This is a genomic window from Bradyrhizobium macuxiense (genome assembly GCF_007993935.1).
Taxonomy (GTDB): Bacteria; Pseudomonadota; Alphaproteobacteria; order Rhizobiales; family Xanthobacteraceae; genus Bradyrhizobium; species Bradyrhizobium macuxiense_A.
The window spans coordinates 111,976-911,034 of the sequence record NZ_VITY01000001.1; the positions used below are offsets into that span (position 1 = coordinate 111,976).

The 799,059-nt window shown below is 64.7% G+C and carries 738 protein-coding genes, 4 tRNA genes and 12 pseudogenes (1 of these 754 only partly in view); 340 read left to right on the forward strand and 414 right to left on the reverse strand.

Annotated elements, in window-relative coordinates:
* On the reverse strand, window positions 1-75 hold the beginning of the coding sequence (yajC, locus tag FBZ93_RS00525; protein ID WP_021081225.1) for a preprotein translocase subunit YajC. 282 nt of this gene lie to the left of the window's left edge; the window shows 75 of its 357 coding nt (coding positions 1-75); its start codon is at window positions 73-75; the stop codon falls past the left edge of the window.
* Between the two features lie 191 nt (window positions 76-266).
* Between yajC and FBZ93_RS00530 the strand changes: the two genes are divergently transcribed.
* The 3 genes from FBZ93_RS00530 to FBZ93_RS00540 all read left to right on the forward strand — a co-directional run bounded on the left by FBZ93_RS00530 (window position 267) and on the right by FBZ93_RS00540 (window position 3,767).
* Window positions 267-1,250, forward strand: a complete 984-nt coding sequence (locus FBZ93_RS00530) for an ATP-binding protein (protein ID WP_146984043.1) — start codon at window positions 267-269, stop codon at window positions 1,248-1,250.
* A gap of 85 nt (window positions 1,251-1,335) precedes the next feature.
* Entirely contained in the window at window positions 1,336-1,791 is a 456-nt protein-coding gene (locus tag FBZ93_RS00535) for a hypothetical protein (protein ID WP_146984044.1), read from the forward strand.
* Between the two features lie 353 nt (window positions 1,792-2,144).
* Window positions 2,145-3,767, forward strand: coding sequence for a porin (locus FBZ93_RS00540; protein ID WP_167528859.1), 1,623 nt, complete (start codon window positions 2,145-2,147; stop codon window positions 3,765-3,767).
* Window positions 3,768-3,851: 84 nt separating this feature from the next.
* Here FBZ93_RS00540 and FBZ93_RS00545 read toward each other — a convergent pair whose 3' ends face one another.
* Window positions 3,852-5,228, reverse strand: a complete 1,377-nt coding sequence (locus tag FBZ93_RS00545) for a LysM peptidoglycan-binding domain-containing M23 family metallopeptidase (protein WP_146984048.1) — start codon at window positions 5,226-5,228, stop codon at window positions 3,852-3,854.
* Between the two features lie 110 nt (window positions 5,229-5,338).
* Window positions 5,339-5,995 carry a protein-L-isoaspartate(D-aspartate) O-methyltransferase gene (locus FBZ93_RS00550; RefSeq protein WP_208763942.1) on the reverse strand — a complete coding sequence of 219 codons (657 nt, stop codon included), beginning with the start codon at window positions 5,993-5,995 and terminating at the stop codon, window positions 5,339-5,341.
* A 371-nt stretch (window positions 5,996-6,366) separates the two neighbouring features.
* On the opposite strand from FBZ93_RS00550, the gene FBZ93_RS00555 reads away from it, so the two are divergent.
* Window positions 6,367-6,744: a response regulator gene (locus tag FBZ93_RS00555; RefSeq protein WP_095734447.1), complete on the forward strand. Its 378-nt coding sequence runs from the start codon at window positions 6,367-6,369 to the stop codon at window positions 6,742-6,744.
* A gap of 106 nt (window positions 6,745-6,850) precedes the next feature.
* On the opposite strand, the gene surE is transcribed toward FBZ93_RS00555, so the two are convergent.
* The 12 genes and pseudogenes from surE to FBZ93_RS00615 all read right to left on the reverse strand — a co-directional run bounded on the left by surE (window position 6,851) and on the right by FBZ93_RS00615 (window position 19,683).
* Entirely contained in the window at window positions 6,851-7,618 is a 768-nt protein-coding gene (gene surE / locus FBZ93_RS00560; RefSeq protein ID WP_146984049.1) for a 5'/3'-nucleotidase SurE, read from the reverse strand.
* A 79-nt stretch (window positions 7,619-7,697) separates the two neighbouring features.
* Window positions 7,698-8,831, reverse strand: coding sequence for a hypothetical protein (locus tag FBZ93_RS00565; protein ID WP_146984051.1), 1,134 nt, complete (start codon window positions 8,829-8,831; stop codon window positions 7,698-7,700).
* 16 nt (window positions 8,832-8,847) lie between these two features.
* Entirely contained in the window at window positions 8,848-10,179 is a 1,332-nt protein-coding gene (gene serS, locus FBZ93_RS00570; RefSeq protein WP_146984053.1) for a serine--tRNA ligase, read from the reverse strand.
* 202 nt (window positions 10,180-10,381) lie between these two features.
* Window positions 10,382-11,188 carry a twin-arginine translocase subunit TatC gene (gene tatC / locus FBZ93_RS00575; protein WP_146984055.1) on the reverse strand — a complete coding sequence of 269 codons (807 nt, stop codon included), beginning with the start codon at window positions 11,186-11,188 and terminating at the stop codon, window positions 10,382-10,384.
* The gene (gene tatB, locus FBZ93_RS00580) at window positions 11,185-11,706 is read right to left on the reverse strand and encodes a Sec-independent protein translocase protein TatB (protein WP_146984056.1); all 522 of its coding nucleotides are present in this window, start codon (window positions 11,704-11,706) and stop codon (window positions 11,185-11,187) included. Before tatB ends, tatC begins: the two co-directional genes overlap by 4 nt.
* Window positions 11,707-11,866: 160 nt before the next feature.
* Window positions 11,867-12,100 (reverse strand): twin-arginine translocase TatA/TatE family subunit, encoded by a 234-nt coding sequence (locus tag FBZ93_RS00585; protein ID WP_146984058.1) that lies wholly within the window; start codon window positions 12,098-12,100, stop codon window positions 11,867-11,869.
* Window positions 12,101-12,277: 177 nt separating this feature from the next.
* Window positions 12,278-13,168, reverse strand: a pseudogene (gene scpB / locus FBZ93_RS00590) (SMC-Scp complex subunit ScpB); the annotation flags it as partial.
* 22 nt (window positions 13,169-13,190) lie between these two features.
* Entirely contained in the window at window positions 13,191-14,012 is an 822-nt protein-coding gene (locus FBZ93_RS00595; RefSeq protein ID WP_050420355.1) for a segregation and condensation protein A, read from the reverse strand.
* The gene (gene nagZ / locus FBZ93_RS00600) at window positions 14,009-15,031 is read right to left on the reverse strand and encodes a beta-N-acetylhexosaminidase (RefSeq protein WP_146984061.1); all 1,023 of its coding nucleotides are present in this window, start codon (window positions 15,029-15,031) and stop codon (window positions 14,009-14,011) included. The genes FBZ93_RS00595 and nagZ overlap by 4 nt, the downstream gene beginning before the upstream one ends.
* 46 nt (window positions 15,032-15,077) lie before the next feature.
* Window positions 15,078-16,550 (reverse strand): SPOR domain-containing protein, encoded by a 1,473-nt coding sequence (locus FBZ93_RS00605; protein WP_146984062.1) that lies wholly within the window; start codon window positions 16,548-16,550, stop codon window positions 15,078-15,080.
* 118 nt (window positions 16,551-16,668) lie between these two features.
* Window positions 16,669-18,465 (reverse strand): arginine--tRNA ligase, encoded by a 1,797-nt coding sequence (gene argS, locus FBZ93_RS00610; protein WP_146984064.1) that lies wholly within the window; start codon window positions 18,463-18,465, stop codon window positions 16,669-16,671.
* Window positions 18,466-18,474: 9 nt separating this feature from the next.
* Complete coding sequence (locus tag FBZ93_RS00615; RefSeq protein WP_146984066.1) at window positions 18,475-19,683, reverse strand: deoxyguanosinetriphosphate triphosphohydrolase; 1,209 nt, start codon at window positions 19,681-19,683, stop codon at window positions 18,475-18,477.
* Window positions 19,684-19,820: 137 nt separating this feature from the next.
* On the opposite strand from FBZ93_RS00615, the gene erpA reads away from it, so the two are divergent.
* Complete coding sequence (erpA, locus tag FBZ93_RS00620) at window positions 19,821-20,150, forward strand: iron-sulfur cluster insertion protein ErpA (protein WP_016846874.1); 330 nt, start codon at window positions 19,821-19,823, stop codon at window positions 20,148-20,150.
* A gap of 62 nt (window positions 20,151-20,212) precedes the next feature.
* Here erpA and FBZ93_RS00625 read toward each other — a convergent pair whose 3' ends face one another.
* On the reverse strand, window positions 20,213-23,335 hold the full coding sequence (locus tag FBZ93_RS00625; RefSeq protein WP_146984067.1) for an efflux RND transporter permease subunit: 3,123 nt from the start codon (window positions 23,333-23,335) through the stop codon (window positions 20,213-20,215).
* Between the two features lie 3 nt (window positions 23,336-23,338).
* A complete protein-coding gene (locus FBZ93_RS00630; protein WP_146984069.1) occupies window positions 23,339-24,472 on the reverse strand; it encodes an efflux RND transporter periplasmic adaptor subunit in 1,134 nt (377 codons plus the stop codon).
* A 172-nt stretch (window positions 24,473-24,644) separates the two neighbouring features.
* On the opposite strand from FBZ93_RS00630, the gene FBZ93_RS00635 reads away from it, so the two are divergent.
* Together FBZ93_RS00635 and xth (FBZ93_RS00640) are read left to right on the forward strand one after the other, a co-directional pair.
* Window positions 24,645-25,070: a GNAT family N-acetyltransferase gene (locus FBZ93_RS00635; RefSeq protein ID WP_146984071.1), complete on the forward strand. Its 426-nt coding sequence runs from the start codon at window positions 24,645-24,647 to the stop codon at window positions 25,068-25,070.
* 43 nt (window positions 25,071-25,113) lie between these two features.
* Window positions 25,114-25,911 carry an exodeoxyribonuclease III gene (gene xth / locus FBZ93_RS00640; protein ID WP_146984072.1) on the forward strand — a complete coding sequence of 266 codons (798 nt, stop codon included), beginning with the start codon at window positions 25,114-25,116 and terminating at the stop codon, window positions 25,909-25,911.
* 49 nt (window positions 25,912-25,960) lie between these two features.
* On the opposite strand, the gene FBZ93_RS00645 is transcribed toward xth (FBZ93_RS00640), so the two are convergent.
* The 3 genes from FBZ93_RS00645 to FBZ93_RS00660 form a co-directional block, all read right to left on the reverse strand.
* Entirely contained in the window at window positions 25,961-26,797 is an 837-nt protein-coding gene (locus FBZ93_RS00645) for a tetratricopeptide repeat protein (RefSeq protein WP_167528861.1), read from the reverse strand.
* A complete protein-coding gene (ilvD, locus tag FBZ93_RS00650; protein ID WP_146984075.1) occupies window positions 26,784-28,508 on the reverse strand; it encodes a dihydroxy-acid dehydratase in 1,725 nt (574 codons plus the stop codon). Before ilvD ends, FBZ93_RS00645 begins: the two co-directional genes overlap by 14 nt.
* A 494-nt stretch (window positions 28,509-29,002) precedes the next feature.
* Window positions 29,003-30,628 (reverse strand): sensor domain-containing diguanylate cyclase, encoded by a 1,626-nt coding sequence (locus FBZ93_RS00660; RefSeq protein WP_146984077.1) that lies wholly within the window; start codon window positions 30,626-30,628, stop codon window positions 29,003-29,005.
* 277 nt (window positions 30,629-30,905) lie between these two features.
* Between FBZ93_RS00660 and FBZ93_RS00665 the strand changes: the two genes are divergently transcribed.
* Window positions 30,906-31,088, forward strand: coding sequence for a hypothetical protein (locus FBZ93_RS00665; RefSeq protein WP_146984079.1), 183 nt, complete (start codon window positions 30,906-30,908; stop codon window positions 31,086-31,088).
* Window positions 31,089-31,344: 256 nt separating this feature from the next.
* On the opposite strand, the gene FBZ93_RS00670 is transcribed toward FBZ93_RS00665, so the two are convergent.
* From FBZ93_RS00670 to FBZ93_RS00685, 4 genes are all read right to left on the reverse strand, one after another.
* Window positions 31,345-32,253, reverse strand: a complete 909-nt coding sequence (locus tag FBZ93_RS00670; protein ID WP_146984081.1) for a hydroxymethylglutaryl-CoA lyase — start codon at window positions 32,251-32,253, stop codon at window positions 31,345-31,347.
* Window positions 32,250-34,259 carry an acetyl/propionyl/methylcrotonyl-CoA carboxylase subunit alpha gene (locus FBZ93_RS00675; RefSeq protein ID WP_146984082.1) on the reverse strand — a complete coding sequence of 670 codons (2,010 nt, stop codon included), beginning with the start codon at window positions 34,257-34,259 and terminating at the stop codon, window positions 32,250-32,252. Before FBZ93_RS00675 ends, FBZ93_RS00670 begins: the two co-directional genes overlap by 4 nt.
* A 2-nt stretch (window positions 34,260-34,261) precedes the next feature.
* Complete coding sequence (locus FBZ93_RS00680; RefSeq protein ID WP_050420343.1) at window positions 34,262-35,866, reverse strand: carboxyl transferase domain-containing protein; 1,605 nt, start codon at window positions 35,864-35,866, stop codon at window positions 34,262-34,264.
* An 84-nt stretch (window positions 35,867-35,950) separates the two neighbouring features.
* Window positions 35,951-37,123, reverse strand: a complete 1,173-nt coding sequence (locus tag FBZ93_RS00685; protein WP_146984084.1) for an isovaleryl-CoA dehydrogenase — start codon at window positions 37,121-37,123, stop codon at window positions 35,951-35,953.
* A 193-nt stretch (window positions 37,124-37,316) separates the two neighbouring features.
* Between FBZ93_RS00685 and FBZ93_RS00690 the strand changes: the two genes are divergently transcribed.
* Together FBZ93_RS00690 and FBZ93_RS00695 are read left to right on the forward strand one after the other, a co-directional pair.
* Window positions 37,317-37,970, forward strand: a complete 654-nt coding sequence (locus FBZ93_RS00690) for a TetR/AcrR family transcriptional regulator (RefSeq protein ID WP_146984086.1) — start codon at window positions 37,317-37,319, stop codon at window positions 37,968-37,970.
* A gap of 2 nt (window positions 37,971-37,972) precedes the next feature.
* On the forward strand, window positions 37,973-38,470 hold the full coding sequence (locus FBZ93_RS00695) for an Lrp/AsnC family transcriptional regulator (RefSeq protein WP_167528862.1): 498 nt from the start codon (window positions 37,973-37,975) through the stop codon (window positions 38,468-38,470).
* Between the two features lie 53 nt (window positions 38,471-38,523).
* On the opposite strand, the gene FBZ93_RS00700 is transcribed toward FBZ93_RS00695, so the two are convergent.
* Window positions 38,524-38,829 carry an ETC complex I subunit gene (locus FBZ93_RS00700; protein WP_074126096.1) on the reverse strand — a complete coding sequence of 102 codons (306 nt, stop codon included), beginning with the start codon at window positions 38,827-38,829 and terminating at the stop codon, window positions 38,524-38,526.
* A gap of 258 nt (window positions 38,830-39,087) precedes the next feature.
* Between FBZ93_RS00700 and FBZ93_RS00705 the strand changes: the two genes are divergently transcribed.
* Window positions 39,088-40,251, forward strand: a complete 1,164-nt coding sequence (locus FBZ93_RS00705; RefSeq protein ID WP_146984090.1) for an OpgC domain-containing protein — start codon at window positions 39,088-39,090, stop codon at window positions 40,249-40,251.
* A 61-nt stretch (window positions 40,252-40,312) separates the two neighbouring features.
* On the opposite strand, the gene FBZ93_RS00710 is transcribed toward FBZ93_RS00705, so the two are convergent.
* The gene (locus tag FBZ93_RS00710) at window positions 40,313-42,133 is read right to left on the reverse strand and encodes a carbamoyltransferase family protein (RefSeq protein ID WP_146984092.1); all 1,821 of its coding nucleotides are present in this window, start codon (window positions 42,131-42,133) and stop codon (window positions 40,313-40,315) included.
* 397 nt (window positions 42,134-42,530) lie between these two features.
* Here FBZ93_RS00710 and FBZ93_RS00715 point away from each other — a divergent pair, with 397 nt between their 5' ends.
* Window positions 42,531-42,797, forward strand: a complete 267-nt coding sequence (locus tag FBZ93_RS00715) for a hypothetical protein (protein ID WP_076859943.1) — start codon at window positions 42,531-42,533, stop codon at window positions 42,795-42,797.
* Between the two features lie 372 nt (window positions 42,798-43,169).
* Here FBZ93_RS00715 and FBZ93_RS00720 read toward each other — a convergent pair whose 3' ends face one another.
* Window positions 43,170-43,946, reverse strand: a complete 777-nt coding sequence (locus FBZ93_RS00720) for a cyclase family protein (protein WP_146984094.1) — start codon at window positions 43,944-43,946, stop codon at window positions 43,170-43,172.
* A 327-nt stretch (window positions 43,947-44,273) separates the two neighbouring features.
* On the opposite strand from FBZ93_RS00720, the gene FBZ93_RS00725 reads away from it, so the two are divergent.
* The gene (locus tag FBZ93_RS00725) at window positions 44,274-44,576 is read left to right on the forward strand and encodes a DUF5076 domain-containing protein (RefSeq protein ID WP_146984095.1); all 303 of its coding nucleotides are present in this window, start codon (window positions 44,274-44,276) and stop codon (window positions 44,574-44,576) included.
* Between the two features lie 61 nt (window positions 44,577-44,637).
* Here FBZ93_RS00725 and FBZ93_RS00730 read toward each other — a convergent pair.
* The 4 genes from FBZ93_RS00730 to FBZ93_RS00745 all read right to left on the reverse strand — a co-directional run bounded on the left by FBZ93_RS00730 (window position 44,638) and on the right by FBZ93_RS00745 (window position 47,108).
* A tRNA-Pro gene (locus FBZ93_RS00730) sits at window positions 44,638-44,714 on the reverse strand.
* Between the two features lie 116 nt (window positions 44,715-44,830).
* Complete coding sequence (locus FBZ93_RS00735) at window positions 44,831-45,310, reverse strand: DUF192 domain-containing protein (RefSeq protein ID WP_146984097.1); 480 nt, start codon at window positions 45,308-45,310, stop codon at window positions 44,831-44,833.
* Window positions 45,311-45,484: 174 nt separating this feature from the next.
* Window positions 45,485-46,147, reverse strand: coding sequence for a cold-shock protein (locus tag FBZ93_RS00740; protein ID WP_074126089.1), 663 nt, complete (start codon window positions 46,145-46,147; stop codon window positions 45,485-45,487).
* Between the two features lie 199 nt (window positions 46,148-46,346).
* The gene (locus FBZ93_RS00745; RefSeq protein ID WP_167528863.1) at window positions 46,347-47,108 is read right to left on the reverse strand and encodes an SIR2 family NAD-dependent protein deacylase; all 762 of its coding nucleotides are present in this window, start codon (window positions 47,106-47,108) and stop codon (window positions 46,347-46,349) included.
* Between the two features lie 168 nt (window positions 47,109-47,276).
* Between FBZ93_RS00745 and FBZ93_RS40410 the strand changes: the two genes are divergently transcribed.
* Complete coding sequence (locus FBZ93_RS40410) at window positions 47,277-47,438, forward strand: hypothetical protein (protein WP_167351841.1); 162 nt, start codon at window positions 47,277-47,279, stop codon at window positions 47,436-47,438.
* Window positions 47,439-47,524: 86 nt separating this feature from the next.
* Here the strand turns inward: FBZ93_RS40410 and FBZ93_RS00750 are convergent, their stop codons facing one another.
* The 3 genes from FBZ93_RS00750 to FBZ93_RS00755 form a co-directional block, all read right to left on the reverse strand.
* Complete coding sequence (locus FBZ93_RS00750; RefSeq protein WP_146984099.1) at window positions 47,525-47,794, reverse strand: hypothetical protein; 270 nt, start codon at window positions 47,792-47,794, stop codon at window positions 47,525-47,527.
* Between the two features lie 305 nt (window positions 47,795-48,099).
* A complete protein-coding gene (locus FBZ93_RS40415) occupies window positions 48,100-48,276 on the reverse strand; it encodes a hypothetical protein (protein WP_167528864.1) in 177 nt (58 codons plus the stop codon).
* A gap of 244 nt (window positions 48,277-48,520) precedes the next feature.
* Entirely contained in the window at window positions 48,521-48,868 is a 348-nt protein-coding gene (locus FBZ93_RS00755; RefSeq protein ID WP_146984101.1) for a GrlR family regulatory protein, read from the reverse strand.
* A gap of 168 nt (window positions 48,869-49,036) precedes the next feature.
* Here FBZ93_RS00755 and FBZ93_RS40420 point away from each other — a divergent pair, with 168 nt between their 5' ends.
* The 4 genes from FBZ93_RS40420 (at window position 49,037) to FBZ93_RS00770 (ending at window position 51,777) form a co-directional block, all read left to right on the forward strand.
* Complete coding sequence (locus FBZ93_RS40420) at window positions 49,037-49,210, forward strand: hypothetical protein (RefSeq protein WP_157863264.1); 174 nt, start codon at window positions 49,037-49,039, stop codon at window positions 49,208-49,210.
* Between the two features lie 79 nt (window positions 49,211-49,289).
* Window positions 49,290-49,535, forward strand: coding sequence for a hypothetical protein (locus tag FBZ93_RS00760; protein WP_146984103.1), 246 nt, complete (start codon window positions 49,290-49,292; stop codon window positions 49,533-49,535).
* A 767-nt stretch (window positions 49,536-50,302) separates the two neighbouring features.
* Entirely contained in the window at window positions 50,303-50,755 is a 453-nt protein-coding gene (locus tag FBZ93_RS00765) for a VOC family protein (protein ID WP_050420326.1), read from the forward strand.
* A 380-nt stretch (window positions 50,756-51,135) separates the two neighbouring features.
* On the forward strand, window positions 51,136-51,777 hold the full coding sequence (locus FBZ93_RS00770) for a glutathione S-transferase family protein (RefSeq protein ID WP_146984694.1): 642 nt from the start codon (window positions 51,136-51,138) through the stop codon (window positions 51,775-51,777).
* A gap of 63 nt (window positions 51,778-51,840) precedes the next feature.
* Here FBZ93_RS00770 and FBZ93_RS00775 read toward each other — a convergent pair whose 3' ends face one another.
* Together FBZ93_RS00775 and FBZ93_RS00780 are read right to left on the reverse strand one after the other, a co-directional pair.
* Window positions 51,841-52,086, reverse strand: a complete 246-nt coding sequence (locus FBZ93_RS00775; RefSeq protein WP_146984105.1) for a hypothetical protein — start codon at window positions 52,084-52,086, stop codon at window positions 51,841-51,843.
* A 127-nt stretch (window positions 52,087-52,213) separates the two neighbouring features.
* Entirely contained in the window at window positions 52,214-52,471 is a 258-nt protein-coding gene (locus FBZ93_RS00780; RefSeq protein ID WP_050420322.1) for a PilZ domain-containing protein, read from the reverse strand.
* 180 nt (window positions 52,472-52,651) lie between these two features.
* Between FBZ93_RS00780 and FBZ93_RS00785 the strand changes: the two genes are divergently transcribed.
* Window positions 52,652-53,506: a class I SAM-dependent methyltransferase gene (locus tag FBZ93_RS00785; protein WP_146984107.1), complete on the forward strand. Its 855-nt coding sequence runs from the start codon at window positions 52,652-52,654 to the stop codon at window positions 53,504-53,506.
* Window positions 53,507-53,634: 128 nt separating this feature from the next.
* Here FBZ93_RS00785 and FBZ93_RS00790 read toward each other — a convergent pair.
* Both FBZ93_RS00790 and FBZ93_RS00795 read right to left on the reverse strand, forming a co-directional pair.
* A tRNA-Glu gene (locus FBZ93_RS00790) sits at window positions 53,635-53,709 on the reverse strand.
* Window positions 53,710-54,104: 395 nt separating this feature from the next.
* Window positions 54,105-54,446, reverse strand: coding sequence for a hypothetical protein (locus tag FBZ93_RS00795; RefSeq protein WP_146984109.1), 342 nt, complete (start codon window positions 54,444-54,446; stop codon window positions 54,105-54,107).
* Window positions 54,447-54,612: 166 nt separating this feature from the next.
* On the opposite strand from FBZ93_RS00795, the gene FBZ93_RS00800 reads away from it, so the two are divergent.
* Window positions 54,613-55,845 carry a Zn-dependent hydrolase gene (locus FBZ93_RS00800; protein ID WP_146984110.1) on the forward strand — a complete coding sequence of 411 codons (1,233 nt, stop codon included), beginning with the start codon at window positions 54,613-54,615 and terminating at the stop codon, window positions 55,843-55,845.
* Between the two features lie 2 nt (window positions 55,846-55,847).
* Here the strand turns inward: FBZ93_RS00800 and FBZ93_RS00805 are convergent, their stop codons facing one another.
* Window positions 55,848-56,753, reverse strand: coding sequence for a sulfite exporter TauE/SafE family protein (locus FBZ93_RS00805; RefSeq protein WP_146984112.1), 906 nt, complete (start codon window positions 56,751-56,753; stop codon window positions 55,848-55,850).
* Window positions 56,754-57,197: 444 nt separating this feature from the next.
* On the opposite strand from FBZ93_RS00805, the gene FBZ93_RS00810 reads away from it, so the two are divergent.
* From FBZ93_RS00810 to FBZ93_RS00820, 3 genes are all read left to right on the forward strand, one after another.
* Window positions 57,198-58,235, forward strand: coding sequence for a PrsW family glutamic-type intramembrane protease (locus tag FBZ93_RS00810; protein ID WP_146984114.1), 1,038 nt, complete (start codon window positions 57,198-57,200; stop codon window positions 58,233-58,235).
* Window positions 58,236-58,267: 32 nt separating this feature from the next.
* A complete protein-coding gene (locus FBZ93_RS00815; protein ID WP_146984116.1) occupies window positions 58,268-58,840 on the forward strand; it encodes an HdeD family acid-resistance protein in 573 nt (190 codons plus the stop codon).
* 236 nt (window positions 58,841-59,076) lie between these two features.
* Entirely contained in the window at window positions 59,077-60,162 is a 1,086-nt protein-coding gene (locus FBZ93_RS00820; RefSeq protein WP_146984117.1) for a 3-deoxy-7-phosphoheptulonate synthase, read from the forward strand.
* A 66-nt stretch (window positions 60,163-60,228) separates the two neighbouring features.
* Here the strand turns inward: FBZ93_RS00820 and FBZ93_RS00825 are convergent, their stop codons facing one another.
* The 3 genes from FBZ93_RS00825 to epmA form a co-directional block, all read right to left on the reverse strand.
* On the reverse strand, window positions 60,229-60,495 hold the full coding sequence (locus tag FBZ93_RS00825) for a hypothetical protein (RefSeq protein WP_146984122.1): 267 nt from the start codon (window positions 60,493-60,495) through the stop codon (window positions 60,229-60,231).
* A 242-nt stretch (window positions 60,496-60,737) separates the two neighbouring features.
* On the reverse strand, window positions 60,738-61,829 hold the full coding sequence (locus tag FBZ93_RS00835; RefSeq protein ID WP_146984123.1) for a lysine-2,3-aminomutase-like protein: 1,092 nt from the start codon (window positions 61,827-61,829) through the stop codon (window positions 60,738-60,740).
* On the reverse strand, window positions 61,826-62,878 hold the full coding sequence (gene epmA, locus FBZ93_RS00840) for an EF-P lysine aminoacylase EpmA (protein ID WP_146984124.1): 1,053 nt from the start codon (window positions 62,876-62,878) through the stop codon (window positions 61,826-61,828). The genes FBZ93_RS00835 and epmA overlap by 4 nt, the downstream gene beginning before the upstream one ends.
* 275 nt (window positions 62,879-63,153) lie before the next feature.
* Between epmA and FBZ93_RS00845 the strand changes: the two genes are divergently transcribed.
* The 3 genes from FBZ93_RS00845 to FBZ93_RS00855 all read left to right on the forward strand — a co-directional run bounded on the left by FBZ93_RS00845 (window position 63,154) and on the right by FBZ93_RS00855 (window position 66,314).
* Complete coding sequence (locus FBZ93_RS00845; RefSeq protein ID WP_146984125.1) at window positions 63,154-63,849, forward strand: hypothetical protein; 696 nt, start codon at window positions 63,154-63,156, stop codon at window positions 63,847-63,849.
* Window positions 63,850-64,012: 163 nt separating this feature from the next.
* Window positions 64,013-64,579, forward strand: coding sequence for an elongation factor P (gene efp / locus FBZ93_RS00850; RefSeq protein ID WP_106326324.1), 567 nt, complete (start codon window positions 64,013-64,015; stop codon window positions 64,577-64,579).
* Between the two features lie 157 nt (window positions 64,580-64,736).
* Window positions 64,737-66,314, forward strand: coding sequence for a M23 family peptidase (locus FBZ93_RS00855; protein ID WP_146984126.1), 1,578 nt, complete (start codon window positions 64,737-64,739; stop codon window positions 66,312-66,314).
* 17 nt (window positions 66,315-66,331) lie between these two features.
* Here the strand turns inward: FBZ93_RS00855 and FBZ93_RS00860 are convergent, their stop codons facing one another.
* The 6 genes from FBZ93_RS00860 to FBZ93_RS00885 all read right to left on the reverse strand — a co-directional run bounded on the left by FBZ93_RS00860 (window position 66,332) and on the right by FBZ93_RS00885 (window position 70,765).
* The gene (locus tag FBZ93_RS00860) at window positions 66,332-67,336 is read right to left on the reverse strand and encodes a catalase family peroxidase (RefSeq protein ID WP_146984127.1); all 1,005 of its coding nucleotides are present in this window, start codon (window positions 67,334-67,336) and stop codon (window positions 66,332-66,334) included.
* 116 nt (window positions 67,337-67,452) lie between these two features.
* The gene (locus FBZ93_RS00865; protein ID WP_146984128.1) at window positions 67,453-67,845 is read right to left on the reverse strand and encodes a tautomerase family protein; all 393 of its coding nucleotides are present in this window, start codon (window positions 67,843-67,845) and stop codon (window positions 67,453-67,455) included.
* A gap of 317 nt (window positions 67,846-68,162) precedes the next feature.
* On the reverse strand, window positions 68,163-68,585 hold the full coding sequence (locus FBZ93_RS00870; protein ID WP_208763943.1) for a chorismate mutase: 423 nt from the start codon (window positions 68,583-68,585) through the stop codon (window positions 68,163-68,165).
* Window positions 68,586-68,668: 83 nt separating this feature from the next.
* Window positions 68,669-69,562, reverse strand: coding sequence for a dihydrodipicolinate synthase family protein (locus FBZ93_RS00875; RefSeq protein ID WP_146984129.1), 894 nt, complete (start codon window positions 69,560-69,562; stop codon window positions 68,669-68,671).
* 179 nt (window positions 69,563-69,741) lie between these two features.
* Window positions 69,742-70,248 carry a cupin domain-containing protein gene (locus FBZ93_RS00880; protein WP_146984130.1) on the reverse strand — a complete coding sequence of 169 codons (507 nt, stop codon included), beginning with the start codon at window positions 70,246-70,248 and terminating at the stop codon, window positions 69,742-69,744.
* Window positions 70,249-70,285: 37 nt separating this feature from the next.
* On the reverse strand, window positions 70,286-70,765 hold the full coding sequence (locus FBZ93_RS00885) for a carboxymuconolactone decarboxylase family protein (RefSeq protein WP_074129360.1): 480 nt from the start codon (window positions 70,763-70,765) through the stop codon (window positions 70,286-70,288).
* 83 nt (window positions 70,766-70,848) lie between these two features.
* Here FBZ93_RS00885 and FBZ93_RS00890 point away from each other — a divergent pair, with 83 nt between their 5' ends.
* The 3 genes from FBZ93_RS00890 to FBZ93_RS00900 all read left to right on the forward strand — a co-directional run bounded on the left by FBZ93_RS00890 (window position 70,849) and on the right by FBZ93_RS00900 (window position 73,130).
* Window positions 70,849-71,415, forward strand: a complete 567-nt coding sequence (locus FBZ93_RS00890) for a MarR family winged helix-turn-helix transcriptional regulator (RefSeq protein ID WP_146984131.1) — start codon at window positions 70,849-70,851, stop codon at window positions 71,413-71,415.
* A gap of 112 nt (window positions 71,416-71,527) precedes the next feature.
* On the forward strand, window positions 71,528-72,763 hold the full coding sequence (locus FBZ93_RS00895; RefSeq protein ID WP_146984132.1) for a lytic murein transglycosylase: 1,236 nt from the start codon (window positions 71,528-71,530) through the stop codon (window positions 72,761-72,763).
* Between the two features lie 58 nt (window positions 72,764-72,821).
* Entirely contained in the window at window positions 72,822-73,130 is a 309-nt protein-coding gene (locus FBZ93_RS00900; RefSeq protein ID WP_146984133.1) for a hypothetical protein, read from the forward strand.
* A 171-nt stretch (window positions 73,131-73,301) separates the two neighbouring features.
* Here FBZ93_RS00900 and FBZ93_RS00905 read toward each other — a convergent pair whose 3' ends face one another.
* The 7 genes from FBZ93_RS00905 to FBZ93_RS00935 form a co-directional block, all read right to left on the reverse strand.
* The gene (locus FBZ93_RS00905) at window positions 73,302-74,114 is read right to left on the reverse strand and encodes an SDR family NAD(P)-dependent oxidoreductase (RefSeq protein WP_146984134.1); all 813 of its coding nucleotides are present in this window, start codon (window positions 74,112-74,114) and stop codon (window positions 73,302-73,304) included.
* An 18-nt stretch (window positions 74,115-74,132) separates the two neighbouring features.
* Window positions 74,133-75,974, reverse strand: a complete 1,842-nt coding sequence (gene recJ / locus FBZ93_RS00910) for a single-stranded-DNA-specific exonuclease RecJ (protein WP_146984135.1) — start codon at window positions 75,972-75,974, stop codon at window positions 74,133-74,135.
* 55 nt (window positions 75,975-76,029) lie between these two features.
* On the reverse strand, window positions 76,030-76,749 hold the full coding sequence (locus tag FBZ93_RS00915) for a haloacid dehalogenase type II (RefSeq protein WP_146984136.1): 720 nt from the start codon (window positions 76,747-76,749) through the stop codon (window positions 76,030-76,032).
* A 120-nt stretch (window positions 76,750-76,869) separates the two neighbouring features.
* The gene (gene glpX / locus FBZ93_RS00920) at window positions 76,870-77,868 is read right to left on the reverse strand and encodes a class II fructose-bisphosphatase (protein ID WP_050420275.1); all 999 of its coding nucleotides are present in this window, start codon (window positions 77,866-77,868) and stop codon (window positions 76,870-76,872) included.
* 79 nt (window positions 77,869-77,947) lie between these two features.
* Entirely contained in the window at window positions 77,948-79,267 is a 1,320-nt protein-coding gene (locus FBZ93_RS00925; protein ID WP_146984137.1) for a homoserine dehydrogenase, read from the reverse strand.
* 38 nt (window positions 79,268-79,305) lie between these two features.
* The gene (locus FBZ93_RS00930) at window positions 79,306-80,526 is read right to left on the reverse strand and encodes an LL-diaminopimelate aminotransferase (RefSeq protein ID WP_076860014.1); all 1,221 of its coding nucleotides are present in this window, start codon (window positions 80,524-80,526) and stop codon (window positions 79,306-79,308) included.
* A 217-nt stretch (window positions 80,527-80,743) separates the two neighbouring features.
* The gene (locus FBZ93_RS00935) at window positions 80,744-81,019 is read right to left on the reverse strand and encodes a hypothetical protein (RefSeq protein WP_146984138.1); all 276 of its coding nucleotides are present in this window, start codon (window positions 81,017-81,019) and stop codon (window positions 80,744-80,746) included.
* A 292-nt stretch (window positions 81,020-81,311) separates the two neighbouring features.
* Here FBZ93_RS00935 and FBZ93_RS00940 point away from each other — a divergent pair, with 292 nt between their 5' ends.
* A complete protein-coding gene (locus FBZ93_RS00940) occupies window positions 81,312-83,120 on the forward strand; it encodes a PHA/PHB synthase family protein (RefSeq protein WP_146984139.1) in 1,809 nt (602 codons plus the stop codon).
* An 89-nt stretch (window positions 83,121-83,209) separates the two neighbouring features.
* Window positions 83,210-83,608: an MAPEG family protein gene (locus FBZ93_RS00945; protein ID WP_146984140.1), complete on the forward strand. Its 399-nt coding sequence runs from the start codon at window positions 83,210-83,212 to the stop codon at window positions 83,606-83,608.
* A 50-nt stretch (window positions 83,609-83,658) separates the two neighbouring features.
* Here FBZ93_RS00945 and FBZ93_RS00950 read toward each other — a convergent pair whose 3' ends face one another.
* The 6 genes from FBZ93_RS00950 to FBZ93_RS00975 all read right to left on the reverse strand — a co-directional run bounded on the left by FBZ93_RS00950 (window position 83,659) and on the right by FBZ93_RS00975 (window position 88,971).
* Window positions 83,659-84,249, reverse strand: a complete 591-nt coding sequence (locus FBZ93_RS00950) for a class I SAM-dependent methyltransferase (protein WP_146984141.1) — start codon at window positions 84,247-84,249, stop codon at window positions 83,659-83,661.
* A 14-nt stretch (window positions 84,250-84,263) separates the two neighbouring features.
* Window positions 84,264-85,241 carry an N-acetyl-gamma-glutamyl-phosphate reductase gene (argC, locus tag FBZ93_RS00955; RefSeq protein WP_146984142.1) on the reverse strand — a complete coding sequence of 326 codons (978 nt, stop codon included), beginning with the start codon at window positions 85,239-85,241 and terminating at the stop codon, window positions 84,264-84,266.
* Between the two features lie 125 nt (window positions 85,242-85,366).
* Entirely contained in the window at window positions 85,367-86,413 is a 1,047-nt protein-coding gene (gene argC, locus FBZ93_RS00960) for an N-acetyl-gamma-glutamyl-phosphate reductase (RefSeq protein WP_146984143.1), read from the reverse strand.
* On the reverse strand, window positions 86,413-87,084 hold the full coding sequence (locus FBZ93_RS00965) for an FMN-binding negative transcriptional regulator (protein WP_146984697.1): 672 nt from the start codon (window positions 87,082-87,084) through the stop codon (window positions 86,413-86,415). The genes argC (FBZ93_RS00960) and FBZ93_RS00965 overlap by 1 nt, the downstream gene beginning before the upstream one ends.
* Window positions 87,085-87,304: 220 nt before the next feature.
* Entirely contained in the window at window positions 87,305-88,294 is a 990-nt protein-coding gene (locus tag FBZ93_RS00970) for an MBL fold metallo-hydrolase (RefSeq protein ID WP_146984144.1), read from the reverse strand.
* A gap of 146 nt (window positions 88,295-88,440) precedes the next feature.
* The gene (locus FBZ93_RS00975; RefSeq protein ID WP_146984145.1) at window positions 88,441-88,971 is read right to left on the reverse strand and encodes a DedA family protein; all 531 of its coding nucleotides are present in this window, start codon (window positions 88,969-88,971) and stop codon (window positions 88,441-88,443) included.
* A gap of 204 nt (window positions 88,972-89,175) precedes the next feature.
* Here FBZ93_RS00975 and FBZ93_RS00980 point away from each other — a divergent pair, with 204 nt between their 5' ends.
* The 4 genes from FBZ93_RS00980 to FBZ93_RS00995 all read left to right on the forward strand — a co-directional run bounded on the left by FBZ93_RS00980 (window position 89,176) and on the right by FBZ93_RS00995 (window position 93,717).
* Window positions 89,176-89,526, forward strand: a complete 351-nt coding sequence (locus FBZ93_RS00980; RefSeq protein ID WP_246667354.1) for a hypothetical protein — start codon at window positions 89,176-89,178, stop codon at window positions 89,524-89,526.
* Between the two features lie 128 nt (window positions 89,527-89,654).
* Window positions 89,655-91,715: a DNA topoisomerase IV subunit B gene (parE, locus tag FBZ93_RS00985; RefSeq protein WP_146984147.1), complete on the forward strand. Its 2,061-nt coding sequence runs from the start codon at window positions 89,655-89,657 to the stop codon at window positions 91,713-91,715.
* A 228-nt stretch (window positions 91,716-91,943) separates the two neighbouring features.
* Window positions 91,944-92,735 (forward strand): outer membrane protein, encoded by a 792-nt coding sequence (locus FBZ93_RS00990; RefSeq protein ID WP_146984148.1) that lies wholly within the window; start codon window positions 91,944-91,946, stop codon window positions 92,733-92,735.
* Window positions 92,736-92,946: 211 nt separating this feature from the next.
* Window positions 92,947-93,717, forward strand: a complete 771-nt coding sequence (locus tag FBZ93_RS00995) for a glucose 1-dehydrogenase (RefSeq protein WP_146984149.1) — start codon at window positions 92,947-92,949, stop codon at window positions 93,715-93,717.
* 74 nt (window positions 93,718-93,791) lie between these two features.
* Here FBZ93_RS00995 and FBZ93_RS01000 read toward each other — a convergent pair whose 3' ends face one another.
* The 3 genes from FBZ93_RS01000 to FBZ93_RS01010 all read right to left on the reverse strand — a co-directional run bounded on the left by FBZ93_RS01000 (window position 93,792) and on the right by FBZ93_RS01010 (window position 97,574).
* The gene (locus FBZ93_RS01000; RefSeq protein ID WP_146984150.1) at window positions 93,792-94,568 is read right to left on the reverse strand and encodes an outer membrane protein; all 777 of its coding nucleotides are present in this window, start codon (window positions 94,566-94,568) and stop codon (window positions 93,792-93,794) included.
* Between the two features lie 199 nt (window positions 94,569-94,767).
* Window positions 94,768-96,012 (reverse strand): FAD-dependent oxidoreductase, encoded by a 1,245-nt coding sequence (locus tag FBZ93_RS01005; protein WP_208763944.1) that lies wholly within the window; start codon window positions 96,010-96,012, stop codon window positions 94,768-94,770.
* A 65-nt stretch (window positions 96,013-96,077) separates the two neighbouring features.
* Window positions 96,078-97,574: a caspase family protein gene (locus FBZ93_RS01010; RefSeq protein WP_146984151.1), complete on the reverse strand. Its 1,497-nt coding sequence runs from the start codon at window positions 97,572-97,574 to the stop codon at window positions 96,078-96,080.
* Between the two features lie 231 nt (window positions 97,575-97,805).
* Here FBZ93_RS01010 and FBZ93_RS01015 point away from each other — a divergent pair, with 231 nt between their 5' ends.
* The 3 genes from FBZ93_RS01015 to FBZ93_RS01025 all read left to right on the forward strand — a co-directional run bounded on the left by FBZ93_RS01015 (window position 97,806) and on the right by FBZ93_RS01025 (window position 102,267).
* Complete coding sequence (locus FBZ93_RS01015; protein ID WP_146984152.1) at window positions 97,806-98,750, forward strand: helix-turn-helix transcriptional regulator; 945 nt, start codon at window positions 97,806-97,808, stop codon at window positions 98,748-98,750.
* 663 nt (window positions 98,751-99,413) lie between these two features.
* The gene (locus tag FBZ93_RS01020) at window positions 99,414-100,886 is read left to right on the forward strand and encodes a DEAD/DEAH box helicase (RefSeq protein ID WP_146984153.1); all 1,473 of its coding nucleotides are present in this window, start codon (window positions 99,414-99,416) and stop codon (window positions 100,884-100,886) included.
* Window positions 100,887-101,199: 313 nt separating this feature from the next.
* Window positions 101,200-102,267 carry a GGDEF domain-containing protein gene (locus FBZ93_RS01025; RefSeq protein ID WP_146984154.1) on the forward strand — a complete coding sequence of 356 codons (1,068 nt, stop codon included), beginning with the start codon at window positions 101,200-101,202 and terminating at the stop codon, window positions 102,265-102,267.
* A 167-nt stretch (window positions 102,268-102,434) separates the two neighbouring features.
* On the opposite strand, the gene FBZ93_RS01030 is transcribed toward FBZ93_RS01025, so the two are convergent.
* From FBZ93_RS01030 to FBZ93_RS01065, 8 genes are all read right to left on the reverse strand, one after another.
* Window positions 102,435-102,899: a TfoX/Sxy family protein gene (locus tag FBZ93_RS01030; RefSeq protein ID WP_146984155.1), complete on the reverse strand. Its 465-nt coding sequence runs from the start codon at window positions 102,897-102,899 to the stop codon at window positions 102,435-102,437.
* Window positions 102,900-103,047: 148 nt separating this feature from the next.
* Window positions 103,048-103,437 (reverse strand): HesB/IscA family protein, encoded by a 390-nt coding sequence (locus tag FBZ93_RS01035; RefSeq protein WP_146984699.1) that lies wholly within the window; start codon window positions 103,435-103,437, stop codon window positions 103,048-103,050.
* 74 nt (window positions 103,438-103,511) lie between these two features.
* Entirely contained in the window at window positions 103,512-103,883 is a 372-nt protein-coding gene (locus tag FBZ93_RS01040; RefSeq protein WP_021081118.1) for an SUF system Fe-S cluster assembly protein, read from the reverse strand.
* A complete protein-coding gene (locus FBZ93_RS01045; RefSeq protein ID WP_146984156.1) occupies window positions 103,880-105,127 on the reverse strand; it encodes a cysteine desulfurase in 1,248 nt (415 codons plus the stop codon). Before FBZ93_RS01045 ends, FBZ93_RS01040 begins: the two co-directional genes overlap by 4 nt.
* Window positions 105,124-106,446: a Fe-S cluster assembly protein SufD gene (sufD, locus tag FBZ93_RS01050; protein ID WP_146984157.1), complete on the reverse strand. Its 1,323-nt coding sequence runs from the start codon at window positions 106,444-106,446 to the stop codon at window positions 105,124-105,126. Before sufD ends, FBZ93_RS01045 begins: the two co-directional genes overlap by 4 nt.
* A 17-nt stretch (window positions 106,447-106,463) precedes the next feature.
* Window positions 106,464-107,216, reverse strand: a complete 753-nt coding sequence (sufC, locus tag FBZ93_RS01055; protein WP_146984158.1) for a Fe-S cluster assembly ATPase SufC — start codon at window positions 107,214-107,216, stop codon at window positions 106,464-106,466.
* A gap of 60 nt (window positions 107,217-107,276) precedes the next feature.
* Window positions 107,277-108,773 (reverse strand): Fe-S cluster assembly protein SufB, encoded by a 1,497-nt coding sequence (sufB, locus tag FBZ93_RS01060; protein ID WP_050420250.1) that lies wholly within the window; start codon window positions 108,771-108,773, stop codon window positions 107,277-107,279.
* A 94-nt stretch (window positions 108,774-108,867) separates the two neighbouring features.
* Window positions 108,868-110,025, reverse strand: coding sequence for a cysteine desulfurase family protein (locus FBZ93_RS01065; protein WP_146984159.1), 1,158 nt, complete (start codon window positions 110,023-110,025; stop codon window positions 108,868-108,870).
* A 439-nt stretch (window positions 110,026-110,464) separates the two neighbouring features.
* On the opposite strand from FBZ93_RS01065, the gene FBZ93_RS01070 reads away from it, so the two are divergent.
* Window positions 110,465-111,112, forward strand: coding sequence for an alpha/beta hydrolase (locus FBZ93_RS01070; RefSeq protein ID WP_016843213.1), 648 nt, complete (start codon window positions 110,465-110,467; stop codon window positions 111,110-111,112).
* A 214-nt stretch (window positions 111,113-111,326) separates the two neighbouring features.
* Here FBZ93_RS01070 and FBZ93_RS01075 read toward each other — a convergent pair whose 3' ends face one another.
* The 3 genes from FBZ93_RS01075 to FBZ93_RS01085 form a co-directional block, all read right to left on the reverse strand.
* The gene (locus FBZ93_RS01075) at window positions 111,327-111,656 is read right to left on the reverse strand and encodes a DMT family transporter (RefSeq protein WP_146984160.1); all 330 of its coding nucleotides are present in this window, start codon (window positions 111,654-111,656) and stop codon (window positions 111,327-111,329) included.
* Window positions 111,657-111,659: 3 nt separating this feature from the next.
* Entirely contained in the window at window positions 111,660-112,337 is a 678-nt protein-coding gene (locus FBZ93_RS01080) for a glutathione S-transferase family protein (RefSeq protein ID WP_146984161.1), read from the reverse strand.
* Window positions 112,338-112,419: 82 nt separating this feature from the next.
* Window positions 112,420-113,523 (reverse strand): anhydro-N-acetylmuramic acid kinase, encoded by a 1,104-nt coding sequence (locus FBZ93_RS01085; RefSeq protein WP_146984162.1) that lies wholly within the window; start codon window positions 113,521-113,523, stop codon window positions 112,420-112,422.
* A gap of 152 nt (window positions 113,524-113,675) precedes the next feature.
* Between FBZ93_RS01085 and tyrS the strand changes: the two genes are divergently transcribed.
* Entirely contained in the window at window positions 113,676-114,929 is a 1,254-nt protein-coding gene (gene tyrS, locus FBZ93_RS01090) for a tyrosine--tRNA ligase (RefSeq protein ID WP_146984163.1), read from the forward strand.
* A 56-nt stretch (window positions 114,930-114,985) separates the two neighbouring features.
* Window positions 114,986-116,233 carry an MFS transporter gene (locus tag FBZ93_RS01095; RefSeq protein WP_146984164.1) on the forward strand — a complete coding sequence of 416 codons (1,248 nt, stop codon included), beginning with the start codon at window positions 114,986-114,988 and terminating at the stop codon, window positions 116,231-116,233.
* 178 nt (window positions 116,234-116,411) lie between these two features.
* Here FBZ93_RS01095 and FBZ93_RS01100 read toward each other — a convergent pair whose 3' ends face one another.
* Complete coding sequence (locus FBZ93_RS01100; RefSeq protein WP_146984165.1) at window positions 116,412-117,011, reverse strand: hypothetical protein; 600 nt, start codon at window positions 117,009-117,011, stop codon at window positions 116,412-116,414.
* On the opposite strand from FBZ93_RS01100, the gene FBZ93_RS01105 reads away from it, so the two are divergent.
* The gene (locus tag FBZ93_RS01105; protein WP_146984166.1) at window positions 117,011-117,814 is read left to right on the forward strand and encodes a helix-turn-helix domain-containing protein; all 804 of its coding nucleotides are present in this window, start codon (window positions 117,011-117,013) and stop codon (window positions 117,812-117,814) included. The two genes, FBZ93_RS01100 and FBZ93_RS01105, sit on opposite strands and share 1 nt — an antisense overlap.
* A gap of 66 nt (window positions 117,815-117,880) precedes the next feature.
* Window positions 117,881-118,375, forward strand: a complete 495-nt coding sequence (locus FBZ93_RS01110) for an ester cyclase (protein ID WP_146984167.1) — start codon at window positions 117,881-117,883, stop codon at window positions 118,373-118,375.
* Here FBZ93_RS01110 and FBZ93_RS01115 read toward each other — a convergent pair.
* Window positions 118,372-122,073, reverse strand: a complete 3,702-nt coding sequence (locus FBZ93_RS01115) for a DUF3971 domain-containing protein (RefSeq protein ID WP_146984168.1) — start codon at window positions 122,071-122,073, stop codon at window positions 118,372-118,374. The genes FBZ93_RS01110 and FBZ93_RS01115 overlap by 4 nt on opposite strands.
* A gap of 228 nt (window positions 122,074-122,301) precedes the next feature.
* On the opposite strand from FBZ93_RS01115, the gene FBZ93_RS01120 reads away from it, so the two are divergent.
* Window positions 122,302-123,030 (forward strand): peroxiredoxin, encoded by a 729-nt coding sequence (locus tag FBZ93_RS01120; protein WP_167528865.1) that lies wholly within the window; start codon window positions 122,302-122,304, stop codon window positions 123,028-123,030.
* Window positions 123,031-123,130: 100 nt separating this feature from the next.
* A complete protein-coding gene (locus FBZ93_RS01125; protein ID WP_146984169.1) occupies window positions 123,131-124,495 on the forward strand; it encodes a M23 family metallopeptidase in 1,365 nt (454 codons plus the stop codon).
* Between the two features lie 70 nt (window positions 124,496-124,565).
* Here the strand turns inward: FBZ93_RS01125 and FBZ93_RS01130 are convergent, their stop codons facing one another.
* Window positions 124,566-125,819 carry a DUF5666 domain-containing protein gene (locus tag FBZ93_RS01130; protein ID WP_146984170.1) on the reverse strand — a complete coding sequence of 418 codons (1,254 nt, stop codon included), beginning with the start codon at window positions 125,817-125,819 and terminating at the stop codon, window positions 124,566-124,568.
* Window positions 125,816-126,691, reverse strand: coding sequence for a DUF6502 family protein (locus FBZ93_RS01135; RefSeq protein ID WP_146984171.1), 876 nt, complete (start codon window positions 126,689-126,691; stop codon window positions 125,816-125,818). The genes FBZ93_RS01130 and FBZ93_RS01135 overlap by 4 nt, the downstream gene beginning before the upstream one ends.
* A gap of 147 nt (window positions 126,692-126,838) precedes the next feature.
* Here FBZ93_RS01135 and FBZ93_RS40425 point away from each other — a divergent pair, with 147 nt between their 5' ends.
* The 6 genes from FBZ93_RS40425 (at window position 126,839) to FBZ93_RS01170 (ending at window position 133,102) form a co-directional block, all read left to right on the forward strand.
* Window positions 126,839-127,273 carry a hypothetical protein gene (locus tag FBZ93_RS40425; RefSeq protein ID WP_167528866.1) on the forward strand — a complete coding sequence of 145 codons (435 nt, stop codon included), beginning with the start codon at window positions 126,839-126,841 and terminating at the stop codon, window positions 127,271-127,273.
* Window positions 127,274-127,473: 200 nt separating this feature from the next.
* Entirely contained in the window at window positions 127,474-127,695 is a 222-nt protein-coding gene (locus tag FBZ93_RS01150; protein ID WP_146984174.1) for a hypothetical protein, read from the forward strand.
* Window positions 127,696-127,715: 20 nt separating this feature from the next.
* Window positions 127,716-129,656, forward strand: coding sequence for a glycosyltransferase (locus tag FBZ93_RS01155; RefSeq protein ID WP_433995376.1), 1,941 nt, complete (start codon window positions 127,716-127,718; stop codon window positions 129,654-129,656).
* 2 nt (window positions 129,657-129,658) lie between these two features.
* Window positions 129,659-130,399, forward strand: a complete 741-nt coding sequence (locus tag FBZ93_RS01160) for an ABC transporter ATP-binding protein (protein ID WP_146984176.1) — start codon at window positions 129,659-129,661, stop codon at window positions 130,397-130,399.
* Window positions 130,396-131,811: a glycosyltransferase family 4 protein gene (locus FBZ93_RS01165; RefSeq protein WP_167528867.1), complete on the forward strand. Its 1,416-nt coding sequence runs from the start codon at window positions 130,396-130,398 to the stop codon at window positions 131,809-131,811. The genes FBZ93_RS01160 and FBZ93_RS01165 overlap by 4 nt, the downstream gene beginning before the upstream one ends.
* A gap of 7 nt (window positions 131,812-131,818) precedes the next feature.
* Window positions 131,819-133,102, forward strand: a complete 1,284-nt coding sequence (locus FBZ93_RS01170) for an O-antigen ligase family protein (protein WP_146984177.1) — start codon at window positions 131,819-131,821, stop codon at window positions 133,100-133,102.
* A gap of 216 nt (window positions 133,103-133,318) precedes the next feature.
* Here the strand turns inward: FBZ93_RS01170 and FBZ93_RS01175 are convergent, their stop codons facing one another.
* Complete coding sequence (locus FBZ93_RS01175) at window positions 133,319-134,554, reverse strand: ABC transporter substrate-binding protein (RefSeq protein WP_146984178.1); 1,236 nt, start codon at window positions 134,552-134,554, stop codon at window positions 133,319-133,321.
* A gap of 159 nt (window positions 134,555-134,713) precedes the next feature.
* On the opposite strand from FBZ93_RS01175, the gene FBZ93_RS01180 reads away from it, so the two are divergent.
* Window positions 134,714-136,867 carry a carbamoyltransferase C-terminal domain-containing protein gene (locus tag FBZ93_RS01180; RefSeq protein WP_146984179.1) on the forward strand — a complete coding sequence of 718 codons (2,154 nt, stop codon included), beginning with the start codon at window positions 134,714-134,716 and terminating at the stop codon, window positions 136,865-136,867.
* Here the strand turns inward: FBZ93_RS01180 and FBZ93_RS01185 are convergent.
* The 6 genes from FBZ93_RS01185 to FBZ93_RS41690 all read right to left on the reverse strand — a co-directional run bounded on the left by FBZ93_RS01185 (window position 136,827) and on the right by FBZ93_RS41690 (window position 145,532).
* On the reverse strand, window positions 136,827-137,762 hold the full coding sequence (locus FBZ93_RS01185; RefSeq protein WP_146984180.1) for a DMT family transporter: 936 nt from the start codon (window positions 137,760-137,762) through the stop codon (window positions 136,827-136,829). The two genes, FBZ93_RS01180 and FBZ93_RS01185, sit on opposite strands and share 41 nt — an antisense overlap.
* An 84-nt stretch (window positions 137,763-137,846) precedes the next feature.
* Window positions 137,847-138,716, reverse strand: a complete 870-nt coding sequence (locus FBZ93_RS01190) for an NAD(P)-dependent oxidoreductase (RefSeq protein WP_146984181.1) — start codon at window positions 138,714-138,716, stop codon at window positions 137,847-137,849.
* A 3-nt stretch (window positions 138,717-138,719) separates the two neighbouring features.
* Window positions 138,720-139,851, reverse strand: a protein-coding gene (gene prfB, locus FBZ93_RS01195; RefSeq protein WP_106939930.1) for a peptide chain release factor 2 whose coding sequence is annotated in 2 segments (ribosomal slippage) — window positions 138,720-139,781 and window positions 139,783-139,851 — 1,131 coding nt in all. Because the reading frame shifts where the segments join, the coding sequence is not laid out codon by codon here.
* A 205-nt stretch (window positions 139,852-140,056) separates the two neighbouring features.
* On the reverse strand, window positions 140,057-142,558 hold the full coding sequence (locus FBZ93_RS01200; RefSeq protein ID WP_146984182.1) for a penicillin-binding protein 1A: 2,502 nt from the start codon (window positions 142,556-142,558) through the stop codon (window positions 140,057-140,059).
* A 265-nt stretch (window positions 142,559-142,823) separates the two neighbouring features.
* On the reverse strand, window positions 142,824-144,179 hold the full coding sequence (locus FBZ93_RS01205; RefSeq protein WP_146984183.1) for an N-acetylmuramoyl-L-alanine amidase: 1,356 nt from the start codon (window positions 144,177-144,179) through the stop codon (window positions 142,824-142,826).
* 615 nt (window positions 144,180-144,794) lie between these two features.
* Window positions 144,795-145,532: a hypothetical protein gene (locus tag FBZ93_RS41690; RefSeq protein WP_283810804.1), complete on the reverse strand. Its 738-nt coding sequence runs from the start codon at window positions 145,530-145,532 to the stop codon at window positions 144,795-144,797.
* A gap of 15 nt (window positions 145,533-145,547) precedes the next feature.
* Between FBZ93_RS41690 and FBZ93_RS01210 the strand changes: the two genes are divergently transcribed.
* The gene (locus FBZ93_RS01210) at window positions 145,548-148,073 is read left to right on the forward strand and encodes an Rne/Rng family ribonuclease (RefSeq protein WP_433995373.1); all 2,526 of its coding nucleotides are present in this window, start codon (window positions 145,548-145,550) and stop codon (window positions 148,071-148,073) included.
* Between the two features lie 97 nt (window positions 148,074-148,170).
* Complete coding sequence (locus FBZ93_RS01215; RefSeq protein WP_146984185.1) at window positions 148,171-149,403, forward strand: NAD(P)/FAD-dependent oxidoreductase; 1,233 nt, start codon at window positions 148,171-148,173, stop codon at window positions 149,401-149,403.
* 8 nt (window positions 149,404-149,411) lie between these two features.
* Here the strand turns inward: FBZ93_RS01215 and FBZ93_RS01220 are convergent, their stop codons facing one another.
* Together FBZ93_RS01220 and FBZ93_RS01225 are read right to left on the reverse strand one after the other, a co-directional pair.
* Window positions 149,412-150,746 carry a dicarboxylate/amino acid:cation symporter gene (locus FBZ93_RS01220; RefSeq protein ID WP_146984186.1) on the reverse strand — a complete coding sequence of 445 codons (1,335 nt, stop codon included), beginning with the start codon at window positions 150,744-150,746 and terminating at the stop codon, window positions 149,412-149,414.
* Window positions 150,747-150,931: 185 nt separating this feature from the next.
* Window positions 150,932-152,119, reverse strand: a complete 1,188-nt coding sequence (locus FBZ93_RS01225) for a pyridoxal phosphate-dependent aminotransferase (RefSeq protein WP_146984187.1) — start codon at window positions 152,117-152,119, stop codon at window positions 150,932-150,934.
* 240 nt (window positions 152,120-152,359) lie between these two features.
* Between FBZ93_RS01225 and FBZ93_RS01230 the strand changes: the two genes are divergently transcribed.
* From FBZ93_RS01230 to FBZ93_RS01280, 11 genes are all read left to right on the forward strand, one after another.
* Entirely contained in the window at window positions 152,360-153,781 is a 1,422-nt protein-coding gene (locus FBZ93_RS01230; protein WP_146984188.1) for a M48 family metalloprotease, read from the forward strand.
* Window positions 153,782-153,867: 86 nt separating this feature from the next.
* Window positions 153,868-154,635 (forward strand): DsbA family protein, encoded by a 768-nt coding sequence (locus tag FBZ93_RS01235; protein ID WP_146984189.1) that lies wholly within the window; start codon window positions 153,868-153,870, stop codon window positions 154,633-154,635.
* Between the two features lie 134 nt (window positions 154,636-154,769).
* Window positions 154,770-155,702 carry a hypothetical protein gene (locus FBZ93_RS01240; RefSeq protein ID WP_146984190.1) on the forward strand — a complete coding sequence of 311 codons (933 nt, stop codon included), beginning with the start codon at window positions 154,770-154,772 and terminating at the stop codon, window positions 155,700-155,702.
* A 125-nt stretch (window positions 155,703-155,827) separates the two neighbouring features.
* Complete coding sequence (locus FBZ93_RS01245) at window positions 155,828-156,649, forward strand: DUF1236 domain-containing protein (protein ID WP_146984191.1); 822 nt, start codon at window positions 155,828-155,830, stop codon at window positions 156,647-156,649.
* Window positions 156,650-156,993: 344 nt separating this feature from the next.
* Window positions 156,994-157,467, forward strand: coding sequence for a type II 3-dehydroquinate dehydratase (gene aroQ, locus FBZ93_RS01250; RefSeq protein ID WP_146984192.1), 474 nt, complete (start codon window positions 156,994-156,996; stop codon window positions 157,465-157,467).
* A gap of 52 nt (window positions 157,468-157,519) precedes the next feature.
* On the forward strand, window positions 157,520-158,023 hold the full coding sequence (accB, locus tag FBZ93_RS01255) for an acetyl-CoA carboxylase biotin carboxyl carrier protein (RefSeq protein WP_146984193.1): 504 nt from the start codon (window positions 157,520-157,522) through the stop codon (window positions 158,021-158,023).
* Window positions 158,024-158,047: 24 nt separating this feature from the next.
* Window positions 158,048-159,406, forward strand: a complete 1,359-nt coding sequence (gene accC, locus FBZ93_RS01260) for an acetyl-CoA carboxylase biotin carboxylase subunit (protein ID WP_146984194.1) — start codon at window positions 158,048-158,050, stop codon at window positions 159,404-159,406.
* Window positions 159,407-159,506: 100 nt separating this feature from the next.
* Window positions 159,507-161,036 carry a sensor histidine kinase gene (locus FBZ93_RS01265; protein ID WP_146984195.1) on the forward strand — a complete coding sequence of 510 codons (1,530 nt, stop codon included), beginning with the start codon at window positions 159,507-159,509 and terminating at the stop codon, window positions 161,034-161,036.
* Window positions 161,033-161,473, forward strand: coding sequence for a response regulator (locus FBZ93_RS01270; protein WP_146984196.1), 441 nt, complete (start codon window positions 161,033-161,035; stop codon window positions 161,471-161,473). Before FBZ93_RS01265 ends, FBZ93_RS01270 begins: the two co-directional genes overlap by 4 nt.
* Window positions 161,470-162,561 carry a sensor histidine kinase gene (locus FBZ93_RS01275; RefSeq protein WP_146984197.1) on the forward strand — a complete coding sequence of 364 codons (1,092 nt, stop codon included), beginning with the start codon at window positions 161,470-161,472 and terminating at the stop codon, window positions 162,559-162,561. The genes FBZ93_RS01270 and FBZ93_RS01275 overlap by 4 nt, the downstream gene beginning before the upstream one ends.
* 156 nt (window positions 162,562-162,717) lie before the next feature.
* A complete protein-coding gene (locus FBZ93_RS01280) occupies window positions 162,718-163,395 on the forward strand; it encodes a hypothetical protein (RefSeq protein WP_146984198.1) in 678 nt (225 codons plus the stop codon).
* Window positions 163,396-163,419: 24 nt separating this feature from the next.
* Here the strand turns inward: FBZ93_RS01280 and FBZ93_RS01285 are convergent, their stop codons facing one another.
* From FBZ93_RS01285 to FBZ93_RS01315, 7 genes are all read right to left on the reverse strand, one after another.
* Entirely contained in the window at window positions 163,420-163,758 is a 339-nt protein-coding gene (locus tag FBZ93_RS01285) for a BA14K family protein (protein ID WP_246667321.1), read from the reverse strand.
* A gap of 11 nt (window positions 163,759-163,769) precedes the next feature.
* Complete coding sequence (locus FBZ93_RS01290; protein ID WP_146984200.1) at window positions 163,770-164,078, reverse strand: hypothetical protein; 309 nt, start codon at window positions 164,076-164,078, stop codon at window positions 163,770-163,772.
* Between the two features lie 8 nt (window positions 164,079-164,086).
* Window positions 164,087-165,529 carry an efflux transporter outer membrane subunit gene (locus FBZ93_RS01295; protein WP_146984201.1) on the reverse strand — a complete coding sequence of 481 codons (1,443 nt, stop codon included), beginning with the start codon at window positions 165,527-165,529 and terminating at the stop codon, window positions 164,087-164,089.
* Window positions 165,530-165,562: 33 nt separating this feature from the next.
* Window positions 165,563-168,847 (reverse strand): efflux RND transporter permease subunit, encoded by a 3,285-nt coding sequence (locus FBZ93_RS01300; protein WP_146984202.1) that lies wholly within the window; start codon window positions 168,845-168,847, stop codon window positions 165,563-165,565.
* A gap of 3 nt (window positions 168,848-168,850) precedes the next feature.
* The gene (locus FBZ93_RS01305) at window positions 168,851-171,958 is read right to left on the reverse strand and encodes an MdtB/MuxB family multidrug efflux RND transporter permease subunit (RefSeq protein ID WP_146984203.1); all 3,108 of its coding nucleotides are present in this window, start codon (window positions 171,956-171,958) and stop codon (window positions 168,851-168,853) included.
* Complete coding sequence (locus FBZ93_RS01310) at window positions 171,955-173,193, reverse strand: MdtA/MuxA family multidrug efflux RND transporter periplasmic adaptor subunit (protein WP_246667322.1); 1,239 nt, start codon at window positions 173,191-173,193, stop codon at window positions 171,955-171,957. Before FBZ93_RS01310 ends, FBZ93_RS01305 begins: the two co-directional genes overlap by 4 nt.
* Window positions 173,194-173,463: 270 nt before the next feature.
* Window positions 173,464-174,909 carry a DASS family sodium-coupled anion symporter gene (locus tag FBZ93_RS01315; protein WP_146984204.1) on the reverse strand — a complete coding sequence of 482 codons (1,446 nt, stop codon included), beginning with the start codon at window positions 174,907-174,909 and terminating at the stop codon, window positions 173,464-173,466.
* Between the two features lie 270 nt (window positions 174,910-175,179).
* On the opposite strand from FBZ93_RS01315, the gene aat reads away from it, so the two are divergent.
* Window positions 175,180-175,860: a leucyl/phenylalanyl-tRNA--protein transferase gene (gene aat, locus FBZ93_RS01320; RefSeq protein ID WP_146984205.1), complete on the forward strand. Its 681-nt coding sequence runs from the start codon at window positions 175,180-175,182 to the stop codon at window positions 175,858-175,860.
* A 107-nt stretch (window positions 175,861-175,967) separates the two neighbouring features.
* Here aat and FBZ93_RS01325 read toward each other — a convergent pair whose 3' ends face one another.
* Entirely contained in the window at window positions 175,968-176,966 is a 999-nt protein-coding gene (locus FBZ93_RS01325) for a DUF2155 domain-containing protein (protein ID WP_167528869.1), read from the reverse strand.
* 223 nt (window positions 176,967-177,189) lie between these two features.
* Window positions 177,190-177,579 carry a nuclear transport factor 2 family protein gene (locus FBZ93_RS01330; protein WP_146984207.1) on the reverse strand — a complete coding sequence of 130 codons (390 nt, stop codon included), beginning with the start codon at window positions 177,577-177,579 and terminating at the stop codon, window positions 177,190-177,192.
* 290 nt (window positions 177,580-177,869) lie between these two features.
* On the opposite strand from FBZ93_RS01330, the gene FBZ93_RS01335 reads away from it, so the two are divergent.
* From FBZ93_RS01335 to FBZ93_RS01350, 4 genes are all read left to right on the forward strand, one after another.
* Window positions 177,870-178,649, forward strand: a complete 780-nt coding sequence (locus FBZ93_RS01335; protein WP_146984208.1) for an SDR family NAD(P)-dependent oxidoreductase — start codon at window positions 177,870-177,872, stop codon at window positions 178,647-178,649.
* A gap of 36 nt (window positions 178,650-178,685) precedes the next feature.
* Window positions 178,686-179,627, forward strand: coding sequence for an alpha/beta hydrolase (locus tag FBZ93_RS01340; RefSeq protein WP_146984209.1), 942 nt, complete (start codon window positions 178,686-178,688; stop codon window positions 179,625-179,627).
* A 167-nt stretch (window positions 179,628-179,794) separates the two neighbouring features.
* A complete protein-coding gene (locus FBZ93_RS01345; RefSeq protein WP_146984210.1) occupies window positions 179,795-181,018 on the forward strand; it encodes a citrate transporter in 1,224 nt (407 codons plus the stop codon).
* A gap of 124 nt (window positions 181,019-181,142) precedes the next feature.
* Window positions 181,143-181,577 carry a hypothetical protein gene (locus tag FBZ93_RS01350; protein WP_146984211.1) on the forward strand — a complete coding sequence of 145 codons (435 nt, stop codon included), beginning with the start codon at window positions 181,143-181,145 and terminating at the stop codon, window positions 181,575-181,577.
* 674 nt (window positions 181,578-182,251) lie between these two features.
* Here FBZ93_RS01350 and FBZ93_RS01355 read toward each other — a convergent pair.
* Window positions 182,252-183,190, reverse strand: coding sequence for a GlxA family transcriptional regulator (locus tag FBZ93_RS01355; protein WP_050420203.1), 939 nt, complete (start codon window positions 183,188-183,190; stop codon window positions 182,252-182,254).
* A gap of 111 nt (window positions 183,191-183,301) precedes the next feature.
* Here FBZ93_RS01355 and FBZ93_RS01360 point away from each other — a divergent pair, with 111 nt between their 5' ends.
* Window positions 183,302-183,988, forward strand: a complete 687-nt coding sequence (locus FBZ93_RS01360) for a DJ-1/PfpI family protein (RefSeq protein ID WP_146984212.1) — start codon at window positions 183,302-183,304, stop codon at window positions 183,986-183,988.
* Window positions 183,989-184,520: 532 nt separating this feature from the next.
* Here FBZ93_RS01360 and FBZ93_RS01365 read toward each other — a convergent pair.
* Window positions 184,521-184,931: an NADH:ubiquinone oxidoreductase subunit NDUFA12 gene (locus FBZ93_RS01365; protein ID WP_146984213.1), complete on the reverse strand. Its 411-nt coding sequence runs from the start codon at window positions 184,929-184,931 to the stop codon at window positions 184,521-184,523.
* A gap of 268 nt (window positions 184,932-185,199) precedes the next feature.
* Between FBZ93_RS01365 and FBZ93_RS01370 the strand changes: the two genes are divergently transcribed.
* Window positions 185,200-185,736: a BA14K family protein gene (locus tag FBZ93_RS01370; protein ID WP_146984214.1), complete on the forward strand. Its 537-nt coding sequence runs from the start codon at window positions 185,200-185,202 to the stop codon at window positions 185,734-185,736.
* Between the two features lie 52 nt (window positions 185,737-185,788).
* On the opposite strand, the gene FBZ93_RS01375 is transcribed toward FBZ93_RS01370, so the two are convergent.
* Window positions 185,789-186,685, reverse strand: a complete 897-nt coding sequence (locus FBZ93_RS01375; protein WP_146984215.1) for a DMT family transporter — start codon at window positions 186,683-186,685, stop codon at window positions 185,789-185,791.
* 180 nt (window positions 186,686-186,865) lie between these two features.
* On the opposite strand from FBZ93_RS01375, the gene FBZ93_RS01380 reads away from it, so the two are divergent.
* A complete protein-coding gene (locus FBZ93_RS01380; RefSeq protein WP_146984216.1) occupies window positions 186,866-187,270 on the forward strand; it encodes a response regulator in 405 nt (134 codons plus the stop codon).
* Window positions 187,271-187,289: 19 nt separating this feature from the next.
* A complete protein-coding gene (locus FBZ93_RS01385) occupies window positions 187,290-189,527 on the forward strand; it encodes a CHASE3 domain-containing protein (RefSeq protein WP_146984217.1) in 2,238 nt (745 codons plus the stop codon).
* 168 nt (window positions 189,528-189,695) lie between these two features.
* On the opposite strand, the gene FBZ93_RS01390 is transcribed toward FBZ93_RS01385, so the two are convergent.
* Complete coding sequence (locus FBZ93_RS01390; protein WP_146984218.1) at window positions 189,696-190,589, reverse strand: DMT family transporter; 894 nt, start codon at window positions 190,587-190,589, stop codon at window positions 189,696-189,698.
* An 829-nt stretch (window positions 190,590-191,418) separates the two neighbouring features.
* Between FBZ93_RS01390 and FBZ93_RS01395 the strand changes: the two genes are divergently transcribed.
* Window positions 191,419-195,198 (forward strand): vitamin B12-dependent ribonucleotide reductase, encoded by a 3,780-nt coding sequence (locus FBZ93_RS01395; protein WP_146984219.1) that lies wholly within the window; start codon window positions 191,419-191,421, stop codon window positions 195,196-195,198.
* 151 nt (window positions 195,199-195,349) lie between these two features.
* Here the strand turns inward: FBZ93_RS01395 and FBZ93_RS01400 are convergent, their stop codons facing one another.
* Window positions 195,350-195,859: a hypothetical protein gene (locus tag FBZ93_RS01400; RefSeq protein ID WP_146984220.1), complete on the reverse strand. Its 510-nt coding sequence runs from the start codon at window positions 195,857-195,859 to the stop codon at window positions 195,350-195,352.
* An 86-nt stretch (window positions 195,860-195,945) separates the two neighbouring features.
* Here FBZ93_RS01400 and FBZ93_RS01405 point away from each other — a divergent pair, with 86 nt between their 5' ends.
* Window positions 195,946-196,374 carry an AlbA family DNA-binding domain-containing protein gene (locus FBZ93_RS01405; protein ID WP_146984221.1) on the forward strand — a complete coding sequence of 143 codons (429 nt, stop codon included), beginning with the start codon at window positions 195,946-195,948 and terminating at the stop codon, window positions 196,372-196,374.
* A 416-nt stretch (window positions 196,375-196,790) separates the two neighbouring features.
* On the opposite strand, the gene FBZ93_RS01410 is transcribed toward FBZ93_RS01405, so the two are convergent.
* Together FBZ93_RS01410 and panD are read right to left on the reverse strand one after the other, a co-directional pair.
* A complete protein-coding gene (locus FBZ93_RS01410; RefSeq protein ID WP_349643248.1) occupies window positions 196,791-197,228 on the reverse strand; it encodes a lysozyme inhibitor LprI family protein in 438 nt (145 codons plus the stop codon).
* A gap of 434 nt (window positions 197,229-197,662) precedes the next feature.
* Window positions 197,663-198,052, reverse strand: coding sequence for an aspartate 1-decarboxylase (gene panD / locus FBZ93_RS01415; RefSeq protein ID WP_146984222.1), 390 nt, complete (start codon window positions 198,050-198,052; stop codon window positions 197,663-197,665).
* 417 nt (window positions 198,053-198,469) lie between these two features.
* On the opposite strand from panD, the gene FBZ93_RS01420 reads away from it, so the two are divergent.
* Window positions 198,470-198,865 carry a hypothetical protein gene (locus tag FBZ93_RS01420; protein WP_146984223.1) on the forward strand — a complete coding sequence of 132 codons (396 nt, stop codon included), beginning with the start codon at window positions 198,470-198,472 and terminating at the stop codon, window positions 198,863-198,865.
* Window positions 198,866-199,026: 161 nt separating this feature from the next.
* On the opposite strand, the gene FBZ93_RS01425 is transcribed toward FBZ93_RS01420, so the two are convergent.
* The 3 genes from FBZ93_RS01425 to FBZ93_RS40430 form a co-directional block, all read right to left on the reverse strand.
* Window positions 199,027-199,299: a DUF2312 domain-containing protein gene (locus tag FBZ93_RS01425; protein WP_146984224.1), complete on the reverse strand. Its 273-nt coding sequence runs from the start codon at window positions 199,297-199,299 to the stop codon at window positions 199,027-199,029.
* A 193-nt stretch (window positions 199,300-199,492) separates the two neighbouring features.
* Window positions 199,493-200,617, reverse strand: coding sequence for a metallophosphoesterase (locus tag FBZ93_RS01430; RefSeq protein ID WP_146984225.1), 1,125 nt, complete (start codon window positions 200,615-200,617; stop codon window positions 199,493-199,495).
* A 170-nt stretch (window positions 200,618-200,787) separates the two neighbouring features.
* On the reverse strand, window positions 200,788-201,381 hold the full coding sequence (locus tag FBZ93_RS40430; RefSeq protein WP_167528870.1) for a hypothetical protein: 594 nt from the start codon (window positions 201,379-201,381) through the stop codon (window positions 200,788-200,790).
* A gap of 326 nt (window positions 201,382-201,707) precedes the next feature.
* On the opposite strand from FBZ93_RS40430, the gene FBZ93_RS01440 reads away from it, so the two are divergent.
* Together FBZ93_RS01440 and FBZ93_RS01445 are read left to right on the forward strand one after the other, a co-directional pair.
* On the forward strand, window positions 201,708-202,466 hold the full coding sequence (locus tag FBZ93_RS01440) for an alkaline phytoceramidase (RefSeq protein ID WP_146984226.1): 759 nt from the start codon (window positions 201,708-201,710) through the stop codon (window positions 202,464-202,466).
* A 387-nt stretch (window positions 202,467-202,853) separates the two neighbouring features.
* The gene (locus tag FBZ93_RS01445) at window positions 202,854-203,843 is read left to right on the forward strand and encodes an LLM class flavin-dependent oxidoreductase (RefSeq protein WP_146984227.1); all 990 of its coding nucleotides are present in this window, start codon (window positions 202,854-202,856) and stop codon (window positions 203,841-203,843) included.
* A 15-nt stretch (window positions 203,844-203,858) separates the two neighbouring features.
* Here FBZ93_RS01445 and FBZ93_RS01450 read toward each other — a convergent pair whose 3' ends face one another.
* Complete coding sequence (locus FBZ93_RS01450) at window positions 203,859-205,040, reverse strand: S1C family serine protease (RefSeq protein ID WP_146984228.1); 1,182 nt, start codon at window positions 205,038-205,040, stop codon at window positions 203,859-203,861.
* A gap of 248 nt (window positions 205,041-205,288) precedes the next feature.
* Between FBZ93_RS01450 and FBZ93_RS01455 the strand changes: the two genes are divergently transcribed.
* Window positions 205,289-205,639, forward strand: a complete 351-nt coding sequence (locus FBZ93_RS01455) for a zinc ribbon domain-containing protein YjdM (RefSeq protein ID WP_146984229.1) — start codon at window positions 205,289-205,291, stop codon at window positions 205,637-205,639.
* Window positions 205,640-205,670: 31 nt separating this feature from the next.
* On the opposite strand, the gene FBZ93_RS01460 is transcribed toward FBZ93_RS01455, so the two are convergent.
* The 6 genes and pseudogenes from FBZ93_RS01460 to FBZ93_RS41820 form a co-directional block, all read right to left on the reverse strand.
* Window positions 205,671-205,967, reverse strand: a complete 297-nt coding sequence (locus FBZ93_RS01460; protein WP_146984230.1) for a putative quinol monooxygenase — start codon at window positions 205,965-205,967, stop codon at window positions 205,671-205,673.
* Window positions 205,968-205,994: 27 nt separating this feature from the next.
* A complete protein-coding gene (locus FBZ93_RS01465) occupies window positions 205,995-207,278 on the reverse strand; it encodes a cystathionine gamma-synthase family protein (RefSeq protein WP_146984231.1) in 1,284 nt (427 codons plus the stop codon).
* A gap of 186 nt (window positions 207,279-207,464) precedes the next feature.
* Entirely contained in the window at window positions 207,465-207,725 is a 261-nt protein-coding gene (locus FBZ93_RS01470) for a PepSY domain-containing protein (RefSeq protein ID WP_146984232.1), read from the reverse strand.
* Window positions 207,726-207,855: 130 nt separating this feature from the next.
* Complete coding sequence (locus tag FBZ93_RS01475) at window positions 207,856-208,590, reverse strand: ROK family protein (RefSeq protein WP_167528871.1); 735 nt, start codon at window positions 208,588-208,590, stop codon at window positions 207,856-207,858.
* Between the two features lie 461 nt (window positions 208,591-209,051).
* Window positions 209,052-209,774 (reverse strand): substrate-binding domain-containing protein, encoded by a 723-nt coding sequence (locus tag FBZ93_RS01480; protein ID WP_349643249.1) that lies wholly within the window; start codon window positions 209,772-209,774, stop codon window positions 209,052-209,054.
* Window positions 209,775-209,853: 79 nt separating this feature from the next.
* Window positions 209,854-209,988: pseudogene (locus tag FBZ93_RS41820) on the reverse strand (helix-turn-helix domain-containing protein); the annotation flags it as partial.
* A 110-nt stretch (window positions 209,989-210,098) separates the two neighbouring features.
* Between FBZ93_RS41820 and FBZ93_RS01485 the strand changes: the two are divergent.
* Window positions 210,099-210,899: an alpha/beta fold hydrolase gene (locus FBZ93_RS01485; RefSeq protein WP_146984233.1), complete on the forward strand. Its 801-nt coding sequence runs from the start codon at window positions 210,099-210,101 to the stop codon at window positions 210,897-210,899.
* A 164-nt stretch (window positions 210,900-211,063) separates the two neighbouring features.
* Here the strand turns inward: FBZ93_RS01485 and FBZ93_RS01490 are convergent, their stop codons facing one another.
* Together FBZ93_RS01490 and FBZ93_RS01495 are read right to left on the reverse strand one after the other, a co-directional pair.
* Window positions 211,064-211,765, reverse strand: a complete 702-nt coding sequence (locus tag FBZ93_RS01490) for an FMN-binding negative transcriptional regulator (protein WP_146984234.1) — start codon at window positions 211,763-211,765, stop codon at window positions 211,064-211,066.
* Window positions 211,766-211,850: 85 nt separating this feature from the next.
* Window positions 211,851-212,096 (reverse strand): hypothetical protein, encoded by a 246-nt coding sequence (locus tag FBZ93_RS01495; RefSeq protein WP_146984235.1) that lies wholly within the window; start codon window positions 212,094-212,096, stop codon window positions 211,851-211,853.
* A gap of 507 nt (window positions 212,097-212,603) precedes the next feature.
* Here FBZ93_RS01495 and FBZ93_RS40435 point away from each other — a divergent pair.
* The 7 genes from FBZ93_RS40435 to FBZ93_RS01520 all read left to right on the forward strand — a co-directional run bounded on the left by FBZ93_RS40435 (window position 212,604) and on the right by FBZ93_RS01520 (window position 215,763).
* Window positions 212,604-212,777, forward strand: coding sequence for a hypothetical protein (locus FBZ93_RS40435; RefSeq protein WP_016840760.1), 174 nt, complete (start codon window positions 212,604-212,606; stop codon window positions 212,775-212,777).
* 10 nt (window positions 212,778-212,787) lie between these two features.
* A complete protein-coding gene (gene pdxY, locus FBZ93_RS01500) occupies window positions 212,788-213,660 on the forward strand; it encodes a pyridoxal kinase PdxY (protein ID WP_146984236.1) in 873 nt (290 codons plus the stop codon).
* Between the two features lie 17 nt (window positions 213,661-213,677).
* Window positions 213,678-214,304, forward strand: a complete 627-nt coding sequence (locus tag FBZ93_RS01505; RefSeq protein ID WP_146984237.1) for a LysE family translocator — start codon at window positions 213,678-213,680, stop codon at window positions 214,302-214,304.
* Window positions 214,304-214,648, forward strand: a complete 345-nt coding sequence (locus FBZ93_RS01510; RefSeq protein WP_146984238.1) for a tRNA-binding protein — start codon at window positions 214,304-214,306, stop codon at window positions 214,646-214,648. The genes FBZ93_RS01505 and FBZ93_RS01510 overlap by 1 nt, the downstream gene beginning before the upstream one ends.
* Window positions 214,649-214,789: 141 nt before the next feature.
* Window positions 214,790-215,020, forward strand: coding sequence for a DUF6894 family protein (locus FBZ93_RS01515; protein WP_050422148.1), 231 nt, complete (start codon window positions 214,790-214,792; stop codon window positions 215,018-215,020).
* Window positions 215,021-215,029: 9 nt separating this feature from the next.
* Window positions 215,030-215,203 carry a hypothetical protein gene (locus FBZ93_RS40440; RefSeq protein WP_167528872.1) on the forward strand — a complete coding sequence of 58 codons (174 nt, stop codon included), beginning with the start codon at window positions 215,030-215,032 and terminating at the stop codon, window positions 215,201-215,203.
* A gap of 323 nt (window positions 215,204-215,526) precedes the next feature.
* Window positions 215,527-215,763 (forward strand): hypothetical protein, encoded by a 237-nt coding sequence (locus FBZ93_RS01520; protein ID WP_021079644.1) that lies wholly within the window; start codon window positions 215,527-215,529, stop codon window positions 215,761-215,763.
* Between the two features lie 75 nt (window positions 215,764-215,838).
* Here the strand turns inward: FBZ93_RS01520 and FBZ93_RS01525 are convergent, their stop codons facing one another.
* Window positions 215,839-216,360: a DUF1993 domain-containing protein gene (locus FBZ93_RS01525; protein ID WP_146984239.1), complete on the reverse strand. Its 522-nt coding sequence runs from the start codon at window positions 216,358-216,360 to the stop codon at window positions 215,839-215,841.
* 148 nt (window positions 216,361-216,508) lie between these two features.
* Window positions 216,509-216,694: a hypothetical protein gene (locus FBZ93_RS01530; protein WP_083632758.1), complete on the reverse strand. Its 186-nt coding sequence runs from the start codon at window positions 216,692-216,694 to the stop codon at window positions 216,509-216,511.
* A 177-nt stretch (window positions 216,695-216,871) separates the two neighbouring features.
* On the opposite strand from FBZ93_RS01530, the gene FBZ93_RS01535 reads away from it, so the two are divergent.
* Entirely contained in the window at window positions 216,872-217,600 is a 729-nt protein-coding gene (locus FBZ93_RS01535; RefSeq protein ID WP_146984240.1) for a class I SAM-dependent methyltransferase, read from the forward strand.
* Between the two features lie 108 nt (window positions 217,601-217,708).
* On the opposite strand, the gene FBZ93_RS01540 is transcribed toward FBZ93_RS01535, so the two are convergent.
* The 3 genes from FBZ93_RS01540 to FBZ93_RS01550 all read right to left on the reverse strand — a co-directional run bounded on the left by FBZ93_RS01540 (window position 217,709) and on the right by FBZ93_RS01550 (window position 220,457).
* Window positions 217,709-217,915: a hypothetical protein gene (locus FBZ93_RS01540; protein ID WP_146984241.1), complete on the reverse strand. Its 207-nt coding sequence runs from the start codon at window positions 217,913-217,915 to the stop codon at window positions 217,709-217,711.
* Window positions 217,916-218,019: 104 nt separating this feature from the next.
* Complete coding sequence (locus tag FBZ93_RS01545) at window positions 218,020-219,513, reverse strand: serine hydrolase domain-containing protein (protein ID WP_167528873.1); 1,494 nt, start codon at window positions 219,511-219,513, stop codon at window positions 218,020-218,022.
* A gap of 365 nt (window positions 219,514-219,878) precedes the next feature.
* The gene (locus FBZ93_RS01550; protein WP_146984243.1) at window positions 219,879-220,457 is read right to left on the reverse strand and encodes a septal ring lytic transglycosylase RlpA family protein; all 579 of its coding nucleotides are present in this window, start codon (window positions 220,455-220,457) and stop codon (window positions 219,879-219,881) included.
* 381 nt (window positions 220,458-220,838) lie between these two features.
* Here FBZ93_RS01550 and FBZ93_RS40445 point away from each other — a divergent pair, with 381 nt between their 5' ends.
* Window positions 220,839-221,921, forward strand: a complete 1,083-nt coding sequence (locus FBZ93_RS40445) for a hypothetical protein (protein ID WP_167528874.1) — start codon at window positions 220,839-220,841, stop codon at window positions 221,919-221,921.
* 70 nt (window positions 221,922-221,991) lie between these two features.
* Here the strand turns inward: FBZ93_RS40445 and FBZ93_RS01570 are convergent, their stop codons facing one another.
* Window positions 221,992-222,621, reverse strand: coding sequence for a L,D-transpeptidase (locus tag FBZ93_RS01570; RefSeq protein WP_433995374.1), 630 nt, complete (start codon window positions 222,619-222,621; stop codon window positions 221,992-221,994).
* A 176-nt stretch (window positions 222,622-222,797) separates the two neighbouring features.
* Here FBZ93_RS01570 and FBZ93_RS01575 point away from each other — a divergent pair, with 176 nt between their 5' ends.
* Window positions 222,798-223,181, forward strand: a complete 384-nt coding sequence (locus tag FBZ93_RS01575; protein WP_146984248.1) for a hypothetical protein — start codon at window positions 222,798-222,800, stop codon at window positions 223,179-223,181.
* Between the two features lie 13 nt (window positions 223,182-223,194).
* Here the strand turns inward: FBZ93_RS01575 and FBZ93_RS01580 are convergent, their stop codons facing one another.
* The gene (locus FBZ93_RS01580) at window positions 223,195-223,977 is read right to left on the reverse strand and encodes an SDR family NAD(P)-dependent oxidoreductase (RefSeq protein ID WP_146984249.1); all 783 of its coding nucleotides are present in this window, start codon (window positions 223,975-223,977) and stop codon (window positions 223,195-223,197) included.
* A 32-nt stretch (window positions 223,978-224,009) separates the two neighbouring features.
* A complete protein-coding gene (locus FBZ93_RS01585; RefSeq protein WP_146984250.1) occupies window positions 224,010-224,600 on the reverse strand; it encodes an NADPH-dependent FMN reductase in 591 nt (196 codons plus the stop codon).
* 177 nt (window positions 224,601-224,777) lie between these two features.
* On the opposite strand from FBZ93_RS01585, the gene FBZ93_RS01590 reads away from it, so the two are divergent.
* Both FBZ93_RS01590 and FBZ93_RS01595 read left to right on the forward strand, forming a co-directional pair.
* Window positions 224,778-225,026, forward strand: a complete 249-nt coding sequence (locus FBZ93_RS01590; protein WP_146984251.1) for a hypothetical protein — start codon at window positions 224,778-224,780, stop codon at window positions 225,024-225,026.
* Window positions 225,027-225,190: 164 nt separating this feature from the next.
* Window positions 225,191-227,272 (forward strand): methyl-accepting chemotaxis protein, encoded by a 2,082-nt coding sequence (locus FBZ93_RS01595; protein WP_146984252.1) that lies wholly within the window; start codon window positions 225,191-225,193, stop codon window positions 227,270-227,272.
* 152 nt (window positions 227,273-227,424) lie between these two features.
* Here FBZ93_RS01595 and FBZ93_RS01600 read toward each other — a convergent pair whose 3' ends face one another.
* The 3 genes from FBZ93_RS01600 to FBZ93_RS01610 all read right to left on the reverse strand — a co-directional run bounded on the left by FBZ93_RS01600 (window position 227,425) and on the right by FBZ93_RS01610 (window position 229,580).
* A complete protein-coding gene (locus FBZ93_RS01600; protein WP_146984253.1) occupies window positions 227,425-228,588 on the reverse strand; it encodes an acyl-CoA dehydrogenase family protein in 1,164 nt (387 codons plus the stop codon).
* Window positions 228,589-228,617: 29 nt separating this feature from the next.
* Window positions 228,618-228,815: a hypothetical protein gene (locus FBZ93_RS01605; RefSeq protein WP_146984254.1), complete on the reverse strand. Its 198-nt coding sequence runs from the start codon at window positions 228,813-228,815 to the stop codon at window positions 228,618-228,620.
* 87 nt (window positions 228,816-228,902) lie between these two features.
* Entirely contained in the window at window positions 228,903-229,580 is a 678-nt protein-coding gene (locus FBZ93_RS01610; protein WP_146984255.1) for a nitroreductase, read from the reverse strand.
* 151 nt (window positions 229,581-229,731) lie between these two features.
* Here FBZ93_RS01610 and FBZ93_RS01615 point away from each other — a divergent pair, with 151 nt between their 5' ends.
* On the forward strand, window positions 229,732-229,980 hold the full coding sequence (locus FBZ93_RS01615) for a hypothetical protein (protein ID WP_074126695.1): 249 nt from the start codon (window positions 229,732-229,734) through the stop codon (window positions 229,978-229,980).
* Between the two features lie 156 nt (window positions 229,981-230,136).
* On the opposite strand, the gene FBZ93_RS01620 is transcribed toward FBZ93_RS01615, so the two are convergent.
* Window positions 230,137-230,382 (reverse strand): PilZ domain-containing protein, encoded by a 246-nt coding sequence (locus FBZ93_RS01620; protein ID WP_074126694.1) that lies wholly within the window; start codon window positions 230,380-230,382, stop codon window positions 230,137-230,139.
* A 71-nt stretch (window positions 230,383-230,453) separates the two neighbouring features.
* Window positions 230,454-231,425, reverse strand: a complete 972-nt coding sequence (locus FBZ93_RS01625) for an AraC family transcriptional regulator (protein WP_246667323.1) — start codon at window positions 231,423-231,425, stop codon at window positions 230,454-230,456.
* Window positions 231,426-231,606: 181 nt separating this feature from the next.
* Here FBZ93_RS01625 and FBZ93_RS01630 point away from each other — a divergent pair, with 181 nt between their 5' ends.
* Genes FBZ93_RS01630 through FBZ93_RS01640 form a run of 3 tightly spaced genes read left to right on the forward strand, consistent with a single transcriptional unit; the run spans window position 231,607 to window position 233,042 of the window.
* Window positions 231,607-232,500 carry a DUF2336 domain-containing protein gene (locus tag FBZ93_RS01630; RefSeq protein WP_146984256.1) on the forward strand — a complete coding sequence of 298 codons (894 nt, stop codon included), beginning with the start codon at window positions 231,607-231,609 and terminating at the stop codon, window positions 232,498-232,500.
* 8 nt (window positions 232,501-232,508) lie between these two features.
* A complete protein-coding gene (locus FBZ93_RS01635) occupies window positions 232,509-232,811 on the forward strand; it encodes a PilZ domain-containing protein (protein ID WP_146984257.1) in 303 nt (100 codons plus the stop codon).
* A 36-nt stretch (window positions 232,812-232,847) separates the two neighbouring features.
* On the forward strand, window positions 232,848-233,042 hold the full coding sequence (locus FBZ93_RS01640; RefSeq protein ID WP_146984258.1) for a hypothetical protein: 195 nt from the start codon (window positions 232,848-232,850) through the stop codon (window positions 233,040-233,042).
* A 30-nt stretch (window positions 233,043-233,072) separates the two neighbouring features.
* Here FBZ93_RS01640 and FBZ93_RS01645 read toward each other — a convergent pair whose 3' ends face one another.
* A complete protein-coding gene (locus FBZ93_RS01645) occupies window positions 233,073-233,948 on the reverse strand; it encodes an MBL fold metallo-hydrolase (protein ID WP_146984259.1) in 876 nt (291 codons plus the stop codon).
* Window positions 233,949-234,050: 102 nt separating this feature from the next.
* On the opposite strand from FBZ93_RS01645, the pseudogene FBZ93_RS01650 reads away from it, so the two are divergent.
* The 3 genes and pseudogenes from FBZ93_RS01650 to FBZ93_RS01660 form a co-directional block, all read left to right on the forward strand.
* Window positions 234,051-234,230, forward strand: a pseudogene (locus tag FBZ93_RS01650) (glycerophosphodiester phosphodiesterase family protein); the annotation flags it as partial.
* Window positions 234,231-234,355: 125 nt separating this feature from the next.
* Entirely contained in the window at window positions 234,356-234,988 is a 633-nt protein-coding gene (locus FBZ93_RS01655) for a DapH/DapD/GlmU-related protein (RefSeq protein ID WP_146984260.1), read from the forward strand.
* Window positions 234,989-235,054: 66 nt separating this feature from the next.
* Window positions 235,055-235,544, forward strand: a pseudogene (locus FBZ93_RS01660) (REP-associated tyrosine transposase).
* 57 nt (window positions 235,545-235,601) lie between these two features.
* On the opposite strand, the gene FBZ93_RS01665 reads toward FBZ93_RS01660, so the two are convergent.
* Window positions 235,602-237,224: an ABC-F family ATP-binding cassette domain-containing protein gene (locus FBZ93_RS01665; protein WP_146984261.1), complete on the reverse strand. Its 1,623-nt coding sequence runs from the start codon at window positions 237,222-237,224 to the stop codon at window positions 235,602-235,604.
* Between the two features lie 160 nt (window positions 237,225-237,384).
* Between FBZ93_RS01665 and FBZ93_RS01670 the strand changes: the two genes are divergently transcribed.
* Window positions 237,385-237,828 carry a DMT family transporter gene (locus tag FBZ93_RS01670; RefSeq protein ID WP_146984262.1) on the forward strand — a complete coding sequence of 148 codons (444 nt, stop codon included), beginning with the start codon at window positions 237,385-237,387 and terminating at the stop codon, window positions 237,826-237,828.
* Between the two features lie 15 nt (window positions 237,829-237,843).
* On the opposite strand, the gene FBZ93_RS01675 is transcribed toward FBZ93_RS01670, so the two are convergent.
* Entirely contained in the window at window positions 237,844-238,548 is a 705-nt protein-coding gene (locus FBZ93_RS01675) for a GrlR family regulatory protein (protein WP_146984263.1), read from the reverse strand.
* Between the two features lie 289 nt (window positions 238,549-238,837).
* Between FBZ93_RS01675 and FBZ93_RS01680 the strand changes: the two genes are divergently transcribed.
* The 4 genes from FBZ93_RS01680 to FBZ93_RS01695 all read left to right on the forward strand — a co-directional run bounded on the left by FBZ93_RS01680 (window position 238,838) and on the right by FBZ93_RS01695 (window position 243,996).
* Window positions 238,838-239,929 carry a hypothetical protein gene (locus FBZ93_RS01680; protein WP_146984264.1) on the forward strand — a complete coding sequence of 364 codons (1,092 nt, stop codon included), beginning with the start codon at window positions 238,838-238,840 and terminating at the stop codon, window positions 239,927-239,929.
* Between the two features lie 142 nt (window positions 239,930-240,071).
* Entirely contained in the window at window positions 240,072-242,846 is a 2,775-nt protein-coding gene (locus FBZ93_RS01685) for a xanthine dehydrogenase family protein molybdopterin-binding subunit (protein ID WP_146984706.1), read from the forward strand.
* Window positions 242,843-243,367 (forward strand): (2Fe-2S)-binding protein, encoded by a 525-nt coding sequence (locus FBZ93_RS01690; RefSeq protein WP_146984265.1) that lies wholly within the window; start codon window positions 242,843-242,845, stop codon window positions 243,365-243,367. The genes FBZ93_RS01685 and FBZ93_RS01690 overlap by 4 nt, the downstream gene beginning before the upstream one ends.
* Window positions 243,368-243,378: 11 nt before the next feature.
* Complete coding sequence (locus tag FBZ93_RS01695; RefSeq protein ID WP_146984266.1) at window positions 243,379-243,996, forward strand: Isoquinoline 1-oxidoreductase subunit; 618 nt, start codon at window positions 243,379-243,381, stop codon at window positions 243,994-243,996.
* Window positions 243,997-244,081: 85 nt separating this feature from the next.
* On the opposite strand, the gene FBZ93_RS01700 is transcribed toward FBZ93_RS01695, so the two are convergent.
* The 5 genes from FBZ93_RS01700 to FBZ93_RS01720 all read right to left on the reverse strand — a co-directional run bounded on the left by FBZ93_RS01700 (window position 244,082) and on the right by FBZ93_RS01720 (window position 247,766).
* The gene (locus tag FBZ93_RS01700) at window positions 244,082-244,231 is read right to left on the reverse strand and encodes a hypothetical protein (RefSeq protein WP_016843021.1); all 150 of its coding nucleotides are present in this window, start codon (window positions 244,229-244,231) and stop codon (window positions 244,082-244,084) included.
* A 55-nt stretch (window positions 244,232-244,286) separates the two neighbouring features.
* Complete coding sequence (locus FBZ93_RS01705; RefSeq protein WP_146984267.1) at window positions 244,287-245,105, reverse strand: tetratricopeptide repeat protein; 819 nt, start codon at window positions 245,103-245,105, stop codon at window positions 244,287-244,289.
* Window positions 245,106-245,137: 32 nt separating this feature from the next.
* The gene (locus FBZ93_RS01710; RefSeq protein ID WP_146984268.1) at window positions 245,138-245,824 is read right to left on the reverse strand and encodes a substrate-binding domain-containing protein; all 687 of its coding nucleotides are present in this window, start codon (window positions 245,822-245,824) and stop codon (window positions 245,138-245,140) included.
* Window positions 245,825-245,829: 5 nt separating this feature from the next.
* Window positions 245,830-246,534 (reverse strand): hypothetical protein, encoded by a 705-nt coding sequence (locus FBZ93_RS01715; RefSeq protein WP_146984269.1) that lies wholly within the window; start codon window positions 246,532-246,534, stop codon window positions 245,830-245,832.
* A 197-nt stretch (window positions 246,535-246,731) separates the two neighbouring features.
* On the reverse strand, window positions 246,732-247,766 hold the full coding sequence (locus tag FBZ93_RS01720) for a glutamine synthetase beta-grasp domain-containing protein (protein WP_050425030.1): 1,035 nt from the start codon (window positions 247,764-247,766) through the stop codon (window positions 246,732-246,734).
* Between the two features lie 539 nt (window positions 247,767-248,305).
* Here FBZ93_RS01720 and FBZ93_RS01725 point away from each other — a divergent pair.
* Window positions 248,306-248,506 (forward strand): DUF2735 domain-containing protein, encoded by a 201-nt coding sequence (locus FBZ93_RS01725; protein WP_050425031.1) that lies wholly within the window; start codon window positions 248,306-248,308, stop codon window positions 248,504-248,506.
* Window positions 248,507-248,595: 89 nt separating this feature from the next.
* On the opposite strand, the gene FBZ93_RS01730 is transcribed toward FBZ93_RS01725, so the two are convergent.
* Window positions 248,596-248,907, reverse strand: a complete 312-nt coding sequence (locus tag FBZ93_RS01730) for an MliC family protein (protein ID WP_146984270.1) — start codon at window positions 248,905-248,907, stop codon at window positions 248,596-248,598.
* 114 nt (window positions 248,908-249,021) lie between these two features.
* Here FBZ93_RS01730 and FBZ93_RS01735 point away from each other — a divergent pair, with 114 nt between their 5' ends.
* Complete coding sequence (locus tag FBZ93_RS01735; protein ID WP_146984271.1) at window positions 249,022-249,765, forward strand: tyrosine-protein phosphatase; 744 nt, start codon at window positions 249,022-249,024, stop codon at window positions 249,763-249,765.
* Window positions 249,766-249,774: 9 nt separating this feature from the next.
* Here FBZ93_RS01735 and FBZ93_RS01740 read toward each other — a convergent pair whose 3' ends face one another.
* Complete coding sequence (locus FBZ93_RS01740; RefSeq protein WP_035634033.1) at window positions 249,775-249,981, reverse strand: hypothetical protein; 207 nt, start codon at window positions 249,979-249,981, stop codon at window positions 249,775-249,777.
* A 113-nt stretch (window positions 249,982-250,094) separates the two neighbouring features.
* Window positions 250,095-250,811, reverse strand: a complete 717-nt coding sequence (locus tag FBZ93_RS01745) for an SGNH/GDSL hydrolase family protein (protein WP_246667324.1) — start codon at window positions 250,809-250,811, stop codon at window positions 250,095-250,097.
* A 115-nt stretch (window positions 250,812-250,926) separates the two neighbouring features.
* Between FBZ93_RS01745 and fabG (FBZ93_RS01750) the strand changes: the two genes are divergently transcribed.
* Entirely contained in the window at window positions 250,927-251,607 is a 681-nt protein-coding gene (gene fabG / locus FBZ93_RS01750; protein ID WP_146984272.1) for a 3-oxoacyl-ACP reductase FabG, read from the forward strand.
* Here fabG (FBZ93_RS01750) and FBZ93_RS01755 read toward each other — a convergent pair.
* Window positions 251,604-251,948, reverse strand: coding sequence for a hypothetical protein (locus FBZ93_RS01755; protein ID WP_146984273.1), 345 nt, complete (start codon window positions 251,946-251,948; stop codon window positions 251,604-251,606). The genes fabG (FBZ93_RS01750) and FBZ93_RS01755 overlap by 4 nt on opposite strands.
* A 139-nt stretch (window positions 251,949-252,087) precedes the next feature.
* Here FBZ93_RS01755 and FBZ93_RS01760 point away from each other — a divergent pair, with 139 nt between their 5' ends.
* The 3 genes from FBZ93_RS01760 (at window position 252,088) to FBZ93_RS01770 (ending at window position 253,489) form a co-directional block, all read left to right on the forward strand.
* The gene (locus tag FBZ93_RS01760) at window positions 252,088-252,771 is read left to right on the forward strand and encodes a DUF2161 domain-containing phosphodiesterase (protein ID WP_146984274.1); all 684 of its coding nucleotides are present in this window, start codon (window positions 252,088-252,090) and stop codon (window positions 252,769-252,771) included.
* Window positions 252,772-252,791: 20 nt separating this feature from the next.
* The gene (locus FBZ93_RS01765; RefSeq protein ID WP_146984275.1) at window positions 252,792-253,091 is read left to right on the forward strand and encodes a putative quinol monooxygenase; all 300 of its coding nucleotides are present in this window, start codon (window positions 252,792-252,794) and stop codon (window positions 253,089-253,091) included.
* Window positions 253,092-253,180: 89 nt separating this feature from the next.
* A complete protein-coding gene (locus FBZ93_RS01770; RefSeq protein WP_146984276.1) occupies window positions 253,181-253,489 on the forward strand; it encodes a hypothetical protein in 309 nt (102 codons plus the stop codon).
* 81 nt (window positions 253,490-253,570) lie between these two features.
* Here FBZ93_RS01770 and FBZ93_RS01775 read toward each other — a convergent pair whose 3' ends face one another.
* Both FBZ93_RS01775 and FBZ93_RS01780 read right to left on the reverse strand, forming a co-directional pair.
* Window positions 253,571-254,209 carry a GNAT family N-acetyltransferase gene (locus tag FBZ93_RS01775; RefSeq protein ID WP_146984277.1) on the reverse strand — a complete coding sequence of 213 codons (639 nt, stop codon included), beginning with the start codon at window positions 254,207-254,209 and terminating at the stop codon, window positions 253,571-253,573.
* 140 nt (window positions 254,210-254,349) lie between these two features.
* Window positions 254,350-254,748, reverse strand: a complete 399-nt coding sequence (locus tag FBZ93_RS01780) for a PaaI family thioesterase (protein ID WP_146984278.1) — start codon at window positions 254,746-254,748, stop codon at window positions 254,350-254,352.
* A gap of 148 nt (window positions 254,749-254,896) precedes the next feature.
* Here FBZ93_RS01780 and FBZ93_RS01785 point away from each other — a divergent pair, with 148 nt between their 5' ends.
* A complete protein-coding gene (locus FBZ93_RS01785; protein ID WP_146984279.1) occupies window positions 254,897-255,685 on the forward strand; it encodes a cobalamin-binding protein in 789 nt (262 codons plus the stop codon).
* 45 nt (window positions 255,686-255,730) lie between these two features.
* On the opposite strand, the gene kynU is transcribed toward FBZ93_RS01785, so the two are convergent.
* The 5 genes from kynU to FBZ93_RS01810 form a co-directional block, all read right to left on the reverse strand.
* Window positions 255,731-256,945, reverse strand: coding sequence for a kynureninase (kynU, locus tag FBZ93_RS01790; RefSeq protein WP_146984280.1), 1,215 nt, complete (start codon window positions 256,943-256,945; stop codon window positions 255,731-255,733).
* Window positions 256,946-256,955: 10 nt separating this feature from the next.
* Entirely contained in the window at window positions 256,956-257,795 is an 840-nt protein-coding gene (gene kynA, locus FBZ93_RS01795; protein ID WP_146984281.1) for a tryptophan 2,3-dioxygenase, read from the reverse strand.
* A 27-nt stretch (window positions 257,796-257,822) separates the two neighbouring features.
* Complete coding sequence (locus FBZ93_RS01800) at window positions 257,823-258,632, reverse strand: alpha/beta hydrolase (protein ID WP_146984282.1); 810 nt, start codon at window positions 258,630-258,632, stop codon at window positions 257,823-257,825.
* Between the two features lie 161 nt (window positions 258,633-258,793).
* Window positions 258,794-260,071, reverse strand: a complete 1,278-nt coding sequence (locus FBZ93_RS01805) for an ArgE/DapE family deacylase (RefSeq protein ID WP_146984283.1) — start codon at window positions 260,069-260,071, stop codon at window positions 258,794-258,796.
* A 55-nt stretch (window positions 260,072-260,126) separates the two neighbouring features.
* Window positions 260,127-260,852: a pyridoxamine 5'-phosphate oxidase family protein gene (locus FBZ93_RS01810; protein WP_146984284.1), complete on the reverse strand. Its 726-nt coding sequence runs from the start codon at window positions 260,850-260,852 to the stop codon at window positions 260,127-260,129.
* A gap of 72 nt (window positions 260,853-260,924) precedes the next feature.
* Here FBZ93_RS01810 and FBZ93_RS01815 point away from each other — a divergent pair, with 72 nt between their 5' ends.
* Genes FBZ93_RS01815 through FBZ93_RS01820 form a run of 3 tightly spaced genes read left to right on the forward strand, consistent with a single transcriptional unit; the run spans window position 260,925 to window position 262,900 of the window.
* Window positions 260,925-262,439, forward strand: a complete 1,515-nt coding sequence (locus FBZ93_RS01815) for a PLP-dependent aminotransferase family protein (protein WP_146984285.1) — start codon at window positions 260,925-260,927, stop codon at window positions 262,437-262,439.
* Between the two features lie 54 nt (window positions 262,440-262,493).
* Window positions 262,494-262,643 carry a hypothetical protein gene (locus FBZ93_RS40450; RefSeq protein WP_021079695.1) on the forward strand — a complete coding sequence of 50 codons (150 nt, stop codon included), beginning with the start codon at window positions 262,494-262,496 and terminating at the stop codon, window positions 262,641-262,643.
* An 11-nt stretch (window positions 262,644-262,654) separates the two neighbouring features.
* The gene (locus tag FBZ93_RS01820) at window positions 262,655-262,900 is read left to right on the forward strand and encodes a DUF6719 family protein (protein ID WP_349643250.1); all 246 of its coding nucleotides are present in this window, start codon (window positions 262,655-262,657) and stop codon (window positions 262,898-262,900) included.
* A 50-nt stretch (window positions 262,901-262,950) separates the two neighbouring features.
* Here the strand turns inward: FBZ93_RS01820 and FBZ93_RS01825 are convergent, their stop codons facing one another.
* Both FBZ93_RS01825 and FBZ93_RS40455 read right to left on the reverse strand, forming a co-directional pair.
* Window positions 262,951-263,358 carry a hypothetical protein gene (locus FBZ93_RS01825; RefSeq protein ID WP_146984287.1) on the reverse strand — a complete coding sequence of 136 codons (408 nt, stop codon included), beginning with the start codon at window positions 263,356-263,358 and terminating at the stop codon, window positions 262,951-262,953.
* A 39-nt stretch (window positions 263,359-263,397) separates the two neighbouring features.
* The gene (locus FBZ93_RS40455; RefSeq protein ID WP_167528875.1) at window positions 263,398-263,556 is read right to left on the reverse strand and encodes a hypothetical protein; all 159 of its coding nucleotides are present in this window, start codon (window positions 263,554-263,556) and stop codon (window positions 263,398-263,400) included.
* Between the two features lie 452 nt (window positions 263,557-264,008).
* On the opposite strand from FBZ93_RS40455, the gene FBZ93_RS01830 reads away from it, so the two are divergent.
* The gene (locus FBZ93_RS01830) at window positions 264,009-264,236 is read left to right on the forward strand and encodes a hypothetical protein (RefSeq protein ID WP_146984708.1); all 228 of its coding nucleotides are present in this window, start codon (window positions 264,009-264,011) and stop codon (window positions 264,234-264,236) included.
* Between the two features lie 43 nt (window positions 264,237-264,279).
* Here the strand turns inward: FBZ93_RS01830 and FBZ93_RS01835 are convergent, their stop codons facing one another.
* Window positions 264,280-264,852 (reverse strand): CreA family protein, encoded by a 573-nt coding sequence (locus tag FBZ93_RS01835; protein ID WP_074126666.1) that lies wholly within the window; start codon window positions 264,850-264,852, stop codon window positions 264,280-264,282.
* Window positions 264,853-265,074: 222 nt separating this feature from the next.
* Between FBZ93_RS01835 and FBZ93_RS01840 the strand changes: the two genes are divergently transcribed.
* The 4 genes from FBZ93_RS01840 to FBZ93_RS01855 all read left to right on the forward strand — a co-directional run bounded on the left by FBZ93_RS01840 (window position 265,075) and on the right by FBZ93_RS01855 (window position 269,219).
* Window positions 265,075-266,820 (forward strand): L,D-transpeptidase family protein, encoded by a 1,746-nt coding sequence (locus tag FBZ93_RS01840; protein ID WP_146984288.1) that lies wholly within the window; start codon window positions 265,075-265,077, stop codon window positions 266,818-266,820.
* Window positions 266,821-266,901: 81 nt separating this feature from the next.
* The gene (locus FBZ93_RS01845; protein WP_146984289.1) at window positions 266,902-267,471 is read left to right on the forward strand and encodes a glutathione peroxidase; all 570 of its coding nucleotides are present in this window, start codon (window positions 266,902-266,904) and stop codon (window positions 267,469-267,471) included.
* 172 nt (window positions 267,472-267,643) lie between these two features.
* On the forward strand, window positions 267,644-268,642 hold the full coding sequence (locus FBZ93_RS01850) for a polysaccharide deacetylase family protein (protein ID WP_146984290.1): 999 nt from the start codon (window positions 267,644-267,646) through the stop codon (window positions 268,640-268,642).
* Window positions 268,643-268,661: 19 nt separating this feature from the next.
* On the forward strand, window positions 268,662-269,219 hold the full coding sequence (locus FBZ93_RS01855) for a dihydrofolate reductase (RefSeq protein ID WP_146984291.1): 558 nt from the start codon (window positions 268,662-268,664) through the stop codon (window positions 269,217-269,219).
* Window positions 269,220-269,365: 146 nt separating this feature from the next.
* Here the strand turns inward: FBZ93_RS01855 and FBZ93_RS01860 are convergent, their stop codons facing one another.
* Window positions 269,366-269,818 (reverse strand): DoxX family protein, encoded by a 453-nt coding sequence (locus tag FBZ93_RS01860; RefSeq protein ID WP_146984292.1) that lies wholly within the window; start codon window positions 269,816-269,818, stop codon window positions 269,366-269,368.
* A gap of 156 nt (window positions 269,819-269,974) precedes the next feature.
* Entirely contained in the window at window positions 269,975-272,284 is a 2,310-nt protein-coding gene (locus tag FBZ93_RS01865; protein WP_146984293.1) for an NADP-dependent malic enzyme, read from the reverse strand.
* Window positions 272,285-272,507: 223 nt separating this feature from the next.
* Here FBZ93_RS01865 and FBZ93_RS01870 point away from each other — a divergent pair, with 223 nt between their 5' ends.
* Window positions 272,508-274,502: a hypothetical protein gene (locus FBZ93_RS01870; protein WP_146984294.1), complete on the forward strand. Its 1,995-nt coding sequence runs from the start codon at window positions 272,508-272,510 to the stop codon at window positions 274,500-274,502.
* A gap of 120 nt (window positions 274,503-274,622) precedes the next feature.
* On the opposite strand, the gene aspS is transcribed toward FBZ93_RS01870, so the two are convergent.
* Complete coding sequence (gene aspS, locus FBZ93_RS01875; protein WP_146984295.1) at window positions 274,623-276,398, reverse strand: aspartate--tRNA ligase; 1,776 nt, start codon at window positions 276,396-276,398, stop codon at window positions 274,623-274,625.
* A 196-nt stretch (window positions 276,399-276,594) separates the two neighbouring features.
* Here aspS and FBZ93_RS01880 point away from each other — a divergent pair, with 196 nt between their 5' ends.
* Window positions 276,595-278,067, forward strand: a complete 1,473-nt coding sequence (locus FBZ93_RS01880; RefSeq protein ID WP_146984296.1) for a protein adenylyltransferase SelO — start codon at window positions 276,595-276,597, stop codon at window positions 278,065-278,067.
* A gap of 109 nt (window positions 278,068-278,176) precedes the next feature.
* Here the strand turns inward: FBZ93_RS01880 and FBZ93_RS01885 are convergent, their stop codons facing one another.
* On the reverse strand, window positions 278,177-279,166 hold the full coding sequence (locus FBZ93_RS01885) for a zinc-dependent alcohol dehydrogenase family protein (RefSeq protein ID WP_146984297.1): 990 nt from the start codon (window positions 279,164-279,166) through the stop codon (window positions 278,177-278,179).
* A gap of 104 nt (window positions 279,167-279,270) precedes the next feature.
* On the opposite strand from FBZ93_RS01885, the gene FBZ93_RS01890 reads away from it, so the two are divergent.
* From FBZ93_RS01890 to FBZ93_RS01915, 6 genes and pseudogenes are all read left to right on the forward strand, one after another.
* The gene (locus FBZ93_RS01890; RefSeq protein WP_146984709.1) at window positions 279,271-280,170 is read left to right on the forward strand and encodes a LysR family transcriptional regulator; all 900 of its coding nucleotides are present in this window, start codon (window positions 279,271-279,273) and stop codon (window positions 280,168-280,170) included.
* Between the two features lie 117 nt (window positions 280,171-280,287).
* Entirely contained in the window at window positions 280,288-280,500 is a 213-nt protein-coding gene (locus FBZ93_RS01895; protein ID WP_146984298.1) for a hypothetical protein, read from the forward strand.
* 53 nt (window positions 280,501-280,553) lie between these two features.
* A pseudogene (locus tag FBZ93_RS01900) lies at window positions 280,554-281,027 on the forward strand (NuoB/complex I 20 kDa subunit family protein); the annotation flags it as partial.
* Window positions 281,028-281,092: 65 nt separating this feature from the next.
* Complete coding sequence (locus tag FBZ93_RS01905) at window positions 281,093-281,587, forward strand: ferritin-like domain-containing protein (protein ID WP_146984299.1); 495 nt, start codon at window positions 281,093-281,095, stop codon at window positions 281,585-281,587.
* A 399-nt stretch (window positions 281,588-281,986) separates the two neighbouring features.
* Window positions 281,987-283,201, forward strand: a complete 1,215-nt coding sequence (chrA, locus tag FBZ93_RS01910) for a chromate efflux transporter (protein WP_146984300.1) — start codon at window positions 281,987-281,989, stop codon at window positions 283,199-283,201.
* A 68-nt stretch (window positions 283,202-283,269) separates the two neighbouring features.
* Window positions 283,270-284,400: an acyltransferase family protein gene (locus tag FBZ93_RS01915; RefSeq protein WP_246667326.1), complete on the forward strand. Its 1,131-nt coding sequence runs from the start codon at window positions 283,270-283,272 to the stop codon at window positions 284,398-284,400.
* 17 nt (window positions 284,401-284,417) lie between these two features.
* Here the strand turns inward: FBZ93_RS01915 and FBZ93_RS01920 are convergent, their stop codons facing one another.
* The 6 genes from FBZ93_RS01920 to FBZ93_RS01945 all read right to left on the reverse strand — a co-directional run bounded on the left by FBZ93_RS01920 (window position 284,418) and on the right by FBZ93_RS01945 (window position 291,589).
* Complete coding sequence (locus FBZ93_RS01920) at window positions 284,418-285,233, reverse strand: ABC transporter ATP-binding protein (protein ID WP_146984301.1); 816 nt, start codon at window positions 285,231-285,233, stop codon at window positions 284,418-284,420.
* 97 nt (window positions 285,234-285,330) lie between these two features.
* The gene (locus FBZ93_RS01925; protein ID WP_146984302.1) at window positions 285,331-286,656 is read right to left on the reverse strand and encodes an ABC transporter substrate-binding protein; all 1,326 of its coding nucleotides are present in this window, start codon (window positions 286,654-286,656) and stop codon (window positions 285,331-285,333) included.
* A 97-nt stretch (window positions 286,657-286,753) separates the two neighbouring features.
* Entirely contained in the window at window positions 286,754-287,881 is a 1,128-nt protein-coding gene (locus FBZ93_RS01930; RefSeq protein WP_146984303.1) for a branched-chain amino acid ABC transporter permease, read from the reverse strand.
* Window positions 287,882-287,897: 16 nt separating this feature from the next.
* Window positions 287,898-288,827 carry a branched-chain amino acid ABC transporter permease gene (locus FBZ93_RS01935; RefSeq protein ID WP_283810805.1) on the reverse strand — a complete coding sequence of 310 codons (930 nt, stop codon included), beginning with the start codon at window positions 288,825-288,827 and terminating at the stop codon, window positions 287,898-287,900.
* Window positions 288,828-288,836: 9 nt separating this feature from the next.
* Window positions 288,837-289,622, reverse strand: a complete 786-nt coding sequence (locus tag FBZ93_RS01940) for an ABC transporter ATP-binding protein (protein WP_146984712.1) — start codon at window positions 289,620-289,622, stop codon at window positions 288,837-288,839.
* On the reverse strand, window positions 289,619-291,589 hold the full coding sequence (locus FBZ93_RS01945; protein WP_146984304.1) for an AMP-binding protein: 1,971 nt from the start codon (window positions 291,587-291,589) through the stop codon (window positions 289,619-289,621). The genes FBZ93_RS01940 and FBZ93_RS01945 overlap by 4 nt, the downstream gene beginning before the upstream one ends.
* An 885-nt stretch (window positions 291,590-292,474) precedes the next feature.
* On the opposite strand from FBZ93_RS01945, the gene rnd reads away from it, so the two are divergent.
* On the forward strand, window positions 292,475-293,623 hold the full coding sequence (rnd, locus tag FBZ93_RS01950; RefSeq protein ID WP_146984305.1) for a ribonuclease D: 1,149 nt from the start codon (window positions 292,475-292,477) through the stop codon (window positions 293,621-293,623).
* A 328-nt stretch (window positions 293,624-293,951) separates the two neighbouring features.
* The gene (locus FBZ93_RS01955; protein ID WP_021079877.1) at window positions 293,952-294,155 is read left to right on the forward strand and encodes a cold-shock protein; all 204 of its coding nucleotides are present in this window, start codon (window positions 293,952-293,954) and stop codon (window positions 294,153-294,155) included.
* 96 nt (window positions 294,156-294,251) lie between these two features.
* On the opposite strand, the gene purN is transcribed toward FBZ93_RS01955, so the two are convergent.
* Window positions 294,252-294,902 carry a phosphoribosylglycinamide formyltransferase gene (gene purN / locus FBZ93_RS01960; RefSeq protein ID WP_146984306.1) on the reverse strand — a complete coding sequence of 217 codons (651 nt, stop codon included), beginning with the start codon at window positions 294,900-294,902 and terminating at the stop codon, window positions 294,252-294,254.
* A complete protein-coding gene (gene purM / locus FBZ93_RS01965) occupies window positions 294,899-295,972 on the reverse strand; it encodes a phosphoribosylformylglycinamidine cyclo-ligase (protein ID WP_146984307.1) in 1,074 nt (357 codons plus the stop codon). The genes purN and purM overlap by 4 nt, the downstream gene beginning before the upstream one ends.
* Before the next feature lie 160 nt (window positions 295,973-296,132).
* Here purM and FBZ93_RS01970 point away from each other — a divergent pair, with 160 nt between their 5' ends.
* The 4 genes from FBZ93_RS01970 to ppx all read left to right on the forward strand — a co-directional run bounded on the left by FBZ93_RS01970 (window position 296,133) and on the right by ppx (window position 301,292).
* Window positions 296,133-296,675 carry a CDP-alcohol phosphatidyltransferase family protein gene (locus FBZ93_RS01970; protein ID WP_092113493.1) on the forward strand — a complete coding sequence of 181 codons (543 nt, stop codon included), beginning with the start codon at window positions 296,133-296,135 and terminating at the stop codon, window positions 296,673-296,675.
* An 87-nt stretch (window positions 296,676-296,762) separates the two neighbouring features.
* Window positions 296,763-297,440, forward strand: a complete 678-nt coding sequence (locus tag FBZ93_RS01975; RefSeq protein WP_146984308.1) for a DnaA ATPase domain-containing protein — start codon at window positions 296,763-296,765, stop codon at window positions 297,438-297,440.
* A gap of 132 nt (window positions 297,441-297,572) precedes the next feature.
* A complete protein-coding gene (locus tag FBZ93_RS01980; RefSeq protein ID WP_146984309.1) occupies window positions 297,573-299,777 on the forward strand; it encodes an RNA degradosome polyphosphate kinase in 2,205 nt (734 codons plus the stop codon).
* A gap of 12 nt (window positions 299,778-299,789) precedes the next feature.
* Complete coding sequence (ppx, locus tag FBZ93_RS01985) at window positions 299,790-301,292, forward strand: exopolyphosphatase (RefSeq protein ID WP_146984310.1); 1,503 nt, start codon at window positions 299,790-299,792, stop codon at window positions 301,290-301,292.
* A 66-nt stretch (window positions 301,293-301,358) separates the two neighbouring features.
* On the opposite strand, the gene FBZ93_RS01990 is transcribed toward ppx, so the two are convergent.
* The 3 genes from FBZ93_RS01990 to FBZ93_RS40460 form a co-directional block, all read right to left on the reverse strand.
* On the reverse strand, window positions 301,359-302,198 hold the full coding sequence (locus FBZ93_RS01990; RefSeq protein WP_146984311.1) for a TerC family protein: 840 nt from the start codon (window positions 302,196-302,198) through the stop codon (window positions 301,359-301,361).
* A gap of 112 nt (window positions 302,199-302,310) precedes the next feature.
* Window positions 302,311-302,733, reverse strand: coding sequence for a nucleoside-diphosphate kinase (ndk, locus tag FBZ93_RS01995; protein ID WP_050425938.1), 423 nt, complete (start codon window positions 302,731-302,733; stop codon window positions 302,311-302,313).
* A gap of 91 nt (window positions 302,734-302,824) precedes the next feature.
* Window positions 302,825-302,965 (reverse strand): hypothetical protein, encoded by a 141-nt coding sequence (locus tag FBZ93_RS40460; protein ID WP_167528876.1) that lies wholly within the window; start codon window positions 302,963-302,965, stop codon window positions 302,825-302,827.
* A 117-nt stretch (window positions 302,966-303,082) separates the two neighbouring features.
* On the opposite strand from FBZ93_RS40460, the gene FBZ93_RS02000 reads away from it, so the two are divergent.
* From FBZ93_RS02000 to FBZ93_RS02010, 3 genes are all read left to right on the forward strand, one after another.
* Complete coding sequence (locus FBZ93_RS02000) at window positions 303,083-303,349, forward strand: hypothetical protein (RefSeq protein ID WP_050627571.1); 267 nt, start codon at window positions 303,083-303,085, stop codon at window positions 303,347-303,349.
* Window positions 303,350-303,587: 238 nt separating this feature from the next.
* Window positions 303,588-303,758 (forward strand): hypothetical protein, encoded by a 171-nt coding sequence (locus tag FBZ93_RS02005; RefSeq protein WP_167528877.1) that lies wholly within the window; start codon window positions 303,588-303,590, stop codon window positions 303,756-303,758.
* A 107-nt stretch (window positions 303,759-303,865) separates the two neighbouring features.
* Window positions 303,866-305,731, forward strand: a complete 1,866-nt coding sequence (locus FBZ93_RS02010) for an ABC-F family ATP-binding cassette domain-containing protein (RefSeq protein ID WP_146984313.1) — start codon at window positions 303,866-303,868, stop codon at window positions 305,729-305,731.
* Window positions 305,732-305,988: 257 nt separating this feature from the next.
* On the opposite strand, the gene FBZ93_RS02015 is transcribed toward FBZ93_RS02010, so the two are convergent.
* The 3 genes from FBZ93_RS02015 to FBZ93_RS02025 form a co-directional block, all read right to left on the reverse strand.
* Window positions 305,989-306,558: a hypothetical protein gene (locus tag FBZ93_RS02015; protein ID WP_128971599.1), complete on the reverse strand. Its 570-nt coding sequence runs from the start codon at window positions 306,556-306,558 to the stop codon at window positions 305,989-305,991.
* A 113-nt stretch (window positions 306,559-306,671) separates the two neighbouring features.
* Window positions 306,672-307,124: a DNA polymerase III subunit chi gene (locus FBZ93_RS02020; RefSeq protein ID WP_146984314.1), complete on the reverse strand. Its 453-nt coding sequence runs from the start codon at window positions 307,122-307,124 to the stop codon at window positions 306,672-306,674.
* 15 nt (window positions 307,125-307,139) lie between these two features.
* Window positions 307,140-308,642, reverse strand: a complete 1,503-nt coding sequence (locus tag FBZ93_RS02025; RefSeq protein ID WP_146984315.1) for a leucyl aminopeptidase — start codon at window positions 308,640-308,642, stop codon at window positions 307,140-307,142.
* Window positions 308,643-309,011: 369 nt separating this feature from the next.
* On the opposite strand from FBZ93_RS02025, the gene lptF reads away from it, so the two are divergent.
* The 9 genes from lptF to FBZ93_RS02070 all read left to right on the forward strand — a co-directional run bounded on the left by lptF (window position 309,012) and on the right by FBZ93_RS02070 (window position 320,244).
* The gene (gene lptF, locus FBZ93_RS02030; RefSeq protein ID WP_146984316.1) at window positions 309,012-310,178 is read left to right on the forward strand and encodes an LPS export ABC transporter permease LptF; all 1,167 of its coding nucleotides are present in this window, start codon (window positions 309,012-309,014) and stop codon (window positions 310,176-310,178) included.
* Window positions 310,175-311,272 (forward strand): LPS export ABC transporter permease LptG, encoded by a 1,098-nt coding sequence (lptG, locus tag FBZ93_RS02035; protein ID WP_074126175.1) that lies wholly within the window; start codon window positions 310,175-310,177, stop codon window positions 311,270-311,272. Before lptF ends, lptG begins: the two co-directional genes overlap by 4 nt.
* Before the next feature lie 77 nt (window positions 311,273-311,349).
* Window positions 311,350-313,773, forward strand: coding sequence for an LPS-assembly protein LptD (locus FBZ93_RS02040; RefSeq protein WP_146984317.1), 2,424 nt, complete (start codon window positions 311,350-311,352; stop codon window positions 313,771-313,773).
* A 78-nt stretch (window positions 313,774-313,851) separates the two neighbouring features.
* The gene (locus FBZ93_RS02045; RefSeq protein ID WP_146984318.1) at window positions 313,852-314,808 is read left to right on the forward strand and encodes a SurA N-terminal domain-containing protein; all 957 of its coding nucleotides are present in this window, start codon (window positions 313,852-313,854) and stop codon (window positions 314,806-314,808) included.
* Between the two features lie 17 nt (window positions 314,809-314,825).
* Complete coding sequence (pdxA, locus tag FBZ93_RS02050; RefSeq protein ID WP_146984319.1) at window positions 314,826-315,827, forward strand: 4-hydroxythreonine-4-phosphate dehydrogenase PdxA; 1,002 nt, start codon at window positions 314,826-314,828, stop codon at window positions 315,825-315,827.
* Window positions 315,828-316,682, forward strand: coding sequence for a 16S rRNA (adenine(1518)-N(6)/adenine(1519)-N(6))-dimethyltransferase RsmA (gene rsmA / locus FBZ93_RS02055; RefSeq protein WP_146984320.1), 855 nt, complete (start codon window positions 315,828-315,830; stop codon window positions 316,680-316,682).
* Window positions 316,683-316,701: 19 nt separating this feature from the next.
* Window positions 316,702-317,760, forward strand: coding sequence for an alcohol dehydrogenase (locus FBZ93_RS02060; protein WP_146984321.1), 1,059 nt, complete (start codon window positions 316,702-316,704; stop codon window positions 317,758-317,760).
* A gap of 48 nt (window positions 317,761-317,808) precedes the next feature.
* Window positions 317,809-319,014, forward strand: coding sequence for an ABC transporter substrate-binding protein (locus FBZ93_RS02065; RefSeq protein ID WP_146984322.1), 1,206 nt, complete (start codon window positions 317,809-317,811; stop codon window positions 319,012-319,014).
* A 180-nt stretch (window positions 319,015-319,194) separates the two neighbouring features.
* Window positions 319,195-320,244, forward strand: coding sequence for a hypothetical protein (locus tag FBZ93_RS02070; protein WP_146984323.1), 1,050 nt, complete (start codon window positions 319,195-319,197; stop codon window positions 320,242-320,244).
* A gap of 67 nt (window positions 320,245-320,311) precedes the next feature.
* Here FBZ93_RS02070 and gmk read toward each other — a convergent pair whose 3' ends face one another.
* From gmk to FBZ93_RS02115, 9 genes are all read right to left on the reverse strand, one after another.
* Complete coding sequence (gene gmk, locus FBZ93_RS02075; protein WP_208763947.1) at window positions 320,312-320,965, reverse strand: guanylate kinase; 654 nt, start codon at window positions 320,963-320,965, stop codon at window positions 320,312-320,314.
* Between the two features lie 3 nt (window positions 320,966-320,968).
* Window positions 320,969-321,856 carry a YicC/YloC family endoribonuclease gene (locus FBZ93_RS02080; protein ID WP_146984325.1) on the reverse strand — a complete coding sequence of 296 codons (888 nt, stop codon included), beginning with the start codon at window positions 321,854-321,856 and terminating at the stop codon, window positions 320,969-320,971.
* Window positions 321,857-322,050: 194 nt separating this feature from the next.
* Entirely contained in the window at window positions 322,051-323,310 is a 1,260-nt protein-coding gene (gene mltG / locus FBZ93_RS02085; protein WP_146984326.1) for an endolytic transglycosylase MltG, read from the reverse strand.
* Between the two features lie 225 nt (window positions 323,311-323,535).
* Window positions 323,536-324,801 carry a beta-ketoacyl-ACP synthase II gene (fabF, locus tag FBZ93_RS02090; protein ID WP_146984327.1) on the reverse strand — a complete coding sequence of 422 codons (1,266 nt, stop codon included), beginning with the start codon at window positions 324,799-324,801 and terminating at the stop codon, window positions 323,536-323,538.
* Between the two features lie 96 nt (window positions 324,802-324,897).
* Complete coding sequence (locus tag FBZ93_RS02095; RefSeq protein WP_002716125.1) at window positions 324,898-325,137, reverse strand: acyl carrier protein; 240 nt, start codon at window positions 325,135-325,137, stop codon at window positions 324,898-324,900.
* 289 nt (window positions 325,138-325,426) lie between these two features.
* A complete protein-coding gene (gene fabG / locus FBZ93_RS02100; protein ID WP_024581467.1) occupies window positions 325,427-326,164 on the reverse strand; it encodes a 3-oxoacyl-[acyl-carrier-protein] reductase in 738 nt (245 codons plus the stop codon).
* Window positions 326,165-326,182: 18 nt separating this feature from the next.
* Complete coding sequence (fabD, locus tag FBZ93_RS02105; RefSeq protein WP_146984328.1) at window positions 326,183-327,136, reverse strand: ACP S-malonyltransferase; 954 nt, start codon at window positions 327,134-327,136, stop codon at window positions 326,183-326,185.
* Window positions 327,137-327,356: 220 nt separating this feature from the next.
* Entirely contained in the window at window positions 327,357-328,382 is a 1,026-nt protein-coding gene (locus FBZ93_RS02110; protein WP_146984329.1) for a fatty acid desaturase family protein, read from the reverse strand.
* Entirely contained in the window at window positions 328,379-329,089 is a 711-nt protein-coding gene (locus FBZ93_RS02115; RefSeq protein WP_146984330.1) for a TetR/AcrR family transcriptional regulator C-terminal domain-containing protein, read from the reverse strand. The genes FBZ93_RS02110 and FBZ93_RS02115 overlap by 4 nt, the downstream gene beginning before the upstream one ends.
* A gap of 339 nt (window positions 329,090-329,428) precedes the next feature.
* Here FBZ93_RS02115 and rpsF point away from each other — a divergent pair, with 339 nt between their 5' ends.
* The 4 genes from rpsF to rplI all read left to right on the forward strand — a co-directional run bounded on the left by rpsF (window position 329,429) and on the right by rplI (window position 331,883).
* Window positions 329,429-329,893: a 30S ribosomal protein S6 gene (rpsF, locus tag FBZ93_RS02120; RefSeq protein WP_028335160.1), complete on the forward strand. Its 465-nt coding sequence runs from the start codon at window positions 329,429-329,431 to the stop codon at window positions 329,891-329,893.
* 6 nt (window positions 329,894-329,899) lie between these two features.
* Entirely contained in the window at window positions 329,900-330,139 is a 240-nt protein-coding gene (rpsR, locus tag FBZ93_RS02125) for a 30S ribosomal protein S18 (RefSeq protein ID WP_016844287.1), read from the forward strand.
* 127 nt (window positions 330,140-330,266) lie between these two features.
* Entirely contained in the window at window positions 330,267-331,229 is a 963-nt protein-coding gene (locus FBZ93_RS02130; RefSeq protein ID WP_146984331.1) for a DUF2232 domain-containing protein, read from the forward strand.
* A gap of 51 nt (window positions 331,230-331,280) precedes the next feature.
* Window positions 331,281-331,883 carry a 50S ribosomal protein L9 gene (rplI, locus tag FBZ93_RS02135; RefSeq protein WP_146984332.1) on the forward strand — a complete coding sequence of 201 codons (603 nt, stop codon included), beginning with the start codon at window positions 331,281-331,283 and terminating at the stop codon, window positions 331,881-331,883.
* Window positions 331,884-331,931: 48 nt separating this feature from the next.
* Here rplI and FBZ93_RS02140 read toward each other — a convergent pair whose 3' ends face one another.
* The 3 genes from FBZ93_RS02140 to FBZ93_RS02150 form a co-directional block, all read right to left on the reverse strand.
* A complete protein-coding gene (locus FBZ93_RS02140) occupies window positions 331,932-332,393 on the reverse strand; it encodes a PaaI family thioesterase (RefSeq protein WP_146984333.1) in 462 nt (153 codons plus the stop codon).
* Window positions 332,390-332,995, reverse strand: a complete 606-nt coding sequence (locus tag FBZ93_RS02145) for a TetR/AcrR family transcriptional regulator (RefSeq protein ID WP_146984334.1) — start codon at window positions 332,993-332,995, stop codon at window positions 332,390-332,392. The genes FBZ93_RS02140 and FBZ93_RS02145 overlap by 4 nt, the downstream gene beginning before the upstream one ends.
* 101 nt (window positions 332,996-333,096) lie before the next feature.
* Window positions 333,097-334,059, reverse strand: a complete 963-nt coding sequence (locus tag FBZ93_RS02150; RefSeq protein ID WP_146984335.1) for a hypothetical protein — start codon at window positions 334,057-334,059, stop codon at window positions 333,097-333,099.
* 258 nt (window positions 334,060-334,317) lie between these two features.
* Between FBZ93_RS02150 and FBZ93_RS02155 the strand changes: the two genes are divergently transcribed.
* The 13 genes from FBZ93_RS02155 to FBZ93_RS02220 all read left to right on the forward strand — a co-directional run bounded on the left by FBZ93_RS02155 (window position 334,318) and on the right by FBZ93_RS02220 (window position 350,357).
* Window positions 334,318-335,571 (forward strand): SAM-dependent methyltransferase, encoded by a 1,254-nt coding sequence (locus FBZ93_RS02155; RefSeq protein WP_146984336.1) that lies wholly within the window; start codon window positions 334,318-334,320, stop codon window positions 335,569-335,571.
* A gap of 789 nt (window positions 335,572-336,360) precedes the next feature.
* On the forward strand, window positions 336,361-337,863 hold the full coding sequence (locus FBZ93_RS02165; RefSeq protein ID WP_050425454.1) for a replicative DNA helicase: 1,503 nt from the start codon (window positions 336,361-336,363) through the stop codon (window positions 337,861-337,863).
* A gap of 51 nt (window positions 337,864-337,914) precedes the next feature.
* Entirely contained in the window at window positions 337,915-339,228 is a 1,314-nt protein-coding gene (gene alr / locus FBZ93_RS02170; protein WP_146984337.1) for an alanine racemase, read from the forward strand.
* Between the two features lie 30 nt (window positions 339,229-339,258).
* Window positions 339,259-340,029, forward strand: a complete 771-nt coding sequence (gene xth, locus FBZ93_RS02175; protein WP_146984714.1) for an exodeoxyribonuclease III — start codon at window positions 339,259-339,261, stop codon at window positions 340,027-340,029.
* 393 nt (window positions 340,030-340,422) lie between these two features.
* A complete protein-coding gene (locus FBZ93_RS02180; protein WP_146984338.1) occupies window positions 340,423-341,148 on the forward strand; it encodes a sulfite exporter TauE/SafE family protein in 726 nt (241 codons plus the stop codon).
* A gap of 359 nt (window positions 341,149-341,507) precedes the next feature.
* Window positions 341,508-341,795: a hypothetical protein gene (locus tag FBZ93_RS02185; RefSeq protein ID WP_146984339.1), complete on the forward strand. Its 288-nt coding sequence runs from the start codon at window positions 341,508-341,510 to the stop codon at window positions 341,793-341,795.
* A gap of 399 nt (window positions 341,796-342,194) precedes the next feature.
* A complete protein-coding gene (locus FBZ93_RS02190; RefSeq protein WP_246667328.1) occupies window positions 342,195-342,665 on the forward strand; it encodes a hypothetical protein in 471 nt (156 codons plus the stop codon).
* Between the two features lie 82 nt (window positions 342,666-342,747).
* Window positions 342,748-344,229, forward strand: a complete 1,482-nt coding sequence (gene radA, locus FBZ93_RS02195) for a DNA repair protein RadA (protein WP_074126199.1) — start codon at window positions 342,748-342,750, stop codon at window positions 344,227-344,229.
* 186 nt (window positions 344,230-344,415) lie between these two features.
* A complete protein-coding gene (locus tag FBZ93_RS02200) occupies window positions 344,416-345,051 on the forward strand; it encodes a CvpA family protein (protein WP_146984341.1) in 636 nt (211 codons plus the stop codon).
* Window positions 345,052-345,085: 34 nt separating this feature from the next.
* Window positions 345,086-346,627, forward strand: coding sequence for an amidophosphoribosyltransferase (purF, locus tag FBZ93_RS02205; RefSeq protein WP_433995377.1), 1,542 nt, complete (start codon window positions 345,086-345,088; stop codon window positions 346,625-346,627).
* Between the two features lie 175 nt (window positions 346,628-346,802).
* Entirely contained in the window at window positions 346,803-347,543 is a 741-nt protein-coding gene (locus FBZ93_RS02210) for an SDR family NAD(P)-dependent oxidoreductase (RefSeq protein ID WP_146984342.1), read from the forward strand.
* Between the two features lie 299 nt (window positions 347,544-347,842).
* Complete coding sequence (locus FBZ93_RS02215; RefSeq protein ID WP_146984343.1) at window positions 347,843-348,979, forward strand: hypothetical protein; 1,137 nt, start codon at window positions 347,843-347,845, stop codon at window positions 348,977-348,979.
* Between the two features lie 151 nt (window positions 348,980-349,130).
* The gene (locus FBZ93_RS02220; protein WP_146984344.1) at window positions 349,131-350,357 is read left to right on the forward strand and encodes an ABC transporter substrate-binding protein; all 1,227 of its coding nucleotides are present in this window, start codon (window positions 349,131-349,133) and stop codon (window positions 350,355-350,357) included.
* Window positions 350,358-350,491: 134 nt separating this feature from the next.
* On the opposite strand, the gene FBZ93_RS02225 is transcribed toward FBZ93_RS02220, so the two are convergent.
* The 4 genes from FBZ93_RS02225 to FBZ93_RS02240 all read right to left on the reverse strand — a co-directional run bounded on the left by FBZ93_RS02225 (window position 350,492) and on the right by FBZ93_RS02240 (window position 353,250).
* Window positions 350,492-351,055: a DUF2147 domain-containing protein gene (locus FBZ93_RS02225; protein WP_146984345.1), complete on the reverse strand. Its 564-nt coding sequence runs from the start codon at window positions 351,053-351,055 to the stop codon at window positions 350,492-350,494.
* 51 nt (window positions 351,056-351,106) lie between these two features.
* A complete protein-coding gene (locus tag FBZ93_RS02230; protein WP_146984346.1) occupies window positions 351,107-351,769 on the reverse strand; it encodes a DUF3313 domain-containing protein in 663 nt (220 codons plus the stop codon).
* Between the two features lie 393 nt (window positions 351,770-352,162).
* Window positions 352,163-352,825, reverse strand: coding sequence for a TetR/AcrR family transcriptional regulator (locus FBZ93_RS02235; RefSeq protein WP_146984347.1), 663 nt, complete (start codon window positions 352,823-352,825; stop codon window positions 352,163-352,165).
* A 146-nt stretch (window positions 352,826-352,971) separates the two neighbouring features.
* Entirely contained in the window at window positions 352,972-353,250 is a 279-nt protein-coding gene (locus FBZ93_RS02240; RefSeq protein ID WP_146984348.1) for a hypothetical protein, read from the reverse strand.
* A gap of 199 nt (window positions 353,251-353,449) precedes the next feature.
* Between FBZ93_RS02240 and FBZ93_RS02245 the strand changes: the two genes are divergently transcribed.
* Complete coding sequence (locus FBZ93_RS02245) at window positions 353,450-353,842, forward strand: YybH family protein (RefSeq protein ID WP_167528878.1); 393 nt, start codon at window positions 353,450-353,452, stop codon at window positions 353,840-353,842.
* An 85-nt stretch (window positions 353,843-353,927) separates the two neighbouring features.
* On the opposite strand, the gene FBZ93_RS02250 is transcribed toward FBZ93_RS02245, so the two are convergent.
* From FBZ93_RS02250 to FBZ93_RS02290, 9 genes are all read right to left on the reverse strand, one after another.
* Window positions 353,928-355,175, reverse strand: coding sequence for a TCR/Tet family MFS transporter (locus tag FBZ93_RS02250; protein ID WP_146984349.1), 1,248 nt, complete (start codon window positions 355,173-355,175; stop codon window positions 353,928-353,930).
* The gene (gene der / locus FBZ93_RS02255) at window positions 355,172-356,554 is read right to left on the reverse strand and encodes a ribosome biogenesis GTPase Der (protein ID WP_146984350.1); all 1,383 of its coding nucleotides are present in this window, start codon (window positions 356,552-356,554) and stop codon (window positions 355,172-355,174) included. Before der ends, FBZ93_RS02250 begins: the two co-directional genes overlap by 4 nt.
* Before the next feature lie 153 nt (window positions 356,555-356,707).
* Entirely contained in the window at window positions 356,708-357,265 is a 558-nt protein-coding gene (locus FBZ93_RS02260; RefSeq protein ID WP_146984351.1) for a hypothetical protein, read from the reverse strand.
* 49 nt (window positions 357,266-357,314) lie between these two features.
* Window positions 357,315-357,971 (reverse strand): tetratricopeptide repeat protein, encoded by a 657-nt coding sequence (locus FBZ93_RS02265; RefSeq protein ID WP_146984352.1) that lies wholly within the window; start codon window positions 357,969-357,971, stop codon window positions 357,315-357,317.
* Window positions 357,972-358,128: 157 nt separating this feature from the next.
* On the reverse strand, window positions 358,129-359,724 hold the full coding sequence (locus FBZ93_RS02270; protein WP_146984353.1) for a class I adenylate-forming enzyme family protein: 1,596 nt from the start codon (window positions 359,722-359,724) through the stop codon (window positions 358,129-358,131).
* 10 nt (window positions 359,725-359,734) lie between these two features.
* Entirely contained in the window at window positions 359,735-360,556 is an 822-nt protein-coding gene (panB, locus tag FBZ93_RS02275; protein WP_146984354.1) for a 3-methyl-2-oxobutanoate hydroxymethyltransferase, read from the reverse strand.
* Window positions 360,557-360,558: 2 nt separating this feature from the next.
* Entirely contained in the window at window positions 360,559-361,143 is a 585-nt protein-coding gene (locus FBZ93_RS02280) for an NnrU family protein (RefSeq protein ID WP_146984355.1), read from the reverse strand.
* 77 nt (window positions 361,144-361,220) lie between these two features.
* Window positions 361,221-361,832: a hypothetical protein gene (locus tag FBZ93_RS02285; RefSeq protein WP_167528879.1), complete on the reverse strand. Its 612-nt coding sequence runs from the start codon at window positions 361,830-361,832 to the stop codon at window positions 361,221-361,223.
* Window positions 361,833-362,063: 231 nt separating this feature from the next.
* Window positions 362,064-363,683 carry a peptide chain release factor 3 gene (locus FBZ93_RS02290; protein ID WP_146984356.1) on the reverse strand — a complete coding sequence of 540 codons (1,620 nt, stop codon included), beginning with the start codon at window positions 363,681-363,683 and terminating at the stop codon, window positions 362,064-362,066.
* 153 nt (window positions 363,684-363,836) lie between these two features.
* Between FBZ93_RS02290 and sugE the strand changes: the two genes are divergently transcribed.
* Entirely contained in the window at window positions 363,837-364,151 is a 315-nt protein-coding gene (sugE, locus tag FBZ93_RS02295) for a quaternary ammonium compound efflux SMR transporter SugE (protein WP_050419043.1), read from the forward strand.
* Window positions 364,152-364,211: 60 nt separating this feature from the next.
* On the opposite strand, the gene FBZ93_RS02300 is transcribed toward sugE, so the two are convergent.
* The 7 genes from FBZ93_RS02300 to FBZ93_RS02330 all read right to left on the reverse strand — a co-directional run bounded on the left by FBZ93_RS02300 (window position 364,212) and on the right by FBZ93_RS02330 (window position 370,668).
* Window positions 364,212-365,216, reverse strand: coding sequence for an inorganic phosphate transporter (locus tag FBZ93_RS02300; protein ID WP_146984357.1), 1,005 nt, complete (start codon window positions 365,214-365,216; stop codon window positions 364,212-364,214).
* 14 nt (window positions 365,217-365,230) lie between these two features.
* Window positions 365,231-365,875, reverse strand: coding sequence for a DUF47 domain-containing protein (locus tag FBZ93_RS02305; RefSeq protein ID WP_146984358.1), 645 nt, complete (start codon window positions 365,873-365,875; stop codon window positions 365,231-365,233).
* A 142-nt stretch (window positions 365,876-366,017) separates the two neighbouring features.
* The gene (locus FBZ93_RS02310; protein WP_146984359.1) at window positions 366,018-366,986 is read right to left on the reverse strand and encodes a branched-chain amino acid ABC transporter permease; all 969 of its coding nucleotides are present in this window, start codon (window positions 366,984-366,986) and stop codon (window positions 366,018-366,020) included.
* A 1-nt stretch (window position 366,987) separates the two neighbouring features.
* Window positions 366,988-367,851 (reverse strand): branched-chain amino acid ABC transporter permease, encoded by an 864-nt coding sequence (locus tag FBZ93_RS02315; protein WP_050406473.1) that lies wholly within the window; start codon window positions 367,849-367,851, stop codon window positions 366,988-366,990.
* A 64-nt stretch (window positions 367,852-367,915) separates the two neighbouring features.
* The gene (locus FBZ93_RS02320) at window positions 367,916-369,136 is read right to left on the reverse strand and encodes an ABC transporter substrate-binding protein (protein WP_146984360.1); all 1,221 of its coding nucleotides are present in this window, start codon (window positions 369,134-369,136) and stop codon (window positions 367,916-367,918) included.
* Between the two features lie 40 nt (window positions 369,137-369,176).
* The gene (locus FBZ93_RS02325) at window positions 369,177-369,920 is read right to left on the reverse strand and encodes an ABC transporter ATP-binding protein (RefSeq protein ID WP_146984361.1); all 744 of its coding nucleotides are present in this window, start codon (window positions 369,918-369,920) and stop codon (window positions 369,177-369,179) included.
* Window positions 369,913-370,668, reverse strand: a complete 756-nt coding sequence (locus tag FBZ93_RS02330) for an ABC transporter ATP-binding protein (RefSeq protein ID WP_050419084.1) — start codon at window positions 370,666-370,668, stop codon at window positions 369,913-369,915. Before FBZ93_RS02330 ends, FBZ93_RS02325 begins: the two co-directional genes overlap by 8 nt.
* 484 nt (window positions 370,669-371,152) lie before the next feature.
* On the opposite strand from FBZ93_RS02330, the gene FBZ93_RS02335 reads away from it, so the two are divergent.
* Window positions 371,153-371,743 carry a hypothetical protein gene (locus tag FBZ93_RS02335; RefSeq protein WP_246667329.1) on the forward strand — a complete coding sequence of 197 codons (591 nt, stop codon included), beginning with the start codon at window positions 371,153-371,155 and terminating at the stop codon, window positions 371,741-371,743.
* A 95-nt stretch (window positions 371,744-371,838) separates the two neighbouring features.
* On the opposite strand, the gene FBZ93_RS02340 is transcribed toward FBZ93_RS02335, so the two are convergent.
* From FBZ93_RS02340 to FBZ93_RS02355, 4 genes are all read right to left on the reverse strand, one after another.
* Window positions 371,839-372,171 (reverse strand): hypothetical protein, encoded by a 333-nt coding sequence (locus tag FBZ93_RS02340; protein ID WP_146984363.1) that lies wholly within the window; start codon window positions 372,169-372,171, stop codon window positions 371,839-371,841.
* A 294-nt stretch (window positions 372,172-372,465) separates the two neighbouring features.
* A complete protein-coding gene (locus FBZ93_RS02345; RefSeq protein ID WP_146984364.1) occupies window positions 372,466-372,834 on the reverse strand; it encodes an ArsC family reductase in 369 nt (122 codons plus the stop codon).
* Window positions 372,835-373,239: 405 nt separating this feature from the next.
* Window positions 373,240-373,749: a cytochrome P460 family protein gene (locus tag FBZ93_RS02350; RefSeq protein ID WP_146984365.1), complete on the reverse strand. Its 510-nt coding sequence runs from the start codon at window positions 373,747-373,749 to the stop codon at window positions 373,240-373,242.
* A 96-nt stretch (window positions 373,750-373,845) separates the two neighbouring features.
* Window positions 373,846-374,883: an alpha/beta fold hydrolase gene (locus tag FBZ93_RS02355; protein WP_146984366.1), complete on the reverse strand. Its 1,038-nt coding sequence runs from the start codon at window positions 374,881-374,883 to the stop codon at window positions 373,846-373,848.
* A 163-nt stretch (window positions 374,884-375,046) separates the two neighbouring features.
* Between FBZ93_RS02355 and FBZ93_RS02360 the strand changes: the two genes are divergently transcribed.
* Window positions 375,047-376,600: a winged helix-turn-helix domain-containing tetratricopeptide repeat protein gene (locus FBZ93_RS02360; RefSeq protein WP_146984367.1), complete on the forward strand. Its 1,554-nt coding sequence runs from the start codon at window positions 375,047-375,049 to the stop codon at window positions 376,598-376,600.
* Window positions 376,601-376,845: 245 nt separating this feature from the next.
* On the opposite strand, the gene FBZ93_RS02370 is transcribed toward FBZ93_RS02360, so the two are convergent.
* Window positions 376,846-377,955 (reverse strand): HlyD family secretion protein, encoded by a 1,110-nt coding sequence (locus FBZ93_RS02370; RefSeq protein ID WP_146984368.1) that lies wholly within the window; start codon window positions 377,953-377,955, stop codon window positions 376,846-376,848.
* Between the two features lie 138 nt (window positions 377,956-378,093).
* On the opposite strand from FBZ93_RS02370, the gene FBZ93_RS02375 reads away from it, so the two are divergent.
* A complete protein-coding gene (locus FBZ93_RS02375; protein ID WP_246667330.1) occupies window positions 378,094-379,608 on the forward strand; it encodes a DUF1254 domain-containing protein in 1,515 nt (504 codons plus the stop codon).
* 232 nt (window positions 379,609-379,840) lie between these two features.
* Here FBZ93_RS02375 and FBZ93_RS02380 read toward each other — a convergent pair whose 3' ends face one another.
* From FBZ93_RS02380 to FBZ93_RS02410, 7 genes are all read right to left on the reverse strand, one after another.
* Window positions 379,841-380,482: a glutathione S-transferase family protein gene (locus FBZ93_RS02380; protein ID WP_146984719.1), complete on the reverse strand. Its 642-nt coding sequence runs from the start codon at window positions 380,480-380,482 to the stop codon at window positions 379,841-379,843.
* 186 nt (window positions 380,483-380,668) lie between these two features.
* Window positions 380,669-381,670 carry an alpha/beta fold hydrolase gene (locus tag FBZ93_RS02385; RefSeq protein ID WP_167528880.1) on the reverse strand — a complete coding sequence of 334 codons (1,002 nt, stop codon included), beginning with the start codon at window positions 381,668-381,670 and terminating at the stop codon, window positions 380,669-380,671.
* Between the two features lie 151 nt (window positions 381,671-381,821).
* Window positions 381,822-383,042, reverse strand: coding sequence for an FAD binding domain-containing protein (locus FBZ93_RS02390; protein WP_146984370.1), 1,221 nt, complete (start codon window positions 383,040-383,042; stop codon window positions 381,822-381,824).
* Window positions 383,042-384,025, reverse strand: a complete 984-nt coding sequence (locus FBZ93_RS02395; protein WP_146984371.1) for a Bug family tripartite tricarboxylate transporter substrate binding protein — start codon at window positions 384,023-384,025, stop codon at window positions 383,042-383,044. Before FBZ93_RS02395 ends, FBZ93_RS02390 begins: the two co-directional genes overlap by 1 nt.
* A 168-nt stretch (window positions 384,026-384,193) precedes the next feature.
* Entirely contained in the window at window positions 384,194-385,348 is a 1,155-nt protein-coding gene (locus FBZ93_RS02400; RefSeq protein ID WP_146984372.1) for an acyltransferase family protein, read from the reverse strand.
* A gap of 117 nt (window positions 385,349-385,465) precedes the next feature.
* Window positions 385,466-386,437 (reverse strand): AraC family transcriptional regulator, encoded by a 972-nt coding sequence (locus FBZ93_RS02405; RefSeq protein ID WP_246667356.1) that lies wholly within the window; start codon window positions 386,435-386,437, stop codon window positions 385,466-385,468.
* Window positions 386,438-386,699: 262 nt separating this feature from the next.
* Window positions 386,700-388,028 (reverse strand): dicarboxylate/amino acid:cation symporter, encoded by a 1,329-nt coding sequence (locus tag FBZ93_RS02410; RefSeq protein ID WP_146984374.1) that lies wholly within the window; start codon window positions 388,026-388,028, stop codon window positions 386,700-386,702.
* 142 nt (window positions 388,029-388,170) lie between these two features.
* Between FBZ93_RS02410 and FBZ93_RS40465 the strand changes: the two genes are divergently transcribed.
* Entirely contained in the window at window positions 388,171-388,329 is a 159-nt protein-coding gene (locus tag FBZ93_RS40465; RefSeq protein ID WP_167528882.1) for a DUF5993 family protein, read from the forward strand.
* An 8-nt stretch (window positions 388,330-388,337) separates the two neighbouring features.
* Window positions 388,338-388,883, forward strand: coding sequence for a disulfide bond formation protein B (locus FBZ93_RS02415; RefSeq protein WP_146984375.1), 546 nt, complete (start codon window positions 388,338-388,340; stop codon window positions 388,881-388,883).
* Between the two features lie 5 nt (window positions 388,884-388,888).
* On the opposite strand, the gene FBZ93_RS02420 is transcribed toward FBZ93_RS02415, so the two are convergent.
* On the reverse strand, window positions 388,889-389,593 hold the full coding sequence (locus FBZ93_RS02420; RefSeq protein WP_146984376.1) for a glutathione S-transferase family protein: 705 nt from the start codon (window positions 389,591-389,593) through the stop codon (window positions 388,889-388,891).
* Window positions 389,594-389,672: 79 nt separating this feature from the next.
* On the opposite strand from FBZ93_RS02420, the gene FBZ93_RS02425 reads away from it, so the two are divergent.
* Window positions 389,673-390,554, forward strand: a complete 882-nt coding sequence (locus FBZ93_RS02425; RefSeq protein ID WP_146984377.1) for an SDR family oxidoreductase — start codon at window positions 389,673-389,675, stop codon at window positions 390,552-390,554.
* Between the two features lie 61 nt (window positions 390,555-390,615).
* Here the strand turns inward: FBZ93_RS02425 and FBZ93_RS02430 are convergent, their stop codons facing one another.
* Both FBZ93_RS02430 and FBZ93_RS02435 read right to left on the reverse strand, forming a co-directional pair.
* Window positions 390,616-390,960 carry a Lin0512 family protein gene (locus tag FBZ93_RS02430; RefSeq protein ID WP_146984378.1) on the reverse strand — a complete coding sequence of 115 codons (345 nt, stop codon included), beginning with the start codon at window positions 390,958-390,960 and terminating at the stop codon, window positions 390,616-390,618.
* 63 nt (window positions 390,961-391,023) lie between these two features.
* Entirely contained in the window at window positions 391,024-392,247 is a 1,224-nt protein-coding gene (locus tag FBZ93_RS02435) for an MFS transporter (RefSeq protein ID WP_146984379.1), read from the reverse strand.
* 98 nt (window positions 392,248-392,345) lie between these two features.
* On the opposite strand from FBZ93_RS02435, the gene FBZ93_RS02440 reads away from it, so the two are divergent.
* The 3 genes from FBZ93_RS02440 to FBZ93_RS02450 all read left to right on the forward strand — a co-directional run bounded on the left by FBZ93_RS02440 (window position 392,346) and on the right by FBZ93_RS02450 (window position 397,943).
* A complete protein-coding gene (locus FBZ93_RS02440; RefSeq protein ID WP_146984380.1) occupies window positions 392,346-393,287 on the forward strand; it encodes a LysR family transcriptional regulator in 942 nt (313 codons plus the stop codon).
* Between the two features lie 1,194 nt (window positions 393,288-394,481).
* Window positions 394,482-395,807, forward strand: coding sequence for a TROVE domain-containing protein (locus tag FBZ93_RS02445; protein WP_146984381.1), 1,326 nt, complete (start codon window positions 394,482-394,484; stop codon window positions 395,805-395,807).
* Window positions 395,808-396,029: 222 nt separating this feature from the next.
* Window positions 396,030-397,943, forward strand: a complete 1,914-nt coding sequence (locus tag FBZ93_RS02450; protein ID WP_146984382.1) for a right-handed parallel beta-helix repeat-containing protein — start codon at window positions 396,030-396,032, stop codon at window positions 397,941-397,943.
* Between the two features lie 197 nt (window positions 397,944-398,140).
* On the opposite strand, the gene FBZ93_RS02455 is transcribed toward FBZ93_RS02450, so the two are convergent.
* The 3 genes from FBZ93_RS02455 to FBZ93_RS02465 all read right to left on the reverse strand — a co-directional run bounded on the left by FBZ93_RS02455 (window position 398,141) and on the right by FBZ93_RS02465 (window position 400,316).
* Window positions 398,141-398,650 (reverse strand): SgcJ/EcaC family oxidoreductase, encoded by a 510-nt coding sequence (locus tag FBZ93_RS02455; protein WP_146984383.1) that lies wholly within the window; start codon window positions 398,648-398,650, stop codon window positions 398,141-398,143.
* Between the two features lie 158 nt (window positions 398,651-398,808).
* Window positions 398,809-399,504, reverse strand: coding sequence for a GNAT family N-acetyltransferase (locus FBZ93_RS02460; RefSeq protein WP_146984384.1), 696 nt, complete (start codon window positions 399,502-399,504; stop codon window positions 398,809-398,811).
* 194 nt (window positions 399,505-399,698) lie between these two features.
* A complete protein-coding gene (locus FBZ93_RS02465; RefSeq protein ID WP_146984720.1) occupies window positions 399,699-400,316 on the reverse strand; it encodes a PadR family transcriptional regulator in 618 nt (205 codons plus the stop codon).
* A gap of 201 nt (window positions 400,317-400,517) precedes the next feature.
* On the opposite strand from FBZ93_RS02465, the gene FBZ93_RS02470 reads away from it, so the two are divergent.
* Window positions 400,518-400,871 carry an MmcQ/YjbR family DNA-binding protein gene (locus FBZ93_RS02470; RefSeq protein WP_146984385.1) on the forward strand — a complete coding sequence of 118 codons (354 nt, stop codon included), beginning with the start codon at window positions 400,518-400,520 and terminating at the stop codon, window positions 400,869-400,871.
* Between the two features lie 152 nt (window positions 400,872-401,023).
* Here FBZ93_RS02470 and FBZ93_RS02475 read toward each other — a convergent pair whose 3' ends face one another.
* Window positions 401,024-401,590, reverse strand: a complete 567-nt coding sequence (locus FBZ93_RS02475) for a histidine phosphatase family protein (protein ID WP_146984386.1) — start codon at window positions 401,588-401,590, stop codon at window positions 401,024-401,026.
* A gap of 89 nt (window positions 401,591-401,679) precedes the next feature.
* Here FBZ93_RS02475 and FBZ93_RS02480 point away from each other — a divergent pair.
* Window positions 401,680-401,974: pseudogene (locus tag FBZ93_RS02480) on the forward strand (phosphohydrolase); the annotation flags it as partial.
* 7 nt (window positions 401,975-401,981) lie between these two features.
* On the opposite strand, the gene FBZ93_RS02485 reads toward FBZ93_RS02480, so the two are convergent.
* Window positions 401,982-402,440: an SRPBCC family protein gene (locus FBZ93_RS02485; protein ID WP_146984387.1), complete on the reverse strand. Its 459-nt coding sequence runs from the start codon at window positions 402,438-402,440 to the stop codon at window positions 401,982-401,984.
* A 77-nt stretch (window positions 402,441-402,517) separates the two neighbouring features.
* On the opposite strand from FBZ93_RS02485, the gene FBZ93_RS02490 reads away from it, so the two are divergent.
* The gene (locus tag FBZ93_RS02490; protein ID WP_146984388.1) at window positions 402,518-403,609 is read left to right on the forward strand and encodes an adenylate/guanylate cyclase domain-containing protein; all 1,092 of its coding nucleotides are present in this window, start codon (window positions 402,518-402,520) and stop codon (window positions 403,607-403,609) included.
* Window positions 403,610-403,614: 5 nt separating this feature from the next.
* Here the strand turns inward: FBZ93_RS02490 and FBZ93_RS02495 are convergent, their stop codons facing one another.
* Window positions 403,615-403,863, reverse strand: a complete 249-nt coding sequence (locus FBZ93_RS02495) for a hypothetical protein (protein WP_246667332.1) — start codon at window positions 403,861-403,863, stop codon at window positions 403,615-403,617.
* A 92-nt stretch (window positions 403,864-403,955) separates the two neighbouring features.
* Between FBZ93_RS02495 and FBZ93_RS02500 the strand changes: the two genes are divergently transcribed.
* Window positions 403,956-405,176, forward strand: coding sequence for a helix-turn-helix domain-containing protein (locus FBZ93_RS02500; protein ID WP_146984389.1), 1,221 nt, complete (start codon window positions 403,956-403,958; stop codon window positions 405,174-405,176).
* Between the two features lie 88 nt (window positions 405,177-405,264).
* On the forward strand, window positions 405,265-405,909 hold the full coding sequence (locus tag FBZ93_RS02505; RefSeq protein ID WP_146984390.1) for a Vgb family protein: 645 nt from the start codon (window positions 405,265-405,267) through the stop codon (window positions 405,907-405,909).
* Between the two features lie 33 nt (window positions 405,910-405,942).
* Here FBZ93_RS02505 and FBZ93_RS02510 read toward each other — a convergent pair whose 3' ends face one another.
* Both FBZ93_RS02510 and FBZ93_RS02515 read right to left on the reverse strand, forming a co-directional pair.
* Window positions 405,943-407,160 (reverse strand): MFS transporter, encoded by a 1,218-nt coding sequence (locus FBZ93_RS02510; RefSeq protein WP_146984391.1) that lies wholly within the window; start codon window positions 407,158-407,160, stop codon window positions 405,943-405,945.
* A 146-nt stretch (window positions 407,161-407,306) separates the two neighbouring features.
* On the reverse strand, window positions 407,307-408,473 hold the full coding sequence (locus FBZ93_RS02515; RefSeq protein ID WP_146984392.1) for a substrate-binding protein: 1,167 nt from the start codon (window positions 408,471-408,473) through the stop codon (window positions 407,307-407,309).
* A 722-nt stretch (window positions 408,474-409,195) separates the two neighbouring features.
* Between FBZ93_RS02515 and FBZ93_RS02520 the strand changes: the two are divergent.
* Window positions 409,196-410,278: pseudogene (locus FBZ93_RS02520) on the forward strand (RtcB family protein).
* Window positions 410,279-410,301: 23 nt separating this feature from the next.
* Window positions 410,302-410,374, forward strand: a tRNA-Cys gene (locus FBZ93_RS02525).
* Between the two features lie 75 nt (window positions 410,375-410,449).
* Here FBZ93_RS02525 and FBZ93_RS02530 read toward each other — a convergent pair.
* Entirely contained in the window at window positions 410,450-410,917 is a 468-nt protein-coding gene (locus FBZ93_RS02530; RefSeq protein ID WP_146984393.1) for a MarR family winged helix-turn-helix transcriptional regulator, read from the reverse strand.
* Between the two features lie 147 nt (window positions 410,918-411,064).
* On the opposite strand from FBZ93_RS02530, the gene FBZ93_RS02535 reads away from it, so the two are divergent.
* Together FBZ93_RS02535 and FBZ93_RS02540 are read left to right on the forward strand one after the other, a co-directional pair.
* Window positions 411,065-411,466 (forward strand): Ohr family peroxiredoxin, encoded by a 402-nt coding sequence (locus FBZ93_RS02535; RefSeq protein ID WP_050419009.1) that lies wholly within the window; start codon window positions 411,065-411,067, stop codon window positions 411,464-411,466.
* A gap of 94 nt (window positions 411,467-411,560) precedes the next feature.
* On the forward strand, window positions 411,561-411,965 hold the full coding sequence (locus FBZ93_RS02540) for a cupin domain-containing protein (RefSeq protein WP_167528916.1): 405 nt from the start codon (window positions 411,561-411,563) through the stop codon (window positions 411,963-411,965).
* A gap of 61 nt (window positions 411,966-412,026) precedes the next feature.
* On the opposite strand, the gene FBZ93_RS02545 is transcribed toward FBZ93_RS02540, so the two are convergent.
* Window positions 412,027-413,544 (reverse strand): MFS transporter, encoded by a 1,518-nt coding sequence (locus tag FBZ93_RS02545; protein WP_146984395.1) that lies wholly within the window; start codon window positions 413,542-413,544, stop codon window positions 412,027-412,029.
* A gap of 214 nt (window positions 413,545-413,758) precedes the next feature.
* On the opposite strand from FBZ93_RS02545, the gene FBZ93_RS02550 reads away from it, so the two are divergent.
* Window positions 413,759-414,670: a LysR family transcriptional regulator gene (locus FBZ93_RS02550; RefSeq protein ID WP_167528883.1), complete on the forward strand. Its 912-nt coding sequence runs from the start codon at window positions 413,759-413,761 to the stop codon at window positions 414,668-414,670.
* A gap of 31 nt (window positions 414,671-414,701) precedes the next feature.
* Here FBZ93_RS02550 and FBZ93_RS02555 read toward each other — a convergent pair whose 3' ends face one another.
* Window positions 414,702-415,613, reverse strand: a complete 912-nt coding sequence (locus tag FBZ93_RS02555) for a LysR family transcriptional regulator (protein WP_146984397.1) — start codon at window positions 415,611-415,613, stop codon at window positions 414,702-414,704.
* Window positions 415,614-415,718: 105 nt separating this feature from the next.
* Between FBZ93_RS02555 and FBZ93_RS02560 the strand changes: the two genes are divergently transcribed.
* Window positions 415,719-417,155, forward strand: a complete 1,437-nt coding sequence (locus FBZ93_RS02560) for an MFS transporter (protein WP_246667333.1) — start codon at window positions 415,719-415,721, stop codon at window positions 417,153-417,155.
* Between the two features lie 15 nt (window positions 417,156-417,170).
* Window positions 417,171-417,680: a DUF1993 domain-containing protein gene (locus FBZ93_RS02565; RefSeq protein ID WP_146984399.1), complete on the forward strand. Its 510-nt coding sequence runs from the start codon at window positions 417,171-417,173 to the stop codon at window positions 417,678-417,680.
* A gap of 3 nt (window positions 417,681-417,683) precedes the next feature.
* Here FBZ93_RS02565 and FBZ93_RS02570 read toward each other — a convergent pair whose 3' ends face one another.
* The 3 genes from FBZ93_RS02570 to FBZ93_RS02580 form a co-directional block, all read right to left on the reverse strand.
* Window positions 417,684-419,147 (reverse strand): M20/M25/M40 family metallo-hydrolase, encoded by a 1,464-nt coding sequence (locus FBZ93_RS02570; RefSeq protein ID WP_146984400.1) that lies wholly within the window; start codon window positions 419,145-419,147, stop codon window positions 417,684-417,686.
* Between the two features lie 71 nt (window positions 419,148-419,218).
* The gene (locus FBZ93_RS02575; protein ID WP_146984401.1) at window positions 419,219-420,397 is read right to left on the reverse strand and encodes an MFS transporter; all 1,179 of its coding nucleotides are present in this window, start codon (window positions 420,395-420,397) and stop codon (window positions 419,219-419,221) included.
* Entirely contained in the window at window positions 420,394-421,179 is a 786-nt protein-coding gene (locus tag FBZ93_RS02580; protein WP_146984402.1) for a GNAT family N-acetyltransferase, read from the reverse strand. The genes FBZ93_RS02575 and FBZ93_RS02580 overlap by 4 nt, the downstream gene beginning before the upstream one ends.
* Before the next feature lie 103 nt (window positions 421,180-421,282).
* Here FBZ93_RS02580 and FBZ93_RS02585 point away from each other — a divergent pair, with 103 nt between their 5' ends.
* Window positions 421,283-422,185, forward strand: a complete 903-nt coding sequence (locus tag FBZ93_RS02585; RefSeq protein WP_146984403.1) for a LysR family transcriptional regulator — start codon at window positions 421,283-421,285, stop codon at window positions 422,183-422,185.
* A 33-nt stretch (window positions 422,186-422,218) separates the two neighbouring features.
* On the opposite strand, the gene FBZ93_RS02590 is transcribed toward FBZ93_RS02585, so the two are convergent.
* Complete coding sequence (locus FBZ93_RS02590; protein ID WP_146984404.1) at window positions 422,219-423,016, reverse strand: DUF899 domain-containing protein; 798 nt, start codon at window positions 423,014-423,016, stop codon at window positions 422,219-422,221.
* 214 nt (window positions 423,017-423,230) lie between these two features.
* Between FBZ93_RS02590 and FBZ93_RS02595 the strand changes: the two genes are divergently transcribed.
* The 4 genes from FBZ93_RS02595 to FBZ93_RS02610 all read left to right on the forward strand — a co-directional run bounded on the left by FBZ93_RS02595 (window position 423,231) and on the right by FBZ93_RS02610 (window position 426,083).
* Window positions 423,231-423,737, forward strand: a complete 507-nt coding sequence (locus FBZ93_RS02595) for a MarR family winged helix-turn-helix transcriptional regulator (RefSeq protein WP_146984405.1) — start codon at window positions 423,231-423,233, stop codon at window positions 423,735-423,737.
* The gene (locus FBZ93_RS02600) at window positions 423,734-424,594 is read left to right on the forward strand and encodes a DMT family transporter (protein ID WP_146984406.1); all 861 of its coding nucleotides are present in this window, start codon (window positions 423,734-423,736) and stop codon (window positions 424,592-424,594) included. Before FBZ93_RS02595 ends, FBZ93_RS02600 begins: the two co-directional genes overlap by 4 nt.
* Before the next feature lie 66 nt (window positions 424,595-424,660).
* On the forward strand, window positions 424,661-425,533 hold the full coding sequence (locus FBZ93_RS02605) for a bifunctional helix-turn-helix transcriptional regulator/GNAT family N-acetyltransferase (protein WP_146984407.1): 873 nt from the start codon (window positions 424,661-424,663) through the stop codon (window positions 425,531-425,533).
* 52 nt (window positions 425,534-425,585) lie between these two features.
* Entirely contained in the window at window positions 425,586-426,083 is a 498-nt protein-coding gene (locus FBZ93_RS02610) for a peptide deformylase (RefSeq protein ID WP_146984408.1), read from the forward strand.
* Between the two features lie 8 nt (window positions 426,084-426,091).
* On the opposite strand, the gene FBZ93_RS02615 is transcribed toward FBZ93_RS02610, so the two are convergent.
* The 3 genes from FBZ93_RS02615 to FBZ93_RS02625 form a co-directional block, all read right to left on the reverse strand.
* The gene (locus FBZ93_RS02615) at window positions 426,092-427,351 is read right to left on the reverse strand and encodes a serine hydrolase domain-containing protein (RefSeq protein ID WP_146984409.1); all 1,260 of its coding nucleotides are present in this window, start codon (window positions 427,349-427,351) and stop codon (window positions 426,092-426,094) included.
* Between the two features lie 123 nt (window positions 427,352-427,474).
* Window positions 427,475-427,948: a VOC family protein gene (locus FBZ93_RS02620; RefSeq protein ID WP_146984410.1), complete on the reverse strand. Its 474-nt coding sequence runs from the start codon at window positions 427,946-427,948 to the stop codon at window positions 427,475-427,477.
* A 320-nt stretch (window positions 427,949-428,268) separates the two neighbouring features.
* Window positions 428,269-429,165, reverse strand: a complete 897-nt coding sequence (locus FBZ93_RS02625) for a LysR family transcriptional regulator (RefSeq protein ID WP_146984411.1) — start codon at window positions 429,163-429,165, stop codon at window positions 428,269-428,271.
* Between the two features lie 272 nt (window positions 429,166-429,437).
* Here FBZ93_RS02625 and FBZ93_RS02630 point away from each other — a divergent pair, with 272 nt between their 5' ends.
* Window positions 429,438-430,172: an SDR family NAD(P)-dependent oxidoreductase gene (locus FBZ93_RS02630; RefSeq protein ID WP_146984412.1), complete on the forward strand. Its 735-nt coding sequence runs from the start codon at window positions 429,438-429,440 to the stop codon at window positions 430,170-430,172.
* Between the two features lie 38 nt (window positions 430,173-430,210).
* Entirely contained in the window at window positions 430,211-430,810 is a 600-nt protein-coding gene (locus FBZ93_RS02635; RefSeq protein ID WP_246667334.1) for an NADPH-dependent F420 reductase, read from the forward strand.
* Window positions 430,811-430,930: 120 nt separating this feature from the next.
* On the opposite strand, the gene FBZ93_RS02640 is transcribed toward FBZ93_RS02635, so the two are convergent.
* Entirely contained in the window at window positions 430,931-431,617 is a 687-nt protein-coding gene (locus FBZ93_RS02640; RefSeq protein ID WP_146984414.1) for a hypothetical protein, read from the reverse strand.
* Window positions 431,618-431,855: 238 nt separating this feature from the next.
* Here FBZ93_RS02640 and FBZ93_RS02645 point away from each other — a divergent pair, with 238 nt between their 5' ends.
* Window positions 431,856-432,923, forward strand: a complete 1,068-nt coding sequence (locus FBZ93_RS02645) for an MBL fold metallo-hydrolase (protein ID WP_208763948.1) — start codon at window positions 431,856-431,858, stop codon at window positions 432,921-432,923.
* 48 nt (window positions 432,924-432,971) lie between these two features.
* Window positions 432,972-433,751, forward strand: coding sequence for an SDR family oxidoreductase (locus FBZ93_RS02650; RefSeq protein ID WP_146984415.1), 780 nt, complete (start codon window positions 432,972-432,974; stop codon window positions 433,749-433,751).
* A gap of 90 nt (window positions 433,752-433,841) precedes the next feature.
* Here FBZ93_RS02650 and FBZ93_RS02655 read toward each other — a convergent pair whose 3' ends face one another.
* A complete protein-coding gene (locus FBZ93_RS02655; protein ID WP_146984416.1) occupies window positions 433,842-434,495 on the reverse strand; it encodes a glutathione S-transferase in 654 nt (217 codons plus the stop codon).
* Between the two features lie 114 nt (window positions 434,496-434,609).
* On the opposite strand from FBZ93_RS02655, the gene FBZ93_RS02660 reads away from it, so the two are divergent.
* Complete coding sequence (locus tag FBZ93_RS02660) at window positions 434,610-435,173, forward strand: TetR/AcrR family transcriptional regulator (RefSeq protein ID WP_146984417.1); 564 nt, start codon at window positions 434,610-434,612, stop codon at window positions 435,171-435,173.
* Window positions 435,174-435,212: 39 nt separating this feature from the next.
* Here the strand turns inward: FBZ93_RS02660 and FBZ93_RS02665 are convergent, their stop codons facing one another.
* Together FBZ93_RS02665 and FBZ93_RS02670 are read right to left on the reverse strand one after the other, a co-directional pair.
* Complete coding sequence (locus tag FBZ93_RS02665; RefSeq protein WP_146984418.1) at window positions 435,213-435,527, reverse strand: hypothetical protein; 315 nt, start codon at window positions 435,525-435,527, stop codon at window positions 435,213-435,215.
* A gap of 316 nt (window positions 435,528-435,843) precedes the next feature.
* Window positions 435,844-437,016, reverse strand: a complete 1,173-nt coding sequence (locus FBZ93_RS02670; protein ID WP_167528884.1) for an aminoglycoside phosphotransferase family protein — start codon at window positions 437,014-437,016, stop codon at window positions 435,844-435,846.
* A 275-nt stretch (window positions 437,017-437,291) separates the two neighbouring features.
* On the opposite strand from FBZ93_RS02670, the gene FBZ93_RS02675 reads away from it, so the two are divergent.
* Window positions 437,292-438,488 carry an ABC transporter substrate-binding protein gene (locus FBZ93_RS02675; RefSeq protein WP_146984420.1) on the forward strand — a complete coding sequence of 399 codons (1,197 nt, stop codon included), beginning with the start codon at window positions 437,292-437,294 and terminating at the stop codon, window positions 438,486-438,488.
* Between the two features lie 78 nt (window positions 438,489-438,566).
* Here FBZ93_RS02675 and FBZ93_RS02680 read toward each other — a convergent pair whose 3' ends face one another.
* The gene (locus FBZ93_RS02680; RefSeq protein WP_146984421.1) at window positions 438,567-439,757 is read right to left on the reverse strand and encodes a CaiB/BaiF CoA transferase family protein; all 1,191 of its coding nucleotides are present in this window, start codon (window positions 439,755-439,757) and stop codon (window positions 438,567-438,569) included.
* A gap of 26 nt (window positions 439,758-439,783) precedes the next feature.
* A complete protein-coding gene (locus FBZ93_RS02685) occupies window positions 439,784-441,082 on the reverse strand; it encodes an enoyl-CoA hydratase-related protein (RefSeq protein WP_146984422.1) in 1,299 nt (432 codons plus the stop codon).
* Window positions 441,083-441,209: 127 nt separating this feature from the next.
* On the opposite strand from FBZ93_RS02685, the gene FBZ93_RS02690 reads away from it, so the two are divergent.
* The 4 genes from FBZ93_RS02690 to FBZ93_RS02705 all read left to right on the forward strand — a co-directional run bounded on the left by FBZ93_RS02690 (window position 441,210) and on the right by FBZ93_RS02705 (window position 445,186).
* A complete protein-coding gene (locus FBZ93_RS02690; RefSeq protein ID WP_146984423.1) occupies window positions 441,210-442,391 on the forward strand; it encodes an acyl-CoA dehydrogenase family protein in 1,182 nt (393 codons plus the stop codon).
* Window positions 442,392-442,463: 72 nt separating this feature from the next.
* Window positions 442,464-443,222 carry an SDR family oxidoreductase gene (locus FBZ93_RS02695; protein WP_146984424.1) on the forward strand — a complete coding sequence of 253 codons (759 nt, stop codon included), beginning with the start codon at window positions 442,464-442,466 and terminating at the stop codon, window positions 443,220-443,222.
* Between the two features lie 18 nt (window positions 443,223-443,240).
* Window positions 443,241-444,035 (forward strand): enoyl-CoA hydratase-related protein, encoded by a 795-nt coding sequence (locus FBZ93_RS02700; protein WP_146984425.1) that lies wholly within the window; start codon window positions 443,241-443,243, stop codon window positions 444,033-444,035.
* A gap of 5 nt (window positions 444,036-444,040) precedes the next feature.
* On the forward strand, window positions 444,041-445,186 hold the full coding sequence (locus FBZ93_RS02705; protein ID WP_146984426.1) for an acyl-CoA dehydrogenase family protein: 1,146 nt from the start codon (window positions 444,041-444,043) through the stop codon (window positions 445,184-445,186).
* 18 nt (window positions 445,187-445,204) lie between these two features.
* Here FBZ93_RS02705 and FBZ93_RS02710 read toward each other — a convergent pair.
* The 3 genes and pseudogenes from FBZ93_RS02710 to FBZ93_RS02720 all read right to left on the reverse strand — a co-directional run bounded on the left by FBZ93_RS02710 (window position 445,205) and on the right by FBZ93_RS02720 (window position 447,711).
* Window positions 445,205-446,388 (reverse strand): annotated as a pseudogene (locus FBZ93_RS02710) (acyl-CoA dehydrogenase family protein).
* Window positions 446,381-447,262 carry an HpcH/HpaI aldolase/citrate lyase family protein gene (locus FBZ93_RS02715; protein WP_146984427.1) on the reverse strand — a complete coding sequence of 294 codons (882 nt, stop codon included), beginning with the start codon at window positions 447,260-447,262 and terminating at the stop codon, window positions 446,381-446,383. The pseudogene FBZ93_RS02710 and the gene FBZ93_RS02715 overlap by 8 nt, the downstream one beginning before the upstream one ends.
* A complete protein-coding gene (locus FBZ93_RS02720) occupies window positions 447,259-447,711 on the reverse strand; it encodes a MaoC family dehydratase (RefSeq protein ID WP_146984428.1) in 453 nt (150 codons plus the stop codon). The genes FBZ93_RS02715 and FBZ93_RS02720 overlap by 4 nt, the downstream gene beginning before the upstream one ends.
* Before the next feature lie 127 nt (window positions 447,712-447,838).
* On the opposite strand from FBZ93_RS02720, the gene FBZ93_RS02725 reads away from it, so the two are divergent.
* Window positions 447,839-448,852 carry an NADP-dependent oxidoreductase gene (locus FBZ93_RS02725; RefSeq protein WP_146984429.1) on the forward strand — a complete coding sequence of 338 codons (1,014 nt, stop codon included), beginning with the start codon at window positions 447,839-447,841 and terminating at the stop codon, window positions 448,850-448,852.
* 8 nt (window positions 448,853-448,860) lie between these two features.
* Here the strand turns inward: FBZ93_RS02725 and FBZ93_RS02730 are convergent, their stop codons facing one another.
* Window positions 448,861-449,736 (reverse strand): SDR family oxidoreductase, encoded by an 876-nt coding sequence (locus FBZ93_RS02730; RefSeq protein WP_146984430.1) that lies wholly within the window; start codon window positions 449,734-449,736, stop codon window positions 448,861-448,863.
* Between the two features lie 132 nt (window positions 449,737-449,868).
* Here FBZ93_RS02730 and FBZ93_RS02735 point away from each other — a divergent pair, with 132 nt between their 5' ends.
* A complete protein-coding gene (locus FBZ93_RS02735) occupies window positions 449,869-450,672 on the forward strand; it encodes an enoyl-CoA hydratase/isomerase family protein (protein WP_208763949.1) in 804 nt (267 codons plus the stop codon).
* On the opposite strand, the gene FBZ93_RS02740 is transcribed toward FBZ93_RS02735, so the two are convergent.
* The 3 genes from FBZ93_RS02740 to FBZ93_RS02750 form a co-directional block, all read right to left on the reverse strand.
* Window positions 450,673-452,298: an AMP-binding protein gene (locus FBZ93_RS02740; protein ID WP_146984432.1), complete on the reverse strand. Its 1,626-nt coding sequence runs from the start codon at window positions 452,296-452,298 to the stop codon at window positions 450,673-450,675.
* Window positions 452,299-452,417: 119 nt separating this feature from the next.
* The gene (locus FBZ93_RS02745; protein WP_146984433.1) at window positions 452,418-453,224 is read right to left on the reverse strand and encodes an enoyl-CoA hydratase/isomerase family protein; all 807 of its coding nucleotides are present in this window, start codon (window positions 453,222-453,224) and stop codon (window positions 452,418-452,420) included.
* Window positions 453,225-453,249: 25 nt separating this feature from the next.
* Window positions 453,250-454,131: an SDR family oxidoreductase gene (locus FBZ93_RS02750; protein WP_146984434.1), complete on the reverse strand. Its 882-nt coding sequence runs from the start codon at window positions 454,129-454,131 to the stop codon at window positions 453,250-453,252.
* A gap of 208 nt (window positions 454,132-454,339) precedes the next feature.
* On the opposite strand from FBZ93_RS02750, the gene FBZ93_RS02755 reads away from it, so the two are divergent.
* The gene (locus FBZ93_RS02755) at window positions 454,340-454,864 is read left to right on the forward strand and encodes a MarR family winged helix-turn-helix transcriptional regulator (RefSeq protein ID WP_146984435.1); all 525 of its coding nucleotides are present in this window, start codon (window positions 454,340-454,342) and stop codon (window positions 454,862-454,864) included.
* A 123-nt stretch (window positions 454,865-454,987) separates the two neighbouring features.
* Here FBZ93_RS02755 and FBZ93_RS02760 read toward each other — a convergent pair whose 3' ends face one another.
* The 6 genes from FBZ93_RS02760 to FBZ93_RS02785 all read right to left on the reverse strand — a co-directional run bounded on the left by FBZ93_RS02760 (window position 454,988) and on the right by FBZ93_RS02785 (window position 461,029).
* Window positions 454,988-456,217, reverse strand: a complete 1,230-nt coding sequence (locus FBZ93_RS02760) for an ABC transporter substrate-binding protein (protein ID WP_146984436.1) — start codon at window positions 456,215-456,217, stop codon at window positions 454,988-454,990.
* A 76-nt stretch (window positions 456,218-456,293) separates the two neighbouring features.
* On the reverse strand, window positions 456,294-457,073 hold the full coding sequence (locus tag FBZ93_RS02765; RefSeq protein WP_146984437.1) for a 2-keto-4-pentenoate hydratase: 780 nt from the start codon (window positions 457,071-457,073) through the stop codon (window positions 456,294-456,296).
* On the reverse strand, window positions 457,070-457,879 hold the full coding sequence (locus FBZ93_RS02770; RefSeq protein ID WP_208763950.1) for an alpha/beta fold hydrolase: 810 nt from the start codon (window positions 457,877-457,879) through the stop codon (window positions 457,070-457,072). Before FBZ93_RS02770 ends, FBZ93_RS02765 begins: the two co-directional genes overlap by 4 nt.
* Window positions 457,880-457,909: 30 nt before the next feature.
* A complete protein-coding gene (locus FBZ93_RS02775; RefSeq protein WP_349643251.1) occupies window positions 457,910-459,412 on the reverse strand; it encodes an AMP-binding protein in 1,503 nt (500 codons plus the stop codon).
* 5 nt (window positions 459,413-459,417) lie between these two features.
* On the reverse strand, window positions 459,418-459,819 hold the full coding sequence (locus FBZ93_RS02780; RefSeq protein WP_146984438.1) for a hypothetical protein: 402 nt from the start codon (window positions 459,817-459,819) through the stop codon (window positions 459,418-459,420).
* Window positions 459,820-459,892: 73 nt separating this feature from the next.
* Window positions 459,893-461,029, reverse strand: coding sequence for an amidohydrolase family protein (locus tag FBZ93_RS02785; RefSeq protein WP_167528885.1), 1,137 nt, complete (start codon window positions 461,027-461,029; stop codon window positions 459,893-459,895).
* On the opposite strand from FBZ93_RS02785, the gene FBZ93_RS02790 reads away from it, so the two are divergent.
* From FBZ93_RS02790 to FBZ93_RS02830, 9 genes are all read left to right on the forward strand, one after another.
* Window positions 460,953-462,326, forward strand: coding sequence for an NAD(P)/FAD-dependent oxidoreductase (locus FBZ93_RS02790; protein ID WP_167528886.1), 1,374 nt, complete (start codon window positions 460,953-460,955; stop codon window positions 462,324-462,326). The genes FBZ93_RS02785 and FBZ93_RS02790 overlap by 77 nt on opposite strands.
* Window positions 462,327-462,342: 16 nt before the next feature.
* The gene (locus FBZ93_RS02795) at window positions 462,343-463,638 is read left to right on the forward strand and encodes an aromatic ring-hydroxylating oxygenase subunit alpha (protein WP_146984441.1); all 1,296 of its coding nucleotides are present in this window, start codon (window positions 462,343-462,345) and stop codon (window positions 463,636-463,638) included.
* A 10-nt stretch (window positions 463,639-463,648) separates the two neighbouring features.
* On the forward strand, window positions 463,649-464,134 hold the full coding sequence (locus FBZ93_RS02800) for an aromatic-ring-hydroxylating dioxygenase subunit beta (protein ID WP_146984442.1): 486 nt from the start codon (window positions 463,649-463,651) through the stop codon (window positions 464,132-464,134).
* 12 nt (window positions 464,135-464,146) lie between these two features.
* Window positions 464,147-464,908 carry an SDR family NAD(P)-dependent oxidoreductase gene (locus FBZ93_RS02805; protein ID WP_146984443.1) on the forward strand — a complete coding sequence of 254 codons (762 nt, stop codon included), beginning with the start codon at window positions 464,147-464,149 and terminating at the stop codon, window positions 464,906-464,908.
* Window positions 464,905-465,228: a non-heme iron oxygenase ferredoxin subunit gene (locus FBZ93_RS02810; protein ID WP_066511482.1), complete on the forward strand. Its 324-nt coding sequence runs from the start codon at window positions 464,905-464,907 to the stop codon at window positions 465,226-465,228. The genes FBZ93_RS02805 and FBZ93_RS02810 overlap by 4 nt, the downstream gene beginning before the upstream one ends.
* A gap of 154 nt (window positions 465,229-465,382) precedes the next feature.
* On the forward strand, window positions 465,383-465,961 hold the full coding sequence (locus FBZ93_RS02815) for a TetR/AcrR family transcriptional regulator (protein WP_167528887.1): 579 nt from the start codon (window positions 465,383-465,385) through the stop codon (window positions 465,959-465,961).
* Window positions 465,962-466,023: 62 nt separating this feature from the next.
* A complete protein-coding gene (locus FBZ93_RS02820; protein WP_167528888.1) occupies window positions 466,024-466,848 on the forward strand; it encodes a VOC family protein in 825 nt (274 codons plus the stop codon).
* A 27-nt stretch (window positions 466,849-466,875) separates the two neighbouring features.
* Window positions 466,876-467,724 carry a VOC family protein gene (locus FBZ93_RS02825; protein ID WP_146984446.1) on the forward strand — a complete coding sequence of 283 codons (849 nt, stop codon included), beginning with the start codon at window positions 466,876-466,878 and terminating at the stop codon, window positions 467,722-467,724.
* 580 nt (window positions 467,725-468,304) lie between these two features.
* Window positions 468,305-469,015 (forward strand): TetR/AcrR family transcriptional regulator, encoded by a 711-nt coding sequence (locus FBZ93_RS02830; RefSeq protein ID WP_146984447.1) that lies wholly within the window; start codon window positions 468,305-468,307, stop codon window positions 469,013-469,015.
* Window positions 469,016-469,021: 6 nt separating this feature from the next.
* Here the strand turns inward: FBZ93_RS02830 and FBZ93_RS02835 are convergent, their stop codons facing one another.
* Window positions 469,022-469,834: an enoyl-CoA hydratase/isomerase family protein gene (locus FBZ93_RS02835; RefSeq protein WP_146984448.1), complete on the reverse strand. Its 813-nt coding sequence runs from the start codon at window positions 469,832-469,834 to the stop codon at window positions 469,022-469,024.
* A gap of 70 nt (window positions 469,835-469,904) precedes the next feature.
* On the opposite strand from FBZ93_RS02835, the gene FBZ93_RS02840 reads away from it, so the two are divergent.
* Window positions 469,905-471,860 (forward strand): AMP-binding protein, encoded by a 1,956-nt coding sequence (locus FBZ93_RS02840; RefSeq protein ID WP_146984449.1) that lies wholly within the window; start codon window positions 469,905-469,907, stop codon window positions 471,858-471,860.
* Window positions 471,861-471,934: 74 nt separating this feature from the next.
* On the opposite strand, the gene FBZ93_RS02845 is transcribed toward FBZ93_RS02840, so the two are convergent.
* Complete coding sequence (locus FBZ93_RS02845; RefSeq protein WP_146984450.1) at window positions 471,935-472,744, reverse strand: enoyl-CoA hydratase/isomerase family protein; 810 nt, start codon at window positions 472,742-472,744, stop codon at window positions 471,935-471,937.
* Between the two features lie 133 nt (window positions 472,745-472,877).
* On the opposite strand from FBZ93_RS02845, the gene FBZ93_RS02850 reads away from it, so the two are divergent.
* The 7 genes from FBZ93_RS02850 to FBZ93_RS02880 all read left to right on the forward strand — a co-directional run bounded on the left by FBZ93_RS02850 (window position 472,878) and on the right by FBZ93_RS02880 (window position 481,908).
* The gene (locus FBZ93_RS02850; RefSeq protein ID WP_146984451.1) at window positions 472,878-474,419 is read left to right on the forward strand and encodes a class I adenylate-forming enzyme family protein; all 1,542 of its coding nucleotides are present in this window, start codon (window positions 472,878-472,880) and stop codon (window positions 474,417-474,419) included.
* Window positions 474,416-475,597, forward strand: coding sequence for a thiolase C-terminal domain-containing protein (locus FBZ93_RS02855; RefSeq protein WP_146984452.1), 1,182 nt, complete (start codon window positions 474,416-474,418; stop codon window positions 475,595-475,597). Before FBZ93_RS02850 ends, FBZ93_RS02855 begins: the two co-directional genes overlap by 4 nt.
* Window positions 475,597-476,016 carry a Zn-ribbon domain-containing OB-fold protein gene (locus FBZ93_RS02860; RefSeq protein WP_146984453.1) on the forward strand — a complete coding sequence of 140 codons (420 nt, stop codon included), beginning with the start codon at window positions 475,597-475,599 and terminating at the stop codon, window positions 476,014-476,016. The genes FBZ93_RS02855 and FBZ93_RS02860 overlap by 1 nt, the downstream gene beginning before the upstream one ends.
* Before the next feature lie 167 nt (window positions 476,017-476,183).
* Window positions 476,184-477,791 (forward strand): carboxyl transferase domain-containing protein, encoded by a 1,608-nt coding sequence (locus tag FBZ93_RS02865; protein WP_146984454.1) that lies wholly within the window; start codon window positions 476,184-476,186, stop codon window positions 477,789-477,791.
* Window positions 477,792-477,808: 17 nt separating this feature from the next.
* Window positions 477,809-479,809, forward strand: coding sequence for an acetyl/propionyl/methylcrotonyl-CoA carboxylase subunit alpha (locus tag FBZ93_RS02870; RefSeq protein ID WP_146984455.1), 2,001 nt, complete (start codon window positions 477,809-477,811; stop codon window positions 479,807-479,809).
* A gap of 27 nt (window positions 479,810-479,836) precedes the next feature.
* Window positions 479,837-480,607, forward strand: coding sequence for an enoyl-CoA hydratase/isomerase family protein (locus FBZ93_RS02875; protein WP_246667335.1), 771 nt, complete (start codon window positions 479,837-479,839; stop codon window positions 480,605-480,607).
* 98 nt (window positions 480,608-480,705) lie between these two features.
* The gene (locus tag FBZ93_RS02880; RefSeq protein ID WP_146984456.1) at window positions 480,706-481,908 is read left to right on the forward strand and encodes an ABC transporter substrate-binding protein; all 1,203 of its coding nucleotides are present in this window, start codon (window positions 480,706-480,708) and stop codon (window positions 481,906-481,908) included.
* A 73-nt stretch (window positions 481,909-481,981) separates the two neighbouring features.
* On the opposite strand, the gene FBZ93_RS02885 is transcribed toward FBZ93_RS02880, so the two are convergent.
* Entirely contained in the window at window positions 481,982-482,584 is a 603-nt protein-coding gene (locus FBZ93_RS02885; RefSeq protein WP_146984457.1) for a TetR/AcrR family transcriptional regulator, read from the reverse strand.
* A 244-nt stretch (window positions 482,585-482,828) separates the two neighbouring features.
* On the opposite strand from FBZ93_RS02885, the gene FBZ93_RS02890 reads away from it, so the two are divergent.
* From FBZ93_RS02890 to FBZ93_RS02900, 3 genes are all read left to right on the forward strand, one after another.
* Window positions 482,829-484,052, forward strand: a complete 1,224-nt coding sequence (locus FBZ93_RS02890) for an acyl-CoA dehydrogenase family protein (protein WP_146984458.1) — start codon at window positions 482,829-482,831, stop codon at window positions 484,050-484,052.
* Complete coding sequence (locus FBZ93_RS02895) at window positions 484,045-484,926, forward strand: SDR family oxidoreductase (protein WP_246667336.1); 882 nt, start codon at window positions 484,045-484,047, stop codon at window positions 484,924-484,926. The genes FBZ93_RS02890 and FBZ93_RS02895 overlap by 8 nt, the downstream gene beginning before the upstream one ends.
* A gap of 105 nt (window positions 484,927-485,031) precedes the next feature.
* Window positions 485,032-486,609 carry a class I adenylate-forming enzyme family protein gene (locus tag FBZ93_RS02900; protein WP_146984459.1) on the forward strand — a complete coding sequence of 526 codons (1,578 nt, stop codon included), beginning with the start codon at window positions 485,032-485,034 and terminating at the stop codon, window positions 486,607-486,609.
* 493 nt (window positions 486,610-487,102) lie between these two features.
* On the opposite strand, the gene guaA is transcribed toward FBZ93_RS02900, so the two are convergent.
* Window positions 487,103-488,701, reverse strand: coding sequence for a glutamine-hydrolyzing GMP synthase (gene guaA / locus FBZ93_RS02905; RefSeq protein ID WP_146984727.1), 1,599 nt, complete (start codon window positions 488,699-488,701; stop codon window positions 487,103-487,105).
* A 138-nt stretch (window positions 488,702-488,839) separates the two neighbouring features.
* On the opposite strand from guaA, the gene FBZ93_RS02910 reads away from it, so the two are divergent.
* Both FBZ93_RS02910 and FBZ93_RS02915 read left to right on the forward strand, forming a co-directional pair.
* A complete protein-coding gene (locus tag FBZ93_RS02910; RefSeq protein WP_146984460.1) occupies window positions 488,840-489,211 on the forward strand; it encodes a nuclear transport factor 2 family protein in 372 nt (123 codons plus the stop codon).
* 168 nt (window positions 489,212-489,379) lie between these two features.
* The gene (locus tag FBZ93_RS02915) at window positions 489,380-489,712 is read left to right on the forward strand and encodes a DHCW motif cupin fold protein (RefSeq protein ID WP_146984461.1); all 333 of its coding nucleotides are present in this window, start codon (window positions 489,380-489,382) and stop codon (window positions 489,710-489,712) included.
* 218 nt (window positions 489,713-489,930) lie between these two features.
* Here FBZ93_RS02915 and FBZ93_RS02920 read toward each other — a convergent pair whose 3' ends face one another.
* Window positions 489,931-490,383: a winged helix-turn-helix transcriptional regulator gene (locus tag FBZ93_RS02920; RefSeq protein WP_146984462.1), complete on the reverse strand. Its 453-nt coding sequence runs from the start codon at window positions 490,381-490,383 to the stop codon at window positions 489,931-489,933.
* 108 nt (window positions 490,384-490,491) lie between these two features.
* Here FBZ93_RS02920 and FBZ93_RS02925 point away from each other — a divergent pair, with 108 nt between their 5' ends.
* Entirely contained in the window at window positions 490,492-491,766 is a 1,275-nt protein-coding gene (locus tag FBZ93_RS02925; protein ID WP_246667337.1) for an MFS transporter, read from the forward strand.
* Between the two features lie 145 nt (window positions 491,767-491,911).
* Here FBZ93_RS02925 and FBZ93_RS02930 read toward each other — a convergent pair whose 3' ends face one another.
* Window positions 491,912-493,210 (reverse strand): RsmB/NOP family class I SAM-dependent RNA methyltransferase, encoded by a 1,299-nt coding sequence (locus FBZ93_RS02930; protein ID WP_146984463.1) that lies wholly within the window; start codon window positions 493,208-493,210, stop codon window positions 491,912-491,914.
* Window positions 493,211-493,232: 22 nt separating this feature from the next.
* Window positions 493,233-493,654: pseudogene (locus FBZ93_RS02935) on the reverse strand (MAPEG family protein).
* 158 nt (window positions 493,655-493,812) lie between these two features.
* Between FBZ93_RS02935 and FBZ93_RS02940 the strand changes: the two are divergent.
* Both FBZ93_RS02940 and FBZ93_RS02945 read left to right on the forward strand, forming a co-directional pair.
* A complete protein-coding gene (locus FBZ93_RS02940) occupies window positions 493,813-494,025 on the forward strand; it encodes a hypothetical protein (RefSeq protein ID WP_146984464.1) in 213 nt (70 codons plus the stop codon).
* Between the two features lie 138 nt (window positions 494,026-494,163).
* A complete protein-coding gene (locus FBZ93_RS02945; RefSeq protein WP_146984465.1) occupies window positions 494,164-495,000 on the forward strand; it encodes a metallophosphoesterase family protein in 837 nt (278 codons plus the stop codon).
* Window positions 495,001-495,146: 146 nt separating this feature from the next.
* Here the strand turns inward: FBZ93_RS02945 and FBZ93_RS02950 are convergent, their stop codons facing one another.
* Window positions 495,147-495,404, reverse strand: a complete 258-nt coding sequence (locus tag FBZ93_RS02950) for a hypothetical protein (RefSeq protein WP_146984466.1) — start codon at window positions 495,402-495,404, stop codon at window positions 495,147-495,149.
* Window positions 495,405-495,625: 221 nt separating this feature from the next.
* Window positions 495,626-496,648 (reverse strand): NADP-dependent oxidoreductase, encoded by a 1,023-nt coding sequence (locus tag FBZ93_RS02955; RefSeq protein WP_146984467.1) that lies wholly within the window; start codon window positions 496,646-496,648, stop codon window positions 495,626-495,628.
* 419 nt (window positions 496,649-497,067) lie between these two features.
* Here FBZ93_RS02955 and FBZ93_RS02960 point away from each other — a divergent pair, with 419 nt between their 5' ends.
* Both FBZ93_RS02960 and FBZ93_RS02965 read left to right on the forward strand, forming a co-directional pair.
* A complete protein-coding gene (locus FBZ93_RS02960; protein ID WP_146984468.1) occupies window positions 497,068-497,625 on the forward strand; it encodes a TetR/AcrR family transcriptional regulator in 558 nt (185 codons plus the stop codon).
* Window positions 497,626-497,630: 5 nt separating this feature from the next.
* Complete coding sequence (locus FBZ93_RS02965; RefSeq protein ID WP_146984469.1) at window positions 497,631-498,539, forward strand: oxidoreductase; 909 nt, start codon at window positions 497,631-497,633, stop codon at window positions 498,537-498,539.
* A 108-nt stretch (window positions 498,540-498,647) separates the two neighbouring features.
* Here the strand turns inward: FBZ93_RS02965 and guaB are convergent, their stop codons facing one another.
* Window positions 498,648-500,138 (reverse strand): IMP dehydrogenase, encoded by a 1,491-nt coding sequence (guaB, locus tag FBZ93_RS02970; RefSeq protein ID WP_146984470.1) that lies wholly within the window; start codon window positions 500,136-500,138, stop codon window positions 498,648-498,650.
* Window positions 500,139-500,330: 192 nt separating this feature from the next.
* Entirely contained in the window at window positions 500,331-500,576 is a 246-nt protein-coding gene (locus FBZ93_RS02975) for a hypothetical protein (RefSeq protein ID WP_146984471.1), read from the reverse strand.
* 142 nt (window positions 500,577-500,718) lie between these two features.
* Here FBZ93_RS02975 and FBZ93_RS02980 point away from each other — a divergent pair, with 142 nt between their 5' ends.
* The 3 genes from FBZ93_RS02980 to FBZ93_RS02990 all read left to right on the forward strand — a co-directional run bounded on the left by FBZ93_RS02980 (window position 500,719) and on the right by FBZ93_RS02990 (window position 503,662).
* On the forward strand, window positions 500,719-502,206 hold the full coding sequence (locus FBZ93_RS02980) for a DHA2 family efflux MFS transporter permease subunit (RefSeq protein WP_074128288.1): 1,488 nt from the start codon (window positions 500,719-500,721) through the stop codon (window positions 502,204-502,206).
* Between the two features lie 688 nt (window positions 502,207-502,894).
* Window positions 502,895-503,350, forward strand: coding sequence for a phasin family protein (locus FBZ93_RS41205; RefSeq protein ID WP_246667338.1), 456 nt, complete (start codon window positions 502,895-502,897; stop codon window positions 503,348-503,350).
* 114 nt (window positions 503,351-503,464) lie between these two features.
* Window positions 503,465-503,662, forward strand: a complete 198-nt coding sequence (locus tag FBZ93_RS02990; RefSeq protein ID WP_146984473.1) for a hypothetical protein — start codon at window positions 503,465-503,467, stop codon at window positions 503,660-503,662.
* A 25-nt stretch (window positions 503,663-503,687) separates the two neighbouring features.
* Here FBZ93_RS02990 and FBZ93_RS02995 read toward each other — a convergent pair whose 3' ends face one another.
* The 3 genes from FBZ93_RS02995 to FBZ93_RS03005 form a co-directional block, all read right to left on the reverse strand.
* Window positions 503,688-504,524: a Crp/Fnr family transcriptional regulator gene (locus FBZ93_RS02995; protein ID WP_349643253.1), complete on the reverse strand. Its 837-nt coding sequence runs from the start codon at window positions 504,522-504,524 to the stop codon at window positions 503,688-503,690.
* Between the two features lie 245 nt (window positions 504,525-504,769).
* Window positions 504,770-505,465 (reverse strand): RlmE family RNA methyltransferase, encoded by a 696-nt coding sequence (locus FBZ93_RS03000; protein ID WP_146984475.1) that lies wholly within the window; start codon window positions 505,463-505,465, stop codon window positions 504,770-504,772.
* Window positions 505,466-505,631: 166 nt separating this feature from the next.
* Window positions 505,632-506,675 carry a Ppx/GppA phosphatase family protein gene (locus tag FBZ93_RS03005; RefSeq protein ID WP_146984476.1) on the reverse strand — a complete coding sequence of 348 codons (1,044 nt, stop codon included), beginning with the start codon at window positions 506,673-506,675 and terminating at the stop codon, window positions 505,632-505,634.
* 219 nt (window positions 506,676-506,894) lie between these two features.
* Here FBZ93_RS03005 and FBZ93_RS03010 point away from each other — a divergent pair, with 219 nt between their 5' ends.
* On the forward strand, window positions 506,895-509,267 hold the full coding sequence (locus FBZ93_RS03010; RefSeq protein ID WP_146984477.1) for a xanthine dehydrogenase family protein molybdopterin-binding subunit: 2,373 nt from the start codon (window positions 506,895-506,897) through the stop codon (window positions 509,265-509,267).
* Window positions 509,268-509,426: 159 nt separating this feature from the next.
* On the opposite strand, the gene FBZ93_RS03015 is transcribed toward FBZ93_RS03010, so the two are convergent.
* Window positions 509,427-510,230 carry a hypothetical protein gene (locus FBZ93_RS03015; RefSeq protein WP_146984478.1) on the reverse strand — a complete coding sequence of 268 codons (804 nt, stop codon included), beginning with the start codon at window positions 510,228-510,230 and terminating at the stop codon, window positions 509,427-509,429.
* Between the two features lie 134 nt (window positions 510,231-510,364).
* On the opposite strand from FBZ93_RS03015, the gene FBZ93_RS03020 reads away from it, so the two are divergent.
* From FBZ93_RS03020 to FBZ93_RS03030, 3 genes are all read left to right on the forward strand, one after another.
* The gene (locus FBZ93_RS03020) at window positions 510,365-510,865 is read left to right on the forward strand and encodes a YaiI/YqxD family protein (RefSeq protein WP_146984479.1); all 501 of its coding nucleotides are present in this window, start codon (window positions 510,365-510,367) and stop codon (window positions 510,863-510,865) included.
* Between the two features lie 4 nt (window positions 510,866-510,869).
* Window positions 510,870-512,687, forward strand: coding sequence for an ABC-F family ATP-binding cassette domain-containing protein (locus FBZ93_RS03025; protein WP_146984480.1), 1,818 nt, complete (start codon window positions 510,870-510,872; stop codon window positions 512,685-512,687).
* A gap of 127 nt (window positions 512,688-512,814) precedes the next feature.
* Window positions 512,815-513,894 carry a D-TA family PLP-dependent enzyme gene (locus FBZ93_RS03030; RefSeq protein WP_146984481.1) on the forward strand — a complete coding sequence of 360 codons (1,080 nt, stop codon included), beginning with the start codon at window positions 512,815-512,817 and terminating at the stop codon, window positions 513,892-513,894.
* Window positions 513,895-513,991: 97 nt separating this feature from the next.
* Here the strand turns inward: FBZ93_RS03030 and FBZ93_RS03035 are convergent, their stop codons facing one another.
* Entirely contained in the window at window positions 513,992-514,894 is a 903-nt protein-coding gene (locus FBZ93_RS03035) for a LysR family transcriptional regulator (RefSeq protein WP_146984482.1), read from the reverse strand.
* 93 nt (window positions 514,895-514,987) lie between these two features.
* Between FBZ93_RS03035 and FBZ93_RS03040 the strand changes: the two genes are divergently transcribed.
* Complete coding sequence (locus FBZ93_RS03040) at window positions 514,988-516,205, forward strand: MFS transporter (RefSeq protein WP_146984483.1); 1,218 nt, start codon at window positions 514,988-514,990, stop codon at window positions 516,203-516,205.
* Between the two features lie 91 nt (window positions 516,206-516,296).
* On the opposite strand, the gene FBZ93_RS03045 is transcribed toward FBZ93_RS03040, so the two are convergent.
* From FBZ93_RS03045 to FBZ93_RS03085, 9 genes are all read right to left on the reverse strand, one after another.
* Window positions 516,297-517,517, reverse strand: a complete 1,221-nt coding sequence (locus tag FBZ93_RS03045) for an NAD(P)/FAD-dependent oxidoreductase (RefSeq protein ID WP_146984484.1) — start codon at window positions 517,515-517,517, stop codon at window positions 516,297-516,299.
* Between the two features lie 2 nt (window positions 517,518-517,519).
* Window positions 517,520-518,437, reverse strand: coding sequence for an SDR family NAD(P)-dependent oxidoreductase (locus FBZ93_RS03050; protein WP_146984485.1), 918 nt, complete (start codon window positions 518,435-518,437; stop codon window positions 517,520-517,522).
* 256 nt (window positions 518,438-518,693) lie between these two features.
* A complete protein-coding gene (locus FBZ93_RS03055; RefSeq protein WP_245321174.1) occupies window positions 518,694-518,840 on the reverse strand; it encodes a hypothetical protein in 147 nt (48 codons plus the stop codon).
* A gap of 140 nt (window positions 518,841-518,980) precedes the next feature.
* The gene (locus tag FBZ93_RS03060) at window positions 518,981-519,460 is read right to left on the reverse strand and encodes a MaoC family dehydratase (protein WP_146984486.1); all 480 of its coding nucleotides are present in this window, start codon (window positions 519,458-519,460) and stop codon (window positions 518,981-518,983) included.
* A gap of 11 nt (window positions 519,461-519,471) precedes the next feature.
* The gene (locus tag FBZ93_RS03065) at window positions 519,472-521,196 is read right to left on the reverse strand and encodes an AMP-binding protein (RefSeq protein ID WP_146984487.1); all 1,725 of its coding nucleotides are present in this window, start codon (window positions 521,194-521,196) and stop codon (window positions 519,472-519,474) included.
* A gap of 144 nt (window positions 521,197-521,340) precedes the next feature.
* Window positions 521,341-522,228, reverse strand: coding sequence for a 3-hydroxyisobutyrate dehydrogenase (gene mmsB / locus FBZ93_RS03070; RefSeq protein WP_146984488.1), 888 nt, complete (start codon window positions 522,226-522,228; stop codon window positions 521,341-521,343).
* 25 nt (window positions 522,229-522,253) lie between these two features.
* Window positions 522,254-523,333 carry an enoyl-CoA hydratase/isomerase family protein gene (locus FBZ93_RS03075; protein WP_146984489.1) on the reverse strand — a complete coding sequence of 360 codons (1,080 nt, stop codon included), beginning with the start codon at window positions 523,331-523,333 and terminating at the stop codon, window positions 522,254-522,256.
* Entirely contained in the window at window positions 523,330-524,475 is a 1,146-nt protein-coding gene (locus FBZ93_RS03080) for an isobutyryl-CoA dehydrogenase (RefSeq protein WP_146984490.1), read from the reverse strand. Before FBZ93_RS03080 ends, FBZ93_RS03075 begins: the two co-directional genes overlap by 4 nt.
* Window positions 524,476-524,634: 159 nt before the next feature.
* Entirely contained in the window at window positions 524,635-526,131 is a 1,497-nt protein-coding gene (locus tag FBZ93_RS03085) for a CoA-acylating methylmalonate-semialdehyde dehydrogenase (RefSeq protein ID WP_146984491.1), read from the reverse strand.
* Window positions 526,132-526,251: 120 nt separating this feature from the next.
* Between FBZ93_RS03085 and FBZ93_RS03090 the strand changes: the two genes are divergently transcribed.
* Complete coding sequence (locus tag FBZ93_RS03090; protein ID WP_146984492.1) at window positions 526,252-527,166, forward strand: LysR family transcriptional regulator; 915 nt, start codon at window positions 526,252-526,254, stop codon at window positions 527,164-527,166.
* Window positions 527,167-527,312: 146 nt separating this feature from the next.
* Here FBZ93_RS03090 and FBZ93_RS03095 read toward each other — a convergent pair whose 3' ends face one another.
* Both FBZ93_RS03095 and FBZ93_RS03100 read right to left on the reverse strand, forming a co-directional pair.
* Complete coding sequence (locus FBZ93_RS03095) at window positions 527,313-527,924, reverse strand: TetR/AcrR family transcriptional regulator (RefSeq protein ID WP_146984493.1); 612 nt, start codon at window positions 527,922-527,924, stop codon at window positions 527,313-527,315.
* Between the two features lie 60 nt (window positions 527,925-527,984).
* Window positions 527,985-528,536, reverse strand: coding sequence for a PaaI family thioesterase (locus tag FBZ93_RS03100; RefSeq protein WP_146984494.1), 552 nt, complete (start codon window positions 528,534-528,536; stop codon window positions 527,985-527,987).
* 134 nt (window positions 528,537-528,670) lie between these two features.
* Here FBZ93_RS03100 and FBZ93_RS03105 point away from each other — a divergent pair, with 134 nt between their 5' ends.
* Both FBZ93_RS03105 and FBZ93_RS03110 read left to right on the forward strand, forming a co-directional pair.
* Window positions 528,671-529,441 (forward strand): enoyl-CoA hydratase, encoded by a 771-nt coding sequence (locus FBZ93_RS03105; protein WP_146984495.1) that lies wholly within the window; start codon window positions 528,671-528,673, stop codon window positions 529,439-529,441.
* A 307-nt stretch (window positions 529,442-529,748) separates the two neighbouring features.
* Window positions 529,749-532,022: an FdhF/YdeP family oxidoreductase gene (locus tag FBZ93_RS03110; protein ID WP_146984496.1), complete on the forward strand. Its 2,274-nt coding sequence runs from the start codon at window positions 529,749-529,751 to the stop codon at window positions 532,020-532,022.
* A 309-nt stretch (window positions 532,023-532,331) separates the two neighbouring features.
* Here the strand turns inward: FBZ93_RS03110 and FBZ93_RS03115 are convergent, their stop codons facing one another.
* A complete protein-coding gene (locus FBZ93_RS03115) occupies window positions 532,332-533,591 on the reverse strand; it encodes an MFS transporter (protein WP_146984497.1) in 1,260 nt (419 codons plus the stop codon).
* A 253-nt stretch (window positions 533,592-533,844) separates the two neighbouring features.
* Here FBZ93_RS03115 and FBZ93_RS40470 point away from each other — a divergent pair, with 253 nt between their 5' ends.
* The 4 genes from FBZ93_RS40470 to FBZ93_RS03130 all read left to right on the forward strand — a co-directional run bounded on the left by FBZ93_RS40470 (window position 533,845) and on the right by FBZ93_RS03130 (window position 537,856).
* Window positions 533,845-534,012: a hypothetical protein gene (locus tag FBZ93_RS40470; RefSeq protein WP_167350138.1), complete on the forward strand. Its 168-nt coding sequence runs from the start codon at window positions 533,845-533,847 to the stop codon at window positions 534,010-534,012.
* Between the two features lie 111 nt (window positions 534,013-534,123).
* Complete coding sequence (locus FBZ93_RS03120) at window positions 534,124-534,636, forward strand: ParB N-terminal domain-containing protein (RefSeq protein WP_146984498.1); 513 nt, start codon at window positions 534,124-534,126, stop codon at window positions 534,634-534,636.
* Between the two features lie 434 nt (window positions 534,637-535,070).
* Window positions 535,071-536,267 (forward strand): acetyl-CoA C-acyltransferase, encoded by a 1,197-nt coding sequence (locus FBZ93_RS03125; RefSeq protein WP_146984499.1) that lies wholly within the window; start codon window positions 535,071-535,073, stop codon window positions 536,265-536,267.
* A 290-nt stretch (window positions 536,268-536,557) separates the two neighbouring features.
* Complete coding sequence (locus FBZ93_RS03130; RefSeq protein WP_146984730.1) at window positions 536,558-537,856, forward strand: MFS transporter; 1,299 nt, start codon at window positions 536,558-536,560, stop codon at window positions 537,854-537,856.
* Window positions 537,857-537,893: 37 nt separating this feature from the next.
* Here the strand turns inward: FBZ93_RS03130 and FBZ93_RS03135 are convergent, their stop codons facing one another.
* On the reverse strand, window positions 537,894-538,679 hold the full coding sequence (locus FBZ93_RS03135; protein ID WP_146984500.1) for an acetoacetate decarboxylase: 786 nt from the start codon (window positions 538,677-538,679) through the stop codon (window positions 537,894-537,896).
* A gap of 243 nt (window positions 538,680-538,922) precedes the next feature.
* Between FBZ93_RS03135 and FBZ93_RS03140 the strand changes: the two genes are divergently transcribed.
* Window positions 538,923-540,086, forward strand: coding sequence for a patatin-like phospholipase family protein (locus FBZ93_RS03140; protein ID WP_146984501.1), 1,164 nt, complete (start codon window positions 538,923-538,925; stop codon window positions 540,084-540,086).
* Window positions 540,087-540,232: 146 nt separating this feature from the next.
* On the opposite strand, the gene FBZ93_RS03145 is transcribed toward FBZ93_RS03140, so the two are convergent.
* Both FBZ93_RS03145 and FBZ93_RS03150 read right to left on the reverse strand, forming a co-directional pair.
* Window positions 540,233-541,792 (reverse strand): acyl-CoA carboxylase subunit beta, encoded by a 1,560-nt coding sequence (locus tag FBZ93_RS03145; RefSeq protein WP_146984502.1) that lies wholly within the window; start codon window positions 541,790-541,792, stop codon window positions 540,233-540,235.
* A complete protein-coding gene (locus FBZ93_RS03150) occupies window positions 541,722-542,696 on the reverse strand; it encodes an IclR family transcriptional regulator (protein WP_146984503.1) in 975 nt (324 codons plus the stop codon). Before FBZ93_RS03150 ends, FBZ93_RS03145 begins: the two co-directional genes overlap by 71 nt.
* 130 nt (window positions 542,697-542,826) lie before the next feature.
* Between FBZ93_RS03150 and FBZ93_RS03155 the strand changes: the two genes are divergently transcribed.
* Window positions 542,827-543,048 carry an acetyl-CoA carboxylase biotin carboxyl carrier protein subunit gene (locus tag FBZ93_RS03155; protein WP_050418842.1) on the forward strand — a complete coding sequence of 74 codons (222 nt, stop codon included), beginning with the start codon at window positions 542,827-542,829 and terminating at the stop codon, window positions 543,046-543,048.
* A 274-nt stretch (window positions 543,049-543,322) separates the two neighbouring features.
* Window positions 543,323-545,182, forward strand: coding sequence for a glutaminase A (gene glsA / locus FBZ93_RS03160; protein ID WP_146984504.1), 1,860 nt, complete (start codon window positions 543,323-543,325; stop codon window positions 545,180-545,182).
* Between the two features lie 213 nt (window positions 545,183-545,395).
* On the opposite strand, the gene FBZ93_RS03165 is transcribed toward glsA, so the two are convergent.
* The 15 genes from FBZ93_RS03165 to FBZ93_RS03235 all read right to left on the reverse strand — a co-directional run bounded on the left by FBZ93_RS03165 (window position 545,396) and on the right by FBZ93_RS03235 (window position 560,872).
* Entirely contained in the window at window positions 545,396-545,923 is a 528-nt protein-coding gene (locus tag FBZ93_RS03165; protein ID WP_050418840.1) for a carboxymuconolactone decarboxylase family protein, read from the reverse strand.
* Window positions 545,924-546,399: 476 nt separating this feature from the next.
* Window positions 546,400-546,759: a Zn-ribbon domain-containing OB-fold protein gene (locus FBZ93_RS03170; RefSeq protein ID WP_146984505.1), complete on the reverse strand. Its 360-nt coding sequence runs from the start codon at window positions 546,757-546,759 to the stop codon at window positions 546,400-546,402.
* On the reverse strand, window positions 546,756-547,892 hold the full coding sequence (locus FBZ93_RS03175; protein WP_146984506.1) for a thiolase family protein: 1,137 nt from the start codon (window positions 547,890-547,892) through the stop codon (window positions 546,756-546,758). Before FBZ93_RS03175 ends, FBZ93_RS03170 begins: the two co-directional genes overlap by 4 nt.
* 126 nt (window positions 547,893-548,018) lie before the next feature.
* Complete coding sequence (locus tag FBZ93_RS03180; RefSeq protein ID WP_028344637.1) at window positions 548,019-549,185, reverse strand: acyl-CoA dehydrogenase family protein; 1,167 nt, start codon at window positions 549,183-549,185, stop codon at window positions 548,019-548,021.
* Between the two features lie 10 nt (window positions 549,186-549,195).
* Window positions 549,196-550,395, reverse strand: coding sequence for a CaiB/BaiF CoA transferase family protein (locus tag FBZ93_RS03185; RefSeq protein ID WP_146984507.1), 1,200 nt, complete (start codon window positions 550,393-550,395; stop codon window positions 549,196-549,198).
* Between the two features lie 173 nt (window positions 550,396-550,568).
* Window positions 550,569-550,769 (reverse strand): hypothetical protein, encoded by a 201-nt coding sequence (locus FBZ93_RS03190; RefSeq protein ID WP_146984508.1) that lies wholly within the window; start codon window positions 550,767-550,769, stop codon window positions 550,569-550,571.
* Window positions 550,770-550,911: 142 nt separating this feature from the next.
* A complete protein-coding gene (locus tag FBZ93_RS03195; protein WP_146984509.1) occupies window positions 550,912-552,450 on the reverse strand; it encodes a class I adenylate-forming enzyme family protein in 1,539 nt (512 codons plus the stop codon).
* A 1-nt stretch (window position 552,451) separates the two neighbouring features.
* Window positions 552,452-553,624 (reverse strand): acetyl-CoA acetyltransferase, encoded by a 1,173-nt coding sequence (locus FBZ93_RS03200; RefSeq protein ID WP_146984510.1) that lies wholly within the window; start codon window positions 553,622-553,624, stop codon window positions 552,452-552,454.
* 44 nt (window positions 553,625-553,668) lie between these two features.
* Window positions 553,669-554,319 (reverse strand): bifunctional 4-hydroxy-2-oxoglutarate aldolase/2-dehydro-3-deoxy-phosphogluconate aldolase, encoded by a 651-nt coding sequence (gene eda / locus FBZ93_RS03205; RefSeq protein ID WP_146984511.1) that lies wholly within the window; start codon window positions 554,317-554,319, stop codon window positions 553,669-553,671.
* Window positions 554,316-555,272, reverse strand: coding sequence for a sugar kinase (locus FBZ93_RS03210; RefSeq protein WP_146984512.1), 957 nt, complete (start codon window positions 555,270-555,272; stop codon window positions 554,316-554,318). The genes eda and FBZ93_RS03210 overlap by 4 nt, the downstream gene beginning before the upstream one ends.
* Before the next feature lie 24 nt (window positions 555,273-555,296).
* The gene (gene denD, locus FBZ93_RS03215; protein ID WP_146984513.1) at window positions 555,297-556,283 is read right to left on the reverse strand and encodes a D-erythronate dehydrogenase; all 987 of its coding nucleotides are present in this window, start codon (window positions 556,281-556,283) and stop codon (window positions 555,297-555,299) included.
* Between the two features lie 65 nt (window positions 556,284-556,348).
* Complete coding sequence (locus tag FBZ93_RS03220) at window positions 556,349-557,272, reverse strand: carbohydrate ABC transporter permease (RefSeq protein ID WP_050418827.1); 924 nt, start codon at window positions 557,270-557,272, stop codon at window positions 556,349-556,351.
* A 65-nt stretch (window positions 557,273-557,337) separates the two neighbouring features.
* Window positions 557,338-558,297, reverse strand: coding sequence for a carbohydrate ABC transporter permease (locus tag FBZ93_RS03225; protein ID WP_050418826.1), 960 nt, complete (start codon window positions 558,295-558,297; stop codon window positions 557,338-557,340).
* Between the two features lie 110 nt (window positions 558,298-558,407).
* Window positions 558,408-559,727 carry an ABC transporter substrate-binding protein gene (locus tag FBZ93_RS03230; protein WP_146984514.1) on the reverse strand — a complete coding sequence of 440 codons (1,320 nt, stop codon included), beginning with the start codon at window positions 559,725-559,727 and terminating at the stop codon, window positions 558,408-558,410.
* Window positions 559,728-559,804: 77 nt separating this feature from the next.
* Window positions 559,805-560,872, reverse strand: coding sequence for an ABC transporter ATP-binding protein (locus FBZ93_RS03235; RefSeq protein ID WP_050418824.1), 1,068 nt, complete (start codon window positions 560,870-560,872; stop codon window positions 559,805-559,807).
* A gap of 206 nt (window positions 560,873-561,078) precedes the next feature.
* On the opposite strand from FBZ93_RS03235, the gene FBZ93_RS03240 reads away from it, so the two are divergent.
* The 4 genes from FBZ93_RS03240 to FBZ93_RS03255 all read left to right on the forward strand — a co-directional run bounded on the left by FBZ93_RS03240 (window position 561,079) and on the right by FBZ93_RS03255 (window position 565,782).
* On the forward strand, window positions 561,079-562,107 hold the full coding sequence (locus FBZ93_RS03240; protein WP_146984515.1) for a LacI family DNA-binding transcriptional regulator: 1,029 nt from the start codon (window positions 561,079-561,081) through the stop codon (window positions 562,105-562,107).
* 211 nt (window positions 562,108-562,318) lie between these two features.
* Complete coding sequence (locus FBZ93_RS03245) at window positions 562,319-564,157, forward strand: IlvD/Edd family dehydratase (RefSeq protein WP_146984516.1); 1,839 nt, start codon at window positions 562,319-562,321, stop codon at window positions 564,155-564,157.
* Between the two features lie 124 nt (window positions 564,158-564,281).
* Complete coding sequence (locus FBZ93_RS03250; RefSeq protein WP_146984517.1) at window positions 564,282-565,013, forward strand: SDR family oxidoreductase; 732 nt, start codon at window positions 564,282-564,284, stop codon at window positions 565,011-565,013.
* 22 nt (window positions 565,014-565,035) lie between these two features.
* Entirely contained in the window at window positions 565,036-565,782 is a 747-nt protein-coding gene (locus FBZ93_RS03255; RefSeq protein ID WP_146984518.1) for an SDR family NAD(P)-dependent oxidoreductase, read from the forward strand.
* On the opposite strand, the gene FBZ93_RS03260 is transcribed toward FBZ93_RS03255, so the two are convergent.
* Window positions 565,779-566,648, reverse strand: coding sequence for a LysR substrate-binding domain-containing protein (locus FBZ93_RS03260; RefSeq protein ID WP_146984519.1), 870 nt, complete (start codon window positions 566,646-566,648; stop codon window positions 565,779-565,781). The genes FBZ93_RS03255 and FBZ93_RS03260 overlap by 4 nt on opposite strands.
* Window positions 566,649-566,741: 93 nt before the next feature.
* Between FBZ93_RS03260 and FBZ93_RS03265 the strand changes: the two genes are divergently transcribed.
* The 4 genes from FBZ93_RS03265 to FBZ93_RS03280 all read left to right on the forward strand — a co-directional run bounded on the left by FBZ93_RS03265 (window position 566,742) and on the right by FBZ93_RS03280 (window position 570,351).
* Entirely contained in the window at window positions 566,742-567,644 is a 903-nt protein-coding gene (locus tag FBZ93_RS03265) for a DMT family transporter (RefSeq protein WP_146984520.1), read from the forward strand.
* Window positions 567,645-567,729: 85 nt separating this feature from the next.
* Complete coding sequence (locus FBZ93_RS03270; protein ID WP_146984521.1) at window positions 567,730-568,410, forward strand: site-2 protease family protein; 681 nt, start codon at window positions 567,730-567,732, stop codon at window positions 568,408-568,410.
* 102 nt (window positions 568,411-568,512) lie between these two features.
* Window positions 568,513-568,920, forward strand: coding sequence for a hypothetical protein (locus tag FBZ93_RS03275; protein ID WP_167528918.1), 408 nt, complete (start codon window positions 568,513-568,515; stop codon window positions 568,918-568,920).
* Between the two features lie 195 nt (window positions 568,921-569,115).
* A complete protein-coding gene (locus FBZ93_RS03280) occupies window positions 569,116-570,351 on the forward strand; it encodes an ABC transporter substrate-binding protein (RefSeq protein ID WP_146984523.1) in 1,236 nt (411 codons plus the stop codon).
* 172 nt (window positions 570,352-570,523) lie between these two features.
* Here the strand turns inward: FBZ93_RS03280 and FBZ93_RS03285 are convergent, their stop codons facing one another.
* The 7 genes from FBZ93_RS03285 to FBZ93_RS03315 all read right to left on the reverse strand — a co-directional run bounded on the left by FBZ93_RS03285 (window position 570,524) and on the right by FBZ93_RS03315 (window position 577,177).
* Complete coding sequence (locus FBZ93_RS03285; protein ID WP_146984524.1) at window positions 570,524-571,318, reverse strand: TonB family protein; 795 nt, start codon at window positions 571,316-571,318, stop codon at window positions 570,524-570,526.
* Window positions 571,319-571,330: 12 nt separating this feature from the next.
* Window positions 571,331-571,795 carry a TonB system transport protein ExbD gene (gene exbD, locus FBZ93_RS03290; protein WP_146984525.1) on the reverse strand — a complete coding sequence of 155 codons (465 nt, stop codon included), beginning with the start codon at window positions 571,793-571,795 and terminating at the stop codon, window positions 571,331-571,333.
* 3 nt (window positions 571,796-571,798) lie between these two features.
* Window positions 571,799-572,854, reverse strand: coding sequence for a tonB-system energizer ExbB (gene exbB, locus FBZ93_RS03295; protein ID WP_146984526.1), 1,056 nt, complete (start codon window positions 572,852-572,854; stop codon window positions 571,799-571,801).
* A 3-nt stretch (window positions 572,855-572,857) separates the two neighbouring features.
* The gene (locus FBZ93_RS03300; RefSeq protein WP_146984527.1) at window positions 572,858-573,547 is read right to left on the reverse strand and encodes a Fe2+-dependent dioxygenase; all 690 of its coding nucleotides are present in this window, start codon (window positions 573,545-573,547) and stop codon (window positions 572,858-572,860) included.
* 20 nt (window positions 573,548-573,567) lie between these two features.
* Complete coding sequence (locus FBZ93_RS03305; RefSeq protein ID WP_146984528.1) at window positions 573,568-576,132, reverse strand: TonB-dependent receptor; 2,565 nt, start codon at window positions 576,130-576,132, stop codon at window positions 573,568-573,570.
* A 215-nt stretch (window positions 576,133-576,347) separates the two neighbouring features.
* A complete protein-coding gene (locus FBZ93_RS03310; RefSeq protein ID WP_146984529.1) occupies window positions 576,348-576,587 on the reverse strand; it encodes a hypothetical protein in 240 nt (79 codons plus the stop codon).
* 128 nt (window positions 576,588-576,715) lie between these two features.
* Entirely contained in the window at window positions 576,716-577,177 is a 462-nt protein-coding gene (locus FBZ93_RS03315; RefSeq protein WP_146984530.1) for a MarR family winged helix-turn-helix transcriptional regulator, read from the reverse strand.
* A gap of 182 nt (window positions 577,178-577,359) precedes the next feature.
* Here FBZ93_RS03315 and FBZ93_RS03320 point away from each other — a divergent pair, with 182 nt between their 5' ends.
* Genes FBZ93_RS03320 through FBZ93_RS03330 form a run of 3 tightly spaced genes read left to right on the forward strand, consistent with a single transcriptional unit; the run spans window position 577,360 to window position 582,291 of the window.
* Complete coding sequence (locus tag FBZ93_RS03320) at window positions 577,360-578,532, forward strand: efflux RND transporter periplasmic adaptor subunit (protein WP_146984531.1); 1,173 nt, start codon at window positions 577,360-577,362, stop codon at window positions 578,530-578,532.
* A complete protein-coding gene (locus FBZ93_RS03325) occupies window positions 578,529-581,675 on the forward strand; it encodes an efflux RND transporter permease subunit (RefSeq protein WP_146984532.1) in 3,147 nt (1,048 codons plus the stop codon). Before FBZ93_RS03320 ends, FBZ93_RS03325 begins: the two co-directional genes overlap by 4 nt.
* A 55-nt stretch (window positions 581,676-581,730) precedes the next feature.
* Window positions 581,731-582,291, forward strand: a complete 561-nt coding sequence (locus tag FBZ93_RS03330; RefSeq protein WP_146984533.1) for an invasion associated locus B family protein — start codon at window positions 581,731-581,733, stop codon at window positions 582,289-582,291.
* Between the two features lie 7 nt (window positions 582,292-582,298).
* On the opposite strand, the gene FBZ93_RS03335 is transcribed toward FBZ93_RS03330, so the two are convergent.
* From FBZ93_RS03335 to FBZ93_RS03345, 3 genes are all read right to left on the reverse strand, one after another.
* On the reverse strand, window positions 582,299-582,706 hold the full coding sequence (locus FBZ93_RS03335; protein WP_146984534.1) for a GNAT family N-acetyltransferase: 408 nt from the start codon (window positions 582,704-582,706) through the stop codon (window positions 582,299-582,301).
* 184 nt (window positions 582,707-582,890) lie between these two features.
* A tRNA-Gln gene (locus FBZ93_RS03340) sits at window positions 582,891-582,964 on the reverse strand.
* 597 nt (window positions 582,965-583,561) lie between these two features.
* On the reverse strand, window positions 583,562-586,054 hold the full coding sequence (locus FBZ93_RS03345) for a penicillin-binding protein 1A (protein ID WP_146984535.1): 2,493 nt from the start codon (window positions 586,052-586,054) through the stop codon (window positions 583,562-583,564).
* A gap of 474 nt (window positions 586,055-586,528) precedes the next feature.
* Between FBZ93_RS03345 and FBZ93_RS03350 the strand changes: the two genes are divergently transcribed.
* A complete protein-coding gene (locus tag FBZ93_RS03350) occupies window positions 586,529-586,957 on the forward strand; it encodes a hypothetical protein (RefSeq protein ID WP_244484865.1) in 429 nt (142 codons plus the stop codon).
* A gap of 58 nt (window positions 586,958-587,015) precedes the next feature.
* On the opposite strand, the gene ggt is transcribed toward FBZ93_RS03350, so the two are convergent.
* The 10 genes and pseudogenes from ggt to FBZ93_RS03400 all read right to left on the reverse strand — a co-directional run.
* Window positions 587,016-588,752: a gamma-glutamyltransferase gene (gene ggt, locus FBZ93_RS03355; RefSeq protein ID WP_146984536.1), complete on the reverse strand. Its 1,737-nt coding sequence runs from the start codon at window positions 588,750-588,752 to the stop codon at window positions 587,016-587,018.
* Between the two features lie 86 nt (window positions 588,753-588,838).
* On the reverse strand, window positions 588,839-590,341 hold the full coding sequence (locus tag FBZ93_RS03360) for an amino acid permease (protein ID WP_246667340.1): 1,503 nt from the start codon (window positions 590,339-590,341) through the stop codon (window positions 588,839-588,841).
* Window positions 590,342-590,486: 145 nt separating this feature from the next.
* Window positions 590,487-590,795, reverse strand: a complete 309-nt coding sequence (locus tag FBZ93_RS03365; protein WP_146984537.1) for a BA14K family protein — start codon at window positions 590,793-590,795, stop codon at window positions 590,487-590,489.
* 137 nt (window positions 590,796-590,932) lie between these two features.
* Window positions 590,933-591,478 (reverse strand): c-type cytochrome, encoded by a 546-nt coding sequence (locus FBZ93_RS03370; RefSeq protein WP_146984538.1) that lies wholly within the window; start codon window positions 591,476-591,478, stop codon window positions 590,933-590,935.
* A complete protein-coding gene (gene soxC / locus FBZ93_RS03375) occupies window positions 591,465-592,742 on the reverse strand; it encodes a sulfite dehydrogenase (protein WP_146984539.1) in 1,278 nt (425 codons plus the stop codon). The genes FBZ93_RS03370 and soxC overlap by 14 nt, the downstream gene beginning before the upstream one ends.
* A 194-nt stretch (window positions 592,743-592,936) precedes the next feature.
* Window positions 592,937-594,143, reverse strand: a pseudogene (locus FBZ93_RS03380) (cytochrome P450).
* 134 nt (window positions 594,144-594,277) lie between these two features.
* Window positions 594,278-594,760: a DUF1801 domain-containing protein gene (locus tag FBZ93_RS03385; RefSeq protein WP_146984540.1), complete on the reverse strand. Its 483-nt coding sequence runs from the start codon at window positions 594,758-594,760 to the stop codon at window positions 594,278-594,280.
* Between the two features lie 153 nt (window positions 594,761-594,913).
* Entirely contained in the window at window positions 594,914-595,870 is a 957-nt protein-coding gene (locus FBZ93_RS03390) for a catechol 2,3-dioxygenase (protein ID WP_146984541.1), read from the reverse strand.
* Between the two features lie 150 nt (window positions 595,871-596,020).
* The gene (locus FBZ93_RS03395) at window positions 596,021-596,206 is read right to left on the reverse strand and encodes a hypothetical protein (protein WP_050627033.1); all 186 of its coding nucleotides are present in this window, start codon (window positions 596,204-596,206) and stop codon (window positions 596,021-596,023) included.
* A gap of 88 nt (window positions 596,207-596,294) precedes the next feature.
* Window positions 596,295-598,085 (reverse strand): annotated as a pseudogene (locus FBZ93_RS03400) (putative bifunctional diguanylate cyclase/phosphodiesterase); the annotation flags it as partial.
* Between the two features lie 498 nt (window positions 598,086-598,583).
* Here FBZ93_RS03400 and FBZ93_RS03405 point away from each other — a divergent pair.
* The 3 genes from FBZ93_RS03405 (at window position 598,584) to FBZ93_RS03415 (ending at window position 601,558) form a co-directional block, all read left to right on the forward strand.
* Window positions 598,584-600,332, forward strand: a complete 1,749-nt coding sequence (locus FBZ93_RS03405; RefSeq protein WP_146984543.1) for an ATP-binding protein — start codon at window positions 598,584-598,586, stop codon at window positions 600,330-600,332.
* Between the two features lie 109 nt (window positions 600,333-600,441).
* Window positions 600,442-601,020 carry a peroxidase-related enzyme gene (locus FBZ93_RS03410; RefSeq protein ID WP_146984544.1) on the forward strand — a complete coding sequence of 193 codons (579 nt, stop codon included), beginning with the start codon at window positions 600,442-600,444 and terminating at the stop codon, window positions 601,018-601,020.
* Between the two features lie 25 nt (window positions 601,021-601,045).
* Window positions 601,046-601,558 (forward strand): MgtC/SapB family protein, encoded by a 513-nt coding sequence (locus tag FBZ93_RS03415; RefSeq protein ID WP_146984545.1) that lies wholly within the window; start codon window positions 601,046-601,048, stop codon window positions 601,556-601,558.
* On the opposite strand, the gene FBZ93_RS03420 is transcribed toward FBZ93_RS03415, so the two are convergent.
* A complete protein-coding gene (locus FBZ93_RS03420) occupies window positions 601,519-602,145 on the reverse strand; it encodes a ParB-like protein (protein ID WP_146984546.1) in 627 nt (208 codons plus the stop codon). The genes FBZ93_RS03415 and FBZ93_RS03420 overlap by 40 nt on opposite strands.
* A gap of 111 nt (window positions 602,146-602,256) precedes the next feature.
* Here FBZ93_RS03420 and FBZ93_RS03425 point away from each other — a divergent pair, with 111 nt between their 5' ends.
* The 7 genes from FBZ93_RS03425 (at window position 602,257) to FBZ93_RS03455 (ending at window position 607,962) form a co-directional block, all read left to right on the forward strand.
* Window positions 602,257-603,114 carry an ion channel gene (locus FBZ93_RS03425; protein WP_246667341.1) on the forward strand — a complete coding sequence of 286 codons (858 nt, stop codon included), beginning with the start codon at window positions 602,257-602,259 and terminating at the stop codon, window positions 603,112-603,114.
* A gap of 87 nt (window positions 603,115-603,201) precedes the next feature.
* Window positions 603,202-603,558 (forward strand): hypothetical protein, encoded by a 357-nt coding sequence (locus tag FBZ93_RS03430; protein WP_146984732.1) that lies wholly within the window; start codon window positions 603,202-603,204, stop codon window positions 603,556-603,558.
* Between the two features lie 182 nt (window positions 603,559-603,740).
* A complete protein-coding gene (locus FBZ93_RS03435; protein ID WP_050419055.1) occupies window positions 603,741-604,040 on the forward strand; it encodes an acyl carrier protein in 300 nt (99 codons plus the stop codon).
* 9 nt (window positions 604,041-604,049) lie between these two features.
* Complete coding sequence (locus FBZ93_RS03440; RefSeq protein WP_074129845.1) at window positions 604,050-604,526, forward strand: 3-hydroxyacyl-ACP dehydratase FabZ family protein; 477 nt, start codon at window positions 604,050-604,052, stop codon at window positions 604,524-604,526.
* Complete coding sequence (locus FBZ93_RS03445) at window positions 604,519-605,703, forward strand: beta-ketoacyl-ACP synthase (protein WP_146984548.1); 1,185 nt, start codon at window positions 604,519-604,521, stop codon at window positions 605,701-605,703. The genes FBZ93_RS03440 and FBZ93_RS03445 overlap by 8 nt, the downstream gene beginning before the upstream one ends.
* Window positions 605,704-605,730: 27 nt before the next feature.
* Window positions 605,731-607,008 carry a beta-ketoacyl-ACP synthase gene (locus FBZ93_RS03450; RefSeq protein WP_146984549.1) on the forward strand — a complete coding sequence of 426 codons (1,278 nt, stop codon included), beginning with the start codon at window positions 605,731-605,733 and terminating at the stop codon, window positions 607,006-607,008.
* An 18-nt stretch (window positions 607,009-607,026) separates the two neighbouring features.
* Window positions 607,027-607,962 carry a lipid A biosynthesis lauroyl acyltransferase gene (locus FBZ93_RS03455; RefSeq protein ID WP_146984550.1) on the forward strand — a complete coding sequence of 312 codons (936 nt, stop codon included), beginning with the start codon at window positions 607,027-607,029 and terminating at the stop codon, window positions 607,960-607,962.
* A gap of 105 nt (window positions 607,963-608,067) precedes the next feature.
* Here FBZ93_RS03455 and FBZ93_RS03460 read toward each other — a convergent pair whose 3' ends face one another.
* The 7 genes from FBZ93_RS03460 to FBZ93_RS03490 form a co-directional block, all read right to left on the reverse strand.
* Window positions 608,068-609,177, reverse strand: coding sequence for a polyamine ABC transporter substrate-binding protein (locus tag FBZ93_RS03460; protein ID WP_146984551.1), 1,110 nt, complete (start codon window positions 609,175-609,177; stop codon window positions 608,068-608,070).
* Window positions 609,178-609,183: 6 nt separating this feature from the next.
* On the reverse strand, window positions 609,184-610,353 hold the full coding sequence (locus tag FBZ93_RS03465) for an aminotransferase (protein ID WP_167528890.1): 1,170 nt from the start codon (window positions 610,351-610,353) through the stop codon (window positions 609,184-609,186).
* 8 nt (window positions 610,354-610,361) lie between these two features.
* Window positions 610,362-610,691 carry a rhodanese-like domain-containing protein gene (locus FBZ93_RS03470; protein ID WP_146984553.1) on the reverse strand — a complete coding sequence of 110 codons (330 nt, stop codon included), beginning with the start codon at window positions 610,689-610,691 and terminating at the stop codon, window positions 610,362-610,364.
* Between the two features lie 138 nt (window positions 610,692-610,829).
* A complete protein-coding gene (locus FBZ93_RS03475; RefSeq protein WP_146984554.1) occupies window positions 610,830-612,755 on the reverse strand; it encodes a potassium transporter Kup in 1,926 nt (641 codons plus the stop codon).
* A 154-nt stretch (window positions 612,756-612,909) separates the two neighbouring features.
* Window positions 612,910-614,844: a potassium transporter Kup gene (locus tag FBZ93_RS03480; protein ID WP_146984555.1), complete on the reverse strand. Its 1,935-nt coding sequence runs from the start codon at window positions 614,842-614,844 to the stop codon at window positions 612,910-612,912.
* 114 nt (window positions 614,845-614,958) lie between these two features.
* The gene (locus FBZ93_RS03485) at window positions 614,959-615,789 is read right to left on the reverse strand and encodes an OmpA/MotB family protein (RefSeq protein WP_146984556.1); all 831 of its coding nucleotides are present in this window, start codon (window positions 615,787-615,789) and stop codon (window positions 614,959-614,961) included.
* Between the two features lie 28 nt (window positions 615,790-615,817).
* Window positions 615,818-616,591, reverse strand: a complete 774-nt coding sequence (locus FBZ93_RS03490; protein WP_050418782.1) for a motility protein A — start codon at window positions 616,589-616,591, stop codon at window positions 615,818-615,820.
* A 375-nt stretch (window positions 616,592-616,966) separates the two neighbouring features.
* On the opposite strand from FBZ93_RS03490, the gene FBZ93_RS03495 reads away from it, so the two are divergent.
* The 3 genes from FBZ93_RS03495 to FBZ93_RS03505 all read left to right on the forward strand — a co-directional run bounded on the left by FBZ93_RS03495 (window position 616,967) and on the right by FBZ93_RS03505 (window position 621,147).
* On the forward strand, window positions 616,967-617,944 hold the full coding sequence (locus tag FBZ93_RS03495; protein WP_146984557.1) for an NADPH:quinone oxidoreductase family protein: 978 nt from the start codon (window positions 616,967-616,969) through the stop codon (window positions 617,942-617,944).
* 907 nt (window positions 617,945-618,851) lie between these two features.
* Window positions 618,852-620,813: a hybrid sensor histidine kinase/response regulator gene (locus FBZ93_RS03500; protein ID WP_146984558.1), complete on the forward strand. Its 1,962-nt coding sequence runs from the start codon at window positions 618,852-618,854 to the stop codon at window positions 620,811-620,813.
* Window positions 620,814-620,958: 145 nt separating this feature from the next.
* A complete protein-coding gene (locus FBZ93_RS03505; protein ID WP_146984559.1) occupies window positions 620,959-621,147 on the forward strand; it encodes a hypothetical protein in 189 nt (62 codons plus the stop codon).
* Between the two features lie 6 nt (window positions 621,148-621,153).
* Here the strand turns inward: FBZ93_RS03505 and FBZ93_RS03510 are convergent, their stop codons facing one another.
* A complete protein-coding gene (locus FBZ93_RS03510) occupies window positions 621,154-621,525 on the reverse strand; it encodes an avidin/streptavidin family protein (RefSeq protein ID WP_146984560.1) in 372 nt (123 codons plus the stop codon).
* A 324-nt stretch (window positions 621,526-621,849) separates the two neighbouring features.
* On the opposite strand from FBZ93_RS03510, the gene FBZ93_RS03515 reads away from it, so the two are divergent.
* The 3 genes from FBZ93_RS03515 to FBZ93_RS03525 all read left to right on the forward strand — a co-directional run bounded on the left by FBZ93_RS03515 (window position 621,850) and on the right by FBZ93_RS03525 (window position 627,184).
* Entirely contained in the window at window positions 621,850-622,083 is a 234-nt protein-coding gene (locus FBZ93_RS03515) for a hypothetical protein (protein ID WP_146984561.1), read from the forward strand.
* A gap of 243 nt (window positions 622,084-622,326) precedes the next feature.
* The gene (locus FBZ93_RS03520) at window positions 622,327-625,701 is read left to right on the forward strand and encodes an ATP-binding protein (RefSeq protein ID WP_167528891.1); all 3,375 of its coding nucleotides are present in this window, start codon (window positions 622,327-622,329) and stop codon (window positions 625,699-625,701) included.
* 214 nt (window positions 625,702-625,915) lie between these two features.
* Window positions 625,916-627,184: a lipoprotein-releasing ABC transporter permease subunit gene (locus tag FBZ93_RS03525; RefSeq protein WP_146984563.1), complete on the forward strand. Its 1,269-nt coding sequence runs from the start codon at window positions 625,916-625,918 to the stop codon at window positions 627,182-627,184.
* Window positions 627,185-627,194: 10 nt separating this feature from the next.
* Here the strand turns inward: FBZ93_RS03525 and FBZ93_RS03530 are convergent, their stop codons facing one another.
* Window positions 627,195-628,466: an NAD(P)/FAD-dependent oxidoreductase gene (locus FBZ93_RS03530; RefSeq protein ID WP_146984564.1), complete on the reverse strand. Its 1,272-nt coding sequence runs from the start codon at window positions 628,464-628,466 to the stop codon at window positions 627,195-627,197.
* Complete coding sequence (locus FBZ93_RS03535; protein ID WP_146984565.1) at window positions 628,466-630,127, reverse strand: thiamine pyrophosphate-binding protein; 1,662 nt, start codon at window positions 630,125-630,127, stop codon at window positions 628,466-628,468. The genes FBZ93_RS03530 and FBZ93_RS03535 overlap by 1 nt, the downstream gene beginning before the upstream one ends.
* Before the next feature lie 135 nt (window positions 630,128-630,262).
* On the opposite strand from FBZ93_RS03535, the gene FBZ93_RS03540 reads away from it, so the two are divergent.
* Both FBZ93_RS03540 and FBZ93_RS03545 read left to right on the forward strand, forming a co-directional pair.
* Window positions 630,263-630,595 carry a hypothetical protein gene (locus FBZ93_RS03540; RefSeq protein WP_146984566.1) on the forward strand — a complete coding sequence of 111 codons (333 nt, stop codon included), beginning with the start codon at window positions 630,263-630,265 and terminating at the stop codon, window positions 630,593-630,595.
* Window positions 630,596-630,929: 334 nt separating this feature from the next.
* Complete coding sequence (locus tag FBZ93_RS03545; protein WP_146984567.1) at window positions 630,930-632,420, forward strand: methyl-accepting chemotaxis protein; 1,491 nt, start codon at window positions 630,930-630,932, stop codon at window positions 632,418-632,420.
* A gap of 24 nt (window positions 632,421-632,444) precedes the next feature.
* Here the strand turns inward: FBZ93_RS03545 and FBZ93_RS03550 are convergent, their stop codons facing one another.
* The 5 genes from FBZ93_RS03550 to FBZ93_RS03570 all read right to left on the reverse strand — a co-directional run bounded on the left by FBZ93_RS03550 (window position 632,445) and on the right by FBZ93_RS03570 (window position 636,626).
* Window positions 632,445-633,590: an acyl-CoA dehydrogenase family protein gene (locus FBZ93_RS03550; protein WP_146984568.1), complete on the reverse strand. Its 1,146-nt coding sequence runs from the start codon at window positions 633,588-633,590 to the stop codon at window positions 632,445-632,447.
* 172 nt (window positions 633,591-633,762) lie between these two features.
* Window positions 633,763-634,590 (reverse strand): SDR family NAD(P)-dependent oxidoreductase, encoded by an 828-nt coding sequence (locus FBZ93_RS03555; protein ID WP_146984569.1) that lies wholly within the window; start codon window positions 634,588-634,590, stop codon window positions 633,763-633,765.
* An 8-nt stretch (window positions 634,591-634,598) separates the two neighbouring features.
* Window positions 634,599-635,006: a MaoC family dehydratase gene (locus tag FBZ93_RS03560; RefSeq protein ID WP_146984570.1), complete on the reverse strand. Its 408-nt coding sequence runs from the start codon at window positions 635,004-635,006 to the stop codon at window positions 634,599-634,601.
* Window positions 635,003-635,434 (reverse strand): MaoC family dehydratase N-terminal domain-containing protein, encoded by a 432-nt coding sequence (locus tag FBZ93_RS03565; RefSeq protein WP_146984571.1) that lies wholly within the window; start codon window positions 635,432-635,434, stop codon window positions 635,003-635,005. Before FBZ93_RS03565 ends, FBZ93_RS03560 begins: the two co-directional genes overlap by 4 nt.
* Window positions 635,435-635,441: 7 nt before the next feature.
* On the reverse strand, window positions 635,442-636,626 hold the full coding sequence (locus FBZ93_RS03570; RefSeq protein WP_146984572.1) for a lipid-transfer protein: 1,185 nt from the start codon (window positions 636,624-636,626) through the stop codon (window positions 635,442-635,444).
* Between FBZ93_RS03570 and FBZ93_RS03575 the strand changes: the two genes are divergently transcribed.
* The 5 genes from FBZ93_RS03575 to FBZ93_RS03595 all read left to right on the forward strand — a co-directional run bounded on the left by FBZ93_RS03575 (window position 636,617) and on the right by FBZ93_RS03595 (window position 641,461).
* Window positions 636,617-637,534 carry a TetR/AcrR family transcriptional regulator gene (locus tag FBZ93_RS03575; RefSeq protein ID WP_349643252.1) on the forward strand — a complete coding sequence of 306 codons (918 nt, stop codon included), beginning with the start codon at window positions 636,617-636,619 and terminating at the stop codon, window positions 637,532-637,534. The genes FBZ93_RS03570 and FBZ93_RS03575 overlap by 10 nt on opposite strands.
* Entirely contained in the window at window positions 637,464-639,020 is a 1,557-nt protein-coding gene (locus tag FBZ93_RS03580; RefSeq protein WP_146984573.1) for an acyl-CoA synthetase, read from the forward strand. The genes FBZ93_RS03575 and FBZ93_RS03580 overlap by 71 nt, the downstream gene beginning before the upstream one ends.
* A gap of 191 nt (window positions 639,021-639,211) precedes the next feature.
* The gene (locus tag FBZ93_RS03585) at window positions 639,212-639,808 is read left to right on the forward strand and encodes a DUF2889 domain-containing protein (protein WP_167528892.1); all 597 of its coding nucleotides are present in this window, start codon (window positions 639,212-639,214) and stop codon (window positions 639,806-639,808) included.
* A gap of 57 nt (window positions 639,809-639,865) precedes the next feature.
* A complete protein-coding gene (locus FBZ93_RS03590) occupies window positions 639,866-640,414 on the forward strand; it encodes a GrpB family protein (RefSeq protein WP_146984575.1) in 549 nt (182 codons plus the stop codon).
* A 129-nt stretch (window positions 640,415-640,543) separates the two neighbouring features.
* A complete protein-coding gene (locus FBZ93_RS03595) occupies window positions 640,544-641,461 on the forward strand; it encodes a DMT family transporter (protein ID WP_146984576.1) in 918 nt (305 codons plus the stop codon).
* A 27-nt stretch (window positions 641,462-641,488) separates the two neighbouring features.
* On the opposite strand, the gene FBZ93_RS03600 is transcribed toward FBZ93_RS03595, so the two are convergent.
* Both FBZ93_RS03600 and FBZ93_RS03605 read right to left on the reverse strand, forming a co-directional pair.
* On the reverse strand, window positions 641,489-641,956 hold the full coding sequence (locus FBZ93_RS03600) for a carboxymuconolactone decarboxylase family protein (RefSeq protein WP_146984577.1): 468 nt from the start codon (window positions 641,954-641,956) through the stop codon (window positions 641,489-641,491).
* Complete coding sequence (locus FBZ93_RS03605) at window positions 641,953-642,372, reverse strand: cupin domain-containing protein (protein ID WP_146984578.1); 420 nt, start codon at window positions 642,370-642,372, stop codon at window positions 641,953-641,955. Before FBZ93_RS03605 ends, FBZ93_RS03600 begins: the two co-directional genes overlap by 4 nt.
* An 87-nt stretch (window positions 642,373-642,459) precedes the next feature.
* Here FBZ93_RS03605 and FBZ93_RS03610 point away from each other — a divergent pair, with 87 nt between their 5' ends.
* On the forward strand, window positions 642,460-643,926 hold the full coding sequence (locus FBZ93_RS03610) for a PLP-dependent aminotransferase family protein (protein ID WP_246667342.1): 1,467 nt from the start codon (window positions 642,460-642,462) through the stop codon (window positions 643,924-643,926).
* On the opposite strand, the gene FBZ93_RS03615 is transcribed toward FBZ93_RS03610, so the two are convergent.
* Entirely contained in the window at window positions 643,904-644,731 is an 828-nt protein-coding gene (locus tag FBZ93_RS03615) for an SDR family NAD(P)-dependent oxidoreductase (RefSeq protein ID WP_146984579.1), read from the reverse strand. The two genes, FBZ93_RS03610 and FBZ93_RS03615, sit on opposite strands and share 23 nt — an antisense overlap.
* Window positions 644,732-644,786: 55 nt before the next feature.
* On the opposite strand from FBZ93_RS03615, the gene FBZ93_RS41210 reads away from it, so the two are divergent.
* Together FBZ93_RS41210 and FBZ93_RS03625 are read left to right on the forward strand one after the other, a co-directional pair.
* Complete coding sequence (locus FBZ93_RS41210) at window positions 644,787-645,335, forward strand: hypothetical protein (protein WP_246667343.1); 549 nt, start codon at window positions 644,787-644,789, stop codon at window positions 645,333-645,335.
* Between the two features lie 177 nt (window positions 645,336-645,512).
* Window positions 645,513-646,133, forward strand: coding sequence for a TerC family protein (locus FBZ93_RS03625; RefSeq protein ID WP_146984580.1), 621 nt, complete (start codon window positions 645,513-645,515; stop codon window positions 646,131-646,133).
* Between the two features lie 55 nt (window positions 646,134-646,188).
* On the opposite strand, the gene FBZ93_RS03630 is transcribed toward FBZ93_RS03625, so the two are convergent.
* The 4 genes from FBZ93_RS03630 to FBZ93_RS03645 all read right to left on the reverse strand — a co-directional run bounded on the left by FBZ93_RS03630 (window position 646,189) and on the right by FBZ93_RS03645 (window position 650,933).
* Window positions 646,189-646,908, reverse strand: a complete 720-nt coding sequence (locus FBZ93_RS03630; protein ID WP_146984581.1) for an RraA family protein — start codon at window positions 646,906-646,908, stop codon at window positions 646,189-646,191.
* 327 nt (window positions 646,909-647,235) lie between these two features.
* Complete coding sequence (gene pssA, locus FBZ93_RS03635; protein WP_146984582.1) at window positions 647,236-648,117, reverse strand: CDP-diacylglycerol--serine O-phosphatidyltransferase; 882 nt, start codon at window positions 648,115-648,117, stop codon at window positions 647,236-647,238.
* Between the two features lie 77 nt (window positions 648,118-648,194).
* Complete coding sequence (locus FBZ93_RS03640) at window positions 648,195-648,893, reverse strand: phosphatidylserine decarboxylase (protein WP_021081990.1); 699 nt, start codon at window positions 648,891-648,893, stop codon at window positions 648,195-648,197.
* Between the two features lie 51 nt (window positions 648,894-648,944).
* The gene (locus FBZ93_RS03645) at window positions 648,945-650,933 is read right to left on the reverse strand and encodes an ABCB family ABC transporter ATP-binding protein/permease (RefSeq protein WP_167528893.1); all 1,989 of its coding nucleotides are present in this window, start codon (window positions 650,931-650,933) and stop codon (window positions 648,945-648,947) included.
* Window positions 650,934-651,146: 213 nt separating this feature from the next.
* Here FBZ93_RS03645 and FBZ93_RS03650 point away from each other — a divergent pair, with 213 nt between their 5' ends.
* Window positions 651,147-651,752: a TIGR00730 family Rossman fold protein gene (locus FBZ93_RS03650; RefSeq protein ID WP_146984583.1), complete on the forward strand. Its 606-nt coding sequence runs from the start codon at window positions 651,147-651,149 to the stop codon at window positions 651,750-651,752.
* Window positions 651,753-651,903: 151 nt separating this feature from the next.
* On the opposite strand, the gene FBZ93_RS03655 is transcribed toward FBZ93_RS03650, so the two are convergent.
* The 4 genes from FBZ93_RS03655 to cysS form a co-directional block, all read right to left on the reverse strand.
* Entirely contained in the window at window positions 651,904-652,281 is a 378-nt protein-coding gene (locus tag FBZ93_RS03655; RefSeq protein ID WP_146984584.1) for a VOC family protein, read from the reverse strand.
* A gap of 115 nt (window positions 652,282-652,396) precedes the next feature.
* Complete coding sequence (gene cimA, locus FBZ93_RS03660; RefSeq protein ID WP_146984585.1) at window positions 652,397-653,995, reverse strand: citramalate synthase; 1,599 nt, start codon at window positions 653,993-653,995, stop codon at window positions 652,397-652,399.
* On the reverse strand, window positions 653,992-654,498 hold the full coding sequence (locus FBZ93_RS03665) for a GNAT family N-acetyltransferase (protein ID WP_146984586.1): 507 nt from the start codon (window positions 654,496-654,498) through the stop codon (window positions 653,992-653,994). The genes cimA and FBZ93_RS03665 overlap by 4 nt, the downstream gene beginning before the upstream one ends.
* The gene (gene cysS / locus FBZ93_RS03670; protein ID WP_146984587.1) at window positions 654,495-655,895 is read right to left on the reverse strand and encodes a cysteine--tRNA ligase; all 1,401 of its coding nucleotides are present in this window, start codon (window positions 655,893-655,895) and stop codon (window positions 654,495-654,497) included. The genes FBZ93_RS03665 and cysS overlap by 4 nt, the downstream gene beginning before the upstream one ends.
* A gap of 295 nt (window positions 655,896-656,190) precedes the next feature.
* Here cysS and FBZ93_RS03675 point away from each other — a divergent pair, with 295 nt between their 5' ends.
* Window positions 656,191-656,514 (forward strand): hypothetical protein, encoded by a 324-nt coding sequence (locus tag FBZ93_RS03675; RefSeq protein ID WP_167528894.1) that lies wholly within the window; start codon window positions 656,191-656,193, stop codon window positions 656,512-656,514.
* 143 nt (window positions 656,515-656,657) lie between these two features.
* The gene (locus FBZ93_RS03680; RefSeq protein ID WP_167528895.1) at window positions 656,658-657,830 is read left to right on the forward strand and encodes a DUF2865 domain-containing protein; all 1,173 of its coding nucleotides are present in this window, start codon (window positions 656,658-656,660) and stop codon (window positions 657,828-657,830) included.
* Between the two features lie 3 nt (window positions 657,831-657,833).
* Here FBZ93_RS03680 and FBZ93_RS03685 read toward each other — a convergent pair whose 3' ends face one another.
* The 4 genes from FBZ93_RS03685 to FBZ93_RS03700 form a co-directional block, all read right to left on the reverse strand.
* Window positions 657,834-659,585 (reverse strand): NAD+ synthase, encoded by a 1,752-nt coding sequence (locus FBZ93_RS03685; protein ID WP_146984588.1) that lies wholly within the window; start codon window positions 659,583-659,585, stop codon window positions 657,834-657,836.
* Between the two features lie 84 nt (window positions 659,586-659,669).
* On the reverse strand, window positions 659,670-660,815 hold the full coding sequence (locus FBZ93_RS03690; protein ID WP_208763952.1) for an NAD(P)/FAD-dependent oxidoreductase: 1,146 nt from the start codon (window positions 660,813-660,815) through the stop codon (window positions 659,670-659,672).
* A gap of 2 nt (window positions 660,816-660,817) precedes the next feature.
* Window positions 660,818-661,171 carry a diacylglycerol kinase gene (locus tag FBZ93_RS03695; protein WP_146984589.1) on the reverse strand — a complete coding sequence of 118 codons (354 nt, stop codon included), beginning with the start codon at window positions 661,169-661,171 and terminating at the stop codon, window positions 660,818-660,820.
* A 28-nt stretch (window positions 661,172-661,199) separates the two neighbouring features.
* On the reverse strand, window positions 661,200-662,588 hold the full coding sequence (locus FBZ93_RS03700) for a class II 3-deoxy-7-phosphoheptulonate synthase (RefSeq protein ID WP_146984590.1): 1,389 nt from the start codon (window positions 662,586-662,588) through the stop codon (window positions 661,200-661,202).
* 152 nt (window positions 662,589-662,740) lie between these two features.
* Here FBZ93_RS03700 and FBZ93_RS03705 point away from each other — a divergent pair, with 152 nt between their 5' ends.
* Window positions 662,741-663,667, forward strand: coding sequence for an alpha/beta hydrolase family protein (locus FBZ93_RS03705; protein ID WP_146984591.1), 927 nt, complete (start codon window positions 662,741-662,743; stop codon window positions 663,665-663,667).
* A 277-nt stretch (window positions 663,668-663,944) separates the two neighbouring features.
* Here FBZ93_RS03705 and FBZ93_RS03710 read toward each other — a convergent pair whose 3' ends face one another.
* From FBZ93_RS03710 to FBZ93_RS03735, 6 genes are all read right to left on the reverse strand, one after another.
* Complete coding sequence (locus tag FBZ93_RS03710) at window positions 663,945-664,298, reverse strand: cupin domain-containing protein (protein WP_146984592.1); 354 nt, start codon at window positions 664,296-664,298, stop codon at window positions 663,945-663,947.
* Window positions 664,299-664,355: 57 nt separating this feature from the next.
* On the reverse strand, window positions 664,356-664,565 hold the full coding sequence (locus FBZ93_RS03715; RefSeq protein WP_146984593.1) for a DUF2934 domain-containing protein: 210 nt from the start codon (window positions 664,563-664,565) through the stop codon (window positions 664,356-664,358).
* Between the two features lie 659 nt (window positions 664,566-665,224).
* Window positions 665,225-666,610: a glutathione-disulfide reductase gene (gene gor / locus FBZ93_RS03720; protein ID WP_146984594.1), complete on the reverse strand. Its 1,386-nt coding sequence runs from the start codon at window positions 666,608-666,610 to the stop codon at window positions 665,225-665,227.
* Between the two features lie 86 nt (window positions 666,611-666,696).
* The gene (locus FBZ93_RS03725; protein WP_146984595.1) at window positions 666,697-667,230 is read right to left on the reverse strand and encodes a DUF2059 domain-containing protein; all 534 of its coding nucleotides are present in this window, start codon (window positions 667,228-667,230) and stop codon (window positions 666,697-666,699) included.
* A 23-nt stretch (window positions 667,231-667,253) separates the two neighbouring features.
* Window positions 667,254-667,952 carry a ribose-5-phosphate isomerase RpiA gene (rpiA, locus tag FBZ93_RS03730; RefSeq protein ID WP_146984596.1) on the reverse strand — a complete coding sequence of 233 codons (699 nt, stop codon included), beginning with the start codon at window positions 667,950-667,952 and terminating at the stop codon, window positions 667,254-667,256.
* Window positions 667,953-668,059: 107 nt separating this feature from the next.
* On the reverse strand, window positions 668,060-668,893 hold the full coding sequence (locus FBZ93_RS03735; RefSeq protein ID WP_146984597.1) for an SDR family NAD(P)-dependent oxidoreductase: 834 nt from the start codon (window positions 668,891-668,893) through the stop codon (window positions 668,060-668,062).
* Window positions 668,894-668,967: 74 nt separating this feature from the next.
* Here FBZ93_RS03735 and FBZ93_RS03740 point away from each other — a divergent pair, with 74 nt between their 5' ends.
* The 6 genes from FBZ93_RS03740 to FBZ93_RS03765 all read left to right on the forward strand — a co-directional run bounded on the left by FBZ93_RS03740 (window position 668,968) and on the right by FBZ93_RS03765 (window position 675,506).
* Entirely contained in the window at window positions 668,968-669,648 is a 681-nt protein-coding gene (locus FBZ93_RS03740; protein ID WP_146984598.1) for an HAD hydrolase-like protein, read from the forward strand.
* Between the two features lie 160 nt (window positions 669,649-669,808).
* Window positions 669,809-670,300, forward strand: coding sequence for a hypothetical protein (locus FBZ93_RS03745; protein WP_146984599.1), 492 nt, complete (start codon window positions 669,809-669,811; stop codon window positions 670,298-670,300).
* A gap of 273 nt (window positions 670,301-670,573) precedes the next feature.
* Window positions 670,574-671,608 (forward strand): GTP 3',8-cyclase MoaA, encoded by a 1,035-nt coding sequence (gene moaA / locus FBZ93_RS03750; RefSeq protein WP_146984600.1) that lies wholly within the window; start codon window positions 670,574-670,576, stop codon window positions 671,606-671,608.
* 346 nt (window positions 671,609-671,954) lie between these two features.
* Entirely contained in the window at window positions 671,955-672,494 is a 540-nt protein-coding gene (locus tag FBZ93_RS03755; RefSeq protein WP_050421808.1) for a TRAP transporter small permease subunit, read from the forward strand.
* Window positions 672,491-674,092, forward strand: a complete 1,602-nt coding sequence (locus tag FBZ93_RS03760) for a TRAP transporter large permease (protein ID WP_146984601.1) — start codon at window positions 672,491-672,493, stop codon at window positions 674,090-674,092. Before FBZ93_RS03755 ends, FBZ93_RS03760 begins: the two co-directional genes overlap by 4 nt.
* 124 nt (window positions 674,093-674,216) lie before the next feature.
* Window positions 674,217-675,506 (forward strand): M20/M25/M40 family metallo-hydrolase, encoded by a 1,290-nt coding sequence (locus FBZ93_RS03765; RefSeq protein ID WP_146984602.1) that lies wholly within the window; start codon window positions 674,217-674,219, stop codon window positions 675,504-675,506.
* A gap of 43 nt (window positions 675,507-675,549) precedes the next feature.
* Here the strand turns inward: FBZ93_RS03765 and FBZ93_RS03770 are convergent, their stop codons facing one another.
* Together FBZ93_RS03770 and FBZ93_RS03775 are read right to left on the reverse strand one after the other, a co-directional pair.
* Entirely contained in the window at window positions 675,550-676,884 is a 1,335-nt protein-coding gene (locus FBZ93_RS03770) for a sensor histidine kinase (protein ID WP_146984739.1), read from the reverse strand.
* A gap of 5 nt (window positions 676,885-676,889) precedes the next feature.
* Window positions 676,890-677,564 carry a response regulator transcription factor gene (locus tag FBZ93_RS03775; protein ID WP_050421806.1) on the reverse strand — a complete coding sequence of 225 codons (675 nt, stop codon included), beginning with the start codon at window positions 677,562-677,564 and terminating at the stop codon, window positions 676,890-676,892.
* Window positions 677,565-677,968: 404 nt separating this feature from the next.
* Between FBZ93_RS03775 and FBZ93_RS03780 the strand changes: the two genes are divergently transcribed.
* The 4 genes from FBZ93_RS03780 to FBZ93_RS03795 are packed head-to-tail and all read left to right on the forward strand — an operon-like array spanning window position 677,969 to window position 684,295.
* Window positions 677,969-679,156 (forward strand): efflux RND transporter periplasmic adaptor subunit, encoded by a 1,188-nt coding sequence (locus FBZ93_RS03780; RefSeq protein WP_246667345.1) that lies wholly within the window; start codon window positions 677,969-677,971, stop codon window positions 679,154-679,156.
* Between the two features lie 45 nt (window positions 679,157-679,201).
* Window positions 679,202-682,459: an efflux RND transporter permease subunit gene (locus FBZ93_RS03785; RefSeq protein ID WP_146984603.1), complete on the forward strand. Its 3,258-nt coding sequence runs from the start codon at window positions 679,202-679,204 to the stop codon at window positions 682,457-682,459.
* Entirely contained in the window at window positions 682,459-684,054 is a 1,596-nt protein-coding gene (locus FBZ93_RS03790; protein ID WP_146984604.1) for an efflux transporter outer membrane subunit, read from the forward strand. Before FBZ93_RS03785 ends, FBZ93_RS03790 begins: the two co-directional genes overlap by 1 nt.
* Before the next feature lie 40 nt (window positions 684,055-684,094).
* Window positions 684,095-684,295 carry a hypothetical protein gene (locus FBZ93_RS03795; RefSeq protein ID WP_050421803.1) on the forward strand — a complete coding sequence of 67 codons (201 nt, stop codon included), beginning with the start codon at window positions 684,095-684,097 and terminating at the stop codon, window positions 684,293-684,295.
* A 255-nt stretch (window positions 684,296-684,550) separates the two neighbouring features.
* Here FBZ93_RS03795 and FBZ93_RS03800 read toward each other — a convergent pair whose 3' ends face one another.
* The 6 genes from FBZ93_RS03800 to FBZ93_RS03830 all read right to left on the reverse strand — a co-directional run bounded on the left by FBZ93_RS03800 (window position 684,551) and on the right by FBZ93_RS03830 (window position 689,818).
* Window positions 684,551-684,880 (reverse strand): hypothetical protein, encoded by a 330-nt coding sequence (locus FBZ93_RS03800; protein ID WP_146984605.1) that lies wholly within the window; start codon window positions 684,878-684,880, stop codon window positions 684,551-684,553.
* 92 nt (window positions 684,881-684,972) lie between these two features.
* Window positions 684,973-686,061, reverse strand: a complete 1,089-nt coding sequence (locus FBZ93_RS03805) for a TRAP transporter substrate-binding protein (protein WP_146984606.1) — start codon at window positions 686,059-686,061, stop codon at window positions 684,973-684,975.
* A gap of 246 nt (window positions 686,062-686,307) precedes the next feature.
* Entirely contained in the window at window positions 686,308-687,396 is a 1,089-nt protein-coding gene (locus tag FBZ93_RS03810; RefSeq protein ID WP_021082298.1) for a TRAP transporter substrate-binding protein, read from the reverse strand.
* Window positions 687,397-687,707: 311 nt separating this feature from the next.
* Window positions 687,708-687,941, reverse strand: coding sequence for a hypothetical protein (locus FBZ93_RS03820; protein WP_146984608.1), 234 nt, complete (start codon window positions 687,939-687,941; stop codon window positions 687,708-687,710).
* Window positions 687,942-688,136: 195 nt separating this feature from the next.
* Complete coding sequence (locus FBZ93_RS03825; RefSeq protein ID WP_167528897.1) at window positions 688,137-689,270, reverse strand: Mrp/NBP35 family ATP-binding protein; 1,134 nt, start codon at window positions 689,268-689,270, stop codon at window positions 688,137-688,139.
* A 110-nt stretch (window positions 689,271-689,380) separates the two neighbouring features.
* Complete coding sequence (locus tag FBZ93_RS03830; RefSeq protein ID WP_074129282.1) at window positions 689,381-689,818, reverse strand: VOC family protein; 438 nt, start codon at window positions 689,816-689,818, stop codon at window positions 689,381-689,383.
* Between the two features lie 173 nt (window positions 689,819-689,991).
* On the opposite strand from FBZ93_RS03830, the gene FBZ93_RS03835 reads away from it, so the two are divergent.
* The 4 genes from FBZ93_RS03835 to FBZ93_RS03850 all read left to right on the forward strand — a co-directional run bounded on the left by FBZ93_RS03835 (window position 689,992) and on the right by FBZ93_RS03850 (window position 693,699).
* Entirely contained in the window at window positions 689,992-690,894 is a 903-nt protein-coding gene (locus tag FBZ93_RS03835; RefSeq protein WP_283810808.1) for an NAD(P)-dependent oxidoreductase, read from the forward strand.
* A 232-nt stretch (window positions 690,895-691,126) separates the two neighbouring features.
* Window positions 691,127-692,731 (forward strand): sensor histidine kinase, encoded by a 1,605-nt coding sequence (locus FBZ93_RS03840; RefSeq protein ID WP_146984610.1) that lies wholly within the window; start codon window positions 691,127-691,129, stop codon window positions 692,729-692,731.
* Window positions 692,732-692,885: 154 nt separating this feature from the next.
* The gene (locus tag FBZ93_RS03845) at window positions 692,886-693,089 is read left to right on the forward strand and encodes a DUF1289 domain-containing protein (protein WP_146984611.1); all 204 of its coding nucleotides are present in this window, start codon (window positions 692,886-692,888) and stop codon (window positions 693,087-693,089) included.
* Between the two features lie 22 nt (window positions 693,090-693,111).
* A complete protein-coding gene (locus FBZ93_RS03850) occupies window positions 693,112-693,699 on the forward strand; it encodes a TIGR02281 family clan AA aspartic protease (protein WP_146984612.1) in 588 nt (195 codons plus the stop codon).
* Window positions 693,700-693,701: 2 nt separating this feature from the next.
* Here FBZ93_RS03850 and catC read toward each other — a convergent pair whose 3' ends face one another.
* Together catC and FBZ93_RS03860 are read right to left on the reverse strand one after the other, a co-directional pair.
* The gene (gene catC, locus FBZ93_RS03855) at window positions 693,702-694,070 is read right to left on the reverse strand and encodes a muconolactone Delta-isomerase (RefSeq protein ID WP_433995375.1); all 369 of its coding nucleotides are present in this window, start codon (window positions 694,068-694,070) and stop codon (window positions 693,702-693,704) included.
* 19 nt (window positions 694,071-694,089) lie between these two features.
* Complete coding sequence (locus FBZ93_RS03860; RefSeq protein WP_146984613.1) at window positions 694,090-695,667, reverse strand: 4-hydroxyphenylacetate 3-hydroxylase N-terminal domain-containing protein; 1,578 nt, start codon at window positions 695,665-695,667, stop codon at window positions 694,090-694,092.
* A 245-nt stretch (window positions 695,668-695,912) separates the two neighbouring features.
* On the opposite strand from FBZ93_RS03860, the gene FBZ93_RS03865 reads away from it, so the two are divergent.
* The 5 genes from FBZ93_RS03865 to FBZ93_RS03885 all read left to right on the forward strand — a co-directional run bounded on the left by FBZ93_RS03865 (window position 695,913) and on the right by FBZ93_RS03885 (window position 700,321).
* A complete protein-coding gene (locus FBZ93_RS03865) occupies window positions 695,913-696,530 on the forward strand; it encodes an FAD synthetase (RefSeq protein WP_246667346.1) in 618 nt (205 codons plus the stop codon).
* Entirely contained in the window at window positions 696,527-697,051 is a 525-nt protein-coding gene (locus FBZ93_RS03870; protein WP_146984614.1) for a flavin reductase family protein, read from the forward strand. The genes FBZ93_RS03865 and FBZ93_RS03870 overlap by 4 nt, the downstream gene beginning before the upstream one ends.
* A 72-nt stretch (window positions 697,052-697,123) precedes the next feature.
* Window positions 697,124-697,993 carry an intradiol ring-cleavage dioxygenase gene (locus FBZ93_RS03875; RefSeq protein WP_146984615.1) on the forward strand — a complete coding sequence of 290 codons (870 nt, stop codon included), beginning with the start codon at window positions 697,124-697,126 and terminating at the stop codon, window positions 697,991-697,993.
* A 66-nt stretch (window positions 697,994-698,059) separates the two neighbouring features.
* Window positions 698,060-699,238: a muconate/chloromuconate family cycloisomerase gene (locus tag FBZ93_RS03880; protein ID WP_146984616.1), complete on the forward strand. Its 1,179-nt coding sequence runs from the start codon at window positions 698,060-698,062 to the stop codon at window positions 699,236-699,238.
* 165 nt (window positions 699,239-699,403) lie between these two features.
* Window positions 699,404-700,321, forward strand: coding sequence for a LysR family transcriptional regulator (locus FBZ93_RS03885; protein ID WP_246667347.1), 918 nt, complete (start codon window positions 699,404-699,406; stop codon window positions 700,319-700,321).
* A 9-nt stretch (window positions 700,322-700,330) separates the two neighbouring features.
* On the opposite strand, the gene dusA is transcribed toward FBZ93_RS03885, so the two are convergent.
* From dusA to FBZ93_RS41065, 4 genes are all read right to left on the reverse strand, one after another.
* Complete coding sequence (gene dusA, locus FBZ93_RS03890; RefSeq protein WP_167528898.1) at window positions 700,331-701,344, reverse strand: tRNA dihydrouridine(20/20a) synthase DusA; 1,014 nt, start codon at window positions 701,342-701,344, stop codon at window positions 700,331-700,333.
* A gap of 150 nt (window positions 701,345-701,494) precedes the next feature.
* Window positions 701,495-702,292: a MetQ/NlpA family ABC transporter substrate-binding protein gene (locus tag FBZ93_RS03895; protein ID WP_146984617.1), complete on the reverse strand. Its 798-nt coding sequence runs from the start codon at window positions 702,290-702,292 to the stop codon at window positions 701,495-701,497.
* A 33-nt stretch (window positions 702,293-702,325) separates the two neighbouring features.
* A complete protein-coding gene (locus FBZ93_RS03900) occupies window positions 702,326-703,648 on the reverse strand; it encodes an O-acetylhomoserine aminocarboxypropyltransferase/cysteine synthase family protein (protein ID WP_146984618.1) in 1,323 nt (440 codons plus the stop codon).
* Window positions 703,649-703,728: 80 nt separating this feature from the next.
* Entirely contained in the window at window positions 703,729-704,106 is a 378-nt protein-coding gene (locus tag FBZ93_RS41065) for a hypothetical protein (protein ID WP_146984619.1), read from the reverse strand.
* Between FBZ93_RS41065 and FBZ93_RS03910 the strand changes: the two genes are divergently transcribed.
* Complete coding sequence (locus FBZ93_RS03910) at window positions 704,066-705,469, forward strand: LLM class flavin-dependent oxidoreductase (RefSeq protein ID WP_146984620.1); 1,404 nt, start codon at window positions 704,066-704,068, stop codon at window positions 705,467-705,469. The genes FBZ93_RS41065 and FBZ93_RS03910 overlap by 41 nt on opposite strands.
* 27 nt (window positions 705,470-705,496) lie before the next feature.
* On the opposite strand, the gene FBZ93_RS03915 is transcribed toward FBZ93_RS03910, so the two are convergent.
* From FBZ93_RS03915 to FBZ93_RS03935, 5 genes are read right to left on the reverse strand one after another with little or no spacing between them, the layout of a single operon-like run.
* Complete coding sequence (locus tag FBZ93_RS03915; RefSeq protein WP_146984621.1) at window positions 705,497-706,279, reverse strand: MetQ/NlpA family ABC transporter substrate-binding protein; 783 nt, start codon at window positions 706,277-706,279, stop codon at window positions 705,497-705,499.
* Window positions 706,280-706,329: 50 nt separating this feature from the next.
* Window positions 706,330-706,995, reverse strand: a complete 666-nt coding sequence (locus FBZ93_RS03920) for a methionine ABC transporter permease (RefSeq protein WP_146984622.1) — start codon at window positions 706,993-706,995, stop codon at window positions 706,330-706,332.
* The gene (locus tag FBZ93_RS03925; protein WP_167528899.1) at window positions 706,985-708,106 is read right to left on the reverse strand and encodes a methionine ABC transporter ATP-binding protein; all 1,122 of its coding nucleotides are present in this window, start codon (window positions 708,104-708,106) and stop codon (window positions 706,985-706,987) included. The genes FBZ93_RS03920 and FBZ93_RS03925 overlap by 11 nt, the downstream gene beginning before the upstream one ends.
* Before the next feature lie 51 nt (window positions 708,107-708,157).
* Window positions 708,158-708,478 (reverse strand): 4Fe-4S dicluster domain-containing protein, encoded by a 321-nt coding sequence (locus FBZ93_RS03930; protein ID WP_146984623.1) that lies wholly within the window; start codon window positions 708,476-708,478, stop codon window positions 708,158-708,160.
* Window positions 708,475-710,103 (reverse strand): FAD-dependent oxidoreductase, encoded by a 1,629-nt coding sequence (locus FBZ93_RS03935; RefSeq protein WP_146984624.1) that lies wholly within the window; start codon window positions 710,101-710,103, stop codon window positions 708,475-708,477. The genes FBZ93_RS03930 and FBZ93_RS03935 overlap by 4 nt, the downstream gene beginning before the upstream one ends.
* Window positions 710,104-710,108: 5 nt before the next feature.
* Here FBZ93_RS03935 and FBZ93_RS03940 point away from each other — a divergent pair, with 5 nt between their 5' ends.
* From FBZ93_RS03940 to FBZ93_RS03950, 3 genes are all read left to right on the forward strand, one after another.
* A complete protein-coding gene (locus tag FBZ93_RS03940) occupies window positions 710,109-710,387 on the forward strand; it encodes a hypothetical protein (RefSeq protein WP_146984625.1) in 279 nt (92 codons plus the stop codon).
* A gap of 74 nt (window positions 710,388-710,461) precedes the next feature.
* Window positions 710,462-711,802 (forward strand): LLM class flavin-dependent oxidoreductase, encoded by a 1,341-nt coding sequence (locus tag FBZ93_RS03945; protein ID WP_146984626.1) that lies wholly within the window; start codon window positions 710,462-710,464, stop codon window positions 711,800-711,802.
* Between the two features lie 316 nt (window positions 711,803-712,118).
* A complete protein-coding gene (locus FBZ93_RS03950; protein ID WP_146984627.1) occupies window positions 712,119-712,625 on the forward strand; it encodes a MarR family winged helix-turn-helix transcriptional regulator in 507 nt (168 codons plus the stop codon).
* A 58-nt stretch (window positions 712,626-712,683) separates the two neighbouring features.
* Here the strand turns inward: FBZ93_RS03950 and FBZ93_RS03955 are convergent, their stop codons facing one another.
* From FBZ93_RS03955 to FBZ93_RS03980, 6 genes are read right to left on the reverse strand one after another with little or no spacing between them, the layout of a single operon-like run.
* The gene (locus FBZ93_RS03955; protein ID WP_167528900.1) at window positions 712,684-713,841 is read right to left on the reverse strand and encodes an ABC transporter substrate-binding protein; all 1,158 of its coding nucleotides are present in this window, start codon (window positions 713,839-713,841) and stop codon (window positions 712,684-712,686) included.
* 56 nt (window positions 713,842-713,897) lie between these two features.
* Entirely contained in the window at window positions 713,898-714,680 is a 783-nt protein-coding gene (locus FBZ93_RS03960) for a cyclase family protein (RefSeq protein WP_167528901.1), read from the reverse strand.
* A gap of 34 nt (window positions 714,681-714,714) precedes the next feature.
* The gene (locus FBZ93_RS03965) at window positions 714,715-715,956 is read right to left on the reverse strand and encodes an SDR family NAD(P)-dependent oxidoreductase (protein ID WP_146984630.1); all 1,242 of its coding nucleotides are present in this window, start codon (window positions 715,954-715,956) and stop codon (window positions 714,715-714,717) included.
* Window positions 715,953-717,131 carry a thiolase family protein gene (locus FBZ93_RS03970; protein ID WP_146984631.1) on the reverse strand — a complete coding sequence of 393 codons (1,179 nt, stop codon included), beginning with the start codon at window positions 717,129-717,131 and terminating at the stop codon, window positions 715,953-715,955. The genes FBZ93_RS03965 and FBZ93_RS03970 overlap by 4 nt, the downstream gene beginning before the upstream one ends.
* Window positions 717,132-717,155: 24 nt before the next feature.
* Entirely contained in the window at window positions 717,156-717,584 is a 429-nt protein-coding gene (locus FBZ93_RS03975) for an organic hydroperoxide resistance protein (RefSeq protein ID WP_146984632.1), read from the reverse strand.
* A 33-nt stretch (window positions 717,585-717,617) separates the two neighbouring features.
* Complete coding sequence (locus FBZ93_RS03980) at window positions 717,618-718,400, reverse strand: aspartate/glutamate racemase family protein (RefSeq protein WP_167528902.1); 783 nt, start codon at window positions 718,398-718,400, stop codon at window positions 717,618-717,620.
* A 628-nt stretch (window positions 718,401-719,028) separates the two neighbouring features.
* Here FBZ93_RS03980 and FBZ93_RS03985 point away from each other — a divergent pair.
* From FBZ93_RS03985 to FBZ93_RS04000, 4 genes are read left to right on the forward strand one after another with little or no spacing between them, the layout of a single operon-like run.
* Complete coding sequence (locus FBZ93_RS03985) at window positions 719,029-720,180, forward strand: ABC transporter substrate-binding protein (protein WP_146984634.1); 1,152 nt, start codon at window positions 719,029-719,031, stop codon at window positions 720,178-720,180.
* 41 nt (window positions 720,181-720,221) lie between these two features.
* The gene (locus FBZ93_RS03990) at window positions 720,222-721,265 is read left to right on the forward strand and encodes a branched-chain amino acid ABC transporter permease (protein ID WP_146984635.1); all 1,044 of its coding nucleotides are present in this window, start codon (window positions 720,222-720,224) and stop codon (window positions 721,263-721,265) included.
* On the forward strand, window positions 721,262-723,031 hold the full coding sequence (locus FBZ93_RS03995) for a branched-chain amino acid ABC transporter ATP-binding protein/permease (RefSeq protein ID WP_146984636.1): 1,770 nt from the start codon (window positions 721,262-721,264) through the stop codon (window positions 723,029-723,031). Before FBZ93_RS03990 ends, FBZ93_RS03995 begins: the two co-directional genes overlap by 4 nt.
* Window positions 723,028-723,741 carry an ABC transporter ATP-binding protein gene (locus tag FBZ93_RS04000; RefSeq protein WP_146984637.1) on the forward strand — a complete coding sequence of 238 codons (714 nt, stop codon included), beginning with the start codon at window positions 723,028-723,030 and terminating at the stop codon, window positions 723,739-723,741. The genes FBZ93_RS03995 and FBZ93_RS04000 overlap by 4 nt, the downstream gene beginning before the upstream one ends.
* 129 nt (window positions 723,742-723,870) lie before the next feature.
* On the opposite strand, the gene FBZ93_RS04005 is transcribed toward FBZ93_RS04000, so the two are convergent.
* A complete protein-coding gene (locus tag FBZ93_RS04005; protein WP_146984746.1) occupies window positions 723,871-724,485 on the reverse strand; it encodes a LysR family transcriptional regulator in 615 nt (204 codons plus the stop codon).
* Window positions 724,486-724,612: 127 nt separating this feature from the next.
* Here FBZ93_RS04005 and FBZ93_RS04010 point away from each other — a divergent pair, with 127 nt between their 5' ends.
* The 3 genes from FBZ93_RS04010 (at window position 724,613) to FBZ93_RS04020 (ending at window position 726,412) form a co-directional block, all read left to right on the forward strand.
* Window positions 724,613-725,005: a RidA family protein gene (locus tag FBZ93_RS04010; RefSeq protein ID WP_146984638.1), complete on the forward strand. Its 393-nt coding sequence runs from the start codon at window positions 724,613-724,615 to the stop codon at window positions 725,003-725,005.
* A gap of 47 nt (window positions 725,006-725,052) precedes the next feature.
* Entirely contained in the window at window positions 725,053-725,754 is a 702-nt protein-coding gene (locus tag FBZ93_RS04015; RefSeq protein WP_167528903.1) for an L-2-amino-thiazoline-4-carboxylic acid hydrolase, read from the forward strand.
* 169 nt (window positions 725,755-725,923) lie between these two features.
* A complete protein-coding gene (locus tag FBZ93_RS04020; RefSeq protein WP_146984640.1) occupies window positions 725,924-726,412 on the forward strand; it encodes a lipocalin-like domain-containing protein in 489 nt (162 codons plus the stop codon).
* A 131-nt stretch (window positions 726,413-726,543) separates the two neighbouring features.
* Here FBZ93_RS04020 and FBZ93_RS04025 read toward each other — a convergent pair whose 3' ends face one another.
* From FBZ93_RS04025 to FBZ93_RS04045, 5 genes are all read right to left on the reverse strand, one after another.
* Window positions 726,544-727,251, reverse strand: coding sequence for a hypothetical protein (locus FBZ93_RS04025; RefSeq protein WP_146984641.1), 708 nt, complete (start codon window positions 727,249-727,251; stop codon window positions 726,544-726,546).
* Window positions 727,248-727,679: an acyl-CoA thioesterase gene (locus tag FBZ93_RS04030; protein WP_146984642.1), complete on the reverse strand. Its 432-nt coding sequence runs from the start codon at window positions 727,677-727,679 to the stop codon at window positions 727,248-727,250. Before FBZ93_RS04030 ends, FBZ93_RS04025 begins: the two co-directional genes overlap by 4 nt.
* The gene (locus FBZ93_RS04035) at window positions 727,679-728,587 is read right to left on the reverse strand and encodes a fumarylacetoacetate hydrolase family protein (protein WP_146984643.1); all 909 of its coding nucleotides are present in this window, start codon (window positions 728,585-728,587) and stop codon (window positions 727,679-727,681) included. The genes FBZ93_RS04030 and FBZ93_RS04035 overlap by 1 nt, the downstream gene beginning before the upstream one ends.
* Before the next feature lie 44 nt (window positions 728,588-728,631).
* On the reverse strand, window positions 728,632-729,738 hold the full coding sequence (locus FBZ93_RS04040; RefSeq protein WP_146984644.1) for a cupin domain-containing protein: 1,107 nt from the start codon (window positions 729,736-729,738) through the stop codon (window positions 728,632-728,634).
* Between the two features lie 348 nt (window positions 729,739-730,086).
* Window positions 730,087-731,115: a carbon-nitrogen hydrolase family protein gene (locus FBZ93_RS04045; protein ID WP_146984645.1), complete on the reverse strand. Its 1,029-nt coding sequence runs from the start codon at window positions 731,113-731,115 to the stop codon at window positions 730,087-730,089.
* A gap of 127 nt (window positions 731,116-731,242) precedes the next feature.
* Here FBZ93_RS04045 and FBZ93_RS04050 point away from each other — a divergent pair, with 127 nt between their 5' ends.
* From FBZ93_RS04050 to FBZ93_RS04065, 4 genes are read left to right on the forward strand one after another with little or no spacing between them, the layout of a single operon-like run.
* A complete protein-coding gene (locus tag FBZ93_RS04050) occupies window positions 731,243-733,402 on the forward strand; it encodes an indolepyruvate ferredoxin oxidoreductase subunit alpha (protein ID WP_146984646.1) in 2,160 nt (719 codons plus the stop codon).
* 10 nt (window positions 733,403-733,412) lie between these two features.
* A complete protein-coding gene (locus tag FBZ93_RS04055) occupies window positions 733,413-734,978 on the forward strand; it encodes an indolepyruvate oxidoreductase subunit beta family protein (protein ID WP_146984647.1) in 1,566 nt (521 codons plus the stop codon).
* Window positions 734,975-735,472, forward strand: coding sequence for a MarR family winged helix-turn-helix transcriptional regulator (locus tag FBZ93_RS04060; protein WP_146984648.1), 498 nt, complete (start codon window positions 734,975-734,977; stop codon window positions 735,470-735,472). Before FBZ93_RS04055 ends, FBZ93_RS04060 begins: the two co-directional genes overlap by 4 nt.
* On the forward strand, window positions 735,472-735,954 hold the full coding sequence (locus tag FBZ93_RS04065; protein ID WP_074127410.1) for a MarR family winged helix-turn-helix transcriptional regulator: 483 nt from the start codon (window positions 735,472-735,474) through the stop codon (window positions 735,952-735,954). Before FBZ93_RS04060 ends, FBZ93_RS04065 begins: the two co-directional genes overlap by 1 nt.
* Window positions 735,955-735,965: 11 nt before the next feature.
* On the opposite strand, the gene FBZ93_RS04070 is transcribed toward FBZ93_RS04065, so the two are convergent.
* The 6 genes from FBZ93_RS04070 to FBZ93_RS04095 form a co-directional block, all read right to left on the reverse strand.
* Window positions 735,966-736,694, reverse strand: a complete 729-nt coding sequence (locus FBZ93_RS04070) for an SDR family NAD(P)-dependent oxidoreductase (protein ID WP_146984649.1) — start codon at window positions 736,692-736,694, stop codon at window positions 735,966-735,968.
* Window positions 736,695-736,714: 20 nt separating this feature from the next.
* Window positions 736,715-738,331 carry an ATP-dependent acyl-CoA ligase gene (locus FBZ93_RS04075; RefSeq protein WP_167528904.1) on the reverse strand — a complete coding sequence of 539 codons (1,617 nt, stop codon included), beginning with the start codon at window positions 738,329-738,331 and terminating at the stop codon, window positions 736,715-736,717.
* Window positions 738,332-738,338: 7 nt separating this feature from the next.
* Complete coding sequence (locus tag FBZ93_RS04080; protein ID WP_146984650.1) at window positions 738,339-738,815, reverse strand: aromatic-ring-hydroxylating dioxygenase subunit beta; 477 nt, start codon at window positions 738,813-738,815, stop codon at window positions 738,339-738,341.
* Window positions 738,812-740,152 (reverse strand): aromatic ring-hydroxylating dioxygenase subunit alpha, encoded by a 1,341-nt coding sequence (locus FBZ93_RS04085; protein ID WP_146984651.1) that lies wholly within the window; start codon window positions 740,150-740,152, stop codon window positions 738,812-738,814. Before FBZ93_RS04085 ends, FBZ93_RS04080 begins: the two co-directional genes overlap by 4 nt.
* Window positions 740,153-740,170: 18 nt before the next feature.
* Window positions 740,171-741,121, reverse strand: a complete 951-nt coding sequence (locus FBZ93_RS04090; RefSeq protein ID WP_146984652.1) for a PDR/VanB family oxidoreductase — start codon at window positions 741,119-741,121, stop codon at window positions 740,171-740,173.
* A 373-nt stretch (window positions 741,122-741,494) separates the two neighbouring features.
* A complete protein-coding gene (locus FBZ93_RS04095) occupies window positions 741,495-742,130 on the reverse strand; it encodes a LuxR C-terminal-related transcriptional regulator (protein ID WP_246667349.1) in 636 nt (211 codons plus the stop codon).
* Window positions 742,131-742,617: 487 nt separating this feature from the next.
* Here FBZ93_RS04095 and FBZ93_RS04100 point away from each other — a divergent pair, with 487 nt between their 5' ends.
* Both FBZ93_RS04100 and FBZ93_RS04105 read left to right on the forward strand, forming a co-directional pair.
* Window positions 742,618-743,541, forward strand: coding sequence for a LuxR C-terminal-related transcriptional regulator (locus tag FBZ93_RS04100; RefSeq protein WP_146984653.1), 924 nt, complete (start codon window positions 742,618-742,620; stop codon window positions 743,539-743,541).
* A gap of 112 nt (window positions 743,542-743,653) precedes the next feature.
* Window positions 743,654-744,409, forward strand: coding sequence for a transporter substrate-binding domain-containing protein (locus FBZ93_RS04105; protein ID WP_167528905.1), 756 nt, complete (start codon window positions 743,654-743,656; stop codon window positions 744,407-744,409).
* Window positions 744,410-744,614: 205 nt separating this feature from the next.
* Here the strand turns inward: FBZ93_RS04105 and FBZ93_RS04110 are convergent, their stop codons facing one another.
* The 7 genes from FBZ93_RS04110 to FBZ93_RS04140 all read right to left on the reverse strand — a co-directional run bounded on the left by FBZ93_RS04110 (window position 744,615) and on the right by FBZ93_RS04140 (window position 755,972).
* Window positions 744,615-746,042: an HlyD family type I secretion periplasmic adaptor subunit gene (locus FBZ93_RS04110; protein ID WP_146984655.1), complete on the reverse strand. Its 1,428-nt coding sequence runs from the start codon at window positions 746,040-746,042 to the stop codon at window positions 744,615-744,617.
* Window positions 746,029-748,701: a type I secretion system permease/ATPase gene (locus FBZ93_RS04115; RefSeq protein ID WP_146984656.1), complete on the reverse strand. Its 2,673-nt coding sequence runs from the start codon at window positions 748,699-748,701 to the stop codon at window positions 746,029-746,031. The genes FBZ93_RS04110 and FBZ93_RS04115 overlap by 14 nt, the downstream gene beginning before the upstream one ends.
* A 152-nt stretch (window positions 748,702-748,853) precedes the next feature.
* The gene (locus FBZ93_RS04120) at window positions 748,854-750,989 is read right to left on the reverse strand and encodes a glycoside hydrolase family 16 protein (RefSeq protein WP_167528906.1); all 2,136 of its coding nucleotides are present in this window, start codon (window positions 750,987-750,989) and stop codon (window positions 748,854-748,856) included.
* 407 nt (window positions 750,990-751,396) lie between these two features.
* Window positions 751,397-752,407: a UDP-glucose 4-epimerase GalE gene (gene galE / locus FBZ93_RS04125; RefSeq protein ID WP_167528923.1), complete on the reverse strand. Its 1,011-nt coding sequence runs from the start codon at window positions 752,405-752,407 to the stop codon at window positions 751,397-751,399.
* A 51-nt stretch (window positions 752,408-752,458) separates the two neighbouring features.
* A complete protein-coding gene (locus FBZ93_RS04130) occupies window positions 752,459-753,448 on the reverse strand; it encodes a glycosyltransferase family 2 protein (protein WP_167528907.1) in 990 nt (329 codons plus the stop codon).
* Between the two features lie 11 nt (window positions 753,449-753,459).
* The gene (locus tag FBZ93_RS04135; RefSeq protein ID WP_208763953.1) at window positions 753,460-754,728 is read right to left on the reverse strand and encodes a glycoside hydrolase 5 family protein; all 1,269 of its coding nucleotides are present in this window, start codon (window positions 754,726-754,728) and stop codon (window positions 753,460-753,462) included.
* A gap of 110 nt (window positions 754,729-754,838) precedes the next feature.
* Entirely contained in the window at window positions 754,839-755,972 is a 1,134-nt protein-coding gene (locus tag FBZ93_RS04140) for a GNAT family N-acetyltransferase (RefSeq protein ID WP_146984660.1), read from the reverse strand.
* Between the two features lie 205 nt (window positions 755,973-756,177).
* Here FBZ93_RS04140 and FBZ93_RS04145 point away from each other — a divergent pair, with 205 nt between their 5' ends.
* From FBZ93_RS04145 to FBZ93_RS04180, 8 genes are all read left to right on the forward strand, one after another.
* A complete protein-coding gene (locus FBZ93_RS04145; protein ID WP_146984661.1) occupies window positions 756,178-757,728 on the forward strand; it encodes a glucosamine inositolphosphorylceramide transferase family protein in 1,551 nt (516 codons plus the stop codon).
* A gap of 231 nt (window positions 757,729-757,959) precedes the next feature.
* Window positions 757,960-759,210: an NAD(P)-binding domain-containing protein gene (locus tag FBZ93_RS04150; protein ID WP_146984662.1), complete on the forward strand. Its 1,251-nt coding sequence runs from the start codon at window positions 757,960-757,962 to the stop codon at window positions 759,208-759,210.
* The gene (locus tag FBZ93_RS04155; RefSeq protein ID WP_167528908.1) at window positions 759,207-759,998 is read left to right on the forward strand and encodes a glycosyltransferase family 2 protein; all 792 of its coding nucleotides are present in this window, start codon (window positions 759,207-759,209) and stop codon (window positions 759,996-759,998) included. Before FBZ93_RS04150 ends, FBZ93_RS04155 begins: the two co-directional genes overlap by 4 nt.
* Before the next feature lie 46 nt (window positions 759,999-760,044).
* Window positions 760,045-761,199 (forward strand): glycosyltransferase family 4 protein, encoded by a 1,155-nt coding sequence (locus FBZ93_RS04160; RefSeq protein WP_146984663.1) that lies wholly within the window; start codon window positions 760,045-760,047, stop codon window positions 761,197-761,199.
* Window positions 761,196-763,166 carry an EscU/YscU/HrcU family type III secretion system export apparatus switch protein gene (locus FBZ93_RS04165; RefSeq protein ID WP_146984664.1) on the forward strand — a complete coding sequence of 657 codons (1,971 nt, stop codon included), beginning with the start codon at window positions 761,196-761,198 and terminating at the stop codon, window positions 763,164-763,166. The genes FBZ93_RS04160 and FBZ93_RS04165 overlap by 4 nt, the downstream gene beginning before the upstream one ends.
* Window positions 763,167-763,209: 43 nt before the next feature.
* A complete protein-coding gene (locus FBZ93_RS04170; protein WP_146984665.1) occupies window positions 763,210-763,911 on the forward strand; it encodes a hypothetical protein in 702 nt (233 codons plus the stop codon).
* 15 nt (window positions 763,912-763,926) lie between these two features.
* A complete protein-coding gene (locus tag FBZ93_RS04175) occupies window positions 763,927-765,204 on the forward strand; it encodes a glycosyltransferase family 4 protein (protein WP_146984666.1) in 1,278 nt (425 codons plus the stop codon).
* The gene (locus tag FBZ93_RS04180; RefSeq protein ID WP_146984667.1) at window positions 765,195-766,529 is read left to right on the forward strand and encodes a lipopolysaccharide biosynthesis protein; all 1,335 of its coding nucleotides are present in this window, start codon (window positions 765,195-765,197) and stop codon (window positions 766,527-766,529) included. The genes FBZ93_RS04175 and FBZ93_RS04180 overlap by 10 nt, the downstream gene beginning before the upstream one ends.
* Window positions 766,530-766,571: 42 nt before the next feature.
* On the opposite strand, the gene FBZ93_RS04185 is transcribed toward FBZ93_RS04180, so the two are convergent.
* From FBZ93_RS04185 to FBZ93_RS04220, 8 genes are all read right to left on the reverse strand, one after another.
* Window positions 766,572-767,864 (reverse strand): GNAT family N-acetyltransferase, encoded by a 1,293-nt coding sequence (locus FBZ93_RS04185; RefSeq protein WP_146984668.1) that lies wholly within the window; start codon window positions 767,862-767,864, stop codon window positions 766,572-766,574.
* A 203-nt stretch (window positions 767,865-768,067) separates the two neighbouring features.
* Window positions 768,068-769,786: a polysaccharide biosynthesis/export family protein gene (locus tag FBZ93_RS04190; protein ID WP_146984669.1), complete on the reverse strand. Its 1,719-nt coding sequence runs from the start codon at window positions 769,784-769,786 to the stop codon at window positions 768,068-768,070.
* Between the two features lie 265 nt (window positions 769,787-770,051).
* Entirely contained in the window at window positions 770,052-770,609 is a 558-nt protein-coding gene (locus FBZ93_RS04195) for an RNA polymerase sigma factor (protein WP_246667350.1), read from the reverse strand.
* Between the two features lie 103 nt (window positions 770,610-770,712).
* Window positions 770,713-783,408 carry a filamentous hemagglutinin family protein gene (locus tag FBZ93_RS04200; RefSeq protein WP_167528909.1) on the reverse strand — a complete coding sequence of 4,232 codons (12,696 nt, stop codon included), beginning with the start codon at window positions 783,406-783,408 and terminating at the stop codon, window positions 770,713-770,715.
* A gap of 125 nt (window positions 783,409-783,533) precedes the next feature.
* Entirely contained in the window at window positions 783,534-784,511 is a 978-nt protein-coding gene (locus FBZ93_RS04205; RefSeq protein WP_146984671.1) for a FecR family protein, read from the reverse strand.
* A 26-nt stretch (window positions 784,512-784,537) separates the two neighbouring features.
* Window positions 784,538-785,092 (reverse strand): RNA polymerase sigma factor, encoded by a 555-nt coding sequence (locus FBZ93_RS04210; protein WP_146984672.1) that lies wholly within the window; start codon window positions 785,090-785,092, stop codon window positions 784,538-784,540.
* The gene (locus tag FBZ93_RS04215; RefSeq protein ID WP_167528910.1) at window positions 785,089-785,817 is read right to left on the reverse strand and encodes a secretin and TonB N-terminal domain-containing protein; all 729 of its coding nucleotides are present in this window, start codon (window positions 785,815-785,817) and stop codon (window positions 785,089-785,091) included. Before FBZ93_RS04215 ends, FBZ93_RS04210 begins: the two co-directional genes overlap by 4 nt.
* Window positions 785,818-785,956: 139 nt before the next feature.
* Window positions 785,957-787,021, reverse strand: a complete 1,065-nt coding sequence (locus FBZ93_RS04220) for a hypothetical protein (protein ID WP_146984674.1) — start codon at window positions 787,019-787,021, stop codon at window positions 785,957-785,959.
* 250 nt (window positions 787,022-787,271) lie between these two features.
* Between FBZ93_RS04220 and FBZ93_RS04225 the strand changes: the two genes are divergently transcribed.
* A complete protein-coding gene (locus FBZ93_RS04225) occupies window positions 787,272-787,823 on the forward strand; it encodes an SGNH/GDSL hydrolase family protein (RefSeq protein ID WP_167528911.1) in 552 nt (183 codons plus the stop codon).
* 74 nt (window positions 787,824-787,897) lie between these two features.
* On the opposite strand, the gene FBZ93_RS04230 is transcribed toward FBZ93_RS04225, so the two are convergent.
* Together FBZ93_RS04230 and dinB are read right to left on the reverse strand one after the other, a co-directional pair.
* Window positions 787,898-788,107, reverse strand: coding sequence for a hypothetical protein (locus FBZ93_RS04230; protein ID WP_050424668.1), 210 nt, complete (start codon window positions 788,105-788,107; stop codon window positions 787,898-787,900).
* A gap of 114 nt (window positions 788,108-788,221) precedes the next feature.
* Window positions 788,222-789,469 (reverse strand): DNA polymerase IV, encoded by a 1,248-nt coding sequence (gene dinB, locus FBZ93_RS04235; RefSeq protein WP_146984676.1) that lies wholly within the window; start codon window positions 789,467-789,469, stop codon window positions 788,222-788,224.
* A gap of 336 nt (window positions 789,470-789,805) precedes the next feature.
* On the opposite strand from dinB, the gene FBZ93_RS04240 reads away from it, so the two are divergent.
* Window positions 789,806-790,072, forward strand: a complete 267-nt coding sequence (locus FBZ93_RS04240) for a hypothetical protein (RefSeq protein ID WP_146984677.1) — start codon at window positions 789,806-789,808, stop codon at window positions 790,070-790,072.
* Between the two features lie 239 nt (window positions 790,073-790,311).
* A complete protein-coding gene (locus FBZ93_RS04245) occupies window positions 790,312-791,472 on the forward strand; it encodes a hypothetical protein (RefSeq protein ID WP_146984678.1) in 1,161 nt (386 codons plus the stop codon).
* Window positions 791,473-791,692: 220 nt separating this feature from the next.
* Here the strand turns inward: FBZ93_RS04245 and FBZ93_RS04250 are convergent, their stop codons facing one another.
* Window positions 791,693-792,478: a hypothetical protein gene (locus FBZ93_RS04250; protein ID WP_146984679.1), complete on the reverse strand. Its 786-nt coding sequence runs from the start codon at window positions 792,476-792,478 to the stop codon at window positions 791,693-791,695.
* A gap of 725 nt (window positions 792,479-793,203) precedes the next feature.
* Here FBZ93_RS04250 and FBZ93_RS04255 point away from each other — a divergent pair.
* Complete coding sequence (locus FBZ93_RS04255; RefSeq protein ID WP_074130264.1) at window positions 793,204-793,368, forward strand: Flp family type IVb pilin; 165 nt, start codon at window positions 793,204-793,206, stop codon at window positions 793,366-793,368.
* A gap of 306 nt (window positions 793,369-793,674) precedes the next feature.
* Here the strand turns inward: FBZ93_RS04255 and FBZ93_RS04260 are convergent.
* A pseudogene (locus tag FBZ93_RS04260) lies at window positions 793,675-794,438 on the reverse strand (IS5 family transposase).
* A gap of 1,041 nt (window positions 794,439-795,479) precedes the next feature.
* Window positions 795,480-796,577: a helix-turn-helix transcriptional regulator gene (locus tag FBZ93_RS04265; RefSeq protein WP_146984680.1), complete on the reverse strand. Its 1,098-nt coding sequence runs from the start codon at window positions 796,575-796,577 to the stop codon at window positions 795,480-795,482.
* A gap of 805 nt (window positions 796,578-797,382) precedes the next feature.
* On the opposite strand from FBZ93_RS04265, the gene FBZ93_RS04270 reads away from it, so the two are divergent.
* On the forward strand, window positions 797,383-799,059 hold a 1,677-nt coding region (locus tag FBZ93_RS04270; protein ID WP_167528912.1), incomplete at its 3' end, for a beta strand repeat-containing protein.

Sequence of the window (799,059 nt, forward strand, 5' to 3'; positions counted from 1 at the left end):
TGGCAGCAGCGACATCAACATGCTGTTGGTGTCACCACTTGCTCCAGCCTGAGCAAACGCAGGAGTAATCAGCATTCGGACGATCCTCGGATAAGACGGGAAAGAACCGGCAGTGCCCTCGACCTTCGGGGCGGTATGGCGGTCCGGACAAATTCGCGCGGACTATAGCGGCCGCGGTCCCAATTGCAACGTTAACGGACCTTCATTTAGGGCGCTTGCGGGACCGCCGCCAGCCCGATAAGGCTGCGCCGACAGGAACTGGACAAATGCCGAAAAAAGCCAAAAAAACCACCAGTAAAACAACCAGCAAAACCGCCGCCAAGGCTGCCGCCAAGCGCGCCGCAAACGCCGCGACAAAACGCCCGGCAGCGGCGCTCGACGGCGCTGCCGCCGAGCGGATCGCGAGCGCCCTGGAGGCCATCGCCAGCCGGCTCGCAGCCGCCTCCCCGGCGTCCGATCCGGCTCGCTCGTTCGGCGCCGCGGACGCCTTTGTCTGGCATCCGGACGGCCGCCTTGCCCCGGTGCCGCGCGTCAGCCGCGTCGAGATCGGCCTGCTCAAGGGCGTCGACCGGATGCGCGATATCCTGATGGAGAATACCGAACGCTTCACCAACGGACTGCCCGCCAACAATGCGCTGCTCTGGGGCGCCCGCGGCATGGGCAAGTCGTCGCTGGTCAAGGCCGTGCACGCCAGCATCAATGTCGACCGCAAGCCGGCCGACCGGTTGAAGCTGATCGAGATCCATCGCGAGGACATCGAGAGCCTGCCCGGCCTGATGGAGTTGCTGCGCGGCTCCTCGTTCCGCTTCATCGTGTTCTGCGACGACCTCTCCTTCGACGGCAACGACGCCTCGTACAAGTCACTGAAGGCAGTGCTGGAGGGCGGCATCGAGGGGCGTCCCGACAACGTCATCCTCTACGCGACCTCGAATCGGCGCCATCTGCTGGCGCGCGAGATGATCGAGAACGAACGCTCGACCGCGATCAATCCGGGCGAAGCGGTCGAGGAGAAGGTGTCGCTGTCGGATCGCTTCGGCCTCTGGCTCGGCTTCCACCGCTGCAGCCAGGACGAGTACCTCGCGATGGTGAAAGGCTATTGCGACCATTACGGCATCAAGATCGCCGAGGACGAACTCGAACGCGAAGCGCTCGAATGGTCGACCACTCGCGGCTCGCGCTCGGGCCGCGTCGCCTGGCAGTACACGCAGGAGCTCGCCGGCCGGCTCGGCGTGCGACTGAGCGGCGCCTAGCGCAAGCGGCGCGTGCAGCGGATCGCGGGCCTTCTGAATTCGGCGCGGCATGGGTACACTCGGACCCATGCCGGCTGACCCAAGCATGACTGCGAGACGCTGTGGCGAGTGCACCGCTTGCTGCGATGGCTGGCTGAAGATCCGGATTCGCGATCACGACGTCTATCCCGGGCGGCCGTGCCCGTTCAGCAGCGCCGCCAAATGCTCGATCTACGCCGAGCGTCCGGTCGATCCCTGCCGGAATTTCGTCTGCGGATGGCTGGCGCCAACCAGCCCGCTGCCCGACTGGATGCGTCCGGACAGATCCGATCTCATTTTCCTTCCCGCAAGCTTCGTCTGGCGGACGATCCCGGTCGACGTCGCGGTCGCCGTCGGCGCCCGCCCGAAGGCAAAGGCGCGCGCCTGGCTCGAAGCCTTCAGCCGTGACATGCGACGGCCGCTGCTGCTGCAGTCGGACGGCGAATGGCACGCGTATGGGCCACCGCAATTCCTGCGAGAGATGGTCGAGCGGATATCAAGCGGCCTCGACCCATTGAGGTAATATAAAACCTCTTGCAAGCGCATCCTTGCCTAGACTTGGCATGCATTATCCCAATTTCACAGTGTGATGTTGCGTCGCAACCATAACTTGTCAGCCACACTGACACAGTTTGCAAACAGCAATTACATCAACGACCTCAGCCCTGAAGCAGGTAAGTCAAATTTTATTCCGAAAGCCACGGTGCGACAAATTGATGCACTGCAACAGTATTATAGTACCCTTTATGTCACACAGCGCGTTTATCATCCTCGACACGCACGGCACCCATGTATCTGGCATTTCGTATACCTTAGCATTTCCGCCCGTTTGCAGCCTCAGCACCCCGCTGAGGTGATCGGCAGATGGGGGAATGGATGAAGAAGAGACTTCTCGCAGGAACAGCATCCGCAGCGATGTGCCTGGCGCTGACGCAAGGCCCGATCCACGCGGCAACGCTCGACGACGTCATGGCGCGTCTGGACGCACTCGAACGAAACAATGCGAAACTCGCCAAGGAGAACGCCCAACTCAGGGATCGTGTCAATCACATCGCGAGCCATCCGGCTCCGCCTGTAGCGGCAGGCACGACGCCGAAGGGCAATCCGGTCCAGCACGCGGCCGTTGCGCCCTCCCCGGCACCGCCCGAGCATGCTGTCGTCAGCATCGGCGGCGCGCCGCTCTACACCAAGGCGACAGGTACCAATGCCTTCGTCGACAACACCACCGTCACGCTTTACGGCCACGTCGATCTCTCCGGCGACTTCTTCAACGCCGGCGTGTTCGATCAGGGCAACAAGTTCGGCGTTTCGAGCAACCTCACCTATTTCGGCGTTCGTGCCCGGCACAATCTCGAGCCGTACGGCTTCGCCGGATGGGCCGCCGTGGCGCAGTTCGAATCGCTGGTCGAAGTCGCGGCTGTTCCGACCGAGCGCGCAGCGTTCGGCACGCGCGACAGCTTCATCGGAATGGAAACGCCGTGGGGCGCGATCAAGGCCGGCAAGTCCGATACGCCGTACAAGAAATCAACTTCCAAGTTCGATCCGTTCTCGGCCACGCTTGGCGACTACAATTCGATCATGGGCAACACCGGCGGCGACCTGCGCGCCGAGTTCGATTGGCGCGCGGGACACGCGGTCTGGTACGAGTCGCCGATCTGGAACGGCTTCCAGGCGACCTTGATGGCCTCGCCGGGACAGAACACGGCGCGTGACAACAGCGATTTCGCGCTCGGCGACTTCAACTGTCCCGCCACGTCTTCCCGCGGCAGCGGCAGCGGCTTCCCGCTGACCTCGGCGCCTGAAGGCTGCACCGACGGCTCGTACGGCAACCTCTACAGCGCGGCACTCACCTACAACAAGGGTCCGTTCACTGCGGTTGCAGCCTATGAGATGCATGAGGGCACCAACCGCACCGGCGACGAGGCGGTGACGCCGCTCAGCAACGGCGGCGTGCTGATCGTACCGACGGGAGCCGTCGGCATCGCCAACGAATGGGCTGCGAAGCTCGGCGCCGGCTATGGCTTCAACGACGGCATCGGCAAACTGCAGCTCTACGGCATCTACGAGATCATGCGCCGCGAGCACACCGTTGCCGACTTCAACGAGCGGTCGCGTGACGGCTACTTCATCAGCGCCACGCAATCGGTCGGCGCCTGGGACGTCAGCGCATCCTGGGCTCACGCCAATGCCTCGCCGGGCTCGCCCGGGACCGGTATATTCAACAATTACACCGTCACTCCGGCGGCCGGCTCGGCGGACTTTGCGCTCAACAGCGTGGACAGCAGCGCCGATCAGTATGCTGCGGGCGTCAAGTACCACTTCAGCCCGTTCGCGACCTGGTATCTCGTCGGCAGCTATCTGCGCAACGGCCCCGGCGCACACTACTGCCTCGGTGCAAGCGGCCACGGCTACGCCATCTGCGGACGCGACGCCAACAACAACGTGGTCGCCGGCAACAAGGCCAAAGCGATCACGACCGGCATGACCTTCGACTTCTAGATCAACAAAACGGGGGAGGCTTGCGCCTCCCCCGTTGTCTTTGTTGTGAGACTTGGAAGTCCCTTGGAAGTCCCGGCGCGTAACTTATGCGCCGTTGAGGAACTGGAGCGGATCGACCGGAGACGATCCCTTGCGAATTTCGAAGTGGAGCTGCGGCGAGCCTGCTTCGCCGGTCTGGCCCGACTTGGCGATCACCTGGCCGCGCTTGATGGTGTCGCCGCGCTTCACCAGGATCTCGCTCGCATGGGCATAGGCCGTGACGTAGCCGTTGGAATGGCGCACCAGCACGAGATTGCCGTACCCCTTCAGCTCATTGCCCGAATAGGCGACGACGCCGTCTTCGGCGGCCTTCACCGGCGTGCCCTCGGGCACCGCGACGTTGATGCCGTCATTGACCTTGCCGTTGGTCTTCGAGCCGTAGGCGGTGATGACCTTGCCGCGCACCGGCCAGCGGAACGTCGGCAATGCGCCGGTGGCCTCGCTCGACTTGGTGACGACGGGCGTTTCTGCAACGGCGGCCGGCTGTTCGACGGTTGCGGTCGGCTGAACCAGCCGCGCGCTCTGCTGCGGCAGCGCCGTGGCGACGACCTTCGGGGCCGCCATGGCCGGCGCCGGAGCGACAGCGACCGGTGCGGCAGCAACAGGCTGCGCAACCGGCGCGGGAGCCGCCATCGCCGTCTTGGCGCCGGGCACCACGAGCTTCATGCCGAGGCTCAGCCGGGCCGACTGGTCGAGATTGTTGGCACGCGCGAGCTCAGCCACCGGGATGTGATGCTGGCGCGCGATGCTGTGCAGCGTGTCGCCGCGATTGACATAGTGGACGCCGGCAGGCGCGGCCGCCACCGCGACGGGCCGCGTGGCCGGTGCGGCCATTGCAGGTGCCGCGGCCACTGCCCCTGGACGCGGAATGATCAGCTGCTGGCCGGGCGACAGCGCGCGCGGTCCCTTGTAGCCGTTGGCGTGCAGGATCTCGGCGGTCGAGACGTTGTAGCGGCGCGCCAGCACTTCCAGCGTGTCGCTGGTGCCGACGATGATGGTGGTGCCGCTATGCGAAGCATGCGCGGCGGCGACCGAATGCGGCACGCTGCCGGTGGCTTCGATCTGCGGGCGCGCCGGCGGCGGGGTGTAGGACGACATCCCGCGCCCGCCTCCGGAGACGCCGGCATTGGCGACCGGATAGGACTGCGGCGCGGCAACCGGCGGCGGCAATGGCTGCGACTGGTACTGCGAATACTGCGGTTGGGTCCGCGGCCGCGCGTATTGCGGTAGCTCGCGCGGCGGCGCCTGCTGCACAGTGCCGGTCGGCTGCGGATCGAACGCAAACGGATTTTGCGAATAGGAGTTTTGCGAGAAGCGCGACGACATGTCGGCGCTGCAACCGGCAAAAGCCATGGACATCAGCGTCAGCACCGCAACCTGCGGTACGCGACGCGAGCGAAGCAACTCAACAACCCCAGACATGGTTACTCACTCGTACGCAACAAAAGACTGTTTTGAGTAAACACGTCGCGAGTAAATAACCGCTTAACCCTGCGAATAAGGCGTTGGTGCCAAGCAGCAAATCGCCGAATTTACAATTCGCGCGCGATTCCGGGCAACGCCGGCACAAAGCGGACGTCGACCAGTTCCTTGCGGTCGAAGCCGTTCTCGGTCCGCACCACGCGGACCAGGGTCTGGGTGCCCTGGTGCGGCCCGACCGGGGCGATCAGGATGCCGCCCGGATCGAGCCGCTCCAGCAGCTTCTCCGGGATCTGCTCCATCGCCGCGGTGACGATGATGCGGTCGAAATCGCCCGCCCCCGCCGGAATGTCGAATCCGTCGCCGAGCAGTACCTCGATGTTGTAATAGCCGAGCTTTTCAAGCCGTTTCCGCGCGCCGTCGGCCAGTGTCCGGTACCGTTCGATGGTCAGGACCTGTTTGCACAACCGGGACAGGACGGCCGCCTGATAGCCCGATCCGGTGCCGATCTCGAGCACACGGTGGTCTTTCTGCAGCTGCAGCTGCTCGGTCATGTAGGCCACGACGAAGGGCTGGCTGATGGTCTGCCCGCAGGCGATCGCGAGCGCGCTGTCGCGATAGGCCTCGTTGCGATCGCGCGGATCGACGAACATCTCGCGCGGCACCTCCTCCATGGTGCGCAACACCGCCTGATCGCTGACCCCTCGCCGCCGCAGGGTGAGCTGAAACATCATCTTCTCGGTCGGATCGGGCTTCAGGGCCATGTTCATCAGCGTCTCTGGGCAGCAGCGCAGAATCTTGCTCCTGCTTGATGCCATAGAAATCCGAAATACCGCGTTAAGGAAAAATTTCCCGTCACCTTTTGTTCCCGGTCAGGAACCAACACGCCGATTTCGAGTTGGCGCCAATCCGCAAGCTTCCCATATAATCGACAGCGATGCGCTGATAGCGCCGAGATGCGCGGGCGGCGGTTGAGCCGTTGCCACCCGTCGGAGTCTGGACGAATCTCGCGCAACGAGTCAGTCAGGGCGATCCGGCGACGCAGTGGCGCGCGCTGGAAACCGGCTAATTCCCAAACGTTTGCATTGCGCCTTGTAGTGTTATTTGCGAGCCTATTTCAGGGACGGGCAAGGATTCCATCATGACAGCGATACGGCCGGCGGGCTGTTCAGTTTTCCTCGTGGAGGACGAGGTCATGATCCGGATGATGGTCGCCGATATGCTGGAAGAGCTCGGCCATAGCGTCGCGGCCGAGGCCGGCGAAATCGGCGAAGCGGTCAAGCTCGCGCAATCGACCGAATTCGACCTTGCGATCCTCGACGTCAACGTCAATGGCAAGGTGATCACGCCGGTCGCCGAGCTGATCAACGCCCGCAATCGCCCCTTCATCTTCGCGACCGGCTATGGCTCGTCCGGCCTGCCGCCGGAGTATCGCGATCGTCCGGCCCTGCAAAAGCCCTTCCAGCTGGAAACTCTCGCCCAGGTGATCTCCAGCGCGATGCGGAGCGCGCCGGTTTAGATATCAGGTTGTCCGTAGCCCGGATGGAGCGTAGCGCAATCCGGGAATTCTTTCACCCGCTGAGAGCGTCCCGGATTTCGCTTCGCTTCATCCGGGCTACGAGAGATCACTTCAGCGTTTCGACCAGCGTCTCCGAAAACACCTCATCGGTGCGATCGAGCCGCAACGGGGTCACCGAGACGTAGCGCGCGGCAAGCGCGGCGAGATCGGTGCCTTCGGCCGGCGCATCCATCATCGCCGCGCGCTCGAAGCCGATCCAGAAATACGGATTGCCGCGGCCGTCGTGACGGCGATCGATCTTCAGAAAACCCTGATTGCGCTTGCCCTGCCGCGTGATGCGGATGCCCTTGACGTCATCGGGCATGCAGGAGGGGAAGTTGACGTTGATCACGGTGTTTCTCGGCACGCCTGCGTCGATCACCTTGCGGATGATGTCGGGCCCGAACTTCAGCGCGGTGTCCCACAGCGGCGCGTTGCGCGTCTCGATCGAGAATTCCTGCGACAGCGCGAATGACGGAAAACCCAGGATAGTGCCTTCCAGCGCGCCGGCGATGGTACCGGAATAGACCACGTCCTCGGCGACGTTGCGGCCCTTGTTGACGCCGCTCAGCACGAGATCGGGCAGCTTGTCGCCGAGGATGTGGCGCGCGCCCATGATGACGCAATCGGTCGGCGTGCCGCGGACCGCGAAATGGCGTGGGCTGACTTCGCGCAGACGCAGCGGATCGTTGAGCGACAGCGAATGCGAGACACCGGACTGGTCGAGTTCGGGGGCAACGATCCAGACATCGTCGGACAAGGCGCGTGCGATCTGCTCGACGACCTGCAGGCCGGGAGCGTGGATGCCGTCATCATTGGTGCAGAGAATTCGCATCCGTCAAAGTGCCCTTGGTTCCGATTCGACGCGGGTTTCTAAAGCCGCGGTTTCTTCAGTTGATTGCCGTCTTAACCGGCTAGGCCCTTGGAGGCAAACCCGACGACGGCCCACGCCAACGCGCTGATGTCACGCGCCACGGCTGCAGAAATTTGCCGCTGCCGGCGATCTTGCGGACGAAGACCGGCCAGGCCGGCCTCCGCACGACTTTGACGACGGGCACCAGCGGCGGCACTTCGAGTTTTTTGGCCGGCTCGGCCTGGCGGACTTCGTCGGGGGCTTGGGACTTGAGAGCTTCTGATCTGACGGGCTCAGGCTTCCGAGGTTCAGGCTTGGGAGCCTCCCGTTGTGCAGGTTCAGCCTTGACAGGTTCGGCGCTGGCAGGTTCGGCCTTGGAAGGTTCAGCTTTGGCAGTTTCCTTGGCAGTTTCCTTGGCAGTTTCCTTGGCAGGTTCAGCTTTGGGAGGTTCGCCCCTGCGCACCTCGGACCTGGACGGCTCGGACGTGATCGGCGCGGATTGGCGAAGCTCGGGCGGTTTCGGAAGCTCCGGTTTGAGCAATTCGGCCGCGCCGGCTTCGCTTTTGCCGGGTGCAGACGGGAGAGGATCGAGCTTGAGCGATGCAGGCTTGGCAGGCTCTGCCTTCGGGGGTTCGACCTTCCGGTATTCGGGCTTCGGCTCCGCAGGAACAACCGGCGCTGTTTCGCGAAGCTCGGGCTTTTGCTCCGATTTGGGGAGCTCTGGCCTGACAGGTTCGACCTTACGCAACTCAAGCTTCGGCGTCTCAAGCTTGGGCAATTCGGGTCTGGGCGGCTGCGGTGCGGGCACATCCGCCGCCGGCGACGGCGTCACCGATTTTGATTTCAGCCTCGCCAGCAGTTCCTCGATCGAGGGCACCGAGGCTGCGTCAAGCGGCGCGCGCGGCGCGGCCGGTGGCGTCGCCCGGACCGGAGGTGGCGGTGCCGCGATCGGCGCCGGCGGCGACAGATCGGCCGGCGCCAATTGCGCGAACTTGCCGCGCGCGATCTCCAGCGCCTTGTCGAAATCAGGCCGGTCGATCCACGCCTTCGACTGCACCTCGACCACGCGGGCTTCCCACAAGCGCGCGGCCTCGATGTCGTAGTAACCCATCTGCTTCTGGTTGATCAGTTGCAGACCATGGCCGGTGACGGCCCATTGCTTGCCAAGCCAGTGGATGTCACGGTGCAGCGGCATCGCACTGGCCCTCGCCTTACATGCCGTGCTCGATGACCTTGAGCCCGCCCATATAGGGCTGCAGCACATCGGGCACCGCGATCGAGCCATCCTGCTGCTGGTAGGTCTCCATCACCGCAATCAAGGCGCGGCCGACCGCCGTGCCGGAGCCGTTCAGCGTATGCACGAAGCGCGGCTTGCCGTCGGGGCCGCGGTAGCGCGCATCCATGCGGCGGGCCTGGAAGTCGCCGCACACCGAGCAGCTCGAGATTTCGCGATAGGCGCCGCCATCACCCTGCCCCGGCATCCACACCTCGATGTCGTAGGTCTTCTGCGCGGAGAAGCCCATGTCGCCGGCGCACAGCGTCATCACCCGATAATGCAAATCGAGCTTCTGCAGCACCTGCTCGGCGCAGGACAGCATGCGCTCGAGCTCATCCTTGCTGGCTTCAGGCGTCGTGATCGACACCAGCTCAACCTTGGTGAATTGGTGCTGCCGGATCATGCCGCGCGTGTCGCGTCCCGCCGCGCCTGCTTCGGCGCGGAAGCACGGCGTCAGTGCGGTGAGCCGCATCGGCAGCTCTTTTTCATCGAGGATGGATTCGCGCGCGAGGTTGGTCAGCGAGACTTCCGCGGTCGGAATGAGGCCGAGGCGTTCGCTGCGCAGATCGGCATTCGGGGCCGAGAGCAATTCACCCTTGATCGCCCAGAACTGGTCGTCCTCGAATTTCGGCAACTGGCCGGTGCCGAACATCACGGCGTCGCGCACCAGCAGCGGCGGGTTGATCTCGGTGTAGCCGTGCTCGCCAGTGTGCAGGTCGAGCATGAACTGCCCGATCGCACGCTCGAGCCGCGCCAACCCCTTCTTCAGCACGACGAAGCGTGCGCCGGACAGTTTCGCCGCCGCCTCGAAATCCATATAGCCGAGCGCAGTGCCGAGATCGTCATGCAGCTTCGGTTCAAAACCGTAGTCGCGCTTCTTGCCGAACACATGGTGCTGCACGTTGCCGTGCTCGTCGACACCGTCGGGCACTTCGTCGAGCGGCAGATTGGGAATCGACGACAGCTGCTTCGTCAGCTCTTCATCGGCCGACTTCGCGGCCAGCTCGAGCTCCGGCATCGTGGTCTTGAGCTCGGCGACTTCGGCCATTAGCTTGGCCGCGCGCGCCTCGTCCTTTGCCTTCTTGGCGTCACCGATCTCCTTGGAGGCCGCATTGCGCCGCGCCTGGGCCTGCTCGGACGCCAGGATCGCTGCACGCCGCTTCTCGTCGATCGCCAGCAGCGACGGCGACAGCGCCTCAAGTCCGCGGCGCTTCAGGCCGGCGTCGAAGGCAGTCGGGTTGTCGCGGATCGCTTTGATGTCGTGCATGGCAGTCGGGGTCCTAACGTCGCTCAGGCAGATAACGTTGTATGTCAACGTTTTGCGGCGTGCCTCAACTAGCACAACTGGCATCGCCCGCGAAGGCGGGCGATCCAGTATTCCAGAGGCGTCAGCGTGTCACCGAGAAGCCGCGGCGTACGGGATACCCCGCTTTCGCGGGGCATGACGCCGAGTGTGAGGCGAAATCACCCTATTCGGCCGGATTGGTCGCCGATGGCGCCCCGGACGAGGCGTTCGTGGCAGCGGCCTTTTTCTCCACCATGCGCACCGCGATGATGGCGCCCTCATAGAGCGCGAGCAGCGGGATCGCGAGCGAGGCCTGGCTCAGCACGTCGGGCGGCGTCAGCACCGCGGCGATGATGAAGGCGATCACGATGAAGTAGCGCCGCTTCTCCTTCAGCATCTTCGAGGTGACGATGCCGATGCGGCCGAGCAAGGTCAGGATCACCGGCAGCTGGAAGGCGATGCCGAACGCGAAGATCAGCGACATCATCAGCGACAGATATTCGCCGACCTTGGGCAGCAATTCGATCTGCGCGGTCTCGGAGCCGCCGGCCTGCTGCATGCTGAGCGAAAAGCGCGTGATCATCGGAAAAACGACGAAATAGACCAGCATCGCGCCGAGCACAAAGAACACCGGGGTCGCGATCAAATACGGCAGGAACGCATTGCGCTCATGCCGGTAGAGGCCGGGCGCGACGAACTTGTAGATCTGGGTCGCGACGATCGGAAACGAAATGAAGCCGGCGCCGAACAGCGCAAGCTTGAGCTGGGTGACGAAATACTCCAGCAGCGCGGTGTAGATGAACTTCGAGTTCGCCGCCCCGGCCACCCAGACATACGGCCAGACCAGGATGTTGTAGATCTGCTTGGCGAAGAAGAAGCAGATGATGAAGGCCACGCCGAAGCCGAGCAGCGCCTTGATCAGGCGCGAGCGCAGCTCGATCAGGTGATCCATCAAGGGGGCCTTGCTGGCCTCGATGTCTTCAGCGCTCATGACGCCCTCGCGTCCTTGAGCACGTCCGGCTGTGCCGGCGTGACGTCTTGCGGTGCCGGCTCGGGCTTCACCTCATTGGTGATCGCGAGCGGCTCGCCTGTGGCTGCATGCGCCTCGGCCTCGACGAAGGTTTCCGGCGTTGGCTCGGCAGGTGTCGTGGGCGTCACCGGTGCGTCGCTTGACGTCACCGGTGCGTCGATCGCCGAGGCGACCTGCGCATCGACCGGCTTGTCGATCTGCAGGGCGTCGGTGACGTCCTTCTGCAGCGAGGTCATGATGTTGCCGCTGGTGATGCCGGTTGCGGCTTCCCTGACCTCGTCGAAGCTCTTCTTGAGGTCGGCCATCTCGGCCTCGCGCATGGCTTCCTGGAACTGGCCCTGGAATTCGGCGGCCATCTTCCGGGCCTTGCCCATCCATTGCCCGACCATGCGCAGCACGCCCGGAAGTTCTTTCGGGCCGATGGCGATCAGCGCGACGACCGCGATGACGACCAGTTCACTCCACCCGATATCGAACATGAATTGTTCCGCCTAAGCGCGCCGCCATCGGCCCCATCGCTCCCAACAGGATGTGGGGCTGCCGGCGCCTTTTCTCAATCGGCGTCCATAGCGCGTCTGTGCGACGGCGTCACCGTTTCGCGCGAAGAAAAACGTCGAAATATACGTCAGTACAAGCGCGTTAGACGGCCTTGCTGCCGACGTCTTGGCGCGCGGCCGACGGCGCCGAATTGTGATCGATCGACTTGGTGGGCTCGGTCTTGTCCGCGACCTTGTCGTCGTCCTGCATGCCCTTCTTGAAGGCCTTGATGCCCTGGGCGACGTCACCCATCAGGTCCGAAATCTTGCCGCGACCGAACAGCAGCAGGACCACTGCGATCACAACGATCCAGTGCCAAATGCTAAGCGAACCCATCCTGCAACCCTCCAGAAATGGCCGGCGGACCGGCCTGAACATGGCCGGAAGTTAGGCCCGCGGGGTGTCAAAAACAAGGACCTCTGCCGCGGCAAATCGCTGTCGCGGCTACGTAATATTGCTAGGCTTAACCGGGAATATTCCGCCCTATTCGCCCTTCTCGGCGCCGTCGTGATCGTCCGCGTCGTCGGCGCGTTCGTCCGGCTCGTCGGCGTCGGGTTCGTGGGCGTCGGGCTCGGCCGCGTCAGGTTCGCCTGCCTCCACCTCACCGACCACCTCGGCTTCGGCCTCGGCTGTCGCTTCAACCTCGGCAGCGGCCTCGGTTTCGGTTTCAGTCTCAGCCTTCGGTTCCTCGGCCTCCGGCTCGACGGCCGGCGCGAGCAGCAGTTCCAGCGTATCGCCGGGCTCGAGCGGCTCCTCATCCTCGCGAAGCGTCGCATCGTCAGATGGCGACGGAACGGAGAAGCCGGTCGGCAGACGCGAGTCGAGCAGACCCGTGCCCTTCAGTTCCTCGAGCCCCGGCAGATCGCCGAGCGCTTCCAGGCTGAACTGCGACAGGAAGCCGTCGGTGGTTCCGAAGGTCAGCGGGCGGCCCGGCGTCTTGCGGCGGCCGCGCGGGCGGATCCAGCCGGTCTCAAGCAGCACGTCGATCGTTCCCTTCGACGTCACCACGCCGCGAATCTCTTCGATCTCGGCGCGGGTCACCGGCTGGTGATAAGCGACGATCGCCAGCACCTCGATCGCGGCACGCGACAGCTTCCGCGTCTCGGTGCTCTCGCGCGTCATCAGCCACGACAGATCGCCGGCGGTGCGGAACGTCCACTTGTTCGCGACCTTCACCAGGTTGACGCCACGCGGCGCATATTCCGCCTGCAACTGCGCGAGCGCCTGCTTGATGTCGACGCCGTCGGGCATCCGCTTGGCGAGCGTTGCCTGATCGATCGGCTCGGCCGATGCGAACAACAGGGCTTCCAGGAGCCGCAATTCCTCAGGACGCGCTACCGGATGATCCATAGGAGAAACCTCCTCCTCGGGCTCGTCTCTGCGCACTTCCGCCAAGCTTGCCATGGGCTTGCTCTCCTTCTTCCACTTACTCAACCGACAGGTCCGGCGCGGCCATTGCGGCCTGTGCCTGACGCTTTCGGAAATAGATCGGCGCGAACGCCTGCTTCTGGTTGATTTCCATCTCGCCTTCGCGAACCAATTCGAGGGCCGCGGCGAAGCTCGATGCGAACACCGTCGCCTTCTGGGTCGGATCGGCGACGTAGTTCATCAGGTACTCGTCGAGGCAGCTCCAGTCCTCGGCAATGCCGACCAGCCGCTCCAGCGAGGCGCGCGCTTCGGCGAGCGACCAGACGGTGCGCTTCTGCAGATGAACCGTGGTCAGCACGCGCGACTGGCGCTGCGTGGCATAGGCCGACAGCAGATCGTACAAGGTCGCGGTGAATTTCGGGTGCTTGATCTCGGCAATCGATTCCGGATTGCCGCGCGGAAAGATATCGCGCTGGAACTGCGGCCGGTTCATCAGCCGGTTCGCCGCCTCGCGGATCGCCTCCAGACGGCGCAGCCGGTTGGCAAGCGCGGTCGCCATTTCCTCGGCGCTCGGCCCCTCCGCGCTCGGCGGTTCGGGCAGCAGGAGCCGCGACTTCAGGAAGGCGAGCCAGGCTGCCATCACCAGATAGTCGGCGGCGAGTTCGAGACGGATCTTGCGGGCCGCCTCGATGAACGAGAGATATTGGTCGGCGAGCGCAAGGATCGAGATCTTCGACAGGTCGACCTTCTGCTGCCGCGCCAGCGTCAACAGCAGGTCGAGCGGGCCTTCATAGCCCTCGACGTCGACCACCAGCGCCGGTTCGCCCTCGGCGAGGTCGGCCGGCCGCCCGGTATCAAACGATAGAATTTCAGCGGTCATGCCGTCCCTACCCGATCCAACAACGCATCCAGTTCAGCCCGTGCCGCTTGCCGGTCCAGCGGCTCAGGCTGCTTCCGTGCGGCGAGCGCAGCCTTGGCGCGCTCAAGCGCCTTGCCGGTCAGTTCCGGCGTCTCCCGCGCGACCTCGCGCATTTCGTCGATATTGCCGTTGCAGTGCAGAATCATGTCGCAACCGGCGCTGACGATGGCGCGGGTCCGCTCGGCAATTGATCCGGCCAGCGCATTCATCGACACGTCATCACTCATCAACAAACCCTGAAACCCGATCAGGCCGCGAATCACCTGTTCGATGATTGTCGCAGAAGTCGTCGCCGGATGGACGGGGTCCAGCGCGCTAAACACAACATGTGCAGTCATCGCCATCGGCAGGTCCGCCAGTGGCTGGAACGCGGCAAAATCGGTCCGTTCCAGCTCGGCCTTGGCGGTATCGACCGTCGGCAGGCGGAAATGGCTGTCCGCCGTCGCCCGTCCATGGCCGGGAATATGTTTGAGAACCGGCAGCACGCCGCCCTGTTCCAGCCCCTTCGTGACCGCACGCGCGATCGCCGCGATCTTGTCAGGTTCGGTTCCATAAGCCCGGTTGCCGATGACAGCATCCGCTCCGGCCACGGGAACGTCGGCCAAGGGCAGGCAATCGACTGATATGCCGAGGTCGATCAGATCGGCCGCAATCAGCCGTGAGCTGAGCCGGGCCGCGGCCAGGCCGAGCTTCGGGTCGATGTCGTAGAGCGCGCCAAAGCTCGCGCCGGGCGGATAGACCGGCCAACGCGGCGGACCAAGCCGCTGCACCCGGCCGCCCTCCTGGTCGATCAGGACCGGCGCATCGGCCATGCCGGCCGCCGACTTGAGTTCCCCAACAAGAGCCGCGACTTGGGCCGGACTCTCGATGTTGCGCTTGAACAGGATGAAGCCCCATGGTCGCTCGGCGCGAATGAATTCGCGTTCAGCGTCGTTGAGGGTCAGCCCGGATATGCCCGTGATGAATGCGCGGTTCGTCATTCGGCCGATTAGGCCGTATGCAGCTCGCGGGTCAAGGAAACGGCCTTTAATTTCTTTGGATGAGGCACTGCGGCCCACCGGCCGACATCAGGCTCCGGCACAGCTGGTTCGCCTCTTCCGACGACGCGAACGGGCCGGCGAAGGCGCGGTAGTAGACGCCCTTCTCGCCGAGATCGACGCGTTTCACCACCAAAGGCTGCGAACCGAGCACGTTGCGATACTTACCCTGTAGCGTCCGGTACGACGCCTGCGCGTCCGCCTCGTTCTTCTGCGACGACACCTGAACCAGGTATCCGCCGCCGCCAACCGAAGCGGTCGAGGTCGACGCCACCCGGGTCGGGGGCGCAGCCGGAGCTGCCGCCGCGTCAGCTTGTCCGGGAACCAGCGACATTGGTGAGTTCACGCTGGCATTGGCTGCCGACGGATTGCCGCGCGACACCGGCGGCTTCGCCGCGGCGGGCTTGGCCGGCACGGCCGCCGTCGCCTGCGCACCATCAGGTGTGTCGCCACCCTTGACCGAGAGGGTACGGATCTTGCGCGGCTCGTTGTTCGGCAGGGTCCCGTTGGCGGTGAGCGGCGCCGGCGCGGGCTGCGCGGTCTGCACGCTGGCGGCCGGCGGCGGGTTGGCATTGGCGTTCAGCGGTGGAAACACGACGCGCGGTCCGGCGGTCTTCGAATTGACGTCGACCGGGGTCTCTTCACGCGAGACGATCTTTTCGGTGCCGTCACCCGTCGCCATGCGATCCGGCGTCTTGGCCGGTGCATCGGCCTGGGCCGGAATCACCTTGGTCGGCGTGTTGTCAGCCTTGATGATCGGAGGCTCACCGGTTCGCGGCGAGCCGACATAGTTGCGATAGGCGAGCGCACCACCGGTACCGACCACCGCAAGCACCACGACCGCGGCAACCGTCATCAGGCCACTGCTCCGCTTGCGCGGCTCGGGTTCTTCCTCGTAGGCCTCATAGGCGTAAGGATCGTCCGGATAGGACGGATCGCGCTGCAGGTCCTGCTCGCCGGCTTCTAGCTGGCCATAGAGCGCGTCGTCATAGCGCGACGGATCCTGCGCCTGATCGCCGGCCTGATAATGCGGCTCCTCATCGAAGGCCTCAGGCTGCCGGGGGGCCTCGACCGGCCGATAGGCCGCGACCGGCGCGGGCGCAGGCGGCTGCGCCTGCTGGGCCGCATAACGGTGCAACGGATGCACCGGCTTCGGCTGATAGTCCTGTTCCGGCTCTTCGTATTCGGTGTGCTGCACGGGCGGCGGCGCGGCCGCTTCCTGCCGCGCGCGCTGCATCCAGGGCGGCGGGCCCGCCGGCGGCGCCTCGTCCTCTTCCGCCTGCGGCTCATACTGTTGCGGCCGCGCATTGGCGCGCGACTGCAGCGGACGCGGCGGCGGCTTGTTGGCGGAGCCGAATGGATCCGTCTGGCCGATCAGGCGGGCCAGTTCAGCAAGCGGATCGCTCTCGGCCTTGGAGGCCGTGTCGGCGGAAAAATTTCGGTCCTGATATCGATCAGCCATTGTGATGATGCATCCCCTTCGGGACAGCGCCAAGATCGCCGGCACAGCCGGTCCGAACGAGTTGGCCCCTGCCAGATGCCCTCACAAATCCCCACTCGTGAGGGCCTAATGCCCCTGCCTACCGCATCTCGGTTGGAGCGTGGACGCCTAGAACAGCTAAGCCCGATGCCAGAACCGAGACGACGCCCTGAACCATTGCCAGTCGCGCCCTCGTGATTTCTGCATCATTATTGATAATGAAGCGTAAATAGGGCAAATCGCGCCCCTTGGTCCAAAGCGCATGAAATTCACTGGCCAAATCATATAGATAAAAAGCGATTCGGTGCGGCTCATGTGCCACCGCCGCGGCCTCGATCATCCGGGGATAAAGCGCAAGCCGCTTGAGCAGGTCGAGCTCGGCCGGGTCGGTCAACCGCTCGACCGCGGCGTTCCGCAGATAGGCCAGCCGGGCCTCGTCGGTCTCCGGCAGATCGGGAACCGCCTCCTCCCGCGCGTTGCGGAAGATCGAATGGCCGCGGGCGTGGCCGTATTGGACGTAGAAGACCGCGTTGTCCTTGGACTGCTCGATCACCTTGGCGAGGTCGAAATCGAGCACCGCATCGTTCTTGCGGAACAGCATCATGAAGCGCACGGCGTCGGAGCCGACCTCGTCGACGACTTCGCGCAGCGTGACGAATTCGCCCGAGCGCTTCGACATCTTCACAGGCTCACCGTCGCGCAGCAGCTTCACGAGCTGCACGATCTTGACGTCGAGCACGGCCTTGCCCGCGGTCACCGCCTTCACGGCCGCCTGCATGCGCTTGATGTAGCCGCCGTGGTCGGCGCCGAACACGTCGATCAGGTTGGTGAAGCCCCGCTCGAACTTGTTGCGGTGGTTGGCGATGTCGGATGCGAAATAAGTGTACGAGCCGTCCGACTTGATCAGCGGCCGATCGACGTCGTCGCCATACGCAGTGGCGCGGAACAGCGACTGCTCACGGTCCTCGTAATCCTCGACCGGCTTGCCCTTCGGCGGCGGCAAACGTCCTTCGTAGATGTCGCCCTTGGCGCGCAGGAAATCGATGGTCTCGGCGACCTTGTTATTGCCGGACGCGATCAGCGAACGCTCGGAGAAGAACACGTCGTGATGGATGTTGAGCGCGGCGAGATCGCCCTTGATCATCTCCATCATCATGGCGATCGCCTTGTCGCGCACGATCGGCAGCCACGCGCCTTCCGACATGTCGAGCAGCTTCTCGCCGTATTCCTTGGCGAGCACTTCTCCGACCGGCACGAGATAGTCGCCCGGATAGAGCCCTTCCGGGATCGCGCCGATGTCCTGCCCCAACGCCTCGCGGTAACGCAGGAACGCCGAGCGCGCGAGCACGTCGACCTGGGCACCGGCATCGTTGATGTAATATTCGCGGCAGACGTCGAAGCCCGCGAATTGCAGCAGGCTGCACAGCGCGTCGCCGAACACCGCGCCGCGGCAATGGCCGACATGCATCGGACCGGTCGGGTTGGCCGAGACGTATTCGACGTTGACCTTCTCGGCCTTGCCGATGTCGCTGCGTCCGTATGCAGAGCCGGCGGCCAGCACGGCGCGCAGCGCGTCCGCCCAGACCTGCGGCTTCAAGGTCAGGTTGATGAAGCCGGGACCTGCGACATCGACCGAAGCCACCAGCGCGTCGGCGCGCAGCCGCTCGGCGATCTTGTCGGCGAGCTCGCGCGGCTTGGCCTTGGCGTCCTTGGCGAGCACCATCGCGGCATTGGTCGCCATATCGCCATGGCTGGCATCACGCGGCGGCTCGACCACGACGCGGGACAGGTCGATGCCCGCGGGCCAATTGTCCTCGGCTCCGACCGCGGCACAGATCGCGTGCACGCGCGTCAGCATGTCGGCAAAAAGGTGTTGTGAAGCAGTGGTGTCGGCCATGGCAGGGCGCTAACGCAAATCCGGGGTCGAGTCAAAAAGCCTTTGGTGTTCGATCAGGGCGAAGCGGTCGGTCATTCCGGCAATGAAATTGCCGATCCGCCTGTTCCGCGCGCTGGCGGTCTCCTGCACGCTGCCCTCGATCCATTCCGCCGGCAGGTCGCCCGGCGATTGCCGGTAGCGCTCAAACAGGTTGCGCACCACCTGCTCGGCCTCCCGCATCACGATCATCACCCGCTGGTGGCGATACATCCGCCGGAACAGGAACGCCTTGATCGCCGCCTCCTGCTCCGCGACCTCGGGCGGAAATGCGATGAGCGGCGCATTGTGGCGGCGCACGTCCTGGGCCGATTGCGGCTGCGCGACGGCGAGGCGCCGGGTCGCCTCGTTGAAGACAGCGCTGATGAAATGCGAGATCAGCTCACGCACCAGCTCGGCGCCGCGCCGGACCTCGTCGAGCCCCGGATAATGGCGGTCGATCTCGGCGATGATCTCTGCTGTCAGCGGCATCTCCTTGAGGTCGTCAACCGCGAACAGGCCGGCGCGCAGGCCGTCGTCGATGTCGTGCGCGTCATAGGCGATGTCGTCGGCGAAGGCCGCGATCTGTGCCTCGAGCGAGGCGTAGCTCCAGAGCTCGAGGTCGTAGGTCTTGTTGTAGTCGGCGATCCCGACCGGAAGGCCGCCTTGCAGATAGCGGCCGGCCGGCGCGCCGCTGCGTTCGGTCAGCGGGCCGTTGTGCTTGACGATCCCCTCGAGCGATTCCCAGGTCAGGTTCAGGCCGCCGAATTCGGGATAGCGGTGCTCCAGCGAGGTGACGACCCGCAGCGCCTGCGCATTGTGGTCGAAGCCGCCATCGGCCTTGAGGCAATCGTCGAGCGCCCGCTCCCCGGCATGCCCGAACGGCGGATGGCCGAGGTCGTGCGCAAGCGCCAGCGTCTCGGTCAGATCCTCATCGACCCCGAGCTGGCGGGCCAGCGCGCGGGCGATCTGCGCCACCTCCAGCGAATGGGTCAGCCGGGTGCGGTAGTGATCGCCCTCATGGAAGACGAAGACCTGGGTCTTGTGCTTCAGGCGGCGGAACGCGGTGGAATGGATCACCCGGTCACAGTCGCGCCGGAACGGGCTGCGGGTCCGGCTCGGCGGCTCCGCGACAAGCCGGCCGCGGCTGCGGTCGGGGTCGCAGGCATAAGGCGCGCGGGGGGCAGCCATTCCGACCGACACAGTATTTTAGTCCTTATCCATTTGATTCCATGGTCCGACGCACTTAACTATGACTGAGGCGGCTGACCAAATGAATTGGGCATGACGCCGGGCATGATCCGATCCGACCATGCCCAGAATAGGGTTCGGAGACCGATATGACTGCTGCCATCACCGTCAGCGAACGGGCCGCCCGCCGTATCGGGCAGATCCTCAGCAAGGAAGGCGAAGGCGCCAAGCTGCGCATTTCCGTCGAGGGCGGCGGCTGCTCCGGTTTCCAGTACAAATTCGACGTCGAGCGCACCCAGGCCGATGACGACCTCGTGATCGAGCGCGACAGCGCGGTAGTGCTGATCGATCCCGCCTCGGTCCCGTTCCTGGCGGGCTCGGAAGTGGACTTCGTCGACGACCTGATCGGCGCCTCGTTCCGCGTCGTCAATCCGAACGCCACTGCCTCCTGCGGCTGCGGCACCAGCTTCTCGATCTAACGCTCTTGCACTGACGCATCTCCCCGATGCGAACCGGTATCCGGTTCGCCGGAGATGCGGCGCTACTCCGCCGCGACCGCCTGCGGACGCTCGGCATCGCCGTCCGCCTGCGGATCGAGCTTGCGGCGCAGCCTGCGGTCGATGCGGTCGAGATAGATGTAGATCACGGGCGTGATGAACAGCGTCAGCAATTGCGAGACGCAGAGGCCGCCGACCACGGCGACGCCGAGCGGCTGACGCAGCTCGGCGCCGGCGCCCGCGCCGAGCGCGATCGGCAGCGTACCGAAGATCGCCGCGAACGTCGTCATCATGATCGGACGGAAGCGCAGCAGCGCCGCCTCGCGGATCGCGTGCTCGGCGCTAAGGCCGACGCGGCGCCGCTCCAGCGCGAAGTCGACCATCATGATCGCGTTCTTCTTGACGATGCCGACCAGCATCACGATGCCGATCATCGCGATGACGGACAGCTCCATCCCGAACAACATCAACGTCAGGATCGCGCCGATACCGGCCGACGGCAGGCCCGAGATGATCGTGATCGGGTGGATGAAGCTCTCGTAGAGAATGCCGAGGATCACGAAGGCTGCGAACACCGCGGCGAGGATCAGGACGCCCTGCCCGCGCAGCGAATCCTGGAACACCTGCGCGGTGCCGGAGAAACCCGTCGCAATCGTCGGCGGCAGGTTGGCGGTCTGCTCGAGCTCGGTGATCTTGTCGACCGCGTAGCCGAGCGAATTGCCGGGCGCGAGATTGAACGAGATCGTCACCGCCGGCTGCTGGCCCTGGTGATTGATCTGCAGCGGCCCGACCGTCGGCACCAGCCGCGCCACCGCATCCAGCGGAATGGTCTGGCCGTTCGCGGTCTTCATATAGAGTTTTGACAGATCGGACGGATCGACCCGGAACTGCGGCTGCACTTCCAGGATGATCTGGTAGTCATTCGACGGCATGTAGATGGTGCCGACCTGCCGCGCGCCGTAGGCGTTGTAGAGCTGGTTGCGGACCTGATCGACGGTGACGCCGTAGACCGCCGCCTTCTCGCGGTCGATGTCGACCGTCATCTGCGGGTTCTTGATGTAGAGGTCGGTGGTGACGTCGAGGAGCCCTGCGATCTTCTCGATCTTGTCCCGCATCTCAGGCGCCAGCCGGTACAGCGCCTCGGTATCGCCGCTCTGCATCACATACTGATACTGGCTCTTGGAGATGCGGCCGCCGATGTTGAGGTTCTGGATGCTCTGGAAGAACGCCTGCATGCCCGGGATCTCGCGGGCCTTCTGGCGGAGACGACCGACCACGACGGCGGCGCTGTCGCGCATCTTCTGTGGCTTCAGCGCGATGAACAGCCGGCCGTAATTCGCGGTCGGATTCGGACCACCGGAGCCGACCGTGGAATTGATGTACTCGATCGCCGGATCGGTCCGCAGCACCTCGACCAGCGCCTGCTGACGCACCTTCATCGCCTCGAACGAGGTGTCGGTCGCGGCCTCCGTCACGCCGATCAGGAAGCCGGTGTCCTCTTGCGGGAAGAAGCCCTTCGGCACGATCATGTAGAGGTAGATGGTGCCGCCGAGCGTCGCCAGCGTCACCACCAGCATCAGCGCCTTCTTGGCCAGCACCCAGTCCAGCGCCCATTCATAGGCGCGCAGCCAGGCCTCGAACATCGCCTCGAACGCCCGCAGCACGATGTTCGGCCGCTTGGCCGCATCATGCGCGCGCAGCACGCGGGCGCACAGCATCGGCGTCAAGGTCAGCGACACGAAGCCGGAGACGATGATCGCGACCGAGATCGTGACTGCGAATTCCCGGAACACGCGGCCGACGATGCCGCCCATCAGCAGCACCGGGATGAACACGGCGATCAGCGAGAAGGTGATCGAGATGATGGTGAAGCCGATCTCGCGGGCGCCCTTCAGCGCCGCCTCGAACGGCTTCATGCCGTGCTCGATATGGCGGACGATGTTCTCCAGCATGACGATGGCATCATCGACCACGAAGCCCACCGAGAGCGTCAGCGCCAGCAGCGTCATGTTGTTGATCGAGTAATCCAGCGCGTACATCGCAGCACAAGTGCCGAACAGCGAGATCGGCACCGCCAGCGCCGGGATGAAGGTCGCCGACGCCGAGCGCAGGAACAGGAAGATCACGAGGATCACGAGCGCGATCGCGATCAGCAGGGTCTCCTCGACGTCGCTGACCGCCTGCCGGATCGAGATCGAGCGGTCCATCATGACCTGCATGGTGACCGACGGCGGGATTGCGGCGCGGAGCGACGGCAGTTTTGCGAGGACGGCGTCGACGACGGCCACGGTGTTGGCGTCGGGCTGCTTCTGGATCGCGAGCACGATCGCGCGCTCGTCGTTCATCCAGGTCGCGATCTTGTCGTTCTCGACGCTGTCATAGACCCTGGCGATGTCGTCGAGGCGGACCGGCGAGCCGTTGCGCCAGGCGACGTAGATCTGGCGGTAGTCGGCCGCCTTGTCCATCTGGCCGGAGGCCTGCAGCGCGACGTCCTGCTTCGGACCGTTCAGCGTGCCGACCGGGGTCGAGGAATTGGCGCGCGACACCGCGGCGCGGATGTCCTCCATCGAAACGCTGCGGGCGGCCGCCGCCTCCGGATCGGCCTGCACCCGGATCGCGAATTTCTGCGCGCCGTAGATCAGGACCTGCGCGACGCCCGGCAGCTGCGACAGCGCCTGCCCGATCGTGATGTCGCCGTATTCATTGACCGCCGACAGCGGCAGCGTCGCCGATCCCAGCGAGACGAACAGCACCGGGAAATCCGCCGGGTTCACTTTCCGGAAGCTCGGCGGGATCGTCATCTCGATCGGCAGCCGGCGCTGCGCGATGGTCAATGCCGTCTGCACGTCAAGCGCGGCGGCATCGATGCTGCGGTTGAGGTCGAACTGGATGGTGATGACGCTCGTGCCCTGCGAGGAGTTCGAGTTCATCGATGAGATGCCGGCAATGGTCGATAGCTGGCGCTCGATGATGCCGGCGACTGAGGCGGCCATGGTGTCGGCGCTGGCGCCGGGAAGCGTCGCGGTGACCGCGATGGTCGGGAAGTCGACCTTGGGCAGCGCCGAGACCGGCAGCAGGCGGAAGCCGAACACGCCGAATGCGATGATCGACGCCGTGATCAGCGTCGTCATGACCGGGCGGCGGATGCAGAGCTCGGAGAGCGTCATCGGTCAGGCTCCGGCCTTGCGCGCCCGCAGCTCGACCCGCGATCCTTCCGAGAGAAGCAACTGGCCGTCGACGACGACACTTTCATCGCCTGCCAGACCGTCGGAGATCACCGACGAGCCCTGGAAGGTGCGATCGACTTTGACCGGCTGGACCTTGGCGACGCCGTCCCTGACGACGAAGACGAAATTGCCGTTCTGGCTGCGCTGGACCGCGACCGTCGGCACCACGACCGCGTCCTCGCTGCGGATGATCAGCTTGGTCTGCACGATGGTGCCGGGCCACAGCGTCTCGCTGGCATTGTTCATGATGCCACGCACCGTCACCATGCCTGTGGTCGCATCGACGGCGTTCTCGACCATCGCGACCTTGCCGTTCTCGGAGCGCTGGTGGCCGGGAATGGTCGCGATCACCTTTGAATCGCCCTTCCCCATGGCGTCGCGCAGATCGACCAGCGCACGCTGCGGAATTGCGAAGGTGACGTAGACCGGCGCCATCTGGTTGATGACCGCAAGCGGCTGGGTATCGGCGGGACGCACGAAATTGCCGACCTTGACGTTGGCGGCGCTGATCCGCCCCGCGAACGGCGCGCGGATCACGGTGTAGCTCTTCTGGACGCGGAGGTTTTCCAGCGCGAACTGGTCGGCCTTGATGGTGCCGATCAGGACGTCGGACTGGGTCTTGGCGTTGTCGAGATTGACCTGGGTGGTCGCGCCCTTGCCGACAAGTTCGGTGTAGCGACGGAGGTCGCGCTGCGCGCCCTCGAGCTGGGCCTGGTCGCGGGCCAGCACGCCCTCGGCCTGCTCGATCTGGGCATCGATCTGCCGCGCGTCGAGCATGAACAGCAGGTCGCCTTCATTGACCCTGGCGCCGTCCTCGAAATGGACCGAGACGATGGTGGTCTCCAGCCGCGACTTCAGCGCCACGCTGGAGATCGGCGTGACCTGTCCGATCGCATCGACGTCAACCGGAACCGATTTGCGTTCGGCCTTGGCGAGATCCACCGAGACGACGCGTGGCCGCGGGGTCCCTTGCGCGGTGGCGGCACCGCCACCCATCCATGAAGCGCGGGTCATGTACGCCGCCCCGGCCGCAATGCCGAGAACAGCGACAGTCAGAACCAAATTGCGTCTTTTCATAAGTTTTGCACGTGCGCCGCCCGCTTCCCTTGAGGGCCGGGACGCTTCGCAACTCCCCCCGTCGGCAATTGTTACGCCTTGTTTCTGGAGAGGGTTAGCACAGCAGGGCTGCGCATGGTATGCCACCAAAGTGAAAAAGTGCGCCGCGTCGGGCGCTGCGAATCGCTGCCTTATGTCCACCTCCGTCCTGATCTGCACCTGGGAAGACGCCCGCGAACGCGCCGGCGCCATCCGCTACAATGTCTTTGTCGAAGAACAGGGCGTGCCGGTCGAACTGGAATGGGACGACATGGACGCGTCGAGCTGGCACGCGCTGGCTTTTGTCGAGGACGGCACCGCCGTGGCGACGGGCCGGCTGCTCCCCGACGGCCACATCGGCCGCATGGCCGTGCTCAAAATGGCACGCGGCACGGGCGTTGGCGCCCGGGTGCTGGACGCGCTGATGGCCAAGGCGGCCGAACTCGGCTATCCCGAACTGATCCTCAACGCGCAGACGCACGCGGAGCCGTTCTATGCGCGCGCCGGGTTCGAACGGTGCGGCGACGAGTTCGAGGAAGCCGGCATCCCACACATCGAGATGCGGAAACGCTTGGACTAGGCGGAGCGCTTGCCAACGCGCCGCGTCAAATAGAGGACTTCCGATGACTGTTCGCATCGCCACCTGGAACGTCAACTCGGTCCGGCAACGGATCGAACTGCTGGTCAGCTGGCTGAAGGAATGCTCTCCCGACATCGTCTGCCTGCAGGAGATCAAATGCGTCGACGACGCGTTTCCCCGGCTCGAGGTCGAGGCGCTCGGGTATAATGTCGTCACCCACGGCCAGAAGACGTTCAACGGCGTTGCGCTGCTCTCCAAGTTGCCGTTCGACGAGACCAAATCGGGCCTTGCCGGCGACGACGAGGACGCCCATGCCCGCTTCCTCGAAGGCGTCGTCACGCTGAAGCAGGGCGTGGTGCGGGTCGCGTGTCTCTATCTGCCCAACGGCAACCCCGCGAACACCGACAAATATCCCTACAAGCTCAAATGGATGTCGCGGCTTCTTGAGTACGCGAAGGAACGGCTTAAGGCCGAAGAGCCGCTGATCCTGGCCGGCGACTACAATGTCATCCCGGCGGCCCGCGACGTCTATAATCCGGCCGCCTGGGTCGACGACGCCCTGTTCCGGCCTCAGACCCGTGAAGCCTTCCAGTCGCTGCTCGGCCTCGGCCTGACCGATGCGCTGCGGGCGGTCAATGACGAGCCCGGCCAGTACACTTTCTGGGACTACCAAGCCGGCGCCTGGCAGAAGAACTGGGGCCTGCGCATCGACCATCTGCTGATGTCGCCGCAAGCCAGCGACCGGCTGATCGATGTCGGGATCGACAGTTATGTGCGCGCCTGGGAGAAACCGTCCGACCATGTGCCGGTGTGGGCGGATCTCGATTTCGAGACCGCCTGAGCCCCAAGCAAGCCCCGAAGGCCGCCGGCGATATCAGTCGCGGCGGACTCTAATCGCGGCGGCCCTGCACCCAATGCTCGAGCATCTGCAGCGCCATCGCACGGTCGTCTTCCGACGCCTTGGCGATCGCCCGGTTGTAGCTTTCCTTGATCCAGGCCTCGTCGGGCGTTGCGCTGTCACGCGCGAGCGTCAGCCACATCAGGCCGCGCGCCCGCTGCGGCGGCAGCCGGTCGCCGTTGAACAGCATCTGGCCAAGCAGCGCCTGCGCTTGATGCTGGCCCTTCTGCGCGGCGAGCCCGAGCCAGCGCGCGCCATAGCGGAAATCGTCCCGCGAGGCGTCCGGCGTCTTCAGGTACAGCCGGGCAAGGTCGTACTGGGCGTCGGCGTTGCCGAAATAGGACGCCGCATACGAGAACATCTCCCGCGCCCGCTCGGTGTCCGCCTTCACCTTGGAATTGGGAATGCCGCTCAGATAGTAGCGGCCGAGCGCCACGAAGGCGTTGGCCACGATCGAGGCTTGCGGTGCCGACGGGGAATCCTCGGCATGCGCATTGGCGATCCGGCTGAAATACTCGAAGGCGCGCATGTCGTCCTGGATGACGCCGTCGCCCTCGGCGTACATCTTGCCGAGCTTCCACTGCGCCACCGGGTGACCGCCCTCGGCCTGATACTGCAGCGTGCTGAACGAGGAGGTCGGCGCGGTCGCGGTCGGTGCGACCGGGCTGGCGGCCCGCTTCAGCGCGGCGGCCGTCCCCGGCTGCGGGGAAACCACCGGAAGAACGGTATCCTGGGGGCTGACCGGGGCGCCGTCGAATCCGAATCCAGGGCCCGCCACCGGAATGGCCCCTAACGCAAACGCAAAAATCGTACGCTTAAACGTCCGCATAACACTGTTTCTCGTGCGCGCCACCCGGATGGGTGACCGCGCCATCCACCGCCGGCCCCACTTGCTCGGCGTACTTCCACAGCGCACCAGATGTGTGGTTAGTCGCGCGAGGGGCCCATTTGGTCTTACGATTTGCGAGCTCGGCGTCGCTCAATTTTACGTCAAGTGTGCCGGCGACCGCATCGATCTCGATGATATCGCCGTCCTGCAATAACCCGATCGGCCCGCCGACGGCCGCTTCAGGTCCAATATGTCCGATGCAGAAGCCACGGGTGGCACCGGAGAACCGGCCGTCGGTGATCAGGGCAACCTTGCCCCCCATCCCTTGCCCGGTCAGCGCCGCCGTGGTCGCCAGCATCTCCCGCATCCCGGGACCGCCCTTCGGCCCCTCGTAGCGGATCACAATCACTTCGCCTTCCTTGTAGGTGCGCTTCTGCACCGCCTCGAAGGCGTCTTCCTCGCGGTCGAAGCACCGGGCCGGACCGGTAAACTTCAGGTTCGACATGCCCGCGACCTTCACGATCGCACCCTCCGGAGCGAGATTACCCTTCAGACCGACAACGCCACCTGTCACGGTGATAGGTTTGTCGGCCGGCCGCACCACGTCCTGGTGCGGATTCCATTTCACGCTTTTGAGGTTTTCGGCGATCGTTCGGCCAGTGACGGTCAGGCAATTCCCGTGCAGGTGGCCATTGTCGAGCAGCGTCTTCATCAGCAGCGGAATGCCACCTACTTCAAACATGTCTTTGGCAACATAACGGCCGCCCGGCTTCAAATCCGCGACGTAAGGAGTCTTTTTGAAGATTTCGGCAACGTCGAACAAATTGAATTTAATGCCGCACTCATGGGCGATCGCCGGCAGGTGCAGCGCAGCATTGGTCGAGCCGCCCGAGGCCGCAACCACTGCCGCAGCATTCTCAAGGGCTTCGCGGGTGACGATGTCGCGGGGGCGGATGTTTTTCTCGATCAGCTCCATCACCTTCTCGCCGGCGGCGGCGCAGAAGGAGTCGCGTATCTCGTAGGGCGCAGGCGCGCCGGCCGAGTACGGCAGCGCGAGGCCAATCGCCTCGGAGACGGTCGCCATGGTGTTGGCGGTGAACTGGGCGCCGCAGGCGCCGGCCGACGGGCACGCCACCCGCTCGATCTCGTCGAGGTCCTCGTCCGACATGGCGCCGACCGAGTGCTTGCCGACCGCCTCGAACATGTCCTGCACGGTAACCGGTTGCCCGCGGAAGTTGCCGGGCAGGATCGAGCCGCCATAGATGAAGATCGAGGGCACGTTGAGCCGGACCATCGCCATCATCATGCCCGGCAGCGACTTGTCGCAGCCGGCGAGCCCGACCAGCGCGTCATAGGCGTGGCCGCGGACGGTGAGCTCGACCGAATCGGCGATGCATTCACGCGACGGCAGCGACGAGCGCATGCCGTCATGGCCCATCGCGATGCCGTCGGTCACGGTGATGGTGCAGAATTCGCGCGGCGTGCCGCCGGCGGATGCCACGCCCTTCTTCACCGCCTGCGCCTGGCGCATCAGCGAAATGTTGCACGGGGCCGCTTCGTTCCAACATGAAGCAACGCCGACAAAGGGTTGATGAATCTGGGCTGTCGTCAGCCCCATGGCGTAGAGATAGGAACGGTGCGGCGCGCGCTGGGGCCCCTCCGTCACGTGACGGCTCGGCAGCCTGCTCTTGATGTTCGTCTTGACGTCCATCGCGACCCTGTTCCGACGCTCTTTTCCTGCGCTCTTTCTTGCATCAACGCCGGAACCCGAAAAAATGTCCCGACGCCGGAGCGCTGGCTATTCAGCTAGGTGAATATCCTTTCATGTGAGGGTGTGGCTAAAAAGCGGCGCGACTACGGATGGGCTGGTTTTAGGGTTAAATGTTCAGGCATCGTTGCAACAACGCAACAATCGTGGCCGCCGCGCAACCATGTATTACCAGTCCTTATGGGAACCTGACACGTGCCTGACAAAGCAGTCTTGAAGTTGCGGTTTCGCAACTAGGTTCGCTCTAGTTGCGAGCTGGGCGATGACATATGAGTATGGAATTCAGCTTCGCAGCCCTCTCCCCGCGTCATTCCGGGGCGCGCCTCTTGGCGCGAGCCCGGAATCCATTGGGCCGCACGACCCATGGATAAATGGATTCCGGGCTCTCGCTTCGCGAGCCCCGGAATGACGAGTCTGAGGGAAGCGTGACGTTTCGCCTACTCCGCTGCCAGCTTCGGTGGCACTGGGGGCGCCCAGCACTCGACACGATTTCGGCCGCGCTCCTTGGCCTGGTACAGCGCCGCATCGGCGGCCTTCATCAGGGCCTCTATCCCGGGCATGCTCGTGAAGGCCTCGGCAACGCCGATGCTCACCGTGACCGACACCGGACGATCATCCGCGCCCAAGGTCAACGCTTCCGCCCGCTTGCGAATGCGCTCGGCGACAGTGCGGGCGCGCGACAACGTCGTTTCTGGCAACAGGACGGCGAACTCCTCGCCTCCGACGCGGCCCACAACGTCAGACTTGCGTTTGCCGCGAATGCAAATCTCGGCAACGGCCTTGATCGCCTCGTCGCCGACAGCATGGCCGAACCGGTCATTGATGCTCTTGAAGTGATCGATATCGACCATCAGGACGGATACGGAACGATAGTAGCGCTGGAACCGGCTCCACTCTGCATCCAACGTCGTCAGGAAGTGCCTGCGATTGAACAGGCCAGTGAGCGGGTCGGTGGTCGCGAGCACCTCAAGCTGTTGCGCATTGCGGACGAGATCGGTGACGTCGACAAAGGTCAGCATCCGGCCGCCGTTTGCCATTGTCGAGCAATGGACCCTGATGTTGCGGCCGTCCGGTGTCTGCACGTCGCGCTTGTGATCGCCGGCCTTGATCTCCGCGATCCGCTTCGCCGGAAAGGCTTTGATCTGCTCCGCCGTCGCGCCGGTCGGGACCGCGCGGCGGTTGCGCGTGATCAGCGAGACGTAAGCCGGATGCCGCGCGACCTCCTCCTCGCTCACCTCCCAGAATTCCCGCATTCTCCGGTTGAGGAAGATCGCATTGAGATCGCGATCGAGCAGCACGACGCCGTCCTCAACATTCTCGAGCGCACCGGTCAGCACCTTCAGCTTGTCGGACGCGCGCACGATGTCGGTCACGGGCGTGTAGCTCACCATCCGTCCGCCGTCGGGCAGCGGCGTGCACTGACACCGAACCACATCGCCGTTGCTGCGCCTGAGATCGATCGGGTTTGCGTCCCCGACGCTCACAAGACGGACGCGCTCGGCAACATAGGCTTGGAGCTGCTCGGCCGGCAGCTCATAAGCCATGATCTTACAGCCGTGATGCATCAGATCGGTGAAGGTGGGATTGCGGTCGGCAACCGTGTCGGGGAGCTGCCACATGTTCCGGAATGCGCGGTTGATGAACAGCGCTTTCAGCTCCGCGTCCAGCAATAGGATGCCGACCGGGATCTGATCGAGCGCCGCCCGCAGCGCCAGCATGTGCCCGCGCAGGATATCGCCGCTGCGCCGCTCGGGAATTGCGGCCGGCGTGGGAGCAGCAGGAACTGCAGGCGCGGGCGCCGCCGTACTTGCCCGCTGCTCCTCAAAAGCAAGGCCGAGCTGCCGGTCGGATTGCCACAGCCGTTTGCACGGCCGCACCTGGTTGGTGCCGACAAGCAGCAGCTGGACGTGGTCGGGAATGCCGATCGTGGCTTCGAGTTCGACCGTCGCACCCGCGTCGGTGAGCTGCCGGACGGTGCAGTCGAATGCGGACCGACCGAAGTTGAAGACGATCTTCCCGGCCAGGAATGTTCGACCGCGAGAAGCTGACACCTGTCCGGACATGGCAAGACCACCTGGAGCAATTGCGAGCCCCCTCACCACAGCACCTTTGAGTCACCAAGCCATGAACGCTTTCGGGGGATTTTGAATCGGGAACCGGGGACGACGACTGCGCGCGCTGCACTGCAATACGGGTTCCATCCGGCCACGCCACGCAGCGATATCGGTCAAGGTCGCTGCCGGGAAGAATTTGCTTCGACCCTATAATTATGGTGGCGCTAGACGCCATCGGAGGAGTAGCGTCGCAACTCCCTCAGTAACAGTCAGGGAAGCGCCCGCCATGTCTGCTCTCCAAGCAAAGCTGGAACGTTTTGAAACCCTCGCCAACGAATGCGAGCTGATCGCGAGCAGGACGCTGGATGGGAGTAACCGCGAACTGTATCAGCGGCTGGGCGGGCATTATCGCGAGCTGGCGACCGACATGAGGACCATGATCGCGACCATCGACGCGGCGGCAGCGTAAGAAAAAGGGCCGCTCGAAACAACAAGCGGCCCAAGTCTAGGGAGGAAACGCCCTCAAGGAGGGCGGCGATAGCGCGAGGCGCTACCGCACCGTGCTCATATGGGGTGAGCGCTCGGCTTCGGCAGCCCGGACGACGCAAGCCAGGGGCGCGACTTGTGCGCCTTGAATCTGGGCGTCGCAGCGCATATGTCCAAACGCGACCGGCGGAGCCAACGAGCCCTTCGCGGGTAGCACGCAGCGATACCCACCCTACAATCTACGAAAGCCGCTTCCGCTTCGCGTTCAGCGCTGAGGTGACGCGGCTCACCGGCGGGCGGCCGAGCAAGGTGGCGACCTCGTTCGTCGTCGCCAGCAGCCTGTCCATGTCCACGCCGGTTTTCACGCCCATGCCCTCGAGCATGTAGACGACATCCTCGGTCGCGACATTGCCGGTGGCGCCGGGCGCATAGGGGCAGCCGCCGAGGCCGCCGGCGGCGGCATCGATGACGCGGACGCCCTCTTCCATGCCGGCATAGAGGTTGGCCAACGCCTGGCCATAGGTGTCGTGGAAGTGCATCGCAAGGTTCGCCACCGGAAGCTCGGCGCCGACCGCACGCAGCATCTCCCTGGCCTTGAGCGGCGTGCCGACACCGATGGTGTCGCCGAGCGAGATTTCGTAGCAGCCGAGATCCCACAGCGTCATCGCGAGGTCGGCGACCGCCTTCGGCTTGATCTCGCCGTCAAACGGGCAGCCCAGCACGCAGGAGATATAGCCGCGCACCTTGACGCCATCGGCCTTGGCGCGCGCCAGCACCGGCTTGAAGCGCTCGATCGATTCCGCGATCGAGCAGTTGATGTTGGCGCGCGAAAAACCTTCGGAGGCCGCCGCGAACACCGAGACCACCTTGGCGCCGGCCGCACGCGCGGCGTCATAGCCCTTCTCGTTCGGTACCAGCACGTGGAATTCGGCATCCTTGATATGGCCGACGCCGCGCAGCACCTGGTCGGAGCTTGCCATCTGCGGGATCGCCTTCGGCGAGACGAAGGCGCCGACTTCGACGGTGTTGAGCCCCGCGGCCACCAGCGCCTCGACGAAGACGATACGCGCCTCGACGCTGACCGGGGTCTTCTCGTTTTGCAGGCCGTCGCGCGGCCCCATCTCGACGATGCGGATCTGATCGGTCATGACGCGGCCTGCGGCTCGACTTCGGCAAGCTCGACGCCCTCGCCGACGATATCGCCGACCTTGCATTTCAGCTTCTTCAAGACACCGGCATACGGCGCGCGCAGGGTCTGCTCCATCTTCATCACCTCGAGCGTCAGGATCGGCGCACCCTTCTCGAGCGTCGCGCCCTCCTCGGCCAGCAGTGCGACCACGGTGCCCGGCAAGGGCGCGACGATCTTGTCTTCGCCGACCTGCTCCTCGCTCTCGCCGCCAAACGGATCGACCCAATGCAGGTCGAAGCGGCCGTTGCGGGTGCGCAGGTAAAGCTCGTGGCCCTCGATCACAGATGCAACGCGCGACTTGAGGCCGTTGAGCGTCAGGTCGAAGCCGTCCTCGCCGGCCGACGAGATCGCAAAGGTGAGCTCGCGCCCGCCGATCGATAGCGTCGATGGGCCGTTGCCATAGTGCAGCGTGATGGTTTGCGGCGGCTCATGGCCCTGTCGCAACGAGAACACCCGCTGGCGGCGGCCGACCGGCATCCAGCCGAACGCCTGCCAGGGTGAATTCGCCTCGCGCCTCGCCGCCTTCCGCTCGTCATTGACGATCGCAGCCACCGCCGCGCAGAGTTCGAACTCGCCGGCCGCGCCGGTGCCGGCCGTCAGGTTCTTCAGCTCGCGCTCGATGAAGCCGGTATCGATCGCATTGGTACGGGTCGCTGGATGCGTCACCAGCGCCGACAGGAACGGGATGTTGGTGACGATGCCGCGAACGTCGGTCTGCTCCAGCCCGCGATTGAGCTTCTCGATCGCGCCTTCCCGCGTCGGCGCCCAAGCGATCACCTTGGCGAGCATCGCGTCGTAGTATGGCGAGACGTTATCGCCGCTGCGATAGCCGGCATCGATGCGCAAGCCGTCGCCGTCCGGCGGCGTCCGCCAGGTCTTGATGCGGCCCACTGAAGGCATGAAGTTCTTCTGCGGATTTTCCGCGTAGACGCGCGCCTCGATGGCATGCCCGTTCAGCTTGATCTCATTCTGCTTCAGCGGCAGCGCCTCGCCGAACGCGACGCGCAGCTGCCATTCCACGAGATCGACGCCGGTGATCAGTTCGGTGACGGGATGCTCGACCTGCAAACGGGTGTTCATCTCGATGAAGAACACGTCCTTGCCGTCGGAGACGAACTCGATGGTGCCGGCACCGACATAGTTGACCGCGCCGGCCGCCTTGCGGGCGGCCTCGCAGACCGTCTCGCGCTGGGCGGCGTTGAGCGTCGGCGACGGCGCCTCCTCGATCACCTTCTGGTGCCGCCGTTGCAGCGTGCATTCGCGCTCCCACAGCGAGAGCAGATTGCCATGGCTGTCGCCGATGATCTGCACCTCGATGTGGCGCGGGTTCTGAACGTATTTCTCGATCAGCATGCGGTCGTCGCCGAACGCCGCCTTGGCCTCGCGCTTGGCGCTGGTGATCGCCGCCGCGAGTTCAGCCGCCGAGTTGACCACGCGCATGCCGCGGCCGCCACCGCCGGCCGACGCTTTCACCAGCACCGGGAAGCCGATCCGGTTGGCGGCCTCGGCCAAGATCGCTTCATCCTGGGCTTCGCCGTGATAGCCGGGCACCAGCGGCACGCCGGCCTTCTCCATCAGCGCCTTCGAGCCGGACTTCGAGCCCATCGCGGTCATCATCTCTGCGGTCGGGCCGACGAACACCAGACCGGCCTCGAGGCAGGCCTGCGCGAACTCGGCATTCTCGGACAGGAAGCCGTAGCCGGGATGCACCGCCTCCGCGCCGGTCTCCTTGGCCGCAGCGATCACGCGCTCGATGTTGAGATAGCTGTCGCGCGCTCGCGCGGGACCGAGCAACACGGCCTCGTCGGCGAGCGCGACATGCATCGCGTCGCGGTCGGCCTCGGAATAAACCGCGACGGTGCGCAGCCCCATGGCGCGCGCCGAGCGGATGACGCGGCAGGCGATCTCGCCGCGGTTGGCGATCAGAAGCGTGCGGAAACGCCGGTAGAGTTTTGAGCGGTCCATGATCACATCCTGAACAGGCCAAACTTGGTGGGCTCGATCGGCGCATTGGCGGCCGCCGACAGGCCGAGCCCGAGCACCAAACGCGTGTCGGCAGGATCGATCACGCCGTCATCCCAGAGCCGCGCCGTTGCGTAATACGGATTGCCCTGCTTCTCGTACTGCGCACGGATCGGCTCGCGGAATTTGTCTTCCTCCTCCGCCGACCAGCTCTCGCCCTTGGCCTCGATGCCGTCGCGCCGCACCTGGCTCAGCACCATCGAGGCCTGCTCGCCGCCCATCACCGAGATGCGGGCGTTCGGCCACAGCCAGAGGAAGCGCGGGCTGTAGGCGCGGCCGCACATGCCGTAATTGCCGGCGCCGTAGGAGCCGCCGATCACGACGGTGAATTTCGGCACGCCGGCGGTCGCAACCGCCGTCACCAGCTTGGCGCCGTCGCGCGCGATGCCACCGGCCTCGTATTTCTTGCCGACCATGAAGCCGGTGATGTTCTGCAGGAACACCAGGGGAATGCCGCGCTGGCAGCACAGCTCGATGAAATGCGCGCCCTTCAGCGAGCTCTCGCTGAACAGGATGCCGTTGTTGGCGATGATGCCGACCGGATAGCCCCAGATATGGGCGAAGCCGCAGATCAGCGTGGTGCCGTAGAGTTTCTTGAACTCGTCGAACTCGGAGCCATCGACGATCCGCGCAATGATGTCGTGCACGTCGAACGGCTTGCGCCCGTCGGCGGAGACCACGCCATAGATCTCCTCGGCGGGAAACAACGGCTCCTGCGGCGGGCGCATGTTGAGCTGTGCCTTCGCCGGCTGCTTCAGCGTGCCGACGATGCGGCGCGCGATCCCGATCGCATGAGCATCGTTCTGCGCGTAGTGATCGGTCACGCCCGACTGCCGCGAATGGACATCGGCGCCGCCGAGCTCTTCGGCGGTGACGACCTCGCCGGTCGCCGCCTTCACCAGCGGCGGGCCGCCGAGGAAGATGGTGCCTTGATTGCGCACGATGATGCTCTCGTCGGACATCGCCGGCACATAGGCGCCGCCCGCGGTGCAGGAGCCCATCACGATCGCGATCTGCGGGATGCCCTGCGACGACATCTGCGCCTGGTTGTAGAAGATGCGGCCGAAGTGCCGCTCGTCGGGAAAGATCTCGTCCTGCAACGGCAGGAAGGCGCCGCCGGAATCCACCATGTAAACGCAAGGCAGATTGTTCTGCCGCGCGATGTCCTGGGCGCGCAGATGCTTCTTCACCGTCATCGGGTAATAGGTGCCGCCCTTGATGGTGGCATCGTTGGCGACGATGATGCATTCACGGCCCGCGATGCGCCCGACGCCGGTGATGACGCTCGCCGAATGCACGTCGCCGCCGTAGAGGCCATTGGCGGCGAGCGGCGACAGCTCGAGGAACGCGGTTCCGGGATCGACCAGGAGATCGACGCGGTCACGCGCCAGCATCTTGCCGCGCGAGGTGTGGCGCTTGCGCGAGGTCTCGCCCCCGCCGCCGGCGACATGCTTGAGCTTGTCGCGGAGCTCCGCAACCAAGCCCCGCATCACCTCGGCGTTGCGGGCGAATTCAGAAGATGTGGGATCGATCGTCGAATGAAGCGGCATCGGTGTTGCACGTTTCGTTGGAGGAGCCGACAGGATTTTGGGGATGCGGGCCGCCGCGCCAAGGCGCGACAGCCGATGCGCAGCTCAGGCCGTCTTGGCGAACAGCTCGCGGCCGATCAGCATGCGGCGGATCTCGCTGGTGCCGGCGCCGATCTCGTAGAGCTTTGCGTCGCGCAGCAGCCGGCCGGTCGGGTAGTCGTTGATGTAGCCGTTGCCGCCGAGCAGCTGGATCGCATCCAGCGCGCATTGGGTGGCCTTCTCGGCGGCATAGAGGATCGCGCCGGCGGCGTCCTCGCGCGTGGTCTCGCCGCGGTCGCAGGCTTTCGCCACCGCGTAAACATAGGCGCGCGAGGCGTTCATCGTGGTGTACATGTCGGCGATCTTGCCCTGCACCAGCTGGAACGAGCCGATCGGCTCGCCGAACTGCTTGCGCTCATGGACATAGGGCAGCACGACGTCCATGCAGGCCTGCATGATGCCGATCGGACCGGCCGCCAGCACCGCGCGCTCATAGTCGAGGCCAGACATCAGCACGTTGACGCCGCGGCCGACCTCGCTCAGCACGTTCTCCTCCGGCACCTCGCAATCCTCGAACACCAGTTCGCAGGTGTCGGAGCCGCGCATACCGAGTTTGTCGAGCTTCTGCGCGGTGGAAAATCCCTTCATCCCCTTTTCGATGATGAAGGCGGTCATCCCGCGTGGGCCGGCGTTCGCGTCGGTTTTGGCGTAGACCACCAGCGTCTCAGCGTGCGGACCGTTGGTGATCCACATCTTGTTGCCGTTGAGGATGTAGCGGTCGCCCTTCTTATCAGCCCGGGTCTTCATCGAGACCACATCCGAGCCGGCGCCGGGCTCCGACATCGCCAGCGAGCCGACATGCTCGCCGGAGATCAGCTTCGGCAGATATTTGCGCTTCTGCGCCTCGTTGCCGTTGCGGCGGATCTGGTTGACGCAGAGGTTGGAATGCGCGCCGTAGGCCAGTCCGACCGAGGCGGATGCCCGCGAGATCTCTTCGACCGCGACGCAGTGCTCGAGATAGCCGAGGCCCGAGCCGCCATACTCCTCCTCGACCGTGATGCCGTGCAGGCCGAGCGCGCCGATCTTCGGCCAGAGGTCGCGCGGAAAGCTGTTGGAGCGATCGATCTCGGCGGCGCGCGGTGCGATCTCGTTGGCCGAGAAATCATGCACCGTCTCGCGGATCGCGTCCGCGGTCTCGCCAAGGTCGAAATTGAAGATTGCCGCCTGGTTCGAGGCCATGATCCCTCCCATGAGATTCATTCTGCAATTAAACGATCATACGTTTTTTTCTTGGCTTCGCAAGCGACTGTGCTAAGGTTGCTGCACGAAATCCGCAGTTCATTGAATTCACTGGGGTTTCATGCGATAAACATACGGTCGTTCGCTTGTTTCCTCCGTATTCTGGCAAGCCAACATCCCTCCGAGGCCCCCGATGGCACGCACGATCGGCTCACATGGCCCCACGACGCTGGAGGCGATCCGCAAGGCCGGCGTGCGTCTGATCTTCGAGCACGGCTACGAGGCGATGAGCTTGCGCCAGCTTGCCGCCGAGGTCGGCATCCAGGCGGGCTCACTCTACAATCATATCTCAACCAAGCAGGACCTGCTGTTCGATCTGGTGCAGGACCATATCAACGATTTGCTGCGCGAGCTTGATCTGGCGCTGGAGGGCAAGGCCGATCCGGTCGAGCGGCTGCGCGCCTTCGTGGCCTTCCACGTCACCTATCACATGACACGCAAGCGCGAGGTCTTCATCGCCAATTCCGAGCTGCGCAGCCTCGATGCCAAGAACTATGACGCCGTGGTGGCGTTGCGCGGCGCCTATGAGCAGCGGCTGGCGCAGATCCTCACCGACGGGATGTCGGAGGGCGTGTTCGAGGTGGTCGACATCCAGGTCGCGACCTTCGCGATCCTGGCGCTGCTGACCGGGCTGTGCACCTGGTACCGCCCCGGCGGCCGGCTGACCCGCGACGACATCATCGCAGCGCACGAGAAGCTGGTGCTGTCGGGCGTTGCGCCGCAGGCCGCCGCGGGCCAGGCGAGCCACGGCAGCAGGGGCCCGCGGACCGCGGTGGCGGGTTCGTGACCGTGACAGAGCGCCCACAGCTTGATGACATCGATCTGCGGATCCTGTCCGAGTTGCAACGCGATGGCCGGATCAGGATCAACGAGCTCGCCGAGCGGGTCGGCATCACGGCCCCGCCCTGCCTGCGAAGGGTCCGCGCCTTGCGCAGCCGCGGCGTGGTCCAGGCGATCCGCGCCACGCTCGACGAACGGCTGCTAGGCTATGAGGTGACAACCTTCGTGCTGATCCAGCTCGACAGCCAGACCCTGGTTGCAATCGAGGCATTCGAGGCCGCGGTGGCGGCGGTGCCGCGCTTCCTGCAATGCTGGCGGATCTCGGGCGATGCCGATTTCATGCTAAGATGCGTCGCGCCCAGCGTCGACGACATGCGCCAGCAGCTGCTGCAGTTCGCCGGCCTGCCGAACGTGCGTAAAATTAGAAGCTTTCCGGTGCTCGGCGTTTCCAAGGATGCGCCGCTGCCGATCCCGGGCGCCCTCGCCGCACCAAACCAGGCGGGTTGATCTGATCGCCGGCCCGGGTTGGTCGAACCAGTCGGTTCGGTCAGTGGGCCCGACTAGTGGGTCCACGGCTCCCAGCGGCGGAACGCAAAATTGTCCGCATAGGCGATCTGGCGGTGCGCCGAATCCTTCGGCTCGATCACCTGGTAGGCGATGCCCTTGCGCTCGCAATAGGCCACCGCCTCCTCCTTGGTATCGAAGTGCAGCGTGAGCTGCTGCTTCATGTCGGTCGACGAGGTCCAGCCCATCAAGGGCTCCACGGTGCGCGGCTGCTCCGGCTCGTAGTCCAGCTGCCACGCTTTGGTCTTGGCACGTCCCGATTGCATCGCGTTTTTGGCGGGCTTAAAAATGCGTGCGGTCATGGATGGTCGGCCCCGTGGGATGTGCAACATGGAAGCGATTTGAAGGAAACCGTCGGGATAGTATAGAGACACCGTTCAACGAACTGATCGGTGATTCCTCGATCTCGGAGGTCGCCTTCGCCGGACCGGTATAGTCATTCTACCGCGCTGTGACAATCTGGCCCCGGGGGCGCTCCGGAGGCTCTCCCGTGGGTCCGCGGGGCCAGATTGTCATGGCGCGGTCTTCTCGACAGCATCACCTCGAGGAAGCGGCGCCCCATGGAAATCCACGCTCATCTGCCCGAAAAAGGACGTGACCTCCGGCTCGACCTGTTCCGCGGGGTCGCGAACTGGGCGATCTACCTCGATCATATCCCCGACAACATCGTGAACTGGATCACGACGCGGAATTACGGCTTCAGCGACGCCGCGGACCTGTTCGTCTTCATCTCCGGCTACACTGCGTCCTTCGTCTATGCCCGCATGATGCTGGAGCGCGGCTTCATCGTCGGCGCCACGAGGCTGACCAAGCGGGTCTGGCAACTCTACGTCGCCCACATCATCCTGTTCGTGATCTACATCGCCTCGATCAGCTATCTGGCGCTGCGCTTCGGCGATTCCGAGATCATCAACGAGTTCAACGTCGCCGGCCTCGTCGACAACGCCACCGAGACGCTGCGCCAGGGCCTGTTCCTCAAGTTCAAGCCGGTCAATCTCGACGTGCTGCCGCTCTACATCGTGCTGATGGGCCTGTTTCCGCCGGTGCTCTGGTTCATGCTGCGGCAGCCGAACTGGACCATGCTGGCCTCGATCGCCTTGTGGCTGGTCTCGCGCCATTTCGGCTGGAACCTGCCCGCCTACCCGGCCGGCACCTGGTATTTCAATCCGTTCGCCTGGCAGGTGCTGTTCGTGTTCGGCTCGTGGTGCGCGATGGGCGGCGCACGCGCCAACATGCACATCATCAACTCGCGCTACACGCTGTGGTTCTGCGTCGCTTATTTGATCTTCGCGCTGATCATGACGATGGCCGGCCGCTTCCCGGACCTTGGCGCGATGTTCCCGGACTGGCTGTATTCGACCTTCAACCCGAACGACAAGACCAACCTCGCGCCCTACCGCTTCCTGCACTTCGTGGTGATCACGGTGCTGGTGATCCGCTTCGTCCCGAAGGACTGGTCGGCGCTGGAGTGGAAGGTGTTCGATCCCCTGATCGTGTGCGGCCAGCAGTCGCTCGCGGTGTTCTGCGTCGGCGTGTTCCTCTCCTTTGTCGGACATTTCGAGCTCTCGATGAGCTCGGGCTCGCTGTTCGCGCAGATCTTCGTCAGCATCTCCGGCATCGCGATCATGACGATCGTGGCTTATTACATCTCGTGGTCGAAGCGGCAGGACAAGCCGATCAAGCCGCCGGCGCAGAAACCCGCGGCACCGGCGAAGGCGGCTTGAGCCCGTTTTACCGGAGCATGGCCTTTTCGGAAAACCGCTTCACACTTTTCCGGGCCATGCTCTAGCTTCCGCCGCGGCTGGGATCCTGGGTCGTCGAGGAGACGATGGTGGCGACGTCGCCGAACGTCGTCATCACGGGTGTGACGACCTTGTGCATGGCGGTCTTCGACACCAGCGTGTCGTGCAGCACGAGGTTGTCGATTCCCGTGGTGAGGAAGCAGCTGACCGCATCCTGCGGCGTCTCGATGATCGGCTCACCCTTGACGTTGAACGAGGTGTTGATCAGTACCGGCACGCCGGTCAGCGCCTCGAACTCCCTGAGCAGGCGATAGAGCATCGGGTTGGTTTCCTCGCGCACGCTCTGCACCCGCGCCGAGCCGTCGACATGCACGATCGCCGGGATCTTCTCGCGCCATTCCGGCCGTACCGGCTTTGCGATCAGCATGTAGGGCGAGTCCTCCTCGCCCTCGAAGATCTCCTTCATGCGCTCGGCCAGCACGATCGGCGCGAACGGCCGGAACGCCTGGCGGTGCTTGACGCGGCTGTTGAGGATGTCCTTCATCTCGGCCTTGCGCGGATCTGCGATCAGGCTGCGGTTGCCGAGCGCGCGCGGACCGAATTCCGACGGTCCCTGAAACCAGCCGATCACACGCTGGTCGGCGAGCAGCTTTGCGGTGTCGCGGCAGATGTTGTCGCTGCGTTTGGCATCGACCTGGATGCGCACCAGGAAGCTCTGCAGCGCGGCCGCCACCTCGGCGTCGCTGTAGCGCCGGCCGACATAGGCATGGTCCATCACGAAGGAGCGGCGCTGCTTCAGAATCTCCAGCCAGCCGTAATAGGCGCAGCCGATCGCGATGCCGTCGTCGCCGGCGGCGGGCTGGATCCAGACGTTCTCGAAGCCGGCCTCGCGCGCGATCCGCCCGTTCGCTACACAGTTCAGCGCGACGCCGCCGGCGATGCAGAGGTTCTTCGCGCCGGTGCTCTCGCGCAGCCAGCGCGCCCGCGCCAGCAGCACGTTCTCGGTGTCGTCCTGCACCCGCCAGGCGATATCCTCCCAGTGCCGCATCGTCGGGCTTTTGTCCCAGCTGCCGCTGTCGAGCACGAAGGGCTGTTGGTTCTCGGCGCCCCAGAACGGCACGTGCAATCTGCCGTCCTTCATCTCGAGCAGATGGCCGACCTGCTCGTGGCGGCCATAGGGCGCGAGCCCCATCAGCTCGCCGCACTTGTTCCAGTCGCCGAACACATAGGTCGAGACCCGGCTGTAAAGCGCGCCGAGACCCGGCATGTTGTAGAACTCGTCCGACAACAGACCGCGCGCCGGCTCCATGAAGACCTTCTTCAGGCATTCGAGCCTGGTGTCGTCGAACCTGTAATAGCTCTCGGACTCGCGGGCGAGCGGCGAGGCCCCATCCTGCGGATAGGACTCCATCGCGTCGGCCTGGTAATTGCCGACGCCGTCGACGATCATCACGACGCCATCCTTGAACGGCGACACTGCGAACGCGCTGTAGGCATGCGCGAGGTGATGCGAGATCGACACCACCTTGTCGGATTTGGAACGAAACAGCGGATGCTTGATTGCCTCGTTGCGATCGGCGACCGGCAGGAAGCCCGGCATGTCCTGGTGGAGCATCCGCTCCTCCATCTCGGGCACCGGCAGGATGTAGCTGTTGCGCACCACGAGATCGACGTCGTCGAGCGTGATGCCCTCGGCCGACAGGCAGTAGTCGATGACTTCCTTGTAGAAGCCGGAGGCGTGCTTCTCGCGGGTGATGCGCTCCTTGGAGATCGCGTAGGCGATCGCACCGTCACGCAGCAGGCAGGCGCTCACATCATGGTCGTAGACGTTGAGACCAAGGACGTAGGTGTGTTGTTTCGGCATGGGCACTCTTCAGGGAGGAGTCTCAACGCTCAGAGAACATGATCGTGTCGACTTCAAGTTCTCGACGGCACTTTCCGCGCATCGCAAATCTCTGCTTCTGCGATGCACAAATCAAATCGGCGCCAAGTCGATGCCAAGTCGATGCCAAGTCGACGCAATGCAAGATGAACAGAATGAACGGCGGATGAACGACAAGATGAGCGCAGCAACCACGTCGTCCTATGCAGGCGGGACTGTAACTTGACCTTACCTGTTTGTCTCAATAGAGTCGTTAAGCTCGCAAGAACCTTAGTGAAAATATTGTCTTAGCATGCTCGAACCGAATACCGGTCTCGCGCGTCTAAGCGAGACAGCCAGCATCAGTTCAGATGTTTGGAAGTGACTGGAGATCTTCAGAATGACTAAACGCTACAATATCCTGACTCGTTGCCTTGCAGCAGTCGCTTTGTTGTTCGTCTATGTCGCAAGCACCTCTGCCATCCTGGTCGGCGCCACCACGTCTTCCGCGCAAGCTTACTGGCGCGGCGGCGGACGCGGCTATGGCTATCGCGGCGGCTGGGGTCGCGGCCGCGGATGGGGCTATGGCCGCGGCTATGGCTACGGCGGTTATGTCGGTCCCCGTTGCTGGTGGACCCCGCGTGGTGTTCGCGTTTGCCGGTGGTAACAACCACCCGGCCGACACAAGCGATATTGAAGACATCGATCAGGTGCGTCGATTTCGGCGCACCTGATTTTCTTTTGGGGCATTGTCTCTTGGGACTTGGCTCGATCTTTTGGGACTTGGCTCGCGGACGCGCGCAGCAATCTGTGGCGCAAGAAAGAGCCCCGGGAGACGCCGGGGCTCTAGTCACGGGAGAGAACGCTTCGGAAAATCGGGACGCGTGGAGAAGCCGGCGGCCCGATCACCCAATGCATCTACTGCGTGCATGAGAGCAGATTCGGCCCCCTCAGGCTGTAGCCGTGCCGCAACAACCTGCAGTAATGAACAGCCTGTCCACCGGTTCCCTCGCCGGCCGAAAACCGCCTGAGCCATGCGCTAACCGTCGAGGATGGCAACCGCCCTCGTCCACCCCGCCGACGCGCGCTCGATCTTCACCGGGAAGCACGACACCATGAATCCGGTCGACGGCAGCAGCTCGAGATTGTGCAGCTTCTCGATGTGGCAATAACCGATGTGCCGCCCGGCCTTGTGGCCTTCCCAGATCAGGCTGGCGTCCCTGGTCTCGGCATATTTCTTCGCGGTGAAGACGAACGGCGCATCCCAGCTCCAGCCGTCGATGCCGGTCAGCCGCACGCCGCGCTCGAGCAGATACATCGTCGCCTCATAGCCCATGCCGCAGCCCGAATTGACGTAGTCGGGCTGGCCGTATTTCGCGCCGGCACTGGTGTTGACGACGACGATCTCGAGCGGCGACAGCGTATGCCCGATCCGCTTCAGCTCGGCTTCGACATCGCCGGCGGTCGCAACGTAGCCGTCGGGCAGATGCCGGAAGTCGAGCTTCACGCCCGGCTGGAAGCACCATTCCAGCGGCACCTCGTCGATGGTCCATGATCGCTCGCCGCGGTTCATGGTCGGATGGAAATGCCAGGGCGCATCGAGATGCGTGCCGTTATGCGTCGAGAGCGACACCTGCTCGACGGCCCAGCCCTGCCCGTCGGGCAGATCCGCAGCCTTCAACCCATCGAAGAACTGCAGCATGCGCGGCAGCCCCTGCTGATGGTCGATGTACTGGATGGTCGGGTGGTTGCCGGGCGGATCGGCCGGAACATCGTTCTGCAGGGGAACGGAGATATCGATCAGTCTGCGCGCCATGGTGCGTCCTCGCGGATTGGTCTTGTCAGGCTCGACTACCCTGCCAGCCCGCGCGCGTGATCGGCAAGCCACATCCGCTCGGGATCGCAGCACATGATCTCGGGACTGGACTGCGGCAAGGCGGCGCAACGTTGAACCTATTTCCCGCCGGGGCGACCCATGGGCACTGGGGATTTCAGGGCCCAGTATTCGACGGCGCCGTCTGGACGAAGATATTCCGTCCGGGCGGCGTTGTTGCATCAGGCGAGACAATTTCCAATCTGGGGCTTCCGTACTGGACGAGCTCGGGGCTTACCCAAGGCGGGTCGTCAATCTGGGGGACTACAAATGAAGGAAATGTCAATTCCGGCGGCGGCGCTACGAGACCCAGAATCGGTCGAGATGCTTCGGGTCTGGATCGCGGAGAAGAGTCTTTGGTGCTCGATCAAGGTCGGGATGTATCGTGAGGCGATGAACGCTTCCGAAGAAACGGCATGGGGAACTATCCTGGCGGACGCAACGCGGCACATCGCCGACGCGCTCGCCAAAGAATACGAGGCAGATGCCTCCAACACGATCCAGCGAATCCGGCAGGCGTTCCTAGACGAGCTTGCCGATCCAACTTCCAAAGTATCTGGCGACTTCGCCTAACCCGGCGATGCCTGTCGTCGGGGATACCCCGCGTGGCGATTGCGGCTGGCGTGCGATGGGATGGTCGGGGCAGCTGGATTCGAACCAACGACCTGCAGTACCCAAAACTGCCGCGCTACCAGGCTGCGCTATACCCCGACATTTCCGAGAAGCCCCGTGGATACACGCTTCAGCCAGCGCCAGCAAGGCACCGGTGCGGGGCTTCCAGCGGCGAAATCGGCAACGGTTTCTGTCCCGAAATCGCGTCAAAAAACCTAGTGGCCGCCGAACAGCGGGTGGCCGACCCGGTCGCCGGGCTGGATGCCGTATTTCTGCGCGGTCCCGGCAATCACCTCGAGGACGCCCTTGGCGAGCCCCCGCGACGGGATGATCTTGGTCGACAGCGGTTCGGTGTTCTCGGCGATCCGCAGGATGCGCCCGTCGGCGCGGATGAAGATCATGTCGAGCGAGATGTAAGTGTTCTTCATCCACATCGACACTTCCTGTTCCGGCGTGAAGTCGAACAGCATGCCTTTGCCGTCCGCGAGCTCCTTCCGGTACATCAGGCCGGTCTCCTTCTCCTGCTCGGTGGTCGCCATTTCGACGGAGAAGACGTGCACGCCTGATTTGGTGACGATCTCGAGCGGCTGGACGCTGGCGGCCTGCGCGGCCGTGGCCAGCAGCGCGCCGAACATCATGACGAGGGAGGCCACCAGCCACGGGCGAAGCCGCCCAACCATGCGATCGAAATTCATCGACAAATACTCACACCGGGGAAGATTTTCCGGCGGACCCTAACCCGATGATTGCGGCAAATGCCAGAGCCCTGCAGGCTCGCCGCCGGCTCACGTTTCCGTCAGGGCGGATGACCGTTGTATTGGGCATGATCCTTTCGGAAAACCGCTCGGTACTTTTCCGGATCATGCCTTTTAGTGCGACGACAGTGCCGACGGACCGGTCTCCGGATGGATCTCGGCGGCCATCATGCCCTTGGAGCCGGGCCCGAACCGCACCAGCACATATTGGCCGGGGCGCAGCTCGGTCATGCCGAAGCGGCGCAGCGTCTCCATGTGCACGAAGATGTCGGGCGTGCCCTCGCCGCAGGTCACGAAGCCGAAGCCGCGCAGCCGGTTGAACCACTTGACCTGTGCACGCTCGAGCCCGCTGGTTGCGGTCACCGTGACATGGGTTCGCGGCGGCAGCATCTGCGCCGGATGGATCGCGGTCGACTCGTCCATCGAGACGATGCGGAAGGCCTGATAGCCTTTCGCGCGCTGCACGCATTCGACGACGAGGCGCGCACCTTCATAGGCGGTCTGATAGCCGTCGCGCCGCAGCACCGTCACATGCAGCAGGATGTCGGGCCAGCCATTGTCGGGGACGATGAAGCCGTATCCCTTCGAGGCGTCGAACCATTTGATGACGCCGGAGACTTCGACGAGGTTGGCCGCGGCGTCGCCGAGACCGGAGAAGGCATCCATCGCCGGATCGCGCGGCCCGCTGCCGTACTCGCCCTGTCCAATCCTGCTTTGCCCAACTCCGCCGATCGGCGGTCCGCCGAGCTTCTTGGACTCAAATCCGTCCGACCCCATGACCCCGGACCCCACACATCAAATGCAGAGCGCCGACGTTGCGGCGCACCCTGTACACGCTGCTTTCCATGACCGACTCATTTGGACGCTGCGCGAATCTCTCAACCAAAAGATAACACTCCCGCTTGCCGGGCATAGCTAAAAAACGATTCTTGCGGGAACTATGAACAGGCTTGCACAGCCGCGAATCAATCGGGCGTCAGTTGCCGACGAAAGGACCAAGCGTGTCGCCGATGTCGTGACGGATCACCAGGTCGGCGATGTCGTCCTGATCGGTCGGCTCGTTGTTGATGATCACGAGCCGCGCGCCGCGCTCCTTGGCCATCATCGGAAAGCCGGCGGCGGGCCACACCACCAGCGAAGAGCCGATCGCCAGCAGCAGGTCGCAATGACCCACGAGTTCCGTCGCGCGGTGCATCGCATCCTCGGGCATCGACTGCCCGAACGAGATCGTCGCGGTCTTCACCGGATCACCGCACTCGGCGCAGTCGGGCGCACCACCGGCCTTGTCGAACTGCAGCTTCACCCACGAAAGGTCGTAGGCCTTGCTGCAACCGATGCAGCGGGCGTAGGTGGTGTTGCCGTGCAGCTCGATGACGTCATCGGCCTTGAAGCCCGACGCCTGATGCAGATTGTCGATATTCTGGGTGATGATGCCGGGAATCTTGCCTGCCCGGTACAGCGACGCCAGCGCGCGATGCCCGCGCCCCGGCTTGGCAGCGGCAAATGTCGGTTCCATCGCGAAGCGGCGGCGCCACGACTCGTCGCGCACCTCCTGACTGGCGACGAACTCGTCGAACGGGATCGGGCGGTTGCGGGTCCACAGCCCGCCGGGCGAGCGGAAGTCGGGAATGCCGCACTCGGTGGAAATGCCCGCCCCGGTGAAAGGCACGATCGACGATGCCTCGGCAATCATGTTGCCGAGCTGCTCGACACCGTTGCGCAAGTCTTTTGCAATCACTGAAGACGATCCGGTTGACCGCCGCGACTATAGCACGGCCGGACCGATTGCGAGCTCGACCCTGCCGCCCCAGCATCATCACATTCCTGCACGGCCTGCTCCGCATTGACGCCCAATTCACCGATGCCAATGCGCGCGGGGATAGGACCACCATGACGAGGATGGGCAATGACGGATCTGGAAGAGCGCGTCGCGCGCGAGCGCGAGGAGATCGTCGCGCGCATCGCCAGCTTCAGGGCGACGCAGCGGAAGTTCGAGCGCGATCGCCAGGAGTATTACGACAACACGCTCGGCAACGTCTGGAGCGGATTTCAGCGCAAGAGCGCTTGATGTCGTCCACGCGCGCATCCCCGCGCTATCGCATCATGACGCACGAATGAGAAAGCCCGGAGCGCTGTGCTCCGGGCTCGTCGCCGTTACCAATAGTGGCGATAGTAGTGGTGCCGGTAATACGGGCGATAGTAGGCGTAACCGTCGTCGTAGTAGCCGTAGCGCGGGCCATAATAACCGTAGCCAGGCCCGTAATAGCGTGGGCCGTAATACGCACCAGCCGCGCCCGCGGCGAGCGCGCCGGCAGCCAGACCGAACGCCAGGCCAGGTCCGATATGACGCGCCTGCGCCGGCGCGCTGACCATCGTTGCGCCAACCGTCGCAACTGTCGCCAAAACTGCCAATGTCCTTTTCATGCGCAACCTCCTCACGTGGTTATGCGCACCAACGCGGGCACAATGGGATGGTTGCAGCAAAACGCCTGTTCCGGTTCCCCAGCCATGCGATAGCGCAAAGCTACCATCGGATAGCGCCGGAACAAAAACACAACCTCCGTGATTAACTGTGATGTGAGCGAGGTTGGCATCGATGCCGGCGTGGATGGAACTGCTGCTGAATGTGATGGGTTTTGCCGGCTTTATCGGCATCGCGATGTATCACAAGCACCCGAACGGGAAGCTGCCGGACTAAGCGCCGGCATTGCCCGGGAGTTTGCTGCGCCTCAGTTTGCCTTGCGTGCCGTGCGGACCAGCCGGTCCGCCTTCACGAGTACCTTGCTGCTCTCCGGCTGCGGCCGAAGCCAGAAGCTGATCACCACAAAGGCGGAACAGAACAGCAAGCCCACCACCATCACACGTCGGTGGGTCGGTCTGTCAGCGCTGTGGAACGACGGCATCATGGCTGTCACCTGCAACTATCCCTAGCGCAATCGCAGGTGGTGGCAACGCAATGCCACTCTTAACCTAACTCGGTAGGGTTAGCGATGGCCCGGTATGGCGCCGGCGGGAATGCCCTGATCGCCGGCTGCTTGTGGAATCCACAGCATATCCCGCGCTTGTCCGCAGCAAATTCACAGGGGCCGTAAGCCCGTTTCCTCAATAGACTCCGGCTCTTGCCGCGCACCCGTCCACAGCCCGCCGCGATCAGGCGTCCGCCAGACGTTTCAGGGTCGCTTGGAAGCTCAGGCTGCGGGTTCCGACCAGCACGGTCCCGAACACCTCGGCCTGGTCGCCGCTGAAGGTACCGGAGAAGCCGCTCGTCACCTCCTGCCCGGCGAACAGCGGCCGGGCGAACGGATCGGAGAACGGGGAATGCTGGTTGGTCCTGAGGTGCCCCTTCCAGGTGCCTTCGCCGGCCGTGTAGGCGCCGATCGACCAGAAATACGGCCCGCCGCCGATCAAAAGACCGTCCCGCAGGATCAGGACGCCGCTGTCGCGGCCGCGCACGCCGTCGGTCATATGGATATGGATCGAATAGAGCCCGTTCCGCATCGATCGCGCCGTCCGGTCCTGAAGGGCCGCAGTATGACGCCAAGCCTGGCGGCGCGCGAGCACGCCGATACCGCCCGGCCGCCGATTCGGGCCAAAAGCGCGGATCCGGACGCTAACAAGTCGTTAAGAAACCCCTGACAAGGTTCGGACCGCCGGAGGGAGCGAGCCATGCTCATTTACCCCGTACCTGTCGAAGTGACGCAAGCCAGGGTGCAACTCGTCGTCGATCAGACGGCGAAGGAGCAGCCGCGCATCATCAGTGCCGATGTTCTTGACGTCTTCGCCGCCAAGAACAAGGCCGACCGTGATGCCGTCGAGACCATGCTCGACATCAAGGTGTGAGCACACCGATCAGGTCGCGCGCGGACAGGAACCACTCCATCACATGCGGGTCGTCTCGGGGTGACACCAGGAGACAGCCATGGACAGGCTTATCGTCGTCAGCATCCTCGCCTTGATATGCGGCCCAACGTTCGCCCAGAACGCCGGTCCCGCCCCGCAAAGCGGCATGGAGCGGCCTGAAAACACCAATGGGGCCACACCGAAGGGATCGATGGATACCACGGGCATGGATACCAAACGGGCCAACGAATCCGAGACAAGGGGCACAGCGCGTGACGCGGCCGGTGTCTCAAAATCAGGAACCAACCGCTCAAGACCGAATTGACCGGCGGAATGGCGGTCACCATGCGTGGTGCCGACAGTTCGCCGCCCTGTCGGCTTTGAAAGACCCTGCGAATCCCCCTCGCGGGGTCTTTCTTTTGAACCATCTGCACGTCGCGACGACATAGAGACGCTGGGGGATTTCAGGGCCCAGCATCCGGCGCAGCGCTGTGGGACGAACATATTCCGTCTACGCGGCGCTGTTGCATTTTATGAATTCAACCTTAAGTTTGATCCCCAACAGTTGACGGCTCACGCCCTGAGAGATCCCCAGTCCGTCAACTGGGAAAGCCCCGCATCCAGCCTGCGGGGCTTTCTATTTCCCGGCCCGGGAACCTTCTGTCCGCCGCGACATTGTATGCCTGGTTGCCGGCACGATCTCCCCAAGGCCGGTCGGCATCAGACCTCGCGAGCCCGCTCGCGGGGTTTTGCTTTTTAGAGGACGTCCAACCTCGCGCGTCCTTGATTGGCGGTGATGAGCATTCGATGAGATAGAGGCACGTGCCTCCAAGGCTCGACCACGAAAGCCCTGTCCTGGAATTTTCCTGGGCGGGGCTTTCTCGTATCGCTTGCGGCGCATGCTTGCGGCGATGCAGCGGCGCATACTTCACGCAATCGCGATCATGAATGGCGGGAAAGCACGAACGGCAGCGGGGTAGACCCGCACGTTAGCGCTGCCCCTTGCTGCGATTTGCTGCTAGTTTTCGTCCCGGACCATTCCCGCCCAAACAAGCATCTCTGCAAGAATCTGAAGCTGCCAGGAGGACAACAATGCGCTATCTGCACACCATGCTGCGCGTCCGCAATCTCGATGTCGCGATGAAATTCTATCAGGACGCACTCGGGCTGAAGGAAGTGCGCCGCATCGACAATGACAAGGGCCGCTTCACGCTGGTGTTTCTCTGCGCCGAGGAAGACCTCCATCTGCTCAAGTCGCTGCCGCAGACCCGCGGTGCGCCGCTGGTCGAATTGACCTACAATTGGGACGAGGAGAAGTACGGCGAAGACCGCCATTTCGGCCATCTCGCCTACGAGGTCGACGACATCTACGCGACCTGCGAGAAGCTGATGAAGATGGGCGTCACCATCAATCGTCCGCCGCGCGACGGCAACATGGCGTTCGTGCGTTCGCCCGACCTGCACTCGATCGAGATCCTGCAGAAGGGCGATCCAAAGGCGCCGGCCGAACCGTGGGCCTCGATGCCCAACACCGGCCACTGGTAAAGCGCGCAAGTAAACGCCGCACCCGAGCGCACGTTCCTGTTTGCGCGTCGCCGTCGGTAACGGCGGGACAATTGCTAGGCGGGACAATCTCTAGGAACGTGTCGCAACCGTTGAAGTTGCCTCCTCATCCATTTGAATGCGAGGAGGCAACGAGATGGGAAAAGGAATTTTGCTTTGGCTGCTGGGTGTACCGATCCCGGTGATCATCGTGCTGTGGGTGTTGTTCGGTCATTGACCGCGTTTTGATGCTGCGTATGAGCGAGGCTCTGCCGCGATGCGGCGGAGCCTCTTTTTTGCTCTCGATACAATTCACCGCGCGCTTTTCCCCGGCGTTTCGGCTAAGAACGCGCGCAAAGCACAACAGCGGGAAGAATCGCGTGATGGACAGCAAGCCGCAACTGACGATCTGGGGCCGGGCCAATTCGGTCAACGTGCAGAAGGTGCTCTGGTGTCTCGCCGAGCTCGACCTCCCCTATCAGCGCATCGATGCCGGCATGCAGTTCGGCAAGAACGATCAGCCCGACTATCTCGGAATGAATCCGAACGGTCGCGTCCCGACGCTGGTCGACGGCGACTATGTGCTGTGGGAATCCAATTCGGTGATGCGCTATCTCTGCATGGCCTACGGCCAGAGCTCGCCGATCTATCCGCAGGCGCCGAAGCTGCGCGCCGGCGTCGATCGCTGGCTCGACTGGACGCTGTCGACGCTGCAGCCGGTCGACCGCCCGGTGTTCTGGGGGATCGTGCGCACGCCGCCGGATCAGCGCGACATGGTCAAGATCCAGAAGGACGCCGATGCCGAAGCCGTGGTGTGGCGCGTCGCCGAAGCGCAGCTTGCAACGCACCGCTTCATCGAGGGCGATCAGTTCACCATCGCCGACATCGCGCTCGGCGCTTTTGCGCGGCGCTGGTTCGGCGTCGAGGGCGTCACCAAACCGAAGCTGCCCAATCTCGAGCGCTGGTTCGGCGAGATCGCGCAGCGGCCGGCCTTTGTGCGCATCGTCGCGCCGCCGATGTCCTGAGCGGCAAGGCGGTTAGAGCATAGTCTTTTCGGAAAACCGCTTCGCACTTTTCCGGATCATGCTTCAACGTCCGCTGGACATCCCCGCACCAACACTGACCGCGCCACCGAGTTTCACGCAGGTGTCGGTGCCTTCGACCTTGACGAAGCCTGGTCCGTAGGACGCGCAGGGATTGCTGCGCGTCACGGATTTTGACGACAAGGCCCTGCCGGCATCGGGCGGCGTCTGGAAATTGCGGCGATCGCCGGCTTGCGCGAGCGCTGCGGCGGGAAGCAGGACGGCGATGACGGCGAAACAGGTCTTGCGCATCCGGCCTTTTATCGCGCGCGGCCAAAAGAGGCTAGGTCATGATGCGAAGAGGTAGCATCATGACCTGGCCTCTCTTTTTTGGCGTGATCTTTCCGGAAAACCGGCGTCCACTTCTCCAGATCCCGTGTCAGCGCACGAATTTGACGCCGAACGTCCTGCCCTCGCGCCAGACCACCTCGCAGGCGCGGCCGGTGCGGGCATCGCGCGAAAACGCCAGCCGCAGCTTGGCCGGCAGCGTGTTGTTGTCCTGAACCGTGATTTTTGCGCCGGTCGAGGACATGTCCTCGACCACGCAAGGCCGCGCGGCGAACCCGCCGTCGAGCGTGATCCAGCCGGACTGACGCAGCGATTTGCGCGTTTCGCGCTTCTTGGACCCTAAAGCCATCACATTATCCCCGAGCACACGCCTATCGCCGCGGGCTTACCAAAGGGTTGCGAAATCGTGGCGGATTGCAGCGATTGTGGGCTTGTCCACACCCGCGGGGACGGCGCGGCAAAGCCTCCACCCGAAAGACAATCCGTTCAATTGGCCGGATTTCCGGTTCGGCCGTAATGGCGCTCCGTAATGGAGCTCCTGGCGACGGCAACGGTGGCACGCAAATGGGGTAATCCACGCGCGCCTTTGAAACTCACTCGAACCTATGCTTTCCCCAAGGGGGGCGACGGCCGTGCACCGCCGGACGGACAAGTGGTTTTGACGGCTCGCCCTAGAGATAGAGAAAGGCTTGTGCCGATGCTGGCGCGCTCACTGGACCGCCTCTTGCCGACGCTCAAAGCGATCAACGCCGATGTTTTCGCCAAACGCGCATTCGAGTTCGCGTTTTGGATGAAACTGCGGGCTCAGCAACGAATGTCCGGCATCTATGAACCCTGCTTCACCCAATTGGTCGATCTGGACTTAGACGATTATTGCGGCAAGAGAGTGCTCGATATCGGCTGCGGCCCACTTGGTACACTAGAGTGGGCCGACATGACGATCGAACGCGTTGGCCTCGACCCGCTGGCTAACCTCTATCAAAAGCTGGGAACCGATAGCCACAAGATGACATATGTGACGGCTCATTCCGAAAGCATCCCCTATCCGGACGGCCACTTCGATATCGTTTCCTGCTTCAATGCGCTCGACCATGTCGATGATCTCGACCAAACAGTCGCGGAGATCAAGCGAGTGGTAGCAAAGGGTGGAATATTCTTGCTGGGCGTCGATACCAACCACGCGGCGACGATTGCCGAGCCGATCACAATCGACTGGAACATCGGTCAGAAATTTCACCCGGAGATGAGCATCGAAGTCGAGCGGCATTATGAACGGTCATCGAACAACTATATCGATGTGATGAATAGCAAAGCGTTTTTCGATCACGCCGATCCTCGCCCCCGCCCCGGCATCATCATTCTCAAACTTCGCAAGGTACTTTAGTCCGATCGTCGCCGCAGTGGTCGACGCGCCGTCATCCGCTTCAATGAATTGAGGAAAAACTCCCAAACCATTTTGCCGGTTGGGAAAATCGTCGGCAACCAAGGAAAATCAGGCGCTTAAGCTGCCAATGGCGCTCCCTAGCGGAATCGAACCGCTCTCTCCACCGTGAAAGGGTGGCGTCCTAACCGATAGACGAAGGGAGCAAAACTCCCGGCAAATCAATACGTTAGACGTGAGATGCGCCGGACTGGCCGCTACCGGCGAGCGGCCGCGACGGGCGAACGTATAGTGGCGATTGGCCGGACGGGCAAGCGTCGAGACACGCTTTTCCCGGATTGCCGTCGCCCGCAGGAGGTCACCTGCAGGACAATCCGGCCTCGATCGAGGTCCAGAAGCCGCAATGCGACGGCACATGCGCATGCGCCCGCGAACCGCCCACATGAATCAGGATGGCGGCCGCAAGCGCGACCACGACGCCTGGAACAATGAGTCTTCGGAACGACATTTTTCGGAACGACATGGGCCTGCGCATCGAACGACATCGTGGCCTAACTAAGGCCTGCGGGCCGGACGGCAGCAACACGCACCGCGCCAGCCGCTAGTGATTGCTGGCGACGTCCTGACGATTGGTCTGCTGCGCCGCCGCCACCGCCGGCGTCCGCTTGATGCAGGTGCTGCAGATCACGAGCTTGCGCGCCAGCCGGTCGTCCGCATCCGCTTCCGACAATTGCGTCTCCGCCACCGCCGATGACGTATTGCGCGCATGGCGCCGCGGCTGCGGAGCATTGGGATCCTGCCCGGCACCGTCCCAGGCCAGCGGCCCGGTTCCGGACGGCGGTGTGGCCATGCCGTATTGCTGCGAATATTGCGCGCAGGCGCCGAGCGCGATCGGAAGAAACAGCACAGCGGCCTTGCGGGCCCAGTTCCGGAATGCAGACATGATCACACCCACACGCTATTCGTACCGCGACCTAAGAGCAGAACCGCTAAGAAATCGTTTGCCCTGATTGTTCCGTCGCATTCAACCGCGACGGCATCAAGACGGGATTGCGGCGCCGAACAGCAAATCGAGCCGCAAATCAGAGACGCAAATCCGGAGTCCAATCATGTCAGGCATCAACGGTCGCTTCGATGGCAAGCGCGTGCTCGCCGATCTCAATGCGCTGCGCGCGATCGGCGCCTACAAGACCGGCGTGCACAAGCCGACATTCTCGGAACCGCATCTGCGCTCGCTCGACTGGCTCGCGGCGCGCCTGCCCGACGCCGGTCTTGTCGCGACGATCGATGGCATCGGCAACGTGTTCGGCGCCAGCGCGAAGGCAGGACCGAAGCTGCTCGCAGGCTCGCATCTCGAAAGCCAGAACCATGCAGGCTGGCTCGATGGGCCGCTCGGCGTCGTCTATGCGCTGGAGGCCGCGCGCGTCATCAACGCCGATCCCGGCATCAACGGCGCGGTCGAGGTCGCCGCATGGTGCGACGAGGAAGGTCATTTCGGCAGTTTCCTCGGCAGCCGCTCCTTTGCCGGCGCCGTGACCGAAGCCGATATCGATGCGGCGCGCGACCGCTCCAGCGACCGCACCATGCGACAGGCATTGCGCGATGCAGGCTTTGCCGGCCGCGCGCGCCTCAACGCCGAGCCTGGCCGCCATATCGGCTATCTCGAAGCGCATATCGAGCAAGGCGACACGCTGGAAAGCAGCGGGCTCAAGATCGGCGTCGTCACCTCCATCGTCGGCATCTGGCAGTATCGCATCAATTTCACCGGCGAGCAGAACCATGCCGGCACCACACGGATGGCAGTGCGCCGCGATGCGGGCCTGGCGCTGGCGCGGTTCTGCGTCGCGATCGACGACAGCTTCCCTGCCCTCTGCGGACCGCGTACGGTCTGGACCACCGGCCGCATCACGCTCGACCCCGGCGCACCGAGCATCATCCCCGGTGGCGCCGAGATGCTGTTCCAGATCCGCGACGACAATCCCGAGGTGATCGCACGTCTCGAGGCGCAGTTGCATCGGATGGCGGGCGAGGCCACCGCTCACGGCCGCTGCGGCGTCAGCGTCGAGCGCATCCGCACCGGCGTGCCCGCGATGATGACGCCTGCGTTCCAGGACGCGATCGAGGCCGCGAGCGCGACCTGCGCCGCAGGCAAATCAATCCGCATGCCGAGCGGCGCCGGCCACGACGCCCAGGTCCTCGCCACCCTCATGCCGGCTGCGATGCTGTTCGTGCCGTCGATCGGCGGCATCAGCCATCACTGGAGCGAGAATACCGACGACGCCGACATCGTCACGGGCGCCGAGGTGTTTGTCGAAACCTGCCGGCGACTGCTGGCCGGCTAGGATCAGGTCGGACCGCTCCTGTTGCCGGATCTCAGTGAAGCCAGCGCGTGCGAACTCTGTACCGCCCCTCTCCTCGCGGTGAAGAAGACGTACAGCAGGCAGACGTCGACCAGGATCGTGGCGGCCATGACGCCATAGGCCCATGGGCTTTCCATCAGCTTCACTTCGATCAGCACGCGTGACAGGCCAAATCCCACGACCCACGCATCAAAGCTCATGCAGATCCGGCGAAACGTCTCGGCATCCAGCCGCCGGATCAGCCAGGCACCAAGCGGTATGCCGACGACGACGCAGGGAACGAGCACGAACAAGATGCTCCGGCTCTCCTCGATGAACAGACCGAGCTTGTAGTACGCGATCGCGGTCAGGCTGGACTCCGTCACCCGGACAAGAGCGAGACCGGCCCGAAACTCATCTTTCACGAGGCCCTGATTGTTGAAGAGGATCGCAAGCGGCGGTCCCGAAATGGTCGTGACCGAATACAGGACGCCGAGCGTCGTTCCAAAGGGCAAACCGACCAGCCATTTCGATTGGATCGGCTTCCGCCAACCGGCCGCCTGCAGCAGGATCAGCGGCAGGATAATCGAGTAGGTGGCGAACTTGGTCCATCCGGGCTGAAGCGACGTCAGGGCAAAGGCTCCGACCGCGATGCCGGGCAGCATGCCGATGAGGATCGGCAATATGCGTCGCCACACGGCCGGGACGCCGCTCAGGTTGATGCAAAGAACGTAAAGGTTGACGAAGACTTCGACGATGACAATCGCGGGATTGAGAACGCGATTGGTGTAAAACACGAGCGCGACCGGCACGGTGAGCGACGAGAACCCGTACCCCAACGCACCGTTTACAAAGGCCGCAAACAGGGCGCTTACGGCAAGAACGATCACAGCAGAATCAATCGAAGGCATCTCTGGCTTTTACCGGATCAGTCACTGCCCGCTGTATTATAACCCAACGAAGGGAACGCGGTGCCCGAAACTTGCGACGGGCCTTGCGAAGCAGCCCGTGCTCGCCGCGACAGCGCACACTCCATTCGCCCAGCGAAGAGGCAGACGCCACGCCCGCGGAAGTTCACCGCAATTTGTGGATCGGTGATGCCGGCATGGCGCAGGCGGCGGTGCCGGGGCGCCCTTCCGCCATCAGGAACCGTCCGGCAGCGCTTCTCCCCTGATCTGATCGAGGCCCGTACCGGTAGGGTTCGGCCGCGCTTTCGCAGGCGCCGTGGCATATTGGACACGAGAACAGCGCCAGCCGAACCGATTCCGGCAATCGTCCATTTGCAATCCGCTGAACTTGCTGCCATTTCTTCAAAACGCATCGCTGTGGTGCCATTGAAGGGGCCCGTTCGGCTCATGTTGTTGCTCGAGTCGCTTCCGACCGTGATTGGCGCCGCTGCCATCGCACCCGCACTGCTGGTGCTGTGGCTGGTGATTGCCGCCGACGAGCGCCCCGGACCGCCGGTGCAGGTATGGCTCGCCTTCGTGCTCGGCGCGGCCAGCATCTCGCTGCTGGGCCTGGCCCGCATTCCCTTCAATGCGCTGCTGGCCATTCCCGACAATCCCTGGGCGACGCAGGCGGTGCGGGCGTTGTTCGGCGTCGCGGCGCCGGAGGAGATCGTCAAGGTCCTCGTGATCGTTGCCATCTCGACGCGGCGCCGTGCCTTCGCCGATCCGATGGATACCGTGGTGTATGGCGCGGCTGCCGGCCTCGGCTTCGCCGCCTATGAGAACCTCGCCTATCTGGTCCAGCACAAGGACATGTGGCGCGCGCTCGCGGCGTTACGCAGCGTGCTCACCGTGCCGTTCCACGGCGCGCTCGGCATCATCGCCGGCGCCTATCTTGCGATCGCGCGCTCGGGCGGCGCGCTCGGCGCCTACCGCGGTCATCGCGACTGGGCCCGCATCACTAACTGGACACTGGTGCTGGTCGCGCCGGTCCTGCTGCATGCGGCGTTTGATTTTCCGCTGCTCGCACTCCAGCGCATCCCCGATCTCAGCTCGACCGCGCACCTGCTGCTCGGTTCGGCCAGCGTGCTGATCGGCTTCTCCTCGATCGGGTTCGCAGTCCGCCTGGTGCACCGCCTCGGCAAGCATCATGCCCCGCGCACTGACGTCGCGCGCGAGCGGCTGAGCCAGCTGCGACGGATGTGGGCGCTGCTGCTGATCGGCGGCGGCACCGGCTTTGCCGGCGTCTCCTTCCTGCTCACCTCGCTGCACCACTGGTATGTCAATCCCGAGCGCAACGCCTCGTTCATCCTGATCCCGATCGGCTTCACCTCGATCCTGATTGGCCTCGCGTTGCTGATCGCGACCACCGCCGTTTACTTCCTCGGCCGCAACCGGATGCGGACCGCCTCGGAGGGCTTTCCGTCCGCGCCAGGCCAGAGCTAGGATACGCACGCGGGCAGATCTGGAGAACCGCGATGACCCTGTCCAACGACCTCAACAAGCTGCGATCGGAGATGCAGGCCGCGGTCAAGGCGCATTGGAAAGCCTTCCTGTTCGAGGGCATTCTGCTCGTGATCCTCGGCATTGCGGCGATGATCGTGCCGACATTCGCGAGCCTCGCCGTCACCATCTTCCTTGGCTGGATGTTTCTGATCTCCGGCATCGGCGGGCTGATCGTGACGTTCTGGGCGCGCAACATGCCGGGCTTCTGGTGGTCGCTGATCTCGGCGGCGCTCGCCGTGCTTGCCGGCATGGTGCTGCTGGCGCGGCCGATGCAGGGCGTGTTGACGCTGACCATCGTCATCGGCGCCTATTTCGTCGCCGAGGGTGTCGCCACCGTCATGTACGCGCTGGAGCACCGCCGCGAATTGTCAGGACGCTGGTCCTGGCTGCTGATCGCCGGCCTGATGGATATCTTGGTCGCCTTCTTCATCATCGCGGGCCTGCCGGAATCGGCGGGATGGGCGATCGGCCTCCTGGTCGGTCTCAACCTGATGTTCGGCGGGGCGACCCTGATCGGGATGGCGTTGGCGGCGCGCAACACCTGACGGCGAACCGCGGCGGGCTTGTATTTGGGGGGTGACAGCCCCAAATCCCTGGGCTATAGAGCCGCCCCATGATCACATCAGCCACCAGCTATTTTTGGTACTTTAGCTACGACAGCTCGCTGGCGGCAGGAGGATCGCGCTCAATCTGAAGAATTGCAGCAAACGTCCAAAACAAGCCGCCAGGCCTGGCGGCTTTTTTGTGCCGGCAGGTCCCGAAAAATCCAAAGGAGCCAGCCGTGTTGAGTACGACAGACGATCTTCGCATCAAGGAACTGAAGGAACTGAGTACGCCCGAAGAGGTGATGCGGGAGGTCCCGCGCACCCTGACGGCGACCCGCGTCGTGATGGGCGCCCGCAACGCCATCCACGCCATCCTCAATGGCACCGATGACCGCCTGCTGGTCGTCGTCGGCCCCTGCTCCATCCACGATCCCGCGGCGGCCGTCGATTACGCCGAGCGTCTCGCCGGCCTGCGCGAACAGCTCGCCGACCGCCTCGAGATCGTGATGCGGGTCTATTTCGAGAAGCCGCGCACCACCGTCGGCTGGAAGGGGTTGATCAACGATCCCGATCTCGACAACAGCTTCGACATCAACAAGGGGCTGCGGCTCGCCCGCAACGTGCTGTCGGCCGTGAACAATCTCGGCTTGCCGGCCGGCACCGAATTCCTCGACATGACGACGCCGCAATACATCGCCGATCTGGTCTCGTGGGCTGCGATCGGCGCCCGCACCACCGAGAGCCAGATCCATCGCGAGCTGGCGTCTGGCCTGTCCTGCCCGGTCGGCTTCAAGAACAGCACCGACGGTGGCGTGCGGATCGCGGCGGATGCGGTGAAGTCGGCGTCGCACCCCCATCATTTCATGGCGGTCACTAAGGGCGGCCGCTCGGCGATCGCCGCGACCAGCGGTAACGAGGACTGCCACGTCATCCTGCGTGGCGGGCGGGTGCCGAACTATGATGCAGCGAGTGTCGATGCCGCCGCCGCCGAGCTCGGCCGCGCCGGGGTCGCAGCGCGGCTGATGATCGACACCAGCCACGCCAACAGCAGCAAGAAGCCGGAGAACCAGCCGGCGGTTGCCGCCGACATCGCAAAGCAGGTCGCGAGCGGTGAACAGCGCATCATCGGCGTGATGATCGAGAGCAACCTTGTCGCGGGACGCCAGGACGTCGTGCCGGGCAAGCCGCTGACCTACGGCCAGAGCATCACCGACGGCTGCATCGACCTTGCGACGACGGCTGACGTGTTGAAGCAGCTCGCCGATGCCGTCGACGCAAGACGCAGCGTGCGGCGTGACGGCCTAGAGGAGCGCTCGGCCTGACGCTGCCGAACGAATTGAGCGTTGCCGGCGGGGCTGATATCGCGCTCCGCCGGTCTCTTCCGTGGCCTAGCAGCCGCGGCAGATGCTCTTGATCTTCTTGTCGAGCGCAGCGTCTTCCTTGTTGGCCTGGCTGTTCGGATCGCTGATGTTCTTTTCGCTGCCAACGTCGCCGCGGCGCGGCTGACGATGTCCGACCGGCGCTTCCGGCACCCCCGAATTCTTCTGCATCGAGGACGATCCGCCCTGTTGCTGCGCCAAGGCCAGGGACGTTCCAAGCTGGGGCGCTCCGACCGCAACAATCATCAGAGCCATCAACAAAACAGTCTTCCGCATCTCGCCTCTCCGCTTCTCAACCCTATTGCGCCCGTTCCGGCACCTCGACGCTAGCACAGTTGCGTCGTCCCTGCGCTGTGCAATCCTGAACCTTCCGTATATCGGCCATGGTGCCGAGGAGCCAGATTCCGGCGGCGACCAGCACCACAAAGAAGCCCAACGTCACAGCATTTTCGATGCTGCGGTTGCCCTCGTCCTCGGACGGCTCCTGCCGTCCGTCCCCGGCCCCGCCCACCGCCGGCTCACGATTGCGGCGGATAAGTATGAACGTCCCCGCAATAATCGACGATACGGTACCGCCGTTCCACGGAATCTTCACGATCCCGGGAAACCGGCTGCGACAAATAGGTCGGTCCGATCGGCGCCTTGCCGTAGCCGCCGGGGATGTCGAGCACATAGTTCGGCTGGCACAGTCCGGAGACGCGCCCGCGCAGCGCCCGCATCAACTCCTGCCCGGCTTCAATTGTGGTGCGCAAATGCGCGGTGCCGGGCGCAAGGTCGCCGTGGTGCAGGTAATAGGGCTTGATCCGGCACTCGACGAAGGCGCGCATCAGCGCCGTGAGCGTCGCAGCATCGTCGTTGACGCCGCGCAGCAAGACCGACTGGCTCACCAAGGGAATGCCGGCGTCGGCAAGCCGAGCACACGCCGCGCGGGCATTGGCGCCCAATTCGCGCGGATGGTTGGCATGGATGGCAATCCAGGTCGCAGCCCCCTCGACCCGCAGCGCCGCGATCATCTCGGGACTGATGCGTCCGGGATCGGCGATCGGAACACGGGTGTGGAGGCGGATGATCTTCACATGATCGATGCCGGCGAGATCGGCCATGATTTCGGTCAGCCGGCGCGGCGACAGCATCAAGGGATCGCCGCCGGTCAGGATGACCTCCCAGATCTCCGGATGGCTCCTGATGTAATCGAGCCCCGCGCGGTAGGCGTCGTCCGACAACGCCGAGGCCTTTCCCGGCCCGACCATTTCGCGCCGGAAACAGAACCGGCAATAGACCGCGCAGACATGGACCAGCTTGAACAGGACCCGGTCGGGATAGCGATGCACGATGCCTGAGACCGGCGAATGCGCATCGTCGCCGATCGGATCGGCGTTCTCGCCGGGCTGCTCCACGAGTTCGTCGGCGCTCGGGATGAACTGCCGCGCGATCGGGTCGGCTGGATCGGCCGGATCGATCAGCGCGACGAGCTCCGGCGTCACCGCAACGGCGTAACGCGCCGCCACCTGTTCGAGCTCGGCAAGCGCGTCGACCGGCGCGAGGCCGGCATCGATCAGCTCGCGCGGCTGGCGCAGCGTCGCCGCCAGTTTCGGATCGATCCTGTTCATGGCTCTCCTGCAGGCGGCATCCAGACCACCTGATCAATTCGTGGCGCGCCGCTCGCCAGCATCACCAGCCGGTCGAAGCCGAGCGCGACGCCGCTGGCTTCCGGCATCTGGCCGACCGCGGCAAGGAAATCGTCGTCGAGCGGATAACGCTCGCCGTAACGGCGGGCCTTCTCGTCCATCGCTGCGGTAAAACGATGGCGCTGCTCGGCCGCATCGGTCAACTCGCCAAAGCCGTTGGCGAGCTCGACCCCGCAGGCATAGACCTCGAAGCGCTCGGCGACGCGTGGCTCGCCCGCCTTGGTGCGCGCCAGCGCGGCCTCCGGCGACGGGTATTCGAACAGCACCGTCAGGCGGCCCTGACCCAGATTGGGCTCGACATGCTCGACCAGCACCTTGCTGAAAATGTCCGACCAGGTGTCGTCATCGGCGATCCGCACCCGCTCGCGCGCGGCTGACGCCAGCGCCTCGCGGTCGCCTTCGCCGCCCGAGATCGTCGCCAGCAGGTCGATGCCGGCGAAGCGCTCGAAGCCGCTCGCGACGGTGAGCAGCTCAGGCTCCGCAAAGGGATCGGCCATCCTGCCGCGGAATGAAAACCGCCCGATCCCGGTCGCCTGCGCCGCATGGGCGATCACGACGATGGTGTCGGCCATGATGGCGTCATAGCCGGCATTGGCGCGGTACCATTCCAGCATGGTGAATTCAGGCAGATGCAGGTCGCCGCGCTCGCGATCGCGGAACACCCGCGCGAACTCGTAGATATTCGGCTCGCCGGCGGCGAGCAGCTTCTTGCAGGCGAATTCCGGAGAGGTACGCAGATAGCGCGTTGCCTGCGAGCCATCGGCCTGCCTGAGCGCGGTCCGCGGGGCGTGCAGATGCGTCTCGTTGCCGGGCGAGATCTGCAGGATGGCGGTCTCGACCTCGGTAAATCCCTGCTCCTCGAACCAGGCCCGGAGCGCGCGCGTGATCGCAGTCCGCGCCTGCAGGAACGGCCTGCGATCGGCGTAGCGCTGCGGCGTCCACCAGGGCGAGGGCTGATCATGTGCGGTCATCGGCCGGCCGCCCCGGCGGCTGCGGATTCAACATCAACAAGCCGCCGCCTCCACTTAAGATTCGACTGCAAATGCCTGATTCCAAAAAGATACATGATCCACACGGCCTTGGCCTCCGCGCCACTTGGCGGAGCTGATCCCTTCTTGTCGAAAGATGCCGGCATTGTCCATGCGCAGCCTCGGCTGAACCTGAACGGGTGGTCCAGCGTCCCACACCCAGTTCAACTGGAACGGATCAAGCCATGTTCCGCCGATTGCAAACCGCTGGATGCACATTGCTGCTTGGGCTGGCCCTGCTCGTGCCGGCCAACGCCGACGGCCCGGGAAAGCAGTTCAAGCGCGTCGCCGATGCACCCACGTTCACCTCACCGGACGGCAAGGTTCGGCTCGAGCAATATGTGCGCGACATGGGCGACGATGGCCTGCTGTTTCAGTTCTGGACCTTCGACCCCTCGCACAAGCACGCCGTTCTCCTGAACGCGGGCGAAACCACCGATCAGGCCGGATATCAGGCCGGCTTCCGCTTCAGCCCGGACAGCCAGTGGCTGGTGCGAATGCAGAAGATCGGCTCCGGCACTCACACCCTCTACCTCTACAAGCGCAACGGCGACCGGTTCGCACCGGCAACCGCAAAGGCGCTCGGCGATGCCGCCTGGGACTTTTTCTTCACCCAGCCGGCCGCCACGGGCGTTCGGCACGATCCCGACGATCCCTATTCGCTCGACCATATGCGGGTCGGCCTGATCAAGGGGCTCGAGGACAACTATGCCTGGCTCGGCCAGCATTGGCCCGACAACCGCTATCTGGTCCTCGGCCTGTCGTTCGACATCCAGGGCGAGGAAACGCCGTTTCCCTGGGTCGAGGACTGGCGCTGCCTCTACGACTTGACGACCGGCACATTCTCGGTCCCCGAGAGCTTCGCCGAGCACAACCAGAACGCACGGAAAACGCCCGATCCGGCCCGAAAATAGCGCCTGACGGCACCGGCGGAACGGTTGGCAAACTGCCGAATTGGGCCGCAAAAGACTGGCATCTCAGGGACAAATCAGTATGTTGCAGCCCGAAATCGCCGCCACGGCCGAGGGGCTGCCGGTCCGGTTTGCGCCCCCGATTCTCAAATTCAGGAAAACACCTTTGAAAGTCATCGCCAGTTCCATCCGCAAGGGCAACGTCATCGAGCAGGACGGCAAGCTCTATGTGGTCTTGTCCGCCGAAAACATTCATCCCGGCAAGGGCACCCCGGTCAGCCAGATCGAAATGCGCCGCATCGGCGACGGCGTGAAGGTCTCGGAGCGCTACAAGACCACCGACCAGGTCGAGAAGGCCACCGTTGAGGACCACAACTACAACTACCTCTATGAAGACGGCGACGGCTTCCACTTCATGAACAACGACAATTACGACCAGGTCCAGGTCTCCAAGGAGATCGTCGGTTCGTCTGCGCCGTATTTGCAGGAGAACATGACCGTGAAGCTGTCGATGCACGATGGCAATCCGGTCGCGATCCAGCTGCCGCAGCGTGTGACGCTGGAAGTGGTGGAGACCGAGCCCGTGACCAAGGGCCAGACCGCCTCGTCGTCGTACAAGCCGGCCGTGCTGTCGAACGGCATCCGCACCGGCGTGCCGCCGCATGTCTCCACCGGCACCCGCATCGTTGTCATGACCGAGGACGGTTCCTACGTTGAACGCGCCAAGGACTGAGCGAAAGAATTGAGCGGCAACGCGCGGTGACGTTCGTCATGAACTATCGCTGTGCATCAGGTTGTTGTTTAAGCTCAAACTTTGCGGAAAACTGCTACACACTTTTCCGGAACTTGCTCTAAAATCTCTCGCGATCAGGCATGACCCGGGGGGTGCAGTGAACAGGAAGATTGTCAGCTTCGTCAGTTGCTGGCTGGCAGTCCTGCTCTTGCCTCTCCCCGGCGCCCATGCCGACGAATTCCGAACGCCTTCGATCTCGGCCATGCGGGTCGAATGGCGCGCCGTGCTCGACCAACTCCGGCAAGAGATCGCCACCCGCCCGGCCATCGCCACCAGCTTCACATTCGCCGGACAGCGCCGCGTCCCGGCCACCGATCCGCGCGCAATGCCCGCGCTGGTGCAGCTGAACGCGGTGACATCGCCGCTCTTCCCCGGCATTGCGCAGAGCCCGATCCCAGTGCTGCTGCCGTTCGACCCCGCAAGCTATCTCGATGCACGGCAAGGCGGCACAGCGGACGGCCTGCCGGTCGCACGCTACCAGGCCGATTTCCGCGCTGCCGACGCCTTCCATGCCGGCGCGTCCGGCTACGACGCGGTGTTCTCGCTGGACCCCGGCACTGGCGACGGCATGCCGCCGCGAACGTTTGCAAAACCGGTCGAGGTGCAGATCTCGGGCTCGATCCTGGTCTACGACCTCGCCGACCGGCTCGGCGGCAAGGGCGAACCGGTCAAGACGCTGGCCGCACAGTTTCCGGACCTGCGCCGCTTCATCCGCGAGGGCTATGTCCGTTACGCTTTCACCCGCTTCGGGATCCCGTATGTCGTCTCGATCCAATGCCTCGATAGTGCACCGCGGCCGAAGCGGCTGGCGTGCCGCGAGGCCTACCCGGTCGCCGAGCGCTTCCTGAAGGCGTTGCGCGTCGCCGGTGGCCAGCCGTCACGGCCGCGCAGCGACACCGCCTCCGACATCTCCGAGCGGCCGATCACGCAGTCGGCCGATTTCACCTACCGCCCGAGCGGCGACATCATCGCGGGCAGCGGCGGCCGCAGGCAGCAAGGCGGCCACGCCGACTTCGTCGTCTATTCGCAGATCCGCTTTCCGCTCGCGAAGGCGCCGGCCTTCGCACATTCGCAGTCCTTCCCGAAGCGCGGTCGGGTCGACGAGTATCCCTGGCAGGACAATTTCTGCGAGGCGCGCAGTTTCGAGGTCGGCCAATGCGCCAGCGGCTTCGGCCATCAGGGCCAGGACATCAGGCCCGGCGCGTGTCCGGCCGACGGCAAGGACGGTTGCGACCCCAGGCAGCAGGCTGTCGTCGCGGTGCGCGACAGCATCGTGATCCGCTCGGCGCAGCAGCAGGCCGTGACATTGCAGGTCAACACCCGCACCGAGCACGTTCGCTTCCGCTACATGCACATGAACCCGTCGGTGATGGATGCCGACGGCCTGCTCAACGGACGGCGCCTCAGCGAGGGCGAGAAGATCGGCGTGGTGTCGAACTATCTCGACCATCCCAACGGCACGTCGCGGCATCTGCATTTCGACGTGCAGGTGTTCACGCGCGACGGCTGGCTCTGGGTCAACCCCTACACCACGCTGGTGTCGGCCTATGAACGGCTGATCCGAGGCCGCGGCCGCGAGATCGGACCGGAGCCCGGGCCTGCGGCCGCCGTGGCGCATGCCCTGCCCGACGACGTCGTGCGTCGCATCGACACCCAGGAAGGTGGCGGCAATTAGCGCGAGAACGGCGACGGCTACTGTTGCCGGCGGCCGTAGGAGACCGGATACGCGGCCGACCGCGCATCGATCATCGGATCCTGCACCTCGATGCCGGCCGGAAGCGCATTCGGCAGGAACAGCAACTGGCGCTGGGCGGCGTCGCTGTCCTGGACAGCTTTCGTGATCGAAATCGTCCCGAGTTCGACAGTCTGGCGGGTGTCCGGCCAGGCAATTGACGGATCGTCGAGCTTGTCCTCGGCGGCCGCGACCTGGAGCAGCATCCTGAAACTGACCGGCGCTTGCGCGACCCGCGCCCGGATTTCCGTGCTCAGATAGTCAGCCGCTCGCTTGGCCGCCTCCGCACCGCTCAGGAAGTGCGCGCCCGCCACCGGCTGGAACTGATAGCGGCCGTAAGTGACCTTGCCGGCGCCGTTGACGAACTTGAACGTGTTGACGCCAAAATAAGGCAGCGTGCCATAGCTCTCCGGCGGCGGCTTCGGCGCGGTCAGGAACGCCTTCGCGACAGGGTGCGCCGCCAGATATGTGTCGAGCGGCGTCGGCTTGGCCGCGTTGGCACCACGGCTTCCCAACGCAACCAGCAAGTCGTGAAAGTCGTCCGCGGTGGGTGACGGAAAGCCGTTGAACGAGTGGGCGACGATGTCGCTGTCGCTGCCGTCAGGCAGCCTGAACTTGATCGCGAAGCCGCGCGGACTGGCCAGTTCGTGATTGTCGGGAATGTCAGGAATCCCGGCGAAGTCCGAGAAGCGCACCGTTACAGGCACTGCCGTACCCTGCAGATGCGGCGCCTTGCTGACGCCCGATGCTTGCGCCCCCGGCGTGAACGTGCCCTCCAGCACAATGCCCTTGGCATGGACCGCGCGCGCACCCGGATGCTTGCCGAACACGCCGTTCAAGGCATCGACCAGTTGCTCCGGCGTTGACGTCTGGGCAGCCGGCGCTCCGGACGGCGTCTGGGCGCCGGCGGCCCCCGCGAACCCGAGCGAAATCGCAAGCATGAAGAGCGGCAAATTGCGAGGCATGATCAGACTCCAGAGCAAATGAAACGAGATCGCCGTCTCGCGGCTTTCGTTGCCACGAGGCGAGCACATAGCGAAACACACGCAAGATCGAACGGACCGGAACGCCGCGTCCGGAGCTACTTCAGTTCGCCGGTGATGAACTGTGCGCGCCCCATGCCGAACGACCAGTCCTCATCGTCATTGATCACGAAGTTGATGACGAGGTCGCTCGGTGCAATCCCGCAGGCCGACGACAGCCGCTCGGCGAGCACGCGATAGAAATCCAGCTTCAACGCCTTGTCGCGCGGACGGCTGGTCAGCTGCAGCATCACCAGCCTATCCGTCCGGCCAATGCCCAATCCGGTGTCGAGCGCGACGACGCGTGACCGCGGATGAACATGCACGACCTGATAGCGATCGCGCTGCGGCACATGGAGGGTTTCGACCAGCACGTCGTGGGTGACATCGAGCAGCCGCTGGATCTCTGCATCGCTTCGTCCCTCGATCAAATCAAACCGCAGAAACGGCATGTTGATGGCTCCTTGCACGATCTGCCGAGGACTAAGGCTTCGGAGCAACTGCCGGCGATCAGTTGCCACCGCATAGCGGACCGGCCGGAGTGGAGCTGATCCAATCCGCGTCAGTTTCAGTGTTTCGAAATGTCATGTGTGATCGCGGCTCTCGGCTCAGCCCATCAGGCGAACCGGACCGCTCTCTTCCGACTTGCCGCATTGAAGCATGCCGCCGGATGGAGGGATAATGATTATCTGAGATGGCAGTGATCTGAATCCCAGATCACGTCTCGTCGATGCGCCGAAGTGAGCAAGCCGATGGCCGGCGCGTCCGCCTATTTCTTCCAGGGGGCATCGCCGCGTGCCGCAGCCGCAGCGAAGACGCCCTGCTCGTAGTCGATGAAGGCGCGTATCATCGCGCGGTAGGCGGCTTCCGCAACTTTGGGCGACAGCCCGTCCGCTTCCGCAAGCGCCATCGCCTTCTTCACGACGGCCTCGGCGCGCTCGGGCGCCTCGACCTGCGCCGGGTTGGCCTTGAAGCGGGCGGCCTCATGGACGTAGCGGCCGCGCTCGGCCATCAGGCGCACGATCTCGCGGTCGAGCCGATCGATGTTGCTGCGCACCTCGCCAAGCGTCTTGCAGCAGGCGCCGTTGTCGACGGTGGGACTGCCCCACAGCGCCGGCGCATTGGTTGCGGGTTCCTCGGCCCACGCCATGGCGGGAATCAGAATCGTCAACAGAACCACCGGCAATCGCATCGAACGCCTCCCAGGCAGCGCGCACACCCGGCGATTGTTATGCCGATTTTGTGCGCCGATGGAAGCCAGCTGCCTTGGAGCGATCAACCGATGTCGATTGCGGCCAACGCCTCACCCACTTTCTTCTGGGCGTCCGGAGGCAGCGGCAAGATCGGACGCGGCGGCTCGGCTGCGCATATCCCTCTGAGATTGGCGATCGCGTAGACGACGCGCAGGCTCGAGAATGTCTTGAGCAGCTGCCAGACCGGCTGCAGACGCGCATCAAGCTGCCGCGCCCTGGCGGCATCGCCACTTGCCACGGCGCGGACGATATCGAGGCAGACCTTGGGGAATATCCCTGCGAGAACGCTGTACCAGGTCTCGCCGCCCGCCAGCAGCGCCTCGGTGCAATTCCAGTCGGCGCTGTAACCCAGCGAGAAACCGCCCGGCACCACGGCCCGCAATTCAGCGACATGGCCCGCCAAGGCAGAGGCGTCCAGCGCCGGACTCTTCACCGCAATAATCCCCTCCACATGACTCAAACGACCGATCAACGCCGGTGTGAATCGGAAATGCGTGGTGCCCGGATTGTCGTAGATGCAGATCGGCAATTTGCTCTCACGCGCCACGGTTTGGAAGTGCTCGAAGACCTCGTCATCCGTCAGCGGCGTATAGGACACCGGCGCCAGCAGGCCGGCCGCCGCGCCGACATCACGCGCATCCTGCGCCAGCCGCACCGCATCGTCGGTGCGCAGCGCGCCGACGCCGACCAGGATCGGCGTCTTGCCATCCGCGAGGGCGGCAGCCGCCTGCACCGCGCGCCGCCGCTCGTCGCGGCTGAAATACGGATATGAGCCGGTGCTTCCGAGCAGCCCGATCGAATCCACCTTCGCGGCGATCAAGGGCTCCAGCAATGCGCGGAGAGCGCCCGCATCGACCTGTCCATCTCGAGACGAGGGCGTGATCGGGAAGGCGGAAAGCCCCTTGAGATTGACCATCGATTGCTCCTGTTCAGTAACCGCCGCGCGAACGGCGAAGTCGCATTCCGGCCGTTGCCGCCGCGCCATCAATCGCCGCGCGCAGTATTGCTTGCAAGGTCCAGTTTGCTGCGGACTTCGCAGCAAACTGGTCCAGTGCTCGATGGATCCCGCGGTCCGCGGAATGGCGCGGGCTGCGGTTATTCGAGCATCGTGGTCAGCTGCGCGCCTTCGTCCGCCACGAACACTGCGATCAGCTCCGCCGGCTCCGTGGTGCTCGCATTGGCCGAGACCATGTGGGTCGAGCCCGGCGGCTCGAAGAAGGACTGTCCGACCTTGAAGGTTTCGACCGGCCCGCCGCCGAGCTGGGAGCGGATCTCGCCCTTGGTGATGTAGGCCGTCACCGAGCCGGAATGACGATGCGGCGGTGTGAAGCCGCCGGGGCCGTAGAACACGCGCACCACGGTGACGCGCTTGCCCGGCACGTTCGGCAACGCATGTGAGGTGATGACCTCGACCTTGCCGAGCGGCGACGCCGCATTCGCGCTGGCGCATAGCGGCGCGATCACCGCGGAAATCGCATCCATCGGGGTCGGCAGCGCCTTGCCGATCACGAAGGCCGAAGCCAGTCCCGCAATTGCGGCCAGCAAGACCGGCCGCGGCGGCCGCACGAATGCAAGTGATGGTGTCATTGCCATCGAGGTCATCGGTCGTTCTCCCCTGTCGATTGCTCTTGAGATCGTCTCACGACGCCGCAGCGGCGACCCGCTGCCGGCGCGGCGGCGGCGTCCAGCGATAGGCGGCGCCGAACCGGTTCCAGACATTGATCGAAGCGATCGCCGAGGTCAGGTAGGTCAGCTCTTTTTCAGAGAATTCGGCGGTGGCCTCGGCATAGACCTCGTCGCTGACGCCGTTCGGCAAGGTCGTCAGCGCCTCGGTCCAGGCCAGCGCGGCGCGCTCGCGCGCCGAGAACTGCGGCACCTCGCGCCACACCACGACGAGGTTGAGCTTGTCGACGGGCACGCCGAGGCTCTCGCCCTGCAGGATGTGATACTGCACGCAGAAGGCGCAGCCATTAATCTGCGAGGCGCGCAGCTTGACCAGTTCGAGCAGCTGCTTGTCGAGACCGGCCTTCGCCGCGAACTGGCCGAGGTCACGCACGACGGCGAAGACATCGGGGGCGAGCTTCTCGAAGTCGGTATATTCCTTGCGGGCATGTGACATTGGCTTGGCCTCATGTTATCAGTGTACTGACACATTATCAGAGCTCTGATATTGAGCAAGACACAGACATTCGCGAAGGCAACATGGCGGCAATGCAGAAACGAGGGAAATCCGGCATGGCCGAGCGGCGGCCGGCGGGAAAAGCGGCGCCGGGCAAGGTCGCGATCGGGGCGGAAGCAGACGCCCTGCCCGCCTCCGCCGTCCCGCCGCCCGGCGAAGGCAAGCGCGGCGAACAGGGCTATCTCGCCTATCTGCTGCGCCAGGCGCATGCGGCCTCACGGTTGTCGATGGAGCGCCAGCTGGGGAGCCTCGGCGTCACCTCGCCGCAATTCGTGGTGCTGACCATGCTGAAGGCCTATCCGGGTCTCTCAGGCGCCGATCTGGCCCGGGTGGCGCTGCTGACGCCGCAGACGGTCAGCGTGATCATCCGCAACCTCGAACGCGACGGCGCGATCCGCAAGACGCCGCATCCGGTCCACGGCCGGGTGCTGCAGTGGACCCTGACCAGCCATGGAACCGCGCTGCTGGAGAAATGCCGTCACATCGCCCAGGCCCAGGAGCGCCGGCTCGCCGCCGGCCTCGATGCCAAGTCGGAAGCGGTGGTCCGGCAATGGCTGTCAAAAATCGCCACAGATCTGCAGGATAGCTAGAGCATGAGCCGGAAAAGCGGGAACCGGTTTTCCGACAAGGTCATGCTCTAATAATGTCTCCTGCGGCGGCGTGGCTTTTGGCTCACCCGATCGGCGCCGCTAGACTGGCCCGATGAAACAGCCTGATTCTTTGAAATCCCCTGCCCGCCGCGCCATCCTCAAGACGGCGCTCGCGGTGGGCGTGACGCTCGGCACACCGTTCGCCGCGCTGGCCGCCGCACCTGCGGGCTTCGACCAGTGGCGCGACAATTTCCGCGCCCGCGCGTTGGCAAAAGGCATCTCCGAGGCGACCTGGAATCGCTGCATGGCGCGGGTCGAGCCCGACATGAGCGTGTTCAAGCAGATGCGCAACCAGCCGGAATTCCACGAGCAGATCTGGCAGTACATCAACCGCCGGGTCTCCGACTGGCGCATCATCCACGGCCGCGAGGCGCTGAAGAAGAACGAGGCGCTGTTCGCCAGGATCGAACGCGACTTCGGCGTCGAGCGCGGCACGCTGCTCGCGCTGTGGGGCGTTGAGTCAGCCTATGGCGATCCGCTGGTGCAGCAGAACCACATGACGCCGGTGTTTCCCTCGCTCGCCGCGCTCGCCTGGAACGAGCCGCGCCGCAAGGCCTATTGGGAGACCGAGCTGATCAACGCGATGAAGATCGTGCAGCGCGGCTGGAGCACGCCGCAGGAGATGAACGGCTCGTGGGCCGGCGCGATGGGGCATTCACAGTGGATGCCGGAAGTCTGGCTCAATGTCGGCTTCGACTATGACGGCGACGGGAAGGTCTCGCCGTTCGGCCGGCCCGACGACGCGCTGGGTTCGACCGCAAAATATCTCGTCAATCGCGGCAAGTGGCACCGCGGCGAGCATTGGGGCTACGAGGTCCGCGCGGCGAGCGGCGGCGCCAGTGGCAGCCGCACCTATGCAGCCTGGGCCAGCGCCGGCGTCGTCAGGGCCGACGGCCAGCCGTTTCCGCAGCCGAACGCATCGGCGCAGCTCTGGATCCCGGTCGCCGGCGGTCCCGCGTTCCTGCTCGGCCCGAACTTCAACTCGGTGAAGAGCTACAATCCCTCGATGAACTACGCGCTCGCGATCTGCCATCTCGGCGACCGTTGTCTCGGCGGCCCACCCTTCATCCAGCCTTTCCCGGGCTCGGAGCGCGCGCTGACGCTCGCCGAAGTGCAGGAGATGCAGACGCGGCTGACCAAGGCCGGTTTCGACACCGGCGGCACCGACGGCCGCGTCGGCAACGACACCATGCAGGCGATCAAGGATTTTCAGATCAAAGCCGGCCTGCTGCCCGCCGATGGCTATGGCGGGCTCAAGGTGCTGGCGCGGTTGCGACAAGGCGGCTAGGTCATCGTCCAGCGAGCCTGAATATTCCGAGCTGGTGGAAATGACGGGAGAAACATTGATGCAGCCAGCCATCGAGCGCCTTGTCCAAATCGGGCCACTGCCGAGTTCAATTGTTGCGACTGCGCCAATATTGCAAGAGCTGGATGCTTTGCTTGCCAAAGCGCAAACACCGATCACAGATGATGAAGCAAGAGCGTTGGTACGGCTCTTTGGGCCAGACGACTGTTTTGGCCTTTCTTGGTCGCTGCTTCACGTGATCGAGACATCACCTAGCTGGCCAATTGCAGACGCGCTCCGCGGTCTAAGCGGCGAGTGGATCGATAGACTGAGAGAGCGCAACGGCAAAGCGGCTGGCCGGCCGTTATAGCGATCTGCCTATCCCAGCTGAGCGAAAGCGATACCCGGGAAAGCGTTCCCGCATGTCGCTCCGCTCATTCGGGCTACCGCTGTCATTGCGAGCGCAGCGAAGCAATCCATCGATCCGCATGCGCGGCAGCATGGATTGCTTCGTCGCTTCGCTCCTCGCAATGACGAGGACTTAATTCGGTGTCCGCACCACGCCGCCGGCATTCATGCCGCCGTCGATCACGAGCTCGCTGCCGGTGACGTAGCGCGACGCATCAGACGCGAGATAGAGCACGCCTTGGGCGATCTCGATCGCCTGGCCGGCGCGGCCCAGCGGCGTCGCGAACCTTGCGCGCTCCTCCGGATCGATCGGTGCGTTCTGGCCGGCGCCCGTCGCGCCGGTCGGAATCTTGCCCCAGATCGGCGTGTCGATGATGCCGGGATGCACGGAGTTGACGCGGATGCCGTCGCCGACCTGCGCGCATTCCATCGCGATCGACTTGGCGAACAGCCGCACCGCGCCCTTGGTCGCGCTATAGCCGGAGAGCGTCGCCGCACCACGCAGGCCGGCCAGTGACGACATCATGATGATCGAGCCGCCGCCATGCTTGCGCATCAACGGCAGCGAATGCTTCACCGACAGGAACACGCCATCGATATTGATCGCAGTCTGCCGGCGCCAGTCCGCGAGCGACATCTCGACGATCGACGGCGCCCCGATGCCGATGCCGGCGTTGGAGACCATGATATCCAGGCGGCCATGGCGCCTGCCGATATCAGCGACGACCTCGATCCAGCGCTCCTCGCTGGTGACGTCTTGCGGCAGGAAGCTCACCTTGCGCCCGGCCTTGGTGAGCCGCGCTGCGAGCTCGGGTCCCCTCAACTCGTCGATATCGGTCGCAACAACCGTCGCGCCTTCCTGCGCCAGCAATTCGACGATCGCCTCGCCGATACCCGACGCGCCGCCGGTCACCAGCGCGACCTTGCCTTCAACCTGTCCTGCCATGTCCTCTCCCAACGTTTCTTATCGGATCACCGCCGGGCCCTGGTCCGGTGCCGCGACGTCGAGGACACGGAATTGCACACGTTCGCTGCCTTGCCAACGGTCGACCGCAAGAGAGCCCGCCACGTGCAATTGCTGACCGCGATTTTGCGTCAAGGCGCTGCCGAGCTTCTGTCCGACCGAGCGGAATGCGATGCCGTTGACGATGGAACCATCGCCGGACTTGAAGCGCAGCCGCAAATGCGCCTGCCCGACCTCGTCGGCATAGACCAGCTGATGCGACGGCAGCGCGATCACCGGCTCCGGATTGGCGCTGCCGAACGGCCCCGCGCGATTGAGCGTTGCGGCGAATTCCGGCGTCACCGCACGCGCGGTCACGGCGCCATCGATGAACAGCTCGTTCTCGTGGCGCGAATTGGCGACGTCGGCCGCCAGTGCGCTTTCCATGTAGGCGCGGAATTCGGCGAGCTTCTCCTTGCGCAGTGTGACGCCGGCCGCCATCGCGTGCCCGCCGCCTTTCATCAGCAGGCCGTCATGCACCGCCTGGCGCACCGCCTTGCCGAGATCGACGCCGCCGATCGAGCGCCCCGATCCGGTGCCGATGCCACCCGGCTCGAGCGCGATCGCAAACGCAGGACGCGCGAACTTCTCCTTCAGCCGTGCCGCGACGAGCCCGACCACGCCGGGATGCCAGCCTTCCGCCGCGGTGACGATGACCGCGCCCTTGTCCTCGAGCCCGAGCGAAGCCAATGCCTCCGCTTCGGCCTGTGCTTCAGCCGCCTGCTCGATCACGCGACGTTCGTTGTTGAGGCGATCGAGCTCGGCCGCGATCCGCGCCGCCTCTGAGACGTCGCCTTCGAGCAGCAGCCGCACGCCGAGATCGGCGCGCCCGATACGGCCGCCGGCATTGATGCGCGGCCCCAGCATGAAGCCGAGATGCCAGGCCTCCGGCGGGCCATTGAGCCGCGCCACATCCATCAGCGCGGTGTGGCCGACATGGTCGCGGCGGCGCATCGCGATCAGGCCTTTTGCAACGAAGGCCCGGTTCAGCCCGATCAGCGGCGCGACGTCGGCGACGGTGCCGAGTGCGACGTGATGCAGCACGCTGAGCAGGTCCGGCTCCGGCATCTCGCGGGTCCAGAAGCCGCGCTGGCGCAGCTCGCGGTTCACCGCAACCAACGTCACCAGCACGAGCCCGACGGCGGCGAGATGACCGAGCCCGGAGAGATCGTCGGGCCGGTTCGGATTCACCAGCGCGTCGACCTCGGGCAATTCATCGCCGGTCTGGTGATGATCAATCACCACGACCGACATGCCGAGCTTCCTGGCCTCCGCCAACGGCTCGATGCTGGTGGTGCCGCAATCGACCGTGACCAGCAGCGTCGCGCCCTTGGCCGCCAGCGCGCGGACGGCGTCGACGTTCGGCCCGTAGCCTTCGAAGATGCGGTCGGGAATGTGAATCAGCGGGTCCAGCCCGCAATGGCGCAGATGCCAGGTCAGCAGTGCCGCCGAGGTCGCGCCGTCGACGTCATAGTCGCCGAAGATCGCGACCTGCTCGCCACGGACAGCGGCATCCGCGATGCGCCTAGCCGCGTGCTCCATCTCGGTGACCGTATGCGGGTCCGGCATCAGCTTGCGGATGGTCGGGTCGAGGAAGTCGGCGACCTCGTCGATTGCGACGTCGCGCCCCGCCAGCACGCGCGCCAGCATTTCCGGCAGATTGTGCCGCTGCACGATCGCGAGCGCCCGCGCCGCCCCGCGCGCATCCAGCCGGTCGCGCCAGAGTTTTCCGGTCAGCGACCGCGTCACGCCAAGGAACGCCGGCGGCGTCTCGATGGGCAGTGCGGATGCGTGCAGCGTCATGATTCCTTATCCAATCACCAGGAATCGTAGCGCTTCAGTGAATCCCAGGCCAGTTCTAGCAGCCCATCCTATCCGCGATTTCCCCGAAATCCTTGGCCACGATGTCCCATGCGCCGGTGGCCTCGAAATCGACCTTCTGCAAGGGACCGTATTCGGTCGGACGCGCGACGAAGGCAGTCTTCAGGCCGTGCTTCTGCGCGTGCTTGAGGTCGTAATTGTGGGCGGCAACCATCATCACCTGCTCCGGCGGCAGGCAGAGCAGCTTCGCGGCGCCGAGATAGGTCTCCGGATCGGGCTTGTAGTGCTCGAACAGCTCGGCCGACATCACGAGGTCCCACGGGAGCCCTGCAAACTTCGCCATGTTGGTGAGTAGCGCGACGTTGCCGTTGGAGAGCGGCGAGATGATGTACTTGGTCTTCAGCCGGGTCAGGCCGGCGACGCTGTCGGGCCACCCGTGCAGGCGATGCCAGCCCAGCGTCAGATGCTGCAGGTCGGCCTCGGTCAGCCCCTTGATGTCGAATTGCGCGACCAGCTTCTCCAGCGAGCGGCGATGCAAGACGTCGAGGATCACATAGCCGTTCTGCGGGTTCTTGCGCACCTCGTCCATCGAGGCCGCATAGACCGCGCGCCAGCCGTCGACCAGCGCGATCCAGTCGGCCTTGAAGCCGCGCTTCTCTCCCCATGTCGTGAAATCGTTGATCAGGCTGGTGCGCCAGTCGACCACGGTGCCGAACACGTCGAACACCAGCGCCTTGACCACGGACAGATCGGACATGCGCGTCTCCCGTTTTTCTTGTTGTTATTTGTCCCGTCGTTCCGGGGCGATGCGAAGCATCGAACCCGGAACCTCGAGATTCCGGGTTCGTCCTTCGGACGCCCCGGAATGACGTGTCTGTTAGTCCAGGTGGAACTTCTCCAGCTGCCGGTGCTCGGCCTTGATGTAGCGCACGGTGCCGGTGACCGAGCGCATCACGACCGTCTCGGTCTCGATCACGTCCTTCTTGAACTTCACGCCGGTCAGCAGCGAGCCGGTGGTGACGCCGGTGGCGGCGAACAGGCAGTCGCCCTTTGCCATGTCCTCGATGCCGTAAATCATCTTCGGATCGGTGACGCCCATCTTGTGGGCGCGCTCGCGCTTCTCCTCGGTGTCGAGGATCAGGCGGCACTGCATCTGGCCGCCGATGCAGCGCAGCGCGACCGCCGCCAGCACGCCCTCGGGCGCGCCGCCGGTGCCGATATACATGTCGACGCCGGTCTCATCGGGCTTGGCGCAGTGAATGACGCCGGCGACGTCGCCATCGGTGATCAGCTGCACGGCAGCGCCGGTCGAGCGCACGCTGTTGATGATGTCGGCATGGCGCGGACGGTCGAGCACCAGCACGTTGATGGCGGTCGGGTCGACGCCCTTGGCCTTGGCGAGCCGGCGCACGTTGTCGGCCGGCGGCGCGTCGAGCTCGATCACGTTCTTGGCGTAGCCCGGGCCGATCGCGATCTTCTGCATGTAGACGTCGGGCGCGTGCAGCAGCGTGCCGCCATCGGCCATCGCCATGGTGGCGATCGAGCCCGGCATGTTCTTGGCGCACAGCGTGGTGCCCTCAAGCGGGTCGACCGCGATATCGACCTTGGGACCGGCATTGAGGCCGACCTTCTCGCCGATGAACAGCATCGGCGCCTCGTCGCGCTCGCCCTCGCCGATCACGACCGTCCCCTCGATCGGCAGCTTGTTGAGCTCGCGCCGCATCGCGTCGACCGCAGCCTTGTCGGCGGCCTTCTCCTGGCCGTGGCCGCGCAGCCGCGCGGCCGACACCGCAGCGCGCTCCGTCACGCGCACGATTTCGAGCGTCAGGATGCGCTCGAGCAGCATCTGCGGCGGAACGGAAATATGGGTCGACATCGGCGTACTCCTTAAGCCTCGGGGACAGGCCAGCCTGCCCGCATCAATCGTCTCACGCCCGACCCGTTCAGGCCATGCGTTAGTTTTTCTCGATCCGGATCACCTGCGGCCTGCCGCTGATGACCTTATCGCGCTGCACTGCGGCCAGCGCACGATGCACGGCATCCTCGCTGGTCGCATAGGTAATCAGAATGACCGGAACCGGTGAAGGTTTTTTGGCCGCACCGTTCACATCGACGCCATCCGGATGCCGCTGCACGATGGATTCCAGAGATATCTTCTGTTCCGCAAGGCGGGTGGCGATTGTTGCGGCAGTGCCTGCAAGATCGCGCGCCATCAGGCGGATATAGTAGCCACCCTCGTGGCGTTCCATCGGCGCCTTGGTGGTGTCGCGCAACCGTTCCACCGGACGACCGAACGGCTTGGCGCGGATGCCGCGCGCGACGTCGGCGATGTCGGCGACCACGGCCGAGGCGGTCGCGCCGCCGCCGGCGCCCGGCCCGACCAGCGTGATCGGCGGAATGCCCTCGCCATCGATTGCGACAGCATTGGTGACACCCATCACCTGCGCGATCGAGGATGATTTCGGCACCATGGTCGGATGCACGCGCTGCTCAATGCCCTTTGCCGTGCGTACGGCAACGCCGAGCAGCTTGACCCGGTAGCCGAGTTCCGAAGCCGCCTTGAGGTCTTCCGGCGTGATCGAGGAGATGCCTTCGACGTAAACCGCGCTCTCCGCGACCTTGGTTCCGAAGGCGAGGCTCGCCAGGATCGCAAGCTTCTGCGCGGTGTCGTGACCATCGACGTCGAATGACGGATTGGCTTCGGCATAGCCGAGGCGCTGGGCGTCCTTCAGGCATTCCTCGAACGACAACCCCTCCTGCTCCATCCGGGTCAGGATGTAATTGCAGGTGCCGTTCAAGATGCCGTAGACGCGGTTGACGCTGGTGCCGGCGAGGCCCTCGCGCAGCGTCTTGATCACCGGGATCGCCGCACCGACCGCCGCCTCGAAGTTCAGCGCGCCGCCGTGCTTCTCGGCGGCTGCGGCAAGCCGCAGTCCATGCTTGGCGATCAGCGCCTTGTTGGCGGTGACGACCGACTTGCCCGTTTTCAGCGCGGTCTCGATCGCGGACAGCGCGGGATCGCCGGCGCCGCCCATCAGCTCGACGAAGCAGTCGATGTTGGGATCTTCGGCCAGCGCCTCGGGGCTCTTCGCCCAGGCGATATCGCGCAGGTCGAGGCCGCGCTTCTTGGCCTTGGAGCGCGCCGTGACGGCGACGACGCGGACGGGCCGGCCGCTGCGCTCGGCCAGCGCCCGTCCTTGCGTTTCGATGAGGCGGACGACATCGGCACCGACGGTGCCGAGCCCCGCTATGCCCACGTTCAGGGGTGCGACCATGGATTTAAGGGACCTGGAGATTAAGCAACCTGGAAGGATTAGCGTCGGTTGGCGAGAGGAACGACGTTGTGCAACGTTTCGATGCCGCTTTCAAGGAAGCGGCGCACGCCGCGCGCGGCCTGCCGGATGCGCTGCTCGTTCTCCACCATCGCGATGCGGACATAGCCCTCGCCGTGCTCGCCGAACGCGACGCCCGGCGACACCACGACGCCGGATTTCTCCACCATCAAGGTTGCGAACTGCATGCTGCCGACGGCCTCGAACGCCTTGGGCAGCGGCGCCCAGGCGAACATCGAGGCCTGCGGCGGCGGAATGTCCCAGCCGGCGCGGCCAAATGACTCAACCAGCGCATCGCGCCGCTTGCGGTAGGTGTCGCGCATCTCGCGGATGCAGTCGTCGGGACCGTTCAGCGCCGCGGTCGCCGCCACCTGGACCGGCGTGAAGGCGCCGTAATCGAGGTAGGATTTGACCCGCGCCAGCGCTGCGATGATGCGCTCATTGCCGACCGCAAAGCCCATGCGCCAGCCGGCCATCGAGAATGTCTTCGACATCGAGGTGAATTCGACGGTGACGTCGATCGCGCCGGGCACCTGCAGCACCGACGGCGGCGGCTTGTCCTCGTCGAAATAGACCTCGGCGTAGGCGAGATCGGACAGGATGAAGATGTCGTGCTTCTTGGCGAATGCGACGAGATCCTTGTAGAAGTCGAGGTCAGCGACATAGGCGGTCGGGTTCGACGGATAGCAGACGATCAGCGCGATCGGCTTCGGGATCGAATGAACGATCGCCCGCTCGACCGCCTCGAAGAATTGCGGCGTCGGCTCCGACGGCACCGAGCGGATCACGCCGCCCGCCATCAGGAAGCCGAACGCATGGATCGGGTAGCTCGGGTTCGGGCAGAGCACGACGTCGCCGGGCGCGGTGATCGCCTGTGCAACGTTGGCGAACCCCTCCTTCGAGCCGAGCGTCGCAACGACCTGGGTATCGGGGTTCAGCTTGACGCCGAAACGGCGCGCGTAATAAGCGGCCTGAGCCTTGCGCAGGCCATTGATGCCGCGCGAGGCCGAGTAGCGGTCGGTGCGCGGCTTGCCCAGCGTCTCCTTGAGCTTCTCGATGACGTGCGGCGGGGTCGGCAGGTCCGGATTGCCCATGCCCATGTCGATGATATCGGCCCCGGCGTTGCGCGCGGCCGCCTTGGCCTGGTTGACCTTTTCAAAGACGTAAGGCGGCAGACGGCGAATGCGGTAAAAATCTTCCATGGGACCCTTGCTCCGACAACCGCGACGCCAGAATCGCCTCCCTTTGCCGGCTTTTCGGAAGCCTGCACGGCCTCTTACAGAAATCGCGCCGAATCAATGACTTAGTGCGAATTCAGGGGCACGATCGGGGGGCTGCGGCCGGATCTGCGGTTGAATTGGGTTTCTTTTAGCACGGACGCCGGGCGGCGCCAGCGCTGATCGGCCGCCTGATGCGGCCTCACTTCCCGGCCTGGGCCGCCGTCGAGGCCTGGCGAGCGCGCGCCGCAATCAGCTCCTGCTCGATCTTGGCCTGATCCGCCGGCTTGATGGTCGGATCGGCCCGGTCGGGCGGCAGGTCATGGACCGGGAGGTATCCGTTGGCATCCTTTTGCCGCGCCGGCGCGTCGGCCGGCATTGCCATATCGGCGATCGTGCTCGAGCACCCGCCCAGCGCCAGCAATGACGCGAGCAGCACCGCGGCCGCGAGCCCCCTGTTCTTTCGATCGATCGGCATGCGCCGAATTGTCCCCAACAAGCTAGCGCGCACGTCGCACGGTTGCCGACACGGGTCGCACTGGTACGAGCCTTGCAGCGTCCCCGCTGCGTTAATTCTGGCTTTAGCGTTTCAAACCATTGTCGCCCGAAACGCTTAAACCGTGAACAACAAAAGCGACCCCTGAGGCTTCAATATGACGGAACAAAGATTTTTTGTCGCACCGCAACAGAGCGAAACATCTGATTTTCACTGATTTTCGTTGCCGCACCGCGCGATGACGCCCCCCAAACGACGCGATATTGTCCTTCAGATGAGCAACGTCAGCACCGACACCCAAGCCACCCCGAAATTCAACGCCGAAGCCTTCGCCATGAACATCGCACGGGCGATGGAGAGCAGCGGCCAGGCGCTGGCAGCCTATCTCAAGCCGCGCCAGACCGGCGAAGTCCGCGACAAGCCGCCGAACGAGTTCGGTGAGGTCATCAAGACCTTCAGCGTGATCGCCGAATATTGGCTGTCCGACAAGGAGCGCGCCTCGTCGCTACAGATGCAGCTCGGCAAGGATTACCTCGATCTCTGGGGCTCGGCAGTGCGCCGCATGGCTGGCGAGGCCGATGCCAAGCCCGCGATCGCGCCCGCTCCGCGCGACAAGCGCTTCCAGGATCCGGAGTGGAAGTCGAATCAGTTCTTCGACTTCATCCTCCAGCTTTATCTGCTGACCGCGAAATGGGCGCAGCAGCTGGTCAACGACGCCGACGGCATCGACCCCCACACGCGGAAGAAGGCCGAATTCTACGTCCAGCAGATCACCAACGCGCTGGCGCCGTCGAATTTCGTCTTGACCAATCCGGAAGTGCTGCGCGCCACCGTCGAGACCAACGGCGACAATCTGGTGCGCGGCATGAAGATGCTGGCCGAGGATATCGAAGCCGGCCACGGCACGCTGAAGATCCGCCAGTCCGATTCGAGCAATCTCGAGGTCGGCGTCAACATGGCGACGACGCCGGGCAAGGTGATCTACCAGAACGAGCTGATGCAGCTGATCCAGTATTCGCCGGCAACGGAGAACGTGCTGCGCACGCCGCTCTTGATCGTGCCGCCATGGATCAACAAGTTCTACATCCTCGATCTGCGCCCCGAGAAATCCTACATCAAATGGTGCGTCGACCAGGGCATCACGGTGTTCGTGATCTCCTGGGTCAATCCGGACAAGGAGCTCGGCAAGAAGACCTGGGCCGACTACATGACCGAGGGCCCGCTCACGGCGATGGACGTGATCGAGAAGGTCACCGGCGAGTTGAAGGTGCACACCGCCGGCTATTGCGTCGGCGGCACCATGCTCGCCTCGACGCTCGCCTATCTCGCCGAGAAGCGCCGCCAGCGCGTGACGTCGGCGACGTTCTTTGCCGCGCAGGTCGACTTCACCCACGCCGGCGACTTGCTGGTGTTCGTCGACGAGGACCAGATCTCGGCGCTGGAGCGCGACATGCAGGAATCCGGCGTGCTCGAAGGCAGCAAGATGGCGATGGCCTTCAACATGCTGCGCTCCAACGACCTGATCTGGTCGTATGTCGTGAACAATTATCTGAAGGGCCAGCCGCCCTCCTCGTTCGACCTGCTGCACTGGAATTCGGATGCGACGCGGATGCCGTCGTCGAACCACTCCTACTACTTGCGCAACTGCTATCTGGAGAACCGGCTGTCGACCGGCACCATGGTGCTCGACAACACGCTGCTCGATCTGTCGAAGGTGAAGGTTCCGGTCTACAACCTCGCCGCACGCGAGGATCACATCGCACCGGCGGAATCGGTACTGTACGGTTCGCAGTTCTTCGGCGGCCCGGTGAAGTATGTGCTGTCCGGCTCCGGCCATATCGCCGGCGTGGTCAACCCGCCCGCTTCAAAGAAGTACCAGTACTGGACCAACGACAACATCAAGGACATGAAGCTCGCCGACTGGCTGAAGGGCGCCGAGGAGCACAAGGGTTCGTGGTGGCCCGACTGGCGCGGCTGGCTGGAGAGCCATGATCCGGAGACGGTGCCGGCGCGCATGGTCGGCTCGAACGGGGCGTCGGTGCTCGAGGACGCTCCGGGCAGCTATGTCCGCGTCCGCGCGTAGCGCCAAGCGTTCGTAGCGCCAAGTCTCTCGCTCAGCTATAAACAGACGATCCCGACGGTCGGGAATCGAATTGACGTGAGGGGGAAACGATGACGCGCGAACTGTTCTGGCTGTCGCTGACGGTGATCCTGACCGGGCTGTTGTGGATCCCCTACATCATCAACCGCTGCCAGGTACGCGGCCTCTCCGGCGCCATGGGCAATCCCTCGCGTGGCGACAAGCCGCATGCCGAATGGGCCAACCGGCTGATGTTCGCGCATGACAATGCGGTCGAGAACCTCGTGATCTTCGCGCCGCTGGTGCTGATCCTCAACGCGGCCGACTATTCCACGAAATGGACCGTGCTGGCCTGTGCCGTCTATTTCTGGGCCCGCGTCGCGCACCTGATCGTCTACACGCTGGGCCTGCCGGTATTCCGCACGCTGGCCTTCACGGTCGGTTTCCTCGCCCAGGCGGTGCTGGCGCTCGCAGTATTCAAGATCGTCTGAACCAGATCTTTCCGCCGGTTGCGGCACCAGCCGCACCGGCGCGGCACCATCTATCCGCCCTTGCGCACGACGATATGCAGCATCGTCGCGGGCGCCTCGTCAAAACTCTTGATCTCGCTGGTGTCCGACGAGACCTCGGTCCATGCTCCTGACGCGGCGTAGGTCGCCGCCAGCCAGTCCGCCGCCGGATAATTGTAATATCGGCCGATGCTGTCGCGGCCATCGCCATGGCCGATCTTGTAGCTCGCGTAGAACACGCCGCCAGCTTTCAGCGCCCGATGGATGCGGCCGATTATGCCGGCCAGTTCGTCGCGCGGCACATGCAGCAGGCAGGCGCTCGCCCAGACGCCGTCATAAGCCTCACGATCTTCCAGCTCGTCGAACAGCATCGCCTCGACGGGATGATTGATGCGGCGTGCCGCGACTTCGGCCATCTCGGGGGAACCGTCGGTCGCGCGCAGCACGAAGCCTTCGGCGAGCATGACGGCGGCATGATTGCCGGCGCCGCAGCCGAGTTCGAGGATTGCGCCGCCCGGCGGCAACAGCTTGAGAAAGCCGATCAGCCGGGTCGACGGTGCTTTCGCCCACCCGGCATAGGCCTCGGCATTGCGCCGGTAGAATTGCAGCGTGGCGTCGTCCACGATGCGGCCTCGCGTCAGCTGTCGGAGAGCCCCAGCATCAATCGCATGTTCTGGACCGCGGCACCCGAAGCGCCCTTGCCCAGATTGTCGAGCCGGGCGACCAGCACCGCCTGGCGATGCTTGTCGCTGGCGAACACGTAGAGCTCGAGCTGGTTGGTCTCGTTGAGCGCTTCCGGCTCGATCTTGCCGCCCGCGGCGGCCTCGTTCTGCAGCGGCATCGCCGAGACGTATTTGCTGCCGGCGTACCACTTCGCCAGCACCGCCTGCAGATCGGCTCCATCAGGCTTGCCCGGCAGCGCGTCGAGCTGCAGCGGCACCGAGACCAGCATGCCCTGCCGGTAGTTGCCGACCGACGGAATGAACAGCGGCCGCCTCGTCAGATGCGAGTAGAGCTGCATCTCCGGCACGTGCTTGTGCTCGAAGCCGAGGCCGTAGAGGTGGAACGCCGGCGCCGAGCCGTCCTCGAAGCTTGAGATCATCGACTTGCCGCCGCCCGAATAGCCGCTCACCGCGTTGATGGTGACGGGATAATCGGCGGGCAGCAGGGCGGCATCGACGAGCGGCCGCAGCAGCGCGATCGCGCCGGTCGGATAGCAGCCGGGATTGGAGACCTTCGGCGCGTTGCGGATCTTGTCGGCCTGGTCGGGCGCGAGCTCGGCAAAGCCGTAGGCCCAGTCCGGCGCGACGCGATAGGCCGTCGAGGCGTCGAGCACCTTCGGCGCTGAATTGCCCATGGTGTCGATCAGCGCGACGGTCTCCTTGGCGGCCTCATCCGGCAGGCAGAGGATCACGAGATCCACCTCCTCCATCAGCGCACGCTTGGCGCCGGCATCCTTCCGCTTGTCCTCGGCGATGTGCTTGACCGCGACGTCGCCGATCGAATGCAGCCGCTCCTGGATGCCGAGACCGGTGGTGCCGGACGCGCCATCGACGAACACGGCCTTGGTCGCACCGCTCTTGGTTTTCGGCTGGTGGGTGTCGGTGAGGGTCATGGCACGTTCCTTTTCGAGCTCGTTCGTTTCGTTTGCTAACACATCTGGCCGCGCTGCGCCGCCAATCCGAGGACGGGCAATTGTCGTTGGATCGAGCGTATTCTCATCCACGACAACCACCCCCTTTATGGAAACAGCGCGATCTGCTCCAGTCCGGTGGTTTCGGGCAAGCCGAACATCAGATTCATGTTCTGGATCGCCTGTCCGGCCGAGCCCTTCACGAGATTATCGAGCGTCGAGAGCACGATGGCGCGGTTCTTGATCCGGTCGGCGACGACACCGATCTGAACGTAGTTCGAACCACGCACGTTCTGCGTCTGTGGCAATACGCCCTTCTTCGTCACATGTGCGAACGGCTCGTTGGCGTAGGCCTTTTCCAGCTCGGCGCGCAAATCGTCCGGCGTAGCCCCGTTGAGCTTGACATAGGATGTGCAGAACTCACCACGCGCCATCGGAATGAGATGCGGGGTGAAGTTCACGGTCACGGCCGAGCCCGCGGCTACGCCGATCTCCTGCTCGATCTCCGCCGAGTGTCGATGGCTTCCGATCGAATAGGGCGACAACCCTTCGCCGGCCTCACTGAACAGCGTGTTCTGTTTCAGTCCGCGTCCGGCGCCGGTGACGCCCGACTTCGCATCGATGATGATGTCGTCGACGTCGATCAGCTTTGCCTTAGCCAGCGGAACAAGCGCCAGCAGCACTGCGGTCGGATAGCAGCCGGGACAGGCCACGAGCCGCGCGGCCGTGATCTTCTCCCGGTAGAGTTCGGTCAGCCCATAGACGGCCTCGCCCTGCAATTCGAACGCCCGGTGCTCATGGCCGTACCACTGCGCGTAGCTGTCCTCGTCGCGCAGCCGGAAATCCGCCGACATGTCGAGGATCTTGATTCCGGGATTGGCCTTCAGCACCGCGGCGATGATCTCCTGCGTCGTCCCGTGCGGCAGTCCGCAGAACACGGCATCGAGCCGCGTCCAGTCGACCTTTTCCCATTCCACGAGTCTTGGCAGGTCGAGCATGAAGAAGTGAGGAAACACCTCGCTCATCGTCTTGCCGGCATGGGTGTTGGCGGTAAGCGCGGTGATCTCGGCATTCGGATGCCGCGCCAACAGGCGCACCGCGTCGGAGCCGGTGTAGCCGGACGCGCCCAAGATGCCGATTTTCTTCTTCGTCATCACGCGTCCCCTTGAAGCGTCGTCATTTCGGTTTGTGTCGTTGTGAAAGCCTCCGGCCGCACCTCGCGCATCAAAGCCGCGATCTGCCGGGCACCAGCTTCGGCCTGCGAAGCGAGCGCGTTACCGACCGCAGCAAAGTCGGGCTCGGATTTGTGCTGGTTCAGCTTGAAGCTGCCCTCCACCTCTTCCACCGTCATCTCAAGGCCCACGATCGCCTTCTTCATGGCATCGAGCCGCGCCGCTGTCATCTTGCCTGACATCCACGGCTTTTTCGGCAACAGCCAGTCCTCGAACTTGCCCGTCAGCACATCGATTTGAACCGCGAGTTCTTCACCCGACAAGGTCCGCACCGGCCCGGTCAGATGCACGGCTTGATACAGCCACGTCGGCACCTGGTCGGGCGACACATACCAGTCCGGCGAAACATAGGCGTCGGCGCCGGTGACGGCCAGCAGCCACGGGGCTCCGCCCGCCAGCTTTACCAGCGGATTGTGACGGGCAACATGAAACAGCGCCCGCGGCGTGCCGTCGGCGGCATAGCTCAGATAGAACGGCAGCGCGGACGCGATCGGCTTGCCGCCGTCCCACGCGCAGGCAAGGCCGAAGCCGCGCGCCTCCGCGAAGGCGAGGCTTGCGGCACGGTCGGGCTTGAAAGGCTGCGGCGTATACATGGTCGAACACTCCTGCTTGACGAAGGAGCCGCCAGATCGAACCGCGTGTCTTTTTGAGGAGAGCGCCGCGGGATCAGGTCCGGCGGCAGAGGCGATGGTCTTAAACGCGAGCGACCGCCCATACCGCGAGAATGCGGCGGCGGCGGGCAATGATGATGGTCGCGGCGTTGATCATGGGCGCGGCTATAAGGCCGCGCCCCTTTTGCGTCAAGGAAAACCGTCAGATCACCGGATTCCACGGCGCCGGCACGACACGGTAGCCGCTGCCGTCCTTCACCACATTGCCGAGACCGGGGAACGGATAGTGGAAGCCCTGCACCTGGAGCCGCTCCGCGACGATCATGTCGTAGACGCGGCGGCGGGTCTTCTCGGCGACGTCGGCGTCCTGGTCGAAGAACGCGTGCCAGCCGGGATTGGTCGCGAACAGATGCGGATTGTTGGTGACGTCGGACTGGATGAAGACTTTCTCCGAGCCCGAGGCCAGCACATAGGAGGTATGGCCCGGCGTATGGCCCACGGTTTCGACCGAGGTGAGGCCCGGCGCGATCTCCTTACCCCATTCATAGGGCGTGACCTTCTTCTTGAGGGCAGCCTCGAAGATGTTGCGGTTGTTCTTGAACAGGCCCTGCATGCGGCCGGCCGGCGCGCGGCTCATTTCGCCATCGTCCATCCAGAACTTCCATTCGGTCGCCGGCACCAGGATCTCGGCGTTCGGGAACGCCGGCGTGCCCTCGGCGGTGAGCAGGCCATTCACGTGATCGCCGTGGAAATGCGAGATCACGACCATGTCGACATTCTTGGGATCGAAACCGGCGGCGACGAAATTGTCGGCGAACAGGCCGTTGGCGCCCTTCGTGCTGGCCTTGGCCAGCGCACCATTGCCGGTGTCGATCACGACCAGCTTGCCCCCGGTATTGAGCACCAGCGGCGCGAACCAGATCGTCACCATGTCGCGCGGCATGAACGCCTTGTCCAGCGCCGCGTTGACATCGTCCCGCTTCGCATTCGGGATGAAGGCGTCTTCCAGCTTGAACACGTTCTTGCCGTCGGACACCACGCTGACCATGATGTCGCCGACCTTGTAGCGATAGAAGCTCGGCGCCTGCTTGTCGGCCGCGGGCGAAGCAGCATTGGCCGGGAGCGCCGGCAACAACGGTGCGGCGGCGATGCCGGCAGCGCCGGCGAGAGCGTGACGTCGTGTCAGTTCCATGTGTTGTCCTCCCAGTGAGACGGCGCCCGATAATCCATGCTTGGTGAGCGAGGTTGTAGCAACGCTTCGATGCTCGCGCGATGGTGGCAGCGCGAGCACTTGTCATCCCGCCTAACCCCTACAGGTTGGCCTTATTCCGGAACGCGTCACACGACCCGCCACATCCATTCGACGGCCTGGGCAATGACATCGCCGAACAGCAGCAGCGCCGCCGACCAGACCAGCGCGGAGACGAAATTGGCGATCTGGAATTGCCAGTACGACATTTCGAAAATGCCGGCCGCGAGCGGCACCGAGGCGCGCAGCGGGCCGAAGAAGCGGCCGATGAAGATGCTGGGCACGCCCCAGGTCTTCACGAAGGCCTCGCCACGCGGCAGGATCTCCGGATAGCGCGACAACGGCCACATCTGCGCGACCTGCTCCTTGTAGCGATAGCCGAACCAGTAGGAGACCCAGTCGCCGAGCGCAGCGCCAATGCCGCCGGCGATCCAGATCGGCCAGAAACTGATCCCGCTGACGCCGATCAAGGCGCCGATCGCAACCAGCGCGCCCCAGGCAGGCACCAGCAACGAGATGAAGGCGAGTGATTCAGCGAACGCCAGCAACATGACGATCGGAGCGGCCCAGGCCTGGTGATGGCGGACGAATTCGGCCAGGGCCCGCGCAAAGTCTTCCATCTCGTCGTGTGCCTTCCGCTCCGTTGGACCTCGAATGAACCTTTCTAACGGCACGCAGCCTAAGAACAGGTAAGCCAGCCCATTGCGTGACATCAAGTCACAAAGGCGGGGATCAAACGTGATCTCCGGTACGGCCCCTGCGGTCCAGGCTGGCTGGCATCTCCCTTACAAAAAAGGAATCACTGGATGATCGGGTCATTGATGATGTGCGTGAGCGTTCTCGTCTTGTTGTTCGGAATGCTCGCAGGCATCGCCATGGGTATCCAGCACGACTTCACGTTGGGGCCGGCACACGCGCATCTCAATCTCATTGGCGGCGTGCTGCTGTTCCTGTTCGGCCTCTACTACCGGCTGGTGCCGGCGGCCGGCAACATGCTGCTGGCCAGGATCCAGGGCTGGCTGCATATCGTCGGCGGCGTGCTGTTTCCGGCCGGGGTCGCGGCCGTGCTGCTGAGGGGTCCCGCGTTCGAGGCCGCCCCGATCGTCGGATCGCTGCTGGTGGTTGCCGCGATGGCCCTGTTCACAGTCGTTGTATTCCGCACCTCGCGGGCGTAATCGCAGGCTCCTATCTACAGGAATGGCCAGGCCTTAAGGGTGCGGCCGTCCCCCATTGGCAGCCCATCCGTGGCATAGTCAAAGCAACCGATTCGCCGCGCCATAACTGGCGCGCCACTTGAAGAAACATGGCCAAATCATTGAAGTCGAACGCCAAAAGCAAATCTGCTGACGATCTGTTCGGAGCCCCGGAACAGAAGGCACGCACCCCAGCGAAGGCCGCGTCCCGGCCCGCGGGAGGCGCCGAAGCCGGCTACACGGCGGCCGACATCGAGGTTCTGGAGGGGCTGGAACCGGTCCGCCGGCGCCCCGGCATGTATATCGGCGGCACCGACGAAAAGGCGCTGCACCACCTGTTCGCCGAGGTGATCGACAACTGCATGGATGAGGCGCTGGCCGGTCACGCCACCTTCATCGACGTCGAGCTGACCGCCGACGGCTTCCTGACCGTGACCGACAATGGCCGCGGTATTCCGGTCGACCCGCATCCGAAATTCCCGAAGAAGTCGGCACTCGAAGTCATCATGTGCACGCTGCACTCGGGCGGCAAATTCGACTCCAAGGTCTACGAGACCTCGGGCGGCCTGCACGGCGTCGGCGTCTCCGTCGTCAACGCCCTCTCCTCGCGGCTCGAGGTAGAGGTCGCGCGCAGCGGGCAGCTGCATCGCATGACCTTCGAGCGCGGCCATCCCAAGGGCAAGCTCGAGGACCTCGGCAAGGTCAACAACCGCCGCGGCACCCGGATCCGCTTCAAGCCGGACACCGACATCTTCGGCGCCAAGGCGGCGTTCAAGCCGCAGCGTCTTTTCAAGATGACGCGCTCGAAGGCGTATCTGTTCGGCGGCGTCGAGATTCGCTGGCACTGCGACCAGGAGCTGCTGAAGGGCATCGAGGACGTCCCGGCGGAAGCCAAATTCCACTTCCCCGGCGGCTTGAAGGATTATCTCGCCGCGGCGATCCACGCCGACACGCTGGTGCATCAGGATATCTTCTCCGGCAAGTCCGGCCGCAGCGGCGCGCATGGCGCCTGCGAATGGGCCGTGGCGTGGACGGCCGATGCCGACGGCTTCCTGTCGTCCTACACCAACACGGTGCCGACACCCGACGGCGGCACCCATGAATCGGGCCTGCGCAGCGCGCTGCTGCGCGGCCTGAAGGATCACGCCGAACGCGCCGGCCAAGGCAAGCGCGCCGCCGCCATCACCTCGGAAGACGTGATGGTGGGCGCAGCCGTCATGCTCTCGGTGTTCGTGCGCGAGCCTGAATTCCAGGGCCAGACGAAAGACCGCCTCGCCACCGCCGAAGCGCAGCGCATCGTCGAACAGGCGATGAAGGATCCGTTCGACCACTGGCTGTCGGGCAATCCGAACCAGGCCAACCGGCTGCTCGACTTCGTGATCGATCGCGCCGAGGAACGGCTACGCCGCCGCCAGGAAAAGGAAACCGCGCGCAAGACCGCCGGCAAGAAACTGCGCCTGCCCGGCAAGCTCGCCGACTGCTCCGACGCCGGCACCGAGGGCTCCGAACTGTTCATCGTGGAAGGCGACTCGGCCGGCGGCAGCGCCAAGCAGGCGCGCGATCGCAAGACCCAGGCCGTGCTGCCGCTGCGCGGCAAGATCCTCAACGTTGCATCCGCCGGCAAGGACAAGCTGACCGCCAACGCGCAGCTCTCCGATCTGGTGCAGGCAATCGGCTGCGGCACGCTCGCGCACTACCGCGAGGAAGATCTGCGCTATCAGCGCATCATCATCATGACCGACGCCGACGTCGACGGCGCGCATATCGCATCGCTGTTGATCACCTTTTTCTATAGGCAAATGCCGCGGCTGATCGACGAGGGACATCTCTATCTGGCGGTGCCGCCGCTCTACAAACTCAAGCACGGCACCAAGTCGATCTACGCCCGTGACGACGCGCACAAGGAAGAGCTGCTCAAGAGCGAGTTCAACGCCAACGCCAAGGTCGAGGTGAATCGCTTCAAAGGCCTCGGCGAAATGATGCCGGCGCAGCTCAAGGAGACCACGATGGATCCGGCCAAGCGCACGCTGCTGCGCGTGGTGTTGCTGGCCGACGATCGCGAGGGCACCGCCGACTCGGTCGAGCGGCTGATGGGAACCAAGGCGGAAGCCCGCTTTGCCTTCATCTCCGACAAGGCCGAATTCGCCAGCGACGATTTGCTCGACGTTTAGGGCCCCAACCGACTGATTTGAAATGATTTTCCGGCCGCCTCCAGCTCGAGGCGGCCGTTTTCGTTCGCCTTCCCGGAGAGCCCCCTCGGTTTCGTTTTCGGGCGGTTGTGTCTCACCCGCAACAGCATTTCCGGAGGAACCACGTATAGTCCCCAACATGAGTTTCGGGAATCGGTGCCAGCGCACCCCCGTCAGCGACCCGATCGAACGCTAGTCGAGGATTTGGATATGAAGAAGATTTTGCTCGCTCTGACCGCGGTTGCTGCAATGACGGGTTCCGCGTCGGCTGCCGACCTGGCCGCCCGCCCCTACACCAAGGCTCCGGCCCCGATCGCAGTGGCGCCGAGCTGGACCGGCTTCTACATCTTCGGCGGCGGCGGCGGCGGCGTCTGGGACGCTGACACCGGCGTCCAGTCGACCGTCACGGGCGCGCCGATCCTCGGCTTCAACCAGCGCCAGGGCGGCGATGGCTGGTTCGGCACCGTCGGTGCCGGTTACGACTGGCAGACCGCCAACAGCTGGGTCATCGGCGTGTTCGCCGACGGTCAGTTCGGCAGCCTGAAGGGCACCATCCAGGATCAGGGCCTCGGCATCGCCGGCAACATCAAGAACGACTACAGCTGGGCCGCTGGTGCGCGCCTCGGCTATCTGATCGCTCCGAACGTTCTGTCCTACGTCAACGCCGGTTACTCCAGCTCGCACTGGAAGGGCACCACCCTGTTCAACACCGCGACCGCTCTCCCGGTCGGTGGGCACACCAACGGCTTCGATCGCAGCGGTTGGTTCGTCGGCGGCGGCGTCGAGAACAACCTGAACATCTTCGGCATCACCGCGCCGGGCTGGTTCATGAAGACCGAGTACCGCGCTGCCTACTACGACAACAGGAACATCTCGGAACTGGCCGACGTCACCAACATCTCGAACGGCCGCGACATCACCTTCAAGCCGTTCGTCCAGACCATCAGCACCTCGCTGGTCTACCGTTTCAACTGGACCGGCCCGGTTGTCGCCAAGTACTGAGCGACGTACTGATCCCTGCTGATCTGGCAGACGAAAAGCCCCGGCATTGTCCGGGGCTTTTTTGTTGTCCTGATGTCTTCGGGAACAATCTCGCGCGCTCGCGTTCTTCGCACGTCCTTGGCGCAGGGCCGACCGGCCGCTCCCGATCTGGTCAGCGTTCCGACGATCGGGCACTCTCGCGACCAGATTCAAACCACAGCGGACAACAACAATGAGAAACGGACAGTTTGATCTCACGGGCCGGGTCGCGATCGTCACCGGAGGCAATGGCGGCATCGGGCTCGGCATGGCGCGCGGCCTGGCGGATGCCGGCGCGGCGATCGCCGTGGTCGGCCGCAACGAGACGAAATCGAAGGCCGCCGTCGAGGATCTGGGCAAGCGCGGCGTCAAGGCGATCGCGGTGGCCACCGACGTGACCGACAAGGCGGCGGTCGCGGCCATGGTCGAGCGGGTCAACGGCGAGCTCGGCCGGATCGACATCCTGGTCAACAACGCCGGCATGAGCATCCGCAAGCCGCCGCACGAGCTCGAGCTCGACGAGTGGAGCCGAGTGATCGACACCAACCTCACCAGCGCCTTCCTGTGCTCGAAGGCGGCCTATCCTGCGCTCAAGGCGTCGGGCCATGGCAAGATCATCAATATCGGCTCGATGATGTCGATCTTCGGCGCAAGCTTCGCTGCGGCCTATGCCGCGAGCAAGGGCGGCATCGTGCAGTACACCCGCGCCTGCGCCAACGCCTGGGCGGCTGACAACATCCAGGTCAACGCCATTCTTCCCGGCTGGATCGACACCGATCTGACCAAGGGCGCGCGCCAGCAGGTTGCCGGGCTGCACGAACGTGTGCTCGCGCGCACGCCGGCGGCGCGCTGGGGAGCCATCGACGACTTCGCCGGCATCGCCGTATTCCTGGCCTCGCCGGCGTCGGATTTCGTCACCGGCACCGCGATCCCCGTCGACGGCGGCTATTCGGTCATGGCCTGAGACCTGCGCGCCCCAAAACACAAGAACCCCGGCGCGCCGCCGGGGCTCTTGCATCCTGTTCGCCTCGGTAGAACTCAGTAGCGTGCGATGACCGGCGCGTCGAACTTGTAGTTCATGCGCACCACCGCCCACTGGATATCGCGCGGCTTGGCGTCGAACGTATAGGTGCCCGCGGCCGTGCCGGCGAGCTGATAGGTCTGACGCTCGAAGGCCGCGTAATTGTATTCGACGCCGATGGTCCAGTTGCGGGTGATGCCGTACTCCCAGCCCGCACCGATGGTCCAGCCGCTGGCCCAATGGGTCTGGCTGCCGGAGCCGGTTGACGGCGGAACGTTGTCGACGACGGACAGGCGGTTGTTCACGCCGGCATAGCCGCCCTTGAAATAGAGCAGATTGTTCTGGATCGCGTAGCCGGCACGACCGACGATCGTGGCCATGACATTCGAGCGCCAGCTGAATTGATCGTCGCGGCCGACGCCGAACACCGTGTTGGTGACGCGGCCGGAATTGTCGAGCCCGGAGACCGTGCCCTCGACGCCGAACACGAAGTTGTTGGCCTGCCAGTTGTAGCCGATCTGACCGCCGCCCATGAAGCCCGAGCCGCGTTGCCGAAAGCCCTGGCCGGGCGCGAGATCGCCGAACACCGTCGTGTTCGCGCTGTTGACCCACTGCTCGTTGGTCCAGGCGCCGCCGAGATGGCCGCCGATATAGAAGCCGGACCAATTGTAGAGCGTTTCGACATAGGCCGGCGCCTTGGTGTAGGGACGCGCAGCGAGATCGGCTGCCGAAGCGGCACTGAGGCCGAGCGCGCTGGTTGCAGTCAACACGGCAATGAATTTGGCACGAAACACGGCGGCACCCCCAGGTTGTCTGATGGGCACAGCATTCCCAGAGACACCCTTACCAAAAGAAAACCGCTGTAGTCGGCGGCGTGGAATCCACACACGCGCATTTCGAATCTTGTCGTGCTGTTGCTGTCGAGCAACTTTTATCGTTCGATTTAAGCGACTGTTATCCTTGATAAATTCTTAGGGCCCGACAGATGCGGCGTCAGCTCGCAGCCGGCGAGTGCACGTGCTCCGGCCGCACCCCGACCGCAACAAGTCGGGCCGTCAGCCCCTGCAGCCAGGGCATCGCCGTGATCAACCTCAGCGCGAACGGCACCGGCTGATCGCCTCCCTTCAGCGCGGCGCTGATGAGGTTGTCCTGCGCGATCACCTGCATGCGCTGCGTGACCCGCACCGGGAATTCGCGGCGCCGCCGCACCGCATCGAGCTCGTCCTCCGACGGACAGCCTTGCGCGAGCTTCGCCGCCAGGATGTTGGCGGTCGCGACCGCGTCCTGCACCGCGAGGTTGACGCCGACGCCGCCGATCGGCGACATCGCGTGCGCGGCGTCGCCGATGCAGAGCAGGCCCGGCAGGGTCCAGCGCGTCAGCCGGTTGATCGCGACCGTGAGCAGCTTGACGTCGTCGAAGCTTTTCACGTCGGCGATGCCGGCCTTCAGGATCGGCGCCAGCCGCAGCACGTCGTCGAGCAGCGCCGGCAATCCCCTCGCCTTCACCGCCTCGTATTGTCCCTTGGCGATCACATAGGCGCATTGCCAATAGTCGCCGCGATCGAACGTCACCATCATCTTGCCGTTGTCGATGCGGGCGAACAAATTCTCGGTCTCGTCCGGACGCCGTCCGACGCGAAACCACAGCACGTCCATCGGCGCGCCGATCTCCTCGACGGCAAGACCGGCGCGCTCGCGCACGATCGAATGGCGGCCGTCGCAGCCGATCACAAGATCCGCCTCGATCTCGACCGGGCCATCGGGCGTGTTCGCACGGACGCCGGCCACTGCGTCGCCGCGCCGGATCAGGTCGGTCGCCTCGGCGTTCATCAGCACCTTCAGCGAGGCAAAACGCTTGCCGCTCTCGCGCAGGAAATTCAGGAAGTCCCACTGCGGCATCATCGCGATGAAAGGATATTTGACGCTGAGGCGGCTGAGGTCGGCGATCCGCACCGAGGTGCGGCCGAACATGCCGTCGAGCGTCTGGATGTCCTGATGCGGCAGCTTCAGGAAACCGTCGATCAGGCCGAGTTCGTCCATCACCTGCAGGGTCGAGGGATGCACGGTGTCGCCGCGAAAGTCGCGGAAGAAGTCGGCGTGCTTCTCCAGCACCACGACGTCGATCCCGGCGCGTCCGAGCAGATAGCCGAGCATCATGCCGGCCGGCCCGCCGCCGACCACGCAGCAGCGCGCCTTCATCTGACGTGTGTTCGATCCTGCCGGATTGCCCGCATCCATGACGCCGTCCTTAACGTTGTCTCGCCGCTCCCCTTGTAACGCGGGTCGGACGACAAGGATGCAAACTATCGCCTGAAGGTCTTGATCTCCGACACGCTGCCGTCGCGATAGGTCAGCTCCACCGAGACCGATTTGGTCTGCGGCGCGAGCTTCAGATACGGTTGCGCGTCGGACGGGATCGCGCTCGGATCGCGCGAATTGCAGGCGGGCATCTTCAACACCTTGTCCGGCACCGCACTGTCGATGCCGATCCGTACCTCGCGGATCGCGCAGCGATACGACATCAGGTGGGTGTAGTAGACCAGCAGCCCGTTGAATTCGCGGAACGACAGCCAGCTCGTCGCGGTCATGTCGAGGATCTTGCGTTGGTCGCGGATCAGCGCGGCGTCGGGATCGAACTTGATCGGGAACGGTCCCTGCATCTCGCCCTGGGTATCGACATAGCGCAGCTCGATCGTCGCCGCCGGCGCATCCGCCGGCAGCTCGATCGATGGATTGGGCATCCGCTTGCGCGTGCGCGGATCGAGCGTGTCCATGAAGCCGGTTTCGCGGAAGTCGCCGCTATCGCCGATCCGCCAGGAAATGCCGAGCGTCGGATCGGCGATCGAGAACACGACGGTCCAGCCGCCATTGTGCCGCGAGAAGCTCGCGATCGGCGCGTTGACGGTATCCTCCTTCGGCAGCTTCGGCACCGAGACCGGCGGCAGCGCGGCCACCTGCTGCGGCGGAGCGGACGGCTTGGCCGCCTCGGCCTGCGCCTTTGCGATCCCGTTCAGGAAGACGTCATCGACCATCTGGTCGAAATAGACCGGGATCTGCTTGTGCTTCACGGTCTCGGCCATCTCGCTGACCAGGCGCCGCGTGCGCTGGGCGACCTGCACGAGGTTCTCGCCGGGCTGCAGCAACTCCTTGGCAAAGGTTCGCGTGAACACCGAATTGGGGTTGGCATCTTCGTTCGACAGCCGGTCGAGCGCGGTCTGGCGCGGCCCCGCCGAAAACACCGAGAACACGCCCTCAGGCAGCTGCGTCATCGGCGCAAGGCCGCCGCCGCCGGCAACCGCGCGCGTGCCGGCCCGCTCGAACGGATTGTTGCGGCAGGCGTCGAACACCAGGATCGAGGTGCGCGCCTTCTTGTTCTGCAGCCGCTCGATGATGCGGTCGGCGAGAACCGAGGCGTCGCGCACCAGCTCCTCCTGCCCTTCAGTCGCCGCCGGTACGTCGGTCGGCAGCAGGAAATTCTGGCCCGCGATCTCGAAGCCGTGACCGGCGTAGAAGAAGAACGCGGTATCGCCGGGCTCCACGGCGCGGTCGAAGGCGAGCAGCGTCTCGGAGAACGCCTGCCGGTTCAAATTCTCGGCCACCATGACGTTGAAACCGAGCTGCTTCAGCGTGTCGCCCATGGTGCGGGCGTCGTTGACCGCCTTCTGCAGCTTCGGCACGTTCCTGTAGTCATTGTTGCCGATCACCAGCGCGACGCGCTTTTCGGCCTGGGCAGGCGCCGCGAATGCTGCAAATGCGACCGCCAACAGGGCCGCTGAAAATCTCGAAAGCCAGCTCTTCATCCCAATTCCCGCCTGCGTCGCGCGTGCGACCGCCGCCTAATAGTCGGATCAGCCGTTTGGCCGGTTCAAGGCCGACGCCGGATGGCCGCCCGTGACCGCTCTTTTTGCGACCGTCTCGGCCACCAGAGGGGCGTCCCGTCCGTCCCTGGTCAAGTTTCTTTTTACGGCCCGCGTGATAGATTCGGGGCTTCACTCCGCCGCGAGCTCTCCACAGGTCCCAAGGGCTTTCCCGTGTACACATGGTCCACTGAGCAGGTCGATCCCCGGGATCGCTTCGACTATTGGCGCGAAGTGCGCGCCAAGGGGTTGTTCGGCGTCACCGCGGAACTCGAGCCCGAGCACCGCCGGGATTTCTTCGGCGAGTTCTCGCTGCGCCAGCTCGGCGGTGCCGGCCTGGTCGAGCTGCGGGCCTCGCCCTACCGCGTCGAGCGGCGCGCGGGCGACATCGCCGATGCGGCCAGCGACAGCCTGTGCATCTACCAGCAGCTCGGCGGCGGCGGCTGGTTCGGCGGCGCGCGGCTCGATGAATTCGCGGTGCGCGACGGCATGTTCGCGACCAGCTATTCGGATCTGCCCTATCGCACCGTCCCGCTGCGCGAGGACGGCTTCCATTTGCGCATCATCAAGATCCCCGTGACCGACATCGTCCCGCCGGGCACCGAGCTCGGCGAGCTCGTCCCCAGCCCTGTGCAGGATGAGACCGCGCTGCAGCCGCTGCTGGAATCCTGCTTCCACGACCTCGTCGACGGCAACGGTGCCGCGGCGGCGGACCCGGCCCCGATGGTGCAGGCGCTGGCCCATATCGCGCTGATCGAGCGCGGTGTCATGCGGCCGAAGAGCCGGCTCGCACAGCAGGCGCTGCGGACCGCTCATCTGTCGCTGGCCCGCCGCCTGATCCGGCGGCACCTGTCGAATGCGGCGCTGACGCCAACCCTGATTGCCGGCCTGCTCGGCATCTCGGTCCGTCACCTGCACATCCTGTTCGAGGAGACGGAGATGAGCTTCTCGGAGACCGTCACCGCGCTTCGGCTCGCGCAAAGCCGCCGCCTGCTCCGCGAGCAGCCAAGGCAGACCATCGCCGAGGTCGCCTATGCCTGCGGCTTCGAGAGCCTTGCGACGTTCTACCGCCTCTTCAATGCGTCCGAATCGATGACGCCGGGCGATTACAGGGCCTGACCGGCCTGAGCCGTCCAACCGGACGCCCAGGTGCACCGGGCTCTTGCGGGTTGCTAAAAAGCGCGTTGATGCCCGTCATCGGGATTCCCTGTACGGCTGATCGGCGCTTGCAAGCTTCGAGGGCGAATTCTAAAACGTAACCGCTCCCACGCTGGCAAGGGCGTGGTCCGCTATGCATGGTAATGCACCCTGCGGCGAGCGCGCGCCTGCGTGATTTCGGAATATTAGAAGCGTATCCTTGAGTTGCCCGACGTGTCAACTGGCCTGGTCGAGCGCCGGCCACCGCACTCCTTTGCATGGGGTTGTTTTCGATATTTCGGCAACGCGCCTCCCCCGCAAAGGCGGCGCGGGCCCCGCCGGGGACCTCGTCATCGGACCCGGGACTGGCGATTCATTTGACCGCCAAATGACGGAAATGACGGTTATTTTGGCCAAAACGTTAAGCTTTTTCGGCTATTCGGCCGGTTCCAAGATTGACTTTACCGGTTTCGCCCCTATGTTGCGGGGCAACGCGGCCCTCGGATCGAAACGCGATTCGTCAGGTTTGCCGTCCGTCAGCGTTAGTCAGAGCCCCCGAGCTTTATAGAAAAGCGAGCCGTTTCGGGGCCGAACGCGACAGCCTTTTACCTTCGATTCCGAACGGCGGTTTCGACCAGAGGCTCAATGTCTTTTTCCAATCTAGGCCTGTCCGATAAGGTCCTCGCCGCAGTTGCGGCCACCGGTTACACCAACCCCACCCCCATCCAGGAACAGGCAATCCCGCACGTTCTCGCCCGGCGCGACGTCCTCGGCATTGCCCAGACCGGCACCGGCAAGACCGCTGCCTTCGTTCTCCCGATGCTCACCATCCTCGAGAAGGGCCGCGCCCGGGCACGGATGCCGCGCACCCTGATCCTCGAGCCGACCCGCGAGCTTGCCGCGCAGGTGAAGGAGAACTTTGACAAATACGGCGCCGGCCAGAAGCTCAACGTCGCCCTCTTGATCGGCGGCGTCTCGTTCGGCGACCAAGACTCCAAGCTGATGCGCGGCGTCGACGTCCTGATCGCAACGCCCGGCCGCCTGCTCGACCACACCGAACGCGGCGGGCTGCTGCTCACCGGCGTCGAGCTGCTGGTGATCGACGAAGCCGACCGCATGCTCGACATGGGTTTCATCCCCGACATCGAGCGCATCTGCAAGCTTGTCCCGTTCACGCGGCAGACCCTGTTCTTCACCGCGACGATGCCGCCGGAAATCAGCCGCATCACCGAGGCCTTCCTGCATAACCCGGCCCGGATCGAAGTCTCCAAGCCCGCGACGACCGCGGTGACCGTGACCCAGTCCCAGGTGCCGGCCGGCCGCGAGCCGCACGAGAAGCGCGAGATCCTCCGCCGCCTGCTGCGCGACGCCAAGGACCTCAACAACGCGATTATCTTCTGCAATCGCAAGCGCGAAGTCGCCGTCCTTCACAAATCGCTGCAGAAGCACGGCTTCAGCGTCGGCGCCCTGCACGGCGACATGGACCAGAGCGCGCGCATGGCCGCGCTCGATCAATTCCGCAAGGGCGAGCTGCCCCTGCTGGTGGCCTCCGACGTCGCCGCCCGCGGCCTCGATATCCCGGCCGTCAGCCACGTCTTCAATTTCGATGTGCCGCATCATCCCGATGACTACGTCCATCGCATCGGCCGTACCGGCCGCGCCGGACGCACCGGCACCGCAATCTCCATCGTCACTCCGCTCGACAGCAAGTCGATGGCCGCGATCGAAAAGCTGATCGGCCAGCAGATCCCGCGCACCGAAGGCGACTACACCGTTCACAGCGAAGCCTCCGACGAGGACGCAGCGCCCCGCCGCTCGCGCAGCCGCGAAGGATCGCGCGACGGCGCTCGCGGCGGCCGCAAGCCGCGGCGTGAGCGCGAGGCGCGTCACGGTGAACGCGAGCCGCGTCCCGACCAGGAGCCCCGCCAGGAGCGTGCAGCCAAGCCGGAGCGCGAGCCGCGCCACGGCCGCGGCTCTTCGCCCCAGGCCGCCCCGTCGCACGTGCCGTCGATCGGACGTGCCGAGCCGCGTCGGACGCAGCGCGAGGTCGACCACGAGCCCGCCGATCATTCGCACCTGCCCGCCTTCCTGCTGCGACCTGTGCGCGCACGCGCCTAAGGCTTGCTGTGTTGCCGCCGCGCCAGCGGCGGTATTCCGGACAGTTGATGTTGCCGCCGGCCGTCGTCGCGCGCGCAGATTTCCCGCGTTTGAAACAAATGCGCATCGTTTTCGCATCGCGTTGACACGCGAGCTAAAAGCTTCGAAAGCCGCGCGCGAGTACGACGGCGTCAGGCGCACTGAACGATAGTCGCGACCGGCATCCCGTAGTTCTACTATTTACCTTGCCTTCACTCTCGTCCCGTACCCTCGCCCCCATAATTTAGTCATTGCTGCCGGGCACGACCGGCATTGGTGCATTGAGGACGTAACAGTGGTCAAACTGCTGGACGAACACGAACGTACGTTGGCCTTTGCCGAAGTCGCCCTTGGTCAGATCCGCTCGCTTCGCCAGACCGCCGTCCCCCGCAACTATGAGATCTGGTACGTCTACGCGACCGGATACAACGCGCCGCTCAACAAGGTCATCAACGAGACGCTGGCGCGCAGCGGCAAGCTCTCTGAATCCGATCTCGAGCAGATCTACGAAACCTATCTTTCGCACATCAAGACCTCGGACCGCATCGACAAGGTCGGCGCCCGCGTCATCGGCGAGATCGACGCCGTCATGAAGCTGATCACCGATGCGCTCGGTGTGTCCGCGACCTATGACGCCAGCCTCGTCGGCGCCAGCGACCGCCTCTCGACCGCGACGACCCGCGACCAGATCAAGACCATCGTCGAGGGGCTCGCCAAATCGACCCGTGAGATGCGAGAGACCAATCAGGCGCTGGAGAGCCGGCTCGCGCTGTCCAAGTCCGAGATCAACGAGTTGCAACACAGCCTCGAGGCGATCCGCGCCGAGAGCCTGACCGATCCGCTCACCGGCCTCGGCAACCGGAAATATTTCGACCGCTCGATGGAAATGGCGGTGCAGGCCGCGCTGGCCAGCGGCGAGCCGCTGTCGCTCCTGATGTTCGACATCGATCACTTCAAGTCGTTCAACGATTCCTACGGCCATCTCACCGGCGATCAGGTGCTGCGGCTGGTGGCGCAGTCGCTGAAGCAGACCATCAAGGGCCAGGACATCACCGCCCGCTACGGCGGCGAGGAATTCGCCGTGGTGCTGCCCAACACCGCGCTGCGCCAGGCACTGACGGTCGCCGACCATATCCGCCGGGCCGTGATGGCCAAGGAGCTGAAGAAGAAGTCGACCGGCGAGATCCTCGGCCGGGTCACGATCTCGGTCGGCGTCTCCATGCTGAAACCGGCCGACGACACGGATTCGCTGATCGAGCGCGCCGATGCCTGCCTCTACGCCGCCAAGCGCGCCGGCCGCAACCGCGTGATCTGCGAAGCAGATCCGGAATTCAGCGCCGAGACGCAAACGCGCGTGGCGTGATCTGATCGCTTAACTTCCGCCGTCGTCATTGCAAGCCAACGGGTCGCGCGAACGCGCGCCCGATGGATGACAGGCTCCGCGAAGCAATCCATCGAGCCGCATATGTGGAACGATGGATTGCTTCGTCGCTATCGCTCCTCGCAATGACGCGGACAGATTCGGTATCCTCAGGAAGAGGATCGCTTCTTTCCCGAGCGCTTCTTCTGAGCGGGAGATCGCTTCGCAGTCGCCTTTCGCACCGCCGACTTCTTGCCTGTGGTCTTCGTGCTCGCGACCTTCTTGACCGACGCCTTCGCCTTCCTTGGCCGCTTGCGCAGCGCGGCGCGTTGGGCGGCACCGAGCGCCGAGCGCGCCCAGACCGCGAGTTCCTCGGCATCGTCGAACAGCCGGGCCGGCAGCTGCCAGTAGGAGTTCACTGTCACCGTCTTGGAACGCGTCTGGTACTGGAATGGCCCGCAGCCTTCCGCCTCGAATAGCGGAATGGTCTCTTCGTCGGCGCGGAAGTAGAGCCCGGCACGCAGCGCGAGCGCGAAATAGGTGCCGTCAGCCGAAATGCCGTAGCCGGAGAACATCCGGCGCAGCGTGACCGGGCCGAAATCGGCGAACAAGTCGGTCAGAAATTCGCGGTCCATGCGCCCACCATTGTTCCGGTGCGGCCGAACGCGTCTGCCGCAGCCTGTTGGCGGCGCAGTATGGTCGACGACGACATCGACATGCAACGATGGTGAGTATCGGATCTATGGCGCGAGCGCGATTGCGCGCTCGCCGACGCGGCAGCGATCAGACCGTGGCCGGCTTGAGCTGCACCGATTCGCCGCAGCCGCAGGCGGAAACCTGGTTCGGGTTGTTGAAAACGAACTGGGCCTGCATCTTGTCGGCCACGTAGTCCATCTCGGTGCCGAGCAGGAACAGCACGGCCTTCGGATCGACCAGGATCTTCACGCCCTTGTCCTCGACCACTTCATCGGTCGGTCGGATCTCGTGGGCGTATTCGACGGTGTAGGACTGTCCGGCGCAGCCGCCGTTCTTGATGCCGACGCGCAGGCCGACGATCTCCGAATCGGCGCGCTTGGTCAGCTCGGTGATCCGCTCCGCCGCCGCATCGGTCAATTTCATGACCTGCGGGCGCGGCCGCTTCGGCTTGGCTGGGGTTGGTGAAACTTGCGTCATGTCACTCATGTGGTCAGTCCCAGCGGCAAATCAATTGCCGGTCTTCTTGAGCCTAAGTCTATTCCCCTAACGCATCACCACATATTGAGGACGAGGCGCGCCTCGTCCGACATCCGGTCCGGCGTCCAGGCCGGATCCCAGACCAGATTGACGTTGACGACGCCGACGCCGGGAACGCTGGCAACCGCGTTCTCGACCATGGTCGGCAGCTCGCCGGCGGCAGGGCAGTTCGGGGTGGTCAGGGTCATCAGGATGTCGACGGAACGATCGTCCTTGAGATCGACCTTGTAGATCAGGCCGAGCTCGTAGATGTCGGCCGGGATTTCCGGGTCGAACACCGTTTTCAGCGCCGCGACGATCTCGCCGCTCATGCGCTCGGTCTCCTCCGCCGGCAGTGCCGAGGTGGTTTCCATGGTGGCCGTCTTGACTTCGGCTGTATCGGTCATGCGAACAATTCCCGCGCCTTGATCAGCGCCTGCGCCAGATGGTCGACTTCTTCCCTTGTATTATACATCCCGAAGGATGCGCGGCAGGTGGCCGTGACGTTGAACCGCTCTAAAAGCGGCATCACGCAATGGGTCCCCGCACGCACGGCGATGCCCTGGCGATCGATCACGGTCGCGACATCGTGGGGATGCGCGCCCTTCATCTCGAACGAGATCACCGGGCCCTTGTTGCGGGCGGTTCCGATCACGCGCAGCGAGTTGATCTCGCGCAGGCGCTCCTGCGCGTAGGTGAGCAGCTCGTGCTCATGCGCGGCGATGCGCTCCTTGCCGATCGAATTGACGTAGTCGATGGCGGCGCCGAGCCCGATCGCCTCGACGATCGGCGGCGTCCCGGCCTCGAACTTGTGCGGCGGATCGCCATAAGTGACCCAGTCCTTGGCCACTTCGCGGATCATCTCGCCGCCGCCGTTGAACGGCCGCATCGCGACCAAGAGATCGTGCTTGGCGTAGAGCGCGCCGATGCCGGTCGGCCCGTATACCTTGTGGCCGGTAAAGGCATAGAAATCGCAATCGAGGTCCTGGACGTCGATCGGCAGATGCACCGCGCCCTGCGCGCCGTCAACCAGCACCGGAATGCCGCGGGCGTGGGCGAGCCGCACCACCTCCTTGACCGGGACCAGCGTGCCGAGCGCGTTCGACATCTGGGTGATCGCGACGATCTTGGTGCGCGGGGTGAGGAGCTTCTCGAACTCCTCGATCAGGAAATTGCCTTCGTCGTCGACCGGCGCCCACTTAATCACGGCACCCTGGCGCTCCCTGAGGAAGTGCCACGGCACGATGTTGGAGTGGTGCTCCATGATCGAGAGGACGATCTCGTCGCCCTCCTTGATGTTCTCTCCACCCCAGGACGACGCCACCAGATTGATCGCCTCGGTGACGTTGCGGGTGAAGATGATCTCCTCATTGCGGCGGGCGTTGATGAACTGCGCGACCTTGCCGCGGGCGCCCTCATAAGCCTCGGTCGCCGCATTGGCGAGGTAATGCAGGCCGCGATGCACGTTGGCGTATTCGCTCTTGTAGGCATCGGTCATGCGGTCGAGCACCGCATTCGGCTTCTGCGCGGAGGCCGCGTTGTCGAGATAGACCAGCGGCTTGCCGTAGATCTGCATGGCGAGCGCCGGGAAATCCTGCCGCACCAGCGCGACGTCGTAAGAACCGTTGGCGACCGCCTTGTGCATGCTCACGCCCTCGCTTCCAGCCAGCGCTGCGCGGTGGCGATTGCGACCTCGCGCAACGCGTCGCTGGCGATGCTCTCGATCGCCTCGCCGACGAAGGCCTGGATCAGCAGCGCCTGGGCTTCCTTCTCGGGCAGGCCGCGGGCGCGCATGTAGAACAGCAGGCTCTCGTCGAGCGCACCGGTGGTCGCACCGTGACCGCAGGTGACGTCGTCGGCGAAGATCTCGAGTTCCGGCTTGTTGTCGGCCTCGGCGTCGTCGGACAGCAGCAGCGCGCGGGTCATCATCTTGGCGTCGGTCTTCTGCGCGTCCGGGCGGACGATGATGCGGCCCTGGAACACGGAATGGGCGCGGTCGTCGACGACCGCACGGAAGATCTCGCGGCTCGCGCAGTGCGGCACCGCGTGATCCATGAACAGCGTGGTGTCGGCGTGCTGCGTGCCGTTGATCAGATTGACGCCGTTGGTCTCGACCTTGGACCCCTCGCCGGCGCAGGTCACCGTCAGCTGATAGCGGCTGACATGACCGCCCGAGGTCAGGCCGAACGTGTTCAGGTGCGCGTGCGCGCCAAGCGAAATCGTCGCCGAGGAAATATTGAACGCATCAATAGCGTCTTCGACCAGACGGACGTGATCAAGCCGCGCATTATCGCCGATCGCAACGATCAGCCCGTCATGTGCCTGATAGGCCTTGGCGCCCTCGCCGGCGAGATAGCTCTCCACCAGCGTGACATTGGTATCGCGGCCGAGCCGCAGCAGCGAGCGCGTGAACATCGAGGCCGGCGCCGTGCCGGAGGCGACATGGACGATGTGCAGCGGCTGCGCCAGCACCGTGCCGTCGGCGATCTCGATGACGACGCCATCGGTCGCCATCGCGCCGTTCAGCGCGACCATCGGATTGGAGATGTCAGTGGCAAAGGCCCGCGCCGAGAGCGCGCCATCGCCGGCGTCGAGCACCTCGCGCAGTGGGCGGATGCCGAGCCCCTTTTCGAGATTGCCGAGATCGGACAGATCAGGCGCAAACGCGCCATCGACCAGCACCAGACGGCGCACGCCGTCGATCGCCCGCAGCTTGACGGCGGCAGCAGCGCGACCCAGCGCCGCTGCATCCGGCGCAGGGGCCAGCGGCAACACCTCGCGCATCAGCGCGCGCAAATCGGTGTATTTCCAATCCTCGATCCGGCGATGCGGCAGGCCCGAGCGCTCATAGGCCTCGAACGCCTGGCGGCGCTGATCGGCGATCTTGCCCTTGCCCGGCAGGCGGTCGCGCGCGACGGCGAATGCATCGCCCAGCGCGCGCCCGGTCTCGGTCTTTGCGACAACGTTCATCTGAAAACCCGTCTTTGTCAGGCAGCGTCTTCGAACTGCGCGTAGCCGGACTCTTCCAGCTCCAGCGCCAGTTCCTTGCCACCGCTCTTCACCACCCGGCCCTTCGACATCACGTGCACGACGTCGGGCACGATGTAGTTGAGCAGCCGCTGGTAGTGGGTGATCACGACCATCGCGCGCTCCGGCGAGCGTAGCGCGTTGACGCCGTCGGCCGCGATCCGCAGCGCGTCGATGTCGAGGCCGGAATCCATTTCGTCGAGGATGCAGACGGCCGGCTCGAACAGCGCCATCTGCAGGATCTCGTTGCGCTTCTTCTCGCCGCCGGAGAAGCCGACATTGACGCCGCGCTTCAGCATGTCCTGCGGAATGTTCAGCGACTTGGCGACCTCGCGGACCTTCTTGAGGAAGGCGGGCGACGAGATCTCGTCCTCGCCGCGCGCCTTGCGCTGGGCATTGAGCGCCGCGTGCAGGAAGTTCCAGGTGGTCACGCCGGGGATCTCGACCGGATACTGGAACGCCAGGAACACGCCCTTGGCGGCGCGCTCGTTGGGCTCCATCTCTAGGAGGTCCTCGCCCCTGAACAGGATCTGGCCGCCGGTGACTTCATAGCCGAGCTTACCGGCGATGACGTGCGACAGCGTCGACTTGCCGGAGCCGTTCGGCCCCATGATCGCGTGCACCTGCCCCGGGTTCACCGTGAGCGACAGCCCGTGGAGGATCTCACGCTCCTCGACACGAACCTGCAGATCTTTCACTTCCAGCAAAGACATCTGATTTTTCCTGAGCGTCATCCGCGAGGGCGCGTCGGCCGCGCCCGCAAGCGGGATGGATTAGCCAACCGAACCTTCAAGGCTGATCGAGATCAGCTTCTGCGCTTCCACCGCGAATTCCATCGGCAGTTGCTGCAGCACGTCCTTCACGAAGCCGTTGACCACGAGGCCGACGGCTTCCTCCTGCGAGAGCCCGCGCTGGATGCAGTAGAACAGCACGTCCTCGGAAATCTTCGACGTCGTCGCTTCATGTTCGAACGTCGCCGAGGAGTTCTTGGCCTCGACATAGGGCACGGTGTGCGCGCCGCATTTGTCGCCGATCAGAAGCGAGTCGCAGGCGGTGTAGTTGCGCGCGCCGGTCGCCTTGCGATGGGCGCTGACGAGGCCGCGATAGGTGTTCTGCGACTTGCCGGCGGCGATGCCCTTGGAGATGATCCGGCTCGACGTGTTCTTGCCGAGGTGAATCATCTTGGTGCCCGAGTCGACCTGCTGGAAGCCGTTCGAGATCGCGATCGAGTAGAACTCGCCGCTCGAATTGTCGCCACGCAGGATGCAGCTCGGATACTTCCAGGTGATCGCGGAACCGGTCTCGACCTGGGTCCAGGAGATCTTGGAATTCTTGCCGCGGCAGTCGCCACGCTTGGTGACGAAATTGTAGATGCCGCCCTTGCCCTCGGAATTGCCGGGGTACCAGTTCTGCACCGTCGAATATTTGATCTCGGCGTCATCGAGCGTGACGAGCTCGACCACCGCGGCGTGCAGCTGGTTCTCGTCGCGCTGCGGCGCGGTGCAGCCTTCGAGATAGGAGACGTAGGAGCCCTTGTCGGCGATGATCAGCGTGCGCTCGAACTGGCCGGTGTTGCGCTCGTTGATGCGGAAATAGGTCGACAGCTCCATCGGGCAACGCACGCCCGGCGGCACGTAGACGAACGAGCCGTCCGAGAACACAGCTGAGTTCAACGTCGCGAAGTAATTGTCCGAGGTCGGCACCACGGTGCCGAGATATTTCTGCACCAGCTCGGGATGCTCGCGGATCGCCTCCGAGATCGGCATGAAGATCACGCCGGCGGCCTTCAGCTCCTTCTGGAAGGTGGTCGCAACCGAGACCGAATCGAACACCGCATCGACCGCGATCTTGCGGTTCGCAGACGGCGGTCCGCCCGGCGGGGGCTCGACGCCCTCGAGGATCGCAACCTCGCGCAGCGGGATGCCGAGCTTCTCATAGGTCTTGAGGATTTCCGGATCGATCTCGTCGATCGAGGACAGCGTCTTCTTCGGCTTCGGCGCCGCGTAGTAATAGATGTCCTGGTAGTCGATCTTCGGATAGTCGACGCGCGCCCAGGTCGGCTCGGTCATGGTCAGCCAGCGGCGATACGCCTCCAGGCGCCATTCCAGCATCCAGGCCGGCTCATTCTTCTTTGCTGAGATGAAGCGGACGGTGTCTTCCGACAGCCCCTTCGGGGCCTTGTCGGACTCGATCTGCGTCTCAAACCCATATCGATACTGGTCGACGTCGATGCGCCGGACGCGCTCGACCGTCTCTTGTACAGCAGGCATTCATATCCTCCGCTCGCGGTTTCAAGGACCGCGGTGGATCTCAGTTCCGAAAATCTCTTACGATGCTTTGACGACGAAATCCGCTTAGAACTGTTCAAGCTGTGTTTCGTCGTTCCCCCTTAACTAAGGTATCGGCGAGCTTTCGCCAAGCCTTGAGGGTCAAATCCACGTCTGTCTCCGTGGTAGACCAGCCAAGACTGAGCCGCACCGCTCCCTGGGACACCTCCGAACGGTACCCCATTGCCTCCAGGACATGGGACGGCTGGACCTTGCCCGACGAACAGGCGGAACCGGAGGACACAGCGATTCCCCCGAGGTCGAACCCGATCACGGCCGTTTCGGCCTTCATCCCCGGCGCGGTGAAAAGGACGGTATTCGGCAACCGTTTCACGTCGTCGGAGAACACCAGCACGTCAGGCGTCTGCCGCAGCCCGTGCTCGAGCCGGTCGCGCAGCCCCCTGACGCGGGCAGCGTCGGCCTTCAACGCCGCCATCGCGACCTTCACGGCCGCACCAAAGCCTGCGATCCCCGCGACGTTCTCGGTCCCTGCCCGCCGCCCGAACTCCTGCCCGCCGCCGCGCAGTGACGCCTCCAGTCCTTCGACAGCTTCGGCGAGCACCAGCGCGCCGGTGCCCTTCGGTCCACCGATCTTGTGCGCCGACAGCGTCACAAGATCGGCCTGGGCCGAAGCGAGGTCGAACGGGATCTTGCCGAACGCCTGGATCGCATCGACCTGCAGCAGGCCGCCGGCCGCGTGGACGATCGCGGCGACGTCGGCCACCGGCTGAATGGCGCCAGTCTCGTTGTTCGCCAGCATCACCGAGACCAGCGCGGGCGGACCATCCGCCAGCAGCGCGCGCAGATGATCGAGATCGATCACCCCGGCGCGCGTGACTTTGACGGTGCCGATCGCTTCACGCGAAAACCGCCCGCCCGCGAGGACGGACGCATGCTCGATCGCGGACACCAGGAGCCGCTCGACCGGCGCGCCCGTGCCGCGGCGCAATCCCGGGGTCAAGGCGAGCGCGTTGGCTTCGGTCCCGCCGGAGACAAATACGACGTCCTGTGGCCGGCCGCCGACCGCCTCCGCCACCGCGTTGCGCGCATCCTCGACCATCCGGCGCGCACGGCGTCCCTCGCTGTGCACCGAGGACGGGTTGCCGCTCAACTCCCACGCCGCGGCCATCGCCGCTTTCGCTTCCTGGCGAAGCGGCGTGGTGGCATTCCAGTCGAGATAGACGCGATCGGCCATCGAGCTTGTCCGCCGCAACCACCATGGTTGCGGCCTTCCACTGCGACATAACGACAGTCGGGCAGCGAGACCAGATCAGAGTCACCGGTGCCGGAGATTTTTCGCGCGCACCGAAACCTCACCTGTGTTGCCAGGCAAGACATCCGTTTGCGGCGCGCGCGATAGCAATGTGACAAACCAAAACTTCAGGTAGCCGACGAACAATTCCGCGTGTTGATCCGGATCGCACGGCGCAGCGCGGATTCACGCCGGCCAAGCGGCACAATTTCCTTGATTTTTGCCCCTTGCGTCATGCTAGAAGGCGCTCCAGCGTGCCGCCCGGCGGCGCCTGTGCCGATTTCATCATGAGCCGCCCTGTTCGCGCCCTGTCGCTGAAGATGGCTCCAACCGGTTGATTGATCGACGTCAATCAAGGGAACGCGTCAATCAAGGGAACACAATGCCTGAAGTCATTTTCACCGGCCCCGCTGGCCGTCTCGAGGGCCGCTATCATCCGGCCAAGCAGAAGAACGCGCCGATTGCGATGATCCTGCATCCGCATCCGCAGTTCCACGGCACGATGAATCACCAGATCGTCTACCAGTGCTATTATGCGTTTGCGCATCGCGGCTTCTCGGTGCTGCGCTTCAACTTCCGTGGCGTCGGCCGCAGCCAGGGCTCGTTCGATCACGGCACCGGCGAATTGTCCGATGCCGCGAGCGCGCTCGACTGGGCGCAGGCGATCAATCCCGAGGCGCGTGCCTGCTGGGTTGCGGGCTTCTCGTTCGGCGCATGGATCGGCATGCAGCTCCTGATGCGCCGGCCGGAGGTCGAGGGCTTCATCTCGATCGCGCCGCCCGCCAATCTCTACGACTTCTCGTTCCTCGCGCCCTGCCCGTCGTCGGGCCTGATCGTGCACGGCGACAAGGACGCCGTGGTGCCGCCCAAGGACGTCAACACGCTGGTCGAGAAGCTGAAGACGCAGAAGGGCATCGTGATCGACCAGCAGGTCATCCCCGGTGCCAACCATTTCTTCGACGGCAAGCTCGAGCCGCTGATGGAGACGGTGACCGGCTATCTCGACATGCGGCTGGCTAACGTCCGCTGAGCCTCTTGTAGGATGGGTGGAGCGCAGCGATACCCATCATCGCGCCACGCGGCACCAAGTCGATGGGTATCGCTTCGCTCCACCCATCCTACGAAGTACGACTCACACTGAGCGCGGATTTTGTAGCCCGGATGCAGCGAAGCGAAATCCGGGACTGCTCTCGCGGCGGATGAGAACCCGGATTGCGCTTCGCTCCATCCGGGCTACGCATCCCTTACTCCGGCGCCAGCTTCAGCGCCGCAATGCCGATCAGCACCAACGCGATCCCGGCGACCTTCATCGGATTCAGCGCCTCGTTGAACAACAGCACGCCCATGGTCAGCGTGCCGGCCGCGCCGATGCCGGTCCAGACCGTGTAGGCGACGCCGACGCCGAGCACCTGCAGCGCGCGTCCGAGCAGGAACACGAACGCGGCGAGCAGCAGCAGCGAGACCAGCGTCCAGCCGAGCCGCGTATAGCCCTCGGCATATTTCATCGAGATCGCCCAGCCGACGTCGAGAAGACCGGCGAGGACCAGCGCGATCCAGGCAATCGAATGCGACATGGCTCAGGCGGCAAGCTTCAGCATGTGCGCGCGGTGGCCGACCAGGAACGCGTGCAGCAGCGCGGGATAATCGGGTGACACGGCGCTGCGTACGCTCGGCCGCTGCGCCAGCGCGCTGCGCCACCCGCGCAGCTTCGGCGTGTGGGTGAAGACCGCGAGATCGGTCAGCTGATCGAACAGATCGAAATAGCGGAAGATCGGCGCGAACACCGCATCCACCAGACTGAACCTCTCACCTGCGAAGAACGGACCCGCGCCGAGCGCAGCCTCGACGCGCGCGAATTTCGCGGCGACCGCCTGCCGCTTGCTCTCATGGGTCGCGGCATCGGTTGCGGTCTCGAGCCCCCAGAGGTCGCCTAGAATGGCCGAGCCGAACTCCATCCAGGCGCGATGCTCGGCGCGGGCGAGCGCGTCCTGCGGATGCAGCTTCGCGCCGCCTTGCGTCTCCTCGATGTACTCGCAGATCACGTTGCTCTCGAACAGCGCGACCTCCTTGCCGTCGTCACCGGTCACGACCAGCACCGGCACCTTGCCGAGCGGCGAGATTTTCAGGAACCAGTCCGGCTTGTTGGCGAGATCGATGTCGATCCGCTCGAACGGCACGCCCTTCTCCTGCAGCGCGATCACCGCGCGTTGCACATAGGGACAGAGCTTGTGGCTGATCAGCTTCAGGGGGGCCATGACGAACCTCGCGTTCAATGCAACTGCATCCAACTAAATGCAGCGGCATGGAACTGTCAAGGTAGATGCATTTGCATCTAAATCACGGTCGCGCGATGATGCCCCCGGTCATCGGGATCGGCACCCCCGTGGTGGCGGGGTAGCTCAGCGGCAGGCCCTTCATGCCGCGTGCGGCGAGGAAGCCGAACGCCTGCGCCTCGATCGCGTCCGCCGCCCAGCCGAGCGCCTCGGCGGGCTCGACGGTCGCCGGCGCCAGCCGCTCGCGCAGCATCCGCAGCAACGTGAGGTTGGAGGCGCCGCCGCCGCAGATGATCCAGCTCTTCGGCCGCTTCGGCAGCAGTGGCACGACGCGGGCGATCGCAGCCGCGGTGAACGCGGTCAATGTCGCGGCGCCATCGGCCGGCGCCACTGCACCGAGCTTCAGGCCCGCAAAGTCGTTGCGGTCGAGCGATTTCGGCGGTGGAACCGAGAAGAACGGCAGCTTGAGCGCCTGCGCGATCCAGGCTTCGTCCGGCTTGCCGAGCGCCGCGAACTTGCCCGCGGTGTCGAACGGCTGATGCATCTGGCGGAACATGAAATCGTCGAGCAGCGCATTGCCCGGCCCGGTGTCGCAGGCGATTAGTGTGTCCAGGCCATCGATATATGTAATGTTGGAAACACCGCCGATATTGACCACGACGATCGGCCCCTCGCGGTTCAGCGACTGCGCCAATGCGCGGTGGTAGACCGGCACGAACGGCGCGCCCTGCCCGCCCGCCTCGACGTCGGCGGCACGGAAATCATGCATCACGGGAATGTGGATCGCCTTGGCAAGCGCCAGGGCGTCGCCGATCTGCACCGTCAGCCTCCGCTCGGGGCGATGCAGCACGGTCTGGCCATGGAACCCGACGATGTCGATCTCCTGGGGAGAAATCCGGTGCTGCGCCGTGAAGGCGGCGACCGCCTCCGCGTGCGCTGTCGTGACGGCCTGTTCGGCCTGCCGCAAAATCCCCGGCCGGGCGTCGCGTTGCGACAGGTGAACGGCCTCGGTCAGCGCCTGGCGCAGCAGGCTGCGCTCGCCTTCGGTATAGGGCCGATAGCCCGAGGGCCCGAAGGCCTTGATCTGGCGGCCGTCGGTCTCGATCAGTGCCACGTCGACCCCATCGAGCGAGGTCCCGCTCATCAGACCGAGTGCCGTTAACATCATCTTGGAAGCGCCCCAGCCGGGAACCCCCGGCTTGTCTCAAACAAGTACATCCTATAATGCCACTGCGCGTCCGCCTGCGGCAGCCTCAAGCATCAGGGTTCCGCAAATAGATGCAAAAACCGTAAAACAAGAATGATCTGGCTCGCCGACAAATGACTGCATTTAAATCGGATTTCCTGAACACTCTACAGGAACGCGGCTTCGTTCACCAGTGCTCCGATTTCGAGGGCCTCGACGCGCTTGCCGCGAAGGGCGAGGCCACCGCCTATGTCGGCTATGACTGCACCGCACCGTCGCTGCACATCGGCAACTTCCTCACCATGATGATGCTGTACTGGCTGCAGCAGAGCGGCAACAAGCCGATCACGCTGATGGGCGGCGGCACCACGATGGTCGGCGACCCCTCCGGCAAGGACGAGACGCGCGCGATGCGCACGGTCGCGGAGATCGAAGCCAACAAGGCCTCGATCCGCGGCGTGTTTGCCAAGGTGCTGCGCTATGGCGACGGGCATTCCGACGCCATCATGCTCGACAACGCCGAGTGGCTGACGAAATTGAACTGGATCGAGATGCTGCGCGACATCGGCCGGCACTTCTCGGTCAACCGCATGCTGACGATGGACTCGGTGCGGCTCCGGCTCGAGCGCGAGCAGGAGATGAGCTTCATCGAGTTCAACTACATGGTCTGCCAGGCCTACGACTTCGTCGAGCTGTCGCGCCGCGCCGGCTGCCGGTTGCAGATGGGCGGCTCCGACCAGTGGGGCAACATCGTCAACGGCGTCGATCTCGGCCGCCGCATGGGGACACCGCAGCTGTTCGCGCTGACCACGCCGCTGCTGACCACCGCCTCCGGCGACAAGATGGGCAAGACCGCCAAGGGCGCGGTGTGGCTCAATGCCGACCAGTTCTCGCCCTACGACTTCTGGCAGTACTGGCGCAACGTCGAGGACGCCGACGTCGTCAAGTTCCTCAAGCTGTTCACCATCCTGCCGATGGGCGAGATCAACAAGCTGGCGGCGCTGGCGGGCGGCGAGATCAACGAAGCCAAGAAGGTGCTGGCGACCGAGGCAACCGCCCTGCTCCACGGCCGCGACGCCGCCAATGAGGCTGCCGAGACCGCGCGCCGCACCTTCGAAGAAGGTGCGCTGGCCGAAACCTTGCCGACGGTGGAAATTCCGCGCGGCGAGTTTGAAGCCGGCGTCGGCGTGCTCGTCGCCTTCGTCAAGGCCGAGCTCGTCGCCTCGAACGGCGAAGCCCGCAGGCAGATCAAGGGCGGCGGACTGCGCGTCAACGACGCTGCCGTCACCGACGAGAAGATGCTGCTGACCTCGGCCAATCTCACGCCGGAAGGCGTGGTCAAGCTGTCGCTCGGCAAGAAGCGCCACGTCCTGCTGAAGCCTGCATAGGCGCATTCGCTTTTGTCGGTTGTGGGGAGTGCGGAAAGCGCGCTCCCTGCTTTTCGATGGATCAGACTACGTCTCCGAACGACACGCTCACTGCGCCGGCGAAACAGTCGCGCGTCGCACTGAACGTGCTCGCCCTCTGCTTCGTGCTATCGGTGCTCGGGCGCGGTCTCAGCGACAGCTTCACGGTCTTCCTCAAACCGATCTCGGAAAATTTCGGCTGGGACCGCGCCTCCGTCGTATCGGTCTATTCGCTGACCTGGCTTGCCAGCGGCCTGACCTCGCCGCTGGTCGGGCGGCTGTTCGACCGCTCGGGTCCGCGCGTGGTCTATGCGCTGGGTCTGGCGCTGCTCGGCTGCGCATTCCTGATCGCGTCGCGCGCGCACCAGCTCTGGCAATTCCAGCTCAGCGTCGGCCTCTGCGTCGGCTTCGGCACCGCGCTGATCGGCAACGTCTCGAACTCGATCCTGCTCGGCCGCTGGTTCGGACCGCGGCTGCCGACGGCGATGGCCGTGATGTATTCGGCGACCGGCGCCGGCCTCCTGGTGCTGCTGCCGTTGTCGCAGGTGCTGATCGACCGGATCGGCTGGCGCGAGGCCTATCAGGTGTTCGGCATCGCCGCGCTCTGCCTGCTCGTTCCGCTGGTCTTTCTGCCGTGGCGGCTGCTCGCCGGCGGATCGCCGCACATCGTCAAGAAGGTCGAGACCGGCCTGATCGACGAAGGCTGGACGCTGCTTGCCGCGATGCGCCATCATGCCTTCTGGGCGCTGTTCTCGACCTTCTTCTTCACCGCGATCGCGATGTACGCGCTGACGGCGCAGATCGTCGCCTACCTGATCGACGTCGGCTTTCCGCCGCTGCAGGCCGCCACCGCCTGGGGCTTCTCCGGCGTCGCGCTGTTCGTCGGCATGCTCGGCGTGTCCACGCTCGACGGCATCATCGGCCGCCGGCCCTCGGTGCTATTCAGCTACGGCGTCTCGATAGCAGGCATCATCCTGCTCTGGCTGCTGCAATGGTATCCGAACTACTGGCTGCTCACCGGTTTCGTGATCTGCTTCGGCAGCATGATCGGCTCGCGCGGTCCGCTGATCACGGCGACCGCGCTGAAGATCTTCCGCGGCGAGCGCGTCGGCACGATCTATGGAACGATCATGATCGGCAGCGGCCTCGGCTCCGCGCTCGGCTCCTGGGGCGGCGGCCTGATCCACGACTGGACCCACAGCTACAATCCGCTGATCGCCTTCGCGCTCGTCAACGTAGTGCTCGGCCTGATTCCGTTCCTGGTGGTGCCGGCGCTGCGGCGCTGAGTTCGGACGCGTGTGCCCGCCTCCCCTCGGAAGGCGGCGCGGAAGCCGACATGAGTGCATGTCGGCCTGGGCCAACAGGCTGCATTCGCGAAATGAAAGAGGCCGCCAACTCAAGCGGCCTTGAGTGGATGGCTCCCAATTTCTTGGTTGCGAGAGCCGATCTTCTAGTCCGGTACTATTAGTCGCAACGACGGACCCTGCGCATCGAACCGTCGTCACGCTCGATCGTGACGGTGCGGCATCCGCGATATCCGCGATCATAATCGTACGCGCGATAAGCGCGTCGATCATAGTCTCGATAGTAACGGTGCTCCGGACCCACTCTTACGCCGCCGAGCGGAGTATCGACGGCAACCTGAGCTGACGCAGGTGCAACGGAGATCGGCGTGGCCATAGCGAAACCAGCAACCGCCAGCACACCAGCCAATAACAGTGTCCTCATGAGGGCTCCTCCTGAGTTGTTGAATTGCTCTCCAACATCCCAGATGGAGCAAGGTTCCTGCGCGAACGTCATCCAGACGGCGGACGGCTTGGGGCGCCCGCCTTCGATGGTTGTGGACAGAAAACCGCCGTGCATGTTCCCGAACCAGAAACGTCTGTTGAAGGTTAAAAGCTGACGATGACCGCTTCCAATCTCCGCCTGCCTTGGAAGCAGATTTGCGGATAAGCGCAGGTCCACCGTTCTGGGCGCACGCAGCAAATTGCGCCGGGTGCCGATGAGACCGATATTGTCGCAGGTGTCGGCTCGATCTAGGCTTCCACCCGCCGAGGTCCTCAATGGATATCAAACGGGCGTTACCCCATCCGAAACTTCGCGGTGTCCTGCGCTCGTTCGAGGAAAGGCGCGTGGAATTGGGGAGCGCCGTGCTGGCCTGGCCGGTCGCCGCACGGCCGCATCAAATCCTGGATATCCACCTGGCTGAGCCATATCGCGTACGCATCGACGGCGGCGAGGCCTGCACGACGCCGGACGTGGGCGTGGTCGGACCGCAAACCTATTGCCGCGCGCATGTTTGCCTGTCGGGCTCCGTGCATGTCTTCAACATCCTGTTTCAACCGACCGGCTTGAACCGCTTGGTTGGGATCGACATGACCACCCTGGTCAATCAGGACCCGGCAGCCAGCGATGTGCTCGGCAAATCCGCCACGTCGCTTGGCGATGCCGTGCGCATGGCGCCTGATTTCGACCTGCGCGTCGCCGCGGCCGAACGCTGGGCCGAGGCCATGCTCGAGAAGCGCGGCCCGGACTGCGCAATCGCCGCCGCGTCACGCCGGATGATCAGCGTCCAGGGACGCACGCGGATCGAGGACCTCGTTGCAAATTCCGGCCTCAGCACCAGCCAGTTCCAGCGTCGTTTTGCGGCGCAGGTCGGAATGACGCCAAAACTGTTTGCGCGAACCATCCGCTTCGACCGGGCGCTGGTCGCCCGCCGCGATGCGCCGCACCGCTCCTGGACCGACATTGTCCACGAACTCGGCTATTTCGATCAGGCCCATTTTATCCGCGAATGCCACGCTTTCGCCGGCTTGCCGCCAAGCAGCCTCATCGGCGATTGGGACAACGTCTTTTTCCCCGGCTGATGACCAAAATCTACAAGCGCTTTCGATCACGCGTCCCGCAAGGTCCGGCTTTCTTGGGAGGCCAGCATGACAGCGAGAATGACGCGGCGCGAACTCGGCGGCGTCGCGTTTGGCATCGCCGTCGCCGGCCCGAGAGCTGGAGCAATGAACATGCCGACCAACCTTGAGCGCTTCAAAGCCATCGTCGAGCGCGGCTTTTCCCAGGGCGACCTCACGGTCGCGGACGAAATCTGCGCCGAGACGCTGATGGAACATGAGTATCTGTCGAAAACCGATATTCCGGGACCGCAGATCCTGAAAGCGCAGATCGAGGATGCGCGGCGCAGCATCAAGAACCTGACGCTCTCGATCGAGGCAATCGTGGAAGCCGGCGATACGGTGTGGGCGCGGAGCAAGGCAACCGGCGTTGATCCTCGTTCGGGAAAACCGGTCGCCATCGATGTCATCGACATTTGTCGATTTGCGGACGGCAAGCTGGTCGAACACTGGGGCGTGCCCGACCGGTTTGCGCTGCTTCACCAGATCGGAGCGCTGCCGCCTCCGCCGGGACCGCGACCTTAATTGTTCGTCGTCGGCAGGTCGTTCGGGCCGTACTGCTTGAATTCGAAGATCTTGCGCGTCAGGCCGGGCGCCAGCGCGGAGATCGGGTTGACGCGCAGCACCGGGGCGCTCGGTGTTCCCACCACTTCATAGGTCACGCCGATCAGGCCTTCATTGCTGCCGGCGCCGAGGAAAATCCCGAAGAACGGGATCTGGCCGAACATGTTGTTCAACCCGTACATCGGAATGAAGGTGCCGTTCATCCGCACCTGGTTGCCGATATAGTCGATGCTGCCTTCGATGGTGGCGCCGATGCTCGGTCCCTTGACCACGCCGTTGCGGATCGACAGCTGGCCGCTCTGGCGAGTGAACTCGGCGCGCAGCGCGTCGAACCCGATACCGTTCTGGGTGCTGACCGGCCCGCCGGCGACGGCGCGATCGAGCTGAGTTTCGCCTTTCACCGAGAAGCCGGTGATATTGATGAGGCCTTCCCTCGGGCCCGGCTCCGGGATCGGCGGCTCCATTGCCAGCGTGAGCTGGCCGCCGACCACCTTCGAATAGGTATCGATGAAGCGCAGGAACGCACCGGCGTCGCCGGTCTGCAGATAGATCACCTCGCGGCCCTGCTGGCGTCCGCGCATATCGACGGCGACGGGCGTATCGCGGCCGACCTTGCCACTCAGCGTGAACGCCTTGAAGAACCCGTTGCGGCGCGAGATCTTGGCATCGACGCTGCGCAGCGCCTCGCCGTTGAAGCCGGCCACCGCACCGAGTTTCAGATCGACATCGAAATCGGTGGTCTTGGTCTTGCTCTTGGGATCGCTGTCGCGGCCGGAGATCGCCGATTTCAGGAAGCCGCGGCCGTCGAACACGTCGCCGCGCATCGTCACCTTGATGACGCCGTCGGGCCCGCGATCGGCGCGCAGCGATGTCTTGTCACCTTCCGACGGCGCATAGGTCGGGAAGTTCGCATTCATGAGATCGCCGTTCTGGTCGACCTCCAGCGCGCCCTTGATCGAAACGCCGGCGCCGTCGATCGAGATATCCTCGAACCGCGTCGATTGTCCCTTCGGCACCACGTTGAACGTCGCCTTGCCGGCCCTGCCCTGCGTCTTGACCCAACCGGGCAGGATGTTGTCGAGCTTGAGCTGGGTCAGGTCGGCCTCGACGCCCATCTTGGTGGTCGGATTGTCGCCGCTGCCGATCTTGCCGCTCAGCTTGATCGGGATCGCACCCGAGACGGCAGGACCGAGATCGAGTCCGAGACGCGCGCGGCTCGCATCGTCAAGCGTTGCCTGCAGCTTGACGTCGGCATCGCCGTCGGTCGGCTTGCGATAGTCGAGCGAGGCCGCCTGCCCGTTGATCTTGACGTCACCCTTGACCTGGAAGCCGGCGTTGCTGGCAACCAGCTTCAAGGTGTTGGCCTCGAGCTTCTGGTTCATCACCAGCTTGTCGACGGCGACGCCGGTGATGTCGGCGGCGACCGAGTACATCGTATCGGCCTTGGTCAGCTCGCCCTTCACCGGCATGCCGAGATTGATCGTCGCCGTGACGTTGCCTTTGCTGGCGTTGGGATCGATCGGCGGACCGGAGAGATCGCTGAGCCGGTCGGACGCCAGGATCTCGGCGGCGGCCGGCACCGGACAGTCGACCCGGAACTTGACCTTCGATGGCGACGGCTTCGGCGCCATGTCCGGCACCTCGAAGGTGAAATCCGTCAGCGTGATCTTGCGGCCCGCCGGCGTGTCGGCGATGCCCTGGTTGATGGTCACGGTCGCGGTGCGGCCGGTCACCCTGGCCTTCAGGTCCGCATCATGCACGGCGGGCATCTGATCGACCGGGCGCACCGTGACACCAGAGGCGACGATGTTGACCGAGAGACCGTCATCCGGGATCGGCGGGCCCTTGCGCGACAGATTATGCACCGGCGAATTGACGCCGACATCGATGCGCTGGAGCGTGCCGCGGTCGATCCGCTCGAGCACCCATTCGCGCACCTCGGGCACGATGACGATCGGCCACATCCGCTTCAGCGCGGAGGCCGACATCGGCGTGCCGGCGAATCCGAGCTGCAGCCGCGGCTCGCCGGAATAGTCGATGCTGCCGGTGCCGGCGACACCGATCTCGCCATTGGAGATGTCGGCCTGGGTCAGCAGCACGCGCTTCTTCTCGGTGTCGAACCGGAAGCCGATGTTGATGCGATTGAAGATCAGCGGCGGTTCGGTCTTGTCGGCGCCGGCCAGCACGATGGTGCCGCCGGACAGTCCTGCCTGCCAGTCGGTGACATTATCGTTGGGCGGCTCAAGATGGCCGAGCAGCGTGATGCGGTTGGCGCCCGAGACGATCTTGATCGGCGCCAGCAGCACGCGCCGCCCCGAATCCCATTCGACGCTCATCTCGGCCGAATCGACCGGCATCGGGTAGTCGGGCGTGTCGGTGTCGATGATGTTGCCGGCGCCGACATTGATCTTGCCGCGGAAATAGGTCGGCAGGCCGTCGCGGCCGAGCTCGCCCTTCATCTCGCCCGACAGCGGCAGGTCGGCGGTGTAGGTGAGATCCTTGGTCCGCATCGCGAGCAGGATGTTCCGCGTGGAAACCTTATCGGCCTTGACGTCGACCGAGCGCACGCCGTTCTGCTGCGGTCCGACCAGGACGCGCACCGACCAGGGCTTGGCGCCCTCCTCGCCGAAGCTGAGCGCCACGCCGCCGCCGCTCGGGCGCCGCAGGCTCAGGCTGATATTCTCAAAGCTCCATTTGTTGCCGCGCTGCTGGTCGTCGACGACGAGATTGCCGTTCTTCAGGCCGATCTCGTTGAGGTTCTGACCGTCGAGGCCGGTCATGCTGAGGCTGTCGAGCCAGTCGAGCCCGGCAAGCAGCCCGCTCTGCGCCGAATCCGGTGCGGCCGCCGAGGGCTCGGACGCGGCCGGCGGCGCGGCCACCGGCGGCGGCGCTGTTGGCGACGGACGCGGGAATGTCGGCGGCAGGCCGGCCTCCCGCTTGGAGGCAACGCCGGTGGCGAGCGGCTTTGCGGTGTCGCCGGCGGACACGGTCACATTGCCGTCGGGCGTGATGCGCACCGATAGTTCCGCGTCGACCAGATTGAGGCTCTCCGCCCGCAACTGGCCCATCAGCAGCGCCGTCCCAGACAACCGCACTTCGGCTTTCGGCGCGCTGGCAACCACCGCATGGTCGCGGTCGCGGACGATGATGTCGCGAATCCGCACCGCGATCCTGACCCGGCCGGCGCGCTCGATCTGGGTTCCGCCGACCTCGACCGTGTTGCCGTGGCCGATATTCTCCTCGATCGCCGCGGCCAGCCACGGCGTCGCCAAGTCGAGATTGATCGGACCTGCGCCGAGCCGCCACCACAATGCGCCGAAGCAGGTTGCAAACAGCACGACCAGCACCACGAGGACCAATCCGATGCGACGGATCCAGCGTTCGCCATGTAGCCAGCGCTGCATGCCGGAGCAGAAATCGGTGAAACGATGCAGGTTGGTATTGGAACGCGACAGCAATTGCCGCGCACGGTTGCCCGCCGCCTCATCCTGCTCGTCCCACGCGGCGTCGTCTTCCCATTGCGAGAAGTCAGCTCCGGCGCGCGGATTTGGACCCTGCGGCGACGTGTTCCTTGCCATTGCCTCTCGGTGCTGACGGCGAAGCTGCTCGCCGCCATCGGGACGCCCGTCGATTCGTATCGAGCGCTCCCGTGCCGGCATCGCCGCCTATCCTCGCCTAATCATGTTACTCGCCGATGGCCCACGGAACGGACCAAACCAACCAATCAAAAGCCAATTCAGCAAGCGGACGGGTTACGCGTCGAATTCCTTGTCACCATACTCCGTGGCCATCAAACTTGCCCAGCGGCCGATGCGAATCCGGCCACCGCGAATAAGACCCGCAATACCCCAATGGTTGAACTTCGGAAAGCGACGAAAGGAAGGCGTATGTCCAAGAAAACGCGCAAGAAATCCTCCAACACAACCGGAAAGCGGGTCGCAACAAAGGTTGCGCGCGCGAGAAGCGCAAGCACTGGGAAGTCCGCGGCGAAAACCCGCACAACGGTTGCGAAAAAGCCTGCGGCCAAAACAGCAAAGGCCAAGGCGTCTACGAAAAAGACCGCAGCGGGAGTTCAAGACAAAGCCTCGCACAAGGCTGCATCAAAACCGTTAAAGCTGGAGCCGGCCGTGACCGTGACCAAGTCGTCCGACGTCACACTTGCCGAAGGCGCGTCGGCACCTGGCTTCGACCTGCCGCGCGACGGCGGGGGCAGCGTTTCGCTGAAGGATTTCGCCGGCAAGAAGCTGGTGCTGTTCTTCTATCCCCGTGCCGACACCCCCGGCTGCACCAGGGAGGCGATCGACTTCACCCGGCTCAAGGGCGAGTTCACCGCTGCTGGTACCGAGGTGGTCGGCATATCGGCCGATACGGTTAAGGCGCAGGAGTCATTTCGAAACAAACACCAGCTGTCCGTGCCGCTGGTCTCCGACGGCGCCCATCAGATGTTGGAGGCGTACGGTGCCTGGGGCGAAAAATCGATGTATGGCAGGACCTTCATGGGAATTATTCGCACCACGGTTCTGGTCGATTCCGGTGGAAAAGTCGCCCGCATCTGGCGCCACGTGAAGGTCGACGGCCATGCCGAAGCGGTATTGGAGGCCGCCCGCGCGCTCTGACCGGAGGGGTTCCGTTTCCTGAAAATTAACCATGGCGGGCTCAAATCGGCCCCGCAGATTAGCCGTACGGAGCTTGGTCCGACCGGCCGCGGGAGTACCGATGTCGAGCCGGTCCGGTCATCACCACGAACACCAGAAACACCATCATCCCCAGGACCATGGCCGGGCACCGGCGCGCCGTCCGGCCGCCCATCACGCCGCACCGGCGGCTGCGGTGGCGGCCTCCGGCGAGGGCTATACGCTGGTTCATGCCGGCAAGCAGGTCCGGTTCGGGCCGGTCGTGTTCTGGATCGCGGTCGGCACCGTGGTTCTGCTCGGCATGTGGTCGGCGGCGACCGCGACCTATTTTGCGTTCCGCGACGACGTCCTGACCCGCCTGATCGCGCGCCAGGCCGAGATGCAATACGCCTATGAGGATCGCATCTCCGAGCTGCGCGCCAAGGTCGACCGCACCACCAGCCGCCAGTTGCTCGACCAGGAGCAGTTCGACCAGAAGCTCGACCAGATCATGAAGCGGCAGTCGACGCTGGAATCGCGCGCCACCGCGCTCGGCGCGATGCCCGATGCCACCTCGACCGGATCGATCAGGCCGCAGGGCCGCGCCGAGGCGGCGCCGTCCTCCGGCACGCCAAAGCCCTCCCCGATCAGCGACACCGTGATCTTCGTGGCGCCGCCGGACCGCGAGGCGCGGCTGGAATCGCGCGCACCGCTGATCGCCAAGGCGCAGCCGAACCAGTTCGCCAAGGCCCAGGGCGTCGACAATGTCCTGGTCCGTCTGCAGACCTCGCTCGATCAGGTCGAGCGCCGCCAGGTCGCCGCGCTCTCCTCGGTCGAGGACGGCATCGAATCGCGGGTGCGCCGGATGCGCGGCGTGATAAGCGATCTCGGCCTCAACATGTCGCAGCTCGAAGCAGCCGTGCCGCGCTCCGGCATGGGCGGCCCGTTCGTGCCGGTGAAGCTCGCGCCCGACGCCGGCGCGTTCGAGCGCCAGCTCTATCGCATCAACATCAACCGCGCGCAGATGCAGCGCCTGAACCAGACGCTGGCGCTGGTGCCCTACCGCAAGCCCGTCGTCGGCGAGGTCGAATTCACCAGCGGCTTCGGCGTTCGCAGCGATCCTTTCCTCGGCCGGCCGGCGATGCACACCGGCCTCGACTTCCGCGCCGCGCAGGGCGATCCGGTGCGCGTCACCGCCAACGGCAAGGTGGTGTCGGCGGGCTGGGCCGGCGGCTATGGCCGCATGGTCGAGGTCGATCACGGCAACGGCCTCTCGACCCGCTACGGTCATCTCTCGGAGATCGGCGTCAAGGTCGGCGAATACGTCAAGATCGGCCAGGTGATCGGCGCCGTCGGTTCGACCGGCCGTTCCACGGGTCCGCATCTGCACTATGAGACCCGCATCGACGGCGAAGCGGTCGATCCGCAGAAATTCCTCCGCGCCGGCGTCCGCCTCAGCGCAGGCTAAAGTTTCCAATCACACCTTATGTCTCTGAAACCGGCGCGGGCCAAACTTGCGCCGGTTTTGCTTTGCCGGATCAGCGGCGACCGCCGCCGCCCATGCCGCCACCTGGCCCGCCGCCACCGAATCCGCCCCCGCCGAATCCGCCGCCGGGCCCGAATGGGCCGCCACCGCCACCCGGACCAAGCGGTCCGCCGGGCGAGCCGAAGCCGCCGGGGCCAGGACCCGTCGTTCCACCACTCAGCGGATCAGGCGCAGGACCGCCGCCACCGGGCGGCAGTCCGCCGGACGGACCGGACGGCCCTCCTCCGGGCCCGCCACCCGAGCCTCCGCCGGGCCCACCCCGTCCGCCGGGTCCGGATCCGCCTCCCGGCCCGGGGCCGCCCCCTGAGCCGCGGCCCGGCGTGCCGGGGCTCCTCACCGACGAGCCCGGAAATTTGGCAACCGATTGCACCGATTCGACCCGCAGCTCGCGGGTGCCCGTCAGCTGCGCGTTGACGACCACGCGCGTATCGGCCGCCGGCGAAAACCGCGAATGGTCGCGCGCGACAAAGCCCGAGCCGAGCTGCAGGTCATTGCCGACCCGCCGCACGTAGGCCTCGATCAACAGCCGCTTCGCGCCGGCAAGATCAGAAAAGTCGTCGGCGCGGCTGCGCGAGACCTGCATCACGCCCTGCGCGACATGGCCTTCGGCCTGCACGCGCTGACCAGCCAGCGCCGCGTCGACGCCGCTGAGCTTGAGTTCGCCGATCCTTAGAGTTCCGGCGCGGTCGCGCTCGAGCGGCCCGGCGACGCGCATCGCGGCGTCATGGCGCTCCTGCACGAGACTCGCGACGACGACGCCGTCGGTGCGGCGCAGCCCGAACACCGCGACATGCGCGCCGACCTTCAGCCAGCTCTCGCGGCCGCTCCAGGCGACCTTCTGGCCGAGCACCGTCAGCTCGCCCGATTTCATCTGCTCGACCGGCCCGGTCACTTCGCTCGCCACGTCGATGCGTTTGGTCGACAGCGTGCCGCCGGCATCGCGCTCCGCCACCACGCGGGCAAGCTGTCCGATCCGCAGCGCCTTGGCGCTCGCCACCTCGCCGTCGATCCGGACCGGCACGTCGGCGGCATAGGCGACGCGCTCACCATTGACATAGATCGAGCCGAATCGCTGGATCACGCCGACGATGCCGGTACCGCCGATGCCCTGGTCGGAGCCGGTGATTCCGGTGCCGCCGATGCCCTGATCGTTGCCGCGCTTTCTGACCTGCGCGCCCGCGAGCGACGTTCCGGCGAGCCAGAATGCGGCGAGCAGCGCGCGGCGCGAGATGATTGGGCCGCTCATGTCCCGCCGCCTTCGTCTGAATCGTCATCGACCGGGCCGTCCGGGCCTTCGCGATAAATGTAGATGCCGAAATTCCAGCGATAGTCGCCGCCCTTGTCTTTTGCGAGCGCGCGGTTGGCCTCGCGGTTGGCGACCTTCAACGCCTCCATTGCCAATTCGCGCGAGCGGCCCTCGAGCCGTTTGGCCAGCTTGGCCGACAGCCCGTCGTAATGCACCGCGCGTTCGAGGAAACGCGGCGTTGCCGACGACACGTTCTGCTCGGCGGCCGCGACATGGTCGTGCAGATTGCGGCCGAGATAGTGCCATTTACGGTCGTCGTCGCCATGCGGCACGAAGGCCTCCTCGACCAGCATGATCTCGTCGCGGTCATTGATGGTGACGAGCTTGCGGTCGAGCCATTCGTCCAGCACGGCGCGCGGCCGCACGTCCTTGGTGATCGATTCGACCAGCGTCTCGAACGACGGCGCGTCGCCGTCGGCGGTGCGCGGCAATGGCAGCGGATCGCCTTTCGCATCGGTGAATTCGGGCGCGGCCAGCCAGCGCGCGATGATCGCGCTGGTGCGCGACAGCGTCGCCGGCACCGCGTTGACCGGCGCGCCCGCGCCGCGCAGCCGCGCCACCTCCTTGCGGTGGATGCCCGTCAGCAGGCTGACGCGGCTGTCGGTCTGCTCCTTGCCCTCGAGCGCGAAGTCGTGCTCGGCGACGTTGACATAGAGCTCGCGCAGCAGCTGGGTCAGCGCCGGGAATGTCATGCCGCCGCGGATGCAAAGCCGCACCAGCGGGCGCAGCATCCGCGCCAGAGGCGCGTGCAGCTTCGCTGCGGCGATCGGCGCGGACGATCCCGGCTTCGACTTCGGGGCCTTGGCATTCATGCCCAACTTTTAGCCGTCCCCGGCGTGGGACACAATCCCACCTCACTTGACGTGTGACATTTTCCCACTTATGGGAAACAAAGTCACCTCCGGACACACCGCGCGCCGCCACGGTGACCTGGCACTGCCGCCAACACGGACCGCTCCATGACGTCAACCCGATTCGACCTTGCGATCGCGGAAGCCTGCCGGATCGCCCAGGTTCCCTACGAGGAGTTCGTGTCGACGGTGATGGCGGGCGGCTATCCCTGTCTGCCGGGCGTGGTGCCCGGAACGCCGCGCCGATTCGACGAAACCGACCTGCTGGCGTTGTACATTTATGGCCGCCTGCTCGCGTTCGGCTTCGGCGGCCTGCGCGCCGGCGAATATGCCAGCCGCGTGCATGCCGGCCTCACCGCCGAGCCCCGCGCGAATTCGATCTCGATCGCGCTGACGTCGGATGGCGGCAAGCGTGTCGTCATCGAGCATGATTTGCAGCGGCCGGCAGCCGCGATGCTGCCCGAGCGAATCCATTTCGACATCCCCGCCATCAGGCGCCAGTTGCAGCAGCCGACCGAACGCAGCACCGCCGAGCCGGCCTGACGCTCCGCTGGAAACTCCCGCCTTCGGCGATCGCCCGCGCCGTCGCGGGGCGATCGCGCCGTCATGCGTTCCGATCCTTCCTCCCTCAAAAAAGTTGTCCACTGCCTTACGTGGGACATAATCCCACATTTTAGTCCGACGCCATTGACGTGTGAAATTTTCCCACGTATCCAGAATCCATTCAGCAGGGAATCCGACCAATGTCTCTTCGTTCGGCCCGCGACCCCGAATCCGGTCGGTTCGCCGCCATCACCCTCCGCTTCACGCCGCAGGCGCCGTTCTGCTTCACGCCGCGGGCATTCTCGTTCACGCCGCGGGCGGCTTGCGGCCCGATCGAGCCGGTGTTTCCGGCGCTGCTGCGCTCGGCGGTGTTCTTCGCCGCGCAGGCGCTGCCGTTCGTCGTCGCCCTGTACGCAGCATGATCCGGATCGAGCCGCCCATGATGGTTCTCAACCAGCCGCCGGCCCCGCGTCCGTCGGTGCTCCACATCTTCAAGGTCTACTACCCCGACCTGTTCGGCGGCACGCTGACGGTGATCCGCGACATCTGCGCCTCCCTGAAGGACACGTTCAACGCCGCCGTGCTGGTCTGCTCGCGCTCCGGCGGCGAGCGGCAGATCGTGGTCAATGACGTCGCCGTCGAGCGCGTGCATTCATTCGGCGACGTGCTGTCGCTGCCGGCGGCGCCGACCTATCCGTGGCGGCTGTGGCGCCGCATCGCCGAGCATGATCTGCTGGCGCTGCACGCGCCCTTCCCGCTCGCCGACCTCGTGTTCGCATTCGGGCTCGGCCACACGCGTCCGCTGGTCGTGCACTGGCACGCCGACATCGTCTCGCACGCGGCACTGCGCTTCCTGGTCGAGCCGATGATGCGGCGAACCTTGCGGCGGGCGTCTGCGATCATCGTCTCCGATCCGGTGCTGGTCGAGACGACGCCGCTGCTGCAGGAGTTTTCCGACAAGTGCCACGCCGTTCCGTTCGGCGTCGATGTCGAGAAATACGACCGGCCCGCCGCGCAAGGCGACGACGTCAACGCCCGCGGCCGCCTCGTCCTCGCCTGCGGCCGGCTGGTGCCCTACAAGGGCTTCGACGTGCTGGTGCGATCGGCGCACGCACGCAATTTCGAGGTCTGGATCGTCGGCGAGGGCCGCGAGCGCGAGCATCTCGAGCAGCTGATCCGCGACTATGGCCTGCAGGACCGCGTCCGCCTGCTCGGCTCGGTGTCCGAGAGCGAACGCGTCAAGCTGATGCGCATCGCCGACGTCTTCGTGATGCCGTCGGTGACCAATGCGGAAACCTTCGGGCTGGTCCAGCTCGAGGCGATGGCGGCGAGCCGTCCGATCGTCAACACAGCGCTCGACACCGGCGTTCCCCATGTCGCCCGCCACGGCCTCGAGGCCATCACGGTGCCGCCCGGCGATCCCACTGCGCTCGCCGATGCCATCGAGACGCTGATCAACGATCCGGAGCGGCGCCGCCGCATGGGCCAGGCCGCGCGACATCGCGCGCTGACCAAATATTCGACAACAGCCTTCAAGGAGGGAGTGGAGACGGTGTACCGCAAGGTCGTGTCCGAAGAGGCCGCCGCAAAGGACGCAGGGTCACTAGCCCCAGCCCCGCGCCCCCAAACGGCCGGTCTCATTGGCGCGATCCAGATCGCCGGCGCGCTGGCCTGGTCTGACGTGCGCCATCGCTACGTCCGCTCCCTCCTTGGACCCTTCTGGATGTCGATCCAGATGGCGATCATGGTGGCCGTGCTCGGCTCGGTCATCGGCCATCTCTCCAACGCCAGCGCAGTGGCGCGGCTGCCGATGCTGGCGGCAAGCCTCACCGCCTGGACCTTCCTCAACAGCGTCGTGCTCGACGCCACCACCGCGCTGCAGGGCTCGGCGAGCCTGATCAAGGATCGCGCACTGCCGCCGGTGATCTTCCTGCTGCAATGTACCTTCCGCCAGGCGCTGTTCGCGGCCCACAACGCGGTGGTGCCGCTGGTGCTGTGGCTCGCGCTGACGCCGAGGGATATCGGCGGCGCCATCGCCGCCCTGCCCGGCCTCGTCCTGTTCGTCGTCTCCGCACTCGGCGTGAGCCTCGTGCTCGGCGCGCTGGCGACCCGCTACCGCGACATCAAGCCGATCATCGAATCCTCGCTGACGCTGGCCTTCCTGGCCTCGCCGATCATCTGGACACCCGAGATGATCGACCGCGGCTCCACCGTGATGCGGCTCAATCCGCTGACGCATCTTTTCGCGGTCTGGCGCGATCCGCTGGCCTCAGGCCATGTCGCGATGACCAGCGTGATCTACGTGCTGGCCTGCCTTGCCGCGCTCGCGGCCGCCGCGGTCGTGACCATCACTCAATTGCGCAAAGCGGCGTTCTGGATCTAGGCATGGCACGCATCGACCTCCAAGACGTCTGCCTCGATTATCCGCTGTACGGCGCCTACGACTTTTCGCTCAAGCGCCGCCTGCTCGGGCGCCTGTTCCGGCAAAGCAGCGAGATGCGCACCATCCGTGCGATCGACAGCATCTCGATCGACGCAAAGGCCGGCGCACGCATCGGCCTCGCCGGACCGAACGGCTCCGGCAAGTCGACATTGCTGCGGCTGATCGCCGGCGTCTTTCCGGCAACCAGCGGCAAGGTCGAGATATCAGGCAATATCGTGCCGTTGCTCGGCCTCGGTGCCGGCGTCAATCTCGATTTCGTCGCCGCCGACAATATCAGCCTGCTGCTGCGGATCTCGGGACGCAAGCCGACGCCGGCGATCCTGGAGGAGATCTGGGCCTTCACGGAGCTGGAAGAGCGCATGCAGCGGCTGCCGCTGCGGATGTTCTCCTCGGGCATGCTGATGCGCGTGCTGTTCGCGACCGCGACCGCCTTTCCCGCCGACATCCTGCTGCTCGACGAATGGCTCAGCGTGGTCGACGAGAATTTCTCGGCCAAGGCCGAGCAGCGGTTGCGCAAGATGGTCGAGACCGCGGCGATCGTGATCATCGCCTCGCACGACCACGCGCTGCTGCGCCGGACCTGCAACAGCATCATCAATCTCGATCACGGCCGCATCGCCAGCACCGTTGCGCTGGATGCGCCCGTCCCGCATCACCTCGAGCTCAGAGAAATCAGCGCATGACAAAGATCCTGGTCGTCAGCGAGGCGCTCGGCGAACCGAACCACAAGCGCGGCATCTTTCATTTCACGCGCGAACTAATCCGCTCGCTGGCCGGCGACGGCCACCAGCTGACGCTGCTGGTCGAGACCACGCGGCGTTATCGCAAGCTGCGCCGCCGCCAGCTGCGCACGAGGCTGCTGCCCGACGGTTCGCGGCTGATCGAGCTACTCGCGCTCTATCGCTTCCTCGACGAGGCCGACATGAATGCGCCGGTGATGCGCAGCAGCGGCGGCCTGCGCCGCACCATCGACTGGTTCCGCGGCAAGCTGCGCGCCGCGACCTCGCTGGAATTCGCGGTCAGCTTCCTGCGCGCGCTGCATCTGCTGCCGGCCGGCGTCAGCCTGATCGAGAACCATGCCGACGGCCTCGAATACATCCCGACCGATCTGCGCCATCTCAGGCTGTTCGGCGATTTCCTGCTCGAACCCGGCTTCTACAGCTATCAGGACACCTCGGCGCTGCTGCGGCTGCCGCCACCCCGCGTCGATGCGCGCGGCTACGACGTCATTCTCATCGACACGCCGACGCGGGTGGCGATCCAGCGCAAGCGCGGCGCCAAGGTGATCTGCGTCGTGCACGACCTGCTGCCGCTGACCGACCTCAAGCTCAGCGACGTCGCAACGCGGCTGTTCCTGTCGCGCCTGTTCACCAGCCTGCAACAGGCCGACGAGCTCGCCTTCGTCTCGAACTACAGCCTCGGCCGCTTCCGCGCCCTGCTGCCGCAGTTCGCGCATCTGCCGGCGCGGGTGGTCTATCCCCGCACCAAATTCGACGCCGCGGCGCTGCTGGCACCGGGTGCACCGAGCGGACGGCCCTACTTCGTCGTGATCGTCTCCGCCGAGCCGCGCAAGAACCTTGCCGCGGTCATCCGCGCTTTCCGCAAGCTGCCTCAGGCCGATCTCGTCGTGATCGGCTACACCGGCGACCCCAGCCTGACCCGCAACGCGCCGCCCAATGTCCGCTTTTCCGGCTATGTCGAGGAATACGAGAAGGCCGCGCTGATCGCCGACGCGCATGGCCTGATCATGCCGAGCCTCGCCGAGGGTTTTGGCGTGCCGATCATCGAGGCGCTGGCCGCGAACACGCCGGTGCTGTGCTCCGACATCGCGGTGTTCCGCGAGGTCGCGGGCGAGCTCGCAGACTATTTCGACCCGTTCTCGATCGAGTCCATTGCTACCTCGGTCACCCGGGTGCTGGCGCAGCAGGAGCAGTGGCGCGAGCGGATCCGCGAGCGCCGGACCGAGCTCGCCGAACGCTTCGGCCACCACACCCAGGCGCGCGACCTGCTGTCGCATCGGGTCGCCGTCGAGAGCGTGACCTCGGTGCCCGCGGCGTCTGCCGCGATGGCGGCATTCAACGGCGCCACCGTGTAGCCCGATCATGAGCACCGAGTCCCACGCGATCGGCGCTGGCGCCGCGCCTGCCATGCGCTGGCGCGACCGCGTCCGCGCCTGGTCCGGCACGGACGCCTATGTCCGCGCGACCGACATCCTGATCGTGCTGGCCGCGGCGTCGCTGCCATGGTCGACGTCGCTGCTCGCGGTCTTCATGCTGCTGTGGCTGGTCGCGGTGATCCCGAGCGTCGACTGGGAGCAGTTCATTCTCGACCTCGCGCGGCCCGCCTTTGCGCTGCCGATCGCACTGGTCGCGCTCGCGGTGATCGGCGTGACCTGGTCGGAGACCGGCTGGGCCGAACGGCTCCAGGGCATCAAGCCGCTCAGCAAGCTGCTGCTGCTGCCGTTCCTGCTCGGCTATTTCCAACGCTCGCAGCGCGGGCTCTTTGTGTTCGCAGCCTTCCTGGTGTCGTGCACGTTGTTGATGATCCTGTCCTGGATCGTGCTGGCGCTGCCGCAGCTCAAGCTCGCGCACACCGCATCCGACGGCGTGCCGGTCAAGAACTACCTCGACCAGAGCCAGGAATTCACCCTGTGCGCCTTCGCGCTGGCGCTGCCGGCGTTGACCGCGCTGCGGGCCGGGCAATGGCGCATTGCAGCCGGCGCCGTTGCGCTGATCCTGCTGTTCATCGCCAACATGCTCTACGTCGTTTCGGCGCGGACCGCGCTGGTCACCATGCCGGTGCTATTGATCCTGTTCGCCTCGCTGCATCTGTCCCGGCGCGCCACGCGGTTGCTGTTCGCCGCTGTCGCGCTGGCGAGCCTGCTGGTCTGGACCACGTCACCCTATCTGCGGCAACGCATCGCCGACGTCGGCATCGAGTATCGCGCGCAGGATACCTCAGGCATCGCCTCCACCGCGCAGCGCCTGACCTATTGGCGGAAGTCGATGAAGTTCATCGCTGCCGCGCCGTGGCTCGGGCACGGCACCGGTTCGATCAGGCACATGTTCACCCAAGACGCTATCGGACAGACTGGCCTGAACGCCGAGGTGATCAACAATCCGCACAACCAGGCCTTCAATGTCGCGATCCAGTGGGGGCTCCTGGGCATCCTGCTGCTCTACGCGATGTGGACCAGCCACATCAGCCTGTTCGCCGGCCGCGATCTCGTGAGCTGGATCGGGCTCGCGGTGGTCGCGCAGAACATCACGAGCTCGCTGCTCAATTCGCACCTGTCCGATTTTCACGAAGGCTGGATGTATGTGATCGGCGTCGGCGTCGCTGGCGGCATGGCGCTCCGCGCCCACCGACCGGAGAAGATTCTGTAAGCGTACGGCCCAGAGCCCGTGCCACGTATTCAGTGTCGTCCCTGCGAAAGCAGGGACCCATAACCACGAATGGTTATTGCTGCACGATAGCGGAACGACGAGTCCCGTTCACAACGCAGGCCGCGGAGTATGGGTCCCTGCTCCCGTGCGCAATTGCGCACTAGGCAGGGACGACAGCGGTGGGTTGGCACGAGCAATCGCCTGACGGGCGAGCAGCTACCTCGTCGCCTCGTGCCCGACCTCGCCCGTGATGACGTCGCCGAACAGCTCCCACGCCTCGCCGTTGAATCGCATCAATTGCATCTGCTCGATCGGGAAGTAGTCGTCCGGCGAGGTGTTGACCATGACGCCCGGCAGCATCAGGTCGGAGTGGAAGTTCTTCAAATTGGCGGCCTGCTTCATGACGTTCTCGCGCGTCAGATTGTCGCCGCATTGCTTCAGCACCTGCACCATGGCCTCGGCCTGCACATAGCCATAGAGGTTGTTGGCGTTGCCCTTGTCGCCGTCCGGATAGTACTTGTCCATGAACGCGCGCCATTTCACGACGGGAGGATCCTTGTCCCAGGTCGGATCAGTCGGGTCCTTCAGATAGGCCGTCGAGATGATGCCCTTGGAATATTCGAGCCCGGCCGGCTTCAAGACCGAGGCGACCGAGGTCGCGGTGTTGGCGAGGAAGAATTTCGGCTTCCAGCCGAGCTCGCCCACTTTCCGGATCGCCTGCGCCGATCCCTTCGGCGCCGCCCAGGAGAAGAAGATGTCGGCGCCGGAATCGTGCAGCGCGACGATCTGCGAATCGATCGAGGGATCGGAGACCTCGTAGGACTTGTCGGCGATGATCATGCTGACCTTGTCGCCGAGCCCGTCCTTCAGGCCCTTGAACTGATCCTTGCCGGCGTCGTCATTCTGCCAGAACACCGCGATCTTGCTGTCGGGAAACTTGTCGCGAATGTATTTCGCATAGATGCGCCCCTCGCTCTGGTAGTTGGGCTGAAATCCCATCGTCCAGGGGAAGTTTTTGGGGTCGCCGAATTTGGTGCCGCCGGACGCGACGAACAATTGCGGCACCTTCTTGGCATTCATGTATTTCATGATTGCCGAATTCGACGGGGTACCGAGCGCCTGGAAGATCAAGAGCACCTCGTCGCTCTCGACCAGCTTGCGCGCCTGCTCGATTGCCTTGGGCGGCGAATAGGCATCGTCGTAGCTGATGAAATTGATCTTGCGGCCATTGATGCCGCCCTGTTCGTTGATCATCTTGAAGAACGCGGCCTCGGTCTTGCCGATCACGCCATAGGACGACGCCGGGCCGCTATACGGCATGATGTTGCCGATCTTGATTTCGGTATCGGTCGCACCGGGATCGTATTTCTTCTGGGCGTGGGCCGAGGTCGCGAGCAGTGCCACACTTGCGAACGCCACGATTGCGCCAATATATCCAGAACGAGCCGGCATCGTTTTCTCCCGATTTTTGTCGTGGTTTTGACGGCAAGTCTCGCAAGAGACGCATGTGCTGGCAAGCGCCGGGTTTTTCCGTTGGGCGAAACGGCATTGTTGCCTGGCGCTATTTATGATTGAAGGTCGATCTGGGGATCACGAGTCGAGGCGTTCTGATTGCGTAAACCGGACATTCGTACCGGTCCGCGGCATCCGCGTATGGCGGCTGCGGGCTATGAAATCACGCGCCGCCTCAGCGAACGTGCGCTGGCTGGTCGTGGCCTGCACAAGGCCAATGGTGCGTTCGCGCAAGCCACGATCGCCGCGATCCGCGAAAGGCTGCAGCGCGGCGAGACCGTCTATATCGCGGGCCTCGCCTGCCCCGGCACGCACAACACCGGCGTCGCGCTGGTCGAGGTCACCCAGAAGGACGGCCCGCGCCTGATCGTCAACAACGAGGAAGAGCGCTTTTCCGGAAACAAACATACCAACGAGTTTCCGCAATACGCGCTCGAGGACATGCGCAAGGTGTTGCAGCGGATGGGCCGCGACATCGGCGACATCGCGGCCTTCGTCACGACATGGGACTATCCGGCGCTACTGGCGATGCTGATCCGCACCTCGCTCGAGGAAGCGCCGGCCAGTATCAAATTGCTGCGCGCGCCGATCGCGCCCGCGATCAACCTGCGACAGATGGACCAGGTGCGGCGCATCTCGCGCAGGCTCGGCAGGATGTATGGGCTCGGCGAGCAGCTGCCGCTGATCTGCATGCCGCATCACGACAATCACGCCTGGTATTCATTCACTGCCTCGCCGTTCGCCGATCTGCGCGAGCGTGTCGCGATCGCGGTGCTCGACGGCACCGGCGATGTCGGATCGATCTCGCTCTATGTCGCCGACAACGGCGAGATGAAGCAGCTCTATTGCAACGAGAGCCTGTTCGATTCGCTCGGCGCCTTCTACACCGTGATCTCGTCGAGCCAGGGCGGCTGGACCTGGCTCTCCAGCGAGGGCCGTTACATGGGCGCCGCCGCCTGGGGCGACATGAACCGCGCCACCAATCCGTATTATCAGCGGCTGAAGGCGGTGTTGCATCTCGGCCCCGATGGCAGCGTGCAGCTCAATCGCGCGATGGCCAATTGGTACGCCGATCCTGCCGACAATCCCTATCATCAGCCGCTGATCGATATTCTTGGGCCCCCGCTGCGGCCCGACCAGCTCTGGAATCCCGACGCCGTGCTGCGCGTCGAGGACATCAATCACCGCCCCGACACCAAGGACCGCGTCGACAAGGCCGCCGCGACGCAACTGGTGTTCGAGGACGCGATGATCCATGTCATCGATCATCTCCTGCGCCTCACCGGCACCGATCGCCTGGTGCTGACCGGCGGCGTGGCGCTGAACGCGCTCGGCAACATGCGGCTGCTCGAACACTTCGACGAGGCGTGGTTCGAACGCGCCCAGCAGCGCAAGACGCGGCTGCATATGTGGGTGCCGCCGGTGCCCGGCGATCCCGGCGTGCCGATCGGTGCAGCATGGCTATTCGCGCACATGGCGGGCGCGCCGCGCGGCGCGCCGCTGTCGCACGCATTCTATTGCGGCCTGCCGCCCTCGAACGCCGACATCGCCGCGGCGCTCGACGCCGACGACATAGCCTCGACGGCGATCGGCAATGTCGCGACATCAGCGGGGCGCGATGCGGTGGCCGATCTGATGGCCAGCATGGTGGCGCAAGGCGGCGTGATCGCAATCTACCATGGCGCGGCCGAGACCGGCCCGCGCGCGCTCGGCCATCGCTCGATCCTCGCCAACCCCTGCGATCCCGCGGTCCGCGAGCGGCTCAACGAGCGCGTCAAGTACCGCGAGGCGATCCGGCCGCTGGCGCCGATGGCGACGCTCGAGGCGGCGCGCGACTATTTCGAGCTGGAGGACGGCGCCTCCGACGGCGACTACAACGCCTACAACTACATGGTGCTTACGGCGCATTCGAAGCCGGAAGCGCGCGCCAGGATTCCCGCCGTGGTGCACGCCGACGGCACCGGCCGCATCCAGATCGTGCGCGAGGCCGATGATCCCCTCACCTACGCCTATCTGAAGGCGCTCGGTCGCCATATCGGCGTCGAGATGTCGGTCAACACGTCGTTCAACGTCGCAGGCCCGATCGCGCAGACGCCGGCGCAGGCGATGGACACGCTGCGCCGTTCCAAGGGGCTCGATGCCGTGGTGCTGGTCGCCGACGACGGCACCGCCTATGCCGCCTGGCATGGCGGTGAGCGCGACAGCGGACGGTTTACCGGATGGTATGCGGCGTGGAAGCAGGCGCGCGGCTGAACCAGCCCAGCACGCGCCCGTCGATCAGCAGCAGCGCGCTTGATATCACCAGCGCGCCGATGATCTCGCGCGGCGCGATCGGCTCGCCGAGGACAAGGTAGCCGAGCAGCATCGCGGTGACCGGAATCAGCAACGTCACCAGCATCACATTGGTCGCGCCGGAGCGCTGCAGGATCTGGAAGAACACGATATAGGCCAGCGCCGTCGACAGTGCCGCCAGCCCGAGCACGGCGAGCCACGTGGTCGGATGCGGCATCGGCAGCAGCCAGGGACGGTCGGTTAGGGCTGCGATCGGCGCCATCATCACGGCCGATGTCATCATCTGGAACGTCGCCGTGCCCAAGGGCGGCACGCGCTGCGGCAGCCGCCGCCCGACCAGCGCCGCGACGCCATAGCTGAACGCACCCGCGAGGCACAGCAGGATGCCGATGCCCTGGCGGCTCTCGAAGCCGAGCGCATCGCCATGCAGGATCGCGACCCCGATCAGCCCGACCACCACGCCCGCGACACGGCGCGCCTGCAACTTCTCCTCGCCGGCCGCTGCCATGATGATCACCGCGAACAGCGGCGTCGTTGCGTTGAGGATCGAGGCCAGCCCGCTCGGAATATAGGTCTGCCCGAACACGATCAGCGAGAACGGCAGCACGTTATTGAACAGCCCCATCGCGAAGAACGGCGCCCAGGCGGAGGCGCCGCGCGGCCACTCGATCTTCGCGGCGCGCAGCAGCGGCAGCAGGATGATGGTGCCGAGCACCACGCGCAGCAGCACCAGGGTCAGCGGCGGCAATTCGCGCAGGATCACGCCGTTGAAGAAGAACGAGCCGCCCCAGAGCACCGACAGCAGGCCAAGCAGGCCCCAGTCGCGGCGATCGATCCTGTTATCGGTGGAAGGCATGTCGGGCTCTCGCCAGCGCTGTCACAGGTGACTAGCGTGGCGCCGCGAATATTCCCACCCGATTTCCGTGAATGGCGGCCCTGCCTATTTCGGCCGCGACACGATCTCGATCATCTGGCCTTCGTCGCCGTCCGGCGCGTGGGCCTTGGCCTTGTCGTAGGCGGCAAGCGCGGCGCGGCTCACCGGCACCCCAGGCAACAGCGTTTCGGCCAGCCGCACGGCATATTCCGCATCCTTGTGACGCAGCGCCGCCGTGAACGACGCGCCGGAGAAATTGCGGTCGATCATTCGCCGCGAGTGCCGGATCACCTGCGGGCTGGCGATCGCGCCGGTTCCCAGCGCCTCGGCGACCAATTGCATGTCGAGACCCGCCTGCTCGGCGATCGCAACCCCTTCGGCGAGGCTCGCGATCTGCACCGCGCCGATCAAATTGTTGATCAGCTTGAACACGGTGCCGGTGCCGACCGCGCCGAAATGGCGGATCGTGCTGCTGATCGGCGTGAGGAACGGTTGCGCGCGTTCGAGATCGGCCGGATCGGCGCCCACCAGCAGCGTCAGCTTGCCGGCGGCCGCCGCTTCCGGCAGCCCGGTGACGGGACAATCGATGTAGATCAGGCCGCGGCTCTGCAGCTCGCGCGCCATATCGAGCGTGTGCTGGTAGGAGACCGTGGAGCACTCGATCGCAAGCGTGCCGGCCTTCATCGTGGCCGCAGCGCCGTCCTTGGTCAGCCAGACATCGCGCGACGCCGCATCGTCGGCGACCATGGTCACGACCGCATCGGCATCGATCGCGGCATCTTCCGGCGAGGTCGCCCAGATCGCGCCGCGCGCAATCAGATCCTCGGCCTTGGCCTTGCTCCGATTCCACACCGCGACCGTGAAGCCGGCGTCGAGGTAGCGGCCAGCCATGCCGTGGCCCATGCGTCCCAATCCGATGAAAGCGACGCGCGGCATGGGCTAATCCACATCCTCGACGGAGCCGGGCCCGGTGCCGAAGGCACGTTGCGCCAAGGTTGCCGCCATGAATTCATCGAGGTCGCCGTCGAGCACCCCCGAGGTGTCGGAGGTCTGCACGCCGGTGCGCAAATCCTTCACCATCTGATAGGGCTGCAAGACGTAAGAGCGGATCTGGTGACCCCAGCCGATATCGGTCTTGGCGGCCTGATCGGCAGCCGCCTGCTCCTCGCGCTTCTTCAGCTCGATCTCGTACAGCCGCGCGCGCAGCATGTCCCAGGCCTGCGCCCGGTTCTTGTGCTGGGAGCGGCCGGCCTGGCAGACCACCGCGATACCGGTCGGAATGTGCGTCAGACGCACCGCCGACTCGGTCTTGTTGACGTGCTGACCGCCGGCGCCACCCGACCGCATCGTATCGGTGCGGACATCGGACTCCTTGATCTCGATCTTGATGCTGTCGTCGATCACGGGGAAAATCTGCACCGACGAAAACGAGGTGTGCCGCCGCGCATTGGAGTCGAACGGCGAGATGCGCACCAGACGGTGCACGCCGGCCTCGGTCTTCAGCCAGCCATAGGCATTGTGGCCGGAGATCTGGATGGTGGCGGACTTGATGCCGGCCTCTTCGCCCTGGGACTCCTCGAGGAACTCGATCTTGAAGCCGTGCTTCTCCGCCCAGCGCGTGTACATGCGCAGCAGCATCTGCGCCCAGTCCTGGCTCTCGGTGCCGCCGGCGCCGGCATGGACCTCGAGATAGGAATCGAACTTGTCGGCCTCGCCCGAGAGCAGCGCTTCCAGCTCGCGCCGGGCAACCTCCTTCTTGAGGTCCTTCAGCGCCTTCTCGGCCTCGGCGACCACGCCGGCATCGTTCTCGGCCTCGCCGAGCTCGATCATGCCGACCTGATCCTCGAGCTCGCGCTCGACCTTACCGATGCCCGAGAGCGCGTCCTCCAACGAGGTGCGCTCCTGCATCAGCCGCTGGGCCTTCTGGGGATCGTTCCAGAGATTGGAATCTTCTGCGAGCTTGTTCAGCTCAGCGAGGCGTGCCGTCGACTGTTCGACGTCAAAGATGCCTCCTCAGCAGCCCGACTGACTGCTTGATCTCTTCAACAAGGCGTTCGATTTCCGCGCGCATGGTCTTTCAGGTGTTGGCTAAAAAGGTTCCGGGGGATGTAGCGACCGGCGCGGCAAAGCGCAATCGGCTTGGCCGTACTATCCCGGCGATTTGCGTTCGTAGGCTGCTGGAGCCGTTTCCCGGATTGCATTGGAACGGGGCTCTAGCGTTTTGTTTTGACGGCTGTTCTTCACGCGCGCCGGTGTCCGCCTCGTGCGAACACGCCCTAGTAAAGTCCCCCGGTTCCCGGCCGCATGAAGAAGCCGCCGTCGGGCTGCCCGCCACTCTGCGACGGCTGCGGGCCCGGCGCAGGGCCGCGGCCGTCGGCATCGGCGACGCCGATGACCGAGTAATTCTCCGGCGGGGCGGTGCCCGGCTTGAAGGCTTCGAGGATGGTGTTGCCGCCGTCGCCGGGGCCGGCACGCATGCCGGTCTTGGCGTCGACGCGGATGAGCTTGATCCCGGCCGGGACCTTGAACGGCGTCGGCGGCTTGTCGGCGAGCGCTAGCTTGAGGAAGTCGCGGGCAATCGGCGCGGCCACGTGACCGCCGGTGGCGGTGCGGCCGAGATTGCGCGGCTTGTCGTAGCCCATGTAGACGCCGACCGCGAGATCCGGCGAGAAGCCGACGAACCAGACGTCCTTCTCGTCGTTGGTGGTGCCGGTCTTGCCGGCGATCGGCTTGCCGACCTCCTTCACCACCGTCGCGGTGCCGCGCTGGACCACACCCTCCATCATCTCGGTGATCTGGTAGGCCGTCATCGGATCGAGCACCTGCTCGCGGCGGTCGACGAGCTGCGGCTCCGGCTGGCTCTTCCAGCCCCCGGGCGCGTCGCAGCCGCGGCATTCGCGGGTGTCGTGCTTGAAGATGGTATGGCCGTAGCGGTCCTGGATGCGATCGATCAGCGTCGGCTTCACCCGGCGGCCGCCATTGGCGAACATCGAATAGGCCGTGACCATGCGCATCACGGTGGTTTCACCGGCGCCCAGCGCATATGACAGGTAGTTCGGCAGTTCATCATAGACGCCGAAGCGTTTTGCATACTCGCCGACCAGCGGCATGCCGATGTCCTGCGCGAGGCGCACCGTCACGGTGTTGAGCGAGCGCTGCAACGCGTTGCGGAGTGTGGTCGGGCCGTAATACTTGCCGGTCGAATAGTTCTCCGGCCGCCACACGCCGGCGCCCTGCCCCTGATCGATTTCGATCGGCGCGTCGATCACCGTGGTCGACGGCGTATAGCCATTGTCCAGCGCCGACGAATACACGATCGGCTTGAACGACGAGCCGGGCTGCCGGTAGGCCTGCGTCGCGCGGTTGAACTGGCTCTGGTCGAACGAGAAGCCGCCGACCATCGCGAGCACGCGGCCGGTCCACGGATCCATCGCCACCATGGCGCCGGAGACCTCGGGCAATTGCCGCAGGCGATACTGGCCTTCGACCGCCGCGCCGTCCTTGGTCACCAGTGGATCGGCATAGATCACGTCACCGGGCTGCAGCACCTGCGATACCGCGGTCGGCGCCTTGCCCTTGGTCTTGGCCCAGCGCACGCCGTCCATCGTGATGATGCCGGTCTGCCGCTCCTTGCTGACCGCGCCGCCGAGTTCGCGGCCCGGCTGAAAGCCGATCCGCGCCGACTGATCGCTGGTCTCCAGCACGACCGCCATCCGCCAGGGCGAGATGTCGGAGAGCGATTTGACGTCGGCGAGCTTGACGCCCCAGTCGCCGGAAATGTCGAGCTTGTGCAGCGCGCCGCGCCAGCCCTGCGCCTCGTCGTAATTGACGAGACCTGCAACCATGGTCTTGCGCGCCATCACCTGGATCTTGGGATCCAGCGTGGTGCGCACCGAGAGGCCGCCCTCGTAGAGTTTCTTCTCGCCGTAGCGCTCGAAAATGTCGCGGCGGACTTCCTCGGCGAAATATTCGCCGGCGAAGATGTGCGCGCCGTTGGAGCGGCTGGTGACGTTGAGCGGATCCTTGCGCGCCTTGTCGGCGTCGGCCTGCTTGATCCAGCCGTTCTCCAGCAGGCGGTCGATCACATAGTTGCGGCGCTCGATGGCGCGGTCACGGTTGCGGACCGGATGCAGCGCGGCCGGCGCCTTCGGCAGCGAGGCGAGATAGGACGCTTCCGCGATCGTCAGCTCATTGACCGATTTGTCGAAATAGACCAGCGACGCCGCCGCGATGCCGTAGGCGCCGAGCCCGAGATAGATTTCGTTGAGATAGAGTTCGAGGATGCGGTCCTTGGAATAGGCGCGCTCGATGCGCATCGCCAGCAAGGCTTCCTTGATCTTGCGCGCGAACGAGACCTCGTTGGTCAGCAGGAAGTTCTTGGCGACCTGCTGGGTGATGGTCGAGGCGCCCTGCGGGCGGCGGTTGGAGCCGTAGTTCTGCGCGTAGAGGATCGCAGCGCGCGCCATGCCCTGGTAGTCGATGCCGCCATGCTCGTAGAAGTTCTTGTCTTCGGCGGCGAGGAACGCGTTGATCACGAGCTTAGGCACCGCCTGGATCGGCAGATAGAGCCGGCGTTCCTTGGAATATTCACCGAGCAGCGCGCCGTCGGCGGCGTGCACGCGGGTCATCACCGGAGGTTCGTAGTCCTGGAGCTGCGAGTAGTCGGGCAGATCCTTGGAGAAATGCCAGATGGCGCCGGCGACGGCGGCGACACCGACCAGGAACACGACGGTTCCAGCGGCGAACAGGAAACCCAAAAACCGCACGAGCAGGCGCATTATCGACGTTCCGTTCCTACCCTCCGGCGCTCAGTCGTCAGAAGCGCCCGTCCAAAAGTGCGAAGCCTCACACAACCAAGCCCTCACACAACGAAGGCTCACAACAAGGCCTGGCCCAGCGAGCTGCCTTGCGCATGCGAATAAACAAGAGCCGCCGGGCAATATGGTCGATTCTGCGGACCTGCGGTCCATTGTCTATACCGTCGCCGCTGTGGCCAAACTAGGGCTTCCGCGCAACGGGCGCGGGCTTTTCAGACGGCCGATTTCACTTTGCCGGTCCGGCAGTTGCCAGCCGTTTGGCGAAGAACGTGTCGATCGCCTGGACCATCGATCCGACGGCCTTATTCCGCCAGTTCTCGGACACCAGATGCTCGAGGTCGCCCTTGTTGGAGACGTAGCCGATCTCGACCAGCACCGACGGCACGTCGGGCGCCTTCAGCACCCGGAAGCCGGCAGATTTGAGCGGATGCTTGTGCATCCGCACCGTGGTCTTCATCTCGTCCATCAGCAGACGGGCGAAGCGGTTGGAGAAGGTCTTGGTTTCGCGTTGCGCGAGGTCGATCAGGATGTCGGCGACCTCGGTCGGCTCGTCGGTCAGGTTCACGCCGGCGATGGCGTCGGCCTTGTTCTCCGCTTCCGCCAGCCGTTCGGCCTCGGCGTCGGAGGCCTTGTCCGACACCGTGTAGATCGTGGCGCCCTGGGCATCGCCCTCGCGGCGCGGCAAGGCATCGGCGTGGATCGAGACAAACAGCGCCGCGGATTGCGAGCGCGCGATCTTCACCCGGTCGTTGAGCGGAATGAAGGTGTCGTCGGACCGGGTCATGACCACGCGATATTTGCCCGACTTCTCGATCCGGTCGCGCAGCGCAAGGCCAAAGCCCAGCACCAGGTTCTTCTCGGTCTGCTCGCCGGACTGGGTGCCGTTGTCGATGCCGCCGTGGCCGGGATCGATCACGATCAGCGGGCGCGCGTCGGTGCTCGCAACCGGCGGCAGCGCCGCGGTGTTGACGGCCGGAATGGTCGCTGTGGTCGATTCGGAAATCCCGGGCTTCAGCTCGGGACGGCTCTCGGGCGCAAGCGACTGCACGAAGCTGGTGCGATCGACCTGTTCGAAATCCAGCACCAGCCGCGGCGGCTGGCCGTTGGCGGCGTCGAGCACATAGGAATTGGCGATCTTCACCGGGCCCGTCATGTCGAACACGATCCGCGAGCCGCCGGGCATCACGAGGCCATAGCGGAACGCCTTCACCAATCCCCGCGCCGCCGAGCCGGTGCCGGCGGCGAGCTGGAAATTGACCTGCGGGATATCGACCACGACACGGTACGGGTCCGCGAGCGGGAAGGCGCGAAACTCGATCTTGCGGTCGAGATCGAGGATGAATCGGGTCTGCTTGTCGTCGCCCGCGAGCCTGGCGCCGGACGCGACCGGGAAATTCGGAGCACTGGCGGCCGGGGCAGCGGCGTCCGGGGCACTGGCGACCGGGGCGCCTGTGGCGGGCGCAGACTGACCGGCCTGCGGTCCTTCGGCCGCGCTCGGGGCGCTGACCAGGGCAAATACCGATGCTGCAGCGCACAACAGCCCGCATCCCAGAAAAACAAGGTGTTTTGCGCGGTTCTCCACCCGATTCGGAGCCTCCCAGCTGCTTCTTACCGCATTAGAACCACACGGTTAATCGCACCCTAATGACATCAGGGCGAAAAGAACCGAGTGTTGCGGCGGCGTGACGCTTCCCTTGCACGCGACGGGCAATCCACGTATGTACGGAGTGCTGACGGCTAGTACTCCCGGTTGTGTCGCGTTCAGCCTCTTGGTGCAACGGTGGAACCTTCCAAGTCGAAGATCCCGCCGTGTTTTTCCGGTCCCTCCCCAGCCAGCGCCGCGCGCGGCTGACACGGAGTGGCGGATTCAAGCCCGAGCGGCGTCCGGTCCCAGACACACTCCCTCGCCAGAGGGACGGTTTGAGACACGGCGTAACCGATTATCCGGTCCCTCGGGGCCTCGATATGCGATGGCCGGCAGGCGCTTCGGCGCCGGACGGGGCTTTCAGCAAAAGATACGGCGGTCAATTTCGCCGCCAACATGTTTAGACGGGCCGACGCTTAATGCGCCAGACTGTATTGCCGACCAGGATCCCCCGAATGATCGCGCTGACGCGAGGTGAAAACCTCGCCCGTCGCATCATCCCGGTGAGTTCCCGTCCGGCGCTGCGCCGCGAGACGCGTTTTGGCCTTCCCCTCACCCCCGAATCAGGTGGACCGTCGCGTCACCGGGCGGCGCAGTTTGCGCGCGCCATGATCCGCGCCCGCCGCCGTCAAGAGCTCCAAAATGCCCAACAAGATGTTGATCGATGCCACCCACCCGGAAGAGACCCGGGTCGTTGTGGTCCGTGGCAATCGCGTCGAAGAGTTTGATTTCGAGACCGCCCAGCGCAAGCAACTGCGCGGCAACATTTACCTCGCCAAGGTCACGCGCGTAGAGCCGTCGCTGCAGGCTGCCTTCATCGAGTATGGCGGCAACCGTCACGGCTTCCTGGCCTTCAGCGAAATCCATCCCGATTACTACCAGATCCCGGTCGCCGACCGTCAGGCGCTGATCGAAGCCGACGAGCGCGCCCATCGCGAGGCCGAGGAAGAGCATGAGAACCGCGGCCATCGCCGCCGGTCGCGCCATCGCAATGCCCGCCGCCGCGGCCATGGCGACCGTGTCCAGAGCGAGGTGGTCGAAGGCGCCGGCGACGCGCAGGCGCAGCCGGCGATCGAGGCTCACGAGCACCCGGTCGACGCCGAGCATCACGAGCACGGCGTGGCCGCCCATGAGGGACACGAGCATGAAGCGCATGAGCATGCGCATCATGAGGACCATGAACACCACCACGATCATGAGCATGAGCATCACCATGATCATGGTCACGACGATCATGGCCACGATGAACACGATCATGACCACCACGACCATGATCATGCGCACGATCACGACCACGCTCCCGTCGTGAGCGAGGCGCCGTCCGCCGACGCCCCGACCGACCCCGTCGTCGCGGTGGTCGAAGCCTCCATCGCGTCAGCCGCGCCGGAGACCTTCGAGCCCGCCGAGGTCAATCATGAGCCCGAGCGGGCCCATGAGGAGCAGGTCGAGGAAAACGCCGCGCATGCCGACGACGCGCCGCATGTGGCTGGCGACGAAGTCCACGCCGTGGCCGATGAGCATGCGGTCGCCGAATACGCCGCGTTCGCGGAAGTGGCCGCGCCCGAGGCCGTACCTGGCGATGAGGCCGGCGAAGATGACGACGAGGACGACGGCGAAGAAGGCGAGGAAGAGGATGTCGTCGAGTCCGTCGGCGGCGACGATGTGCTCGAGGAGGTTCCGGAGCGCCCGTTCCGTCCCCGCCGCCAGTACAAGATCCAGGAAGTGATCAAGCGCCGGCAGGTGATGCTGGTGCAGGTCGTCAAGGAAGAGCGCGGCAACAAGGGCGCCGCTCTGACCACCTATCTGTCGCTCGCCGGCCGCTACGCCGTGCTGATGCCCAACACCGCGCGTGGCGGCGGCATCAGCCGCAAGATCACCTCGGCCCAGGACCGCTCGCGGCTGAAGGAAGTGGTGCAGGATCTCGACGTGCCCGAGGGCATGGGGATCATCCTGCGCACCGCCGGCGCCTCACGCAGCAAGCCGGAGATCAAGCGCGATTTCGAATATCTGATCCGGATGTGGGAAACGGTGCGCGACCTGACGCTGAAGTCGCAGGCGCCGACCTTGGTCTACGAGGAAGGCTCGCTGATCAAGCGCTCGCTGCGCGACCTCTACAACAAGGAGATCGACGAGATCCAGGTGGCGGGCGAAGCCGGCTACCGCGAGGCGCGCGACTTCATGAAGATGCTGATGCCGGCCAATGTGCGCGCCGTGAAGCAATATCGCGACGGCCAGCCGCTGTTCTCGCGCATGGGCGTCGAAAGCCAGCTCGACGCGATGTTCTCGCCGACCGTGCAGCTGCGCTCCGGCGGCTACATCGTCATCAACCAGACCGAGGCGCTGGTCTCGATCGACGTCAACTCGGGACGGGCGACGCGCGAGCACCATATCGAGGACACCGCGCTCAAGACCAACCTGGAAGCGGCGGAAGAAGTCGCGCGACAGCTGCGCCTGCGTGACCTCGCGGGCCTGATCGTCATCGACTTCATCGACATGGACGAGAAGCGCAACAACCGCGCGGTCGAGCGCAAGCTGTCCGACTGCCTGCGACAGGACCGTGCGCGGATCCAGGTCGGCCGCATCTCGCATTTCGGCCTTTTGGAAATGTCGCGCCAGCGCATCCGCGCCAGCGTGCTGGAGAGCTCGACCGAGCCCTGCCCGCAATGCGGCGGTTCCGGTCACGTCCGTTCGGTCTCGTCGGTGGCGCTGCAGCTGCTGCGCGGCATCGAGGAAATCCTGATGAAGGGCGCGACCCACAATCTCGTGGTCCGCACCCGCACCGACGTCGCGCTCTACGTGCTCAACCACAAGCGCGGCCATCTGCGCGACCTCGAAGACTCCTTCCGCGTCTCGCTGTCGATCGTCGCCGACGCCACGGTGCACGGCCAGCAATCCTACATCATCGATCGCGGCGAGCAGGTGCATACGCTCGAAGCCGCCAAGGCGCTGCTCGCGGCGCAGGCTGCCGCCGCGCCGTCGCAGGCCGAAGAGGTCGATGACGAGGAAGAACTGTTCGAATACGAGGCCGAGGTCGAGACCGACGAGACCGAGGGCCTCGCCGATGACCGGGCGGCCGGTGAGGAATCAGGCGCCGCCGAGGGCGAAGGCGACGGCCAGCGCCGCAAGCGCCGCCGCCGTCGCCGCGGTCGCGGTGGTAGCGAGGCGCGTGACGGCGCTCAGCAGCCGCGCGAGGACGGCGATCTGATGCATGTCCTGCCCGAAGGCGCCGAGGCGGTAGCCGCCTCCGACGCCGAAGGCGATGAGGATGAGGGCGATGAAGCGCAGGGCGCAGCCCGCGACGACCAGGCCGCCAACGGCGATCGCCGTCCGCGCCGTCGTGGACGCCGTGGCGGCCGCCGCCGGCGCGGCAGCGGCGGACCGGATGACGGTCTTGCCGGATCGATTTCCGACGAGCTGAGCCCGGCGGCAGCGCCCGAGGCCAGCGATGCGGTCGCCGATTTCGACAGCCATGACACCGAGCCGGCGCCCTCGCTCGCGCAGCCCGAACTGTTCGCGCAGCCGGCGGAATGGCAGCCGGTCGAGGCCGCACCCGTCGAGGCGATCGCTGTGCCCGAGCCGGAAACCGTGGCAGCGCCTGCCGCTGAGGACACGGCCGGCGAAAGCGACCGCGCGCAGCGCCGCCGCTCTACGGTGCGCGAAAAGGTCAGCTTCGCGTCGAGCCCGCAACCCGAGGCACCGGCGCTGGTTCAGAGCCCGGCGGAGCAAACTGCGCCCGCCCCTGAACCTGCAGCTTCTGCGCCGGAGCCCGCTGCGGCCGAGGCGCCGGCCCGCAAGGGCTGGTGGTCGCGCCGCTTCGGCGGCGGCAACTAGCGCAACCCGCAAGTCAAAACGCCCGGTTCACGCCGGGCGTTTTTATTGGACAGGTATCCGTTCGTCAGGCGTACGGAGCCTGACGGAGACGGAGGCAATGCAAAGCGCGATCGTTCTAGGCGGCGGCATGGTGGGCGTCAGCACGGCGCTGCACCTGCAACGTCGCGGCTGGTCAGTGACGCTCGTCGACCGCAAGGAACCGGGCCGCGAAACCAGCTATGGCAACGCCGGGATCATTCAGAGCGAGGCGGTGCGGCCCTATCCGATGCCGCGCGATCCGGCGACGCTTGCGAGGATCGCGATGGGGCGTACCAACGACGTGCGCTATCGCCTGGCCTCGCTGCCGCGGCACGCCGGTCCGCTGCTGCGCTATTGGTGGAACTCGACGCCCGAGCGGCACCGCGAAGCCACCCTCGCCTGGGCGCGCCTGATCGCCTACGCCACCGCGGAGCACGACACGCTGATCCGCGATGCGCATGCCGACAATCTGATCCGCCGCGCCGGCTATCGCCTGCTGCATCGTGACCCGGTTGCGCTGGAGCAGGCGATCGCGGTCGCCGAGGAGAACCAGCGTGACTTCGGCGTCCAGTTTCGCGTGCTCGACGGCCGCGAGCTCGCCAAGGCGGAGCCCTTGCTGCGTGACGACTTGCCCGGCGCTATTCATTGGCTCGGGCCGTGGACCGTGTCGGACCCCGGCGGTCTCGTCTCCGCCTATGCCGGATTGTTCGAGCGTCTCGGCGGGACGCTGCTGCACGGCGATGCGCAGACGTTGGCGCAGACGTCGTCCGGTTGGTCGGTCGACACCACCGGCGGCCGGATCGATGCCGCCAATGTCGTCGTCACGCTCGGGCCGTGGTCGCCGCAATTGCTGCGCAGGTTCGGCTACCGCATCCCGCTGGTGCGCAAGCGCGGCTACCACATGCATTATCAGGGCGGCCGCTCGCTCGACCTGCCGCTGGTCGACACCGCGAATGGCTATGCGATGGCGCCGATGGCGAAGGGCATCCGCATCACCACCGGCGCGGAGCTGACCAGTCCCGATGCGCCGGCGACGCCGATCCAGCTCGGTTACGCGGAAGCTGCCGCACGCGAGCTGATCGAGATCGGCAGCCGGGTCGAGCCCGAGCCGTGGTTCGGCACCCGCCCCTGCACCACCGACATGCTGCCGGTGCTCGGGCCTGCGCCGCGCCATCGCGGGCTGTGGGTCAATTTCGGCCACGGCCATCAGGGCTTCACGCTCGGCCCCGCAACGGCGCGGGTGCTGGCCGAAACGATGAACGGCGAGGCATCCGCCGTGGACACCTCGCCGTATCGACTCGATCGCTTCTGATTTCGGATTTAATCCGTCGTCAGCGCGGTCTCCATGTCGGTCGGATCGATCTGCCTTGAGAGATTGGCGTTGAGCTTGCCGCGGTCGAGCTCGCCCTCCCACCAGGCGACGATCACACAGGCGACGCCGTTGCCGCACAGATTGGTCAGCGCGCGGCACTCGCTCATGAACTTGTCGATGCCGAGTACGATCGCCATGCCCGGCACCAGCCGCGGATCGACCACCGCAAGCGTCGCGGCCAGCGTGATGAAGCCCGCGCCGGTGATGCCGGAGGCGCCCTTCGAGGTCAGCATCGCCACGACCAGGATCGTGAGCTGCTGGCTGAACGTGAGGTCGTAGCCCAGCGCCTGCGCGATGAACAACGTCGCCAGCGTCATGTAGATGTTGGTGCCGTCGAGGTTGAACGAGTAGCCCGTGGGCACCACGAGACCGACCACGGATTTCGAGCAGCCGAGCCGTTCGAGCTTCTCCATCAATGACGGCAGCGCGCTCTCGGACGACGAGGTGCCGAGCACGATCAGGAGCTCGTCCTTGATGTAGGCCAGGAACTTGAAGATCGAGAACCCCGCGATGCGCGCGATGATGCCGAGCACCACGAACACGAACAGCGCGGCGGTCAGATAGAACGTCGCGATCAGCCCCATCAAATTGAGGATCGCGCCGGTGCCGAACTTGCCGATGGTGAACGCCATCGCGCCGAACGCGCCGATCGGCGCCGCCCGCATCACGATCGAGATCACGCCGAACACCGCATGCGCGGCATCGTCGATGAACGAGCGGATGGTGTGGCCGCGCTCGCCGAGGCCCATGATCGCGAAGCCGAACAGCACCGAGAACAGCAGCACCTGCAGGATCTCGCCCTGCGCGAAGGCGCCGACCACGGTGTCGGGAATGATATGCAGCACGAAGTCGACGCTCTTCTGTGCTTCCGCCTGCTTGGCATAATTGGCGACCGCCTGCGCATTCGCCGCCGCGCTGCCGAAGCCCGCCCCCGGCTTCACCAGATTGCCGATCAGCAATCCGATCACCAGCGCGAAGGTCGAGACCACTTCGAAATAGACCAGCGCCTTGACGCCGATGCGGCCGACTTTCTTGGCATCTTGTATATGCGCGATGCCCGAGACCACCGTGCAGAAGATGATCGGCGCGATCACCATCTTGATCAATTTGATGAAGCCGTCACCGAGCGCCTTGATCCACTCGTTGGTGGCAAGCGACGGCCAGAACGCGCCAACCAGCGCGCCGAGCACGATCGCGATCAGGACCTGGACATAGAGAATCTTGTACCACGGCTTGCTACCGGCAGGCGCCGGTGAAGCCGTGGCAACGGTTGCCGTTGCCATGTGTCACTCCCCCTCAGAAATGGCGGAAATAGCCAAGATCAACTTGGCCGTTCAAGTCAAATGGAACTGTGTGGGCCCTGCCGTTTATCCGCGGCGATCTGTCGCGTCCCGCGCCGCCGAAACACGGCCAGGCGCTTGCGAAACCAATCTAGCCGACAAGGCGGAGGGCTCTTGAAGATTGCGGGCTATTTAAGCCAATGCGCGATCCGCGCAACTGCTTCCTGCATCTCCGCCGCGGAACGCGCATAGGAAAATCGGATGAAGGCACGGCCGTGGATCGGATCGAAATCGACGCCCGGGGTCGCGGCGACATGCGCCTTCTCGAGCATCTCGCTGGCGAAGGCGAAGCTGTCGGCGGTGAAGTCTGAGACGTCGGCATAGAGATAGAATGCGCCGTCGGCCGGCAGGAACTTGGTCAGTCCGGCCTTCGGCAGGCCTTCGATCAGGATGCGGCGGTTCTCCTGATAGCCGCGCTTGATCGCCTCCATCTCCTCGCGGCCGTCGAAGGCCGCTTCGGCGGCGATCTGCGACAGGGTCGGCACCGAGATCGACAGGTTCTGCTGCAGCCGCTCGATCGGCCGCACCAGCACGTCGGGCACCACCATCCAACCGACGCGCCAGCCGGTCATGCAGAAGTATTTCGAGAACGAGTTGATCACGAGCGCATTCGGCGACAGCTCCGCCGCAGTCACCGCGGGAAACGCGTAGTCGAGCCCGTGATAGATCTCGTCGGAGATGAAGCGGATGCCCGCGCTGTCGGCGGCCGCCATCAGGCTCGACAGCGCCTCGCGCGACATCATGGTGCCGGTCGGGTTGGCGGGGCTGCCGACCAGCACGCCCTTCACCGGCGCCTTGCGATGGGCAGCCAGCAGCGCCTCGCCGGTCAGGGCATGGCGGGTGTCGCCGGAGGTCTCGATCAGCACCGGCTCGCAGCCGAGCGCCGTCAGGATGTGCCGGTACGGCGGATAGCCCGGCACGGTCACCGCGACCCGGTCGCCCGGCTCGAACATCGCAAGGAACGCCAGGATGAACCCGCCGGACGAGCCGGTCGTGACGATGATGCGCTCCGCATCGACCGCGCAGCCATACGTGTCGCGGTAGTGCCGGGCGATGCGCGCGCGCAGCGAGGGAATCCCGAGCGCCGAGGTGTAGTCGATCCGCCCGCCGGCAAGCGCGGCCTGCGCGGCCGCGATCGCCTGCTTCGGCGCGCCCTCGGCGGGCTGCCCGACCTCCATATGGATGACATGGCCGCCGGCGGCCTCGATTCGCGCCGCGGCGGCCATCACGTCCATCACCATGAACGGCGGAACATCGCTCCGCCCGGACGCTGTCAACAAGCTGTTCAGACGGTCTCTCGGTGTCGCTTCAGGCATGGATTTCTGCTATTGCACGGCCGCGGCCGGATTTGGGTTCCCGTGATCTGCGACCGCCCCAGACTGGCCGCATTCGGTGGCTCCTTATAGCGCTTTCAGGCCAAGTGAATACCCCAAGAGAATAACCGGTTCGCGTGAAGAAGAACTGCAAAAACAACAGACTGCGCCACGCGCACGATCCGGCCGGCCCCGGAACCCGCGTTTGCACGGGCGCGGCCCGTCAGCGCCGATAGATCCCCCATGCTGTTCCGCCTCACGCTGCGCCCCAGGACCATCAAGCTGACTGCCTTCAAGCTGACCGCCTTGCTGACCGCGGTCGCGCTCGCCGTTGGACCCGTCGTCCCCGCGCGGGCCCAGCAGAAGGGCCCGCCGGTGCTGCGCGACACCGAGTCCGAGCAGCTGCTGCGCGAATATACGAGGCCGATCCTGCGCGCAGCCGGTCTGGAGAAGCAGAACATCCAGATCGTGATCATCAACGACGGCTCGTTCAACGCCTTCGTCGCCGACGGCCGCCGCATCTTCGTCAATTACGGAGCGCTGCTGCAATCGGAGACGCCGAACCAGATCATCGGCGTGCTGGCGCATGAGACGGGCCATCTGGCCGGCGGCCATCTTGCCAAGATGCGCGAGCAATTGGCGCAGGCGCAGACCCAGATGATCATCGCGATGCTGCTCGGCGTCGGCGCGCTCGCCGCGGGTGCCGGCGGCCGGGGCGCCGGCGGCGGGCTTTCCAGCGCCGGCGCGGCGGCGATCTCGGCGCCGCAATCGGTCATTCAGCGCACGCTATTGTCCTATCAGCGCCAGCAGGAAGAGAACGCCGACCGCGCCGGCGTCAAGTTCCTGACTGCGACCGGACAGTCGGCCCGAGGCATGTACGAGACGTTCAAGCGCTTCACCGACGAGAGCCTGTTCGCCGCGCGCGGCGCCGACCCCTATCTGCAGTCGCATCCGATGCCGGTCGATCGCGTCTCCGCGCTGGAGGAACTGGCGCGCTCGAGCCCCTATTGGGACAAGAAGGACGATCCGGCGTTGCAGCTGCGTCACGACATGATGCGCGCCAAGATCTCGGGCTTCATGGAGCGGCAGGACACCGTCTACCGCCGCTATCCGCTGTCCAACACCAGCCTGCCGGCGCGCTATGCCCGCGCGATCACGACCTACCTGCACGGCGACCTGCGCTCGGCGATCGCGCAGATCGACGGCTTGATCCAGGTCCAGCCCAACAATCCCTATTTCTACGAATTGCGCGGCCAGGCCCTGCTTGAAGGCGGCCGTCCGGCGGAGGCCATCGCGCCGCTGCGCCGCGCGGTGCAGCTCTCCAGCAATTCGCCGCTGATCGAGATGCTGCTCGGCCAGGCGCTGGTCGCCTCCGACAACAAGGCCACCACCGACGAGGCGATCAACATGCTGCGCGCCGCGGTGGCGCGCGAGCCCGAGGCGCCGCTCGGCTACACCCAGCTCGCGATGGCCTATGGCCGCAAGGGCGACTATGCCCAGGCTGACCTCGCCTCGGCACAGGCCGCCTATCTCCGTGGCGACGCCAAGACCGCCCGCGAGCTGGCATCGCGCGCCAAGACGCGGTTCGCGATCGGCACGCCCGGCTGGGTCAAAGCTGACGACATTGTGAGCGCCAAGCCGATGCCGGGTCAGAAAAACAACTAGAAATAAACCGTAGTTCCATACAACGATCACCGAAACCGGCCCACGGCGGTGCCGTATTTCGGGCCACCTCGAACAAGGATTTTGTCATGCCAGCGCTTCGTTTTCTTGCCCCTGCCCTGCTCGCGCTCGGCATTTGCGCCGCGCCGCTGACGGCGTCCGCGCAGAGCTTCAACGACACCCAGCGCGGCGACATCGAGACCATCGTGCGCAACTACCTGATCGCGCATCCCGAGGTGCTCGAAGAGGCGATGAACGAACTCAGCAAGCGGCAGGCCGCTGCCGAGGCCGAGAAGCATGAGCAGAGCGTCGCCAAGAACGCCGACACCATCTTCAACTCGCCGCGCGGCGTCATGCTCGGCAACAAGGACGGCGACGTCACCTTCGTCGAGTTCTTCGATTACAATTGCGGCTACTGCAAGCGCGCGATGTCCGACATGCTCGACCTGATGAAGTCGGATCCGAAGCTGAAGGTGGTGCTGAAGGAATTCCCGGTGCTGAGCCAGGGCTCGGTCGAGGCCGCGCAGGTCGCGGTTGCCGTGCGCATGCAGGATCCGACCGGCAAGAAGTATCTTGAGTTTCACCAGAAGCTCTTGGGCGGCCGCGGCGCAGCCGACAAGGCGCGCGCGCTTGCGGTCGCCAAGGATGTCGGCCTCGACATGGCGAAGCTCGAGAAGGACATGGCGAGCCCCGAGGTCAAGGCGACCATCGAGGAGAATTTCCGTCTCGCCGAATCCATGGGCATGAACGGCACGCCGAGCTATGTGATCGGCAAGCAGGTCGTGATCGGCGCGGTCGGCGTCGACGGCCTCAAGGAGAAGATCGGTATTGCCCGCTGCGGCAAGGCGACCTGCTGATCCGCTTCCCGACGAAGCTCGTTCACGCAACGAAATCCGGCTGCCAGGCAGCCGGATTTTTTTATTGCGGTCACCGAACCAACTCCGCGCTGGCCGCAACCAAGGGCCGTCACCAATAATGGAAGCCGCCCGCGATGCCGCTCGCCCTGCCAACCCTTGGCTACGACCTCACGCTGCTCAAGACCGCGCCGCAGCGCGGCTCCGACGATAATCACGGCTGGTGCTACGGCCTGCCATCAGGCATTCGCAGCGAGCAATGGCCGCTCAGTCCACATGACGGCTTTCCGATGCAGCACTGCTTCACGCTGCGCGTCCCGCCGCAGTATCGCGCCAAGGGCGCCGCCTATGTCGCGCTCGCGATGTTCGCCGATCAGCAATATGACGAACCCGTCGAGATCGACGCGGTCGCGCAATATCTCGCGGCGGAGACCATCGAACGTCCGTCCGATCCGAATCTGTTGCCGTACTTCGCGTATCGACGGAACCGTCATCCGATGGAGTTCCGGATGAAGGACATCATCGACCACAATTTCGCGGCGATCTGGCTCACGGAGGCCGAGTTCGCAGGACCGCTCTGCCAACCACCTGAGCTTGCCGATAACCCGCTGCTGGAAGCCAATCCGCCGCCGCGCTGGCTCGTGAAGGGCGCGGCGCGTACGGCGTTCGACGTCAATGTTGGACGCAGTACCCGGATCGACGAGTTGGAGAAGACCTACTGGTATCGACTGTTCGGTCACGTCCCCGCGACCGGGCACCATGCGTACGGCATCGCGCTGGCGCCGCGCGACGACGACCCCAATGTCGGCAAGCCGCCACGCGATCATCTGCTGCACAAGGGCGAGCTCGGCGACTACATCGCGCCCTATAGCGAGGCCGGCACGTCGCAGGGTCTCGACCGGTTGCACGGTCGCAACCATCTCGGCGGCACGATGTTTCCCAACCAGTGGACGCCGAAATACAGCGCGACCTATCTCGAGATCGAAGAGCATTTCGGCGGCTTCAATTTCGGCGGCGGCAACGGCCAGCTCGATCTTGCGAGCATGGAGTTCGACTGGGCCTGCGGTTGAAGCGCGCGCATTCAGCGCGCATTCACATAAGATACAAAGCGCGGGGAACCGCAAATCAACAGGAACATCGCACATCCTCTCCCGTTGACGGCGCGGGCAATGCTGAAAAACGAGGAGGAATTTCGATGTCTAAACGCTTTCTGATTTCGGTCGCTGCGGCGGCTTTGCTCGCCGGCACCGGTTTCGCGAATGCACAGGGCGCCGGCGGCGCCAACAAGGAATCCGGGGCCGGCGGTGGCGCGACCACGCAGCACTCTGCACCGTCAGGTGGCGCGTCGTCGGGCACGATGCAGCACGATTCGGGTGGCATGAAGGGTTCCGAGCATTCGACGACCGGTGAGTCTTCCCAAGGCATGAAGGGCGCCGAGTCCGACAAGTCCGGCGCCGCCGCCAAGGGCGCGCAGGACACCACGCAGAAGCCGAAGGGCATGAGCTCGGAGAACGAGGCCACCAAGGGCAAGGAGAGCTCGAAGGACATGAAGGCCGAGGGCCGCGAAAAGAGCGGCAACATGAAGGCCGAGGAGCATGACAAGAGCGGCAAGATGAACAATGCCGCCGAGAGCCGCGAGAAGGGCGGCGCCACGACCAACCAGAACGCTCAGACCAAGAGCCCGACCGACACCAACCGCGCCCAGACCAACGACACCAGCCGCACCCAGACCACGACCGGCAACGCGGCGACGTCGGCCACTGCGGCTCCGCCGGCCGAGAAGCGCACCCAGATCTCGACCGCGATCAAGTCGGAGAAGGTCACCGAAACCACCAACGTGAACTTCAACGTGTCGGTGGGCACCCGCATCCCGGCTGACGTTCACTTCTATCCGCTGCCGGAGCGGGTCGTGACGATCTATCCGCAGTGGCGCGGTTATGACTTCATCCTGGTCAAGGGCCGCTACATCATCGTGCAGCCGGAGACCCACGAGATCGTCTACATCATCGAGGGCTAAGCCGGCCTCGACGCGAGGGTGCCAGACGGCTCTCGCAATCCCAACCCCGTCCCTCCAAGGGGCGGGGTTTTGCGCTCGCCCCCGATGCGCAGTCACCGGTGGATGGCGGACCCCGGGCGCCACCCGCCGCGCCTTCCGCGAAGTTTGGTTAATCAGTAATTTCCGTAGGTTACGGCAGCTATCTAACAGCCCGGGAGAAGCTGTTGAAGACGTTCCGATTCCACCTAAAGACTTCCCCTGCGGCCGGTTGTTACCTATAACCCGGCCCACTCCGCCCCTCGTCGGAACCCCTCGGACCCTTTGTCGGACCTCTTGGCCGGAACCCTTGGCAGGAATCTTTTGGAATGGCTGCTGCCGGAACGATCTATGTGCTGAACGGCCCGAACCTCAACCTGTTGGGGACGCGCGAGCCGGAGACCTATGGCCATGCCACCCTCGCCGATGTCGAGAAGCTGTGCGTGGAGACCGCGCGCCAGTTCGCCCTGACCGCCGACTGCCGGCAGTCCAATCGCGAGGGCGAACTGATCGACTTCATCCATGAGGCCCACGCCAAGAAGGCGGTCGGCATCATCATCAATGCCGGCGGTTACTCCCATACCTCGATCGCGCTGCATGACGCGCTGGTTGCGGTCAGGATTCCTGCCGTCGAGGTCCATGTCAGCAACATCCACGCCCGCGAGAGCTTCCGGGACCACTCGTTCACTGCTAAAGCCGCCTTCGCGTCACTTTGCGGCTTCGGCATCGACGGCTACCGGCTTGCGATCATCGGCCTTGCCACCAAAATCGGTGCCAAGATCGATGCAAAGGCAAAGACTTAATCGTCAATCCTGACGTTCCCCGTCACCAGACAGAGATTTCGGATCAAACAACATGGCGCGCCAGCCAGACGACAAATCAGCCGTAAAGTCCAAGAGCGAGTCGAAGAACGACGACAGCGTCCTCATTCGCGAACTCGCGCTGCTGCTTGCCGAGACCAACCTCACCGAGATCGAGATCGAGCGTTCCGGCCTGCGCGTCCGTGTCGCGCGCAACATCAGCATCGCGGCATCGGTGCCGACCGCCGTGCACGCGGTGGCCGCGCCGGCCGCCGTGGCCGTGCCGGCTGCAGCCGTTGCCGGTGCGACCGATCTGGCAAAGCACCCGGGCGCCGTTCCCTCGCCGATGGTCGGCACCGCCTATTGGGCGCCCGAGCCGGGCGCCAAGCCGTTCATTGAAGTCGGCACCAAGGTCACGGCCGGCCAGACGCTTCTGATCATCGAGGCGATGAAGACGATGAACCAGATCCCGTCGCCGCGCGCGGGCACCGTGACGCAGATCCTCGTCGAGGACGGCCAGCCCGTCGAATTCGGCGAGCCGCTCGTCATCATTGAATAGCTTCCGTCAACGGCAGGCGCTGCGATGTTCGACAAGATCCTCATAGCCAATCGCGGCGAGATCGCGCTTCGCGTGCTGCGCGCCTGCAAGGAGCTCGGCATCTCCACCGTCGCGGTGCATTCCACCGCCGACGCCGACGCCATGCATGTGCGGCTCGCCGACGAGAGCGTGTGCATCGGCCCGCCGCCGTCGAAGGATTCCTATCTCAACGTGCCGGCGCTGCTTGCCGCCTGCGAGATCACCGGCGCCGACGCCGTGCATCCCGGCTACGGCTTCCTGTCCGAGAACGCGCGCTTCGCCGAGATCCTCGCCGACCACAATCTCGGCTTCATTGGTCCGAAGGCCGAGCACATCCGCCTGATGGGCGACAAGATCGAGGCCAAGAAGACCGCCAAGCGTCTCGGCATCCCGGTGGTGCCCGGCTCGGACGGCGCGGTGACCTCGGAGGCCGATGCGCTCGCCATCGGCAAGGATATCGGCTTCCCGGTGCTGGTGAAGGCGGCAGCCGGCGGCGGCGGCCGCGGCATGAAGGTCGCCCACACCGAGGCCGACCTCGCGCTGGCGCTGTCGACCGCGGCCAACGAGGCCAAGTCGGCGTTCGGCGACGCCTCGGTCTATCTGGAGAAATACCTGCAGAAGCCGCGCCACATCGAGATCCAGATTCTCGGCGACGGCCGCGGCGGCGCGATCCATCTCGGCGAGCGCGACTGCTCGCTGCAGCGCCGTCACCAGAAGGTCTGGGAGGAAGGCCCCTCGCCCGTGCTCGCGGCAGCCGCTCGCGCCAGGATCGGCGAGACCTGCGCCAAGGCGATGCGGGATATGAAGTATCTCGGCGTCGGCACCATCGAATTTCTCTACGAGGACGGCGAGTTCTATTTCATCGAAATGAACACCCGCATCCAGGTCGAGCATCCGGTCACCGAAAGCATCACCGACATCGATCTGGTGCTGGAGCAGATCCGGATTGCCGCCGGCGGCGACCTGCCGGCCAAGCAGAACGACATCGCGATCATCGGCCACGCCATCGAGTGCCGCATCAATGCGGAGAACCCGCAGACCTTCCGTCCCTCGCCCGGACGGATCACGCAATTCCATCCGCCGGGCGGCCTCGGCGTGCGGATCGATTCCGCGGTCTATCAGGGCTACGTGATCCCGCCCTATTACGACTCGCTGGTCGGCAAGCTGATCGTGCACGGCAAGACCCGCGGCGAATGCCTAATGCGGCTGCGCCGGGCGCTCGATGAGATGGTGGTCGACGGGATCGAGACGACGCTGCCGCTGTTCCGCGCACTGGTGCGCGAGCCCGACATCATCGAGGGCGACTATCACATCCACTGGCTGGAGCAGTATCTCGCCGGCCAGCCGTCCGACGTCCCGAAATAGTTTGGAACTTGGTGGAACCCAGGACCCTGTTCAAGCGTACTAAAGGGTTATTGGCTTTCCACGGGGACGCATTGAATCCCACTCCCGCAAAGAGACCGGCGTGACGCAAGTTTCACGACGCCGATCCACGTTGCAGATCGTCCTGCTGTCGGCGGGATTTTTCGTGCTGGTTGCGGTCAGCGTGGCGTCCGTCCTGCTGGTCAACAAGGCGCGCGAGGACAACGCCCTGGTCGTCCACACGGTCGAGGTCGAGGGCCAGGTTGCCAGCCTGCTGGTCGACATCAGGCGCGCCGAAAGCGCCACCAGAGCGTATCTGCTGACGTCTGCACCACAATACCTGTCCGAGTACCAGTCGGCTGCGGCGGGACTCCCGGCCGCGCTCGGCCATCTCCAGATGATGACCGTCGATAATCCGGTGCAGGTCGCCAATGCCGCGAGGCTCAAGGCCGCGGTCGAGCAGCGGCTGGCCGAGTTCGCCCTCAGCATCGAGCGCGTTGGGAACAACGACACCGCGACCAGCGTCGACGTCCTGCGCAAGCCCACATCGACCGATGCGCTGGAGGCGATCGCCCGGATCGGCCGCGACATGCGCACCGAGGAGGATCGCCTGCTGGCGGCGCGCACCGCGACCGCGGACCGGACCCAGGTGCTGGCCTCCTCGGTCACCATCGCCGGCTCCTGCATGGTGCTCGCGCTCGCCGCCCTCTCGGTGGTGCTGCTGCGGCAATCGTCGCGGGCGCGCGACGAGGCCGAGGCCAGGCTGCGCGACAGCAACGTCAATCTCGAAACCATCGTCGACGAGCGGACCTCCGACCTGCGCGAGGCCAACGAGGAAATCCAGCGCTTCGCCTATATCGTCAGCCACGATTTGCGCTCGCCCCTGGTCAACATCATGGGCTTCACCAGCGAGCTGGAGGAGTTGCGCGGCGACATCTTCAAGCGCATCGCCACACTCAATCGCACTGCGTCGCTGGCACCGGCGATGCCGGAAGACGCGACCGACGTCGCCGAGCCCGAGCTCGAGGGCTCCGACAAGCAGCTGTCCGACGATTTCAACGAATCGCTCGGCTTCATCAAATCGTCGATCGCCAAGATGGATCGCCTGATCAGCGCGATCCTCAATCTCACCCGCGAGGGCCGCCGCGAGTTCAAGCCGGAGCGGATCGATCTCCGCGAGCTGATCGACGGCATCGTCAAGACCGTCGCGCACCAGGCAGCCGAGGCCAATGCGACCGTCGCGGTCGGCACGTTGCCGAATATCGTCAGCGACCGCCTCGCGCTGGAACAGATCTTCTCCAACCTGATCGACAACGCACTCAAGTACCTCAAGGAGGGCGTCCCCGGCGAGATCGCGATCCAGGGCCGCACCAAGCTCGGCTTTGCGATCTTCGAGGTCACGGACAACGGCCGCGGCATCGATCCGAAGGACCATCAGCGCATCTTCGATTTGTTCCGCCGCGCCGGAACCCAGGACAAGCCTGGTCAGGGCATCGGGCTTGCACATGTCCGCGCACTTGTGCGCAGACTGGGCGGCACCATGTCGGTAGCGTCGGAACTTCACAGCGGCAGCACGTTCACGATCACGCTGCCTATCAAATGGTCAGGCAGGAACCGGGACAAAGCATCATGAGCGATCCAGTCACCATCATCATGATCGAGGACGACGAGGGCCATGCCCGCCTGATTGAGCGGAATATCCGGCGCTCAGGTGTCAACAATGAGATCATTCCGTTCACCAACGGTACAGCGGCCGTGAACTACCTGTTCGGCAAGGATGGCAGCGCGGTCGAGCGCAAGGGCCATGCCCTGCTCATCCTGCTTGATCTCAATCTGCCTGACATGACCGGCATCGACATTCTGAAGCGGGTCAAGGAGAACAAGTATCTCAAGTCGACGCCGGTGGTCGTGCTGACCACGACCGACGATTCCCAGGAGATCAAGCGTTGCTACGAACTCGGTTGCAACGTCTACATCACCAAGCCGGTGAACTACGAGAGCTTTGCCAACGCCATTCGCCAGCTTGGCCTGTTCTTTTCCGTGATTCAGGTGCCGCCAGCTTCCGTATGACCAGCGCAACGCCGACACTGCTCTATATCGACGACGACGCGGCGCTGGCGCGCCTGGTCGAACGCGGGCTGACTCGCGCGGGCTACAAGGTCGTGCACGCCGCGAGCGGCCAGGACGGTCTCGACCGGCTCGCCCAGGGCGGCATCGACGTCGTCGCGCTCGACCAGTACATGCCCGGCCTCGACGGGCTGGAGACGCTGGAGCAGATCCTCACGATTCCGGACGCCCCGCCGGTGGTGTTCGTCACCGCCTCGCAGGATTCGGCGATTGCCGTCACCGCGCTGAAGGCCGGCGCCGCGGACTATCTGGTCAAGGACGTCAGGGGCGAATTCATCCCGCTGCTCCAGGTCGCAGTGAACGGCGCGGTGCGGCGGGCGGCGATCCAGAAAGCGCGCGACGAGGCCGAGGCCGAGGTGCACGCCTCGCGCGACCGGTATGCCGCGCTCGCCGCCGAGCGCGAGGTGCTGCTGCGCGAGGTCAACCACAGAGTCGGCAATTCGCTGCAGATCATCGCCTCGCTGCTGCACCTGCAGGCCAATTCAGCGAGCCAGCAGGACGTCAAGGCGGCGCTCACCAACGCGATGGGCCGCGTCGCCGCCGTCGCGCAGGTGCACCGCCGCCTCTACACCTCGCACGACTTCAAGACCGTGATGCTCAACCAGTATCTCGAAGCGCTGCTCGAGGATCTCAGGCGCTCGGCCGAGGGCAACAAGATGTCGCGGCTGACGCTGAAGGCCGCCCCGGTCGAGATCGATCCCGACCGCGCGGTCGCGATCGGCATCATCGTCAACGAACTGGTGATGAACGCCGTGAAATACGCCTATCCCGACGGCGCCGGCCCGATCCATGTCGAGCTCAAGCCGCAGGGCGACGACCTGCAGCTCGCGATCAGCGATGAAGGCGTCGGTTTCGACGACAAGGCCGATCCGCGCGGCACCGGCATGGGCCAGCGCATCGTCGCAGCGATGGCCGGCAAGCTCGACGCCAGCGTCGAGCGCGACCCCGACCACAGCGGCACCCGCTTCGTGGTGCGGTTCGCCCGCGTCACCCCGGCGCCGGCGAAATCGACCAGTGCTGCCGCCAGCTAGACCAGACGGCCGCCGCCGGATCGATCGATTTTTCGCATTCGCCTTAACGGCCGCATCACCCTGTCGTTCGATCGCGGCAAGCTGACCCGGCCGGTTAAGACAAATCTGGGCATTGTTTGCCATGCTTTTCCCCCAACTTGGCAGGAACGGCACGCGATGTTCGGGCGCAGGGTGGAGTTCGGAAAGAAGCAGGAGACCTTGGGCGGGCTCAAGGAGGCGTCACGTCCGGCGCCGGATGCCGATGGCGCGGCACCTGCTTTTCACAAGAGGCAGTGGGATGATCCGCGGATCGGATCGATGCTGCGCGATGCAGGTTTCGCGCCGGATGACGAACGCGGCAACGCGCCGACCGCCGACAATCGCCTCGCCGTATTCGCTGCGGCCAACCAGCGGCTGCAGGAGCGCACCGAAGCGTTCAATCGCGACATGAAAGCACAGCACGGCCACTGCCAGGCGGTGCCGTTCCTGGTCATCGATCACAAGATCTGGGACGGGCCGCACGGCGCGTTTCTCTACGCGCAGATGGATCTGATCGGCTACGACGAATGGAACGTGATCATGCTGGCGTCAGATCCGCAGACCACGCAGACATGCGGCCTGGCAGGCCATCCGGGCTTTCTCCCGGCGGTGACGCAAGCGATGACCGAGCATGTGATCGGCTGGAAGGCGCGGCACGACGCCCTGCTCACGGCATTCGGCATCCCTGCCGGCGGTGGCCGCAACGTCGCGCACGAGCAATATGAGATGGAAAGGGACGCCCTGCGCCAGGAGATTATCGACAAGGCCGGCTGGATGAAGCCTCGCATCATCGAAGACCTCCTCCGCAAGGGCTAACGGCGCAGGCCCTTCCCGCGCAGCTCAATCAGGCCGATCGCGCTGCCGCCGCTGATGATGCGGGCGGCAATCCCGGCACGGTGCACCGAAGATCACCTGCGACGGATACGGCCGCACCGAGTGATATGGCGTCGAGCCGAACAGACCGGCCGCGCCGAAGCCCGCGCTGAAGGGATCGGCGGCGAAGCTGCCCGGAAACGACCCATTGCTGCGGAAGTCGCGGTCGTCATTCCTGCCGTCGAAATACGCGCCGCCCGTGCTGCCGTAGCGCAGCGGCCGCTGCGGCGCGAAGTCCTGGGCCGATACGGCAGCCGTGCTGAGCGCGACGGCGGCGCAGGCGAGCAATGCCCTGCTGGCGGTCATGGCCGAGATCCTCATGGCGGATTGGTCCCCCAATCGCCCTTCCAGGCGATCAGGCGTCCCTTGCCGAATTGCAGATAGAGCCCGTCGCTGCGCCGCGACAGCACGCTGCCCCTGACATTGGGCAGCGCGACGAACAATTCATTGCCCGGCGTGCCGCGCACGTAGTTCAGGGCAACGCCGAGCGACTGGCTGGCCTGGTCGGCGCTCATGCCGAACGCCAGCGGAACGCTGTTGGGCGGCCGCTGCTGCGCGCGGGCCAAGCCAGCCGACGCGCCCAGCGTGATGAGGGCAATAGCGAATGACGTCACGAACCGCTGCATGATCGACCTCATGGCACTGCCGCCGCAAGCGTGCCGGCCGGCGTCCAGCCGCCGCCGAGCGCCTGGAACAGGCTGCTCGCCGCCAGCAGCTTATTGAGTCGCACCGTGACCAGATTGTTTTCGGCCGTGAACAGCGTCTGCTGCGCCTGCAGCACCGTGATGAGGTTGACCGTGCCGCCGCGCAGCTGTGTCTCGGCAACCTCGAACGCCTTGCGCGACGCCGCCACGACGTCGGACTGCAGACGCTCCTGCAACGTATACTTCTGCAACGCGATCAGCGCCTTCTCGACGTCGGCGAAGGCCGACAGCACCGCCTTGCGATAGGCCTGCAGGTTTTGCAATTGCTGGCCCTTGGCGAGCTTGAGCTGGCTCTCCAGCAGGAAGCCGTCGAACAGCGGCTGGGTCAGCCCGGCGGCCAGCGTGTAGTACCAGGCGCCCGGCGCGAACAGCGAGGCCAGCACCGCGCTCTGGAAGCCCGTGGTGCCGGTCAGCTGGATCTGCGGAAAGAACGCCGCGCGCGCCGCATCGACGCTGAAATTGGAAGATGCGAGCTGCGCCTCGGCCTGACGAATGTCAGGCCGCTGGTAGAGCAATTCCGACGGCATCCCGGGCGTCACGCGCGGCACCGCAATCTGCGTCGTGGAGCCGCCGCGCACCTGGAAATCGGCCGGCGCGCGCGCCACCAGCAGGGCGAGCGCGGCCATGTTCTGCCCGACCGTCACCTCGAGCGGCGGGATCGCCGCGCGCTGCGTCGCGACCAACGCCTCCTGCTGCGACAGATCGAGCTGCGAGGCGGTGCCGCCGGCGAACTGCGACTTGATCAGCGCAAGGATGCGCTCGGCCGCCGCCAGATTCCGCTTGGTGACCTTGATCTGGTCTTGCGCTGCCAGCAGCTGGAAATAGGTGTTGGCAACGGTCGCCATCGTGCTTAGCGCGACCACCTCGCGATTGTAGCGGGCGACCGTCGCGCTTTCCTCCGACGCCGACAACGTCGCGCGGTTCTTGCCCCAGAAATCCACGATATAGCTCGCGCTCAGCCCCAGGCTGTACTGCGAGAACGTCCCGCTGCTGCCGCCGAGCAACGAATTCGATCCCGTCGCTACCTTTTGACGCTCGGCATTCGCCGATCCGGAAATCGACGGCAGCAGCGCGGCGCCGGACACGCCGACCTGCGCATCGGCCTGCACGATCTGGGCGATCGCAACGGCGATATCGAGATTGTAGAGCTGCGCGGATTCCATCAGCCCGGTCAGCTCGGGCGAGCGGAAGCCGCGCCACCAGGCCAGCGCCGGAACGGCCGCGTCGGCATCGCCCTTGGCGGCGGCGCGATAGCTCGCCGGCACTTCGAGGCTGAGCTCGGGCTTCTCGACCCCGGGGACGCACCCGGACAAACCAAGGCTGAGGCCGCCGAACGCCGCCACGCGCAGAAACCGGGCCGGTTTCCGCATCATCTGAAGATTTCGCAACGCTGCACCTGTCGGCATTTACTCGCCCGGTTGAAGTGAGGAGCCCGGCATCCGCATCGCGCCGTCGTGGCGGACACGCTGGGCCCACAGGCGTAACCGGTCGAGATAGAGGTAGATGACCGGCGTCGTGTAGAGCGTCAGAACCTGGCTCAGGATCAGGCCGCCGACGATGGCGATGCCGAGCGGCTGCCGCAGCTCGCCGCCGTCGCCCATGCCGATCGCAAGCGGCACCGCGCCGAGCAGCGCGGCCATCGTCGTCATCATGATCGGACGGAAGCGCAGCAGGCAGGCCTCCCTGATCGCCTCGAGCGGCTCCAGCCCGCGCTTGCGTTCCGCCTCCAGCGCAAAGTCGATCATCATGATGGCGTTCTTCTTCACGATACCGATCAGCAGGATGACGCCAATCAGCGCCATGATACTGAACTCGGTCTTGAATGCCATCAGCGCCAGCAAGGCGCCCACACCTGCCGAGGGCAGTGTGGACAAGATGGTCAGCGGATGGACGTAGCTCTCATAAAGCACGCCGAGCACGATGTAGATCGTGACGATCGCCGCCAGGATCAGGAACGGCTGGTTGCTGAGCGAGTCCTGGAACGCCTTCGCCGAACCCTGGAAGGTGCCGCGGATCGTGGCCGGCACGCCGATCCGGTTCATGGTCGCCTCGATGCTGGCGACCGCGGTGCTCAGCGATACGTTCGGCGGCAGATTGAACGAGATGGTGTTGGCGACCAGGAGGCCCTGGTGATTGACCGCAAGCGGCGTCGCGCCCTGCCCGAACGCCGCCACCGCCGACAGCGGGATCATGGTCTCGCTATTGGTCGAGACGGCCGATCCGGTCGAGGCCACGCCCTTCCCGGTCGCGCCGATCGAATTGGTGGCCTGGTTGCGCGCGGCCTGGGCATTGGCTGAACTCGCCGCGCTCGAGCTTCCCGCCGCCACCACGGTGCCGGCCACCGCGTTGGTCGATTGCGAACCGCCGACCGATCCACCCGACGTGCTGATGTAGACGTCCTTCAGCGTCTGCGGGTTCTGCCAGTAGCGCGGCGCGACCTCCATGATGACGTGGTACTGGTTGCGCGCGACATAGATCGTCGACACCTGGCGCTGGCCGAACGCGTCATAGAGGGTGTTGTCGATCTGGCTCACCGTGATGCCGAGCCGCGCCGCGGCGTCGCGGTCGATCACGAGGTCGGATTCCAGGCCCTTGTTCTGCTGGTCGCTGTTGACGTCGGCAAGGTTCGGATCGCGCTGCAGGGCCGCCGCGATCCTCGGCGTCCAGTCGTTGAGCTCCTCCAGCGTCGAGCCCTGCAGCGTGTACTGATACTGCGCGTTCGAGGCCCTGCCCCCGACCCTGATGTCCTGCACCGCCTGCAGGAACAGGCTGGCGCCGGGCACCACCGCCATTTCACGGCGCAGCCGCGCGATCACGCCGTCGGCACCGATCTTGCGCTGGTCGAGCGGCCGCAGCGAGACGAACACGAAGCCGGAATTGGTCTGGCCGCCACCGGTGAAGCCGACCACCGTCTCGACCGCCGGATCGCGCTTGATGATGCCGACGAACTGCGCGAGCTTCTGCTGCATCAGCTGGAACGATACGCTCTGGTCGGCCTGGATCGAGCCGACCAGCCGCCCGGTGTCCTGCTGCGGGAAGAAGCCCTTCGGGATCACGTCGTAGAGATAGAAGTTGAGGCCGAACACCGCCGCCAGGATCAGCATCACCGATAGCGGATGCTGAAGCGCGGTGGTCAGCGTCCTGCGGTAGAAATTCAGCATCGCCTCGAAGAAGCGCTCGCTGGCCCAATAGAGCCGGCCGTGGCCGCCGCGGTCCGGCCTGAGCAGCACGGCACACATCATCGGCGTCGTCGCCAGCGAGATCGCGAGCGAGATCAGGATCGAGATCGAGATCGTCATCGCGAATTCGCGGAACAGCCGGCCGACGATGCCGGCCATCAGCAGGATCGGGATGAACACCGCGATCAGCGAGATGCTCATCGACAGCACGGTGAAGCCGACCTCGTTGGCGCCCTTCAGCGCCGCCTCGAGCGGGCTGAGGCCCTCCTCGATGTAGCGGGTGACGTTCTCCAGCACCACGATGGCGTCGTCGACCACGAAGCCGGTCGCGACCGTCAGCGCCATCAGCGACAGATTGTCGAGGCTGTAGCCGATCAGGTACATCGCCCCGAAGGTCGCGACCAGCGACACCGACACCGCCACCACCGGAATGAAGGTGGCGCGCAGATTGCGCAGGAACGCGAACACCACGATGATGACCAGCAGCACCGCCAGAACCAGCGTGCGTTCCACGTCGCGCAGCGAGGTGCGGATGGTGGTCGAGCGGTCGACCGCAAGGCCGATGTCGATCGCCGGCGACACCGACGCCTGCAACTGCGGCATCAGCCCCTTCACCAGGTCGACGGTCGAGATGATGTTGGCGTTCGGCTGCCGGTAGAGGATGATCAGCACCGCGGGCTTGCCGTTGGCGAGCCCGGCATTGCGCAAATTCTCGACCCCGTCGGTCACCTCGCCGACATCGGAGAGGTGAACCGGCGCGCCGTTGCGGTAGGCCACGATCAGCGACTTGTAGTCGTCGGCCTTGTTGGCCTGATCGTTGGCATAGACCTGGAAGCGCTGGTCGCCGACGTCGATGCCGCCCTTCGGACTGTGGGCGTTGGCGCTCGACAGCGCCGCGCGAACGTCTTCCAGGCCGATGCCGTATTTGTAGAGCGTCTGCGGGACCAGATCGACGCGCACGGCGGGCAGCGAGCTGCCGCCCACCACCACCTCGCCGATGCCCTCGACCTGCGACAGCTTCTGCGCCAGCACTGTGGACGCGGCATCGTAGAGATCGCCGCGGGTCAGCGTATCCGACGTCAGCGTCAGGATCAGGATCGGCGCGTCAGCCGGGTTGACCTTGCGGTAGGTCGGGTTGCTGCGCAGGCTGGTCGGCAGATCGGCGCGCGCCGCGTTGATCGCGGCCTGCACGTCCCGCGCCGCGCCGTTGATGTCGCGGTTCAGGCCGAACTGCAGGGTGATCCGGGTGGAGCCGACCGAACTCGACGACGTCATCTCCGTCACATCGGCGATCTGGCCGAGATGCCGCTCAAGCGGGCTTGCGACCGTGGTCGCGACGTCCTGCGGGCTGGCGCCGGGCAGCGTCGCCTGCACCGAGATGGTCGGAAAATCCACCTGCGGCAGCGGCGAGACCGGCAATTTGAAGAACGCGACAATGCCGGCCGCCGCGAGTCCGAAGGTCAGCAGCGTGGTTGCGACCGGCCGGCGGATGAAGGGCGTTGACGGATCCATGGCTCAACGCGACCCGCTCGCCTCGCCGACCTCGTCCGCCCGCCCGGCAAACCGCAGCGCGAGGCGATCGAACCAGAGATAGATCACCGGCGTCGTGAACAGCGTCAGCAGCTGGCTCACCAGGAGGCCGCCGACGATGGAGACGCCGAGCGGATGCCGCAGCTCGGAGCCCGCGCCGCTGCCGATCATCAGCGGCAGCGCGCCGAGCACGGCGGCCATCGTCGTCATGATGATCGGCCGGAACCGCAGCAGGCAGGCCTGGTAGATCGCCTCCCGCGGCGGCTTGCCCTCGTTGCGCTCGGCATCGAGCGCGAAGTCGATCATCATGATCGCGTTCTTCTTCACGATGCCGATCAGGAGGATGATGCCGATGATCGCGATGATGGTGAGGTCCTGCCCGGCCATCATCAACGCCAGCAGCGCGCCGATGCCGGCCGACGGCAGCGTCGAGAGGATGGTCAGCGGGTGGATGAAGCTCTCATAGAGCACGCCGAGCACGATATAGACCGTGATGATCGCGGCGAGGATCAGGAACAGCTGGTTGGACAGCGAGGACTGGAACGCCAGCGCCGCGCCCTGGAAGCTCGTGATCATGCCGAGCGGCTGGTTGATGTCGGCCTGCGCCTGCTTGATCGCCGTCACCGCGCTGCCGAGCGAGGCGCCGGGCGCGAGATTGAACGAGACGGTTGCCGACGGGAACTGGCCGAGATGCGAGACCTGCAGCGGCGCGGTCTCCACCCGCATCTTGGCCATGACCGACAGCGGCACCGGCGTCGAGCCGACCGATGACGGCAAATAGATCGACGACAGCGCGTCCAGCGAATTTTGCAGCGACGGGTCGGCCTCGAGGATGACGCGATACTGGTTTGAATTGGTGAACACGGTGGAGACGATGCGCTGGCCGTAGGAATCGTACAGCGCGTTGTCGATCGTCGCCGGCGTGATGCCGAACCGCGCGGCCTGGTCGCGGTCGATGTCCACGAACACCGAAAGCCCCTGCGCCGAGATATCGCTGGTGACGTCGCTCAATTGAGGCAATTGCCTCAGCTTGTCGACCAACTTCGGCGTCCATTCCGCGAGCTCGTTCGGATCGGCGTCCTGCAGGATGAACTGGTACTGCGTGCGGCTGACCGTGCCTTCGATGGTGAGATCCTGGACCGGCTGCATGTAGAGCGTGATGCCGGTCAGATCAGCCGTGCTGGCCTTGATCCGATCCATGATGGTCAGGACGCCGGCCTTGCGCTGCTCATGCGGCTTCAAATTGACCAGGATGCGGCCGCTGTTGAGCGTGGTGTTGGTGCCGTCGACCCCGATGAAGGACGACAGGCTCTCGACGTCAGGGTCCTTCAGGATCGCGCTGGCGAGCCGCTGCTGGCGCTCGGCCATGGCCGCGTAGGACACCGATTGCGGCGCCTCCGAGATCGCCTGGATCACGCCGGTGTCCTGCACCGGAAAGAAGCCCTTGGGGATGACGACATAGAGCAGCGCCGTCAGCCCGAATGTGGCGAGCGCGATCAGCAGCACGAACGTCTGGCGATCCAGCACCCAGTTGAGCATCCGGGCGTAGATCGCGATGACATAGTCGAAGCCTTCCCGGCTGAGCCGCTGGAAGGTGTTTTCGCGCGACATGGCCTCCGGCTTCAGCAGCTTTGCGCAGGCCATCGGCACCAGCGTCAGCGACACCACGGCGGAGATCAGGATGGTGACCGACAGCGTGATCGCGAACTCGCGGAACAGGCGGCCGACGACGTCGCCCATGAACAGCAGCGGGATCAGCACCGCGATCAGCGACACCGTCAACGAGATGATGGTGAAGCCGATCTGCTCGGAGCCGCGCAGCGCGGCTTCCAGCGGCGACTCGCCCTCCTCGATGTAGCGCGAGATGTTCTCGATCACGACGATGGCGTCGTCGACCACGAAGCCGGTCGCGATCGTCAGCGCCATCAGCGACAGATTGTTCAGGCTGAAGCCGAACAGATACATCGCACCGAGCGTACCGACCAGCGACAGCGGCACCGACAAGCTCGGGATCAGCGTGGCGCGGGTCGAGCGCAGGAACACGAAGATGACAAGCACGACCAGGACCACGGCAAGCGACAGCTCGTATTCGACGTCGCGGACCGAGGCCCGGATCGTGACGGTGCGGTCGGTCAGGATATTGAGGTCGATCGCGGCCGGCAGCGTTGCCTGCAGCTGCGGCAGCAGGTCCTTGATGCCTTGAACGACCGAGATCACGTTGGCGCCGGGCTGGCGCTGGATATTGAGGATGATCGCCGGCGTCTCGTTCATCCAGGCGCCGAGCTTGTCGTTCTGCGCGCCGTCGACGACGTTGCCGACGTCGCTGAGGCGGACCGGCGAGCCGTTCTTGTAGGCGATGATCAGCGAGCGGTAGTCGCTGGCATTGCGGATCTGGTCGTTGGCATTGATGGTATAGGCGCGCATCGCGCCGTCGAAATTGCCCTTCGGCGTATTGACGTTGGCGTTGCCGAGCGTGGTGCGGAGATCGTCGATGTTGAGGCCATAGGCCGCGAGCTTGCGGATGTCGGCCTGGATGCGCACCGCGGGCCGCTGGCCGCCGCTGATGCTGACGAGGCCGACGCCGGGTAGCTGCGAGATCTTCTGCGCCAGCCGCGTGTCGACGAAGTCCTGCACCTGGGTCAGCGGCATGGTCTTCGAGGTCAGGCCGAGGGTGAGGATCGGCGCGTCAGCCGGATTGACCTTGGCGTAGATCGGCGGCGCCGGCAGGTCCGACGGCAACAGATTGCCCGCTGCATTGATCGCGGCTTGCACCTCCTGTTCGGCAACGTCGAGCGAGATCGACAGGCCGAACTGCAGCGTGATGACAGACGAGCCGGCCGAGCTTACCGAGCTCATCTGATTCAGATTCGGCATCTGGCCGAACTGCACCTCGAGCGGCGCGGTCACCGACGAGGTCATCACGTCGGGGCTGGCGCCGGGATAGAAGGTCTGCACCTGGATGGTCGGATAGTCGACCTCCGGCAACGCCGCGACGGGCAGGAATCTGAACGCCAGCATGCCCGACAGCATGATGGCGATCATCATCAGGGTCGTCGCCACCGGCCGCAGGATGAATGGCCGCGACGGGTTCATTTGGTCTGCCCGTCCTCGGACCGCTTGTGCTGGCCGCCTCCCGCCTTGTCGGGATCGGCGCCGCCCTTGCTATCGCCCTTCGCAGCCCCGTTTGCCGCGCCCTTTGCCTCACCTTTGGCCGCACTGGCCGGGTTTGCGGCCTCGGTGGCGGAGCGCACCACCACCTTCGCGCCCTCGCGCAGCTTGTCGGCGCCGTCGATCACGATGCGATCGCCGGACGTGAGCCCCGACAGCACCTCGACGCGGTCGCCGTCGGTGACCCCGAGCTTGACCGGCCGCACCGAGACCGTGCTGTCGGCGTTGACGAGATAGACGAAGGTGCCGGGAACGCCGCGCTGGATGCCGGCGGTCGACATCGTCGTGGCATCCTTGTGGGTGTCGAGCAGCAGGCGGATGTTGACGAACTGGTTCGGATACAGCGTGCGCTTGTCGTTCTCGAACTGGGCGCGCAGCTTGATCGTGCCGGTGGTCGCGTCGATCTGGCTGTCGAAGGTCTGCAGCGATCCTTCGGCGAGCTTGTTGGCGCCGCTGCGGTCATAGGCCGCTGTCGGCAGCACCGCGCCCTCCCTCAACCGCTTCGCGACCGCCTGCAGATTGTCCTCCGGCAGCGTGAACAACACGCTGATCGGCTCGAGCTGCGTGATCACGACGAGGCCATTGGTGTCGCCCGGCGTCACATAGTTGCCGAGGTCGACCTGGCGCAGCCCGACCCGCCCGTTGATCGGCGAGACGATGCGGCAATACGCCAAATTCACCTCGGCTGATTTCACCGAGGCGCGGTCGGCTTCCACCGTGCCTTGATACTGCGCGACCAGCGCGACCTGGGTATCGAGCGTCTGATGCGGCACGGCGTTCTGGGTGGCGAGGCCCTGGTAGCGCGTGAGATCGACCTGGGCGCCCTTGAGCTGAGCCTCGTCGCGCGCAAGGGTGCCCTTGGCCTGCGCCAGCGTCGCCTCATAGGGACGCGAATCGATCTCGGCGATCAGGTCACCCTTCTTGACCTCGTCGCCCTCCTTGAAATCGATCTTCATCAGGTAGCCGCTGATCTGGCTCCTGATCGTCACGGTCGCGAGCGACGTCACGGTGCCGAGGGCGTTGAGGCTGACGCCGATATCGCCCTTGCCGACGGTCTCCGGCACGATCGACATCGGCCCGGCATTGCGCCCGCCACCGGCCTGCGGCGGCGCGGCCTGCTGCCGCGTCCACCAGACGATGCCGGCCAGGACCGCCAGCACCACACATCCCGTCAGAAACCCCGGCCAACGCGACGCTCGCCTGACTGGTCCAGGTGCGACGATCGACGGGTCTTTGATATGCTGGTCCATAAACTTGCCCACGAAGAGACACGAACGAGCTCGCGCGGCTCTATGTGTCCCCTGAAATCCGCGCGCGCCACATTCGCGGAAGCATTTTGAACGCTTCCGTCTGACAAAGCGCGTTAAGAATCGGAAAGGATGGCCCCTCCTTCCCGGTCGAGCGCTGTTTCACGCTGGATTGTGGCTATTTTACCCGATCGTCTGTAACCAGGGCAACACGATCAGCAACAATCCGGCAAAGTAGATCAAGCCGAAGATCAGCCCGAACTTCCAGAAGTCGCCTTTGCCGATATAGCCGCTGCCGTAATACATCGGCGCCGGTCCCGTGGCGTAGGGCGAGATCACGCCCATCAGCCCGAGCGAATAGACGCACAGCAGCATCAGGGTCTGCACCGACAGGCCGGGAATGCTGGAGCCGACCGCGAGCACCACCGGCAGCACGGCAGCGGTATGCGAGGTGATGCTCGAGAAGAAATAGTGGATCCAGAAAAAGAAGGTGACGAGCAGGATCATCCCGACCAGCGGCGAAGTGCCGGAGAGCGGCTTGGCATAGCCCTCGGCCACCCATTTGATGAAGCCGATCTCGTTGAGCCCCGACGACAGCGTCAGCAGTGAGGTGAAATAGAAGAACACCTCCCAGGCGCTCTTCTCCGCGACGATGTCCTCGAATGCGATCACGCCTGACAGCAGCATCAGCGAGATCACGACGAACACCACCGTGGTCGCGTTGATGAAGTTCGAGCCGAGCAGCGGCACGCTGATATTGGGATTGGAGCCGCAGATCCACAGGAACATCGCGAGCAGCACCAGCACCGCCATGATCCATTCGTGCCGCGACGGCGGCCCCATCTTGGCGAGCTCGCCCTCGCTCCAGGTCACGATCTCCGGGCTCTCCTTGATCTCCGGCCGGCAGACCACGTAACTCAAGAGCGGCACCAGCAGCAGCAAGAGGATACCGAGCGGCGCGAAGCCGATGAACCATTGCGACCAGCCGACCTCGATATTGACGAGCTTCTTGGCGATCGAGAGCGCGGCGGCGTTCGGCGCCAGCGCGGTCAGAAACAGCGAGCTGGTCACGGCGGTGGTCGCGAACGCCGTCCACATCACGAAGGTGCCGATCTTGCCTGCGGTCGGACCGGGCTCCGAGCCGTAGATGCGCGGGATGTTGCTGACGATCGGATAGATGGTGCCGCCCGATCGTGCGGTGTTGGACGGCGTCGCCGGCGCCAGCACGAGGTCGGAGAACGCCACCGCGTAGCCGAGCCCGATGGTGCGGCGGCCGAGCCCGCGCACCAGCAGCAGCGCGAGCCGGCGGCCGAGCCCGCTCTTGCGGTAGCCGATCGAGAACACGAAGGCGCCGACGATCAGCCATACCGTGCTCTCGGAAAAGCCGCCGAGCATCCAGCGCAGCGACTTGTTCGGATCGGGCTCGACATAGCCGCCTACGCCGGCGACCGTCAGGCCGATCAGGCCAACCGCGCCGACCGGCATCGATTCGAGGATCAGCCCGGTGATGACAGCGGCGAACACCGCAAAATAGTGCCACTGATTGGCGTTGAGCCCTGACGGCACCGGCACCAGATAGATCACCAGCCAGACCAGCAACGGCGCAAATGTCCGCCATGACAACTTCATGCAGCGTCCCCCTCACCTGTGTTGATTGTCGGGCGCGCAAGCCGCCAAGTCCCCGCTATGTCCCGGGCGGCGCCGCCGTCTTTGTGGCAATGTTAGCACGGCCGCACAGTCCGTCTCGGGAAACTGCGGCCGAATGGCGCGGCTTGTGGAGGAACCGGCGCGCTTCGTCAACACGTCGCGACCCGAAGGCAGGCCCCAAGGCAGATCCCAAGGCAGATGCCATGGCAGGCCCCATCGCAAGATTGCCCGCGCTTTGCTATCCTCCGTGGCATGACGTCACGCGACTCCGCCTCCTCCGAGATCACGCCCGAGGTGCTGCTGCGCGCCTATGCCTGCGGTATCTTCCCGATGGCGGAGAGTGCTGATGATCCGACCCTGTTCTGGGTCGAACCGGAATTGCGCGGCGTGATTCCGTTCGACGGCTTCCGTGTCGCCTCCCGGTTGGCGCGCACCGTGCGCTCGGATGTGTTCACCGTCACCGTCGATACCGCGTTCAAGGCCGTGATCGCCGGTTGCGCGGCGCCGCAGCCCGGCCGCGACGACACCTGGATCAACAAGCGCATCCGCGATCTCTATGTCGGGCTGCACGCATCCGGCCATTGTCACAGCGTCGAAGTCTGGCAGGACGACAATCTGGTCGGTGGCCTCTATGGCGTCAGCCTCGGCCGCGCCTTCTTCGGTGAGAGCATGTTTCACACCGTGCGTGACGCATCGAAGGTCGCGCTGGTGCATCTGGTGGCACGATTGATCGCCGGCGGATTCGAATTGCTCGACACGCAATATGTGACCGAGCATCTGAAGACGTTCGGCGCGGTCGAGATTTCGCGCCGCCGCTATCGCGCGCTGCTCGACAAGGCGATCGCTGGCGCGCCGGCGGAATTCCGCAAGCTCGACGCCACGCAACCGGTCAAGGGTGCCGACGCACTGACGATCATCGCCGGGCGCGATTGATCTTGCCGTGCAAATACCCCGGATGGAGCGAAGCGTAATCCGGGAAAATCTCTCCGCGGAGAGAAACCCGGATTTCGCTGCGCTCCATCCGGGCTACGAAGTGCCGACTAATTTCCGAACAAGCCGCCGAACAACCCGCCCGGCCGCTGCTGGGGCGGCGGAGGTGGCGGCTGCTGCTGGTATTGCGGCAGCGGTTGCGGCGGCGGACGCGGCGCAGCCTGCTTCGGCGGTGCGCGCTTCTGGGCCGGCGGCGGAGGCGGCGTCGGCGCCTTCGGCGGATCGGGCGCGGCGGTCACGATGGTCTGGTCCGGCCCTTTGCAGTCGGTCAGCCAGATGTCGTAGATCGGATGCTCGACGCCGTGCAGGCCGGGGCTCGCCGCGAACATCCAGCCGGAGAAGATCCGCTTCACCTCGCCCTGCAAGGTGATCTCGTCGACCTCGACAAAGGCGTCGGTGTTGGCGGCTTCCGTCGACGGCCTGGTGTAGCAGGCATCGGTCTTCACCCGCAGCGCGCCGAACTGCACGGTCTCGCCGATATCCTCGTCGAAATTGATGATGCGGCCGGTGATCTTGTCGAGGCCGGAGAAGCTCGCCTTCTTGTTGGTGATCTTGGTCGAGGGCGGCTCCTGCACGACCTCGTCACCCGGCTGCAACGTCGCAGGCGTCTGCTGCGGGGCGCCCTGGGGGGCACCTTGCGGCGCGCCCTTGGGACGCTGCCCCGGCGGCAGCGGGTTGGCGCCGGGCGGCGTATTGGCAACGGCGGGACCGCCGGGCTGCGGCGGCTGCACGGCGACGCCGGGCGGGGCCACCGTCGAGCCGGGCGGCGGCGCCAAGGGCTGCGACTGCACGTTGCCGGGCGGCGGCACCGCCTGCCCGGGCGGCAACGCCCGCGGCTGCGTCGGTAGCAGCCGGCCGCGCGGCAATTCCGGCACTTCCTCGTCGTCGTCGCTGGGAGGCGCCACCTGGCCGCGCGGGATCGAGCCCGGCGGACGCGGCGCGGGATCGGAGAAAATCGTTCCGATCTGCGCGCGCGCGGGCGGCGCAAGCGAGATGGTTGAGGCGGCAATCAGGGCCGCAAAGCCAGTCAGGGCAACGGTTCGAAGCATCTCGCGCGGCTTTAAAGGGCGAATCGGGCTCGCGACACTCTACCTTGATATCGGCCGCTCGCAGGCCACCGGTTAACACACCAAATAGGGCGGGAACACGACAAACAGCAATTCTGCTGCAATTTCAATGGATCCGGCGCTCCCTGTGCTTATTTCGCTACAGGCTTTTCCGCGCGCTTCCGGGACCAATTCAATACCTGGTCAAGCCCGCGCGGTGCAGCTCTCAGGACCAGAACTGATCCTCCCGCCGCTCGTCGCCTTGGTACTCGCGGAAGTCTATCGCCTTCCCATTCCTCATCCGCCAGACATGGACTTCTGGAAACGACGCGGAAAGCCCGTTGCGTTGTGCATTCACGGTGACCAACGCGACAACGAGATCGTTTTCAGCCAGCAGATTGTGCACATCGATGCCAAACGCACCGCTCGAAAGCTCCATCGTGCGCTGAAAGAAGCCGCCGATCTGATCGTGACCGACATAGTCCCCTGACAGCGGACTGTGACCGGGAACGTGCCAGGAAATGCCCGCATCGAAGATTGCAAATACCGATGGGATGTTTCCCTGCGCAAAGTCTTCGTAGGCCTTGCGAATGATCACCGAATTTGAATCGCTCATTGCGGTCTCCTAAGAGTTGACACTCCCTGCGGGACGGATCGCATTCACGGTGATGCTTGGAATGGAAAGTATAGCAGCCGATTGCCTCCCCGAAACGATCTTCCCCGGCCCTCGTCTGCATCCGTCGATGTCCAGCATCGCGCCACGGGGACGGCCTCCTGCGCCCCTCATTGGCAAGCCTCTGGTCACTGCTGGGAACACGTGTGATAGTCCTCACGCTGAAGGCGCGCGGCAACGCGTGAAAACCAGGAAAATCCGGATCGAACCGGACCAGCAAGAGGAAACCCAACATGCCCGATCGCATCAAGCTCGACGGCCGGGTTGCCGTCGTCACCGGGGCTGCCGGCGTCATCGGAACCGCCACGCTGCATCTGCTCGCCGAACGCGGGGCGCGGATTGTCGCAGTCGACCGCAAGGGGTCCGATCTTGCCGCCGCCATCGAGGACCTCCCCGCCGCGGCCGAGGCCCTTTCGATCACCGCCGACGTCACCGATGAGGACGAGGTCAAGGACTATGTCCGCGCCGCGGTGGACCGCTTCGGGACCATCGACGCCTTCTACAACAACGCCGGCATCGAGGGCGACGTCAGGCCGATCCCTGAATATTCGCTGGAGAGCTTTCGCCGCGTGCTCGACGTCAATGTCGTCGGCGTCTTCCTCGGCATGAAGCACGTGCTGCCGGTCATGCTGAAGCAGAACAAGGGCAGCATCATCAACACCGCCTCGATCGCGGGCCTGATGGGATCGCCGATGATCGCGGTCTACAGCGCCAGCAAGCACGCGGTGATCGGGCTGACCAAGAGCGCGGCCTGGGAGTGCACCGGCACCGGCGTGCGCGTCAATTGCGTCTGCCCCGGCATGATCGAGAGCCGGATGCTGAGCACCATCCTGCAGGGCCGCTCCGGTGGCAACGCGCCGCCGCCTGTCGAGAAGATCGTCGATCGCATCCCGGCGCGCCGGCTCGGACTTGCAAGCGAGGTCGCCTCCATCGTCGCGTTCCTCGCCTCCGACGAGGCGAGCTACGTCTCCGGCTCCGCCTACACCGTCGACGGCGGGCGCACCGCCGCCTGATATTTCAGTTCAGCATCACAACAAGGTTTGTCGTCCATGCCCGTCGTTCTCGATCCCGATGCCGCCGCCGTCTACAAGGCCTTCCAGGAGGCCGGCCGCCCCGCCTACGAGACGCTGACCGCGCCGGAAGCGCGCGACTATTATCGCGCCGCCCGCATCGTCTCCAATCCCGAGCCGCCCGCGCTTGAATCGAGCAAGGAGCTCGCGATCCCGGCGCCGCACGGCAGCATCCCGGCGCGCATCTACACGCCGAAGACGCTGCGCAAGACGAACGGGCTCGCGCCGTGCCTGGTGTTCTTCCACGGCGGCGGCTGGGTGATCGGCGATCTCGATACCCATGAGGTGGTCTGCCAGAAGCTCGCCCATGAGGGCGAGCTGATCGTGATCTCGGTGGATTATCGGCTCGCGCCTGAGCATCGCTTCCCCGCCGCGGTCGACGACGCCGTCACCGCGACCCGGTGGGTTGCCGCCAACGCTGGAGATCTCGGCATCGACGCCGCGCGCCTGATCGTCGGCGGCGACAGCGCCGGCGGCAACCTCGCGGCCGTCGTCGCCCTCACCGCCCGCGACGGCGGACCGAAGCTCGCCGCCCAGCTGCTGGTCTATCCCGCAACCGATTTCTCGCGGAAGCATCCCTCGCACAGCGAGCCCGAGACCAGCATCCTCCTGACGCATTCGGTGATCGGCTGGTTCGGCAATCACTATCTTGGCGACGCCGACAACAGCGACTGGCGCGCTTCGCCCGCACGCGCGACGAGCTTCGCCGGACTGCCGGCGGCCTATGTGCTGACCGCCGGCGCCGATCCCTTGCGTGATGAAGGCGACGAGTACGCGAAATTCCTGAAAGACGCCGGCGTGCCCGTGACCTACCGGCATTTCCCCGGCCAATTCCACGGCTTCTTCACCATGGGCAAGCTGCTCGATCAGGCCAATGTCGCGGTGACCGAGATCAGCACGTGGTTGAAGGGGCTTGGCTGAAGTCGCTGGGCTGAGCGATCCGATCAGGGACGACGTTGGTGGCGTCGTCCCCGATCGAAACTCGCGTGCGCACGTTGCGGCATTAGTGCGCCTTGAAGTTCCCCGCGCCGCGCGATAGTGCGGCCACGCGCACGTCACGTCGAGCACTCCAGCCAGCGAGGATCATCTTGCTCACGCCCATCCTCGTCTACGGCATCCCGTTCGACTTCATCCTGTTCGCGTTGACGCTGCTCGGCGTCGCGATCTTCCATCACCATACGCTCGCCGTGGCGTTGACGGGTCTTGCCGCGATCGTCGCCTACAAGCTGATCTTCGCCGGCTTTGCGAAATTCGGCGCGGGCCTGCCCGGTCTCGCGCACCACATGGAGCATGAGTGGGTCACGCTCGCGAACCTGTTCCTGCTGCTGATGGGATTTGCGCTGCTGTCGCGGCATTTCGAGGAAAGCCGGATTCCCGACGAGATGCCGGCGCTGCTGCCCGACGACTGGAAGGGCGGATTGATCCTGCTGATGATCGTGTTCGTGCTGTCGGCCTTCCTCGACAACATCGCGGCCGCGCTGATCGGCGGCACCGTCGCCCGTTACGTGTTCCGCGGCCGCGTCCATATCGGCTATCTCGCGGCCATCGTCGCCGCATCGAATGCGGGCGGCGCCGGCAGCGTCGTCGGCGACACCACGACGACGATGATGTGGATCGACGGCATCAGCCCGCTCACCGTCCTCGACGCCTATGTTGCCGCCATCGTCGCGATGCTGGTGTTCGCGGTGCCGGCCTCGCTACAGCAACATCGCTTCTCGCCGATCGTGAAGAACCCGCCGACCGGCCTTAGCATCGACTGGGCGCGGGTTGCGATCGTCGCGGTGATCCTGCTCGCCGCGCTGACCGCCAACGTCACGGCCAACCTGAAAATCCCCGCGCTGCTCGACGCGCTACCGGTGCTCGGGCTCGCGGTCTGGGCCGCGATCCTCGTCACCGCGCTGCTGCGGCGGCCGGACTGGTCGGTGATGCCCGAGACGCTCAAGGGCACCGTGTTCCTGCTCGCGCTGGTGACGGCGGCCTCGATGATGCCGGTGGAGAAGCTGCCGACCGCATCATGGCAGACCGCGCTCGGGCTCGGCTTCGTCTCGTCGGTGTTCGACAACATCCCGCTGACCGCGCTGGCGCTGAAGCAAGGCGGCTACGATTGGGGCTTTCTCGCCTACGCGGTCGGATTTGGCGGATCGATGGTCTGGTTCGGCTCGTCCGCCGGGGTTGCGGTCTCCAACATGTATCCGGAAGCCAAGTCGGTGGTCCGATGGATCACCCAGGGCTGGCCGATCATGGTGGCCTATGTGGTCGGCTTCTTCGTGATGCTGGCCCTGCTCGGCTGGCATCCCGACGCGCCGCATTGATGCCAATGTGGAATTTGTCGCGCTGCAGTGCACAATCCGACTTGTCATAAATTTGTGGAAAAGCGAGACAAATCCGTTGACATTGCTAAACTCCATTTGCCGTAACAACTTATGGAGCGTTCGCATGAGTGTTAGTGCAGAAGTCCTCGCCCGCGCCCCGTTGGAACAGACGGACGATGAAATCGAAACAGTGGGCTCGCATCGACCACGCGGCAATATTCGACCTCTCTCACCGATGCCGGACTACGTCGAACACCGAAATGGCGTCAATGAAGTTGGCAAGCTGTCTGCCGAGGCAGTCGTGCGCGAGTACGAAGCGGCCGTGAAAGAGATCGAGGCCCTTGGAACGGAACTGCAGTTGGCCGCCAAGAACTGCGAGGCGATGGTGGCCGGCGTCCATGACATGATCGCGGAGATCAAGGAGTTCGCTGCGGGTTACCGCGATCAGGGCAAGCGCTTTTTCCTGCAGATCGAAGCCGTCTCGTTGATGACCATGGAGGTCAGGGATACCTGCGAGACACTCAAGAAGAAGATCGCGACCGATACATTGAGCCAGTGATTTATTTCGGTTGAAGCACATTTCATGATCAGCATCCGTGGATCTCTACGATCGTGGGCTGATCCTGTATTTGGTGAATGACTGCGCTGGTCCGGCGCGGCAGAACCGTTAGTTCTATTCAAGACCAGTTTGTTCGACATCAAATCGTTCAACACCTTGCCCCGCCACGGCGGGGCATTGTGTTGTGACGCGGGTCATCTGTGCGCGCCTCGCGTGCTCGAACGAACCGGGCCTCGGTCCATGACCGGTTTAGCGCGCGTCAGCTGCACGCTCAGCTGTGTCCGCCGCCGGAGACAATGCGGATATCGGCGACCAGCGGTCGCTAAAATCCTTGGCCGGGAGCGCGTCCGCGTCGGAGACGACAACGCCCGCGGTCCGGGGCAAGTGCGACCTCACCGTCGCGGCGGTTGCAGTGACGGCCAGCAGGACGACAGCCACGAACCCGGTAATCGTTCGATGCTTTGTCATTCAGAACCTCCTCGGGTCCCCAATGCCCACTTGACGTGGGTCACGGGAACCTTCGCGAGGTTCATCAGCACAAAGAAAGAATGGATCGCGTGCAATCGGACAACGATCTTGTCCCACTCAAGGTGCCGTCACCAGCAGCGGTTTTCGCTTCTCCGTTGGAATGATCTTCGATCCAACAAGCCACCGAAAATTCCGGAGCTCACGACCTACCCCACCCGCGCGGCCCGGCGCAGCGATTGCGGCGGCTGGCCGAAGGCGCGGATGAAGGCGCGGCGCATCCGCTCAGGATCGCGGAAGCCGGTGATCTCGGCGACGCGCTCGATCGCCTCGCCCGACGACTGCACGCGCTGCCGCGCCACCTCGATCCTCAGCCGCTCCACTGCTTTCGACGGCGTGGTTCCGGTCTCGGCGATGAAGGCGCGGGTGAAATGCCGCGAGCTCATCCCGGCCTTGTCGGCGAGGTCCTCGACCGTCAGCGGCGCGTCGAGATTTTCCCGCGCCCAGGCGAGCAGCGGCCCGAACCTTCCGTTCGGCGTCTTCAATTCCAGCAGCGAGGAAAACTGCGACTGCCCGCCGCTGCGCCGGTGATACAGCACGAGCTGCCGCGCGGTGTTCTGCGCAACCTCGTCGCCATAGTCCTCGGTGATCATGGCGAGGGCGAGATCGATGCCGGCAGTGATGCCGGCCGAACTCCAGATGTTGCCGTCGCGGACGAAGATCTGGTCCGGCTCGAGCTTGATCTTCGGATAGCTCTTCACGAAATGCGGCGTGCGCTGCCAATGCGTGGTGGCGCGGCGGCCGTCGAGCAGGCCCGCCTCGGCCAGCACATAAGCGCCGGAGCAGACGCTGGCGACGCGGACGCCGCGGCCCGCCATCCGCCGCACGAAGGACAGTGTGGTCGGACAGCTCGCAGGCGTCCGCACGCCGTTGCCGCCTGCGATGATCAGCGTCGTGATCGCCGCCGACGGCTTGAGGCCGCGCGCCAGCATCTCGACGCCGGACGACGAGCGCACCGGCCCGGCCTTGACCGCAATGGTCTTGATACCGGGCGGGTTGTTGGCGAAGCGCGCCGCGATTTCGAACGCCGCGATCGGGCCGGCCGCGTCGAGCAGCTGGAAGTCGGGAAAGATCAGGATGCCGATCATCGCCAAATCCTTTGCGGCAGCGCCTCGTCCGAAAACGAGGGAAATACGCCATTCTTGACAGGAGGCCATCATGGCATCCTGGTTCCGTCAAGCGCTATTTGGAGGCCTCCGATGTCCGACCCCCTGCAGATTGGATTGCTCGTCTTCCCGAAGGTGACCCAGCTCGACCTGACCGGTCCGCTGCAGGTGTTCTCGTCGGTGCCCGGCGCCAAGGTGCATCTGATCTGGAAGCGGATCGAACCGGTTCCGAGCGATTCCGTCATGGTGCTGACGCCGACCACGACCTTTGCCGACTGCCCGCAGCTCGACGTGATCTGCGTGCCCGGCGGCTTCGGCACCGACGACATGGTCGGCGATGAGGAGATGCTCGGCTTCCTGCGCAAGCAGGCCGCGGGCGCGAAATACGTCACGTCGGTCTGCACGGGCTCACTGGTGCTCGGCGCAGCGGGCCTGCTCAAGGGCTATCGCGCCACCACGCATTGGAGCGCGATCGATTTCCTTGCGGGCTTCGGCGCCATCCCGACCAAGACCCGCGTGTGCGTCGACCGCAACCGCTTCACCGGCGGCGGCGTCACCGCCGGCATCGACTTCGCGCTGACGCTGGTGTCCGAGCTCGTCGACCGCAAGACCGCCGAAGCAATCCAGCTCCGGCTCGAATACAACCCCGCCCCGCCGTTCAATGCCGGCTCGCCCGACACCGCGCCGGCCGAGATCCTCGCCTTCATGAGGGAGCGGATGGGACCGGCGCACGCGCGCCGCGGCGAATTGATGGGCCGCGCGGCGGCGCGACTGTCCTAGCAGCAAAGCACGATGGTTGGGCTCCCTCTCCCGCTTGCGGGATCGCTTGCGGGGGAGGGTTGGGGGGGTCTATCCACGAGTTACGTCGCGGAGAGAGCCCCCGCCCGGATCACATCTTCGATGTGATCCGACCCGCAAGCGGGAGAGGTGCACGAAAATATGCGGATCGACTGCATGATGACGATCGCCCAAAGAAAAAGGCCGCCCGGTTTCCCGAGCGGCCCTTCCTGTCTCACGGTAGCCTCACATTTGCGGGCGATTTCAGGACATCTGTACCGGGGGCCTATCTCCCGGCCGCATCCAACTCGGAGGCCGCTGCTCATCGGGACAGTCGCGATCTGGAGCCCGATCCGACGCGATGGTTTCCCATCTCCGTAAGATGGCTTCATTGAGCCGCGAAGACGTCCGCAACGCAAGCGGGCAGCAGCGACCACGCAGCACCTGTCCCCGCTGTTACCGTTGTCCACAGGCAAGCGTGCAATGCACGCGCGTCGTTACGCTCGCGCACGCTCAGGACAGCGACGCATGAAGGTCAGCTTCCGGGGGTCCAGGCGTGGTAGTCGCCGGTCGCCTTCGGGCGGCGGCCGCTCGCCAGCGTCGAGCCGGACGGACGGTAGGCTTGCGCAGTGCCGGTCATGTTCGGCAGATGCGGCTTTTCCCATTCCCTCGGCGCATACTTGTCCTCGGTCGGGGGCACGTCGACCGTGTGGTGCAGCCAGCCGTGCCAGCCGGCCGGGATCCGCGAGGCTTCGGCGTAGCCGTTATAGACCACCCAGCGGCGCTCGAAATGCAGCGTCGGGTCGATCTCGCCGCCCCTGGTGCGGTAGTAGCGGTTGCCCTGCTCGTCCTCGCCGACCAGCTCGCCGAAGCGCGAGGTCCACAATTGCGTGCCAAAGGTCTGGCCGTTCCACCAGGTGAAGAATTTCAGCAGGAATTGTTTCATGCGTGGCCGGTCACGGGTTCGAGGCTGTCCGGCTCTGATGCCACCTGAATCCGCAAATGTCCAGCCGCCGCCAAGGTAGCCCGGCACTCCCGGCATGGGCCTCGATCACGGGCCCGTTTGGCGACCAAATGACGCGGTCACGGAGAGTTTTGTTCACCTGCCATACATGCGCCTCCGGCCAAACCAAGATGACGGACAATCAATGTCGCGCGCTGGAACGTCCAACCGCAGAAATGGTTAGACATTGTCCGTTTTGATGGAGTCCAAAATGATCAATATGAAGGTTCTGAGCACCGCTGCGGCGCTGGCGCTTGCGCTGCCGTTGGCTGTGGCGCCGACCGTTTCGTTCGCCCAGTCAGCCGCGCAGATGGGCGCGATGGGCGGTGGCGGTGGTGCACGCGGCGGTGGCGGTGGCGGCTTTAGCGGCGGTGGCGCTGCGATGGGCGGTGGCGGCGGTTGGCACGGCGGTGGTGGCGGCGGCCACTGGGCCGGTGGCGGCGGCGGTGGTGGTTGGCGCGGCGGTGGCGGCTGGCACGGCGACTATCATCGTGGCGGCGGCTTCTGGCCGGGCGCGGTTGCCGGTGCAGTTGTCGGCGGAGCCCTCGCCTCGGGCGCGTATTACGGCTATGGCCCCGGATACGGCTACTATGACGACAGCTACGGCTATTACGACGACAGCGCGCCTGTCGCCGTCGAGGCCGCGCCGGGCGGCGACGCGAGCTACTGCGCACAGCGCTACCGGTCCTACGATCCGGCCTCGGGTACCTATCTCGGCTTTGACGGCCTGCGGCACCCCTGCCCGTAATCACGGCCTGAATTGCTAAATTGGCGAAGGGCGGCGGCAACGCCGCCCTTTTTCATGTCCGCAACGCCACCGCGACGGCTGCGAACGTCACAACCAGCGCCGCGATATCGCTCGCGCTGAGCGGCTCGCGCAGCATGGCCGCTGCGGCCAGCACGCCGACCACGGGCACCAGCAGCGTGCCGATCGACGCGGTCGCCGCCGGCAGCCGCTCGAGCGCCGCGAACCAGCAGACATAGCAGAGGCAGAACTGGATCAGCGTCATGTAGATCATCGACGCCCAGCCGAACTGCGACAGCGCGGCGAGCTGCGGCTGCTCGATCAGGACGCCGGCGATCGCGATCGGCACGCAGCCGATCGCAAGCTGCCAGGCCGCGAGCGACAGCGGCGGCATTGCAAGCTTGAAGAATTTGGTCAGCACCGTGCCGAGCCCGACGCACAGCGCGCCTGCAAGGGCGAACAGAATGCCCGGCAACTTGCCGACGCTGGCGTCGATCCCGCCGCCGCCGATCAGCGCGGCGATCCCGGCGAGCGCTACCGCAAGCGCGAGCGCGCGTGGCAGCGACACGCGCTCGCCAAGCACTGGCCAGGCCACCAGCGCGACCCACACCGGGATCGATATGCCGAGCACGGCCGCCTCGCTGGCGCGCAGCCAGATCAGCGCCAGGCCCATCGAGGCGACCCAGCCACCGATCGACAGCGTCGATACCAGGGCAAGCCGCAACCACATCCCGTCAGGGACGCGCAGCGTCTGCCCCCGCGCGAGCGCCACCAGAGCGAGCCCGAGCGCGCCGACCACGCCGCAGAGCCCGCGCGACGACAACGGCGGCCACTCCGTCAGAAGGAATTTCATGATCGGGAAATTGAGGCCCCAACCGGTCGAGGCGACCACCAAAAATGCGAGGCCGAGCGGTGACAGCGGGGCGCGGCCGGCGACGGGAACTGCGGTCATGGACCTGTCGTAATGTGGGCGGACAAATACAAGTGATGGTATCAGGGCTAGCTGGAAATCTGCTTGTCAGCAAACCGCATATGCATTCTATGATACAGACTTTCCATCCAGGTTCCGCCTTAATTGACGGACGGGCCAAGCGAGTCGTCGGCACGCGAGGCCGCAGCAAGAGGATGCATCGTGCCGAGCGTTCTCGTGGTCGATGACGACCCGATGGTGTGCGTTGCCATCGAGGTGTGTTTGCAGCGCCAGGGCTTCGACGTCACCGTCGCGGATGGCGGTGACGCGGGCTTGCGCGCGCTGGACCAGGCCACGTTCGACGTCATGCTGGTCGACGTCTTCATGCCGCATATGCGCGGTTTCGAGGCGATCCGCATCTTCCACGAGCGCGCCCCCGGGATTCCGGTAATCGCGATGTCGGGCTATGCCTTCGCCAATGCCGACCGCGCGCCGGACTTCCTGCGGATGACGATCGAGCTCGGGGCGTCGGCCTGCCTGCGCAAGCCGTTTACCCCGCAGGCGCTGGTTGCCGCCGTTAACGAATGTCTTGCGAAGTCTGCTCCTTCCGCTCGTCTTTCGAAATAATTGCTCGTACTAATCGTCGATGGCTTCCCAGCGTCTCATCCTCGGCAGTGGCCTTGCGATCCTCCTCGTCATCAGCGCGGCTTCGATCGGGCTGGACGTCAAGTCGCGTAGCGAGATCGATTCGGTCGATCGCACGCTCCGAATCCTGAAATGTATTTCGGATGCGCGTCCGCTGCCGCGGGGCGTCGAGAGCGCGGCGCGCGGCTTCGCGCTGACCGGCGATGCATCCTTCGCCGACGAGTTCCGCGAGCAGAGCGCCGCCCTCACCGCCGCCTTCGACGAGCTGACGAACGCGGTGAAGGCGGCGCCCGAGGAGGCGCAGCTGATCGCGGGCACCAGGGGACAGGTCGAGCGCGCCATCGCGCTCGGCGCCGAGCTGATCAGGTTGCGCAAAGCGGACGACACGGCCGGCGCCGCGGCGCTGATCTCCGCCGACGAGAGCCGTTCGCTGATGGACAAGGTCGGCACCGCGCTCGACCGGCTGGTCACGGAAGAGCGCCGCCTGCTCGGGATCCGCACCGACCAGTCCAAGTCGAACGGACGGCTGCTGCTGGCCATCGACCTCGCGGGCGTCGCGATGATCCTGCTGCTCGCGGTCGCGCTGACGGTGACGGCCCGGCGCGCCAGCCGCGAACTGCAAGGCGCGCTCAGCGCGACCAAGGCGACCAATCTGTCGCTCGAGGGCAAGGTGGCCGAGCGCACCAAGGATCTCGGTGCCGCGCTCGAAGGGCTGCGCCGTTCCACCTCGGTGATGGAAACCACCTTCCGCAGCATGGCGGAAGCGGTGCTGGTGATCGACGCCGAGGGCATCGTGCTGCTGTCGAACCCGGCCGCCGAGAAGATGCTGCGCTACAAGCCGGGCATGACGGTCCGGCAGCTGCGCGCCATGAGCAACGTGTTCCAGTCCGACGGCGTCACACCGATGCAGGCCGACGACATGCCCTCGGCCAGGGCATTGCGCGGCGAGGAATTCGACGGGCTGGAATTCGTCGCCCGGCCGGTGCGCGGCGCGCCGGAGATTCACCTCGTGGTGTCGGGCCGGCCGCTGCGCGACGACGACAACACCATCACCGGCGCGGCGCTGATCTATCACGACATCACCGCCTCGCGCGAAACCGAGCACAAGCTGCAGCAGGCGCAGAAGCTCGACGCCATCGGCAAGCTGACCGGCGGCGTCGCGCACGACTTCAACAACATGCTGACGGTCATCACCGGCACCACCGAGACGCTGGTCGACAGCCTGCGCAGCCAGCCGAAGCTTGCGCAGACCGCCGAGCTGATCGACCGCGCCGCCGAGCGCTGCCGCGAGCTGATCCAGCATCTGCTCGCGTTCGCCCGCCGCCAGCCGCTGGAGCCGCGCACCGTCGACATCAATGGCACCGTGGTCGACATCTCCAAGCTGCTGCGGCCGACGCTCGGCGAGCAGATCGAGATCAACTCGGTGCTCGCGCCCGATGTCGCGAGCGTCCATATCGATCCGTCGCAGCTTGCCAATTCGCTGCTCAACATGGCGATCAACGCCCGTGACGCGATGCCGAACGGCGGCAAGCTGCTGTTCGAGACCAGCAACATCGTGCTCGACGATGCCTATGCGGCCGTTAATCCCGACATCACGCCGGGCCGCTACGTGCTGCTCGCGGTCAGCGACACCGGCACCGGCATGTCGCACGCGGTGCAGGACAAGGTGTTCGAGCCGTTCTTCACCACCAAGGAGGTCGGCAAGGGCTCCGGTCTCGGCATGAGCATGGTGTACGGCTTCGTCAAGCAGTCCGGCGGCCATATCAAGATCTACAGCGAGGAAGGCCACGGCACCACGATCAAGCTCTATCTGCCCCCTGCCCGCGGCCAGGTCGAGGTGGAAGCGCCCGCACCGGAGCCGCCGCGGCGCGGCAGCGAAGTCATCCTGGTGGTGGAAGACGATCAATTGGTGCGCAACTACGTGGTAACGCAGCTCGGCAGCCTCGGCTACAAGACCATCGCCGTGCCCGACGCCCGCGCCGCGCTGGCGCTGGTCGACAAGGGCGAGAAGTTCGACCTCTTGTTCACCGACGTCATCATGCCCGGCGGCATGAACGGCCGCCAGCTCGCCGACGAAGTCGCCAAGCGGCGGCCCGGCATCAAGGTGCTCTACACCTCGGGCTACACCGAGAACGCGATCGTGCATCACGGCCGCCTCGACGAAGGCGTGCTGTTGCTCGCAAAGCCCTACCGCAAGGCCCAGCTCGCCAGCATGCTGCAGCAGGCGCTCGGCGAGTGATGTGAGCGCTCGGTAACGCGCTTGGCGTCTCGCGCGCGAACGGCCGCTCTGCGCTCTGCCCCGTCATTGCGAGCGAAGCGAAGCAATCCATTTCGCCGCTTGTAGAGGCAATGGATTGCCGCGGCGCTGCGCGCCTCGCAATGACGCGGTGAAGTCCGCAGGTGCAGCCTACCTTGTCGCCAGCGCGACGCCGGCGAGCGTGAACAGCAGCGCTGTGATCTGGATCGGCCCGAGCGGCTCGTGCAGCGCGACTGCGGAGGCGATCACGCCGATGACAGGCACCGCCATGGTGCCGATCGCCGCCACCGAGGCCGGCAGGCGGGCAAGCGCGGCAAACCATGCGACATAGGCGACGCAGAACTGGATCAGCGTCGAATAGACCAGCAGCCACCAGCCGACCGTCGTGATGCGGTCGATATGCGTGGTCTCGATCAGGAAGCCGACGATCGCGATCGGCACGCAGCCGAGGCCGATCTGCCAGGCCGCCGCCGGGATCGGCGGCATCACCAGCGGATATTTCTTCGCCAGCACCGTGCCGAGCGCAAAGCCGAACGCGCCGCCGAGCGCCATGATGATTCCCGGCAGCTTCTCCTCGCTCGCGGAAATCCCGTTGCCGCCCATGATCGCGGCGAGCCCCGCGAACGCCATGACGAGCGCGATGGTCCGCAGCAGCGTCGGCCGCTCGCCGAGCACCGGCCAGGCCAACAGCGAGGCCCACACCGGCATGGTGTAGGCGATCAGCGCGGTCTCGCTCGCCGGCAGCCAGAGCAGCGCCAGCCCCATCAGCACCATCCAGCCGGTAACGTTGAGCGCCGCATACAGCACAAGGCGCGGCCACAGCTTGGCCTCGACATGCAGGCTCTGGGAACGGATCAGCGCCAGCACGGCGAGCAGCGCGGCGCCGATCACCCCGGTGGTGCCGCGGAGCGTCAGCGGCGGCAGCTCGCTGAGCAGGAATTTGGTGGACGGCCAGTTGAACCCCCAGCCCACCGAGGTGATGGCGAGGAACATCAGGCCGGCGGGCGCAAGGCGCGGCCGCGCGTGAGGCTTCTTGTCTGTCATGGAACCCGGCAAGGGCATGAAAAGGATGTGAGTCGGCCGCACCTTGCCCGCGATTTTGTCGCCCGACCATCACGCCTCTGACATGCCTGATCCGTAGTTTGCCCGTAGGCCTACGTGAGTCCCAAAAATTCAACCCGGGACGGCGAATAAAAACTTCGCCTGTGAACAGCGGGGCGAAACTCCAATCCACAGGTGGAGCGAATTTTTTTGGCTTGGGAATCCCTGAGGACTCACCGATAGTTGGCTCGATCACAGGCGCGGCATCGACCCCTGTTATCCCCCTCCGTCCACCATATTTAGTGTTTGATTCAGAAACTCGTACTAGTCCTTGACGGGCGTGACGGACATGGCCTAGCTTTCAACCTGTTCGGCGCGAGTGTGTTTGGGTCCCCGCCGGTCGCTCCCACAAGGGTTCCAAAATGACCACTCCGCCAGGCCTTCGGGCCGCGGGTGAAGGGCTTTTCTGCCCTGATTTTGGGCCCAGGTCTTTTGGGCCAAGTCAGAGCGACAAACGGGCCGAGAAGGACCCGGAAACAGAGGCCGTAACCGGCCCGCGAGAAGCGTACGCGTGATGTGTCGCGTGAAGCGTTTTGGGGCGTTGAATGCATGACCTGGAGGACCCGGCCAGCCGGGCACCCCCCTAGGGATTGTGCCGCCGCAGGGCCGGGCCAAACCGGCGCCGAGCGGACGAGAGAACAGGCCGGATCCACCGGCTGAGCTGCGGATGACGGGAGGCGTGCACGCGTGTTCCGAAGTCCGCGAACAGATAACATTCCGGCAACCTGCGGGGAAACGTGGGACCGGGCAGAAGAAGTGACGGGGCTCGACCATGCGAATCGAACGACGCAACACCACCAGCGGACAATCTCCCTACGCCGGGATCAATTTCCGCCTGACCACCTCAGAGATCCGCAATCCGGACGGCTCGGTCGTGTTCCGCGCCGAGAACGTCGAGGTTCCGGAGTTCTGGTCGCAGGTCGCCTCCGACGTGCTGGCGCAGAAGTATTTCCGCAAGGCCGGCGTCGCCGCACGCCTGAAGAAGGTCGAGGAAGAGACCGTGCCGTCGTGGCTGTGGCGTTCGGTGCCGGACACCGAGGCCTTGGCGTCGCTGCCCGAGAACGAGCGCATCGTCGGTGAGACCAGCGCCAAGCAGGTGTTCGATCGCCTCGCCGGCTGCTGGACCTATTGGGGCTGGAAGGGCGGCTACTTCTCTTCGGAAGAAGATGCGCTGGCCTTCTACGACGAGCTGCGCTTTCAGCTCGCCAAGCAGATGGTCGCGCCGAACTCGCCGCAGTGGTTCAACACCGGCCTGCACTGGGCCTACGGCGTCGATGGCCCCGGCCAGGGCCACTATTACGTCGACTGGAAGACCGGCAAGCTGACCAAGTCGAAGTCGGCCTATGAGCATCCGCAGCCGCATGCCTGCTTCATCCAGGGCGTCGGCGACGACCTCGTCAACGAGGGCGGCATCATGGACCTCTGGGTGCGCGAGGCGCGCCTGTTCAAGTATGGCTCCGGCACCGGCTCCAACTTCTCCAGCCTGCGCGGCGAAGGCGAAAGGCTGTCCGGCGGCGGCCGCTCGTCCGGCCTGATGAGCTTCCTCAAGATCGGCGACCGTGCCGCGGGCGCGATCAAGTCGGGCGGCACCACCCGCCGCGCCGCCAAGATGGTCGTGGTCGATGCCGATCATCCTGACATCGAGACCTATATCGACTGGAAGGTGAAGGAGGAGCAGAAGGTCGCCGCCCTCGTCACCGGCTCCAAGATCAACCAGAAGCATCTCAAGGCCGTGATGAAGGCCTGCGTGAACTGCGAAGGCTCTGGCGACGACTGCTTCGATCCCGAGAAGAACCCGGCGCTCCGCCGCGAGATCAAGCTCGCCCGCCGCGCGCTGGTGCCGGACAACTACATCAAGCGCGTCATCCAGTTCGCCAAGCAGGGCTACAAGGAGATCTCGTTCGACACCTACGACACTGACTGGGACTCGGAGGCGTATCTGACCGTCTCCGGCCAGAACTCCAACAACTCGGTGTCGCTGAAGGACGACTTCCTGCGCGCGGTGGAAACCGACGGTGACTGGAATCTGGTGGGCCGCACCACCAAGAAAGTCACAAAAACGCTGAAGGCCCGCGACCTCTGGGAGAAGATCGGCTACGCGGCCTGGGCTTCGGCCGATCCCGGCCTGCACTTCAACACCACGATGAACGACTGGCACACCTGCAAGGCGTCCGGCGACATCCGCGCGTCCAATCCGTGCTCGGAATACATGTTCCTGGACGACACGGCGTGCAACCTCGCCTCCGCCAATTTGCTGACGTTCTACAGCACGACCACCAAGCGGTTCGACATCGAGTCCTACGAGCACCTCTGCCGGCTCTGGACCATCGTGCTCGAAATCTCGGTGATGATGGCCCAGTTCCCGTCCAAGGCGATCGCCGAACTGTCCTACGAATTCCGCACCCTCGGCCTCGGTTTTGCGAATATCGGCGGCCTGCTGATGACCATGGGCCTGCCGTATGACAGCAAGGAAGGCCGTGCGCTGTGCGGCGCGCTGACCGCGGTGATGACCGGCATCTCCTACAAGACCTCGGCGGAGATGGCCGCCGAGCTCGGCACCTTCCCGGGCTACAAGAAGAACGCCGCGCACATGCTGCGCGTGATCCGCAACCACCGCCGCGCCGCCCATGGCAACGCGACCGGCTATGAAGCGCTCTCGGTCAACCCGGTGCCGCTCGATCACGCCTCCTGCCCGCAGGCCGACATCGTCGCGCATGCCAAGCTGGCGTGGGACGACGCGCTCGCGCTCGGTGAGGTCAACGGCTATCGCAACGCCCAGACCACGGTCGTGGCGCCGACCGGCACCATCGGCCTCGTGATGGATTGCGACACCACCGGCATCGAGCCCGACTTCGCGCTGGTGAAGTTCAAGAAGCTCGCCGGCGGCGGCTACTTCAAGATCATCAACCAGGCGGTGCCGTCAGCGCTGCGCGCGCTCGGCTATCGCGAGAGCGAGATCGCGGAGATCGAGGCCTACGCCGTCGGCCACGGCTCGCTGTCGAATGCGCCCGGGATCAACGCCTCGACGCTGAAGGCCAAGGGCTTCACCGATGAAGCCATCGCCAAGGTCGAGAAGGCGCTGCCGACCGCGTTCGACATCAAGTTCGCCTTCAACAAGTGGACCTTCGGCGAAGACTTCATCCGCGACCAGCTCGGCATCGGTGCGGAAGCGATCGCCGCCCCCGGCTTCGACCTGCTCCAGGCCACAGGCTTCACCAAGCGTGAGATCGAGGCCGCCAACGTGCACATCTGCGGCGCGATGACGGTGGAAGGTGCCCCGCATTTGAAGTCCGAGCACTATCCGGTGTTCGACTGCGCCAACCCCTGCGGCAAGATCGGCAAGCGCTACCTCTCGGTCGAGAGCCACATCCGGATGATGGCGGCCTCCCAGCCGTTCATCTCGGGCGCGATCTCCAAGACCATCAACATGCCGAACGACGCCACGGTGGAGGACTGCAAGTCCGCCTACCTGTTGTCGTGGAAGCTGGCGCTGAAGGCCAACGCGCTGTACCGCGACGGCTCGAAACTGTCGCAGCCGCTCAACTCGCAGCTCATCAGTGACGATGAGGACGAGGACGATGCGGTCGAGGCGCTCTACGAGAAGCCGATGGCCGCGCGTGCCACCCAGGTCTCGGAGAAGATCGTCGAGAAGCTGGTCGAGCGCATCGTCGTGATGCGCGAGCGCGAGAAGATGCCGGATCGCCGCAAGGGTTACACCCAGAAGGCAGTGGTCGGCGGCCACAAGGTGTACTTGCGCACCGGTGAATATGACGACGGAAGGCTCGGCGAGATCTTCATCGACATGCACAAGGAAGGCGCGGCGCTGCGCTCCTTCATCAACAATTTTGCGATCGCGGTGTCCCTCGGTCTGCAATACGGCGTGCCGCTGGAAGAGTATGTCGACGCCTTCACCTTCACCCGCTTCGAGCCCGCAGGCCCGGTGCAGGGCAACGACTCGATCAAGTACGCGACCTCGATCCTCGACTATGTCTTCCGCGAGCTCGCGGTGAGCTACATGGCGCGCTTCGACCTCGCCCATGTCGATCCGAACGAATCGGGCTTCGACGCGCTCGGCAAGGGCGTCGAGGAAGGCAAGGAGCCGGACGAGGCCCCCGCCCAGCACCAGGCGACAAAATACCTGTCGAAGGGCCTGACCCGGTCGCGCACCGACAACCTCGTCGTCATGCGCGGCGGCTCGACCGCAGTCACCGGCAACGCCGACAACGCCCCCGCCGGCGGCAGCCGCGTCACCGCGCTGTCGTCCCACGGCGCAACCTCGCGCGGCGCCTCCGACACCGTCGAAGGCGCAGTCGCCCTGAAGCAGGAAGTCAGCCACGACCTCTCGCCGACCGAGAAGCTCGAGGCCCTGCAACAGTGGAGCAAGCCCGGCACCGCCGCAGCCGTCGCCCCCAGCAAGGCGGAGCGCCGCGCCGAAGCGAAGGCCAAGGGCTACGAAGGCGAGATGTGCTCGGAGTGCGGCAACTTCACGCTGGTGCGGAACGGGACCTGCATGAAGTGCGATACTTGCGGCAGCACGACTGGGTGTTCGTGAGGCGGTAGACGAAGACCGGCTCAAGTCAGGACAATTTCTAAGACACACATGAAGGGTGGCCTGTCGGCCACCCTTTCTAATTTTTACCGTTCCGGCTCCTAGAGCGCGAGAAGGCCCCGCACGCGAAGGGCGCGGCGCATTTCATTTTTAGCTACACATCGCGCAGGTGACTGCGGATGTTTCGAGCCCAATCAACGACTTCCCCGTCTATCAATTGAACCACCAGGTTCATGCATGCCTTCGCTTCTTCAGTCATGTCCGTAATGTCTTGCACCTTGCCGAAATAGGCAGCCGGCTTCAGGCTCGTGCGAGATACATGAGAAGCGCCGTCGTCATCCCATGTGCCATGTACTAATCTCACTCGCGCGTCGTTAACACGAAAGCATCTACCGAATACGTCAGCAACTTCCTTTGCTATTGGCTCACTAGGCTCCAGCAGCGTATGAATGAAGGCTGACGTTACTCGACACAGAGCAGCAAAATCATATGACGCGGTCACAATGTGGAATTGATCAGGAGTTAGTTCCAAAAGATCGCTGAGCAAGTGCCGAATTGCGAACTCTAACTGAGAGAACTGATAGACAAATTTTCCGATCGCTTGGTACAGAACTGGATCATCCGAGAACTCTTTGATCTTTCCTTTCGGCTCCTTCATCGACATTGCCTTTCCACTGACCCGCATACTCCGTGCTATCATGTGCACGGAAAGCGTGCTATTGGGAAGCCTTTCAACCATGTGCCGATCCCATGTTACCGCTCAATACCGAAGCAGATCTCACGGCCTTACATGCTGGCGTCGTCAAGGAGAGCCTGCATATCGAATACAAAGCATCAGAAGCCATCGATAAGAAGGACGACAAGAAAAAACTAGAACTTGCGCGAGACGTGTCAGCATTCGCAAACGCTGATGGTGGTCAAATCATCTACGGCATGAAGGAGAATAAGGACCGAGAGCCCGACGGCTTGGACAATGGTCTTGACCCGCACGAATATCCTGAGATCTGGTTTGAGCAGGTCCTCCAACAGCACGTCACACCTTTGCTAGTTTCGGCAAAGCCGCGCCACGTTCCGTTGGCGAGCGGACGAGTGGCCGTAGTAATCGACATTCCGCCAGGGACGGCGATCCTTATCAAGTCGACGGCCGCTACTACCGGCGGCATAATTTCAACCGTCTGATCATGGAGCACTACGAAGTCCGCGAAGCGTTCAGACGTCTCACGACACCAGACTTATTTGTGACTCTGTCGTTCCACCAAGACAATCGACAGATGTTAGCCTTTCCTACAGGAGACGAATCTCGGCCGTTCAGCCTCATCGCTCGGATTGCGAATAGGTCGCCGCAGCCAGCCTTCCACGTTGTTGTCGACATCGGAATCGACACTGACTTTACAATTGCGTCCACTGGCGCCTTCCAGCGGTTTCAATCAGACGAGATGGTCGAAAGGACTCCGCTTAATTGGGTTCGGTGGACTATGGCAATCCGCCCCACGCTAGCAAAAGTTTCGACGGGTTGCGCTTCCGCCCTCGCTCCATGAGCTACGGCGGACAAGTCACTCACCCGCCGTACTCGCCGACGATCAAAACGGTCCCGCCTACCGCGATGCCTGGACGCGCTTTTCGAGAAGCAGCGTGCGGTCGGCGATGTCCTTCAATTCGAACGCCTGGGAGTCGAGGAACGCGACGGACCCGTTGTTGGGGTCCGCGGCGAGGCGATGGGTTTCGCTGAGATGATGCTTCAGCCAGGCCCGCTGCTCCGTGAGCAATTGCGCGTGCGCCTCGCCCTTCGAGCTGGCGAGAAGGGCTTGATAGGCGGTGTTGAGCCTCGCGTCCCACTTGTCGATTTCGGCCTTGCCGCAATCGAGCATCTTGGTTGACACCCCTTCTGCCTTGTCCATGCACGCATCATACTCGGCGCTTTGCTGCGCGCGGACCGATGAAGTCCCGAGCACGAGCATGGAAGCAACAATGACAAGCCTTCGCGAAAGCATCACCACGTCCAGATCACCCTGGCTGCGTCTTTCGACAACCATCGCCGCACAAAAGCGTCCGAAATGAGATCAAAGGAATGATGCACTGGCTATTTGGGGGGGACCGCTCGGCAGGCGTAGGGCAGATGAGCACTGCTCCTTCCGCGTTATTGCGAGGAGCTCGCGACAAAATTGCAGGGCAATTTTGCGCTGAAGCGACGAAGCAATCCATCTATCCGCGTTTGCGGCCCAATGGATTGCTTCGCGGAGCCTGTCATCCGGCGGCGCTTCGCGCCGACCGGGTGGCTCGCAATGACGGCTGGCAGCCTCCCAAAAGAGGGAAAGAGCGACTGTGACGCAGTAGAATTGGCCGTAAGCGTAATCCGCCGCTTCGCTCGAAACAGTCGCGGCGGGTCACCCTTCCGCCTTCGCTCAACGAGATCAGGCGGACAAGTCGCTAACCGCCCGGCGCAAATAGACGACGCGGCGAGCTCGGGCTACGCGTCCACCAACGCGGCAGCGGCCGAAACCCCGCCCGCCTCAACCCGCCGGTTATTCTCGTCAACGATCACCACGCGCGGACGAAACCGGCGCGCCTCCTCGGCGTCGAAGCCGGCATAGGCGACGATGATGACCTTGTCGCCCGCCAGCGCCAGGCGCGCGGCGGCGCCGTTGAGGCCGATGATGCCGGAACCCGCTTGCGCCTCGATCACATAGGTCGAGAACCGCGCGCCGGTGTCGATGTTGTAGATGTCGACGCGTTCGTTGATCAGGAAGCCCGCGGCATCGATCAGGTTCCGGTCGATCGAGATCGAGCCCTCGTAGTGCAAGTCCGCTTCGGTCACACGCGCGCGATGAATCTTGCCCTTCATCAAAGTCACTTGCATCGAGGCCATCCCGTATCGTTGCATCGGAATTTTCCGGGCTCGCCAATAAGGATTGCGCGGCCCGCGGTCAATACGCGTCGCGCGAAAGGCGCCTCGCGGTGTTTCCGTGCGTCGATAGGTTTATTCTGAGATCGCCGATTGCGTTGGATGGATTATGTGGCTGTTGCGACGCTTCCGAAATAATCGCGCTGCAATTCGCCTTTCAGGGAGCATGACATTATCTTGCCATTGACTGGCCGGCGGCGCGCGTGGGGCGGCTTACGGTTTAAAGGCTCGTCGGCGTAGTCCGCTATTTCGCCCAGTCGCGGCGGGTTACGCTTCCGCCTTCGCTCGAAGAGCTACGGCGGACAAGTCGCTAACCCGCCCTACTCGCTACAATGATATAAGTACCATTTGGTACAGCTTGGAGCCGAGCAAATGAAGTTGCTCAAGTGCCGATTCCTTCTGATTGCGCTGGCCTGCCTCTTGTGGATTTCAAGGTGTATGGCAGATAAACTCACGGTTACGGTCAGCACCGTGATGGCAACATATGACAAGCAAACAGGGAAGCCAGTCGTGTACGTAATCTTCCCGCAGGCTTCGTATGAACCGCTTCTCAAATGGAGCCAGAACAATGTCGGTAAGACGGTCGAACTTCTCATTAACGGCCAAGTCGTTCATCGGACGATGTTGAAAGAGCCGTTATACGACAGAAAACTTGTGTTCAGCGAACCTGACTGGACCGACCTAGCGGAGGCAAACGCCCTTAGGCGACAATTCGTCAAATCCCCGCATGGACAAGTTGAGCTCAGGTCGTCATCACAATCCAATTAGCAAGCGTAGGGCGGATTAGCGAAGCGTAATCCGCCGTTTTGCCGGCAACAGTCGCGGCGGGTTACGCTTCCGCCTTCGCTCAATGAGCTACGGCGGACAGGTCGCTAACCCGCCCTACTCGCTGGCTGCTGATGGAAGCGCACGACGCGCCTCCGCAGACCTCACGCCGCCTTCGCAGTCTTGTCTTCCGCCGGCGCCGTCTCCATGGCGCGCATGTAGAGATCGAGCAGGCTTTCTCGCTCGTCGCGCTCGTCCTGGTCCTGCTTGCGCAGCTTGATGATCTCCTTGAGGATCTTCACGTCGAAGCCTTCGCCCTTCGCCTCCGAGAAGACTTCCTTCTTCTGCTCGCTCAGTTCCTGGATCTCAGTGTCCAGGTTCTCGATCCGCTCGACGAAGGAACGAATTTTTCCGCCGGGAATGGTGATGTCGGACATGGTGCCTCCTGCTGAATGAGGTGGTGAAAATGAAAGCAAAGAGATGACCAATGTCTTAACCGTGCGGTCGCCGCGGCGTCGGTATTGTAGGATGGGTGGAGCGAAGCGATACCCATCGATTTTCGTCCGCGGCAGCAATGATGGGTTTCGCTTCGCTCTACCCATCCTACGAAGCGTATGCGCAACAAATCACTCAGGCACCGTCAGCCACACGCAACGTGATCCGCGTCAATTCGGACGGCCGGCCGAGCCGCAGGGCGAAGCCCGGCCAGAGCGCGGTGCCGTTGTTGACGTAGAGCGTCATCCCGTCGACGTCGTAGCGGCCCGAGACGAAGCCGGCATTGGCGCGCGCGGCCAGGCGGTCGATCCCCAGGATCAATCCGCCATGGGTGTGCCCGGAGAGTTGCAGGGCGACGCCAAGCCGCGCCGCCTTTCGCGCGTCGCTCGGCTGGTGGTCGAGCAGGATGACGGGCGCGCCCTTGGGGGCGCCTTCGAGCACCGCGGCAAGGTCGCGGATCGAATGCCCCCGGTGGCGCGACGCGCGATCGGTAATCCCAGCGATCACTAGGCGGCCGCCGCCGCGTTCGAGCACGATGTGCCGGTTCTCGAGCGAGCGCAGGCCCAACTCGGCGTAGTGCGCCATCCAGCCGTCATAGCCGAAAATATATTCGTGATTGCCCGAGATCACGTAGACGCCGTCGGCGGCCATCAGGTCGCCCAACGGTGCGATGTCGCTCCGCCGCGCATCGATGGTGCCGTCGATCAGATCGCCGGTGATCGCGATCAGGTCCACGCCGAGCTTGTTCGACCGCGCGACGACCTCGCGCGCCCATGACGCGGGAAACAGCCGACTGATGTGCAGATCGGTCAGGTGCAGGATGGCGTAGCCGTCGAATTCTGGCGGCAGTCCGCGGATGGCGACTTCGATATCCTTCAAGGGCGGAATGCGCATCGCCTGCTGGACGCCGATCGCAGCGGCTATGGCCGCCACGCCGGCAATCGCGTAGCGGACGCCGTCAGGCGCTCCCACGAAGCCACCGTGGATCACCGCGGCGACGATCAGCCCGGCATCGAGCGCCAGCTGCAGCAGCGCCAGCAGCATGATCGCGCCGAACGCCCAGTTGAACAGCGCGACCACCGGACGTGGAAACTCCGGCGAGAATTCCGATCCCGACGACAGCCTGTTCCAGCGGTGAAACTGCAAGGCGACCAGCACCAGCAACGCTGCGACGATCTTTGCCGGAAGCGGCCAGTCGAGCGGCCAGATGAAGCGGGCCAGGATCAAGAGGCTGGTCAGGCCGAAAATGAGTTGGGGAATAGGTCTCGCTCCGGATCGGATCGGTTAAGGCTGTGCAGGGCGAAGGTAGGGTGGATCGGCCGCAGGCGTAAGCCGCTTTCATCAGCACATTTTCGGCATGTGGCGGTTCGCTCAGACGCCCTGCGCGCAGGCCACCCCTGTATCATGGCGCAAACGCCGGAAGCGCCCCATCAGTCTTCGATATCGGCGATGCGCCTGAGCACGATCACGATGGCGAGGACCAAGCCAAGTACGCCGCCGGCAACTCCGGCCAGACCAGAGCCGAAGGCACCACTGACATCCCGGTCGGACAGAGCGAACACCACCACTTCAGCGACAAGGCCCATGCCCAGCGTCAGGGCCACGATGATTGCGACGGATTTGAAAAATTCGATCGCAAATCGAACTGCCATATCTTCCAAGGCGTCGAGCGCGCGGGTCATACGACTGTTCGGACGAGGCGCGGCCGGGCGACGCGCGCTTCGATGCGGTCCGATTGAGGCGCCGGAGGAGGCAGTGCCGATCAATCGGTTCGCGCGGGAATTGTCGTTGGGGTCATCGAGGGCTCCGATGTCCAGTTTGAGTTCTCGGCGCAGAATCAGCGTGACAAGCAGCGCAAGACATAAAAGGACGGCCAGGCCAGCCCAGATATTGAAGCTACCTGCCAACAAGACCAGAAAGACGCTGGCCCACCCCAACGCCTCGCCACAAAAGTAACCCACCGCCCATGTGACGACATCGGCGAAGGACTGTTTTCCTTTGGGGGCGAAATCCGCCGGCCTCATCGGTTGCCTTTCGACGCTCCGCTACCTGCACGATCAGCCGCTCGCTTCACCAAGATGTGGAGCGCCGGCCGCCGGGCGCAATCCTTTCGCACGCCGCACCGGCTGAGATCGCAGAGGCGGCTGCAACGAAACGGCCGTTGCTTATGGCTGAGATGAGGCCCACCTCGCCTGTCCAGGATGGTCAAAAGCCCCTACAAAATAGAACTTGAACATTGCTCATTCTTCCGACTATTATTGAACAATGTTCATTTTTATTGGAGCCGACGATGCAAACGACCTTCCGGATGGACGGATTGACCGGGTCCGCGCGGCCCGTGAAACCGTGGATGAAAGTCACCCCGGCGATCGTCACGATCGGCATCATCGCGGCATTCGCGGTGCATGGACGCATTGCGCAGCCGGCCAACTACAACGATTTCGCCGACCACTCGGCTCTCCTGGGCATCCCCCACGCAGGCGACGTGCTGTCCAACATCGGCTTCGCCCTGGTCGCGATCTGGGGCTGGCTGACGCTCTGGCCTCACCGCAACAGCGATCAGCTCCGCGCCGGATGGCCGGGCTATCGCCTGTTCCTGATCGGCCTGTTCCTGACCGTGTTCGGCTCCGCCTTCTTTCACCTCGCCCCCGGCAATGGCCGGCTGACCTGGGACATGCTGCCGATCGCGCTGGCGGGCGCGGGCCTGCTGGTCGGCGTTCGCGGTGACACGCAAAGAGGGTCGAACACCAACATCGAAGCGATCGGTCTCGCGCTCTTCGCCGCAGCCGGCGTCGTATGGTGGGTCTATACAGATCGGCATGGCGCGGGCGACCTGCGGCCGTATCTGCTGCTGCAGGTCCTCCCGCTCGTCCTGATCCCGCTCTGGCAGTCGATCCATCGCGCGCCGCGCACTGAGCGCATCGCCTTCGCCGCCGCGATGGGGCTGTACGTCCTGGCCAAGCTCGCCGAGGTGCTCGACCATCAGATCGCGAACACGCTTGGCTTCGTCAGCGGCCACACCTTGAAGCATCTGATCGCGACGGCAGCCACGGCCGCAATTGTCTGGGGTGTGACGCGACGGCTCTCGAAAGCCGAGCGTAGCTTGTAGGATGGGTGGAGCGCAGCGATACCCATCGCTTGCTCGCCAAGGTCACCGATGATGGGTTTCGCTTCCGCCTTCGCTCGTCGAGCTACGGCGGACAAGTCGCTCTACCCATCCTACGCGACCTGCACAATTTCGGAATAATGGAAAAATACCGCTGATTTGCCCGACGCGTCAAGTCGCTTGTCCGGGTGCCCGCGGCAACCGCTGCTTTGCATGGGGTTGTTTTCGATATTTTGGGGCGCGCAGCTTTGCGGTCGCATCCGGCGGATTGACCCCCACGCGGACCGTATCCATATGCAACTGCATGAACCGGCTGCCCGCGCCGTTTCGCCCCCACCTGGACACAGCCAAATACCACCGGCTCCCCGTCCCTAACGCTCCGGAGCTCTCGTGGCCGCCCTCTCCATCCTCGACCTCGTCCGCGTCACCGAAGAGACCGATGCGCGCGGCGCGCTGTACAATGCGCGCGATGTCGCCCGCCATGCCGAGGCGCTCGGCTATCGCCGCATCTGGGTGGCGGAGCACCACAACATGGCGGGGATCGCGAGTGCGGCGACCTCGGTCGTGATCGGGCATATCGCGGCGGGCACCAGCACCATCCGGGTCGGCGCCGGCGGCATCATGCTGCCGAACCACGCGCCCTACGTGATCGCCGAGCAGTTCGGCACGCTGGCGCGGCTGTTTCCGGACCGGATCGACCTCGGGCTGGGTCGCGCGCCGGGCACCGATCAGCTGACCTTGCGCGCGCTGCGCCGCACGCCTGAATCGGCCGAGAACTTTCCGCAGGACGTGCTCGAGGTGCAGGCCTTCCTCGCCGCAGCCGGTCCCAACCAGCGCATCCAGGCGGTGCCCGCCGCGGGCACCGACGTGCCGCTGTGGATTCTCGGCTCGAGCAATTTTGGCGCGATGCTGGCCGGCGAACTCGGCCTGCCCTACGCCTTCGCCTCGCACTTCGCTCCCGAGCTGTTGCTCCAGGCGCTGCAGATCTATCGCGCGCGCTTCAAGCCGTCGGAGCAGTTACAGCGTCCCTACACCATGGTCGGCGTCAACATCATCGCCGCCGACACCGATGAGGAAGCGCGGCGCCTTGCGACCACGCAGCAGATGTCGTTCACCAACATCTTCCGCGGCGCGCGCGGCCTCAGCCAGCCGCCGATCGACGACATCGAGACCTACTGGTCGCCACAGGAGAAAGTCCAGGCGATGCGGATGCTGGAGCGCTCCATCATCGGCTCGCCCGAGACGGTGCGCGCAGGCATCGACGCGCTGGTCGCCGAGACCGGCGCCGACGAATTGATGATCGTGTCCGACGTCTACGATCACCAGAAGCGGCTGCGCTCGTTCGAGCTGATCGCGAAAGCCGGCGGGATCACGCCGTAAATGTAGCCCGCACTATCACTTGGGCAGACCGGCAGGCGCCTGCGACTGCGCGAGCTTGCCCACCGTCACGTTCAACGAATTCGGCGCATTGTCGCGAACCATGGCGAGCTTGACCGAACTGCCCGGCGCCGCCGCATAGACTTTCTTGGTCAATTCGTTCGCGCTCTTGATCGGCTCGTCATTGACCGAGGTGATGACGTCGCCGCGTTTCAATCCGGCCTTCGCCGCCGGGCCGCCATTCTGGACGCCGACCACGACCGCGCCGCGCTGATTGTTCACACCCAAGCTCTCGGCAATGTCGGGGGTGACCGATTGAACCTCGGCACCCATCCAGCCGCGCGTCACCGCGCCCTTCTCCTTCAGCTGTGGCACCACGGTCTTCACGGTATCGGCGGGGATCGCAAAGGCAACACCGACCGAACCGCCCGATGGCGAGACGATCATGCTGTTCACACCGATCACCTCGCCATGCACGTTGAAGCTCGGCCCGCCGGAATCGCCGCGGTTGATCCGCGCATCGATCTGCACGAAATCCTCCGACGGACCGGTCTCGAGGTCGCGCGCACGCGCCGAGACGATGCCGGCATTGAAGGTATTTCCGAGGCCGAACGAATTGCCCGCCGCGAGCACCCAATCGCCGGCGCGCAGCGGTTGATCGGCGAATTTGACATAGGTGAAGTCGATCCGCCCATCGACCTTGAGCAGCGCCAGATCGCTGACGGAGTCCTTGCCGAGGACTTTCGCCTTGTAGACCTTGTTGTCGTTGGTGCGGACATCGGCCGTGTCGCTGCCCGCCAGCAGGTGATTGTTGGTCACCGCATAGCCGTCCGCGGAGATGAAGAAGCCCGAACCGATCGAGGTCATCTCGGTCGGCTTCGGCATATTGCCCCCGCCGCGCCGGCCGGGCCCCGGAACAACCTGGCCCGGCATGTCCTGATCGGATCCGTCCGGCCCAAGGGAGTGCCCGGGGGAATTATCGTCGTCAGCGGCAACCACCGTGGCGCTCACGCCGATCACGGCCGGCCCGACCTTCTCCACGAGGTCGGCAAACCCTGCAGGCCCGGCATCGCCACGGTCCGCACCTGAATGCACCGGCTGCGCGTGGGCGAGAGTTGCCCTCGCCAGCAGTGCTGACGAGAAGGCGGCGCTGGTGACCGACATGCGAAGCCTGACGAGAGCCGAGTTTCCGTGCATCATCTTCCGCGTCCATGGTTTGGATCAGCCGTCAGCGGGCCGCTCCCCGCAGGCGGGGGGCCGCAACGCCGAGCGACGAATGGCAACAGATAGCCGGTCCGACCGTTCCACCGGCATCTGCGCTCGGCGGCAAACTCGCCGGCCCTGCATTCGATCCGCCGTTTTTTCGCGACGAATCGCCGGGTTTTCCCTTGCGTTCCCCGTCTACGACCCTACGGTGCGCCCGGTCACGATGGAGATGATGTCGAGCAATGGACGCTGCCATGAACTGCCCGAAATGCAATTCAGAGCATGCTTATCAGGATGGCGCGCTCTGGGTTTGCCCGGAATGCGCCCATGAATGGAGCGCGGAGGCGGCTGCAACTGCCGCGACCGCGCAGGAAGCAGGCGTGCGCGATGCGCATGGCAACCCGCTGATCGACGGCGACAGTGTCATCGTCATCAAGGACCTCAAGGTCAAGGGCTCGTCGTCGGTCGTCAAGGGCGGCACCAAGGTCAGGAACATCCGCCTCACCGAAGGCAGCGACGGACACAACATCGCCTGCAAGATCGACGGCATCGGCGCGATGAACCTGAAGTCCGAGTTCGTCAAGAAAGCCTAGCACGCACCGGGCGCACCAGCCGACCACCCGCCTATTTGCTCGCGATCTCGCTCGCCGAGACCAAGATCACATCGCCATCGAGGATCGGCTTCGCCACCTCGAAGAACCGCGCCACGGCCGGCGAATTGTTGTGCCGGTCCATGGCGGCCTGATCGACGTATCGCTCATAGGTCGCGAACACGCAAGCGTCGGCGGCATCCTGCGAGACGTAATAGCCGACGGTCGATGGCTCGTTGGCCCGGACATGCGCGACGACGTCGAGCAACGCCTGCCGCATCGTGGCCTCGTGGCCCTTCTTGGCGCGGATGACCGCCGTGATCGTCAACATGCTGCGTCTCCCGCCCTACGCCTTCGCTCACACCCTGCTCAACGCCTGCGCGATGTCCGCCACGAGATCGGACGGATGCTCGATCCCGATCGACAGCCGGATCGTCGTATCGAGTACGCCGATCTTCTTCCTGATATCCGCGGGCACGCCGGAATGCGTCATCGTCGCGGGCAGGCTCGCAAGCGACTCGGTGCCACCAAGGCTCACCGCGAGCTTGAATATCTGCAGGCTGTTGAGGAATCTTTCCGCGGCCTCTTGCCCGCCGACGATGTCGAACGAGAAGGTCGAACCGGCGCCGCTGCTCTGACTGGCGAACACGCGCCCCGCCGGCGAGGCCGCGTCGTGATGGCCGAGATAATGCACCGTAGCTACCTTGGGATGGTCACGCAGATAGTCGGCGACGATCCGCGCATTGCGGTCGGCCTTTTCCATGCGCAGGCTCAGCGTCTCCAGCGAACGGCTGATCATCCAGCAGGAATGCGGATCGAGCTGGGTGCCGATCGCGCCGCGCAGCGCCTTGACGTCCTTCATCAGCTTCTTGGAGCCGAGCGCCGCACCCGCGATCAGGTCGGAATGGCCGCCGACATATTTGGTCAGCGAGTACAGCGACAGATCGGCGCCGTGCTCGATCGGGCGCTGAAACACCGGCCCGAGCAGCGTGTTGTCGCAGGCGATGATCGGGATAAAGCCCTGCGCCTTGCCGATCGTGTCGGCGACGCGCCTGGTCAGCGCGATATCGACCAGGCCGTTGGTCGGATTGGCCGGCGTCTCGATGAAGATCATCGCGACGCGGCCTTTCTTCATCGCTTCGTCGGCGGCGGCGCGCACGACGCTTTCGTCGAGGCCGTCGGCAAAGCCCACGGCGCCGATCGAGAACGCCGCCAGCGTCTTGGTGAACAGCGTCTCGGTGCCGCCATAGAGCGGTTGCGAATGCAGGATCACGTCGCCGGGCCGCGCGAAGGCAAGCACCGTGGTCGAGATCGCCGACATCCCGGAGGAAAACAGCGCGCAGCTCTCGGTGCGCTCATAGATCGCAAGCCGGTCCTCGACAATCTCGCTGTTCGGATGATTGAAGCGGGAATAGACCAGCCCCGCCCCCATGCCTTCCGGAGGCTCGCGACGGCCCGCGACGAAATCGAAGAAGTCCTTGCCGTCCTCGGCGGTCCGGAACACGAAGGTCGAGGTCAGGAATACCGGAGGCTTGACGGCGCCCTCCGACAATTGCGGATCGTAGCCGTAGTTCAGCATCTGGGTTTCCGGATGCAGCAGATGGTTGCCGATATGGGTTTTGGACGGAAACGGTTTTGTCATGGCCGGTCTCCTGTTCGCGAGACCGCCGCGCCGGCGGCGATTCCCGAAAATGATGCGACCGAGCATACCCCAGCTTTGTGCCATTCGGCCAAAGCACGGCATCACGCAGTTCTGGATAACGAACGGCCGGCGTGCACCCAGCGCCGCCGGCCGTCCGGAAATCTCACGCCGCGGTGAAGACGCGGGCTACCAGCCGCGATCCACGTTGCGCACCTCGCCGGTCCGAGAATCGACATAGACCTCCATCCAGCGCCCGGAACGGTCGCGGCCCTCGACCTGCCACTCGTCGCCGAGGAACTGGGTGTTGGATACCGTCACGACGCCGATACTGGTCGCGACGTCGAGGGCAGCCTCCATCGAAATCTGGCTGCCGGAATCATAGGCCATCGCCGGCGTCGCAGCGCCGATCGCCAACGCCGTAATGGCGGGAATAATGAAGCTTCGCATCAGTCACTCCTCATGGAACGGGATATCATGCCGCATAAAACGAGCGGCTGACCCGATCTGTTCCAGGAACAACAACGACGGAACAGCACGAAACTTCGGCAGTCGCGGCAATTTGGTGGCAGTTCCAATTTCATCGATGCGCAATCGCCTTGCGCGATGCCTTCTTCCAGATCCGGAAACCGCCCTCGAATGCGTTGGCGTTGTCACCGAACCTCACCTTGGGCGGCGGGTTGTCGACCTTGTCGGCATTGCCGCCGCCGAGCACGATGTAGTCGGGCTCCAATGCAGCCGACAGCCGCGCGATGACGTCGTCGACGCTCTTGCGCCATTTCTTCCGGCCGCGCCGCTCGAGGCCGGCGGCGCCGACATAGTCCTCGAATGTCGCGTCCTTCCGGTAGGGCAAATGACCGAGCTCCATCGGCTCATACACGCCCTCCACGATCATCGCGGAGCCGAGCCCGGTGCCGAGGCCGAGAAACAGCATCCGCCCGCCCTGATAGCTGCCGATCGCCTGCATCAGCGCATCGTTGACGACCTTCACCGGCCGGCCGAATGCGTCGTGAAAATCAAAGCCGGCCCAGCCGCGGCCGAGATTGTGCGGCTCGGCCAGCGGACGGTTGTGAACCACCGGACCGGGATAGCCGATCGAGATCACGTCAAAGGACCAGTCCCTGGTCAGCGCCTTGACCTGCCGCACCATCTCGACGGCGGACAGAGTTGGACCTGACTCGAATTCGCGCTTGATGCGCTCCCTGTCGGTCATGACCTTCACATGCGTGCCGCCGATGTCGATCGCCAGCACCGTCCGCCGCGACGCGGGCCTTTTCTCTGTCTTGCCTGTCTTCCTGCTTGTCTTCCTGGCCATCGGTCGACCTCTCTCGCGCGCACCGAGTGGAGCAGAGAAACGCATCGCGCGCCACAGCCCCGTTCTGCATCTGACTCCAATTTGTTCGCGAGGAACGAATCGGAATCGAGAAAATCGGCGCGGCTCAAGCATTAACAAGACGTGTGCGACCGCCGCGCGGAAGCAGCCGATGTTGTACCGAGATGGGATAATCACTCTCGGCGCGGAATATATCTGCGCAATTCGGGCGCGTAGCGTTGCGTCGCGTCACCAATCAAGCGACGATTCGCATCGCACCCACGTTCCCCATCCGACTCCAGTTTGTTCGCGAAGAACGAATCGGAATCGAAAAATCAGCGCGACATGATTCTTAACAACACGTTCTCAACATTGGACGTTGGCACACCTTCGCAGGGCGGATTAGCAATGTGTCATCCGCCGTATCACCGCGACACCATTGCGGTGAGTTGCGAGAAGCCTGTTCATCGCCCACGCCTTGCGCGGAGCCGTTTGCCACCTCGCCCTACGCGCGATGTCATCCGCCAGCCTTCGAGATGCAGCCAAAGCGCTTCGGTCACCGGCCCATGCGCATGCCGGCGATGGCGGATTGCCGCCAGATTCTCTTCGCGGCCCGGAAAATTCGGCCCGGCGATGCTAATCAACCTGCCGTCCCTGATCTCATCCTCGATCAGCCACGCCGGCAGATGGCCCCAGGCGAGACGATGCAGGATCAGCTCCTTCTTCATCATCTGATCCGGCACGGTGCAGCGATGGGCGCCGTCGATCAGGAAGAAGTTTTCCGACGACGATCGTCGCGCCGTATCGCGGATCACGCACTGCGTGAACGGACGCATCTGCTCCGGCATGATCCGCTTCGTCGACGCGAACGGCAGAAAACCGGGCGCAACAACCGGCACCATAGCCGTGGTTGAGAGCTTGATCTGTTCGAAGCGCGGATCCGATGGCTCCGCGCGATGAAATACGAGGTCGGCGTCACCCTCGGCGAGACGCTCGAGAGGCCCGCCAACCGCCTCATATTCGAGGTGCAGTCGCGTGTTCGGATACCCGGCAAAGAACCCCGAGAGCATTTGCAGCACCGGCGGCCGCGGGCAGAGGTCGCCAATCACCACACGCAAGACGACCTCTTCGCCGCTGACGAGTTGGTCCGCGTAGGTCTGCAGCAGGTCGAGTTCGCGCAGCGTCAACCGCGCGCTCGTGAAACGTCCGCCCCGCGTCCGTCAGCCCGACGCGATATCCGCCGCGATCGAACAGCGTGAGGCCGAGCTGCTGCTCGAGGCGGGCGACCGCCGCGAACACCGACGGGTGCGACCGATTCAGCGCCGCTCCGGCCGCCTGGAAGCTTCCCTCAGTCGCGACGGCGTCGAAGCAGCGCAAGTCGTGAAGCTTGACCCGGTCCATTGTTCATAAAACCTACAGAGATTTGTCAATCTTAGTAATTTTTGTTGCTGGGCGCGAGTCCTAATCTGGCGCGATGCGAAGCCTGTCCAACAGCAGAAGGAACGAACGACATGAGCGGCGATCAGCACTTCACGACGCGGGACGGCTGCCGAATTGCGTACCGTCTCGACGGCCCCGACAACCGGCCGGTGCTCGTGCTCTCGAATTCGATCGCCACCAACCTGCACATGTGGGATCGCTCGGCGCCGGCGCTGAGCCGCTCGTTTCGGCTGCTCCGCTACGACACCCGCGGTCACGGCGGCTCAGATGCACCGGTGGGCGCCTATTCGATGGACCGGCTCGGCCGCGACATGGTCGAATTGCTCGACGCCCTCGCGATCGATCGGGCGAATTTCCTCGGCCTGTCGCTCGGCGGCTTCATCGGGCAGTGGCTCGGCATCTTCGCACCTGAACGTATCGATCGTCTGATCCTCTCGAACACCGCATCCCATCTTGCGTCGGAGCTGCCGTTCGACGACCAGATCCGCGCCGTGCTGGCCGCCAGCGACATGGATGGAATCGCTGACGGCTTCATGCGCAACTGGTTTCCGGCGACGATGCTGGCTACGCCGAACGAGATTGTCGACGCGTTTCGCAACATGGTGCTCACTACGCCGCCGCGCGGACTCGCCGGATGTTACGCGGCGCTGCGCGATGTCGACCTTCGCCGGGCCATCTCGCTGATCGCGGCTCCCACGCTGGTGATCGGCGGCGAGAGCGACACCGTCACGCGAGCCAGTCACAGCGAGGCGATCGCCGCGACCATTGCCCATGCAAAGCTCGTTCTGCTGTCCGGCGTTCACATCCTCAATGTCGAGCAAGCGGATCGGTTTAATAGCGAGGTACTGAGCTTCCTGCAGCCCGCACCGTAAGCGTTCTCGATCCGACTCCATTTTGTTCGCAAAGAACGAATCGGAATCGAACAAATCAGCGCGAAGCGAATCTTAACAACACGTTTGCGATGTCGATATTGATCGACTTTGTAGGGCGGATTAGCCGAAGGCTAGTCCGCCGTCCATGCAGCAGATATGGCGGGTTACGCGGAGCCTGTCATCGGGCCGCCCTTCGGGCGGACCCGTTGGCTAATCCGCCCTACGCGATCCTCCGCATACGCAAGCTCCGGCCGCAGCGCGCGCATCTTCTCCGCAAGCCTGTGGCTTGCCGTCTCCTCCGCACACGCGAGGCGGTTGACGAGCGCGACATAGTCGGCATCGCTTTTGTGCTGGTTGAGTTTCGACTGCCCTTCGATCTCGTCGACCACGAGATCGATCACCCTGATCCCCGCAAGCATCGCCTCGCGCTTGCCGGGCTCCATCTGCGTGAGGTTCCAGGGCTGCTTCGGCAGGCGCGCCTCGGAGACCGCGAGCAGCGCATCGCCATGGCCGCGGTTGTCGTCGAGCGCGCGCAGATACGCGACGCCGGACAGATGCACCGCCTCGTAGAGCCAGGTCGAGACGTTGTCGCGCGAGACGTACCAGTCGTTCGAGATGTAGGCGTCGTCACCCGAGACGATCAGCAGAAAGTGCCTCGTGCCGTCGGCGAGCTTGACCAGCGGATTCTTCGCGGTGAGATGGAACTGCACGATCACGCGATCGTCGCGCCGCACGATCACGAAGGGAACATGGGACGCTCGCGGGCCGCGCGCATCGGCGGCGACGATGGCGCCGAAGCCGCGCGCCGCCGCAAAGGCCAGCGCGTGGTCGTCCTCGATGCGAAACTGGGGACGGAGGATGTGCATGGCGGCGGCGCTCGCGGCTGGAGGGAGACGACCCAGCGAAGCTAGCGCAAGTTTTGCCGGAGATCACCGCCATGCACCGTCCGGCTCAGCAGATCATGGCGTTGTCGCCGTGGTCGCAGACGCCGCCCGGCTGGTCGCGCGGCAGCGTTTCGAACTCGCCGAAACGCGGCGCCACCATGCGCGGCGGCCCACCGCCCCAGCGGCCGGTGGCCGCGGCATGTCCCTTTGCGAATGCGGAAGGGCCGGCCGCATGGACCTCGCGCGCCATGGCCGATGCCGTCAGCATGACGAGCGCAACCAGCCCCGCCTCGACGCACTTGATCGTGGTCATCGAGCTTCTCCTGTTGGATTCAACAGGATCGGACCATCTCGCCGGCCTGTCGAAGCATTTTCGCTGTAACCATGACGGGCGGCACCATCAGATTATTCCACTGCGACCCAGCCAAATTTCTTGCCCGACCGCTCCGTTCGACACATTCGGTTGATAGGAGCGTGAATGTCCGGTGCCTGCAGGATGGGTGGGCCGCAGCTATAGCCATCCGCATGCGCGGGGTGATGACACTGCCTGTTTGACATCTTGAAGCGGGAACCATCCACCGCCGTCGTCCTGGCGAAAGCCAGGACCCATTACCCCGAATCTCAATTGTTTCGCGACGCTGGGCCACAGCGCGTTTCAACAATGTAGCCCTGCGGTTATGGGTCCCTGCTTTCGCAGGGACGACGGTGCGAAGGGAGAGGCTCACTTCGATCTCAGCAGCGGCGTTCGGCCCGTTGAATTGACTGCACACGGCGGGTTACGCTGTCGCCAATCTCCCGCACTCCCGCTGGAAGGATCACCATGAACGGCAATCGGTATTACGGCGTCCGCGTCGAGGGTGCGAAATACGGCGTGGGGTTCGGCTCGGCGCTGGCGATTGCGATCTCCTACACCAAGAACCATTCGATCCTGTGGGCGATCATCCACGGTATCCTGGGCTGGCTCTACGTGATCTACGCCGCGCTGTTCGGGTGATGCGCACACCATGACCGTCATCTCGATCCAGTCACAGGTCGCCTTCGGCCACGTCGGCAACAGCGCGGCCACCTTTCCGATCCAGCTGCACGGCATCGACGTCGTCGCCGTGCCGACCACGCTGCTCAGCAACCGACCGGGCTATTCGACCATCCGCGGCCGCGTTCTCGACGTGCAGCTCGTCGCCGACCTCCTGCAAGGCATCGAGGAACGCGGCGCGGTCGAGAGCGCCCGGATGATCCTGTCAGGCTATCTCGGCTCGGCCGATATCGGCTCTGATGTCGCCGACTTCGTCGCCCGCGCGAAAGCGGCGAACCCGGCCCTGCTCTATTGCTGCGATCCGGTGCTCGGCGACCGCGACCGCGGCATGTTCGTGCGCCCGGACATCCCGCCGCTGGTGCGCGACCAGCTCTGTCCGCTGGCCGACATCATCACGCCCAATCATTTCGAGTTCGAGTTCCTCTGCGGCGCCCGCGTGACGACGATCGATGACGTCGTCGCGCGGGCCCGCGCGCTGATGGCGCGGGGTCCCGCGACCATCGTCATCACCAGCGCCGAGCTTGCCGGCACGCCCGAGGCCGAGATCGAGACGCTGGCAATCGAGCGCGCTGCATCCGAGGGCATTCGCGCATGGCGCGTACGCACCCCGCGGGTGCCGATCAGCCCGTCCGGCACCGGCGACCTGTTCGCAGGGCTGTTCACTGCCGCGCGCGTGCGCGGCCTGGCGACGCCGGACGCGCTCAGCCACGCCGCATCAGGCATCCACGGCGTGCTGGTGCGCACGGCGGAAAGAGGAACCGAGGAAATGCGCATCGTCGAAAGCGCTGGCGTGATGCTGGATCCGAAGCCGCGTTTCGCGGCGGTCGCGATCCCTGCATCCTGACATCCGGGACACGTTTCATGATCGACACCATCACCTTCCTCACCTACGCCGCCGTCGTGCTCGGCCTGTTCCTGATCCCCGGACCCGCGGTGCTGCTGGTGCTCGCACGCTCCGTGACCGGCGGCCCGCGCGTCGGTGTCGCCACCGGGTTCGGCATCGCGCTCGGCGATCTCGTCCACACCGCGATGGCGACGTTCGGCCTGTCGGCGGTGCTGATGACCTCGGCGCTGACATTCTCGATCGTCAAATACGTCGGCGTGATCTATTTGGTCGTGCTCGGCATCCGCGCGCTGTTCGAGAAGAATGACGACCTGCATCTGCCCACGGCGCAGCCGGTCGATCCCAGGCGCGCGTTCCGGCAGGCGATCTGGGCGGAAGTGCTCAATCCGAAGACCGCGCTGTTCTTCCTCGCCTTCCTGCCGCAATTCGTGCATCCCGGTCACGGCTCGGCCGTCGCACAGTTCGCGACGCTGGGCCTGATCTTCGTGGTGATGAGCGCGGCCTACACCTCGCTGCTCGCGCTCGCCGCCGGCCAGATCAGCCCGTGGATCCGCCGGCATCGCCGCATCGGGCAGTGGCAGGGCCGCGTGGTCGGCACGATCTATATCGCGCTCGGCATCCGCCTCGCATTTCAGGAGCGCTGATGTCTCCGCTCAAGCCGCAAGCCACGTATGACGACTTCGCCCACCTCGATATCCGGATCGGCAAGGTCGTCGAGGTGCAGCCGTTTCCGCGAGCCCGCAATCCCTCCTACAAGGTCGGCGTCGATGTCGGCGCCGGGCGGATCATGTGGTCGAGCGCGCAGATCACGAATTACGAGCCGGCGGCGCTGGTCGGGTCGCTGGTGGTGTGCATCTGCAATCTGGGTCCGAAGAACATCGCCGGTTTCACCTCGGAACTCTTGATCCTCGGCGCCAGGGACGCGGGCGGCCAGGTGATCGTGCTCGGCCCGCGCAGCGAGGTTGCGGTCGGCGAGCCGATCTTCTGACGGCCCGCACTCATCACGGCCGCGTGATTCAAATTGTCTGAAATCCCCGTAGTTTACCGATGGGGGATGATCCGGATTCTCGATGCCCGCGCGCGCTGCTATTCCATCGCGCGAGAATCGCTTCGGCATGGGAATCGCAAGATGTCTGCAGTTTTCTTTCACTGCTCCGACGACAAGCACGTCATCCTGGATCGCATCGGCGTCGCCATGGACCTTTCGGAAGCAAGGGTGCATGCGGAGCAACTGGCGCGCAGCTTTGTCATGACACCGAGCGCGGAGGACTGGCGCAACTGGGCGGTCCACGTCACCGACGACATCGGGACCGAGATCTTCGAGCTGCCGTTCACCGCCGTCCTCGGCGAATTGCACTGAGGGCGTGCCATGAATGCGATGGAACTCGCCCTGCAGCCCTTGCGCCGCCACCTCGCCCGCCTCGTTGCGCGCTGCGTCGCGCTGCTCGACGGCGTCGTCAACCCCTATCACCCCGAGCTGTATTACATGCGCGGGCCCGGCCCGAAATGCCGCGCCAGACGCCAGGCCGTACTGCGCGACTAGCCGAGGGCGTCCGCAAACGAGAAAAGGCCGGCGGGCGTTACGCCACCGGCCTTCTCCTGCAGCTGCCGGTTCCCGGAGTCCGGTTCCGCCGCGATCCACTTGGTCTCAAGCTTGCGCCGACAGTTTTAATCAAATCTTAACGGCATGGCGGTGAGCTGGATCAGAGACTTCTTCGCCGTGCCGCGCGTGTCTGATCGTTCGTCGTGCCTGACGCGCTGCACATCGTTTTTGTGCGGATCGCTCGACGATTGTGCGCCGTGCATCTTAGGGAACGCACGACTCAGTGTTACCCTGTGATGCAAACCGAAACGGAGAACTTCGGAATGCCGTACTACACCTTCGATCTCGTGGTGGGGGACGAGTTCCGTAATCAAGGAACGATCATCCTCGAAGACATCAGCCTCGCCTCCGATCGCGCCGATCAGCTCGCCAATGAGCTGTCGCAGGTCAAGCCGGAGCTCAAGGCGCGTGGTTGCGCCGTGCGCGTCACCGACATTGACCGGCGCGAACTCTACCGGACGCCGCTCGATCCCGTGCCGCGGTGGCGCAGGATCGGCTAGCGCCGGCAGGCCTCAGGTTCTGACGATCGCGCTTGTTGCCGCGCGCTCCTGGTTTTTGCTGCGCGCGGCGACCGGTCACTTCTTCAGGTTCAAGCGGCCGATGAAGTCGCGCTTGCCGAGCGGCGCGCCCTTGTGGCGGAGGATGTCGTAGGCCGTTGTCGAATGAAAGAAGAAGTTCGGCAGCGAGAACGACATCAGGAATCCTTCGGCCGTGAACGGCATCGACCGATCCCCGACCTTGAACGTCACTTCGCGCCCGAGCAGCGCGTTGACCGCATCCGGCGTCAGGGCCGACAATTCGCTGTGCGCGTCCTTCACCAGCGCCTGCAGTGCGGCATAATCCAGATCGGGCTTGCCGGACGGCGGCACGAACACGCCGTTCTTCGCCGCCTCCATCGCGCCGCGGGAGTGATGCGCGAGCGAGACCACCTGAAAGCGGAACGGCAGCATGTCAGGAAACAACCGGGTCTCGACGATGTCGGCCGGATCGATGCCGTTGTCCTTGAAATGCGCGAGGCTCTTCTCGAGAAAACCGGAGGCGGAGCCCAGGATCTGCAGATAGTTGGCGACGGTCGCGTCATAGAGTGAAAAGGTCATGGCGAATTCCCCCAGATAGAATTTGTCGGCTGCTTGCCCGAACAGAGTTCCCGGAATTTCCGGCCAAGGCAAGCGGCTCTGGGGGGTTCGCCAATCGAACGATCCGGCGTGCCGCGCCGGATCACTCGACCATCGTAGCTACCGGCGGTCAGCTCTGATGCGGTCCGCGCATCATCTTCAGGGCGTCCTCGATATGGCGCCAGTCGCGGGCGTCTTCGGTCTCGCCTTTGCGCTCGCAGGCCACCGCGTTCTGCGCCGCCTGCGCAATCGCCTCCGGGCCGTGCTTCAGCAGCATCTGCCGCGCGATGGTGTGGATTTGCATCTCGCCTATCATGGCGCTCTCCTCCGCTGTCGACCGCCGCCGGACGGGCGAATGCGCTTCCCGCGGCGCTGACATCAGAAACCACCGAATGCCGCGTCTGGTTCCCATGCGCGATACAATCTGCAGTTCCCACGCGCCGCGGCGGCGGTTACACAGACGAACTCCATCCCTTTCCCGAGTTGCCGTGCTATGGCGCAGAACATCTATGACGATCCCGGCTTCTTCGCCGGCTATAGCCAGCTCCCGCGGCAGGTCCGCGGGCTGCTCGGCGCGCCCGAATGGCCCGCGATCCGCGCCATGCTGCCGGATGTCGCGGGCAAGCGCGTGGTCGATCTCGGCTGCGGCTTCGGCTGGGTGGCGCGCTGGATGCGCGAGCAAGGCGCCTCCGACGTGCTCGGCGTCGACCTGTCGCAGACGATGATCGCCCGCGCCAGCGCCATGACGCAGGATCCGGCCATCACTTACGAGATCGCCGACCTCGAAACGCTGGAGCTGCCGAAGGCCACGTTCGACCTCGCCTACAGCGCTCTCACCTTCCATTACATCAGGGACTTCGATCGGCTGGCGCGGATGCTGTATCGCACACTCGTCGCGGACGGACATCTGGTCTTCACCATCGAACATCCGATCTACATGGCAGCCACCCGTCCTGACTGGAGCCAGGATCAGGACGGCCGCAAGACCTGGCCGGTCAACCGCTACTTCATCGAGGGCGAACGCCGGACCGATTGGTATGTGAAGGGCGTGCTGAAATATCACCGCACCATCGGCACCACGCTCAACGCGCTGATCGGCGCTGGCTTCACGCTGCGCCGTGTCGAGGAATTCTCCCCGACACGGGAGCAGATCAAGGCCATGCCTGAACTCGCCGACGAGCTCGAGCGGCCGATGATGCTGCTGGTGTCAGCGCAGCGCTAAAGCATGATCTGGAAGAGTGCGAAGCGGTTTTCCCTCGCGACAAACGCAACGCGCTTGCGCGGAGATCACGCTCAACCAAGGAGCCGAAGCACGCATAGCGCTTTAGCGTCAGGCCGCGAGCAGCTTGTCGAATTCCTCGGGCGGGTATGATTTTCCGTCCTTGTCGGTGATCACCACCTGCCATCCCTCGCTGGCCCAGACCCTGGCCTTGGCGATGATGATGAAGGTGCTTTCCCGCTCAATCCTGACCGTTTCGTTCTCGCGTTCTGCGATCATCTTGTAGGTCAACGCTTGTCCCTCGCCGACATAGTCCATCCGGCGCTGTGTTGGCAGCGGCTTTGGGCTGCATTTCGCTGGGAGTGTGACAATTTGGTGGAAGCCCGCAGCAAGATGCGGCAGAGCGCAATTTGTGGGCGCGGCTACGCCAGCTTGCCCATCAAGGTCGGCATATCCAGCGCCGACGAGTTGACATTGACGCTGCGCGCGAATCGCATCTGCGGTCCCTCGAAGGTGCAGGTCACGGTGTCGCGGAACGCCGATTCCACGAAGGTCCAGGTCATCACGAAGGTGCGCAGGTCGCGCCAGGTGCCGCTCGCGACCACGCGCATCACATCGGGCTGGTACTCGTGATGCAGCTTGTTGCCGGTCATCGTCGTGGTGCCTTCGCGCGGCGCGTCGAGACCGACCTCGACCTTGTGCGTGCCTCTGCCATCCTCGAGCGTGAAGGTGCAGGTCTTGTCGGCGAAGCTGAGATTGACCGATTTGATCGCGTCGGCATTGTCAGGCATCTGCCAGGTCTTGCCGGAAATCTGCGCCACGACCGGCGATGATGCCGGGACCAGTGGCGGCAGCAGCTGCAAGGCTGCGGTGCGCGCCGTCAGCTTCTCGGCATCGGCATCGTTCTTCGCCGCGGTGGCAGCGAACATTGCCGGGAAATGCCGGAACACCAGCTTGTTGAATCCACTGCGTTGCGGAATGCCGGCGGTGATCGCAAGGACCGCATTGTGCTTGGGGAAGACGAAGCTGAGCTGGTCGAACAGGCCGTCGGCGTAGAACGTCTCGGGCCCGATCCACCATTGATAGCCGTAGGTGTCCTTGACATGCGGCTGCTGCACCGCCGCCACCCAGTCGGCGGGCAGCACCTGTTTGCCGTTCCACATGCCGTTCTGCGCGTACAGAATGCCGAGCTTGAGGCAATCGACGGTCTTCCAGCTCAGGCCGTTGGCGCCGGGCGAGATGCCCTCCGGCCCGACCGGCCATTCATAGCCGGAGATTCCGAGAGGATCGAAAAATCGTGGCTTGAGATAGTCGGCCACGGTCTCGCCGGTCGCCTTGGTGACGATCGCGGACAACAGGTAGGTCGCAGCCGAGGTGTAGACCCATTTGGTGCCGGGCTGGTAGACGACCGGGATCTTGAAGAACTCGGCGACCCAGCTGGTCTTAATCGGCCGCCACGCCGAGCCCGAGGTCATCGAGGCGTGGCCGGTGCGCATGGTCAGGAGGTCTTCCACCGTCATCGCCGCGAGCTTGTCGTCGACGACCGGCGGCAGCTTGTCCTTGAAGAACGAGATCGCCTTGTCCTGCAGACCGAAGCGCTTGTCGGCCATGGCGAGCCCGACCGCGCTGACGGTGACGCTCTTGGTCAGCGAATGCATCATGTGGTTGCGATCGGCGCGATACGGCGACCACCAGCCCTCGGCGACAACCTGGCCGTTGCGCCACAGCATGAAGCTGTGCAGCTCGTAACCCTGGCGATCGACCTCGTCGAGAAAATCGAGGATCGCGGATGGCGCGATGCCCTGCTCCTCCGGCCGGCTGCGCGACAGCCCATCGGCAAAGCTGGTTTCTGCCTGCGCCGTCGTCACTGTGCCAATGCGTCCGTCAGGCGCAAGCAGCACGGCGGCGCCACCCATGAAAAGCTGCAATGCTCCACGCCGTGACGGCCGGCCCGATGCGACGCCGTCCGTTTCTTGATTGTTGTTGGGCATGGGCCGTCCTCCGGAAGCAGCACGGAGGTTATGGCTCCGGCCCGCCCTGTCAACGGATCGGGCACGCATGGCCGCAAGCAAAAAAAACCGCCTTGGCGGGACACTCCAAGGCGGGGAAAGGATCGTTGGGTAGAAATCCACGCACCTGGAAAATGCCAGCGCGGGGAAGTAGCGGCACCAATTCTATTGGGCTGGGTGGTTCGGACAACAGGATTAAAGCGCGCGCAACGCCGGGAGTTTTTCCCGATCCGGCCGACGAAAAATCCCGAACGCTGGCTGTGCAGCGCGGCTCACTGCACCACGTCGAGCCTGACATTGGCGACGCCCTTGCCGATCATGCCGAGCGACTGCGCCGCGGAATACGAGACGTCGACGATACGCCCGGGGACGTAGGGCCCGCGGTCATTGACGCGCACGGTCACCGAGCGGCCGGTCTTGACGTCGGTGACGCGCAGCTTGGTGCCGAAGGGCAACGTCGGATGCGCGGCAGTCAGTTCGTGCGCGTTGAACTTCTCGCCGCTCGCGGTCTCCTGCTCGTCGCTGTAGAAGCTCGCAACGCCCTGCGACGCGACCTTGCTGTCGGCGGTCTTGCGCGCGGCGTAGGGCGCATGCCGGTGCGCGGTTGCGACATGTGTGCGGGTCGCCGATGACGCCCGCGTCGGCTCCGCCGACGCCGGCCGGCTCGCGAGCGCCTGCGAGCGCTGGCTGACGACCGAGGACTGTGCACAGGCCGCAAGCGACGCTGCGCCGATCACCACCGCAAACAGCCGCAGCGGCTTTCGCGCTTGAGCCACCACAGCGGCGGGCACGGCACCGCGCGCACGGCCGATAACGTCGACGTACGAAATGACTGCATCGTCGCGTGACATGTTGCATCCCCAACTCGCGCCCCAGCCCAAGCCGAAAATCCAACACCCGCCTAATGAGCCGAATCCAATCGGGGCAGAACGGTGGCGGACCGCAGTCAGACCCACCGCACACTGCGCGATTTCCCCTCGGGTGTGGTGGATGTGCCACACAACCCAGGAGATTCCCCCGGAAATGCAGCCCTGGAGCTCCCTGCCCGCGCGTGGCTTCCCGCAGCCTCGGCAGCCCGCTCCGGTTCCCGAAACTCCCCAACCTCTCCACCCTCTCGCCTTGCTTTGGTCAAACCCGGCTGGAGTTGTGGGGACAGGGCCAGGGGTCGATACAGAGCGAAATTTGCCGGCCGCCCATTTGCGGTTTGACCTTGGACTGAAACGGGGACCGCCATGCAATCCACACTGAAAGACGCTGATCCGCACGATATTTTCGCGATCGAACCCAGCTTCGCTCCGGCCCGCCCGGACAATGCCGCTGCACCTGCACCTGCCGGCAAGGCAGCGCCGGGGCAGCGCGAGCCCTATTTCGGGCCGAGTCTCGCGCCCGCGTCCACGCCATCGATCGCATACGCAGCGGCGGCCGCCTCTGTGCCGCCGGCAGCGCCGATCCCGGTGACGCCGGTGCCGCCGGCCGCGCCGGAATATAGCGCCGCAAGCCATGACGGCAGGCTGGACGACATCCGGCTGGAGCGCGCACCGCGCCCCACCAACAAATGGGCGATCCGCGCCTTCTGGTTCGTGTTCGCGATCGCCGGCGCGATGGGCACCGCGGCGTGGCAGCACTACGGCCATCGCGTCAAACAGCTGGCGGCCGAGTACGTGCCGCAGGTCGAGGCCCTGACATCGCTGCTGCCAGGCAAATCGACCGCCGCTCCCGACCAGGCCAGTCCGCCGGCCGCGCAGGCGGCAACCGCCGAGCAGCCCGCTGAGGCCGCTCCGGCCGCTACGCCACAGGACGTCGCCACCTCCGCGCCAGCCGCAGCGCCGGCCGCCGCGGCGGCGGCGGTCGCACCCGCTGCGCCGGCCGCGCCAGCCGCAGCCGCAGCCGCACCTGACCAGACGCAGTTGCTGCAGTCGATGGCGCGCGATCTCGCGTCGATGGGACAGCAGATCGAGCAGCTCAAGACCAGCATCGATCAGCTCAAGGCCAGCCAGGATCAGCTGGCGCAGCGTGTTGCACGGACGACCGAGACCAGGGCCGTCGAACCACGGCCGGTCGCGCCGCGCCCGCGCGCCGCGGTCACGCCCCAGGCAGTGCCGCATGCGGCCGTTGCTCCCCCGCCGATCCGTCGGCCGGCGCAGGCCTATATCCCGCCGCCGCCTCCGTCGGCATCAGCAGCACCGCTGCCGCCCCCCGTGGCAGCCGCGCCGCAGGCTGTCGCACCGCGGCCGGTGCAACCGCAGCAACAGTCGAATATCGTCGATGCTGATGATGGCGGCCCCGTGGTTCGGCCGCCAATGCCGCTGCGCTGACGGCTAACCAACGACAAAAAAGCGGCCGCTCGCGATGACGCGACCGGCCGCTTTGCATTTTGAGCGCGAATTACGCGCTCTGTCCCGGCGGCAGCACGACCACGGTCGCGCCCGGCTTGACGTGCTGATAGAGATCGATGACGTCGGCATTGTTCATGCGAATGCAGCCCGACGAGATCGCCTGCCCGATATATTCGGGCTGGTTGGTGCCGTGGATGCGGTACAGCGTGTCCTTGTTGCCCTGGTAGAGGTAGATGCCCCGGGCACCCAGCGGATTGGCCGGTCCACCGGCGACCCGCTTCGGATATGGTCCGAGCCGCTCCTGGATATCCTGGGTCGGAACCCAATCGGGCCACTCGGCCAGACGGCCGACCGTGGCCACCCCGGAGAACGCCATCGCCTCCTCGCCGACGGCGACGCCGTAGCGGATCGCCTTGCCGCCGGGCAGCACGTAATAGAGGTAGCGCGCGTCGGTATCGACCAGGATCGACCCCGGCTGTTCCTTCCGCGTGTAAGTGACAATGTGGCGCTGGAACTGATCCGGGATCTTGGCGTCCGCATAGGGCGGATGCGCCAGCAATTGCCGATCACGCGGCGTCATCGCAGCATCCGTCACCGGCGACAGCGTCGCCTGCATGCAGCCGCCAAGTGCAAGCGAACCCACCAGCACCGCAGCAAGCCCCAACTTCGACACGATCATTCTCCCCTGCGTCAACTTGTGGCACTTGCTGCCGAAATCGTGCTGAAATCGTGGCAGCCCCGATTGGAACACGGCTGTTTGATCGGTTCCCTCGGGAAGTGTGTCCTTACGGTTGCAGTCGGTTCCCGCGGACGCTAGCCTTGCGGCAAAATGTCTAAAACCTCGGGAGGAATTCGATGCGTTACGCTCTGCTGATCGGCGGCCTGATTGTCGCGGCAACACCGGCCCACGCCGCCGATCCGCGCGCGGCCTATGTCACGATGGTGCTGCAGGCCTTTGCCGCCAAGGTCGAGTGCCCCGGCACCGATCTGGTCTATCAGGACCTCGTGCAGCGGGCGCAGGACATGCACCTGCCCGACGGCACCACCGAACAGGTGCGCAAGGCGATCGCCTACATGCACACCGGCGGCAAGATGGGCGAGAAGCAGGCCGACGATCTGATGACCGAAGTCGCGATCGCAACCCAGACCACCGACCTCGATCAGCGCCGTGCCGGCAGCATGACGACCTGGTGCCAGGACCAGAAGTCGCGGCTCGCGGGCTACATCAGGACCAAGTAATCAACTTCAGTTCTCAATCGAGCTCCGGCGGCGCGAACCAGTTGGTCAGCGACAATCCGCCGTCGACCACGATCGATGCGCCGGTGACGTAGCCGGAGAGCTTGTGCGAGAGCACGGCGAGCGCCATTGGCGCAAGATCGTCCGCCTGCCCGAGCCGGCCGAGCGGAATGTGCTTTGCCAGCGCGGGATCGGCGACGAAGCCGCCGGCAGCGATCGCGCCGGGTACCAGCGCATTGACGCGGATGCCATAGCGGCCCCAGCTCTTGGCAAGCTCCTTCACCAGCATCGCCATGCCGGCCTTCGCCGTCGAGTAATGCGGCAGGTTGCGCGGCGTGCCGGCATGCAGCGAGGTGAGCAGCAGGAAAGAGCCCGGCTTCTTCGCCGCGATCAGCTTGCGCGCCAGCTCGCGCGAAAGATGAAAGCCGGCGTCGAGATTGACCGCGTGCATCTGCCGCCAGGTCTCTTCGTCGACCGCCATCGCATGATCGGCCTCGCGGCGCGGCGGCGAGGCGCTGTGGACGAAATGGGTCACCTGCCCGACCGTGTCTTGCGCATGCGCCAGCAACGCGTCGCATGCCTTACGCTGCGCGAGATCGCCGACCCAGGGCACGGCAAGTTCGGGACGCGGGGCGGCCTTGATGGCGGCCAGGACCCGATCCTCATGCAGGTCTGCGAAGACGGTGCGCACACCTTCGCCGACCAGGGCCTGCGCGATGGCGCGGCCGATGCCGTTGCCAGCGCCGGTCACCACGGCCGCGTCGCGCGCGGGATCGAAGGGCGATGTGAAGAGGCTCATGACTCCAAACTCCCGAGCTGGTGGACGCGTGCTCAGTACGGCGGCGCCTTGCGCGCCCGCTGGGCCTTGGCGGCCTCGATCCACCAGCTGAAGTCGTCGGCAAAGCGTGGAAAGGCGCGTTCGAGCGACTTGCCGCCCTCGCCGATCGGCTTGCCCTCGGCCGACAGCGTCTGCGCGATCGGCCCCGCGCTGATCGTGCTCGAGATCACCACCATGCCCATCTCCGACAGCGTGCCGTGCCAGGCGGTCGCGGCGCGCGCGCCGGCGAACCGTCCGGCCGAATAGCTCGCGATCGCCGCCGGACGCCAGAACCATTCCTCGAGGAAATGATCAGTCAGATTCTTCAGCCCGGGCTGGATGCCCCAATTGTATTCGCCGGTGACGAACAGGAAGCCGTCGGCGTCGCGGATCTTGCCGGCGAGCGTTTCCAGCACGGCCGGCGCCTGCCCCTTGGGATGCTCCTTGTACATCCGGTCGAGCATCGGCAGGCCGACCTCCTTGGCATCGATCAACTCGACATCGTTGCCGCGTCCACGAAGGCCGTCGATGACGAAATGCGCCAGCCGGATGCCCATGCGATCCGAGCGATAGGAGCCGTAGAGAACGAGAATGCGGTGGGTCATGGCGCGATCCTACCACGGCGCTGCGACAGTCGTCCTGCGGCTGGCGTGCAGATGTTGACCGGCATTCCGGCCGGTTTTCACGAGCATTAAGCAATTGGTCGCAGGCGCCTCGCCGCGGCCCAAAATCGCCAGATTTCTTTTCTGGATATGGATTTGCTTCGAGAAGGAGAACCCGACATGCGGATCGCACTGGTTTTCGCAGGCTCGCTCGCGGCCATCGCTGCCCTGGCCACGCCGGCGCTGGCGAAGAGCGCCGAGCGGCAGAAAGCCGAAGAGAAATCCACCGCCACCACACCGGCCGGCTGCCAGGCCTACCAGCAGGCCGCCGACGGCACCTGGAACCAGCTTCCCTGCGGCGAAGCGGGCTCGGGCGGTGCCACGCAACACCGCGCCGCGACCAAGGGCACGGACGACGACGAGCACTGACCGCCACGCCCTGCCGCCCCGCGCGGCCGGCGACGCGGCCCGTCGACTTTCGGACAATACGGACGGCCGGCCCCGCCGCGGCTCCGTATCATAAACCCTAGCTTAATGCGCTCCCGGTACGGTTGAGGCCTCTCCCTCTCCCGTCAAGAAATGGCGCGCATCCCATGAAAATCGGTACTCTCCTGACGGCCGCGATCGTCTCATTGTCCGCGGTCGGCGGCGGCCTGGCGGCCTATGTCGCGGTCACCAAGTACCAAACCATGGACAAGGTCTCGACCGCGCAGAGCCGGCTCGAGATCGTCCGCGCCGTCGGCAACATCCCGCGCTACATGAACCCCGAGCGTGGCTACGCCACCAATCTGCTGCTTGGGGGAGCCACGATCGATCCGAAGCAGATCGCCGAGCTCGACCGCCAGCGTCAATTGACCGACGGCGCCCTCGCCAAAGTCAACCAGGTGCGCGCCACCCTGCCGGGCTCGCTCGACGACGGCGAGGTCGTCGCGCGCGAGATCGATGCACTGAAGGTGAAGTTTACCGGGCTGCGCGACGCCATTGCCGCTGCGATCGCCGGTCCGGCCGAGGCCCGCCGCGCCGCCGCCGGCAAGATCGTCGCCGACAATTCCGTGTTCAATGCCGGTGTCACCACGCTGCTCGACGAGCAGGTGCGCCGCCTCGCCGGCCTCGACGGCAATGCCTATCGCCAGGCCAGCTACGCCAACGTTGCCTGGATGCTGCGCGACACCGGCGGCCTCAATGCCAGCCTGCACAAGGCGCTGGTCGGCGCCAAGCGCGTCGCGACCGAGCCGGAGAAAATGGAGCTCTATCGCTCGACCGGCCGCACCGAGCAGATCCTCTCGACGTTGCAGGAGCTGCGCAACAATCCGGCGACGCCCGCAAACGTCATGACGGCGCTCGGCAAGATGCAGGCCGATTACGTCGAGCGCTTCGGCAAGGCGCTGAAGTTCGCCAAGGAAGGCGCCGTGACCGGAAAGTACGAGCAGGATCTCGACACCTACTATCCGGAATCGCAGATCGGCCTCGCCGCCATCATCACCGTGCGGGACGCGTTCTACGAGAATGCCGAGCAGGTGCTTGCCAGCGCCTATTCGGCGGCGCGCTTCAGCTTCGTGATCGCAATGATCGGGCTGCTCGCGGTCATCGCCGTCAGCGCCGGCCTCATCGTCATGGTCCGCCGCCGCATCCTCAACCCGATCGCCGCCCTCACCGGCCGGATGTCGCGTCTCGCCGCGGGCGAGGTCGCCGAGGCGATCCCGGGCGCCGCGCGCAACGACGAGATCGGCGCGATGGCCGCCGCCGTGCAGGTGTTCAAGGACAACAGGATCGAGGCCGACCGCCTCGCGACCGAGAAGGAAGCCGAGAACGACGTCAAGATGCGGCGCGCCCGGGTGCTCGACGATCTGACCCGGGCCTTCGAAGCCAAGGTCACCGAACTGGTCGGCGGATTGTCGGCCGCGTCCTCTGTCATGGAGGACACCGCGCAATCAATGTCCGCCACGGCGGCCGCCACCAACCGCCAGGCCGCGGTCGTCGCGGCGGCGTCGGACCAGACCTCGACCAACGTGCAGACGGTCGCGAGCGCGACCGAGGAACTGACCTCCTCGATCTCGGAGATCGCCCGCCAGGTCGCGACCTCGACCGAGATCGCCGCGCGTGCGGTCGACCATGCCCGCCGCACCGGCGACACCGCGCGCTCGCTGGCCGAGGGCGCGCAGAAGATCGGCGACGTCGTCACGCTGATCCAGAGCATCGCGGCACAGACCAATCTGCTCGCGCTCAACGCCACCATCGAGGCGGCCCGCGCCGGCGAGGCCGGCCGTGGCTTTGCCGTGGTCGCCTCGGAGGTGAAGTCGCTGGCCGGTCAGACCGCCAAGGCCACCACGGAGATTTCCGAGCAGATCACCGCGATCCAGACTGCGAGCGACGAGACCGTGACCGCCATTCGCAGCGTCGTCGACGTCATCACCGAGATCGACCAGATCGGCACCGCGATTGCCGCCGCGATCGAGGAACAGGGCTCGGCGACCAAGGAGATCTCGCGCAGCGTGCAGGAAGCCGCCCGCGGCACCCAGGAGGTCAATTCCAACATCTCCGGCGTGCAGCGCGCCGCCGACGACACCGGCGCCGCCGCGAACCAGGTTCTGGGCGCGGCCGAACAGCTCTCGACACAGTCCAAGGACCTCGCCGGCCAGGTCAACCGCTTCCTCTCCGACGTGCGGGCGGCGTAACGGCAGCCACGATCGCCGAGCGGCAAAGACTCTATCCGCGTCATTGCGAGCGCAAGCGAAGCAATCCATCGTTCCACAAGTGGAGAGATGGATTTGCTTCGTCGCTATCGCTCCTCGCAATGACGCGGATCGCGTAGGGGCTCCGCAGCTCCCTAGCCTCCCCGCAGGCCGAGCACGCGGCGGGCGATCGCCTGGCGATGCACCTCGCTCGGGCCCTCATAGACCCTCATCAGGCGGGCCTTCTGCCAGAGCGCGTTGAGCGGCAACTCCAGCGTCACGCCGAGCGCGCCGAGCGTCTGCATGGCGTGGTCGCAGGCGTCATAGGCCATCTCGGTCGCGAACACCTTGATCATCGAGGCCTCGTGGCGGATGTCCTCGCCGCGGTCAGTCTTGTCGGCGGCCTCGCGCACCATCAGCCGGCACGCATGCATGCGCGTGGAGATATCGGCGATCCACCACTGGATCGCCTGGCGCTCGGCGAGCCTGACGCCGAACGTCTCGCGCTGCTTGGCGTGCTCGCACATCATGTCGAGCGCGCGCTTGGTGATGCCGACGCAGGTCGATCCCATCTCGAGCCGCCGCGTGCGCAGGCGCAGCTGCATCGGCGCGTAGCCCTTGCCGACCTCGCCCAGCACCGAGTCCTTCGGGATGCGGCAGTCCTCGAACACGATCTCATAGGTCGAGCCGCCGCCGACCATCGGGATCTCGCGCTCGATGATGAAGCCCGCCGTGCCCTTTTCGACGATGAAGGAGGTGATGCCACCCTGGCGCTGGTCGTTGCCGACCCGCGCCATCACGATGATGAAGTCGGCGGCGCGCGCATTGCTGATCCAGATCTTGCGGCCGTTCAGCAACCACTGCTCGCCCTCGAGCACCGCGCGCGTCTTCATGCCGGCGGGATCGCCGCCGGCGCCGGGCTCGGAGATCGCGATCGCCGACGCCATCCGGCCCTCGATATAGGGCTGCAGATATTTCTTCTTCTGCGCGTCGGTGCCGACCGCCTGCAGCATGCGCAGGTTCGGCGAGTCCGGCGGCAGCACGAACGGCACGCAGCTGCGGCCAAGCTCTTCATGCACCGCCGCCATCGTGCGCGTCGGCAAATCGTGGCCGCCGAGATCCTCGGGCGCGTCGAGGCCCCAGAGGCCGAGCTCCTTGGAGACGTCGCGCAGCCGCTTGCGATGCTCCGCCGTGAGCTCGGGATGATCGCTGCCCGGCAGTCTCGATTTCAGATATTGCGGCTCGAGCGGGATCAGTTCGCGATCGACGAAACGCGCGACGGTCTCACGGATCATGGCTGTCTGTTCATCATCGCTCATCTGGGATTCCTCGCCTGTGCTGTTTCGCTTCACAAAACCAGTAGCGCATTTTTTATCGGCAGGAATAGCGGAAACGCGCGCTTACGCTCACTGTCGCGCGATGGTTTCATGGTGCGGAATTCAATATCCCGCAGCGCGGTCAGCGTACTCAAATGCGCGAGATGTGGCGGCGCGTCAGGCAATCGATCGCGCCGCGAGATTGTTGACGGCGAGGAAGCGATCGACAATCAGCACGCCGATCGCCGTCACTTGCTCGCGAAACGGCGTGCAGTCGCCGCTGCAAATGCAGGTGTGCGCGATCCTGACGCCCTACCCTAGTCGGCAAAGCCGACGTAACGAACGAAGTCGCCGTTGGCCTCGCGGTCCGACCGCACCGCATTGGCGGCAAAGCTGTCGTCGGGGTAGCCCATCGCTACGCAGGTCATGATCACCTGGTCTTCCGGGATGTTGGCGACCTCGCGCACGATGTCCGAGCGCATGATGCCCTGGCCGTTGATCACGCTGCCAAGGCCGCGATCCCAGGCGGCCAGCACGATGCCGTAGCAGAGCGCGCCGAGATCGAAATGGCAGACCGCGCCGGGATCGAGGATCCGGTCGTAGGCCAGCACCAGCGAGACCGGGGCGTCGAACTGGCGGAAGCCGCGCAGCACCCAATCCTGCCGCATCGGCTTGTCGTCGCGGGCAATCCCCATGGCACCGAACAGCTTCTTGGCGATGTCGACCTGACGGCCGCGGTGCACGCCCTGGTACTCGCCATGGCTGACGATGTCGCGCTTGGCCTTGGCGCCGGCGACCATCTCCTCCATGTTGCGGCGGCGCACTTCCTCCAGCGGCTCCCCGGTCAGGACGTGGACATGCCAGGGCTGGGTGTTCATCGAGGACGGCGCCCGCTTGGCCACCTCGATGATCTCCTCGACGGTCGCCCGGGACACCGGCTGCTTCTTGAACCCGCGCACGCTTTTGCGTGTCTGTACCAGCGTCTCGAATTCCATTTGCGCGTTTCCCCCATTTTGTTCCGCGCCGCACACGGAATTTTCCCGCGGCTATCCGGGTATTTTATAGACAAAATCGGCTGTGGGAACTTGATCGGGCCAAGAATTCGATATCCAATCCGGCCACTGGTTTGGTTTAGGGAGAACCCAGATGAAGCGGATTTTCTTGGCGGCCGTGATCGCGACCTTTGCCGCCGGTTCGGCATTTGCACAGGACGCCTCCTGCGAGACGAAGGCGGTCGGCAAGGACGGCAAGCCGCTGGCCGGCGCGGCCAAGACCTCGTTCATGAAGAAGTGCACGATGGACGCCTGCGAAACCAAGGCGGTCGGATCCGACGGCAAGAAGCTCGCCGGCGCGGCCAAGACCTCGTTCATGAAGAAGTGCCAGAGCGGCGCCTGAGCTCCCTCGCCGGCGCTTATCCAGCCCCCTCTATCGGGACAGACCATCGGGTCGCGCAGAGCGCGGCCCGTTGATTATTGACGGGTCGCGCAGGGCGCGGCCCGAACGGTTATTGATGGGTGGATCGCCCCTTGATCAGGGCCGCGCCTAGGGCGCTCAGAACGAGACGCCGACCCGGACGCCCTTGCTCCAGACCCGCCGGCAGCGCTTCCTGGTATTGCCGTGAAACATTTCGAAGCGCTCGGGCAGCTGGACCGGTTTTGAAAATTCCAGGCAGGCCCCGCCGGCGGAATAGTCGACCAGCCGGCACTCGATCAGCGGCGCTTTCGGTTCGAGCTGAAGCTTGACCACGCTGGACACGCATCCTGACGGACGAACACGCGCAAATCGTCGGGGATGCATTAACGCCGCCTCTGGTGGAATCGTACCAAGAGATTCACCGCCGCCCGTTAAGATTCCGTTCAGACCGACTGTTACGAATCATGTCTGGCATCTGACGGACCGGCGCGCATGACGCCAGGCCGGCGCGAGGCCGCCAGCGTCTCCGACGGCGCTTCCCCGAAGTGCGACCGGTAGCTCCGCGAGAAATCGCTGAGGTGCCAGAACCCGTAGGCCAGCGCACAGGCCTTGACGCTGGGCGCCCCGGCGAGCAGTTGCTTGCGCACCAGCCAGAGCCGGCGCAGCCGCAAATAGCGATGCAGGCTCATGCCGCGGTAGCGCTGGATCGCGTCGTGCAGCGTGCGCACGGACACGCCGATCTGCCTCGCGAGCTCGCCGCTGTAGATCGGATGAGCGACGTCGCCGGCGAGGATGGCGCGCGCGTCGTTGAAGACCTTGAACTGGCGCGTCGTGTTGGCCCGCGTCGCCCACTTGGCCGGCACGATCTCGGCGAACGCGTTGTCGATCGCCGCGAGCAGCGTCTCCTTGATCGATGCCCCCGTGGCGAACTCGGCAATCGTCACCTGGTCCGACGTCACGAGCAACACCTGCCTCACAACTTCGCGCAACCGATCCTGCGCGCGTTGAGAGATCTCGTGAATGCTGAAATGCAGACCGGAGTTCGGCCAACCGCGGTCGACAATCTCGGGCGTGAAGATCACCGAGGCATATTGGCGGGGTGTCTGTTCCACGGAGCTGTAGAACGCACCACCGCCGCCAAGCACGATCGCCGCGCGATCACGCTCGACGCCGTTGAACCGCATCGGCACGCCGTCGTCCATCGTGAAGCCGACCGCGGTGCTATGCGGCGCGAGCTGCGCGTCGACGATCCTCGGAAAGGACTGCGTGTAATTGAGCTCGCATCCCGGCAAGCTCAGGATGATCTGCTCGGCCGAAATCTTCCGCGCAAGCGGCGTGAAATCAACATCCAGATTTCGGATCGAACTCCGGAATGCATCAACATCGTCAAAACGAAAGACTCTCGGCACCAGCAATGGCGCCGTCAAATGACCGCTCCTATGAATTGCTCTTGAAATTTCTTGCACGGCGTCGCGCCGGGCGCGCCCGCCTCATCAATAATATCCATGCATCAAATGCGAATCGTCTGACGAATTCAATCAGGAAAAATGCGGGCCGTTCGTCGAACCGGACAATCGGGCAAATGATCCCTGCTGCCGAATTTCGATAGTGTTTGCCGGGATATCCACCGTTGGGACCGGCGATCCCATCAAACTCTATACCCCTATTAAAGATTCGGGGAGCAGATTGGCATTGGGAACGATGATGTTCCTCGTCGCGGAACATTTTAGGACCGCAATGACAGTCATTGCCTCGCCCGATCTCATTGCCAAGCTCGATCACGTCTTGAAAGCCGGCTCCCCCGACCTCCGCACGCGCATGCTGCAGGAGGTGGCTGGGCTGTTTCTCGAGGACGCGCATCGCCTCAGCGAGCACCACGTCGAGGTGTTCGACGACATCCTGATCCGCCTGAGCGAGAGCGTCGAGTTGCGGACCCTGACCACGCTCAGCCGCTCGCTCGCCGATTTGCACCTGGTGCCGCGCGAACTCGCTCGTCGCCTGGCCAACCATGACGACGCCGACGTCGCCGCTCCGATGCTGCGGGCCTGCGAATGCATCCCGGAGACCGATCTGATCGACATTGCCTGGATGCGCGCCGAGGGACACCTCAGCGCGATCGCAGGACGTAAGGCCGTCAGCCAGGAGCTCACGGATATTCTGCTGATGCGCGGCGACAGCAGCGTGCTTCGCGTGCTCGCGGGCAACCCCGGCGCTGATATGACCAGCGCAGGCCTTGCCATGATGGTCGATGCCGCCGAACGCGACGAGGTCATCGCCGGCGCACTGGTGTCGCGCAAGGACCTGTCTCACCGCGTGCTTGCCGACCTCGTGATGCGATCCGCGCCGCGCCAGCAGGCCCGGCTGCTCAAGATCGCAGGTCCCGACATCCAGGACGTGATCCGCGCCGCCAGCGCCGCCCGCGCCTCCGCAAACCCGCCAGCCACGATCGATCATGCGGAGGCGCGGGCCACGGTGGCTGCGAAGCCATTTCAAGCAGTATGAGCAGCGTCATGACGTATGGTGACCGCAGGGCGGAGCGCGTCAAGCTCGAGACGCGCCATCCCGTCAATCTGATGGGCGTCGACGGCACGTGGCGACGAGGCTGCATCCTGCTCGACATCTCGCAGAGCGGCGCCCGGCTTGAGGTCGACGGAACGCTCGATGTGCTGAAGGCCCAGGAGTTCTTCCTGGTGCTGTCGTCACGGGGACTGGCGTTCCGGCGCTGCGAGCTGGTTCGCGTCGACGGTAGCGAGATCGGTGTGCGATTCATCGAAGAACGAAAGCGAAAGGGACGCCCCGTCATTCCGCGATGAGGATGGCGGCAAACCGGCCCGAGGGAAGTTGACCACATGACCATCCAGAGAGCCACTAACATCGCAATATCGACCGTGTCCGCCGTGCCGCTTCGTGGAACGATCGAAATCGACTGCGCAGGGACGGTCGCGACGTTCGAGATCGATGAGGAGCTCGCCCATCGCCTGTGCGCCGATCTCGAACGCTTTCTGACTCAGGTCCCGCGCCGGGTTGGTTCGGCGCGGTTCTGACACCACCAGGCTCCCGGCTGCCGGCGCCGCCTACTCGCGCTTGAAGCGATAGTCGAAGCGGTCGCCATCGGCCTTGATCAGGCCGACGGTCGGGGCCGGAAAATGGATCGGCAGGATCAGCGTGTCGGTCCCGGCGACGGAGGCAAAGAATTTTCGCCGCGAGACCGCCGATTGCTTCGGATCCCAATCGGGCTTCGCCGACCACTCCGGCTCGCGGCACTGGATCGCATGGTGCATCAGATCGCCGGCGACCACCGCGCGCTGTCCCTTCGAGAAGATGTTGACGCAGCAGTGGCAGGGCGAATGGCCCGGCGTCGGCGTCAGCGTGACGGTGTCGTCGAGCGCATAGTCGTCGTCGACCAGAAGCGCCTGCCCGGCCTCGACGATCGGCAGGCAATTGTCGCGAAACACCGTGCCGGGCGGATTGGCGCCTTTGGCACTCTCGGCCTCCCAGGCCGCATATTCGCCCTTGTGGAAGACGTATTTCGCGTTCGGGAAGGTCGGCACCCAGCGCCCGTCGCGCAGCGTGGTGTTCCAGCCGGTGTGGTCGATATGCAGATGGGTGCAGAACACGTAGTCGATCTGCTCAAAGGAGATGCCGAGCGCGAACAGTTCGTTGCGCCAGCGCTCCTTGCCCGGGAAGTCGAACGGCGGCGGGTGGCCCTTGTCCTCGCCGGTGCAGGTGTCGACCAGGATGGTGTAGCGCGGCGTCCGCACCACGAAGGTCTGATAGGTGATCATCATCATGCCGCGCGCGGCGTCGAAGACCTCGGGCTCCATCGTCTTGAGGTGATGCTTGAACACGGCATCGTCATAGGCCGGGAAGAAATCCTGCGGCCGCCGCCACGGCCCTTCCCGCTCGATCACCGCGTCGATCGTGATGTCGCCGATCCTGATCTGTCTCATGCCGTCTCGCTCCCGCTTTTTTGCTGAAGCGTAACGAGCGGCGCCTGGCCTCACAAGCCGAGCACAGTGCAGCGTGCCATGCGGCTTTGCATCGCTGGGAACGCTGATGCCGATATCGTCGAGCTCGAAATCCATCCGACGATCGACGGCGAATTCGCCGTGTTTCACGACTGAACGGTCGATGGCCGGACCGACGGCCAGGGCGTCACCCGCGAACAGCCGATGGCGCGGTTGAAAATGCTCGACGTCGGCTATGGCTACACGGCCGATGGCGGCAAGGCGGTATCTGGACCAACGAAATCGGGAGCATCGCCCGCCTCACCGGCCGGTAGATCCGGCGCCGCCTGTCATCTGGCCGTAATAGAAATCATGCGACTGAAACGGCCCGCCGCATCGAGGACAGATTCATGACCGAACCGAAGCCGACCCGCCCCAAGCTTGCCGAAACCGTCATCGAGCCGACGGTCAAGCTGCGCGAGGTCACAGTCGGACGTTGCTGCGAAGTCCTCGGCGACACCGCGATCGAATACACGGAGCTCGGCGACTACTCCTATCTCGGCAGCGGCTGCATCGTCGCCGACGCCGTGATCGGCCGCTTCTGCGCGATCGCAGCGCAGGTGCGGATCGGCGCGCCGAACCATCCGGTCGAGCGCCCGTCGCAGCATCGTTTCACTTACTGCCCCGAATATTACTCGGCCTCCGCCGAGCGCGATCACGGCTTCTTCAGCGATCGGCGCGCGGACCGCGTCGTGATCGGCAACGACGTCTGGATCGGCCATGGCGTGATCGTGCTGCCCGGCGTCACCGTCGGAGACGGCGCGGTGCTCGCAGCCGGCGCGGTGGTCTCGCGCGATGTCGCGCCCTACACCATCGTCGGCGGCGTGCCGGCCCGGCCGATCAAGGAACGATTCAGCCGCAAGATCGCGGCCGAGCTGTCGCAGATCGCCTGGTGGAATTGGCCGGCTGAGACCATCTGGGAACGCCTGCCGGAGTTTCAGTCCGGCGACGTCGAGGCGTTTTGCGCACGGTGGCGGGCTTGATCGCGGCTTCTGTTGCAAGTCCGTAGCCCGGATGAAGCGAAGCGAAATCCGGGGTATGCTGTCCGCATGGTGCGATATCGACGCAACTTCATGCCCGGCGGCACGTTCTTCTTCACGCTTACGTTGGAAGATCGGACATCGTCTCTACTGGTTGAGCACATCGGACTGCTGCGTGCAGCGTTTCGCGCAACGCGCGCCAAGAAGCCCTTCACCGTTGACGCCATCGTTATCTTGCCTGACCACCTGCATACGGTGATGACTCTACCGTCCGGCGACGCCGACTTTTCGGATCGATGGCGGCAGATCAAGAGTCACTTCACGCGCGCCGTTGTTGCCACCGGCGCGCCGCTGTCAGCGAACGACCGCGGGGAATACCCGCTCTGGCAGAGACGATTTTGGGAACACACCATCCGCAACGAACGCGACCTTGAGCGTTGCGTCGACTACATCCATTACAATCCGGCCAAACCGATACATCCGGGAGGGAATATTGCCGGCTGATTGGGGCGGCAGCGGAGCTACGGGCAACGACGACTTTGGCGAGCGGAAGGACTGACCCGGATTTCGCTTCGCTTCATCCGGGCTACGAGGTGGGCGGGGGTTGTCGCGAACGCTAGCTCCGCAACCCCGGTGCTTCCTGGCCGGTGCGCGCGACGTATTCGGTGTAGCCGCCGCCATATTGATGGATGCCGTCCGGCGTCAGCTCCAGCACGCGGTTGGAGAGCGCGGCGAGGAAATGCCGGTCGTGCGAGACGAACAGCATGGTGCCCTCGAACTCGGCGAGCGCATTGATCAGCATCTCCTTGGTGGCGAGATCGAGATGGTTGGTCGGCTCGTCCAGCACCAGGAAGTTCGGCGGATCAAACAGCATCTTGGCCATCACCAGCCGCGCCTTCTCGCCGCCCGAGAGCACCCGGCACTTCTTCTCGACATCGTCGCCGGAGAAGCCGAAGCAGCCGGCGAGCGCGCGCAACGAGCCCTGCCCGGCCTGCGGAAACGCATCCTCCAGCGACTGGAACACGGTGCGCTCGCCGTCAAGCAAGTCCATCGCGTGCTGGGCGAAATAGCCCATCTTGACGCTGCCGCCGACCGCAACCGCGCCGTCATCCGGCTCGGTTGAGCCGGCGACCAGCTTGAGCAGCGTCGACTTGCCGGCGCCGTTGATGCCCATCACACACCAGCGCTCCTTGCGGCGGATCATGAAGTCGAGCCCGTCATAGATCCGTTTGCTGCCATAGGCCTTGTGCACGTTCTTCAGGCTGACGACGTCCTCGCCCGAGCGCGGCGCCGGCTGGAATTCGAACGCCACGGTCTGCCGTCGCCGCGGCGGCTCGACCCGCTCGATCTTGTCGAGCTTCTTCACCCGGCTCTGCACCTGCGCTGCATGCGAGGCACGTGCCTTGAAGCGCTCGATGAACTTGATCTCCTTGGCAAGCATCGCCTGCTGCCGCTCGAACTGCGCCTGCTGCTGCTTGTCGGAGAGCGCGCGCTGCTGTTCGTAGAACTCGTAATTGCCGGAATAGGTGGTGAGCTGGCCGGCGTCGATCTCGACCACCTTGTTGATGATGCGGTTGATGAACTCGCGGTCATGCGAGGTCATCAAGAGCGCGCCCTCATAGCCCTTCAGGAACTGCTCGAGCCAGATCAGGCTTTCCAAATCAAGGTGGTTGCTCGGCTCGTCGAGCAGCATGACGTCGGGCCGCATCAAGAGGATGCGGGCCAGCGCCACGCGCATCTTCCAGCCGCCGGAGAGCTTGCCGACGTCGCCGTCCATCATCTCCTGGCTGAAGCCGAGACCGGCCAGCGCCTCGCGCGCGCGGCCGTCGAGCGCATAGCCGTCGAGCTCCTCGAACTGGTGCTGCACCTCGCCATAGCGCGCGATGATGTCGTCCATCTCGTCGGCCTTGTCGGGGTCGGCCATTGCGGCCTCGAGTTCCCGGAGCTCGGCCGCCACAACGCTGACCGGTCCCGCCCCGTCCATCACCTCGGCGACCGCGCTGCGGCCGGACATTTCGCCGACATCCTGGCTGAAATAGCCGATCGAGATGCCGCGATCGAGCGAGACCTGGCCCTCATCGGGGATTTCGCGGCCCGAGATCATGCGGAACAGCGTGGTCTTGCCGGCGCCGTTGGGGCCGACAAGGCCGATCTTCTCGCCCTTCTGGAGCGCGGCTGAGGCTTCAATGAAGAGGATCTGGTGGCCGACTTGCTTGGAGACGTTATCGAGGCGGATCATTCGAATACTGGGGAACAGAGGGTTTGCGGCCTCTTATTCGATCTGGGACGTGGGTGGAAGCCCATTCCGCAGGTTTCGCGCCGTGCTCCCATGCATGCCACGGTCGTTGCCAATCGAATATGGCATGAAATAGTTCGGCGAAGCGGTTTTGGGGCGTCACATGCAAATCTGGTTTCTCTACCTCCTCGCGCTCGGCGCCGGCATCAGCGTCGCCACCCAGCAGGTCCTGAACGGCAATTTGCGGTCAGCTCTCAACTCGCCCGCCTGGGCCGGCCTCGTCAGCTATCTCGGCGGGCTCGTGACGATGGCGGTCGTGCTGGTCGCGACGCGGGAGCCGGTGCCGTCCTGGAAGCTGGTGACGACCGTGCCGTGGTGGGCCTGGAGCGGCGGCATTCTCGGCGGCGTGTTCATCCTGCTGATGATCCTGCTGCTGCCGTCGCTCGGTGCCGCGACCCTGCTGGCGCTGGTGGTCGCAGGTCAGATGATCGCGGGCATCGCGATGGACCATTTTGGCCTGTTCGGGCTGGCGCAGCATCCCGTGTCGATTTCACGACTGGCCGGGATCGCGCTGATCATCGGCGGCGTGCTCCTGATCAAGGATTGAGGAAGCTTTCCAGGTCTACGACCGGCGCATCAAGCGCAATTCGGCCGACAGGCGAAGGCTGCGCTTGCCGGCCAGCGCGATGCCTTCGAGCTCGGCGCCGTCCTCGCGGCACGAGCCGGCGAAACCGATGCCGACCTCGTAACCGCCGAACACCGGATACTCGCCCTTCGCCGGCGTGTGCTCCTGGTTGACGATCTCGCCCCGCCAGCGGCCATCCGCTGACGAATACGAGCCCAGATAATAGAAGAACGCGTCGCCGCCGAGGATGCGGCCGTCCATCAGCAGCATCACCCCGGTGAGGCCGGCATCGACACCGTCGAGCGCGCGGAGCTGGATCGCATAAAGCCCGTTGGCGATGCCGCCTGGCCCGACCTCCCCGCGCGGCGGCAAGGCCTCGTCGTCAAGCGGCGCCAAATTCGCCCAGAACACGCCGTCAGGCATGGCGTCCGCCTTACCCTCGAGCAGAATGGTCGAGCCCTCGGTTCGGCCGCGCACCTTGATGACGGCGACGTCGGCGCCCATCAGCGGCTTGAAGTTGGGATCGTCGTTGTGACGCTCGGTGATCACGTCGGCGATGATCTCGCCATTCCTCACCTGATACGTCCCGAGATGAGCGAAGGCCGAATTGCCACCCATCATCTTGCCGTCGTGCAGGCACATGATGCTGCGGCCGAATGCGCCGTTGATGCCGTACTCGACCTTGTAAAGTCCGTTGAGCACGTAAAATATCCAATAAATAAAATTGATTCTGTTCGCCACATAGCACCGGGCCGAAAACCGCACCATTGGGTGTTTTGGCGCAGGCAGGCCCGGCAATGTCCGGGTGTGGACACCGGCCGATTCGTCGCATAGCTGTAGGCATCCGCCCGCGTCGTGTTGCGTCGCGCGGGATCTACACTCCCTGTTCACTACTCTCCAGTTCATTGCGTCCAAGCATTTGCGCATTCCGCTAATGGTCGCGCGGCCACATCCGGCCGCGACGTTGGCGCGAGGCTTCGAGGAGCATCACATGATCAATCGATTTCGCCTGGCCGCCGCGCTGGCGTTGCTGCTCGGCAGCGGAAGCGCTGCGCTGGCCCAGTCGCTGCCCGACTACATGGCACCGATCTCGGGCAAGACGACGTCCACGCCGGCGGAAATCGCGACCAAGGACGTGCTCGCACTCAACACCGGCATGTTCGAGCTCTATGGCGATGCGGCACGGATCTTCCAGAAGAACGTGCTCGAGAAGCACCCGGTGATCCTCGGCCTGTTCTCCGGCGCCGGCGGCCGCCTGATCCTGTACCGGCCGGGCAAGCCGCCGACCGAGGCGCCGCAGGTGCCGGTCGTCTATCAACTGCTCAAGTCGGTCGGCCACAGCACGATGGCGCTGGCCGAGGTGGTCGGCCCCTATGTCGACAATCCCGACGACAAATCGTGGCGCGGGTCGATGCAGGCCTATCGCAGCCGGATGCAGTCGGCGCTCGACGGGCTCGATGCGACGGCGATGCAGGCCGACTGGCGCGACAACAACCGCGCCATCCTCACCAACAACATCGCCTTCATGGACGAATGCCTCGCCGCCGGCGCCATCCCGTTCGCGAAACTGGAGGCATTCGGCAAGAAGCAGGCGCCGCTGCTCGCCAGGAACGTCGCCTGGGCCGCGCAGACCCAGGTCGCGCACTGGATGACCGTCATGGCCGACTGGAAGGCGCAGCTCGGCTCCGATTGGGACAAGACCTACGGCGCGAGCAACACGATCTATGTGGCGCGGCAGAACAACGTGATCTTCAGCGTGCTGGCACAGTTCTTCGGTCCTGACGCCATCAACAGCCGCCTGATGCTGATCGAGACCATCTCCTTCACCACGACGCCGTCGGACATGCTGGAGTCGCTGACCCGGATCATCGCCGATCGCTCGGTCGGCGCGCTGTTCTTCGGCAGCTACCATTTGATGGACTATGAACTGATGGGGGGCGACGCGCGCGAGGCGATCATCGCCGAGACGAAGAAGCGCGGCATGACGCCGTTCCTGCCGCCGCTGGTGCCGTTCGGTTCCAAGCAATGGCCGACCCTGATCACGCCGGGTCCGGGACCGGCCACCATCGCCGACCTCAAGTGAGGCCAAAGCTACGAGTGAGAAGGCTACGACCTATTGCGGCATTGCCGTTGCGCTCGCTTTGCCGCAATACTTGCACGTGCATTGCACCAGCTGTTAAACCCCGGCGCGATATGCCGTCGAGGTATCGATGAAAGATCAGACCATGCGGCCTTCGCGACGTGAATTCGTGAAGTGGTTGTCGGCAGGCGGCATCTCGGTCAGCCTGTCGCATCTGGCGCTGGCGAAGGAGCCGGCTTTCGCCAGTCGCGAGACGCTTCCCGGGCGCGGCCATTTCAATCCGGCGGCCATGGGCGCCGGCCGCGTCGACGGCGTGGCCAAGGTCACCGGCGCAAAGCTCTACGCCTCCGACTTTCGTGCGGCCGACATGCCGGGCTGGCCCGCGACCACCTCGCACGCGATCCTGGTCCGCGCCAATGACGCCACGCATGTCTATGCCGGCATGGACCTCGCCCGCCTCGACGGCGCGGCGAAGCCCTCGGTCGTCGTGACCGCGGCCGACCTCGACCGGATCGGCACAAGGGTGCCGGAGTTCTACACCGGGGACCTGTTCTGTCCGGTCGGCAAGACACCGCTCTATCTCGGACAGCCGGTCGCGCTGTTGATCTTCGAGCAGTTCGACGCCTACGACCGTGCGCGCCTCGCGCTGCGCGATGTCGGCTTCGTCAAGTTCGGCGACGAGACCGGGCCGGTGATCTTGCCGGAGTTCGGCGCGTACCGCTTCACGCGCGTGGCCGGGGCGACGCCCGATGCGCCCGACGTCTATTCGCCGATCCAGGCCGGCTGGGTTTCGCCGAGCCGGGTCCAGAACGCGGCGCTGCCGGTCTGGCTGCCGCTCGCCAAGGAGACCAAGGCCGACTACGCCAAGGCCGCAATCCATGGCGAAGCGATCCGCGCCCAGCTTGCCAAGGACGATCCGTCGCAGCTAGTGCTCGACCGCGAGTTCGAGACCCAGTCGGTCGATCCGATGTTCCTCGAGCCGGAAAGCGGTCTCGCCTGGTACAGCGACAACAGTGGCAATCTCGAACTGGTGCTCGGCGTGCAGTCGCCCTATGAGGCGACCGAGTCGATCGCTTTCATGCTCGGCAAGGCTCGGCCCCCGTTCCGCCCCTCGCACATCAACGCACAGTTCGCCCATATCGGCGGCGGCTTCGGCGGCCGCGACCACACTCCGTTCGTGCTCTACGTGGCGCTGGCGGCGATGTTCTTCCCGGGACGGCCGGTGCGGCTGGCGCACGACCGCTACCAGCAATTCCAGGGCGGCATCAAACGTCACCCGATCAAGATGCGCTCCCGGATCGGGATCGATCGCGCCAGTGGCAAGATCACGGCATTCGCCGCCGATCATGTGCTCGACGGCGGCGGGCTCGCCAACTTCTCCGCCAATGTCGCTACCGTCGCTGCGACCGCCGCGATCGGGATCTACGACGTCCCGAAGGTCGACGTCACCACCGTGGCGGTGCATTCGCGCGGCGTCACCGCCGGCTCGATGCGCGGTTACGGCACGCTGCAGACCATGACCGCGCTGGAAGTCTTGATCGATGAGGCGGCGAGCGAGCTCAAGGTCGATCCGATCGCGTTCCGCCGCAACAATGCGCTGAAGCAGAACGGCCGGACCATGACCGGCAATCCCTACATCGTCTCGGTGCGCACGCCTGAGATCCTCGACAAGCTCGAGAAACATCCGATCTGGCAGCGGCGCGCCGCGTTCAAGCAACAAGCGCCGGAGGGACGGCTGGTCGGCACCGGAGTGGCCTGCGTCACCAAGGATTACGGCGCCGGCGCGGATTGCTCGCTCGGCCGGGTCGAGATCGATCAGGAGGGACGGATCGCGATTCATTGCGATCACGTCGAGATGGGCAATGGCGTCGGCACCGCGCTCGCCAACCGGGTCGCGGGCCATCTCGGCACTGTGGCCGATGAGGTCGCGGTCTCCCGGGTCGACAGCTATGACGCGCTCGGACTCGTCACCTCCGGCGATCCCTACACGATGGATCAGAAGACGCAGGATCTCGCCGAGAAGAACCCGCGCTGGGTGCCGGCGATCAGCTCGGCAACGAGCGCGTCGATCGGCGCCCATGTCGGCACGCATTCGGCGGCCGAGGCGGCGCGCGTCATCTTCCGTTTCGGCCTGTGGCCGGCCGCGCTCGAGCTCTGGCATATCGCGAAGACCGATCCCCGCGCCCGGCAGTGGGACAAAGCACGCTGGCAGGACGGCCAGCTCGTGCTCGACGACCTCGCGCCGCTGCCGTTGCCGAAGCTTGCGGCGACCGCGCATGCGCGCGGCTTCGTCACCGGCGCGGTCGCGCACAGCTTCTCGCGCTGGGCCTGGTCGCGTGCGCGCTTCCCCCTGCACGGCGAGCAGTACCGCGCTGAGATCGATGCGCTGGCGATCCGCCGTGGCCGCGGCAGGTTCGAGCGGATCGATCGCGTCAGCGTCAAGTTTCCGCCGACTGACAACAACCGGATCGGCACCGCCTACACCTCGATGTGCGGCACGCTGGTGCGCGTCGAGATCGAGCGTGCGACCGGCATCCTGCGCATCGCCAAGGCCTACAGCGTGTTCGAATGCGGCCAGGCGCTGGTGCCCGAGGTGGTGCTCGGCCAATCGCATGGCGGTTTCGCCATGGGCGTCGGCTACGCGCTGCTGGAAACCCTGCCGCCATTCGAAGGCGGGCCCGGCAACGGGCAGTGGAATCTCGGCCAGTACCTGATTGCGCGCGGCTCCGATCTGCCGCTGCACGACCTCGAGATCGAGATGCTGCCGCCGCTGACACCGGACGAGCCGCCCAAGGGCATGGCCGAGGTGGTGATGATCCCGATCGTGCCGGCGCTGCTCAACGCCATCAACGATGCCACCGGCCACCGCTTCCGGTCATTGCCGGTGACAACGAGCCTGCTCAGGGGAGCGCTTGCGTGACCACGCTCAATCTCACCATCAACGGCCAGAAGCACGGCCCGATCGAGGTCCGCGACGACCTCTCGATGAACGATTTCCTGCGCGAAATGCTCGGCATGACCGGCACCAAGTTCGGCTGCGGCGCCGCGCAGTGCCTGAGCTGCGCCGTCATCATCGATAATCCCGACGGCACGAGCTACACCACTCCGACCTGCGTGGTGCCGGCGGCGAATTTCGACGGCAAGGCAATCCGCACCGTCGAAGGCCATGCCAAGGACGGCGAGCTCTCGGCGTTGCAGCGGGCCTTCATCGACCATTTCGCGTTCCAGTGCGGCTACTGCACGGCGGGCTTCCTCAACGAGGGCCAAGTGCTGCTCGAACTCCTCGCAAGAGAGCCAGTGGCGCGGGACCAGCTCGAGACCGTCATCGCGGACGCGCTCGACGGCCATCTGTGCCGCTGCACCGGCTACATCAAATATCACCAGGCGGTGCGCGACGTGATCCTCGCCGATTCCAAGCGCTATCTGACCGCCAACAAGTGAGCCCGCGCGCGATGACATCGGACACGCGGTTTCGGATCGTGGCAGTCGTGACGGCGCTCGCGACCAGCCTGTGCGCCGGCTACGCAGCGTCGGAGAGCGCAAGCCACGCCCTCGCCTCGCCGGAAAGCTTTGCCGGCATCGAGAATGTCGAGCAGCGCTCCGCGGCGATCTTCACCGAGCTCGGCAAGGTGCTCACGCATCCGCGCTGCACCAATTGCCATCCTGCCGGCGACAGCCCGCGGCAGGGCGACATCAGCCGCATGCACCAGCCGCCGGTCACGCGCGGCGCCGATGGCCACGGCAGCAGCGCGATGCGATGCTCGATCTGCCACCAGCACGCCAATTTCGATCCCGGTCGCGTGCCGGGTCACCCGGAATGGCATCTCGCGCCGCGCGAGATGGCGTGGGCCGGGAAAAGCATCGGCGAAATCTGCGCCCAGATCCGGGACCCCGCGCGCAATGGCGGCCGCAAGGTCGAGGAGCTGATCGAGCATATCGGCAAGGACACGCTGGTGGGCTGGGCCTGGCATCCCGGCTTCGGCCGCGCGCCTGCGCCGGGCACGCAGGCGCAGGCCGGCGCGCTGGTCGAGGCCTGGGTGAAGACCGGCGCGGCCTGCCCGGCGCCGTGAGCGTCCGGGAACGCTATCGCTCTTTGGCTTTTTGTTTGAGCATGATCTTTTCGGAAAACCACTTCACACTTTTCCGGATCATGCTTTAGTGGCGCTTGAAATACTGCACGTCGCGCTCGTGCTTCTCCGCCGCGGCGCGTGACTTGAAGGTGCCGAGATTGCGGCGCTTGCCGGTCTTCGGATTGACCTTGCGGGAATACAGCCGGTACTCGCCGGAACGCAGCTTGCGGATCATGACGTCGCCTCGCCAGTGCCTTTCGCACGTCAACGACACGCGCGCGCGAGCGTTCCTAGAAGCAGAGGTTGGTCACGGCGTTGCCGCGCTTGTCCTTGATGACGTACGGACAGCGGGCACGTTCCAGCGCCTTCTTGGCGTCCTCATCGCCGAGCGCGGCGGCCCGCTCGTAATAGGCCTTGGCGGCATCGCTATCCTTCGGTCCGCCGCGGCCCGCTTGCGCGAAGGCGCCCATCCGCTCCAGCGCACCGGGATGGTTCTGCGCGGCCGCCTTCTCGAACAGCGCCCGCGCACCAGCATCGTCCTGCGCGCCGCCCTTGCCTTCGGCCAGCATCAGGCCGAGCTGGTACTGCGCCTCCGCATTGGTCTCGGCAGATTTGGCGAGCAGTTCGCGCGCGCGTGCCGGATCGGACGCCGTGCTGCCGCCGAGCGCGGCGAGATTGCTGACACCGCGCGCATTGCCGGCCTGCGCCGCGCGCTCGAACAGCTTGCGCGCCTGCGCCTCGTCCTTGGCGACGCCGGTGCCATTGCCATAGAGCACGCCGAGCTCGACCATCGCCGATGTCGAGCCCTTGTCGGCTGCCTTGCGCCAGGCGCTTGCCGCTTCCGCGGTCTGCCGGTTGGCGGCATAGGCGCGGCCGAGCTCATACATGGCGCGCCGCGACGACTTTGCTGCGACCGCGCAATACTTGATCGCGGTCGCGATATCGGCCGACGCGATGTCGCCCACGCCCTTCACGTCGGCCGGCTTGTCGGGATCGGAGGGATCGGCGGTGAGCCGGTCGCACAGCACGAGGTCGGCCGATTGCGCGTGGGCGAGCACGGGCGCGGCCAGCGTTGCGATGACGACAAGGGCCTGGAGAGATTTGGACATGGGCGGCAGGTTGCGTCGCGGTGCAGGCAAATTCAAGGCTCGAGCCCGGTCTCGCGCAGCACCGGCGCGACCTCGGGTGACGACAGATAGCGCAGCAGTTGATCGGCGGCCGCGGCACGCTGCGAGGCCGTCATGCGGCCTGCCGAGAACACCGCTGGCGTCTGCAAGCCCAAGGGAATTGGTCCGACCACCTCGATGCCGTCGACCTGCTTCAACTCACTGATCTGCTGGATCGCGAGATCGGCCTCGCCGGTGACGAGCTTTTCCGCAGTGAAACCCATGGGAATGATCACCGCGCGCGCGTTGATCGCCTCCGCGATGCCGAGCCGCGCGATCAGCTGCGCGAACAGGATGCCGCTGGCACCGAGCCGCGAATAGGCCACCGCGCGCGCCCCGAGCAAAGCCGCACGCAATGCGGCTTCGCTCGCGATGCCGGGATGCGCAGCCCCCGCCTTCACCGCGACCCCGACGTAGGAGCGCGCAAGGTCCTCAGCACTTTCCCGCGCGACGCGGCCCTCACCGATCATTTCGTCAAGACCTTCGCGGGTCAGGATCACCACATCGGCGACCTCGCCCCCGCGCAGGCGTTCGAGCAGCGCCAGCGTCGGCGCGAAATCGGCATCGATCCGGATATCGCTCGCGGCGTGGTAGGCCGCGGCAAGACGCGCGACCGCCCCCTTCAGCGCCAGCGTCGAGAGCACGCGAACCGAATGCTCCATCCCGCTTACGCCGGTCGCATCAGCTTGAGCGCGGCGGTCAGACGGAGGCTGCGCTTGCCGGCAAGCGCGGTCGCTTCGAGCACGGCGCCCTCCGCATCGCAGGTGCCGGCGAAGCCGATGCCGACCTCATGGCCGCCGAAGATCGGATTCTCGCCCATCGCCGAGGTGTGCTCCTGGTTGAGGATCTGGCCCTTCCAGCGGCCCTTCTCGGAGGTGTAGGTGCCGAGATAATAGAAGAACGCATCGCCGCCGAGGATGCGGCCGTTGTTCAGCAGCATCACGCCGGTGAGGCCGCCGTCGACCCCGTCGAGCACGCGGATGCTGATCGAATAGAGCCCGTCGACGATGCCGCCCTCGCCGACGCCGCCGGCGATCGGGACTTCGTCCCCGGTGATCGGCGTCATCACCGACTGGAACGGCACGCCGGGCAATTCCTTCAGCTCGCCCTTGAAGCGATAGAGCTCGCCATCGGGCGCACCCTTGGCAATGAGCGTCGCGTCATCGGTGCCGGCCATCGCGCGATAGCTCGGATCGGGGTTGTGGCGGACGGTCTGGATCTCGACCGCGACCTCGTCACCGTGCTTTTCGTAGGTGCCGATATGGGCGAAGGCCGAGTTGCCGCCGAGCATCTTGCCGCCGCCGACATACATCACGCTGCGGCCGACGGCGCCGCCCAGTTCGAACCGGACCTTGTAAAACCCTTCAAACAAGCGCCGTGTCCCCGGCAGCGAAGATGCAATCGTTATCTAGCGCGGTTCATAACGCAGCGAAACCGCTTTCGGCGGCAAGCTGCCCGCAAACACTTTGGCTAAAAAGCAAGGGTCCGCCAAGGCAGTCGCCCTGGCGGACCCGATTGCGGTACCGGATGGCTCCATCCGGCTCCGGAAGCCACTTAAGCCGCAGCCCTTTAAGCGGCAGCCTTGGCGCCGGTCGGAACCTCGGAGATCGTCTTCAGGATCTGCGAAGCGATCTGGTAGGGGTCGCCCTGGGAGTTCGGGCGGCGGTCTTCCAGATAGCCCTTGTAGCCATTGTTGACGAAGGAGTGCGGCACGCGGATCGACGCACCACGGTCAGCCACGCCATAGCTGAACTTGTTCCACGGCGCGGTCTCGTGCTTGCCGGTCAGACGCTTGTCGTTGTCCGGGCCGTAGACGGCGATGTGGTCCATCAGGTTCTTCTCGAAGGCGCCCATCAGCTTCTCGAAGTACTCCTTGCCGCCGACTTCGCGCATGTACTTGGTCGAGAAGTTGGCGTGCATGCCCGAGCCGTTCCAGTCGGTGTCGCCGAGCGGCTTGCAGTGGAATTCGATATCGATGCCGTAGCTCTCGGTGAGGCGCAGCATCAAATAGCGGGCCATCCACATCTGGTCAGCGGCGGTCTTGGACCCCTTGCCGAAGATCTGGAATTCCCACTGGCCCTTCGCCACTTCGGCGTTGATGCCTTCGTGGTTGATGCCGGCGGCGAGGCAGAGATTGAGATGCTCTTCCACGATCTTGCGGGCGACGCTGCCGACGTTCTTGTAGCCGACGCCGGTGTAGTACGGGCCCTGCGGAGCCGGATAGCCCTCGCCCGGGAAGCCGAGCGGACGGCCGTCCTTGTAGAAGAAGTATTCCTGCTCGAAGCCGAACCAGGCGCCGTCGTCATCCAGGATGGTGGCGCGCTTGTTGGACACGTGCGGTGTCTTGCCGTCGGGCATCATGACTTCGCACATCACCAGCACGCCGTTCTCGCGCGCAGCGTCGGGATAACAGGCGACCGGCTTCAGCACGCAGTCAGAGCTGTGGCCTTCAGCCTGCTGGGTGGACGAACCGTCAAAGCCCCACAGCGGAAGCTGTTCGAGGGTCGGGAACGACGCGAATTCCTTGATCTGCGTCTTACCGCGCAGGCTCGGCGTCGGCGTATATCCGTCGAGCCAGATATACTCGAGCTTGTACTTGGTCATTGAACCTCTCTGTTGATGATGCAAAACCGTGAGGAACCGAAAGCCAGTCGGCCGCCGCACGCGTACCCGGCCACCATCGGCCGGCTCTTACTAAGCAATTAAAATGCCAGTCGCTGCACTGCGGCACCGCCGAGCCTGCGGATGTCCACAGCGGACATCGCATTTTTAGCTGCGACAAAGCAGCGCGGCTGGCATGCGCCGCCGTCAGCCAAAATTTTCTCTCCGCCCCCTCCGCCGCCCGTTTCTGCAGCAAATTCGGCTACGGCACCATCCGCCGATTAAAGCGGCGGCAGCGCCATGTGACAGTTCGTGTCCAAACATCGGGTGCCCGGCAACCATTGCCTCGGCCCAAGCGTTGATCAGCTGCCCCCTGCCTCACAGGAAGCAAACCCGGACTTGCCCACGAATTAGACAAATCCTGACTATTTTTTGGTCACTTGCACCCTGCCGGGCTCGGACCGATGTTGAAAGCACGGTAACCGCACACGAATGAGTCGGGCGCACCATGGAGGCTCGCACCGGCCAAAGGAGACTTTGACATGATCACCACGGGCCAAAATCAGGGATCGGCAACGATCTATCAATTCCCGGCAGGAGGCCGCGCGGCTCTCGGCGGACGCCGCTATGGCGAGGCGCGGACGGCGCGCGATCTTGCCGCTGAAGTCGAGACCTCGGCATGCAGCGAGAGCTGGTATCATCAGGCCGCCATCGACGACGCCAAGCCGAGCCGCGATCACTGATGTCGATCAGGCAGAGAGGCGTGACGCATAAACGTCGGACAACAGCAGAACAGTAAGAGAGGGTCGGAACGAAGCGTTTCGGCCCTTTTTCATGCCAGCTCGCAGGCCGTCACCGGCTGCTTCGCATGCCGCAGCCTGGTCAGCCCGGCCCGCGTGATCTCGAGCGTGACGCCACCGCCTTTGTAACGCGTGCCGGTCAGCGACAACCGTTTCGTCAACGTCACCGCCTTGCCGTCGATTTGCAGATGGGCGCGCGTGTCGCCATTGAAGAACGCCGCAATGAACTGCGTGCCGTCGGCGCAACGATAATTCCGGAAGGCGGACTGCGCCGGCGCCGCCGAGGAACCCAAGAACGCGAAAAGAATTGCGCCGGTGAGAATGGCGCCCCCGCGATAAGTCATATTCTCCCCCCGAGAGGCCGGTTATAGACCTATCTGCGCCGATACTCCCGCGCCAAGACGCGCTGAATCAAGCCGTCATGAATCAAGACCGCAACAGCTGCAACAGGCCCGCCGATGTCAGAAGCCCCTGCCCGTCACCTCAATCTCGCCGGCGCCAGCAATTTCCGCGACCTCGGCGGCTACCAGACGCGTGACGGCCGGACGGTGCGCTGGCGGCAGATCTTCCGCTCCAACCATCTGGCGCACCTCACCGAGCAGGACGTCGCCGTGGTGCGCGGCCTCGGGGTCAGAAGCGCATTCGATTTCCGCGGCGTCGCCGAGCGCGCCGAGGCGCTGTGCGGCATGAGCGACGTGACCGTGCATTCGCTCCCGGTCGAGCCGACGGTGGTAGCCGCGCTGCGTGAGATCGCGAGCAACCGTCAGCTCTCGGAAGCCGACGCGATCGACGTGATGCGGGATTCCTATCGCGGCTACGTGCAGGACAACACACCGCGCTATCGCACGCTGTTTGCCCATCTGCTCGAAGACCGGGCGCCGCTGGTGATCCACTGCACCGCAGGCAAGGATCGCACCGGCTTTGCCTGCGCGCTGATCCTCCACGCGCTCGGTGTGTCCCAGCAAGTGATCGCGGACGACTATCTGCTGACCAACCAGTACTACAAGCGCGATCCGGCCCACAGCACCGAGCTGCCCGATGACGTCAAGCAGGTGCTCGGCACCGTGCGCGCGGCGTTTCTGGAAACGTCGTTCGCGGCGATCGATGCCGACTACGGCGGCCTCGACGGGTATTTCCGCGAAGGCCTCGGGCTCGGTCCGGCCGAGCGCAAGGCGCTTGAAGCCCGCTATCTGCAGGCCTGATCGGTTCGCTCAGGCCGCAGCGGCCTCGAGCTCGAGCTCCGCATCGAGATCGGCGATCACGTCCTCGAAGGCCGAGATGGCCTGCTGGATCGCGGCGATCTGCATCAATTCCCAGCTGCCCACCGGCCCCTTGCGATTCTGTAGTGCTACGACGAGATCGCGCCGCTGTTCCTTAAGCTGAACGAGCGGTAAACCGTGATCCGGAAGATTTCCCATTGCAAAACCCCTACCTTGGCTGGAGTTCCGCTTCTACGAAAAGGGTTCTGCAAACGACTTACGGAACTGCCGCAAATTTTATCCAACTGGCCTTCCCCCGTAGTCTTACGTAGTCAAGACGACGCGCTCGCGCTGCGTGCCACCGCATCGTTGATCGCACCGAGCAACGCTTGGGTGACACAATCGGTCGCCCACTCGCTCGTATGGAGACGCTCCTGCGCACCGTCGTCGAGCTCGGAGAGCGGAATTCCGGCATCGACCCATTGCTTCATCAGCGCAAAGCGGCGGAACAGGTTGACTTTCTTGCTTGCAGCGACGTCGGCGATCATCGGCATGAACTGGTTGGCGAGCTTGAGCACGTCTGGCGTACCGATGATTGCCTGGGTGTACTGCGAATCCATCACCACGACGTCCAGCGGCAGCGCGGCGAGCACATCGAGTCCTGCCTCGAATGTCGCTTGCACCTGATCGAAGTTGTAGTTCCTGTACACGGCGTTGGTGCCGACCTGCCAAATCACCATCACCGGTGCTTCGGCGATGACATCGGACTCGATGCGCGAGAACTCTTCCGGCGCCTCTTGCCCGCCGATCCCCCGGTTGATGATGTCGATCATCCGGCCGAAGGACTGCTTCTGGCTTCGCCATAGGATCTCCAGCCGCGGCGGAAATGGGAGAACTTTGTCGGCTCCCGCGGTCGATGATGATCCGAGGGCAACGATCTTGACCTTGCGTTCGCGCGCGAGCGCTTGCGCAAGATGCGGCAATCCGTAACTGAACTTGACGAGCTCGGGATGGGTTTCGCATGGCCTTGGTGTCGGCATCGCAAACATCCTTGAGGCGAATGTACTGATGAATGCGCGCAGTAGGAGATGAAATCGGCGGCATTGCAAATGAAATCCGCCTGATCATAGTGGGTGGCAGCCTGTTGCTGATACGGAGACCGCCATGAACGGAAAAGTCATCGTCATCACCGGCGCCCTTGGCGCGCTTGGCAAGGTGGTCGCCGAAGAAGCCCTCGCGCGTGGTGCGCGCGTCGCCGGCATCGATCATGCGGCCTCCCAATTCGCGGCAACGGCCGACCGTATCGAGCTCGGCGGCGTCGACCTCACCGACACCACGCATGCGACAGCTGCGATCGACAAGGCGGCGGCGCATTTCGGCCGGCTCGACGCACTGATCAACATTGCCGGCGGCTTCACCTTCGAGGCGGTCAGCGACGGCGATCCCGCGACCTGGCAGCGCATGTATGCGATGAACGTGATGACCGCGTTCAACACGTCGCGCGCCGCGATCCCGCACCTCACGAAATCGGGCGCCGGACGCATCATCAATATCGGCGCACTCGGCGCCTTGCAGGCCGCCTCCGGCATGGGCCCCTACGCTGCCTCGAAGGCTGGTGTGCACCGCCTCACCGAGTCGCTCGCCGCCGAGCTGAAGGGCAAGGTCACGGTCAACGCGGTGCTGCCCTCGATCATCGACACCGCCGCCAATCGCGCCGCGATGCCGAAGGCCGATATCTCCAAATGGGTGACACCGAAGGAACTGGCTGCGGTGATCCTGTTCCTCGCCAGCGATGCCGCAAGCGCCGTCACCGGCGCGCTGCTGCCGGTCAACGGGCGGGTTTAGTCCGCAACCAGGAGCCGCAGCTTCGACCGGAAGCGGATGCTCTGCTTGCCGGCGAGCGCCATGCCGTCGCCCTCGGCGGTTTCGTCGGTGTAGGTGCCGGTGAAGCCGATCGTCACCACCTTGCGTTCCCAGACCGGGCGTTCGCCATAGGTCGGCGAATGCTCCTCGTTGGTCACCTCGCCCTTCCACTTGCCGCCCGCCGCGGTGTAGCTGCCATAGGCGTAGAAGAACGAGTCGCCGCCGCGCATCTGCCCGTCGCGCAGCACCATGACGCCCTGGTTGCCGCCAGAGATGCCGTCGAGAAATTCGACGGTGATGTGATAGAGCCCGTTCCGGATCATGCAATTGGTCGCGCCGTTGTCCCCGGCCCAACATAACCGCTTGGCGGCGCATTGGGCAAATTCGATCCGCCTCGATGGGGGCAATTCCGCGCTATGCTGGCGCATCGAGTCGCGGCCGGATGCCGCAGGAGCCTGCCCGTTGGAAACCGCGCTTTATTTGCCCGTCAAACGCTTCCTCGAAAAGCTCGGCTTCGCGGTGAAGGGCGAGATCGGCGGCTGCGACCTCGTGGCGCTGAGCGGCGATGATCCACCGGTCGTCGTGATCGGTGAACTCAAGCTCGCATTCAATCTGGAACTGATCCTCCAGGCGGTCGATCGCGCCGGCGCCGCCGATGAGGTGTGGATCGCGGCCAAGGTCTCGGCCCGCGGCAAGGGCCGCGAGAGCGACGCGCGCTACCGCAATCTATGCCGGCGGCTCGGCTTCGGCATGCTCGGCGTCACCGACCGCGGTGACGTCGAGGTGCTGGTGCCGCCGCCGACCGCGGCACCGCGCCGCAATCCGAAGAAGCGCTCGCGCCTGATCACTGAGCATCGCAAGCGCAAAGGCGATCCTGCCATGGGCGGATCGACGCGCGCGCCGATCATGACGGCCTACCGGCAGCAGGCGCTGGCCTGCGCCTGCGCGCTCTCGGATGGGCCGCGGCGCGTCAAGGACCTGCGGGTTGAGTGCCCCGACGCCGGCAAGATCCTGCAGCATAATGTCTATGGCTGGTTCGATCGCGCCGAGCGCGGCATCTATGTGCTGACCGATGCCGGTCGTGCCGCGCTGAAGCGCTGGCCGCAGCAGCCGAATGGTGCGTCAGGGGCACAAGCAGCCCCGTAACTAACCAACTGGGGGAGATCATGATCGTCGTCACCGGCAGCGTCACCGCCCGCCCCGATTCTTTCGACGAGGTGCGGCGATTGAGCCTCGAGCATGTCCATCGCTCGCGCACCGAGCCCGGCTGCATCTCGCACGCGGTCCATGTGGACTGCGAGAATCCGCTCAGGCTGGTGTTTTTCGAGCAATGGGCCGACCGCGCCGCGCTGGCGGCGCATTTCGCGGTCCCCGCGTCGCGCGATTTCGTCCGCTCGTTGCAATCTCTGGCGGCCGCAGCGACCACCATCGAACTTTATGACGCTCACAAGATTGAGAGCCTTTAGCTGCATGGCTGGATTGCCATCTCATATTCATATTGCAATGCAACATTGGGGACCTTACGTATCTCCCGCGATTCAAAGATGAGGCGGCGATGAGCGGAGACTGGAATACCAAGTATGGCACCCGGCGCGTGCGGCATGATCCGCCGACGCTGGAGGAGGCAATCTTCGCGGCCGTCGGCATCACCGATGACGTGGAGGCCCAAGCCGAGATCGCATCGTCCCTGATGGGGTTGCCCTATGACGAGGTGCTGACCGAGGTGAAGAAGACCGCGCGCGTCAGCGCCCGCACCGGCACCGCAACCCGCGTGATCGCTGGCGAACAGGGCGCGCAGCGCTCCGTCGTGGTCGAGCGCCGCGTGGTCCGCCGTCTCGCGCCGGCCAAGCGCACCGGCACCTGAACAACGACATCCGTTAGCTCAAAGAAAAAGGGCAATCCGCTGAGCGGATTGCCCTTTTTGTATTTAAAGTGAGCTCTGAGCTCAGGCTGCCCGGCCCCAACCGGACATCTGCATCACCATTCGCCAATAGGCGCGGTTCATGTCGACGATCGCGCGCGCGGCCGCGACCGGCGTCACCGGAGCGATCGGCGCCGAAGCCGCAGCCGGCGCGTGTTCAGCCTGGTGCTGCTCGGTCAGGTCGATGCTGCCGGTGGACTCACCATGACGGAAGGTCAGCTGCGCACCGAACTTGGTGGCGAGCGCACGCATCGCGTCGTTCTGCGCGCCGGTGGTGATGCGCAGGCTGCCGTAGCCCTTGGCATGCGCCTCGGCGATCAGCTTACGGAACAGCGTGCTGCCGACGCCCTTGCGCCGCGCCGACCGCTCGACGCTGAAGGCGATCTCGGGCTGCGCATCCGGCGACTGCTCCGGCGGATGCAGCTCGGCGGCGCCGCGGACCACGCCATCCTCGAAATAGGCGATGATGACCGTGCCGTCGTTGGCGCAGCGCTCGGCATAGCGGCGGATGAAACTGTCGTCGATGAAGCCATGAAAACGATCATGACGGCTGGTACGATCCAGTCTCAGCAGATGATCGCGCAGCAGAGGAAGCTCCTCTTGCTGGCTCAACGTCCGCACGGTGCCCCGGGCAGAGATCGAACTGATGGAATCGTGGTTCATTTCATAACTCCTCTTGGTAGCCCTCGAGGAGGCGTCGACTCCCTAACCGTCCCTATATTGTGCGCCGCACCATATAATTCAAGCACTGAGATTCATTTAAGTAAACAATGATGTGATCGGCAAATCACATCATTGCCCCATTATAATACCAATTGAGTTTGCGTGACGACGGCAACGAGTTTCCCGTCCTCGGTTTCCAGCCTGGTCTGCCAGACCTGGGTGCGCCGGCCCCGGTGAACCGGCGTCGCCGTGGCGATCACAGTGCTCCCCTCCTTGGCGCCGCCGATGAAGTTGGTCTTGCTCTCCAGCGTCGTGGTGCCCTTGGCGTCCTCAGGCAGGTTGATCACGGTGGCGGCGGCGCCGACTGAGTCCGCTAAGGCCATCACTGCGCCGCCGTGGATTGTGTTCCGCAGGGTGCAGAGGTCCGGCCGCACCACCATCTTCGCGACCACGCGATCCGGGCCGGCCTCGGTGAAGGTGACGCCCTTCAGTTCCGCAAACGGCATCTTCATCGACTGGATCTTTTCGAGCGGCGTCATGGGCACTCCCTCGCTTGTGCGGTCTTCTTTGCGGTTGGTTTCGGCATGATGGATTGCCTGACCGGGCCGAGCAATGACCTCCGAGGTAATCAAGCGGATGACGTCATGGCGCCGTGACAACCCTTGGCGAGTCTGCATACCGTCTGCGATGCGCGACTTCCCTCCCCGCCGGATCGTCTGCCTGACCGAGGAGACGGTCGAGACGCTGTACCTGCTCGGCGAGCAGGACCGCATTGTCGGTGTCTCCGGCTACGCCGTGCGGCCGCCGCAGGTCCGCCGCGAGAAGCCGCGGGTGTCGGCCTTCATCTCCGCCGACATCCCGAAGATCCTGGCGCTCGATCCCGATCTGGTGCTCGCCTTCTCCGACCTGCAGGCCGATATCGTCGCCGATCTGGTGCGTGCCGGTGTCGCCGTCCATGTCTTCAATCAGCGCGATGTCGCAGGCATCCTTGCGATGATCCGCAGCCTCGGCGCGATGGTCGGCGCCGCCGATCGCGCTGAACGGCTCGCGCAAGGCCTCGAACAACGGCTGGCCGCGATCGCTGCAACGCCGCGTCCGGCGCCGCGGCCAAGGGTCTATTTCGAGGAATGGGACGATCCGCTGATCAGCGGCATCGGCTGGGTGTCCGAACTGATCGAGATCGCCGGCGGCGAGGACGCGCTGCCCCACCTGCGCGCGCACAAGGCCGCCAAGGATCGCATCGTCACGCCTGAGGCCGTGCGCGCGGCGATGCCCGACGTGATTCTGGCATCCTGGTGCGGCAAGAAGGTTGTGCCTGACCGCATCCGCAAGCGTGAGGGCTGGAGCGACATTCCGGCCGTGCGCGATGATCGCATCGTCGAGATCAAGTCGCCGATCATCTTGCAGCCCGGCCCTGCCGCGCTGACCGATGGGCTCGACGCAATCGTCAATGCGTTGTGGTCGCGGCACCTATGATTGCTCGCCGCAGTCATTATGAGGCTTCGGGATAACGCTCGTTGCTCACGTCACCGCATTCACGACCTGATATTCTGGCCGGCGCCACACCTCGCCATTGATCACCTCCTCGATGATCTCGGCAGCCTTCAGCACCTCGGCTTCGCCGATATAGAGCGGCGTGATCCCGAACCGCATGATGTCCGGCGCCCGGAAGTCACCGATCACGCCGCGGGCAATCAGCGCCTGCATGGCGGCATATCCGCCGGCGAAGGCGAACGACACTTGCGACCCGCGCTGCGCATGCGCCCGTGGCGTTACCAGCCTCAGCGACGGACAGCGTCGCGCGATCTCAGCTATCAGCAAGTCGCCGAGCGCGAGTGAACGTGCGCGGACTTCGCCCATATCGACACGATCCCAGATGTCGAGCGACGCCTCCAGCGCGGCCATCGCCAACACCGGCGGTGTGCCGACACGCATGCGCTCGACGCCACCGGCAGGTCGATAACCGAGATCGAAGGCGAACGGCTTGGCGTGCCCCATCCAGCCCGACAACGCGGCGCGCGCCTGATCGGCATGCCGCGGCGCGACGTAGAGGAAGGCCGGCGCGCCGGGGCCCGCGTTGAGATATTTATAGGTGCAGCCGGCTGCGAAATCGGCGCCGACGCCGGCAAGATCGACCGGCAGCGCGCCCGCCGAATGGGCGAGATCCCAGACCGTGACAATGCCGAGCGCACGCGCCTTCGCGGTCAGGGTCCGCATGTCGTGGCGACGGCCGGTGCGGTAGTCGACCTCCGTCAAATAGAGCACCGCGATGTCGTCCGACAGCGATGGCTCGACCTCTTCCGGGGCCACCAGCCGCAATTGATGGCCGCGCCCGAGCGTGGCGATCAGCCCTTCCGCCATATAGAGATCGGTCGGGAAATTACCGGTATCGGACAGAACGACCTTGCGCTCCTGGTTCATCTCGAGCGCGGCCGCAAGCGCCTGATAGACTTTGAGCGACAGCGTGTCGCCAATCATCACCGTGCCGGGCGCGGCGCCGATCAGGCGAGCGATGCGGTCGCCCACGCGGCGCGGCTGCACGTACCATCCGGCGCTGTTCCAGGCGCGAATGAGCTCATCGCCCCACTCGGCCGTGATGACCTGCGCAACGCGTTCGGCAACGCCCAGTGGCAGCGCACCAAGCGAGTTGCCGTCAAGATAGATGACATCTGCGGGCAGATGGAACATTGCCTTGGTGTCGTCGTAGACGCGCAGTTGAGTTTTCGCTTCGATCATGACACCTCGCCTAGAGGACGGTGCGGACACGCCACAGTTCGGGAAACAGCTCGACCTCGAGCATCCGCTTGAGATAGCTGACACCTCCGGTCCCGCCGGTGCCGCGCTTGAAGCCGATGACGCGCTCCACCGTCGTCACGTGATTGAAGCGCCAGCGACGAAAATAGTCCTCGAAGTCCACCAGTTTCTCGGCGAGCTCGTAGAGCATCCAATTGGCTTCTGGAGCTTCGTAGACGCGGCGCCAGGCCTGCATCACGCTCTCATCGAAGTGATGGGTCTCGTGGACGTCGCGGGACAGCACGGCCGCGGGCATGGTGAGCCCCTTGCGGTCGGCAAGCCGGAGCACCTCGTCATAAAGGCTCGGCGTCGCAAGCTCGGCCTTGAGCAAGGCCGTCACCTCGGGATCATGCGCGTGCGGTTTCAACATCGCGCCATTGCGATTGCCGAGCAGATACTCGATCAGCCGGTATTGATACGACTGGAGGCCCGAGGATTGTCCGAGCCGCGAGCGGAAATGGGTGTATTCGCTGGGCGTCATGGTGCGCAGCACGTCCCAGGCATTGTTCAACTGCTCGAAGATGCGGGAGACGCGCGCGAGCATCTTCATCGCCGGCGACACCTCTTCGCGGGCGATGGCGTGGCGGGCGGCCCGGAGCTCGTGGATGGCGAGCCGCATCCACAGCTCGGAGGTCTGATGCTGGATGATGAAGAGCATCTCGTCATGCGCGTCCGAAATCGGATGCTGGGCGCCGAGCAGCGCATCGAGTTGCAGATAATCGCTATACGACATTTTCCGGGCGAAATCGGTCTCGGCGCCCTCGACCGCGGGATCGTAGTCGTTGCTGCTCATGACACATCCTCTCGATCGATCCTCGCCTCAAACAAGGCCCAGAAGGCGCCTCGTGATGGCCGAGGATGGATCCTTCAGCCCATCGACAACAGTAAAATGGTTATGCCCGGGGTCGACGACGAGGTGCGTGGGCACGTCGAATCCGGTCCAGATGTTGGCCATCAGCTCTGCCTGACGGATGAACTCGGGTCGCTCGCTACCGCCGACCCAGGTGGTCAGCGGCGATTTGCCCCGTGGCAGATGCAAGGCGGCGCTTTCGAGCGCCGCCTCGCTCATGTTCATCCGGAGCGTCTGGTTCATCGCGGTCTTCAGGAGCGGTCGCAGGTCATGCAGACCGCTGATCGACAGCGTCGCCACTATCCTGTCGTAGACCTCAGGTTCGAGACGGCCGTCGTCGCACAGCATGCGCGTCACGAGATGGCCGCCTGCGGAATGGCCGGCCAATCGAATAGGCCCGGAGACCTGGGCGGCAGCCGAAGCAATCGCGACCGCGATCTCTGCCGTGATGTCTGAGATGCGTGCGGCCGGTGCCAGCGTGTAACTTGGCAGCGCCACCGTCCAGCCGTGGCTTCGCGCGCCCTCGGCGAGGTCGGTCCATGACGATTTATCGAAGCGCATCCAGTAACCGCCATGCACGAAGACGACGAGACCTTTGCTGTCGCCGTCCGGCAGGATCAGGTCGAGGCGCTGCCGCTCGCCCGATCCATAGGCAATATCCGGCTTGAATGATTTAAGTCTGGCGCGATAGGCCGCCGCCCGCTCCGCCCACCGCGCCGGCAGTTGATCCGACCCCGGCACGTGGGCCGAATTGGCGTAGGCATCATCCCAGTCGCGCATCGTGGCTCCTCGAAGACTCGCCGTCGATCGGACGCCATTTTGCCACCGGCGGGGCTGTTCGCCCAGCATTTATTTTAAACTTAAAGCATCTAGTTGACCCACGCTCGAGCCCTCCCCGGCAAACGGAGCGACAGCGCGGCGAGCCCGCAACGCAGAAAAGGCTACGCCTTCTCCACCCCGCACCACTCCGCGATGAACAGCGCCATGGCCTTGGTCGCTTGCCGCAGCGAGTCCAGCTCGACGTATTCGTTGAAGCCGTGCATCGCCGCGCCGCTGGCGCCGAAGCAGAGACTTGGGATGTCGTGGTTCAGGCCGTAAAAGCGCGTATCGGTCAGCGCGGTGAAGGCGCGGTCCTCCACCGCCCCGCCATAGACCGCCCGGTGCGCCTTGGCGAAGGCGGCTTCCGGGGCCTCCGAGTTCACCAGCTCGTAGCCTTCCGAGAGGAAACCCGACCATTCCACCTGCGGCGGGTTGTTGGAGAGGAAACGATGGTCGCGCGCCGCGGCCGCAACGCAAGCCAGGATCTCCTTCTGGCACTCGGCGATCGACCAGCCCGGCAGCACCGCGATACGGCAGTCGACGTCGCACCAGGCCGGCACGCTGGAAGCCCAGTCGCCGCCCTTGATGATGCCCGGATTGAAATTGATCGGATGATTGACGTCCTTGAAATGCTTGTCGGCCTTGGCGCGCTCGTTCCAGGCGATCTCGAGCTTCTCCAGCGCATGCACCAGATGATACGCCGCCATGATCGCGTTGGAGCCTGCGCCGGCCTCGAACACATGCACCGGGAAGCCGCGCACCTTGAGGCGGAACCAGATCACGCCGACCTGCGATCGGATCATCTTGCCGTTGGTCGGCTCCGGGATGAAGCAGGCATCGGCGCGATAGCCGCGCTGCAAGGTCGAGAGCGCGCCGACACCGGTGCTCTCCTCCTCGATCACGGACTGGAAGTGGATCCGCGCCGTCGGCCTCAATCCGGCCTTCCTGATCGCATCCAGTGCATAGAGCGCGGCGATGGTGCCGGACTTCATGTCGCAGGCGCCGCGGCCATACATCCTGCCGTCCTTGATCACAGGCGAGAACGGCGGCGTCTCCCACATCTCCAGCGGACCGGTCGGCACCACGTCGCAGTGGCCCTGCAGGATCAGCGATTTGCCGGCATTGGTCGCCGGGCGGTAGGTGCCGACCACCGTGCGCGCCTTGGAGAAATCATGCTCGATCGGGCCGAAGCCGCGCAGATCCCTGAGTTCGTCGAGATTGATATGCCAGTCGTCGACCTCGTAGCCGCGCTCGCGCAGCAGGTCGCCAATCATGTCCTGGCACGGCCCCTCGGCGCCGCGGGTCGAGGGGATCGCGACAAAGGCCTGCGTCGTCGCAAGCTGCGCATCGAATCCCTCGTCAACGGCGCTAAGGATTCGTTGTTGCGTCTCGGCAGTCATGCAGCAGCTCCATCGGGGACATCAGAAAAGGTGGGAGCCGCAGCGTAACCTGATTTCACTCCGCCGGGTATTGCGCAAAATAGGCGTCCCGCAATGCATCTTCGAGCAGGCGGCCTTCCGAATAGCCATCGAGCGTTGTCGGCCGCCTCACGCCGTCGAGCAACCGCGGACACGGCTCGGGCGCGCCGAGCACGGTGCGCACCGGAATGCGCTCGGCATAGATCGGCAACTCGTAATCCTCGTCGTCGTCGGCGACGCCCTTGGCGCGCACCTTCGCCGAGGCCTCCTCGATCTCCATCGCGATGAACGAGGTCGCCTTGATCTCCTGCTTGTTGCTGGCGCGCAGGCTCGCGGTACGCTCTGGAAAGAAGCGGTCGACCATCGCAACGATCGCCCGCTCTTTCTCTGCGGGATCGGTGACGAGGTAGGCGGAGCCGAACGCCATCACGGCGCGATAGTCGGCCGAGTGGTTGAAGCCGCAGCGTGCCAGCACCAGGCTGTCGAGATGGGCGACCGTCAGGCAAACCCGCTGCCCTTCCGACTGGTTCTCCAGCATCCGGCTCGCGCTCGAGCCGTGCCAGTAGAGCCTGGTGCCCTCGCGCCAGAAGAAGGTCGGCGTGCAATAGGGCTGCCCGTCGATCACGTAGGAGACATGGCACATCATCGAGGCGTCGAGAATCTTGTGCACGGTGGCGTGGTCGTAGAAGCCACGGTCATGGCGGCGCTTCACCCGGTTGCGGGATGACAGCGGATAGGACGGAGTGGATGCACCTTCGGTCACGGCAAGCCTCGCGGGATTTGGAACCTTTCAAGAGTTGTAGCGGCCAATTTGGTCTGCGATAGTGCCAATTCCATGCGAAAAATTCCGACCAATTCCCGCAAGCCCGCGGCGCGCAAGCCGGAGCTGCCGCTCGACCTCACCGGCCCGCATGTCACGGCCGGCGCGGCCTCGCAGCAGCAGCTCTATCAGGCGCTGTGCCACACCATCGTCGGCGGCCTGGTCAAGCCGGGCGAGCCGCTGCCGCCGTCGCGCGCGCTCGCCAAGCAGACCGGCTTCCGCCGCAACGCGGTCACCACGGCCTATGAGCGGCTGATCGCCGACGGCTTTGCGGTGGCGACAACCGGCTCCGGCACATTTGTCGCCGCGCGCATTCCGGCGCGGGCCGGCACGCCGCGACGCGCGAAGATCGCGATCGAGCCGCCGCAGCACGATGCGCTGTCGCTCGGCTGCACCCATATCGATGAGCGCGCGCTGCAGCGCTTCCGCGCCTTTGCCGGCCGCAGGCTGCGCGCCTTCGGCGCCGAGCACCTGCATTACGGCGATCCCCGCGGCAGCAGCGAGTTGCGCGCGGCGATCGCGGACCATTTGCTCTCGGCACGCGGGCTGCGCTGCGATCCCGACCAGATCATGCTGGCCTCGGGCACGCTGCACGCGCTGCGCATCGTGCTCGGGGCGATCCTCAAGCCCGGCGACCAGGTCTGGTGCGAGGATCCCGGCTATCCCGCGGCGCGCCGTGCGATCGAGCATTGCGGCTATCGGCCGGTGTCGGTGCCGGTCGACGCTTCCGGCATGCGCATCGACAAGGGGCGCGCATCCGGGTCGCAGGCGCGCGCCGCCTACGTCACGCCGTCACACCAGTTCCCGCTCGGCGTGCAGATGTCGATGCCGCGCCGGCTCGAGCTGCTCGACTGGGCAAGAGATGCCGGCGCCTTCGTGTTCGAGGACGATTACGACAGCGAGTTCCGCTACGACGGCGCGCCGCTGTTGTCGCTCGCCGGCATCGATCATCTGCGCCGTGTGATCTACATGGGCACGTTTGCGAAGACGCTGTTTCCGGGACTACGGATCGGTTACTGCGCCCTGCCCGAGGCCTTGATCGGCCCAGTGACTGAAGCGCGCGCCGCGCTCGACCGTTTTCCCGGCACATTGATGGAAGGCGCGGTCGCCGACATGCTGAACTCCGGCGCCTTCGCCGCCAATCTGCGCAAGTCGCGAAAACTCTATCGCGAGGCGCGCGACGTCCTGGCGTCGACGCTCACGAGTGCATCCGAGGGCGAGCTCACGGTTCCCGTGCCGTCGCAAGGGCTGCATCTCGTGGCGCGGCTCGATCCCGCGACTGATCCGCTGGTTGCCGCGCATGCGAAGGCAGCCGCGGGCGTCGGTGGCTGGCTGCTCGCCGAGACCTATTATCGCGCGCAGCCATTGCCCGGCTTCGTGCTGGGATTCTCCGGTCATCCGGTTCCGCAACTCGTCACGGCGGCGGAACAACTGGCGAAGACAACGCTGAGCGCGCTGCGCGCGACGCGCAAGATATCCGTCAAGGCAGCCGCCAAGCCGCCACGCTCTAGGAGAATCGCAGCCGCCTGACTAAGGTCGCCCGCGTTGAGTCGTTGAGTCAGTGTCCGCCTAAGGAGATACCGGATGCCCAATCGCAACGTCCTGTATCTCGTGATCGGCGCGCTGGTCGTGATCGCAGGCATGCTCGGTTACAATCTTTACCAGGCGAAGAAGCAGCCCGAAGGCCTGCAGATCAATGTTGGCCCCGACGGGCTCAAGATCCAGAACAAGTGAAGGAGGCCGCGATGTTGCGCATGGGACTGGTCGCACTGGTCGGCATCGCAGCACTTGGCGCGATGGTTCACTCCGCCGCCGCAGAGCAGTCCTTCATGCGCGAAGGTGACATCGTCGACCTCAGGGTCGGTCAGCGCGTCTTCGTCGATGACGGCTCGTGCCCCGCCGGGCAGATCAAGCAGGTCACAGGTTCCAAGCTGAGCGAGAACGGCGTGGTGCGCACCCGCAGCTGCGTGCCGCGCCTCGCCAAAAAATAAGCGCCCCGCTGTCGCGAGGCGCTTGCTTCATCTCTGAGTTGACGCCCTGCTCAGTTCGAAATCGGCTCGAACATGCATTGCAGCGTCGGCTTGGCGATCTTGGTGAAGGTCGGACCGATCTCGTTCTGCTTCGACGGCGGCACCCAATCGGTCTCGATGGTCGGCACGCCGGTCTCGCTGATTCCGCGCAGCAGCGCCTGGCGGAGATCGGGATCGTCCACCGTCGCAGCGGCATGATCGTGCAGGCAACCGCACACGGCCTCGGGATGGGCCCAGCGGCCGAGCATATGCGGCGCGCACTGGCGCACGAATTCGTCGCGCGGCTCAGGCACCCGGTACAGCGACCGGATCTGCATCGACTCGAGGGGGAGCTGGGATTGAGCCTGCGCGGAACCCGCCAAAGGGCCGATCAAGGCGAGGGATGCGAGCATCGCGGCGGAACAGATTCGGAGCAACATGGGGAGCCTTTACCGGCGTTTCTGTTTTTCGCGTCGCGATCAGTTGGCCTGCGCCACCACCATCGGGGCCGAGGTGACGACCGGCGAGCCGTTATAGGAGAAGGTGCCGATGCCGGGCAAACCGGTGTCCGGGGTGCCAGCCATTGACGAACCGGCCATCACGAAAGCGAAGGCGAGGATCAGGCTCATGGTCCGCATCTGACAGTCTCCGTCATTTCGGGTCGGCGCCCGGCGCCGTTCTGTTGACGGTTTGATAACGATCTGCCGTTTCGGGAGTTCTGCGGAACAAGCCAAAAATGGTTTCGTCGGGATGGGAATTGTTTCGTCAGCCGGCGATCCACGAAACATTCAGCGGAAAATCCCAATGCTTTCAATGGGTGCGGTGCGACAAGCAGGCTGCTCAAGATTTCGCGCGTTCAACGGGCTCAGCTGTGGATAGTCCGATTATGCCTGCAAATTGAGTGGTCTACCGCGCTTTCTCTCTGCTGAGATCTTAACTTTCCTCTGCTGAGACAGGAAGCAGTCCAGCAAGGGCGGCATGAACCGGGGAGACGGTCCGGCCGACTCATCTGGGCGCCGTGCAACCAACTCCGCGGTGGCACGTTGTCGTGATCCCGATCCAACGGTTGTTGAGATCAATCCAACGAAGGATGTCCGTCGTGGGCAATGGCAACATCGGTGTTGGCAATGAATCCGCGGCCCGCAAATCCGGCCAGCAGCAACAGATGACGGCCGCGATGCCGCAGCAGGGCGCTTATGTGATGGGCGACAATGAGTGCGCGCCGCAGAAGCTGGTCCGCCTCGTCGGCTGCCGCGACTCGAAGCTCAAGCCGGGCTTGAGCATCGGAGCGAAGCAGTTCGGGCAAACCAAGCGCTAGCTCGCCCGCCGCTTCAGGCGCCCGCGCCAAGCCCCTGCTCCCGCTACTGAATGAACTCACCACACTTCTGCACCGCGGTGGCATCGGCCGCGCCCCATGGCATGATCGGCACCGACGACGTCGAGTTCTTCGGCGAGCCTTCGATCAGCTTGTCCGAATAGACCATGTAGACCAGCACGTTGCGCTTGGCGTCGCAGCCACGCACGATCTGCATCTTCTTGAAGAACAGCGAGCGGCGCTGCCGGAACATGTCGTCGCCCTGGCCGAGCTTGTTCTTGAAGCGGATCGGCCCGATCTGCCGGCAAGCCAGCGAGATATCAGAGACTTCCTCGGCAAGGCCAAGCCAGCCCTTGAACCCGCCCTTCTCCGGCACAGTGAAGTGACAGGCGACGCCCTCGACCTCGGGGTCGTCGACGCCATAGGTCGCGAGCTTGTCGTTGGGGCTCACCCATTTGAACACGGTCGAGCGGCGAAAGATCAGGTCCGGCTCGTCGGCCGCCGCCGCAGGCGTTGCCTGCCCCAGGGTCGCCAATGAGGTGAGCAACATCAGCAGCGCAGCGCACCCCCATCGAGACAGCAGTCGCACGTCACACAAGCTCACAGTTCTCGATGTCATTGAGGTCTCCGCGGGGTGGGTCCCGCCCATGTAGTGCGCAAACGCCGCACAGGAAGGCGCTGACAGTTCGGTGATCAGACCGGGCGTTTAACCTCTTGTGAGGCTTTTTTGTTACTCTTTCGTCGAAAATCCGCCCCTCACGGAAGGGTTAGATCGCTTGCGCTGGTGAACGCGTTTGGCGTCTGCGACAACCAACAGATAGTTTGGACTGGGATTCGGAATATGCGCGCAAGCGGTCGTCGGATTTCGATTTTTGATTCTGCGAATGGGCGGTTCTGGCAGCTTGCAATTCTGACGGCGGCCGGCACCATCGCCGCCTCCTCACAGGCCGATGCGGCGCTGTTCTACTGGAATCGCGACTCCGCCTATTACGGCGATGTCGAGCCGATGCCGCAGCCGGTTCGGCCGAAGCCGAAGCGCAATCTCGCCAAGAAGACTCCGGCGATCGAGAAGGAGGCCGGCAGCAAGCCGCAGGGTCCCCTGATCATCTCGGTCTCGGTCGACCAGCAACGGGTCAGGATCTACGACGCCAACGGCCTCTACGCCGAGAGCCCGGTGTCGACAGGCATGAAGGGGCACTCGACCCCGATGGGTGTCTTCAGCGTCATCCAGAAGCAGAAGTACCATCAGTCCAACATCTACAGCGGCGCGCCGATGCCGTACATGCAGCGCATCACCTGGTCGGGCATCGCCATGCACGCCGGTGTGCTGCCCGGCTATCCGGCCTCGCACGGCTGCATCCGCATGCCGATGTCGTTTGCGGTCAAGATGTACAACTGGACGCGGATGGGCGCCCGCGTGTTCGTCACGCCGGGCGCGATCTCTCCGGAGAATTTCTCGCACCCGCTGCTGGTGACGCAGAAGGTCGCGCCGCAGCAGCCGGTGGCCGACGAGATTCTGAAGATGGATGCGCCGCTCGGCGTGAAGAGCGACAAGGGCGCGGACAAGCCGCAGACCGGACTCGATTTGCGCAGCAGCGTCGGCCATGCCGCCGCCGCGTCGCTGCGCGACAACACCCACACCGCCGACGCCAGCGGCGCGAGCGCGTCGGTGACGATGTCCGATGCGTCCTCCGCCGCGAGCGATCCCGTCGCCGACAAGCTTGCAGCCGACCCGTCACAGCCGACGAAGCCTGAGATCGCCGCGGCCGACAAGCCGGCCGAGACCAATTCCGCCGGCAACGGCAGCGTCGCCACTGACGACAAGTCGGCCGGCGAAACCACCGGCAGCACCGACACGCCGAAGTCGGAGGTCTCCGCGAACGACCCGGTGAAGGCCGAAGCCAAGGCCGACGAACCGAAGGCGGATACCGCCAAGCCTGATGTCGCCGAGGCGCCCAAGGTCGACGCGCCGAAGACCGATGCGGCCAAGGACGCCGCCAAGACGACGGATGCCGTCAAGGCCGTCGACAAGCCCGCCGAGGCAGCAACGGCAGCCGACGCGCCCGACGCCAGCAAGGACGTCGCCAAGGATCCGGCGCGGTTGCCGGGCATCGCCAGGATCGACGTGTCGAAGCGCGCCGGCCAGATCGCGGTATTCATCAGCCGCAAGGATTCCAAGCTCTATGTGCGGCAGAACTTTGCGCCGCTGTTCGAGGTGCCGGTGACGATCGCGGCCAGCGACCGGCCGCTCGGCACGCATGTGTTCACCGCGGAAGCCGACAAATCAGATGCCAACCTGCTGCGCTGGTCGGTGGTGACGCTGCCGACCCGCAACGCCGCCCGCATCGACGTCGAGGACCGCACCTCGCATCGTCGCAAGGTGGCGGCCGCAGCGCCGGTCGAGGTCAAGCCGCAGCCGGCGACCAACAGCCCGGCCGAAGCACTCGACCGCATCTCGATTCCCTCTGACGTGATGGCGCGGATCAACGAAGCGCTCGGCACCGGCGGATCGATCATCGTCTCCGACCTCGGCGTCAACCAGGGCGAGACCGGCGAAGGCACCGACTTCATCCTGCCGCTGCGCTAAGCCCGCTATAACGCCTTCTTGAAAGCTTGGCCCTGCCCGCTGGATTATGATGCGAGCCGCATCTGTTCCGGGGACGAGACCATGATGGACCGCAGGACACTGATCGTGGCGGCCTTCGCCGCGGCCGCAGGCTCCCGTGCGCTGCATGCGGAGCAGCCCGCGATGAGCCGGATCACCGCCTACGCCTTCTCATTCCCTGCACTCGACGGCGGCGACATCCGCCTTGCCGACTATGCCGGCCGTCCCCTGATGATCGTGAACACGGCCTCGCTCTGTGGCTTCACGCCGCAATATGCCGGCCTGCAGCAATTGTGGACCGAGTTCCGCGATCGCGGCTTCGTCATCATCGGCGTGCCGTCCAATGATTTCGGCGGCCAGGAGCCCGGCGGACCGACCGAGATCGCCGAGACCGCGCAGCATCAATACGGCGTCACGTTCCCGATCGCGGCGAAAGCGGTGGTCCGCGGCGCGAACGCCCATCCGTTTTACCGCTGGGCCGCGGAGGCACGGCCGAAGGACGTGCCGCGCTGGAACTTCCATAAATACCTGATCGGCCGTGACGGCTACATCGCGGATGTCTTCCCTGAGTCGGTCACGCCCGACGACACCCGGATCAAGACCGGGATCGCACGGGCATTGGCTGCGGCCTGAGAAGCCGCGATAATCCCCGGAATTAACTGATCCGACGAGGATTTTGGACACGCGCCTGCCACGTTCATTGCCTTGGCGTCGCGACTGCGACTAGGGTACGATCGGTTGGGGGCGAAAGCGGCCCGGTCGCGGCAAAGCCGCTACCTGGAGCGCGATCAGCAGGGAACACACCATGCGCATTGCGGCAGGTCTGATTTTCGCAGGGACCGTATCGTTGCTCGCGTCGAGCGCAGCTTGGTCGCAGACGCCGCCCGCCAAGGGCGCCACTGCTGCGCCGCCGGCAGCTCCCGCGGCCGCAGCTCCAGCGCCTGCCGCCGCGGCACAGGCGCCCGCCGCAGCCGCTGCGCCCGTGCCGCCGAAGCAACCACCGCAGCCGGCGCGCGCCGCCTGCACCAATCCGAACGCACTCGGGGTTGCCCGCACCGTCGAGATCGACACCACGGGCGGACCGGGCTTCGGCTTCGAGCATTTCAAGCAGCTCGACTTCCTGCGCGACCACGAAGTGGTGCTGACCTTCGACGACGGTCCGTGGCCGGGCAACACGCCGGCGGTGCTGAAGGCGCTCGCGGATGAATGCACCACGGGCATCTTCTTCCCGATCGGCAAGCATGCCACCTATCACCCCGAGATCCTGCGTCAGGTCTATGCCGCCGGCCACACCGTCGGCTCGCACACCTGGTCGCACGAGAACCTGAACAACAAGAAGCTGACCGAGGACCAGAAGAAGGACGAGATCGAGCGCGGCCTCGCCGCGGTCAAATGGGCGCTCGAGACCTCACCCTCGCCGTTCTTCCGCTTCCCGGCGCTGCAGCATCCGCCGGAGATGGTCACCTATCTCGGCAACCGCAACATCGCGATCTTCTCCTGCGACCTCGACTCCTTCGACTTCAAGTCGAAGAACTCGCAGCAGGTGATCGACACCGTGATGAAGAAGCTCGCCAAGCTCGGCAAGGGCATCATCCTGATGCACGACTTCCAGAAGCACACCGCGGAAGCCCTGCCGACGCTGCTGACGCAGCTCAAGGCCGGCGGCTACAAGGTGGTCGCGATGCGCGCGAAATTCCCGGCGACCGTGCTGCCGCAATACGAGCAGGAGCTCGCCAAGGACGTCAAGCTGCCGACCGTGAGCTCGCGGCCGGTCAACAGCGTCGTCACGACGGTCGATCAGTAGACGCGCCGGCAAAGTCCTGGTGTCTGCGTTGCGTATCGAGGGTTTCGTCATCGTCTCGGCCGACGGCCGGCTGGCGAATGCGCACAACGTGATGCCGGACGAGCTCAAGATCGACGGCGACAAGCGGTTCTTCACCGCAGCGCTCGATCGCGCCGATCTCGTCGTGCATGGCCGCCACTCCCAGGAAGAGCAACCGAACGCACCGAAGCGGCGTCGCCTGATCCTGACCGGCAAGGTCGCGGCCACCGCGCCCGATCCAACCAATCCGAAGGCACTGTTGTGGAATCCCGCCGGCTGCCCGTTCCAGACCGCGAGCCGCGAGGCCGGCGTGACCTCGGGCATGGTCGCCATCATCGGCGGCCCCGGCGTGTTCGGAATGTTCATGGACCGCTACGATACGTTCTGGCTCTCGGTCGCAGCGAAGGTGCGCATCCCCGACGGCGAGCCGTGCTTTCCCGGCGTCCCTGCCCGCACCCCGCAACAGGTGCTATCAGCGCACGGCCTTCACGCCGGCGAAGCGCAACTGATCGATGCCGCGCAGGACGTCAGCGTCACGCCGTGGCGGCGGGTTGGTTGAGACCGTAGATTTGTAATTCGTAGGATGGGTGGAGCGCAGCGATACCCATCGATTGCTCGGCACAAGAGACGATGGGTTTCGCGGAGTTTATCATCGGGCCGCGCTTGCGCGGACCCGTTGGCTCTACCCATCCTACGCCGTGCCGCCTACACGTCCCCATACGCCGGGTCGTCGCGGCGCGGGCCGCGGCCGTAGCCGGCGATGATGAACAGCGCGCCGACCAGCGACAGGTTCTTCAGCGCGTCGATCAAGGTCCTGAGATTGTCGGGCGCCGGCTGGTTCCAGAAATCATGGAAGTAGAAGGTGACGACGCACACATAGATGATCAGAAGCAGCGCGAAGAACCGCGCCAGCACGTTCACCGCGATCATCAGCCCGGCAAGGATCTCGAAGCCACCGACCACAATCGCCAGCAGCTGCATGAACGGCATGCCGACGACGGTTTCGATCTGCTGGGTATACGGTGCGGCGATGGCCGGGATCGTCAGCTTCGCCGCGATCACATCCGCGGTGGCCTGGATGCCGAACAGCTTGCTCGCTCCCGAATAGAGGAACAGCACGGCAAACAGAATCCGTCCGAAGGTGATGAACGCTGGCATGGGTCGGCCTCACAGGATGGCAGAAATCGGACGAAGCAGGCGCAGCGATTATGGTCGCTCCGCCTGTTTCGATCAAATCGAATCCATCTCGGCTCGCGTACGATGCGGAAAACCGCGCTGCGGTTCTCCGAACATAACGTGCCCAAACAACGCCCGTCAGCCGAACAGCGTCGGCTGCGCGCGGCCGGCACGCTCCTGGGCCTCGACCGCGGCGACCGCGGTCATGTTGAGGATGCCGCGCGCCGTCACGCCGGGGGTGAGGATGTGTGCCGGGCGCGCCGGACCGATCAGGATCGGCCCCACCGGCAACGCGTTGGCCAGCGATTTGATCATCTGATAGGCGATGTTGGCGGCGTCGAGGGTCGGCATGATCAGGATGTTGGCCTCGCCTTCCAGCCGCGATTGCGGCAGCACCAAGCGCCGCGCCGCGGCCGACAGCGCGGTATCGCCCTGCATTTCGCCGTCGGCCTCGATCTCCGGATGCTTGTCCTTCAGGAGCTGGGTGGCCCGGCGCATCTTGCGCGAGGAGTCCGTATCATAGCTGCCGAAGTCGGAATGTGACACGAACGCAACCTTCGGCTTGAAGGCGAAGCGCTGGACGTGGATCGCCGCGAGCGAGGCCACTTCCGCCAATTCCTCCGCGCTCGGATTCGGCCGCACCTGGGTATCGGCGATGAAATGGGCGCCGGTCGAGGTGATCATCAGTGCCAGCGCGGCGTAGTCGCTGACCCCCGGCAGGAAGCCGATGATCTCGCGGACATGGCGCAGATGGCTCATGTAGCGGCCCTCGACGCCGCACAGCATCGCATCGGCCTCGCCGCGCGACACCGCCAGCGCCGCGATCACGGTGTTGTTGGTGCGGACCACGGTCCGCGCCGCCTCCGGCGTCACCCCGCGGCGGCCGGCGACGTCGATATAGGACTGCACGTAGGAGCGGTAGCGCGGATCGTCCTCGGGATTAACCAGGTCGAAATCGCGGCCGGCCTTGATCGAGAGGCCGAAGCGCTTGATCCGGGTCTCCACCACCGACGGCCGGCCGACCAGGATCGGCCGCGCCAGCTTCTCCTCCAGCACCACCTGCGTCGCACGCAGCACCCGCTCATCCTCGCCTTCGGCGTAGATCACGCGCACCGGCTGGGTCTTCGCCTTGGCGAACACCGGCTTCATGGTGAGGCCGGAGCGGAACGCGAAACGCTCGAGACTTGCGGTGTACTCGTCGAAATTGGTGATCGGCCGGGTCGCGACGCCGGACTCGATCGCGGCCCTGGCCACGGCCGGCGCGATGCGCAGGATCAGGCGCGGATCGAACGGGCTTGGGATCAGCGAGCCCGGGCCGAACCCCTGGGTCTCGCCGGTCTCGAAACCATGCGCCACCGCATCCGACGGCGGATCGCGCGCGAGCTGCGCGATCGCATCCACCGCGGCGTGCTTCATCGCCTCGTTGATCGCGGTGGCGCCGACGTCGAGCGCGCCGCGGAAGATGAAGGGGAAGCACAGCACGTTGTTAACCTGGTTCGGGAAGTCCGACCGTCCTGTGCAGATCATCGCATCGGGACGCGCCAGCCGCGCCTCGTCCGGCATGATCTCGGGTACCGGATTGGCAAGCGCCATCACCAGCGGCTTGTCCCCCATCTGCTTGACCATCTCGGGCTTGAGCACGCCCGGCGCCGACAGTCCGATGAAGATGTCCGCGCCCGGAATGACGTCGGCCAGCACGCGTGCGTCGGTCTTCTGGGTATAGACCGCCTTCCAGCGATCCATCGTGGTGTTGCGGCCGTCATAAACCACACCGTCGATGTCGCAGACCCAAATGTTCTTGCGCTGCGCGCCCATCGAGACCAGCAGATTGAGGGTCGCGATGGCGGCGGCGCCGGCGCCGGAGCAGACGATCTTCACATCGCTCAGTTGCTTGCCGTTCAACAGCAGCCCGTTGACGATCGCGGCGGCGACGATGATGGCGGTGCCGTGCTGGTCGTCGTGGAATACCGGGATCTTCATGCGCTCCTTGAGCTGCGTCTCGATCTCGAAGCACTCGGGCCCGCGGATGTCCTCCAGATTGATGCCGCCGAAGGTCGGCTCCAGCGCGGCGACGGTCTCGACCACGCGCTCGATCGTGTCGGCCTTGATCTCGATGTCGAACACGTCGATGCCGGCGAACTTCTTGAACAGCACCGCCTTGCCTTCCATGACGGGCTTGGAGGCCAGCGGGCCGATATTGCCGAGGCCGAGCACCGCAGTGCCGTTCGAGACCACCGCGACGAGATTGGCGCGAGCCGTCAGCGTCGCCGCCTCGGCCGGGTTCTTGGCGATCTCGGTGCAGGCGGCGGCAACGCCCGGCGAATAGGCCAGCGCCAGGTCGCGCTGGTTGGCGAGCGGCTTGATGGCCTGGATCTCGAGCTTGCCCGGACGCGGCAGCCGGTGATAGGCGAGCGCGGCGTTATGGAGTTCTTCAGACGATGACGACATACGTGCTCCCCGCGTTTCCGGCCCAAATTTCTTGTTTCTGTGCTAATCCAGGCAAAAGTCAGTTGTCCGGCAAATCGAGCTGGATGTGAAGCATGTCCGGCCGCTTGGATGCAACATCCGATAATACCCCCGTCAACAGGCCTGGACGGCCCAGTTCGCCGATGCTGCACCGTCCGGCCGCAGCTTGGCAATTTTTTTCCCTTGATGATCCGGAGTTGACCGAATGAAGAAAATTCTGCTCGGCCTGATCGCGGTCGTCGTGATTGCGATCGGCGGCTTCTTCGGCTTCGACCTCTATACCCAGCGTCGGATCACGAGCGCCGTGGAGGCCGTATTTGACCAGGTCCGCGCCGAAGGCGGCACGGCGAGCCATGGCCGGATTTCATTCGACCTGATGCAGCGCACCCTGACCATCGGGGATATCGCCGTCGAAACCGGCACGCAGCCGCCGTTCAGGCTGAAGGCGGCCACCGTGATGGCCTATGGCGTCGACCGATCCGACACCTCGCGCTTTTCCGCCGCGAGCCTTGAGGCCCGCGACGTCGAAATCGATGCCACGATGGGCGACAGGCAGGCCGTCGCGCTCAACTACAAGGTGCCGCAGGTCACGGTGAAGGATTTCACCGGCCCGACCGGTGTTCGCCAACTTCGGAAGTCGGCATCGCTGTTCGATCTCTACGGGTTCGGCCTCGCCTATCTGGCCGGCGTCAGCGCCTCGTCGATCACGGCCCCCCGCCTGACCGGAACGGTCAAGACCGCCACGACAGGTGCCGACAGCATGAGCGGCGAATACACCTACTCGAACGTTGTGCTCGACAACATCAAAGGCGGGAAGATCGCGTCCAGCAAGACCGACGGCGCCGTCTTCACCTTCAACTCCCAACCCGGGGGCAAGCCACTCAAGACAACCGGCGAGCTCTCGAACATTGTCGCGACAGATATCGACGTCGGCGCGATGGCGGCGATATTCGATCCCGCCAAGGCCAACGACGACCGCGACTACCGGGTCCAGGGACATGTTTCGGCCGGTCCCTACATCATCAACGCCACGCCCGGCCTGAATACGCGGATCGACGGTGTGACGATCGATGACGTCAGGATCAACCCGTCACGGATGCAGCTGCCGTCGTTGTTGGCAATGATCCCGCCGCCGGGGAGTCCGCCGCCATCTCCGGCCCAGGCGCGCGAACTGCTGGATAACATCGCCGGCCTCTACGCGGGCTTCAGCATAGGAAATGCTGAGATGCACGGGCTCTCGATGGAGGCACCACAGGCACCGCAGACGCAGCTAAAGCTCTCTTCAATGCGATTCAACTTCGAACGCGGCAAGATCGGCGAGCTCGCAGTCGAGGGAATTGACGCCCATGCCCCGAACGGCCCCTTCAAGGTCGGACGCTTCGCGCTGAAGGCGCTCGATGTCGCGAGCTTCCTGCGGCTGTCGTCACAGTTCGCAGCCCAGAAGCCGTCGGCCGAACAGACGCTGGCGCTGTTTCCCCTGATCGAGGGCGTCGAGATCAAGGGTGTTACGGCGCCCTACAAGGCCACCGGCAAGCCGGTCAACATCGACGTCCTCAGCCTCGATTGGGGTCAGTTCGTCGGAACGATCCCGAGCAAGCTGCGGCTGATCGCGAAGATGGCTGCACCGCTGGATGCAACGGATCCGCAGCAGCAGGCACTCGTCGCAGCCGGCATCGACCGCATGGCCGTCGATGCCGATCTCGGCGCTGCCTGGACCGAGACGTCACGGTCGTTCGCGCTCGAGCCGGTCAAGCTTGACGTGGCGGGCCTTTTGAACGCATCGGCGAAGCTCACGCTCGGCAACGTGCCGCGCGAGGCATTTTCGGTCAGCGCCGCGGAGGCGATGGGCGCAGCCGCGCAGATCGAGGCCGGCGCGACCGAGCTTGTGGTCCACGACCTCGGCGTCATCGACTTCGCGGTCGCCCAGTTCGCCCGCACCCAGAACGTCGGCCGCGACGAGGCGCGCAGGGCCATCCTCGACAGCATCAAGGCGCAGGGCGACGCGATCGGCGGAGGCAATCCGGATGCGACAGCCCTCGTCACCGCGATCAGCCAGTTCATCGAGACGCCGGGGCAGACGCTGGTCATCAAGCTGACCCCGCGCGCGAAAGCGCCGGCGCTTCAGCTGATGCAACTGCTCAAGACCGATCCGCAATCGGCCCTGGCGCAATTCAAGATCGAGGCCTCGACGGGATTGTGAGCTTCCATTCGATCCCGTAGCCCGGATGGAGCGAAGCGCAATCCGGGGCAATCTCTCGTGCGGCGGCAGTTCCCGGATTTCGCTTCGCTCCATCCGGGCTACCGCTCTTTGCTTCGCCTGCTAGCCCTTCGCGGGCAGGTTGGTGCGGATGTGCAGCTCCTTGAGCTGCTTCGGCGTCGCTTCCGACGGTGCGCCCATCAGCAAGTCCATGGCCTGCTGGTTCATCGGGAACAGCGAGATCTCGCGCAGATTGTTGGTGCCGCAGAGCAGCATCACGATGCGGTCGAGGCCGGCCGCCATGCCGCCATGCGGCGGGGCGCCATACTGGAACGCGCGGTACATGCCGCCGAAACGGTCGATGACTTCCTGCTCGCCATAGCCGGCGATCTCGAACGCCTTCACCATCGCTTCCGGCTTGTGGTTGCGGATGCCGCCGGAGGCGATCTCGTAGCCGTTGCAGGCGATGTCGTACTGGAACGCCTTGATGGTCAGCGGGTCCTGCGACGTCAGCGCGTCGAGGCCGCCCTGAGGCATCGAGAACGGGTTGTGCGAGAAGTCGACCTTCTTGTTCTCCTCGTCATACTCGTACATCGGGAAGTCGACGATCCAGGCGAGCTCGAAGCGGTCCTTGTCGATCTGGTTCAGCTCCTCGCCGAGCTTGGTGCGCGCGAGGCCTGCGAACTTCCAGAATTTCTCGGGATCGCCGGCGACGAAGAACGCGGCATCGCCCTCCTTCAGGCCGAGCTGGTCGCGGATCGCTGCCGTCCGTTCAGGACCGATGTTGTTCGCAAGCGGACCCGCGCCCTCGCCGCCCTCGCGCCACATGATGTAACCGAGGCCGGGCTGGCCTTCGCCCTGCGCCCAGGAGTTCATGCGGTCGCAGAACGCGCGGCTACCGCCGCCAGTGCCGGGAATGGCCCAGACCTGGTTCTTCGGGTCTTCCAGCATCCGCGCGAACACCTTGAAGCCGGAGCCGCGGAAGTGTTCGGACACCTCCTGCATCACGATCTTGTTGCGCAGATCGGGCTTGTCGGAGCCGTATTTGCGCACGGCTTCCGCGAACGGAATCCGCGGCCAGTTCTTCGTCACCGGCTTGCCCTTGGCAAAGTCCTCGAACACGCCGGTGATCACGGGCTCCATCGCCGCGAACACGTCGTCCTGCGTGACAAAGCTCATCTCGACGTCGAGCTGATAGAACTCGCCGGGCAGGCGATCGGCGCGCGGGTCCTCGTCGCGGAAGCAGGGTGCGATCTGGAAGTAACGATCGAAGCCCGACATCATCAGGAGCTGCTTGTACTGCTGCGGCGCCTGCGGCAGCGCGTAGAACTTGCCGGGATGGATGCGCGAGGGCACCAGGAAGTCGCGCGCGCCTTCCGGCGAGGATGCCGTCAGGATCGGGGTTTGGAATTCGAAGAAGCCCTGCTCCTTCATCCGCTTGCGCATGGAATCGACCACCGCGCCGCGGGTCATGATGTTCTGGTGCAGCTTGTCGCGACGCAGGTCGAGGAAGCGGTACTTCAGCCTGATGTCCTCAGGATATTCCTGCTCGCCGAACACCGGCAGCGGCAGCTCGGCCGCCGGGCCAAGCACCTCGATCTCCTTGATGTAGATCTCGACCATGCCGGTCGGCAGTTCGGGATTGTCGGTGCCGGCGGGGCGACGGCGGACCTTGCCGTCGATCCGCACCACCCATTCCGAACGGAACTTCTCGACCTCGGCGAACGCCGGCGAGTCCGGATCGGCCACGCACTGGGTGATGCCGTAATGGTCGCGCAGATCGACGAACAGCACGCCGCCATGGTCGCGGACCCGGTGGACCCAGCCTGAGAGCCGGACCGTCTGGTCGATATCGCTCTCACGGAGCGCGCCGCATGTGTGTGACCGGTAGCGATGCATTTTCGTTCCAAAACTGATGTCGGAGGGTCGAATCGCGACAGGGCCAAAATGCCCTGCCCGAAGTTGCGGAGGGTTTACCCGACGAGGCCGGGTGCGGCAACCAATGGAACGACGCCTTTTCGGGCCAAACCGCAGATTTTCCGCACCGGCGGCGCCAATCGTTTGCCTATTCGGCCCGCGGGCCTATCTTCTGGTCATGACCATCCATTTCCCGTTCCAGAACACCTATTCGGCGCTGCCGGCGAACTTTTTCGCCCGCGTCGCGCCGACCCCGGTGGCGTCCCCCCGGCTGATCAAGCTGAACCGGCCGCTCGCGGTCCAGCTCGGGCTGGATCCGGACCTGCTCTCGACGCCCGAAGGCGCCGAAATCCTCGCCGGCAAGCGACTGCCGGACGGCGCCGACCCGATCGCCATGGCCTATGCCGGCCACCAGTTCGGGCACTTTGTTCCCCAGCTCGGCGACGGCCGCGCCATCCTGCTCGGCGAGGTCATCGACACGGACGGCGTCCGCCGCGACATCCAGCTCAAGGGATCAGGCCCCACCCCGTTCTCGCGCCGCGGCGACGGCCGCGCGGCGCTCGGTCCGGTCTTGCGCGAATACATCGTCAGCGAGGCGATGTTTGCGCTGGGTATCCCGACCACCCGCTCGCTCGCCGCGGTCGTGACCGGCGAGCCCGTGATGCGCGAGACCGCGCTGCCGGGCGCGGTGCTGACCCGCGTCGCCTCGAGCCACATCCGCGTCGGCACCTTCCAGTTCTTCGCCGCCCGCGGCGACACCGACGGCGTGCGCGCCCTCGCCGACCATGTCATTGCGAGGCACTATCCCGAGCTCAGTGATGCCGCCCAGCCCTATCACGCGCTGCTCGCCGGTGTCGTGGCCCGGCAGGCCGCGCTGGTCGCGCGCTGGCTCCTGGTCGGCTTCATCCACGGCGTGATGAACACCGACAACACCTCGATCTCGGGCGAGACCATCGACTACGGCCCCTGCGCCTTCCTCGATGCCTACAACCCGGCGCAGGTGTTCTCCTCGATCGACGAGATGGGCCGCTACGCCTACGCCAATCAGCCGCGCATCGCGTTGTGGAATCTGACCCGGCTCGCCGAGTGCCTGCTGCCGCTGTTCGACAGCGAGCAGGAGAAGGCCATCGAGCAGGCGCAGACGATCCTCGGCGAATTCCCGGAAAAATTCACCGCGGCCTATCAGGCCGGGCTGCGCGCCAAGGTCGGCCTGTTCACCGCGCGCGACGGCGATGAGGCACTGATCCAGGACCTGCTCGACGCGATGGCCAAGAACGCGGCCGACTTCACGCTGACCTTCCGTCATCTCGGCGACGCCGCAGCCGATGACGCCGCCGACGTCCGCGCGCAGTTCACCGATCCCGCCGCCTTCGACGAATGGGCCACGCGCTGGCGCACGCGCCTCGCGCTGGAGCCGCAGACACCGGCCGAGCGCAAGGCCGCGATGGGTGCGGTCAACCCGGCGTTCATCCCGCGCAACCACAGGATCGAAGCGGTGATCCAGGCAGCGGTTAACAACGACGACTACGCGCCGTTCGAGGAGCTGCTGACGGTGTTGGCAAAGCCCTATGAAGGCCAGCCGCAGTTCGCGGCCTATGCCGAGCCGCCGCTGCCCGAGCAGATGGTGACGCAGACGTTCTGCGGGACGTGAGGCACCGGCGTCATTGCGAGGAGCGAAGCGACGAAGCAATCCATCTATCCGCGCATGCGGGCCGATGGATTGCTTCGCTTCGCTCGCAATGACGTTGGGAGATTGCCCATCACACCGTCACGACGATCTTCCCGAACTGCGCGTTCGACTCCAGATACCGGTGCGCTTCGACGATCTCCTCGAACGGAAACGTCCGCGCGATGATCGGCTTCAGTGCGCCGTCAGCCAGCCCGTCGAGGATGAACGCCTTCGCCGCGGCAAGCCGCGCGGGATCCTGAACAATCTCGTGCACGCGGTAGCCGCGCAGGATCAGGCTCTTGCTCAGCACGGTGAACAGCGGAAACGGCGTCGGCTCGGGACTGAGCCCGCCATACTCGATCAGGATGCCGCCATGCGCCATCGCCGCTGTCAGCGGCACGAAGATGGGGCCGCCGACGGGATCGAGCACCACGCGGACGCCGTCCGGCCCCGCGACCTGCTCCAGCCTTGATTGCAGATCCTCCTCCGCGGAGGCGATCACATGCGCCGCGCCGGCGTCGCGCAGCGCCTGCGCCTTGGCCGACGTTCGCGTGACCGCGATCGGGATCGCGCCGATGCCATTGGCGATCTGGATCGCGGCGAGCCCGACGCTGCTCGATGCCGCCGTGATGACGACGAACTCCCCGCGGCCAAGCTGCGCAATATCGATCAGGGCGCCATAGGCCGTCAGGTATTGCATCCACACCGCGGCCGCCTCTTTAAACGCCAGCGCCGGCGGATGCTTGACGACGAGCTCGGCCGGGAACGTCGCGAGCTCGGCATAAGCCGGCCATCGCGCCATTGAGATCGGCGGCACGATGCTGACGGCATCCCCCGGCGCGAAATCGCCGACGCCCTCGCCGATCGTTTCGACGAGACCAGCAGCCTCGAGGCCGAGGCCGGACGGCAGCGCCGGTCGCTCGATATAGGTCCCGCTGCGCATCAGGGCCTCGGCGCGGTTCAGTCCGAGCGCCTTGATGCGGATCTGGACCTCGCCGCGCGCGGGCGGCGCGATCGCCACATCCTCGATCCGCAGCACCTCGGGACCGCCAAGCTGGTGAAAACGAACGATACGCGCCATCGGCGACACTCCAAAACAGTTGAATTGAATGGAGCTATGCCAAGGCCAATTCGGCGGATAAATCATCCCGCAGACTGAACAGTCAAAACCGGGAGTTTCGAATGATGGACCGCCTGACCAGCATGGCCGTCTTTCTCAAGGCGGTCGATCTCGGCTCCTTCGCCGCCGCTGCGGAGGCGCTCGAGATGTCCGGCCCGATGGTCGGCAAGCATGTCAGCTTCCTCGAACAGCGGCTCGGCGTTCGCCTGATCCACCGCACCACGCGGCGTCAAAGCCTGACCGAGTTCGGCCACGCCTATTACGAGCGTTGCCGCGCCGTGCTTGCCGAAGCGGACGCCGCCGACGCCATCGCGGCCGACGCGTTGTCCGAGCCGCGCGGGCGGCTGCGGGTGACCATGCCGGCGCTGCTCGGCCGGCACTGCGTGGCGCCGCTGCTGCTCAAGCTGGCGCAGAAATATCCGGCGCTGGAGCTCGATCTTTCGTTCGGCGACCCGGTCGCCGATCTGATGGAGGGCGGCTACGACCTTGCGATCAGGACCGGTGAGCTCAGCGAGCAGGCCAACGTGATCACGCGGCGCATCGCGCGCCAGCGCATGGTGGTGTGCGGCTCGCGCGCCTATCTGAAGGCCCGCGGCCGGCCGCGCACGCTTGACGAACTCGGCCAGCACCAGGCGATCGTCTATCGCCGCCTGGGCCGCGCGCGCCCGTGGTTGTTCCCGCGCGATGGTGCGCCGCCGCGCGAGGTCTGGCCGGCCGGGCGACTCAGGCTCGACGATCTCGAAGCGATCGCCGACGCCGCGGCGCGGGGCATGGGGCTGGCGTGGCTGCCCTCCTGGCTGGTGCGCGAGCGCCTCGAGCGCGGCGCGCTGGTCCAGGTTCTCGGCAACGAAGGGGAACTGCCCTACGACTGCCACGCGCTGTGGCTGCCGACGCCGCGGCTGCCGCCGAAGGTCCGGCTTGCAGTGGACGCGCTCGCCGCCGCGCTGCCGAAGCTCGTGGCGTAGCGCCACGCCCCTGATTTGTTTGCAACGATTTCACGCGCTCATCGTTTGCCGGACAGCGTGGAACGTGCGGCCCCGTTCGATCGAGGTTCCGTTCCGCAGAGATCATGGAGCGCCAGCATGGGCCAGAACGACCTGAAAGCCGACGACCTGAAAACCGCGATCGAGCGCAGCAATCCGAACGGCATCGAGCCGCCATTTTCCGAGGACGATCTGCAGCGCCAGCAGCTCGGGCCGCGCGGCGTGCCGGGAGCGCCGGATCCGGCGAAAATGACTCCGCAGCGCGCGAAGAAGACGCCGACCAATCCCGATCGCGGCGGCCATACCACGTAACGCGCGGAGGAACCGCCTTGGCGATAGCAGAATACCAGACCTGGTTCGAGGACCGCCGTTACGAGCTTGGCGACCGCGGCTATTTCGTCGCCCCGTTCGACGATCTCGTGACCTGGGCACGCTCGGGATCGATGATGTGGATGACGTTCGGGCTCGCCTGCTGTGCGATCGAGCAGATGCAGGTGTCGATGCCGCGCTACGACGTGGAACGCTTCGGTGCCGCTCCGCGCGCTTCGCCGCGGCAGTCGGACGTCATGATCGTCTCGGGGACGCTGTGCAACAAGATGGCCCCCGCCTTGCGCAAGGTCTACGACCAGATGCCGGAACCGCGCTACGTCATCTCGATGGGCTCCTGCGCCAATGGCGGCGGCTATTATCACTACTCGTACTCGGTCGTGCGTGGCTGCGACCGCATCGTGCCGGTGGATGTCTATGTCCCGGGCTGCCCGCCGACCGCGGAGGCGCTGCTGTACGGCATTCTGTTGCTCCAGAAGAAGATTCGCCGCGCCGGCACGATCGAACGATGACCCGATCCGGTGGACGGCGCCTTGAACGGCGCTCGCGCGCCGCGACAAGCGAGAAAGGTTTCAACATGAAGATCACGAGCTTCAAGGACATGTACGTCGCCGAGCTCCAGGAACTGTGCAGCGTCGAAGACCAGCTCGCCGTAGCGCTGGCGCGGATGGCGGAGATCGCCTCGCATCCATCGCTCAAGGATGCGTTCGGCCGCCATCACCGCGAGACCATCGTGCAGGGCGAGCGGCTGAAATCGCTGCTGCGCATGCATGGCGGCGATCCGCTAGAGCACACCGACCAGGCGATGCAGGCGCTGATCCGCGAGACCGCGAAAATGGTTTCGCTGCTGCCCGATGACAATCTTCGCGATGCCGGCCTCCTCGCCTCGGCGCAGAAGCTCGAGCACTACGAGATCGCCGCCTATGGCAGCGCGGCGGCCCTCGCCGGCCAGCTCAATCTGCGCGACGACCAGCGGCTGCTCCACGACAGTCTGGAAGAAGAGCGGCACTGCGACACGCTGCTGACGGCGCTCGCCAAGGGTGAGATCAACCAGGATGCGCTGGTAGCCTAAGGCGCGCATCCGCCCTCATGTGAGCGTTAACTCACCCTCCACCATGCCGGGAGGCTCGCGGCGGTAACCATAAGGCTTAACAGCGCGTCAACGCTCCCCCAACAAGTCTAACTGTTTCTGATGGGGGAGAACGGCCCGTGGACGCATTTGCATTCGAATTTATGGGATTGGCGATGATCGCGCTGTGTCTCGTCGTACTGGCGATGCCTGCGGCGCGCCGGCCGTCGAAGAAGAACATGCGGTACGAGTGAGCCGTCGCGACGGCCACCAGATGTCGGGCGCACGGCACCCGTCGATCTCGCTGTAACCAGATAATATCGCGCTCAGGCGTCACCAAATCACGATATCCTTGCCTTGATGAGTCCTGACGTGGGACGCAAGCCAGGGAATTGACGGCGCTTGAACGAGACCGACGTCCAGCACTCCAACACGACGCCCTCCGCCACGCATTCGCCGCGCGAGGTGCTGCTGATTTTCCTCAAGCTCGGCGCGACCTGCTTCGGCGGTCCGATCGCCCATATCGGCTATTTCCGCGACGAATTCGTCACCCGCCGGCGCTGGCTTGACGAGCAGGCCTATGCGGATCTGGTCGCGCTTTGCCAATTCCTGCCCGGTCCCGCCAGCAGCCAGGTCGGCTTTTCGCTCGGCCTGATGCGCGCAGGCTATCTGGGCGCGCTGGCGGCCTGGACCGGCTTCACGTTGCCGTCGGCGATCGCCCTCGTGCTGTTCGCCTTCGGCGCCGGCGGATTGAGCGGCCCGGCCGGCGCAGGGATTGTGCACGGCCTCAAGCTCGTCGCGGTGGCGATCGTGGCGCAGGCGGTCTGGGGCATGGCGCGCTCGCTCTGCCCCGACCGTGAGCGCGCGTCGATCGCGACAGTGGCGGCGCTCATCATCCTCGCCAGTTCCTCGTCGATCGCGCAGATCGGCGCCATCGTGCTCGGCGCCGTCGCCGGGCTCTGGCTCTGCCGGGCACCACAAGCTGATGGCATCACGCATATCGCGATGCCGGTGTCGCGCCGCGTTGGCGTCGGTGCGCTGATCCTGTTCCTCGCCTTGCTGGTCGGGCTGCCGCTGCTCGCCCGCGCATGGCCCGGCCTCGGCCTGTTCGAGGCCTTCTACCGCTCCGGCGCGCTGGTGTTCGGCGGCGGCCATGTCGTGCTGCCGCTGCTGCGCGAAGCGGTGGTGACACCGGGCTGGATCGGCGACGATGCGTTCCTGACCGGCTACGGCGCCGCGCAGGCCGTGCCGGGCCCGCTGTTCACCTTCGCCGCCTATCTCGGTGCCGTGATCGGCGGCGTGCCGGGCGCGGTCACAGGCCTTATCGGCATCTTCCTGCCGGGAATTCTCGTCCTGCTCGCAGCGCTGCCGTTCTGGGATCAATTCCGCAAGCGGCCGGCGGCGCAGGCGATGATGCGCGGCGTCAATGCGTCCGTGGTCGGCATCCTCGGTGCCGCGCTCTACAATCCGGTGTGGACCAGCAGCGTGCAGCGGCCGCTCGATGTCGGCATCGCGCTGGCCGGCTTTGTCCTGCTCGCGGCCTGGCGAGCCCCGCCGCTCGTCGTGGTCGTGCTCAGCGCGGGCGCCGGCGTCGCCACCGGGCTCCTGCAATCGTGAACAGCCCTCAGCCGTTTCGCCGGCCGGATTAAGGACGCCTTCACGGCTGGCGGCCAAAATACCGGCATATGCCAAATGTTTCTAAACATGCGGATCCGACCCGTGTTCCCGTGCTGGACCTGCTGCGGCTCGCCGCGGTCGGGGCCGTGATCCTGTATCACTACGGCTTCTGGGGCGTGGCATCGCACGACGCGCAAATGGTGGCATTGCCGTATCTCGCCCCGGTCGCCCAGTACGGCTTCCTCGGCGTCCCCGTGTTCTTCGCGATCTCCGGCTTCGTCATCGCCTATTCGGCGGAAGGCCGCACGCCGGTCGGTTTCGCGATCGCGCGGTTCAGCCGGATCTATCCGACCTTCGTCATCTGCATGACGCTGACCTTCCTTGCGACGCTGCTGCTCGGTCACGCCTGGTTTCAGGTGACGTGGGGACAGTGGCTGGCGAACCTGTTCATCGCAGCGCCAATGCTTGGCCAGCCCTACATGGACGATGCCTACTGGTCGCTGGTGATCGAGGTCGTGTTCTACGCCTGGGTCGCGTTGCTGCTGGCCTGGGGCATCTTCCCGCGGCGGATCGACACCATCATCGTGGCGTGGATCGCGATCACCTTCGCCAACGAGCTGACGCTCGACATTCCGCTGTTCGAGAAACTGTTCATGGCCGACGACAGCGGCTTCTTCGCCGTCGGGCTCCTGATCTATGAGCATTACCGCGGACGGCGCGACAGCAGGCTCTACAGCCTGCTGACATTGGCGATGGGGACGGCGACGTTCCAGGCCGTGCACAAGCTGGAGCGGCTCGGCGTCCACACCCATGGCAGCTTCGATCCGCGCGTCGTCACGGCGATCTGCATCGTCTCGCTCGCCATCGTGTTCGCCGCCACCCGCATCAAGTCGGTACCGCTGCCGGACAGCGTCGTCCGGGCGGTGGGCGGCATCACCTACCCGCTCTATCTGCTGCATCTGCAGCTCGGCTACGTGATCCTGCTCCTGATCACTCCAACGCCGGACGCGCCCTCGACCGCACTCGTCGTGACGGGCATGGTCGTGCTGGCGTGGTTCGTCTGGCGCTTTCTCGAAGCTCCCGCGCATTATCGCGTCAAGGACCAGCTCACGATGCTGGCCTCACGGCTCGGCTGGTCGTCGCGGATTCGCGCGAGCGACGGGCGGATTGATCGAGACGACGTCGCCCTGCCGGTCTAGGCCTGGCCGATCGCCAACTAAGCGAGCCAACGCTTGCGCCGCTTGTAGTGCTTTACATCGCGATATGATTTTCGCTTGTCGCCGGCGACGCCAAGATAGAACTCCTTGACGTCCTCGTTTGCGGTGAGCGCGCGCGCTTCGCCATCCATCACCACGCGGCCATTTTCGAGGATATAGCCGTGGCTGGCATATCTGAGCGCCATGTTGGTGTTCTGTTCGGCGAGAAGGAATGAGACGCCTTCCTTGATGTTGAGGTCCCTTACGATTTCGAAGATCTCCTCCACGACCTGCGGCGCAAGGCCCATCGAAGGTTCATCGAGCAGGATCATCTTCGGGCGCGACATCAGCGCGCGGCCGATCACACACATCTGCTGTTCGCCGCCCGATGTATATCCGGCGGTGGAGCCGCGCCGCTCTTTGAGGCGCGGGAAATAGGCGTAGACCCGTTCGAGATCCTGCGCGATGGCCGACTTGCCGTCCCTGCGCGTGAAGGCACCGGTCAGGATATTCTCCTCGACCGTCAGATGAGCGAAGGCACGCCGCCCCTCCATCACCTGAATGCAGCCGCGCCGCACCAGATCGTTTGGCGACAGGGACTTCACCTCGACGCCGTCGAACAGGATCGAGCCCTTGGTGACCGCGCCGCGCTCGGCGTGCAACAGATTGGAGACCGCCTTCAGCGTCGTGGTCTTACCGGCACCATTGGCGCCGAGAAGCGCGACAATGCCGCCCTGCGGGACCTCCAGCGACACGCCCTTCAACACGAGGATGACGTGATCATAGACAACCTCGATGTTGTTGACCGACAAAACCAGCGTCGCTTCCGTCGTCATGGCGACCCCTGCAGTTGACACGCGCAGACCTTCGAACAGCTGCACCTTCCGGGATCCGGGAGCAGGCAAACCTGCCTCCCGGATCGCTCACACGGGGTCAGGTTTCCTTCGCGCAGTCACGCGGCGTGACCTTCTTCTCCGCGGCATACTTCGCGGATACATCGGCGACAAGCGGTTCGATCAGCGATTCGTCGGCCGTGTACCAGTCGGAGATCACTTTCCAACCCTTGCCATCCCACTGCTGGACGCGCCCGTAGCGCGCGCCCTCGTGGTCGGAGCAGGAAATGCTGACCGGCTTCAACATCCCCTCGAAGCCGAGTTCCTTGATGCGTGCATCGGTGAGGATAAGGTTCTCAAGTCCCCAACGGATCTGCTCGCCCGTCAGCGGCTTCTTGCCGAACTTTTCCTGTGCCTTGCGGATCGCCTCCACGCCGAGCATGGCATTCGTGATGCCGCGGTTGTAGAGAACTTCGCCGATCTTGCCAGGCTCGGTTGAACCTTTACCCTTTGCGTAGATGTATTTCTCGATGTCGGCATGGACGGGAAACTTGCCGGCACCATGTTGCAGCATAAGCGCCTTGTAGCCGGCGGCCTGATCACCCGCCGGCGTCACATCCGGCTCCGCGCCCGACCACCAAACACCGATCATCTTGTCGCGCGGATAGGCAACAGCCGCGGCTTCCTTGATCGCCGTACTGTTCATGACGCCCCAGCCCCATACCAGCACGTAGTCCGGCCGGTGCTGGCGGATCGCCAGCCATTGGGACTTCTGCTCGACACCGGGGTGCGTGACTGGGATCGGCGTGAACTCGAAGCCGTACTTCTGCGCCAACACCTGCAGCATCGGAATCGGCTCCTTGCCATAGGGGCTATCGTGGTACAGCAGCGAAATCTTCTTGCCTTTCAGCTTGTCGAGCCCGCCAAGTTCCTTGGCGACATGCTGGATCGCAATGTCGGCCGCGGACCAGTAAGTGCCGAGCAACGGAAAGTTGTATGCGAACACCGCACCGTTCTTGGAATCGGCACGGCCGTAGCCCATCGTGACGATCGGGATCTTGTCGGTCGCGGTCTTTTCGGTCAGTGCGAAGGTGATGCCGGTCGACAGCGGATTGATAAATGCTGCCCCGGTCGGCCCCTTGCTCTTGAGGCGCTCGTAGCACTCCACGCCCTTGTCGGTCGCGTAAGCGGTTTCGCATTCCTCGAACAGAATCTTGACGCCGTTGATGCCGCCGTCACGTTCATTGATCAGGTTGTAGTAATCCACGACGCCGTTCGCGTAGGGCGCGCCGTTCACGGCGTACGGTCCGGTCCGGTAGGAAAGAATTGGGATGAACTGCTCGTTTTGCGCTGCGGCCGGCGTGCAAACGACCGCGCCAGACAGGACGGCCGCCAGTATCAATACGTTGCGTGCAATACTTGCCATGTTGATGTCCTCCTCCTTGAAGTTCCGCGGTGCAATTTCCTTCCTTCAATTTGCAGCGGCCGCCACCCGCGTTGCGATCGAGGCGCCGATCGCTCGTTCAATAGGGAAACGGCCAAAGTCTGAGCTTCTCCTTGCCGATCGATATCAGCCGGGCGAAACCGTGGGGTTCCTTGATGAGAAGATAACAGATCAGCGATCCGAAGATGATGAACTGGAGGTGCGTGATCGTTTGCGTGGACAGCGGCAGGCCGAGTTCGGTTGGAAGCACATTCAGCATGATCGGCGCGATCAGGATGAAAGCGGCTCCGATGAACGACCCCATGATCGATCCGAGCCCGCCAATGATGACCATGAACAGAAGCTCCAGCGAGCGGTCGATCGAGAACGCAAGCGGCTCCCATGAGCCGAGGTAGACGAACGCCCACAGCGCCCCCGCCACTCCAATGATGAAGGAAGAGACCGCGAAAGCTGTGAGTTTCGCGTAGAGCGGCCGGATGCCGATCAGCTCGGCGGCGATATCCATGTCGCGGATCGCCATCCACTGCCGGCCGAGATTGCCGCGAACGAGATTCTTCGCCAACATTGCCAGCAAGGTCACGAAGACGAGGCACAGCAGGTAGCGCTCGACCGGCGTGCGAACGACCAGACCGAAGAAGACCAGTTCCGGCGCATTCACCGATCCCGACGGTGCATAGTTGGTGAACCACGGGAGCCGCAGGAACGCCCAATCGAAGAAGAACTGCGCGGCAAGCGTTGCAACCGCCAGATAGAGGCCCTTGATCCGCAGACTGGGAATACCGAACAGGATTCCGGCAGCCGCCGACATGAGCCCGCCAAGCAGAATGGATGCCAGCACGGGCAACGGCGGGATCGAGATCGCAAAGCCAAGCGCGGCGAACGGGATGTGAACGCCGGTCGCCAGCTTGTAGGCGGAATATGCGCCGATGGCCATGAATGCGCCACTGCCGAGCGAGATCTGTCCGCAATAGCCGACGAGAATATTGGTCCCGATGGCGGCGAGCGCCAGGATAAGGAAAGGCAGCAAGATCGCCCACAGCAGATAGTCGCTGCCGAACGGCCAGATGCGGAAGGTAGCCAGCAGCGGCACGCCGATGAAAGCGATCCCGAGCAGGACAGCGAGCGCAATACGATCCTGACGAATCGGGAAGATCGCGATGTCCTCCGCGTAGGTCGTCTTGAACTGGCCGGTTTCGCGATAGAGCACCAACGACCTCCCTGCCTCAGATGCGTTCGATGATCCGCTCGCCGAACAGACCCTGTGGCCGCACAAGCAGCACCGCCAATGCCAGCACATAGGCAAACCAGTATTCGATACCGCCGCCGATGGATGGCCCCAGATACACCTCTGCAATCTTCTCCCCTGCCCCCACAATGAGCCCGCCGACGATGGCTCCCGGAATGGAGGTGAGGCCTCCGATGATCAAAACCGGCAGGGCCTTCAGCGCAAGGAAGGTGATGGAGAACTGCACGCCAAGCTTGGTTCCCCATACTGTCGCCGCGACCAGCGCAACGAGACCGGCAGCGAGCCAGACCACGAACCAAATCCAACTGATCGGAATCCCGACCGAGTGCGCGGCAAGATGGTCATCGGCCACGGCCCTGAGTGCGCGACCGGTCTTGGTACGCTGAAAGAAGAGCGCGAGGCCGGCGACCAGGATGCCAGCGATCAACGCGCCCCAGACATCCAGCTTGTTGACCAGAATCCCGCCCGGGAAGAGCCCTTCGAACAAGAACCAGGCGTCGGTCGGGAACAGTTGCAGGGGGTAGACGTCCGATCCGAAGATCATCTCCGCCACGCCCTCGATGACGAACGTCACGCCGATCGTGGACATGAACAGCGTGAGGGCGTCCTGGTTGACGAGAGGTCCGACCACGAACCGCTCGATGAGCCAGGCCGTTGCCGCCATGATCACGGCGGCAAAGCCGATGCCGAGCACGACCGCGACCCAAAGCGGAAAGCCGTTGGCGACCAGGAGATCGAGGGCGCGAACCAGCGCCAGCCCAGCGAGCAATACCATCGCTCCTTGCGCATAATTGAACACCCCGGATGCCTTGAAGATCAGCACGAAGCCGAGCGCGACCAGCGAATAGAGGACGCCGGACATCAATCCGCCGATCAGGACTTCGAGAAACTGCCCAAAAGCGATCAAGAGCGCTCCTCAGTGTACAATGCCAAGATAGGCGTCGATGACGGTCTGACTTCGCTTCACCTCGTCAGGCGTGCCGTCGGCGATCTTCACGCCGTGATCAAGCACCGCCACGCGATCCGATAGATCCATGACCACGGCCATATCGTGCTCGATCAGGGCGATGGTCGTGCCGAAATGATTGTTCACATCCATGATGAACCGCGACATGTCCTCCTTCTCCTCGAGGTTCATGCCCGCCATCGGCTCGTCGAGGAGAAGGAGATCGGGCTCCATCGCAAGAGCGCGACCAAGCTCGACACGCTTCTGCAAACCATACGGCAAACGCCCAACCGGGACCTTGCGGATTGCCTCGATCTCGAGGAAGTCGATGATCTCCTCAACCTTGCGCCGATGCTCGACCTCCTCCGCGAGAGCAGGGCCAAAGCGCAGCAGCTGCCAGAACACGCCGCAGCGCACCTTCAAGGTGCGGCCTGCCATGATGTTGTCGAGCGCGCTCATGCCCTTGAACAGGGCGACATTTTGAAAGGTACGCGCGATGCCGCCGCGTGCTGCCTCGAAAGGCTGCATTTTGGCCCGGGTGCGCCCCTTGAAGGTGATCGCGCCATGATTTGGACGATAGAACCCGTTGATGACGTTCAGCATCGAAGTTTTTCCGGCGCCGTTGGGGCCGATGATGGCCCGAATCTCGCCTTTCCTGATGTTGAACGAAACGTCCCTCAGCGCCTTGACGCCTCCGAAGGAGAGCGCCACGCGCTCGACCTGAAGCAGGATGTCGTCGGCGTCCGGCGCTCTCATGCTGCTCTCCCCAGAGGTTCCCCCGAACCAATGGCCTGCATGTCGCAAATCCTGACCTGTGCCGCGATCGTGCCCTTCCGGCCATCCTCAAACGTGACGTCCGTGGAAATGTCGGCGTCCCGCGCCCCGTTGTAGAGCGCCGTCACCAACGGCGCATAGCGTTCGGCAATGAAGCGGCGGCGCACCTTCTGCGTGCGGGTCAGTTCGCCGTCATCGGCGTCGAGTTCCTTGTGCAGAATGAGAAAACGGCGAATCTGGGCGCCCGCAAGCACCTTTTCCCCGGCCAGCGAGCGGTTCACCGCGGCAACGTCTTTTGCGACCATGTCGTAGACCAGCGGATGCCCGGCAAGCTCCTGATAGGATCCGTAGGCGACGTTGTTTCGTTCCGCCCAATTCGCAACGGCAACCGGGTCGATGTTGAGCATGGCGCAAACGAACTCTCGCGAGTCACCGAACGCGATCGCTTCCTTGATATTGGGATAGAACTTCAGCTTGTTCTCAAGGTACTTCGGAGAAAACATCGTGCCGTCAACCAGCCGACCGACGTCCTTCGCGCGATCGATGATCTTCAGATGCCCGGTCTGCTCGTCAAAAAAGCCCGCATCGCCGGTCCTGACGTATCCGTCGGACGTCATGGCTTCCGCGGTCTTTGCCTGATCCTTGAAATATCCGAGGAACATGCCGGGCGAGCGAAACTGCACTTCGCCCGATTCCGCGATGCGGATGTCAACGTTGGGCGCGGCCGGGCCAACCGTATCCGAGTAGATCTCGCCATCAGGCTGGCACGTTACATAAAGGAACGCCTCGGTCTGACCGTAGAGTTGTTTCAGATTTAATCCGATCGAGCGGTACAACGCGAACAGATCCGGACCGATGGCTTCGCCTCCGGTGTAGGCGACCCGCACCAGAGACAGGCCGAGCACGTTCTTGAGAGGCTCGTAGACCAGCCAGCGCCCGAGCGCATAAAGCAACCGGCCCGACAGCGGTACCGGACGTCCCGTCAAGACTTGTTCGCCATACCGGCGTGCGACGTCCAGGAAGTAATCGAACAATCGCCGCTTGAGCGGCGCGGCGTCCTCCATGCGGACCATCAGCCGTGTCAGCATGGCCTCAAAACCGCGCGGCGGGGCCAGGTAGAAGGTTGGTCCTATTTCACGCCGATCCTGTTCGATCGTGTCGCTGCTCTCGGGACACGCCATGCAGAATCCGGCCACGAGGCCTTGCACATAGCTGACGTAATGATCGCCCGCCCAGGCCAGCGGCAGATAAGCGAACACCACGTCCTTGTCGGTCAGCTTGTCGAACCGCGTGGTGTCGGTTGCAGCATCGATGCAGCCGCCCGCCGACAGCATGACACCCTTCGGCGCTCCGGTCGTTCCCGAGGTGTAGAGGATGACCGCAATGTCTGAACCGTTCCCAGCCTGAACGTATTCATCAATCCGTTGACCAAGCGCCACGTCGGCCGCAAGCGCGGCGCGGCCGTCCGCAACGATATCGTCGATTGCGATCACTCCACTGCGCTCGTAGCCGTCGAGGCCACGCGGCTCGTCGTAGACGATCTTGTTGAGTTGCGGCAGCCGGTCGGACACGGACAAGACCTTGTCGACCTGTTCCTGGTCCTGCGCTGCGACGAGCTTCGTCTCGGCGTGAGCGAGCACAAAGGCAAGCTCATCCGCCACGGCATCCGAGTAGACCGGAACGGGAATGGCGCGCAGCATCTGCGCTGCCATCATGGTCCAGTAAAGCTTCGGACGATTTGAGCCAACAATGGCGATCGTGTCGCCTTGTCGCAAGCCAAGGCGATCCAGGCCGGCGGCGTAAGCACGCACGATCTCTGCAACTTGAGCCCAGGTCCAGCTTTGCCAGATGCCGAGATTCTTGTGCCGAAACGCTGGGCGCGCGCCAAGCTGCGCGCCGTTTCGCAGCAGCAATTTGGGGAACGTGTCAAACGGTCCGCCGCCAGCCATGTCGGTCTCGGTCCCAAAAACCGGCGCGTTGGTTCGCTCCTGTTATGGTGATGCTTGCCCTTTTTGGGCAACAGCCGTGCGAGTGCCGCATGTTCCAGCTTACAACGGATCAGAAGTCCCACAAGTACCGTATTGATAGATCGCACTTCTCCGCTGTGCGGCCGGGCGCCTCATCGCGCGCAACACGTCGGGGCTGGCGCCCGCGTTAGGGATCGTGCGCGCGCCCGGATGGGGCTGACTAAAAGCCGGTCCCGAAATCGGTTGCAGTGCGAAGCGGCTGGTCGGCTCCTGCAAGGGGTAGTCCCAATGAGTTGCAGGCCGCACGGTTTGGCAATTCACTTCTCACTGGCAAAAGCCTCTCTGTTGGGAGCGCTGGACAGCGGCCTCCAATCACTCAGTTGCCCGACGGCGCAAGCCCCCGCAGCAGAGATATTTCTATTTATCCGAATCACCAAATCAGTGTACACCCGACATGAGGGGCGCTTCGCGGTCGTCACGAACGTGGGTCGAGATGCGGTGGACTTCGAGCGTGGTACTGGCGAGAGCACGCAAGGCGGACTGTGAAGTCGTGCAGGCCTGACGCCTATCTTCGTCCTGGCGAAAGCCAGGACCCGTTACCCCCAATGCCAATTGCCGCGCGAGGCCGGGGCCGCGATCGCTCGATCAACAGATTCCAGTGGTTATGGCCCCCCGCGTTCAGCCGGCTTTCGCCAGGACCACGGACGAATTCGCGGCGCGACCGGGCCGAAAACCCCCTCGAATCACGCCCGATCAATCCAAAAATGCCCCGTCCCTCACCCCATGCAGGGCCAAAATCCCTGCAAGACCCTTGACATAGCTGCCCTTTCGGCAGAACGCGTGTGGTCAAGCCGTCATGGACATTTCATGGATCTGATTAGCACGACCTCCGACCTCGCCGCCGCCTGTGATCGGCTCGCCAAACACAAGGTCATCACCGTCGACACCGAGTTCCTGCGGGAGACGACCTACTATCCCCTGCTCTGCGTTGTGCAGATGGCAAGTGCGGACGAAGCCGTCGTTGTCGACGCGCTGGCGCCCGGCATCGACCTCAAGCCGTTCTTCGAATTGATGTCGAACGAGGCCGTGCTGAAGGTTTTCCACGCCGCGCGGCAGGACATCGAAATCGTCTGGCACCTCTCCGGCACGATCCCGCATCCGATCTTCGACACCCAGGTCGCGGCCATGGTGCTCGGCTATGGCGACAGCATCGCCTATGACCAGCTGGTCGATCGCGTCACCGGCCATCGCCCCGACAAGACCCATCGCTTCACCGACTGGTCGCGCCGCCCGCTGACCGACGAGCAGCTGCATTACGCGGTCTCCGACGTCACGCATCTGCGCGAGGTGTTCGCCGCGCTCGATGCCGATTTGCGGAAGCGCGACCGCAGCGACTGGGTCAGCGAGGAGATGGAGATCCTGACCTCGCCGAAGACCTACGACTTCCATCCCGAGCGCGCCTGGGAACGGCTCAAGACCCGCGTCCGCAAGCCGCGCGAGCTCGCGGTGCTGATCGAGGTCGCCGCCTGGCGCGAGCAGGAGGCGCAAAGCCGCGACGTGCCGCGCTCGCGCGTGCTCAAGGACGATGCGGTCGGCGATATCGCCACCCATGCGCCGAACTCGCTGGAGAAGCTCGGCAACCTGCGGTCGCTGCCGAAGGGTTTCGAGCGCTCGAAATGGGGCGCCGACATCATTGCCGCCGTGCAGCGCGGGCTGGCCCGCGACCAGGCGACGCTGCCCAAGCTGGAAAAGCCCAGAAACAATTCCAACGGTGCGGCGACCGTCGAGCTGCTCAAGGTGCTGCTTCGCATGACCTCGGAGCGCCACGGCGTCGCCAGCAAGGTGATCGCCACCGTCGACGACCTCGAGCAGATCGCGGCCAGCGATCAGGCCGAGGTCGGCGCCCTGCACGGCTGGCGGCGCGAATTGTTCGGCGAAGCGGCACTCAAGCTCAAGCACGGCCAGGTCGCGCTCGCGATCGACAAGGGCCGCGTGGTGCGGGTCGATCGGGGCTAGCGCACCAGGTTCCATCCGACCGTCGGCCATTGGCCGAGCGCCTTTGGCCTGTCATTCGACCGGCACAGGCTGAGGTTGCGTCACGCAAAACCACCGCGCTTGCTAACGCGCAATTTTCGTGTTGCAATCCCTTCACAATCGGATTGCGGCCGTTCGACTGTGCGTTTCACGACGTTTCTATCCAAGGCTTCGAGAGGCGAAAACTTCGGACTTGAAGACTTTGGATCTGAAGACCCGGGAATTGAACAGACAGCGGAAAGCCCGCTTGTGGCGTGGCACGTGGAAAACGTGGCCGCGTCTTTTTTATGTCTAGACTGGGAGAGAGACGATGCCGAAGGGTACCGTCAAATGGTTCAACCCGACCAAAGGTTATGGGTTCATCAAGCCGGCCGTCGGTGACAAGGATGTGTTCGTCCACATCTCGGCGGTCGAACGCGCAGGCCTCAGCACACTGAACGAGAACCAGACCGTCGAGTACGAGCTGGTGGAGAACCGCGGCAAGGCGTCGGCAGAGAACCTCAAGGTTCACTGATCGACGCTGCTAGCGGAATTCATCCCGATGCCTCCCCCGGCCGCATCACCCCGGGGGATCCTTCTTGGGGATTTGCGTTGGCGCAGGCGACGCGCCTTAAGGCGCCGGCGCGATCAACGTGCTGTCGGTCGCGGCGCTGCCCTGCGTCCTGCAGATGTCGCCTTCGAGCTTGAGCCGGCCGCTCGCCAGCAGCCGCAGCGCCTCCGGATAGATGCGATGCTCGATTCCGATCACGCGTGCTGCGAGCGTCTCGGGCGTGTCATCGTCGGCCACGGTCACCGCGCCCTGCATCACGATCGGTCCGGCATCGGTCTCCGGAATCACGAAATGCACCGTCGCGCCGGACAGCTTGACCCCTGCACGCAACGCCTGGCCATGCGGGTCGAGGCCGGGGAAACACGGCAGCAGCGAGGGATGGATGTTGAGCATCCGCCCGTACCAGTGCCGCGCGAAGTCGGCGGTGAACAGCCGCATGAAGCCGCCGAGGCAGATCAGCTCGACCTGGTTGTCGTCGAGCGCCTTTTGCAGCACCGCCTCGAAGCCGGCGCGGTCCTTGCCGAACGGCTTGCTCGCGATGACGACGGTCGGAATGCCGCTGGCGGCGGCCTTCTCCAGCCCGGGCGCGTCGGCACGGTTGGAGATCACGACCGCAATCTCGGCCGGAAAGTCCGCAGCCTTCGCAGCCTCGATCAGCGCGGCCATGTTGGAGCCGCGGCCGGAGATCAGGATGGCTGTGCGGCGCTTCATCGCGAGAGATCGAGATGACCGTGATAGACCACGCGATGCTCGTCCTTCGCCTCGATCACCTCGCCGAGCAGCGTCACGGTCTCGCCGCCGGCGGTGAAGGCTTCGGTCACCGCATCGACCGCATCAGCCTTGACGATCGCGATCATGCCGATGCCGCAGTTGAAGGTGCGCAGCAATTCGAGCTCGGCGATGCCGCCCTGCTCGGCCAGCCATTTGAACACCGGCAGCACCGGCAGCCGCGCCAGGTCGATGCCGACGCCAAGATGCTTCGGCAGCACGCGCGGGATGTTGTCGGTGAAGCCGCCGCCGGTGATGTGGGCGAGGCCCTTCACCGCGCCGGTGTCGCGGATCGCTCGCAGGCAGGACTTCACATAGAGCCTGGTCGGCGTCAGCAGCGCCGCGCCGAGCGTCATGACCGGTGCGAACGGCGCCGGCGCGTCATAGGCAACGCCGGATTGCTCGACGATCTTGCGCACCAGCGAGTAGCCGTTGGAGTGCACGCCCGAGGACGCCAGCCCGATCACGGCGTCGCCGGCCGCGATATCCCCGGTCGGCAACAGGGTGCCGCGTTCGGCCGCGCCGACGGCGAAGCCGCCGAGGTCGTAGTCGCCGTCCTTGTAGAGGCCGGGCATCTCGGCAGTCTCGCCGCCGATCAGCGCGCAGCCGGATTCGCGGCAGCCCTCGGCAATCCCCGCGACGATCTGCGCGGTGGCCTCCGGATGCAGCTTGCCGCAGGCGAAATAGTCGAGGAAGAACAGTGGTTCCGCGCCCTGCACGACAAGGTCGTTGACCGACATCGCGACGAGGTCGATGCCGATGCCGCCATGGATGCCGGTCTCGATCGCGATCTTCAGCTTGGTGCCGACGCCATCGGTCGCGGCCACCAGGACAGGATCCTTGAAGCCCGCGGCCTTGAGGTCGAACAGCCCGCCGAATCCGCCGATTTCGGCGTCCGCGCCCGGCCGTGCGGTGGCCCGCACCATCGGCTTGATCAGATCGACCAGACGATTGCCGGCGTCGATATCGACACCCGAATCCGCGTAAGTGAGCCCGTTTTTGCGCTCGGTCATGCCCAATTCCAGATGATCAGGGGCTGGTTACGAGGAATTCCGCCCCTGCGCAATGGCTCGCGGGCAGCTCGCCGCGATACTATGTAGATAACACCCGGCCGCCGCGCAAAAGAGCCGGATATCGAGTAAAATCAGGCTTCTAGCCGGGAAGCGATTCAAGTTGAGCATTCCGAACATCATCACCCTCGGCCGCATCATCCTGGTGCCGGTGATCGTCTGGGCCATCGTGTCCAGCCAGATGGAGATCGCGTTTGCGATCTTCGTGATCGCCGGCGTCTCGGATGCGGTCGACGGTTTCCTCGCCAAGCGCTTCAACATGGCGAGCGAGCTCGGCGCCCTGCTCGACCCGCTCGCCGACAAGGCGCTCTTGGTGTCGATCTATGTCGCCCTCGGAATCTGGGGCGCGGTGCCGCGCTGGATCGTGATTCTCGTGGTGTCGCGCGACATCATGATCGTCTCCGCCGTGATTGTGTCATGGTTGTTCGACAAGCCGGTCGAGATGAAGCCGCTGATGGTGTCGAAGCTGAACACGGTGGCGCAGGTCGCATTCGCAGCCTTGGTGCTGGCCTCGCTCGGTTTCGGCTTTCAGCCGCATCCCTACGACCTGATCCTGATGGGCCTCGTCACGATCTTTACTTTGGGTTCGGTGTCCCTCTATCTCGTGGAGTGGGTGCGGCACATGAGCACGATCGAGGCTCGGTAGAGCATGATCCGCGGATCGGTTCTCGCGCGACAAACGCGAAGCGTTTGCGCTGAGATCATGCTAGAATAGAGTGGTTTGGAGACTTGTGTGGCCAGTAGCGTTCAACCTCGTCAATTGGCCTTGGCCTTGCCGCACGAGGAGAAACTGACCCGCGACGATTTCCTCGAGGGGCCGGCCAATGAAGCCGCGCTCGCGCTGATCGACAGCTGGCCCGACTGGCCGAATCGAATCATGCTGCTGGTGGGTCCCGACGGCTCCGGCAAGAGCCACCTCGCCGCGATCTGGGCCGAGAGCGCCGGCGCACGCGCGACCGCCGCGCATGCGCTGACCGCCGACACGGTGCCGGCGGCGCTCGCGACCGGCGCGCTAGTGGTCGAGGACTTGAGGCCGTCGGATTTCGACGAGCGCGCGATGTTTCATCTGATGAATCTCGCGCGCCAGGACGATGCCTACGTGCTGATCACGGCCCGCGTGCCGCCCTCGGCGTTCGAGATCGAGCTGCGCGACTTGCGGTCCCGGCTCCGCGCGGTGCCGACGGTGACGTTGCTGCCGCCTGACGACCAGCTGTTCCGCGGCCTGATCGTCAAGTTCTGCGCCGACCGCCAGATGAGCGTGGACGAGCCGCTGGTCAGCTACCTGACCAACCGGATCGAACGCTCCTATGCCGCCGTCCGCCAGGCGGTCGAGCTGCTCGATACCGAGGCGCTGCGGCTCGGCCGGCCAGTGACCCGGGCGCTGGCGGCGGAGCTGTTGCGGGACGCCTGACCGAAGCTGCGGCTTGACGGCGCGGGCGGGCGGAACATCAATGTCATCGAAACGTCATCGCAATATCACATGGTCGGTGCGGCCTTCGGTTAGACCGCTCCGGCCCCCTGCCCCGAATTGGACCAGCACTTGATGGACTCGGCACAAGCATCTGAAATCAAAGAGAAAGAGGCGGAACTCCCGTCCGTCCCCGCGATCGCAACCAGCCCCGAGCGATTCATCAACCGGGAGCTCTCCTGGCTGCACTTCAACCGGCGGGTGCTCGAGGAATCGGTCAATCTTGGCCATCCCGTGCTGGAGCGGGTCCGCTTCCTGTCGATTTCGGCGAACAATCTCGACGAGTTCTTCATGGTCCGCGTCGCCGGCATCAAGGCGCAGGTCCGCGAGGGCATCGCCGAGCGCAGCCCGGACGGCCTGCTGCCGGCCGAGCAGCTTGTGATGATCAACAAGACGGTGTCGCAACTCGCTGCCGACCAGCAGGCGATCTGGAGCGACCTGCGCGACATCCTGTCCAAGGTCGGGATCCAGCTGGTCGATGGGCGCGACGTCACCAAATCCGAGCGCGCCTGGATCGAGGATCACTTCCTCCACAACATCTTCCCGCTGCTGACGCCGCTGGCGATCGACCCGGCGCATCCGTTCCCGTTCATCCCGAACCTCGGCTTCACGGTCGCGCTGCAATTGTCGCGAATCTCCGACGGCAAGGCGATGAACGCGCTGATCCGTATGCCCGGCAAGATCGACCGCTTCATTCGCATTCCGACCACGAAGGAAGGCGCGCCGGCGCGGCTGATCACGCTCGAGCAGGCCACCGGCCTGTTCATCGGCCGCCTGTTCCCCGGCTACACCGTCAAGGGCCAGGGCGCGTTCCGCATCATCAGGGACTCCGAACTCGAAATCGAGGAAGAGGCCGAAGATCTCGTTCGCCTGTTCGAGACCGCACTGAAGCGCCGCCGGCGCGGGTCGGTGATCCGGCTCGAAATCGAGGCCTCGATGCCCGAGGAGCTGCGCGTCTTCGTGCAGCACGCCCTGTCGGCAGCGGACGACGAGGTGATCCTGGTCGACGGCGTACTCGCGATGAACGAGCTGTCGCAGCTCACCCGCCTCAATCGCCCCGACCTCGAGTTCCCGCCCTATGTGCCGCGCCATCCCGAGCGCGTGCGCGACCATGGCGGCGACATCTTCGCCGCCATCCGCCAGAAGGACCTCGTGGTCCACCACCCCTACGAATCCTTCGACGTCGTCGTCCAGTTCCTGCAACAGGCGGCGCGCGATCCCGACGTGGTCGCGATCAAGCAGACGCTGTATCGCACCTCGAACAACTCGCCGATCGTGCGCGCGCTCGCCGAAGCCGCCGAGGCCGGCAAGTCGGTGACCGCGCTGATCGAACTCAAGGCGCGGTTCGACGAGGAAGCCAATATTCGCTGGGCGCGCGACCTCGAACGCGCCGGCGTGCAGGTGGTCTACGGCTTCATCGAACTGAAGACGCATGCCAAGCTGTCGATGGTGGTGCGCCGCGAGGGCGGCAACCTCACCACCTATGTGCACACCGGCACCGGCAACTATCATCCGGTCACCGCGCGCATCTACACCGACCTCTCCTATTTCACCTCGGATCCGATCATCGGCCGCGACGTCGCGCGGGTGTTCAACTACATCACCGGCTATGCCGAGCCGAGCGACATCGAGAAGATGGCGGTGTCGCCGCTGACGCTACGCAAGCGGATCATCGAGCACATCCATGGCGAGATCGCCCACGTCAAGCACGGCCGCCCCGGCGCGGTCTGGATGAAGATGAATGCGCTGGTCGACCCCGACATCATCGACGCGCTGTATGAGGCGTCGCAGGCCGGCGTCTCGGTCGAGCTCGTGGTGCGCGGCATCTGCTGCCTGCGGCCCGGACTGCCGGGATTGTCGGAGAATATCCGCGTCAAATCGGTGATCGGCCGGTTCCTGGAACACGGCCGAATCTATTGCTTCGGCATGGGCCAGGGCCTGCCGAGCACAAAAGCTGCTGTGTATATCTCGTCCGCCGACATGATGCCGCGCAACCTCGACCGCCGCGTCGAGGTTCTCTGTCCGCTGCAAAATCCCACGGTGCATCAGCAGGTTCTCGAACAGATCATGGTCGCGAACCTGAAGGACACCGAGCAGAGCTGGCAATTGTTGCCCGACGGATCGTCAACGCGTATGAAGGCCGCGAAAGGCGAAGAGCCTTTCAACCTGCATGACTATTTTATGACAAATCCGAGTCTGTCCGGCCGTGGTAAGTCTCTCAAGGAATCTTCACCGCGCCGTCTCACGCGTCGCAACGAGCGTCAGCAGCCATCGTCTTAAGGGGGCCTTCCTGTGAAGCGGCCGCGGAAGCGCGCTTCCAGCGTCGCTGTGATCGATATCGGCTCGAACTCGGTTCGTCTCGTGGTTTACGAGTCGATGGCGCGCAGCCTCATCACCATCTTCAACGAGAAGGCGCTGTGCGGGCTCGGGCGCGAGGTGCAGAGCACCGGCCTGCTCGCAACCGATGCCGTCAACAAGGCGCTCACCGCGCTGCGGCGCTTTCGCGCGCTGTGCCGGATCCAGCAGGTCGGCCGGGTCTACGCGATCGCGACCGCCGCCTGCCGCGACGCCAAGAACGGTCCGGACTTCATCGCCAAGGCCGAGCGGATCTGCGGCGCCAAGATCGAGATTCTCACCGGACCGCGTGAAGCGAAGCTGTCGGCGCTCGGCGTCGTCTCGGGCATACACAATCCGAACGGCATCGTCGGCGATCTCGGCGGCGGCTCGCTCGAGCTGATCGACGTCAAGGGCAACCGCGTACGCAGCGGCGTGACGCTGCCGCTCGGCAGCCTCGCGTTGCAGGACCTCTCGAACAAATCGCTCAAGCGCGCCGAACGCATCGTCAAGAACGAGCTGCTCGGCGTCGCCCAGCTCAAGACCGGCCGCGGCCGCACCTTCTACGCGGTCGGCGGCACCTGGCGCGCGCTCGCGCGCATCCACATCATCCAGAGCGGCTATCCGCTCAAGGTGATGCACGGCTATTCAATTCCGGCCGTCGACGCGCTCGACTTCGCGCAGCGGCTGCGGCGGCTGGCGGCCACCAACATGCTGGCCAACATCGAATCGATCGCCGATGCGCGGCGGCCGCTGCTCGCCTATGCCGCGCTCGTGCTCGAATACATCATCCGCGTCGCGCAGCCGAAGACCATCGTGTTCTCGACCTTCGGCGTGCGCGAGGGCCTGCTCTACGAGATGCTGCCGCCGGCCGAGCGCGCCAAGGACGGGCTGGCCTGCGCCGCGCAGAACCTCAACGAATTGCTGTCGCGCTCCGCCCGCCACGCCAAGGAACTGACCGCCTGGACCGACCGCCTGGTGCGCGTCGTCAGGCTGCGCGAGACCGAGGAAGACCGCAGGCTGCGTCACGTCGCCTGCCTGCTATCCGACATCGGCTGGCGGGTGCATCCCGATCATCGCGGCGAGGAAACTCTCAGCCTGATCATGAACGGCAATTTCGGCTCGATCACGCATCAGGGGCGCGCCTTCGTCGCGCTCTCGGTGTTCTATCGCTACGCCGGCCTCAGCGAGGAGAACGAACCGCCGCCGCAGATCCGCGCGCTGGTGACGCCGGCGATGGACGAGCGCGCACGCGTGCTCGGCGCCGCGTTCCGCGTCGCGCATCTGATCACGGCGGCGCGCACCGGCGTGCTGCCGGCGACCCATTTCCGCACCCAGGGCCGCAAGCTGATGCTGGTGTTCGAGCACCGGATGGTGGATCTGGTCGCCGATCGCGTCGGCAGCCGCTTCAGGCAGTTGGCGCGGCTGGTCGGGCGTGCCGGCTCGATCGTGCGGCGCTAAAGCTGCTTTTTTGACGCGTTTTCCTAGCGCGAACCGGCGTCCACTTCGCTCGATAACGCTTTCCGCTCACGCCGCCTTGGCGGCGTGCTTGGCCTTCCTGAGCGCGTGGCGGCGCCAGAGCGACCCGATCACCAGCACCACGACGATGCCGAGCACCGCGAGCGTGATCTCGCCGCCGCTGCCGCCATGCGCGAATTGCGGCGACATCCCGATCGACGTCAGCCAGGAATCGAGCCTGGCGCCGAGCGGTCCGGCGAACAGCGCATCGAGCTTCGGATGCACGGCCGGATCGGTCGCGATGACGTCACCCGCGATCCAGCCGAGCAGCGCCGCACCGGCCCAGACCAGGATCGGCAGCTTGGTGAGCAGCGCCATGATCAGCGCCGCGCCGGCAACGATCAGGGGAACGCTGATCGCAAGGCCGAGCACCAGCAGCGGCACGCTGCCATTGGCGGCCGCCGCCACCGCGATCACATTGTCGAGGCTCATCACGATGTCGGCGACCACGACGATCTGAACCGCGGCCCACAGATGCGAGGCCGCATGCACGCTGTCCTCGTCCTCCTGCTCCGGCACCAGGAGCTTGGCGGCGATCACGATCAGCGCCAGTCCGCCGACCAGCTTGAGGTAGGGCAGCTCCATCAGGCTGGCGACGATGCCGGTGAAGATGACGCGCAGCAGCACCGCCGCGGCGGCGCCGAGAATCATGCCCCACAGACGCTGGCGCGGCGCGAGCCCGCGGCAGGCCATCGCGATCACGAGCGCGTTGTCGCCCGACAGCAGCACGTTGATCCAGATGATCTTGCCGACGGCGACCCAGAAGGTCGGCGTCGCCATCTCGTTCTTGAACTCGGTGAAGAACGCGCCGATGTACGCCGGATCAAAGATCTGCCACAGCCAGTCCACAGCGAGTCCTATTCGGCCTTGCGGCCGCCCCTGGCGGCGGTCGTCCGCCGCACCCCAGTCTATTTCGACACGGTCTCCTTAGGGAGACCGTGTCACTTTCAGTTGTACGTCGTTAGCCGACGATTTCGTTACCGGCGAAGAACTGCGCGATCTCGATCACCGCGGTCTCCGGCGCGTCCGAACCGTGCACCGAGTTCTCGCCGATCGACTTCGCATAGAGCTTGCGGATGGTGCCTTCGGCGGCCTTCGACGGATCGGTCGCGCCCATCACGTCGCGATACTTCAGGATGGCGCCCTCGCCTTCCAGCACCTGGACCACAACCGGACCGGAGGTCATGAAGTCGACCAGCTCGCCGAAGAACGGGCGCGCCTTGTGGACGGCGTAGAAGGTCTCGGCCTGGCCGCGGGTCATCTGGATGCGCTTCTGCGCCACGACCCGCAGGCCCGCCTTTTCGATCACCGCATTGACCGCGCCGGTCAGGTTGCGCTCGGTGGCATCGGGCTTGATGATCGAAAAGGTGCGTTCAATCGCCATGATTTCGTCCTTGTAAACGGTGGCTGGGAGTTGCCGGGGCTTATATCGGCGCGATGGGGTAACGGCAAGCGACCCTGTGACGCGTTAGCCTTTAGTTTTGATGGATTTTCGCGGCGAAAACCGTCGCCGAGACGGTCTTCGGACAGGCGCGGCTTGGCTGGCTTACCGCGATTTCACCTAGGTGAACCCATTCTGTCGGCGCCGTGCCGCTGCCGTTCAGCTCCAGGCGCATAGGCTCTCCACTGATCGGACGCCTTGCTGGCCCCCCATCCGCAAGCCTCACAGGACGTCTCGGGAAACGATGTCACCGCGGGCGCGCCGCGCGCGCCCATAGCTCGAGGAGACGATCATGTTACGCAAGATTTCGCTTGCCGCCATTGCCGCAATTTCGCTCGGCGCCGCCGCGCTCGCCCCGACCTCCGCCTCTGCCTGGGGCGGTTGGCATGGCGGCTGGCACGGTGGATGGCACCACGGCTGGTGGGGTGGCCCGCGCGTCATCGTCGGAGGTCCGGCCTATTACGGCGGTTACGGATATGGCTACGGCGGCTGCTATGTGCGCCGCGTGGTACCGACCCCATGGGGTCCCCGCTGGCGCCTGGTCAATCGCTGCTACTGATCCATCAACTCTATCGCCTGCTCCCCTGACTGAACTCAGCCCCGGCCTCGCGCCGGGGCTTTTTTCTGGCCGGGGAACCCAACCGGATGATGCGCCTCACCACCTCGAGGCGAGAGTAAGGCGGCGCGGAAACCAAATTCGGGGTCGCGACTTGTCATGGCAACGATCACTCGAACACGCGAGGTGGAACTCGCCAAGAAGCATTCCGAGAGACAAGAGACCTGCCATGACAATGACAATGAGCAAGATCGACAACGATCCAGATCAGATCGATCACAAGACCTGCCGATACATTTGCGATGCCGTGGGTGAACGGCTTCAGCAAAGCATGCGGCCGGAGCCCACGCTGTCGTCCCGCCTGCAGCAGCTCCTCGACGAGATGCAGCGACGGGAAAGCGATCACCATTAGATGTTTTGGGCTGACCGGCAGCCCAAATGCGTTTTCGGGGCCGTCGCCCGGACAGATTTTACCAACAGACGGGTTGCGTTTGGCAGCGGGTCCGGTGACAACGCTGCATGCTCTCCATCACTGACATTTCAATCCGGATCGCCGGACGGCTGCTGATTGATCACAGTTCTGTGCAAATTGTGCCCGGAGCCCGCGTCGGATTTGTCGGCCGCAACGGCGTCGGCAAATCGACGCTGTTTCATGCCATCCGCGGCGACCTCCCGACCGAGAGCGGCAGCATCGCGCTGCCGCCGCGCTGGCGCATCGGCAGCCTGGCGCAGGAAGCGCCCGACGGACCGGAAAGCCTGATCAATGTCGTGCTGAAGGCCGACCTCGAGCGCGACGCGCTGCTGCGCGAGGCCGAGACTGCGCACGACCCGCATCGGATCGCCGAGATCCAGACCCGGCTGGTCGACATAGACGCCCACTCCGCCCCTGCCCGCGCCGCGGCAATCCTCTCCGGCCTCGGCTTCTCGACCGCAGACCAGGCGCGGCCGTGCGCGGAATTCTCCGGCGGCTGGCGCATGCGCGTGGCGCTGGCAGCGACGCTGTTCTCCGCGCCCGACCTGCTGCTGCTGGACGAACCGACCAACTATCTCGATCTCGAAGGCACGTTGTGGCTCGAGAACCACCTCGCCAACTATCCGCGCACGGTGATCGTGATCAGCCACGACCGCGATCTGCTGGATACTTCGGTCGATCAGATCCTGCACCTCGATCGCGGCAGGTTGACGCTCTACAAGGGCACCTATTCCTCCTTCGAGGAACAACGCGCCGCGCGCGAACTGCTCGATGCCAAGCACGCCAAGCGGCAGGCCGATGAGCGCAAGCGCCTGCAGGACTTCGTCGACCGCTTCAAGGCCAAGGCCTCCAAGGCGCGGCAGGCGCAGTCGCGCGTCAAAATGCTGGAGCGGATGAAGCCGATCACCGCGCTGGTGACCCAGGACGTTCACGAGATCTCCTTTCCGGCGCCGGAGAAGTTGCTGTCGCCGCCGATCATTGCGGTCGATGACGTCTCGGTCGGCTACGAGCCGGGCAAGCCGGTGCTCAACCGCGTGACGCTGCGCGTCGATACCGACGACCGCATCGCGCTGCTCGGCTCCAACGGCAACGGCAAGTCGACACTGGTCAAGCTCTTGGCGGGCAAGCTCGCGCCGTTCTCGGGGAGGATCACCAAAGCGGACAAGCTGTCGGTCGGCTATTTCGCCCAGCACCAGGTCGACGAGCTCAATCTCGACGGCTCGCCCTATGATCACATCCGCAAGCTGATGCCCGAGGCGCCGGAGAGCAAGGTGCGCGCCCGCGTCGGCGCGATCGGCTTCTCCGGCAAGGCCGGCGACACGCTGGTGAGGAGCCTGTCGGGCGGCGAGAAGGCGCGGCTGCTGCTCGGGCTTGCGACGTTCTACGGCCCCAACATGATCATCCTGGATGAGCCGACCAACCATCTCGACATCGACAGCCGCGCGGCGCTGGCGGAGGCGATCAACGAATTCCCCGGCGCCATCATCATGGTCTCGCACGATCGCTATCTGATCGAGGCCTGCGCCGACCGGTTGTGGGTCGTGGCGAACCAGACCGTGACGGCCTATGACGGCGATCTCGACGAATATCGCCGCATGATCCTGTCGGCCAATGACGGACGCACGGCCTCGCGCGAGCGCGCCAGGGAGATCGCCGCAAAGCCCGAGCGCATCCGCAATGAAAGGCGCGTTTCACCGAGGCAGCGGATCGCGCAGGCCGAGAGCGAGATCGAGCGCATCAACGGCATCATCGCCAAGATCGACACCGCGCTCGCGCTGCCCGATATTTTCACGCGCGATCCCAAGCAGGCTGCACAGCTGACCAAGGCGCGCGCCGGCGCCGAGAGCGCGCTGCAACGCGCCGAGGAAGAATGGCTGGAAGCCAGCGCCGAACTCGACGAGGCAGCGAACTAGATTTGACCCGCCGGGCAGAGCCGCATGTTCGGTGTAGTCCCTGCGAAAGCAGGGACCCATAACCACAGATGGTCATTGTTGCGCGATCGTCGAACGACGAGTCCCGTCAACCACATCCGCCGCGGGGTATGGGTCCCTGCTCCTGTGCGCAATTGCGCACTAGGCAGGGACGACGCGTCGAGGGAGCGTGGGCTCTCATTCTTCCGATGTCATGCCCGCGCATGCAAGCATCGACCTGCCGCTGCGACAAAAACGGCTCAGCCGTTCGAGGTTGGCGCCGGCTTCTTCGGCTTCTTCTTCGCCGGCTTCGCGACCTTCGGCTCCGGCGCAGCATCGGGACCGCGTTCGACGGACGTAAGGCGCCCCCCGGAGAACGTATAGATGCCGGCGCGTGCGCCACGCGACCAGGTCACCACCGCGACGCGTTCGCCGCCAGGTCCGTTCGACAGATTCACGCTGTCGGGGGCGCCGATGCCGCGCACGACGTCGCATTCGGTATGGCCGAGTGCGACACTGCCGCCGGTCGGCTGCGGCGGCGGGGCACCGGGAGCCTGCGCGTTCGCATCGGCAGCGCCCGGCGGCGGCGCCATGCCAGGACAGCTTCCGTCGGCACTGACGAGGTCATCGTTGGTCACCGGCTTGTCCGGCGTCAGCGGCGGCGATTCGATCGAGATGTTGCGGATGAACACCCGCCCGGGCCGGGAGAACCAGTCTGCATCGCGCGAGAAAATGTCGGATGCCCCCGAGCAACCGGCAAGGCCAGGTGCAAGCACCAGCAGGGCCAGCAGCGATTTCCGACTGAATGTTCCGTCTCGCACGATCGACAAGGCTCCTAACCCCTTTACCTAAGGGCTTGTCCGAACATCACTTTGCGGCATGACCGTGACCCGCCTCAGGAAACCCAGAGAAACGTCGAATTATCATTAATTAGTCGATATCGCTATTGGCGCCGCTGCCAGCGTCCCCGCTCGTCGGTCTGCCAATAAGTGACCTCGAAGCCCCGTGCCTTGCAGGCGGTCCAGCTCGCCCTCGCCGCGGCCACCGCGTCGGGATCGTCGCCGTTGAACACCAGGACCACCCGCTCGTAGCTGTCGCAGTCGGCCGGCAGCGCCGCGTTGTCGACCAGGAATCGGACATTGGCCCGGTTCGGATTATCTTCCTCGATCGACAGGATGATGGGCTGGTCCTGCGCGTCGGCAACCCGCGCGCTCGCGTGCGGCAGGAATGAATCGTCGCTGTAGGTCCACAGATGCGCGTCGAGCGTCTCAGCGCGCTCCTGCGACGTCGATTGCACGACCACGCGCCAGCCGCGCTCGAGTGACTTCTCAAGCAGCGGCGGCAAGACGCTCTCCAGCGTCATGTTCTGCAGATGGTAGAACAGAACCTCGGTCATGCGACGGCTGACACTCTACTTCTTGGCTTCGTAATATTCGGAGACGAGCCGCTCGAGCAGCCGGACGCCGTAACCCGAACCCCAACTCTGGTTGATCTCGGTCTTCGGCGCGCCCATCGCGGTGCCGGCAATGTCGAGATGGGCCCAGGGCGTGCCGTCGACGAAGCGCTGCAGGAATTGCGCCGCCGTGATCGAACCGCCGTTGCGCCCGCCGGTGTTCTTCATGTCGGCGAATTGCGAATCGATCTGCTTGTCGTATTCGGGACCAAGCGGCATGCGCCACACCTTCTCCCCGGTCTCCAGGCCGACCTTCGCGAGGCGTTCGGCGAGCTCGTCATTGTTGGAGAACATGCCGGCGTGATCGGTGCCGAGCGCGACCATGATCGCGCCGGTCAGCGTTGCCAAATCGACCATGAACTTCGGCTTGCACTTCTTGGCGACGTACCAGAGCACGTCGGCGAGCACGAGGCGCCCTTCGGCGTCGGTGTTGATGATTTCGATGGTCTGGCCGGACATCGAGGTGACGATGTCGCCCGGACGCTGTGCATTGCCGTCGGGCATGTTCTCGACGAGGCCGATGGCGCCGACGGCGTTGACCCGGGCCTTGCGCGCCGCGAGCGCGTGCATCAGCCCGACGACGCAGGCTGCGCCGCCCATGTCACCCTTCATATCCTCCATGCCGCCGGCCGACTTGATCGAGATGCCGCCGGTGTCGAAACAGACGCCCTTGCCGACGAACGCGACCGGCGCCTCGCTCTTCTTGCCGCCGTTCCAGCGCATGATCACGGTGCGGCTCGGCCGCACCGAGCCCTGCCCGACGCCGAGCAGCGCACCCATGCCGAGCTTGGTCATCGCCTTGACGTCGAGGACCTCGACGGTGACGCCGAGCTTGCGGAGCTGGCTGGCGCGGCGCGCGAACTCCTCGGGGTACAGCACGTTCGGCGGCTCGTTGACGAGCTCACGCGCCAGATTCACGCCGTCGACGATCGACGATTCGGGTGCGAACGCCTTCTTCGCAGCAGCGACGTCGTCGACCGCGATCGAGACGTCGGCCCGCACGGCGCCGTCCTCGCCGTCCTTCTTCTTGGTCTTGTAGCGGTCGAACTTGTAGGCGCGCAGGCGGATGCCGGTGGCAATCGTGGCGGCCTGGGCAGCGGTCATTGCAGCATCGGGCAGTTCCGCGAGAACGGTCATCGCGGCGCTGCCGGCATTGAGCTTGCCGGCCACTACGCCGCCGAATTTGAGAAGATCCTTCTCCTTGAGGTCGGCCGCCTTGCCGGTGCCGATCACGATCAGCCGGTCGACCTTGATTCCCTCCGGCGCCAGGATGTCCAGGGCTGCCCCGCTCTTGCCCTTGAACTGGTTGGCGGCGGCAGCCCGCTTGACCGTGTCCGCGGCGGCTCCCAGCGCCTTCCTTGTGGCGGCTCCCAGCTTCAATTGCTCGTCGCAAAAGGCGACCAGGATGCCGCGAGCGGACGCGGAGAATGGGACAAAGCCGACCTTGACGGCGTCGGACATAGGAAAATCCTCCAGAACTCAGGGTGTTGCTCGGACCTGAGACGGTCCTTCCGGCACACGGGGCGAGCATTGCGATGGCGGTCCGGAACGCCCCGGACCGGGCTTGTGTCACACTATGACCCGCCGGTTGCGCCGCTGCCAAGCGCCGGAGTGGCCGGAAGGCCACAAAAGCGATTAATTAACCATAAATTAAGCGTGCCTTGGCCCGGCCATTTTGTTGACGGATCAAAGGGATGGTAGTGAGAGTGTGAACAGAGAGTGAGCCGGACGGGTCCGCGGCTCGACCATAGGGGAACCCGGGTTGACGGGATTGGTCGAAAGCCGTGCGTTTGGTTGCGCCATGGGGGACGTAGGGGTCGTGCGGTAGCGATGGGGTCGGTCGACAAGTACATCTTCAAAACGACGCTGGCGTCGTTTGCGCTTGTCCTGGTCAGCCTCACCGGGGTGATCTGGATTACCCAGGCGTTGCGCGGCATCGACCTGATGACCAGCCAGGGTCAGACCATCCTCACCTTCCTCGGCATCACCGGCCTCGTGATCCCTGCCCTCGTCCTGATCATCGCCCCGATCGCGCTGATGATCGCGATCTCGCACACGCTGAACAAGCTCGCGACCGATTCCGAGATCATCGTCATGAACGCGGCCGGCTTCTCGCCGTTTCGGCTGTTCTACCCATTCTTCTATGCCACCTGCGTGGTGGCGGCACTGGTCGCCTTCATCGGCGCCTATCTCGCTCCCGACGGCATGCGCCGGATCAAGCAGTGGGATGCCGAGATCACCGCCGACGTCCTGACCAACATCCTGCAGCCGGGCCGCTTCGCCCAGCTCGACCAGAACCTGACGATTCGGATCCGCGAGCGCCTGCCCGGCGGCGTGCTCGGCGGCGTTTTCGTCGACGATCGCCGCGATCCGCAGCAGCGCGTCACCATCGTCGCCGATCACGGCACCGTGCTGAAGAACGAGAGCGGCTCGTATCTCGTGCTGGAGGACGGCAATCTCGAGCGATTCGAAGTCGGCAAGCGCGATCCGACGCTGGTGGTGTTTCAGCGCTACGCGTTCGACATGTCGAAATTCTCGCAAGGGCGCGACGTCACGCTCGGAATTCGCGAGCGCTACCTCTGGGAGCTGATGTGGCCGGACGAGAACGATCAGACCTATCAGCAGCTGTCGGGCCAGTTCTTCGCGGAGCTGCATGATCGCTTCATGGCACCGATCTATCCGTTCGCGTTCGCGGCCCTCACTTTTGCGTTTCTCGGCGCGCCGCGCACCACGCGCCAGAGCCGCAATTTCTCGATCGGCGGCTCGGTGTTTGCGGTGTTCGGCCTGCGCATGGTCGGATTCGCCTGCTCGGTGATGGCGGTGAAAACGCCGATCGCAGCGCTCGTGCAGTACCTGATGCTGTTTGGCGGCATCGGCGTCGGCCTCTGGATGATCGTCGGCGGCGTGGTCGTCGAGCCGCCGCCGCGGCTGATGGAAGCCATCAACAGGAACAACGAGCGCATTGCGCGCCTCTTCCGGAGGCCGGCAACCGCATGAGCATGGTCACAAATACGCTCGGCCGCTATTTCGCCGGCCGATTCGTGATCGCGGCGGTCGGCGTGTTCGCGGGCATCTTCGTGCTGCTCGTGCTGGTCGACTATATCGAGATGGTGCGCAAGACGTCCGGCCTGGTCGGAGCCTCCGCCATCACCGTCGCCGAGACCTCGCTGTTCCGCGTGCCGCAATTGCTCGAAAAGCTGATGCCGTTCTGCGTGCTGATCGGCGCGATGACCTGTTATCTCGCATTGTCGCGACGGCTGGAGCTCGTCGTGGCGCGCGCCGCCGGCGTTTCGGCCTGGCAATTCATCTCGCCGGCGCTGGCCAGCGCGATCGTGCTCGGCATCTTTGCGACCACCGCCTACAATCCGGTGTCGGCCAATCTGCGCGAGCTCTCCAAGCGAATGGAGGCCGAACTGTTCGGCTCGGCGCCGGGCGGCGGCATTCAGGACGCATCGGGCTTCTGGCTCAACCAGATCAATGACGAGGGCCAGGCGATCATCAACGCGGCGCGCAGCGAACAGCAGGGCGTCCGGCTGACCGGCCTCACGGTGTTCCGATTCGATACGGCGTTGCAGTTCAAGGAACGAATCGAAGCCCGCGAAGCAACGCTCGAAGAGGGCCGCTGGGTGTTCACGGGAGTACGCCGATACACCCTCGACAAGGCTCCGGTGGACCAGGACACCTTCTATTTGACCACCACCCTCACCCCGGCACAGGTGCGCAACAGTTTCTCCACCCCCGAAACTGTGTCCTTTTGGCAACTGCCGAACTACATCCGCTCATCGGAGAGCTCAGGGTTCGCGACGGCTGGCTATCGCTTGCAGTATCACAAGCTCATCGCACAGCCGTTTTTGCTGGCTGCGATGGTGATGTTGGCGGCTTCTGTGAGCCTCCGCTTCTTTCGGATGGGCGGCGTGCAGAAGATGGTTTTGAGTGGCGTGGGCGCAGGCTTTCTGCTCTACGTGCTTTCGAAAGTAACTGAAGATTTGAGCAAGGCTGAGTTGATGCATCCCATCGCTGCGGCGTGGTTGCCCGTCGTCGTGGGTAGCCTCACCGGTTTCTTAGCCTTGCTGTACCAGGAGGACGGGTAGTGGCTGGTGTCGCCGCCCGCCAGTTGATGTCGCCTGCATTCGGGCGGCGCAGTGCCCTGCGCCGTCAACGGAGCCGCATGGCCGCGTTTGGCGTTTCGATTTCCGCTCTCTTCGCCGCGTTCGTCGTGGTCAGCGCGTTCGACGTCGTCACGTCGACGCCGGCTGCCGCGCAGGCGTTCACCTACAATCCGCGTCCGCCGAAGCCGGTCCGCCCGCCTGCCAAGAATGACGGGCAGATGCTCGTTCAGGCGACCGAGGTCGATTACGACTACAACAACTCGCGCATCTCGGCGGTCGGCAACGTCCAGATGTTCTACAACGGCACCAGCGTCGAGGCCGACAGGGTCATCTACGATCAGAAGACCAAGCGTCTTCATGCCGAAGGCAACATCCGCATGACCGATGCGGAAGGCAAGATCACCTACGCCAACATCTTGGATCTCAGCGACGACTACCGCGACGGGTTCGTCGATTCGCTGCGCGTCGATACTGAAGACCAGACCCGCATGGCGGCGACTCGCGCCGATCGGTCCAGCGGCAATTACACGGTGTTCGACAACGGCGTTTATACCGCCTGCGCACCCTGTAAGGATGATCCGAAGAAGCCGCCGCTCTGGCAGGTCAAGGGAGCGCGCATCATCCATAACCAGACCGAGAAGATGCTCTATTTCGAGAACGCCCAGCTCGAGTTCTTCGGCGTTCCGATGGCCTATCTGCCCTACTTCTCGACGCCCGATCCGACCGTGAAGCGCAAGAGCGGCTTCCTGATGCCGGGCTTCACCAGCTACACGGCTTTCGGCTACGGCGTCGAAATCCCCTATTATTGGGCGATCGCGCCCGACATGGACGCGACCTTCAGTCCGCGCATCACGTCCAAGCAGGGCGTGCTGATGCAGACCGAATTCCGCCAGCGCTTCGCTGACGGCTCCTATCAGATCCGGCTTTACGGCATCGACCAGCTCGACCAGAAACAGTTTACCGGCCAGCCGGGCGACCGCCAATTCCGCTGGGGCGTCGACACCAAGGGCCAGTTCGCGCTGAACGACAAATGGGTCTGGGGCTGGGACGGCGTCCTGCTGTCCGACTACTTCTTTATGTCCGACTACCGGCTCGCCCAGTACAAGGACCCGTTCGGATCGTTCCTGTCGCTGCCGACGGAAGCGATCTCGCAGCTCTATCTGACCGGGGTCGGCAACCGCAGCTTCTTCGATGCGCGCGCGATCTATTATCTCAGCTACTCGGGCAACCAGAACCAGGTCCCGGTGGTCGCGCCGGTGATCGACTACAACAACGTGATCAACCAGAATATCCTGGGCGGCGAGTTCAGCTACAAGACGAACTTCGTCAACCTGACCCGCGAAACCGCGGTGTTCGATCCGATCACGACGACGGCCAGCAACCCCCTTAACCCGTTGTGCACGACCACGTCGGCCGATCCGATGGCGCGAACGCCGTCGCAGTGCCTGCTGCGCGGCATGCCGGGCACCTACACCAGGCTGACGGCCGAGGCGCAGTGGCGTAAGTCGTACACCGATCCGTTCGGCCAGATCTGGACGCCGTTCGCGAGCGTCCGCGCCGATGCGATCAACGCCGACGTCTCGAACCAGCCGGGCGTCTCCAACTACCTGCCGGTCGGCGACACCCAGACGGTCCGCCTGATGCCGACCGTCGGCTTCGAATACCGCTACCCGTTCATCAATGTGCAGCCGTGGGGCACGACCACCGTCGAGCCGATTGCGCAGGTCATCATCCGGCCCAACGAACCCAATGCCGGCAAGCTTCCGAACGAGGACGCGCAGAGCCTGGTGTTCGATACCAGCAATCTGTTCGCAGTCGACAAGTTCTCCGGCTACGACCGCGTCGAGGGCGGCAGCCGCGCCAATGTCGGCGTGCAGGCCACCACGCAGTTCGACCACGGCGGCGCCATCAAGGGGATGTTCGGACAGTCCTACCAGATGTTCGGGCTGAACTCGTTCGCGGTCGCCGACGTCACCAACACCGGCATCGACTCCGGCCTGCAGAACCCGCGCTCGGACTACGTCGCAAGCCTCGCCTATTCGCCCAACCGCACCTACACCTTCAGCGTCCGCTCGCGGATGGATGAGGCGACCTGGAACATCAACCGGTTCGAGGCCACGGCGAGCGCGAATTTCGACCGCTGGTCGGTCGCCGTGACGTATGGCGATTACGCTGCGCAGCCGGAACTCGGCTATTTGACGCGCCGCGAGGGCATCCTCACCAGCGGTTCGATCAAGGTGGCGTCGAACTGGGTGGTTCAGGGTGCGGCGCGCTGGGATCTTGAAGCGAACAAGATCAACCAGTATGCCTTGGGCGCGGGCTATGTGGACGACTGCTTCGTGCTGGCTGCCAACTATGTCACGTCCTATACCTACCAGGCCGGTTCGCAGCCGCCCGTTCTCAGCCACGCGATCATGTTCCAGATCGGGCTGCGGACGATCGCCCAGACCTCCACGACCAGCAGTTCGGCTGGCATGCAGTAGCGAGTGAGGGGCCTATCAGGGGGGCTTGTATTGCCCGCGGGCCTGTGGCCCCGGCTTGAATTGGTTTAAACGGCTGACATGACCATACCAACAACCGCTAGCCGGCCAACGCGCCGCCACTCGCTCGTGTTGAGCTCCTTGCTGGCTCTTTTCCTCCTGCTGGGGTGCGGTGCGCGCCTGCACGCCCAGACCATCGCCGTGATGGTCAATGGCGAACCGATCACCAATTTCGACATCGAGCAGCGCGCCAAGCTGAACGCCCTGACCGGCGGCAAAAATCCCGATCGAAAGGCCATCCTCGACGAGCTGATCGACGAGAAGCTGAAGATCAAGGAAGCTAAGAAGTTCGGCGTCGATCCCACCGCCAACGACATCGAACAGTCCTATGGCGGCATGGCGCAACGGATGCGGCTGAACAACGATCAGCTGACCAAGGTGCTCGAGAGCAAGGGCATCCGCCCCGACACGCTCAAGCAGCGCATCAGGGCCGACATGGTCTGGACCAGCCTGGTCCGCGGCCGGTTCAAGGAAAGCCTGCAGGTTGGCGAAAAGGACGTCGCCACCGCGGTCAAGGAGACCGGCGAGGCCGCCGACGCGGAAGCTTTCGAGTACAGGATGCAGCCGATCGTCCTGATCGTGCCCCGCGGCTCGCCGCAATCCGAGTTCGAGAGCCGCCGCAAGGAGGCCGACTCCCTGCGCGAGCGCGTGACCAGCTGCGAGGAAGCCAACACCTTCTTCAAGTCGATGCGCAACGCCGCGATCCGCGAGATCGTCGTCAAGACGTCGGCGGACCTGCCGCAGTCGCTGCGCGACATCCTGGACAAGACCCCGGTCGGCCATCTCACCCCTCCCGAACTCACCAAGCAGGGCATCGAGATGGTCGCCCTCTGCGGCCGGAAGGCAACCACCGTGGACACGCCCAAGAAGCGTGAAATGCGGGACAAGATGTACGTGCAGAAGTACGAAGCGAAGTCGAAGGCCTACCTGCAGGAAGTCCGAAAAGCCGCGATGATCGAATATCCAGGCGGGCGGTGATCGACTATCGTTGACGCATGGCTCAACCTCTCGCACTGACATCCGGCGAGCCCGCAGGCATCGGCCCCGACATCACGCTCGCCGCATGGCTGCGCCGCCGCGAACTCGATCTGCCGCCGTTCTACCTGCTCGGCGACCCCGCGGCGCTGGCCGAGCGCGCCAAGACGCTCGGGCTTGCGGTGGAGCTTGCCGAGGTCAGCACTGAAGAGGCATCCGCGGCGTTCGAACGGGCCCTCCCCGTCGTTGCGACCGGCAAGGCGGCGACGGCGCAACCGGGCAAACCCGACGGGACGAGCGCGGACGCCGCGCTGGCGTCGATCCGTCAGGCCGTCGCCGATGTCGCCGCCGGCAAGGCCAGCGCCGTCGTCACCAATCCGATCGCCAAGAACGTGCTGTACCGCGCCGGCTTCCGTCATCCCGGCCATACCGAATTCCTCGCCGAGCTCGCCGCGCGCGGCGGGGCCGCGCCGCAGCCGGTGATGATGCTGTGGTCGCCGGCGCTCGCCGTCGTCCCGGTGACCATCCATGTGTCGGTCCGCGAGGCGCTGGCGCAATTGTCGACCGATCTGATCGTGTCGACCGCGCGGATCGTGGTCGCCGACATGAAGGCGCGGTTCGGCCTCGCCTCGCCGCGGCTTGCCGTCGCCGGCCTCAACCCGCATGCCGGCGAAGACGGCACGCTCGGCATGGAAGATGTCGAGATCGTCGCACCCGCGGTCGATATCCTGCGCCGCGACGGCATCGCCGTCCGCGGCCCGCTGCCGTCCGACACCATGTTCCACGCGGCCGCACGCAAGACCTATGACTGCGCGATCTGCATGTATCACGACCAGGCGCTGATCCCGATCAAGACCGTCGCGTTCGAGGACGCCGTCAACGTCACGCTGGGACTGCCCTTCGTCCGCACGTCGCCCGATCACGGCACTGCATTCGACATCGCCGGCACCGGCAAGGCCAACCCCTCGAGCCTGATCGCCGCGCTGCGGCTCGCCGCGCGGATGGCCGCGGCGTCAAGCTGAGTGAGTACGATCGACGATCTGCCGCCGCTGCGCGACATCATTCGCGAGCATTCGTTGTCGGCGCGCAAATCGCTCGGTCAGAACTTCCTGCTCGATCTCAATCTCACCGCGCGCATCGCGCGCGCCGCGGGCCCGCTGGAAGACTGCACCGTGATCGAGGTCGGGCCCGGCCCCGGCGGGCTGACCCGCGCGCTGCTGGCGATGGGCGCGAGGCGCGTGATCGCCATCGAGCGCGACGAACGGGCGCTTGCCGCGCTCGACTACATCGTCAAGCGCTACCCCGGCCGCATCGAGATCGTGCATGGCGACGCGCAGCATTTCGATCCCCGTCCCTTGCTCCATGGCGGCAAGGCCAAGATCGTCGCCAACCTGCCCTACAACATCGCAACCCAGCTGTTGGTCGACTGGCTGTCGGTCGAGCCGTGGCCGCCCTGGTACGACACCATGGTGCTGATGTTTCAGCGCGAGGTCGCCGAACGCATCACAGCCCATGAGGACGAGGAGGCCTATGGCCGGCTTGCGGTGCTCGCCAACTGGCGCGCCGAGACCAAGATCCTGTTCGACATTTCGCCCGCGGCCTTCGTGCCGCAACCGAAGGTCACGTCCTCGGTGGTCCGCCTGATTCCGCGCGCCGCGCCTGAGCCGTGCGACCGCCGCATGCTCGAGCAGGTCGCCGCAGCCGCGTTCGGCCAGCGCCGCAAGATGCTGCGTCAGAGCCTGAAATCGCTGTCGGTCGATCCGGCGCGGCTTGCGGCCGCAGCCGATATCGACGCGACACGCCGCGCCGAAACCATTCCGGTGGCGGGCTTTGTTGCCATGGCGCGCGAATTGGCCGATATACGGTCCACAAAATAGAACAACAGGAGAAAACGTAATGGCGCGCATGGTTCGCCAATCCCTCGTCAAATTCGATGCACCGCTGTGCGAAACCATCGTCGACACGCCGAAGCCCCAGGGACGCGAGGTGCTGGTGCGCATCGAGCGCTGCGGCCTGTGCCATTCCGATCTCCACATTCAGGACGGCTACGCCGACCTTGGCGGCGGCAAGAAGCTCGACACCACCCGCGGCATGACCCTGCCCTTCACACTCGGCCATGAGATCGCAGGCGTGGTCGACGAGGTCGGTCCCGATGCGCCGAACGATCTGGTCGGAACGAAGAAGGCCGTCTTCCCCTGGATCGGCTGCGGCCAGTGCCGCGACTGTCTCGCCGGCGACGAGAACCTCTGCGTCAAGCAGCGCTTTCTCGGAGTCTCCATCGACGGCGGCTTCGCAACCCACGTGCTGGTGCCCGACGCAAAGTACCTGCTCGACTACGATCCGCTGCCGGTCAACCAGGCCGCTACGCTGATGTGCTCCGGCGTGACCGCCTATGGCGCGCTGAAGCGCCTGGTCGATCGTCCGCGCCAGCGCAATCTGCTGCTGATCGGCCTCGGCGGCGTCGGCATGATGGGCCTGTCGTTCGCGCAGGCGATGTTCAAGCAGCCGATCACGGTTGCCGATCTCAGCCCGGCGGCGCGCGAGACCGCGCTGAAGAACGGCGCCGCGGCCGCCTACGATCCGGCGGAGCCCGACGTCGTCAAGCGCATGCTGAAGGAGAGCGACGGCGGTTTCGACGGCGTCGTCGACTTTGCCGGCAACGAGAAGTCGATGGCGTTTGCGGTCTCGACGGTGGCACGCGGCGGCAAGATCGTGGTGTCCGGCCTGATGGGCGGCCAGTTCACGCTGCCGATGGTGCAGTGGGTGTACAAGCGCATGACCATCGAAGGCTTCATGGTCGGCACACTGGCCGAAGGCCAGGAACTGATGGCGCTCGCCCGCGCCGGCAAGATCAAGCCGACGCCGATGAAGGAAGAGCCGATGGCCGACGTCCAGAAATGGATCGATGAATTGCGGGCCGGAAAAGTCGTGGGACGCATCGTACTGAAGAACTAGCAAGGACGTCCTGCCGGCCTCGCCCGACCAAAATGGGGGAGGACGCGAATGAGGAAGAAACGTTCGACGATCCAGGCCTGGGCGGCGCTCGCCCTCGCCGTGACGCCGGCCCTTGCGCAAACGCGTTACGGGCCCGGCGTCACCGACAGCGACATCAAGATCGGCACCACGACGCCCTATAGCGGCCCGGCGTCGGCCTATTCGGCCGGCGCGGTCTCGATCACCGCCTATTTCGCGATGATCAACGATCAGGGCGGCGTCAACGGCCGCAAGATCAATTTCATCAGCCTCGACGATGCCTACAGCCCGCCGAAGACGGTCGAGCAGATCCGCCGCCTGATCGAGAGCGACGAGGTGCTGTTCCTCGTCAACCCGGTCGGCACCGCGCCCAACATGGCAGTGGTCAAATACATCAACCAGAAGCAGGTGCCGCATCTCTTCGTCGGATCAGGAGCTACGATCTTCAACGATCCCGAGCATTATCCGTGGACGATGAGCTGGACGCCGCATTACGCGTCCGAGGGCGAGATCTACGCAAGGTACATCCTGTCGACGCTGCCTGACGCCAGGATCGGCATCCTCGCGCAGAACGACGATCTGGGTCGCGACTACATACTCGGCTTCAAGCGCGGGCTCGGCGACAAGGCTGCGACGATGATCGTGTCGCAGCAGGCCTACAACACCAGCGATCCCACGGTGGATTCGCAGATCGTGTCGCTGAAGGCCGCGGGCGCCAACGTGCTGTTCATCGCCGCGGTGCCGAAATTCGCGGCCCAGGCGATCCGCAAGGCCTACGATATCGACTGGCACCCGCAGGAATTCCTCTCCAGCATCGGCTCCTCGATCGCGGGCGCGATCCGTCCCGCGGGTTTCGAGGCCGCCAAGGGCGTGATCTCCGCTGCGTATCAGAAGGACCCTGCCGATCCGCAGTGGAAGGACGATCCCGCCATGCAGGCCTGGAACGTCTGGATGGACAAGTACAACCCGCATGTCGACAAGAGCGACTACTACGCACCCTACGGCTACAACATCGGCTACGCCGTGGTGCAGATCCTCAAGCAGTGCGGCAACGACCTGACGCGCGAGAACGTCATGAAGCAGGCTTCCCATCTCGATATGGAGTTGCCGCTGCTGCTGCCCGGCATCCGGCTGCGGACCTCTCCGACCGACCTGCGCCCGATCAAGCAAATGCGTCTGGTCCGCTTCAACGGCCAGCGCTACGTGCTGTTCAGCGACGTGCTCGAAAGCAACTAGTCGTCCCCCGCGCGCAACCAATAAGCCGGTTCCTCGGCCTTCGGCTTGCCGCAATTGCGACACGCCGCGAGCCCCAATTAAGCCCTACCCGTTCCGGATTTGCGGCGCATTGCGACCCAACTCTTTGCCGAGATTGGTTTCACCAGCGTTTGCGTAAAAAAAGAAATACCGGGGACGTGTATGTCAAATCGTTCAGCGAAATTCGCTGCGGCGCTTGCCGCGAGCATCTTGGGGGGCGCCGGCTTCGGCGCCATGGCGCAGACCGCCGCCAATACCGCGAGCACCAACACGGCAGCTGCCAAGACGGCGGATGCCAAGACGGCGGACACCTGTCAGGCCGCGCCGAAGGGAACCGCGCCGGCGGGAAGCCACTGGTTCTATCACCTCGACCGCAGCACTAAGAAGAAGTGCTGGTACCTCGGTGACGCCGGGAACAAGGTTGTCGCCAAGCCCGCCACCGCGCAGCAACAGCCCGCGGCGCCGGACACCGCGACCGCCGACGCGACGTCGCCACAGAGCCAGCCGGCGACCGTGGTGCCGCCGCCCGCGATGCGCAAATCGGTCGCCAATGCCCATGCCGAGTGGCCCTCGCCGCAGGCCACAGCCGCGCCAGTGGCAGGCCCCGATGCAGCCCAGGCCAGCGGCGTGGCAGCGCAGGCCGATCCGGCGGCGCCCGCCGGCGCCAACGCCCAGCCGTCGGAGGTGAACGCCAGGTGGCTGGATGCATCGAGCATGGCCGGAACCAACGGCACAAGGCACGCGGCAGATCAGCCGACCGTGGTCGCGCAGGCCGACACGACGCCGCAACAAGCGGCCGCGCCAGCACCGGCCGCTCCCGCCACGGCCGAGGCCTCCGCCGAGAAGTCTTCGTCCTCAACGCAAATGCTGCTGATCGTGATGGTCGGCGCCCTGGCGCTCGCGGGCCTCGTCAGCGCGCTGGTGTTCCGCCTGACCCGCACGCGGACGCCACCCTACCAGATCAGCGACGAGTGGCGCGCGCCCTGGGACTCTCTCCATACCGAGCCGGCACCACCGATGTCCGTCGTCGGCCGTGACCGTCCGCTGCGTCTGTCGGAAGCAGCGCCGCGCCGTGCGGAGACCCCCGTTCCGCGCCGCGCCGAGACGCCGGTTGCTCGCCGTGAGGCGACTCGTGATCCCGGGCAGACCGAGCAGGACAACAAGCAGATCGCGGCGATGCTGCAGCGGCTGGCGCGCAGCGCGGCGAACTAGTGCTGGTTCTGGAATAAGAAAATGAGACGTGATGCGATCCGTTGCGATCGTATCACGATCGCGCGGGCTATTTCTCGAGCTGACGCTGCAGGCCACGCACGAATTCGGTGAGGCCGGTGCGGCGCTCGCGCTTGAGACGTTCGGCTTTCAGGATCGACTGCACCTCGGCAAAGGCGTCGTCGACGTTCTGGTTGACGACGATGTAGTCGTATTCCGCCCAGTGGCTCAGCTCGTGACTGGCGCGGTTCATCCGTCCGCGGATGACCTCTTCCGAATCCTGCGCCCGCGTATGCAATCGCTTCTCGAGATCGGCGGCCGACGGCGGCAGGATGAACACCCGCACGACGTCGGCGCTGGCTTTCTGGTGAAGCTGTTGGGTGCCCTGCCAGTCGATGTCGAACAGCACATCCTGTCCGACCGCTAGCGCCGCCTCGACCGGAGCGCGCGGCGTGCCGTAGAGATTGTCGAACACGGTCGCCCATTCGAGCAGTTCACCCTGCTCGACCATGCTCTCGAACTTCTTCTTGTCGACGAAAAAATAGTCGCGGCCATCGACCTCGCCCGGCCGCATCGGCCGTGTCGTCGCCGACACCGACATCTTCAGTCCCGGCTCGCGCTCGAGCAGCATGCGCGACAGCGTCGTCTTGCCGGCGCCCGAGGGCGACGACAGGACGAACATCAGTCCGCGCCGCTCAACGCCGTCAAAACCCTGCGCCGTCATCATTCACTCCAGATTCTGGACCTGTTCGCGGAACTGCTCGACCACGTTCTTCATCTCGAGGCCGGTGTTGGTCAGCTCGACGTCGTTCGACTTCGAGCAGCAGGTGTTGACCTCGCGGTTGAACTCCTGGGCGAGGAAGTCGAGCCGCCGCCCGACCGGACCGCCCTTGCCGATCATCTCGCGCGCCTGGCCGATATGGGAGGCGATGCGGTCGAGCTCCTCGCGGATATCGGCCTTGGTGGCGATCAGGATCGCCTCCTGGCTCAGCCGGTCGGCATCGAAGCGATCGGAGGTCTCCAGCAGCGCTGCGATCTGCTCGGCGAGCCGGGCCTTGATCGCCTCGGGTTTGCGGCCGGGCGCCGTCTCGGCGCGCTTGGCGAGCTTCTCGATCTCGTCCATCCGCTGCATCAGGATCTGGCCCAGCGCATCGCCCTCGCGGCGGCGCATCTCGACGAGGCTCGTGAGCGCCTGCTCGAAGGCCATCGCCGCGGCTTCGCGCGCCGCCTTGTCCTCTTCCTCGTTACTCTCGGGCTCGACGACCTCGATGACGCCCTTGATACCGAGCAGGCCGTCGATGCTCGGCGCCACCGCGTCGATCCGTTGCGCCAGCGTGCCCGCGACCTTCACGACGGCGGCGAGCACGTCCTCGTTGATACGGATCGCCTGCGCCGCATCGGTGCGCTTGACGGTGAGATTGGCGTAGACCGTGCCGCGCGACAACAGTTCGCCGGCGCGCTTCTTGGCCAAGGCTTCCAATTCGTCCCAGCCCGGCGGCAGCCGCAAGCGCAGGTCAAAGCCCTTGGCGTTGACCGATTTCAGCTCCCACTCGAACGTATAGGGACCGCTTGCGCCATGGCTTCGGGCAAAGCCAGTCATGCTCGACAGCGCCATCGCGTAAAACTCTCCAACAGAAGGATATGGGACCAACCCGGAGCCTTTCGAGACTCGTGGGCAGCGTTACGACCTTAAAACGGATTCCGTGAAAGTGGAATTACGTCCACCTTCGGGAAACGCAGAGCTAGAACATGATCTTCCGAAAGATCATGCCCAAACAAGAAGCTAAAGCGCGATGATCGCATCGCGCTTTAGCGCTGCACGACCGGCGGCGAATTGGTCTGCTGGGCTGCGCCCTGGCGACCGCTGCGCGGCGGCTTCTTTTGATTGGTGGGCTTCGGCGGCGTCGTCGCCGTCGGATTGGTGTCGGCCGTCCCCGGCGCCGCGGCGGCAGGCGCCGGATCATCCGCGGGCTCGACGGTGTCGTTCTGTATCTGCTTTTCAGACGCGCGCAGCTTGGCGACGTTCTTGGCGTGCTGGTCGTAGGTTTCGGTGAAGGCGTGACCGCCGGTTCCGTCCGCAACGAAGAACAGGTCACGGGTGCGCGCCGGATTGGCCGTCGCCTCCAGCGAGGCGCGGCCGGGATTGGCGATCGGTCCGGGCGGCAGGCCGTCGATCACATAGGTGTTGTAGGGCGACGGCTGCGTGATCTCGCTGCGCTTGATCGGACGCCCCAGCGTGCCCTTACCGCCCACCAGCCCGTAGATGATGGTCGGATCGGATTGCAGCTTCATCCGCTGCCGCAGGCGGTTGACGAACACGGCGGCAACGCGGCTGCGCTCGTCGGCGCGGCCGGTTTCCTTCTCGACGATCGAGGCCAGCGTCACCAGCTGGTCCGGCGATTTCAGCGGCGTGTCGGTGTTGCGGCGCTCCCAGATCTCGGCGAGCACGCGCTTCTGCGCCTGCTGCAGGCGCTGGATCACCTGGTCGCGCGTGGTGCCGCGCGGGAATTTATAGGTCTCCGGCAGCAGCGTGCCCTCGCGCGGAATCTCGCGCACCGAGCCGGTGAAGATGTCGTTGTCGGAGAGCCGCGTCACGATCTGCTCCGAGGTCAGGCCTTCCGGAATCGTCATGGCGTGCTGCACCACCTTGCCGTCGACAATGGTGGCGATGACGTCGCGCAGGCTGGCATTCTTCTGGAACGAATATTCGCCGGGCTTGAGATCGGAGCTCGCCTTCAGCGCAAACACGCCGCCGATGAAGACCCACGGATTGACGTTGATCACGCCCTCGCGCAACAGCACGTCGGCGATGTCGCGCTTGCCTGCGCGCGCGGGGATGTTGACGATCTTGTCTTCCTGCAGCGGTCCCGGCGATTCCAGCGCCTGCTTGCCGTAGTAGTAGGTCGCTCCGGCGCCGAGCATCAGGATGATCAGGATGGTGAAGATGGCATTGCCGACGATCACGAAGGGATTGCGGGCACGATCCGAGCGCTTGGGCGGCGGCGGAACCTGTTCAGGCTCCAGCGCGGCACGTGGACTCCTTGGTGAAATGGGCGGCCTCTCACTCATCGATGCAAACCAATATCCTGCCGGTTGAATCGTGGCCGGACAAACCCCTGCCCTGCCAATAGCATACGCCCGCTATTAGGAGTCACCGCGGAATACGGCAAAACGGTGGACTAGTTCTAAAGTCCCGTTCCGACTGAATCGGAACGGGACTTTGGATTCTTGTTTTGACGCGTTTTCTTCACGCGAACCGGTACCCACTTCGCTCGAAAACGCTCTAAAGACCTACTAATTGGTCACGCGCTGCACGATCACGGAGGCGTTTGTGCCGCCGAAACCGAAGGAATTGGACAGCGCCACATTCACGTCACGCTTGCGCGACGTATGCGGCACGAGATCAATCGCGGTTTGCACCGACGGATTGTCGAGATTGATGGTCGGCGGCACCACGTTATCGCGAATCGCCAGGATCGCGAAGATCGCCTCGATCGCACCGGCCGCACCGAGCAGATGTCCGGTCGCGGACTTGGTCGACGACATCGAAACCTTCGAAGCCGCGTTGCCGAGCAGACGCTCGACCGCGCCGAGCTCGATCTCGTCGCCGACCTGCGTCGAGGTGCCGTGCGCGTTGATGTAGTCGAGATCGGACGCCGCAAGGCCGGCGCGCTTCAACGCCATGCTCATGCTGCGGAAGCCGCCATTGCCGTCCGGCGGCGGCGAGGTGATGTGGAAGGCATCGCCCGACAGGCCATAACCGGTGACCTCGGCGTAGATCTTCGCGCCACGCCGCTTGGCATGCTCGTACTCCTCGAGCACGAGAACGCCGGCGCCCTCGCCCATCACGAAGCCGTCGCGATCCTTGTCATAGGGCCGCGATGCCTTTTCCGGGGTGTCGTTGAAGCCGGTGGACAGCGCACGCGCCGCGCAGAAGCCGGCGATGCCGATGCGGGAGATCGGCGATTCGGCGCCGCCCGCAACCATCACCTCGGCATCGCCGAGCGCGATCAGCCGCGCCGCATCGCCGACCGCATGCGCGCCCGTCGAGCACGCCGTGACGACCGCATGATTGGGACCCTTCAGGCCGTGCTCGATCGAGACGTAGCCGGACGCCAGATTGATCAGGCGGCCCGGAATAAAGAACGGAGAGACCCGGCGCGGTCCACGCTCCTTTAGCAGCACCGCGGTCTCGGCAATGCCGGTGAGGCCGCCGATGCCGGAGCCGATCATCGTGCCGGTGGCGAACTGGTCCTCATCGGACTTCGGATGCCAGTTGGCATCGTCGAGCGCCTGCTTGGCCGCGCACATCGCGTAGACGATAAAGTCGTCGACCTTGCGCTGGTCCTTCGGCTCCATCCACTGATCGGGATTGAAGGTGCCGTTGGAGCCGTCGCCGCGCGGAATGTAGCAGGCGACCTGGCTCGGCAGGTCGGATACCTCGAAGGTGTCGATCTTCTTGCCGCCGCTGTCTCCGGCAAGGATGCGCGCCCAAGTTGCGTCAACGCCGCAGCCGAGCGGTGTAAGCATGCCCAGCCCCGTGACGACAACTCGTCTCATTTCCACGTCTCCGGCCAGCAATGCGCGGCTAATAGTAAGAAGCCGGGGGACCGCTCGATCGCGGTCCGTCCGGCCCCGTCAACTTCGCGATCGGCGTCAGCTCTTCGCGTTCTTCTCAAGAAACTTGGTCGCGTCGCCCACGGTCAGGATCGTCTCCGCCGCGTCGTCGGGAATCTCGCAACCGAATTCTTCTTCGAAAGCCATCACGAGCTCGACCGTGTCGAGGCTGTCGGCGCCGAGGTCATCGATGAAGCTCGCGCTATCGACCACCTTCTCGGGTTCGACACCAAGGTGCTCGACCACAATCTTCTTAACCCGCTCGCCAATCTCACTCATCGTTCAACCTCGTTGTTCCATTGGACCCGACCCCAAGACGATACGAGCCATCGTGGTCGTCTCGATTACTCAGTCGCGCATAGTCTTGATTCGGCCCGGTCGTAGCCGACTAAAGCCCCGGCGAACGGCAGGCGTCGCCACGCCAATATACAGGGTTTCAAAATCCTGCAATGGCGTTCTTCGCCCATCCACGGGGGGTTCAGCTACCATACTTCCAAAGCCTTGACTACACGCCTGAACCGGCTCCCGAAAACGGCTTTTCGCCGCATTGCGAGAACCGGCAAGTAGCTCAAATCATGGCCATCCCACCGTTGACGTGAATCGTCTGTCCGGTGACGTAGGCGGCCTCGTTGGAGGCCAGATAGACCGCTGCCGCAGCGATATCCTCGGGCGTTCCGAGCCGCGCCGCAGGAACCTTGGCCAGGATGGTTTCGCGCTGCTTGTCGTTCAGCGCATCGGTCATCGGCGTCTTGATGAAGCCCGGCGCGATGCAGTTGGCGGTCACGCCGCGCTTGGCGTATTCGGCACCCAGCGTCTTGATCAGGCCGATGATGCCGGCCTTCGACGCGGTGTAGTTGCCCTGGCCTGGATTGCCGGTGACGCCGACGATCGAGGTGATCGCGATGATGCGGCCGAAGCGCTTGCGCATCATCAATTTGGTCGCGGCGCGCGCCAGGCGGAACGTCGCGGTCAGGTTGACCGCGATGACGTCGTCCCAATCCTCGTCGCGCAACTGCACGAACAGATTGTCGCGGGTGATGCCGGCATTGGCGATCAGGATGTCGACCTGCCCCATCGCGGCTTCCGCCGCCGGCACCAGCGCCTCGACGTCGTCCTTGCTGGAGAGGTTGCACGGCAGCACGTGAACGCGCTCGCCGAGCTTGGCCGCGAAGCCGTCCAGCACCTCGCGCCGCGTTCCCGATATCGCCACCGTCGCGCCCTGCGCGTGCAGCGCCTGCGCGATCGCGCCGCCGATGCCGCCGGTTGCGCCCGTGACGAGCGCGGTCTTGCCAGTCAGATCAAACATCGAATTCCCCTCCCGGCTTTAAGCCGACGCTGCCAGCGCATCCTTGGCTGCAGCAATATCGTTCGGACCGCCGACGGACACGCCGACCGCACCATCGGCGATGCGCTTGACGAGGCCGCTCAGCACCTTGCCGGCGCCGATCTCGAAGAACCGCGTCACGCCCTGCCCTGCCATATAGGCAACCGACTCGCGCCAGCGCACGGTGCCCGTGACCTGTTCGATCAGGCGGCGGCGGATCTCGTCGGGATCGGTGATGGCCGATGCCAGCACGTTGGAGACCAGCGGCGCAGCGGGCGCCTTGATGGTGACGCCGGACAGCGCCTCTGCCATCGCATCGGCGGCCGGCTGCATCAGCTTGCAGTGGAACGGCGCCGACACCGGCAGCAGCATCGCGCGCTTGGCGCCCTTGGTCTTGGCGATCTCGACCGCGCGATCGACCGCGGCCTTGTCGCCGGAGACCACCACCTGGCCGCCGCCATTGTCGTTGGCGGCCTGGCAGACCTGTCCCTGCGCCGCCTCATTGGCGACCGCGACGGCCGCCTCGTAATCGAGGCCGAGCAGCGCGGCCATCGCACCGGCGCCGACCGGCACCGCCTTTTGCATCGCGAGCCCGCGGATGCGCAGCAGCCGCGCGGTGTCGCTGACGGTCAGGCTGCCGGCGGCGGCAAGTGCCGAATACTCGCCGAGCGAATGCCCGGCAACGAACGCCGCGTTGCGGCCGACCGAGAAGCCGGCTTCGCTCTCAAGCACCCGCAAGGTGGCGATCGAGACCGCCATCAGGGCCGGCTGGGCATTTTCGGTGAGTTGCAGCGTCTCGCCCGGACCATCCCAGATGATCGCGGTCAGCTTCTCGCCCAGCGCGGCATCGACCTCGTCGAACACCGCCTTGGCGACCGGAAAGGCGTCGGCCAGCGCCTTGCCCATGCCAACCGCCTGCGAGCCCTGCCCGGGAAACGTAAATGCTGCCGTCATCGGCGATCCCTACCTTGTTGAGCGTGATCTCCGCGCAAGCGCCGCGCCTGCCGCAGGGGAAAACGGTATCCGCGTTGCGCAAATCGCGCCACAGCGGGTCCGGGCCAACCGTTGCGCCAAGTCGTGCAACCGGCCTCAGACCGGGCCGTAAGACACCGTTGGGGGGCGCGATGTCAAGCCGCGTGGGCGGAACCCCTGGGGATGCCGAACCGGTCCGGCCCTAGAATCCGCCGGCATTCTGGTCGGCGTTAACCTTGGCGCCGGCCTGCGCCCGGCGGGCGCTGTTGACCAATTGCCCGGGACGATCCTCGTGGGCGGGCCTCGCCGTCGCCAGCCGCAGCACGGCGGCGTAGCCCGGCTGCACCTCCATCCGCTCCGCATAGCGGCTTCCGCTCAGGATGCGATGGACGCGCGGCAGGTTGTAGCAGGGCACGTAGAACAGCAGATGATGCTCGAGGTGATAGTTCACGTAGTACGGCGCGATGAACAGCCGCTCGAGGACATTGGCCCGTGTGGTGCGGGTGTTGCGCAGGGGATCGGAGCTGTCGGGCACGACCGCATGCTCGGCAATGTTGCGGATGCGCGTGATCACCATCATCCAGGTCAAGAGCGGCACCAGCCACAACAGCGGATAGGCCCACCACACGCCCGCCGCGGTAAGGCCTGCGAACAGCAGCGCGTTGGTGACGCATTGCGGCCCGAGCTTCTGCCAGAAGTTTGCGGCGCGCCGCGGCAGCGGCCACTCCTTCGGCCCGATCGCATTGAGCAGTTGCGCCTTGCGCTGCTGGTAGCCGGTCTGCCCGGTGATGTCGCGGAGGAATTTCCGGCGGTAGCTCAGCTTGGTGATCGGAAACGGCGCGGACAGCACAAGATCCGGATCATCCTCCTGCTGGGTCCGCGCATGGTGCTGCAGATGATAGCGGCGATAGCCGCGGGTTTCCGCAAAGATCGGATAGGCGCAGAACCATTGGCTCAGCGTGAGATTGGTCTTTTCGTCCGCTGAAAGGCAGCCGTGTGCGCCGTCATGCATCAGGATGGCAAGGCCGAGCTGGCGCGAGCCGATGATCGCGACCGCAAGCAGATAGGTCAGCGGATTCGGCCACCATGCCACCAGCGCAATCGCGCCCAGGATCAGCACCCAGGCGTGCACGATCAACGCGACGCCTTTCCACGTCGTGCGCTCCCGCACCGCCACCAGTTCGTCCTCGGTGAGGAAATCGCGGGCTCGCATGCGCAGTGCGGTCATGAGCTTGTCTCCCCGTCCGTTGAAGGTGAAGTATCGCGATCACCGACCAGGCGCAGCCGCGTCGCATCATTGGTCGATGTCGCCGTTGCCTGCTCGCCGAGCGCGCGCAGCAATTCGCGGCACATCTCCTCAGGCGCACGGCCCATCGCGAAACCTTCGACGATCACGCCGATCGCAATCGCCCAGAACCGCCGCGAGCTCTCTTCCGGCGCGCGCAGCGAGCTCCAGCCGTGCCGTTCGACCTGGCCCGCATAGGCGCGCGCGCCTTCGCTGTGCAGACGCTCGATGGTGCGCTCGACCAAGGGCGCGAGGTCCTGCCGGCGCCGCGTCAGGGTCAGGGCCTCGGCGAAGAAGGCGACCGTGTCGGTTGCGGTCACGGTCTCGGCCAAAGCGTGGGTGTATTCGCGCGGCGTATGCGCCTGCAGGGCGGCCTGCTCGGTCGCGCGCGCCAGATAAAGCATGTCGCGGCTGGCGGCTTCGACGAACAGCGCTTCCTTGGTGCGGAAGTAATAGGTGATCTGGCTCGGAAACGCGTCCGCGGCCGCGGCGATATCGGAGATCGAGGTGCCCGAGAGCCCGCGCTCCTTGAACAGGCGGCTGGCGGCATCGAGCAGCAGCGAGCGCATCTTGCGCCCCGCCGAGCGCGTCGCGCGGACCGCGTGCTTCGGATCGAACGCAGACATGCCGCTGGCGGTCTCCGAACCCATCGATCGTCCTCCCTGAGATATTTGTATGATATACAAACAAAGAAATCAACAGGGAACCGGGCAAAGTTGCGCCTGATGGCCTTGAGGGCTACGACCTCCCCGCAAATCCGACGGCCGAGAACCCTTGCTTTCGCGGGCAAAATCCGTATAAGCGCGCCATTCGTGGGCTCCGGCCGGGAGCTGAACGGACGGTCTCAGCAAACTCACCCGTTGATTTTGATGTGGCAGGGCCAGTCGGCCCGTCGTCCCGTGCTCCCGCCTTCTGAGCAGCTCGAGTCCTTTCCGAAGGTCTCGAAGGGCTTGTCGCCGGAACCCGCGCCAACACAGGAAAGGACAACCATGCCTCTTTATGAGCATGTTTTTCTCGCGCGTCAGGATGCGAGCACCCAGCAGGTGGATGAACTGACGGCCCAGATGACGGGCATCGTCGAACAGGGCGGCGGCAAGGTCACCAAGACCGAGAGCTGGGGCGTGCGCTCCCTCACCTACCGCATGAACAAGAACCGCAAGGCGCATTTCGTGCTGATGAACATCGACGCTCCGTCGGCTGTCGTCACCGAGATCGAGCGCCAGGAGCGGATCAACGAAGACGTCATCCGCTATCTCACCGTGCGCGTCGAAGAGCACGAGGAAGGCCCGTCCGCGATGATGCGCAAGGCCGACCGTGATCGCGAGCGCGATGACCGTGGTGGTGGCTTCCGTGGCGACCGCGAAGGCGGCTTCCGCGGCGACCGCGAGGGTGGTTTCCGTGGCGACCGTGGTCCGCGCCGTCCGCGCGACGAAGAAGCTGCGACCGAGGAGTAATGAATCATGGCTGATGCTGGTGCCCGCCGTCCGTTTTTCCGTCGTCGCAAGTCCTGCCCGTTCACGGGCGCGAATGCGCCGAAGATCGACTACAAGGATTCCAAGCTGCTGATGCGTTATGTCTCCGAGCGCGGCAAGATCGTGCCGAGCCGCATCACGGCCGTGTCCGCCAAGAAGCAGCGTGAGCTCGCCCGCGCCATCAAGCGCGCGCGCTTCCTCGGCCTGCTGCCTTACGTGATCAGGTAATCGTTTCCGGCCGGCGGCACGCGCCGCCGGCCGCTTCTTTCTCATAAGGCTTCCGGGTCGTCCGGTCGCCGATGGTTGGGGTTCTCGAAGCAGGACCCCTAACCGCTCAAAGGGGGCGGGACAGCTGATGATCGCGATATTCACTGTTGCACTTGCGGCCGGCGCGGCGTCGGCGCTGATGTTCGCCTCGATCAGTTCGGGCGCGGCAATTTCGTTGCCGCTCGCTTATTTTGCTCCGCTGCCGCTGATGGTGGTTGGACTTGGCTGGGGCCCGGTCGCCGCCGCCGTCGGCGGAATTGCCGCAACCGGCGCAATGGCGATCGTTCTCGGTTGGTCGCACAGCATCGGATTCGGGCTAGCTGTGTTCTTGCCGGCCGTGTGGCTCGGTCACCTGGCCCTGCTCGGTCGACCAGTCGCCACCACAGCACTTGTGGGCAACCCAACCGATCTGGAATGGTATCCAGTTGACCGGATCCTTGTCTGGATCGTCGTCATAGCGATTCTCCTGGCAACCGCCATCCTTCTGGTGTTTGGCACGGACGCCCAGAGCATTGCCGAGACCGTACGACAGCTGTTGCGCGAGGCCATGCGCGGAACGGACGGTAATCTGACGGCCGAGCAAATCGATCAGTTCGCGAAACTGTTCGCGTTCCTCGCCCCGGTGGCGCTGCCGGTTAACGTAATCTTCTGGCTGACGCTGAACCTTTGGCTGGCGGCGAGGGTCGCGAGGACATCCGGACGGTTTCATCGGCCCTGGCCCGATCTGCGAAGCGTCGCGCTGCCGCCGATCACGCTCGTCATCATGGCGACCGCGATCGCCTTCTGCTTTGTCGGCGGGACAGTCGCGATGTTTGCAACGGTGATCGCGATGGCATTGCTGCTCGCGTACGCGATCGTCGGCTTCGCGGTCCTGCACATCCTGACCCTGTCGGCGAGCAATCGCGTTTTCTGGCTCGCCTCCACCTACGTCCTCATGTTCCTTTTTAGCGGACTGATCCTGTTGATGACCGCGCTTGGCATCGCCGATGCCGTGTTCGGACTGCGCCAGCGCTATCTGCAAACGAGACCGCCGCCTCTGCCGGCGGAGTGAGATTCGATCCAACCACTCAAAACTGTACTTAGCATCTAAAGGAGAACGAAAATGGAAGTCATTCTGCTCGAACGCGTCGCCAAGCTTGGCCAGATGGGCGAAGTCGTGCGCGTCAAGGACGGGTTCGCTCGCAATTTCCTGCTGAAGCGCGGCAAGGCGCTGCGCGCCACCGAGGCGAACCGCGCCAAGTATGACGGCATGAAGGCCGAGCTCGAGGCCAACAACATCAAGGCCAAGGGCGAAGCCAGCGTGGTCGCCGAGAAGATCGACGGCCGCGACATCATCATCATCCGCCAGGCCTCCGAGTCCGGCCAGCTGTTCGGCTCGGTCACGGTGCGCGACATCGTCGCTGCGCTCGCCGCCGACGGCGTGACGGTTGCCCGTCCGCAGGTCTGGCTCGACTCGCCGATCAAGGTGATCGGCGCGCAGAAGGTGACGATCGCCGTTCATCCCGAGGTCGAGGCCAGCGTCACCGTGACGGTCGCCCGCTCCGCCGAGGAGGCCGAGCGTATCAAGCGCGGCGAGGACATCTCGACCCGCCAGGAAGACCAGGACGCTGCCGCCGAAGCGCTCGCCGCCGCCGGCGAATTCTTCGATCCGGAAGCCCAGCACGACGACGAAGCCGCGCCGGCTCCGGCTGCCGAAGAGAAGTAAGCTTCTCGCGATCGTCCAACCGACCACACGCGACCAAGCCCGGCCCCATCAGGCCGGGCTTTGGATTCGTGCCGCCGCGTGATCGTCGAGCATCGCGATCGATGCCAGCGCGGTCGCGGTGTGCTTCTCCTTGCCGTCGATGATGCAGAACACATCGGCTGCAACGACGGCGACCTGACGTCCGGGCTTTATCACGCGCGCGCGGCAGATCAGCCGATCGCCCGATGCCGGCGACAGCAGGTTCAATTTGTATTCCGCGGTCAGCGCCGGCTGGCCGCGCGACGTCGCCGCCGCGATCGTGGTGGCATTGTCGACCAGGAACGCCGTCACCCCGCCGTGAAACAGGCCGTGCTGCTGCAACAGTTCCGGCCGGCGATCGACCGCGAGCGTGCATGATCCGCGCGATAGCTCGGCCACTTCAGCACCGACCAGACCCATAAAACCCTGACGGCCGACATTGTCGCGGATCCGCGTTTCGATCGGCGCAAAATCCGGATCGCTCTCGTTCATGACGTCCCTCCTGTTCGCTCCGCCGCACCCGGCGCCACCACCGCGCGGATCGCGCAGGCGATCAGCGTCTCGGCCTGTTCGCGCGGATCGCCGCCCTGGCGGCCCGACAAATAGGCGCGGCAGAAGATCTGCGCCGGCCCGATGATCTGGCTGAAGAACAGCACAGCGCTCATCGGCAGCAATTCGCCGCGTGCGAGCAGCGGCGCGCGCCAGCGCTCGATGCCGTCAGTAAGCCTGGAATTCTCGGCGCGCTGCGCGCCGCGCACCTCCGCGCTCCACTCGCTGCGTGAAATCTCGAACAGGAATCGCGCCTCGCGCCTGGAGGTCACGACCCAGTCGAGATGGGCGTGGATCAGCCGCGCGACGCCCTCGCTGGCGCCGCAGGTCTCATCGACCGAGGTGATGATGGCGGCGTGATAGGCCTGCAGGATCTCCAGGAACAACGTTCCGGCGAGCTCCTTCTTCGAGGTGAAGAAGTGGAAGAAGCTGCCGTTGGACGCGCGAGCGCGGGAGCGGATCTCGGCCACCGTCGCGCCCTCGAAACCGTCTCGGTCGAACACCGCCAGTCCCGCCGCCAGCAGATCTTCGCGCGCCGTGCTCACTGCGTCTCCTCGACGTATCCTTGACTAGATCAACACTCTAGAGTGTTACTCTAGTGGCAGTCAAATGAATACGCCGGACCTCAGAGGCCCGGCGTCGGCAGTTACTTCGAGCTTGGCGCTTCCGGCGTACCGGAGCCTGACGTCGTCGGGGGCGGAGGTGGCGGAGGCGGAGGTGCGGCCGCGGTCACCGGCGCAGCGGGTGCCGGTGTGGGAGAAGCCGCAGCGGCCGGCTCGGACGAGGCCGGCGCCGGAGTGACCTGCGGAACCGGGTCGTTATGCACAGCAGAAGGCTCGCTGCTCTTCGGCGCATCGAGCTTGGCCGCGTCGGGCTGACTTGCAGGCTTGGCCGCCGGCTTCTCGGCCTCGCCCTTGTCTTCGCGCTTCACGGCCGTCTGGGCCTTGGGCTCATCGCCCGCGGACTCGCCCTTCGGCGTCTCGTCGGACTTCGGCTCCTCGACCGGCTTGCCGCGACGGCCATGCTTCTGCCGCGACGGCCTGCCCTCGCCGGCAGCCTGCGGGGTCTGGCCGTCGTCCGGCTTGGCTCCCTCCGGCGTCTCGCTCGGGCGCGCCATGCGCTTGCCGCGGTGAGCGGGACGTCCTTCGGGATTCAAACCGTCGGCGTCGGGCTTAGCCCCGTCCTTGGCCCCTTCCTTGGCCCCTTCCTGCGGCACTGCACCCTGGTGCTGCCGGCGAGACGGACGCTCGGCCGGCTGGTCCGGAGACTGGTTCGCCTCCTGGCGGCCGTCCCTCGCACCCTGCTTGGAGCCCTTGGGCTGATCCTTGGCCTGGTAACGCGGATCGTTGGCGCCGTTGGAAATCAGATAGGACGACAGCACGCCGGCCATGTCGCTCGACGTCGTGTAGTGCTGGCGCAGGAAGCCGGGCAGCGAACCGGCCGGCACCGTCTTCAGGAGGCCGCGCGGGCTCTTGTGGCAGGCTGTACAGGTGCTCCCGAAAATCTGGGAGGGGCTCTTGCCGGCCTCGAGGTTTTGCGCACGCGCCGATCCGGCCGACAGGCCAATCAGAAGCGCCACCGTCGCCAGACTGAGGGCTCGGCTCAACATTCCTTAAGTCTCCAAATTCCGGAAAAATTGCCGCCTGCGCCTCATGGATCGGCCGCGGCGGTCACCTTGTAGCCGATTATCACGCGAATGGAAGCGCGCGCATGACGCATCCACGCAATTGTCACATTTTGGAATATCGGCTTTGACGCCAACGCAGTAGCGGCCTTTAATTCCCTGCTTATCTTGAGGTTGGGGACACATTGGAGTGATCAGCTCCGGTGGTGTCGGTGTGCAGCTTGCCGTTCCGTTGGTGTTTCGATGGACCGATTGTTGCGATACTTCTTGGGGCGCTTCATCCGCCGTGGTTCGATCACGTTCACGACCGCGAGCGGCGCTCAATTCAGCTGTGGTGACGGCACGGGAGTTCCGGTCGCCGTACAATTCATGTCCAGAGCGGCCGAAATCCGCATTCTGATCGATCCCGAACTGTACCTCGGCGAAGCCTTCATGGACGGCACGTTCGTGGTGGAGCAAGGCACCATCGCCGACGTGCTGGCCGTCCTGATGGGCCAGGCAGCCATGTTGCCGAACTTTGCCAGATTACAGGCCTGGCTGCGCTTCCTCGGACGGCGCGCCCAGCAGATCAATGTGCGCGGCCGCTCCAGGAGCAACGTCGCCCGCCATTACGATCTCGACGGCCGCCTTTATTCCCTCTTCCTCGACGCGGACAAGCAATACAGCTGCGCCTATTTCGAGACGCCGGACGCGACGCTGGACGACGCCCAGCTCGCCAAGAAGCGCCACCTCGCCGCAAAGCTCCTGATCACGCCCGGCCAGCGCGTTCTCGACATCGGTTCCGGCTGGGGCGGCCTCGGGCTCTATCTCGCCGAGATGAGCGGCGCCGACGTCACCGGCGTCACGCTGTCGACCGAACAGCTGCAGATTTCCAACGCCCGGGCGGCGGAGCGGAACCTGGCGAAATCGGCCCGTTTCCTGATGCAGGATTACCGCGACATCCCCGGCCCGTTCGACCGCATCGTCTCGGTCGGCATGTTCGAGCATGTCGGGGTCGCCTACTACGAAACCTTCTTCAAGCGCTGCGCCGAGCTCTTGAGCGACGACGGCGTCATGATGCTGCACTCGATCGGCCGCTCGACCGGTCCCGACGTCACCAGCCCCTGGATCCGGAAATACATCTTCCCCGGCGGGTATATTCCGGCGCTCTCCGAGGTCATGCCGGCGATCGAGAAGGCCGGATTGCTGATCTGCGACATGGAGATCCTGCGGCTGCACTACGCGGAGACCCTGAAGGCCTGGCGCGACCGCTTCATGGCTCGGCGCGAGGAAGCCGTGCGGCTCTACGACGAGACCTTTGCCCGGATGTGGGAGTTCTACCTGGCGGCCTCGGAGATGTCGTTCCGCGTCCAGAACATGATGAACTTCCAGCTGCAGCTCACCAAGCGCCAGGGCGTCGTGCCGATGACCCGCGATTATATCGGGCGCGAGGAAGGCCGGCTGCGGCTCAGGGAAGCCGGCGCCGCAAAGCCCCGGCTGCAACTCGCCGGCGAGTAAATCCGCGACAAATGGTGCTGCTATCTGCGCAGGCTGAAAGCCGACCCGCAATGGGCGAAGCTTGGGGCCGGACGCGCCAGATGCGCGACGGCGGCGGAAACCAGCCTCGCATCGCAGGGAACATTCCGGATCTCTGGACGGGCCGCCTGCTCCATCGCTTCGACCAGCGCCGCCAGCCAGCGGCGGTCCGCACCGCCCGCTCGGCCAAGCCCTGATCGTGCTGTCTGAAACTCGTGAGCCATCGACCCCGTATCTTCCCTGAGCGAGGACAACCCGGAATCCGCCGGGTCGTTCCCGCGAAGCTGCCGCAAAGAAAATGCGGCAGATGTGATCTGCTTCACAGAGGTCCGTTCCGGGCTGTCGTAGTGGTCCGGAATGACCCGAGAAACGCATCAGACGATGTTGGACCCGCAGCGCGACCTCGTGACCGATTACGCCTTGATCGCAACTGGCGTGGCCGCCGCCTTGATCGCGCTGGCTTTCCTCATTCTGGTCTGAGCAGCCGGGGCCAGCACCAACCTCGCTGCTGATAGGGCGCGCTAACCGCAAAAAAGGTTCAGGGCGCGCCGAACTTTTGCCAACGCCATCGCGGACCGGCCGCCTTCCGCCCGACTCCGGGCAAAACCCCGTCAAGCGGAATGCATCCGGCGATCCCGGATTCCCACATCGCGTTGTGTGAATCGTGCATAAGAAACATCCGACCTTTCGCTTCGCGCCGGGCTGGCGCTTGATCGCCGCCCCACAGCCGAAAATCTCAGTAACGACGAAATCAGAAGAATAAGCTCGTCCATGGCCTTGATTGATTCGAACGTCCACAAGCTCGCGCCCGATGCCGCATCCCCGACCTATCGGAGTGCGCCGCACAACATCGAAGCTGAGCAGAGCCTTCTGGGCGCGATCCTGGTCAACAACGACGCGTTCTATCGCGTCTCGGACTTTTTGGAGCCGAAGCATTTCTTTGAGCCGCTGCACCAGACGATCTACGAGACCGCGAGCTCGCTGATCCGGATGGGCAAGGTCGCGACCCCCGTCACCCTGAAGACGTTCCTGCCGGCCGATACCGACATCGGCGGGATGACGATCAGCCAATACCTCGCCCGCCTCGCCGCCGAAGCGACCACCATCATCAACGCCCAGGATTACGGCCGTACCGTTTACGACCTGAGCCTGCGGCGCAATCTGATCCAGATCGGCGAGGACATCGTCAACGTCGCCTACGATGCGCCGGTCGATTTCGCCCCGCGCGCGCAGATCGAGGACGCCGAGCGGCAGCTCTACAGCCTGGCCGAAACCGGCCGCTACGACGGCGGCTTCCAGCGCTTTGCGCAAGCGCTGACGATCGCCGTCGACATGGCAGCCAAGGCATTCCAGCGCGACGGCAAGCTGTCCGGCATCTCGACCGGCCTGCGCGACCTCGACGCCCGCATGGGCGGCCTGCAGCCGTCCGACCTCATCATCCTCGCCGGCCGCCCCGGCATGGGCAAAACCTCGCTTGCCACCAACATCGCCTACAACATCGCCAAGGCCTATGAGGGCGAGGTCCAGCCGGACGGCACCACGAAGGCGATCCACGGTGGCTCGGTCGGCTTCTTCTCCTGCGAAATGAGCGGCGAACAGCTCGCCACCCGTATTCTCGCCGAACGCACCGGCATCCCCTCGAGCTCGATCCGCCGCGGCGGCATCTCCGAGCTTGATTTCGAGAAGATCCGCGACTGCTCGATCGAGCTGCAGTCGCTGCCGTTCTATGTCGACGAAACCGGCGGCCTTTCGATCTCGCAGCTCACCGCGCGCGCCCGCCGCCTCAAGCGGCAGAAGGGCCTCGATCTGATCGTGATCGACTACATCCAGCTGCTGCAGGGCTCGGGCAAGAAGGGCAACGACAACCGCGTCCAGGAAATCACCGAGATCACGACAAACCTGAAGGCGCTGGCGAAGGAATTGAACGTTCCGATCATCGCGCTGTCGCAGCTGTCGCGTCAGGTCGAAAACCGCGACGACAAGCGGCCGCAACTGTCCGACCTGCGTGAATCCGGTTCGATCGAGCAGGACGCCGACGTCGTGATGTTCGTGTATCGCGAGGAATACTACCTCGCGAACAAGGAACCGCGTCCCGGCACCCCCGAGCACGAGAAGTGGCAGATGGAAATGGGGCTCGCCCATGGCAAGGCCGAAGTCATCATCGGCAAGCAGCGCCACGGCCCGACCGGCACGGTCGATCTGCACTTCGAGGCCAGCGTGACGCGGTTCGGCGACCTCGCGCCCGACGGTCAGGTTCCGGATCGCGCCTATTGATGATCCCGCGGCGCGGTTGAACGGCGCAAGCCCCCCGCGTACAACTGCGCCATGAACATCGTGACCGACGCGAAATCGCAGCTGACGCCCGAAGCCAATCTGCTGGCGGCGCATCCGGCCGCCACCGGCATCCTGACCATCGACCTCGACGCCATCATCGCCAACTGGCGCAAGCTCGAGAAGACCGCGGTACCGGCGGAATGCGCCGCCGTGGTCAAGGCCAACGCCTATGGCTGCGGTGCCGAGCAGGTGTCGCGGGCGCTGGCCAAGGCCGGCTGCAAGACCTTCTTCGTCGCCACCGTCGAGGAGGCCGCCGCGGTGCGCGCGGCCGTTCCGCAGGCAACCGTGTACGCGCTCGGCGGCTTCTTCCAGCAGACCGGCGACGCCTACGCCAAAATCGACTGCAAGCCTGTGATCGGCGATCTCAACGAACTCGCCGAATGGGACGTGTTCTGCCGCCGCTCCGGCTGGTCCGGCGGCGCCGCCATTCATATCGACACCGGCATGAACCGGCTCGGGCTTACCGTGAGCGAGGCGCAGGGCATCATCCCGCGCATCAATGCCGGCGACCACGGCATCACGCTGGTCATGAGCCACCTCGCCTCCGCCGAACTCCTGAACAATCCCGCGAATGCAAAACAGCTTGCGAGCTTCCGCGAGATCGCGAGCCTGTTCACCGGCGTGCCGGCCTCGCTGGCGAATTCCTCCGGCGTGTTCCTCGGCGCCCAATTTCAGTTCGAGATGGTGCGGCCCGGCTGCGCGCTCTACGGCGTCAATCCGACGCCGGAGGCCGACAACCCGATGCAGCAGGTGGTCGACCTGAAGGCGCGCATCGTGCAGATCCGCAACATCGATCGCGGCGAGACCGTCGGCTATGGCGGCACCTGGACTGCGCGCCGGCCGACCCGGCTTGCGATCGTCGCGGCCGGCTATGCCGACGGCTATTTCCGCGCCGCCAGCGCCAATGACGGCACCCGCGGCGCCGAGGTCATGGTCGCCGGCAAGCGTTGCCCGATCGCCGGCCGCGTCTCGATGGACCTGATCGCGGTCGATGTTACCGACCTCGACAAGAACGCCGTGCGGCGCGGCCACATGGTAACGCTGATCGGCGAAGGCATCACGGTCGACGAGGTGGCGCATCATTTCGGCACCATCGGCTATGAGGTGCTGACCAGCCTCGGCCGCCGCTTCGTGCGCATCTACAAGGGCGGCGACGCGGTTGCCGTGAGCGACACCGTCGCCGAGAAGAGCGAGCCGGCCGCCGCGCAAGCGGCGCCGCCAGTCTTGCCCTCCGCAGCACCGGCCGCGCCGCCGAGCTTGCCGACAGCAACGCCAGCTGCGCCGCCGCCATTGCCGTCCGCCTGACGACATCAATCGTCGCGATCACGAATGCGCATGAAGATCGCGACCTTCAACATCAACAACGTCAACCGGCGGCTGCCGAACCTGCTGCGCTGGCTGACATCGGTCAAGCCCGACGTCGTCAGCCTGCAGGAGCTCAAGGCCAGCGACGCCGAGTTTCCGCAAGCCGCGATCGAGAAGGCCGGCTACGGCGCGGTGTGGCAGGGGCAGAAGACCTGGAACGGCGTCGCCATCCTCGCGCGCAACGCCGAGCCGGTCCTGATCCGCACCGCCCTGCCCGGCGACGCCGGCGATCATGAAGCGCGCTACATCGAGGCCGCGGTGCGCGGCATCGTCGTCACCAGCCTCTATCTGCCGAACGGCAATCCGCAGCCCGGGCCGAAATTCGATTACAAGCTGGCCTGGTTCAAGCGGCTGCGCACGCATGCCGCCAAGCTGCTCAAGCAGGACGTCCCCGTGGTGCTGGCCGGCGACTACAATGTCGCGCCGACGCCGTTCGACATCTATCCGACGCGCTCCTGGGACAAGGATGCGCTGATCCAGCCGAAGAGCCGCGCCGCGTTCAAGGCGCTGGTCGACCAGGGCTGGTGCGATGCGATCCGCACGCTGCATCCGGACCAGCAGATGTTCACCTTCTGGGACTACAAGCGCCAGCGCTGGCCGCGCGATGCGGGCCTGCGGCTCGATCATCTGCTGCTCAGCCCCGCCGTCGCGGCGCGGCTTCAGAAGGCCGGCGTCGACCGCGACATCCGCGGCGAGGAAGGCGCCAGCGATCACGCGCCGGCGTGGGTGGTGTTGAAGTGATGGACCTCCGTCGCAAATGATGCGGGTGAGTTCTGTCTCAACTTGTTCGGCGTCATCACCCGCGAAAGCGGGTGATCCAGTATTCCAGAGGCAGCCGTGCTCAAGCCGAGGGCCGCGGGCGATGACGCTGTGGCTGGGGCATGACTCCCTCCCCACGTCGTCCCTGCGAAAGCAGGGACCCATAACCACAAATGCTCATTGTTGAACGACGCCGGAACGACGAATCCCGTCCACCACATCCGCCGCGGAGTATGGGTCCCTGCTTGCGCAGGGACGACGATGAGGATGGTTCTCGATTCACCAGATCGACATGATTTGCCCGAGGCTGACGCGGGGGCTTGCGCCGTCGGGCTGCTCGGAGGTATGGGCGATCACACCTCACGGAGCGGACAGGTGGGCTTTCTCTTCGTCCTGATCGTCGGCCTGGTCGCCGGCACCATCTCGGGCATCGTCGGCACCGGCTCGTCGATCATGCTGATGCCGGTGCTGGTCTATCAGTACGGGCCCAAGCAGGCGGTGCCGATCATGGCGGTCGCCGCCGTGATGGCCAATCTCTCGCGCATCCTGGCGTGGTGGCGCGAGGTCGACTGGCGTGCCTGCCTCGCCTACTCGATCACGGGCATCCCGGCCGCAGCCCTCGGCGCGCGCACCCTGCTCGCACTGCCGTCGCGTGCGGTCGATATCGCGATCGGCGTGTTCTTGATCGCGATGGTGCCGGTGCGGCACTGGCTCGCCAAACACAAGCTCAAAGCCAATCTCTGGCACCTGATGATCGGCGGCGCGCTCATCGGCTATCTCACCGGCATCGTGGCCTCGACCGGTCCGCTCAGCGTGCCGCTGTTTCTGTTCTACGGCCTCAGCAAGGGCGCGTTCCTCGCCACCGAGGCGGCGAGTTCGCTCGGGCTCTATGTCAGCAAGTCGGTGACGTTCGAACGATTCGGCGCGCTGACGCCTGATATCGCACTGAAGGGCCTGATCGCCGGCGCCTCGCTGATGGCCGGCGCCTTCATCGCCAAACGCTTCGTGCTGCAGATGAAGCCGGAATCGTTCCGCCTGATCATGGACGGCATCATGCTGGCGGCGGGCACGGCGCTGCTGTGGTCGGCAATGGCGGCGTAGGCTCGCAGGCATGTCGTGATTTTACGGGGGTCGACGCGCACCTGGACGTCGTACTCCGAAAGAGCCCTGTTGAGCGCCAGTTCCCGGTGTTATCCGGATTGCCACCATCCAGCGACTGCGTTTATGACGATCTCATTACTTGCACTCGATCGTTTGCGGACAAGCACTTTGATCTAGCAGGCATCACGGGATTGACCGACGACCCGGATGCGAATCCCCAGGAGTCAGGCAGCACAAGGTGCGCAATCGAGCGCGCATCTCGACGTCTGATGTCGGCCTGACGGATTCGGGATCGCAAGTCGAAGCATTGGGACGAGCGGGTTGTCGGAACACGGACAGGCGAGAAAGGCAGACACGCGATGCGCAAGATGATGATCACGACCGCGGTGGCAGTGACGTTCGCTGTTGCTGGCTCGGCGTTGTGGCCGACAGCAAAGCCCGACGTCGAGCACTTCGGAGACAGCGTTTACGAAACGATCTGGGTCTGGCGCATTCCGGCCTACGCGAACAATCCGTCGTGGCGTGTGCGCTGGAGCTGGAGCGATCCGCTGCGCGCGCAGGCAAGATGCTGCCGCGCTTTGCCGACGGGCACGGTGCTGCGCGAGAATCCTCCGCTGCTGCTGTCCGGGCGAGACATCCGCGTCTAGAGCATGATCCGGAAAACTGCGAAGCGGCTTTCCGAAAAGATCATGCTTAAGCAAGAATCCAAAGCGCGACATCTCATCGCGCTTTGGACGTGGCGGCCGAGAGCAACATTCGGGTTCCGCGCGCCGGAGAGCATTTGATTCAAATTCTCGTTTTAGTTGAGCTTACTTTTTATCCTTAACCAGAAACACGATCTTTAATTTACATCTACAAGGTGTGGTTTACCTTGTCTCCGCGAACACAGCGGAGACAGGGACAACAAGATGCGTCAGCCAAGCCTTACCCTGTCGCTGATCTTCCTTCTGGCAGTACAAGGTTTTGGCGTCGCCGCGGACGATACGAAAGCTGGCCAATCGGCTGTCGGCGCTGACCGCGTCTCATGTTCCCTGCAGCCGAAAGCCGTGGAACCATCCGATCCGTCGTCGACCTCGGCGATACCTCACGTCGAAAAATTCATCGCGAAAGAGCGTTTCAAGGAAGACATCGCGTCGAGCGCTCCGGTCAAGATCTCCTGGCTGGGCGCGACCTTCGCAAAGCGCTTCGCGAACAAGGTCGAGGACGATGGCGGCGGCGCATCGTTGCAATCCTACGTCCTGAGCGCGACCTCCAGCGACAACGAGATCCTGGCCAAACTCGGTCAGGGCCACGAGAGCCGACTGGCTGATATCTGGTGCGCGTTGCAGCAGCAGCCCAACGGCAGCGGCGGCTCCCTCGAGATCAGCTCCAAGCCGAATGTGTTTTACGTCCGCGATATCGCCGGAGAGCTCGGCGCCGTCGACGTGCTCTGGGGCGGCGTCGGGTGGGAGATCGGGGCAAGCCCGGTGAGCGACAAGCCGCGATGGCCGGCCGGAACACGGGTGTTCTTTCGCTGATTGCCTGGGCACGGCTGCGTCGTTGAACCTTGGCGGCGCTTGATCCGTGCTATGGAGGGGTTACGGAATCGAGCTCTCCCCCATGGCCAAATCCACCCTCTCCTTCGTCTGCCAGAACTGCGGCGCGGCGTATAATCGCTGGCAGGGCAAATGCGACTCCTGCGGCGAGTGGAACACGCTGGCCGAGGAAGACACAACGGGCTCGGTGCCGGTCTCGATCCGCAGCAAGCGCAAGGGACGGACGTTCGCGCTGGAATCGCTGTCCGGCAAGACCCAGGACGCGCCGCGGCTGTCGTCGGGCATGACCGAGCTCGACCGCGTCACCGGCGGCGGCTTCGTCCGCGGCTCGGTGCTGCTGGTCGGCGGCGATCCCGGCATCGGCAAATCCACGCTGCTGACCCAGGCCACCTCCATGATGGCGCGCGCCGGCCACCGCGCGGTCTATATTTCAGGCGAAGAAGCGGTCGCGCAGGTGCGGCTGCGCGCCGAGCGGCTCGGGCTCGCGGATGCGCCGGTGCAGCTCGCGTCCGAGACCTCGGTCGAGGACATCGTCTCGACGCTGTCGGAAGGCGCGGTGCCGCGGCTGATCGTGATCGATTCGATCCAGACCATGTGGACCGACACGGTGGAATCCGCGCCGGGCACCGTGACCCAGGTCCGCGCCTCGGCACAGGCGCTGATTCGCTTCGCCAAGAAGACCGGTGCCGCGATCATCTTGGTCGGCCATGTCACCAAGGACGGCCAGATCGCGGGTCCCCGCGTGGTCGAGCACATGGTCGATGCGGTGCTGTCGTTCGAGGGCGAAGGTTCGCAGCAGTTCCGCATCCTTCGCTCAGTGAAGAACCGTTTTGGCGCGACCGACGAGATCGGCGTGTTCGAGATGACCGGGCTCGGCCTGCGCGAAGTCACCAACCCCTCCGAATTGTTCCTCTCCGAGCGCGAGCTCGGCAGCCCCGGCACGGCCGTGTTCGCCGGCATCGAGGGCACCCGCCCCGTGCTGGTCGAATTGCAGGCGCTGGTGGCGCCGACCTCGCTCGGCACGCCGCGGCGCGCCGTGGTCGGCTGGGACCCGAGCCGGCTGTCGATGGTGCTGGCGGTGCTGGAAGCGCATTGCGGCGTCAAATTGTCCGGACATGACGTCTATCTGAATGTCGCGGGCGGCCTGCGGATCCAGGAGCCGGCCGCGGACCTCGCCGCTGCCGCCGCGCTGGTCTCCTCGCTGGTCAATGCGCCGTTGCCGACGGATGCGGTCTATTTCGGCGAGATTTCGCTGTCGGGCGCGATCCGCCCCGTCGCACAGACCCCGGCCCGGCTCAAGGAGGCCCTCAAGCTCGGCTTCGGCCGCGCCATTCTGCCCGAATCGGCCCGCGGCGATGGTGGCGGCGATGCGGGGCTTGCCCTCAACAGCGTCGGTAATCTGACCACGCTGGTCGCGGAAATTGCGGCACGCGGGACGCCCAGAGGCGGCCGGCGCGAGCCGGGCGGCGACCAAAGCGGCTCGAGGGGCACTGATGCGGCTGAGAAAAATGCCACACCGGCCCGATTCCGTCGTGAGACGAGCTAAAGCAGGCGTGACGTCGCAGCCCCCCGCCGCTATACATCCGCCGCGCGGGACAGGTGGTGTTGCGGCCTTGCCGGATGCCCCCGATGCGCCTCAGTTAGGACGGCACCGAGACGCCGATTCGCGAGAGCCTTAACAGCGTAAGCCCTTAACAGCGTACCGAAACGTACCAGCGGACCTGACCAGCCGATGCCCATAACGATCCTCGATCTCGTCCTGCTCGGCGTGATGCTGATTTCGGGCCTGCTTGCCATGGTACGCGGCTTCATGCGCGAAATCCTGTCGATCGCGGCCTGGGGCGCCGCCGCGCTGGTCACGCTGTATGCTTTCTCCAAGCTGCTGCCGACCGCCAAAACTTACTTCAATAACGACACCGTCGCGGCCGTCGTGGTGGTGGCCGGCACCTTCATCGGCACGCTGATCGTGGTCTCGGTGATCACGGTGCGGATCTCGGACATGATCCTGGATTCCCGGATCGGCGCGCTCGACCGCACCCTCGGTTTCCTGTTCGGGCTCGCCCGCGGCCTGCTGATCGTGGTCGTGGCGTTCATGTTCTTCACCTGGCTGGTTCCGGACAAGCAGCGGCCCGATTGGGTGACCGGCGCGAAGTCCCGGGTGGTGCTGCAGGGAACCGGGGATTGGCTGATGTCGCTCTTGCCTGACGACCCCGAGAACACCATCTTAAAGAAGTTCAAGAAGAATAAGCCAGACGACGATTCTGCGGCCGATACCAACGATCAGGCGACGCCGGCGTCGGGTGATGGCTATAGCAAACCTGCGCGTGACGGCTTGAAAAAGCTGATCGAGAAACCCGCGGGCCGATAACTTATTTGGGCCCTTACGAGAGGCGATGAACGAGATGCAAACCCCTTCCGATCACGCCGACCAGATGGATCTCGACCTCGGCCCGACGGAATTGCAGGAACATCTCCGGGAAGACGATCTCCGGTACCACCCCGACCTAGATGGCGACACGCTCCGCGAGGAATGCGGCGTGTTCGGCGTCTTCGGCCACTCCGAGGCCGCCGCGATCACCGCGCTCGGCCTGCACGCTTTGCAACACCGCGGCCAGGAAGCCGCCGGCATCGTCTCTTTCGACGGCGGGCGCTTTCACAGTGAACGCCGCCTCGGCCTGGTCGGCGACGCATTCTCCCGCCGCGAAGTGATCGAGCGCCTGCCGGGCAATGCCGCGGTCGGCCATGTCCGCTACTCCACGACCGGCGGCACCATCCTGCGCAACGTGCAGCCGCTGTTCGCCGAGCTCAGCGCCGGCGGCTTTGCGGTCGGCCACAACGGCAACCTCACCAATGGCCTCACCCTGCGCCGCGAGCTGGTCAAGGGCGGCGCCATGATGCAGTCGACCACCGACACCGAGGTGATCCTGCATCTCGTCGCGCAGTCGAAGCGCACCCGCTTCATCGACCGTTTCATCGAGGCGCTGCGCACCATCGAGGGCGCCTATGCGCTGGTCGCGCTGACCAACAAGAAGCTGGTCGGCGCACGCGACCCGCTCGGCATTCGCCCGCTGGTGCTCGGCGATCTCGACGGCCATCCGATCCTGACCTCGGAGACCTGCGCGCTCGACATGATCGGCGCCAAATATGTCCGCGACATCGAGCCCGGCGAGATCATCGTGTTCGACGAGCGCGGGGCGCACAGCCACAAGCCGTTCCCGCCGAAGCCCGCCCGGCCCTGCATCTTCGAATACATCTATTTCGCCCGGCCGGATTCGATCGTCGGCGGCCGCTCGGTCTACGACGTGCGCAAGGCGTTCGGCGCCCAGCTCGCCCGCGAGAGCCATCCCGAGGTCGACGTCGTGGTGCCGGTGCCGGATTCCGGCGTGCCCGCCGCGGTCGGCTACAGCCAGTACTCCGGCGTGCCGTTCGAGCTTGGCATCATCCGCAACCACTATGTCGGCCGCACCTTCATCCAGCCGACCCAGACCGTGCGCGAGCTCGGCGTGCGCATGAAGCACTCGGCCAACCGCGCCGCGATCGAGGGCAAGCGCATCATCCTGATCGATGACAGTCTGGTGCGCGGCACCACCTCGAAGAAGATCGTGCGCATGATGCGCGACGCCGGCGCCCGCGAGGTGCATTTCCGCCTCGCCTCGCCGCCGATCCTCTATCCCGACTATTATGGCATCGACCTGCCCGATCGCGGCGGCCTGCTGGCAGCGACCCATTCGCTCGAGGAGATGCGCGACATCATCGGTGCCGACTCGCTCGCCTTCCTGTCGATCGACGGCATGTACCGCGCGATGGGCTATGAGGGACGCGATCCCGCCAGCCCGAAATTCGCCGACCATTGCTTCACCGGCGCCTATCCGACCCATCTCACCGACCAGAGCGAGACCGAGCCCTCGCCGCGCCAGCTCTCGCTGCTGGCGGAGGCGAGCTGACCACATCCTCACTGTCGTCCCTGCCTAGTGCGCAATTGCGCACGGGAGCAGGGATGCATAACCACCGGCCCTCGTTTTTTCGGGCTGCATCGGTTACGAACACTTTCGCACAACACGACCGCCGCGGCGTATGGGTCCCTGCTTTCGCAGGGACGACCACGATAGAGTTACGCTTATGACAAAACCCCTCGCCTCCCGCATTGCCCTCGTGACCGGCGCCTCGCGCGGCATCGGCTACGCGACATCGATCGCGCTCGCCAAGGCCGGCGCGCATGTCGTGGCGGTGGCGCGCACGCAAGGCGGGCTGGAAGAACTCGACGACGAGATCCGCAAGCACGGCGGCAGCGCCACGCTGGTGCCGCTCTCGCTCACCGACTACGAGGGCATCGCGCGGCTCGGGCTCGCGCTGCATGAGCGCCATGGCAAGCTCGACATCCTCGTCGGCAATGCCGGCACCGCGGGCCCGTCCTCGCCGCTCGGCCATATCGAGCTGAAGCCGTGGAACGACGTGATGGCGATCAACGTCACCGCGAACTTCCAGCTGATCCGCTGCATGGACCCGCTGCTGCGCCAGTCCGATGCCGGCCGCGCGGTGTTCGTGACCTCAGGCGTGGCGCACAAGGCCAGCGCCTATCTCGGCCCCTATGCGGCCTCGAAGGCCGCGCTGGACGCACTGGTGCGCTCCTGGGCCAATGAGACCGCCAACACGCCGCTGCGCGTCAATCTGTTCAGCCCCGGCCCGATCCGCACCCGGATGCGCGCCCAGGTGTTTCCCGGCGAAGACCCGATGACGCTGGATACGCCCGACATGGCCGCCGAATTCATCGTGCCGATGTGTGCGCCGGACTGGACCGAGACCGGCAAGCTCTACGACTACAAGGCGCGCACGCTGCGGACGTTTCAGCCGCCGGTTTAAGGGGCAGTCCTCTCTCCAGCGATCAAGACCCGTAGCCCGGATGAAGCGCAGCGAAATCCGGGGTCGGCCTCTCCGCAGTGAGACTTATCCCGGATTGCGCTGCGCTTCATCCGGGCTACGCAACTGCCCGTCATTGCGAGGAGCGCAAGCGACGAAGCAATCCATGCCTCCGTGCGAGCGGAAAGATGGATTGCTTCGCTGGGCTCGCAATGACGGCGGTACCCGTTGACTCGTCCCCCGCCCCACGATTGACTGCGCTCCCAGCGGGACGCCCGCCAAGAAGAAGCTCGGGAGGCATCATGACGCCGACGTTCAATCGCGCGCGCTCCATTCTCACTGGATTGTTTCTCTCCGCCGGCATCGCATCATCCGCCCTTTTTATTCAGCCAGCGCCCGTCAGGGCCGGTGACGTCCCGACCTTCGCGGTCGATCCGTCCTGGCCGAAGCAGCTTCCCAACAACTGGATCATCGGCCAGGTCGGCGGCATCACCGTCGACTGGCAGGGGCACATCTGGGTGGTCCACCGCCCGCGCTCGCTGACCGACGGCGAGAAGGCCGCGAGCCTAACCCCGCCGCGCGCGAAATGCTGCGTGGCGGCGCCGCCGGTGCTCGAATTCGATGTCGACGGTAATCTGCTGCGCGCCTGGGGCGGCCCCGGCGACGGCTATCAATGGGTCGGCCGCGAGCATGGCATCGAGGTCGACGAGCGCGGCTTCGTCTGGATCGGCGGCAATGCCGATGACGACAGCGAAATCCTGAAGTTCTCGCTCGACGGCAAGTATCTCGGCCAGATCGGCAAAATCGCAGCCCGCACCAACAGCAACGACACCACCCAGCTCGGCCGCCCCGCCGAGATGGCGATCGACCAGGCGGCCAACGAGCTCTACATCGCCGACGGCTACGGCAACCGACGCGTCATTGTGTTCGACGCCACCACGCTGGCCTACAAGCGGCACTGGGGCGGCTATGGCAAGCTGCCCACCGACGACAAGCAACCGCCTTATGATCCAAGCGCCGCGGTGCAGGAGCAGTTCGGCAACCCCGTGCATTGCATCAAGATCGCCAATGACGGGCTGGTCTATGTCTGCGACCGCAGCCAGGACCGCATCCAGGTGTTCCAGAAGAACGGCACCTTCGTCAGGGAATGGTTCTACGAGAAGAACACCCGCGGCGACGGCGCGGTGTTCGATCTCGCGCTGTGGCCCGATCCGAAGCAGACCTATCTGCTCAACGCAGACGGCGCCAACAACGAGATCCGCGTACTCAAGCGCGACGACGGTTCAGTGGTCGGCACCTTCGGCCATAGCGGCCGCAATGCCGGACAGTTCGCGCTGCTGCACGTCATGGCGGTCGACCAGAAGGGCAATGTCTACACCGGCGAGGTCGAGGGCAAGCGGATCCAGAAGTTCAAGCTGACCTCGGACGCGCTCAAATAAGCATGACGGCGGGATGACGCTTCGACGTAGTTCATTCGGCTTTATGCGGATTGCCGCATCCACCCGGACAGGGTAAGCGGGAACTCGAACGACCGGCACAAGGCTCCGCAAGAGGGCCGTCCGGAAATAATCACAGTGGAGGGAATGTCTGATGACGACGACGCTCGCACGGCGCCATGCCGTGCTTCTCGCTTGCGCTGCACTCGGCCTTGCTACCCCTGCCTTTGCGCAGGACAAGAACGTCAAGATCGGCGTGCTGAACGACATGTCGGGGCTCTACGCCGACATCGGCGGCCCGAACTCGGTCGCCGCGGCCAACATGGCGGTGGAAGATTCCGGCCTGCGCGCCAAGGGCTGGAAGATCGAGGTGGTCAGCGGCGATCACCAGAACAAGCCCGACGTCGGCGTCAACATCGCGCGCAACTGGATCGACAACGAGAAGGTCGACATCATCACAGACACGCCGAACTCCGGCGTTGCGCTGGCGGTGAGCAACCTCGCCAAGGAGAAGAACTCGATCGTGCTCAACTCGGGGGCTGCGACCGCCGACCTCACCGGCAAGGCCTGCAACGCCAACACGATCTCCTACACGTTCGACACCTACATGCTCGCCAACGGCACCGGCAAGGCGCTGACCAAGGCCGGCGGCGACAGCTGGTTCTTCCTCACCGCCGACTACGCCTTCGGCCATGCGCTCGAGCGCGACACCTCGGCGGTCGTCACCGCCAACGGCGGCAAGGTGCTCGGCGGCGTCAAGCACCCGCTTAACACCGCCGACTTCTCCTCGTTCCTGCTGCAGGCGCAGGCTTCCAAGGCCAAGATCATCGGCCTCGCCAATGCCGGCGGCGACACCACCAACGCGATCAAGCAGGCGTCCGAATTCGGCATCACCGCGGGCGGACAGAAGCTCGCGGCGCTGCTGCTGTTCGTCAACGACGTGCACGCGCTGGGCCTCAAGATCGCGCAGGGCCTCACCTTCACCGAGTCGTTCTACTGGGACATGAACGACCAGACCCGCGCCTGGTCGAAGCGCTTCCAGAAGGTCTCGCCGAAGGGCTCGATGCCCTCGATGACGGTGGCCGGCGTCTATGCCGGCGTGCTGCATTACCTGAAGGCGCTCGACGCGATGGGCGGCAATCCGCATGACGGCGCCAAGGTCGTCGCCAAGATGAAGGAGATCCCGACCGACGATCCGCTGTTCGGCAAGGGTCCGCTGCGGATCGACGGCCGCCGCATCATCCCGGCCTATCTGTTCGAGGTGAAGAAGCCGGAAGAGTCCAAATATCCGTGGGACTATTACAAGCTGATCGCCACCATCTCGCCGGAAGACGCCGCCAAGCCGCTCGAGGCCAGCGATTGTCCGCTGGTGAAGAAATAAGAAGCGCACCATTCCTGCGTCATTGCGAGCGAAGCGAAGCAATCCATAGCACCGCAAACGCGGCACGATGGATTGCTTCGTCGCTTCGCTCCTCGCAATGACGTCCACAGCGAGCTAACCCACCCGACGCTTCATCACTTCGCCGCCGCCTTCCGCGCCGGCGGCGGCAGCGAGGCCCATTCCCGGTCGGCGCGCGGGCCGCCGACGTCGCCGGTCAGGCCGACGAGCTGTCCGGGCTGCACGTCGAGCGTTTGCGTCCAGGTCTGGGTCTGGCACAAGAACTTCATCAGACATCCCTTCAGCTTCAGCCGGTCGGATTTGTCGCGCCACAGCGAGACCGAATAGGACTTGCCGTCCTCGGCGTTGTAGATGTCGCCGTCGAACCGGCCCTCCGGCGACAGCTTCAATCCGAGGATCAGCTGATGGCCGAGCAGCGCGCGCGTTCGCTTCTCGGGATCGGAATTGAGGCTGTCGCGGAGCGGCTGGCCGCGTGGATCGAGCGGATCCTTCATCCACACGATGAAGCCGCAGATGCGGTCGCGCGCGCTGCCGCAGCGCTCGAGGCGGATGCGGGCCTGTCCGTTTTCGGTCAGCCAGGTGCCGCTGGGATCGGCGGGGATCGTCTCGGCGCGGCCGGTCGAGCTCATCAGCAAGGCGGCGACGAGGCTGCGCAGAAACATGCGAACCAGAAAGTTCATTGTCCAGGACCTTTCAGTGTCAGATGATTTGCAGGACGTGCGCGACGCGCCTCACTTCAGTTGTGCCATGAAGGCATCGGCACCCTTGTCGATGCCGGTGGTGGCGGCGGCGAGATCGCCGACGCTGGCCTTGATGTCGTAGGCGTTGGGATACTGCTTGCTGACGTAGGCACCGAGCAGGCGTGCGGTCGAACTGTCGAACATCTCGACGGCATAGATCACCGAGCCCGTCATCGTGCCCTCGCCGTCGCGCGCGGCCTGCACGCCGTTGTAGATCGCGCCGGCCATATCGAAGCGCGACAGCGTGCCGAGCACCGGCGTGTTGGCGACCGCGCCAGTCAACGTCAGCCGCACGCGGAACGTATTGGGCCCGCGCGCATTCACCAGCGTGAAGCGGCCGCGCAATTTGTCGGCGAATCGGGTCTGCATGTAGGCGGCGAGCGTCTCCTTGTCCTTCTCGGACATGTTGCCGAACTGATGATCGGCGCCGCGATAGATCACGACCGGATCGAGCATCACCTTGTTGTAGCTCCGCCAGTCGACCGGCGGGGCATAGCGATACGGCACGCGGCCTGAGGAATCCGACGTGTCAGGCGTCATGTAGGCCGATGAGGCCACCTCCGAATAAGCCACCGGCGTGACGGCGGCACATCCTCCGGCGAGGACGCAAAGCGCCATCGCTCCCAGACCGCGCACGGCGATCGAGCTCTCCATTCCAATCTCCTCATCCGACCTTGAAGCGGAAGAGCAGCTCGGCCGCAGCCGCGTCCGGGGCTAAAGTTACGGCTGCGGCCGTCACTGCCGATCTGGCTCGCTGTGAGCGCGCCGCCAGACCTTGCCTCAGTGCGACCATCTATAAAACCGACCAGGCGGTTTGTAAAGTTGCAATCGCAGGAACCGCGACGAAAAAAATTCGGCGGTCGAAGTGTCGTGAAGACTTGTGAGGTCGCACCGCGAATGACGGCCGGGCGTTGTCACAAACCCGAGATATCTCTTGTGGTACGGCAGCAGCCGCCGGGGGATTTCAGGGGCCCGGTGCCGATCCAACGCCGCCAAGCGATCATATTCCGCTTGGGCGGCGTTGTGTTTGCGGGCAGCGCAGGCGCTTCAGCTTCGCTTGCGGGCCGATGCCGACTTTGTGGCCCGCGACGCCGATGCCCCGCGCGCCGCCGCGGCCCTGGACGGCTTTGCGGCCGCCGGCGCGCCCTGCTCCATCGCCGTCCATTTGCCGTCGTCGAGCAACCGCTCGAACAGCCGATCGCGCTCGGCATCGGTCAGCGACGACAGACCGAACAGCGAGCTCAACAGCAGTCCCCGCGCCGCCGCCCAGCGCAGCAGCGCAAGATCCGGATCGCGCGCCTCGGCCTTCATGCGCGCGACCTTCTCGATGTCGACATCGCGCGGCATGGCCATCAATTCCGGATTCTCGTTCATCGCGGCCAGCAGTGCAAACGCCCCCGACCTCGGCGTCGAGATCGCCTCACGCAGCGTTGCGATCTGCGCCGCCAGCTCCGGCTGGTCCGTGGTCTCGCGCGCCTTCTCGAGGTAGCGGTTCGAGAACGCCTCGAAATAGGCCATCTGCTGCTCGAGCAGAGCGCGCAGCACCGCCTCCTTGGTGCGGAACTGATGCATCACGCCGCCCTTGCTGAGACCGCTCTCGCGCGCGATCGCATCCAGCGTCAGGCGCCCGGGACCATCGCGCGTCACGATGGTGATCGCGGCGTCGAGCGCGGCGGTGCGGGAGCGTTCCGAGCGGGAAGGATTGTCCATGGGATGACTTACTCAGGAAGGAGTCGCGTGAGCACAGTATCTCAGCGGCCTTGGTCAATCTCAAGCGCGGCATCCGTTTCGGCCACGCAACGCGAACGATGTGCCCGAAATGCCGGCGCCGGCTTCGGGTGGTGCATGCTAGTCGCTCACGCGCAAGCGCCTTCGCTGCCGTAGACTTTCCGGAGCCGGCGGCGCAGGCCGTGCAGGAAACCGTGGGCGATCCGGCCGATCACCCGTTCCCCTCGCCCGCGCGCGCGGGCGACAGACTGCGCATCGGCATAGCTGGCGGCGACGATCGTGCCGTGCCTGCCGCCATCGAGTTTCAGGTCGGTCAGATAGACGAGGCTGCGCGCCGTCAGCAACGCCGCCTGTGCGTCGCTGAAGCACGTCAGTTCATCGCAGGTATCGGCGGCCGCGTCGTTCACCATGCTCCTCCTGGCAGAGCGGCCCCGGAGCGAGGCACGCCTCTTCAGTCGTCATCACCTATACAAACCAACCGGATGGTTTGTAAATAGGCAAAATAACGCAATCGTCATTGAAGCGGCCGTCGGGCGCGTGTCGGACAGGCGCACCCACGTTCGTCCTCGAGGCATCGATCCAGCCAACACCCGGAGCATGCGAGCGATGACACAGCAGAAACAAACGGCGGAAGCCGAAATCAGGTCACTGATCGACGCCTGGGCGGACGCCGTCCGCAGACAGGACTATCCCGGCGTTCTCGCCCATCACGATCAGGACATCGTGATGTTCGACGTACCTCCGCCGTTGCAGTCGCGCGGATTGGATGAGTACAGGAAGACGTGGGACCTGTTCTACAGCTGTTACCGTCCCTCTCACGCCTTCAATATCGAAGAGATCGCGATCACGGCCGGCGACGACGTGGCTTTCGCGGTGATGGTGATGCGTTGCGGCCCGCCCGACGCCACGTTCCAGTTCCGGCTGACGATCGGACTGCGTAAGGTCGACGGCGATTGGCGCATCACGCACGAACACCATTCGGTGCCGGCGACGGACTAGAATTGTAGGGTGGGTTAGGCGAAGCCGTAACCCGCCATTGTTTCCGCGGTAAGCAAGTCGGTGGGTTACGCTTCGCTAACCCACCCTACGCAGTCGTCTTCGCCGCCGTCGCCCGCGCGGCGATGGCGAGCGCGAGCAGCAAGAGCGCGCCGGCCAGATAGAACGGCGCGCCGGGCATCTTCAGCGGCGCGTTGTCGCCGATGAAATAGGCAAACGTCAGCGTGAACAGGAACGGGCCGATCAATTCCGACATGCTCTGCACGCTCGAGGTCGCGCCCTGCAACTGGCCCTGCTGGTCTGCGGCGACGAGCTGCGTCGTCAATGCCTGGGTCGCGGCGCCGGAAATGCCCCACAGCGCCATCACGGGAATGCCGATCCAGAACAGCTGGCCAGTCGGCGCCGCGCCGAAGATCACGAAGCCCAAGGCGCCGCAGACCAGGCCGAGGAACAGCGCGTTGCGCTCGCCGAGCAGCTTGACGATCGGGCCGATCGCCGCGCCCTGCACGACCATGCCGCAGAGCCCGACCAGCGCCAGCGTCGCGCCGACGGTGCCGGTGTCCCAGCCGTAGCGATGGGTGGCGTAGAGCACGAACACCGAGGGCAGCACGACATGCGCGAGCTGGCCGAAGAAAGTCGCGAGCGACAGGCCGGCGAGTGTCGGGTTCGAACGCAGGAATTGCAGCGCGCCGATCGGATTGGCGCTCTTCCATTTGAACGGCGCGCGCCGCTCCGCCGGCAGCGATTCCGGCAGGATGAACAGGCCGTAGAGTCCGTTGACGAAGCTCAGCCCCGCCGCCGCCCAGAACGGCAGCCGCGGATCGATCTCGCCGAGCAGGCCGCCCAGCGCCGGCCCCATGATGAAGCCTGCGCCGAACGCGACGCCGATCTTGCCGAACATCGCGGCGCGCTGCTCCGGCGCGGTGACGTCGGCGATGTAGGCGAACACGGTCGAGATGCTCGACGAGGTGATGCCGGAGATCGCCCGCCCGATGAACAGCCAGATCAGGTTCGGCGCCAGCGCCATCAGCACATAGTCGGCGGAAAGGCCGAAATTCGACAGCAGCACCACCGGCCGGCGGCCGAAGCGATCGGACAACGCGCCCAGGATCGGCGAGCAGACGAACTGCATCAATGCCCAGATCGAGCCGAACACGCCGAAGATACGCGCCGCATTGGCGGTGTCGTTGTTGACGAAGCCTTCGATCAATTTTGGGAGGATCGGGATGATGATCCCGAGCGCCAACATGTCGAGCAGCAGCGTGACGAAGATGAAGATCACCGCGCCGCTGCGCGCCGATGGCGCGGTAGCGTTAGTCCCCGCCGCTTCACTCATGACGGCCGTTTGCGCTTGTGAGCAAACGGATTTGCCTTTTCTCTCAGCGTAATACGAATGGGCGTGCCCGGCAGATCGAAGGTCTCGCGCAGCGAGTTGATGAGATAGCGCAGATAGGATCGCGGGATCGCGTCGGCGCGCGAGCAGAACAGCACGAAGCTCGGCGGCCGCGCCTTCACCTGCGTGATGTAGTTCAGCTTCAGCCGGCGTCCCGAGACCGCCGGCGGCGGGTTGGCCTGGATCGCCTGCTCGAACCAGCGATTGAGCGCCGAGGTCGGCAGGCGCCGGTTCCAGACCGCATAGGCTTCCTGGATCGCCGTCATCAACCGGTCGATGCCCTCGCCCATCAGGCCGGAGACAGCGACGATCGGCGCACCCTTGACCTGCGGCAGCCAGTGATCGGCATCGGTGCGCAGCTGCGATATCTGGTTCGGCTTGCGCTCGACGAGGTCCCATTTGTTGACCGCGAGCACGATCGCACGGCCCTCGCGCTCGATCAGGTCCGCGATCCGCAGGTCCTGCTCCTCGAACTTGTTCTGCGCGTCCATCATCATGACCACGACCTCAGCGAAGCGCACCGCGCGCAGCGCGTCGGCGACCGAGAGCTTTTCCAGCTTCTCCTCGATCCGCGAGCGGCGGCGCAGGCCGGCGGTATCGAACACCCGGAACTGGCGGCCCTGCCAGGTGATCTCGACCGCGATGGAATCGCGCGTGGTGCCGGCCTCGGGACTGGTCAGCAGCCGCTCCTCGCCGAGCAGATGATTGATCAGCGTCGACTTGCCGGCGTTGGGGCGGCCGACGATGGCGACGCGGATCGGGCGCTGCGCGGCCTCCTCCTCGGAGATGTCCTCGTCGTCCTCGATCTCGTCATCTTCATCTGACGTCTCGGGCACCAGCGCGCTCAGCGCCTCGTGGAGGTCGCCCATGCCCTCGCCATGCTCGGCCGAGATCTGCACGGGATCGCCGAGGCCGAGCGCGTAAGATTCCATCGCCCCGATCTCGCCATGCTTGCCCTCGGCCTTGTTGGCGACCAGCACCACCGGCTTGTTGGCCTTGCGGGCGAAGTCGGCGAAGGCGCGGTCGGTCGGCGTCAGGCCGACGCGGGCATCGATCACGAACATCAGGGCGTCGGCGAGCTCGATCGCGGTTTCGGTCTGCTCCTGCATCCGCGCCGTCAGCGAGCCCTTGGCGCCCTCGTCGAGCCCCGCGGTGTCGATGATGGTGAAGTCGAGGTCGTAGAGCTTGGCCTGGCCCTCGCGGCGGTCACGCGTGACGCCGGGCTCGTCATCGACCAGCGCGAGCTTCTGGCCGACCAGGCGGTTGAACAGCGTCGACTTTCCGACATTGGGCCGGCCGATAATGGCGATGGTAAAAGACATGGATGATCCCGGCGCCGCGGCACGACGCACGTCAATGAATTGAAGCAGGAGCCTAGCGCGCGACGCGATTGGGTTGAACCGTCATCGCGCTCTAGATTCTTGTTTTAGCATGATCTTTTCGGAAAACCGCTTCGCACTTTTCCGGATCATGCCTTAGCGGCTAAATCCGCCGCTCGGTAGCGGCGCGGGGAACGCGCCGCCGGATTGTTGCGTGGTCTGGGTCTGCTGCTGGGCCGGTGCCGCAGGCTGCGCCTGCTGGTCGTCGGCCGGCGGCGCCGTGGTGCGGCGGCGGACGATCTTCTTCGGCTTCGGCTCAGGCGGCACCGCGGCGGGCGCGCCCTCCTCGGTTGCGGCGTCGGGGGCGGCCGCCTGGTCCGCGGCCGGCGCGGTGCGCTTGCTGTGCTTCTTGGCGCCCTTCGGCGGCTCGGGCGGCGGAGCCGGCTGGGCGGCAGCTGCCGCCGCGGCGTTCTGCTGGTCGAGCTGCTCCTGCTGCGAGCCCTTGTACAATTCCTTCGGCACGCCCTGCTCAAGGCCGGGCACGCCTTCAGGGAAGACCGGCTTGCGGTCGCCCTGCAGTTTCTTCTTGGTGTCGAGGAAGTCGAGCAAATCGCTGGGGTCGAAATTGGCCATGCCGCCACCGCCGCAGCCGGCCAGCGCGCTGCAAAGCGCGGTCAGAACTGCGGCTGCGATCAGGCGTTGCGAGCGGCGCATGGTCGATCTCTCACTCAAACTCGGGTTTCGCGCCAATTCAGCCCTCAAGTCAGCTTTTGGCGACCGGCGGCAACAGTGCCTGCAGCGCTTCGGCGCGCGAGCGCATGCTCGGCGGCGTCTCGCCGTCATTGGCAATCTGGTCGAGCCACTTGCGCGCGGCGGTGGCATCGTTGGCGTGCCACGCCGACAGCGCCAGCAACTCGCGCGCGGAATGGCGGAACGTCGAATCCTTCGACGTCGCCATCGCCTCGAGCCGTTGCTGCATGTTCGGATAGGTCGTGGTGTCCATCACGATCTGCGCGGCACGAATCCGTGCCAGGTCCTGGTCGGGACCATTGACGCTGCGGTCGGCTGCGATCTCGTCATAGAGCTTCGCGGCGGCGGGCTGATCGCGGGTCGCGACCTCGGCGGCCATGCGCAGCCGCGCCAGATTGCGGTACCCGGACGGCGCCTTGGTGATCAGATCGGCAAAGGCGGCCTCAGCCTCGGCGTGCTTGCTTTGGTCCGACAGCTCGACGGCGCGGTCGAACGCCGCACCGGCCTCGGCGGCCTTCTTGGCCTCGAGATATTGGTAGCCGCGCCAGCCACCGACGCCGGCGACCACCAGGACCGCTAGCGCGATGATAAAGATCGAGTACTTGTCCCACAGCTTCTTGAGCTGATCGCGACGGACTTCCTCGTCTACTTCGTCAAATAATTCAGACACTTAAAGCTATCCCATCCCCTCGGGACCGCGAATCTCGGTGGAGCCTGGCCCCTACCCGATCCCCACATCGCGGCGGCGTTACCCTAACGGTGTGGCGGAGGCAAGGCAAAGCGAGGCGGATCAAAGCGTTAACCGGGGAAGTTTGTCCTTCCCCGCCTCAGGCCCCGGCCGACAGGCTCTCCCGCAGCTGGCGCTTGATCACCTTGCCATTGGCATTGCGCGGCAGCGGGTCTGATGTCAGCGCCATGGTCTCCGGCACCTTGTAATCCGACAGCCGCTCGGCGCACCAGGCGCGCAGGCTCTCCGCATTGACGTCATTACGGGTCACGATCACGGCGTGCACGCGCTCGCCGAGCACCGGGCACGGCTTTGCGATGATCGCGCTCTCGACCACGGCCGGGTGGCCCGCCAGCACGGACTCGACCTCGGCGGAATAGATCTTCAGCCCGCCGCGGTTGATCATGTCCTTCTGGCGATCGAACACGCGAACGAAATTGTCGGCGTCGATCGAACCGAGATCGCCGGAGTGCCAGAACCCGGCGGTGAAGCTCTCCGCGGTCGCCCTTGGATTGTTCCAGTAGCCCTTGATGACGGAGGCGCTGCGGATCCAGAGTTCGCCGATCTCGCCGCGCGGCACCTCGCGGCCATCGGCGCCCATCACGACGATCTCGGCGCCGGGACACGGCAGGCCGACGCTGTCGATATGGGAGGCCGTGAGTTCGCCCGGCATCAGGGTCGAGGGCGAGGTGGTTTCGGTCGCGCCGTAGCAATTGGCGAGCTTCAGTCCGGGGATCTTGGCGTCGAGCTTTTCGATGGTCGCAACCGGCATCGGCGCGCCGCCGAAACCGCCGATGCGCCAGCTCGACAGATCGTAGCTGTCGAAATCCGGCTGCATCAGGCAGAGATTGTACATCGCCGGCACCATCACCGTGTAGCTGACGCGCTCGCGCGCGGCGACCTTCAGATATTCCGACGCCTTGAACTCCGGCATGATGATCAGCGCGCCGGCGCAGCGGGCCATGGTGGTGACGTTGGCGACCGCGCCGGTGACGTGCGCGAGCGGCACCGCGGCGATCGAGCGATCGGCTTTCGTCAGCTTGAGGCAGGATGCGAACACCATCGAGGAGTGGATGATGTTGCAATGGGCGAGCATCGCGCCCTTCGGCCGGCCCGTGGTGCCTGAGGTGTAGAGGATCATCGCGGTGTCCTCTTCCCTCACCTCCGCCGGCGCCTGGGCCGGCGCATTGTCGCGCAATGCGGCGAATTGGGACGCGCTGTCGTCGCTGACGGAGATGCGATGCGCAACGGCTGGAATATCGGCGGCGTCGGGGATGCGGTCGGCAAGCGTTGACTCGTGGACCAGGCACTTGGCGCCGCAATCGTTCAGCACATAGGCGATCTCGGGCTTCTGCTGGCGCGTCGAAAGCAGCACGGTGACGAGTCCCGCATGCGCAGCGGCGAACATCGTCAGCACGAATTCGGTGCGGTTGCCGAGCAGGATCGCAACGCGGTCGCCGGGCGCAAGGCCGAGTTTTGAAAAGCCCGCCGCGACCTTCGCCGATTGCTCCGCGACCTCGCGCCAGGACAGGCGCGTCGCGCCGCAGACCAGCGCCTCGCCGTCGCCGTTCTCTGCGACGGCGTCCGCGATCATCGCCCACAGGCTGGCCGGCCGCTCGGCGAATGCCGGCACGACGCGGTCGCCGAAGCGCGGCTCGAGCCGCATGAGCGGCAGTGCGTGTTGCGACCAGTCCATGCGTGCCTCGTCAGCTCTTCTTCATCCCGTAGACGTGCTCAGGCCCCGGGAAGGCGCGGCTCTTCACATCGCGGGCATAACCCGCGACCGCCTCCTCGATCGCCGGGCCGAGATTGCCGTAGCGGCGGACGAATTTCGGCGCGCGCGGCGACAGGCCGAGCATGTCCTCCAGCACCAGCACCTGGCCGTCGCAGGCAGCACTTGCGCCGATGCCGATCGTCGGCACGGCGATCGACTGCGTGATCTTGCGCGCCAGCGGTTCGGCGACCGCCTCGACCACAATCGAGAAAGCGCCCGCTTCCGCGATCGCCTTCGCGTCGTTCTCGATCGGCGCCCAGTTCTCCTCCTCGCGGCCCTGCGCGCGGAACGAACCGAGCGTGTTGATCGATTGCGGCGTCAGGCCGATATGGCCCATCACCGGAATGCCGCGCTCCGACAGGAACGCCACCGTCTCCGCCATCCGCGCGCCGCCCTCGAGCTTGACCGCGCCGCACAGCGTTTCCTTCATGATCCGCACCGCGGACTGGAACGCCTGCTCCTTCGAGCCTTCATAGGAACCGAACGGCATGTCGACCACGACGAGCGCGGCCTGCGAGCCGCGCATGACAGCGCGGCCCTGCAGGATCATCATGTCGAGCGTGACCGGCACGGTGGTCTCGAAACCGTGCATCACGTTGCCGAGGGAATCGCCGACCAGGATGGCGTCGCAGTGCCGGTCGACCAGCGCGGCGGTGTGCGCGTGATACGAGGTCAGCATCACGATCGGCTCGCCGTTCTTGCGGGCGCGCAGATCGGGCGCGGTCTTGCGCTTGATGGCGGATTGAACAGACATAGTCAGGCTCCCATGACAGGCACGCCGATCACGACCGGGTGGAACGCAAACGCAAGCGCCAGATAGACGACGACACCGACCGCGATCGCGATCAGGTCGTTGGTCGGGCCGCCCACCGGGATCGGCGGCGCACCGGCATCGCTGCGGCGCTTCAGCGAAATGCGGTCATAGACCGCCCAAGCCAGGAACGAGCCGAACAGGATGATCGAGCCGAGGTCGCCATTGGCGAGCAGATGCGCGAACGCCCACAGCTTCACGCCCGCCAGCATCGGATGCTTCAGCGTGGTGTAGATGCGGCCGCGGATATAGGAGGCGACGACGAGGATGACGGCGGGCAGCATCAAGGCCACCGTGATGTGCTTGAAGGCGGTCGGCGGCGTCCAGATGTCGATCCAGCCGGTCGCGCGGTAGTGGCCGAAGCCCCAGATGATCAGCGCAAGGCCCGCGAACGAGACCAGCGAATAGACGCCCTTGTAGACCCCCTCGCCCATCGCCTTGACCAGGCCGGCGCGCAGATCGCGCAGGCTGGTCAGCACATGGATGCCGAGGAACAGCACGAGACCCAGGATCATGACGAGCAGTCCCACGATGTTCCTCCCCTGATTGATGCCTTCGCGTAACATCTTCGCCGGGCGGGACGCAATCCATCACGCCCGGTGACGGATCATGGATTGCCGGCCGGCTTGGCCAATTCGCGGTTGTCGACATAGCGGATCATGATCGGGCGGCCGGCGAGCGCGCCGCCCAGCCCGCCGGTGAATTTCAGCGGCAGGCAGGCATCGAGCGAGGCATTGATCGCGTTGAGGTAGGTGGTGCGGGTGTCCGCCGGGATGCCCCGCGTCGAAAACGTCAGGCGCGGCGCGCCGATCATCTCGCCTGATCGTTTGAAGCTGAAGCGTACCGACATCTGCATGCCCTCCCGCGCGTCATCGGGCGGCGGCGGCGCCCAGCAGGCGCGCAGCGCGGCGAACAAATCGCCGATGGTATCGAGATCATGATCGGGCTTGCGGTACTTCTCGGCCTGCCCCTCGGGCGGCACGGTCAGGATCGTGAGCTGGAGATTTTCACCGTACGGATAATCGATCTCGGGCAGGCACGGCCCGTGATTGAGCACGCTGCAGTAGGACGGGATGCAGGGCCCGTTGTCGAGCACGCTGCAGGGCGTGTGTGCGAACGGCACCGGGTTCGTCTGGTGCCGCTGCCGCGCGCCAGCCGTGCCCGCGAAGGCAAAGGCCAGCACAGCAAAAGCGAGGCAGATGGCAACGCGTCGGAACATGCGGTTGGACCCGGGATGCGCTCCGGGGAAAATGATACCGCGGCCGGAGCGGAGCAAGCCGGGCTGCGTTCAATTCCTTGCGCGGACGAACGGCGGCCCTCCCAACCTTCGCCGTCATCGCCAGGCTCGATCGGGCGATCCAGTATTCCAGAGACACCGGTAATTGAACGGATGAGCCGCGGCGTAGTGGGTCCCCCGGTCGAGCCGGGGGACGACACGGAGCAAGCGGACTTACGCCTTCTTCTTCACGTCCTTGACGTTGGAGAAGGTGATGCCCTCGGCGCGCTCGCGGGTGTAGCCGAGATAGAACTCGTTCTTGGCCATGAACACGGGATCGCCGTCGACGTCGTCGGCGATGCCGGAATTGTTGGCGGAGATGAAAGCGTCGAGCGCCTTGCGGTCGTCGGATGAGATCCAGCGCGCCAGCGAGAATTCGGAGACCTCGAACTCGACCGGCAGCGAGTATTCCGCATCGAGCCGCGCCTTCAGCACGTCGAGCTGCAGCGGGCCGACCACGCCGACCAGCGCCGGCGCTCCGTCGCGCGGACGGAACACCTGCACGACGCCCTCCTCCGACATCTGCTGCAGCGCTTCCTTCAGCTTCTTCGCCTTCATCGCATCCGTCAGGCGAACGCGGCGGACGATTTCCGGCGCGAAGCTCGGCACGCCGACGAAGGTCAGATCCTCGCCTTCGGTGAGCGTGTCGCCGATCCTGAGCGTGCCGTGGTTGGGAATGCCGACGACATCGCCGGCAAACGCCTCGTCCGCCACCGAGCGGTCCTGGGCGAAGAAGAATTGCGGGCTCGACAGGCTCATGTTCTTGCCGGTTCGTACCAGCTTGGCCTTCATGCCGCGGCTGAGCTTGCCCGAGCACAGCCGGGCAAAGGCGATGCGGTCGCGGTGGTTCGGATCCATGTTGGCCTGGATCTTGAACACGAACGCGCTCATGCGCGGCTCGGCCGCCTCGACCTTGCGCAGATCGGAATCCTGCGCGCGCGGCGCCGGCGCGAACTTGCCGAGACCTTCCAGCAGATCGCCGACGCCGAAATTGCGCAGCGCGCTGCCGAAATAGACCGGCGTCAGATGGCCCTCGCGGAACGCTGCGAGCTCGAACGGCTTGCAGGCTTCCGACGCCAGCGCGAGCTCATCCTTGACCTCGGCAACGTCGAGATTGGGGTTGCGCTTGCCGAGATCGGCGATGTCGATCTGCTCGGTGGCGCCGGTCTTGGCGCCGCCGCCCTCGAGCAGCCGCACGCCGCCATTGACGACGTCATAGGTGCCGAGGAAATCGCGGCCGCGGCCGACCGGCCAGGTCATCGGCGTGGTGTCGAGCGCCAGCGTCTTCTCGATCTCATCGAGCAGCTCGAACATGTCGCGGCTCTCGCGGTCCATCTTGTTGATGAAGGTGATGATCGGAATGTCGCGCAGCCGGCACACCTCGAACAGCTTTCGGGTGCGCGCCTCGATGCCCTTCGCGGCGTCGATCACCATGACGGCGGAGTCGACCGCGGTCAGCGTGCGATAGGTATCTTCCGAAAAGTCCTCGTGGCCCGGCGTGTCCAGCAGGTTGAACACGAGCTCGTTGAACTCGAAGGTCATCACCGAGGTGACGACCGAGATGCCGCGCTCACGCTCGATCTTCATCCAGTCCGACCGCGTGTTGCGCCGCTCGCCCTTGGCCTTGACCTGGCCCGCGAGGTTGATGGCGCCGCCGAACAGCAGCAGCTTTTCCGTCAGCGTGGTCTTGCCGGCGTCCGGGTGCGAGATGATCGCAAAGGTGCGCCGGCGCGCCACTTCCTCGGAAAGCGGCGAGCGGGACGGCGATTCGGCTGAAACTGAGATGTCGGACATGGCGGGGCATTTGGCAGGGAAAACGGGCGCAATCAAGGGCGTTTTGTCGCAATGCGGAACGGCCGCACCAGCCCCATATCGGGACGCGAGGGACGACCTTCTTCTCACCATACCACCCGCGGGGACGACCCTGCCTTATCTGGAGGGTTCGTGATGGCTTGGGCCATTCTGTTCACCGCTGGCCTGCTCGAGATCGGCTGGGCGATCGGGCTGAAATACACCGAGGGCTTCTCGCGGCTGGTGCCGTCGGTGCTGACGCTCGCCGCGATGGCCGGCAGCATCATCCTGCTCGGCCTCGCGCTGAAGACGCTGCCGATTGGAACCGCCTACGCGGTCTGGACCGGGATCGGCGCGGTCGGCACCGCGGCGCTCGGCATCATCCTGCTCGGCGAACCCGCGACCGCGATGCGGCTCGCCAGCATCGGGCTGATCGTGTCCGGCATCGTCGGGCTGAAGCTGGTCGGCTAGTCACTTCTTTTTTGGACGCGTTTTCTTAACGCGAACCGACTTCCACTTCGCTCGAACACGCTATTTCAATACCTGCACGACCCAATAAGTCGCGGCGGCGACCGCGGCCGACGCCGGGATCGTGATCACCCAGGCGTAGACGATCGAGCTCGCCACGTTCCAGCGCACGGCGGAGAGCCGCCGCGCGGCGCCGACGCCGACAATGGCGCCGGTGATGGTGTGGGTGGTCGATACGGGAACTCCGAGATAGGTCGCCAAGAACAGCGTCACGGCGCCGCCGGTCTCGGCGCAGAACCCCTGCATCGGCGTCAGCTTGGTGATCCGCAGCCCCATGGTGCGCACGATCCGCCAGCCGCCCATCAAGGTGCCCAGCGCCATCGCGCTCTGGCAGGCCAGCACGACCCAGAACGGGATCTCGAAAGTGTCGCCGAGATGGCCCTGCGAGTAGAGCAGCACGCCGATGATGCCCATGGTCTTCTGCGCGTCGTTGCCGCCATGGCCGAGCGAATAGAGCGAGGCCGAGGCGAATTGCAGAATGCGGAAGGCGCGATCGACCGCGAACGGCGTCGAGCGCACCGAGAGCCAGGACACGATCGCAACCAGCACCAGCGCCAAGAGGAAGCCGATCAGCGGCGACAGCACGATCGCGAGCAAGGTCTTGGTGAGCCCGCTCCACACCGCCGCCGAAATGCCCGCCTTCGCCATGCCGGCGCCGACCAGGCCGCCGATCAGCGCGTGCGAGCTCGATGACGGAATGCCCAGCGCCCAGGTGATCACGTTCCAGACGATCGCGCCGACCAGCGCGGCGAAGATCACGGTCGCATCCACCACCGACGGGTCGATGATCCCGGTGCCGATCGTGTTGGCGACGTGCAGGCCGAACACCGCGAAGGCGACGAAGTTGAAAAAGGCCGCCCAGAACACCGCGTATTGCGGCCGCAGCACGCGGGTCGAGACGATGGTCGCGATCGAATTCGCGGCGTCGTGCAGGCCGTTCAGGAAGTCGAACAGCAGCGCGACCGCGATCAGGATGGTGAGAACCGGAAGGCCCAGCGTGGCGTCCACGTATTCGCCCCGCTTTACACTTGCTCGATCACGATCGAGTTGATCTCGTTGGCGACGTCGTCGAAGCGGTCAGCCACCTTCTCGAGGTGATCGTAGATCTCCGCGCCGACGATGAAGTCCATGGTGTTGGCGTCGCGATGCTTCAGGAACAGCTCCTTGAGCCCGATATCCTGGAGATCGTCGACCCGGCCCTCGAGCTTGGTCAGCTCCTCGGTGATCTGGGTCAGCATCGAGACGTTCTGGCCGATCGCCTGCAACAGGGGCAGCGCGCGGCCGACCAGGTTGGCGCATTCAACGATCAGGCCGCCCATCTCGCGCATCGGCGGCTCGAATTCGCGCACCTCGAACAGCATCACCGCCTTTGCGGTCGCCTGCATCTGGTCGACCGCATCGTCCATCGACGTGATCAGGTTCTTGATGTCGCCGCGGTCGAACGGGGTGATGAAGGTGCGGCGAACCGCGGTCAGGACCTCGCGGGTGACGCTATCGGCGTCGTTCTCGAATTGATTGACGCGCTGGCAGAAGACCGGGGTCTCGTCCCCGCCCCTGAGCATGTCCTGCAGCGCCTTCGCGCACTGCACGGAGGTCTGGGCGTGGCGGGCGAACAGGTCGAAAAATCGCTCTTCCTTGGGCAGAAAGGCGCGAAACCAGCGCAGCATGTCTCAGTTCCATCATTCCGGGACAGCCCTTTTAGCGACTGTCACAGAACTGTCATAGAGCATCTGGCGGGGAAAAAACCTGAAACGACCGCCCGAACGGGCGGTCGTCCACCGCTAAGTCGGCTGATAATCGGGCCCTGCCCTACAGCGACCGCCGCAGCAGGTGAGCCAGCTCGCCGACCAGGCCGCGCCGGAACAGCAGCACGCAGGACACGAAGATCACGCCCTGGATCACCGTCACCCACTGGCCGAAACCGGCGAGATACTGCTGCATGGCGATGATCACGAAGGCACCGACCACCGGGCCGAAGATGGTGCCGAGGCCGCCGACCAGCGTCATCAGGACGATTTCACCGGACATCGACCAGTGCACGTCAGTGAGCGAGGCGTTCTGCGCCACGAACACCTTCAGCGAGCCGGCGAAGCCCGCCAGCGTGCCCGACAGGATGAAGGCCAGCAGCTTGTACTGGTCGGTCTTGTAGCCGAGCGAGATCGCGCGCGGCTCATTCTCGCGGATCGACTTCAGCACCTCGCCGAACGGCGAGTTGATGGTGCGGTAGATCAAGAGGAAGCCGGCGAGGAAGCCGACCAGGACGACGTAGTAAAGCACCAACGGCTTCGACAGATCGAAGATCCCGAGCAGATGGCCCTGCGGGATGCCCTGGATGCCGTCCTCGCCATGGGTGAACGGCGCCTGCAGATAAAGGAAGTAGAGCAGTTGCGACAGCGCCAGCGTGATCATCGAGAAGTAGATGCCCTGCCGCTTGATCGAGATGTAGCCGGTGGCGAGGCCGAGCAAGGCCGCCGCCGCTGTGCCGACCACGATGCCGAGCTCCGGCGACAGCCCCCACACCTTCAGCGCGTGCGCCGAGACGTAGCCGGCGGTGCCGAGGAACATGGCGTGGCCGAACGACAGCAGGCCGCCATAGCCGATCAGGAGATTGAAGGCGCAGGCGAGCAGCGCAAAGCACAGCGCCTGCATCACGAAGAACGGATAGATCCCCGTGAACGGCACCACCGCCAGCAGCGCCGCCATCACGGCGAATACGATCATCTCGTCGCGCATCGCGCGCGGCGTCATCGGAAGTGTATCGTCGGTCAATGCTGACATATCAGGCCGCCCGTCCCGTCAGTCCCGTTGGCTTCACCAGCAACACCACCACCATCAGGACAAACACCACGGTGTTGGAGGCTTCGGGATAAAAATACTTTGTCAGTCCCTCGATCACGCCGAGCGCGAAGCCGGTGATGATCGAGCCCATGATCGAGCCCATGCCGCCGATCACGACCACCGCGAACACCACGATGATGAGATCGGCGCCCATCAGCGGGCGGACCTGGTTGATCGGCGCCGACAAGACGCCGGCGAGCGCGGCAAGACCGACGCCGAGCCCGTAGGTCAGCGTGATCATGCGCGGCACGTTGATGCCGAAGGCGCGCACCAGCGTCGGATTCTCGGTGGCGGCGCGCAAGTAAGCGCCGAGCTGCGTCTTCTCGATCAGGAACCAGGTGGCAAGGCACACCACAAGGGAGAATATGACGACCCAGCCGCGATAGATGGGCAAGAACATGAAGCCGAGATTGACGCCGCCCTTGAGCTGATCCGGAATCGAATACGGCAGGCCGGAGGAGCCGAAATAGTTCTGGAACACGCCCTGCACGATCAGCGCGATGCCGAACGTCAGAAGCAGTCCATAAAGGTGGTCGAGGCCGGCCAGCCATTGCAGCATGGTGCGCTCGAGGATCATGCCGAAGATGCCGACGATGACAGGTGCGATGAGCAGCGCCCACCAGTAGTTGATGCCGCCCAGATTGAGCAGGAAATACGCCACGAAGGCGCCCATCATGTAGAGCGCGCCATGCGCGAAATTGATGATGTTGAGCATGCCGAAGATGACGGCGAGCCCCAGACTGAGCAGCGCGTAGAACGAGCCGTTGATCAGTCCCACCAGAAGCTGTGCGTAGAGAGCCTGCATCGAATGAGCTTTCGCTGGATAGATGAAGCCCGCCGGCCACGCGCGCGGCCGGCGGGCATGATCGTCACTTCTTCAGAAGCGCGCAGGTGCTCTTGTCGAGCGGCGTGAAGGCCTGGTTGCCCGGCACGGTGCCGACCAGCTTGTAGAAGTCCCACGGTCCCTTGGACTCCGAGGGCTTCTTCACCTCGAACAGATACGCGTCGTGGGTGACGCGGCCGTTGGCCTCGACCTCGCCCTTGCCGAACAGCGGATCGTCGGTCGGGATCGTCTTCATCTTCGCAACCACCTTGGCGCCGTCATGCGGATTGCCGCCGAGCGCTTCCAGCGCCTTGAAGTAATGCATCAGACCCGCATAGACGCCGGCCTGCACCATGGTCGGGGGCGCGCTGTTCTTCATCTTTTCCGAGAAGCGCTTGGAGAACGCCCGGGTGTTGTCGTTGAGGTCCCAGTAGAACGTCTCGGTGAAGTTGAGGCCCTGCGCGGTCTCGAGGCCGATCGCCTTGACGTCGGTGAGGAACAGCAAGAGCGCCGCGAGCTTCTGGCCGCCCTTGACGATACCGAACTCGGCCGCCTGCTTGATCGAGTTGGTGGTGTCGCCGCCGGCATTGGCGAGACCGATGATCTTGGCCTTGGAGGCCTGCGCCTGCAGCAGGAACGAGGAGAAGTCGGCGGTGTTGAGCGGATGCTTGACCCCACCGACCACCTTGCCGCCGTTGGCGGTGACAACCGCGGTGGTATCGCGCTCCAGCGCCGCGCCGAACGCGTAGTCCGCGGTCAGGAAGAACCAGGTGTCCCCGCCCGCCTTCACCAGCGCCTGGCCGGTGGCGTGAGCGAGCATGTAGGTGTCATAGGTCCAGTGCACCGTGTTCGGCGAGCACTGCGCGTTGGTGAGGTCCGAGGTCGCCGCACCCGAATTGATGTAGACGCCGTTCTTTTCCTTGACGACGTTGTTGACCGCGAGCGCGACGCCGGAATTCGGCACGTCGACGACGGTATCGACCTTGTCGACGTCGAACCACTGGCGGGCGATGGTGGTGCCGATATCGGGCTTATTCTGGTGATCGCCGGAGATCAGGTCGATGGTCCAGCCCTTGGCCTTGAGGCCGGAATCCTCGATCGCCATCTGGGCCGCCAGCGTCGAGCCGGGACCGGCGAGGTCGGCGTAGAGGCCGGACTGATCCGACAACACGCCGATCTTGACGACCTTGTCGTCGGCGGAGGCAACGCTCGCGACGCTGAGCGCGATCGCGGTGCCGAGCAGAAGCGCAGAAATCGTGTTCTTCATGGGGATTCCCTCAGTCCTTAAATTTTCTGGCTCGGCGGCTTCAGACGCCGAGATAGGTATGAAGCTTGTCCATGTTGGCCGACAGCTCGGAATTGGCGAAGCCGTCGATCACCTTGCCGTGCTCGACGATGTAGTAGCGGTCGGCAACCGTCGAGGCGAAACGGAAATTCTGTTCGACCAACAGGATCGTGAAGCCCTGCGACTTCAGGCGCGCAATGGTGTGCCCGATCTGCTGAATGATGACCGGCGCCAGCCCTTCGGTCGGCTCGTCCAGCATCAAGAAGCGCGCACCGGTGCGCAGGATACGCGCGATCGCCAGCATCTGCTGCTCGCCGCCCGAGAGCTTGGTCCCCTGGCTGGTGAGACGCTCCTTCAGGTTCGGAAACAGCGTGAAGATCTGGTCGAGCGGCAGGCCGCCCGGACGCACCACCGGCGGCAGCATCAGGTTCTCGCGCACGTCGAGGCTGGAGAAGATGCCGCGCTCCTCGGGGCAGAATGCGATGCCGAGCCGCGCGATGCGGTCGGAGGTGGCGCGGATGATCTCCTTGTTGTCGAAGCGGATCGAGCCGGAGCGCTTGTTGATGACGCCCATGATCGACTTCAGCGTGGTGGTCTTGCCGGCGCCGTTGCGGCCGAGCAGCGTCACCACCTCGCCGGCCTTCACGTTGAAATTGATGCCGTGAAGAATGTGCGATTCGCCGTACCAGGCCTGCAGGTCGTTGACCGTCAGCACCTCGGCGCCGGCCGCAGCCACGGGCCTCTCCGCCAGTTTTGCCTCAGCCATGACCCGCTCCCAGATAGGCTTCCTTCACGCGCTCGTCCTTGGAGAGGTCGGCGTAATTGCCCTCCGCCAGCACCTGCCCGCGCGTCAGCACGGTGATGATGTCGGAGAGGTTGGCCACCACCGAGAGGTTATGTTCGACCATCAGGATGGTGTATTTGGCCGAGATCCGCTTGATCAGCGCCGCGATCTTGTCGATGTCCTCGTGGCCCATGCCGGCCATCGGTTCGTCGAGCAGCATCATCTCGGGGTCGAGCGCGAGCGTCGTTGCAATTTCAAGTGCGCGCTTGCGGCCGTACGGCATCTCGACCGCCGGCGTGTTGGCGAATTCGCTCAAGCCGACGTCGTTCAGAAGTTCATGGGCGCGCGGATTGAAGCGGTCGAGCACGCTCTTCGAGCGCCAGAAATCGAATGACGAACCATGCTGGCGCTGCAACGCGACGCGCACGTTCTCGAGCGCGGTCAGATGCGGAAATACCGCCGAAATCTGGAACGAGCGGACCAGCCCGAGCCGCGCCACGTCGGCCGGCGGCATCGCGGTGATGTCCTGGCCCTTGTAGCGAATCTGCCCGCCCGTCGGCTTCAGGAATTTGGTCAGCAGATTGAAACAGGTCGTCTTGCCGGCGCCGTTCGGCCCGATCAACGCATGGATACTGCCGCGACGCACCTTGAGCGCGACGTCGCGAACGGCAAAGAAACCCGCGAATTCCTTGGTCAATCCGCTGGTTTCGAGGATGAACTCATCGGCCAAATAGATTCCCCCATACGCCATCGCCGCGAAGCCCCTCGCCCGCGTGGCCAGCTTTTTTCATGTTCGACAGGTTGTCCGTACGTCTTGGAAACCGTCCGGGGGCCTGTCGCCTCCGGGCCGGAATATGCCGTCATCTACGGCGGTTACGCAAGGTGGAAAGCTGTGCAGTGCGGTATCGGAACGACCGGTTCCGGTTGATCCTTAGTCGAATGGTATTTCAACGCGCTTTGCGCCTCGGAAAGTCGCCATTAAGGCTGTTTTGCTCCGGACGTTCCCTTTCATAGAATATTTCCGCCTCTCGGCGAAACTCCCGGCCATTGCATGATGAACGGCTAGAGCCTTGCATTTCGAACGCACCAATTCCTCGTTCGTCAAATCGATCCGCCACCGTGATGTCCTGAACACGTGGCTGCGGCTTTATGCCCGCGGCCAAACCATCCCGCACTTCGGCTAGCCGATGCCATTCCAGAGTGCAGATCCATCGGTGGTCAAATCGATCACGCAGCGCGTGCTGCTGAATGCCTGGCTGCGCGCGGTGCGCGCGCCCGACACTCTTCCTCTGCTGTGCGACTTCCACACCGAAGGCACTGCCGACGAACGCGCCGACATGATGGGCTTTGACGTCGAGGGCAGCGGCGACGCTGCCCGTTTCATCATCACGCAGGAAGGCGCGCGGCTGACCACGGCTTACGGTAACGAGCACGTCGATCCGCGGCTGCGCACCAACCGCTACCTCGATGACGCGATCAGCCCGGAGCGCTACGCCGGCGTGATCCTCTCGTATCGCGCCTGCCTTGCGCGCAAGCGTCCGACCTATACGGTTGCGGAGGTCACGGACGCCGACGGCAAGGACGTGTCCTATGAGCGGCTGCTGCTGCCGTTCGGCCGCGGCGATGCCGTCGAGCACATCGTCGGCTCCTACAAGGCGATCAGCATCGAGGGCGGCTTCCGGCTGCACAATCTGATGGGCGTGACGGCGAAGGCCGTCCCTGTCGTCACCGTCCGCGCGGTGATCGACCGCAGGTTCGTGCCGGCGGATCGCCCGGCGAGCCAGGATTCGGTCGAACTGATCTAGGGCGCGTACTCATCAATCCGCCATGTCGACGAAGGGCCAGAGGGCGACATCGTCGCTGAAAATCTGATCGGCGATCATGGCGCCCCCTATCCACCCTAGTCTCGATAATCGCATGCCCCTCCGGCGCGACGCTTCCAGATCATCAACCAGTTCATACGTGGAGCGTCGGGGGCTTTGATGTCTGCTTTGAGTGCCCTCCACGCGGCCAGCATAAGAATCAGTATCCCACATGAAATTGAGGCCACTCCCGCGAAGCTACTGTGGCTACGTGCGAAAAGGAACAAATAAACGCCACCCCACCCAATAACCGAAAGAACCGCCAGAGCAGTAGTCTGGAAAATGAGATCAAGAGCAACGAAAACTATCGGATTTTCCGCAGCGTCGATCGAAGACGTTTTCAGTTTGGAAACGAAATCCGCCAGCTTCATCACTTTGCCGCTTCGCTTCCCGCAAGATCAGCGACCGGATGCGTTAAGACGTGGAGCGCCGGTCGTCCTGAGCAACCCTCCCACGTGCGACGCCACCAAATCCCTTCGACTGTTAGCCCGATAGGGTACGCGAAAGTGGCTTGTTGCACCAGCCAAGCACTAAACTTTGACTAGTCACCTTTGGGTCATTCTCGACCGATTTCAACATGGCTTCGCGATATCAGCCTGTTCTCGGGAAGCGGACACCGGACCGCCGGCGCTTATGAGTACGCGCCCTGGCTCGCGCCGAACGCGTCAGCCCTTCTTGCGCGCCTTCGCCGGCACTTCCTTGGCATAGATGTCCGGCTTGAAGCCGACGACGCGCTTCGGCCCGAGGTCGAGCACCGGACGCTTGATCATCGACGGCTGCTCGGCCATCAGCGCCAGCGCCTTGCGTTCGTTCAAACCTTCCTTGTCGGCATCGGGCAGCTTCTTGAAGGTCGTGCCGGCGCGGTTGAGCAGTGTCTCCCAGCCGATCTCCTCGCTCCACTTCTTGAGCTTGTCCCTGGCGATCCCGACAGTCTTGTAGTCGTGGAAGTCGTAGGCGACGCCGTGATCGTCGAGCCAGGCGCGCGCCTTCTTCATGGTGTCGCAGTTCTTGATGCCGTAGATGGTGATGGTCAAAGCCGTTCCCCGCATGCGATTGCAGCGGCGAAACTAGCCTCGCAGCCATCGCAGCGCCAGATCGGAGCTATCAGGTCTCAACACCGATCTCGGCATCGTCCGTCCTCGACAGCGTAAGTGACGCTTCCTTACCTTCGGGCCCACACCAAGTTCCTTTCGGAACGAATGCGATGGGTATAGGTTGACCTTCATCACCGCGCGGACATCCGGGCTGATATCGGTGACAGAGAGACCAAGCGCGCTCCCGCCAAAAAGCAGGAGTGTGCCATGCTCGAACAGCCACGCCTCATATCCTATTCAGTCCCAGCACGCGTCTGCCTTGGCATTGCAGCTTTCAGCGCCGCAACGTTGATCGTGGTTTTTGTGCTTGTGGCGTTTGCGCCATAGTACCGGATATTTGCGGGCTCAGCGCGCATCATGCGTGAAGACGAAATCGTGATCGCTGGCGTGGGCCTCGTGGCAGGCGAAGCACGTCTCGTGCTGCGCGGCATCGACGGGCTTGCCGTCGATGAAGCGGCCAAAGCCCCAACCGCCGGTCGAGGCATATTTGGTGGAGTCCTTGACCATGACCTGGACGGTGGTCGCCGGCCCCGTGATGAACGCGCCATCGAGGCCTTCGACCGGCTTGCGCTTCCAGGCCAGCTTGACCAGCACGGTGCCGTCAGGGAAGCGCGCGGCGCCGTCCTGATAAGCCTTCACGGCGGTCGCGTTGCCGAGCACGCTGCGCAGTTCGTCGAGCCCGGTCTCCTCGCCGACCGCGATCAGCTTCCAGTCGCGATAGCCTTGCGGAATTTTCACGCCGAAGATCGGCGATGCCAGCGCGTTGTCGTCAGCATGCCCGACGGCAAACGGCAATGACGCGCTGATGCAGGCTGCCGCGATCGCGGCAGCTGCCCATTTCAAAACTTGATTCATGATCGGTGGTCCGCGTTCGTTATTTGAGCATGATCACCGCGCAAACGCTTCGCGTTTGTCGCAGGGAAAATCGCTTCGCACTTTTCCGGATCATGCTCAGACCTTGCTGACGTCGATGATGGCCTGGACGAACGCCTGCGGCGCTTCCTGCGGCAGATTGTGGCCGATGCCGCCGGGCAGCTGGCGATGCTCGTAATGCCCGGAGAACTTCTTGGCATAGGCCGCAGGCTCCGGATGCGGCGCGCCATTGGCGTCGCCCTCCATCGTGATGGTCGGGATCGCGATCACGGGCGCCTGGGCCAGTGTCTTCTCGAAGGCGTCGTACTTCGCCTCGCCCTCGGCGATGCCGAGCCGCCAGCGGTAATTGTGGATCACGATATCGACGTGGTCGGGGTTCTCGAAGGCACCAGCGCTGCGGTCGTAGGTCGCGTCGTCGAACTTCCACTGCGGCGAGGCGAGCTGCCAGATCAGCTTGTTGAAGTCGTGCCGGTTCTTGGCATAGCCCTCGCGGCCGCGCTCGGTCGCGAAATAGAACTGGTACCACCATTGCAGCTCGGCTTTCGGCGGCAGCGGCACCTTGCCGGCCGCCTGGCTGCCGATCAGATAGCCGCTGACCGACACCATGGCCTTGCAGCGCTCGGGCCAGAGCACCGCCATGATGTTCGCGGTGCGCGCACCCCAGTCGTAGCCGCCGAGCACGGCCTTCTCGATCTTCAGGGCATCCATCAAGGCAATGATATCGGCGGCGACCGTGACCGGCTGGCCGCTGCGCATGGTGTCGCTGGAAAGGAAACGCGTGGTGCCGTAGCCGCGCAGATGCGGCACGATCACGCGATAACCGGCCTCCGCCAGCGCCGGCGCGACGTCGGCATAGCTGTAGATGTCGTAGGGCCAGCCGTGCAGCAGGATCACGGCGGGACCGGAAGCCGGACCCATCTCGACATATCCGGTATCGAGCAGGCCGGCATTGATCTGCTTGACCGGACCGATCGTGGTGTGGCCGCCAGCCTTGACCGTGGGCAGCGCCGCGGATTGCGCGCTGGCCGATCCAATGAAGCCGAGCCTGGAAGCGGCGAGGATCCCGCCGGCGATGCCGAGGAAGCGGCGGCGTTGCTGATTGATCGATTGGGTCATGGCGGTCTCCTTAACTCTGGTGTTGAAATCAATATTGCAGAGACCACCCCCGTCCGCTTTCAGAGGACATGGATTTGTCCTTCAGACCGTCGTGATTTTGGCTCCGCCCCGCCTGTGCTAGGTTCCGCCGCGGACTCAGCCGCCGGCCGCCGGACTCTTCGATTTGACCTACCATTTCAACGACTTGACCCTCGATTCCGGGCGCCGGGAGCTGCGCCGCGGCGATGCCCTGGTGGCCGTCGAGCCGCAGGTCTTCGACCTCCTCGAATTCCTGATCCGTGCCCGCGACCGTGTGGTCAGCCGCGACGAGGTGCTGGCCGCGGTCTGGCACGGGCGGATCGTCTCGGAGGCGACGCTGAGCAGCCGGGTCAATGCGGCGCGGACCGCGATCGGCGACAATGGCGAGGAACAGCGGCTGATCCGCACCCTGCCCCGCAAAGGTCTCCGCTTCGTCGGCGATGTCAGGGAGGACACCGCACCCGCTCGTCCGGTTGCGGACGGCACGGCGCCGCCGCGGCCGAGCGAGGGCCCGTCGATCGCGGTGCTGCCCTTCACCAATATGAGCGGCGATCCCGAGCAGGATTATTTCGCCGACGGGATCGCCGAGGACATCACCACCGCGCTGGCGCGTTGCAGCCGCCTCACCGTGATCGCGCGCAACTCCGCCTTCACCTACAAGGGCAAGGCGGTCGACATCCGCCAGGTCGGTCGTGAGCTCGGCGTCGGCTATGTGCTCGAGGGCAGCGTCCGCCGCGGCGGCGATCGGCTGCGCATCACCGGACAGTTGATCGACGCCAGCTCCGGCGCGCATCTGTGGGCGGATCGCTTTGATGGCGCGGCGACCGACGTGTTCGACCTGCAGGACCGCATCACCGAGAACGTGGTCGGCGCGATCGAGCCGACGATGCTGGTCGCCGAGGCCGAGCGGGTGCGCGCAGCACCGCCCGACAAGCTCGACGCCTACGATCTGCTGCTGCGCGCCTACAGCCTGCGCTACGAGTTCACGCCCGAGAGCATGGAAGCCGCGCTCGATTGCCTCGACCAGGCGCTGGCGCTCGATCCGAACTACGCGCCGGCGCTTGCTGCATCGGCCTATTGCCACGCGATGCGCCATGTCCAGGGCTGGCTGAAGCCTGATGACGCTTACCGAGAGCGCGCGGTCGCGCAGGCCTGGCGCGCGGTCGAGCTCACGCCCGGTGATCCGCAGGTGCTGTGGATGGCGGCGTTCGCGATCTGGAACATGGCCGACGAGATCGAGCCCGCGCGCGAATTGTTCGAGCGCTCGCTTGCAATCAACCCGAACTCGGCGATGGCGCTGGTGCTCGGCGGCTGGATCGAGGCGATGCGCGGCAACCAGCAGGCCGGCCGCGCCATGATCGAGCGCGCGCAGCGGCTCAACCCGCGCGACCCACGCGGCTGGTTCGCCTCCGCGGCGCTGGCGATCTGCGCGGTGCTCGACGGAAACTTTGCCGAAGCGGTGATGTGGGCCGACAAGGCGCTGGCGCAGAACCGCCGCTTCGCAGTCGCCCTGCGCGTCCTGATCGTGGCGCTGGTCAAGACCGGCGAGACTGCGCGTGCAACCCAGATCGCGCGCGAATTGCTCAAGGTCGACCCGGAGTTTTCGATCTCCGGATTCATGTCGCGAATTCCGTTCCCGGTGCAATCGATGTCCGCGACTTATCGCGAGACGCTGAAGGCGGCCGGCGTCCCGGACTGACGCCGCTCCGAGGACGCGACGATCGTTCACCCGTGGTACGCCGCGCGGCCTGCCTGGCAGCATCGGCCTGATGGGAATCCATCCCTCGTCAATTCGTAGCGCATGATTCAGCCGCTTCGATTCAAGATTTGAATCTTTGCGCGGCAGTGAGGCTCAATGAGCCCCTACCGACGGGAGCGGTTGCTTGGAGTGCGGAGGGCCTGCCCATCTCTGGAAGCGCGGCCCTTTCCCACACCGGTCGGCGGTTATAGATAGGCCGTGTAGGAACTGACCCACACCAGGATAGAGGCGAGCAGCCCGATCACACCGGCGTTGTTGGCAAATGCGGTGGCGGTGCCGGACATGCCCAAGCGCAGCGCATCACGATTGATCCCGTCGGGGATCGATATCTCCGCCGGATACACCGTCGCACCGCCTAATGCATTGGTGCGGGCGAGCGTACCCGACACCGCGATCTGTCCCTGGCCGATACCCTTGGGAATGGCCATGATCTTCGCGTGGTAGATGCGGCCCGGCAGGTTGTCGAACACGATGTCGACCGGGGCCCCCTCCTTGATGGTCTGGAATCCGTTTTGCGAGAACATGCCGACCAGGGCGATCTCCTTCTCGACAATGAACGACATCGCCGAGCGCGCCTGCAACGCCCGGTCGCCGACCGCCAGGGCAACGACGGTGACATAGCCGTCGGCAGGTGCTCGAACGGACGTTTGCGATAATTCCCAGTTTGCGTTCTCAAGTTGCGCCTGAAGTTGCGCGACCGACGTGTTGACACCACCGATCTCGGAATCCAGCGCAAGCTTGGCGCTCTGCTGGGCCGCTCTGGCCGCGCCGAGTTGCGCCGACACAGTCTCGTACTGAACCTGCTTGTCCTGCGCCTGGAATCTCGTGTTGGCATCATCGGCGGCGAGCGCCTCAATGTCCGCGAGACGCTTTTTGTTGTAGGAGGCTTGTGCGGCAAGTCCCGCCACATTCGCCGTCGCTTGCTCGTAGTTCGATTTCAGGATTTCGGTCTGTTGTTTTGCCGCCGCAAGCGAGGCCTGCAACTGGTTGACCTTGTACTGAAACGGCGCCGGGTCGATCTCAAACAGCACGTCGTCCTTCTTCACTGGCACGTTCGGCTTGACTGGAATTGCGACAATTTGTCCCGTCACATTCGGCGTCATTTCCACGACGCGACCAGTCACCGTCAGGCGACCGGAGGGCGTGAGATAATTAAAAAGCGCGAGAAATATCGCGAGAATGAATCCGCCAATCAGTAGCGAGATCGTCCCCGACAACCAACCCCACCGCACGAGCCTGAACTTCGAGAATATCAGCCACATCGTAAGGATGTAGAGGCACAACACAATAACCATGGCTTGGCTTCCATTTTTGACCTATGCTATCTTTTCCCGTGGAGGTAGTCGAAGCATCACCATTGAAGCCTCTTAGAATGCACGTTTTCACCCTCTAATTCCAGCGACTGTCTTATCTTTCTGCAGACGTCACACAGCATGGACTCGGTGGAAGAACCGGGAGCCGTTGCCGGCTCCCAGCTTTCAACCGCGCCAAAGAAGAGAGGTGCTTTTATGTATGCGATTGATCGACGTTCTCTTCTCGCCTTGACCCTTGCCGCATTGAGTTGCTTCACAGCGACTGCACCGGCAAACGCGCAATCCGTATCGCCCGCGGAAGCGCAGCAGATCGCTACAGATGCCTACGTCTATGGCTACTCGCTGATCACAACCGAAGTAACCCGCGTGCAGATGAGCAACGTGCCGAAGGTCGAGGGGTTCACAAGTCCCACCGGTCAGTTCGTCAACGTTCCTCGCTATCCGCCTGCGGACTATCGCGGCGTTTCCGCACCTAACGCGGACACTCTGTATTCGGTTGTCTGGCTCGATCTCACCGAACCGCAAGTCTTCAGCCATCCCGACATGGGAGACCGCTTCTATCTTTTCGAGATTACTGATCTCTGGATGTCGGATTCCGAGCACTCGCCGAGCAAGCGCACGGCCAGTGGAAAGGCTGCCAACTACCTCTTCACCGGCCCGGGTTGGAAAGGCGAAGTGCCTGCGGACATGAAGCACTTCCCGATGGCAACGAATTACATGGTCATTCTGGGCCGCACCTACGCCGACGGCAGCGAAGCTGACTACAAGGCCGTTAACGCGCTGCAGGCGCAATACAAGATCACGCCGCTCTCGGCCTGGGGTAAGCCGTACACGCCAGTTACGCCGCCGGTAAATCCCAATCCGGGTTTCAGCATGACCGACAAGCCGCAGACGGTCATTCTCGCCATGGGGACGGAGGGATACTTCAACCTGATGGTCAAGCTCATGGGAGCGGCTGCGCCCGCGCCTGCGGCGGATGCACCGATGCTCGCGAGCATGGCGAAGATTGGCATCGTACCCGGCAAGCCGTTCGAGATGAACAAACTCGACCCGGCTGTACAGGCAGCGCTGAAGGACATTCCCGAGACAGCTCTGAAAAAGATCGAGGCCAACAAGGAGAACCTCGGCGGGATAGTCGATGGCTGGTCGATCACGAAAGGTCTCGGCACCTATGGACCCTCCGATTACATGAAGCGAGCGGTGGTAGCGGCCTTCGGTTGGCCCGCCAATCAGGAGCGTGATGCGGTCTACCCGAACACCGAGAAGGACTCGACGGGACAGAAACTGAGCGGTGCAAACAAGTACACGCTGACATTTGCAAAGGATGCGACACCGCCCGTCAATGGCTTCTGGTCGTTCACCATGTATATGATCGACCAGGGCTGGTGGTTCGTTCCCAATCCGCTGAACAGGTTCACCGTCAGCATGCGCGACAATCCGAAGTTCAACCCGGACGGCTCGCTGACCCTCTACTTCCAGAATGAGTCGCCGGGTGCTGACAAGGAATCGAACTGGCTGCCGGCGCCGAAGGGCGATTTTGTCCTGATGCTGCGAATGTACTGGCCGAAGGACACTCCACCTTCGATCATTAACGGGAGCTGGAAAGTGCCGCAGGTGATCAAGGTCGGCTCATAGCCACGAATAGCGATTGCCTGGCTCATTGAAAGGGCTTGGCTCGGCGGGAAGCGAGGGTAATGGCGCCGACAACTGCGCACGTCAGCTATTGGCCCTTCGGCGATCCCGCGAGCTGTCCGCTTCTCCGCCACTGTTGGGGGTTAAGCGGACCTCGGCCGCCAGCTGCTCAATGAGTACACGGCCTAGGCACTGGACTTGTAAGCGCGAAGCCACAGCCGGATTGTATCGAGCACTACAATCCCGGCGATCTCGCCGCCCAGGCCTTGGTGCCCTTGCAGCTTTCCATCGCCCTGATGTAGGCAGGGCGTGCCGTCGTGCGGGCGAGATAGTCCCGCTCGGTCGGACCGGGAACGTAGTTGCCGGTTCGCAAGCCGAGCAGAAGGGCGTAGCTCACCGAGATATCGGCGGCCGTGAACCGGTCGCCGGCGAGATAGGGGCAATCCGCGAGGCGGCGGATCACCAACCCCAGCCGGCTCTCGAAGGTCTCGAATGCCCAGCGGGTCACCCGGGCATCTCGCTCGGCTTCGGGAGCCAGTTCGCGACCGACAAAGACGGCATTCATCGGCCCGGCGAGCCCGGCCTCGCCCAAATGGAGAAATTGCAGATAGGAAGCGAAAGCCGGATCATCCGGGGCGACCGCAAGCGAAGCTGAGCCGTGACGGGCGAGCAGGTACTCAAGAATTGCGATCGATTCGACCATGATCGTCTCGCCGTCCTGCAGTGCCGGAATGAAGCCGGCTGGGTTGATCGCGAGGAAATCGCGATCATTCTCGACCGCGAGCAGATCGACCGGGCGCAGCCGATAAGCCAATCCCAATTCCTCGAGCAGCCAGACAACGCGGAAGCCACGACCTTCGCCATAGACGGTGAGCATTGTTGAGTGTTCCTGAATTGGGCTGGATGTACCGATAAACCTGGCGGCGCGATGCGAAGCAAAGTCCGCTTTGATTCTATAGCGGCCGGAGTGGTAGGGCAGCGCAAATGTCGCGATGGCCACAGGCTGACACTGGGCGATAGCTGACTCTCATGGAGGCCAACGCCAGTTCATACCTATAGCCAGTCAGACCTGGCTGCTCCTGGTCTGCACTCTTCGGCCGAAGCCTGCGTCGCGAGCGACCGCCACGGCGTGGGCACGGCTGTTTGCTCCGAGTTTGCCCAGAACAGTCGAGACATGATTGCGGACGGTCTTCGCTGATATCTTCAACTGGACCGAGATGTCGGCATTGCTGATACCCTGCGCAAGAAGTTCGAGAACATCGCGCTCCCGCGCCGTCAGTTCATCGAACGGCTCGGCTCGTGCGGAGTGAGTGGGGAGAAATTCATCGAGCTCGCGAACGAACTGCTTCCAGGCCGGCTCAGTGTCCAACACAATGTGATTGCGACTCTCAAGCGGCACAAATCGTGCGTCGGGAACCAAAGCCGCGACCTTGCGACCGTCATCAAATGGAAGCACTGCGCTCTGACGGGAATGAAACACGAGTGTTGGACAACTCAGGTCCGGCAGCAGGTCCTGCATATCACTTTCCACGAGGGTGCGAAGCAGTGCGACCCCGTTTTCGGCAGAGGTCGTCAGACGCAGCAATTCGTTGAAAGACCGAGCCTGTTCCGCGCTCGCGTCCGGAATGTGCAGAGACGTCAGGAAGGTACCGAATCCGGGAATGTCCTGCGGCCACCCCATCTCGAACGCCTTGAGCTGCACCCGCATGTTCTCGACCCGCTCAGGTGGGGCCTTCGCCGTCAACGGGCCCGTCGGCGATGTCCCGTACAGCACGAGCCGGTCGACACGATCGGGATTGCTCACCACGAAGGGCAGAACAACTCGTGCGCCGCCCGACATGGCGACGAGAGAGAAATTACGGACTCCAGACGCGCCGACGACAGCTTCAAAATCCTCAACGAGCTTCTCGAAGGTGAATTCAACACCCGAACGGTCGGATAGGCCAGTCCCGCGAAAATCGTAGCGGATGAGCGTGTGCCGCTTTGCCAGCGCCGATATCCAGGGTCGCCAGACCGGGCTGTCCCAATCGAAGTTGAGGTGGTGGACAAAATGCGCGACCCACACCAGCGGAGGTCCGTTGCCGCAAGTCTCATAGGCGATGCGTGTGCCATCGCGGCTGGCGCAAAAACGTATCTGACGCGTTGGAGGCAACACGGGTTACCTACGGCGGTGTCTGGCATCGTCGCGTGATGTTGCATCAAATTGCCATCCATGACTAGACGGTCGATGGCCATGCGCCGATGCCGCCGGGCCCGTATTCCCGCAGGAGCGTCTCAATCGGAGGCCGTGTGCCCGCGCCTGCGGGTTCGAGATGTTTGCCCAGGCGACGTCCACGAGCGACGAGCTCCCTGCCCGCTTGCTGTCGACGGCGCTCATAGGCGGCCAATGCGCCGCTCATGTCTCCTTTGGCAAGCTCGTCGGTAAGCGCCCAGGCGTCTTGTGCAGCCTTGGTGACGCTGGTGCCGACATGCGGTCGAGCCACGAATGCCGCATCGCCAACCAGCACGACACGACCGAACGTCATGCGCGTCGTTTCGAGATCAAAGATTGCAGAAAGAATCGGTTGTTCAGCACTGGCGACCAGCTCGGCGAGCTGAGGAGCCAACAATGTCCGAGCGGTCAGCTTGAGTTCGGCGATGACCTCTTTTCGGATAAGAGGCGGCGGGATCGAATCTCCGTGACAATACCCCGTCGCATCGGTGCACCACCCGCGCAGCGTGGAATCGAAGTCGGCCGGACGAAACCAGACAAACATGCATCTCCTGCCGCCAACCACATCACGATCGGCGATCGGGATGGAAAACGCGAGTTCACCGTCCGGCAGGCAGAATGCCATGTCCTGGAGTGCACTGGCGCGCCACCGCGGCGAGATCCTGTTTTCCTCGACGATGCCGCGCCACGCGACATAACCGGCATAGCGCGGCTCGATTTCGGGCAAGCACTGCCGGCGCACCGCGGAACGAATACCGTCCGCTCCAATGAGTAGATCCGCTTCGATACGCGCCCCATTTTCGAACAGGGCAACGACACTACGTTCCTTCTGTTCGCATCGGATCAGCGCCATTCCCCCTTGGTAGGGTCCGTTCGAGAACTTTTCCCTGAGAGCTCCGTAGAGCCGGTCCCACGCCGTAGTCACTTCTCGCACCGGCACCTGGCAAACCGGCTCACCGCTTCGGGCAAGGCAGACGTGCGAGCGCACCTCCGTCCACATCGTCCTGTCGACATGGATTCCGATCTGCCGCAGGACCATGAACAAGTCGGACTGCGCACCAAGTCCGGCCCCCCGCCCGGCGAGACTTCCACGCGCGCGTTCGAAAATATCGACATGCCATCCAATAGCTCGAAGCAGGTTCGCCGTGAGCAGTCCGCTCAGGGAGCCGCCGATGACCAAGGCGCGGGGTCTACTCATCTCGATGCCTCCGGCCGGACGCAGCATCAGTTGATCTTGAGACCGGTGGTGTCGATCAGCGCCTTCCACCGCGCGCTTTCGGCCTTGATGAACGTGGCGGCTTGATCCGGAGTACCTCCGACCGGAACCGCCGCGAGGTCCGCCAGACGTCCGGCAACCTCGGGGAGCGCCAGGACTTCAGCGATCGCAGCGGAAAGCTTTGCGGCGATGGCGTCCGGCGTTTTCGGCGGAGCGACGATCGCAAACCATTCCACATGGGCGAACCCGGGAACGGCCTCGGAAATCGTCGGAACCGCAGGCTCCTGCTCCAGTCGCGCCGGCGTCGTGACGGCGAGAAGCCTGAGCTTGCCCGCCTTGATGCTGCCTGCGACGTTACCGTAGAGGTCGATCATCATGTCGATATGACCGCCGATCAGATCATTCATCGCCGGCGCCATGCCTTGATAAGGCACATGAACCAACTGAATGCCGGCGGCCTTCATCAATTGCTCGGTGGCGAGATGCGGTGTGCTACCTGTTCCCGGCGATCCGAAAGTGAGCTTGCCCGGATTGGCCCTGGCGTAGGCAAGGAGCTCCTGTAGACTTGAGGCCGGTACTTTTGGGTTGACGACAAGCACCGTCGGAAGCTTGACCATCAGGCTCACCGGCACGAACGCGTCAGGATCAAAGTTCAACTTGCTCCGCAGATGACCGCTGACAACGAGCGGCCCCGGGGGTGAGGCCAGCAGCGTGTACCCGTCGGGATCCGACCTGGCCACGGCCTCAGCGCCGAGGTTCTGAGCTGCCCCGGGCCGGTTCTCGATGATCACGGCTACGCCCCATTTCGCCGACAGCCTCTCGGCAATGATCCGGGGTACGACATCCAACAATGGCCCCGGCGGTACGGGGACGACGATCTTGATTGTGCGATGGGGAAAATTCTCGGCCGCGGCCGAACCACCAACCGTGACGGCCAGCGTACAAGCAGCCGCGATGAAGCAAGTCGCGAAAGAGCGAACTAAATAATTCATTGTTTCCTCCGCGCAGCATGAAAGCCGTAGCCACCAATGGAGGGATACTCACGTCCAATTCGAACTCTGTCATGGGGTCGGTGTCCCAAGAATCATTAATGGCTCGACCGTGGCTTCCCGAAAATCGGGACAAGGCGCGTTCCTTCTCCCGCCCGCGATGCAGGAGCTTTACAGCACTGCGCGCAGCCCCGGAACGCGCCGAGCCAGCAATCCGACGACCAGAAAGCTGGCGACCACGCCGACGAGGCTTGCCAACAGGAATTTCCATTGCGGGGCAACGGTCCAATCGTGCATGACGCGGGTCACCGCGATCAGCACAGGGGCGTGCAGAACGTAAACGCCGAAGGCATTCCGACTGAGGAACCCAGTCACCGGGCCCTGCCAGTCGAACAGGTCACGATACAGCACCACCAACCCAAGGCTGAGCGAGGCGCAGGTTGCCGACCGCCAAAAGTCCATGCCTGCCGCCTGCCAATGCCAACCGCCGCCGTAGTCGGCCAGCCGACCTTCGAGGGCTCCCCCAAAGACGACGATTGCGGCCCACAGCGCGATGCTCCCGACCAGCCCGCAGACCAGCCAGCGCCGTCCTGCGCCGCTCGAAATCTGTCGCAGCCAATCGCCCCGCCACGCCGCGACTCCGGCGACGAACATGAAGGGGTACTGCGGCGCGTCGTGGATGGCGATGTTGAGGATGGTGCCGCCTTCTGGCGCCAGCAGCCCCACCGCGAACGTCACGGCGCTCATCGCCAGGACAAAGCCGAGCACAGCGGCGAGGCTCGGTATCGCCCGGGCGGAGGGCTGGCCGATCGGATGGAATCTGCAAACCAGCGCAAAGCAGCCGGAAAACAGCAACAGCACAAGGCAGAACCAGAGCGGGCCGGAGCCGTCAAGAAGTTGGCCGTTGGAGACGTGGTGCAACCAGTCCTCGGTGAAACTCCGGCGCGGCTCCGACCACCATGATCCCGCCACGTAGTACTCCGTCAGCGGTCCGATAACCCCGATATAAAGAAGCAGGGGTAAGCCGAGCCGGTACAGCCGTTCCTTCAAGAAGCCGGCGACGCCGCGGCGAGCGACCATGCTGGCGGCAAAATATCCGGCGATGCCGAACAGCAGCCCCATCGAGACCGCGTGCTGAAGCGCCTGATAGGCCGCAAAGGCCACCCGGGTGCCCAGGCCCAACGGTGGGTGTTCGCGATAGTACCAGCTTCCAAACGGCGAGTAGGTGACGGCGGCATGCATGACCACCACCATGCTGATCGCCGACCAGCGCAGATTGTCGATATAAAGGAGTCTGTGGGTGGTCGGTCGAACGGGCTGTACCATGGGCGTCTCCAATGCTGGACGCCGAACATGGTGGCGAAGACCGAGCCGGTCGCGCCGAAAGTCGCAGTTTGGGTCGCCGAAACCCGCAAAGCCTGGCCGTTTGCGACAATCGGCGCGTCAGACCGGTCCGGCCAGGGTCCGTTTGCGGAATGTGCTCGGCGTTTCTCCAGTCACCGCCTTGAACGCGCGATTGAACGGGCCGATCGACTCGAAGCCGGCATCCAGTGCAATCGTCAGGATCGGGACCCGCGCCTGGCCGGCATCGGCCAGGGCCGAGCGCGCTTCCGCCAGCCGGTAGGAGTTGACGAAGCGGGCGAAGTTGCCATAGCCGAGCCGCTGATTGATGAGCTGGCGCACGCGGTATTCCGGCGTGTCGAGCCGCTTGGCCAGGCTGGCGATGGTCATGCTGCCGTCGCGGTAGGCCCGCTCCACCTCCATGACCGTCTGCAAACGCCGATAGAGGGCCGCTTCCGCGTCGGTCATTTCAGATATTGATGGGGCCGGTTCCGATGCCGGCGCCGCTGCGGCTACCGCGGAGACCGGGCTTGCCCGATGCAAGCGGAACAAGGCGGCAGCAAGCGCGATGCCGAGCACACCGGGAAGCGCTGGTGTCATCGCGAGATTGCTTGACCCAATCAGCGTGCAGCCCACGATCGCGAGGCCCAAACCCCATGCGAACACGACCCGATCCCGGCGGCGCATCTCGATCAGGTCGTTGGATCGGCCCAGCACAACGCGACCGATCGCGATCACCACAAGCACGAGAGCGCAGACATGGGTTGCGAGCCAGGCCCATGAAGAATCGGTAACCACGGACCAGATGGCAAGCAACGCCATCACACCCACCGCTGTCCAGCCAATCCACGGCGGCCTCGCCGTGTCGTCGAATACCTCTTCGCTCCAGAGCACAAAGACGGCCGCCGCCATATTGCTCGCCAGCCGCAGGACGAGGATCCACACTGCCTGGCTGTCGTGAAATTGCGGAGCCGTCTCAATGAGAAACGCAATTCCGCACAGGTCGAAAACAAGGGTGATGCGGCCGAGCCTATTGTTGCGCGACTGCAGCAGGGCGTCGAGCGCCAGAAGCACCAGCAAAGCGAGGGCCCCACCGCGAAGACCTATATCCAGGAGCATCTTCCTCACCAAACTGGTCGACAGGCGCGCCAGCGATGTGGGCGCGGCGGGGCGAAGGTACATTCGCGCTATTTCGGAATATTAGAAATATATCCCTGAGTTGCCCGACGTGTCAAGTTGCGTGGCCGAACGCCGGCCGCCGCCGGCTGCTTTGCATGGGGTTGTTTTCGATATTTTTGGCAGCGGCCCCTGCGGCGGCCCCATGACTGATACTGCCCTACCCCGTCCCGCCCGGCTCGAGCGCCTCGCCGAGCTCGAGCGGATGCGCCATGGTCTCGTGCAGCGCGTCCTTGTCGAGCTCGCCTTCGGAGAGGCTGATCACGACGCAGGCGACGCCGTTGCCGATCAAATTGGTCAGCGCGCGGCATTCGCTCATGAACTTGTCGATGCCGACCAGGATGGCGATCGACTGGATCGGAATATCGGGCACGATCGACAGCGTCGCGGCAAGCGTGATGAAGCCGGCGCCGGTGACGCCGGAGGCGCCCTTCGAGGTGATCATGGCGATGCCGAGGATGCCGAGCTCTTGCCAGATCGTCAGATGGGTGTTGGTGGCCTGCGCCAGGAACAGCGTCGCCAGCGTCATGTAGATGTTGGTGCCGTCGAGATTGAAGCTGTAGCCGGTCGGCACCACGAGGCCGACTACCGAGCGCGAGGCGCCGAGATGCTCCATCTTCTGGATCATCTGCGGCAGCACCGTCTCCGACGACGAGGTGCCGAGCACGATCAGCAGCTCGTCCTTGATATAGGCGATGAAGCGGATGATCGAGAAACCCGAGAGCCGCGCGATCGCGCCCAGCACGATCAGCACGAACAGGATGCTGGTGAGATAGAAGGTCGCGATCAGCGCCGCCAAATTGACCAGCGAGCCGAGGCCGTAGGCACCGACCGTGAAGGCCATCGCGCCGAACGCGCCGAGCGGCGCGACGCGGACGATGATCCGAATGATGCCGAAGAACATCTTGGCCGCCGTGTCGATCGCCGCGGCAATCGGCTCGCCGACTTTGCCCATCAGCGCGATGGCGAAGCCCGAGAGGATCGAGATCAGCAGCACCTGCAGCAGGTCGCCGCGCGCGATCGCGCCGAGATAGCTGTCCGGAATGATCGCCATCAGATGGGCGACGATGCCCTGCTCCTTCGCCTGCGTGACGTAGGTGGAGACCGACTTCGGATCGATCGTGGCGGGATCGATGTTGAAGCCGCGACCGGGCTGCAGCAGTTCGCCGATCAAGAGGCCAACCGCGAGCGCGACCGTCGACACCGCCTCGAAATAGATCAGCGCCTTCAGCCCGACCCGGCCGACGCGCTTGAGATCGCCCATCGAGGAGATGCCGTGCACCACGGTGCAGAAGATCACCGGCGCGATCATCATCTTGATCAGCGCGATGAAGCCGTCGCCGAGCGGCTTCAACTGCTTGCCGAGGCCGGGATAGAAATGTCCGATCAAGACGCCCGCGAAGATCGCGATCAAGACCTGGATGTAGAGGATCTTGTACCAGGGCTGATGCTTGTGATGGACGGCGGGCTTGATCGCGTCTGTGGTCATGAGGTGCCCCGGGCTGGAAGTGAACTCAATCGGTGATGCCATCTTGGCGGAGCCGCGCGCAAGCGACAATGCCCATTCGCATAGCGGCGAGCGCACACGAATCTGTCATAGACTGCGGCCGGCTCGCACCCGGAGGCTGAGGATGGAATTCACCGCACTGTTTCTCGCCATCACCGTCGCCATGCTGGTGGCCTGGCGTGGTCCGCGTCCCCTGGCGATCGGCTTGTTCGCGGTGATCCTGGTCGCCTGCGTCGCGACCTTGCTGCACCACGCCACCGACCGTCTCACTCTGTCGTTCTGAGGCCAGCGATGACCGACACCCAGGCCGTGACCCTGAATGCCCTCGCGCTTTATGGCCTTGCGCTGCTGCTGACTGCTGCTTTTGCCGCACAGCTGCTGCTGCACGAGCTGCCCTGCCCGCTGTGTTTGTTGCAGCGCATTCTTTTCGCCCTGCTGGCGATCGGACCGATCTTGAACATCCGCTTCGGACCGCGGCCGAGCCATTATGCCTTGTCGCTGCTGACGGCCGTCCTCGGCGCCTCGGTCTCGACCCGGCAGGTGCTGCTGCACGTCCTCCCCGGCGACGCCGGCTACGGCTCGGCGCTGCTCGGCTATCATTATTATACGTGGGCGCTGATTGGATTCATCGCAGCGATCGTCCTGCTCGCCGCCATGCTGCTGTTCGACCGCCAGTTCGATCACCGTACAGCAAAAGTCACCGCGCCCGGCGGATTCGCACAGGGCGCGGTGTGGCTTGTGATCGGGCTGACGGCGCTGAACGTGCTTTCCACCCTGCTCGAATGCGGCTTTGCCGCCTGCGCCGATAATCCCGTCGTCTATGAGATGCTGAAGTAGCCTGCTCAGGGACGCTTCGGAATATTCAGCCCGCGTTCGACGGCCGGCCGCTTGAGACCGCGCTCGAGCCACGCGGCGACGTTCTTGAACCGGTCGAACTCAACAAGCTCGCGCGCGCCGTAGAAGCCGATCAGATTGCGCACCCAGCCGAGCATCGAGATGTCGGCGATGGTGTATTCATCGTCCATGAACCACTGCCGCCCGGCGAGATGTGTCTCCATCACGTCGAGCAGGCGCGCGGACTCCGCGACGTAGCGCTGCAACGGACGCTTGTCCTCATAGTCCTTGCCGGCGAATTTATTGAAGAAGCCGACCTGGCCGAACATCGGCCCGATGCCGCCGATCTGGAAATGCACCCACTGGATCGCCTGGTAGCGCCGCGCGGCGTCCGCCGGCAACAGCTTGCCGGTCTTCTCAGCGAGATATTGCAGGATGGCGCCGGACTCGAACAGCGGCAGCGGCTTGCCGCCGGGGCCGTTGGGATCGAGGATCGCCGGGATCTTGCCGTTCGGGTTCAACGACAGGAACTCAGCCGTCTTCTGGTCGTCCTTGTTGAAATCGACGAGATGGACCTCGTAGGGCAGCCCGATCTCCTCGAGCATGATCGAGACCTTCACGCCGTTCGGCGTCGGCAGCGAATAGAGTTGCAGGCGGTCCGGATGCTGGGCGGGCCAGCGCTTCGTGATGGGAAAGGCCGTGAGGTCGGTCATATCAGGCATTCTTTGCATGGTTGTTGTTGGACGGCTAATGTACGGAGCTCATTGAAAGCCGCAAGGTCTGCAACCGGCCATGGACGATCAGCAGCACGATCAACAGACAAGCGCAGCGCTCGGCCTTTCCGACGACGAACTCGCGGATCATCCGACCGTGTTCGCGGCGGATGCGCTGGCCGGCCAGGTGGTCGTCGTGTCCGGCGGCGCCGGCGGCATCGGCCGCGCCATCGCCTGGCTGTTCGCCCGGCTCGGCGCGCATGTCGTCGTCGTGGGACGCAATGCCGACAAGCTCGATGCGCTGGTCGATCGTCTCGGCCATCGCGGCGTCAAGGCATCCGCACACGTCGCCGACATCAAGGATGCCGACGCGGTCAACGCGATGTTCGATGCATTGTGGACCGCGCATGGCCGCGTCGATCATCTCGTCAACAGCGCCGGCGGTCAGTTCCCGCAGGCCGCGATCGATTTCTCGATCAAGGGCTGGAACGCGGTCATCAACACCAATCTCAACGGCACCTGGTACATGATGCAGGCCGCGGCGCAACGCTGGCGCGACCGCAAACATCAAGGCAGCATCGTCAATGTCGTCGTGGTCACGACCCACGGCCTCTACGGCATCGCGCATACGATCGCGGCGCGCTCCGGCGTGATCGGCCTGTCGCGCGCGCTCGCGGTCGAGTGGGCGCCGCTGAACATCCGCATCAACTGCATCGCGCCCGGTGCGATCGAGACCGAGGGCTGGAACGTCTACAGCGAGGCGGCGCGCGCCGCCTATCCGCGCTCCAATCCGATGATGCGCCCGGGCACGCCGTGGGACATCGCGGAAGCCGCCGTCTATCTCGCCGCGCCCTCCGGCAAGTTCATCACCGGCGAGACGCTGACTGTCGACGGCGGCGGCCAGCATTGGGGCGAGACCTGGACCACCGGCAAGCCGGACTACTTCAAGGGTGGCGATTGACCACCTCCGTCGTGCTGGCGAAAGCCGGGACGACGCGGGGTAATGGTCCGGTCGACCACGATCACTTCCCGTCGTCGAAGCTGACGATGACGGCGGCGTTCGCGATCAGGATCGGGTCGTTGCCGAGATCGGACGGAATCTCGAGCCCGCCCGCGATCGCCTTCACGGTCTTGGTGCCATAGGGCAGTTCCTTGGCGACGGCGTCGGTATCGACCGCTTCCGGATTAGGCACGGCGATCGTGACGTCGACGAACATGTCGTTGGCGGTCTTGTCGAGCATGCGGAAGAAGCCGAGGCTGGAATGACGGATCGCATCCGACACCGCCCGCTTGGCGGCCTTGGTGGCGTCGCGGCCGTGAACGTCGACGCCCATGCCCATTTCGGTGATACAGCGCACGCGTGTCATGAAACTTTCCTGTTGTCGTTGGCGTGAGAGAGCTTCACTCCTTCGCGCTCTGCGTCCGCGCCGTCAAGCCGGGTCCCTGGCCTCGCTTACGCCGTTGTGATCGCCGCGCGCGAGCAGCCATGCCGCGAGACCGGCAAGGATCGCCGCAGCAGCCACCATGACGCTGGCCGCGCCCCAGCCCCAGGCCGAGACGACGGCGCCGACCGCGATCGGTCCACAGACCTGGCCGAAATTGCTGCCCGTCATCAACAGCCCCATCATGACCGGCACCATCGCCGCAGAACGCGCCGCCGCGGGCGCGGTTGCAAGCAACGTCGCCGGGATCAGGCCGCCGATCGCCGAGAACAGCAGGCACAGAACGAATGCGCTCCACCCGCCGAGCATCGGCAGGAAGATCCCGAATGCGGACGCGCCCATGACCAATGCCGCCGCGGCCATCAACCCATTGCGGTTGACGCCGCGCGCCAGCAGATTGCCGGCGGCGAGATTGCCGACCACGTTGGCCGCTGCCGCCAACGCACTGAGCCCGCCCGCGCTCTGGCTGGAGACGCCGAGCCGCGCGGTGAGCAGGATCGGAAGGAAGCTGAACAGCGCAAAGAACATCAGGCTGTACAGCGCAAACAGCACCATCAGAAGCGCCGGCGTGCGCCGCTGCGCCAGCGCGGCGGCTTCCTGCATCAGCCCGCTGCGCGCCGGGCCGGTCCGCGATGCCACCTCGGGCACGGTGATGCCAGCGAGGACGAACAGCACGGCGCCAAAGCCGGCGCTGGCCCACCAGATCGCGCGCCACCCATCGAACATCGGGCCGGCCACCAGCGCCAGCGCGATGCCGAACGGCATCACGCAACTCCACACCGCCATGGTGACGTTGCGCGCGCTGACATCGACGACACGATCGAGCAATGCGGGCGCGGCCACCATCACCAGCAGGAAGCCGAGCCCTTCCAGCAGCCGCGACGCCAGCAACACCGCAAGCGACGGCGCGAGCGCGCCCGACGCCGCGCCGAGCGTGATGGCCGCAAGGCCGCACAGCAGCACCCTGCGCGCGCCGACCGCGGCGATCACGACGCCGGCCGGCACGCTGCCGACCAGCCCCAGCACCGCGAAGATGCCGGCGATCGTACCGACCGCGGCGAGGTCGATGCCGAGGTTCTGCTGCAGCATCGCCGCGGCGATCGGCACCTTCCCGACCTGCAACGCGGCGCCGATCCCGCAGCCCATCACGATGGCGACCGTCGCCCATCGCTTGGTCTCGCTCTGCTGCGCCACGGCCGTCTCGATCGTCATGCGTGCACTCCGCCCTAGGCTCAAGCCCCACAAATAGCGTTTCCATGCCATCGACAGGAGTGATAAGTTTTGCATCCATTTGATCGATTTCATAGATCATGCTCGATAACCTCACGCTCGATCAGATCCGCGTCTTTGTCGCCATCGCCGACAGCGGCAGCTTTCGCGCCGCCGCGACCAGGCTGGCGCGGGTGCAGTCCGCGGTCAGCCATGCCATCGCCAACCTCGAGACCGAGCTCGGCCTCGCGCTGTTCGACCGTTCCAGCCATCGCCCGGCGCTGACCGCCGAAGGCAAGGCGCTGCTCGGCAATGCGCGCGACCTCCTGCTCCGCGTCGATGCGATGCGGGCGCGGGCCCACGGCCTTGGCGACGGGGTGGAGTCGGAACTCGCTGTTGTCGTCGACACGCTGTTTCCGATCGCCGCCATCGGCGCGGCGCTGACGGAGATGCGCACGGCCTATCCATCCGTCAGCGTGCGGCTCGCGGTCGAACCGATGGGCGGTCCGATCGCAGCCCTCACCGAGCGGCGCAGCGCGCTCGCCGTCACCGTCGGCGAGGATTTTCGCGATCCCCGCCTCGCGCTCGACGCGATCTGCTCCGTGCAGATCGTCGCCGTCGCCTCGGCAAGCCATCCGCTCGCACGCCGTGGCCGCAAGAGCGTCGCCGACCTCGCCGATCATCTGCAGATCGTGCTGTCGGACCCGACGCCGCTGTCGGAAGGCCGCAGCTTCGGCGTGCTCTCGCCGCAGATTTGCCGGGTCAGCAATCAGGACACCAAGCACGCCATGATCCTGGCCGGGCTCGGCTGGGGCCGGCTGCCGCTGTGGCAGGTGGCGCGCGACTTGAACGAACGCCGCCTGGTGCGGATCGAGACCGGCGCACTTGGTCGCAACGCGGCGCTTACAATGGAGGCCTATCTCGCGCACCGGCTCGACGAGCCGATCGGCCCCGCTGCACACGCGTTTGCAGATGCGCTGACGCGGATCGCTGCGCGCGGCAGCAAACCCGCGAGCACAGCGAAGCCGCACAAGCGGCGCTGAATTTTTCCGTCGCTATCATTTCCGTTGTTGACATCGACATCGACGAGGCGTATGTCCCGCAACCTTCGCGAGCACCATCGCTCGCGATCAAACATGAGCCAGATGATGCACTACGGATTTGAAAGATTCCGCCAACTATCGAACGGCCTCCGGCCGATCGATAGCGTGTGCCCGGCTCATGGGAGCGACCTCGCATAGCGCGAGGTCGACAGTCCGCAATCAATGTGGACCCTCCCGAGCCAAGTGCTCCGGAGGGTTTTTTGTTGTCCGCAGCACGGCTCACCTGAACTGCCCGGCGCAAGCCGGAACGGGAGACCCGGATCCCGGGGCTCGCGCGGACACGCGCGTGCCCAAGCGCGCGGGGCCTGCCGGAGGGAACGAGGCGATGAGCCGGACACCGATGGCAGAGCGAACTCCGAGGAGTTCGCAATCGGCGGCGCGTCGACAGCGCCGCGACGAAACTTTTCAAAACGGTTTGCCGCGTCACCGCGGCTCAACCGACGCTGGTGGTGAAGATGTCGGATACTTCGCTCGACCGGAAAGAGCGGGTTCGAATCCCGCCTGTGACACACGCACCGGGATGCGGCCTGGCGAAGGTCCGCGTGCGGCCCGGCGCAGTCTCTCGTCCGCAAGGCGAGCGACTGTGTTGTCGTCACTGACACCGATATCGCCAGTTCCCCAGCGTACCTATCAACGGCCGGCGCAGTTGCGCCGGTCAGGCGGTGGTGAAGATGTCTGTTACTTCGTGGAAAGGCGCTACGGCGCCGAGCGGGTTCGAGGCCCGCACGCCGAAAGGCGGTTCGCCCGCAAGGGCAGCAACAGCATCGATTGTTCCCCGCCGATCCCTTCCACGCCCCGTGGTGAAGATCGCTGTTACATCGTCTGTGAAACGAGAGGTCGCGGGTTCGAATCCCGCCCGGTGTCGTGTGCGCCGGTAGCTCAGCGGATAGAGCGCTACCCGGTCGGTCTTGGCTGGCCGGGGTCTCAGCAATCGCCCGTTCCCGGGACGTGGTCCGTCAATGCCGGTGGTGAAGAGATCTGTTGCATCGGATCGCAAGGCAGAAGGTTCGATTCCTTCCGGACCAAAAGTCCGTGGCTCGATGGAAGAGCGTGCGACGCCCGCAAGGGCAGTACAGGCTCGCCTGTTCCCCGGCACCACTTTCCAACCCATACTCACCTAGAAAGGAGGCCATCATGGCCACGATCAACAAGATCATGCGCGCCTTCACCCGCGAGGGTGCGCGCGGCAAGCGCTTCACGCCCGAGATGGAGCTGCGGCGCGCGCTGCTGAACTGCCTCCTGTGGGAGAGCCAGTTCTACGAGGACGGGGTCGCGATCGCCGATCGCATCAAGGCGCTGGTGCCGCTGGTCGCGCCCGAGCGGACGGCCGAACTCGCCATCGCTGCGCGCGAGACCATGAAGCTGCGGCACGCGCCGTTGCTCGTGGTCCGCGAGATGGCGCGGCATCCGACCCATCGCGCCCTCGTCGCCGATACGCTGGCGCGGGTGATCCAGCGGCCGGACGAGATGACCGAGCTGCTTGCGATCTACTGGGCGGATGCGCTCGGCCCTCAGCAGCAGCGCAAGCGTCAGCCCGTCTCGGCGCAGATCAAGAAGGGCCTGGCGCGGGCGCTGACCAAGTTCGACGCCTACCAGCTCGCGAAGTACGATCGCGACGGCGCGGTGCGGATCAAGGACGTGCTGTTCCTGGTCCACGCCAAGCCGAAGGACGCTGCGCAGGAGAAGGTGTGGAAGCAGCTCGTCGACGGCGAGCTGGCCTCGCCCGACACCTGGGAGGTTTCGCTGTCGTCCGGCAAGGACAAGCGTGAGACCTTCGAGCGGCTGATCGCCGACAACCGGCTCGGCGGGCTGGCGCTGCTCCGCAACCTGCGCCTGATGCAGAAGGCGGAGGTGCCGCGCCGGACCATCGCGGAGGCGATCGACGCGATGCGGACCGACCGCATCCTGCCCTACCGCTTCATCACGGCGGCGCGCTATGCGCCGGACTTCGAGCCGGAGCTCGAGGCAGCGATGCTGAAGTCGGTCAAGGACTACGCGCGGCTCGATGGCCGCACGCGGCTGGTGATCGACGTGTCGGGATCGATGTTCGCGCCGCTCTCGGCCCAGTCCGAGATGACGCGGGCGGAAGCAGCCTGCGGGCTTGCGATCCTCGCCCGCGAGGTCTGCGACGAGGTGGAGATCTTCACGTTCAGCAATGATGTCGTGAAGCTGCCGCCGCGCCGCGGCTTCGCGCTGCGCGATGCGATCATCGGCTCGCAGCTGCATGGCGGGACGTATCTCGGCAAGGCCGTGACGGAGATCGACCGCGAGGCCGATCGCCTGATCGTCTTCACCGACGAGCAGAGCCACGACCAGGTGCCCGCCCCGAAGGGACGTGGCTACATGGTCAACGTGGCGTCCTACCAGCACGGCGTCGGACACGGCCCGTGGACGCGGGTCGACGGCTTTTCCGAGGCCGTCATCGCCTGGATCGCAGCGTCGGAACAGACGATGCACTGATGTTGCATCAACAACAACGAGCCCGGACGCGCCATGCGCGCCCGGGCTCAATACATTTTGGTGCAATGGACGAGCGCACCGCTGGCGCAGCGCGCGACCGGCGGCGACGTCATTCACAATGTCGCGAGCGGCTGCGCCAGCTCGACGCCGTTTGGCTCCAATTCATCTTCGCGAACCGACCATGCGCGCGACCGATCCCGGTCTTGCAAGGAGACGCGCTCCATGTCGATCAGCCGCCGGCGGGCGCTGACGCTTGCCTCGCTTTTTGTTGCGAGCCCGTTGCTCGGCACGGAAGGCCGCGCCGAACCAGTGTCGGTCCCGGGCGCGGCCAGCTTTGACATGACAACCTTCTCCGCCACGTCCGGCGGCGACGCCGACGCGGCTTTTGCCAAGGCGCTGGCCGCCGTCGCCAAGGCAGCGGCTGACGCCAGCAAGGCGGGGCCGATTCACATCGTCCTTAACCTGGAGAAGAACGCCAGCTACCGGATCAAGCGGCCGCTCGCGTTCCCGCAATTGCACGGCTTCGAGCTCAACGGCAATGGCGCGCAGCTGATCAACACCACGCGCAGCGGAACGTTGACGATCTCCGGCTGCAACCGCCTCACCGTCCGCGATCTCACCATCGACTACGACCCGCTGCCCTTCACGCAGGGGACGATCACCGCCTTCGACAAGCAAGCCGTCGAGATCACGGTGAAGATCGACCCCGGCTATCCCGATGATGCCGCGCTGCTGGCCACCCTCACGGATGGCTTCTTCAAGGTGATGGACCGTCACAACAAAGCGCTGAAGACCGGCGCCAGGGATTTTCTGTCGCCGGCCCATGCTACACGCGCCAGCGACGGGCTGATCAAGGTGCATCTGCGGTGGAGCGCCAACGATTGCTTTCCGAGCCAGCTGCCGATTGCGGTTGGTGACGTCGTCACCATTGCAAATAGCGGCGCGCACGCCATCGCAGTTGACTCCAGCGTCGCCACCAGCCTGATCGATCTCAAGCTTCTCGCCTCGCCCGGTATGGGCATCATCGAGAACGGCGGCGAAGGCTCGATGATGCTGCAAAAGGTTTCGGTCGTTCCGGGACCCCGGCCGAAGGGCGCAACGGCCGACCGCCTGATCTCGACCAATTCCGACGGCTCGCACTTCACCGCGGTCGCGCACGGTCCGACCATGGAGGACTGCAGTTTCGCCAACACCTCCGACGACGCCATCAACGTGCACGGCTTCTATTATTACGTCGTGGCGAAGAGCGCGCCGCGGCGGTTTCTGCTCAGTCCGAAATGGGACATCGGCCTCGTGGCCGGCGACGACATCGAGAGCTGCGACCATGCGACGTTTCGCTCACTCGGACGCGGCAAAGTCGCGCAATTGACCAAGCGGCACGCACCGGAGCTGAAGGCGAAGATCGCCCAGCTCTGGAAGAACCGGAGCCCGACCACCCAGCCGGACCTGATCTACGACGTGGTCCTGCAGCAGGACCTGCCGCTCAAGGTCGGCGATGCCGTCACCTCGCTAACGCATATCGGATCCGGCGCCACCGTGCTGCGCTGCAATTTCCACGCCTGCGGCCGCGTGCTGATGAAGGCGCCGAACGCCATCGTCGAGAACTGCCAGTTCACCTTCGCGACCGGCGTCGCGCTGCAGGCGGGCAGCGACATCGGCTTCTGGTCGGAGTCCGGGTTTGCCGACAACCTCGTGTTCCGCAACAACCGCTTCAGCCACTGCGTCAACGGCGCCAATGAGCTGACCGCCGGCAGCGATACGCTCGGTACGATCTATGTCGGCATGGTGGCGCCTCAGGGCGCCAAGGGATTCCAGGACAACTTCCAGAACCGGCGCGTCATCATCGAAGGCAATTACATCGACGATTCCTACATCTATGCGATCTTCGTCAGCAACGCCGACGGCGCCAAGATCGCCGGCAATGTGATCGGCCAGACTTTTCTGCGCGGCAACACGTTCGGCGCCGGCGAGTTCTTCCATATCAAGCCCGACAGCGCGATCTTCGTCGGCCGCGCCAGGAATGTCGAGATCAGCAACAACGTCGCCGCCCGCGGCCGGATCGCGACCAATGCCGTCGCGATCGATCCGAGCTGCGACAAGCGCACGGTGCATCTCGCGGGCAACAGGCTGGCGTGAACGGGATCGGTAGACTGGCGGCTCTTCGGGCTGAGGGCGTAATGCTGGGCCGTGTACCCATTAAACCGGCTGCCTACGCAACGACGCCTACGTGCGCTGTACGCTTGCAGCGACCAGATTCGTGCGGCAACGTGAGAAGTCGCGAAGGACCAATCAGCGACATTGCGCGCTCGCCGATCTCGCTGAACGCACCCTCGTCACGGTTTGGGTGCGTAAGCCGGGTTCACGGCGACATTATGAAAGGACGCGACCCACCAGCCGTCCGCCCGCCGCACCAAAACCTGTTGCAGCCGCGAGTGTAACGCACCGTCGATAAACGTAACGCCGGGGGGCGGACGCTGAACGCCCGTCACCACCGTCAAGATATCGACGATTGCAACGTCCGGCTTGACCAACGCGATGTGCTCGATCTGCAGACGATTGCTACTACCTTTGTAAATGGTCGAGAATATGCGCTCATGCTGGGCGACAAATGGCGCTTTGCCGACTGAGAACATACCAAAGATGTTGGTGAATGAAATATCGGGCAGCGCGCGATCACAGAACGCCTCCGCACTGCCCTTATCCCAGGCGGCAGCCTCGGCGGCCACAAGGGTGGCGATCTCGGATCGCGTTTCTTCGCTAACGGTTAGATATTCGGCCATGGCCGGCTCCTCGATGAAAATCACCAGCAGGAATGCGATAAGCTCCAACCAGCGTGATCGCATCGCTTGTCTCTCCGTAAGGCTCGCTCTGAGAATTGCCTAACTCCGCGACGAGTGCAATGTGAGAGGCGCTCGGTGCATCTCACCGGCAACAGGGTGCCCTCAGCGAGCGCGACGCCAGTGCCATCTATCTCTGTGGAGAGCTTCCCTTCAGCCCTGGCCTACCGCTGCTTTTGCAGCACCGTGATGTGCAGACGGCGGCGGATTTCCATGCCCTGGCGGCGATAGAGCGCGATCGCCGAGACGTTGCTGGTGAAGACGTGCAGGAACGGAATTTCGCCGCGCGCCACGATCTGCCGGCCGACCGCCGACAATAGCGCCTGCGCGTAGCCGCGGCCGCGATGATCCGGATGCACGCAGACGGCGGTCATCTCGGTATAGTTCGCCGGCTTCATCCGCTCCCCGGTCATCGCGACCAGCTCGCCGCCAACGCGAATGCCGAAAAAGTTGCCGAGCTCATGGGTCCGCGCGCTGAACGGTCCAGGCTTGGTCAGTTCCGTCAGCGCCATCATCGCGGGAACGTCGGCGGCACCGAGCGTGACGATCTCGACGCCGGGCAGAGAAAAGTCCGCCGGCGTGCCGATCATCTGCTCGCCGGTCTCGGCCAGCAGCGTCTTGAACTGCGGCGGCACGGTGACCGGATCAGGCGTGAACAGCACCGCGATGTCAGGTCCTGACAGCAGCGCGCCAAGCGCAGCAAAGCTCTCCGGCGACATATCGGCCATGTCGGCGAAGGGTGCGATCGCGACCGGAAAGCGCCGGGCGTCGGTACTGACTTCGGCAAGGCCGCGCTGTCTTGTGGTCAGCGCGCTCCAGATCGGGCGATCGAGTGGATGATTAGGCGGGACATCGGACATGCGGCGCTTCGCTCCCTGTTTTTTGAGAGCAGAGCAAGAAGCGCCGGCAAAATCCAGCATGGCGTGAAGCCATCGCGGCTCACAATCACGCCAACGGGATTTCCTGCCTGCGCGGGAACAGATCCCCGCGCCACCTTCAGGCAGAACTCGCTGCCGCCCCTAAGCGACAGCGTTACTCCTTGCCCGCGACTGCGTCACTGCTGCAGGATTTCAGCGGCAGCGCGGTCCAGGATCTTCGCGATGCGCCGTGCCTCGGCGGCGTCGCAGCCGCGCTTCTGACGCAGCGCGCTCTTCAGCGCGTGACGAGCGCGGTGCACATCGTCGGACGCGCCGCCATCGAGATCGCTGACGCCGGCGAAGGCCTCGCGCACCTCCTCCATGCGGCGACCGATCCGCGACAGCGCTTCGAGAATGGTGTCGGCGGTGGCGCGGTTCTCGGCGAGATGCGCCTTGCCCTGCTCGGTGATGCTGTAGAGCTTGCGTGCGGCGTCCTGGGTGACGCTGGCGTGCCCGATCTCCTCGAGGAAGGTCAGCGCCGGATAGATCACGCCCGGGCTCGGGGTGTAGAAGCCGTCCGACCGCTCCTCGATCTTCTTGATCAGCTCGTAACCGTGCGCCGACTGCTCGCCGAGCAGCGCCAGGATCACGAGTTGCAGGTCCTGCGACGACAGTCGCCGCGATCCCGGAAAGTCACCGCCGCCGCCCCGCCCGAAGAAGCCATGACCGCCGCGGCCAAAGCGATGGCCGCCCCTGCCGTGTCGTCCCATGAAGAAGCCAAATCCGAAGCCCTCGTGGTCCCGGTCGCGAAACATCGATCGTCTCATCTTCTTGTTCCTTACTGAAAACATATCTTACGATATGTCTAGAGATGGAATGGCGGCAACCCACGTTTTCGTGAGCCAGTGAAGACGCAGCGGGGACCGGAACGAGCGAGGGATTGCCGGCCCTCACCGGGCTTGTCGACCGTCGCGCGGCTGGATTATGGCTTTGGGCCCTCCTGACCCTTCCGATACATGCGCCCCAAATCCTTCGAAGCCCATTGCCTGCGTCTGCCCGCTGCCACCAAGGTGGTGCAGTGGGAGGGCACGTCGGTGTTCAAGGTCGGCGGCAAGATGTTCGCGCTGGCCGGCGGCTACATCGAGAGCACCGGCGGATTCATGTTCAAGACCTCGAACATGGCCTATCAGCTCTTGATCGAGCAGGGCCTGGCGCGGCCCGCGCCGTATCTGGCGCGCGCCACATGGGTGCAGCTAACGAGGAACGACGCCCTGCCCGACGCCGAGCTCAAGGCCTATCTCGATCAGGCCCATGCGCTGATCGCCGCGAAGCCGACACGCAAATCGCGCAAGGCGCTCGGGCTGGACTGACAGGCAGAGCCGCAGCGCGGCTGAGGGGTGACGGATTTATGCTCGTCATTGCGAGCGAAGCGAAGCAATCCATCGCGCGGCATACGCGGAAGCATGGATTGCTTCGTCGCTATCGCTCCTCGCAATGACGGGCTGAATAGATTTAGAGGCTCTCAGCCGCCCAGCGGCTTGTCGGAATCGCCCGACAACAATTTCGGAAACAGCTCCTTGAAGGCGAACTTGTCGTCGCCCTTGGCGCGCTCGAAGCGCAGCACGACGTCGAACCGGCTGCCCTCCCATTTGGTCGGCGGCGTGCCCTTGCTGACCGGGATCAGCGGCAGGATGTCGGAGATGATCGCCTTGTGCTCCCAGCACAGCAGCACCACGCCCTTCGACGCCAGGACCGCCTTCATCAACGCCGGCTCGTCACCCTTGCCGAACCCTTCATTCGGCGTCAGGCCGCGACGCGCTGATAGCGCCGAGATCGTCTCGGCGGGACGGCTCGACGGCGGCTGATTGGGCTCGGTTCCTGGTGTCGCGGCATAGATCGCATCAGGCTTGGCATAGTCGCCGCCGGTGAGATCGGTGCCAAATAATGCGGTCCACGCGCCGGCGCGCTGCCAGCCACGGAGCACCAGAGACTCGGTGTCGGACACACCATCCTCGGTGAAGCCGGGCCCCGGCCAGGACTCGCCCGGTTTCTCGGCATGACGGATGATGAAGAGCGTGAGCGCGTCCATGGCAGCCTCGCTGAAACGTTGCAAGATTGGAGCACAATTCGGGCAGGTTGATCGTATCCCCGATCACGCGTCCGCTTCATGAACGGCGTCACAATTTGCGAAAACTCGACCGGTACTGCGCGGGCGACACCGCCGAGCCCGACCCGCGCTTCGAGGTCGAGGGCGCCGACGCCGCGCGACTTCCTCAGGGGCTGTGGCGTGCCGGAGCGCACCATCCGCGCGGCGAACTTCAAGGAGAACATCGATCACTTCGCCAGTGGCACCATCAAGAAGCCGCTGACCACCTTCGGCAACGTCAAGGCTGACGTGCTGGCGCTGAAGGACATCAGCTACACGAGGATGAACTTCTGCTCGATCATCCTCGGCTCGAAATGGCCGACCTGACGCGATGTCACTTGCGGTTGGCCGGACCACGGTCCGGCCCGGGATCGCGGCCGGCAGCCGCGAGCGAGAGCCGGTCCATATAGTGCGCCCAGCCCCTGGCGTGGCTGGCGCACTGCTCGGCATTCGGCAGGCCACTGTGGGTCATGCGCAGCAGCGTACCGCTGTCCTTGTCGATCAGGTCGATCTCGATCAGGCTCGATCCCGGCGGCACTTCCGCGCCGCCTTCCCAGCCGAAGCTGTAGGCAAGACGATGCACCGGCACGACCTCGCGGAACGCACCGCGCGCGGCGCGTGTGCGATCGTCACCGAGGCCCTTGAGCAGATAGAGCCCGCCGGGATGCAACTCGGTTTCGGCCTCGAGCCCCATCCAGCTCACGATCTTCTGTGGATCGGTCAGGAACGCAAATACGGTGGCGGGCGGGGCTGCGATCTGGATCTCGCGTTGAACGATGAAGGCTTCAGTCATCGATCCATTCTCCATTGCCGGTGGGTCTTCGGGGATAATTCGTGACATGGGTGGCGCATCGACCCCATGATGGGGCGATGCAATTGTCCTCGACACTGAGCTGGCTGGTCGACGCCGCGGCCGAGACCGCGGGCGCCAACCGGTTGCTGGCGGACCTCGGAAGCCACCTTATCACAGATGGCCTGCCGCTTGCCGGTGGCGCCCTGACGCTGGAAGTTCCGCATCCGTTGATCGCAAGGCGCACCTGGCTGTGGCGCGCCGAGAATGGCGAGGTCATCGAAGCGCTCGGCTTCGCGCCGGAACAACCTTTTGCAATGCCCGACATGGTCGGATCCGGCGATGCCGGCCGGCGCTGGCTCGGCGCGCTCGCGCCCGGCCCGATCCACGAGGACACGATTGGAACACGGCCGGACGGCCCGACCCTTGGCTGGATCGGGACACGTACCTTCACACCTGCCGAGGCGAATCGATTGCGCGAGGCGGCGCGCTTCATGGCCGCGCCGCTCGCCGCGCTTGCCGCGCGCGCGACGTTGACCGCGGCGCTGGAGGCCTATCTCGGCCGGCGCAGCGCAGCGCGCGTGCTGGCAGCGCCATTGCGGCGCAACACCGGCGAAACCATCCGGGCGGCGCTGCTGTTTGCCGATCTGCGCGGCTTCACCGCGCTCTCCGAAAGCCATCCGCCCGCCGAGGTGATCGCAGCACTCGATGCCTGGTTCGACCGCATCGCCGGTGCGATCCACGCCTTCGGCGGCGAGGTGCTGAAGTTCATCGGCGACGGACTGCTCGCGATCTTTCCGGTCACGACCAGCGCGCGCAGCGCATGCGAGGCGGCCTTGCGCGCGGTGTCGGCGGCGCGCGTCGGCATGGCGCATCTCGATACCGAGCGGCGCAGCCGCGGTTTGCCGCCGCTGGCGTTCGGCGCGGCGCTGCATCTCGGCGAGGTGCATTGGGGCAATATCGGCGCCGCCGATCGTCTCGACTTCACCGCGATCGGCGCCGCGGTCAATCTGGTCAGCCGGCTCGAAGGCCTGTGCAAGCCGCTGGAGAAGACCGTGCTGGTTTCGGGCGCCGTCGCCGCCGAGACCGAAATGCCGCTGGTCGCGCTCGGCACCCATGAGCTGCGCGGCATCGTGCGGCCATGCGCGGTCTTTACCCTGCCGGAGCCATGAGCCGGTCATCGGAACAGGCGCAACCACGGCGCCAGGTGAAATGCGCTCATCAGCGCGTACATCGGGACCATCCCCTGCAGTGACAACGGTCCCTGCATGGCGCCGCAGATCATGTCGGCCGGCGCCAGCGCGGCCACCAGCGCCATCACAGCAAAGGTCGGCGCCGCCGCCAGCGACAGCCAGCGCGCGGCGATCGCACCGCGGCCGCCAAACCGGCCCTTCAACCAATCCTCATGTGTTTCTAAACCGGTCATCATTCGATCTCACTGGAGATGATCCATGTCGTCATGTGCTAGGTTAGGACCAGGCCTCGGAGGGCGAGAGTGACAAGTGTGTCGGGATTCGAATGGACTCGCTGATTACGGCTGCGGCGCGCGCGCTCGCGGCGGGTGATCCCCTCGGCGCACTGAAACGGGTGGCCCTGCGCGACGATGCGCCGGCGCTTGCGCTGCGCGGCATCGCGATGGCCCGGCTCGGCGATTTCACCCGCGCCAAGGAGTTGCTGCGGCGCGCGGGCCGCGCCTTCGGTCCGCGCGAGGCCATCGCGCGGTCGCGCTGCGTGGTGGCCGAGGCCGAGATCGCGCTGGTGTCGCGCGACCTGTCCTTTCCCAGCAAGAGCCTCGCTGCGGCGCGCGCAACGCTCGCGGCGCGCGGCGATGCGCTCAACGCCGCGCACGCCGGCTATCTCGAGATTCGCCGCTTGCTGTTGATCGGGAGTCTCGATGCCGCCGAGCGCATGCTTGATGGCCTCGATCCGGCGCCCTTTCCGCCGGCACTGCGCGTCGGCCACGAACTGGTCGTCGCCGGCATCGCGATGCGGCGGCTGCGGACGCAGCCGGCACGCGAGGCGCTGGCACGGGCACGGGATGCCGCACGGCGCGCCCGCATCGCCGCGCTTGCGGCCGAGGTCGAGAGCACCGCTCACCTGCTCGCGACGCCCGCGGCACGCCTGATCGCGCGCGGCAGCGAGCGGCCGCTGCTGCTCGAGGAGGTCGAGGCGCTGATGGCGTCGAAGGCACTGGTCGTCGATGCCTGCCGTTATGCCGTGCGTGATTCCCGCACGACCATCTCTCTGAACCGGCGGCCGGTGCTGTTCGCGCTCGCCCGGGCGCTGGGCGAAGCTTGGCCGCAGGATGTGTCGCGCAGCTTGCTGATCGCGCGCGCGTTTCGCGGCAAGCACGCCGATGAATCGCACCGCGCGCGGCTGCGGGTCGAGATCGGACGGCTGCGCCGGGCCCTGCAGCCGCTCGCCGATCTCAACGCGACGCCTGACGGCTTCGTGCTGGAGCCGCATGGCCGCCGCGAGGTCACCGTGCTGGCGCTGCCGGTCGAGGAAGAACACGCGGCGGTGCTGGCCTTCCTCGCCGACGGCGAGGCCTGGTCGAGCTCGGCGCTGTCGGTCGCGCTGGGGGCAAGCCAGCGTACCGTGCAGCGCGCGCTCGATGCGCTGGCGGCCACCGGCAAGGTGCAATCAGTCGGCCGCGCCCGGGCGCGGCGCTGGATGACGCCCCCGGTGCCGGGATTCACGACGACGTTGTTACTCCCTGCCCCGCTGCCGAACGGCTAGCATCGGGCCCCAATCAGAAGCGTTTTCGAGCGAAGTGGATACCGGTTCGCGTGCAGAAAACGCGTCAAACAAGAACCTGGAGCGCCGCATGAAGCAGTCCGAAGCCGAGATCATCCGGGAATATGCCTTCGAAGGCGTCGAGAGCGTCGGCGGCGTCAGCTTCGACGGCGAGCAGGTCTGGTTCGCGGCTGGTGGCCAGCTGGTCGCCTTCGATCCCGAGAGCGGCACCACCACCCGCACCCTCGACATTGCGGCCCATGCCGGCACCGCCTTCGACGGCAAGCACCTCTATCAGATCGCCGAGGACCGTATCCTGAAGATCGAGCCGAACACCGGACGCGTGGTGTCGACGATCCCCTCGCCCGGCGGCGGCCGCGATTCCGGCCTCGCCTGGGCGGAAGGCTCGCTGTGGGTCGGCCAGTATCGCGACCGCACCATCGTTCAGGTCGATCCGGAAACCGGCAAGATTATTCGCACCATCGAAAGCAACCGGTTCGTCACCGGCGTCTCCTGGGTCGATGGCGAACTCTGGCACGGCACCTGGGAAGAGGACCAGAGCGACGTCAGGCGCATCGATCCGCAGACCGGCGAAGTCATGGAACGGCTGGAGATGCCGAAGGGCACGTTCGTCTCCGGGCTCGAGTCCGACGGCAAGGACCGGTTCTACTGCGGCAGCGGCTCGACCAACAACAAGGTGCGCGCCATCCGGCGGCCGAAGCGCAGCCGCGCGTGAAGCGAGATCATTCGCTCCACGCGAGCAGCAGACTCAGGCCGGCGCGGGCACCGCGGTGGGCCGCGCTGCCGGCATCGGCCGGAAGGTCATCATGATCAGGAACGCGCCGAGGCCGACGGCCCAGGAGCCGACATAGAGCCACGTGTAGCTCGCGAAGGTGTCGTAGATCAGGCCGCCGGCCAGGGGTCCGGTCGCCATGCCGAGGCTGCCGGCCATCGCGGTGCCGCCGATCACGGTGCCCATCATCCGCAGCGGGAAATTCTCGCGGATCAGCACCGAATACAGCGGCATGGTGCCGGCGTAGATGAAGCCGAAGACCGCCGCGACCGCGTAGAACGCGGCAAGCTCACGCACGAAGACGTAGCCGAGCGCGCCGAACGCCTGCGCCAGCAACCCAAGCACGAGCACGCGCTTGGCGCCGAAACGGTCGCCGAGCAGGCCGAAGGCGATGCGGCCACCCATGCCGGCGAGCCCTTCCACGCTGTAGATCGTCACCGCGGCGACCATCGGAATGCCGCAAGTGACGGCGTAGCTGACGGTGTGGATGATCGGACCGGAATGGGTGGCGCAGCAGAAGAAATTGGTCGCGATCAGGATGATGAATTGCGGCGAGCGCAGCGCCTGCCCCAGCGACATCGCCGGCTCTCCGTTCGCGGTCGCCGCTGCGGCGTGATCACCCTGCAGCGCCGGCGGGCGGCGCACCAGGAACGAGACCGGGATCATGATCGCGCCGACGACGCCGGACACGATCAGCATCGCGGTCCGCCAGTCATGGTGGGAGATCAGCCAGGCCGCCAGCGGCGACATCGTCATCGGCGCCATGCCCATGCCCGCCGACACCAGCGAGACGGCGATGCTGCGATGCGTATCGAACCAGCCGGTGACGCAAGCCATCATCGGCGCGAAGATCGCGGCCGTGGCGGCGCCGACCAGCACGCCGAACATGAACTGAAACGCCAGCAGCGATGGCGCCTGGCTGGCCAGCGCAAGGCTCGCCGCCAGCACGACCGATCCGGTCAGCACCACCGGGAGCGGCCCGAAGCGGTCGGACAGCGTACCCCAGATCATGCTGGTGAAGGCCATCGCCAGGAAGCCGATCGTCATGGCGCTCGAGATGCCGGTCACCGACCACCCGGTCTCCCGCGCCATCGGCTGCAGGAACACCGGCAACGAAAACATGCCGCCGATCGCGACGCAGCCGAGCAGGCCACCGGCCGCGACGATCACCCAACGATAGGTCGAATTGCTCATTCCGGAACTCCCATGCTGCTCGTTCTAGCTGGAAGACGAACGGACCGGCATGGAACCGACAGCCCGCGACCGCTTCGGCTCATTTTATTTGGGAGTTATTTGGGGGCGTGGCGGCCTCCACGGCCGGCGCCGCGATAGCCGCCTCGTCAGCGACCGGCCAAACTGCATCCGGGCTGCGGCGTGATCGCGCCGAGCGGGCGGACCTGCACTAGTTCCGTACCTTGCGTCTTGGCTATGAACATGTTCATCGCCGCGTGATGATCCTGGCCGAGCGTCACCGGGCCGGTCGGCGACGGAATGGTGAGGTCCGCCATCGCGTCGATGATGGCCTCTTTGTCGAGCTTGCCGGCCTTCTCGGCGGCCGCCTTGAGCGCGATCAGGGTGTTGTAATGCGTCATCACATAGTTCGAGACCGCGACGCCCGGCTCAGCGGTGGCGCGGGCCTTCGCGACGAACGCCTTGACCGAGGGGTCATCGCTCGCCGCGACCGCCGGCACCACTGTCACCATGTTCTGGCCCTTGCCGCGGAAGATGCCGAGATCGACCTCGGACAATCCAAGGAAAGCGACCGTGACGTCCTTCAGCAAACCAGCAGCGCCGGCCTGGCGGATAAAGTCCATCCCGTCGCCCTTCAGCGCGAACAGCAGCACCTTCGCCTTGCTCGCCGCGACCTCCTTGATCAGCGGTGAGAAGTCGGTCTCCGTCCCCAGCGTGTATTTCGTCCCGACCACCTTGCCGCCGAGCTTCTCGATCAAGGGCTGCGCGATGTCGAACATCTGGTGCGGCCAGACCCGGTCGGCGCCGAGCAGGAAATACGTGTTGCCGAAGGTCTGCGTCATGTAGGGCAGCAGCTGGCCAAGCTCCTGGTTCGGCACCGCGCCGAACGAAAACAGATAACGACTGCATTTGCCGCCCTCGTAATTGGTGGCGTAGAGCAGCGGTGTCTTCGAGCCCTCGGCGAGCGGCACCAGCGCATTCAGATTGCGCGAGGTGATCGGGCCGACCACGGCCAGCACACCATCCTTTGCGACCAGCGAACGCATCGCGTCGGCGGCGGCTTCCGGTCGTGTCTTGTCGTCAGCATAGATCACCTCGACGGGCCGGCCGAGAATCCCGCCGGCAGCATTGATGTCCTTCGCGGCGAGATCGAGCCCGAGCCTGGCCTGCTGGCCGTAGAGCTCGACGCCGCCGGAGAACGGCAGCACCGCGCCGATACGGATCGGTGCGCCGGATTCGGCAGCGTGCGAAGGCTGAAGCACCGCAGCGTAGAACGCCAGCGCCAGCGTCATGCAGGAGATCGAGCGTGATGCCATATCCGTCTTCCCTTCGCGCAGATGCAACCGCGCTCGATCGACATCATCGGCGCTGCACTGAAGAATTCGTCAAGCACGCACCGCCTTGCGTCACATTCGCACAGCGACAGGCGACCCCGTCACTTGACATTCAGAGGTTGCAGGCGTATTTCGGCGACCCTCGCGAACGCCATGTTTGCGAACAAGTGCGAGCGAACCGATGACACTGAAACCGCAGCAAGGATACGAACAGATCCGCAAACCGTCAGCCAATCTACGGCCGATCGTCTGTGCATGCCCGGTTCATGGGAGCGGTCTCGCCTAAGCGCGGATCGACAATCCGTACGTTACGGACCCTCCCGAGCCAGCCGCTTCGGAGGGTTTTTTGTTGCCCACAAGCGGTCTGCTCAAGCTCCGGCAAGGACAATCCCGAATGACCGCGCGGCGTGCGCGTGGCTTGTCCAGATTCAGCAGGAACCAAGACAATGCGACGACCTGATCCCTACCAGGAACGCGCCCGCGAACTCTGCCTCGCCGCGGGCATCGATCCGGACTCCCGCGTCGGCGAAGGCCGCGGCCAGCCGGCCTGGTGCCTGTATCGCGATGCCGCCCGCAAGGAGAAGCTTGCGCGCGAGGCCGATGCGGCCTCGTCGGAGATCGCGATGCTGCGCCCGCAGGAGGAGCGATTCAAGAACGCGCCGCTGAAGGTGTTCGGCGAGCATGACGCGGCGACCATCACGCAGATGCGAAACTGCATGGCGGTCGGCAACGTCGTGTCCGGCGTGATCTGCGCGGATGGCCATCTCGGTTACGCGCAGCCGGTCGGCGGCGTGATCGCGTATGAGAAGCAGATCAGCATCTCCGGCGTCGGCTTCGACATCGGCTGCGGCAACATGGCCGCGCAGCTCGATGTGCGCTTCGACGACATCCGTGCGACCGTCCCGACCATCATCCGCGACGTTGCCAAGGTGATCTCCTTCGGCATCGGCCGGAAGAACGTCGAGAAGGTTGAGCACGCGCTGTTCGACGATAGCGACGCCTAGCGCTAGAGCGACATGGAGGCATACCGGCAGAAGGCCGTCGGCCAGCTCGGCACGGTCGGCTCCGGCAACCACTATGTCGACCTGATGCGCGACGAGGCGGGTTTCGTCTGGATCGGCGTTCACTTCGGAAGCCGCGGGCTCGGGCACACCAGCGCGACCCGCTACCTCAAGGCCGCCGGCGGCAAGGACGGGATGAATGTTCCGCCCGCCATCGTCGACGAGGATTCCGAACTCGGGCGCCGCTACATCGCCGCGATGCAGCTCGCCGGGCGCTATTCCTATGCGGGCCGCGAGTGGGTCGTGGATCGTGTCCGCCAGATCATCGGCGGCAAGGTCACCGAGTCCGTGCACAACCACCACAACTACGCCTGGCGGGAAACGCATGACGGCAAGGATTTGTGGGTGGTGCGCAAGGGCGCGACGCCGGCCTTCCCCGGACAGCGGGGCTTTGTCGGCGGGTCGATGGGCGATGATGCCGTCATCCTCGAGGGCGTCGATAGTCCGGAGGCCAAGGCCTCGCTCTACTCGACGGTGCATGGAGCCGGTCGGCTGTTCGGGCGAAATGAAGCCAAGCGCCGCTTCACGCGCGAGGAGATGGACCGCTGGCTCAACGAGCGCGGCGTCACGCTTGTCGGCGCCGATCTCGACGAGAGCCCGATGGCCTATCGGCGCCTGCCGGAGGTGCTTGCCCGGCACGCCGGAACGCTGAAGGTGCTGCACACGCTGCGGCCGTTTGCCGTGGCCATGGCGGGCGAAGGCGAGTTCGATCCGTTCAAGGACTGAAGCGAGGCGTACGCGCCTCGCTCGGGTGTGGTGGCGAAATGGGAACGCTGCGGTCTGCAAAACCGCCATGAGCCGGTTCGATTCCGGCCCATCGCGGCCCGCACGTCGCGAGCTTGCCTCCGGATGAACTGAGCTTCAGGATCGCTTGCCGCTGCCGACCGGCCGCTTCGATCAGCCCTTCTTCGAATCGCCGCGCGTATGATGCAGCAGATTGTCGCGTAGTCTGACCACGCTCTTCTGCACGACAGGAAAGTCGTCGCCGAGCCCGGTGGCCTCGACCAGCGACGCGTTGATCTCCTTGTCGAGCAAGCGCCGGCCCGCCGCCGTCAGGCTCACCCGCACTTGCCGCTCGTCGGCGGGATCGCGGGTACGGCTGATGTAGCCGCTCTGCTCCAGTTTCTTGAGGATCGGCGTCAGCGTGTTGGATTCCAGGAACAGCTTTTCGCCGAGCGCGCTCACGGTCTGCTCGTCGGCCTCCGACAGCGCGATCATGGCAATGTATTGGGTGTAGGTCAGGCCGACCGCGTCGAGGATCGGCTTGTAGGCGCGGCCGAAGGCCAGATTGGCCGAATAGACCGCAAAGCACAGAAAATTCGAGAGTTTTCGGCCTTTGGTCTCAGCCTTAGCGGGGCGGGTCACAGGCGTCTCCGGAGTTTGTGAAGTCCGGCCAATATAAATCGTATCCGATTAAATCGGAAGAGCTTGACATCGCCTGACGCGGGGTCTATTTCAACACGCATCCGATTAAATCGGATACGATTTATCTTCAATCAAAAGGAATTCGCCATGACCGCCAATGCCAAGGTTCTCGTCACCGGAAAGACCCACGTCACTGCCGGCCCGAACGGCGCCGCCCGCTCGCGCGACGGCTTCCTCGACGTCAAGCTGCCGCAGCCGCACCCGGCCGCCGAAAACCTGTTCGCCGCCGCCTGGTCGGCCTGCTACATCGGCGCAATCCAGCTCGCCGCCGGACAGCGCAAGGTCAAGCTCGCGAGCGAGCCCGAGGTCGACGCCGAGATCGACCTGAACCAGGCCGGCAGCGCCTACTTCCTGAGCGCGCGCCTCAACGTCCACGTTCCCGGCGTCGAGCGCGAGGTTGCGCAGGAGTTGATCGAAGCCGCGCACGGCATCTGCCCCTACTCCAAGGCGGTTCACGGCAACATCGACGTCACCACCACCCTGGTCTGAGACGATCACGTGATGACCTCCGACGCGGGCCGGCCACTTGCCGGCTCGCGGTCGGACAGCACAACTCCAGGAGTTCAAGATGACCAGCAAGCTGATGATGGCGACGCGCCTCCTCGCAAGGACGGCCTTGTTCGCTGCAAGTCTCCTGACGATCCCGAGCGCGCAGGCGCAGCAGCCGGGCGGCATCGCTCGAACCGATTTGCAGCGCCACGACCTCAGCGCGCCCGGACGTGAAGCCGTCCAGGTGCGCGTCGACATCGCGCCGGGCAAGGCCTTCGGCCAGCACACCCACCCTGGCGAAGAGATCATCTATGTGCTCGCCGGCACGCTCCAATACGACGTCGACGGCAGGCCGCCGGCAACGCTGAAGGCCGGCGACGTGCTGTTCATCCCGGCAGGCACCATCCACGCGGCCAAGAATGTCGGCAACGTCACCGCCAGCGAGCTTGCGACCTATATCGTCGAGAAGAACAAGCCGCTGCTGACGCTTGTGAAGTGACCGATGCCGCCTGCCCGCCCCTACGTACTTCTGATCTCGGGGCGAGCGCGGCGACATTGCGTCACTTGGTGCACTGAACCTCCGGCTGCCGCACCGTCCGCGCGTTGAAGATCAGGAAGCTGACCGCAGCCATGATCCAGACGCCGATGCCGCCATAGAGCATCACCCAGCCAAATCCGCTCGCCAGCGCCTGGTGCACGACCGGGCCGGTCAGCTCTGGCGCCGATGCGGCGTCGCCGGACGCAATCCGCTCGGCCAGGACACGGAGTTGCGCACCGTCGAGCGCCGGCAGCACCGCCTTCAGATGTGCCAGCACACCGCTCGCCAGAATAAAGCCCATCAACGCGATGTTGACCGAGAGCGAGACCATCCGCGCGCTCATGTCGATGCCGGAGGCCATGCCGGCGCGGTCGCTCGAGACCGAGCCGGTCGTCGTGTTGGTGACCGGCGTATTGGTGATGCCGAGGCCGATTCCGGCAAGCAGGCAGCCCGGCAGCATCGTCAGCCAGTCAGGCTGCGCGGCAGCGCTGCCGAACTTCATCAGCATGAATCCGGTGCCGATGGTGAACAGTCCCGCCGGGATGATCAGGCCCGGCTGGTAGCGCAGCGACAGCCGCTCCGCGAACGGCGGCATCACCAGCGTCGGCAATGTGTAGGCGAGCAGCGCGAGGCCCGCGGACACGCTGTCATAGCCGAGGCCGGCGTGAAACCAGATCGGCAGATAGATCATGAACGGCCAGTAGCTGAGGTTCATCGCCGCCGAGCCGACGATCGAACCGGAGAACGCCGGGATCCGGAACACGGAGAAGTCGAACATCGGCCGCCGGCTGATTCGCTCGGCGACGAGGAACGCAATGAAGCTCACCGCGGAGACGCCGAGGATCGCGAGCCCCTTCGGGCTGACGAAGCCGAGATCCGGCCCCTGCGTGATGTAGAACGCGAGACAGAACACCGCGAGCGACATCGTCACGATACCGGCGACGTCGAGGCTGCTCGCCTTGGGGTCCCTGGATTCATGCACGCCGCCGATCGTGAGCACGAACGCCACGGCCGCGAACAGCACGTGGACGAGGAATACCCATTCCCAGCTCAGCACCGCGACCACGGCGCCGCCGATGATCGGCCCGAAGCCGAGACCGATGCCGAAGATGACGCCCCACCAGCCCCAGGCGACGGCGCGCAGGCGGCCACCCTGGAATTCGTGCGACAGCACGGCGATCTGACAGATCAAGAGCGCGCCGCCGCTCAGGCCTTGCAGGAAGCGGGCAACGATCAGCATTTCGACGCTCGAGGCGACGCCGCAGATCAGCGAGGTGACGCCGAACGCCGCGATCGCGACCAGGAAGATGCGCTTGCGTCCGTAGCGGTCCGCCACCGTCCCGATCGCCATCAGCACCGTCGTCACCGCGATGGTGTAGGCGTTCATGATCCATTGCAGCGCCTTGAAATCGGCATGCAGCACCCGCTCCAGCGTCGGCAGGATCGCGGGGATGCTGGAGATCTCCAACCCAAACATCAGACAGGCAAGGCAAACGGCAGACAGCACGACGGCGCCGCGGCGGCTCAATTCAGTAGACATGATCAGGCCTTTTGTTGTGGCAAGCCAACGGCATACCGCACGCTGTTGCCAGGGTGCTGGCAGCAGCGTCGGTCGATCGACTCACGATGTATTGAGGCAGCAGCGGCAGGAATCGGGTGGCCGCGGCGCTTCACCACGCAAAGCTAGTCACGCCTTGAGCATTGGTGAATTGGATGACTAGATATTTCAGAGACAACAATTCCGGATGACTGACATGACCACGCTCGACATCGACGCCGTGAAGACCTTCGTGACCATCGCCGAGCTCAGGAGCTTTACCCGCGCCGCCGACGCGCTCGGCACGACGCAAGGCGCGATCAGTGTCAAGCTGAAGCGGCTGGAGCGCCAGGTCGGCCACAGGCTGATCGAGCGGACACCGCGGCTGGTGCGCCTGTCGGCCCAGGGGGCCGAGTTCCTTGCACCCGCGCGCGAACTGCTCGCCGCCCATGATCGCGCCGTCGCTGGACTGTCGTCAGCCCGCCGCCGCTTTTCCCTGGGGATCGCCACTCACGTCGGCGCCCCCGAACTTCCCACCCTGCTCGCCCGGCTCAATGCACATGATCCCATGCTCACGATCGAGGTGCGCCTCGACGACGCCCGTGATCTGCTCGACACCTTCGATCGCGGAATGATCGACGCAGTGATCATTTTTCGGGACGACGATCGCCGCGACGGCGTCGTTCTCGGCCCCGATCATTTCGGCTGGTTTGCCACGCCGGACTTTCTCCATCGCGACGGAGAGCCGTTTCGATTGGCGGCATCGTCACCCGCCTGCGGCATCCTCAACACCGCGACGCGCGCGCTCGACGCAGCGGCACTGCCATGGACGGAAACCTTCCTCGGTTGCGGCGCTTTTGCCGTCGCCGATGCGGTCTCGGCGGGCCTCGCGATCTCGGTGTTCTCACGCCGGGTGGCGCCGCCCGGCACCATCGAGGTGACGGAGAAGTTCGGCCTCCCCGCCCTGCCCCCATCCGAGATCATGCTGCTATCGACGTTGTCAGACACCCGGTCGCGTGCGGCCTTGAAGACGTTGGCAAGTGCCTTTCGCGAGCACCATCGTCCGCCGGCGAGCGCAGGCAGCATAGCGGAGAACACGCGAACCGTGGCCGTCGCTGTCGGGTCCTGAACAATCAGCGGCGCGCAACATCGCTGACCGGCTAACGCCGAGCCCGGTCGGCGCGTCTTCCCTCAAACAGCGCGCGTTCCGACGCGAGCACCTTGGCCAGAAAATCCAGCGTGGCGCGGACCCGCGCGGTGCGCCGGAGATCGTCATGCGTCAACAGCCATAGCGCCGATCGCGGCTCGGCGAGCGGCTTCGGCGTCAGGCGGCGCAGCGCAGGCGCGAGATCGCCGACATAGCACGGAAGCAGAGCCAGACCCATTCCCGCCACCGCCGCGTCGCGCAGCGCCGGAAGCGCATCGACGCGGCAGGCGACGCGCGCCGAACGCAGGTTCTTCCGCATCCAGTCGGCGATCACGGTCCCCGCCAGCGCATCGTCGAGCCCGATCCAGTCATGCGCGGACAGATCCCTGTCGTCACGCCGGGCGAGATAGGCACGCGATCCGTAGATCGCATGGGCAATGTCGGCGATGCGCCGTCCGACCAGCAATTCGGACGGCGCCGGCGTCGGCCGGATCGCGATGTCGGCCTCGCGGCGCGTCAGGTTGGCCATCGCATTCGAGACGATGATCTCGGGCCGGATCTCCGGATGCGCAGCGCGCATCGCCGGCAGATGCCGCACCAGCACCGCGCCGAGCGTGTCCGTGGTCGTGATCCGGACCGGACCCGACGGCCTGAGGTCCTGTCCCGCCAGCTTGCGCTCGAGCGCGAGCACCTCGTCCTCGAGCCGGGCCGCCGACGCTGCCGCGGTCTCGCCGGCCGGCGTCGGCGCATAGCCGTCGCGGAAGCGCTCGAACAGCCGCGTCCCGATCGCCGTTTCGATCGCGCCGAGGCGGCGAAACACCGTCGAATGCGTGACGCCCAGTCTGCGCGCCGCGCCTGAGAGGCTGCCCTCGCGCGCCACAGCGAGGACGAGCCGGAGATCATTCCAGTCGAGAGGGCTGTGCATTTTTGCAAACTCACTTGGCGGCTCTGGATAATACCTTATCACGAACGGACAGGCCATCTTCCGGATCGCTGGTGCGGCGCGCCGACGATGCAGAGGAGCTGGCAGGTGACAAGTGAGACCACCGAGACATTGCAATTGCACGACACGCGGCCGGCAACGGTCGACCCGCGGCGCTGGCTGGCCCTGCCCGTGCTGCTGGCGGGCGCCTTCCTGCCGATCCTCGACTTCAACGTCGTCAACCTCGCGCTGCCGGCCATTCGCGACGATCTCGGCGCGACGGCGAGCGAGGTGCAGTTCGTGATCTCGGCCTATGCCGCGACCTACGCGGTATTCCTGATCACGGGCGGCCGGCTCGGCGACCTGCTCGGCCGGCGGCGCATGTTCCTCACCGGTGTCGCCGGCTTCACGGTCGCATCCGTGCTGTGCGGTGTTGCGTGGTCACCCACCGTGCTGGTCGGCGGACGGATCCTGCAAGGCCTCACCGCCACCGTGATGGCGCCGCAGGTGCTCGCTTCGATCCGCGTGCTGTTCCCCGCGGCCGAACAAGGCCGCGCGCTCGGCTTCTACGGCGCGACGTTCGGTCTTGCCAACATCTGCGGCCAGGTGCTGGGCGGCGTGCTGGTGTCGGCGCATCCGTTCGGCCTCGCTTGGCAGGCGATCTTCCTGATCAACCTGCCGATCGGCCTCGTCGCGTTCGTCGGCGGCCTGCTGTACCTCGCCGACTCGCGCGCCGAGCATGCACAGCGGCTCGATATCGGCGGCGTCGTCCTGCTGTCGCTCACGCTCGGCTTGCTGGTCTATCCGCTGATCGAGGGGCGCGAATCCGGCTGGCCGGTCTGGATCATCGCGATGCTGCTGGCGTCGCCGCTGATGCTCGCCGCCTTCGTCCGCTTCGAGGCGCGGCTGTCCGCACGCGGCGGCGATCCGCTGGTTGCCCTGCATCTGCTGCGCAACAGCGACTTCGTGATCGGGCTGGTGATGGCGCTCGCCTTTTACATGCTGTCGTCGTTCTATCTGACCTTTGCGGTCTACCTGCAAAGCGGGCTGCATTTTTCACCGCTGGCGGCCGGCCTCGCCACCCTGCCCTTCGCCACCGGCTTCTTCGTGAGCTCGCTGGTGTCGCCGCTGGTGATGCAATGGCTCGGCGCGCGCACGCTGACGCTTGGCTTCGCGCTCCAGGTCATCGGCTTCGGCATCGTGATGCTGTCGGTGGGCGGAGTGCTTCCGCAGAGTGCGGAATTCGGCCTGATCTGCGGCGGGCTCGGCTTCGGCACCGTGATGCCGTCGGTGATCAAGGCCGTGATCGGCAGCATCGATCCGCGCCATGCCGGGCTGGCGTCGGGGATGATGATCTCGACCTTCCAGATCGGCGCAGCACTCGGCGTCGCCGTGATCGGCGGCGCCTTCTACAGCCTGCTCGGGGCGCATCCGCAGGCCGGCGACTACGCCCACGCCTTCACGATCGCGCTCGGCTGCAACGTCGCGCTGCTGGCGCTTGGCGGCTGGCTGTCGCTGTGGCTGCCGCGCGAGCCTTCGGCTTGAAATCAGGAGAATTCCATGACCGCACCGCTCTACGATGCATCCGTCCCGGTATTTCGGCAGATGCTCAACGCACTCGCCGATCTCCTGCGCAAGGGCGAGGCCGACGCCCGCGAACGCGGTCTCGATCCCGACGCCATGCTCGCGGCGCGGCTGGCGCCCGACATGCTGACGCTGGTCGGTCAGGTGCAGCGGGCCAGCGATCACGCCAAGGGCGCCGCCGGGCGGCTCGCCGGCCTCGAGCCACCGACCTTCGCTGACGATGAACGGAGCCTCGCCGAGGCCCACGCCCGCATCTCGCGAACGCTCGACTACATCGACACGGTCCCGGTTCAGGCATTCGACCAAGCGGCGGAACGCATCGTCACCTTGCCCTTCGGCGTCCCGCCAATGCCGGCAGCGCGCTACCTCCACGGCTTCGCGCTGCCGAGCCTGTTCTTCCACGTCGCCACCGCCTACGCCATCCTGCGTCATCGCGGCGTGCCGCTCGGCAAGCGTGACTTCCTCGGCAACTACCTCTCGAACTGATCGCTACTTCTTCGCGACCTCGCGAAGCGTGTTGTAGACCCACTCCGCGCCCTGCTTGACGGCCTCGACGCCGATCCTTTCGTCGTTGCCATGCATCCGGCTCAGGATGTCGTCGTCGAGCGGATAGGGATAGATGCCGTAAACCGGCACGTTGCGCTCGCGCCAGGCGGTGGCGTCGGTGCCCGCCTCGAACATCGTCGGCACCAGGACCGCGTCCTTCCAGACCCGCTTGGCGTTACGCTCCAGTGCGGCATAGAGCTCGGTATCGACCGGCGACGCCGGGATCTTGCTCCGCATCAGATAGGCGTCGCGCGCCGCCTGCTGCGTCAGCGAGGTCACGATGCTGACCTCAATGCCGGGATCGCCGACCACGCGCTTGATCTCGGCGATCATCTGGTCCGTCGTCGTTCCCGGCAGCAGCCGCGTGTTCACCACCGCCTTGGCGTCGCCGGGGATGACGTTGGGCTTGATGCCGGCGTCGATCATCGTGATCACCATGGTGTCACGCAGCAGGGCGTGCAGCAGCAGGCTGTCCTTGGGATTGTCGGCGACGAGTTTCTTTCCGGCCGCGTCGAGATCAGCCTGGCCCTTTACGGCCAACAGCTGCTTGATATCGGCCGCCGTCTGCTCCGAACTGATCGGCAGCAGCGCCTTGAAATAAGCCTCCGTCGCCGGCACCAGCTTGACGGCCGGATCGTGCGCCGCGAGCTTGGCCAGCGCCGCGATCAGGCGGTCGTTGGCCATCGCGCCCGCCGGAAGCGGCCGCGAGGAATGACCGGAGGGACCGGTCGCCTTCAAGGCAAAGGTCGCCGAGAGCTTTTCCGCCGTCGTGACATTGATCTGGCGCACCGTGCCGTCGCGCTCCTGCAGGACGTAGCCGCCTTCGTTCAACGCGAATTCCGCGTCGATCTTGTCCCAATGGTCCTTCGCCAGCCATACCGTGCTGTACTGCCCCTGCTCCTCGTCGGCCTCGGCCAGGAAGATCACATCGCGCGCCAGCGGCGTTTTCTCCTCAGCCAGCCGCATCACCGCACCGGCGAAGACGGCGAGCCCGCCCTTGAAATCCATCGCGCCCCGCCCGTAGACGAAACCGTCCTTCTCGACGCCGGCGAACGGCTCCACGGTCCATTTCTCGCGTTCGACCGGAACGACGTCGGCATGCGCGGCGAGCAGCACCGGCTTCTTCGAGCCGTCACCGCGCAGCCGCGCGATGAAGTGCGCGGCCTTGCCGTTCGGGGCCACGAAGATGTCGACCTCGGCGCCCAGCGGTGCGAACTGCGACTTCAGATATTCGGCGAGCGCCCGCGTATCGCCCGGGCCATTCGAAGTATCGAACGAGATCAGCTTCTTGAGCAGCGCAACCGTGCGGTCGCCCGGCTGCTCGGCGCGCGCATGTCCCGCTCCAGCACAGGACAGCAACGCGGCAAGGACCAACGCAGCGAGGCGGGTCTTGGTCGACGGCATCATGTTCTTCTTCCTCCCTTATGTGGTTTTGAAACAGGATAATCTGCGCCGCTCGCCCCAGGGAGTCCTCGAGCTCAAGAAGTTCTGGGAAACATCACCTTCAGCAAGGCGGCTGCGAGCAACGTCGTGATGGCGAGGCCGGTGGAGAGATAGAGCGCGCTCGGATCGCCGAACCGGTCGATCACGATCGCATAGACCAACGGCGCTGCCGCCGGCAGGATGAAGCTCGGAACGATGAGCCGGCCGACCAGCGTGCCGTAGCTGCGATGATCGAACAGGATCAGCGGCAGCGTTCCCCTTGTGATGGTCAGAATGCCGTTGCAGGCGCCGTAGAGCAGCGCGAAGGCGATCGCCATCTCCTTCGACGACCCGCTGAACAATCCTGCGATGAAGGAGAGCGGCATGATCAGGCAAGCCGTCAGATTGAGCGCCAACGGATCGAGCCGCGCACCGAACAGGATTTCGCAAAGGCGCGCGGCGGATTGCCCAATGCCCCGGAGCGTTGCGATCCAGACGGCCACGGTGACGGTGAGCCCGAGGCCTGAGAGCACCGCGATCATATGCGCCGACATGCCGGCATTCAGGAAGTTGGCGCCGGTCATGATCACGGCATAGAGCCCGCCCGCCGCTGCAAGCTGCCGGCGGCTGGCGGCGCGTGGTTGCTTATGTGCCGGCGCTGCGGAGCTCGGCACGCCGGCAAACCGCTTGGTCGGGATCAGCAAGTGCAGCGGGATCGTCAGCAGTGCGAGACCGGCATAGACCAGCACCGCGATGCGCCAGCCGAACTGTTCCGAGAGCGTATGGCCGAGCGGCCAGAACACGGTGGCCGCCAATCCGCCGAGCAAGGTGATGCCGGACATCGCGCGGCGCGCCTCCGGTCCGCCGATCCGGGCCAGCGCGGCGAACGCCGCATCGTACAGCGTCAACCGCATGCCGAAGCCGAGAACGATCCAGGATGCGAAGTACGTGACGATCTGATGCGAGACCGCGAGACCGGCGCAGCCGAGCGCGTTGATGACGGCGCCTGCGACCATGACCTGACGGCCACCGCTTCTGTCCACCCACCTCCCCGCAAGGGGCGATGTCACTCCCATCACCAAAAGCGCCGCGGCGAACCCGCCATAAACGATGTCGCGCCGCCAGCCGAGATCCGCTGATATCTGCTCGCCGAAGCCGCCGATCAGATAATAGGTCGCGCCCCACGAGATCAGTTGGGCCAGCCCAAGGGCCGCCACGACACGGCGAGCGATCACCGCAGCAATTCCCTCTCCGCGGGAAGCGTGGAGGCGCCCGGCCCGAGCGGCCGCTGCATCAGCACGGTGTCGACCCATTGCCCGAGCTTGAAGCCGACTGACCTGAGCGTTCCGACCATCTCGAAGCCCATGCGACGGTGCAGCGCGATCGATCCGGCATTGCCGCTGTTGCCGATCACGGCGATCATCTGCCGCCAGGGCCCCGTCTCCGATCGCTCGATCAGCGCCTGCAGCAGCGCTGCCCCGACGCGGCGGCCGCGCAGCGCTTCCGACACGTAGACCGAGTCTTCGATGGTGTTGCGATAGGCCGGCCGCGGCCGGTACGCAGTCGCGTAGGAGTAGCCGGCCACGCGTCCATCGACATCGGCAACAAGATACGGCAACCCCGCGGCCAGCACGGCGGCGCGGCGCCCGAGCATCTCGTCGAGCGTAGGCGGTTCTTCCTCGAAGGTCGCGAGCCCGTTGAGCACGTGGTGCGCGTAGATGCGCTGCACCTCAGCCATGTCGACCTCTGTGGCGTCCCGGATCACGGTGGCTTCGCTGTCTCTCATCCTTACACTCTCGTCTTGCGGCATCATGCCTGTGCTTCGACGGCGCGCCGGCGCATTCTGCACGCACCATGGGTTCAACTCGACATCGCTGCGCGACAGTCCGACATCCGCCAGCAGACGATCGTCGAGCTCGCGTAGCGCCTGCCAGCGGCGGATGCGCGAATGCGGTGAGACCGCGAGATAGCGCCCCAGCTCGACGATAACGCCGCCAATGCGCTTGAGGCCAGTCAATGCCCGCTCCCGATCTGCCGAAGCCATCGCTTGCCGGACTATGCGCTCCAGCCTTATATAAGTGAAGCTTTGATAACTTATGCGCAGCATAAGAGATACTTTGATGAAGAACCTCAACCTCGACTATCTCGAAAGCTTCGCTGTCGTGATCGACAGCGGCAGCTTCTCCGCCGCGGCCGAGCAGTTGCAGCTGACCCAGCCAGCGGTGAGCCTGCAGGTGCGCCAGCTCGAACGCAGCCTGAATGCGACCTTGATCGAGCGGGTCGGACGACGGGCGAGGCCGACGGCCGCCGGCGCCGCCTTGCTCTCGCACGCGCATCAGATCAACGCGGCGGTGAGTTCGGCGGTCGACGCGGTCGCGCAGCAGACCACGGGCACGGCGGGCCGCGTGCGGCTCGGCACCGGCGCCACTGCCTGCATCTTCCTGCTGCCGCCGATCCTCAGGGAGTTGCGGGCAGCAATGCCCTCGCTCGAGATCACGGTCACGACCGGCAACACCGCGGAGATCGCGCGGGCCGTCGAGGACAACACGATCGACATCGCGCTGGTCACGCTGCCGGTGTCGGGGCGCAGCTTCGAGGTTGCCCCGGTCATGAACGATGAGTTCGTGCTGATCGCGCCGCGCGAGATGAAACTGCCGGCGCGGATCACGCCGGAGGTGCTGGCGAGCCGGCCGGTGCTGCTGTTCGAGCCCGGCGGCAACACCAGGCGCACGGCCGATGAGTGGCTGGCGCGCGGCGGCGTGTCGTTGAAGCCGTTGATGTCGCTCGGCAGCGTCGAGGCGATCAAGGAGATGGTCCGCGCCGGCCTCGGCTGCGCAGTGCTGCCCGGCATGGCCGTCCCGGCCAAGCCCAGGCAGCATGACCTGATCGTCCGCTCGCTATCGCCAAAGCTCTACCGCCGCCTCGCGGTCGTGATCCGCCGCGACAAGCGCCTCGACCGCGGGCTGCGGCAGACGTTGGCGGCGCTGAAGGCGCTCACGGCCGCAAAGAACGATGGCCGCTAGGGAGGACGCGGCGCGTCCTCCCTGCTCCACCCCTCAAGTCGCCTTGCGTTCCTGCTCGGCGATCTTGCGGAACGCAGCTTCGCCGGCGTCGGTCACGGCCGCCCATTTCGCGTTCGGTGCGGTCTCGACCTCGTAATTGTCGTGCCAGTTCCACCATTTGTAGGTCGGGCCCTGCGGATAGCCCTTGGGCGAATCCTCCCAGAGCTCCTGGCGGCCGAACGGCGTGATGTCGAGATAGCTCCACACCGTACCCATCGACTCGTCGCCGCGGCTGTTGACGAGATAGGTGCGGAAGATCCGTTCGCCGTCGCGGATGAAGACGTTGTGGCCGTGCCACTCGGCGACGCCGAAGTCAGCGTCGAAGCTATCGGTGATCGTGTACCACGGCATCTCCCATTCCATCCGCGCCTTCAGCCGCGCGATGTCGGCCTGCGGCGCGCGTGACGCGTAGGCCAGCGTGGTGTCGCGCTGGTTGAGATGCGAGAGATGGCTGACCTGGTCGGCGCCGAGCGAACAGCCGCGGCAGCCGTGATCCGGCCAGCCGAACACACCTGGCTCGAAGAACGCGCGGTAGATGATCAGCTGCCGGCGGCCCTCGAACAGATCGAGCAGGCTCACCTTGCCGTTCGGTCCCTCGAAGACATACGGCTTCTCGACGGCCATCCAGGGCATCCGCCGCCGCTCCGCCGCAAGGGCGTCGCGCGCCCGCACATGCGCCTTTTCCTTCACCAGCATCTCCAGGCGCGCCGCCTCCCACGCCTCGCGCGACACGACAGGCGGTGTCTGCATTGCCGCCAGTCCGCCGCGATCGCTTTCAGCCGATTTGCTCATGATGATCTCCATCTCTCGAATTGGACGAACTCCGGCACCACTGCGCAGTTCCATTGCTGGCGGCCGTTCGTCATTGGCCATGCCGCAATCTGGCGCGGCGGCGGCGGCCGGTGGGAGTGACAAGTGTGTCGGGATTTTCGCGCATGCGCCCTGATCGGTTCGATCTCCTTGCATAATACTTGCACTCTGCAATCATCTGTGCGAGCCTCTTGCCATGAAACAGACCGCGCATGCTGCCGACGATGGCCTGAAACTGAGCACCTGGCTGCCCTATCGCCTGTTCCTTGTCGCGGCGCAGGTCGCCCGTCCGCTCGAGAGTTTCTACGGCGAGACGTTCGGACTGAGCCAGGCCGGCTGGCGCATCCTCGCCGTCATCGCCGAGCGGGACGCAGCCAATGCTTCCGAGATCGGCCGCGCCTGCGCGCTCGATCCGTTCGCGACCAGCCGCGGTATCGGCCAGCTCACAGAGCTCGGCTTCGCGGTGCGACGTGCCGGCAAATCCGATCGCCGCTTCGCCGCCGTCAGCATCACCCGCAGCGGCCGGACGGCCTTCAACCGGATCGCCGCACTCGGCAGTGCGATCGAGGCGCGGCTGCTGGCGCGCCTCTCGGAGAGCGAGCGAGCCACGATCGATTCCGCCCTCACCCGGCTCGAGGACGAAAGCGCGCGGATCGATGCCGGCGGCTGGCGCACGCTAATCGAGGATGCCGGCGCGTCATGACCGTCGCATTGTTCGCGTTGACCGCACTGCTCTGGGGCGGCGGCGCGCTGGCAACGGCGATGCAGGCGGGCGTTACACCGGCGCCCTGGTCGGTGGCCCTGCGCATGGTGCTCGCGGGTCTTATCCTGCTCGGCTACGGCCGGCTGCGCGGCGTGCCGCTCGCGATCCCGCGCAAGGACCGGCCGGCCGTCGCGTTGCAGGGCCTGCTGTTCTTCGCCATCGCTTTCATCGCCTTCTATGAAGCGACCGCGCGGATGCCGAGCGGGCTTGCCGCACTGGTGCTGTCGACCTCGTCACTGTTCGCCGCTGTTATCGCGCGTGGCGCGCTCGGCGTGCCGATCTCCTCCGGTTTCGTCTGGGGCGCGCTGTGCGGCATCCTCGGACTTGTGATCATCTTCCTGCCAGGCGCCAGCGCGCACGGCGCTGCATCGCTGGCGGGTTTCGCCTGGGCGCTCACCGCGGCGATTGCGACCGGTGCCGGCACGACCGTCGGCGCGCGCAACCAGCGCGCCGGGCTGCCGGTGGTCTCCGTGTTGGCGTGGGGCGCCTTCGTCGGCGCGGCGGCGAGCGCGCTGTGGGCGATCGCGACGGGCACGCCATTCGCGGCCGACGTCTCGCTCTCCTACGCAGCGAGCTTCCTCTATCTCGCGGTCGCCGCGTCCTGCGTCACCTTCATGCTCTATTTCGAACTGGTGCGCCGGCTCGGCCCCGGCCGCGCCGCCTATACGCTCGCACTGGTGCCGCTGGTCGCGCTCGTGCTGTCGGCGCTGTTCGAGCATCTTGCGCTGGGCTGGCCGGTGCTCGCCGGCGCCGCTGCCATCCTCGCCGGCAATGTGCTGGTGCTGGCACGGGCGTAGATTCAGTTTGCCTGCCTGGCCGCGTGCCAATTGACGTCGACACGATATCTGACTAAAGTCAGATATATGCTCGACCCTGTTTCCCGCGTCCGCCGCTTCAACCGTGCCGTTACCTCCGCCGTCGGCGCGCTCGACACCTCGTTCCTCGGCCGCGGCCGGCCGCTCGGCGCAGCGCGCGTGCTGAACGCGATCGGACACGGCCGCAGTGACGTGGGCGACATCAGGGATTATCTCGGGCTCGATTCCGGGCTGATGAGCCGCCTGTTGCGCAGCCTCGAGGACGAGGAGCTGATCGAGACCACGGCGCATGACGATGATGCCCGCCGTCGCATCGCGAAACTAACCCCGGCCGGCAAGCGCGAGTTCAACGCCTATGAGGCGATCTCCAACCGGCAGGCCAAGGACTTCCTCGCCCACCATTCCCAACGCGAGGCGCTGCTGGCGGCGATGGATTTGATCGCCTCGGCGCTCGGGCGCGACGCCACCGCGCTGCATGAGATGGACCCGCGCAGCGACGAGGCGCGCTACTGCCTCGGCGAATATTACGCCGAGCTGGCGCGGCGCTTCAAACAGGGGTTTGACGTCAAGCTGTCGCGCGATCCCGATGCCAAGGACATGGTGCGCCCGCGCGGCAGCTTCATCGTGGCGATGTCGGACGGCCTGCCGCTCGGCTGCGTCGGGCTGAAGGGCACGAGCGCTGAGTACGCGGAGATCAAGCGGCTCTGGGTCGCGCCCGCCGCACGCGGCCTCGGCCTCGGCCGCCGCCTGATGGACGCGGCCGAGCACGCCGCGCGCGAGCTCGGCATCGCGCTGCTGCGGCTCGACACCAACAGCGCGCTGGCCGAAGCCGGTCAGCTCTACCGAAGAAGTGGCTGGACCGAGATCCCGCGCTTCAACGACGACCCCTACCCTGACCTGTTCTTCGAGAAGCGGCTCTGAGCGGCGCGCCGCGCGGGTTGTCCAACGTCCGACGCTGGCCTAAGACGCTCGTATGACCATACGCTCCATCGTCCGTTATCCCGATCCGCGGCTTGCGCTCACTGCGCAGCCGGTCGCCATGTTCGACGACGCGCTGCGTGAGCTGGCAGCCGACCTGCTCGAGACCATGCACGCGGCGCCCGGCATCGGCATCACTGCGCCGCATATCGGCGTGTCCTTGCGCGTCGTGGTGCTCGAGCTCGATACGCGCGAGGGCCCGCGAACGTATGTCAATCCGGAGATCATCTACGCCTCGGACGAGATGATCCTGCACAAGGAAGGCAGCGTCTCGATGCCGGGCGTCAATGACGAGGTCGAGCGCCATGCGCGCGTCCGCATCCGCTACCAGGATCTCGACGGCAACATGCAGACCGAAGAATCCGATGGCCTGCGCGCGGTGTGCCATCGGCACGAGATCGACCAGCTCGACGGCCTGTTCTGGATCCGGCGGCTATCGCGCCTGAAGCGGGAGCGGCTGATCAAGCGATACGAGAAGATCTCGCGCGGCTAGCCGAAACGTCATCCTCCCGCCGTCAAATCCTTCGCCAGCGCCATATACGCCGGCAGCGTCACCGGGTCGTTGGCAGCATTACCGGCGGCGTGGTGCGAGGCGTAGCGCGCGATCACGATCTCGGCCTTCGGATCGATATAGATGCCCTGGCCGTGGACGCCGCGCGCCATGAAGGCGCCATGCGCATTGTGTGTCACCCACCACTGATTGCGGTAGGACGCGCCCGGCAGCGTGGTGTATCCGGCCGGCTTGAACTTTTCGGGGTCGCCGCCGCGCGCGATGTCCTCGACCACTTGCGACGGCACGATCTGGCGGCCGTTGAAGCGGCCGTGATTGCGGATGGTCTCGCCGAAGCGGGCGAGATCCCGCAGCGTCGTCGACAATCCGCCGCCACCGCTTTCGGTGCCGATCCGGTCGACGTGGTAGTGCGCATCCTCCTCGGCGCCCATCGGTGCCCAGATCTTCTCGGAGAGCAGATCCGACAACGTCATGCCGCTGGCACGCCGGCAGATGAAAGCCAGCACGTCGGAATTGACGGTCTTGTAGGCGAAGGCCTTGCCGTGCTCGCCCTGCTTCTGCTGCGCGCAGAGGAAATCGAAGATGTTGGTCGCGCCTTCATAGCCTGATGGAATCGGCGCCATGCCGTTGGCGCGCCGCAGCCCCCAGACGTCGGAATTCCTGTCGGTGTAGACCTCGGTGTATTTGAGGCCGGTGGTCATATCCATCGCCTCGTGCACGCGGGCATCGCCGAATGCGCTCGCCTTTAGCTCCGGCACATAGTCCGTGATCGGCGCCTGCGGATCGATCTTGCCCTCGGCGATCAGGATGCCGGCGAGCACGCCGGTGAACGACTTCGTCACGGACATCGCGATATGCGGCTTGTGCGGCTTCAAGGCACCGAAATAGCGCTCGTAGATCAGCTTGCCCCGGTGCAGCACGGCGATCCCATCGGCATAGCTGTCCTCGAGCATGCGCGCGAAGGTCTGCGGCCGGCCGTCCATCGTGACAGACGCCGACGCGCCGATGTCGTGATCCTCGCGCGGCAGCACCGACGCTGGCCCGGCCCCGCGCCAGACATTCACCGTCGGCACCAGCTGGCGGATGTTGCTCCACGCCCAGCGCAGCTCGGGAAAGCCGCGGAACGAGCCGTCCTGGAACGTGATCGTCTTGTCCTGCGGCGGCGGAAAGCCCTGCATCCAGCCGATCGTCTCGGGATCGCTCTCGGCGGCGGTGGCGGGCTGTTGTTGGTTGGCTGCTGCGACGGACATCAAGGTGAGCTCCAAGGCTGCGATACGAATTTCGTATCACGCGATGGCAAGGCGCACATCCCGCGTTTGCGCCGGGGTGATGGTCGCCGCGAGCGCTGCCGGCGCCAATTTCCGGCGCGCGGATTACCCCGCGGCTGCCCGCTCGATCGTGGCGATATCGATCTTCTTCATCGTCATCATCGCCTCCATTGCGCGCCGGCCGGTCGCGCGATCGGCCGCGTTGACCAGCTCGAGCAGCCGCCGCGGCGTGATCTGCCAGGCGAAGCCCCAGCGATCCCGGCACCAGCCGCACGGCAGTTCCGCGCCGCCGTTGGACGTCACCGCGTTCCAATAGCGGTCGGTCTCCTCCTGGCTGTCGGTCAGCACCATGAAACTGACGGCCTCGTTCGGTACGTAGTTGGAACCGCCGTTCAGGCCGACGAAGCGGCGGCCGAGCACGGTGAACTCGACCGTCAATTCGTCGCCCTGACCGATGCCCGGGATCGGCGACGCATGCCCCGCATCGACATGGCTGTCGGGAAAGGTCGCGGCGTAAAACTCCGCCGCTTCGCGCGCCTTGCCCTGGTCGAACCACAGGCATGTGACGAGATCGGTCATGTGCAGTCTCCTTGTTTGTTCGGAGGACGGTTGGCGAAGACGGCAGCCGACAGGCCGACGAAAATAATTCGCGGGAACTGCGTTCGTCGCAACACCGCCTCTACACACACCACTGTCGTCCTGGCGGAAGCCAGGACCCATAACCACCGAATTTGATGATGAACGAGATCTTGGCCCCCGCGTCGCATCACCAATTGCCATTTGGGGTAATGGGTCCTGGCTTCCGCCAGGACGACCGTGAGGATAGTTCGCGATGCAAATGTCAAACAGCGGTGTCGTCACCCGCGCATGCTCTGCTCCTTGATTTGCGTTAGGGCAACTCAGTCGCGCGATGCGGACAATCCTGCGAGAAGCGGCGCGTACGCGGCGAGCCTGCGCGATACGAACTCGGTGAAGAGCCGCACGCGCTTGGTCTTGCGTGTCTCTCCCTGGGTAAGCAGCCAGAGCGTGCCATGCATGTGCAGGTCGGTGCCCGGCACCCTCGCCAGCAGGGGGTCGGCATCTCCGACAAAGCACGGCAGTGTCGTCATCCCGAGCCCTTGCCGGACGGCAGCGATCTGCGCCTCGCCGTCCGTGGTCCTGAACGGAACCCCCGCGGTGCGAACCTCACCCTCGCTGGCCCAGTCCGGGACGCCGTGCATGCTGATGACGATCCACCTGACGGGATCAGGCGCGCCCGCGCGCCACGCGGCCAGCCGATCGCGGGAGATGTAGACGCCGCCGAACAGCTCCGGCCCCTTCAGACCGTGAAGATTGAGCGGCAGGGTCTTGCGGTCATAGACGACACGGATCGCGACGTCGGCTTCTCGATTGGTCAGATTTGCCAGCTCGCCGGACGACAGGATTTCCATCTCGATGTCCGGATGCAGACGCGCGAAATCGGCGAAGTCCGGCATCAGCAGGTGTGTCGCGAGGGTCGGTGCCAGCGTCACCCGCAGCAGCCCGCGCACGCCCTGGTCGCGCCCGAAGACGCGCGTCTCCAGCTGGTGCGACGACGCTTCCATCTGGTCCGCGAGTTCGAGGACCTCCTCCCCCGCAGCCGTCAGGCGGTAGCCCGAAGGCAGCTTTTCAAACATGTGCGCCCCGAGGCGTTCCTCGAGCTGGGCGATGCGCCGGAGCACGGTCGAGTGATTAACCCCGAGGCGCTCGGCGGCAGCCCGCACCGAGCCTCCGCGCGCGACGGCAAGAAAGTAGCGAACGTCATCCCAGTCGATCATGGTGCAATCCGGCACCGCATGGTGCGCCTTCCAAAGCCCGCGTCCAACACATCGAACAGCAATACGGGCGGCCATCATAGCCCATGCCGACGCGCGCGGCCCAATTCCGAGCCGCGGATACCAATCGTCGCGGCAGGCCGTCAGTCATCCGGCCGGATCGATTTCGCACCACCGGTGTGCGCGCTTCTGCACTCAACACCTGACGCCGGCAGACCTAGGTCGAGGTTCTCGGGGGCCCCCGAACGACCAAAGCGGAGCCTGAAGGAGAGATCATGGGAAAGCTTGAGGGTAAGGTTGCAGTCATTACGGGTGGATCGAGCGGCATGGCGCTGGCGAGCGCCAAGCGGTTCGTTGAAGAAGGCGCCTATGTTTTCATCACGGGCCGGAGGCAGGAGGCGCTCGACGCGGCCGTCAGGCTGATCGGCCGGAACGTGACCGGCGTGCGCGGCGACGCGTCCAATCTCGACGACCTCGACCGTCTGTTCGACACGGTGAAGCGGGAAAAGGGCAGGATCGACGTCCTGTACGCAAGCGCCGGCATCGGCGAAGCCGTCCCGCTCGGCGAGATCAGCGAGCAGCATTTCGATGCGGCCTTCGACCTGAATACCCGCGGCACGCTGTTCACGGTCCAGAAGGCGCTGCCGCTGTTCAACGACGGCGGATCAATCTTCATGACCGGGTCGGTTGCTTCGGTGAAGGGCTTTCCTGGCTACGGCGTGTATGCGGCAAGCAAGGCCGCGTTGCGCTCATTCGCACGCACGTGGCTCAACGAACTGAAGGGCAGGAATATCCGCGTGAACGTGCTGAGCCCGGGTCCGATCGCCACACCGATGCAGGACCAGGTCCTCACCGAAGAGGCGAAGCGGATGTTCGAATCCCTGATCCCGCGGGGAAAGATGGGTCGGCCTGAGGAAATTGCGGGGGCCGCAGTGTTCCTCGCTTCCGACGATTCCAGCTTCGTGAACGGGGTGGAGCTGTCCGTCGACGGCGGCTTCTCGGCAATCTGAGGCGGGCAATCAATACCAACACGGATCGGAGAAGCATCATGAGCTTTGCAATTATCGGCTTCGGCAAGGTCGGCCAGGCCCTCGCCCACGCCTTCGCCCGCAAGAACATCGACGTGATCGTTACGAGCCGCCGGCCGCCCGAGGCGTTGGCGCCGCAGGCCCGGGCGATCGGACCCACGGTGGTCGCCGGATCGCTGCGGGATGCGCTCGAGGCCGATACGATCATCCTGGCGGTCCCGTTCGAGGAGCATCGCGACGTTGCGAAAGCTCTGCCGGACTGGAGCGGCAAGACGGTGATCGACACGATGAACGCGTTGCTTCCCCCTGAGGAACTGGACGGTCTTCCGTCCTCCGCCTTCGCCGCGAAGGCGTTCGCCGGCGCCAGGTTCGTGAAAGGCTTCAATCACCTGATTGCGGCTACGCTCGCGGCCGATCCGGTCGTCGAGGGCGGCCACCGGGTGGTGTTTCTGTCCAGCAACGACGAGGACGCGACCGCTCCCGTGGCGGCCCTGGCCAAGCAACTCGGGTTCGCCCCCGTCAAACTCGGAAAGCTCAACGAGGGCGGCGCGCTGGTGCACGCACGCGGCCGCGTATGGGGCCCGCTCATCTTCCAGGATTTGTTCAAGAAGGAGCCGTGATCGAAGGCATATGACGCTGTTCGAAGAGCAGCTGGCCACGTGGCCCGCATGAGCGCAGTGATATGCGGGAGACCACGACACGAATGGAAGAGCCCCGCGTCCTAGTCTTGTGGCTCGGGGCTACGCCCTGTTCTGAACATCTGCAATGAGCTCGATGATCTTCGGTCGAACGACGGAGATGTGATCGAGAATCCGGCGGGGCATATCATCGACATAGGTCACGAACTTGTCCAGCACGTCGTGGGCGGCTGAAATACCGACCTCGCGAACGTGTGCGTCCACCTTTTGCTTGCCTTCCTTGAACTGACTGTAGAAGCCGCCGATCTGCTTGCACATCAGTTCGTCGATTGGATCAATCGACTGGCGCGGATGCAGGGGAAGACCGCCCATGGCCGCCTGTGTCGCCCGGTCCATCGGGAGGTAGACGATATTCCAATCGTCATAAGGCAACAGGTGCATCACCTTGACCAGCCATTGCCCGAGTTCGCCGTTCCAGACCGGCCCGGAAAGCACGAAGAACGGTCGGATCGCGTTGTGGCCATGGGCCCGCAGCATTTCCGTTTCGATCTCTGTCCGGCGCGCATCCTGCGTCGCCAGGGATTGCTTGACCCTGCGCTCGTACTCGGCCTGGTCGGGAATGATATTCGCGGCGTCGTTCAGGCCGAATCCCAGCGCCCGCAGCATGTCGCCGTGGCGTCCCGCGAACACGTCTTCGCCGAACACGCGGCGCTTGCCGTCAGAATCCATTGGAGGCAGCGGGAATGCGGAATCGCCCGGAGTCTTACGCCTGCCGAACATGCGGAACATGCGGAACTCCCCGTTGTTTTGCGCGGGAGATTAAGCGGGAGCGATTAAGAAATTGAAGGTCGCGAAAGGTAAAATTTGCCTTACGCAGGCCCAGGACACGCACACCGCAGCTCTCGCGTTTCGGAGCGCTTCGCACGCGTTAACCGCAATCGCTCTGCCATGGCCGCAATGGCGCTGGGGCACCGGAGCACCAGACTCGCTAGATGAGCACCGTGCCCACGCCAACACAGGGGAAACAATGGCCTGGCAGGTTCCAACGAATTGCTCGATTTCAAGCGTGCTGGCGATTGTGCTTGGTCTCGGGCTGGTGTCCGGGAATAACGCGTGGGCGCAATCAGCGGCAGCGCCCGGAGAAGCCGGTGCAGCCTATCACGATATGCCGGCGATCGCCCCGATCGGCGTCCGCGTGGATCGGTATCTGCCGCTCCCGAACGCCACTGCAGTGCCGCCGGTGGATCCCGCCAAAGGGTACCGCCTCCAGCAGCTGGGCCATGGTCTCTACATGGTGACCGACAATGGATACCAGTCGATGTTCCTGGTCTACGACAAGGGCGTCGTGGTGATGGATGCGCCGCCCAGCTATTCAGCACATCTGAAGCAGGCGATCGCGGAAGTGACGGATCGGCCGATCACCCATTTGATCTACAGCCATGCCCATATCGACCATATCGGCGGCGCGGCAGATCTTGGGGGACACCCCATCATCATCGCCCAGGAGGAAACAAAACGTCTGCTCGTTCGAGCAAACGATCCGAAGCGGCCCGTGCCCACGATCACGTTCAAGGACCGATACACGCTGAAGGTCGGCAGCCAGGTCCTGGAGCTCAGCTACCACGGTGTCGCCCACGAACCCGGCAACATCTTCATCTGGGCGCCGGCGCAGAAGGTGCTGATGGTGGTCGATATGGTCTTCCCGGGTTGGATGGCGTGGTCGGGCTTCGCCGACGCGCAGGATATCCCTGGCTATTTCGAGCAGGTCGCCGAGATCGACAAGATTCCGTTCGAGACCTTGGTCGGAGGGCACGTGGACCGCGTCGGCACCCACGCCGACGTGCGCGAACAGCTCGCATTCATGAATGACGTCAAGTCGGCCACCAGGACGGCGCTTCAGACCACTCCGCCGTTCGTCGGGATGGCTGATGCGGACAAGGCCAACGCCTGGGCAGTGGCTGACAACTACATCGACCGCGTGGTGGTCAAGTGCGTCAACGCGGTGACGCCCAAATGGCAGTCGCGGCTGGCGGCGTACGACGTTTTCATCTGGTCTCAGTGCTTCGCCATGCAGCAGAGCCTTCGGATCGACTGAACGCTCATCATATCGCCCGCTGACCGGGCGTTGGAAAAGGAGGATGACATGGATATCGGTTTGAAGGGACGGCAGGCAGTGGTCTGCGCGTCGAGCCAGGGGCTCGGGCGGGCCAGTGCGCTGGAGCTGGCACGAGCCGGTTGCAGTGTGGTGGTCAACGGCCGCGACCAGGCGACACTGGAGCGGACCGCCGACGAGATCCGGACCGAGACCGGCGCGGAGGTGATCGCCGTCGCCGGCGACGTCACCACCCGCGCTTGCCAGGACGCGCTGATGCAGGCCGTGCCCCGCGTCGATATCCTGGTCAACAACAATGGCGGCCCGCCGCTCCGCGACTTCCGCGAGATCGATCGCGAGGCACTGCTGGCCGGCGTGGTCGGCAACATGGCGGCGCCGATCGAGTTGGTGCAGCGGGTGATCGACGGCATGGTCGAGCGGCGCTTCGGTCGCATCGTCAACATCACCTCGGCCACGGTGAAGATGCCGATAGCAAGGCTCGACCTGTCGAGCGGCGCCCGGGCCGGGTTGACCGGCTTCCTTGCCGGCGTGGCGCGGTCGGTGGCGCATGCCAACGTCACCATCAACTTCCTGCTGCCTGGCGCCTTCGAAACCCGCCGGCGCCGCACGAACGAGCGGACAACAGCCGAACGGCGCGGTGTTGCGATCGAGACCGTGCGGCAGGAGAGCCAAGCCGAGATTCCCGCCGGACGCTACGGCGACGCCTCCGAATTCGGTGCGGCCTGCGCCTTTCTGTGCTCGGCCCAGGCCGGCTACATCACCGGGCAGAGCCTCCTGATCGATGGCGGCGCCTATCGCGGCATTTTGTAAAGTCAGCTGGCCGCGTAGCCCGCATGAGCGCAGCACTCGCCGATCCGCCCTCGCGCAGGACTCGCGAGAGCGGACGTGCGCAGTCTCCGCTCAAGATGCCCTGGCCGGTTCGGACATCGTGATCCGGTTCTTGACGCTGGGACGCTCCTGCATCCTCGCGTACCATGCCGAAAGAGCCTCGCACTCCGCCGGCACAGGCACCTTCACGAGTCCCGCGAAGATCAAGCCGCCGATGATGGTGATATCGGCCATCGTGAACGCCTCGCCGGCGACGAACGGCTGCTGCTTCAGAATGCCGTCAAAGTAGTGCATCCCTTTTAGCGCCTTGTCGCGCTGACGGAGCCCCCATTCGGGGTTCTGATAGATCTCGACATGCGGCCCAAGACCCGGCGTGGCGTGGTGGAAATAGACACTGATGGGGTCGAGCAGTTCCAGTTCGGCGCGCTTGCTCATCATGTGGACCACGCCCTTTTCGCGCGGCGTCCTGCCGGTCAGCGTTGGCGCGCCATCGAGCGCGTCGAGGTATTCGGTAATCGCCGTGCATTCGCCGATAAAGGTCCCGTCCTCGAGTTCGAGCACCGGCAGCGTGCCCGAGTAGTTCTTGGCCAGGAATTCCGGTTTCTTGTGTTCGCCCTTGTAGAGATCGACCAGGACGAACTGCACGTGCGACCGCAGGTTCTTCTCGGCCAGGGCGATGCGAACGCGGGCCGGATATGGGCCGGTCGGCCAATCGTAAATCTTCATCACAACTCCTATTTTATCTACCTGTCACTTGGTAGGTCCGATATGAATACTTCACATCTGGCCGGTCAAGCCCTACCTGTCACTTGGTAGATAACGAAGCAGTGAGAGGACGACGTGAGTTCAAGCGCTCGGGAGGCCATCTTGGCGGCAGCAAAGCGGACCGCGCAGGCGCGCGGCTATGGCGGCTTGAATTTCCGCGATCTCGCGGACGAAGTCGGGATCAAGGCCGCCAGCATCTACCACCATTTCCCGAGCAAGGCCGAACTCGGTGTCGCCGTCGCGCGGCGCTACTGGGAGGACACCGCCGCCCAGCTCGAGGCGATGCTGGCGGAAACGGCGGATCCGGTCCGCTGCCTGCGTCGATATCCCGAGGTGTTTCGCAAGGCGCTCGAGAACAACAATCGTATGTGCCTCTGCAGCTTCATGTCCGCGGAAGTCAACGACCTGCCGGACGCGGTGAAGCAGGAGGTCCAGACCTTTGCCGACGTCAACGTGGCGTGGCTGAGCAAGCTGCTGGTAGCGGCGCGCCTCGTCAGTGCAAGAAAGAGCGAACAGCGCGCCCGCGCCATCTTCGCTGCCGTCGCCGGCGCGCAGCTGATGGCCAGAAGCCGCGGCGATATTTCGCTCTACGACTCCTTGATCGACAGCTATCGCGCCGCCGGTCTGCTGCCGGCGTAGATGGTCCCTGACATCAGACCGCAGTGGAGCGGCGACGCCCTACTCCCACTCGATCATTTCGGACGACAGTACCGCGTTGATTTGCAAGCACAAACTATGAACGCTGGCGATAAGATCCCGACGGTATGCCCGCCCTAACTTTTCGGTCTTGAACTCACAGAAAAATTCGAACCCGCTCGCGATGCTGGCGATTTCGGTACCTATCGGAGTCAATCGACTAATCAGCGCCGCCTGCGCAGCCATGACTGTCTTCCCGCCCTCGCGCAGCTTAGCTTCAAATACCGTCAGAGATCCGGAAAGGGTGCGCCGGCGTTCGACGACTCTCGCGTTCGCACGCCAACCCGGGCTGGCCATGCACGCCTTCACGACCCTGCGGATGGCGGCATTTGACGGAGCAAGTTGGACCCTGACCGGTGAGCCTCTCTCTGCTGATTAAGCCGGAGTATGAGAGCCGTCCCAGACTTCACAGCATCTCAGAAGCACGCCGTGCTTCGCCCGAATGGCCGCCCCATCCAACTCGAACGGAAAGCGCATCGGGCAAGTGGATCAATGCCGATCGCTTGGAAGAAGTCCAGAGTCCCGTTTTTGGCGCTGGTAATCCGACGCCTCAATCGCAGTTGATCAGCTCAAACTGGACAAGTCTTGGATCGGCGAGACGGAGCCGCGAACATCAACTCGTTAGCGAATCCAGATCGGCCATTGCCGTTGATATCCTTTCGATCATTGTCAGAGTCGTATCCTCTGGCTGCATATTCGGCAGCAATGGCGAGTGACAGAGTGTAATCGTCCACATCAGGAGCGCATGCACGATTTGTTGCCGATAGTTGCGGAAGCTCTCCTCGAAATCCGGTTTTAAGTCGGTCAATTCGGCGAAGCACTCGAGATACCTGGCCAGCAGATCCCTCTCCCACTTGCGGCGATCCTCCGGCGTCAGTGCCGCCGTGACGGCATAGGCAACGTCTCGCGACCAGTGACCGCGCGCCAAACATTGCCAGTCGCACAGGCCCATCTTCCCCGCACCGGTCTGGTACCAGTTTCCAATGTGCACGTCGGAATGAAGCAAGCCTTGCGGCTGGCTTTCATGCACAGCCAGCGCGCGCATGGCCGCCGGCCATACCGCATCGCGCCGCGCCAGCACGTTCTGCGGAATAACGTGCGATGCTGCATCGAACGCCTTCCTTGTGTAATGCTCCAGATCCATCTTCTGCGCGCCGATGGTGAACCAGCGCGGGTAAGGGGCGACCCACCGATACTGGGTCGCGAACGCGGAATCGCCGTAGAAGCGGGCATGCAGCGCAGCGAGCAGATCGATCATGTCCTCTGCCATGGCGCGGGAGACGTATGTCCTGTGATTGCAGAAGCTGGCCGACTTCGCCGCCACCAGGTCTTCCAGCAGTAGGATCGAGGCGAGCGTGCGCGGGTCGAACGCAGCGTGATAACCGGCCGGCGCCTCGATCCCGAGCTGCGGCCGCAATTGCATGTAGAAGCGCCCCTCAGCGCGAGCGGTCCCGTTGAACCCGCCGATCATCCTGGTGACGACGCTCGGCAGCGACTTAGTGAACATCGAACCTGGCAGGCCCGCACGCCTCCCCGCTTCGTTGTAGGTCACGACCAGACGATGCCGTTCATGGGTTCCGGCGCTCGCAGGCTTGACCTCGACCTGCGTCACCATCGCCCCCGGCACCTTGTCGCATAGAACCGCCGTCAGCCACTGCGTGGTGATCGCGCCGGGCGAGCATGGCACATCGTCATGTTGCCGCGCCTTTGGCCGCACCAGCCGCTCATAGGCCACCCGCCCTCCGATCTTCAACGCGGCCAGAGCCGTCGCGCTTGACGTTCCCAAGTTCGCTCCCACGGCCTTCGACCACCGGAAGGGCTCAACGCCGCACTTCCCGATCGAAAAATTAGTACGCTTTCGTACGATCAATAGCATAGATCGGCTCGCGTTCAAGTGACTCGAGTACGCGCGGTATTTCTGAGCCTGCGCGCTGCATCGCCACACGCCCGCGGCAAATATCGCATGACGCGATCTCCGTTTTGTAGTATATCGTACACTTGCATACTTATATCGGGTGGCCGCGCCTGACGCACTTGAGAATCCGCAAAAGGAGAGGAAACATGAAAGTCTCGACCCTGGTTGCCGCCTCGGCGCTGCTGTTGGGGTGCCATGCAGTCGATGCCATCGCCGGCGAGAAGCACTACGGCCCGGGCGTTACCGACACCGAGATCAAGATCGGCCAGACCGTCCCCTACAGCGGACCGGCGTCTGCCTTTTCGAGCTATGGCCGGGTCATGACCGGCTATTTCCAGATGCTGAACGAAGCCGGCGGGATCAACGGGCGAAAAGTGAACCTGATCTCGCTCGACAACGCATACAGCCCGCCGAAAGCCATCGAGCAGACCCGCAAGCTGGTCGACGACGATGGCGTGCTCGCCGAAGTCGGAACGGTCGGCACCGTGCCCAACGTTGCCGTTCAAAAGTATCTAAACCAGAACAAGGTGCCGCAGGTCTTCATCTCGGCCGGCGGCCGCCGCTTCAACGATCCGCAGAATTTCCCGTGGACCGTCCCGTTCTATCCGCCGTTTGAGATGGAAGGCGCAACCTTCGGCAAGTTCATACTCAACAAGATGCCCAACGCAAAGATCGCGGTGCTCTATCAGAACGACGATTACGGCAAGGACTACCTCACCGGTCTCAAGACGGGACTCGGCGGAGAGAGCGCTGCAAAGATCGTGGCGGAAGCGAGCTACGAGCTCAGCTCTCCCACGGTCGATTCCGAAGTGCTCAGGCTCAAGGCGGCGGGCGCCGATACGCTGGTCTATTTCGCGACCCCGAAGTTTGCCGCACAGGCAATCAAGAAGATCAACGAGATCAACTGGAAGCCGGTCCAGTTTCTCGCCAGTCCGGTCAACTCGATCCAGGGCGTATTGATGCCGGTTGGCCTCGAAAACGTGCAGGGCGCCTACACGACCCAGTTCGCCAAGCAGGCCAGCGATCCGGCCTGGGCCGACGACAGGGAGGTGAAGGACTACATCGCCTTCATGAAGAAATGGGCACCGAACGACAGCCCGAACGATTTCGTCGCGCTGTCCGGCTACATCAATGCACAGGCCATCGCGAAGGGCTTGCAGCGATGCGGCGACAATCTGACGCGCGAGAACCTGCTCGCCCAGGCAACGAGCTTCAACAAGGACCGGGTCGGCATGCTGCTGCCGGGAATCGAGCTGACCAATTCCAAGGAGAACTATGCCCCCTACCGCGCCCTGCGGATGGCGATCTTCGAAAAGACATCCTGGAAGCTGCTCGACGAATAACGCCGACACGACGCCGACGGTGCACTGCTGCCGTTCTTCACAACGAACTAACGCAGGAGCACCGCCGCCTCACGCCAGTCAACCGACGATCTGCTCGCGACGCAATTCGGCGATGCTCGCCGCGGACAGGCCGATTTCCGTCAGGACGTCGTCAGTATGTTGTCCAAGCATCGGCGGCGGCAGGCCGGGGTTGCGTTCCTCCCCGACGAAGGTGACGGGATGGCCGACACAGTTCAGACGCCCCGCCGCGGGATGATCGTACTGCATGATCCGCTGGTCGGCCCGGGTGTGCGGATGATCCAGCAGCTGGGCCAGCGAATTGATTGGCGAACAGGGAATGCCGACCTCGTTGAGTACGGCATTCCAGTGCGCGACGCTGTTGCCGGCGATCACCGATTGCACATGCTGCAGCGTCTCGGCGCGATGCCTGACCCGATCCGCATTGGTTCGGAATCTCGGATCGTCCACGATCGCGTTCAGGCCGGCGACAGCGCAGAACTTGCGCCAGAGATTGTCGTTGGCGACGCCGATCATGATCGGACCGTCCGCCGCCTCAAAGGCCTGATAGGGGCACAGCGATTCATGGCTGGAGCCGCATTTGGCGGGCTGCGTTCCCTTTTCCCAGAAGGTCTGGAGATTATAGCCGAGAAGCCCAAGCGCGGTGTCGAACAGCGACACCTGGATCGCCGCGCCCTTGCCCGACTTCTCGCGCGCCAGCAGGCTGGCCAAGATCCCGCTGAAAGCGTGCACGCCCGTCATCTGGTCGATCGGGGAAATCGGACTGCGGATGTAACCGCCGCCCTCGTCGCCCGTCATCGACATGATGCCGCTGAAGGCCTGCAAGATCACGTCGTAGCCCGGCGAATTCTTGAGAGGACCCGTCCGGCCGAAGCCGGAGATGCTGCAATGGACCAGCCGGTCGTTGAGCGCGCAAAGACTGACGGCATCAATACCGAGCCGCTCTGCCACGCCGGTGCCGAAGCTTTCGATCGCGACGTCGGCCGACTTCGCGAGCTCATGCACGAGCTTGCGTCCCTTGCCGGACTTCATGTCGATCGCAATACTCCGCTTGTTGCGATTGGCGCTGAGGAACACGGTGCCGAGGCCGGCGGCGGGAAACGGCGGCCATCCCCGCGTCTCGTCGCCATGCCCCACCGCTTCGACCTTGATCACCTCGGCGCCGAGATCGCCGAGATATTGCGCGCAAAGCGGCCCGGCGAGCACCTTCGAAAGATCGAGAACCTTGATACCGTCAAGAGGTCTTGGCACGACGTATCTCCTTCCTGAAGCGCGAGCTAGTTCAGCCCCGCCGCGAACAAGCCGCCCAGATAGGCCGGAAAGCCGCGCTGCGTGACCAGGACGTAATCGGCAGCCCGCCGCTCCGCCTCGTTGAGCTGCCTGCGCCAGCCCGCGGCCGCTGCATCCGCATCCGCCAGCCGGGCGCGCAGCAAATCCTTGCCCCAGCTGTTCGGTTCATCCTCATGCCAGTAGACGTCGCCTGCGATGCGACCATCGAAGTCGGGCTTGCGCTGCCCGTTGATGTGAAAACCGGCCCGTGCAAACGCAACGGAGAGCTCGCTGCCACGCTCCGAACCCGCGCCAAGGACCTCCGACACCGCCGCGACAGCCTCCATGATCTTCGGATTGATCTCCTTCTTCTTGAACCGCTCGTAGTCGAGCCGGCCAAGAAACAGTGTCCTGATCATATTGCGCGGCTCCCGCCGCTGAATGAGCCTGGCAAAGATCTGCATCTCGGTGCGGATCGCCGTGTCGAAATCCTGGGGAAGTCCCTGCTCGATGCAGTCGAGAATGGCGGAAGGCGCCGGATAGTGTCCGAGCGTCTCGGCAAGCATGCTGCTGCGCGCTTCTGCGATTATGGCCGCCACGCGCGCTGCGTCTGCTGCACGCCAGTCCGGCCGATCCCAGGGTTGCCGGGCTAGCGGCTGTGACAACACCCAGCGTTCGGCGGCGGCGACCTCCTCGCCTGGCGCCACCAGTTCATGTGCGAGGCCGGTCACGATGGCGGCCTGCCCGCCGATCCGCGCACCGTCCAGCAGTACCGGCAGCGCCGCCTCGATTCCGATCAGGCGCGGCAGCCGCTGGGTTCCGCCTCCTCCCGGCAGCAAACCGACCAGCGACTCTGGCAAGCCGAACGTCGCTTGCGGGTGGTCGGCGATCACGCGGTGATGCGCGGCAAGGGCGAACTCGCAGCCGCCTCCCAAGGCAAGACCGGCGACCGCCACCGCGACCGGCTTGCCGGCCATCTCGAGCTTGCGCAGGCCGCAACTCAGCCGGAAGAAATGATCGAAGGCCAGGCGATCCCGCTCGCCGGCGGGGGCCGCCATGATCATGTCGTAGGCGGTCTCCAGTTCGGCGAGATCCGCGCCTGCGCAGAACGCCGAGGATTTTCCGGAGCGGATCACGACACCAGCCACATCGCTTTCCCTGAGCCAGTCGGCAAATCGACCGATTTCCTCGATCGCGGCATTCGAGAACACGTTCATCGAGCGGCCGGGCATGTCGAAGATGAGCTGCAGCACGCCACGGCCCGTCACCTCGATCCGAAATTGCTTCAGTTCCGGCCGGCTTGCCATCGATCTTGCTCCACTCGTAACCGTTCATTGATGTACGATCGTACTTGCATTAGTTCGGTTTCAGGTTGCGTACGCAATCCGAATACCGTACACTAGCAAACTAAATCAGACGGGACACCATTTGACAATGATCGAGCGCACGATCTTTCGCGAGGAGCATGAACTTTTCCGGCAGACGGTCCGCCGCTTCGTCGAACGCGAGATCGTGCCCTTCCACGCCAAATGGGAAGAGGATGGCATTGTGCCGCGGGAGCTGTGGTTGAAGGCCGGCGCCGCTGGCCTTTTGTGCTGCACCGTGCCCGAGGAATATGGCGGCATGGGACTGGATTACCTCTTTGACGTCGTCGTCTTCGAGGAACTCTGGCGGTCGGGCGCCAGCGGCCCCGGCTTTCTGATCCATACCGACCTGGTCGCAACCTATATCCTGTCGTTCGGGACCGAAGCGCAGAAGCGCAAATGGCTGCCCAGGATGGTCTCGGGAGAAGCGATCGGGTCGCTGGGCATGACCGAGCCTCATGCCGGCAGCGACCTCAAGGCGATCCGGACGCGCGCGATGCGCGACGGCGACGAGTTCGTCATCAACGGCCAGAAGGTCTTCATCTCCAACGGCCAGCTCTGCGACTTCGTCGTGCTCGCGACCAAAACCGACAGCCAGGCCGGCGCCAAGGGCGTGACCCTATTCATCGTCGAGAGCGATCGCGACGGCTTCAAGCGCGGCCGCAACCTGGAAAAGCTCGGCATGAAGGCGCAGGATACGTCGGAGCTGTTCTTCGACAATGTCCGGATTCCCGCCGGCAATCTGCTCGGCAAGGAGGGCAAGGGATTTGCCCAGATGATGACCAAATTGTCCCAGGAGCGGCTGGCGCAGGCGATCCGGTCGGCGACCGTCACCGAAACGGTGATCGACTGGACGCTCCAATATACCTCCGAGCGCAGCGCATTCGGCCAGAAGCTGGCCGATTTCCAGAACACCCAGTTCAAGCTCGCCGAGCTCAGGACAAAGGCGGCCGTTGCGCGCGTCTTTACCGACAAATGCATTGCGCTCTTCATGGAGGGCAAGCTCGATCCCGTCGACGCGGCGATGGCCAAGATGTTCACCTCCGAGCTGCACTGCGAAACAGTCGACGAATGCCTGCAACTGTTCGGCGGTTGGGGCTACATGTGGGAATATCCGATTGCGCGGGCCTATGCGGACGCACGGATCGTCAAGATCGCCGGTGGCTCGATCGAGATCATGAAGACGATCATCGCGCGACAGATGTATTCCCAGCGCGGGTTCGACATCCAGAAGAACGGGTCGGCCGGATAGGCCTCCCTCCTTCGGGAGGCCGAGGTCATCTGCACGAGCCCAGAGAACGACAAGCGACAAGGGAGATCGACGTTGAAAGGCCTATCAGGGAAAGTTGCCGTCGTGACCGGCGGCGGACAGGGCATCGGACGAGGACTGACGCTGCGGCTGGCGGAAGAAGGCTGCAAGGTCGCGATCTTCGACATCAATCCGCAGGGTGGCGAAGACACGGCAAGACTGGCGCCGCAGGCCACGATCAGGACCTATGCGGTCGATGTCGGTGATGCTGCCTCCGTCGAGGCCGCGGTCGCAAAGGTTGAAGCCGAGCTCGGTCCGATCTGGCTCCTGGTCAACAATGCCGGCTGGGATCGCCCGATGCCGTTCCTGAAGACCGACAAGGACCTCTGGGACAAGATCATCCGCATCAACCTCTATGGGCCGCTCAATACCCACAAGGCGATCGCACCGCTGATGGCCGAACGCGGCGGCGGCCGCATCGTCAACATTGCTTCCGATGCCGCGCGCGTCGGGACCAGCGACGAGGCGGTCTATTCCGCCTGCAAGGGCGGACTGATCTCCTTCACCAAGTCGCTGGCGCGTGAACTCGCGCGCAAGAACGTCCTGCTCAACGCAGTCTGCCCCGGCCCAACCAACACCCCGATGATGGCTGCGGTGCTCGGCGAGGGCGAGCATGCGGTGAAGTGGAAGGACGCCATGGTCAGGGGTATCCCGCTCAAGCGGATGGGCGAGCCGGAAGATTACGGCGGGATCGTCGCGATGCTGGCATCCGACGACGGCAAATTCATCACCGGACAAACCATTTCCGTCTCCGGCGGAATGAACATGATCTAACGCGCGGAAGGAAACGCCATGACCGATCCCAAGCAATTCACCGATGTCGTCTATGAGGTCCGCGATCGCGCAGCCTGGATCATCATCAATCGGCCGAAGGTCTACAACGCGTTCCGCGGCCAGACGCTCGAGGAGCTCATCGAGGCATTCCAGCTCGCCGCCAATGATCGCCAGGTGGCGAGCATCGTGCTGACCGGCGCCGGCGAGAAGGCATTCTGCACAGGCGGCGATCAGTCCGCGCATGAGGGCCAGTATGACGGTCGCGGCGTCGTCGGTCTTCCCATCGACGAGCTGCAAGGTCTGATCCGCGACGTGCCGAAGCCGGTGATTGCCCGGGTCAACGGCTTTGCCATCGGCGGCGGCAACGTGCTCGCCACGCTGTGCGATCTGACGATTGCGGCCGACACGGCACAGTTCGGCCAGGTCGGCCCCAAGGTCGGCTCGGTCGACGCCGGCTGGGGCACCGCCTTCCTCGCACGTCACGTCGGCGACAAGAAGGCGCGCGAGATCTGGTATCTCAACGAGCGATACACCGCCGAACAGGCCCGCGAGATGGGTCTCGTCAACAAGGTCGTTCCCGCCGCACAACTCGACGCCGCGGTGAAGGATTGGACCGACAAGCTCGCGCAGCGCTCGCCGACCGCGATCGCGCTCGCCAAGCGGTCGTTCAACGCCGATTCCGACAATATTCGCGGCATCAGCAATTTCGCGCTGCATGCCGTCAAGCTGTTCTACGACACGGACGAGTCCAAGGAAGGCGTCGCGGCCTTCAACGAGAAACGCGATCCGGACTTCCACAAGTTCGCCCGTTGACAGACATGCTGGCAAACCGCCCGGTCTACGACGAAGAGCACGCCCTGCTGCGCGACAGCGTTCGCCGCTTTGCCGCTGCGAACATCGCGCCGCGCTTCCAGGAATGGGAGAAGGCCGGGATCATCGATCGCGCATTGTGGCCGGCGGCCGGCGCGGCCGGCCTGCTTTGCCCCCAAGTGCCCGAGGCATCTGGCGGTATCGGCGGCGACTTCCGCCACAACGCCGTCGTGATCGAGGAGTTGGCCTATTCCGGCTTCGCGGGTCCCGCGACCGACTTCTCGGTCCACAGCGACGTCTGCTGCGGCTATCTCCTGCGCTATGGCACGGAGGAGCAGAAGAGGACGTGGCTGCCGCGGATGGTGGCCGGCGAGGCCGTTTGCGCGATTGCCATGACCGAGCCCGGGACCGGCAGCGATCTCCAGGGCATCCGTACGCGCGCGGTCCGCGAGGGCGACGAGTACGTCATCTCCGGCCAGAAGACCTTCATCTCGAACGGGCAGATGTGCGACCTCGTGATCGCGGTCGTCAGGACCAATCCCGACGGCGGCTCGCGCGGCATGAGCCTGATCCTGGTCGAGACCGACCACCCCGGCTTCCGCCACGGCCGCAACCTCGACAAGCTCGGCCACCTCTCCTCCGATACGTCGGAACTGTTCTTCGACCAGGTGCGCGTTCCCGTCGGCAATCTGCTGGGCTGCGAGGGCGGCGCCATGGCGGCGCTGATGAGCGAGCTGCCGCAGGAGCGGCTCACGATCGCGCTGCACTCGATCGCGTCGGCCCAGAAGGCGTTCGACATCACCAAGGCCTATGTCCTCGAGCGCAAGGCATTTGGCCAGGCGATCGGAACGTTCCAGAACACCCGATTCAAGCTGGCCGATCTGAAATCGGATCTCCAGGTCGGCTGGGCCTATGTCGATCAGTGCCTGGCCCAGCACATCCGCGGCGAGCTCACGACCTATGCGGCGTCGACCGCAAAACTCTGGACCACGGAGATGCACGGTCGCCTCGTCGACCAGTGCCTGCAATTCTTCGGCGGCTACGGCTTTATGCGCGAGTACGAGATTTGCCGGCTGTTCGCAGACGCGCGCGTGCTGCGCATCTATGGCGGCACGTCGGAGATCATGCGCGAGCTGATCTCGCGCAGCCTCTGACGTCGCCCGCTGCGCACGTCAGTAGCTCTTCGGCAGGTCGAGCACCTTCTCGGCGATGAAGCTCAGGATCAGTTGCTCGGTGATCGGCGCGAGCCGCGTGATCGAGACCTCGCGGAACAGCCGCTCGACGTGATATTCCTTGGCATAGCCGAAGCCGCCATGGGTCATGATCGCCTGCCAGGCCGCATCGTGCCCGGCGCGCGCGCCAAGCAGCTTGGCGCTGTTGGCCTCGGCGCCGCACGGCTTGTTCGAGTCGTAGAGCCAGGCGGCGCGCATCGCCATCAGCCAGGCTGACTCCAGATACATCCATTTCTCGGCAAGCGGATGCTGGATCGCCTGGTTCTGGCCGATCGGCCGATCGAACACACCCGCTCCCTGGCATACCGCGTCGCCCGGCGCAGCGCATCCTGCCCGATCCCGATCGCCTCGACCGCGATCAGGATACGTTCGGGATTGAGGCTGTGCAGGATGTAGGAAAAGCCCTTCCCCTCCTCGCCGATCCGGTCGGCCTCGGGAATGAACAAGCCATCGATGAAGATGGCGTTGGAATCCACCGCCTTGCGGCCCATCTTCGGAATTCGGCGCACCTCGATCTTCGCGCGGTCGAGATCGGTGTAGAAGATGGTGATGCCATCGGTCGGCCGCTTGCAATCCTCGAACTTCGTGGTCCGGGTCAGCAGCATGATCTTGTTGGCGACCTGCGCCGTCGAGGTCCAGACCTTCTGGCCGTGGACGAGATAGCCGCCCGGCACCTTCTCGGCAAAGGTCTTGATGCGCGTGGTGTTGAGCCCGGCATCCGGCTCGGTGAAGCCGAAGCAGCATTGGTCCTCGCCGGACACCAGGCGCGGCACCCAGCGCCGCTTCTGCTCGTCGGTGCCTTTCACCACGATCGGATGCGGCCCGAACAGGTTGATGTGCACGGCGGAGGCCGATGTCATGCCGCCGCCATGGCTTGCGACCTCGTGCATCATGATCGCGGCTTCGGTCACGCCCAGACCCGCGCCGCCAAATTCCTCGGGCATCGTGATGCCGAGCCAACCGGCATCCGCCATCGCGCGGTGGAATTCGCGCGGGAATTCGCCATCGTCGTCCCGGGCCAACCAATATTCATCGTCGAAGCGCGAGACGACGGCCCGAACGCCCTCGCGAATGGCGGCGTGATCCTCGGGCACGTCAAGTTGATTGGCAAAGGATCTATCCATTCGAACTGCCCTCCCCGACCGATGCCAAGGTTCGTCTTGCCGCGACCAGATGCGGAATGTCGTACATCTTGCCGTCGATCCCGACGGTACCGACATCGGGCGCGGCGGCGAAGGCAGCAACGACGCGCCGCGCGTGGGCCAGATCGTCATCCGACGGCGTGAAACAGCGGTTGATGGTTGCGACCTGATCGGGGTGGATCGCAATGCGGCCGACAAAGCCATCGCGGCGCGCGATCCTGCAGCTTTCGGCCAGCCCCTGCTGATCCCTGAAGTCAACATACAGGGTTTCGAGCGCCGCAGCATCGGCGGCCCCCGCCGCAAACAGGCACTGCGCACGTGCCACCTGGTAGGGAAAGGTCCAGCTTCCATCGGCTTCGCGCGGCGTCAGCGCGCCGAGCGCGGCACTCAGATCCTCGCCGCCCCAAGTCACTCCAACCAACCGCTTGTTCTTGCGCGAATACCCGCTGAAGCCGATCATGGCGGCCGGCGTTTCGGTCGCGACCGTCAGCAGCTTGACATGCCCGGCCGGTACGCCGCTCGCGACCTCGAGCACGTCGACATAGTGCGACACCAGATCGACGTCCTCGATGCCGTTGACCTTGGGAAGCAGCAGGCCGTCGAGGCCGGGACGAACCACCGCCGCGAGGTCCTCCAGTGTCAGCCCGGTGCCGAAGGGATTGATCCGGACCAGGAACGACCAGTTTCTCGGACCGCCGCCCAGCAAATTCTTCACGGCATCGCGCGCAAAGGCCTTGCGGCCAGGCGCCACCGAATCCTCGAGATCGAGGATCAGGGCATCGGCACCGATCCCGTCCGCCTTGGCGAATTTACGTTCACTGTCGGCGGGCACAAACAGAAGCGAGCGCAGTTTCATGCCGGCCTCCGCATCATCAGCCCGTTGCGGCGGCAATACATCACCTCTTCATTGTGCTGGTTGAAGCCGCGATGCTCGAAGGTCACGATGCCCTGCGTCGGACGGGACTTGCTCTCGCGCACGGCGACGACCTTCGTCTCGGCACGCAGCGTATCGCCGGCAAACACCGGCTTCGGAAATCGCGTGTCCTCCATGCCGAGATTGCCGACGGTGGTACCCAGCGTCGTGTCCTGCACAGACAGTCCGATGATAAGCCCAAGGGTGAAGATCGAATTCATCAGGGGCTTTCCGAACTCGGTGCCCTTGGCATACTCGTGATCGATATGCACCGCAGCAGGATTGTAGGTGAGCGACGAGAACAGGATATTGTCCATGTCAGTCACCGTGCGCCTGATCTCATGGACAAAGGCTTGTCCGACCGAAAACTGCTCGAAATAGAGCCCCGCCATGGCTTTGCCTCTTTGCGATATGTTGCAGGGTTGCGGACGGCGCTGCCGCCCGGATTTCCTTGTCTCCCGCCGGTTTTCTACCGTATAGTCATATCGTACACAAGCGTACTAATTATGGGGAGCGCTCATGTCCGTTCGCGAAAATCGACAGGTCCGGCTGACCACCCGGCCCCGTGGCATCCCGCAGCCGGAGCATTTCTCGCTTCTTACCGGGCCGGTTGCTGCCCCTGGCAAGGGCGAGATCCTGATCCAGAACCGCTATCTGTCCGTTGATCCAGCGCAGCGCGGGTGGGCGAACGATGAGGGGAACTATAGCGCGCCGGTGCCGCTCGACACGGCGATGCGCGCGCTCGCAGTTGGCGAGATCATCGAGAGCAATGTGGCGGACTATCGTGCGGGCGAGCACGTCTACGGGTGGTTCGGCTGGCAACGCTATTGCGTCACGACGCCGGACACGGTGCTGCGCCGCGTCGTGCCGTCCCGCCTGCCGCTCAGCGCCAATCTCAGCGTGCTCGGCATGAACGGCATCACCGCATTTCTCGCCTTTCACCGCCTGGGCGATCCCAAGCACGGCGAACATGTGCTGGTGTCGACCGCGGCGGGCAGCGTCGGAAGCTTCGTCGGCCAGCTCGCGAAAATTGCCGGCTGCCGTGCCGTCGGATTGACCGGTTCCGCCGCGAAGGCCGCGTTCGCGAAAACGCGCTACGGCTATGCCGACATGATCAACTATCGCGACGTGACCGATCTCGGCGCCGCGATCCGCGCGGCCTGTCCTGACGGCAACGACATCTTCTTCGACAACACCGGCGGGCCAATCGCCGATGCCGCCATTCGCACCATGCGGCTGCGTGGACGCGTGATCCAGTGCGGCACGGCGGCGAATGCCTCCTGGACTCCCGTCCCCACCGGCCCGCGCCCCGAGCGCGAGATTCTCACCCGGCGCCTGCGCTGGTCCGGCTTCATCATCTTCGATCACGCCGCCGAGTTCGAAACGGCGGCAGCGCGCCTCGCCGAACTCGCGCTTGCCGGCAAGATCGTTCATGACGAGGAAATTCTGCCGGGCCTCGCGCACGCGCCCGGCGCGATCGCCCGGCTTTACCGCGGCGAGAACCACGGCAAGCTGATCATCGCGGTGGATTGAGCGAGCGGCTACGCGCTTGCCTTGCGCTTCATCACCTCGGGCAGCTTGACGCGATGGAAGCCTTCGAACGGCACGCTGCGGCTGTGCGGCTCGAGCTGCCAGGTGGTGCGCGCATTGGGCGTTCCGCCGTCGACGCGGAGGCAGGAGCCGGTGATATAGGCCGCCGCAGGCGACAGCAGATAGACGATGGCGGCCGATATCTCCGCCTCGGTGCCAAAGCGCTGCAACGGCACGCGCTCGGTGAAGTCATGCAGCTTCTTCTGCATCTCCGGCGTGTAGGTGTCGAAGCCGCTCGACACGATGCCGCCGGGCGCGACCGCGTTGACGCGGACGCCCGAGCCCGACCATTCGCAGGCTGCCGTCTCGGTCAGGGTCAGCATGCCTCCCCGCGCCGCGGCCGAGTGGCCGAATTCCGGCCAGCCGTGCCAAATGTCGGCAATGATGTTCACGATCGCGCCGCCATTGGCCTCCATCCAGCGGTTATAGGCCTCGCGCATGAAGATGAAGCCGCCGGTCAGATTGTTGCGCACGACGGCTTCGAACCCCTTGGTCGAGATCGCCTTCAGCGGTGCGCGGAACTGGCCGCCGGCGTTGTTGACCAGGCCATCGATGCGGCCATAGCGCGCAAGCACCGCGTCGATGGCGGCAGCCACCATGGTCTCGTCACGGATGTCGCAGGCATGGCTCATCGCCTGCCCGCCATCCTCCTCGATCTCGCGCTGCACCTCGACGAGCTTCTCAATCGTCCTGCCGAGGATGGCCACGTTCGCGCCCAGCGCCGCGAGCTCATGGGCGGTGCAGCGCCCGATCCCACTGCCGCCGCCGGTCACGACGATCGTCTGGTCCCGGAACAGATCCGGCCTGAACACGGACTGGTATGGCATCGCCTCGCCTCCCTGAAGGTCGTCTCGCCGCCGGCCTCCCGATTGGCGGCCGGGATGCCCATGGTATTGCGCATGATTACCGTACACTATATTACTATCTGATCAAGGATAATGAACGATGGGAACGCACCCGTGACGCCACCGAACACCATCACTGTCGAGACCCGCGGCGCGATCGAGATCCTGACCTTGAACCGGCCGGACCAGCTCAATGCGGTCTCGCCCGAGATGATCGCGGAACTGACCGCGCACTTCTCCGCGCTCCACGAACGGCCGACGACGCGGGTCGTGATCCTGCGCGGCAACGGGCCTCAATTCTCTGCCGGGGCCGAATTGGGATCGGATGCATTCGCCGCCCCTGGCAAGGAACGGCCGCAGCGCCAGCTCAAGATGCAGCAGAACTATTCCGGCGTGATCCGCCTGATGCGATCATGCCCGCAGCCGATCATCGGGCTCGTCCACGGCGCGGCATGCGGCGCGGGTTTCTCCTTCCTGCTCGCCTGCGACGTCCGCTTCGCCACACCGGATGCGCGCATGAACGCCGCCTATATTCGTATCGGCGTCGGCGGCTGCGACATGGGCTCGGGCTATCTCCTGCCGCGGCTGGTCGGGCTCTCCGTGACCTCGGAGCTCTTGCTCACCGGACGCTTCCTCAAGGCCGAGCGCGCGAGAGCAATCGGACTTGTCAGTGATATCGCTCCGGTTGACGAGCTGCTGGCAAGGGGACTGGCGTTCGCCGACGAGATGCTGCGGGTCTCGCCGATGGGGCTGCGCATGACAAAGCAGGCGCTCAACACGCTGATCGACGCACCGAGCCTTGATGCCGCGTTGATGCTGGAAGACCGCCAGCAGGTGATCCTGCTGGAGACGCATGATCATGCGGAAGCGGTCGCCGCGTTTCGCGAGCGGCGGGATTCGACCTACTCCGACCAGTGACTATCTCGCGTCGGCAAAAGCGGCGGCGATCTCGCGCAGCTTGAACTTCTGGATCTTGCCGCTGGCCGTACGCGGAAGCTCGGCCAGGAGCTCGACACGCTCGGGCCAGAACTGCTTTGCCATTCTCGCCTCGCCCAGATAGGCCTGCACTGCCGTCAAATCGATCGTGCTCCCGGTACGGGGAACGATGAACGCACAGCCGCGCTCGCCGAGCCGGGTATCGGGGAAGCCGACGACCGCGACGGCCGAGACCGCGGGATGCTTGTAGAGCAGGTTCTCGATCTCGACGACGGGCACGTTCTCGCCGCCGCGGATCAGGATATCCTTCACGCGGCCGGAGATGCGGATGTAGCCGTCCTTGTCCATGTAGGCGAGGTCGCCGGAGTCGAACCAACCATCATTGTCGAAGGTCAGCAGCTCGGGCCGCTTGTAGTAACCCTTGAACATCTGGGCGCCACGAACCAGCAGCCGCCCGGGCTCTCCTATGGGTGCCGGCCGTCCTTCGCTATTGACGACGCTGATTTGCATTCCCTCGAGTGGCCGGCCGTCCGTGCTCGCGGATTTCTCGGCTGCGCGCGCCGGCTCGGTCAGCGTCCCCGACAGGACTTCCGTCATGCCCCAGAGCGAGCAGACCGTAAGACCGAGTTCAGCGGCCGCACGCTCGATCAGCACGGACGGGATCGGGGCGCCGCCGCACAGGAACGAACGCAAGCTATTCGGCCGCGCCGCACCCGCCTTGACGGCGTCGCAGATGTCGCTGAGGAACGGCGTCGACGCTGCCGTGTAAGTGACGCCTTCGCGCGCCATCAGGCCGGCGCCGCGTCTGGCTTCCCAGACATCCTGCAGGATCATCGTGCCACCGAGATAGACCGAGAGCAGCACAATCGCGGCATAACCCGTCATGTGCCCAACCGGCGAGGCGACCAGCAGCACATCGCTGGAATCGAGCCCGAACCGTCCCGACAGCGCCTTGCAGCAGGCGATCAGCGAATTCGACGTGTGCATGACGCCTTTGGGCTCGCCCGTGGTGCCTGACGTGAACATCAGCACGGCCATGTCGTCCGGACGCAGGCCGGAAGGCAGCTTGTCGGCCTCGGACAACAGCAGCATCGCTTCGAAGCCGGTCTCGCCCTCGCCGTCCGCAACGATCACGTGCTTGAGGTACGGCAGCTCCGCGCGCATGCCTTGCGCCATCGCGGCGTAGTCGAACCCGCGATATACGTTCGGTACGATGAAGACTTTCGCCTGGCAGAAATTCAGGATGTAGAGCAGCTCGCGCTCGCGCAGGATCGGCATCACCGGGTTCATCACCGCGCCGATCTTGCTGCACGCGAACGCGGTGACGACAAACTCCCACCAGTTGGGCAGTTGCACGGTGACGACGTCGCCGCGCCCGACACCGAGCCGCAGCAGCGCGCTCGCGGCGCGATCCGCCAGCTTCTCCAGCTCCCGATAGGTGAAACGTGTCGCCCGGTCGCGATCCGCCCGATCGGCGACGATCGCGACCTTGTCGGGCGTCTTCTCGACGGCCTCGGTGAGAAGCTGATCGACGGTCTTGTCGAGCCAGTAGCCGGCCTCGCGGAAACCGGCATGAGACGTATCCAGTTTGGCGGCTGCCACGGTCATGTGTCCCTCCTGCGCTGCTGTGTCGGTTCCGGCTTCACGGCCGGATTATTTAGTATATCAGTGTACCTTACTTTATCGTACTATATATCGCCAATGGTCCAGATTGTCGCCTTCGGAGATCACTTCCCGGCAAACACGGGCTTGCGCTTCTCGACGAAGGCCCTGACGCCTTCACGCGCGTCCGTCGTCCGCGAGATCGCGGCTAACGTCTCTGCCTCATCCTCGAGCTGGCTTTCGAACGATCGATCGTTGGTCTGGGAAAACAGCCGCTTGATCGCGCCGAACGCCTCCGTCGGGCCGGCGGCAAGTTCTCCGGCGATGCGCGCAGCCTCGGACTGCACCGCGTCAGCGGGAACGACGAAGTCGACCAGTCCCAGCGCAAGCGCCGATTTGGCGTCAAGCGTTTCGCCGAGCAGGAAAAAACGCCGGGCGCGTGCCACGCCGATCCGCCGCGTGACCGTCGTGGTCGATCCGCTGTCCGGGCTGAAGCCGATCCTGGAGAACGCCGCCGAGATTTTCGCCGTCTCCGCCATCACCACGAGGTCTGCGGCCGCCATCAGCGACACGCTGCCGCCGGCGACATTGCCGTGAACGGCGGCGACGACCGGCGCTCGCATCCGCACCATTCGGGCGATCGCGACATGAAGGTCGGCCGTCCAGGCCTTGATCGTTGCCGGCAGCGCATCGCCCTGGCTGAGCAGCGACGTCAGGTCGCCGCCGACGCTGAACAGCCTGCCGCGCGCCGACAGCAGCACCGCGCGCACATCGGCGCGCTCGCTGAGCTCCGCAATGGCCAGGCTGAATTCGCGGCAGAACTCGCCATCGATCGGATTGCCGCGCTCGGCCCGATCGAGCACGATATGGGCGAGACCATTGTCCACGGTGCACTCAATGCTCTTGGTCGCCATGGCCAGTCCCCTCGACATCTCTTTCTCCGTGACCGCAGGCGGGCTAGATCGAGCGAGCCTGCTTTTCCTTCTGCACCGAGGTCTGGATGGCCTCGCGCGCGCGCTGCCAGTCCGCGGATGACAGCTTTGAGAGCCCTGCGAAGGTGCTGGGCGCGGCCAGATGATGACCGCCATCGATGCTGATCGTGTCGCCGGTGATGTAGCTGCAACCGTCCGACATCAGGAAGATCAGGAGATTGCGCAGCTCGTCCATCTTGCCGAAACGGCGCAGCGGCACCTCGTCCGCCTGTGTCGCACCGACGCCGGTTTCGGCCAGCGGATTGAGCTTGTCCCAGGCCCCTTCGGTCGGGAACGGCCCGGGCGCGATCGCATTGACGCGGATGTTCTTCGGTCCCCACTCGACCGCAAGCGACATGGTCATGGCGTGCACGGCTGCTTTCGCCATCGCCGCCGGCACCACATAGGCCGATCCGGTCCACACCCATGTCACGAGGTTGCTGATGATGACGCCGGGCAGGCCTGCCGCGATCCACCGCTTGCCGCAGGCGAGCGAGGTGTAGAACGAGCCGTCCATCACCGTCGACCGGACCGCCTCGTAGCCGCGTGGCGACAGGCTTTCCGTCGGCGCCAGGAAGTTGGCGGCGGCATTGTTGACGAGCCCGGTGAGCGGCCCCTCGGTCCAGATGCTGGCCAGCATGGCATCGATGCTGTCGGGATCGCGCACATTGGCGAGCAGCGCCGTCGCCTGCCCGCCCGATCGCGCACGGATGTCCTGCGCGGCCTGGTCGAGCACCTCCTTGCGCCGCCCGCAGATGTAGACATGGGCACCATGGGCAGCGAACCCGACCGACATCTCCTTGCCGAGTCCGGTCCCTCCGCCCGTCACCAGGATGCGCTTTCCCTTCAGTACGGCCGCATCGAACATGGACGACTTCCTTCCCTGTGGCAGGTCGGCCGCTTCCGCGGCCTATCGACCGTTCCACAGATAATACACTAGCGTACTTCTTTTGTAAATCGATCCATGGCCCGACGGCGGGCGATTTCATCCTGGTGGCGCGACCTTCCATTTAAAATACGCTGGTGTATGGTATTGGTTGACCTCAAACCTCCGACTCGCCGCAAGGGACGTATCAATGGTTGATCAGCCCGATTGGGATCTTCGGCTTGGATATCTCATCCACGACGTATCGCGGCTCAGGAGGATGATGTTCGATCGCGCACTGGCGCCGCTCGGGATCACCCGCTCGCAATGGTGGGTGCTGGCGTTCATCTCCCGCAAGGACGGGCTTCCCCAGGTTCAGCTCGCCAACGAGCTCGATGTCGGCAAGGTCGCCGTCGGAGCCCTGATCGACCGCCTCGAATCCTCCGGCTTCGTGATCCGCCAGGCCGATCCGGTCGATCGCCGCGTCAAGCGCGTCTATGTCACCAAGCAGGCGCGCGGTTTCCTCGAGAAGCTCCGGAAGGAAACCGACAAGTTCAACGCCAAGATCGTCAACGGCATCGACCGCAAGCAGCTGGAAGACGCTTCCGACGCACTCCTCGCCATGAAGCATAACCTCCTCGCGATGTCGGACGGCACGGTCGCCAACATTAGCGACGACGAAGAGGAAGAAACGCAGCGCTCCAAAACCCGGAAGAAGCGGCGGGCGGTGGCGTAAGGCCCCACCAGCCCCGGCTGCCTCCGAGCACGAGTAATTCGTCAGCTCGCGAGACGACGTCGCGCCCTCAGATATTGGCGTCGGGCGCGGTCGCATATCAGCCCCATCACTCGAGGGCCGAGCTCACGACGCAATGCCGTCCAGATCAACCATGTTCCCGACGGGCACCCAGTTGGCGCCGTCAAAGCGGGTGATTTGAAGGTGGTGGACGGCCCGATAGTCGGTTGGAGAGTTACTGACCTTGATGCCATCCAGAAACAGCGGCGGCTGCTCGTCCTTCAGAGACGTTGCATGCTTCAGCAGATTTTCGCGCGTGAGTTCGTTGCCGCACCGCCTCAGGACCTGCTCGATCATGTAGGCGTTGTTGTAGCCGGGCGTTGCGGTGTTGTCGTCGATGCTGACTGACGGCATGTATTTCTTCATGAACTCGACATAGGCTTTGACGCGAGACTTGGACTGCTGGCGCGGATCGGTCGCTATGATTTCCCACCACGCCGAGACAAGCCCTTTCGCATTGTCGAGCCCCGCCGGCGCCAGCGTCCCTCCGATCGAGCTGCAGTTCGAATTGACGATGTGGAGCGGTTTCCAGCCCAGCGCCGCCACCTTGCGGATGCCCTGAGCCGCAAATTTGGAATAGGTCAACTGCACGAAGACATCCGCGCCCGCCCCTTTGCAGTCGGCGACCTGGTTGTCGATCGTAGGCTCCGTGATCTCGTGGCTGATTTCCTTTACGATAGCACGGCCCTTGCTGCCGAGCCCTTTCTTCAGGCCACGAAGAAAGTCCTTGCCGAGATCGTCATTGACATACTGAACCGCGATCTTCGCTTCCGGCTTCTCGCTCAGTATATGCGCACCCAGCGCGGCTCCCTGCGCAACATAGATCGGATAGAACGGAACGATCCAGGGAAATTCCTTGGGATCGTTGAAGCGCTCAGCGCCCGAGGTCAGGAACAGGTTTGGCACCTTCTTGGCGTTGAGATACTTCATCACCGCGGCATTGGCCGCCGTACCAAGGAAGCCGGCGATCGCGAACACCTCCTCCGATTCCACCAGCTTTCGGGTCTGCTCTACGGCCTTCGGCGGCGAGAACGCATTGTCAAGCGAGATCAGGTTGACCTTTCTGCCGTTGATGCCGCCATTGTCGTTGATCATCTGAAAATAGGCCGTCTGCGCCTGCCCATAGACGCCGTATCCGGATGCGGGGCCGCTGTAAGGTGCAGTGGTCCCGAGCTTGATCTCGGTATCAGTGACGCCGGGTCCGTAGTTTGCAGCGCGCGCCCCTGACGCGCTTCCGAACGCGAGCGCGCTCGCTCCCAGGCCCACAACGGCCGATCTTCGCGAAATCAACGTCATGCCCAATCCTCCCTATTATCGATTGTTGGTGATTTGAAGCTCTGAAGCGGCTCTTGATGCCTCCTGATCCGGGCGACTACGTGAAGGTCACGCTGACAGGCCCGAAACCGGAGACTCTCGCCTCGTAGACTTCGCCGACCGACACCGGCGAGACCGGGCCAAGCGCGCCCGTCAGCACGACATCGCCACCTCGCAGGGGTTGGCCGGCGCGTGCCATCGCCCTTGCGAGCCAGAGCCCGGCACGCAAGGGATGACCAAGGCAGGCCGAGCCACAGCCGACCGACACGATGGTTCCGTTGCGCGTCATCGTCATGCCGCAGGCCTCGAGGTCGACATCCGTCAATCGCCGCGGCGCTGCGCCGAGCACGTAGCGGGCGCTCGAGCCGTTATCCGCAACGGTATCGAGAATGCTGATCTTCCAGTCCCGTATCCGGCTGTCGACGATCTCGAGCGCAGCAACAGCATAGGCGGTCGATCGCATCAGTTCGCCAAGCGTGATGTCCTCGCCGGGGAGATCGCGGTCGAGAACAAGCGCGATTTCGGCCTCGACACGCGGCTGAATCAGCCGCGTGACATCGATAGCCTCGCCGGTCGAAATCTCCATGTCCGCGAACAGCGCACCATAGTCAGGCTGATCGACCCCGAGCTGCTGCTGCACGGCTTTCGACGTAAGACCGATCTTCCGGCCGACCATCCGCCTGCCATCAGCAATACCGCGCCGGGTCACCTCGGACTGCACCGCATAGGCGATCTCGAGGTTACCGTTGCCGATCTCGCCGGCGATCGGGTCGATCGGCCGCCGGGCCGATTCCGCCTCCTGGAGGCGCGCTGCGAGCCTGTCGACGAGCGTGCTCATGGCCGATCCAGGAAGGCGGCGACCAGCGCGTTGAACTCGTCGGCCTTTTCCCATTGCGCCCAGTGGCCGCACTTGGGATAGACGTGAAGCTCGGCGTTCGGCATGGTCTTCAGCAGGATGAAGGCGGAATCGAGCGGGACCACACGATCGTCGCGTCCCCAGACGATCAGCGTCTTGTGCTTCAGCGCGGCGAGATTCTCGCGCCAGATGTCGAGCGGCGGTCGCTTGAAGATGTCGATGACGTCCTTGCGCGTCGCAGCCTTCAGCCGCTCCTCGAGCAACGCATCGGTGATCGCCTTGGAATCGAACACCAGAAGCTCGATGACGCCTTTCAGCTTCTGCATCGAAGGGCCGTCGCCGCCGTGGAACATCGCCATGCGGCGCAGGCCTTCGGTCGGCATTGGCGTGAAGATAGCCTGACTGCCACCCGTGCCCATCAGCACCAGACGGTTGACCCGCTCGGGGGCGCGCAAGGCGACCATCAGCGAGGTAGCGCCACCCAGCGAGTTGCCGACGAAGCTCGCCTTCTGGACCCCGATCGCATCCATGAAGCTGCGGACGAATTCGCCCATCGCCTCGAAGATCGGCCCGTCCTGCAGCTTGCCCTCGGTCTCGCCGAACCCGGGCAGATCGACCACGATGACGCGGCGGCCGGCCGCCAGCGGCTCGACATTCTTGCGGTAATTGCTCAGGCCCGATGCGCCCGGTCCACCACCATGGATCAGGATTATTGGTTCTCCCTGCCCGACATCATGATAGCGCGTGCGGGTTCCCGTCACGTCGATGAACTTGTCACTCAGATCCACGCTTGATCTCCTGTTGATGGCAACGGTCGTTCAGGCCGGCGGAACGCCGGACTGAAGGTAGTGGTCGCGCAGCTTCCGCTTGAAAATCTTGCCGCTCGCCTCCCGCGGCAGCGCGTCGTGAAAGACGAAGCGCTTCGGCACCTTGAAGCGCGCGAAGCGCCGTTCGAGGAACGCCGTGACATCGGCCGGCGCGGGCGCTGCGTCCGGCTCCGCCTCGATCGCCGCGATCAGGCTTTCGCCGAACTCCGCATCGGGCACGCCGAACACAGCGCAGTCGCGCACGCCGGGACAATTGACCAGGACATTCTCGATCTCAGCGGGGTAGATGTTGACCCCACCCGAAATTACCATGTCGCGTTTGCGATCGCAGATGTGGAGAAAGCCGTCAGCGTCGAGATAGCCGACATCGCCGCAGGTCACGAGGCCGGCACGATCGACCTGTTCACGCTGCTCCGGACGGCCATGGTAGGTGAAGTCCGAATACGCCTCCGTGCGCAGGTAGATCTCGCCGATGCCGCCGGGCGCGACTTCCAGCCCGGCCTCGTCGTAGATCCTGAGCTCGGTGCCCGCCATCGGCCGACCGACCGTGCCGGGATGCGCGAGCCACTCCTCGGTGTTGCAGCCGACCGCAGCGCCGGTTTCCGTCGCGCCATACGTCTCGTGGATCACCGGCCCCCACCATTCGATCATCCCGCGCTTCACGTCGGGCGGACAGGCCGCACCGGTGTGCGTCACCCAGCGGATCGAGGACAAGTCGTAGCGATCGCGGACGGCGTCGCTGAGCCGCAGCAGGCGCACGAACATGGTCGGTACCATCGTCAGATGCGTGATCCGGTGCTCGGCAATGACCCGCAGCAGATCCTCCGGATCGAAGCTCTGCTGCAACACCGTGAGGTCGGCATGCTGGAAGGCCTGCCGCGCAAAAGCGCCGGGCGATGCGTGGTAGAGCGGACCGCAGACAAAGGCTCGCATGCCGGGTTCGATGCCGTAGATCTCGCGGAGCAGTGCCGCGTTTTTCTTGATCTGCTCGGGTGACATTGGCGCGCGTCGAACGCCCTTCGGATGTCCCGTGGTGCCCGAGGTGTAGATCATCGTGCCCCGCGGCGCGCGAGGCGGTTGTTTCCATTGCACAGCTCTGTCGCGAAACGCCGGCCAATCCTGCGCGTGGGACGGCGATGGCAACGACGCGGACGCATCATCGACGATTAAGGTCGGTAGATCGGCAGGAATGACACCTCCACCCGCCGCGATCAGGTCGCGATGCCCGATCAAGGCCCGCGGCGTACAATCGGCCAGAATGTAGGCGATCTCTTCGGGCTTGCTGTGCCAGTTCAGCGGCACGACATAGGCGCCGAGTAGCGCGGCTGCATGCAGCACCTCGAAATAGCAGGGATCGTTCCGGATCAGCAGCGCGATGGCATCGCCTTCGCGGACGCCAATCGACTCGAGTGCCGTGGCGGCACGGCTGCCCTGCTCAAGCAGGTCCTGGCGTGCAACGCGACGCTCGCCGATCACGATCATCTTGTCGGGCATCGCGCTCACTCCAGACAAACCGTCACCTCGGCGCGCGCCGACGGCAGCAGGACGCTGTCGAGCAGGCCGAATTCCTCGTCGGTGAGCACAAGGGCGATTGAGAACGTCAATGCATCCATGTGACCGCTGAGAACGGTCGGGTAGCGCCATTCAGCCTTCGCGATGGAGCGGCCGCGGCCGCGGAATTCGAACAGCAGCGGCTCGGGCGTGCTCGCGCCATGTCCGCTCTGATAGCCGTCCCCGATGGCATAGACCTCGCATACGAAGTCCTCCGGACCGCGGCGCTGAATTGCGATCTCTATGTCGAGCAGGCCGAAAGCGGGATCGGCCGCCGCGCCATCCTGGTAGAAATAGACGAAGGGAATGCGACCGTATTTGCTGGCTCCCCTCTCCGTGTCGGAGGGCACCTGTGCATCGCTGCGGCCCGGCGTTCGCGGCGGAACAGGACCGAGGAGGCACATCTGCGGCAATGAGCGACAATCAGCCACGGGGTGGCCCCGCGACTGCCGTGCCCCGCAGCCTCGCCACGTCGTAGCGCCGGCCGAGGAATCCGAAGGAATTTTCGGCGAGGACGGCTTCGCTGCTCAGCGCCCGGCTGGCGAATGCGCCCGGCTGCTTCTGCCGGATTGTGAAGGGATAATCGGACCCGACGACGATGCGGCTCTCGCCCACCGCGTTGCCGAGGAACGACAGCGACACCGGATCGTAGAGGATCGAGTCGTACCAGAACTGCCGCGCAAGGTTTGACGGCGCTCGCGTCATCTTGCCCCTGGCGCCGAGCGACCAGCCGAAATCCATTCGCGGCAGGATCCATGGCAGTGCCCCGCCGCCATGGCTGAGCAGGACACGCAGCCGGGGAAATCTTTCGGGCACACCGGCGGCGAGCAGTGACACCGACGCGAGCGCGGTTTCGAGCGGAAATACCGCCGTCGCGGCGAATTCCGGGCTGCCGCCGACGCGCTCCATGCCGGCCGGGTGCAGCGGATGCACGAAGATACCAAGATCGAGCGACTGGGCGGCCTCGTAGACCGGAAACAAGCCCTCACTGCCGAGCGCCACGCCGTCGATGTGTGTCCCGATCTCGATGCCGGCAAAGCCAAGCGCCTTGAGTTTATCCAGCTGCCGGATGGCGCGGGGAACATCCTGCATGCATACCATGCCGATACCGGCGAAATTGCCGGGCGCCTGCGCGATCATGCCCGCGATCTGGTCGTTCATGAGGTCCGCGAGATACTCGGCGTCATCAGGCGGCAACCAATGCGACAGCAACTCCGGCATCGGCGAGAGCACCTGCATGTCGGTGCCGTCCTCGACCATGTCCGCGAGCCGCCGTTCGACATCCCATGACCGCGTATCGATCTTCCGGAATACCTTGCCCGCGATTATCACCATCGCCTGATCGCCCGTCGAAAGCTCGACGCTCGGCCAGCGCGCGTCCCGCTTCGGGTCGGCAGCCAGCCGCGCAGGCACAATATGCGTGTGAATGTCGATCACAGTGCCCAATGCGCTCTCCCTGTCGCTCTGTTGCGAGCTTCTTGTCGTGATCGCCGCCGCGCCGCTGCGCGTCACAGAATTCACTTTACAAACAGGAATGATTGTTTTTATCTTTGCTGTCAAGACGCCTCTGAGCGTCACGGCAGCGACGAGCGGAAATGCCGCGCTGAGGGAGTCGCCAAGAGAGCGGCAGAGGGAGCGAATGACGTTGGATCCGCAGCAAGCGCGCATCGTAATCGTTGGAGCCGGACAGGCGGGCGCCCGCGCCGCCGAGGCCTTGCGCGCTGCCGGACATCGCGGCGCGGTCAGCCTGATCGGCGACGAAGAGCACCTTCCCTACGAACGCCCGCAACTGTCGAAAGCCATTTTGGTCGACCGCGCTTCCAATCCGGTGCTGGTCCTGCAGCACCAGCAGTGGAGCGACCTCGACGTCGCATTGTACACCTCGTCCCGTGCCGTCGCGGCCGATCTGCAGCGTCGTGTTGTCGGCCTCGCCAACGGACAAGAGCTCGCGTTCGACCGGCTGCTGTTCACGACCGGGACGCGTGTGCGCCGCCTGCCCGAGCTCGACAATGGCCCACTCCCCGTCCGCTACCTCCGTTGCATGAACGACGCGCTGGCGCTGCGCCAGGAGTTGCAGCCCGGTCGACGGATTGCGCTGATCGGCGGCGGGGTCGTCGGCCTCGAAGTCGCCTCCGCCGCGATCAGGCGCGGATGCCACGTCACCATCATCGAGAAGGCCGAAGGCTTGCTGTCTCAGATCGGATCCGGATCGCTCGGCCAATATCTCCATCAGCTCCATGCGTCGAAGGGCGCGAAGATTGTATGCAACGCCGTGGCGAAGCGATCGACATCGCGCGGACTGGAACTCGACGACGGCAGCTTCGTCCCGGCCGATCTCGCATTGGCCGGCGTCGGCGTCGAGCCGGTCACTGAGCTCGCCCAACAACTGGGCCTCGATTCCCAGCATGGCATCCGCGTCACCTCGAGCGGAGCCACCCATGCCGATGGCATCTTCGCCGCTGGCGATGTCGCCGAGCAATGGAGCCGGAGCCACGACCGCTGGATGCGCATCGAGAACTGGGCCAATGCGCAGAACCAGGCCATAGCCACCGCAAAATCGATGACGAACCTCGCGACCGCTTATGATGCTCCGTCCTGGTTCTGGTCCGACCAGTACGACGCCAACATCCAGGTCGTCGGAAACCCGGCCGGTGGCGAGGAGATCGTCAGGGGCGACGTCGGCGCCGGACGCTTCGTCACCATCAGCGTCCGCGACGGCGAAGTCGTCGGCGGCATCACCGTCAATTCGGCACGAGACATGGCGGTGCTGCGCCGGCTCGTCGCCTCACGCAAGCCTGTTCGAAAAAGCGAACTCGAGAATCCCGCACTCGAACTGAAGCGCTTACTCGCGGCCTAGGGAAGAGGAAACCACAATGAACGCAGAACAGCCGCAGCCCGCGCTGCTCGTCGATCCGGCCGAGCGTATTTTCAAGGTCGCGCGCCGCAATTTCGTCGACCCCGAGATCTTCAGGGCCGAAAAGGAAATGATCTTCGACCGCTCGTGGCTCTACCTCGGGCATTCGTCCGAACTCCCGAAACCCGGCGACTTCATCACCCGCAAGGTCGCTGGCCGCGGCATCCTGTTCACCCGGGACAGCAAGGGGCAACTGCGCGCCCTGCTCAACACCTGCCCGCATCGCGGCGCCCAGGTCTGCCGCGAGCGCAAGGGCAACGCCAAATCGTTCCAGTGCTTCTACCATGGCTGGGTGTTCGGCGCTGACGGCAAGCTGCGTAGCCAGCCCGGCGAGGCCTCCTACCCCGAGGGCTTCAAAGGCCGCGACACCTCGAACATGCAGCCAGTGCCGCGGTTCGAGACCTATCGCGATTTCAACTTCATCTCATTCGACAGCAACATAATGCCGCTTGTCGACTACCTCGCCGGCGCGAAGGAATACCTCGACGTGATCTGCGATCAGACCGACGCCGGAATGTCGATCGTCGCAGGCAGCCAGGAATATTCGATCCGGGCGAACTGGAAGCTGCTCACCGAAAACAGCATCGACGGCTATCATGCCGCGACCACCCACGCGACCTACTTCGACATCCTGATGAGCTCGACGGACAACCTCGCTACCGGGATGGGTGCCGGCGGCTACGGCTACGACCTCGGCAACGGTCACGCTGTGCTCGAATACGGCGCTCCCTGGGGACGACCGGTCGCGCAGTGGATCCCCGGATGGGGAGAGGCTGGCAAATCGGAGATCGGGCGGATCTACGACAACCTCGTCGCACGCCACGGCCAAGAGCGCGCCGATCGGATCGCGCGCAGGAACCGCAACCTGTTCATTTTCCCAAATCTCGTCGTCAATGACATCATGGCGCTGACCGTGCGCACCTATTTCCCGATGGCCCCCGACTACATGGTGATCAACGCCTGGGCGCTGGCGCCAAACGACGAGTCGGCGTGGGCGCGAAAGTATCGCCTCAACAATTTCCTCGAGTTTCTTGGCCCCGGCGGCTTTGCAACACCCGACGACGCCGAAGCGCTGGAGCACTGCCAGCGCGGCTTCGAGAACTCCAAGGAAGCCCTGTGGAACGACATCTCGAAGGGAATGGGCAAGGAAAAGGCCCAGCACGACGACGAGCTCCAGATGCGCGCGTTCTGGACGCAGTGGAACAAGCAGATGTTCCCTGCGCCTGCGTCGGGCATCAAGAGCGTCGCGGCCTGAGGAGGACAAGATGCAATCCGCCAACCGAACCGAAGTGGAAGACTTTCTGTTCAACGAGGCCGAGCTGCTCGATCAATGGCGCCTGCCGGAATGGCTGACGCTGTTCACCGACGATGCGAGATACGAAGTACCCTGCACCGATCTGCCAGCAGACGCCTCGTCGGATGTCAACCTGTTCTACATCGCGGACGACCGCGCGCGGCTTGGCGAACGGGTCAAGCGGCTGATGAAGCGCACGGCACACGCCGAATTCCCACATTCGAAGACGAGCCGAATCGTCGGCAACGTCCGGATTCACGCACGGCACGAGGACGAGATCGACGTCACCTCAGTGTTCCAGACGCTGCGAACCAAGGACGGCGTCACCGATCTATACTTCGGGACGAACAAGTATCGCCTGGCGCTGCGAGACGACAGCTTCCGCATCCGGGAGAAGCGCTGCCTGCTCGGCGGTGAAGGCCTGCGGCCGAGCGGTCGCATCAGCATCGTGCTCTGACGGATCAATCAGATGGGTTCTCGTTTCGACGGACAGACAGTCGTAGTGACCGGGGCCGCCAGCGGCATCGGCGCCGTCATCGCCCGCCACTTTGCCGACGCCGGCGCCAACCTCGTGGTATCCGATATTGAGGAGGGCCGCCTCGGTGCGGTTGCCGACGAGATCGCCGCAAGCGGCGCAAGGCGCCCTGTCGTGAAGGCCGGCGACCTCTCGCGGGAGGACGTTGCAGGCAGCGTCATCAAGTCGGCGGTCGACAATTTCGGTGCGCTCGATATCCTGGTCAACAACGCAGGCGGCGGGATTATCAAGCCGTTTCTGGACCACACTCCCGATACGTTGCGGACCACGATCGATCGCAATCTCTGGACCGCGCTGTGGTGCACCTGGCACGCCGTCAAGGTCATGAAGGCCCGCGGCTACGGTCGCATCGTCAATATCGGGGCGGACTCGGTACGCAACGGTCTCTGGGATCACGCCGCCTACAACGCCGCCAAGGGCGGCGTGCATGCAATGGCGACCGGACTGGCGCGTGAATTCGCCAGGGACGGCATCACCGTGAATGTCGTCGCTCCCTGCATCGTCGAAACGCCCCAGGTCAAGCAGATCACCCTCAAGGCGCCGAAGGCGTTGCAGCGCTTTGTCGACGTGGTGCCTATGGGGCGCCCGGCCGAGATGGACGAGGTGGCATCGATGGTGTGCTATCTGGCTTCGAAGGAAGCCTCGTTCGTCACGGGACAAGTCATCAGCGTCAATGGCGGAAGCACGATGCTATGACAACCACGATCAACGGCATTCTCATCGGCCCGGTCCAGGACTTTCCGGAGGGGGAGATCCGTCCCGCGACGATGCCCGACGGCACTAACCTTGCAGTCTACAATGTCGGCGGCACGATCTACGCCACGGCCGATCTCTGCACGCATGGCGAGGCTTCATTGTCCGAAGAAGGCATCCTGACCGGAAATATCGTCGAATGCCCTTGGCATTTTGGTACATTCGATGTCACCAGCGGCGCGCCGACCGGCATGCCGTGTACGGTTCCGTTGAAGACCTTCCCGGTCAAGGTGATAGAAGACAGCGTCTATGTCGAATTCTGACGAACCAAAGCCCTCCTCCCGCCGTAGCGCCCCGGCATCGCGCGGGCCCGCAACCCGACAGAAGCTGAGATCGCGCCGGGACAGCACGGCCGAGCCGAAATACGCGCCGCGACGAACCCAAGCTGAGCGGAGCGAAACCACGCGCAGGCAACTTATGGACGCCGCGGTAAAGCTCATTCGCCGCAACGGCTATGTCGGGCTGCGGACGATCGAGGTCGCCGACCTCGCTGGCGTTTCGCGCGGCGCCTTGATGCATCATTTCCCGAGCAAGCATGAGCTTGTCGTGGCCGTGCTGGCCTATGTCAATGAGATCACCTTCACCCAGAGTATGCGCCGCGCGCAGTCGGCGCGGCACGACGGCGGCGATCCGATCGACAGCATCATCAAAGACGCAGAGGACTTCTTCTTCGGCGACTATTTCTTCATCGAGCTCGCCATCGCGATGAGCGATGACAGCACTCGGCAGATCAAGCGCGAGACCCGGCAGTTCGCCCGACAGACGCGCTTTTCGATCGAGGCGACCTGGCTCGACACGCTGATTTCGTCCGGAATTCCTGAACAGCTCGCCAAGGATGTGCTCGCTTTGACGCTGAGTGTGGTCCGCGGCTTCTCGGTCAGAATGCTGATCGAGAACGATCCCGAGCACTTCTCACGGCTGCTCGGTGTCTGGCGCCAGATCGTGCGGCAGCACATCGAGAGTTCGATGCCCAAGCAGTCGAGAAAGCGGACATGACGGGTCAAAGCTCATCCGAGAGGGTGCTACAACGCTCCCTGATCGGGCTCTGCTACGTTAGATTGGCCGTCCGCGAGCCGCAACCGGCAGCGGCGTTCGCCGCCGACATTCTGGGCTTGCAACCAGTACCCGACAAACAGGCTCTACTCTTCCGATCGGACGATCGCTATCACACGCTGTCGCTGATACCGGCAACCGACCCGTCCTCAATCGGCATCGAGGTTTCCGACGAAGCGGTGCTCGAACGCGTCGAGCACGCGCTACGGAACGATGGATTCACCGCACGTCGAGGAAGTCCCGACGAGTGCAAGCAACGGTTCGTCCGAGATGCATTGATTGTGCAGGATACCACCGGCAACGAGATCGACCTGGTGCTGCGGCCCGCGCAAAGCGGACGCCGCTACTTTCCGAGCCGCGACGCCGGCATCACCGGGCTGCAAAGCGTCGGGCTGCGCAGCGTCAGGCTGACGGACGATCAGAAACTCTGGACTTCGATCCTTGGTGCCCGGATCAGCGACTGGGCCGGCGACGTCGCCTATCTCGGAATTGACCGGAAGCATCACCGCATTGCGCTCTATCCATCCGACCGGCCCGGCATCCTCTATGTCAGCTATGGCGTCGAGAGCCTGGATTCGATCATGCAGGGCCATTATTTCGTGCAGGAGCGCCAGATCAAGATCCTGCATGGCCCCGGACGCGAGCCCGCGTCCGGGCAGATCTTCCTGAGGTTCGAAGGGCCTGAAGGATACGTCTTTTCCTTTACGCACGGCCTCAACGACATCGACCCCGATCATCACCCCCGGCAGTTCTCTGCCCATCCCTCCTCGCTCTGCGAGTGGGGCAGTCAGTGCCACGGCATTCCCGAACTGCAGCAGGCCGGCGACTGACGAGTACCGAAGCAACGGAGGCGCCACATGATTGAATTGCGGGATCTCGCCTATGTGCGGCTCGGCGCCTCCAACCTCGAGGATGCGCAGAGCTTTGCCACCAGAAGTCTCGGCCTGCAGGTCGGCGAGCAGGCGAAGCAAGCGCTCTATCTGCGTTCCGACGACCGGGCGCACACGCTCTGCTATTTCGAGGGCGATCCGCGGGACCAAACCGTCGCCTTCGAAGTCGACGATGCGGACAAGCTCGACGCCGCCGGCGCAGCGCTCGATGCGCTCGGCCATGCCGTCCACGCCGGCACGCCGGATGAATGCGCGCTCCGCAAGGTCAAGGCCTTCATCGCGTTCAAGGATCCGACCGGCAACCAGATCGAGCTCGTCGTGCGGCCCGAGCGCAGTGGCAAGCGATATTTTGCCACCCGCGATGCCGGGATCACCGGCTTCAGCCATGTGGGTCTGTTCACGACCGACCCCGTACGCGACGAGCTATTCTGGACTCAGGTTTGCAACGCCCGCGTCAGCGATCGCATCGGGGACATTGCACTCATGCGGGTCAACGCGATCCATCACACCGTAGCGCTGGCCCCCGGCCGTGGACCCGGCGTGCATCACATCAACCACCAGGTCGAGAGCAACGACGACGTGCTGCGCTCGTACTATCATTTGTCGGGCCAGCGCGTTCCAATCGTCTTCGGTCCGGGTCGTCACCCAACATCCGGCGCGCGCTTTCTCTATTTTCAGGGTCCCGATGGCATGGTGTTCGAATATTCCGTCGGAGTAGACGAAATCGAGGACGAGGAAACCCATCGGCCGCGGCAGTTCGGCTTCGAACCATCTAGCCTTTGCATGTGGGGCGCGAAATCAGCACGTCCGCGTTAGCTCCTCCGGCGGCGTCTGGACGCCCCCTGCTCGCCTCTCTCGATTTTCGCCTGATACCGTCAACATTGAGAGGTGCTATCAACACGAGCTCGCTAGCTAGTTGTCGGCCGCGACGTTACGTTCGGTAGCGACCTGTTGCGCTCAGGTCCGTGACCTCGACGGCGCCGCTGACTGCGCCCCGTCTCACATCCTACGGGGCGCAAGGCCAAATTGGACCAGACTTGGCAGCCAGGTGACGCGAAGGCCCCAACCCATCAGAAGCGGCTTCCGTCGCACCCAGACCCCAAAAGCCTGCGTCGCTCCATTCGGGATCCCTCTGCTGATCAGCATCCATCGAGGTGCCGATGCCCTGCTCGAACGAATCGCCCGCGATGCTTCGAGAGTGTCGCCCTGTCGATGACGACAACGAGCCCTTGGAAAGGGCTGAGGTGCGTGCCGGTAAGGCCTGCTCGCGATCGCCCTCTAGGAATCTGTTCATCATTGAAATATGTAGACGATCTGCCAAATCTGCGTCGAGCGGCAACGGGACTTATCCGCCGACACAGGTCAGCAAACTTTCGATAACGAGCTTCAAGCAGGAATGAGGGCAATTCGGTCATCCACGCGTTCTCGTGACGGGTCCCGTCCTGGGGCGGCGGCGCGTCGCCCCAAGGCCACTCCGGTTGCGAACAAACGCAATACCGAGGCGGAGGACGCCCCGGCACAGCTGAAGTCGGAACGGTCTCGAGACCTGATTCTGAAGTCCGCGGCGCAGCTATTCCGCCGTCAGGGATTTTCAGCCACGACGCTGCGCCAGATCGCCGCGAAGGCGAAAATCAAGGCCGGAAGCATCTACTACCACTTCGAATCCAAGGAGGAGATCCTCGATGAGGTGCTGGACCGCGGCCTTCGTCACGTCTTCGAGAGCGTGAAGAACGCAGTCGAACGAGCCGGCAAGGTGTCGCACCGGCGCAGGATCGGCCTCGCGATCGAGGCTCATCTTGTCGCCCTGCTCGAGACCAGCGACTTCACCTCGGCCAACATCCGCATCTACGGGCAATTGCCGGAGCACCTGAAGAAGCCGCACCGGCCGTTGCGGCGAGCCTACGCCGAATATTGGGACCAATTGTTCATCGATGCGCGGCGCGCCGGCGAGATCCGGGCCGATATGGAGGTGGTGCCGTTGCGCATGTTCGTGATCGGTGCCCTGAACTGGACGATCGAGTGGTTCAGGCTGGAAGACAGGGACGCGGTGCTTGAATTGGCCGAACGTACGGAACTGCTGATCTTTGAAGGCGTCAGCAAGCCCTGACCCCTTCTATCTGCCTTGCCAGACCGGCTTGCGCTTCTCCGCGAACGCCTTCGGGCCTTCTATCGCATCGAGGCTGGCATAGGCCTCCACATGCAGTCGCTCGGCCTCGGCGAGGCCCCGAGCAAGCCCCAAATCCATCGCGGCAAGGACGCTGGCTTTGGCCGCCTTGACCGACAACGGCGCGCCCGCGACGATCATCCGCGCCAGTTCATTCGCACGTTCGCGGACGGCCTGTGGAGTATCCTCGAGCGAGTTGAGGAAACCATACTCCGCAAGCCGTTCGATCGGCAACGTCTCGCCGGTGAGAACCATCTCCATCAGCAGCGGCTGCGGCACCATCCACAGCAACGGGACCACCCACGGAGACCCGCGCCCCATCTTCACCTCGGTGATCCCCGCACGCGTGCCGCGCAATCCGACCCTCAGGTCGCACTTCAGCGCAAGCATCATCCCGCCGGCCATCAAAGACCCGGTCATTGCGGCAATGATCGGCTTCGAAACCTTCCGCATCGTGTGCTGCATGGGATCGCGCATTCGCGTGAGGATATCCACACCGTCCCTCGCCCGGATCTCCGCGGCCTGCTTCAGATCCAGCCCGGCGCAGAATACACCGCAGTCCGCCGACGTCAGGATAATCACCCGGACGGAAGGATCGGCTTCGGCCTTGCTCCATGCGTCGGTCAGGCCGTTCATCGCCTCGACCGAGAGTGCGTTCTTCCGTTCGGGACGGTCGATGATCACGGTCGCGATCCCGTCCTCGAGCGAATAGCGAACCTGAGGTTTTTCGGTCACGATAACTTCTTCCTTGAATTCTAACATTTGTTAGAATACATCGCCGCACGCCAAATGCAAGATGATGGCGGTAGCTCTTGAAGCAGGAGGAAGCAGCATGGCGACCTTGGAGTATCTCTGGACGCCCCCCGCAGAACTGGTGGAGAAGAGCAACCTGAGCGCATTTCTTCGCGCCACGGGGCAGCCGGACTACGACGCGCTGGCCGTCAAGGCCGACGCCGATCCGGCCTGGCTCGTGCAGGAGGTGTTCAAGTTCTGCGACGTTCGCTTCTATAGCAAGCCCGACAAGATCCTTGATCTTGCACAAGGCGAGCCGTGGGCGCGCTGGTGCGTCGGCGGGACCACGAACATCGTCCTCAATTGCATCGACAAGCATCGCGGAACCAGCACCTGGGACGGACCGCTTCTGATCTGGGAAGGCGAAGACAGACGGGAGCAGCGACGGCTGAGCTACGCCGAGTTCTCCTCCACGGTCGAACGGCTGGCCGCCGGCCTGCGCAAGCTCGGAATCGGCAAGGGAGACGTCGTCGCGATCTACATGCCAAACCTGCCTGAAACCTTCGCAGCCTTCTTCGCGATCCTGAAGATCGGCGCGATCGTGATGCCGCTGTTCTCGGGCTTTGGTCCAGATCCGATACGATCGCGGCTCAACCACGGTGAAGCGAAGGCCGTCATCACGGCGAACGGCACCTGGCGTCGCGGCACACCCGCCCCTCTGAAATCGGTTCTCGACGAGGCGCTCGAAACTACGCCGAGCGTCCAGCATGTGATCGTGGCCGACCGATGCGGGCTTGACATCGACACCCCCATGCGGGCGGGGCGCGACCACTGGTGGGACGAGATCGCCCTCGACGGGGCAGAACTTCCGACCGCCGAGATGGACGCGGAAGACCCAGCTATCCTTCTGTACACGTCGGGCACGACCGGCGAGCCGAAGGGCTGCGTGTGGACGCATATCAGCTTCATCGCCTCAATGGTCACGCGGGACATGACCATCTGCGGCGACTTCAAGCCAACGGATCTTTTTTTCTTCTTCAGCGACATGGGATGGATGGTGGGCGCGATGTGCGCCTGCATCCCGAGCTTCGCCGGAGGGAGGCTGCTGGTGGCCGAGGGCACTCCGGACTATCCCGATACAGGGCGATTCTGGCGCCTGATCGCCGAGCACAAGGTCACCTATCTCGGTGTCTCACCGACCATCGTGCGCGGCATGATGCGGTATGGCGAGGAGGTCGAGCAATACGACCTCTCGAGCCTGCGAATGACTGCGTCGGGCGGCGAGGCCTGGACAGAGACGCCCTGGCGATGGTTCTTCGAGCATGTCTGCAAGTCGAAGATTCCGATCATCAATATTTCCGGCGGCACGGAAGTCGGCGGCTGTATCTTCACCGGCACGCCGAACCATCCGATGAACCCGTGCTCGTTCTCCCGGCCGGCGCTCGGGGTCGGCGCAGACATCGTCGACATGGCCGGCAATCGTGTCCCCGACGGCGAGGTCGGCGAGCTGGTCCTGCGTCATGCATCGATCGGGCTGACCAAGAGCCTGTGGAAGGCCGACCAGCGCTATCTCGATAGCTACTGGAAAACGATCCCGGGAATCTGGGTGCATGGTGACTTTGCCATGCGCGGCAAGGACGGCCTCTACTACATTCTCGGCCGCTCCGACGACACGATCAAGATCTCGGGCAAGCGCGTCGGTCCGGCAGAGCTCGAGGGCATACTGACCGCAACCGGCAAGGTCGCGGAAGCTGCAGTCTTCAGCGTTCCCCATCCGGTGAAGGGATCCGCCATCGTGTGCGCCTGCGTGCCGAGCGCCAGCGCGCAAGATTCCCGCGTGCTGTCCGAAGAGCTGGCCCAAGCCCTGGTGCACGGAATGGGCACCTCATACCGCCCGGAAAGGGTGCTGCTGGTCGACGACCTGCCGAGGACACGCAACATGAAGATCATGCGCCGCGTGCTCCGTGCCGTCTTCGAGGACAAGGACCCCGGCGATCTGTCGGCGCTCGCCAACCCCGAGGCCATCGAGCACATCCGGCGCAAGCTCAAGGCGTAAGCGGCCCGCCCCGATTCGTCCGGGGCGTCAAAGCAACCGAGCACGTCAGTTGCCTTGACGAGGACCGATCGCTGCTAGATCGGGCAATCCTTCGGGAACGCGGGCTTGCGCTTCTCGAGGTGCGAGGCCAACCCTTCGCGCGCCTCGTTGCCGGCAAAGCCGAGGATCTCGAGCGCGGTCGACGTGTCGAACAGCGGACCGTTGACGCGAAGCCAGTTGTTCAACGCATATTTGGTCCAACGGATCGCGCTCTGTGCGCCGGTGGCGAGATCCTGCGCCGTCTCCAGTGCGATCTTCTGCAGTTCGGCATCTTCCACGCACAGCGACACAAGGCCGATCCGCTCGGCTTCCTCACCCGACAGCGGCTTGCAAGTGAGTAGATAGTACTTTGCCTTCGCCAGTCCGCAGAGCAGCGGCCAGATGATGCAGGCGACGTCGCCGGCTGCGACGCCGAGACGCGTGTGCCCGTCCACGATCCGCGCGGATTTGCCGCAAATCGACACGTCGGCGAGGATGCCAACGACGAGACCAGCTCCCACCGCAACGCCATTGATCGCCGAGATGATCGGCTTGTTGCAGTTGATGACGTTGTAGACGAGGTCCTTTGCCTCCTTCCAGGTGGCCATCCGCGCCGCCGGATTGTCGAGCAGCCCCTTGATCAGCTCGAAGTCGCCGCCGGCCGAGAATGCCTTTCCGGCCCCCGTGACGATCACGGCGTTGATATCCGGATCGTTGTCGATGTCGCGCCAGATGTGGGTGAGCTGCGTATGGGTCTCGGCGTCGACGGAATTGTAGGTTTCGGGGCGATCGAAAGTGATCCTGAGGATCCGTTCCGACGGATAGTCGAGCTTCAGCCTGGTGTAGGCGGCGTATCGATTGGACATGTTGATCTTCCCGCTGTTGGCGCCTAAGAAGCGCTACCAATTATTTCTAACAGATGTTAGAATTTGTAACCCGCCGGCGCAAGCACCCGGTTCGGGACAAGAATGTCGAAAGACAGCGCCTGAGGAAACGTCGATGGCAACCGAGTTCAACACCCAGATTGGCGCCGCATCCGGCATCGGAACCATCGGCGCGCTGTTTGAGGCCTGCGCCGAACTTCATGCCGACAGGGTCGCGATCGAGCATCGCGACCGGCGGACGAGCTATCGCGAGCTGCTCGACCGGGTCCGTCGCCTCACAGCCATGCTCACCGCGCGGGGTTTGCGCCGCGGCGATCGTCTTGGCCTCCTGTCCCGGAACCGCCCCGAATATCTCGAGATCGAGCTGGCGGCGGCCAATCTCGGGGTCATCACGGCCTGCCTTAACTGGCGATTGTCGGAGCGCGAGCTCGCCTATTGCATCGAACTGGTGTCGCCGCGACTGCTCGTGGTCGAGCCCGATCTCGTGGCAAACCTCCCGCAAGCGGCAAGCGCCCACCCGATCCTAGAGATCGGGCCGCAGTATGAAAGCGAGCTTGCGCAGCAGGACGGGCGGTCCTCCCCATCCGTGGCGCAGCCCGAGGACGGGCTCGTCATTCTCTATACGAGCGGAACGACCGGGCTGCCGAAGGGCGCCGTGATTTCCCACCGCGCCATGGCGATGCGCGCGCTGGTGTTCTCGTCCGAGCTCGGCATCGCCCCGCACGATACGTTCGTCGCATGGACGCCCCTGTTCCACATGGCATCGACCGATCACGCGCTTGCCACCCTGCTGCGTGGCGGAACAGTCGTCGTAATCGATGGATTCCAGCTGGAACCGCTGCTGAGTGCCGTATCCCGCCACGACATCGGCTGGCTGGTGCTGATCCCCGGTATGATCGAGGCCTTTGTCGAGGGCTTGAAAGCCCAACGCACCAAGGTGAAGGGGGTGCGGGTATGCGGGGCCATGGCCGACCTCGTGCCGCCGCACGCCATCGCCGCGGTCACCGAACTGCTCGGCGCCCCCTATCTCAACAGCTTCGGCTCGACCGAGACCGGCCTGCCGCCGGCGACAAGGGCGCTGATCGCGCCTGGAGAGATCCCGACCAGCCTGTCGAAGCGACAGAACGCGTTCTGCGAGATCAAGCTTGTCGATGCCTCCGACAACGAGGTCGCGCCCTGCGAGCCCGGCGAACTGGCGATCCGCAGCCCGACGCTGTTCTCGGGCTATTGGCAGGCGGACGAGACCAATGCGCACGACTTCCGCGGCGGCTGGTTTCACATGGGCGACGTGTTCAGGCGCAACGCGGACGGATCGCTCGATTTCGTTGATCGCGCCAAATACATGATCAAGTCGGGCGGCGAAAACGTCTATCCCGCCGAAATCGAGCGTGTGCTGCTGGGCGACGAACGGATCACGGAAGTCGCGGTGGTCCGCGCCGCCGACGCCAGGTGGGGCGAAGCGCCGGTCGCCTTTATCGCCTGCCGCGACGGCGCTGCAATGACCGAAGCCGAGCTCGCCGATTTGTGCCGCCGCGAATTGGCCGGCTACAAGCGGCCGCGCGAATTCCGCTTCCTCTCATTTGCGGCGTTCCCGCGCTCCACCAGCGGCAAGGTCCAGCGTCACGAACTCGAACGTCTCCTCAAAGCCTCCACATGAGCGACACCAGTCTTCGAGGCAAGGTCGCCGTCATCGGCATCGGACTATCGGCGGTTGGCAAGGTGCCGGGCCGCAGCCCGCTCTCGCTTGCCGCCGAGGCCGCCAGCAAGGCACTTGCGGACGCCGGGCTCGACAAGAGCAAGGTGGACGGCGTGCTGTCGAGCCACGCTTTCGCATCCCCGTTCCACCGCTTCAGCGTCGCCTTCAGCGAATATTTCGGAATCCGCCCGACCTTCTCCAACACGTTGCAGGTATCAGGTGCGACGGCGGCGACGATGTTTGGCATCGGCGCGGCCGCCATTCACGGCGGCCTCGCCAAGGTCGTGCTGCTGACCGCGGCCGACAGCCTCATGACCGGGCTGACGCCGGACCTCGCCTTGCGTTCGCTTACCGAAAGCCGGGATCAGCAATACGAGATGCCGTTCGGCATCCCCGTCGCCAACACCTTCGCCATGACCGCGCACCGGCACATGAAGGAGTTCGGCACCACGCCCGAACAGCTGGCGGAGGTCGCGGTGGTGCACCGGCGGCACGCAGCGCGGACCCCCGGCGCCCAGCAGACGACGCCGATCAGCAGCGCGGACGTGCTGAATTCGCCGATGGTCACCACGCCCTATCACAAGCTCGACTGTTCGCTGATATCGGACGGCGGCGCGGCGTTCGTCCTGACCTCGGCCGAGCATGCGCAGGAACTTGGGATCGAGAAGCCGGTCTACATTCTCGGTTGCGGCGAGTGCTACACCCATGAGCACATCTTCCTGATGCCGTCGCTCACCATGACCGGCGCCGTCGAATCCAGCCAGCGGGCCTACGCGATGGCCGGCTACGGACCGACCGACATGGACGTCGCCGGCATCTATGATTGCTTCACCGGCACGGTGATCATGATGCTCGAAGACCTCGGCTTCTGCCGCAAGGGCGAAGGCGGACCGTTCGTTGCCGACGGGCAGATGAGCTACGGCGGCCAGATTCCCTCCAACACCCATGGCGGCCTGCTGTCGTTCGCACATTCGGGAATGCCGGGCTCCCTGTTCCACTTCCATGAGGTGATCGCGCAGCTGCGCGGCCAATGCGGCGCGCGGCAGGTCGAGGGCGCCGAGCTCGGGCTGGTGCACAGTCTCGGCGCCGGGTTCGCCACCAATGCCACGACCGTTCTGGGCACACGGGGAGCGCTGTGATGGCGGCATCTGAGGAGTCCGCCCGAAAGCCCCTGCCCGCGCCGGATGCCGACACCGCCGCGTTCTGGCGCGGCCTGCAACACGGCAAGCTGCTGCTTCAGCACTGCGGCCGGTGCCGGCATGTGCAGTACTACCAGCAGGCCGCGTGCCGCGCGTGCGGCAGCGAAGAGCTCGAGCACCGGGCGGCCACCGGCCGCGGCAAGGTCCACTCCTTCAGCGTGGTCCACCGCGCCCCGGGCCTGGCATTCAAGGCCGACGTTCCCTACGCCGTGTTGCTCGTCGAGCTCGCGGAAGGGCCGCGCATGATCAGCACCCTTGTGGGCAGCGATCCGGCCGACGTCACCTTCGATATGGACGTCGAGCTTGTCTTCGACGAGGTCGCCAGCGACGTGACCCTGCCGCGTTTCAAGAAAAGCTGAGAGGCGCGCATGAGTTCCGCTTGCATCGCCGCGCGACTAATTCTAACAAATGTTAGATTTTGGCGGCGCATCCGCTTTGCGATGATCGCGCCGCCCGCCCATGCAACGATTCACACCGACGGCGAGCGCCTGATGGGCCTGCCGCGCAGCCGCCAGGACTACACACAATGGCAATCATGAAATCGGACGTCGTCACCTCGAGCGAGGAATACGCGCGCAACCGCGGCGCCTACACCGAGCGCGTCGCCGACCTGCGGCGGCGCCGGGCCGCGGCGGCGATCGGCGGGCCCGAACGCGCGCGCAAGCTTCACAAGGAACGCGACCAGTTGCTGCCTCGCGAACGGATCGCGGCGCTGATCGATCCCGGCTCGCCGTTCCTCGAATTCTGCCAGCTGGCCGGCGAAGGCCTGTACGACGGCGTACCGCCCGGCGGCAGCATCATCACCGGCGTCGGAATGATCTCCGATCGCCCCTGCATGATCATCGCCAACGAGCCCACCGTGAAGGGCGGCACCTATTACGGAATCACCTGCAAGAAACACGTTCGCGCCCAGCGCTTCGCCTGGCAGCACCGCCTGCCCTGCGTGACCCTGGTCCAGTCGGGCGGCGCCAACCTGCCCGACCAGCCCAACATCTTCCCCGACGACGGCCAGTTCGGCTCGATCTTTTACAACCAGGTGAGGATGTCCGCCGAAGGCATTCCGCAAATCGCTGTCGTGCACGGCCCCTCTACCGCGGGCGGTGCCTACATCCCCGCTCTGTGCGATGAGACGGTGATCATCCGAAACCAGGGCGCCATGTTCCTCGGCGGGCCGCAGCTCGTCTATGCGGCAACGCGCGAGGAGGTCGGCATGGAGGCGCTCGGCGGCGGCGAGATGCACAGCCGCGTCAGCGGTGTGACCGATCATCTCGCCGAGAACGACGCACACGCGATCGCCATCACCCGCGAGATCGTCGCCAATCTCGGCGAGATCCCGCGGCAGAGCTGGACGGTCGCACCCGTCCGCCAGCCGCTGTTCGATCCGGCCGAAATCTACGGCCTGATCTCCTCGGAGCCCCGCGTTCCCACCAACAATCGCGACATCCTCGCCCGCCTCGTCGACGGCAGCGAATTCCATGAATTCAAGCCGCTCTACGGCGATACCCTGATCACCGGCTTCGCGCGGATCATGGGCTTCGAGATCGGCATCCTCTGCAACAACGGCGTGCTGTTCTCCGAAAGCGCGCTGAAGGCGACGCACTTCATCGACCTCTGCTGCAAGCGCGACATTCCGCTGCTGTTCATGGCCGACGTGACCGGCTTCATGGTCGGCCGCGAGGCGGAGGAAGGCGGCATCACCAAGAATGGCGCGAAGATGATCACGGCGATGGCGAGCGCCAACGTGCCGAAATACACACTGATCATGGGCAATGCCTACGGCGCGGGATATCTCGCGATGTGCGGTCGCGCGTTCCGGCCGAACGCCATGATGATGTGGCCGAATGCCCGCTCCGCGATCATGGGGCCAGACCAGGCCGCGACCACGCTCGCGATGGTCCGCGACGAGGTCCACAAGCGCGAAGGCACGAGTTGGGCGGACGGAGAGCGCGAGGCCTACATGGCGCCGACCCGACGAACCTTCGAAGACTTCGCCAATGCCTACAATTTCGCCCGCAACACCTGGTGCGACATGGTGATCGATCCGCTCGAAACCCGCAGCGTGATGGCGCTGCTGCTCGATCTGGCCGGCCGGATCCCGCATCAGCACACCGACTTCGGCGTGTTGCGGATGTAGACGGCAGGAGACCCGCCATGTTCAAGAAAATCCTCATTGCCAACCGAGGCGAAATCGCCTGCCGTATCGCCCGCACCTGCCGCCGGCTCGGCGTCGCGGTGGCCGGCGTGCATTCCATCGCCGATGCCGACGCCTTGCATGTCAGGGACATCGGCGAATCGATCGAGATCGGCGGCGCGCCGGCCTCGGAAAGCTACCTGCGGATCGATGCGGTGATCGCTGCCGCAAAGTCCACCGGCGCCGAGGCCATTCATCCCGGCTTCGGCTTCCTGGCCGAAAATGCGGCCTTCGCCCGCGCGGTTGAAGCCGCAGGGCTGGTGTTCATCGGACCTGCGCCGGAAACCATCGAGCGGCTCGGCGACAAGGCATCGGCGAAACGCGAAGCCGTCGCGGCCGACGTCCCCACGGTACCCGGCAGCGAGGTGCCGAGCCAGGATCCCGTCGAAATCGAACGCAGTGTCCGCCGGCTCGACCTGCCGGTGATGCTGAAGGCTGCGGCTGGTGGTGGCGGCAAGGGCATGCGGGCGATCTCGACCCTCGACGGGCTCCGCGACGAAATCGAGTCCGCGATGCGCGAGGCGAAGAATGCCTTCGGCGACGCGGGGCTGATCGTCGAGAAGCTGATCCAGCACGGCCGGCACCTCGAAGTGCAGATCGCAGGAGACGGCGACGGCAACGTGATTCACCTGTTCGAGCGCGAATGCACGCTCCAGCGCCGCCACCAGAAGCTGATCGAGGAAGCGCCCGCTGCCAACCTGCCGCCCCAGCTTCGCCAACATATCCTTGACGACGCTGTCCGGCTCGGCCGCAGGCTCCGATATCGTGGTGTCGGCACGGTCGAATTCATCGTCAGCGGCACCGACTATTACTTCCTGGAGGTCAATCCGCGGCTCCAGGTCGAGCATCCCGTGACTGAAATGGTCACCGGCATCGACATTGTCGAGACCATGCTACGCATTGCCGCCCGCGAAGGCCTGCCGGTTGTGCAGGACAATGTGACGTGCTGGGGCCACGCGGTCGAGGCGCGCATCTGCGCCGAGGATCCGAACGACGGCTTCATGCCGTCGACCGGCGAGGTCGCCTATGTCAGGTTTCCGTCCCAGGGCATCCGCGTCGAGACCGGCATCGCGAGCGGATCGACCGTTACGCCCTACTACGACTCGATGCTGGCCAAGCTGATCGCTCACGCGGCTTCCCGCGACCAGGCACTCGATCGGCTTCACAATGCGCTCGACGAGACGTCGATCTTCGGCGTCATCACCAACAGGGAGTTCCTCCAGCGCCTGATCGCCCTGCCAGCGACCCGGGCCGCGACATTCCATACCCGCCTCATCGACGAGCAGATCGACGCGCTCACGCCGCGCGCCGATGGCCTCGCTGCCGAGGCGTTGGCGCTTGGGGCCTATTTCTGGATGATGCGCCAGCGCGCTGTCAGCTCCGACAACCCTTGGCGGTCCAGCGGGCTGACCGGCTGGCAGATGGCGCAGGGAGACGACGGCATGTCGCCGATCCCCCTCCTGCACCTCGAGAGCGCCGGCGCCAGCGCGGAAATCCGCTTTGCACCGTTGCAGCCGGACGGCACGATGCTGATCGGCGTGAACGATGCCCGGATTTCGGCGAAGCTTTCGCCGCTCGCGGACGAGAGCTTCGCTGCCATGGTGAACGCGCGCCGCGAGACCGTGCGGATTGTCCAGAAGGATCAGGCGATCTTCGTCCACGACGCGCGCGCCGCCCATACCATGACCGCGATTCCCTATCTGCGGTACATCAGCACCAGTCCCGACATCAGCGGCGAGCTACGTGCTCCGATGACCGGCGTGGTGCTCAAGGTCAATGTTGCGGTCGGCACCCGCGTCAAGGCCGGCGATGCCGCCGTCATCATGGAGTCCATGAAGATGGAACTGCGCATCGCCAGCGAAGTCGATGGCGTCGTGACCGCGGTTCATTTCAAGCCCGGCGACACGGTCGAGCGCAATGCCGTCGTCGCCGTCATCGAGCCGGACCTCGCCCTGCAATAGCCCCCTCTCGAAATACCAGGAAAGCACATGTTACGATTGGAAAGCGTGAACTATGAGGTCCGGGACAAGATCGCGATCTTGACCCTTGACGAACCGAACAAGCTGAACGCACTGACGACCGGCATCCGCGCAGGCATCCTCGAAGGCCTGAAGCGGGCCGACAACGACGATCAGGTGCGCGTCAGCATCATCACCGGCGCCGGCGGCAAGGCGTTCTGCGCCGGCGCCGATATCGGCAACTTCGATTTCGATCCGGACAAGGCCCGCGCCTTCTTCATCGGCGCCATGGAAGTGTTGTCGGCCCCGGAACGGGCGCTGAAGCCGGTGATATCGGCCGTCAACGGTATTGCCTATGGCGGCGGCTTCGAGCTTGCGATCGCGTCCGACTTCGTCTTCGCCGCCGAAAGCGCCCGCTTCGCCGTCCCCGAGATCAAGCTGGGACTGCTACCGGGCTTCGCCATCATCCGCCTGAAGGACATCGTCGGGCGCGCGAAAGCCAAGGAGATGAGCATGCTCGGCGCCCCCGTCAGCGCCACCGAGGCATGCCGGCTCGGCATCGTTTCACGCGTCGTCCCCGACGACAGGCTTCTTTCCGACGCGCTGGCGTTCGCCGAGCGCATTGCCGCGCAGCCGCGCCTTGCGGTGCAGATGGCAAAGTCGTTCTACAACCGCGGCCTCGGCGGCGACGAGATGCGCCATGCGATCGATGGCTTTCCGTTCCTGCTGACGCATGCCGACGCCCGCGAAGGCATCGGCGCATTTCGCGAGAAGCGGGAGCCGCAATTCGGCGAGCGGTAATTCGCCCTCGCCGTCATCGCAACCATCATCGCCTCGCAGAGCGCACGCCCGCGGGGCGCACGACACCACAATCAACACAAGAAAATGGGGGAGAACTTGTGAAAACGCATTTCCTGGCCCTGGCCATCCTTGCGGCGACGGCGTCGACAGCCTCCGCGCAGATTTCCAACGATGTCGTCCGGATAGGCGTGCTGACCGATCTTTCGAGCTGGGGGCGCGACAATAGCGGTCCGGGATCGGTCGAGGCGGCCAAAATGGCCGTCGAGGAGTTCGGCCCGACCGTGCTGGGCAAGCCGATCGAGATCGTCAGCGCCGATCATCAGATGAAGACCGACGTCGGCCTGCAAATCGCGCGGGACTGGTTCGACAATGGCAAGGTCGACGCCATCGCCGACATTCCGAACTCGGGGATCGCGATCGCCATCCACAACATGGTCAAGGAACGCAACAAGATCGCGCTGCTCTCGGGTCCAGGTGCAAGCTCGCTGACCGACGAACTGTGCAGCCCCAACACCGTTCACTTCGCCTACGATACCTATGCCCTTTCCAAGGTGACGGCATCGGCGATGGTCAAGGAAGGCGGCAAGTCCTGGTTCTTTGTTACCGCCGACTACGCATTCGGCCAGCAACTGGAGAAGGACGCCGTGCGCTTCATTAAGGAGCAGGACGGCAAGGTGCTCGGCAGCGTGCGGCATCCGACCAACACGGCCGATTTCTCGTCCTTTGTCTTGCAGGCGCAGAACTCCAAAGCGGATGTGGTGGCATTCGCCAACGCCGGCCAGGACACCGACAATGCGATCAAGCAGTCCGGCGAATTCGGCCTGGTGCAGGGTGGCCAGAAGCTCGTCGGCCTCTTGATGTTCGATACCGACGTGCACGCCATCGGCCTGCAATCAGCGCAAGGCACCTACATGACCACGGCCTCCTACTGGAACATGGATGAAAAGACCCGGGCGTGGTCGAAGAAGTTCTTCGCCAGAACCAAGGTGATGCCGACGATGATCCACACCGGCGTTTACGGCTCGGTGCTGCACTATCTCAAGGCGATCCAGGCGGCCGGCACAGACGATCCGGCGAAGGTGATGGCCAAGATGCGCGAACTGCCGATCGAAGACACCTTCGTGCACGGCGGCAAGCTGCGCGAGGATGGCCGGGTCATCCGCGACATGTATCTCGCCCGGGTGAAGAAGCCGTCCGAGTCGAAGGAGCCTTGGGACTACCTCGACATCGTCAAGACCGTCAAAGGCGAGGACGCCTACCGGCCGGTCTCCGAGTCGAAATGCCAGCTCCTGAAGAAGTGAGCTGATCCAGTCAGGCACCTCAGCGAATGCGACGCGCCGATGCAGTCGGCGCGCTTCGCATGCGCTCTCCTCGTTACCGGTCCACGCAGATGCCGTTGGTGAGCATCGCGGTCAGCTCACGCGCGGTCTGGGCCACCCTGAGCTGCCCCCGGCCGTTGACGTATCGCCAGGCCAGATGCTCGATCGCGCCGAACAGGACGTCGCGCAGCAGCTTTGGATTGACGTCCGACCTCACCTCCCCGGTCTTGACCGCGTCCTTGACGATTCGAACCAGCACCGAGGTATAGCGCCGGTTCATCTCCTGGATCGCCGAGCCTTCGTAGTCGCTCGCGCCCCGCACCTCCGCGATGAACAGGCGGCAGAGGTCAGTGTCGGAGACGAAGACCTCGAGATGCCGCCTGATCAGCGCTTCGAGGCGATCGCGAAAGCGATTTTTCCCGAACACCTGCGTCTCGAGATCGACCAGGATCCGCTCATAGAACTTCTGCAGCACGGCAAACAGCAGGCCCCGCTTGTTGCGGAAATATCGATAGGCAAGCCCGTCGGAAATTTGCGCGATGCGCGCGATCTCGGCGATCGAGGCCCCCTCAAAGCCCCTCTCGGCGAAGGCGCGCTTGGCCGCGTCGAGGATCGCGTCGTAACGATCCTGCATTCGCTCGGGACTTATCGCCGGCATGTCGCAACTCCGGAATGTTCCAGATCCAGGACGGCGTATCGCATCGGAACCGGCCCCGGATTCGAGGGCCAACAAAGCCCCTCTTGCGCGCGGCGAGGCGTCACATAACAATGAATACACTTCATTTTGGTTTCCATCGATGGCCCTTGGCAGTTGACACCACCCTAAACTGAATTACATTCATTATAAAGCGCGCTCAGCCAAGATCGCAGCATCCATAAAAAATGGGGAAGGAAGCCGGCGTATGACCACGTCCCAGGCCCGCTTGAGCGGCGACAATCGCGCGTCGATGTTTGCGCTCGACGAGCAGCAGCAAGCCATCCTCGATCAGGCCGACCGCTTTGCGCGCAAGGAGCTGTATCCGCTTTCCGAGCGCATGGACCGCGAGGAATGGTGGCCGGATGACGCGTTCCGCACGATCGGCGACAACGGCTTTTTCGGCGCGACCATCCCCGAGGAACATGGCGGGGCCGGCATGGACCTGGTGGCGGCCGGCCTGGTGCTCCAGGGCTTCGCGCGCTGGAACCATGCGATGGCGCTGTCCTGGGTCGCGCACGACAATTTGTGCGCCAACAACATCTATCGCAACGGCAACGAACTGCAGCGCCGCAAATATCTGCCGGACCTGTGCAAGGGCCGAACAATCGGCGCGCTCGGCCTCACCGAACCGGGGGCCGGCTCCGACGCGCTGGGCTCGATGCGCACCACCGCGCGCCGCGACGGCGATCACTACGTCCTCAACGGCGGCAAGATCTTCATCACTAACGGACCGGTCGCCGACGTCATCCTGGTCTACGCCAAGACCGATCGCGCCAAGGGCGCCCACGGCATTTCCGCCTTCATCGTCGAAAAGGGCTTTCCCGGGTTCAAGGTCGCACAGAAGCTGACCAAGATGGGCTATCGCGGCAGCCAGACCGCCGAGCTGGTGTTCGAAGACTGCCGGGTGCCCGTGGAGAATTTGGTCGGCGGCGAGAACCGCGGCGTGTCGATCGTGATGAGCGGGCTCGATCTGGAGCGCGCGATGGTCGCGCCGCTGTGTCTCGGTGTTTCGGAGCGGGCCTTGCAGCTCTCCATCGACTACGCGCAGACCCGCCAGCAATTCGGCAAGCCGATCGGCTCGTTCCAGATGGTCCAGTCCATGCTGGCGGAGATGTACGTTCAGGTCGAGACCATGCGGACTTTCACCTATCGCACGCTGGCGGAGGCCGCACCGCTTGAGATCGGCGGCGGCGGACGCGGCGATATCCACATGCTGACAGCAGCCTCTGTGATGTACGCCGCCGAGGCATGCCACGCCGTCCTCGACAGGGCCGTCCAGATTCACGGCGGCAGCGGCTACATCTGGGAGTCGGAGATCAACCGGCTGTTTCGTTCGATCAAGTTGCTGGAGATCGGCGCCGGAACGACCGAAGTCCGGAAGATGATTATCGCAGGCGAACTCCTCAAGGATGTGGCGTCCCATGGCTGACGATCACATGCCTCAGCGATCGGACAGACTCGGACTGACGGACGATGAGCTCGCGCTGCATCGAACCGTGTTCGCCTCCGACGCCCTCAAGGATATGGTCATCGTGCTATCCGGCGGCGCGGGTGGTATCGGTCGGGCGATCGCGTGGTTGTTCGCACGGCTCGGCGCGCACCTCGTCGTGGTCGGCCGCAATCAGGGCAAATTGTCAGCCTTGACATCCAATATGACGGCGAAGGGTTTGCAAGCCTCGGCATGCGCCGCCGACATCAGGGATGCCGACGCCGTTGCGAGATTGTTCGATACGGTCTGGCAGACGCATGGCCGCGTCGACGGCCTGATCAACAGCGCGGGCGGGCAATTCCCGCAACCGGCCATCGATTTTTCCGTAAAGGGCTGGAATGCCGTCATCGATACCAATCTGAACGGCACCTGGTACATGATGCAGACCGCCGCCCGACACTGGCGCGACAACAAGCAGCCCGGCAACATCGTCAACATTGTCGTCGTGACGACGCACGGCCTGTATGGCATCGCGCATTCGATTGCAGCCAGATCCGGAGTTATCGGCCTTTCGCGCAGCGTTGCCGTGGAATGGGCGCCACTCAACATCCGGGTGAATTGCGTCGCCCCCGGCGCGATCGAGACCGAAGGCTGGAACGTCTATGCGCCCGAGGCGCGCGCGGCCTACCCGCGATCAAATCCGATGATGCGGGCGGGGTCGCCGTGGAATGTCGCCGAAGCCTGCGCCTATCTCGCAAGTCCGTCCGGAGCGTTCGTCACAGGCGAGACATTGACCGTGGATGGCGGGGGCCAGCTCTGGGGGGAGACCTGGACCACCGGAAAGCCGGCCTATTTCATAGACAAGGACACGTAGATCCGTTGTTCATCGCCGCGGTGCGAATCCAGGGTGTTCACGAATGAAGATCTGCATCGAGATTTCCTCGCCCGCAATCATTCTTACAGCAGGGGTTAAGCGGCCGTGACCAATCACCTGATTCACCGTGTCAATGTTGGCGACCTCGTCACCCGAAGTGCGGCGCGCTTTCCAGAGCGAGAGATGATCTGCGACGGCGACAGGCGCTGGTCCTATCGCGACTTCGACGCCTGGACCAACCGGATCGCCCATGGTCTTTCCGCGCTCGGCCTCGAGAAGGGCGACGCCCTTGCTCTGATGTCGGGCAACCGCGCCGAGTTCCTCGCCGTCTATTTCGCCTGCGCGCGGCTTGGCCTGGTCTGCGTCCCCGTTAACCTGCTCTGGCGACAAGGCGAGCTTAGCCATGTCCTGAAGGACTCGCGCGCCCGCGCCGCCGTCGTCGAAGCCGGCCTGCTCGCGCAATTCTGCGCCGGACTCGAAGATCCGGCACAGCTGCTCGGCATCGTCGTGATCGACGGGCAGGCGGCGACCGCCCCCGACGGCATCGGTGACCTGCCGGTGCTCGCGTTCGACGCGCTCGCGGCCGGCCAGTCCTCGGACATTCCGGATATCGCGATCGAGGATCGCGCTCCCCTCTCCTATCTCTACACCAGCGGCACGACCTCGGCGCCGAAGGGCGTGATCGGCACCCATCTGGCGATCTACCTGGAATCACTGGGGACCGCGATCGACACCTGCATGACCGAGAACGATCGGCTGAGCGTGGTGCTTCCGCTCTTCCACACCGCCCAGCTCAACGCACTCTGCACGCCGGCCATCGCAGCCGGCGCCTCAATGGTGATCCAGCGCGGCTTCGACGCTACCGCTCTTCACGAAGCCATCGAGAACGAGCGCATCAGCGTGCTCTTTGCGCTGCCGATGATGATCCAGCAGCTCGTCGAACGCCAGCTCGCGCACCGACGCAATGTCTCGAGCCTGCGCCTGACGGTCTACGCGATGGCGCCGATGCCGGAAGCGGAGCTTCGCCGCGCGATCGAGACCTTCGGCTGCGACTTCAGCCTCATGTTCGGGCAAACCGAGATGAGCCCGGTCTCGACATTCTTCAAGCCGGAGCACCAGCTCAGCCATCCCGGCGCGGTCGGCACGCCGGCCGTCAACGTGCAGGTCGCCATCATGGCCCCAGGCGGCGAGCTGCTTCCGACCGGAGCGACCGGCGAGATCGTCTATCGTAGTCCCCAGACCATGGCGGGCTACCTGCACAATCCCGAGGCGACCGCAGATGCCTTCTGCCACGGCTGGTTCCACTCAGGCGATGCCGGCCATTTCGACGCTGACGGGATTCTCTGGTTCGAGGACCGCTTCAAGGATGTGATCAAGACCGGCGGCGAGAACGTCTCGTCGATCGAGGTCGAGCTCGCGGTCCGGGCCGCCTATCCCGACGTGCTTGAAGTCGCCGCGATCGGCTTGCCGCACCAGCGTTGGGGCGAAGCGATCACCGCCGTCGTCGTCACCCAAGATGGCCGATCCATCGACGCGGACACGCTGCTGTCAGCCGTGCGCGAGCGGCTGAGCCCGTTCAAATGCCCGAAGGCCGTCATCCATGTTTCGGAGCTGCCCAAGACCGCCACCGGCAAAATCGAAAAAGCCAAGCTGAGGCGCACCTATGCAGCCTACTACCAGTAAGTCGTCGTCCGCCGCAGCCGACTACAGACCGCCAGAAACTAGGCCCTGGAGGCGAAAGAGCAACCCAGCGCGGCATGTGCCAGCGTTACTCCAAAGCACACCCACGCTTGCTGACGATCGACTCATCTCGGATAAGCTACGAAACCAACGCGTTGCATGGATCCGACCTCATCATGTCCAGAATTGCCGTCTATATCTTCAAAATCGCCAATTGAGAGAGTGAGAGCGCCCTGAAGCGATCGCTGCCGCTTCCGGGCATCGCGGATCGAGCGCGAGAGGTTCTCGGCGAGGACCGGCATCCCATCAACACGGCCGCCCTGCCTATCTGCACGATTAACTGCGCCGCAATACTCCGCTAGCGAAAGCGCGGTGGAATGCCGACCCCGAGCGAGATAAGCCAAGCTCACGACTTCGGTCAGCGTCCTCAATGTGAAAGTGAAACGAGAACAACGTTATCAAACTACGCTAGGCTGCGAGATAGCCGCCAAACGCCCTACTCCCACTCGATCGTCCCCGGCGGCTTGCTGGTCACGTCGTACACCACCCTATTCACGCCCTTCACCTCGTTGATGATGCGCGTCGCGGTCTCGCCCAGGAATTTCATATCGAACTGGTAGAAGTCGGCGGTCATGCCGTCGGTCGAGGTGACGGCGCGGAGGCCCACGACGTATTCGTAGGTGCGGCCGTCGCCCATCACGCCGACGGTCTTGACCGGCAGCAGCACCGCGAAGGCCTGCCAGATCGCATCATAGAGGCTGTGCTTGCGGATCTGGTCGATGTAGACCGCATCCGCGTTGCGCAGGATGTCGAGCTTCTCCCTGGTGATGTCGCCGGGGCAGCGGATCGCAAGGCCGGGGCCCGGGAACGGGTGGCGGCCGACGAACACTTCGGGCAGGCCGAGCTCGCGGCCGAGCACGCGCACCTCGTCCTTGAACAGCTCGCGCAAGGGTTCGACCAGCTTCATGTTCATGCGATCAGGAAGGCCGCCGACATTGTGGTGCGACTTGATCGTCACCGACGGGCCGCCGGTGAAGGAGACGCTCTCGATCACGTCGGGATAGAGCGTGCCCTGCGCCAAAAATTCCGCGCCGCCGATCTTTTTCGCTTCGGCCTCGAACACGTCGATGAACAGCCGGCCGATGGTCTTGCGCTTCACCTCGGGATCGGTAACGCCTGCGAGCTCGCCCAAGAACTCCTTCGACGCGTCCACATGGACCAGCGGGATGTTGTAGTGGTTGCGGAACAGGTCGACGACGGTCTTGGCCTCGTCGAGCCGCAGCAGGCCGTGATCGACGAACACGCAGGTGAGCTGGTCGCCGATCGCCTCGTGGATCAGCACGGCCGCGACGGCGGAATCGACGCCGCCGGAGAGGCCGCAGATCACCTTGCCCTTGCCGACCTGGGCGCGGATCTTCTCGATCGCCTCCTCGCGGAAGGCGCGCATGGTCCAGTCGCCGGTCAGCCCTGCGACCTTCCGCACGAAATTGCGCAGCAGTTTGGCGCCGTCGGGCGTGTGCACCACCTCGGGGTGGAACATCAGCCCGTAATATTTGCGCTTCTCGTCCTGGATGATCGCGAACGGCGCGTTCGGCGAGGTGCCGGCGACGGAGAAGCCGGGCGGCATCCTGGTGATGCGGTCGCCATGGCTCATCCAAACCTGGTGCTTCTCGCCGTGGTTCCAGATGCCGTCGAACAGCTGGCTGTCGGTCTTCACCTCGACATCGGCGCGGCCGAATTCGCGGTGATGCCCGCCCTCGACCTCGCCGCCGAGCTGGGCCGCCAGGGTCATCTGGCCGTAACAGATGCCGAGCACGGGAACGCCGGATTCGAAGATCAGCTGCGGGGCGCGCGGCGAGCCGGTCTCGTGCACCGATTCCGGACCGCCGGAGAGGATCACCGCCTTCGGCTTCATCTCCTTGAAGGCGGCCTCCGCCTTCTGGAACGGCACGATCTCGGAATAGACGCCCATCTCGCGGACGCGGCGGGCGATCAGTTGCGTCACCTGACTGCCGAAATCGACAATCAGAATCTTGTCATGCGCCGAGGCCACCGAGGGCGTCGACGGTTCGCGGGCTGTGTGCTGGGCTGTCATGGCAAGCAGATACGCGACGGCGCCCGCCCCCGCAACCGCGGCCAGCGTGGCGCCCACATTCTTCTTTGGGCATGGACAAATCGATATAGGTCAGTATTATTGACCTAATTTTGACCATAAGCACCATGGAGGAAACCGATGCCCGATTTTCACGAGCCGTCCCGCCTCACCGCGCTCGGCCACGAGTGGATCGCCGCCTGGAACGCGCGCGACCTCGAGCGCGTGCTGGCGATGTATTCGGAGGATACCGAGATGACCTCGGACCGGATCCCGGCATTCGGCTTCGGCGCCTCCGGCACCGTGCGCGGCAAGGCGCAGCTGCGGGCCTATTGGAGCGCGGCGCTGGCGAAACTGCCCGAACTGCATTTCGAGCTGATCGACCTCTATGTCTCGCCCGACAGCGTCGTGGTGTTCTACCAGAACGAACGCGGCAAGAAGATCTGCGAGTACCTGCGGCTCGATGATCAGGGCAAGATCAGGCAGGGTTCGGCGAACCATCTGGTGCATTGAGGTTGCAACGGCATCCGGTCATCCGTCATCCTGAGGAGCGCGCTCTTGCGCGCGTCTCGAAGGGCGACGGCCCGGCTCCATCCCCATCCTTCGAGGCTCGCTTCGCTCGCACCTCAGGATGACGCCGCCGCTTGGGGTGCAGAGGCATCGAGCATAGGAATCCCGACGATGAAAATCCCGACCCTGCCCTTCACCGTCACCGACTGGAGCAACGTCGAACCGACGGTGCATCCCGGCGAGACCGGGCAAGCATTGTGGCGCACGCTGAACATCGGCGATCTTCGCGTGCGGATGGTCGAATATTCGGCCGGCTATCTCGCCGATCACTGGTGCGACCGCGGTCACGTGCTCTACGTCGTCACCGGCGAGCTCGACACCGAGCTGCGCGACGGCCGCAAATTCACGCTGAAGCCCGGCATGAGCTATCAGGTCTCCGATTTCGGCGACGCCGCGCATCGCTCGTCGACGGCGACCGGCGCGACGCTGTTCATTGTGGATTGAGCCGGTACTTAACCTCTCTCCCGTCACCCTGAGGAGGTCGCGAAGCGACCGTCTCGAAGGGCGACAGCCCGGCTCTCCCCGTCATTGCGAGCCACCCGGTCGGCGCGAAGCGCCGCCGGATGACAGGCTCCGCGAAGCAATCCATCTATCCGCATATGCGGAGCGATGGATTGCTTCGTCGCTACGCTCCTCGCAATGACGTGGATGGGGCACGGCACTCACCTTCTCCGCCCCGCAACCTTCCTCACCTTGGTATCCGCCCAGCCCAGCGGCTTGCCGCTCTTCGACGGCAGCACGAGTTGGCCGACCGCCTGCCCGGCCTGGTCCAGCAGCACCGAATGCGCCTCGCCGCGCGCGTAGAGATGCGCCTCGCCCCATTGCCGCAGGCCGACCACGATCGGGAACAGGTCGTGGCCCCGCTTCGTGAGCACGTAGTCCTGATAGGCGCTGCCGTCGGACGCCGCGACCTGCTCGAGCACGCCGAGTTCAACCAGCGTGCGTAGCCGCGTCGTCAGCATGCCCTTGGCGATGCCGAGGTTCTTCTGGAAGTCGCCGAACCGGTGCAGGCCGTCGAACGCGTCGCGCACGATCAAGAGCGACCACCAGTCGCCGATCGCATCCAGCGCGCGCGCCACCGGGCAGTCCGCCTTGGCGAATCCGGTCCGCTTCATCGCGGCCCTCCTCCTCGATCACGATTTCGAACTGGTCTTAAAATAGGACTAGACGGCGTCCAGCGCAACTGGTCTCATTATAAGACCGGATAGCAGTGGAGACTGATAATGACAAACGAGACGATGGCAGGGGTCGGGCCGGCCAGGCGGGGCGATAAGGCGGGCAATAAGCCCAAAGGCGCAGCGGAAGGCGCGCTGTCACCCGCGGTCGTGCTGCTGTTCGCCGTCGCCTGCGGGCTCAGCGTCGCCAACATCTATTTTGCGCAGCCGCTGCTCGACACCATGGCGCGGGATCTTGCCATCACGCCCGCCGTGATCGGCGTCGTCGTGACGCTCACGCAAATCGGCTACGCCTTCGGGCTGACGCTGATCGTGCCGCTCGGCGATCTCTGGGATCGCCGCAGGCTGATCGTCGGCCAGACCGCGCTGTCCGCGATCGCGCTCGCCATCGTCGGCACCGCGCCGAACGCCTTCGTGCTGCTCGCCGGCATGGTGCTGGTCGGGCTGCTTGCGGTCGTGATCCAGGTGCTGGTCGCCTATGCCGCGACGCTGGCCGCACCCGCCGACCGCGGCCGCACCATCGGCACCGTCACCAGCGGCGTGGTGTCGGGTATCCTGCTGGCACGTTTTGCCGCCGGCGCGCTGGCCGATCTCGGTGGCTGGCGCGTGGTCTATCTCACCTCCGCCGCGCTGACGCTGGTGCTGGCGGCGCTGCTGGCGCGCGCGCTGCCGCGGCATGCGCCGCAGCCGATGGCCGGATCGTCCTACGCAAAGCTGCTGCGCTCGACGGTCGCGCTGTTCGTCGAGGAACGGGTGTTGCGCGAGCGCGCGGTGTTCGCGCTGTTGATCTTCGCAAGCTTCAGCGTGTTCTGGAGCTCGGTCGTGCTGCCGCTCGCTGCCCCGCCGCTGTCGCTGTCGCACACCACCATCGGCATGCTCGGGGTCGCAGGCCTTGCCGGCGCGCTGGCGGCACGCAATTCCGGCCAGCTCGCCGATCGCGGCTGGGGCCAGCGCACCACCGGATTGTCGCTGCTCTTGATGCTCGCGGGCTGGGTGCCGATCGCCTGCCTCAACACCTCGCTCTGGCTGGTGGTGGTTGGCGTTCTCATGATCGACTTCGCGGTGCAGGCGATCCACGTCACCAACCAGAGCCTGATCGTCGCCGCGCGCCCCGAGGCCGCGAGCCGGCTGGTCGGCGGCTATATGGTGTTCTATTCGATCGGCACCGGGTTCGGCGCGATCTCTTCGACGATGGCTTATGCCGCGGCCGGCTGGATCGGCGTCTGCGTGCTGGGCGCTGCGATCAGCGCCGTCGCGCTGCTGTTCTGGGTGATCGTGGTGAGCCGGACGCCGGCGCCTGTGGGGGTGTGCTCCGAAGCGTAGGGTACTCAAGCCGTCATTGCGAGCCGCCCGGTCGGCGCGAAGCGCCGCCGGATGACAGGCTCCGCGAAGCAATCCATCGTGCCGCATATGCGGAGCCATGGATTGCTTCGTCGCTTCGCTCCTCGCAATGACGGCGGAGAAAGCGTCACGCCTTCTTCAGCACCGCGACGTAAAACCCGTCCGTGCCGGTCCGGCGCGGCGTCATCAGCAGGCCTTCCGCCGATTGCAGCGCGGCCTCTCCGAACGCCTCGGCCTTGTCCCACAGCACCGATGCGGTCTGCTCCGGCGGCTGCACCGAGAACTCAGGATGCCGCGCGGTAAAAGCCCTGACCTGCTCGCCGTTCTCCTCCGCCAGCACCGAGCAGGTGATGTAGGCGATGCGGCCGCCAGCCTTCACCAGCGGCACCGCGCGCTCCAGCACCTCGGCCTGGTCCTTCAGCCGCACCTCGAGCGCGCCGGGCCGCATCCGCCATTTGGCGTCGGGATTGCGGCGCCAGGTGCCGGTGCCGGTGCAGGGAGCGTCGATCAGCACGAGGTCAGCGGAGGCCTTGATGTCGGACAGCACCTCCTCCTCGCCGCGCGGCGTGCGCACGTCGCAATTGTGCACGCCGGCGCGCGACAGCCGTTCATGGATCGGCGCGAGCTGGCGCTTGTCGCTGTCGGTCGCGATCAGCCGGCCCTTGCCTTGCATCTGAGCTGCAATCGCCAGCGTCTTGCCGCCGGCACCGGCGCAGAGATCGATCACCTGCTCGCCGGGCTTGGCCGCCGCGAACAAGGCGGCGAGCTGCGAGCCCTCGTCCTGCACCTCGATGGCGCCCTTGATGAAATCCTCCTCGGCATGGATGCCGGGATTGCGCGCGTCGGCGCCGAGCTCGATGCGCAGGCCGAGCGGCGACCACGGCGTTTCCCTGGCACCGAGATGCGACAGCCGCGGCAGCACCTTCTCGCGCTTGCCGCGCAGTGTGTTGACGCGCAGATCGAGCGGCGCGCGGCTCGCCATCGCGGTCGCCTCCGCGGCGCGGTCGTCGCCGAACACTTTTGCCAGATGCGCATCGAGCCAGTCCGGATAGTCGCCCGCGACGTGCGCCGGCGCGTCCGTGAGCGTGCGCGTGGCCAATGCGGCCTCCTCGGTCGCGGTCAGCGGATCCGGCGCGAACCGGCCACCGTCGCACAGCGCCGAGATCGTCGGGATATCCATGCCGCGCTCGAGCTTGAGCATGCCGAGCACGCGCGACCGGGCGCTGGAATCGTCCATCAGCCAGGCCGCGGAGGATTGCCGGCGCAGCACGTCCCAGATCAGGCCGGAGATCGCAGCGCGATCGCCGGAGCCGGCATAACGGTGCGCGGTGCCCCATTCCTTCAGCGCTTTCGCCGCGGGAATGCGCTGTGCGTCGATGGTGGCGATCAGCTCGATCGCGGCGGTGAGCCGGGCAGCGGGGGTCATTGATCTCTTTCGGTTGGGCGCATCAGATCAGCAGCAGCAGTCTGAGCGCGAAATACAGCCACATCGCCGCCAGCACCAGCACGCCGGCGAACCAGGCGAGCGAGCGCGCCGCACGTCGTTGGAGGTGACGAACACCGCGGCATGGGCAAACCGCGTCACCACGAACACCCAGGACATCAGCACGATGAACAGATCGGCACGATGCAGCGGCAGCGCAATGGCGATCAGGACATAGAACAGCACCGGCAGCTCGAACTGGTTGGCAAAGCAGTTGCCGAACTTGGTGGCGCCGGCCGGCCAGTTCGGCTCGCGCAGCGCGATATCGGCCATCTTGGTCTCGCCGCTCGTCAACGTCTTTGTGCGCGCCGTCGCCATCGCGAACAACAGCGCGAAGGTGAGCCCAATCTGGATGAAGACCGGCAATAGAACCATTTGAACCGACATCGAGAATCTCCCTCAGCCGCGGGCGCCCGGCCGCCCTCTTAGCCGCCGCTCGCGCCCCTGACAATGAAGCGTGCGCGGTAACCCGTTGAACTATCCTCTGAGCCCGGCTGACCAACTCCCGGGACCAATGGCGGTTTCAGTTCCTCAGGGATGACGCGATGCGCATCAACACCCCGATCCTCGACGGCGCGGCCCTGGCGGCGGCGTCCCTCGGCGATCTCCTCAGCTCCCTGCTGAGGGTGATCGACCCCGTCATCGGCTGGTTCGACGATTCGGCGGATGGCGGGCTCGACATGGTGATGTCGGGGCTCGCCGGCGTCGCCGCGGCGACTGCCGCGCCGACGCCCTCGATCACGCAGCTTGCGATCTAGGGTCAACGGCAACGCTTCAAACGAGACTCTTCAAACAAGACATCAAACAACGCATCAAACAGGGCAGCGAATAAGACGACGAAATCGTCATCGTTCCGACTTCGCGCCGACCTATGCTCCCGGCGAAAGGAGCGATGCATGCCCCAATTTCGCCTGACCCAAATCTCCGACACCCACCTCGCGCGCCGCTTCAAGCCGCTCGTCGACAACTTTCATCGCGTCAGCGAGCACATCGATGCGACGCGTCCCGATCTCGTGCTCAACTCCGGCGACGTCTCGTTCGACGGGCCGACCAGCCGCGACGACATGGTGTTTGCCAAGGAGCTGCACAGCGCGCTGCCGGTCGATTGCCTCTATCTGCCTGGCAATCACGACATCGGCGACAATCCGACTGCGGTCGGCCCGGTTCCGGCGCAACTGCCGACCGAACAAACGCGCGGCGCCTTCACCTCCGTGATCGGCGAAGACCGCTGGCATTTCGACGCCGCCGGCTGGTGCTTCATCGGCCTCAATTCGCTGATCATGAACACCGGCCTCGACAGCGAGGCCGAGCAGTTCGACTGGCTCGCAGGCGCACTCGACAAGGCCGTCGGCAGGCCGGTGGCGCTGTTCGTGCACAAGCCGCTCTATCTCGAGGTGCCCTACGATGCCGAGCGCGTCGAGACCTCGTTCCGCTACGTGCCGCAGCCGGCGCGGCGGCGCCTGATCGAGGTGTTCGGCAAGGTCGATTGGCGCCTGGTCGGCAGCGGCCATGTGCATCAGCGCCGCGACTACACGTTCGAACATGTCCGGCATGTCTGGGCGCCTTCGACCGCCTTCATCGTCCCCGACACGCGGCAGGAGGTGATCGGCGTCAAGGAAGTGGGTCTTGTCGAATACCGCTTCCAGCCGGACAGCTTCGAGGTGCGCCACGTCAGGGCCAAGGGCCAGGTCGATGTCGACCTGGACATGCTGCTCGGCAAAGAGCCGGCCTAACGGCGAAACTCCTTGCCACCGTCATTGCGAGCGAAGCGAAGCAATCCATCGCGCCGCAAGCGGGCAAAGTGGATTGCTTCGTCGCTTTCGCTCCTCGCAATGACGGGGATAGAACGGTGCGCACCGGCTCGGCGGCCTGAGCCGCGTCAGCTCCGCGCAGCGTCGTGCAGGTCCCGCTTGATGACGGTGAGCAGCGCCTGCAGCGAGTCTTTGTTCGGTTGCGGCGCTGCCGGCGCGGGCAGCACGCGAGGCGTGGGCCGCATGAGGCGCGGCGGCTCGGCGGCCGGCTCCTCCTCGACGAATTTTCCATGCAGGACGTCATCGCGGCGGCCCATGACGAACATCGTCGCCCAATAGCCGACGGCGAGAACAATGACCCCGAAAACAATAGCTTCAAAAACCATGGCTACACCTGAAATATAGCCATATTGAATCAACTGCTCCGGGTCCCCGTCAAGCAAATGGGGGCCGAAAAGCCCCCAAAAGCCCGCCAATGTGGCGTTTTTGATACTTTGTTGCGCGGAATGGGAGCTGGAACGCCCCGTTTTGACGCGTTTTCTTGACGCGAAGCGGTACCCATCCCGGATTAAGTCCGGGACAGGCTTCGCTCGAAAACGCTATGCGCTCAGGCCTTGTCGGGCCCGACCCGGACCAGCTGCTTGCCGAAATTGGCGCCCTTGAGCAGACCCATGAAGGCCTCCGGCGCGCTGTCCAGGCCCTCGGTCACGAACTCCTTGTACTTGACCTTGCCCTCGCGCACCCACTGCGACATGTCGCGCAGGAAGTCGCCATGCATGGCGGCGAAGTCGCTGACGATGAAGCCGCGGAAGGTCAGCCGCTTGGTCAGGATCGCGAACATGATCGACGAAGCCCATTTCGGCGCCCGCGCTTCGCGATCGTTGTAGTGCGCGATCAGCCCGCATACCGGCACGCGCGCAAAAGCGTTGAGCTGCGGGTAGACCGCCTCGAACACGGCGCCGCCGACATTCTCGAAATAGACGTCAATGCCTTTCGGACAGGCCTCCTTCAGTTTCGCCGCCAGATCCGGATCGCGATGATCGAGGCAGGCGTCGAAGCCGAGTTCCTTGGTGACGTAGTCGCACTTGTCCTTGCCGCCAGCGATGCCGACCGCGCGCGCCCCCTTGATCTTCGCGATCTGGCCGACCGCCGATCCGACCGCACCGGAGGCACCGGCAACCACCACCGTCTCGCCCGCCTGCGGCTTGCCGATCTCGAGCAGGCCGGTATAGGCGGTCATGCCGGGCATGCCGAGCACACCGACCGCGGTCGAGATCGGCGCGATCTTCGGATCGATCTTGGCGAGCCCCTTGCCGTCGGACAGCGCATGGGTCTGCCAGCCCGCGCGCGACAGCACGATATCGCCCTTGGCAAAGCCGGGATTGTTGGAGGCGATCACCTCGCTCACCGTGCCGCCCTCCATCACGCCGCCGACCGGCACCGGCGCGGCGTAGGACGGGCCGTCGTTCATGCGGCCGCGCATATAGGGATCGAGCGACAGCCAGATGGTGCGGAGCAGGACCTCGCCCGCCCCCGGTGTCGGCGGCGCGTAGTCTTCGAGCCTGAAATTGGCCGGCGTGGGCTCGCCATGCGGGCGCGAGGCCAGAACGATGCGCTTTCCTTGGGACATGATTTTCCTCTTGAGGTGATTGTTCGTGGCGCACACGTAGTCATGCAATCCAGTTCCCTGCAAGGGAGATGGATTTGCTCTTTTCGCGCCGAGTTTGTTTGAAACGGTGTTTGAAATGGTGCCCGTCATATCGGGCACGATGACGCCCGGCCACCGCATCCCCCTCGTCATTTCCCGATGCGCAATTGCGCATCTGAGGGCGTGCGAAGCACGAGCCTGGAATCCATTCATCCACCGACGATGAGATTCGATGGATTCCGGGCTCGGTCCTACGGACCGCCCCGGAATGCCTTCGTGTGAGGCTTACACCCCGACCCCGCTTGCCCCCGTCCTTCTCTGGTTCGTGGCATCCATCTCGCTTCACGACTGTCACGACACACATTGACATAAAACACTTTTTTTGTCAAAGTGCGTGAGTTGTGACGAACAAGCTCACCCACGATGAAGCGGAGGCGCGCCGGCAGAAAATTCTGGCGGCAGCGCGCTGGTGTTTTCTCAACTTCGGCTTCTCGAAGACCTCGCTCGACGACATTGGAAAGCGCGCGGGGATTTCGCGCACGCTGCTCTATCGGACCTTCAAGGACAAAGAGAACATCTTCACCGCGGTCTTCGCCGATTGGCTCATCTCCCGCCATCCGGCTGCGAAGAAAGCTGCCCTCGGCGCCGGCTCGCCGGGCGAACGGCTCCTTGAAGTGTGCAAGCTCATGGTCATTGAACCCTGGGCTGACATGGTCGGAGCGCCGATGGCGGGCGAATTCTTCGACGTCTGCGCGCGCCTGGACCCGCAAATCGAGGCCCGGCACCGCAGCGTGGCCACCGAATGCGTTGCGAGGATCCTCGGCGGCGACGAAGCAGCCGCAGAGGTTTTCGTGCTCGGCCTTGATGGACTTCTCAGCGACGAGCCCACCACGGTGGTGCTGGAGCAACGAGTGCAGCTTCTCGCTGCTCGCTTCGCGCCGCCCAACAAACGAAAGTAATGAGTATGACCAAAGCATGGACGGTGAAGGACATTCCTTCACAAGTCGGAAAACGCATCATCGTGACCGGCGCCAACAGCGGCATCGGCTGGCACGCGGCACTGGAGTTGGCGCGTGCCGGAGCGGAAGTGACGATTGCCTCCCGGAACGAAATGAAGGCCGCCGACGCGGCTCGCCGGATCCTTGCCATCGTGCCGAACGCCAACGTCGACACGGGGAAACTGGATCTGTCGAATCCCAAGTCGGTAAATGCGTTTGCGGAAAGTCAGCTGTCGCTGTCCCGGCCGATCGACGTGCTGATCAACAATGCAGGCGTGATGGCGCTCCCGGATCGCCGGGAAAGCGTCGATGGCCATGAGATGCAGTTCGCGACCAACGTCTTGGGTCCATACCGCCTGACGGCCTTGCTGCTACCCGCGCTGCTGCAATCGGCTGCGCCGCGCGTCGTTACCGTAGCGTCCGGTACCCACGCGATGGGAGGTCCGGTGCCCGTCGCAGATCTCGACTCCAAGCAAAGCTACAAACCGATCAAGGCCTACGCGAAGACGAAACTCGCGAATATCCTGGTCGCAAGGGAGTTGCAGAGGCGCGCCGGAGACCGTTTGCTATCGGTCATCTGTCACCCCGGCGCGGCGAAGACGAACCTTTTTGCCGATACCAGCGCCCTCATGCTGCTCGCGGCGTTCGCCGTCTATCCGTTGGTTCAGAACGCCGCCATGGGAGCGGAGCCGACTATCATGGCTGCAACCTCGCCTGACGTGAAACCGGGCGGCTACTACGGACCCGGCGGCTTCATGAGACTGCGTGGTCATCCGACCGAAGATAAGACGTCGTCCATCGCCGAGAATACCGAGGCCGGCCGCATCCTGGTCGACGAGCTCGAGCGGATATCGGCGATAGGTTTCCCACTCTAACGTCGAAAGGCCACAGCCGCGTGGTCCCCACATCAGAAGGACCGAATCGTTATCCGGAGATTCCGGGTTCGCGTCTTCGACGCGCCCCGGAATGACAGCGGTTGGTGCTTACACCCCGCCCGGATAGTTCGGGGCTTCGCGCGTGATGGTCACGTCGTGGACGTGGCTCTCGCGCAGGCCGGCGCCGGTGATGCGGACGAACTCGGCTTTCTCGTGGAAGTCCTTGATGTCCTTGGCGCCGACATAGCCCATCGCCGCGCGCAGACCGCCGGCGAGCTGATGCATCACGTTGCCGACCGGGCCCTTGTAGGGCACCTGGCCCTCGATGCCTTCCGGCACGAGCTTGAGCGTGTCCTTGATGTCCTGCTGGAAGTAGCGGTCGGCCGAGCCGCGCGCCATCGCGCCGACCGAGCCCATGCCGCGATAGGCCTTGTAGGAGCGGCCCTGCCACAGGAAGACTTCGCCCGGCGTCTCGTCGGTGCCGGCGAGCAGCGAGCCGACCATCGCGATGTCGGCGCCGGCGGCGAGCGCCTTGGCGAGGTCGCCGGAATATTTGATGCCGCCATCGGCAATCACGGGCACGTCAGCCTTCTTCGCCGCCGCCACCGCATCCATGATCGCGGTGAGCTGCGGGACGCCCACGCCGGCGACGATGCGCGTGGTGCAAATCGAGCCCGGGCCGATGCCGACCTTGATGCAATCCGCGCCGGCATCGATCAAGGCCTGCGCGCCGCCCTCGGTGGCGACGTTGCCCGCCACGACCTGCACCGCATTGGAGAGCCGCTTGATGCGGTTGACGGCATTGAGCACATGGCGCGAGTGACCATGCGCGGTATCGACCACGACGACGTCGACGCCGGCATCGATCAGCCGCTCGGTACGCTCATAGCCGGTCTCGCCGACCGTGGTGGCCGCGGCGACGCGCAGCCGACCGTGCTCATCCTTGCAGGCCAGCGGATGCGCCACCGCCTTCTCGATGTCCTTGACGGTGATCAGGCCGACGCAGCGATACTGGTCGTCGACGACGAGCAGCTTCTCGATGCGATGCTTGTGCAGCATCCGCTTCGCCTCGTCCTGGCTGACGCCCTCGCGCACCGTGACGAGGTTCTCGTGCGTCATCAGCTCCGAGACCTTCTGCCTGGGATCGCTGGCGAAGCGCACGTCGCGGTTGGTCAGGATGCCGACCAGCTTGCCCGGCACGTTCTTGGCGGCGCCGGTGACGACCGGAATGCCGGAGATGCCGTTTTCCTTCATCAAGGTCAGCGCGTCGGCGAGCGTGGCGTCGGGGCCGATGGTCAGCGGATTGACCACCATGCCGGATTCGAACTTCTTCACCTGCCGCACCTGCGCGGCCTGGCCGTCGGGATCGAAGTTGCGGTGGATGACGCCAAGGCCGCCGGCCTGCGCCATCGCGATCGCCATCCGCGCCTCGGTGACGGTGTCCATCGCGGACGCCATGATCGGAATATTGAGCGAGATCGCGAGGGTGACACGCGAGCGAATATCGACTTCCGAGGGAAGGACGTCCGACAGACCGGGCTTCAGAAGCACATCGTCGAACGTGAAGGCTTCTCGGATCGCCGGAAATCCCGTGGCCATTGCCAACTCCTTATCTGCGGCCGCAACCGCAATGGGTCTTACGGATGAACGCCGCCTACGGCGACGCTCGCTGCGTCACCGTCGAATCGGTGCCCATCGGTGGGGTTGACGCTGGTCGATAGCATGGCGGCATGACGAATCAAAGTGTTTGCCAGCCATGCACAGGCTTTTTACGGCCCCCGGTAGCCCCGCTTAGCGATATCCCTGCGGCGGCCCGTACCGGCGGATCGCCTCGACCATCTCGCGGTGGCGCCGGTCCTCCCGCTTCATGTGGACCGCGATGACCGCATGGGCCGACGGCACCAGCAGCAAGATATGGAAAAATAGCCCGAAAATCGCGCAAAACACGATCAGGACCAGATTGAGGATGGCCGAAAACGGCTGTCCGTTCAGGAGCAGCCCGATCGGCGGCAAGAGAGCGGCAAGGACGTAGATCACGGCGGGCACCTCTAAACGCGGGCGGATGCATACCAGCGTCACGCTGGATTTAGGGCGTTTGGCCGGTTCCGCAATAGCGCCGCTCGGGGCAGGATGATATGGCCCCCTCGCCCGCCTTTTTCAGCATAGCTGTCCTATTTTGATGAACAAACAACGCCTGATCCCGCTCATCGTGGCCACTGCCCTGTTCATGGAAAACATGGACTCCACGGTGATTGCGACCTCGCTGCCGGCGATCGCCGCCGATATCGGCACCAGCCCCCTGACGCTGAAGCTTGCGATCACGTCCTACCTGCTGTCGCTCGCGGTGTTCATCCCGGCGAGTGGCTGGACCGCGGACCGCTTCGGCGCCCGCATCGTGTTTGCCGGCGCGGTCGCCGTCTTCATGCTGGGCTCGATCGGCTGCGCGCTGTCCTCCTCGGTGACCGATTTTGTGTTCGCCCGCATCCTGCAGGGCCTCGGCGGGGCGATGATGACGCCTGTTGGGCGATTGGTGCTATTGCGCTCGGTCGACAAGAGCGCGCTGGTCAACGCGATGGCCTGGGTGACGGTGCCGGCGCTGATAGGCCCGGTGATCGGGCCGCCGCTCGGCGGCTTCATCACCACCTATTTCTCCTGGCACTGGATTTTCCTGATCAACATCCCGATCGGGCTGCTCGGCATCTTCCTCGCGCTGAAATACATCGACCCGATCAAGAGCGAGGCTCCTGAGCGTTTCGATCTGATGGGACTCGTGCTGGCCGGCATCGGGCTCGCCGGCATCGCCTTCGGGCTGTCGGTCGCCGGCCTCAATCTGTTGCCGTGGCCGATCGTCGCCGGATTGGTCGGCGTCGGCACGGTGTCGATGACGCTCTATGTCATCCACGCGCGGCGCACCGGTTCGCCGGTGCTCGATTTCGGACTGCTGCGGCTGCCGACCATGCGGGCGTCGATCGTCGGCGGCTTCATGTTCCGGCTCGGCATCGGCGCGCTGCCGTTCCTGCTGCCGCTGTTGATGCAGGTCGGCTTCGGCCTGTCGCCGTTCCAGTCCGGCCTCGTGACGTTTGCATCCGCGGTCGGCGCCATGGGCATGAAAACGCTGGCGGCGCGCATCATCAAGGCGTTCGGCTTCCGCAATATGATGACGGTGAATGCGGTGGTCAGCTCGGCCTTCCTCGCCGCCTGCGCCCTGTTCACGATCTCGACCCCACTAATGCTGATCTTCACCATCCTGGTGGTCGGCGGCTTCTTCCGCTCGCTGCAGTTCACCGCGATCAACACGGTCGCCTATGCCGAAGTCGAGCCGCCGCAGATGAGCCGCGCCACCACCCTCGTCAGCGTCAACCAGCAGCTCGCGGTGTCGGCTGGCGTCGCGGTCGGCGCGTTCTCGGTCGAAACCACGCTGGCGCTGCATCACCAGACCGAACTCTCCGCCGATGTATTCGGACCGGCCTTCATCGTGGTCTCGTTGATCTCGGCTGCGTCGGCCTGGTTCTTCTGGCAGATGCCGGTCGACGCCGGCAACGAGATCGCCGGCCGCAAGGCGATCGATATCTCCAGCCGCAAGGGCGCCGAGAAGCGCGCCGCCGCCGAAGCCGTCAAGGTCGCGACCGAGGACACCCAGAACGCGCGGGATCAGCGGCTGGGGTAGTCGATCGAGCGAGCTGTTCGCGAGGCACGGTACAGGCCGCTAAGGATGGCCGGTCATTCCGGTTGTCTGTTGTCGATCCGGACGTTCAACAAGTTCGTATGTAGGAACGTGGGTCGCTTCCAGCCACGATTCCAGCGCTGCTCCGCAGACCGTGCAGATCGCGTCACCCGTGTGCGGCACCAAGAACTTCTCTTCAGTGCGTCTGTACTCGGCGCCGCAATTGCATTGAACAATTGTCGCCATTGCCAGGATATGCGCCTGGGAAGGTCGGTTTACCAGCCCTTTTTTCTTTCATCAAACGGCCCCAGTGCGCGAAACGCTACTGCACCAAGGCCGCCAACCCAGTGGGGGTTTTCTCCCGGTGGGGCTTGGGGGGCTCGGGTGCCGGGAGCAGGGATTCGACTCCGGCCGTGCTTCCAGGTTCCTTGCCGACCGCGTTGAAATGTTCGCCTGCGCGAATCCCATCTGGAACGCGCCGGGTCCTGCAAAAAAATCACCGCGAGAGTCAGAAAGCGAACGGAAGCGCCGCCGCCGCTCCTGCATAGTTCGGCTCAAGCGGGCACGCAGCGGCGCCGCATCAGCAGAAATCAATGAGGAGGAAGCGCTCCGGATTCCCTTCCGTGGCGTCCGTGCGCCACGGAAGGCCCGGTTTTCATTGATCGAGTTTCGCTTGAAAGGATCAGAGCCAGTGAGTGACGCGAATACGAACGAAGTGAACGGCAATCCGAAAGTCGGCTTTGGCCTGCCCCTGTTTGCCTTCCCCAAGGCCTTCCAGGGCATCGCCGAGCAAAATGCGACGCGGGCCAAGGAGCAGTTCGAGAAGGTCAAGGAAGCCTCGGCCGAAATCTCCCTCCTGCTCAGGGAAGCCTATTCGATCAACGCAACCGGCACCGCGGATTACGCCGCCAAGCTGGTCGAGATCTCGAACACCAACTCCAGTTCGGCCCTCGCCTTCGTGACCGATCTTGCCGGCACCAGGTCGCTGTTGGAAGCGATCCAGCTTTCGGCCGAGCATGGCCGCAGGAATTTCGAGGTCGCCACCGCGCAGAACAAGGAGCTTTGGGAGCTCACCAAGAAGGTCGCGACCGAGACCTCCGAACCGCTCAAGAAGAGCCTTGCAAGGGCGTTGAAGACAGCTTCCTGAGAGCAAGCCCCCCGCTCCCGGAGCCCCGGCTGGAACGAGCGTCTCCCACAAGAAGGGACGCCGTCCAGCCGAGGGGTGCGGATCCAGCAATACCTGACAATGGAGGAGGACGCCGTGGGCGTGATCATGATCAGATGTCCGCGGACAGGCCGCGCGATCACAACCGACAAGAAGGCCGACCGCGAGACATTTCGCTGCAGCACGGTGTTCTTTTCGCGCACCTATTGCACGATCTGCCGGGCCACCCACGAATGGTTTGCCAAGGACGCTTGGGTCGACGACCCCGGCGAGCGGATGCTCGAGGCGTCCTGACAGCCTCGCCCGCCTGACAGGTTGATCAATGGCTGCGTGATCGCGAGGCCCCCGCCACACGCGGATGTGCCTGAACCTTGTCGCCATTGGCCCATGGTTGAGCGTGCGAACGCTGCGGCCCATGCGCCGCGGCTCCGCGACCGGACGGTTTCAATCCTTCGGCCGAAACGATGCGATCGATCCTGTCTCGCATGATTTCGTAACATTCGCAGGCCGCCGCTTCGAGGCCCTGCCTGTCGACCTCGATCGAGCTGCGTCGGTTGGACCGGATCGCCCCCGATGCGCGAAGCTTCTGCACGACGTGGGTTACGGTCGTTCGCCTGACGCCCAGCAATTCCGACAGCGTCTCCTGCGTCAGCGGGAGTGCGTCCTGGCCGATCTGGTCGTGAATCTGCAGCAGCCAACGGGCCAGACGGGCTTCCACCGAGTGCAGCGCATTGCAGGCCGCCATATGCTGGAACTGCACCAGCAACGATCGCATATGGAGCTGCACCGCGTCCGCGAGCGCATGGCTTCGCACGAGCGCAGCCTGAAACCGCGCCGGCGAGATTTGCCATGCCGTGCCTGCGACGCGAACCACCGCCGTCATCGGCGAACGTATCGTCCGCAGAGTCGACAGGATGCCGGCCGCGCCCTCATTGCCGACCATCGTGGTCGCGACAGCCTGTCCGTTCGGCATGTCCATGACGAACGCGATCAATGCCGTGCACGGGAAGTAGATCTGCTCGACGGGATCGCCCGACCGCACCAGCACGAGGTCGCGTTCGAGCGATGTCTTGCGGAGATGAGGCACAAGCAGATCGATATCTGCGGGCGGCAGCGCAGCCAGAAGACGATTTCCTATGCGCGTCCTGTACTCCATCACGGGACCTCTCCCCAGACGGAGGCGCGGCTCGTTGCACAGATTCCGCGGGCGTCAGGCTGAGATACGCAACGAACAGACCGCGCCGGGAAGGTAGAATACGCCGCAGGGGAAAGAGTTCCAACAGCTTCAGCTTGGTCCGCGCCCCCTTCTTCCGAGGCTCCCCCCACGCATCGCCGGACCGCGGTCGTGCCCAGCCGGAAGGCAATCCATCCCACCGCGCATCTGGATGGATTGCTTCGTCGCTACGTTCCTCGCAACGGCTGCTGCCCGCGAAACCCGGTCGCCAGCACATAGCGCTCCGAGGAGTCCTGCCGGCTGGCCGCCGGCTTGACGTGGCGGACGGTGGCGAAATCGCGCTTCAGCTGCCCGACCAGCTCGGCATCGGCGCCGCTCTGGAACACTTTTGCCAGGAAGGTACCGCCGGGATTGAGCACCTCGCCGGCGAAATGCGCGGCGGTCTCGACCAGGCCGATAATACGCAGCTGGTCGGTCTTGCGATGGCCCGTGGTGTTGGCTGCCATGTCGGACATCACGATGTCGGCGCGGCCGCCCATCATCGCGATCAGCTTCTCCGGCGCGTCCTGGTCGAGGAAGTCGAGCTGCGCGAAGATCACGCCGGGGATCTCGCCCATTTCAAGGAGGTCGATCGCGACCACCTTGCCCTTGCCGTCGGCGGCACCGGTGCGCTTGGCCGCGATCTGGCTCCAGCCGCCGGGCGCAGCACCGAGGTCGACCACGGTCATGCCCGGCTTGAGCAAGCGATATTTGTCGTCGAGCTCGAGCAGCTTGAAGGCCGCGCGCGAGCGGTAGCCCATCGCCTTGGCCTTGGCGACATAGGGATCGTTGAGCTGGCGCTCGAGCCAGAGTTTTGACGACAGTTTTCGCTTGCCGCCGCTCTTGACCGTGACGTGCAGCCGCCCGGTGGTGTCTTTAGCCATACTGGTTCTCTGCTCCCTCGCCCCGCTCTTGCGGGGAGAGGGTTGGGGTGAGGGGCTGTTTCCGCAATGAAGGTGAGAGATGGGCTCGTGGAGAGTCCCCCTCGCCCGGATCGCATTGACATGCAATCCGGCCTCTCCCCGCAAGCGGGGCGAGGCAAGAGAAGCTCTAGCACGCCCGCAGCGCGCCGTCCTCGCGCATCATCTCGACCAGCATGCCCTCGCGCAGGCCGCGATCGGCAACCCGGAGCCGCGGCATCGGGAACGCGTTGCGGATTGCATCGAGGATCGCGCAGCCGGCGAGCACGAGGTCGGCCCGCTCGACGCTGATGCAGTTATTGTTGACGCGCGCCTCGTAGCTCATGCCGAGCAGCTTCTGGATCGTCGCTGACACGTCGCCATCGTTCATCCAGATGCCATCGATGCGGCGGCGGTCGTAGCGCGACAGATTGAGGAAGACGCCGGCGAGCGTGGTCACGGTGCCCGAGGTGCCGAGCATGTGCATGTCGCGCAGGTCCTTGCCGTGCTCGGCCGCGAACGGCGCGACATGCCGCGCGACCTCATCGATCATCTGCGCATACAAATCCCGGGTGACGTTCCTGCCGCCGAAATGCTCGGCCAGCGTCACGACGCCGAGCGGGATCGACATCCACGCCTTGATGCGCGGCGGCGCGTCGGGTGCGGCGGGATCGCGCTCGATCCGCACCAGCTCGGTCGAGCCGCCGCCGATGTCGAACAGGATGGCGCCCCGCCCCTTCGGATCGAGCAGCGGCGAGCAGCCGATCACGGCGAGCGTCGCCTCGGTCTCGCGATCGATCACCTCGAGCTCGATCCCGGTCGCGGCCGCGACGCGGGCGCGAAAGCTTTCGGCGTTGCCGGCGGCGCGGCAGGCCTCGGTGGCGATCAGCCGCAGCCGGCGAGCCTTGCGATAGCGGATCTTGTCGCTGCAAATGGCGAGCGCTGCAATGGCGCGCTCGATCGCCGCTTCGCTGATCGAGCCGGTCGCGGCGATGCCCTCGCCGAGCCGGATGATCCGCGAGAACGAGTCGACCACGCGGAACCCGTCGCCAGTGGGACAGGCTATCAACAGCCGGCAATTGTTGGTGCCAAGATCGAGTGCGGCGTAGACGCCAGTATCCGCGGCTGCCGCAACCAACCCTGACGGGGCTTCGCCGGCCGGAGGGCCGTCGCAAAGCCGCACATGGTCGTTCATCAAAACTGTCTTTCCGCAGGACCCCAAGGTGGATCCATCAGGATCCTTGGGCCCGCCGAATAATTGTCGTTCACAGAAACTTTAGCAGCGTCAAAGCCCTGCGCAAACTCCGTTCACATTGGGTCCATGCCCAATCGGGCGTTGTCGTTAAGGAGGGCGTGCGTTATCTCGTCTGCGCCCCCAAACTCCAGCAAATCCGGGCATTTCAGGTCATTTTCGATGCAAGATCACACACCGCCCGCCTCCCTCGAAAACGCTATCGCACTGCAAAAATACGGTGTCGGACAGCCCGTTCGACGAAAGGAGGACGACACCCTGGTGCGCGGCAAGGGCAAATACACCGACGATTTCTCCCTGCCCGGCCAGGCCATCTGCTGGATGGTTCGCTCCTCCCATGCCCACGGACTCATCAAGGGGATCGACACGGCGGCTGCCAAGGCGATGCCGGGCGTGCTCGGGGTGTGGACCGGCGCCGACCTCGCGGCCGCCGGCTACAAGCCGTTCACCTGCGGCCTGCCGCTGAAGAACCGCGACGGCTCGCCGCTGCTGCAGACCAACCGCCCTGCGCTGGTGACCGACAAGGTGCGCTTCGTCGGCGATCCCGTCGCCTTCGTGGTGGCGGAGACCGCAGCGCAAGCGCGCGATGCCGCCGAGGCGGTCGAGGTCGACATCGAGCCGCTGCCCGCGGTGACCGACGCCGCCGAGGCGTCGAAGCCCGGCGCGCCGCAGCTCTATGACAACATCCCGAACAACGTCGCGCTCGACTATCATTACGGCGACACCGCCAAGATCGACGCTGCTTTCGCCGCCGCCGCGCACGTCACAAAACTCGACATCGTCAACACCCGCGTCGCCGTGGTCTCGATGGAGCCGCGCGTGGCGCTCGCGCACTACGACAGAAAGACCGAGCGCTTCACGCTGCAGGTGCCGACCCAGGGCGTTTCCGGCAACAAGGCGATCCTGGCGCGGCTGCTCAACGTTCCCGCGGACAAGGTCCGCATCCTCACCGGCAATGTCGGCGGCTCGTTCGGGATGAAGAACCTCAACTATCCCGAGTACACTTGCATCGCGCATGCGGCGCGGGAGCTCGGCCGCCCCGTGAAGTGGCTGGACGAGCGCTCGACCAGCTTCCTGTCCGACAGCCAGGGCCGCGCGCAGCTGATCCATGCCGAGCTCGCGCTCGATGCCGACGGCAAGTTCTTGGCGGTGCGGCTGTCCGGCTACGGCAATCTCGGCGCCTACATCACCGGCGTCGCGCCGGGCCCGCTGTCGCTCAACACCGGCAAGAATCTCGCCAGCGTCTACCGCACGCCGCTGCTCGGCGTCGACATCAAGACGGTCCTGACCAACACCACGCTGATGGGCGCCTATCGCGGCGCCGGCCGGCCCGAGGCCAATTACTACATGGAGCGGCTGATCGATGCCGCCGCCGACGAGATGGGCATCAACCGCTTCACGCTGCGCAAGCGCAACTTCATCAAGCCGTCGCAGCTGCCGTTCCCGGCCGCCTCCGGCGTCACCTATGACAGCGGCGATTTCGCCGGCGTGTTCCAGAAGGCGCTGGAGATCTCCGACTACGACAACTTCGCCAGGCGCAAGAAGGAGAGCAAGAAGAGCGGCAAGCTGCGCGGCATCGCCGTCGGCTCCTATCTCGAGGTCACCGCGCCGCCGTCCGGCGAGCTCGGCAAGATCACCTTCGAGCCCGACGGCTCGGTGAAGCTCACCACCGGTACGCTCGACTACGGCCAGGGCCACGCCACGCCGTTCGCGCAGGTGCTGTCCGACCAGCTCGGGGTTCCCTTCGAGAAGATCACGCTCGAACAGGGCGACAGCGATCTCGTGCGGTTCGGCAACGGCACCGGCGGCTCACGCTCGATCACCGCGACCGGACAGGCGATCGTCGAGGCCTCCGCGCTCGTTGTCGAGAAGGGCAAGAAGGCCGCTGCGCACATGCTGGAGGCCTCCGAGGCCGACATCGAGTTCGGCCAGGGCCGCTTCACCATCGCCGGCACCGACCGCTCGATCGGCATCATGGAGCTCGCCGAACGGATGCGCGAGAGCAAGATGCCGGAGGGCACGCCTGACACGCTCGACGTCGACCACGCCACCAAGGAGACCGCGTCGACCTTCCCGAACGGCTGTCACGTCGCCGAGGTCGAGATCGATCCCGACACCGGTGTGACGCGGATCGTGCGCTACTCGGCGGTCAACGATTTCGGCGTCGTGGTCAATCCGATGATCGTCGCCGGCCAGCTCCACGGCGGCGTGGCGCAGGGCATCGGCCAAGCGCTGATGGAGGAGGTCAGCTACGACGCCTCCGGCCAGCCGATCACCGGCTCGTTCATGGACTACGCGCTGCCGCGCGCCGGCGACGTGCCGTCGATGCAGGTCGGCGATCACCCCTCGCCAGCGAAATCCAACCCACTCGGCACCAAGGGCTGCGGCGAAGCCGGCTGCGCCGGCAGCCTGGTCTGCATCGTCAACGCCGTGGTCGACGCGCTGTCGGAATACGGCGTCAAGCACATCAACATGCCGCTGACGCCCGAACGCGTCTGGCGCGCGATCCAGGATGCCAAGGCGAGCGCGGCGTAAGGAGCGCGCTGTCACAACGCATACAACTGTCATCACCCGCGAAAGCGGGTGATCCAGTATTCCAAAGGCAGCTGTTACTTACTGAGACGCCGCGGCGTACTGGATATCCCGCATGCGCGGGGTATGACACCCGTGAATGGGAAGCGTCGTGCCCCTTCCCTAAGCCGCCGCCTGCTCGCGCGGCTGGGTGATCGCGATGTGCCAGCAATGCGCGAGCGGGATACCGTTGCCGAGCACCAGCGCGTCGAGCTCGACGAAGCGGTGGCCCTTCTTGTCGTAATTGCCGGTCACCTTGGCGCGCGCGGTGAGTTCATCGCCGATCTTGCCCGCCGACAACAGCTGCATCCTGGTGCCGACATGGATCCAGGGCCCGAGGATCGCATTGTCGACCAGCACCTTGTTCATCACCCGCGGCAGCAGGCCGGGATGGCCAAGACCTTCGCGTAAGTAGATCGGGTCGGTCTCCCTGATATCGGCGAGATACTCCTTCGCAGCGTCGCCGGACCAGTCGCGCGGGATGACGCCGAGCCACTTGCCCTCTTCATAGGACGAGGCGCTGACCGGCTTGCGTTCGGCAACCGCGGCAACCTGCTTGTAGTCGTCGAGCACGAATGTCGGCACGGAGGACGGCAGCGACGCCGTGCCGGTGGCGCAGAGTTCGCCGCGGCTGAAGAGCTCGATCGTGAGCCCGTTGCCGGTCTCCCGGCCGGTCAACTCCGCGATCTCGCCGTCATAGACCGGCTTGACGAAACGCGCCTCGATCAGCCCGCGCGCGAGGAAATCGCGGCCCCATTTCTCGACCGGCAGATGCATCATGTAGGCCATCACATCGACGCCGGGCACCAGCCCGCCGGAAAAGCCGAACTTCCGCGCCACCGTGTCGTCGTGGATCTTGTTCTCTGACAGTTTCGAGGTGTTGTAGGCCGAGACGCGGTAGGTCTGCGCGGGCGTCGTCGAAGGCATGGGGTTTCCCCTTATTTCGGTTGTTTTTCTCAGGCAATCGTAGTCGAACCGGGCAGCGTGACAAGCCTCTCGTTTTGCTCGCAATTTTCCGCACCATGGAGTACACGCAGGCCGTGCCTGCGAACCCGGAATCGATGACTGAAACCCCCGCCCTAACCCGCGTCTATGTCGACGCCGACGCCTGTCCGGTGAAGGACGAGATCTATCGCGTCGCGATCCGGCTCGGCGTGCCCGTCAGCGTGGTCGCCGGCAATTTCATCCGCGTGCCGCAGGATCCCCTGATCGAGCGCATCGCCGCCGGTTCCGGCATGGATGCGGCCGACGACTGGATCGCCGAACGCGCGCGTGCAGGCGATGTCGTGATCACCGCGGACATTCCGCTGGCGAGCCGCTGCGTCAAGGCCGGCGCCGACGTGATCGCACCGAACGGCAAGCCGTTCACCGAACAGTCGATCGGCATGACGCTGGCGGTGCGCAATCTGATGACCGATCTGCGCTCGTCGGGTGAGATCACTGGCGGGCCGAAATCATACTCACCGCGCGACCGCTCGACCTTCCTGTCGACGCTCGACCAGACCATCCGCCGCATCCAGCGCCGCCGCGCCGAGCAGGCGGCGACGAACCAGCAGGATTAGCGCGATGGCTCCGCCTCCTCTGATCCAGCTCAAGGATATCAACCTGACCTTCGGCGGCACGCCGCTGCTGTCAGGCGTCGAGCTGTCGGTTTCCGCCGGCGAGCGCGTCTGCCTGATCGGCCGCAACGGCTCCGGCAAATCGACGCTGCTGCGGATCGCGGCCGGCCTGGTCGAGCCCGATGCCGGCAGCCGCTTCGTGCAGCCCGGCGCCACCATCCGCTATCTGCCGCAGGAGCCGGACTTCGGCGAGCACAAGACGACGCTGGCCTATGTCGAGGCCGGCCTTGGCCCCGGCGACGACCACTACCAGGCGCGCTATCTGCTCGAACAGCTCGGCCTGACCGGCGAGGAAGATCCGGCGCACGTCTCCGGCGGCGAGGCGCGCCGCGCGGCGCTGGCGCGAGTGCTGGCGCCCTCGCCCGATATCCTGCTGCTGGACGAGCCGACCAACCATCTCGACCTGCCGACCATCGAATGGCTCGAAGGCGAGCTGGAAAGCCGGCGCTGCGCGCTGGTGCTGATCAGCCATGACCGCCGCTTCCTGACCAATCTGTCGCGTACCACCGCCTGGCTCGACCGCGGCCAGATCCGGCAGATCGACCGCGGCTTCGGCGCCTTCGAGGCGTGGCGCGACGAGGTGCTGGCGGATGAAGAGCGCGAGCAGCACAAGCTCGATCGCAAGATCGTCAATGAAGAGCACTGGCTGCGCTACGGCGTCTCCGGCCGCCGCAAGCGCAACGTCAAACGGCTCGGCAATCTGCATGCGCTGCGCGACCAGCGTCGCAACTATCGCGGCGCCACCGGCAATGCCACGCTCGCCGCCGCCGAGGCCGAGAAATCCGGCCGCCTCGTGATCGAGGCGAAGAACATCACCAAGGCCTTTGGCGAGCGCAAGATCGTCGAGGGCTTCTCGAGTAGGATCCAGCGCGGCGACCGCGTCGGCATCGTAGGTCCCAACGGCGCCGGCAAGACCACGCTAGTGCATCTCTTGATCGGCAACGATCCGCCCGACTCCGGCTCTGTGCGGCTGGGCGCCAATATCGAGATGGCGACGCTCGACCAGCATCGCGAGAGCCTCGATCCGAAGCTGACGCTGGCCGAGGCCCTGACCGGCGGCCGCGGCGATCACGTCATGGTCGGCGACAAGTCGAAGCACGTGATCGGCTACATGAAGGACTTCCTGTTCGCACAGGAGCAGCGCGGCACGCCGCTGGAAGCACTCTCCGGCGGCGAGCGCGGCCGGCTGATGCTGGCGCGTGCGCTGGCCAAGCCGTCGAACCTCTTGATCCTGGACGAACCGACCAACGACCTCGACCTCGAAACCCTCGACGTGCTCGAGGACATGCTCGGCGACTACGAGGGCACGGTGATCCTGATCAGCCACGACCGCGACTTCCTCGACCGCGTGGTGACGTCGGTGATCGTGCCCGAGGGCCAGGGACGCTGGATCGAATACGCCGGCGGCTACTCCGACATGCTGGCGCAGCGCGGCGCCGACGTGAAGCGCGAAACGGTGAAGGCGGAAGCGCCAGTCGAGGAAAAGAAGGAAGCCAGGGCCGCCGCACCCGAGGCCGCACCGAGGCGCCGGCTGAGCTTCAACGAGAAGCACGCGTTGGAGACGCTGCCGAAGACGATCGACAGACTGCACGCCGAAATCACAAAGCAGCAGAAGCTGCTCGACGACCCCGATCTCTATGCGAAGGATCGCAAGAAATTCGACGCCGCCTCGGCCGCGATCGCCAAGGCGCAGGAAGAACTCGCCGCCGCCGAGGACCGCTGGCTCGAGCTAGAGGTGCTGCGCGAAGAGATCGAACAGGCATGAAGCGCATGGAAATGATCGTCATTGCGAGGAGCGAAGCGACGAAGCAATCCATGGCTCCGCAGATGCGGATGGATGGATTGCTTCGCTGCGCTCGCAATGACGGAAGCCGTGAAATGGAGTTAATCCGATGACCACGCCCCTCGCCGCCAAGATCGCCAGGGAATACGGCACGCCCTGCGCCGTGATCGACATGGACCGGGTCGAGCGCAACATCGCGCGGATCCAGAAGGCCTGCGACGAGGCCGGCGTCGCCAACCGGCCGCACATCAAGACCCACAAGAATCCGATGCTGGCGCAGCTGCAGATCAAGGCCGGCGCCAGGGGCATCACCTGCCAGAAGCTCGGCGAGGCCGAGATCATGGCGGATAGCGGCATCGACGACATCCTGATCAGCTACAATCTGCTCGGCGACGAGAAGATGGCGCGGCTCGGCGCACTGCAAGGCAAGGCCAACGTCACCGTCGCCGCCGACAATTCGGTTGTGGTCGGCGATTTGCCGAAGGCGGCCGCCGCCTCCGGCCGCCCGCTCTGCGTCGTGGTAGAATGCGACACCGGACGCAAGCGCGCCGGCGTCGAGACCCCGGCCGAAGCGATTGCGCTGGCACGCGAGATCGCGGCCTCGAAGGGCCTGAGCTTCGCAGGCTTCATGCTATACCCGACCGAGGCCGGCTGGGCCGACGCGCAGAAATTCTACGACGAGGCGCTGGCCGGCGTGCGCGCCCACGGCCTCGATGCGACCATCGTCTCGACCGGCGGCACGCCGAACCTGGTCAATCTCGGCCGGCTGAAGGGCTGCACCGAGCACCGCTTCGGCACCTACATCTACAACGACCGCATGCAGGTCGCCGCCGGCGTCGCGACCTGGGATGACTGCGCGCTGCACATCTATTCCACCGTCGTCAGCCGCGCCGGCCCCGACCGCGGCATCCTCGATGCCGGCTCCAAGACGCTGACCTCGGATACCGGCGGCCTCGAGGGCCACGGCCTGATCCTCGAACATCCCGAGGCCAAGATCGCGCGCTTCGCCGAGGAGCACGGCTTCCTCGATCTGTCCCGCAGCAACACGCGGCCCAGTGTCGGCGACGTCGTGCGGATCGTGCCCAATCACGTCTGCGTCGTCGTCAACATGATGGACGAGGTCGTGATGGTGCGCGGCGACGAGATCATCGGCGCATTGCCGGTGACGGCGCGCGGCAAGCTCCGCTAGCCGCGTTCGGTAGGATGGGTGGAGCGCAGCGATACCCATCGCTTTGGACGGCGTGGCGAGATGATGGGTATCGCTTCGCTCCACCCATCCTACGCAGCTACCCGCTGATCAGCGCCTGCAACTCGCGATCCAGCGCCGAGCGAAACACCTCGATCGGCCGCGCCAGGCGGCCGGCGGGCGGGCGGTGCACGATCCAGGCCCGCACCGCCGGGTTGAAATCCGCGATCTTCACGATCTTGAGCCGGTTGCGGATCGGGCTTCGTTTCAGCGCCACCGGCGTGACGAGGCCGATGCCGAGCCCGCGCGCCACCAGCGACAGGCGCAGCTCGCTGTCGAGCGCCTCGACCGCGATGTTGAACGGCAGATGCGCCGCATCGAAATGGCGCTTCAAGGTCTGGCGGAAGCCACAGCCATCCTGGTTGATCACCCAGCCGGTCCGCGACAGCCATTCGAGGTCGACGAACTTCGGCGTCTTCATCTCGCGCGCAACGACGAACACCACCGGCTGCGCACCGAGATCGGAGGCCTCGAGATCGTCCGGCGGCGCGGTGCCGTCGGGCAGACAGATCGCGGCGGCATCGAGCTCATTGCGGCTGACCCGCTCCATGTGATTGGGCGACCAGCCCGAGACGACGCGCAACGCAAGCGCGGGAAATTCGCCGCGCACCGCATCGAGCGGGCCGGTGAGCCCGGCCTCCGACAAGAACGGCGTCAGGCCGAGCCTGAACTCGCCGCGCACCACGCCGTCATTGGCGACGCCCGACTTGAGGTCGTCGAGCATGCGCAGCACGCGGCGGCCCTGCTCATAGGCCTCGACGCCCGCCGCCGTCGGCTTCAGCGGTTTCGACAGCCGGTCGAGCAGCTGCGCGCCCAGCATCTCCTCGAGATTCTGGATCCGCCGCGTCACGCCGGGCTGGGTCAGGTTCAACCGCGCGGAGGCCGCGACGATCGATCCGGTCTCCACCACGGCGACGAACGCCACGAGGTCATGGGTGTTCATAACAATCTCGCATATTCTTCATCATCTTATTTGAATTGTAGCATATTAGGCCGATCCCCTAAAGGGGGCCTCGCCACTTCCTCGCGAGGTCCCATGACCATTTCCGAAGCCACCGAACTCTCCCCGGCCCGCGCCGTCTCGGTGCGTCCCCTGATCTGGATCGGCGCCATCACGACCGGCACCGTCGTCACCAATCTGTTTGCCCCGCAGATCCTGGTCGGCCTGATGGGCCGCTCGCTCGGCATGACCGAGCTGCAGGCCGGCCTGATCTCGACGCTGACCCTGCTCGGCTACGCGCTCGGGCTGTTGCTGCTGGTGCCGCTGGTCGACCTCGTCGAGAACAAGCGGCTGATCCTGCGGACCCTCGCCTGTGCCATCATCGCCGCGATCGGCACCGCGCTGGCGCCGACGCCGCTGATTTTGCTGGCCGCCACCTTCATCCTCGGCGCGTCCTGCGCCGCGATCCAGATGGTGGTGCCGCTGGTGGCGTCGATGGTGCCGCCGGAGCGGCGGGGCCAGGCGATCGGCGATGTCATGAGCGGGTTGATGATCGGTATCCTGCTGTCGCGGCCGGCGGCAAGCCTGATCGCGGACAGCTGGAACTGGCGCGGCTACTATGTCACCTCGGCCGTTCTGATGACTGTGCTCGGTTGCGCGCTGGCGCGCTATCTGCCGACCTTGCAGCCTTCGGCGAAAGTCAGCTACGGGGCGCTGCTGCGCTCATTTCCCAAGCTGCTGCGCGACGAGCCGGTGCTGCGCGTGCGGTCCTGGACCGCGGCGCTGGTGATGGCGTCGTTCACCGCGTTCTGGGCAGCGGTCGCGCTGCGCCTGCCGGACGTGCCGTTCAAGCTCGACGCCAAGGGGATCGCGCTGTTCGCGCTGATCGGCGTCGCGGGGGCGGCGGCGACGCCGATCGCCGGGCGCTGGGGCGACAGGGGCTTCGCGCGGCCGTTGCTGATCGTCTCGCACCTTCTCATCGCCGGCGCGCTCGCGCTGTGCGCCTGGGCCGGCATGATCGAGTCGCGGATCGCGGCTCTCTCGTTGCTTGGCGTCGGCGCCGTGCTGCTCGATTTCGGCATCACCACTGACCAGACGCTCGGCCGCCGCGCCGTCAATCTGCTGCAGCCTGAGGCGCGCGGCCGGATCAACGGCCTGTTCGTGGCGCTGTTCTTCATCGGCGGCGCGGTCGGCGCAGCAGCCGCGTCCACGGCCTGGAGTTATGGTGGATGGACCGCGGTCTGCGCGGTCGCCGCCACGTTCGGCGTGCTCGGCTTCATCACCGACATCGGGACGAAGACCGGATCGGAATGAGTCGCATCTTGTAGGATGGGTGGAGCGCAGCGATACCCATCAACTTCTTCCAGCGCGGCACAATGATGGGTATCGCTTCGCTCTACCCATCCTACGATTTCCGCGCGAGCCATTGCAGCGCGCCCTTCCCGGCCGCGGCCCCCGTCGCAAACGACGCCTGCAACAGATAGCCGCCGGTCGGCGCCTCCCAATCGAGCATCTCGCCGGCGGCAAAGACACCGGGCAGTTTGCGCAGCATGAAATGCGGGTCGAGTTCGTTGAACGCGATCCCGCCCGCGGTCGAAATCGCGCGATCGATCGGCGCAATGCCCGTGAGCTGAACCGGAACCGCGTTGATCAGCTGCGCGAGCTCTACCGGCGAGAACGATGTCAGCGGCCGGCCGGACGCAATCGCCGCCTCCTGCATCAGGCCGATGCCGACCGGAGAGACTTGCGCCGCCTTGCGCAGGAAATTCGCGAGCGACTGCTTGCCGCGCGTCCCGGACAGGCGTGTGGTCAGCGCGGCGGCGTCGAGGTCCGGCCGCAGCGCGATCGTCAGCGTCGCCTGCCCGATACCCAGCACCGCCTCGCGTAATTCCGCCGACAGCGCGTAGATGGCGCCGCCTTCGATGCCCGTGCGGGTGACGACCGCCTCACCGCGCACCGTGTGCGGCCCGATCGTAAGGGCGACGCCCTTGAGCGGCTGCCCCTCAAACCGGTCGCGGAAGATATCTGACCACGCCACGGTGAAGCCGGAATTGGCCGGTCGCATTGGGGCAACGGCAACGTCCTTCGTCGCAAGAAACTCCGCCCAGGCGCCGTCCGATCCGAGCCGCGGCCAGCTCGCGCCGCCAAGCGCGAGCACGGTTGCATCGGCGTTGACAGTGCGCTGTCCGTCGGGCGTCTCAAACAGCAATGCGCCCTGCGCGTCCCATCCAACCCAGCGATGCCGGAATGCGAACGCGACGCCCTCGGCATCGAGCCGCCGCAGCCAGGCACGCAGCAGAGGCGAGGCCTTGAATGCCTTGGGAAACACGCGGCCGCTGCTGCCGACAAACGTCGGCTGGCCCAGCGCCGCGCACCAGGCGCGCAAGGCATCCGGCGGAAATGCCTCGACTGTGGCTTTGAGGAGCGGCATCGCCTCGCGATAGCGCGCAAGGAAATCCGGCAGCGGCTCGGAGTGGGTGAGATTGAGCCCGCCGCGGCCGGCCATCAGGAACTTGCGGCCGGCCGACGGCATCGCGTCATAGACGGTGACGGCAGCGCCACCTTGGGCGAGCACCTCCGCCGCCATCAGGCCGGCGGGGCCGGCTCCGATGACAGCGACGGTCATGCTCAGAGCTTGATCCCGGCCCGCGCCGCGGCCTGGGCGACATATTTCTGCGTCTGCTCGAACGCGCCCTGCAGCGCCTTCGCGGTCGACATGTCACTGATCGCGGCAAAATGCGCGGCGACGCCGTCCGGCGTCCACTCCGACTGCGGCAGGTTGACGCCTTCGGTCTCCAGCACGCGGATCACCGCGAACGAGCCGGCGCCGGCACCCATGATGGTGCGGGTCGGTGCGTCCTCCGAGAGCAGGAATTCGACCGCCGGCGTGATCGCTTCCGGCTTCATCAGCTGCAATGCCTGCGGCGGCAGCAGTTCCTCGGTCATGCGAGTCGCCGCAGTCGGCGAGATGGTGTTGACCTTGATGTTGTTCTTGCGGCCCTCTTCGGCGAGCACGTTCATCAGGCCAACCATGCCGGCCTTCGCCGCGCCGTAATTGCCCTGGCCGAAATTGCCGAACAGGCCGGACGAGGAGGTCGTCAGCACGATGCGGCCATAGTTGCGCTCGCGCATGCCGGCCCACACCGCCTTGCAGCAGTAGAACGTGCCGGTCAGATGCACGTCGAGCACCTTGGCCCAGTCGGCGACCTCCATCTTGGCAAACGACTTGTCGCGCAGGATGCCGGCATTGGCGCACAAGAGGTCGACGCTGCCCCATTCCTTGGTGGCGCGCTCGACCATCGCGGTGACCTGCTCGAAATTCGAGACGTCGGCGCCGTCGGCCATTGCGGTGCCGCCGGCTTTCCGGATCTCCTCGACCACGGTCTCGGCCGGCGACAGCGAGCCGCCGGTGCCGTCGCGTGCGCCGCCGAAATCGTTGACCACGACCTTGGCGCCGCGGCTGGCGAGCCCCAGCGCATGCGCCCGCCCAAGACCGTTGCCCGCGCCGGTGACGACAGCGACGCGTCCGTCAAACCTGATTGCCATGCCGTACATTCCTGTTCTTCCCTTCTCCCCGTGGGAGAAGGTGGCGCGCGCAAGCGCGCCGGATGAGGGGTTCTCTCCACGGATGAGCACGCGGAGAGAGACCCCTCACCCGGCTTCATCTCGCTCCGCTCGATTTCGCCACCCTTTCCCACTAGGGGAGCGGGTGCATGCCCGAGCGGCATGAAAAGGTTGGGGACTTTTGAGCAGCGATGGATGGCCGGGTCAAGTGCGGCACTGACCGGCCAAGGAGGGCGGGTTAGACCGCCGGGGTCATCGATCCGCAGGGCTTCAGGCTTTTCAGCAGGTGCCCGCTCCAGCACTCGTGATGCTCCTGGGCGTAGCTCATCGAGCCAATCAGAAGCAAACCGACTACGACAAGTCCGGCGACGATGTTTTGCACCATGGCTGTCACTCCCGGGACCGCACCGCCTAGAGGCGACATGATGGACACCGGGAATCAAAGCCGTCAATGCACTACTTGGACGAGGCGGGCTCGCTCTATCTCTCCTGCTTGCGCGAAAGGTGGAGTTACTCAACTATCCGTTAGCTGAAATAGATCAGCCCGAGCCAGTCGGCGACCAGCGCGGGCTTGTCCTCGCCCTCGATCTCGACCGTGACATTGGTGCGCGACAGCAGTTCCTTCGGCTTGCGCAGCGTGGCCTCCGCCAGCACGAAACGGCCACGAACGCGCTTGCCCGAGCGCACCGGCGAGATGAAGCGCAGCTTGTCGAAGCCGTAATTGACGCCCATCGCGGTGCCCTCGAGCACCGGCATCACCTCGTAGGACATGATGCTCAGCAGCGACATCGTGAGGAAGCCGTGGGCGATCGTGGTGCCGAAGGCGGTCTCTTTCTTGGCGCGCTCGGGATCGACATGGATGAACTGGTGATCCTCGATCACGTCGGCATAGGTATTGATGCGCCCCTGATCGAGCACGTGCCATGAGGACACGCCGATCTCCTTGCCGACCATGCCCTGGTAGGTTTCCAGCGACACCGGCGGCTTCTTCCAGACTTCATTCATTGGCTGACCTCCTAACCGGAAGTCCGCACCTTCTGCAGCTCCGGAAATTCTTCCTCGCGGAACTCGACCCCGCGCAACGCATCGCTTCTGACATCGTCATGTTCGAGCCGGCGCAGCTGCACCCGACGGATCTTTCCAGAAATCGTCTTCGGCAGCTCGGTGACTAGCTCGATCTTGCGGATGCGTTTAAACGGTGCGAGCCGCGTGTGCAAATGTTTGAAGATCGACAGCGCCGTCTCCGGGCTGCGCTCGACGCCGGAGACCAGCAGCACATAGGCCTTGGGGACCGCGAGCCGGATCGGGTCCGGGCTCGGCACCACCGCCGCTTCCGCCACCGCATCGTGCTCGAGCAGCACGCTCTCCAGCTCGAACGGCGAGATGCGGTAGTCGGAGGATTTGAACACGTCGTCGGTGCGGCCGACGAAGGTGAGATAGCCCTCGTCATCGGTGAACACGACGTCGCCGCTGCGATAGATCTCGCCGTCGGTGCCGATCAGTCTGCCGTCGTCGCCCTGATAGCCCTGCATCAGGCCCGCCGGCCTGTCGGCGCCGAGCAACAAGGTCACCTCGCCCTCCTTCGCGGCGTGGCCGTCACTGTCGGTGACCTGCACGCGATAGCCCGGCAGCGGCCGGCCCATCGAGCCGACCTTGACCTTCTGCCCCGGCGAGTTGCCGGCCAGCGCCGTGGTCTCGGTCTGGCCGTAGCCGTCGCGGATGGTGAGGCCCCAGGCCGATTTGACCTGGTCGATGATCTCAGGATTGAGCGGCTCGCCGGCGCCGCAGACTTCCCGCAGCGAGACCTTGAAGCTTGCGAGGTCTTCCTGGATGAACATCCGCCACACCGTCGGCGGCGCGCACAGCGTGGTGACGCGGCAGCGGCCGATGATCGAGAGCAGTCCCTTCGCCTCGAAGCGTGGCTGGTTGGCGATGAAGATCGTCGCGCCGGCATTCCACGGCGCGAAGAAGCAGCTCCAGGCATGCTTGGCCCAGCCGGGCGATGAGATGTTGAGATGGATGTCGCCGGGCTGCAGCCCGATCCAGTACATGGTCGAGAGATGACCGACCGGATAGCTGCGCTGGCTGTGCCGCACCAGTTTTGGCTTTGCCGTGGTGCCCGAGGTGAAATAGAGCAGCATCGGGTCGTCGGCGTTGGTCGGGCCGTCGGCGGTGAAAGCATCCGACGCCTTGGCCGCATCCTCGAACGGCAGCCAGCCATCCTGCGCCTGCGTCGCGCCGACCACGACGCGGACGAGACTGTCGCTGCCGAGGCCCGCGAACTTCGCAACCTGATCCTGGGTGGCGACCACCGCCTTCGCTTTGCCGCGATCGAGCCGGTCGCGCAGTTCATCCGCGGTCAATAGCGTGGTCGCGGGGATCACGACGACCCCGAGCTTCATCGCCGCCAGCATGGTCTCCCACAGCGGCACCACATTGCCGAGCAGCAGCAACAGATGATCGCCGCGCTTCAGCCCCTGCCCGCGCAGGAAGTTTGCAACTTGATTTGAACGGCGCGACAGCTCGGCGAACGACAGCTTGGTCTCGTTGCCGCTGGCGGCCTCGACGATCCACAGCGCCGGCCGGTCGCGGCTGTCAGCATTGCGCGCGAGTTCGGCGTCGAACCAGTCGAGCGCCCAGTTGAACGGCACGGGTTCCGGCCAGCGGAATCCCTTCACCGCGGCATCGTAGTCGGTGCGGTGCTTGAGCAGAAATGCGCGTGCGTCCTGAAATGTGGTCATCTTCTTCCGAGCCCGTCGATTGGCAACCAGCGTCACCGTCAAGGGTAGCCCGGATGGAGCGGAGCGCAATCCGGGGCGGTCGCGCCGATTGATAAAGCTGTTCCCGGATTTCGCTGCGCTCCATCCGGGCTACGCGAGAAGCTACTATTTCCCAGCGAGGCTGCGAACGTGCTGGATAATTCCGGAAAAGTCGACCCCGCCATGGCCCGACGCGTCGAAGGTCTTATAGAGCTCCTGCGCGTGCTTGCCGAGCGGCGTCACCGCCCCGGCCGCATTGGCGGCGTCCTGCGCCAGCGTCAGGTCCTTCACCATCAGGTTGGAGGCGAAACCGGGCTTGTAGTCGTTGTTGGCCGGCGAGGTCGGCACCGGACCGGGAACCGGGCAATAGGTCGTCAGCGACCAGCACTGCCCCGACGAGGTCGAGGCGACGTCGAACAGCGCCTGGTGCGAGAGGCCGAGCTTTTCGGCCAGCACGAAGGCCTCGCCGACCGCGATCATGGAAATGCCGAGGATCATGTTGTTGCAGATCTTGGCCGCCTGCCCTGCACCGCCGGCGCCGCAATGCACGATCTTCTTGCCCATGTTGGCCAGCATCGGCTGAGCCGCCGCGAAGGCCTGCGCCTCACCGCCGCACATGAAGGTCAGCGTCGCGCCCTTGGCGCCGCCGGTGCCGCCGGACACCGGCGCATCGACCGAAGCCATACCGTGCTTGGCGGCCAGCGCATGCGCCTGCTTGGCGCTCTCGACGTCGATGGTCGAGCAGTCGATGATCAGCGCGCCCTTGGCCATCGCAGGAAGCACTTCGTTCCAGACGCCGAGCACATGCTTGCCGGCCGGCAGCATGGTGATGACGACATCGGCGCCCTTCACCGCAGCCACGCCGCTCTCGGCGATCGCAGCGCCGTCGCTTTTCGCCTGATCGCGGGATGCCGCGACCAGATCGAACGCGGTCACCTTGTGGCCGGCCTTGACCAGATTGGCCGCCATCGGCCCGCCCATATTGCCGAGCCCGATGAATGCGACGTTTTCCATGGGAAGTCCTCCGCTTGCGACGTTTCTATTTGCCGTCAGGAAATTTCAGTTCGTCGGCGCCGATCTCGGCGAAGTAAGGCGCCAGCATCTCCGCCGTCACATCCTCGATCCTGGGCGGCGACCATTGCGGATTGCGGTCCTTGTCGATCACGGCGGCGCGCACGCCCTCGCGAAAATCGTCGCTGGCGAACACTTCGAGCGCCGCGCGATATTCCCGCACCAGGCACTCTTCCAGCGTCTCGGTCGCCCGCGCCAGCCGCAGCAGCTTCAGCGTCACCACCATGCCGCGCGGCGATTTTTCGCCGAGCGTCTTCAGCGTGGCCTGCGCCAGATCGGTACCGTCGGCCGTCAGTGCCGCAACGATCTCCTCCATCCGGCCGCGCGCGAACCAGCCGTCGATTTTGGCCTGCATCGCGGCAACTGGGCCGGCCTTCTCGCCGGTGGCAAAGCCTGCGATCAGCCGGTCGATCTCGGCCGAGCTGGTGCCTGGTGCGACCTTGGTCAGCGCCTCGCGTAGCGCGGGCAGCTTGGCGCTCGGCACCACGGCATCGGCAAACCTGGCGTAGATCGCATCGGGGCCATTCATCGTGGTGCCGGTGAGACCAAAATAGGTGCCGATCTCGCCCGGCGAGCGCGACAGCAGATAGGTGCCGCCGACATCGGGAAAGAAGCCGAGCCCGACCTCGGGCATCGCGAGTTTCGTCCGTTCGGTCACCACGCGGTGGCGGCTGTGCGCCGACAGCCCGACGCCGCCGCCCATCACGATGCCGTCCATGAACGCGACATAGGGTTTCGGGAACTTCTTGATCCGCGCGTTGAGGATGTACTCGTCGCGCCACAGGATCTTGCCGAGATCGCCCCCGACCTTGGAGCTTTCCCAGAGCGCGCGGATATCGCCGCCGGCGCACAGGCCGCGCTCGCCGGCACCTTCCAGCACGATCACGGCGACCTCGGGATCGGCCTCGAACGCGTCGAGCGCCCTGTCGACGTCGTGGAACATCTCCAGCGTCACGGCATTGATCGCCTTCGGCCGGTTGAGCCGGATGATGCCGGCCGCACCTTCCTTGCGTGCGATCAGATCGCCTTCCGCGGCAACATCGTTCATCGCGCGCCCTCGATCAATTTGCGCGACACGATCAGCCGCATGATTTCATTGGTGCCTTCGAGGATCTGGTGCACGCGCAGATCGCGCACGATCTTCTCGACACCGTATTCGCTGAGGTAGCCATAGCCGCCGTGCAGTTGCAGCGCCTGGTTGGCGACCTCGAAGCCGACATCGGTGCCGAAACGCTTGGCCATCGCGCACAGCATGGATGCGTCAGCGTCCTTGCGGTCGAGCGCGGCCGCCGCGCGCCACAGGAAGGTGCGTGCGGCCTCGAGCTCGGTCGCCATGTCGGCGATCTTGAACTGCAGCGCCTGGAATTCGTCGAGCCGCTTACCGAAGGCCTTGCGGTCCTTCATGTAGGCCAGCGCCTTGTCGAGCGCCGCCTGCGCGCCGCCAAGCGAGCACGCCGCGATGTTGAGGCGGCCGCCGTCGAGGCCGGCCATCGCGATCTTGAAGCCGATGCCCTCCTCGCCGAGCCGGTTCGCGACCGGCACGCGCGCGTTCTCGAACATCACGGCGCGGGTCGGCTGCGCGTTCCAGCCCATCTTGCGCTCGTTGTTGCCGAACGACACGCCCGGCGTCTTGCCGTCGATCACGATCGTCGAGACGCCGCCGGGACCATCGCCGCCGGTGCGCACCATCGCCACCAGAAGGTCGGTGCTGCCGGCGCCCGAGATGAATTGCTTCTGGCCATTGAGCACGTAATGATCGCCGTCGCGCACCGCACGGGTGCGCAACGCAGCCGCATCGGAGCCGGCGCCCGGCTCGGTCAGGCAGTAGCTGGCGATCAGCTCCATAGTGCAGAGCTTCGGCAGCCATGTGTGGCGCTGGGTGTCGTTGCCATAGGCATCGATCATCCAGGACGCCATGTTGTGGATCGAGATGAAGGCCGACGTGGTCGGACAGCCGGTCGCCAGCGCTTCGAAGATCAACGCCGCGTCGAAGCGCGTCATCGCCGAGCCGCCGACGTCGTCCTTGATATAAATGCCGCCGATGCCGAGGCTTGCGGCCTCGCGCATCACGTCGACCGGAAAGTGTTTCTTCTCGTCCCACTCGAGCGCATGCGGCGCGATCTTTTCCGCCGCAAACGCCCGCGCCATGTCGCGAACCGCGATCTGGTCCTCGTTGAGAGCGAACTGCATCGCGCCGCTACCCTTGAAGGCTATGTGTCGTCATTGCGAGGACCGGAGCGACGAAGCAACCATCTGTCCACACACGCGGTTAGATGGATTGCTTCGCGGAGCCTGTCATCCGGCGGCGCTGCGCGCCGACCGGGTGGCTCGCAATGACGGCTCTGGAAATCACTTCATCGTCGGGATCGAGAACTCCGCGCCGTCCTTGACGCCGGACGGCCAACGCGAGGTCACGGTCTTGGTCTTGGTGTAGAAGCGGACCGCGTCCGGACCGTGCTGATTGAGATCGCCGAAGCCCGACTTCTTCCAGCCGCCGAAGGTGTAGTAGGCGATCGGCACCGGGATCGGCACGTTGACGCCGACCATGCCGACATTGACCTTGGCCGCGAAGTCGCGCGCGGCGTCGCCGTCGCGGGTGAAGATCGCAACGCCGTTGCCGTAGTCATGGTCGGACGGCAGCGCGAGCGCCTCGTGATAGTCCTTGGCGCGCACCACCGAGAGCACCGGGCCGAAAATCTCTTCCTTGTAGATCCGCATGTCCTTGGTGACATTGTCGAACAGCGAACCGCCGAGATAGAAGCCGTTCTCGTAGCCCTGCATCTTGAAGCCGCGGCCGTCGACCGCGAGCGTTGCGCCTTCCTTGACGCCGATGTCGATGTAGCTCTTCACCTTCTCGACCGCCTCGCGGGTCACCAGCGGGCCGTAGTCGGCCGACGGATCGACCGAGGTGCCGATCTTGAGCGACTCGACGCGCGGGATCAGCTTGTCCATCAGCCGGTCGGCGGTGGTCTTGCCGACGGGAACGGCGACCGACACCGCCATGCAGCGCTCGCCGGCCGAGCCGTAGCCGGCGCCGATCAGAGCGTCGACCGCCTGGTCCATGTCGGCGTCGGGCATGATGATGGCGTGGTTCTTGGCGCCGCCGAAGCACTGGCAACGCTTGCCGGTCTGCGCGGCGCGCTCATAGATATACTGGGCAATCGGCGTCGAGCCGACGAAGCCGATCGCCTTGACGTCGGGATCGTCGAGGATGGCGTCGACCGCTTCCTTGTCGCCGTTGACGACGTTGAGGATGCCGGCCGGCAGGCCGGCTTCGATCATCAGCTCGGCGAGCTTCATCGGCACGCCGGGATCGCGCTCCGAGGGCTTCAGGATGAAGGCGTTGCCGCAGGCGATCGCCGGCGCGAACTTCCACATCGGGATCATCGCCGGGAAATTGAACGGGGTGATGCCGGCGACGACTCCCAAGGGTTGGCGCATCGAATAGATGTCGATGCCGGGGCCGGCGCCCTCGGTGTACTCGCCCTTCATCAGATGCGGAATGCCGCAGGCGAACTCGGCGACCTCGAGGCCTCGCTGGATGTCGCCCTTGGCGTCGGGAACGGTCTTGCCGTGCTCGCGCGCGAGCAACTCGGCGAGCTTGTCGTAGTCGCGCTGCACCAGTTCGACGAACCTCATCATGACGCGGGCGCGGCGCTGCGGGTTGGTGGCGGCCCATTCCGGCTGCGCGGCTTTGGCGTTCTCGACCGCCGCGCGGACTTCGGCCTTCGAGGCCAGCGCGACCTTGGCCTGGACGTCGCCGGTCATCGGCTCGAAAACGTCTGCGGTACGGCCCGAGGTGCCCTTGACCTCCTTGCCACCGATGAAATGTCCGATTGAGCGCATGGAAAACCTCCCTGAAGGACCTGAATCGCCGCTCCTCGCGGCGGGATCGCTTTACAAACCCTATTGACCCTGCATTTTATAGGATTCAAGTCCGATAAATTGCACCATAGATGTGCGGAAATGCTGGATCAAGGCGGCGGCACAATCGACTGGGACGACTTCCGCTTCGTGCTTGCCATCGTGCGCGGCGGGTCGGTTTCGGCTGCCGCCAAGCAGCTCGGCGTCGATCATGCCACAGTGATCCGCCGTGTCGACCGGCTGGAGCGCCACCTCTCCGCAAAACTGTTTGATCGGCGCAAGACCGGCTACCTGCTGACCGAAGCCGGCCAGCGTGTCGCCGACAGCGCGGAAGCGATGGAATCCACCATCGTCGCCAACCAGGAGGCGGTCGGCGGCTCGCGCGCCCATCTCACCGGCACGGTGCGGATCGGCGCGCCCGACGGCTTCGGCAGCCACTTCCTTGCCTCGCGGCTGGTCAAGTTCACCGAACGGTATCCCGATCTCGATCTGCAGCTCGTCGCCACCGCGCGGCTGTTCTCGCTGTCCAAGCGCGAGGCCGACATCGCGATCAGCCTCACCATGCCGAAGGAAGGCCGCATCGTCGGCCGCAAACTGCTCGACTACACGCTCGGGCTTTATGCCGCACCCACCTATCTGGCGCAGGCGCCCAAGATTGCCGCGCGCGCCGACCTGCCGCGGCACCGCTTCGTCGGCTACATCGAGGAGCTGCTGTTCACGCCGGAGCTGGACTATCTGCCGCAGGTCTCGCCGAAGATCTCGGCCAAATTCCGCAGCGCCAACCTGATCGCCCAGCTCAACGCCACCATCGCCGGATTCGGCATCGCCGTGCTGCCGCACTTCATGGCATCAGCCCATCCCGAGCTGCAGCCGGTGCTGCGCGACGAGGTGCGGATCTCGCGCACCTTCTGGCTTTTGATGCACGCCGACAGCAAGGACCTCGCCCGCATCCGCGCGGTGGCGGACTATATCTACGAGACGGTGGAAGCCGAGCGCGCGCTGTTCAGCGGGCCCTAATCTTTCCGTCGTCCCGGCGAACGCCGGGACCCATAACCACAGGGCTGTGTTGTTGAAGGGATCATGGCCCCAGCGAGGTTAAGCAATCAGCACTAGGGGTAATGGGTCCCGGCCTGCGCCGGGACGACGATGGGGAAGGACCTGCCCTAGTTCACCTTCGCCTTCTTCGCCGGCGCCTTCGCCGCGGCGCGTCCCAGCGCCGCCTCGCGGCCCGCGCTCAAAATCTCGTCGGACATTTCGCCGTTGCCGGCGATCCGCGACATCACGATGGTGCCCATCATGGTCGCCAGTGTCGACATCGCCTGCTTGCGCGCTGTCTTGCGCGGCACGTCCTGGATCTGGTCGGTAATCATGTCGATCATCTGGTCGAGCTTGAGCGCAAAGGCCTTGCGGGTCTTCGGGCTTTCGCGGGCGATCTCGGCGCCGAGCGCCGGCACCGCGCAGCCCTGGCCGGGATCGTCGCGATGGGCAGCCGAAAGATAGCCGTCGACGATGGTCGAAAGCCGCTTCTCCGGCGCCACCTCTGCGGTCACCTTGCGCCAGCGCTCGGTGGCGCGGTCCATCGCATAGTTGAAGGCCTCGATCACCAGCGCCTCGCGCGAGTCGAAATGCGCGTAGAAGCCGCCATGGGTGAGCCCGGCGTCCTTCATCAAATCGGCGACGCCGATGCCATGGGCGCCCTTCTCGCGCAGCCGCGTCGCGGCCTTCTTCACGATTCGCGCGTGGGTCTCCTGCTTGTGTTCTTTCGAATAGCGCATGCCGATCTCATGGAATGTTTCTAATCATATAATAGCAGATTTGCGCCGGGAATGCTGCAGTTATTTCGTCTTGTTCACCCCCTGGGGTTCCCCGCCAAGCATCGAGAATGTCGCAGTCGCGTGCACCGCAAGATTTCCCCTGCCGTCGCGGACGAAGCCCTCGGTGTAGCTGGTCTGGCGACCGAGCTTGATCACCTTGCCCTCGGCCCCGATGGTTCCGGAACGCGCCGACAGCGGGCGCAGATAGGTCAGTTTGAGGTCGAGCGTGACCGAGGTCTGGCCCGCCGGCAGCAGGGTCGAGATCGCGCAGCCCATCGCGGTGTCGAGCAGCGCCGCGGCGGTCGCGCCGTGCAGCAGGCCGATGGTGTTCTCCAGGCTCTCATGCGGCGCGAGTTCCATCGCGATCCGCCCCTCCTCGACCACGGCCACGCGGAAGCCGATCAGTTTGGCCATCGGCGGCGGCGGCAGCACGCCGTCGCGGATCGCGCGCATCGCCTCGATGCCGGACATCGGCATCGCCGCCTTCGCCACCGGCCCGGGCGCCTGCCATTCCACCACGCGCGTGCGCGTCAGCTCGGGGGAATGAAGATCTAAAGTCTCGGCGGCGGTCATGACGGCTCCATTTATATGATGCATGTAATTCTATATATCTGCATTCACCGGCGCAACCGCTGCGCGCCCATGCTTGACAGGGGCCTGCTTTGTCCGGGACATGGCGCGATCAATTCCTGCGCCGGAACCATTCCATGGACATGCTCAATCCCCACTGCGGCATCGACCGCGACGACAGAGGCGTTGTCCGCCTCACCATCTGCAACGCCGGCAAGCTGAACATCGTCAGTTCGGCTGTGATCAACGGCGTGCGCGAAGGCTTTGAGCACCTGGCCGCCGATCCGACCATCCGCGCGGTGATCCTGGCAGGCGAAAGCGAGCGCAGCATGATCGGCGGCGCCGACATCAAGGAGATGGCGACGCTTGATCAGAAATCCGCCGAAGCCTTCATCAGCCGCCTGCGCGACCTCTGCGAGGCCGTGCGCAAATTCCCGGCGCCCGTGATCGCCCGCCTGCCCGGCTGGTGCCTCGGCGGTGGCCTCGAGGTCGCGGCCGCCTGCGACGTCCGCGTCGCGGCGCATGACGCGATGTTCGGCATGCCAGAGGTCAAGGTCGGCATCCCCTCGGTGATCCATGCCGCGCTGCTGCCGCGGCTGATCGGCTGGGGCCGCGCCCGCTGGCTGATGATGACAGCGGAGAACATCGACGCGCCGACCGCGCTTGCCTGGGGCCTGGTCGACACCGTGGCAAAGCCCGGCGGCCTCGACGAGGCCGTCGAACACACCGTCAAGGCGCTGCTGGAATGCGGCCCCGAGGCGCTGCGCATCCAGAAGGACCTGCTGCGGCAATGGGAAGAGCTGCCGCTGACGGAATCGGTGAACCTCAGCGTCGGCGTGTTCGGCAAGTCGTTCCAGACCGGCGAGCCACAGCGTCTGCTGCAAGGGTTTCTGGATCGGAAGCGGTAAGCGCCTGACACTTGTAGTCCGGATGGAGCGCAGCGAAATCCGGGAGACATCATCCGCGAGACCACGGCCCCGGATTGCGCGGAGCCTGTCATCGGGCGCGCGTTCGCGACCCGTTGGCTTCATCCGCGCTACGCATTCTTGACAGACTGTTGACCGCAAGCTCAAGCCGATTAGGCTAGGCTCAATTGCGAGACGGGTGTTCCAGATCGAGAACGTCGATCGGAATACGTCGGCATCGCGGCCAAAACCAACAATCAGTTTCAGGGCAAACGCACGGGGTCACCACTCAAGAGCTGCAGGAGGACATATGGTCCAAAAGCGCGACGTTCCCGGTATCCGACCCTACGATGCTCCGGCCGGCGGCTGGGGCGCCCTCAAGGCCACCGCGGAGGCGGTTCGCAGCCAGATGGACCTGGTCGAGGCGCCGATTACGCTGCTGCGGACCAACAAGCCCGACGGTTTTGATTGTCCGGGCTGCGCCTGGCCCGACAAGGAGCACACCTCCACCTTCCAGTTCTGCGAGAACGGCGCCAAGGCCGTGACCTGGGAGGCGACCAGCAAACGTGTCACGCCGGAGTTCTTTGCCGCGCACACCGTGACCGAGCTGCTCGGCTGGACCGATTTCCATCTGGAGAACGAGGGCCGGCTGACCCAGCCCCTCGCCTATGACGCCGCGAGCGACACCTACCAGCCGATCAGCTGGGAGGACGCCTTCGCGCGGATCGGTGAGACACTGCGCAGCCTGTCCGATCCCAACATGGCCGAGTTCTACACCTCCGGCCGCGCCTCGAACGAAGCCGCTTTCCTGTTCCAGATCTTCGCGCGCGAATACGGCAGCAACAATTTCCCCGACTGCTCGAACATGTGCCACGAGGCGACCAGCGTCGGGCTGCCGCAATCGATCGGCATCGGCAAGGGCACGGTGTCGCTGGACGATTTCGACCATTGCGAGTTGATCATCGCGATGGGCCACAATCCCGGCACCAATCATCCCCGCATGATGGGCACGCTGTGGGAGGTCTCGCGCCGCGGCGTGCCGATCATCGTGTTCAATCCCTTACGCGAGCGCGCGCTGGAGCGCTTCGCCGATCCGCAGGACCCGATCGAAATGGCGACGCTCGGCTCGACCCGGATCGCCTCGACCTATTACCAGCCCAAGGTCGGCGCCGACGCCGCGGTGCTGAAGGGCGTCATGAAGGCGCTGATCGAGAAGGATGATGCGAGCCACGACGTGCTCGATCACGCCTTCATCGCCGAGCACACCAACGGCTTTGATGCGTTCGCCGCCGATCTGCGCGGCACGCCGTGGGACAAGATCGAGACCGTCTCCGGCTTCAGCCGCGCCCAGCTCGGCGAGGTCGCGGCCGCCTACGCCAAGTCCAACGCCACCATCGTGACCTACGGCATGGGCATCACCCAGCACATGCGCGGCACCGACAATGTCCAGCAGATCGCAAACCTGCTGCTCTTGAAGGGAAATTACGGCAAGCCCGGCGCCGGCATCTGCCCGCTGCGCGGCCACTCCAACGTGCAGGGCAACCGCACCGTCGGCATCACGGAGAAGCCCAACATCCCGATGTTGGAGGGTATCGAGCGGACCTTCGGCTTCAAGCCGCCGCGCCATCACGGCCACGACGCGGTCGCCGCGATGGAGGCGATCGACGACGGACGGTCGAAGGTGCTGGTCTGCCTCGGCGGCAATTTTGCCATCGCCCTGCCCGACCCCGAACGCTGCACGGCCGCGATGCGCAAGCTCGAGCTTGCCGTCCACCTCGGCACCAAGCTGAACCGCTCGCATCTGCTGGTCGGCAAGCAGTCGATCATCCTGCCGGTGCTGGGCCGCACCGAGCGCGACATCCAGGCCTCGGGCCCGCAGGTCGTAACTGTCGAGGATTCGATGTCGATGGTGCATGCCTCGCGCGGCAAGCTCACGCCCGCCTCCGAGTTCCTGCTTTCGGAATCGGCGATCATTGCCGGCATGGCAATGGCGACCCTGCCGGCGAGCAAGGTGCCGTGGGCCGAGCTGATCGCCGACTACGACCGCATCCGCGACGCCATCGAGGGCGTCTTCCCCGACTTCAAGGATTTCAATGCGCGGATCCGGATTCCCGGCGGCTTCCGCCTGCCGCTGCCGCCGACCGAGCGCAAATGGACCACCGCGTCCGGCAAAGCCGAATTCCTGATCTTCGATGGCCTCGAAGAGGATCCGGTGCTGGCGGACAAGTCAGTCCTCAAGCTCGCCACCATCCGCAGCCACGACCAGTACAACACCACGATCTACGGCTTGAACGACCGTTATCGCGGCGTGTTCGGCCGGCGCGACGTGCTGTTCGCGAACGAGGCCGACCTCACGGCGCGGGGCCTCGCCCATGGCGATCTCGTCGAGATCGAGACCGCGCTGCCACCCGGCGAGTCGCGCCGTCTGACGCTGACCGCGATCGTCTACGACATCGCCCGCGGCTCGGTTGCCGCCTACTATCCCGAGGCCAACGGCCTCGTGCCGCTCGACTACCAGGACAAGGAAAGCGGCACGCCGTCGTACAAGTCGGTGCCGGTGCACATCCGCCGGGCTGCGCAGTAACCTGTAGCCCGGATGGAGCGCAGCGCAATCCGGGGACACGTCATCCGCGGATCGAGCTGCCCCGGATTACGCTTCGCTTCATCCGGGCTACAAATGCCAAGCACTCTCTAGTGTCTGGGAGTGGCCCGCGCGCGGCAGGAACGTCACGCAAAAGGCGAGAATGGTCAGAACAAGGCTCACCCAGATGACGTACTTGATGATGTCTTGACCCGTGATCATCGCTTCACTTCGTCTGCTATTTCGTAGCTCGTAGCCCGGACGAAGCGCAGCGAAATCCGGGATTGAGTCATCCGCGGATCGAGTTCCCCTTCACCTTGCATTCGCCGGTGCGTGCACCGGCCACAGGTCAGCGCGCCAGTGCAGCGCGATCGCGAGCATGGCGATGAAACCGGCGGCAGCGAGCAGCGTGCCGGTCGCGGTGTAGCCGATCAGATCGATCAGGCTGCCGGCGGCGAGCAGGCCGAGCGGCAGGCCGTAGATCACCATCATCCGCACGCCCATCACGCGGCCGCGCAGATGCGCGCTGGCGTTGCGCATCAGCATCACCGCGGCCGAGATCATCGACATGCTCTGCGCGATGCCGGCCAGCACCAGGCAGGCCATCGCCACCGGCATGGTCCGGAGCTCGACGAACGCCAGGAGCATCGCGTACCAGGCGAGCGTCGCGCCGATCAGGAGCCGCGCAATGCGCACGCCGCCGGCCATGCTGAGCGTGATCGAGCCGATCAGCGAGCCGACCGCAAAGCTCGCGGAGAGATAGCCGAGCCCGGTCTGGTCGGTATGGAAGATGTCGCGCGCGACGTACGGCAGCAGGCCGTTGGTCAGCGGAAACGCGGTGAGATTGGCGAGGAAGGCGACGCACAGCGCGGCGCGCATCCCCGGCCCGCTCCAGGCATAGACGATGCCCTCCTTGAGGTCGCGCAGCAGTTTCGAGCCCGGCAGGTCGATATCAGACTGATCGGCTGCGACGTGCGATTTCGGCCGGCCCATGCAGAGCATCAGGACGGCGGCGATGAAATAGAAGCTGGCGATCCCTACATAGACATAGCCGATGCCGAGCGCGGCGAACAATCCCGCCCCGGTCAAGGCGCCGGCGATGCGCGCCGAGTCCTGCGTGGTGCGCGCCAGGCTGATGGCGCCGACCAGCTGCTCCGGCGGCATGATGTCGGCGAGCAGCGCGCCGCGCACGCCGAGATCCGACGGGCGGATCAGCCCCATGACCGCGACGATGATCATGACGTTCAAGGGCGCGAGATGCCCTGTCAGCGCCAGCGTCATGATGGTCCCGGCGAGCGCCGTATAGGCAAAGCGCATCACGGCGAGCAGATCGCGATGCCCCATGCGGTCGCCGATCATGCCGACGACCGGCGCGACCAGGGTGCCGACATATTGCAGCGAAGCGAGCACGGTCAGCAGCAGCACCGACCCGGTCTCGACCATGATGTACCAGCCGAGCACCAGCGTCTCGACCTCGAACGCCCAGGAGGTGAGCAGATCGGACGGCCATTGGAAGCGATAGCTGCGGATGCGAAACGGTGCGAGCGCGGAGGTCCGCGTGGTCCCGCTCACGACGCGATGACGCGTGTCACGGCGTGTCCTGCCCTTTTCTTGGTTCTTCTGGGTCTTGATTGCGGATGTTGATTCTCTTGGGAAATTCCCTGTTCCGGAGCGTAGCGCCGACGGTATCCGTGTCAATCGAAGCGACCGCATGCGGCCATGCGCGGTGGTAGCGGCGTGCTGCACTGCCCACCAGCGCGCTGCCGGACCATCCGCCCCGTGAGACGATGTGCTACAATGCCGGTCCGAGACCGCGGAGGATACCATGACAGCCTTCGAAGTTTTCGCGATCTACGTGACGCCCTTTGTGATCATCGGGATCGCAATCAAGCTGCTGATGAAGCGTTACGCCGTCGATCTGCCCGACGTGCAGAAGCAGGCGGGCTCCGCACCGAAGCGGCGATTTCTGCTCGGCGCCTGGCGGTCGGATTAGGGCACGAAGTCGAGCGCTGGAGGCCCCGCTCCGATTTACAAGGCTCCAGCCACGGCGTAGCGCTGCATCCTTGAACCTGTTTTGGATCGCCCCTGAGGAGGAAGTGACAGCGTGCCTGGCCCGGAAAGCCTTCCAATCGACCAGATCTACGTTCCCTTGAAGAAGAGGAAGAACCTTAGGCTTGAGGTCGTTCAAGAGATCGCGGCCAGCATTCTGGAAATTGGACAACAAGTCCCGATTCTCGTTCGGCCGGATGAGAGCCGGCTCGTCTTGCTCGAGGGATTGCATCGGCTCGAGGCCTGCAAAGCGCTGGGCGAGACCACGATCATCGGAGTGCTGGGTTCGGCAGAGACTGCTCACCACAAGGCGCTGCTATCCGACACCGCTGAAACCGAGGCAGAGCGGGACAAGATGGCGCGATTGAAAAAGCTGCGCCTCGAAAAGGAAGCTGCGGATAGATCGACCGCATCCGCGACGCCAATCGTGGAAACCAAGTCGGCTGAGCTTCGGTCAGCTCGTTCCGGCAAGAGCATCGGACGGCGGTCGTCGGGCGATCAAGGATCGAAAACGAAAACCCTGTCGGAATGGATCACGCAACAAAAGCGCGACGGTGGCCGCTATTGATTGCCGGCTCGTGTGTGCCGGCCATGCGCTCCAGCGTCTAGGACCCCCGCGCGCATTCAGGCAGTCCAGCCTGCCGCAGCGCGCCCTTCATCTTGTCAATGTATTCTGGCTGGAAGCAATACATGCGGTAAAAGGCCGTCAGCGTCTCACAGAGTATGCAACACATTCGGTGTCGTCCCTGCGAAAGCAGGGACCCATAACCACTAATGGTTGTTGGTGCACGATGCCGGAACGACGAGTCCGTTTAACTACACCCGCCGCGGCGTATGGGTCCCTGCTTTCGCAGGGACGACAGCGGAAATCGCGGCAAAGCATCCCGCCATCAACTCATGCGAACACGACATTTTGTCATGGGAGCCGCGGTTGCATTTTTTGCGTTGCATCATATGATGCATATAATCCAATCAGATTCCCGCATGGAACGGAGTTCCGCCATGGCAACCAGCACCGATCCCGTCGTCATCCTCTCCGCCGCCCGCACCCCGCTCGGCCGCTTCATGGGCGAGCTGACGCCGCTCGCCGCCCACAAGCTCGGCTCGCACGTGATCGGCGCGGCGCTGGAGCGCGCGAAACTCGCGCCTGAGCGGATCGACGAGGTGTTCATGGGCAATGTGCTGCCCGCCGGCCAGGGTCAGGCCCCGGCCCGCCAGGCCGCGCGCGGCGCGGGGCTGCCGGATGGCACCGGCGCCACCACCGTCAACAAGGTCTGCGGCTCCGGCATGAAGGCGACCATGCTGGCCCACGACATCATCAAGGCGGGCTCGGCCGAGATCGTGCTGTCCGGCGGCATGGAGAGCATGAGCAACGCGCCGTATCTGCTGCAGAAGGCGCGCGGCGGCTATCGCGCCGGCCACGACCGCATCATCGACCACATGATGATGGACGGGCTCGAGGACGCCTATGAGACTGGCCGCTCGATGGGCGATTTCGGCGAGGCCACCGCGGAGGCCTATCAGTTCACCCGCGCCGACCAGGACGCTTTCGCGATGGAGACGCTGAGCCGCGCCCGCAAGGCGGTCGAGAGCGGCGCCTTCAAGGCCGAAATCGCGCCGATCACGCTCACCGAGAAAGCCGGTCCGCGCATCATCGCCAATGACGAGCACCCGCTGAAGGTCGATCCGGCAAAGATCCCCGGCCTGAAGCCGGCGTTCCGCGCCAACGGCACGATCACCCCGGCCGCCTCCTCGGCCAATGCCGACGGCGCCGCGGCGCTGATCCTGGCAAAGCGCTCGCTCGCGGATCGCGACGGGTTGCCGGTGCTGGCCGAGATCAAGGGCCACGCCACCCACAGCCAGGAGCCGCAGTGGTTCACCACCGCGCCGATCCCGGCGATCCGAAAACTGCTCGACAAGGTCGGCTGGAGTGTCGGCGATGTCGACCTGTTCGAGATCAACGAGGCGTTCGCAGTCGTCGCGATGGCGGCGCAGCGCGACCTCGGCATCCCCAGAGACCGGCTCAACATCAACGGCGGCGCCTGCGCGCTCGGCCATCCGATCGGCGCCACCGGCGCGCGGCTGATCGTGACGCTGCTGCACGCGCTGGAAGCACAGAACCTGAAGCGCGGCGTCGCCGCACTGTGCATCGGCGGCGGCGAAGCCACCGCCATCGCGGTCGAGCGGGTGACGCACTGAGCAGTTGCGTCCGCGTCATTGCGAGCACAGCGACTTGTCCGCCGAAGCCTTGGCGAAGGCGGAAGCAATCCATCGATCCGCATATGCGGAGCCATGGATTGCTTCGTCGCTATCGCTCCTCGCAATGACGGAACTACGGATATTCGTCGCATCTCGAATGCCCCCAAAAGAGGCGACGACGCATCATGCCGATGTCCGAAAACGAGGGAACTTCGCCATTTTAGACATGGCCACGCCGTGCCATATTGCGCATCACGAATAGAACCTCATTGCATTTGATCTGGACCACAATGATCTCGAACTGGCTTGCTTCCGCCCTCGCCCGCCGCAACGTCCACTATGGCTGGGTGATGGTCGCCGTGACCTTCCTGGCCGCGCTGATCTCGGCCGGCACTGTCGGTGCGCCCGGCGTCTTCATCGTGCCGCTGCAGAAGGAGTTCGGCTGGTCCACCGCCGAGATCTCCTCGGCGCTGTCGATCCGCTTCATCCTGTTCGGGCTGATGGCGCCGTTCGCCGCCGCGCTGATGAACCGCTACGGCCTGCGCAACGTGACGCTGGCGGCGCAGCTGATCGTGGTCTCCGGCCTTGTCGCGTCGCTGGCGATGACGCAGGTCTGGCAGCTCATCCTGCTGTGGGGCGTTGTGATCGGGATCGGCACCGGCATGACGGCGCTGGTGCTCGGCGCGACCATTGCCACGCGCTGGTTCGTGGCGCGGCGCGGCCTCGTGATCGGCATGCTCACCGCGAGCGTCGCGACCGGGCAGCTCGCCTTCCTGCCGCTGCTCGCCACCATCACGGAGCGCTATGGCTGGCGCGTCGCGCTCGGCTTCGTCTGCGTCATGCTCGGCATCGCCGCCTTTGCGGTGCTGATGCTAATGCGCGACCGGCCGAGCGATGTCGGCCTGCGTCCGTTCGGCGACAAGGGCACCGCCCCGCTTCCCGCGCCACCGCCGGCCAACGCGCCGATCATGGCGGCCGCGCTCGGCACGCTGCGCGACTCATCGAAATCGTCGGTGTTCTGGATCCTGTTCGCGACTTTCTTCGTCTGCGGCGCCTCGACCAACGGCCTGGTCCAGGTCCATCTGATCCCGATGTGTCTCGATTTCGGCATCCCTCAGGTGCAGGCCGCGAGCCTGCTCGCCGCGATGGGCATCTTCGATTTCTTCGGCACCATCATCTCGGGCTGGCTGTCGGACCGTTACGACAACCGCTATCTCTTGTTCTGGTACTACGGCCTGCGCGGCCTGTCGCTGCTGTACCTGCCCTACTCCGATTTCACGTTCTACGGCCTGTCGCTGTTCGCGATGTTCTACGGGCTCGACTGGATCGCGACCGTGCCGCCGACGGTGCGCCTCACCGCGCAGCGCTTCGGTGCCGAGCGCGCCAATCTGGTGTTCGGCTGGATCTTCGCCGGCCACCAGCTCGGCGCCGGGGCGGCCGCGTTCGGCGCCGGCGTATCGCGCACGGTCTATTCCAGCTATCTGCCGGCATTCTTCATCGCCGGCGCGCTGTGTGTCTTCGCGGCGGTGATCACGCTCGCGATCGCGCGGCCGAAGCCGGTAGCAGAGCCGAAGCCGGCGGCGGCCTGAGGCAGCTGCCCGCGCTGGTCTGTGTCGGCGACAGCCGCTACTCCGCCGCGAGGCCGGTCGGCGCAGCCGCTTCGACTGCTTCCTTGTTGTAGTCGTGCACGACGCGGCCGAACGGCAGCGTCAGGTCGGCGATGTAGTGATGCGCGCCGACCACGCGCTTGACCGGGAAGTCGGCGACCGGCGCGTTGACGTGCGGCACGAGATGCAGGCGGCCCGGCCCGATCCACGATCCCTTGACGACGATGTCGGTCAGGTTGATCGCGACCAGCTGGCAGACCTCGAGATGACCGTCGACGCCCGGGATCATCTTCAGATTGACTTGCGTCTTCGACAGCGTGGCGCGGGTGACGTCGCCGTTGCCCGCCATGCTCTCGTGCTTGTAGCCCATCGTGCCCATCGCGACGAGCTGGCCGGCATATTCCAGCGTTCCGGTCAGGGTGTCCTTGACGATCTCGAGCTTGGGATGGGCGTACTTCTTCGGAAAGCCCCAGATCTCGCGGCCGGCCGCGATCGGCGGATCATCGTCGAGATACATCTGGCAGACGAAGTTGACCTCCTCGCCGCGCAGCCGCGCGGGGATCACCAGGCCGGACTCGGTGTAGCTGCCGAAGCCGGAGCTGTCGGGCATCTTGATCCATTCGTAATGCACGATCGCCTGCTCGATCGGCTCCAGCGGCTCAGGCAGGCCGGCGCGGATCAATTCCGGATCGGTCTCATAGGTGATGACGAGGAATTCGCGATCGATGAAGCGGTAGGGACCGGCGGGATAGCTCGGACCGGCGGCCGGCATGGACGGAAGCTTGAGCAGATCTTCCCTGCGCATCGCAATAACCCCCTGTTTGCAAAGTTTGCGCGGAGGCTAGCGGCCGAGATTGACAGCGATATGAGGGATTTCCGTCAGGGGCATGACCTCGGTTACGCTTGTGTGACCCGCTTTTGCCTGATGAGGCCAATGCTAACCGTGCAGGCAGGCATGGCGGATGCGCCGTGCGCCGGCGCGACGCTTGTCATCACCGCGTCATCGGCGCCCTGAATTCTCGCCGCGAATTTTTTTGGAGTGTCTGATATGGACGCGCGTACCCCTCATGTCGACGATATCGAGCACGCAACGCCCGGCTGGCGTCCCGCGGGATGCGATCGCGTGGCGCTGGTGCTGCAGGGCGGCGGCGCGCTCGGCGCCTATCAGGCCGGCGTCTACCAGGCGCTGCATGAGTGCAACATCGAGCCCGACTGGGTCTGCGGCGTTTCGATCGGCGCGATCAACTCGGCGATCATCGCCGGCAATCCGCCCGACAAGCGGCTGGAGCGGTTGCACACATTCTGGGATCGCATCACCAGCCGCAAGATCTGGCACTACACGCCTGACGGCGACATCTTCCGCAAGGCGCGCAACTTCACCAGCTCGTGGCTGACGACGACGCTGGGGCAGCCCGGCTTCTTCACCCCGCATCAGACCAATCCGTGGTTCAGCCCGGCCGGCGCCCGCACCGCCACCAGCTATTACGACACGACGCCCTTGCGTGAATCGCTGCTCGAACTGGTCGATTTCGACCGCATCAATTCCAAGAAGATGCGCTTTGCGGTCGGCGCGGTGAACGTGCTGTCCGGCAACTTCATCTATTTCGACAACGCCCATGACGAGATCATCCCCGAGCACATAATGGCGAGCGGCGCGCTGCCGCCGGCGCTGCCGATGGTGAAGGTCGGCACCGATCACTTCTGGGACGGCGGCATCGTCTCCAACACGCCGCTGCAGCATCTGCTCGACCAGGAAGACAACATGAATTCGCTGGTGTTCCAGGTCGATTTGTTCTCGGCGCGCGGCGCGCTGCCGCGCGACATCCAGGACGTGATGGCCCGCCACAAGGACATCATGTATTCGTCGCGCACGCGCTACAACACCGACGTCTACCGCAAGACCTACAATCTGCGCACCGCCCTGCACAACGCGCTGGGAAAGATTCCGGACGAGCAGCTCTCGGACGACGAGCGTCAGCTCAAGAAGGCCAACAGCCGGCTGCCCGGCATCACGCTGCTGCAGCTGATCTATCAGCAGAAGGCCTATGAGGGCGACGCCAAGGACCACGAATTCTCCGGCACCTCGATGCGCGAGCACTGGGCGAGCGGACACGAGGACACCAAGCGTTCGCTGAAGCGCCGCGAATGGATCAAGATGCCCGAGAACGGCATGGGCATCGTGATCCACGACGTGCATCGCGAGGCGGAGTAGGAGTGGTCGTCTCTTCCGCCGTCATTGCGAGCGAAGCGAAGCAATCCATGTCACCGCTTGCGGAGATATGGATTGCTTCGTCACTTCAGCGCAAAATTGCTTTGCAATTTTGTCGCGAGCTCCTCGCAATGACGGCTAGATGAGTCCTACGGCCGCGTCGACATGTTGCTCGGCGGCCCCACCTTGCGGATCGGCTCGGCGAGGCGTGCGAACTCGCAGAGCAGCGAGCGCGTCTTGCGCGGGTCGATCACCTCCTCGACCCAGAACTTTTCGGCCGAGCGGAACGGCGAGCGCAGCTTGTTGAGGCGATCCTCGATCTCGCGCAGCTTGGCGGCGGGATCTTCGGCCGCGTCGATCTCGGCGCGATAGGCCGCCTCGATGCCGCCCTCGAGCGGCAGCGAGCCCCAATAGGCCGACGGCCATGCATAGCGCATCGAGAAGCGGTTGGCCGGCTGATGCACCACGCCGGCAACACCAAAGGCATTGCGGATGATGATGGTGCACCAGGGCACCGTGCTCTGGTTGACCGCGGCCATCGCCCGCACGCCGTGGCGGATGGTCGCCGACTTCTCGGCCTCGAGCCCGATCATGAAGCCGGGGCAATCCATCAGATAGACCACCGGCAGATGGAAGGTCTCGGCGAAGTCGACCCAGCGCACCACCTTCTGGCAGGCGTCCGCGGTCCACGAGCCGCCATAGTGGAAGGGATCGCTGGCGAGCAGCAGTACGGCCCGGCCCTCGATCCGCGCCAGCCCGGTGATAACAGGCCGGCCGAAATTGGCGGCGACCTCGAAGAACGAGCCCTTGTCGACGACGGCCTCGATGATCGGCCGCATCTTGTAGACCTGCCGCCGGTTGCGCGGCACGGCCTTCATCAGCGATTCCTCGGCACGTTCCGGATCGTCGGTGCAGGGAATGGTCGGCGGCAAATCGTAGACCGACGACGGCAGGTAGGACAGGAAGCGCCGCGCGTAGTCGAACGCCTCCTCCTCGGTGTCGACGGCCTGGTCGATCCCGCCGGCACGGGTCTGGATGTCGGCGCCGCCGAGCTCCTGCTTGGTCAGATCCTGGCCGAGCCGCTTCACCACCGGCGGACCGGCGACGAACATCGCGGAGCTCTTGGTCATGACCGAGTAATGCGTGGCCGCCAGCCGCGCGGCACCCAGGCCCGCGACCGAGCCGAGCCCGAGGCCGACCACCGGCACCTGAGCCAGATTGGCAAGCGTGAACCAGTACGAACGGGTGCCGCCGACGCCGCCGGGCAGATTGGCGGCGCCCCTGGTCTCGATGGTCTTCACCGAGCCGCCGCCGCCGGATCCCTCGATCACGCGGATGATCGGCAGGCGGAAGTCGTGCGCCATCTCCTCCGCCATCAGCGGCTTGGCCGAAATCGAGGCATCCGCCGAGCCGCCGCGCACGGTGAAATCGTCGCCGACCACGACCACGGTGCGGCCGTCGACCCTGGCCCGGCCGAACACGCAGTTCGCCGGCGTCAGATGCTTGAGTTCGTTGCTCTCGTCGTATTCGGCGATGCCGGAGATGGCGCCGACCTCGTGAAAGCTGTTCTGGTCGACGAGCTTGTCGATGCGCTCACGAACCGTGAGCCGGCCCTGGTCGCGTTGCCGCTTGACCTTGTCAACGCCTCCCATCTCCCGCGCGAACGCTTCGCGCCGGGCGAGGTCGTCGAGTTCCGGCTTCCAGTTCATTCACTACTCCCGTTTTGATGATTTTGTTGTTGTTATGGGTGGTCACCGGAAGCGATTTGCGTTCGATCCGATTGCTGAAGATGTCGCCGTCGGCGCCTTCGAGCAGGCTGCCGAGCGCGGCGGCGAGTTCGACCATTTGCGGCGCGACCTCGCGATGCAGCCGCGCCTCGTCATACATCGCCGAGAGCAGGCCGATCGTGGTGACCACATAGGTCTGATATTGCGGCGACCACAGCGGCACCGCGACGCCGTTGATGTGCGGGCTCCACAGGCCGCAGGCGACGACATAGCCGTGCTCCTGCAGATGCCGGCGGTTGGCCGCGATGCGCGGCGTCAGCATTTTGGCACTCTCGGGCAGCTCGCCTTCCATCTCCGCGATCAGTGCATCGCCGATCGCGGGATCGAGCGCCGCGGTGTAGGCATGGCCGGCGGCGGTGGTCGCCATCGAGATGCGGCTGCCGGTCGCCTCATGCAGGCCGAGCGCATTCGCCGCGCGGGCGAACTCCAGATAGACCAGATGAAAACGGTCGGGGATGACGAAGCCCACGGTGCCGGGCAATTGGTCCGCGACATCCTGCAAGCGCAGCCGGATCAGATTGCGAAGCTGCAGCCCCTTCATCATCGTGGTGCTCATCGCGACCGCGCTCGGCCCGATGCGATATTTCTGATCGCGCGGCAGATAGACGAGCTGTCCCATCCGCGTCAGCGTGTGCGTCAAGCGCGACACCGTCGAACGCGGCAGACCGCAGCGGTTCGAGATCTCGAGATTGCCGAGCCGCGCTTCATGTCCTTCGAAGCACCGCAACACGTCGAAGGCGCGTGACACCACCTGGATCACATCGCCATCGCCAGTCTCGCTGGCGAGCATTCCCTGCCTGCTAAGCCGTTCCGAGCGCCGTCCCATTTTGTTTGGCTCCATTCCGTCATGCGGAATAAAATTCCACTTGCAGATGAAGCTACCTCAGGCAATCTGCCGCCACAACAAAAAGCCGTTCGCCGGATGAAATTTCCGCAAGACGGTATCGGAGAGTGGAATGCCAGAGATCAAGGTTGTGACCGAAGTTGCCGGGCGCGTCTGCGCGCTTCCTGTTGAAGCCGGCAGCAGCATCGGCGATGGCGACGAGATCGCGTTCGTCGAGGCGATGAAGATGGAGATACCGGTCACGTCGACGGCAGCAGGCAAAATCAAGTCGATTCTGGTGAGGATTGACGATGTCATCGCCGAAGGCCAGGCGATCGCGATCGTCGAGACCTGACGGCGGGCGCGCCGTCGCCTCGCGCGGATCAAATTCCCAGATGCCGCACCCTGGGTGGTGGTTTGCCTTGCAGCCAACGCAACGACGCACGCTGTTTCGCTTTCGAAACATTCCTGATCAATAAGTTTCGTATGACGAAACAAATGCCGAGCAACCGCTCGTTTTGTGAACATCTGTTCGAAAGTCGGCATCCTCTCGAGCCGGCCGCCTCACGGGCCGACGCCGAGGCGCGCTCGGTTGCGCGCGCCCTGATTGCGTTGCACAAGATGAGGCGATGAAACGATCGCCTCCTCCCGTCACCGCCAGCACCGTCAACTGGGCCCGCTCGCAGCCGCCGCTGCTGCGGTTTCTGCACACTTGTTACGCAAATTTCCTCGCCGAGGCCGGCGGCGCGGTTGCCGACTACATCCCCGAGCTCGGCAAGGCCGATCCTGCCCATTTTGGCATCAGCCTGGCGACGCTCGACGGCCATGTCTATGAGGTCGGCGACACCAGGGTGCCGTTCACCATCCAGTCGATGTCGAAGCCGTTCGTGTTCGCGCTGGCGCTGGACACGCTGGGCGCCGAGCGGGTGGAAAGCGTGATCGGCGTCGAACCATCCGGCGACCCCTTCAATTCGATCCGGCTCAATGCAGACAACCACCCGTTCAATGCGATGGTGAACGCCGGCGCGATCGCCTGCTCCGGCCTGCTCCATGCCGGCAAGGGCGACGGCGCGTTCGACTACATCCGCCACGCGCTCGGCCGCTTCGCCGGACGCGAGCTTGACGTCGACGAGGCGGTCTACGCCTCCGAGAGCGCCACCGGCGATCGCAACCGGGCGATCGGCTATCTCTTGCGCACCAACAGCGTGATCACCGAGAACGTGCCTGCGGTGCTCGACGTCTATTTCCGGCAATGCGCCATCCTGGTCACCGCGCGCGACACCGCCGTGATGGCGGCGACGCTGGCCAACCGCGGCATCAATCCCTTGACCGGCGAACAGGTGGTGACACCCTACGCGATCGCGCGCACGCTCTCGGTGATGACGTCGTCCGGGATGTACGACTACGCCGGCGAATGGATCTACCGTGTCGGCATCCCCGCCAAGAGCGGGGTCGGCGGCGGCATCCTGGCGGCGCTGCCGGCGCGGCTCGGGCTCGGCAGCTATTCGCCGAAACTCGACAAGCACGGCAACAGCGTGCGCGGCATCAAGGTCTGCGAGGCGCTATCGGCGCATTACGACCTCCACATGCTGAACCGCAGCGACGACGCCCGCCACAGCATCATCGCCGACTACAATATCGGCAAGAACCCGTCGCGCCGGGTGCGGCGGCCGCAGGAACAGGAGATCCTGGCAAAGCACTTCCAGGAGGTCCGCGTGATCGAACTGGTCGGCACGCTGTCGCTCTCCAATGTCGACTACGTCTCGCGCCGGCTCGCCGGCAGCCCGCGGCCGGAGTTCGTAATCTTCGACCTGCGCCGCGTCACTGCGACGACCCGCGCCGGCGCAAGGCTGGTCGCGGAGGCCTTCCAGGAACTGGCCGAGCTCGGCGTCACCGTGATCCTGTCCGGCATCAAGCGGACCTCGCGCGAATGGACCACGATCAGCGAGTGGACCAACCGGCTCGGCAATATCAGGGATTTCTATCTGCTCGACACCGCGATCGAATGGGCCGAGGACCAGATCGTCTACCGCTATGGCGGCTCGATCGACTTCCTCGAGACCACCGAGCTTTCCGAGCAGCCGCTGCTGGCCGGATTGAGCGAAGCCGAGATCGCCGACCTCGCCGCGCTCTGCACGGTCAACACTTATCAGCCGAATGAGAAGATCATCACCGCGGGCAGCGAGGCGACCTCGCTGTTCTTCCTGCGCAGCGGCGTGGTCCACGTCACCCTGCCCGACGGCATCCGGCTCGCGACCCTGACCGCCGGCATGGCGTTCGGCGAGATGGCACTGCTGGAGCCGACGCGCTCGGCGGATGTGGTGGCCGACATGTCGGCGACCACCTATGAAGTGACGATCCAGGATTTCGAGCGCTTCCGCGAGCAACATCCACGCGCCGGCGAGCGGATCATGCGCAACCTCGCGCAGATTCTCGCCGAGCGGCTGATTGTGGCGAACGCGAAGGTCGATCTGCTGACGTCGGGGTAGCTCTTTCTTCTCCCTCGCCCCGCTCTTGCGGGGTCGAGACGAGCGAAGCTCGCTCTTGGAGGGTTGGGGTGATGGGCTGCCTCCGCAAAAAAGGTGAACGTCGAACTCGCGGAGACTCCCCCTCACCCGGAGCGCATTGCGCTTCGCTGCCTGCGCTCCGGCCTCTCCCCGCAAGCGGGGCGAGGCGAAGCAGTTCACGCCCGTGGTTAGACCTCAGCTCACCACTTCCGTCACCGGCTGCATGTCGATCTCGAAGGTCTCGAGAAACTTCGACGTCATGATGTAAAAACCGACCGAGAGCTGCAGCTCGATCAACGCCGCCGGCGTCAACAGCGCCGCGATCGCCTTGAAGGTCGCGTCAGTCGGCTTCTTCAGCTTGACGATCTCGTCGGTGAAGGTGAGCGCGGCGCGCTGCACCTCGTTGAAGCAGGTCGCGGACTGCCAGTTCTCGAGCGCTGCGTTCTGCTCGTCGGTGACGCCGACATTCTTGCCGATGCGCTTGTGCGCGACGATCTCGTAAGGCGCCTCGCACAGAATGCCGGTGCGCGTGATCGCAAGCTCGCGCACGATCGGATCGAGCTCACCCTTGTGGCGGATCGCGCCGCCGAGCCGGCAGTACTGTTCAAAGTAGCTCGGCGAATGCGCCATCATGCGGAAGATGTTGGCGTTGCGGTTCTTGTCGAGGATTTCGCGGGTCCGCGGGCTTGCCTTCGCGGGATCGGAGTAGTCGATACGGGCCATTTCCTAACCTTGATCTTGCTGTCGTTTCTGTCGGGTTCGAAACAGTATCGGTCGGCCGTCGCAGGAGCAACACGCCCGAGTCAAATTGCCGCCGCATTCAAAGACAACCCTACCAAAGTCGATATTCGCTGAGTGGGGACTCGTCAAAAGCGAATGCTCGACGCGGGGTGTTCCGAGTACAAAATCTGGCCGTCGCGCGCGCAATTTGCGCAACGATGAGTCACGCCCAAGTCTAGGGGAAACGCATGAAGGAAGCCACCAAGAGGGCGGCCTCGGAAGCGCTTGCGCAAATGCTGGCGGTGACGGCGATGCTCGTCATCGCCAGCGTCATTTTTTACTGGCACTGAGGCATGGTCCCGAAAAGTGTGTAGCGGTTTTCGGAAAGATCATGCCTAAACAAGTCATCCGCAACTGGAGGGGCGAGAGCGAACCAATTCGGCCTGGTTTCGCGTTCTGACTGGATCGTTCAGCCCCTCTCATTTCGCCTTTGCGAAGTACGGAACCAACCGTCCCGCAAATTGCGTGAAGCGCGCCGAGACCTTGTCGCCGATGGCAAGGTCGTTGTCGCCATGCGCCATCATGCGGAAGCCCTCGTCGGCATCGACCAGCACGATGTTGTAGGGCACATGCGCCCGCGTCTCCGGCGTCGCGGCACGGCAGACCAGCGAGGTCGCATAGACAGTCCCTGCCCCGCTCGCGCGATGCTCGGCGAGATCAGCCGAGCCGCACGCCGCGCAGAAGCTACGGCGGAAATACTGCCGCGCGCCGCAGGCGCTGCAGGTCTGGTAGACGATGGCTTCCACGCCCTTGGTCCAGTCAGCGATCGGTCCACTCATCGCACGCGCTCCAGGAACATGCTGACATGCGACGACAGCACGCCGCCGTCGCCGTGCAGCAGCGCGACCGAGGCGTCGCGCACCTGGCGGTTTTCGGCGCGGCCGGTCATCTGCAGATGGGTCTCGACCAGATGCGCCATCGCGCCGCCGACACCGCAATGTCCATAGCTGAGCAGGCCGCCGTGGGTGTTGAGCGGCATCTCGCCATCCCCATTGAAATAGCCGGCGCGCACCCGCGCCGGCGCCTCGCCGCGCCCGGCGAGGCCGAGATCTTCCAGCAGCATCGCGAGCGTGATCGTGAAGCTGTCGTAGACTGCGGCGTAACGCACGTCCGAGATCGCGATGCCCGACGCCTGCTTCGCTTTCGCGATCGAAATCTCCGCACCGAGTTCGCTGAGCGCAGGCGCCGCCGTGACGTGCTGATGGGTGTGCGCCTGGGCGCAGCCGCGGATGCGGACCCGCCTGTCTCCGGTCGGCTCGCGGCTGATCACGCAGGCCGCACCGCCGTCGGACACCGGGCAGCAATCGAGCAGTTTTAACGGCATCGCCACCGGCTTGGAGGCCATCACGTCGGCAACCGTGATCGGCTCGTGGAACTGCGCGCCGGGATGCGTCAGCGCGTGCTTGCGCATCAGCACCGCGAACTCGGCAAGGTCCTCCTGCGTCACGCCGTACTCATGCATGTAGCGGGTCGCGACCAGGCCGTAATAGGCCGGGATCGTCGGCCCCAGCGTCACCTCGTAGTCGGGATGCCCGACTTGGGCCAGCGCCTGAATCGAGGCGTCGCGGCTCTGCCCGGTCAGCCGGTTCTCGCCGCCGACCACCAGCACGTGCTTCGCCACGCCGGCATCGACCAGGTGATGCGCCAGCATTGTCATCGCAAGGCCCGTGGCGCCGCCGACCTGCACGGCGTGGGCGTAGGACGGGCGGATGCCGAAGTGCTCGGCGAACACGGTGGCCAGCATAATGTGCGGCGAGACCGTGGAGTAGCCGCACAGGATGCCGTCGATGTCGGAGCGCTTCAGCCCGGCATCGGAGATCGCAAGCTCGGCCGCCTTGCTCATCAGGTCGAGCGAGGACAGGCCCTCATGCCTGCCGTAGGACGTGAGGCCGACGCCGGTGACGAAGCTCATGGTGTCACTACCCTCTCCATCGTCATTCCGGGGCGATGCGAAAGCATCGAACCCGGAATCTCGAGATTCCGGGTCTGGTCCTTCGGACCATCCCGGAATGACGACCATCACTAGCACTTCCCATCATCAATACGACTTCGGAAGGCCGAGCACCTTCTCGCCGATGAAACTGAGGATAAGCTGCGGGCTGATCGGCGCGATGCGCGGGATCAGCGATTCCCGCAGGTAACGCTCGACGTGGTACTCCTTGGCGTAACCGAAGCCGCCATGAGTCATCACCGCCTGCTCGCAGGCATGGAAGCCGGCTTCCGCCGCAAGATATTTCGCCGAGTTCGCGGCCGGGCCGCACGGCAGGTTCTGGTCATATTGCCAGCCGGCGCGCAGCACCATCAGCCAAGCCGCCTCGAGCTCCATCCAGCACTTCGCCAAGGGATGCTGGATCGCCTGGTTCATGCCGATCGGCCGGTTGAACACGATGCGGCCCTTGGCATATTCCGACGCCCGCTTCAGCGCGATCTGGCCGAGGCCGACGGCTTCCGCCGCGATCAGGATGCGCTCGGGGTTCATGCCGTGCAGGATGTATTCGAAGCCGCGACCTTCCTCGCCGATCCGGTCCTCGACCGGAATTTCAAAGTTCTCGAAGAACAGCTCGTTGGAGTCGACGGGCTTGCGGCCCATCTTCTCGATCTCGTGCACCGTGACGCGCTTGCGGTCGAAATCGGTGTAGAACAGGCTGAGGCCGTGGGTCGGGCTGCGCACCTCCTCCAGCGGCGTGGTGCGCGCGAGCAGCAGGATCTTGTTGGCGACCTGCGCGGTCGAGATCCACACCTTCTGGCCGTTGACGATGTATTTGTCACCCTGCCGCACCGCGCGGGTCTTGAGCTGCGTGGTGTTGAGGCCGGTGTTGGGCTCGGTCACCGCAAAGCAGGATTTGTCGCGGCCGTCGATGATCGGCGGCAGCATGCGCTGGCACTGTTCCTTGGTGCCGAACACCACGACCGGATTGAGCCCGAACACGTTCATGTGCACGGCCGATGCACCGGACATGCCGGCACCGGATTCCGAGATCGTGCGCATCATGATCGCGGCGTCGGTGATGCCGAGCCCGGAGCCGCCATACTCCTCGGGGATGCAGATGCCGAGCCAGCCGGCATCGGCGAGCGCGCGATGGAAGTCGGCCGGATAGCCGCCCTCCTTGTCCTTCTTCAGCCAATAGGCCTCGTCAAAGCGCGAGCAGATTTTTGCCACCGCGTCGCGGATCGATTCCTGGTTGGCGGAGAGTGCGAAATCCATCTGTCGTCTCCTATGCCTTCAGCGCCTTGGCCGCGCCGTCGCGCAGCATCGCCGCGATCTCCTCAGTCGAGAAACCCGCCTCGCGCAGGATTGCTTCACTGTGCTCGCCGAGCCGCGGCGCGAGCCGGTTCGGCTCGACCTTGGTCTCCGACCATCGGGCCGACGGCGTCATGCTGCGGATACGGCCCTCGGTCGGATGATCGATCACGGGGAAGACGCCGGTCGCGACCATATGCGGGTCCTCGAGCAGGCTCTCGAGATCGTGCATTGGCATCACAGGCACGTCGGCCTTCTCGAGGATCTCGTTCCATTCAGCCGTGGTCTTGGTCTGCAGGATGCGCGCGAGCTCGGCGTAGACCACATCGATGTTGGTGGCGCGGCCGGCGAAGGTCGCGAACTTCGGATCGCTGCGCAGATCGTCGCGGCCGGTCGCCTTGAAGAAGTTCTCCCACTGCTTGTCGTTGTAGACGATCACGCAGATATAGCCGTCGAGCGTCTTGTAGGGCCGCCGGTCCGGCGACAGATGCCGCGCATAGCCCCCCTTGTCGAGCGGCGGATCGTATGTGAGCCCGCCCATGTGATCGCCCATGACGAAGCCTGCCATGGTCTCGAACATCGGAATGTCGACGCGCTGGCCCTGCCCGGTGCGGTCGCGATGCACGAGGCTCGCGCAGATCGCGCCGACCGCGGTGAGGCCGACGATACGATCGACCAGCGCATTCGGCACGTAACGCGGCACGCCGTCGGAGGTCTGCGCCATCAGCGCCGGCAGCGCGGTCGCGCCCTGGATCAGATCGTCATAGGCGGGCTTCGCGGCATACGGCCCGTCCTGGCCGAAGCCGAACACGCCGGCATAGATCAGCCGCGGATTGACCTTGGCGACGACATCGTAACCGAGCTGCAGCCGCGCCATCGCCTGCGGGCGCACATTGTAGACCAGCACATCGGCCTTCGCGATCAGCCGCAGCACGGCCTCGCGCCCTGCCGGCTTCTTCAGGTCGAGGCAAACCGAACGCTTGCTGCGGTTGGTATTGAGGAACACTGGGCCCATGCCGGGATGCCGCGTCGGGCCGATCTGCCGCGTCACGTCGCCGTCAGGCGATTCCACCTTGATGACATCGGCGCCGTAGTCGCCAAGCATCTGCGTGGCGTAGGGTCCCATCAGCACGGTCGTCATGTCGACGACCTTGATACCCTGCAATGGTCCCATCGTGCTGCTCGCTCCCCGGCTGTTCTGGATTGAAGCCTAGTAACGGGAGGTCTTTGCCGAGATCAAGCGGCGCCGAGCGTATGGGCGTATGCGCGGCGGCGGCAGGATCGTTTCCGCGCGGCGGAACGCAGGGAGGCCAACCCGAGGCGTGCCTATCGCCGACTCGACGCAGGTTACTGCCCGGTCATCACCTCGCGCGCCTTCAGGAGCTTTTCCAGTTCCGCGTTCTGCTGCTCAAGCCGCTGGGCGATGCGTTCCTCGACTTCGGCGCCCGCAGCGCCTGCGGCCTGCTCGATCAGCTGCCTGATATTGTCCCGGAGGATCGCGATGCGATCGTTCACTTCCGACAGCGACAGAGACGTCTCGATTCCCATGGTCCGTTCTCCCGGTGACTGGGCGCACGCAGCTTAGCGCGACGGGAGGCGGCGGCCTATCCCCTAACCGCTTCAGTCACCCCAATCCTACTGTGCATGGGGTTGTTTTCGATGTTTCAATTCAACCCGGCCTCATCGCGCCCTAGCCCGTGCCCTTGGCCATCATCTCCCGCAGCGCGGTCTTCAGCACCTTGCCGTAGTTGTTCTTCGGCAGGGCATCGAGATAGACATAGCGCTTCGGCCGCTTGAAGCGGGCGATCGAGGCAAGGCAATGCGCGTCGAGCCTGCCGTCGTCGGGGGTGGCGCCATCCTCGAGCACGACGCAGGCGACGACGATCTCGCCCCATTCCGGATCCGGCACACCGATCGCCGAGACCTCACGGACGTCGGGATGCGTCAGCAGCGCTTCCTCGACCTCGCGCGGATAGATGTTGGTGCCGCCGGAGATGATGACGTCCTTGGAGCGGTCCGACAGCGTCAGGAAGCCGTCGGCATCGAGCCGGCCGACGTCGCCGGTCCGCAGCCAGCCGTCCCTGAGCGTCTCGGCATTGGCCTTCGGATTGTTCCAGTAGCCGAGCATCACGGTTAAGCCCTTGACCTCGATCTCGCCGGTCTCGCCTGCGGGCAGCGGCTTGCCGTCCTTGCCGGTGATGCGCACAGTGACGGCGCTCTGCGCGGTACCGACCGAGGCCAGCCGTTCCAGATAGCGCGGATGATCGCTCGCGCGGTGCCAGTCACGCGACAGCGCGGTGATCGTCATCGGCGACTCGCCCTGGCCGTAGATCTGCACGAAGCGCTGGCCCATCGTCGCCATCGCGTCCAGGATGTCGGCGGTGTACATCGGCCCGCCGCCATAGATGATGGTGCGCAGCCCCTCGCCGTTCTCGCCGCGCCTCTTCGCCGCATCGACCAGGCGGCGCACCATCGTCGGTGCCGCGAACATCACGACATTGTCGAGCTGCCGCCCGAGGTTGAGCACCTCGTCGGGATCGAAGCCGCCGGACTCCGGAACGACGTGGCGGCCGCCCATCCGGACATGCGGGAAATTGTAGAGGCCGGCGCCATGCGAGATCGGCGCCGCATAGAGCGAGGCGTCGTGCGGCGTCGCCGGATCGACGTCGGCCAAATAGCACAGCGACATCGCCAGCAGATTGCCGTGGCTGAGCATCACGCCCTTGGGACGGCCGGTCGTGCCCGACGTATAGAACAGCCAGGCGAGATCGTTGCCTTCCCGCGGCAGCGGCGCGGGCGCGCCCTCGCCGCTCCGCATCACCCTGTACACATCGCTGTCGACCGACAGCATGGTCATGCCAGCGGGGCAATCGTCCTTGGCTTCGGTCAGCGCCGCGGCCGTATCATCGGAGACGAAACCGAGCTTTGCGCCGCCATTGCCGCAGATCCACGCCGCCTCGCGGCCGTGCAGCTTGGCATTGATCGGGATCGCGGCGGCGCCGATCCACCAGATGCCGTAGAGACATTCGAGATATTGCGTGCAGTTCGACGCGAACAGCGCGACGCGGTCGCCGGCGGCAATGCCGTGATCGCGCCCCAGCGCCGCCCCGATCGAGGCGGCGCGGCGGGCAAAGGTCGCGTAATCGGCGTCGAGGTCGAAGCCGGTCAGCAGCGCCGGCGCATCGGGACGTGCCCGCGCCGTCGCCGCCAGCCATTCGGCAATGTTCAAGCTACTTCGCCGGCTCGAGGATCGAGACGTAGTTGGCGACCGCAGCGCCGCCCATGTTGAAGATGCCGCCGATCTGCGCGTTCTTGAGCTGCATGCCCTCGGGCGCCTGGCCCGTGAGCTGCATCGCGCTCATCACATGCATCGAGACGCCGGTGGCGCCGATCGGATGGCCCTTGGCCTTCAGCCCGCCGGACGGATTGACCGGCAGCTTGCCGTCCTTCTGGGTCCAGCCCTCCATGATCGCGCGCGCGCCCTGGCCCTTCGGCGTCAGGCCCATCGCTTCATATTCGATCAGCTCGGCGACCGTGAAGCAGTCGTGGGTCTCGACGAAGGAGAGATCGGAGAGCTGCAGCCCGGCCTTGTCCAGCGCGCGCTGCCAGGCGGTGGTGCAGCCTTCGAACTGCAGGATGTCGCGCTTCGACATCGGCAGGAAATCCTGCGCATGGGCGGTGGCGCGGATGTTCACGGCCTTGCCCATGGACTTGGCGGTCTCGGCATCGGTCAGCACCAGCGCGGCAGCGCCGTCGGAGACCAGCGAGCAATCGGTACGCTTCAAGGGACCGGCGACGAACGGGTTCTTCTCGCTCTCGGCGCGGCAGAACTCGAAGCCGAAATCCTTGCGCATCTGCGCATAGGGGTTGGCGACGCCGTTCTTGTGGTTCTTGGCGGCGATCATCGCCAGCGCATCCGACTGGTCGCCGTATTTCTGGAAATAGGCCTGCGCGATCTTGCCGAACACGCCGGCGAAGCCGCCGACCGTGTCGCCGTCCTCGGGCAGATACGACGCCTTCAGGAGATTCTTGCCGATCTCCGGTCCGGGCGTTTTCGTCATCTGCTCGACGCCGACGACCAGCACGATCTTGGCGGCGCCCGCCTCGATGGCGCGGATGCCCTGGTGCACGGCGGCCGATCCGGTGGCGCAGGCGTTCTCGACCCGGGTGGTCGGCTTGAAGCGCAGTGCCGGATTGGCCTGCAGCACCAGCGAGGCCGTGAAATCCTGCGGCGAGAAGCCGGCGTTGAAATGGCCGAGCATGATCTCGTCGACATCGGACGCGGCAATGCCGGCATCGGCGAGCGCCTCATTGGCGACCTTGACCACGAGACCTTCGACGGTCTCCGCGTCGAACTTTCCGAATGGCGTGTGTGCCCAACCGATGATGCTGGCTGCTGTCATGGCCGTATCTCCCTGTTCCTGTTCGGGAGTTATGTAGCGTATCTTCAGCCAGCTTTCAGCGTTTTCATCGCCTTGGCGCACATGGCGGTTATGCCGGCCCAGTTGCCGGCGCGGATATCGGCCGCCGGGCACAGCCAGGAGCCGCCGACCGCCAGCACATTCGGCTCGGCGAGCCAGGTCGCCGCGTTGGCCTCACCGATCCCGCCGGTCGGGCAGACCCTGACGTTCGGAAATGGACCGGCCAAGGCGCGCAGTGCCTTGATACCGCCGGCCTGCTCGGCGGGGAAGAATTTGACGACGTCGAAGCCGTGCGCCAGCGCCTGCATCAGCTCGGAGGCGGTCGCGATGCCCGGCGCGAAAGGCAGCCGGCTGGCGGCCACCGCCTTCAACAGCTCGGGCGTCGCGCCCGGGCTGATGCCGAACTTGGCGCCGAGCGCCTCGGCGCGGGCCAGATCGTCGGCATGGAGGATCGTGCCGATCCCGACCACGGCGTCGGGCACCTCGGCGATGATGGCTTTGGCTGCATCGACCGCGACCGCCGTGCGCAGCGTCACCTCGAGCGTCCGGACGCCGCCGGCGACCAACGCCCTGGCGAGCGGAACGGCGTCGGCGAGCCGCTCGATGGTCAGCACCGGGATCACGGTGGCTTGGCGGATCAGCTCGGCGATCTGGTCCTGCTTTGATGTCGTTGTCATTGCGAGGCCTTGCGGGATGGTGGGGGACGAGGCGTCTTCTTCGGCGGCATGGCGTAGCGCGGAATGATCGCACCGGGATAGCACACCACGACGCCGGCCAGACGATGGCCGGCGCGCGCCGCCTCCTCGGGCTCGGCGCCGCCAAGACGCGCAGCGAGATAGGCCGCGGCAAAACTGTCACCGGCCGCCGTGGTATCGACCACCGGCTTGGGCAGCGGCTCGGCCCTCACCTCGCGCGTTCCGCCAGCGGAGCGCACGATGCAGGCCGGCTCGGCAAGCTTGAGCACCACCTCGGGGCTCGAGATGCCCGCCAGCAGCGCCGTGTTGTTCTCGCCGGGATAGAGCGGTGCCAGGTCCTCGGTCGAAGCGAGCACGATATCGGCGGTCTCGAACGCGCTACTGAAGACGTTTCGCGCGATCGTCAGGTCCGGCCAGCCGCGGGCGCGGAAATTGGTGTCGAACGCAAACCGCGTACCCAATAGCCGCGCCCGCTTCAGCGCTGCCATCAGCCGCTCCCGTCCGTCCTCGCGCAGAATCGAGAGCGTAATCGCGGAGAGATAGACGAGGTCGTACGTCGCGAGCGAGTTCAGGAGATCTTCCGTATCGGGCAGGTCCATCAGCTCGCGGGCCGCAGCACTGTCGCGCCAGTGGAAGAAGCGCCGCTCGCCCTTGTCGTCGGTCTGGATCAAATAGAGCCCGGGCAGCTTGCCCGCCAATCGCGCGACATGCTTGGTCCCGATGCCTTCCGCCGCCCAGCCGGCGATCATCTCATCGCTGAGCGCATCATCGCCAAGCGCCGTGATGTAATCGATGTGGACACCGAGCCGGGACAGGTAGACCGCGGTGTTGAGCGTGTCGCCGCCATAGGATCGCGAATACAATCCACCGATCTGCCCGCCAGGGGCCTGGCGCAGCTCGATCATGCATTCGCCGATGCTGGCAACCCTGGTCATCCCAAGACCCGTGCGCCTGCGGAGCTAGGCAGCAAACTTGCCGCCCAGCTCGTCCTCGATATGGATGCGGATGATGTCGTCGAACGTCTTCTCGGCGGTGGTGAAGCCGAGCTTCAGTGCGCGGTCGGTGGCGAAATCGCGCGGCCAGCCCGCGACGATGCCAATGATGGTCGGATCGGGCACCCGCTTGATCCGCGCGGTGACGTTCTTGCCGGCGACGCGCTCCAGCGAGGCGATCTGCTCGCCGACGGTGACGGACATCCCGGGCATGCTGAGATTGCGCCGCGGCCCCATCGCATTGAGGTCCATCGTTCCGGCATGGACCAGGAATCCGACCGCCGACTTCGGCGAGGCATGCCAATGCCGGACATCCTCGGACACCGGCAGAACAGCCTCCTCGCCCGCCAGCGGCTCGCGGATGATATTGGAGAAGAAGCCGGACGCCGCCTTGTTCGGCTTGCCCGGGCGCACACAGATCGTCGGCAGGCGGATGGAGATGCCGTCGAGCAGGCCCTTGCGGGTGTAGTCGTTGATCAGGAGCTCGCAGATCGACTTCTGCGTGCCATAGCTGGTCAGCGGCGTGTGGAAGAACTCGTCACCGATCTTCTCGGGGAACGGAGCGCCGAACACCGCAATCGACGAGGTGAACACCAGCCGCGGCTTGTAGCCGCCGCCGACGTTGCGGATCGCGTCGATCAGATAGCGGGTGCCGTCGAGATTGATCCGGTAGCCCTTGTCGAACTCGGCCTCTGCCTCGCCCGAGACGATCGCGGCGAGATGGAAGATCACGTCCGGGCGCTCGGCGATCAGCGGCGCGGCAGCGCCGGCATCGGCGAAATCGGACGCGACGACACTGACCGGGATCGCGGCATTCGCAGGCTTCTGCGGCGCGACCACGTCCTGCAGGGTCATCCTGGTGATGTCCTGTTTGCCGAGGCGGCCCTCACGCAACAGACGCTCGGTCAGCTTGCGGCCGACCATGCCGGCGGCGCCCAGAATCAGAATGTGCACGACCCTGCTCTCCTCTTCTTGTCTTGTTGGCTTTGTTGTTCGAATTCAGCTGCGGGCCTTGCGCGTCATTCCTTCACGGCACCCGTCATCGCCGAGACATAATGCTCAACGAAGAAGGCGTAAAGAATAACCAGCGGCAGCGAGCCGCATAGCGCCCCTGCCATCAGGGAACCCCAGCGATAGATGTCACCGTCAACGAATTCGTTGACGATGGCGACCGGCACGGTCTTGTTCGGGGTCGATTGCAGGAACGTCAGCGCGTAGATGAACTCGTTCCAGCACAGCGTGAAGCAGAAGATGAAGGCCGAGATCAGGCCGGGAATGGCGAGCGGCAGCACGATCTTGATCAGGATCTGCCAGCGGCTGGCGCCGTCGATCAGTGCGCACTCCTCGAGCTCGAACGGGATGGTCTTGAAATAGCCCATCAGCAGCCAGGTCGAGAACGGGATCAGGATCGTCGGATAGGTCAGGATCAGCGCTAAGGGCGAGTCGAACAGACCGTACTGGAACACGACGGTGGCGAGCGGAATGAACAGGATCGACGGCGGCACCAGATAGGCCAGGAAGATCAGGCCGCCGACGACATTGGCGCCCTTGTAGCGCAACCGCACGATCGCGTAGGCCGCGAGCACGCTGGCGATGATCGACAGCACCGTGGCGCCGATCGCCACATACATCGTGTTCCAGAGCCAGTGCGGATAGTAGCTCTCGAACAGCAGCTTGTGGATGTGCTTGAAGGTCGGATTCCAGGTCCAGAACGGATTGTACCTGTCGAGGTCGAGCAGCTGGTCATCCGGCTTGATCGCCGTCAGCCCCATCCAATAGAACGGGAACAGCAGGATGATGACGATGATCGACAGCGGGATGTAGAGCGTCACGATCCGCCGCGGCACCGACTGCAAATAGCTCATGCCCTCGCTGTTATCGACGCGCGCCGGCGTCGACAGGATGGACTTGAGATCGGCCTTCTGTGCGGGGAGATCAGTCATTGTTTTCTCCCGGGCGCGCGCCGGGCTTGCCCCGTTCGCGCAAAGACACCAGCAAGCGGCAGAGATCAGTCATTGCTCTCTCCCTGTTGCCACTTCCGGCGCTGCAGGCCGAACCAGGACACCATGATCGCAGCGAGCAGGAACGGGATCATCGCGCTCGAGATCGCAGCGCCCTCGCCCAATTGCCCGGCGATGATCGCGCGCTGATAGGACAGCGTCGCCATCAGATGGGTGGCGTTGACCGGGCCGCCGCGGGTCATCGCCCAGATCAGCTGGAAGTCGGTGAACGTGAACAGCACCGAGAAGGTCATCACGACGGCGATGATCGGCGTCAGCAACGGATAGGTGATGAAGCGGAACATCTGCCAGCGCGAGGCGCCATCGAGCGTCGCCGCTTCATAGAGCGACGGCTGCACGGTTTGCAGGCCCGCCAGCAGCGTGATCGCAACGAACGGCACGCCGCGCCAGATATTGGCGAAGATCACGCAGATCCGGGCCCAGGTGCTGTCGCCGAGGAAATTGATGTTTTGCGTGATCAGGCCGAGATGCTTCAGCGACCAGGAGATGATCGAGAACTGGGAATCGAAGATCCACCAGAACGCAAGCGCCGATAGCACCGTCGGCACGATGAAGGGGATCAGCACGGCGGCGCGCAGCAGCGCCTTGAACGGCATGCGCTCGTTGAGCAGCAGCGCCAGATAGAGCCCGACCGCGAATTTGATGGCGCTGGCGATGAAGGTGTAGATCAGCGTGTTGAACACCGACAGCCAGAAGATCGAATCGTCCCACAGCCATTCATAGTTCTCGGTGCCGATGTAGTGGCCGACGCGCCCGATCCGCGCATCCGTGAACGACAGCCAGATCCCGAGCCCCAGCGGATAGGCCAGAAAGAAGATCAGGAACGCCAACGCCGGCAACATGAACCAGAAGCCGAGCCAGTTCTTGTTGTGGCGGAGCTTGTCCCAGGCGGTCGCTTCGCGGATTTCGGTCTTCGCACGTCGCGGCGCGAGCGCAATGTCAGCCATAGGCGATGTCCCGATTGCTCAAAAGACTGAGCATGACCACGCAATATTCCAGTGATGTCATTCCAAATGACGGTGCGAGCGGCGGCGATCCGCCGCCCGCGCCGATCACATCAGCGATAGATACGCTTCAATTGCCGCTCGGCTTCCACCATCGCGGCCTTGCCGTCCTTGGCACCGGTGCAGTAGTTCGCGAACATGTCGACCACGATGAAGTCGGCGATTGCGGTCGCCGCCTTCTCGCCGGGCGTGCCGATGCCGGAGGCCGGGAGCGTGCGCTTGGAGGCCTGCGCGAACACGGCGTTCTTGGGGTCCGCCGTCCACACCGGCGCCGACTCATACGCATTCAGCGTTTGCGTAAGGTAGCCCTGAGCGCCATCCAGCCACTTGTCGTACTGCTCTTTCTCCAGCATGAACGCGACGAACGCCTTTGCGGCATTCGGATATTTGGTGAAGTTGAACGCAAGGATTGGAAACGCAAGCTGCAATTCCGTCGGCTTGCCGATCGGGCCGATCGGGTGCAGCGCGTGATAGGTGTCTTCGGCAAGTTCCTTCTTGGTGGGATCGGTTTTGGCGGCCACGTAGATGGAAATGCCGTTGAGCGTGCAATAGAGCTCACCGGCCAGGAACGCCTTGTTGTTGGAGGAGTCGTTCCAGGACGCGACGCCCGGAATGAAGGTCTCCGACAGCGCCTTGGCATATTCCAGCGCCTTCATCGTCTCCGGCGAGTTGATGATGACCTTGTCGTCCTTGTCGACGGTCCAGGCGTTGTGGCCCCAGAGCAGCCAGTGCAGCCAGCCGTTGGCGTCGCCGCTGGCATGTCCCAGCGCAAAGCCGGCCGGCGTGTTGTTCGCCTTCAACGCCTTGCACATCTCGAGGAAGCCCGGAAAATCCTTCGGGAATTCCTTGAAGCCCGCCTTGTCGGTCGCCGACTTGCGATAGGTCATATACCCGCCGTTGGTGGCGACGGGGATGCCAAGCCAGTCATTGCCGAGCTTGCAGGTCTTGGCGGCCGCATCCGTCCAGCCGCCATATTTGTTGCCGAGATAATCGGCAACGTCGTTCATCTTGAGGACCTTGGTCGGAAACAGCTGCGGCAGCGTGTGCAGGCCCCAGGCGAGGTCGAGGCCCGAGCCGGTGTTGGCGGCGACCGAAGCCTTCGGCTGCACGTCTTCGAAGGACTCGCTGAATACGTTCATCTCGGTGCCGGTTGCCGCCTTGAAGGCCGCCACCATGGCATTGAACGCATCGTCTTCCGCGGGCACGAAGCGCTTCCAGCGCATCACGGTGAGCTTGGCGCCGGGCTCCGCCTTCCAGGGCGCGGTCTGCGCCCAGGCCTTGGCGAAGTCAAACAGCGCCGGCCCGGTGAGCATCCCGGCTGCGGCCAGCGCGGTGCCGCCCTGAAGTAGCGAGCGGCGAGTCAAATCGTGCATCGTCTTCCTCCCAATAAATGTGTTTTTATTGTTTTTTGATCTGGCCTGTTGGTCGGCCATTATGATCGATCAGTCCGTCAGCTATTCAGTCGTTTCCCCGTCGCATCGTCGAACAGATGAACCAGGCCCGGATCCGGCTTGAGCCGAACCTTGTCGCCGGGATTGAACAGATGGCGCTCGCGGAACACGGCGACAACCTGCTCGCCGCCGAGCTTGGCGAACACCTGGGTCTCCGAGCCGGTCGGCTCGACCACCACGATCTCGGCCTCGGCGCCGTCATCGGCGATGGTGAAATGCTCCGGCCGCACGCCGTAGACCGCAGGCTTGCCGTCGGAATTGGCCGGCGCGGATTTCAACGGCAGCTTGACGCCGTTCGGCCCCTCGAAATAGGCGGCGCCGTTCACCTTCACATTGCCCTTGAGGAAATTCATCGCTGGCGAGCCGATGAAGCCGGCGACGAACTGGTTCGCCGGCGTGTCATACAGCTCGAGCGGCGAGCCCATCTGCTCGACGATACCGTCATGCATCACCACGATCTTGTCGGCCATGGTCATCGCCTCGATCTGGTCGTGGGTGACGTAGACCGTCGTGGTCTTCAGCCGCTGGTGCAGTTCCTTGATCTCGGTGCGCATCGCCACGCGCAGCTTGGCGTCGAGGTTCGACAGCGGCTCGTCGAACAGGAACACCTGCGGATCGCGCACGATGGCGCGGCCCATCGCGACGCGCTGGCGCTGGCCGCCGGAGAGCTGGCGCGGATAGCGCTCGAGCAGCGGGGTCAAAGCGAGGATTTCCGCCGCGCGCTTGACGCCGGTCGAGATTTCGTCGGGCTTGGCGCCGCGCAGCTTGAGCGAGAAGCCCATATTGTCGGCAACCGTCATGTGCGGATAGAGCGCATAGTTCTGAAACACCATCGCAATGTCGCGCTCTTTGGGCTGGACATTGTTGACGACGCGGTCGCCGATCGAGATCGTGCCCGAGGTGATGTTCTCAAGCCCCGCCAGCATGCGCAGCAGGGTCGACTTGCCGCAGCCCGACGGGCCGACCAGAACGACGAACTCGCCGTCCTCGATCGGGATCGACACGCCGTGCAGGACTTCAAAATTGCCGAACGATTTCCGCACGTCGCGAATCTGGACCGACGACATCCACTTCCCTCCCTCAAGTTCCCGACGGCGTACGACGAGTGCCGCCACCGCTCTGTTTTGTTCCGGCCACGCTGGGCGCGCGGCTCTGTTGGACCGACGATATTGTCCGCAGTTTATCCGATTTTGGCAATCGTTCGATTAGCAATCGCTTGGTAGCGCTGTCAATATCGGTTTGTCTGCGACGAACGTCGTGATATGAGCGGCAAATGGCCCGAAAGCGCATCACGCCTGGCAAGATCCGGCTCGCCGAAGTCGCGAAGCTCGCCGGCGTCAGTCCGATTACGGCCTCGCGCTTCTTCAGGAATCCGGAGGCACTGTCGGCCGGCAAGCGCGCCCGGGTCGAGAGTGCGGCAAAAGAACTCGGTTACGTGCCCAATCTCGCGGCACGCGCGCTTGCGTCGCAGCGCACCGAGGTGATCGGTGTCCTGATCCCGTCGCTGACCAACAATGTGTTCGCCGACGTGCTGCGCGGCATCTATGACGCGCTCGACGGCCGCCGCTACAGCATTCAGCTCGCCAACACCCGCTACAGCATCCTGCAGGAAGAACGCCTGCTGCGTCTTTTTCTGGCACAGAAGCCGGCCGGGCTGATCATTACCGGCATCAACCAGACCGCCGATTCCCGCCGCATCATGGAAACGGTCGATTGCCCGATCGTGCAGATCATGGAGGTCGGCCCCGCTCCGATCGACATGATGATCGGATTCTCGCATTTTGACGCGGCCAAAGCTGCGATCGCCCATCTCCTCGCGCAGGGCTACCGGCGGATCGGCTTCCTCGGCGCGCGGATGGATCCGCGCGTGCAGCGGCGGCTGGACGGCTATCGCGCCGCGATAACCGAGGCCGCGCTGTTCGATCCGCAGCTCATCGTCACCACGGCGATACCGACCTCGGTGACGCTGGGCGGGACGCTGTTTGCCGACCTGCTCGCCAAGGCGCCCGACATCGACGCGGTGTTCTGCGTCAATGACGACCTTGCGCTCGGCGCGCTGTTCGAATGCAAGCGCCGCCACATGGCGGTGCCGGAGCAGATGGCAATCGTCGGCTTCAACGACCTCGAATTCATGGCCTCGAGCGAGCCGACGCTGAGCAGCGTCCGCACCAATCGCTACGAAATGGGCAGAAACGCTGCCATGATGGTGATCGAAACGCTGGAAGGCCGCCGGCCCGCCGAGCCCGTCGTCGATCTCGGCTTCAGTGTCATGGAACGGCAGAGCTCGGCGCGACACAACTGACATCCACCCGACACCAGCCCGTCACAAGGACGCGAAAAATGACAAAATGATAGCGCAACCAAGTGCCTTCAACTAAGGTCCAATCCATCCAGTGAAACACCTCTGCGTGATCGCCTGAGTTTGTAATGACCGACGATTTGCGCAAGGTAGAACAACGTTGAACCAGAGCCCTTGAATGGGCCCAGCAAGATTTGCATTGCGGGAGAAACCAATGACAAAACCCCACACCAACGGGCACAGTGCCGCAGGCGAGACCACAAAGGGCAAGGGCCGCAGGCTCCGCTCCCAGGAATGGTTCGACAACCCGCACAATCCGGGCATGACCGCGCTCTATCTCGAGCGCTACCTCAATTACGGCCTGACCCGCGAAGAATTGCAGTCGGGCAAGCCGATCATCGGCATCGCGCAGACCGGCAATGACCTGTCGCCCTGCAACCGGCATCACCTCGAGCTTGCCCACCGCGTCCGCGAGGGCATCCGCGCCGCCGGCGGCATCGCGATGGAGTTTCCGACTCATCCGATCCAGGAGACCGGCAAGCGCCCGACCGCAGCGCTCGACCGCAACCTCGCCTATCTCGGCCTCGTCGAAGTGCTGTTCGGCTATCCGCTCGACGGCGTGGTGCTGACCACCGGCTGCGACAAGACCACGCCGGCCTGCATGATGGCGGCTGCGACCGTGAACCTGCCGGCGATCGTGCTCTCCGGCGGCCCGATGCTGAACGGCTGGCACGAAGGCCAGCGCACCGGCTCCGGCACCGTGGTGTGGAAGGCGCGCGAGCGGCTCGCCGCGGGCGAGATCGACTATGAGCAGTTCATCGAGATCGTGGCCTCCTCGGCCCCCTCGGTCGGCCATTGCAACACCATGGGCACCGCCTCCACGATGAACTCGCTGGCGGAAGCGCTCGGCTTCTCGCTGCCGGGCTGCGCGGCGATCCCGGCACCCTATCGTGAGCGCGGCCAGATCGCCTACGAGACCGGAAAACGCATCGTCGACATGGTCTGGGAAGATTTGAAGCCGTCGGACTTCCTGACCCGCGAGGCGTTCGAGAACTGCATCGTGGTCAACTCCGCGATCGGCGGCTCGACCAACGCACCGATCCACATCAATGCGCTGGCGCGCCATGTCGGCGTCGAGCTGTCGATCGACGACTGGCAGAAATACGGTCACGACGTGCCGCTGCTGGTGAACATGCAGCCGGCCGGCTTCTATCTCGGCGAGGAATATCACCGTGCCGGCGGCGTGCCCTCGGTCGTGCGCGAGCTGATCAAGCACAAGCGCATCCATGAAGACGCCCTCACCGTCAACGGCCGCACCATGGGCGAGAACTGCAAGGAGGCGCCTGCTCCCGACGGCGACGTGATCTGGGGCTACGACAAGCCGCTGGTGAAGGACGCCGGCTTCATCGTGCTGCGCGGCAATCTGTTCGATTCGGCGATCATGAAGACCAGCGTGATCTCGAAGGAATTCCGCGACCGCTATCTGTCCAACCCGAAGGACCTCAACGCCTTCGATGGCCGCGCCGTCGTATTCGAAGGCCCGGAGGATTACCACAACCGCATCGAGGATCCCGCGCTCGACATCGACGAGCACTGCGTCCTGTTCATCCGCGGCACCGGCCCGATCGGCTATCCCGGCGGCGCCGAGGTCGTGAACATGCAGCCGCCGGCCGCACTGATCAAACGCGGCATCCTGTCCCTGCCCTGCATCGGCGACGGCAGGCAGTCCGGCACGTCGGGCTCGCCGTCGATCCTCAACGCCTCGCCGGAGGCCGCGGCCGATGGCGGGCTCGCGATCCTGAGGAGCGGCGACAAGGTGCGCATCGACCTCAACAAGGGCAGCGCCAACATCATGATCTCGGAGGATGAGCTGCGCACCCGCCGCGCCGAGCTGAAGGCCAGGGGCGGCTTCCCGCACCCGGCCAACCAGACGCCGTGGCAGGAGCTCTACCGCCAGACCGTCGGCCAGCACGCCACCGGCGCCTGCCTCGAGCTCGCGACGCGTTACCACGACATTGCCGGCAAGGTCGGCGTGGCGCGGGATAATCATTGATACCTCGACGTCATTGCGAGGAGCGCAGCGACGAAGCAATCCATAGCTCCGCAGCGGAAGAATGGATTGCTTCGCTCCGCTCGCAATGACGAAACAAAATCAAGGCGAACTCTGGGAGATACGAATGTCCAATCGACTGAAGGGAAAGCGCGCCGTTGTCACCGCCGCGGCGGCCGGCATCGGGCGCGCATGCGCGATCGCATTCGCGCGTGAAGGCGCGACCGTGATCGCCACCGACATCAACGAGAGCGGCATCGCCACGCTGGGCAAGGAAGGCATCGCCGAGACCGCCCGGCTCGACGTTCGCAGCACGGCTGACGTCAACAGCTTCGCCAAGCGCGTCGGCAAGATCGACGTCCTGCTCAATGCGGCGGGCTTCGTGCATCACGGCACCATTCTGGAGTGCTCCGACGAAGACTTCGACTTCTCGTTCGACCTCAACGTCAAATCCATGCACCGGACCATCAAGGCATTTCTGCCTGCGATGCTGGAAGGCGGAGGCGGCAGCATCGTCAACATTTCGTCCTGCGCGGCGTTGCGGCCGCCGGCCAATCGCTACGTCTACAGTGCGTCGAAAGCGGCGGTCTCGCTGCTCACGCGCGCGGTCGCGCTCGACTTCATCACCCAGGGCATCCGCTGCAACGCGATCTGTCCCGGCACCGTTGAAACGCCCTCGATGCTGGAGCGCGCAGCTGCCGCGGGTCCGGACGGACGCGAGAAGTTCGTCGCCCGCCAGAAGATGGGCCGGCTCGGCACCGCAGAAGAAATCGCGGCCATGGCGGTGTATCTTGCGAGCGACGAAGCCGCTTTCACCACCGGCGTTGACATGGTCGTCGACGGCGGCTTCATGCTCTGATGGGCACGCAAAGGCATTCAGCATGAACAAGATCGATCTCGACGGCCGCTGCGCCGTCGTCACCGGCGGCGCGCAAGGGTTCGGCCGCGCCATTACCGAGCGCTTCGTCGCATCCGGCGCCAAGGTCGCGATCTGGGATTTCGACCAGCCGCTCGCCGAAAAGACCGCGCGTGCGATCGGCGAGGACGTGATCGCGATCAAGACCGACGTCACCGATCCCGCCGCGGTCGACGCCGCGCGCGATCAGACGCTGCGGGCATTCGGCAAGATCGACATTCTCGTCAACAACGCCGGTATCACCGGCGCCAACAAGCCGGTATGGGAAACCGATCTCGACGACTGGCGCAGGGTGATGCGCATCAATCTCGAAGGTCCCTTCATCTGCTGCAAGGCGATCGTGCCGACCATGATCGGCCGGAAATACGGCCGCATCGTCAACATCGCCTCGATCGCCGGCAAGGAAGGCAATCCGAACGCCGCGCATTATTCCTCGTCGAAGGCCGGCTTGATCGCGCTCACCAAATCGCTCGGCAAGGAGCTCGCGCAGCATGACATCCTGGTCAATGCGGTGACGCCGGCGGCGGCGAAGACCGCGATCTTCGACCAGATGACGCAAGCGCATATCGACTTCATGCTGTCGAAGATTCCGAAGGCTCGCTTCGTGCAGGTCGAGGAGCTTGCCGCGATGGTGGCGTGGCTGGCCTCGGAGGACTGCGCCTTCTCGACCGGCGCGGTGTTCGACATTTCCGGCGGACGCGCGACCTACTAGCTCGCGCGCTTCGTCTGCTGTCGAAGCGCGGCGACCAGGTGATCTGCCAATAGCGATGCCGCGCGCGACAGATTTGGCGCGCGGTGCAGGCGGATTTCGGCCCGCGGCAGCCGCGGCATGCCGTCACGCGCCGTCAGGCGTCGCAGCGCCGGCGGAAAGGTGCCGGACTTGACCACGGTCACGGCGAGCCCCTGCGCCGCGATCGCCTCGACCGCAGAAAGACTATGGCTGACAAAAGCGAGCCGCCACGGCCGGTTCGCTTCGTCCAGCGCCTGCATCGCCCAGGCCCGAAACAGACAGCCCTGCGGATAGAGCGCGACCGGCAGCGGATCGAATTCTTCGACACGATGCGATGCGCTGGCGGCCCACACCGCCTGCTCGGTGCGCAGCAACTCGCCTTCGCCGCGCCCTTCGGGGTGCATCGCGATCACGAGGTCATAGGCCTCGCCGAGCCGGTCGGTCATCGACGACGTCAGCCCCGTCTCCATCTCGACATGGATCAGCGGATAGTCGGCGACAAATTCCCTGAGCAGCGGCGGCACGATCAACGTCCCGTAGTCGTCCATCACGCCAAGGCGAACCCGCCCGTCGGTGCCGTGCTCGCGCACCCGGCCGATCGCTTCAGCGTTGAGGCTGAGAATACGGCGGGCATAACCGAGCAACCCCTCACCGGCTGCGCTGAGGTCGACACTGGACGTGCTGCGGTGAAACAGCTCGGCCTTCAGCCGTTCTTCCAGCCGCTTCACCTGCATGCTGACGGCGGATTGGGTCCGGTTCAGCGCCGTGGCGGCACGGGTGAAGGAGCGATGGTCCGCCACCGCGACGAAGGCTTGCAGGAGATCCGGGTCGAGGACAGGCGCGCTCATAACAAACCGTGATTTTGTCGATCATATTTATTCCATTCCATGAATACCTCCCCGTCCCTAGATTGCGCAAGCGAAACAGAGGGATCGAACGGGATGGACGAAATCTGGGGGGTATTGGCCGCGGTGCTGTCGAGCGCGATCGGCGGAACCTCGATCGGGGCGACGCGGTTTCTGGTCGGCGCGATAGATCCATTGGCGATCGGCGCGTTCCGTTTCGGCATCGGCGTCCTGCTGCTGCTGCCGCTGGCACTGCTGCAACGTGGAAGCTGGCCGCCGCGGCGCGACTGGCTCGGCACAACCGGCCTCGGCCTGCTGTTCTTTGCGGCGTTTCCGATCCTGTTCAACGCCTCGCTGATATCAACCACCGCCGCGCGGGGCGCGCTCGCGCTTTCGACCTTGCCGCTGCTGACCATGCTGGTCGGCGCGGCGCTCGGTGCCGAGCCACTCACCGCGCGCAAGGCCACAGGCGTGCTGGTCACCATCCTGGGGGTCTCGATGGCCCTGCTCTCCGGCCTTGCCACCGCTCCGCCGGGCGCCTGGCGCGGCGATCTGTTGATGGTCGCGGCCGCGCTGTGCATGGCGCTCTACAGCATCTGGTCGAAACCCTTCATCCGACGCTCCGGCCCGATCCCCTTCACCACGCTGGCGATGGCCGCCGGCGCCATGGTCCTGATCGCGGCCTCGCTGCTGCGCGGCAGTTTTGCGCCGGTCGCGGAGTTTGGCGCGCCGCAATGGTTCGGCGCGACCTATCTCGGCGCGTTCGGCGCGGCGCTCACCTTCTATCTCTGGGCGTTCGCACTGGAGCGGACGACCCCGACCCGGGTGGCGATCTCGGTCACCGTCAATCCGATCGCGGCATCGCTGGTCGGCGCGGTCCTGCTCGGCGAGCCGCTGAGCTGGAATCTGATCGCCGGCATCGTCACCGTGTTCGCCGGCATCTGGATCGCGACCACCCAGCCGCAACGGGTACCCGTGACCGCAGCGGATACACGCTGACCCCGCGGCCACTCACCGCCAAAGCCGTCAGCAAATCCGTGCTAGCCTGAGCTCCGGTCCCAAGCGAATCCGAGGCGGCACCACATTGAACATTTCCCTCTACGGCGTCTCCGTCTGGGTGCTGCCGGTGATCATCGCCATTACCTTCCACGAGGCCGCGCACGGCTTCGTCGCGCACCGGCTCGGCGACGACACCGCCTGGAAGCTCGGCCGCGTCAGCTTCAACCCGCTGAAGCATATCGACCCGTTCGGCACGCTGATCCTGCCCGCGGTGCTGTTGTTCGCGCATTCGCCGTTCCTGTTCGGCTACGCCAAGCCGGTGCCGGTCAACTTCCGCAAGCTCAACCATCCCAAGCTCGACATGGTGTGGGTGGCGCTGGCCGGCCCGGTCACCAACATCATCCTGGCGATCGCCGCCGCGCTGGCATTCCACGCGCTGCCATGGGTTCCGGCAGATGCGGCAAAATGGACCGCGGACAATCTGAAAAACGCGTTCCTGATCAACATCGTGCTCGCGATCTTCAACATGATGCCGATCCCGCCGCTGGACGGGGGCCGGGTCGCGGTCGGGCTGCTGCCGCGGCCGCTGGCGATCCCGCTTGCCCGGCTGGAGCCCTACGGCATGCTGATCCTGATCGGGCTATTGATCCTGCTGCCCGTGATCGGCCGGCAGGTCGGCCTAAATCTTGATGTTATTTCAACGATACTGCGAACTCTGACCGGCTATGTAATCAACGCCCTTCTCCTTATTACCGGAAACACATAGCCTTGATTTGCACATGACCTGATCGGAAAATCGGTACCCAATTTTCCGGATCATGCGCAGGGACGGGAACGCTTCGAGGCCATGGTGATCAAAGCTGCCGATATGCTGATTGCACGACGCGCCGACACCCGCGCGCGGGCCGACTTTGCGACCTGGAAAATGATGGCCAAGCTGAACGGCGCTTCCGCTTTGCCGCCCGAGGCGCAGAATTTCCTGGCCATCTACAAGAGGCTGCTGGACCAGATGACCGACGCCGAGGCCAGCGAGGCGACGATCCAGGAGATGTATCGCACCTATTATGCGGAGATGGGCGGCGCCGGAAAGGCGCCCGAGGTTCCGGCGCGCACGCGCGAACCGGTCGCCGACACCGGCAACGTCACCGCGTTCCGCCGCCTGCCCGCCAAGAAGTCGACCACCTCCGATCCGAACGCCAAGCGTCCGATGCCGGTGGCGCTGATCTTCGCCTGCCTCGTCGTGGTCTACGTCGCGATCCGCTACTACTGGAAATAGCGCCGTCCGCGCTTCAACTCAGCCCGACATTCATGATCGACGCGCGAGCCCGCGGCATCGCGTCGCGCGTCATTGGCCGGCCAATCGCCGCGGCGTGGAATATCGCGCGCGCTCGGTCGAAGCGGCGCCCTAGGCGATGCGCCCGATGCCGGGCATAATGCGGAACTAAAAAAGCAAAATCATATTGGAGGGAAGATGAAGCGTTCCGTTGCAGCCCTGGTCACGACAGCCTTGGTCATGACCACGAGCCTCGTGTTCGCCGGCACCGCGTCGGCGCAGACGATGGACAAGGTCGCCAAGGTCGGCGCCCTCGGCGATCAGTCCGGTCTCTATCAGGATATCGGCGGTCCCGGCTCGACGGTGGCGGCGCAGATGGCGATCGAGGATTCCGGGCTTCTGGCCAAGGGCTGGAAGATCGACCTGATCTCGGCCGATCACCAGAACAAGCCCGATGTCGCGGTCAACATCGGCAAGCAATGGATCGATGTCGAGAAGGTCGACGTGTTCGTCGATCTCGCGGCCTCCAATGTCGGGCTCGCGATCGCCAACCTTGCCAAGGAGAAGAACGTCGTCAATTTGAACTCGGGCTCCGCCTCGTCCGACCTCACCGGCGCGCAGTGCTCGCCGAACACGGTGCACTGGGTCTACGACACCTACATGCTCGCCAACGGCACCGGCAAGGCGCTGGTGAAATCCGGCGGCGACACCTGGTTCTTCCTCACCGCGGATTATGCGTTCGGCCAGGCGCTGGAGCGTGACACCTCGAATGTCGTCACCGCGAACGGCGGCAAGGTGCTCGGCAGCGTCAAGCATCCGCTCAACAATGCGGACTTCTCGTCGTTCCTGCTGCAGGCGCAGAGCTCGAAGGCCAAGATCGTCGGCCTTGCCAATGCCGGCGGCGACACCACCAACGCCATCAAGCAGGCCGCCGAATTCGGCATCGTCTCGGGCGGCCAGCGGCTCGCCGGCATGCTGCTGTTCATCACCGACATCAACGCGCTCGGCCTCAACGTCGCGCAGGGCCTGAACTTCACCGAGACATTCTACTGGGACATGAACGACCAGACCCGCGCCTTCACCAAGCGCTTCATGGAGCGCTTCAAGAAGAACCCGCCGACCATGGTGCAGGCCGGCGTCTATTCGTCGCTGATCCACTACTTCAAGGCGCTGGAGGCGCTCGGCGGCAATCCCCATGACGGGCGCGCCGTGGTTGCCAAGATGAAGGAACTGCCGACCGACGATCCGCTGTTCGGCAAGGGCTCGATCCGCATCGACGGCCGCAAGATCCACCCCGCCTACCTGTTCGAGGTGAAGAAGCCGTCGGAGTCGAAATATCCGTGGGACTATTACAAGCTGGTCGCGACGATCCCGGCGGATGAAGCCTGGTTGCCGCTCGAGAAGAGCGTCTGCCCGCTCGTGAAGAAGAGCTGAGTACCCGTCATTCCGGGGCTCGCCAACGGGTCCGCGCCAAGCGCGGCCCGATGACAGGCTCTGCGAGAATCTGGAATCCATCGATCCACCGAGCATCCGGCACGATGGATTCCGGGCTCGCGACTTCGTCGCGCCCTCAGATGCGCAATTGCGCATCAGGGAATGACAACAACTACTTCTTCGGCTTGTTGAACGTCACGGGAAGCGTGAAGGAGAACTGGTCCTCGGTCAGTCCGGCCGGCGGCGCCGGCACCGGATCGGAGCGGTGCACCATCGAGACCGCCGCGTCGTCGAACGCGGCATCCCCGGACGTTTCCATCACGGCGACCGACAAGACCTTGCCGAGACGGTTGAGCACCAGGGCAAGCTTCACCTTGCCCTCCTTGGTCTTGGTGTTCTCCGGGAATTTCTTGTGCAGGTCGAGATAGGCGCTGATCTTCTTGCCCCATTTGGCGGTCAGCGCGAACTTGTCCTTGCCGATCCCGGGATTGGGCGCCTTCGTCGTCTCCGACTGACGCGCATCCTCCAGCTTGGTTGGCGCGGCCGCTTCTGAAGCCTGCTGCGCTTCCTGCGCATTGGTCTCGACCTTGGCGACCTTGGCCTCCTCCTCCTTCTGCTTCTTGGCGGTGTCCTCCGTCACGATGCGATCGGGATCGTCGGCCTCGACAGGCTTTTCCTGAGGCAGGTCGGTTTCCTTCACCTCGGCCTTCTGCTGCGCCATCTCCTGCACGGCCTGCTGCTCGTCTGCCGGCGCGCCGGGCGGTGCTGCTTCCTCGGGCACATCCGGAGAAGCAAGCTCGACGGCGTATTCCGCACCGGCAGCGCCAAGCCCCTCATCGCCGTCGTCGCCGCGCAAATTCGCCAGCGCCAGCGCCGCACCGCCCAGATGCAGCCCGACCGCCGTCACCGCGGCGATCACCCAGAGCCGCTTGGACGAACGCAGATCGAGATCGGGGTTGGTGGACATCGCGGTGCGCCGTCAGGGTTTGGCCGGCTCGGCCGGCGCCGCCGCAGGCGCGCCCGGCACGCCCTCGAGCGTGACCAGCTTCACATGCGTGTAGCCACCGGCGCGCAACAGCTCCATCACGCCCATCAGTTCGCCATAGGGCACCGTGCGATCGGCGCGCAGGAACACATACTTGTCCCGGCCCATGTCGGGCACCGCATCCAGCGAATTGATCAGGTCGGCTCGCTTCACCGCGTTCTCCCCGATCGCCAGCGTCAGGTCCGGCTTGATGCTGAGATAGGTCGGCTTGTCCGGCTTCTTCTGCGGCGTCGCGCTGGAGGTCGGCAGATCGATCGGCAGGTCGACGGTCGAGAGCGGCGCCGCCACCATGAAGATGATCAGCAGCACCAGCATCACGTCGATGAACGGCGTGACGTTGATCTCGTGGGATTCCGCGAAATCGTCGTCGCCGTCGTTCTCGGAGATCGAGACTGCCATCGCCTACTCCGCCGCTGCGGCGCGTCCGTGCGCGCTGCGCGGAACCTCACCATGGGTGCGATCGAGATCGCGCGACAGCAGCCGTCCCGCGGCGCCCGAGGCGCGGTTGACGAGCTCGAGATAGACCTTCGTGACGCGCGAGAAATGGTTGTAGATGATGACCGCGGGGATCGCCGCGACGAGGCCGATCGCGGTCGCGAGCAGCGCTTCCGCGATGCCCGGCGCCACCACGGCAAGGTTCGTCGTCTGCGACTTCGAAATGCCGATGAAGCTGTTCATGATGCCCCACACGGTGCCGAACAGGCCGACGAACGGCGACGTTGCGCCGATGGTTGCGAGCAGGCCCATGCCGATGCGGATCTTGCGGGCTTCGGCGCGCACGATCTCCGCGAAGCTCGACGCCGCGCGCTCCTTGATGCCGGCATCGCTGGAGATGCCAGCCGACAGACGTCCTTCACGCATCGCGGCGCCAATGAATGACGACAGCACGGTGCCCTTGGCGCCGAGCGCGAACTGCGCCTCCGCCAGCGATCGCGATTCAGCGATCTTGGCGAGCGCGCCACGCAGCTTGCTTTGCGCGACGGTCAGCTCAACCATCTTGGCGATGAACACCGTCCAGGTCACGAGCGATGCGAACGCAAGGCCGAGCATCACCGCCTTCACGATGATGTCGGCGTTCAAGAACATATTCCACGGCGACAATTCGTGCAGGCCGGTCGCGGTCGACTTCAGGGCCTTGCCATCGACGCTCGGGGGCGCGGCCGGCGACGCATCGAGTGCCGCCGGTGCCGGAGCCGCGGCAGCCGGTGCCGGCACGGCCTGTACCTGCGGCGCGGCGGGCGCCGGCTGGACCACCGGCGCGGCCTGGACAGCCGCCGGCTGGGCCGTTGCGGGCTGCACCGCCTGCGGTTGCGCCACGGGTGCGGGCTGAGGCCGGGTCACGGGCGCGGGCTGCGCGGCAGGCGCCGTTTGCTGTTGCGCCGAAGACGGCGCGGCCAGCACCAGCATCGCCAGCGAGGCGATCATGGCGGATGCAGCGGGGAACTTGAATGTCATCATCAGTTACACTTCAGCCCAGTGACGGATCAGGTTGTGATAAATCCCGGTCAATTTGACCGTTTCAGGGTCATCGCGCCCCAGCCGCTCCACTAGAGCCTGGATCGCGGTATCGAGATCAAAGATCAGGCTGCGCGCGTGGGCATCCCGTACCATGCTCTGCAGCCAGAAAAAAGACGCTACCCGCACGCCCCGCGTGACCGGCGTGACCAGATGCAAGCTGGAAGCAGGATAAACTACGAGATCGCCCGCCGGCAGCTTGATTTCATGCGATCCGTAGAGGTCTTCGATGACCAGCTCGCCGCCATCGTAGTCTTCCGGCTCGGATAAAAACAGCGTGACCGACAGGTCGGTGCGGATCCGCAAGCCGGTCAGCCTGTCACCCCGCACCGCATTGTCGACATGCAGGCCGAAATGGTGCCCGTCGCTCGCGGCATAGCGGTTGAACAGGGGTGGAAAGATCTGAAGCGGGATCGCCGCCGAGATGAAGCGCGGGCTTGCCGACAGCGCCGACAGGATCCGGTTGCCGAGCTGCCGCGCGACCTCGCTGTCGGGCGGCAACTGCTCGTTGCGTTTGACCATCGCGGATGCGGCACCGGCGGTCGAGCGGCCGTCTTCCCATTCGGCTTGCTCCATGATGCGGCGGAAGTCCGCCACATCAACCTTGCTCAATACGTTGGGAATACAGACCAGCATCTTGTGCCGCGAGGCCTCCGTCAGTAACGCGCGGATACAACCAGATACGCAGCGCGTCCCGGCGCCTCGAGCACGAACGGTGCTGCGCTCTGGTACAGCGCGTCGTAGTAACGCTTGTCGAAGATGTTGTTGACGAACAGCTTCATGGTCCAGTGCTTGTCGATCTTCGCCTCGGCAAAGGCGTCGAAGCGCCAGTAGCTCGGGATCGACGTGCCCTGGTTGGCCGCGAGCAGCGTGCCGCCATAGACCTTGGAGCGATACACCGCCTGTCCGCCGAGCTCCCACATGTCGGTGAGCTGGTACTTCGTCAGCATGCTGAACGACTGATGCGCGACGTTGGCGAGCGGCAGTCCGACGTTGCTCGAATACAGGATCGTGTTGGCCGGCGGCGCCAGCGACCTGGTCACCTCCGACTGCATCAGCACGAGGCCGCCGAAAACGCTCCACTTGTCGGTGATCTTGCCGCCGACGCCGAGATCGATACCGCGGATGCGATAGGCGGCGCCTGCCGTGATGCAGGAGACGCTGCCGGTCGTTCCGGCCGGATAGACGCATCCCGGGATCGCCGCGGCTGCGGTGGTGCTGCCGACGTTCTGCGCTTCGCGCGCGTTTTCCTTCTCGGTCTGGAACAGCGCGGCCGTCACCAGCAGATGGCGGTCGAACAGCTCCCATTTGGTGCCGACCTCGATGGCCTTGTTCTTTTCCGGCCCGAATATCTGGGTGTTGCCGCCGTTCAGCACGGGAGACAGGCCGCCATAGGCCGTGCTGGTGCCGTCGAACTCGGCGCCGACGGGGTTCGACGAGGTCGCGTAGGCCGCATAGACGCTGCCATTCGGCAACGGCTTCAATGTGAGGCCGACGTTGAAATTCGGCATGCCGAAGTCTGCCGACTGCTTGCCGAATGTGCTGACGCCGTTCACCGTGCCGTATCCGGACGTCGAGAGCTGGTAGTCGTCGTAACGGACGCCGCCATTGAGAATGACAAAATCGTTCCAGTTGGCGGTGTCCATGATGTAGCCGCTGACCGTGTCGATGCCGATCTTGGTCGCCTGTCCGGACAGCCCCGACGGAATCGGGAACGGAATGTTGGTGTATTGCGGATTGAACACGCTGACGCCGGAGAGAGATCCGCTTCCCGTGAAGGCCGATGTACCGGTCGTCACTTCGGAGCTCAGCCCGAGATATTTGTCGATCGAAGACCGCTCGTTGTCGTATTCGACACCGGCCGTCGTGGTGTGCTTGAAGCCGAGACCGTCGACCGACTTGTAGGTCGCCTCGGTCTGGTTGGCGAACACGTCGGTGACCTGGTAGCGGCTCTGCGGATTGAGACTGAGCGTCGAGGCCGAGAGCGGATTGGTCAGCACCGGCGATTCCGGCAGCGTGCCGATGTAGTTCTGGGTCGAGCGCGATTCCCGGATCTTGTTGCTGATCACGAGGTCCGGCGTGACCTGCACTTCGGCATTGATCGTGCCGATGTCCTGCCCGGTCCTGAAGAAGTCGCGGTTGACGAAGCCGTAGAAATTGTTGCGGTTGACGCCGAAGTCCGGGAACGGGCCGCCGGCCGTGCTCGCGGTGCTCGGCCGGTAGTACGGCACGCCGAAATCCGGGATGCCGGTGAGCTCGGTGTGGATGTAGTTGCCGGTGATCTTCACCGCATCGACCGGCTTCCACGTTCCGGCGACGAACGCGCCGTCGCGGTTGTCGGTGACATAGCTGCGGCCGGCGACGCCGGCATCCTGGAACAGGCCGCCGGCGCGGATCGCCAGCGTGGGGCTGATCACCTGGTTGACATCGAGCGTCACCCGCTTGGTGCGATCGGTGCCGAACGTGGTGTCCATGTTGTAGAAGCTGTTCTCCGTCGTCGCCTGCTTGGTGACGATGTTGATCGCACCGCCGGTGGTGCCGCGGCCAGCGAAGGACGAGCCCGGGCCGCGCAGGATCTCGACCTGTTCGGTGAAGAAGTTCTCACGGACGCTGACGCCGGCATCGCGCACGCCGTCGATGAAGATGTCGTTGCGGGCGTCGAAGCCGCGGATGAAGAAGCGATCGCCGAACGCGTTGCCGCCCTCGCCCGTGCCGAGCGTGACACCGGCGGTCGACAGGATCGCCGACTTGAGCGAGGTCGCATTCTTGTCCTCGAGCACGTCCTTGGTCAGCACAGTGACCGACTTCGGCGTGTTCAGGATCGGCTCGGGATACTTCCCGGATGCCTGCAGACGGTCGCCCTTGTACGGCGCGGCCGGATCCGCGTAGCGATCGCGGTCGGCGGGAAGACCGCCGGCATTGGGAAACGGCACCGGCGCCTGCTGGGCCTGCTGGTTGGCTCGGCGCGCGGCGCGGCGCAGCGCGTTGCGGGCACGGACCTGGTCCGACGTCGGCCTTGAGGAGACAGGTCGCGGGCGCGCGACCGGGGCATCGACATTCACCGGCGGCAGGTTGGTCTGCTGCGCCTCGGCCCCCGAAAACGACGCCACCGCGATCAGGCTCGCGACTGCGGAGACCTTCGCGGCGGAATAACCCGTATCGTCAACCGAACCGATCGCCGCTTCGAAGCGCAACGATCTCGGCGCCTTCACATTGCTCATTGTCTTGCACGCCCCCAAAAAGCAAGTTCGTCGCGAAATCACGTGCGACGAACTGTCTCCTCCGGTTATCGAGCGTGACCTTTTTTATCAATGCGATCAGCGCCACAGTTTGCTTGAATCGCTTCAGTTCAAAGGGATTCTAATCTGTGGTTTGAAATCGTTCTAAACTCTAGTTTTTAAGCATTCTAAAAACGGTTCTAAACTGCTGCCGACGATCACTCGGCGCTTGGCGGCTTCATCAGCGAAAACAGCTCGTCGATGGTCCGCTGCGCGACCTGCCGCACGCGGTCGCTGTTCTCGATACCGGCGATATTGACGCCGTTGACGACCGCTTTGATCTCGTCGCGGAAGTCGGTGAGAAAGCGCAGCGGATCACGCTGCTCGTTGGCGACGCGCGCGATCAATCCCGTGACCAGGATCTGGCAAGCCATCATGCGCCCGTTCAATTCATCCATCGCTGCCCTCATCCTCTCGCATGGTCGCTGCGCGATATGAACGACATCCCGCGGCGTTTCAACCGCGTCGCGCGAACCGTAACCTGATGAAGGGATCGAGTGCAGGACTGCGCGCGACAAGACGCACGCTATTTCGCGGCGATGTGCTCGGCGCCCTCGCCGAGCGCCTTGATGCGATCCTTGACCTCGCGAAGCGTGGCAAGGCCACTCTCGACATGTTTGTCCGATACGTCGCGCAGCACGTCGCCTGCGATCGCATCGCGCAGACTGTCGAGATCGTCGACCAGGCGGCGCCCGGTCCTGGTCAGGAACAGACGATTGGCGCGACGATCCCTGGGGTCGGGCCGGCGTTCGAGCAGGCCATGCTCGACAAGGCGGTCAAGCAGCCGCACCAACGAGATCGGTTGCAATTCGAGGACGTCGGCAAGGTCGACCTGGGACAGTCCTTCCTGCTCACGCAGGCGGAAGAGCACGATCCATTGGGCGCGCGTGGTGCCTCGCGCCTTGGCGCGATGATCGATATAATTGCGCAGCAGCCTGGAACTCTCGACGAGCTGCGCAATGAATTGGCGTTTGAGATCGAGCGACATAGGGGTCCTCGGTGCGTTTCCTAGCCGGAATGTTTCTGCTCGTTTCTGACCTAAACCTTTCCAAATGTTTAGGATTCTCAAGCCTTGGTGTGTTTACACATTAAGTGCACGCATATTATATCCGCAAGCTCTGTGAACCGTTTCGATCACCCTTTATTGTTACGTCGAACCCGAGAGTCCGCATGTCAAAGTCACGCACCATCGGTTGGGTTTTAGTGATCGCGGCGGTTGGCGCGGCCGGATATTTCGGCTGGCAAAAATACTCCGACAACAAGCTGGCGGCCGAGGCCGCACAGAAGCGTGCCGCCCAGCAGCGCCCGGCCGTTCCGGTCAAGATCTCGCCGGTCGAGAAGGCCGACTTCCCGGTCTACCTGACCGGTCTCGGCACGGTGCAGGCGTTCAACACCGTCCAGGTCCGCACCCGGGTCGACGGCCAGATCACCAAGATCGCCTTCAAGGAAGGCCAGTTCGTCAAGGCGGGCGACACGCTGGTTGAGATCGATCCGCGGCCCTATCAAGCAACGCTCGACCAGGCCAAGGCCAAGAAGGCCCAGGACGAGGCCACCCTCGCCAACGCCAATCTCGATCTGCAGCGCTACACCAAGCTCGGCGAGTTCGCGACGCGCCAGCAGCTCGACACCCAGCGCTCCACCGTGGCCCAGCTCACGGCGCAGATCACCGCCGACGACGCCGCCATCTTCAACGCGCAGACCCAGGTCGACTACGCCACCGTGAAGTCGCCGATCGACGGCATCGTCGGCCTGCGACTGGTCGATATCGGCAACATCGTCAACGCCTCGGCCCAGACCGGCATCGTGACGATCACCCAGATCGAGCCGATCACTGTGATCTTCACCGCGCCGGAAGACCAGCTGGCCGATATCACGGCGGCATTGGCCGTGACGCCGCCCAAGACCATTGCCCTGACCACCGACGGCAAGCGGGTGCTGTCGACCGGAACCCTGGCGCTGATCAACAATCAGGTCGACACCACAAGCGGGACTGTCCGGCTGAAGGCGGTGTTTGATAACAAGGACCATGCGCTGTGGCCCGGCCAGTCGGTCTCGACCCGGCTCCTGGTTCGGACATTGAAGGATGCCACCGTCGTGCCGGATGACGCGGTGCAGCATGGCAGCGAGGGCCTGTACGCGTATTCAGTCAATCAGGAGAACAAGGCCGAGCTTCGCAAGCTCAAGGTCAGCCAGTCGATCGACGGCAAGTCGGTGATCGAAGAAGGCCTGTCGCCGGGACAGCAGGTGATCACCGCGGGCCAGTACAAGGTCTCGCCGGGAACCCTGGTGACGACGGCGGTGGCGAGTTCGGACCAGTCCCAGTCGAAGGTTACGCAGGAATGAGCGACGGAATATCCGCACCATTCATTCGCTTCCCCATCGGCACCTCGCTGCTGATGGCCGGCATCCTGTTTGTCGGCCTCGTTGCCTACCCCCTGCTGCCGGTGGCGCCGCTGCCGCAAGTCGACTTCCCGACCATCCAGATCACCGCGACGCTGCCGGGCGGCAGCCCGGAGACCATGGCGAGTTCGGTCGCCCAGCCGCTGGAGCGCCAGTTCGCGCAGATCCCCGGCATCGCGCAGATGACCTCGACGAGCTATCTGGGCACGGCATCGGTCACGATCCAGTTCGACCTCAACCGCTCGATCGACGGCGCCGCCAACGACGTGCAGGCCGCCATCAACGCCGCCAGCGGCCAGTTGCCGAAGAACCTTCCCTCGCCGCCGACCTATCGCAAGGTCAATCCGGCGGACGCGCCGATCATGCTGCTGTCGGCGACGTCAGACACGCTGCCGCTGACGACGGTCAGCGATTCCGTCGACGCCCAGCTTGCCCAGCAGATCAGCCAGATCTCCGGCGTCGCGCAGGTGATTATCGGCGGCCAGCAGAAGCCGTCGGTCCGCGTCCAGATCGACCCGGCCAAGCTGGTCGCGAAGGGCCTGTCGCTGGAGGATGTCCGCGCCGCGATCAACATCGCAACCGTCGACAGCCCGAAGGGCAATATCGACGGCGCCACCCGCGCCTACACCATCTATGCCAACGACCAGTTGCTCACGGCGGAGCCCTGGAACGACGTCATCATTGCGTACCGCAATGGCGGGCCCTTGCGGATCCGCGACATCGGCCAGGCCGTGACCGGGCCGGAGGACGCCAAGCAGGCTGCCTGGGCCAACGGCAAGCGCGGCGTGTTCCTCGTCGTATTCAAGCAACCCGGCGCCAACGTCATCGACACCGTCGACAAGATCAAGGCGGCGCTGCCGCGGCTGGTCGCGGCCATTCCGCCGGCGGTCAAGATCGAGGTGATCTCCGACCGCACCACCACGATCCGCGCCGCGGTGGAGGACGTCCAGTTCACCCTGCTCCTGACCATCTTCCTGGTCGTGATGGTGATCTTCGCCTTCCTGCGCAGCTTCTGGGCCACCGTCATCCCGGCGGTGACGGTGCCGCTGGCGTTGCTGGGCGCCTGCGCGCTGATGTGGATCTTCGGCTATACGCTCGACAATCTGTCGCTGATGGCGCTGACGATCGCGGTCGGCTTCGTGGTCGACGACGCCATCGTGATGCTGGAGAACATCAGCCGCTACATCGAGGAAGGCGAGCGGCCGATGGCGGCCGCCTTCAAGGGTTCCAAGGAAATCGGCTTCACCATCGTCTCGATCAGCATCTCGCTGGTCGCGGTGCTGATCCCGCTGCTGCTGATGGGCGGCATCATCGGCCGCCTGTTCCGCGAATTCGCGGTGGTGCTGGCGATGACCATCTTCGTCTCGATGTTCGTGTCGCTGACGCTGACCCCGATGATGGCCTCGCGCTTCCTGCGCGCCCACAATGAGGAGCGGCACGGCCGTCTCTACAAGCTCAGTGAGCGCGGCTTCGACGCGATGCTGCGTGGTTATGAAACCGTGCTCGACATTGCCCTGCGCTGGAAGTTCACCACCCTGATGATCTTCTTCGCGACGCTCGCGCTGTCGATCTACATGTTCGTCATCATCCCGAAGGGCTTCTTCCCGCAGCAGGACGTCGGCCTGATCACCGCGACCTCGGAAGCCAACCAGGACATTTCCTTCGCTGAAATGAAGGGCAAGCAGGAGCAGCTCAGCAAGATCGTCATGCAGGATCCCGGCGTGGCGACGGTGGCGATGGCGATCGGCGGCAGCGGCCGGGCCGGCAACAACGGCAACATGTTCATCACGCTCAAGCCGCTGAATGAGCGCGATGCCAACGCGCAGCAGATCATCGCCCGGCTGCGGCCGAAGCTGGAGAAGGTGCTCGGTGCCCGGCTGTTCATGCAGGCCGCGCAGGACGTTCGCCTCGGCGGCCGCCCGACCCGCACCCAGTTCGAGTTCACGCTGCAGGATGCCAACCTTGCCGAGCTGAACGAATGGGCGCCGAAGATCCTCGGCAAGATGCAGACGCTGCCGCAGCTGCGCGACGTCGCCACCGACCAGCAGACCAACGGCACCACGGTGGAGCTGAAGATCAACCGCGACACCGCCTCGCGTTATGGCATTCAGCCGCAGCTGATCGACGACACACTCTATGACGCGTTCGGCCAGCGCCAGGTGACGCAGTACTTCACCCAGCTCAACAGCTACCACGTCATTCTGGAGGTGCTGCCGGAGCTGCAGGGCTCGATCGACACGCTGAACAACATCTACATCAAGTCGCCGCTGACCGGCGAACAGGTGCCGCTGTCGACCTTTGCGAAATGGACCACCGTCCCGGTGCGGCCGCTGTCGATCAGCCACCAGGGCCAGTTCCCGGCGATCACCATCTCGTTCAACCTGGCGCAGGGCGTCGCACTCGGCCAGGCGACCGAAGCGGTGCAGAAGGCCATGATCGACCTCGGCGCACCGCCGACCCTGAGCTCGAGCTTCCAGGGCACCGCGCAGGCGTTCCAGCAATCGCTGTCGAGCGTGCCGCTGCTGATCCTGGCGGCGCTCGTGGTCGTCTACCTGATCCTGGGTATTCTCTACGAGAGCTACATCCACCCGATCACCATTCTGTCGACGCTGCCCTCGGCCGGCGTCGGCGCGCTGGCGATCCTGATGGCCGCGGGCTTCGACTTCTCGCTGATTGCGCTGATCGGCATCATTCTCCTGATCGGCATCGTGAAGAAGAACGGCATCATGATGGTCGACTTCGCGATCGCCGCCGAGCGGGATCAGCACATGGAGCCGGTGGCAGCGATCCGTCAGGCCGCCCTGCTCCGCTTCCGCCCGATCATGATGACGACGATGGCCGCCATGCTCGGCGGCGTGCCGCTGATGCTTGGGACCGGCACCGGCTCCGAAATCCGTCAGCCGCTCGGCTACGCCATGGTCGGCGGTCTGATCGTCAGCCAGGCGCTGACGCTGTTCACGACGCCGGTCGTTTATCTCTATCTCGACAGGCTCTCCAACGCGTTTGCGAATTGGGGCCGCTCGCCGCGCGCCGACCACGACGCCGACGATGGCGAGGACCGATCGGTCAAGCAGGCCGCCGAGTGACTTGACATTTGCGGCCATACCGGCACATCCGAAAGATGTTCATTTCGGAGCTGGTATGGTGAGGATTGTCGCAAAGTCGCTTTTCGTCCTGTTCACCGTGTTCGGCGCAGCCGGCCTTGGCCAAGCCGAGACGCCCAAGGGCAAGACTGCGCCCGCACCGATTCCGGCAGCTGCTCCCGCCGCGCCTCAAAGTGATGCACCCGGCAACAATACCGGCTGGGTCGCGCGTTGCACCAGCGCGAGCCGCGACGCGCCGCTCGAATGCGCCATGGAGCAGACTGCTGTTCTCACCAAGACCGGCCAGCTCATCGTGCTGGTCAACATCCGCGTTCCCGGCGACACCCGTACGCCGGTTGCGCTGATCCAGCTTCCGCTCGGCCTGAACCTGCCGGTCGGCGCCAAGCTGCAGGTCGACGACGGCAAGGCCGTCGACGTGCCGATCCAGACCTGCGAGGCGCGCGGCTGCTACATCAACGCGCCGATCGCGCCCGATGTCCTGACCCAGCTGAAATCGGGCAAGCAGCTCAAGGTGTCGTTCCAGAATCTCGGCAAGGAAACCATCAGCATCCCGATGCCGCTCGGCGACTTCGCGACCGTCTACGACAAGATCAAGTAGCGCTGCGCTATCGCTCGCGCTTGTAGAGGAACGCATTGTCCGCCTGCGGCATGCCGATCGACTTGTAGAAGCTCATCGAGTCCGGCGCCGACAGCAACAGGCACATCGATTCAGGTCCGGCGTAGCGCCGCGTTTCCGCGATCAGGCGCTTGCCGATGCCGTGCCCCTGATACGCCCGATCGACCGCAAGGTCCGACAAATAGCAGCAGTAGGCGAAATCGGTCAGCGCGCGCGAGACGCCGACGAGCCGGTGCGCCTTGCGTGCCGTCACGATCAGGTTGGCATTGGCGATCATGCGCGCCATCCGCTCGGTATCCGCCAGCGGACGCCGCTCGCCGAGCCCCGACTGACGCAAAACCTCGATGAACTCGTCGACGCCGATCGACGCTTCGCGGGCATAAACAATCTCGTCCATCACCTTAAACCTCTGTCGCAACAGGCCGCACCACGCGCGCGAGACCATGGTGGAATACGCCGAACTAATCCACCCTGGATGCTGTGATGGCAGATGCTGTGTCGCGGCCGGCCTGCCGTCGCCGGCAGACAGCAACGGGCAATCATCAGGATTTCAAAGAATCATCGGAGCCATTGAGGCAGATTGGCTGGGGAACCTGGATTCGAACCAAGACAAACAGAGTCAGAGTCTGTTGTGCTACCGTTACACCATTCCCCAAGAATTGTCCGTGGCATCAATAGCTTAGCTGGATGACTGGACATCTCGGTGCAGCGGGTTCGCCTGCCAAATCAGCGCCCGCGCGAGAGCGACCTTCTACCCGCTTGGTCCCACGCTTGGCAAGCATTGATGGCGTTGAATGGGCGTGAAAGTTGCCGGCCGATCAGCCGTCGGCCAAAGGTGTTACATTTCGGCGAGTGCTCCAAGGAGCAGCTCAGGATGGGCTGCAAGGCTCCAACGCCAAATCCGACGGCGCCGAGCGCGATGGCACCAATCCAGCCGTGCCACCCCAATCCAAGGAGCGCGCCCATCAGGGTTGCCGCGCCAACCACGATAGCGGTCCAAATCACCCGAACGACAGCAACCAGCGCCTTGATCATTGCGATTCACGGCCCAACACGCGCCCGACGCCTTCGACGCAACGCGAACGCCGCGTTTCCTGCTTCTCCGACGGCTCAATTTTGAGTCGGCGCCGCGAGCGGCACGTTCAACTTCGGCGGCATGACGCGCCCTGACAAAGCGCCGCACCGCCGCGTTGCCACGGCGGTGCGAGAGACTGAACAGAAGGAAGTTGGCGGAGTCGCTGCCGGCCGGGCGTCAGTACAGCCCGCCCGTCCCTGACCGCATCACGGCGCGATCCGCGTCCGGCGGGATCGCCTGCTGGGTCCCGTCGATCACGTCGGTGCCGGCAACCAGCGTCGGATCATAGTACGGCGGCGCCTGCCCCGGCTTGAAGGCTTCCAGCACCACGCCCTTCTGGCCAGGCGCGGCGCGCAGGCCGGTCTTGGCATCGACAAGCACCAGGCGGATGCCGACCGGCTGCTTGAACGGAGTGGCGGGCTTGTCGGCCAGCGCAAGCTTCAGGAAGTCGCGCGCGATCGGCGCGGCGGTATGGCCGGCCTGCGCGTTGCGGCCGAGCGAGCGCGGCTTGTCGTAGCCGACATAGAGACCGACCACGAGGTCCGGCGAGAAGCCGACGAACCAGAGGTCCTTGGCCTCGTTCGAGGTGCCGGTCTTGCCGGCGAGCGGCTTGCCGACGTCCTTCAGCGCGGTGCCGGTGCCGGCCTGAATCACGCCCTCCATCAGCGAGGTGATCTGATAGGCGGACATCGCGTCGAGCACGCGCTCGCGGCGGTCGACGAGCTGCGGCTCGGGCTGGTTCTTCCAGCCTTCCGGCGCATCGCAGCCGCGGCATTCGCGCTGGTCGTGCCGGAAGATGGTGTGGCCGTAGCGGTCCTGGATGCGGTCGATCAGGGTCGGCTTCACGCGGACGCCGCCATTGGCGATCATCGAATAGGCGGTGGCCATCCGCATCACCGTGGTTTCGCCGGCGCCGAGCGAATAAGCGAGGTAATTCGGCAGCTCGTCATAGACACCATAGCGCTTGGCGTATTCGCTGATCAGCGGCATGCCGATCTCCTGCGCGAGCCGCACCGTCACCGTGTTGCGCGATAACCGCAGCGCATTACGCAGGGTCATCGGCCCCATATACTTGCCGGCATCGAAGTTTTCCGGGCGCCAGATGTTGCCCTGCCCTTGATCGATCTCGATCGGCGCATCCATCAGCACGCTCGACCCGGTGTAGCCGTTGTCGAGCGCCGTCGAATAGACGATCGGCTTGAAGGTCGAGCCGGGCTGCCGGTAGGCCTGCGTCGCGCGGTTGAACTGGCTCTGGTCGAACGAGAAGCCGCCGACCATCGCCAGCACACGGCCGGTGTGCGGATCCATCGCCACCATCGCGCCCGACAGTTCTGGAACCTGGCGCAGCCGGTACTGGCCTTCGACGGCCTTGCCGTCCTTGGTGAACAGCGGATCGGCGTAGATCACGTCGCCGGGCTGCAGCACCTGCGCCACCGATGTCGGCGTCTTGCCCTTGTACGGGCCGGACAGTGCCCGCGCCCATCGCACGCCTTCCAGCGTGACGATGCCGGTCTCGCGCTGCTTGCTGATGGCGCCGCCGAGCTCGCGACCGGGCTGGAAGCCGATCCGCGCCGACTGGTCGTTGCTCTCCAGCACCACCGCCATCCGCCATGGCGAAATGTCCGAGAGCGACTTGATCTCGGCGAGCGGGACACCCCAGTCACTGGTGAGGTCGAGCTTCTGAATCGCACCGCGATAGCCCTGCTGCTCGTCATAGTTCACGAGCCCCGCCACCATGCTTTTGCGCGCCATCACCTGGATCTTGGGATCCAGCGTGGTGCGCACCGACAGGCCGCCCTCGTAGAGCTTCTTCTCGCCATAGCGCTCGAAGATGTCGCGGCGCACTTCTTCCGAGAAATATTCGCCGGCGAAGGTGTGCGCGCCGTTGCTGCGGTTGGTCACGGTCAGCGGATCCTTGCGCGCCTTGTCGGCGTCGGCAGCGGTGATCCAGCCGTTCTCCTGCAGGCGGTCGATCACATAGTTGCGGCGCTCGACCGCGCGCGCATGGTTGCGCACCGGATGCAGGCTGGCCGGCATTTTCGGCAGCGCCGCCAGATAGGCCGCTTCGGCCACAGTCAGTTCATTGACGGACTTGTCGAAATAAACCAGCGAGGCCGCCGCGATGCCGTAGGCGCCGAGGCCGAGATAGATTTCGTTGAGATAGAGCTCGAGGATCTTGTCCTTGGAATAGGCCCGCTCGATTCGCATCGCCAGCAGGGCTTCCTTGATCTTGCGGGTGAACGACACCTCGTTGGTCAGAAGGAAGTTCTTGGCGACCTGCTGGGTGATCGTGGAAGCACCCTGCGGACGGCGGTTGGAACCGAAGTTCTGGATGTAGGCAACGCCGGCGCGCGCCATGCCGGTGTAGTCGACGCCACCGTGCTCGTAGAAATTCTTGTCCTCGGCCGCGAGGAAGGCGTTGATCACGAGCTTCGGCACGGCCTGGATCGGCAGATAGAGCCGCCGCTCCTTGGCGAACTCGCCCAGCAGCGATCCATCCGCCGCGTGCACGCGGGTCATCACCGGCGGCTCGTAGTTCTGGAGCTGCGAATAGTCGGGCAGGTCCTTGGAAAAATGCCAGAACAGCCCTGCGACCGCGGCCAGACCGGCCAGGAACAGGATGGTTCCTGCGGTGAACAGGAACCCGAAGAACCGCAACAGAAATTTCATCGACCAGATTTTCCGTGGCGAATACGTCGCTCGTTCTGAGTGCGCTGCGTGCCACTTAGGCCGCCCGGTATATCGGTCGCACCATGGACCTGCAATTCAACACAGGAGAATTAAAGCGCATCAGACGTCAAACTTATGCCATAGAGCCCGGGTCGCACGGCAGCCAAATCAGCTGTCCCGGACCCCCGGGGATGCTCCGCAGAACTGCGTCGGCCTTCCCGCCTCCGTCCCTTGATTCGCCCGCGCCATCGCCGAGCGGTGCTCCGGCCTGCAATCGCGGCGCTTGCGCGGTGGGCGCGCCGCGAAAGAAAAGCGCGGGTCCAGCCCACCGCTTCCACTACCCGGCTGCCGCTACGGGGACTGCGGCATCAGAAACCGGTGGACAGCGCCGGCCGGCCCATCCGATTAACCACCCATTAACTATAACTACCCCAAGTTGTTGGAATACACGCGACTCGCGAGGGGCTGACTTGCATGGCACTGCGCGGATTTAAACGGCCGTTTGCCGTCGACCCGAATATCGTCGGATTTCCGAAACCACCCACATCGGCGATGGGCACCGAGGCCTTGGACTTGGTCTATCAGGCGGCGGATCTGTTCCGCAGCATCGAGGACAGGGCCCGCGCCGGCGAGGCCCGCGCCGAGGCGGCCGAACAGGCGCAGCTCGAAATCATCGCCGCCACCGAGCGCAAACTGAGGGACGCCTCCCGGGCACTCGAGGAGGCCAGGCGGCGTATCGAGTCGCAGCAGGAGCAGCTCGATGCGGCGGAATTCCGCGCCCAGGCCGCCGAAGCCGAGGCACGCGAAGCCAGGCAATCGCTGGCCCTGATCGAGGATGCGATCCGCCGGCGCTTGCTGCTGACCGGCGGGCACGACGACGGCAGGTCGAGCGCCGTCGCCTGAGGCGAGATCGACCGGGCGGCGAGCCCCGCCCGGCCGCCGCGCGATCGTACAACGACAATCAGTAGCCGGCCGCCAGCCCTGAATTGCGGCGTGGGTCGTTTGCGCCATAGAAGCGGTTGTTGCCGACCGGCTCACCACCCAGCGACGGCGCGCCGACGACGATCACCGCGAGGTGGTTCGCCGGCTGCGGCGGGCCGAATTTGTGGCCCATGTCTTCCAGCATCTTTTGCGTATCCGGCGACAGCGTGTAATTCTCGAGATTGGTCGCCTCCGGTAGCCACTGCTGGTGGAAGCGCGGCATGTCGACGGCCTCCTGAGCGTTCATGCCGTAGTCGATGGCGTTGATCATCGTCAGCAGCACGGCCGTGATGATGCGGCTGCCGCCGGGCGTGCCCACCACCATGACCGGCTTGCCGTCCCTGGTGACGATGGTCGGGCTCATCGAGGACAGCGGGCGCTTGCCAGGGACGATCGAATTGGCCTCGCCCTGCACCAGGCCGTAGAGGTTCGGCACCCCCACTTTGGCGGTGAAGTCGTCCATCTCGTCGTTCAGCAGCACGCCGGTCTTGGCCGCGGTCACCTTGGCGCCGAACCAATCGTTGAGCGTGTAGGTGACCGACACCGCGTTGCCGTCCTTGTCGGCGATCGAATAATGCGTGGTGTTGCTGCCTTCGTGCGGCGACACGCCGGGCTTGATGTCCTTGGACACGCCGGCCTTGGCCGGGTCGATCGCGGCGCGGATCTTGGCGGCGTAGTTCTTGTCGAGCAGACGCTCGAGCGGATTCTTCACGAAGTCGGGGTCGCCGAGATAGCTGTTGCGATCGACGTAAGCATGGCGCATCGCCTCGATCTGGTAATGCACCGCCTGCGCGGAATGGTAGCCGAGCTCCTTCAGCGGGTAGCCCTCGAGGATGTTCAGCACCTCGCAGATCACAACGCCACCCGAGCTTGGCGGCGGCGCCGAGACCACGTGATAGCCGCGATAGTCGCATTCGACCGGCGCGAGCTCACGAACCCTGTAATTGTCGAGGTCCTCCTGGGTGAGCAGGCCCTTGCCGGCCTGGCTCGAGGCGACGATCGCCGCCCCCACCCACCCCTTGTAGAAGCCGTCGGTGCCGCGCTTGCTGATCTCGCGCAGCGTCTCGGCGAGCTCGTGCTGCGTCAGCCGCTCGCCGACCTGGAACGGCTTGCCATTGTTGAGAAAGATCGCGGCCGAGGCGGGATCGTCCTGAAAATCCTTGGTCGCGGTCTGGAACATGCTGATGTCGCCCTGGTCCAGCACGAAGCCGTCCTCGGCGAGTTGCAGCGCCGGCGCGATCACGTCCGCGCGCTTCATCGTGCCGTACTTCTCGCGCGCATATTCCATGCCGGCCACCGAGCCCGGCACGCCGACGGCGAGATGCCCCTTGGTCGACAGGCCGGCGATGACTTTGCCGTCCTTGTCGAGATACATGTTGGCGGTGGCACCCTTCGGTGCAGTTTCGCGGAAATCCAGGAAGGTCTTGCGGCCGTCGGCAAGCTGGATGGTCATGAACCCGCCACCACCGAGATTGCCGGCGGCGGGGTAGACCACCGCAAGCGCGTAACCGACGGCAACCGCCGCGTCGATTGCGTTGCCGCCGCGCTTCAACACCTCGATGCCGACCTGTGTCGCGAGATGCTGCGCGGAGACCACCATGCCGTTCTCGGCGGCGACGGGTGCGACCGAGGCTGCGCGCGCGGGAGCAGCCGACGCGATGCCGATCGAAACTATCGCGGCGACGACCCACCGCGCGCGCACCGTTGAATTTTGCATGGAAGCCTCCCGGGGACTTACGCCGACTATCGCGGCCTTATGATGCGATCTTAGCGCGCAAACCTAGCAGGCCGCTCGCGCGCGCACTATAGGCCCTCGCCGCCCACCCGCAGCCGGCTGTGGCGTCTGCCATAGGCCGTATAAATCACCAGCCCGATCACGAGCCACACCGCGAGCCTGATCCAGGTGTCGAGCGGCAGGCCGAGCATCAGGAACAGCGAGGTTCCGGCGGCAGCCGGGGCCACCAGCCAGATTGCCGGAGCCCTGAACGGGCGCGGCAATTGCGGATCGCGGATGCGCAGCACCAGCGTTCCGATCGAGACCACGGTGAATGCGAACAGCGTGCCGATCGAGACGAGCTCGCCGACCAGCCCGATCGGCAGCAGCCCGCCGAGAATGGCGGCGACGGTGCCGGCGAAGATGGTCGAGACATAGGGGGTCTGGAAGCGCGGATGGATTTTTGCGGCAAGGCCCGGCAACAGCCCGTCATGCGCCATGGCGCGGAAGATCCGCGGCTGCGCCAGCAGCATGATGAGGATCACCGACGTCAGCCCGAACAGGATGCCGAGCTTGATGAAGGGACCGAGCCAGCCGATGCCTACCGCATCGATGCCGACGGCGATCGGATCCGGCACGCTGAGCTTGTCGTATGGCACGATGCCGGTCAGCACGAAGCCGACCGCGACATAGAGCGCGGCGCAGATCACGAGCGAGCCGAGAATGCCGATCGGCATGTCGCGCTCCGGCGTCTTCGCCTCCTGCGCCGCGGTCGAGATCGCGTCGAAGCCGATATAGGCGAAGAACACCACCGCCGCGCCGCGGACCACGCCGGACCAGCCGAATGCGCCGGGACCGGCATTCGGCGGGATCAGCGCGCCCTCCGGATTGCCCGCAGTCACCCAGTTCGCCAGCGATACGGAGGAGGCTGCGGTGGCGAGAAACAATGCGATGACGACGAGCTTGACCACGACGACGAAGCCGGTGAAGCGCGCCGACTCGCGAATGCCGACCACGAGCAGCGTGGTGACGAAAGCAATGATCGCCATCGCCGGGATGTTGATGACCGCGCCGGTCGACGACCAGGCGGCGGTGTTGACGTCGTAGGCGAGCGGCGCCGAGGTGAACTGCTGCGGCAGGTTGATGCCGAAATCGCGCATGAAGCTGACGAAATAGCCGGACCATCCGACCGAGACCGCGATCGCACCGACGGCATATTCGAGGATCAGGTCCCAGCCGATGATCCAGGCGATCAATTCGCCGAGCGTGGCATATGCGTAAGTATAGGCGCTGCCGCAGATCGGCACGGTCGACGCCATCTCGGCGTAGCACAGGCCGGCGAAGGCGCAGGCGACCGCGCCGAGCATGAAGGAGAGCGTGACGGCGGGGCCGGCATTGGCGGCCGCCGCGTGCCCCGTCAGCACGAAGATGCCGGCGCCGATGATGCCGCCGATGCCGAGCGTGACCAGTTGCAGCGCCGAGAGCGAGCGTTTGAAGACCGGCGTCTCCGCGTCGCCGTCAGCGCGCGCCGCCTCGCGCAACAGCTCGGAGGCCGATTTTCGATCCCAGAAGCCGGCCAGGATGTCGGTCACGCCAAGAGCCCTCCGCCTGTCCTCCGCCGCTCGGGTCCAGCGAGACCCGCCGCGATCGGCGAATTATAACGCGGTCGACGCGCGGGCGTTCGCGCGCCAGGCAATTACCGGCGCGCTTATCCACCGCCAAGCGTGGTGCGGCGCCCTATTGGCAGGGGTGGCGTCGGCCGTCGCGGCCGAGGAAGGTCCCGGACGCCGGATCGAAGGAACGATAGCGTGCGCAGGAAGACGATGGCGCCGGCACCGGCATGGCGCCGTAGGCGTCCGACGGGTTGCCGCCGTGTTGCGCGGCCCGCTGGGCTTCACCCCATGGCGTCAAGGCGCCGCCGTTCAGCGCGCTGCGCCCGGGATATTGTGACTCGAGCAGGGCCGGCTCGGAAATCTGGGCAATGACAGGCGAGAACGTCATTCCTGCGAGCAACATGGCGGCTGCAACCGCCCTCAATCCGGACATGCGACCACTCCTATCGATCAATCAAACCAGGTCGAAGGCCGGCCGAGCCGCCCCCAAACCATATGGTGGCGGCGCCTCACCGGGCACAGGGCCCGCGGCGTCACGATGCTGCGAGCCAACCGGCTGTGGCTCGCCACTCAGTGGTTATGCACGTCGGGCCGCGGGTCCGAGACGAACCCTTCGCGGTTCGGCATCTTGACGGCGGCGAGCGACTTGGCGTCGAGCACGGCATTGGCGGGGACGACGCCGTTGAGGCTGAGGATGTAGGCGGACACCGCGTAGACGTCCTCATTGCTCAGCGACTGCGGCGCATTCTGCGGCATCGCGCGGCGGATGTAATCGAACAGGGTCGAGGCATAGGGCCAATAGCTGCCGACGGTGCGGATCGGTTTGGGGCTCGCCAGCGTGCCTTGACCGCCGACCAAGCGATCGCCGACGCCGCCCTGCCCGTTGTCGCCGTGGCATGCCGCACATTGCTCGGCGAACACGGTGCGGCCGCGCTCGACGCTGCCGCTGCCCGGCGGCAGGTTGGAGCCATCGCGGCCGATATCGATGTTCCAGCCCGCGATCTCGGCAGGCGTTGCCGGACGCCCGATGCCATAGCGATCGTCGGCCTGCGCGGCAGCGGCAAGCATCGCGATCGCACCCACGACGAACGCCGCCTTCAGGTTACGCCTGGGCATTGGTCACCTCGCCATTCGCATCGATGCGCCAGGGCCAGATCGCATTGTTGTGGTAGAACGAGTTGAGACCACGCACCTTGACCAATTCCGCCAGCGTCGGCTGCGTGTAGCCGGTCTCGTCGATGGCGCGGCTCTGGATCACTGCGGGGGTGCCGTCCCAGTGCCAGGGCAGGCGGAAGCGCGTGAGCGCGCGCGTCAGCACCGGCTCTTGCAACTCCGCCTGTTGCCAGCTCTTGCCCTCGTCGAACGATATCTCGACGCTCTTGATCTTGCCATGGCCGCTCCAGGCTATCCCGGTGATCTCGTGGAAGCCGTGCGTGGTCAGCTTCTGCCCACCCGACGGCCGCGTGATGATCGACTTGGCTTCCATGTAGAAGGTGAATTCGCGCGACGTGCCGTCCGGCATCGGGTCGGTGTACTTCGAGGTCTCCTCGCGCGAATAGGCCGGCTCGGCGGTGACCTTGAGCCGGCGCAGCCACTTCACGTTCATGTTGCCCTCGAAGCCGGGCAGCAACAGGCGCAGCGGATAGCCCTGCTGCGGACGCAGCCGTTCGCCGTTCTGGCTGTAGACCAGCATGGCGTCGTCGAGGCACTTCTCGATCGGGATCGAGCGCGTCAGCGCGGCGGCATCGGCGCCTTCGGCGACGATCCATTTGGCGCCTGGCTGCAGGCCGGCTTCATCCAGCACTGTCTTCAGCGGCACGCCGGTCCATTCGGCGCAGCTCAGGAGGCCGACGAGGTCGGAAGCCGTCTTGCCGTAGGGCTTGGTGTAGACCGGATTGCCGGAGCACTCCAGGAAGTGGATGCGCGATTGCGACGGAAAGCGGCGGATGTCCTCCATCGTGAACACCAGCGGGCGATCGACCATGCCATGCAGCATCAGCCGATGCTCGGCCGGATCGATGGTCGGCACGCCGCCATGGTGGCGCTCGTAGAACAGGCCGTTCGGCGTGATGATGCCGTCGAGCTCCTGCAACGGCGTGCGGCCCGACGCCGAGATATATTGCGGCAGCGTCTTCGAGATGTTCTTGACGACGCCCTTCTCGTGCACCGATGGCGTGCCATAGGGCTGGCTTCCCATCGGGTCGCCGGGCGCTTTCATCCATTCCGGCACGTTGGGCGGAAGATTATTCCCCTGTTCGGCGAGCGCAGGAGAACCGGCAACTCCCGCCATCGCGGAGCCTCCGGCCAGTGCCGCACCCGCCTGAAGAAATCGCCTGCGCGACGCCTCTCGCACGCGCTTGTCCGTCGTGTGTTCGCTCATCGACGTTTTCCTCTGACGTTACCGGAGCATGATCCGGAAAAGTGCCAAGCGGTTTTCCCTCGCGACAAACGCGTAGCGTTTGCGTGGAGATCATGCCGGGACAACAACCTAAAGCGCGATGACGATTCATCGTGCTTTGGTGCAGCCTACCAAACGCCCGAGGCGAGGCAATGATCGCGCGTGCAGAGCTGCCATCAACTGCCCGCGACGACGGGCAACTTGTCGATCGAGCGGATGCCGGGGCGGCCGCGCCAGTGGATGTGCTGGGGTTTCACCGCGAGCCGGAGATCGGGCCAGCGCGTGAACAGCGCTTGCAGCGCAGATGCCGCCTCGATGCGTGCCAGCTGGTGGGAGGCAGAAATGGATTCCGGTCCCGAACGAGATATGCCGGTTCGGCTTGCGTGCGAGATCCATTCGTTCGGGACGCTCATGCACCGTGGGATCGATATTGGCGGCCGCGATCATCGCCATCACCCGGTCGCCCTTCTTCAGATGAACGCCGCCGAATTCGACGTCGCGCCTGACGTAGCGCGGCTTGGTGAACTGCACCGGCGAGACGAAGCGCAGAAACTCCTCGACCGCGAGGCCGAGGCGGTTCCAGTCAGCTGTCAGCCAGTCGCGCCGCGCATGGTCCTTGAGCAGCTCGAAAACCGATCCGCTGATCAGATGTGTCGTCGTTTCCGACCCGGCACCGAGCAGCAGGAACACCATCGACACCATTTCGTCCGGTGTGATGCGACCGCCTTCCTTCTCGACCTGCACCAGTTCCGCGATCAGCCCCTCGCCGCCTCGCTCGCGCGCGAACTGCAATTGCTGCGCGAGGTACTTTCGCATCTTCGACAGCGAACCCATCATGCGCAGGAAGCTGATCGGGCCTCGTAGCTGCGTCATCGCGCTGGCCCAGGCGATGAATGTCGGCCGGTCGGCCAGCGGCAAGCCGAGCAGCTCGCAAATCACCGAGACCGGCAGGATGCGGGCATAGCGCGGGATCAGATCGGCCGGGCTTCCCGTGGCGAACAATTCGTCGGCGAGGCGATCGGCGATGCCGCGGATGTGCGGCTCCATGTCGAGCACAGCGCGGCGGCGGAATGCCTCGTCCACGATGCTGCGCAGCCTCGTGTGATCCGGCTCGTCCATCGTTAGCATGTTGTTGGCGACCGCGGTGATCGACTTCGGCATCCACCAGCGCAGGCCGGCGACCTCGCCGTCCTCCTTGCGCAACGTAAAGGTCGCGCTCTCCTTCAGCATCACTGAGGCGGCATCATAGGTCGTCGTCAGCCAGACCCGGCCGACGATCGGAAACCTGACCTCGACGACCTCGCCCTGGGCACGCAGCATCGCAATGCCGGCGGCAGGATCCCGGTTGAATGTCTCGCTGGAAAAATCCGGCTGCGATGCCATGGCGCCACCTCATGCCGCCGTTCGCGCATCCGGAACATGGTGCGAAATGCCGTGTATGCAAGGCCGGTGCGTTTGCCGCTATGGAACCAGCGGCGCAGCGTGGCCGCTGCTCGCCGATCCTTCCATGTGACGGCTCACATCCGTTCGCCGGGTAATCGACTGGCTTGCTTCACCCAGGCGGTGAATTGGGCTTCGTCGAGCTCGTCGTTCTCGTGAATGTTGAGATAGCGCGTATGCTGCTGCTTGGACTCGCCCGGCGGCACGGGACGCAGCAATGCGCCGCGAAAGAACGCCACCTTGATGTAGCGGGTGAAGACATGGATGCCGAGGAACCAGCCTTCGCCTGCGACGCCGTAGAGCGGCGAGTTCCACTTCACCGCCTTGTGCACGCCGGGGACGGTCCGCACGATGAGCGCGTCTAGCTTGCGTCCGACCTCGCTTTTCCACCCCGGCATCGCCGCGATGTAGGCTTGCACGGGCGCGTCACCAACTCCCATTGCGATCTGCGGATTGCCGCCCGCGAGCAGACGCGGCTTTGCAGCCCCGCGCGTCGCGGCTGCCTTGTTTGCGCTCTTCTTGGCGCTCTTCGCCGACTTCCTGGAGGACTTGCCAACCATTGTGCCTGTTTCCACCGGTTCACATCCCGCGCGCTGCGCAGCGTTCGCCGACCCGGATCATATGGTTGTGCGTCGATGTTGTCGTCACTGTCCGCGCCCGTATGTGGCGGCGTATCGACGCGCGCGATCGGTCCGCTTACCGCAGTCCGGCGCCTAGTCGATCACCGGCGGCGTGCCATGGGTGTGAAACGACTCGATCGTCTTCAACCCCCAGGCCTGGCCCTTCTTGCGCTCCTCCTCGGTCCACACGATCGGCTTCCAGTCCGGCGCAAGGATCAGGCGGGCGCCGGCGTTGGCGACCTCGACGCGATTGCCGCCGGGTTCATAGACATAGAGGAAGAAAGTCTGCTGGATCGCGTGTTTGTGTGGCCCGGTCTCGATATGCACCCCATGCTCGAGGAAAATATCGGCGGCCCGCAGGATCTCCTCGCGGCTGTCCAGCGCGTAGGTGACATGATGGAATCGGCCCCGCTTGCCGTAGTGGTCGCGCGTATAGGCGAAGTCGTAGCTCTTGTTCGACATCGTCATCCACATCGCCGCTTCGGTGCCGTCGTTGAGCACGATCTGCTCGGTGGTGCGGCATCCCAGGTAGTTCTCGAAGAACAGGCGATTGGCCTTGATGTCGACCGCGAGGCAGTTGAGATGGTCGAGCCGGCGGACATTGACGCCGCGGGCCGGAAAGCGCTGCGCCTGGTTCTTCAACGCAGGCTTCAGCCCGGCCGGCGCCTCGTACCATTCGGTCTCGTAATAGAGCTCGATGACATGGCCGTCGGGATCGCGGCAGCGGAATGCCGGTCCCTGCCCCATGTCGCCGTCGATCCAGCCGATGTCGAAGCCCGAGCCCTTCAGCGCGGCGACGCGGCGCTCGAGCGCCTGCGGGCTGCGCGCGCGCAGCGCCATGTGCTCCATGCCTGAGGTCTTCGATGCGGTCAGCTTCAGCGAGTAACGCTCATAGTCGTCCCAGCCGCGCAGATAGACCGATTCGCCCTGTCGGCCGCTGACCGTCATGCCCATGACGTCGACGAAGAACGTCAGGCTCTCGTCCGGCTTCGGCGTCAGCAGCTCCATGTGCCCGAGATGAGCGAGATCGAAGATCGGTTCCGGCTGCATGGGGCGGTCTCCTCGCACGACGCCACCGACGTCTTTCCGCTCGGGCGAGCGGTGCCGGGGCGATTTGTACTAGTGTACAAAGGATTAGGTCCCGTCAACAAATTATTGGCACCGGCAATCGCAGCCCTCGGGTGAGACCAGCCTCCGCGCCTAGCCCTTGGACGCCATCACCGGCGCCGCATCGTGCGGCCGGGACATGGTCGCCGACACCGTCAGCGCGACGGCAAGCGCGCACACCATGCAGAGCTTCATCCGCGCCGTGCGGCGATCGGTCATCGGCAGGAAGAAGAAGAACGCGATGGCCAGAACGAGAAGCGCATTCACGAGATAGTACATGGCGGGACCCTCTTGTTGCGTATCAACAAGATGGCCGGCGCTCGCGCGGCATTCCGTGGCCGGAATCACATAGGGAACGCCGCGGCGGTCAGGCGACCGAGACGGCATCCTCGCGATGCGAGGATAGCAGCCTGCGGATCTCGACATCCGGCACCGGCCGGCTGAACAGGTAGCCCTGCATCTCGGTACAGCCGAGGGTCCGAAGCAGACTGCGCTGCTGCTCGGTCTCGACGCCCTCGGCGGTCGTGGTCATGTCGCTCGCGGCGGCAATGTTCACGACGGCCTGGACGATCGTGGACGACGCGCCCGTCCCGGCGAGATCCTTGATGAAGGCACGGTCGATCTTGATCTTGTCGAACGGGAAGCGCTGCAGATAGCTCAGCGACGAATAGCCGGTGCCGAAATCGTCGAGCGCGATGCGCACGCCGAGCTCGCGGAGCTGATGAAGGATGTCGAGCGCGGCCTCGTCGTCGCGGATCAGCACCGCCTCGGTGATCTCGAGCTCGAGCCGCGCGGGCGCGAGCCCCGACGCCGCCAGCGCGGCGGCGACGTTCAGCGCCAGCGTCTGGCTCTTGAACTGGATCGGCGAGACGTTGACCGCGACATGGATATGATCCGGCCAGTTCACGGCTTCCCGGCACGCAGTGTTGAGCACCCAGTGTCCGAGATCGTTGATCAGGCCGGTATCCTCGGCGACCGGGATGAAATCCGCGGGCGAGATCGTGCCGCGTTCGGGATGGCGCCAGCGCAGCAGCGCCTCGCAGCAGCTGACCCGGCCGTCCCCTAGATGGAGCAACGGCTGATAATGCAGCTCGAAGCTGCCCTCGACGATGGCTTGGCGCAATTCGAGCTCCAGGCTGCGCCTCGCCTTGGCGCGCGCGTCCATGCCGGCTTCGAAGAAGCGGTAGGTGCGGCGGCCGTCGCTCTTGGCTCCATAGAGCGCGAGGTCGGCGTTGCGCAGCAATTGATCGAGGTCGAGCCCGTCGGTGGGCGCAACCGCGATACCGATGCTGGCATCGGTCGTAATCAGGTGCCCGCTGCAATCGATCGGCTGGCGGATGCTCTGGTAGATCGCGGCCAGCAGCTGCATGGTCTGGGTCTGATCGCGGACCGCGGTCTGGATCACGGCAAACTCGTCGCCGCCGAGCCGCGCCGCCACATCGGTTCCCCCGAGGCAGGAGCGCAGACGATCGGCGATTGCCCTCAGCAGCTCGTCGCCGATCTGATGGCCGAGCGCGTCGTTGACGGCTTTGAATTCGTCGATATCGATATACATGACAGCGAGCTGGTCATCCGGCCCGATCGTTCTCAGCGCCTGCTCGAGGCGCTGGCGGAACAGCACGCGATTGGGCAGGTCGGTGAGCGCATCATAATGCGCCATGTAGGCGATCTTGCTTTCGGTACGCGTCCTCTCGGTGACATCCTCGATGGTCGCCACCCACCCGCCCTCCGGCAGCGGCTTGTTGACGATCTCGATCGCCCGGCCGCCCGGTGCCTCTGTCAGCTGACGCGTCGCCTTGCCCAGCTTCACATTGCGGATGATGGCATCGCAGAACGCGTCGACGTCGCCGTCGAACGAGCCGGTCTCCTGCCGGTGCGCGATCAGCCGCTGCATGGTGCAGCCCGGCTTCGCCACGTCGGGCGAAAGCCCGAACATCTCGATGTAAGGGCCGTTGCAGATGATGATGCGCGCCGACGCATCGTAGAGCACGAGCCCCTGCGGAATGTTATTCACGGCGGTCATGAGATTGCGGCGCTCGGTGGCGAGCCGCTCGTCCGAGACCTGGTGTCGCTTCAGCAGCAGGAAGACGATCACGGCCATGATCGCAAACGCCGCCATCAGCAGGCCTTCGCGCTCGCTCCATTGCGCGGTCGCGCTTCCCAGCAGACTGCCGACAAGCAGGCCGGCACAAAACGCCAGCCCTTTGGTCGAACCGGCGTCGGCGTTTCCTGGCGATGAATTGCGGTGTTCGGTGCGCACGCTGATCTCTCCCAAGCGCGGCATCGTTACGCAGCACAGATGGAAAGGTCGTTACAACTCGCAGTTAGCAATCGGTTACGCGATACCTGGAGCCAACGTGCAACACATCGCGCCTGACCTCCGTAAAGCTACGGAGCCGCCGCTGCACTCCATCAAGATGGTGAATCCCGCATTAACGGATAAACCGTCAAACCAACGCTTCTGTGCCGGAAAGCGACGATTTCGCCGCCGATGCGCGCGACGGAGCACAATCTCACGTCACGATAGAAACAAATCGTCACCGGGAAGGTGTAGATTTAGCCGATGCCGAACCCCGGCGACTTAACGCTTTTTCCAATCCCGGGCGGGCATATTGGTCCGGACATTTAGATTTCGAGAACGAGCCAGGCTGGAACTGTGACACCTTTCGGACGTGTGATCTCTGTGCGCGGCTCGCAGGCCCGGGTGGGGCTGCTGGCGGGCGGCCAGATGCAACTTTCAGAAATGCGCGCGACCGTCGGCCGGTTCGTCAGCATCCGCTGCGCGAACTCGGTCATTGTCGCGATGATCACCGAGGTGTCGTGCGAGAACCTGCCGGCATCCGACGAATACATGGCGACCGCCTCGGTCGACCTGCTCGGCGAAATCCTCGGCGGCGACCGCCCCAAATTCCAGCGCGGCGTCACCCACTATCCGACCATCGGCGACAGCACCGATCTGATCACCAACCAGGAGCTGCGCACGGTCTATGCGCCGAGCGGCTCGGACCAGATCAATGTCGGCACGCTGCAGCAGGATCGCTCGGTCATCGCCTATGTCGATGTCGAGGAAATGCTTTCCAAGCATTTCGCGGTGCTCGGCTCGACCGGCGTCGGCAAGTCCACCGGCGTGTCGCTGCTGCTCAACGAGATCCTGAAGTCGCGGCCGAACCTGCGCATCTTCCTGCTCGACGTCCACAATGAATACGGCCGCTGCTTCGGCGAGCGCGCGCAGGTGCTCAATCCGCGCAACCTGAAGCTGCCGTTCTGGCTGTTCAACTTCGAAGAGATCGTCGACGTGCTGTTCGGCGGCCGGCCCGGCGTGCCCGAAGAGCTCGACATCCTCGCCGAAGTGATCCCGATGGCGAAGGGCATCTACACCCAGTACCAGAACTCCGATCGGGTCGGTCTCGGACTGAAGCGCATCGACCCGAAGCAGGTCGGCTATACCGTCGACACGCCGGTGCCCTATCGCCTGGTCGACCTGATCTCGCTGATCGACGAGCGCATGGGCAAGCTCGAGAACCGCTCCTCGCGCATCATCTATCACAAGCTGATCTCGCGCATCGACGCGGTGCGCAACGATCCGCGCTACGCCTTCATGTTCGACAATGCCAATGTCGGCGGCGATACCATGGCCGAGGTGATCAGCCATCTGTTCCGCCTGCCTGCCAACGGCAAGCCGATGACCATCATGCAGCTCGCGGGCTTCCCGGCCGAAGTCGTCGATTCCGTGGTCTCGGTCTTGTGCCGCATGGCGTTCGATTTCGGGCTGTGGAGCGACGGCGTCTCGCCGATGCTGTTCGTCTGCGAGGAAGCGCACCGCTACGCCTCCGCCGACCGCAATATCGGCTTCGGGCCGACCCGCAAGGCGGTGTCGCGCATCGCCAAGGAAGGCCGCAAATACGGCGTCTATCTCGGCCTGATCACCCAGCGCCCGGCCGAGCTCGACGCGACCATCATCTCCCAGTGCAACACGCTGTTCACGATGCGCCTTGCCAACGACCGCGACCAGGCGCTGCTGCGCTCCGCGGTGTCGGATGCCGCCGCCAATCTGCTGTCGTTCGTGCCCTCGCTCGGCACCCGCGAAGTGCTGGCGTTCGGCGAAGGCGTGGCGCTGCCGACCCGGCTGCGCTTCAAGGAGGTGCCGCCGCACCAGCTGCCGCGCGGCGAGGCCACCATCGCGACGGTGCCGTCGGTCACCGCCGGCCACGACATGCATTTCGTCAGCGCCGTGCTGGAGCGCTGGCGCGGCGCCACCTCGCATCGCGACAGTCCGAGCGGCGATGCCAACTTCAACGCTCCGCCGCCGGCGCGCACCATGGCGCCCGCCGAGGCGCCGATGCTGCAGCCGTCACTCGGTCTCGATCCGGATCGCTTCTCGCTGTTGAAGAAGCCGCTGCGCTAGCCGCATTTCGTCAGGATTCTGCCAAGGCGCCAATGCGCCTTGCGCCCGACCCGTCATCCTCTATGGTTTGCCGTGACGCCGCATCCATGCGGCATGCCGGAACCATCTCATGACACAGCCGACCGCCAAACGCTTCGCAACGCCCGCTCTCGACAAGCTCCCGGAGGATATCCGCACCCGCATCCTGGCGGTGCAGGAAAAATCCGGCTTCGTGCCGAACGTCTTCCTCACCCTGGCCTATCGTCCCGACGAGTTTCGCGCCTTCTTTGCCTATCACGACGCGCTGATGGAAAAGGACTCCGGCCTCTCCAAAGCCGAGCGCGAAATGATCGTGGTGGCGACGAGCGCCGCCAACCTGTGCCAATATTGCGTGATCGCCCATGGCGCGATCCTGCGCATCCGCGCCAAGAATCCGCAGATTGCGGACCAGATCGCGATCAACTACCGCAAGGCCGACATCACGCCGCGGCAGCGCGCGATGCTCGATTTCGCCATGAAAGTGAGCCGCGCCGCCGAGGAAGTCGCCGAGGCGGACTTCGCCACGCTTGCCGACCACGGCTTCAGCGACGACGATGTCTGGGATATCGCCGCGGTCGCGGCCTTCTTCGCGCTCTCCAACCGGCTCGCGAACGTCACCGGCATGCGGCCGAACGACGAGTTCTACATGCTCGGCCGGCAGCCGAAGTAGTAGTGAAGTAGTAGTAGAGGACGCCTTGGCAGACTGGAGCGAGATCATCCTGCGCCTCGGCGCGGCCACTCTGGCGGGTGGCGCGATCGGGCTTGACCGCGACCTGCGCGGCAAGCCGATCGGCCTGAAGACGCTGGGCCTCGTCAGCCTCTCGACCGCCATGGTGGTGCTGCTGGCGCTACAGTCGGTTCAGCCCGGCCAGTTCACCGATGCCGTCAGCCGCGTGATCCAGGGCGTGCTGACCGGCATCGGCTTTCTCGGCGCCGGCGTGATCATCCGGCGGGGAGACCGCTTCCAGGTTCACGGCCTGACCAGCGCCGCATGCGCGTTCTTCGCCGCGTGCGTCGGGATTGTCTGCGGCGCCGGACATTGGCCGATCGTCGTCACTGCCGTCGCGCTGGCATTCCTGCTGCTGACCGTGGGCAGACGCGCCGAGCGGTGGCTACATCACGTGCTCGGCGGCAAGGAGTATCCGCACGAGCCGGAAGCTGCGCCCGGTCAGTCGTCGGATGCTGGGCCGCACCAGCCGGGCAGATAGACCGCCCCCTGGCTGCGGCCGAGCGCCAGGCCCTTTTCCAGCGCCTTGGCGAAATTGTTCTCCACCGTCTTGCGCGGGATATGGCGGCGCAGGAAATCGGCCCACAGGAATTCGCTGAACGGCGTGGTGTCCTTGGCGAAACCGCCGGCCCGGCGCATTTCGCCGGCGAGGCTGCGGAACGGATCGTCCTTGAGGTCCTTGATCGATTTCGGAATATCCCTGAAGTGCCGGCGTTCGCCCTTGGAGTCGTAGGGATAGACCCAGCGCTTGTTGTCCATCACGCCCCAGAACACGTCACGCTCGACCATCGTGAGATCGCCGATCACCGTGACCAGGATGTCCTTGACGCCTTCCTCGTGCAGCGCCCGCGCCATGTGATGATGGTCGACCACGTAGTAGCGATCGTCGGGTCCGTGGACCACCGGGATCATGTGCTTGCCCAGAAGTTCGGCGCGCTTCTTGTCCGAGCTGTGCTCACGCCAGCGCTTCCGCTTCTCCTTCACCTCGTGCATGCCGACCGTCATCTGGGTCGGTCGCAGCGACAGGATCGGGACCGGTTTGACGTAAGGCTCGCGCGTATGGGCCATGAATTGCACTCCCGTTTGACCGGCACTCCGGAATGGGTTCCATTATGACATGATGTCTCAGGCAGACGAAAGAGCCGGTTCGGCGGAATGGCTTTGAGAGCAAGCGAACGCGTGAAGGCACGCACGGTCCGCCTCGGCAACCGCGAGGTCGTGACCGAGGGATTGGAGCTCAGTTTCTGGGCGGACATCAGTCACCGCTGCATGACGGCATCGTGGCCCGCCTTTATCGGCGGTGCAGCATTGGTGTTCATCACCTTCAACGGCGTCTTCGCGCTGCTCTACTGGCTCGGCGATCACCCGATCGCCAACGTGGCTGACGGCCAATACATCGACTACCTCTATTTCAGCATCGAGACACTCTCGACCGCCGGCTACGGCGACATGCATCCGCAGACCCATTACGGGCACTTCATCGCCGCCATCGAGCTCTTCACCGGCATCTTCTCGATGTCGCTGATGACCGGGCTGATCTTCGCCCGCTTCTCGCGGCCGAGCGCGCGCCTGCTGTTCGCCGACAACCCCGTGATCTCGGACCACGAGGGCGAACGGACGCTGATGATCCGCCTTGCCAATGAGCGGCACAACATCATCGCCAACGCCACAGCGCGACTGTGGCTGTTCAAGAACGACCTCAGCAAGGAAGGCATGGCCTATCGCCGGTTCTTCGAGCTGCCGCTCGCGCGCAGCGAAAGCCCGGCATTGGCACTGAGCTGGACCCTGTTTCATGTGATCGACAAGGACAGCCCGCTGCACGGCCTCAACGCGGAAGACCTGGAAGCCATCAATGCCGGGCTGGGCCTCATCGTGTCGGGCTATGACGACGTTGCAGCGCAAACTTTGCATGCGCGAAAATCCTACGAACATTCCGATATCCGTTTCGGACATCGCTATGCCGAAATCCTGCGCGCGACCGACGACGGCCGTCTCAGGATCGACTACAGTCGGTTCCACGAGACGATCGAAGCATGAATACCACCTCTGCGGGTACCAAGATTTTAGGTGTGAAACACGCCGAACATGCTAAACATGAGTGGCGACGCGACCGGACTGACAACAGTGAAGACGCAGCGGCCAATTTCCTCGGATGACGAGCACGTGGTGCTCAAATTCCGGCCGCGTACCTCGGCGCAGCCGCCCGGCAAGCGCGAGGACCCGGCCCGATCGACCCGCCCGACTTCCGTCGCTCCCGTTTCCGTCGCCAACGACCTCTCCCGCTACGAGAAGCCGCGCGAGGAGCCGGATGACTTCCGCCAGCGCATGCTCGCCAACATCGCCGCCTTTGCCTTCACCGTGGCGCTCACGGCGATCGGCATCTGGCTTGCCATGAGCATCGCCGATTTGCGCAAGACCCAGGATTGCGTGCTGATGGGCCGCAGGGATTGCGCGAAGATTACGGTGATGCCGCGCACCTAGGCTGGCCGGAACCGTGCCCAAAAACCGTCCTCGCCGGGCCGGCCAAGCTCCATTGAACTAACGGCCCTGCTCCGATATACGGGCACACGACTCCCGGCAGCAGCAATAGGGCATTCCGGGGCAACGCGCCCGCCTCCTCCGAGCCGACCCGGAATTACCTTCAATATATCAAAGGCTTAATGATGTCCTCCACATTCGAGCAGATCGCCAACATTATCGCGGAGACCTGCGACATCCCGCGCGATACGATCAAGCCGGAGAGCCACGCGATCGACGATCTGGGGATCGACAGCCTCGACTTCCTGGACATCGCCTTTGCCATCGACAAGGCCTTCGGGATCAAGATGCCGCTCGAGAAGTGGACCCAGGAGGTCAACGACGGCAAGGCCACGACGGAGCAGTACTTCGTGTTGCAGAATCTCGCGGACCGCATCGACGAGCTGGTCGCGGCCAAGAACGCGGGCGCGGGCTCGGCCTCGTAATCGCCAGTCATGCAGCTTGAAACTTTTCAGCTGATCGATCGGATCGTCGACCTCAACCTCGACGCAAGGACCATTGTCGTCGAGGCGGACGTCCCGCCGGACAGCCATTCGGTGTTCGCCGGGCATTTCCCGGGCTACCCGATCATGCCCGGCGTGCTGCTCACCGAAGCGATGGCGCAGAGCTCGGGCTGGCTGATCCTTGGTCTGACCAAGTTCGAGCGCATGCCCTTCCTCGCCATGGTCAAGGAAGCCAAGATGCGTGGCTTCGTCAGCCCCGGCTCGACACTGACGATCGAAGCCAAGATCGAACACGAAGGTTCAGGCTTCACCGTGACCTCGGCGAAGGTCCGCGTCGGCAAGGAGCTCAAATGCAACGCCGAGCTGACCTTCCGTCATATCCCCTTCCCCAGCCCGGACTTGCGCGTGCACATGGATGCGATGGCCACCAAGATCGGGTTTCCGCAGCAGGCAATGAGTAATGGCTGAGAAGGAAGTCTGGATCACCGGCGTCGGCCTGCTCTCGTCCCTCGGCGAGGGGCTGGATGCGCATTGGCAGGCGCTCGGTGAAAAGCGCGTCAATGCCGACGACAAGCGGCTCGCGCCATACGTGATCCATCCGATCGCCCCGGTCAGCTTCGACGCCCAGATCCCGAAGAAGGGCGATCAGCGTCAGATGGAGACGTGGCAGCGCATCGGCACCTATGCCGCCGGGCTGGCGCTTGATTCCGCTGGTGTCAAAGGCAATCAGGAAATCCTGTCGCGGATGGACATGATCATCGCTGCCGGTGGCGGCGAGCGTGACCTCAATGTCGACCTTGCGATCATGAACGCCGATGCGCAGGGCAAGCTGCCGCCCGCCCTGCTCAACGAGAAACTGATGAACGAGCTGCGTCCGACGCTGTTCCTGGCGCAGCTCTCCAACCTGCTCGCCGGCAACATCGCGATCGTTCACGGCGTCTGCGGGACGTCGCGCACCTTTATGGGCGAGGAAGCCTCGAGCATCGACGCCGCGCGGATCGCGGTCGCACGCATCGGCGCCGGACAGAGCGACATCGCGCTGGTCGGCGCGGCCCATAACGGCGATCGCGGCGACCTCTTGATGCTTTATTCGTTTGGCGACTTCGCCCTCAAGGATCAATACGCGCCGGTCTGGGCTCGCAGGAACCATCCGGGCTTCGCGATCGGCTCCGCCGGAGCCTTCCTGGTGATGGAATCGCGCGAGCACGCCGAGGCGCGCGGCGCCAAGCCGTACGCCAGGCTGACCAAGGTGGTCGCCGATCTTGCCAAGCGCAAGCAACCCGGCGCTGTGACGAAGTCGCTGCAGACGATGTGGCCGCAGCTCGGGGTCAGCAACGACAAGGCCGTGCTGATCACGGGCGCAACCGGCGCCGAGCCCGCGACTGCCGAAGAGCGCGAATTCCTCGGGCAGCATCCCGGCCTTGCCGTGCGCGCCACCGGTACGACCTTTGGGCACACCATGGAGGCCCAGTTCCCGCTCGGGCTCGCGCTGGCCGCGCTGTCGATTTCCCGCGGCGCGCTCTATCCGGCCAACGACCCGACCGGGCTGGAGGTTGAAAAGACCGACGCGCCAACCCAGATTGTCGTGTTGGGGGTCGGCCACTGGCAGGGCGAAGGCATGGCACTGGTCGAGGCCGTCAAGTAATTCGGCGCAAGCACCGACGGGGACACCATGACAGCACCACGCGATAAATTCGGCCGACCGATCGTCGTCGTGACCGGCATGGGAATCGTGACGTCGCTCGGCGGCGGCAAGACAGACAATTGGAAGCGCCTCACGGCGGGCGAGTCCGGCATCAGGACCGTGACGCGCTTCCCGCTCGACAGTCTGAAGACGACGATGGCTGGCGCCGTCGATTTCGTCACCGTCGACCCGTTCTCCTCGACCAGCCTGTCGCAACGTCTGGCGGAGATCGCGACCGAAGAGGCGCTGGAGCAATCCGGCATCGGCAATAAGGGCGACTTCCCCGGCCCGCTGTTTCTCGCGGTCGCGCCGATCGAGACCGAGTGGCCGCAGCGGCTCGAAATCGCGCGCGAGGTTCCGACCAAGGACTTTGGCATCATCGATTATCTGGCGACCTGCAGCGGCGGCAAGTTTGCGCACTTCCACCGGCGCTTCACCTTCGGTTCGGTCGCGCTCAACCTCGCCGAGACCTTCGGCACCAAGGGGTCGCCGATCTCGCTCTCGACGGCTTGTGCCTCCGGTGCGACCGCGATCCAGCTCGGCGTCGAGGCGATCCGCCGCGGCGAAACCGATGCAACGCTGTGCGTCGCGACCGACGGCTCGGTCAATCCCGAAGCCATGGTGCGCTTCTCGCTGCTCTCGGCTCTCTCGACCCAGAACAATCCGCCCCAGGGCGCCTCAAAGCCGTTCTCGAAGAACCGAGACGGCTTTGTGATGGCCGAAGGCGCCGGCGCGCTGGTGCTGGAGAGCTACGAGGCAGCGATGGCGCGCGGCGCGCGCATCCTGGGCGTCGTCGCCGGCTGCGGCGAGCTCACCGACTCCTTCCACCGCACCCGCTCTGCCCCCGACGGCAAGCCGGCGATCGGCTGCGTGCGCAAGACGCTCGCGGATGCCGGGATGGAGCCCGAGCAGATCGACCACATCAACGCGCACGGCACCTCGACGCCGGAAAACGACAAGATGGAATATCTTGCCACCTCGGCGGTGTTCGGCGAACACACCAAAAACATCCCGGTGTCGTCGAACAAATCGATGGTCGGCCACACCATCTCGGCCGCCGGCGCAGTCGAGGCGATCTTCTCGCTGCTCACGCTCGAGCATCAGCGGATCCCGCCGACGATCAATTACGAGGTGCCCGATCCCGCGATCCCGTTCGACGTGGTCGGCAACAAGGCGCGCGACGCCAAGGTGACCGCCGTGATGTCGAACTCGTTCGGATTTGGCGGACAAAACGCTTCGCTGATCCTGACGCGCGAGCCGGCTTAACTCGGCGCCCTCGCCTTGATGAAACGCCTGCTCCTTCGCACCAGGGCGCACCTGCGCGACGCCGCAAAGCCTGTGGCGAACGTTGCCATTGGCGCGTTGACGACCGGCCTCTTGCGCACCACGCGCTATTTCGATCCGGAGAAGACCGCACGATTCTTCGGCCATGCCGCGCATTTCATCGGCCGCCGGCTGCGTGAAGATCGCATCGGCCGCGAGAACCTCACGGCGGCCTTCCCGGAGAAGACACCGCAGGAGATCGAAGAGATCCTGACCGGCGTCTGGCACAACCTCGGACGCATCGGCGCTGAATTCGCGCATATCGACCGCATCTGGGACCATGATCCCCAGAATCCCGACAGACCGGGCCGCGTCGAATTCTCGGCGCGCAGCAAGCAGCTGTTCGACCAGTTGCGCGACGACGGCAAGCCGGCGCTGTTCTTCGCCGCGCATCTCGGCAACTGGGAGCTGTCTCCAATAGCCGCCGCGGCGCATGGGCTCGGCGCGACCATCCTGTTCCGACGGCCGAACATCGAGGCCGCCGACCGCGCCATCGAACGCATCCGCGCCGTCAACCTCGGCACGCTGGTCCCGGCCGGCCGCGACGCGCCGCTCAAGCTGGCGCAGGCGCTGAAGAACGGCCAGCACGTCGCGATGCTGGTCGATCAGTATCTGACCAACGGTGTTCCAGTGACCTTCTTCGGCCGCAAGACCACCGCGAACCCGCTGCTGGCGCGGCTGCGCCGGCAGATCGATTGTCCGATCCACGGTACGCGGATCATCCGCCTGCCCGACGGCCGCTTCCGCGGCGAGGTCACCGAGGAAGTGAAACCGGTGTTCGATGCATCCGGGCAGATCGATATCCAGGGCACGATGCAGGTGATCACCGACATCGTGGAGGGCTGGGTCCGCGAGTATCCGGATCAATGGCTCTGGCTGCACCGGCGCTGGCGGTAGGCCCTCACACGCGTCATTGCGAGCGAAAGCGAAGCAATCCACTTTTCCGCGCATGTGGAGCGATGGATTGCTTCGTCGCTTCGCTCCTCGCAATGACGGATAAATCTATCTCCCCGTCTTCACGCGCGTCCACAGCCGATTGATGATCCGCTGCGTCGCGGGATCGCGCGCCGTGATGACGAACAGCTTCTTCTGCATCGCCTCGTCGGGATAGATGTTCTTGTCGTTGAAGATCTTCGGATCGATCAGCTTCTGGCTCGCCAGATTGCCATTGGCGTAGGACAGGAAGTTGGAATTCTTCGCCGCGACCTCGGGACGGTAGAGGTAGTTGATCAGCTCATAGGCCTCCGTGACGTTCTTGGCATCCGCGGGGATCGCGAGATTGTCGAAGAACATCTGCGCGCCCTCCTTCGGGATCGTGTAGCCGATCTCGACGCCGGTCTTGGCCTCCGCCGCCCGGCTGCGCGCCTGCATGATGTCGCCCGACCATCCGACCACGAAGCAGATCTCGCCCGAGGCCAGCGCGCTGAGATATTCGGACGAATGGAATTTGCGCACATAGGGCCGGATCTTGATGACGAGATCCGCGGCCTTCTCGAGGTCGGCCTGCTTGGTCGAGTTCGGGTCGAGGCCGAGATAGCTCAGTGCCGCCGGCAGGATGTCGTCGGCGGAGTCCAGCATGTGGACGCCGCAATCCTTGAACTTGGCGAGGTTCTCCGGCTTGAACACCATGTCCCAGCTGTCGATCTTCGCGTCAGGACCGAGGATCTTCTCCGCCATCTTCACATTGTAGCCGATGCCGGTGGTGCCCCACATGTAGTTGGCGCCGTAATTGTTGCCGGGATCGTAGGTCGCGAGCTGACCCGTCACGACGGGCCATGCGTTGGCAAGGTTCGGCAGCTTCGACTTGTCGAGCTTGAGGAACACCTTCGCGGTGATCTGGCGCTGCAGAAAGTAGCCGGTCGGCACCACGACATCGTAGCCCGACTTGCCGGCGAGCAACCGGGTCTCCAGCGTCTCGTTGGCGTCGAACGTGTCGTAGACGACCTTGATGCCGGTTTCCTTGGTGAAGTCCTCGAGGACATCGGGCGCCATGTAGTTCGACCAGTTGTAGAAGTTGACCGTCCGCTCCTCCGCGCTGGCGGACGAAGCAAACAACAGAACCGTGGCGATCGTACCGACGAGGCCGACGAGACGACGGCTCTGCTTCTGCATTCTGGTCTACCTCTTGCGACGATGGACTGCGTCGGACAACCGCTCAAGCGCGGTGTCGAGCGTCGAGTCTTTCTTGGCGAAGCAGAAACGCACCACCGACGTCACCGCATCCTGCTCGTAGAACGCCGACACTGGAATAGCCGCAACCTTGTAGTCTTGCACAATTCGCCAGCAGAACTCCGCATCGGTCTCGTTGAGGCCGAGCGGCGACAGATCGACGGTGAGGAAGTAGGTCCCCTGCGACTTCAGCACCGGAAAGCCGATGCTCTCCAATCCCTTCGTCAGACGGTCGCGGCTGCGCGCCATGTCCTTGCGCATGTCGAAGAAGTAGTCGTCCGGCTTGCCGAGGCCGTACGCCACCGCCGCCTGCAGATTGGGCGCGGTCGTGAAGGTGAGGAACTGGTGCACCTTCGCGGCCACGCGCAGCAGCGGCGGCGCGGCGCAGACGAAACCGATCTTCCAGCCGGTCAGCGAGAAGATCTTGCCGGCGCTGCCGACCTTGATGGTGCGGTCGCGCATGCCGGGTATCGTGATCAGCGGGATGTGCTCGCGGCCGTCGAACACGACGTGCTCCCAGACCTCATCGCAGATCGCGACCACGTCGAACTCCTGGCAGAACCGCGCCAGCAGCTCGAGGTCCTCGCGCGGATAGACTACCGCCGCCGGGTTGAGCGGATTGTTGAACAGCACCGCCTTGGTCTTGTGGTTGAAGACGCTGCGCAGCATCTCCTCGTTCAGTCGCCACTCCGGGGGCTCGAGCCGCAACAGGCGCGGAATGCCGCCGGCCTGGCGGATGATCGGCAGATAGGAATCATAGACCGGCTGGAAGCACACCACCTCGTCGCCGGGCTCGACCACGGAGAGGATCGAGGAGGTCAGCGCCTCGGTGCCGCCAGAGGTGACCATCACCTCGGTCATCGGATCGAGCTTGAGCCCGTGCCAGTGGCCGTAATGCGATGCGATCGCCTGACGCAGTTCCGGAATACCCATCATCGACGGATACTGGTTGTAGCCGTTGATGGACGCGTCCGCGGCGGCGCGGCGGATATCCTCCGGTCCGGGATCGTCGGGAAAACCCTGGCCAAGATTGATGGCGTTGTTGTCGCGCGCAGCCTGCGACATCGCCTCGAAGATGGTGACGGGAAGGTCCGCGAAGACCTTGTTCATGGAGGTCATGTCAGGGATCAGCCGCCCGTCTTGGTCGGCAGTCCAGCCGACTTCCAGCCGATGATGCCGCCCGCCAGATGCTTGTCGTAAGGCAGGCCCGCGGCCTGGGCAGCCAGCGAGGCCGTCACCGAGCGCTTGCCGGAGCGGCAGGCGAACACCACCTGCTTGCCTTGCGGATCGGGAATCGCCGCCGGATCGAACGTCGACAGCGGCACCACGACGCCGTCGGGATAGGCCTCGACGGCAACCTCGTTGGGCTCGCGGACGTCGACCAGGAGATAGCGGCCTTCCGCTATGCCCTTCGACACCTCGTCCGGAAACAAATCTTCCACCTTGTGGTCCGCCACGGAAACATCCTCCCGACTATTCGATTGGCGAGCGTCGCACGGCCCGCCGGTCCGGGCCGCAAAGTCGCCCCTCACGCGGAGAAAATCAAGCGCTCGAAACGGGTTAGATGCCGCGCCGAAAACGCGGGATCGAGGCGCCTAGATGGTGACCTGCGTGCCGACCTCGACCACCCGCCCGGTCGGGATCTGGAAATAGTCGGTGGCGTCGTTCGAGGAGCGGCTCAGCGCGATGAACAGATGGTCCTGCCAGCTCGGCATGCCCGAATGCGCCGCCGGCTTCAGCGCGCGGCGGGACAGGAAGAACGAGGTCGACATGATGTCGAACTGCCAGCCGAGCTTGCGGGCAATCGCCAGCGTCTTCGGCACGTTGGGCTGCTCCATGAAGCCGAATTTCAGCGTCACCTTGGAGAAGGTCTCGGTCAGCTGCTCCATCCGCACCCGTTCGGACGGATCGATGCGCGGCGTCTGTGCGGTCTCGATGGTGAGGATGACGTTCTTCTCGTGCAGCACCTTGTAGTGCTTGAGGCTGTGCATCAGCGCGGTCGGTGCGCTGACGGGATCGCTGGTCAGGAACACCGCGGTGCCGGAGACGCGCTGCGGCGGCCGCTTCTCGAGCATCGCGACGAGGTCGGCGAGCGGGAATTCCAGCTTGCGCGACTTCTCGAACAGCAGCCGGCTGCCGCGCCGCCAGGTGTACATCACCACGATCATGGCTCCGCCGAGCGCCAGCGGCACCCAGCCGCCCTCGAACACCTTGAGGAGGTTGGCGGCCAGGAACGTGATGTCGAGGAACAGGAAGGGCGCGACCAGCGCGGCGGCGGCGACCGGCGACCATCTCCAGACGCGCCAGATCACCACAAAGCCCATCATCGCCGTCACCACCATGGTGCCGGTCACCGAGATGCCGTAGGCCGACGCGAGCGCGCTCGACGAGCGGAACATCAGCACCAGCACAATGACCGCGATGAACAGGAAGCGGTTGATGCGCGGCATGTAGATCTGGCCGGAATGGGCTTCGGAGGTGTGACGGATCTCGAACCGCGGCATCAGGCCGAGCTGGATGGCCTGTCGGGTCAGCGAATAGGCGCCGGTGATGACCGCCTGGCTCGCGATCACGGTCGCGAGCGTCGCAAGCGCGACCATCGGTATCAGCGCCCAGTCCGGGAACATCAGGAAGAACGGGTTCTCGATGCCCTGGGGATTCCCGATCAAGAGCGCGCCCTGCCCGAGATAGTTCAGCGCCAGCGACGGCAGCACGATGAACAGCCACGCGGTCTGGATCGGGCGTTTGCCGAAATGGCCGAGGTCGGCATAGAGCGCCTCCGCACCGGTCACGGCTAGGAACACCGCGCCGAGGGTGATGAAGCCGATCACGCCATGATGCAGCATGAACGACACCGCAAGGATCGGATTGAGCGCGTAGAGCACCTCGGGATGCCGCACGATCTGCGGCAGCGCCGCGATCGCGATCACGGCGAACCACACGCACATCACCGGGCCGAAGAAGGCCGCGACGCGCGCGGTGCCGCGCGACTGCACCGCGAACAGGACGACCAGGATCACCACCGTAAGCGGGACGACGTAGGGATCGAATGTCGAGGTCACGAGCTTGATGCCCTCGATCGCCGACAGCACCGAGAGCGCCGGCGTGATCACGGCATCGCCGTAGAACAGCGCGCCGCTGATGATGCCGAGCAGCACGATGGCGCCGGCGCCCTTGGTGGCCACGCGCTGCGCCAGCGCCATCAACGCCAGCGTGCCGCCCTCGCCATTGTTGTCGGCGCGCAAGAGGATCACGACGTATTTCAGCGTGACGACCACGATCAGCGCCCACAGGATCAGCGACACCACGCCGAGCACCGCATGCGCCGTCACCCCGCCCTCGCCGCCGGCCGCCGCCACGACGGCTTCGCGCAGCGCGTACAGCGGGCTGGTGCCGATGTCGCCATAGACGACGCCGATGCTGCCGAGCATCAGCGCCTTGAAGGTGGCGGTTGAATGCGCCTCGCCATGGCCGTTTGCCGCGGGCGTTTCCGCCGCGGTGATCGCACTCTCGGATGACATGGGAAGCTGCGCCTCTGTCTTCTGCCGCACTGCACAATGCCGGGTTGCAGGCCTATACTCCCGGCAGGAATGCATAGGTTAGCACGGATTCAGGCCTCCACTATGCGTAACACGCATAGATCACGGCTTTTCAACGCCGGAATTCGCTGTTGGCTCAAATAGTTACCTGGGTACCCACTTCAACCACCCGGCCGGTCGGGATCTGGAAATAGTCGGTGGCATCATTGGCGGACCGGCTCATCGCGATGAACAGATGGTCCTGCCACTGCGGCATCCCGGACTGGGCCGACGGCTTCAGCGAACGGCGCGACACGAAGAACGAGGTCGACATGATGTCGAACTGCCAGCCGAGCTTGCGCGCGACCGCCAGCGCCTTCGGCACGTTCGGCGATTCCATGTAGCCGAAGCGCAGCCGCACCGCGGTGAACTTGTCGCTGACCTTCTCCATGTAGACGCGCTCCGACAAATCGACGCGCGGCGTCGGCGCGGTCTCGATGGTCAGGATCACGTTGTGCTCGTGCAGCACCTTGTTGTGCTTGAGATTGTGCAGCAGCGCGGTCGGCACGAAGCTGGGGTCGCTGGTCAGGAACACCGCGGTGCCCTTGACGATGTGCGGCGGCCGCTTCTCCAGGCTATGGATCAGGTCGCGCAGCGGCACCTCGATGCGGCGGGTCTTGGCGATCAGGATCGCGGCGCCGCGCCGCCAGGTCCAGATCATCGTCGCCATGACAACGCCGAACAGCAGCGGCACCCAGGCGCCTTCGAACAGCTTCAAGAGATTGGCGCTGAAGAAGGTCATGTCGACGATCACGAACGGCAGGATCAATGCGGCGGCCGACGCCACGCGCCAGTTCCACAGCTTCCAGATCACGATGAAGCCCATGATGCCGTCGGCGACCATCGTGGTGGAGACGGCGATGCCGTAAGCCGAGGCGAGCCCGCTCGAGGTGCGGAACAGCAGGACCAGCAGCAGCACGCCGATCAGCAGCAGCCGGTTGACGCGCGGCAGATAGATCTGCCCGGCGTGGGTCTCCGAGGTGTAGCGGACCTCGAAGCGCGGCAACAGGCCGAGCTGCACCGCCTGGCTGATCAGCGAATAAGCGCCGGTGATGACCGCCTGGCTCGCGATCACGGTCGCGGCGGTGGCAAGCCCGATCAGCGGCAGCAGCAGCACCTCCGGCACCATGCGGTAGAACGAGTTCTCGATTGCGGCGGGATCGGACAGCACCAGCGCGCCCTGCCCGAAATAGTTCAGCAGCAGCGACGGCAGCACGAAGAACAGCCAGCCGGACTGGATCGGCTTGCGGCCGAAATGCCCGAGATCGGCGTACAGCGCCTCGCCGCCGGTCACCGCGAGAAACACCGCGCCCAAGGTCACCAGGCCGACGGTGCCGTGGGTCAGCAGGAACTGGATCGCGTAATAGGGATTGATCGCCGCCAGCACCGACGGATCGTCCATGATGTGGACGACCCCCATCACCGCGAGCGAGGCGAACCACACCACCATGACCGGCCCGAACGCGGAGGCGACGCAGGCGGTGCCGCTACGCTGCACCGCGAACAGCACGACCAGGATCAGGATCGTCAGCGGCACCACATAGTGCTCGAGATGCGGCGTCGCGAGCTTGAGGCCCTCGACCGCCGACAGCACCGAGATCGCCGGCGTGATCATGGAATCGCCGATGAACATCGAGGCGCCGACCACGCCGAGCGCAAGCAGCGGCCAACTGCGCCGTCCGATCGCGCGCTGGCCGAGCGCCATCAGCGAGAGCGTGCCGCCCTCGCCATTGTTGTCGGCGCGCAGCAGCAGCAGCACGTATTTCGCGGTGACGACGGTGAACAGCGCCCAAAGGATCAGGCTGAGCACCCCTAACACCATGATGCGCGTGACCGGCTGGCCGTGCGCGGCGCCGCCGACCGCCTCGCGGAATGCGTAGAGCGGCGAGGTTCCGATATCGCCGAACACCACCCCGATACTGCCCAGCGTCAGGGCCCAGAAACCGGAGCTGGCATGGCCTGCTCCTTGGCCTGTGCCTTGGCCCGCGCCTTGGGCTTCCTGGGCTTCGGTGGATGAGACGCTGACAGCCATGGCGAGGTTGGAACGCCCGATCGGTTGATTTTGATCCGCGCGGCTATCGACGCTTCCGCTCCGCCTGTCAACCAACCAACGCGGCTAGCCCGACGGTAGCATGGTATCTTGCGGCTACGGCTTCAAATCCGGCGGCAATGGCGGATTTTCCCGCATCAACGTGATGGTCACGCGACGGTTGGCCGGCAGCGTCGGATCGTCGGGAAACAGCGGCTGGCCGTCGGCCTTGCCGGAAACCGCGAAAATGTGCGACGGCGGCAGCCCTTCCCGCTCCAGGATCTGCCGCACCGCGTTGGCGCGGTCGGCGGACAGGTCGAAGGCGTCGTAATCGCTGCGCGCCGGCACGAAGCCTGCGGCTGTATGCCCCACGATCGCGACCCGCAGCGGCGTCGCCTTCAAGGGTGCTGCGAGCTTCTGGATCAGTCGGCGGGTGCGCTCATACGGCTCCCTGGAACCGTCGGCGAACATCGAGCGGCCGTCCTGGTCGACGATCTCGAGGTTGAGCCCCTCCTTGGTCTCCTCGAACATGATGTTCTTGGAAATCTCGGTCAGCTCCGGCATGTCCTGCAGCGCCTGCCGCAGCGAGGCGGAGGCGAGCGCGAATTCGCGGTCGATCTTCAGCCGCGCGCCGTTGATCTGGCTGCGCTCCTTCTCGTCCGGCGTCGGATTGGCCGAGGACTCCTCTGGCGAGATGTGCTCGACATTCTTCAGCTTCGGCCGGGTCGGCAGGCCGTCGGACTCGACGATGCCGGAATAGCGCACATTGGTCTGCACGCCGAAGGCGTCGCGCATCGAGCCGGCGACGATCTTCAGCTTGTTGTTATCCATGGTCGAGAACGCGACGAGCATCACGAAGAAGCTCATCATCAGGCCCATCAAGTCGGCGAAGGTCACGAACCAGCCGTGACCTCCGGTATGGGCGTCGCCGCGCTTTTTCTTGGCCATTGTCGCGTTTTCCGAGCGCGCCGGCCGGTCAGGCCGGAACCGGCTCGCCTTCCTCGTGGCGATGCTTCTCCGGCAGATAGGCCAGCAGCATCTCGCGCACCAGCGCCGGGCTCTTGGAATCGCGGATCATCAGGATGCCGTCGATGATCAGCGTGCGGTTGGTCTCCTCGTCGAGCAGCTTGCCGTGCAGCTTGTCGGCGATCGGCAGGCAAAACAGGTTGGCGACCAGCGCGCCGTACAGCGTCGCGAGCAGCGCGGTCGCCATGAACGGGCCGAGCTTGGAGGGATCGGTCATATTGGCGAACATCTGCACCATGCCGATCAGCGTGCCGATCATGCCGAAGGCCGGCGCACAGTCGCCGATCGCGCGATAGATCTTGCTGCCCTCGTCGAGGTGCATCAGGAAATTGTCGCGGTCGCGCTCCATGTTGTCGCGAATGAATTCGAGGTCGTAGCCGTCGGCGACGTAGCGGATGCCCTTGGCGAGGAACGGCTCGTCGGTTTCGACCTTCTCGAGGCCGACCGGGCCCTGCTTGCGGGCGATCTCGGCGATGCGGGCGAGCTCCTCGACGAGGTCGCGCGCGGACAGCCGGCTCATCGTGAATGCAAATTTGGCGCCGAGCGGCAGGCCATGCAACATCACGCCGAGCGGAAAGCGGATCATCGTCGCTGCAATCGAACCGCCGAAGATGATGATCATGGCATGTTCGGAAATGAACATGTGCAGGTCGCCGCCCATGAACATCATCACCGCGATGACGATGATGCCGGCCAGCAGCCCGGCGCCTGTCATGATATCCATGAAAAACTCCAACGCGAACGCAACCCGCCTGTCCTGGACGGCGCACAGCCCAAGGCGGGCCGCGTGGAAAAACCCTAACGTTAATGCCATTAAGGACGCGTTACCGAATTTAGTAGGGATAACAACGGGTAAACGGCTGCCTTTTCGCGATGTCGTTGAAGATGCTGGCTTTCCGCATGCAACGCGATCGCCGCATGCGCAAAAGACCTCCCCGTAGAACAACGGACATGAGATAGCTTGGGGCAGAGCGTTTTCGAGCGAAGTGGGTACCGGTTCGCGTGAAGAAAACGCGTCAACACAAGAATCTAGAGCCCCGTTCCGATTCAATCGGAACGGAAAAGGCTCTAGAGGAAACCAACCAGCGAGCAGGACAGAATGAAGGCGGTCGTCGTCGAGCAATATGCACCCATCGATCAGATCGGACTGAAGGAGATCGCCACCCCCGAACCCGCCGCCGGACAGATCCGCATCCGGGTCCACGCCGCGAGCATCGGCTTCGTCGATGGGCTGAAGGTCGAGGGCCGCTACCAGACCAAGGATGCGCTGCCCTTTACGCCGGGCGCGGAATTCGCCGGCGTGGTCGATGCGGTCGCAAGCGGCGTCACTGGCATCACCCCGGGCATGCGGGTGATGGGCGCGGCGCGCTCGGGCGCGCTCGCCGAGCACATCGTGGTGCCGCCTGAGGCCGTCGAGATCATGCCCGACGGATTGGCGATGGAAGCCGCCGCGGCGTTCCGCACCAACTATCTCACGGCGCTGTATGCGCTCGGCGAGCGCGGCGCGCTCAAGGCCGGCGAACAGTTGCTTGTGCTCGGTGCCGCCGGCGGCACCGGCGTCGCCGCAATCCAGGTCGGCAAGCTGCTCGGCGCGCGCGTCATTGCCGCGGCCTCGAGCGAGGAGAAGCGCAACTTCGCCGCAAGCTTCGGCGCCGATGCCGTCGTCGACTACACCAAGTCCGATTGGCGCGACGCGCTGAAGGATGCGACCGGCGGCCAGGGTCCCGATGTGATCTTCGATCCGGTCGGTGGCGAGGTCTCGCTGCAGGCGTTCCGCTCGATCGCCTGGAACGGCCGCCATGTCGTGGTCGGCTTTGCGGCCGGCAGCATTCCTGCGCTGCCGTTCAATCTGCCGCTGCTGAAGGGCGGCCTCCTGATCGGCGTCGATGCCGCCCAGATCGCGCGCCGCGAGCCCGAAGCGCAGGCGCGCGTGATGACGCAATTGTCGGCGTGGCTGAACGAGGGCCGCCTGACGCCGGTTGTCGGCAAGGTGTTTGCGTTTGACGATTTCCGTGCGGCGTTCACGACCATGCAGACCCGCGCCGCGCTCGGCAAGATGGTGGTGCGGATCGGGTAGCGGGAGAAGCATCGCCCTCGCCTCACACTCGGTGTCGTCCCTGCGAAAGCAGGGACCCATACGCCGCGGCTTGTGTTGTGATTGGGACTCGTCATTCCAGCGAAACACACTCATCAGCACTTGTGGTTATGGGTTCCTGCTTTCGCAGGGACGACACTGAATGCGTTGGACGGTCTGCGAGTCATGCACCCGCGCTCTCGCGACATCATCTGTCCGAGCCTTGCTTGTCTTCCCGCCCTCTCTTGAAGAGGGCGCAGGGAAAGCCGGGTGCCGATCGCACCCATGGGCCCCGTGCAAAAGGTAGAAAGCACGGGGGTAGCACCACAGGTGTAACCGGAGACAACCCGGCTTTCCCTGCGCGATGGGCTACGGCTTACTTCGTGCTCTCCCCGGCGAGACTGGGCTTTGTTGTCACCGTCTCCGCAACGCGCACCGCGCAATTCGAGAGACACCTGCCATTAGGGCGTCAGGACCACACGACTTCACCGTCCGCGTCACGCGCACTCGTCAGTTGCGCAATCGGCGTCCACCGCATCTCGACCCGCGTTCGTGACGACCGCGAAGCGCCCCTCGATCGGGTGAGACGGACAGACCATACACTGAGTTGCCCTTCTGATAAATCGAAATGTTTTTGCCGAGCCGGATTGACAGGTTTTGACTGAGTTGCCCGTCGTGTCGCATGGGCAACAGCGGTCCGAACAATCGAAGAATGGGTAAGCCGTCCCATTCTTCTTCGGGCAATTCCGCGCATTGATGAATTGCAGTTCATTCGGCTCGAGTGCAGAACCCTCCGATTGGTTCCTAATTTGCAGGCTATTGCGGCCGGGAACGAGTTCAATATGCTGACGTTACCGCCTACGTCATCCGATTGCATCGATGGGGCGGCTCATTTGGGTGTTGTGCGCGAATGCATTCAAACGCAACTGGCTTCACAGATAGTCAACGGCTTCAACTGCTGATCGACGCGATCGTCGACTACGCGATTTATCTGGTCGATCCTGACGGCACGATCGCGAGCTGGAATTCCGGCGCGACCCGAATGAAGGGATATACCGCCGACGAGATCATCGGGCGCCCTTTGTCGATCTTCTATACGCCCGAAGATCAAGCCGCCGGATTGCCGCTGAAGGCGTTGGCGATCGCCACCGAGCAAGGACGATTTAGCTCGGAAGGCTGGCGCGTGCGCAAGGATGGAAGCCGCTTTTGGGCGACCGTGGTGATCGAGCCTGTGCGGGATCACAAGGGGTCGCTGATCGGATTCGCCAAGGTCACACGCGACATCACCGAACGTCAGGAAGCAGGTCAGGCCCTCATAGAGAGCGAACGGCGCTATCGCCGACTGATCGAAGCGGTGGTTGACTATGCCATTTTCCAGCTTGACGCGAAGGGCTTCGTCGTCACCTGGAATCCGGGCGCTGAACGGATCAAGGGGTACACGCCGGAGGAAATCATCGGCCGGCACTTCTCGCAGTTCTACACGGAGGAGGATCGCGCAAATCGGAAGCCTCAACTCGCGCTCGAGCAAGCCGCGCAAAGCGGTCGGTTCGAAGCCGAGGGATGGCGTGTACGCAAAGACGGCTCGAAGTTCTGGGCGTCGGTCGTCATCGACCGGATCGCGGACGAAAGCGGTGCACTGATCGGGTTTGCCAAAATTACCCGCGACATCACCGAACGGCGCACCGCGCAGGAGACGTTGGCCAAGATCCAGGATCAATTGCTTGCCTCGCAAAAGCTCGAGGCTGTCGGACAGCTCAGCGGAGGCGTCGCGCACGATTTCAACAATCTGCTGATGATCGTGATCGGCAATTTGGAAACGATGGAGCGGCACGCCAGGCAGCTTGCCAGCAACGCCAACTTTCAGCGCGCCTTATCTCATGCGAAACGCGGCGCCCAGCGTGCAGCGAGCCTGACCGGCCGCCTGCTCGCCTTTTCGCGGCGCCAGGCTCTTGCCCCGAAACCGATCGAACTGAACAACTTCCTCAACGGGCTGCAGGACTTTCTGCAACGGACCCTTGGCGAGCGCGTCGAGGTTCAGACGGTCGGCAGCGCCGGGCTCTGGCAGATTGAAGCGGACCCGAACCATCTCGAATCTGCCATGCTCAACCTTGCGATCAATGCGCGCGATGCGATGCCGGACGGCGGCAAACTGACGATCGAGGCGGTCAACGTATCTGCGGACTATGAGTATTGCCTGCGAAATCCTGAACTCAATCCCGGGCAATATGTGGTGATCAGCGTAACGGACACAGGCCTTGGCATGAGCCGGGACACGCTGGACCACGCATTCGAGCCGTTCTTCACGACCAAGGAAACCGGACAGGGCACGGGTCTCGGCCTCAGTCAAGTATACGGCTTCGTGAAGCAGTCGGGTGGCCATATCAAGATCTACAGCGAGCTCGGTTACGGCACCAACATCAAGATGTACTTCCCCCGCCACCGTGGCCCTGCCGTGGAGCAGGAGGAGATCGACGAACCGGTCGCCGAGGCTGAATCGAGCAAGGTCGAGACGATCCTGGTCGTTGAAGATGACGAGGATCTTCGCACCTATGTTAGTGAGCTGCTGCGCGAGCTGAATTATCGTGTTCTGACGGCGGGGAGCGCGCAGGCCGCGCTGACCATCCTGCTGCAGGACCAGCCGCATATCGACCTCGTTCTGACCGACGTGGTGATGCCGGGCATGAACGGTCGCGAACTCGGGAAACGTGCTGCAGAGATGCGGCCGGGACTGAAGATTCTGTACATGACGGGCTATTCGCAAAACGCGGTCATCCACCACGGCAGGCTGGACCAGGGCGTCGATCTCCTGGAGAAGCCGGTCTCACAGGCCAAGCTTGCCTTGCGGGTCCGCGAGATACTCGATCGCCGGTAGTATTCGCAGGAAGCGGCGGAGCGCAGCGATACCCGTCCGACCATGGTTTGCCCGCCTGCGGTCCGGCGGCAAATTATCACAGGTTATTGTCGCGCGCTTCCGTGCCACCTTACCGTTGGTCGAGAGCCGCATTCGGGGACCGGAAATGCAGGACATGCTGACGCATCTCGAAAAACTTCGCACCGACGCCGCGGAGTGCGCCTTGATCCGTGACCTGGCAACGGATGTCCGAAAGCGCGAGCTGTTCAGCAAGCTTGCCGAGCATCTGAGTGCTCTCGCCGCGGAAGTCGAAAGCACCATTGCGGCGGCGCACAGGGAGGGCGAAGCCACCTAGTCGGCGCTACATCACCCGTTCAAAGGTATCGATGCTTGTCGTGACCGCTCGCCACCAGTTCAACGGCTTCAGTGTCGCCGGTTCGCCCTCCCCGGCTGCAACCAGCGCCTTGTCGGACACCACGAACCACGCCGTTTCCATTTTCCCGTCGCGAAGCAAACCTGCATAGGAGACGACACGATCGCCCGCCGCCGAAGACCCGACCGACGAAAAACCGATGCAATTGCCCTGGTGGACGCCGACGATCGGGACCGTCTGACCGTAAAAGCCGCTATCGGCAAGCGCGGTACGAAAGGTCCCCTCGATGCGGCCATCCGCCTCGCTGATGATCTCGACGATCGATCCATACTGGTTCTGCCACTTGCCGACCCACGTCATCTCGGCCTCCCGTTACCGCACGCTCTCGGCCCCGAAAGAGTGGACAACATATGGAGGAAATCGATGTTCCGGTGGGACGCCAACATCTGGTGCAGCAATCGGCCGATTGGAACCACCGTGGCGTCGGCGTATTGTCGTTCACCCGCCGGTTGAATGGTAATATACTGCTAGCTCCGATATGCGTGGCGAAGCGCGCCTACCCGCCGGGGACATTAGCCGGCATCTGTTGCACTTCAGGATCTTTCATTTGGCACAAATTGCATCTCCAGCATCCAGCAATGTGCCCCGGTCACGCGGGCGGACCATCGCCGCCAGAGACGCGCAATGAAGATGGACAAAGCCATCTGGTACGTCTCGTTCGCGCTGAGAGATCCCGACGCCGGACACCACCGCTTCGCGCGCCAGACCCGCACCTTCACGACCGAGCAGGATGCCAAGGCCTTCGCACGCACCCTGCTCGTTCAGACGCAGGACGTCAGCGCCGGCACGATCAATCCGCACATGCCACGGCGCGTGATCGCACCGGCGGCGATCACGTCGTGGGCCGGCGAGAGCTGAGCTCCGCGTCTCCACGCAATGCCGCGACAGCACGCCGACAAGTGTTGAGCACGAGCGTCCGGCCAAGTGCATGCACCGGTTGACCGGGGCCTCGATGCTTCGGGGTTCAGGCCGATATTAGCCAGCCGACACCTCGGGCGCCCCCTTCGGCCGTGATCCAAACCAGTCGGTCAACGAGCACTGCCCTAGACAGGCTGTATCACCTGGAGGATCATGCGGCGATGGGCGAACCGGGGCGACGCCATGGACGTCGGAGGTTGGCTGCGGAGGCTTGGCCTCGAACGATATGAGGCGGCGTTCCGCGACAATGAGATCGACGACGAGGTCCTGCCGAGCTTGACGGCGGAGGACTTGAAGGAGCTCGGTGTCTCGGCTCTCGGGCATCGCCTCAAGCTGCTCAACGCCATTGCGCTTCTGCGTGCTCAGGCGGACGGGCCAACGCCACCGCCCGAGGCCCCCTCGGCATCCGACCAGCACGCCCGCGACACCGCCGAACGCCGCCAGGTCACCGTGATGTTCTCGGATCTCGTCGGTTCGACAGCCCTCTCGACACGCATGGACGCCGAGGACCTGCGCGAGGTCATTTCAGCCTATCAGAGATGCGTCACCGATACGGTCCGCCGGTTCGGCGGGTTCGTCGCCAAATATATGGGCGACGGAGTTCTCATCTATTTCGGCTATCCAGCGGCGCATGAAGATGACGCCGAGCGCGCCGTTCGGGTCGGCCTCGCGCTGATCGATGCGGTCGCGACCCTCACGGCTCCCGAGCCCCTGCAGGTGCGCATTGGGGCTGCCACCGGGATGGTTGTGGTCGGAGACCTCGTGGGGTCCGGCGAAGCATTGGAGCGCGGCATTGTCGGCGAGACGCCGAACCTCGCGGCACGCCTTCAAGGCATTGCCGAACCAAACATGGTCGTCATCGCCGAGGACACCTCAAGGCTCCTCGGCAATCTGTTCGAGCTGCGTGACCTCGGACCAAGGGAGCTGAAGGGAATCGGCGGGAAGGTGCGAGCTTTCGCGGTGCTGCGGGCAAGTTCGGCCCAGGGCCGCTTCGAAGCCATGCATGGCGGCGAGCTCACGGCACTGGTGGGACGGGACGAACAGCTTGAACTGTTGTTGCGGCGGTGGGCGAAAGCCAAGACCGGCCAGGGCCAGTTGGTGCTGCTCTGCGGAGAGGCCGGAATCGGCAAATCCAGGCTCTCCGCCGCGCTGATGGAGAAGCTTGCGGACGAACCGCACGCGCGAATGCGCTACTTCTGCTCGCCGCAACACACGGACAGCCCGTTTTATCCAATCATCGGGCAGTTCGAACGTGCCGCCGGCTTTGCGCACGATGACACCCCGCAAGCCAGGCTCGACAAGCTGGACACGCTCCTGGCGCAGACCTCGACGCCCGGCGAGGATGCGGCATTGCTGGCCGAGATGTTGTCGCTTCCCAACGACGGCCGCTTCCCTGCCACCGAGCTTGCTCCCGAACAGCAGCGCCAGAAGACCCTGGAAGCACTCGGCGCCCAATTGGAGGTTCTGGCGCGCTCGAGCCCCGTGCTGATGATTGTCGAGGATGCGCACTGGGGCGACCCCACGAGCATGGAAGGCTTCGGTCGCATGATGGATCGGATCGCGACGCTCCCCGTGCTCATGATCGTGACATTCCGGCCCGAACTGGCGACACCTTGGGCCGGACGAGCGCATGTAACGACGCTTGCGCTCAATCGGCTGGGCCATCGCGACGTCCACGGCATGATCGACCGCGTCGTCGGCAGCCATTCCCTTCCGGCGGACATCAGGGAAGATATCGTCGAGCGTACCGACGGCATCCCGTTGTTCGTCGAGGAGATGACAAAGGCAGTGGCGGAGGCCATGGCCGAGTTGGGAGCGATGCAGACGGCAGCGGCGGTGCCCTCCCCGGCGTTGGCGGTGCCAGCGAGCTTGCATTCCTCCTTGATGGCGAGGCTCGATCGGCTGGGCGTAGAGGCGAAGGCAATCGCCCAGATCGGAGCAGCGATCGGACGAGAATTCTCGCACCTGGTATTGGTTACAGTGGCATCACGCAGCGATCGCGAGCTCAAGCCGTCTCTGGACAAACTGCTGGAAGCCGGATTGATCCTTCGACTGGGCGACCTGTCACAAGCCAATTATGTCTTCAAGCATGCGCTCGTGCGCGACGCAGCCTACGGCACATTGCTGCGCCGGCCCCGCAGGGACCTTCATGCTCGGATCGCCCGTGCTCTCGAACAGCAGAGGCCTGATATCGTCCGAGTATCTCCTGAAAGTCTGGCGCATCACTATACGGAAGCCGGCATGATCGAGCGCGCGGCAACACTGTGGGGAGCGGCCGGACGACGCTCCCACGCGCGTTCGGCGCTGGTGGAGGCCGAGGCTCAACTGAGCCGGGCACTCGGCCAGATCGAGACGTTGCCGTCGAGCCCGTCGCTGCGCCGGGAGCAGATTACGCTCCAGGTCGACCTGCTGACCGTTCTCATGCATACTAGGGGCTACGGCGCCGAACAAACCAAGGCCGCCGCGGAGCGCGCCCGCGTCCTGATCGAGCAGGCGGAGGCAATCGGGGAAGCCCCCGAGGACCCGCTGCTGCTGTTTTCGGTGATCTACGGTTTTTGGGTTGTCAACATCGCCGCGTTCAACGGCGATGCGGCCCGCGCGCTCGCGGACCAATTCATGCAGCTTGCGACAAGGCAGGCCAGCTCCGGCCCGCTCTTGCTGGCTCATCGCATGGTCGGAATGACATTGATGTCGGTCGGCAACCCCGTGGCGGGCAGAGAGCATCTCGACCAGGCGATCGCACTGTATGACGCTGCGGAGCACCGCGACCTCGCAGCGCGTTTTGGCACCGACGCCCAGGTCGCGATCCTGGAATGGCGGTCTCGGACTCACTGGCTTCTAGGTTTGCCGCAGGCAGCGCGCGATGATGTCGACCAGTCGTTCATCCGCGCCCGGGAAATCGATCATGCCGGCACCTTGATGCATGCCTTGGCGCATTCCACCGCGACCCTGATCCTCCTGGGCGATGCCGCGGAGGCAGGCGCGCGCGCCAACGAGCTGTTTGCGCTGGCCCAAAACAAGGGATCATCGTATTGGAGCGCGAATGCCTCGATGTGGCTGGGCTGCCTGATGGTGCAGGCTGACCACGCATTGGAAGCCGTTGGCAGCCTGACCTCATCCATCGAATCCTATCGTTCGACCGGCGCCACGATATATATCCCGTTCGTGATGTCATATCTTGCCGAAGCGCATTCCCGGCTTGGGCAGCATGATGAAGCGCTCGACGTGATCGACCGCGCCATCGCCATGGCACAGAGCACGAAGGAACAATGGTGCGAGGCCGAACTCTACCGGACCAAGGCCGAAGTGGTTCTGCGAAAGGGAGCGATCGCTCCGGCAGAGTCTCACTTGCAACGCGCAGTCGGGATTGCACGCCTGCAGCAGGCCAAGGGCTGGGAGCTGCGCGCGGCCATCAGCCTTGGCAGGCTGTGGGGTCATAACGGCAAACGCACCGAGGCCCGCGAGGTTCTCGCTTCGGTTTACGGCTGGTTCACCGATGGGTTTGACACATTCGACTTGAGGCAAGCCAGGGCATTGCTGGACGACCTGGCGCGATGACGGATTTGTGGCCGTGAGGGTCGGCACGGAGCGTCGGCTGCCAGCCCCTTCGCGGCGCGTGATCGCGACGGCGGCGATCACGGCGTGGGCCGGCAAGAGCTGAGGGTTGCCTCCTCTTCACGGTAACCACCTGACAGTCGCTCCGGCGCGACACGGCCGCAGGCGCCCTAGCCAATCCCGCAGCGGGCAGTCAGAATGCGCGTCCTGTCGGCCCATGAGCAAGACTGTGGCAAAGCCATCGCAAACTTCGCCGTTCGCACCGTTCGAGTGGATGCTCTCAGCGCGTTACTTGCGGGCGCGGCGCAGGGAAGGCTTCATTTCTGTCATCGCCGGGTTTTCGTTCCTCGGCATCATGCTTGGTGTCGCCACGCTGATCATCGTCATGGCGGTCATGAACGGCTTTCGTAAGGAACTGCTGGGCAAGATTCTCGGCCTCAACGGCCACATTCTGGTGCAACCCGTGGAAAGGCCGCTGACCGACTGGCAGGATGTCGCCGAGCGCATCAACCAGGTGCAGGGCATCCGACTCGTCGTACCGGTGGTTGACGGCACTGCGCTGGCATCGACGTCCGACGCGTCCGGTGTCCTCGTCCGCGGCATTCGCGCCGCCGACCTCTCGCGCCTCCCCTCCGTCAGCAACACCATCAAGGGGTCGATCGAGCATTTTGACGAGGGCCAAGGGATTGTCATCGGCCGCCGGCTTGCCGATCAACTCTCGGCGCATGTCGGCGACAGCATCACGCTCGTCGCGCAGCGTGGTGCGAGCACCCCGATGGGCGTCATGCCACGGATCAAGAAGTATCCGATATCGGCCGTGTTCGAGATCGGGATGTCCGAATATGACGCCGGCCTGGTCTTCATGCCGATCGCGGAGGCGCAGGCCTATTTCAACCGCGGCACGAACGTCACCGGGATCGAGGTCTTCACGATCGATCCGGATCACATCGACCAGTTTCGCAAGGCGGTGCTGGAAGCGGCCGGCCGCCCGGTCTTCCTGGTGGATTGGCGTCAACGCAACACGACCTTCTTTGGCCTGCTTCAGGTCCAACGCAACGTGATGTTCGTGATCCTGACCATGATCGTGCTGGTGGCAGCGCTGAACATCGTGTCGGGACTGATCATGCTCGTGAAGGACAAGGGCAGCGATATCGCAATCCTCCGGACGATGGGCGCCTCACAGGGCTCCATCATGCGGATCTTCCTGATCACCGGAGCGTCGATCGGCGTGGTGGGGACGCTGGTCGGCTTCACGGTCGGCCTTGTCGTCTGCCGCCACATCGAAGCGATCCGTCAATTCCTGTCATGGCTGACCGGCAGGCAGCTCTTCCCGCCCGAACTGTATTTCCTGTCAGAGCTGCCTGCGGAGATCGATATTGCGGAGACCGCCGCAGTCGTGATCATGGCACTGACGCTGGCGTTCCTCGCAACGCTCTATCCATCCTGGCGCGCCGCGCGGCTCGATCCGGTCGAAGCATTCCGGTAACGCGGCTCTCCTAGAGGAAGCGCGACGGCGCGAACGGCGCGAGCGGAATCTCCGGCGCCTGGCCGCTGAGCAATTGCGCGACCAGCCGGCCGGTGCGGGCCGAGCCGACCAGGCCGACATGGCCGTGGCCGAACGCATAGACCACGTCGCGCGAGGCGCGGCTATGGCCGATGCAGGGGCGTCCGTCGGGCATGCTCGGGCGATGGCCGAACCAGGTCTTGATCCGCGACGGCGGGATATCCCTCGGCAGCTTCGGGAACATGCTGAAGAGATGCTCGCGCAGGATCTCGGCGCGCTTCCAGTTCGGCTCGGCGTCGAGCCCGGCGATCTCCACCGTGCCGGCGGCGCGCAGGCCCCTGTCGGTCCAGTTGACGACCATCTTGGCGTCCGAGGCCATCATCGAATTGCGCGGTCCGGATTCCGGGCTCTCGATCATGACGTGATAGCCACGCTCGGTTTCCAGCGGCAGCCGATCGCCGATCGATGCGGTCAGTTGCTTCGAGCGCGCGCCGGCGGCGACGACCGCCGCATCGCAGGCGATCTCGCCGCTCTCGGTGACCACGGCAACGAGCCTGTCGCCCGCAAGCCTGAGGCCTGTCGCCTTGGCGGCGATACGCTCGGCGCCGTTCGCAATCGCATGCGCGGCGAGCGCCGTGACATAGGCACCGGGATCGCGGCAGCGTCCGGCCTCCTCGACCACGACGCCGAACTTGTAGCGCGGATGCAGATCGGGCTCGCGCTGACGCATCTCGTCTTCATCGAGCTCCAGCCATTCGATGCCGACGCGCTTGCGGATGCGCCAGCCGAGGTCGCGGTCGAACGGCGCGCGCGAGGGAAACACGTGCATCACCCCGCGCCGCTCGATCAGCTCGGGCACGCCGGCTTCCTCGGCGAGCCGCCGGTGCAGCAGCGGCGCGTCCTTGAGGAGATCGCGCATCGCCCGTGCGGTGGCCTCGACCTGCGCCTCGGTCCAGCTCGACAGCAGATACTTGACCAGCCACGGCAAGGCCTTCGGCAGATAGGACCAGCGGATCGCGAGCGGCCCGAGCGGGTCCATCAGATAGCCCGGCACCTTCTTCCAGGTGCCAGGTTCGGCCGGCGGGATCACCGAATGCGACGACAGCCAGCCGGCATTGCCATAGCTCGCCGCCTGCTGACCGCCGGGTTCGCCCGGATCGATCAGCGTGACGCGGTGGCCGCAACGCAGCGCCTCGATAGCCGAGATCACGCCGACCGCGCCGGCGCCGATGATCGCGACGTGACGGCCGGCTGACTCTGGCATCAGCTCGCGGCCTGCGGCTGGAAGTCCTTGCCGACCGACAGCGCGCGCTGATCGACCAGGCAGTGCAGGATCGCCGGCTTGCCGGAGGCCAGCGCCCGCTCGAAGGCCGGCGCGAAATCCTCGGTGCGCTCGACCCGCTCGCCATGGCCGCCGAACGCCTTGGCGTAAAGCGCGAAGTCCGGATTCTTGAGCTGGGTGCCGACGACGCGGCCGGGATAGTCGCGCTCCTGATGCATGCGGATGGTGCCGTATTGCGCGTTGTCGATGACGACCACGATCAGGGCTGCGTCGTACTGCACGGCGGTGGCGAACTCCTGCCCATTCATCAGGAAGCAGCCGTCGCCGGCGAACGCGACGACGACGCGATCCGGATGATGCCGCTTGGCCATCACGGCCGCCGGCACGCCATAGCCCATCGAGCCCGAGGTCGGCGCGAGCTGCGCCGCGAAGCTGTGGAAGCGATGGTGGCGATGAATCCAGCCGGCATAATTGCCGGCGCCGTTGCAGACGATCGCATCCTTCGGCAGCCGATCGCGCAGCCAGGTCACGACCTCGCCATATTGGAAATTGCCCGGCAGCTCGCGCGGCTTGTCGGTCCAGGCCAGATAATCGGCGTGCGCCTTCGCCGCCTCGCCCTTCCAGGCGGGCGCGGCTGCGGGCTTCATGGTCTCGACCGCGGCGGCGAACGCTGCCGGCGTCGCCTGGATCGCCAGCGCCGGCTGGTAGACGCGGCCGAGCTCCTCGGTGCCGGGATGGACGTGGATCAGCTTCTGGCTCGGCGTGGGAATGTCGAGCAGCGTGTAGGACGACGACGGCATTTCCGACATGCGGCCGCCGATCAGCAGGATGACGTCGGCGCCGGTGATGCGGTCTTTCAGTTTCGGGCTCGGGCCGATGCCGAGATCGCCGGCATAATGCGAGTGATCGGCGTCGATCAGCGAGGCACGACGGAACGAGGTGGCGACCGGGAGATCAAAACGCTCGGCAAAGCGCGCGATGCCCTTCGCCGCCTGTTCGGTCCAGCCCGAGCCACCGAGCACCACGATCGGCGCCTTGGCGGATGCGAGCATCGCGCCGAGCCGTTCGAGATCCGAGGGCGCCGGCCAGGTCGCCGCAGGCTCGACCTTCGGCGCGTCGGCGACGGCCGCGGTTTCAGTCAGCATGTTCTCCGGCAGCGAGATCACGACCGGGCCGGGCCGGCCCTGCAGCGCGACGCGGAACGCGCGCGCGACCAGTTCCGGAATGCGGTCGGGACGATCGATCTCGACCGCCCATTTCGCCATGGTGCCGAACACCGCCTTGTAGTCGAGCTCCTGGAACGCCTCGCGTTCGCGCATGCCGGTGTCGACCTGACCGACGAACAGGATCATCGGAGTGGAATCCTGCATCGCGATGTGCACGCCATGGGCCGCATTGGTCGAGCCCGGGCCGCGGGTGACGAAGCAGATGCCGGGACGTCCGGTGAGCTTGCCATAGGCTTCCGCCATCATTGCCGCCCCACCCTCGGCGCGACAGATCACGACGTCGATCGGGCTGTCATGCAGGGCGTCGAGCGCCGCCAGATAGCTCTCGCCCGGCACGCAGGTGACGCGCTCAACGCCTTGCGCGACCAGCTGGTCGATCAGGATCTGGCCTCCGGTGCGGGCATTGCTTTTGGTCATGAGGGCTCCCTGCGGGCATTGGCGCGCCTTGGCGTCGCGCGGAACGTGGTCCCACGGGGTATGATAGACCGAAATATGGTGCAAGGCCGAAGCCGCGTCGCGAGGCCGCAGCGGCGTCAAGCCATGCGATAGGCAATGGGCAACGTCGTTTCGTCGTCGATTTCCGCAGAGCGGACGATCGCCGGCTGGATCGCAGCGGCCCGGCCGGCGCGCAAGCCGGTCGTCATCGTCCTGCGATCGACAGACACATCGTGCGTCGCCCGGCTCAACCTGCGCGAGCTTCTTTCAACGGCTCTAGCGGCGATGCAGCAGTGTGCGAGCGAGAACGATCGGCAAGCTGCACCGTCAGAACCATTGCGCGCGACGACGGCGCGAAACGATCGACACGATGCGCTTTGCAGCGCGCGTGACCCCGGCGCGGCACAATCTGCATACACTTTCCGTCAAATGCACTCTAACAAACATTAAGTGCGCGCGCGGTTGTTTCCGTAAGACTACGGTGCGACGCGAGGTCATTTCACGACTTCTTCGCGAGATCGCGCCAATTTCACAGCAAATCGGTGCGTAGCGCGCCGATTTCGGCGGCGCTCATTGCATGCACCACGCGTGATGCCTTGCGCGATCACGCACAGCTCATTGCATGCACTTCTGGATGGAACTCGAATCGCCTACCGTTTTATGCAGTCAGAAATTGTAAATCGTGTATCGCACCTACCCGCTATGCGGCGGCGGAACATTTTCTGCTGCCGATCAGGTGCAGCGTTTTCAGTTCACCAATTGATATCAATGCTGGAGGCAATGCATGTTGGGGATGAAGAGCGTCGCAAGCGTCGTCGGCTCGGACAGTTCATATCGGCTGTTCGACGACATGCCGATCAGTGTCATGCTCTGCGAGCTGGACAATTTCAGGATCACCTACATCAACGAGTCGACGCGGCAGAATCTGAAGAAGATCGAGCACGTGCTGCCGGTGAAGGTCGACGCACTGATCGGTCAGTCGATCGATATCTTTCACAAAAACCCGCAGCATCAGCGCCGGCTGCTGTCCGATCCGAAGAACCTGCCGCACAAGGCGCGCATCACCATCGGCGGCGAGACGCTCGATCTCACCGTGACGGCGATGAGCAATTCGCGCGGCCGCTACACTGGGCCGATGCTGACCTGGGAGCTCGCGACCGAAAAGGCGCGGCTTGAAACCCAGACCGAGCGGCTGTTGCAGATGCTCGACAACATGCCGATCAACATCATGATGTGCGATACCGATTTCAACATCACCTACATCAACCAGACCAGCCTCAAGACGCTCGACACGGTGAAGCATTTGCTTCCGGTGCGGCCGGACCAGATCCTCGGCAATTCGTTCGACATCTTCCACAAGAACCCGGCGCATCAGCGCCGCATCGTCGGCGATCCCAAGAACCTGCCGCACGCCGCCAAGATCAAGCTCGGCCCGGAAACGCTCGACCTCAGGGTCTCCGGGCTGACCGACAAGCGCGGCAATTACACCGGCGCGATGTTGAGTTGGTCGGTGGTCACCGGCAACGTCAAGCTGGCCGACGATTTCGAGACGAACGTGAAGGGCCTTGCCGGGATGCTGGCATCGGCCTCGACGCAAATGCAGGGCACGGCGCGGTCGTTGACGACAACCGCCGAATTCGTCAACCAGCGCTCAGCGAGCGCGGCGTCCGCGTCCGAAGAGCTCTCCTCGTCCGTCAACGAGATCAGCCGCCAGGTTGCCGAGGCGAGCCGCATCGCCCGCATGGCGGTCGAGGAAGCGGAGAAATCCGACAAGCTGGTGGCGGGCCTTGTGACCATGGCGCAGAAGATCGGCGACGTCGTCGCGCTGATCAGCCAGATCGCCGGCCAGACCAATCTGCTTGCGCTCAACGCGACGATCGAGTCCGCGCGTGCCGGCGAGGCCGGACGCGGCTTTGCCGTGGTCGCATCCGAGGTGAAGGCGCTGGCCAACCAGACCGCCAAGGCCACCGAGGACATTTCGGCGCAGATCAACGAAATGCAGACCGCGACCGGCAACACCGCCACCGCACTGAAGGCGATCTCGCAGGTCATCGTCCAGATCAGCGAGATCTCGACAGTGATCGCCAGCGCGGTCGAGGAACAGGCCGCGGCCACCAAGGAGGTCACCGCAAACATCAACGGAACCACCAAGGCGATCGACGATGCCAGCAAAGCCGCCGAGAACGTCCTGGCGGCCTCCGGGGAGCTCGCCAGCAACGCCTCCGAACTGGAAGTTCAGGTCGACAAGTTCCTCAAGAACGTGCGCGCGATGTAGTCGCCGCCGGGATCGCGCGCTTGCCTACAGCGAGCGCGCGATCAGCACCTTCATGATCTCGTTGGTGCCGCCATAGATCTTCTGGATGCGGGAATCGATGAACATCCGCGAGATCGGATATTCCTGCATGTAGCCGTAGCCGCCATGCAGCTGCAGGCACTCGTCGGCGGTCTCGACCTGCTTCTGAGAGCACCACCATTTCGCCATCGAGGCCGTCACGGTGTCGAGGTCGCCGGCGACCAGGCGCTCGACGCACCAGTCGACGAACACGCGGGCGATCATCGCCTCGGTCTTGCGCTCGGCGAGCGTGAACGCCGTGTTCTGGAACTCGATCAGCGGCTTGCCGAACGCGGTGCGCTCCTTGGTGTATTCGGCGGTGATCTTCACCGCGCGCTCCATCGAGGCGACGGCGCCGATCGCCAGCGACAGCCGCTCCTGCGGCAATTGCTGCATCAGCTGCACGAAACCGTTGCCCTCCTCATTGCCGAGCAGGTTCTCCGGCGGCACCGTGACATTGTCGAAGAACAGCTCCGAGGTGTCCGACGCGTGCAGGCCGATCTTGTCGAGGTTGCGCCCGCGCCGGTAGCCCTCGGCGCCGGCGGTTTCAACGACGATCAACGAAATGCCCTTGGCGCCTGGCGCTCCGGTGCGTGCCACCACGATCACGAGATCTGCGGCCTGGCCGTTAGTGATGAACGTCTTCTGGCCGTTGATGACGTAGGAATTGCCCTGCTTCTTCGCCGTGGTCTTGATGCTCTGCAAATCGGAGCCGGTGCCGGGCTCGGTCATCGCGATCGCGCCGACCATCTCGCCCGACGCCATCTTCGGCAGCCAGCGCTGTTTCTGCTCCTCCGAGCCGTAGTTGAGGATGTAATGCGCGACGATCGCGCTGTGCACGGAGACGCCGGTGGTCAATTCCGGGACCGTGCTCTCGAGGTCGTCGAGCACCGCAGCGTCATATGCAAAGCTGGTCCCGAGGCCGCCATAGGCCTCCGGCACGCTCGGCAACAGCGCACCCATCTCGCCGAGCGCGCGCCAGGCGGAGCGGTCGACCAGCTTCTGCGCGCGCCATGTCTCGGCGTACGGCGCCAGGTCCTTGGCGAGGAATTTGCGGAACTGGTCGCGGAAGGTGTCCAGCTCCTCGGTCATCCAGGACGATCGGTAGTGCATCATAGCCTCTTTGTTCGTTCTATGCGTGTGCCGACGACCACGACCTATCCCCGTCATTGCGAGCGAAGCGAAGCAATCCATCTCACCGCATGCGCGGAGCGATGGATTGCTTCGTCGCTATCGCTCCTCGCAATGACGCGGAGGCACCACGACGCGTTGTGACGCAACCAGACTAGACGATCAGGCCGCCGCCGGCGACGATCACCTGACCGCTGATGTAGTTCGATTCCGGCGCGCAGAACAGGTAGACCGCGTCCGCCGCCTCCTCCGGCGTGCCGCCGCGGCCGAGCGGGATCATTCGACCCATCGCCTCCAGCATCTGCGGCTGCACGCCGATCTTGATGTCGCGGCCGGCGACATCGATGGTCTTCTGCTGGGTTTCAATCGGCTGGGTCAGGCGGGTATTGATCAGGCCGAACGCCACGCAATTGACGTTGACCTTGTAGCGGCCCCACTCCTTGCACATCGTGCGCGTCAGCCCGATCAGCGAGGCTTTCGCGGAAGAGTAGCTCGCCTGCCCGGCATTGCCGTAGAGGCCGGCGATCGAGGAGATGTTGACGACCTTGCGGAACACCTCGCGTCCCGCTTCGGCCTCCTTCTTCGCCATCACCCGGATCGGTTCCGACGCCGCGCGCATGATGCGGAACGGCGCGACCAGATGCACGTCGAGCATCGCCTGGAACTGCTCGTCGGACATCTTCTGGATCGTCGAGTCCCAGGTGTAGCCGGCATTGTTGACGATGATGTCGAGGCCGCCGAACTGCTCGATGGCGCTACCTACGAAGCGATCGGCAAACCCGGCCTCGGTCACGCTGCCATTGACCGCGATCGCCTCGCCGCCCATGGCCTTGATCTCGGCGACGACGGCGTTGCCCGGCTCGGCATCGAGATCGTTGACCACGACGCACGCGCCCTCGCTCGCAAGCTTCAGCGCAATCGCGCGCCCAATGCCGCGGCCGGAGCCAGAGACGAGCGCGACCTTTCCTTGCAGTTTCGACATGATCTCTCCTAAAGCGCGATAATGGCTTCGCCGGCGAGCTTGATCTCGCCGTTCTGGTCCTTGGTGGTGAGCGCGAGCTTTGCGCGCTGCTCGCCGCCCTGCTCGATCAACTCGGTTACCGTGCCTTCGCAGGTCAGCTTCGCGCCGAGCTGGGTGATCGCGGCAAAGCGGGTCGAGAACGAGCGGATCCGCGACGGCGCGACCGCATCCGTCAGCGCCTGGCCGAGATAGCCCATGACCAGCATGCCGTGCGCGAACACGTCGGGGAAGCCGGCCGCCTTCGCGAAGTCGATGTCGACATGGATCGGGTTGTGATCGCCGGAGGCGCCGCAATACAGCGCCAGACGATGCCGGGTGATCGGTGGAAATTCCTTGTGGACGATGACGTCGCCGACCGAGGGAACGCTGCTACTCATGACGGCCTCGCATTGCGCACCACGATGGTGCGCGAGACATCGGCGACGTGGATACCGTTCTGGTTGGTGACCGGCGTGTCGACCACGATCAGCGTCATCGCGCCACCCTTCTTGTCGGTCACGCTGGCAACGCGCGGATGGAACGTCAGGGTGTCACCGATCACGACGGGAGCGTGATAATCGAAACGCTGCTCGCCGTGCAGCACCCGGGCGAGATCGATGCCAAGTGCGGTCAGGAATTCGAACGGTACCGTTGCGTCCATCATCTCCAGGCAGAACAGATAGGTCGGCGGCACCGGCGCCGCTGCCTCATCACGATAGACCGGATTGGTCTCGCCGAGCGTATCGAGGAAGAAGCGCAGGCGTCCCGGCTCGACGCGCGCGGTCACCGGCGTGAACGCACGCCCGACAGCGGATTGATCGACCATGGCAGCCTCAGGCGCGTTCGTAGAGCGTGACGACGCAGGCGCCGCCGAGGCCGAGATTGTGCTGCAAGCCGAGCCGCGCGCCATCCACTTGCGTTGCCGCAGCGGTGCCGCGCAGCTGCCGGGTCAGCTCGTAGCACTGCGCAAGCCCGGTGGCGCCGAGCGGATGGCCCTTCGAGAGCAAGCCACCGGACGGGTTGGTCACGATCCTGCCGCCATAGCTGTTGTCGCCGTCGTCGATGAACTTCGCGGCCTCGCCCACGCCGCACAGGCCGAGCCCTTCATAGGTGATCAGCTCGTTATGGGCGAAGCAGTCGTGCAGCTCGACGACGTCGAGGTCCTTGGGGCCGATGCCGGCGGCTTCATAGACCTTGTTGGCAGCATCGCGCGCCATGTCGTAGCCGACCACCTGCATCATGTCGTCGGCGCCGAAGGTCGACGGCGTGTCCGTCGTCATCGCCTGCGCCGCGATGCGGACGCTCTTGTTGAGGCCATGCTGGTCGGCGAACTTCTCCGAGACCAGGATCGCGGCGGCGCCGCCGCAGGTCGGCGGGCACGCCATCAGCCGTGTCATCACGCCGGGCCAGATCACCTGGTCGTTCATCACGTCGTCGGCGGTCACTTCCTTGCGGAACAGCGCCAGCGGATTGTTCTTGGCGTGGCGGCTCGCCTTGGCGCGCACCTTGGCGAAGGCAGAGAGCGGCGTGCCGTATTTCTTCATGTGGCTGAGGCCGGCGCCGCCGAAATAGCGCAGCGCCAGCGGCACGCCGGGCGCGTCGACCAGCTTGTCGGCCGCGGCGTCGAAATCGTCGAACGCGCTGGGGCGGTCGGTGAACACGGCGCCGAGCGCACCGGGCTTCATCTGCTCGAAGCCGAGCGCCATCACGCAATCGGCCGCACCGGACTCGATCGCCTGCCGCGCCAGGAACAGCGCGGTCGAGCCGGTCGAGCAGTTGTTGTTGACGTTGACGATCGGGATGCCGGTCATGCCGACCGGGTAGAGCGCGCGCTGGCCGCAGGTGGAGTCGCCATAGACATAGCCGACATAGGCCTGCTGGACACGGCCGTAGTCGAGACCGGCATCAGTGAGCGCGAGCTTCGCGGCCTCGGCGCCCATCACGTGATACGGCGCGTTGGCGCCGGGCTTGACGAACGGGATCATGCCGACCCCGGCAACATAGGTGCGTGACGTCATCGCTTGTCCTCCCGAAAATTACCCACTGGACTATTTATTACCCGTGGGTAATATACGGGCCATCACGCAGAGTCAATGCGGCATCGGCCTCACGACACCGGCTTCAAGATATGGACGACGGTCAGATCCCCTCCTCCAGCCAGTCCCCCTGGCTGCCCTTCGAGAGCCGGCGCCGGGCCCGCGACGAGAAGCGCGAGGCGGTGCTGCGCACGGCCGTCGCCCTGTTTCTGGAACAGGGCTACCACGGCGCCACGCTGAACGAGGTCGCCAGGCGGCTCAACATCACCAAGCCGGCGCTCTACAATTACTTCCGCGGCAAGGACGAGATCCTCTACGAATGCTGGTCGATCGGTAATGAGCTGGTCGACGACTGCATCGCCGAGACCTCGGTAAGCACCGGCAGCGGCCTCAGCAAGCTGCGCAAGCTGATCGTCCGCTATGCCGAGCTGATGACCGAGGACTACGGCAAGAGCCTGGTTCGCTTCGACCTCCGCGATCTCAGCGAGGACAACCGCAAGATCGTGCAGACGGCCAAGCGACGTATCGACCGCGCCTTCCGCGACTATATCGCGCAGGGCGTTGAGGACGGTTCGGTGAAACCGTGCGACGCGAAGCTCGCGGCGTTCGCGATCGCAGGCTCGCTGAACTGGATCGGACACTGGTTCCAGCCCGGCGGTGAGATGACCGGGCGCGCCGTCGCCGAAGAGTTCGCGATCCGCCTCACCGAGGGGATCGCCACGACAGCAACGCGCAAGACAGCGCAGAAAGCAGCCGTTCCGGCTGCAGAGAAGGCGGACAAACCGCCTCGCAACGGAAACGCACCAAGGGAGGATGAGAGTGAACATCACACACGGGCTGCGGCGCGCGCTGCAGGTCAATCCAAACGGGCTCGCGGTCGTCTGCGGTGAGCGGCGGCGCAACTGGCGCGAGGTCGGCGACCGGGTCGCCCGCCTCGCCGCCGCCATCCGCGGACTCGGCGCCAAGGACGGCGACCGCGTCGCGATCCTGTCGCTGAATTCCGACCGCTATCTCGAACTGTACCTCGCGGTCGGTTGGGCCGGCGCCGTGATCGTGCCGCTCAACATCCGCTGGTCTCCGATCGAGAACGAGGGTGCGCTGCGCGACTGCCGCGCCACCATCCTGTTCGTCGACAAGGCGTTTGCGGCGGTCGGCGCGACCTTGGCTGGCGCGATCCCCGGCCTGAAGCTGGTCTATGCCGACGAGGGCGAGACGGCCGCCGGCATGGAAAATTACGAGACGCTGATCGCGCAGAGCGAACCTATTCTGGACGCGATGCGCACCCGCGACGATCTCGCCGGCATCTTCTACACCGGCGGCACCACCGGCCGCTCCAAGGGCGTGATGCTGAGCCACGGCAATCTGATGGCCAATGCGCTCAACGCACTCGGCGAAGGCCTGTGGCCGGGCACCTCGATCTATTTGCACGCAGCGCCGATGTTCCATCTCGCCAACGGCGCGGCAATGTACTCGGTGCTGCTGTCGGGCGGATCCAACGTCGTGATCCAGGGCTTCACGCCCGATGGCGTCGCCGCCGCCGTGCAGAAGGAGCGCATCACCGACGTGCTGCTGGTGCCGACCATGATCCAGATGTTCGTCGATCATCCGACGCTCGGCCATTACGACCTGTCGTCGCTGAAGCGCATCTCCTACGGCGCCTCCGTGATCAGCGACGCCGTGCTGATGCGCGCCATGAAGGCGCTGCCGCATGTCGAATTCACCCAGGCCTACGGCATGACCGAGCTGTCGCCGATCGCGACGCTGCTGCACTGGAAGGAGCATATCGGCGACGGGCGCGCCAAGGGCCGACATCGCGGCGCCGGTCGCGCCACCCTCGGCGCCGAAGTGAAGATCGTCGACGCCTTGGATCAGGTGGTACCAACAGGCACCGTCGGCGAGATCGCGGTGCGCGGCGATATGGTGATGATGGGCTATTGGGAGCGCCCGGAGGAGACCGCGCGCGCCGTGATCGACGGCTGGATGCACACCGGCGACGGCGGCTACATGGACGAGGACGGCTTCGTCTACGTGGTCGATCGTGTCAAGGACATGATCATCTCCGGCGGCGAGAACGTCTATTCGGCCGAGGTCGAGAACGCCCTCGCCCAGCACCCGTCGGTGGCGCAATGCGCCGTGATCGGCATCCCGAGCGAACGCTGGGGCGAGCAGGTCCACGCCGTCGTTGTGATGAAGAGCGGCGCAAGCGCTACGCCCGATGAGCTGATGGAGCACTGCAAGGCGCTGATCGCCGGCTACAAATGCCCGCGCAGCGTCGACATCACCGCGACGCCGCTGCCGCTCTCCGGCGCCGGCAAGATCCTGAAGCGCGAGCTGCGCAAACCGTATTGGGAGAACCGCGAACGGCGCGTGAGCTGATCGCGGCGCTCGGGCATATTCCGTCATTCCGGGGCGGTCCGCAGGACCGAACCCGGAATCTCGAGATTCCGGGTCTGGTGCTTTCGCACCATCCCGGAATGACGGCGCCTCATAACGCCATTCACCCGCAAGCGTTGACATCCAACCATGCGGCCGATTGGATCACTCTAGCTTCAATCCAGCGAGTTCCGATGTCCGCACCTGATACCAATGCCGACGGCAAGCCCCGCCGCCTGATGCACCGCCGCTCCGTCGAATGTCTCGGCTATCTCCGCGACGACGGGCTGTGGGAGGTCGAGGCGCGGCTGGTCGACACCAAGCCCTATGCGCGGCAGGACAAGCATCGCGGCCTGCAGCAGCCCGAGGATCCCGTGCACGACATCAGGCTGCGGCTTGCGGTCGACGACAGTTTCACGATCCGCGAGACCGGCACCAATATGGCCTCGACGCCCTACCCGTCCTGCCTCGATGTCGAGGGCATTTTGCAGCGGCTGGTTGGCGAGCGTATCGGCAAGGGCTGGCGCGAGCTCGTCCGCCGCAAGATCGGCAAGCTGGAGACCTGCACCCATCTCGCCGAGCTGCTGGGCCCTGCGGTGACGACGCTGTTCCAGACCGCAACCTCCGGCAAGGACCCGCAGGGCCGCGGCGCGCTCGATCATCAGCGCGATGTCACCGAACCGCCGTTCTTCGTCGGCGGCTGCTATTCGTGGCGGCTGGACGGACCTGTCGTCGCCGAGACCTTTCCGCAGTTCGCGAAAAAGCCTGTCGAGGTGAAGCAGGATTCGTGAGTGATGCCCGGCCACTGCCCGCGTGATAGTCTGTGAAAAGACGATCAGGAGGTGAGCGTGGAGAAATATGGCGCGGGGTCGATCGTCGTCTCCGACTATGACCCCAGCTGGCCCGCACTGTTCGCGCAGGAGCGCGTTCGGATCGCGCAGGCGCTCGGCGCATTCGCGCTGGCCATTGAGCATGTCGGCAGCACGGCCGTTCCGGGTCTCCCGTCGAAGCCGATCATCGACCTCTTGGTTGGCGTGCCGAGCCTCGAAGAGGCCAAAGAACGGAGCATCGCGCCGCTTGAGGCGCTTGGCTATATCTACATGCCGGACTACGCGTCGTGGCTCCCTGGTGAACTGTTCTTCCGCAAGGGACCTCCGGGTCCGTGGACCCACCATCTGCACGTGACGGAGCCGTCGCATCCGCGTTGGGAGGCATTGGTGGTGTTTCGCGACTATCTCCGCGCACACCCCGAGGCAGCCCGCGCCTACGCCGACATCAAGCGGGGCCTTGCAGCTTCGTCACAGGACAACATCGGGGCCTATCGAAACGGCAAAACCGTTTTCGTCCAGGAGACAACGGCGAAAGCTCTGGCGTGGCACGCAGCGGTACGAGATTAGAGCACAAGCGGTCTCCGGCACGCGGACACGCTCGTCGCCCGACATGGGTCTTCGCAGGTCGCCACTGCGCCACGCAGCCCTGCATCGCGATGGGTTGATCCGCGCTGTGAGCTCACGTAGTCGTCCGGCATGAGCGAACATACGGCCGGCGCCAAGGCCGCAGCCCTCCCAGACACCAAAACCATACTGCTTGGGGTCACAAGCGGCCTCGGCGCAGCGCTTTGCTGGGCGCTCGGCTTCGTCGCGACCCGGCACGGCCTGAAGGTCGGGTTCACGCCCGTCGACCTCTTGATGCATCGCTTCCTGTGGTCAGGCATCGTGTTCATCCCGCTCGTTCTGCGCGCCGGTCTTAAGGACCTCGGCGGCATCGGGTGGCGCCGTGGCATGGCGCTGATGGTGCTGGGCGGGCCGGTGATGTCGCTGATCAGCTATACCGGCTTCATGTTCGTGCCTCTGGGGCACGGCAGCGTGATCCAGCCCTCCTGCGCGACCCTGGGCGGACTGTTTCTTGCGGTCGTCTTGCTGAAGGAATCGATCTCACTCTCCCGGGTCGCCGGTGCCGTGGCCATCGTGGCCGGGCTTGCCGTGATCGGCAGCGAGTCGATCGGCCATATGGGATCGAGCGCCGTGATGGGCGATTTGATCTTCGTGACGACCGGACTGATGTTTGCCGGCTTCGCGACGCTGGTGCGCTATTGGCGGGTGTCTGCGTTCTCGGTGGCCACGGTCATCAGCGTGCTGTCGCTCTCGCTGCTTCCGCTGTACGCCGCTTCGGGCGGGCTGGCGCGCGATGCGGCGATCGGGCTGAACGAAAATGCGCTGCAAGCGGTTGCCCAGGGCATCCTGGCCGGCCCTGCAGCGATGTATCTGTTCGCGCTGTCGATCCAGCAGCTTGGCGTAGCCCGCGCAGCGGTCTTTCCTGCGACCGTACCGGTGCTGACCCTGCTGTTGGGGTGGCTATTGATTGGCGAGCCACCAACCACGCTGCAGGCAGCCGGGCTGGTTACCGTATTGGCCGGATTCTATCTCGCACAACGTCAAAGCTAGACGACACGCGCCGCCCGGCCGCCCCAATCACGCCGCGGCGGAATGCTCGGCCACGGCCTGCGGCGGGTTGCGGAAGCCGATCGCGATCCGGTTGTAGGTGTTCATCAGGCCGATCGCGATGGTCAGGTCGACCAGCTGCTTCTCGTTGAACACGGTGCGCGCAGCCTGGTAATCTTCGTCCGGGATCGCGGTCTCCGCGACACGCGTAACGGTTTCGGCCCAGGCCAGCGCCGCGCGCTCCTCGGTGTCGAACAGCGCCTCCGCCTCGCGCCAGACCTGCAGCAGCGCCAGCTTCTCGGTCCCGACGCCCATCTTCAGAAGCGAGCGCGTATGCATGTCGAGGCAATAGGCACAGCCATTGATCTGCGAGATCCGCAGATAGACCAGCTCGATCAGCTGCGCGGAAAGTCCACATTGCGTCAGATAGCCATAGACGCCGCCGAGCGCCTTGATGCCGGCGGGCGCGGCCTTGTTGTAGTCGATGCGCATGCTCACTGCTTGTGTCCTTCCTGTTGCGCCGCCTTGTCGTAGACGGTCAGCGCCTTGTCGTTGCTGTCGACGACGAACACCGCGAGCAGCTTCGCCGGTTCGGTGGTGCTGACGTTCCGCGCGAGCACATGATGCGTACCGGGCGGCTCGAAGAAGCTGTCGCCGGCCCGATAGGTGCGTGCCGCCTCGCCCCCGAGCTGGCTCTCGATCGCGCCCTGGACCACATAGACATAGAGAAAGCCCGACTTGGCGTGGTGGTGCGGCGCCGAGGTCTCGCCCGGCGCGAAGTTGACCTCGACCGCAACCAGCGACTTGCCGGGAATGTTTGTGATCGCCTGCTCGAACTTCGGCGTCACCGATTGCGCGTTTGCCGGGGTCGCAAGCGCGGCGCAGGCGATCAGCGTCGTCCAAATGGTCTTCATAGGTGCCTCCGTTGCTGTCAGATAGATGCGGGCACGCGGGGCTGAAAAGAAGCACCAAGAATGAACCGAATTGGTGTACCACGGGCCATGCCAAACCGGCTTCCCATCACCCTCGACCGCTCGGCCCGGACGCCGCTCTCGGAGCAGATCCGCAAGGCGATCGCGGTTGCGATCGACAATGGCGTACTGGTGCCGGGCGCGCGGCTGCCGTCCTGGCTCGACCTCGCCGCGCAGCTCGGCGTCGCGCGCGGTACGGTGCGAGCGGCCTACGACAGACTGTCGGATGCGCAGCACATCGTTTCGTCGAAGGCGAATGGCACCACCGTCGCAAGGCGGCCGCGGACGGCGGCCAAACCTGATACACCGGTTGCTCCCGGCCCGGTCGTGGAGATGTTTCAGGACCTCAACGGTCAGGGCATCTTCCAATTGGGCGTGCCGGCGCAGGACACGCTCCCGGCCAAGCTGCTGGCCCGGATCCGCGCGCGCGCCGTGCGGGCGGAGTTGAGCGACGTGACCCGCTACAGCGATCCGCGCGGCGAGCTCGCGTTGCGGCGCGAGATCGCAGCGCACCTCGCCATCGCGCGCGGGCTGCAATGCTCGCCGGCGCAGATCGTCGTCACGTCAGGCTTCACCGGTGGGCTTGGCCTCGCGCTGCGCGTACTCGGCCTCGAAGGCCGCCGCGCCTGGATGGAAGACCCGGGATTTCCATTGACCCGAAAGGGGCTCGAGCTCGCCCGGCTGGAGCTGGTGCCGATCCCCGTCGATGCCGATGGGGTTGATGTCGGCCACGGCCTCAAGCACGCCCCCGACGCGGCACTCGCGGTCGTGACGCCGGGACAGCAGGCGCCGCTCGGCCCGGCTTTGTCGGAGAAGCGCCGCGCACAGCTGCTCGACTGGGCCGCGCAAACCGGCGGCTGGATCATCGAGGACGACTATCTCGGCGAGTTGCAGCTCGATGGCCGCGCCGCGCCCGCGCTCGCCTCGCTCGATCGCGCCGGCCGCGTGATCCATCTCGGCTCCTTCAGCAAGACCATCTCGCCGACGCTACGGCTCGGCTTCCTGGTTGCGCCCGAGCCATTGGCCGCGCAGTTCGCCGATGTCGCGACCTGCCTCGTTCCTGCCCCCGGACCTGCCGTGCAGCTCTCGACCGCGGAGTTCATGCGCGATGGCCACTACATCCGCCATCTCAGGCGCACCAAGCGGGCCTATTGCAACAACCGCGACGCGTTGACATCAGCGCTACGGCCGTGGAGCAACGACGTCCGGGTTGCCGGCCTCGCCGTGATGCTGACGCTGCCGGACAAGGCCTCCGATGTCGAGATCGCGCGGCGGGTGCTGGCGCATGGGCTGGCGCCCGCCCCGCTCTCGCCCTGGTATCTCTCACCGAAACGGGCGCAGCCCGGCCTGCTGCTCGGCATTGCTACGGTGCCGGATCGCGGCGTTCCGGCCGCATGCAAGCGTCTGTTCGAGGCGATCCGCGGCCAGGGTCGTACCCAAGGTCGCACACAAGGCGCGCAGGTGACGCGCCGCGTCAGGAAGCCCGCAGGCCCGTAAGCGCAAGACTCAACGTCCGCAGCCGCTGGCGCGCCTCGGCGTCATAGGCCTGCGCATGGGCGCGGGCCTTGCGCTTGCCGTCGAAGAACAGCCCGCTTTGGCCGGCGACGTCTTCGCCCTGGATGAGACGCAGGATGGCGTCGCCGCCCTGCTCGACGGTCGAGATCGGCGTGACGCCGCTGGCGCGCACCATCGTGGTGTTCATGTAGGTCGCCGGGTGCAGCGCGTTGACGGTGACGCCAGTGCCTTCCAGCTCAGCGGCAAGGTCGATGGTGAACATGATCTGCGACAGCTTGCTCTGCGCATAGGCGCGGCCGCCGCTGTAGTTCTTCGTGATCATCACGTCGTCGAAATCGATCGGGTGCTGGCCGACCGAGGCGACATTGACGATCCGCGCCGGCGCGCTCGCCTTCAGCCGAGGCAGCAGAAGGTGCGCGAGCAGGAAGCCGGCGAGATAGTTGACGGCGAAGCGCAGCTCATGGCCGTCCTTGCTGGTCTGCCGTGCCGGCCCCTCGTTCTGCGAGCCGATGCCGGCGTTGCTGACGAAGACATCGAGGCGCTCCTGATCGTCGAGCACCAGCTGGGCGAACTCGCGGACCTCGGCGAGCGAGGAAAGATCGGCCTGATAGAACATCGGCTCGCGGCCGCTGACCCGCTTGATCTCATCGGCGAGGGTCTGCGCCCTCTGCGTATCGCGGCCATGGATCAGGACCCGGGCGCCGGCAGCCGCCAGCTTCATCGCGACGTAGCGACCGACGCCGTCGGTGGAACCGGTGATCAGCACCGTCTTGCCTGCCATGTTCATCGAAATTGCCTTTCGATCGTTCGCCCAGCGCAGCCACCAAGGATAAATACGCCGCGTGAAATTTGCCATGGCATGCCAGGGCGCCATCCGCACCAAAACCGCGTCCGAAATGACTCCGACCACAGCCCTCCTCCATGTCCACAAGGCGTACAGCTTGTCGCGCGGCCTGCGGTCGCGCGGCGCCGCGCCGCGCGTCAACGTGAGTGGATTCTGGTATCGTCGATATGAACGACAAAGTCAGGATACCGGAATGTCCTCGACCATTCCAGACGGGATCTTGCGGAAGGCTCCCTTGCTGCAGCCATTCGGCATGCTCGTGTTGTTCGGCGTGCTGACCGCGCTGCCGATCGTCCTGACGCTGCGTCTGGTTGAGCCCGCACTCGTGCTGCCCGTACTCAGCCTGTTGTTGTTCGCAGAGGCAGCCATTGCCGCGCTTGCGGCGCGCGTGGTCCACGTGCGCATGAACGTGGCAAACCTCACGCTGTGGGATTTTGCCGGTGCCTTCACCTTCATGGGGTGTGCAGCGGCGATCCTCGGCGAGCCGGATCAGGCGGCGCTGTTCTTCGAGGAACAGGCCGCGCTTCGTCCGGTGTCACGACCGTAAATCCCAGGCCGGGCCCCTCTGGCAGCCACAAGCTGCGATGTCGGACTGGAACTCAGTTGGAGTGGCCCTGCTTCGACCCGCGACGCGACACCGTCGTGGCGGATTTGCCGTCGGATGACGGTGACGGCCGGATTCGTCGAAACGGTCCACTCCCCGACCTCAAGGGGAACATGATCCATGTCCGAACTGCTCTCACTCGACGCACTCAGCGCCTTGCTGCAAGTCGTCGTCATCGACCTCGTGCTGGCCGGCGACAATGCCGTCGTGATCGGCCTTGCCGCGGCCGGCCTGCCGGCGAAGCAACGCGGCAAGGCGATCCTGATCGGCATCGGCGCCGCGACGCTGCTGCGTATCCTGTTCGCGCTTCTCACCACGCAATTGATGCAGATCGTCGGCCTGCTGCTGGCCGGCGGCATCCTCTTGCTGTGGGTGTGCTGGAAGATGTGGCGGGAGCTGCGCGCCAGCACGCACGAGACCACGGCCGTGGATGGCGCCGACGGCGCGGACGGTCAGCGCAAGACGCTGTGGCAGGCCACGACCCAGATCATTGTTGCCGACGTCTCGATGTCGCTCGACAATGTGTTGGCAGTCGCGGGCGCAGCGCGCGAGCAGCCGATCGTGCTGGTGTTCGGTCTCGCGCTTTCGATCGCGATGATGGGCGCGGCCGCCACCGTCATCGCGCGGCTATTACAGAACCACCGCTGGATCGCCTATATCGGCCTCGCCGTGATCCTCTATGTCGCGGTCGACATGACCATTCGCGGCGCCAACGAGATCGCGAAGGTCGCGCCGGTCTGACGAAAGCAAAACGGCGGGCCCTCAGGCCCGCCGTTCGGCATAACGAAGATGCGTGTCAGTGAATTTCCGCCGAGCGCTTCAGCGCGTCCTTCAGCTTCTCGAGCGAAAAGTCCTTGCTGCGCGCGATGTCGAGGATCGGGGTCTCGCGGCGGCCGCACAGTTCGGCGGCCTCCGGCAGCTTGGCCGCGACGTCATAGGGGATCACGATCGCGCCGTGGCTGTCGGCGTGGATCAGATCGTCGGAGCGCACCGTCATGCCGGCGACGCGGACCTCGCCGCCAAAACTCTCGGCATGCACCCAGGCGTGCGACGGGCCGATCGAGCCGGCCAGCGCCTGGAAGCCCGGCGCCCATTGCGGGATGTCGCGGATCGAGCCGTCGGTGATGACGCCGAGGCAGCCGAGCGCCTTGTGCACGGCGCTCTGCACCTCGCCCCAGAACGCGCCGTAGCCGACGTCGGGACCGTCGATGTCCTGGATCACGGAGATGCGCGGGCCGAAGCCGGTGCCGACATATTCGTAATAGTCGATGCGCCGCTTCGACTGCTCCTCGGCCGAGAGACCGGATTTCAGCACCGAGCGGATCGCGACCGTGCGCGCGTAGCCGACGATCGGCGGCAAGGTCGGGAACGGGCAGACCAGCGGCTTCACCGTGTAGCCGATCAGACGGCGCTCGGGCGCTACGATCTCCATCGCGTTGCAGATCGTCGGCGTGTCGTAGCGCGCCAACGCTTCAAGGACGGATGCAGGAAGCGGGGCGGAAGCGGATGTCGTCACGGCGTTTCTCTCCTGATTTTTGGCGTCAGATTTCTTTGTTTGAGCATGATCTTTTCGGAAAACCGGTTTCCACTTTTCCGGATCATGCTCAAGCGGGCCGTCCCAGCCTATAGCCGAGATCGGAGGCGAACCCAACCGAGGCACGCTCATGGCTGATATTTGCGGAAGTGAAACAACTGTTTCACCGTCATCCTGAGGTGCGAGCGGAGCGAGCCTCGAAGGATGCACGGCCCGGCTGGTGGCCGTCGATCCTTCGAGACGCGCTACGCGCTCCTCCAGCGACAAAGGCGAAGCCTTTGCGCGGGGATGACGGATTACACGGGGGCCTCAATGCAGATGCGTCGGACGATCGTCGTGGTCGCTCTCCGCGACCGGCGCTGCGTAGGGAGCCGCAGGCGAAGTCGCCGGCGACGCACTCGCTCCTTGCGTCTGCGCCGCAAGCTGGCGCTCCTGGTCGCGGTAGGACTTCCAGCCCCACGGCAGGCTGATCAGATAGGCCACCGAGCCCGCCGACAGGATGTACCAGGGATAACCGATCAACAGCGCGACGAAGAACACCACGGCCACGAACACCGGCAGCACCATCTCCGGCGGCACGCGCATCTTCACGGTCTTGCCGGAGAACACCGGCAGGCGCGACACCATCAGGAAGGCGATCAGCAGCGTGTAGAACGCCGTCAAGGTCGCCGGCGGCATCGGCACGCCGAGGAAGGCGAGATAGATCGGCAGCAGCACGGTGATCGCACCGGCCGGCGCCGGCACGCCGGTGAAATAATTGGCCGCGAAGGCCGGCTTGTTCGGGTCGTCGATCGAGGCATTGAAGCGCGCAAGGCGCAGACCGCCGGAGATCGCGAACACCATCGCGGCGATCCAGCCGCCATTGTTCAATTCATGCAGCTGCCAGAAATAGAGGATCAGTCCCGGCGCGACGCCGAAATTGACGAAGTCGGCGAGGCTGTCGAGCTCGGCGCCGAATTTCGACTGGCCCTTGATCATGCGGGCGACGCGGCCGTCGATGCCGTCGAGGATCGCGGCGAACACGATGGCGGCGACCGCAAGCTCCATCCGCCCTTCCGTCGACAGCCGGATTGCAGTCAGGCCGGCGCAGATCGCCAGCAACGTGATCATGTTCGGCACCAGCATCCGCACCGGGATCGGGCGGAACCGGCGGCGGCGCAGCTCGCTGGAATTGTTATCGAATGGGGTCATGGTGAGATAAATATAGCAAGCATGGCCCCGCTCCGCCATCGGAGCGGGAACCGGCTGATCAACCGGCTGAAACAGCGTTAATCGGCCCGGTAGGTGCGGCCCGGATCGGCGCCGCGGAAATCGGCCAGGATGGTCTCGCCGGCAACCGCGGTCTGGCCTTCAGAGACCAGCGCCTTGGTGCCCTCGGGCAGGTAGACGTCGAGCCGCGAGCCGAAGCGGATCAGGCCGAAGCGCTCGCCGGCGCCGATCGACTGGCCTTCCTTGACGAAGCAGACGATGCGGCGCGCCACGAGGCCCGCGATCTGGACCACGCCGATCCGCCCATTCGAGCTCGAGATGACCAGCGAATTACGCTCATTGTCCTCGCTCGCCTTGTCGAGTTCGGCATTGATGAACGCGCCGGGCCGGTAGGCGATGCGGTCGATGCGGCCGGCCACCGGGCTGCGGTTCACATGGCAGTTGAACACGCTCATGAACACCGAGACCCGCGGCAGCGGCTTGTCGCCGAGGCCGAGTTCGGCCGGCGGCAGCGCCTGCACCACCATGGAGACGCGGCCATCGGCCGGCGACACCACGATGCCGTCGCGCAGCGGCGTCACCCGCACTGGGTCGCGGAAGAACAGCGCGCACCACACCGTGAGCAACGTCCCGATCCAGCCCAGCGGGGTCCAGATCCAGAACAGGATCAGGCTCGCCAGAGCGAAGCCGCCGATGAAGGGATAGCCCTCGGGGTGGATCGGCGGGATCTGCGCGCGGATGGAATTGGCGATCGACATCAGAACTCGCTGTGGTACCCCGCCCCTGCGGCGGGAGATGCCCTAAATCGACTATTCCGCGGCGGTCGGCAAGGGCTTCTCACCCGCGTCAGGAGTGGAATCCTGTGAGGATTCAGTGACCACCGGCGGCAGGCGATTGGGCGCGCTGCCGTCGTCATCGACCTGGGCGAGCCGTTCGCGGGCCTCCTCGGCCTCGCGCTGCCGGTTCCACATGCTCGCATAGAGCCCGTCGGCAGCCAAAAGCCGCGCGTGGGTGCCGCGCTCGGCGATCCGGCCCTGGTCCAGCACGATGATCTCGTCGGCGCCGACGATGGTCGACAGCCGGTGCGCGATCACCAGCGAGGTGCGGTTGCGCGACACCCGCTCCAGCGCGCCCTGGATCTCGGCCTCGGTGTGGCTGTCGAGCGCCGAGGTCGCCTCGTCCAGCACCAGGATCGGCGGCGCTTTCAGCACGGTGCGCGCGATCGCGACGCGCTGCTTCTCGCCGCCGGAGAGTTTCAGGCCGCGCTCGCCGACCGGCGTCTCATAACCCTGCGGCGACATCCGGATGAAGCCGTCGATCTGGGCGAGCCGCGCTGCCTCCTCGACCTCCTCATTGCTGGCGTCCCAGCGGCCGTAGCGGATGTTGTAGCGGATGGTGTCGTTGAACAGCACGGTGTCCTGCGGGACCATGCCGATCGAGGCTCGCAGGGACGCCTGCGTCACGCTCTTGATGTCCTGGCCGTCGATCAGGATGCGGCCGCCGGAGACGTCATAGAGCCGGAACAGCAGCCGCGAGATCGTCGACTTGCCGGCGCCGGAGGGACCGACGATCGCGACCGTCTTGCCGGCCGGCACCTCGAAGCTCAGGCCTTTCAGAATCGGCCTGTCAGGCTCGTAGGAGAAACGGACGTCCTCGAAGCGCACGCTGCCGGCGGACACCGCGAGCGGCTTGGCGCCGGGCACGTCCTCCACCTCCGGATCGCGCTCCAGCACCTCGAACATCTTCTCGATGTCGATGATCGCCTGCTTGATCTCGCGATAGACCATGCCCATGAAGTTCAGCGGCACGTAGAGCTGGATCATCATCGAATTGATCAGCACGAAATCGCCGACGGTGTGGGTGCCGTTGCGGATGCCGAACGCACACATCAGCATGGTCGCGGTGAGCCCCGCGGTGAAGATCACCGCCTGCCCGGTGTTGAGCACGGCAAGCGACGTGTAGGTCTTGACACTGGCCTGCTCGTAGCGCTCCATCGAGCGGTCGTAGCGCCGCGCCTCGCGCTCCTCGGCGCCGAAATATTTCACCGTCTCGTAGTTCAGCAGCGAGTCGATCGCCTTGGTGTTCGCCTCGGTGTCGGAATCGTTCATCTTGCGGCGGATCTCGATCCGCCACTCGGTCGCGATGTAGGTGAAGTACATGAACACCACGACCGTGATCAGCACCGCCAGCACGTAGCGCCAGTCGAACTGCCACAGCAGCACGCCCGCCAGCAGCGCGACCTCGACGATGGTCGGGATCAGCTGCAGGATCACCATCCGCACGATGGTCTCGATGCCGGAGCGGCCGCGCTCCAGCACGCGGGTCAGGCCGCCGGTCTTGCGCTCGAGATGGAAGCGCAGCGACAGCTCGTGCATGTGGACGAAGGTGATGTAGGCGAGCCGCCGCACCGCGTGCATGGCGACGCGGGCGAAGATGCCGTCGCGCCATTGCGTCAGCACCGCCATGATGATGCGCACCGCGCCGTAGCTGATCGTCATCAGCACCGGCGAGGCGATCAGCCACAGCACCCAGTTCGACGGCTCGACCGGTGCCGAGCCCGCGCCGTTCAGCGCGTCGATCGCCCATTTGAAGGTGAACGGCACCGACAGCGTCGCGAGCTTGGCGAACAGCAGCAGCACCACCGACCAGATGACGCGCATCTTGAGATCGGCGCGATCGCCGGGCCAGATGTAAGGCCAGAGATGAACGAGGGTACCGAGCAGCGTACCCTTTTCGGCGGCCGGCGTGGCGGCCTTGGGCTCCGCGGCAGCGGTGATCTTCTGTTGCGGCGGCACCATCAGGAGCCCGTTCTCGCCGTCATGGCGCGGCGGTCCGCTGCCACATCTTTTCCACGATTTGCCATTGTGCCCGTCATATAGATCGTTTGAACGCGGCGTACAGGCTTATGACGAAAATTGTTCGCGATTCGCGGGAATTTACGGGATTTTTTGGCTCTCAATCCCCATATGCGAGTCTTGACCCTGTTTACGCTGCAGTGCCACAAGGATCGTATGAACCAAATCAAGACCGTCTGTGTTTATTGCGGCTCCGGCCCCGGTAACAATCCCCGCTTCGTTGAAGCTGCCGTCGCGCTCGGCAAGGCCTTTGCCGAAAACAACGTGCGCCTGGTCTATGGCGGCGGCTCGATCGGCCTGATGGGCGCGGTCGCCAAATCCACGCTCGATCATGGCGGCTCCGTCACCGGCATCATTCCCGAATTCCTGCGGGCGCGCGAGAATGCGCTGACCTCGGTTCAGGAGATGATCGTGACGCCCGACATGCATGAGCGCAAGCGGCTGATGTTCGAGCGCTCGGACGCGTTCGTCGCACTGCCCGGCGGCATCGGCACCCTGGAGGAACTGGTCGAGCAACTGACCTGGCAGCAGCTCGGCCGCCACTCCAAGCCGATCCTGCTCGCCAACATCGACAATTTCTGGGAGCCCCTGCTCTCGCTCTTGAACCACATGCGCATGACCGAGTTCATCCGCCCGACATTGCCGATCAACGTCCTGATGGCCGACCGCGTCGACGACATCCTGCCGCGGCTGCGTTCCGCGGTGGCCGGCAAACCGGCAGCCGCGAAGGAGCTGGCCCCGGAAGTGGCGCGGCGGCTCTGATCGCTCGAACGCGCTAAACTATTCCCGTCATGCTGAGGAGGCCGCGCAGCGGCCGTCTCGAAGCATCGGCGGCCCGGCTGGTGGCCGTGCATCCTTCGAGACGCGCTACGCGCTCCTCAGGATGACGGATTACAATGAGGTTCGTCCAACCTCACTCACTCGGAAACGTCACGGCTTCGATGCGGTTGCCGTCGGGGTCGAGGACGAAGGCCGCATAATAGCGCACGCGGTCGTGCGGGCGCAGGCCTGGCGGACCATCGGAGAGACCGCCGGACGCCAGCGCGGCGGCGTGGAAGGCATCGACCTCGGCGATGGTCTTCGCGCGCAGGCAGATATGGGTGCCGCTCTCATGCGCGACGTGCGCCATCGTGGCGCGCAGATTGATCCAGAATTCGGGATAGGCCTTGCCGAAGCCGATCGTCGCCGGCCGCGTGACGAGGCGGCTCAGACCAAGCGCGGCCAGCGTCGGCTCATAGAACCGCGCGGCGCGTTCGAGATCGCGGACGCCGACGGAGACGTGGTCGATCATGGAAGCCTCCTTCTCGTCATTGCGAGCGAAGCGAAGCAATCCATCGCGCCGCTCGCTGAGATTGCTTCGTCACTATCGCTGCTCGCAACGGCGACGCCTGTTTTCCTTTGGCCGACTACGCCTGCGCGCCCGACTTCACCAGCTTGTAGAATACCGAATCCATCAGCGCCTGGAACGAGGCGTCGATGATGTTGGGCGAGACGCCGACCGTGGTCCAGCTCTCGCCGGTCTCGTCTTCGCTTTCGATCAGAACGCGCGTGACCGCCTCGGTGCCACCATTGAGGATACGCACGCGGTAGTCGATCAGCTTCAGGCCATCGATGTATTTCTGGTACTTGCCGAGGTCCTTGCGCAGCGCCACGTCGAGCGCGTTGACCGGACCGTTGCCTTCTGCGGCCGAGATCAGCCGCTCGCCGTCGACATCGACCTTCACCACCGCAAGCGCCACCGTGACGCGCTGGCCGTTGGCGTTGTAGCGCTGCTCGACATTGACGTCGAACTGCTCGACCTTGAAATATTCCGGCACCTTGCCGAGCGTGCGGCGCGCCAAGAGGTCGAACGAGGCGTTGGCGGATTCATAGGCGAAGCCCGCGGCCTCGCGCTCCTTCAACTCCTCGACCAGCCGCGTCAGGCGCGGATCGCTCTTGTCATAGACGATGCCGGCACGGTCGAGCTCGGCCATCACGTTGGAGCGGCCGGCCTGATCCGAGACCAACACCTTGCGGTGGTTGCCGACCGCATCCGGCAGCACGTGCTCGTAGGTCTGCGGATCCTTCATCACGGCAGAGGCATGGATGCCGGTCTTGGTGACGAAGGCGCTCTCGCCGACATAAGGCGCGTGACGGTTCGGCGCGCGATTCAGCATGTCGTCGAGCGTGCGCGACACCTTCATCAGCGTCGCCATCTTTTCGGTGGTGACGCCGATCTCGAACTTGTCGGAAAACTCCTGCTTCAGCTTTAGGGTCGGGATTAGTGAGCAGAGATTGGCGTTGCCGCAGCGCTCGCCGAGACCGTTGAGCGTGCCCTGGATCTGCCGCGCGCCGGCGCGCACCGCGGCGAGCGAGTTGGCGACCGCCTGCTCGGTGTCGTTATGGGCGTGGATGCCGACATGGGCGCCGGGGACATGCGTGACGACATCAGCGACGATGGTCTCGATCTCATGCGGCATGGTGCCGCCATTGGTGTCGCACAGCACCACCCAGCGCGCGCCGGCCCGATAGGCGGCCTTCGCGCAGGCGAGCGCATAGTCGCTGTCCTCCTTGTAGCCGTCGAAGAAATGCTCGCAGTCGACCATCACCTCGCGGCCGAGCGCCTTGGCGGCGGCGACGCTGTCGCGGATCGAGGCGAGGTTCTCCTCATTGGTGGTCTCGAGCGCGACCCGGACCTGGTACGCGGAGGATTTCGCGACGAAGCAGATCGCGTCCGCCTTGGCCTCGAGAATGCCGGCGAGCCCGGGATCGTTCGAAGCCGAGCGGCCCGGCCGACGCGTCATGCCGAACGCGGTGAAGCGCGCGTGGTCGAAGGCGGGCTTCCTGCTGAAGAACTCGGTGTCGGTGGGATTGGCGCCGGGATAGCCGCCCTCGACATAGTCGATGCCGAGCTGGTCGAGTAGGCCTGCGATCACCTGCTTGTCCTGTAGCGTGAAGTCGACCCCATTGGTCTGCGCGCCGTCGCGCAGCGTCGTGTCGAACAGATAGAGGCGCTCGCGGCTCATGCGTGGCCTCCGGGCGTGGCAACGCCGTCGAGCGTCTTCTGCATCGTGGTGTTGGCGAGCCACTCGTCACCGATGGTGACCGAATTGCGCTGCTGCGCGACGTAGCCGCGCTTGCGGAAGAATTCGAGCGCCGTGTCGCTGACATCGACCTTCAGGGTCTTGGTGCCGCGGGCGCTTGCGATCTTTTCCAATGCATCGCACAGCGCAGCGCCGACACCCTGCCCGACCGCACTCGGATGCACGTAGAGCATGTCGATATGGTCGGCGCCCCTGAGCGAGGCGAACCCAACCGGCGCGCCCTGCAACGTCGCGATCAGCGTCAGTTGTCCGGCAAGCTTCTTGCCGAATGCTGCCTCGTCGTCGGCAGCCGCCGCCCAGGCCTCCTGTTGCGCCTCGCTGTAATCGTCGCCGGTCAGATCCATGATCGAGGCCGCGAAGATCGCCGCCAGCAGCGGCGCGTCATCAGCCAGATACGGGCGCAACGCGGGTGCGGAACGGCTCATCGCGCGATCTCCCAGGTGGTGCCTTCCTTGGAGTCCTTGATCACCACGCCCATCGCGGCGAGCTGATCGCGGATCCGGTCGGACTCCTTGAAATCCTTGCGCGCACGCGCCGCGGTTCGCTCTGCGATCAATGCCTCGACCGCCGCGGCATCGACGCCACTCGCCTGCTCCTTGCGGCCCTTCCACGCCGCCGCACTCTCCGACAGGAAGCCGAGCAGCCGCAGCGAACCGGCAAATTCCTTGCGGCCCGCCTCACTGCTCGCGGCAGCATTCCGCAGGCCGTGCAGCACGGCCATCGCCTGCGCGGTGTTGAGATCGTCGTAGAGTGCCTCGACCATCGCCGGCGACGGCGCACCGGACTCGGCGTCGGCCGCGACCGCATACCAGTCATCGAGCGTCCTAGCGGCCTCTTCCGCGCTCTTCAGCGTCCAGTCGAGCGGCGAACGGTAGTGCGTTCTCAGCATGCTGAGCCGCAGCACCTCGCCCGGCCAATCCGCCAGCAGATCGCGGATCGTGAAGAAGTTGCCGAGCGACTTCGACATCTTCTCGCTTTCGATCTGCAGGAAGCCGTTGTGCATCCAGACATTGGCCATGCGGTCGGTGTGGAACGCGCAGCATGTCTGCGCGAGCTCGTTCTCATGGTGCGGGAACACCAGGTCGATGCCACCGCCATGGATGTCAAACTTTTCGCCGAGGTGCTTCCAGGCCATCGCCGAGCACTCGATGTGCCAGCCGGGCCGGCCCTCAACCGCAATGCCTGCCGGCGACGGCCACGACGGCTCGCCCGGCTTCGACGGCTTCCACAGCACGAAGTCGGTGTTGTCGCGCTTGTAGGGCGCAACGTCGACTCGGGCGCCCGCGATCATCTCGTCGAGCGAGCGCTTCGACAGCGCGCCATAGCGCGGCAACACCGAATTGGCCGCGTTCATCGCCTGCGGCGAGAACAGCACGTGATCCTCGGCGACATAGGCAAAGCCGCCGGCGACCAGCTTCTCGATGATCGCGCGCATCTCCGGGATGTGCTCGGTCGCACGCGGCTGCACGGTCGGCGGCAAGCAGCCGAGCGCGGTGACGTCATCCTGATACTGCTGGTAGGTCTGCTCGGTGACCTTGCGGATCGCCTCGTTCAGCGGCACGCCGGGATAGTCCCGCGCGGCGCGGACATTGATCTTGTCGTCGACGTCGGTGATGTTGCGGACATAGGTCACGTGGCCGGCGCCATAGCGATGGCGCAGCGCGCGGAACAGCACGTCGAAGACAATGGCCGCACGGCCGTTGCCGATATGGGCGAAGTCGTAGACCGTCGGTCCGCAGGCATACATGCGGACGTTGTTGGCATCGAGCGGCACGAACAGCCGCTTCTCCCGGGTCAACGTGTCGTAAAGGCGCAAATCCATGGGTACCCATCCCTTGCGGCCGGGCGTCCAGTGATTCTCAGGGTGATTGAGAAAAGACGGCCTCAGCCAGCGAATCGCTAGCTCATAATCTCGCGGCAAATGCTGCAGATGGCGAGGTGGCCGTTCATGGTTCCACCATGTCTCATGGCCCCATTATCGCGTCAAGGGGCTGTTTTCGGGCGCTTTGCAACGCGCCGGGCGCCGAAATCACGCCAACGCCCTCATGGTTAATCATTATTAAGGAATTGGGCGTATCCGGACGCCTGCGGATTCCCCGCCATTTGACCGGTGCACCATGCGGCCCTTTTCAGCATTGATTGCCTGCTCGCTCTTCCTTGTCCCGTCCGCCTTTGTCCCCTCGGCCGCGCTGGCCGACAGCCGCGTTTTCATCGTCGCCAACCAGGCCGACGGCTACGGCATCGACCAGTGCCTCGCCCGTGGCGACCGTTGCGGCGCGTCCGCCGCCCGCGCCTACTGCCGCTCACGGGATTTTGCGCAGGCCACCAATTACCGCCGCGTCGATCCCGACGAGATCACCGGCGCGGTTCCGCACGCCGCCAATGAGAAATGCACCGGCAATAGCTGCGGCGAATACGTCGCCATTACCTGTCAGCGCTGAGCCAAGCTGCTGGATAAACGGGGTTATTGCCACACCGGCGCCCCGGAAACGACGTGACGCTGCCCCGAGAAAAGGCTATTGCAGCGGCCTTGCCCGCGCGCTTTGGCGTTGCTCGCCGCGCGGCGTCGTTTTAATGGCCGGATATGCTCAATAGCTCCCGTTCTCGCTTCTCCCGCTGGTTCTCGACTTGCGCCCTGTTGGCCGCAATCGCCCTGCCCGCCACGGATGCCCTGGCGCAGGTGCCGCCTGGCCCGCCCGGCCCGGCGCCCCAGGGCGGCCCGCCCAATCCGCAGGCCAATCCGATGTGCGTGCGACTCGAAGGCCAATTGGCGGCGATCGATCGCGGCGGCGGCGGCGATCCGGCCAAGGACGAGCAGATCCGCCGCTATCAGGACGCGGCAACAAGGCAGCAGGGCGAACTCGATCGCGTGACGGCGCAGGCCCGGCGCATGGGTTGCGACAGCTCCGGGTTCTTCTCGCTGTTCAATAACAATTCGGCGCAGTGCGGACCGGTCAACAACCAGATCCAGCAGATGCGCGCCAATCTCGACCAGATGACCGCCAATCTCGAACGGCTGCGCACCGGCGGGCTCGGCGGCGCCGACCGCGAGAACCAGCGCCGCTCGGTCCTGACGGCGCTGGCGCAGAACAATTGCGGCCCGCAATACGCCGCGGCGGCCGCGCGTGGCCCCGGCAATTTCATCGAGAACCTGTTCGGCGGCGGTGGCGGCGGCGCCAATCCGAATACGCCGCTGCCTCCGCCCGACGCGCAATATGGCGGGCAGTCCGGCACCTTCCGCACCGTCTGCGTGCGCACCTGCGACGGCGCCTATTTCCCGATTTCGTTCGCGACCTCGTCGGCCCGCTTTGCCGCCGACGAGCAGATCTGCAAGGCGCAGTGCCCGGCCGCGGAGGCCAGCCTGTTCGCCTACCGCAATCCCGGCGAAGACATCAACCAGGCGGTCTCGATCAGCGGCCAGTCCTACTCGTCGCTGCCGAACGCCTTCAAGTACCGCACCGAGTTCAACCCGTCGTGCTCCTGCAGGGCGGCCGGCCAGAGCTGGGCCGAGGCGTTGAAGGCGGTCGACGACCAGACGGCCGCCGCGCAGCAGGGCGACATCATCGTCACCGAGGAGAGCGCGCGGAAGATGCAGCAGCGCGCGCAGACCAAGGCCGCCGCCGGCAAGAAGGGCGCGCCGGCTGCGGCTCAACAGCAGCAGCCCGCCGCCGCTGACGCCACGGCGCCGGCTGCGCCCGCGAGCGACGGCCAGATCCGCACGGTCGGCCCGACCTTCATCCAGCAGAAGAAGCAGTAGGGTTCACCCCTCGAACGCCTCCGCCGACGCGCGCGAGGTGCGCGTCACCAGCTTCTCGTCGGGCTCCGGCAGCACCTTGCCGAAATCGCGGAAGCGGTTGGTGATGGGGTAGCGGCGGTCGCGGCCGAAATTCTTGCGCGTCACCTTCACCCCGGGCGCGGCCTGCCGGCGCTTGTATTCGGCGATGTTGAGCAGGCGGTCGACGCGCGTCACCACGTCGCGATCGAAGCCGGCCTCGATGATGGTCGCAAGCGGCTCCTCGCGCTCCACCAGCCGCTCGAGGATCGCGTCGAGCACCTCGTAGGGCGGTAGCGAATCCTGGTCGGTCTGGTTCTCGCGCAGCTCCGCGGTCGGCGGCCGGACGATGATGTTGACCGGGATCACCTCGCCCGACGGCCCGAGCGCACCGTCCGGCTTCCAGGCATTGCGCAGGCTCGACAGGCGGAACACCTCGGTCTTGTAGATGTCCTTGATCGGGTTGAAGCCGCCATTCATGTCGCCGTACAGCGTGGCGTAGCCGACCGACATTTCCGACTTGTTGCCTGTCGTCACCACCATGGCGCCGGTCTTGTTGGAGATCGCCATCAGCAGCGTGCCGCGGGCGCGGGCCTGCAAATTCTCCTCGGTGATGTCGCGCTCCATGCCAGCAAACACCGGTGCGAGGATCTTCTCGAACCCGTTCACGGCATCCGCGATCGGCAGGATCTCGTAGCGGATGCCGAGCGCGGCGGCGAGCTTGGCGGCATCGTCGAGCGACACCTGCGCGGTGTAGCGGAACGGCAGCATCACGCCGCGCACCTTGTCGGCTCCGAGCGCATCGACCGCGATCGCCGCGCACAGCGCCGAATCGATGCCGCCGGAGACGCCGAGCAGCACGCCGGGAAAGCCGTTCTTGCGGACATAGTCGCGCAGGCCGAGCACGCAGGCCGCGTAATCGGCCTTGTCGCCCTCGAGCTGCGCGGTGCTCGGCCCGTTGCAGCGCCAGCCATCCGCCGTCTTGCGCCAGGTCAGCGTCGTGATGTTCTCCTCGAATGCCGGAAGCTGCGCCGCGACGGAGAGATCGGCGTTCAGCGCGAACGAAGCGCCGTCGAAGATCAATTCGTCCTGGCCGCCAACTTCATTCAAATAGACCAGCGGCAGCCCGCTCTCGGTGACCCGCGCCACCACGATAGACAGGCGGAGATCGGCCTTGTCGCGGGCATAGGGCGAGCCGTTCGGCACCACGAGGATCTCGGCACCGGTCTCGGCGAGACATTCGACGACGTTCTCGTATTCCTCTGACTCCTCGAGCCAGATGTCCTCGCAGATCGGCACCCCGATGCGCACGCCGCGCACCGTCACCGGACCCGGCGCCGGGCCGCGCGCGAACAACCGCTTCTCGTCGAACACGCCGTAATTCGGCAGATTGGCCTTGAAGCGCAGCGCGGCGATGCGGCCACCGTCGAGCAGCGCGCAGGCATTGTAGAGCTTGCCGTCCTCGACCCAGGGCGTGCCGATCAGCATGGCCGGTCCGCCGTCTTTGGTCTCGCGCGCCAGTTCCTCGACCGCGGTGCGGCAGGCCGACTGGAATGCCGGCTTGAGCACCAGATCCTCCGGCGGATAGCCGGCGAGGAACAGCTCCGAGAGCACCACGAGATCGGCGCCGTCGGCCTTTGCTTTCTCGCGCGCGGCACGCGCTTTCGCGGCGTTGCCGGTGACGTCACCGACCGTCGGATTGAGTTGCGCCAGGGTGATCTTGATCTGTTGTTCGCTCATAGCTTTATGTTGTCCCGCACAAGGGCAAACTTCAATGGTCGTCCGGTCATGGTGCGATTGCAGAAATCGCACTGGGATCCCTGGTCAGGGTGCAAGTTCTGCCCTCACCTCGCCGAGCAGCGCCAGACCACCCAGCCGGCCCAATTCGTCCGAACATTTCGCGCTCTTGCCGTAGCAGCAGAATGCGACGGTGACCCGTTCGGACAGCCGCCCGATGCAAGGCAAGCCGGTGTCGCCAAAGGTGGTCATGCAGGGCACGACGCGGCGTTCCTCGAACTTGAGGTCACGGATGCGATCGAGGATCTGCGCTTGCAGATGATCCGCGACATCGATCGATCCGCCCGACCGGAACCAATCCTTGATGTCAGCCTCGCCCTCGAGCGGAAGATCGACCGGATCACCGCCGAGCTTCAACCAGGTCCGGCCGTCCGGATATGGGATCGGCGGCAGGATATAGGGATTGTCGCCCTTCGGCCCGAGGCAACGCATCGACGGCATTCCAGTCAGGCGCCGAACCTCCGCCGCATCAAGCCGGAACAGCGCCGCGGTCCGCGCATAGACCGTAAAGCCCAATGACCGGCCGAGCAGCGATTGGGTATGCCCGCCGGCCGCGACGAGGACACGCTCGGCCTCGACATTGCCCGATCGGGTCCGGATCGTCACACCGGAAGCGGTCTCCGAAATCCCGAGTGCGGCCTCGTCGATGATCCGCGCCCCCGCGCGCTCCGCCGCGATGGTCTGCGCCCGGACCAGGCGGCGCGGTGAGATATATCCGGCATCGCGCGGCTCGAAATAGCCCAGCATTCCGGCGGTTGATTTCAGGAATGGAAACCGCTCGGCGAGCCCCGCATCCTGATAGGCTTCACAGCAGATCGCCTCGTCGGCGCAGACCTCGCCGACCGAGGCGACGTCAGTGGTTTCGCGATGGCCGACGTGAAGCGCGCCGGCTTCACGGTAGAACGCGACTCCGCTTTCCGCCGCAATCTCGCCGTAGCGCGCAATCGCCGCGCGGTTCATCTGCCGCCAGAAGGCTTGCGGATCGTAAGTCCGCGTGATGCGGCCCTCGTCATAGTGGCTGCCGAACACGCCGTCGTGGCTCGAAAAATCGGCCGGCTCACCGGGCCCGATCAGCGCAACCTCGTGGCCCATCTTGCTGAGGTGCCGCGCGGCCGCCGCCCCGATCAGACCACGCCCGATCACCGCAAGCTTGATCGGCTTTTTGACGCTCACGGTTAGAACGCGCCCAAGCGCTCGGCGAGTGCGAACAGCCAGAACAGCCCGGCCATCACAAGCGCGACGCCGACGGCGGCGGAGCCCATGTCCTTGACCCGGCCGATCTGCGGATCGTGATCCATGGTCAGGCGGTCGGCGAGCTTCTCGATCGCGGTGTTGAGCAGCTCGATCACCAGCACCAGCACGACGGTCGCGACCAACTCGACGCGGCGCATCACGGTGGCGCCGACCAGCCAGGCCAGCGGCACCGACAGCACCAGTGCAACGACCTCCTCGCGGATCGCCTGCTCCGAGCGAATGGCGAATGCCAGCCCGTTGCGCGAGTTGATGGTGGCTCGCCAGAACCTCAGCAAGTCACTGCCCTCAAGTCACTGCCCCAAATCACAACCCCGCAGCGGCCGGCATCGGTTTGACCTTGCCGGCGCGCTCCTGCTTCAAGAGCTCGGCGATCAGGAAGGCCATGTCGATCGACTGTTCGGCGTTGAGACGGGGATCGCAGACCGTGTGATAGCGATCGTTGAGGTCCTCATCGGTGATGGCGCGCGCGCCGCCGATGCATTCGGTGACGTCCTGCCCGGTCATCTCCAGATGCACGCCGCCGGCATGGGTGCCTTCCGCCGCATGGATCTGGAAGAACGCCTTCACCTCCGACAGCACGCGGTCGAACGGCCGCGTCTTGTAGCCCGTGGTCGAGGTGATGGTGTTGCCGTGCATCGGATCGCACGACCAGACCACGACGCGGCCCTCGCGCTGCACGGCCCGGATCAGGCCGGGCAGATGGTCGCCGACCTTGTCGGCGCCGAACCGGTTGATCAGGGTCAGGCGGCCCGGCTCGTTATCGGGATTGAGGATGTCGATCAGCTTCAGCAGCTCGTCCGGCTTCAGCGACGGGCCGCATTTCAGGCCGATCGGATTCTTGATGCCGCGGAAATATTCGACATGGCCGTGGTCGAGCTGGCGGGTGCGGTCGCCGATCCAGATCATGTGGCCGGAGGTCGCGTACCAGTCGCCGGTGGTGGAATCGACCCTCGTCATCGCCTGCTCGTAACCGAGCAGCAGTGCCTCGTGGCTGGTATAGAAATCGGTGGCGCGCAGCTCCGGATGGCTCTCGAGATCGAGGCCGCAGGCGCGCATGAAGTTCAGCGCATCCGAGATGCGGTCGGCGAGCTCCTTGTAGCGGCGGGACTGCGGCGAATCCTTCAGGAAGCCGAGCATCCATTGATGCACGCTGCCGAGATTGGCGAAGCCGCCGGTGGCAAACGCGCGCAGCAGGTTCAGCGTCGCCGCGGATTGGCGGTACGCCATCAACTGGCGCTGCGGATCGGGGATGCGCGCCTCCGCGGTGAAGGCGATGTCGTTGACGATGTCGCCGCGATAGCTCGGCAGCTCGACGTCGCCCTGCTTCTCGGTCGGCGACGAGCGCGGTTTTGCAAACTGCCCGGCGATGCGGCCGACCTTCACCACCGGCAGCGCGCCGGCATAGGTCATGACCACCGCCATCTGCAGCAGCACGCGGAAGAAGTCGCGGATGTTGTTGGCGCCGTGCTCGGCAAAGCTCTCGGCGCAGTCGCCGCCCTGCAGCAGGAAAGCCTCGCCGGCCGAGACCCGGCCGAGCGCCTTCTTCAGGCTGCGCGCCTCGCCCGCGAACACCAGCGGCGGAAAGGTCGCCAGCTGGGCCTCGACATCGGCCAATGCCTTGGCATCGGGATAATCGGGCACCTGCAGCACCTTCTTGGCGCGCCAGCTATCGGGTGTCCACCGCTCGGACATGAGGTCAACTCCTGAGCAAAAACCGCGACTTAATCGCGGGCCTACGGAAAGCCCGGCTTATACACAGGGCGCCGGTCTCCCGCTAGAAGGATTCCTGCAACTCCGTCAAGCCCTTGCAAGAAAATCCGAATTCGCATTTGGTAGAGCATAGCATGAATGCCGGGGAAATCGCCGTGGCCGCCGCCGCGCTGGACGACGTTTTTAGCGACGACATCGTCGTGCCGGCCGCGGACGGCTATCCGCTCGCAGCGACGCTGTTCCTGCCCCGCGGCAAAAAGCGCCATGCCGTCCTGATCAACTCGGCGACCGCCGTGCCCCGCAAGGTCTATCGCGGCTTTGCCGGCTATCTCGCCCGCCGCGGCGCGGCGGTCTTGACCTACGACTACCGCGGCACCGGCGACTCCAGACCGATGGCGGCGACCGGCCGGAACAAGCAGAAGTCGCTGGCCGGCTTCAAGGCCACGATGGCGGATTGGGCCGCGCTCGACACCACCGCCGCCGTGCGCTGGATGCGCGAGCGCTACCGCGAGCTGCCCTTTGCCTATGTCGGCCACTCCTTCGGCGGCCAGGCGCTCGGGCTGTTGCCGAACAATGCCGAGATCCCGCGCGCGCTGCTGATCGCCTCGCAGGCCGCGCATTGGAAGCTGATGGCCTCGCCCGAGCGCTACCGCGTCGTCGCCTTCATGAACGGCATCGGGCTGCCGCTGGCGCGCACGCTCGGCTATGTGCCGGGCTGGGCCGGTCTCGGCATGGACCTGCCGCGCGGCGTGTTCGAGCAATGGCGCGGCTGGGTGATGCGCGAGCGCTATCTGCTCGACGATCCGGCACTTGCTGCGCGCGAAAATTTTCCGAACTTCAAGGGCAAGCTCCGCGCACTCACCATCACCGACGACACCTGGGCGACGCGGCCCGCGGTCGAGCTGCTGTGCTCCGCGTTCACGTCGATCACACCGGAGATCATCTCGATCCGTCCTGCGGACGCCGGCGCGAAGGCGATCGGCCATTTCGGCTTCTTCCGCAGCGAACACCGCGAGGCCCTCTGGCGCGGCGCTGCGGAGTGGCTCGAGGCGGAGGGTTAGACGCAGCACTCTCCACTGTCGTCCCTGCGAACGCAGGGACCCATACGCCGCGGATGTTGTGGACGGGACTCGTCGTTCCAGCATCACGTAGTTCCAGCATCGCGCACCAATCAGCGTTGGTGGTTATGGGTCCCTGCGTCCGCAGGGACGACACCGAGTATGTTGCGCGGCCGGTGGGCATGCCTTCGCATTCTCGCGACATGAATCGCTCGAGCTTGGCAGCATCCACCCAACTGTCGTTGATCGTAGCACAGATCGTTGGAACATCGACCCGGCCTCACACCACCTTCCGCGCCGCCGCCGTCGCCGCATCCCCCGTGTTCGGCGTCCCCGTCGGCTCGATCAGCAACAGATGCACCTCTTCCCGCGCGACGGGGCGGTGCTCGACGCCCTTCGGCACGATGTACATCTGGCCTTGCCTCAGCGTGACGGTGCGGTCGCGCAGCTCGATGTCGAGCACGCCTTTCAGCACCAGGAAGAAGTCGTCGGTGTCGTCGTGCTTGTGCCAGACGAACTCGCCCTGCACCTTCACCACCATCACGTCGCAGGCGTTGAATTGCGTCACGGTGCGCGGCGACCAGTGATCGGCGAATGTCGACAGTTTCTGCGAGAGATCGATCGCGTCGCTCATGATGCCTCCGGGTCCTGGCCGGCTTGCCGGGCTCGTTAGCTCAGCGGCGCGACGCACTCAATGCACGCCCCTCAACTTCGCCGGATACGGTGCCGGCTCGTTGTGCCCGTTGATATCGCAATGCGCTTCGCCGTTGGCGGCCTTGCGCTCCAGCAGTTCCCGTTCGGCCTTGTACCAGAGCTGATCCATCTGGCCTCGCGGCTCTCCGGCGTCCTTCCACAGCTCGTAGGCGCGGGTCCGGATCTCCTGCTCGGTGGGACCTCTCATGGGCGGCTCCCTCAATTTGAGACATCAAACTGTTTGAGAGTGGAACAGCCAGCATAGCGCATGGTTCCAAGGCGCGCGAGATGCCGCACCGCCAGCGGCACGCGCCATCTGTGCACAAGCCCATGGCACGAGCCATTCGCCGGTAACCGGACCCGATTTGAGCGGCCCAAAGAAAGGCCCCAGCAAGGGGGGCACAGGCTGAGGCCAAAGTCACTCACCAATGAAGTCGAAGCGTCACGCGATCAGCAGCCAGGCAACGCTGACGATGAGCGCGATGAACGACACCCCGGCAAAGCCGAGGAAGCCGTAGTCCAAATTGTCCATGTGATCCGGTCCGGACATGCCCGCAGCCTGAGCCCGGGCAGGCGCGGCCGCATTCACATATGCATGTCAGCAAGGGTGCCCTAATTTCTCCTGCGGCAACACGAACGGCCGCAGGGTGGCTCTCCTCAATGCGCTCCATGGTGCGGCGGCAAGCTACCCCTTCAGAGGTATGAAACCTTTGCGGCTTCACGCAGACAAACCCTCATCAGGATTTTGCCACGACCCTCCTGGGGCTAGAGACAGCGCCGCTCGCAGGTATTTTAAGCGGGCGGCGTTGGGCTGTCAGGCAGGCCTCACCCGATCGGGCACCGGGGCCAGCCTACGGACGCGCGCCCTTACTCGGCCGCCTGGCGCACGTGGCGCGCGGTCGGGGTGCGCATCGTCACCAGCTCTTCGGACGCGGTCGGATGCAGCGCGATGGTGGCGTCGAAGTCGGCTTTGGTCGCCTTCATCTTCACGGCGATCGCAACGGCCTGGGTGATCTCGGCGGCGGCATCGCCGACGATGTGGCAGCCGAGCACGCGGTCGCTCGCGCCGTCGACCACGAGCTTCATCAGCACGCGGGTGTCGCGGCCGGACATCGTCGCCTTGATCGGGCGGAAATCGGCCTTGTAGATGTCGACATGGGCAAACTGCGCCCGCGCCTCTTGCTCCGTGAGGCCGACGGTGCCGACCTCGGGCTGCGAGAACACCGCGGTCGGGATCGTCGCATGGTCAACCTGCACGGGACGCTTGCCGAACACGGTGTCGGCGAAGGCATGGCCTTCGCGGATCGCGACCGGGGTCAGATTGGTGCGGTGGGTGACGTCGCCGACCGCATAGATGTTGTCGACCGAGGTCTTCGACCAGCCGTCGACCTGGATGCCGCCATTGGCGGGATTGATGGCGACGCCCGCGGTCTCGAGTCCGAGATTGGCGACATTGGGATGCCGGCCGATCGCGAACATCACCTGGTCGGCGGCAATGCTCGAGCCGCTGGACAGATGCGCGGTGAAATCACGGCCGTGCTTGTCGACCTTGGTCACCGTGCAGCCGGTGATGATGGTGATGCCGCGCTTTTCCATCTCGGCCCGGACATGCTTGCGCACGTCCTCGTCGAAGCCGCGCAGGATGTTATCGCCGCGGTAAATCACGGACACGTCGGAGCCGAAGCCCGCGAAGATGCCGGCGAATTCCAGCGCGATGTAGCCGCCGCCCTGGATCACGATCCGCTTCGGCAGCTCCTTCAGATGAAACGCCTCGTTGGAGGAGATCACGTGCTCGATGCCGGGAACGGCCGGCCCGTGATTGGGCGCGCCGCCGGTCGCGATCAGGATGTACTTCGCCGTCACCTTCTCGCCGGTGGCGAGGCGGAGCGTGTGGGCATCCTCCAGCACCGCGCGGGTCTTGACAATCTTGGCGCCCGACTTCTCGACATTGGTGGTGTAGGCGCCCTCGAGCCGGGCGATCTCCTTGTCCTTGTTGGCGACGAGGGTAGCCCAGTCGAACGAGACCTGGCCGATGCTCCAGCCGAAGCCGGCCGCATCCTCGATCTCCTGGTGGACGTGGCTGCCGATCACGAACAGCTTCTTCGGCACGCAGCCGCGGATCACGCAGGTGCCGCCCATCCGGTACTCTTCGGCGACCATGACCTTCGCGCCGTAATTGGCGGCGATGCGGGCGGCACGGACGCCGCCCGAACCACCACCGATGACAAACAGGTCGACGTCAAACTCGGCCATGGGTACCTCTCTCTTCGACCTCGCCCCGCAAGCGGGGCGAGGTCACGCGGAGCGCATCAGTGCGCTCGAAAACGCATTGGATATCCTCAGATATCTTTGCCGCGCTTCTTCATCTCGGCCTTGAACTGGCCGTTGACGATCACGCCGAACTGCTGCGCCCATTGCTGCATATATTGCAGCGAGCCGTTGATTGCAGTGGGCTCCGCGGTCAAAAGCTTCTGGCCGAGCGGCGTCTTGTAGAACGTCACGAGGTCCTTGAGCTCCTGCTCGGTGAACTCGGCGGCGTAGATCTGCGCCATGCCGTCGCCGATCTCCTTCTCGCTGCCCGCGAACTGCTTGGCGACGATCACCGCGACCTCGTCGAGATCCTTCTGGTAGTTCAGGTACTGCTGCAGCAGGCCGGTCTTGGTCTTCTCGATGATTCCCGGAACGGCGCCGGAATACATCACGGCCACGTTCTTCATCGTCAGGATTTCCTTGGCGGCCGCAATCGCCGCGGGGGTCGACTGCTTGACCTTCGGCATGGGGGGCAATTGCTGCTGCGCCATGGCCGGCGCCGCCGCGAGCGCCAGTCCAGCCGCCAGGGCCGCTGCCGACAAAAGTCCCGAAAAACGCTTCATTCCAAGTCTCCTTGCTTGCGGCGCTATCGCCGTTCAACAACCCGAATTCCCTGCGCGCCGGCCAGAACGGCGACGCTGCCAAGCCCGATGAACAGGCCATGTTCGACCACGCCCGGAATGACGCTGAGCAAACCCGCAAGACGCGGCGGGTCGCCGATCCGGCCGAGATGCGCATCGACGATCCAGTGGCCGCCATCGGTGACAAAAACGTGACCGTCCTTGCCCTTGCGGATGATCATTTGGCCGGACACGCCGGCCTCGGCGAACGCCCGCGCCATCGCCGCCTGCGTCGCGGCGAGCCCGAACGGGATCACCTCGACCGGCAGCGGAAAGCGGCCGAGCACGTCGACCCATTTGCTGTCATCGGCGATCACGATCATGCGATCACTGGCGGCCGCAACGATCTTCTCGCGCAGCAGCGCGCCGCCGCCGCCCTTGATCAGATTGAGCGCAGGGTCGATCTCGTCGGCGCCGTCGATGGTGAGGTCGAGATGGTCGATCTCGTCCAGCGTGGTCAGCGGCACGCCGCAGCGGATCGCGTCGTCCCGGGTCGCCTCCGAGGTCGGCACGCCGATCACCTTCATGCCTGATCGGACCTTGTCGCCGAGCAGCTCGACGAAGTGCTTGGCGGTCGATCCGGTGCCGAGCCCGAGCTTCATGCCGTCGCGCACCTCTTCGAGCGCGCGCGCCGCCGCCTGGCGTTTCAGTGCATCCATGTCCACGGCCGATAGCCCCTCGGTTGTCCGTTACGGGCACGCCATCGGGCGGCCCGGCGGGCGCATATCTAGCCTCGATTCACGGACAGGAATAGCGCCATCCGTGCCCGTCTTTAGGCCGAAACGGCGTCCATCGCCGCCAAAATCGCCGCAAAACGGTCCTCGGCCTCGGCTCGCATCCCGGGGTGGGTGAAAATGTAGAACTGGTCGTCGCGGATCGCAGCCAGCACCTGGGCCGCAACCAAGGACGGGTCGAGACCGGCCTCCAGGCGGCGCGCGATCTCCGCGATGAGCGCGGCTGCAGGGCTGCCCGGAGCGTGCTGGCGCGGCGGGCCGTACCGCTCGGGGCGGTTGCGCCTGCTCTCGCCGATCCGGGTCCGCACAAAGCTCGGACAGAGCACGCTGACGCCGATCCCGAGCGGCTTGAGCTGCTGACTTAGCCCCTCCGATATCGCGACGACGGCGAACTTGGTTGCCGCATAGGGACTGAGACCGAGCCCGGCATTCATGCCGGCCATCGACGCCGTGTTGACGATATGGCCGCCCTCGCCGTGCGCGCGGATGTGCGGCAGGAAGCTCCGGATGCCATGCACCACGCCCATCAAATTGACGTCGATCACCCAGCGCCAGTCGTCGACGGAGATCCGGTCGATGCCGCCGCCACCCGCGACGCCGGCATTGTTGCAGACGACATGGACCTTGCCGAAAGCGAGGAACGAGGCCTGCGCCGCGCCGTCGACGCTGCCGGGGTCCGCGACGTCGCAAACCACGCCACGGACATCTGCGCCGCGGGCGCGCAGCGCATCGACGGCCTTGTCCAGCGCGCCGGTTTCGATGTCGGCGAGCATCACCTTCATGCCTTCGCGCGCGAACGCGGCTGCCATGGCCAGTCCGATTCCGCTGGCCGCACCGGTGACAAAAGCGGCTTTTCCCGCAAGTTCCCGCATCCGAGCCTCCCTTTTTTGCGCGACACTAGCATCTTCTCTTGCATCGTGCGGCGCTGCCCGATAGCGAGAGACAGATGTCCGCGTCCTCTCCCCCCATCATTGTGTTCGATCTCGACGGCACGCTGGTCGACACTGCGCCTGACCTGATCAGCGCGCTGAACCATGTGCTCGACCGCGAGGGTCTGCAGCCGGTGCCGCTGTCCGCGGCGCGCAACATGATCGGCGCCGGCGCGCGCAAGCTGCTCGAGCGCGGGCTCGAGGTGGACGGACGCGTGGTCAGCCTCGCTGACCTCGATCGTCTGACCAAGGATTTCGTCGACTTCTACGCCGAGCACATTGCCGACGGCTCACGTCCGTTCGACGGGCTCGAGGCCGCGCTCGACCGGCTCGCATCGAAGGGCCACCGCTTTGCGGTCTGCACCAACAAGCTGGAGTGGCTGTCGAAGCTGTTGCTCGACCGGCTAGGTTTGGCCCCGCGCTTTGCCGCGATCTGCGGCCAGGACACGTTCGGCGTCGCCAAGCCGGATCCGGCGTTCCTGCGCGAGACGGTGGCCCGCGCCGGCGGGAAGCTGCCCGGCGCCATCATGGTCGGCGATGCGGGCCCCGATATCGGGGTCGCCCGGCGCGCCAACGTCCCGGTGATCGGGGTCGATTTCGGCTATACCGACGTCCCGATGACCGAGCTGAAGCCGGACCGGCTGATCAGCCATATGCGCGATCTGCCGGACGCCATCGCCAGCCTCATCGCGGCATAAGTTTTTCGCAACATATTGATATTACTTGGTAATATTTTGCCATGCGAATTTGCCATTAACCATCCTTTAACGAACAGACCTCCCCCTGTTGCGCCTCTGTTCCGACGCTCCTATGGTCGGTGCGGGGATTGTGGCTGATTGCCGCATTAGAGTGTGGATCATGCGTCGTATCATCGTGATTGCGGCCGCCGGGCTGAACCTGGCCGGCTGCTCCTCCTTCTCATTGGATTCGTTCAAGTCAGCGCCGCCGCCAATGCCGGTGCAGCTGGATTCGAACCCGCAGGGCGCCGACGCCGTGACGTCGATCGGACCGGGCTGCAAGACGCCCTGCTCCGTGTCGATCCCGGCACCGGAGAGCAACTTCACCGTCACCTTCAACATGCCCAAGTTCCAGCCGGCGACGGTGCCGGTGACCGTGACCCGCACGCCGGGCGACTTCACCAGCCCAGCCACCACCACGCTCGATCCGAGCCCGGTGTTCGCCGAGTTGCAGCCCGCCGGTCCGCCGCCGCGCGCCCACAAGCCGCGGCCGAAGCGGAAGAAGCCGAAGCCGGCTGCTGCCGAGGCGGCGCCTGCCGGCGCGCCGGATGCTGCGTTCCCCGCCCCGGCTGCCGCGCCGCCGCCGGCCGCGGCGCCAGCGCCGACGCGCTAGAAACTGCGCGCTTTGCACTGCACAAGAACCCGGCCCAAAGCCGGATTTTTGGTTTTGGTCGAGACACATCGGCGATTGCGATCATGCATCGCGCGATATGGCTCACCTATCGCTTTGCGATTGACGTTGCATGTTGCTGATCATCGCATGCATCATCCCTTGGGACGCATTGTGACAGCCTGCCAACATGCATAGATTATGCGTGCCGCAGCCGATCGCGACGCGGCGTGCAAGGGAACTGGTTGCAGTACTTTGGTTGAAGGCCCGGGCTGAATGAACGTCTCAACGCAAGCGCATTCCGACACGCTGTTTCGTCCGATGACCGATCCGTTCGGCCGGACCATTCGTTACCTGCGCGTCTCCGTCACCGACCGCTGCGACCTGCGCTGCTTCTATTGCATGTCGGAGGACATGACCTTCCTGCCGAAGGCCGATCTGCTGACGCTGGAGGAGCTCGACCGTCTCTGCTCGGCCTTCGTCGCCAAGGGCGTGCGCAAGATCCGCCTCACCGGCGGCGAGCCGCTGGTCCGCCGCAATGTGATGGGCCTGGTGCGTTCGCTCTCGCGCCACCTTTCGACCGGCGCGCTCGACGAGTTGACGCTGACCACCAACGGCTCGCAGCTCGCACGCTTCGCGCAGGAGCTGGCCGATTGCGGCGTGCGCCGCGTCAACGTCTCGCTCGACACGCTCGACCCCGTAAAATTCCGGACCATTACCCGCTGGGGCGACATCGACAAGGTGCTGTCGGGCATCGAGGCGGCCCGATCCGCGGGACTCGCGGTCAAGATCAACGCGGTCGCGCTGAAGAACATGAACGAGGACGAGATTCCCGCGCTGATGGAATGGGCGCACGGCAAGGGCATGGGCCTGACCTTGATCGAGGTGATGCCGATGGGCGACATCGGCGAGGGCCGCATCGATCAGTATGTGCCGCTGTCGCTGCTGCGCGCGCGGCTCGAAAAGCACTACACGCTGACCGACCTCGCCGACGACACCGGCGGCCCTGCCCGCTACGTCCGGGTCGCCGAGACCGGCGGCAAGCTCGGCTTCATCACGCCGATGACCCACAATTTCTGCGAATCCTGCAACCGGGTGCGGATCACCTGCACCGGCACGCTGCACACCTGCCTCGGCCATGAGGACGCGTCCGACCTGCGCCGGCCGCTGCGCAGCTCGCCGGACAACGATCTGCTGTCGACGGCGATCGATCGGGCCATCGGGCTGAAGCCGAAGGGGCACGATTTCATCATCGACCGCCGCCACAACCGGCCGAGCGTCAGCCGCCACATGAGCGTGACCGGCGGCTAGTCTATCGCCCCCTCCCGACGCCTGCGTCGTCCGCTGATTACCAAGGCGGGACAACGGTTTGCCGTGGCGTCAATTTGCCCATTTTCCGATTGACGGCGTTCCACGGCGCTGATTTGGTGCCCCGGCTTTCACGCTTGCCAGGCCGGACAGGCCGCTGCCCCGTCGGTCGCTGCCGACGATCCGGCAGCCAAGAGCAGCTAACAACGGCGGAAGCGGATTTCGGGGGAGGACGATCGCTTGCAACTGCTCCTGAAAGTGAGCCGTGGCTCCGTGCGCATGCGCGCGGCGGCCAGATGATGCTTGAGAAGATATTCGGTGCGCAGATCGCGCGACCGCGGAGATCGTGATGCGCCCTATGTTGGCACTAAGTCAGGCCATCGACCGCCTCAATGAGAAGATCGGCTACGTCTGCAATCTGCTCGTGCTGATCGCCTGCCTGGTCAGCGCCGGCAATGCCATGATCCGCTACGCGTTCAGCTACTCCTCGAACGGCTGGCTCGAGGCGCAGTGGTACATGTTCGCGATCCTCGTGATGTTCGGCGCCTCCTACACCTTCAAGCGCAACGAGCATGTGCGCGTCGAGATCCTCTATCTGATGCTGTCCGAGCGCGGCCAGCTCTGGCTCGACATGATCGGCACATTGTTCTTCCTGATCCCGGCCTGCCTGCTGCTCGCCTATCTGTCCTGGCCGTTCTTCTACCAGGCCTATGCGGTCGGCGAGATGAGCGGCAATGCCGGCGGCCTCTTACGCTGGCCGATCAAGTTCGTTATCCCGTCCGGCTTCGTGATGCTTGCGTTGCAAGGCGTCTCAGAGGTGATCAAGCGGATCGCCGCGCTGCAGGGCTATGTGACCATCGACGCGAAGTATGAGAGGCCGACGCAATGATCACGCTGGAGATGATGCCGCCGCTGATGTTCGGCGGCCTGATCATTGCAATGCTGATCGGCTATCCGGTGGCGTTCACGCTCGCCGCGGTCGGCCTGTCGTTCGGGTTCCTCTCGATCTATCTCGGCTTCTTCGACCTCAACTTCCTGCAGGCGATCCCGGGCCGCATCTTCGGCAGCGTGCTGTCCAACGAGCTCTTGCTCGCGATCCCGTTCTTCACCTTCATGGGCGCGATATTGGAGAGATGCGGGCTCGCCGAGGACATGCTGGATTCGATGGGCCAGTTGTTCGGCCCGATCCGCGGCGGCCTCGGCTATTCCGTGATCATCGTCGGCTTCATCCTCGGCGCCATCACCGGCACGGTGGCGGCGCAGGTGATCGCCATGGCGCTGATCTCGATGCCGGTGATGATCCGCTACGGCTACAACATCCGCTACATCACGGGCGTGCTCGCCGCCTCCGGCACCATCACGCAACTTGTTCCTCCCTCTCTCGTCCTGATCGTGCTCGCCGACCAGCTCGGCAAGTCGGTCGGCGACATGTATCTCGGCGCCTGGGGCCCGTCGGTGTTCCAGATCCTGCTGTTCGCCGGCTACACCTTCCTGCTCGGCATCTTCAAACCGAGCCACGTGCCCGCGGTGCCGATCGAGGCCCGCACGCTGACCGGCTGGGCGCTGTGGAAGAAGTGCCTGCTCGGCATCATCCCCTCCGCGGTGCTGATCTTCGTGGTGCTCGGCACCATGATGATGGGCCTTGCGACCCCGACCGAAGCCGGCGCCATGGGCGCGGTCGGCGCCATCGTGCTCGCCGCCATCCACCACAAGGATTTCAGCGCGGCCGGCCGCAAGATGCTGATCATCGGCGTGATCGCCGGCGGCATCGGCACCATCGTCGCGATGCTCTACAGCGAGAACCTGATCTTCAGGCTCGCCTTCGCGATCACCTATCTCGCGGTGGTCTGGATCTGCCTCGAGGCCGTGAAGATCCCGGACCTGCGCGACCTGATCAAGCAGGGCTATGAGACCACCATGCGCATCACCTGCATGGTCACCTTCATCCTGATCGGATCGACCTGCTTCTCGGTGGTGTTCCTCGGCGTGTCCGGCGGCACCTGGCTGGAGCACCATTTGACCTCGCTGCCCGGCGGCGTCTGGGGCTTCCTGATCTTCATCAACCTGTTCATCTTCTTCCTGGCGTTCTTCCTCGACTTCTTCGAGATCGCCTTCATCATCCTGCCGATGATCGCGCCGATCGCGCAGAAGGTGCTGGCGCCCGTGGTCGGCCCCGATGCCGCGCTGATCTGGTTCGGCGTGATGCTCTGCGTCAACATGCAGACCTCGTTCCTGCATCCGCCGTTCGGCTTCGCGCTGTTCTATCTGCGCGGCGTGGCGCCGAAGGAAGTGAAGAGCTCCGACATCTATTGGGGCGCGATGCCCTGGATCGGCCTGCAGGCGATCATGGTGGCGCTGGTGATCGCGTTCCCGGTGGTCGTCACCGGCCTGCTCGACAAGCCGCTCGACGTCGACCTCAACAAGGTCAAGATCGAGGTGCCGCAGATCGAGCTGCCGCCGCTCGATTTCGGCCAACCGAAGCAATAGCAGGCATTCGGCCTCATTCAGGCATGTCTCGCGGGAGCGGGGCATGCTGCGGCTGTTGACTGCGGCCAAGCAGCCTGTGAATAGACGAGGCACGGATCGTCCTCGAACTCACAGATCGCCGCCCATGCCCCAATCGCGCCCCATCCGCTCGTTCGTTCGCCCGCTCGTCGCGTCCCTTGGCCTGGCCTTTGCCGCGACCGTCGCGAACGCGGCGCCGGCGGCCGACGTTCGCGCGCTGGCGCAACAGGAGCAGCAGCCGCTGCTCGACACCCTGCGCGACCTCGTGCAGATCGAATCCGGCAGCAAGGACATCGACGGCCTCAACCAGATCGCCGCGCGCATCGCCGGCCAGCTCAAGCAGCTCGGCGGCGCAGTTGACATTCTGCAAACCACCGACATCTATCGCCTCGATGACACGCCGGAGAAGATCGGCCCGGCCGTTCAGGCCGTCTTCAAGGGCACCGGCAGCGCGAAGATCATCCTGATCGCGCATATGGACACGGTTTATCTCAAGGGCATGCTGAAGGACCAGCCGTTCCGCATCGACGGCGACAAGGCCTATGGGCTCGGCATCGCCGACGACAAGCAGGGCATCGCTACCATCATCCACACCGTGGCGCTGCTGCAGAAACTCAACTTCAAGGATTACGGCACGCTCACGGTGCTCATCAATGGCGACGAGGAGATCTCGTCGCCCGGCTGGCGCTCAACCATCACCCGCCTCGCCGCGGAGCAGGACACCGTGTTCTCGTTCGAAGGCAGCGACGCCAACGGCACGCTCCGCCTCGCCACCAGCGGCATCGGCTCGGCCTATCTCACGGTGCATGGCAAGTCGTCGCATGCGGGGGCAAGGCCCGAGGGCGGCGTGAACGCGCTCTACGAGCTGTCGCACCAGGTGCTGCAGATGAAGGACCTGTCGAAGCCCGAGCAGGGCCTGAAGCTGAATTGGACAGTTTCCAAGTCCGGCACCAACCGCAACGTGATCCCCGCCGAAGCCACGGCGCAGGCCGATGCGCGTGCGCTCAAGGTCGCGGATTTCGACGAGCTCGAGAAGGCGCTGCAGGACAAGATCAAGAACCGCCTGCTGCCCGACTCCAAGGTGGACGTGAAGTTCGAGGTCCGCCGTCCGCCGCTCGAGGCCAACGACGCCTCGCGCAGCGTGGCCGGCCACGGCAAGGCGATCTATCAGGAACTGGGCCTGTCGATGAACGTCGCCGAAAGAGCCACGGGCGGCGGCACCGACGCAGCCTTCGCCGCCCTCAAGACCAAGGGGGCCGTGGTCGAAGGCATGGGCCTCTCGGGCTTCGGCGCGCATTCCAACGATGCCGAATACGTGCAGATCAACAGCATCGTGCCGCGCCTTTATTTGACCACCCGCATGATCATGGACCCGTCCGACGGCAAGGTGAAGTAAGCCGGCCGGGCCGCAGCACGACGGGCGTCACGGACCGGGCCTCTCAGGCGGTCGCCGGCTCCGCCTTGGCAAGGCGGAAGCTCAGCGTGAACTGGGCACCGCCGGACGGCAGGTTCTCGACCTTGATCGTCGCGTCATGATCGTCGACGACGCCGCGGACGATCGAGAGCCCGAGCCCTGCACCATCGGTGCGGTGGCGCTGACGATCACCGCGCCAGAAGCGCTGGAACACCAGGCCCTGCTCGGCGGGCGCGATGCCGGGCCCGCAGTCCCGCACCTGCACCGAACCGTCCTCATGCACCTCGACATCGACCGAGGTCGCGTCGGCGGTGTACTTGATGGCGTTCTCCGCTAGGTTGAAGATCGCGCGCTGCAGCATCTCGGCATTGCCCTTGACCCGCACCGGACCGTCGGTGCCGCGCAGGGCGATATCCTTCTGCTGCGCCAGGGCGTACGGCGCGATCGAGCCGACCACTTCGGCGCACACGGCGCGCAGGTCCGCGGTCTCGCCGGGGTCCAGCACCAGCGTATCGAGCTCGGCGATCTCGAGCAGCTGGCTGACGATACGGCTCATGCTCTCGATGTCGGCATGCAGCTCCTTGGTCCCCTTGCTGATATCCAGCGTCTCGATCCGGGTCCTCAGGATCGCGAGCGGCGTGCGCAGCTGATGCGCGGCATCGGCCGTGAACTGGCGCTGCACGTGAAATCCATCCTCCAGGCGGTCGAAGGCCTGGTTGACGGCGGTCACCAGCGGCAGGATCTCGCTCGGAATCCCGTCCGTCGGAAGGCGGATGTCGGTCCTGGCCGGCCCGATGCTCCTCGCCTCCTCCGAGGCCCGCAACAGCGGAATCACGGCGCGGCGGAAGATCAGGATATCGGTCGCAAGCAGGATCAGGAGGATCGGGATGGTGATCCAGCCGACCCGCCGGAAGAAATTGGAGACGATGTCGTCGATGATGACGTCGCGATGCGACAGGTCCTCGGCGACCTGGATGCGCAGCGTCTCGCCGCCGACGAGCTGGGTGACGCTGGCGCCGGAAATCCGGTCCACCGAAACCGGCAGCCGCGGCGCCGTGCGATGCGACGAGAACAGCAGATTGTCGTCCGCATCGTAGATGTCGTAGCGGTAGCGGCCATAGGCGTCGGAATAGAGCCCTCTCAGGCTGTCCGGCAGGTTGAGCACGACCTTGCCGGCGGAATCGACCGAGAGGTTCTGTCCGAGATCGGCGGCCTGATCGCGCATCGCTTCGCGATGCAGCTGGTTGATTTCCGAGTTCAAGAGCCACAGCAGCAGCAGCGGCAGGAAGATCGCGGCGACCGCGACCGCCACGATGTGCAGAAACACGATCCGCGAGGTCAGCGACGTGAAGCGGAACACCACCCCTATTTCTCCTCCGCCATCAGATAGCCGACGCCGCGGATGGTGTGGATCACGATCTTGGCGTCGTGCTCGCTGAGCAGCTTGCGCAGCCGCGACACGTAAACCTCGACGGCATTCGAGGCGACCTCGCCCGACAGACCGAAGATATGATCCTCGACGTTCTTCTTCGGCACCACCCGTCCCTGCCGCCGCAGCAGGATCTCGAGCACCGACGTCTCACGCGCCGAGAACACGTGCGGCGCGCCGTCGACGAACACCTGCTTGCTCTCGGTGTCGTAGACGAGATTGGCGAGCTTCAGCGACGAGCCGAGCAGCTGACCGGGCCGGCGCAGGATGGCTTCGAGCCGCGCCACCAGCTCTTCCAATGCGAACGGTTTCGCCAGATAGTCGTCCGCGCCGCTGCGCAGGCCGTTGACCCGGTCCTGCAACCCGTTGCGCGCGGTCAGCACCAGGACCGGCAGCGGGTCGCTCTTGCGGCGCAGCTCCGACAGCACCGACAGGCCATCGCCGTCGGGCAGACCGAGATCGAGGATCATGGCAGCATAGCTGACGCTGCGCAGCGCATCGCGCGCCTCGGCGACGCTGTTAACGATATCGGACTCGTATCCCGCCGCCATTAGCCCGCTGGCAAGCAGTCGCGAGAGTTCGACGTTATCCTCGACGATCAGAAGGCGCATCGCGGCATTCCTGTCTTCATTCGACCGGCCTTCTGTTTGCACACCTTGTTGCGATGCGCCAGCCAAGCGACAGATCCGCTGCAGATAGCGCGCTGGGCAAGCCCGATGTGCAAACGACACGCAGTTAAGTATAGCGCTTGAATTGCCGCTGACGGCGCTGTGTTTTGGCTACGCGGGGCCGCTCCTGTCATCATGCAAAATAGATAAACCCGCACCCGCCGCAATCAAAATTCGCCGATCCCGCCCGCCGCCGAAAAGGGCAAATGTAAGGCTGGCGTCAGCTAGCCCTGATAACTGTTCATCCGCTCTCACCGGGAGATCGACGACGGCCCACCATGCGGCAGGACCTCGTCTCCTGCACGGGCTTTCATGCAGTATTGGCTAGGCGGGCGATGTCATTTCGGATGAAGTTTGTGGGCTTTGCGGCGATGCCGGTGCTGGCGGCGCTTCTCGCCGGCGCGTGGCTCACGACGCGAGCCGATGGTGTCGTGAGCGCCAAGGCCGTGCAGGAGACCGCGCCGCAGGATGTCAATGTCGAGCAGCAATACGTTGCGTTGAACGACAAGCAGGCGGCCTCCATGAAGGTCATGGCCGCGGAGCAGCGTTCGTTCCGGACACTGAAGAACGCGGTCGGCTCGATCGACTTCAACCAGAACATGCTGGTGCAGGCGTTTACGTCAAATCCCGGCAGGATCGTCGACACGCCGCTCAACGTCGGTGACGAGGTGGCGAAGGGCGACAGGCTGTTCACCATCGACAGCCCCGATCTGTTGCAGGCCGAATCGTCGCTGCTCGCCTCGGCCGGCGTGCTCGAACTGCAGACCAGGACGCTGGCGCGGGTCAGGCAGCTGCTGAAGACCGGCGGCGGCGCGCAGAAGGACGTCGACCAGGCGACCTCGGACCAGCAGACCGCCGAGGGCAACTACAAGGCCGGCCGCGACGCGGTGCGTATCTTCGGCAAGACCGATGCCGAGATCGATCGCATCGTCGCTGACCGCAAGGTCGATTCCATCCTGGTGGTGCCGAGCCCGATCTCCGGCCGGATCATTGCCCGCAACGCCGCGCCGGGTCTCTTCGTGCAGCCCGGCAATGCGCCGGCGCCCTATTCGCTGGCCGACATCTCGACGATGTGGATGGTCGCCAATGTGATCGAGACCGATGCCCCCTCCTACCGGATCGGCCAGCCGGTCGAGGTGCGGGTGCCGGCCTATCCGAACGAGGTGTTTCGCGGCCGCGTGACGACGCTTGGCCTCAACATCGATCCGAACTCGCACCGCCAACTGGTGCGTTCGGTGATCGATGATCCCCAGCACAAGCTGCGCGCGGGCATGCTGGCGAGCTTCACCATCGAAACCGAGCCGCCGAAACTGTCGGTGAGCGTTCCGCTTGATGCCATCGTGCGTGAGGGCGACGGCACGATGACGGTGTGGGTCACGACCGACGGCCGCAAGTTCGACCGCCGCTCGGTGACGATCGGCATGGAGCAGGACGGCTGGCGGCAAATCCTCAGCGGCCTCACAGCCGGCGAGAAGGTCGCTTCCACTGGCGCGATCTTCCTCAGCAACAAGTTCGCCAACGCGGCCACCGGCTAGCCCGTGCCAGCCGCGCCCAGGTCCGCTCAAGAGTAGTGCAGCACCTTGATCAAGAGCCTCCTTCAATTCGGTCTGACCCGAAGCGCCGTCATCGTGCTCGGCCTTGCGGTGTTCTGCGCCGCCGGATTCGCCGCGTTCGCCAAGCTGAACATCGAGGCCTATCCGAACCCGGCGCCCGTCATCCTCGAGATCACGGCGCAGGCCGCCGGCCTCTCCGCCGAAGAGATGGAGAAGTACTACACGATCCCGATGGAGGTCGGGCTGTACTCGACGCCGGACGTGGTCAACATCCGCTCGACCTCGTTCTACGGCCTGTCGTTCGTCCGCGTCACCTTCAAATACGGCGTCGATTATTATTTCGCGCTCTCGCAGGCCACCAACAACCTCACGCAGAACGTCCAGCTTCCCGGCAATCAGATCCCGCAGATCCAGCAATCGAGCCTGGTCGGCGAGATCTACCGCTACCAGCTGGTTGGCCCGCCGAATTTCGGCCTGACCAATCTCAGGACGCTGCAGGACTACGTCGTCGCCCGCCGACTGATGACGATACCGGGTGTCGTGCAGATCAACTCCTGGGGCGGCACCACCAAGCAGTTCAACGTCGACGCCGATCTTGCAAAGCTCGAGGCCTATAACATCACCGTGCCGCAGCTGATCAGCGCGCTCGGCAATTCCAACGTCAATGTCGGCGGCCGCGAGATCGCGATCGGCCAGCAATCCGTCAACATCCGCGGCATCGGCCTGATCAATTCCGGCGGCAAAGACGATGTCACCAAGGGCTACAAGGTCCGGGACATCGAGAACGTCGTCCTGACGCAATCCAGCGGACTGCCGATCCAGATCAAGGACGTCGCCAAGGTTTCGGTCGGCTATGTGCCGCGGCTCGGCATCGCAGGAAAGGACAAGAGCGACGACGTCGCCGCGGCGATCGTCGTGATGGGCCGCACCCAGCATACCAACGACATCGTGCCGAAGGTCGAGGAGGAAGTCGCCAAGATCAACAGCGACGGCACCCTGCCGCCCGGCGTCAAGGTGGTCCCGTATTACGACCGCACCTCGCTGGTCAGCGTCACGACCCACACCGTGCTGCACAACCTGATGTTCGGCTGCCTGCTGGTGTTCGTGATCCAGTGGGTGTTCCTGGGCGACCTGCGCAGCGCGCTGATCGTCAGTGCCAATATCCCGTTCGCGCTGTTCTTCGCGATCATCATCCTGGTGCTGCAGGGCGAGGACGCCAACCTGCTGTCGCTCGGCGCGGTCGACTTCGGCATCATCGTCGATTCCGCCGTCATCATGATGGAGAACATCTTCCGCAACTTCCAGTCCAGCCCGGAGAACCGGCTGCGCGTGCTGCAGAACCTCGCCGAGGGCTATTGGGGAGGCGATCCGACCACACGCAACGGCCAACCCGCGCCGGGCTGGACCGAGCGGCTGCGCATGATCTTCGTCAGCGCATTGCAGGTCGACAAGGCAGTGTTCTTCACCGCGGCCATCACGGTGACCGCGTTCGTACCGCTGTTCACCATGCAAGGCGTCGAAGGCCAGATTTTCGGACCGATGGCGCGAACCTATGGCTACGCGCTCGCCGGCGCGCTGCTGGCAACCTTCACGGTGACGCCGATACTGGCATCGCTGCTGCTGCCACGGCATATCCAGGAAACCGAAACCATCATCGTGCGCTCGCTGCGCAAGGCCTACACGCCGGTGCTGCGCTGGTCGCTGACGCATCTGCGGGTCGCGGTCGCGGCCGGCATCATTTTCCTCGGGCTCAGCGGCCTTGCGGCGAGCCAGCTCGGCAGCGAATTCCTGCCTGCGCTCGAGGAAGGCAATTTCTGGATCCGCGCCTCGATGCCGCCGACCATGTCGCTCAACGCCGGCACCGAACCGACCCGCAAGATGCGCGAGATCCTGCTGCGTCACCCCGAGATCGTCACGGTGGTGTCCCAGCATGGCCGCCCCGATAATGGCAGCGACGCCTCGCCATTCTCGAACGTCGAGCTGTTCGCGCCGATCAAGCCGTTCGACCAATGGCCGCCCGGCCTGACCAAGGAGAAGCTCACCGAGGAATTGCAGAAGGAGTTCGACGAGGAACTGCCGGGCGTCACCTTCAACTTCTCGCAGTACATCCAGGACAACGTCGAAGAGGCGCTGTCGGGCGTCAAGGGCGCGAACTCGGTCAAGATCATCGGTCCGAACCTTGCCGTGCTCGAACAGCTCGCGAGCAAGGTCGCGCGGGAGATGGCCAAGATCCGCGGCGTTGCCGACCTCGGCATCTTCCATCTGGTCGGGCAACCCAACCTCAACATCAAGGTCAACCGGGAGAAGACCGCGCGCTACGGCCTCAATACAGGCGACGTCACGACCGTGGTTCAGGCTGCGCTCGGCGGCACCAGCGCGACGACGGTGCTCGAGGGCGACCGGCAGTTCGGCGTGGTGGTGCGGCTCGATCCCAAGTTCCGCCAGAGCATCGACGAGGTGCGCGAGATCAAGGTCGCCTACCAGACGCCATCCGGTACCAACGCCTACATCCCCCTGAGCGAGCTCGCCGACATCTCGCTCGATACCGGCGCCTCGTTCATCTATCGCGAGCGCAGCCAGCGCTATATCCCGATCAAGTTCAGCGTGCGCGGCCGCGATCTCGGCAGCACGGTTGCGGAGGCGCAGACGCGCGTCGCCGAGACCGTGCAGCTTCCGGCCGGTTACCGGATGATCTGGTCCGGCGAATTCGACAATCTCGAAGCCGCCAAGGCGCGCCTGATGATCGTCGTACCGGTGACGCTGCTGCTGATCTTCGTGTTGCTCTACAGCCTGTTCAACTCGCTGCGCGACAGCCTGCTGGCGCTGGCCGGCATTCCCTTCGCGGTCGGCGGCGGCCTGATCGCGCTGTTCCTCGCCGGGCTCGATTTCTCGATCTCGGCCGCGATCGGCTTCATTTCGCTGTTCGGCGTCGCGGTCATGGACGGCATCCTCAACATCACCTATTTCCGCGAATTGCGGGCCTCGGGCATGAGCATCGCAGAGGCGGTCTTCAACGGCGCCGAGCAACGCATGCGGCCGATGCTGATGACCGCGCTGTCCGCGGGCGTGGGCCTGTTCCCGGCGGCGCTGTCGCACGGCATCGGCAGCCAGGTTCAGCGGCCGCTCGCCACCGTGGTGGTCGGCGGCATGTTCATCGGACCGCTGCTGCTCCTGATCGTGGCGCCTGCCCTGCGCAAGATCTTCCTGTCGCGCGAGCCAGTCGCCTCTCCCGACCAGGCGACCGCCGCCGCGCCGCCCGAAGCGGCCCATGAAGGGGGCGCCTGATGTCCGAGATCTTCGCAAGGGTTGTTGCCACGCTCGCGCTGTGCGGAACGCGCGCCCCGCGTCCGACGCTTGGCGCCGCTACCGCCGCCCTGTTACTGACAAGCTGCGCCGTCGGCCCGAATTTCGTCGCGCCGCCAGCCCCGGACGTGGATCGCTACACGCCGGAGAAGCTGGCTTCTCCCAGCGCGAATGCCGGGGGCCCCAGCGTGCCGAAGCAGCATTTCGTCAGCGGCGAGGACGTGTCGCTGCGATGGTGGACGGCATTCCGGTCGAAGCCGCTCGACGAGTTGATCAAAATGTCGGTCGAGCACAACCCGTCCCTGCAGGCGGCTGAAGCGTCGATCAGGATCGCGCAATACAACGCGCTGGCCCAGCGCGGGCTGTTCTTCCCGCAGATCGGTGCGAACTACACGCCGTCGCAGCAGCAGATTTCCGGCGCCTCGAGCTCGGGCCCGGGCGGCCAGTCCCCTTCGGTATTCTCGCTGCATACCGCGCAATTAAACGTCAGTTTCGTGCCTGACATCTGGGGCCAGAATGTTCGCGCGGTCGAGAGTCTCGACGCGATCTCCGAGCAGCAATTGTTCCAGCTGGAAGCGGCCTACCTGACGCTGACGGCCAACGTCGTCACCGCGGCGATCCAGGAAGCGTCACTTCGGGGCCAGATTGGCGCGATCCAGCGCGTCGTGAAGATCGAACGCGGCATCCTGGAAATCGTGAAGAACCAGTTCAACGCAGGCAGCGCCGCTCAGGTCGACGTGCTGGCGCAGGAGGCCGCGCTGGCCCAGTCCGAGCAGTTGCTCCCGCCGCTGGAAAAGCAGCTCGCGGTTCAGCGCGATCTGCTGACCTCGCTGGCCGGGCAATTCTCGGCTGACGAGATCCTGCAAAAGTTTACGCTCGACCGCCTGGCGCTCCCCGCAAACCTGCCGGTGAGCCTGCCGAGCAAGATGATACGCCAGCGTCCGGACGTCAGGGCCGCGGAGGCGCTGCTGCACTCGGCGAACGCCCAACTCGGCGTGTCGATCGCGGCGCGGCTGCCCAACGTCACGATTTCAGGCAACGCCGGGGCCGCGGCCTTCAGCCTTGCCCAGTTGTTCACGCCGGGAACCAGCTTCTACGTCATTGCGGCGAGTGCGACCCAGCCGCTGTTCGATGGCCTGACGCTCTACCACAAGCAGAAGGCCGCGGAGGCCGCGGTCGACCAGGCGGACGCGCTGTATCGGCAGGCCGTCGTCACGGCGATGCAGAACGTCGCCGACGCCCTGCGCAGCCTGCAGGCCGACGCGCGCGCCCTGCAGGCTGCGGTCAAGGCCGAACTCGCCGCCAAGGCCAGCCTCGACATCATTCAGAAGCAGCTTGCCCTCGGGCAAGTCAGCCAGGTGGTCGTACTCAATGCCCAGCAGGTCTATCTGACCGCTGCGGTCGTCCACGTCCAGGCGCAGGCGACGCGCCTTTCGGACAGCGCCGCCCTGTTCATGGCGCTCGGCGGCGGATGGCCGACCAACTGCGCATGCGACGACTGGCGCAAATGCGTCCTGGAGGACGCGCCCGCCCCGGCCCCGCAGCGGGTCAGCGAAAATGGGCCTCCTGCCCGCTGACCAATGCGGCGCACGAGACACGAACTGGAGGATCCGGCGAATGAAAAACATGCTGACTTTGGCGGCAATCCTGCTCGCGATCTGGGCGGGATCCGCGGCCGCGCAGAGCGCGGTCGGCGGCCCGAAAAAGCCAAGCAATCTCGGTGGGCCGACCGTCCAGAAGAACCCGGTGGTTCCGGCTCCGCAGGCGAGCGCGCCAACGCCCCCACCATCGCCGCCAAAGCCGTTGCCGAAGAAGTAGCGGCGCAATTGAATCGGCTCCCGGGATTCACGCTGATCGGCTCGATGAGACAAACATGAAAAACGCACCGCTCGTGCCGATGACAACCACTCGGTACCCTGTCCAGCCGACGCGGCTGGACAGTATTCCGTGGCGGAAATCGTCGCCGAGACGGGGTGACACCTACCGCTTGAGGTGCGTCTCGGTCGACGGGCTCGGTTACTGACGGCTGCGCCGGCTTCGGCCGCCAATGCGCTGCGCGAGCAGCGAAGGCGTCTACCAGACGACGACCGCGCAGAGCAGCGCCAGCGGAAGCGCGGCGCCCCCGATGACGACCCACCTGCGCATCTCAGCCGGATCTCTCGAATACGTGAATATCTGAGCGGCGACGAACAGGCAGACTGCGGCGCCCAGGAGGGTGCGAACCAAATCGGACGGCGTCTCGTAGGCTGACCAGATGGTTTCGTTTTGCGGGCTTGCGACTCGTGCAGTGATGACCACCACAACGATCAGAAACAGCGTCCGAAGGAAAAGACCGAGGAAACGCATATGGCGCCCTGATTCATGCTCCTCCACAACGCTAGCATGAATCGGGCCAAAAAGCATTCATCCAGCCATTCGCCCAGCGCGCGCCGGCTCCAAACAAAAATCCCGGAGCGTTGCCCCGGGATTTCTACCTGCGTTGAAGGTGCGCGGCGTCAGACCTGAGAGTGGCGCGCCATGAAATTGTCATATCCGACTTCGGCGACCTGGAACCACTGATAGCCGTTGTTGGAGAACGACGTCAGCGAGTCATAGACCTTCTTGAAATTGGCATTGCTTGCCGCGACCTCGGCGTGCAACTCCTTGGCGGCCTTGAAGGAGGCCTCCATCACAGTGGCCGGGAACGGGCGCAGCTTGGTGCCGACCGCGAGCAGCTTCTTCAGTGCGAGCGGGTTGGCCTGGTCGTAGCGCGCCATCATCCAGTTGTTGGCGAGATGGCCGGCCTGCTCCAGCACGAACTGATAGTGCTTCGGCAGCGCATTCCATTTGTCGAGGTTGATCAGCGCCACCAGCATCGGACCGCCTTCCCACCAGCCGGGGAAGTAATAGTTCGGCGCGACCTTGTAGAAGCCGAGCTTCTCGTCGTCGTAGGGACCGACCCACTCGGCCGCATCGATGGTGCCCTTTTCCAGCGCCGGATAGATGTCGCCGCCGGCGAGTTGCTGCGGCACCGCGCCGAGCTTCTGCATCACCCTTCCGGCAAAGCCGCCGATGCGGAATTTGAGGCCCTTGAGATCGTCGACGCTGTTGATCTCCTTGCGGAACCAACCGCCCATCTGGCAACCGGTGTTGCCGGCAAGCAGCGAGGTGACGTTGTAGCTCTTGTAGAACTCGTTGAGCAGCTCCTTGCCGCCGCCCAGCATGAACCAGGCCTGGTTGAGGCGCATGTTGGGCCCGAACGGCACCGAGGAGCCGAAGGTGAAGGTCGGATCCTTGCCGAAATAGTAATAGGGCGCGGTGTGGCCCATCTCGACCGTGCCGTTCTGCACGGCGTCGAGCACCTGCAGGCCCGGCACGATCTCGCCGGCGGCAAAGGTCTGGATCTGGAACTTGTTGTCGGTGGCCTCACCGACCGCCTTCGCCATCAGCTCGGCGCCGCCGTGCAGCGTGTCGAGCGACTTCGGCCAGCTCGTGGTCAGGCGCCACTTGAGCTCCGGCATCGACTGCGCGATCGCGGGAGCTGCGACCGTTGCCGCGCCGGCGACGCCGAGGCCCGTGACCTTGATGAAATCTCTTCGCTTCATTTTTGAATCCGCCCTGTGTGATTGTGTTGTTCGAGCGTCGACTGCTTGCGATCGTCGCGCTGCTTTTCTTTGCCGTCATGACCGGTGATCGATCACGCGCCGCCTTCGTGCCGAGGCTTCGGCGCGAGCATGGAACATCCCCCCGGCGAATGCCAGACGCAAAAAACCCGGCCCCCTTGCGGGGGCCGGGCTACTTAAGTCGAAGCTTTTTGGCGCGTTCTCTTCTCGCGAACGCTCGAAGCGCTCTTAGCCGCGGGTGCGCGAGCGGATCATGAAGCTGTCGAAGGTGTACTCGGCGACCTGCCACCACAGATACTGGTCGGAGCGGTATGCCTGCATGGCGTCGATGGACTTCTTGAAGTCGGCGTTCTTGGCCGAGATTTCACCCCACAGCTCGTTGGTTGCCTTGAGGCAGGCCTCGAGCACTTCGTTGGTGAACGGACGCAGCTGCGTGCCGCTGGCAACCAGCCGCTTCAGCGCCGAGGGGTTCTGCATGTCGTAGCGCGCAGCCATCCAGCTGTTGGCGTTGGCGGTCGCGTTGGTCAGGATCGCCTGGTAGTTCTTCGGCAGCGCGTTCCACTTCTCGAGGTTGCAATAGGCGTGCACGGTCGGGCCGCCTTCCCAGAAGCCCGGGTAGTAGTAGTACTTGGCGACCTTCTGGAAGCCGAGCTTCTCGTCGTCATAGGGACCGACCCACTCGGCGGCGTCGATGGTGCCTTTTTCCAGCGCCGGATAGATGTCGCCGCCGGCGAGCTGCTGCGGCACCACGCCGACCTTCTGCAGCACCTGGCCGGCAATGCCGCCGATGCGGAATTTGAGGCCGGAGAGATCGGCGACCGTCTTGATCTCCTTCCGGAACCAGCCGCCCATCTGGGTGCCGGTGTTGCCGCAGGGGAAGCCGATCACGCCGAACTTCTTGAAGAACTCGTTGCCGAGCGCCTCACCGCCGCCTTGGTACCACCAGGAGTTCTGCATGCGGGCGTTGAGGCCGAACGGCACCGACGCGTAGATCGCAAAGGTCGGGTCCTTGCCGACATAGTAGTAGGACACGGTGTGGCACATCTCGACCGTGCCGTTCGACGTCGCGTCCAGCGCCTGCAGGCCGGGGACGATTTCACCCGCCGCGAACACCTGGATCTGGAACTTGTTGTCGGTCATTTCGGCGACGTACTTCGCCACCTGGTCGGCGCCGCCATAGATGGTGTCCAGCGACTTCGGGAAGCTCGAGGTCAGGCGCCACTTGATTTCAGGCGAGGACTGCGCGATCGCCGGCGCGGCAACCGCCGTCGCGGCAGCACCGGCCGCAGAAACTTTCAAAAAATCACGACGCTTCATCGTAAGGCTTCTCCTTGAGGGACGTTTCCCGGTGACCGCAAGCAATTCTCCGGCAGGACGGTTGCAAAGGCCTGCCGAGGCGCTCTGGGTCGGCCCTTTAACACGGAAGGCGGCCTCACGGAAACGCGACAATGGCATGACCGCGCCAATTAAACGAAAGTCTGATGATGCGGAAGATCTGCCGAAAAATACAGGCTCAGGCGGTGGCGACGACACCTTGCCGCGGCTCGCGGACCTTGCCGCCGATCGCGCGGTAAATCGCCGCGTACGGGCCCTCCGGCGGCTTTTCAACCGCCGGGTTACAACGGCGATCAGCGCCGCGTCGCCTCCCGCGATTTCTTGGCTTTATCGGCCAAATGCCGCCCGCGCCGGATCCAGCTTTGCGCGGTTGTTTTGCTGACGCCATACATCTTCGAGATCGTCGCCGCAGCTTCGCCGATCGACTCGGACTTCTTCGCAACGTTGAACGCCACCCGGGAGGCCTCTTCGCGCTTCTCCCGCGTCAGATGCTTGCGTTCTTTGTCTGCCTCGCGTGATGCTGCCATGTCGATGGTCGCCCCACGACCGTTCCCGCGGTTTCGGCTTCATCCCTTGGCCGCCTTCGATTGATCGAAGGGCATGATTCGGCCAGTCCTGCACAAACATACAGGGCGGAACCGATTCAGCAATCGCCGGCGAGCGACGGGCCTGTGAAGAAAGCCCGCCGGAGCGCCTCGGCTCGCAGAGACGACTACGCGGGCTCAGGCGGCGGCGATCACGCCTTGCAGCTGCTCACGGACCTTGCTGCCGATCGCACGGTAAATCGCCGCATGCGGGCCGTCCGGCTCGCTCTCGACCACCGGATTGCCGGAGTCGGAGGCGGTGCGGATCGCGATGTGCAGGGGGACCTCGCCGAGGAACGGCACCCCGAGCTTCTCGGCCTCGTGGCGAGCGCCGCCATGGCCAAAGATGTCCGAGCGCGTGCCGCAATGCGGGCACTGGAAATAGCTCATGTTCTCGACGATGCCGAGCACCGGCACATTGACCTTCTTGAACATCGCAAGCCCGCGCCGGGCATCGATCAGCGAGAGGTCCTGCGGCGTCGAGATGATGACGGCGCCCTTGAGCGGGACGTTCTGCGCCAGTGTGAGCTGCGCGTCGCCGGTGCCCGGCGGCATGTCGACGACCAGCACGTCGAGCGTGCCCCAGGCTACGTCGCGCAGCATCTGGGTGATCGCGGACATCACCATCGGCCCGCGCCAGATCATCGCGGTGTCCTCCTCGACCAGGAAGCCGATCGACATGATCGACAGGCCGAAGCGCACCAGCGGGACCATCTTCTTGTCGTCGTCGAGCTGCGGCTTCTCGCGAATGCCGGTCAGCCGCGGCACCGACGGGCCGTAGATATCGGCATCGAGCAATCCGACGCGCAGACCGAGGTCACGCAGGCCGAGCGCGAGGTTGAGCGCCGTGGTCGACTTGCCGACCCCGCCCTTGCCGGAGGCCACCGCGATGACAGCGGCGATGCCCGGTATCTCGGCCTGGCGCGCCATCGGCGATTGCGCGCCGGGCGGATGCGGATGGCGGTGCGCGGAGGCGGGCTGGACGCCGCCCGCCGGCCGCGGCGCGGGCGCCGCCGCGCTGCCCGCCTTACGCTCCGCGGTCAGCGCGATCATCGCGACGCTGACGCCCGGAATGGCGCGTACGGCGTTCTCGGCCTGCACACGCACGCTCTCCCACGCACGTGCTTCCGCGGCATCGACGTTGATCGAGAAGAACACCTTGCCGTCGGTGACCGTGATCGCCGACAGCACGTTGGCGTTGGTCAAGGGGACGCCGCGCGGCGACATCACCTTGGCAAGGCAATCGAGAACCTGTTGCTGCGTCACGCTCACCGCGCATCTCCTGGGCGTTTTAGTAGGCATGATCTTGTTCGGAAAACCGCTTCGCACTTTTCCGGATCGTGCCCCAAGAGACCTCCCATAGAGCGTTGCAGCGCAAAAGGCTACCGCGCTCCGACGTCGTCCCGCCGCTCGGCCGGGGCTGCCGAGCCGCCTTCCTTGGCGGCCTCGTAGTTCAGCTCGATCATGACCCCGTTGGGGTCGTTCACGAAGATCTGCCAGAGATCGCCGCCGGGAACCTGGCGCGAGTCGAATTCCATGCCCTTGGACTGAAGCCGCTTCCGCATCCCGTCAAAGCCCTGGCTGGCAAAGGCGACGTGATGGACGACGCCCGAGTCCGGCTTTTGTGCCTCGTCGGTCGCGGAAATATCGACCAGATGCACGACCGCCTTGCCCTCGCTGTACATCCACGCACCGGGGAACGCGAAGTTCGGGCGCGCGCCCTTTTCCAGGCCCAGAATGTCCTCATAGAACCGCACCGTGGCGGTGAGATTCCGGGTCCGGATATTGAAATGATCGAGCACACCGACGCTCATGCCCATGCGATACACTCCCTTTTTTTGTGAGGTTCTTAGGTAGCCCGATCCTAGCACAAAACCGGGGTCTGCCATCCAACGAAGCCGTTGCCCTCCGCTGCGCAGGGGGTATGGTGCGGCTCCTTCCATGGACGGAATGCCCTGCCCGCCGCGACGTTTTCCGGCGGTCCCAAGGGGCGATCACCACGGCAAATCACAAGGTATCAGACATGGCTAAAGTCGCTTTCCTCGGTCTCGGCGTAATGGGTTTCCCGATGGCGGGACACCTCGTGAAAAAGGGCGGCCATGAGGTCACCGTTTACAACCGGACCGCGGCGAAGGCGAAGGAATGGGCCGACAAATTCGGCGGCAAGACCGCACCGACCCCGAAGGCCGCCGCCGAAGGTCAGGACTTCGTGATGTGCTGCGTCGGCAACGACAACGACCTGCGCTCGGTCACGATCGGCCCCGATGGCGCCTTTGCCGGGATCAGGAAGGGCGCGACCTTCGTCGATCACACCACCGCTTCCGCCGAGGTCGCCCGCGAGCTCGATGCCGCCGCCACCAAGGCTGGCTTCAAGTTCGTCGACGCGCCGGTGTCGGGCGGCCAGGCCGGCGCCGAGAACGGCGTGCTGACGGTGATGTGCGGCGGCAGCGAAGACGCCTATGCGGGCGCCGAGCCGATCATCACCGGCGCCTATGCGCGGATGTGCAAGCTGCTCGGACCGGCAGGCGCCGGCCAGCTCACCAAGATGGTCAACCAGATCTGCATCGCAGGCCTCGTTCAGGGTCTGTCCGAGGGCATCCACTTCGCCAAGAAGAGCGGCCTCGACGTCGCCGCCGTGATCGAGACCATTTCCAAGGGCGCCGCGCAGTCCTGGCAGATGGAAAACCGCTACAAGACCATGAACGAAGGCAAGTACGATTTCGGCTTCGCGGTCGAGTGGATGCGCAAGGACCTCTCGATCGCGCTGGCGGAAGCCCGCCGCAACGGCGCCACCCTACCCGCGACCGCGCTGGTCGACCAGTTCTATGCCGAGGTCGAGAAGATGGGCGGCAAGCGCTGGGATACGTCGAGCCTGCTGGCGAGACTGCAGCGCTGAGATCCGGCACGGAGCGAACAGTAAGGGCGCGGCTCAGCCGCGCCCGTTTTGCAGGCGATCGAACACCCCTGCACAGCGCTGTCGGCGGTTCGTCAGGCGACGCCGCCAAAAGTTAATTTAACTCCCGGTTAACGAGTTTCTTTAGCTTCTTAAGTCATCGCTTAATGATTTGGCGTCACAGATAGACAATGCAAAAGGCCCGCGCGGTTCGCTGGCAGGATTTGTGTTGTTTATGAGTAATCCCGCAGAAAAGCCTGAAGTTGTAGCGCTTCCGGCAGGACCTCAGGTAGCGGCGCCGGTGAACAGCCGGCGTGTCGCTGCGCAGCGGGTGCGCGAGGCGCGGGATCGGTTAACGTCAACCAGTGGAACCCGCCCGGCGTTCGACGCCGAACTGCTCCGCCAATACGCCCAGACCCGGATCTCGGCGTCCTACGTCGTGATGCTGCTCGTAGTGGCAACCGGCGTGCTGTTCGGCCTCTGGATGAAGCCGGTCGTGGCCGGCGCCTGGACGGTCGGCATCCTCTGTGTCCATCTCCTGATCATCCGCAGCTGCTCCCGCTTCCTCGCCGAGCCGACCTCGGTCGCGGTGACGCGCAAGTGGCGGACCCGCTTCGTGCTGCTCGACCTGCTCTACGGCCTGTGCTGGACCGCGATCCTGATCCACCCCGCCGGGCGCGATCTCGCTTCCAACACGCTGATGATGTTCCTGATGCTGCTGGTGATCGCGGTCTCCAGCATGCTGGCGGCGAGCCTGCCGATCGCAGCACTCGCGGCAACCGTTCCGGTGACGGTGGGAATCGCGCTCGACCTCGTGCTCAACGGCGCGTTCGACAATTACGTGCTGGCGCTGCTGGCGCTCGCCGCCGAGGGCTATTTCGCGCTGCTGGCGCACCGCCTGCATTCGACCACGCTGGCGACGCTGGAAGCCCGCGCCGAAAAGGACGCGCTGATCGGCGAACTGGAACAGGCCAAGGCGATCTCCGACGAGGCGCGGCACCGCGCCGAGTCCGCCAACGTCGCCAAGTCGCGCTTTCTCGCGCAGATGAGCCACGAGCTGCGCACGCCGCTCAATGCCATCCTCGGCTTCTCCGAGGTGATGAAGAGCGAGATCTTTGGCGCGCACGCCGTGCCGGTCTACAAGGAATATTCCGCCGACATCCATAATTCCGGCGTGCATCTGCTCAACCTCATCAACGAGATCCTCGATCTGTCGCGCATCGAGGCCGGTCGCTACGAGCTGAACGAAGAGGCGGTGGCGCTGGTGCATGTCGTCGCCGACTGCCATCATTTGCTGAAGCTGCGCGCCTCCAGCCGCGGCATCACCATCCACGAAGTGTTCGAGCATGGCATGCCGAGGATCTGGGGCGACGAGCGCGCCATCCGCCAGGTCGTGCTCAATTTGCTCTCCAACTCGATCAAGTTCACGCCGCAAGGCGGCGAAATCTGGCTAAAGGTCGGCTGGACCGCGTCGGGCGGGCAATATCTGAGCGTCAAGGACACCGGAAGCGGCATCGCCGAGGACGAGATCCCGGTCGTGCTGGCCTCGTTCGGCCAGGGCTCCAACTCGATCAAGTCGGCGGAACAGGGCGCGGGCCTTGGACTGCCGATCGCGAAGAGCTTGATCGACATGCATGGCGGCACCTTCACGCTGAAATCGAAGCTGCGCATCGGTACCGAGGTGATCGTGACCTTGCCGCCGGAGCGGGTGATGAGCGCGCTGGCGCCGATGGCGGAAGAATCGCCGCCGATGCAGCCGGAGCCCGCCGAGCCCACCATGGGCGCCGACCGGAAACGTGTGCGCCGCAAGTCGATCATGAGTGCCGGCACCGGATTGTAGAACATGTCGCGGACAAACGTGACGCGGGTTTCGCTGCCAACAAACGCAAGGCGTTCGCGCCAGGACCATGCTTGCGACAAAAAGCCGGGGCGGGATGCAGCATCCCGCGCCGCTCGGCTTGCACTGGCGGTCGAAACGGTTCAACAGTTGAAGAATGAGCTCAGAAACGCCGTGTATCGCAGTCTGCATGATGGACCCCAGGACCAAGCTCTGCTTCGGCTGTGGTCGCACGCTTCCGGAGATCGCGCGCTGGCACAAGATGGACCGCACGGAGCGGCTGTCCGTGATGGCGAGTTTGCCGGCGCGCATGGCCGAAGCCGGGCTCGAGCGTATGGAGCCGCGCCCGAAACGCGCCTAGCCGCCGCGACCGGAGGCGCACTGTGACCCGCATCCTCCTTGTCATCCTGCTGCTGATGGCAACCGCCGGCGCCGTCGTCGCCTATGGCGATCCCGATCAGATCGCGCGCGCCAGGGAGAACCTGACCCAGATCTTCGGCCGCAGCACCGTCGCGTCGGCCTCAGCCCCCTCCTCTGCTCCCGCCGTGCAGATCGCGCGCAGCCAGGGCGGCGAGTTCGCATTCCGCGCCAAGATCAACGGCGTCAGCGCGCCGATGGTGATCGATACCGGCGCGACCTCGGTCGTGCTGACCTGGGAAACCGCCAAGGCGATCGGGCTGCCGACCGACATGCTGGAATACAATGTCGACCTGGAAACCGCCGGCGGTCACACCAAGGCGGCGCGGCTGACGCTCGATCGCCTCGCGGTCGGCAAGCTGGTCGAGAAATCGGTGCCAGCGCTCGTGGTGCAGCGTGGACAGATGAAGACCAATCTGCTCGGCATGAGCTTTCTCGACCGGCTCGAGAGCTGGGGCGTGCGCGCCGATACGCTGTCGCTGACCGGCTACCCCGACGTCACCGGAAGCATCACCTCAAGCCGTCACCGGCGCCCGCGCACGGTCGTCGACTAGCGCTATCTATCGTCGTCGTGGATCGACGACGGATGCCGGCACAACGGCGTGACCTTAATCTCCATGAACGGAAACAGCGGCAGGCTGGACAGCATGTCGTGCAGCTCCTGCGCGCCCGAGACGTCGAAGATGCTGATATTGGCGTAGCGTCCGGCCACGCGCCATAGATGGCGCCATGCCCCCGCGCGCTGCAGCTCCATCGCGTGCACGCGTTCCGCCTGCTTCAGCGCGTCGACCTTTTCGGCCGCGATGTCATGTGGAATCCGTACATCCATCTCGACGTGGAACAGCATGGCGTTGAACTCTTTCTGCAAGGATGAGGCGACACCGCGAAACGGCGCGGAGCCGCCGTGCGATCGCGGCGGCTCCATTTAACTGTCTAGCAGATCGTCAGCCCTGTACCAGACCGCGGCTGACGAGGTTGATATCATCGGGATTGACGAGATCCTTCGCCGTCCAACCCGAGACGTCGTAGTCGCTCATGCAGTTGCGCACGAAATCCTGCATGGCGCCGAGGTCGCCGGTCGCGCTTGCGGCCATCAGGGTCTCGACACGCAGGTTCTCGTAATTGCCAGCGTAGTTGCGCTCGTAGAGCTCGTGTCGGCCGCCAAACTCGGAGCCGACCGCATCCCATAGCAGCTTGAGCAGCTTGATCCGGTCGATCGCGGCATAGCCGTTCGAGCCGCGGACGAAGCGATCCAGATAGGGCCGGATGGCCTCGCTCTCGAGATCCGCCGAGCTCGACGGCAGGTAGATGAGACCGCTCGCGACATGGCGCTCGATCAATTCCTTGATCCGCGGATAGGCCATCGGCGCGAACACGCGATAGGCCAGCCCGTAATTCAGGTTGGGCAGATTGTAGCCGTCGGTGCCCTGCCACGCGATTGGCGATTTCACCATCGCATCGGCAATGCCGTGGAACAAATTGCGCCAGGCAATCACCTCGCCGACCGCCGTCTGCACGCCACGGAAATCCTTCGAGCCGGTCGCCTCCACCGCCATCGAGAACAGGCCGGCGATGAAGTCGAGCTTGACCGCAAGCCGGGTCACGCCGTGCAGCGTGAAGCGCGGAATGAAACCTGACGCCGGGAAGAACTGGTTGATCTTGTCGACGTCGCCGTAGATGAAGACGTTCTCCCAGGGCACCAGCACCTTGTCGAAGACGAGGATGGAGTCGTTCTCGTCGAAGCGGCTCGAGAGCGGATAGTCGAACGGCGAGCCGGTCGCGGCCGCCGTGAATTCGTAGGACGAGCGGGCAATCAGCTTGATGCCCTTGGCATCCATCGGCGCCGTGAAGATCAGCGCGAACGACTTGTCCTTGATCGGGATGCCATAGTGGGCGATGAAATTGTAGTGCGTCAGCGCCGAGCCGGTCGCGACCACCTTCGCGCCCGAGACGATCAGGCCGGCATCGGTCTCCTTCTCGACATGCATGAAGACGTCGCGCACGTCCTCGATGGCGCGATCACGATCGATCGGCGGATTGACGATGGCATGATTCCAGAAGTCGAGCCGTTCCTGGGTCCGGGCGTACCACTTCTTCGCATTACCGGCGTACTCGCCATAGAAGCCCGAATTCGCGCCCAGCGTGCCGAGGAACGCCGCCTTGTAGTCCGGTGAACGGCCCATCCAGCCGAACGCAACCTTCTGCAGTTCGGCGATCGCATCGCGGCCCTTGATCAGGTCGTCGGCGGTTCGCGAGCCGAGGAAGAACGGATGGGTGATCTGTCCCGAGCCGGTGTCGGTCAGGACACCGATCTGATCCTTCTTCTCGTGGAAGCGATCGTACCAGCGCGCCACCATCCGCGCCGAATTGCGGAATGCGGGATGCTCGGTGACATTCTTGACGCGCTCGCCGTAGATGTAGATTTCGCGGCCGTCCTGGATGCTGTCCAGGAATTCCGCGCCGGTATAGACGCTGGTGGTCGACGCAGGCGCGTCGGCACGCAAGGCAGCTGCTGTCGTCATGGGTTTCTCCTCCGCTTGTGTCGCCGGACGGGGGCTTGTCACACCGGTCCGAGCAATTCGCCACGCTCTTGGTCGGCGTGACATCGGAGGAAACGCTACGCGCTGAGGCGGAGCCGGCGAAAGGTATCACACCATACCGAGCAGCCAGGCCCGGCTCGGGCTATGACTCGATGGCACGGACCACACGGCAATGATCGTCCGACCGACGCAACGCCCGCTGACGCAGCGCGGCAAGGGAGCGAACCATGGGCAAGGGTTTTGGCAGCACCGCTGTCGCTTTCCATCGCGATGGGGAATTGGCCCTCACGGCGAGCGTCGTGACCATCGGTGCGTTTGACGGCGTCCACCGCGGCCATCAGGAACTGCTCCGGCAGACCATTGCGGCAGCGCAACGCCGCTGCGTTCCGGCCGTGGTCTACACCTTCGATCCGCCGCCGAAGGTGTATTTCGGCCAGGCCGAGGCGCTGACGTCGCTCGACGAGAAGCTCGAGCGCATCGCAACATTTGCGCCTGACCATGTCATCGTCGCGGACTTCAACCAGGTCTACATTCGCCGCACCGCGGCCGACTTTCTCGCCGAGTTGCAGCTTCTGCACCCTCGCGAAGTGATCGTCGGCGAGGACTTCCGCTTCGGGTCCTGCAAGGGCGGCACCGCGCAGCTGCTGCGGCAGCACTTCAACACGCGCATCCTGCCGCAGGTGCGCTGCGGCAATGGCGAGATCGTCTCCAGCAGCCGGATCCGCTCGCTGCGGCGATCCGGCCTTGCCGCCGCTGCGTCAGCGCTGGAAAACTGGCGAGACATCGTGACTGCGTCACCGGTCAATCGATCAAGCCTGGCCCAACTCGAGGTCATCAACCAATGACCGCCATCGATCCGCGCGAGCTGCGCAATGCCTGTGGCCAGTTCGGCACCGGCGTCACCATCATCACCACGCATTGCGAGGGACGCGACCACGGCATGACGGCGAATGCCTTCATGTCGGTGTCGCTCGATCCGCCGCTGGTCGCGATCTCGATCGCAAAAAGCGCAAAGATGCTCTGCAACATCCAGACCACCGGCCGTTTTGCGGTCAGCGTGCTCGCCGAGGGGATGGAAGATCTCGCCTGGCATTTCGCCGGCAAGCCCAAGCTCGACCTCCGCGACGTGTTCGAGCGGCGCAATGAGCTGCCGGTCATCGCCAACGCGGCGGCGTATTTCGTGACCGAACTCGCCGACGAGATCATCGCCGGAGACCATATCATCTTTCTCGGCCACGTCCGCGAGATGTCGCTGCAGCCGAGCAAGCGACCGCTACTGTTCTTCCGCGGCCGCTTCGGCAGCCTCGCCGACCCGCATCCCGCGCCCGCGATGCTGGAGAACGCCGCCTACGAATTCGTCTGGTGAAGCCACCAAATGAAATTCCCGAAACCGGGGATGCAAGTTTGATCAAAACTGCAAGAAAAGGAGGAAACGACCATGCTGAACGTCAACAAGGACACCATCACCGACCACGTGATCGCCGCGCTTTCGCCGGACATCCCGGATCGCAACCGTCAGATCATGACCAGCCTGATCCGTCACATGCACTCCTTCTGCAAGGAGGTCGACCTGACCTTCGCCGAATGGTTTGCCGCCTGCGAATTCCTGCGCCGCGCCGGCGACATCTCGGACGAGAAGCGCAACGAGTTCATCCTGATCGCGGACATTCTCGGCGTCGAGGTGCTGGTCGACATGCTCGACCATCGCGTCACCGATGGCGAGAGCGAGTCGACCGTGCTCGGGCCGTTCTACCGGGAAAACCCGCCGGTGCTGCCGAAGGGCGCTTCCATCATCAAGAAGACGTTCGACAACGCGCAGACCGTGAAGGTCAGCGGGCGCATCAGCGACACCGCGGGCCGGCCGATCGAGGGCGTCACCATCGACGTCTGGGAGGACGCGCCGAATGGGCTCTACGATCTGCAAGACCCCGAGCAGCCGGCGTACAATTTGCGCGGCCGGTTCACGACCGATGCCAACGGCGAATACGCCTTCGTGGCGCTGCGTCCCGAGCCCTACCCGATCCCCTATGACGGCGCCGGCGGCGAGCTCCTGAAGTACATGGGCCACCATCCCTGGCGTCCGGGCCACATCCACTTCATGCTATCCAAGGACGGCTATCAATCGCTGATCTCGCAGATCTACGATTCCGAGACCAAGTATCTCGACAACGACTCGGTGTTCGCCGTGAAGCAGAGCCTGATCGGCACGTTCGCCAAGGCGCCGGCCGGCGCCGACACCGATCTCGTTCTCGCCTTCGACTTCAAGCTCAAGAAGGCGGCGGTCGAGCGGCTTGTCGCGGCTGAGTAATCCGTAGCAAGCCCGCCGGACCTCGAAGGCCCGGCGGGCTCAACTTAAACCGACCTGTGAGGACTTATGAGCCGTGCCGTGATCGAAATCGCCGAGCCCGTGGAGCAAGTGCAGCCACTCGCAAAGGACACTGCGATCCGCAGTATCCGCGCCACCATCGTGGAGGCGCCGACCCGCCGGCGGCACAAGCTTTCGAACACGGAAGTCACCCATCAGGGCTACGTGCTGGTGCGCGTGCTGCTCGACAATGGCGTGACGGGGATCGGCGAAGCCTCGACGCTCGGCGGACCGCGCTGGGCCGAGGAGAGCGTGGAATCGATCAAGGCCGCGGTCACGAACTATCTGGCGCCGGCGCTGCTCGGGCAGCCCGCCCTCGCCTTCGAGGCCAACGCCTTGCGCATGAGCAAGGCCGCCACCCGCAATTTCGCGGCCAAGGGCGCGATCGAATCCGCTCTGCTCGACGCCGCCGGCAAGACGCTGGGCCTTCCCGCCAGCGCGCTGCTCGGCGGCGCCGTGCGCGAGCGCATGGAGGTGATCTGGGCGCTGGCCTCGGGCGACAGTGGCCAGGAGTTGGAGGAAGCCAAAGAGAAGCTGCGGCGCCGCGAGCACCGCCAATTCAAGATCAAGTTCGGCTTCAACCGGCCACAGGCCGATCTGAAGCGGCTGCAGGCGCTGCGCGCTGGCCTCGGCGACGAGGTGCGCCTGATCGTCGATGTCAACCAGGCCTGGACCGAGGCCGAATGCATCCGCTTCATGCCCGCGCTTGAGGAACTGGACGTTGCCCTGATCGAGCAACCGGTGTCGGCGCTGCAGCTCGAAGCCATGGCGCGCGTTGCGGCGCGCACCTCGATCCCGTTGCTGGTCGACGAGGCCGCCTTCACCAAGGAGGAAATCGCCCGCGTCGCCACGATGGGTTGCGGCAGCGTCTATTCGTTGAAGCTTGTGAAGAGCGGCGGCCTGTTTGAAATGAAACGCGCCGCCGCGGTCGCGGGCGCGCAGGGCCTCGAGCTCTACGGCGGCTGCCTGCTGGAGAGCAGCATCGGCGCGGCCGCGCATCTCGCCGCCTTCGCCACCCTGCCCAGACTCGAATGGGGCACCGAGCATTTCGGTCCGCGCATTCTCGTGGAGGATCTGGTCGTCAATCCGATCAAATTCGACGCGTTCGAGATCTGCGTCCCTGATGGTCCGGGTCTCGGCGTCGAGGCCGACGAGGACAAGATCCGTGCCTTCGCTCGCAAGGATTAGTCCGATGGCGCTGTCCCTGCGGACAATTGACAATCCGGGGACCCACGCCCAGTCTTCGCACCGAAACCACCGTCTCGAACGCGCGCTGATGACCACGCGGCACCACACCCGGCCAGCCCTTCCCGCAGCTTCCCCGGAGGCGCGCGGACAAGCGTCCGGCTGACAGTGACCGATCGCGACGACGTCATGGATCTCAGGCGGCTGGTCTATTTCGTCGCCGTCGCCGAGGAATTGCATTTCGGCCGCGCCGCATCGCGGCTCGCGATCGCGCAGCCGCCGCTGAGCCGGCAGATCGCACAGCTGGAGAGCGATCTCGGCGTCATGCTGATCGACCGCAGCCGAAGCCAGATCCGGCTGACCCAGGCCGGCAGCGTTCTCTTGGAGCGTGCGCGCGACGTACTAGAGCGGCTCGACCGCACCCACCGCGAGATCAAGCGGATCGGAGAAGGCTTTTCGGGGCACCTGCGCGTCGCCTTCGTCGGATCGGCGACCTATGGTGTGCTGCCCAACGTGATCAAGGCATTTCGTTCGGCCTATCCCGATGTCGAGCTCGCGCTGTCGGCGATGAACAATGCCGAGCAGAAGCGCGCGGTGATCCAGCGCGAGATCGATATCGCCGTCGCGCGGCCCTCGCTCGAGGACGAGGAATTGAAGTCGGAGCCGCTGCTGCAGGAGCCGCTGATCCTCGCGCTGTCGGACACCTCGCCGCTGCTCGAGCAGCAGGTCACGCGCCTGGCGGCGCTGAAAGCCGAGACGTTCGTGCTCTACCCGCGCAAGCCGCGCCCGAGCTTCGCCGACCACATCCTCAACATCTGCCTCGAAGAGGGCTTCATTCCGAAATCGCAGGTGCTGGCGCAGGACTATCAGACCGCGATCAGCCTGGTGTCGGTTGGCGTCGGGATCGCGCTGGTGCCGAAATCAGTCTCGCAGGCCGAACGCCCCGGCGTCGCCTACCGCGCCTATGAAGGGCACAATCCCGGCACCGCGCTGTCGCTGAACTACCGGCGCGACAACCGGATGCCGCACCTCTTCAACTTCCTGAAGGTCGCACAGGACGTCATGCGGCGTCAGCGCAAGCCGTAGAGCGCGCCGTCAGGCCGCGACCGCCGGCAGCGCGCGGTCGTCAACGCGTGCGATCGCGTCGCGCAGCACGTCGATGCCTGCGCCCGGCCGCACGCCATTCTCCGCAAGGTGCCTGCGGAACGCACGCGCGCCGGGGACGCCATGGAAGGCGCCGACGAAATGGCGCGTGATCGAATGCAGCCGCGTGCCTTCGGCCAATTGCCGCTCGATATAGGGCAGCATCGCCGCGAACACGTCCTTCATCGTCACATGCGGCGACGTTTCACCGAACAGCTCCGAGTCGACGGTAAGCAGCCGCCACGGCTCCTGATACGCCGCCCGCCCCAGCATCACGCCATCGACATGCGCCAGATGCTGCTTCGCTTCGGCGAGGCTCGTGATCCCGCCGTTGATGATGATAGGCACATCAGGCAGCGCCGCCTTGAGACGATAGACGCGATCGTAGTCGAGCGGCGGGATGTCGCGGTTCTCCTTCGGCGACAACCCGTTGAGCCAGGCCTTGCGCGCGTGTACGACCAGCACATCGGCGCCCGCGGCAATCACGCCGCGCGCCAGCGTATCGAGCGCGACTTCCGGATCCTGGTCGTCGATGCCGATCCGGCACTTCACCGTGACGGGAATTTTCACCGCGCGCTTCATCGCCGCAACGCCTTCGGCGACCAGCGCGGGCTCCGCCATCAGGCAGGCGCCGAAGCGGCCGTTCTGTACCCGATCGGACGGACAGCCGACATTGAGGTTGATCTCGTCATAGCCAAAATCCTCGCCGATCTGCGCAGCGGTCGCGAGATCGCGCGGATCGGAACCGCCGAGTTGCAGCGCCACCGGATGCTCGCTGGTGTCGAAGCCGAGCAGCCGCGCCCGGTCGCCGTGGATCACGGCACCGGTCGTCAGCATCTCCGTATAGAGCCGCGCCCGCCGCGACATCAGGCGATGGAAGACCCGGCAATGCCGATCCGTCCAATCCATCATCGGTGCAACGGTAAAACGATGCGACAACGCATTGATGTTATTTCGCTTTATCATCGCGCCTGAGATAGCTGACTTTTGGGCCGACACAACTGCAAATTCGGCCGTCCGGAATTTTTCCTTTTGATTCAGATGCTTACAGCACTCGCCGCCCCGGCTCGCCGAGGCGACCGGCGAGCATCGGGCCGAGCTGGAGCAAATGCAGGTCTAGCTGCTGAACCCGGCCGGAATGAATGCCGGCAGCTTTTGCTCGATGAACTGCTTGACCTCGGGCGAGTTGAACACCTGGATGAAGGCCTTCAGTCGCGGATCATCCTTCTTGTCCGGCCGTGCCGTGAAGCGCAGCACCAGGCCATCATCGACGGTACGATCGATGATCAGCGCCGATTTTGGATCACCGCCCGCCGGTACCAGATAGGTGACGTTGACGAGCGCCAGGCTGACATCATCGAGCGAGCGATAGGTCTGCGCCGGATCGAGCTCGACGATCTTCAAATTCTTTGGATTATCGACAATATCGAACCGGCTCACTGCAAAGCCCTTGCCCGGCGCCAGCTTGATCAGCCCCGCACGCTCGAGCAGGATCAGGCCGCGCGCACCGTTGAGCGGCTCATTCGGGATCGCGACGCTGTCGCCGGATTTGATCTCGTCGAGCGACTTGATCTTCTTCGAGAACAGCCCGACCGGCGCGATCACGCCGACCTTGTCGACCTGCACCAGATTGAACCCGCGTTGCTTGTTCTGCAGCGCGAGATACGTCGCATGCTGGAACAGATTGGCATCGACATCGCCGCTGTTGACGACCTCGTTGAGCGCCACCCAATCCGACAGCTCCACGAGCTTGACGTCCTGCCCCTTGTCCTTGGCAAGCTTCGCCGCGAACGCGGCCAGTTGTCCGACCGGCCCCGCGCTGGTGGCGATCTTCAGGGGCTCGTCGGCCATGGCCGCGCCGGTCAAGGCCAGCGACAGGCCGACCGCCTGCGCCAGACGCAAAAGTCTCTTCATCGTCTCAAGTCCGTTTGTTGTTGGGGTTTGCGATCAGGCCGCCTTGCGGGTGCTGACTGCATCCGCCTGCGCCAGCGCCTGGATGAGATCGGCCAGGATATCGTCGGGATGCTCAATCCCGACCGATAGCCTGACGTAGCCGGGCGTCACACCGGCGGCGAGTTGCTCCTGCGCGCTGAGCTGCTGGTGAGTGGTTGACGCCGGATGAATCGCCAGCGACCGCGCGTCACCGATATTGGCGACGTGGTAGAACAGTTTCAGCGCGTCGATGAAGCGGCGACCGGCCTCGACGCCCCCCTTGAGCTCGAAGCCGACCAGCGCGCCGTAGCCGCCCTTCAGATAGGCATCGGCGCGGCGCCGGTTCTCTCCGCTCTGCTGGCCCGGGAAGATCACCGTCGAGATCGATGGATGCCTGGCGAGGAAGTCGGCAACCTTGATCGCATTCTCGTTGTGCTGCCGAATCCGCAGCGGCAACGTCTCGATACCCTGGATGAACTGAAAGGCATTCTGCGGTGCGATCGCCGCACCGAGGTCACGCAGCAGCCTGACCCGGGCGCGCAGGATATAGGCGATCGGACCGAACGGCTTGGCCGCCTCGGTCCAGATCGCGCCATGGTATGCCTCGTCCGGCTGGGTCAGCAGCGGGAAACGCTCGGCGTGAGCCGCCCAGTCGAAATTGCCGCCGTCGATGATCGCGCCGCCGATCGAGGTGCCGTGGCCGCCGATATATTTCGTCGTCGAATAGACCACGACCGCGGCGCCGTGCTCGAACGGCCGGGCGATGATCGGGGCCGCCGTGTTGTCGAGGATCAGGGGCACGCCGAGCGATCGGCCGATGTCGGCGACCTCCTTGATCGGAAACACGTTGAGCTTCGGGTTGGGCAGCGTCTCGGCGAAATAGGCCCTGGTCTTCGCATCGGTGGCACGGCGGAAATTCTCAGGGTCGGCGGGATCGACGAAGCGGACTTCGATGCCGAACTGCTTCAGGGTCTGCGAGAGCAGCGTCCAGGTGCCGCCATAGAGGTCGGTCGAGGACACGATGTTGTCGCCGGCCCGCGCGATGTTGAAGATGGCAAAGGCCGAGGCGGTCTGGCCGGACGCAACGGCCAATGCGGCGGCGCCGCCCTCGAGCGCGGCCAGCCTCTCCTCGAACGCATCGGCGGTCGGATTCTTGATCCGCGTGTAGATCTGGCCGATCGCTTCCAGCGCGAACAGCCGCGACGCATGGTCGGCATTCTCGAACTGGAATGACGTCGTCTGGTAGATCGGCACGGCCACCGCGCCGGTCGTCGGATCCGAACGATAGGAACCGCCGTGCAAGGCGAGCGTCTCGACGTTCTTGGTTTCGACCGGCATTTTGAAATCTCCTGAAGTTCGTGATCCCAGCGTGACAAGTCGGCGAAGGATGCGCAGCCGCTCCGGCGCTGTCGAGATGTTCAGAAAAATAGCGATGAACGCGCTGTCGCAACATGATCATGCATCCGGAATCTTTCGGACGATGCGCGGGCAGCAATCGATTTGTTTTGTGCGCGGCGCGGTCGCAACCGACGCCGGCCGACCACCGATCGTCCCTGCGCGTGCGTTGTGATCCGCGATTGCCTCTTGGATTCACGCGTTGTGGATCGACGCGCAGCGAGCCATGGAAACGAAACGTTCTGCGCCTCATCAAGGGACAGCAGGATTTTCACCTGTACCCCAGGCAATTCAAAACCAAGTCGCGCCGCCGAGATGATAAGCCTGACGGACAACTCCTTACCGAAACGAACCAGGTCGATGGCCAGATCCCGCGAGCTCCGCTTCAACGCCTTCAACATGATGGCTCCGAGTCACAATTGGGCCGGGCTATGGTCGCATCCGCGCGACACGTCGCTCGACTACAATTCGCTGGACTACTGGGTGAACTATGCCAGGACGGCGGAGCGCGGCCTGCTCGACGGCATCTTCCTGGCCGACGTGTTCGGCGTCTATGACGTCTATGCCAACGGTCCCGAGACAGCGCTGCGCCACGCCGTGCAGTTGCCGAACGCCGAGCCGACCTTGCTCGTTTCGGCCATGGCGCTGGTGACCAAGCATCTCGGCTTTGGCATCACCTCCAACCTCACCCACGAGCATCCCTACCAATTCGCCCGGCGCTTCTCGACGCTCGATCACCTGACGGGCGGGCGGATCGGCTGGAACATCGTCACCGGCTATCTCGATAGCGGCGCCCGCGGCATGGGGCTCGACGCCAACCGGGCACATGACGAGCGGTACGAGGCGGCCGAGGAATTCCTCGCGGCGACCTATCAATTATGGGAAGGCAGTTGGGAGGACGGTGCCGTCCGTCGCGACCGGGCCGCGCGCATCTTCACCGACCCGGCCAGGATTCACCCCGTCCGGCACAACGGGCGTCACTACAGGGTCGACGGCATTCATCTGGCGGAGCCCTCGCCGCAGCGCACGCCGCTATTGTACCAGGCCGGCACTTCCAGGCGCGGTCGCGCCTTCGCGGCGCGGCATGCGGAGGCGATCTTCCTCAACGGCCAGACCAAGCCGATGCTCGCCCGCGCCGTTCGCGACATCAGGGACGCGGCAAAGGAGTTCGGCCGCGATCCCTACGATATCCGCCTGTTTGCAGGCGCGACTGTCATCGTCGCCCCGACGCGCGCGGAGGCCAACGATCTGCTGGCGGAGTACGCAGAGCATGTCGACCAGACCGGACAGCTCGCCCTGCTCTCCGGCTGGACCGGGATCGACTTCTCGACCTATCGGCCCGACCAGGCCGTGCAATATGTCGAGAGCAACGCGATCCAGTCGATGGTCGAGAATTTCACGGTGCGCAGCGATCGCCCGGTCAGGGTCGGCGACCTCGCCACCCTCAGCCGGATCGGTGCGCGTTCGCCCTTCGTGGTCGGCTCCCCTCAGAATGTCGCGGACGAATTGATCGCCTGGGCGGACGAAACCGACGTCGACGGCTTCAACCTGTTCCGTCTGGTCGCGCCGGAATCACTCGATGGATTTGTCGATCTGGTGGTGCCGGAGCTGCAATCGCGCGGCGTCTACAAGACCGCATATCGCGAGGGAACGCTGCGCGAAAAGCTGTTTCCCGGACGCGGGCCGCGCCTTCACGTCACGCATCCGGGCGCGGGCTATCGCCACGCGCCCGCCAATGCCGTTCAGCCCAGCGCCGCCGAATAAGGCGCATCGCCAGGATCGGCCGATCGGCTACCAGCTCGGCAACACAGCGCCCTTGAACTTGGTCAGGACGAATTCCTTGACCTCCGGCGAGTGATAGCTGTCCACCAGGGTCCTGACCCAGGGCTTGTCCTTGTCGGTGCTGCGCACCGCGATCAGATTGACGTAAGGTCCCTTCGGATCCTCACGCAGGATCGGATCCCTGACCGGATCGAGACCGGCCTGGGTCGCATAGTTGGTGTTGATCGCGGCGGCATCGACATCGTCCAGCGCGCGAGGGGCCTGGGCTGCGTCGACCTCGATGAATCTGAGCTTCTTGGGATTCTCCGTGATGTCGATGACCGACGGCTTGAAGCCGACCCCATCCTTCAGCTTGATTACGCCCTTGTCGCGCAGCAGCAACAGCACACGGCCGCCATTGGTCGGGTCGTTCGGGATCGAGACCTTGCCGCCATCGGGAATATCAGCCCAGTTCTTGTGCTTCTTCGAATAGACGCCGATCGGGAAATTGACCGTCAGCCCCACCGACTCAATCTTGTAGCCGCGATCGGCCTTCTGGTTGTCGAGATAAGGCTGGTTCTGGAACGAATTGGCCTGGATATCGCCGGCATCGAGCGCGGCATTGGGCACGACATAGTCCGAGAATTCGATGAGCTGGATGTCGAGCCCGCCCTTCGCGGCGATCGGCTTCACCGCCTCAAGGATTTGGGCATGCGGGCCCGGCGTCACGCCGATCTTGATCGTTTCGGCGGCGGCGGCCGCCGACCAGACAGCGAGGGCGCTCGCGAGCGTGACAACAGAACGAAACGACATCTTGGTCTCCGTGAAATGGGCAAAAACAGAAGGGGCGTAACGCTGATGCCTCAGCGGTGGCGGAGCCGGCGATTGACCCGGCGCGCCAGATAATCGCCGGCGGTCTGCACCGTCTGCACCAGCGCGATCAGCACCACGACGACGGCGAGCATCATCTCCGGCATGAAGCGCTGATAACCGTAGCGAATGCCGAGATCGCCGAGGCCGCCGCCGCCGACGGCGCCAACCATCGCGGAGTAGCCGAGCAGGCTGACGACCGCGAGCGTCAAGGCCAGCACCAGACCGGGCAACGCCTCCGGGATCAGCACCTTGAGCACGATCTGCAGCGGACTGGCGCCGAACGATGATGCCGTTTCGATCAGTCCGCCGTCGACCTCGCGGATCGCGCCCTCGACCAGGCGCGCAATGAACGGCGTCGCCGCGATAGTGAGCGGCACGATCGCGGCGCCCGAGCCGATCGAGGTGCCCGCGATCAGGCGCGTGAACGGAATGATGGCAACGACCAGGATGATGAATGGCGTCGAGCGGGTCGCGTTCACGACCATCCCGAGGATGCTGTTGACGGCGGGCGCTGCGAACAACTCGCCTTTGCGGCTGGTCGCCAGGAAGATCCCGATCGGCAGCCCGAAGAAGGTTGCCAGCAGTGCGGCGACCGACACCATGAACAGGCTCTCGCCGGTTGCCTGGATGATCAGATTGATGAGCTCACGCGACATAGCCAAGCCGCTCCGCCGGGAAGTTGTGCTGGGACAGATAGGTCACGGCCTGCTTGACCGCGGCCTCGCCGCCGGGAATGCCGATCGTCAGCGATCCGACGTGCTGGCCGCCGATCTCGTCGATCCGGGCCGACAGCAGCGCGACGTCGATCGACAGCTCGCGCGCGAGCCGTGCAACGACCGTATCGCCGGCATTGCTACCGCGGACCTGCAGGCGGATGACGGCCCGCCCGGCAGCGATCGGTTGCGCCACCAGGCGGCTCGCCAGCGACACCGGAACGCTGTCGCCGACCACCTCCGACAGGAAGGCCTGCGTGACCGGATGCCTGGGATGGGTGAAGATGTCGGCGACATGGCCGCGCTCGACAATCTCGCCGCCGTCGATCACCACGACCTCCTTGGCAAGCTGCCGCACCACCGACATTTCGTGGGTGATCAGGACGATCGTCACACCGAGCTCGCGGTTGATGTTGGCGAGCAGGTCCAGGATCGCACGGGTCGTCTGCGGATCGAGCGCCGAGGTCGCCTCATCCGACAGCAGCACAGTCGGCCGCGTCGCGAGCGCACGGGCGATGCCGATACGTTGCTTCTGGCCGCCGGACAATTCGGACGGATACCGGTCGTACTTGTCGGCAATGCCTACGAGCTCCAGCAGCTCCGCCACGCGGACCGCGATCTCGGCTCTCGACCAGCCCGCGATCTCGAGCGGCAACGCGATATTGTCCGCCGCCGTGCGCGACGACAGCAGGTTGAAATGCTGGAAGATCATGCCGATCGAGCGCTGCGCCAGGCGCAACTCGCGGCCGGCAAGCGCGGAGATGTCGCGGCCATCCACGACGACGCGGCCGGCCGACGGCTTCTCCAGTCCGTTGATCAACCGCACCAGGCTCGATTTGCCGGCGCCGGAACGGCCGATCACGCCGGTGATCGACCCACGCGGAATGGCAAAGTCGATGCCGGTCAGCGCCTGGACGCTCGGCTTGTCGCGGTAAGCGGGATAGATTTTCGAAACGGATTCGAACCTCACCATCGTATCGCGCTCGGTCGGAGCAGATGCGACAGGCGGCGTCTCGACGGGTTGCGCCGCCGTCAGCGATTGATGCACGTTCATTCGGTCGTCCAATTCGAATGGCTTTGGCCGGTCGGGGTCAGAACCCCGAATTCAATGGCCAAAGAGAAGGTAGCTGCGGTCATCGCCGCGGCGATCCCGCGTACCGTCGGTCCAGCCGACAGCCCGCCGATAGCTCCCCATCGCGTCGGTTTGCCTGAGCGCGATGAGGTCGATCGCCTGGGCCTGATCGGCGAAGGGCGATACATAGAGCGCATCTTCGGGACAGTAAAGCTCGCAGAGGAAGCAGGTCTGGCAGTCGCCCTGCCGGGCGATCACCGGAACGCCACTGGTCTTGTCGAACACGTTGGTCGGGCAGACGTTGACGCAGATGTCGCAGGACGTGCAGCGCGCGGAATCGATGACCTCGATCATTCCGCGGCCTCCGCATAGGCCGCGTCCGCATGCGGGCGGACCGAGGTCCAGACCTCGTCGAGGCCGCCAGCCGTCACGTAGTGCCGCTGCCGATCGTCCTGCTCGGGGAAATCGTCGCGGCGGTGCATGCCGCGGCTTTCCTGGCGCGCAAGCGCGCTGCGATACATCCATCGCGCGGTCGCAAGCATCGCCGCACCTTCGCGGGCCCGCAGCAGATCGGCCTTGGAGGCGGCATCCGCTTCGGAAACGTCGTGCCAGGCCGCATCAAGCCGTGCCAGCGCGCCCTCCAGGCGCGATGCTTCCCGGAAATAGTTCAGCTCATAGGGGAACACTTCCCGCTGGACCGCCTTCGCCAGGGCAGCCGGCTCGAATGCCCGCCGCGACCGGCTGCGATACGCGATCGTTCCGGACCGCGACAGCTTCCTCCCGCCAATCGTGCCGAGCTGCCGGGCGTAATCGGCGGCACCCTGCCCCGCCCAAGTGCCCGACGAGATCGCCCAGGCCGCGTTGTGGCTGCCGCCTCCGGTGAATCCGCCGCAGATCAATTCGCGCGTCGCCGCGTCGCCGGCCGCATAGAGCCCGGCCACGCTGGTGGCGCAGCTGTCATCCACGATACGAAGGCCGCCGGTGCCGCGGACCGTCCCTTCGAGGCGCAAGGTGATCGGAAAGCGGTCCTTGAATGGATCAATACCGGTGCGGTCGAACGGCAGGAAAAAGTTCGGCTGCGAGACGCGCATCTGCCGCTGCACCTCGTCGTCGGCCTTGTCGAGCCGGGCATAGACCGGACCCTCAAGCAACGCGCGCGCGATCGCCGACCGGCCGCCCTTCGACGCCGCACCGGGAACGACGCTGCCGTCGTCATGGGTGAAGGTGGCCCAACCGTAGAACAGCGTCTTGGTGACCGAGCCGAACGCCGCCGAGATCGCATAGGGGTTGGAAAACTCCATGCCGCTGAACTCGGCGCCGGCCTCCGCGGCCATCAGGTAGCCGTCACCGGTCAGCACGTTCGATCCCAGCGTCTTGCTCAGGAATGCGCAGCCTCCCGTTGCGATCACGACCGCCTTGGCGCGAACCGTCCAGCGATCGTCCTTCTGCCGGCGCACGCCGCTGGCACCCGCGACGGCGCCGTCATCATCCACCAGCAGTTCAAGCGCCGGGCTGTGATCGAGAATGGTGACGCCGGTCTGCTTGGTGCGCTTGCGCATCAGGCGCATATATTCCGGGCCCTGCAGCGAGTTGCGCTGTGACTTGCCGCTGTCGTCGATCGGATAGGGATAGCCGCATTCGGCCAGGCGATTGCTTTGCTGATAGGTGCGGTCGAGCACGCGCGCCATCCAGCGGCGGTCCTGCAGATGGCCGCCGAGCTTTTCACGGTTCGCCATCGCGGCCTCGCGCAGCGCTGGATTGGGGTCGACATACCAGACGCCGGTTCCGGCCGCAGCGGTCGCGCCCGACGTGCCGCAGAACCCCTTGTCGGCCAGAACCACGCGCGCCCCGCGCTCGGCAGCACAGACCGCAGCCCAAGTCCCCGCCGGGCCGCCGCCCAGCACCAGAACGTCGGCCTCGAACTCCACCGATCCAGTCGGCGCATACACCCGCTCGGCTCGGTTAGGCTGGATCGTCATGCTTCATGTCTCCGGCGGAATCGATCGCGGACCGCATCTCGGCAACATCGTTGCGCGAGCAAGCACTGCAGGCAATTTCAGATATTTGCGGAGAGTTGGACGAAGCTTTCTCCGGCATCGGCAGCCGAAGAAGATTTGTGTTGCCGCACGGCGGATGTTTCGCCTCTGGCGGGAGCGGCGACACAGGATCATGCGACGGCGAGGCGAACAGAGGCGGATATTTCTTTTTGAGCGCGCCCGGCCACCGTCCATTTCTTCCCACGCATCAGGACGATATCTCGTGAGCGAGAACACTCGAGCCCACAGCAGCCATGTCCAAACGCCAACTGATCCGATCCAACCGTCGCAAGGTCCAGCCATGAGCAAACGGCAGCTTTCCCTCAACTTCTTCATCTATCCGGACGGCCATCATGAGGCGGCCTGGCGCTACAAGGCCTCGACTCCAAACCGCCTCCTCGACGTCACCTATTATCAGGAGCTGGCGCAACGCGCCGAGGCGCACAAGTTCGACGCGGTCTTCTTCGCCGACGGCCCGGCACTGGCCGAAAATGTCCGGCATGCCGCGCGGTTTCGGCTCGAGCCGATCACTTTGCTCACCGCAATCGCGTCGGCCACCAAGCGCATCGGCCTGATCGCGACGGCATCGACGACCTATACCGAGCCATACAATCTGGCGCGGCTGTTCGCCTCGCTGGATCATCTCAGCTGCGGCCGCGCCGGCTGGAATATCGTCACGACCAGCACGCCGCAGGCGGCGCAGAACTTCGGGCTGCCCGAGCATCCGCCGCATCACGAGCGCTACGAGCGGGCGCGCGAGTATCTCGACGTCATCACGCGGCTGTGGGACAGTTGGGAAGACGATGCGCTGGTCAATGATCCCGTGTCCGGCGTCTTCGCCGACACCGCCAGGATCCACGCCATCAACCACGTCGGAAAGCACTTCCGCGTGCGCGGGCCGCTCAACGTCTCGCGGACGCCGCAGGGACGCCCGGTCTATGTGCAGGCCGGCTCCTCCGACGACGGACGCGCCTTCGCGGCGCGCTTTGCGGAGGCGATCTTCACCGCCCACCAGACACTGTCGAGCGCCCAGGAGTTCTACACCGACATCAAGCGTCAGGCCCGCGCGTTCGACCGCGGTCCCGATCAGATCAAGATCCTGCCCGGCATCAGCCCATTCATCGCCAGTTCGCAGCTCGAGGCAGATCGGCTGCAGGACGAGTTCAACGAACTGATCCAGCCGGAATATTCGCTGGCCCAGCTCCGCCAGATGATTGGCCTCGACCTGTCCGGTTTCGACCTCGACGGCCCCTTCCCGCGCCATCTGATCGACACCGACAGCGCGCGCGGCGTCGCCAGCCGGTTCAAGCTGGTGGTCGATATCGTCGATCGCGAGAAGCCGACGATTCGCCAGCTCGTGCAGCGTCTCGCCGGCGCCCGAGGCCATTGGGTGATCGCCGGTCCACCGGAGAAGATCGCCGACAACATCCAGACCTGGTTCGAGAACGGCGCGGCCGACGGCTTCAACGTCATGCCGCCCTGGCTGCCCGGCGGCTTCGATCTCTTCGCCGAGCAGGTCGTGCCGATCCTGCGCAAACGCGGCCTGTTCCGTCACGACTACGAGGGCACCACGCTGCGCGACCATTACGGCCTGGCCCGGCCGGCGAGCCTTTACTCCAACGCCATCCAGGCGATCGCCTGATTTGCCGCCCTTGAGCGGCCCGCGGCACGGCTGGCGATCACGCCCGCGCCGGGCGCAGAGCCCGGCGTCGCCGGCAGCGATGCTCGCTTTTTTATTTTAAACATAAAATATTTGCGCCACCAGGAATCGCCGCAGCACGCGTCGGGAAGCCGCCGAGATCGCCTTCCGGCAGGCCGGGCACAGCAAAATTCCGCGCACCGCAGAGCCGATCCGCGCCCCTGATCGAGCCTTGAATTTACTTTTGGCACGAACTATCTTGCAGACGACATCGAGGCCGTCACCTTCAACGGGCCCGGATGCCCCCAGGAGATTTGATTTGGCAGTCGCGAAGGCGTCCCCGCCTGTTTCGCCCAAGAACGGGGGAGATCAGGAGGCCGAGTACAGGGCTCAGACACGGCTTTGGCTTCGGCTGCTCGCCTGCACGACCCTGATCGAGGGCGAGCTACGGCGCCGGTTCCGCGAAGAATTCGATTTCACGATGCCGCGCTTCGACGTCCTGGCCCAGCTTGACCGCGAGCCGAGTGGACTGGTGCTGGGAGAGCTGCCGAAGCGGCTGATGGTCTCTGCCGGAAATCTGACACCGATCGTCGATCGGCTGGTCGAGGACGGCTTCATCACCCGCACGCCTTCAAACCTGGATCGGCGCGTGCAGATCGTCTGCATGACCGTCGAGGGCCGCAAAGCCTTCAGGCGCATGGCCAAGAGCCACGGCTCGTGGCTGGCCGAGCTGCTGGCGGGATTTCCGGCTGACCGGCTCGAAGGGTTGACCCGCGAGCTCGACGAGCTCAAGGGCGCCGTCAGGGACGCGATGCAGAAGCCGTGAGGTGACGCTGCGACCAGCGCCGCAGCCGAATGCCCTCCGACACCGTCCCGCCGCTCAATCAGGGCAGCAGCTTGTATTTCCCGTCCTCGATCTGAACCAGGATCCGTGAGCGCGCATCGACGCCATGCCGATCCGCCGGTGTGTAGGAGTAGACGCCCTGCGTCCCCGCCAGCTCCTTGGTGGTGAACAGCGCCTGGCGAAGCGCGGTGCGGAATTCCGGCGAGCCCGGCTTGGCGCCGGTCGCCATCGCGCGCTTGGCCGCATCGACGAACACCAGCCAGCCGTCGAAGGAATAGGACGAGAACGAGTCGGTCGGCGCCTCGCCGTTCGCCTTCTCGAAGGCGGCGCGGAAATCCAACGCAACCTTCTGGATCGGATTGCTGGCCGGAAGCTGCTCGGCCGCGGTCACCGGCCCAGTCGGACAGATGATTCCATTGGCAGCCTTGCCGGCGAGCCGCAGGAAATCGGCGCTGATGAGCCCGTGGTTGCCGTAGAGCGGCCCCTTGTATCCGCGTTCGGACAGAGCGATCACCGGCAGCGCACCCGGCGTCCCCGTGCCGCCGAGCATGATGGCGTCGGGCCGCGCGGCCAACGCGCGCAGCACCTGGGCCGTCACCGACGAATCCGACCGGGCGTAGCGCTCGTTGGCGATGACCTTGATGTCGGCCGCCTTGGCGCTTTGCGACAGCGACTCGTACATCAGGTCGCCGAAGGCATCCGAGAATCCGATGAACGCAACGGTCTTCAACCCGCGCGCCTTCATGTGATCGACGATGCCTTGGACGAGAAGCGGCGTCGGTTGCGGCGTCTGTACCACCCAGGGCCCGCCATCGCCTGATGGTACCGGCGCGATCGGCGACACTGCGATCATCGGAATTTTCATCTCGATCGCGGCCGTCGCCATCGCCAGCGTCTGCGGCGCGCCCGACGTGCCGATCAGGATGTCGACCTTCTCCTGCTCGACGAGCTTGCGCGCGTTGCGCGCCGACGCCGTGGGATCGGAGGCGTCGTCGAGCTGGATGACGCGAAGCTTCTCACCGCCGACTTCGCCGACATAGGCCTCACCCGCCGCGATCCCCTTTGCATTGGGAATCCCGATCGACGACACCGGCCCGCTGAGGCCGGTGACGAATCCGACGAGGACGTCGGCCTGGCCGGCCTGCGGAACGGCGACCAACAACACGGCCGAGGCCAGCAGGGTCTTCATCGAGATCATGGCACCTGTCCTTCTTGATTTGCGTTTCTTCTGTCGGGCAAGCGCCATCCGCTCGCTTAGTTCGCCGAAACCAACGCGATCACGCGCAGCGGGCTGCCGGAGCCGTTCTGGATCTTCAGGGGCGAAGCCACGATGACGGCGCCGGTGGCAGGAAGCTGATCGAGGTTGCAAAGACACTGCAGGCCATAGCGGCCGGCGCCATGCAGGAAGTGATGCGCGGGATAAGGCGGCTCAAAATGGCCGGCCTGCCCGGCGTCGGTGCCGATCGTCTCGGTGCCGAAGCCGATGATGCCGCGCTCCTCGACCAGCCATTTCATCACGGCCGGATTCGGGCCCGGCGTGTGTGCGCCGTCAGCCCTGAGATTGGCATAGTCGCGCCAGCCCTTCTTGGACCAGTCGGTGCGCAACAGCACCCAATGCCGTTCGGGAATCCGTCCGTGCTTCGCCTCCCAGGCCTCGACGAGCGGGACCGTGAGCACGAAATCCGGATCCTGCGCCGCTCCCGCCGAGCAGTCGATGACGCAGGCCGGCGCGATCATGTCCTTGGCCGGCATCGTGTCGACCGAATTGTTCGGCAGGTCCTTGCCGGTGAACCAGTGAATCGGCGCGTCGAAATGCGTGCCGGTATGCTCGCCGAACGTCACATTGTTCCAGTACCAGGCCGGACCGCGACCGTCGTAGCGCGATATCTCCTGGATCCGGACCGGCGCTGCCTGGCCAAACTCCGGCGGCAGCACGATGACCGGAAAATCCGGACTGAGCGTGAAGGTCAGATCGACGACGCGCACCGCGCCGGACGAAATCGCACCAGCCAGCTCCAGGAGATTCTTGCCTTGCATCGTTACGTCCTCCCGCTTGTTTGAAATCCTGATCTTATTTGTCGAGCTCGCGCTCGAGCGCCTTTGGATTCGCCGCAAGACGCTGCTTGATTTCCGCGGCAACGTCCCCGACATAGATCTCCTCGAGCCCGCCCTTGAGCCCGGACACGATCGCCTGCGCAACAGCACGCGGCGCGACCTTGGGCGGCGGCACGGTCTGGAACCACTCGGTGTCGACCGGCCCCGTGAACAGGTTCATCACCTTGACGCCGCCGGGCCGAAGCTCTGCGCGAAGACAATGCGACAGCGACAGGCAGGCGGCTTGCGACGCCGAGTAGGCGCCGAAAGCGGGCCAGTTCGCCAGCGCATAGACCGACAGGATATTGACCCAGGCGGCGCTGCTGTTGATGCCATCAGCCCCCCGCATCCGCATCGCGGGACCGAAGGTCTGCGCAAGGTTGATGAAGCCGAGATAGGCCTGATCGACCTCGTCGCGCGCGATGCTCGTGCCCTTGCGGTCGAGCAGCCCGCCGGGCCGCACATATTCCGTCGTGTTGACGAGGATATCGACCTTGCCGCCGATGTCAGCCGCGAGGTCAGTCGCCGACTTTTCGTCGGCCGCATCGAGCGTCACGATCTCGATCCCCGCCTGTCCGCGCAACAGCTGCTCGCCGGCGAACGGCCGCCACGGTTCGGAAACACCGACGAACACCATCTTCGCGCCCGCGGCCTTCAGCGCCGCAACAGCCTCCTGGCCGATCATGCTGCGGCCGTTGGTCACGAGCACACGGCGGAATTTCGGATCGGCCGTCATTTCCCGCCACTGCCTGTCGTCTGCCATGTTGGGAGTCTCCCCCTCGGGTCGGGCAAAGGCCACTGCCTGACCGCTCTTGTCGAGCTGAAACGACATGATGACGGGCGCGCCCTCGACACAGTCGGCATGCAGATGCGCCACCATCGTCGGACCGCAGTCCATCCTGACGAGACCGATGCGCCAGGGCGCCCGCTCGCGGAAATAAACATCGCTCGGCACCCGCGCCGTGGTTTCGGCCAGCAGCGCGCCGCGGCGCGGTGCATCGACGAAAACAAGACCGGCCGACAGACAGGCCGGGCACGCCTCGCGCGCCGGATAGGCGAAAGTGCCGCAGGCCTCACAGCGTTGCAGCATGAAGCGACCTTCGGCGGCGGCGCGCGTGAAGCCGTGCGATGTCCGGCTGCGCGGTCGCGGCGGCGACGCCGGAAGCCGCGTCCGCAGCAGCGGGTTCTTGCGCCGGGGTGGCTCAATCGGATCGATCATCGCGCAGGCCCTGCAAAGATCGCGGCACCGGAGGCCAGGCCGCGGTCATAGTTGATCATACCGAAGCCGGAGGCGAGAGCGAGCTTTGCATCCTTGACCTGCGTCGGACCAGCTTCTCCCAGGACCTGCCGCAAGCCTTCAACCAGCCCGAGATAGGCGCCGGCGGCGCCGGGCTGCCCAGCGGAGAGCTGGCCGCCCGAGGTGTTGTGCGGGAAGTCGCCCTCAATCGTCAGATCGTGCTGACGAACGAAGGCTGCGCCCTCGCCCTTGTTGCAGAAGCCGAGATCCTCGAACTGCATCATCGTGATGACCGGATAGTCGTCATAGGTCTGGACGACATCGAGATCGTCGGGCTTCACGCCGGCCATCGCGTAGAGCTCGCCGACATCCATCGCCCAGCCGCCGCGCACCTGCATCGGATCGTCGGCGAAAGCATTGTGCCGTTCGATCGTCGACAGCAATCGCGCGGCCGGCAAGCCGAGCGATGCAGCGGTCTCGTCCCGCATCACGAGGAAAGCCTCGGCCCCGGCGCACGGCATCACGCAATCGAACAGATGAATGGGATCGGAAATCGGACGGGCCGCCAGATACTGCTCGATCGTCAGCGGCGTCTTCATCAGTGCATGCGGGTTACGCAGCGCGTTGGCGCGCTGGGCGACCGCGATCCTGCCGACGTCCTCCCGCGTGACGCCATACGTCCGCATATAGTTGCGCGCGATCAGCGCGAAGCTCGCATTGGCGCCGCCTGCACCGTAGGGATAGACCGCGTCCTGGTTGAAGCGCGAGAAATTCTCGAGCGTCAGGCGGAAGGAATCGACGTGGTTGGTATCGCCGGCCACGCAGGCCACGATATCGGCATCGCGTGCCTGCACCGCGCGCGCTGCCTTCCGCAACGCCGCAATGGCACTGGCGCCGCCGAGCGGAATCGTGTCCAGCCACCTGACGCACAGCCCGAAATGCTGCGTCAGTCCAATCCCGCTGTCAGTCCCCATGGTGAAGCTGGAAACGCACAGGCCGTCGATGTCGGAGGCCTTGATGCCGGCCTTCGCGACCAGCGCGCTCAGCGCGCGACCAATCCACCATTGCGCGCTCTCGATGGAGTAGCGCGCATAGGGGATCGTGACGGGAGCCGCCATCACGATGCCGTCATACGGTGTGCGCAGCGAATTTTTCACCAGCCGCCTGCCTTGCCTGCCGCCTCAGATCACCGTCAGCTTCACGTCGATATTGCCACGCGTCGCATTCGAATAGGGGCAGCGCTCGTGCGCGCCCGCGACGATCTCCTCCGCCACCGCCTTCTCGACGCCGGGCAGGCTGACCTTCAGTTCGACCGCGAGCGCATAACCGACAGGGACCGGTCCCATCGCAACCTTCGCGATGACCGACGGCTCGGCAGCGGGCGCGATCTTCCTGGAGCGCGCCACGAGCTTGACCGCGCCAAGAAAGCACGCGGCATAGCCGGCCGCAAAGAGCTGCTCCGGGTTGGTTCCCTCGCCACCGGGTCCGCCCAGCGATTTCGGCACCGACAGCGACACCGACAGCAGGCCGTCGGCACTTGCGGCCTTGCCGTCGCGGCCCCCCATAGCGGTCACCTCGGTCTCGTAGAGGATCTTCTCGGGTCGCATCATGTGTGGCTCTCCAAAACTGCTCGGCTGTTCGCGTTAACGCTTGTTGCGCGCGAGCATCGCCCGGAAATCGTCGCGGGCGAGCGCGCTGGCGCGTTTGAAGCTCGGCCCGCGGCTCGGCTCGGTGCCATTGAGCTTCCTGAGCTGCACCCACATCTCGGCGCTCTTCAATGCCACCGCCGCGCAGTTCACGACCGGCGCGTGGCCGACCTTCAGGCCATGCTCCCGCCCGATCAAGAGGCCCGGCAGCACGCCGGCGGGGATCACCACGTCGGCTCCGCGCTCCACCAGCGGGAGGGCGCAGGCCAGAAAATCCTCGATCATCCGGGCATGGGCCGCCTGATCGCCTGCGAACGCACGTGCGAAATCCTCCGGCTTGCAGCCGAGGCCGGTCACGTGGACGACGCGATCACCGAGGCCGTAACGTTCGGCCTGCTCGTAGTGCCAGACCTCGAAGACAGGATCGAGCGTCACGAGGCCGAGGCGCCGGCCGAGTTGCGAGGCCGCCAGCAACGTCGCCTCGCCGGTCCCGATCACGGGAATGTCGAGCGTCGAGCGGAGCTCGTAAAGTCCGGGATCCTGGAAGTGGCCCATCACGAAGGCGTCGAACCCGCTCTCTTCGGCCGCGATGCCGTTGTCGATGGCCTGAACCGCGCAGCGCAGTTCGGCGAGCCGGCCGAACTCCCGATCCGGCGGCGAAATGCCCTCCACCTGAACCGTCGTGCCGGGCGCAGCGATCGTGTTGAGGTACTCCGACAGCCGCGCCATATAGGGCGCGTTCACGCTCGCATCGACGAAACTCTGCCAGAAGATGCGCATCGCCCTTCTCCTCGAACAGTGACAGGAGCATCGGCCATCGGCGTGCCGACGGAGATATTTCAACCATAAACTAATTGACGCGTCAAATGCGCGCGGCGGAGCCCGCCAAGGCGACTGCTCCATCGCAACCAGAGGGCCCAATTTTCGGGACAAAGAAATGGAGGAAAATGGCGCGCGCGGAGGAAATTGTATGCAGCAACATTTTTTTCTGACAGCCCCGTGACACGTGTTGACGGCGCCACGGATAATACTTTAGGCTTTAAGTAATCGACCACCGGCCGCTGCCGGTGGCAATGACGATGATGTTGCAGGGCACCGATTTTGAGAAACTCAATCGCGTGGACTAGCGTCGGGCCGCAATGGCCGGCAGCAGCATCGCCGGCCGCGCAGCGCGGCGGCGGCATTCGTCGTCTTTCGCTTCGACAGATGCCCGCGGGCTGCAGTCGCCCCGCCCGCTATTCGAGCGGCACGCCTCGCCATGGCCGCTGACGCCCCGGCCGAGCGAAACTTCCCCTCGCCGCGCCCGGCGTCTGGCGCTGCAGCAATGCCTTCAATCGGTTCGTTCGCGGCTCGGGCTCCCGCCCGGCTTCCAGACATTCGTACCCAGCATCAACGGAGGACAACGCAAATGCGGCAGAAGACTCTGGGGTTACTCGCACTTGTCGCCGGCGTCTTCGCGGCACCGGCGGCGCAGGCCGACATCACGATCGGCTTCGTCACCTCGCTGAGCGGCAACGGCGCATCGATCGGTATCCCCTATGGGCGCGGCATCAATGCCGCCTATGAATACAAGAAGACGATCAACGGCGAGACCATCCGCCTGATCCAGCTCGACGACGGCTCCGATCCGTCGGCCGCGACGCGCAATGCGCGCAAGCTCGTCGAGGAGGAGAAGGTCGACCTCATCATCGGCACCGCAACGACCCCCTCGACCATTGCCATGGCGGCCGTCGCCAGCGAATTGAAGGTGCCGATGATCGCGATCTCACCCCTCGGCAAACTTCCGGAATCGCCGGAGCAATGGGTCGTCGCCGTGCCGCAGCCGGCTTCGCTGCTGGTCAAGATCGTCGCGGATCGGATGAAGCGCGACGGCATGAAGAACATCGGCTATATCGGCTTCTCCGACGCGTGGGGCGACCTCGTCTATAACGGGGCCAAGGCCGCCGAGCCGACCGACGACATCAAGGTGCAGACCAACGAGCGCTATGCCCGCACCGATACCTCGGTGACCGCGCAGATACTCAAGGTCATGGCCACACGTCCCGACGCGGTGCTGATCGGCGGCTCCGGCACGCAAGGCGCGCTGCCGCTCATCACGCTTTCCGAGCGCGGCTTCAAGGGCAATACCTACGGCACCGTGGCGCTGGTCAATCCGGACTTCGTCACCGTGGGCGGCAAGGCGGCCGAGGGCATTCAGGTGTCCGCCGGCCCCGTGATCGTGGCCGAACAGCTTCCGGACGAGCACTTTGCCAAGAAAATCGCGCTCGACTTCCGCGCGGTCTACCAGAAGACCCACAACATTCCGACCACCGACGGGTTCTCGGCCTATTCCTTCGATGCCTGGCTGATCTTTGCCAACGCGGCCGAGCGGGCGTTGAAGACCGCGAAGCCCGGCACCGCGGAATTCCGCACCGCGCTGCGCGACGCCATCCTCAGCACCAAGGAACTGCCCGGCGTACATGCCGTCTACAACTTCAAGCCTGGCGCGGTAACCGGCGTCGACGAGCGCTCACTGGTCGTGGTCCGACTGACCGGCGGCGCCTGGAAGTACGCGCCATAGACGGAAGACGGCAGGCGATCAGAACGGGGAACGGCGTCTCAATGACGAGCGATATCGCGGCCATTCTTGGGATCGACGGAATCGCCACAGGCGCGGTCTACGCGCTGGTGGCGATCGGAACCGTGCTCATCTTCACGGTGACCCGGGTCATCTTCATTCCCTTCGGCGACATCGCCGCCTTCACCGCGCTGACCCTTGCGGCGCTCGATGCCAAGCGCTTTCCCGGGACCGGCGCGCTGGTCGTGGTGCTCGCATGCCTTGCGACCCTGATCGAGATCATCTCGCTCATTCGCAGCGGCGATATCCGCCTGCTGCCGCGCGCGCTGCTGTTCTATCTCGCCATTCCCTTAGCAGTGGTCGGCATCGCCTGGCTCGTCATGCGCATGGAACCGCCGCTCGCAGTCCGGCTCGTGCTCGCGCTGATGCTGATCACGCCGATCGCGCCTCTGCTGGACCGGATCGTGTTCCGCCCGATCGCCGACGGCACGGTGCTGCTGCTGCTGACGGTCTCCGTGGCGCTGCATTTCGCGCTGGTCGGCCTCGGCCTGCTGTTCTTCGGCCCAGAAGGCGTCCGGACCGAGCCGCTGACGTCATTCTCGACGGAGTTCGCCGGCGTGCTGATCTCGGGCCAGACCATGCTGATCGTGATCGCCGCGCTCGTCTTCAGCGGTCTGCTCTATCTGTTCTTTGACTTCACGCTGGTCGGCAAATCGCTGCGCGCCACCGCGGTGAACCGGACCGGCTCGCGGCTGATGGGCATCCGGCCGGCGCGAGCCGGCACCATCGCCTACCTGCTGGGCTCGCTGATGGCCGGCGTATCGGGCATCCTGATCGCGCCGGTCAATACCGTGTTCTACGATTCCGGCTTCTTGATCGGCCTCAAGGCGTTCGTCGGCGCCATCGTCGGCGGCATGACCAGCTATCCCGGCGCCGCGATCGGCGCGGTCGGGGTCGGCATCCTTGAAAGCTTCGCATCATTCCAGAGCAGCGCGCTGAAGGACGTCATCGTGTTCTCGCTGCTGATCCCGATCCTGATCTGGCGATCCCTCGCCTCGCTGCATTCCGAGGAGGAGATCGAGGAATGACGCGCCTTCATGTTCAGCTCGCCGCGGCAGCAGCGCTCGCGTGCCTCGCACTCGCACCCGTCGTCCTGAGCCCGTTCAGCATCACGCTGATGAACTATATCGGCATCTATTCGCTCGTCGCGATCGGCCTTGCGCTGCTCACCGGCGTGGGCGGCATCGTGTCGTTCGGACAGGCCGCGTTCGTCGGCATCGCGGCCTATGCGACGGCGTGGGTCTCCACCCTGAACGGGCAATCGCCCTGGCTCGGCCTGCTGTTCGGAGTGGTGCTGACCTGCGGCGTCGCAGCCATCCTCGGCGTCGTGACCTTGCGCCTGCAAGGCCACTTCCTGTCGCTCTCGACCGTCGCCTGGGGCCTTGCGATCGGCTTCCTGTTCGGCAATGTCGACGGGCTCGGCCGCTTCAACGGCATCTCGTCGATCCCGCCGATCAGCCTCGGCTCCTTCGCGCTCGTCTCCAGTGCACAGATCTATTACCTGATCTGGGGCATCGTCGCCCTGGTGCTCCTGCTCGGCTACAATCTCTTGGACTCGCGGCTCGGCCGCGCCATGCGGGCACTGCGCGGCGGCAACACGCTGGTCGAAAGCCTCGGCATCAACGCCTTCCGGATCAAGCTCGTGACATTCGTGATCGCGGCCTTCCTCGCCTCGCTCTCCGGCTGGCTTTACGCGCATATGAGCCGCTTCATCAGCCCGGGTCCGTTCGATGCCAGCATGGGCATCGAATATCTAATGATGACGATGGTCGGCGGCGCCGGCAGCCTGCTCGGCGGCGTGGTCGGCGCCGCCATCGTCACCCTGCTGAAGAACAGCGTGCAGGATTATCTGCCGCTGATCGCCAAGGGCGCATCCGGGCAGCTCGAGATCGTCGCCTTCTCCGCACTGTTCATCCTGTTTCTGCAATGGGCGCGGCGGGGCATCGTCCCTTCGATCGCGCGCTACCTGCCGAAGATCCGGCGCGAGCGGCCAAAGCCTGCGCTGCCGCTGCCGCGCCGTCCGCAGCCGACGCCGGGCGAGCTGCTTCTGAAGGTCGATGGGGCCGAGCGCCGCTTCGGCGGCCTCGTCGCGGTCAACAATGTCAGCTTCGAGGTGAGATCGGGCGAAATCCTTGCCGTGATCGGTCCGAACGGCGCCGGCAAGAGCACGATGTTCAACTGCCTGACCGGCGCGCTCCGGGTCAGCAAGGGCGACATCGTCTTCGCCGGACGCTCGATCGTGCGCGATCCGCAATCCCGCATCGCCAAGGCCGGCGTCGCCAGGACGTTCCAGCATGTCAAGCTGCGGCCGCGCATGAGCCTGCTCGAGAACGTCATGCTCGGCACCTACAGCCGAACCAGCAGCGGCCTGTTCGCCGGCGCGTTTCGCCTCAATCGGCGCGAGGAAGCCAGCGCCCGCCACGAGGCGCTGATGCAGCTCGAGCGCGTCGGGCTCGGCGACAAGCCGTTCGAGCTCGCGGGTAACCTTCCGCTCGGCAACCAGCGCATCCTGGAGATCGCGCGCGCACTCGCCGCCGATCCGGCGCTGCTGGTGCTGGACGAGCCGGCGGCCGGCCTGCGCCGCCAGGAGAAGCTGCGACTGGCGGAGCTGCTCCGCTCGCTGCGGGCGGATCACCTGACCATCCTGATCGTCGAGCACGACATGGAGTTCGTGATGTCGCTGGTCGACCGCATCGTGGTGCTCGACTTCGGCTCCAAGCTCTGCGAGGGCGTCCCGAGCGCAATCCGCAGCGACGAGCGGGTGCAAGAGGCCTATCTCGGGGGCGTCGCGTGAGCCAGATGTTGTCCATGACCGACGTCACCGTCTGCTACGACAACGTCGAGGCCGTCCGCAATGTCTCGCTCTCAGTCGACGAGGGACAGATCGTCACCGTGATCGGCCCGAACGGCGCCGGCAAGACCACGCTGCTGATGGCGGCCATCGGCCTGCTCGCATCGCGCGGCAGCATGGTGTTCCGCGGCAGCGACATCCGGAGAATGTCGGTCGAGGACCGCGTCGAGCGCAGGCTCTGTCTCGTTCCGGAGAAGCGCGAGCTGTTCTCCGACATGTCGGTTGCCGACAACCTTCTGCTCGGCTCCTACAGCCTGCGCGATCGCTCGGGCGTCCAGAAGACGCTGGACGAGGTCTATGATCGCTTTCCCCGGCTCAGGGAACGGCAACGCCAGGCCGCCGGCACGCTGTCCGGCGGCGAGCGCCAGATGCTCGCGCTGGGGCGCGCACTGATGGCAAAGCCCGCGCTGCTGATGCTCGACGAGCCGAGCCTCGGCCTCGCGCCGCTGATCGTGCGCGAGATCTTTCGCACCATCGCCTCGCTCCGCGACCTCGGCGTCTCGATCCTGCTGGTCGAGCAGAACGCCCGCGCCGCGCTCGAGACGGCCGATTACGGCTACGTGCTGGAGACCGGCGAGGTCGTCCAATCAGGCCCCGCCAAGGACCTCATCCACGATCCCCGGCTGATCACCGCTTACCTCGGCGGGCACTGACACCAAAATATCGAAAACAACCCCATGCAAAGGAGCCGGCGGGGGCCGAGCGCGAATTCGCTTTTTACGAAATCACCTTGACACGTCGGGCAAATCAGGGTGTACTGCCATCATCGCAGCGCAAGTCCGCTATCCGACCAGACGAGGTCGGTGGTTTGCGAGCGGGTTCTCGGCCTGCGCGGCGCGCAGCCATTCGCGGAAGCTGACGACCTCCGGACAATCTGCGGTGCCTTCAGGCACAATCAGCCAATCGCCCAAGCCGGATCCCTCGTTGACCCGGTCGCAGCGATGGCCCGGATGGTGACCAAGACCGCGGGCTATCAGCAGGTCGACTTTGCCCTCGGCCAACTCGTGCAAGCCGGCGGGCTGCAGCACCTGCAAACCAATCTCCAGATGCGCGCTGCGAAACTCCGCCAATTTGAGGCGGCGCAGGTCGAAGCTGCCATGCACCCCCAATTGCAGCAGCACCGCACCTGCCGGCTTCAACTGCGCGGTCGCGTCCGCGATATGGCGAAAGCCTTCGGAAACCCCGGGCAAATAGGCCTGCCCGGCCGCAGTCAGGATCAGCTGCTTATGCAGCCGCTCGAACAACTGCACGCCGAGACGCGCCTCCAGCGCTTTCACCTGCTGCCCCACGGCGGCAGGCGTCACGTGCAGCTCGTGCGCGGCCAGTTTGAAGCTGAGATGCCGCGCGGCGGCCTCGAAGGCGCGGAGCGCGTTGAGAGGTGGAAGGGCGTAGGTCATCGCGCGGGAGTTTGACACCGACAGGCCGTGGCCTTGCAATAGATTTTCTTGCGCTGAACCGCAGCAAACATGCTTTGCGCCGCGGCGGCGCCGCCGGATACGGTCAGGCCGCAATACGGAGACGCCCATGCCCCCAGCTCACATCGTCAGCCACAATCCCGCAACGGTCCACCCTCCCGCCGGCGGCTACTGCATGGGACTTGAATTGACGCAGCATCGCCGCCTGCTCTTCATCAGCGGCCAGGTGCCCGAGAGATCCGACGGCACCGTGCCCGAGGGTTTTGAGGCCCAATGCGAGCAGGCCTGGCGCAACGTCATGGAGGTGCTCGCCGCCGCAGGTCTTCGCGTCGAGCATCTGGTCAAGGTCACCACGTTCCTGACCGATCGGGATCAGGTCGTGCCCAACCGCACCATTCGTCGCAAGATGCTCGGCGAGCATCAGCCGGCGCTGACGGTCATGATCGCCGAGACCGTCGACAAAAAATGGTTGCTGGAAATCGAGGCGATCGCCGCCGCATGAAACCAGCTTCCTCGACGTCGCAACGATCCAACCGTGTCGGGTGTGCAATGACTGAGACCATCCATCCGTTTTACGAGTCGCATCGCGGCGCAATGGAGGCTGCCATGCGCCATCGCCTCGACCTTGCCGAAGCGATGTTGCGCGAGCGCGCACATCTCGCCGAGATTGATCGAGTTCGGCAGGAGGTGATGGACGAATTCCAGATCGTGCTCACCCAAATGCCCTATGTCGGAGGCGCCGCAAGTCGCATGAGCGATTTCTTCATGCGCCTCACCGGCTTCATGGCAATCAGCCGGGTGCTCCGGCGGCACGGCGTGCCGGTTTCCATGATCGGCGAAATCGAACGGGAAACCTACAAGGCGCAATTGCTCGCCGAGCCCGAGGCGGAACGCCTTGCCTCAGGGCGTCAATTCATGTCGCCTGAGAATCAGGCCTTGCTGCGCGAACAGGCGACAGAAAGCGCGACAGAGAGTCATCAGAAGGAGTTTCCGGAAGATTTCGTCTACGATTTCGTCGAACCGGGCCCGGGTGACAAGTTTGAATTCGGCATCAACTACAGGGCTTGCGGCTTTTGCAAATTCGCGGCTCGCCATGGAGACGAGGAAATCCTGCCGAACATTTGCGGGCTTGATTTCGACGCCTATGCGACGCGAGGCATTCACCTGGAAAGAACGCAAACATTGGCCGGCGGCGCGAGCCACTGCAATTTCCGATTCTCGCGGCTTCGCCCCCGTCACAATGTTCGCTAATGCTCTCAATTGCCTTCCGCTTCCGCCGGCGTAGCGGACGTGACCGGACTCGCTGCCCGCTCGCCCCAGTCGCGAATGACCCGGAACTGACATTTCAGCCGCTCAATTCCTGCGCTAGTATCAGCCCACCGAGTACCAAAAAGGGCAGAGCATTGGAGGGACACTTCTTATGTCCGCGTTAAAATGCCTTGTTGCCATCGTTGGTTGGCTTATTGCGGCGTATCCGAGCTTTGCCGATGACCGTGAGAAGGTGATCGGCATCTGGAAACTGGTTTCCCAAGAAATTGAAATTCAAGCCACCGGGCAGAAAGAACCCGTCTTCGGACGCTCCCCTACGGGATACGCAATTTTCACGGCTGAGGGCCGTGTAATGTTTGTCCTGACTGGAGAGGGGCGCAAGCCACCACAAACGGTCGAAGATCGCGCTGATCTGCTAAACAGCATGGCCGCCTACACCGGCATGTACCGTCTCGAAGGGGACAAATGGATTACGAAGGTCGATGTTGCTTGGAACCCAGAATGGGTGGGCACCGAGCAAACACGCTTTTTCAAATTAGACGGGGATCGCCTTCAAGTCACTTCGACGTGGCGAATAATGCCGAACTGGGCAGATAAGGGGATGCAGAGGAGCCTCCTTGTATTCGAAAAAACGAAATAGAAGTTTTAACAACCTACCTTCGCGAGCCGGGCGACCATGAGTGCATGCGCCGCGCGTGCATGCCCCGAACATCTTCCGTTACGTCGCATAAGTCTCTTGTCCAGCGCGGATCGCAACCAGCTTTGATCCCATCATGCGATGGGCCGCACCATCCTCGTCAGCATCGGAAAATGCTTGTTGCCGCCCACGAACGGCGGAAACCGGACGAAGTCGGCGCGCATCCGCTTGATCACGTCGGAGCCCAGCGCGCGCGAAAGCGCCTGCGGGCTGTCGAACATCAGCCTGTTGCGCTGCATGTACTCGACCCGCTGCGACGGCAGCCGGTCGACCCAATCGATGCGCGTGTAGATCTCGATCTGGCGGACATCAGGGAAGGTCCGCATGATCGACGGATGATGCTCCAGGTAGTGCAAATTCCAGGCATTCATGTCCTCGGCCGGCCCGGGATAATGCACGAGGTAGCTGCACGGCGTCACCGTGCCGTTCGCGTGCCTGGCGTCGTCGACCGGAAAGACGCGCGTCACCATCGCCTGATGCGTCACCTCCAATCCGGCAAGGCTCGGCAGTCCGCGACCTGCCGCAAGACCTGCGAGCACGCCGCCGCGATCCATCGCGGCCTCGCACGCAAACAGGTTCGGAAAACGCAGCTGGAGCGCAAACACCGGCCCGGCCCCGTCGGCCTTGTAGGGATGATCGACCGATTGCTCGAGCGGCGTGAACAGCAGGCCTTCGGCCATCCCCGGGATCGCGCCCGTCATGGCAGCCGCGGCCGCAACATCGTCCGCGCCAATTCGCCGCTCGCCTGTCGGATCGGAGAACGTCATGAACAGCGAGATCATGATGCCGCCGCCTCCTCGCCGGCCTGCAGGTGCGACATGAGCGCCTCGCGAACGTCATCGGGCCACGCAATCGCATGGTGATCAACCAGCGACGTCGCGGCGAGGATCTGGCGGGCGCGCCAGCGCAGGCCATCCGCGCCCGTGACCACGTGCGATAGATGGAGCGACGCGCGGCCGATCTTGACGATGTGCAGGCCGAATATCAGGCCGTCGCCGAACTTCGATGGCCGCGAGAAGTCGCAGGTCAAATGCACCGTCGGGGTCCCGATCTTGCGGATCGTGATCAGCTCCGGCCACGGAAAGCCGATCGACGCCCAGAACTCCTCGACCACGCCGTTGAGGATATTCAGGTAGGACGGAAAATAGGCGATCCCCGACGGATCGCAATCGCCGAACCTCAGCTCGCGATCGAACGAGAACGACGTCATCAGATCGCGACAACCGGATGGCGGATGACGCCGACGCCATCGACGCCGGCCTCGACCACGTCGCCGGGCCACAGCCATTCCTGCGGGCTCATGCCGGCGCCGACGCCTTCCGGCGTTCCGGTCGCGATGATGTCGCCCGGTTCGAGTGTCATGCCGGACGAGATGTCGGCGATCAGCGCCGGAATGTCGAAGATCATGTATTTGGTGTTGGAGTCCTGCTTCATGACGCCGTTCTTGGTCAGCCAGAGCCTGAGATCATGCGGATCGGGAATCTCGTCCGCGGTCACGATGCAGGGGCCGAACGGCGCGTAGGTATCCATGCCCTTGGAGAATATCCACTGCCCGGCGCGGCGATTGTCGCGCGCCGAAATGTCGATCATCACGGAATAGCCGAAGACGTGATCCATCGCCTTCGCGACCGGGATGCGGCTTGCGGTCTTGCCGATGATGACGGCGAGCTCGACCTCCCAATCGAGCTGCTGGGTCATGCCGGCATTGTGCTGAATTGCCGCGCCCGGCCCGATCACGGCGGTCGGCGGCTTGGAGAATACGACCGGCTGTTTCGGCAGATCCTTGTCGGTGTCGAGGCTCTTGGCGGACTCCGCGACATGCGCACGGTAGTTCAACCCGATGCCGAAGATGTTCTTGCGCGGGCGCGGGATCGGAGCCTGCAGCTTGACATCCTCGATCGGAACGGCGGCGCCGGCCGGCAGGCTCCCGTTGGCGCTGTCCAGGCACTGCCTCAACGCCGGCAGCAGCGTGACGGCGTTATCGATGAAGGACAGCATATCGCCCGGCCAGGCAATGCCGCGCGACGCGCCGAGGCGCTCGACATCGACGACCAATCCGTTGACGACGACCCCAAGGCGGGCGCCGCTGGAGCCCAAGGTGTAGGTGACGAGACGCATGAAAGCTTGATCCGGTTATTCGGGTTGAGTTCTGCGGGGCAATGTCAGGCGGCTACGGGCTGATGGCCCGCATTGTCGCCATAGGCCTCTTCCCGGTAGAAGCCGAGCCCCTCGATGACGGGCAGATCGTTGAAGCAGAACAGGCAGGCGTCCTCATTTTCGGACGCATTGCCGTGCTCATGCCAGGCCCAAGACGGGACGCAGAAAATGTCGCGCTCCTGCCACTCGAACCGCTTGCCGCCGATCACGGAATAGCCCTGCCCCTTGGCGACCTGATAGACGAAGCTACCGGTGTGCCGGTGCGACCTGGTCTTCTCGCCCGGCCGCAGCATCTGCATGCTGGCGCCGATGGTCTGCATCACATGGCCGCCGGTGATCGGATTGACGTAGTTCATGAGGATGCCGTCATAGGGCGATCCGTCAGTCGCGGCGGCATATTTCAGCAACGACTCGTAGGTCGGCTCCCACTCATATTTGAACATCGGCGAATAGCCGTTCGACCATCGCGAGTCCGCCGGCCGAAGGCCGGGATTGCCCCAGGTCTTGGTCATGTCGTCGACGGGATAGCCGGACACCTCCTGCCGGATCTTGGGGTGCACGACGAAGAAATTGGCCTCCAGCGCATTGACGAGCGGAATGTCGAGGCCGTCCTGCCAGATGCAGACCGAGCCGTTCGGCTCGACGCCATGTTCATGCCAGGTGCCGTTCGGCGTCAGCACGAAATCCCGCGCGCCGAGCGTCATCTTGTGGCCATCGACGACGGTGTAGGCGCCCGCTCCTTCCATGATGAAGCGCAGGGCCGATGCCGAGTGCGCGTGGGCGGAGGCCACTTCGCCGGGGTGCATGACCTGCAGGCCCGAATAGAGCCAGCCGACCGCGGCCGACACGTCGCGGCGGCCGGGATTGTTGAGGTAGATCACCCGCCGTCCCGCCTTCTCCGGCGAGACCAGCTCGACCGAGCGCAGCACGTGCTCACGCAGATCGCTGTAGCGCCAGAGAACGGGAACGGACGCCGACTGCGGCTGCCACGGCTCGATCTTGTTGGCGACGGTCCACAGCGCGCCGGCCTCGAACTTCTCGAGGTCCTTGTAATAGGCCTTGAGCTCCGGAGTATCCTCGACATTGGCCCGGCCGATGATGTTCTCGCCCATGCTGTCCTCCAAGTCTTATCTCGTGACGTCCTGTCTCATGCAGTTCTGTCGCCACATCCACAATCGTCGTCCTGGCGAAAGCCAGGACGACGCTGAGGAGAGTTCGCGCTTCGTGGCGTGCCATCATTCCGCCCTACCGGGAATTGATGCGATGCTCGCCGGCTTCGCCGCATTCACCACTGTCGTCCTGGCGAAAGCCAGGACCCATAACCACCGCATTCGCTGTGAAAGGGATCGTGGCCCCGGATCGCTCGACGATGACCGTTCGGGGTAATGGGTCCTGGCTTTCGCCAGGACGACGCTGAGGAGAGTTCGCGCTTCGTGGCGTCTTTGGATCGACACGTGCGATCACTCCGTCCTGCCGGGAATTGATGCGAAGTTAGGCTGCTCCACGGCCTCCGCTACGAAGCGCTCGCCTTCCGCAAGGCCGAGCGGTGCCTGCGGACGGCGATTGACCCGCAAATCGAAGATGTCGAACCGGTTGTAGTGCCCGACGATGTCGTGCATCTGCTTCGGCTGGATGCAGCGCTCGAGGTCGATGTCGGCATAGACGATGCCTTCATCGTCGATCAGCGACTCGCCGACCAGACGGCCGTCCGGCCCGATCACGCCGGAGAATGCGCTCGACTTGCGCTGCAAGCGCGCTCGCGCGTCGGGAACGACGGTCTGCATCGCCGCGATGATCTCCTCCGACACGGTCGAGCAGGACACGATCGTGAAGATCTTTCCCTCGAAGGAATGGGCGATGGCGCGCAGCTTGATCGCCTCCGCCATGTCGTAGTCCGGCGGCGCGACGGGGAGCGAGATGTAGCTCGCGACGTGAACCAGCTCGCCCTGCCCGAGCAGCGCAAAGCGCGCCAGCGTGTTGGTGTTCTCGCCGCATGCGAGCCCGCCGAGGCGCCCGATCTCGGTCTCGTAGACGCGCAGGCTCGATCCGTCGCCGCCGGTCCAGGTCAGCTTCTCTGCCCAGGTCGGCGCCAGCTTGCGGTGCTTGCCGAGCAGCGTTCCGTCCGGGCCGATGAAGACCAGCGTGTTGTAGATGGCGCCGAGCGACACCGGGCTGCGCTCGTTGACGCCAAGCACGACATAGCAGGCGGTATCGCGCGCAGCCTTGCGGACGATGTCGATCTCGGGGCCCGGCACCAGCACCGATGCCTTGACCAGCTTCTCGAACCAGGCGCTTCCGGTGACGGGATCGGTGATCCAGTTCCAATAGGGATAGCCGGGCACGAATACTTCGGGGAATGCGACCAGCCGCGCGCCGTTCGCCGCGGCCTCACGCACCAGTGAGGCGGCCTTGTCGGCGGTGGCGCTGGCATTGAGATATACAGGTGAAGCCTGGACGGCGGCGGCTCTAAAGCGCGGCAGCTTCAGCATTGGCCCTACCCTGTCGCTGGCTCATGATCGCCGTCCGGAGCAGACCATCTGCAAAGTCTGACGGCACTCGCGGCGTTGACTTACTTTACATGTAAACGTATGCTATCGCATATTTCTGGAGGGTGCAATGGCTGAACGGTCTTTTGCTCGTGAAGTCGAGGATCTCCGGCTCGGCGACGGCGACACCTTCCGCGGCGAAGGCATCCTCGCCATCACCAAGGCGCTGCTGCAATCCGGCGTCGCCTATGTCGGCGGCTATCAGGGCTCGCCGATCTCGCATCTGATGGACGTGCTGGCCGACGCCAAGGACGTGCTCGACGATCTCGGCGTCGTGTTCCAGAGCTCCGCCAATGAAGCGGCGGCAGCGGCGATGCTGTCGGCCTCGGTGATGTATCCGCTGCGCGGCGCGGTGGCGTGGAAGTCGACGGTCGGCACCAATGTCGCCTCCGACGCGCTCGCCAATCTCGCCTCCGGCGGCGTCACCGGCGGCACCATGATCATCGTCGGCGAGGATTACGGCGAAGGCTCCTCGATCATGCAGGAGCGCACCCACGCCTTTGCGATGAAATCGCAGATCTGGCTGCTCGATCCGCGCCCTGACCATGAATGCATCGTCAATCTGATCGAGAAGGGCTTTCAGCTCTCGGAAGTCTCGAACACCCCTGTCATGCTGGAGGTGCGCGTCCGCGCCTGCCACATGCACGGAAGCTTTGCCTGCAAGGACAATGTCAGGCCGGCGCACACCATCAAGGACGCCCTGAACAATCCGAAGCGCGACGTCGGCCGCATCGTGCTGCCGCCGGCGGCCTACGAGCATGAGCAGGAGAAGATCAGGACCCGGCTGCCCGCGGCCATCAACTTCGTCAGGGACAACCGGCTGAATGAGTGGATGGGGCCGAAGCAGGGCAAGGTCGGCATCATCATGCAGGGCGGGATGTACAACAACGTCATCCGCGCGCTGCAATATCTCGGGCTGTCGGATGCCTATGGCAACACGCAGGTCCCGCTCTACGTCATGAACGTCACCTACCCCGTGATCGACACCGAGGTCGCCGAGTTTTGTCTCGACAAGGACGCCGTCCTGATCGTCGAGGAAGGCCAGCCGGAATATCTGGAGCAGGCGATCAACACGGTGCTGCGCCGCCGGGATATCCAGGCCCGCGTCCACGGCAAGGACGTGCTGCCGATGGCCGGCGACTATACCGCGCAGGTGCTGCTCGGCGGCGTGCGCGAGTTCCTTGAAAAGACCGAGCCGCGGCTGCTCGGCAACCGGCCGCCGGCGCCGGATGCGAGCTCCGTGCTCAGCCATCCCGAGGTCGAGAAGCTGAAGCAGGTCGTGCCGGCGCGCCCGCCCGGGCTTTGCACCGGCTGTCCGGAGCGGCCGATCTTCGCCGCCATGAAGCTGGTCGAGAGCGAGCTCGGCGAGCACCACGTCTCCGCCGACATCGGCTGTCATTTGTTCTCGATCCTGCCGCCCTTCAATATCGGCGCCACGACGATGGGTTTCGGCCTCGGCCCGGCCTCGACCTCAGCCTTCAACGTCAAGGCCGACAAGCGCTCGATCGCCGTGATGGGTGACGGCGGCTTCTGGCACAACGGGTTGACCAGCGGCATCGGCAACGCGGTCTTCAACAAACATGACGGCGTGTTCGTCATCGTCGACAATTACTACACCTCGGCGACCGGCGGTCAGGACATCCTGTCGTCGCGTGCGATCAGCAAGCGGCGCAACACCAACAACTCGATCGTGCAGGCCGTGAAGGGCATCGGCGGGCAATGGGTCCGGCAGATCGACCGCACCTACGATGTCGGCCGGATGCGCGACACGCTGAAGGAGGCGCTGACGACCACGGAGCAAGGCCCGAAGGTCATCGTCGCCTCCTCCGAATGCATGCTGAACAAGCAGCGCCGCGTAAAGCCGCAGATCAGCCAGGCGATCAAGGACGGCGTACGCACCGTCAAGGAACGCTTCGGCGTCGACGAGGATGTCTGCACCGGCGACCACGCCTGCATCCGCCTCTCCGGCTGCCCCTCGCTCTCGGTCAAGCAGCTCGACGATCCCCTGCGCGACGATCCCGTCGCGGCGATCGACAATTCCTGCGTCGGTTGCGGCAATTGCGGCGAAGTCGCGGATGCGGCCGTGCTGTGTCCCTCGTTCTATCGCGCCGACGTCATTCACAATCCGACCGGCTGGGACAAGTTCAAGTCGAAGATCGCGATGACCGTGATCGGCTGGCTGCAACGGCGGCGCGATCGCCGGCGCCCGGCGCTCGAGGCTTTGGCATGAAAGTTTCGGCATGAGAGACGAAACGGTCAAGCTGGCGCTTCCTGCCGCGGGCGACGCGACCGAGCGGCCGATCTCGATCGCGATCGTCGCGATGGGTGGCCAGGGCGGCGGCGTCCTCACCGACTGGATCGTCCAGCTCGCCGAGAACCACGGCTGGGTCGCGCAATCGACCTCGGTGCCCGGCGTCGCCCAGCGCACCGGCGCCACGATCTACTATATCGAGGCGATGCCGCCGCTCGATGGCCGCAAGCCGATCCTGTCGCTGATGCCGACGCCCGGCGACGTCGACGTGGTGATGGCGGCGGAGTTCATGGAAGCGGGCCGCTCGATCCTGCGCGGCCTGGTGACGCCGGACCGCACCACGCTGATCGCATCCAATCACCGGACCTTTGCGATCGGCGAGAAGATCGCGCCGGGCAACGGCATTGCCGATAAGGGCGCGGTGACCGGGGCCATCGGAATTGCCGCCAAGACCGAGATCATCTTCGACATGAATGCGCTGGCGATCGCCAACGGCAGCGTGATCTCGGCCGCGATGTTCGGCGCGCTCGCAGGCGCCGGCGTGCTGAGCTTCAGCCGCGACAGCTATCTCGACGTGATCCGCGCCGGCGACAAGGGCGCGCAGGCCAGCGTCCGTGCGTTCGAGGCTGCGTTTGACCGGGTGCAGTCGAAATCCCCGGAGCCGGCAGCGCCCTCGAAACCGGAGGCGGCCAGCACGCCCTCCTCTCCGGCAATTCTGGATCCCCGCCTTGCCGGCCTCGCGGCCCGGCTGACGCAGGAATTGCCCGAGGCCGCACATGCCATCGGCCGCGCCGGGCTGAAGAAGGTGGTCGATTTCCAGGACGTCGCCTATGGCGGCGAATATCTCGACATCCTCGGCAAGCTCCACGCCGCCGATCGCAGCGCCGGTGGCGCCGAGCGGAATTTTGCCTTCACCCAGGCCGCCGCAAAATATCTCGCCAACGCCATGACCTATGATGACGTCATCCGCGTTGCCGACCTCAAGACCCGATCGGCCCGCCGCGCGCGGATCGAGGGCGAGCTCGAACTGTCCGAAAGCCAGGTGCTGCAGACCACCGAGTTCATGCATCCCCGCATGGAGGAGGTCATGGGCATGCTGCCGGCGGGATTTGGCCGCTGGCTTGGCGGAAAGCCGCGCCTGCTCGGCTGGCTCGACCGTCGCGTCAACAAGGGACGACGGGTCAAGACCTACTCGCTGCCCTGGTTCGTCGCGCTCTATGTCGTCGGCGGACTGCGCGGCATCCGCCGCCGCTCGCTGCGCCATGCCATCGAGACGGCCCATCGCGACGAATGGCTCAAGGCCGCGACGGAGGCCGTCCGAGCGAACTATCAGTTGGGCGTCGAGATCCTGCAATGCCGGCGCCTGGTCAAAGGCTATTCCGACACCCACAGCCGCGGCCTGTCGAAATTCGACAAGACGCTGGCCGCGATCAAGCTGGTCGCGCCGCGCGACGATGCCGCCGACTGGGCGCGCCGGCTGCGGGAAGCCGCGCTGAAGGACAGCGCGGGCAAGGAGCTCGACGGCGTGATCCAGACCATCAAGAGCTTCGCATGACGTCGTCAGCCCTCAAAGAGAGCACAGCCCCCGTCTTCGGCCAGATCGAAACCCGGCTGTGGCTGCAACTGCTGTCACTGCATGGCGAGCTGTTTGCCTCGCTGAATTCCATGCTGAGCTCGGAGTTCGGGTTGTCGCTGGCAAAATTCGACGTGCTGGCGCAGCTCGATCGCTACAAGGACGGCTTGGCGCTCGGGCAATTGTCGCAGAACCTGAAAGTGTCGGGCGGCAACGTCTCGGGCCTGGTGCAGCGCCTGCTGGCCGACGACCTCATCAGCAAGGAGATGTCGAGCGAGGACCGCCGCTCGTTCATCGTGCGCCTGACGCCGAAGGGCGAGGCCCTGTTCAGGAAGGCCGCCGACGTGCATAAGAAGCATCTGAGCGAACGGCTCGAAAGCATCCCCGCGCGGGAGCTGGAGACGGCCCTGTCGATGCTGCGGTCGCTCTCCTCGAAACTTGGCAGCGAAGGCAAGAAGCAGGGTCGCAGGAAGTAATGGCCAAAGACTCCAGGAGCAGATGGAAATCCGGTCCGCCGCGGACGCGGGACCAGCTGCAGAGCTACATTCCCTATCTGTTCAACCGGCTCGCCAATCGCTGGAACCTGGATCAGAACCGCGATCTCAGCGAGCACAACATCAACAACGTCGTGTTCCGGACGCTGTCGGTGCTGTTCATCTACAAGACCCTGACCGTCAACGAGATCGCCGTGCTGGCCGTCACCGAGCAATCGACCGCGAGCCGCATGGTCGAGTCGATGGTGACGTCGGGCCTCGTCAAGCGCGAGATCGCCGAAGAAGACCAGCGCCGCCGGGTCGTCGGATTGACGCCGGACGGCGAAGCCCTGCTGCGCAAGATCTGGCCGATCATGGAGAACAACTATGACCGCCTGACCGTCGGCATCGACCCCGACGAGATCGAGGTCTGCGCCCGCGTGCTGGCCAAGATGGTCGAGAACATCCGCCAGAACCAGATCTGATCTGGCTGCAATCAGGGGCTGAGGCCGGCAAGGCTGGTGCCGCCGCAGACATAGAGCACCTGCCCGGTCACGAAGTCCGAGCGCTCGTCGAGGAAGAAGCTGATCGCGTGCGCCACGTCCTCGCGCGTGCCGAGCCGCCCGACCGGAACGTTGCGTGCCATCTTGTCCTGCTGCTCGGAGCCCTTGGGGACGATGCCCCAGAAATTGTCGGTCAGGATCGGGCCTGGCGCCACCACGTTCACCGTGATGCCGCTCGGCGCCAGCTCCAGCGCCCAGGTCCGCGCCATGCCGTGTACGCCGGCCTTGGTCGCCGAATAGGCCGAGCGCGTGGCCGCGCCCATCGCAGCGCGCGAGCTCACGAACACGATCCGCCCGAACTTTCGCGACCGCATCCCTTCCATCGCCGCCTGGGTCAGCAGCATCGGGGCGCCCAGATGCAGCTGCGCCAGCGTCAGGATGTCCTCCGGCTTCGCATCGCCCAGCAGGTTGGGCAGGATCATGCCGGCATTGTGCACGAGGCAGTCGACCGCGTGATCGCGGCAGATCTCCTCGGCGATGGCCCGCGTCTCCGACGGGCTGGTCAGGTCCGCGCGATAGGCGGTGAGCAGGTCGTGCGTCCACGCCGGCGTCTCCAGCCCAACCGAGACGACCCGCTGTCCTTCGCCGACGAGCTTCTTCGCCAGCGCTTCGCCGATTCCCGAATTGCCTCCGGTGATCAGTGTGGTGCGGGTCTGGCTCATGATCGGCTCCTTGCCAATTGTCACTCCTGCCGCCGCTTGAGATCGCGACAATCGAAGAACGCGCCCTCGCGCATCAGCTTCGCGACGAAATCCTTCAAGCCGGCGCGCTGGATCTTCTCGGTCGCGGTCAGCGGCAGCTTTTCGACGAAGCAGATCCAGCCCGGCGCCTTGTAATAGGCCATCTGCTCCAGGCTCCAGCGCACGATCTCCTCGGCGAGTGCGCGGTCCGCGCCCGGCTGCTCCGCGATGATGACGGCCGCGACCTCGTCGCCGCGCATCTGATCCGGGGTAGCTGCGACCGCGGCCTGCCGGATCGCGGGGTGGCGGTTGAGGACGGATTCGACCTCGACCGCGGCGATGTTCTCGCCGGAGCGGCGGATCACGTTCTTCTTGCGGTCGACGAAATGAAGATCGCCATCGGCGTCGCGCGAGACGATATCACCGGTATGCAGCCAGCCGTCCTTCCAGGCCTCGGCGGTGGCTTCCGGGTTCTTCAGGTACTCCTTGAAGAAGCCGTAGCGGGGATCGGCCCCTGCCCGCCGCACCAGCAGCTCGCCCGGCGTTCCCGCCGCCGCATCGTTGCCGCCGTCGTCGACGATCCGAACCTCGACCTCGGGCGCCGGCCGACCGAAACAGCTGGTGCCGACCTTGCGCGGCTCGGCATTGGCGGCGATCACGCCGCCGCTGCCGGTCTCGGTCATCGCCCAGGCCTCGAGCAGCGGAAAGCCGAAGCGTTCCTCGAACGGGGCGTGCAGCAGCCTGTCGACGCCGGCGCCGAAGCCGAACCGCACACTGTGCGCGCGATCCTCATGCGACGGCGGCGCGCTCATCAGCATCGAGGGCATCACGCCGAGATAATGCAGGCAGGTCGCGCGGCTGTCGCGCACCGATGCCCACCAGCTGCGCGGATGGAAGCGGTCGAGCATGGTCAGGCTGCCGCCGACCGACATCATCGCCATCAGCGACACCGCCATCGCGTTCATGTGGAACAGCGGCAGCGGCGTGATCATGCGCTCACCGTCGAGCCTGAGATCGATCAACCCGCCGACGTCGCGATACCAGTCTCCGGAATACAGAAAGTAGGTGTTGGTCAGCACGCAGCCCTTGGGCTGGCCTGTTGTCCCCGACGTATAGAGCAGCGCGCATTCGCTTCCACCGTCGCCGGCGCTCGCCGGCCGCGCGCCGCCGAACGGGGCCGGAATCTCGCCGCTGTCGGTCACCACCGGAATCCGCCGGCCGGCCTGGCGCGCCGCGGTCTCGACCTCCTCGCGCCGCTTGGCGAGGACGAAGGCGGCATTCATCTCCGAATGCGCGATGATATATTCGAGCTCGCTGACCCGCAGATCGGGGTTGATCGGCACCACGGAGACACCGAGCGCGTTCAGCGCGAACCACAGCTCGATGAACACCGGCCTGTTCTGCAGCAGAAGCCCGACCCGATGGCCTTGGCCATAGCCTCGGCTCGCAAACGCCGCGCGCCAGCGCTCGACCCGCTCGAGCATGGCGCGGTACGAGATCTCTTCGGCCGCGATGCCGTAGGTCTCGGCCGTCTCGGGCAGCACGTTGAGAAAGCCGGCTTCCTCCCGGCGGAGCGCGGTGTCGCGGAAGCGGGCATAGACTGTGGTCGCTGTGGTCAAGACGCACTCACATGAAGAGCTGGATATTGCCGAACGGCGCGTCGAAATTCACGAGATCGATGCGCTTGAGCCTGATCTTGAGATCATCGCCGACCTGAACGAGATCGTGCGACGCCCATCCCGAAAAACGCTCCAGCGTGTCGCCGCGCGTCTCGGTGTAGATAAAGGACGTCCGCGCCTTGAAGATGCCGGCCGCCGGATCGCAGGCCACGATCTGCGGCGCCTGCAGCAGATGATGGCAGCGGCTCTTCGGCTTCTGGCTGAACGTGCGTTCGCCGGCCAGCCGCTCGATCCGCACTTTCATCAGCAGCAGGTCTTCGTACATCAGTGACGGCTGCAGCACCGGATCCTGCTGCTGCCATTCCAGCGGCATCCAGTAGCGCCCCTCCGGGTGAAACAGGTCGAGCCAGGCCTGCCACTGCATCGTGTCGAGCAGATCGGCTTCCAGATAGACGAAATCGGTGATGGTTTTTTCGCTGATCATTCCGCGGCCTCGACCGGCTCGACCATGTCCATGGTCATGAATTTGGCCCAGGCATGAAACTGGTTGCGCATCTGGCGCTCCGACGTGCCGTTGATAACAGCGGTGACGTCAGCCTCCTCGCCGCTCTCGTAGAGCCGGCGCAGATTGACCCACTGATTGCCGTTGGTTTTCAACCCTTCCTGCGCCCGCTCGTACATTTCGAGATCGTCGTGCCCGACGATCGAGGTCGGCGCGTTGATAAAGCGATTATACATCAGCGCCCGCTCGTAGAGCTTGTCGGGCGCGCCGACCAGACGATAGACCCAGCTCTCCACCAGCGTCCGGTCCACCGCGATCGGGATGAAATTGCGCAGGATCTGCACCGCGCCCTTCACCATGATGTTCGGGAAATAGACCGTGTTGTGCCGGACCTCGCCCAGGATCTCGTGCGCCCGCTTCTCGCCATAGGCCGCCACCATCTGGCCGAGATAGCCCTCAATGTCCGAATAGTTGGAATGGATGGAATTGGCGACGCCGGTGTGGCCATGGCCGTTCGGCCAGATCCGGATGCCGCTCTGCTCGTAGAACTCGTACGGGCTCATGAATGGTCCATAGAGCTGCACCGCCATCGGCGTTTCCTTGGAGTCGCCCTGCTCGCGCTGCCAGACCTTGATGGCGGTGCCGGCCGAGCTCTCATGCGCCACCATGGGATGGCAGGTGTCGGTCTGGTTCTCGACCAGCATCTTCCAATTGCAGGTGTGCATGTAGCGGATCGGCGTGGCCACGACGGCGAGCTTCCCCTCCGGCGAGCGGTCGACCATGTTGTCGATGGTCGAGAGGCTTTCGCCGAAATAATCCTCGAAGCCGACGCCGGTTTCGCTCAGCCGCGCGAAGATGAAATCCCGGTAGACGACGACGTTCCTGATCCGCGACAGCCCGTCATTCGCCTTTGTGTCGGTGAATCCGGTGCCCTCGTAGCCCTTCTTCAGCGGGATTGCGAGCAGCGAGCCGTCGGTCTTGAATGACCAGGCATGATAGGGACAGCGGAAAAACTTTCCGGTGTTGCCGCACGGCTCGGAGGCGATCTTGACGCCCTTGTGCGGACAGCGGTTGTAGAACAGGTGGATCGAGCCGTCGGTATGGCGGCTCGCCACCACCGGCTGCCGGCCGATATTGGCGGTGATGAAATCGCCGGCCTTCGCCAGCTGGCTGGCATGTCCGACATAGATCCAGCTGTTTGGAAACAGATGCTCCATCTCGAGATCGAATATCTCGGGATCGACATAGACGTCGCGATGCACCTCGGCGTCGCGCACCAGCCCGCCGATCGCGCGGGGATTCTTTCCGTATTTCACCATGGCGCCTCTTGCCTCCGCTCAGAGATCCAACACCAGCCGCTCCGACTTCGCACGCGACACGCAAATCTGCATGACCTTGTTGGACGCCTTCTCCTCATCGCTGAGAATGACGTCGCGATGATCGGGCACGCCTCCGATCACGCCGCACTGGCAGATGCCGCAGTCGCCGCGCTGACAGTCGTACAGCACGTCGAGCCCCGCCGCTTCCAGCGCCTGGATGATGCTCTGATCGGTCGCGACCGTGATGACCTGTCCCGTCGACTTGAGCTCGACCTCGAACGGCTGGTTCGGTGAAGTGGGCTGCTCCGCCTTGAACAGCTCGAAATGGATGCGGTCTGCCGGGATGCCCTTGGCGAGCGCCGCCGCCTTCACCGCGTCAATCATGCCGGCCGGCCCGCAGACATAGACGTGAGCGCCTGCGGGTGCCTCGCCAAGCACGGCTGCGATATCGAGGCGGGATTCATCGCTGTCGTAATGAACCGCCAACCCCTCCGAACAGATTGTCTGCAACTGCGGCAGGAACGCCAGCAGCCCCGGCATTCGCCCGGCATAATGCAGGCGATATTGCGCTCCCTGCGCGTTCAGCTTAGCCGCCATCGACAGGATCGGCGTAACGCCGATGCCGCCGGCAAACAGCAACGCCGGCGCGGCGCCCTCGTGAAGGCCGAAATTGTTGACCGGCGTGCTCGCCCGGATGACGTCGCCGACCTGAAGGGCATGCATGAACTGCGAACCGCCGGTCGACGCCTGCTCGCGCAGCACCCCCAGCGCAACGGCGCCCTTGGGCAGGCCCGGCAGCGCCATCAGGGAATACGGCCGGTCGCCTCCACCCGGCAGCAGCACGCGAATATGCGCGCCCGCTTGCCAGTCCGGCACGGCACCGCCCTCCACACCGAACACGACGCTGCGAATGACTGGCGTCTCCGCAACGACCGACTGCACTCTGAGCTTGAGTGGATGCGCGTCCATTCGGGCATCTCATATTATATGAATTTGCATATTTTTATACATGTAATAATTGCCTGTCAATCGTCGAAGCGATGGGACGCCGAGGCTGCCAGGAAAGGCCCGGCGCCCGGGCGACCGCAGCTCTTCTGCGGCGATCATGGCGCGCGCAATCCATTCGGCGGGCAAAACGCTTTCGATCCCTGCCTCGAGAAACCGCGAGATGCGCACGGCGCACCAGCGCCGTCACAGCGGTTGGTCGGGTTTGCAACGTCTCTGGGATTACGCAGGCAGCCCACACAGTCGACGATCGCGAGCGATCGCCATCGATGCATCACGGTTCGAGCGATCGTGACTACATGTCGGCGGTTGCTTCAGCTGCAGTTACGGAAGGCCGCTAGGTCCCGCTCGGCCCGGCATACGAGACCGCGAGCGTCGCCAGAACCGTCCGGTTGCTGATCTCGAGCTTGCGGAAGATGTGATGCAGATGAACCTTGATGGTACCGTCGGCCACTTTCAGACGGCGGCCAATCTCCTTGTTCGATAGGCCTTCCGACACCAGGTTCATGATCTGACGCTCGCGCTCCGTCAGCATCGCGAGATATTTCTCCGGCATCACGGTTTGCGTGCAGGAGATGGCCTCCTCCCCCGGGGCCGGCGGCAGCATCTTCTGGCCATCCGCGACCTGCCGCAAAGTTTGTATGAGGGTCTCAGGCTCCTCGTCATGGAGCATGACGCCGTAGACCCCCGCTGCCGCCAGCATCGCAAGATCGCGATCCTCAACGGAGGTAGCCAGAAAGACGAGCCGCACGGCAGATGTCTCGATGTCGAGCATTGCCTGCTCAAAAATGTCAGGCATCGACATGTCCAAAATGGCTATATCGGGCGCAAGACGCCGTATTGCCTCGAAACAGCTCGCACCATCATTGCAGCGAGCAACAACCTTGAAATCACGTTCTGCTTCGAGCAGGCAGTTGAGACCCAATAAAACAACAGGATATCTGCTAGCAATCACCACACGACTGAAATGCATTTAAGGCCAATCCTCAGTCCCCCAGTTCAGCTCGGCGCCCAATTGAATAATAAACTACTCCAATACGAAGCTTTTTCGTAAGGATTTGTTGTCGCGGACACCCCGTGAATTTACTGCCTGGGTGTGCCGACAGGCGCATTTCCAGCAACGGGTGATCGCAGCGCCGATCCGACTCACCCCAAGCGAGCGTCAATCAACAGGCGTCCCGGCTCGCACCCGTGACATCGCCCGCTTCTCATGGCGAGCACCATCCGAAACAATGTCTATAACCAACGGTATATAGGGATATTGGGGATTAGCATTTAAAATTCCTAAATATTTAGGAGTGGGCTCGAGGCTTTTTTCGTCCTCAGGCCTGGCTAGTTCGATCGGCCAAACCTGAGAAATGTTTTTGCTACGCGTTGTTTTTTAGCTGGGTGGATCAACAAAATGCGCCGGATTCAACCGACCCGCCCATTGTTTCATTGTAGCGTCCGGGAGAGTTTCCATGAGACGGCGATATTCCTTTGCTATTGTGCTTGTTGGTGAAAACAGTCTTCGTAAGGAAGGTCTTGCTAGAATTCTGAACTCGGAGAGTTTTCAAGTCCTGACTTCGATATCCGATGCCGATGATTTGCTCGGCGACGATGCGCCCCAGAGGACCTCAAGCAGTTCGGCATTGCTGCTCCTCATCGTTCACACCGGCGATGATTTTCGCCCGACGATCGACCAAATCGAGTCCTTCAAGCGTCGCCACGCCGATGGACGCGTAGCCGTCGTCGCAGATCAATATCGTGTGAGCGATCTGGCTGCCGCACTCCGGGCCGGTGCCACGGGGTACTTCATCGACGTGATGAATTGCGATGCGTTCATCAAGTCCATCGAACTTGTCATGATGGGTGGGACGGTGTTCCCGCCGGCGTTCCTGACGTCCACGCTCGACGCCGAAGAACGCGACACGGACGATGCTGCAACACCCACCGATGACGATCCCGCCGTCGCAGAGGCGGATGACAGGCTCGCGCGGCAGCTTTCGCCGCGGGAGATCTCGATCCTGCAGTGTCTGATCGAGGGCGATTCCAACAAGTGTATTGCCCGCAAGATCAATATTGCCGAAGCCACGGTGAAGGTTCACATCAAGGCGATCCTTCGCAAGATTCGGGTTCAGAACAGAACGCAGGCGGCGATCTGGGGCCTCAATCATCGCCCTGCGGCCTGGCCGAAAACCAATGGGTCTGCGCATCAGACCGCCGACGCCGAGCGGCCCCTGCCGCCGAAGAGAGAGCTTCCCAAGCTCGCGAGAGCGAGCCGGCCGGCGCCCCTCGGCACAATCGACCACGCGGCGAACTATTTTGAGGTGCCCCTCACCAACGGCCACGCCCGCACGGGCATGAGCTCAAAGATCGACGCGGCGATCCGGCTTCGGAAATAGCCGAAGCCGTGTTCTCTGACATCCTGCCGGGTAACCCCGGCGGGATGTTGAGCCGTGGCGCATAGACGCATGCGACTCGCGACGGTGGATGCGGGCTGGCAAGGGGGCACGAATGGCCCGGCTTCTTTTTTCATTCGCATTGCTTGTGGGCTTGTCTGGTGTCGCCTGTGGGCAGACCGCGCCCGAGATCGCGCCAAGCGGAAAGCTGCGCGTTGGCATGATTGCGATTACTGTGCTCGGTGGCGTAGCTGAGCCTGTCGCGAGGTTCATTGGACAGAAGTTCGGCGTGGCCGTCGAACCCGTGATGTATCCGAGTCCGGATGCCTATCTGCAAAGCTTCGGCAAGGATGAATGGGACATCGCGATCGGGCCGCGCGTCCTTGCTCCTGCGGACAAGGCCGATTCCACGGCGGACCTCTGGGTCATCAGCCTTGTCTACGTCGCGGCACCGGGAAAGGAATTTCCCGATATCGCCTCCGTCGACAGAACAGGTGTGAAGATCGGCACGATTCGCGGCGCCCCTTCCGAGCGTGTGTTGGCGCGGGAGATCAAGGCCGCTGAGATTGTCCGTATCCCGCTTAGCCCCACTATCGCAGCCGACGCGGCCGAGCTGCTGCGCTCTGGCAAGGCGGATGTCTTCGGGGCGGACTCTGGCGTCGGGTATCCCGCTGCTGATGCCTTGCCGGGCGCAAAGATCGTGCCGGGCGCCTTTGCGATGGTTCGCGTGGCGGCGGCGTTACCGAAAGGCCGATCAGCCGCAGCGCAGGCTGCACTTGCGACGCTCGTCGACGAAGCAAAGCAGAGCGGCGTCGTGCAGAAGGCGATCGACGCGAAGGGCCTCAAAGGTGTGAACGTCGCCACGAAGTAGCGGGACACGCGCGATCCAATGGCCAGGTTCACCCCGAGCGCATCTCGATTATCGCATGTCGCCTATTGGCCCTTCGCGGCATTTGCTGCGGTTGCACAAAGATGGTCGCTGTTGGCGCAAGCGACATCACCGACGATCCACCTCTCCCTTGGGAGAGGTGAGATGCGCGCGTGGCCAAAGCGACGCGATCCAGGTTCGTCACACCCTAGCGTTCGCGCAACGCTTCCTGCTGATGACTGGCGAGCGGCGAAAGCAAATAGCTGATGATCCTGCGCCGGCCCGTCTTGATCTCAACCGTCACCGCCATGCCGGGACCGAGCTTGACCAGCTTGTCCTCCACCTGCATCTGCGTGCGGTCGAGAGAAACGCGCGCGGCGTATTCCAGCTCCTGCCCTCGTGGCTCGCTGCCGCCCTGCCCGCCTCCCGGCGTCCGGTCATTCGACGCGCCTTGGGGTTTGTCGCGGGTAATGGCGTCCGACGATACGCTGAGAACCTCGCCATCGAGCAGCCCGTAGCGCGTAAAGTTGAACGTATCGACCTTGATCGCCGCCCGCTGTCCCGGATGAACAAATCCGATATCGCGGTTGGAGAGCATGGCTTCGATCTCGAGATGGCTATCACTCGGGACCACGACCGCCAGTGCCTGCGCGGGCGAAACCACGCCCCCCACGGTATGAACGGCAAGTTGCTGCACGACGCCATCGACCGGCGCGGTCAACTGCTGAAACTTGGTCCGCTGCTCGGCCTTCACCACCTCCTGCGCCGCACTCTTGGCCTTCTGCTCCGCCTTTGCGAGCGCGTCGTAGGTGGACCGTCGATATTCAGCATCCGCCCTGTCCCGCGTTTCCTTCAGCAAGGCCATGGCGGCGTCGGCTTCGCGCAGCCGGCTCTGCTGCACGATCAGATCCTGCTGGAGGCCGACCAGGTCCTGATACTCCGACAGATAGGTGACCTTCGAGCCGAGCGCCTTGTCGAGGAGCGTTTTCCGGATTTCGACCCGTTCCGTGAGCACGGGTATGGTGGCCTGGATCTTCGCGACATTGACCGCAATGGTCGACCGCTCCGCCTCCTTCTGGCCTTGCTGGCGTTCGATCTCGGAAAGCTTGGCTTGCTGCTCCGCGCGCTGGCTGATCAGAAACTGGCGATGCAGCTCGATATCGGCCGCAGTTGCGCCCTGCGGCGGCTGGAATGCAGCGAGCGGATCGCTGGCGAGCGCCGCCCGAAGCCGCGCCACCTCGAGCTCCGCGGCCAGCAGGTCGCTCCGGTAACGCTCCTGATCGGCGCCGGTCATCGTGGGGTCCAGCTCGATCAGGACCTCGCCGGCCTTCACGCTCTGGCCGTCGCGGACATGGATCGCACGCACGACACCCATCTCGAACGGCTGGATGAGCTTGGTGCGCCCGCCAGGCACGATCTTGCCGCTCGCCGTTGCGACGATATCGACGTGACCAAACCACGACCAGACCAGCGCGAGGCAGAATGCGGCGATAATGCTCGCCCCGATGGCGCGACCGATCGGCGACGGCGGCGATTCGGTGATTTCGAGGGCCGCAGGGAGAAATGCGATCTCGTGCTGGCGGCGGCGAACCTCGGCCTTCGGAAACGGGATGATGTTTCGGCTAGCGAGCGTCATGGAGCCCCGCCTGCAGCTGGTGCAGCCTCGCATACCGCCCATTGGAACGGATCAACTCATCATGGTTGCCGTCCTCGACGAGGCGACCGTGCTCGATCGAGATGATGCGGTTTGCGTGACGTACGGTGGAGAGCCGATGCGCGATCACGAAGACCGTGCGGCCGGCGGAAATCCGCTTCATGTTCTGCTGGATCGCGCGCTCGCTCTCGTAGTCGAGAGCGCTGGTGGCCTCGTCGAAAATCAGGATGCGCGGGTCGGTGACAAGCGCCCGGGCAATCGCGATCCGCTGGCGCTGTCCGCCGGAAAGGCTGCTACCGCGCTCGCCCACGACGGTGTCATACCCCTCGGGCAGCTCCAGGATGAAGTCGTGAGCGCCGGCGAGCGAAGCCGCCGCGATGACGCGCTCGATCGGCATCGCCGGATCGGCGAGCGCGATATTGTCACGAATCGATCGGTTAAAGAGCACGTTTTCCTGCAACACGACGCCGATCTGACGGCGCAGCCAGGCCAGATCGACCATCGCAAGATCGACGCCATCGACCAGCACGCGTCCGCTTTCCGGCACGTAGAGACGCTGGATCAGCTTCGCGATGGTGCTCTTGCCCGAGCCGGACGAGCCCACGATGCCGACCACCTGCCCGGGATCGACGCTGAACGACACGTCATGCAGCACTTCGGGACCGTCCATGCGATAGCGGAACGTCGCATGCTCGAATGTGACGTGACCGCGGATCTCCGGCAGCGCGGCCCGGCCGGGACCGGAGCTTGGCTCGGGAATGGTGTTGAGGATGTCGCCGAGACGATCGATCGACAGGCGGGCCTGATGGAAGTCCTGCCAGAGCTGCGCAAGCCGAAGCACCGGCATGCTCACGCGCGTCGCCAGCATGTTGAATGCGACGAGCTCGCCGACCGTCAGCGCACCGTCGACCACGAGGCGAGCGCCGAAGTAGAGCGTTGCCGCGGCCACCAGCTTGTTGATCATCTGGACCGACTGGCTCGCCGTGTTGTTCAGGCTCAGCACGCGGAAGCTCGCAGCCACATAGGCGGCGAGCTGCTCCTCCCAACGGCGTTGCATCTGCGGCTCGACCGCCATCGCCTTCAGCGTTTCCACGCCGGCGACGCTCTCGACCAGGAACGCCTGGTTCTCCGAGCCTCGATCGAATTTCTCGTCGAGACGCCGACGGAACAGCGGCGCAGCGCAGGCTGAGATACCGATGTAGAACGGAAATGACGCGAGCACGATGAACGTCAGCGACGTCGCGTAATAGAACATCACCGCCAGGAACACGAAGGTGAACACCAGATCGATCACCAGCGTGAGCGCCGAGCTGGTCAGGAACTGACGGATATTCTCGAGCTCGCGAACCCGCGCCACTGAGTCTCCGACGCGGCGCGTCTGGAAATAGGCGATCGGCAACGCCATCAGATGATGGAACAGCCGCGCGCCAAGCTCGACGTCGATGCGGTTGGTCGTATGCGCGAACAGATGCACACGCAGCGTGCCGAGAATGGTCTCCAGGACGGTCAATACGACAAGGCCGGTGACCAGCACGTCGAGTGTGCTCATGCCGCGGTGCACCAGCACCTTGTCGATCACCACCTGGAAGAACAGCGGCGATACCAGCGCAAATATCTGAAGGAAGAACGATGCGACCAGCACTTCGCTGAGCAGGCGCCGATACTTGTGGACCGCCCCGACGAACCAGCTGATGTCAAAGCGCCGGGAAGTATCGGTCAGCGCCGCACGACGCGTCATCAGAATGATGTCGCCGTCCCAGATGGCCTCGAGTTCGGCTTGCCCCATCATCTCGGGCTGGGGAACCAACGGGCGCTGAACAAGCAGCTTGTCGTCGACGATCTTGCCGAGAATCAGGAAGCCGCCGTCGCGCAGCACGGCGATCCCCGGGAGCGGCGTCACCGCAAGCCGGTTCCAGTCCGTTCGTTGCATCCGGGCCTTCAGCCCGAAATTCCTGGCGCAGCGTATGATGTCGGTGACGCCAAGGCGGTCGGTGCCAACCCGGTGTCGAATCTGATCCGGATCGGCGGCGATCCCGTGACACCGCAGCAAGACCGCAAGCGCCATTGCACCGGATTCATCGCCGTCGCCCTGTTGGACAGGGGTCGCCTCAGCGGCACTATCGCGGCGGCTGGACCAACGAACCGGCATCGAAAGCATGCGGACGTATCTCGTCAGCCTTTCGCGCAGATGCTGCATCACGTTGCGCCCGCGGACGCCCAAACCGGTGAAGGGATGAAGCACCCGGCGCGCGGCGTGCCGCGACTCGGTCGAGATCAGACGGCCGTCCCAGATGGCCTCGAATTCGGCGCGCGTGAGGCGCTTCGGTTGCGACGAAGCTGGATGCAGCACCAGCGCTTCGTTGCCGTCGACCTTTCCGAGCAGCAAGAATCCGCCATCCTGCAAGGCAGCAATTCCGGGCAGCCGGATCTTCGCAAGCTGGGTCCAATCCGTCGTCCACGAACCCGCCTTGAGGCCGAACTCGCCGGCGCAACGAAGCATTCCGCGGACACTGGTCGCCCTGCTCCCGCAAAGATCACGGATCTTGTCGGAATCGGCATTCACACCATGAAGTCGCAAAAACAGGGCCAGGGCTCTGAGCCCGAGCTCTGCGGCATCGGCATTTCCATTCTGGATCGCCATCAATCAACTCAACCGTTCTACGGTCACACGACCGGCTTCGACAAATTCCCTTTCATGCATTCACAAAGAACGAGACAGCCTCGTTGCCCGGCGTCGTAAAGTTCGTGCCGCGCCGCAGATCGGCGGCGCGGCACGCCGGGTGGACAGCCGCATCAATGCTGCGGCCTGGTCAGAAACGCCTCTTCGCCCCAGCGCCCTCCCTGCGCATTGGTCGCGACGAACTGCCCGCCGGTGCCGTTGTGGCCCGCCAGGTATTGATTCAGCAGCGCAAAACTCCGATCGGCCGCCGATGCCGTGTGCGTGGTCGTCGCCGGCCGAGGATCCGTCACCGTGATGCTCTGCGAGGTCGACGTCGTGACGGAGCCCGTGGTGGGGTCCTTTCCGCTCGCCGTGAACGTGAGCGTGGCGACCGGATGGCCGCCTCCCCGGTAGTTCGACTGCAACGTCAAGCCGCTGTCGACCTGCGCAGCGGTCAGCGTGATGTTACTTCCGCGGTAGGTGCGGCCATCGAGATTGTCCGTGATGGACTCGTATCTCGGCAGCCCGGTGATGTTGACGCTCACCGCGTCATTGGGATCGGCGGTCTTCACGCTGACGCCCAAGTCGACTGTCCCGCCCCTTCCGTTCACCGTCAGCGAAGTATCCGCGATCGAAAGCACCGGCGCGACTGACGGCGTCGGATTTGATGGCGTACCGCTCGTCGGATCGATCTGGAGACCGGCGAAGGTCTTCACCGCGCCGGCAAGATTGGCGGCGGCGCCGCTGGCATCGCTGATGCTCGCGCCGCTGGGAAGGTTGACCCCGGTGATCGCGAGTGCCGACGTCGCGGTATCGGTCGACGCGACCTTCGTTTGGAAGGTGAGCGTGCCGGTTCCCGAACCGCCAACATAGGTGGCGGTGTTTCCGTCATTGAGCGACAGCGTCGGCGTGCCGACGACGTTCACCGCTTCATTGAAGCCGAGCGTCAATGTGACGGTGGCGCCCAAATGCTCGGTCCCCGTCCCCGGCGAAGCGGTAACCTGGCTCACCGCCGGCTGGACCGGTGGTGTGGTCGGCTGGGTCGGTGGCGTAGGACTCGTCGGATTGATCTGGAGGCCGGCGAACGTCTTCACCGCACCGGCAAGATTTGCGGCAACGCCGCTTGCGTCACTGATGCTCGCGCCGCCCGCAAGGGTGACCCCGGTCACGGCAAGGGCCGACGTCGCCGTGTTGGTCGACGCAACGGTCGTTTTGAAGGTGAGCGTGCTGGTCCCCGAACCGCCGACATAGGCGGCGGTGCTGCCATCGTTGAGCGTCAACGTCGGCGTGCCAGCGACGTTCACGGCCTCGTTGAACCCGAGCGTCAATGTCACGGTATCGCCAACATTTTCGACGCCCGTCCCCGGCGAAGCCGCAACCTGCGTCACCGCCGGCTGGACCGGTGGTGTGGTCGGCTGGGTCGGTGGCGTCGAAGGAGTAACGTTCGCGCCAGTGACCGTGTCGCCGCCGCCGGCGGCTTGATAGAGCTGGACCTCGGCGATCTGCATCGGCATCGACGAGGGCGTCGAACTATCGAGCACAGTATGCCAGCCGGCCGCGTTAGAGTTCGCGACCTGATTGCTCATGATCAGCTGCATCGGCTCGTTCGGAATCTGGACCTGCGCGCTGGTCACGGTCGCAATCTGCTTGCCGTCGAGATACCAGGTCATCGATTGGCCTGGCACCCAATTGATGCCGTAGGTATGGAAGCCGGCCGTGAGGTCGACGCCGGTGTCGACCGTGCCGCCGACCGTCCCTGAGGGGGTGTGAAGATGCCAGGTGAAGGCCTGGTTAGCCGGCCCATTGCCGGTATATCCCCCCTCCTGGATATCGATCTCGAAATTGTCGCCGCTGTTCGAGCCGGCGCCGGGCATCAGCCACAGCGACGGCCAAGCACCGTCGCCGCTCGGCGCCTTCATGCTGATCTGAAGGTAACCGCCGTCGAATTCGAAATTGCCATAGCTGCTGACGGCGCCGGACGTGACCGGAAACGTCTGTGCGGTGCCCTGATTGATGCCGCTGACCTGCTGCCTGATCGCCGTGAGATCGAGGAGACCATTAGTCACGGCCACCTGGCTCGGCATCTCGTAATCGGCGTCGTATGCGCCGCCCGGGCCGCTGCCGCCCGATCCATTGCTATTCCACGCCCAACCGCTGGCGGCGCGGCTGGTGATGTAGTTGTGCCAATAATTGTCCAGTGTCGTCCCGGAGAAGTTCTCCTCGTAGACGAGATTGCTCGACGTGAAACCTGCTGGCGCGGCCAGGGCCATTCCATGTTCCTTCCAAAGATTGAACGAAGAATTCCACTGTCGCGAACCGCGCGACATACCACTGTCGCGAACTGCGCGACCATTCCACTGTCGCGAACCGCGCGACATACCGCATGCCCGCCGCACGCGATGGCGCGGGCACATTCCAACGCAGTGGAGATTTTGAGGTACGCCCCTTCGACTGCTGGGCGATTGGTTAATAATCAAGTATGGCGAAAAATGGCTTCGAATGAGCTTTCACACAGGCGTTTGCGGCCGTTGCGCGCCTTATTCACACAATATTTTGGCGCTGACGCCTTAGTTCGATTGGGATTTCATTCTCGACAGCGCGCGCGGCGAGATCATCGGCATCGTCGCCGCCGCCCTGAGTCGCGCTGTGCGGCGGGCGGGTCCGGCCGCGCGCGAAGCTAGACGTGACGATATCCGTCAGGGTTCATCAGCTGCCAGTGCCAATGATCGGCGCACATCTGCGCCAGCGACCGGGCTGATTTCCAATCCAGCGTCCGTTGCGCAAATGTCGGATCGGCACAGCAGATTGCGACATCGCCGGTCCGGCGTTCCGCGATCTCATACGGAATTGACCTGCCGCTCGCGGCCTCGAAGGCGCGAACGACCTCAAGAACACTGCTGCCGCTTCCCGTCCCCAGGTTGACCGTGAACACGCCGGGCTGCTCGAGGTGGCGCAACACGCTGAGATGACCGGCTGCAAGGTCGACGACATGAATGAAATCCCGGATGCCGGTGCCGTCAGGCGTATCGTAATCGTCGCCCCAGATCCTGAGCTTCGCGCGCTTGCCGATCGCGACTTGCGCAACCAGCGGCACCAGATTGTTCGGAACGCCGATCGGGTCTTCGCCGATCAGGCCGCTTTCATGCGCACCGGCCGGATTGAAATAGCGCAGGATGCCAATGCGCCAATCGTCCTCGGAGCGATGCAGGTCCTTGAGCATCTCTTCGATGAAGAGCTTGGTGCGGCCGTACGGGTTTGTCGGCGCCAGCGGATGCCGTTCGTCGAGCGGCAAATAGGCCGGCGCGCCGTAGACGGTAGCGGACGAGCTGAAGACCAGCGTCTTGACGTCAGCCCGTTTCATTGCCGACACCAGCCGCATCGTTCCCACGACGTTGTTGTCGTAGTAGGTCATCGGATGAACGTTGGAATCGCCAACGGCCTTCAGGCCCGCAAGATGGATGACCGCGGTCACGCCATAGGTGCGAAGGACATGGTAGATCGCGTCTTCATTGCGGATGTCGTCGCAGCAAAACGCGAGCGGTCGTCCGCAAATCGCTTCGACGCGCTCGAGAGCGGCGCGGTTGCTGTTACAGAGATTATCGATCACCACGACATCGAACCCCGCATCCAGCAGCGCGATGCAGACGTGGGTCCCGATGTAGCCGGCGCCTCCAGTCAGCAAGATCATGTCAGTCACCGTGTCGGTCCAACAGGCTCTTCGTGCAATGCGGTCCCCGCGCTAGGATCTCCGGATCAGGGCGCGCGACGACAGTTGCTGTGACAAGGCGTCGGCCATCCCGCCGAGCCGTGTCGTGGTGTAGGCAAACGCGGTAAGGCCAAGGCCGGCGATGATCGCCCCGGCCCGCCGCGCCGAGTCGAATTTGCCGCGCATCGCCGCCATGAGTTCGCTCGCCACGGCGCGCGGCAACACTTCGCGAACGTAGCGCTGCTCGGTCTTGAGCCCGTCGCCGGACCCCGAGATATTCCTCAACACCGCCTTGGCGGTGCCCTCGATCAGGCAGCGATGCACGAAGTACGTCCACGTGGTGCGTTGCGCCGGCACGGCATGGTGCACCCGCGCACGTTCCCGATATGCAAAGTAGCCGCCGGGGTACAGGCGCGAGGCCCGGATACACAGTTCGGTCTCTTCGCAGCTCTCGGCCTTGCCGCCAAACCTCGCGCGGCCGCTGACCGAAAATCCGGACTTGCGACGTCCGAGGTCCGATGTGAAGCCGCCGGCGCTGCGCAACACGTCGGCACGCACCGACATGTTGGCGCCGATCGGATTGCGGATGCGCCCGTCCTGCACGTCCATGCCGGCATAGGTGCAGCCGACGACCCAGCCGAACTCGGCAGGAAACCAGGAAGGCGGCGGTGCTTGCCACAGCGGCAGCACCGGTCCCCCCGCCCCCAGCACCGCTGGATCCCGGTAGGCCTCAAGCAGGTCCTCGAGCCAGCACGGGTCGGCAGCGGCATCGTCATCCAGGAAGACGATGACCGGCGCCGTCGCGTGCTCCGTTCCTGTCATGCGGCCACCGGACAGGCCCGGTTGTCCGGCATTGGCGAGAACGGTGACGCCGCCGATCTCCCGCGCGGCACGCGCGCGCAAGGCTTCGTTGTTGTCGATCACCAGGATGATTTCCTTAGGAGCGCGCGTCTGGGCGCGGACCGACGCTACTGCCCGCTGCAATTCGCCCCAGCGGTCGAGCGTGTGCGCGCAGATCACCACGGATGCATCGGTCATCGCACCGCCCGCCCGCTGTCCGAAGCCCGGTTGGTTTGCCGGGACTGCGTCGCCCGCGCTGTCGCCGCCTTGAAGACGTTCCAGATCGCGCTTCCGTCATTGCGGATATCGAACTGGTCGTGCTCGTCGGCGGGAAAGCGCCCGCTGTCCTGACGTGACACGAGGCGCCAGACCAGCCAGCCGGCACAATTGGGATCGCGCTCGAGCTTGTCGAGCCACATGGTGTAAGCTGAAGCGGAATCCGCGTTGGAGCGGGCGTAGCCGAACTCCTCGAGCAGGACGGGCTTGTTGACGCGCGCCGCGATCTGGCAGAACTCGGTGATGGTGTCGCCGAATTGCTGAGTCGTCAGATTGTAGTAGAGCGGATAACCATGCCAGGTCCCGTAATCGAGGGTGGCGATCGTCAGATCAGACAGCTTGTCGGCAACGGCGGCATTGCCGGCGTTTCCTGAACTGACGAGATGATTGGGATCGAGGAATTTGACGTAGGCCGACATCTCGGTGGTCCAGGCGAGCCGCAGGCTCTCCGGATTCGCATTGCCTTCGTTCATCAACTCCCAGGCCATGATCACCGGATCGTCGCGGTAGGCGATCCCGGTAATGGGGTTGACGCGCTGCACGACATGGCGAACCCAGCTCATGTAGTCGCGCCGCGTGCGCCGGTCGCGAAAGAAGAAGCCGGACTTGTCCTGGCTGCCATACCAGGCCCGCATCTGCTGAGCACCGCCGGTATAGTCCCAGAAGTCCAGGAACGCGATGATCAGCTTCAGGTGTCGCTTGCTGGCTTCGGCGATCAGGAAATCGACCTTCTGCATCCCGTTGATACCATCGTTGAAGGCCATCCCGCCTTCGCGATCGTCCCAATAGATCAGAAAGGTCCCCTTGACGCCGAGATCGCTGGAGTCGGCCTTCATCCGCCACTGCCAGATCGTCGCCATGCTGCCGTCAAGCGAACCGATGACGGGCTGAAGAAAGGTGCGGACCACGTTGGCGCCCATCGCCACCGCGTCGTCGAGCACGCGGGTGACTTCGGCCTCCGAGCCGAAGGTGAGATAGTGGTTGTTCACGCCGGTCACGAAGAACGGCTTGCCGCCCGCCGTGAAGCGCGTTCCCTCGGTCTTGACGAACGGCGTTGACGGCGGATTGTCTGCTGCTTGACCGTCGGCCGCGCTGACGATCGTGGGGGCACACAGCAAGGCAAACACCAGTACGCGCAGTCCAGTGTCGCGCAGCCTGTCTTTCGCCCGTTTCCATCCAACAATCATGCCCTCCACGTGACTATTGCGCGCAGCCGAGCGCAACTTCCCCGAAGGGTTACTCCCTTCGGCATCGCGCTCCGAAGGGCTCGGAGGCCGTGACGCGCTGCACCCGCGCATCACTCGGATTGCTGGATTGCATGCCACATTCGGCTACCCACGCTGCCGAATTGCAGGCAGTCGATGTGCCGCACCACCTCCATCGCGAACGCCCGTGAGCTGCACATGTGAACATCGATCAGTGCATCGACCATGGTGCGTCGGCCGGTCCACAGCTGCGCCATGATCCCATCCGCCGACGCACATGAGTCGATCGCGGCGACCTGACCTGATTCAAGCAGGGCCTCCGTGATCTTGCTGATCAGCAGCGCCCCTGGGGAAAAGCGCGCGTAGGATGCATCGAAAGCGGTCTTCCACGTATAGGCTTTGCGACCGCTGTAGATCAGGACTTGCCCAGTGATCGCAACGCCGTCGACGGACAGCAAGGCGACCGAGGCGAGATTGTGTGCGGCGAGGTTTCGGATCAGCCGGCGGGCAAACTGTGCATCGCCGGCGTCGCACAGCAGCGCTGTACCCTGCTTGCCCTTCCAGCTCGCCGCCTCGAGCGCGAGAAAGACCTCGAACGCCGCTTCCGCTTCGGGGGCCGTCCGGCCGTTCACGATCTCCACCTGTCCTGTCGCAGACAGCCGATTCCAGTCCTGGCGCAGCTTCTTGCGGGTCGCACCCGACTTCTTGATCCCTGAGCACCGATCGGCGAACGGGCGTTCGACGCGAACAAGCTCTCGGTGCTGACCCACGCCCTCGAGCTGGCGGAGCATCGCCGGATAGACGACCGGGTCGGCTTCGAAAGACCGCAACCGGATGATTTTGGGCAAGCGGATATCGTGCCTGATCACGTCAAAAAACGCGGCCATCACTTCGTCGGCACGGGCACGGTCGATCACAGCATTCGAGGTGGACGCGTAAATGGGGATGGCTTCCAGGAATGCGGGCGTCGCAGGCAAATTGCGCCTTTCGCACAGGGCCCAAAAGCCAACCGGACAGCGGGGGTTCATCCCCTCGTCCCATGCGATCAGAACGTGGATGTCGGCAAAACCGGTATCGGCGGCGGCAAGCAACGCCGCAGGATGCATGAATGCATTGCCATCGACGCGCGCAATCAACTCGTCCCACGGCCCGCAGAGTTCGGCACTCGGTGAGCACCGATACGCGGAAATCGATCCATTTCTTGACGGCTGCCAGCCCACATTCATGCGCCCAAATGACCTTGCTGACCGGCCAGGCGCAACGTCCCCGAGGGGTTACCCCGCCTGACATCACACATCCGGGCGCTGTTTGGGCATAGTTTTGCGGCCGATCGCCCTGGCGTGGCCGCGTGCCGACGGATCGATCGGCGCTGCCTTCCCGCAAAGTCCCGCGGTCACGGCGGGCAACGAACTGAACGGGCTCGGGGCGTGAATGCGCGTTTGCCTGCATCTTGATCCGTCGCGGCTGCTGCGCTGGCATCTATGGCTGGCGGAGGCGCTTGCCGAAGTGCCCGGCAACGAAGTCTCATGCACGTTCGGGTCCGATCGCCACCCGATGCCGCGGATTTGCCGCTTGCTGCTCGAACTCGAACGGCTGGTCTACGGCGTTCGCGAAGATGGCGCCACCGATTCCGTGCCGGCCGCGCTTCGGGCACTGGCGCCCTCGTCCAGCACACCGGATGTCGTCATCAATCTCAGCGGCGAGAAACCCGTTACCAATGCACGGCGCGTGCTCACACCGCATTTCAACGGAATCGCCGGCGAAATCGGGGCGATGGCCGCGCTGGCGAACGGCGAGGACCTGCTTGTCGAACTGCACGATACAACGTGCCCCTGGAGCCCGTGGGCTGCGCGCCCCGCCAGCGCAGACCGCGACGTGCTCGCGGTGACCCTTGATGGCACCCTCTCATGCGCCGTCCTCTTGATCCTCAAGGCCGTGCGCGAGGACAAGCGGTCAGTTGCATCCGAGGCCGCCCGCCCACGGACAAGCGGGCTTCCCGGCGGCTCTGCGGCCCTCAGATGGGCAGGTGGCACGATCGCATCGAAGGCCGCGCGTCTCCTGAATATCATTGCGAAGGGCGGCCGGATGTGGGGCGTCGGCTGGCGCCTCGACGAGGGGAAAAGCCTGCTCGACCGGGGCAAAGCCGTCTTCAAGATGCTCGCTGCGGATGCCGACAGCTATCTGGCCGACCCGTTTCCGTTCAGCCATCGAGGGCAGACCTTCATCTTTGTCGAGCAGTACTCCCACAGGAAAAAGCGCGGATGCATTGCCGTCGTCACGGCAAACCGCGACGGCACTGCGGGCGAGCCGCGGATCGTCCTGGAGGAAGCGCACCATCTCTCCTATCCCTTTGTGTTCGAACGTGACGGACAGATCTGGATGATCCCGGAATCCGGGGCGGCGAGAAATGTCAGCCTCTATCGTGCAATCGAATTCCCCTACCGGTGGGCCCGGGAAGCGTGCCTGATCGACCGCGTCGAGGCCTACGACTGCACGCCATTGTTTCGCGACGGCCACCCGTGGTTCTTCGTCAGCCCCAGACGGTGGCGATCCTCGTCATGGGACATGCTCGATATCTACAGCGCGGAAAGCCTGACCGGGGCCTGGGTCCCCCATGCCGCAAATCCCATCCTGATCGACGCCTCGCTCAGCCGTCCTGCAGGCGCCTTCATCGAGCACCGTGGCCAGATCCTGCGCCCGGTCCAGAATTGCTCGCGCGGTTACGGCGATGCGGTAACGCTCTGCCGGATCGATGCGCTCGGGCCATCGGAATTCGCCCAAGCCCCGGTCGGTGTCATTCGAGCCAAGGGCTTCGGCTGCCACACCTACAACCGCAGCTCCGGCCTTGAGGTGATCGACGTGTTCGGTCGCGTGGGGCAATTGCGGGAGGTCACGGCCACCTGTGAGCCGTTCTCGGCTGCGGTTTCAGCCTCTGTCGAACGGCAACCCGCCTGGTCCTCGGTATCGGCCGGTTTCGGCTAGACAGAACTCATTGCAGGGCGGCGTCGGTGATGCAGAGCCATTCCGCGGAGGCACAAAGCGAATAACTACAAAGAGCTAATCATCTATCGCGCTTCCACTGGGCAGCGGCATCAGCAATCCTCCTCATCACAGGCTAGCTGGAAGAGGGCCGCCCGGAGAGAGTTCAGCGTATTTATCTCCCGATCTCTTTTTAGTTGCGTCTTGATTTTGTCACGTGCGGGAGGTGCGCATATGGGCCGATCGAGCACATCCGTGGATGTGGCCGTGATAGGAGCCGGCCCCTACGGCTTGTCGCTTGCCGCACATTTGCGCGCGCGCGGTGTGGAGCACCGGATCTTCGGTGAGCCGATGGGCCCCTGGAAGCACAACATGCCCCGCGGCATGCTGCTGAAGTCCTATCCCTGGGCAACGTGTCTCTCCGATCCCGCATCGGAATTCACCGTGAAGTCGTTCTGCAGCGAACGCGCCCTGCCCTATCATGACGTGCTGACACCGCTGACGCTCGAGCGGTTCATCGAGTACGCCGAGGCCTTCCGGATGCGGTACGTGCCGGCGGTGGAGAGCAAGGTTCTCACCGCGTTGGAGGCCGCAGGCGACGGCCTTCGTGCCAGCTTTGACGACGGCGAGACGGTCAACGCGCGGCGCGTCGTGGTTGCAGTCGGCCTGCATCTGTTCAAGCACCTGCCGCAGGACGTCGCGCATTTCCCTGCCCAACTGTGCTCGCACAGCGGCGACTATGGCCCGCTCGACCCATTGGACGGCAAGGACGTTATCGTGGTCGGATCCGGATCGTCGGCGACGGACCTGGCCGCGCTGCTCCACGAACGCGGAATCTCGGTTTCACTCGTTGCACGCGCACAGCAGCTGCGTTTCGCCAACCGGCCCCGCAACCGCTCTTCCATCGAGCGGGTGGTCGCGCCATTGAGCGGTATCGGCCCGGGCTGGGGCCTGTCGGCCTGCGCGAAGTATCCTCGGCTCGTCCAGCTGCTGCCGGAGCAGCGTCGCATCCAGCTCGCCAACCCCAAGGCGCTGGGCCCCCTGGGCGGCGCCTTCGTGAAGGACCGCGTCGTCGGAAAGGTGCCGATGTGGCTCGGCACCTCGATCCAGGGCATCGAGATCCGCAACGGCAAGGTGCAGCTCAACGTAGTCAATGCCGGCCGGCCGGCGCTGCAGACCGACCATGTGATCTTCGCGACCGGATACAAGGCCGACCTAAGCCGGCTGGGCTTTCTGGACCAAACACTGCTGCGCCGCATCCGCCAGGTCGAGGGGGCGCCGCAGCTTTCATCGCATTACGAGACCTCGGTCCCGGGCTTGCATTTTATCGGTCCCGCCGCGGCAAACAGCTTCGGCCCGGTGTGTCGGTTCGTCTACGGGACCCATCACCCCGCTCGGACTCTCGCACAATACTTGTCAAGCATACTTGTACGCGCGCGACCTGCGCTCCAGGTCCGGCCTTTTGATCGCACGGTGTTGCCATGAACGCTCCTGTCGCCAATAGCCTGTCCTACATCACCAAAGTACCGGCACCCGACGCGATCAATCTCGCGCTGGGACGGCCGCTGATGATGCCGCGCGTGAGCTTCGTCGTCCCGACGCTCAATGAAGCGAAGAACCTCCCCTGGCTGCTGCCGCGCATCCCGACATGGGCGCATGAAGTCATCATCGTGGACGGGCGTTCGACGGACGACACGGTCGCCGTAGCGCGCGGCCTGCGCGAGGACGTGAAGGTCGTGATGGAGCCGCGCCGCGGCAAGGGCGCCGCGCTGCAGGCCGGATTCCGGGCCGCCACCGGCGACATCATCGTCATGATCGACGCCGACGGCTCGATGGTGCCGGAGGAAGCGATCGTCTTCGTCGGCGCGCTGATCGCCGGCGCGGATCTGGTCAAGGGCTCGCGCTTCCTCCAGGGCGCAGGGACCGACGACATGTCGACGTTCCGGATGCTGGGCAATTGGGGCCTCACCATGATGGTGCGCATGCTCTATGGCGGCTCGTTCTCCGACCTGTGCTACGGATACATGGCATTCTGGACCAAGCACGTCCCCACTCTCAACTGCGACTGCGACGGCTTCGAGATCGAGACCCTCATCAACGTGCGGGCGCTGAAGAACGAGCTGAACATCGTCGAAGTCGCGAGCTTCGAGGCTCCGCGCATCAGCGGCTTGAGCAATCTGCGCGCCATTCCCGACGGCTGGCGCGTCCTCAAGACGATCCTGCGCGAGAAGGTGCGTTCTCCGGTCTCGCTCGTCGCCTATGGTTATCCATAGCCGGTACGGGCGGGACGCAAGTCCACGATGACGGTGGTTGAGCCGCATGCGTATCCTGATGGTTGCCGCCCGCTGCTACCCGTTCGTCGGCGGTATCGAAACCCACATCCATGAGGTCGGTCCCCGCCTGGTGGCGCGCGGTCACTCGGTCGACGTGCTCACGACCGATCCATCGGGAAAATTGCCGGTCGCGGAGAACGTCCGCGGCATGTGCGTGCGGCGCGTGCCGGCCTGGCCGAGGGAATTGGATCTCTATGTCGCACCACAGGTCTATACGGCGATCCGGCGCGGCACATGGGATCTGATCCATTTCCAAGGCTACAGCACTTTTGTGGTGCCCATCGGACTGCTCGCGGCCGTCCGCGCCAAAGCCCCGTTCGTCCTGACCTTCCATAGCGGCGGGCATTCCTCGCGGTTGCGGAATGCCGTGCGCGGCACCCAACGCGCACTGCTCCGGCCGCTGCTGGCGAAGGCCGCGCGGCTGATCGGCGTCTCCGAATTCGAGGCCAGCTTCTTCAGCACGAAGATGGACATCCCTCGGGAGCGGTTTGTGGTCATCCCGAATGGCGCCGCGATGCCGGCCGCCAGCCCCGGCGTCAAGGTCGATCCGTGCCTGATCGTCTCGAGCGGCAGGCTGGAGCGCTACAAGGGCCATCACCGCCTGATAGCGGCGATGCCGGGCTTGATCCGCAGGATGCCGAATGCGCGCCTGCACATCGTCGGAACGGGGCCTTACGAGGGCGAACTCCGCCGTCTCGTCAGCGCGCTTGGTCTTGACGATCGGGTCACCATTGCGGGCATCCCGGGATCCGAGCGGCAGAGAATGGCCGACCTGCTGGCGAGCGCCGGCCTGTTCGTGCTGCTGAGCGACTACGAGGCCCATCCCGTCGCCGTGATGGAAGCGCTGTCGCTGCGCCGGCCGGTCCTCGTCAGCGACACGTCGGGACTGCGGGAGCTCGCAACCAACGGCCTGTGCCGCGCGCTTCCGCTCAACGCCAGCCCGGACGAGACCGCCGCCGCCATGGCCGAAGAGCTCGAGGCGCAGCGAGAAATCCCCGACCTGGCCTTGCCGGATTGGGACGCCTGCGCAGAGGCGCTGAGTGACGTTTATCGTGATGTGGCGGGCAATCCGTCGACGGTCGGTCTCCCGCACGACGGCGCACTGGGCTTGCGATCCGCCATCAGGGCACGCGGCGGATGATACGGGCCTATTTCAACACCGAAACCACGATCGCGCCGGCGCGAGCCTGGATGCATTCCATCCTTGGCATTATCGGCCCTGACCTGCGCGGTGGCGACACCGAGACCGCGCCGGATTCCGCGAACTCGAATTGGATTGCGGCGCTGTGCCTGGTCGTCGCCGTGGCCCTGCTGCTGGTTGCGGCCGGACAGGGAGCCGGTCGTCGCGGCAATGACGTGGCGCCGCTGCTGTTCTGGTCCGGTACCCTGCTGGTGGTCGTTCCGACCAGCCTTCGCATCGCTTGGCCGAATGTGGCCCGGGGCGAGCGTCTCTTCCTCCTGGTTCTCCTTGTCGGCGCCCTGTTCTTCCACAAGACCATGTATTCGCCCACGGGCTTCGCGCACCATGACGAATACCTGCATTGGATCGCGGCTGAAGATCTTACGACCGCCCGCCGGCTCTTTCTGTCCAATCCGCTCTTGCCGATCGCTTCGGTGTATCCCGCGCTCGAGATCGTGACGACGGCAATCACGAATCTCACCGGCTTGCCCATTTTTGCGACTGCGACCCTCCTGTTGGCAGTCCTGAAAGGCACCCTCATCACCGCCCTGTTTCTGTTCTACGAGAGGATCACGGGGTCTCCGCGCATCGCGGCGATCGCCTGCCTGACCTACATGGGTTGCTCGACCTTCGTGGTGTTCGAGTCGATCTTCTCCTACGAGAGCATCGCCTTCGTGCTGTGCATCTTGATTCTCGCGGTCGAGGCTGCATCGAAGGATCTGGTCGGGCGATCAAGATCGAGCGCGCTCATTCTGATCGCGCTGCTCGTGGCGAGCCTTGCGGTCGCACATCACCTTACGGCAGCCTTTGTCGCCTTCTACCTTGGCATGCTGGCGGCCCTGGAGGCCTCGCGGCGGGACGTCTCGCTCCGGGTCCAGGCGAGGATCGCCATGGGCGCCACCGCAGCACTTGCCATCGTCATCCCGCTGGTATGGGTGCTGGCGCACGGCAATCCTTTCACAGGTTACGTCGGCCCCGTGGTCGAAACCGGGTTCAAGGCACTGCTGGCGAAGCTCATGGGCACCAGCACCCCGCAATCAGAACACGTCAGCCCGCCGTCCCAGCCCATCTTGCTGCGCCTGACCACCTTGCTCGCGATCCTGCTCACTTCTGTCGGGCTGGCGACGGGCTTCTTTCGATCGCTGGCCATGACAGCACCGGTCAACCTGCGGTCAGGCTGGCGTCCGATTCAGGGCATCCTCAAACGACGCTGGCGCGACAGCCGCGTCGTGCTGCTCACCTTGCTGGCCTGCGGCTTTCCCATTTCGGTTGCATTCCGCTTGACCGTGAACGGGTGGCAAATCGGCAACCGGATGGGAACGTTCGTGTTCATCGGCGTCGGATTGGTCTTTGCAGTCGGTATCGTCCATTTCTGGCAGGGCCGCGGGGCACGCGGATGGCGCCTGATCGTACCGCCCGCAGCGATCTCGGTCATCGTCATGGGCGGGGTCACGGCAGGTTCGATCGAACCGATCCGTGGACCTTACAAGGTGTCGTCGGACGCGCAGTCCATCGAGCGCATGGGAATCGAGACGTCGCTCTGGACCAAGGAATGGCTTGGGCCAGGCAATCGCTTCACCAGCGATCGGGTCAATCGTCTGCTGCTTGCCGGCTACGGCCGGCAGGACGTGAGAAACAAGATCAACCCGGCCATCTACGCTGCTCGCGTGTTCAGGCGTGACAAGCTCGGGGCAGACGATTTCTACGCTCTCGCCAGGAGCGATCTTGATTTCCTGGTGGTGGATCTCCGTCTGACCACCGCGCCGCCAGTCCTTGGTTTCTACTTCGAGCCATGGGAACCGCAACAAGGAACGCAGCTCACGGCCGACGAGCTGCTGAAGTTCAATGACGTCAAAGGTGTCTCCCGCACTTTCGACAACGGCTATCTCATCATCTATGACTTGAGAGGACTGCATGGCGAGCCCTAGCAAGCGGGACCTGCTTGGCGCCTGCCTGTGGGCGGGAGCGACCGTGGCTGCGGTTGCGGCCAGCGACAGCATGCTCCTGCGGGTCATCCTGGGCGTGCCGACGGCCCTCCTTATTTCCGGCCATGTGGTGTTGCGCGCGATCGGCGTAAGGACCGCGTCGCTGACGGAACATCTCGTCTGTTCGATTGGCGCGAGCTTCGCTGTCACCATCGCCGGAGGCTTTGTGCTGGATGCCATGGGATTGCTCGTGCCGCTTGGCTGGGCATTCTGGTACCTGGCGGCGACCACAGCCGCGATGCTGCTCGCTCCCGGCGACGGCAACGCCTCAATCCCCAGGGCCTGGCCGGGTCCGCTGCGAATGCAGCGCTGGCAGGGCGCGGCGGTCGTGTTGGCGATGCTCGTGACGACGGGAGCTTACGCGCTCGCGATCCACGATCAGGCGGTCGAGCGGCAGTTCAACTACACCGACTTCTGGATGCTGCCGCCGGCCAAGGGCGGTCCGGGCCAACTCGTCATTGGCGTACGCAGCGCAGAAGCCCAGGCTCAGCAATACGACCTGGAAGTCACCCTCGAGGGGAAGCCGATCGCGATCATCCGCTCGTTGACGATTGCGCCAGGCGACACCTGGGTGCGGAAGGTCCCTGTGCCCATCCTGGCGGTCCAGCAGAAGGCCGAGGCCCGGCTCTACCTGCCGGCCGACGACAAGCTCTATCGCAGGGTCTCGGCGCTGGTGCCGGGTAGCTGAGGCGGAGGCTGGGCGATGCGCATCTTGCTGCTGTCCCAGTTCTATCCCCCTGTGATCGGGGGTGAGGAACGCCATGTCCGCAATCTCGGCGCCGCGCTGGCGCAGCGCGGCCATGACGTCAGCGTTGGGACATTGATGCGGCAGGGATCACCGGAGACCGAACTGGACGGCGCGGTCCGGGTCCATCGATTGCGCGGCACGCTGCAGCGCCTGACGGGGCTCCACGCCGATCCCGAGCGTCGGCACGCACCGCCCTTCCCGGATCCCGAACTGGCGCTCGGCCTGAAGCGGCTGATCGATCGCGAGAAACCGGATGTCGTCCACGCCCATAACTGGATCTATGCCTCCTTGCTGCCGCTCAGGGCGCTGACCGGAGCCCGCTTCGTGGTCACCCTGCACGACTACGGCCTGGTGTGCGCCAAGAAAAATCTCATGCATCTCGGAGCCCGGCTGTGCAGCGGACCGGCGCCGGCGAAGTGCCTGCCGTGCGCGGCCCGGCACTATGGCGCAGCGAAGGCGACCGTGACCACCGTCGGCAACTGGGCGTCGAGCTTCGCTGCCCGGCGCATCGTGGACCGCTTCATCGCCGTGAGCCATGCCGTCGCAGATCACACCGGGCTCACCCAGGGCACCGCGCCATATGAGGTGATCCCCAACTTCGTGCCCGACGATGTCGAGCTGCCCGGTCCGGAGGACGCCTGCCTGCACGAGCTGCCTGAGGAGGGCTTCATCCTGTTCGTCGGCGACATGATGCGTCTCAAGGGCATCGACGTCCTTCTGAAGGCCTATGCCGGACTGAACCGGCCGCCGCCGCTCGTCCTGATCGGACGCCGCCTCGCCGATACGCCGGCCGAATTCCCGCAGAACGTCCGCACCTTCAGCGCATGGCCGCACTCCGCCATCATGCATGCCTGGCGGCGATCCCTGTTCGGCGTGCTGCCATCGACCGGCCCCGAGGCGTGCGCCACCGTCATCATGGAGGCGATGGCGTGCGGCAAGGCCGTCGTCGCAACCGATATCGGCGGCATGCCGGATCTGGTCGATCACGGCGAGACAGGATTTCTCGTACCGCCCGGCGACGCGCCGGCGCTGGCCGACGCGATGCAGGCGCTGCTGGACGATCGCGCCTTGCCGGCGCGCCTCGGGGCGGCCAGCCTCGCCAGGGTGGGACGCCTGAAGGCCGGAACCGTCGTCTCGCGGATCGAACAGGTCTACCGGGATGTCCTGCTCGCGGCGTCGGCTGATGTCGCAAAGACCGCATACCGGGATTCGGGAGAGCCATCATGCCGATAGACTTCGTCCGGATGGCCATCACGCGACTGCGCCAGGCACTGCAAAAGAGCGCCGCCCTGGTCATGAATTCCGGCGCGCTGGCGACCGGAACGGTGGCGACGGCTGGCCTTGGCTTTGCCTATTGGTGGCTCGCAGCCCGGCTGCTTCCGCCTGATGTGATGGGGGTCGCTTCCGGTCTGTTGTCGATGATGAGCCTCGTCACCCTGTTCGGCGAGTGCGGGCTCGCGACCCTGCTCACCGGCGAACTGGTTCGGCATCCCGGCAAGGAGCCCGGGCTCGTCGCGGCAGCAGCTTCGCTTGGCGTGACGCTGTCGGTCAGTCTGGCCTTGTTGTTTGTCGTCGGGCAGACGTTCCTGATGGGGTCGACCGGGTCGATCGATGATTGGTTCGGGGGATTGGCCTTCATCGTCGGCTGCGGCCTGAACAATCTCACCGTGCTGGGCGATCAGGCATTCGTCGGCATTCTCCGCAGCAGCAGCAAGATGATCCGCCTGGTGCTGTTCTCAATCTTCAAACTGATGCTGCTTGCTGGTGTGACCGCCCTCGGCTTCACCTCCGCGACCGCGCTTCTCTGGACCTGGGTGGCCGGATTGCTGGCGTCCTGGATCGGGGTCGATCTCCTGACCAAAGGAGGCGCGCGCCGCCTCATCGGTACCCCCGATTTCAAACTGCTCCACGCGCATCGTCGCCGCGTCTTCGGGCATTACGCACTCGACGTCGCATTGCTGGCGCCGGCCATTGCCATGCCCTATCTCGTGCTGGTGCTGCTGTCGCCGACCACCAATGCCGCATTTGTGGCGGTTTGGATGCTGGTCTCCGTCGCAGCCCTGATTCCATCGGCCATGGCGATGGTGCTGTTTCCCGTCGTCAGGGCGAGCCCGAAGCAATCGAGGCACAACATCCTCGTGTCGCTCACGGTATCCCTGCTGTTCTCGCTGGTGTGCGGCGTCTTCATCTTCACCTATTCGCAGCAGATCCTGGCAGTCTTCAATCCGGCCTATCCCGGGATCGCCGGCTCGGGCCTGCGCCTGCTCGGATTCAGCCTGCTTGGATCAACCCTGAAATTCCATGCCTGCGCGCTCGCGCGGCTGACGGACAGGATGCGCAACGCAGCTCCCTGGTTTGCGCTCGGCGGGCTATTGGAGCTCTGCTTTGCCGCCCTCGGAGCGCATCTGGGTGGACTTCAGGGCCTGGTCCTGGGCTGGACGCTCGCCGTCAGTATCGAGGGCGTCTGCGCGGCGCTCTGGTTGATGTCGGCTACGAAGCTGGTTGCCGGCGCCGATCCCGTGCTCCAGGGCTCGACCTCATCGCCGTTCCAAACCTGAGAAAATCCTGCTCTTGAGACACGCTGCTTCCGGCGAGGCCGTTCATGGCCGTTGAACGGCCTCGGCCGGGCAGCCATCGTCATTTGCGGTCGCGACGGGCGCTGTCGGCCCGCTCGTTTGCCTGCGCAGAAACCGTCCCAGGACCTGCCTCGCGCGCCGAATCCGCTCCTCGATGCGGCGCTCCAGGGTGTCGGCGCCCAGCACGATCCACGTCATCGCGTGCTCGGCATTGGCAAGCTGGGACTTGTGCCGGGCAAAGCCCGCCAGGAAATCGTAGCCGCGCTCGCCGCGCGACATGCTGTCCTCGATCGACAGCACATGGCTGACCAGGCCGGGCTTCAGCCGGCCATCCGGCTCATAGAGAAAGCCGCTCTGATAATTCAGGACATGGCCCTCGTGCACGAAATTGTACAACACGCCAATCGTCTGTCCTGCGACCAGCGTCCGTGACATGCGGATGGCGCCGCTGGGAATTCCGCGTGCAATCAGATCCTCATGAAACGGACGGAAGCCCGGATTGACGAAGGATCCCTTGGATCCCCAGCGCGATTGATGAAAGCCGGCCAGCACCTCAAACGCGGCAAGCGCCTCCGATGTCGTCTCCATGACCTGAAACTCGAGCGCGCCCCGTTCGGCGTACAGCCTCATGGCACGATTGATCGCTTGCCGGGTGCTGCGGCCCAACGAGGCCCGGTAACTCCCGCTCTTGGCGTCGCTCTTGGCACCGCTCTTGGCACCGATCTTGGTGAAGTCGACCCACCGCGCAACGTCGGCCTCCCGCACGTCGGTCAAGAGCCCGCTCCTATCCGCCACGCCTGTCGCTGTGGCCTCGAGATCCGGAGCAATTCCTGACAGCACAAGCTCGTCGGAAGCGCTCAAGCTGTGCGCCAGGGCGTCGAGACATGCGGCCATGACGGGCGCCGCCAGACCCCGCTCGGCAAGGATGCCGTTATACTCGATGAACAGTCGGTCGAAGCCCGCGTCGCCGGTTTCGCCGAGCAGCCAGCGCGCCCGGCCATGCGCTCCGAGGCTCCACACCGTCCGCCGGCAGACGATCGCCAATCCGACGGTCCGCCCGGACGTCTGCGCGATCAGGACATGCGGATGCGCACCGCGCGGGAGATGGTCGAGCCACGTGCCGACCCAGAGCCATGACAGATAGAATGAATGCGTCGCGCGCGCTTCGAGCTCCGTCCAGCAGGCTTCGAGTTTCGCAATGTCCTGCAAGGGCTCGATGCGGACGTCGATGGGCGCATCATGGCGCCTGGCTTGCTCGACCGAAGCCGCGCGATCGGGTTCCGGTTCGATGACCGAGACGACGTGACCAGCTGCCATATGTCGATCCTGAAACTCCAGCGGCTATGGCGGCGATCCCGAAGCGCGGCCGGGATGGTTCCCACGGCGAAATTTTCATCTTCCAGGTGCGGGATGTGAAGGCGTTATCCCTGGCTACCCATGGCGGCGGGTTGCCCCTCAATGGGGGTAGCTCTCCGGGATATCCGGCGGGCATTCCAGACGGCACGCCGTACCGCCGGGGATCATTTTGGACCGGACGCCTGATCTGCAACCGCCCGGCCAACCTCCGGCCGGTTGGCGGCCCGTCCAACCGACGATCGATCGGCCGGTGATGTCGCCGGAGCTGGCGAATTGGCGTGGTTCGAATTGACCTCGTTCGAGTTCACCTCGGTCGCATTTGCCTGGCTCTTCGCATCGCCGTCACCCAGGATGACGTTCACGAGATCGCCTGGCTGCAGCACGGTCATCCCGCTGGATTCGATGGCAACCGGCCCGGCCGGCATTTGCCGCACCACCTGGTAAGTGATCCGGTCTGCTTCTTTCGCGAATTGCGCACGGGTCGCGGGTAGCGCGCTGAGGATCCCCTCGCTGGTATTGTACTCGCGCTCATTGTCGTTGATCTGGCGCTCGATCGTCTCGATCTCGAGCTCCAGGTCGTTCCTGACGTCGGACTGGATGCGGAATCCTTCGGCCTCAAGCGTGGCGAGGCGCTGCTTCGCCGTCGCGTACTGATTGAGGGCTTCTCGCTTACGCTGCTCGGCGTCGGTCAGCTCGCTCTGAACCTGATTCAGCACCGTTGCGCTGATCACATTACGGTCCGCGAGCGAGCGCATGCTGTTGACGCGGTCCTGGCGCAGCTTGACGAGTTCGTCGAGCGACTCCATGCGGCCATACACGACAACATCCTGCTTGGCCGCCTCCAGCGCAGTCTGAAGCGCGCGCTCACGGTTCGCGCGGGCGGTGGCGATCGCCTTGCGCCGCTCGCCCTGTTCGCGGACGAGGTTGGAGGCCTCATTCGCTCCCACCAGTTCGATCAGGCGAAGCGGAATCTTGGGCTCGGCGCCGTCGCGTTCGGCCTTCAGCACGGCTGCGCGCGCCAGCAGCTTCAGCATGGCATCGGCCGCCCCGCTCCGCTTCAGGACTTCCCGCACCGCCTCGATCTTCTGCCATGGCTCCGAGGTGCCGCGATCGAGCCCACCGGCCAGCGCCAATGCGTGCAGCACGGTCATGCCGGACACGAACTTGTACGAGCCGGGATTCTTGACGGGCCCCAGCACGTAGATGGGTGAGCGCTCGATCGATAGAATGTTGACCACTCCCTTGCGGCCGAGCAAGCGATCGAAGCTGTCCGCCAAATCGGTACGAACCTGTTGGGTTGACCGGCCGGCAACCCGAATGGAGCCAAGCAACGGCACCGAAATCGTGCCGTCCTCCTGCACGATATACGGGAGGCTCAGCTCCGGACGCTGTACGAGACCGCGCAAGGCCGAGTTCGACGAGCGTCCCCACTTGTCCTCCTCGACGTCGACGCGTTCGTAGAAGGCGATCGTCAATTTGTCGCCGACCCCGCACAAATCTGCGGCCGGCGTATCGCGCACCGGGGTGACGATCTTGGAGCGTTCAGCGATCGTGAGAACGGGAGCGTCGCTTGGCGCGACCGTCGTCATCGCCGGCGCGCTTGGCGAATCCTGCGCCGTCACCGCGGCCACTTGCACCGCGGCCGGAGACGGCTTGTCGTACCGCGTACCGAGCGCGGCAAACGCCTTCTGCGCCATCGCGCGCGAGAATATCTCGACGGCTCCCCAGTTCTTACCCGCGGCCACGGCCACCACGGCCAGACTGACGACAGCAAGGAGGGCTCTTCTTCCCCATCGAGAGCGGGGTGGCGTGGGCCGAGCGGGCTCGGACTTTTGTTCGACAACCATGCACGCGGCTTTCGCGTTCAATGCCGGCAGCCACATCGCCGAACGCGACCGTGGCGCCAAATGCAGCACTACGACAGGCAAAGACCTGGCTATGGTGACCCCTGGCAGGAGGACGCACAACTATCCCATTGTGGGCACCCCTTTTGAGGGAAAGGCGGAAAACCCTGTGCAGACGGCAATTCGGACCGGATCTCAGGTTCAGGTTCCGCTCGCCATATCGGCTTCGCCAACGGCACGCCCCGGCGGGTTGCCGACATCCCGTCGCACCTGCAGTGTCAAAGTGGACAACGCGCAGGATTGCTCACGCGCGCGGGCGCGGTCCGCCGAGGCGTTGCGGCAGCGCATAGTCGAGGCGATCAGCGCAGTGGCGCAATGCCCGCTTCAGGTCGCTCTCAACCGTTCGTACGCTGACATCGAGCTGGGCTGCAACTTGCTGCGTCGTTCGTCCCTCGAGCGAGATATGATGCAGGACCTCGCGAGGCCGCACCGGCAACTCGGCAAGCGCGCGTTTGAAGGCGGCGATTTCAGATCGCGCTTCGACAATTCGGATGGTATCGGCGGTTTCGTCGCTGATATCCAACAGCTCGGCGATATCGGACGTCCTGGCGCGGCGACGTCGCGCCCGCCAGCGATCTTTCGCGACATTGAGCGCGATGCGAAGGATGTAATCGACGGGGTTACGGATCGGGTCGGAATCCGCGATCCGGTCGAGCCGCAAGAACGTCTCGTGCAGGGCATCATGGGCGACGTCGGGCGACCCGAGCGACCGGGTCAGACTCCCGATGATGCAATCATAGTTCTCCGCCAGCTCACTGCTTAGACGCGCTCGGTTGGCACCAGTCACGACCCGAATCTCCACGACGCACTCTCAACTGCGCTCCGGGGAAGCACCTTTGCTTCCCCGAAGTTGCTCTTCGTTGCGGGATCACTGCCGCGCTGATTATCTGCGGCTGAGAGTGGCGCTACTCCGGGATGAGCTTGCGCCTTTCCTCGTCGGTCAGCGCGCGCGTGTCGGCTCCTGTGAGCGGACCGTAGCCGACCACCCTGACGGGATCGTTCGGGTTGTAGCTCTGCCTGCCGGCCGGAGGTTGCCGCCGATTTTCGTTCGGCGACGCGTCGCCTTCGCCGGAGCCACCGCCATAACCGAGCACCTCGACGATGATCACCGATGGCTGGTTATTGTTCGACGGCGGCGGCGCGGCGGTTTGCTGCGACGCGGCCGCCGTATTCGACGCGGCGGTCAGCGCGCCCACGGGCGGCCCCTGCACCGTCGGAATCCCGCTCGACGCGCCCTGAACCTGGATGTTGGCGGCATTGACGACCTGCAGCGCCGCGAGGTTGACGTTGCCGGAGACGCGAATGCCGGCCTCGCCCGCATCGATGGTGCCGAGCGGCGCGATCAGGTCGACGTTGCCGGGCGGCACCTCCGGGATCGGATTGAGCGTTGCGATGCCGGCGCCCGTCGTGGGCACGCTGGGCGACAAGCTCACCTGTCCATAATTGTCATAGACGCGCTTCGGCGGCGTGTAGACCTGGGTCGTCTTGGAGCCGCGGCCGGCGTTGATGTCACCTTCCGCCGACCAGGCGACGATGTTGCCGCCGAAGGTCGTCATGATGCGCGACAGGCCGAGCAACAGGCTGCCCTTCGAATAGGCCTCGATATCGCCCTTGCCCTGGGTGATCAGGCCCGACGAGGACGGTGGCACCACCCCCTCGACGCCGAGCAGGATCCGGCCGCCGGGTGCGAGCAGCTGGATATTGCCGCCTTCGATCGTCCGGACGCCCGCGCCGCCGAACATCGTGATGTCGCCCTGATAGGCGATGGGGGCGCCTGTGGGATCACGATCCGGGAACAGTGCCGCGATCGCCTGCCTGCCGCGCAGGTAGGATTTCGCGCGCGGACCGTTGGCGTCGTTGTATTCACGGCCGCTGTCGCGCAGCTCGTCGTAGTAGACCTGCCGCAGGAACACCGCCTGCTGCTCCGGCGGCAATGATGCGAACCGCTCGCGCGCTTCCGCATCCGATCCCTTGAAGCCGTAGTGCTCCGAGAGCCAGTCAACCAGATCCTTCTCGTAGGTCTTCACCACCTTGCCGGGCTGATCGGCGAGCGGCACGCCTGCCTTCGCCAGATTGGCGGGATCGAGGTAGCGCAGTAGCGCGCTGTAGTCCGCCGCATCCGCGCCGGCCATCATCAGCACCGAGGCACCTGGACGGTGGTCGCCGGGGACCACCGCGCCGAGGCTCGTCACCGCACCCTGGTCGGCCTGGTAGATGTTGCGCCCCGCCGTCATCATCAGGGTGCCCGGACCTGCGATCTGCTGGTTGGCGTAGATGATGTCGCGGCCCGCCGACACCAGCGAGACGTCGTTGTCGCCGGTGTGGAAGATCAGGTTGCTGGTCCGCATCCCGTTGTACGGCAAGTCCGGCGAGCCGATCGGGGTGCCGAGGCTGACAATGTCGCGCCCCGCCATCAGCTGCATCGGCTTGGCCGCGACGTACCAGGTGCCCGCCGGCTGCGGCGTCGTGCCTGTGCCGGTGTAGACCTCGCCGCTCTTGAAGCCGACGATATCGCCGGTCGCGGCATAGATCAGCGCGGGGTTCGGATCGGCGGCATGCAGATTGCTCGCCGTGTTCGGGCCGAATGCGAACAGTTCGACACCACGGGGAGACAGAGAACCAAATTGCGGGAAGACCGTTCCGGTGCCATTGACGTTGGTCGTCGTGACGTCATTGCGCTGCCATCCCGAAAACGCCGGCTGGAACGGCGTCGTCAGCCCACTCAGATCGGCGCCGGAGATGTTGATCCCATAGCCATTGGCATAGATCGAGCGGCCGGCCAGCAGTTCGAGTTGCCCAACCGGCGACGGCGCCAGCGTGAGCGGCGGCGGAATGTTGGTGGGCTGCGTGTCGTAAGCGCCATAGTAGATGCTGCCGCTGGCTGCGAGCGCCGTCAGCGTCGGCGGGTAGAGATATGTGCCGTCGGTGGGGCCATCAATGGTGTTGTTGACCGACAGATTGTTCTGGGTGGTGGGAACGAGGTTGCCACCGGCCGAGGCCAGATTGATCGCCGTCTCGTTGCGCCACAGCGAGAACCAGGTGGTGCCGCCGCCGACGTGCGGAACGCCGCCAACCGTATAGCTCGTGGTGTTCTGCAGCAGCACCCGCCCCGCATCTGCCGCGCCCGCCAGCACCAGATCGCCGCGCGCCGACAAATCGACCACGGCATCGCCGGGGATGATCAGCAGTCCGCCGAAGCCGAGGCCCTTGTTGGCGGTCGCCGGATCCGGCCAGCGCGGATCGGCGGCCAGCTTCGCGCCATAGGTCAGATTGATCCCGCCGATCGTTCCGGCCTGCACGTCGATCAGGCCGCGCAGGTTGGTCAGCACGCCGCTGGTTTCACTCGTGACCTTCGTGGTCATCAGCGTCGGTTGCAGCGGGTTGAGCTGCCCGCCGATCTTGACCTGCATGTCGCCGCCGCCGGTCAGGATCAGCTGCCCATCGGGCGTGATGCGCCCGGTCGAGCCGACCGTGATGTTCAACGCAGTTGAGCTCGTGACATTGTTGCTGCCGCTTTGCGGCGCCAGGACGCCGGCATCGCCGCCGGCCTGCACGGTGACGTTGCCGCCGCCGAGCGTGCCGAAGCCGGTGAAGCCGATAAGGGCCAGCGGGGTATTATCCGGATCGCGCGGCTGCGGAAGTGCGACGGTGCCGAAGTTGATCCACCACGCGGTCTGCTGGCCGGTGATGTTGCCGCCCTGACGCCAGAGCCAGTTGCCCGGATTGCCGTCCTGGACACTCATCGGGTTGCTCGAGATGCCGGTCAAATTGCCCTGCGCCGCCACCAGCAGATTGCCGCCGCCTTCGGGATACCAGGCGTGATAGACGCTATTGGCCTGGCCGTTGACCAGTCCCTCATACGAGGCGCCGCTATTGCCGAGCACAGGGGCGCCCAACGGCCGACCGCGCGGCAGGTCGTATGGATTCGAGCCATCCGCCGCCGGGATTGCCGACGACTGCGTACCGGCCGTGTAGATGCCGAACGATGTGCGGACCTTCAGGTCGGAACTGCTCAGCAGCTCAAGATCGCCGGTCCCCGTGCGCACCACGCTCGGCACCGGGAATTGCGTCTGGGCGGTGAGGCCACCGGCATTCCACACACAATAGTCGGGAAGCGCAGCGCAAATGTCGGGATCACCCGCCTGTCCTGGCGTGCCAAATGGATTGGTGCCATCGCCCGTATCCGACCAGACCCAGCCGGCGGGCTGGTTGGTGAACACAGCCATGATCGAAGAATCGGCGAGCACCAGGCTGCCCGCATGCGAACTGCGCGGCCGCAACGCGCGACTGTCGGCGGCGGTCACATCCGCGCCGGCCACCAAGCGCAGCGACCACGATTGCGATCCCTGCGGCAGCATTGGCGCCGCGGCCCAGATCCCGCTCGGGGTCGGGTCGTCGCGCAATTTCACGAAGCTTGCGTCGTCCGGTAGCTTGACGACCGTTGCGGACGGAATGATGGCGCCGATCGGCAGCGTCAGCGCACCGTCCAGCGTCAGGCTGCTCGGCAGCGGCACATTCTTCGGCCAGAGCATCGGGCCGACCGAGATGGCGGAGGCAAACCGGCTGCCGGCGCCGAGGATCGTGCCTACGGGCAGCATGGTGTCCTGGCGCAGCAGCGTACCCCGCGCATACATGATTGCGCCGGAGGCATCGAGCACATCCGCGCGCAGTACCGTGCCGGCCGGCAGCGTCAGCACGCTTTGCAGCGGAGCACTGGCGGGAAGAACTTTGTTCGCCGCCAACGTGAATGCCTGCACCGGCAGGTCGTAGTTCAGAACGCTCGCGGCCGGGAACAGGGTGCCGTCGGCGATCACCACGCCGGCACGCGGTATCACGACGTCACTCGCGTTCGGCTGGGTGCCCTTGACCAGAAGCCGCGCGACCTCCGGCGTCGTCTGGCCGTCGACGGCGAGCGGCAGCGGCGCTGCGCCGAAGCCGTCGCTGACATTGCCGAACACATTCAGGTTGCCGCCGGCGCGGATCACCAGGCGGCCGGGCTCGCCGGAGCCGTAGATGCCGGTCTTCGCGGTGTTCGGGTTGAGGCTGTCATAGCGATAGCGCGACAGGTCGATATCGCCTGATATCGTCAGGTCGCCGTCTGGCGTCGCACTCGAAATCTCGACGCCGGGCCGCAGATGGAATGCGTCGGCATAGGCACGCAGGCCGCCAAGACGATTCTGCAAATCACCGTTCTGCAACGCCGCCGTGATGAACGCGGTGCTGGAGATGTCCACGGTATCCATCAAGTCCTGGTTGATGATGCCGTCGGCGGGCTTGTAGGTGCGGAAGCCGTTGACCGCAATGCTGCGTGCACCGGCGATGGTCACCGGCCCTGCCGCGTCGATCGCCACGTCGTTGGCACCGTCGCCGCTGCCGCCCGCGCCGCCGAGCCGCGGCGCGCTCAACTCGATCGTGCCGCGCGCGACATTGTCCGCCGAACGCACGTCGATCCGCGCGCCGGGAGCCAGGGTCAGCCGGCCCTGCGTCGTGGTCAGTTCCACCACCGCCCGGTTCGGCGCATCGATCGGCTGGCCATAGCTGTCGACGCGGAGCACCGTGCCATGGGCGTCAAGCACGGCGGCACTGCCGAGCAACAAGCCGTCGCGCGCCGCGAGCCGAATCGTGCCGACGCGTTCGCCGCTGGCATCGATGCGGCCATTGACGGTCAGGCGGCCGCCATCGACCGACACGCTGATGCTGTTTGCCATCAGTTCGTCGCCGATGGTGAGGTCACCCTGTTTGAGCTGGAAGCTGCGCGCGCCGGTCACGCCGGCGAGCGTGAGCCGCTGGTTCAGCCCGGCGAAATCGTCGATCGTCTGCGCGCGCACGTCGATGCTGCCGGCAAGGAACGGCACCATCGTGCCACCGGCGTCGTAGTGCCCCGAGGCGCTGCCGCGGAGCGAGCCGGCCAACACCACATGTCCGGCCGCGGCATCGAGCGCCGTCACCGACAACGATCCGGCGCGATTGTTCACCGCCGAGACGTCGATGACAGATCCGGCCGCCTGGGTGATGTTGCCATGCGTGCTTTCGAACGTCACATCGCCGCCCCAGCTGTAACGCACGGCGTCGAGCAGGCTGACGGTTCGCCCTGCCATGTCGATGCGTGCCGCATCGCTGAGCGCGATGTCGCCGTTCGCGGAGACGGTCAGCTTGCCGCTCGGCAGCACGACGGCGCTGGAGATCGCGACTGTGCTGCCGGTCAGGCCGATCTCGGCGCCGAACGCCGCCGGGCCCGCTGCGGCCAGCCCGCCGGTGCCGGTCAGGTTGAGCGCACCACCGGCGGTGATGCGATTGATCGAGCCGGAGTCGCCGGTGAGCACCGGAGTGATCAGATTGAGGTTGCCGCCGCTGTAGCTGTATCCCAAGCCGGTCCGGTACGCGCCCTGGCTCTCATACACCGACAATGTATTGCGGTTGTTCGCGGTAATCCGGCCGCGCGCCGTGACGTTGACCGTCGAGAAGCCGAGTGCCAACCGGTCCAGTGTCACCTGGGTGTCCGGCCTCGCCTCGCTTGAATAACCGAACACCACCTCATCGGCGATAATATTGAGCGTGCCGTGGCCGGTGCCGGCGCCGCCCGTGATCACCGCACCGGGCAGCAGGCTGCGCGGTTCGTTTTTGCCGGTCCGGAGGACGCCATCGCTGATACCGTTCCAGACCAGTTGGCCGGTGGTCAGCGTGGCGATGTCACCGGACGAGCCGAGGCCATAGATCGCCGGCGTGTTGAGCACCAGCGAACGCAGACTGGACCGGCCGGTTGCAGGATCGATGGTCGACAGATTGAGCGAGCCGTAGAAATTGATCGACGACTGCGCCGTCAGGATCAGGCTCTCCAGCTTGGGGGCACCGATCACGGCGTTGCCGGCCAGCAGGCGGCCGAACACGTCCTGGTTCAGCACGAGACCGTCGGGCAGCACACCGGCGGTCCGCGCCGCGGCGATCGCTGCCGCATCACCGATATTTACGTTCGGCACGGCAAGCGATAGATAGCGCGCGCCGTAACGCATTCCGTCGGAGATCGCGAGCGCTCCCTTCCATACGCTGAAAGCCAGCGTGCCTTCCGTCGCAATGGTTGCGGCGCCGATCGTGATGCCGCCGGCGACACTGCCAGTCGGATATTGCGGCAGGTCGATCCAGCCGTTCGAGACGACGATCATGTTCCCGGATCCGCCAATGCTGTAGGCGAAACCGTCGCTCGACGGCATCACCGTCGCAGGGCCAGTCCCTGTCGTGTCGATGCGCGCGCCGTCCTCGATCCGAATGCCGCCGGTGCCGGCCGTGATGAACACTTCGGGCGCGCGCAGCACCGCGCCGCCGCGCACCACGACCGAGTTGGCAAAGCCGGTGGTCCCCACGTAGCCAAGATTGAGGTAGAGCTGCTGGCCGCCGCCGATCGAGATCCTGGCCGCGCCGATCGCATCGAGGTCGGCCGCTCGCACCGAGGCGAAGCCAGCCGTCGGCGTCGCGTTGACGCCGAGAATCTCCAGACGCGAAAATTGATCCGTGTCGACGCTGACCGTGCCGCCATAGCCGCCACTGCCCGGCGTGAACAACGCCTGCCCGGCAAAGGAGAACGACGGCTTGCCCGACGGCTGCGCCGCCAGAATGAGCTGCAGGACGGCAGCATCGGCAGGCAGGCTCGGGCGCGGCTGTCCGGTGCGCGCGGCGGTCGCGAGCATGAAGCTCGTATAGTCCTGCTCATTGTACTGCGAATAGCTGCGCACCGTGCTGCCGGGCGTGATCACCGCCAGATTGGGCTGGCTGGCATAGATCGAGGTGTTGGCGACACTGCCGTAGGCCGTCGTCACGTAGGAGCCGTTCGGCAGCGCGACCGTGCGACCTCCGGCCTGGGTCTGCGCGCCGAGTTCGACACGGAACGCGCCAGGCAGCAGCGCATATGAGGCCGGCATCAGCGTGTAGGTTCCCGCCGCAAGGCCGGGCACGCCGCCGCCGATCGTGATGCGCTGCCCGATCGAAGGCGCCGCACCCTGGCTGGCCGGCACGATCGGCGCATATTCTGGATTCGCGCTTGGGACGATCGCGAACACCTGGTTCTTGAGGTTGCTGTAGCTGTTACCCGGATTGGCGGCCGCCAGCGGATTGAGCAGCACATCGACCGAGCCGCCGCGGCCGCTGATGAAGCCGGCGCCGAGCAGCTGACCACCGCCGGAGAGATCGAGCAGCGCACCGCTGGCGACCGTCACCGCTGGACCGGACAGGCTGATGCCGCCCACCACCTCGCCGTACGCGCTAATGCCGTTGATGGCCTGCGTCACCGCGGCCCCGTTGTAGTTGTACACGATGCCGTCGACGGTGCCGCCGTAAGGCATCGCAAGCCCCGCGGCGCTCACCGACGTGATGCTGCCCGGCAGGAGATCGATTTGCTGCGCGCCCGTCAGATCCCTTGCTATGGCCGGGCTGCCGAGAATGAGCGTGCCAAGCGGCGCACGCACGATGCCGCCCTGCTCGATTGTCTTGCCGTAGACGGCAAGCCGGCCAAACACCGAGAACGGCAGCGCCGGCGCATCGGTCGTGGTGCGGCCGAACCGCACAAGTTCGCTCGCCGCGACGAGCACTTTGGCGTTGTTGACCGGATAGATCTGTGCCGCGTCGAGCTCGAGCGTGCGTGAGCCATATGTGTCGCCGGTGACGCGGATGTCGCCTCGGCTGACCACACGGACCTGATCGATGCCGGCAATGCTGGTCAGCACCGACGTCGAATTATCCGCCTGGATGATTGCGGTGTTGAGCGGCTCGAAAGAGCCGGCGAGATCGACGAGATCGGCATTCACCGTCAGCTGCGCAGTGCCCGTCTTGGCCGGCTGGGTGCCCCGCGTCGTACCGAAACCGGGTTGCCTGCCACCGGTCACGCTACCCGGACGGGGCTCGATCGCCCCTTCGCTCGGCGAGAAGGAGACATTGCCGAATGAGACGTAAGGCGCCGCAAGGTCGATCCGTTCGTTGCCTCCCTTGGCGACAAGGTTGCCGTAGATCCTGAGGCTCTGCGGCAATTTGAGCTGAACGTCGCCGTCGAATGCGATGGTCTCCGCGTAGAGGCGAAGGTTGCCGAAGCCGCCGCTTGCGACCTGGTCGGCTCCAACGCGGCCGTGCCCGAACTGCAAAGCCGGGTCACGCGCCCCCCACGCCAGATCCGGCGCAAGCCCGCTCGCGCCGGCCTGCGCCGCGACCTCCAGAATGCGGAACTTGCGCACCTCGTTCGGCGCCGGCCGATCGGGCGGGTTGCTGTAGCTCGGCGTCACCAGTGCCAGCGACAGCGTGCCGCCGGCAGCACCCTCGCCGCCGGCCCGTGCCGTCATGGTGCCATCGAGATAGAAGCCGCTCAGCGCGCTGATGGCGATGCTGCCGCCCGCGCCCGCCAGCGTGATCGGATGCACGGAGTTCGAACCCGCCCCAGCATCCGCCACATCGATGACTGCACTGGCGCCAGAGGCGTCGAGACGCGCGCCGGGCCGCAGAATGACAAAACCGCTACCGGCCGGTGCGACCGCGCCGGGGGCCTCGCTGTCGTCACCCAGTGTGATCCTGCCGCCGGCGTCCGCGAAGCCATAGCGACGACCGGAGCGATCGATCGCCACGGCGCTTTGCCCCGCGACGTCGAGGACGGCATTGCCGGAGAGCCAGATCGACCGTGCGCCGATATAGGGATCACCGGGACTGCCATTCTGAAGGACGTCGATCCGGCCGCCGGCGGCCGTGAGGCGGCCGTCGATATTGATCTGGCCCGGGCTTCGCAGCGTGATCGAATGTCCCGGATCGACGGTCACGCTCGCCTGCGTGCCGATCGTCAGCGATCCCCTGGTCTGGTCGAGGTTCGACTGCAACGTCAGGTCGGCGCCGCCGCGGCGGATCATGCGCCCCCCAACCGGATCCTCCTGGTAGAGCGGCGGCAGCCAGAGCGTCAGCGCCGACGACGGATCGCTACCGCTTGCCACGTTCGACGCCGTCTCGTTGAAACGATAGACAGGCATCACCGCGTTGACCGCCGCGTGATTAGCCACCATCAGGCCGAGGTGGCCGTTCACGTCGTAGCTCGCAAACCCGGTACCGAACAGCGTCGTGTCGATTTCGGTCAACGGCGCGACGGCATAGCTGCGCGATGCGACCGTGCCGACCGGGATCATCGTGCCGACGGTGAAATGCAGCGGTACCGGCGCGGCATCGCCCGCACTGAACATCACCCGCGTGCCGACCAGCGCGATGCCGTTCGGAAACACGCCGGCGTCGACCTTGAAGCCCAAGGGGACCTTGGTCGACGGATCGGTCGTCACCGGGGTGCCGGGCGAGATGTACATGCCCGGCCAATAGGTGGTGCCGGCGAAATCCGAGAATTTAAGGCCGCTGGGAACGGTCAAGCCCTTCGGCCCGATCAGGAGCGGCTTGCTGTATGTAGCATCGATTCCGATGGACGCCGGCGCCGTGTCGCCGGGCGCGAGATAGGTGATGATCTCATCATAGTTGAATGGCACGGCCGCGCCGGCCGGAATGAACAGTTCCTCCGCGAGCCGCAGATTGACTTGCGCCTTCTCGCCGGCCCCCAGCACGCCGTCGGTTGCCAGCGCCTTGCCGCCGATCACGATCGCAGGGCCGCTGCCGATCACGAGCTTGCCGCCGCCGTTCGCGCCGTAGCCGTCGATCTGCCCGTCGAGCACCAGGCGGCCGCCGACCGAGGGGCCGCCGACCGAACGATCGTCGGCGATCAGGGTCACATCGCCGCCCTTGCCGCCTCTGGTCTTGCCGTTCTGCAGAACCGCCGCACCCGACGACACGTCGATGCTGCTGCCGCTCGCCAGCGTGACGCCCTGCGTGGAGTTGAAGCTGACGCTGCCGCCGTTGACGAAAGCGAGCCCGGAGAGGTCGTTCGGCGAACTGAGCGCGTTGGTCCACAGCCCGCGTACATCGATGGTTGCGCCGGCGCGCACGGTGAGCTGCGCAAGCCCGTCCGCCGTCGTCAGCACGATCGGCGACAGCGCAGCCGAATCCGGCCTGAGAATATTGGTGACGCTGACGCTGCCCGAGCGGGCGGTGATGTCGGCCTTGATGTCGACGACGGGCGCAATGAGTTCGACCTGCGCGCCGCGCGCGAAATTCAGCGGCGCCTCGGTCGAGATCGACTGCTTCGCGGCCACGTTGAGCCCGCCCAGTCCGAAGCCGTTGATCGTCCCGGCGTCGAACCAGACGGTATTGACCCGATCGCGCGGAATCGCCGCCGCCGGATCAAGCCCCGCCGAGATCGACGCCACGCTGCCGAATTTGACGTCGGTCGTGGACGCATTGACCAGCCCGCGCGCATCGTAGAGCCCGAGCTGCAGCGCACCGGCCAGCGGCACCGTGTTCTGCGTCAGCTTGTAGCCGTCGGTGACATTGGCGGGACGCGCGGCGATTTGCCGTTGCCCATTGATCACGTCGGCAAGGATGGCTCCCTCGAACACCGAGGTCGGCGTCGACAAGGTCAGGCGGCCGGCGTCCCGGCCGACCGTGTAGCCATTCTCCCAGCGCATGTTCGATTTGCCGAACGGACTGAGATAGACCTCGACGACATTCCAGTGCGCGTGATTGACCACGAAGCCGTTTGCGAGCGTCACATAGGCTAGATCGGAGGGCGCGTCGTTGACGTTGTAGACGCGGCCGTCACGGCCGAGCAGATAGTTTTGCGGCAGATATCCGCCCTGGTACTGCACCGATCCGCCGGACACGTTGAAGATCGACCCGCGCTGCGCAACCACCTCCGGTGCGGACAGCGTGATGTCACCGCCGGCGGCAGCCCACTCGCCGATCTTGTGGCCGGTGTTGTTGAGATAGCCGCCGACTTCGAGCAGACCGCCTGCGGTGTAGTAGCGATCCGACGCGTAGCCGCCGGTGCCGGCAGGAACCAGGGTCAGATCGCGGGCATCGATCCAGACGTTCTTGCTGATGAGCACCCCGCTGTCGCGGTTCTGCGGCGAGTCGCGCAGCTCGTTGCCCTGGATGTTGACCTTGATGGCGTTGGCCGACATCGGAACCATCGCATCCCGGACACCCGACACATCGATGACGGCACCGGTCTCGGCGAACACGCGCATGCCCGCCGAGACCGCCACCTGGCCGCCCGGCGCCAGCGTCAGCGACCCGTTCTGGAAGTCGACGAGGCCGCCACTCACGATCTCCACACGGGATCGGTCCTCGCGATCCGCAACCCGCGAAAGGTTGTCGAACTGGCCGAAATTTTGCGTCGCGCGTACGGCATTTTGCGTGGCGGAGTCGGCGATCAGCGCATCGCGCTGCGAGTTCAGCGCAGTCTTGTCGGACTCAAGCTCCAGCCCAACCGTGGTGAGGCTGCCTGCGGTGAGCGTTACCTTGCCGCCGGCGTCCGAAGCGGAGTTCAGCAAATGGATGGTGCCGCGCTGATCGACCGAGGTGGTCGAGAACAGCACGCCGTCCTGGGTGATCGCATGCCCGGCGAGCGTGATGTCGCCCTGCTGGGCGAAGACAAGCCCGGTGTTGCCAACTGCACCGCTTGCGCTTCCTGCGCGGATCAGCGGCACCACTTCGCTGCCGCGGGTGGTGGAGATCTGGTTGGCGTCGGTTCCGAGACCCCGCCGCAGGATGAAGTCATCGCCCGCCGCCAGCAGCGCCTGCCCCTTCGGGGTCGTGATCGATCCGGCGTTGTCGACGGCGCTGCCAAGCAGCGCCACGAAGCCGCCGCCCGACTTCACCGAAGCCGGCGCGCTGGTGGTGATCAATGCGCCGGCTTCCACCACGATCTTGCCGCCAGCTCCGCTGAAGCTCGGCAGATAGGCCGCGCCGCTCTGGGGCGAATAGATTCCGTTTGTGAGGAATTGCTGATCGGTGATGCCGGCCGTGGATGCGATCAGCGAGCCGATATTGATCTGGCTGGCGCCGCCGAAGATGATGCCGTTCTGGTTGATGACGAGCACCTGTCCCGGCGCATTGATGCGTCCGAGAATCTGGCTTGGGCCGGTGTTGCCGACGACGCGGTTGAGCGCGGTCCAGCTGCCGGCTTGCTGGTTGAAATTGACCGTGGTCTGGCTGCCGACGTTGAAGGTCTGCCAGTTCAGGATGGCCTGCTGCGCGGTCTGATTGACGGTGACGGTGGTCTGGCCGCCAACCGCCGATTGAACCGGCAGATCAGCGCCCTTCCACAGGTTCGAGCCTGGGACTGCGCCGGGCGCAACCTGAAGCCCACCCGGCGCAAGGCCGTTCGGCACCACGACCTGAGGCAGCGTGGTCGAGCTCTGCCGCGCAGCCGCGGCGCCACGGGCCGCAGCCTGTGCCGCCTGCAAGGCCTGGATCGCCTGAGAGGCTCGCGTGAGCGCGCCCTGGCTCTGCCTCGCAGCCTCGGTGGCCTGCTGGGCGGCCGCAGTTGCCGCATCGCTGGCGATGGTCGGCGCCGACATCGTTCCTGCGTTGCTGCCGAACGGCCGTGCCGCCGCATCGCCGATGCCGGCCAGCGTCAATGCGAGCGCGCTGGTTCCAGCCAGCAATGCGCGCCTGCGTCCCTGCCCGACGAAAATCGAGCGCGAGGACGCCGTGACGGTCTTGCGGCGCGCATGGCTCTGGGCGGATTGACGATGGGGCATTCCTGGTCCTCTCGGCGATATCGATTTTTCCGATCCACCGCGAAGACGGATGCCGTTCATTGAATCTACCGGCCTGCTGCGAATATTTTTTGTGCGACAATCACGTGAAAATTCGCGCCGGGATTTCAGCCGACCAGCACGACACCACCCGGTAGCGATCGGGTCCGAATGCCCATCGCCTTCGAGATGAAATCGACGACGTCCTCGATCCGATCGATGCGAAAATTCGCGACCACCTGGCGACGACCGAGCACCGTGTCGAGCAGGATCACACGGCCGGGCCGATAGCGATTGACCTCGTCAATCACCTGCGCCAGCGGAGCGCGCCGAAACACCAGCAATCCACGCTGCCAGGCGACGACCGCGTCAGGATCGATCGACGTGACGTCGCCTGCGCCCTGCGGCCCGTAGACGACATGCTGTCCCGCGCGGATCGCAATCTCCCTGCCCTGGCAGCTCACCGTCACCATCCCGGCAACGCAACTGACGCCGACCGAGGCGCCGTCCTTGCGGATGTTGAACGATGCCTCGCGTGACGCGATGCGCCCGTTGCCGGCGATCATGACCAGCTCTCGATCCGCGCCGCCATGGGTGGACACCGCCGCCTCTCCGGTGATCAGCTCGACCCGGACGTCGCCGTCAGCGAGTGCTTGTTGGTCAAGGCTGGTGCGCGTGTTGAGTTCGATCGCGGCAAGCTTCTCGATCTCGATCTGCCGCCGCTCCCCCGTCCTGGTCCGGTAGTCGGCGGCGAGCTCTGCGACAGATGGCCACAGTTCAAGCGGCGGACGGAGCACCAGCGCACCTGCCGCCGATGCGGCAAGTGCCGCGCCACCGACCAGAAAGCCGCGCCGGACAAGCTGCCGGCCCGAACGGAGCGCCGACGGCGAACCGGCCCGGTCGCTCTCTGCCCTGCGGGCCGCATCGCCGAGAACGTTCCAGAACAGCGCGGCCTTGGCGAATTCTGCGGCATGGGCCGGGCTGCTGGTGCGCCATCGATCAAGCGCTTCCGCGTCGGCAGACGTGGCCTCGCCGCTGTTCAACCGGCGCAGCCAGTCGAGCGCTTCCGTGCGCAGCGCTGCCGGGTCTCGGTCAGGCGTCGTCATGGTTCAATCCGTCTCAAAACAAACCCTCATGTCCTAGACGGTCCTCGGCCGCCGGTTCCTCCCCCGGCATCGGTATTTTCCCAGATCTTGCTGAGTTGCTCGAGCGCGATGGCCAACTCGCGATCGACCACCCGCACCGTGACGCCCAGACGGGCGGCAATCATCTTGTATGGCAGGCCCTCCAGACGTGCGGCGACGAAAATCGCGCGGCGGCGCTCCGGCATCGCATTGATGGCGCCGGCAAGGGCGGCCAGCTCGAGGCGCGCCTCGGCAATGCGCGCCGGGTCGAGATCATCCTGCGCGCGCAGGTGAATGGCCTCGACATCGGCGGCAGCCAGCCGCGATCGCTCCGATCGCCGGCGGTCGGCCGCGATATTGAGCGCGACGCGGTAGAGATAGGATCTTGGATTCTTGACCGCGGCTGCGGACGTGCCGGCATCGGCACGCTGAAGCCGCAGCCACGCCTCATGGAGCACCTCGGTCGCGAAATCGAACGAGCCGAAGCGCCGACCAAGCCGTTCCTTCAAGCCGTGATAATCGTCGACCAGAAGCCGGCGCAGCGCCAGGAACAGCTCGCTCATCTGCGGGCCTCGCGTCCGCGGCCGGACGGATGTGGCTCCGGACAGTATCCCGTCGTGGTGCCCTCGGGCGTCACCAGCAAGGTGATCGGCTGCGGCAGATCGCCGGGCGGAGGTACTCCGACCGAAAGCTCGCGAAAGCCCGCCAGCAGCGCGGCATCACGGCGGCCATCGCCTGATGACGTCAAGAGTTGGGCGCGATCCGTCGTGCCTGATGGTCCGATCCACACCTGCGCCAGCACACGATAGGATCCGGGTGCCGTATCCCGGTCATGGCAAAGCATTCTGCGGAGTGCGCCCTGTAGCGCGGCCGAATATTCATTGAAGCGGCGCACCGACGGCGACATCTCGCTCGCCCCGGACCGCGCTCCGTCCGGCACGAGCGTAAAACCCTGCTCCCCGATCATGCGCGCCGCAAGTCCGGTACCTGCGAGCAATTGCCTGAGCGCCGCCTCGGACGTGAAGCTTCCTTTCAGCCGGTTCGCACGACGTCCGTCCGTGAGACCGGGATCGAACAGCAGTTGAACCCGGGTGATCATGCCATATGTGCTGAGCGCAGCCTCGAGCGGCTGGGCTGGAATATCGAACGCGATGACCTGTTCCGCCGCCGATGCCGGCGGCTGAACGGCGCCGGCGACCGCCGCCAGCTCGATCACGATCGGCAAGACCCAGGGACGCAGCACCCAGGAACGCAGCGCCCGCCCCGCGTGCGGGAAACGCAAAACCATCGCCATCTTCGCGGGATCCAAGATCGGGATTCGGCCCGCTAGGTAACGTTCGCATATGACAGTGAGACGACAGCGCAGGATCCAATCCCGTAGGGCGGGCTATGCGGCCCTATGCCACCCCTGTCGCGTCACGCCCTCTTCAATCCGGCATCCATCTGATGGAAGCCGGATCGGCGGGCCGCGTGGTGGTGTAGGTCACGAGGTCGTATCCTCGCTCGACGACGAGATCGGCAACTTCGACGAAGCCTTCGCCACTCTCTTCCTTCGAGCTATGAAGCGTGACATCGCTCAGGGGAACATCCTGGTTCGTCAGTGACAGCCTGACCATCCCCTGATGATCGCGGATTGGCCTGCAAACCGGAATCAGCCTCGCCTCGAAATTGGTCGGGTGATATGGCTTGAGGCGCAAGTTCTTGTAGAAGGTTCTGTCTCCCTCGATCGACAGCACGCTCTTGCAGGCTGCTGAATTCACCATGAGCCCGCGGACCGATGAATCCGACCCGATGTGGATCGGATACGTCTCTCCACGTTCCAGCCTGACACCCGAAAACGTTATCAGCCTCGACGAGTATTCAAGCGGAGTGCTCGGTATCTGATCCCTGAGCGGGACGCGTTCGTAAGCCGTGAATGCAAACGTGCGTTTGCACTTTGCGGTCGCCGCGTTTCGTATCTTAGTCAAGAAATTGCCAAGGTGCGTAGCTATCACCCCTGACAGGAACTCGGCCGGATGACTGCCGTCTGCATATAGTTCCTTCGCGTCCACGTTGTTGGACTTGACGACGGCGGCAATGACGTCCCTGACGTCAAGGTAGTACCAGTCCTGCTTCTGGCAGACTGAAATGCAGGCGGAGATGATCGTCCTGGACGCGTTGATGTCGCTTACCGGTATGCAAACGAAAACCGGCTCGCAATTGGCGCGTTTGGCAGAATGCCCAATCCACTCAACCCACTTCACAACATCGTAGTAATCGATCGCATTGGCCGAAAGGAGCGAAAAATCGATGACGCACGTGTCGACAATGCAGAACTCCGAGCCTTTGAAGAAGTCGCCCTGGGCAAAGTAAGGGCCGAGCAAGGATGGAGATGCACCGATCCTTCCCGCTGATTTCATTTCAATTGTGTCATCAGCGTCCAGAAACTTCTGGAAAAAGCCCGCCTTCAAGATGCTGTTTGACTGTCCCAGGATCGAAATGCTCAGCGACATCGGATTGACTGCCTTCAGATGGAACCGCGCAATGACATCGACAACGCCTGACGGAACGCTCCGCCACACCGCGTCAACGACATCAATCGTCTATGCCGCGGCGACGTTAGCAATGGTCGCGACACTCTGTCTACCGTCGGTGGGACGAGCGCAGAGTGCGCGAGCTGCATGCGACAAGACCGATGCGCAATTCGCCGTGACACCGGCAATGCCGGACAATGCCGATGCTCTACGCAAATATGAGCGAAATGTGTCAGGCTTAACCGGCGATGTTTCGACGGTCATGCTCGGCGACTCGCTGGTCGAGGCGTGGCCGAAGGAGTTGTCAGCCTCGCTCGGCGCCGGACCGGTGGCCAACCTCGGCGTCGGACGCGACAGGATTCAGAACACGCTCTGGTTCATCGAACACGAGCGCGAGCGATTGCGTAAGATCAAGCCGAGGTCCGTCATCGTGCTGGTCGGGACCAACAACATCTACCTCGACAAGCCGTGCGGCGTGATGGAATCCTATCAAAAGCTGTTTGAGGAGATCAGGGCGCTTTGGCCGAACGGCAAGATCTACTCGATCCAGATTCTTCCGCGAGGCGAGCAAATGAAGGGCGCGGCCGAGAACATTGGATCGGTCAATTCCGAACTCAGCCGAAGAAGCCGGGAGCTCGGAATCAGGACAATCGACGCCTCCAACATCGCATGCGGACGGACCACGCCGTGCGCCAATTACAAGAGCGATCTCCTGCACCTGACGCCATCGGGATATGAAGCCCTGACCAGGATCGCCCGGGACGGCATCGGTTCATCATAGGCGTTCAGCGCGGCTGTACGGTAACGAGCGCCAGCAACAGGACCGCGCGCGATCCTCGCGCCCGATCCGATCTCCTAGGTCAGCATCGAGATGATCGACTGCAGCTGATCGGATGCCGACGTCACGAGCCCGTCGAACGACGTCTGGCCGTGGGCGGCCGCCCGCAAGATGCATTCGGCAACGGCCGCCTTGAGACCGAACACGGATTGATCGGCCGGGACGCTTGCCATCACCGTCTCCAGCGCATCGCGCATCGTCTGGATCAGTTCGGCGCTGAACTTCATGGCTATCCTCCGCATGCGCAGGATAGACCGAGCGCGCCAGGCCACCACTCACAAGCCCGCGATTCCAAATTGCCTTTTCTTAATGCGATGACAGACCGGTGAACCGGCGCGGAGCTAGAGATCCTTCTCGGCCAGCTTGCGGAAGTCGTCGGGCACCGAGCGAACGAGCTCCAGCGCCGCCGAACCATATCCGATCGCATCCCAGCCAAAGCGATCGCGGACCTTGTCGATGGCGCGGTCCGCCGCCCAGCGCGCGATCCCCGCCGGGCTCCCGGCGCGAAGCGCTTCATCGGCCAGTCCAAGCGGAAGCTCGAGCGCAAGATCCCAATGCTCCTCGAGGTGCGACACCGAGATCGCCAGCAGCGAAATGAACTTCTCGCCGGGGTGATCGGCAAGCGCGGCGCGCACCAGGTTCTCGGCGAGCCGGGCGAGGATCACCGTCGTACAGATCGGCGCATCGAGCGTCATCGAGCGCGTCACCGACTTCAGGTCGGCGAAACGAACGCGCACCGTCACGGTTCGTCCGGGCCGGGATTTCGCCCGCAGCCGCGTGGCGACGCGATCGGCGAGATGAAGCAGCGTCGGCCGGATGACTTGCTCGATCGCTGGCTTTCGGCCAAGCGCCGATTGTGCGCCCGCCGAGCGCGCGCGCCGATGCGGCTTGAGTTGTCGCGGATCGCGATTCCAGGACAGCGCGGCAAGCTTCTCGCCCGCCGCAGGACCGAGCAACCGCGTCAGCGACCGCTCCGACAATCGAGCGAGCTGACCGATCGTCGAGACGCCGATCGCGTCCAGCCGCGTCCGGGTGACCGGTCCTACGCCCCACATCAATTCAACCGGCAATTCATGAAGGAAGCCGAGCTCGGCGTCGGGATCAACGACGACAAGTCCATCGGGCTTGGCAACCTGCGAGGCGATCTTCGCGAGGTGCTTGGTGCGGGCGACGCCGACCGAGATCGCAAGGCCGAGCTCGGTGCGCACGCGCCGCCGCATCGCCGCGGCAATTTCGGCGGGCGCTCCGAACAGATGCGTACAGCCGGCAACGTCGGCAAACGCCTCGTCGATCGAAATGCGCTCGACCAGCGGCGTGAAGTCGCCGATCACCTTGATGGCCGCGTCGCCCAGCCGTTGGTAATCGCTGAAGTGGCCGCCGACGAAGATGAGCTGCGGGCAGAGCCGGCGAGCTTCCCGTCCCGGCATGCCGCTGTGCACCCCGAAGGCCTTGGCCTCATAGGACGCTGCAAGCACAACGCCGCCCCCGACGGCGACCGGCTTGCCTTGCAGCGACGGCTCGAGCAGCTGCTCGACCGACGCGTAAAACGCATCCAGGTCCGCGTGAAGGATGGTGGCTGCGGCTGCCATCTCGGCCCGTTCATCCCTGACCTGAGCAAGACCGCCCGTCCTTGGACGCTACGACGGCCATCAGAACAAATCAAGAACATATTCAAGCCCGATTGTCAGCGGGCGTTGGCGTGCACTCCCCGTCGACGCGCATCTTGGCTCGCGCGATATCGAAGCGAGACGGCAGAAGCTGGTGATGGCGCCACCGCCAGGCGGTTGGCAGATCGCTCCGCATCCACCATGGCACGCTTGGCCGAAGACGCGCGCGACGACGCACGGCTCTCGCATCACCTGCTGCACTGGTGCGCGCGGGCCGGCATGCTTTGACGAGCGGGCTTTTTCGGGTAGACATCCCAAATGACCGACCACTCTCATCAGGTGGACTTCCAGGCCGCGGCCTACCTATACAAATGGCCTTCGCTCGGCAATTCCAGGCGAGAGGATCGCGCGCCGTATATGATCGTCAACGGAACGCTCGACCAATGCATTCGGGACTTCATGGGCAAACCCGAGAAGACCCGACATCTCTATGAGATCCGGACCCAGTCGCAGCCTCCCCTCGTCCCCGATGTGCTGTCGCCCGAGCACGTGATCGAGCTCTCCAGGCTACGGGAATTTCTCTGAGCTGCGCCGGTGGACTCGATCCCGGCAGTCGCGTTCGCAGGCGGACTTATCCATCCGTCATGCGCCTGAAGGCGGATTGTTTGCCCGCGGGGCAACCGCTACAGTCGCCTGGCTCTCCGACTGACGGGCATCCACGACGGCATGTTTGATCGGTTTCGACCTCCGCTGAGGTTCGCACGTCGCCCGCACGGGAGAGCAACGGCTGCACGACCGCTTGATGGGACATCGAGGGGCGCCACATGAGATTCAACCTGGCGATCCTGAGCGTGCTGGCCGCAAGACCCGAGCAACGGATCCCGCTCGACGAGGTCAGCCGCGAAGTCAAGCGCATGATCGCCGCGGGCGATGCCGCCACGAAGCTGAAGCGATCGTCCGAACTTGGCGACGCCGACGTGTTCCAATCCGGATGGGCATCGATCAATGAGACGGGGCTGCAGATCACGGAGCCCGGTCTCGCGCTGTGGCGCTCGCTCGAAGCGTCCCGCGTCGAACAGGAGCTCGCCGAGCAGGAGATCGCCGAGCAGAAACTCGGCGAGCAGGAGCTCGGCGAACCGCGGGTGGAGCGATCGGAGATTGCTGCGGCCGACACGCGCGATGCGATCGGCGATGCTGTGGTCGAGCAGCCCGACGATATTGCTCGCCAATTGCCGCGCCTGATGGAAGAGCTCGCCGGTCGCGCGACCTCGAACGCGAGCCGATCAACGGCAGCACCCGACCTGCCCGCACGCGCTCCGATCGTCCCCGAGCCGGCCTTTGGCTCCATTCATCCGGCGGATCGAAACGATGCTCGGCTGTCGCAACTTGCCGGATGGCTGGGCGCCAGAATGCCCAAGCTCCGGCGCGCGCGGAAACGGCGATCCGCGGACGACGGACGGGATCGACGCAGCGAAAGCCGCGGCGGAATGACGGGGCTGGCTGTTGCGTGCCTCAGCCTGATTTCGGTCGTTGCATGCGTTGCTGCAGCGATCGCGCTCGGCCAGATCTCCACGTTGAAGTCGGACAATGCCGCGCTGCGTCGGGAGCTGGTCCCGTTGAGGGACCGTCTCGCAAAGCTCGAACAGGACGCCGCGAAACGCGAAGCCGCCGAGCAGAACGCAGCGCAGGACAAGGCCGAAGCGGAAAAGGCTGCTGACGCCGCCAGCGAACAGGCAGCGCTCAACCTCTCGCGCGAAGAGATTCAGCTGATCAGGGAATACATCAAGGCCGCGCCTTCGGCCGGCGCGGGGGCGCCGGCGGTCAATGTCGGCGATCCCATCACCGGCGGAATGATCCCGCTGCCATCCGCGCTGACGCAGAAAGTTCCGCGGCTCGTCGGTGCGCGATTTGCGACCCGTAGTGGCACCATCATCATCAGCACGCGAAACAGCCGCCGGGTCGATGCCGTGCTGATGCCGAACTAGCAGAACGCGCCCAGCGCCACGCGTATCTTTGCCGAAACGAATGACATGATCAGCTGGCCGCCGACGCCTTCAAACGCGGCGCGTTGCATGATTTAGATTACAAATCATTTCAATATCTTAGTACGATTGTTTTCGCCAAAATACTCTCATTTGTTGCAGTCGAGCAGAATACAATTTTCTTAATCTCTCAATCTAAGATAGTATAGAGTCTAATCTGAGGTTAGACTGTTCGGCGGGCCTTGCCGTTAACGATCTTCGCCTTCGCTTCGCGATCGAGCTGTTTGTGCGTCTTCAGCCAAAACAAGCGACGCAATGCACGATCCATGGCAGCGTCCAAGCGCTCCTCGACCGCAACGTCCTCCATAGTATTCTCAGCGGCGAGAAACTCGGCTGCCGCCGGAAGGTATCCGTTGGGATCGGGGCGGCGCTCGCGGATCAACGGTAGTAGAACGTTGTCGATCTCCCTTTTTAAGGCGACGATCCAATGCTCTGTCGTCCCATAACTGCCTTCACGCACTTTTGCGTTGAGATGATCACTAAATTCGCTTGGCAGGAATGAAATGCCCAATCTCAAAAGTTTTGCGTCCTTGTCGCGGTGTAGGTCCGCGCTGAAGCGCAGTAGGCGCTCATAGTCGTCGCGCGGAGGGGCGCGCTTCTGCATGAGAGAATGCTTTGTAACCTCAAGCTCATTATCAAAGAGAGCCGGCGGGCTTTCTTGGAATACCCGATTCTCCACCTTTCGGAGAAGAACTGCCGTGTCCAGCTTTCGCTTTGCGCGGAGACGCTGCTTGCGCCACTGGCAGAGAAAGATAGTTTCGACGCAATCAATTTCGGACGGCCCTTCGGGGTGCCACTCCTCCCAGATTGCGCGACGAAGGTCGTCAAAAGCGCTGGGATCCTCCCAAGGCAAGAGCTCAACGGTAGAGTACGCCCCATGCTTGAGCGCGTTCGGCTTGCGTGAGCGCTTCGCCGGCACGCTCGCCTTATTCTTCCTCTCGGGCACCATCGCCGGGCGTCCTCGGTTTACTTGTGTATATTGGGCGTCCGCTGCGATTCACTTTCCGGGACCGACATAACTCAGTGCGAGGATGGAGCGCGAGAAGACAAGCCCGCCACCGAATCCGTAGATCACTCAAAACACAATGTGCCAGCGGCAAGCGGGTCTATCCACAGCCATTTCGGTCGAGCAGTGCCCCTCCGGGTCAGAGCGTTAGAGCTGTATGACGTTGTCTCTATCAGGGAAAAGCGAGCTGTGATGCGCCGGGCGTAACCCGGTCACTGCGGTTGAGAGACGTGGCGCGGCATACGTGCGAGCGCCCCGACTCGCTCCTCAACGGCGCGGAGGATCCCAGGCACTCGCCTAGCGGTTGCGGTATCCCGTTAGGCGAATAGATATGGAGCCCACAGCGTCGAGTTGTCACACAACCATCGTCGCCGCGCGATCCAGGGTGGAACCAAATCGAATTCACGTCCGTCAACAGACAGTCTCTACCCTCAAATACAAGCGATAAGGCCTTGCAATCGCCGTGATTTGGCAAACGCTCTGACCACACCTTTAGGCACGCTGGCAGCACTCCAATCCGGGCGGCAGAACTTCCGGAAAATTAGAGTCTTAATTTCATTCGATTGTCTCGCAATCCGCGCACCGGAGATTTAAACAACCTTAGGCTTTGCCACACTAGTTCGCTTCTGGACGCGACAATGGGTCTCGAAAACATGGGCAGGGCTCCAATGAAGGCCATTTTCGTTAGATTTTTGAAGAATGAATCCGGCGCGACCGCCATCGAATACGGACTGATCGCAACAGGCATCGCGATTGCGATCATCGCTGCTGTGAATGGCGTCGGCACGAACCTGAGCGGGACCTTCAGCACGATCGCCGGCTCGCTCAAGTAACTCGCACATGGCGTTCTCAGCGCCATGTGACTAGTTGAGTTGCAGCGTTCCGGGTGAGTCCTGTGTCACCCGGAGCGTTACCCAACAGGCAGCTCGATAGCTTGCCGCTACTGGCGAACACCCAGCGGGACCTCCCGCTCCTCCAAAAGAGGGCGGACCATTCTAGTGGACCAACTCCCTGCTCCAAGGTAAATCAAAGATCAGGTCGGCGAGCCGAATCCCGAGCCGCATCGCTGGATGGCACCGCTGCCAGATCTTCTCGATTCCAGACCACGGAAAGATCGACGCTCTAGGTGGTGTGGACAGTTACCGGATCGATAGGACGATAGCAGCCAGAGTGACGACGGCTCGGTAATTTCTGGCTGTCTTTTCGAAGCGTGTTGCGACCCTGCGGAACTGCTTAAGCTTACTGAAGCAGCATTCGACGAGATACCGCTGGGCATAGAGATGCTTGTCGAGCGGATGCTTGAGTGCGCGTGACGGGTTGTTGGGGATGACGGCAAGCGCGCCCTTGGCTGTGATGGCCTGACGCAAGTGATCCGCGTCATAGGCTGCATCGGCCATGACGACCTCGGCGGGTAATCCTTCGATCAATGTGGCGGCTTGCGGTGCATCGCCCTTCTGGCCCGCGATGAGCGTGAACCGCACGGGACATCCCAACCCCCGTACGGCCATATGTATCTTGGTGCTCAAGCCGCCGCGCGAGCGCCCGATAGCTTGATCTTCAGACCCCCTTTTTTCGCCCCGGCGGCGTGCTGATGCGCCCGGACGATGGTGGAATCCACGATCAGATATTAGAAGTCCGGATCCTCGGACATCGCCTCGAAGATGCGGCACCAGACACCCTTCCGGCTCCATCGACTGAAGCGCCGGAACACACTGTTCCAATCTCCAAACGCCTCCGGAAGATCACGCCAGGGAGAGCCCGTACGCACGATCCAAAGCATCCCTTCCACGAACATCCGGTTGTCGCGTCCAGTCGAGCCCTTCTGGTCAGGCCGGCCGATGATCAGCGGCGCCATCCGCCCCAAGGCCGCGTCGCTCAACACCAAACGATCCATCACACCCAAGACTGCCTCCCAAAAATGAAGCCTTAAATCTGATTTGCTCTCAAAAGGGAATCCTTAGAGTCCACACCACCTAAGCCCCGGCTAACAATCGATATCCGATCGTGAGAAAAAATACGCCGTCGGGCTCGAAATATCGTGTCCCGCCGGCGCCCTGCTACTGGGCCCCTGAAATCCCCCAGCGCGCTACGCACTACCAGTAGTCGCACCGCGCATTTGTGAACAAGTTCACACTCTGCGCCCCGTAAGACCACGGTGCATTCTGGGCTCCCAGGCAGCCGTGTCAGCAAATTCTCGTTTTCCTTGGCGTTAGCCAGCAGCGATGCGACCTTGCGCAAGTCTTCAACCGAATCCTTGGTTGAAACGCCACCCTGCCCGACACCAAACCAGATCTGTTGAAACCGCTCGGCGGTCAGGCCGGCAAATCGCGCTTTCTTTTGAAAGGTCGGCCAATTGACCGTTGACCTGGGCGAACACCGTCAAAAGGCTGCGACCAAGCCGGTGACGCCAGCGGCGGTCACGCCAAGCGACGCAAACCCGCCCAGGGTGGGGCTGGATAACAATCCGTCAAACATCAACAAAAACATACACTTAACGCAACCGTCGATCGACCGATTGTACCACCCAAATGTGCCGATGTCGACCGAGCATCGGCCGCTCAACTCGCGAGATCGGGACAAACGCTTGGTGCGGAGCTCCTGGATGGCCTCTCATCATTTGCCTTCCAGGACACGACATAGCCAGCCCCACACGGGCTTCACCCTCATGCTAGTCAAGCAGTTGAGATCAAGGGGACAAGGCCGAAAAGCGGACGGCGTGAAAGCCGAAAGCAGGAGTGGGCTCCGGTGACTCCAGACCCACAGCGGCTGCGCAATTGACAGATATGTTGCGTGGTAGCCCCGCCAGAGGAAGCGGGCGTAGGGGCGCCGAACTCGCACCGCGCTGGCTGGTGCTTCATCTGGTGATGCATCGACCGGTGAAATCGCGCCCGCAGAACCCGCGCCCTGCGACTTCGCATGATCGGCGAGCTTGCGTACGTATCCTCTAGGTGATCCGATCCAGCAGCGGTGCAAGCAACGCCACGAGCTCGGCCTGCCGGTGCACGCCGGCCTTCGCAAAGACGCTCTTGAGTTGGTTTCGACCCGTTTCCTTTGTGATGCCGAAACGCTGAGTTACCTCTTCTAGCGCTTCACCAGATGCCAGTCTTGCCGCAAGGCGAGCCTCAGCTTCGCTCAATCCAAAAGCCACCTGTAGAGTAGCGTGCGCGGGCCGTGACACGTGGTCCGGGTCAATCAAAATAACAATGGCCTGACAATCTGCGAACGCGTTGGCTGTCATGCTTGGAAGCTTTGCCGGATAAGCCAGCAGCGGTCTTCGACCAAGTCGCGGCAGGGGCACTGGCGGCAAGAAGCCACCGCGATCGCGGCGCCATAACAGATCGTGAATGGCGCGTTCTAAAGACAGATTAGCCTTCAAGTCCTTGCCGACCAATCTTCTCTTCACGATCCGAACCTCTCCTCGCAGAAGAAGTTCCGCGCAAGGATTCGCCTGGAAGATTTCTCCCATTCGATTGATCAAGACGATCGCGGTGCGGCTGATCTCGAAGGCGTCCACTGCTCCTTTCGTGGTCGCGGAGCCCATCGCGCGAGCAAGCGCTGCACCTGCGGAGAGATGGTTGGACAATTTAGCGAGTTGCTTTTTTTCTGCCTCAGAGAACGGACCTTGCTTGATCGTGCGCTGTAAGGAGAGACACCATATGTCTTCGCCGCAGGCCACCCTGACGCCTGCAAACCAGCGCAAACCGTGCGGAGCAAGGAACTCTTGGTAATAGGGATGTCGCTCTATCTTATCGAGACCCGAAATGTCGAGATCGTCAGTGACGCCTCTTTGCATCATGATGTTTATCCCGAGATTCCGCTCGTCCCGCAGATACCAACCATCGCGAAAATAGGCGTCGGCCGATTCATTCATCGATTGCGTAAAGGGCACGTTTGGTATCAGGCCGCCTTTGATGGGAAGGAGAATAGCGCCAAAGCTGTCAGTGAGGGCCGCGGCAGTGTCCAGCACCGTCTCCCACGGGCTGTAGTTGAGGGCAGCATCGGCAAAAGCTTGCTCGACAGCGCCAAGCTTCCACTTTGGCACAGTTCGCCTCCCAAAAACTGACCACGAAAAAAGGTTGGCTTCGTCAGTCCAAGAGTCGAAATCTTGGGGCGTTGACCCAAATGGGTCAAGACGGTTTAGCTTTAGGCTGCATAAATATTTGAGCCATCTCCGTATTATACCGGGGAATTTTTAGGCGAACATTTTTTAATGCGGCAGGGAGACGTTATTCGCCAACGCCGGAGCATATGCGTGAACCCGCGACGCGGCTTGGCTGAAGTCTCTCAACGATTTTATCGACACGTGTCGCAAACCGCGAAGCGTGGCGGAGATGAGTTATGTCGAAGATTGCGACCTTCCATCTCGACGCGACCTCAGAGGGCTTAAACGCTCCCGTCGCATATGCTGAGCGAGGATCTTCAATGAAGCTCGCTCTGTTCCGAAAGCTGCAGAAGCCAATCGCTGATCATCTCAGCGCGAACTCCTCAAGATCGCACTGGCTTCGCCGTCGGTGTGAGTATCCATTATGGCGCAGCGACACGGATCGGCGGAACCATTACAGCCACTTATGGCCGCAATCCTGGCGGATTGAACATTGCGGTCAAGTTTACGAACAAGGCGATGGAGCGGACGCAATCCCAGTTTCCAGCGCGACCATAATAATACGCCGTTGCGCCAGACTATCGTCTTTGATCTGGGACGTACGGTTCGTGCCGATGCGGTGACATTCGTCTGGTCAATAGTGCGCCGGTGTTTGACCTGAACGAACCGTCTCCTGGCCACGCCGATTTCGCTCGGTTGCAATAGCCTGTCTCCTTATTTCAGTAGTTTATTTGGAGGGTCGATTATGCCGCTGACCTACACCTGGATTGACGGGACGACGGGAGACTGGGGGACGGCGGCGAACTGGTCCGGCGGGGTGGTGCCGGATGGCACGACGAACGCGACGATCGCTGGCACGGGCACCGAGACGGTGACGGTGTCCAGCAATCAATCCGTCAACCTCCTGACGCTTGACGATCCCAACGCGACCCTGTCGGTGACGGGCAATGCCTACTTGTCGGCCTATGGTGGGCTATCGGCTTCGGCAGTCCACGAGATCGACGTTACCCAGGGTACGCTTCTGCTCGGCGGGGGGTCGCAGGGCATCGACAACACCACGATCAATTTGGGTGTTTGGACGCCTTCCTACCAACTAGGAATCCTGACCACCGATCCGCTTTCGCAGCTACCTGCGGTCCTGACCTTCGGTCCAAACCTCACGATCAATTCTGCCTATGGTCAGATCGTGAGCGGCAATGCGTCAGGTGACGGGATCGTCAATCACGGCACGATCAACGACACGGCAAATCTGAGTCTCAGCGGCTATGCGATCACCAATGATGGTGCGATCAGCGGCGGCAGTGGAACTACTTTATCTATCAATGGGTCCTCTTCCATCACCAATGACGCTACAGGGATCATCTCTGCGGACAATTTGAGCTTCAACAACGGCGGAGCTTTCGTCAACCAAGGGACGATCTCTGGCTATAGTTCTCTGTATTTCTCCAGCGCCTACAATGCGAGCTTCGCCAACGATGGCACGATCTCTGGCGGCTATCTGAGCTTCAACCAATACGTTGGAGCGTTCGACAATCGCGGGACCATATCGGGCACCAGCGTCGTGCTCTCCGACAGTGTTGGGGCGTTCACAAACGAGGGGGGCATCACAGCAGATAATGTAAATCTAACCGTTGCTTCGGCTGGCTTTACCAATACCGGCACGATCTCTGGCAAAAACCTCAACATCTACACAAACTACGATACGTTCGTGAACTCCGGGACGATCGCCGCCGATGTTAGCGGCGGAAGTGGAAGTCTCACCCATTATACCTTTTCTAATAGCCAATCCTTCGACAATGAAGGCACCATCGCGGTCAGCAACGACGATACCCTCTATTTGACCCTCCAGGGTGGTAGCAGCGGCGTCAACAACAACATCATCTCGGTGGGCTCAGGTGGTCACCTGATCCTCAATGGTACGCTCGGCGGCTCTGGCAGCATGGTCATCAATGATGGTGGCTTGTTGGAGGCGGCCGGCGGCAATCTCTCCGACGCCGTGAACTTCGCCGGGATCGGCACGCTGCAGCTCGACGCAGCCAACGCCTTCACGGGCACAATATCCGGTCTCACCACCGGCGATGCGATCGACTTCGCGCACGCCGCCATCACGGATGCGCAAATCAACGGCAACGTCCTCACAGTCACCTATGCCGGCGGCCAGACCACACAATTTACCCTCACAACACCAATCCCGAACGGTGATTTCGTTCAGACAACATTTGATGGATCAGGTGGCACCAAGGTTGTGGTGACTGATGTGCCATTGCCGCCACCTCCTACCTACACCTGGATTGACGGGACGACGGGAGACTGGGGGACGGCGGCGAACTGGTCCGGCGGGGTGGTGCCGGATGGCACGACGAACGCGACGATCGCTGGCACGGGCACCGAGACGGTGACGGTGTCCAGCAATCAATCCGTC

Excerpts from the sequence above, each read along its gene's own strand:
- FBZ93_RS00530 (WP_146984043.1), top strand. The coding sequence starts at position 267 with ATGCCGAAAAAAGCCAAAAAAACCACCAGTAAAACAACCAGCAAAACC.
- FBZ93_RS00535 (WP_146984044.1), top strand. The coding sequence starts at position 1,336 with ATGACTGCGAGACGCTGTGGCGAGTGCACCGCTTGCTGCGATGGCTGG.
- FBZ93_RS00540 (WP_167528859.1), top strand. The coding sequence starts at position 2,145 with ATGAAGAAGAGACTTCTCGCAGGAACAGCATCCGCAGCGATGTGCCTG.
- FBZ93_RS00545 (WP_146984048.1), bottom strand. The coding sequence starts at position 5,228 with ATGTCTGGGGTTGTTGAGTTGCTTCGCTCGCGTCGCGTACCGCAGGTT.
- FBZ93_RS00550 (WP_208763942.1), bottom strand. The coding sequence starts at position 5,995 with ATGAACATGGCCCTGAAGCCCGATCCGACCGAGAAGATGATGTTTCAG.
- FBZ93_RS00555 (WP_095734447.1), top strand. The coding sequence starts at position 6,367 with ATGACAGCGATACGGCCGGCGGGCTGTTCAGTTTTCCTCGTGGAGGAC.
- surE (WP_146984049.1), bottom strand. The coding sequence starts at position 7,618 with ATGCGAATTCTCTGCACCAATGATGACGGCATCCACGCTCCCGGCCTG.
- FBZ93_RS00565 (WP_146984051.1), bottom strand. The coding sequence starts at position 8,831 with ATGCCGCTGCACCGTGACATCCACTGGCTTGGCAAGCAATGGGCCGTC.
- serS (WP_146984053.1), bottom strand. The coding sequence starts at position 10,179 with ATGCACGACATCAAAGCGATCCGCGACAACCCGACTGCCTTCGACGCC.
- tatC (WP_146984055.1), bottom strand. The coding sequence starts at position 11,188 with ATGAGCGCTGAAGACATCGAGGCCAGCAAGGCCCCCTTGATGGATCAC.
- tatB (WP_146984056.1), bottom strand. The coding sequence starts at position 11,706 with ATGTTCGATATCGGGTGGAGTGAACTGGTCGTCATCGCGGTCGTCGCG.
- FBZ93_RS00585 (WP_146984058.1), bottom strand. The coding sequence starts at position 12,100 with ATGGGTTCGCTTAGCATTTGGCACTGGATCGTTGTGATCGCAGTGGTC.
- FBZ93_RS00595 (WP_050420355.1), bottom strand. The coding sequence starts at position 14,012 with ATGACCGCTGAAATTCTATCGTTTGATACCGGGCGGCCGGCCGACCTC.
- nagZ (WP_146984061.1), bottom strand. The coding sequence starts at position 15,031 with ATGACGAACCGCGCATTCATCACGGGCATATCCGGGCTGACCCTCAAC.
- FBZ93_RS00605 (WP_146984062.1), bottom strand. The coding sequence starts at position 16,550 with ATGGCTGATCGATATCAGGACCGAAATTTTTCCGCCGACACGGCCTCC.
- argS (WP_146984064.1), bottom strand. The coding sequence starts at position 18,465 with ATGGCCGACACCACTGCTTCACAACACCTTTTTGCCGACATGCTGACG.
- erpA (WP_016846874.1), top strand. The coding sequence starts at position 19,821 with ATGACTGCTGCCATCACCGTCAGCGAACGGGCCGCCCGCCGTATCGGG.
- FBZ93_RS00625 (WP_146984067.1), bottom strand. The coding sequence starts at position 23,335 with ATGACGCTCTCCGAGCTCTGCATCCGCCGCCCGGTCATGACGACGCTG.
- FBZ93_RS00630 (WP_146984069.1), bottom strand. The coding sequence starts at position 24,472 with ATGAAAAGACGCAATTTGGTTCTGACTGTCGCTGTTCTCGGCATTGCG.
- FBZ93_RS00635 (WP_146984071.1), top strand. The coding sequence starts at position 24,645 with ATGTCCACCTCCGTCCTGATCTGCACCTGGGAAGACGCCCGCGAACGC.
- xth (WP_146984072.1), top strand. The coding sequence starts at position 25,114 with ATGACTGTTCGCATCGCCACCTGGAACGTCAACTCGGTCCGGCAACGG.
- FBZ93_RS00645 (WP_167528861.1), bottom strand. The coding sequence starts at position 26,797 with ATGCGGACGTTTAAGCGTACGATTTTTGCGTTTGCGTTAGGGGCCATT.
- ilvD (WP_146984075.1), bottom strand. The coding sequence starts at position 28,508 with ATGGACGTCAAGACGAACATCAAGAGCAGGCTGCCGAGCCGTCACGTG.
- FBZ93_RS00660 (WP_146984077.1), bottom strand. The coding sequence starts at position 30,628 with ATGTCCGGACAGGTGTCAGCTTCTCGCGGTCGAACATTCCTGGCCGGG.
- FBZ93_RS00665 (WP_146984079.1), top strand. The coding sequence starts at position 30,906 with ATGTCTGCTCTCCAAGCAAAGCTGGAACGTTTTGAAACCCTCGCCAAC.
- FBZ93_RS00670 (WP_146984081.1), bottom strand. The coding sequence starts at position 32,253 with ATGACCGATCAGATCCGCATCGTCGAGATGGGGCCGCGCGACGGCCTG.
- FBZ93_RS00675 (WP_146984082.1), bottom strand. The coding sequence starts at position 34,259 with ATGGACCGCTCAAAACTCTACCGGCGTTTCCGCACGCTTCTGATCGCC.
- FBZ93_RS00680 (WP_050420343.1), bottom strand. The coding sequence starts at position 35,866 with ATGCCGCTTCATTCGACGATCGATCCCACATCTTCTGAATTCGCCCGC.
- FBZ93_RS00685 (WP_146984084.1), bottom strand. The coding sequence starts at position 37,123 with ATGGCCTCGAACCAGGCGGCAATCTTCAATTTCGACCTTGGCGAGACC.
- FBZ93_RS00690 (WP_146984086.1), top strand. The coding sequence starts at position 37,317 with ATGGCACGCACGATCGGCTCACATGGCCCCACGACGCTGGAGGCGATC.
- FBZ93_RS00700 (WP_074126096.1), bottom strand. The coding sequence starts at position 38,829 with ATGACCGCACGCATTTTTAAGCCCGCCAAAAACGCGATGCAATCGGGA.
- FBZ93_RS00705 (WP_146984090.1), top strand. The coding sequence starts at position 39,088 with ATGGAAATCCACGCTCATCTGCCCGAAAAAGGACGTGACCTCCGGCTC.
- FBZ93_RS00710 (WP_146984092.1), bottom strand. The coding sequence starts at position 42,133 with ATGCCGAAACAACACACCTACGTCCTTGGTCTCAACGTCTACGACCAT.
- FBZ93_RS00715 (WP_076859943.1), top strand. The coding sequence starts at position 42,531 with ATGACTAAACGCTACAATATCCTGACTCGTTGCCTTGCAGCAGTCGCT.
- FBZ93_RS00720 (WP_146984094.1), bottom strand. The coding sequence starts at position 43,946 with ATGGCGCGCAGACTGATCGATATCTCCGTTCCCCTGCAGAACGATGTT.
- FBZ93_RS00725 (WP_146984095.1), top strand. The coding sequence starts at position 44,274 with ATGAAGGAAATGTCAATTCCGGCGGCGGCGCTACGAGACCCAGAATCG.
- FBZ93_RS00735 (WP_146984097.1), bottom strand. The coding sequence starts at position 45,310 with ATGAATTTCGATCGCATGGTTGGGCGGCTTCGCCCGTGGCTGGTGGCC.
- FBZ93_RS00740 (WP_074126089.1), bottom strand. The coding sequence starts at position 46,147 with ATGGGGTCGGACGGATTTGAGTCCAAGAAGCTCGGCGGACCGCCGATC.
- FBZ93_RS40410 (WP_167351841.1), top strand. The coding sequence starts at position 47,277 with ATGACGGATCTGGAAGAGCGCGTCGCGCGCGAGCGCGAGGAGATCGTC.
- FBZ93_RS00750 (WP_146984099.1), bottom strand. The coding sequence starts at position 47,794 with ATGAAAAGGACATTGGCAGTTTTGGCGACAGTTGCGACGGTTGGCGCA.
- FBZ93_RS40415 (WP_167528864.1), bottom strand. The coding sequence starts at position 48,276 with ATGATGCCGTCGTTCCACAGCGCTGACAGACCGACCCACCGACGTGTG.
- FBZ93_RS00755 (WP_146984101.1), bottom strand. The coding sequence starts at position 48,868 with ATGCGGAACGGGCTCTATTCGATCCATATCCATATGACCGACGGCGTG.
- FBZ93_RS40420 (WP_157863264.1), top strand. The coding sequence starts at position 49,037 with ATGCTCATTTACCCCGTACCTGTCGAAGTGACGCAAGCCAGGGTGCAA.
- FBZ93_RS00760 (WP_146984103.1), top strand. The coding sequence starts at position 49,290 with ATGGACAGGCTTATCGTCGTCAGCATCCTCGCCTTGATATGCGGCCCA.
- FBZ93_RS00765 (WP_050420326.1), top strand. The coding sequence starts at position 50,303 with ATGCGCTATCTGCACACCATGCTGCGCGTCCGCAATCTCGATGTCGCG.
- FBZ93_RS00770 (WP_146984694.1), top strand. The coding sequence starts at position 51,136 with ATGGACAGCAAGCCGCAACTGACGATCTGGGGCCGGGCCAATTCGGTC.
- FBZ93_RS00775 (WP_146984105.1), bottom strand. The coding sequence starts at position 52,086 with ATGCGCAAGACCTGTTTCGCCGTCATCGCCGTCCTGCTTCCCGCCGCA.
- FBZ93_RS00780 (WP_050420322.1), bottom strand. The coding sequence starts at position 52,471 with ATGGCTTTAGGGTCCAAGAAGCGCGAAACGCGCAAATCGCTGCGTCAG.
- FBZ93_RS00785 (WP_146984107.1), top strand. The coding sequence starts at position 52,652 with ATGGAGCTCCTGGCGACGGCAACGGTGGCACGCAAATGGGGTAATCCA.
- FBZ93_RS00795 (WP_146984109.1), bottom strand. The coding sequence starts at position 54,446 with ATGTCTGCATTCCGGAACTGGGCCCGCAAGGCCGCTGTGCTGTTTCTT.
- FBZ93_RS00800 (WP_146984110.1), top strand. The coding sequence starts at position 54,613 with ATGTCAGGCATCAACGGTCGCTTCGATGGCAAGCGCGTGCTCGCCGAT.
- FBZ93_RS00805 (WP_146984112.1), bottom strand. The coding sequence starts at position 56,753 with ATGCCTTCGATTGATTCTGCTGTGATCGTTCTTGCCGTAAGCGCCCTG.
- FBZ93_RS00810 (WP_146984114.1), top strand. The coding sequence starts at position 57,198 with ATGTTGTTGCTCGAGTCGCTTCCGACCGTGATTGGCGCCGCTGCCATC.
- FBZ93_RS00815 (WP_146984116.1), top strand. The coding sequence starts at position 58,268 with ATGACCCTGTCCAACGACCTCAACAAGCTGCGATCGGAGATGCAGGCC.
- FBZ93_RS00825 (WP_146984122.1), bottom strand. The coding sequence starts at position 60,495 with ATGCGGAAGACTGTTTTGTTGATGGCTCTGATGATTGTTGCGGTCGGA.
- FBZ93_RS00835 (WP_146984123.1), bottom strand. The coding sequence starts at position 61,829 with ATGAACAGGATCGATCCGAAACTGGCGGCGACGCTGCGCCAGCCGCGC.
- epmA (WP_146984124.1), bottom strand. The coding sequence starts at position 62,878 with ATGACCGCACATGATCAGCCCTCGCCCTGGTGGACGCCGCAGCGCTAC.
- FBZ93_RS00860 (WP_146984127.1), bottom strand. The coding sequence starts at position 67,336 with ATGCCTCGCAATTTGCCGCTCTTCATGCTTGCGATTTCGCTCGGGTTC.
- FBZ93_RS00865 (WP_146984128.1), bottom strand. The coding sequence starts at position 67,845 with ATGCCGTTTCTGCGGTTTGATTTGATCGAGGGACGAAGCGATGCAGAG.
- FBZ93_RS00870 (WP_208763943.1), bottom strand. The coding sequence starts at position 68,585 with ATGCGATTGCCGGTGGTTCTGTTGACGATTCTGATTCCCGCCATGGCG.
- FBZ93_RS00875 (WP_146984129.1), bottom strand. The coding sequence starts at position 69,562 with ATGGTCAATCTCAAGGGGCTTTCCGCCTTCCCGATCACGCCCTCGTCT.
- FBZ93_RS00880 (WP_146984130.1), bottom strand. The coding sequence starts at position 70,248 with ATGACCTCGATGGCAATGACACCATCACTTGCATTCGTGCGGCCGCCG.
- FBZ93_RS00885 (WP_074129360.1), bottom strand. The coding sequence starts at position 70,765 with ATGTCACATGCCCGCAAGGAATATACCGACTTCGAGAAGCTCGCCCCC.
- FBZ93_RS00890 (WP_146984131.1), top strand. The coding sequence starts at position 70,849 with ATGGCGGCAATGCAGAAACGAGGGAAATCCGGCATGGCCGAGCGGCGG.
- FBZ93_RS00895 (WP_146984132.1), top strand. The coding sequence starts at position 71,528 with ATGAAACAGCCTGATTCTTTGAAATCCCCTGCCCGCCGCGCCATCCTC.
- FBZ93_RS00900 (WP_146984133.1), top strand. The coding sequence starts at position 72,822 with ATGCAGCCAGCCATCGAGCGCCTTGTCCAAATCGGGCCACTGCCGAGT.
- FBZ93_RS00905 (WP_146984134.1), bottom strand. The coding sequence starts at position 74,114 with ATGGCAGGACAGGTTGAAGGCAAGGTCGCGCTGGTGACCGGCGGCGCG.
- recJ (WP_146984135.1), bottom strand. The coding sequence starts at position 75,974 with ATGACGCTGCACGCATCCGCACTGCCCATCGAGACGCCGCCGGCGTTC.
- FBZ93_RS00915 (WP_146984136.1), bottom strand. The coding sequence starts at position 76,749 with ATGTCCGATCTGTCCGTGGTCAAGGCGCTGGTGTTCGACGTGTTCGGC.
- glpX (WP_050420275.1), bottom strand. The coding sequence starts at position 77,868 with ATGTCGACCCATATTTCCGTTCCGCCGCAGATGCTGCTCGAGCGCATC.
- FBZ93_RS00925 (WP_146984137.1), bottom strand. The coding sequence starts at position 79,267 with ATGGTCGCACCCCTGAACGTGGGCATAGCGGGGCTCGGCACCGTCGGT.
- FBZ93_RS00930 (WP_076860014.1), bottom strand. The coding sequence starts at position 80,526 with ATGGAAGATTTTTACCGCATTCGCCGTCTGCCGCCTTACGTCTTTGAA.
- FBZ93_RS00935 (WP_146984138.1), bottom strand. The coding sequence starts at position 81,019 with ATGCCGATCGATCGAAAGAACAGGGGGCTCGCGGCCGCGGTGCTGCTC.
- FBZ93_RS00940 (WP_146984139.1), top strand. The coding sequence starts at position 81,312 with ATGAGCAACGTCAGCACCGACACCCAAGCCACCCCGAAATTCAACGCC.
- FBZ93_RS00945 (WP_146984140.1), top strand. The coding sequence starts at position 83,210 with ATGACGCGCGAACTGTTCTGGCTGTCGCTGACGGTGATCCTGACCGGG.
- argC (WP_146984142.1), bottom strand. The coding sequence starts at position 85,241 with ATGACCCTCACCGACACCCACCAGCCGAAAACCAAGAGCGGTGCGACC.
- argC (WP_146984143.1), bottom strand. The coding sequence starts at position 86,413 with ATGACGAAGAAGAAAATCGGCATCTTGGGCGCGTCCGGCTACACCGGC.
- FBZ93_RS00965 (WP_146984697.1), bottom strand. The coding sequence starts at position 87,084 with ATGTATACGCCGCAGCCTTTCAAGCCCGACCGTGCCGCAAGCCTCGCC.
- FBZ93_RS00970 (WP_146984144.1), bottom strand. The coding sequence starts at position 88,294 with ATGGAACTGACACGACGTCACGCTCTCGCCGGCGCTGCCGGCATCGCC.
- FBZ93_RS00975 (WP_146984145.1), bottom strand. The coding sequence starts at position 88,971 with ATGGAAGACTTTGCGCGGGCCCTGGCCGAATTCGTCCGCCATCACCAG.
- FBZ93_RS00980 (WP_246667354.1), top strand. The coding sequence starts at position 89,176 with ATGTGCGTGAGCGTTCTCGTCTTGTTGTTCGGAATGCTCGCAGGCATC.
- parE (WP_146984147.1), top strand. The coding sequence starts at position 89,655 with ATGGCCAAATCATTGAAGTCGAACGCCAAAAGCAAATCTGCTGACGAT.
- FBZ93_RS00990 (WP_146984148.1), top strand. The coding sequence starts at position 91,944 with ATGAAGAAGATTTTGCTCGCTCTGACCGCGGTTGCTGCAATGACGGGT.
- FBZ93_RS00995 (WP_146984149.1), top strand. The coding sequence starts at position 92,947 with ATGAGAAACGGACAGTTTGATCTCACGGGCCGGGTCGCGATCGTCACC.
- FBZ93_RS01005 (WP_208763944.1), bottom strand. The coding sequence starts at position 96,012 with ATGGATGCGGGCAATCCGGCAGGATCGAACACACGTCAGATGAAGGCG.
- FBZ93_RS01010 (WP_146984151.1), bottom strand. The coding sequence starts at position 97,574 with ATGAAGAGCTGGCTTTCGAGATTTTCAGCGGCCCTGTTGGCGGTCGCA.
- FBZ93_RS01020 (WP_146984153.1), top strand. The coding sequence starts at position 99,414 with ATGTCTTTTTCCAATCTAGGCCTGTCCGATAAGGTCCTCGCCGCAGTT.
- FBZ93_RS01030 (WP_146984155.1), bottom strand. The coding sequence starts at position 102,899 with ATGGACCGCGAATTTCTGACCGACTTGTTCGCCGATTTCGGCCCGGTC.
- FBZ93_RS01035 (WP_146984699.1), bottom strand. The coding sequence starts at position 103,437 with ATGACGCAAGTTTCACCAACCCCAGCCAAGCCGAAGCGGCCGCGCCCG.
- FBZ93_RS01040 (WP_021081118.1), bottom strand. The coding sequence starts at position 103,883 with ATGACCGATACAGCCGAAGTCAAGACGGCCACCATGGAAACCACCTCG.
- sufD (WP_146984157.1), bottom strand. The coding sequence starts at position 106,446 with ATGAACGTTGTCGCAAAGACCGAGACCGGGCGCGCGCTGGGCGATGCA.
- sufC (WP_146984158.1), bottom strand. The coding sequence starts at position 107,216 with ATGTCTTTGCTGGAAGTGAAAGATCTGCAGGTTCGTGTCGAGGAGCGT.
- sufB (WP_050420250.1), bottom strand. The coding sequence starts at position 108,773 with ATGCCTGCTGTACAAGAGACGGTCGAGCGCGTCCGGCGCATCGACGTC.
- FBZ93_RS01065 (WP_146984159.1), bottom strand. The coding sequence starts at position 110,025 with ATGGCCGATCGCGTCTATCTCGACTGGAATGCCACCACGCCGCTTCGC.
- FBZ93_RS01070 (WP_016843213.1), top strand. The coding sequence starts at position 110,465 with ATGCCTGAAGTCATTTTCACCGGCCCCGCTGGCCGTCTCGAGGGCCGC.
- FBZ93_RS01075 (WP_146984160.1), bottom strand. The coding sequence starts at position 111,656 with ATGTCGCATTCGATTGCCTGGATCGCGCTGGTCCTCGCCGGTCTTCTC.
- FBZ93_RS01080 (WP_146984161.1), bottom strand. The coding sequence starts at position 112,337 with ATGGCCCCCCTGAAGCTGATCAGCCACAAGCTCTGTCCCTATGTGCAA.
- FBZ93_RS01085 (WP_146984162.1), bottom strand. The coding sequence starts at position 113,523 with ATGATGTTAACGGCACTCGGTCTGATGAGCGGGACCTCGCTCGATGGG.
- tyrS (WP_146984163.1), top strand. The coding sequence starts at position 113,676 with ATGACTGCATTTAAATCGGATTTCCTGAACACTCTACAGGAACGCGGC.
- FBZ93_RS01095 (WP_146984164.1), top strand. The coding sequence starts at position 114,986 with ATGGATCAGACTACGTCTCCGAACGACACGCTCACTGCGCCGGCGAAA.
- FBZ93_RS01105 (WP_146984166.1), top strand. The coding sequence starts at position 117,011 with ATGGATATCAAACGGGCGTTACCCCATCCGAAACTTCGCGGTGTCCTG.
- FBZ93_RS01110 (WP_146984167.1), top strand. The coding sequence starts at position 117,881 with ATGACAGCGAGAATGACGCGGCGCGAACTCGGCGGCGTCGCGTTTGGC.
- FBZ93_RS01115 (WP_146984168.1), bottom strand. The coding sequence starts at position 122,073 with ATGCCGGCACGGGAGCGCTCGATACGAATCGACGGGCGTCCCGATGGC.
- FBZ93_RS01120 (WP_167528865.1), top strand. The coding sequence starts at position 122,302 with ATGTCCAAGAAAACGCGCAAGAAATCCTCCAACACAACCGGAAAGCGG.
- FBZ93_RS01125 (WP_146984169.1), top strand. The coding sequence starts at position 123,131 with ATGTCGAGCCGGTCCGGTCATCACCACGAACACCAGAAACACCATCAT.
- FBZ93_RS01130 (WP_146984170.1), bottom strand. The coding sequence starts at position 125,819 with ATGAGCGGCCCAATCATCTCGCGCCGCGCGCTGCTCGCCGCATTCTGG.
- FBZ93_RS01135 (WP_146984171.1), bottom strand. The coding sequence starts at position 126,691 with ATGAATGCCAAGGCCCCGAAGTCGAAGCCGGGATCGTCCGCGCCGATC.
- FBZ93_RS40425 (WP_167528866.1), top strand. The coding sequence starts at position 126,839 with ATGACGTCAACCCGATTCGACCTTGCGATCGCGGAAGCCTGCCGGATC.
- FBZ93_RS01150 (WP_146984174.1), top strand. The coding sequence starts at position 127,474 with ATGTCTCTTCGTTCGGCCCGCGACCCCGAATCCGGTCGGTTCGCCGCC.
- FBZ93_RS01155 (WP_433995376.1), top strand. The coding sequence starts at position 127,716 with ATGGTTCTCAACCAGCCGCCGGCCCCGCGTCCGTCGGTGCTCCACATC.
- FBZ93_RS01160 (WP_146984176.1), top strand. The coding sequence starts at position 129,659 with ATGGCACGCATCGACCTCCAAGACGTCTGCCTCGATTATCCGCTGTAC.
- FBZ93_RS01165 (WP_167528867.1), top strand. The coding sequence starts at position 130,396 with ATGACAAAGATCCTGGTCGTCAGCGAGGCGCTCGGCGAACCGAACCAC.
- FBZ93_RS01170 (WP_146984177.1), top strand. The coding sequence starts at position 131,819 with ATGAGCACCGAGTCCCACGCGATCGGCGCTGGCGCCGCGCCTGCCATG.
- FBZ93_RS01175 (WP_146984178.1), bottom strand. The coding sequence starts at position 134,554 with ATGCCGGCTCGTTCTGGATATATTGGCGCAATCGTGGCGTTCGCAAGT.
- FBZ93_RS01185 (WP_146984180.1), bottom strand. The coding sequence starts at position 137,762 with ATGCCTTCCACCGATAACAGGATCGATCGCCGCGACTGGGGCCTGCTT.
- FBZ93_RS01190 (WP_146984181.1), bottom strand. The coding sequence starts at position 138,716 with ATGCCGCGCGTCGCTTTCATCGGATTGGGACGCATGGGCCACGGCATG.
- FBZ93_RS01200 (WP_146984182.1), bottom strand. The coding sequence starts at position 142,558 with ATGCGCCTGCTCGTGCGGTTTTTGGGTTTCCTGTTCGCCGCTGGAACC.
- FBZ93_RS01215 (WP_146984185.1), top strand. The coding sequence starts at position 148,171 with ATGCAAAGCGCGATCGTTCTAGGCGGCGGCATGGTGGGCGTCAGCACG.
- FBZ93_RS01220 (WP_146984186.1), bottom strand. The coding sequence starts at position 150,746 with ATGGCAACGGCAACCGTTGCCACGGCTTCACCGGCGCCTGCCGGTAGC.
- FBZ93_RS01225 (WP_146984187.1), bottom strand. The coding sequence starts at position 152,119 with ATGCCTGAAGCGACACCGAGAGACCGTCTGAACAGCTTGTTGACAGCG.
- FBZ93_RS01230 (WP_146984188.1), top strand. The coding sequence starts at position 152,360 with ATGCTGTTCCGCCTCACGCTGCGCCCCAGGACCATCAAGCTGACTGCC.
- FBZ93_RS01235 (WP_146984189.1), top strand. The coding sequence starts at position 153,868 with ATGCCAGCGCTTCGTTTTCTTGCCCCTGCCCTGCTCGCGCTCGGCATT.
- FBZ93_RS01240 (WP_146984190.1), top strand. The coding sequence starts at position 154,770 with ATGCCGCTCGCCCTGCCAACCCTTGGCTACGACCTCACGCTGCTCAAG.
- FBZ93_RS01245 (WP_146984191.1), top strand. The coding sequence starts at position 155,828 with ATGTCTAAACGCTTTCTGATTTCGGTCGCTGCGGCGGCTTTGCTCGCC.
- aroQ (WP_146984192.1), top strand. The coding sequence starts at position 156,994 with ATGGCTGCTGCCGGAACGATCTATGTGCTGAACGGCCCGAACCTCAAC.
- accB (WP_146984193.1), top strand. The coding sequence starts at position 157,520 with ATGGCGCGCCAGCCAGACGACAAATCAGCCGTAAAGTCCAAGAGCGAG.
- accC (WP_146984194.1), top strand. The coding sequence starts at position 158,048 with ATGTTCGACAAGATCCTCATAGCCAATCGCGGCGAGATCGCGCTTCGC.
- FBZ93_RS01270 (WP_146984196.1), top strand. The coding sequence starts at position 161,033 with ATGAGCGATCCAGTCACCATCATCATGATCGAGGACGACGAGGGCCAT.
- FBZ93_RS01275 (WP_146984197.1), top strand. The coding sequence starts at position 161,470 with ATGACCAGCGCAACGCCGACACTGCTCTATATCGACGACGACGCGGCG.
- FBZ93_RS01280 (WP_146984198.1), top strand. The coding sequence starts at position 162,718 with ATGTTCGGGCGCAGGGTGGAGTTCGGAAAGAAGCAGGAGACCTTGGGC.
- FBZ93_RS01285 (WP_246667321.1), bottom strand. The coding sequence starts at position 163,758 with ATGACCGCCAGCAGGGCATTGCTCGCCTGCGCCGCCGTCGCGCTCAGC.
- FBZ93_RS01290 (WP_146984200.1), bottom strand. The coding sequence starts at position 164,078 with ATGCAGCGGTTCGTGACGTCATTCGCTATTGCCCTCATCACGCTGGGC.
- FBZ93_RS01295 (WP_146984201.1), bottom strand. The coding sequence starts at position 165,529 with ATGATGCGGAAACCGGCCCGGTTTCTGCGCGTGGCGGCGTTCGGCGGC.
- FBZ93_RS01300 (WP_146984202.1), bottom strand. The coding sequence starts at position 168,847 with ATGGATCCGTCAACGCCCTTCATCCGCCGGCCGGTCGCAACCACGCTG.
- FBZ93_RS01305 (WP_146984203.1), bottom strand. The coding sequence starts at position 171,958 with ATGAACCCGTCGCGGCCATTCATCCTGCGGCCGGTGGCGACGACCCTG.
- FBZ93_RS01315 (WP_146984204.1), bottom strand. The coding sequence starts at position 174,909 with ATGAAGTTGTCATGGCGGACATTTGCGCCGTTGCTGGTCTGGCTGGTG.
- aat (WP_146984205.1), top strand. The coding sequence starts at position 175,180 with ATGACGTCACGCGACTCCGCCTCCTCCGAGATCACGCCCGAGGTGCTG.
- FBZ93_RS01325 (WP_167528869.1), bottom strand. The coding sequence starts at position 176,966 with ATGCTTCGAACCGTTGCCCTGACTGGCTTTGCGGCCCTGATTGCCGCC.
- FBZ93_RS01330 (WP_146984207.1), bottom strand. The coding sequence starts at position 177,579 with ATGAGCGATTCAAATTCGGTGATCATTCGCAAGGCCTACGAAGACTTT.
- FBZ93_RS01335 (WP_146984208.1), top strand. The coding sequence starts at position 177,870 with ATGCCCGATCGCATCAAGCTCGACGGCCGGGTTGCCGTCGTCACCGGG.
- FBZ93_RS01340 (WP_146984209.1), top strand. The coding sequence starts at position 178,686 with ATGCCCGTCGTTCTCGATCCCGATGCCGCCGCCGTCTACAAGGCCTTC.
- FBZ93_RS01350 (WP_146984211.1), top strand. The coding sequence starts at position 181,143 with ATGAGTGTTAGTGCAGAAGTCCTCGCCCGCGCCCCGTTGGAACAGACG.
- FBZ93_RS01355 (WP_050420203.1), bottom strand. The coding sequence starts at position 183,190 with ATGATCGGCATCCTGATCTTTCCCGACTTCCAGCTGCTCGACGCGGCC.
- FBZ93_RS01360 (WP_146984212.1), top strand. The coding sequence starts at position 183,302 with ATGTCCGACCCCCTGCAGATTGGATTGCTCGTCTTCCCGAAGGTGACC.
- FBZ93_RS01365 (WP_146984213.1), bottom strand. The coding sequence starts at position 184,931 with ATGAAACAATTCCTGCTGAAATTCTTCACCTGGTGGAACGGCCAGACC.
- FBZ93_RS01370 (WP_146984214.1), top strand. The coding sequence starts at position 185,200 with ATGATCAATATGAAGGTTCTGAGCACCGCTGCGGCGCTGGCGCTTGCG.
- FBZ93_RS01375 (WP_146984215.1), bottom strand. The coding sequence starts at position 186,685 with ATGACCGCAGTTCCCGTCGCCGGCCGCGCCCCGCTGTCACCGCTCGGC.
- FBZ93_RS01385 (WP_146984217.1), top strand. The coding sequence starts at position 187,290 with ATGGCTTCCCAGCGTCTCATCCTCGGCAGTGGCCTTGCGATCCTCCTC.
- FBZ93_RS01390 (WP_146984218.1), bottom strand. The coding sequence starts at position 190,589 with ATGACAGACAAGAAGCCTCACGCGCGGCCGCGCCTTGCGCCCGCCGGC.
- FBZ93_RS01395 (WP_146984219.1), top strand. The coding sequence starts at position 191,419 with ATGCGAATCGAACGACGCAACACCACCAGCGGACAATCTCCCTACGCC.
- FBZ93_RS01400 (WP_146984220.1), bottom strand. The coding sequence starts at position 195,859 with ATGTCGATGAAGGAGCCGAAAGGAAAGATCAAAGAGTTCTCGGATGAT.
- FBZ93_RS01405 (WP_146984221.1), top strand. The coding sequence starts at position 195,946 with ATGTTACCGCTCAATACCGAAGCAGATCTCACGGCCTTACATGCTGGC.
- FBZ93_RS01410 (WP_349643248.1), bottom strand. The coding sequence starts at position 197,228 with ATGGTTGTCGAAAGACGCAGCCAGGGTGATCTGGACGTGGTGATGCTT.
- panD (WP_146984222.1), bottom strand. The coding sequence starts at position 198,052 with ATGCAAGTGACTTTGATGAAGGGCAAGATTCATCGCGCGCGTGTGACC.
- FBZ93_RS01420 (WP_146984223.1), top strand. The coding sequence starts at position 198,470 with ATGAAGTTGCTCAAGTGCCGATTCCTTCTGATTGCGCTGGCCTGCCTC.
- FBZ93_RS01425 (WP_146984224.1), bottom strand. The coding sequence starts at position 199,299 with ATGTCCGACATCACCATTCCCGGCGGAAAAATTCGTTCCTTCGTCGAG.
- FBZ93_RS40430 (WP_167528870.1), bottom strand. The coding sequence starts at position 201,381 with ATGAGGCCGGCGGATTTCGCCCCCAAAGGAAAACAGTCCTTCGCCGAT.
- FBZ93_RS01440 (WP_146984226.1), top strand. The coding sequence starts at position 201,708 with ATGAAAGTCACCCCGGCGATCGTCACGATCGGCATCATCGCGGCATTC.
- FBZ93_RS01450 (WP_146984228.1), bottom strand. The coding sequence starts at position 205,040 with ATGATGCACGGAAACTCGGCTCTCGTCAGGCTTCGCATGTCGGTCACC.
- FBZ93_RS01455 (WP_146984229.1), top strand. The coding sequence starts at position 205,289 with ATGGACGCTGCCATGAACTGCCCGAAATGCAATTCAGAGCATGCTTAT.
- FBZ93_RS01460 (WP_146984230.1), bottom strand. The coding sequence starts at position 205,967 with ATGTTGACGATCACGGCGGTCATCCGCGCCAAGAAGGGCCACGAGGCC.
- FBZ93_RS01465 (WP_146984231.1), bottom strand. The coding sequence starts at position 207,278 with ATGACAAAACCGTTTCCGTCCAAAACCCATATCGGCAACCATCTGCTG.
- FBZ93_RS01470 (WP_146984232.1), bottom strand. The coding sequence starts at position 207,725 with ATGCGAAGCTTCATTATTCCCGCCATTACGGCGTTGGCGATCGGCGCT.
- FBZ93_RS01475 (WP_167528871.1), bottom strand. The coding sequence starts at position 208,590 with ATGGCCAGGAAGACAAGCAGGAAGACAGGCAAGACAGAGAAAAGGCCC.
- FBZ93_RS01485 (WP_146984233.1), top strand. The coding sequence starts at position 210,099 with ATGAGCGGCGATCAGCACTTCACGACGCGGGACGGCTGCCGAATTGCG.
- FBZ93_RS01490 (WP_146984234.1), bottom strand. The coding sequence starts at position 211,765 with ATGCACATCCTCCGTCCCCAGTTTCGCATCGAGGACGACCACGCGCTG.
- FBZ93_RS01495 (WP_146984235.1), bottom strand. The coding sequence starts at position 212,096 with ATGACCACGATCAAGTGCGTCGAGGCGGGGCTGGTTGCGCTCGTCATG.
- FBZ93_RS40435 (WP_016840760.1), top strand. The coding sequence starts at position 212,604 with ATGAACGGCAATCGGTATTACGGCGTCCGCGTCGAGGGTGCGAAATAC.
- pdxY (WP_146984236.1), top strand. The coding sequence starts at position 212,788 with ATGACCGTCATCTCGATCCAGTCACAGGTCGCCTTCGGCCACGTCGGC.
- FBZ93_RS01505 (WP_146984237.1), top strand. The coding sequence starts at position 213,678 with ATGATCGACACCATCACCTTCCTCACCTACGCCGCCGTCGTGCTCGGC.
- FBZ93_RS01510 (WP_146984238.1), top strand. The coding sequence starts at position 214,304 with ATGTCTCCGCTCAAGCCGCAAGCCACGTATGACGACTTCGCCCACCTC.
- FBZ93_RS01515 (WP_050422148.1), top strand. The coding sequence starts at position 214,790 with ATGTCTGCAGTTTTCTTTCACTGCTCCGACGACAAGCACGTCATCCTG.
- FBZ93_RS40440 (WP_167528872.1), top strand. The coding sequence starts at position 215,030 with ATGAATGCGATGGAACTCGCCCTGCAGCCCTTGCGCCGCCACCTCGCC.
- FBZ93_RS01520 (WP_021079644.1), top strand. The coding sequence starts at position 215,527 with ATGCCGTACTACACCTTCGATCTCGTGGTGGGGGACGAGTTCCGTAAT.
- FBZ93_RS01525 (WP_146984239.1), bottom strand. The coding sequence starts at position 216,360 with ATGACCTTTTCACTCTATGACGCGACCGTCGCCAACTATCTGCAGATC.
- FBZ93_RS01530 (WP_083632758.1), bottom strand. The coding sequence starts at position 216,694 with ATGATAGGCGAGATGCAAATCCACACCATCGCGCGGCAGATGCTGCTG.
- FBZ93_RS01535 (WP_146984240.1), top strand. The coding sequence starts at position 216,872 with ATGGCGCAGAACATCTATGACGATCCCGGCTTCTTCGCCGGCTATAGC.
- FBZ93_RS01540 (WP_146984241.1), bottom strand. The coding sequence starts at position 217,915 with ATGGACTATGTCGGCGAGGGACAAGCGTTGACCTACAAGATGATCGCA.
- FBZ93_RS01545 (WP_167528873.1), bottom strand. The coding sequence starts at position 219,513 with ATGGGTGGCGCCGCCGTGCTGCTTGCGCCTGACGGACGCATTGGCACA.
- FBZ93_RS01550 (WP_146984243.1), bottom strand. The coding sequence starts at position 220,457 with ATGTCACGCGACGATGCAGTCATTTCGTACGTCGACGTTATCGGCCGT.
- FBZ93_RS40445 (WP_167528874.1), top strand. The coding sequence starts at position 220,839 with ATGCAATCCACACTGAAAGACGCTGATCCGCACGATATTTTCGCGATC.
- FBZ93_RS01570 (WP_433995374.1), bottom strand. The coding sequence starts at position 222,621 with ATGATCGTGTCGAAGTTGGGGCTTGCTGCGGTGCTGGTGGGTTCGCTT.
- FBZ93_RS01575 (WP_146984248.1), top strand. The coding sequence starts at position 222,798 with ATGCGTTACGCTCTGCTGATCGGCGGCCTGATTGTCGCGGCAACACCG.
- FBZ93_RS01580 (WP_146984249.1), bottom strand. The coding sequence starts at position 223,977 with ATGAGCCTCTTCACATCGCCCTTCGATCCCGCGCGCGACGCGGCCGTG.
- FBZ93_RS01585 (WP_146984250.1), bottom strand. The coding sequence starts at position 224,600 with ATGACCCACCGCATTCTCGTTCTCTACGGCTCCTATCGCTCGGATCGC.
- FBZ93_RS01590 (WP_146984251.1), top strand. The coding sequence starts at position 224,778 with ATGCGGATCGCACTGGTTTTCGCAGGCTCGCTCGCGGCCATCGCTGCC.
- FBZ93_RS01595 (WP_146984252.1), top strand. The coding sequence starts at position 225,191 with ATGAAAATCGGTACTCTCCTGACGGCCGCGATCGTCTCATTGTCCGCG.
- FBZ93_RS01600 (WP_146984253.1), bottom strand. The coding sequence starts at position 228,588 with ATGAGCGATGATGAACAGACAGCCATGATCCGTGAGACCGTCGCGCGT.
- FBZ93_RS01610 (WP_146984255.1), bottom strand. The coding sequence starts at position 229,580 with ATGGAATTCGAGACGCTGGTACAGACACGCAAAAGCGTGCGCGGGTTC.
- FBZ93_RS01615 (WP_074126695.1), top strand. The coding sequence starts at position 229,732 with ATGAAGCGGATTTTCTTGGCGGCCGTGATCGCGACCTTTGCCGCCGGT.
- FBZ93_RS01620 (WP_074126694.1), bottom strand. The coding sequence starts at position 230,382 with ATGCATCCCCGACGATTTGCGCGTGTTCGTCCGTCAGGATGCGTGTCC.
- FBZ93_RS01635 (WP_146984257.1), top strand. The coding sequence starts at position 232,509 with ATGACGTATGGTGACCGCAGGGCGGAGCGCGTCAAGCTCGAGACGCGC.
- FBZ93_RS01640 (WP_146984258.1), top strand. The coding sequence starts at position 232,848 with ATGACCATCCAGAGAGCCACTAACATCGCAATATCGACCGTGTCCGCC.
- FBZ93_RS01645 (WP_146984259.1), bottom strand. The coding sequence starts at position 233,948 with ATGAGACAGATCAGGATCGGCGACATCACGATCGACGCGGTGATCGAG.
- FBZ93_RS01655 (WP_146984260.1), top strand. The coding sequence starts at position 234,356 with ATGACCGAACCGAAGCCGACCCGCCCCAAGCTTGCCGAAACCGTCATC.
- FBZ93_RS01665 (WP_146984261.1), bottom strand. The coding sequence starts at position 237,224 with ATGATCCGCCTCGATAACGTCTCCAAGCAAGTCGGCCACCAGATCCTC.
- FBZ93_RS01670 (WP_146984262.1), top strand. The coding sequence starts at position 237,385 with ATGCAAATCTGGTTTCTCTACCTCCTCGCGCTCGGCGCCGGCATCAGC.
- FBZ93_RS01680 (WP_146984264.1), top strand. The coding sequence starts at position 238,838 with ATGATCAATCGATTTCGCCTGGCCGCCGCGCTGGCGTTGCTGCTCGGC.
- FBZ93_RS01685 (WP_146984706.1), top strand. The coding sequence starts at position 240,072 with ATGCGGCCTTCGCGACGTGAATTCGTGAAGTGGTTGTCGGCAGGCGGC.
- FBZ93_RS01695 (WP_146984266.1), top strand. The coding sequence starts at position 243,379 with ATGACATCGGACACGCGGTTTCGGATCGTGGCAGTCGTGACGGCGCTC.
- FBZ93_RS01700 (WP_016843021.1), bottom strand. The coding sequence starts at position 244,231 with ATGATCCGCAAGCTGCGTTCCGGCGAGTACCGGCTGTATTCCCGCAAG.
- FBZ93_RS01705 (WP_146984267.1), bottom strand. The coding sequence starts at position 245,105 with ATGTCCAAATCTCTCCAGGCCCTTGTCGTCATCGCAACGCTGGCCGCG.
- FBZ93_RS01710 (WP_146984268.1), bottom strand. The coding sequence starts at position 245,824 with ATGGAGCATTCGGTTCGCGTGCTCTCGACGCTGGCGCTGAAGGGGGCG.
- FBZ93_RS01720 (WP_050425030.1), bottom strand. The coding sequence starts at position 247,766 with ATGACCAAGTACAAGCTCGAGTATATCTGGCTCGACGGATATACGCCG.
- FBZ93_RS01725 (WP_050425031.1), top strand. The coding sequence starts at position 248,306 with ATGATCACCACGGGCCAAAATCAGGGATCGGCAACGATCTATCAATTC.
- FBZ93_RS01730 (WP_146984270.1), bottom strand. The coding sequence starts at position 248,907 with ATGACTTATCGCGGGGGCGCCATTCTCACCGGCGCAATTCTTTTCGCG.
- FBZ93_RS01735 (WP_146984271.1), top strand. The coding sequence starts at position 249,022 with ATGTCAGAAGCCCCTGCCCGTCACCTCAATCTCGCCGGCGCCAGCAAT.
- FBZ93_RS01740 (WP_035634033.1), bottom strand. The coding sequence starts at position 249,981 with ATGGGAAATCTTCCGGATCACGGTTTACCGCTCGTTCAGCTTAAGGAA.
- FBZ93_RS01745 (WP_246667324.1), bottom strand. The coding sequence starts at position 250,811 with ATGTTTGCGATGCCGACACCAAGGCCATGCGAAACCCATCCCGAGCTC.
- fabG (WP_146984272.1), top strand. The coding sequence starts at position 250,927 with ATGAACGGAAAAGTCATCGTCATCACCGGCGCCCTTGGCGCGCTTGGC.
- FBZ93_RS01755 (WP_146984273.1), bottom strand. The coding sequence starts at position 251,948 with ATGATCCGGAACGGGCTCTATCACATCACCGTCGAATTTCTCGACGGC.
- FBZ93_RS01765 (WP_146984275.1), top strand. The coding sequence starts at position 252,792 with ATGATCGTCGTCACCGGCAGCGTCACCGCCCGCCCCGATTCTTTCGAC.
- FBZ93_RS01770 (WP_146984276.1), top strand. The coding sequence starts at position 253,181 with ATGAGCGGAGACTGGAATACCAAGTATGGCACCCGGCGCGTGCGGCAT.
- FBZ93_RS01775 (WP_146984277.1), bottom strand. The coding sequence starts at position 254,209 with ATGAACCACGATTCCATCAGTTCGATCTCTGCCCGGGGCACCGTGCGG.
- FBZ93_RS01780 (WP_146984278.1), bottom strand. The coding sequence starts at position 254,748 with ATGACGCCGCTCGAAAAGATCCAGTCGATGAAGATGCCGTTTGCGGAA.
- FBZ93_RS01785 (WP_146984279.1), top strand. The coding sequence starts at position 254,897 with ATGCGCGACTTCCCTCCCCGCCGGATCGTCTGCCTGACCGAGGAGACG.
- kynU (WP_146984280.1), bottom strand. The coding sequence starts at position 256,945 with ATGATCGAAGCGAAAACTCAACTGCGCGTCTACGACGACACCAAGGCA.
- kynA (WP_146984281.1), bottom strand. The coding sequence starts at position 257,795 with ATGAGCAGCAACGACTACGATCCCGCGGTCGAGGGCGCCGAGACCGAT.
- FBZ93_RS01800 (WP_146984282.1), bottom strand. The coding sequence starts at position 258,632 with ATGCGCGACTGGGATGATGCCTACGCCAATTCGGCCCACGTGCCGGGG.
- FBZ93_RS01805 (WP_146984283.1), bottom strand. The coding sequence starts at position 260,071 with ATGACTGCCGAGACGCAACAACGAATCCTTAGCGCCGTTGACGAGGGA.
- FBZ93_RS01815 (WP_146984285.1), top strand. The coding sequence starts at position 260,925 with ATGCGAAAAATTCCGACCAATTCCCGCAAGCCCGCGGCGCGCAAGCCG.
- FBZ93_RS40450 (WP_021079695.1), top strand. The coding sequence starts at position 262,494 with ATGCCCAATCGCAACGTCCTGTATCTCGTGATCGGCGCGCTGGTCGTG.
- FBZ93_RS01820 (WP_349643250.1), top strand. The coding sequence starts at position 262,655 with ATGTTGCGCATGGGACTGGTCGCACTGGTCGGCATCGCAGCACTTGGC.
- FBZ93_RS01825 (WP_146984287.1), bottom strand. The coding sequence starts at position 263,358 with ATGTTGCTCCGAATCTGTTCCGCCGCGATGCTCGCATCCCTCGCCTTG.
- FBZ93_RS40455 (WP_167528875.1), bottom strand. The coding sequence starts at position 263,556 with ATGCGGACCATGAGCCTGATCCTCGCCTTCGCTTTCGTGATGGCCGGT.
- FBZ93_RS01830 (WP_146984708.1), top strand. The coding sequence starts at position 264,009 with ATGTCCGTCGTGGGCAATGGCAACATCGGTGTTGGCAATGAATCCGCG.
- FBZ93_RS01835 (WP_074126666.1), bottom strand. The coding sequence starts at position 264,852 with ATGACATCGAGAACTGTGAGCTTGTGTGACGTGCGACTGCTGTCTCGA.
- FBZ93_RS01840 (WP_146984288.1), top strand. The coding sequence starts at position 265,075 with ATGCGCGCAAGCGGTCGTCGGATTTCGATTTTTGATTCTGCGAATGGG.
- FBZ93_RS01845 (WP_146984289.1), top strand. The coding sequence starts at position 266,902 with ATGATGGACCGCAGGACACTGATCGTGGCGGCCTTCGCCGCGGCCGCA.
- FBZ93_RS01850 (WP_146984290.1), top strand. The coding sequence starts at position 267,644 with ATGCGCATTGCGGCAGGTCTGATTTTCGCAGGGACCGTATCGTTGCTC.
- FBZ93_RS01860 (WP_146984292.1), bottom strand. The coding sequence starts at position 269,818 with ATGCCAGCGTTCATCACCTTCGGACGGATTCTGTTTGCCGTGCTGTTC.
- FBZ93_RS01865 (WP_146984293.1), bottom strand. The coding sequence starts at position 272,284 with ATGTCGTCATCGTCTGAAGAACTCCATAACGCCGCGCTCGCCTATCAC.
- FBZ93_RS01870 (WP_146984294.1), top strand. The coding sequence starts at position 272,508 with ATGAAGAAAATTCTGCTCGGCCTGATCGCGGTCGTCGTGATTGCGATC.
- aspS (WP_146984295.1), bottom strand. The coding sequence starts at position 276,398 with ATGCATCGCTACCGGTCACACACATGCGGCGCGCTCCGTGAGAGCGAT.
- FBZ93_RS01880 (WP_146984296.1), top strand. The coding sequence starts at position 276,595 with ATGACCATCCATTTCCCGTTCCAGAACACCTATTCGGCGCTGCCGGCG.
- FBZ93_RS01885 (WP_146984297.1), bottom strand. The coding sequence starts at position 279,166 with ATGGCGCGTATCGTTCGTTTTCACCAGCTTGGCGGTCCCGAGGTGCTG.
- FBZ93_RS01890 (WP_146984709.1), top strand. The coding sequence starts at position 279,271 with ATGGACCGCCTGACCAGCATGGCCGTCTTTCTCAAGGCGGTCGATCTC.
- FBZ93_RS01895 (WP_146984298.1), top strand. The coding sequence starts at position 280,288 with ATGGGCCAGAACGACCTGAAAGCCGACGACCTGAAAACCGCGATCGAG.
- FBZ93_RS01905 (WP_146984299.1), top strand. The coding sequence starts at position 281,093 with ATGAAGATCACGAGCTTCAAGGACATGTACGTCGCCGAGCTCCAGGAA.
- FBZ93_RS01915 (WP_246667326.1), top strand. The coding sequence starts at position 283,270 with ATGCCAAATGTTTCTAAACATGCGGATCCGACCCGTGTTCCCGTGCTG.
- FBZ93_RS01920 (WP_146984301.1), bottom strand. The coding sequence starts at position 285,233 with ATGACGACGGAAGCGACGCTGGTTTTGTCGGTCAACAACATCGAGGTT.
- FBZ93_RS01925 (WP_146984302.1), bottom strand. The coding sequence starts at position 286,656 with ATGGCAAGTATTGCACGCAACGTATTGATACTGGCGGCCGTCCTGTCT.
- FBZ93_RS01940 (WP_146984712.1), bottom strand. The coding sequence starts at position 289,622 with ATGAGAGCGCCGGACGCCGACGACATCCTGCTTCAGGTCGAGCGCGTG.
- FBZ93_RS01945 (WP_146984304.1), bottom strand. The coding sequence starts at position 291,589 with ATGGCTGGCGGCGGACCGTTTGACACGTTCCCCAAATTGCTGCTGCGA.
- rnd (WP_146984305.1), top strand. The coding sequence starts at position 292,475 with ATGGATCTGATTAGCACGACCTCCGACCTCGCCGCCGCCTGTGATCGG.
- FBZ93_RS01955 (WP_021079877.1), top strand. The coding sequence starts at position 293,952 with ATGCCGAAGGGTACCGTCAAATGGTTCAACCCGACCAAAGGTTATGGG.
- purN (WP_146984306.1), bottom strand. The coding sequence starts at position 294,902 with ATGAAGCGCCGCACAGCCATCCTGATCTCCGGCCGCGGCTCCAACATG.
- purM (WP_146984307.1), bottom strand. The coding sequence starts at position 295,972 with ATGACCGAGCGCAAAAACGGGCTCACTTACGCGGATTCGGGTGTCGAT.
- FBZ93_RS01980 (WP_146984309.1), top strand. The coding sequence starts at position 297,573 with ATGGACTCGGCACAAGCATCTGAAATCAAAGAGAAAGAGGCGGAACTC.
- ndk (WP_050425938.1), bottom strand. The coding sequence starts at position 302,733 with ATGGCGATTGAACGCACCTTTTCGATCATCAAGCCCGATGCCACCGAG.
- FBZ93_RS40460 (WP_167528876.1), bottom strand. The coding sequence starts at position 302,965 with ATGCGCCTGGAGCTGAACGGCAGCGGCACGGCGCCGACAGAATGGGTT.
- FBZ93_RS02000 (WP_050627571.1), top strand. The coding sequence starts at position 303,083 with ATGTTACGCAAGATTTCGCTTGCCGCCATTGCCGCAATTTCGCTCGGC.
- FBZ93_RS02005 (WP_167528877.1), top strand. The coding sequence starts at position 303,588 with ATGAGCAAGATCGACAACGATCCAGATCAGATCGATCACAAGACCTGC.
- FBZ93_RS02010 (WP_146984313.1), top strand. The coding sequence starts at position 303,866 with ATGCTCTCCATCACTGACATTTCAATCCGGATCGCCGGACGGCTGCTG.
- FBZ93_RS02020 (WP_146984314.1), bottom strand. The coding sequence starts at position 307,124 with ATGACCGAGGTTCTGTTCTACCATCTGCAGAACATGACGCTGGAGAGC.
- FBZ93_RS02025 (WP_146984315.1), bottom strand. The coding sequence starts at position 308,642 with ATGTCCGACGCCGTCAAGGTCGGCTTTGTCCCATTCTCCGCGTCCGCT.
- lptF (WP_146984316.1), top strand. The coding sequence starts at position 309,012 with ATGGGGTCGGTCGACAAGTACATCTTCAAAACGACGCTGGCGTCGTTT.
- lptG (WP_074126175.1), top strand. The coding sequence starts at position 310,175 with ATGAGCATGGTCACAAATACGCTCGGCCGCTATTTCGCCGGCCGATTC.
- FBZ93_RS02040 (WP_146984317.1), top strand. The coding sequence starts at position 311,350 with ATGGCCGCGTTTGGCGTTTCGATTTCCGCTCTCTTCGCCGCGTTCGTC.
- FBZ93_RS02045 (WP_146984318.1), top strand. The coding sequence starts at position 313,852 with ATGACCATACCAACAACCGCTAGCCGGCCAACGCGCCGCCACTCGCTC.
- pdxA (WP_146984319.1), top strand. The coding sequence starts at position 314,826 with ATGGCTCAACCTCTCGCACTGACATCCGGCGAGCCCGCAGGCATCGGC.
- FBZ93_RS02060 (WP_146984321.1), top strand. The coding sequence starts at position 316,702 with ATGGCGCGCATGGTTCGCCAATCCCTCGTCAAATTCGATGCACCGCTG.
- FBZ93_RS02065 (WP_146984322.1), top strand. The coding sequence starts at position 317,809 with ATGAGGAAGAAACGTTCGACGATCCAGGCCTGGGCGGCGCTCGCCCTC.
- FBZ93_RS02070 (WP_146984323.1), top strand. The coding sequence starts at position 319,195 with ATGTCAAATCGTTCAGCGAAATTCGCTGCGGCGCTTGCCGCGAGCATC.
- gmk (WP_208763947.1), bottom strand. The coding sequence starts at position 320,965 with ATGACGGCGCAGGGTTTTGACGGCGTTGAGCGGCGCGGACTGATGTTC.
- FBZ93_RS02080 (WP_146984325.1), bottom strand. The coding sequence starts at position 321,856 with ATGGCGCTGTCGAGCATGACTGGCTTTGCCCGAAGCCATGGCGCAAGC.
- mltG (WP_146984326.1), bottom strand. The coding sequence starts at position 323,310 with ATGAGTGAGAGGCCGCCCATTTCACCAAGGAGTCCACGTGCCGCGCTG.
- fabF (WP_146984327.1), bottom strand. The coding sequence starts at position 324,801 with ATGAGACGAGTTGTCGTCACGGGGCTGGGCATGCTTACACCGCTCGGC.
- FBZ93_RS02095 (WP_002716125.1), bottom strand. The coding sequence starts at position 325,137 with ATGAGTGAGATTGGCGAGCGGGTTAAGAAGATTGTGGTCGAGCACCTT.
- fabG (WP_024581467.1), bottom strand. The coding sequence starts at position 326,164 with ATGTTTGATCTGACTGGCAAGACCGCGCTCGTCACGGGCGCAACCGGC.
- fabD (WP_146984328.1), bottom strand. The coding sequence starts at position 327,136 with ATGACGGCAGCATTTACGTTTCCCGGGCAGGGCTCGCAGGCGGTTGGC.
- FBZ93_RS02110 (WP_146984329.1), bottom strand. The coding sequence starts at position 328,382 with ATGACCGCACTGCGCATGCGAGCCCGCGATTTCCTCACCGAGGACGAA.
- FBZ93_RS02115 (WP_146984330.1), bottom strand. The coding sequence starts at position 329,089 with ATGGGTTCGGAGACCGCCAGCGGCATGTCTGCGTTCGATCCGAAGCAC.
- rpsF (WP_028335160.1), top strand. The coding sequence starts at position 329,429 with ATGCCTCTTTATGAGCATGTTTTTCTCGCGCGTCAGGATGCGAGCACC.
- rpsR (WP_016844287.1), top strand. The coding sequence starts at position 329,900 with ATGGCTGATGCTGGTGCCCGCCGTCCGTTTTTCCGTCGTCGCAAGTCC.
- FBZ93_RS02130 (WP_146984331.1), top strand. The coding sequence starts at position 330,267 with ATGATCGCGATATTCACTGTTGCACTTGCGGCCGGCGCGGCGTCGGCG.
- rplI (WP_146984332.1), top strand. The coding sequence starts at position 331,281 with ATGGAAGTCATTCTGCTCGAACGCGTCGCCAAGCTTGGCCAGATGGGC.
- FBZ93_RS02140 (WP_146984333.1), bottom strand. The coding sequence starts at position 332,393 with ATGAACGAGAGCGATCCGGATTTTGCGCCGATCGAAACGCGGATCCGC.
- FBZ93_RS02150 (WP_146984335.1), bottom strand. The coding sequence starts at position 334,059 with ATGTTGAGCCGAGCCCTCAGTCTGGCGACGGTGGCGCTTCTGATTGGC.
- FBZ93_RS02155 (WP_146984336.1), top strand. The coding sequence starts at position 334,318 with ATGGACCGATTGTTGCGATACTTCTTGGGGCGCTTCATCCGCCGTGGT.
- FBZ93_RS02165 (WP_050425454.1), top strand. The coding sequence starts at position 336,361 with ATGGCCTTGATTGATTCGAACGTCCACAAGCTCGCGCCCGATGCCGCA.
- alr (WP_146984337.1), top strand. The coding sequence starts at position 337,915 with ATGAACATCGTGACCGACGCGAAATCGCAGCTGACGCCCGAAGCCAAT.
- xth (WP_146984714.1), top strand. The coding sequence starts at position 339,259 with ATGAAGATCGCGACCTTCAACATCAACAACGTCAACCGGCGGCTGCCG.
- FBZ93_RS02185 (WP_146984339.1), top strand. The coding sequence starts at position 341,508 with ATGCGCAAGATGATGATCACGACCGCGGTGGCAGTGACGTTCGCTGTT.
- radA (WP_074126199.1), top strand. The coding sequence starts at position 342,748 with ATGGCCAAATCCACCCTCTCCTTCGTCTGCCAGAACTGCGGCGCGGCG.
- FBZ93_RS02200 (WP_146984341.1), top strand. The coding sequence starts at position 344,416 with ATGCCCATAACGATCCTCGATCTCGTCCTGCTCGGCGTGATGCTGATT.
- purF (WP_433995377.1), top strand. The coding sequence starts at position 345,086 with ATGCAAACCCCTTCCGATCACGCCGACCAGATGGATCTCGACCTCGGC.
- FBZ93_RS02210 (WP_146984342.1), top strand. The coding sequence starts at position 346,803 with ATGACAAAACCCCTCGCCTCCCGCATTGCCCTCGTGACCGGCGCCTCG.
- FBZ93_RS02215 (WP_146984343.1), top strand. The coding sequence starts at position 347,843 with ATGACGCCGACGTTCAATCGCGCGCGCTCCATTCTCACTGGATTGTTT.
- FBZ93_RS02220 (WP_146984344.1), top strand. The coding sequence starts at position 349,131 with ATGACGACGACGCTCGCACGGCGCCATGCCGTGCTTCTCGCTTGCGCT.
- FBZ93_RS02225 (WP_146984345.1), bottom strand. The coding sequence starts at position 351,055 with ATGAACTTTCTGGTTCGCATGTTTCTGCGCAGCCTCGTCGCCGCCTTG.
- FBZ93_RS02230 (WP_146984346.1), bottom strand. The coding sequence starts at position 351,769 with ATGGAGAGCTCGATCGCCGTGCGCGGTCTGGGAGCGATGGCGCTTTGC.
- FBZ93_RS02235 (WP_146984347.1), bottom strand. The coding sequence starts at position 352,825 with ATGGACAATCCTTCCCGCTCGGAACGCTCCCGCACCGCCGCGCTCGAC.
- FBZ93_RS02245 (WP_167528878.1), top strand. The coding sequence starts at position 353,450 with ATGACACAGCAGAAACAAACGGCGGAAGCCGAAATCAGGTCACTGATC.
- FBZ93_RS02250 (WP_146984349.1), bottom strand. The coding sequence starts at position 355,175 with ATGAGTGAAGCGGCGGGGACTAACGCTACCGCGCCATCGGCGCGCAGC.
- der (WP_146984350.1), bottom strand. The coding sequence starts at position 356,554 with ATGTCTTTTACCATCGCCATTATCGGCCGGCCCAATGTCGGAAAGTCG.
- FBZ93_RS02260 (WP_146984351.1), bottom strand. The coding sequence starts at position 357,265 with ATGCGCCGCTCGCAACGCCTGATCGCAGCCGCAGTTCTGACCGCGCTT.
- FBZ93_RS02270 (WP_146984353.1), bottom strand. The coding sequence starts at position 359,724 with ATGGACTGGTCGCAACACGCACTGCCGCTCATGCGGCTCGAGCCGCGC.
- panB (WP_146984354.1), bottom strand. The coding sequence starts at position 360,556 with ATGTCTGTTCAATCCGCCATCAAGCGCAAGACCGCGCCCGATCTGCGC.
- FBZ93_RS02285 (WP_167528879.1), bottom strand. The coding sequence starts at position 361,832 with ATGTTCCGACGCGTTGCCATCTGCCTCGCTTTTGCTGTGCTGGCCTTT.
- FBZ93_RS02290 (WP_146984356.1), bottom strand. The coding sequence starts at position 363,683 with ATGTCCGACATCTCAGTTTCAGCCGAATCGCCGTCCCGCTCGCCGCTT.
- sugE (WP_050419043.1), top strand. The coding sequence starts at position 363,837 with ATGGCTTGGGCCATTCTGTTCACCGCTGGCCTGCTCGAGATCGGCTGG.
- FBZ93_RS02305 (WP_146984358.1), bottom strand. The coding sequence starts at position 365,875 with ATGCTGCGCTGGTTTCGCGCCTTTCTGCCCAAGGAAGAGCGATTTTTC.
- FBZ93_RS02310 (WP_146984359.1), bottom strand. The coding sequence starts at position 366,986 with ATGTCAGCATTGACCGACGATACACTTCCGATGACGCCGCGCGCGATG.
- FBZ93_RS02315 (WP_050406473.1), bottom strand. The coding sequence starts at position 367,851 with ATGCAGGCTCTCTACGCACAGCTTCTGGTGGGACTGATCAACGGCTCG.
- FBZ93_RS02320 (WP_146984360.1), bottom strand. The coding sequence starts at position 369,136 with ATGAAGAACACGATTTCTGCGCTTCTGCTCGGCACCGCGATCGCGCTC.
- FBZ93_RS02325 (WP_146984361.1), bottom strand. The coding sequence starts at position 369,920 with ATGGCTGAGGCAAAACTGGCGGAGAGGCCCGTGGCTGCGGCCGGCGCC.
- FBZ93_RS02340 (WP_146984363.1), bottom strand. The coding sequence starts at position 372,171 with ATGAAGCTGGCGGATTTCGTTTCCAAACTGAAAACGTCTTCGATCGAC.
- FBZ93_RS02350 (WP_146984365.1), bottom strand. The coding sequence starts at position 373,749 with ATGAATCAAGTTTTGAAATGGGCAGCTGCCGCGATCGCGGCAGCCTGC.
- FBZ93_RS02355 (WP_146984366.1), bottom strand. The coding sequence starts at position 374,883 with ATGACCCAATCGATCAATCAGCAACGCCGCCGCTTCCTCGGCATCGCC.
- FBZ93_RS02370 (WP_146984368.1), bottom strand. The coding sequence starts at position 377,955 with ATGGTTATTGTGTTGTGCCTCTACATCCTTACGATGTGGCTGATATTC.
- FBZ93_RS02375 (WP_246667330.1), top strand. The coding sequence starts at position 378,094 with ATGGACTCGGTGGAAGAACCGGGAGCCGTTGCCGGCTCCCAGCTTTCA.
- FBZ93_RS02380 (WP_146984719.1), bottom strand. The coding sequence starts at position 380,482 with ATGCTCACCGTCTATGGCGAAGGTCGTGGCTTCCGCGTTGTCTGGCTG.
- FBZ93_RS02390 (WP_146984370.1), bottom strand. The coding sequence starts at position 383,042 with ATGCTGCGTCCGGCCGGAGGCATCGAGATGAGTAGACCCCGCGCCTTG.
- FBZ93_RS02395 (WP_146984371.1), bottom strand. The coding sequence starts at position 384,025 with ATGAATTATTTAGTTCGCTCTTTCGCGACTTGCTTCATCGCGGCTGCT.
- FBZ93_RS02400 (WP_146984372.1), bottom strand. The coding sequence starts at position 385,348 with ATGGTACAGCCCGTTCGACCGACCACCCACAGACTCCTTTATATCGAC.
- FBZ93_RS02410 (WP_146984374.1), bottom strand. The coding sequence starts at position 388,028 with ATGACCACAGACGCGATCAAGCCCGCCGTCCATCACAAGCATCAGCCC.
- FBZ93_RS40465 (WP_167528882.1), top strand. The coding sequence starts at position 388,171 with ATGGAATTCACCGCACTGTTTCTCGCCATCACCGTCGCCATGCTGGTG.
- FBZ93_RS02415 (WP_146984375.1), top strand. The coding sequence starts at position 388,338 with ATGACCGACACCCAGGCCGTGACCCTGAATGCCCTCGCGCTTTATGGC.
- FBZ93_RS02420 (WP_146984376.1), bottom strand. The coding sequence starts at position 389,593 with ATGACCGACCTCACGGCCTTTCCCATCACGAAGCGCTGGCCCGCCCAG.
- FBZ93_RS02425 (WP_146984377.1), top strand. The coding sequence starts at position 389,673 with ATGGACGATCAGCAGCACGATCAACAGACAAGCGCAGCGCTCGGCCTT.
- FBZ93_RS02430 (WP_146984378.1), bottom strand. The coding sequence starts at position 390,960 with ATGACACGCGTGCGCTGTATCACCGAAATGGGCATGGGCGTCGACGTT.
- FBZ93_RS02435 (WP_146984379.1), bottom strand. The coding sequence starts at position 392,247 with ATGACGATCGAGACGGCCGTGGCGCAGCAGAGCGAGACCAAGCGATGG.
- FBZ93_RS02440 (WP_146984380.1), top strand. The coding sequence starts at position 392,346 with ATGCTCGATAACCTCACGCTCGATCAGATCCGCGTCTTTGTCGCCATC.
- FBZ93_RS02445 (WP_146984381.1), top strand. The coding sequence starts at position 394,482 with ATGGCCACGATCAACAAGATCATGCGCGCCTTCACCCGCGAGGGTGCG.
- FBZ93_RS02450 (WP_146984382.1), top strand. The coding sequence starts at position 396,030 with ATGTCGATCAGCCGCCGGCGGGCGCTGACGCTTGCCTCGCTTTTTGTT.
- FBZ93_RS02455 (WP_146984383.1), bottom strand. The coding sequence starts at position 398,650 with ATGCGATCACGCTGGTTGGAGCTTATCGCATTCCTGCTGGTGATTTTC.
- FBZ93_RS02460 (WP_146984384.1), bottom strand. The coding sequence starts at position 399,504 with ATGTCCGATGTCCCGCCTAATCATCCACTCGATCGCCCGATCTGGAGC.
- FBZ93_RS02465 (WP_146984720.1), bottom strand. The coding sequence starts at position 400,316 with ATGTTTCGCGACCGGGACCACGAGGGCTTCGGATTTGGCTTCTTCATG.
- FBZ93_RS02470 (WP_146984385.1), top strand. The coding sequence starts at position 400,518 with ATGCGCCCCAAATCCTTCGAAGCCCATTGCCTGCGTCTGCCCGCTGCC.
- FBZ93_RS02475 (WP_146984386.1), bottom strand. The coding sequence starts at position 401,590 with ATGGACGCGCTCACGCTCTTCATCATCCGTCATGCCGAGAAACCGGGC.
- FBZ93_RS02485 (WP_146984387.1), bottom strand. The coding sequence starts at position 402,440 with ATGACTGAAGCCTTCATCGTTCAACGCGAGATCCAGATCGCAGCCCCG.
- FBZ93_RS02490 (WP_146984388.1), top strand. The coding sequence starts at position 402,518 with ATGCAATTGTCCTCGACACTGAGCTGGCTGGTCGACGCCGCGGCCGAG.
- FBZ93_RS02495 (WP_246667332.1), bottom strand. The coding sequence starts at position 403,863 with ATGACCGGTTTAGAAACACATGAGGATTGGTTGAAGGGCCGGTTTGGC.
- FBZ93_RS02500 (WP_146984389.1), top strand. The coding sequence starts at position 403,956 with ATGGACTCGCTGATTACGGCTGCGGCGCGCGCGCTCGCGGCGGGTGAT.
- FBZ93_RS02505 (WP_146984390.1), top strand. The coding sequence starts at position 405,265 with ATGAAGCAGTCCGAAGCCGAGATCATCCGGGAATATGCCTTCGAAGGC.
- FBZ93_RS02510 (WP_146984391.1), bottom strand. The coding sequence starts at position 407,160 with ATGAGCAATTCGACCTATCGTTGGGTGATCGTCGCGGCCGGTGGCCTG.
- FBZ93_RS02515 (WP_146984392.1), bottom strand. The coding sequence starts at position 408,473 with ATGGCATCACGCTCGATCTCCTGCATGACGCTGGCGCTGGCGTTCTAC.
- FBZ93_RS02535 (WP_050419009.1), top strand. The coding sequence starts at position 411,065 with ATGACCGCCAATGCCAAGGTTCTCGTCACCGGAAAGACCCACGTCACT.
- FBZ93_RS02540 (WP_167528916.1), top strand. The coding sequence starts at position 411,561 with ATGATGGCGACGCGCCTCCTCGCAAGGACGGCCTTGTTCGCTGCAAGT.
- FBZ93_RS02545 (WP_146984395.1), bottom strand. The coding sequence starts at position 413,544 with ATGTCTACTGAATTGAGCCGCCGCGGCGCCGTCGTGCTGTCTGCCGTT.
- FBZ93_RS02550 (WP_167528883.1), top strand. The coding sequence starts at position 413,759 with ATGACCACGCTCGACATCGACGCCGTGAAGACCTTCGTGACCATCGCC.
- FBZ93_RS02555 (WP_146984397.1), bottom strand. The coding sequence starts at position 415,613 with ATGCACAGCCCTCTCGACTGGAATGATCTCCGGCTCGTCCTCGCTGTG.
- FBZ93_RS02565 (WP_146984399.1), top strand. The coding sequence starts at position 417,171 with ATGACCGCACCGCTCTACGATGCATCCGTCCCGGTATTTCGGCAGATG.
- FBZ93_RS02570 (WP_146984400.1), bottom strand. The coding sequence starts at position 419,147 with ATGATGCCGTCGACCAAGACCCGCCTCGCTGCGTTGGTCCTTGCCGCG.
- FBZ93_RS02585 (WP_146984403.1), top strand. The coding sequence starts at position 421,283 with ATGAAGAACCTCAACCTCGACTATCTCGAAAGCTTCGCTGTCGTGATC.
- FBZ93_RS02590 (WP_146984404.1), bottom strand. The coding sequence starts at position 423,016 with ATGAGCAAATCGGCTGAAAGCGATCGCGGCGGACTGGCGGCAATGCAG.
- FBZ93_RS02595 (WP_146984405.1), top strand. The coding sequence starts at position 423,231 with ATGAAACAGACCGCGCATGCTGCCGACGATGGCCTGAAACTGAGCACC.
- FBZ93_RS02600 (WP_146984406.1), top strand. The coding sequence starts at position 423,734 with ATGACCGTCGCATTGTTCGCGTTGACCGCACTGCTCTGGGGCGGCGGC.
- FBZ93_RS02605 (WP_146984407.1), top strand. The coding sequence starts at position 424,661 with ATGCTCGACCCTGTTTCCCGCGTCCGCCGCTTCAACCGTGCCGTTACC.
- FBZ93_RS02610 (WP_146984408.1), top strand. The coding sequence starts at position 425,586 with ATGACCATACGCTCCATCGTCCGTTATCCCGATCCGCGGCTTGCGCTC.
- FBZ93_RS02615 (WP_146984409.1), bottom strand. The coding sequence starts at position 427,351 with ATGTCCGTCGCAGCAGCCAACCAACAACAGCCCGCCACCGCCGCCGAG.
- FBZ93_RS02620 (WP_146984410.1), bottom strand. The coding sequence starts at position 427,948 with ATGACCGATCTCGTCACATGCCTGTGGTTCGACCAGGGCAAGGCGCGC.
- FBZ93_RS02625 (WP_146984411.1), bottom strand. The coding sequence starts at position 429,165 with ATGATCGACTGGGATGACGTTCGCTACTTTCTTGCCGTCGCGCGCGGA.
- FBZ93_RS02630 (WP_146984412.1), top strand. The coding sequence starts at position 429,438 with ATGGGAAAGCTTGAGGGTAAGGTTGCAGTCATTACGGGTGGATCGAGC.
- FBZ93_RS02635 (WP_246667334.1), top strand. The coding sequence starts at position 430,211 with ATGAGCTTTGCAATTATCGGCTTCGGCAAGGTCGGCCAGGCCCTCGCC.
- FBZ93_RS02640 (WP_146984414.1), bottom strand. The coding sequence starts at position 431,617 with ATGTTCCGCATGTTCGGCAGGCGTAAGACTCCGGGCGATTCCGCATTC.
- FBZ93_RS02645 (WP_208763948.1), top strand. The coding sequence starts at position 431,856 with ATGGCCTGGCAGGTTCCAACGAATTGCTCGATTTCAAGCGTGCTGGCG.
- FBZ93_RS02650 (WP_146984415.1), top strand. The coding sequence starts at position 432,972 with ATGGATATCGGTTTGAAGGGACGGCAGGCAGTGGTCTGCGCGTCGAGC.
- FBZ93_RS02655 (WP_146984416.1), bottom strand. The coding sequence starts at position 434,495 with ATGAAGATTTACGATTGGCCGACCGGCCCATATCCGGCCCGCGTTCGC.
- FBZ93_RS02665 (WP_146984418.1), bottom strand. The coding sequence starts at position 435,527 with ATGGCCAGCCCGGGTTGGCGTGCGAACGCGAGAGTCGTCGAACGCCGG.
- FBZ93_RS02675 (WP_146984420.1), top strand. The coding sequence starts at position 437,292 with ATGAAAGTCTCGACCCTGGTTGCCGCCTCGGCGCTGCTGTTGGGGTGC.
- FBZ93_RS02685 (WP_146984422.1), bottom strand. The coding sequence starts at position 441,082 with ATGGCAAGCCGGCCGGAACTGAAGCAATTTCGGATCGAGGTGACGGGC.
- FBZ93_RS02690 (WP_146984423.1), top strand. The coding sequence starts at position 441,210 with ATGATCGAGCGCACGATCTTTCGCGAGGAGCATGAACTTTTCCGGCAG.
- FBZ93_RS02700 (WP_146984425.1), top strand. The coding sequence starts at position 443,241 with ATGACCGATCCCAAGCAATTCACCGATGTCGTCTATGAGGTCCGCGAT.
- FBZ93_RS02705 (WP_146984426.1), top strand. The coding sequence starts at position 444,041 with ATGCTGGCAAACCGCCCGGTCTACGACGAAGAGCACGCCCTGCTGCGC.
- FBZ93_RS02715 (WP_146984427.1), bottom strand. The coding sequence starts at position 447,262 with ATGAAACTGCGCTCGCTTCTGTTTGTGCCCGCCGACAGTGAACGTAAA.
- FBZ93_RS02720 (WP_146984428.1), bottom strand. The coding sequence starts at position 447,711 with ATGGCGGGGCTCTATTTCGAGCAGTTTTCGGTCGGACAAGCCTTTGTC.
- FBZ93_RS02725 (WP_146984429.1), top strand. The coding sequence starts at position 447,839 with ATGTCCGTTCGCGAAAATCGACAGGTCCGGCTGACCACCCGGCCCCGT.
- FBZ93_RS02730 (WP_146984430.1), bottom strand. The coding sequence starts at position 449,736 with ATGCCATACCAGTCCGTGTTCAGGCCGGATCTGTTCCGGGACCAGACG.
- FBZ93_RS02740 (WP_146984432.1), bottom strand. The coding sequence starts at position 452,298 with ATGACCGTGGCAGCCGCCAAACTGGATACGTCTCATGCCGGTTTCCGC.
- FBZ93_RS02745 (WP_146984433.1), bottom strand. The coding sequence starts at position 453,224 with ATGTCGAGGGGACTGGCCATGGCGACCAAGAGCATTGAGTGCACCGTG.
- FBZ93_RS02750 (WP_146984434.1), bottom strand. The coding sequence starts at position 454,131 with ATGTTCGATGCGGCCGTACTGAAGGGAAAGCGCATCCTGGTGACGGGC.
- FBZ93_RS02755 (WP_146984435.1), top strand. The coding sequence starts at position 454,340 with ATGGTTGATCAGCCCGATTGGGATCTTCGGCTTGGATATCTCATCCAC.
- FBZ93_RS02760 (WP_146984436.1), bottom strand. The coding sequence starts at position 456,217 with ATGACGTTGATTTCGCGAAGATCGGCCGTTGTGGGCCTGGGAGCGAGC.
- FBZ93_RS02765 (WP_146984437.1), bottom strand. The coding sequence starts at position 457,073 with ATGAGCACGCTCGTCGACAGGCTCGCAGCGCGCCTCCAGGAGGCGGAA.
- FBZ93_RS02775 (WP_349643251.1), bottom strand. The coding sequence starts at position 459,412 with ATGCCCGACAAGATGATCGTGATCGGCGAGCGTCGCGTTGCACGCCAG.
- FBZ93_RS02795 (WP_146984441.1), top strand. The coding sequence starts at position 462,343 with ATGAACGCAGAACAGCCGCAGCCCGCGCTGCTCGTCGATCCGGCCGAG.
- FBZ93_RS02800 (WP_146984442.1), top strand. The coding sequence starts at position 463,649 with ATGCAATCCGCCAACCGAACCGAAGTGGAAGACTTTCTGTTCAACGAG.
- FBZ93_RS02805 (WP_146984443.1), top strand. The coding sequence starts at position 464,147 with ATGGGTTCTCGTTTCGACGGACAGACAGTCGTAGTGACCGGGGCCGCC.
- FBZ93_RS02810 (WP_066511482.1), top strand. The coding sequence starts at position 464,905 with ATGACAACCACGATCAACGGCATTCTCATCGGCCCGGTCCAGGACTTT.
- FBZ93_RS02815 (WP_167528887.1), top strand. The coding sequence starts at position 465,383 with ATGGACGCCGCGGTAAAGCTCATTCGCCGCAACGGCTATGTCGGGCTG.
- FBZ93_RS02825 (WP_146984446.1), top strand. The coding sequence starts at position 466,876 with ATGATTGAATTGCGGGATCTCGCCTATGTGCGGCTCGGCGCCTCCAAC.
- FBZ93_RS02830 (WP_146984447.1), top strand. The coding sequence starts at position 468,305 with ATGAGGGCAATTCGGTCATCCACGCGTTCTCGTGACGGGTCCCGTCCT.
- FBZ93_RS02835 (WP_146984448.1), bottom strand. The coding sequence starts at position 469,834 with ATGTTAGAATTCAAGGAAGAAGTTATCGTGACCGAAAAACCTCAGGTT.
- FBZ93_RS02840 (WP_146984449.1), top strand. The coding sequence starts at position 469,905 with ATGGCGACCTTGGAGTATCTCTGGACGCCCCCCGCAGAACTGGTGGAG.
- FBZ93_RS02845 (WP_146984450.1), bottom strand. The coding sequence starts at position 472,744 with ATGTCCAATCGATACGCCGCCTACACCAGGCTGAAGCTCGACTATCCG.
- FBZ93_RS02850 (WP_146984451.1), top strand. The coding sequence starts at position 472,878 with ATGGCAACCGAGTTCAACACCCAGATTGGCGCCGCATCCGGCATCGGA.
- FBZ93_RS02855 (WP_146984452.1), top strand. The coding sequence starts at position 474,416 with ATGAGCGACACCAGTCTTCGAGGCAAGGTCGCCGTCATCGGCATCGGA.
- FBZ93_RS02860 (WP_146984453.1), top strand. The coding sequence starts at position 475,597 with ATGGCGGCATCTGAGGAGTCCGCCCGAAAGCCCCTGCCCGCGCCGGAT.
- FBZ93_RS02865 (WP_146984454.1), top strand. The coding sequence starts at position 476,184 with ATGGCAATCATGAAATCGGACGTCGTCACCTCGAGCGAGGAATACGCG.
- FBZ93_RS02870 (WP_146984455.1), top strand. The coding sequence starts at position 477,809 with ATGTTCAAGAAAATCCTCATTGCCAACCGAGGCGAAATCGCCTGCCGT.
- FBZ93_RS02875 (WP_246667335.1), top strand. The coding sequence starts at position 479,837 with ATGTTACGATTGGAAAGCGTGAACTATGAGGTCCGGGACAAGATCGCG.
- FBZ93_RS02885 (WP_146984457.1), bottom strand. The coding sequence starts at position 482,584 with ATGCCGGCGATAAGTCCCGAGCGAATGCAGGATCGTTACGACGCGATC.
- FBZ93_RS02890 (WP_146984458.1), top strand. The coding sequence starts at position 482,829 with ATGACCACGTCCCAGGCCCGCTTGAGCGGCGACAATCGCGCGTCGATG.
- FBZ93_RS02895 (WP_246667336.1), top strand. The coding sequence starts at position 484,045 with ATGGCTGACGATCACATGCCTCAGCGATCGGACAGACTCGGACTGACG.
- guaA (WP_146984727.1), bottom strand. The coding sequence starts at position 488,701 with ATGACAGCCCAGCACACAGCCCGCGAACCGTCGACGCCCTCGGTGGCC.
- FBZ93_RS02910 (WP_146984460.1), top strand. The coding sequence starts at position 488,840 with ATGCCCGATTTTCACGAGCCGTCCCGCCTCACCGCGCTCGGCCACGAG.
- FBZ93_RS02915 (WP_146984461.1), top strand. The coding sequence starts at position 489,380 with ATGAAAATCCCGACCCTGCCCTTCACCGTCACCGACTGGAGCAACGTC.
- FBZ93_RS02920 (WP_146984462.1), bottom strand. The coding sequence starts at position 490,383 with ATGAAGCGGACCGGATTCGCCAAGGCGGACTGCCCGGTGGCGCGCGCG.
- FBZ93_RS02925 (WP_246667337.1), top strand. The coding sequence starts at position 490,492 with ATGACAAACGAGACGATGGCAGGGGTCGGGCCGGCCAGGCGGGGCGAT.
- FBZ93_RS02930 (WP_146984463.1), bottom strand. The coding sequence starts at position 493,210 with ATGACCCCCGCTGCCCGGCTCACCGCCGCGATCGAGCTGATCGCCACC.
- FBZ93_RS02940 (WP_146984464.1), top strand. The coding sequence starts at position 493,813 with ATGCGCATCAACACCCCGATCCTCGACGGCGCGGCCCTGGCGGCGGCG.
- FBZ93_RS02945 (WP_146984465.1), top strand. The coding sequence starts at position 494,164 with ATGCCCCAATTTCGCCTGACCCAAATCTCCGACACCCACCTCGCGCGC.
- FBZ93_RS02950 (WP_146984466.1), bottom strand. The coding sequence starts at position 495,404 with ATGGTTTTTGAAGCTATTGTTTTCGGGGTCATTGTTCTCGCCGTCGGC.
- FBZ93_RS02955 (WP_146984467.1), bottom strand. The coding sequence starts at position 496,648 with ATGTCCCAAGGAAAGCGCATCGTTCTGGCCTCGCGCCCGCATGGCGAG.
- FBZ93_RS02965 (WP_146984469.1), top strand. The coding sequence starts at position 497,631 with ATGACCAAAGCATGGACGGTGAAGGACATTCCTTCACAAGTCGGAAAA.
- guaB (WP_146984470.1), bottom strand. The coding sequence starts at position 500,138 with ATGGCCACGGGATTTCCGGCGATCCGAGAAGCCTTCACGTTCGACGAT.
- FBZ93_RS02980 (WP_074128288.1), top strand. The coding sequence starts at position 500,719 with ATGAACAAACAACGCCTGATCCCGCTCATCGTGGCCACTGCCCTGTTC.
- FBZ93_RS02995 (WP_349643253.1), bottom strand. The coding sequence starts at position 504,524 with ATGGAGTACAGGACGCGCATAGGAAATCGTCTTCTGGCTGCGCTGCCG.
- FBZ93_RS03000 (WP_146984475.1), bottom strand. The coding sequence starts at position 505,465 with ATGGCTAAAGACACCACCGGGCGGCTGCACGTCACGGTCAAGAGCGGC.
- FBZ93_RS03005 (WP_146984476.1), bottom strand. The coding sequence starts at position 506,675 with ATGAACGACCATGTGCGGCTTTGCGACGGCCCTCCGGCCGGCGAAGCC.
- FBZ93_RS03010 (WP_146984477.1), top strand. The coding sequence starts at position 506,895 with ATGCAAGATCACACACCGCCCGCCTCCCTCGAAAACGCTATCGCACTG.
- FBZ93_RS03015 (WP_146984478.1), bottom strand. The coding sequence starts at position 510,230 with ATGCCTTCGACGACGCCCGCGCAGACCTACCGCGTCTCGGCCTACAAC.
- FBZ93_RS03020 (WP_146984479.1), top strand. The coding sequence starts at position 510,365 with ATGACTGAAACCCCCGCCCTAACCCGCGTCTATGTCGACGCCGACGCC.
- FBZ93_RS03025 (WP_146984480.1), top strand. The coding sequence starts at position 510,870 with ATGGCTCCGCCTCCTCTGATCCAGCTCAAGGATATCAACCTGACCTTC.
- FBZ93_RS03030 (WP_146984481.1), top strand. The coding sequence starts at position 512,815 with ATGACCACGCCCCTCGCCGCCAAGATCGCCAGGGAATACGGCACGCCC.
- FBZ93_RS03035 (WP_146984482.1), bottom strand. The coding sequence starts at position 514,894 with ATGAACACCCATGACCTCGTGGCGTTCGTCGCCGTGGTGGAGACCGGA.
- FBZ93_RS03040 (WP_146984483.1), top strand. The coding sequence starts at position 514,988 with ATGACCATTTCCGAAGCCACCGAACTCTCCCCGGCCCGCGCCGTCTCG.
- FBZ93_RS03045 (WP_146984484.1), bottom strand. The coding sequence starts at position 517,517 with ATGACCGTCGCTGTCATCGGAGCCGGCCCCGCCGGCCTGATGGCGGCG.
- FBZ93_RS03050 (WP_146984485.1), bottom strand. The coding sequence starts at position 518,437 with ATGGCAATCAGGTTTGACGGACGCGTCGCTGTCGTCACCGGCGCGGGC.
- FBZ93_RS03055 (WP_245321174.1), bottom strand. The coding sequence starts at position 518,840 with ATGGTGCAAAACATCGTCGCCGGACTTGTCGTAGTCGGTTTGCTTCTG.
- FBZ93_RS03060 (WP_146984486.1), bottom strand. The coding sequence starts at position 519,460 with ATGAATGAAGTCTGGAAGAAGCCGCCGGTGTCGCTGGAAACCTACCAG.
- FBZ93_RS03065 (WP_146984487.1), bottom strand. The coding sequence starts at position 521,196 with ATGACCACATTTCAGGACGCACGCGCATTTCTGCTCAAGCACCGCACC.
- mmsB (WP_146984488.1), bottom strand. The coding sequence starts at position 522,228 with ATGGAAAACGTCGCATTCATCGGGCTCGGCAATATGGGCGGGCCGATG.
- FBZ93_RS03075 (WP_146984489.1), bottom strand. The coding sequence starts at position 523,333 with ATGAACGATGTTGCCGCGGAAGGCGATCTGATCGCACGCAAGGAAGGT.
- FBZ93_RS03080 (WP_146984490.1), bottom strand. The coding sequence starts at position 524,475 with ATGCAGTTCGCTCTCAACGAGGACCAGATCGCGGTTCGCGACATGGCG.
- FBZ93_RS03085 (WP_146984491.1), bottom strand. The coding sequence starts at position 526,131 with ATGCGCTCAATCGGACATTTCATCGGTGGCAAGGAGGTCAAGGGCACC.
- FBZ93_RS03090 (WP_146984492.1), top strand. The coding sequence starts at position 526,252 with ATGCTGGATCAAGGCGGCGGCACAATCGACTGGGACGACTTCCGCTTC.
- FBZ93_RS03095 (WP_146984493.1), bottom strand. The coding sequence starts at position 527,924 with ATGCGCTATTCGAAAGAACACAAGCAGGAGACCCACGCGCGAATCGTG.
- FBZ93_RS03100 (WP_146984494.1), bottom strand. The coding sequence starts at position 528,536 with ATGACCGCCGCCGAGACTTTAGATCTTCATTCCCCCGAGCTGACGCGC.
- FBZ93_RS03105 (WP_146984495.1), top strand. The coding sequence starts at position 528,671 with ATGGACATGCTCAATCCCCACTGCGGCATCGACCGCGACGACAGAGGC.
- FBZ93_RS03110 (WP_146984496.1), top strand. The coding sequence starts at position 529,749 with ATGGTCCAAAAGCGCGACGTTCCCGGTATCCGACCCTACGATGCTCCG.
- FBZ93_RS40470 (WP_167350138.1), top strand. The coding sequence starts at position 533,845 with ATGACAGCCTTCGAAGTTTTCGCGATCTACGTGACGCCCTTTGTGATC.
- FBZ93_RS03125 (WP_146984499.1), top strand. The coding sequence starts at position 535,071 with ATGGCAACCAGCACCGATCCCGTCGTCATCCTCTCCGCCGCCCGCACC.
- FBZ93_RS03130 (WP_146984730.1), top strand. The coding sequence starts at position 536,558 with ATGATCTCGAACTGGCTTGCTTCCGCCCTCGCCCGCCGCAACGTCCAC.
- FBZ93_RS03135 (WP_146984500.1), bottom strand. The coding sequence starts at position 538,679 with ATGCGCAGGGAAGATCTGCTCAAGCTTCCGTCCATGCCGGCCGCCGGT.
- FBZ93_RS03140 (WP_146984501.1), top strand. The coding sequence starts at position 538,923 with ATGGACGCGCGTACCCCTCATGTCGACGATATCGAGCACGCAACGCCC.
- FBZ93_RS03145 (WP_146984502.1), bottom strand. The coding sequence starts at position 541,792 with ATGAACTGGAAGCCGGAACTCGACGACCTCGCCCGGCGCGAAGCGTTC.
- FBZ93_RS03150 (WP_146984503.1), bottom strand. The coding sequence starts at position 542,696 with ATGGGACGGCGCTCGGAACGGCTTAGCAGGCAGGGAATGCTCGCCAGC.
- FBZ93_RS03155 (WP_050418842.1), top strand. The coding sequence starts at position 542,827 with ATGCCAGAGATCAAGGTTGTGACCGAAGTTGCCGGGCGCGTCTGCGCG.
- glsA (WP_146984504.1), top strand. The coding sequence starts at position 543,323 with ATGAAACGATCGCCTCCTCCCGTCACCGCCAGCACCGTCAACTGGGCC.
- FBZ93_RS03165 (WP_050418840.1), bottom strand. The coding sequence starts at position 545,923 with ATGGCCCGTATCGACTACTCCGATCCCGCGAAGGCAAGCCCGCGGACC.
- FBZ93_RS03170 (WP_146984505.1), bottom strand. The coding sequence starts at position 546,759 with ATGAGTGGACCGATCGCTGACTGGACCAAGGGCGTGGAAGCCATCGTC.
- FBZ93_RS03175 (WP_146984506.1), bottom strand. The coding sequence starts at position 547,892 with ATGAGCTTCGTCACCGGCGTCGGCCTCACGTCCTACGGCAGGCATGAG.
- FBZ93_RS03180 (WP_028344637.1), bottom strand. The coding sequence starts at position 549,185 with ATGGATTTCGCACTCTCCGCCAACCAGGAATCGATCCGCGACGCGGTG.
- FBZ93_RS03185 (WP_146984507.1), bottom strand. The coding sequence starts at position 550,395 with ATGGGACCATTGCAGGGTATCAAGGTCGTCGACATGACGACCGTGCTG.
- FBZ93_RS03190 (WP_146984508.1), bottom strand. The coding sequence starts at position 550,769 with ATGGGAATCGAGACGTCTCTGTCGCTGTCGGAAGTGAACGATCGCATC.
- FBZ93_RS03200 (WP_146984510.1), bottom strand. The coding sequence starts at position 553,624 with ATGACAGCAGCCAGCATCATCGGTTGGGCACACACGCCATTCGGAAAG.
- eda (WP_146984511.1), bottom strand. The coding sequence starts at position 554,319 with ATGACAACGACATCAAAGCAGGACCAGATCGCCGAGCTGATCCGCCAA.
- FBZ93_RS03210 (WP_146984512.1), bottom strand. The coding sequence starts at position 555,272 with ATGACCAGGGTTGCCAGCATCGGCGAATGCATGATCGAGCTGCGCCAG.
- FBZ93_RS03220 (WP_050418827.1), bottom strand. The coding sequence starts at position 557,272 with ATGACTGATCTCCCCGCACAGAAGGCCGATCTCAAGTCCATCCTGTCG.
- FBZ93_RS03225 (WP_050418826.1), bottom strand. The coding sequence starts at position 558,297 with ATGGCTGACATTGCGCTCGCGCCGCGACGTGCGAAGACCGAAATCCGC.
- FBZ93_RS03230 (WP_146984514.1), bottom strand. The coding sequence starts at position 559,727 with ATGCACGATTTGACTCGCCGCTCGCTACTTCAGGGCGGCACCGCGCTG.
- FBZ93_RS03235 (WP_050418824.1), bottom strand. The coding sequence starts at position 560,872 with ATGTCGTCGGTCCAGATTCGCGACGTGCGGAAATCGTTCGGCAATTTT.
- FBZ93_RS03240 (WP_146984515.1), top strand. The coding sequence starts at position 561,079 with ATGGCCCGAAAGCGCATCACGCCTGGCAAGATCCGGCTCGCCGAAGTC.
- FBZ93_RS03245 (WP_146984516.1), top strand. The coding sequence starts at position 562,319 with ATGACAAAACCCCACACCAACGGGCACAGTGCCGCAGGCGAGACCACA.
- FBZ93_RS03250 (WP_146984517.1), top strand. The coding sequence starts at position 564,282 with ATGTCCAATCGACTGAAGGGAAAGCGCGCCGTTGTCACCGCCGCGGCG.
- FBZ93_RS03255 (WP_146984518.1), top strand. The coding sequence starts at position 565,036 with ATGAACAAGATCGATCTCGACGGCCGCTGCGCCGTCGTCACCGGCGGC.
- FBZ93_RS03260 (WP_146984519.1), bottom strand. The coding sequence starts at position 566,648 with ATGAGCGCGCCTGTCCTCGACCCGGATCTCCTGCAAGCCTTCGTCGCG.
- FBZ93_RS03265 (WP_146984520.1), top strand. The coding sequence starts at position 566,742 with ATGGACGAAATCTGGGGGGTATTGGCCGCGGTGCTGTCGAGCGCGATC.
- FBZ93_RS03275 (WP_167528918.1), top strand. The coding sequence starts at position 568,513 with ATGCTGATTGCACGACGCGCCGACACCCGCGCGCGGGCCGACTTTGCG.
- FBZ93_RS03280 (WP_146984523.1), top strand. The coding sequence starts at position 569,116 with ATGAAGCGTTCCGTTGCAGCCCTGGTCACGACAGCCTTGGTCATGACC.
- FBZ93_RS03285 (WP_146984524.1), bottom strand. The coding sequence starts at position 571,318 with ATGTCCACCAACCCCGATCTCGATCTGCGTTCGTCCAAGCGGCTCTGG.
- exbD (WP_146984525.1), bottom strand. The coding sequence starts at position 571,795 with ATGGCAGTCTCGATCTCCGAGAACGACGGCGACGACGATTTCGCGGAA.
- exbB (WP_146984526.1), bottom strand. The coding sequence starts at position 572,854 with ATGATGACATTCAAGTTCCCCGCTGCATCCGCCATGATCGCCTCGCTG.
- FBZ93_RS03300 (WP_146984527.1), bottom strand. The coding sequence starts at position 573,547 with ATGCTGGTCTGTATTCCCAACGTATTGAGCAAGGTTGATGTGGCGGAC.
- FBZ93_RS03305 (WP_146984528.1), bottom strand. The coding sequence starts at position 576,132 with ATGAGCAATGTGAAGGCGCCGAGATCGTTGCGCTTCGAAGCGGCGATC.
- FBZ93_RS03310 (WP_146984529.1), bottom strand. The coding sequence starts at position 576,587 with ATGGATGAATTGAACGGGCGCATGATGGCTTGCCAGATCCTGGTCACG.
- FBZ93_RS03315 (WP_146984530.1), bottom strand. The coding sequence starts at position 577,177 with ATGTCGCTCGATCTCAAACGCCAATTCATTGCGCAGCTCGTCGAGAGT.
- FBZ93_RS03320 (WP_146984531.1), top strand. The coding sequence starts at position 577,360 with ATGTCAAAGTCACGCACCATCGGTTGGGTTTTAGTGATCGCGGCGGTT.
- FBZ93_RS03325 (WP_146984532.1), top strand. The coding sequence starts at position 578,529 with ATGAGCGACGGAATATCCGCACCATTCATTCGCTTCCCCATCGGCACC.
- FBZ93_RS03330 (WP_146984533.1), top strand. The coding sequence starts at position 581,731 with ATGGTGAGGATTGTCGCAAAGTCGCTTTTCGTCCTGTTCACCGTGTTC.
- FBZ93_RS03335 (WP_146984534.1), bottom strand. The coding sequence starts at position 582,706 with ATGGACGAGATTGTTTATGCCCGCGAAGCGTCGATCGGCGTCGACGAG.
- FBZ93_RS03345 (WP_146984535.1), bottom strand. The coding sequence starts at position 586,054 with ATGAAATTTCTGTTGCGGTTCTTCGGGTTCCTGTTCACCGCAGGAACC.
- FBZ93_RS03350 (WP_244484865.1), top strand. The coding sequence starts at position 586,529 with ATGGCACTGCGCGGATTTAAACGGCCGTTTGCCGTCGACCCGAATATC.
- ggt (WP_146984536.1), bottom strand. The coding sequence starts at position 588,752 with ATGCAAAATTCAACGGTGCGCGCGCGGTGGGTCGTCGCCGCGATAGTT.
- FBZ93_RS03365 (WP_146984537.1), bottom strand. The coding sequence starts at position 590,795 with ATGTCCGGATTGAGGGCGGTTGCAGCCGCCATGTTGCTCGCAGGAATG.
- FBZ93_RS03370 (WP_146984538.1), bottom strand. The coding sequence starts at position 591,478 with ATGCCCAGGCGTAACCTGAAGGCGGCGTTCGTCGTGGGTGCGATCGCG.
- soxC (WP_146984539.1), bottom strand. The coding sequence starts at position 592,742 with ATGAGCGAACACACGACGGACAAGCGCGTGCGAGAGGCGTCGCGCAGG.
- FBZ93_RS03385 (WP_146984540.1), bottom strand. The coding sequence starts at position 594,760 with ATGGTTGGCAAGTCCTCCAGGAAGTCGGCGAAGAGCGCCAAGAAGAGC.
- FBZ93_RS03390 (WP_146984541.1), bottom strand. The coding sequence starts at position 595,870 with ATGCAGCCGGAACCGATCTTCGATCTCGCTCATCTCGGGCACATGGAG.
- FBZ93_RS03395 (WP_050627033.1), bottom strand. The coding sequence starts at position 596,206 with ATGTACTATCTCGTGAATGCGCTTCTCGTTCTGGCCATCGCGTTCTTC.
- FBZ93_RS03410 (WP_146984544.1), top strand. The coding sequence starts at position 600,442 with ATGACACAGCCGACCGCCAAACGCTTCGCAACGCCCGCTCTCGACAAG.
- FBZ93_RS03420 (WP_146984546.1), bottom strand. The coding sequence starts at position 602,145 with ATGGCCCATACGCGCGAGCCTTACGTCAAACCGGTCCCGATCCTGTCG.
- FBZ93_RS03435 (WP_050419055.1), top strand. The coding sequence starts at position 603,741 with ATGTCCTCCACATTCGAGCAGATCGCCAACATTATCGCGGAGACCTGC.
- FBZ93_RS03440 (WP_074129845.1), top strand. The coding sequence starts at position 604,050 with ATGCAGCTTGAAACTTTTCAGCTGATCGATCGGATCGTCGACCTCAAC.
- FBZ93_RS03445 (WP_146984548.1), top strand. The coding sequence starts at position 604,519 with ATGGCTGAGAAGGAAGTCTGGATCACCGGCGTCGGCCTGCTCTCGTCC.
- FBZ93_RS03450 (WP_146984549.1), top strand. The coding sequence starts at position 605,731 with ATGACAGCACCACGCGATAAATTCGGCCGACCGATCGTCGTCGTGACC.
- FBZ93_RS03455 (WP_146984550.1), top strand. The coding sequence starts at position 607,027 with ATGAAACGCCTGCTCCTTCGCACCAGGGCGCACCTGCGCGACGCCGCA.
- FBZ93_RS03460 (WP_146984551.1), bottom strand. The coding sequence starts at position 609,177 with ATGCAGAAGCAGAGCCGTCGTCTCGTCGGCCTCGTCGGTACGATCGCC.
- FBZ93_RS03465 (WP_167528890.1), bottom strand. The coding sequence starts at position 610,353 with ATGACCTCCATGAACAAGGTCTTCGCGGACCTTCCCGTCACCATCTTC.
- FBZ93_RS03475 (WP_146984554.1), bottom strand. The coding sequence starts at position 612,755 with ATGTCATCCGAGAGTGCGATCACCGCGGCGGAAACGCCCGCGGCAAAC.
- FBZ93_RS03480 (WP_146984555.1), bottom strand. The coding sequence starts at position 614,844 with ATGGCTGTCAGCGTCTCATCCACCGAAGCCCAGGAAGCCCAAGGCGCG.
- FBZ93_RS03485 (WP_146984556.1), bottom strand. The coding sequence starts at position 615,789 with ATGGCCAAGAAAAAGCGCGGCGACGCCCATACCGGAGGTCACGGCTGG.
- FBZ93_RS03490 (WP_050418782.1), bottom strand. The coding sequence starts at position 616,591 with ATGGATATCATGACAGGCGCCGGGCTGCTGGCCGGCATCATCGTCATC.
- FBZ93_RS03495 (WP_146984557.1), top strand. The coding sequence starts at position 616,967 with ATGAAGGCGGTCGTCGTCGAGCAATATGCACCCATCGATCAGATCGGA.
- FBZ93_RS03500 (WP_146984558.1), top strand. The coding sequence starts at position 618,852 with ATGCATTCAAACGCAACTGGCTTCACAGATAGTCAACGGCTTCAACTG.
- FBZ93_RS03505 (WP_146984559.1), top strand. The coding sequence starts at position 620,959 with ATGCAGGACATGCTGACGCATCTCGAAAAACTTCGCACCGACGCCGCG.
- FBZ93_RS03510 (WP_146984560.1), bottom strand. The coding sequence starts at position 621,525 with ATGACGTGGGTCGGCAAGTGGCAGAACCAGTATGGATCGATCGTCGAG.
- FBZ93_RS03515 (WP_146984561.1), top strand. The coding sequence starts at position 621,850 with ATGAAGATGGACAAAGCCATCTGGTACGTCTCGTTCGCGCTGAGAGAT.
- FBZ93_RS03520 (WP_167528891.1), top strand. The coding sequence starts at position 622,327 with ATGGACGTCGGAGGTTGGCTGCGGAGGCTTGGCCTCGAACGATATGAG.
- FBZ93_RS03525 (WP_146984563.1), top strand. The coding sequence starts at position 625,916 with ATGAGCAAGACTGTGGCAAAGCCATCGCAAACTTCGCCGTTCGCACCG.
- FBZ93_RS03530 (WP_146984564.1), bottom strand. The coding sequence starts at position 628,466 with ATGCCAGAGTCAGCCGGCCGTCACGTCGCGATCATCGGCGCCGGCGCG.
- FBZ93_RS03535 (WP_146984565.1), bottom strand. The coding sequence starts at position 630,127 with ATGACCAAAAGCAATGCCCGCACCGGAGGCCAGATCCTGATCGACCAG.
- FBZ93_RS03540 (WP_146984566.1), top strand. The coding sequence starts at position 630,263 with ATGGGCAACGTCGTTTCGTCGTCGATTTCCGCAGAGCGGACGATCGCC.
- FBZ93_RS03545 (WP_146984567.1), top strand. The coding sequence starts at position 630,930 with ATGTTGGGGATGAAGAGCGTCGCAAGCGTCGTCGGCTCGGACAGTTCA.
- FBZ93_RS03550 (WP_146984568.1), bottom strand. The coding sequence starts at position 633,590 with ATGCACTACCGATCGTCCTGGATGACCGAGGAGCTGGACACCTTCCGC.
- FBZ93_RS03555 (WP_146984569.1), bottom strand. The coding sequence starts at position 634,590 with ATGTCGAAACTGCAAGGAAAGGTCGCGCTCGTCTCTGGCTCCGGCCGC.
- FBZ93_RS03560 (WP_146984570.1), bottom strand. The coding sequence starts at position 635,006 with ATGAGTAGCAGCGTTCCCTCGGTCGGCGACGTCATCGTCCACAAGGAA.
- FBZ93_RS03565 (WP_146984571.1), bottom strand. The coding sequence starts at position 635,434 with ATGGTCGATCAATCCGCTGTCGGGCGTGCGTTCACGCCGGTGACCGCG.
- FBZ93_RS03570 (WP_146984572.1), bottom strand. The coding sequence starts at position 636,626 with ATGACGTCACGCACCTATGTTGCCGGGGTCGGCATGATCCCGTTCGTC.
- FBZ93_RS03585 (WP_167528892.1), top strand. The coding sequence starts at position 639,212 with ATGTCCGCACCTGATACCAATGCCGACGGCAAGCCCCGCCGCCTGATG.
- FBZ93_RS03595 (WP_146984576.1), top strand. The coding sequence starts at position 640,544 with ATGAGCGAACATACGGCCGGCGCCAAGGCCGCAGCCCTCCCAGACACC.
- FBZ93_RS03605 (WP_146984578.1), bottom strand. The coding sequence starts at position 642,372 with ATGAAGACCATTTGGACGACGCTGATCGCCTGCGCCGCGCTTGCGACC.
- FBZ93_RS03610 (WP_246667342.1), top strand. The coding sequence starts at position 642,460 with ATGCCAAACCGGCTTCCCATCACCCTCGACCGCTCGGCCCGGACGCCG.
- FBZ93_RS03615 (WP_146984579.1), bottom strand. The coding sequence starts at position 644,731 with ATGAACATGGCAGGCAAGACGGTGCTGATCACCGGTTCCACCGACGGC.
- FBZ93_RS03625 (WP_146984580.1), top strand. The coding sequence starts at position 645,513 with ATGTCCGAACTGCTCTCACTCGACGCACTCAGCGCCTTGCTGCAAGTC.
- pssA (WP_146984582.1), bottom strand. The coding sequence starts at position 648,117 with ATGACCCCATTCGATAACAATTCCAGCGAGCTGCGCCGCCGCCGGTTC.
- FBZ93_RS03640 (WP_021081990.1), bottom strand. The coding sequence starts at position 648,893 with ATGTCGATCGCCAATTCCATCCGCGCGCAGATCCCGCCGATCCACCCC.
- FBZ93_RS03645 (WP_167528893.1), bottom strand. The coding sequence starts at position 650,933 with ATGGTGCCGCCGCAACAGAAGATCACCGCTGCCGCGGAGCCCAAGGCC.
- FBZ93_RS03650 (WP_146984583.1), top strand. The coding sequence starts at position 651,147 with ATGAACCAAATCAAGACCGTCTGTGTTTATTGCGGCTCCGGCCCCGGT.
- FBZ93_RS03655 (WP_146984584.1), bottom strand. The coding sequence starts at position 652,281 with ATGATCGACCACGTCTCCGTCGGCGTCCGCGATCTCGAACGCGCCGCG.
- cimA (WP_146984585.1), bottom strand. The coding sequence starts at position 653,995 with ATGAGCCGCGAGCGCCTCTATCTGTTCGACACGACGCTGCGCGACGGC.
- FBZ93_RS03665 (WP_146984586.1), bottom strand. The coding sequence starts at position 654,498 with ATGAGCCGTTCCGCACCCGCGTTGCGCCCGTATCTGGCTGATGACGCG.
- cysS (WP_146984587.1), bottom strand. The coding sequence starts at position 655,895 with ATGGATTTGCGCCTTTACGACACGTTGACCCGGGAGAAGCGGCTGTTC.
- FBZ93_RS03675 (WP_167528894.1), top strand. The coding sequence starts at position 656,191 with ATGCGGCCCTTTTCAGCATTGATTGCCTGCTCGCTCTTCCTTGTCCCG.
- FBZ93_RS03680 (WP_167528895.1), top strand. The coding sequence starts at position 656,658 with ATGCTCAATAGCTCCCGTTCTCGCTTCTCCCGCTGGTTCTCGACTTGC.
- FBZ93_RS03685 (WP_146984588.1), bottom strand. The coding sequence starts at position 659,585 with ATGAGCGAACAACAGATCAAGATCACCCTGGCGCAACTCAATCCGACG.
- FBZ93_RS03700 (WP_146984590.1), bottom strand. The coding sequence starts at position 662,588 with ATGTCCGAGCGGTGGACACCCGATAGCTGGCGCGCCAAGAAGGTGCTG.
- FBZ93_RS03705 (WP_146984591.1), top strand. The coding sequence starts at position 662,741 with ATGAATGCCGGGGAAATCGCCGTGGCCGCCGCCGCGCTGGACGACGTT.
- FBZ93_RS03710 (WP_146984592.1), bottom strand. The coding sequence starts at position 664,298 with ATGAGCGACGCGATCGATCTCTCGCAGAAACTGTCGACATTCGCCGAT.
- FBZ93_RS03715 (WP_146984593.1), bottom strand. The coding sequence starts at position 664,565 with ATGAGAGGTCCCACCGAGCAGGAGATCCGGACCCGCGCCTACGAGCTG.
- gor (WP_146984594.1), bottom strand. The coding sequence starts at position 666,610 with ATGGCCGAGTTTGACGTCGACCTGTTTGTCATCGGTGGTGGTTCGGGC.
- FBZ93_RS03725 (WP_146984595.1), bottom strand. The coding sequence starts at position 667,230 with ATGAAGCGTTTTTCGGGACTTTTGTCGGCAGCGGCCCTGGCGGCTGGA.
- FBZ93_RS03735 (WP_146984597.1), bottom strand. The coding sequence starts at position 668,893 with ATGCGGGAACTTGCGGGAAAAGCCGCTTTTGTCACCGGTGCGGCCAGC.
- FBZ93_RS03740 (WP_146984598.1), top strand. The coding sequence starts at position 668,968 with ATGTCCGCGTCCTCTCCCCCCATCATTGTGTTCGATCTCGACGGCACG.
- FBZ93_RS03745 (WP_146984599.1), top strand. The coding sequence starts at position 669,809 with ATGCGTCGTATCATCGTGATTGCGGCCGCCGGGCTGAACCTGGCCGGC.
- moaA (WP_146984600.1), top strand. The coding sequence starts at position 670,574 with ATGAACGTCTCAACGCAAGCGCATTCCGACACGCTGTTTCGTCCGATG.
- FBZ93_RS03755 (WP_050421808.1), top strand. The coding sequence starts at position 671,955 with ATGCGCCCTATGTTGGCACTAAGTCAGGCCATCGACCGCCTCAATGAG.
- FBZ93_RS03760 (WP_146984601.1), top strand. The coding sequence starts at position 672,491 with ATGATCACGCTGGAGATGATGCCGCCGCTGATGTTCGGCGGCCTGATC.
- FBZ93_RS03765 (WP_146984602.1), top strand. The coding sequence starts at position 674,217 with ATGCCCCAATCGCGCCCCATCCGCTCGTTCGTTCGCCCGCTCGTCGCG.
- FBZ93_RS03775 (WP_050421806.1), bottom strand. The coding sequence starts at position 677,564 with ATGCGCCTTCTGATCGTCGAGGATAACGTCGAACTCTCGCGACTGCTT.
- FBZ93_RS03780 (WP_246667345.1), top strand. The coding sequence starts at position 677,969 with ATGAAGTTTGTGGGCTTTGCGGCGATGCCGGTGCTGGCGGCGCTTCTC.
- FBZ93_RS03790 (WP_146984604.1), top strand. The coding sequence starts at position 682,459 with ATGTCCGAGATCTTCGCAAGGGTTGTTGCCACGCTCGCGCTGTGCGGA.
- FBZ93_RS03795 (WP_050421803.1), top strand. The coding sequence starts at position 684,095 with ATGAAAAACATGCTGACTTTGGCGGCAATCCTGCTCGCGATCTGGGCG.
- FBZ93_RS03800 (WP_146984605.1), bottom strand. The coding sequence starts at position 684,880 with ATGCTTTTTGGCCCGATTCATGCTAGCGTTGTGGAGGAGCATGAATCA.
- FBZ93_RS03805 (WP_146984606.1), bottom strand. The coding sequence starts at position 686,061 with ATGAAGCGAAGAGATTTCATCAAGGTCACGGGCCTCGGCGTCGCCGGC.
- FBZ93_RS03810 (WP_021082298.1), bottom strand. The coding sequence starts at position 687,396 with ATGAAGCGTCGTGATTTTTTGAAAGTTTCTGCGGCCGGTGCTGCCGCG.
- FBZ93_RS03820 (WP_146984608.1), bottom strand. The coding sequence starts at position 687,941 with ATGGCAGCATCACGCGAGGCAGACAAAGAACGCAAGCATCTGACGCGG.
- FBZ93_RS03830 (WP_074129282.1), bottom strand. The coding sequence starts at position 689,818 with ATGGGCATGAGCGTCGGTGTGCTCGATCATTTCAATATCCGGACCCGG.
- FBZ93_RS03840 (WP_146984610.1), top strand. The coding sequence starts at position 691,127 with ATGAGTAATCCCGCAGAAAAGCCTGAAGTTGTAGCGCTTCCGGCAGGA.
- FBZ93_RS03845 (WP_146984611.1), top strand. The coding sequence starts at position 692,886 with ATGAGCTCAGAAACGCCGTGTATCGCAGTCTGCATGATGGACCCCAGG.
- catC (WP_433995375.1), bottom strand. The coding sequence starts at position 694,070 with ATGGAGCCGCCGCGATCGCACGGCGGCTCCGCGCCGTTTCGCGGTGTC.
- FBZ93_RS03860 (WP_146984613.1), bottom strand. The coding sequence starts at position 695,667 with ATGACGACAGCAGCTGCCTTGCGTGCCGACGCGCCTGCGTCGACCACC.
- FBZ93_RS03865 (WP_246667346.1), top strand. The coding sequence starts at position 695,913 with ATGGGCAAGGGTTTTGGCAGCACCGCTGTCGCTTTCCATCGCGATGGG.
- FBZ93_RS03870 (WP_146984614.1), top strand. The coding sequence starts at position 696,527 with ATGACCGCCATCGATCCGCGCGAGCTGCGCAATGCCTGTGGCCAGTTC.
- FBZ93_RS03875 (WP_146984615.1), top strand. The coding sequence starts at position 697,124 with ATGCTGAACGTCAACAAGGACACCATCACCGACCACGTGATCGCCGCG.
- FBZ93_RS03880 (WP_146984616.1), top strand. The coding sequence starts at position 698,060 with ATGAGCCGTGCCGTGATCGAAATCGCCGAGCCCGTGGAGCAAGTGCAG.
- dusA (WP_167528898.1), bottom strand. The coding sequence starts at position 701,344 with ATGATAAAGCGAAATAACATCAATGCGTTGTCGCATCGTTTTACCGTT.
- FBZ93_RS03895 (WP_146984617.1), bottom strand. The coding sequence starts at position 702,292 with ATGAAGAGACTTTTGCGTCTGGCGCAGGCGGTCGGCCTGTCGCTGGCC.
- FBZ93_RS03900 (WP_146984618.1), bottom strand. The coding sequence starts at position 703,648 with ATGCCGGTCGAAACCAAGAACGTCGAGACGCTCGCCTTGCACGGCGGT.
- FBZ93_RS03910 (WP_146984620.1), top strand. The coding sequence starts at position 704,066 with ATGGCCAGATCCCGCGAGCTCCGCTTCAACGCCTTCAACATGATGGCT.
- FBZ93_RS41065 (WP_146984619.1), bottom strand. The coding sequence starts at position 704,106 with ATGTTGAAGGCGTTGAAGCGGAGCTCGCGGGATCTGGCCATCGACCTG.
- FBZ93_RS03915 (WP_146984621.1), bottom strand. The coding sequence starts at position 706,279 with ATGTCGTTTCGTTCTGTTGTCACGCTCGCGAGCGCCCTCGCTGTCTGG.
- FBZ93_RS03920 (WP_146984622.1), bottom strand. The coding sequence starts at position 706,995 with ATGTCGCGTGAGCTCATCAATCTGATCATCCAGGCAACCGGCGAGAGC.
- FBZ93_RS03925 (WP_167528899.1), bottom strand. The coding sequence starts at position 708,106 with ATGAACGTGCATCAATCGCTGACGGCGGCGCAACCCGTCGAGACGCCG.
- FBZ93_RS03930 (WP_146984623.1), bottom strand. The coding sequence starts at position 708,478 with ATGATCGAGGTCATCGATTCCGCGCGCTGCACGTCCTGCGACATCTGC.
- FBZ93_RS03935 (WP_146984624.1), bottom strand. The coding sequence starts at position 710,103 with ATGACGATCCAGCCTAACCGAGCCGAGCGGGTGTATGCGCCGACTGGA.
- FBZ93_RS03940 (WP_146984625.1), top strand. The coding sequence starts at position 710,109 with ATGTCTCCGGCGGAATCGATCGCGGACCGCATCTCGGCAACATCGTTG.
- FBZ93_RS03945 (WP_146984626.1), top strand. The coding sequence starts at position 710,462 with ATGAGCAAACGGCAGCTTTCCCTCAACTTCTTCATCTATCCGGACGGC.
- FBZ93_RS03955 (WP_167528900.1), bottom strand. The coding sequence starts at position 713,841 with ATGATCTCGATGAAGACCCTGCTGGCCTCGGCCGTGTTGTTGGTCGCC.
- FBZ93_RS03960 (WP_167528901.1), bottom strand. The coding sequence starts at position 714,680 with ATGCAAGGCAAGAATCTCCTGGAGCTGGCTGGTGCGATTTCGTCCGGC.
- FBZ93_RS03965 (WP_146984630.1), bottom strand. The coding sequence starts at position 715,956 with ATGATCGATCCGATTGAGCCACCCCGGCGCAAGAACCCGCTGCTGCGG.
- FBZ93_RS03975 (WP_146984632.1), bottom strand. The coding sequence starts at position 717,584 with ATGATGCGACCCGAGAAGATCCTCTACGAGACCGAGGTGACCGCTATG.
- FBZ93_RS03980 (WP_167528902.1), bottom strand. The coding sequence starts at position 718,400 with ATGCGCATCTTCTGGCAGAGTTTCGTCGATGCGAGCGTGAACGCGCCC.
- FBZ93_RS03985 (WP_146984634.1), top strand. The coding sequence starts at position 719,029 with ATGCGGCAGAAGACTCTGGGGTTACTCGCACTTGTCGCCGGCGTCTTC.
- FBZ93_RS03990 (WP_146984635.1), top strand. The coding sequence starts at position 720,222 with ATGACGAGCGATATCGCGGCCATTCTTGGGATCGACGGAATCGCCACA.
- FBZ93_RS03995 (WP_146984636.1), top strand. The coding sequence starts at position 721,262 with ATGACGCGCCTTCATGTTCAGCTCGCCGCGGCAGCAGCGCTCGCGTGC.
- FBZ93_RS04005 (WP_146984746.1), bottom strand. The coding sequence starts at position 724,485 with ATGACCTACGCCCTTCCACCTCTCAACGCGCTCCGCGCCTTCGAGGCC.
- FBZ93_RS04010 (WP_146984638.1), top strand. The coding sequence starts at position 724,613 with ATGCCCCCAGCTCACATCGTCAGCCACAATCCCGCAACGGTCCACCCT.
- FBZ93_RS04015 (WP_167528903.1), top strand. The coding sequence starts at position 725,053 with ATGACTGAGACCATCCATCCGTTTTACGAGTCGCATCGCGGCGCAATG.
- FBZ93_RS04020 (WP_146984640.1), top strand. The coding sequence starts at position 725,924 with ATGTCCGCGTTAAAATGCCTTGTTGCCATCGTTGGTTGGCTTATTGCG.
- FBZ93_RS04025 (WP_146984641.1), bottom strand. The coding sequence starts at position 727,251 with ATGATCTCGCTGTTCATGACGTTCTCCGATCCGACAGGCGAGCGGCGA.
- FBZ93_RS04030 (WP_146984642.1), bottom strand. The coding sequence starts at position 727,679 with ATGACGTCGTTCTCGTTCGATCGCGAGCTGAGGTTCGGCGATTGCGAT.
- FBZ93_RS04035 (WP_146984643.1), bottom strand. The coding sequence starts at position 728,587 with ATGCGTCTCGTCACCTACACCTTGGGCTCCAGCGGCGCCCGCCTTGGG.
- FBZ93_RS04040 (WP_146984644.1), bottom strand. The coding sequence starts at position 729,738 with ATGGGCGAGAACATCATCGGCCGGGCCAATGTCGAGGATACTCCGGAG.
- FBZ93_RS04045 (WP_146984645.1), bottom strand. The coding sequence starts at position 731,115 with ATGCTGAAGCTGCCGCGCTTTAGAGCCGCCGCCGTCCAGGCTTCACCT.
- FBZ93_RS04050 (WP_146984646.1), top strand. The coding sequence starts at position 731,243 with ATGGCTGAACGGTCTTTTGCTCGTGAAGTCGAGGATCTCCGGCTCGGC.
- FBZ93_RS04055 (WP_146984647.1), top strand. The coding sequence starts at position 733,413 with ATGAGAGACGAAACGGTCAAGCTGGCGCTTCCTGCCGCGGGCGACGCG.
- FBZ93_RS04060 (WP_146984648.1), top strand. The coding sequence starts at position 734,975 with ATGACGTCGTCAGCCCTCAAAGAGAGCACAGCCCCCGTCTTCGGCCAG.
- FBZ93_RS04065 (WP_074127410.1), top strand. The coding sequence starts at position 735,472 with ATGGCCAAAGACTCCAGGAGCAGATGGAAATCCGGTCCGCCGCGGACG.
- FBZ93_RS04070 (WP_146984649.1), bottom strand. The coding sequence starts at position 736,694 with ATGAGCCAGACCCGCACCACACTGATCACCGGAGGCAATTCGGGAATC.
- FBZ93_RS04080 (WP_146984650.1), bottom strand. The coding sequence starts at position 738,815 with ATGATCAGCGAAAAAACCATCACCGATTTCGTCTATCTGGAAGCCGAT.
- FBZ93_RS04085 (WP_146984651.1), bottom strand. The coding sequence starts at position 740,152 with ATGGTGAAATACGGAAAGAATCCCCGCGCGATCGGCGGGCTGGTGCGC.
- FBZ93_RS04090 (WP_146984652.1), bottom strand. The coding sequence starts at position 741,121 with ATGGACGCGCATCCACTCAAGCTCAGAGTGCAGTCGGTCGTTGCGGAG.
- FBZ93_RS04095 (WP_246667349.1), bottom strand. The coding sequence starts at position 742,130 with ATGCATTTCAGTCGTGTGGTGATTGCTAGCAGATATCCTGTTGTTTTA.
- FBZ93_RS04100 (WP_146984653.1), top strand. The coding sequence starts at position 742,618 with ATGAGACGGCGATATTCCTTTGCTATTGTGCTTGTTGGTGAAAACAGT.
- FBZ93_RS04105 (WP_167528905.1), top strand. The coding sequence starts at position 743,654 with ATGGCCCGGCTTCTTTTTTCATTCGCATTGCTTGTGGGCTTGTCTGGT.
- FBZ93_RS04110 (WP_146984655.1), bottom strand. The coding sequence starts at position 746,042 with ATGACGCTCGCTAGCCGAAACATCATCCCGTTTCCGAAGGCCGAGGTT.
- FBZ93_RS04115 (WP_146984656.1), bottom strand. The coding sequence starts at position 748,701 with ATGGCGATCCAGAATGGAAATGCCGATGCCGCAGAGCTCGGGCTCAGA.
- FBZ93_RS04120 (WP_167528906.1), bottom strand. The coding sequence starts at position 750,989 with ATGGCCCTGGCCGCGCCAGCAGGTTTCACGTCGAGCAATCTCGTCTAC.
- galE (WP_167528923.1), bottom strand. The coding sequence starts at position 752,407 with ATGATCTTGCTGACTGGAGGCGCCGGCTACATCGGGACCCACGTCTGC.
- FBZ93_RS04135 (WP_208763953.1), bottom strand. The coding sequence starts at position 754,728 with ATGATTGTTGGATGGAAACGGGCGAAAGACAGGCTGCGCGACACTGGA.
- FBZ93_RS04140 (WP_146984660.1), bottom strand. The coding sequence starts at position 755,972 with ATGAATGTGGGCTGGCAGCCGTCAAGAAATGGATCGATTTCCGCGTAT.
- FBZ93_RS04145 (WP_146984661.1), top strand. The coding sequence starts at position 756,178 with ATGCGCGTTTGCCTGCATCTTGATCCGTCGCGGCTGCTGCGCTGGCAT.
- FBZ93_RS04150 (WP_146984662.1), top strand. The coding sequence starts at position 757,960 with ATGGGCCGATCGAGCACATCCGTGGATGTGGCCGTGATAGGAGCCGGC.
- FBZ93_RS04155 (WP_167528908.1), top strand. The coding sequence starts at position 759,207 with ATGAACGCTCCTGTCGCCAATAGCCTGTCCTACATCACCAAAGTACCG.
- FBZ93_RS04160 (WP_146984663.1), top strand. The coding sequence starts at position 760,045 with ATGCGTATCCTGATGGTTGCCGCCCGCTGCTACCCGTTCGTCGGCGGT.
- FBZ93_RS04165 (WP_146984664.1), top strand. The coding sequence starts at position 761,196 with ATGATACGGGCCTATTTCAACACCGAAACCACGATCGCGCCGGCGCGA.
- FBZ93_RS04175 (WP_146984666.1), top strand. The coding sequence starts at position 763,927 with ATGCGCATCTTGCTGCTGTCCCAGTTCTATCCCCCTGTGATCGGGGGT.
- FBZ93_RS04180 (WP_146984667.1), top strand. The coding sequence starts at position 765,195 with ATGCCGATAGACTTCGTCCGGATGGCCATCACGCGACTGCGCCAGGCA.
- FBZ93_RS04185 (WP_146984668.1), bottom strand. The coding sequence starts at position 767,864 with ATGGCAGCTGGTCACGTCGTCTCGGTCATCGAACCGGAACCCGATCGC.
- FBZ93_RS04190 (WP_146984669.1), bottom strand. The coding sequence starts at position 769,786 with ATGTGGCTGCCGGCATTGAACGCGAAAGCCGCGTGCATGGTTGTCGAA.
- FBZ93_RS04200 (WP_167528909.1), bottom strand. The coding sequence starts at position 783,408 with ATGCCCCATCGTCAATCCGCCCAGAGCCATGCGCGCCGCAAGACCGTC.
- FBZ93_RS04205 (WP_146984671.1), bottom strand. The coding sequence starts at position 784,511 with ATGACGACGCCTGACCGAGACCCGGCAGCGCTGCGCACGGAAGCGCTC.
- FBZ93_RS04210 (WP_146984672.1), bottom strand. The coding sequence starts at position 785,092 with ATGAGCGAGCTGTTCCTGGCGCTGCGCCGGCTTCTGGTCGACGATTAT.
- FBZ93_RS04215 (WP_167528910.1), bottom strand. The coding sequence starts at position 785,817 with ATGGTTTTGCGTTTCCCGCACGCGGGGCGGGCGCTGCGTTCCTGGGTG.
- FBZ93_RS04220 (WP_146984674.1), bottom strand. The coding sequence starts at position 787,021 with ATGTCGCTGAGCATTTCGATCCTGGGACAGTCAAACAGCATCTTGAAG.
- FBZ93_RS04230 (WP_050424668.1), bottom strand. The coding sequence starts at position 788,107 with ATGAAGTTCAGCGCCGAACTGATCCAGACGATGCGCGATGCGCTGGAG.
- dinB (WP_146984676.1), bottom strand. The coding sequence starts at position 789,469 with ATGGCAGCCGCAGCCACCATCCTTCACGCGGACCTGGATGCGTTTTAC.
- FBZ93_RS04240 (WP_146984677.1), top strand. The coding sequence starts at position 789,806 with ATGACCGACCACTCTCATCAGGTGGACTTCCAGGCCGCGGCCTACCTA.
- FBZ93_RS04245 (WP_146984678.1), top strand. The coding sequence starts at position 790,312 with ATGAGATTCAACCTGGCGATCCTGAGCGTGCTGGCCGCAAGACCCGAG.
- FBZ93_RS04250 (WP_146984679.1), bottom strand. The coding sequence starts at position 792,478 with ATGGTGCCCGAGAGGAAGAATAAGGCGAGCGTGCCGGCGAAGCGCTCA.
- FBZ93_RS04255 (WP_074130264.1), top strand. The coding sequence starts at position 793,204 with ATGAAGGCCATTTTCGTTAGATTTTTGAAGAATGAATCCGGCGCGACC.